Raw genomic sequence first — 902,287 nt, forward strand, 5'->3', positions numbered from 1 at the left:
TTTCCGCCCATTGATTGCTTAAATTACGATCATCATTTAAACTGCACGGGAAGGCAACCATCCATCAACTTCCCGTGAGGCCGCCCATGTTCGCGCTCCCCTTATCCGCCTGGCTGGAACGCCGTGGCTTGCACTACGCCTGGGTCATCGTCGCGCTGACCTTTCTGACCGCGCTGACCTCGTCGGCCGCCCTCGGCCTGCCCGGCGCGCTGCTGCAGCCGCTGAGCAAGGAGTTCGGCTGGAACGTGGGCCAGGTGTCGTCGGCGCTGGCGGTGCGTTTCGCTTTGTTCGGGCTGATGGGGCCGTTCGCCGCCATCCTGATGGAGCGCTTCGGCTTGCGCAACATCGTCGTCAGCGCGCTGGCGCTGATTTCGCTGGGCCTGGCGCTGGCCACGCGCATGACCGAGTTTTGGCAGCTGGTGGCGCTGTGGGGCGTGATGCTGGGCGTGGGCTCGGGCATGACGGCCCTGGTGCTGAGCGCCGTGGTGGCCAACCGCTGGTTTGACACGCGGCGCGGTCTCATCATCGGCCTGCTGACGGCCAGCTCGGCCACCGGCCAGCTGGTCTTCCTGCCCTTCGGCGCCTGGCTGATCGAGCATTACGGCTGGCGCATGTCGGTGCTGCCGGTGTTCTTCAGCTGCGCCGTGGTGGCGCTGGCGGCATTTTTCCTGATGCGCAACCGGCCGTCCGACGTCGGCCTGTTGCCTTTCGGCGCGGACCCGGCCGCCGCCGGGGCCGCAGCGGCGGCGCCGGCGGTGCCCGTCAAGCTCACGTTCGCCACGCCGTTCGCCGTGCTGCGCAGCGTGTCTGCCCACCGCACGTTCTGGATCCTGTTCGGCACCTTCTTCATCTGCGGCCTGAGCACCAACGGCCTGATCCAGACCCACTTCATTTCCCTGTGCGGCGACTCCGGCCTGTCGGCCGTGCCGGCCGCCTCGGTGCTGGCGATGATGGGCGCGTTCGACCTGATCGGCACCATCCTGTCGGGCTGGCTGTCGGACCGCTACGACAACCGCAAGCTGCTGTTCTGGTACTACGGCCTGCGCGGCCTGTCGCTGCTGTGGTTGCCGTATTCGGAATTCACCCTGTACGGATTGTCGCTGTTCGCCATGTTCTATGGCCTGGACTGGATCGCCACCGTGCCGCCCACCGTCAAACTGGTGGGGGCCACGTTCGGCAAGGAGCGCGCGGGCATGGTGTTCGGCTGGGTATTCGCCGGCCACCAGCTGGGCGCAGCGGTGGCGGCATACGGCGCGGGCAGGGTACGCACGCTGTGGTTCACCTACAATCCGGCGCTGTTCGCGGCGGGCGCGGCTTGCCTGCTGGCGGCGCTGCTGGTGATGGCGATACGGCGCCAGCAGGCCGCCGCCGTGGTGGCGCCGGCGCAAGCGGCGGCCTAGCCTTAGTTCGAGCCCGGAGTCTGCTGCAGCACGGCTTCAGCCTGGCGCGCGGGCTGGCTTTTGCCGGCGTAGCGGCGGTCGGCCATCAGGTTTTCCCAGAAATCGCGTTCCACGCGGGTGGCCGCCAGGCGGCCGTAAGGCTGGCCGTTGCTGTGGGCGACGGTCGCCCTGACCCAGGCCTCATGCCGGCCCTTGACTTGCTTGTAGTCGCGCGCGAAAGCCACCATGTCGTCCACGCCGGGGCGCTGCGCGGCAGCGATGCGGAAGCAGGCGCGCCACTCGCGCAGCGCCTTTTCCACCAGGCGCACGCTTTCCATCGTGGTGGAGCGGACCGGGAAATCCGGCTGCGGGCAGGCCGATTTTTGGCTGGGATCGGTTTCAGCGCCGTGGGCAACTGTGGCGCCGCATGCGGCTGCCAGGAACAAGGCGGCGACAACCTTCATTGAGATACCCGTGTGGTGGACTTGCACTTATTTTAACTTGCCCACAGGGAAGTAGTATATTTTTTTGTAACATTTCTGCCACAGATAATCGGCGTGGTACGTTCGATGTTTCCTCACTATACTGTGAGCATCATAATTGTGGTGGAGACACGTTCATGAGCCGGTCCGGTTTTTTTTCGCTGAGTCTGCTGTTGCCCCTGCTGCCCCTGTTGCCACTGCCGGCGGCGGCGCAAGCGGACTATCCGAATACCTCCGCCATGGGCAGCATGGGCGACCCCGGCGCCCCCTGGTATCGCCAGTGCATGGCGGTACGGCCGGCGCAGCCGCCCGCGCGCGACATTCCGCCCGCCGGCGCCTTGCACGGCCTGCGCCAGTGCGGCGCCCAGGACCGCTATTACGACACCCGCCAGCGCCCCGGCGCCACCCCGTCCGACTGGGAGCAGGTGCGCCATTGCGCCTATGCGGAAAGCGACGCCACGGTGCTGATGATGCTGTACGCGAACGGTTACGGCGTGTCGCGCAACCACGACCTGGCGCTCAAATACGCCTGCTCGCTGCCGGCCGCGCCGGCCGAGATGGACGGACGCGTGGCCCATTTGAACGAGCGCGCGCTGCACCATGAAGCCAGGCCGTTCGACCAGTGCGACGACATCACCAGCGGCTATATGGGCGGCCAGTGCGCGCTGATCCAGGACAGGCTGGACAGCAAGGCGAGGGCGGTCAAGCTGGCGGCCATCATGAAGACCTGGCAGCCCGGCCAGCAGATCGCGGCAGCCCGGCTGCAGCAGGCGCTGGAGCAGTTCGCGGCGCGCCGCGCCGACCAGGAAACGGACATGAGCGGAACCTTGCGCGACGCCTTGGCGATCGAGGCCCACGGCGAGGAGCTGGACCTGTTCGCGCACGACGTGCAGGACGCGGAGAAGGGCAAAGTGCCGCGCTATTCGGAGCAGCAGTTCCAGCAGCTCGACAAGAAGATGAACCTGGTCTACCAGCGCGTGCTGCAGCAGCCGGCGCAGAAGGATGGCGGGCCGGACATGGGCACGGTGACCAAGGAGGGCGTGCGCATCACGCAGCGCGCGTGGCTGGCCTACCGCGACGCCTGGGTGGCGCTGGGCGCGGTGCGCTATCCTGCGGTGGCGCCGCACGCGTGGAAGGCACTGCTCACGCAGCGCCGCATCGAACAGCTGGAAGACTTCGAATCCTGAGTGCGGACCCTAGGCCTGCGCCAGCAGGTAGATGGAGTCGCCCAGGCCGGCCAGCCACAGCAGCGTGCGCAGCCAGCCGGAGTTGGCCATGTAGACCGCGCTGTACAGCACGCGGATGCCGATGAAGGCCAGGGCCAGCATGTCGACGCGGGCCTGGTCCACATGCGCCGTCTGGGCCAGGAGCACCGCCGCCACGAACAGCGGCAAGGCCTCGTAGCCGTTCAGGTGCGCCGCCAGCGCGCGCTTCTTCCAGCCGGTCTGCCTGGCCGACCAGTCGCGCGGCATCTTGTTGTCGTAGATGCCGCCATCGGCCTTGCGGCCTTGCATGATCGATGCCGCTTTCGGCAGCAGCGCCGTGAGATTGGGCAGCACGCAGGCGGCCACGATACACCAGTTTGCAACGGTCATTTCAGGTATTTCCCCAGCCAGTTGTGGACTTCGTTATAGAAATAGCGGCTGTTCTCGCCCTTGAGCACCCAGTGGTTTTCATCCGGGAAGACCACCAGCTTGCTCGGCGTGTTCAGGCGCTGCTGCGCGGCGAAATTCATCAGCGCGTTGTTGACCGGCACGCGGTAGTCCAGTTCGCCGACCGTGATCAGGATGGGGGTCTTGAAGCCCGTGCCCTTCTCGTGGTTTCCGGCCTGCATGATCGGGCTTTGCTCGCGCCACACCGGCAGGTTGCCCCATACCGGGCCGCCGCTGTTGACTTCGCGGCCGTAGACGCTGTCGCTCGTTCCCCACTGCATCACCAGGTCCATCTCGCCGGCGTGCGAGACGATGGCCTTGTAGCGCGTGGTGGTCGCCTGCAGCCAGTTGGCCAGGTGGCCGCCGTAGCTGGCGCCGCCCGCCGCCAGCCTGCTGCCGTCGACGAAGCTGTATTTTTTGACGGCTTCGTCGACCGCCTGGTTGACCTCGTCGCCCGGGCCTTTGAGCGGGTCGAACTGGATGGAGCGGGCGAATTCCTCGCCGTAGCCGGTCGAACCTTTATAGTCGGTCAGCAGCACGATGTAGCCCGGCTTGGCCAGCAGGTGGTAGTTCCAGCGCAGCACGAACTGGTCGCGCCACATGTTCGCGGCGCCGCCGTGGATGACGGCGAACAGCGGATATTTTTTGGCCGGGTCGAAGCCGGCCGGCTTGACGATCATATTGTGGATCTGGCGGCCGTCCGGGGTGTTGAACCAGAAATGCTCGGGCGCCTGCCAGTCGATGCCGGCGGCTTGGTCCACGTTGAACGAAGTCAGGCGCTTGGGCGCTTTTCCCGCGCCACTGCCGTTAAAGGCGAACACTTCCGGCGGATTGATGGCCGATTCCCATACGCCCACCAGCGCCTTGCCGCCCGCGTTCAGCGCGTTGATGCTGCCGGTGGCGGCCGAGGCTTCCGCTTTCACGTCGCCGCCGGCGTAGGCGATCGAATGCAGCTGCTCCAGGCCGGCGTGCTCGAAGGTGAAGTAGATGCGCTTGCCGTCGGACGGCAGCGCGTAGCGTGAGACCGAGCGGTCCAGCGCGGCGGTCAGGATCTTGGGCGTCGGGCTGGCCAGCGGCCAGGCGAAGCTGGCCAGGCGGTCCAGGTCGTAGACCTTGCCTTCGGTTTCGGCTTGCGTCAGGCACAGCAGGGTTTTGCCGTCCGGCGAGAATTGCAGCTTGCTGTAGCTGTGCTTGTCGGCGGTCAGCTGCAGCGCTTCGCCGCCGCCGGCCGGCAGCGCGAAGATCTGGGTGTAGGCCGAGGCGCGCGCCAGCTGGTCGCGGTTGGTGGCGGCGGAGAACACCACGGTCTTGCCGTCCGGTGCCCAGATCGCGTCCAGCGACTGGCCCTCGTCGCCCTGGCTGCCGCCGAAGCCCGGCTGGGCCGACAGCGTGCTGCCGGACAGGATGTCCTTGGGCACGGCGCCGATCTGCGCGTCCATCACGAACAGGCGGACCAGCTTGTCGTCCAGCCATTTGTCGAAGAAGCGCGGCGGGAAGGATTCGTAGGCGCGCGCGCTGTATTTGCGGTCCTTGCGTTCCTTGGCGCTCTTCTTGACCGATTCCTCGTCGGTGTTGCCGGGGAAGAGGTCGCTGACGAACAGGATGCGCTTGCCGTCCGGGCTGAATTTGGGCGAGCGGGCGCCCAGGGTGAGCGTGGTCAGGCGCTGCGCCTCGCCGCCGCCGGCCACGTCGATGCGGTAGATCTGGCCGGCCTCGTCGCCGTCGCGCTTGGCGACGAAGATCAGCTGCCGGCTGTCCGGCGACCAGTTCAGGCTGCCTTCGCCGCCCTTGGAGAAGGTCAGGCGCCGCGGCGCGCTGTCGTCGTTGAGCGATTTGATCCACAGGTCGGACCATTGTTCCTTGCTGTCGTAGGCGGTGTCGGTGACCGGGAACACCGCCCACATGCCGTCCGGGCTGGGCACCGGTGCGCCGACGCGCTTCATCAGCCATACGTCCTCGTGCGTGATGGCGTGTTTGGCCGCTGGCGCAGCGTTTGCCGCAGCGGCGGTGGCGGTCGAAGGTGCCGGCAATTCGGCGGCCCAGGCGTGTGAGGCGCCGGCGCTCAGCAGCAGGGCGGTCAGGGGTGACAGCAGGGAAACAGGTTTCATTGGCACTGGCTCTTCAAGGAATGAAGCGTCAGATAGTGGACAAAACCTTGCCCCTTGTCAATCGGGGCGCGAGCCGCCCTCATGTGGCGGCCGGGGCGGACGCGGCCGGGCTGGGCGCGGGGGCCGCTCCGGTCCAGGCGGCAACGCCGGCTGTGCGGGCGGCCAGTATCATGTCGGCCGCTTTCTCGGCGATGGCCACCGTGGGCGCGTTGGTGTTGCCGCCCACCAGCGTCGGCATGATGGATGCGTCGGCCACGCGCAAGCCTTGCAGGCCGTGCACGGCCAGCGTGTCGTCCACCACGGCCATGGCGTCGTGGCCCATCTTGCAGCTGCCCACCGGGTGGTAGATGGTTTCCGCCTGGCGCCGCACGAAGTCGCGGATCTCGTCGTCGCTCTGTAGCGGCGCGCCCGGGTGGATGGCGGCGCCGCGGTAGGGATCGAAGGCCGGCTGCGCGAGGATGGCGCGCGCCGCTTTGACGCCGCGCACCATGTTGTCGAGGTCGTCCGGGTGGGACAGATAGTTGGGTTCGATCAGCGCGTGCGCCAGCGGGTCCGCGCTGTGCAGGCCGATGCGGCCCCGGCTCCTGGGGCGCAGGTCGCACACGTGCAGCGCGTAGCCGTGGCCCAGCATGGTGGACCTGGCGTAGCCCAGGTTGCGGCCGTGGCCGTCCAGCGTGGCCGGGGTGAAGTGGAACTGCAGGTCGGGCGCGGCCAGTTCCGGCCGGCTCTTGACGAAGCCGCCGCCTTCGGCCGAGTTGGTGGTGAACGGTCCCTGGCGGCGCAGCAGGTAGTTCAGCAGGTGGCCGGCCTGCGCCAGCAGGTTGCGCCAGGAGATGCCGAGCGATACCGGCTGCGTGCATTTTTGCACCAGCATCACGTCCAGGTGGTCCTGCAGGTTCTGGCCGACGCCGGGCAGGTGGTGCAGCAGCGGGATGCGGTGGCGCGCCAGTTCGTCCTGCGGGCCTATGCCGGACAGCATCAGCAACTGCGGCGAGTTGATGGCGCCGCCGGACAATATGACTTCGCGGCTGGCCAGCGCCTGCTGCGCTTTGCCGTTTTTCAGGTAGGCCACGCCGCGTGCGTGCTTGCCTTCCATCAGGATGCGGCTGGCGTGGGCGCCGGTGACGACGGTGAGGTTGGGGCGCTTGCGCACCGGGTGCAGATAGGCGCGCGCCACGCTCCAGCGCTCGCCGTTTTTCTGCGTCAGGTGGTAGCGCCCCAGGCCTTCCTGGCTGGGGCCGTTGAAGTCGTCGTTGAGCGCGTAGCCGGCCGCCTTGCCGGCGTCGAGGAAGACCTGGGTCAGCGCGTTGGGCGAGCGCTGCGCGCTCACGTTCAGAGGACCGCCGCCGCCGTGGAAATCGTCCGCGCCGGGCTCGTGGTGCTGGGCGCGCTTGAAGACGGGCAGCAGGTCGGCGTAGCTCCAGCCGCGGTTGCCGAGCGCGGCCCAATGGTCGTAATCGCCGCGGTGGCCGCGCGTGTAGACCATGGCATTGCTGGAACTGCTGCCGCCCAGCGTCTTGCCGCGCGGCCAGAACAGGCGGCGCCCGTACAGGCCGGCCTGCGGCTCGGTGTAATAGCGCCAGTTCAGCGTTTTGCTCATCATCAGGAACAGGATGCCGATCGGCAGGCGGATGAAGGGGCTGCTGTCGCGCGGTCCGGCCTCGAGCAGGCAGACCTGGACGGCCGGGTCGGCCGACAGCCGGTTGGCCAGCACGCAGCCGGCCGAGCCGGCGCCGACAATGATGTAGTCGTACATGTTTCCCTCCCCAGATGCAGCGTTGCGCGGCCACCCCAGTGTTGCACAGCCCATCCGCGACGGCAATTGCCCCAGGAGCCAATCTGCGGGCGTCGTGCGGCCGAACGTTTGATGCGTGTCAATGCCGGGGCAGACGGTGCGTGAAGGCTTTCCGGCGAGCATATACTCGGCCGATGATCAAGACATTCCGGCACAAGGGCCTGCAGCGCTATTTCGAAACCGGTTCACAGGCGGGCATCCAAGCCCGGCATGCGCCACGTTTGCGGGCTCAGTTGGCGAAACTTGACGCGTCTCCCAGCGCGGAGGGAATGGATTTACCTGGCTGGCATCTGCATCCTCTTAAAGGCGCATTGGAAGGCCATTGGTCTGTGCGGGTGGACAGGAACTGGCGTATGATTTTCAAGTTCGAAGGCAAACATGCGGTTTTGGTAGACTACCGCGATTATCACTAGCGGACTTTCCATGGCATCGATGCATAACCCTCCTCATCCCGGCCAAGTGTTGTTGGATGGCGTGTTCTCGGAAACGGGGCTTTCCACCGAGGATTTTGCCGCGCGCATCGGGGTGCCGCATGTGCTCCTGCTGCGAGTGCTGGATGGCTTGGACCCGGTCAGTCCCGACCTTGCATTACGCTTGGCTGCAGCCTTGGGGGGGGATGCGGAGAGCTGGTTGCATATGCAGGCGAGTTTCGATCTGTGGCAGGCACGGCAGCAACCGCGTCCTGCCATTGATCGTCTGAAATTCCAGAATATATAGGCTGCGTTTGAGGCAACGTCAAGCTGTGTGGCGGCCTTACTCCTGCTCCAGCGTCCAGGTATACTGTAATGCCAGCCACGATGCGGCCGGCTTGCCGTCGATGACGGCGGCGCTGAACTGACAGGTGACGACGCCGGTCATCGCTGCCAGGTCCAGTGCAATGTGCCCGCTGGAACCGACTTTTCGTACGCCCACCGGTTTGCCGTTTTCATTGATATAAAAGGCGAGCGTGACCTGATCGCCTGCCCGCGCGGCGGCCATGATTGCAGTGATGCAGCCGTCGCGCGTGCCGCAAGCCTGGGCCGTGGCGGAGAATGCGGCTGAGGCGCAGCATGCGTACAGGAGCCGTTTGATGCCGTGGGATTTGAAAGTCATGCGTATCCTTGCTGAGATATTGTTCGGCCGCGCCGGTTAAGTCGGCAGCGCTGCGGGCAGGGTGTCCCATGCGGCCGCCAGCGCGTCGCCGCCGAGACTGGAGACGGCCGCCAGTTGGCCGCGCTCCAGCGCCGCGCCGGGGGCGTCCAGCAGCGATTGCACTTGCTGCCGGGCGGGGATGGCGGCGCCGCACTCCAGGCCGACCCAGGCCGCGCGGCCGCTGCGTTTGGCGGCGTACAGGCCGAGGTCGGCCAGCTTGATGGTTTGCTGCCAGCTCAGCAGGCGCGGCTGCGCGGGCGCGAACGGGAAGCAGGCGTAGCCCACCGAGCACGTCTGGCGCAGCAGGCTGCCGTCTTCCAGCATGAAGGCTTGCTCGGCCACGGCGGCGCAGACGCGGCCGGCCAGTGCGCTGGCGCCGGCCGGGTCGGTGTCGCGCGCGACCACCAGGAATTCTTCGCCGCCCCAGCGCACCAGGAAGTCGCTGTCGCGGAACACTTGCTCCAGCCGCTCGCGCATGGCGAGCAGCACGCGGTCGCCGGCAGGGTGGCCGTGGCGGTCGTTGACGCTCTTGAAATGGTCGAGGTCGATCAGGAAGAAGATCAGCGCGGCGTTGCGCGGCGCCGGCGCGGCCACCGGCGCTTCGTGGCGGCGCAGGATCAGCTGCACGTCGGCCGGCAGCTTCTGTTCGATGAAGCGGCGGTTGCGCAGCCCGGTCAGCGGATCGGTCACACTCAGGTTTTCCAGCGCCGCGTAGGCACTGGTCAAGGCGGCGTTCTTGCCCGCCAGTTCGCCGGTGCGCTGGGCCACCAGCCATTCCAGTTCCAGTTGGCGCCGGCGCAGCAGCCGCACGCGCCAGCGGTACAGCACGCCGAGCCCCAGCACGGCCAGCAGCACGGCCAGGCAGCCGAACCACCAGGTGGACCAGAACGGCGGCGTCACCGTCACCGGCAGCGCCAGCTCGCGCGCGCTCCACACGCCGTTCTTCGTCACCGCCTTGACGCGCAGCGTGTAGCGGCCGGGCCGCAAGCTGGTGTAGGTGGCCACGCGGTGCGCCGCGTCGGCCGCGATCCAGTCCGTGTCCAGCCCGTCGAGCCGGTAGGCGTAGCGGTTGCGGTCGGGATCGGCGAAATGGGTGGCGGTGAATTCGAGCGAGAAGGTCGACATGTCCCACGGCAGCTGCAGGCGCGTGGGCGCGTTGACGGTGCCGTCCAGCTCCACTTGCGCGGGACGCGGCAGGACTGCCAGCGAACGGTTCATCACGCTTAGCCCGGTGGCCGTGACTTGCGGGGCGATGTGGTTGCCGCGGATGGCGGCCGGGCGCACCATGCTCATGCCCTGGAAGGCGCCGAAATACAGCGTGCCGTCCGCGCCGGCCAGCGAGGCGCCGCCGACGAAGTTGCCCGAGGTGATGCCGTCGGACGCGTAGTGGCTGGAGACGGCGCCGCTGAGCGGGTCGAAGCGCAGCACGGCGCCGGCGACGGTGAGCCAGAGCTGGCCGTCGCTGTCGCTTTCGATGGCCGCGACGTCCATGGCCGACAGGCCGTCGCGCGTGCTGGCGCTGAAACGCAGGGCGCCGGCGGCGTCCTCGGCAACCTGGTTCAGGCCGCTGCGCGTGCCGACCCAGATGCGGCCTTGCCTGTCCTCGTAGATGCGGTTGACGAAGTCGTTGCTCAGGCTGCCGGGACGGCGGTCCGCGCGGTAGGTGCGTAGCCGGCCGTCGGCGCCGCGCACATCCAGGCCGCGCCCGTAGGGGCTGCCTATCCATAACCGGCCCTTGCTGTCTTCCAGCAGCGCACCTGCGTTGGCCATGGCGCTGGCCTCTTTGCCTTGTGGCAGCGCCTCGGCCTTGCCGCTGGCAGGATCGAAACGCAGCACGCCGCCGTCCGTGCCCAGCCACAGCGCGCCGCTGCGCGAGAGCGCGATGGCGCGCACGAAATTGCGGTCTTGCTGGCCGAAGCGGTATTCCTTGAAGCGGCCGCTGGCCGGGTCCAGCCTGTTCAATCCCGTCGAGGTGCCGACCCACAGCGCGCCGCCCGGCGGCTGCAGCACCGCGATCACGAAGTCGTTCGACAGCGAGCCGGGCTTGGCCGGGTCGTGCCGGAAGCTTTGCACGATGCGGTTGCTGGCCGGATCGTACAGGCGCACGCCGCTGGGGCCGCCCAGCCACAGCCGTCCGCCGTCCGCGTGGCTCAGGCTGCCGATCACGTTGCCGCGCGGCTGGGCTTCACGCGCGTCGGCGCCGGGGATGAAGCGGCCGAAGCCCTGGCTCGCTAGGTCGACCCGCGCGGCGCCGCTGTCCCAGGTACCGGCCCACAGCGTGTCGCTGCGGTCCACCAGCACCGAGGGCACGCGGCTGGACGGCAGGCTGTTCGGGTCGCCCGGCTGGTGGCGGTAGCTGGCGAAGCGTTGTTGCTGCGCATCCCAGCGCAGCAGCCCGGCCGGCTGCGTGCCGAGCCAGACGGTGCGCGCATTGTCCTGGTACACGGTATATACGGAAAAATCGGCCACGCCGTCCGGCGCCGGCAGCACTGCGCGCGCCGCCCATGGGGTGCCGATCTCCCAGCGCAGCACGCCGCTGGCCGTGCCTATCCACAGCCGCTGCTGTTCATCGACCAGCAAGGCGTTGACGGTGTTGCGCTTGGCGTTCGGCGCGGCGCGGTCGTCGGGCTGGAAGTGGCGGAATTCGGTGGCGCCCGGCGCCAGGTAGTCGATGCCCGCGGGCCAGGCACTCAGCCATAGCCCGCCGTCGGCGTCGCGCGCCAGCGCCTCGACCCGGTCGGTGGCGGGGCTGCCCGGTCGTGCCGGGTCGTGCGCATAGGCCGTGAAAGCGCCCTTGGCCGTGTCGAAGTGCTGCAGTCCTTGCGCCGTGCCCAGCCACAGGCCGTCCTGGCCGTCGCCGATGATGCTGCGCACGAACAGCGTGGCGGAGGCCGGGTTGTAGCTGATGAAGGCGCTGCGCTCGGGATCGAAGCGCGCCAGGCCGTTGCTGGTGCCGAACCACATGCGGTCGCGGCCGTCGCGGAAGATGGCGCTGACATGATTGCCCGGCAGGCTGTGGCGCTCGGCGGGATCGTTGCGGTAGATGGCGGAGCGCTGGCCGTCGTGCCGGTACAGGCCGTTCTGGGTGCCCATCCAGATCAGACCCTGACCGTCCTGCGCCAGCGACAGCACCGAGTTGGTGGGCATGCTGAAATGCAGGCCGCTCAGGTTTTCGAAGCGCAGCTGGTGCGCCGGTGCGGCCGGACCGGCCTGCGCCGCTTGGCCGGCTTGTGCAACTCGTGCCGCCGATGTCGCTGACATTGCTGACATTGCTGGCTTTGCTGGCTTTGCTGGAGCATGCGCAGCCGCCAGCGGCAGGCCTGGCATCATGCCCAGCCACAGGCCCAGCGTCATACCCAGCGTCATACCCAGTGTCAGGCCCTGCGGCGGCCGGGACGAGCTGCCCGACGGCAGGCCCGGCAGGAGACCCGGACGGGCGGGAGCTTGGCGGCGTGGCGGCGGGCGCATGGCTGGCCGGTATCAGGCGCGCTGGCGCCGGATGCTCATCAGGATGCCGGCGCCGACGCCCAGCGTCACCAGCGCGGTGCCGCCGTAGCTGATGAAGGGCAGCGGCACGCCGACCACCGGCACGATGCCGCTCACCATGCCGATGTTGACGAAGACATAGGTGAAGAAAATCATCGTGATGGCGCCGGCCAGCAGGCGCGAGAACAGCGTGGTGGCGTTGGCGGTGATCATCAGGCCGCGCGCGATGAGCATGAAGTACAGCATCAGCAGCACCAGGATGCCGACCAGGCCGAACTCCTCGGCGAACACCGAGAAGATGAAGTCGGTGGTGCGCTCGGGTACGAAGCCCAGCTGGCCCTGCGTGCCTTGCAGCCAGCCTTTGCCGTCGAGGCCGCCGGAACCGATGGCGATGCCTGCCTGCTTGATCTGGAAACCCTTGCCCAGCGGGTCCGCTTCCGGATTGAGCATGGTGAGCACGCGCTGGCGCTGGTACTCGTGCAGCCTGGGCCAGGCGATGGGGATGCTGACGGCGGCCGTCGCCGCGAGCGCTGCCAGAGCTTGCCACGACAGTCCCGCCAGCACGATGACGTAGAAACCGGCCGCCAGCACCAGCACTGCGGTGCCCAGGTCGGGCTGTTTCATGATCAGCGCAGCCGGGATCAGCAGCAATATGCCGGCTATCACGAAAGTTTTTCCGCGCTGCATGCCGCTGCACTGGTGGAAGAACCAGGCCAGCATCAGCGGCATGGCGATCTTCATCATTTCGGATGGCTGGAAGTCGAAGCCGATGTACAGCCAGCGGCGCGAGCCCTTCTTGATTTCGCCCAGCATGGACACGGCCAGCAACAGCAGCAGGCCGGCAGTGTAGATGGGCGCGGCGTAGCGCATCATGGTCTGGGGCGGCACGCTGGCCACGGCCCACATGATGCCCAGCGCAATCAGGATGTTGCGCACGTGGAGGGCGAAGCGGCCGGGGAAGTCGGAGCCGGCCGAGTACATGGTGGCCAGGCCGGTGCCCAGCAGCAGGACGATGCACAGCGTCAGTTGCGGGTCCAGCATGGCGAACAGGGACTTGAATCTCCGCGGCATCAGAGCATGCCCTGCGCGCCGCGTACCGCCTGCAGCCAGACCAGGCGGCCGACCAGGCCCAGGATGCCCAGCAGCGCGACGGCAGCGAGGATGGCCAGGCGCCGGCGGAAGCGCCGTTGCTCCGATTCGGGGCCGCGTTGTTCAGTCATGTGAGTCTCCGTGCAGAAGATGGCATTTTATCATGCTGGTTTCACATTTAAAGTTCCTACAGGAAAATTTAACACTTCAGCCAAACCGGTCGCGGTACTCCGTCGGCAGCACGCCGAGGTGCTTCGCGAACGAGCGGCGCAAGTTGTACTCGGTGCCGAAGCCCGACAGCCGCGCCACCTGCTTGATCGAGCAGCCGGCCGATTCGAGCAGGCCGCAGGCGGTCTCCATCCGCAGCCGCGCCAGCAATTGCGCCGGCGACAGACCCGCCTCCTGGCGCAACCGCCGGTGCAAGCTGCGCGCCGACAAGGCGAGCGCTTCCGCCATCCGGTCCACGTCGATCTCTTCGCCGATGCGCGGCCGCATCCATTGCACCAGCTGCTCCGCCAGGCCGCCGCCGCAGGCCTGCGCCAGCAGTTCCGAGCTGAACTGGCGCTGGCCGCCGGGGCGCTTGTGGTACACCACCAGGCGCTTGGCTACGCTGAGCGCAGCGGCCCGGCCCAGGTCTTCTTCCACCAGGCTCAGGCACAGGTCGATGCCGGCGGTGATGCCGGCCGAGGTGTACACCGAGCCGTCCTTGATGTGGATGGCGTCGTCCTGCACCTGCACGGCGGGATAATCGCGCTGCAGCTTGCCGGTGTCCAGCCAGTGCGTGACCGCGCGCCGGCCGGCCAGCAAGCCCGCCTCGGCCAGCAGGAAGGCGCCGGTGCAGACCGAGGCGCAGCGCCTGGCCGTGCCGTGCGCCGCCCCCACCCAGTCCACCAGTGCCGGCTCGGCCAGCGCGGCCAGGACGCCCCGGCCGCCGGCCACCATCATGGTCGTGCCGTTCAAGGCACAGGCCGGCGGAAGCGGCTTGGTCAGCACTTCCACGCCCGAGCAGGACTTGACCGCTCCGCCGCTTAGCGACACCAGCCCTATCTCATAGGCGGCTGCCTGCCCCGCGTCGCGGCGGTCGTCGTTGGCGCTGGAGAAAACCTGTACCGGTCCGGTAGCGTCCAGCAGCAGGAAATCGGGGAAGACGAGTATCCAGACCGGGGTGATCGCTTGGGGCATAGTGTGGCGGTTTTTCAATCATGAATGTCATAAATGCCAAGTCTAGCATGTCTAAAATGGCCGGACTTCAACGACTAGAGAGCTACCATGCTGGAATTGAGACCGAGCTGCGAGCACTGCAACAAGGCGCTGCCGCCCGCCGCCGCGGACGCGCGCGTCTGCAGCTATGAATGCACCTTCTGCGCGGACTGCGTCGACAGCGTGCTGGGCAATGTCTGCCCGAATTGCGGCGGCGGCTTCGAGAAGCGGCCGGTTCGGCCGGCGCGCAACTGGAAGAACAATAACTACCTGGGCAATGATCCGGCCCGCGTCCAAGTCAAGCACAGGCCGGTGGACGCGGCGGCGCACGCGACCTTCGCAGCGCCGTTGGCGGCGCTGCCGCCGGAAGCGAGGTAAGCGGCGAAACTCGCGGAGCGAGGCCGGCCATGCGCCGGCCTGCTTGCCGGCCTTACAGGCGCTTGCCGGGCAGCGCGCGGCCGTTCTGGTGCAGCACCATCTGGCTCACTTTGCCCGAAGCGTCCTTGTCGAACTGCAGTTCCGCATCGACCACCTTGACGAAGAAGCGCGTTTCGGAGCGGGGGAAGATCTGGAACGCGGGCTGGTTGGTGGCCTGGGCCACGAACTTGTCGCCGTCACGGCTGACGGTGATGATGAAGTTGGGCGCAATTTCGTAGCGGCCGACGAACTCGTCGAACGCGGTGTTGGCCAGTTTGATTTCCGCCGGCGCGGCCGGTGGCGCGTCGCTGATGCGCTGCTGCACGCTGCTGCTGCCATCGTCCTGCGTGACGCTCATGGCGGTCACCTTGCCGCTGGCGTCGCGCTGGAATTCCAGCTGGACCAGCGAGTCGTTCATGAAGAAGCCGGTCTCGGACTGGGGCCAGATCGGCGTCGCGGGGCCGCCGCTGCGCTGCATGACGAGATGGTCGCCGTCGCGGCGGATGACGCGGGTGGCCTTGTCATTGATTTGGTAGACGCCGACCATGCCGTCCAGCACCTTCTCGGACAGGCTCACCTTCACTGGTTCCGGATAGGCGTCGCCGGCCGCCAGCGCGGCGGCCTTGTTGACGATCAGCGGCAGCGGCGCGCTGCCGGGGCCGATCATATTGCTCAATGCGGCGACGTAGATGCCATCCTTGGGCAGGTAGGCCGCCTCGGAGCGGAAGCCCGGGATGGCGCCGCCGTGGCTCCAGCTGGCGTGCCCGCGCACTTTGCCGATATTCCAGCCGTAGCCATAATCGCTGGCCTTGCCGCCGGCCAGGGTGTAAGGCGAGAACACGCGCTTCCAGGAATCCGGTTTGAGCAGTTTGCCCATGCGTATGGCCTCGTTCCAGCGCGCCAGGTCGTCGACGTTGGAGGTGAGCGCGCCGGCCGAATACGGCCAGGCCATATTCATCGGGCCTGCGCCTTGCACGCCGTTGGGGCCGGGCGCGTGGCCGCTGGCGCGCGCGATGCCCGCCGGGTCGCTGTCGCCGTAGCCGGTATGGTCCATGCCCAGCGGCGTGAAGATGCGCTGGCGCAGGAAGGCCGCATAGCCGGTGCCGCTTACTTTTTCTATGATGGCGCCCAGCAGGAAGTAACCGGAATTGCTGTATTTGAATTGCGTGCCCGGTTTGAAGTCGAGCGGATCGTTGCGGAACAGGTCTATCATCTGCGGCAGCGGCAAGGATTGCGCGGCCATGCTGGGGAAGTTGGCCTTGTCCGTGTAGTTGACGATGCCGGAGGTGTGCGTGAGCAGGTGCTCGATGGTGATGCCGTGCTCGGGAAAATCGGGCAGGTATTTCGTGACCGGGTCGGCGACGGCGAGCTTGCCTTCGTCCGCCAGCAGCATGACGGCGACGGCGGTGAACTGTTTGGTGATGGAGCCGAGGCGCAGCGCCATGTCGGCCTGCATCGGCGTCTTCGCCATCACGTCTGCCATGCCGTAGGCTTTGCGGTACAAGGTCTTGCCGTCCTTGGTCACGATCAGCGTCATGCCCGGACCGTCGGCCTTGATGTAGGGGGCGGCGATGGCGTCGATGCGCTGGACCAGGTCCTGTTGCGTGCTTGGGGCGACGGCCACGCTGGCGGCGGCTTGGGCTTCGAACATAGGCGCAACGGCAAGCAGCAGGACGGCGGCGCACAACTGGGTCAGTTTGAACATAGGCATGGTCTCCTTGGTGAGTGTTCGAGCAGACTAAGCTTGAATTGCCGGACTGGCAAGACTTCGTCGACGAAAGGCCGGAACGGAGGCGTGACCGGCAGTATGGCGCGATGGGGGGAAGGGACGGGCGCCGCCCTAGGGCGTTGCCAATCACCATCATCAGGCTATCAACGGTGTCCGGCGTGGTGTAATGTGTCAGTTCCACTCATCGCACAGGGTCAGCATGCCGCTTCACCGTTCACTACAGCTGCGAACGCGAGCAGGCGAGCGACCGCTGTCCGCTGTCAGGCGGGCCATCGCCATCGCCGGAGCCATCGCGCTCGCGTGCGCGCCATGTGGCGCGGCGCGTGCAGGCGACGGGACATTGCAGGTGGTGCATGTCGGCATGGGTCTGCCCAAGCCGCCCTACATCATGGAGTCGGCAACGGCTGGCCTGGACTACGACATTGCAAAGCAGGCGCTGGCAGCGGGCGGCTATAAACTGCTTGGGCAGCCGCTGCCGCAAGCGCGCGCGTTGGCCATGCTGCGCGCCGGCCGGCTTGACGGCATGCTGTCGATCACCGAAGGGATAGGCGGGCAGGACTACTTCAGCGACACCTACATCGTTTACCAGAACGTCGCGACCACGCTGAGCAGCCGCAATCTGGAGCTGCGCCAGGTCGAGGACCTGGCCCATTATTCGGTGGCGGCATTCCAGAACGCCAGCATGGTGCTCGGCGATCGCTTCGGCAAGGTGGTGGCCAACCACGGCCGCTACAAGGAATTTCCCACCCAGATCACCCAGGACAAGCTGCTGTTCACGGGGCGGGTGGACGTGGTGGTGGGGGACTATCTGATATTCCGCTATTACAGCGACAAGCTGGAACCGCAGATCGATTCCTCCCAGGCGGTCACCTACCACAAGATTTTTCCGGAAAGCCCGCGCAAGGCGGTGTTTCACGACATGCGCGTGCGCGACGGCTTCAACGCCGGCCTCAGGATCATCCGCGCCAACGGCACGTACGACGCCATCGTCAGGCAATACCTCGGCAGCGCGCGGCCTTGAGAAATTTCTCATAATAAATTTGCAGATTGCTAAAAAAAGAATATATTGTTCTTCCTTGCAATTACTTCGGGCTTCCAATGTTCCCGCTACAGCCGCTGGCTTGGATGCTCGTTCTGGCCATTTCTGCGTTGTCGGCGTGCGGGGGCGGCAGCGATAGGGAAGCGCTGCCAGCGAAGAGGCTGCTCGCTTCGGCGCCCGCGTCAAACGCTATCCAGATCTTCCGGGGCGGGATAGAGGATTACACCATCGTCAAAACGGCGGGCGGATTTGCCGTGGTTGACAAGCTGGGCATTGAAAGCGCCACGGATGTCGCCGCCACCGCGCGACTGCGCTTTGCCGATGTGTCGGTCGCAATGGAGGGCGACGCGGTTGCCGGCCAGGCTTACCGGATTTACAAGGCCGCTTTCAATCGCGCGCCGGATTACAGCGGACTCGGGTTCTGGATCAGTGCGATGGACGCCGGCATGAGCCTGAGAGAGGTTGCCGCCGGGTTTGTCGGCTCGGCTGAATTCAAGAGCGCCTACGGCGCGGCGCCGACCCATCGCCAGATTGTCGACATGTTGTACCAGAACGTGTTGGGCCGCGCCGGCGACGCCGGCGGGATAGTCTTCTGGCTCGGTGTGCTGGACCAGGGCATGGACACGGTCGCCGGCGTGCTGGCGGGTTTCAGTGAAAGCGCTGAAAACAAGGCCGCGCTGCAGGGTACCATTCAAAGCGGCATTATTTACAGCGAGGTTGGCCTGAGCTATCCGCAAAAAGCCATCCCGGCCATCAACTCGGTCTCCGCGAAAAATCCGACTATCCTGGCCGGCGCCCTGGTGATACCGGCCACGGCCACAGGGCCTGGTCCCGCCGTGCCCGGCACCGTGGCTGGCGCCCCTGCCGGGACGAATTTGAAATTGTGGATCTATGATCCCCGCAATCCTGCTGTTGCGCTAGGCTCGCCAGGAATATTCATCAGTAAGAATGGCGGAGATTTCCAATTTGTTCCCGCGTCTGCCGACGGCGCCTTGAGTATGACGCTGGCGGCCGGGGCCTATGTCTTCGACGTCGTGGAGCCGAACACCACCAGCACTATTTTTGTGCGGGCCCGCTATACATTGCAAGTGGCTGCCGCGCTCGAGCAGCCCGTAGCCAGTTCGGCCACGCCCGTCATCCCCGCCGGTCTTGGCGCAGCGCCGGCCGGATCGACGCTCAAGTTGTGGATTTATGACCCGCTTACGCCGAGCACGTCCGCCGGGGCCGCCGGTATCTTCATACAGCCGAAGGGAGGGGCATTCAGCTTTGCCGCCGCAGCGGCGGACGGCAGCGTGTATTTGCCTCTGGCGCCAGGCGACTATGTATTCCAAACAGTGAAAGCGAACGACGACAATACAGCGCGACGCAGCTACAACGTGTCCGTTTCATCGTCGGGTGGCGGGTCCATCGCAGGCGCGGGCGCGAATGCCGGCGGCGTCATTCCCGTCACTGTGGCGCTGCCGGTCGCAGGCGCGGGCGTGTCGATACCGGGGAAAGTTCCCGACGCGAACGGCGTCTATTCCCTGACGGTCAGCGTCATCAAGACGCCCACGGCGGTAGTCCAGCAAAAGCGCGATGCATTGATCGCCTCGGCCATCGAATCGACTGCCAGCTTCCAGGCCAGCGCCGCTTGCCAGTTGCTCGATCAGGTCACGCCCGTGCGTACCATCGACGGTATCGGTCTGTCGGCGGGCTTTCCCAAAGTGGGCTGGCGCTTGCCCTCCTACGGCCGCATACGCGCGCTGATCGTGCCCGTCGATTTCCCCGACGTAAACGGGGGCGATGATCCGGTTAAATTCTTCACGCCGCTGGCCGATAATGTGCGTGATTTTTATCTGAAACAATCCTATGGCCGCCTCGCCTTCGATTTCGACATCGTGCCCAATTGGGTCAGGGTGCCGTTCAGCCCCAAGGATTTCGGGTACGGCGCCACGGTCGGTTCCGGCGACCCGGGCAGCTACGCGAAGGGCGTACTGGGCCTGACCGAGAGCCTGGTCGACTACAGCCAATACGATGCTGTCTACTTTCTCGTGCCGCAGCAAATGCCGATGGCCAAAATGGGTTGGGGACCGGCGATTACCCATCCGTACTGGATCGATGCCGGCTACGTCACCAATGGCGCGACCGGCGGCGCCGATATGTATTTTAACGAACAGAACGGTGTCGTCGGCGCCCAGTGGAAATGGATGGCCCATGAAACCGGGCATGCCTTCGGCCTCTACGACGAAGACCTGGACCATCAATCGGCAACGCTGGGCAGTTGGGGGATCATGGCGAACAGCTGGTCGAACGGGGCGATCGAGCACAATGGCTGGGACCGGTATTTGCAAGGCTGGCTGAGCAAATCGCAAGTGGCATGCCTGCCGAAAGCCAGTCTGACGGCGGCCGGCACCAGCGTCAAACTGAGCCCGCTGGTGCGGCAAAATGCCGATACCAAGGTGGCCATGGTGCCGTTGAGCGCGTCCAGGATCCTGGTGATGGAATCGCGCAAGATCGAAGGCTACGATGCCATGCAGCCCGGGGAACAGGGCGTGCTGGTCTACACGGTGGACATGACCACAGGCCATTTGAAGGGCGGCTACGTCACCCAGCCCCGTCCCGGCTCGACGGACCGGGCCTGGTTCACCGACGCGGCCTTGCGCGCGGGCGATTCGGTGACGGTTGATGGCGTGGTCGTCACCGTCGTCGCGCTTGACAGCAGCGGCGACACCGTAAAAATCGGGTTCCGGTGAACGAAGGCTTACGCGCCGGAGCAGGTAAGCCTGATCTGCTAATGCGTATTCTGGCAGGCCGTGCGGGATTCGAACCTGCGATCATCGGATTGACAGTCAGTCCGCGAATGCCATGAGGGTATAAATTTCACTCAGCTTGGTATATTCTCTAGCTATCACCCGCAGCTTTGGGGGGGAGGCCGCATGCTGTTTCACCATACGCCACAGTTGCGAGCGCGGCCGGGAAAATGGCCGCTCTTTGTCATCCTGGCCTTCGCTTGCGCTGGCGCGCGGGGCGAAACGGCGCGCGCACAAGATGCGAGACTGCAGGAAGTGTATGTCGGCATGGGCCTGCCCAAGCCACCCTACATCATGGAGTCGGGTACGGCGGGCCTCGATTACGACATTGCCAAGCAGGCGCTGGCGGCAGGCGGCTACAAGCTGGTTGGCCAGATGTTGCCGCAGACGCGAGCGCTGGCGATGCTGCGTGCCGGCCAGCTCGACGGCATGCTGTCGACGACGGAAGGAATCGGTGGCCAAGATTACTTTACAGACGCTTACATCGTTTACCAAAACGTCGCGACCACGCTCACCAGCCGCAACTTGAAACTGCGGCAAATTGAGGATTTGTCCAACTATTCGGTGGCGGCGTTCCAGAATGCCAGCATGGTTCTGGGTGAGCGCTTTAGTCTGGTCGTGAGCGGCCATTCGGACTATAGGGAATTGCCCTCCCAGATCACGCAAAACAAGCTGCTCTTTACGGGAGGGTCGATGTGGTGGTCGGAGACCGCTTGATTTTTCGCTACTTCAGCGACAAGCTCGAACCGCAGATCGATTCCACGCAGGCGGTGACCTATCACAGGATTTTCCCGGAAAGCCCGCGCAAGGCGGTATTTCGCGACGCGCGCGTGCGCGACGCCTTCAATGCCGGCCTGAAGATCATCCGCGCCAACAGTTCGTATGACACGATCGTGAAGCAATACGGCGGCGCAGCGCGGCCCTGAGAGGTAGCTGCGCGCCGCAACGCGGTTCCCCGGTTGGGAATATTTTTTAAGCGCGCGCAAAAAAGGGTTAGGGAGCTTGCGCTCACTAACCCTGATCTGTACTGCTGTATTCGTGGTAGGCCGTGCGGGATTCGAACCTGCGACCAACGGATTAAAAGTCCGCTGCTCTACCAGCTGAGCTAACGACCCGAAAGAGGCCGTATTATATACAGCTCGCCGCGCCTTGCAAAGGCTTTTCCGGGCTTTTTTTGTCACGCCAGCGCGGAGGTCACCTTGAGTACCTCCTCGGCGCTGGTGACGCCCTCGGCGATCTTGTAGGCGCCGGCGATGCGCAGCGGCTTCATGCCGTCGGCCACGCTCTGTCGGCGCAGCGCGGCGATGTCGGTTTCCTCCTGCACCTGCTGGCTGAACGCCTCCGTCACCGTCAGCAGCTCGTAGATGCCGGTGCGGCCCCGGTAGCCGGTCTGGCGGCATTCGGGGCAGCCGACCGGGCGGTAGATGCGCTCCGGCTTGGGCAGCTTCCACGCGCCGCCTATGCCTTGCCACACGTCGTCGGCGATCTGGCCGTCGGGCGACTTGCAGTCCGGGCATAGCGTGCGCACCAGGCGCTGCGCCATGATGCCGACCAAGGTCGCTTCCAGCAGGTAGTGCGGCACGCCCAGTTCCAGCAAGCGCATCACGGCCGACGGCGCGTCGTTGGTGTGCAGCGTCGACAGCACCAGGTGGCCGGTCAGCGCGGCCTGGATCGCCATCTCGGCGGTGGCCAGGTCGCGGATCTCGCCGACCATGATGATGTCCGGGTCTTGCCGCATCAGCGCCCGCACGCCGTCGGCGAAGGTCAGGTCGATGCCGGGCTGCACCTGCATCTGGTTGAAGGCCGGCTCCACCATCTCGATCGGGTCCTCCACCGTGCAGACGTTGACCTCCGAGGTGGCCAGCGCCTTGAGCGTGGTGTACAGGGTCGTGGTCTTGCCCGATCCGGTGGGGCCGGTGACCAGGATGATGCCGTGCGGGCGCTGGGTGAGCGCGTCCCAGCGCGCGGCGTCGTCCTCGGGGAAACCGAGCTCGGGCAGGGTCTTGACCACCACTTCGGGGTCGAAGATGCGCATCACCAGCTTTTCGCCGAAGGCGGTGGGCAAGGTCGACAGGCGCAGCTCGATCTCCTGGCCGCCGGCGGTGCGGGTCTTGATGCGGCCGTCCTGCGGGCGGCGCTTCTCGATCACGTCCATGCGGCCGAGCAGCTTGATGCGCGCCGTCATGGCGATCATCACCACCGCCGGCACCTGGTACACCTGGTGCAGCACGCCGTCGATGCGGAAACGTATCATGCCCAGGTCGCGCTTGGGCTCGAGGTGGATGTCCGAGGCGCGCTGCTCGAAGGCGTACTGCCACAGCCAGTCGACGATGTTGATGACGTGCTGGTCGTTGGCGTCGACCTGGCGGTTGCTCTTGCCCAGCTCCACCAGCTGCTCGAAGTTGTTGCGCAGCGCCAGGTCCTGGCCGGTGGATTTGTTTGCCTTCTTGATGGACTTGGCCAGCGCGAAGAACTGCGAGGTGTACTGGGCAATGTCGAGCGGGTTGGCGATCACGCGGCGTATGGCGCGGCGCGATACCTTGGCGATCTCGGCTTCCCATTCGTGGGCATAGGGATCGGCGGTGGCGATCACCAGCGTGTCCATGGTCAGCTCGACCGGCAGGATGTTGAAGCGCGCCGCATAGCTGGCCGACATCACGTCGGCCACCTTGGTGAAGTCGATCTTGAGCGGATCGATGCGGTAGAAGGGCAGTTTGGCGTGGCCGGCCAGCCATTCGGTCAGCGTGTCCAGCGTCAGCAGCTTGTGCGGCGCCTGGGGCGGATGCAGCTTGCAGTGCGCCACCGCGCACAGCGGGTGCATGGAGCCGACCGTGTTCTTGAGGATGCCCTGGGCCTGCGCGTAGGCCGCCTTGACGTGTTCCTTGTCGACCAGGCCGTCGGCCAGCAGCCAGGTGAAAATTTGTTGCAGGTCTAGTGCTTTCATCTGGCGCCGGTCTCCGCGGTTTATTTCTGCAGCGCTTGCTCGATGCCCTTGACCCAGGACTTGGCGGGCAGCTTGGTGTCGGCCACGATCTGCGCGGCCCGTGCCTTCAGCGCTTCCAGGTCCATGGGTCGGCTTTGCTTGAAGGCGATCGCCACCACGTTACCATCATGCACCTGCGGCAGGCAAACGACCTGGTCAAAGGCGAACTTCATGGCCTTGATATTCTTGGCGTAGCTCGGGTGGTCGCCGAACAGGTTGACCGTCATCACGCCGCCGTCGGCCAGGCAGGCGTTGCAGGCCTGGTAGAACTCGGGCGTGTCGAGCACCGGGCCGCGCGCGGTGGCGTCGTACAGGTCGACCTGCAGTGCGTCCAGGGTGTTGTGCACCGATTTGTCGTGCACATAATCGAGCGCGTCCATTTCCAGCACGTGCAGGCGCTCGTCGTTGTCCGGCAGCTTGAACATGGACTCGCAGATGGCGATCACCGAGGGGTTCAGTTCGATGGCGGTGACGTCGGCCTGCGGAAAGTGCTTGTAGCAAAACTTGGTCAGCGCAGCCGTGCCCAGGCCCAGCTGGGCGATGCGGCGCGGCTGTTCCACCCAGAGCATCCACGCCATCATCTGCTGCGCGTATTCCAGTTCCGGCCAGTCCGGCTTGCGGATGCGCATCGCGCCCTGCACCCATTCGGTGCCGAAGTGCAGATAGCGCACGCCGTCCTGCTCGGACAGGGTGACCGGCGCGTACTTGATCTTGCGGGCGGCTGGCGCCGCTTTGGCCGGCTTGGAGGCCGGCTTCGAGGCAGGACGGGAGGATTCTACTTGTTCGATGGATTTGCGTTTGATGAGCATGGAAGGCAGCCTGAGGTGAGCATCTATTATCCCGCGCCCGCTTACCGCAAAGCAAGATACAAAAAGGGGCCAGGGTTATTTTTGGCTACGGAAAAGGGGCCAGGGTTATTTTTCCCCGCCCCGGTGGAAAAATAACCCTGGCCCCTTTTCGGTTGGGGGGAGTTGCCCTGGCTCTAGTTTTGAGGGGGGGCAATGATACTGGTCCCGCTTCTCGGGAGGTGCTTAGTTCTGCATCGGTTCGACCGACACGCGCAGGCGCACGCGCTGGCCCGGGTCGAAGGACATGATGCTGGTGTAGTTGCGGCCGCGGTAGTCGTACGTCACCTCGTAACCATTGGTGCGCGATTCCCAGCTGTCGACCGTGCGGCACTGCTTGACGGCTTGCTCGGTGACGCCGCCCGGCTGGACGTTCTGGTTGTCGACGCGGTCGCCCACGACGGCGCCGGCGATGGCGCCGGCCGCCGTGGCGGCGGTCTTGCCGTGGCCGCCGCCGATCTGGCTGCCCAGCAGCGCGCCGGCAATGCCGCCGACGATGGAGCCGCCGGCGCTACGCTGCGCGGGCTGCTGCACTTGCACGTACTCGGTGCGGCATTCCTGGCGCGGCCGGTTGATCTGCTCGATCTGCGGCTTGACCTGCACCACGCGGCCGTAATCTTCGAACTCGGTCGCTTGCGCGAGCGGCAGGGCGCCCAGGCACAGGGCCGACAGGATCAGTTTAGATGGCATGTTCATTTGATACCTCGTTTATGTTTGGTGGTCTGGGTATGCAATCCGCTCGCGTCGGGGATGGCTAGTTTGTATGGTAATCCCGCCATTCCTGCAAAAACAGTTCTCATGGCAACAAATTGTAACAGCGCCCGGCGTAGTGGCTTGCAGTGTGAAATTACCGAGGAAATGTTCTATTTCTGGCAAAACTTGCGTGAGATATCACTTACGTGTTGATTCGCAGGATACAACACGTTACCCTAACAACCGTATGGGATCAGATTGACAGAGAGAAACGCGACTAGCCGCCGGCGCAATGACCCGCCCGCGGCAATCCATGTATAGGTGGCCTATCAGCGGAAAGCAAACCGTACATTAACAGGTCGATTTGAGGGAAAAATGAGTTTGTTGCTAACTGTGCCGCCCAACCTTGTCCAGTCCATTCGTGCATTTCGTGTCACCGATCTGCAAGACGAGGCAGCCCGACTGGGGCAGCACTTTTTGTACGCGCATTGCGGCCACGGCCTGACCAAGCAGCAAGTTCTCGGCATCATCGCCGAATCGTTTTTCCTTCCTAAACCGTGCGGCAAGAATTTCGAGGCGCTGCGCGTGACCCTGACCGACACCATGGCCAAGGCCGGCGAACAGCCCGGCTTCCTGATCGTCATCGAGCAGTTGCCGAACACCCAGAAATTCGACCGTGAAGCGCGCGAATGCCTGCTGGACGTGTTCCGCGACGCGGCCGACTTCTGGGCCGAGAAGAAAGTGCCGTTCCGCGTATTTTATTCCTTCGAATAAAGCCAGACCCGGTCCGTTTGGACGGTCCGGTCCGCCGCGCAGGTATAATAGCCGGCTATGAAAAATATCGTCATCCTCATTTCCGGACGCGGCAGCAATATGGAAGCCGTGGTTCGCGCCGCCCAAGCGGAGCAGTGGCCGGCCCGTATCGCGGCCGTCGTCGCCAACCGTCCCGACGCGCTGGGCCTGGCTTTCGCCGACGAGCACGGCATCCCGACCGCCGTGGTCGCCAACAAGGATTATCCGAGCCGCGAGGCCTTCGACGCCGCGCTGCAACAGGTCATCGACGGCTACCAGCCCGACCTGGTGGTGCTGGCCGGCTTCATGCGCATCCTGACGCCGGCTTTCGTCACGCATTACGAAGGCCGCATGCTGAACATCCATCCCTCGCTGCTGCCGCACTTCCCCGGGCTGCACACGCACGAGCAGGCGCTCGCGTCCGGGATGAAGGAACACGGTGCGACGGTGCATTTCGTTACCGCCGAACTCGATCACGGCCCGATGGTGGGCCAGGCCGCCGTGCCTGTGCTGCCGGGCGACACACCGGCCACCTTGGCGGCGCGCGTGCTGGTGCAGGAGCACGAGCTTTATCCGCGCGCCATCCGCTGGTTTGTCGAAGGCAGGCTGACCATCAAAGACGGCAAGGTCCTTGTCGATCACGACGGCCACAACAAATAATCAACCAAGGAATTCCATGAGATTGCCTCCAGCGATACTCGCCAACGCCGAAGAAGTGTTGCGCGAGATTTTGCGCTTTACCGCCCCTGCCGACACCACCCTGTCGCGCTATTTCAAAGACCATCCCCGCCTCGGCGGCCGTGAACGCGGCGCCATTGCCGAAGGCGTGTATTGCGTGCTGCGCAACCGCAACTTCTTCACCGACCAGTCGGAAGCGGGCGCCGGCGGCGCCATGCGCCGCTTGATCCTGCTGGGCCTGGCCGACGCGGTCGGTATCGACGCCCTGGGCGGCGTCACGCCGGAAGAGCTGGAGTGGCTGGAGCGCGTGATGCAGATCGACCGCAAGCTGATGCACAAGTCGATGCGCTCGAACATGCCGAAATGGCTGTTTGAAAAGCTGGTGGCCCAGTTCGGCGAGGAAGACGCGCTGCAACTGGCCGACGCGCTGAACACGCCGGCCCCGCTGGACCTGCGCGTGAACACCATGAAGGCCAACCGCGAGGACGTGATCGCCGAATTGGCGCAAGCGCCCATCGCCGCAGAACCGACCCCGTACGCGCCACTGGGCCTGCGCGTGCTGCGCAAGCCGCAGCTGCAGAACCTGCCGCTGTTCAAGAGCGGCGCCATCGAGGTGCAGGACGAGGGCAGCCAGATCCTGTCGCAGATCGTCGGCGCCAAGCGCGGCGAGATGGTGGTGGACTTCTGCGCCGGCGCCGGCGGCAAGACCCTGGCACTGGGCGCGCTGATGCGCAACACCGGCCGTTTGTACGCCTTCGACATCTCCGAAAAACGCTTGGCCAAGCTGAAGCCGCGCCTGGCGCGTTCCGGTCTGTCGAACGTGCATCCGGTGCAGATTGCACACGAGCGCGACGCCAAGATCAAGCGCCTGGCCGGCAAGATCGACCGCGTGCTGGTCGACGCGCCCTGCTCGGGCATGGGAACGTTGCGCCGCAACCCGGACGTCAAATGGCGCCAGGCTGAAAGCGCGATCGGTGAAATGCACGACAAGCAGATCGCCATCCTGGCCGGCGCCGCGCGCCTGGTCAAAGGCGGCGGCCGCCTGGTGTACGCCACCTGCAGCTTCCTGAACGAAGAGAACGACGACGTGGCTGCCGATTTCCTGGCCAAGCACCCGGACTTCGAGCTGGTGCCGATGAGCAAAGTGCTGGCCGAGCAGAAGATCGCGCTGGAAATGGGCGACTATCTGAAAATGTTGCCGCACAAGCATCAGACGGACGGCTTCTTCGCCGCCGTGTTCGAACGCAAGCCGATGGCGAAAAAGCCCAAGCCGGAGCGCAAGGATGACGACGGCGGCGACGAGGCAGGCGACGCGGACAGCGCAGACTAAGTATGATGGGGCCGGCCGCTGAGCTGGCCCTTTTTCCATCTACCCACGCAAACGATGAAGCAAGAACCACTGAAGAACCTGATTTCCGACCTGATTACCGACCTGCGCGATCCCGGCCTGATGTGGCAGATGGGCGCCATCGTGGGCGCCGTGCTGCTGGGCTGGCTGCTGTCGAGCATGCTGCGCAAGCGCGTCGCGGCGCGCGAGCCGGCCACCGGCATGGTGGCGCGCTTCGGCATGGAGAGTTTCACCCGCGTGATCGGCCCCCTGGCCATCGCCTGCCTGATCTTCATCGCGATGGCGGTGATGGCGCGCTACCAGAAAGTGCACCTGCTGAAGGTGGCGCTGCCCATCGTCGGCTCGCTGGCGGCGATCCGCTTCGTGTTCTACCTGCTGCGCCGCGTGTTCGCGCGCCACGGCCAGATCGGCGCGGCCATGCTGACCTTCGAGAAGATCTTCCAGTTGCTGGTGTGGGCCTGCGTGGCCATGTACATCACCGGCCTGTGGGACGACGTGTTCTCCTACCTGGACAATACCTTGCTGCCGCTGGGCAAGCACAAGGTGTCGGTGTCCGACATCCTGCAGGCGGCCGTGTCGGTGGTGGTGCTGCTGATGCTGGCGCTGTGGGCCGGCGCCGCGATGGAGGAGCGCCTGCTGAACCTGCAGGGCATGCACTCCAGCCTGCGGGTGGTGATGGCGCGCTTCGGCCGCGCCATCCTGATCGTGGTGGCCGTGCTGCTCAGCCTGTCGCTGGTGGGCATCGACCTGACGGTGCTGTCGGTGTTCGGCGGCGCGCTGGGCGTGGGCCTGGGCCTGGGCTTGCAGAAAATCGCCAGCAACTACGTGTCCGGCTTCATCATCCTGCTCGACCGCAGCCTGACCATAGGCGACATGATCACGGTGGACAAGTACAGCGGCCGCGTGACGCAGATCAACACGCGCTACACGGTGCTGGCCGGGCTGGACGGCGTGGAGTCCATCGTGCCGAACGAGATGCTGGTGTCCGGCGCGGTGCAGAATTCGTCGCTGACCAATAAAAACCTGTGGCTGACCACCAAGGTGTCCGTGTCCTACGAGACCGACGTGGACCTGGCGCTGGGTTTGCTGGAGCAGGCGGCGCTGACGGTCGAACGGGTCGACAAGAACAAGCCGCCGTCGGCTTCGCTGATCAATTTCGGCGCCGACGGGCTGGATCTGCAAGTGGGCTGGTGGATCGCGGACCCGGAGAACGGCCGCGGCGGCGTGACCTCGGACGTCAACCGGGCCATCTGGAAAGCCTTGCAGACGCACAAGATATCGGTGCCCTTCCCGCAGCGCGAGATGCGCATCATCGGCTCTGTTCCCCTTGTGGAAACGTTGCAGGAAAGCGAGCAGGAAAGCTTGCCAAAAACGCCAGTGGAAGAGGCGGAAGCGCCTAAAAAATAATCAGTGACTGTCGGCAATCCAGCATGAAACCGGCTGTGTTTCAGCGTACAATGACGCCCAACAATAGCAAACTCGGCCTTCCGATTGCGGCTGCGCCGGTGCACGGGACACCAACATTGGAGTAGTAATGACATTTTTACAAGCAGTTCTCGAATTCCTGAGTAATGGCCTCACCGGCGCCTCGGGTTGGCAAGTGTTTGCCTTCACCATGGCCGTCACCCATATCACCATCGCCAGCGTCACCATTTACCTGCACCGTCACCAGGCGCACCGCGCGCTGGAGCTGCATGCTATCCCGAGCCACTTCTTCCGCTTCTGGCTGTGGCTGACCACCGGCCAGGTGACCAAGGAGTGGGCAGCCATCCACCGCAAGCACCACGCCAAGTGCGACACCGAGGAAGATCCGCACAGCCCGGTAACCCGCGGTATCAAAAAAGTCTTCTGGGAAGGCGCTGAACTGTACCGTGCCGAGTCCAAGAACATGGAAACCATGGAGAAGTATGGCCACGGCACGCCGAACGACTGGATCGAGAACAATCTGTACACCCGCTACAGCTGGCAGGGTGTGGTGTTGATGCTTTTCATTAACTTGGCGCTGTTCGGCGTGATCGGCCTGACGGTGTGGGCCGTGCAGATGATGTGGATCCCGGTGACCGCCGCCGGCATCATCAACGGCATCGGCCACTACTGGGGTTACCGCAACTACGATTGCGCCGACGCCGCGACCAACATCATTCCTTTCGGCATCATCATCGGCGGCGAAGAGCTGCACAACAACCACCACACCTTCGCCACCTCGGCCAAGCTGTCGTCGAAGTGGTATGAGATCGATATCGGCTGGTGCTATATCCGCATCCTGGAAACGCTGGGCCTGGCCAAGGTGAAGAAAGTCGCGCCGGCGCCGAAGTTCCAGCACGGCAAAATGGAAGCGGACCTGGAGACGCTGCAATCGGTGATCGCCAACCGTTACGATGTGATGGCCAAGTACGCCAAGTCGATCAAGAGCGCCTGGAAGGAAGAGCTGGAGCATTTGAAAGACAAGGCGCAGCTGGAATCGCGTTTCCTCAAATCGTCGCGCAAGCTGATGACGCGTGAACCAGCCAAGCTGGAAGCGCCGCAGAAACAGCAGCTGGTTGAATTGTTCGAGCACAGCAAGGCGCTGGAAACCATGCACAATATGCGAGTGGAATTGGGTGTGATCTGGGAGCGGTCGCATTTCACCCGCGACCAATTGCTGCACAAGCTGCAAGACTGGTGCAACCGTGCCGAAGCGTCCGGTATTAAATCCCTGCAGGACTTCTCCCTGCGTCTGCGCAGCTACGCTTAAATAGCGTTCTGTTCCGCAGAAAATAAAACGGCCCATACGGGCCGTTTTTTTATTGCCCGATTGATTTATATCGAACCTTGTTGCTGCTCAGTTTGCTGACCAGTGTGTCTCTGCCTATACCGAAATGATATACAAGGAGGCTGCCATGAAACAATTTGAACTCGAGCATGGATGAGGAAGGTTGAGCGATTATTTGGATATGCCGATTGAGGCTGCTGCTGGACAGGCATATTCTTATCCGGGCCCATTTCATGTCCGGATAGGCTGCCTTATGAAGTCAATTCATGGGAGGTGGCGAGTAAGCGAAGTAGTGGGAAATTAAACTTTGGAATGGGTGCTCTCGAATTTTTGGCAGAGCTGCTTTCCTTTCACTTTATGGAGCTGGCCGTATCCGCCATACGCACAGCTCCGATCGAGAAATTGCCTCGGCTGCCCAAATATTCATTTGGCAGAATATGACCGCTCGGGCCATGACCGGGGCTTGGTTCTGATCACGGCTGATCACGCTCTCGTACAGTATCCAGAAACCACCTACAAGGTTTGAAACGGCTTACCGCCGGCTGCTGCTGAGCGCTCACTCTGCGCGCGCGCCGCTGCCATGCTAGTTTTTGGCGCGTACGTGCTTAAATCGGGCTTAAACACCTCGCTGGGCGTCTCGGATCCGGGACATGGCCATGTTGTTTCTGGTTGATGGCTAAGCTGATCATGGCGGCGGCGGGTGTCGTTATCCTATTGGTGCTGACGCCTTTGCCATTGCCCGGCAGGTAATCGCGGCGTGCTGACGATATTCGGAAAACCATTCAATGAAGTATTTTCGGAAGAGAACCTCGAAATACCTGTCGTTCTCGCGTAATCGGGAACCCATATGCCGCATGCTCACAGGCATAGCACGGATTCACTCGGGGGCGCCGAGCCGGCGGGAACCCATACTTCGCATGCTCAGAGGAGTAGCATGGATTCCCGCCTGCGCGGGAATGACAATTTAGCGGTTATTCGAGGTTCCCGACAAATCGGTGCTTATTCGAGAAGTCCCGAAAGCCTGTATTTTTGCCGGCCTTTGGCGCGGAATGCATTTAGTCGGCGTGGCGATTGAAAAAGGCGAAGGCGAGGGCGACGCCGCTTCCAAGGATTTGCAAGCGGCCAGAGCCGAAACCGCCATCAATTAGCATGCGCGTCCGGATGCCGTAGTGGTGGTTTGTCGCGATCTGGGTAATCAGCCTGGCGAGCGTATTGACGAGGCGATTGAAGCGAAAACCACGGCCGAGCAATTGAAAATGAAAATGAAAATGAAAATGAAAGCGGAATCGCCTTCTTTGCAATGCCAGAAAATAGTGCCGGAATTACTCCGCTTGCGTGAAACCGAAAACCAGGCCAAGGCGATTGAGAAATGAGATGGGCATTTTCCGGCCGCGATGGCCGGCGGTGCGCTGCCGTTTATCAGCTTGCCGGCCAAACAGCAATAAAAAAAGCCGCTCTGGGAGCGGCTTTTTTAATGAAACAAGGATCGATTACTTGATCTTGGTTTCTTTGTACAGAACGTGCTTGCGTGCCTTAGGATCAAACTTCATGATCTCCATCTTGGTAGGCATGGTGCGCTTGTTCTTGTCGGTGGTGTAGAAGTGACCCGTACCTGCGGTCGATTCCAGCTTGATTTTGTCGCGGCCAGTTTTTGCCATGATAGTAGCTCCCTATTTAGACTTTTTCGCCACGAGCACGCATGTCGACCAGGACGGCGTCGATGCCTACCTTGTCGATGACGCGCAGGCCGGCGTTGGACAGACGCAGGGAGACCCAGCGATTTTCAGATTCAACAAAGATACGACGGTTCTGCAGGTTAGGCAGGAAACGACGTTTAGTTTTGTTGTTAGCATGGGAAACATTGTTGCCGACCATCGGCTTCTTCCCAGTGACTTGGCAAACACGTGCCATGGCGCACTCCTTGAATAGATTCCACAATTGGAAAAAACAAGAGTATATAGAAAAAACTGAGCTTTTTCAATGACTTGCGAAAAACAATTGTGTCGCGCAATGGATCATAAATTTAACAATTGTAAAATCCGCCGCCAAGCCCTTGTTTTTCATAGGTAAACCGGCGTATGCGGCACCGGTTTCACAGTTGCCCGTGCTCGGCGAAAGAATGCACCTGGTGGCCGGCGACGACGAAATGGTCGAGGATGCGCACGTCGACCAGGGCCAAGGCCTGCACCAATGCTCGCGTCAGCAGCAAATCGGACTCGCTGGGTTCGGGCGTGCCGGACGGGTGGTTGTGCGCCAGCATGACGCTGGACGCGTTGCGCGCCAGCGCTTCGCGCACCACTTCGCGCGGATACACGCTGGTGTGCGACAAGGTGCCGCGAAACAGCTCGCGCGCGTCGATCAGGCGGTTTTTGACGTCCAGGAACAGCACGTGGAAGGATTCATAGGGCTGGGAACCCAGCGTCAGGCGCAGGTATTGCTTTACCGCCTGGGGCGAACTGAGCGTCTGCCCCGCCTGCAACTGCTCGCCGACCGCGCGCCGCGCCAGCTCCATCACCGCCTGCAGCTGGGCGAACTTGGCGCTGCCCAGGCCGGGAATGGCGGAGAAATCGCGCAGGCTGGCCGCGAACAAGCCTTGCAGCGAGCCGAAGCGTACCACCATGTCGCGCCCGAGCTCCACCGCGTTCTTGCCGCGCACGCCCACCCTCAGGAAGACGGCCAGCAGTTCGGCATCGGACAGGGCGGTTGCGCCTTCGCGTATCAGGCGCTCGCGCGGGCGCTGATGTTCTGGCCAGTCGGCAATTCCCATGCTAGACCTCGCTATGCCGGGAACAGCCCGGCCGGTCAGCCATTATGGCAAGTTTGCCAGCGCCACACTTTGTAGCTGCGCAAGCCAGCGCGAAGTTTCCAGCGCAAAGTGGTCAGCGCGAGCTTGTCAGCGCATGGTGGCTGCGCAAGGCGTCAGGAGGTTCAGCGCGCCAGCGCGAAGGCGCCGGCCGCCACCAGCGCCATGCCCACCATGCGGGTAGGGGTCATGGCTTCGCCGAGCACGGCGTAGCCGATCAGCAGCACGGTGGCCATGGTGATGGCCGTCATTAATGGGTAGGCCAGCGTCATCGGCAGCTTTTGCAGCGTGATGGTGTAGCAGACGAAGCCCAGCCCGTAGACGGTGCAGGCCGCGCCCAGGTAGGCCAGCCGCGCCGGGCTCCAGGCGGTGCCGGCCTGGTGCGAAAGCTTGATGAGGAAAGTGGCGCCCGCACTGGCCAGCGAGGCCAGGGCGCACCAGAAATAGCCGTTCAGGATAGGGTTCATAGACTTGGACCGGTAAATAATCTCAAAGCAGGGCTGAAATCGAGACTGGCAGCGGCGCCCAGCATGCCGCACACGGCAATCACGACGAGGCTGACGGGATCCTTGCTGACGTACAGCAGCGGATCCTCGTTGACCTTGCCACGGAAAGACAAAGTCCACAAGCGTCCCAGCCAAAAGACCAGCAAAGGCACGATGCCGAGCAGCAGTGCGGGATGCAGGTATAGCTTGCGTACATTGTTCGAATCGAAGTACAGCACGAATACCAGCACGGCCACGAAGGCGCTGTTCATGCCCATGATGCCGATAGGCAGGCGGTCACCGGTGTCGTAGCCGCGTCCGCTGGTCTTTTCCTTGCCCTGGCTGTGCAGCCGGTGCAGTTCGCTGTGGCGCTTGAGCAGTGCGAGCGACAGGAACAGGAAGAAGGAAAAGTTCAGCAGCCAGAACGACGGTTCGATAGCGGTGCTGGCGCTGCCGCCGAGGATGCGCAGGCTGTACAGGATGGCCAGCGTGACGATATCGACGATCAGCAGCTTTTTCAGGCGCAGCGAGTACAGCACGGTGCTGACGAAATAAATTGCCACCACGGCCAGCAGCATGGGTTCGGCCCAGGCGCACAGGATCAGGGACAGCGGCGCCAGCAGCGCGCTGACAGCCAGCGCCACGGGGACCGGCAGCGTGCCGGCGGCGATGGGGCGATGCCGTTTTACCGGGTGCAGGCGGTCGTCACTGGCGTCAAGCGTGTCGTTCAGCAGATAGGCGCTGGAGGCGCACAGGCAGAATGCCGCGAAAGCGGTCAGCGATTGCAGCAGGGCGGTGGTGTTGATGGCGTGGCCGGCCAGCATGGGCACGAAGACCAGCAGGTTCTTCAGCCACTGGCGCGGCCGCATGGCGCGCAGCAGCGGCCCGCCCCAGCCGCGCCGCAGCGGGCGGATGCCGGTGCCGCATGCTGGCGCTGGCCCGACCGGCCCGTCCGGCCCGGCAGACGTGGCTGGCACGGCCTGCCCGCCAGGCTTGCCCAGTGTCGCGGACCTGGCTGGCGCGGCAGGCTTGGCCGGTGTGACTGATGTGGTTGACACGGCAGGCTTGGCCGGTGTGGCTGGCGCGGCAGGCGTGGTCAACGTGGCTGACGTGGCTGGCGCGGGCCGCCCCGCCGGTTTGGCCGGCATGGGCAGCGTGGCGGCCATGGCGGGTGTGGTTGGCTTCCTCAGCGCGCTGTCCCGGTGCGGAGCCGTCATGCCGCCGCCCGGCGGGCCGGCGCATCGGCGTCCTGGTGCTTGCGCCTGAGCAGGGACTGGCAAGCGCCTATGGCGAAGGGGATCAGCAGCGGGTACAGGCCCCACACGGCGCGGCCGTCAACGCGTACCGACAGCGCGGCGTACAGCGGCGGCAGCGCCAGCAGCAACAGCAAGCGTTTAAAGGGCTGCAACTGCGGTGCGCAGCGCCACATGCCGAAGATGGCCAGCGGCAGCACCGCGCCGGCCGCCAGCGCGATCGAGGCCAGCGAGCGCATGTCGGCCAGCGCCGCCAGCGCCTGTTCCAGGCTAGGCTTCCACACATAGCTGGGCAGGCCGCCGATGATCCACCAGCGCACCGCCAGCATCCACGCGGCGGCGGCGGCCAGCGCCAACAGGCCGGCGCGCCAGCCTATCTGGCGTGCAAACAGCAGCCAGACCAGCAGCACGATGTTTTCCTCGCGCACGCCGCTGCCGACCACGCCGGCCAGCGCCGCCAGCCACGGCTGGCCGGACACCAGCGCCAGGACGAAGGCGGCACGGGCGCAAACCGAACCGGGATCGACCAGCAGATAGGGCGCATACCAGAAGGTGGGCACGGAGACGATCAATAGCAGGCCGGCGGCGACGGCGCCGTTGCGGCCGTAGCCCAGGCGCAGCGCGGCCAGCGCCGTCATGCAGGCGGCGGCGCTCACCAGCAGCCAGTTCAGCAGCGCAAAACTGTTGCGGACCTCGCCGGGAATGGCTGCTGCGGCAGCCGGCACCAGCAGGCGATAGGGGAAGGGCGCCCGCAGTTCGCTGGCCGCTACCTCGCCGCGCAGATAACGGGCGGTATTAAAGTAGTGCAGCGAATCCTCCACCGTGCCGCCCCAGCGCCACCACATGACGGCTAGGGCCAGGGCGGCGAAGCCGGCGGCCAGCATCAGCAGTTGGGCGGGTTCGAAACGGGGGCCGGATTTCGGATAGAAGTGGGGAGCGGGGAACAGTAGTTTCATCATGGCGGGCGTATTCTATTACACAAGGGTAAGAATAGGCGTTTTGCCAACATCTGCTAACACGTGCCCACGGCTCAAGAACGGCCCGCCGAGCAAGCCGCCGCGCGGAAGGTGGCTTACAATAGCGTTTTCAAGTTTTCTGCCTATCATGTCCAACCAACAACCTGTCGTCACCGCCTCGGCCTACCTGACCCTGCATTACCGCCTCGCTACCGTGGACGGTACCGATATCGTCACCACCTTCAACGGCACACCCGCCACGCTGATGCTGGGCCAGGGCCAGCTGGCCCCGGTGCTGGAAGAGTTGCTGATCGGCATGCCTGAAGGCACGCACAAGACTTTCGACCTGGAGCCGGGCGTCGGCTTCGGTCCGCGCAACCCGGACCTGGTGCGCCCCGTGTCGCGCGCCACGCTGGACGCGAACTCGGTGCCGGGCGCCGACTACAAAGTGGGCGACCTGGTGGACTTTGCCGCGCCGGGCGGCGGCCGTTTCGCCGGCGTGTTGCGCGAGCTGGGCGAGACCGAAGCGCTGTTCGACTTCAACCATCCGCTGGCCGGCCAGCCGGTGCGGTTCGAAGTGAACCTGATCTCCGTGCTGTGAGAGGGTAAAGACCATGGACAAGGAAATCCTGCTGGCCCAGCCGCGCGGCTTTTGCGCCGGCGTCGACCGCGCCATTGAAATCGTCGAACGCGCGCTGCAGCAGTTCGGCGCGCCGATTTATGTGCGCCACGAGATCGTGCACAACGCCTATGTGGTGGAAGACTTGCGCAGCAAGGGCGCCATCTTCATCGAAGACCTGGACGACGTCCCGGCCGGCAACACCCTGGTGTTCTCGGCGCACGGCGTGTCGAAAGCGGTGCGGGCCGAGGCGGAATCGCGCGGCCTGAGCATTTTCGACGCGACCTGCCCGCTGGTGACCAAGGTGCACGTGGAAGTGGCCAAGATGCGCAAGCAGGGCTGCGAAATCATCATGATAGGCCACGACGGCCATCCCGAAGTCGAAGGCACCATGGGCCAGACGGACGAGGGCATGCACTTGGTGGAAACGGTAGCCGACGTGGCCACGCTGAATGTGGCCAACCCGGACGCGCTGGCCTACGTGTCGCAGACAACGTTGTCGGTTGACGACACTGCCGACATCATCGCGGCCCTGAAACTCAAATATCCCAACATTATCGAACCGAAAAAGGGCGACATCTGCTACGCCACGACCAACCGCCAGGAAGCCGTGAAATTCATGGCGCCGCAAGTGGAATTGGTGATCGTGGTGGGCAGCCCGAACAGCTCCAACTCCAACCGCCTGCGCGAAGTGGCGGACAAGATGGGCACCCCGGCCTATATGATAGACAACGCCTCGCAGATCGACGCAGCCTGGCTGGAAGGCAAGCTGCGCGTGGGCGTGACCGCGGGCGCCTCGGCGCCGGAAGTGCTGGTGCAAGCCGTGATCGACCGCTTGAAGGAACTGGGCGCGAAGAGCGTGCGTGCGCTCGACGGCGTGCAGGAGGCGGTGACCTTCCCTCTGCCCAGGGGCCTCGAAGGTCCGAAAGATGGGACGCAGCTTGCGGCTAAGGTCTGAGTTCTTGGAATCGCCATGCTGCGGGCTAAATTAAATTCGGCGAACTTCATTTTTTTTCGATATTAGTTTTCGTTAAACCTCGCTATTATTGCGGACGCTTATAATTATTGCCGTTCCGGCCATCGGGATGGCAAGGTACGCAGTAGATAGATGCAAAGCAGCGTCATTCAACGGCGGCACTACGGGGATAGCTCTCCGGGTGCCGTTTTTGTTACGCGGGCGGCGCAAAGCTCCATGCAAACGCGAACTGAAGAGGCAATCTCATGATGGATACACTAATCCAGCAACTTATCAATGGCTTGGTGCTGGGCAGCATGTACGCGCTGGTCGCCCTCGGCTACACCATGGTGTACGGCGTGCTGAACCTGATTAACTTCGCCCACGGCGACGTGCTGATGGTGGGCGCGATGGCCGGCCTCACCATATTGAACCAGCTGAACCAGCACTTCCCCGAACTGCCGGGCTATGTGAAGCTGGGCATCGCCATCCTCGGCGCCATCCCGGTCTGCATGGCGGTCAATGTGTTCATCGAGCGGGTGGCCTACCGCCGCCTGCGCAACGCGCCGCGCCTGGCGCCGCTGATCACCGCGATCGGCATGTCCATCATCCTGCAAACGGTCGCCATGCTGATCTGGGGCCGCAACCCGCTGCCGTTCCCGCAACTGCTGTCGTCCGACCCCATCATGCTGGGCAATTCGGTGATGACGCAGACCCAGGTGCTGCTGCTGGTGCTGGCCGCCGCCGCGATGTTCGGCCTGGTGATGCTGGTCGAGCGCACCAAGATGGGCCGCGCCATGCGCGCCGTGGCCGAGAACCCGCGCGTCGCCGGCCTGATGGGCGTCGATTCGAACCGCGTCATCGTCGCCACCTTCGCCATCGGCGCCGCGCTGGCCGCCATCGCCGGCGTGATGTGGGGCGCCAACTATGCCTCGATCCAGTTCGCCATGGGCACCTTGCCCGGCCTGAAAGCGTTCTGCGCGGCCGTGCTGGGCGGCATCGGCAACATCTACGGCGCCATGATAGGCGGCATCGTGCTCGGCATTATCGAGAGCCTGGGCGCCGGCTACATCGGCGACCTGACCGGCGGCTTCCTGGGCTCGCACTACCAGGACATCTTCGCCTTCGTGGTGCTGATCCTGGTGCTCACCGTGCGCCCGTCCGGCATCATGGGCGAGCGCGTGGCCGACCGCGCCTGAGAATCGAGAGGATAAATCATGGCATTGTTGAATTTCGACGTACAAAAGGACGCCAAGAAGGCCTACACCAGCATGGCCGTCGTGCTGGCGCTGATGCTGGTGTTCCCCTTCGTGGCCGCGCCCTTCGGCAACTCCTGGGTCCGCATTGTCGACCTGGCGCTGCTCTACATCATGCTGGCCCTGGGCCTGAACATCGTGGTCGGCTTCGCCGGCCTGCTGGACCTGGGCTACATCGCCTTCTACGCGGTGGGCGCCTACATGACCGGCTTGCTGGCCTCGCCGCAGTTCGCCACCTTGCTCGAATCCATCATCAACCTGCACCCGGCCTTCGGCGAGGCGCTGGCGGCGATGATGGGCGAGGAGATCCGCACCACCGGCATCCACCTGTCGGTGTGGTTCATCGTGCCGATGGCGGCCGCGCTGGCCGGCCTGTTCGGCGCGCTGCTCGGCGCCCCGACCTTGAAGCTGCGCGGCGACTACCTGGCCATCGTGACGCTGGGCTTCGGCGAGATCATCCGCATCTTCATGAACAACCTGAACGAACCGGTCAACATCACCAACGGCCCGCAGGGCATCAACCTGATCGACCCGATCCGCGTGTTCGGCACCTCGCTGGCCGGCGAAGCCGGTTCGCGCGCCACCGTCTTCATCGGCGGCTACGGCATGCCGTCGGTGAACGCGTATTACTACCTGTTCCTGTTCCTGTGCATCGCCGTGGTGTTCGTCACCACCCGATTGCAGCACTCGCGCCTGGGCCGCGCCTGGGTGGCGATCCGCGAGGACGAGATCGCCGCCAAGGCGATGGGCATCAACACGCGCAACGTCAAGCTGCTGGCCTTCTCCATGGGCGCCTCCTTCGGCGGCGTGGCGGGCGCCATGTTCGCCTCCTTCCAGGGCTTCGTGTCGCCGGAATCGTTCTCGCTGACCGAGTCGATCGCCGTGCTGGCCATGGTGGTGCTGGGCGGCATCGGCCACATCCCCGGCGTCATCATGGGCGGCGCGCTGCTGGCGGCCCTGCCGGAAGTGCTGCGCCACGTGGTCGAGCCGCTGCAGGAAAAGCTGTTCGGCCACGTCCTCATCGAGGCCGAAGTGCTGCGCCAGCTGCTGTACGGCCTGGCCATGGTGCTGATCATGCTGAACCGCCCGGCCGGCCTGTGGCCGTCGCCCAAGCATGAAGACCGTCCGGATTCCGACTCCGACAACAAGAATCAATCGTCCGGCGTCATGCCCGCGTGAGGTAGAACATGAGCGAACAAGTTATTCTGAATATCGCAGGCGTGAACAAGCGCTTCGGCGGCTTGCAGGCGCTGACCGATGTCGGCATCAAGATCATGAAGGGCCAGATCTACGGGCTGATCGGTCCCAACGGCGCCGGCAAGACCACCTTCTTCAACGTCATCACCGGCTTGTACCAGCCGGACACCGGGACCTTCGAGCTGGCCGGCAAGCCCTATTCGCCGTCCGCGCCGCATGAAGTGGCCAAGGCCGGCATCGCGCGCACCTTCCAGAACATCCGCCTGTTCGGCGAGATGACGGCGCTGGAAAACGTCATGGTGGGCCGCCACGTGCGCTCGCACCAGGGCGTGTTCGGCGCCGTGTTCCGCCACAAGGCGGCGCGCGAAGAGGAGGCGGGCATCCGCCGCCGCGCGCAGGAACTGCTGGACTTCGTGGGCATCGGCGCGTTCGCCAACCGCACCTCGAAATTCCTGTCCTACGGCGACCAGCGCCGCCTGGAAATCGCGCGCGCGCTGGCCACGGACCCGCAGCTGCTGGCGCTGGACGAACCGGCGGCCGGCATGAACGCGACCGAGAAGCTGGCGCTCAAAGAGCTGCTGGTCAAGATCAAGGCCGAAGGCAAGACCGTGCTGCTGATCGAGCACGATGTGAAGATGATGATGAGCTTGTGCGACCGCATCACCGTGCTGGAATACGGCAAGCCGATCGCGGAAGGCTTGCCGGCCGAGATACAAAGCAACAAGGCGGTCATCGACGCCTATCTGGGAGGTTCGCACTGATGAGCGAGAATGTACTGAAAGTCGCCGGCCTGAAGGTGGCGTACGGCGGCATCAAGGCCGTCAAGGGCATCGACCTGGAAGTGAACAAGGGCGAGCTGGTGACGCTGATCGGCGCCAACGGCGCGGGCAAGACCACCACGCTGAAAGCCATCACGGGCACGTTGCCGGACTGCAAGGTCGAAGGCACGGTGTCCTATATGGGCCAGTCGCTCAAGGGCAGCAAGTCCTTCCACCTGGTGGAGCAGAAGCTGGCCATGGTGCCGGAAGGGCGCGGCGTGTTCACCCGCATGACCATCACGGAAAACCTGATGATGGGCGCCTACACGCGCGACGACCAGGCCGGCATCGACGCCGACATCGCCAAGTGGTTCGACATCTTCCCGCGCCTGAAAGAGCGCGCGGCGCAGCTGGCCGGCACCTTGTCCGGCGGCGAGCAGCAGATGCTGGCCATGGCGCGCGCGCTGATGTGCCATCCGACGCTGCTGCTGCTGGACGAGCCGTCGATGGGCCTGTCGCCCATCATGGTCGACAAGATCTTCGAAGTGATCCGCAACGTGTCGAAGGAAGGCATCACCATCCTGCTCGTCGAGCAGAACGCCAAGCTGGCGCTGCAGGCGGCGCACCGCGGCTACGTGATGGATTCCGGCCTGATCACCATGACCGGCAAAGCCAGCGACATGCTGGATGATCCCCGTGTCAAGGCCGCCTACCTCGGCGAGTAACGCCCCCCAATGGGGCTGGCAAAAAGGGGCCAGGGTCAAATCGTAAAAAGGGCCAGGGTTATTTTCTCTGCCCGGGGAAAATAAATAACCCTGGCCCATTTTTGATGTGTCATTCCCGCCTGCGCGGGAATGACAGGATTTGCTACACTGGTGGCTCCTCATTTCGGAAGCGCCGGCCATGAGCATCAAATCCTTGCCCGAACTGGCCGCACTGGAGCAACTGATCGAGGACGGCGGGGACTTGCTGGACGCCAGCATCGCCTGCACGGTGGCGGCGGACAGCCAGCAGTTTCCAGTCTACGTGCTGACCATGGGCAGCAAGGATCCTGCCGCGCCCGCGCTTGGCTTCTTCGGCGGTATCCACGGCCTGGAGCGCATCGGCACCCAGGTCATCCTCTCTTTTCTGCAGAGCCTGCTGGCGCGCTCGCGCTGGGACGATGGCCTGCACCGGCTATTGGCGGACGTGCGGATGGTCTTTATGCCGCTGGTGAATCCCGGCGGGATGTGGCAGGCCACGCGCTGTAATCCTCAGGGCGTGGACTTGATGCGCAATTCGCCGGTGCAGGCCAGCGAACGCGTGCCTTTTCTTCTGGGCGGTCAGCGCGCCAGCCCGGTGCTACCCTGGTATCGGGGTGCCTTTGGCGCGCCGATGGAGGCCGAGAGCCGTGCCGTGTGCGCGGTGGTGGAGCGCGAACTGCTGCCGCGCCGCTTCAGCCTCACGCTCGATTGCCATTCGGGCTTCGGCCTGCGCGACCGTATCTGGTTTCCGCACGCGCATACCCGCACGCCGATCGCGCACCTGCCCGAAGTCGCCGCGCTCGAGCAGCTGTTTACAGCCAGCTATCCGCACCATAACTACACCTTCGAGCCGCAAAGCCTGCAGTACCGTACCCACGGCGACTTGTGGGATCACTTGTACCTGCGCTCGGAACGGGAGGCCGGCCGCGTGTTCCTGCCGCTGACGCTGGAGATGGGGTCTTGGCTGTGGGTGAAGAAGAATCCGCGCCAGCTGTTCTCGCGCCTGGGGGCGTTCAACCCGACCGCGGCGCACCGCCTGCAGCGCGTGCTGCGCAGCCACCTGGTGTGGTTCGACTTTCTGATGCGGGCGGCCGGCGCGCATGAGCGCTGGCTGCCGGACGAAGCGGAACGGCTGCGCCAGCGGCAGCGCGCGCTGGTGCGCTGGTACGGGCTGGGGGCGGCGTGAACTGGGTCTTCCTGCGCGGCCTGATGCGCGAGCAGCGCCACTGGGGCGACTTCCCTGCGCAGTTCGGCGCCGTACTGCCGGGGGCGGACATCGTCACGCCCGATTTGCCGGGCAACGGCGCCAACTGGCGTGTGCGCAGCCCGCTATCGGTGGCTGGCATGGTGGAGGCCTGCCGTGCCGACCTGCGCGCGCGCGGCCGCCAGGGGCCGTACAATCTGCTGGCGCTGTCGCTGGGCGCGATGGTGGCCGTGCAGTGGCAGGCCAGCTACCCGGACGAAGTGGCGCGCTGCGTGCTGCTCAACACCAGCATGCGGCCCTTCAGCCGCTTTTACCAGCGCTTGCGCTGGCAGAATTATCCGGCCATCGTGCGGCAACTTCTGTTGGGAGGCGCGCGGCGGCAGGAACAGCTCGCCCTCAGGCTGACCAGCACCGTGCACGGCGCCGACACGCGCGACAGCGAATTGCTGAAGCGCTGGGTGGATTATCACAACGAGTGTCCGGTCTCACGCCTGAACGCGCTGCGGCAGTTGCTGGCAGCCGCGCGCTTCAGCGCGCCGGAGCGCCGGCAGGGCGGGGCGCCCTTGCTGGTGCTGGCGGGCGCGCTGGACGGGCTGGTCGATCCGCAGTGTTCGCAGCGGCTGGCGCAGGCGTGGGACGCCGAGTTCCGTTTGCACCCGGCCGCCGGACACGATCTGCCGCTGGACGACGGGCCGTGGGTGGCCGCGCAGGTCGCGGACTGGCTGGCGGATACGCTGGACGAAAAAAAGCCCCGGACTAGCCGGGGCTGATGAAGGACATCCGCTTGAAAGGACACCACGGATGCCGAGGAGACCTGATGCAGCGGAGCCGGCGCCCGGAGGCGCCGGCGCTTCATATTACTTCTTGGCCGCTGGAGCAACTTTCTGAGCGGCGGCTGCGAACTGGTTCACGGCTGCGTTCAGGTTGGTTTCGATTGCTTCGCCAGCTTGCTTGGCGGACTTGGTGAACTGCTCGTAACCGGCGCTGGCATTGCCCAGGGTCGATTTCAGCAGAGCGATCGCGTTTTCCGAACCGGCTGGCGCGTTCTTGCTGACTTCGTCAACCAGCGAGATGACCTTGCGGTTGGTTTCGGCGATTTGCGTTTCGGCGGCGCGGCTGAATTCAGCCTGGGTGCCGGAAGCGATCGCTGCCAGATGACGGCCGTAAGCGATGGCTTTTTCGGCGGTTGGCTGGGCTTGCGCAGCGGCCAGCGAGAAGAATTCTTGTGGATCTTTAGCCGACAGCAGCTGCTTGGCGGCAACCGAGGACTCTTCCAGCGAGGCTTTAGCGGCGGTCAGGTTCAGGTCGACCAGCTTTTCCACGCCTTCGAAGGCTTTGGCGGTCAGGGACGAGAAGATGGCGAATTGGCTCTCAAAGTTAGCTTTGGTCGCATTGGAAAATTGCTCAGGGATAGAAAACATGTAAATCTCCAGTCTTGAAGTGATTTAAGCGTTAGATGCTGCTGAAAGCTACCTGCAGTAAAACAGTGCGTCTAAGTCCAGGCTCTACCAACAAATTGTGCAACGCAACAAACCCGATTTTACGGACTTAAATTTTTAAGTCAAGCGATTTTTGTGCATTGCACAAAGGAACCTACTCCAGCCCGTATGCCCCGTCTTTGCGGGCTGAAAGGGGATTTGATGGAGGGCAACTTTGCTGCGCCTGCGGCAGGGGACGGCCCCTGGACCGGAAGCCGAAGCGCAGCCGTGATAGACTCTATCTCCTCTGCAATATTCACACAAAGTACGCAAGCGTGTGATACCAACGGTAAAGCACATGCCCCGATCCGCCTCCTTCCTGTCGCCCGTCCCGCTGTTCTTTGTATTCCTGTGGAGCACAGGTTTCATTGTTGCCAAATTCGGCTTGCCGTATGCGCCGCCGCTGACGTTTTTGCTGCTGCGCTTCGTCGGCGTGCTGGCCATCCTGCTGCCGCTGGTGCTGCTGATGCAAGCGCCGTGGCCGAGAGGCAAAATGCGCGAAGTGGCGTTGGCGGGCCTGCTGTTGCAGGCCGGTTATCTGAGCGGCGTATGGTGCGCGATCAAACTGGGCATGCCGGCCGGGCTGAGCGCGCTGATCGTCGGCATGCAGCCCATCCTGACGGCCATGGCCGCGCCGCTGATCGGCGAGCGCGTGCGGCCGCGCCAGTGGCTGGGCCTGGCCTTCGGCCTGGGCGGCGTGGCGCTGGTGGTGGCCGCCAAGATCACGCTGACGGGCCTGTCCTGGCAAGCCATCGCGCTGTGCGTGTTCGCGCTGCTGTCGATCACGGCCGGCACGCTGTACCAGAAACGCCATTGCCCGCAGTTCGACCTGCGCACCGGCACCGTCATCCAGTTCGCCGCGTCCTTTGTCGTGGTGCTGCCGTTCGCGCTGTATTTTGAAAGCTTTACCGATATACAATGGACTGCGCGCTTTGTCGGCGCGTGGGCCTGGTCGGTGCTGGCGCTGTCGATCGGCGCCATTTTCCTGCTGTTCGCGCTGATACGCCGCAGCGACGCGACCCAGGTGACCAGTTTGCTTTACCTGACGCCGCCCACCACCGCCGTCATGGCCTGGCTGATGTTCGGCGAGGCCTTCAGCCTGCTCGGTGTGGCCGGCATGGCGCTGGCGGTGCTGGGCGTGGTATTTGTAGTGAAACAAGCAAAATAAGAGAGACCCCATGATCTCGACTCCCGACCAGCAGGCGGTGGACGCCGCCATCACCTCGCGGCGCTCGATCCGCGCCTTCCTGCCGACGCCGCTTGCGCGCGAGGATGTCGAGCAGCTGCTGCAGGTGGCCGCGCGCGCGCCGTCCGGCACCAACACGCAGCCTTGGAAAGTCTATGTGCTCACCGGCGATACGAAACAGCGCTTGTCCGAGCGCATATTGGCCGCACATAGCGATCCGGAGCAAGCGCGGCTGCACACCGAGGAATACGCCTATTACCCGCGCGAGTGGGTCTCGCCGTATGTGGACCGGCGCCGCAAGGTGGGCTGGGACCTGTACGCGCTGCTGGGCCTGACGCGCGAGAACAAGGCGGGCATGTCGGCCCAGCACGGCCGCAACTACGCCTTCTTCGACGCCCCGGTGGGCTTGATGTTTACCATAGACCGGGTGCTGGAGCAGGGCTCGTGGCTGGATTACGGCATGTTTTTGCAGAACATCATGGTGGCGGCGCGCGGACGCGGACTCGATACCTGCCCGCAAGCTGCCTTCACCCAGTACCACAAGATTATCCGCGAGGTGCTGGAATTGCCGGATAATGAAATGGTCGTGTGCGGCATGTCGCTGGGCTACGCCGACCCCGGCCGGATTGAAAATACTTTGATAACGGAACGTGCGCCGGCTGCGCATTTTGTCAAATTTGTAGAGTGAACAAGCTGTGGTTTTACGGTGCAGTGCGGCGTTGAATTCGCTTGCGCCTGCCCCTCGTTTTGCTACACTGCAACAAGCGTAGTCTCACTGCATTGGGGAAACTGGAATGGTTAAATTTACTTTAGGCGCGATCTTCGCTCTGTTGTGCGTTGCGTTGCCGGCCACCGCAGCCCATGCGGCCGAGGGCGCCCGCAAGCCCACCACGAAGAAAGGCAAGGCCGCGCCGCGCCGCCAGAGCATGGTGCTCAATGCCGCTTACGCCCCGCCGCGCGAGCGCACCCTGCGCCGCGTGATGGTGGTCGACGGCAAGCGCAAGGTGGTCTACCAGCGCGTGACGAATGTGTCCGATGTGCTGTCGCGTCCGACCATGGGCGACCTGGCCGGCTTGAACCTGACGCACGATCCGCTGGCCCTGAGCGCCAACGTCGCCTTCGTGCTGGACCAGGCCAACTCGGAAATCCTGTTCGAGAAGAATGCCGGCGTGGCGCTGCCGATCGCCTCCATCACCAAGATGATGACCGGCCTGGTGGTGGTGGAAGCCAACCAGGACATGGACGAGGTGCTGACCGTCACCGAGGAGGACGTCGACCACGCGAAATTCAGCAGCTCGCGCCTGAAGGTGGGTTCGCAGCTGACGCGCGCCAACATGCTGCACATTGCGCTGATGAGCTCGGAGAACCGCGCCGCGTCCGCGCTGGGCCGCCACTATCCCGGCGGCCTGCCGGCCTTTGTCGAGGCCATGAACGCCAAGGCCCAGCAACTGGGCATGACGGACACGCGCTATGTCGATTCCAGCGGCTTGTCGAAAATGAATGTGGCGAGCGCGCGCGACCTGGCCAAGCTGGCCATGGCGGCCTACCAGCACCCGGTGCTGCGCGAATATTCGACCGACGCCAAAGCCGTGGTCGAAGCGAACGGCCGTCCCATGCATTTCGGCACGACCAACCGCTTGATCGCCACGCCGGGCTGGGAGATCGGCCTGCAGAAGACCGGTTTCATCAATGAAGCGGGCCGCTGCATGCTGATGCAGGCGGTGATCCAGGGCCGTGCCGTGATCATGGTGCTGCTGGACGCCAAGGGTTCGGCCGCGCGCGCCGCCGATGCCGGCCGCATGCGCAAGTGGCTGGAAGCGGTCAGGCCTGCCGCCCTGACGACCGGTGCGCTGGGCGGCACCATAGGCGCCGCCGCGGCAGCCGGCACCGTCAGCGCCGCCGCGCCCGGTTATTCGACCGGCATGTAACCCAGGGTGGCGGAAATCTGGTTGGCGGTGCTGACCAGGTCCTCCAGCCATTCGTCCTGCAGGCGGTCGGCCGGCGCCGAGATCGACAGGCCGGCGATCAGCTTGCCGCTATCGTCCCGTATGCCCGCCGCCATGCAGCGCACGCCCAGTTCCAGTTCCTCATTGTCGCGCGCATAGCCGCGCGCCCGCACCAGGCTCAGCTCGCGTTCCAGCTTGGACAGATCCGTGATCGAATTCTTGTTGTGCCCGGCCAGGCCGGTGCGCGTGGCATAGGCGCGGATCGCTTTCGGCTCGTCCACCGACAGGAACAGCTTGCCGGTCGACGTCAGGTGCAACGGGCCGCGTCCGCCGATGGCGCGCACCACCTGCATGCCCGAGCGTTCCGAGAAGGCGCGGTCGATATAGACGATCTCGTCGCCCTGGCGCACCGACAGGTTGATGGTCTGCTGGGTTTTCTTGTGCAGCGAGCGCATGAAATCGAGCGCCGCTTCGCGCACCGACAAACGGCTCTTCACCACATTGCCCAGTTCCAGCAGGCGCATGCCGAGGCGGTAGGTGCCCGGTTCGATGCGGTCGACAAAGCGCGTCAGCACCATGTCGTTCAGGATGCGGTGCGCGGTGGAGGGGTGCAGGCCGGACACCTTGGACAATTCCTTCAGGCTCACCGGGTCGGGGTATTTGGCAAGGGCGTCGAGCAGGGCAACCATGCGTTCGATCACCTGGATCGTGGTTTTTTGCGCCGGAACGGGTTCGATTTTCATGATGTGGTTGGTGCAGTGCAGTATTCGATCCCTAGTTTATACCATGATGTGAAAAAAATGGGAATTCCGGCGCGCGGTTCCGCTATGAAGGCGGCATAATGGCGCACCGTATCAAATCCTTGGCGCATCCCATGGCACAACCAGAGCAAGAAGTCAGCGAATTCAAAAGCAAAAGCGGCCTGAAACGTATCTTGTCGGCACTGTTCTACTCCATCGACGGGCTCAAGTCCGCCTGGCGCCATGAGCATGCCTTCCGCCAAGAACTGATGCTGTTCGCGGCCGGGGCGGTGGTGGCGATGGCGCTGCCGGTGTCGGCTTTCCAGAAGCTGCTGCTGATCGCGCCGCTGGTGCTGATGCTGATCGTCGAGCTGATCAATTCAGCCATCGAGGCCGTGGTGGACCGCATTTCGCTCGAGCGCCATGCCTTGTCCAAGAACGCCAAGGACTTCGGCAGCGCGGCCGTGCTGCTGGCCGGCCTGCTGGCGGCGCTGACATGGGCGGTGGTGCTGGTCCAGCGGTTCTGGTGACGGGAATCGTCCTTATGCATTCGCGGTATATCAAACTGCTAAATGCTTAGTTCTCATTTATATAGCGTGGGGATAATCTACAACTTCTGAAGTCCAACTATAACGGGGTCTCTGATGTTGTCCAAAAAAATTATCGCCGCTGCCATCTTCGCTGCCACCACCTTCGCGCCGGCCATCGCCGCCGAGTTCAGCCTGCTCAACGTCTCCTACGACCCGACCCGGGAACTGTACGCCGACGTCAACGCCGCCTTCGCCAAGGAATACAAGGCGAAGACCGGCGACACCGTCAAGATCAAGCAATCGCACGGCGGCTCAGGCAAACAGGGCCGCGCCGTCATCGACGGCCTGGAAGCCGACGTGGTGACCTTGGGCCTGGCCTACGACATCGACGCCGTGGCCGAGCGCGCGCTGGTCGCCAAGGACTGGCAGAAACGCCTGCCGAACAACGCCACCCCGTACAGCTCGACCATCGTATTCCTGGTGCGCAAGGGTAACCCCAAGGGCATCAAGGACTGGAACGACCTGGTCAAGCCGGGCGTGGCCGTCATCACGCCGAATCCGAAGACTTCGGGCGGGGCGCGCTGGAACCACCTGGCCGCCTACGGCTACGCGCTGCGCCAGCCCGGCGGCACCGACGCCTCGGCGCGCGACTTCCTGAAAAAACTGTACAAGAACGTGCCGGTGCTCGATTCCGGCGCGCGCGGAGCGACCACCACCTTCGTCGAACGCGGCATCGGCGACGTGCTGGTCGCCTGGGAGAACGAGGCGCTGCTGGCGATCAAGGAACTGGGTCCGAACAAGGTCGAGATCGTGGCGCCGTCGGTGTCCATCCTGGCCGAGCCGCCGGTGGCGGTGGTGGACAAGGTCGTTGACAAGCGCGGCACCCGCAAGGTGGCGGAAGCCTACCTGAGCTTCCTGTACACCGACCAGGCGCAGGAACTGATCGCCAAGAACTACTACCGCCCGACGGTGGAAAAGGAAGCCAAGAAATACGCCGCCCAGTTCCCCAACGTGAAACTGTTCACGCTGGCGCAAGTGGCCGGCGACTGGCACACGGCGCAGAAGACCCACTTCGCCGACGGCGGCGTGTTCGACCAGATCTATCAGCCGGGCAAATAAGGACCGGGACGGGGAATGTGCGCAGCGGCCAGTTGCAAATACTGGCCGAACTGGCGCACAATGAGCAGACCGTCAATGTTTTTTAACCGACCAGACTGCATAGGAGATGTATATGACTTTACGCTTGGGCGACACCGCCCCCGATTTTGAGCAGCAATCCTCGATCGGCCCGATCAAGTTCCACGAATGGGCGGGCAATTCCTGGGTGGTGCTGTTTTCCCATCCGGCCGATTTCACGCCGGTCTGCACCACCGAGCTGGGCCTGACCGCCAAGCTGAAGCCGGAATTCGACAAGCGCAACGTGAAAGCCATCGCCTTGTCGGTGGATCCGGTGGAATCGCACACGGCCTGGATCAAGGACATCGAGGAAACCCAGAAAACCGTGGTCGGCTTCCCCATCATCGCCGACGCGGACAAGAAAGTGGCCAATCTGTACGACATGATCCATCCGGAGCAGTCCGCCACGGCCACCGTGCGCACGCTGTTCGTGATCGACCCGAACAAGAAGATCCGCCTGTCCATCACCTATCCGATGAGCACCGGCCGCAACTTCGACGAAGTGCTGCGCGTAATCGACGCGCTGCAGCTGACCGACGGCTACACCGTGGCCACGCCCGGCAACTGGAAAGACGGCGACGACGTCATCATCCCGCTGACGGTGCAGGACCCGGACGTGCTGAAGCAGAAGTATCCCAAGGGCTTCAAGGCCGAGCGCCCTTATCTGCGCGTGACGCCGCAGCCGAACAAGTAAACCCGCCCGTGTCATTCCCGTTTGCATGGGAATGACGCGGCGCATGCATAAGCAAATAGAATTTCCGTTGTTTGGATTTCCGGCAAGTCTGGTTACCCTTGCGTTTCTTAAGGGGAAACTATGGACTTGTCGTTTATTGCATCGGGTTTTGCGGTCGGCCTGCTGGTCGGCATGACGGGCGTTGGCGGCGGTTCGCTGATGACGCCCATCCTGACCTTGCTGTTCGGCATATCCCCCTCGGTGGCAGTGGGCACCGACCTGGCCTTCGCGGCCGTCACCAAATCCGCCGGTACCTTCACGCACCGCCTGCGCGGCACCGTGCGCTGGGACATCGTGCGCCTGCTGTGCATGGGTGCCATCCCTGCCGCCATCGTGGCCGCCATCGGCCTCAAGCAGTTCGGCGCGCTCGACAAGGAAATCGCCCTGGTCATCCGCTACTCCATCGCCGGCTCGGTATTGCTGACGGTGGTAGCCATCCTGTTCCGCGGCAAGATGCTGGCCTGGATCAACGCCCATCCCGAACGCCAGCTGCAAGGCCGCGCGCTGGACACCGCCACCGTGGTGTGCGGCGCCGTGCTGGGCATACTCGTCACCATTTCTTCCATCGGTGCCGGCGCGGTCGGCGCCACCCTGCTGGTGATGCTGTATCCGCGCCTGTCGCCGGCCGAAGTGGCGGGCACCGACATCGCCTACGCCGTGCCGTTGACGGCCGTGGCGGCCTTCGGCCACTGGTGGCTGGGCTCGGTCAACTGGATGCTGCTGCTGACCTTGCTGATCGGTTCCGTGCCCGGCATCACCATCGGTTCCTGGTTTGCCCGCGCCGTGCCGGAACGCGTGCTGCGCGGCCTGCTCGCTGCCACCTTGACCGGCGTGGCCGTCAAGCTGCTGGCCTAGCTGTCGTCCTCGCGCAAGCGGGGACCCATGCGGCCTATCCCTGCCAGCCGGGCCATCGCTTCCTGCGGGCCGGCGAGCCCTGCGCTGAATGCCAATCACGTACTCAAAATAGCTGCTGGCCTGGCTGTCGTCCTCGCGCAAGCGGCGAAGCATGCAGCGCGTCCCCGGCTGGCGGAGCTTGTATTCCCGCGGGGTCGCCGAACCCTGCGCGGTGGTCCGCCGCTGCGCAACGACCGCTGTACATACTGACAAACTGGCATCTAAGCAAATGACAATTGCGTCGTTTGTTTCATCACTCCTCCATGCGACCATCCGGGCCTAAACTCGGAATTGTAATAAGAGGAGTATTCATGTCTGCAGTAGCCATCCCGGCCGCAGCGCCGGTCCCTTACCAAGCCAGGAGCGCCCCGTTCAGGGTGATGCCCGGCTTCAACCTGTCGCTGGGTTTCACGATCTTCTATCTGGCGCTGATCGTGCTGATTCCCCTGTCGGCCGTGTTCCTGAAAACCTTCACCATGACCTGGGAGCATTTCTGGGCCACGGTCACGTCCGAGCGCGTGATGGCGTCCTACCGCCTCACGTTCGGCGCCTCCCTGATCGGCGCCTTCATCAATGCCGTGTTCGGCTTCATCGTGGCCTGGGTGCTGGTGCGCTACCAGTTCCCCGGCAAGCGCATCGTGGACGCGCTGGTCGACCTGCCGTTCGCGCTGCCGACCGCCGTGGCCGGCATCACGCTGACGGCGCTGTACTCGTCCAACGGCTGGTTCGGCACCTTTCTGGAAGGCACGCTGGGCCTGAAAGTGGCGTTCACGCCGCTGGGCGTGGTGGTGGCGCTGACCTTCATCGGCCTGCCTTTCGTGGTGCGTACCGTGCAGCCCGTGCTGGAGGACGCCGAGCGCGAACTGGAAGAGGCCGCCGCCAGCCTGGGCGCCAGCGCCTTCCAGACGTTCTCGCGTGTGGTCTTCCCCACCGTGCTGCCCTCGCTGATGACCGGCTTCGCGCTGGCCTTCGCGCGCGCCACCGGCGAGTACGGCTCGGTCATCTTCATCGCCGGCAATATGCCTATGGTGTCGGAAATCACGCCGCTGTTCATCATCACCAAGCTGGAGCAGTACGACTACGCGGGCGCCACGGCGATTGCCGTCGTCATGCTGCTGATCTCCTTCGTGCTGCTGCTCAGCATCAATCTGCTGCAAGCCTGGGCCCGCGGAAAGTCGGGGAAATAATGAGCGCTCCTGTTCCTGTCATACCTGCACCGGCGCCGCGCCGTGGCGAACTGGCCTCGGCCCCGAACATCCTGGAACCGCTGTGGGTACGCGGCCTGCTGATCGGCGTCGCGCTGACCTTTTTGACCCTGTTCCTGTTCGTGCCGCTGGTGGCCGTGTTCGCCGAGGCGCTGAAAAAGGGCTGGGATGTCTACGCCGCCGCCATCGTCGAGGACGACGCGATTTCCGCCATCAAGCTGACCTTGACCACGGCCGGCATCGCCGTGCCGCTGAACCTGGTGTTCGGCGTGGCGGCCTCGTGGTGCATCGCCAAGTTCGAGTTCCGCGGCAAAAGCTTCCTGCTGACCCTGATCGACCTGCCGTTCTCGGTGTCGCCGGTGATCTCCGGCCTGATCTACGTGCTGCTGTTCGGCGCCCAGGGCTGGTTCGGTCCGTGGCTGCAAGCGCACGACATCAAGATCCTGTTCGCCGTGCCGGGCATGGTGCTGGCCACCATCTTCGTCACCTTCCCCTTCGTGGCGCGCGAACTGATCCCGCTGATGCAGGCGCAGGGCAGCGAGGAAGAGGAAGCCGCGCTGGTGCTGGGCGCGTCCGGCTGGCAGACCTTTTTCCGCGTGACCTTGCCGAACATCAAATGGGGCCTGCTGTATGGCGTCATCCTGTGCAACGCCCGCGCCATGGGCGAGTTCGGCGCGGTGTCGGTGGTGTCCGGCCACATCCGCGGCGAGACCAACACGGTGCCGCTGCAGGTCGAGATCCTCTACAACGAATACAACTTCGCGGCCGCCTTCGCCGTGGCCTCGCTGCTGGCACTGCTGGCGCTGGTCACCCTGGCCCTGAAATCCTTTATTGCCTGGCGTCTGCATGAAGACTATGCCGGCCTGAACAACGAACATTAAGCGGAGCCCCAGCCATGACGATCGCAGTCAACAACATCAACAAGCGTTTCGGCGACTTCACCGCCCTGAACAATGTCTCGCTGGATTTCCCGACCGGCGAACTGACCGCGCTGCTGGGCCCGTCGGGCTGCGGCAAGACCACGCTGCTGCGCTGCATCGCCGGCCTGGAGCATCCGGACTCCGGCCAGGTGCTGCTGGACGGCAAGGACGCCTCCGACCGCCATGTGCGCGAGCGCCAGGTGGGCTTCGTGTTCCAGCACTACGCGCTGTTCAAGCACATGACGGTGTTCGAGAACGTGGCTTTCGGCCTGCGCGTCAAGTCGCGCGCCGAGCGCCCTTCGGAAGCGCAGATCAAGCAGAAGGTCATGGACCTGCTGGGCCTGGTACAGCTGGACTGGCTGGCCGACCGCTACCCGCCGCAGCTGTCCGGCGGCCAACGCCAGCGTATCGCCCTGGCGCGCGCGCTGGCCGTCGAGCCGCGCGTGCTGCTGCTCGACGAGCCCTTCGGCGCGCTGGATGCGAAGGTGCGCAAGGAGCTGCGCCGCTGGCTGCGCCGCCTGCACGACGAACTGCATGTGACCAGCATCTTCGTCACGCACGACCAGGAGGAGGCGCTGGAGGTGGCCGACCAGGTGGTGCTGATGAACAAGGGCAACGTCGAGCAGATCGGCGCGCCGGACCAGGTCTACAACCATCCCGCGTCGCCCTTTGTGTACGGCTTCCTGGGCAATGTGAACATGTTCCACGGCCGCGTGCACGAGGGCGTGATCACCACCGGCGGCGTGGCGCTGGACCTGCCGTCGCACGGCGAAACGCAGGACAGCCAGGGCATCGCCTATGTGCGTCCGCACGACTTGGAGATCGACCGCTACACGCCGGGCGCCGAGGGCATCGTCGTCAAGCTGCGCCGCGCGCACGCCATCGGCCCGCTGGCCCAGCTGGACCTGGAGCGCGCCGACAACGCCGAGATGATCGAGGCGGTGATCCCGAACGAGCGTTTCGCCGGCCTCGGATTGAAAGAGGGCGAGACCCTGGTGGTGCGTCCCAAGCGCCTGCATGTGTTTGTCGATGAAGGAACAGCAATATGAATTTCCAGCAACTGCGTTCGATCCGCGAAGCGGCCCGCCGCAACTACAACCTGACCGAAGTGGCGAACGCGCTGTTCACCTCGCAGCCCGGCGTGAGCCGCCAGATCCGCGAACTGGAGGACGAACTGGGCGTGGTCATCTTCGAGCGCAACGGCAAGCGCCTGACCGGCTTGACCGATCCCGGCAAAGGCATCCTGAAGATCATCGACCGCCTGCTGGTGGAGGCCGAGAACCTGCAGCAGGCCAGCCTGGAGTACACCGGCCAGAACAGCGGCACCCTGACCATCGCCGCCACCCACACGCAGGCACGCTATGCGCTGCCGAAAGTGGTGCAGAGCTTCCGCGCGGCCTTCCCGGACGTGCGCATCGCCCTGCAGCAAAGCTCGCCCGAGCACATCGCCGAGTGGGTCTTGTCGGGCAAGGCGGACGTGGGCATCGCCACCGAGGGCCTGAGCCAGTTCCCCGACCTGGTGTCCTTCCCGTGCTACCGCTGGAGCCACTTGATCGTGGTGCCGGACGGCCATGCGCTGCTGGCGCGCCCCAACATCCGCCTGGAAGACCTGGCTGAATTCCCGCTGATCACCTACGACGTCGGCTTCACCGGCCGCGGACACCTGGACGACGCCTTCGCCAAGGCCGGCGTCAAGCCGGACATCGTGCTCACGGCGATGGATTCCGACGTCATCAAGCAATACGTGTCGCTGGGCCTGGGCGTGGGCATCGTCGCCTCGATGGCCTTCGACCATGGCCGCGACAAGGGCTTGCGCGCGGTCGAGGCCTCCCACCTGTTCGCCGCCAACACCACCCGCCTGGCGGTGCGGCGCGGGGCATATCTGCGCACCTTTGCGCAGGAGTTCATCCTGCAGTTCGCGCCCGAACTGAGCCGCGCCGACATCGAAACCGTGCTGGCCGGGGCGGAGGCGGCTTAGCTTTTGCCAGTGACTGTTGCGGCGGCATAACAGCTTTGTTTTTTTCCTCTATTCATTGTTTTTTAGACATATACTGAAACCAGTTGTTTGATCGCATCACCCCTCTTTTTTGAAACATGGTTTTAACTCAGGGAGTGCAAGATGGGTATCGGTAACTGGAAAATAGGGACGCGGCTGGCCGCCGGGCTGGGCATTTCGCTGGTCTTCATGATAGGCATGTCGATGATCGGGATCGGCAATCTCGGCAAGCTGAACGACGGAACCGACGACCTGGCCGCCGACAAGGTGCCCAAGGTGATCGAGGCCTACGAGGCGGTGGGCGGCGTCAACGACATCGCGCGCGCGATGCGCAATGCCATGCTGTCCGCGGACCCGGCCACGGTGCAGAAGGAGCTCAAGCGGGTCGACGACAAGAAGCTGGAAATCGCTGCCCACCTCGGCAAGTTGGGCAAGCTGATCGACGACGACGTGGATGCGGAAAGCAAGGCCAAGCTGAAAGCCGTGCTCGATGCGCGCGGGCGCTACGACGTGGTGCAGACGGCCTTTGTCGCCAAGTCCGCCGACGAGGCCAAGCGCGACGAGAACGTGGTCTACCTGTTGACCACGGTGCGCAAGGAACAAACTGCTTACCTGACCGCGCTGACCGACCTGGTCAAATACCAAACCGACGCTGTCTCCAAGGCCACCACGGACGCCCATGAGGCTTACCGTAGCGCGCGCCTGATGATGATTGCGCTGACCGTGATCGCCACAGCGCTGGCGGCGCTGGTGGTGTACTGGATCACGCTGAGCATCACCCATCCGCTGAGCCGGGCGGTCGGCATGGCGGAAGCGGTGGCCAGCGGCGACCTGACGCAGCGTATCGAATGCCACACCAGGGACGAGACCGGCCAGTTGCTGCGGGCGCTGGGCAATATGAACGAGAGCCTGGCGCGCACCGTGGGCCGGGTGCGCGCGGGCACCGACACCATCACCAGCGCGTCGAACGAAATCGCGAGCGGCAATATGGACTTGTCCAGCCGCACCGAGCAGCAGGCCTCCAGCCTGGAGGAGACCGCCTCGTCGATGGAAGAGCTGACGTCGACCGTGACGCAGAATGCCGATAATGCGCGCCAGGCCACGTCGCTGGTGGTGTCGGCTTCCGAGTTCGCCACCGAGGGCGGCCGGGTGGTGGGCGAAGTGGTGGTGACGATGGGCGCCATCAAGGCCAGCTCGAACAAGATCGTCGACATCATCGGCGTGATCGACGGCATCGCCTTCCAGACCAATATCCTGGCCTTGAACGCGGCGGTGGAAGCGGCGCGGGCGGGTGAGCAGGGCCGGGGTTTTGCGGTGGTCGCATCCGAGGTGCGCAACCTGGCGCAGCGTTCGGCGGCGGCCGCCAGGGAGATCAAGGCGCTGATCGGGCAGTCGGTGGAAACCGTGGACGCCGGCGCGCGGCTGGTGGACGAGGCCGGCGCGACGATGGAGGGCATCGTGACGGCGGTGCGGCAGGTGGCGGACATCATGAGCGAGATCAGCGCGGCCAGCCAGGAGCAGAGTTCGGGTATCGCGCAGGTGAACCAGGCCATCGTGCAGATCGACGACGCCACGCAGCAGAACGCCGCGCTGGTGGAGGAGGCGGCTGCGGCGGCGCAGTCGATGCGGGACCAGGCCGAGTTGCTGGCCGAGGCGGTCAGCGTGTTCAGGCTGGCGGAGCAGCATCAGCAGGCGGCGGTGCCGCGTGTCGCGGCCGCGGCCAAGGCGCCGGCTGCGGCCGGCAAGCATGTGCTCAAAGCCAGGGCCGCGCCGGCGCCGGCCAAGCGCATCGCCAGCACCGGCGACGACGGCTGGGAAGCGTTTTAAGTTATCTTGTCATTCCCGCGCAGGCGGGAATCCATGCATGCGTTGGATGCTCAGCACGGCACGGGCTTGCATGCGGCCTAAGGATTCCCGTCCCCGCGGCGGAACGCCGATGCGGAATGATAAGGAGCCGGGGCGCGGATTGTTACTGGCCGGGATTCGGCAGGCTGGCATGGATGGCGTCGATTTGCGCCACCACGTCCGGTGCCAGCACCGTGCCCAGCGCGTCGATGTTTTCCTTCAGCTGCGCCAGGGTGGTCGCGCCAATGATGGTCGAGCCGACAAACCAGCGCGTATAGCACCAGGCCAGCGCCATCTGCGCCGGCGTCATGCCGTGCGCGCGCGCCAGGGCGGCATATTGCGCCGCCGCGGCCAGCACGCCGGGCCGCATGTAGCGCGGGCTCCAGTTGGCCGGGAAGATCGTCATCCGGCCGTGCGCCTTCGGATTGTCCAGGTACTTCGCCGTCAGTTGCCCGAACGCCAGCGGGCTATACGCGAGCAGGCTGACTTGCTCGCGAAAGCAGGTCTCGTCCAGCAAGCTGGTCTCGAAGTGGCGCGCTGTCAGGTTGTACAGGTTCTGGATGGTGGCGATACGCGGCAGCCCTTTCAGCTCGGCCTGCTTGATGAACTCGCTCACGCCCCAGCAGGACTCGTTCGACACGCCGATGTGGCGGATCTTGCCTTCCTGTTGCAACTGTCCCAGCACGGCCAGCGTGTCTTCGATCGCCACGCACGCGCGCTCCTTGCCCGGATCGAACGCGGAGGCGCCGAAAATCGGTACGTTGCGGCTCGGCCAATGCAGTTGGTATAAATCGATATAGTCCGTTTGCAAACGCTGCAAACTGGTCTCGACGGCGGCGCGGATGTTGGCCGCGTCCAGCTTGTTGCGCCCGCCGCGTACCCAGTGCAGATTCGGGTTGGGCCCGGCCACCTTGGTCGCCAGTACCACCCCGGCGCGCTTGCCGCTCCGCTTCAGCCAGCTGCCGATGAAGCGCTCGGTCGCGCCTTGCGTTTCAGCGCGCGGCATCACCGGATACATCTCCGCCGTGTCGATGAAGCTGATGCCGCGCTCAAGCGCGTAGTCGAGCTGGCTGTGCGCGTCCGCTTCGGTGTTCTGCTCGCCGAAAGTCATCGTGCCGAGGCAGACCTTGCTGACCTTGACGCCGGTCGCGCCCAGGGTGGTGTATTCCATGCGTGCCCCCTGCTTGTGGCCGGATCAGCGGCGGACCGCGTCGGCGCAGTCGCGCACCAGGGCGGGGCCGGCGTAGATCAGGCCGCTGTACAGCTGCACCAGCTGCGCGCCGGCGTCCATTTTCACCTTGGCGTCCGCGCCGCGCATGATGCCGCCCACGCCGATGATGGGCAGCGCGTCGCCCAGCTCGGCCTTGAGCAGGCGGATCACCTGGTTCGACAGCTCGAACACCGGCGCGCCCGACAGGCCGCCCGCTTCGGCGCCGTGCTGCATGCCCTCCACGGCGCTGCGGCTGAGCGTCGTGTTGGTGGCGATCACGCCGTCCATCTTGTGGCGCAGCAGCGCGTCGGCGATGTTCTTGACCTGGTCGCCGTCCATGTCGGGCGCGATCTTCAGCGTCAGCGGCACGTAACGCTTGTGCTGGTCGGCCAGGCGCAGCTGGGCTTCTTTCAACAGGCCCAGCAGGCCGTCCAGTTCGGAGCCGCCCTGCAGCTGGCGCAGGTTCTTGGTGTTGGGCGAGGAAATGTTGACCGTCACGTAGCTGGCGTAGGGGTAGACTTTTTCCAGGCAGTGCAGGTAGTCGTCGGCGGCGCGCTCGATCGGCGTATCGGCGTTCTTGCCGATGTTCAGGCCCAGCACGCCTTCCTTGTTCTGGTAGAAGCGCGAAGACTGCACATTGGCCACGAAGGCGTCCACGCCGCCGTTGTTGAAGCCCATGCGGTTGATGATGCCGTGCGCGGCCGGCAGGCGGAACATGCGCGGCTTGGGATTGCCGGCCTGCGCGCGCGGCGTGACGGTGCCCACTTCGATGGAACCGAAGCCGAGGTCGGCCAGCGCGTCGATAAAGGCGCCGTCCTTGTCCAGGCCTGCGGCCAGCCCGACCGGATTCTTGAACAGGATGCCCATCACGGTGCGCGGATCCGGCTTGGGCGCGCGCACGACGGCGCGCAGCAGGCCCAGCCTGGAGGCTTTTTTCAGCGCCGGCAGCGTGAAGTGGTGGGCTTGTTCCGCGTCCATCGAGAACAGCATGGGACGGGCGAGGGAGTACAGGAATTTGTCTGACATGGAGGGCATCTTTATGAAAGTTGCCGTATTTTACCGTGCCGTGACACTCTACCGTGCCATGACGCTCCACTGGCCCTTGATGCGCGCTTCCAGCGGCTGGAAATTGATCTTGTAGGACATCTTTGGGCTGTCCGAGATCCAGTAGCCGAGGTAGACGAAGGGCAGGCCCAGCTCCTGCGCCTGGGTGATCTGCCACACGATGTTGTAGGTGCCGTAGGAGGCGCCTTCCACGTCCGGGTCGAAGAAGGTGTAGACCGAGGACAGGCCGTCGGACAGCACGTCGATGATGCTGACCATGCGCAGCTTGCCGTCCGGTTCGCGGAACTCGACCAGGCGGGTGTTGACGCGGCTTTGCAGCAGGAACTGCGCGTACTGGTCGCGGCTGTCCTGGTCCATGCCGCCGCCGGCGTGGCGCGTGCTCTGGTAGCGCAGGTAGAGGTCGTAGTGCTCGTCGGAGAAGGACAGCGTGGCCACGCCCGCCGACAGATTGCCGTGCCGGCTCCAGGCGCGGCGCTGGCCGCGCGTGGGCACGTAGTCGGCGGCCACCACGCGCACCGGGATGCAGGCCTGGCAGCCGTCGCAATAGGGGCGGTAGGTGAAGATGCCGCTGCGGCGGAAACCGTTGCGGACCAGCTCCGAGTACACGTCGGCGTTGATCAGGTGCGAAGGGGTGGCGACTTGCGAGCGCGCTTGGCGCTCGTCCAGGTAGCTGCAAGGATACGGCGCTGTGGTGTAGAACTGCAGCGTCGCGAATGGCAGGTCGTTCAGGTGCGTCATGCGCGTCCCGTTAGTGCTAGGGCAAAAGAGGTGTCCGTCCGCATATCATAGCGCAGAATTCGCCGAACTCTGCACCCTAATCCATATCGTGCATGCTGGACGGGTAGGGCGGCAACGGCGTCCAGTCGGCGATGGGCGGCAGGGCGATGTTTTCGCGCAAATGCAGCAGGAAGCGCTCGCGCGGAATCGGCGCCGCGCCCAGCGAGGCCAGGTGACCGGTCTCCTGCTGGCAGTCGATCATGGCCACGCCGTTGCGTTTCAAGAAGTGCACCAGGTAGGCCAGCGCGATCTTGGAACCGTCCGTCACGCGCGCGAACATCGATTCGCCATAGAACATGCGGCCTATGCAGACGCCGTAGGCGCCGCCCACCAGTTCGCCGTCCAGCCACAGTTCGGACGAGTGCGCGTAGCCCAGTTTGTGCAGTCCGCTGTAGCCGGCGATGATGTCGTCCGAGATCCACGTGCCGGGGCCGTCCCGGCGCGGCTCGGCGCAGGCCCGCATCACGTCCTCGAAGGCGGAGTCGAAGCGCACCTGCCAGCGGCCGCTGCCGTTTGCTTCGGCTGCGCTGCGCTGCACCTTCTTGACGGTTTTTTTCAGGCTGTCGGAGACGCGGAAGCGCTCCGTCATCAGCACCATGCGCGGGTCGGTGCTCCACCAGAGTATGGGCTGGCCTTCGGAGAACCACGGAAAGATGCCGCGCTGGTAGGCCGCCAGCAGGCGCGCGGGCGACAGGTCGGCGCCGGCGGCCAGCAGGCCGGGGGCGTCGGTGGTCAGCGCCTCGGAGACGTCGGGGAAAGGAGTGTGGGCATCGAGCCAGGGGATCATACGTCGCTGCGCATGGGTTTCGTGATGTCCTGGGTGTGGAAACCGTAGCCGCCGCCGCTGGCGCGCATGCGGGCGCGGTCGGCGAAGAACAGTTCCAGCGTGTTGCGGATGGTGGGGAAGGCCAGGTCTTCCCACGGGATCTGCTCTTCCGTGAACATTTGCACGTCCAGGCTTTCCTCGCCGGGCGCGAAGTCGAGGTCGCGCAGCGTGGCCAGGTAGAACATGTGCACCTGGTGCACGCGCGCCACGTTCATCAGCGAGAACAGCGGGCCCAGTTCGATATTGGCGCCGGCTTCCTCGACGGTTTCGCGCAGCGCCGCCTCGGCGGTGGTCTCGTTGTTTTCCATGAAGCCGGCGGGCAGGGTCCAGTAGCCGTAGCGCGGTTCGATGGCGCGCTTGCACAGCAGCACCTGCAACTGGCCGTCACGCTCCCAGACCGGAATGGAGCCGAGCACCATTTTCGGGTTCTGGTAGTGGATGGCGGTGCATTGGGTGCAAACGTAGCGCGGACGGTTGTCGCCGGCGGGGATGGTCAGCTCGACGGGCTGGGCGCATTCGGAACAGAATTTCATGGGGTACGGGTTTAGTCAGCGGTTCAGGTGGTGTGCTTACTTTACACCGATTGCGGGCTGTACGCGTAGCGCAAGCGCACGCTATGCAGCGGTGCCGGTGGATAAATCGGCTCTATCATCGGTGATTTGGGGATTGATATTGCCTAAAGCCTCCAAGTCGCCTATAATACGGTCATACAGACGCGGGGTGGAGCAGTCTGGCAGCTCGTCGGGCTCATAACCCGAAGGTCACAGGTTCAAATCCTGTCCCCGCAACCAGATACGTGAAAAAAGCCAATCTTTCGAGGTTGGCTTTTTTCTTTTGGAATTCATTTCTAGGCAGAACGCCTGCCAGCGTATATAATGCTGGCCTCAGACGCGGGGTGGAGCAGTCTGGCAGCTCGTCGGGCTCATAACCCGAAGGTCACAGGTTCAAATCCTGTCCCCGCAACCAGATATAGAAAGCCGTTGATCTCGCGAGAGCTCAGCGGCTTTTGCGTTGTGGGCGTCTATTTCTTCAAGAATATGATGGCGTACAACATAAAGAGATTAAATAGTGTTCCGCCTATGATCATGAAGGCACCGAGCCGTACTGTGAGTTTGCGGCGGTTTTCCGGGCTCTCCAGGTAGTCTGCGAACCATTTCACAGTATTCTCCTCAATCATGCGCTAACCCAATAAGTAGTGGGTGGCGGAGTAGCTGCTGGCCGTTAGCGCGGAAATGACGATTGATATTAGCACCAGCGGAGAAAGCACGCTCTCGCTGCCATCGCGGGCCAAGTTGGTCGTCGCGTCTGTTGTGCTGACGGTGACCAATACGGACGACGCCACGATGAACAGGACATGCCAGCCTATGGATAGCCAAGCCAGCGCTGCATTCAGCGCATCTGCCCCGGCGGTTTGCCGTGCAAATGACCCTGCCGCTTCATAGCATGCTGCTGCGCACATCGCGATCACCGGCCAATATAGCTGGCCGTCCTGGACTGCCCATTTGATCAGCATCCTGACCTTCCCTCTGTGCTGTCTGCCAGCCCCCAACAGCGGTAGCAAGGCGAGCGGGGCGAGCAGGGGAACGCCAACGTTCAGCAGGAACCACCCCAGGAATTTGAGCCATGCCATGATCGCGCCATGTCGGTTGCGTCAATCGAGCTTAACCGTGGGCGGGACTGGGCGTCTTGGCGCGGATCAAGGGGCGGGCAGCGTGGCGATGGCGGTGCGGAGGTAGGCCAGCAGGGCGGGCGTCATCCAGGTGCCGGAGAGCAGGACGGGCTCGGCTTCGTGGGCGCGGCGGATTTTGTCGCGGGTGGCGGGGTCGGCGCCGGCGTGGCGCTGGAACAGGGCCAGCCACTGGCGCGCCAGCGCTTGCGTGGCGGGAGCGTCCGGTTGGGCGCCGGCTTGCATCTGCGCCTGCACGGCCGTGATCAGGCTTAGCCACTCCTCCGTCTGTTTGCCGCTGTGCTCGCGCATGTGGGCGAGTTCGCTTGCGTCCAGGTAGTTGGCGTAGATGGAGAGCTTGAAAGCGCTGAAGGCCTGCACGACGTAGTGCCGCAGATCGGGCGCGATGCCGCTGTGCCGGCCGGCGGCGGCCTGGTCCGCCATCATCGCGTTCAGGCGGCGCGCGAAATCGGGATTGGATGCCGTGTCGCGCTCGAGCATGGACATCCATTGCCGCGACAGCGCCTGCGCTCGCGCGCTGTCTGCCGGCGCGCCTTGCGCCATCAGCGCGCGCACCTGCGCCACCAGCGCTGCCCACTCGCGCTGCGGGCCGCTGGCGGCCAGCGGCAGCGCGGCCAGTTCCTCTTTGCTGAAGTATTCTTCGTAGGTGGCCATGCGTTCCAGCGCCGACAGCCAGTCGCCCAGTCCGGGTTGCTCGCCCTGGTCCAGTTGCCGCTGCAATTGCGCCAGCTGTTCGCGCAGCGCGGCGGCTTGGGCGATCTGGCGGTCCAGTGCGGCGATCTGCTCGCCGACGAGGCCCGCCAGCGGCGCCTCCGGCCGCGCCAGGAAGGCTGCAATGTCGGCCAACGCCATGCCGAAGCGGCGCAGGGCCTGGATCTGGTGCAGCCGCGCGACATCGGCGACGCTGTACAGGCGATAGCCGGAGCCGGCGCGCGCGGACGGCTTGAGCAGGCCCAGGCTGTCGTAGTGGTGCAGCGCGCGCACCGTCAAGCCCGACCGCCTGGCCAGTTCGCCGACGCGTATCATGGCGCCGCGCCGCCCACGGTGGCGCGGATGATGCCGGTGGTGCCGGCCAGGCGCAGCTCGTCGTCGCGGCCGGACAGGTAAAGCCGCGTCAGGTTTTCGCGGTTGAAATGCTCGACCGCGCCGTAGCCCATGCCGCGCAGCAGCGCTTCCAGTTCCGCAGGCGCGAAATTGCTCTTCCACGGTTCGCCCCCTTGCGCGAGGGTGGCCGTGATCGCTTCCATCGCCGCCCGCTCCCGCGCCTCCAGCAGTTCGGGCGCGATGGCGAAATCGAACACGACGCTGCTGCCCGCCGCGCAGGAGGCGATGTAGCGCAGGGTGCGCACCACGTCGTCCTTGCCGAGGTAGAGCGTGACGCCCAGCCAGCTGAAGCAGGCCGGCGCGCCCGCATCGAAGCCGGCCTGCGCAAGGCCGTCGGCCAGCGTGGTATCGCTGAAGTCGAGCGCGACGTAGCGCAGCGCTTCGGGTATAGCGATGCCGGCATCGGCAAGCCGCGCGCGCTTCCAGCGTTGCGTTGCCGGCAGGTCGACCTCGAAGACGCGCGCCTGCACGGGCAGTTCTTCGCGATAGGCGGACGTGTCCAGCCCCGCGCCGAGGATCACATGCTGCATCGTGCCGCGCTGGCGGGCCTCCAGCCAGGTGTCTTCGGCCAGGCGGCTGCGGATCACGAGGACGGTGCGCAGTGCGGTCGTGAGCGGATCGCGGAAGCGCTGCGGATTGCTGCGCACCTCGGCTTCCCGTTCGGCACCGGCCACGCGCAGGGCGAGCGGGTCGTCCAGTATCAGCGGCGCATCCAGCAACTGGTGCGCGGCGCGCAGCGTGGCGACCATCAGGGCGCTGGGTTTGGGGCTGTCTTCCTGCATGTTGATCCTTTCGAGGTCATGGAAAGGATAGCCTAAAGCCTCACGCAGCGTCAGGGTCAAGCGGGCGGAATGCAAATGCGGGCGGCTTTCCATTATGATATCCGCCATGCAACGCTTCCTCATTCTTCTGTTCGCCTGCATCAGCTGCGCTGTTCTGCGGGCGGATGTGCGCGCCGGCGACGCGGTCCGCCATCCGGCGCTGGCGCAGCTGCCCGCACATATGCTGTGGGCCTGGGAACGGCCCGAGGACATGCGCTGGCTTCCGGCCGACGTGGGCGTGGCTTATGTGGCGTCGACAGTACTGCTGCGCGGCGAGGAAGCGCTGGTGCATCCTCGCGTGGCGCCACTGATGCTGGCCGATGGCGCGGCCACGGTGCCGGTGCTCCACGTGGACGCGTCGTGGCGCGTGCCGCCCGCGCTGAACGGGCAGCAGGCCGCGCGCATCGTGCAGGAACTGCTGCGCGTGGCGCAGCGCGGCAGCCGCAATGTGGTGCAGCTGGACTTCGAAGTGCGCCGCTCGCAGAGGCCTTTCCTGGCGCGGACCATGGCCGAAATCCGCCGCCAGCTCGATCCGCGCATCGCACTGTCGGTCACGGCACTGGCGTCGTGGTGCATGGACGATGCCTGGCTGCCCGGCGGCGTGGCCGACGAAGTGGTGCCGATGGCTTTTCGCATGGGCCAAGGCCGGAACGACTTGCGCCGCCGCCTGCGCCGGCAAGGTTTCGTCCAGCCCTACTGCCGCGACGCAGCCGGCTACGCCAGCGATGAACCGGCGCTGCGCGGCCTGGCCGCGCGCGGCTATTACTTTTCTCCCCGTCCATGGACTGCCGCCAGCTGGCAGGCCATGCAATCCGATACCTTGTCCGCTATCCCATGACACGACTCTCCAGACTCCCTTCCTTCGTGGCCGCCGCGCTGCTCGCGGCGCTGCCTCAATACGCGATATCGAGCGGCGGCGACGGCTTCACAGCCAACCGCTTTGCATCCGAATACCAGGTGGCGCCGGGCGTGCTGGCCCAGTTCGCCGGCGGCAAGCTGGGCGTGCTGCCTGGGACTTATTGGCGCATCTACCAGTACCTGGCCTACCAGGCGGCGAAAGGACGCCCGCTCGCGCCGCAGCAACTGGCCGCGCTGGAGCTGGACCGCTGGCACGTGGGCAAAGGCAGCGATTGGGACTACAGCTATGAGCCGGAGAAGAACGGTTCCGGCGCCTGGCTGAAGGAGCGTGCGGCATACGCGAAGCAATGGGGCCTGGCCGCCGACGTCAAGCTTGATGTGATGGGCGATATCGACAACGCCAGCTATGTGAACTGCCATGCCGACGCGTTCAGGCAGGCGGCATTGACGATGAAGGCGCGCGCCCAGCTGGCGGGCAGCGCGGCCGCCGGCGCCGGCGGCAAGGCCGATCAGTGGCACAAGGCCTGGCTGCAAGGACAGGACGCGGTGTTCGCGAACTGCGCGGAACCGCCTTACCAGTACGGCAAGCCGCAACCGAAGCGCGTGGCGCAGTTGCCGCCCGCAGTGCCGGCCAACGCGCCGGACTGGCTGAAGGCCGACCAGGCTTACCAGACCGCCGCCGCGCATTTCTACGCACGCAATTTCGACGCGGCGCGCAAGCAGTTCCTGGCCGTGGCGCAGGACGCGAAGTCGCCCTGGCATACGCTGGGCGCCTATCTCGCCGCACGCAGCCTGATACGCAGCGCCACGCTGGAGCAGGACGGCAAGGCGCCGGACCGCGCGGCCAAGCTGGCGCTGGCGCGCAAAGAACTGGAAGCGCTGGCGCCCACGTACGCGCCAGCGAAGCAGATGGTCACGCTGGTCGATGCGCGCCTGGACCCTGTCGCGCGCATCGCGGTGCTGGCGCGCAGGCTGGAGCAGGAGCCGTTCAACGCGGAGACGCCACGCTTGCTGAGCGACTACCTGGTCCTGCTCGACAAGCAGCCGCGCAGTGCGATGATCGCGGCGCAGGAGCCGTTGACGGCCTGGATAGGCAGCATGCAGGCCGAAGCGCCGCTGGACCTGTATGAAGACGCGCACGGCAAGGACGTGCAGCAGGCGCGCGTGCAGGCGCTGTCGGCCTTGCGCCAGCGCTGGCTGAAGCAGGGAGACCCGGTATGGCTGGCGCCCCTGTTCACGCTGGCCCATGCCGGCGAGGCGAGCGAGGAGGAGAGAAAGGCCGCGGCCGCCGTGCCCGCGAAGCATCCGCTCTACCTCACGCTGCAATACCATCTGGCCCGCCTCGCCCTGTCGGAGAAGCAGGCCGCGCAGGCCGACAAGGACATCGACCGCGTGATGGCCAGCCACGGCAAGGCGATGTCGGCCGCGACGAGCAACCGTTACCTGGCGCTGAAGATGATGTCGGCCGCCACGCTGGACGCGTTTTTGCAGGCGGCGCCGCGCAAGCCGGATCCGGTGGAGGCGGGTGCGGCTATCGACAGCGCGCCCGCGCAGGGCGACATGGACGACGACTTCGGCCGCGCCGTGTTCCGCTACCTGCCCGCCAGTGAAATGAAAGCCCTGCATGCGCATCCGCGCTTGCCCGCGGCGTGGAAAACGGCGCTGCAGGAAACCATGCTGGCGCGTGCCCTGATACTGGACGATGAAGCGACCGCGCTGTCCTTGCTGGACGCCGTGGCGCAGGGCCGCAAGACTACCGAGCATCTGTACGCGCGCTACCGCGAGGCCGCCAGCGGTGCGGAGCGCAAGCTGGCCGGCGCGCTGATACTGGTGAACACGCCGGAGCTCAATCCCACCGTCATCGACGCGCAGGGCAACAGCCGCCGGTGGGGCTGCCGCGAGGGGGCGCCGGAGCGGAGCGAGGGCGAGCCGCAGTATCCGCCGCGTTACCTGTCTCCGGAACAGTTGGCGGCTGCCGGCAAGGAGCAGCAGGTTTTCCTGAAACTGCCGCTGCGCACCGAGTTCATCGCGCCGACGCTGCTGGCGTGGGCGAAGCAGAAGCCTGCCGACGAGGAGGCGGCCAAGGCGCTGCATTTCCTGATCGCGTCGACCCGCATGGAGTGCCCGTACGGAACCGACAAGGAGGAGAAGGACCAGCTGCGCGCGCAGTATTCACGGGAGGCGTTCAACCTGCTGCACAAGCACTACCCGAACAGCAAGTGGGCCAGGCAGACCAAGTACCACTTTTGAACGCTCAATCCTCGGCGCGCGGGTGCAGGCTGGCCCACAGGTGCGCCGCCGCCATGGTGCGGTGGGGGGCATAGCGCTTGAGGATTTCCTCGGTGCGCGGCATGTCCGGCTTGCTGTCCTCACCGAGCAGCGCCTGCAGTGCTGCGCGGATGGCGACGTCGCCGTGCAGCGAACAGTCGGGGTAGCCGTAGCCGCGCAGCAGGCCGTAATTGACGGTCCACGGGCCGATGCCCTTGACCGCCAGCAGCGCCTTGCCGATGTCTTCGATGCTGTTGCCGGGGCCGGGCGCGAGATCGAGTTCGCCGCTGGCGACCAGCGTGGCGAAACGCAGCAGGGTTTCGGCTTTGGCGCGCGAAAACTTGCGGCTGGTGAGCTCTTCCACTTGCAGGCGCGCGGCAGCGGCGGCGTCCGGGTAGCACCACAAGCCACTGCTGTGCTCGGTGCCGGCCTGCAGGATGAAGGTACGGCGCAGCGAGATGGCGAAGGGCAGGTTGATCTGCTGGCCGATGATGGCCCAGGTCAGCGCTTCGAACACGGTGGCCGACTGTACGATGCGCAGGCCGGGCTGGCGGCGCGACAGCTCGCCCAGCAGCGCGTCGCCGGACGCGAAATCGAGGAAGGGTTGCGGATCGATGCGCAGGCCGAGCACATTGAGCACGGCGTCGCGGGCCTGCGCGGCCAGGGCGGCAGGCAGGGCCGCCGGGGGCGCGGCGGCGGCCCGGGTTCCGCCTGCCGCGTGCGGCGCCGGGATCCGGTGTGCCGGCTGCGGGTCGGCGAGCACGGTGTATTCGGCGGCGGCGGGCGTCAGCGCGATATCCAGCACCAGCGGCACGCCGTCCATGACGACGCCTTTGCGCAGCCGCTCGGGGCTGATCTGCTCTGCCACGCTTTCGGCGTCGCGGCTGTGGAAGGCGAGGACATCGTGCAGCCGGTAGCCGTCCGGCAGGGCGATACGCTGCGCCGTGTACCGGCCCTCGTGCTCCTTCTCGTGCTGCTCTTCGTGCTGCTCCTTGTCCTGGTCCTTGTGCCGCATCACGTGCTGCTTCCTGCGGAGGCGGATTTGCGCAGCCAGCCCAAGCTCGGCTTGAAACCCGTCACCAGCGCGGTGCCGACGATGACGATGGCCGAACCGGCTATCGTGTACCAGCCCACCACTTCATCCAGGAACACGGTGCCGAGCAGGATGCCGAACAGGGGGCTGAGGAAGGTGACGGTCAGCGCCGAGGTCGGGCCGACGTCGCGGATCAGGCGGTAATACAGCAGGTAGGCCACGCCGCTGCACACCACGCCGAGCGCCAGCGCCGCGCCCATGATGCCGACGGTTGCCTGGCCCGGTTGCGGGAAGAAGGCCAGCGCAGGCAAGGTCAGCAACGAGGCTGCCCACATGCTGCCGTGCGCGTTGGCGAAGGGATCGACCGCCTTGGCCGACTTGGCGTAGGTGCTGGCAATGCCGTAGTTGAAGGCGGCGAACAGCGCCGCGGCGATCGCCAGGCCGGCGCCTTCGCGCGAGCTGCCGTGGTCGAAGCCGACCAGCAGGGCCACGCCGCCGGTGCCCATCGCGAGGCCCAGCATGACGCGCGCGGATACCATCTGGCGGTGCCACACGGCGCCGATGACGGCGCCCCAGATCGGCGCGGTGGCGTTCAGCACCGCCATCACCGAGGCGGACAGCGTGCGCGCGGCGTAGGCGTACAACAGGAAGGGCAGGGCGGAATTGAAGAAGCCGAGCACCAGGTAGTGCTTCCAGTTCTGGCGCAGGGCTAGCGGTTTTTTCATCAGCAGCGCCACGGCCAGCAGGAACAGCGAAGCGAACACCACGCGGTATTCGATCAGCACCGCAGGCCCGAGCACCGGCGCGGCGATGCGCATGAAGAGGAAGGAGCCGCCCCATATCGCGGCAAGCAGGATCAGGCGCAGCAGGTTGGCAGTGCTCATGGCGCTCCAGTAGGCGGTGGTGGTGTGCTGGCGCCAGTGTGCGGGAGGTGTGCGGCCGGCGCCAGCCGAATCTTGCTTTTGAATTGCTGTTGAATTCAGGTCACGGCGCAGGCGTTGGGGGCGTCTTGCGCCGACGGCGCTTCGGGCGAGGCGGCGTGCTTGACCTGCATGGTGGCCGGCACGCCGTTCTTCACCGCCGTCATCTCGGCCAGGATGGAGATGGCGATTTCGGCCGGGGTCTTGCTGCCGATGTAGAGGCCGATCGGACCGTGCAGCTTGTCGAGCTGCGCCTCGCTCACGTCGAATTGCACCAGGCGCTCGCGCCGCTTGGCGTTGTTGACCCGCGAGCCGATGGCGCCGACGTAGAAGGCGTCCGACTTCAGCGCTTCCATCAGTGCCAGGTCGTCCAGTTTCGGGTCGTGCGTCAGCGCGACGACGGCGCTGCGGTGGTCCAGGCGCATGTCCAGCACCAGGTCGTCCGGCATGGCGTGCACCAGCCGCACGCCGTCCACCTGCCAGCCGGCGCGGTATTCCTCGCGCGGGTCGCACACGGTGACGTGGTAGTCCATGGCGGTGGCGATCTGCGCCAGGAAGCGCGACAACTGGCCGGCGCCTATGATCAGCAGCCGCCAGCGCGGGCCGTGCTGCGTCACCAGTTCCCGGCCGCTCAGCTCGAGCACATTGCCGGCCGTGGTGGGCAACAGCGCGACGGCGCCGGTGTCGAGCCGCAGGCGGCGTTCGACCAGCTGGCGCTGCTCGAGCATGTCCAGCAGTTCGGCGATGCGGCTGTGCGCGCCCAGCGGCTCGATGGCCAGTTCGATGGTGCCGCCGCAGGGCAGGCCGAAGCGGTGCGCCTCGTCGGCGGTGATGCCGTAGCTGACCACTTCCGGCACGCTGCGGGTGATGCCCTGCTCGCGCACGCGGGCGATCAGGTCGTCCTCGATGCAGCCGCCCGAGACCGAGCCGACCACGCGGCCGTCGTCGCAGATGGCGAGGGTGGCGCCGATCGGGCGCGGGCTGGAACCCCAGGTTTTGATGACGGTGACCAGTTCGGCGCGGTGGCCGGCGGCCACCCAGGCGGCGCTGGTTTTGAGTACTTCGAGGTCTATGCTGTCCATGGCCATCACTATACTACGCCGTGGACATTCCGTTTTCTCAGCGCAGTTTGCGGCGGCAGACGTATCTGAATGCGTTGTCGGTGTGGCTGCCGGCGACCGGCACCTCGGCGTCGTACTGCTCGTATTTGAAGTTGCCGACCGCTTCGCCGCGCGCCATGGTGGCGGGGTAGAAGGTCTGCGCCAGCAGCGTGACGCTGTGGTCCCTGCAGGAGTACAGGTACTGGGCTTTGAGGGAGCGGTAAGTCTTGCCGTCGGCCGAGGTCTGCGGCTTGTGGTAGGACACCAGGGTCCAGGCTTTGCGGGCGCTGCCGGGGCCATCGGCGCCGGCGTCCACCTTGGCCACGCTGGCCTTGTCGACGTACAGCGTGCCCGCGCCGTCGCTGGCCAGCTTGCTCCATTGCGCCAGCCTGGCCGCGTGGGCAGGGCTGGCCAGGAGCAGTGCCGCCAGCAGGGGAAGGACGGCGCTGCGCATCACGGCACCAGCGGCTTCTTGCCTGCGATTTTGCCCTTGATGTCGGCCACGGACTTGTCGATGGCGGCCAGGCGGTAGGCGACACCGGGGTGCACCGCGGTGTAGCCGTTCAGCACCGTGGCCGGGTATTGGGTGGACAGGCGCTGCCAGAAGGGCTTGACGCGGTCGATGTTGTAGCCGGCACGGGCCAGCATGTACAAGGCCAGGTTGTCTGCCGCCGCGTCCATTTCCTGCGGCACGGCCTTGATGCCGGCGCCGCCGATCAGCAGCGAAAGGTCGGGCTTGGTGCGCACCAGGTTGTCTATCATGCTGCCGACCGTGGCGGCGTTGCGCATGCTGCCGGCGTGGCCCAGCACATTGTGCGCGATGTCCTTCGCCAGCACGTAGGCGATCGCCTCGTCGCTCTGGGCGAAGTTCACCATGCCGCGCGTGATCAGCACGCGCTGGCCGTCGGCGTAGGAATTGATGTTGTCGGAGTTGCCCAGGTGGACGCGGATGGCGCAGGCGCGCGTGACGGGCACGTTCAGCGTCTGGTTGCCGCCGTTGCGGGCTATCGTCATATTCAGCGTGGCTTGCTTGCCGACCAGCGGACCCAGCACTTCGGCGGCCTGCGATTCGGCGTCCGGGCCGCCTTGCAGCTGCTTGCCTTCGACCGCCACCAGGCCGTCGCCCTTGCGCAGGCCCGCGCGCGCGGCGCCGCTGCCGGCCAGCACGGAGCTGACCTGCAGCCGTTCGCCGTAACCCAGCACGGCGTGCGAGGCTTCCGAGTATTCGCCCGGGTAGGAGTAGCGGTTCTGCGCGGTGAAGCCGAGCAGGTTGCGCGCCTGGCCCTTGCACAGGTCCGCATTGTTGATCAGCAGCGGGGCGGACACGCGCGTCAGGCGGTCTTGCAGCGCGACCATGGTTTTCAGGGTTTCCTGCGCGGCCGCCATCCTGGGCGACAGCACCGGTGTGACCTGTTCGGCCGGCAGGGGCGTGGCGGACGTGGCCTGCGGGGCGCTGCTTTGCGGGGCGAACGTGGAGCAGGCCGACAGCAATGCCGCCGCGGCCAGTGCCGCCAGGCGGCTGGTTCCTGCCACCGTTGCCCGCAGCGCTTTCACCCGTATCGCCCCCGCCACCGCCTTGTTCGCCCTGCCTGCCATAAGTTTTCCTTAGTGTTTGCCCGTACTGCCGAAGCCGCCTTCGCCGCGTTCGCTGCCGCCGAATTCTTCCACCACGTTGAATCCCACCTGCAGGACGGGCACGATAATGAGTTGCGCCAGGCGCTCCATCGGATTCAGCGTAAACGCGTTGTGACCCCGGTTCCAGGTCGAAACCATCAGCTGGCCCTGGTAGTCGGAGTCGATCAAGCCTACCAGATTCCCCAGCACGATGCCGTTCTTGTGTCCCATGCCGCTGCGCGGCAGGATCATGGCGGCGTAGCCCGGATCGGCGATGTGGATGGCCAGGCCGGTCGGCACCAGCACGGTCTGGCCGGGCTCGATGACGATGGGCGTATCGATGCACGCGCGCAGGTCAAGGCCCGCGCTGCCCGGGGTGGCGTAGGCCGGCATCTGGTCTTGCATGCGCGGATCGAGGATTTTGACGTCTACAGTTTTCATGTTCAGGGACCGGTGTCATTCCCGCGAATGCGGGAATCTATACGCGCCAGGGGTTCCCGCATTCGCGGGAACGACATGCGGCGCTATTGGAATAAGGAGTGCTTGTCGATGCGTTTGGAGATTTCGGAAATCAGCTGGCGCGCCAGCGTGAGCTTGTCGGCGCGCGGCAAGATGGTGTGGCCGTTTTCGTCGAACAGGATGATGGTGTTGTCGTCCTGGCCGAAGGTCTGGTGGCCGATGTTGCCGACCAGCAGAGGGATGCCTTTCTTCTCGCGCTTGGCCGCGCCGTATTCGAGCAGGTTTTCGGATTCGGCGGCGAAGCCCACGCAATACGGATAGCCCGCCAGGTTGGTGCGGGTGGCAACGGTGGCCAGGATGTCCGGGTTCTGTTCGAACTTCAGGTCCGGTACCGTGCCGTCGCCTTTTTTCTTCATCTTCTGCGTGCTCGGATTGGCCACGCGCCAGTCGGCCACCGCCGCCACCGAGATGAAGACGTGCTGGCCGTCGACGGCCGACAGCACCTCGTCGTGCATCTGCAGCGCGCTTTGCACGTTGATGCGCTGCACGCCGAACGGCGTGGGCAGGGCGGTCGGGCCGGAGATCAGCACCACGTCGGCGCCGGCTTCGCGCGCGGCGCGCGCCACGGCGTAGCCCATCTTGCCGGAGGACAGATTGGTGATGCCGCGCACCGGGTCGATGGCTTCGAAGGTCGGGCCGGCGGTGATCAGGATGCGCTTGCCGGCCAGGACCTTGGGCTGGAAGGCGGCGATCAGTTCGGCCAGCAGCTGCTCGGCTTCGAGCATGCGGCCCAGGCCCACTTCGCCGCAAGCCTGTTCGCCGGCGGCCGGGCCGAAGACCTGGATGCCGTCGTCCTTGAGCTGCTGCACGTTGCGCTGGGTGGCCGGGTTCTGCCACATCTCCACGTTCATCGCCGGCGCCACCAGCAGCGGCACGCTGCCGGGACGGGCCAGGCACATGGTCGACAGCAGGTCGTCGCACACGCCGTGCGCGAGCTTGTAGATGAAGTCCGCCGAGCAGGGCGCCACCAGGATGGCGTCGGCGTTGCGGGTGACGTCGATGTGGGCCATGTTGTTGTCCACGCGCGGGTCCCACTGGCTGGTGTAGACCGGCTTGCCGGACAGGGCCTGCATGGTGACGGCGGTGATGAAGTGGGTGGCCGCGTCGGTCATCACAACTTGCACGGAAGCGCCTTCGCGCGTGAGCGCGCGGCACAGCTCCGCCGCCTTGTAGCAGGCCACGCCGCCGGACAGGCCGAGGACGATTTTTTTACCGGTCAATTCCATGATGCAGCTCCTGCTTACTTGTTTACTCTGCGCAGTTCATCGAGCACGAACAGCGCGGCGCCGATGCAGATCGCCGAATCGGCGATGTTAAAGGCAGGGAAGTGGCCGATGCCCTTCCAGTGGAAATCGAGGAAATCGACCACATGGCCATACAGGATGCGGTCGATCACATTGCCGATGGCGCCGCCCAGGATCAGCGCGAGCGCCCAGCAGAACATGCGCTGGCCGGCGTGCTTTTTCAGCAGGTAGACGATGTACAGCGCGGCGGCGACGCCGATGCCGGTGAAAAAGTAGCGCTGCCAGCCGCTTTCGTTGGACAGGAAGTTGAACGCGGCGCCCTTGTTATAGGCCAGCACCAGGTTGAAGAAGGACGTGATGGCCATCTCCTCGCCCCAGCGGAAGCTTTTGTTGATGGTGATCTTGGTGACCTGGTCGAGCAGCAGCACGATGAAGGCAATGCCCAGCCAGGGCGTCAGGCCGCCGGAGGAGGATTTGGTGGTGCTGAAAGTACGTTGTTTGGAGGCCATGGGAAACAGTGTAGGTGGATGCGTTGTCGTCCTTGCGCCGGCGGGGACCCATACTGAGCGCATTCAGCATGGGTCCCCGCCGGCGCGAGGACGACACCTTAGGCGAACTTGCGCTTTTCGCCGGCGCCAAACAGGTTGCTGTGGCAGCGGCCGCACAGCGTCGGGTGGTCGGCGTGGCTGCCGACGTCGGCGCGGTAGTGCCAGCAGCGCTCGCACTTGGCCGCGGCCGAGGCGGCGACAGCCACCGCTTCGTCGGCTTCCGCCGCCACTTCCACCGCCTTGGCCTGCGAGGTGATGAAGACGAACTTCAAGTCATCATCCAGGCTGGCCAGCAGCTTGTATTTGTCGCCCGAGGCCTTGATCTCCAGCTCGGCCTGCAGCGAGGAGCCGATGGCGCCCGAGGTGCGCAGGTCTTCCAGCTGCTTGGTGACGCCGGTGCGCACCGCGCGCAGCGCCGTGTACTTGGCCAGCAGGGCTTCGGCGCCGGCCACTTCCGGCAGGTCCCAGTAGGTCTGCGTGAAGATGGTTTCGTCGCTGGCCTTGAAGGCGTCGTCGCCGGCGAAGATCGCCCATGCCTCTTCGGCCGTGAACGAGAGCATCGGCGACATCAGGCGCAGCAGGCTTTGCGTGATGTGCCACAGCGCGGTCTGTGCCGAACGGCGCTGCTGCGAATCGACCGCCGAGGTGTACAGCCGGTCTTTCAGGATGTCCAGGTAGAAGCCGCCCAGGTCTTCCGAGCAGTAGTTCTGCAGCTTGGACACCACCGGGTGGAACTCGTAGTTCTCGTAGTGCTTGCCGATTTCGGCCTGCAAGCGGCCCATGTCGGCCACCGCGTAGCGGTCGATTTCCAGCATCTCGGCCAGCGGCACGGCGTTGGCCTTGGCGTCGAAGTCCGAGGTGTTGGCCAGCAGGAAGCGCAGCGTGTTGCGGATGCGGCGGTACGATTCGGTCACGCGCTTGAGGATCTCGTCGGAGATCGACAGCTCGCCGGTGTAGTCGGTGGCGGCCACCCACAGGCGCAGGATGTCGGCGCCCAGCTTGTTCGACACGTCCTGCGGCGAGACGGTGTTGCCGACCGACTTGGACATCTTCTTGCCTTCGCCGTCGACCACGAAGCCGTGCGTCAGCAGCGCCTTGTAGGGCGCGCCGCCGTTCAGCATGGATGAGGTCAGCAGCGAGGAGTGGAACCAGCCGCGGTGCTGGTCCGAGCCTTCCAGGTACAGGTCGGCCGGGAAGGTGCTTTGTTTTCCGTGCGAGCCCCGTCCTTGTGGTCCACCCAGCACCGTCTGGTGCGTGGTGCCCGAGTCGAACCACACGTCCAGCGTGTCCTTGTTCTTGACGTACATGGCGGCGTCGTCGCCCAGCAGGGTGGCCGGGTCCAGCGCCAGCCAGGCGTCGATGCCGTCCTTTTCGATCAGCTGCGCCACCTGCTCCAGCAGTTCCGGGGTGCGCGGGTGCAGGTCGCCGGTTTCCTTGTGGATGAAGAAGGCCATCGGCACGCCCCACTGGCGCTGGCGCGACAGGGTCCAGTCCGGACGGTTGGCGATCATGCCGTGCAGGCGGGCCTGGCCCCAGTCCGGGAAGAAGGTGGTCTCGGCTATGGCTTTGAGCGCGGTCTGGCGCAGCGTAGGGCCGCCATCTTTCGGATGCGCGTCCATGCCGGCGAACCACTGCGAGGTGGCGCGGTAGACGATGGGGGTCTTGTGGCGCCAGCAGTGCATATAGCTGTGGTCGAACATCTTCAGCTCGAACAGCGCGCCTGCTTCGCGCAGAGCGTCGCAGATCGGCTTGGACGCTTCCCAGATGGTCAGGCCGCCGAACAGCGGCAGGGTCGGGATGTATTTGCCGTCGCCCATCACCGGCTTCAGGATGTCGTCGTCCTTCATGCCGTGCGCCTTGCACGAGATGAAGTCGTCCTGGCCGTAGGCGGGCGCCGAGTGCACCACGCCGGTGCCGCTCTCGGTGGTCACGTAGTCGGCCAAATACATCGGCGACAGGCGATCGTAGAAGGCGTCGCGCGCGTGCAGCGGGTGCTTGAAGCTGATGCCCGCCAGGTCCTGGCCCATGCAGGTGCCGATGGTGGTGCCTTCGAGCTTGTAGCGCGCCAGGCAGGACTCGACCAGCTCTTGCGCCAGGATCAGCAGCAAGGGCTGGCCGTCGCGCTCGGTCTGCACCAGCGCGTATTTGACTTCGGCGTGCACGTTCAGCGCCTGGTTGGACGGGATGGTCCACGGCGTGGTGGTCCAGATGACGATGAAGCCGTTCCGGGTCGGCAGCGCAGCCAGGTCGAAGGCCTTGGCCAGCTTGTCGAATTCATGGAAGGCGAAGCCGACGTCGATGGCCGGGTCGCGCTTGTTCTGGTATTCCACCTCCGCCTCGGCCAGCGCCGAGCCGCAGTCGAAGCACCAGTTGACCGGCTTCAGGCCGCGGTAGACGTAGCCCTTCTCCAGCAGCCGGCCGAGGGCGCGCAGCTCGTCGGCCTCGTTGGAGTAGTTCATGGTCAGGTAGGGATTCTCCCATTCGCCCAGCACGCCCAGGCGGATGAAGTCCTTCTTCTGGCGCTCGACCTGCTCGTGCGCGTAGGCGCGGGCCTTGGTCAGCACGTCGGCGGTCGGCAGGTTCTTGCCGTGCAGTTTCTCGATCTGGATTTCGATCGGCATGCCGTGGCAGTCCCAGCCCGGCACGTAGGGCGCGTCGAAACCGGCCAGCGAGCGCGATTTGATGACCATGTCCTTGAGGACCTTGTTGACGGCGTGGCCGATGTGGATGTCGCCGTTGGCGTACGGCGGGCCGTCGTGCAGCAGGAATTTCGGGCGGCCGGCGGCGGCCTTGCGGACGCGGTGGTAGAGCTTCTTCTCCTGCCAGTCTTTGACCCAGTTCGGCTCGCGCTTGGCGAGGTCGCCGCGCATCGGGAACGGGGTTTCGGTCATGTTGACCGGATACTTATTTGCTGCCTTCTTGTTGTCGGACATAGCTATCTTCAAGTGTGTGTGTCGGTGACTGCCTGGTGCTTGCAGCGATGGGCTGCGCCGCGGGAGTCACTCGGTCGGGGGGGAGATGACGGCGCCGCTGCGCCTGGCGAACCAGGCGCGCGCCAGTTCGGCGTCGCGGTCGATGGCCGCGGTCAAGGTGGGCAGGTCGATGAACTTTTCCTCGTCCCGTATCTTTTCCAGGAATTCGACGCGCACCTTGCGGCCGTAGCAGGACCGGGCGTAGTCGAAGATGTGCACTTCGAGCAGGGTGCGGCCGGCGTCTTCCACGGTCGGGCGCACGCCCAGGCTGGCCACGGCGGGCAGCGCCGCCCCGCCTTCGTCCAGGCCGTGCACCTGCACGATGAAGATGCCGCCCAGCGCCGGCCGGTGCGGCACGCGCAGGTTGAGCGTGGGGTAGCCGATGGTGCGGCCCAGCTTGGCGCCGTGGATCACGTGGCCGGAAATCGAATAGGGGTGGCCCAGCAGCTGTTCGGCGTGCGCGAAGTCGCCCTCGGACAGCGCCGAGCGCACCGCCGACGAGGAGATGCGGTGTTCGCCGTTCATCACGGTGGGCAGGGTTTCGACTTCGAAGCCGTAGTGCCGGCCCGCTTCGATCAGCATCTGCACATTGCCGGCGCGGCGCGCGCCGTAGCAGAAGTCGTCGCCCACCATCAGCCACTTCACGTGCAGGCCTTCGACCAGCACCTGCTCGGTGAATTGCTGCGGCGTGAGCGAGGCGAACGGCGTGCTGAAGTGTTCGACGATGACGCGGTCGATGCCGTTCTTCTCCAGCGACTGCAGCTTGTCGCGCAGGTTGGCGATGCGGGCCGGGGCTTTGGACAGGTCGCCGGCCTTGTGCGCGAAGAACTCGCGCGGGTGCGGCTCGAACGTCATGACGGCCGCCTCGAGGTGCAGGCGGTCGGCGGCGGCGCGCACCCGTGCCAGCAGCGCCTGGTGGCCGAGGTGGACGCCGTCGAAGTTGCCTATCGTCAGCGCGCAGGGCGCGCGCGCCGCTGCATTGGGTAGTCCGCGAAATACCTTCATGGGAATCTGGAGCGAAAAACTGGGCTAAATGGTGGATTATACGGACTGTTGGCAGGATTCACATAAGGAAACACAGGGAAACACCGCGGAAACGCGGCGCGGGCGCTGCGGCGCAGCATAAAAGCCGCCCGACAAGCAAAAAAGCGCCGCGGGCGGAGGCCGGCGGCGCTTGCTTTTCCCTGGCGGGAGCTTACTGGCGGGAGCTTACATCGGGCGGTTCAGCTGCATGATGTTGTAGCGCGCCAGTTCGGCCTCGCCTGCCGTGCCCTTGACCGCTTTGAGCGTGTTCAGCGCGGCCGCTTTCTTGCCGGCGATGGCTTGCGCCTGGCCGTAGTGCAGCTTCAGCTCTTCAGGACGGCGCGCGGTGCCGAACTTGATGGCCTGGTCCATCAGTTTCAGGCCGGCGTCGCCCTGGCCTTCGCTGACCATGGCGTAGCCCAGGTTGGCCAGGCCGTCGGCGTCCTTGTTCTTGATGAGCTCGGCTTCGGCGGTGGCGCGGTTCTTGACCGCTTCGGCAGCGGTCTTGACGGCCAGGTCTTTCAGGCGCTGGTGGCGGCCGGCGTCGGCGCCGGTGCCCAGCAGGCCCTTCTTGTAGCCCTGGTCGATCACTTTGAGCGCCTCGGCCGGATTGGCCACTTGCAGCGCCAGCTGGCCCATTTCCATGTAGTCGTTCGGCTTGGCCAGCAGGCCCAGCGCCAGTTTCAGGCGCAGCAGGTCCAGGTTCAGCGTGCTCGAGAAGCCAGGCTTGCCCACCACGCGGTTCAGCAGGTCGGCCCAGTAGCTCGTTTTCGGGTAGCCGGAGGCCAGTTTTTCCAGGGTCGCGACGTAGCCGGCCTTGTCATTCTGTTTCAGCTGGATGTTGGCCAGCATCTGCAGGTTGCCTTCGGACTGCTTGCCGCCCGCTTGCAGTTCCTTGGCCGCCTCGGCGTACTTGCCGCTGATGTAATAGGTCTGGACCAGCAGGTCGTGCATCTGCGCGTCGCCCGGGCTGTCCTTCAGCGCGCGCTGGATCCAGGTGATGGCTTTCGGGTAGTCCTTGACGCGGTAGTACATGCCGGCCAGGGCCTGGGTGAATTTTGGCGCTTCCGCGGCGGACAGGCGGCCGGAATTGACCACGGCCTCGAACGCGCGGGCGGCGGTGTCGTTGTCGCCGGCGGCTGCGGCCGCCGAGGCGCGCACGCGCTCAATCTGGTATTTCTCGAATTCGGACTTGCCACCGATCGCGTCGGCTTCCTTCAGTTTGGCCAGCGCTTCCTTGTGCTTGCCGGAGCTCGTCAGCTTCTGTGCTTCCTGCAGCGGCTTGCCGACGGCAGCGCTGACCGCGTCGGCAGCGTAGGCGACCGAGGTCAGGCCGGTCAGCGGAGCGGCGGCGGTGAAACCAATGGCGGCCATCACCAGGCCGATGTGAGCGAGACGAAACTTGGTCATGAGGAAGTATTCTTTCTGTAAAAACGCAATAGGCAGGAAGCCCTGCCTATTGCGAAAAATAGTACGGATTACTGGAACTGTTCGTTGCCGACCAGACCAATCTTGGTCACACCCAAGCGCTGGGCCGAAGCCATCACGCCTGCCACCGATTTGTACGACACCAGCTTGTTGGGGCGCAGGTGCACCTCGGGCTGGTCAGCTTGCGCTGCCACGGCGGTCAGTTTCGATTCCAGGGTAGCGCGGTCAGGAACAACCTGGTTATCCCACAGTATCGTACCGTCGAAGTCGACGTCTATCGTCACCACAACCGGTTCCTTGGTAGGCGGCGGCGGGGTGCCGACCGGCATATTCAAGTTCACCGAGTGGTTGGCTTTTGGAATGGTGATGATCAGCATGATGATCAGTACCAGCATGACGTCGATCAGCGGCGTCATGTTCATTTCCATCATTGGTTCGGGATCCGCGCCTGCGGCGGGCGAACCGACATTCATACTCATGGTGTTTCCTTTGTCGAAGGTGACTGGACCAGCCCCGGCCTGGTTGCCGGCCGGGGCATAGCGGGGTGTTTAACCCCTGTCAGGCGGTTCGGTGATGAAACCGACCTTCTGGATACCAGCACGCTGAGTCGTGAAGATCACCCGGCCGATGGACTCGTACTTGGTTTCTTGGTCACCGCGTACGTGCACTTCCGGCTGAGGCAACTTCACTGCCTCTTTTTTCAGAAAATCGAACAGCTCATTCGTGTCCGCCATTTTCTTTTGATTCCAGTAGATGTCGCCATCCTTGTTAACAACGATGTTGACGTCTTCCGGTTTGGTCTGAATCACCTGGTTGGTCTCTTCCGGCAGCTTGATCTTCTGCAGTTTGAGAACGACCGGGCTCGTAATCAGAAAGATAATCAGCAGAACCAACATGATGTCCACGAGGGGCGTCGTGTTGATTTCTGACATTACCTGATCTTCTCCGCTATCGGAGCCTACGGACATCGACATGGCTATTATCCAATCTTTTTAGCGCCGGCTGCGCGGCCAGCTTCGCTGGTCGACATCGCGCCGGAGATCAGCACCGAGTGCACATCGGCCGAGAACGAACGCACGTCTTCCATTGCGGTCTTGTTACGGCGTACCAGCCAGTTGTAACCCAGCACGGCAGGAACTGCCACGAACAGGCCGAAAGCGGTCATGATCAGTGCTTCACCCACCGGACCTGCCACTTTGTCGATCGACGCGTTACCGGTCATACCGATGTTGATCAGTGCATTGTAAATACCCCAAACGGTACCGAACAGACCGATGAACGGTGCGGTCGAACCCACGGTAGCCAGGAAGGACAGGCCGTCTTGCAGACGCGACTGCACTTTGTCCACGGCGCGCTGGATCGACATCGTCACCCAGGTCGACAGGTCGATTTGTTCCAGCAGGGCGCCGTCGTGGTGCGCGGTGGCTTTCGTACCGGTTTCAGCGATGAAACGGAATGGCGAGCCATCGGTCAGCGATGCTGCGCCGGCGGCGATCGACGAGGCTTTCCAGAACTTGGCCGACGATTCCTTCGACTGCTTGAAGATCTTCATCTGGTCGATCAGCTTGGTGACGATGATGTACCACGAACCCATCGACATGATGGTCAGGATGATCAGGGTGCCACGGGAAACGAAACCACCGTTCCAGACGGCTTCGAAGCCGAATGGGTTCTCAACTTCTTCATGGCTTGCTGCTGGTGCTGCTGCTGGAGCTGCTGCGTCTGCTGCTGGAGCTGCTGGAGCTGCCGCTGCATCCGCTGGGGCCGCTGCAGGTGCCGAAGCGGCTGCCGAGGCAGGCGCGTCAGCCATGGCTGGGGCGCTGACCAGAGCGGTTGCTGCGGTCACCGAGAACAGCACAGCGGCCAGTACAGCGGACAAACGGGTATTCTTAAACATGCTTCCTCCAAATTGATAAAATAATCAGTTCGCCATAGCTTTTGAATGACAGCGAACTAAGGTGAGACAGGATAAGTCTCGATTTACTCCAGCGTCCAAACGTACTGCACTTTGGTCCACGTTTGTTCCGGCTTGCCGTCTACCATGGCAGGCTTGAACGGGCACTTGCCCAGACCATTTTGCGCCGCTTTGTCCAGGTCACGGAAGCCACTGGATTTCAAGACGCGCGACTCGACCACCCGGCCGTCCACGCCAATCAGGAATTCCAGGGTCACAGTGCCGGTTTCTTCGTTGCGAAGCGACGACTTAGGCCATTCTGGTTTGCAAGTGTTCAGGTCGAACTTTGCATCCACACGAGTTTGCTTTGCAGGCGGCGCCGGCGGTGCTGGCGGTGCGGCTGGTGCCGTTTTCTGCAAGTCGTTCGTCGCAGGCTTCACGTTGGTCGCGTTGGCGATCACGTTCTGCTGCGGCGGCGGCTGCTGCACGTTCACCTCAACCGGAGGAATGAAGGGCGGTGGTGGCGCTTTCATCTCTGGCGGTGGTGGCGGTGGCGGCAGTTCTTTCGGAGGAGGTGGTGCGACTTCCTCGATGATCTTGGTTTCAACGGGTTCGACCATTTTGGCGACCAAACGTTTGCCCAGACCCGACACGATCCCGTAAGCAACCAAGATGTGTAACAAGACCACGATGGTTATGCCAGTGAGATTCTTCTTGGCGTCCTTCTCGTTATGCGTGAAATTCATGCCTGCTTTCTCCAATACCAACTCTTTTGTACTACCTCGAACCCCGTTATGGCGACAAAAAGCTCCAGCCGGCATCCGGGACGTCGGCGAATTATACATACGAATTCCGCAATTTACATAGAATTTTGCTCCCTAAAACCGGTTAAATTTCATGTGCTTAGCGACCTTTTTCCGCCCACCGCTGCACCGTTCTGGCTCAAAAAGCAAGACTTCCCGGCACGATTTTGGGGAGAGTTTTTTCTCAGCTTCATGATGTTTATATTTTCGCCGAAAAACGGAATTTCATTACAAGTTTTGAGCTACCAGCAGTGCAATAATTCGGTGCGCACCGTTGCTAAGGTGCAACCGCAAGTGGCACTCTGCTATAAATACTATAGAAGAAAAAGGCGGACGGGCGCCCGTTAAGCTGCTCTTAAAAATTATTCTATCTATATGCGCGGCGCGGCGGGGGGCCGGACGCAAGGGGGACGGGGGCGCGGCGCCCCCGGGCGGTTTTCAACTGCCGCGGTTGCGCTTCTCACGCTTGACTTCCAGCGTGTTGATGACATTGCCGTGCGGATCGACTGTTTCCAGGTGGACGTCGAAGCCCCACAGCCGGGCCACGTGCTTGAGCACCTCGTTGGCCTGCTGGTTCAGCGGCCGGCGGTTGAACTGGGTGTGCCGCAGGGTCAGCGCGCGGTCGTCGCGCGTGTTGACCGACCAGACCTGGATGTTCGGTTCGCGGTTGCCCAGGTTGTACTGCTCGGCCAGCTGCTGGCGCACGTAGCGGTAGCCCATCTCGTCGTGGATGGCCGAGACGTTGAGCTTTTCGTTCTTGTCGTCGTCGAGCACGGCGAAGAAGTGGAACTCGCGTATCAGGCGCGGCGACAGGTACTGGGCGATGAAGCTTTCGTCCTTGAAGTTGCGCATGGCGAAGTCCAGCGTCTTGCGCCAGTCGCTGCCGGCGATGTCGGGGAACCATTCGCGGTCCTCGGCGGTCGGGTTCTCGCAGATGCGGCGGATGTCCGTCATCATCGCGAAGCCGAGCGCGTAGGGGTTGATGCCGCTGTAATAGGGGCTGTGCACCGGCGGCTGGTAGACCACGTTGGTATGGCTCTTGAGGAATTCCATCATGAAGCCCTCGGCCACGATGCCCTCGTCGTACAACTGGTTCAGGATGGTGTAGTGCCAGAACGTGGCCCAGCCCTCGTTCATCACCTGGGTCTGGCGCTGCGGGTAGAAGTACTGGCTGATCTTGCGCACGATGCGCACCATCTCGCGCTGCCAGGGTTCCAGCAGCGGCGCGTACTTCTCGATGAAGTACAGCAGGTTCTCCTCCGGCTCGGGCGGGAAGCGCGGCATCGGCTTGTCGACCTCCTCCTCGTCGCGCCGCGGCACGGTGCGCCACAGCTCGTTGATCTGCGACTGCAGATAGGCTTCGCGCTCCTTCTGCTTCTGCTGCTCCTGGAACAGCGACAGCTTGGCCGGGCGCTTGTAGCGGTCCACGCCGTAGTTCTGGATCGCGTGGCAGGAGTCCAGCAGCAGCTCGACCGCGTCGATGCCGTGGCGCTGCTCGCACTCGGCGATGTAGTTCTTGGCGAACACCATGTAGTCGACGATGGCTTCGGCGTCGGTCCAGGTGCGGAACAGGTAGTTGCCTTTAAAGAAGGAATTGTGGCCGTAGGCGGCGTGCGCGATCACCAGCGCCTGCATGGTCAGGCTGTTCTCCTCCATCAGATAGGCGATGCAGGGATCGGAGTTGATGACGATCTCGTAGGCCAGGCCCATCTGGCCGCGCTTGTAGCCCTTCTCGGTCGACAGGAAGTGCTTGCCGAACGACCAGTGGTTGTAGGACACCGGCATGCCGACCGAGGTGTAGGCATCCATCATCTGTTCGGCGGTGATGATCTCGAGCTGGTTGGGATAGGTGTCCAGGCCGAAGCCCTGGGCCACGCGGCGGATTTCCTCGTGCGCCTGCTCGATCAGCTCGAACGTCCATTCGGACTGTTCGGGCAGCGCGCGCGGATGCGGGGGGCGTTTGCTCATCTGGTTCATGTTTAGCCCTGCTTAATATAGAGAGGTCTATTTCGGCTGCTTATTTCGGCTGCTTTTTGAACAATTCGCGGAACACCGGGTAGATGTCGGCCGGCGTGACGATCTTCTGCATGGCGAAGTGCGGGTGCAGGTCCGGCACCTGGGCGTACTGCTCCCACAGGTTCTGCGGCGGGCCGTCGGTGATCTCGACGTAGGTGTAGTACTGCACCTTGGGCATGATGGTGTTGACCAGCAACTGCTTGCACAGCAGCGAGTCGTTGTCCCAGTTGTCGCCGTCGGAGGCCTGCGCCACGTAGCTGTTCCACTGGCCGGCGCCGTAGCGCTCGTCGATGATCTTGTTGAGCAGGTGCAGCGCCGACGACACCACGGTGCCGCCCGATTCGCGCGAGTGGAAGAACTCGTTCTCGTCGACCTCGGCCGCCGCCGTGTGGTGGCGGATGAACACCACCTCGATCTTGTCGTACACGCGCTTGAGGAACAGATACAGCAGGATGAAGAAACGCTTGGCCGTATCCTTGCGGCTCTCGTCCATGGAGCCGGAGACGTCCATGATGCAGAACATCACCGCCTGCGTCATCGGCTTGGGCACCTTGATGCGGTTGCTGTAGCGCAGGTCGAACGGGTCGATATAGGGGATGGCCAGCAGGCGCGTGTGCAGATGGTGTATCAGCTTGCGCAACTCCACCACGTAGGGGTCTTCCATCGGCGCGCCGGCCTCGAGCAGCGCCTGCAGTTCCAGCTCGGCCTCGTGCAGGCGCTTGCGCGAACTGCCGCCGACGGCGATGCGCCGGCCCAGCGCGCCGCGCAGCGAGCGCAGCACGTGGATGTTGGACGGCGTGCCCGACACCGTGTAGCCGGCGCGCTGGTTCTTGAATTCGGTGGTGGCCGTGAGCTGGGTCTTGACCAGGTTGGGCAGTTCCAGGTCCTCGAAGAAGTAGTTCATGAATTCTTCGCGCGACAGTTCGAAGATGAAATCATCCTCGGTCATCTGGTCGCTATTGCCGGCCTTGCCGCGCCCGGAGCCGCCGCCGCCTTTCGGCCGCGTGATCTGGTCGCCCTTCAGGTATTCCTGGTTGCCCGGGTTGATCACTTCCCATACGCCGCCATGGGCGTGGCCGAACGAGGGTTCGCCCACATCCTTGACGGGGATGGAGACTTTTTCGCCATTCTCAACGTCGGTGATGGAACGGCCCTTGATGGCCCGTCCCACCGCGTCCTTGATCTGGCTCTTGTAACGCCGCAAGAAGCGCTCGCGGTTGACCGCGGACTTGTTCTTGCCTTGCAAACGACGATCAATGAGGTAAGTCAAAGTGCCTCCTGCTGCTACATGAATGCCGGCGCCGGGACCGGGCGGCGGCGCCGCCCGTCTTCATGCCACTGCCCCTATTATCGCACCGCCGGCTTAGGACGACTTCCTCACACGCAGATACCACTCGCACAGCAGTCGCACCTGCTTGGCGGTGTAGCCTTTTTCCACCATGCGCGCGACGAAGTCGGCGTGTTTGTTGGCGTCCTCCGCGCTGGCCTTGGCGTTGAAGGAGATCACCGGCAGCAACTCCTCCGTGTTGGAGAACATCTTCTTCTCGATCACGGTGCGGAACTTCTCGTAGCTGGTCCAGGCCGGGTTCTTGCCGCCGTTGTTGGCGCGCGCGCGCAGCCCGAAGTTGACGATCTCGTTGCGGAAGTCTTTCGGGTTCGAAATCCCGGCCGGCTTCTCGATCTTCTCGAGCTCGTTGTTCAGCGATTCGCGGTCGAAGCTCTCGCCGGTGTCCGGGTCGCGGTATTCCTGGTCCTGGATCCAGAAGTCGGCGAAGGTCACGTAGCGGTCGAAGATGTTCTGGCCGTACTCGGAATAGCTCTCCAGGTAGGCGGTCTGGATCTCCTTGCCGATGAACTCGACATAGCGCTGCGCCAGGTGCTCCTTGATATAGGAGAAGTACTTCTGCTCGGTCTCCGGCGGGAACTGCTCGCGCTCGACCTGCTGCTCGAGCACGTACAGCAGGTGCACCGGGTTGGCGGCCACTTCGGTGGTGTCGAAGTTGAACACCTTGGACAGGATCTTGAAGGCGAAGCGCGTCGACAGCCCGTTCATGCCCTCGTCCACGCCGGCGTAGTCCATGTACTCGTGGATGGACTTCGCTTTCGGGTCGGTGTCCTTCAGGTTCTCGCCGTCGTACACCAGCATCTTGCTGTAGACGCTGGAGTTCTCAGGGTCCTTCAGGCGCGACAGGATGGCGAACTGCGCCATCATGCGCAGGGTGCCCGGCGCGCACGGCGCCTTCTCCAGCGAGGAGTTGGCCAGCAGCTTGTCGTAGATCTTGACCTCGTCGGTCACGCGCAGGCAGTAGGGCACCTTGACGATGTAGATACGGTCGAGGAAAGCCTCGTTGTTGCGGTTGTTCTTGAAGGCCTTCCACTCGGACTCGTTCGAGTGCGCCAGGATGATGCCGTCGAAGGGGATCGCGCCGAAGCCCTCGGTGCCCTTGTAGTTGCCTTCCTGGGTGGCCGTCAGCAGCGGGTGCAGCACCTTGATCGGGGCCTTGAACATCTCGACGAATTCCATCAGGCCCTGGTTGGCCAGGCACAGGCCGCCGGAGTAGCTGTAGGCGTCCGGATCGTCCTGCGCGTAATCCTCCAGCTTGCGGATGTCGACCTTGCCCACCAGCGAGGAAATGTCCTGGTTGTTCTCGTCGCCCGGCTCGGTCTTCGAGATCGCGACCTGCTTCAGGATGGACGGATAGCGCTTGACCACGCGGAACTGGTTGATGTCGCCGTTGAACTCGTGCAGGCGCTTGACCGCCCACGGGCTGGGGATGTTGCGCAGGTAGCGGCGCGGGATGCCGTAGTCCTCTTCCAGGATGGTGCCGTCCTCGAGCTCGTTGAACAGGCCCAGCGGCGACTCGTTGACCGGCGACCCCTTCAGGCAGTAGAAGGGCACCTGCTCCATCAGCGATTTCAGTTTCTCGGCGATCGACGACTTGCCGCCGCCGACGGGACCGAGCAGGTAAAGGATCTGCTTGCGCTCTTCCAGGCCTTGCGCCGCGTGGCGGAAGAAGGACACCACCTGCTCGATGACCTCCTCGGTGCCGTAGAACTCGCGGAAGGCGGGGTAGATCTTGATGACCTTGTTGGCGAAAATGCGGGACAGCCGGGTGTCGTTGCGCGTGTCGACCAGCGTGGGCTCGCCGATGGCGGCCAGCATGCGTTCCGGCGCCGTGGCGTAGGTGAGCCGATCCTTCTTGCAAAGCGCGAGGTATTCTGTCATCGACATTTCCTCTTCCTTGGTGCGCTCGTACCGTGCTGCGTAGTTGTCAAAAATGGTCATTTGAATGTCCTTTGATGTAAACCTGCTAGTCACCTGGTCGGCAGTCAAGACGGCTGTCGGCCCTTGTTTGTGCGAAGCAAACTCCCATTTTATTTTTCTTTGTTATCGTCGCCAGCTGCCTGATTCGGAACGGATTGCCCGTGCCCCGGAGCTGAACTTTGTGGCCGTGCGGAGGACTGTTGCCGGCATGTTTGTGTGTATGTCGTAACGCATCTTACGTCTATGAAATTTATTATTGCTCTATTGGATCAGGAAGTCAAAAGGTATGTCGTAAATTACTTAACAAGATTCTGCAAGCCGTTGATTCCAAAAACAAAACCGTGAAAAATTGTTGATTTTCCAGTGGTATTTCCAGCGTTTTTCCGGTGCTTCCACGCCACATTAGCACGGCTGAAGCAGTCATGCCGACACGCATGCAAACGACGCGTTGCGCGGCGGCCAGAAATGCGCCGGCCGCACTTGCGTTAAGATGGCCGCATCCCCGTCATTTCACCCTCACACGGAACACATCATGATGAACGACCAGCTACGCACCGTGGTGCAAGCGATGCCCAAAGCCGAACTGCACATCCACATCGAAGGTTCGCTGGAACCGGAACTGATCTTCGCGCTGGCCGAGCGCAACGGCGTCACGCTGCCCTACGCCTCGGTCGACGCGCTGCGCGCCGCCTACGCCTTCACCGACCTGCAATCCTTCCTGGACATCTACTACGCCGGCGCCAGCGTGCTGCTGGAAGAACAGGATTTCTACGACATGACGGCGGCCTATCTGAAGCGCGCCGAAGCCGACAATGTGCGCCACACCGAGATCTTTTTCGATCCGCAGACGCACACCGCGCGCGGCGTGGCGATGGCCACCGTCATCGACGGCATTTACCGCGCCTGCCGGGACAGCCCCGTCAGCGCCAGCCTGATCATGTGCTTCCTGCGCCATCTGCCAGAAGAGGACGCGCTGGCCACGCTGGACGCCGCGCTGCCGCACCGCGACAAGATCATCGGCGTCGGCCTCGATTCGTCCGAGGTCGGCCACCCGCCCGAGAAGTTCGCGCGCGTGTTCGCGCGCAGCCGCGAGCTGGGCCTGCACCTGGTGGCGCACGCGGGCGAGGAAGGCCCGCCGGCGTACATCGCCTCGGCGCTGGACGTGCTGCATGTCGAGCGCATCGACCACGGCGTGCGCGTGCTGGAAGACGCGGCGCTGACGGCGCGCGTGGCGCGCGAGCAGATTGCGCTGACGGTGTGCCCGCTGTCGAACACCAAGCTGCGCGTGTTCGACCGGATGGCGGACCATAATCTGGTGGCGCTGCTGGACGCGGGCCTGATGGCGACCGTGAATTCGGACGACCCGGCCTATTTCGGCGGCTATATGAACGCCAACTTCCTGGCCACCTTCGAGGCGCTGCCGCTCGGCCTGTCGCACGCCCGGCGCCTGGCGCGCAACAGCTTCCAGGCCTCGTTCCTGGCGCCGCAGCAAAAGCAGCAATTCCTCGACGAAGTGGACGCCTTCTTCGCCGCCGTTCCAGCCTAAACGAGCACGCGGTTTTCCGCACCATCGATGCAGTTTCGGGAGCACCATGTTTAAACAGGCTTTACGTATGACCTTGCGCGACTGGCGCGCGGGGCAGTTGCGCTTCCTGCTGGTGGCGCTGGTCGTGGCCGTGGCCGCGCTGTCGGCGTCCGGCTTCTTCATCGACCGCCTGCGCTCGGCGCTCGAGCGAGACGCGCACCAGCTGCTGGGCGCGGACATGGTGGTCAACGCCGACCAGCCCCTGGCGCCGGCGTGGCGCGCGGAGGCGCAGCGGCGCGGCCTGCTGCTGGCCGACACGGTGGTCTTCCCCAGCATGGCGCAGGCCGGCGAGGGCGATGCGGCCGTGTCGCAGCTGGTGTCGCTCAAGGCGGTCAGCCCCGGCTATCCGCTGCGCGGCCGCGTCAAAACCAGCCTCGATCCGGAACAGGCCGGCGACGGCGTCGGCACGCCCGCCGACGGCGCCCCGGAACCCGGCACGGTATGGGTCGACGCCGGCCTGCTGACGGCGCTGAAGATCGCCGTGGGCGGCGAGCTGAAGATGGGCGAGCAGCGCTTCAAGGTGGCGCGCCTGATCGCGGTGGAGCCGGACCGCGGCGCCTCGTTCATGAACTTCGCGCCGCGCGTGATGCTGCCGTTGGCGGACCTGGCGGCGACCAATCTGGTGCAGCCCGGCGCGCGCGTCACCTACCGCTTGCTGCTGGCGGCGGCGCCGCAGCGCGCGCAGCAAGTGCCCGAATACGAGGCCTGGCTGAAGGAGCGGATCGCGGCGGACGGCGTCAAGGGCGTGCGCGTCGATACGCTCGAAGCGGGCCGCCCCGAGATGCGCTCGACGCTGGAACGCGCCGACCGTTTCCTGTCGCTGGTCGGCCTGCTGTCGGCCATGCTGGCGGCGGTGGCCGTGGCGATGGCGGCGCGCCGTTTCATGATGCGCCACCTGGACGCCTGCGCCATGCTGCGCTGCCTGGGGTTGACGCAGAACCAGGCCGCGTCCCTGTATCTGATCGAATTCCTGCTGGTGGGCCTGGTGGGCAGCGTGATCGGCGTGGCGCTGGGCTACGCCAGCCACTTCATGCTGCTGGAGGCCCTGGGCAAGCTGGTGGCGAACGACCTGCCGGCCGCCACGGTGCGCCCGGCGCTGCAAGGCCTGGCCACCGGCATGCTGCTGTTGGCGGGCTTCGCGCTGCCGCCGGTACTCCAGTTGCGCAACGTGCCGCACAACCGCGTGATCCGGCGCGAGGCCGCCGCGCCGCAGCCGATGGCGCTGGCCACCTATGGCCTGGGCCTGGGCAGCTTCGTGCTGCTGTTGCTGTGGCAGGCCGGCGACGCCAGGCTGGCCTTGATGACGGCGCTCGGCTTCCTCGGCGCCTTCGCCCTGTTCGCGCTGGCGGGCTGGCTGGCCTTGAAATCGCTGAAGTCGCTGCGCGGCGCCTTGCGCCACCAGGCGTGGCGCTTCGCCGTCACTTCGCTGCAGCGCCGTCCGGGCGCCACCGTGGTGCAGATCGTCTCGCTGGCGCTGGGCTTGATGGCCTTGCTGCTGCTGACCGTGGTGCGCGGCGACCTGATGACGGCCTGGCGCAACGCCACCCCGGCCGACGCGCCGAACCGCTTCATCATCAACATCCAGCCGGAGCAGAAGGACGATATCGCCAGGCGGCTGATGCAGGCGGGCGTGGCCGGCGCGCCGCTGTATCCGATGATACGGGGCCGCCTGGTCGCGGTGAACGGCGAGGCCGTCGCCGCCGCCACCTATACCGAGGACCGCGCGCGCGGCCTGGCGGAGCGTGAATTCAACCTGTCGACGATGAGCACGATGCAGGAGGGCAACCGTATCGCCGCCGGAAAGTGGTTCAGCGAGGGGCGAGATGACGCCAGCGCCCCGGCCGAGGCCTCGGTGGAGGAAGGCATCGCCAAGACGCTGCGCCTGAAGCTGGGCGACACGATACGCTTCGACATCGCCGGCTCGCCGGTGGAGGCCAGGATCACCAGCTTGCGCAAGCTCGAATGGGGATCGATGCGGGTCAATTTCTTCGTCATCATCAACCCGAAGGCCATGGCCGATACGCCGCAGACCTGGATCACCGCCTTCCACCTGCCGAAGGCGCAGGCCGGGCTGGGCAACGCCCTCACGCGCGACTATCCCAACCTGACCATCGTCGATGTCGGCAGCGTGCTGCGCCAGGTGCAGGCGGTGCTGGACCAGGTCATCATGGCGGTCGAGTTCCTGTTCGCGTTCACTTTGCTGTCCGGCGTGCTGGTGCTGTACGCGGCGCTGATGGGATCGCAGGACGAGCGCACCCGCGAGGCCGGCCTGCTGCGCGCGCTGGGCGCGACGCGCAAGCAGCTGTCGCAGGCGCAGCTGATCGAGTTCACGCTGGTCGGCGCGCTGGCCGGACTGCTGGCCGCCAGCGGCGCGGCCGCCATGGGCTGGGCGCTGGCGACCTACCAGTTCAAGTTCGAGTGGGCCTTCAATCCGGGCGTATGGCTGGCGGGGCTGGCGGCGGGCGCGTTGTGCGCCATCGCGGGGGGCTGGCTGGGCCTGCGCAGCGTGCTGAACCAGCCGCCGCTGCAGACCCTGCGCGAGGCCTGAATCGCTACGCCGCGTCGCGCAGATACTGGGCGTGGCTGTAGGGCTGCTCCGGCAGATAACCGGGCGGCAGCTCGAACAGCGCCCAGTAATACAGTTCCTCGCCCTCGCAGATCTGGGGTTCGCGGCAGTAGTGGCGCCAGCTGCCGTTGATCGACTTGTCGTACATGCCGTCGTGCCCCAGGTGCTGGAAGAAGGGCAGCACGCTGCGATCCGCCAGCGCCTGCAGCAGCTGGCGCGGCGCGCCGCTGTCGCGCGCCATCTCGAATTGCGCCTGCATGCCGCGCTCGGTCTCGACCACCATCAGCTGCGCCTTGCCGGCGCCGTCGAGCAGCAGGATGCCGTTCGGGCGCGGGAAGATGTAGTGCTCGACAAAGCCGTGCCGCTGGTACAGCTGCCGGGCCACCGCCGCCAGGCGCGGGCAGCGCAGGAAACTGTAGTCGTGCAGGGCCAGCAGCGCGCGCTCCACGCGCGCCTGGTCCAGGAACCAGGCCTGCCGCAACTGCCCGATCTGGTCTTCCAGCCGGGGCAGGGCGTCCTGGTCCTGCTTGCGCACGTAGCGGTCGATCAAGCCCTCGTTCAGCGCGTCGATGGCGATGCGCTCCTCGGCGGCCCCGGCCAGCAGGATCTTCTTGCACGGCAGATGCTGCAGCGCGCGGCAGAAATCGAGCCCGTTCATGCCGGGCATGTAGAAGTCGACCACCAGCACCGACGCGATCTCGAAACGCTCGCGCTGGCTGCTGACGCGGAAGATGCCCTCCACGTCCACCGTCACGCTGCAGCCGGGCAGGTCGTGGTTGACCCGCAAGGACGGCGCGGCATGGCGCGGGCTTTCCATCAGCCAGTCCAGCGCCAGGTCGGCCCGATGGAAAGTCTTGAAAGATTGCCGGCGGGCAGAGAGACCTTGCAGCAAGGGGCTACTGTCATCTACGAGGACGGTCAGCGTGGGGTGGCTGTAGATGGGCAGTTTCATTTACTTTGGTACTATTGATCAGGAAAGAAGTTTCACCCGAAATATGGTCTTGCAGCTTGATCGATATCAAGCTTTTGCTGTGTAGGCTATGATTGAGGCTATGAACGAGCCACAATCCCTGTATGACGCCATAGGCGGCGAACCCAAGCTGCGCGACATGGTAGACCGCTTTTACGACCTGATGGAACTGGAGCCGGAGTTTGCCGGCATCCGGGCGATGCATCCGCCCACGACCGAAGGTTCGCGCGACAAACTGTTCTGGTTCCTGTCCGGCTGGATGGGCGGGCCGGACGCCTATATCGAGCGCTTCGGCCATCCGCGCCTGCGCATGCGGCACATGCCGTTCGCGATCGGCACCAGCGAGCGCGACCAATGGCTGCGGGCGATGGCCTGGGCCATGGAGGACGTCGGCATCGCCGAGGAACTGCGCGTGCGCCTGATGGAGTCGTTCTACCAGACGGCCGACTGGATGCGGAACCATCCGCACTGATCCCCGGCACCGATACACCGCACGGATACACCGCACTGGTACACAGTCATGACCCATATCGAATTTTTCGTGCTGCTGGCGCTGGGCGCCGTCCTGCTGGTGCTGCAGGTCCTGATGCTGTTGCGCGGCCGCGCGCAAGGCGGCGGCCACGCCGAACTGGCTTCCCATATCGAACGGGTGGAGCGCGAGGTGCGCATGCAGCTGCAGGCCACGGCGCAGGCGTCGCGGCAGGAGATGGGGCAGACCTTGTCGCAGTCGCACGCGGCCACGGTGCAGCAGCTGGACGGCATGCGGCGCCAGATCGAATTGCTGACCGAATCGAACGCGCGGCGCCTGCTGGAAGTGCGCGCCACGCTGGAAGCGAAGATGCGCGAGCTGCAGACCGACAACGGCGCGCGGCTCGAGGAGATGCGCAAGACGGTCGACGAGAAGCTGCACGCCACGCTGGAGGCGCGCCTGAGCGCCTCGTTCCAGCAGGTGTCGGAGCGGCTGGAGCGCGTGCACCAGGGCTTGGGAGAGATGCAGTTGCTGGCGCAGGGGGTGGGCGACCTGAAGCGGGTGCTGACCAATGTGAAAACGCGCGGCACCTGGGGCGAGGTGCAGCTGGAAATGCTGCTTGAACAAGTGCTGACGCCGGAGCAGTACGCCAAGAACGTGGAGACGGTGGCGGGCAGCAATGCCCGTGTCGAGTTCGCGCTCAAGCTGCCGGGCCAGGTGGCCGGCGGCGCGCCGGTGTGGATGCCGATCGACGCCAAGTTCCCGAAAGAGCAGTACGAGCGCCTGCTGGAAGCGGCCGAACGGGCCGACGCCGAGGGCGTGGCAAGCGCCGGGCGCGAGCTGGAGCGGGCCGTGCGCGGCGAAGCCAAGACCATCGCCGAAAAATACCTGGCGCCGCCGCAGACCACCGATTTCGCCATCCTGTTCCTGCCGACCGAAGGCTTGTACGCCGAGGTGATGCGCAGGCCGGGGCTGGCCGACGAGCTGCAGCGCGTGCACCGCGTCAGCATCGCCGGGCCGTCGACCCTGATGGCGCTGCTCAACAGTTTGCAAATGGGATTCCGCACGCTGGCGCTGGAGAAGCGCTCGTCGGAAGTGTGGCAAGTGCTGGGCGCGGTGAAAACCGAGTTCGGCAAGTTCGGCGACATCCTGGCCGCCACCAAGCTCACGCTGGAAAAGGCCGCGCGCAACATCGAAACGGCCGAAGTGCGCAGCCGCCAGATGGCGCGCAAGCTCAAGTCGGTCGAAGCGCTGCCCAGCGAGGCGGCCCAGCTGGTGCTGGGGCCGGAAGCCGACGGCGAGTAGGGCGGCTTGGCTGGGCGGGCCGGGCGGTGGCACCGCCTTGGCCGCCGGGCGTCGCGGCGGCCAAGGCGCCTTGCGGCGTCCGCGCCTTAAGCCGCCCTGCGCCGCGTGGGTGTCAGATCAAGCCGTGGAAGGGGACCACGTCCACCATGTCGCCGGGGGCGGCGTCGCCCTGGGCGGCGGCCAGCACCACCATGCAGTTCGCTTCGGACATGGAGCGCAGGATGCCGGAGCCTTGCGCGCCGGTGATGCGCACTTCCTGTTCGCCGTTGCCGTTCACCGTCAGGACGCCGCGCTGGTATTCGCTGCGGCCGGGCTTTTTGCGGATGGCCGCCGCGCTGCGCACGCGCATCGTCGTCAGGCTCGGGTCCGCCCCCATCATCTGCAGCAGCGCGCCGCGCGCGAAGAAATAGAACGCCACCATGGCGGCGACCGGGTTGCCCGGCAGGCCGAACAGCAGGGCGCTGCGGCCATTGGAGGCTATCCTGCCGACGGCCATCGGCCGCCCGGGCCGCATTTCCATTTTCCAGAAAGCGACGTCGCCCAGTTCGGCCATGACCTGGCGGATGTAGTCTGCCGCGCCGGCCGAGACGCCGCCGGTGGTCAGGATGACGTCGGCGTTCTCGCAGGCGCCGCGCAGCGCGGCCGTCAGCGCCGCCGGGTCATCCTTGACCGCGCCCATGTCGATGGGGTCGCAGCCCAGGCGCATCAGCACGCCGTATAGCGTGTAGCGGTTGCTGTCGTAGATGCTGCCCGCGTCCAGCTTTTCGCCGACCGAGCGCAGTTCGTCGCCGGTGGAGAAGAAGGCCACGCGCAGGCGGCGCCGCACCGGCACTTCGGCAATGCCGAGCGAGGCGATCAGGCCCAGGTCGGCCGCCGTCACCAGCTTGCCCTGGCGCAGGGCGGGATGGCCGGCGGCCAGGTCTTCGCCCTTGAAGCGGCGGTTGGCGCCGGTGGCCACGCTGCCCGGCGCGACGGTGACGCCGGCGTCGGTGACGGCGGCGGCCAGTTCCTGCGGCAGCACCGTGTCCAGCCCGGCGGGCATGACGGCGCCCGTCATGATGCGCACGCACTCGCCTGCGCCGGCGGGCACGCCGGCGGGCCGGCCGGCATAGGCGGTGGCGACCACCTTGAACGTGGTGGGCGCGTCCGGTTTCAGCTCGGCGCCGCGGAAAGCGTAGCCGTCCATGGCCGAGTTGTCGTGGGCCGGCACGTCGATGGGCGAGACGATGTCGGCAGCGAGCACCCGGTCGAGCGCGCTGCGCAGCGCCACGGTCTCGGCCAGCGGCTGCCCGTGCGGTTCCTGCCGCCGCTGCAGCACCAGGCTGCGGATGATCGCCTGGGCCTGCTCGACCGGCATCGCGTCCGGGGTGTAGCCGGGGACGGCGGCGAAGGCGCTGCGCTGCCGCGGTTGCGTGGCCGCCTGCCCGTGCGCTGGTTCATGCGGATGCGCGTGCGGATGCGCGTGCAGGTCCGCGTTCCCGTGTTGTTGCGGCTGGCCGGCCAGCGCTTCCATGTCTTTCAGGTCGCCCAGGGTGTTGATGTTGCGGAAGGCCGCGTTGTCCGTGAACACCACGTGGGCCACGCGCACGGCTTTGTGCCAGCCGTCCATGCGGCGCGCGCCGGTGTCGAGGTAGGCGTTCAGTTGCGGCAGCACGCCCGTTTTCATCAGGCTGAACACGGGGTGGACACGCTGGTAGGCATCGCCGGATTCGTCGGATTCCATGGTCGCGGCCACGGCCAGGTCGGCGCCTTGCGCCTGCATCGCCTCAAGCAGGCGCTCGGCCAGGTCGGACGGCAGGAAGGGCGAGTCGCAGGGGGCGGTCAGCAGCAACTCGGTGGTGCAGCGGCGCAGCGCGGTGTGCAGGCCGGCCAGCGGACCTTCGAAGCCGGCCAGTTCGTCCGGCCAGACCGGCACGCCCATGGCTTCGTACACGGCCTGGTTGCGGTTGGCGCTGATGGCCACGCTGCCCACTTGCGGCGCCAGCCGCTGCAGCACATGGGCGGCCAGCGTGCTGCCGCGGAAGGGCTGCAGGCCCTTGTCGACGCGGCCCATGCGGGTGCCGCGTCCGCCTGCCAATATCAATCCCGTCATGTTGCTGTGCTTGCTGCTCAAACTATCCCCCGATATAAGACATCTCGACTTTTTTTGTGATGCCAGCCGTCTGGCTGGTGCGCAGCTCGGAATAGCGGTCGCCGCGCGCCTGCCATAAATGGCTGACCGCGCCGGCGATCTGGGCGTCGCTGGCGCCGTCGCGCAGCAGGGCGCGCAGGTCGTGGCCCCGGGTGGCGAATAAACAGGTGTAGAGCTTGCCTTCGGTGGACAGGCGCGCGCGCGAGCAGTCCTTGCAGAACGCTTGCGTGACGCTGGAGATCAGGCCGATCTCGCCGCCGCCGTCGAGATAGCGCCAGCGTGCGGCGGTCTCGCCGGTGTAGTTGGCCGACACCGGTTCCAGCGGCAGCTCGGCGCCGATGCGGCGCGCCACCTCGGCCGAGGGCACCACTTCGTCCAGTTTCCAGCCGTTGGAGGCGCCCACGTCCATGTATTCGATGAAGCGCAGGATGTAAGGGCTGTCCTTGAAATAGCGCGCCATCGGCAGGATTTCCTGGTCGTTCATGCCGCCCTTGACCACCATGTTGACCTTGATCGGCCCCAGCCCGACGCCGTGCGCCACGTCCAGGCCGTGCAAGACGTCGGCCACGGCGAAATCGACGTCGTTCATGCGCTTGAAGACGGTGTCGTCGAGCGCGTCCAGCGACACGGTGACGCGCTGCAGGCCGGCGTCCTTCAGCGACCGGGCTTTCTTCGCCAGCAGCGAACCGTTGGTGGTCAGGGTCAGGTCGAGCGGCTTGCCGTGCACGGTCTTGAGCTCGGCCAGCATGCCGATCAGCTTTTCGATGTTCTTGCGCAGCAGCGGCTCGCCGCCGGTCAGGCGGATTTTTTCCACGCCGTGGGCGATGAAGATGCTGGCGATGCGCGTGATTTCCTCGAAGCTGAGCAGCGAGGTGTGCGGCAGGTAGTTGTAATCCTTGTCGAACACTTCCTTGGGCATGCAGTAGACGCAGCGGAAATTGCAGCGGTCGGTGACGGAAATGCGCAGGTCGTGCAAAGGGCGGGCGAGCTGGTCCCGCAGGCTGCCGGTGGGCGCCTCCAGGACGGCTGGCACGACAGCGGCCCGCGAGCGGCTGTCGGTGAAGAGGATGATTTTTTCAGACATAAAGATACGATAGCACGATGCCACCTTGTCGGGTGCCGCTGCATGCATACATGAAATACGGACGAAAAAAAGGGGAAGCGCTCGGCTTCCCCTTTCAGTCAGGCAACTCGGCGCTTAACGGCGGGTGTCGACCTGGATCAGCGGCTCGTCCGCTTGCGGCGGCAGCGGCTTGCGCTCACGCGGCACGCGCGCCGGAGCGGTCGTGCTTTGTGTCGCGGCTTCCTGCGCAGCGCGCAGTTTGGCCGGGTCGGTCGCTGCCAGGGTCAGGCCGGCGGCTTCCAGAATAGCGTTCAGGTCGGCGGCTGGCTTGGCCGCCGGCGCTGCTGCTACCGGGGCCGGCGCTGGTGCGGCCACCGGGGCTTCAACCGCCGGGGCGGCTTCCACCGCTGGCGCTGCTGCCGGCTCGGCTGCCACTTCGGCGACCGGGGCGGCTTGCGGCTTCTGCTCGAAAGCGTACTCGGCGGCTGGTGCTGGCTCAGGCGTTGCTGGAGCAGCTTGTGCTGCGGCAACTATCGGGGCAGCAACTATCGGGGCAGCAACTACCGGGGCGGCGACTACCGGGGCGGCAACTTCGGCTGCCGGCGCGGTTTCAACCGGCGCGACTGGAGCAACTGCGGCCGGGGCAACTTCTACCGGGGCAGCGGCGGCGGCTTCAATTGGAGCAACTTCAACCGCAGCTGCTGCGCCGACTGCGACCGGGGCGGCTTGGACTGCTTCGGCTACGGCGGCAGGAGCGGCTTCAACGGCCGGCACAGGCGCATCGACGGCGACGGTCGGATCGACCGGTGCCGCCACGGCGACAGGCGCTTCGGCTGCAACTTCCTGCGCGGCAGGCGCTTCGATTGCAACGGTCGGGTCGACCAGGGCAGCAACGGCCAGCGGAGCGGCAGGGGCTGCGACGGCGGCTGCCGCTGGAGCGGCTTCGCCTTCGGCCGGGGCCACGGTGAAGCTGACGGCCGGGGCGGTTTCGCCTTCGGCCAGTTCCGCGCCTTCCGCGCCTTCGATGCCTTCGCCTTCGCGTTCACGGCGGTTGCGGTTGCGGCCACCGCGGCGGCGGCGGCGGCGCGGCTCTTCGCCGTCCGCTGCTTCGCCATCTTCGCCTTCAGGGCCGGCGTTGGCCGACACTTTCGGCTGGGTGGCTTCGCTTGCAGGCGCCGCCACCGGCGCACCGGTCAGGGTGACGGCCGGGGCTGCGGCGCCTGCAACGGCTGCCGCTGCGCCCAATGCCAGTTCTTCGGTTTTCACTTCGCCAACCGGCGCCTTGTCGGCGCGCGGTTCGCGCGGCGGACGCGGGGTGCGCTCGGCGCGTTCCGGACGCTCGGCGCGCTCCGGACGTTCAGCGCGTTCCGGACGCTCGGCGCGTACGCCTTGCGCGTCGGCCGGCTGGCCTTCACGCGGTTCGCGCGGCGGACGCGGCGGGCGGGCCGGACGGCCTTCGCGGCCTTCGGCTTGCTTGGTTGCATCTTCGCTACCCGGACGGCTGCCCGGCTCGCGCTCTTCGCGCTCGCGGCTGCCCGGCTTGCCGGTGCGGCTGCGGCCGCGCGGGCCGCGGGCGTTGCGGTCGCCGCGCTCGGAAGCGGCCTTGGCGGCTGCTGCGGCGCTGACCGGCGCTGGCGCGGCCACCGGCTCTTCCTTCTTCGGCGAGAAGAAGGAGAACAGCTTGGCGAAGAAGCCCTGCTCGGCTGGCGCGGCCAGCACCGGCACGGCCTTGACGGCTTCCGGCGCGGGCTTGCGCTCAACCACGGGTGCCGGCTGGGCCGGGGTGATGGTCTTGACGACAGCTTCCTGGCGCGGCTTGGCTTCTTCCTTCTGGCGCTTGCTGTAGGCCATGTCGGTTTCTGCTTGCTCGGCCATGGTGTAGCTGGCGGTGTGGTCTTCCAGGCGCGGATCGTCGTGCTTGATGCGCTCGAGCTTGTAGTGCGGCGTGTCCAGATGCTTGTTCGGGATCAGGATCACGTTGATGCGGTGGCGGTTCTCGATCTTGAGCACTTCGCCGCGTTTTTCGTTCAGCAGGAAGGCCGCCACGTCCACCGGCACTTGCACGTGGATGGTGGCCGAGTTTTCCTTCATCGCCTCTTCCTGGATGATGCGCAGCACCTGCAGGGCGGACGATTCGGTGTCGCGGATGTGGCCGGTGCCCGAGCAGCGCGGGCAGGTCACGTGCGAACCCTCGGACAGCGACGGACGCAGGCGCTGGCGCGACAGTTCCATCAGGCCGAAGCGGGAGATCTTGCCCATCTGCACGCGGGCGCGGTCGTGGTGCAGCGCGTCCTTCAGGCGCTGTTCGACTTCGCGCTGGTTCTTGGCCACTTCCATGTCGATGAAGTCGATCACGATCAGGCCGCCCAGGTCGCGCAGGCGCAGCTGGCGGGCCACTTCTTCGGCCGCTTCGCAGTTGGTGTTGAAGGCGGTGGTCTCGATGTCGGAACCGCGGGTGGCGCGGGCCGAGTTGACGTCGACCGAGACCAGCGCTTCGGTGTGGTCGATGACGATGGCGCCGCCCGACGGCAGCGGCACCGTGCGGCTGTACGCCGTTTCAATCTGGTGTTCGATCTGGAAGCGCGAGAACAGCGGCACGTCGTCGCTGTAGCGCTTCACGCGGTGCACCATGTCCGGCATCACGTGGCTCATGAACTGGTGAGCCTGCTCGTAGATGTCGTCGGTGTCGATCAGGATTTCGCCGATGTCGGGCTGGAAGTAATCGCGGATCGCGCGGATGACCAGCGACGATTCCTGGTAGATCAGGAAGGCGCCGTTGGAGGCCTTGCCGGCGCCCTCGATCGCGCGCCACAGCTGCATCAGGTAGTTCAAATCCCACTGCAGCTCTTCGACGTTGCGGCCGATGCCGGCGGTGCGGGCGATCACGGACATGCCTTGCGGCAGGTCCAGCTTGTCCATGGTTTCGCGCAATTCCTGGCGCTCTTCGCCCTCGACGCGGCGCGACACGCCGCCGCCGCGCGGGTTGTTCGGCATCAGCACCAGGTAGCGGCCGGCCAGCGAGATGAAGGAGGTGAGGGCCGCGCCTTTGTTGCCGCGCTCCTCTTTTTCCACCTGCACCATGATTTCCTGGCCTTCGCGCAGCGCTTCCTTGACGGAGGCGTTGCGGACGTCCACGCCCTCGCGGAAGTAGGTGCGCGCCACTTCCTTGAACGGCAGGAAGCCGTGGCGGTCCTCGCCGTAGCTGACGAAGCACGCTTCCAGCGACGGTTCGATCCGGGTGATGACGCCTTTGTAGATGTTGGACTTGCGCTGTTCACGACCAGCGGTTTCGATGTCGATATCGATCAGTTTCTGACCGTCGACGATGGCAACGCGCAACTCTTCTTGCTGCGTCGCATTGAACAACATGCGTTTCATTTTTATTAACTCCGCGGCCCGAAGGCCATCTCTAGCCATTCCCTCGGGAACGGCGTAATACCAGGGATATACGCGGGAGTAAGGAGGCTGCGGGGAGATGCCTCGTCATGCGGCGCAGCAACGTGTAACGTTGCGGCCGCAAAGGGCGCATGAGGCCGAGCGTCATGCCGAGTACGCGCACTGCTTGCAACTCATCCAACGGGCCGACCGGTCAACAGGGTTAACCGGGGCGGGGGGCAGAGAATGCAGGCGTGCGCAAAACGTCGAGCCAGCGCATCTTGTATGGTGCGTGGCGAAAACGGCAAGCGTAATCAGCTTCATCAACCGGCGAGCAACGACTGTGTGCTTGCTCGCCGGACTTATCCTAACAATCCAGCCTATCTAATCCCAGCACCCGTGCACGCTACCCGATGGCGACAGCGGTCGCCACCCTGATATCCACACGAGTGTGCGTATACATTTATTTCCACCGAATTTGCTAAATAAGCGAGGCCAGTGGATACGCCCCTGTGTAAAATGTGCTTTTATTCTTACACGTACAGCAGGTTAAACTGCGGCAAAACGATTATATATTCAAAATGAAGGACTTAGAGAGATTTTCTGGGAAGAACGGCCGAAACAAGGTCCAGAATGCGGCGCAAATGCCGCAAGCCGTGCCCCCCACACAGGTCCTGCCGCAAGCACAATTCCTGACGATAGGCGAAGAAGAGGCGGGTCAGCGCATCGACAACTACCTGTTGCGTATTTGCAAAGGTGTGCCGAAAAGCCATATTTACCGCATCCTGCGCTCCGGTGAAGTGCGCGTCAACAAGGGCCGCATCGACCAATTGTACCGTTTGGTGCAAGGGGACGTCGTGCGCGTGCCGCCGGTGCGCGTGGCTGAAAAAGCCGAGGCCAACGTGCCTGCCGCCGAGTTCGACATCATCTACGAGGACGCCCAGCTGCTGGTGATCGACAAGCCGGCCGGCACCGCCGTGCACGGCGGTTCGGGCGTGTCCTTCGGCGTCATCGAGCAGCTGCGCGCGTCGCGCCCGGACGCCAAGTTCCTGGAACTGGTGCACCGCCTGGACCGCGACACCTCCGGCCTGCTGTTGCTGGCCAAGAAACGTTCGGCCCTGACCAATCTGCACGAGCAGATGCGCGACGGCCACACCGACAAGCGCTACCTGACCTTGGCGGTGGGCGACTGGAAGAACGCGCGCCAGCACGTGAAGTTGGCTTTGAAGAAATATTCGACGGCGGACGGCGAGCGCCGCGTGTCGGTGGCGCCGGACGGGCTGGCCTCGCACACGGTATTTACCTTGCTGAAAAAATATCCGCAATTCGCCTTGCTGGAGGCCGAGCTGAAAACCGGGCGCACCCACCAGATCCGCGTTCATCTGGCATCGTCCGGCTTCCCCATCGCAGGCGACGACAAATACGGCGATTTCGCTCTGAACAAGGCGCTGCAGAAAGGCGACGCCACGCGCGGCGCGCTCAAGCGGATGTTCCTGCATGCCCACCAGATTACGTTTACCCACCCGGAAACGGGCAAACCCATGACCCTGAACGCGCCGCTGGCCGCCGAATGCGAGCGATTCTTGGTAAGCTTGGGTAAACCAATGCATTTAAATACAGAGGAGCCGGCGGCAGGGCGCGCCGGAACACATGGCAAGAAAGCAATTTGATCTGATCGTCTTTGATTGGGATGGCACGTTGATGGACAGCACATCAACGATCGTGAAGTGCATACAGGCAGCGGCCAAGGATCTCGGCCTGCCGGTGCCGCGCGAGGACGCGGCCTCGCATGTGATCGGCCTCGGCTTGTACGAGGCGATGCAGGCCGTCATGCCCAATATCGACCCCAAATACTATCCGCGCATGGTGGAGCGCTATCGCTACCACTATCTGTCCAAGGACCACGAACTGACCCTGTTCGCCGGCGTGGCCGAAATGCTGCAGGAACTGACGCAGCAGGCTTATTTCCTGGCCGTTGCCACAGGGAAAAGCCGCGTCGGCCTGAACCGCGCGATGAACGCGGCCGGCCTGCTGTCGACCTTCGACGCCACCCGCTGCGCGGACGAGACCTTCTCCAAGCCGCATCCGGCCATGCTGCAGGAACTGACCCGCGAACTGGGCCAGGACTTGAAACGCACCGTGATGATAGGCGACACCAGCCATGACTTGCTGATGGCGAACAACGCCGGCGCGGCCGCGGTGGCGGTCGAGTACGGCGCCCATCCGGTCGAACAGTTGCAGGCCTGCAATCCGATGTATTCGGCCAAAACCGTGTCCGAATTGCATCAATGGCTGAACGAGAACGCCTGATGAGCGACAGCGTCGAGATCCTGATCTGCGCCGCCGACGCGGTGCAGGAGGGCGGACGCGGCGTGCGTTTTCCGGTCACGGCCGGCGGCGAGGACGCCACCGGCTTCGTGGTGCGCCACGGCGGCAAAGTGTACGGCTACCTGAACCGCTGCGCCCACGTGCCGATCGAACTGGACTGGTCCGAAGGCGAGTTCTTCGAATCGAGCAAGCTGTATATCATGTGCTCCACCCACGGCGCCATCTATGTGCCGGACAGCGGCTACTGCGCGGGCGGTCCCTGCCGCGGGAGGCGGCTGCGTCCGATCGCCGTGCTGGAACGCGACGAGCAGCTTTACTGGCAGCCGGATGACTACATCCGTCCCGCCCGCGCCTGAACGGCGCTACAACGAATGATCCCATGAGCGACAACACGAGCGATACACATGACACCGGCGCCGCCGCGCCCGAGCCCGGTCCGGCCAAAGCGGCCCCGGCCACCCCTTCGGTTGCCGGGTTGAACTGGGAACGCGAAGTGCTGGAAAAACTGGTGCTGTCGACGGTACGCGAGCGGCGGGCCAATCGCCGCTGGAGCATCTTCTTCAAATTGATGACCTTAGTGCTGGTATTTATCGGCATCGCCGCCTATTTCGACTTTACTTTCCCCGGCAGCGACTCCGAAACCCTGGGCCGCCATACGGCGCTGATCGAGATCGAAGGCAATATCGAGACCGAGGGCAGCGGCTCGGCGGCGGTGGTGATCCCCGCGCTGAACAAGGCGTTTTCGGACAACGGCTCGGTGGCCATCGTGCTGCACATCAACAGTCCGGGCGGCAGCCCGGTGCAGGCCGGCATGATCGTCGACGAGATCCGCCGCCTGCGCCGCGGCTATCCGTCCAAGCCGCTGTACGTGGTGGTGGACGAGATCTGCGCCTCGGGCGGTTATTACATCGCCGCCGCCGGCGATAAGATTTATGTCAACAAGGCCAGCATCGTCGGTTCCATCGGCGTGCTGATGGACGGCTTCGGCTTCAACGGCATCATGGGCAAGGTCGGCGTCGAGCGCCGCCTGCTGACGGCCGGCGCGGACAAGGGTTTTATGGATCCGTTCAGCCCGCTGACCGACAAGCACAGGCAGCACGCGCAAACCATGCTCAACGAAATCCACGCGCAATTCATCGACGTGGTGCGCAGCGGGCGCGGCAAGCGCCTGAAGGAAACCCCGGAAACCTTCTCGGGGCTGTTCTGGACCGGTGCCCGCGCCATCGAGATGGGCCTGGCGGACGGCTTGGGCACGGTGGACACGGTCGCGCGCGACGTCATCCATGCCGAGGACATCGTCGACTACACCCAGCATGAGGGCTTGCCGGAGCGCGTGCTGAAGAAATTCGGGGCGGCAATGGGGGCGGGCGCGATGAAGGCGGCGGTGCAAACCGCCGCGCCCGCCATCCGCTGAGTGTTATGCGGGTATGAACAGGGTACGTGAACGCACAGAAGAACATTGCCAATTCTGCTCGATTTTTTCTTGTATTCTTTCCGGGGTGGGCTATATTGGTGTTGTAGTTCTTTCCCCGGGAGGCCCGCATAAACAGCATAACTCGTTGTCTGCAAAAGTTTGCCGAAACTCGAACTACTCAACCGCATCGCTGATGCGGATCAGAGAGAATTTCAATTCCTCGCATTGAGTCCCGCGACGGGACATGAGAACGGCGGCGTCATAGCCGCTGTTTTCATTTACGCTTTCCACATAGCCCTTCTGTTTGAATCCGCCCGCCGCCAGCCAATCCATGTAGCGCTGCTGCGCCCCGGCGTGCCAGTCCGCCTGCGGCATGGATGAGGGCGCCGTGCCGTCCGTGTCCAAGCGCCAGCGCGCCACGCCCAGCAGCGTGGCATGCAGTGCGAGATGGCGGCTTGCAAGCTTTTTCCGGGAGCTCATCTTGCGTCCTTTCTTACGGGGGTAGGGAAATTCCTACGTTTAATAAAGTGTATCCCAGCAAAACGAACACCCTTTGATCTGCGTCAACCCCCGTTTGAAATCTGGTAAAGTCTCGCCCTATGAGCAAATTATCCTTAGACCGCATCCTGCAATCCCAGGGCTTCGGCACCCGCAAATACTGCCGCAGCCTGATCGAAGACGGCGAAGTCAGCATCGCCGGCGTCGTCCACGACAACTATAAGGCCAGCCTGGACACCGAGGGTCTGGTGCTGCACATCTTCGACGAAGAGTGGGCGGTCCGCGAACATCTGTATATTGCGCTGAACAAGCCGGCCAACTACGAGTGCTCGCGCAAGCCCAGCCACCACCCCGGCGTGCTGACCCTGTTGCCCGAGCAGTTCACCTGGCGCGAAGTGCAGCCGGTCGGACGGCTCGACCACGACACCACCGGCATGCTGCTGATGTCAGACGATGGCCCCTTTATCCACGCGCAATCGTCGCCGAAGCGCCACGTTCCCAAAGTGTATCAAGCCACAACGCAAGACCCGGTGACGCCGGAGCTGGTGGCCCAGCTGCTGGCCGGCGTGCAGCTGCACGACGAGCCGGCGCCGCTGGCGGCGCTGGTGTGCGAACAGCGCGGCGAGCACCGCCTCGAAATCGTGCTGGAGCAGGGCAAATACCACCAGGTCAAGCGCATGCTGGCGGCCGCCGGCAACCATTGCAGCGCGCTGCACCGCTCGGCCATCGGCCAGCTCACGCTGGAATCGCTGGGCTTGCAAGAGGGCGAGTGGTGCTATCTGAGCCCGGAGCAGCTGGCGCTGCTGGCGCCGGCCTGAACGGCGGCGCCCCGGCACGCCGGGAACTGATTCGCTTTCCGCACGGTAATATCAAATAACCGGGTTTTTGCCGTCCTGCTCCATGGATGGGGGCGCGGGATGCCCGGCGATAATCGTTCCTGATATCACGGCAACAGCGGGCGGGAGCGCGGCATGGCAGAAGAAAGCGAAAGCGAGAAGACAGAACCGGCGTCAGCGAAGCGCCTCGAGCAGGCGCGTGAAGAAGGCGACGTTCCCCGTTCGCGCGAAGTGGCCACGTTTACCGTGCTGATGACCGCCGGCGCCGGCTTGTGGATGACAGGCGCCGGCCTGGCGCGCGACCTCAGCTCGGCCATGGTTTCCGGCCTGGCGCTGGACCGTGAACAGATTTTCAATGCCGACGTGCTGATCCAGCGCGTCGGCGTCGACATCGGCCGCGTCATGCTGGCCTGTCTGCCGCTGGCCGTGGCCATCATGGTCGTGGCGCTGGTGTCGCCGCTGCTGGTCGGCGGCTGGCTGTTCAGCGGCAAGGCTGTCACGCCCAACCTGATGAAACTGAACCCCATGCGCGGCCTGGGCAATATGGTGTCGACCAACGCCCTGGTCGAGCTGGTCAAGGCGATCGCCAAGACCATCGTGGTCGGCTTTGTGGCCTACCTGGTGGTCATGAAGCAGAAGGACGCCGTGATCGGCCTGGCAATGGAGCCGTTCAAGCTGGGCAGCGTGCACATGATAGACATGCTGGGCACCAGCTTTTTGTTCATCGTCGGCGCGCTGGGCCTGATCGCCGCCATCGACGCGCCTTACCAGATGTGGCACTACGCCAACAAGATGAAGATGACGCGCCAGGAGATGATCCAGGAAAACAAGGAATCGGACGGCAATCCCCAGATCAAGGGCAAGATCCGCCAGCTGCAGCGCGAAATGGCCAAGCGCCGCATGATGGCCGACGTGCCGACCGCCGACGTGGTGGTGACCAATCCTACCCATTACGCGGTGGCGCTGAAATACACCGACGGCAGCGGCGCGCCCAAGGTGGTGGCCAAGGGCACCGACGAGGTGGCGGCCAAGATCCGCGAACTGGCGCGCGAGCACAAGGTGGCCATCCTGGAGGCGCCGGCCCTGGCCCGCGCGCTGTACAAGCACAGCGACATCGGCGACGAAATTTCGCCCCGCCTGTACGCGGCGGTGGCCGAAGTGCTCGCTTATGTGTTCCAATTGCGCACCTTCAAGCCGGGCGGCCGCTATCCCGACCGTCCAAGCAAGCTCGACGTGCCGAACGACATGGACCCGAACCACCCGGCCTACGAGGCGGCCAAGCTGGCCAGGCAGCAAGCGCTGCAAACCAATAACAACCCTGACAACCGCGACGGAGCACCGCAATGAACAGCCTGAAACTGCCCGCCTGGCTGACCGGCGCCTTCGGCGGCATGAGCGGCGCCGGCAGCAAGAGCCTGGCCCCGCCCATCCTGATCATCATGCTGCTGGCGATGATGGTGCTGCCGCTGCCGGCCTTCGTGCTGGACCTGTTCTTCAGCTTCAATATCGCGCTGTCCATCATCGTGCTGCTGACCGCTCTGTATACAGTCAAGCCGCTCGACTTCATGGCCTTCCCGACCGTGCTGCTGGTGTCGACCATGCTGCGCCTGGCGCTGAACGTGGCCTCCACCCGCGTGGTGCTGACCGAGGGCCACACCGGCGCGGCGGCGGCCGGCAAGGTGATCGAGGCCTTCGGCCACTTCCTGATCGGCGGCAACTACACGGTCGGTATCGTCGTGTTCATCATCTTGACCATCATCAACTTCACCGTGGTGACCAAGGGCGCCGGCCGTATCGCCGAAGTGGGCGCGCGCTTCGCCCTGGACGCGATGCCGGGCAAGCAGATGGCGATCGACGCCGACCTGAACGCCGGCCTGATCGGCGAAGCCGAGGCGCGCAAGCGGCGCAGCGAAGTGTCGATGGAAGCCGAGTTCTACGGCGCCATGGACGGCGCCTCCAAGTACGTGCGCGGCGACGCCATCGCCGGCATCCTGGTCACGGTGATCAACATCGTCGGCGGCCTGATGGTCGGCCTGATCCAGCACGACCTGGCCTTCGGCGAGGCGCTCAAGGTCTACACCTTGCTGGCCATCGGCGACGGCCTGGTGGCGCAGATCCCGTCGCTGGTGATCTCGATCGCGGCCGGTATCGTGGTGTCGCGCGTGGCCAGCGAGCAGGACATCGGCACCCAGGTCATCGGCCAGCTGTTCGCCAAGCCGCAAGTGCTGTACATCACCGCCGCCATCATCGGCGGCATGGGCTTGATACCCGGCATGCCCAACCTGGTGTTCCTGCTGCTGGCGGGCGTGCTGGGCGGCTCCGGCTACCTGATGGCCAAACGCACGAGGGAGGGCGCGGCGGCGGGCCGGGCGGCCACGCCGGAAGCCGAGGCGGCGGCAGCGGCAGCCGGCGGCGCGGCGCCGGCGCCCGAGCAGGAAGAGGCGAGCTGGCAAGACATCCTGCCGGTCGACACGCTGGGCCTGGAAGTGGGCTACCGTTTGATCCCGCTGGTCGACAAGACCCAGGGCGGCGAGCTGCTCAAGCGCATCAAGGGCATCCGCAAGAAGTTCGCGCAGGAAGTCGGTTTCCTGGCGCCGCCGGTGCACATCCGCGACAACCTGGAACTCAAGCCGTCGGCCTACCGCATCGCCTTGAAGGGCGTGGAAGTGGGCACCGGCGAGGCCTTCAATGGCCAGTTCCTGGCGATCAACCCCGGCATGGCCAGCGGCACCTTGCCCGGCCTGGTGACGGAAGACCCGGCCTTCGGCCTGCCCGCCATCTGGATCGACGCCGGCCTGCGCGACCAGGCGCAAACCATGGGCTATACGGTGGTCGATGCCGGCACCGTGGTGGCGACCCATTTGAACCATTTGATCACCACGCACGCGTCCGAGCTGCTGGGCCGGGCCGAAGTGCAGGCGCTGCTGGACCACCTGGGCAAGGAATCGCCCAAGCTGATCGAAGACCTGGTGCCGAAGATGCTGTCGCTGTCGACCTTGCAGAAAGTATTGCAGAACCTGCTCGCCGAGGGCGTGCACATCCGCGACATGCGCTCCATCATCGAAACGCTGGCCGAGCACACCGTGCACACGCAAGACCCGAACGAGCTGACCGCGCTGGTGCGCATCTCGCTGGGCCGCGCCATCGTGCAGCAGCTGTTCCCGACTGGCGGCGAGCTGTCCGTGATGACCCTGGACAACCGCCTGGAGCGTCTGCTGATGCAAGCGCTGGCGGCGAGCGGTCCGGACGGCGCCGGCATCGAGCCCGGCCTGGCCGACACCATCGCCCAGCAGGCCCAGGCGGCGGCCGCGCAGCAGGAAGCGCTGGGGCTGACGCCGGTGCTGCTGGTGCCGGGGCCGCTGCGCACCTTGCTGTCGCGTTTCCTGCGCCGCGCGCTGCCGCAGCTCAAAGTGCTGTCGCACGCCGAAATCCCGGAAACCAAGACCATCCGCGTCACCGCCCTGGTGGGCGCGCAGTAAAGGAAATGAAAAGGGGGCCATTTCCGGCCCTGTTCCATCGATCGTTTCCCCAGTGCATGCTTAATAATGCAAGTGTCGGAGTGAGCCGCGCCGTCTTGAAGGCGCGGCACTTGCGTAACAGGGGAACTGGTCATGAACGTCAAAAAATTTACTGCACCTACTTCGCGTGAGGCGCTGCGCAAAGTGCGCGAGGCCCTGGGCCCGGATGCGGTGATCTTGTCGAACCGTCCAACCGATGGCGAGGTCGAGATCCTCGCCCTGGCCAACGACGATGCCGCCTCGCTGGCGCTGCCGTCGGCCGACTCGCCGATGGCCCAGCCCAACCCTTACCTGGACATCCCGGAGACCCCGGCTTATTTGGCACCGATGGCACCGATGGCACCGATGTCGCCGATGTCGCCGATGGAGGCGCTCGACGCGGCTGCGCTGCGCGCAGCCACGCACCGCGCCGCCGCCCCGCGCACCGCCGCCCCGGCGCCGCGCATGGAGGCGCCGGCCGCCGAATCCGCGCCGCGCCAGCCGGTGCGCGCCGCTGCCCCTGCGGTTCCGCGCCAGCTTGCTGCGGCGCAGACGCCGTCCGCCGCGCCGTCGCTGGACCTGGAGCGCATCAGCGCCATGGTGGCCGACGCCGTGAACAGCGCCAAGGCCAACGCCGCCGCCGAGATGAGCGGCATGATGAGCGAAATCCGCGCCATGCGCGGCATGATGGAGACCCAGCTGGCCGAGCTGTCCTGGGGCTCGACCCAGCAGCGCGAGCCGCAGAAGGCCGCGGTGCTGCGCGAAATGCTGGCGGCCGGCTTCTCGGCCAGCCTGGCGCGCTACCTGATAGAGAAACTGCCGGCCGGCCGCGACGCCGCCGACAGCATGCGCTGGATTAAGACCGTGCTGGCCCGCAACGTGAGCGCCATCGCCAACGAGGACGCGCTGATCGAGCAGGGCGGCGTGTTCGCCCTGGTCGGCCCGACCGGCGTCGGCAAGACCACCAGCACCGCCAAGCTGGCCGCGCGCTGCGTGATGCGCCACGGCCCGGAAAAGCTGGCCCTGATCACCACCGACGCCTACCGTATCGGCGCCCACGAACAGCTGCGCATCTACGGCAAGATCCTGGGCGTGATGGTGCACTCGGTCAAGGACGAGGCCGACCTGCGCATCGCGCTGAAGGAACTGAAGAACAAGCACACCGTGCTGATCGACACGGTCGGCGTCAGCCAGCGCGACCACATGGTGGCGGAACAGGTCGCCATGCTGCAGGGCACCGGCGCCAATGTGCAGCGCCTGCTGTGCCTGAACGCCACCTCGACCCAGGAAACCCTGAACGAGGTGGTGCGCGCCTACCAGGGCAGCGGCCTGGCCGGCTGCATCATGACCAAGCTGGACGAGGCCGCCTCCATCGGCAACGTGCTGGACGTGGTGATCCGCCAGAAACTGAACATGTTCTACGTGTCGAGCGGCCAGCGGGTGCCGGAAGACCTGCACCTGGCCGACCCGGCCGCGCTGGTCGAGCGCGCCTTCCGCCTGAAGCAGGGCAGCGCCGCCAGCCAGTACGCCGACAGCGAACTGCCGCTGGTGATGGCCGCCGCCGGCAACGACAACGCTCTGCGCGGGGTGCACCTTGGCTAATTTCGACTTCGACCAGGCCGAAGGACTGCGCCGCATGCTGGCGGGGCCGCAGCCGCGCATCGTCACCTTCCTCTCGGCCACCCCGCAAGACGACAAGGGTTCCATGCTGGTCAACCTGGGCGCCTCGCTGGCCCGCGCCGGCAACGACGTGCTGCTGGTTGACGCCTGCGCCAGCGCGCACGGCGTGGCTTCCCGCCTCGGCGTGGACAACGGCGCCAGCCTGCTCGAGGTGGCGCGCCAGGAATGCGGCCTGAACCAGGTGATCCACCAGGTGCCGCAGGGCTTCGGTGTGGTATCGATGACACGCGGCGTGGCGCGCTCCGGCCCCGACGAAACGCGCCGCCTGGCCAAGGCTTTCGACGTGCTGGCCAAGCAGACCGGCATGGTCATCGTGGACGGCGAATTCGACGGCGAGGCTTTCCCCGTGCCGGTCATGGCCAGTTCCGAGATCGTCGTGCAGGTGTCGAACAGCGCCACGTCGATCAAGAATGCCTACAGCATGATCAAGCGCCTGAACCACGAACTGGGCCGCAGGCCCTTCGGCATCCTGGTAACAGGCGCATCCGAGGCCGAAGCCAAGGTGGTTTACGATAATATGGCGCAGGCGGCAAGTCGTTACATTGCCGTCAACCTGGTTTCCATGGGTTCGGTGCCGGCCGACGAGTACTTGCAGCGCGCGGCGCGCCTGGGGCGCGCGGTAGTCGATGCCTTTCCTCTGGCCGGCGCGTCGGTCGCGTTCCGGCAGCTGGCGGGGCGATTGGCGCTGGCCGGCGCGCCCAACTTGCGTACGGGGAGCAGCAACCATTTTAGCGTCTAAGAAAAACTAGAAATATGTACACGGCCAAAGGGAAAGCGGACAAGAATTCGCTGCTGACGGAGCACATGCCGCTGGTCAAGCGGCTGGCCCATCACATGAAGGCCAAATTGCCACCCAGCGTGGAAGTGGACGACCTGGTGCAGGCCGGCATGATAGGCCTGCTCGACGCCATCAACCGCTACGAGGAAACCCACGGCGCCCAGTTCGAAACCTATGCCGTGATGCGCATCCGCGGCGCCATGCTCGACGAGCTGCGCAATAGCGACTGGATGCCGCGCAGCATGCGCCAGGACATGCGCAAGATCGAAACCGCGATGGCCACGCTGCAGCAGCGCCTGGGCCGGCCGCCGAGCGAATCGGAAGTGGCCAAATCGCTCAAGCTGTCGCTGGCCGACTACCAGGAAATGCTGTCCGAGGGCGGCGGCCACCAGCTGCTGTACTACGAGGACTTCCGCGACGACGACGGCGGCGACAGTTTCCTCGACCGCTACCACAGCGACGAGGAGGCCGACCCCCTGCGCGCGCTGCTCGACACCGACTTCCGCCAGGCCGTGATCGACGCCATCGACGGCCTGCCGCCGCGCGAGAAGATGCTGATGGGCTTGTACTACGAGGAAGAATTGAACCTGAAGGAAATCGGCGCCGTCATGGGCGTCTCCGAATCACGCGTATCGCAGCTGCATACGCAAGCGGTGGCGCGCCTGCGCGCCTCGTTACGGGAGCAGGCATGGACTGGGCCAGCATAGCGGGACTGATACTGGGCGTGGCCGGCGTACTGGTCGGCCAGGGCCTGGAGGGCGGCAAGCTCGGCTCGCTGCTGCAGCCGGCCGCCTTCGCCATCGTGGTGGTCGGCACCCTGGGCGCGGTGCTGCTGCAGACCAAGTCCGCCACCTTCGTGCGCGGCCTGCGCATGGGCGCCTGGGTGTTCGCGCCGCCGCCGGACAGCCGCATCGCGCTGGCGCGGGAAATCGGCGCCTGGAACAGCACCGCCAAGCGCGACGGCATGCTGGCGCTGGAGCGCTACATGCTGGCGTCGAAGGACAAGTTCAACGCCAAGGGCCTGCGCCTGATCGTCGACGGCATCAACCCGGATAAATTGCGCAACCTGCTCGACACCGAGATCACCGCCTATGAAACGGCCGAGCGCCAGGCGGTGCGGATCTGGGAGTCGGCGGCCGGCTATTCGCCCACCATCGGCATCCTGGGCGCCGTGCTGGGACTGATCCAGGTGATGGAAAACCTGGCCGACCCGGCCAAGCTGGGCACCGGCATCGCGGTCGCCTTCGTCTCCACCATCTACGGCGTCGGGCTGGCCAATCTGTTCTTCTACCCCATCGCCAACAAGCTCAAGACCATCGTCACGCAGAATGTGCACCAGCAGGAAATCGCCGCCGCCGTGTTCTACGACATCGCCACGGGCGACCACAGCCGCGTGATCGACGAGCGCATCGCGACCCTGCTGCGCGAGTACTGACATGCAGCGCCGCGCCCGCAGGAAGTTCGACGACGAGCCGGAGAACCACGAGCGCTGGCTGATCTCCTACGCCGACTTCATCACCCTGCTGTTCGCCTTTTTCGTGGTCATGTATTCGCTGGCCGCCGTCAACACCGGCAAGTACAAGATCTTCTCGGACGCGCTGGGCGACGCCTTCGGCGGCCAGGGTTCGGCCAAGCCCGTCAACACCGAAGTGCAGAACCTGCCTATCCCGAACCCCGGCCTGCGCCGGCGCACCGAGCTGCTGCGCAAGGAGAAGGAGCAGATGACCAAGCTGGCGCAGGATTTGCTGTCCACCCTGGCGCCGCTGGTCAAAGAGGGCAAGGTGCGGGTGACGCAGAACAGCCGCGGCGTGAGCGTCGAGATCAACGCCAGCGTGCTGTTCGATCCGGGCGCGGCCGTGCTGACCAGCCAGTCGCGCGAGGCGCTGCAGGCGGTGGCGGTGCTGCTGAAGAACGACACGCACGCGGTGCAGGTCGAGGGCCACACCGACAACCAGCCTATCCGCAACAACGCTTTCCCGTCCAACTGGGAGCTGTCGGCCTCGCGCGCCGGGGCCGTGGTGCGCCTGTTCATCGATGCCGGCGTGGCGCCCGCGCGCCTGTCCGCCGTCGGCCACGCGGACAACTACCCGGTGGCGCCCAACGAGCAGCCGGACGGCCGCGCCCGCAACCGCCGCGTGGCGGTGACCATCCTGTCCGGCATCCCCGATCCGGCCACCGAAGTGCCCACCGCTCCCGTCGCCCCCGCACTGCCTGCGCCTCCGCCTCCGCGCTGAGGTCCACGTCAAAGAAACCTGGTTTTTAGATGGCCGCAAAAAAAGACCAGGCTATTTTTTAACGCGGCCCAAGCACTCTAGCGCTTCTGTTTGGCGCGCCTGCGCCAGTGCCAGCCTGCGCCCATGCCTGCCAGTCCCAGCAGTAGCCCGCCGACCGGCAAGGGCACCGGCAATCCGCTGTCCGCCGGCGCCGTGCCCTCGCGCAGTTCGGCAGGGAAGGGACGCGGCGGCACCGGCACGGTTTTCCATTGCGCCTTGTCCCGCGGCGCGCGCGCCATGAATTCGTCGATGGAAAACACGGGCGCTGAACCAAAGGCGCGGCTGGACGGCACTTGCGGAATGCGCACCAGCACCAGCGCCTCCACATCGGTCCGCAGTTGTTGTTCGTAGGCGCTCAGCGCGCGGCCCGGCTGGCCGCCCAGCAGGCCCAGCAGGTCCTGCCCAAGCGCCGTGAAAGCGACTGCCGGGTACAAGCGCGTCTGCTCTTCGGTGTAGTAGTCGTACGCCTGCTGGCCGCTGGCCAGGCTCAGTTCGCTGGCGGCCATATAAGCATAGGCGCCCAGCGCCTTCAGGCGGCTGGTCGGCCCCAGTTGGGGCACTTGCCAACCCAGCCGCCGCAGCACGTCCATATTAATGCCTGCGCAGTTGGCGGCCGCGTGCCGGTAGCTGAAGTCGTGACGGTAGAAGGCGCGGAAAGTGTGCTGCACGCTGGCCTGGTAGGCCTGTGCCGTGCGGGCGTCGCGCAGGATGGCCACCAGCATGTGCGAGGGCCGGTAATACTGCTGACCGCTGTTCAGGTCCATCAGGTAGTTATCCATCGGCGCCATGGAAGCGATGATGCCCTTTTCGCTGTAGGAATCGAGATTGTAGAAATTGTTCACCAGCCAGTCGGCCCATTCGCCTCGCTGTCCCAGGCGGCCGGTGGCGATGGCGAAGTGTCCGCCGTAGGCTTCGTCGTCATCGCCCTGGGCTCCGTTCAGCATGATGGCCAGCACCGGTTTGCCGCGCCAATCGGGCTGGGCGGCGCCCTCGCGCTCCCACACCAGCCGCGTGGCGTAGGGGCTGCGGGCGCCGCCGCCGTCCTGCTGGATGAAGCCTGCCAGCGTGTCGTTTGCCGTAAGCGGCCGCTTCGGCAGCGGGGCGGCGCCAATGACGAAGTCGCGCGGCCAGATGGTGCGCGCTTCGAAGCTGGGTCGGCCCGCCTCTTCGCTGAGACTGCCGCGCAAGCGCACGGTGCGCTGCCTGAAGAAGTCCAGCGAGCTGGCATTGAAATAGGAGCGGTTGGAATCGATCCTCGGAGCCAGGCGCATGGCGATCGGCGCGTCCGTCCCCGCCAGCAACTCGTCGCCGGACGGGGCGAGCGTGGCTTCTGGCACCAGGTGCGGCGAGCCCAGCCAGATCAGGTCGGGCAGGCCGGGCGTGGCCGGCGCCTGGCCAGGCACGTTGCGCGGCACGGCCAAGCCCTCATCCTGGAAATACCACAGCGCCTGTTTTGGCGCGCAGCCTGCACAGCGGCCGGTGCCGTACCGGAAGTCGGTAGCGTCGTGCAGGCCCAGGCGCTCGCCTTCGAGCGCGGACGTGACCGCTGGACCAGCATGGGCCGTGGCCGCGGCGGCAAGTTTCAGCGCAATCACGCTGACGGCGACATAGAGTTTTGTGTGCATCGATGCATTATGAGAAGAGTTCACATCGCTGCATCGAGTCAATGAAGAGTCATTGACGCCGGTCAATAGCGGGCAAGCGTGCCCTGGTCCTGGCGTGGCATGGCTGCTTGCGGCGCGCCGCAAGCGCAAGGCTAGATGGTGATATGGCGGGCATGCACCGCAGGGCGGTGCGCGCGGACCAGTTTAGCCGGCCAGGAAGCCTCTGCGTGGATGGGCAGATGTGGCGTGGCCGCTGGGACCGTAGAAGTTGCCCTGGGTTGGCGGGCGCAGTGCTTGCAGCGCGCCTTGCGTGTGGCTCAGGTGCTTGCTGATGAGGGTGCCGTTCAGGCGGTTCAGTTCTTTTGCTGCGCGGGTCAGTTCCAGCACTTCGGACCACAGCGGGGCGGCCTCGCTGTCGCCGCCGGCGGCCAGCCAGGCTTCCATGCCCGCTTCTTCCGCCTTGTAGCCCGCCGCGCCGAGCGCGTTGTGGCGCTGGCTGGCCAGCACGGCCATGTCGTTGACCAGGGAAGATTTCTTCGGCGTCAACGCCGTCAAGCCATCAATGTCCGCCGCCACCAGGTGCTGCTGTTCCTGCTTCAGCACGTCCAGCAGAGCGGTGATGACGCGCTGTTCTTCGCGCAGGCTGGCGATGGGCGAAACAGCGGGCGAGACGGATTGCATGGCGTTTACCTATCTTTTACGTGAGTGCAGCAGATCTTTCACCGTTTCCAGCAAGCCGTCCGCCACTTTTTCCGAATTGACTTGGAATTGCCCATCGGCAATTGCAAGCTTGATGCGCTCGACCTTTTTGCTGTCGAACACGGCGCTGCTCGAGGCGGCGCCGCTGGCGGCCATGGCCTGGCCCTGGGCCGACAGCTTGACGCTCTCGGTGGGGATGGGCGCGGCGCTGGCCTTGTCGGCGCCGCGTGCATTGGTCGTTGTCGCAGGCGAAGCCGGCAGGCCTGGCGTGCTTTTGACTGAGTCGTTAATTTTCACAGCAATATCCTCGTCTGGTTGGAGTAAAAACACCCCGGGATCTGAGTTATTAACGGCACCGCATGCTTAAACTTTAGCGTTCTGCAATGCAATGTCAACATTCCCTCAGAACGCCACCTCCACCAGACCACCCGCCTTGGCCACGCCGCTCACTTGCTGGCCGCCGGCGGTCCTTACCTGCACCATCTGCCCCTCGGCCGCCGCGCTGACTGCGCGCGCCTCGGCCGAGACGCGAAAACCGGCTCCGCCCGACACCACCCGCACCAGCTGCCCGGACGTGATGACCTGCTTGCTGCGCAGCGTATCGAGCCGCATCGGCGTGCCCGCCGCCAGCGATGCGTTGCTGCTGCGGCCGACGATCTGGCTGACATCGGTGGCTATGCCGGCAGGCAAGGTTGTCAAATCGCCCTTGACCAGCACCAGCTGGCTCGCTTCGATGGGCTGGCCCTGGGCCAGCGGCACCGCGCTGGCCACGTATTCGGCTTGTACTGCCACGTTCGCTTGAATATACACCGTCCACGGGGAAGGGGCCGCGCACCGCACGCCCACCGTGGTTTTGCCCCAGGCGCGCGCGCCGGGCATGAAAAAAGGCTGCAGCTGGGCGCAGGACGCCAGCGCCATGCGCTGGTCGATGGGGCCGACGTTGACCGTCACCGTGCCAGGCAAGCCCATGGTCTGGGTCTGCAGGAACTGCTCCACGCCCAGCCGCAGCGCGGCGAGGTCCTGGCGCGCGGGGGCGGCCGGCTGCTGCGCCTGAGCCTTAGCATGGGCGGCGGAGGAAATAAGGAGCAGGGCGGTGATCAGGGTGCGTTTCATATGGGGCCTTCAGTGTATGTGGCCATGATAGACCGCGCCCGGCGTCCCGAAGCGGGGAATAAGGCGGCAAATCCGGGGCTGCTCGTCCGATCGGATGGCCGTGCTCGTCCGTATCATCGATCCTGTCACCAATAGAAAGTGTGCGGGAGATTGCGATGTTAGGGAAACTGGACGATTACATGCGCTTCAACGAAACGGCCCTGAGCCTGCGTTCGCAGCGTCAGACCGTGCTGGCGTCTAACATCGCCAACGCGGACACCCCGAATTACAAGGCGCGCGATGTGGACTTCACGGCCGCGCTGCAGGGCGCCATGGCGCGCGGCGGCCCCAACCAGCCTTTGAAGACCACCGCGCAGCAGCATTTCCCCGTCCCCCAGCAAGCAGCAGGTGCGCTGGCCGACGGCACGCCGCTGCAGTACCGCGGCATCGTGCAGGGCGCGGTCGACGGCAACACGGTGGACATGGATGTGGAACGCAACCAGTTCGCCGACAACGCGCTGCGCTATGAAGCCGGCATTACGCTGATCAACGCCCAGATCAAGGGCTTGATGGCGGCGATCCAGGGAGGACAATAATCATGTCGCTGTTTAGTATTTTCAATGTTTCCGGTTCGGCCATGAGCGCGCAGGCGCAGCGGCTGAACGTGGTGGCCAGCAACCTGGCCAATGCGGACAGCGCCACCAGCGCCAGCGGCGAAGCCTACCGCGCCAAGCAGGTGGTGTTCGAAGCCCAGCCGGCCGCCAATGGCGGCGCGTCCACCGGCGTCAAGGTGCAGCGCGTGATCGAGGACCCGTCGCCGCTGAAGCAGATGTACGACCCGAAACACCCGATGGCAGACGACAAGGGCTACGTCACCATGCCCAATGTCAACGTGGTGGACGAGATGGTCAACATGCTGTCGGCTTCTCGCTCCTACCAGACCAACGTCGAAACCATGAACGCGGCCAAGACCTTGCTGCTGAAAACGCTCACCATCGGCCAGTAATCCAGTCAGCCGAATAACCCGAGAGATCAACCATGAGTGCAGTTTCCTCCACCGCCCCCGGACCCAGCGATGTGCTGCTGAACGCGGTCAACCCGAAGAAGGCGGTTGCCAGCGACAGCGTGCAAGCCGACACCGACAAGTTCATGACACTGCTGGTGACCCAGCTGAAGAACCAGGATCCGATGAGCCCGCTCGACAACGCGCAGATCACCAGCCAGCTGGCGCAGCTGTCCACCGTGACCGGCGTCAACAAGCTGAACACCACGCTCGATTCGCTCAAGGCCAGCTACCAGTCCAGCGAGAACCTGCAGGCGACCAGCATGATCAACCACGGTGTGCTGTCGGCCGGCAAGAACGTCGGCCTGGCCGAGGGCAAGGCGCTGTTCGGCATCGACCTGGCCACGCCGGCCGATACGGTGGAAATCGTCATCTCGACGGCGGCCGGCAAGGAAGTCGACACCATCAGCATGAAGAATGTGGCCGCCGGCACCATGCCGATCACCTGGGACGGCAAGTCGGAAGACGGCACCACCTTGGCGGACGGCAATTATGTGTTCAAGGTCAACGCCAAGGCAGGCGGCAAGGAACTTAAGGACGCCACGGCGCTGCAGTTCGGCGTGGTGGCCAGCGTCTCCACCGGTGCGGGCGGCGTCAAGCTGAACGTGCCGAACTCGGGCCAGCTGTCCATGGCCGACATCAAACAAATCCTGTAACCCACCTACTAGGGGAAATCATGTTCCAACAAGGACTCAGTGGCCTGAACGCCGCAGCTAAATCGCTGGACGTCATCGGCAACAACATCGCCAACGCCAGTACCGTGGGTTTCAAGGGTTCGCAAGCGCAGTTCGCCGACCTGTACGCCAATTCGCTGAACGGCGTGAGCGGCAACAACGCCGGTATCGGCGTGTCGGTGTCGCGCCTGGCGCAGCAGTTCACGCAGGGCAATATCGAGACCTCGAACAATCCGCTGGACATCTCGATCAACGGCGGCGGCTTCTTCCGCACCACCACGCCCAGCGGCGGCGTGCAGTACAGCCGCAACGGCCAGTTCCAGCTGGATAAAACCGGCACCATCATCAACGCCCAGGGTAACGCGCTGACCGGCTATCCTGTCACCACCGACGGCGTGGTGCTGCAGGGCGCGCCCGGCCCGATCGCAATCGACACCGCCGACCTGGTGCCGGTCGCCACCACCAAGGCCAATTTCGAACTGAACCTGGATTCGCGCAGCAAGGTGCCGACCAAGATTCCGTTCGACGCGCAGGATCCGCTGACCTACAACAAGCAGACCGTGCTGGACGTGTACGACAGCCTGGGCAATCCGCACGTGCTGTCGACCTATTACGTGAAGACCGACGCCAATACCTGGGATGTGTATGTGGGCAGCGACGGGATGGAAAAGGCGGCGGCCGAAGTGGCTGCCGTGGTCGCGACGGACGCTGGCGTCATCGCCGCGCGTGCCGCCTATCAGGCGGCCGTTGTGACTGGTGATCCGCTTCAGATCGGGCCAGCCGCGAGTGCCTACGCCGACACGGCCGGTGCCGCCATGCAGGCAGTGCTGGACGCGATTCCGGGCGTGACGGCGGCGCAGAGCGCCGCGCTGGCGGCGTTGTACGGCGCTGGTAACCCGGCTAGTGTGGGCGCCATCGTCGGCACCAATCCCGATGCGATCAACCTGGCGCTGTCGAAGGCCATTTCCGCGCCGCCGACCAAGGTCTCCACGCTGGTGTTCGACCAGAAGGGCTCGCTCAGTGCGACTGCCATGGCTCTCGTCGATCCGCTCAACACGCTGCCGTTCAGCTTGAACTTGCCGATCTTCCCGAACACCGGTTCGGTGGCGCCGCTGACAATGGATATGAATTTTGTCGGCACCACGCAGTACGGCACCGCCACCAGCGAGAAAGCGTCCAGCCAGGACGGCTACTCGTCCGGCCACCTGGAGCGTTTCTCGGCAGGCGCGGACGGCGTGATCCTGGGCCAATACAGCAACGGCAAGTCGCGTCCCTTGGGCCAGATCGTGCTGGTGAACTTCGCCAACGTGGACGGCTTGACGCCGCTGGGCAACAACGCCTGGGCCGAAAGCTCGGTCTCCGGTACGCCGCAGGTGGGCACGCCGGGCGCCGGCAGCGTCGGCCAGTTGCGCTCGTCGTCGGTGGAAACGTCGAACGTGGATCTGACGGCCGAACTGGTCAACATGATCACCGCGCAGCGCGTCTACCAGGCCAACTCGCAAACCATCAAGACGCAGGACCAGGTCCTGCAGACGCTGGTCAACCTGCGTTAATCCCGCAGGGCTAGCACGCCAGCCATGTCATTCCCGCGTCTGCGGGCATCCATGCGGCGTATGGACTCCCGCGGACGCGGGAGCGACAGTTGCCGGAGCAATCTATGGACAGACTCGTTTATACCGCCATGACTGGCGCCAGGCACGTCCTGGAACAGCAGGCCACCACCTCGAACAACCTGGCCAACGCCACCACCACCGGCTTCCGCGCGCAGCTCGATTCCTTCCGCGCGGTGCCGGTGCAGGCCGAAGGCTTGCCGACCCGTACCTTCGTGGTCGATTCGACCATGGGCGCCGATTTCCGCGCCGGGCCTATCCAGACCACCGGGCGCAGCCTGGACGTGGCGCTGCGCGGCGAGGGCTGGATGGCGGTGCAGTCGTCCGACGGCTCGGAAGCCTACACCCGCAACGGCAGCCTGAAGGTCAGCGAGAACGGCTTGCTGCAAACGACCAGCGGCCAGACCCTGGCCGGCGAGAACGGCCCGATCGCGGTGCCGCCGCAGTCGGAAATCGCGATCGCCGCCGACGGCACCGTCAGCGTGATCGACACCAGCCAGACCAAGCCCGGCCCGGCCAATGTGCTGGGGCGCATCAAGCTGGTCAATCCGGACAGCAAGGGCCTGGAGCGCGGCACCGACGGCCTGTTCCGCCAGAAGACCGGCTTGCCGGCCGACGCCGACCCCAATGTGCGCCTGGTGGACGGCGCGCTCGAGGGCAGCAACGTCAACCCGGTGGACGCCATGGTCAACATGATCTCGCTCGGGCGGCAGTTCGAAACGCAAATGAGTTTGCTGAAGAATGCCGAGAATAACGCCGCGAAAGCCACCCAGATCCTCGCTTTGACTTAACGCTTCCCCCCGCATAATGGTGACGTGGAAAGAGCTTAGCCTTCCACGACCATTACCGGGAGAAAGCAAATGATACGATCGCTGTGGATAGCCAAGACTGGCATGGAAGCGCAGCAGACGCAAATGGACACGGTTGCCAACAACCTGGCCAACGTCAGCACCAACGGTTTCAAGAAGTCGCGCGCCGTGTTCGAGGACTTGCTGTATCAGAACGTGCGCCAGCCCGGCGCGCAGTCGTCGCAGCAGACGCAGCTGCCATCGGGCATGCAGGTCGGCACCGGCGTGCGCCCGGTCGCCATCGAGCGCATCCACACGCAGGGCAATCCGCAGGCGACCGGCAACGATAAAGACCTGATGGTCAACGGCAACGGCTTCTTCAATGTGCTGCTGCCCGACGGCACCACCGGCTACACCCGCGACGGCTCCTTCCAGCGCGACAGCAACGGCCAGATGGTGACTTCCAGCGGCTTCGTGCTGCAGCCAGCCATCACCATTCCCGTCACCGCGCAAAGCATCACCGTCGGCCGCGACGGCACCGTCTCGGTGACCCTGCCGGGCCAGACCGCCGCGCAGCAGATCGGCAGCATCCAGTTGTCCACCTTCATCAACCCCACCGGCCTCGAATCCAAGGGCGAAAACCTGTACGTGGAAACCGGCGCCTCGGGCGCGGCGCAGAACAACACGCCGGGCACCAACGGCACCGGCGTCATCCTGCAGGGCTATGTGGAAACCTCGAACGTCAACGTGGTCGAGGAGATGGTCAATATGATACAGACCCAGCGCGCCTACGAAATCAACAGCAAGGCCATCACCACGTCCGACCAGATGCTGGCCAAGCTGGCGCAGCTGTAAGGAGCATGGCCATGAAAGCGATCACCTCCCTCGCCATCTGGTCCGCGCTGGCGCTGGCCGGCTGCGGCACCGCGCCGACCTCCATCGTGCAGGGGCCGACCACCGCCCGTCCGCTGACGCAGGCGCAGATGGCCGCACCCAGCAACGGCGCCATCTTCCAGGCGCAGAACTACCGCCCGCATTTCGAAGACCGCCGCGCGCGCCTGGTGGGCGACGTGATCAACATCGTCATCACCGAGAAGACCTCGGCGGTGAAAAGCGGCGCCAGCGCGGGCGGCAAGTCCGGCAGCGTGAACTTCAAGGCGCCGGGCCAGCTGGCCGGCGTGTTCGGCAGCCAGATCACCACCAGCGCCGACAATAAATTCGCCGACAATGCCAGCCAGTCGGCCAGCAACACCTTTACCGGCACCATGGGCGCCACCGTGGTCGAGGTGCTGCCGAACGGCAACCTGATCGTCGCCGGCGAGAAGCAGATCGCGCTCGACAAGGGCGTGGAATACATCCGCTTCTCCGGCATGGTCAACCCGGACACCATAGGCACCGGCAACACCGTGGCCTCCACCAGCGTGGCCGATGCCCGCGTCGAGTACCGCACCAGCGCCAAGATCGACCGCGCCGAGATGAACTCCATGGTCTCACGCTTCTTCCTCAGCGTACTGCCATTCTGACCATGAAAATCACCACCACCACACCGTCATTCCCGTGCCAACGGGAATCCATGCGCCGCCAGGCCAGCCGCGCAGCATGGATATTCAGCTGCGCCAGGATGACGGCGGCGGCGCTCGCCGGCGCGCTGCTGTTGCTGTCCGCCCCGGGCGCCCATGCCGAGCGCCTGAAGGACCTGGCCAGCGTGGCCGGCGTGCGCCAGAATCAGCTGATGGGCTACGGCCTGGTGATCGGCCTGGACGGCACCGGCGACCAGACCACCCAGACCCCGTTTACCGTGCAGACCGTCATGTCCATGCTGCAGCAGATGGGTATCACCTTGCCGGCCGCCAACACGCTGCAGCTGAAGAACGTGGCCGCCGTGATGGTGACCACCTCCTTGCCCGCGTTCGCCCAGCCTGGGCAGCTGATGGACGTCACCGTCTCGTCGATGGGCAACGCGAAGAGCCTGCGCGGCGGCACACTGCTGATGACGCCGCTCAAGGGCGCCGACGGCCAGGTCTACGGCATGGCCCAGGGCAACGTGCTGGTGGGCGGCGTGGGCGCGCAGTCCGGCGGCAGCTCGGTGGTGGTCAACCACCTGTCCGTGGGCCGCATCTCCGGCGGCGCCACGGTCGAGCGCGCGGTGGCCAGCGCGCTGGGCGAGGGCAACCAGATCAAGCTGGAACTGAACACCACGGACTTCTCCACGGCCGCCCGCGTGGTGGACGCCATCAACGACAAGTTCGGCGCAGGCATCGCCTACGCGCTGGACGGGCGCGTGATCCGCGTGCAGTCGCCGTCGAGCAGCGACCAGCGCGTGGCCTTCCTCGGCACCCTGGAAAACCTGCAGGTCAATCCGGCCCAGATGGCGGCCAAGGTCATCATGAATGCGCGCACCGGCTCGGTGGTGATGAACCAGGCGGTGTCCCTGGACACCTGCGCCATTTCGCACGGCAACCTGACTGTCTCGGTCACGGCCGACGCCCAGGTAAGCCAGCCCGGCCCGCTGTCCGGCGGCCAGACCGTGGTCACGCAGAACGCCAATATCGACATCAAGAAGGACAGCGGCAAGGTCATGCTGATCAAGGGCGGGGCCTCGCTGGCCGAGGTGGTCAAGGCGCTCAACGCCATCGGCGCCACGCCGCAGGACTTGCTGGCCATCCTGCAAGCGATGAAGGCCGCCGGTTCGCTGCGCGCCGAACTCGAAATCATTTGAGGAGGCTGCCATGATACGCCAGAGCCCTGCTACGAACGACCTGTCCGCCACGCTGGCCACCGATGTCAACGGCATGGGCAAGCTGCGCCAGTCGGCGCGCGAGGGCTCGCCCGAGGCGTTGAAGGGCGCTGCCACCCAGTTCGAGGCCATGTTCATCAACATGATGATGAAAAGCATGCGCGAAGCGTCGCCCGGCGAGGGCATGCTGGACAACCAGCAGACCAAGATGTTTACCACCATGCTGGACCAGCAGACCAGCCAGAACCTGGCGAAAAAGGGCGTCGGCCTGTCCGACGTGCTGGTGCGCCAGTTGTCGAAACAGAACGACCAGGCGCTGGCGCTGGGCGGCGAACCGGGCGCGGCGGACGCGTCCGGCATCGCCAACAGCGGCAACCTTGCCAGCGCGGCCATGGCCGCCAAGCTGCAGCGCGCCATCGCGGCGGCCGGCGGCACGGCCGCCGCCAACAACGCCGCCAATAACGCCGCCGGCGCCAAGGCCGACGCCAGCGCGGTGGGCGAGGCCGGCAAGGGCTCGTCGGCGCCGCACGTGCGCGCCTTCCAGGCCAAGCTGGGTAGCCACGCCGACGAGGCCAGCAAGGCGACCGGCATCCCGGCCAAGTTCATGCTGGGTCAGGCGGCGCTGGAAAGCGGCTGGGGCAAGCGCGAGATCAAGGGCCGCGACGGCAGCGCCAGCCACAACCTGTTCGGCATCAAAGCCGGCCCGGAGTGGAAGGGCAAAGTGGCCGAGGCGGTCACCACCGAATACGTCAACGGCAAGCCGCAGACCCGCGTCGAACGCTTCCGCGCCTACGACAGCTATGCCGACAGTTTCAAGGATTACGCCAAGTTGCTGACCAATAACCCGCGCTACGAGAAAGTGCTGGCCAGCGCCAAGGACGCCAGCGGTTTCGCGCACGGCCTGCAGAAAGCCGGCTACGCCACCGACCCGCAGTACGCCGCCAAACTGACCCGCATCATCAAGCAATCCCTTGCTTGATCAATAAGATAGCGCACACTGTTGCCTCAGAGAATTTCAAGTTTTGGCAGCCGCTGCCGTAGACTAAGCTGATAAAGAAAGTAAACACACCATGACCAGTCTTCTCAGCATCGGCAAAAGCGGCTTGTTGGCGGCACAGGTAGGCCTGTCCACCACGGGGCACAACATCGCCAACGCCAATGTGCCGGGATTTAACCGCCAGACCGTCGTCCAGTCCAACACCGAGCCGCAAAGCAGCGGCGGCTTCTATATCGGCACCGGCACCGAGGTCACGCAGATCAAGCGCCAGTACGACGATTTCCTCACCAAGCAACTGCTGGGTGCGCAGTCGAACGAGGCCAATCTGGACACCTTCTATGCCCAGGTCAGCCAGATCGACAACTTGCTGGCCGACACCACCTCCGGCCTGTCGCCGGCGCTGCAGGACTTCTTCAAGGGTGTGCAGGACGCCACCGCGAACGCCGCCACCGACGCCTCGCGCAGCGCCATGCTGTCGGTGTCGAACACGCTGGCGGCGCGCTTCCAGGGACTGAGCGAGCGCCTGGCCGAGATCGGCGATGGCGTCAACAGCCAGATCACGTCCACCGTCACGCAGATCAATTCCTACGCCGAACAGATCGGCAAACTGAACAACGACATTGCCGGCCTGACGGTGGATCCGTCGAAGGCGCCGAACGACTTGCTGGACCAGCGCGACCAGCTGATCAACGACCTCAACAAGCTGGTCAAGGTCACCGTCACGCAGGGCGACGCGCACACGCTGACGGTGTCGATCGGCAGCGGCCAGCCGCTGGTGATCGGCAACCGCAATTTCGAGCTGGCCACCACGGCCTCGCTGACCGATGTCAGCCGTGTAACGGTCGGCTACGCCACCGGCAACAAGATCTCGCCGCTGCCGGAGGGATCGCTGAGCGGCGGGGCCCTGGGTGGCTTGCTGGAGTTCCGCAGCAGCGCGCTGGACCGCGCGCAGAACCAGCTGGGCCAGGTCGCGGCTGGCCTGGCCAGCAGCTTCAATGCGCAGCACCAGCTGGGCCAGGACCGCAACGGCGCGCTGGGCGGCAACTTTTTCGAGGATATCAACGCCTACGTCGGCGTCGACTCGCGCAATTCCGACCTCAGCACGGCTGTCGTGACGGGCGTGGTGAAGGACGCCAGTGCGCTCACCACCAGCGATTACGACCTCAATTTCGACGGCACCAACTTCGTGCTCACGCGCGCCTCGGACGGTCTGGCCACGGTGATCAACCCGTTCCCGCAGGCGGTGCCGCAGATGATAGACGGCGTCGAGTACAGCATCACGGGCACGCCGCAGCAGGGCGACCACTTCCAGGTGCGGCCGACCTTCGCGGCTGCGTCTGAGTTCAAGGTCGCGCTGACCGACGTCGGCAAGATCGCGCTGGCCGCGCCCATCGTCACCAACGCGCCGCTGGCGAACACCGGCAACGGCAAGATCACGCCGGGCACCGTCGATGCCGCCTACCTGACGCCCGGCAACGCGCTGGCCGCCCCGGTGACCTTGACTTACGACGCGCTCACCGGCTCGCTGTCCGGCTTCCCGGCCGCGCAGGATGTGGTGGTGACGGCCAACGGCGTCAGCACCACCTATCCGGCCGGCACGCCCACCATCCCCTACACCGACGGCGCCAGCATCAGCTTCGGCGGCGTCAACATCGCCATCAGCGGCACGCCGGGCGACACCGACACCTTCACGGTCGCTCCCAACACCGGCGGCACGCGCGACAACCGCAACGGCGCGCTGCTGGGCGACCTGCAGTCCAAGAACATCCTGAACGGCGGCAAGACCACCTACCAGAGCGCCTACGCGTCCATGGTCAACTTCGTCGGCAACAAGACGCGCGAAGTGCAGATCGGCGCCGACGCGGCGACGGCGGCCGTCAAGCAGGCCAGCAACGCGCAGCAGGCCGTGTCCGGCGTCAACCTCGACGAGGAGGCGGCCAACCTGCTGCGCTACCAGCAGGCCTACCAGGCCGCCGGCAAGGTGATGCAGGTCGCCAGCACGCTGTTCGACGTGCTGCTCTCGCTGGGCCGATAAAGAGCAAGCAGGATCAAAGTAAGGTAGAGCTATCATGAGCATGCGCATCAGTTCCAAAACGATCTACGACAACGGCGTCGGCCAGCTCGGCACGCTGCAGACTTCGCTTGCCAAAGTGCAGCAGCAACTGGCCACCGGCCGCCGCAACCTGACCCCGGCCGACGATCCGATCGCCTCGGCGCGCGCGCTGGAGGTGACGCAGTCGCAATCGATCAATACCCAGCTGGCCACCAACCGCCAGAATGCCAAGAGTTCGCTGTCCCAGGAGGAAGTGGCGCTGGCCTCGGCCACCCAGCTGTTCCAGGACGTCAAGGAGCTGGCGGTGAAGGCCGGCAACGGTTCGCAGACCAATAAGGACCGCGAATCGCTGGCGGTCGAGCTGGAGGGGCGGCTCAACGATTTGCTGGGCATCGCCAACACGGCCGACGGTTCGGGCGGCTATATCTTCTCCGGCTTCAAGGACAGCATACCGTTCACGCTGAACGCCACCGGCGCCATCTACCAGGGCGACCAGGGCGAGCGCACCTTGCAGGTGGGTTCCGCCCGCAAGATCAGCATCAGCGATTCGGGCAGTTCGATTTTCGAGAACAACGTCACCGGCAACGGCAGCTTCCAGACCGGCGTCGACCCGGCCAACTACGACCGCGGCGGCACCGGCGTCATCTCGCCCGGCGCGGTCACCGACCCCAATGCGCTGACCGGGCACCAGTACGCCATCAATTTCACCGTGGTGCCGGCCACGCCGGGCATCCCCAAGGTCACCACCTACACGGTGACGGACCTGACGCTGAACCAGCCGGTGCCGGCCAACCCGGTGCCGCCCGACCCGATTCCCTACACCAGCGGCCAGAGCATCGCGTTCGACGGCCTGCAGTTCGAGATCACGGGCGATCCGGCCGAACTGGACAGTTTCACGGTCGATCCGAGCGACAAGAAATCCGTGTTCGAAAACGTGCGCGACCTGATCACCGCGCTGCGCCAGAACGGCGAAGGCGCGGCCGGGCAGGCCCGCTTGAGCAATGCGTTGAACCAGGTCAACAAGAATATCGACAACGCGCAGGACAACCTGCTGTCGGTGCGCGCCTCGGTGGGCGCGCGGCTCAAGGAGATGGACTATCTGGACAGCTCCGGCGAGGACTTGAACATCCAGTACGCCAGCACGCTGGCCGACCTGCAGGACGTGGACACGATACAGGCCATCTCCCTGTTCACGCAGCAGCAGATCAACCTGGAGGCGGCGCAGAAGTCCTACAAGACGCTGACGGGCTTGTCCTTGTTCAACTACATCACCTGATCGCGGCGCCGGCCCATAGCGGCGGCGGAAAGTAAAAACGGGACGCTGATTTTCGCCAGCGTCCCGTTTTGCTTTTGGGTGCGGGAGACCTGGAGCACACCGTGCCGCGGTGTGGCCTCCCGCTTTCCTATTTGTCGGCCAGGATGCCGGCGAGCGGCGGCTGGCGCGGCTTCCACTCGTCGCGCAGGTCGGCAGCGGCCGCGCCCAGCGGCGGCAGGTTGCCGTAGTGCTGCAACTGGCGGGCCAGATCGGCCACGCCGGCGGCGAGTGCGCCGGAGGTGGCGGCCGGGGCCGCCGTGCCGTCGCCGGACTGGCTGGCGCCCGGTGCCGGCCAGGCCAGCGCCCGCCCGCCGTCCAGCGCGGTGCCGGCGCCGTAGCCGGCCAGCGCCTGGGTCAGCGCCGACACCTGCGCGCCCAGCGAGGCGGGGGCGTCGTTGCGGTCGGTCAGGTACCACACGTCGGCCAGTTCGGCCGTCTTGCCGTCCGTGGTCTGGAAGCTGCCGCGCAAGCCGATCCAGTTGCCCTGGTCCTTTTCGCTGGCGCGCGCGGCGCCGGTAGCCAAGCTGGCCACGCCGGCGTCCGCCAGGGTGCGCAGTTCGCCGTCCTGGCTGAGGCCGTCGCTATTGCCGTCGACCCACACGCGCAAGTCGCCATAGGCGCCGTCGCGGCTGTCGATCACGCCGTCGGCGTTGCCATCCAGCTCGGCCAGCGCGGCAAAGCCGTCGGCGGCGCGGCTGCCGTCGGCCAGCGTGGTGCTGGTGCCGAACAGTTCGCCGCCGTCGTTGATGCGGCCGTCACGGTTGCGGTCCAGCGCGAGCAAGCCGTCGCCCTTGCCGGCCCAGCCTGTCTGCACCGCCGCGCCGCTGGCGAACAGGTCGAACTGCACGCCGTCCGCCAGGGCCAGGGTGTCGATGCCGTTGCCGTCCAGGTCCAGCTGCAGCGGACTGCCGAGCGGGGTGGCGTGGATCTGTTCGCTGCTCATGCCGGCCAGCTGCGCCGCGCTCAGCGAGGAGGCCTGGGTCGCGGTGAAGACGCCGAATTCGGCCAGCGTCATGTTCGACAGCTGCAGCGTGGTCAGCGCCTGGATCTGCGCCACCTTCATCGAGCGCACCTGGCTGGTGGTCAGGCCGCTAATCTGCGGCACGCCCAGGCTGGCGATCTGGGTGGCCGTCAGCGCGATGAACTGGCTGGTGCGCATGGCCTGCAAATCGTCCAGCTCGATCGCGTTGAGCTGCATGGAATTGAGCGCCGCCAGCGCGCGGGTGCTGACCGCGTTGATCTGCTGGCTGCTCAGCCCGGCCATGTGGGCGGCGGTCAGGCCGCTGATGGCCGCCGTGCTCAGCGCGGCGATCTGGTTGCTGCGCATGGTGTCGAGCACATCCTGGCCCAGCGTGTTCATTTGCAGCGAATTGAGGGCGGCCACCTGCGTCACGGTGAACGAGGCCAAGGTGCCCAGCGCGGCGATCTGGCCGCTGCGCAGCGCGCCCACTTGGGCCGGCGTCAGGCTGGCCAGCGAGCGGGTGCTGAGCGAGCCGAGCTGGTCGTTGCTGAGGGCGGCGATCTGGCTGGTCTTCAGCGCCACCACTTGCAGCGAGCTCAGCGCGCCGATGTCCTCGACTTCGAGGGCGGCCAGTTGCGCCGTGCTCAGCCCGCCGATCAGCGCCACGCTCAGCGCGCGCACCTGGACGGTGCTCAGCCCGGCCAACTGCGCGGTGCTCAGCGCCGAGAGCTGGCGCGTGCCGAAGGCGGCGATCTGGCTGCTCCTGAGGCTGTTCAGATGGTCCTGGTCCAGGCTGGCCAGCTGCTGCGTGGTCAGCGCGTTGCTCTGCGCGGTGGTCAGCGGCGCCAGCGTCGTGAGCGCGGCCAGTTGGCCGGTGGTCAGCGCGGCGATTTGCGCGGTCTTCAGGCCGATCAGCTGGCGCGTGCTCAGCGCGCCGACCTGGTCGGCGCTCAGGCCGGCGATCAGTTCGGTGCGCAGGCCTCCCAGCTGGACGGTGGTCATGGCAAGCAAGTCTTCCGCTTCGATGGCGCGCAGCTGCGCCGTGCTCAAGCCGTTGAGCGCCATGCTCGACAGCGAGCGCACCTGGCCGGTGCCCAGCGCCACCAGCTGGCTGGTGCTCAGCCAGGACAATTGCGTGCTCGTCAGCGCGGCGAACTGCGCCGTGCGTATGGTGGCCAGCTGGGCGTCGCTGAGCGAGCCGAGCTGGTTGCTGGTCAGCGCGGCCAGCTGCGTCATGCCGAAACCCTGCAGATTGGTCAGCGCCACCAACTGGTCGGTGCTCAGGGCGCGCAACTGCGCCGCGTTCAGCGCGTTCAGCTGGGCCGAGGTCAGCACGCCCATCTGGGCTTCGCTCAGCGCCTGGATCTGCAGCGTGCGCAGGCTGGCGAACTGGGTCGAACTGAGCGCCGCCAGGTCCTCGTCCTGCAGCGCGCGCAGCTGCCGCGAACTGAGGCCGCCGAGCGCGGCAGTGTTGAGCGCGCGCACCTGGCTGGTGGTCAGGCCCGGCAACTGGGCCGTGGTCAGCCACGACAACTGCAGGGAGGTCAGCGTCGCCAGCTGCGAACTGCGCAGCGTGGCCAGATGGGTGTCGTCGAGCGAGGCGATCTGGTCGCTCGACAGGCCGGCCAGTTGTGTCGCGCTGAAGCCCTGCAGGCTGGGCAGCAAGGCCAGCTGTGAGGAGGTCAGCGCGGACAGCTGGCCGTCGGTCAGCGAATTGATCTGCAGCGTGGTCAGCGCGTCCATTTCCGCCGGCGTGAAGGCGCGGATCTGTTCGGTGCGCAGGGCGGCGAACTGGGCGCTGCCTACCGCAGCCAGGTCGAGCGGGTCGAGTGCGGCGATCTGGTCGGTGCTGAGCGCGCGCAGCGCGACCGCGCTCAAGGCGCGCCATTGCGTCGTGCTCAGCGTGTTCAGCTGCGCCGTGTTCAGGGCGGCGGTCTGGCGCGCGGTCAGCGCGGCGATCTGGTTGGTGCGCAGCTGCTCCAGCTGGCCCTCGTCCAGCGTGGCGACGCGGTCGGTCGACAGCGCCGCCACTTGCGCGGCCGACAGCAGCGGCAGCGAGTCGAGCAGGTTGAACTGGGCCGACGACAGCGCCGCCAGCTGGGTCTCGCTGAGGGCGATGACCTGGTTGGTGGTCATCGCTTCCAGCTGTGCTTGCGTCAGCGCCGCGAGCTGGGTGTTGGTCAGGCCGCGCACTTGCTGCGTGCGCAGCGCGGCCACGTCGACCGCGTCCAGTGCGACGATCTGGTCGGTGCTGAGCGCGGCCAGCGAGCGGGTCGCCAGCGCCCGCACCTGCAGCGAAGACAGCGCGGTGATCTGGGCGGCGCTCAGGCTGCCGGTCTGCACGCTGTTGAGCATGGATATGCCGGCCGTGCTGATGTGGCTGAGCTGATCTTCCGACAGCGCGCGCAGCTGTGCCGTGCTGAGGATGGAGACTTGGCCTGAGCGCAGCGCCTCCAGGTCGTCATTTAACAGTTGCGTGATCTGCAGCGTGGACAGCGCCGCCAGTTGGCGCGTGGCCAGGGTGGCGTACTGGCGCGTGTCGAGCGCCTGCAATTGTTCTGCGCTGAGCCGCGCGAACTGCTGCGTGCTCAGGCCAGCCAGTTGGGCCGAGCTCAGCGAGGCCATGCGCTCGCCGCTCAGCGAGGCCAGCTGGTCGGTGGTCAGGGCGCGCAACTGCGCCGTGCCCACGCCGGCGAAGGAAGTCAGCGCGGTCAGTTGCGCCGTGCTCAGCGCCGCGATCTGGGTGTTGCTCAGCGCGCCGATGGCCACGCTGGTGAGCTGGGCCAGCTGGGCGTCCGACAGGCCCAGCATTTGCCTGGTGGTCAGCACCGGCAACTGGCTCGAGCGCAGGCCGAGGATGTCTTCGAGCTCGATACTGCTGATCTGGAAGGAGCTCAGGCCCGGCAGCGCGGCGGTGCTGATGGCGGCGACCTGCCGGCTGCTCAGCGCGATGATCTGCATCGAGTTCAGCGCGCCGAGCTGGGCCGCGCTGAGGATGCGGACCTGCGCCGTGGTCAGCGCTTGAATGTCGGTTTCCGCCAGCGCCGCAATGCGGGAGGTGGACATGGCGGTGATCATGGCAGCCGTGTAGTCGCCGATGTCGCCCAGCGAGGCCAGTTGGACGTCGGACAGCACGTTCAGCTGGGCCTGGGTCAGGGCGGAGATCTCCGCGCCGGTCAGTGCGTGCAACTGCGTGGTGTCGAGCGCCTTGACCTGGGCGGTGGTCAAGCCCTGTATCTGGGCCGTGCTCATGCTGCGCAGACCGTTGGTGGTCAGCGCGCTCACTTGCACGGTGTTCAGGCTGGCCAGCGCGCGCGCGGCCAGCGCGCGTACTTGCGCGGTGCTCAGCTGGGCGATCTGGGCGGTGGTCAGGCCGGCCATCTGCGCGTTACCCATGGCGCCCATCTGGCGCGTGCTCAGCGCCAGCAGATCGGCGTCCTCCAGTGTGCGGATCTGCTCGCTTGTGAGCGAGCTGACCTGTAGCGTGCTCAGGCCCTGCAGGCCGCGCAGCGCGGCGATCTGCGTGCTGTTGAGCGCGGCCAAGGACATGGTGGCGATGGCGCCGATCTCGGCGGTGGTAAGGAAGCCGAGCTGGGTCAAGGACAGCGCGCGCAGGGTGCTGCTGCTCAGGCCGCCGATCTGGCCGGTCGTCAGCAGTTCGATTTCGTCGTTGTCGATCGCGGCGATCTGGGCCGAGTTCAGCGCGTTCAGCGAGGCGGCCTTGAACACCCGCATCTGGGTGCTGGTCAGGGCCTGGATCTGGGCCGTGTTGAAATAGGCCATCTGGCTGGCGGTGAGTGCCTGCAGCTGGGTCGACTTCAGCGCAGCCACTTGCCCCGTGGTCAGCGCGGCGATCTGGTCGGACGACAGCGTGGCGATCTGCGCCGTGGCGATGCTGCCCAGCGAACTGAAGGCGGCGAGCTGCTCGTCGCTCAGCGCGTTCAGCTGGGTGGAAGTGAGAGCGCCGATTTCCTGGGGCGTAAAGGCGGCCAGCTGCTCGGTCGTCAGCCCGGCGATCTGGGCCGTGCTGAGGGCGCGGATCTGGCGCGTCAGCATGGCCGCGATGTCGGCCGTTTCGATGGCCGCGATCTGCTCGGTGTTCAGCGCGGCAAGGATGGTCGTCGTCAGGCTGCGGATCTGCACGCTGTCGAAGGCGATCATGTGGGCGCTGGTCAGCGCGGCCACCTGCTGGCTGGCCAGGCCGGCGATCTGGTTCGACTTCAGCGAGGTGATCTTGTTGTCGGCCAGCCCGGCGATCTGGTCGGTCGTGAGGGCGCCGATCTGGCGGCTGCTGAGCGCGGCCAGCGAGGCCAGGCTGTCGAGCTTGGTGTTGCTGAGGGAGGCGATCTGCTGCGTGCTCAGGGCCGAGACGGCGTTGGTCTGCAGCGCGCCGAACTGGAACGAGGTCAGCGCGTCGAGCTGCTCCGTGCCGAGCTGGGCCAGCTGGGTCGATTTCAGCGCGTTCAGGTCGGCCGTTTCGAGCGCCTGCACCTGGTCGGTGCTCAGCGCGCCCAGTTCGGCCGCGGTCAGCGCACGCACCTGCGCCGTGGTCAGCGCGATGATCTGGTTGCTGCCCAGGGCGCGGATCTGCGCGGTGGTCAGCGCGGCGACCTGCGCCGTCGACAGGCCGGCGAAGGCGCTGTCCGACAGCGAGATGATCTGGTCGGTGGTGAGCGCGGCGATGGCGGCGGTGTTGAACGAGGCCAGCGTGCTCAGCGCGGCGAGCTGTTCGCTGCTCAGGGCCGCTTTCTGCAGCGGCGTCAGGGCGCCGATCTGGGACGAGTTCAGTACCGCCACTTGCAGCGTGCCGAGGCCGGCGATCTGTTCGGTTTGCAGCAGGGACAGCTGGCGGCTGGTCAGCGCGGCGACGTCCTGGGTTTCGATAAAGCCGAGCTGCTCGGTGGTGAGGGCGCGCAGCGCGCTGCTGCTCAGGGCGCGGATCTGCGCCTCGGTCAAGGCGGCCAGTTGCTCGCTGTTGAGCGCGACGATCTGCGCCGTTTGCAGCGCGGCCGCCTGTTTGCTGGTCAGGCTGGCGAAGTCGGCCGTGTTCAGGCCGGCGATCTGGTCGGTGCTCAGCGCGGCCACCTGGCGCGTGCTCAGCACGGCCAGCGAGGCGATCGCGTCGAGCTGCTCGGCGGTCAGGGCGTTCAGCTGCTCGGTCGCCAGCGCGCCCAGGACGATGCTGTTCAGCGCGGCCATCTGCTCGGTGCTCAAGCCGGCCAGCTGGCTGGTGTTCAGGCTTTGCAGCTGGCGCGAGCTCAGCGCAGCCACATCCACGCTTTCCATGGTGGCGATGGCGTCCGAGCTCAGGCCGGCCAGCGCGGCCGTGGCCAGCGCGCGCACTTGCGCCGTGCCCAGGGCGATCAGCTGTTCGCTGGTGAACGCTTGCAGCTGCACGCTGTTGAGCGCGGCAAGTTGCGAGGTCTTCAGCGTACCCAGGCTGGCCGTGCCCAGCGCGGCGATCTGCTCGCTGGTGAGGGCGCCGAACTGGCGCGAGGTCAGCGCGGCCAGCGACGCCAGCGCGCCCACCTGTTCGGTGGTGAGCGCACTGATCTGCGCCGTGCTCAGCGCGGCCTCCGCGGCGGTGCTCAGCGCGGCGATCTGCGCGGTACCCAGGGCGGCGATCTGGCTGGTGCCCAGCTTGTTAATCTGGCTGCTGAGCAGGGCGCCGATGTCGTTGGTCTCCATCACCACCAGCTGGTCGGTGGTGAGCGCGGCCAGCGCGGCGCTGCTCAGGCCGCGCACCTGGCTTTCGTTCAGGGCGATCAGCTGCTCGCTGGTCAGGGCCAGCGCCTGGGCCGAGGTCAGCGCGGCCAGCTGGCGGCTGCTCAGCGTAGCCAGGTTGCGCGTGCTCAGGGTGCTGACCTGGTCGGACGTCAGCACGGCCAGCTGGCGCGTGGCCATGCCGGCCAGGGTGCTCAGCGCGTCTATCTGCTCGGAGGTCAGCCCGATGATCTGGTTGGTGCCGAGTACGCCGACGGCGCTGCTGTTCAGGGCGCCGAACTGGTCCAAGGTGAGCGCGGCGATCTGCTCGCTGCCCAGGCGCACGATCTGCGCAGTGCGCAGCGCGGCGATGTCCTGGGTTTCGATCTGCGTGATCTGGTCGGTGCTGAGGCGGGCCAGGAAACTGGTGGCCATGGCGGCGAACTGGTTCACCGTCAGCGCGGCGATCTGCTCGGACGTGAGGGCTTGCACCTGCTCGGTGCCCATGGCGGCCAGCTGGTGGCTGCCCAAGGCGGCGATGTCCTGCGTTTCCAGGGTGCTGACCTGGTCCGAGCTCAGGGCGCGGATCTGGGCCGACGTCAGCGGCGCCAGGCCGTCCAGCGCGATCAGCTGCTCGCTGCCCAGGGCGGCGATTTGCAGCGTGGTCAGCGCGCGCAAATCCAGCGTGTCGAGCGCGGCCATCTGGTCCGAACCGAAGGCGGCCAGTTGCTCGGTGCTGAGGAAGGCCATCTGGCGCGAGGTCAGCGCCTTGATGTCCAGCGTTTCCAGCGCGGCGATCTGGTCGGTGCTGAGGCGGCCGATGGTGGCGCTGCCCAGCGTCGCCACCTGGGCGGTGCTCAGGGCGATGACCTGGTCGCTGCCGAAGGCTTGCAGCTGGGTCGAGCTGAACGAGGCCAGCTGGGCCGAACTGAGGCCGGCCACGTCGCTGGTCTCGATGGCCAGGATCTGGTCGGTCGTCAGCAGTTGCAGCGAGGCCGACGGCAGGCCGTTGAGCTGGCTGCCGGTCAGCGCGACGATTTGTTCGGTGGTCAGGGCAGGCACTTGCAGGGAATTGAAGGCGCTCAGTTGTGCGCTGTTCAGGCCGGCAAGGGTGGCGGTGGGCAGCGTGCTGATCTGCAGCGTGTCCAGGGCCGCGATGGCGCTGCGGTTGATGGCGTTGAGCTGGCGGCTGTCGAGCGCCTGCAGCTGGTCGCTGCTCAGGCCTGGCGCCTGGCGCGAGGTCAGTCCGGCCAGCTGGTTGGTGCCCAGCGCCTGTATGCCCTCGGTGGTGATGGCGGCGAACTGGGCCGAGTTGAGCGCGGCCAGTTGGGAGGTGCGCAGGGCGGCCAGGTCGGCCGTTTCCAGCGCCGCCAGCTGGTCCGTGCCCAAGGCGGCGAGCTGGCCCGTCGTCAGCACCGTGAACTGCAGCGTGGTCAGGGCGGCGATCTGGTCCGAGTTCAGCACGGCCAGGTCTTCGGTCTCCAGCGCGGCGATCTGGCTGGTCAGCAGGCAGGCCAGCTGTTCACTGTTCAGCACCAGCATGTGTTCCGTCGTCAGTTCCCGGATTTCGGCGGTCGAGAACGCGCGTATCTGTTGCGTGTCGAACGACGCGATCTGATCGGTGGTAAGGCTGGGGACGATGGAACTCATGGGTATTTTCTCCTGGACGGCTCAACCATGATACACCACTACTTTCCGTAGGGAAATCAATTGATTGTAAGCGGCGCCTAAAATTTGGGCAGTACTTGCGGCGGCGCAACAGGCGCCGATGGCGGCCGCGTTTCGCGCGCGGCCCAGCTGCGCGGAAACTGCCGCGCGCTCTCGATCCCCTGCAGGAACAGCCTCTGCAGCGGGGTGCCCATATAAGGCAGGGTCATCACGATGACCAGGAAGCCGATGCCCAGCGTGATGGGAAAGCCGATGCCGAACAGGTTCAACTGCGGCGCCGCCCTTGTTAATATGCCAAGTGCAACGTTGGTAATTAGCAACGCGGCAACTATCGGCAATGCAAGTTGCATCCCCGCGCTGAAGATCCTGGCGCCCCAGTCTGCGACGTGCTTGAAGCCGCCGCCGCTGACCGGCAGGCCGGATACCGGCAAGGTGGAAAAGCTTTCCGCCAGGGCGGACAGCAGCACCAGGTGGCCGTTGACGGAAAGGAAGGCCAAGGTGGCAATCAAGGCCAGGAACTGGCTGATCGCCGACGAGCGGCCCTGGGTGTTGGGGTCGAAAAAGGTGGCGAAGCCCAGGCCCATGGTCAGGCTGCTGATCTCGCCGGCCATCTCGACGGCGGCGAAGACGACGCGGATGGTGAAGCCCATGGCCAGGCCGATGAGCATTTCCTGCGCCAGGATCAGCAGGCCGGCGTAGGACATGGGGTCGGCCGCCGGTATCGCCGGCACGGTCGGGGCGATAATCATGGCCAGCAGTACGCCCAGCGCCATTTTCACTGTGGTGGGCACACTGCGGTTGCCAAACACGGGCGCGGCGGAAATGAGGCCGAGTATCCGCGTTAGCGGCCACAGCAAAGAAGCGATCCATGTGTTGATATCGGCTGTCGATAGCGTAATCATGAGGTTACTGCCCGGACATTTGTTGTCACGCCCTGGCAAGCAGCCGTGAATACTCTATAAAGCGACATGAATCGCGCGGAAATTAACCGACCAGGCCGGGAATGCCGGTAAATACTCCGCGCATATAGTCCAGCATGACCGACAGCATCCAAGGCCCGGCCACCACCAGCGCGACAAAAATGCCGACCAGCTTGGGAATGAAGGACAGGGTGGCCTCGTTGATCTGGGTGGCGGCCTGGAAGATCGACACCACCAGGCCGATCACCAGCGCCACCAGCAGCATGGGGGCGGCCACCATCAGGGTCACCTCCATGGCGACACGGCCCATCGTCATCACGCTTTCCGGGGTCATGGGCGCTCCATCCTAATAAAAACTCTGCGCCAGCGAGCCGATCAGCAGCTGCCAGCCGTCCACCAGCACGAACAGCATCAGCTTGAAGGGCAGCGAAATGACGGCCGGCGACATCATCATCATACCCATCGACATCAGCACCGACGCCACCACCATGTCGATGATGAGGAAGGGGATGAAGATGGCGAAGCCGATCTGGAATGCGGTCTTCAGCTCGCTGGTGACAAAGGCCGGGATCAGCACGCGCAGCGGCACGTCCTCCGGCCCCTGCAGCGCGGGCGTGCGCGACAGTTTGACGAACAGCGCCAGGTCGGGCTGGCGGGTCTGGCGCAGCATGAAGGCCTTCAGCGGCGCGGCGCCCTGGTCGAGCGCCTGCTGCATGGTGATCTTGTTCTCCTGCAGCGGCAGGTAGGCTTCGCTGTAGATCTTGTCGAGCACCGGGCCCATGACGAACAGGGTCAGGAACAGCGACAGGCCCACCATCACCTGGTTGGGCGGGGCCGACTGCGTGCCCATGGCCTGGCGCAGCAGCGACAGCACGATGATGATGCGGGTGAAGCTGGTCATCATCAACAGCGCGGCCGGGATGAAGGTCAGCGCCGTCATCAGGATCAGCGTCTGCAGCGACAGGCCGTAATTGGTGCCGCCGCCGGCCGCCGGCGTGGCGGTGAAGGCCGGCACGGTCGGCTCGGCGCCGGCCCACAGCGGCAGCGCGGCCAGCGCGGCCACGCCGGCGATGCTCAGGCATTTCAGGAGATTTTTTGGCAAAGCCGCCGGCGAGGTGTGCTTATTTGCCATTGCGCTTTTCTATCGTCTGTTTGAACCATTCGGCGAAATTGGCGCTGGGCAGGCCGTTTTGCGGCGTGTCCAGGCCGGGCTCGCCTTCCTGGCGCGGCATGGTGGCCAGCGCGTTCATGCGGCCGGGCGAGGCGCCCACGACTATCCATTGCTCGCCCACTTCGACCACCAGGATACGCTCGCGCGCGCCCACGCTGAGCGCGCCGACCAGCTTGATGTTGGCGCCGCCGGTGACCGATTTCGGGCCGTAGCGCTTGAGCGCCCAGGCCAGGCCGACCAGCACGCCCAGCACCAGGATCAGCGAGAAGATGGTGGTCAGGATGCTGCCGGTGGCGCTGGGCGCCTGCAGGGTGTCGACCGGTGCGGACGGACGGGCGCCCGCCAGCGCGGCTTGTTGCTCGGGCGTCGCCACCGGTGCCGCAGCGGCGGCCGGCGCGGCTGGCAGGGCGGGCAGGGTGGCCGATGCGGGAGTGGATGCGCCTGCCGGGGATGCAGCGGCTGCGCCGGGAGCCGCCCCGGTGGCCGTTGCGGCCGCGTTCGCCGCAGCCGCCGCAGCCGCCGGAATGGCGGCCGGGTCGGGCTGGGCTGGGACGGCGACGGGTGCGGGGGCGGGCACTGCTGCGGGCGCCGGTTTGGCGGCGCCCGAGATCGAGCCGGAGGCGGTTTGCGCCGCCAGCGCCTGGCTTGGGGCCAAGGCCAACGCGGCTGACAATGCAGCCGAGACTACATATGCTGCGACAACGGATGCTGGCTTCATTTATTCAGTTTTCGAATGCGTTCGGAAGGTGTGATGATGTCGGTCAGGCGGATGCCGAATTTGTCGTTCACCACCACCACTTCGCCCTGGGCGATCAGGCAGCCGTTCACCAGCACGTCCATCGGCTCGCCGGCCAGGCCGTCCAGTTCCACAACCGAGCCCTGCGCCAGTTGCAGCAGGTTCTTGATGGCGATCTTGGTGCGGCCCAGTTCCACCGTCAGCTGCACCGGGATGTCGAGAATGAAGTCGATATCGTTATGCGTTTCGGTTTTCGAAGGCTGCTTCGAGAAGTCCTGGAATACGGCGGCCTGGGCGGCCTGCGTCGCCTGGTTCTGCAGCGCCTCGGCTTCCGCCTTGGCCTGCTCGGCGATGGCGGCGCCCCAGTCGTCATCCAGGCTTGCGTCGTCGTCTTGATTGTCGGCCATCTTGCTTTCTCCTGTATTGCTTGTCTGCGTTATTTCGTGTTATCGGAATTCGCCAGCAGTTTTTCCACTTTTAGCGCGTATTGTCCATTCAACACCCCGTAGGTGCAGTCGAGCACGGGCACGCCGTCCACCGTCGCCTCGATGCTCGCGGGGATGTTGAGCGGGATGATGTCGCCCACCCGCATGTTCAGAATCTCGTCGAACGACACCTTGGCTGTGCCCAGCGAAGCGACCAGCTCCACCTCGGCGATCTGGATCTGCTGCGTCATCAGGCGGATCCAGCGCTTGTCCACCTCCAGCGCCTCACCCTGCAGCGAGGAGGTCAGCGCGTCGCGTATCGGTTCTATCATTGAGTACGGCATGCAGAAGTGGATCTGGCCGGACACCGATCCCAGCTCCACCGTGAAGGTCGACGCCACTACCACCTCGTTGGGCGTGGCGATGTTGGCGAACTGCGTATTCATTTCCGAGCGGATGTACTCGAACTCGACCGGATAAACCGGTTCCCAGGACTTGGTATAGGCCTCGAACACGATATCGAGGATGCGCAAGATGATGCGCTGCTCGGTTTGCGTGAAGTCGCGCCCCTCGACCCGGGTGTGGAAGCGGCCGTCGCCACCGAACAGATTGTCCACCAGCAGGAACACCAGGCCCGGATCGAACACCATCAGCGCCGTGCCGCGCAGCGGCTTCATGTGCACCAGGTTCAGATTGGTCGGCACCACCAGGTTGCGGATGAATTCGCTGTACTTGGAGACCCGCACCGAACCGACCGACACCTCGGCGCTGCGGCGCAGGAAGTTGAACAGGCCGACACGCAGCAAGCGCGCGAAACGCTCGTTGATGATCTCGAGCGTCGGCATCCGGCCACGGACGATGCGCTCCTGGGTCGCCAGGTTGTAGGTTCTGACTCCCGCGACTTCTTCCGGCGCCGCGGCGTCGTCCTGGTCGCCATTGACGCCCTTTAAAAGGGCATCAACTTCTTCCTGGGAGAGAAAATTATCAGCCATGGCTTTCTACTAAGTTGCTTACTGAATGATGAACGAGGTAAACAGCACTTCCGTCACGTCCTGCTGCGGCCCCTTATCCTCGAAAGGCGCGCGCACCTGCTCCATGATTTCGGCGCTGAGCTGCTGCTTGCCTTCCGGCGTGTTGATCTCGGACGCACGTTTGCTCGACAGCAGCAGCAGCAAGCGGCTGCGCACCTTAGGCATATTGTTCTTGATGACTTCCACTTCCTCCAGGCCGCTCACCTGCAGCGTGAACGCCAGCTGCAGGTACTGCTCGCCATTTTCGGGCTGCAGATTGACGGTGAACGGTTCGATGATCACGTACACCGGCGGGCCGACCTTGGCGCTGGCCGCCTTCTTGTGCTTGGCCGGGGCTTCTTCGCCCTTGTCCTTCAGCATGAACCACGCGCCACCGCCGCCGGCCGCGGCCAATACGCCGACCAGGCCGAGGATCATGACCAACTTCTTCTTGGAGTTGGCGGGCGCGGCAACCTCTGCTTTTGGTTCCGCTTTCAATTTTGGATTCGCTTTCAAAATTACCCTTGGTGCTGAAGTGGATCATGTCGCCATTATGGCACGCCTTGTGTTGCAGCCAGAACGGTCAGGCGAAGGTATCGACCATGCCGAACGGACGCTGGCGCGGCGCCGGCGCAACAGGCACGCCGTCGCCGCCGTCCGCGCCGCCGCCATGACCGTCCCGGCCGCCCCGGCCATTATTCCCGCCCGTACCGCCTTGCTGGGCGGCGCGGGCCTGGTCGAAGCCGTTGTTTTGATCCGACATGCCGGCCGAGACGGTGGCGTCGCCCAGATGGATGCCGGCTTCGCTCATCATTTCACGCAGGCGCGGCAGGGCCGCTTCCAGCGCGGCGCGCACTTCCGGCTGGGCCGAGGTGAAGCTGGCGCTGGCCGAGTCGTTCGATACATTCAGCACCACTTGCAGCGGGCCCAGATCGGGCGGATTCAGTTCCAGCGTGGCGCTCTGCTCGCCACCGGCCGCCATGTACACCACTTTCTGGCCGACCTGCTGGTCCCAGGCTGACGTGCCCACGCGCGCCGCCAAGTGGTTGCCCGCCACCGTGCCGGCGGCCTGGGTGCTGGCCAGCTGGGCTTGTGCGGCCGGCGCCGGCATGGTCGCGCCAGCGGTGCTGGCGCCGGCCGGGGCGGCCTCCTTGAGGGCTGTGGCGAAGTCCGGCGCGGCGTCGCGCGCGGCGGACTGGGCCTCGGTCCTGGACTGTGACTGCGCGGCCAGCGGCGCCAGGCCGCCTTGCTGCGCGTCTCGCCGGCGTTCGGCCGCGATTGCGTTCGGATCGGCCGCCTGCTTGGCGCCCGGCACTGCGGCGCCGGCATCGGCGCCGGTGTCGCTGCCCATCGCCGGCAGGGCGTCGCCGTCGGCCGGGGCCGCCAGTGGAGCGGACGTTGCCGAGCTGGATGCTTGCGGTATTCCATTTGCAGCCGCGCCTGCCGACGCTGCCGCTGCTGCTGCCGCTGCTGCTGCTGCGCCCTGTGCGGTGGCAGGGACGGCAGGCTGGGCGGCGGTGTCGGACGGCGCCAGCGCAGCCGATTCCAGTGCGGCTTTGAAGCTGTCGGCAGCATCGGCGGGCAGGGCGTCGCCCTTGCCGGCGTTGCCGGCCGCCGTCGTGGTGTCGTCCATGCCGACTTCGCCGGCGGACAATGTCTGGTCTGCTGCTGCTGCTGCTGCGTCCACACCTGGGTTCGGACCTGGGCCAGCCCCTGCCAGCGCATCGGCAGCCAGGGAGGCGCCAGCGGCACCCGCGCCGGCGCCGGCCAGCGCATCGGCGTCCGTGGCGGCTGTTGTCGCGGGCGCAACTGCGGGTTGGTTGAATGCGGCCATCAAGGCCAGCATGGCGGCCATAGGATCGGAGGCAGCGGCGGCGGCTTGGGCTGCTGCCTCTGCCTCCGCTGCGTCGGCGGCGGCATCCGGAGCGCCGTCGGCGCGCGCGCCGCCAGCGGCCGCGCTATTGCCGCCGCTCGCTGCGGCTGCGCCGCTTGCCGGGTTCGTTTCCGCATTGCCGCTGCCATTCGCCGCGTTCGGCGAGTCCGCCGCGCTGGCGCCCTCGCTGCCAGTGCCCGGCTTGGCGGCATTGGCGGTACTGGCGCCGGCATTGCTGCGGCTGGCGTCATTGTTCATATCGCTGCGACTATTATTGCTATTGCCATTGTTGCTGGCGGCAACCTGGGCCGGGCTGCCCGCGTTGCTGGCATTGGACGGTGCTGGCGGTTTCTGCTGCGCGGCGGTCCTGGCCTGCTCGGCCTGGCGCGCCTGCGTGCCGTTGGCGGACTGGCTTTGCTGCGCCGGCTGCGCCATTTTCCCCTGCGCGCTGCGGGCGGCCGGCGCGGCCATGGCGGAAGGCACCGGCGCGGCCGGGCGCGCGTACTGGCGCTGTTCGATCTGGCGCGTCAATGCTTGCTGGAACTGGTTGTCCGGCGCTGCTGCGTACGCCGCCTTGGCCGCTGGCGCGCCGGCGCCGGTGCTGGTGGTATTCGTGATGAGCGGTGTCTGCATGATGGCGCCGTTTCAGTGGATCTATCGTTTATAGAATGCTTGCCTTGCGGCATGTTCATCCATGGCCTTCTGGTCGCGCTTGGCTTCCACCTTGAGCGCCTGCGCCTGCGCGCGGTCGTTCAGCGTGGAATAGGACATGCGCTTGCGCTCGGCGTTCTGCCAGGTGCTTTTTTCCTGCGTTTCCTTGCGCTGGCTGTGCCGCAGCACTTCTTCCTGGCCCTTGATCGCGTTGTCCAGCTTCTCCATGAAAGCCTGGAAATTGCGGTAGGCCATGGGCGTGATGCCGGACTGCTGGGTCGCCTCGAAGCGCTTGCCGTACTCGTCGCGGTAGCCGACCAGCATGTTCAGCTTTTCCTCGGCGTCCGCCACCGCCTTCAGGGCCATACCCAGGCGCTTGGCGGCGTCGTCGGTTTCGCGCCGCGCCAGTTCGATCAGTGTTTCAAGTTGAGATTGGGAGGCCATGATGATTCATTATAGGCGCGCTTCCAGCTCGGCAATCAATCGAACAGAGAGGACAATTGCCCCAAACTCTCCAGCATGTCCACCCGCTCGGTGATCTGCTGTTGCAGGAAATGTTCAATTCGCTCATGCAAGTTAATCGCCTGGTCCAGCACCGGGTCGCTGCCGGGGCTGTAGGCGCCCACGGCGATCAGGTCGCGGCTGCGCTCGAAGCGCGAATACAGCTGTTTCAACTGGCGCGCCCGGCTCTGGTGCTCGGGCGAGGTAATGCCGTGCATGGCGCGGCTGATCGATTGTTCGATGTCGATGGCGGGGTAGTGGCCGGCCTCGGCCAGGCGCCGGTTCAGCACGATGTGGCCGTCCAGGATGGCGCGCGCCGAGTCGGCGATCGGATCCTGCTGGTCGTCGCCCTCGGTCAGCACGGTGTAGAAGGCGGTGATCGAGCCGCCGCCCATTTCGCCGTTGCCGGCCCGCTCCACCAGGATGGGCAGCTTGGCGAACACCGAAGGGGGATAGCCCTTGGTGGCGGGCGGCTCGCCGATGGCCAGGGCGATTTCACGCTGCGCCATGGCGTAGCGGGTCAGCGAATCCATGATCAGCAGCACGTTCTGGCCCTGGTCGCGGAAATATTCGGCGATGGCAGTGGAATAGGCGGCCCCCTGCATGCGCATCAGCGGCGGCGTATCGGCCGGGGCCGCCACGACGACCGAGCGCGCCAGGCCTTCCTCGCCCAGGATCTGCTCGATGAATTCCTTGACCTCGCGGCCCCGCTCGCCGATCAGGCCGACCACGATGACGTCGGCCTCGGTGTAGCGCGCCATCATGCCCAGCAGCACGGATTTGCCGACGCCGGAACCGGCGAACAAGCCCATGCGCTGGCCGCGGCCGACGGTCAGCATGGCGTTGATCGAGCGCACGCCCACGTCCAGCGTCTCGACGATGGGCGCGCGGCCCAGCGGATTGGCCGGGCGCACGTTGATCGGGGCGCTCTCGGTGGTGTGCAGCGGACCCAGGTTGTCCAGCGGGCGGCCGGCGCCGTCCAGCACGCGGCCCAGCAGTTCAGGTCCGACCGGCAGGTGGCGCGCGCGGTCGCTCGGGCGGCGGCGCGGGTGCGCCACGCTGCCCGGTTTGGGGATGGTGGGCTCGACCGGGAACACGCGGGTGCCGGGCACGATGCCCTCGACGTCGCTTTGCGGCATCAGGAACAAACGGTCGCCTTCGAAGCCGACCACTTCGGCCTCCACCTTGCCGCCGGACGGCAGCGGCACGGTGCAGGCGGCGCCCACGGCCAGGCGCAGGCCGACCGCCTCCATCACCAGGCCGGCCACGCGCGTGACGCGGCCCGAGACCTGCATCGGTTCGACGAACTCGGTCAGCGCGCCGCAATCGTTCAGATAGGCGCGCCAGCGGCCGGCGTGGGGGTTCGGTTTGAGGGCGTCGCCCATATCAGTCCAGCCAGTCGACGTCTTTGCCCAGCGCATAGGTCAGGCGCTGCCAGCGGGCCGAGGCCTGGGCGTCGATCTGGTTGCTGGCGGTATCGATCTTGCAGCCGCCGCGTTCGATCAGGGCGTCGTCGATGACGCGCCAGCCGCCTTTGTCCAGCTCTTCGCCTATCCCTTCGCGCACGGTTTTCGCGTCCTCCGGGTTCAGCATCAGCAGCGCGGGCTGCTGCAGCACCGGCAGGTATTCGATGGCTTCGCGCACGATGGGCAGGATCAGCTCGGGCTTCACGTGCAGCGCCTGCTTGAGCATGCCCTTGGCCAGTTGCAGCGCCAGTTCCAGGATGTCGGCGGCGATCAGCTGGTCGGCGTCCTGCAGCGCGGTGCTGAAGTTGCCCGCGATCTCGCGCAGCGGCGCCAGTTCCAGTTCGGTCGCCTCCTTGGCCAGCGCGATCGCATCGGCCTGGCCTTCGGCGTGGCCGGCTGCGTAACCCTTGTCGTAGCCGTCGATGCGGGCCTGCTCGCGGATCGCGGCCAGTTCCTCCTCGGTCGGATAGTCGGGGGGAGGCGCTTCCTGCTCCAGGTACTGTTCATCCTCCGCCTCGGCCTCAATCGGCGGCGGCGCCAATGCCGCGGCCGCGGCCGCTTCGGCTTCGCGCGCGGCGACCGCGCTCGGACGGAAATCGCCGAACGACTTCATCTCCCAGCGCTGGAATGCGGTTTGCTGCTCTTTTGGAATTTGTGCCATTCGGTATTATGACTTAAACGAAGGAGTCCTCGCCCTTGCCGCCGAGCACGATCTGCCCCTCGTCCGCCAGGCGGCGCACGATCTGCAGGATCTGCTTCTGCTGGGTTTCCACTTCGGACAGGCGCACCGGTCCCTTCGATTCCAGGTCTTCGCGCATCATTTCGCTGGCGCGCGCCGACATGTTCTTGAAGATCTTGTCGCGCAGGTCCTGCGAGGCGCCCTTGAGCGCGATGATCAGCATTTCCGACTGCACTTCGCGCAGCAGCAGCTGGATGCCGCGGTCGTCGATGTCGATCAGGTTGTCGAACACGAACATCTCGTCCATGATCTTCTGCGCCATGTCGTTGTCGTAGTTCTTGATGTTGTCCATCACCGAGCTTTCCTGCTCGCCGCTCATGAAGTTGAGGATCTCGGCCGCCGCGCGCACGCCGCCCAAGGTCGACTTCTTGATGTTTTCATTGCCCGACAGCAGCTTGGTCAGCACGTCGTTCAGTTCGCGCAGCGCGGCCGGCTGCACGCCGTCCAGGGTGGCGATGCGCAGCACCGCGTCGTTGCGCAGGCGGTCCGTGAAGTGGCCCAGGATTTCGCACGCCTGGTCGCGCTCCAAGTGGACCAGGATGGTGGCGATGATCTGCGGGTGCTCGTTGCGTATCAGTTCGGCAACGGATTGCGAATCCATCCACTTCAGGCTTTCGATGCCGGACGCGTCCTTGCCGCCCAGGATGCGCGACAGCAGCACCGAGGCCTTGTCGTCGCCCAGCGCCTTGGTCAGCACCTGGCGGATGTACTCGTCCGAGTCCAGGCCCACGGTGGAGGCGGCCGCGACCTGGTCGCGGAAGTCGTCCAGCGTGTCGACCACTTGCTCGTGCGGCACGTTTTTCATGGTCGCCATGGCCGCGCCCAGTTTCAGCACCTCGCGCGGGCCGAGGAATTTCATCACCTCGGCCGCTTCGCTCTCGCCCATCGCCAGCATCAAGATGGCGGCCTTTTGCAGTCCGGTAGAATCAGTCATTTGCGCCTATCCATGCTTTGATGACGTTGGCGACGATGCGCGGATCTTCCGCGGCCAGTTTCTTCGCCAGGCCCAGGTTGTCGCGGTAAGTCCGCGCGGTGTTCTCTTCCATTTTAGCGATTTCCGCCGCCATGATCTCTTCCGGTGTCGGGCCTTCCGGCACGATGATTTCCGGCTCCTCCGGTTCAGGCTCGGGCTCGTTGATCTCGTCGATCTTCTTGAACACCGGCCGCATCATAGGACGCACGATGCGCAGCAGGATGTAGAGCAGGATCAGGGCGGTGACCAGGAACTTGGCCAGTTCCTTGGCCAGCGGCAGGTTGGCCGGGTCGCGCCACCAGTCCAGCGCCACCGGCGCCTCGAAGGGCTTGTCGACGCCGTCGAACGGGGCGTTGGCCACGCTCAGCGAGTCGCCGCGCTCCTGGTTGTAGCCCATGGCTTCCTTGACCAGGCTGTTGATCTTGGCCATTTCCTCGGGCGTGAACGGTTTGATCGTCACCTTGCCGGTCTTGGCGTCGACCAGGCGGCGGTAGTTGATCACCACGCCCACCGTCATGCGCTTCAGGCCGGCCATGGCCTTCTGCTCGTAGCGCACGGTCTTGTCGACTTCGTAATTGGTGGTCGATTCCTTGTGGTTCGGACCGGCGTTCGCGCCGGCTGCCACGGTGCCCGCCGGCGTACCCGGGGCAGGGGCTGCGCCCGGCGCCGTGGTGGTCAGCGGCGCGGTCGCGGTGCCCGGCGGCTGGTTCGACAGCGCGCCCGGCACGCCGTTGGGATTGGCGTTGCCGTTGCCGTTGGTTTCGCTGCTCTGCTGGCTGCGGATGGCGGACGCCTCCGGCGGCGAGTTCGGCTTGTAGGTCTCGTTGGCCTGCTCGACGGCCGCGAAGTCCACGTCGGCCACCGCCTCGGCGCGCACATTGCCTTCGCCCACGATGGGCAGGATGATGGATTCGACCTGCTTGATGACCTGCTTCTGCAGTTCCTGCACGTATTTCAGCTGGCTGGCGTCCAGGCCCTTGTTGCTGCCGGCGCCGTTCTTGTTGGTGTCGGACAACAGGTTGCCGGACTGGTCCACCACCGTCACGCTGGACGGCAGCAATTGCGGCACCGACGAGGCCACCAGGTGGACGATGGCTTGCACCTGTGCCGGATCGATCTGGCGGTTGGGGTGCAAATGGAGGATCACCGAGGCGGTCGGTTTTTGCTGCTCGCGCACGAACACGCTGTCCTTGGGCATGGCCAGGTGGACGCGGGCCGAGTCGACGGCGGCGATGGACTGCACGGAGCGCTCCAGTTCGCCTTGCAGCGCGCGCTGGTAATTGACCTGCTCAAGGAACTGCGACACGCCCAGTTTCTGGTTCTCCATCACTTCGAAGCCGACGTTGCCGCCCTTGGGCAAGCCCTGCGCCGCCAGTTTCAATCGCGCGTCGTGCACCTGCTCGGTCGGCACCAGGATGGCGTTGCCGCCCTCCGAGAACTTGTGCTTGATCTGCATCTGGTCCAGCGCGGCCGTGATGGCGCCGCCGTCGCGGTCGCTGTAATTCGAGAACAGCACGCCGTAGGCGGGCGGCTGGTTCCACATCCACAGCGCCACGATGACGGCCAGCACGCCGGCGGCGGCCGCGCCTATCATCACGTTGCGGCCCAGCGGCGTCTTGAAGAAGGGCGGCTTGGCCTCGGCCTGCGCCGGGTCCGCTGCTTCGTCGATGTCGATTTGTTCGGCTGCTGCTGCCATGGCTGGTGTGTGTCTGGTTGGTTAGTGGGGCGGCCGTGTCCGGAGGGAACCGGCCTGTTGCACATTATCGGTGGAGTCCGCCACAGGCAATCGCGGGAAAAGCAGGCTGTTTACGGGCCTGCTCCGGGCAGTAACTTGCGCTGCGGACAGTTATTCTGGCAGGACTGATAGAAGCGCCGCCTATTGTAGCGCGGCGCCACCGCAAGACTGTTCTGCGGAAGCAACAAATTTGGAGTCCACATGAAAACGAGCGGCCTGGGCATAGACAGCAGCAGGATACAAGCGATGATGGAGCAGCTGAAAGCGCATGCGGCCAAGCCGCAGGCCAGCATGCCGGCTATCCAGACCGAGGCGCCGGCCGCCAAGGTGCAATTCTCGGACGCGCTCAAGCACGCGCTGGACGCGGTGTCGGAGAGCCAGACCAAGTCCGAGCAGCTGGGCAAGCGTTTCCAGATGGGGGACGACTCGGTCAGCCTGTCGGACGTGATGGTGTCGATGCAGAAAGCCAGCATCAACTTCCAGGCCACCATCCAGGTGCGCAACAAGCTGGTGTCGGCCTACCACGACATCATGAATATGCAGGTGTAAACGGCAGAGTTCGCAAGGAAGCCCTGCCTATGACGGGACAGCGAATTAGGCTTTGCGGCGGCGCATCCCTGCAAGCACGGCCAGGCCCATGCCCAGCAAGGCCAGCGACGCCGGCTCCGGTACTTGGCCGCTTGGGCCAGCCTGGCGCACTAGCCAGACGCCGCTGCCAGCGCTACCCGAGTAGTTGAAATAGTCGTTTCGCAACGAGCTGCCGTCGATCACGTAGAAACCAACCATGCGATCGGTGCCATTATCATTCAGCAAGGCGCGCGATCCGTATACGCTGGTGCCGTAAGATCCCATGGTGTTACTCAGTAGAGCGGTTAGCGCCTGTGCTTTCTGAATGGCACTGGCATTGGTGCTGACGGTGCCTTGGGCCGTGCTGTACGGCATGCCCGCGTCGCCCATCAATTCATGGACTTGGCTGACCGTGGCCAACTGGAAGCCGCTGAACTGCTGGCCCGCACCGAGTTTGTCCAAGACTTGGGGCAACGTCATCCCGAGCGTCTGGGACAGGTCCAACCACTGCAGGTTGGTGGCGCTGTCGATGGTCAGTAAGTTGTCGCCACTCGTATTCCAAGCGCCAGAGAGCAACGTCGCGTGGGCGGAGCAGGCGGCTATCGCCAAGCTGATTGAGGCGATAAATTTTTTATTGATCATGCTGTCTTATTCAAGTTAAATTATAAAAATATCACTAGGGCAAACGCCGCCCTTGTTTCCTTTGCTACTGCGCTTCCACGGCGAGATTCATGGTGTAGACGATGCTGTGAATGCCGTTGGATACCGCCTCCAGCTCCCAGGCGCCGGGGCTGGGTACGAACAGCGTGGAGCTCCAATGGCCTTGGGCGTCGGCCACTGCGCTGACCGAAAGGAAGGCCGGGGCGCCTTCGGTGCTAACGGTGACCAGCACCGTCGCGCCGGGCGCCGCCGTGCCGCTGACCGGAATCGGCATCGGGCTCCAGAGCGTAGGTACGACGATGGTCGGTACCACGCCGTCGGTGATGGTGGCGGTGACGCTGGCTACCGGCAGGCCCGTGTATTCTGGATCGGTGCTGACGGCGGTGTGCTTGACGATGCCGGTGTGCGGACCTTGGAACACTTCATTGGCTGGCGCCTGTACGCTGACGATTTGCGGCGTGCTCCAGTTGCTTGGAGTGAACGTGAGCTGCGAGCGCGCCACGCTCAATTGCGCATCTGGGGCCACGTTGAGCGTTACATTGGCGGCGGGTTGCTGCAGCAGCACTGCGCTATAGGTCGCGCTGTCGCCGCCCTCGGTCAAGGCGACAGTCGCTGGCGCTACGGCCACCCCTGTACCGATGCCAAAATCGGTTACGCACATCTGGTTGGATGTGCCAATCGCGCCGTTAAAGATGCCGTAGCGTCCGTCGCCGCTGATAACAGGGTAGCTGAAAATGTTGATTGCGAAGCCCGGCGCGGCATATCCGCGCTTTGCTGTTCGGCTGAGGCGGTCGTAGCGGTACAGGGTCTCAGATGAGTAAATTGATGGGATGACGCCGAGGAACGTTACAAAGCGGCCATCGCTACTGATACTCGTTCCGGTGACACCAGAGTCTCCGCTGTAAGAAGCGCTGAGGCGTTCGGTAGTGCCCGCGACGCGGTCACGTACGAAAATGTCACGATTGGTGCCGGTATCTCCTGGCACCAGATTAGACGACGTGGAGACGAAACTGATGGCTTTGCCATTCGCGCTCATCGAGAATGACTGTGTCCCATCCCGTTGGTTTTCCCGTTGACCAGCGCTGTTAACATTGAGCAGCTCCGTGGCGCCGGTAACTCGATCATGCAGCAGTAGATTTACAGGTCCGGGGCTGGGAACCGCTACTCGGCCCATATATCCTACGTAGCGACCATCGTCGCTGATATACAAGGCGACGAAAGGCGCAGTGAGCGCATGAGTAGTGTCAACTGCCTGCGTAGTGTTCTGAACAGTATCGTACACATAGATAATTGATGTTGTGCTGCCAAATGCGGTTAGAGCGCGATAGACGACATAGTGGCCGTCTGAACTGATTCCAAGCGAGCGATAAGGGTTGCCGATCGGATTGCCTTTATATATTGGTTTGGTGATGTTATTGATGCGGTCATAGAGAAAGATACCACCCTCAGTTCCCGTCAATCCCATATCGTGTGCCAGCGAGCGGAACACGACATAGTGTCCATCGGCGCTAACCACGGGCGAACTGGTGTTGCCGCCAGTTGACGGCAACCCGGCCGAAGTTAGGTCGGCCTGTACGTTGGTGCCGCTGACGCGGTCGTAAACAAATGCATTACCCTGTTGCGTATAGGTAAAGTTTATGTACGCTACATAGCGGCCGTCGCCGCTGAGAGTTGGAAGTGAGGTAGCGCCGCCGCCCGGTTTATGATTGATTTCGCCAAGGGCATAAGTTGTTGCTGCGGGACTAGCCAAGACCGCCGGTGCTGTTAGTCCCAACAAGAGAGCGGTGGCAAACCACCTAGTTAAGAAAAAGAGAGTTATTGTTGATCGGGCCATGCGGACACTCCTGATAAAAGACTCATGGAAACTATTATTCCCAAGTGGATACTTTATACAGGAGTGAAACGGGCAAAAGATACGCGGATTGTCACCGCAGGCGAATTAACCCAATCCGGCGATGCGGGCGTTGCGCTCGCGTTCCAGCTTGGTGATGTAGCGCTGCACGGAATTGAGCGCGCCGCGCGCCATGTCGGCGAACTGGCAGCCGAGGCGGCGGTTGGATTTGTTGTTGAGCAGCGTCAGGTCGATGGAGTTGCGGATCTGCAGGCTGGTGACGACGGTGCCCACTTCGGGCAGTTCGATGCGGCAATCGAGGTAGTTCTTGCCGATGCTGTCGCCCAAAATTAATTTGTTGTCCAAGATGGCAATGCCGCCGCAGCTGATGTCGGCCAGCGGGAAACTGGTGCTGCCACCGCCCATTTCGGCCGGCAGCGGTATCACCACGCGCACCGGGTTGCTGACCGGCGTGCTCATGCGGTAGTACTCGCGCCGCTGCAGGCGGATCAGCGTCGGCGGCAAGGCGATCTTCATCGCCGGCGTACCCTGGAACGTGCATTTCTCCACCCGCTCGCTGGCGAACAGGATGCGGATCTTGTCCAGCGTGGTTTCATACGACAGCCCCTTGGCGCCCAGGATGCGCTGGTTCTGCTCGGGATTGATGGAGCAGTCCAGAATGACGGCGTTGTTGTCGGCGTCCACCTCCAGGATGGAGGTCACGCACACGTCCGATTCGCCGTGCACCAGCATGCGGATCAGCTGGTTTTTTTCCCCGATGCTGCGCAGCAGCGCAATGATCTCCCTGCGCGATTCGACCTCGAAGTCATGCCAGTTTTCCAGGTCCGCGTCTTGTCTGTTTGATTGCATTATTCTTGTGGATCTCTAAGTGGAGAGCTGGTATCCGGGGCCGGGGGCGGGGGCTGGCCGGATTTTTGCGCTGATTCAATATGATATAGCCACGCTAATAGTTCCGCAATTGTCCGGTATAAAGCGGGCGGAATTTGTCTATCCAGATCAACATCCATGAGCAAAGAGACAAGTTCTTTGGACTCGTGGATGTGCACGCCGTGCTCGGCGGCCACGTGGATGATTTGTTCGGCGATCAGGCCGCGTCCCTTCGCTACCACTTTCGGTGCCGGCGAGCCGTCGCTATAGGTGAGGGCGACCGCGCTCTGGAACGGGCGCCGGGGCGGGGCTTCATTCGGCATCGCCGCCTCCGAGCATGGCGGCCACGGAGGGCACCGCAAGGTCCGACGCCGCACCGGCGGCACCGTCCTGGCTGATGGTCAGCGAGGCCAGTGGCGAACCGGCCGCTTCCAATGCCAGCTGCAACTGGCTGGACCAGGCGCGCAGGGTGTCCGCGCTGTCGCCATCGCCGGTCTGCACCTGGATGTGGACCTGCTCGCCCACCAGCGTCACTGTTGCCGCGATCTTGCCCAGCAGCGGCAGGCGGAAGCGCACGCCGCTGCGCCACACCTGCTCCGGTTCGGCACCGTCTTCCTGGCCATGCTGGCTGCCCTCGCGCTGGTCGCGCTGCACTTCCCATTGCATGGGCTGACCTGGCCAGGCCTGGCCGTTCCATTGGACACGCTGCTGTTCGTGCGCGTGCAGTTGCTGGTTGATCATTTGCGCCGCGCTCAGGTCCGGGCTGGCGAGGGCGGCGCGGGCCAGGGTTTCGCTGGTTTGCGCACCACCTTGTTGCGCCTGCGCGCGCTGGTTCTGCGGCTCGCGCATCAACTCCTGCAGCGGGCGCTTGCCTTCGGCCCATTCGGCCACGTGCGATTCGTAGAACAGGCCGCTTTCACCGAGGGCGTTCTTCAGGCTGTGGGCGAGCTGGTCGGCGTCCGGCACGCCGGCCGACACGAGCGGCGTCTTGCCGTTGATGGTGGCGGGCACGCCGGGGGCGCTGTAGGCGCCTGCCAGGGCGCTGGCGATCGTGCGGGCGGCTTGGCTCAAGGCGGCGGTGGGCGTGTCGCGGCCCAATCCGGGGAGCTGGTCGGCCGGTGTCAGCGGCGCGCGGCCGAGCAGGGCGGCGGCCAGGCTTTGCGGACGCGCCTGGCCTGCCGCGCTTGTGGCGCCTTGCGCGCCGGCGTTACCGGCGGCGCCGGGTTGGCCGGCAGTGGTGACCGCCTCAGCGCCAGCCGTGGTGCCGGCTGCAGCTGCGGCGGCTTGGGCTGCGGTGCGGAGATTCGCTTGGGCGCTGACATTGCCAGCCTGCGCGGACAGACCTGCGTGTGCCTGTGCCGCAGCGGCGCTGGCCGTGTTTGCCGCATTGGCCGCATTCGCCGTACCGGCCGCGCCCGCCGTGGATGTTTTTGCGGAGTTTGCACCGCCTGCGGCGTTGCCGGCGCTGCCATCCGCGTCGGCGGCGCCAGAACCCGCTGCTGTGCCGGGCGCGCCCGCTTGGCCGGGGACGCCCCCAGCGGCGCCGGGCAGGGCAGCAGAGCCCGGTTGTCCTGCTGTGCCGGCCTGGCCAGCCGCCGCGCCGGGCTGGCCGCTGGCGGTGGGCGCGCCTTGGCCGGCGGCTTGCCCTGCCTGGCCGGGCAAGCCTGTGTTTCGGCCGGGCAAACCGGTCGTGTCTTGGGAAGGAAGCCGGGGCTGGGCGCCTGGAGCGTCCGGCGTGTCGCCGGGCGGCAGGCCGGCTTCGGTATAGAGCTGGGCGGTTTGCGTGCCTTGCGCGCCCATGCCGACCTGGAAGGTGGGGCGGGGCGTGGTGGCGATCAGGGTCAGCGGCACTTCGGCGCCGACTTGGGCGCCGCCGGGCAACATCATGCGGGCCGAATTGCCGGCCACGCGCACCAGATAGCTGCCGTCATCGTACTTCGACAGCACCTCGCCCTTCATGGTCTGGCCGACCATGCCGCTCAGGGAGCGCTGGAACGCGGCTTGCCGCGCGTCGCTGACGGGAATGGCCGCCGGCGCCGGGGAGATGGGCCGGGAGGCGCCAACTGTGCCGCTCGGCGCCAGCTTGACGCCGGCGGCGTCCAGACGCGGCGGCAGCATGATGGTGACCTATTCCGGCTTAAACGCCGCCGTACGCGTTGACCAGCCGCCGTTCGGTGCCGGTGCTGTTGATCAGGGCCGACAGCTGCGCCATCCAGGGCATGGTCAGGTCGCGGATCTGGCGGTCGGCGGTCAGCATTTTGCGGATCAGTTCGACCTTGCGTTCGCGCTGCTCGCCCTGCATAGGCTGCGGGTCTTCCTGCCCCTGCAAGGTGCGCACATGCATGGCGCAGCGTTGCTCCAGTTCCACCATCTCGTCCCATTCGCCACGGCTGGCGTGGCCCAGCATCTGTTCGGTCAGCTCGGCCATGTCGGCGTACACGTTTAACACTTCTTGATTCGTCATCATGGATCAGGCGCTCGCGTATTTGTTGTTGAGGGCGGCGGTGGCGGGCGCTTTCACTGCCGGGGTGTCGCCGATCTGGTTCCAGGCGTCGCGCAGTTCCGTCAACAGGCGCTGCACTTCTTCCAGCATGGCCGGATCGTTCTTCAGGTTGGCCGTCAGCAACCGGCCGCTCATGTATTCGTACAGCGCGTCCAGGCCCTCGGCGATCTCGCCGCCCACTTTCTTGTCGAGCGCGGCGCGCAGGCCGCTGTCGATGATCATGATGGCCTTGGAAATGGCTTTGCCTTTTTCGCCGATGTTGCCGGCGCGCATATTCGTCAGCGCGTTGCTGATCGACACCAGCGCGCCGTCAAACAGCATGACGATCAGTTTGTGCGGGCTGGCCGCGACGACACCGGTCTCCATGCCCACTTTTGCATAGGCATTCACGCCAGTTTGCCTTGATCCGAACATACTTGTCTCCCTTGTGTAGCTTATGCGTTCAATTTCGCGAACTGCTGCGTCAGGAACGCGGCGGTCGTGCTCATGCTGGACAGTGCCGTGTCCAGCGCGGTGTATTGCTTGCGGTAGCGTGCTTCGATGTCGACCAGCTTCAGGTTGAAGGCGTCTTTTTGCTTGGCGATGTCCTTGACACTCTGGTTTAACCCTTTGGTGCGGCCGGTGAGCACGCCGTCCGCACCCAGGAAACTCTTGGCCAGGTTTTCCATCTGGTAGGCGTAGCCCTGCGAGAAGCCCAGCGTGCCGCGGCTGCCAATGGTGTCGCCCTTGATCTCCAGCTTCAAGCCTTCGACCGGCGCGCCGGGGCCGCCGGTCAGCACTTGACCGTCACCGGTGGCCGAGTAGCCGCCTATGGTGCCGGCTACGTTCACGCCCTCGACCGGAGTGGCAGCGCCGAACAGGTCGCTCACGGCGGTGCCGGTGTCGCTGGTCAGCGTGACGTTCGAGGTCGAACCGTACTTGGTTGAATTGAGCTTCAACGTGCCATCGTCGTTCAGCGTCACCGATACGGTCGAGCCTTTTTCGGTGAAATTGCTGGCGCCGTTGATCGACGCTTGCAGCAAGGTCGCCAGCGCGTCAGGCGAATAGCTGCCCGCCGTCAGTTTGACCGAAGCGGTGTTGCTACTGTTGGTCGGCACCGTGTCGTTCAGCTTGACGGTCCAGACGGTGTCTGCCGCGATGGTGGTCGTGGCAGGCGGCGGCGCAAGGCTGGTCAGCGTGCCTTGGGTTGCCAGTGCGGTGATGTCGACCACGTATTCGCCGGCCATGGTCTTGGCGGTTGAACTGGTGAAGCTGACGTCGGCGTCGGAACTGCGGCCGACCGCCGCGAACAGGCCGCCGATGTCGGCGAAATTGGTGTTCATGGCTTTTTGCAGCTTGCTCGAATCCAGCGTCAGCGTGCCGTCTTTCTGGAACGCGATGCCGACCTGGGACAGCGAGGTCAGCTTGCTGCCTTGCAGCCCGGTGATGCTGCCGGTCAGCTGGCGCCGCAATGCTGCTTGTAAATTCTGTATGGTCGAGTCGCCCAGCAGGTCGCCGCCCTTCTTGGTTTCCGCGTCGTAGCCGCTAACTGACTTGATTTGTGTGCTCAGGTCGTTATACGCTTTGACGAAGCCCTGGATCGAGCTGGTGATGTTGGCGGTGTCCTTGGACACGGTCAGGCTGGCACTGCCGACCTTGTTGGCGCTTAGGGTCACGCCCTCGACGGCGCCGGTGATGCCTGTGCTGCTGCTGGTGACGGCGATGCCGTTGACGACGGCCAGCGTGTCCTGGGCTGCGGTCTTCTGGCTCAGGTTCTGCACGCCGCCCGGGTCGTAGCCCAGCAGGGCGACGATGGCCGGGTCGGCCGGGTCGGCGCCGTCGCCGCTGACGTTGATGCGCATGTTCGAGTTGGCGCCGGTGGCGCTCGAGGTCAGCACCAGGTGGTTCGGGGTGTCGGCGCTGCCGTCCGAGACGATGCTGGCGGTGACGCCGAAATTGGCCTTGTTGATGGCGTCGCGGATGCCTTGCAGCGTGTTGTTAGTGCTGTCGATAACAATGTTGCCGCTGCTGCGGGTGCCGTCCTGGGTGAAGGTGGCGGCCTGGTAGGTGCCGCCTATGCCCGCCGTCAGGCCGGCCGCAGTCGGGTTGCTGCCGCCGACGTTGATCTGGGTGCCGCTGGCCGACACCAGCGAAATCGCGCTGGCGGTGGTGGCGTTGTAGCCGGTGTTGGCGGTGCCGCTGTTGCCGATGCCGCCGGTCACAGCGCCGGTCACGTTTTCGGCGATGGTGATGTTGGAACCATCAGCGTTGGTGAAACGCAAGTCGCCGGCGGCGGCGGTGCCGCTGATGGTGATGTTGGAGTTGGCCAGTGCCTGCGTCACGCTGTTGCTGCCGCCCAATACCGCGTCCAGCGCAGCGGCATCGACCGCGCCCGCTGCGCCGGGCGCCAGGCCGGTGATCTGGCTGGCGATTTCCACACCGCCCACGTTCAGGCTGTAGGTGCCCCCGCCTGAGGTGTCGATGGCGCCGTAGCTGCTGGCGCCGGCAGCGCCGAACAGGGTGGCGCTGGTGACGGTGGGTTCCGCCTTGGCCGAGACGCCGGTGGTGGTGCTTTTGGCGTTGATCGCGTCGGCCAGCAGCTTGGCGCTGCGGGTGCTGCCGTCGGTGGCGATGGCCGTGCCGTTGATGCTCAAGCCGCCAGGGGTGATGCCGCCGGTGACCACGGTGTTGGCCAGGGTGCTGCCGGTCAGGCCGAAGCTGCCGCCTGCCACGGTGCCGAGCTGGATGTTGATGGTGGTCTTGGCGCCCAGGCCGATGGCCGATTTGGTGGTCTTGTAGCCGGCCGTGGCCAGGGTCTGCGCCTGCGCCAGTTGGCTGATGTCGACCTTGTACGTTCCTGGCTGGGCCTTGCTGGTGGCCGTGCCGCTCAAGATGCTGCTGTCGCTGGAGTTGCTGCTCAGCGCCTGGAAGGTCGACAGCGACGTCAGGCTGGAGAGCGAAGACTGGAAGCTGCCCAGCGCACCGGAAACCGTGCCGAAGGCGGTCACTTTCGCCAGGTAGCTGGCGGACTTCTTGTCCATCGTGGCCGCAGGCGCCGCCTCGACCGACATCAGCTTGCTGATGATGGCGTTGACGTCCAGATTGGATCCGATGCCGGGTGAAGAAAGGCCCACGTTGTGCTCCTGGTGAAAACGATAGATTAAGTCATTATCGGCATAATCAAAGAGGACTTGAGAAGGGGAATTACCAGCCAGTTCACGATTCGCTAAAAAAAGTGGCAGCGCCAGAGGGGGATGCGCTGAAAACGGACCGAAAAATGGCGCAAAAACAGGCAGAGGTCGCCACCATGATGCCATGGCGGGAAAAAAAACGGCGCGCAGAGCGCGCGCCGGGTCAGGCCGTCTGCTTGATCAGCAGCCCCTTGGTGGTGTCGAGCGCCTTGGCAATTTCCAGCGCCTCCTGCGAGGGCATCTGGCGCAGCACTTCCTTGGTGGTCTGGTCGATCACCTTGACGATGGTGCGCTTGCTGTCATTGTCGACCGAAAATTCCAGGCCCTGCGACTTGGTCTGGGAAGAATTGTTCAGGTCGGAGACGGCCTGCTTGACCTGGTCCAGTGTTGGGGGCGGGGCAGCGGCGCGTACTGCGGCCGCCGTCTCCAATTCCGTGGCGGGGGGGCGGCCGGCGCCTTGCGGCGCGGCGTTGTCAGTCGCAGCGACCGGCCGGTCCACATTGCGCGCCGGGCTGGCCGAGCTGATGGATTCGATAGTCATGATTGCTTCCTTTATGCAAAATCCCCGGCTGCACGAGTCAGCCGGGGAACCTGGTTTCAATGATGGCTGGCCATCACATCATCAAGTTGTCGCGAGCGATTAGCCGCGCAGCAGGGACAGCACGCCGTTAGGCAGCGAGTTGGCCTGCGCCAAGATGGCGGTACCGGCTTGTTGCAGGATCTGGCCGCGGGTCAGTTGCGCCGTTTCCGCTGCGAAGTCGGTGTCCTGGATGCGGCTACGGGAAGCCGACAGGTTTTCCGTGGTCGTTTGCAGGTTCGAGATGGTCGAAGCGAAACGGTTCTGGATCGCACCCAGTGCTGCGCGGTTGCTGTTGATCGAGTTCAGAGCCGCGTCGATCGTCAGCAAGGCGTCGTTCGAACCTTGCACGGTGCTCACGTCCAGGCTGGACACCGACTGCAGATCGCTGCCGACGTTGGTGCCGCCGGTGATGGTGTCGTTGGTGCTGGCGATCGAGAAGCCGGTATCGGACGAAAACTCGACACGGCCGCCCACCACGCCGAAGTTGCCGGCCGCAAGTACTGCGACGGTCGCTGCTGGTGCGCCGGCTACATCGGCACCACGCAGTTCGGCGGCACCCAAGGCGACGTCACCGGTCTGGGCCGCCAACTGGATGTCGTTGCCGGCCGCGTCGGTCAGTTGCAATTCCTTGGCGCCCGACGAGTCCAGCGTCACGGATGCGGTAATGTTGGTGGTGTTGCTTTGCGCATTCACGGCCTGGGCCAAGGCCGACAGGTCGCCGCCCACCACCTTGGCCGAAATGGTCACGGCCTTGGAGTTCGCGTCGTTGGCGACCGAGTTGGCACCGCGCAGCTGGAAGTTCACCGCGCCGTCGGCGATCTTGGCAATGGTGGCCACGGTCTTGGCTTGGGCCGACACGCCCGAGGTCTGGGTAGTGGCGTTAACTTTGTCGGCAACGGCCTTGGCCGAATCGGCGGTTTTCACAAACACGTCGGTGGTGAGGCCCGCGCCCGAGCTGATGGTCAGAGTGTCATCGGCGGTCAGCAGATTAGCCTGGTCGGTGGTCAAGTCGCCAGCGCCAGCCGCAGCTTGCGACAGCGAGGTGGCAGTATCGGTCGGCTTGATCGTGTTGTTGCCGATGTCGGTCGCTTTCGCGCTCTGCACACCGATGTTGATGGTCTGGTTCGAGTTCGCACCGACCTGGAACTGGGTGCTGGTCAGCGAGCCGTCCAGAACGTTCTGGCCGTTGAACTGGGTGCTGGTGGCAACGCGGTCGAGTTCTTTCGACAGGGCGCCCACCTCGTTCTGGATCGATTTGCGGTCCGATGCCGAGTTCGAGCCGTTGGCCGACTGGACTGCCAGTTCGCGGATACGCTGCAGCAGATCGCCTGCGGTGCTCAAGCCACCTTCAGCCGTTTGCGCCAGGGAGATACCGTCGTTGGCGTTGCGTGCTGCCTGGTTATTGCCGCGAACTTGCGAGGTGAAGCGTTCCGAAATTGCCAGACCTGCCGCGTCGTCTTTCGCGCTGTTGATGCGCAGACCGGACGACAGACGTTGCAGCGAGGTGCCCAGGGCGGCTTGCGACGTATTCAGGTTGCGTTGCGAGTTCAGCGAGGCAATGTTGGTGTTGATGGTTTGGGCCATGATGTTTCTCCGAGACTGGTACTGCTTGTTGGGCTACTTGCTCATTTCACTTTGGCCCGCCCCGCTGTTCCGAGACGATCAAGCCGCTGTTGTATTCAGTAACGGTTGCCCCATGGGAAAAGTTTAGGGAGGAAACAGGCCTAATTTTTTTCGATTCACCCTCAAATTCATCTGCTGCTACACGCTTAAGCGGCGCAATCGGGCTGAACTTTAGGGTGAAAATAATTTTATTTTCGTGCTTCAGCAATGAAAAAAAAGGCCCGCACAGAGGCGGGCCTGGGGTAAAACGGGCGAAAATTGCTCAATCTGCAACGACGACCCGGTTCTTTCCGGTCTGCTTGGCCTGGTACATGGCCTTGTCTGCGCGCTTGACCAGCTCGGTCTGGTCCTCGTTCGGGCGGCGCAGCGCCACGCCGGCCGAGAAAGTGATCAGCACCTTCTCGTTGTCGTGCATGAAGAAGTGCCGGGTCAGTTCGCGCTGCAAGCGCGTCATGGTCTGCGAGGCGGCCTCGATGGTGGTCTCGGGCAGCAGGATCAGGAATTCCTCGCCGCCGAAGCGGGCGATCACGTCCATCGAGCGCAAGGTGTCCTTGACGATCTTGACCAGGTGCTTGAGCGCGGCGTCGCCGGCGATGTGGCCGTAGGTGTCGTTCAGGCGCTTGAAATCGTCCAGGTCCAGGATGGCGATGCACAGCGGCGTGCCGCGCCGGTCGGCGCGCGCGGTTTCGCGTTCGAACACGTCGTCCAGGCCGCGGCGGTTCAGGCTGCCGGTCAGCTGGTCTTCGCGCACCAGCTCGCTCATATGCTGCAGCTTGGCCTCCAGCTGGTGGATGCGGGCCTCGGCGTCCTGCACTTCCTGGCGCGCCATCACCATATTGTCGCGCGCCTTCAGCGCCTCGGTCTGGACGATGCGGGTTTCCTTGAGCACCTCGTCCAGGATCTGGTTCAGCTCGGTGATGTTCTCGGCCTTGCTGATCTTGTCCGAATAGCCGCCTATCTTCTCGTGGAAGTCGCCGGTGGAGGCGGCCACCTGGCCCAGGCGGTCGATAAAGGTCATCATCATGTTCTTGACGGTGAGCTTGACGTCCGACAGGCTGTGCTTGAGCTGGCTTTGCTTGTAGATCACGTCCTTCAGGCTGCGGGTGGCGTCTTCCAGCGCGCGCTGGTCGAGCGGACCGGCGATCAGGTTCTGCACCGCGTCGATCTGGCCGCGCAGCCAGGAATCGTCGTCGAGCAGTTCGCTGACGTTCTCCAGCAGCAGGCGGAACAGGCGCAGCAGCAGTTCCTGCTGCTCGGCCGTGTCGCCGCTCTTGAGTTCAATCTGGTAGCACAGCTGCTTCAGGCGCAGCGCGATCTCCGACAGCGCCGCCTCGGTGTGCGCCTCCTTGGTGGCCGCGCCCAGCGCCTCGGCCTCGGCCACCAGGGCCGGGGTGCCGCTGAGCAGGGAGGCGACCGCGAAACTCAGGGTGCGGCTCAGCATTTCACGCAGCGCGCGGGTGTGTTCGCCGTCCGGGATGTCGGCCACGTCGATGCCGCGCCTGGCGCCGGCCGGGCGTTCGGCCAGCTGCACCAGGGTGCGGGCATAGCCTTCCCAGTCGCGCGCCTTGACGGCGCGGCTCAGGCGGCGGCCGTAGTCGGCCAAGTCGCCGGGCTGGTCGCCCAGGCGGCTGGCGAACTGGTAGAGCATCAGTTCCGGGCCCGGATCCTGCGGCGCGGCGGTGCCGGCCAGCACCGGCGGCGTAGGAACCCCGGCGATCTCGTTATAGATGTCGCGGTAAGCCTCGGGCGTCGGCGCGATGCGCCGGGTCGCCAGGCGGCGGAATGCTTCGCGTGCGATGTCGGCCGGATTCTGTTCCATCGCGGCGGGAGGGGAAGATTTGCTGGACATGTGACGCACGGCCTCTTGTAGGTTTACTGACTGGCTTCATGATAGTGCACGCCAGAGTCCGTTTATTCCTCGATAAGCGGGCAGAACAGCACTTACTTTCAAGCATGAAATAATATTGAACCGGCAACGCCGGCCGCCTGTCATGCGGGCCGCTACTCGATCAGCTGGTTCTTGATCGCGTAGTGGGTCAGTTCCGCGCTGTTCTTCAGTTTCATCTTCACCAGCAGGCGCGCGCGGTATTCGCTCACCGTCTTGACCGACAGCGACAGCTCCTTGGCGATGGCACCCACCGTCTTGCCGGAGGCGATCATGGTCAGGGTCTGGTATTCGCGGTCGGACAGCGTTTCGTGCGGTGGCGCCTCGTGGTCCTCGCCGAGGTGGTTGGCCAGTTCCTGGGCCAATGCCGGACTCACGTATTTTAACCCGCCGGCGACCTGGCGGATCGCCGTCACCAGTTCTTTCGGCGCGCTCTGCTTGGTGAGGTAGCCGGCCGCGCCGGCCTTCAGCGAGCGGATCGCGTACTGGTCCTCGCGGTGCATGGACAGCATCAGCACCGCCAGCTCCGGTTTTTCCTTCTTGATCTGTTTCAGCACCTCGATGCCGCTGCGGTCGGGCATGGAAATGTCGAGCAGCACCACGTGGCAGCCGGATTTGCGGAACAGCTTGATCGCGTCGAAGCCGTTTTCCGCCTCGCCGGCCACGATGATGTCCTTGGTGTCGGCCAGGATCTGCTTCAAGCCTTCGCGCACGATGGCGTGGTCGTCGGCGATGAACACTTTGATGGTTGCTTTGTCTGTCATGGGGATACTGTTGCTATCAAGAACCTATTGTAGCGCCGCCGGCCGCCGCAGGCGAGGGCGGGCCGGCGGTTTCGTGCTTATTTTCGCGCTTGAGCTTGATGGCTACCACAGTGCCGCCGCCGGGCGCGTGGCTCAGCGTCAAGGTCCCGCCCAAGGCGCGGGCGCGCTCGGCCATGCCGCGCAGGCCGAAGGACTGCGGCTTGGCGCGGTCGGCCTGGGCGATGCCGCGCCCGTTGTCGATGATTTTCAGGCTGATGTAGTGGCGCGTGCGGTGCAGCTGCAGGTTCACGCGGCTGGCGTGCGCGTGCTTGGCGATATTGGTCAGCGCCTCCTGCACGATGCGGAACAGGGCGCTGGCCCGGTTCGGCTCGAGTTCGATCTCGCGCGGCGCGCAGTCGAAGCCGATCTCGATGCCGGCCTGGGTGCCGAACTCCTTGACCTGCCATTCCAGCGCCGCCACCAGGCCGAAGTCCAGGATGGACGGGCGCAGGTCGAGCGAAATGCGGTGCACCGCGTCGATGGTGCGGTCCACCAGCGCGTCGACATAGGCGGCCTTGTCCTGCAGCGCCGGGTCCGATGGCGGCAGCCGGCTGCTCAGCATGGCCAGCGCCATCTTGATGGCGGTCAGGTTGCCGCCCAGGTCGTCGTGGATCTCGCGCGCGATGCGGGTGCGCTCCTGCTCCTTGACCGTCTCCATGTGGGCGGTCAGCTCGGCCAGGCGGGCGCGGCTCTGGCGCACCTCCAGCTGCTCCAGCTTGCTCTCCGTGATGTTGGTCATGATGCCTTCCCACTGCACCGTTTCCGAGCCGGGCTGGATGTGCGGCGTGCAGCGCAGGTTGATCCACTTCACGTCCTTCCAGGCGTCGACCCAGATCCTGCCCTCCCAGTTCCAGCTCCACAGCGACGCGGCCGAGGCCAGCATCGCGTCCAGGTAGGATTTGCGGTCCTCTTCCAGGATCAGCTCGAAGAAGCGCTCGGGATGCGCGTACAGCTCGGCGGCCGGCATGCCCAGCAGGGCCTGGCAACCGTCGCTCAGGTAGGTGAAGGCCACCGCGCCGTCGCCGTAGCGGACGAACTGGTAGACCAGGCCGGGCGTATTGCGCACGATGGCGTCGAAGCGGGCTTGCGCCTGCTGCAGCGCGGCGGCGATGGCGGGCTGGGCTGCTTGGCCGGCGCCGCCGCCGGGGGCTGGGCCGGGTTCGCCGGCCTGCGGGGCTGGCGCACCGTGGGCGGTGCGCTGCCCGGGCGGCACGCCGCTCATGGCTCGCGGCGGCGCGCGCGCCACTGGCTGATGTAGCGGCGCAGCACGCGCAACAGGCGGTTGCCGTTGCGCGCGTGGGGTGCGGGATGCAGGCGCAGCCACAAGCTTTGGCGCCAGGCGCGCGCGGCGGCAGCCAGCGCCGACACCTCGCGCCAGGCGCGGGTGGCGCGCAGGCGCGCTATCCAGCGGTCCTTCAGCGCCAGGAAACGTTCCAGGCACCAGGCGAACCAGCGCAGGCGCAGCAGCGCGGGCAGGGTCAGCGCGTAGATGCGCGCCACGGCCGCCGCGCCGGCGATTTTGGCCAGCAAGATGGTGCACACGCCGGTGAACGCGTGGCCCCTGGCAATGGCCAGCAGCGCCAGTATCTTCACGGGGAAGAGCAGCAGTCCCGGCAGCAGGAACAGGCACAGCGCCGCCACCGGGCCGAGCGAGGCGATCCAGCGCGCCAGGCGCGGCAGCGGCAGCACGCGCGCGAGGGCGGCCATCAGGCGCGCGCCCAGGTCCCACAGCCATTCTTCCAGCAACAGGATGATGGCCGCCAGATAAACGAGGGGGGCCAGCAAACGGCGTCTGAGTGTGTACAATCGCTTCATGGAGGCATGATACGTGAAAGTTGTGGAAAGTTATGAGTAAAGCATTCACCAAAGAATCCGACAACGACGATGACGACGAGGCCGCCGCGCTGGCGCTGGCGATCCCGCCCGGCTCGAAAAACTACATCACGCCGGCCGGCTACCAGCGCATCAAGGACGAGCTGCTGCAGCTGATCGACGTCGACCGGCCCGAAGTGGTGCGCATCGTGCACTGGGCCGCTTCCAACGGCGACCGCTCGGAGAACGGCGACTACATCTACGGCAAGAAGCGGCTGCGCGAGATCGACCGCCGCATCCGCTTCCTGACCAAGCGCATGGATTTGGCCGAGGTGGTCAGTCCCAGCGTCCATCATGGCAGCGACCAGATCTTTTTCGGCGCCACCGTGACCTACAGCAACGCCCACGGCGAGGAACGCACGGTCACCATCGTCGGTATAGATGAGCTCGATCCGCTGAAAGGCAAGATCAGCTGGATCTCGCCGGTGGCCCGCACGCTGACCAAGGCGCGCGAGGGCGACACCGTCACCCTCCACACGCCGAACGGCGTGGAGGAACTGGACATCCTGGAGGTGAGCTATCCCGCACCCGCCCAAGAATAGGCTGCGCCGCATGCTGGCGGCGGCATTGGGCACGCTGGTGCTGCCGGCCCCGCTTGTGCTGGCGCGGGCGCCCGACGTCTACACGATAGACCACAATTTCAGCCGTGCCGACCTGCGCGACCGCTACACCTACCATGTGCTGACCGCGGCGCTGGACGCGTCCAGCGCGCAGTACGGGCCGTATCAATTGCGCACTTCGCCGCTGGCCATGGAACGCGACCGCCTGATGCAGGAAATGGTGCAGGGCAAGCTGGTCAACCTCGCCGCGCAGATCACCTCGCCCGAATGGGAGCAAAAGCTGCTGCCGATCCGCATACCGGTCGACAAGGGCTTGTCGGGCTACCGCATTTCGCTGATCGACAGCCGCCGCCAGTCGTTTTTCAGCGCGCTGCAGACGCTGGAGCAGCTCAAGCGGATACCGATCGGGGCGGGGCGGCAATGGAGTTCGACGGCAGTGTTTCAGGACACCGGTTTCGCCGTGGCGCTGGGCAATTCGACGTCCGGCCTGCACAGCATGCTGGCAGCCGACCGCTTCCAGCATTTCCCGCGCGGAATAGATGAGGCGGTGTATGAACAGGCCGTGTACGCGCAGGCCTTCCCTGAACTGGCGGTGGAGCGCAGTTTTGTCATCTATATGCCTCTGCCGCGCTATTTCTTTGTCACGCCGGGCCAGCCGCGCCTGGCCGAGCGGCTCGAGGCGGGCATGCGCGCGCTGGTCGCCGATGGCAGCTTCGACCGCATCTTCCACGAGTTTTACGACGAGCTGATCGAGAAGGTGGGCTTGCGCAAGCGCCGCGTGTTCAAGCTGGAGAACCGCTGGCTGTCGCCGCAAACGCCGCTGGCCAACAAGGCTTACTGGTACGAGCCGCTTGAGCACAAGTAGGCACAAGCAAGCACAAGGGCAGGTACAAGGGCAGGTACAAGGGTAGGTACAAGGGTAGGTGCAAGAGTACGCACAGGATAGTCACAGCTAAGCGCGGGCCGCCGCCGCAAGCGGAGGCGGCCCCGGCGGCGCTTAGCTGCGTTCGCGCAGGATGCGGTTGACGCCGGTCACGCGGCGCACGTTGCGCAGCAGGCCGGCCAGGTGCACGCGGTCCTTCACCTGGATGGTGAAGCGCAGCTGGTGCAGCACGTGTTCCTTGTCCTCGTCCATGCCGACGAAGGTGATGTTGCCGTCCGATTCGCCGATTTCCGCCGCCACCCGCGCCAAGATGCCCTTTTCATTGTTGATCAGGAGCTTGATGCGGCTGTCGAAGCGGCGGTTGATGTCGCTGCCCCATTTGACGGCGATCCAGCGGTCCGGTTCCTTCTGGCGCTGGCGCTTGGCCACCGAGCAGTCCAGCGTGTGCACTTGCAGCCCCTGGTCGCGCCGCAGCTGGCCGATGATCTGGTCGCCCGGGATCGGCAGGCAGCATTGCGCCAGCTGCACCGACACGCCCTCGCTGCCGCAGATGGTGACCGGGTCGAGTTCGCCCGCGCTGTTGTGGTCGATCGGCACGGAGGCCGATTCGCCGCCCAGCAGGCCGAAGATGTGGCGCGCCACCAGCGCCGCCATGCGCTTGCCGATGCCGATGTCGGCGTACAGCTCGTCCATGGATTTGGCGCTCGATTCGTTCAGCAGGCGCTCGGCCAGCGCGTCCGGCAGGTCCGGCTCGATGCTCACGGCCGCCAGCGCCTGCGCCAGCAACTGCCGGCCCAGCGCGATCGATTCCGGCAGGTTGATGGTGCGCAGGTGGTGGCGGATGGCCGAACGGGCCTTGCCGGTGCGCACGAAGGACAGCCAGCTCGGGCTGGGGCGCGAGGTCGGGTCGGTCACGATTTCGACGATGTCGCCATTGCGCAGTTCGCTGCGCAAGGTGGCCGGTTCGCTGTTGATCGTCACCGACACGGTATGGTCGCCAATGCCGGTGTGGATGGCGTAGGCGAAGTCGATCGGCGTGGCGCCGCGCGGCAGCGCGATGATCTTCGACTTCGGCGTGAACACGTAGACCGAGTCGGGGAACAGGTCGACCTTGACGTGTTCCAGGAACTCGGCCGAGTCGCCGGTCTGCTGCTGGATGTCGAGCAGCGACTGCAGCCAGGCGTGGGTGCGCTGCTGCATGTCGGACAGGTTGATGTCGCCGGTCTTGTACAGCCAGTGCGCGGCCACGCCGGATTCGGCGGTGCGGTGCATCTCCTGGGTGCGGATCTGGAATTCGACCGGCGTGCCGTAGGGGCCGATCAGCGTGGTGTGCAGCGACTGGTAGCCGTTCAGCTTGCGGATCGCGATGTAGTCCTTGAACTTGCCCGGCATCGGCTTGTACAGCGAGTGCAGCGTACCGAGCGCCACGTAGCAGTTGGGGAAGCTGTCGACCACCACGCGGAAGCCGTACACGTCCAGCACCTGCGAGAACGACAGGTGCTTGCTGCGCATCTTCTTGTAGATGCCGTACAGGGTCTTTTCGCGGCCGTAGACTTCCGCTTCGATGTCCGCCATCGCCAGGGTGTTCTTGACGGACTCGAGGATCTTCTTGACCACCTCGCGGCGGTTGCCGCGCGCCGCCTTCACGGCCTTCTGCAGCACGTGGTAGCGCAGCGGGTACAGGTGCGAGAACGACAGTTCCTGCAGTTCGCGGTAGATGTTGTTCAGGCCCAGGCGGTGCGCGATCGGCACGTACACTTCCATGGTCTCGCTGGCGATGCGGCGCTTCTTGGCCGGCGCCATCACGTCCAGCGTGCGCATATTGTGCAGGCGGTCGGCCAGCTTGATCAGGATTACGCGCACGTCCGAGGCCATGGCCAGCAGCATCTTGCGGAAGTTTTCCGCCTGCGCCTCGATCTGGCTCTGGAACTCGATCTTCTCCAGCTTGGACAGACCGTCCACCAGGTGCGCCACCGGCGCGCCGAAGCGTTCGATCAGCTCGTCCTTCTTGACGTCCTGGTCCTCCATCACGTCGTGCAGCAGCGCGGCCATGATGGCTTGCGCGTCCAGCTTCCAGTCGGCGCAGATTTCGGCCACGGCGATCGGATGGGAGATGTAGGGTTCGCCCGATTTGCGGACCTGGCCCAGGTGCATCTCGTCCGAGAAACGATAGGCGTCCTTGACCTTTTTCAGGTCGGACGCCGTCATGTAGTCGGACAGCTTTTCGGTCAGGTGGGTGACGGACGCGACGCCCGCGGTCAAGGTGGGGGTGGCGAGTGGCGAAGAGGTCACAGGTGGTGGAGCAGAGGGTGCAGAAGCGGGAACGCCCGGCGCAGATTTGGCCGGGCGCTTGGCCCGACTGGCGGGCTTGCCTGTAACATTGTCAGTCAGGTCCATACATGTCCAGTGTCGGTGTGTGGGTGTAACCTCGAACTACACTGGGCGGGGCGCAAAGGCTCCCAACTTACATGGGAACCTTTTTCAGCATTTCCAGGCCGACCTTGCCGGCGGCGATTTCACGCAGTGCAACTACGGTCGGCTTATCCTTGGCATCCACTTTAGGGGTGTGGCCTTGCAGCAGCTGGCGGGCGCGATAGGTCGCGGCCAGGGTCAGCTGAAAACGGTTAGGGATATTCTTCAGACAATCTTCAATCGTAATACGGGCCATCTTAACTCCTAAAAAAGCTTATTCTGCGTGTTCGGCGTGGATGCCCAGCTGGGCGAAGAGCGATGCATTGCGGGCCGCTTGTTGCGCAAACCGGCAACGGGCCGCTCTCACAATCGCGCTCAGTTCGGACAAGGCGACCGGAAACTCCTGATTGATAATAACATACTCGAACTCGGGCGCGTGCGCGATTTCGCCGCCGGCCGCCAGCAGGCGGCGCGTGATGACGTGCGGCTCGTCCTGGCCGCGCTTGTGCAAACGCTCTTCCAGCGCGGCGATCGACGGCGGCAAAATGAAGATGCCGGCCGCCTGCGGGAACTGTTTTTTCACCTGGCGCGCGCCCTGCCAGTCGATCTCGAGCAGGATGTCGGTGCCGGTGCGCATCTGTTCTTCGACGAAGATGCGCGAGGTGCCGTAGTAATTGCCGTGCACTTCGGCCCACTCCAGGAATTCGCCCGCCTGCGCGCGCGCCACGAAGTCTGCCGGCGAGGTGAAGAAGTACTCGCGGCCGTGCTGCTCGCCCGGGCGCGGGGCGCGGGTGGTGGTCGAAATCGACAGCTTGATGGCCGGCTCCTGCGCCAGCAGCGCATTGACCAGCGTCGATTTGCCTGCGCCCGAAGGGGCTGCCACCATGAACAGGCTGCCGGAGAAGGCGGAAGTTTGGCTCATGTTGTTCTTTCGGAAACTGATGTGGACTGGTGAAAAACACCGTCGCCCAAAGGCATATTTTATCACTTGCCTTGCATCATTACAGCGGGAGTTTTGCGGTACGGGGCGGGCAGGGCGGGGCTACAGCAGGTCTTTCAGCTGGAAGTAGAGCTTGCCCAGTATGAGCGCAGGCGTGCGCATCAGGGCGCCGCCGGGGAAGGCGTGGTGCTTGAGGCGGGCGAACACGTCGAAACGCCCGGCCTGGCCGTCGATCGCTTCGGCCGCCAGCAGGCCGGCCATGCCGGTAAACGCCAGGCCGTGGCCGGAAAAGCCCTGCAGGTAGTAGATGTTGCCGTCCAGCCGGCCGAGGTTGGGCGCGCGGTTGGCCGTGATGTCGATGAAGCCGCCCCAGGCATAATCGATCTCCAGGTCCGACAGCTGGGGAAAGACGGCCACCACGCGGCGCTGGATGCGCGCCACCAGGTTGCTGGGCGTGTGGCCGCTGTAGCTGTCGCCGGCGCCGAACAGCAGGCGGTGGTCGGCGCTCAGGCGGAAATAGTCGAGTACGAAATTGGTGTCGGAGACGGCGCTGCGCTGCGGCAGCAGGGCGGCGGCGCGCTCGGCCCCCATGGGTTGCGTGGCCACCATATACGTCCCCACCGGCATGATGCGCGCGCTCAACTGGGGCGCGAGGTCGCCGTATTCGGCCAGGTAGACGTTCCCGGCCAGCACCACGAAGCGCGCGCGCACCTGTCCCTGCGCCGTTTTGACGACCGGGGCGGCGCCACGCTCGAGCAGGAAGACCGGCGAGTCCTCGTAGATGCGCACGCCCGCCGCCAGCGCCGCGCGGCCCAGGCCCAGACAGTATTTCAGCGGATGCAGGCTGCCGGCGGCCAGGTCGGCGACGCCGCCATGGTAGCGCGCGCTGGCGATCCATTGCCCGACATCGCTCGGCGCAATCCAGCGCAGCGGGTAGTTGTAGCGCTCGCCCACATGGCGCACCCAGTGCTCCAGTTCGCGCAGCTTGCGCGGCTTCACGGCCAGGCTGAGCGCGCCTGGCGTGTAGTCGCAATCGATGGCGTGGCGGGCGATGCGTTCGCGCAGCAGCTGCACGCCCAGCACCGAGGCGTCCCAGGCGCGGCGCGCGTCCTCCTTGCTCAACTGGCGCTCGACCGCGCGTTCGCCGTCCGAGCCGAAACCCGGCAGCACCTGGCCGCCGTTGCGGCCGGAGGCGCCCCAGCCCACCCGCTGCGCTTCCAGCAGCACCACGCTGTGGCCGCGCTGCGCCAGCTCCAGCGCGGCGGACAGCCCGGCCAGCCCGGCGCCGACCACGCAGACGTCGGCCTCGGCGTGTTCGCACAGCGGCGGCAGCGGCGCCGGCCGCGCGACGCTGGCCTCGTAGTAGGAGTTCTCGATGACGCCCAGTTCTTTTTGCAGCAGCATGCGGCCCCCGCCTAGGCGACCCGGAAGTTCAGGAACTGCCAGGGATCGTCGCGGTCCATCTCTTCCTCGAACAGCGGACTGCGCTCCTTGATCGGGGTCCAGTCGCCATAGACGCCCACCAGCTGGCCCAGGTAGGGCGCGGCGATGCGCAGCACCAGCTCATAGTCGATGTCGTCCGGCTCCACGACGCCGGCGCGCGGATTGCGCATGGCCCACACCATGCCGCCCAGCGCGCCCGCCGCCACTTGCAGGCTGGTGGCTGAATTGTGCGGCGCGCCCGCGCGCGCCTCTTCGATGGTCAGGCGCGAGCCATACCAGTACGCCCCTTTCCGGTTGCCCATCAGCAGCACGCCCAGTTCATCGATGCCGCTGTCGATCTCGTCGCGCATGATGCGGCGCTCGCGCTGCGGGCGCCAGTTCTTGCCGGCGGTCTCGTGCAGCGACAGCACGGCGTCGTCGCAGGGATGGTAGGCGTAGTGCACGGTGGGGCGGTACACCACTTCGCCGCGCTCGCGCAGCGTCAGGTGGTCGGCGATCGAGATCGATTCGCCGTGGGTGACGAGGAAGCCGTGGTAAGGGCCTTCGAGCGGGGTCCAGCTGCGCACGCGGGTGGCGATGCCGGGCTGCTGCAGGTAGACCGCGGCGTCGCAGCCGTAGCCATGGCGGCAGGCGTCGGACGGCCAGTGCCGTTCGTGGCTGCCCCAGCCCAGCTCGGACGGCTGCAAGCCCTCGCTGAGGAAGCCGGCGACCGACCAGGTGTTGACGAACTCGCCGCGCTGCTTGCGGCGGCCGGCGATCTGGGAGTCGCGTTCGGCAATGTGGATCACCTTGATGCCCAGCTGTTGCGCCAGCGCGGCCCAGTCCTCGTAGCAGGCAGGCCGGCCGGGCGCGATGTCCTGGTCCTGGGCCATGGCCAGCAGGGCCTGTTTGACGAAGGCCGACGCCAGCCCGGGGTTGGCGCCCTGGGTGACGACGGCCGTGGCGCCGTCGCGCTTGTCGAGCCGGAACGCCAGCACCGCTTCGCGCAGGGTGTAGTTGGAGCGCTGCGACAGCGTGCGGCCGGGATCGTTGTAGCCGCCGGGCCAGGGTTCGATGCAGGTGTCGAGGTAGAGGACGCCGTGCCGCCAGCAATAGCGGATCAGGTCCAGGCTGGCCACGTCGACCGACAGGTTGAGCAGGAAGTCGCCGGGGCGCACGGCGCCGTGCAGCGTGGCTTCGTAGTTGCTCTCGGTGAGCGCCAGCGCCTGGAATTCGACCTCGTACTGCGCCGCGATGCCGCTCTGGTCCGGGCTGCGGGAAAGGATGCGCACCTGGCCGTGCCGCAGGGACAGGTGGCGGAACAGCAGCGGCAGGATGGCCTGGCCTATGCTGCCGAATCCCAGCATGACGATGTTGCCGCTGAATTCCGCGTGTTTTTCCGGTTCGCTCATGAGTCCTCCTTGCGCTGTCTTCATGCCCGTGTTCCGGCCGATTATGGCAACGCGCAGGTGGCCCCTCTATGCGCCAGTTAACAGAGTGTTCAGAGAGCGTGTTCAGAGTGTTGGCCCGCTTACGGTCCACCGCGCCGCCACGACAGTGCCGAACGCCGATAAATTGAGGCAATCGCACTTCGAAAGCATGCGAGGTATGGGTTTCCGCTTTCGCGGCGGTCCGCCGATACGGAACGACAGTTTGCTTGTCGTTCCCGCGCAAAGCGGGAACCCATACTGAGCCAAATGCACGGCGCCAATCGCTTGACTTAAAGGCATTACCCGCCGTGCCGGTCCGCCGCGCCTGGCCGACGGCGGCTCAGGCCAGCGCGGCCAGCAGTGCCATGGCCGCCGCCGGCGCCCTTTCCTTGGCGCCGTTGATGAAATAGAGGAACACATCGCGGCCCTTCGCGGGCGTCTTGGCTTCTTGCTGGGGCTGGCCCGCGTAGGGCAGGGCGTCCGGCAGGCCGCCGTCCCGCCACTGCTTGGCGGTCGCGGCCCACTTCTTCAAGGCCGGCTGGGTGTAGCCGGTGGCGATTTCGCCGCGCGCGCTCATCAATCGGGCATACACGAAGTCGGCCGTGACATCGGCATAGGACGGGTAGTCCGGCGAGTCGGTGAAGACGGTGGCGATCTTGTGGCGGCGTGCAAGTTTCAGGTAGTCGTCGCACATGAAGCTCTCGTGCCGCGTGTCGAGCACATGGCGCAGCTTGCGTTTGCCCAGCCTGGCGGGCAACAGCTTGAAGAAGTCCGCCAGGTCGTCGGCATCGAAGCGCTTGGTGGGCGCGAGCTGCCACAGGATGGGGCCGAGCTTGCCGCCCAGTTCGGCCAGGCCGCTGTCCATGAAGCGCTCGATGGATTCCCCGGCCTCGCCAAGCACCTTGCGGTTGGTGCAGTAGCGGCTCGCTTTCACCGAGAAGACGAAGCCGTCCGGCGTTTGCGCCGCCCAGTTGGCGAAATGTTCCGGTTTGGCGTTGCGGTAATACGTGCCGTTGATTTCGATGCTGCTCACCTGGCTGCTGGCGTACTCCAGCGCGCGTTTCTGCGCCAGGCCCTCTGGATAAAATGTTTCGCGCCAGGGAGCGTAGTCCCAGCCGCCTATGCCCACCCGGATCTCCGTGCCCATGCGCCATCCTCCCTGCACGGATGATCGCAGTTTTTTCGCTTGACCACTAGACCGACCGGTCTATAGAATGCATGCATGACGACGCCGACCCTGCCCAGCACGCCCATTGCGCCCACTCCGCCCATTCCGCCGAGCACGCGGGACAGGCTGATCCACGCCATGATTCACACGCTGCAGCACACCGGCCTGCACGGCGCGGGGCTGAGCGAGATCCTGGCGCAGGCGCAGGCGCCCAAGGGCGTGCTGTACCACCATTTCCCAGGTGGCAAGAACGAGCTGGCGGTGGCGGCCATCGCCACCACGGTCTCCTATATGTGCGCCATGCTCGACAAGTTGATGCAGACCGAGCCCGATGCCGCGTCCGCCTTGCGCAAGTGGGCCGCGCGCGCGCTGGGGGGGCTGGGCGGCAGCGGCTTCGAGCGCGGCTGTCCGCTGGCGGCGGTGGCGCTGGAATCGACCGCGGCCGACGTGGCGCTGCGCCAGGCGCTGGCCGAGGGCTTCGCCGCCATCCGCGCGCGCATCGCCGGCGCGCTGGTGGCCGGCGGCCACAGCGACACCCGCGCGCAAGGCCTGGCCGCGCTGATGGTGGCGGCCTACGAAGGCGGGCTGCTGCAAGCCCGCGTCGCGCAAGACCCCGCGCCCATGCTGCAAGCGACCGAAGCCCTGCTGTCCATGCTGTCCCCTGAACGCTAAGCCGCATCCTGTCGTTCCCGCACGCGGGAACCCGTACGTCGCCCGCATACCGCCACGAGGAGTGCCCATGAACGCCAAACCCGCCGCCGCCAGCCAACCAGAACGCCTGACCCTGCACGCCGCCGACGGCTACCCGCTGACCGCGCTGCGCTACGCCAGCCACGGCCCCGAGCGCGCGCGCCTGATCGTGGCCGGCGCCACGGGCGTGCCGCAAGGTTTCTACCGCCGCTTCGCCGAATACGCGGCCGCCTGTGGCTACACCGTGCTGACGTTGGACTATCGCGGCATCGGCCAGTCCAGGCCCAAGACGCTGCGCGGCTTCCGCATGGACTACCTGGACTGGGGCCGGCTCGACCTGGCGGCCGCGGTGGAGGCGGTGGCGAACGAAGGCGCAGGCGCGGGACCGGGCGCGCCGGTGCCGCTGTACATGGTCGGCCACTCCTACGGCGGCCACGCTTTCGGCCTGCTGCCCAACCACGACCGGGTGGACGGCCTGTACACCTTCGCCACCGGCGCCGGCTGGCACGGCTGGATGCCGCCGCTGGAGCGCCTGCGCGTCAAGCTGATGTGGAACGTGATCGGCCCGCTGCTGACACGCTGGAAGGGCTGCCTGGCCTGGAGCAAGCTGGGCATGGGCGAAGACTTGCCGCTCGACGTCTACCGGCAATGGAAGCATTGGTGCCGCTACCCGCACTATTTCTTCGACGACCCGGCCATGCGCCACGTGGCGGCCGGCTTCGAGACGGTGCGCGCGCCCATCATGGCGGTGAACGCCGAGGACGACCTGTGGGCGCCCCCCAACTCGCGCGACGCCTTCATGCGCGGCTACCGCAACGCGCCGTGGTTCGGCATCACCCTGGACCCGGCCACGGCCGGCATCGGCAAGATCGGCCACATGGGCTACTTCCGGCCGCAGGCGCAGGCCTTGTGGGGCGCCGCGCTGGACTGGTTTGAAGGCATAGGCCGCGAGCGCCCGGCGCCGCATCCGCCGGTGTGAGCATGCCACTGCCGGGTTGAATCCGGCGCGAAGATGCGCTACCGTGCAGCATGAGCACACCATTCAAAGCGGTGCACCAGGCCATGCAGGCCTGGGTGGACGCCGGCATCCTGGCCGGCGCCTCGTGCGCACTGCTGTCCGGCGCCGACGTGGTGGACCGGCATTGCGCCGGCTGGGCCGACCAGGAAGCCGGCGTCGCGCTGCGCGAAGACCATTTGTTCCGCATCTTCTCCAACACCAAGCTGGTCACCACCGTCGCCGTCATGCAGTTGGCGGAGCAGGGCAGGCTGGCGCTGGACGACGCCGTGGAACGCCATCTGCCCGCGCTGGGCCGGCGCCGCGTGCTGCGCCCGGATGCGACGCGGCTCGACGACAGCGTGCCGGCGCGCCGCTCCATCACCCTGCGCCACCTGCTGTGCCACAGTTCCGGCCTGAGTTACGGTTTTCTCGACCCCGGCAGCCTGATCTACCAGGCCTACAGCGCCCGCCGCGTGATGCACGCCGACAGCTCGCTGGAGGGCTTGATCGAATCGCTTGCGCCGCTGCCGCTGACTTTCCACCCGGGCGAACAGTGGGAATATTCGATCGCGTCGGACGTGCTGGCGCGGGTGGTGGAGGTGGCCAGCGGCCAGCGTTTCGACCGCTACCTGGAGCAGGCCGTCTTCGCCCCGCTGGGCATGGCGGACACGTGTTTCGTCATCCCGCCGGACAAGCAGGACCGGCTGACCATCTACTACGCGGGCGCCAGCCGGAGCGATCCCACGGCGCCCGGCCTGCGCCGCCTGGCCGGCTCGCCTTTCCCGCGCGCCTATCTGACGCCGGTGGCGCGCTACTCGGGCGGCGGCGGCCTGGTCTCCAGCTTGCCGGACATGGTGGCGCTGGTACGCAGCCTGATGCCGGGTTCGCCCTCGGCGCTGCTGCGGCCGGACACGGTGGCGGCCATGATGGTCAACCAGCTGCCGGCCGGCGTGAGCATCGGTTTTCCCACCGTGGGCGCGGTGCCGGGCAAGGGTTACGGCTTGGGCGGCGCGGTGACGCTGCGGCCTGGGCCGGGCGACCCGCCGGCCGGCGAAGGCGAATTCGAATGGGGCGGCATCGCCGGCACCCAGTGGTGGATCAACCCGCGCCACAATATCGCCGGCGTGCTGATGGCCCAGCGCCAGATGGGTTTCTGGAATCCCTACACCTTCCAGTTCAAGCGCCTGGCCTACCAGGCCTTGCTGGCGCGCGCATGAGGCGGGCATCGCCGGCGCTCTTGCTGTGGAGTGTATCGACGGGGCGAGCCCTGTGGTTTTTTGTGGACGGTTCAGGATACCGATGTAGGATATCGATAACAAATTGATTGCCGCACGGAAAGATTGCTCGCATAATCAGCCGGCCACGGCGCGGTCTTGCGGTGGCGCCTCCCACCAACAGCCACCCGCACACCCGTGAACGAAAGGTGATCATGTCCAAACGCAATCCGGAAATCTCCCTGCAACGTAGAACCTTCTGCACCGGCTCATTCAGCCTGGCAGCCCTTGGCCCGCTCGCGCTCGCGGGTTGCGGCGGCGCCGGAGAGGGCGCGGCGCCGGCGGCGCCGGCGGGTGGCGCCAGGCTGCTCGCCGGCGGGGCCGCTCCTGCGCCGCGCACCTTCGCACACCCCGGCCTGCTGCACAGCGAAGCCGACTTCGACCGCATGCGCGCCAAGGTCGCGGCCCAGGAACAACCGTGGCTCAGCGGCTGGAACGCCTTGCTGAACACGGGCCGCTCGCACCTGAACAACTTCCCGCGCCCGCTGGCCACGGTGATACGCGGCGGCAGCGGACAGAACTTCGCCCAGTGCTACATCGACATCGCCCGCACCTATCAACTGGCGGTGCGCTGGAAGGTGTCGGGCGATGTCGCCTACGCCGACAAGGCGGTGGAGTTCCTCAATGCCTGGTCGTCCACGCTGACCAGCATCACCGGCAACGCCGACCGCTTCCTGGCAGCCGGCATCTACGGCTACGAGTTCGCCAACGCCGCCGAAATCATGCGCACCTACCCGGGCTGGGCGGCGGCGGACCTGGCGCGCTTCCAGAACATGATGCTGACCGTCTTCTATCCGCTCAACCACCAGTTCCTGCTGCAGCACAACGACGCCGCCATCACCAACTACTGGGCCAACTGGGACCAGTGCGCGCTGGCCTCGATACTGGCCATCGGCGTGCTGTGCGACCGCGAGGACCTCTACAACGAGGCGGTCTCCTACTACCTGGCCGGCCCGGGCAACGGCGCCGCCAGCCAGGCGGTGCCCTTTGTCCATCCGGGCTACCTCGGCCAGTGGCAGGAGAGTTCGCGCGACCAGGGCCACTGCACGCTGGGCGTGGGGCTGGCCGCCGCGTTCTGCGAGATGGCCTGGAACCAGGGCGACGATTTCTACGGCCTCGACAACCGCCGCTTCCTGGCCGGCGCCGAATACGTCGCCAAGTCCAATCTGGCCGACGCCAACGGCAATCTCTACTACACCGCCATGCCGTTCGACCCTTATACCAGCGTGCAAGGCACCGGCTACGGGATCTCCGGCGCCGGGCTGCCGTTCTCGCGGCCAGTGTGGGAAATGATCTACAACCACTATGTGAACCGGCTGGGTTTGGCCGCTCCCTACACCGCGCAGATGGCGGCCAAGCTGCGCGCCGAGGGCGACGGCGGCAACGGCGACCAGCTCGGCCTCGGCACCTTGACCTTCACGCGCGATCCGGTCGCGGCGGGCGCCAATCCGAGCGGGCTGAGCGCCAACCTGGTTGGCGGGCAGGTGGAGCTGTCGTGGTGGGGCAGCGCCTACGCGAGCAGCTACACCGTCCAGCGCGCCGCCACGCAGGGCGGGCCCTACGCGACAGTCGCCAGCGGCATCACCGATCTGCTGACCTGGACCGACAGCGGCATGGCGCCCGGCGTCTACTACTACGTGGTGACGGCAGCGACGCCGTCCGGCGAGAGCGGCCCCTCCAACGAGGCGAAGGTGAGCGCGGGGACGGCGCTGCACACCTGGCTGCCGTTCGATGAAAGCAGCGGCACGGCCGCCTCCGACGCGAGCGGCAACGGCCGCCACGCGGCGCTGCTCAACGGTCCGCTGTGGACCGCCGGCCAGCGCGGCAATGCGCTGGCGCTGGACGGGGTGGACGACTACGTGGCACTGCCGGCCGGCGTCGCCGCCGAGCTGTCCGACTTCACCATCGCCGCCTGGGTGAACTGGAACGGGGGCCGCAACTGGGAGCGCATCTTCGACTTCGGCTCGGGCACCAGCCATTACATGTATTTGACGCCGCGCTCCTCTTCCGGCGGCATGCGTTTCGCCATCGCCACCAACGGCGGCGTCGGCGAGCAAAGCCTGGCGACGTCGAGCGCCTTGCCCGCCGGCCAGTGGGTGCATGTGGCGGTGACGCTGTCCGGCGCCACCGGCACGCTGTACATCAACGGCGCCGTGGCCAGCACCAACACCGCCATGACGCACGCGCCGCGCCGCATGGGCAGCACCAGCCAGAACTGGATCGGGCGCTCGCAGTACGCCGACCCGTATTTCAAGGGCAAGGTGGATGACTTCCGCATCTACCACGGCGCCATGAGCGCGGCGGAGATCGGCGCGCTGATGGCGGGCTAACTGCGGCGGCGGACCTGCCGACGCGTCATCAGCGTCGGCGGGGATTAGCTTAGTTTCGCCGTAGCCGGCCCGTTCTCCCTTAAGCAACTCGGTGCGGATGCGACGGCCAATGCGCCGGTACAGCATGGTCAAGGTCGAATTGACCGTCGAGGCCAAGCCGGCGCGCGCTTCGTTGATCAGGACGTGGATATCGCTAACTAAGCTAGCCCCCGCTGCCGTCTCTTGCACGTTTTGAGATTCCACAGAACTGCTCCCTTCTGGCGCTCCAAAGAACCAAAGACAGCCTTCCCGCGTCGAACTGAACCGAAATTTGGACACCAATTTTCGGGTGTGGTTCACTTCCTATCGCATAAGAACCACGGTGGTAGCGCGCGGCCCGGAGCAAAGTAGGGAAGAAGTGCGGCGTTCGCCCCGCCTCGCGGTGCAGGCGCACGCGATCTGCCGTCGAGCAATTCGATGGGTGCCCGCCAATTCTTTGACCTTACTTGTTGAAGCGGACCACCATGGATTTGCCTGCATAGATCACGGACTTGGAGGCGTGGCCGCTTTCGGTCCCTTTGCCGTTGGCTTCATCGACAATGACGAGATTGAAGGTGCGCCGTTTCACCATGTCCGGATAGGAGCCCTTGCGTGCGCCTATCGTCAGCGTCCTGGCGGCGTCGTTCCACGCCAGCGTGTAGCTTGCCGACTGGCCCTTCTCATAGTTGTAGGTCTCGTTGTCGTCTTCGTAGAGCGTGAATCCTCCGTCCGCGCCCGGATAGATGCGGACCTCGTACGGTGCGTCCGGCTGTTCGGTCGCGTATTGGACCACCGGCCCCATGGGAAGGATGGATCCTGCGCGCACATACAGCGGGACGATATCGAGCGGTGTTTCACGCGCCACCGTCTGGCCGCCGTCGTGGCGTTGGTTGGTCCAGAAATCGTACCAGCCGGCTGCCTTGGGCAGATAGGTTTTTACCGTCAGGTCCAGTGCCGGCTTGTCTTCCTTCTGCGCGCGGATGGCGCTGGGCGTGCGCCAGGCGAGCCGCAGATTGCGGTCCATCGTGCTCTGGAAATATTCCAGCCTGACGCTGATGCGCTGTCCCTTGTGCCACCTCTTGCGCACGCTGAGCAGGCGTTTGCCGCCGTTCTTCCAGTTGTCGATTGCCAGCGCCCCGTCGAGGAACAAGCGGGTGCCGTAGTCGCCCTCCGTCGCGATCTCGTATTCACCGTCCTCCGGCGCCTCCAGCGTGCCGGTCCAGCGCGCCGAGAAGTTGTCCAGCGAACCCAGGCCCGCAGGAATCGTCGCGAGCGGCGGCGCGGGCCAGGCGTGGTCTATGGTCGCGTCGACCACCTGGCCCTTGGGTGTTTCGAAATTGCGGCCTTCGAAATACTGGCCGGCCAGGCCGGCCTGGCCGTCCGGGGTGCGCAGGTAGGCGGCCGGTATGGTCGCCGGGGGCGCGGCATCGATGTGGTACATCGCCCGCGTGACCGGGTGCACCAGCAGCGCAGGCCCGAACATGAAGGCGTCGTTGATGCCGTAGGTCGCCTTGTCGTCCGTGAAGTCCATCGGCAAGGGGCGCATCAGGGTGTAGCCTTCGTTCGTGACCTTTGCGCTCAGACCGTAAATATACGGCAGCATGCGATAGCGCAAGTGCGCCGTGTCGAGCAGGGACTTGTAGACTTGCGGATCGAGCGTTTTGAACAGATACGGTTCGCGTTCGACGTCCGTTCCGTGCACGCGCATGATGGGATTGAACGCGCCGTACTGGAACCAGCGGGCGAACAGTTCGCGATAGGACGGATTCTTTTCACCGGCGGGATAGGCGCGCTGCACGAAAAAGCCGCCGGTGTCCTGCGTCCAGTAGGGATTGCCGGTGACCGTCACGTTGACGCCGCCGCTGATCTGCTTGCGCAGCGTGTCCCAGCTCGCATGGGTGTCGCCCGACCAGGATGCCGCTGCGGTGCGCTGGGCGCCGGCCCAGGCGGAACGGGTCAAGGTGAACACCCGCTTGTTGCCTGTGGCGCGCTGGCCGTCGTACGTACCCTGGGTGGTCATGAGGGTGTAGGGGTTGAGGTAGCGGGAGAAGTCGCCCAGTGCGTTGTGCCCGAGCGACTTGATGTCCTCCTCGTTCTTGACGGGGTCCCAGGCGGCCGAACCGACTTCCACCTCGGTGCAGTCCATCCAGAGCGCGTCCACTCCATTGTCGAACAGGCCGGCTTTCGCATGCTTGAAATAGATCTGCCGGCCTTTCGGGCTGAAGGCGTCATAGACTCTTGCCTTCTTCGAAATCCAGTGCAGCGGCTCGAAACGCAAGCCGTACTGATCGAGTTCCCTGGCAAGAGCCGTGTCGTTCCCGACCGATGGCCAAATGGAGACCATCAATTTCATGTTGAGCTTGTGGATGTTGTCGGTCATGCCTTTCGGATCGGGAAAGCGGACCGGGTCCCAGGTCATGCCGCTCCAGGTGCCGTCCTGGTCGCCGCCCCAGTACTGCCAGTCCTGGACGATGTAGTCGAGGGGAAACTTCTCCTTGCGAAAAGTCTCTGCGACCTCAACGATGCGGGCCTGGTCGACATAGCGCTCTTTGCTCATGAACAGGCCGAAAGCCTGTTTGGGAAACATGGGCGCGGCGCCGGTCAAGGCGCGGTAGCCGGCCACCACGTCGTCCAGCGTTTTTCCGCCTATGAAATAATAGTCGACGCCGCCCGGGGCGCTTTCGGCCCACAGTTTCGCGCCGTCCGGGCCGTCATGGAAGCGCATCTTTGAATAGGTATCCCACAGGATGCCGTAGCGTTCGGACGACATCATGACCGGGATGATGATGCCGAGGTTGGTCTGTACCAGCAGCAGGTCCTGGTTGCGACGGTTGATCGCGTCGCTGTCGGTGTAGCCGAAGCCGAAGATTGCTTCGTCGGGTTTAAGCGTCAGCCGGTTTTCCACCTCGTAGGTCGGGGCGCCCGAGATGTCGACCTGCTTGATGGACTGGGGATCGCTGGCCTCGCGGGTGTATAGCTTTCCCGCGCCGTTCATGAAGCTTAACGCGCCCGTTTTGCGATCGATGGCGACACGCAGTTGCGCGCTCTTGATCGTAACCGCATCCGGGCTCTCTTCGATATCGAACGCCACTTTGCCGGGTTTATCCACGATAACGATGCTGCGGCTTTTCCAATGGTTTCGCCCCAGGTTGGCGTTGACGCGGACCGTGGCGGGGCCATAAAAAATGATGTTCTTGCTGACCGCGCCGATCCGGAACTGGACGCCGTGCTCGAGACTAACAAAGCCGAAGCCGTCGTGGCTGGCCAGCGGGGCCGCAGCCAGATGGCCATTCGCATCCAGGCCGGTTGGCGCCGGCGCGGCGGCCTTGGCGCAAGGCGCCTGGACGCAGGCGCTGACTGGCGGCGCGACGGCCGCCGATAGCGCGAATGATGTGGCGAAAACGGTATGACGCAGGTCTTTCATGGATGGATGTGTGCGATTCGGTTAAAAGTGCAGCGCATGCGGAAAGCGGAGACACCGGCGCAGCCGGCGTGTCCGCTCAAGCCTTTATTCTTAGCTGTTATACAGAGCCAGCACCTCCGCCGCGCTCAAGGCGCCACGGTAGATGCGGAAGTCGTCGATCTTGCCGTTGAAGTAAGGGTCGGCATATTGCGAACGTCCGATCCAGTTCTGACTGGTGCTGCCGAGCCGGAACGGGGCATGGAACATGGTGGCATTGCTGCCGGCGCTGGCGCCGTTGACGTACAACGTGCCGGTGCTGCCGGACAGCGTGACGGCCACGTGCACCCACTGTCCCGTCGGCAGCGCCGCCGTGCTGTTGATGCCCTGTTCCCCCTTGCCGCCGTTGATCGTGATGGCAAAGCGCGCCACGGAACCGTTGCGTGGCGTCAGGTACATATACTGGCCGGTGCCGCCGCCGAAGTCGAAAATACGCTGCCAGTTGCCGGACGCATTCCAGTACACCCAGCTCGCAATGGTGAAGTCGCCGACGTCGGTCATGAGGTCGTTCGCCAGGCTGACATAGCCGGTGCTGCCGTTCAGCGATACCGCATTGTTTTTCTTGCCGGCGACCCAGCTGGCGCCGCCAACCAGAGTGCCGGTGTGGCCCAGGCCGGTCTCATCGGCAGCGGCGGTGCCGCTGCTGGCGTCGAACGCCAAGTGGGTATGCAGCGGCTTGCCGGTGATGACGGTGGCCTGGTTCGACGCGGCGGATTCGCCCGATGGCGTGATGGCAGTCACTACGTAATAGTTCGTGCCGGCCGGCGCGGTGGTGTCGCTATAGGTCAGCAAGTCCGTGATGCCGGTCTGGATGGTCGTGTACGGCCCGCCCGATACCGTGGCGCGCTTGACGTTGTAGCTGGTGGCGTACGCGCTCCCCCACCATGACAGCACCGGCAGGCCGGCGTTGACATAGCCGGTCAGGCCGCTCGGCAAGGCGCCGGCGGCGATCGGATCGCGTGTGCAGGTCAGCGTGCCCAAACCCAGCTGGTCGTAGCCGCCGCTGGTCGAACCAAGGGCACCGCCTTCGGGCTGGACCACCATTGCGAACTGCTTGGAGTATGGCGCCGCCAGCCCCATGCGGTTGACATAATGGTTGTACACCAGCGCCCAGCAAGCCCGTCCAATGCCTTGCCCTCCGGTCGCAAAGGCGGTCTGGTTGACGTTGTCGACGTTGTTGTAGGTCACGTAAGGCACGGTGTAATAGGTGGTGCCGGATTCGATCAGATTGGACTTTGCGACGTATTCCGCGCCGGCCAGGAAGCGGTTGTTGTCATAGCCGTACAAATCCACGTTCTGGTTCCACGCCATTTCGCAGATGGCGCCGCCGAGCACGATGCCGAGCGTGGCGTGGCCCTGGTCGCGTCCAGCCTCTTGCCACTGGCCGAGATAGCCCGGGTGCATGTAATACACCGCCTTGAAAATGCGGCCATTGCCGCCGCCGCTCTTGAAGTAATTGACGGCTTCATCGAACTTCGCGCCGTCGTCGCACAGCACGCCAATCGCCATGATGCTGGCGATCGCGCACAGGTCCCAGTTGGCCCAGTAATGGGTCCACTCGGTGCCGTAGTGGTTGACCAGGAAATCGTGGCAGATCGGATAGAAAACGGCCTTCATCATGTCTTTGAACGCGGTCTGCTTGGCCGCCGCCCAGCCGCTGTAGCTGCGCATGATTTCGGCGGCGTTGGCGAACTCGTAGCCATATATGCCGGCCGCCAGCAGCGCATTGGTGTCGCCACCGATGCCGGCCAGGGGGATCCAGGCGTTCAGGATAGTCACGGCGGTGTCCGCATAGGCCGCGTCACCCGTGATTTTCCAGCGCAGCGCGCACTGGTAGGCCGCAGCCACGTCGTTCATCAGCCGCGAGTAGTTCTCCGCGTGCACGCCGTCACTGCCGCGGTACACCCAATCCTGCGGCAACGGCACATACGACGATTGCGCGTGCCAGTTGTTGATCAGCAGATTCCAGCTGCCAGACCACGGGCTGGTGGTGTATTTCGCGGCCATGCGCGCGAAATCGGCATCCGTGTGCAGCAGGCCGGGATGCACGAACGGGGTGGGGGCACCCATGGCGCGCGGCGCCGGGGCCGATGCCAGCGCGGCCAGTTGCTGACCGGCGCCGCCACCGCAGCCGGTCAGCGCGAGCGCCCCCAGGCTGTACAGGAAGCTGCGGCGCGACAGGTGTTGTGCCAGCGCGGTGTTGGGATCGGCGGTGATATCTGCCGGGTGGTTCGATTTCATCATCTGTTGTCTCCAGGATGTAGCGCGATGGTGGCACGCGGGGGATGGGCGGGCGGCGATACACGGGCCAGGCGCGCAACCTTATGTATGGTTGCTGCGCTCAAACGGCCCTTCGCCGCAAGTTCGGTATCGATAACACGCAGCCATGATCAGGCTTGACGTCCATCTCGGCATCGTCCGTTCGGACTATTGCGCAAATCCCGGAAACTGCTACCATCTCGCAATGTTATCGATAACTGGAGAGATATAGTGACACGTGAATTATTCTGCCTCGCGGCATGCGCCTTGGGCTTGTTGGGCGTCCAGCAGGCCGGCGCGGCCACTCCTGCGGCCGAGTTGCACCGCCTCCAGATTTTTCAATTCCCCGAGCCGGTCCGCTATACCCATCACAACGACGACTTCACCGTGCGGGTGCGGGTGCCCGGCGGCGTGTGGCGCGACTTGTACGAATACCGCGCCACGGTGGACCTCGACAGCAAGCAGGACGCCTCCATGGTGTATTTCAACTTCGACGGCAGCGTCGAGGTCGCGGTGCAGAAGAACAACGGCAACGCATCCCGCGTTGTGGTGAGGCCGGATTCAAAAGGCGTCAAGGCCGCCCTCAAGGACGGCGTGGCCTACTTCACGCTGGACAAGCCGCAAAACCTGAGCGTTGAATTCGACGGCGACAAGCTGCACAACCTGCACCTGTTCACCCACGCGATCCGCAAGGACATGCCGTCCTTGCCGGCCGACTTCGACCCCAAGCAGATTGCGCAGGGCAAGACGCCGGACTTCACGCAGAAAGAGGTGTTCTTCGGTCCCGGCATCCACAGCGGCAAATTCCGCGTGCGTTCGAACAGCAATGTGTACATCCACGGCAGCGCCATCCTGACCAGCCCGCTGATCATCGACCGCGTCGAGAACGTCAGGGTCGTCAGCGATGGCCTGTTCCATGGCGTGGACGGCTTTGCGATCCGCAATTCTCGCAACGTCCTGGTGGACGGCGCCATCTTCATCAACCAGCCGGGTGGCACCATGGGCTGCACGGCGTCGGATGACGTCGAATCGCGCAGCATCCGGACCATAGGCGGCGGCAAATGGTCGGATGGCCTGCCCAACTATTCCTGTTCGCGCGTGAAGATCAGCGACAGCTTCATCCGCACATCGGACGACTGCATCACGGTCTACAACCACCGCGGCGACACCTGGGGCAGCAGCCGGGACTTCAACGTCACCAACACCACGCTCTGGGCCGACGTGGCGCACGCCATCATGATCGGCATCCACGGCAATACGCCCACGCCTGCGCACCCGGAGCCGGAAGTCATCGAAGGCCTGCGCTTCTCGAACATCGACATTCTGGAGCACGACGAGGACGACCCGGAATACGAGGGCGCCATCGGCATCATGGCCGGCGACGACAACCTGGTGCGCGACGTGGTATTCGACGGCATTCGCGTTGACCATATCGAGGAGGGCAAGCTGTTCAACTTCCATATCGCCTACACGCCCAAGTACAACACCAGTCCGGGCCGGGGCATAGAGGACATCACGCTGCGCAACGTCAGCTACAGTGGCAAAGGCTCGCCCAGCGCCTCCGCCGTATATGGGCACGACGCCGCGCGCAAGGTGAGGAACATCGTGCTGGAGAATGTGACGGTGGGTGGCAAGCGCCTGACCGGCCCGGAGAACAACGTGCTGGACATCGGCCCGTTCGCGGAAGGCGTGGTCTACAAATAGTGATGGAAAGCGCGCCGGGGCGGTGCCTGCCAGCCCACATCCAAGCAAGGCGGAAAAAGAGTTCATGAAAACACTACTATCGACATTGGCGATGGCGTTGCCGATCGCATTCTCAGGCGGTGTACATGCCGCCGAGGTCGCGCCAAAACCGGTGTTCAGGGACCCGGTATACGACGGGGCCGCAGACGTCTCGATCATTTACGACCGCGCAGCGAAGCTGTGGAAGATGTTCTACACCAATCGCAGGGCGACCATGAAGTTGCCCGATCCTGGCGACGTCGCATGGGTGCACGGCACCGCCATCGGCGTTGCCACCTCCAGCGATGGCACGCAATGGCGTTACCAGGGGACCCTGGATTTCCCCAAGGGATGCACCGATGTCACGCAATGGGCTCCCGATGTGTTTTATGAGAACGGCACCTACCACATGTGGCTGACCGTCGTGCCCGGCGTTTTCCACCGTTGGGGCGCCCCCGGGGCGGATGTGCGCATTGAGCATCTCACCAGCACCGACCTGTCCCAGTGGGACTGCGAAAGCACCGTGAAGCTGCCGAAGTCAGGGCGCCTGATCGACCCGACCGTCATGAAGCTGGGGCAGGGCTACCGCATGTGGTACAAGGATGACCGCGCCGGCAGCCGGATTTTGGCGGCCGACAGCCAGGATTTGCGGACCTGGACCAAGGTCAGCGAGCAGCCGGTCAATCCGACCCGGGGCGAGGGGCCGAAGGCGTTCCGCTTCGAAGGGTACTACTGGCTGATTGCCGACGTCTGGAAGGGCTTGATGGTGTTGCGGTCAGATGATGCCCTCAACTGGACGGAGCAGCCTGGTTACATTCTGGCCGAACCGGGCCGGAAGGCCACCGACCGGTCCGCTGGACAGCATGCCGAAGTTGTCGTCGATGGCGAGCGCGCGTTCATCTATTATTTTGTGCATCAGAAGAATGAGACTGAAGCGGCCACGGACCCGCGCTGGAACCAGCGCACCGTCATCCAGGTTGCGGAGTTAGTGTACAAAAATGGGGCGTTGAGCGTGAATCGCGATGCCGATGTCTCATTCCGGCTTGCCCCCCCGTCGCCGTAGCTAGGGTGCGCGGCCCTGCCGGCGACTGGCGACGGTGATCGCGTCGTTGGTCTCGCGCACCTCGAGGCCGAAGCCGCGCTGCAACAAGTTGGCGAAACCTTGGGCATTGCCCACATCGAAACGCCCGCTGATTTGCAGCTTGGCCGCCTCTGCGTCGGCCAGCACCAGTCTTTTCTTGTTGTAGCGGTTAAACTCGCCGGCGGCATACTCCAGCGTCACCTGATCAAACACCAGCTTGCCTTCCCGCCAGCTCAAAATTTGTTCGATCCTGGCATCGCTTTCGTCGGACTTGAGTATATTGGCCGGGGTTGCAACGACCTTTTGGTGTTTGACGAGGACTAGCGGCGGCTGGCTGGAACTCTGTCCATTCTCGACCTGCACGCGGCCGTCGACCACCACCACATTGGTTCCACCGGCTTCACGCCGCACGGTGAATTTGGTGCCCAGCACCGTGATCCGGTTGGTGCCGGACATGACCACGAACGGGTGGGCGGTGTCATGCGCGACGTCGAAATAGGCTTCCCCCTTGTCGAGCCAGACAGTGCGCTCGCCCCGGCTGATGCGCGCGCGCACTTGCGTCGCGGTGTTTAATGTGAGTTTGCTGCCGTCATTCAGCGCGTGCGTCTGATGGGCGCCAAGCTGCGTTTCGTAGCGAACTTCAGAAGAATTTTCCCGCACAGCCAGCAAGCCTGCGGTAGCGCCCACCGTCACCAGGATGGCGGCGGCGATGCGCCACTGCGAAAATCGCGGCGGGGTAGGGCGGCCTGCTTCGGCAAGGACATGATCCGGCCGGGCAGGCGGCGAGGCCGGCACAGGCGCGCCCGGTGCAAGCTGGTCTGCTTTCGACCACGCGGCAGCCAAGCGCAAATAGGCGACCCGATGCGCCGTTGCCAAGCCTAACCATTGGTCGAGTTGCGCCTGTTCGGCCGCGGACCACTGGTCGCCATCTTTCCTGGCCAGCCACGCCGCCGCTTGTTGTTCAATTTTTAGATGCTTGCTCATACAACCTCGGTTTCGCTGATCGTCTTCACTTTGCTTTTGTTTACGCCAAGTGCAGCCGTGAGAAATCGTATGCCCTTTGCAATCTGCTTTTCAACCGTGCCCTCGGTAATGCCCAACTGGGCTGCGACGTCGCGTTGCGACAATCCGGCGATCTTGCGCAGCTGGACGACTTCACGGCACTTGGGGGGCAGGTCGGAAAAAGCCTGTTCAAGGCACTTGATATCTTGCCGGCCCATGGCGTGGCGCTCGGGACACAACTCGTCGACGTGGTCCGGCAATTCGCCGGACGGCGCCAGCGCGACGATGGCGGCGACCTGCATGTGCCTGGCCCGGTCGATCAGCAAATTTCTGGCGACAGCGAAGACGAAGGCCTTCGGGGTATCCGGCAGGCCTGCTTCTGCTGCTTCGTACACGCGAACATACACGTCCTGGCGCAGATCCACGATGTCATCGGTTTCGCGGCAATTTCGCCGAAGAAAGCCGATCAGCATGGGTTCAAGGGGCAGCACTTCTTGAACAAACCAATTGTCCAGCGCTTCATGTAATTCGGGAGACATGGAAATAGCATGCCACACTCTTGCGTAAATTGTTGAAAATAAATTTGGATGAGGATGGGGGATTTTCCAGCGCGTTACGTCATACAAGGAAGGGGCAATAGAGCCTTTGTAACGAGAACACATGAGACAATTTTGCTATCTTGCCAGGGTGGCCATCACATGCTTGCTTGCGGTTTGCATCGATGCCATGGCGCAATCGCCAGCCCGGGAATTCAATATCGTTGCAGGCGACATGAAGATTGCGATCGACACTTATGCGACGCAGTCTGGCGTGCAATTGCTTTACCGGGCGGCGGAGGTCGATGGCCTGGTGGGGAAGGCAGTCAAAGGAAAGATGGCGCCGGAGGCGGCTTTGTCCCTGCTGCTCGAGGGCACGCCATTGCGGATCGTGCGCGATGGCGCCAATGCGGTGGTCATTTTTCGTCCAAAAATGCCCGCGCCTGCGCCTGCGCCTGCGCCCGCGCATCGGGCACCCAAGGTGTCGCTCGAACCGCAAGGCGAGCCGGCCACGGTGCTGGTCAGCGGTTTGCGCGGCGGCCAGGAAAGTGCGCGCGACAGGAAGCGCGACAACGATGCGATCGGTGACGGCATCGTCGCTGCCGACGTCGGCAAGTCGCCGGACCAAAGTACTGCGGAAGCCGCCCAGCGTATCCCGGGCGTCCAGGTGCAGCGCTACATGGAGGCGGGGGGCGCCTTTGCGATTCGCGGCCTGAAGCAGGCCAAAGTGTTGCTGAACGGCCTGGAGGTGTATGGCGCCAGGGTACACGCGGGCGAATACAATGGCCGCAACCTCGACCTCGAAGACTTGTCGGCCGAAGTGCTGGCCGGGGTCGACGTCAGCAAGAGTTCATCTGCCGATGAAATCGAAGGTGGCCTGGGTGGCTACGTGAATATCCGTACCCGCCAGCCGTTTGATTTCAAGGGCGCGACGGCGAACTTGACGGTGAAGGCCACCAGCTACCAGATGGCGCCCGGGTTTGGCGGCAAGGCCCGTGCGCAGGCATCGGCGCTGGTCAGTAATCGCTGGAGTACCGGCATCGGCGAACTGGGCGTGTTGATCAACGTTGCGGACAGCGGCGGCGTGTTCGGCCTGACCGAGAATGAAGTGCAGCGTCCCTGGACGATAGCCGATTATGCCGGGTCGGGTAAGACGGTCTCGCTGCCGATCGGCATGTTCACCGGCAACGGCCACCACGGCGAGCGCGAGCGCGACAGCTACGTCGCCGCCTTGCAGTGGCGCCCCAGCGCATCGGTGAGTCTCTTCGCCAACTATTTTGGCATCGACTACCTGCTGGACCAGCGTTTCCAGACGGCGCGCTTTTATGCCGGCATCCCGACCTCGACCTTCACCTTGTGGGGCGACCGCAATGGCGACGGCAGCGACAATCTGCGGAGCGGGACCTTCACCGGCAACTCGATGACCGACGCGTCCGTCATCAGCAAGGAAGGCCGCAAGACCAAGCTCTACGATATTGGCGGAAAATGGCATAGCGGCGGGGGCGCCGGCGGCGCGCTGACCATCAAGGCACGCCTCAGCCACAACCACACGGCAGTGCGCAACACGCTGCTCGAATGGGGCGCGAAAGCCAGCATTCCATTGATGAATGTGACGGTGAACGACGGGGCGGCGTCGCGCGTGGCGGTGTCAGGCGTCGACCTGACCGATGCCGCCAACTACCAACCAGCCTATCTACTCTCCATCGCTGGGGACGGGACGCAGAAAAATACCGCGGCCACGCTCGACGCGAATTACCGCCTCGATCACTCCTCGCTGCGTTCGGTCGACTTCGGGTTGCGCCTGAACGACTATACGCGCCGGGCTTTCGGCTTCGTACACATGTATTGCATAGACGGCTGCAATAGTAGCAAATCCTTGGCGACGGCCGATCCGGCGCTTCTGAATATAGTTCCGGCTGCGCAGTCGCGCGAGGTCGGGGCTTATCCGACGTTCTCGACCGCCGCAGTGCGCCAGCAGGCGGCGTTGCGCGCCATGTACGGTTTGCCGATGGCGGATGCGAACATGCTGGAACACGATCAGCTCAATCAGGAAAAGACCACGGCAGCCTATGTGAAGTTCAACTACACCATGGACCTTGCAGGCAAGGCGGTGAGCGGCAATATCGGCGCGCGCTATGTCGAGACCGCGCTACATGGCGAGTCGTATGGCGCGAACGCGGCTGGCGTGCTGACGCTGCAGACCAGCGATGCGACGCGCCGCGATGTGCTGCCCTCTTTCAATGCCAGCGTTCGTTTGCGGGACGATTTGCTGCTCAGGCTGGCGGCGTCGAAAACCATGGGGCAGGTCAATTTTTCCCAGCTGAGCGCGGCAGTGAGAATCATGAACCCGGTTCAGCATGACGCCCAGGCAGGCAATCCGGATCTGACGCCCTATACGTCAAGGAATTTCGACTGGTCGCTGGAGCACTATTTCGGTGTCACTGGGATAGTGTTTCTGAGCATGTTCTACAAATTGGCCGACGGCTTCATCCAGACAACGACCGAACAGCGCGTGATCAATGGCGAGCAGTACAATGTCGCGACCTACAAGTCGGCGGGCCGCTCCAGGATCAAAGGTTTCGAAATCGGCTATCAGCAATTTTTCAAGCGGCTGCCGGCGCCGTTCAACGGCCTGGGCATGCAGGCGAACTACACCCATGTCGATACCCAAGCCCCGTCGTCCGTTGCCGGCCTTAGCGTGCCGCTGGTAGGCCTGTCCAGAAATAGCTGTAACCTCATCGGGATCTATGAGCGCGGCAGGGGCAAGGCGCGCCTCGCCTACAACTACCGCGGTAGCTTCGTCGCTTCAACCAGTTCGTCCGGCGCGCTGGGCGTGCCGATTTTTGCCAAGTCCCTCGGTACGCTGGACTTCTCGGTCGGTTACGACGTCAGCAAGCAACTGTCGCTGATGCTGGATGCCACCAATCTTGCCGGCGCCCGCATTGAGCAGTACTACGGCAACACCCACAATCAGATGAATTATGTGCCGCTGAATAGGCGTTATGGCGTGCAAGTACGCTATGTCTTCTGAAAACGATATGACCATCTCGACTGCATCATCCTGCGCGACCGATGACTGGACCGACTTGTTCAATCTGACGATACACGCTGTCTACCAATCGGTGCAGGAAGTGGACCCGTGGCGCAGCTACCTCGCGCTCATGGTGAAATACTTTCACATCGCGAACGCGTCCATCGTGGTGCGGCCTTCCACCGCGAACGATCCCGGCTACATGGTGTGCGTGCCGGCCGGGGGCGAAGCGATGGAGCTGGCATACCGCAGCAAGTGGTATCAATTCGATCCTTTCATCGACTTGCCGCCGGAGCGCGTGATGCTGGTTTCGGACCTCATGACGGATGCGCAATGGCAGGGCAGCGAGTTTTTCCGAGACTATATCAGGCACGACCTGCCGGCCGGTGCAGGCCATGTGATGGGAGTCAATATCACGACCCAGGCGGGAACCATTACGCGTTTGCGGCTGCACCGCTTTCAGCATTTGCCGCCCTTTAGCGGCGAGGACAAGCAGCGGCTCGCGATGTTCGTGCCGCATATCAAGCAGGCGATGACGCTGACGGCGCACCTGAACTGCAACGAGTCGCAAAAGCGGATCTACGAAGAAGGGCTGGAGCGGCTCAACATAGGCGTGATCGTGCTGGACGAGACCGCCCAGTTGTTGCAGGCAAATCCGACCGCCCGCCAGATGCTTAATAGCTGCGATGGCCTGAGACTGGTCGATCGGCACCTGGCCGCCAGTACGGCGGCCGAGACGCGCGAATTGCAGCGTTTGCTGGCCAGCGCGCGCGAACATCCCAAGCTGGTCACGGCCATGTGTTTGAGCCGTCCGTCCGGGCGCCGCAAGTTGGCGGCGGTAGTGCGCAGCATCCCGCTGGTGCAGGAATCCGAAGGCCGCGCGCGGCCCGCAGTGGCAATATTCTTGCGCGACCCCGACACCCAGGCTGGGCCCGCGCATGATATTGCGCGCCAACTGTTCGACTTCACGCCCGCAGAGGCCCACTTGGCGCTCGAACTGCTCAACGGTTTGAGCCTGGACGAGGCGGCAGGGAAACTGGGCATCTTGCGCAATACAGCGCGCGCTCATTTGCGCGCAATTTTTTCCAAGACCGGTGTTACCAGGCAGAGCGAGCTGGTTCGGGTGTTGCTCAATGGCGTGCTTGGCCTCTCAACGACAGAGCAATAGACAGCACGTATATTATCGATAACTCTCGACAGGGAAGAGCTTGAGCGCAGCAACCATTTATGACGTCGCGCGCCAGGCCGGTGTATCGGCGATGACGGTATCGCGTGTGATCAACGGCAGCCCCAAGGTCGACCAAACGACGCGCACCCGGGTCAAGGCAGCCATCGTAACGCTGCAGTACCAGGTCAACCTGGCGGCGCGCTCGGCGCGGAAGGGTACCTTGCGCATCGGCCTGTTACTGGGCAGCCCCGGCGCGGCATTCATGTGCGAATTCCTGGTTGGTGCGATGGACCAGTGCAGCCTGCAAGGAGCCCAGCTCATCGTTGAGAAATGCGGTGACCTGGAAAGCCAGCGCGCGGCGCTCGCCAGGCTGATCGCCAACGGCGCGGACTGCATCCTGGTACCGCCGCCGCTGTGCGACCTGGCGGCTTCGCTGAGGCAACTCGACGAGATTGGCGTGCCGGTCGTGGCGGTAGCCAGTGCCCGGCCAGCAGGCAATATTTCTGCGGTTGGCATTGATGACTATCGGGCGGCGACCGCCATGATGCACCATCTGTTTGCGTCGGGACACCGCGACATTGCCTTCATCCAGGGCGACCCAGGCCACGCGCCGGCCCGGTTGCGCTACCAGGCTTACCTCGATGCCTTGGGCGTGGCCGGCATAGCCGTGCGCGCCGAGCGCGTTGCCGAAGGGCTGTCTACTTATCGGTCAGGCTTGGCCGCCGCCCATGCGGTGCTGGGCCGGCCGGACCTGCCTTCTGCAGTCTTCGCCTGCAATGACGACATGGCTGCGGCCGTGATCTCGGTGGCGCACGCCATGCGCTTGCGGGTGCCGCAGGACCTGGCGGTGTGCGGTTTCGACGATACGCCGATCGCGGCCACGGTGTGGCCCGAATTGAGCACGATACAGCAGCCGATCGACCAGATGGCGCGCGTGGCAGTGCGGCTGGCGATCGAGGCGATCGGGGAACCCAGGCGCGCGCGCCACAGCGTGCTGCCCTATACCCTGGTCGTGCGCGCGTCGACCTCCGCGCGCGCGGTCGCCGCGCCCGAGTGCTGCGCAGAACAGGCATAAATTTTCTGATTTCCATAGTCCGAACGGACGATGCGGCATGCTGCGGAAAGCCGGACCATCTGTTCATGATATCGATAACTTGACATGCTATTGAGAGCACGTCTTTTCACGGCAGTTCAATAAAACAAATTGGGGGAGAGCACTATGAAGTGGCACAGATCCGCACATGCGTTGCGGCGCAGTTTCAAGTTTGACCGGTCGAATGCGGGAGGCAAAAAATGAGAATGCATAAACTCGATTTTCCACTCAAGCGCCTTGTCTCCTTGCTCGTTTCGGCCAGCATCGCCGCGACCTTTGCGCCATTCCCGATGGGTGCGGCGCATGCCGCGGACAGCATTCAAACCTTGGCCACCAGCTATCAGCCGACGCTCAGCGAGACTGTCGATGCGAGCGGCTTCAGGCATCCAGGCATCGGCTTCACCAAGGAGATGCTGGAGAATATGAGAGCCCAGGTAAGGGCGCAAAAAGAACCCTGGAATACCTATTTCAACAGCATGCTGCTCTCCGCGGCGGCCTCGAAGACGCCGGCGATCAAGAACGTCAGCTCCGACCCCACGCTGCCGCGCTACTACGGCCTCGCTACGCAAGGGATGAATTCGCTGTTCATTGCGGATGCCAACGTGGTATACACGCAGGCCGTCCTGTATTACGTGACCGGCGACGAGACCTATCGCGCCAACGCCATGCGCATTATCCGGCTGTACGAGAAGATGGACCCGGCCCAATACGTGTATTTCACGGATTCCCACATTCACACCGGCATTCCGCTGCAAAAAATGGTGAGCGGGGCGGAAATCCTGCGCTACACCAGCACGCAGACGCCGGCGCTGGCGTGGACCGACGACGATACCGCCAAGTTCACCAGCAATTTGGTGGTCCCGGTGGTCCAGACCTTCAACAGCTGCAATTGCCGCTTCATGAACCAGCATCTGTACACGACGATTGCCGCGATGACGGGTTCGATCTTTGCCGAAGACCGGGACACGTATAACAAAGCGGTCGAATGGTTTACCGTCAACAAGGACGCGGTGGACCAGGGGCAGAACGGCGCCATCAAGCGCTTGTTCCGCCTGGTGACCAGGAACGACCTGACCGGCGAAGAGGTGACTCCGGCGGTCCAGCACGTCGAAATGGGCCGCGACCAGGCCCACGGCGGTGGCGACATCACCAATGCCGGCATTCTGGCACGGTTGATGATGGCGCAGGGCACCAAGGTCGATCCGGTGGAGGGCACGGTTTCCGCCGCAGAGAATGCGGTCGGCCCCTACGAATTCCTGAATGACCGCATCCTCGACGCCACCGAACAGTTTGGCGCTTACATGACGGGTGTGGATATCCCCTGGGTCCCGACCGCCTCCCATACCGACGAAGCCGGCAATCCGACCATCGTTTATAAGAACGTCTCGTGGGCATATCGCGGCAGGTCCGGATCAAACCAGTCGGAATCGTTCTACTACTACAGATACACCCGCGGCGTCGACATGACGCAACGCGCGCCCAACTTTACCAAGTTCTTCGTAGACCGAGCCGGGTACGGCTGGGACAGCGGGGATGGCGGCGGCGATTTCTGGATCGGCATTCCGAAGGCGGCCGAAGCCGAAGGCGCCACATATCTGGCGAAGCCGACCACCGACCCGTATCGCGAGGTGGAAGACCGCTACAGGTCGCTGGACAGCCGCTCCGTTGTCATGTCGGACGGTTCCGCAACCTTTATCCGGGCCACTGCGGCGCCGGAAGGCACCAAGGTTTCGGTGTATGCCTCTGGCTATGGTGCGACCTACTACGGCATCCGTATCCGCACCAATGGCACGGCCTTGATGGATAACTACGGCAGGAGCATTCCCTTACCCGATACGCATGGCGAGTGGCGCTATGTGATTTTCACGGGCAATGTGGATGATTTCATTCCGCTCACATTCACAGGCAATGGAACCACGGTTGACGTCGATCATGTCAACGTCAAGGCCAGCACCTTGCTGACCCCGCCGGTATTCACGGTCGGGACTTCGGATGAGCTGCGCTACAGCTATGCGGGAACCACGCTGCCGGTCACCCTGGATCTGTCGGCGACCGATCCGGGCGCCGGCGAAGTCGTCACCTACCAGGCCGACAATCTGCCCGCCGGCGCGTCCTTCAGCACGGCCACCGGAGCATTCTCCTGGAACCCGACTCAGGCCGGCACCTATACCTTCTCTGTCGGGGCCTCGGACGGCACCACCGTGACGATGAAGCGCATCACCGTCGTTGTCGACGCAAGCCGGCAGGGTGCGGTCGACAGGGCCATCGCTGCGTACAAAGCGGGTACGCCGTATGTCGAGTCGACGCTGCCGGCCTACAACGCCGCATACGCCGACATGATGAGCGTCATCGGCAGCGCGAGCGACGATGTCTATTACCAGAAGCTGGCGGCGTTGAGGACCGCCGCCGCAGGACTGCAGGAAATCAACCCGCTGCTGAGCGATGGCAGCCTGGACTTCCGCAACATGTTTGTCACATCGACCTTCGGCACCTTGGTTGGCAACCTGGTGGACGATAGCCAGGACACCGGCGGTGGCTGGGGCCCGAACCTGACCCATCAATGGGATTTCGGACCCAGTTTCAAGGTTGCGGCCAATGACTTCAAGACCAGGACGGTCGGGGCCTTTCCTGAACGTACCGGCGGTGCCGCCATCTTCGGGTCCAACGACAACGAGAACTGGACGCGCCTGACCCCGGGGCTGACCACCAGGGTCGACAACATGCAGGACATGCCGGTCTCGGACGAGGTCAAGAATCTGAAATTCCGCTTCTTCAAGATGCAGATGTTGGAGCCATTCGTCCCCGTGTATCAGCCGTTCGCCATTCTTGAGATGACCGAGTTGCGCATTTTCGGTACCCGCTATGCGACGGTCAACAAGCTCACCTCCGTGTCCATGAGTTCGGACCAGGCGCTGAGGAAACGCGTGGTCGCCGGCAATACCGTCAAGTTGACCTTCAATTCGAGCGAGGCGATCAATAACGTCGTGGTCACGGTGCAGGGCCAGCCCGCCACCGTGACCACGACCGACAACCTGAACTGGACCGCCTCCTGGGTGGTCAATGGCAGCGCGCCGGCAGGCGCTGTGAAGTTCCTTGTCAACTACAAGACGGCCGACGGCGTGGATGCCGAACCGACCCTGTTCACCACCGATGCCAGCTCGCTGTTCGTCGCCGACGAGACCGGCCTGATCAGCAACCCGGTCGCGGTCACCACGGTGGCCGACTCGAGCGGCAGGACGCAGGCGGACCTGATCACCGTGGCCGGCTACCTGTTCGACAACAATCTGAACACCGGCACCGATTTTCGTGTCAGCGGCAGCGGCTATGGCGCCTGGGTCTCCTTCGACTTCAAGGGCGGCGGTACGGTGAAGCTGTCCAAGGCGGAAATCATCGCCCGGCAGGATACTTTTTACGGCCGCGTCGGCGGCGCCGTCATCCAGGGGTCGAATGACAATGCGACCTGGGAAACGATTACCAACGCGGCGGTCGGGACGCTGGAATGGCAGACCCTGACCAGCACCAGCAGCACGCCTTACCGCTACGTCCGGGTCTGGAATGGCGGCAACTGGTATGGCAACATGAATGAGCTGAAGCTGTACGGCGTGATCGAATCGAGCAATTTGATGTCGACCGCGTCGATCAGCTCTAGCCAGGCGCTGCGCACCCGCATTGTGCCAGGCAACACCGTGAAGCTGGCCTTCGCGGCCAAGGAAGCGGTCAAGAACGTCACCGCGACCATCCAGGGCGTGCCGGCCACCGTCACCACCACGGACAACGTCAACTTTGTTGCCACCGCCTTGCTGCCGCAAGGAACCGCGCCGGGCCAGGTGAAATTCGAGGTCAAGTACGATACGGCCGCTGGCAAGACCGGCTATCCGCTCAGTGCGGTGAGCGACGGCAGCGTGCTGTATCTGGTCGACGAGGCCGACGTGATCAAGAACGTGACCGGCATCACCACGCTGATCGACACCACCGCAGGCCGGACCGCGGCGCAGACCACGACGATCATGAACTACCTGTTCGATGCCAATGCCGGCACGGGTACCGATATCCGTCTCGGCACCAATGGCGCGGGCGGCTCCATCACGTTCGACTTCAAGGCGGGCAACCAGGCCACGCTGACCGGCGTCGAACTGCTGGCGCGGCAAGACTCGCTGTATACCCGGGCCAAGTACACCATCGTGCAGGGCTCGAACGACAACAGCAACTGGACCACGCTGACCACCGGGGCCGCTGCCACGCCGGAATGGCAAACCTTCCCGGTCACTGGGGGCGTGCCATACCGTTACATCAAAATCTGGAACGCCACCACCTGGTACGGTAACATTAATGAAGTGCGCTTCCACGGCACCGTGCAGGGTGCCGATACCGCCGCGCCGGTCACCACCGACAACGCGCCCAAGGTGCCGGTCAACGTGGATACCACGGTGTCATTCGCCGTTGCCGATTCCAGCTCCGGCGTCGCCGCGACCTACTACAAGGTCAACGGCGGCGCCCAGCAAGCGGGCAACGCGGTGGCGTTGAGCGCCGAGGGTACATACGCGCTGTCGTACTGGAGCGTGGACAAGGCCGGCAATATCGAGCAGCCGCACGGCGCCAACGTCACCATCGACAAGAGCGCGCCGGTGACCACTGTGACCAGCAACCCGGCCGCACCGGCGAACGGCTGGTACAGCTCGGACGTGATACTGAGTTTCGCCGCCGCCGACGCCAACTCCGGCGCCACCACCTACTTCAAGGTGGACGGCGGGGTGCAGCAAGGCGGCGGCTCGGTGGTGCTGAGCGGCAAGGGCACCCACACGGTGGAGTATGCCAGCGTGGACCAGGCCGGCAATGCGGAAGCGGCGCGCACGGTGGCCATCAATATCGGCCCGATCGATCTGAGCGCCAGTGTCAAATTCACGCAGAACGGCGCGACCCTGAACCGCGCCACAGGCAAGTACGTGGGCAGTGTGACGGTGACCAACAACACGGGGTCGACCTTGGCCAGCCCGCTGCAGGTCAAGCTGGGCAGTTTGACCGGTGGCGTGACGCTGGACAACGCCAGTGGCTACACCGGCGGTGAACCCTACGTGACGCTGCCGAGCTCGCTCAGCCCCGGCGCCAGCGTCAACGTGCAGCTAACCTTCAGCAACCCGGCGCGCACAGTCATCGGCTATGCGCCATCCCTCTTCAAGGGCAACTTCTAAGGACGACCTGATATGCAATTCGACATTCAAAACAAGGCCTTGAAACTGCTGCAGCGCATGGGCCTCGCCTTGGCCCTGGCGGCAGGCTGCGGCATCGCATCGGCCAGCGTGATCCACGTTTCCATCGATACGTCCACCTTCGGCGTGGCCAGCGGCTACATCGATATGGAGTTCAGCGCCACAGGCGGGCCGCTGGCGACAGCGGCGGTCAGCAAGCTGGTCGGCTTGGCCGCGACACCGGATATCCAGTGGGGTGTGGAACAAGCCGCTTGGGGCTACACCTTCCGCAACGACACGGTCAATCTGCTGTCGCACGCGGCCAGCTTCGGCGGCATCGTGTCCTTCGACCTGGCGATCACGGGGGATTACGACCCGGCCGGCAGCATCGTGTCGGCCTTCAAGGTGGCGGCCTTCGATGGCGCCAACTACCTGGGCAACTTCGATCCCGCCACCGGGGCGCTGGCGACTTTCCTGTGGACGCCTTCGCCGTCCGTGACCGGTAATGACAGCCTGGCGCTCAACGTGTCGGATTCCAGCGTGGCCGTGGTGCCGGAACCATTCAGCTTGCTGCTTATGGCCGTCGGCTTGGCCGCGATGGTGCTGGCGTTGCGCCAACGCGGCCGCGCTGCGGCTGCCCGAGGTGGCGAGCTGATCGTGTTGGCTGCCTGACTGTCTGAGCGCTGGATACGGGCGCTGCTTTCGGCACCGTCCGGCGTGCCGCTGCCGGATATTGGCGGTGCCCCGGCCTGATCTAATCAAGCATCAGGCCGGGGAGGGCGGTGTTCAAGCGTAACCCACCAATAACATACGACGAGACCATGTACTCTAAATTTCTTTCTGCCATGGCCATGGCGGCCGTTTTGGCCAGCGGCGTTTCCGCGCATGCCGGCGATGCGCGCTTCGGCCACTTCAGCTATCGTGGGAAAAGCCAGGAAAGCGCGCTGCTCAAGCCTACGCGCGGGCAGTTCATCAATCCCGTCATCTCGGGCTACGCGCCGGATCCCAGCATCGAGCGCGTGGGCGACGACTACTTTATGGTGATGTCGAGCTTCGTCCATTTCCCGGGCCTGCCCATCTATCATTCCAGGGATCTGGTGACCTGGCGCCAGATCGGCAACGCCATCGAGCGGCCGAGCCAGGCCGATTTCACCGGCATGAAGGTGTCGGGTGGCATGATGGCGCCAGCTATCTCCTACCACGACGGCCTGTACTACATCGTCTGCACCAACCGCAAGAATTTCGTCATCACCGCGAAAAATCCGGCCGGCCCCTGGTCCGATCCCGTCTACTTCGAGTTCGACGGCATCGATCCTTCGCTGTTCTGGGATGAGGATGGCAAAGCCTACGTCGTCAACAACGGCAATCCCCAGGGGCCGGCCCTGTACGAGGGCCACCGCTCGATCTGGCTGCAGCAGTTCGATCCCAAGACGGCCACCATGACGGGGCCGCGCCGCGAAATCATCAACGGCGGTGCCGATCTGTCGAGCAAGCCGTTCTGGACCGAGGCGCCCCACCTGTACCGGAAGGACGGCTATTACTACCTGATCGCCGCGCAGGGCGGGACCGGCGACCAGCATTCGGAGGTGGTGTTCCGCAGCCGCGCCATCACCGGTCCGTACGAGAACTACGCTGGCAATCCCATCCTCACGCAGCGCGACCTGCCCGAAAACCGCCCGCATGCCATCGGCACGGCCGGCCACGCGGACTTCGTGCAGACGCCGGACGGCAACTGGTGGTCGGTGTTCCTGGCCACGCGCAACTACGGCCCCGACCTCTACAACATCGGCCGCGAAACGTATTTGCTGCCCGTGACCTGGAAGGATGGATGGCCGGTCATCCTGGAGCAAGGCAAGACTGTGCCTTTCGTGCTGGAGCGCCCCAAGCTGCCCGCTTCGCCGCGCCCGTCACAGCCCCTCAGCGGCGACTACGGCTACACGGACGAGTTCAACGGCGGCAAGCTGGGCATGGAATGGATGAGCGTGCGCATTCCGGCCACCGCGCGATACCAACTGGCTGGCGGCGACCTGCTGCTGAAAGCCAGCCGCGAGGCGATCGGCGATATCGGGCAGGTGCCTTCCTTCGTCGGCCGCAAGCAGGCGCACGCCATCGCCACCGTGAGCACGGAACTGCGTTATAAGGCGGAGCGCGCGGGCGATCGCGCGGGGCTGGTCGCCATGCAGAGCGACGACGCGTATCTGTTCCTGGGTGTGCAGTGGCTGGACGGCAAACAGGTGGTGGCGCTAAGCGTGCGCAAGAACGGGCAGGAGCCGCGCCAGGGGCGCGTGGTGGCGAGCGCGCCGCTGGCCCAGTCTGCCGCCGGCAAGCCGGTCTACCTGAAACTGTCCATAGCCGGGGGCTCGCTGAGCGCCTCGTACGCCGTGCGCAGGAACGCATGGCGGGACCTGGCGGTCAGGCAGGACGCGACCTTCCTCAGCACCAAACAGGCCGGCGGCTTCGTCGGCACCGTCATCGGACTGTACAACGAACAGGGCGGGCAGGACGCGGCGCCGGGCTTGCGATAACCAAACTGCCGCCCGCGATGAAAATTCGCGTGGGGGCGGCTGCGATCTTCAAAGCGTGCTGCATGCGTGTTATCGTCACCATGCCATGCGACCGCAGAGTCCATTTGAAATCAACAGCATCAAAATAAATGGCACCAAGAATATGGAAACGCAATGAACTGCACATCAAGAGTCACTGCAATGAAGTGGACATTCAAAAAACTGGCGGGCATCTGCACATTGTGCGCGGCAGGCGGCGCGTTGGCCGGCACCCAGCTCGCCACGGCGCAGCTGCACGCCGATCAACCCGGCCCCCTGATTCCGCGCTACATCTACGGCCAGTTCTCGGAGCACCTGGGGCGCGGCATCTACGACGGCGTGTGGGTCGGCGAGAAGTCGGCCATCCCCAATGTACGCGGCATCCGCAGCGACGTGGTGCAGGCGCTGCGCGAGCTGAAGGTGCCGCTGATACGCTGGCCCGGCGGCTGTTTCGCCGACGACTACAACTGGCGCGACGGCATCGGCCCGCGCGACAAGCGCCCTGGGCGCAAGAACAACTGGTGGACCGGCAAGCCGGAAAGCAATCAGTTCGGCACGCATGAATTCATGGACTTCGCCGACCAGGTTGGCGCTGATGCGTATATCGGCATCAATCTCGGCTCGGCCCCGCCGCGCGAGATGCGCGACTGGATGGAGTACATGACGTCCGACGGCGACAACGCCTTGGCCAACGAACGCCGCAAGAACGGCCGCGCCCAGCCGTTCAAGGTGCCGGTGGTTGGCATTGGCAACGAGAGCTGGGGCTGCGGCGGCAATATGCGCGCCGAGTACTACGCCGACGAATACCGCCGCTTCCAGACCTTCTTCCACAACAATGGCCAGGCGGCGCCGGCCGCCATCCGCGTGGCCTCGGGCGCCAACAAGGACGACTACAACTGGACCGAGGTGGTGATGAAACAGGCCGGTGAGAAGCTGGACGGCCTGTCGCTGCACTACTACACGATGCCGCCCGACGAATGGAAGGACAAGGGCAAGACCACAGGCTTTAGCAAAGAGGAATGGGTCACCATCTTCGCCTCGGCGCTGCGCATCGACGAGATCATCGGCAAGCATTCCGCCATCATGGACAAATACGATCCCAAGAAGCGGGTCGCGCTCTATGTCGACGAATGGGGCACCTGGTACAAGACGGATAGCGGGGAGTTCGACTGGGACCTGTACCAACAAAACACGCTGCGCGACGGCGTGGTGGCCGCGGCCCATTTCAACATCTTCCACCGCCATACCGACCGCGTGAAACAGACCTCCATCGCGCAAACCATGAACGTGCTGCAGGCGATGATACTGACGGATGGACCGAAGATGGTGCTGACGCCGACGTATTACACATTCAAGATGTACGTGCCATTCCAGGACGCGACGGCTTTGCCGCTGGACGTCTCTTCCCCGTCCTACCGCATCGGCGCCACCGCGATTCCGTCCATCAACGCGTCCGCAGCGAAAGGCAAGGATGGCAAGACCTACATCGCTATCGCCAATATGAACCCGGACGATAACGTGGTGCTGTCGGTCGCGCTGGGCTCGCTGGCGGCCAGCAAGGTGAGCGGACAGGTATTGACGGCGCAGAAGATGGACCAGCTCAACGAATTCGGCAAAGCCCCCGTTGTGACCGCGCAGGCCTACAAAGGCGCCACCCTGGCCGGCGGCACGCTGAAGCTGGACTTGCCCGCGAAGTCCGTCGTCGTCGTCAGCCTGGAATAAACCCAACCCCTTCTTTTTACGATTTGAAAGCACCAATGAAACGCAGAGAATTTACCCACGCGCTCGCGGCAGGCATGCTGGCCACCGCCGCGGCCCCGCGCACTTTCGCGGCCGCCGCCGTTGCCGCCAGTGATGGCCGAGACGCCAAGCTGGCCCGTATCGTCCGGAAAATTGCGCCATTGGCGAACGCCGCGCATCCCGGCGAAAATGACATGAAGGCCTATCTCCTGTCCTACTTCAAGGACGAGACGCATTCGATTTACTTCGCCACCTCCACCGATGGCTACACCTTCACCGATGTGAATGGCGGCGCCCCGGTCTTGCTCGGAAAGGACCTCGCGGAGCAGAAAGGCGTGCGCGATCCCCACCTGATGCGCGGCCCGGACAACGCCTTTTACCTTTCCATGACCGACCTGCACATCTATGCGCAAAAGGAAGGCCTGCGCGCCACGGAGTGGGAGCGTCCCCGCGAGCAATACGGCTGGGGGAACAACCGCTCGCTGATCCTGATGAAGTCGTATGACCTGATCAACTGGACCCATGCGCTGGTCCGCGTTCCCGACCTCTTCGCCGCGTACCAGGATATAGGCGCGGCTTGGGCGCCGCAGACGATCTTCGATACCGAGCGGAAGAAACTGATGGTCTACTTCACGGTGCGCCACAAGGGTGGGCACAACCACATGGTCTACGCCTACGCCGACAATGACTTTACAACCTTGGAGACCACGCCCAAACAGCTGTTCACCTATCCGGACAAGGACAAGAGCACCATCGACGGCGACATCACGAAGGTCGGCGACAAGTACCACCTGTTCTATGTGGCCCATGACACCCCGGGCGGCCTGCGCCACGCGGTGTCGGACCGGATCAACCAAGGCTACCAGTACGACCCGAGGAAGGTCGATCCCGAAACCGTGGCGTGTGAAGCGCCCATGCTGTGGCGCCGGATCGGCAGCGACAGGTATATCCTGATGTACGACGTGTTCGGCGCCAATCCCAACAACATGGGTTTCTCTGAGACGACGGACTTCGTCAACTACAAGAACCTGGGCCGCTTCAACGACCCGGGTTCGGCCATGAAGGCGACGAATTTCTCGGGTCCCAAGCATGCGTCGGTCACGCATATTACGGCGGAAGAACTCGCGCGTCTGCAAAGCCACTTCGCACCCAAACGCACTTAGTTTATCCGGGACCAAACCGGAAATTGCGCAGCAATTTCCGGCTTGCTTGAGCCCCGTTTGGCTTGAGCCCCGTTTATTCAGCGCGGCGGCGCGCGACCAGCAGCAGGGGCAGGGCGGCCAGCAGCATCAGCCACAGGGTGGCCGGCTCGGGCACCGCCTGCACGCTGCTGAGCGCACTGGTGTTGTCCAGCAGGTAGACGTCGCCCTGCGGCGTGCCCGGTTGCAGCGACACGGTGCCCAGGTCGCCGTCGGCGCCCAGGTAGCCGGTGTCGCTGAACAGCGCCCAGCCGAAGGTGGTGCCGGCGTCGCCCGCGCCCAGCAAGAAGCTGAGGTCGAAGGAGAACACGCCGCCCAGCGTGATGCCCTGCACCAGCTCGCTGCCGCCGTTGGCGTTGCTGAACACCAGCGGACCGGGCAGCAAACCGGCCACCGTGCCCGTCACTTCCGCTGCGCCGGCCAGCGCGCCGGTCAGATTGCTCACCGTGGCGCTGGCCTCCGCCGCGTTGCCCAGGCCGTTGAAGTGCAAGCCCAGGTAGGCCGGACCGCTGCCCAGCGTGGCGGTGTCGATGCTGACGCTGTAGATCGGGCCGGCCAGTGCCGCTCCCGCGCCGCAGCTCAGGAATACGGCCAGCATCAGCCTGGCCAGGATGTCTTTCAGATTGTTCATGTCGTTGCCCTTAGTATTTAACGCTGATCAGTTTGCGCACATAGTTGATGGCCGCCTTGGCCGGATTGCTGAACGTGGTGGTCACGATCGCGGTCTGGCCCGGCGCCAGCTCGGCCACCGGCAGCGTGACGTAGGGCACGCCGTCCTTGATGCCTGTGGCGTTGTCCAGCGTGACGCCGGCGGTCAGCCCTTGCAGGTGCAGATGCAGCGGCCCGGTGATCGTTTTCTGCGTGATGTTGGTAAACGACACGGAGCCGGTGTACTTCTGCGTGAAGCGGTTCACCGCCAGACCCGTTTGCAGCATCTTGACGCTGGCGCTCACGTCCACCGGCGACAGCAGGTCGTAGCGCACGCCGTGGAAGCGGAACTCGCCGTAAGACGAGATGCCGGGGAAGGCCGGATCGGTCGGCGGGCCGGCGTGGTCCACGCGCGCCATGAAGTAGCGGTAGCGCGTGTCCTCCAGCCCTGGCAGCACCGGGATCACTTCCATCTCGAAGTTGCGGTTGCTCGTGTCCGTGGTCTCGCGGCTGGTCAGCAGCGTCCAGCTGGCCTTGTCGTTGGAGCCGTACACATTGATGCCTTGCGAGCGGTTGGCGAACATGAAGCGGGCCTGGATGCCGAACGCCGCCACGGAAACGCGGTAGTTTTCGCCGAAGTCGATGGTGACCACGTCGCGCAGGTCGCCTGAATAGCTGTTGTAGTCGCCGTCGACCAGCAGGGCCGGACGCCCGGCGCCGAGCACGGTGGTGGTCACCATGTTCTTGCCCCAGTCCAGGCTGCCGTCCGACGCCACGCGCGGATTCAGCAGTTCCAGCTTGGCCGCCACCGCTTTCACGGCGGTCAGCAGCGCGCCGAACTCGGCGTCCGGCACGGTCGCCACGGCCGCCTGCAAGGGCGCCAGTTCGGCCTGGAACGTGGCTAGCGAGGTGGTGGTGTACACGGCGGCCGGGTCGTAGGCGCCCAGCGCCGAGGCGAAGGCGGCGGCGCGGTCGGGCTGCACGCTCAGCTTGGCTGTCATGGTGCTGATCGAGATGCCGTCCGTGGCGCTGACGATGATATCGTGCACGCCGGCCTGGGCCGCCGTCGGCGTCCAGCTGAACGCGCCGGTGGCCGTGTCCAGCGACGCGCCGGCGGGCAGGCTGATCGCCTGGTAGGCCACGGTATCGCCGGCCTGGGCGTCGGTGGCGGCGTAGCTGGCCTGGTAGGGCACGCCCTGCACGATGAGTTCCGTGGCGGGGAAGGCCGGCATGGCGAAGCGCGGCGGCGTCAGCTGGGTCGGCGCGGCCATGTTAATGAAGTCCACGTCCACCGTCGCGCCTTCCGCGCCGGTGAATTTGAAGTAGATGATGTTGTCGCCGAAGGGCCGGCCGGCGGTGGCGGCGAAGGCCGAGTCCGGGACGATGTAGCGCCACTGGCCGCCGGTGTCGGGCACCGTCGTTTCCGACCACGGGGCGGCGCTCGGGCTGGCGCTGGCGGCCAGTTTGCTCACTGCGTTGGTGCGCACCATCATGCCCACGGGCGCGTATTTTGCGCGGTCGGCATAGCGCACGTCGTGGAATACCACGGTGGCGCCGGCCGGCGTGACCTTGGCGTGGCCATAGCTGCGGCCGCCCTCGCTCTCGCTGCTCCAGTCGCCGTCCAGGAAGACCGCCTTGCGCTCGGTCTCCAGCATGCCGGTGTTGACCGGCAGCGGCACGCCTGTCAGCACCGCCGGCAGGGTCAGGAAGGCTTCCGAACCCATGTCCTTGTTGGCCGGCGTGCCCGGGCCCCAGGCGGTGACCGGGCCGTCCGCGTGGGCGGCCGCCGTGCTCAGGTAGGGCGCGACGGCGTCCACGTCCACGCCTTGCTCGTGCTTGTAGACGTTGTAGAGTTCGGGTATGCCGCCCACTTCGTACAGGCGGCCGCGGTAGGCGCCGGAGATGTAGGAGGTGCCGCCGCTGGTGTCGGCCCAGGGCGTGGTATAGCCCAGCATGTACTGGGCGTAGGCGTTGGCGCCCATCAGCACGCGGTTGCCGCCGAACTGGTACACGCTGACCGCGTCGCCGGCGGTGGACGGCATGCCGGTGTAGGGATCGACCTTGGTGCCCTGGGCGGTGACCATGCGCAGCAGGCCGGTCAGGTTGTCGACGTTGTCGCCGCCGTGGGCCTGGTCGCGCGCCATTTCCTGGATCTGGTAGAAGGCCTGGCCGTATTTGTTGAGCGGATTGTCCGCTTCGATCAGCGGGATCAGCGGCAGGATGGCGCCGTTGATGTCCTGCCGGGTCGAGGTCGCGTTCACCGTCATCCATTCAACCGTCTCGTCGTAGCGCGCCCGGTTGTCGGTGAAGATCGCGCCGGCCATGCGTCCGACCAGCGAGTAGACGTGCTGGTTCATGAAGCGCTCCTTGCTGGCGAAGAAGGTGCGCTCCATCGGGTCGATCAGGTTGTCCTTGAGTTTCTGGGTGTCGGTGTCGGTCCACACCAGCGGGTAGGCGGTGTAGGACGGATCGCCCGGCGTGTAGCGCATGATCTCGGCGGCGGCCAGCATGCGGAACAGCGGCACGCCGTTGTGGATGTGCGCGTCCGGGAAGTAGGCGTAGCCGGCCGGATTCATATTGCTCCAGGTGCGCAGGATGCGCATGGCGTTGCGGCGGTACTCGTTCTGGCCCGTCATGTAGTACAGGATGGCCTGCGTCAGCGCACCCTGCGAATCGTTGATCATGCGGGTCTGCGCGGTGCTGCCGTTGTAATTCGGCGTGTTCGGCGTGTCGACCTTGGTGGCGTCGCGGTTGGTCGGCTGCAGGTTGATGTTGGCGTAGCTGCAGCACACGGTCGCCAGGATGTTGTAATACGTCTTGTACGGTTCGACGTCTGCCCGCGTTTGCTGGCGCGCATAGTCGAGCTGGGCCAGCGTGAAGCCCAGGGCGGGGTGCTTGATGCCCGCAGGGCTGACTGCGGCCTGGGCCTGCGGCGTCGCCACGAAGCCGAGCGCCTGTGCGGAACCGCCCGCGAAGGCCAGCAGCGCCGAGGCCACCGCCAGCGCCGCGATGTTCACCTTGCCACGGCCAGGCGCGGCACGCCGCTGTCGATCCGCATTGGATTGCTTGTGCATGATTTGTCCTTATAGTTGTTAGTCCGTTGTCTCCGGCGTATCGAGCACTAGTGTTTCCACCAATGTTGTGTTATCGATACCACGAGCAATGTAACATGTAATTTCTATAAGGCGCCCGGTTTACTGTTATCGATATCCTCTAGTGTTGTATGCGTGCCGCGTAATCAACTGCAAGATTGCTTCGTGGCATCAAATCGACTTCATAGCGATCCCCGCCCAGGCTGCGCACGGTGGCCGCCCCGGCGCGCGGCGGGGTGGCGCTGCTCAGGCGCAGTACGCCCTGGCCATCGGCGGTGGCGATCTCGATGCGCTTGGCGCTGACCCGCAGCGCGATGTCGCCGCGCGGCGTGGGAACGGTGCCTTCCATCCATTCCAGCCCGCCCAGATCGGGCTCCACCGTGTACGCCGCATAGCCTGGCCGGGTCGGCGTCACGCCCAGGTAGTACTTGCCCAGCAGGTAGACCGGGCTGGCGCCCCAGGCGTGGCACAAGCTCATGCCGAAGGCCTTGCCGTACATGGCGTAGCGCTCCACGCCTTTCTGCCTGGGATCGTACTGCTCCCAGAAACAGGTCGCGCCGTCGCGCAGCATGCCGCCCCAGTAGTCCTTGATCTGCCCGGTGACATAGCCATGCTGGCCGCTTTGCGCCAGCGCCGCCAGTTCGTAGAAGCGCATATATGGCGTGGTGATTTTTGCCGCCTTGTCGCCCATCAGCAGGCGCTTGACGGCGGCTTCCTTGGCCGGATCGAGATAGCCCAGCATCAGCGCGAACATGTTCGGATGGCGCGTGACGAGGCGGTTCAGCTGGCCTTGCACGCGGCTGTGGACGAAGGCCTGCTGCCCGGCGTCCCAGAAGGTGGCCATGATTTTCGCCTTCAGCTCATCGGAGATCTGCCGGTAGCCGGCCGCCTTCTGATGGTCGCCGGCGATGTCCGCGCTGCTCGCCATGGCCTCCAGGCTGCGCGCGAACAGCAGCTGGATCACGCTGAGTTCACCATCTTTCGGCATGTCGGCCCAGTCGACGAAGACCCAGTCTCCCGGCAAGCCCTCCAGCATGCCGTTGGCGTTGCGGCGGGCCAGTACGTAGTCCATCAGGCTGACCATGCGCGGATAGATGCTTTTGACGAAAGCCTCGTCGCCGCTGTACAGATAGTATTCCTGCACGCCGATGAACCAGTACAGCGAGTAGTCCAGTATGGTGTTGATGTGCATGTCGACCGGGTCGGCGCCGCGCAGGGCGCGGGTGGTGCGCTTGACGGCGTCGTTGTCGAAGAAGGAGTAGTAGTTCATCAGATAGGTCTGCACCGCGTCGCCGGCCCACAGCCAGTGGTCGCGCTTGATCCCGTCGAGGAAGAATTCGCGCGTGTTCAGTTCCAGCGTGCGGACCGAAACGTCCCAGATGCGGTTCAGCTCCGGGTCCGAGCTCTTGAACTGGCCGCGCCGGGTCAGTGGCAGGTACTCGTACATCAGCGTCACGTCGTCGGCCGTCATGCCCTCGCCGAGCTGGATGTTCACGTAGCGCATGGCGCGCGAACGGTCCGAGGTGAAGTCGCCCCTGCTGTCCGCCACCGTGTAGTGGTCGAGGATTTCGCAGGTCTCGGGCGACTGTGCCTCCTCCAGCGATTCGCCGTAATACAGGCTCACCTTGCCGTGGCCGCGCAGGTTCTTCAGCTTGACGTAGCCTATGGTCTCCTGCCCGAAATCGACGAACAGCGAATGCTTGCCGCGCGCGATGGTCTTGGCAGGGATTTCCCGGGTGGGCAGCTTGTATTGCGACGGCGGCGCCGCCGGCGCATGCAGGTTCCAGCTGGACGCCAGCACGGCTTGCGGACCTTCCGCGCCCGGGTAGGGGCGGGGCCCCACCGCCCAGGAGTCGTCCGAGCGGATGGTCTTGCCCTGCACATGGATGGCGGGCGGCGAGGCCGGGTTGTAGACCTGGATGTTGATGTGGTGCTTGCCGGCCGGGACGGTGATGCGCTGCTGGTCGCCCTGCGCGAACTTGCCGTCGATGGTGACGGCGTGCTTGCCTTCGGCGTGCACCACGATGTCCTCGGGTGCGGCCAGTTCCACGCGCCGTGCGAAGTTGACCTGCGGCTGGTGGCTGTACAGGCGCCAGAAGGGCAGGAAGTAGGCGTCGCGTTCGCTGCGCGTGGCTTGCATCTGGTTGCTCAGCCAGATTTCGAAGTCGCCGGGATACCAGATCCAGCCGGCGCGGTTCTGGGCGGCGGCGATATTGCAGAGCAGGCTCAGCAGCAAGGCGATGACGGTGGTGCTCAGGCGTGGTTTCATGGTCTCGGACTAGAAAAAGGAAGATGCCCGGAGCGCCGGGCGTGCCGCCATTATAAAAGATGTGTTATCGATATCATGCAATCTGGATGCAATAGCCCCAAACACTCATTGCGGTGATCGAAGCGCGGCGGGGGGGCGAATAAGGCGACGGAAAAGGGGCCAGGGTCAAATATTAACGAACGCGCGTTCATTAATATTTGACCCTGGCCCCTTTTTGGAGGTGCTGCGCGGAATTATTCCAGGTTTTGCACCTGCTCGCGCATTTGTTCGATGAGCAGCTTCAGCTCCATCGACGCGTCGGCCAATTCCTTGACGGAGGCCTTGGCGCCCAAGGTGTTCGCTTCGCGGTTCAGTTCCTGCATCATGAAGTCCAGGCGCTTGCCGACCTGGCCGCCTTTTTTCAGGATGTGGCGGGTTTCGGTCAGGTGGGCCGACAGGCGGCCCAGCTCTTCGGCCACGTCGATGCGGATGCCGTACAGGATCACTTCCTGACGGATGCGCTCCATCGCGTCCTGGCGCGATAAACTGGTGTTCGAACCTTGGCAGGCCAGGCCCAGCGCTTCCTGCATGCGCTCGACGGCCTTCTGCTGGAAGGCGGCGACGACCTGGGGGATCAGCGGCGTGATACGCTTGACGATGGCTTCCATCGCTTCGATGCGGGACACCAGCATCGCTTCCAGCGCCGCGCCTTCGCGCTGGCGGCTGGTGACGAAGGCGGCCACGGTGCGCGCGGTCAGTGCGGCGACGTCGGCCTGCAGCGTTTCCTGGCCGATCTGGGCTTCCTCCACCACGCCGGGCCAGCGCAGCAATTCCGCCACGCTCATCACCGGGGCGGCGACGAAATGCTTGCCCACTTCGGCTTGCAGGCGGGCCAGTTCTTCCAGCAGTTGCAGGTTCAGGGCGGTGGCGCCGGCGCCGGCGGCCTTGCGGCCGAAGCTCAGGCGCAGTTCAACCTTGCCGCGGGTGATGGCGGCCATGATGGCGGTGCGCAAATCGGGTTCCAGCGCGCGCAAATCGTCGTTTATTCGAAACTGCAAGTCAAGAAAACGTGAATTGACGCTCTTGATTTCTATGGTCAGTGTCCCGGCCGCGCTTTCACTGGTGGCAACCGCGTAGCCTGTCATGCTGGAAATGCTCAATGGATGTCCCCGATTTAATCTTTACAAAACAGTGATTTATCCACACAATCCGAATGTTGAAGCGAGGAAATCCTATGGCTGCACAGAACAACGCTCCATTGCCGGATGGGCTGGAAATTGCTGGATATCGCATTGTAAAGAAAATTGCGTCTGGTGGGTTCAGTATTGTATATCTGGCCTATGATCCGGAAGGCAACGCGGTGGCGGTGAAGGAGTACCTGCCCAGTGCGCTGGCGCTGCGCCAGCCCGGCGAACTCGTGCCGTCCATAGCGAAAGCCAATCTGCCCGTGTACCGCATCGGTCTGAAATGCTTCTTCGAGGAGGGGCGGGCGCTGGCACGGATCTCGCATCCGAATGTTGTAAGCGTGTTGAATTTCTTCCGCGCCAACGAGACTGTCTACATGGTGATGGCTTACGAGTCTGGCCATTCGCTGCAGGAGCACATCCAGCGGCAGCGCGCCAAGGGCAGCAAACCGGGCGAGGCCTTCATCCGCCAGATCTTCACGCAGGTGCTCAAAGGCCTGCGCGAAGTGCATGCCAACAAGCTGCTGCACCTGGACCTGAAGCCGGCCAACATCTACCTGCGCACCGACGGCACGCCGATGCTGCTCGACTTCGGCGCCGCACGCCAGACCGTCAACAACGACCTGCCCAAGCTGACGCCGATGTACACTCCCGGCTTCGCGCCGCCCGAGCTGTACGTCAAGACCGAGCAGCTGGGGCCGTGGACCGACGTCTACAGCATAGGCGCGTCGATGTTTGCCTGCATGGTCGGTTCGCCGCCGCAACCGGCCGACCAGCGCCGCAAGGAGGATAAAATGGAGGGCCATTTCGCCAAGCTGGACGGCCTGTATACGGCGGAGCTGGTGGCGCTGGTGCGGCGCGCGCTGGCGATCGATCCGCTGGCGCGGCCGCAAAGCCTGTTCGAAATGCAGAAAGTGCTGCAAACTCCGGTGGCGCAGCCTGCGCACGCGGCGCAGCCGGGCGCGCTGGAGCGGCTGGGCGGGCAGGTGCGCGGCCTGCTGGGCCGATTTGGCCGTAAAAAGGAGGGGGCGCAGACTACGCTGCAACCCTGATCACCAAGGAACACCATGCAATTCTCCGTCTACCAGGAAAGCCATCTCGGCGGCCGCAAGGTCAACCAGGACCGCATGGGCTACAGCTTCACGCGCGACGCGCTGCTGCTGGTGCTGGCCGACGGCATGGGCGGGCACTTGCGCGGCGAAGTGGCCGCCAGCATCGCGCTGCAGACCATCTCCACGCTGTTCCAGCAGCAGGCCATGCCCTATGTGAAGAAGCCGGAGCGTTTCCTGGAAGAGGCTTTCATGGCCGCGCACCAGGAGATCCACCGCTACAAGGCGCTGCACAACCTGCCGGAGACGCCGCGCACCACTGTGGTGGCCTGCCTGATCCAGCACAATATCGCGGTGTGGGCGCACTGCGGCGATTCACGCCTGTACTGGATGCGCGGCGGCCAGGTGCTGGCGCGCACGCGCGACCACTCGCACGTGGAAAACCTGATCGCCAAGGGCCTGGTGCCGCCGTCCGAGCGCGCCACCCATCCCGACCGCAACAAGCTGTATAACTGCCTGGGCGCGACCAGCCTGCCGAAGGTGGAGCTGTCGCGCCGCGCCAGCATGCTGCCGGGCGACGTGATGCTGCTGTGCTCCGACGGCCTGTGGTCGGTGCTGGGCGACGCCGACCTGGCGCAGCGCCTGGTCACGCAGACCGTGGTGCGCGCCGTGCCGGAGATGCTGACGGCGGCGGTGGCCATGGCCGGACCGTCGGCCGATAACACCACGGCGCTGGCCATCATGTGGCAGGGCCACTCGGTGGCGGACGGCGCGCCGACCACGGCGGCCGACATGTCCAGTATCATCTCGACCGAACTGCTGCCGGAAGACCAGGTCAACACCACCATCAGCCGGGGCGCGCTCGAAGCCGCGCCGGGGCCGGTGGACGCCTTCGACGACGACGAGATCGAGCGCGCCATTGCGGAAATCCGCGGTGCGATCGAGAAATCCTCCCAATTACTGACACGGAAAGACTGAATAATGACTTTTGAATCCCGCCCGAGCGGCCGCGCCGTCGATGCGCTGCGCGCCATCCGCCTGACGCGCCAGTACACCAGGCATGCCGAAGGATCGGTGCTGATCGAATGCGGCGACACCAAGGTGATCTGCACCGCCAGCATCGAAGAGAAGGTGCCGGGCTTCCTGAAGGGCAAGGGACAGGGCTGGCTGACGGCCGAATACGGCATGCTGCCGCGTTCGACGCACACGCGCATGGACCGCGAAGCGGCGCGCGGCAAGCAAAGCGGCCGCACGCAGGAAATCCAGCGCCTGATCGGGCGCTCGCTGCGCGCCGCCTTCGACCTCGAAGCGTTCGGCGAGCGCACGCTGAACCTGGACTGCGACGTGATCCAGGCCGACGGCGGCACCCGCACGGCATCCATCACCGGCGCCATGGTGGCCGCCTACGACGCGTTCTCCAAGCTGGTCGAGCGCGGCCTGATCCCGGCCGTGCCGGTGAAGAATTTCGTGGCCGCGATTTCGGTCGGCGTCTACAAAGGCATGCCGGTGCTGGACCTGGACTACGTGGAAGACTCGGACTGCGACACCGACATGAACGTGGTGATGACGGACCTGGGCCACTTCATCGAAGTGCAGGGCACGGCCGAAGGCGCCGCATTCGACCGCGCCGGCATGAACCGCTTGCTCGACCTGGCGCAAGGCGGCATCGCCGACCTGGTCAAGCTGCAAAAGCAGGCGCTCGGCCTGGCCATATAACAACGGGCCAGCAAGCTGCCCGAGCCGCACCCGCCGACTCGGCGTCCCCGACTCGGCGTCCCCGACTCGGCGTCCCCGTTATAGTCCAATGCGGCTTGGCCTGCTCTAGCTGCCCAGGCGCTCCTGCAGGAAGTCGACGAAGGCGGCCGTTTTCAGCGCGAGGAAGTCGCGCGCGGGGTAGACGGCGTAGTTCGACGGCCCCGGCGGCAGCGGTAAATGCGCCAGCACCGGCACCAGTTCGCCGCTGGCCAGTTCGTCCTTCACCAGCGGCTGCGGCACTTTGAGGATGCCGGCGCCGCCCACCGCCGCCGTCACCAGCGCGCCGCCGTCGTTCATCTGCAGCGGGCCGTCCACGCGCACCGTGTAGGGGCCGTCCGGCCCCTGGAACATCCATTCGTCATAGACCCGGCTGCCCACCGCGTACAGCAGGCAGGCGTGCGCGCGCAGCTCGTCCACGGTTTGCGGCGCGCCGGCGCGCGCCAGGTAGGACGGCGCGGCCACGATGATGCTGGGGTTGTCGCTCAGCTTGCGCGCGATGAGCGTGGAGTCGACCAGCGCGGAGGTGCGGATCGCCACGTCGATCTGCTCGGCGATCAGGTCGACCATGCGGTCGTCCAGCTGCAGCGCGACCTTCACCTGCGGGTAGCGGGCGGTGAACTCGGCCAGCAGCGGCACCAGCACGCGCCGCCCGGCCATCGAACAGGACACGCGCAGCAGCCCGCGCACCTGCTGCTGGTACTGGCCGCTGAGCTGCTCGATATTGGCCAGCGAGCGCTCGATCTGCTTGGCCTCCTGCAGCACCAGCTCGCCGATCTCGGTCAGTGCCAGGCGCCGCGTGGAGCGCTGGATCAGCCGCGCGCCCAGGTCTTCCTCCAGCCGCGCCAGCTGGCGCGACACGACCGATTTGCCGCAGCGCAGCTGCAAGGCGGCGCCGCTGATGCTGCCGGCCTGCACGATGGCGGCGAAGATGGCGAGGCGTTGGGGATTGAACATGGCGATTGTCCCTGTCTGGTCAACAATGTTATGCCGGATTGGCGGCTTATCAGGCAACTATAAGCGCTCTATACTGAATTCATCAACTTTTAAAGGAATCCAGATGACCACCAACCGCCAGTTCCGCCTCGCCCGCCGTCCCCAGGGCATCGTCCAGCGCAGCGATTTCGACTACGTGGCCGAGCCGCTGCGCGATCCGGTAGAGGGCGAAGTGCTGATCCAGGTGCTGTACGTGTCGCTCGATCCGGCCATGCGCGGCTGGATGAACGCCAGCACCGATTCGTATATGCCGCCGGTCGCCATCGGCGAAGTGATGCGCGCGATCGCCGTGGGCCGCGTGGTGGCGTCCAGACTCGCCGGTTTCGCCGTGGGCGACCATGTGAGCGGCCTGCTGGGTGTGCAGGCCTACGCTTACTCGGACGGCCAACGCCTGAGCAAGGTGAACCCCGCGTTGGCGCCGCTGCCGCTGTATCTGGGCGCGCTGGGCATGCCGGGCCTGACCGCCTATTTCGGCCTGCTGGATGTCGGCCAGCCGAAAGAGGGCGAGACGGTGGTGGTGTCCGGCGCGGCGGGCGCGGTCGGCATGCTGGTGGGCCAGATCGCCAGGATCAAGGGCGCGCGCGTGGTCGGCATCGCCGGCGGCGCCGACAAGTGCCGCTACCTGGTCGAGGAGCTGGGCTTCGACGCCGCCATCGACTACAAGCACGAGGATGTGGCGGCCGCGCTGAAGCGGCACGCGCCGCAGGGCGTCGATGTCTATTTCGACAACGTCGGCGGGGACATCCTGGACGCGGTGCTGCTGCGCCTCGCGCACGGCGCCCGCGTGGTGATCTGCGGCGCCATTTCGCAGTACAACAACATGTCGGCAGTGCAGGGCCCGGCCAACTACCTGCAACTGCTGGTCAAGCGCGCCACGATGAAGGGCGTGATGGTGGCCGACTACTATCCGCGCGCACTGGAAGCGGTCATGGCCATGGGCGGCTGGATACGGGCCGGCCAGCTGAAAACGCGCGAAGACGTCGTCGCAGGCCTGGATACCTTCCCCGAGACTTTCCAGAAGCTGTTTACCGGCGCCAACAACGGCAAGCTGGTGCTGCAGGTGGCCGGCTGAGCCCTGCCCGGTCCGGCCGCGTTTGAAAGGCGGCAGAAAGGGCATACAATGCGGGTACTATGAAAAAATGGTTGTCGCTCCTGGTGGCATGCATCGCGTTTTCGATGTGTCCGGCGTATGCCAGGGATTTGAATGTCGTCTTCATTCCCAAGGCCCGCGACCAGGATTTCTGGACCTTCATGCGGCAGGGCGTGGAACGGGCCGCGCGCGAAGACGGCCATGTCGAGCTGACCTGGCGCGGACCTGCCCACAACGACGACATCGATTCGCAGATCCAGATCCTGCGCATCTACTCCAGGCCCGACGTAGACGCCATCATCATCGCCTCGACCGACCGCGCCAGGCTGGTCGGGCCCGTCAAGCAGGCCGTGGCGCTGGGAATCAAGGTCGTCGTGGTGGACTCTGCGCTGGACGGCAGCGCGCACACCAATTTTGTCGGCACCAATAATTACGCCGCCGGCAAGCTGGCGGCGGAACGCTTGTCCACCCTGCTGAACGGACAGGGCAGGGTGGCCGTGCTGCGCACCATCCCCGGCAGCGGATCGACCGATGACCGGGCCAACGGCTTCCTCGACTACCTGAAGAAATCCGCGCCGCAGCTGGCCGTTGTCGCCGACGAGTACGGCGGCGGCACGCGGGGCAAGGCGGCCCGCAGCGCTGCGGCCCTGCTGGAGAAATTCCCTGCTGTCGACGGCATCTTTGCCGTCAACGAATCGACCACCGACGGCATGCTGCGCGCACTGCGGCAGGCGGGCCTGGCCGGGAAGAAGAAATTCGTCGGCTTCGACACCACGGACTTCCTGCTCGAGGGCCTGCGCAAGCAGGAAATCCACGGCCTGGTGGTGCAGGACCCGCGCCAGATGGGCTATCTGTCGATGAAGGCCGCCGTGGCCGCCGCAAGAGGGGCAGCCATCAAGACTCCGCTCATCCTGACGGATGCGGTCATGGTGACGCGGGAAAACCAGCAGGCGCCGGAGATCCAGGCGCTGCTGATCCCGTAGCGGGGAGCGGGGCGCGCAAAAGGATTACAATGGCGCGCTGTCACCAACGTTACGCCAGATTATCCATGACCCAACGCCTAGTCCTCGCCTCCAATAACGCCGGCAAGCTGAAAGAATTCAACGAGCTGCTGTCCACGGTTGGCTTTTCCGTCCACGCCCAGGGTGAATTCGACGTCCCGGAAGCGGACGAGCCGCATCACACCTTTGTCGAAAATGCACTGGAAAAGGCGCGCCACGCGTCCCGCCTGACCGGCCTGCCGGCGCTGGCCGACGACTCCGGCGTTTGTGTCACCGCGCTGGGCAACGCACCCGGCGTGTATTCCGCGCGCTACGCCGGCGAGCCGAAGTCGGACGCCGCCAACAGCGCCAAGCTGATCGCCGACCTGGCTGCGCACGCCGACAAATCGGCATACTATTACTGCGTGCTGGTGTTCGTGCGCCATGCCGACGATCCGCAGCCGGTGATCGCGGACGGCCGCTGGAACGGCGAGATCATCGCCGAGGCGCGCGGCAGTGGCGGCTTCGGCTACGACCCGCATTTCTTCATCCCCGCGCTCGGCAAGTGCGCAGCCGAGCTGTCGGCCGACGAGAAGAACAAGCTGTCCCATCGCGGCCAGGCCCTGCGCGCACTGGTGGAAAAACTGAAATGATCCCGATCAAGGTGGTCGGCGCCAAGCCGGCAGCATCCGCTCCTCCAGCCACGGCTGCGGGCTCCAACAACGAGAGCGCCGCCAGCAGCGCGCTGCACTACCTGCAGCCGGGTGCGCTGAATCTGACCGCGCTGCCGCCGCTGTCGCTGTACATCCATTTTCCGTGGTGCGTGCGCAAGTGCCCGTACTGCGACTTCAATTCGCATGAGGCGAAGGGCGGCGGCTTCCCCGAAGAGGAGTACCTCGCCTCCTTGCGCAGCGACCTGGAAATGGCGCTGCCGCTGATCTGGGGCCGCAGGATCCACACCATCTTCATCGGCGGCGGCACGCCCAGCCTGATGTCGGCGGCGGGCCTGGACCGGCTGCTGTCGGACGTGCGCACACTGCTGCCGATGGACGCGGACACCGAGATCACGATGGAGGCCAACCCCGGCACCTTCGAAGCGGAGAAGTTCAAGTCCTACCGCGCCAGCGGCATCAACCGCCTGTCGATCGGCATCCAGAGCTTCAACGCCGAGCACCTGAAGGCATTGGGGCGCATCCACGACGACGGCGAAGCTCGCCGCGCGGTGGAGATCGCGCTGGCGAACTTCGACAATTTCAACCTGGACCTGATGTACGCGCTGCCGACGCAGACGCTGGAGCAGGCCCGCTCGGACATCGAAACGGCGATGTCCTTCCAGCCGCCGCATTTGTCGCTCTACCATTTGACGATGGAGCCGAACACGCTGTTCGCCAAGTACCCGCCGGCGCTGCCGGACGACGACGCCAGCGCGGACATGCAGGACATGATCGCCGAGATGACCGCCGCCCGCGGCTACGGCCAGTACGAGGTGTCGGCGTACGCGCAGCCGGGCCACCGCGCCAGGCACAATCTGAACTACTGGAACTTCGGCGACTACCTCGGCATCGGCGCGGGCGCGCATTCGAAGATCTCCTTCCCGCACCGCATACTGCGCCAGGCGCGCTACAAACAGCCCAAGGCCTATATGGATGCGGTCAAGGCGGGCAAGCCGGTGCAGGAGGAGGCCGAGATCGGACGCGACGAGATGGGTTTCGAGTTCATGCTCAACACCTTGCGCCTGCATGAAGGCTTCTCTCCCAATCTGTTCGCCGAACGCACCGGCCTGGCGATCAGCGCGATCGACAAGCAGCTTAACGCGGCCGAGGCCAGGGGCCTGCTGTACCGCGACCACGCTCTGATCAAGCCGACCGAACTTGGGCAACGCTTCCTGAACGACTTGCAGCAGATGTTCCTCGGCGGCTGATCCGCCGCCTTTCTAGGCGAACGAGGCGGTTTGCGCCAGGTCCGGTTTTTCGGCCCAGCGCGCGAACGCCTCGGCCATGCGTTCGCTCTCGGCGATCGCACGTGTCCAGTCGCGGATGCGGGTATCGTGGTTCTGGCCGTAGAACTTGAAGTCGGCGCGGTCCGGCATTTTCCCGTTCGGCAGCCTGGCCAGGAATTCCCTCGACGGCGACACCAGAATGACGTTTTCCAGCGCAGCGTCGCGCGCGCGGCGCCACGGCATGGATTTGTCCAGCCAGCCGGGCACGATGTAGTCGCTGAAGTGCGGGTACAGAACCAGGCCCGGGTCGCGCTGGTAGGGCAGGTGCAGGTGGTAATCGATCAAGCCGCCGTCCCAGTAGGCGCCGGCCGGCGCGCCGGCGATGCCGGACACCGCCTGCAGCACCATCGGTATCGAGCCGGACGCCAGCAGCGCGTCGCGCAGATTGTGCCCGGACAAATCGACGAAGCGCGCCGCGAAGGCGTCGAACTCCTGCCGCAGCCAGTCTTGGCCGTCGCGCGCGTCGTGGAAGATTACGCGTTCCATGGCGCCGGCCAGGCGGCTGCGCGAGACGGCGTTGCCGGCCGCGGCGCGCAGAAAGCCCGCCAGTTCTCGCCAGCGGTTGCCGGCCACCTGCGCGAGCGGGCCGACGCCGCGCGCCGTGATGATGGCGAGCCGGTAGTGCGGGTTGTCGAGCGCTTCCGCGCCGCGCCCGTCGAGCACTTCGTCGAGCAGGGTGCGGCAGGTGTTGCTGACGTAGGCCGCGTCCACCTTGGCCGGATAACGCTGATGCGAATACAGGTGGGCCAGGCGCTTGTGCGCCGCGTCCGGATCGTCGAAGGCGGCGGCGGCCATGCGCCAGGCGCCGATGGAGGCGCCGATCAAGCGCCGCTGGCGTGGCGACTGTTTCAGGAAGTCGCCGAACAGCCAGCGGTCCAGCCCATGCAGGATCAGGCCTTTCGGCCCGCCCGCCGCCGCGGGGATGATGGCGACGTCAGCGGCCTGCATCCCCTCGGCGGCGATGCGCCGGCGCGCGCGCTGGCCGAGGCGGATGGTGATCGGAGACGGCATTATTTCAGGCCGCCTCCCAGCGCGCGGTACAGGTCGATGGCGCTGGTGGTGCGCAGCAGGCGCGCTTGCACCAGCGACTGCTCGGCGCTGAACAGCTCGCGCTGCGCGTCGAGCACGTCGAGCGAGCTGGCGACGCCGTTCTCGAAGCGCAGTTGCAACAGCTTCAGACGGTCCGCCTGGGCGTCCTGCACGGCGCGCTGCGCAGCCACCTGGTCGCCCAGATAGGTGCGCGCGGCCAGCGCATCGGCCACTTCGCGGAAGGCGACCTGGATGGTCTTCTCGTAGTCGGCCACCGCGATGTTCTTGCGCACTTCGCTCAGGTTCAGGTTGGCGCGGTTGCGGCCCGCGTCGAAGATGGGCTGCACCAGTTGCGGCACGAAGGACCAGCTGCCGGTGCCGCCGTCGAACAGGCCGGAGAAGTCCGGGCTGCTGCTGCCGATGGCCGCCGTCAGGCTGATGCGGGGGAAGAAGGCCGCGCGCGCGGCGCCGATGTTGGCGTTGGCCGCCTTCAGGCGCTGCTCTGCGGCGCGGATGTCGGGACGGCGCGCCAGCAGTTCGGAGGGCAGGCCTTCAGGCAGCGCGCTCATGGCGTCGATGGCGGCGTCGCTGGCGGCCGCGGGGCCTGCCATGGCGCCGTGCATGCGGTCCGCCGCAGCGCCCGTCGCTGCCCCCGGCACCGCGCCGGGAGCGGAAACCGGCGCAGTGCCGGGCGCAGCGCTTGCCGTGGCAGGAAGCGGGGTCTGCGCTGGCGCGGTGGCGCCGGACGGGCCCTGGCCCACCAGCAGCGTCAGCGCGTTCTCGGCCTGCGCGCGCTGGCGTGCCAGCGTCAGCGCGGCCACGCGCGCCGTTTCCATCAGCGTTTCGTTCGAGCGCAGGTCCAGGCGCGACGAGGCGCCCGCGTCCAGGCGCTGCCGCGTGAGCTTGTAAGTGCGTTCGCGCGCCTCGAAGGTCTGCCGCGCCAGCGCGTACTGCTCGGCGTAGGCGCGTTCGGTGAAGTAGGCTTTCGCCACTTCGGCCACCACGCTGATCTGCGCCGCCTGGCGCGCCTCGTCGCTGGCCAGGTAGGTGGCGAGGGCGGCCTCGTTCAGGCTTTTCACGCGGCCGAAGAAATCGAGCTCGAAGGCCGAAATCGCCAGCCCCGCATCGTAGTGGCGCGTGATGACGGCCTGGCCGCTGGGCGACACCGCTGCGGGGGTCTTGGCGCGCGTGCCGCTCAGCGACGCGCCCACGTTCGGCAGGCGGTCGGCCGACTGGATGTTGTAGGCCGCGCGCGCTTCCTCGATGCGCAGGGCCGCGGTGCGCAGGTCGCGGTTGTATTCGAGCGCGGCGGCGATCAGCTGTTGCAGGCGCGCGTCGGTGAAGTACTCGCGCCAGCCGGTGTCGGTGGCGGACTTGGGCACGGCGGCGCCGCTGGCCGCAGGCGAGCCGCTTGCGGTCGGGGCCCCGGTAGTCTGCGGGTAGGCTGGATAGGCCGGGGCCACGGGCGCTTCGGGGCGCTGGTAGGTCGGGGCCATGGAGCAGCCTCCCAGCAGCAGCGCCGCTGCCACGGCGGCGGCGAGCGCTTGCCGCGCGGCCGCCTTGCCGTGCGCGGGCGGCAGGCCGCGGGATGCCGGCTGGCCGGATTGCCGGCCGGATTGCTGGCCGAATTGTTGGCTGAATTGTTGGCCGGGTTGTTGGCCCGATTCCTGGTCGAATTTCATCATGCTTTTTTCTCCGGAAGGTCGAGTTCATGCGCGGCCAGGCGGCGCTGGCGTTCGCTTCCCTTGAATATCTTGCGTATCACGACAAAGAACACAGGCACGAGGAACACCGCCAGCACCGTGGCGGTAATCATGCCGCCCATCACACCGGTGCCGATGGCGCGCTGGCTGGCCGAGCCAGCGCCGGAGGCGACCACCAGCGGTAGCACGCCGAGGATGAAGGCCAGCGAGGTCATGATGATGGGGCGGAAGCGCAGGTGCACCGCTTCCAGCGTGGCTTCGACCAGGCCCTTGCCCTGCGCCTGCAAGTCCTTGGCGAACTCGATGATCAGGATCGCGTTCTTCGCCGACAGGCCGATGATGGCGATCAGGCCCACCTTGAAGTACACGTCGTTGGGCAAGCCGCGTATGGTCGCGCCCAGCAGCGCGCCGAGGATACCGAGCGGCACCACCAGCAGCACGGCGATCGGGATCGATTCGCTTTCATACAGCGCGGCCAGCACCAGGAAGGCGGCCAGCATGGACAGCGCAAACAGCGCTGGGGCTTGCGAGCCGGAGGTTTTCTCTTCCAGCGACTGGCCGGTCCATTCGATGCCGAAGCCGGGCGGCAGCTGCTGCGCCAGGCGTTCCAGCTCGTCCATCGCCTCGCCGGTGCTGCGGCCGGCGGCCGCGTCGCCGCTCAGTTTGATGGCGGGATAGCCGTTGTAGCGCACCAGCTGCACCGGACCGTTGATCCAGCGCGAGCTGGCGAAGGACGACAGCGGCACCATGGAGCCGGACGCGGAGCGCACGTTCAGGCGCAGCATGTCTTCCGGCTGCAGGCGTTGCGGCGCGTCGGCCTGCACCACCACGCGTTGCTGGCGTCCGGCGCTGGTGAAGTCGTTCACGTAGCTGGAGCCGAATGCCACGGACATGGCGTTGTTGATGTCGGCGAAGGCCACGCCCAGGGCGTTGGCCTTGTCGCGGTCGATGTCGATCTGCAGTTGCGGCGCGTCTTCCAGGCCCTCGGGACGCACGCCCTTCAGCACGGCGCTCTTGGCCGCGAGCCCCAGCAACTGGTTGCGCGCAGCCACCAGCGCCGCGTGGCCTTGCGAGCTGCGGTCCTGCAGGCGCGCCGTGATGCCGGTCGCGTTGCCCAGTTCGCGGATGGGAGGAGGGCTGAGCGCGAACACCGAGGCGTCGGTGATGCCGGACAGCGCGCCGAAAGCGCGGCCGGCGATCTTGTCGGCCGAGTCCTGCGCTCCACGCTCGCTCCAGTCCTTCAGCGGCACGAACACCAGGCCCGCGTTCTGGCCGTTGCCGGAGAAACTGAAACCGGCCACCGCGATGGTGCGCGCCACGCCGGGCTGCTTGCCCAGGTAGTCCTCGACCTTGGTCAGCACGGCTTCGGTGCGGCTCTTGGAGGCGCCGGCCGGCAACTGCACATTGGCGATGATGTAGCCCTGGTCCTCGTTCGGCAGGAAGGACGACGGCAGGCGCGCGTACAGCCAGCCCACCACGGCGCAGATCAGCAGGAAGATGATCATGTAGCGGCCGGTGCGGGTCAGTATCCTGGCGATGGTGCCCTGGTAGCCGGTGGCGGTGCGCGCGAAGGCGCGGTTGAACCAGCCGAAGAAGCCGCGCTTCTCGTGATGGTGGCCGGCTTCCACCGGCTTCAAGATCGTCGCGCACAGCGCCGGCGTCAAGGTCAGCGCCATCAGCGCGGAGAACACCATGGCCGACACCATCGACAGCGAGAACTGGCGGTAGATGGCGCCCACCGCGCCGCCGAAGAAGGCCATCGGGATGAACACGGCGATCAGCACCAGCGTGATGCCGATGATGGCGCCGGTGATCTGCGACATGGCCTTGCGCGTCGCGTCGCGCGGCGACAGGCCTTCCTCGCTCATGATGCGCTCGACGTTCTCCACCACCACGATGGCGTCGTCGACCAGGATGCCGATCGCCAGCACCATGCCGAACATGGTCAGCACATTGATCGAAAATCCGGCCACCTGCATCACGGCGAAGGTGCCCAGCAGGGCCACCGGCACCACGATGGTGGGGATCAGCGTGTAGCGGAAGTTCTGCAGGAAGATGTACATCACGATGAACACCAGCAGCACCGCCTCGAGCAGCGTCTTGACCACTTCCTCGATCGAGATCTTGACGAACAGCGAGGTGTCGTAGGGAACGGTGTAGGTCAGGCCGGGCGGGAAGAACTTGGACAGCTCCTCCATCTTGTTGCGCACCAGGTTGGCGGTGGCCAGCGCGTTGCCGGTCAGCGACTGCTGCACGGCGATGGCGACGAAGGGCTTGCCGTTCAGGCGCGCGCTGATGTTGAAGTTGGCGCCGGCCATTTCGATGCGGGCGACGTCCGACAGGCGCACGGTGGCGCCGGTGCCGCTGGCGCGCAGCACGACCTTGCCGAATTCCTCGGGCGAGGTGAGCTGGCCCTGCACCACCACCGGCGCGGAATAGGTCTGGTAGCGCGGCGCAGGCAGGTCGCCCAGCGTGCCGGCGGTCACTTGCGCGTTCTGGCCGCGTATGGCGGCGGTGACGTCGGCCATGCTCAGTTTGTAGCCGACCAGCTTGGCCGGATCAACCCAGATGCGCATCGCCCGTTCGGTGCCGAACAATTGGGCCTGGCCCACGCCCGGCAGGCGCTTGATCTCGTTGACCACGTTGCGCGCCAGGTAGTCGCCGATGGCGGCCGGGTCCATCGAGCCGTCGTTGGAGGACGCGCCGACGAACATCAGGATGTTGGAGCGCGCCTTGTTGACCTGCACGCCCTGCTGCGTGACCGCCTGCGGCAAACGCGATTCGACGCGCTTGATGCGGTTCTGAACGTCCACGGCGGCCAGGTCCGGGTTGGTGCCCGGCTGGAAGGTGACGGTGATGGTGACCGAGCCATTGGCTTCGCTCTGCGACTCGACATACTGCAAGCCGTCGGCACCGTTCATTTCCTGTTCGAGCACGCTGGTGACGGCGTCGTCCAGCACCTGGGCGGTGGCGCCCGGGTAGGTGGCGCTGATGACGATGGACGGCGGCGCGATGGTGGGGTACTGCGCCACCGGCAGCGTGGTAATCGCCAGCGCGCCACCGAGCAGGATGAACAGGGCGATCACCCACGCGAAGACGGGGCGGTCGATGAAGAATTTTGCCATCGGAGCTCCCGGTTATTTCGCAGCCGCGGCGGCGGCGGGGGCAGGGGCAACTGCGGGCGCTGCAGCCGGAGCCGCCGTTGCCGGAGCCTGAGCGCTTGCCTGAGCGGGAGTTGCCGGCGCTGCCGGCGCGCCGCCCGGCGCGGCCTCCACCGGGCCTTTCCACGCCGTCGGATTGACGGTGCCGCCCGGCTTGGTCTTCTGGAAGCCTTCCACGATGACGCGCTCGCCGCCTTTCAGGCCGGAGCTGACGATCCAGCTACCGTTCTGCGCGGCGTCGGCCTTGACCGGCACCGAGGCGACCTTGTTGTCGGCGCCGACCACCAATACGGTGGAACCTTCCGGACCGCGCACGACGGCTTGCTGCGGCACTTGCAGCGCGGCTTCGTTGACGGCCTGTTCCAGGCGCGCGCGCACATACATGCCAGGCAGCAGGGTGCGGTTCGGATTCGGGAATTCGGCGCGCATTGCCACCGAGCCGGTGGTCTCGTCGACCGCCACGTCCGCGAACAGCAGCTTGCCGGACTGCGGATAGGGCTGGCCGTCCTCGGTCACCAGCGTCACCTTGGCGGCGCCGTTGCCGGCGCCCTTCAATTTGCCGGCCGCCAGCGCGCGCTGCAGGCGCAGCACGTCGGTGGACGACTGGGTGATGGTGACGTAGATCGGGTCCAGCGTCTGCACCGTGGCCATCGGCGTCGCCTCGCCCTGGCCGACCAGCGCGCCCTCGGTCACCAGCGCGCGTCCCACGCGGCCGGAGATGGGCGCCGTCACCGTGGCGTAGCCCAGCGTCAGGCCGGCGGTGGTGCGGGCGGCGCGGGTGGTGGCCAGGTCGGCGGCCGCCTGTTTCTGCGCCGTCACGGCGTCGTCGTATTCCTGGTTGCTGACGGCTTGTGCGGCCAGCAGCGGCTTGTAGCGCTTCACTTTGAGTTCGGCCTGCGCCAGGTTCGCTTCGGCCTTCGCCACAGCCGCCTGCGCGCTGTCGTAGGAGGCCTGGAACTGGGCCGGGTCGATGCGGAACAGGACTTCGCCGGCCTTCACGTCCGAGCCTTCCTTGTACACCCGCTGCAGCACGATGCCCGGCGTACGCGCGCGCACCTGCGCCACGCGAGACGCTTCGAGGCGGCCCGGCAGCTCGGTGGACAGGGTGACGGTGGCGGGGGCGACGGTGTAGACGGCGACCTGGGGCGGCGGCGGCGGCCCGCCGGCCTTGTCGTCCTTCTTTCCGCAAGCAGCCAAAATGGACAAGGAAATAATCGCGGCGGCGACAGGAGTGCAGCGAGGGACTGATCTCATAGATGTCTCAAGTGAAGTGTTGGATGTTCGAACGCGCAGCAGTGCCGTTTATTGTATAACACAGACAAATGTAACGTTTTGTACAGTTTTCCGCACCGCAATAAAAAAAGGCCAGGGTCGCTGACGCGAGCCTGGCCTGGTCCGGACCGGAGGAAATTAACGCATGCCGGAGATGATTTGCTTCAGCTTGCCCGAGTCGGCGCAGAAGGCGCGTATGCCTTCGGCCAGCTTTTCGGTCGCCATCGCGTCCTCGTTCATCATGAAGCGGAAGGTCTTCTCATCGACGGCGATCTTGCCGATGGCGCCCGACGAGCCGCCGTCCGCGCTCAGCTTGCGCTCGACCGGCGCGTTCGAGTCGGCCAGCGCCTGCAGCAGGTCCGGGCTGATGGTCAGCAGGTCGCAGCCCGCCAGTTCCAGGATCTGGCCGGTGTTGCGGAAGCTCGCGCCCATCACTTCGGTCTGGTAGCCGAACTTGCGGTAGTAGTTGTAGATACGCTTGACCGACTGCACGCCCGGATCTTCCGCGCCCACGTAGTCGATGCCGGTGCTTTTCTTGTACCAGTCGTAGATGCGGCCGACGAAGGGCGAGATCAGTTGCGCCCCGGCTTCGGCGCAGGCGATGGCCTGGCTCAGCGAGAACAGCAGCGTCATGTTGCAGCGGATGCCTTCCTTTTCCAGCACCTCGGCGGCGCGGATGCCTTCCCAGGTCGAGGCGATCTTGATCAGCACGCGCTCGCGCGGGATGCCGGCCTTCGCGTACAGGGCGATCAGCTCGCGGCCCTTGGCGATGTTGCCCTCGGTATCGAAGGACAGCTTGGCGTCGATCTCGGTCGACACGCGGCCCGGGATGATCTTCAGGATCTCGGTGCCGAAGGCGATCAGCAGGTGGTCGATGATGTCGCTGGTGGAGGCGTCCGGGTTGTCGCGCACGGCTTTTTGCAGCAGCGGCTTGTATTCGTCCTTCTGCACCGCCTTCAGGATCAGCGACGGGTTGGTGGTCGCGTCGCGCGGCGTGTAGGCCTTGATCGACTGGAAATCGCCGGTGTCGGCAACAACGGTGGTGTATTGCTTGAGCTGTTCGAGTTGGTTCATGGTCGCGCGCGATGTTGGTGCTGAGGTTAGGGGACAGAGCGATATATTGTACACAATCCTCAAGCCGCACAGCGGCGTGTGGCTATGTTAATAAGCAAGTTGAACATGACTGTTAAATAATTTTTGCGGCGGCGTGTCAAACTGATGCAAGTGCGGTAATATTGTCTCCCCTTTAACCAGTGCTAACCCTCGAAAGGAGTTTCCCATGATTCATGCACGACTCAACACTTTCCCGATGGGCCTGGTTTCACTGCGCGGCAGACACTAGACGTTACAGCTTCCCCGCAGTCCCGGCGCCCATTTCCTGAGTACCTCTTATGGAAATACAGAATGGGCAAATTCATTCGTGTGGTATCCGAGCGCGCTTCGGTCGTCGCTTCGGAACGGCTCTGGCTTGAGGATGCTGCGCTGCAGCAGCTGGCCATCACTTCCCAGTTGCCCGGCATGCGCCGCGCCGTTGGGCTGCCTGACTTGCATCCCGGGCGCGGCTATCCGGTCGGGGCGGCGTTCTTCTCGGTCGGCCGCCTTTACCCGGCGCTGTGCGGCGGCGATATCGGCTGCGGCGTGAGCCTGTGGCAGACCGACCTGGCCATCAGCAAGGTCAAGCTGGACAAAATCGACAAACAGATCGGCAACCTGGACGCGCCGCCGGACGGGGATGAGATGGCGCGGCTGCATGCGCTCGATCCCGCGCTCGACGCCGAACTGGCCGCGCTGGCGCTGCGGCTGGCGCAGGCCGGGCTGGATGCGTCCGGCATGCGTTCGCTGGGCACCATCGGCCTGGGCAACCACTTCGTCGAACTGCAGGCCGTGGTGCAGGTGGACGAGCCTGCGCTGTTCGAAGGCGCGGGACTGGAAGGCAGGCAGCTGCAACTGGTGGTGCACAGCGGCTCGCGCGGCCTGGGCGGCATCGTGCTGCGCGCGCACGTCGACGCACACGGGCATGCGGGCCTGGATGAGGGCACGCCGGAGGCGCAAGCCTACCTGCTGCGGCACGACGCCGCGCTGGACTATGCGCGCCTGAACCGCAAGCTGGTCGCGCTGCGTGTGCGGCAGCGCCTGCGCTGCGAGGCCAGGCGGGTGCTGGACGTGCACCACAACCTGATCTCGGCGGACACCATTGCCGGCGAGGCCGGTTGGCTGCACCGCAAGGGCGCCAACCCTGCCGACCAGGGGCCGGTGCTGCTGCCCGGTTCGCGCGACGACCATAGTTACCTGATCCGGCCATTGCCGGTGGCCGACAGTGTCAGCCTGCAGTCGCTGGCGCACGGCGCGGGCCGCAAGTGGGCGCGCGGCGATTGCAAGGAGCGCTTGGCGCGCAAGGCCACGCCGGCGCAAATGTCGCGCACCTCGTTCGGCGGCCGCGTGATCTGCGCGGACCGCGCGCTGATCTACGAGGAGGCGCCGCAAGCCTACAAGGACGCCGGCTCGGTGCTCGACAGCATGGAGGGCGCCGGCCTGGTGCGCGTGATGGCCAAGTCGCGGCCGGTGCTGACCTACAAGACGCGCGGGGAGTGCTGCTGATGATACTGCTGCATTTGACGGCCAACACCGGTCCGGCCGAGTGCTGCCTGGCCGTGCAGCATGCCTTGAAGGCGCTGACGCGGGAAGGCGCGCGCAGCGGCGTGAAGGTGAAGGTGCTGGAGGAACGCGCCGGTCCGGTCGACGGCACGCTCAATTCGGTGCTGCTGGGGCTGAAAAGCAAGGCGGAGGACGCGCCCGCGCGCAGCCTGGCGGAACACTGGAGCGGCACCCTGCAGTGGATCTGCGAGAGCCCGTACCGGCCGGGGCACGCGCGCAAGAACTGGTTCATCAACGGCACCATGCAGGACGCCTTGCCGGGCGCGATACAGCTGCCGCAGGCGCCGCGCCGCACCTTCGTCGGCAAGAGTTTCCTGGAAGCCCAGCCCAGCGGGGCCTGGCTCAGCCCAGGAGCCGGGGGTTGAGCTGCCAGGTGCTGTAGGTGAGCGCGGTGGCGAACGATACCCAGGCGAAATAGGGCAGCAGCAGCGCTGCGGCGAAGCTGCGCACGCGCCAGAAGGCGACGATGGTGGCGGCGATCAGCAACCATAACAGCACCACGTCCGCGAAGGCCCAGGCGCCCTCGCGCCAGGCGAAGAACAGCCAGCTCCACAGCGCGTTGGCCGCGAGCTGGACGATGAACAGCGCGAGCGTGCGCGGGGCGCTGGCAAAGCCGCGCACGCGCCACACCAGCCAGGCGGACACGGCCATCAGGAAATACAGCATGGACCACACCGGCCCGAACACGGCGGCCGGCGGCGCCCACGCGGGCTTGAGCAGTTGCGCGTAGAAATCGGAGGCGTTGGCGGCGGCGAATCCGCCTGTCGCGGCGGCGGCGAAAGTCAGCAGCAGCCAGGCGGCCAGGCCGCGCGCCTCGGTGGCGTAGCGGCTGCCGCTGGCGGGGCGGCCGCTGCGCAGGAAGGGAATCCGATTGCGTACCCGCATCGTTGGCTCCTTGCATGAGGCCCGACTATAGCAGCGGCTTGTGTGAGCTGGCGCGCAGATGGCGCGGCGCGGCGGGCGTAGGCTGCACTCATGGCTATCACGGCGGGGGACTATCATGAACGAGAACAGCACAGCCGGCGGCGCCGGTTCGGACCTCAATCCCGGCGACGAGGCCTTGCCGGGCACGACAGGCACGGGCGAGGACGTCTGCCCGGTCTGCAGGGGCAGCGGGAAACTGGCCAGCGGCCAGCCCTGCCCGGAATGCGGCGGGACCGGCAAGATAGTCGAGGGGATAGGCGGCGGCTAGGAAGCGGCTAGGAAGCGGCTAGCCGATGAAGGAATCGAACTGCAGGTCGAACTCTTGCAGCGCTTTCTGCGCATTCTGCATTTTCTTGCGGAACTCGGGGCCGCGTTGCAGCGCCAGGCCGACGGCCAGCACGTCGATCACCACCAGGTAGGCCAGGCGCGCCGAAATCGGCGTGTAGGGGTCGGTGTTGAAGATCAGGTCGATCGGGATCAGCACGGTGGCCAGTTCGGCCAGCGGCGTGCCGGACGGCGCCAGCACGATGACGTCCGCGCCGCCGCGCTTGGCCAGCATCACCGAGCGCACCAGCGCCGGGCTGTTGCCGCGCTGCGAAATGGCGACCACGGCGTCGCCGGTTCGCAGCAGGGCGGCGGCGATGCTGTGGATATAGGGGTCGGCGTAAGCCACGGTGGGCACGCCGGAACGGAAGAACTTGTGCTGCGCGTCCGCCGCCACGATGCCGGAGGTGCCCTGGCCGTAGAACTCGATCTTGTTGGCGCGCTTGAGGATGTCGAGCGCCTGCTGGATCGATTCGGCCTTCAGGTTGTTGCGCAGGTCGAGCAGGGTGTTGATAGAGCGGCTGCAGATCTTGTTGACCAGGTCCGCCGTCAGGTCGTCCTGGGCCGGCTGCTCGTTCAGGCCGGGCAGGGCCAGGGCCAGGCCCTGCGCCAGCTTCAGTTTGAACTCATGCCAGCCGTCGTAGCCCAGCGTGCGGCAGAAGCGCACCACGGTCGGCTCGGACACCTGCGCGGCGCGCGCCAGCGCGGTGATGTTCTGGTCGACGATCAGGTCGGGATGGTCCAGCACCGCCAGCGCGACCTTGCGCTCCGATTTGGAGAGCGAGTCGAGCTGGGTGCGGATGGAGTCGAGTAGCACGGCGGGCGTCCGATCAGTCTTCAGGCAGCGCTTCTTCGCGCCACTGCAGGCCGTCGCGGCCTATCAGGGCGCTGGCGGCGGCCGGTCCCCAGGTGCCTGAGGAGTACGGCGTCGGCGCCGATTCATCCTGCTCCCAGTGGTTCAGGATGGGTTCGACCCATTCCCACGCCGCTTCCAGTTCGTCGCCGCGCATGAACAGCGTCAGCTGGCCGCGCAGCACGTCGAGCAGCAGGCGCTCGTAAGCGTCCATGCGCGGTGACTTGAAGGTTTCGCGGAAGTCCAGCTCCAGCTCGGCGGGCTTCAAACGCATGCCTTCGCCCGGCGTCTTGGCCATCAGGTTCATGCGCAGGCCTTCGTCGGGCTGCAAACGGATCACCAGGCAGTTCGGCTGGAAGCTGCTGGTCGGCTGGTTGAAGATGGAGTGCGGAATCGGCTTGAAGCGCACCACGATCTCGGCCAGCGAATCGGCCATGCGCTTGCCGGTGCGCAGGTAGAACGGCACGCCGGCCCAGCGCCAGGTGTCGATTTCCGCCTTCATGGCCACGAAGGTCTCGGTGCGCGATTTTTCCGGCGCGTCCGGTTCGTCGCGGTAGCCCGGCACGGGCTGGCCGTCCACGTGGCCGGCGCGGTACTGGCCGCGCACGATGTTTTGCGCCAGCGTGGCGGGCGTGAATTTCTTCAGCGAGCGCAGCACCTGCAGCTTTTCGTCGCGCACGGCGTCCGGCGAGATCGACGTCGGCGGCTCCATGGCCACGATGCACAGCAGTTGCAGCAAGTGGTTCTGCAGCATGTCGCGCAGCGCGCCGGAGGTGTCGTAGTAGCCGATGCGGTTGCCCACGCCGAGCTTTTCGGCGATGGTGATCTGCACGTCCGAGATCCATTCGCGGCGCCACAGCGGCTCGAACAGGATGTTGCCGAAGCGCAGGGCCAGCAGGTTTTGCACGGTCTCCTTGCCCAGGTAGTGGTCGATACGGTAGATCTGCGATTCCTCGAACACCTGGCCCACTTCGGCGTTGATCTGCTTGGCCGAGGCCAGGTCGCGGCCCAGCGGTTTTTCCAGCACCACGCGCGAGTTCTTGGTGGCCAGGCCGTTCTCTTTCAGGTTGGCGCAGATCTTCGCGAACAGGTGCGGCGGCGTGGCCAGGTAGTAGACGCGCGTCAGGGCAGGGTCTACGCGCAGCGCCTCGACCAGCGTGCCGTAGGTGCTGGAGTCGGTCGCGTTCAAGGACACGTAGACGATGCGGGCGGTGAAACGCGCCCACGCTTCGGGCGTGACGGCCGGCGACTTGATCAGCGGCTTGGACGTCGTGTTGACGACATTGATGAACTCCTCCTGGCTGGACTCCTGGCGGCCGACGCAGATGATGCGCGCGCTCGCTGGCAGGTCGCCGCAGACGTCGCGGGAATACATTGCGGGCAGTAGCTTGCGCATTGACAAATCGCCGCTGCCGCCAAACAGAACCAGGTCAAAATCGGTAAGAGCCATAATATATGTGTGATCGCAAAAAGTTGTGCCGCGGTTGTATAAGTACGTTATGTAAATTTACTACATAAAAACCGTGAAATCAAGAAAATTTACTACAATTGGCCTAGCTAATATAGACCTGCGGGGCTAGTCCCGCAACTTTTACGCGCACCTGCAGCACGCGGCCGCTCAGCGGATATTGCGCCAGTTCTTCGGCCGGACGCTTGCCGGCGCTGGTGATGTACAGCGTCTTCAGGTCCTCGCCGCCGAACGTCACCATGGTCGGGCAGCGCACCGGCAGCGCAATCTGGTCCAGCAGTTCGCCCTGCGGCGACAGCTTGACCACGCGGCCGCCTTCGAACATCGCCAGCCAGTAGTTGCCTTCGCTGTCCACGGTTGCGCCGTCGGGACGGCCGCCGTAGTTGTTCGTCTTGTCGGCCGAGAACTGCGCCAGCACCTGCGGATCCGACGGCGTACCGCTTGCCAGATCGTAGGCGTAGCGCGTGACGCGGTGGGCGGCGGTGTCGGCATGGTACATGACGCTGCCGTCGGGACTGAAGGCCAGGCCGTTGGAGTTGGTCATGCCGCCGGACCAGGCTTTGCGCACGGCGCCGCGTTCGAGCACGAACATCTCGGCGGCCTGCTTGTCGCGCGGCTCGTAGATGGTGCCGACCCAGAAACGGCCGGCCGCATCGACCTTGCCGTCGTTGAAGCGGGTGGTGGCGGTGTCGTATGGCGCCGGGGCGACGGCTTTCAGCATGCCGTCCTCGGTGTCCAGGTGCATGAAGCCGGCGCGCGTGGCGACCAGCAGGCCGCCGCCGTCGCAGATCGCCAGCGCGGACGGCTCGCTCGCCATCGGCCATTTGCGGTGCTGGCCGGTAGCCGGTTGCAGCCGGTGGATGGCAAAACCTTCGATGTCCACCCAGTACAGCGTCTGTTCGGCCGGATGCCACAGCGGGCTTTCGCCCACCAGCATGGTCTCGTGGCTGAAGGCTACGGCCTGGTATTCGTTCATCGCAGTTTCCATCATCATCAACGCAGGTTCTGCGCAGCTTTCGCCAGCGCGATCAGGCCGTTGGTGGAACTGTCGTGGCGCGCGGGCTGCGCTTCGCCGGTCAGCTCGGACTGGATGTTCCTGGCCAGCACCTTGCCCAGCTCAACGCCCCACTGGTCGAAGCTGTTCACGTCCCACAGCACGCCTTGCACAAAGGTCTTGTGCTCGTACAGCGCGATCAGCGCGCCCAGCGTGGCCGGGTTCAGCACATCCATCAATATGGTATTGGACGGACGGTTGCCGGGGAAAGTCTTGTGCGGCGCCAGTTCGTTGATCTGCTCGGGGCCGATGTCTTGCGCTTTCAGTTCGGCCCGCACTTCTTCTTCGGTCTTGCCGGTCATGAAGGCTTCCGATTGCGCAAAGCAGTTGGCCAGCAGCGCGTCGTGGTGGTCCGCCAGCTCGTGGGTCGGGCGCAAGGCGGCGATGAAGTCCATCGGCACGATGTCGCTGCCCTGGTGCAGCAGCTGGAAATAGGCGTGCTGCGCGTTGGTGCCGCACTCGCCCCACACCACCGGGCAGGTCGGCGTGTCCACGGCCGCGCCGTGGCGCGTGACGCGCTTGCCGTTGCTTTCCATGTCGAGCTGCTGCAGGTAGGCCGGGAAACGGTTCAGGTCCTGGTGGTAGGGCGCGATCGACAGCGAGGCGCAGCCCAGGAACTGACGGTTCCAGAAGCCGATCGCGGCCAGCAGCACCGGCAGGTTCTGGTCCAGCGGCGCAGTGCGGAAGTGCTCATCCATCTCGTGCGCGCCGGCCAGGAAGTCGCTGAAGTAGCCGAAGCCGACCGCCAGCGCGACCGGCAGGCCGATGGCCGACCACACCGAGTAGCGGCCGCCGACCCAGTCCCAGAACGGGAACATATTGTCGGCGTCGATGCCGAAGGCGGTGACGGCCTGCGTGTTGGTCGATACCGCGACAAAGTGCTTGGCCAGCGCTTCCTCGGTGCCGTACTGCAGGAACCAGCTGCGCGCGGTCTGCGCGTTGAGCATGGTTTCGGCGGTGGTGAAGGTCTTGGAGGCGACGATGAACAGCGTGCTGTCGGCCGGAACCTGGGCCAGCACCGCGTCCATGTCGTGGCCGTCCACGTTGGAGACGAAGTGCAACTTCAGGCGCGGGTGCGAGTAGGCGCGCAGCGCCAGGCAGGCCATCTTCGGACCCAGGTCCGAGCCGCCGATGCCGATGTTGACGATGTCGGTGATGGCTTTGCCGTTATGGCCCAGCCAGGAGCCGTTGCGCACCTTGTCGCTGAAGACGCGGATGCGCTCCAGCACGGCGTGCACGTCGGCCGCCACGTCCTGGCCCGCCACCGTCAAAGCCTTGCCGCGCGGCATACGCAACGCCGTATGCAGGACGGCGCGGCCTTCGGTAGTATTGATTTTTTCGCCGGCGAACATGGCGTCGCGGCGCTGCTCGACGCCGCGCGTGCGCGCCAGGTTGGCCAGCAGCGCGATGGTGTCGGCGGTCAGGCGGTTCTTCGAATAGTCGAGGTAGAGGCCGGCGGCGTCCAGCGACATCGTCTCGAAACGCTTGGGATCGGCGGCGAACAGCTGGCGCAGCGTCTGGTCCTTGATGTCGATGTGGTGGGCGGCGAGGGCCTGGTAGGCGGCGGTGGTCGTGAGGGCGGGCTGGCGCATAATGTCGGTCCGGGTCGGCTGGGTTGCGAGATGAATTGCTGGGATATTGTCCATAATACAGTAAAAACAGGTAAATTCACTACAATTTGTTCAATCGTGCGGGCTGCAAGGGCGTTTTTCACGCCCGCTCCCCGCCTGTTTTAGCGCTGCGGTTGACCTTTTTGGTAAGAATTGCGGTGCACTCGCGTCATTTTGTAGTAAAATTTCACGCAATTACTTCATAAGGAACGATCATGGCGGTGCATCCCGTACTTGAAACCGTAACTGCACGGATTATTCAGCGTAGCCGGCCTTCGCGCGGCGCTTACCTGGCGCACCTTGAAGCGGCGCGCGTCAAAGGGCCGCAGCGCGGCACGCTGTCCTGCACCAACCTGGCGCACGGATTCGCCGCCTTCCCGCAGAACGACAAGCTGGCGCTGAAGGAAGTGAAGAAGCCCAACGTGGCCATCATCTCGTCTTATAACGACATGCTGTCGGCGCACCAGCCCTTCGAAGGCTTCCCGGCCATCATCAAGGATGCCGTGCGCAAGGTCGGCGCGGTGGCGCAGTTCGCCGGCGGCGTGCCCGCCATGTGCGACGGCGTGACCCAGGGCCAGCCGGGCATGGAACTGTCGCTGTTCTCGCGCGACGCCATCGCCATGTCGACCGCCGTCGCGCTGTCGCACAATATGTTCGACTCCGCCGTCTACCTCGGCGTATGCGACAAGATCGTGCCGGGCCTGCTGATCGGCGCGCTGCACTTCGGCCATCTGCCGGCCGTGTTCGTGCCGGCCGGGCCGATGACGACCGGCTTGTCGAACAAGGAAAAAGCGGCGATCCGCCAGCGCTACGCGCAAGGCAAGGCCACCCGCGAGGAATTGCTGGAAGGCGAGGCGCAGTCCTACCACGGCGCCGGCACCTGCACTTTCTACGGCACCGCCAACAGCAACCAGATGCTGATGGAAGTGATGGGCTTGCACCTGCCGGGCGCCGCCTTCATCACGCCGGGCACACCGATGCGCGACGCGCTGACCGCCGCCGCCGCGCAGCGCGCGGCGCTGATCACCGAGCAGGGCGAGTACCTGCCGGTGGGCCGCATCGTCGATGAGAAATCCATCGTCAACGCCGTGGTCGGCCTGCTGGCCACCGGCGGCTCGACCAACCACACGCTGCACCTGGTGGCCATCGCCAAGGCGGCCGGCATCGTGATCGACTGGAACGACTTCGACGAACTGTCGAACGTGGTGCCGCTGCTGACGCGCATCTACCCGAACGGCGACGCCGACGTGAACCACTTCCACGCCGCCGGCGGCACCGGTTTCGTGATCCGCGAACTGCTGGACGCGGGCCTGCTGCACGACGACGTGACCACCATCCTGGGCAAGGGCCTGCGCAAGCACTGCACCGAGCCTTTCCTCAACGACGCCGGCGACGGCGTGGTGTGGAAAGACGCGCCAGCCGAATCGGGCGACGAGAAAGTGCTGCGCAAGCACACCAATCCGTTCTCGCCGGATGGCGGCATGGTGCTGGTGCAGGGCAATTTGGGCCGCGCCGTGATGAAGGTGTCGGCAGTGAAGGAAGAGCACCGCACGGTGGAAGCGCCGGCGCTGGTGTTCAACTCGCAGGAAGAATTCATGGCCACCTACAAGGCCGGCAAGCTCGATCGCGACTTCGTCGCCGTGCTCCGCTTCCAGGGCCCGCGCGCCAACGGCATGCCGGAACTGCACGCGCTGACCCCGGCGCTGGCCAACCTGCAGGACGCCGGCCGCAAGGTGGCGCTGGTGACGGATGGCCGCATGTCCGGCGCGTCCGGCAAGGTGCCGGCGGCGATCCACGTGTCGCCCGAGATCCTGGCCGGCGGCCCGCTCGGCCTGGTGCGCGACGGCGACATCATCCGCGTCGACGCCTTCACCGGCACGCTGGAGGCGCTGGTGCCGAGCGATGTGTGGCATGCGCGCGCGCTGGCCACGGCCGACCTGTCGCCGAACGGCGTGGGCATGGGCCGCGAGCTGTTCTCGATGTTCCGCAACACCGTATGCGAGGCCGAGAAGGGCGCCACCGTGTTCCCGCTGCCGTCGCCGATACCAACCACGGTCGCCCTGCATGACGGCAACACGGTTGGCAACACCGTGCCCGGTTCCGATGAAGATTTCTCGATGAAGAAGGACTGACCATGACTTTGCTGGACATTATGCGTACCTCCGCCGTGATCCCCGTGATCGCGATCGACGACCCCGATCACGCCGTGCCGCTGGCCAAGGCGCTGGTGGCGGGCGGTATCCGCGTGCTGGAAGTAACGCTGCGCACCAAGCACGGCCTGGCCGCCATCAAGGCGATGACTGCCGTTGAAGGCGCCATCGTCGGCGTCGGCACCTTGACGCAGCCGGAAGAATTCGCCGCCGCGCGCGACGCGGGCGCGGTGTTCGGCGTGTCGCCGGGCCTGACGCCGGCCTTGATCGCCGCGGCAAAGAGCAGCGGCCTGCCGCTGCTGCCGGGCGTGATGACGCCGTCCGAAGTGATGGCCGCGCGCGAGCAGGGCTTCCAGCAGTTGAAGCTGTTCCCGGCCGTACCTGCCGGCGGCGTGGGCATGTTGAACGCGCTGGCCGGTCCGCTGGGCGACATCACCTTCTGCCCGACCGGCGGCATTTCGATCGAGACCGCACCGCAGTTCCTGAAGCTGAAGAACGTCGCCTGCGTGGGCGGTTCCTGGCTGACGCCGAAGGACCTGATGCTGGCCGGCGACTGGGCCGGCATCACCGCGCTGGCGAAGGCAGCTAGCGCACTGCGCTAAGTCGCCGTCGTGTCAAAAGCCGCCAGCACGCAGCGTTAAGTCGCCGTCGTGCCAAAGGCCGCCAGCACGCTGCGTTAAGTCGCCGTCGTGTCCAAAGCCGCCAGCACGCAGCGTTAAGTCGCCGTCGTGCCAAAGGCCGCCAGCGCATTGCACCAAGTCGCCGTCGTGTCATTCCCGCGTACGCGGGAATCCATAGGCTGCCTGCTATGCACGCTAGCTATGGGCCCCCGCTTGCGCGAGGGCGACAACTTATTTGTCCATGTGCGCGGCCACCCGGTTGCGGCCGGCGCGCTTGGCCGCGTACAGCGCGCGGTCGGTCAGCCGGGCCCTTAGGACTGCGGGTCGAACCCGAAGACACGCAGTTCCTGGTCGCAGCGACAGGCCTTGGCCATGCGCGCGGCCCACGCGATGGCCTCGTCGCGTGAAGGCAGTTCCAACACGGTGAAGCCGCCATCGAGCGTGGGCGCCCAAGGATAGCCGCCCCTTGCAACCGCGCCGTCAGCAGAGACGAGTACGGGCGGTACGTCTTCGTCGATTCCGCCGGCGAAGACGTAAACACCGGCGGCTTTCGCCTCATCAATCACAGCGGCCGCGTCGCGGCCCACCGCTCCCAACTCGCCATCGGGCACATCCATCGCTGCGCTTGGAAAAGAGATCAGGTATTTGGCCATGGTGCTCCTTCTGGGATTTGATAGCGGCCGTGAAGCCTGCAAAGCCAGGGTCATAACAGCAAGCCAGCAAGCCAGGGTCAGCTCCGACATTCGGACATTTTGTCCGTTTGTCGGACCCGACCCTGACCTGCTGACCTATTGCTGACCTGCCGTGGTTTGCGACTAGGACATTTTGTCCCAATGTATGGAAATTGCTTTTGTGTAGTATGCCTCAGAGCATGCAGCAACAGCATCCTTGCATGGCAGTCACCGGTTTTGAGGTAGTGGTCCTCACGATATGTAGTGTCAAATAATAGCCTGGAAATACTCAAAATGATGGATTGGATCCCTATAGTCTTCGTTACATTCAAGGTTCTCGTGCTCGGCACGGGCATGTTCTTTGCCATCAAGTGGCATTACGATCAAGGGACGAAGGAGAAGGAGATGGCGCAGCGCGCGGTGCTACGCGCCGGCGGCAAGGTGGCCGCGGTCTTCCTGCTATCGCTCCTGAGCCTGGGGCTCGTCACCTTCGTCCTTGGCGGCATGCTCGGTTTGGACCTTGCCTTCCCATGATGGTAAAGTCTCGAGCTCGTTGAGCGTGCCAGGCTAGCCTTGGTGGGCCATCACCCGGTTGCGGCCGGCGCGCTTGGCCGCGTACAGCGCGCGGTCGGCCGCGCCGATCAGCGAGGGCACGTCGAAGGAGTGCTCGGTCGTGAGCGTCGCCACGCCCACGCTGACCGTCACGCACTGGCTTCCCTGCGCCGCGTAGCGGTGTTCGATCGCGAGCGCACTGACGCGCTCGCGCAGCCCGCTCGCCATCTTCAGTGCCTGCTGCGCATCCGTGTCCGGCAGGATGATGGCGAATTCCTCCCCGCCGTAGCGCGCGAGCAGATCGGTCGAGCGGTGCAGCAGGGCCGCCAGCGCGCTTGATACCTGGATCAGGCACTGGTCGCCGTGCTGGTGGCCGTAGTGGTCGTTGTATGCCTTGAAGCAGTCGATATCGATCATCAGCAGCGATAGCGGCGTGCCGTTGCGCTTGGCGCGGCGCTGTTCCTTGTCGATGGCGACGTCGAAATGGCGGCGGTTGGCCACGCCGGTCAGGCCGTCCGAGAAGGTCTGCGAGCGCAGCACCATGGCTTGCTCGCGCAGCACCTTTTCGCGGTTGGCGGCGATGCTGACGTCGGTGACCTGGATCAGGCAGTGGCGCTCGGCGCCGTCCACCTCCACCGGCGTGACGGCCAGCGCCTGCTGCAACCGTTCGCCGCGCGCCGCCGCCGAACGGTTGGCGTACAAGGGGAAGGGCGATTTGTTCAGGGTCTGCGACAGCAGCGAGGGGAAGTTGCTCACCAGCGCCTGCTGGATCGCCATGCCGATGCGCTGGCTGCGCATCTCGGGGAAGAGCGCGTAGAAATCGCGGCACAGCACTTCGGCCGAAGGCAGGCCGGAATACTGCTCCATCCAGCGGTTCCACAGGACGATGCGGCCGTGGCCGTCGAGCACGATGGCGCCGATGTGCACGGCTCCCAGCACGCTCTCGAGCAAGCCGAGGCGGTTCGCTGCCTGCGCTTCCTGTTTCATGGTCAGTTTTGCCCCATGACCCGGCGCAGGTAGAGATTGATCTGCTCCTTCAGGTCGTGCAGCGCGGAGACGTCCAGGATGAAGGCGACGTAGCCGTGGATCTGGTGCATCTCGAGGATGAAATCGATGTGCAGCATCAGCACCACCGAGGCGGCCGCGCCGCCCGAGGCGCTGAGGATTTCCTCGCTGGTGCCGACGTGGTAGGTCGGCAGCGTGCCGCGCAGTTCGCGCTCGAAAATATTGGCCAGCGTGCCGACGCAGGAATTGAGGATGATGTTGCCGATCTCGCTCATGGCCTCCTGTTCCATCTCGGTCAGCTCGGCCAGCGGCACCAGCTCGCCTACCATCAGGCGCACGATCTCCAGGCTTTTATCCTCGGGGAACATGAGGATGGCCTCGGTCTTGAACGCGCCGTCATAAGTCTGGCTGACGCCGCAGATGCGCGGCGCCTGCGAGCCGGACGACTTGTCGCGGTGGGCCAGCATGGCGGCGGCCTCGGCGCGGTTCAGGAAGCTGATCGAGGGCACCGACATCGTCACCGCCTCGTTGACGATGCCGCTCATCGCGGCGGCGGCCTGGCCGACGCCGATGTTGAATATCTCGACCAGCGCGTCGTGTTCCAGTTCGGTGAGCGCGAACATGGTCAGGCTTCCAGCGGCGCGATGAGCTGGCTGATGCGGGCCTCGGTGATCGGTTTTTCCATGAAGCCGACGCCGATTTCGGCGGCGCTGTTGCGGGTCGCGGTCTGCACGTTGGCGGTCAGCAGCGAGATGTGGGCATGCGGCAGGCGCTGGCGCAGCTGCTGGGCGGCTGCCACGCCGCCCATGCCGGGCATGTTGACGTCGATCAGGATCAGTGCGGGGATGAAGGTCTCGATTTTCTGCAGCGCTTCCTCGCCGGAGGACGCTTCCTCGACGATCCAGTTGGCGTGCAGGCTGAGGATGTACTGGCGGGCCATCAGGCGCGAGACGCGGCTGTCGTCGACTATCAGTATCTGTTTGGCGGACTCCATGAGCGATCCTGGTAGGCAATGTCTGGAAGCCCATTTTCGCATACCGCTGCGCTTTCGGCGAGTATCATCCCCGAAATAAGACGTTGCTTTGTGGTAATTGGACGATGGCGCTGCGGTGATAAAATAGCGGCACTTCCCTCTACCCACCTACTTACAAGCCATCATGACCCAAGACGAACTGAAACAAGCTGTTGCCCGCGCCGCCATCGACTACGTGGAAGGCGACATCATCGGTGTCGGCACCGGCTCGACCGCCAACTTCTTCATCGACGAACTGGCCAAGATCAAGCACCAGATCAAGGGCACCGTGGCCTCGTCCGAAGCGACCGCCGCGCGCCTGGCGGCCCACGGCATCCCGGTGCTGGACCTGAACGACGTGAGCGAAATCGCGGTCTACATCGACGGCGCCGACGAGATCACCGAGCAGGGTGCCATGATCAAGGGCGGCGGCGCGGCGCTGACGCGCGAGAAGATCGTCGCTTCGGTGTCGAAGAAATTCGTCTGCATTGCCGACGGCTCCAAGCTGGTCGGGGTGATGGGCAAGTTCCCGCTGCCGGTGGAAGTGCTGCCGATGGCGCGCAACGCCGTCTCGCGCCGGCTGGCGGCACTGGGCGGCCAGCCCAAGCTGCGCCTGAAGGCCGGCAGCGACGAAGCTTTCGTCACCGACAACGGCGGCAACATCCTCGACGTGGCCGGCCTGGCGATCACCGATCCCAAGGGCCTGGAAGCGTCCATCAACCAGATCGTCGGCGTGATCGCGGTCGGCCTGTTCGCCGCGCGCGGCGCCGACGTCTGCCTGCTCGGCACGCCCGACGGCGTGCGCACGCTGACCTACTGATTCCTCTTTTCGACCTTCACCCGGGACTTCCATGAAACGATTTCTACTGCTGCCCGTCGTTGTGCTGAGTGCTTGCTCCTACCTGCCGTTCAATAAGGACAAGGACCAGGAGGCCGAAGCGGCGCGCCGCCTGGCCGCCGCGCGCAAGCCGGTGGTGTCCGAACTGGCCAGCGACGGCAGCAGGCGCGTCGTGGTGGACGGGGTGGAGATCGAGAAGGTGGCGTTCCGGGCCGGCGTGTCGTCGGCCACGGTGGAGCGCATGGCCAAGAACGCGGGCTGCGACGGCGGCCCCGGCGCCGGGCTGGTGTCCGAGCCGGGCCCGGTCGAGGTCTACCGCATGGCCTGCGGCAGCAATGGCGGCAAGGCCTACATGGCCAGGTGCGAACTGCGCCAGTGCAAGCCTATGCAGCGTTGAAGCCCATGGTGCCGTAAGCCGCCATGCATGCGGCGCGAGCGGCTATGTACCGCGGCAAGAAAAAAGGCGCCTCGGCGCCTTTTTCCATGCTGCTTGCTGCGGAGCTCAGTCCGCCGGCGGCACGTAGCCGGCGGCCGCGTCGGCGCCCTCGCCGAAGAAGTGCTTCTCCATCTGCGTCGCCAGGTATTTGCGGGCGCGCACGTCGGCCAGGTTCAGGCGGTTTTCGTTGACCAGCATGGTCTGGTGCTTGAGCCACGCGGCCCATGCCTCTTTCGACACGGACAGGTAGATCTTCTTGCCCAGCTCGCCCGGATACGGCGGGAAGTCCAGGCCTTCGGCTTCTTTGTTCAGTTTGATGCAATGGACGGTGCGGGCCATCTTTGGTGCTCCTAAATGCGGTGATGAAAGCGTGATTATAAGGTCTTAACCAGAACCTGGGATTTGCGCTGCCAGTTGTACATGCGCTGGCGGTCTTTCGGCAGGGCGTCCACGGTGGCCGGCACGAAGCCGCGCTTGATGAACCAGTGCGCGGTGCGGGTGGTCAGCACGAACAGCTTGTTCAGGCCGAGCGCGCGGGCGCGGTTCTCCATGTGCTTCAGGATGCGCTCGCCGTCGCCCTGGGTCTGCACCTCGGGGTTGACGGTCAGGCATGCCATTTCGGCCATCTTCTGTTCCGGGAAGGGGTATAGCGCGGCGCAGCCGAAGATGACGCCGTCGTGCTCGATGACCGAGAACAGCTCGATTTCGCGCTCGATCAGCTCGCGGCCGCGCTTGACCAGCGTGCCGTCCGCTTCCAGCGGTTCAATCAGCTTGATAATCCCGCCGACGTCCTCAATTGTGGCCTGGCGCAGCGATTCCAGGTTCTCGTGCGAGATCATGGTGCCCACGCCATCGTGGGTGAACAGTTCCAGCAGGGCCGAGCCGTCCATCGCGAACGGCACGATGTGGGAGCGCTCGACGCCGTTGTTGCAGGCCTTGACGCAGTGCTTCAAGTAGAATGCGGTGGCGTCGGGCAGGAATCCGGCCTGCAGCACGGCCTCGGCCTGGTGCGAGGACAGTTCGCGGATTTCGGCACCGGCGGCGTCTTCCATCATCGGCGTTTCGGTGATGAAGATCAGTTTGTCGGCGTGCAGGGCGATGGCGGCGCTGCAGGCCACGTCTTCCATCGTCAGGTTGAAGGTTTCGCCGGTCGGCGAGAAGCCCAGCGGCGACAGCAGCACCAGGCCGTCCGAGCCGAGGATGGAATGGATGGTTTCGGCGTCCACCTTACGCGTGATGCCGGTCAGTTCCAGGTCCACGCCGTCGATCACGCCGAGCGGGCGGGCCGTGATGAAGTTGCCGGAGATGATACGGATCGCGGCGTTCGACATGGGCGTGTTCGGCAGGCCCTGGCTGAACGCGGCCTCGATGTCGAGGCGCAGTTCGCCGGCGGCCTCCTTGGCGCATTCCATGGCGGCGGTGTCGGTGATGCGTACGCCGTTGTGGAAACGGCCTTCCACATTACGCAGGGCGAGCTGCTCGGCCACCTGCGGGCGGGAGCCGTAGACGACGGTGACGTTGATGTCCAGTGCTTGCAGCAGCGACAGATCGTGGGCCAGCACGGGCAGGGCGCCGGCCGATACGAGTTCACCTGGGAAGGCGACGACGAAGGTCTTGCCGCGGAAAGCGTGGACGTAGGGCGCGACGGAGCGCAGCCATTGGACGAATTCGGTAGGGTTTTCCATTAGCCGCATTATAATTCGGTGCGCGGTTTTCGCGCCAAATACTAGTAAAAAACATGTCAGAAGCCAGCAAGAAGTCACCAAATTCCGTCACTCAGCCGAAATCCTCCGCTCCCGCCCACACTGCCGCCGCAGCGGCAGCCCCCGTTGCGGGCGTTGCAGCCCCTGTGACGCGCACGCGACAGGACGGTGCCGAAGGCCAGCGCAACCGGCCGCCGCGCGCGCCGGGCGAAGGCCGCGCAGCCCGCGAGGGCGACCGCGCGCCCGGCCAGCAGCGCCCGGCGCAAAGTGGCGAGGGGCGTGCTCCGCGCGACGCTGGCGCTTCCCGCGCGCCGCGCGCGTCCGGCCCCGGCGAGCCGCATCCGCCGCGTGCCGAAGGCGAAAGCCGTCCCCCGCGTGATGGCGCCGCCGCGCGCGCGCCGCGCACTGCCGGTGAACCGCGTCCGCCGCGTGCCGAGGGCGAAGCCCGCGCGGCGCGCGACGGCACCGCGCCGCGTTCCGCCGCGCCGCGTGGCCGTGGCGATGGCCGGCCCGGCCAGCCGCGCCCGCCTCGCACCGAGTCGGACGCCGGCGACCGTGGCGGCCGTGGCCAGCGTCCGCGCCTGACGCCGGAGGAGCTCGCCGCGCGCGAGGCCGAGGCGAACTTCCGCAATGCTATCCCGCCGATCACCTTCCCTGAAGACTTGCCGGTCTCGGGCCGCCGCGCGGAGATCGCCGAAGCGCTGCTGAAGAACCAGGTCATCATCGTGTCCGGCGAGACCGGCTCGGGCAAGACCACCCAGTTGCCGAAGATCTGCCTGGAACTGGGACGCGGCCGCAAGGGCATGATAGGCCACACGCAGCCGCGCCGTATCGCCGCCTCGTCCACCGCCAAGCGCATCGCGCAGGAACTGGGCACGCCGCTGGGCGAGAATGTGGGCTTCAAGGTGCGCTTCGCCGACACCCTGATGCGCGGCGCCTCCGTCAAGCTGATGACGGACGGTATCCTGCTGGCCGAAACGCAGACCGATCCGCTGCTGAAGAACTACGACACCATCATCATCGACGAGGCCCACGAACGCAGCCTGAACATCGACTTCCTGCTTGGCTATCTGAAGCAGCTGTTGCCGCGCCGTCCGGACCTGAAGATCATCATCACTTCGGCGACCATCGACGCAGACCGCTTCTCGCGCCACTTCGGCACGTCGGAAAAACCGGCGCCGGTGATCGAGGTGTCGGGCCGCCTGTACGCGGTGGAAGTGCGCTACCGCCCGGTCGAGCGCGACCAGGTCGCCATGGGCGGCCCCGGCGCAGCGAATCCCTCGCCGCAGCAGGGCAAGGCCGCCGCCGCGCGCGAGAAGCGCGACCTGATGGACGCCGTGATCGACGGCGTGGAGGAAGTGTGCCGCATCGGTTCGGGCGACGTGCTGGTGTTCCTGCCCGGCGAGCGCGAGATCCGCGACGCCGCCGAAGCGCTGCGCAAGCACCATCCGCCGCACGTGGAGATTTTGCCGCTGTTCGCCCGCCTGTCGGTGGAGGAGCAGGAGCGCGTGTTCCGCACCTCCAACGCGCGCCGCATCGTGCTGTCGACCAACGTGGCCGAGACTTCGCTGACCGTGCCCGGCATCCGCTACGTGGTGGACGCGGGCCTGGCGCGCGTGAAGCGCTACAGCTACCGCAACAAGGTCGAGCAGTTGCAGATCGAACCGATCGCGCAGTCCGCCGCCAACCAGCGCGCCGGCCGCTGCGGCCGCGTGGCCGACGGCGTCTGCATCCGCCTGTACGACGAGCAGGATTTCCTGCAGCGCCCGAAATTCACCGAACCCGAGATCCTGCGCTCGTCGCTGGCCGCCGTCATCCTGCGCATGAAGTCCCTGCACCTGGCGGACGTGGAAACCTTCCCCTTCATCGAGCCGCCGATGGCGCGCGCGATCGCGGACGGCTACCAGCTGCTGCAGGAACTGGGCGCGGTCGACGAGTACAACCAGCTCACGCCTTTGGGCGGCAAGCTGGCCAAGCTGCCTCTGGATCCGCGCGTGGGCCGCATGATCTTGGCCGCGCACGACAACGCCTCGCTGACCGAAGTGCTGATCGTGGCGTCCGCGCTGTCGGTGCAGGATCCGCGCGACCGGCCGGTGGAGCACCAGCAGGCCGCCGACGAGGCGCACAAGAAGTTCGCCGACGAGAAGTCCGAATTCCTCAGCTATATCAAGATCTGGCGCTGGTTCGAGGGGGCGATCGAGCACAAGAAGACCAACCGCCAGCTGCAGGAAAACTGCCGCAGCAACTTCCTGTCGCAGGTGCGCCTGCGCGAATGGCGCGACGTGCATTCGCAACTGCTCACCATCGTCAAGGAGCAGGGCTGGCGCATGAACGAGGCGCCCGCCACCTACGAGAACCTGCACCTGGCGCTGCTCACGGGCTTGCTGGGCAACGTCGGCTTCAAGGGGGAAGACGAGCCGGGCGCGGGCTTCCTGGGCGCGCGCGGCATCAAGTTCCACATCTGGCCGGGCTCCAACCTGCTGAAGAAGCCGGGCAAGTGGATCATGGCGGCCGAGCTGGTGGACACGTCGCGCCTGTACGCGCGCTGCGTGGCCAAGATCGAGCCGGAATGGCTGGAGAAGGTCGGCGGCCACCTGCTGAAGAAATCTTGGGGCGAGCCGCGCTGGGAAAAGCGCAGCGCCCAGGTGACGGCGTCGGAACGCGCCACCCTGTACGGCCTGGTGGTGTACAGCCAGCGCCGCATCAACTACGGCGCCTTCAACCCTGAGGAGGCGCGCGAGATCTTCATCCGCGACGCGCTGGTGGGTGGCGACTACGACACGCGCGCACCATTCTTTGCGCACAACCACAAGCTGGTGAAGGAGATCGAGAACCTGGAGCACAAGTCGCGCCGCCTGGACGTGCTGGTGGACGATGAACTGATCGCCGCCTTCTACGACAAGCTGGTCCCGGCCGACGTGGTGAACGGCGCCGGTTTCGAGAAGTGGCACAAGGAGGCCACCGCGGCCGAACCCAAGCTGCTGTTCCTGAACCGCGACGAGCTGATGCGCCACGAGGCGGCCGGCGTGACCACCGACCTGTTCCCGAAGACGATGATGGCGGCCGGCCTGGAAATGGCGCTGACCTATCACTTCGAACCGGGCAGCGTGCGCGACGGCGTGACGCTGGCGGTGCCGCTGTATGCGCTGAACCAGCTGTCGCGCGAGCGCAGCGAGTGGCTGGTGCCGGGCATGCTCAAGGAGAAGGTGCATCTGCTGCTGAAGTCCCTGCCGCAGAAGCTGCGCCGCCACTGCGTGCCGCTGCCGGACTACGCGGCCAAGTTCTGCGAGCGCGTACAGGAGGCCCAGGCCTTTGGGCGCGGCGATTTGATCGACGCTATCATCGCCGACATCCGCAAGCAGATCACCATCGGCGTGCTGACCACGGACTTCAAGCCGGAGACGCTGCCCGCGCACCACTTCATGAACTTCAAGGTGATCGACGAGCATGGCCGCCAGCTCGACATGGGGCGCAACCTGGCCACCTTGCAGGCCGAATACGGCACGCTGGCGCGCCAGAGCTTCCAGAAGATGGCTGAGGCGACATCGCCGTCCGGCACGCAACTGCGCGCCGGAACGCTGGGTGGCGCCGCCGGCGCCGGTACTTCGGGGTCCGCAGGCGTTGCAAGCCCCAGCGGTGCCGCTCGCGGCGGCGCTGCCGGGGGCATCGGTGCAGGCAAGGCCGCGCACGGGGGCATTGCCGCCGACGCGGCGCGCGGAGCCGGAGCAGGAACTGCCCCGGCTGCAGGCAATGGCGGCAAGGGCGGTGGACAGGCCGCTGCGGCCGGCGCGCCACCGGTGCAGTCCGCCACCACCGGCATTAGTGCCTGGACCTTTGGCGAACTGCCCGAGATCCTGGAAATCGTGCAGGGCAAGCTGACCTTGATCGGCTTCCCCGCGCTGGTGGACAAGGGTACGCACTGCGACCTGGAAGTGTTCGACGACCCGACCGTGGCCGAGCGCACGCACCGCGTCGGCCTGCGCCGCCTGTTCGCGCTGCAGATGAAGGACCAGATCAAGTTCGTTGAAAAGAGCATCCCCAACCTGCAACAGATGGGCATGCAATTCATGTCCATGGGCACGCAGGAGGAGCTGCGCGACCAGATCATCAACAAGGCGCTCGACATCGCCTGCCTGCAAGACCCCTTGCCGACCGACGCCGCCACTTTCGCCAAGCGCAAGGACGAGGGCAAGTCGCGCCTGGTGCTGCTGGTGAACGAAGTGGCGCGGCTGCTGTCGCAAGTGCTGACCGAATTCCACGGCTTGCCGAAACGCCTGCAGGGCATCAATGCGCAGGTGGCGGCCGACATGCAGGCGCAGTTGCAGGGCCTGGTGCACAAGCGCTTCCTGCTCGAGAGCGACTACGCGCAGTTGGCGCATTTCCCGCGCTATCTGAAGGCGATGAATGTGCGGCTGGAAAAGCTGCGCGCCGACCCCGCGCGCGACGCCAAGCTGATGGCCGACTGGCAGCTGGCCGCCACGCCGTTCCAGCGCCTGCTGCGCGACAAATCGGCCGGCCGCAACACGGATCCGAAACTGGTGGAATTCCGCTGGATGCTGGAAGAGCTGCGCGTGTCGCTGTTCGCGCAGGAACTGCGCACGCCGATGCCGGTGTCGGTCAAGCGTCTGCAGAAGGTGTGGGAGTCGATGCAGCGCTAACACAGGTGCGCGTGGCGGTCCGACGGGTAGGGTGCGCGGCAGGATGGCCAACGCAGTCCCACCTGCCGGCCATCCTGTCTTCTCCGCGCATGGAAGGTGCTGCCACAGCCGCCCCTGCGCGGGAAATGCGACTGTATCGGCAGTTTAATCTGTGATCCGGTGCGCTGGCGCACTGATGGGCAACTGCTGCCAGGCTATATTGCACTGCAACATAGTGAAGGGAGTATCGCATGGCCAAGCCCATCTTTGGCGCACGTTTGCTGCGCAGCCTCACCAAGGCAGGAAAATCGCAGCAAAAGCTGATGACTCAGCTGTTCGCGGCGCCCACGGCGAAAGCCAAACCCAGGAAGAAAACCGCCAAACCGGCAAAAACTGTGGCTACGGCAAGGTCCCGGGCCGCTCCCGTCTCGGCCGCCAAGCCGCAGGTGAGCCGGGCTCCTGCGGCGCCGGACGGCATGCCGCTACGCCAGCACGCGCGGCCGAATGTCAGCGTGTTGCCGGGCCGGTGGCTGGCATCGCACTATGCTGCAATGCCGCAGGCGGGGCAGGTTCCCAGCCAGCCGATGAGCTATTGGCTGTACCTGCCGCAGTACGCGCCCGAGGCGGCGCGGCGCGCCGGCCTGCCGCTGGTCGTGATGCTGCACGGCTGCCACCAGAGCGCCACGCAGTTCGCGCAGGGCACGCGCATGAACCGGCTGGCGGAGCAGAAGGGATATGCCGTGCTGTATCCGCAGCAGCTGGCGAGCACGCAGGCGCACCGCTGCTGGCGCTGGTACGACAAGGCCACGCAGGAGGGCGGCGGCGACACCGCGCTGATCGCCGCCATCATCGCCAAGGTATGCGGCGAGTATGCGATCGACCGCAGGCGCATCTATGTGTGCGGGATTTCGGCGGGGGCGGGCATGGCCAACATCCTGGCCTTGAACCATCCCGACATGATTGCGGCCGTGGGCCTGCATTCGGGGCCGGCTTATGGCGGAGGGCACAGCACGGTTGGCGCGCTGACGGTGATGCAGCACGGCGCCGGGCCGCAGGCCGCCATCGCGATCCGCCAGGTGCTGGCGCGCCGTCCCGGCTTCCCTGTGATGCCCACCATTTTGATCCAGGGCGAGGGCGACAAGGTGGTGCGGCCCATCAACCAGACGCAGCTGGTGCAGCAAAGCCTGCTGCTGAACCGCTTGCCGGCGGGGACGCAGGTGAACGTGGTGGAGCGCGCCAGGGTGGGGCGCACCCGCCTGGCGCACGAGATACGCGACTACAGCGCCGGCGGCAAGGTGCTGCTGCGGGTGGCGCGCATCGCCGATCTGGAGCACGCTTGGAGCGGCGGCGATCCGGCGCTGTCGTTCAACTCCAAGGCCGGCCCCGACGCCAGCAAGATGATGCTCGATTTCTTCGCCAAGCACCGACGCCTGAAAGCCTGAGGCGTTTTATTCCTCCGGTGTTTCCTTGTCGGCGTCGGCGTCGGCTTCGGCTTTGCCGCCGACCTTGACGCCGCGCCGCGCCAGCCCCTCGCGCAGCAGGAATTCGATTTCCGCGTTCACGCTGCGCAGGTCGCGCGCCGCCAGGCGCTGGAGTTCATCCCACAGCGCCGGATCGATACGGAGCGGATACGCTTTTTTGCCAGGGCTTGCCATGCTGTTCTGCCGCTAGTTGTACAGCGTGCCTGTGTTGATGATGGGCTGGGTTTCCTTGTCCGAGCATAGCACCACCAGCAGATTGCTGACCATGGCCGCCTTGCGTTCGGCGTCCAGTTCGACGATGTCGCGTTCGGCCAGGCTTTTCAGCGCGGCCTCGACCATGCTCACCGCACCGTGCACGATCTTGGTGCGGGCGCTGATGATGGCCTCGGCCTGCTGGCGGCGCAGCATCACTTGCGCGATTTCCGGGGCATAGGCCAGGTGCGTCAGCTTGGCATCCAGCGTTTCCACGCCGGCCGCTTCGAAGCGCGCCTGCAGTTCCACCTTCAGCGCCTGCACCACGACATCCATGCCGGCGCGCAGCGTGGTCTGCCCTTGCGACAGGTCGTCGCCGTCGTCATAGGCGTATTGCGAGGCCAGATGGCGCAGCGCGGTCTCGGCCTGGACGGCGACGTAGCGTTCGAAATCGTCGACCTCGAACAAGGCCTGGGCGGTATCGCGCACGCGCCAGACCACGGCGGCGCTGATCTCGACCGGGTTGCCGCGCTTGTCGTTGACCTTCAGCGTGGGCATGTTCAGGTTGCGGGCGCGCACCGACAGGCGGCGCTTGACGTAGAAGGGAAAGGCCCAGCGCAGGCCTTCGCCGCGGTCGGTGCCGATGTATTTGCCGAACAGCGTCAGGACGGCGGTCTGGTTCGGCTGCAGCATGTAGAGGCCGGCGAGGCAGACGACGCCGACGATGGTCGCGAGGACAAACACGAGCGGATGCATGCCGCCCCGCAGCGTCAAACCGGCGAGCGCCAGCAGGCCGACCCCGCCCGCTGCGGCCAGGTAGCCGTTGGTGGAAGTGAACGCCGTTTCGCGGCGGGTGTGGTCAGAACTCATGCTGGTCCCCTCGTGGTTGTGACATCAAAGTGATATCACTTTAGGGCGACGCGGAATTGATGTCAAGTAAATTATCAGCAAATAAAGACTGCCGGGTTGCAAGACATGGCGCCGCGCGTCAGCTTGTGAAGGCCACGTGCGTCCAGTGGACGCCGTTGTCGCGGTTGTGTTGCTGCACAGATCCACGGTGGCCGCTGAAGATGGACCGCAGGCCGTGCGTGGCCGCCAGCGCGATGGTTTCTCCGCCGCTGACGTCGAACATGCGCCGGCCGGGCGGCACCGGCCCATGCCGCAGCGAGATGATGAGCGTGCCGCCCGGCCGCAGCAGCGCGGCGACCGCAGGCATGGCTTGCTGGCGCTGCTGCGCGTCCAGGTGCATCCAGACGGCAGTCACCATGACCAGGTCGAACGTTGCGCGGCGCGCGCGCAGCACGGCCAGGTGGGGCAGGCTGTCGTCCAGCCATTCGATACCGGGCGCGTCGTGCAGGGCGATGCCGGGGATGCGCAGTGCGCTGGTGGGTTCGACCGCCACCACCGTGTGCCCCATGGCCGCGAAAGCGGCCGCGTCCAGGCCGATGCCGGAGCCGATGTCGGCGACGCGGCTGGGCTGCTGCGGCAGCAAATGCATGACGATGCGGTGGTGCTCTTCGAACGGCGTGCCCTGCCATTGCTCCAGCAGGATGTGCGCCGTCTCGGCGTAGCCTTCGGTGCCGCTGACGGGGCTGGCCATTACAGGAAGAAGGCCAGCGCTGCGACCGCCGTCGGCGGCAGCGCGCCCAGCAGCAGACCGATGGCGCCTATCGATTCGTCCTGGAAGCCGCGCCGCAGCAGCGACACGCCGGCCGGGTTGGGCGCGTTGGCGATCACCGTCAGGCCGCCGCCTGCCACGGCGCCAGCCACCAGCATGTATTGCGCTTGCGGCGCCATGCCGTCGATCAGCGAGCCGAGGTAGGTCAAGGCGGCGTTGTCGGTGATGGCGGTCAGGCCCAGCGCGCCGAAGAACAGCGCCACCGGCTGCAGGCTGGACACGATGGGCTGCAGCCACCATTGCTGCATGCCGCCCAGCACCACCAGCCCGGCCAGGAAGAAGCCCACCAGCAGGCCTTCCTTCAGGATCAGCGGCTGCTGGTAGCGCTGGTAGGCCTGGGTGAAGCCGAGGAACAGCAGGAACAGGCCGAGGAACATCACCGGATGGTGGGCCAGCAGCACCACCGCCGCCAGGAAGCCCAGGTGGATCAGCGACACCAGCAGCGGAACTTGGGACTGGGCGCCTTCGCTGGACGTTGCCGGCGCCGGCTGCAAATGGCGCTTCAGCACGAAGCTGATGGCGGTAGCGTTGACCAGCACCGCCAGCGACGCTTTCCAGCCGAACTGGCTGGCCATGAAGGCGCTGTCCCAGCCCCAGGTGGCGGCCACCATCAGCACGGGCGGCGCGGCGTAGGAGGTCAGCGTGCCGCCTATCGACACGTTGACGAACAGCACGCCCAGCGCGGCGTATTTCAGCCATTCTGGTATGCCGTCGCGGAACACCAGGGGTGCCAGGGTCAGCGCGGCCAGGGTCATCGCCGCCGGCTCGGTGATGAGCGAACCGGTCAGCGGCACCAGCGCCATGCCCAGCCAGGCCAGCGCCACCTCGGTGCGCATCGGCGCCAGCCGCGCCAGGGTCTGCAGGGCGCGCTGCACCACGTTCAGCACCGGCCACGAGGCGGCCACCACCATCACCACGAACACGAACAGCGGCTCGGTGTACTGGCGCGACTCGGCGTAGGCGATGGCGTTCTGGCCGCCCGCCACGATGGCCATCACGGCGATCAGGATGGCGGCCCAGAAGCCGAACACCACTTCCACTTCACCCAGCAGGTGCAGCAGCCCGGCGTGGCGCGGGTGGCGGTGGGCCAGCACTTCGAAAGATTTGGCGGCGAAGGTGTGGAGCAGCGCGAGCCCGAACAGGATGGCGCCGATAAGCTGGATGGTGGTCATTTGGATCCATAAAAAATGATGGCTTCGAGCATCTTACAGCATGAGTAACTTTTCCAGTTTGGCAAAGGAAACCAAGTAAACCTTGCCAAAACCGGGTCCAAATAGTACTGTGTATTAATACAGTATTTTGGATGTTTCAATAGCCATGCCCCTCACCGCATCCCTCACCGCATCCCTCACTGCGCCAGAAAGCCTGCACCCGTCCTTGTGGCTGGCGTCGCAGCTGGCGCATGCGGCCACGCGCTGCCTGGACACCGGTTATGCGGCGCTGTCGGCGCAGTTGCCGGGCGGCGGCTGGCCGCTGGGCACGCTGACGGAACTGCTGTTGCAGCAACATGGCATCGGCGAAATCCGTTTGCTGCGCCCGGCGCTGGTGGCGGCCGCGCAGCGGCAGGTGGTGCTGCTGGCGCCGCCGCAAATCCCGCAGGGGCTGGCGCTGGCTGCGCTGGGCCTGCCCCCGGCGCAAATGATCTGGATACGCGCCACCGGAAAAAGCGGCGACGCGCTGTGGGCGGCCGAGCAAGTGCTGCGCAGCGGCTGCTGCGGCGCGCTGCTGCTGTGGCAGCACAATATACGCAGCGAAAACCTGCGCCGGCTGCATCTGGCGGCGCAAAGCGGGGATACGCTGTTTTGCCTGATGCGTCCGCTGGCGGCCGCGCAGGATGCTTCGCCCGCGCCGCTGCGGCTTGCGCTGCGGACCGCGCCCGGCGGCATCGATATCGAATTCGTCAAACGCCGGGGGCCGCAGCGCGACACGCCGCTGTTCCTGCCACTCCCACCTTCTTTGCTACAGCGTCATGCGTCTCTGGATCGGCCTCTACCTGCCACGGCTCCCGCTCGAAGTCTTCTGCCCCAGCTGGTCGGAGGATAGCTGCAGCGTGGTGCTGGAGCAGGAAGGGGTGCTGGCTGTGTCGCCGCATGCCCATGCCGCCGGCGTGCGGGTGGGCATGCGGCGAGGCGGCGCGCTGCTGATGGCGCCGGACGCGCAGTTGCACGAGCGCGCGCCGCCGCGCGAGGCGGAGGCGCTGCATGCGGTGGCGATGGCCTTGCTGCGCTACACGCCGCAGGTGGCCGAGGCGGAGGAGGGCACGCTGCTGATCGACATCGGCGCCAGCCTGCGCCTGTTCGGCGGCATAGTCAAGCTGTGCAAGCTGGTGCGGGACAGCATGCGGGCGCTGGGTTTTACCGCCGTACTGAGCTGCGCGCCCACCGCGCGCGGCGCCTGGCTGTTGGCGCGCAGTGGGGGCGGACGTTCTTTAACAATCGCATCGATGACGCGGCGCCTGGCGCGGCTGCCCAGCGGCCTGCTGCCGCCGGCGCGGCCTTTCCTGAGCTGGTTCGAGGGCATGGGCTGCCTCAGCTTGGATGACCTGCGGCGCCTGCCGCGTCCCGGCCTGCAGCGCCGCTGCGGCCGCGCGCTGCTCGACATGCTGGACGCGGCCCACGGCGAAGTGCCGGAGATGCACGAGTGGATAGAAGCGCCGCCCACCTTCAGCGCCAGGCTGGAACTGTTCGACCGCATCGAGCACGCCGACGCGCTGCTGTTCGGCGCGCAGCGCCTGCTGCAGCAAATGGTGGGCTGGCTGTGCGCGCGCCAGTTCGCGGTCGAGCGCGTCAGCCTGCTGCTGGAGCATGAACGGGGCAGGGTGGCGCGGCCGGCGACGGCCATCGAACTGGTGTTGGCCGAGCCGGCGTGGCGCGACGACCATCTGCTGCGCCTGCTCAAGGAACGCCTGGGCAAGACCGAGCTGGCGGCGCCGGTGATAGGCTTGTGCCTGGAAGCTTTGCAAGTGCGGCCCATGCTGCCGCCGACCGACTCGCTGTTCCCCGAACCGGGCGGCAGCAAGGAGGACCGCGAGCGGCTGTTCGAGCTGCTGGTGGCGCGGCTGGGCGAGGACAATGTGCTGAAGGCCGCGCCGCAGGCCGATTACCGGCCCGAGCAGGCCAACGCCTGGGTGCCGGTGCACGACAAACTGCGCGCCGCCGATGCGCGCGCGCGCCTGCCGCCGCACGGCCTGCCGCGCCCGGCCTGGCTGCTGCCCAAGCCGATCGCGCTGCTGATGCGCGACCACCGGCCGTTCTACATGTCGCCGCTGCGCATGGTGTCGAACGCCGAGCGCATCGAGGCCGGCTGGTGGAGCGAAGGGCAGACGCGCGACTACTTCATCGCCGAGGGCACGGACAACGCGCACTACTGGGTCTACCGCGAGCGCCTGGGCGGCAAGGAAGGCGAAGCCGAGCCGCGCTGGTATCTGCACGGCTTGTTCGGCTAGACTGTGGCATGGCCATCACCACGGAATCATCATGCGAGCGGAACGACACGAATTTACCGGCGCCAGCGGCCACCGCCTGGCGGCCCGGCTGGACGCCCCGGACGGCGACGCCAAGGCGTACGCGCTGTTCGCCCACTGCTTCACCTGCGGAAAGGACGTGATCGCCGCCAGCCGTATCGCGCAGGCGCTGACCGGGCACGGCATCGCCGTGCTGCGTTTCGATTTCACCGGCCTGGGCGCCAGCGAGGGCGAATTCGAGAACACCAATTTCTCGTCCAACGTGGCCGATCTGGTGGAAGCGGCCGATTTCCTGCGCGACAAATTCGCCGCGCCGCGCATCCTGATCGGCCACAGCCTGGGCGGGGCGGCGGTGCTGGCCGCGGCCGCCAGCGTGCCTGAGGCCAAGGCGGTGGTGACCATCGCCGCGCCGGGCGAACCGGCTTATGTGACCAATATGTTCAGCGCCCACCTGGAGCAGATTGCCACCGAGGGCGAGGCGCAGGTGCAACTGGCGGGGCGGCCGTTCCGCATCAAGCAGCAGTTCGTCGAGGACGTGGGCGGGCACAGCCTGCGCGAGCATATCGCGGGACTGCGCAAGGCTTTATTGGTGATGCACGCGCCGGGCGACGATACGGTGGCGGTGCGTAATGCGATGGACATTTTCACGGCGGCGCGCCACCCGAAAAGTTTTATCTCGCTGGACGACGCCGACCACCTGCTGACACGGCGCGAAGACGCCGTGTACGTGGCCGATCTGATCGCGGCCTGGAGCAGCCGCTATCTGTAGAAACTATCTGTGGAAACGATGGAAAGGCAGGGGCTTATTCGTCGAATTCGGATGTCAGGTCTTTCCAGCCCTTGCGCACGGCGAAGGGCAGGAACTCGTCCGGCGTGTCGAGCACGATCAGTTTCTTTTCCTGCACCACGGGATCGCCCGCCGTCACGTCCGGTCCCGCGTAGCCCAGGCTGCGCAGGTGGGCGCTGATCTCGGCCAGCAATTTCTTGTCCTTGTGCAAACCGTCGGACGCCGGGGCGGCCAGGTCCACGTACAAGTCGATGACGCCGTAGCCCTCGTCGAAAATGCGGAGGGCTTTGATGTCGATGGCGCGGCCGGCGCCGTCGGTGGCCTTGAAAGGGCCGCTGAGCTGGATGTCGGTATCTTGGTTCATGCCCGCAGCATACACCAAATCCGGCGCGGCGCCCTCCTGCCATCCGGCTCAACCGGCCGGGATGGCAGGAGCCGCCGCCGGTGAGCCCTGCGGCGTGCTGACTTCAGTACTTATTTCACTGCCGACAGGATGGCCTGCAGACGGTCCGGCGTGTCGGCGATGCGCTCCAGGCGCGGATACTTCAGGCCGCCGTGGTAGTCGATCAGCAGCGTACGGTACTTGCTGCCCTTCTTGACCAGCAGCTCGATCGGCTTGGCGCCGGTTTTGGCGGCGGTGACGGCGGCGCGCAACACGTCCGGCTTGTAGGCGGTGCCGTTGACGGCCAGCACGGTGGTGCCGCCGCCGATGCCGGCCTTGAAGCCCGGGCCTTCCCATTGCAGCGCCTCGACCTTGCCTTCGGCGGTCAGCGAGAAGCCCAGCGAGTACTGGAAGTCCGTCATCTTGCTGCGCTCCTCCGCCGCCTTCAGGTAGGGCGTCGCGGTCTCGGCGTAGACCAGTTTCCAGCCGGCGCGGGTCAGGCCGTCCAGCGGCGCCGGGCCGGTGCCGTCCAGGCGGCTGCGCAGGAAGCCGGCCCAGTCGAAGGGCTGGATCGCGTTCAGCGCCTTCACCACATCCTCGAAAGTGTAGTGGTTGGCCACGTAGGCGCTGTTGTCGATGCCGAAGAAGTTGCGCGCGAAGTTGTCCAGCGACTTGCTGTCGCCCGACATCTCGCGGATCTTGGTGTCCACGTCCAGCCAGATCAGGGCGCCCTCGTTGTAGTAGTCCTCGCCGCGTTGCCAGCTGGTCCAGCCTTGCGGCCGGCGGCCGTTGATGATGGGGTCGTTGGTGGTGTCCTGCACCGGACGCCAGCTGCGGCCCAGCATGTTGTCGTAGCGGGCGGCGGTGGCGGCGAAGATGTCGCGCACACTGTCCAGCTTGATCATGCCCGAGCGCGCGGACAGCACCTGGCCCCAGTACTGGGTCTGGCCTTCGTACACCCACAGCAGGCTGTTCTGCAACGGGGTGTTGAAGTTGGGGACGTTCTGGTCGGCCGGGCGGCGGAATTTGCCGTTCCACGAGTGCGTGAACTCGTGCGGCAGCAGGCCGCGCACCGACTCGGCTTTGGCCCAGTCGGTGAAGTAGTCGAGCTTGACGCCGTTTTCGCTGGACTGGTGGTGTTCGCGGCCGATGCCGCCGAATTCCTCGCTCAGGGCCAGCAGGAAATCGTAGTGCTGGTAGTGGTAGGAGTTGAACAGTTTGTAGGCCTGCTGCACCATGGCGCGGTGCAGTTCGATCTGTTCCGGCTTCGCTTCCACCGCCTCGGCCGTGTCGGCCACCACGTTCAGGTACACCGGCACCTTGGCGCCGGGGTCGAGGTCGTAGCGCTTGAAGTAGCGGCCGGCGAACAGCGGCGAATCGACCATGGTTTCCAGGTCGAGCGGCTTGAATTGCACGGTGTCGCCCTTGCGGTCGGCCTCTTCCAGCGCGCTGCCGTATTGCCAGCCTTCCGGCAGGGTCAGGCTGGGCTGCACGGTGATGCGGCGCGCGGAGTGGCCGGCCGGGTACAGCACCATCGAATGCCACTGGATGCCCAGGATCTCGCCGGTGATGGTGGTGCGGCCCTGGTTCGCCTCGGTCGGCGACAGGTACTGGTATTCCACGTCCACGCTCTTGGCGTCGCGCGGCACCTCGATGTGGAAGGCGTGCACGTTGACGGTGTCGCGCTTCCAGGCCAGCGGCTTGCCGTTGGCGCTCAGCTTGAGGCCTGCGAACTGGTTCAGCGGGCCGCTGGGGCCGTGGTTGGCCGGCACCCACTGCGGATACAGCAGGGTCAGCTTGCCCGGCTTGGCCGGGATGCTTTCGGTGATGCGGAAAATCTGCTGCGCGGTGTTGGAAGCGTCCACCTTCAGCAGGATGGTGCCCGGGTAGGACTGGTCCACCGGCGTCGGGATGGTGTCCGCTGCCGCCTTGGCGCGGGCGTGCAGAAGAAGACTGGATGTCACCAGCAGTGCCAGCAGGGATTTGTGCATCAGGGTCATGGCGCGATGGCGTCGAGGTCGAAAGACGCCGAGTGTAGCATGCAGGAAACGACGAATTTGTTTCAAAGTGTGTCGCTAAAAATTTGAAAAGCAGCCCTTGAAAGACGGGTGCCGCAGCCGTATATCGGATTCAGCGGTTGCCCAGAAGGGGACCGCCAGACCATATCGCTTAACTTTGAAAGGATATTTATCATGCGTACTTTTGACCTTGCACCACTGTATCGTTCCGCTATCGGTTTCGACCGCCTGGCCCAGCTGCTGAACGACGCCCAGCGCGGCGACGCCCAGCCCAGCTATCCGCCGTACAACATCGAACTGGTCTCCGAAGACCAGTATCGCATCGTGATGGCGCTGGCAGGCTTCAACCGTTCGGAAATCGACATCACCAGCGAACGCGACACCCTGCACATCGTGGGCCGCAAGCAGCGCGACGGCGTGGAGCGCACCTATCTGCACCGCGGCATCGCGGCGCGGGACTTCGAGCAGCGCTTCCAGCTGGCCAACCACGTGAAGGTGACCGGCGCGGCATTCGACAACGGCATGCTCACCATCGAACTGGTGCGCGAAGTGCCGGAAGCCTTGAAGCCGCGTAAGATTTCCATCGACGGCACCGACAACGTGACCGCGCTGGAGCAGCGCCAAGCCGCCTGAGCGGTGATGGTTGTTGAGTAATGGCTGAGTAGCAGCTGAGTAGCAGCTGAGTAGCAGTGAGTAGTACCGACTGGCCGGGCAATCCGGCCAGTTGCACGTCCGGCGTGCAATGGCGGTCATGGCGGCAATGATGGCAACGGCGGCAATGGTGGCAACGGTGGCAACGGTGGCAATAGTGAGCAACGGCCATCAATAGCAAGCAATCGTAAGCAATGGTAAGCAACCGTAAGCAAACCGCGCGTTAAGCGGCACCTAAGTCTCCTGCCCCATATTGGTCACATCGATTAAGCCCCAACGTATTTAAAATCATCATTCGTCAGGAGTGCAGAGATGAACAAACAACCTGTTTCCGTAACCATGAAACGCGGCGTGCTGGCCCTGGCCGTGCTCGGTGCCCTGGGTGCCGGCGGTGCGGTGGTGGTGCAGCAGAATAACGCCAACGCCGTCGCTCCGCAGACCGCGCCCTTGGCCGTGCCGCCTGCCGCTGCCGCCGCGCCGGCCAACACCGCCGTGCCGGTGGCAGCGCCCATGATCGCCATGCCCGACTTCAGCGTGATCGCCGAGCGCAACGGCCCCGCCGTGGTCAACATCAGCGTCACCGGCAGCACCAAGACCGGCTACGACGGGGCCCAGGCACGCGGCCGCGATCCCTTCGGCGACGACCCCTTCTTCGAATTTTTCCGCCGCTTCCAGCAGCAGCCCGGCCAGCCGCGCGGCGAGCGTCCCATGCCTTCCCACGGCGTCGGGTCCGGCTTCATCATCAGCCCGGACGGCATCATCCTGACCAACGCCCACGTGGTGCGCGACGCCAGCGAAGTGACCGTGAAGATGACCGACCGCCGCGAATACCGCGCCAAGGTGCTGGGCTCGGATCCGAAAACCGACGTCGCGGTGCTGAAAATCGACGGCAAGAACCTGCCGGTGGTGCCGCTCGGCCGCACCAGCGACCTGAAGGTGGGCGCCTGGGTGCTGGCCATCGGTTCGCCGTACGGCCTGGAGAGCACCGTCACGGCCGGCGTGGTCAGCGCCAAGGGCCGCTCGCTGCCGGACGACAGCTATGTGCCCTTCATCCAGACTGACGTGGCGGTCAACCCCGGCAATTCGGGCGGCCCGCTGTTCAACACGCGCGGCGAGGTGATCGGCATCAACTCGCAGATCTACAGCCAGACCGGCGGCTACCAGGGCTTGTCCTTCGCCATCCCGATCGACGTGGCGACCAAGATCAAGGACCAGATCGTCTCCACCGGCAAGGTCGCGCACGCCAAGCTCGGCGTGACGGTGCAGGAAGTGAACCAGAGCTTCGCCGATTCCTTCAAGCTCGACACGCCCGAGGGCGCGCTGGTGGCCAACGTGGAACCGGGCGGCCCCGCCGACAAGGCCGGCCTGAAGCCGGGCGACGTGATCCGCAAGATCAACGGCCAGAAAATCATCGCCTCGGGCGACCTGCCGGCCATCGTCGGCCTGGCCATGCCGGGCGACAAGGTGACCCTGGAGGTCTGGCGCCAGGGCAAGGCGGTCGAGCTGAGCGGCAAGCTGGGCAACGCGGCCGACAAGGTGGCCGGCAGTTTGGCCGATGGGGCGCGCCAGGACGACAGCGCCAGCAGCAAGGTCAAGCTGGGCCTGTCGCTGCGCCCGCTCGACCCGCTCGAGAAGCGCCAGTCCGGCATCGCGTCCGGCCTGCTGATCGAAAACGCGGCCGGCGCGGCGGCCTACGCCGGCGTGCAGCCGGGCGATGTGCTGCTGTCGGTGAACGGGCGCGCGGTCAACTCCATCGACCAGGTGCGCGACGTGATGTCCAAATCCGACAAGTCGGTGGCCTTGCTGATCCAGCGCGGGGATGAGAAGATCTTCATTCCGGTGCGCATAGGCTAACATGCGGCTTAATCACAACAAGGAATAAGCATGCGCCTGCTGCTGGTGGAAGACGATACGATGATAGGCGAGGTGGTGCTCGACCTCTTGCGGGCCGAGCACTACGCGGTCGACTGGGTCAAGGACGGCGACATGGCCGACACCGCCCTGCAGACCCAGACCTACGACCTGGTGCTGCTCGACCTGGGCCTGCCGCGCAAGGACGGCCTGGAAGTGCTGCGCTCGATGCGCTTGCGCAAGGAGCTGACCCCGGTGCTGGTGGCCACCGCCCGCGACGCGGTCGACCAGCGCATCGCCGGCCTGGACGCCGGGGCTGACGACTACGTGCTCAAGCCCTACGACCTCGACGAGCTGCTGGCGCGCATCCGCGCGCTGCTGCGCCGTTCGGCCGGCCGAGCCGAGCCGGTGTTCGAGCACAAGGGCGTGTCGATCAACCCGCAGACGCGGGAAGTGATCGCCAACGGCCAGAGCGTAAACCTGTCGGCGCGCGAATGGGCGGTGCTGGAGGCGCTGATCGCGCGCCCCGGCATCGTGCTCTCGCGCGCCCAGCTGGAGGAAAAACTGTACAGCTGGAAGGATGAAGTGAACAGCAACGCGGTGGAAGTGTACATCCACGGCTTGCGCAAGAAGCTGGGCAGCGAGCTGATCCAGAACGTGCGCGGCCTCGGCTATATGGTGCCGCGCGTATGAAGGTGTCGGTGGCGTCCATGTCGCAGTCCGTGTCGCAGTCGGTCTCGCACTCCTTGCGCGCGCGCCTGCTGTGGTTCCTGCTGGCGGCCATCGTGCTGGCCGCGATGGCCCAGGCCTTCATCGCCTACCGTAGCGCGCGCAGCGACGCCGACGAGATTTTCGACTACCACATGCAGCAGATGGCGCTGTCGCTGCGTTCCAGCGCGCCGCTGTCCAACCACGCCGACGGTCCGGCGGCCGACCCCGGCAACGACGACATGGTGGTGCAAGTGTGGACGCCGGACGGCGTGCAGGTGTTCCGTTCGCTGTCCCGCGCCGAACTGCCGCAGCGCGCCGTATTGGGCTTTTCCAATGTGCGCGTGAACGGCGCCACCTACCGCATCTTCTCGGTGCAGACCAGCAACCAGACCGTGCAGATCGCGCAGGACATGGCGGTGCGCCAGCGCATGGCGGGCGCGCTGGCCCTGCGCACGGTGGCCCCGATCGCCCTGATGGCGCCGCTGTTGATGCTGGTCGTGTGGTGGGTGGTCAGCGGTTCGCTGGCGCCGGTGTCGCGCGTGCGCAAGCAGGTGGCGGCGCGCCAGGCCGACGACCTGTCGCCGGTGTCGGAAAACGATTTGCCGGACGAGGTGAAACCGCTGGTGCAGGAACTGAACCTGCTGTTCGGCCGCGTCAAGACCGCCTTCGAGGCGCAGCAGCATTTCGTGGCCGACGCCGCGCACGAGCTGCGCTCGCCGCTGGCCGCGCTCAAGCTGCAGGTGCTCAGCCTGGACCGCGCCGAGGACGCCGACGCGCGCGCGGTCGCGGTCGGGCGCCTGACGGCCGGCATCGAGCGCGCTACGCGCCTGGTCGAGCAGCTGCTGGTGCTGGCGCGGCAGGAGTCCGGCGGCGCCGAACAGAAGTTCGACAGCGTCAACCTGGCCGACCTGGCCAAGCGCACCTTGGGCGACATGGTGGGCGCGGCGCAGGCGCGCGAGATCGACCTGGGCCTGCAGCACGCCGACGAGGCCGTCGTGGCGGGGCAGGGCGACGCGCTGCTGATCCTGCTGCGCAACCTGGTCGACAACGCCATCAAATACACGCCGGCCGGGGGCACGGTGGACGTCGAAGTGCGCCAGGGCGACAGCGGGCGCGGCCCGGTGCTGTGCGTCGAGGACAGCGGCCCCGGCATTTCGCCGGAGGAGCGCGAGCGCGTGTTCAGCCGCTTCTACCGCGTGCCCGGCAGTTCGGCCGGCGGCAGCGGGCTGGGCCTGGCCATCATCAAGGCCATCGCCGAGCGCCACGGCGCCACCCTGGCGCTGGAGCAGTCCGGGCGGCTGGGCGGGCTGAAAGTGAAAGTCGAGTTTCCCGTAACAGGAAAGGCTGTGTCCGGCTAGAATGGCGTTTTGACCTGGCAGCGGAGCAGCGCATGAAGAAGATCGGCTTTTCGGGCACCCTGGACCCCATCACCAACGGCCACATGTGGGTGATCGGCGAGGCCCGCACCATCGCGGAAGAGGTGGTGGTGTTCCTGTCGGAGAACTCGACCAAGCAGCCCAAGTTCTCGGCCGAGCAGCGCAAGGACATCATCCTGCTCAGCTGCGCCGAGCGCGGCTGGGACAATGTGCAGGTGCAGATCGTGAAAAGCGACTACACCGCGCGCGTGGCCAAGAAGCACGGCATCGACTACCTGATGCGCGGCATCCGCACCACCGCCGACTTCGACTATGAAAACCTGATCCAGCAAACCAATGTGGACGTGATCGGCGGCGCCAAGACGCTGTTCGTGATGCCGCCGCGCGACCTCGGTTCGGTCAGCTCCAGCTTCGTCAAGGCGCTGGAGGGGCCGGTGGGCTGGAACTGGACCATGAAGAACTTCGTGCCCGCGCCGGCCTACAAGGCCTGGATCATCAGCTGGCTGCGCAAGGAGTGGGATGCGCTGTGGCAGGGCGGCGCCGCCGACCCGGCCGCCGCCGCCAACGCCGAGCAGTGGTTCGAACGCCTGACCGGCCCGGGCGCCTACGGCGGCGCCGGGCGCCACTACCACAACCTGGACCACCTGGTGCACGGCCTGGCCGAGATCCGCACCTGGAGCGCCAACGTCGGCCCCGCGCGGCGCGATGCCGACCAGGTGCGGGCGGCGTTCTGGTTCCACGACGCGGTGTACGAGCACGCCGCCAATGGCATCTCGAGCGAGGAGGCCAGCGCCCAGCTGTGGCTGGCCAGCGGCCTGGGCCCGGACATCGCGGCCGACGTCGCCGCGCTGATACGGGCCACCGACCACTTCCAGAGCGCCGGCGTGGCCCACCCTTTGAAGGAAACCATGCTCAGCGTGGACCTGGCCATCCTGGGCCAGAGCGAGGACGTGTACCGGCACTACACGCAAGGCATCCGCGCCGAATACCGCCACGTTTCCGACGACCGCTACGCCACCCAGCGCGGCCAGGTGCTGACCTATCTGCGCCACAAGGCCGAAGCCGGCACCCTGTTCGGCGACCCCTTCTTCGCCGACCAATACAACGCACAGGCCATCGCCAACATGAGCGATGAAATCGCCGGGCTGTAAGGGCCGGCGAGCGGCCACTTCAATTCCTGGACGATAATCGGCCGTTACGGATGCTGGTGATATGGACTATGTCGTGCGCTTGATTGAATTGATACTGTACGACATAAACGTGACGGCGCTTGCCTATAAGCAGTTCGCGTTTGCTGTTCGGTATGGGTCTGCCGAGCAAAGGGGCTTGTTCGAGTATCTTTAGCTTGTCCCTAAGTACTGCGATCTTGGCGGCAGAGTCGCCGACCGAAAATTGCGCCAAATAGTTGAAGATTTCTTCGAGATCGTCCTTAGCCTGCGGCATCAGCACAATCGTAGTCATGGCAGACTTAACCTGCCTGCGTTTTCTTGCTCTGCTCTGACCGTTCTGCTACGTATTTTTCCATATGCTCTTCGACTTCATCGAGGGTGTAAGCAATCCCCGTGCGCAGATACTCTTCATAGCGGCGCTCCACCTCTTGGCGGTTCTTTTCGCGATCGATTTCCTCAGTGATCGCTATCGTCAGGAATTCTTGCAGAGGAATGTCGCGCTGCTCTACCGCGTCCATAAGCTCAGAATGCAAATTGTCCGGAATTTGAATGGTTAGGGTTGGCATATGGCCTCCTGCATGGAGTCTTGATTGTAGCACCGCCGGTTTTGCGTCGATGCTGCGCTGGATCAACGCAGGGCATGAAAAAACGCCCGGCGCATCGCTGCGCCGGGCGTTTCATTCAAGCTGTGTCAGCTTAGGCTTCGAGCATCAGAACTTGACCCACAGGCGGCCGAAGTAGGAGGCGCCGTTCAGGCCGAACTGCACGCTGTCGTACTTGAAGCCGTTGTCGGTTTCGTCCGGATTCTGCGCGGTCGGCTTGACGTTGAAGATGTTGGCGCCGCCGAAAGTGAACTTGGCGTTCTTGTTGATGCTGTAGGTGAAGCTCAGGTCGGCCGAGGTCTTCGCTTCGTACTTGGCGTTCGGCACGCCGGCGGCCGTGCCGCTGAAGGTGCCCAGCGTCTGCGGACCGAAGTGGATCACCTTCAGGTCGGTCTCGATGGCGCCGGTGACGTAGTCGAAGCCCAGGGTGGCCTTGCGGCGCGGGCCGCCCTGCTCGATGAACAGGCGCTCGCGCTCGGACAGCAGCACGTCTTCGTAGCCTTGCAGCGAGGCCGGCGCGTGGATGCCCTTGACTTCGGTCTTGCTCAGGTTCATCGCCAGGAAGGTGGTCAGCTTGTTGCCGAACAGGCTGCCCTTGTGCGAACCGGTCAGGTCCAGGCCGGAGGTCTTGGTGTCGACCGAGTTGACGAAGAACTGCGCCTCGCCCACGCCCAGCTTGGCCAGGCGGTCGGCCAGGTCGGGGTAGTTGTCGGCGTTGAAGCGGCCCGACAGCACGATGCGGTCCTTGATCTTGATGCTGTACAGGTCGGCCGTGACCGACACGGCGCTGTTCGGCGTCCAGGTCGTGCCCAGCGTGTAGCTGGTCGACTTCTCTTCCTTCAGCTTGGGGATGCCGGCCGCGTTGGCGACCGCGCCGCCGTTCGGCGCCAGCACCACGTCGGTCGGCACGCCGCCGATGAAGTCGGTGAAGGTCGACGAGAAATACACTTGCTGCAGCGACGGCGCGCGGAAGCCGGTGCTGGCCGAGCCGCGCAGCAGCACGGCCGGGGCCACGCGGTAGCTGGCGGCCAGCTTGCCGGTGGTGGTCGAGCCGAAGTCGCTGTAGCGCTCGTGGCGGACCGCGCCCTGCACCTTGGTCAGCTCGTTGACGTCCAGTTCCAGGTCCAGGTAGGCGGCGCTGCTGTGGCGCTTGGCGTTGCTGCGGTCGGCCGGCTGGAAGCCGGGGAAGCCCTGGCTGCCGGCGTTGCCGCCGAAGCCGACGCCGTCGGCGTCGCTGTAGGAGCCGGTTTCGCCGGCGAAGATCTTGTACTGCTCGCTGCGGTACTCGGCGCCGAAGGCCACGTTCAGGCCCTGCATCACGCCGCTGTAGAAGCGGTTGAAGTCGGCGTTGCTGGTCAGCTGGCGGAAGGAGAAGCCGCCCGCGCCGAAGGCGCTGGGGCTGATGCCCTTGCCGCCCTTGAGCAGGTCGGCGTTGGCGATGGACGCGTTCAGCGTGTTGCTGATGTTGTACATCATCTTGTTGTAGCCGTAGGTTTGCGAGAAGTCCGCATTCCATTCGCCGATCTGGCCGCGGTGGCCGACGGTGGCGTAGCGGTCGTCGATGTCGCCGTTGATGAAGGGCACGAAGCCGTTCGGGTACATGGCCGCCGAGTTGCGCGACGGGATGTCGTCGCTGCCGATGCCGCCGCGTGCGAAGGCCGCGCTGGACGCTTCCCTGGTCTGGGCGCCGCCGGTGAAGTAGAACTTGCCGCCCGGGACGGTCGGGATTTCGCCGTTCACGTACACGGTCTTGTTCTCGGCCTTGGTGTCGCCGATGATGCGCGGGTTGCCCGCCTCGGAACGGTTGGAGCGGCCGCGGTCCAGGTATTCGCCGGTGATGCCGACCACGCCGCCGGCCATGGCCACGCCGCAGTAGGCCGACGCCATATAGTTCTTGCCGTCGCCTTCGGCGTACTGGCTGTAGCCGGTCACCGCTTCGCAGCCCAGGCTTTTCTTCAGGCCGATGTCCATGACGCCGGCAATCGCGTCCGAGCCGTACTGTGCGGCCGCGCCGTCGCGCAGCACTTGCACGTCCTTGATGGCCAGCAGCGGGATGGCGTTCATGTCGGTGCCGGTGTTGCCGCGGTTGCGCGCGCCGAACAGGTTGACCAGGGCGGTGGTGTGGCGGCGCTTGCCGTTCACCAGCACCAGGGTCTGGTCCGAACCCAGGCCGCGCAGCGCCGCGGAGTCGACCAGGTCGGCGCCGTCCGCGCCGGTCTGGCGGGTGGAGTTGAACGAGGGGGAGACGTAGGTCAGCGTTTGCGACAGGTCGAACTGCGCGCCTTGCTCGCTGGCCTTGTTCATCGGGATCACATCGACCGGCACCACGGTGTTGGTGGCCGAGCTGGTGGCGCGGCGCGAACCGACCACGCTGACAGACTGGATGGGGGCGGCGCTGGCCTCGGCGCTCTGGGCTTGAGCCTGGGCGTGGGCGGCTGGCGCGAAGGCGGCCAGTGCTGCGCTGCCGTACAGGCTGAGCAGGACGGCGTGGCGAAGAACGGAAATGGAAGGCACTTGTTTCTCCTGATGAAAGATTTCCGCAGGATTTTAAAGGAAGCGCGCCCGATTGAAAGTTACGAAAGGTAAGTTTGTGCCATTTTTACACAATAACTTTATTTTCTATTGTGTACGGCAGCAAATGGTGTAGGCAGCAAATGGTGTAGGCAGCTACAGGTGCAGGCAGCTAGGCGCCCGCCGCGAACACCGCCGCGCCGCCGACCAGGACAGATTCGCCGTCCAGCGCGGTGCGCAGCACGCAGGGCTGGCCGGTGCCCGCGCCCTGGTGCAAGGTGAGCGGACGGCCCAGGTGCAAGGTCAGTGCGCCGGCAGCCACGCCGGTGGCGCTGTCTTCCAGCGCCGGGTCCAGGTGGTTGAAGTTGCGTCCCTCCAGGCTGCCGTCGGCGCGCTGCGCGTAGACGTAGCAGCCGCTGATGGCGTGCGCGCCGCCCCAGGCGGCGATGCGCTGCAGGTCCGGGTGCAGCGCCTGCAGCGTGGCGCTGTCTTGCACTTCGATCAACAGCTTGGGGCTGCCGACCGAGGCCACCACCGGCGCCGACGCCAGCGCCAGCCCGGGCTTGCCGAGCAGTTCGGCCGCCATCTGCGGCGTCACTTGCACTTCCGGCGCAGGCTGGCGCTGCAGGCGGACGTAGACGCCGGCGGCATTTTTGGACACGAGCAGCAATTGACCGCGCATCGCGGTGCGCACCGGCAGCGGGCCGTCGCGCTCTTGCAGCAGCACGCGGGCGGCGGCCAGCGTCGCGTGCAGGCAGAGCTGGCTGCGCATATGGGGGTAGTAATAGTCCAGCACGTGGGTCGCCTCGCCCTGCGGGCTGGCGTTGACGAAAACGCAGGCGCTGAGGTTTTGCGCGCGCGCGAACTGCTGCCGTTCGTACTCGCTGCTGTTGTCGCCCAGTATCACCAGCGCCGCGTTGCCTTCGCCGAGCGCGCCGCCGAAGCATTTCAGTTTGTGAATAATCATGGTTCCCTCGACGCTCCGCCGAATTCCGGCCGAATTTCAGCCGAGTTTCAGCCGAATCATACTGCTTCCGGCCGTAAAGCCGCGGCACGCTTGCATTTTGGTAGTGGTCGGGCGCAATCAGTCGGAGTAGAATACTGTGTTTATGTACAGTATTATTGAGCCATGCCCCCGAATCCGCCGCCAGCCAGCAGCCTGCCAGCTTATGCGGAGCTGTTTTGCCTGACGAATTTCTCCTTCCTGCAAGGCGCCTCGCATGCCGAGGAGCTGGTCGAGCGCGCCGTGCAGCTCGATTACGCCGCGCTGGCGATCACCGACGAGTGTTCGCTGGCGGGCGTGGTGCGGGCGCACGGGGTGGCCAAGCGCGCCGGGCTCAAGCTGCTGATCGGCGCGCATTTCCATTTGAGCAATCCGGACGGCACGCCCGGCTTGTCGCTGCTGGCGCTGGCGCAAAACCGCAACGGCTACGGCAATTTGTCCGAACTGATCACGCTGGCCCGCCTGCGCGAAGGCGTGGTGAAAGGCAGTTACCGCCTCTGCCTCGACGACATCGCCGCGCCGCCGCCGGACTATGCGCATCTGCGGGGTTTGCCCGACTGCCTGCTGATCCTGCTGCCGCGCTATCCGTCCGACCAGGCGGAGGACGTGGACCGTCTGCACCTGGAGGCGGTGTGGATGGCGGCGCAATTCCCCGGCCGCGCCTGGATAGGCCTGAACCTGCTGCAGCACGCCTTCGACGAGGCGCACCGCATGAGCCTGGACGAGGTGGCCTGGCAGCACGGCTTGCCGGTGGTGGCGCTGGGCAATGTGCGCATGCACGTGCGCTCGCGCAAGCCGCTGCTCGACACCTTGACCGCCGTGCGCGTCGGCCGCCCGGTGGGGGAGTGCGGCTACGAGCTGGCGCAGAACGCCGAGCAGCATCTGCGCTCGCGGCTGCGGCTGGCCAACCTGTATCCGCGCGCCGCGCTGGACCAGAGCGTGCGCATCGCCGCGCTGTGCGATTTCTCGCTGGAAGAGCTGAAGTATGAATATCCGCACGAGCTGGTGCCGGCCGGCCACACGCCGGCCAGCTATCTGCGCCAGGAAACCTACCTCAGCGCGCAAGGACGCTACCCGGACGGCATGCCGGCCGCGGTGCAGCAGCAGGTCGAGGAGGAGCTGGAACTGATCGCCGAACTGGGCTACGAGTTCTATTTCCTCACCGTGTACGACATCGTGCGCTACGCGCGCTCGCTGGGCATCCTGTGCCAGGGGCGCGGTTCGGCCGCCAACTCGGCCGTGTGCTATTGCCTGGGCGTGACCGAGGTCGACCCGGCGACCAGCAAGCTGCTGGTGGGCCGCTTCATCTCGCGCGAACGCGCCGAGCCGCCCGACATCGACGTCGACTTCGAGCACCAGCGGCGCGAGGAAGTGATCCAGTACATCTACGCCAAGTACGGCCGGCACCGCGCCGCGCTGGCCGCCACCGTGATCTGCTACCGGCCCAAGAGCGCGCTGCGCGACAGCGGCAAGGCGCTGGGCGTGGACCTGGCGATTGTGGAAAAGGTCGCCAAGTCGCACCGCTGGTTCGACAGCAAGCAGGATTTGCTGGGCCGCCTGGGCGAGTGCGGGCTGGACCCCGGCTCGCGCCTGGCGCAGCAGTGGGCATCGCTGGCCTGCCAGTTCCTCGGCATGCCGCGCCACCTGTCGCAGCACGTGGGCGGCTTCGTCATCGCGCAGGACAAGCTGTCGCGCCTGGTGCCGATCGAGAACGCCAGCATGGCCGAGCGCAGCGTGATCCAGTGGGACAAGGACGACCTGGAGGAGCTGGGCCTGATGAAGGTGGACGTGCTGGCGCTGGGCATGCTGTCGGCGCTGCGGCGCTCGCTGGACCTGATCGGCCAGCGGCGCGGCACGCTGTTCCGCATGCAGGACATTCCGCGCGAAGACCCGCAGACCTACGACATGATGTGCGAGGCCGACACCGTCGGCGTGTTCCAGATCGAGTCGCGCGCGCAGATGAGCATGCTGCCGCGTTTGCGGCCGAGGACGTTCTACGACCTGGTGGTCGAAGTGGCGCTGGTGCGGCCCGGGCCGATCCAGGGCGGCATGGTGCATCCCTATCTGCAGCGCCGCATGGATCCCGCGCTGGTGGAATACCAGCCGCGCTTGAAGGAGGCGCTCGAACGCACCCTGGGCGTGCCGATTTTCCAGGAGCAGGTGATGCAGATCGCCATGCTGGCCGCCGATTTCACGCCGGGGGAGGCCGACCAGTTGCGGCGCGCGATGGCGGCCTGGAAGCGCAAGGGCGACATCGAGAAGTACCAGAAGAAAATCGTCGCCGGCATGCTGAGGAACGGTTATGAGCTGGCGTTCGCCGACGCCATCTGCCAGCAGATCCAGGGCTTCGGCGAATACGGCTTCCCCGAATCGCACGCGGCCAGTTTCGCGCTGCTGACCTACGCCAGCTCCTGGGTCAAATGCCACGAGCCGGCCGCCTTCCTGTGCGCCTTGCTCAACAGTCAGCCGCTGGGTTTCTACGGCCCGTCCCAGCTGGTGCAGGACGCCAAGCGCCACGGCGTCATCGTGCGGCCGGTGGACGTGGCCATCAGCGGCTGGGACTGCGCGCTGGAGGAGGCGGCCGGCGCGCGCGGCCAGCCCGCGGTGCGGCTCGGTTTTTCGGTGCTGCGCGGCATGCGGCCCGGCAGCGTCGAGCGCATCGAGCAAGCCCGTTCCGTGCGGCCCTACGCCAGCGTGGCCGACCTGGCCCGGCGCGCCGACCTCGACCGGCACGACCTGCAGGTGCTGGCCGGCGCCAACGCGCTCGAAAGCCTGTCCGGCAACCGCCGCCAAGCCCTGTGGCAGGCGGCCGGCGCCGTGCCCGACAAGGATTTGCTGCGCCCGACCACGCCCGACGAGGCGGTGCCGGTGCTCAAGCCGCCCAGCGAAGGCGACGACATCGTCAGCGACTACCGGGCGCAGGGCTTGACCTTGCGGCGCCATCCGCTGGCGCTGCTGCGCCCGCAGTTGCTGGAGCGCCGCTTCATGTCCGCGTCCACCCTGAACACCTACCGCAACGGCCAACTGGCGCGCGGCTGCGGCATCGTCACGGTGCGGCAACGGCCCGGCACCGCCAAGGGCGTGCTGTTCATCACCCTAGAGGACGAGACCGGCAATGTGAACGTGATCATCTGGCCGGCGCTGGTCGAGCAGCAGCGGCGCGAAGTGCTGGGCGCGCAATTGCTGGGCGTGTACGGCGTGTGGCAGCAGGAGGGCATCGTGCGCCACCTGGTGGCCAAGCGGCTGGTGGACATGAGCCATTTGCTCGGCAAGCTGCCCACCGTCAGCCGGGATTTCTGCTAAGACAGCTAGGCGGGCAGGGCCGGCGGGCCGACGTCCGCGTCCTCGGTCAGCGCGTACTCGCCGCGTTCATAGGATGCGAGCGCCTCGCGCGCCTTGCGCATGAACTCCTCCGGCACCAGGATGCGCGCGCCGCCGATGGCCGGCGCCCACAGCAGGTTGGCCTGCACCAGCTGGTCGTCGCACACCACGGCCGGCACGCCCGCCGCCACCAGGCAGCCGCACACCAGGTGCGCCTCGGTCGGTATCAGGAACTGCGCAATGACGCGGTAGTCGTTATCCATGCTTGCTCCTATGGGATGCCTTCACTATACCGATTCTGGCACAATGGGGCATGGAAAAAATGCTCATTCGAAAAGCAATGCGGGAAGACGCGGTGGCGATCAGCGCGCTCATCAATGACTTGATGCCCTTCATGACGCTGGCCCCGGACGGCGCGGGGGCGGAGCAGTTCATCCTGAGCATGTCGCAGGGCGCGGTGGAACGCTACGCGATCGGCGCGGAGTACCAGTACTGGACCGGCTGGGTCGACGGCGACCTGGCGGGCGTGGTGGCGCTGCGCAACGGAACCCACCTGTACCACCTGTTCGTGGCGCGCCGCTTCCACGGCCAGGGGCTGGCGCGGCAGCTGTGGCGCACGGCGCGCGCGGCCGCGTCCGGGCCGGCCATGACCGTCAACGCGTCGCTGTGCGCGCTGCCGGTGTACGAGCACTTCGGCTTCGTCGCCACCGGAGCGCGCGTGGAGGAGCACGGCATCGCCTATGTGCCGATGCGGCTGGCGGAACCAGCCGCCGGCTGAGGCGCCGACTGCGCGGCCGAAACGGCAAACGCGCCGGGAAGGCGCGTCTGGACAGTGCGGCGGGTGCCGGCGCCGGCGCGGCGCTTAGCGCGCGCTGGTGCCGTAGTAGTTGTGAATCTCGGCAGACCAGGCCTGGTTGGCCATATTGGGCCAGTGGTCGGTGTCGAAGCCGGGCGCGTTCTCGATGCGCTCCTTGTCGATGTTGAGTGTGAAGCGCTTGTTCACGGTGTCCAGCGTCAGCGCTTCCCACGGTACGGCGAACAGCTTCTCGCCGATGCTGAACACGCCGCCGCTGGACATCACGGCATAGGCGATTTTGCCGGTGCGCATATCCAGCATGATTTCCTTGATCTCGCCCAGGTGTTCGTTTTTCAGGTTGTGCACATGGTCGCCGATCAGCGTGTCGGCGCCCATCAGTTCTGGACCCGGGCCCTTGTGGCCGCGGTCCACATACATGCCGTAGGCATCGCGTTCTTCGTAGCTCATTTCGTCCTCCCGTTGAAAATGACCATTGTCCGGCAAGCGGCGTGAGCACTCTGTACGCTGACCCACACTGAAAGCAATCTTGCCCTTTTGCCTAGGCGAGCCCGGCCGTAGCGGGATATTTCCGGCCGTAATGATGAAGAAATGCGCAATTTGCGCTATAATTTCAATTTCCCGCACGTGCCGTTCGGCACCGACCCGCAATGACCAAATATGTCTTCGTCACTGGTGGCGTTGTGTCTTCCCTTGGTAAAGGGATAGCCGCCGCCTCCCTCGCCGCGATCCTCGAATCGCGCGGCCTCAAAGTCACCATGCTCAAGCTCGACCCCTACATCAATGTCGATCCAGGCACGATGAGCCCTATGCAGCACGGTGAAGTGTTCGTCACCGACGACGGGGCGGAAACCGACCTCGACCTCGGTCACTACGAGCGCTTCATCTCCACCCGCATGAAAAAGGTGAACAACTTCACCACCGGCCAGATCTACGAATCGGTGATCCGCAAGGAGCGCCGCGGCGAGTACCTGGGCAAGACCGTGCAGGTGATCCCGCACATCACCAATGAAATCCAGGACTACATCCGCCGCGGCGCGGAAGGCTACGACGTGGCCCTGTGCGAAATCGGCGGCACCGTGGGCGACATCGAGTCGCTGCCCTTCCTGGAAGCGGCGCGCCAGCTGAGCCTGCGCGCCGGCCGCAAGAACACCGCCTTCGTCCACCTGACCCTGGTGCCCTTCATTGCCTCGGCCGGCGAGCTGAAGACCAAGCCGACCCAGCACTCGGTGCAGAAGCTGCGCGAAATCGGCATCTCGCCGAACGCGCTGCTGTGCCGCGCCGACCGCGCCATCCCGGAAGACGAACGCGCCAAGATCTCGCTGTTCTCCAACATCGAAGAGCAGGCCGTGATCTCCGTGTGGGACGTCGACACCATCTACAAAGTGCCGCAGATGCTGCACGACCAGGGCCTCGACGCCATCATCTGCGAAGCGCTGGACCTGTCGCCGGCGCCGGCCGACCTGTCCGTGTGGAGCAAGCTGATCTACACGCTCGAGCACCCGAAGGCGGAAGTGGCGATCGGCATGGTCGGCAAATACGTGGAACTGACCGAATCGTACAAGTCGCTGACCGAGGCGCTGCGCCACGCCGGCATCCACAACGAATCCAAGGTCAACATCGAATACATCGATTCCGAAGAGATCGAAACCACCGGCTGCGCCGAGCTGGCCAAGTACGACGCCATCCTGGTGCCGGGCGGCTTCGGCAAGCGCGGCGTGGAAGGCAAGATCATGGCCGCCCAGTTCGCCCGCGAGAACAAGATCCCCTACCTGGGCATCTGCCTGGGCATGCAGGTCGCGCTGATCGAGTACGCGCGCCACAAGGCCGGCCTGGTCAACGCCAACTCCACCGAGTTCGAGCCGGAAACCGACCAGCCTGTCGTGGCCCTGATCGACGAGTGGCAAGGCCTGGACGGCAAGGTTGAAAAGCGCGACGAGAAGTCCGATATGGGCGGCACCATGCGCCTGGGCGCGCAAGCCTGCGCCGTCAAGCCGGGCACCCTGGCCTCGGAAATCTACGGCAGCGTGGTGACCGAGCGCCACCGCCACCGCTACGAAGCGAACAACCACTACCTGGGCCGCGTGGAAGCGGCCGGCCTGGTGGTTGCCGCGCGCACCCCGACCGAAGACCTGTGCGAAATCATGGAACTGCCGCGCAGCGGCGACAATGCCCACCCATGGTATATGGGCGTGCAGTACCACCCTGAATTCAAATCGACCCCGCGCGACGGCCACCCGCTGTTCACGTCCTACATCAAGGCCGCGCTGGTGCAGAAGGCCTCCAAGGGCTTGCACGCGGTGGCGAGCGTTGATGAACTGCAAGGAGATGCGGCATGAAACTCTGCGGATTTGACGTCGGCCTTGACCAGCCGTTCTTCCTGATCGCCGGCACCTGCGTGATCGAATCGCGCCAGATGGCGTTCGACACCGCCGGCGCGCTGAAGGAAATGACCGAAGCACTGGGCATCCCCTTCATCTACAAGTCGTCGTTCGACAAGGCCAACCGTTCGTCGGGCACCTCGTACCGCGGTCCCGGCATGGACAAGGGCCTGGAAATCCTGGGCGACGTCAAACGCGAGCTGGGCGTGCCGGTGCTGACCGACGTGCACTCGATCGAAGAGATCGGCGCCGTGTCGTCGGTGGTGGACGTGCTGCAAACGCCGGCCTTCCTGTGCCGCCAGACCGACTTCATCACCGCCTGCGCCGAATCGGGCAAGCCGGTCAACATCAAGAAGGGGCAGTTCCTGGCCCCGGGCGACATGAAGCACGTGATGGCCAAGGCGCGCGAAGCGGCCAAGGCCAAGGGCTTGAACGAAGACAACTTCATGGCCTGCGAGCGCGGCGCCTCCTTCGGCTACAACAACCTGGTGTCGGACATGCGTTCGCTGGCCATCATGCGCGAAACGAACTGCCCGGTGGTGTTCGACGCGACCCATTCGGTGCAGCTGCCGGGCGGCAACGGCGCTTCCTCGGGCGGCATGCGCGAGATGGTGCCGGTGCTGTCGCGCGCGGCCGTGGCGGTCGGCGTGGCCGGCCTGTTCATGGAAACCCATCCGAACCCGGCCGTTGCGCTGTCGGACGGCCCGAACGCGGTGCCGCTGGGCCGCATGAAGGAATTGCTGTCCGTGCTCATCGAGCTGGACCGCGTGACCAAGAAAGCCGGCTTCCTGGAAACCAGCTTCAACTGATCACCGGGTAATCGAAATACCGGGCGGGCCCGGCGTATAGAACACATACGCCGGGCCCGCTTCCACATCCGGCCGCCGTCTGTTACTCTTGCTGCAATTTTGCGCGGAGCCCGGCTGAACACCCGCCCAGACCTGCTCGCCGGCAACAGTTTTGCTTAAACTTTTGGAGAATGACATGAGTGCTATCGTAGACATTATCGGTCGTGAAATCATCGACTCGCGCGGCAATCCAACCGTGGAGTGCGACGTGCTGCTGGAGTCGGGCGTGATGGGCCGCGCGGCGGTGCCGTCGGGCGCGTCGACCGGTTCGCGCGAAGCGATCGAACTGCGCGACGGCGACGCCAAGCGCTATTTCGGCAAAGGCGTGCTGCAAGCCTGCGAGAACATCAACACCGAGATCTCGGAAGCCATCATGGGCCTGGACGCCAATGAGCAAGCCTTCCTGGACCGCACCCTGATCGACCTGGACGGCACCGAGAACAAGTCCCGCCTGGGCGCTAACGCCATGCTGGCCGTGTCGATGGCGGTCGCCAAGGCCGCCGCCGAAGAAGCCGGCCTGCCGCTGTACCGCTACTTCGGCGGTTCGGGCGCGATGCAGATGCCGGTGCCGATGATGAACGTCATCAACGGCGGCGCGCACGCCGACAACAACCTGGACATCCAGGAATTTATGATCATTCCCGTGGGCGCCCCGTCGTTCAAGGAAGCGATCCGCTACGGCGCGGAAGTGTTCCACACGCTGAAGAAGATCCTGCACAAGAAGGGCCTGAGCACGGCCGTCGGCGACGAAGGCGGCTTTGCCCCGTCGCTGGCCTCGCATGAAGACGCGATCAAGCTGATCATCCAGGCCATCGAAGAAGCCGGCTACGAGCCGGGCACGCAGATCGCGCTGGGCCTGGACTGCGCCGCGTCCGAGTTCTACAAGGACGGCAAGTATGAGCTGGAAGGCGAGGGCATGAGCTTGACCGCCACCGAATTCACCAACCTGCTGGCCACCTGGTGCGACAAGTACCCGATCATCTCGATCGAAGACGCGATGCACGAAGGCGACTGGGAAGGCTGGGCCATCCTGACCGAAGCGCTGGGCAAGAAGATCCAGCTGGTGGGCGACGACCTGTTCGTCACCAATACCAAGATCCTGAAAGAAGGCATCCAGAAGGGCATCGCCAACTCGATCCTGATCAAGATCAACCAGATCGGCACCCTGACCGAGACCTTCGCCGCCATCGAAATGGCCAAGCGCGCCGGCTACACCGCCGTGATCTCGCACCGCTCGGGCGAAACCGAAGACTCGACCATCGCCGACATCGCCGTGGGCCTGAACGCGCTGCAGATCAAGACCGGTTCCATGTCCCGTTCGGACCGCATGGCCAAGTACAACCAGCTGCTGCGCATCGAAGAAGACCTGGGCGACATCGCTTCCTACCCTGGCCGTGACGCGTTCTACAACCTGAAGTAATGGCACCGCGCCGGCCGGATGCGTATCCGGCCGGCGTCTCACTATGCGTCTGATTACCCTTGCACTGGCAGCGCTGCTGCTGCTGATACAGTACCCGCTGTGGCTGGGGAAAGGCGGCTGGCTGCGCGTCGCCGACCTGGAAGGCCAGGTGGCGGTCGCCCAGAAGAAAAACGCCGAGCTGAAAAGCCGCAACGCCAAACTCGATTCCGAAGTGCGCGACCTGAAGGATGGCACCGGCGCCGTCGAGGAGCGCGCCCGCTTCGAGCTGAGCATGCTCAAGCAGAACGAAATCTACATCCAGATCCTCGGCAAGGGCCAGACCCAGCCGCAAGCCCCCGCCGCCTCGGCCGCCCCCGCCGCCCTCGCCGCCCCGCACTAAGCCCGAATCCGCACTAAGCCAGAATCCGCAAGCAGCCGGCGATGCGCCCGGCGTCCTGCGCCAAACCGATTCCGCTGGCAAGCTGAACCGCGGTGCGGCGCGACCGGCATGGGCAACATCGCCCGCCATGAGCCCCCGACCAGCGTGCCAGCCGTACAAGCCGGGCGATAAAAAATGCTGGAACTACGCGTCCCGCGCAGCCTGTGAACGCCATGCGAAACCTGGCCGTCATGTCGCGCTTGCCTTTAAACTGATGGTCTGATACTGGAGACCCGCATGAAAATTCATCACCCTTACGCCCTGGCCCTGGCCGGCGCCCTGATGTTTGGCGCGCTGCCGGCCGGCGCAGAAAACCTGGCCGAGCGCTGGACCAGGCTGCGCGCAGAGCAGCCCCAGCTGCAGGTCCGCGACGCCGCGCGCGCCCTGGACGTCTCCGAAGCCGAGCTGCTGGCCACCGGCATCGGCAAGACCGTCACCTTGCTGAAGGACGACGAGAACGCCGCGCGCGAGATCATGCGCCGCGCACTGGACTTCGGCAAAGTGCTGGCGCTCACGCGCAACGAGAACGGCGTGCTGGAACGCACCGGCGTGGCCATGCGCCTGGAGCAGGACGGCGCCACCGCATCATTGGCTGCAGGCGCCGGCAACGATCCGGAACGCGAGGCGCGCATGCGCAATATCGCGGGCGGCTACCTGGGCGGCGAGATCGACCTGCGCTTCAACTTCGGCAACTGGAAGCACGCCTTCGCGGTGGAGCAGCCGGACCGCGACGGCCAGCTTGCGCGCAGCCTGCAGTTCTTCGACGAGAGCGGCATGGCCGTGCACAAGCTCTACCTGAAGAACGAGGCTGCGGCCGGCGTGTTCGACAAGCTGGTGGCCGACTTCCGCGCCGCCGGCCAGCATGCCGCGCTGAAGGTGCTGCCGGCCGCGCCGAAAATGGCGGAGAAGGCCGACAGTGCCGTGGACGTGAACGCGTTCCAGCTGGCCTGGAAGGACATGACGGACGTGCAGCAGTTCAACCGCCTGCTGGGCGAGTTCGGCATCTCGCGCGAGCAGGCCATGCGTCTGGCGCCGGAAGGCGCCGTCACGCGCGTCGCGCCGCAGGCGGTGCGCCAATTGCTGGACGAAGCGGCCAAACAACAGCTGCCCATCATGGCCTTCCTGGGCAATGGGGCGGTGACGCAGATTTTCAGCGGCGTGATCACCAGGACGGCGGCCAGCGGCGAGTGGTACAACGTGCAGGACCCGGACTTCAAGCTGCACCTGCGCGAGAGCGCGTTCAAGAGTGGCTACGTGGTGCAGCGCGCGGGCGTGACGTCGGTGGAGTTCTTCGACAAGGACGGCGAACTGGTGGTGACTTTCTTCGGCGTGCGCGAGCGCGCCAAGGCGCAGCCGCAGACGTGGGCGGATTTGACCCGCAACCTGCCTAAAGCGTAGCCCATCGGCGGATCCTGGCGGGTTACGCCTCCGGCTAAGCCGCCCTACGGCCAACGCCAATCGGCCTGCGGCGCCTCGCTGCCGCCCCACGGGCTAGCGCCCATCCGCCCTGCGGACCAATATCCATCCGCCTGCGGTAGGGCGGGTTGGCTGCGCAGCAGCGTAACCCGGCAGTGGGTGCTTAGTGCTTTGCTTCGCTGGCGTGCATCAACACTTCCGCCGGCGCGCTGCTGACGAACAGCTGCGCGCAATCGACCTTGTCGTACTCGTAGTGCTGGCCGCAGAAATCGCAGTTGATCGCGACCGTGCCTTGTTCGTCCAGCACGCCTTCCACTTCCTCCTGGCCCAGCATCTTGAGCATGTTGCCGACCTTCTCGCGCGTGCAGCTGCAGTGGAAGGAGGGATGCACGGGATCGAATACGCGTATGGTCTCTTCCCAGAACAGGCGCTGCAGCAGCACGTCGATGGTGGTGCTCAGGATTTCCTCCTGCTTCAGGGTCGAGCCCAGGATCACCGCGCGGTTCCAGGTTTCCAGCGCCTCGTCCTGCGACAGCGTCGTGGCGTCGACCTTGCCGCCGTGGTAGGGCAGCTTCTGCAGCAGCATGCCGCGCGCCACGTTGTCGTCGGCCGCCAGCCACAGCTTGGTGTCCAGCTGTTCCGAACGCTGCATATAGTTTTCGATCACGGTCGCGACGTCGTCGCCGTCCAGCGGCACGATGCCCTGGTAGGGCTGCTGGCCCGGCATCTTGTCGGCCGGGTCGAGCGTGATGATGAAGCGGCCTTTGCCGCTGGCGTTGAGCAGCTCGCGTACGCCGGCGCCGTCGGCGACCGCCAGGTCCGGGTTCAGCTTGGCCGTGGCGCGCACGCGCAGCTCGGCATCGCACTCGACCACCAGCAGGCGCACCGGACCGTCACCGTGGATCTGCATGATGATGGAACCGTTGAATTTCAAATTGGCCGACAGCAGGGCGGCCGCCGCCACCATTTCACCGAGCACGCGCTTGACCGGCGCCGGATAGTCGTGGCGCTCCTGCATCTCGCGCCAGGAGGCCGAGATGTCGACCAGTTCGCCGCGCACCGAGGCGTTGTCGAACATGAATTTCTGCAGGGAGTCCTGGCCGGCGGCCAGTTCGGGGGTGATGCTCATTGTTTATCCTATTTTCTTGAGTTGCGTCTTGAACAGCTGGCCGCGCTTGACATAGCTGTCGGCGCCGCCTTGCAGGCGCGCCACGTCTTCCGGCGTCAGCGTGCGCACGGCCTTGGCGGGCGAACCGATGATGAGCTGGTTGTCGCCGAATTCCTTGCCTTCGGTCACCAGCGCGCCGGCGCCGACCAGGCAGCCTTTGCCGATCTTGGCGCCGTTCAGGATCACCGCCTGGATGCCGACCAGCGAGCCGTCGCCGATGGTGCAGCCGTGCAGCATGGCTTGATGGCCCACCGTCACGTTTTTGCCCAAGGTCAGCGGAAAGCCCATGTCGGTGTGCATCACGGCGTTTTCCTGCACATTGCTGTTCTCGCCGATGGTGATGCGTTCGTTGTCGCCGCGTATCGTGGTGCCGAACCACACCGAGGCATGGGCGTGCAGCGTGACTTTGCCGATCAGCGTGGCGCTGTCGGCCACATAGGCGGATGCATCGATCTCGGGCGCGTGTTCGCCCAGCTGGTAGATGGTCATGGATGGCCTTGATAGTCTGAGGGGATTGCGGAATGGCGCTATTTTACGCCTGCTGCACGTGAGGCTGGCAAAACCGGGCAAAATGGCGGGGGCCGGCACGCGTTATACGTTGCGAACGATCGTGCTAATATCTTGGCTTGCGCCTTAGCAGGCTCCCATATTGCGCTCGCCGCGCTACTTTCAAGGCTGCAATCATGATGAAACCATCCCGTTCCGAATTTATCGACGTGCGCGGCAACCGCACCCATGTGCGCCACTGGGGCAGGGAAGGGGCGCCGAAAATCTTCATGGTGCACGGCTGGATGGACGTGTCGGCCTCGTTCCAGTTCGTGGTCGACGCGCTGCAGGGCGACTGGCATGTGATTGCGCCGGACTGGCGCGGCTTCGGCCTGACCGAGCGCCCGCGCGTGGACACGTACTGGTTCGTCGACTACCTGGGCGACCTGGACGCCATCCTGCGCCACTACCAGCCGGACAGCCCGGTCAATCTGCTGGGCCACAGCATGGGCGGCAACGTGGTCGGACTGTACGCCGGCGCGCGGCCGCAGCGCATCCGCCGCCTGGTCAACCTGGAGGGCTTCGGCATGAAGTCCACCACGCCGGAGCAGGCGCCGGGCCGCTACGCCAAGTGGATGGACGAACTGCTGGTGCCGCAGGAAATGCGCGGCTACGCCAGCCTGGCCGAGGTCGCCAAGCGGCTGCAGAAGACCAACCCGCGCCTGTCCGACGCGCGCGCCGCCTTCCTGGCCAGCCACTGGTCGGGCCAGAACGACAAGGGCGAGTGGGAAATCCTCGGCGACCCGGCCCACAAGCGCATCAACCCGCTGCTCTACCACGTGGACGAAGTGATGGCGTGCTGGGCCGCGATCACGGCGCCGGTGCTGTGGGTGGAGGCCGAGCACACCAATATGTGGCTGTGGATGGGGCCGAAGGAGGAGGCGCGCGTGGAAATCGACCGCCGCCTGGGCCACCTGGCCAACGTCACCGCCAGGATGATGAACAACGCCGGCCACATGCTGCACCACGACCAGCCAGAGCAGCTGGCGGCGATGCTGGAGGAGTTCCTGGCTTAGCTTGGCGGGCTGGCGGGCTGGCAGGGGACGCCGGGTCCGCAGCGCGTCACCCGCCATTTCGAACGCAGCGTACAATGGGGTTTTCGTATTTGTAAAGTTTGCCAAGCATGAATGTCGATTTGCACTGCCATTCCAACGTTTCCGACGGCGTCTTGCCGCCCGCCAAAGTCGCCATGGTGGCGCGCGAGGCCGGCGTGGACGTCTGGGCGTTGACCGACCACGACGAAGTCGGCGGCATCCCCGCCGCCCGCGCGGCCGCCGCCGAGCAGGGCATGCGCTTTGTCACCGGCGTGGAAATCTCCATCACCTGGGCGCGCGAGACGGTGCACATCGTCGGCCTGCAGATCGACGAGCAGAACGCCGCCCTGGTGCAGGGCCTGGAAGCGACCCGCTCCGGGCGCGACCAGCGCGGCCGCGAAATCTCCTCGCAGCTGGCCAAGGCCGGCATCCCGGACGCCTACGAGGGCGCGCTGAAATACGTATCCAACCCGAATTTGATGTCGCGCACGCATTTCGCGCGCTACATCGTCGAGATCGGCGCCTGCCGCAATACCTCGGAAGTGTTCAAGAAATACCTGTGCGAAGGCAAGCCCGGCTACGTGGAGCACCGCTGGGCCACCCTGGCCGACGCGGTGCAATGGATACGCGGCGCCGGCGGCATCGCCGTCATCGCCCACCCGGGCCGCTACAAGTTCAGCGACACCGCCCAGGGCGCGCTGTTCGACGAGTTCAAGCAATTGGGCGGCACGGCGATCGAAGTGGTCACCGGCAGCCATACGCCCGACCAGTATCCCGAATATGCCCGCCTGGCCAACGCCTACGGCTTCCTGGCCTCGCGCGGCACCGATTTCCACGCCCCGGGCGAGGCGCGCGTGGACTTCAGGCTGCTGCCGCCGCTGCCCGGCAACGTGACCCCGGTCTGGCACGACTGGTTCTGAGCGGACTTGTAATTTGCGCTACCCGGCCATATCTCATGCCCGGGTAAGACCTCGGAGAATTGTATGAAACGTATCGTCCTGTTTATCGCCACCAACCTGGCCGTGATGCTGGTGCTGTCGCTGGTGCTGTCGCTGCTGGGCATCGGCCGTCCCGGCACGGGCGGCAACCTTCAGCTGGGCAGCCTGCTGGCGTTTTCGCTGGTGGTCGGCTTCACCGGTTCCATCATTTCTCTGCTGATCAGCAAGCCGATGGCCAAGTGGAGCACCGGCGCCCGCGTGATCGACGCGCCCGCCAATTCCACCGAGCAGTGGCTGGTCGGCACCGTGCGCCAGCTGGCCGAACGGGCCGGCATCGGCATGCCGGAGGTGGCCGTGTATGAAGGCGAACCGAATGCCTTCGCCACCGGCGCCTTCAAGAATTCCGCCCTGGTGGCGGTCTCGACCGGCCTGCTGCAGTCGATGAACCGCGACGAGGTGGAAGCCGTGCTGGGCCACGAGGTGGCCCACATCGCCAACGGCGACATGGTGACCATGACGCTGATCCAGGGCGTGGTGAACACCTTCGTCGTGTTCCTGGCCCGCATAGTCGGCTTCTTCGTCGACAACATGTTGCGCAGCAAGGACGAGCGCGGCAACGGCTCCGGCATCGGCTACATGGTCACCGTGTTCGTCTGCGAAATCGTGTTCGGCCTGCTGGCCTCCATCATCGTGGCCTGGTTCTCGCGCCAGCGCGAATTCCGCGCCGACGCCGGCTCGGCCAAGCTGCTGGGCAGCAGCGTGCCGATGCAGCACGCGCTGGCCCGCCTGGGCGGCCTGGAGCCGGGAGCGCTGCCGCAGAACATGGCGGCCTCCGGCATTACCGGCGGCGGCGGCTGGTCGGCGCTGTTCTCCACCCACCCGCCGATGGAGCAACGCATCGCGGCCCTGCAGCAACTGCCGCGATAGTCTCGAACCGTCCTTATGAGCCAATATTTCCAGGTCCACCCCGTCAACCCGCAGAACCGCCTGATCAAGCAGGCGGCGCAGATCATCCACGGCGGCGGCATCGTCGCGCTGCCGACCGATTCCTGTTATGCGCTGGTGTGCCACCTGGACGATAAAAGCGCCGTCGAACGGCTGCGCCGCATCCGCGGCATCGACGAGAAGCACCACCTGACCCTGCTGTGCCGCGACCTGAGCGAAATCGGCGTCTACGCGCGCGTGGACAACAAGCAGTTCCGCCTGCTGAAGGCGGCCACGCCGGGACCGTACACCTTCATCCTGGAGGCGACCCGCTGCGTGCCGCGCCGCCTGAGCCACCCGTCGCGCAAGACCATCGGCCTGCGGGTGCCGGAAAACGCCATCGTCGAGGCCTTGCTGGCCGAACTGCAGCAGCCGCTGCTGGGCACCACCCTGATCATGCCGGGCGACGGCGAGCCGCTGACCGACCCCGATTCCATCCGCGAACGCCTGGAAAAACAGATCGACCTGATCGTCGACGGCGGCGCCTGCAGTTTCGAGCCCACCACCGTGGTCGACCTGAGCGGCCCCGAGCCCGAACTGGTGCGCCAGGGCCGGGGCGACCCCGCAGTGCTGGGCCTGTAAGCCTGCCCACCCATCCATTCCCACCACGCTCCAGGCCGGTCGACCCGGTCTGGTAGAATTTTACCTATGACCGATTTCAATCAAACAATACAGACCATCGCCGTGTTCGCGATCCCTGTACTTTTCGCCATCTCCCTCCACGAAGCAGCGCACGGCTATGTCGCCCGGTATTTCGGCGACACCACGGCCGAGCAGCAGGGGCGGCTGACTGTCAACCCCATCGCCCACATCGACTGGTTCGGCACCGTGCTGCTGCCCATCATGCTTGCGCTGAGCCCGCTCGGCATGGCCTTCGGCTACGCCAAGCCGGTGCCGGTCGACTACGGCCGCCTGCGCAACCCGAAAAAGCAGATGGGCTATGTTGCCGCCGCCGGCCCGGCCGCCAATTTCCTCATGGGCCTGGGCTGGACCATAGTTCTGCTGTTGCTGTACCGTTTCGGCGTGCAGGAACCCTTCCTGTTGGGCATGGCCAAGGCCGGCATCCTGACCAACGCGGTAATGTGCGTATTCAACCTGATCCCGGTGCCGCCGCTGGATGGCGGCCGCATCCTGACCGCGCTGCTGCCTGACCAGCTGGCGTACAAGTTCGCCCGCATCGAGCGCTATGGCCCCTACGTGTTTATCGGCCTGCTGGCGCTGATGTACACCGGCATCCTGAGCCCCATCCTGGCCTCCATGGTGCAGATGCTGCAAGGCGTCTTCATCGCGCTGGTGTACCCGCTGCAATTGCTGCTGAGCTGACCGCCATGTACCCAGATCGTGTCGTATCCGGCATGCGCCCCACGGGCGCCATGCACCTGGGCCATTACCACGGCGCCCTGACCAACTGGATCAAGATGCAGGCCGAGCAGCCTTGCCTGTTTTTCGTGGCCGACTGGCACGCCCTGACCACCCACTACGACGACCCGGAGCTGATCGAACGCAGCACCTGGGAAATGCTGGTCGACTGGCTGGCGGCCGGCGTCGACCCGTCCCAGGCCACCTTGTTCATCCAGTCGCGCGTGCCCGAGCACGCGGAACTGCATTTGCTGCTGTCCATGGCCACGCCGCTGGGCTGGCTGGAGCGGGTGCCGACCTATAAGGACCAGATCGAGAATCTGGCCAGTAAAGACCTGGCAACCTACGGCTTCCTCGGTTATCCGCTGCTGCAGGCGGCCGACGTGCTGATCTACCGCGCGTCCGAGGTGCCGGTGGGCGACGACCAGGTGCCGCACATTGAGATGATGCGCGAAATTGCGCGCCGTTTTAATCACTTGTACGGCAAAGAGAAGGGTTTCGAGCAGAAGGCCCAGGACGCGGTGAAAAAGCTGGGCAGCAAGCGCGCCAAACTCTACAACGAGCTGCGCACCGAGTTCCAGCGCGACGGCAATGGCGAGGCGCTGGAGCAGGCCAAGGCCATGCTGGACGAGGCGCACAACCTGTCGATGATAGACCGCGAGCGCCTGTTCGGCTACCTGGAGGGCAGCCGCAAGCTGATCCTGGTCGAGCCGCAGGCCAGGCTGACCGCCTCGGGCCGCTTGCCCGGCCTGGACGGGCGCAAGATGTCCAAGAGCTACGGCAACTCCATCGCGCTGCGCGAGGACAAGGACGCGGTCACGAAAAAAGTGCGCACCATGCCGACCGATCCGGCGCGCGTGCGCCGTACCGATCCGGGCGACCCGGCGCGCTGCCCGGTGTGGCAGTTCCACCAGGTCTATTCGGACAACGCCACCCAGGAATGGGTGGTCAAAGGCTGCCAGTCGGCCGGCATCGGCTGCATCGAATGCAAGCAGCCGGTGATCGACGCCATCATCAAGGAGCAGGAGCCGATGCACGAGCGCGCCCAGCCCTACCTGGACGACCCGTCGCTGGTGCGCGCCATCGTGGCCGACGGCAACGACGTGGCCCGCAAACTGGCACAAGAAACCATGCGCGATGTGCGCGAAGCAATGGGACTTTCCTATACATGAGTGAACTGATATCTCCGTGGGTGCGGCGTTTCGCCCCGCTTATTCCGGGCGGCGAAGTGCTGGACCTGGCATGCGGCACCGGCCGCCATGCGCGCCACTTGGTGGGCCTGGGCCACCTGGTGGTGGCAGTGGACCAGAACGCCGATTCGCTGCTGGCGGCGGCGGGCGACGGCATCGTCACCTCGCAGATCGACCTGGAGGCGGAGGACGCGGTCTGGCCTTTCGGCCCCGGCCGTTTCGCCGGCATCGTGGTCACAAACTACCTGCATCGGCCGCTCATTGCCGACATGCTGGCCAGCCTGGCGCCTAACGGCGTGCTGCTCTACGAGACGTTTTCGGAAGGCAATGGCCAGTTCGGCAAGCCGTCCAACCCGGACTACCTGCTGGCGCCGGGCGAGCTGCTGGAATGGGCTGCCAGGCACGCGCTGCGCGTGATCGCCTTCGAAGACGGCATGGTGGAAACGCCAAAACCTGCTCTGGTGCAACGCATCTGCGCCGTCAAGCCGGACTTCCCGCGCGTCGCGGCCCTGCTGCCCGCGTTCTAATCGCACTTTTAATATGCGATACTGTTCCCGGAAGCACCACAGACCCGGCCTATCGTCTACAATCGTTGTTTTAATTTCTTACTGTTTTGGTTAACTATGATTAAGGGCAGCATAGTAGCAATTGTCACCCCGATGCACCCAGACGGCAGTCTGGATTTTCCGGGTTTGAACAAGCTGATCGATTGGCACATTGCCGAAGGCACTGACGGCATCGTCATCGTCGGCACCACTGGCGAATCGGCCACCGTCAACGTTGAAGAGCACTGCGCCCTGGTCAAGGCCACCGTGGAGCACGCCAAGGGCCGCATTCCCATCATCGCCGGCGCCGGCGGCAATTCGACCGCCGAGGCGATTGAACTGACCCGCTACGCCAAGGCGGCGGGCGCGGACGCCGTGCTGCAAGTCGTGCCGTACTACAACCGTCCTACCCAGGAAGGCATGTACCAGCACTTCAAGGCCATCGCCGAAGCAGTCGATATCCCCGTCATCCTGTACAACGTGCCCGGCCGCACCGTGGCCGACATGTCGAACGAGACCATCGTGCGCCTGGCGGCCGTCAAGAACATCATCGGCGTGAAAGACGCGACCGGCAACATCGGCCGCGGCCTGGACCTGCTGCGCCTGGCGCCGAAAGAGTTCGCCGTCTATTCCGGCGACGATCCGAGCGCCGTGGCCCTGATGCTGGCCGGTGGCAAAGGCAACATCTCGGTGACCGCCAACGTCGCCCCGCGCGCCATGCACGAGCTGTGCAAGGCTGCCATGGCAGGCGAGATCACCAAGGCGATCGAGATCAACAACAAAGTCTTCCCGCTGCACACCAAGCTGTTCGTCGAACCCAATCCGGTGCCTGTGAAGTGGGCGCTGGCAGAAATGGGCATGATGCCTGCTGGTATCCGTTTGCCGCTGGTGCCGCTGGCAGCCGAGTACCATGAGACCGTCCGCGGCGCGCTGCGCGAAGCCGGCCTGATCAACTAAGCCCCGCTCCGGCGGGACTTTCCTCTCCAGTAAAACATGACTATTCGCAAGACAGCATCCCTTACCCCGCAGCGCGGCTTGATGTGTGCGGCGGTTGCCGCCATGGCCGTCAGCCTGACCGGCTGCGGCATGATCAGCTCGGTCGTCGGCAACGACAAGGTGGACTACAAGTCGGCCAAGAAAGCCAGCACGCTGGACGTTCCGCCGGATCTGACGCAGTTGCAGGCGGATAACCGCTATTCGCTGCCGGATAGCACCCGTGGCGTGGCGACCGCGTCGGGCTACCAGGCCCAGCGCGCCGCTGGCGGCGGCACCGTGGCCGCAGCGCCCGGCAGCGCCAACAAGGTCGCGTCCACCGGCACCGACAGCGTCAAGGTGATGCGCGCCGGCAATCAGCGCTGGCTGGTCGTCAAGCAGACGCCCGAGCAACTGTGGCCGCAGCTGAAGAACTTCTGGGAAGAGTCGGGTTTCACCCTGGCGCTGAACGAGCCGAAAGCCGGCATCCTGGAAACCGAATGGAATGAAAACCGCGCCAAGATCCCGCAGGATTTCGTGCGCAACACCATCGGCAAAGTCTTCGATTCCCTGTATTCGAGCGGCCAGCGCGACAAGTACCGCACCCGTCTGGAACGCTTGCCGGACGGCAGCACCGAGGTCTACATCAGCCACCGCGGCGCCGAGGAAGTCATCACCGGCGCCCAGAAGGAAACCACGATGTGGACCGCGCGTCCCAACGACCCGGGCCTCGAAGCGCTGTTCATCGCCAAGCTGATGACCAAGCTGGGCGGCGACAAGGATGAAGCCAGCGCGCGCACCACCGTCGACAACGCCATTGTGCAGCCGCAGCACGCCACGCTGATGGGTGCCGGCGCGGAGCGCAAGGTGGAAGTGGATGAAGGCTTCGACCGCGCCTGGCGCCGTGTCGGCCTGGCGCTGGACCGCGCCGGCTTCACCGTCGAAGACCGCGACCGCGTGCAGGGCGTGTACTTCGTCCGTTACGTGGACCAGGACGCCGGCAGCACCAAGGGCTTCTTCTCCAAGCTGTTCAGCTGGGGCTCGTCCGAGAAGGACAAGGAAGCGCAGCGCTACCGCGTGGCAGTCAAGGCGGGCGCCGCCGGCACCGCCAGCGATGTGACCGTGCTGAGCAACGACGGCAAGCCGGAAACCTCGCCGACCGGCGAGAAGATCCTGACCTTGCTGCATGAACAGCTGAAGTAAGCTGTCCCATGAGAAAAAACCGGCCTCGGCCGGTTTTTTTACGTCTTGCGAAAACCAGGGCGAAAAAAAACCGGCCGAGGCCGGTTTTTCTTTCCAACTGACTGATTACTTCGCAGCAGCAGCGGATGCAGCAGCCGAAGCAGCCGAAGCGGCAGCGGAAGCGGCCGAAGCAGCAGCCGAAGCGGCGGTAGCGGCAGCAGCAGCAGCGTCAGCAGCTGGAGCAGCGGCTGGAGCAGCAGCGTCAGCGGCTGGAGCAGCTGGAGCGGCTGCAGGAGCAGCAACTTCAGGGGTTGCTACTGGAGCAGCAGGAGCTTCTTCTTTTTTCGAGCAAGCAGCCAGAGCAACGGCCAGCAGGGAGGCGATCAGCAGGGATTTTTTCATGGGTTTTCCTTAATTAATTCAAAAAATAAACAACAATGTTGCGATGAATAATTACCGGTAATTATCGCTCATTAGGGCGTCTTCGTAGGCCTTTCGTACCAATAGGTGCCTGCCAGACAACGGAAACTTCCTAACCGAATATTATAGCGATTTTTGGTGCGTCGCAATAGCGGAAGAGGCCGAAATCGCAACTATTTTGCGATAACGCAATAAATTGCTTCTTCAGCCAAACTCCCGCAACCGCAGCCAATACCGGCTTAACAGTCGAACAGCAGCATTCTACCTTGATAAGGGCTAGAGTCCAGTAGTGTCCGCATTCAAACCGGGCACGGTCTCCTTCCATATCGCCGTGAAGCGCTCGCCGCAGACTTGCGTATCGAGTGCTGCATCATACACTGCTTCGCCGCGGAAGTGATCCGAGTGATAACGGCGTACCAGGTGCAGTTGGTCGGCGATGCAGAATGAATCCGTCAATTGCCGCAGGGCGGGGCTGGTGCGGCGGCATTCTATCGCATGGCTGTAGTCGCGCAGCAAGCGCTTGAAGCGGGGCGCGTGCTGCTCCAATTCGGCGTTACTGTGGGCGACCAGTTCCAATTTGCCGCGATTTGACAGGAACTGCCTGAATAAGGCGTCTATTTGACTGCTACCCAGCTCCCAGGCGGCAAAATCGGGATCGAATAGCTGCAGCGTCGAATTAGCCCTGGAAATGCAGACCCGCAGCTGCTCCTGGAATCCCGCGCGGGTATCGAAGTGCTGGACCTGCTTTTCCATGGCTGCTCCTTTTATTTGGTGCCGGCCGCGAATTCCAGCCAGCCGTCGGTGTACCAGGCGTACAGGGCGTCCACCACGTCGTCCGACGCTTGCGCCAGGGCCGCCGCGCCGAGCGCGCGGTCGTTTGCCAGGGTCACCAGCGCGACCTTGTCGGCGCGGCCGATGGCGAAGGACTCGCCGTTGATGAAGACATGGCTGCCCCGGTACAGCATCTGCGTCTTGGGCGACAGCGCCACCCCGCCTTTTTTCGCCGCCGACTGGAGGAAGCGCTCTAAAGTCAGCGGCTTGTCCGGGCCGGTGAAGAAAACGTTGTGTTTTGGCTCAGACAGGTACTCGCCCAGGAAGATGGTGATGTCGTCCTCGGTGAAGCGCACCTTGTTCAGCTCGTCGATCACGGTGTCCAGCATATGGCGCGGGATTTCGGCCGGCTTGCCCGTCGCCTCCAGGTCCGGATCGGCGTAGCGGCCCGGCAGGTCGATCGAATCGGCCATCCATTGCAGGAAGTTCTCGCCCAGTTCCTGGAACGACGGCGAACGGAAGCCGATCGAATAGGTCTGGCAGTCGCCGATGGCGGTGCCGTCGTGCGCGTAGTGGGGCGGCAGGTAGAGCATGTCGCCCGGTTCCAGCACGAATTCCTCGTCCGCCTGGAAATTGCTCAGGATCTTGAGCGGCAGACCGTCGATCAGGCTCAGGTCCTTCTGCGGGCTGATGCGCCAGCGGCGCTGGCCCTGCGCTTGCAGCAGGAACACGTCGTAGGAATCGAAGTGCGGGCCGACGCCGCCGCCGTCGGTGGCGAAGCTCACCATCAGGTCGTCCAGGCGGGCGTCGGGGATGAAGCGGAACTGGCGCAGCAGCGCGTCGGCGCGGGCGTCGAACAGGTTGACGCCCTGCACCAGCATGGTCCATGCCTTTTCGTCGCGCGCGGGCAGCGCTTCGAGCGGGCCGTGCTGCATATCCCAGTTGCCGTCCACCTTGGTGATCAGGCGGGATTCAACGAAATTCTTTTTTGCCAGCTCGGCCAGCGCGTCCAGCGTCAGCAGCGGCTTGAAGCCGGGCACCGCTTGACGGATCAGCAATGGTTTCTTGTGCCAGTAGTCGCGCAGGAATTGCGCGGGCGTGATGTCGCCCAGGAGAGGTAATTTTTTCATACCCCATTATAACAAGCGCACTGATGGGGGAATCCGGGGCGCTGGGTGGAGCTGGGAATTCGTGCGGCACTGCCGCGCGCCAGCGCAACGGTTTGCGCCTGCTGGCGTGGGCTCGACTACAAGGTATAATCTTGGGAGCTTAAATACGAAAGGAAGCCATAATGAAGATCGCCAAGAATACTGTTGTGACCGTTAACTACAAACTGTCCGATGCACAGAACAATCTGATCGAAGACGGTCGCCAGCCTATGGTCTACCTGCACGGCGGTTACGAGAACACGCTGCCGAAAATCGAAGAAGAGCTGGACGGCAAAGAGACCGGCTACGCTTCGACCATCCAGATCGAACCGGAAGACGCGTTCGGCGATTACGACGCCGCGCTGGTGAAGGTCGAGCCGCGCAACCGCCTGCCTGAGCCGCTGGAAGTGGGCATGCAGTTCGAAGGCATGCCGGACGGCGAAGATGGCGATGAAGAAGCGCTGATCTTCACCGTGACCGAAATCGCCGACGACAAGGTGGTCCTCGATGGCAACCATCCACTGGCCGGCATGGCGCTGCGCTTCGAGCTGAACGTGGTTGACGTACGCGCCGCCACCGACGAAGAAATCGCGCACGAGCACGTGCACGGCGCCCATGGCCACCACCACGGCGAAGAAGATGACGGTGAAGAGGGCGACGAGTTCCGCACCCACCCGATCCACTAAGCACTAAGCAGCAGCGAAAAAGGCACGCGTTCGGCGTGCCTTTTTTCTATGGCGCGGTGTCGCCGCCGTCCTTCAGCGTGAACAGCGCGGCGCTGCCCGGCTGGACTTTCACCGCTTCCCATTCCGTCCCCAGGCCCAGATGGCCCAGGTTGCCTTGCCAGGTGATGGCGGGCGCCGTTTTGCCGTCGCCCTGGCCATCGATCAGCAGCACCTTGCCCTTGAACTTCTCCGCCTGCGCGCGCACCTGCTTGCGCACCTGCTTGAAGCCGTCCTGCTTGTCGCCGAAGCCGCTGAGCAGCGAAAAACCTTCCTCCGCATGCACGCCCAGGTCGCCGTCCGAAAACAGGACCACGCCTTGCACGCCGCGCCGCTGCGCCAGCGTGAACAGGCGGTGCAGCCAGGCGCGGTTGGCCACCAGCCTGTCCTCGTATTCGCTGTTGCGGCCCGCCTCGGGCAGGTAGTGGTTGTTCTTGGCCGGCAGGTTCAAGGTGGCGAACAGCACGCCGCCGTGCTCCCAATAGGCGTTCTCCGCGTAGCTGCGGAACTTGGCCGTGGCCGAAAGGCGCGTCAGCGTCAACGGTTGCGCGCCGAGCGAGTTGCTATCCGGGTAGAAGACTTCGCGGATGCGGTTCAGCCGCTCCACCGCGTTCGAACGCCCGGCCGAGTTGCGGCATTCGCTCCAGTCGCTGCCTGCGGGCGACACGATGATGGGGCGGGGCGATTCGTCCAGTACCTGCTTGCGCTGGCTATACAGCCTGTCGCTGCAAGGCTCGCTGGCCGCCTTGATGCCGGTGGCGACGATGAAGGCCGGCTTTTCCTGGTTCACTTCGGCGATGGCGCGTTTGAGCAGGGCCTCGTCGGCGTCGGCCTTGAAGGCGTGGCCGATGGCGCCGAACTGGAAGCCGCGCGCGGTTTTCGCGCTGGAGACCTTGCCCGCCGCCGGCTGCGCGGCAAACGCCGGCGCGCCTGACGATACGGCAGCCAGCAGCGCCGTCAGCAGCAGGGCTGCGCGCCGTGTCATGCCAGTGCCGGCTCCGCGAGGCGCTTGAGCTGGTACAGGCGTTCCAGCGCTTCGCGCGGGGTCAGCGCATCCGGGTCCAGATCGTCCAGCGCGTCGAGCAGTTCGCGCATGGCGGGCGTCTCGGCGGCCTGCGCGGGGGCTGGTGCCTGGCCCGGCTGAGGCGCTTCCTCGTCGTTGGCATCGACGGTAGGCGCGGCGAACAGGTCCAGCTGCGGCGTGGCGTCCAGCGCTTGCGCTTCCAGGCGCGCCAGGTGTTTGCGCGCGGCTTTGATCACAGGCTGCGGCACGCCGGCCAGTTGCGCCACCTGCAGGCCGTAGCTCTGCGAGGCCGGGCCGTTCTGCACCGCGTGCAGGAAGACGATGGTGTCCTTGTGCTCGACGGCCGACAGGTGGACGTTGGCGGCGGTCGGATGGCTCTCCGGCAGCTGCGTCAGTTCGAAGTAGTGGGTGGCGAACAGCGTGAAGCTGCGGCTGGTGTCGATCAGATGGCGCGCGATGGCCCACGCCAGCGCCAAGCCGTCGAAGGTCGACGTGCCTCGGCCGATTTCATCCATCAGCACCAGCGAGGTGTCGGTGGCGCCGTTCAGGATGGCCGCCGCCTCCGTCATCTCCACCATGAAGGTGGAGCGGCCGCCGGCCAGGTCGTCGGTGGCGCCGATGCGGGTGAACACGCGGTCGATCGGGCCGATCACGGCGCTGGCGGCGGGCACGTAGCTGCCCACGTAGGCCAGCAGCGTGATCAAGGCCACCTGGCGCATGAAGGTCGATTTACCGCCCATGTTCGGGCCGGTGATCAGCAGCAGGCGGCGCTCGTTGACGAAGCGACAGTCGTTGGCGATGAAGCGTTCGATCTGGCCTTCGACCACCGGGTGGCGGCCCTCGGCGATGTTGATGCACGGCTCGGCCACCAGTTGCGGCGCGCACCAGTTGTGGCGCAGCGCGTGGTCGGTCAAAGCGGTCAGCGTGTCGAGCTGGGCCAGCGCCTGCGAGATGGTCTGCAAGGTGCCGATGAATGGCGCCAGGTCGGCCAGCAGCTGGTCGTACAGGATTTTCTCGCGCGCCAGCGCACGGTCCTGCGCCGACAGCGCCTTGTCCTCGAAGGCCTTCAGCTCCGGCGTGATGTAGCGCTCGCAGTTCTTCAGCGTCTGGCGGCGCCGGTAGTCTTCCGGCACCTTGGTGGCCTGGCCATTGGTCACCTCGATGTAGAAGCCGTGCACGCGGTTGTATTCCACGCGCAGGTTGGCGATGCCGGTGCGCGCGCGTTCACGCGTCTCCAGGTCCACCAGGTACTGGCCCGCGTTCTCGGACAGGCCGCGCAGCTCGTCCAGGTCCGCGTCGAAGCCGCGCGCGATCACGCCGCCGTCGCGCACCATGGTCGCCGGCTCTTCCATCACCGCGCGCGTCAGCAGGTCCAGGCAGTCTTCCGGCGTGGACAGCGCGCCGTGGATGGTCGACAGCAGCGATGGCGCACCCTGAGCGGCGTCCTGGCCCAGGCTGCGCTGCATGGCCTGGCGCAGCACCGGCAGCTGCTTCAAGCCGTCGCGCAGGCTGGCCAGGTCGCGCGGACGCGCCGACAGCAGCGCGATGCGCGTGGTGATGCGTTCGATGTCCGGCACCTGCGCCAGCGTGTGCGACAGCACGCCGGTGGTGTCGCTCTGCGCCAGCGCGGCGATGGCCTCGTGGCGCGAGCGCGCCACGTTCTGGTCGCGCCTGGCGTGATGCAGCCAGTAGCGCAGCAGGCGCGAACCCATCGCGGTGCGGCAGTGGTCCAGCAGCGAAAACAGGGTAGGGGATTCCTGGCCGCGGATGGTCTCCGTCAGCTCCAGGTTGCGGCGCGTGGCCGCGTCCAGGCCGATGAATTCCGATTCGGTTTCGGTCGCCAGGCTGCGCACGTGCTGCAGGCCGCGTCCCTGCGTCGATTGGGCATAGCGCAGCAGCGCGCCGGCCGCGCCGAAGGCGGCGCCCAGGTTGTCGGCGCCAAAGCCGGTCAGCGTGGCCACGCTCAATTGCTCCAGCAGCGCCTTGTGGCCGCTGACCACGTCGAAGTGCCACTCCGGCACGCGGTTGACGTGGCAGGCGAAGCTGTCCTCGAACAGTTCCGCGTCGTCGCCGCGCAGGATCTCGGCGGGGGAAATGCGCTCCAGCTCCTGCTGCATGCGCAGCGCCACGGTGCGGCTGTCCCCCGAGAACTCCATCAGCTTCAGCGCGCCGCTGGCCAGCGACAGCCAGGCCAGGCCGGCGGTGACCACCTTGCGCTGGCTGATCATGCACATCGCCAGCAGCGGGCGTTCGGCTTTTTCGGGCAGCAGGTCCGAGTCCGTCAAGGTGCCGGGCGTGACCACGCGCATCACTTTGCGCTCGACCGGGCCTTTGCTGGTGGCCGGATCGCCGATCTGCTCGCAGATCGCGCACGACTCGCCGATCTTGACCAGCTTGGCCAGGTAGCCTTCCAGCGAATGGAAGGGCACGCCCGCCATCTTGATCGGCTGGCCGTTGGCCGAACCGCGCGCGGTCAGCGTGATGCCCAGCACGCGCGAAGCCTTCTCGGCGTCCTCGTGGAACAGCTCGTAGAAGTCGCCCATGCGGTAGAACACCAGCATAGCCGGGTATTCGGCCTTGATGCGCAAATATTGCTGCATCATTGGCGTAACTTTTTCAGCGGGGCTGTTCTTGACGGCGGCGGCGTTGATTTCGCTAGGGATGGTGGTCATTGTTTCGTGGTTCGATGTGGCTGCGCGCGACTGCGCGATAAGGCCGACATTTTACCGCTTTCACAACGGTGCGCCGAGTTTCCCTTGGTTTTAAGGCAGAAAATCGTCGTCCAGCACCTGTTCCACGCTGAACGGGCAGTGCGGCGGGAAGTGCGAGGCGGACAGGCCGGTCTCGTCGACGGCCCTGCGCAGCGCGTGCGGGTAGCTGGCGTCCAGTTTGGCCTGGAGCTTGGGCCGCAGGCTAGGGCTGTCATCGACGATCATTTGGATTTGCCGCCGTTGTTCGTGTACTGTGCTTTCCCAACTGCGGGTTTTGCGTTCAGGCTGGAACGCGCATTTGAGCAGGTGGGCAATCAACACGTCCAGTCTGCTTCCCAGTTCGCGGCGGTCTCGATTGGCCATGGATGTGAGCTCGTCGATGAGGTTTTCCCTGTCCAGAAGTTCCAACTTGCCTGTGCGCAGGAACTCGGCTTGCGCTTCCAGCCAGATGATGAAGTCGTCTTCATACCTTGGCGTGGGGAGCGATTCGTCTTTGAAGTCCAGCATGATGCACCTCCGTTACGAGTGTCCAGCGTAGGCCTTTGCGCGGCGCGGTGGCGTGCGTTTGCGCTATGGCTTGGGTTTTACTTGTGCTTGATGGACTTGAGCAGGTTGTCGCGGATTAACGCGACGGTTGCTTGCGCCTGGGCCGCTTGCGCGTCATCGAGCCCGGTGGCCGCCAGCACGCCGCGGTTCAGCGCCTGCTCCCGCAAGGCGTAGCCCGCGTCGGTCAGGCTGACCCGCACTTGCCGCTCGTCCTCTGGGTCGCGCTGGCGGCGCAGATAGCCCATGGTCTCGAGCTTTTTCAGGATGGGGGTGAGCGTGTTCGATTCCAGGAACAGCTTCTCGCCCAGGCTGCCGACGGTCTGCCCGTCCTCCTCCCACAAGGCGATGATGGCGATGTACTGGGTATAGGTGAGGCCAAGCTCGTCGAGCAGGGGCTTGTAGGCCTTGCCCAGCGCCAGATTGGCCGAGTAAATCGAAAAGCAAAGGAAGTCGGCGAGCTTCCTGACGCCGGGGTCCGACGGGCTGACGCGGGTGGTGGCGGGCTTTTTCACTGTCTTCCTCGGGCGTGGTTGGATGCCTCATTGTATCGGGTTCGATTTAATCGGTGCAATGGAAAGTGCTTGCAATTCCCCCGCAGTATGGCTATTGTTGGTCTTATCCGATTAACTCGGTTCCGATATAACATCTCTGGAGATCGACATGACTGTCATGCAAAATGTTCTGTACACCGGCAAAACCCACACCACCGGCGGCCGCAACGGCGAATCGCGCAGTAGCGACGGCCGGCTGGACATCCAGCTCTCGCCGCCGGGCTCGTCCGGCGCCGGCACCAATCCCGAGCAGCTGTTCGCCGCCGGCTGGTCGGCCTGCTTCATCGGCGCCATGGGCAAGGCGGCGCAGGCCCGCGACGTGACCCTGCCCGCCGATCTGGCGGTGGACGCGGAGGTCGACCTGGGTACCACCGAAGGCGCATACCTGCTGCAGGCGCGCCTGAACGTCAGCCTGCCCGGCGTGCCGCGCGGACTGGCCCGGGAGCTGGTCGATGCCGCCCACACCCTGTGCCCCTACTCGAAAGCGACGCGCGGCAATATCGGCGTGGAAATCAAGCTGGTCTGAGTTTTTTGTATCGCCACGTATCCGGTGCGGCCATGGACACAAATCCGGGCGCCGCACATACAGCGCGACACAGCCCGGATACGCGCGGCGGGTGTACTGCAAGCCCGTCAATTGAAAGGAAAAAACGATGAAAACGATCCATTCCATGTCCGTCGCGCTGTTGCTGGCCGCCAGTGCTTTGACCGTCCAGGCGGCGAAGGCGCAGATGCCCGGCATCGGGCGCGTCGACTTGCTCAAGCAGGACCTGAGCGCGCCAGGGCGCGAAGTGGTGCAGGTGCGCGTCGACTTCGGGCCGGGCGTATCGGCGCCGGCGCATTCCCATCCGGGGGAGGAGGTCGCCTTTGTGCTGGAAGGGACGCTGGAATATCAGCTGAACGGCAAAACGGTGACGCTAAAGGCCGGTGAAACGCTGTTCATTCCGGCCGGCGCGGTTCACTCGGCGAAAAACACCGGCAGCGGGGACGCGAGCGAGCTCGCCACCTACATCGTTGAAAAGAGCAAGCCCTTGGTCGTGATCAGCAGATAACGCCGCAAACAAGCCGCAAACAAGCCGCAAACAAGCGGCAAACAAGGCGCAATCCAGCCGCGATCCAGCCGCGATCCAGCCGCAGTCGGCGTTCCAGCCACGGCCCGGGTGTTAAGCGCCGCCGCTTTGCTTCCCGGCGCCGGGTGCGCCGTTCTGCCCCACGCCGTGCGTAGGATTAGCCGGCTGGGCCGGCCCGCTGCGCTGCTGCTTGCTGGGCGGCGACTTGCCTCGCGTCGCGTCGCCCTGATTGGCATCCTGCCACACGTCTTGCTTCGCTTCCCGCGTCGCTTCCCGCGTCACTTCCCGCTTCACGCCGGCATCGACGCCCGCGCCGCTGGTGGCGCCTTCGGTGCCTGGATTGTCGCTGCCCGAAATGCCGTCCTGGTCGCCAGGACCGCCTATGGATTGGCTGCCGCCGCTGCTGCTCATATCGCTCTCCTCAAAAGCGCCATTACACCCCCGGCCCGCTGCGCCATCTATGCGCCAACGCACCAAGCGCCGGCATCAGGCGCTGGATGTATTGACCAGGTGGTCGATCAGTGCGCGTACTTTTTTCGGCAGATGGTGCGTGGGCGGATAGACCGCATGCACCGTGCGTTCGGTGTAGCCGCCGATCAGCTCCCAGTCCGGAAACAGGCGCACCAGCGTGCCGGACTTCACGGCCGGCGCGGCGATGAAGTTGGGGATGATGCCGATGCCCACGCCGCCTTCCACCACGGCCAGCCGCGCCATGCTGCTGTTGACTTTCAGCGGCCCGTCGATCTCCACCACCAGTTCCTCGCCGGCGCGGCGCATGGCAAGCTGGTTGCGCAGCGTGCCGTATCCCATCTGGATGCAGCGATGACTGGCCAAATGCGCCGGCTCGGCCGGCGTGCCGTGCTCCAGCAGATAGGCGGGCGTGGCCACGATGGCATAGGCGACATTGCATAGCGGCCGGGCCACCAGCCCCGGCGCCAGCGTGCCCGCGACGGCGACCCGGATCGCCAGGTCGAAGCCATCCTCCACCAGGTCGACCAGGCGGTCGGTCATTTCTATTTCGATCTTGACCTCGGGCCACTGGATCAGGAATGCCGGCAGCTGACGCGCCAGCCAGATGTCGCCGTACACCATGGGGGCGGTGATGCGCACAGTGCCGGTGGGGTAGGCCGCGTAGCGCCCGGCCTGGGCCTCGACGTCGCGCGCGGCGCCCGCGATGCGCGCGCAGTCGGCGTACACGTCGCTGCCCATTTCCGTCAGCGACAGCGAGCGCGTGGTGCGGTTGAGCAGGCGCACGCCGAGGTGGGTTTCCAGGCGCCCCACGCAGCGGCTGACGGCCGACGCCGTCATGCCCAGGTGCCGCCCGGCGGCGGCAAAACCGTTGTGGTCGACCACCTTGGCAAATACCACCATTTCAGCGAGCAGTTTCATCAGATTAGTGAATTTGGGGAAGTATTGTATGTCCGGTGGAGCGTATTGTTACCTGTTGAGAATGATCATAACATCAAGTCATCCACTCACCACAGGGAGCGCCAGATGAACATCGTCAACTTTATCCTCCGTATCCTGACGTCGCCGGCCGCGCCGCCGGCCGGCAATCCCAACGTTGCGTGCAAGGCTGGCGGCTACCCTCGGCTCGTCACCCTGCGCTAAATTCAGGTAAAGCAAAAATAATTTGCGTACAAATAAATAGTGCGCTATAGTTATTCCCATGGCAGCCGCGAACACGGGCTGCCAGACAGCCAAAAATTTAGCGCACTAATTAATAGTGCGAAATATATCAACCAGCCTTGGAGATTCATATGAAACCCGTCATCAAATCCGCACTGCTCGCTTCCGCCGTCCTGTCCGCTTTTGCCGCCGTGCCGGCGCGCGCCGCATCCGCCGCCGACGACACCACCGTCGTGCTGGTGCATGGCGCTTTCGCCGACGGTTCGAGCTGGGACAAAGTGATCCCGCTGCTGCAGGCCCAGGGCGTGAAAGTGGTAGCGGTGCAGAACCCGCTGTCGTCGCTGGCGGACGACGTGCTTGCCGCGCAGCGCGTGATCGACGCGCAGACCGGCAAAGTGGTGCTGGTGGGGCACTCCTGGGGCGGCGCCGTGATCACGCAGGCCGGCGTCAGCGACAAGATCAAGGCGCTGGTCTATGTGGCCGCGTTCGCGCCGTCGGAAGGCGAATCGCTCGGTTCGGTGGGCAAGAATTATCCGCTGCCGGCCGGCGTGCCGACCTTGCAGGAAGGTCCGGCCGGCTTCCTCAGCCTGCCGGCAGAGTCCTTCGCCAGCAACTTCGCACAAGACCTGCCGGCCGGGACCACCAAGGTCCTGGCCGCCATGCAGGGCCTGTTCCCGGCCAAGAACTTCGCCGAACCGGTGAGCTACACGGCGTGGAAAAACAAGGCCAATTACTACATCGTCGCCAGCCAGGACCGCATGATCGACCCCGGCCTGCAGCGCGACTTCGCCAAGAAGATCAACGCCGTCACCACCACGCTGCCGACCAGCCACGTGCCGATGGTGTCGCAGCCCAGGCAGGTGGCCGAGGTCATCCTGGCGGCGGTCAAGCGCTGATACGGCTAACGGTATCTGGCGGTGATGCGTTGCCAGGCCGGCTCATCCTTGAGCTTGCGGACGGCTGGCGCCAGCTGGCGGGCATGCGGCCATGGCGCATCTGGCGGCGAAGCTCGCGCTTATGCCGCACGCCTGTATAATTTTGTTCATGGAAAAACTGAGAGACTTTGCGCAAATTGTCGCCGAGGCGCGGCGCGGCCAACTGGTATTCCCCACCAGCGTGAACGCGGCCCTGCAATTGCAGCAGGCGCTGGCCGATCCCGACTGCCACGTGGAAGACGCGATCCGCAAGGTGCTAGCCGAGCCGGTGCTGGCGGCGCGCGCGGTGGCGCTGGCCAATTCAGCCGTCTTCAGCCGGCTGGGCGGGCCTGTGGTCACCAGCGCGCGCGGCGCGGTGGTGCGGGTCGGCTACCGCAACCTGTATTCGCTGGCGGCGGCCATGGTGGTGCGCCAGTTCGGCGCCCGCATCCGCGATGCGCAGCTGCGCTTCAAGGCCGACCAGCTGTGGCAGCATTGCGCCCACGTGGCAGCGCTGTCGCACCTGCTGGCGCGCCATCTGACGCGGACCGATCCGGATACGGCGATGTTCGCCGGCATCATGCACGAGGTGGCAGGCTTCTACCTGCTGTCGCGCGCCGACGACATGCCGGGCTTGCTGGACGACCCGGACGAGCGCATGGGCGCCTTGCACGAGATCGTCACGCGCGAATTGCTGAAGAAATTGCTGGTGCCCGAGCCGGTGGCCGTGGCGATCGCCACGCTGCGGGGCGGGGCGATGTCGATACCGCCCAGCGGCCTGCGCGACACCTTGCTGCTGGCCAAGCGCTTGGCCCCGCTGCGCTCGCCGCTGCCGCTGGCCGACGACGCCGTGCTGGCGCGCGCGGCGGCAGTGGACGCCTACCTCACCGGCAACGCGCTGGTCGACGAGATCCTGATCGAATCGGCCGACGAGGCGCGCTCGATGAGCGCGGCCTTGCTGGTTTAAGGTCCAGCCGGACCGGGCGGGCGCATGCGCCAAGTCATGGCGGCATGTGCTCAACCATGCGCGGGGGGCTGAAAAAAATTGGTAACATGTAAAATGTTTCCCGATTCCGCCTCATGAAGAATGCCGTTGTGACCGCCCCCATCAATATTCTCGTCGTCGATGACGTCCAGCAAAACCTGACCGCCGCCGAAGCCCTGCTGACGCGTCCCGGCTTGCGCCTGCTGAAGGCCGGCTCCGGCGCCGAGGCGCTGGAACTCTTGCTCGTCAACGAGGTGGCGCTGGCGCTGATCGACGTGCAGATGCCCAATATGGACGGCTTCGAGCTGGCCGAACTGATACGCGGCAGCGAGCGCACGCGCGCCATCCCGCTGATTTTCCTGACCGCCGCCACCCGCGAGCCCGCTTACACTTTCCGCGGCTACGAAGCCGGCGCGGTCGATTTCATGTTCAAGCCCGTCGACAGCCTGGCCCTGGTCAGCAAGGTCAAGGTCTTCGTCGAGCTGTACCAGCAGAAAAAACAGATGTCCGCGCAGCTCGACGAGCTGCAACGCTCCTTGCGCCTGAACGAGATGTTTACCGCCGTGCTGGGGCACGACCTGCGCACGCCGCTGTCGGTGGTGATGAACGGCGCCATGCTGTTGCCGATGATGACAGACCATCCGAAGGTGGCGGTCACGGCGCAGCGCATCCAGAGCAGCGCGCGGCGCATGGCCCAAATGGTCGACCAGTTGCTGGACCTGGCGCGCATCCGTTCCGGCGCCATGCAGCCGCGCCTGCAGCCAGCCAATTATGAAGCGCTGTGCCGCGCCATCGCCGACGAGTTCCAGGGCGGCGAGGCACAGGCGCGCATCGCCATCGGCTGCAGCGGCGACGCGGCCGGCCTGTGCGACACCGCCATGGTGTCGCAGGTGTTGTCCAACCTGCTGGGCAATGCTTTGCTGCACGGCGAGGCCGAGCAGGAGGTGCGGGTGGCGGTCGACGGCGGCGCGCCCGGCCAGGTGAGGATCAGCGTCGCCAACCGGGGCGTGATTCCGGCGCCGCAGCTGGCGTGCCTGTTCGAACCCTATCAGCACGGCTGCGACAGCCGCAAGTCCGGCCAGGGGCTGGGGCTGGGGCTGTACACGGCGCGCATGTTCGCGCAGGCCCACGGCGGCGCCATCGCGGTGCAGTCCGACGCGCAGCGCGGCACCGTTTTCACCTTGACCATGCCGCGCAAGCCGCAGGAAGCGAACGCCGCATGACGCAGAATCTGCCCCGCAGCCATCCGCTGGACAGCGCGCTGGCCAACGGCGTGCCGTCCCACAGCGAGCGGTCCCCGGGCGGTGCGACGCCGGGCGGCAGCGCCGGCGCCCGGCCGGTGCAAGACCGCGCAGAGAGCGACGTCACCGGGGAATTGCTGCGCCTGGCGCAGGAGGCCGGCGGCATCGGCAGCTTCGAGTGGTTCCCGGACAGCGGGCAGGTGGTGGTGTCGGCCAACTACCGCCGCCTGTGGGGCATCGCCGACCATGTCGCGGTGACGGCGGACCTGCTGGTCGGCCTGGTCGATCCGCGCGACCGGGGCGTGGCAGGCACCCAGCGCATGGACCAGCCCAACCCGCTGGCCTACGCCGAATTCCGCATCCACCGCGCCGACACGGGCGAGCTGCGCTGGATGGCGCGCCAGGGCCAGGTGCTCGAGGGCGCGTCGCCCGCGCAGCGCCGCTATGTCGGGGTGGCGTTCGACATCACGCGGCGCAAGCTGGTCGAGCAGGCGCTGCGCGCCAGCCAGGACCGGCTGGCCGCCATCTTCGGCCAGGCCTCGGTCGGCCTGTCCGAACTGGATTTGACGGGCCGCTACCGGCGCGTCAACGGCGCGCTGTGCCAGATGCTGGGGCGCACCGAGGACGAGCTGCTCGGCCTGCACATGGACGACATCATCCACCCGCAGGAGATGGAGGAAAACCGCGCGCTGGTGCGCCGGCTGCTGGCCGAGGGCACGCCGTTCACGCTGGAGAAGCGCTATTTGAAGCCGGACGGCGACTGGGTCTGGATCTCCAGCAGCATGAGCCGGCTGGACGACGAGGCCGGCCAGCCGCAGGCGCTGATCGCGGTCAAGACCGACATCACCGAGCGGCGCCGCATCGAGATCGCATTGCGCGACCTGAACGACACGCTGGAGCAGCGCGTGGGCCGCGAAATCGCCGAACGCGACAAGGCCGAGGAGGCGCTGCGCCAGTCGCAGAAGATGGAAGCGGTGGGCCAGCTCACCGGCGGCGTGGCGCACGACTTCAACAACGTGCTGCAGATCATCTACGGCAATTTGCACCTGCTGCAACAGGATCTCCCCGACGGCGAAGACGGCGGCACCCGCAAGCGGCTGGCCATGGCGATCGCCGCGGTCGAGCGCGGCGCCAAGCTGTCCTCGCAGCTGCTGGCGTTCGCGCGGCGCCAGCCGCTGCAGCCCATGGTGTCCAACCTGGGGCGCCTGGTCGGCAATATGGACGAGATGCTGCGGCGCACCCTGGGCGAACGCATCGAGGTCGCCACCGTGGCCGGCAGCGGCCTGTGGAACACGCTGGTCGACCCTGGCCAGATCGAAAACGTGGTGCTGAACCTGGCCATCAACGCGCGCGACGCCATGCGCGGCGAGGGCCGCCTCACCATCGAGGTCGGCAACGCCGTGCTGGACGAGTACTACGTGAACAACCTGCTCGACGTGCCGTCCGGCCAGTACGTGATGCTGTCGGTCACCGACACCGGCGCCGGCATGACGCCCGAAGTGCTGCGGCGCGCCTTCGAACCGTTCTTCACCACCAAGCCGGAAGGCGAGGGCACCGGCCTCGGCCTGTCGATGGCCTACGGCTTCGTCAAGCAAAGCAGGGGCCATATCAAGATCTTCAGCGAGCCCGGCGAAGGCACCAGCGTCAAGATCTACCTGCCGCGCTCGCTGACCGACGAAACCCAGGAGTTGCCCGGCCTGAGCGGTCCGGCGCTGGGCGGCGACGAAACCGTGCTGGTGGTCGAGGACGACCCCGGCGTGCGCGCCGTGGTGCTCGACATGCTGGGCGGCCTGGGCTACCGCGTGCTGTCGGCCGAGAACGGCGAGCAGGCGCTGCGGGTGCTGGAGCGCGAGCGCGTCGACCTGCTGTTCACCGACGTGGTGATGCCGGGCACGCTGCGCAGCCCGGACCTGGCGCTGGCCGCGCGCGGCATGCAGCCCGACATCGCCGTGCTGTTCACTTCCGGCTATCCGCAGAGCGCCATCGTGCACGGCGGCCGCCTGGACCCGGGACTGGAACTGCTGAGCAAGCCCTACCGGCGCGACGAACTGGCGCGCAAGCTGCGCCACGTGTTCAACAACCGCAGCCAGGAACAGCTGGCGCGCCAGCGCAAGCGCGAGCTGGCCGGCGAGCTGCTGGCGCCGGCGCCCGGCATCGCCCGCAACAGTTCGCTGCGCATCCTGGTGGTGGAGGACAACCTCGATTCGCAGCAGATGGTGTGCGAGCTGATCGGCATGCTGGGCCACACGGTCAGCGGCGTGTGCGACGGCGAGCAGGCCTGGGCGCTGTTGCAGGCGCAGCGGTTCGACATCCTGTTTACCGACATCAGCCTGCCCGGCATGTCCGGCATCGAACTGGCGCGCCGCATGCTGGCGGGGGGCAGCCAGGCCCGCATCATCTTCTCCACCGGCTACGACAAGGAAGCGCTGGAGCGGCTGGAGTTCCACGCCAGCGTGCTGCGCAAGCCCTACGACTTGATGGAGCTGAAAGCCGCGCTCGACAATTCGCTTGGCAATCCGTTCGGCAACTCAGCCGGCAACTCGCCCGGCAATGCCTAGGCTGCCGCTCGCTGTCCTCCTACGCCTGCTGTAGGCTCCGTCCTATGGCGCCTGCCCGGCGCGCCGCATACAGTGCTTGGCATGACTATCCGGCATGGGCGGTGTTATGGTGACCAGTATTAAAAGCGCGGCGCGCCAGCGCAAGGCGCTGAAAGCGGCTGCGGCGCGCACGCGCCTGATCGGCGGACTGCTGCGCCGCGTGTTCGGCGTCGGGCAGTTGCGGCCCGGCCAGCGCCAGGTGATCGACAGCGTGCTGGAAGGGCGCAACACGCTGGCCATCATGCCCACCGGCAGCGGCAAGTCGCTGTGCTACCAGATTCCCGCGTCCATCCTGCCCGGCACCACGGTGGTGGTCTCGCCCCTGATTTCGCTGATGCAGGACCAGCTGGAAAAACTGGAGGAAATCGGCATCAGCGCGGCGCAGGTGAACAGCAGCCTGCCGCGCGCCGAGGAGCTCGAGGCGCTGGCCGGCATACGCGCGCGCAGCAGCGACATCGTGTTCTGCACGCCGGAGCGCCTGGCCACGCCGGAATTCCTGGAGCTGCTCAAGGCCACCGAGATCGACCTGTTCGTCATCGACGAGGCGCACTGCATATCGCAATGGGGGCATGACTTCCGCCCGGCCTACCTGGGCATAGGCGCCGCCATCGCGGCGCTGGACCGCCCCACCGTGCTGGCGCTGACCGCCACCGCCACCGAGGACGTGGTGGCCGACATCGGCCGGCAGCTGGGCGTGGCGGAACTGAACGTCATCAACACCGGCATCTACCGTCCCAATCTGCGCTACCGTGTGCTGCAAAGCACCAACCTCGACGAGAAACAGGCGCAAGCCCTGGAGCTGGTGCGGCGCACGCGCGGCGTCGGCATCGTCTACGCGGCCACGGTGAAGGCGGCCGAGGACATGCACGCGCTGCTCGACAGCGCGGGCGAGAGCGTGGCGCTGTACCACGGCAAGCTGCCGGCGCAGCAGCGCAGGGACAGCCAGGACCTGTTCATGCGCGGCGAGCGGCGCGTGATGGTGGCCACCAACGCTTTCGGCATGGGCATCGACAAGGCCGACGTGCGCTTCGTGATCCACCTGCAGGTACCCGCCAACCTGGAGGCCTATTACCAGGAATCCGGCCGCGCCGGGCGCGACGGCGGGGCGGCCGATTGCACGCTGTTGTACTACCAGGGCGACAAGCGCCTGCAGCAGTTCTTCCTGGTCAGGCACTACCCGGAGGCGAACGAGCTGCGCGCGGTGTACGAGACGGTCTGCAAACTGGCGGCGGACGGGCCGGTCGCCTTCAAGGCGCTGGACGAGGAACTGGGCGACGCGGCCACGTCCAAACTGCAGGTCTGCCTGAAGCTGCTCAAGGACGGCAAGCTGCTCAAGCAGAACCGCCGCCTGGAGTGGCAGGTGGCCAAGGGCGAGGCCAGCGCGGCGCAGCTCGACCGGCTGGCCCAGGTCTACGCCGACAAGCAGGAGCGCGACCGCGAAGCGCTGGAGCAGATGGTGGCCTACGCGCAGAGCGGCTATTGCCGCTGGAAGCTGCTGCTCGACTACTTCGGCGACGCCGCGCCGGGTTTCGAGCGTTGCTGCTGTTGCGACAATTGCCTGTCGCCGCCGCAGGCGGAGTTCGATCCCGGGGAGCGTTTCGCGGCGGCGCCCGTGCCGCCTCCGCAGGGCGCCGCGCCCGCCGCGCATATCGCCGTGGGCAGCCGGGTCAAGGTGCCCAAGTTCGACGTCGGCACCGTGCTGTCGGTGGCAGGCGACCTCGTCACCATCGAATTTCCGGAGCACGCCACCAAGACTTTTATGGCCGAGTTCGTGGAGCCGGCCTAGCGCAGGCTCCCGGCCTCCCAGCCTTCACTTATGTGCGGCAGCGGACAGATAGGCGCCGCCGTGCTTCGCTAGAATGGGCCATTCCGTCATTGGAGCCCGGCATGTCCGACATGGTGATAGTCCGCAAGGAAGGCTTGTACTGCGTCCCCGGCGATTTCTACATCGACCCGTGGCGGCCGGTGCCGCGCGCCGTCATCACCCACGCGCATTCCGACCACGCCCGCGCCGGCCACGGCCACTACCTGGCCGCCGCGCCGGGCGTGAACATCCTCAAGTCGCGCTTGGGCGACATCGCCATCCAGGGCCTGGACTACGGCACGCAAGTGGAGCACAACGGCGTGCGGATCTCTTTGCATCCGGCCGGCCATGTGCTGGGGTCGGCGCAAGTGCGCATGGAGCATCGCGGCGAAGTCTGGGTGGCCTCGGGCGACTACAAGGTGGAGCCGGATGCGACCTGCGCCCCGTTCGAGCCGGTGCGCTGCGACACCTTCATCACCGAGTCCACGTTCGGCCTGCCGATTTACCGCTGGCAGCCGCAGCAGGAAATTTTCGACGACATCAACGCCTGGTGGCGCCGCAACGCGGAGCAGGGCCGGCCCAGCGTCCTGCTGGGCTACTCCTTCGGCAAGGCGCAGCGCATGCTGAGCGGTCTCGACCCCGCCATCGGCACCATCATCTGCCACGGCGCGGTGGAGCCGCTGAACCGCGTCTACCGCGCGGCGGGCGTGGCGCTGCCGGCCACGCGCATGGTGGGCGAGGTGGACCAGGCCGGCATCCGGCGTTCGCTTGTGCTGGCGCCGCCGTCCGCCGCCGGCTCGCCGTGGATCAGGCGCTTCGGCGACTACAGCGACGCCTTCGCCAGCGGCTGGATGCTGCTGCGCGGCGCGCGCCGGCGGCGCGGCGTGGACCGGGGCTTCGTGCTGTCGGACCACGCGGACTGGCCCGGGCTGATGTCTGCCATCCTGGCCACCGGCGCGCAGCGCGTCATCGTCACGCATGGCGCGATCGCGGCCATGGTGCGCTGGCTGTGCCAGAACGGCTACGATGCGAGCGGCTTCGATACCGAATACGGCGACGACGAGGCGGACGACGCCACGGCGGCCGCCGCTGCCGCAGGCACTGCTGCTGCCGAGGAGGGAACGGAGGCGGCCCATGCGTGAATTCGCCCGTCTCTACGCCGAGCTTGATGAAACCACCGCCACCAGGCGCAAGCTGGAGGCGCTGCAGGCCTACTTCAGCAGCGCGGCGCCGGAGAACGCGGCGTGGGCGGTGTATTTTCTCGCCGGCGGCAAGCCGCGCCAGGCGGTGCCGGTCAAGCTGCTGCGGCAGTACGCCACCGAGTTCGCGGAGCTGGACGCGTGGCTGTTCGACGAGTGCTACCACGCCGTGGGCGACCTGGCCGAAACCATCGCCCACATCCTGCCTGCGCCGCGCCACCGCAGCGACGTCGGGCTAGCGGTGTGGGTAGAGCAGCGCATCGCGCCTTTGCGCGGCGCGGCGCCCGAGACGATACGCGAGGCGCTGTTCCGCTACTGGGACGAACTGGAAACGCGCGAGCGCTTCCTGCTGGCCAAGTTGATCGGCGGCGGCTTCCGGGTCGGCGTCTCGCGCCTGCTGGTCACGCGCGCGCTGAGCGCCATCGCCGCGCTGGACAGCAAGCTGATCGCGCAACGCCTGATGGGCTGGACCGACGGCCGCGTCAACCCCACGGCGGCCGGTTTCCTGCAGCTGATCGGCGCGCAGTCGGCCGACGAGCACGCGCTGCGCGGCGGCCAGCCCTATCCCTTCTTCCTGGCGCACCAGTTGCAGGCCGCGCCCGAGTCGCTGGGCGCGCTGGAGGACTGGCAGGTGGAGTGGAAATACGACGGCATGCGCGCGCAGCTGGTCAGCCGGGAGGGCGGGAACTGGCTCTGGTCGCGCGGCGAGGACCTGGTCACGGACCGCTTCCCCGAGCTCGCTGCGCTGCGCCTGCCCGACGGCACGGTGGTCGACGGCGAGATCCTGGTCTGGCGCGGCGCGGACGCCGCCGAGGGGGCGCCCGCGCCGTTCGCGGACTTGCAGAAGCGGATCGGGCGCAAGACCGTGTCCGTGAAAATGCAGGACGCACTGCCCGCCGTGCTGGTGGCCTACGACCTGCTCGAGCTCGATGGCGCCGATTTGCGGCCCCTGCCGCAGCGCGAGCGGCGCGTGCTGCTGGAGCAGCTGGTTGCCAAGGTGGACTCGCCGCAGTTGCGCCTGTCGCCGCTGGTGCGGGCCGGCAGCTGGCAGGAACTGGCCGCGATGCGCGCAGAGTCGCGCCTGCGCGGCGTGGAGGGCATGATGCTGAAGGCGGCCGGCGCGCGCTACGGCGTGGGGCGCACCAAGGACGTCGGCACGTGGTGGAAGTGGAAGATCGATCCCTACACGGTGGACGCGGTGCTGATCTACGCGCAGGCGGGCCACGGGCGCCGCGCCTCGCTGTACACCGACTACACCTTCGCCGTGTGGGACGATGCGGCCGGGGAACGCCAGCTGGTGCCTTTCGCCAAGGCGTATTCGGGCTTGACGGACGCCGAGATCGCGCAGGTGGACAGCGCGATACGGCGCACCACGATAGAGAAATTCGGTCCGGTGCGCAGCGTGAAGCCGAGCATGGTGTTCGAGATCGGCTTCGAAGGCATCGCGCGCTCGCCACGCCACAAATCGGGCATCGCGGTGCGCTTCCCGCGCATCCTGCGCCGCCGCGACGACAAGGCCGTCGAGGAGGCCGACACGCTGGACACGCTCAAGGGCCTGCTCGGCGGCAGCGGCGCGGCATGAATCCGGACGCGTGGTTCGCGCAGCGCGGCTGGGAGGTGTTTCCCTTCCAGCGCGAGGTGTGGCGCGCGGCGGCGGCCGGTGTATCGGGGCTGCTGCACGCCACCACAGGCTCGGGCAAGACGTATGCGGTCTGGTTCGCCGCCCTGCTGCGCGCGGCCGCCGCCCAGCCCGCGCGCCGCAAGGCCGGCCTGCGCGTGCTGTGGATCACTCCCATGCGCGCGCTGGCGGCCGACACGCTGCGCGCGCTGCAAACCTCGGCCGCCGACCTGGCAGCCGCGTGGACGGTGGACGCGCGCACCGGCGACACCACGTCCGCCCAGCGCGCACGCCAGGCCAGGCGCTTGCCGGACGCCCTGGTCACCACGCCCGAAAGCCTGACCCTGATGCTCAGCAAACCGGACGCCGCCGGGCAGTTCGCGCTGCTCGACATGGTGGTCGTCGACGAGTGGCATGAGCTGATGGGCAACAAGCGCGGCGTGCAGACCCAGCTCGCGCTGGCCCGCCTGCGGCGCTGGCATCCCGGCCTGGTGGTGTGGGGCTTGTCGGCCACGCTGGGCAACCTGGCGCGCGCCCGGGACGTGCTGCTCGGCCCCGGCATGGGCGTCATCGTCGAGGGCCGCATCCGCAAGGACATCGTCGTCGACACGCTGATCCCTGACCACCCTTCGCGCTTTCCCTGGGCCGGCCACCTCGGCATCCAGATGCTGCAGCCGGTGATCGCCGAGATCGAGCGGCACGCCACCACGCTGGTGTTTACCAACACGCGTTCGCAGTCCGAGCTGTGGTACCAGAACCTGCTCGACGCCCGTCCCGACTGGGCCGGCCTGATCGCGCTGCATCACGGTTCGCTGGACAGGGAGGTGCGTACCTGGGTGGAGCAGGGCCTCAAGAGCGGCGCCCTGAAGGCCGTGGTCTGCACCTCCAGCCTGGATCTGGGCGTGGACTTCCTGCCGGTCGAGCGCGTGCTGCAGATAGGCAGCGCCAAGGGCGTGGCGCGGCTGCTGCAGCGCGCCGGCCGTTCGGGCCACGCGCCCGGCCGCGCCTCGCGCGTCACGCTGGTGCCCACGCACAGCCTGGAGCTGCTGGAGGCGGCGGGCGCCAAACTCGCCGTGGAAGAACGCCGCATCGAACCGCGCCCGGTGCCGGACAAGCCGCTCGACGTGCTGGTGCAGCACCTGGTCACCATCGCCATGGGCGGCGGCTTCCGCGCGCAGGACCTGTTTGACGAGGTGCGCACCGCCTGGTCCTACCGCGAGCTCACCGCCGGCGAATGGCAATGGGCGCTGGACTTCGTGGCGCGCGGCGGCCAGAGCCTGACCGTCTATCCCGAATACCGGCGCGTGCTGCCGGACGGGGAGGGCGTCTACCGCGTGCCGGACGCCGCCATCGCGCGCCGCCACCGCATGGGCATCGGCACCATCGTGTCCGAGGCCAGCATCCAGGTGAAGTTCATGCGCGGCAGCCGCATCGGCACGGTGGAGGAGTCCTTCATTTCGCGCCTGCACAAGGGCGACCATTTCCTGTTCGGCGGACGCATCCTCGAATTCGTGCGGGTCCATGAGATGACGGCCTACGTCAAGCGCGCCAGCGGCGCCAAAGGCGCGGTGCCGCGCTGGCAGGGCGGCAAGATGCCGCTGTCGTCCGAGCTGGCGCACGCCGCGCTGGAATGCATGCGCCGCGCCACGCAGGGCCATTATGAAGGGCCCGAGATGGAGGCCGTGCGGCCGCTGCTTGAAGTGCAGCAGCGCTGGTCGGCTTTGCCGACGCCGGCCGCCACCGTGGTCGAAAGCATGCAAAGCCGCGAAGGGCAGCACTTGTTCATCTATCCGTTCGCGGGGCGCGCCGTCCATATCGGCCTGGCTTCGCTGCTGGCCTGGCGCGTCGCCCGCATGCATGCGGCCACCTATTCGATCGCCGTCAACGATTACGGCTTCGAACTGCTGGCGCCGGAGGCGCCGGACTGGCGCCAAATCTTCAGCGCCGCCGAGGGCCGCGACACGCCGCTGTTCGGCACCGGCCATTTGCTGGAAGACGTGCTGGCCAGTTTGAACGCCACCGAACTGTCGCAGCGCCGCTTCCGCGAAATCGCGCGCATCGCCGGGCTGGTATTCCAGGGCTATCCGGGCCAGCCGAAAAGCGCGCGCCAGTTGCAGGCCTCGTCCTCGCTGTTCTTCGAAGTGTTCCGCAAGCACGACGCGGGCAATCTGCTGCTGACGCAGGCGCAGCGCGAGGTGCTGGAGCAGGAACTCGAATTGCAGCGCCTGCGCGAGACGCTGCTGGAACTGCAGCGCCGCAGCGTCTCCTTCCACGCGGTCAAGCGTGCCACGCCGTTCGGCTTCGCGCTGATGGTGGAGCGCTTCCGCGAAAAGCTCAGCACCGAAAAACTGTCGGACCGCGTGGCCCGCATGCTGCGCGAACTGGAGAAGGCGGCCGGGCCATGACGCCGTGCGCCACCGAACTGGCCGGGGAGGGCGTGCTGCTGCTGCCTGCCAAGGCCTTGTACTGGCCGCGCCAGCGGCTGCTGGCGGTGGCCGACATTCACTTCGGCAAGGCGGCCTCGTTCCGCGCGCTGGGCGTGCCCGTACCGCGCGGCACCACGGCGGAGAACCTGGCGGCGCTGGACCGGCTGCTGGCCGAGCACGACGTGGCGCACCTGGTCTTCCTGGGCGACTTCCTGCATGCAAGGGCCGCGCGCGCCGGGGCCACGCTGGCGGCGCTGGCGCGGTGGCGCGCCCGCCATCCGGCGCTGCGGCTGACGCTGGTGCGCGGCAACCACGACCTGCATGCGGGCGACCCGCCGACCTCGCTGGCGATAGCCATGGAGGACGAGCCCTACACGCTGGGACCGTTCTCCTTTTGCCACCACCCCGGACTGGACGCGCCGGGCTACGTGCTGGCCGGCCACGTGCATCCGGTGTTCCAGCTCGCCGCCGGGCGCGACGCGCTGCGCCTGCCGTGCTTCCTGGCCAATGCGCGGCGCGCCATCCTGCCAGCGTTCGGCGCCTTCACCGGCGGGCACGCACAGCTTCCCGCCGCGGGCGAAAAGCTGTTCCTGGTGGCAGGCGATATGGTGCTGGCGCATACAAACTTTACGGCTGGAAGGTAAGAAAAACTCAGTCACTTATTGCGGGACTGTTCCTACAGCTTGTACTGCAAGTGTCCTATGTATCCCTGCTGGGGCTTGCACTACCATGGGCTTCCCTATCCACTTTAAGGAGACATATCATGGCTTCATCCAATCAAGGCAAGGATCAGGACAACAAGGGTAATCAGGGCGGTAATCAAGGCGGCAGCAAGCAAAGCGGTTCCCAAGGCAGCAGCAAGCAAAGCGATACCAGCAACCGCGGCTTCGCCTCGATGGACCCGGAGCGCCAGCGCGAGATTGCTTCTGAAGGCGGCCGTGCCGCGCACGAAAAAGGCACGGCCCACGAATTCACGTCCGAAGAGGCACGCCGCGCCGGCAGCATGAGCCACAAGAACGACCAGAACAGCCAAAGCAGTTCCGGCAGTTCCGGTTCGCGCGGCGGCAGCAGCGGCGGCAATGAAGGCAGCAGCGGCGGCGGTTCGCGCGGCGGTTCCGGCAGCCGTTGATTGATCGTCCGAATAGACCCCTGATTCATCTGTAACGCTGCCTGGCCCCGGTTTACCGGTGCCAGGCATTTCTTTTTTGCCAGCCTGATTGACTCCGAGAATGATAATCATTATCATTCTCGCTCTACGTCAGGAAAGAGCAAATGAGTGCCTCCCCAAATGCCGGCCGTGCCTTGTGGCTGAAGAACCTGCACCAATGGCATTGGATCAGTTCCGCGCTGTGTTTGCTGGGCATGTTTTTGTTCAGCATTACCGGCATCACCTTGAACCACGCTGCGCAGATCGAAGCCAAGCCCGACGTGGTGCGCCGGCAGGCCGTGGCGCCGGCCGCCCTGATCACCGAATTGAAGAAGTTCGCCGACGCGCACGATGGCGACAAGGCGCCGCTGCCGGAGACGGCCGAGCGCTGGCTGCGCGACACCTGGTCGCTGAAGGCGGGCGGCCGCAGCGCCGAATGGTCGGCCGACGAGGTCTACCTGCCGCTGCCGAAAGCGGGCGGCGACGCCTGGGTCCGTATCGGCCTGGAGGATGGCGCCGCCGAATTCGAGCGCACCGACCGGGGCTGGGTGTCCTGGCTGAACGACGTCCACAAGGGCCGCAACACGGGCGCCGCCTGGAACTGGTTCATCGACATCTTCGCCGGCGCCTGCCTGGTGTTCTGCATCACCGGCCTGCTGATATTGAAGTTCCACGCCGCCAACCGGCCGTTCACCTGGCCCATGGTGGGGCTGGGCATCCTGATCCCATTCGTCATCGCACTGCTGTTCATCCATTAAAGGCATTCCATGAAATTACGCTATTCCATCGCCGCCGCCATTCCGCTGCTCAGCGCGCAGGCCATGGCGGCCGAACTGGCCCTCAAGCTGGACATCCCGCAACTGAACGTCGCCGAATACCACCGCCCCTATATCGCGGCCTGGCTGGAAAACGCGGACCAGAAAGTGGTGGCCAACCTGGCGGTGCTGTACGACACCAAGAAGAAGGACAACGCCGGCACCAAGTGGCTGAAGGACATGCGCCAGTGGTGGCGCAAGAGCGGCCGCGACGTGGCCATGCCGCTGGACGGCGTGAGCGGCGCGACCAAGTCGCCGGGCGAGCATACGCTGAGCTTCCCGCTGGCCAAGGACGGCCTGGACAAGCTGCCGGCCGGCCAATACCAGCTGCTGGTGGAAGTGGCGCGCGAAGCGGGTGGCCGCGAAGTGGTGAAAGTGCCGCTGACCTGGCCGCTGAAGCCGGCGCAGGTGGCGAGCGCCAAGGGCAAGGAAGAAGTCGGCGCTGTCGCCGTTCAACTCAAATAAGGCAGACCCATGAAGAACCCAAGCAAGTATTTGCTGGCCGCCGCGCTGGCCGGCCTGGCCCTGAACGCCTATGCGCACAAGCCTTGGCTGCTGCCGTCCTCGTCCATGGTCGATTCCAAGGATGCGTGGGTGACGGTGGACGCCGCCATCTCCGAGGGCCTGTTCGACATCGACCACCAGCCGCTGAAGCTGGACGCCATCGTCGTCACCGGCCCGGACGGCGCCAAGGTCGACCTGCAGAACGCCAGCACCGGCCGCCTGCGCAGCACCTTCGACATCAAGATGAGCAAGCCGGGCACGTATAAAGTGGCGCTGGTGCAGCAAGGCGTGATGGGCAGCTACAAGCTGAACGGCGAGATGAAGCGCTTCCGCGGCAGCGAAGAAACCCTGGCCAAGGATGTGCCGGCCGACGCGCAGGAAGTCAAGCTGACGCGCAGCCACAGCCGCCTGGAGACCTTCGTGTCGGCCAACAAGGCCGACGACGCGGTCTTCAAGCCGACCGGCGTCGGCCTGGAACTGGTGCCGGTCACGCATCCGAACGACCTGCGCGCCGGCGAGAAGGCCACCTGGCGCTTCCTGCTCGACGGCAAGCCGGCGGCCAACCAGGCTTTCAGCCTGATACCGGGCGGCGTGCGCTATCGCGGCACGCTGGGCGAGATCCGCCAGAACGCGGACGCGAAGGGCGAGATCAGCTTCACGCTGCCGGAAGCGGGCATGTATATGGTCAGCGCCAGCTGGCCGGCAGCCGCCGTGCCAGTCGCCGGCCAGCCGCCGCAAATGCCCCCGCGCCGCGTGAGCTACGCCGCGACGGTGGAAATCCTGCCGCAATAAGCGAACATCCGGTTCAACCTGCCTGAGCCGCATTCAGGGATGCAAGTCCCGAATGCGGCTCAGGCCGCTAGTACGGCGGGCTGCGGTCCGCCATGGTCTTATGCGCCGCATTCTTCTGCCTCACCACATTTCCGACGAGCCCGCACCGGCGGGCGCCACCCTCCGCGCGTACGGCGGGCTGAGCATGGGCACGAGCTGGTCGGTGCTGCTGGCCGCAGGCGCCACTGCCACCGCGCCGGATCTGCAGGCGCAGCTTCAGCGCCAACTCGATGCGGTGGTGGCCGAGATGAGCCACTGGGAAGCCGGCTCCGACCTTGGCCGCTACAACCGCGCGCCGCGCGGCACCTGGCTTACGCTGCCGCCTGCCTTCTTCGATGTGCTGGCGTTCGCCATCGGCGTCGGCCGCGACTCGGGCGGCGCCTGTGATCCCTGCGCGGGCGCCATCGTCAACGCCTGGGGCTTCGGCCCGGGCGGGCGGCACGACCAGCCTGGTTTCACCGCGCCCACGGCGGCGCGCATCGCCGAATTGCGCGCCGAACGCGTGGCGCAGCATGTGCTGCTCGACGCGCCGGGCCGCCGCGTCCTGCAGCCGGGCGGCGTGCAGCTCGACCTGTCCGCCGTGGCCAAAGGCTACAGCGTGGACCGGCTGGCCCATTTCCTGATGTCGCAAGGCCTGCGCCACTTCCTGGTGGAAGTGGGCGGCGAACTGCGCGGCGCCGGCATGAAGCCGGATGGCCAGCCGTGGTGGGTGGCGCTGGAGCAGCCGGCCGCCGCCGATGCCGGCCCACTGGCCGGCGATGCGGCCGCGGTTTCTCAAGGCGGGACGGCTGCTGGCCAAGCGCCCGGCGCCTGTTCCGCCGCGCCCGCGCCGCTGGGCGAGATCGCGCTGGCGTTGCACGGCTTGGCGGTCGCCACTTCCGGCGACTACCGCCGCTATTTTTTGCACGGCACGCAGCGCTACCCGCATACTATCGACCCGCGCAGCGCCGCGCCCATTGCCAACCGCCTGGCCTCGGTCACGGTGGTGCATCCGCAGTGCATGGCGGCCGACGCCTGGTCCACCGCGCTGACCGTGCTGGGGCATGAGGCGGGCCTGGCGCTGGCCGAGCGGCGCGGCCTGGCGGCGCGCTTTGTCGTCCGCAACGCGGATGACGCCGGCTTTACCGAGTACCTCAGCAGTCCGATGCGCGGCATGTTGAGCGACGACCAAGACTGAGAAAATGATATTCACTATCGATCCCCTGCGCCTGCTGCTGACGGTGGCCTGCTTCGTTTGCTACGGCCTGGTTTGCCTGCTGCCCTGGCTGCGCTCGCGCCGCAAGCGTCTGGCGGGCGCGGCGGGGCAGGCGGCGGCTGCATTGGCGCCGGGCTGGATCGTTGCCTACGCCAGCCAGACCGGCAACGCCGAGGCGCTGGCCGAACAGACGCGGGAGACGCTGCGGCTGGCGGGCGTTGCCGCGCGGCTGTGCGAACTGTCCGCGCTGAGGAAGGCGGATCTCACCGGCGCCGAACGCATCCTGTTCCTGGTCAGCACCTACGGCGAGGGCGACGCCCCCGACTCGGCGGCGGCTTTCGCCAGCCGCCTGATGTCGCGCAGCGTGCCGCTGACGCAGCTGCACTACGCGGTGCTGGCGCTGGGCGACAGTTCCTACCTCCATTACTGCGGCTTCGGCCGCGCGCTGGACCAGTGGCTGCAGGAGCAGGGCGCGCAGAGCCTGTTCGAGCGCATCGAAGTCAATTGCAACGCCGCACCCGCCATTGCCGCCTGGCGCCAGCAGCTCAGCCACCTGGTGGGCACCAGCGACGCGCCGGACTGGAGCGCCCCGGCCTTCGGCGCCTGGCGCCTGGCCGAGCGCCGCCACTTGAACCCGGGCAGCGCCGGCGCCCCCGTCTACCATATCGAACTCGAGCCGTTGCGCGAGCGGCTGCCGGAATGGCAGGCGGGCGACCTGGTGCAGGTGGCCGCGCCGTCGGACCCGTCGCGCGCGCGCGAGTATTCGATCGCCTCGATACCGCAGGACGGCCGGGTGCACCTGCTGGTGCGGCTGCATCTGCACGACGATGGCAGCCACGGCCACGCGTCAGGCTGGCTGTGCGTCCAGGCCCGGCCCGGCGACACGGTGCAGCTGCGGCTGCGCCAGCACCGCCGTTTCCGCCTCGAGGGCAATGCCGGCCGGCCCCTGATCCTGATCGGCAACGGCAGCGGCATCGCCGGCTTGCGCGGCCATCTGCGCGCGCGCGCGGTCGCTGGGCAGGTGCGCAACTGGCTGCTGTTCGGCGAACGCCAGGCGGCCCACGATTTCCACTACCGCGACGAGCTTTCGGCCATGCAGGCTGCGGGCCAGTTGCCCCAGCTGGACCTGGCCTGGTCGCGCGACGGCGGCCCGCAGCGTTATGTGCAGGACCTGCTGCCGGCGCGCGCGGACCGCTTGCGCGCCTGGGTGGAGGAGGGGGCCGCGATCTATGTCTGCGGCAGCCTGGAGGGCATGGCGGCAGGCGTCGACCAGGCCCTGGAAACCGTGCTGGGCCGCACAACCATGGCCCATCTCGCGGCGCAGGGCCGCTACCGCCGCGACGTTTACTAATGACGCTTGGGAAATGATGTTAGGCGGCTACGTTGTGGAAATAAGACAAATTACCGTGTTTTGGCGCATTTCCACGATAGATAATTCGAAATCAAGCGGCCTCATCTGAATTATCTCCAATTCTCACCTTTTTAATGATTATTTGGCAATGGAAGTTGTATTTAGCCAATGCCGAACGCCCCCGTCGCATTACATAATCGCTGTTCTAAAGATGCAAGGCCGGCCTTCGGCACTTGCACAAGTGATCCACGACTACGGGAGTTATGAATGGTTTTGAAAGAGAAAATCGCTGCGCGCTCGGTACGCCTGGCCCTCGCGGTGCTGGCCGGCGCTGCCACGCTGAGCGGCAACGCAGTTGCTCAGGAGCAGATCCAGAAGGTAGAGATCACGGGTTCGGCCATACGCCGCATCGCCGTGGAAGGCGCACTGCCAGTGCAGCGCCTGTCGCAAGAGCAGATCGCCAAGTCCGGCGCCACCTCAGTGGCCGAGCTGATTCAGGCATTGCCTTCCATGCAAGGCTTCACCATCGACGCAATCGCGGCCGGCACCAACTCGGGTGGCCGCGTGTCCGCTTCGATCCATGATCTGGGCGAGGACTACACCCTGGTGCTGCTGAATGGCCGCCGCGTCGCGCCGCAAGGTTCGGGCAGCACCATCAACCTGAATGCCATTCCGATGAGCGCGGTTGAGCGCGTCGAAATCCTGACCGACGGCGCCTCGGCCCTGTATGGTTCGGACGCGATCGCCGGCGTGATCAACTTCATCCTGAAGAAAAACCTGCAGGGCGGCACCATCGAAGCCACCTACAGCCAGCCGGGCGAGAGCAGCGCAGGCACGCAGTACAACGTCAACGCCACCTACGGCTTCGGCGACCTGGCCAAGGACCGCTTCAATGTGATGGCGTCGTTCCGCCATGACGAGCGCAAGCAGGTCAAGGCCTTGGACCGCGACTTCGCGGACACCGCCTATATTCCGTTCAGCAATAACGGCAACAACTACATCTACGACCGCACCAGCCCGGCGGCGATTCCGGCCAACGTCTCGGCCACCTTCAACAAGGCGGGCAGCCAGCCGATCGGCTTCAATCCCTACCAGAAGAAGAACGGCAATTGCGCGCCGATGAACCAGCTGGCGCTGAGCAATACCGCGCTGGTACAGAACTGCGGCTTCGACTTCGTGCAGACCATTGAGATCGTGCCGGAAAACAAGCGCGACAGCTTCTTCGGTAAAGCCACCTTCAAGGCCTCCGACAACCTGTCCGTGTTCGCCGAAGCCGCCTACTCGCGCCTGGACTTGACCGCCCGCATCGCGCCCAACACCGCGTCGGTGTCGATCGCCAAGAACTCGCCGCTGTACAACACCTACGTCAAGCCTTACATGACGGCCGCGCAGGACGCCGATGTCAAAGCCGTGACCGCCAGCTACCGTACATACGACTGGGGCACCCGCGACAGCCGGACCATCACCGATTCCAAACACTTCGTGCTGGGCGCGGAAGGTGAACTGGGCGCCTGGAACTTCGGCACCGGCCTGACCTGGTCGAAAAACGCAATCGACGAACGCTATGTCGGCGGTTACGTGAAGAACGCGGAATTCCGCGACATGCTGGCGAAAAACCTGTTCGACCCCTTCCTGGGCATAGGCGCGCAGTCCGACGCAACCAGGCAACTGATCGCCAACTCGGTCTACCAGGGTTCGATCCGCGACGCATCCACCACGCTGAAAGGCATCGACGCGCGCGCTTCGCGTGAACTGATCGCCCTGCCGGGCGGTCCGGCCGCCATCGCACTGGGCGGCGACTACCGCGACTACCATTACGAGCAGAGCCCGCACGCCACCAGCGCGGACATCTTCGGTTTCAGCGCCTCGCCTGCCTACGATCTGCAACGCGCCAACTACGGCGTATTCACCGAACTGAGCGCGCCTGTGCACAAGACTGTCGAGCTGACCGCCGCCGCCCGCTACGACACCTTCAACGCCGTCAAGAACGCGCTCGCCAAGCGCGAGATGGGCAAGAAGGAGTCGTCCAGCACCTACAAGGTGTCGGCACGCTGGCAGCCGACCCCGTCCTTCCTGGCGCGCGGCTCCTACGGCACCGGCTTCAAGGCGCCTAGCATGCTGGACATCGGCCAGCCGCTGGTGACTGCCGGCTTTACCGCTTCGTCGTGGGACTGCCCGGCCAACCTGAAGGCGGAGAACGCCGACTACTGCCAGGTAGGCAAGCGCCAGTACAACGTCATTTCGGGCGGCAACGAAAACCTGAAACCGGAGAAATCCAAGCAGTTCAGCGTGGGCTTCCGCTACGAGCCAAGCTCGACGTTCTCGGTGCAGGCCGACCTGTGGGACGTGAAAATGCGCGACGCGGTCTCCAGCGTGAGCGAACTGCAGATCTTCGGCGACCCGGTCAAGTTCCGCGACCTGTTCACCACCTTTGTGGATCCGGGCAACAACCAGACCTACTGGGCGAAGAAAACCCTGTCGGTCAACATCGGCCAGACCCACAACCAGGGCGTGGACTGGGAGACGACTTACCGCCACCGCTTCGCATTCGGCAACCTGACCAGCGTGCTGAACGGCACCTACCTGATCAAGTCCGACTACACCAAGGCCGGTACGCAGGACGACTGGACCTCGAGCATGAATTACTTCGGTCTCAACGATAAGGTGGCGTTCCGCCACATCGTCCGCCTGGGCACCACGCTGGACACCGGCAAGTTCTCCAACACGCTGACGGCCAACTACCGCAACGGCTACACCGACGCGGAAGCGGAAAGCCGCAACTTGGCGACCAACAAGCTGGAGAAATTCCGCCTGGAAGTGCCTTCGCACCTGACGTTCGACTGGCAGGGCAAGTGGCAAGTGAGCAAGCAGGTAGGCCTGCGCGCCGGCGTGAAAAACATCGCCGACCGCAACCCGCCGTTCTCGCTGCGCGCTTCGTCGGGCCACCAGGTCGGTTTCGACCCGCGCTACGCCGATCCGCTGGGCCGTACTTTCTACATGACCGGCAACTACCAGTTCTAAAGAGCTGCGCACTAGCACCGGAGCCCCGCAGGCGCAAGCCTGCGGGGCTTTTTTTTGACGTAAATTTTCGATAACTCTGTTGTATTTTCGTGAAATGTTGCCGATGGCGGCCGTTTTTCCCTGCATTGATTGACTTTCATCAACCTGAATGTTCAGATCGCGCCTTTCGAAAAAATACCCATGCTTTCGAAAAAGCCATCGTTACAGATGGTGGCCGGCGCTACCGCGCCGGGACAGTCACAAGATCTCACTACAGCGGAGTAAGTTTTGAACAATAAGTTAGTACTGAAGCAAGGCGTCGTCGCCGTCGCACTCGCACTGGGCACGACCCAGTTCGCCATCGCGCAACAAGCGGCCGAAGCCCCGGTCGCCAAGGTATTCGTGACCGGCTCCAACATCAAGCGCGCCGACAAGGAAGGTTCGTCGCCGGTCCAGACCGTGAACGCCAAGCAGATCGCCGCCAGCGGCGCCAACACCGTGGCCGAACTGCTGCACTCCATCCCTGCCTTCGGCTCCGGTTCGTCGGTCGACGTGGTCGACGGCGGCTTCTCGCGCGGCGCGGCCACCGCCTCCATGCGCGGCCTGGGTTCGTCCTCCACGCTGGTGCTGCTGAACGGCCGCCGCATCGCCTCGTCCGCCTACGCCGACCCGAACCAGGGCAAATCGGCCGTGTACGACCTGAATTCGATCCCGCTGTCGGCCATCGAGCGCGTTGAAGTGTTCAAGGACGGCGCATCGGCCGTGTACGGTTCCGACGCGATCGCCGGCGTGATCAACTTCATCACCAAGAGCGACTTCACCGGCATCGAAATGTCGGCCAGCGTATCCGGCAACGACGACGGCGAATTCGCCCGCAAGACTGTCAACGGCTTGATCGGCTTCGGCGACCTGGACAAGGACCGCTTCAACGCCTTCATCTCCTTCGACCTCTCCAAGCGCGACAGCACCCGCATCGCCGACGCGACCTCGGACGTGGACCAGGCTGCCTACGCCTACATCCAGGGCCGCCTGAATCCGTACTCGAGCAGCCTGACGGACCAGCCCTTCTTCTACCGCGAGCGCACCGCCGGCGGCAAAAACTTCGCCAGCACCTACGCGCAGCGCGCCGACGTGATCAACCGCAGCAATTGCGACCCGTCGCAACAGCTGGTGGGCAGCATCGCCGACCACAACATCCCGGCGACCAGTGTGTTGGTCGGACGTACCTTCTGCAACTTCAACCTGAACGATTTCAACGAAGTGCAGAGCGCGGGCAAGGACGCCAACGTGCTGGCCCGCGCCACCTTCAAGGTCAACGAGTCGGTCACCGCGTTCTCCGAAGCGTCGTACTCGCGTTCCGAGCGCACCTACCTGGGCGCGCCGCGCACCGTCTCGAGCACCACGTCGAGCACCGTGTTCACCGCCGACGGCAAGCCGTCGTCGCAGTTCCAGCTGATCCTGCCGGTCGGCCACCCGGACAATCCGTTCACCGCGGCCAATGGTTTTAAGCCGGCCTCGCGTTCGGCAGTCGGCTTCCGCATGATGGGCCACACCGGTGGCGCTGAAAACATCAACGAAACGTTCCGCGTGCTGGCCGGCCTGAAGGGCACGAGCGGCATGTTCGACTGGGAGACCGGTGTGCTGTGGAACCGTGGCGAGCGCACCGAAACCGGCCGCGGCTACCTGTACCGCCCGACCGTCGAACGCATCATGACGGAAAACCGCACGATTGCGGCAACCATCGCCGATCCGACCGCCACCCGCGACCTGACCAACACCGGCTTCTCGCAAGTGGTGCAGATCGACGCCAAGGCGTCGGCCACCCTGGGCAAGCTGGCAGGCGGCGACATCGGCCTGGCGTTCGGCGCCGAGGCCCGGCAGGAGAAAATCGGCCTGACGCCGGACATGGCGACGCAGCGCGGCGAGATCATCGGCCTGGCCAACTCGGTGGCCGACGGCCAGCGCAACGTGAAGTCCGCCTTCGTTGAACTGCGCACGCCGTTCTTCAAGAATTTTGAAATGGACTTCGCCGGCCGCTACGACAAGTACCCGACCGCATCGAGCTTTGTGCCCAAGGTCGGCAGCAAGTGGACCGTGACCGAACAGGTCGCCCTGCGCGCCAGCTACGCGCGCGGTTTCCGCGCGCCGGCGCTGACCCAGGTGTCGCCCGGCGGCGTGCAGTCCTTCGTGTCGGTGATCGATTCGGTGCGCTGCCCGGACGGCGTGAACCCGCTCGGCAACGCAACCACGGTCGACTGCAACAAGAGCATCTCGGGCCTGTCGAGAGCCAATCCCGAGCTGAAGCCGGAAAAATCGAAATCGATGTCGCTGGGCCTGATCCTGCAGCCGACCAGGAACCTGGACGTGCTGGTGGACTTCTACAACATCAAGCTGCGCGATGAAACGGCTCTGCTGAGCGCCCAGACCGTGGTCGACCACCCGGCCCAGTACCCGGGCGCGTCGGTGATCCGCGACACCAACCCGGCCAACCAGCTGGTGCTGCCCGATGGCACCGTGGTGCCGAATTCGGGCCCGCTGCTGCAGGCGAACCGTTCCTACATCAACCAGGGCAGCACCCAGGTTGCCGGCGTGGACCTGGAAGTGAGCTACCGTCACGCGCTGGGCGATTACGGTCGCCTGAGCAGCACTTTGAACTGGAGCTACCTGGCCACCTTCAAGCGCGCCATGAAACCGGGCGACGCCACGTACAACACCGCTGGCGCCAACGGCGGCCTGGCCGACTGGAACGTGTCGGCCGGCGACAACCCGCGCAACCGCGTGTCGTTCTCGACCAACTGGACCCGGGGCGTGCACAGCCTGACCGGCATGATGGACTTCGTCGACCACGTGTCGCTGATGCGCAAGTACGACAACGCGCTCGTCTACCCGACCCCGTTCTGCCACTATGGCGAAGGCCAAGTTGGTGGCAAGCAGCTGGGCGGCCTGCCGAAGTACAGCAACCCGCACTGCGAAGTGGCGAGCTGGACCACTTTCGGCCTGGCGTATTCGTACACCGGCATCAAGGACCTGACCCTGTCGCTGAACGTCAAGAACATCCTCGACAAGGCCGCGCCTTACGATCCGCGCTACGGCACCAGCACTGTGGTGGAAGGCTTTAACAGCCAGCTGCACAACGGCATGGGCCGCAACTTCCGCGTTACCGCGAAGTACGCCTTCAAGTAATCGTCGCAGTATGCACAATCGCGCAGCCCTGGCTGCGCGGCAGGCCCCGCCAGCGCAAGCCAGCGGGGCTTTTTCACGTCAGTTCGGCTTCCTCGAGGCCGCGCGCCAGGCTGGAAATGCTGGGGTTGTCGATGAACACGCAACGCTTGCCGGTGCGCTTGCAGAAGTCCTTCACGCGCCAGTAGGCGCTGTGACTGATGCAGCCGGTCTGGCAGATCACCAGGTCGGCCGCCGCCAAGCTCGCGTCAAGCTTGTTGGCGTTGTCCTCCAGGCCGCCGTCGTGGTGCGAGAACTGGGCGCCGACCCGTTCGATCAGCGCGCGGTAGGTCGCCACGTTGCCGCTGCGTCCGCCCACGCACAGCACGGCGCGGTCGGCCAGCCGCTGCGGCATGCGGATCACATGTTCGGTGACGGCGGCGGCCGCACCCGGCGCGGGCTGGCCGGCCGCAATCTGTCCGCCCCCGGCGCCCGTGCCGCCGGCCGCCGTCTCGGATGACGCGCCGGCCTGGCCGGCCTGGACCGCCAGCGCGGCGTTGGCACGGGCCAGTTCCTGCCGCAATTCGCCCACCTGGTTGCGCAGCGCGCGCTCGCGCTCGTCGACCTGGCTCAGGCGCTGGGACAGGCGGTCGCGCGTTTCCAGGCCGGGTATCGAGGCGCGCAGCTGCTCAAGCTCGTGGCGCAGCGAATCGGCCAGGCTCTCGCGCCCCACCAGCTGGGCGCGCAACTGCATCAACTGGCTGGCGTGCTGGTCCAGTTCGGCATTGCGCTCCAGTTGCATGGCCGCGTTGCGCTGCTGCAGCCGCGCCAGTTCGCGCGTCATGCGCGAGTTCTCCTCCAGCACGGCGTGGAAGCGCGTGATGTCGGCGCGCGCGCAGGCGCCGGCCTGGTGTTGCACCATGTGCAGGTCGCGGCACATCTGCTCCTCCAGTTCCGGCGTGCAGCGCGCATGCGTCAGGCCGGCCCAGAAGGCGCCCGCCACGTCGCCGTTGGCCACCGCCGCGCGCCAGAGCGCGGCCACCGCCTCGGCATCCTTGGCGTTCCTGAAGCGCAGCAGCACGCCGGCATAGCGCCGCTCGAGTTCCTTCTGCAGCGCCTCGGACAGGCGGTTGCGGCTGTTGCACTCGGTGACCACGCCGACGTGGACTTCATAGTCGTCCGCCACCACGGTGCCGCCCGTGATTTTCCCCACCAGCTTGCGCAGCGCCGCCAGCGGCATGCCCACGCCGACCAGCGGGCAGTGGCTGGCATGGCCCAGTTCCCACAGGCGGCGCCGGCGCGAAGTCTGGGCGGGGGCGGACGCCGGTCTTGCATGTTTGTCGCACATGGGATCAAGCGCCTTCGACTGTTTGCTCGCTGCGGGTGCGCGCCATGATGCGGGCCAGGAAGGTGTTCTTTTCCGGGGCCGGCATGGCGCGCTCGACCACCCCGGCCCATTGCTCGGACAACTGCAGGCAGGTGGCGCTCAGCACCGGCGCCAGTTCCGGCAGTCCGGCCAGCGCCTTCAGGTGGCGTTCGATGACGCAAGCCAGTTTCAGACAGGCGCCGCTCTCGCCGGCGCTGGCCGTGTAGTGCGACATCAGGTGCAGCACGGCCGACAGCATCAGCTCCGGGCGCTGGCCGTCCTTGTTGGTGGTGAGAAAAATCGGGTTGCTACGGTCGATAATAGCCATCAGGCACTCCTCGCTAGGTCAGGGTGGCTGGCTGCCGCGGGGCGGCTGGCTGGCTGGGGAAGGGGACGACAGGGGGGCGCTCAGGCGGTCAGGATCAGCTTGCCGAGCTGGGTGATGCGCAGGCGGTAGATCTTGCTGCCGTGTTCGATTTCCACTTCGCGCTGGTCTTGCATCAGGCCGGCGCTGGTCAGGCGGCGGACGGCCGGTGCCGTGCGCAGCGGGGCAGGGATGGCGGCGCTGGCCGCCGGAACCAGGGGGGAGGCCGGGGATTTGTCTGCATGCATTGCTCTACTCCTTTAAATGAGAACGATTCGCATTTGCATTATTCACCAGGCGTGCCGTATTTGCAAGGGTATTTTTGGCGGCCCATAAAAAAGGCCCGCCGGGGCGGGCCAAACTGGGAAAGGGGGGCAAGGCCTCAGGCGGCGACCATCGGTTCGGCCGGCTCTGCGGGCTGGGACGGTGTCGCGGCAACCACCACGGCGGCGGCGGCGGCCGCTGCGGCCGCCTTGGCGCGGCTGGCCGAGGGCTGGCGTCCGCGCGCGCGCGACGGCGGCAGCCGGCGCAGGTTTTTCAGCGCTTCCGGATCCTTGATGCCGATGGTGCGCTGGTCCACGCTGATCAGGCCGACTTCGTTGAAGGCTGACAGCGTACGGCTGACGGTCTCCAGCGTCAGGCCCAGGTAGCTGCCGATTTCGTGGCGCGTCATGCGCAGGTTGAACAGCTTGCTGGAGTAGCCCATTTGCGCGAAGCGGTCCGACAGCGCCACCAGGAAGCGCGCCACGCGCGCCTCGGCGCTGAGCGCGCCCAGCATGCCTATCATGGCTTGCTCGCGCACCAGTTCGCGGCTCATCACGCCGTACATCATGTTTTCCAGTTCGATATGCACACGGCCCAGCGCGGCCAGCTTGCGGAAGGGCAGCAGGATCAGGTCGCAGTCCGACAGCGCCACCGCCTCGGACGAGTAATGGCGGGTGTGGATGCCGTCCACGCCCATCATGTCGCCCTTCATCGGGAAGCTGAGTACCTGTTCGTTGCCGAATTCGTCGATCAGCACGGTCTTCAGGAAGCCGGAGTTGACGATGTAGAGCATGTCGAAAGGCTGGCCGATGGTGTGGATGCGCTGGCCGGTCTTGAACTGCACGTGCTGGAACAGCAGTTCTTCGGAATGGGCGATATTGACCGGAGGGATGTGCAGCAGTTCGCAGACTTCCTTCAGATTCGACCACAGGCGGCCTTGGCGCTGGCGTCCCGCTTCCAGACCGGGCGGCTGCGCCACCGGCATGCCGGGGCGGAACTCAGATATTTGCGTGGACTGCATGCTTTTCTCCCTGTGACAATTATGAACATCTGGCAACTTCTGACGTGTGATTTCAGTATGCCAACATGATCTTGCCGGGGATATCAGCAGAGGCTGAATGTGGGCGTAGGAGTCTGCGCCCGTCCGTAGGAATATTCCTAGGTCTTGAAGGGGGAGAGCAGGCGGTGGGCGACGGCATACTGCACCATCTCAGAGAGGGAATTCATGCCCATCTTCTGCATGATGCGGGTTTTGTGGGTGCTGACCGTCTTTACACTAAGATGCAAGCCATTGGCGATTTCGGTGATCGATTTTCCTGCCACCAAGAGCGAAAAAACCTCGAATTCGCGGTCCGACAGCTGTTTATGCAACAGGCTCTCGTTCGGCATCATGATGTTCAGGGCCAGTTGCTCGGCCACCTCGGTGCTGATGTAGGGGCGGCCTGCGGCCACGCGGCGGATCGCCCCCACCAGCTGGGTGCCGGCGCTTTCCTTGGTCAGATAGCCCTGGGCGCCGGCGCGGATGGCGCGCACCGCGTACTGCTCTTCCTCGTGCATGGTAAGGATGAGGATGGCCAGCTTGGGCGCTTCGCTCTTGATCTGGCGGATCAGCTCGACACCGCTGCGGCCCGGCATGGACAGGTCCAGCAGCAGCAGGTCGAAGCCGCCCTGGCGGATGTGGTTCAGCACTTCGAAGCCGTCTATGGCCTCGCCTACGATGTCGATGTCGGGTGCTCCGTCGAGGATGCGCTTGAGTCCTTCGCGCATGATGGTGTGGTCGTCTGCTATGACAATTCTTATCATTGGGTTGCGTGGGGTGAATGACTGGGTATGGGGAGAAGGTGGCGGCGCGGCCGCCACCTGCGTTAAGTCGCGGTCAGTCCGGCAGCGGCTCTTTGATCAGGCGGTGCACCAGCACCGGCAGCTTGGAATGCGACAGCACTTTGTGGGTGACGCTGCCCAGCAGCAACTGGCCCCAGCCGCTGCGGCCGTGCGAGCCCATGAAGATCAGGTCGCAGCCTTGCTGTTCCGCCACTTCGACGATTTTCAGCGCCGTGCTCTCGGCGAAGGCCGTCATGCCCTCGCATTCCAGGCCTTTCTTGCGGCAGGCTTCCAGGATGGGTTGCACATGGTCTGCCCCGGCGCGGCGCATGGCGGCGCGGTATTCCTCTTCGCTCGGATAGCTGGGCGGGATGATCTCGACATAAATCGGGTATTGGTATTCAGGGGCGACAAATAAAGCCAGCACATCGGCGCCCATTTGCTGGGCGAAGGAGACGCCGGCGCACGCCGTCATGCTCGAGACAGCCGAACCATCGGTTGTAATCAGGATTTTGCGGTACATAAGCAGCTCCTTTCGCGGGGTATCGGGCTGGCATCGGGCCTCATACTTTATTGTAGCCCCGATTTGGCCCATTATTAGGATGGAAAGACTTGATATTTATCAAGAAACTTCCGGTTAGGTGCCCAAAACGCCAAGCTGTCCCGGCGCGATTTTTTCGCCGCCGCCCGTATTTGTTCCCATGGGGCATACCCGGATGGCATCCAGCGATGTTAGTATCTGCAAATACAACAGTAAACTTCCTTTTCGCCACGCGGCAGGGCAGGGCAGGCCGCTTTCCGGCACTGGTGATTGAATTAGCGGGCAGCCCCCTGCTACACTCGCGTAAGCGGTTGAATATTGCCGGGTGTCATCACGAGGGACGCCGGGGTGAACAGCATGTGCAGCATTTTGACAAATTATGGAGAAGCAGGGATATGACCAACGCCGCTGATGATTTCGATGCACTATTTGATGAAGTGTCCGCGCAACGCGCTACAGAACCCGCACCGGCCCCTGCTGCAGCCGCATCCGCCGAAGACGACCTGGAGAGCTTGTTCGACGAAGTCTCCGCCTCCCGCCCGGCTCCGGCCGCCGCCCCAGCAGCCCCAGCAGCCGCAGCCCCGGCCGCCGCCCCCGCAGCCGCCGCGCCGGCCGCCGCCACCCACGACCACGAGGGCAACCCGATGTTCGAGCGCCTGGGCGGCATCGTGCGCCTGCTGCACGATTCGCTGCGCGAACTGGGCTACGACAAGGCGCTGACCGAGGCCTCGACCCAGATCGTCGACGCCCAGGACCGCCTGGAATACGTCGCCTCGCTGACCGAACAGGCCGCCAACAAGGTGCTCAACACCCTGGACGACGGCATGCCGGCGCAGGATGTGCTGTCGAAGAAATCCAAGGAAATGGAAGAGCGCTGGGCCGACCTGTACGCGGGCAAGCTCAGCATCGACCAGTTCAAGTCCCTGGCCGGCGATTCGCGCGCCTTTGCGCAAGCCGTGTCCGAGGCCACCGAGGCCGAGAAGGCCCGCCTGCTCGACATCATGATGGCGCAGGATTTCCAGGACATCACCGGCCAGCTGATCAAGAAGGTGGTGGTGATCACCAAGACGGTGGAGACCGAGTTGGCGCAGTTGCTGCGCGACAATGCTCCGACCGAGGTGCGCGAGAAGATCGCGCAAAAAGAGGTGTCGCTGATGTCCGGCCCCTCCGCCCCGACGGTGGCGTTGAACCAGGACAATGTCGATGACCTTCTTGCCGATCTGGGATTCTAATGGACGATATGCTCAAGGAGTTCGTCGTCGAGGCGATGGACTTGGCGGTAAATGTCGAGGAAAACCTGCTGCGCCTCGAACGCGATCCTGAAAACAAGGAAACGCTGAACGCGGTGTTCCGGGCCTTCCACACCATCAAGGGCGGCGCCGGCTTCATGAGCCTGGGCGCGCTGGTGTCGGCCTGCCACCTGACCGAAAACCTGTTCGACGCGCTGCGCACCGGCGCCGCGCCGGTCACGCCGATCGCGATCGAGGCGGCGCTGATGGCGTCCGGCTTCGTGGCCGACCAGCTGACCGAACTGAACAACGGCGGCGCCGCGGAAGACCTGCCGGCCATGCCGGCCGAGCTGGAAAAAATCCTGACCGACGCGATCGAAGGCAAGGCCTCGGCGCCGAAAGCGGCTGCCAAGCCGGCCGCGCCGGTCCCGGCCGCCGCGCCCGCCGTTGCCGCCGCCAGCGCCGCGCCAGCGGCTGCCGGCGCGAACGGCGCCGACGGCCTGGACTGGGAAGGCATGTATATCGCCGTCGTCCCGGAAGGCACGTACACCCGCAGCGCGCCGGCGCCGGCCGCCGCCGCATCGGCTGCCGGCCAGGCGGTGTCCGAAGGTGTCGCCGCCGGCGTCGCCGCGCTGGCCGAAGTGCATGGCGAAGCGGCCCCGGCCCCCGCCGCGGCAGCCGTGCGCGCCCGCCCGGAGCGCGACGACAAGGCGCACGCCCAGCCGGCCAAGGAAGAAAGCATCCGTATCGACGCCGTCAAGCTCGACGCGCTGCTGGAAGTGGCCGGCGAATCGGTGCAGGCCGCCAACCAGGCCGCGGTGCTGCTCGAGCGCCTGCAGCAGTTCAAATTCGAAGGCCAGGCCGCCAGCCTGATGTCGGCGCTGACCGAGACGCTGGAACGCGCCTCGCGCTACTCGAGCGAACTGCAGCGCGCCACGCTGGCCACCCGCATGCAGCCGGTGGGCCGTTTGTTCCAGAAATTCCCGCGCCTGGTGCGCGAACTGGCCAAGGACCTGGGCAAGGAAGTCGAACTGACCATCGAGGGCGCGGAAACCGAAGTCGACCGCGTGGTGGTCGACAGCCTGTACGATCCGCTGGTGCACATGCTGCGCAACGCGCTCGACCACGGTGTCGAGTCGCCGGACGTGCGGGTGGCCGCCGGCAAGCCGGCCAAAGCCTATATTTCGCTGAAAGCATGGCAGGAAGCTAACAGCGTCATGATCGTGCTGCAGGACGACGGCAAGGGCATGGACCCGGTCGGCCTGCGCAAGAAGGCGGCCGAGAAGGGCCTGATCTCGCCGAGCGCCAATATGACCGACGACGAGTCCTACCAGCTGGTGTTCCTGCCGGGCTTCTCGACCAAGGAAGTGGCCTCCAGCGTGTCGGGCCGCGGCGTCGGCATGGACGTGGTGAAAACCGCCGTCGAGAAAAACCGCGGCGCCATCCACATCGAATCGGCGCTGGGCAAGGGCACCAAGTTCGCCATCCGCCTGCCGATCGAGCTGTCCATCGTGCCGACCATGCTGGTGTCGACCTCGGGCGCGCTGCTGGCGCTGCCGATGGCGGTGGTCCAGCGCGTGGTCGAACTGCCGGAGGAATTCATGGAAGTGGGCGGCGCGCCGGTACTGAAGGACCAGGGCCGTCCGCTGCCGGTCCGCACGCTGGCCGGCGCATTGGGTTATGCTCCTGTTTCGGAGCGCGTCGGCATCGTGGTCAACGCGCCGCAGCCATACATCCTGGCGGTCGAAGCGGTGGACGGCACTGCCGACCTGGTGATTAAACCGATGACGGCGATCGCCGTCGAGGGCATTACCGGCACCGCGCGTTCGGCGGAGGGCGACCTGGTGCTAGTAGTGGGCCTATCGTTCCTGATGGACGGATGCAGGGGTAGTGTGCGCATGGCGGCTTAAAGTCCGCCGGCAGCAAGAAAACACAAAAGCCTGCGCGATCCGCAGGCTTTTTTTTCAAAGGGCGTCATAAGGTGTATCGGGACCCACAGCCGCATCGGCCCACGAGGCGGACAGACGGGCTTGGTTCTGTATTGCACAACTATGGCATAATCAAAGTCAAAATTTCATACGGGCAGTAGCAGCAATCATGAAGACGCTTTACGACAAACTCTGGGAATCCCACGTGGTGCGCACCGAGGAAGACGGTACGTCCATCCTCTACATCGACCGCCACCTGGTGCATGAAGTGACCAGCCCGCAAGCTTTCGACGGCCTGCGCGCGGCCCACCGCCAGCCTTGGCGCATTTCGGCCAACCTGGCCGTGGCCGACCACAACGTGCCCACCACCGACCGTAGCCACGGCATCGCCGACCCGACTTCGCGCCTGCAGGTCGAAACGCTGGACGCCAACACGAAATCGGTCGGCATGACCTATTTCAACATGAACGACAAGCGCCAGGGCATCGTGCACGTGATCGGGCCGGAGCAGGGCGCGACCCTGCCGGGCATGACGGTGGTCTGCGGCGACTCGCACACTTCCACCCACGGCGCCTTCGGCGCGCTGGCGCACGGCATCGGCACCTCGGAAGTGGAGCATGTGCTGGCCACCCAGACGCTGCTGCAGAAGAAATCCAAGGCCATGCTGGTGCAGGTCGACGGCGCGCTGCCGGCCGGCGTCACCTCCAAGGACATCGTGCTGGCCATCATCGGCAAGATCGGCACGGCCGGCGGCAACGGCTACGCCATCGAATTCGGCGGCTCCACCATCCGCGCGCTGTCGATGGAGGGCCGCATGACGGTCTGCAACATGGCAATCGAGGCGGGCGCGCGCGCCGGCATGGTCGGCGTGGACGACACCACCATCAACTACGTCAAGGGCCGCCCGTTCTCGCCCGCCGGCCCGCACTGGGAGCGCGCGGTGGAATACTGGCGCACGCTGCATTCGGACGCCGGCGCGAAATTCGACCTGGTGGTCATGCTCAACGCCGCCGAGATCAAGCCGCAAGTGACCTGGGGCACCTCGCCCGAGCAGGTCGTCGCCATCGACGGCCGCGTGCCGGACCCGGACCTGGAAAAAGACGCGGTCAAGCGCGACGCCATGGAAAAAGCCCTGGTGTATATGAACCTCAAGCCGAACACGGCCATCGAGGACATCCGCATCGACAAGGTCTTCATCGGCTCCTGCACCAATTCCCGCATCGAGGACTTGCGCGCCGCCGCCGCCGTGGTGCGCGGCAAGCAGCGCGCCTCCAACGTCAAGCTGGCGCTGGTGGTGCCGGGCTCCGGCCTGGTCAAGGAACAAGCCGAGCGCGAAGGCCTGGACCGCATCTTCCGCGACGCCGGCTTCGAATGGCGCGAGCCGGGCTGTTCCATGTGCCTGGCCATGAACGCCGACCGCCTGGAACCGGGCGAGCGCTGCGCCTCGACCTCCAACCGCAATTTCGAAGGCCGCCAGGGCCAGGGCGGACGCACCCACCTGGTGTCGCCCGCCATGGCGGCGGCAGCCGGCATCGCCGGCCATTTCGTCGACGTGCGCAAGGCGCACTGATTACCATTTTTTACTAAGAGAGTCCCACTATGAAATCGCTATCCGCCCTGATTACCGCCGCCATCGTCGCCAGCATCGTCCTGACCGGCTGCAACACCATTTCCGGCGTGGGCAAGGACGTCCAGAAGGTCGGCCAGGTCGTGACCAGCGCCGGCGGGAAATAACCTTATGCGCCCGGTCGCAGTGGCAACGCCCGCACCGGGCCGCACTTTGCAGAAAACATCATGGAAAAATTTACGATCTATGAAGGACTGGTGGCGCCCCTGGATCGGGCCAACGTCGACACCGACGCCATCATCCCCAAGCAATTCCTGAAGTCCATCCACCGCACCGGCTTCGGCCCCAACCTGTTCGACGAGTGGCGCTACCTGGACCACGGCGAACCGGGCATGGACAATAGCAAGCGCCCGCTGAACCCGGACTTCGTGCTCAACGAGCCGCGCTACCAGGGCGCTTCCATCCTGCTGGCGCGCAAGAACTTCGGCTGCGGCTCCTCGCGCGAACACGCGCCGTGGGCGCTGGACCAGTACGGCTTCCGGGCCATCGTCGCGCCCAGCTTCGCCGACATCTTTTTCAATAACAGCTACAAGAGCGGCTTGCTGCCCATCGTGTTGAGCGAGCAACAGATCGATCATCTGTTCAATGAAGTCAAGGCCTTCCCCGGTTACCGCCTGGTGGTCGACCTTGAGCAGCAGCGCATTTCCACCAGCAATGGCAGCATCTCCTACCCCTTCGAGATCGACGCCTTCCGCAAGTATTGCCTGATGAACGGGCTCGACGACATCGGCTTGACGCTGCGCCACGCAGACGACATCCGCGCCTTCGAGGAACGGCATCTGGCGAACCAGCCATGGCTGGCCAACGTCATCTGAATGATCTAACCTAGTCGGTCTCAACATGAAAATTGCAATCCTCCCGGGCGACGGCATCGGCCCGGAAATCGTGGCACAGGCAGTCAAGGTACTGAATGTGCTTGGCGAGAAGTTCGAACTGGAAAGCGCGCCGGTCGGCGGCGCCGGCTACGCCGCGCACGGCCACCCGCTGCCCGAAGGCACGCTGGCGCTGGCCAAGGCGGCCGACGCGGTGCTGTTCGGCGCCGTCGGCGACTACCAGTACGACAGCCTGGAGCGCGCGCTGCGCCCGGAGCAGGCCATCCTGGGCCTGCGCAAAAACCTCGGCCTGTTCGCCAACCTGCGTCCCGCCATCCTCTACCCCGAACTGGCCGGCGCCTCGACGCTGAAGCCGGAAGTGGTGTCCGGGCTGGACATCCTGATCATCCGCGAACTGACCGGCGACATCTACTTTGGCATGCCGCGCGGCGTGCGCGAGTGCCCGGACGGCCCGTTCAAGGGCCAGCGCGAAGGCTTCGACACCATGCGCTATGCGGAAGGCGAAATCCGCCGCATCGCCCACGTCGCCTTCCAGGCCGCGCAAAAGCGCGACAAGCGCCTGACCAGCGTGGACAAGGCCAATGTGCTGGAGACCTTCCAGTTCTGGAAGGACATCGTCACCGACGTCCACAAGGAATACCCGGACGTGGCGCTCGAGCACATGTACGTCGACAACGCCGCCATGCAGCTGGTGCGCGCGCCGAAGAAATTCGACGTCATCGTCACCGGCAATATGTTCGGCGACATCCTGTCGGACGCGGCGGCCATGCTGACCGGTTCGATCGGCATGCTGCCGTCGGCCTCGCTCGATGCAAACAACAAGGGCCTGTACGAGCCGTCGCATGGTTCCGCGCCGGACATCGCAGGCAAAGGCATCGCCAATCCGCTGGCGACCATTCTGTCCGCAGCCATGATGCTGCGCTTCTCGCTGAACCGCGCCGAGCAGGCCGACCGCATCGAGAACGCCGTCAAGAAGGTGCTCTCGCAAGGCCTGCGCACGTCGGACATCTACGAAGCCGGCACCACAAAGGTCGGCACGGAACAAATGGGCGATGCCGTCGTGGCAGCGCTGTCACATTAACTGTCGTCCCCGCGCAGGCGGGGATCCATGCTGAGTATGGGTTCCCGCCTGCGCGGGAACGACATGCCGGCATCTCATACGCAAGGGAATACAAAATGAAACTCGTAGGTCTGGTAGGTTGGCGCGGCATGGTGGGTTCGGTCCTGATGCAGCGCATGCAGGAAGAGGGCGATTTCGGGCACATCGAGCCGGTGTTCTTCACCACCTCGAACACCGGCGGCGCGGCCCCGGCGATGGCCAAGAATGAAACCACGCTGAAGGACGCCACCAATATCGACGAACTGAAGCGCTGCGAGATCATCATCTCCTGCCAGGGCGGCGACTACACCTCGGAGGTGTTCCCGAAACTGCGCGCGGCCGGCTGGAACGGCTACTGGATCGACGCGGCCTCCACGCTGCGCATGGAAAAAGACGCGGTCATCGTGCTCGACCCGGTCAACCTGAACGTCATCAAGGACGCGATGGCCAAGGGCGTGAAGAACTTCGTCGGCGGCAACTGCACCGTGTCGTGCATGCTGATGGGCCTGGGCGGCCTGTTCAAGCACGACCTGGTGGACTGGATGACCTCCATGACCTACCAGGCGGCATCGGGCGGCGGCGCGCAGCACATGCGCGAGCTGCTGACCCAGTTCGGCACCATCAACGCCGCCGTGCGTCCGCTGCTGGACAACCCGGCCGCCGCCATCCTGGAGATCGACCGCCAGGTGCTGGCCACCCAGCACGGCTACTCGCCGGACGAGATCAAGCAGTTCGGCGCGCCGCTGGCCGGCAACCTGATCCCGTGGATCGACAAGGACCTGGGCAACGGCCAGTCGAAGGAAGAGTGGAAAGCCGGTGCCGAGACCAACAAGATCCTGGGCCGCGGCCTGGACTTCGGCACCGCGCCTATCCCGGTCGATGGCCTGTGCGTGCGCATCGGCGCCATGCGCTGCCACTCGCAGGCGCTGACCATCAAGCTGAAGAAGGACGTGCCGCTCGATGAGGTGAACGACATCATCGCCAGCGACAACCAGTGGGTCAAGTTTGTGCCGAACACGCGCGAAGCGTCGGTGCGCGACCTGTCGCCGGCCGCCGTCACCGGCAGCCTGACGATACCGGTCGGCCGCGTGCGCAAGATGTCGATGGGCGGCGAATACCTGTCCGCCTTCACCGTCGGCGACCAGCTGCTGTGGGGCGCGGCCGAACCGCTGCGCCGCATGCTGCGCATCGTGCTCGATAAATAAAACCTGGATGCCCGCTTTCGCGGGAATGCCAGTTCAAAAGGCCGATCTCATAGGGGGATCGGCCTTTTTTCTTGGCATCAAACTATGAATTCAGCAAGGAGGTGACAGAAGCAGCCGCAAAGCTTGCATGGTCCTGTGCATGGTGATATGTTGGTATATCTCGGAAAGCAACTTTTCCCCCATATCTCAGAGACGGCCTCGACACTATGCATGTAAATCGCCCCAACACCGTTACGTTCGCGTTGAAAACGCTCGCCAGCGCCGTCGCCTGTGCCGTGCTGCTTGCTCCCACCGCCAACGCCGCCGGTCTTGGCAAGCTGACCGTGCTGTCGTCGCTGGGACAGCCGCTGCGCGCCGAGATCGAGCTGACCGCCGTCACTGCCGACGAGGCCGCCAACCTGGCCGCCAAGCTGGCCCCGGCGGACGCCTTCCGCCTCGCCAACATCGATTTCAACCCGGCCCTGCTGTCGCTGCGCTTCGAGGTGGACCAGCGCAACGGGCGCCAGTTCATCCGCGTCAGTTCCTCGCAGCCGGTCAATGAGCCCTTCGTCGACATGCTGCTCGAACTGAGCTGGACCGGCGGGCGCCTGGTGCGCGAATACACCTTCCTGCTCGACCCGGCCGAGCTGCGCAGCACGCAGGCGGCCCAGGTCGCCGCACCGGTGGACGTGCCGGGCCGCGCCGCCGCCGCAGCGGCCGCGCAGCAAGGCACCCAGCAGAGCACCCCTTCCGCGCCGCGTGCCGCCCCCGCAGCCGCTCCCGCTCCCGCTCCCGCTCCCGCAAGCCGCGCCACCCCGGCCCCGCGCGCCCCGGCCGGCGACAGCGCCAAGGAATACCGCGTCAAGCCGGGCGACACGCTGGGCCGCATCGCCTCGCAGCTGAAGCCGGTCGACATCTCGCTCGACATGATGCTGGTGGCGCTGTACCGCGCCAATCCGGAAGCATTCATCAACAACAATATGAACCGCCTGAAGTCCGGCCAGATCCTGTCGGTGCCGGACTCGGACGCCATCAAGGGCGGCGCCAACGAGGGCGAGGCGCACGGCGTGGTGATCGCCCACGCGGCCGACTTCAACGCCTACCGCAGCAAGCTGGCGGGCCAGGTGTCGGCCAGCGCGCCGGCCAAGGCGCCGGAAAGCAGCCAGAGCGCAGCGGGCAAGATCACGGCCAAGGTGGAGGAGCGCCCGACCGCCGTCACGGAAGCGAAAGACCAGTTGAAGCTGTCGAAAGCCACAGGCGCGCCGGCCCCCGGCAAGACCGCCCAGGCCGAGGAAGACAAGATCGCCCGCGAGAAGCAGGTGGCCGAAGCCAACGCGCGCGTGAAGGAACTGGAAAAAAACGTCTCCGACCTGGAAAAGCTGATGGCGGTGAAGAGCAAGGCCATGGCCGAGAAGCAGAAGGCCGCCGGCGCGCCTGCCGCCTCAGCGCCAGCCATGGCGGCCGCCGCGCCTGCCGCCGCACCTGAGGTGGCCGCGCCCGCGCCTAAGCCGGCGATCAAAATGGCCCAGCCGCCGGTGGCCGAGCCTGGCTTGATGGATACGCTGATGGACAACATCCAGGCCGTCGGCATCGCGCTGGCGGCGCTGCTCGGTGGCGGCATGTATCTGCTGGCGCGCCGCCGCAAGCAGGAGCAGGCGGTGGCGGCCAAGCCGGAAATCAGCGTGCTGGGCGATCCCGGCGCGCAAGCCCAGCCGCTGATCGCCGAGACCGGCGGCCAGAGCGTGGACACCAACAACAGCGTGTTCAATTCCAATTTTGCCCCGTCGGCCAGCCAGCTCGACACCAATGAAGTCGACCCGGTGGCCGAGGCGGACGTGTACATCGCCTACGGCCGCGACGCCCAGGCCGAGGAAATCCTGAAGGAAGCGCTGCGTACCCATCCGGAACGCCACGCGGTGCGCCTGAAACTGATGGAAATCTTCGCCAACCGCAAGGATGCGCGCTCGTTCGAGGCCCAGGCCAGCGAACTGTATGCGCTGAGCAAAGGCGAGGGCGAGGAGTGGGCCCAGGCTGCGCTGCTGGGCCTGGCCATCGACCCGCTCAATCCGCTGTACGCCGGCGCGGCGGGCAGTACTCCGGCCTCCGCAGCGGACTTTGGCGCAGATCTTGGCGCGGCCGCCGATGGCGGACGCGAGCCCTTGCCGGAAGACTTTGCCAGCATGTTCGCCGAGGCGACCGCTGCGCCCGCCGCCGCGGCGCCCTCGGCGGCCGATTTCAGCGGCCTGGACCTGGACCTGAGCTCGGACGCCGCGCTGGCAGCCGCGCCGGCCGCTGCGCCCGACGCCGACCAAGCCCATATCATGGAGTTCGACCTGGACCGCGACGCCACCGCGCTGCCGGACTTCGACGCGCCGGCGGCAGTGCCCGCCGCGCCGACGCCGGCCTCGATGGCGGCCGCGGCGGACGCCGACCACTTCCTGGACTTCGACCTGGGCGGCCTGAGTTTCGAGCCGGTGGCCGCGCCGACAGCCGCCGCCATCGAGATGCCGGCACCGGCGGACGAGCCGGCCATCGTGGCCGAAGCGCTGGCGCCGCAAGCCGAGGCCAATCCGTTCGACCTGGACTTCGACCTGGAGCCGCCGCCGGTTAAGGCCGCGTCCGCGCCTGCGGCTGAAGCCGCAGCCCCCGGCGCCGACGATTTCAGCATGGACTTCGGCCTCGACCTGCCCGCCTTGACCGCAGCGCCCGGCGCCGCGCCATCGGCGCAGCCTGACCCGCTGGCCGAGCTGGACATGATGGACTTCAAGCTGCCCGACGCCCCGGCCGCAGCACCGGCTGCGCCGGCCTCGGCCGAGCTGACGATGGACGACTTCGCCATTCCGGACCTGGCCGGCGCCGACGGCGCCGCTGCGGCGCCGTCCCAGACGCCGGCCCCGGCCGAGTTCGACCTGTCCGGCATCGACCTGGACCTGATCGGCAGCGGCGCGCCGGCCAAGGCGCCGGCCGCCGACGAGGAAATGTCGGCCATGCACATGGAAATGGACACCAAGCTGGACCTGGCCATCGCCTACCAGGAAATCGGCGACAAGGAAGGCGCGCGCGAACTGCTGGATGAAGTGATACGCGGCGGCAGCGACGACCAGGTTTCGCGCGCCAGTTCCATGCGTGCCTTGCTCAGCTAAGCCGTATGGCTGCCTCGGCGCACGGGTATAATGCGCCGAGGCACACAACATACAGAGCAGCAATTGAAACGCATCGCATTAGGAGTCCAGTACGACGGCACGGCCTGGCAAGGCTACCAGACCCAACCCTGCGGCAACACCGTGCAGGACCAGCTGGAAAAGGCGATGCGACGCTTCGCCACCGTGCCGCTGGCCACCACGTGCGCGGGCCGCACCGACGCCGGCGTGCATGCGCTGGGCCAGGTGGTCCACTTCGATACCGAGCTGAACCGTGAAATGCACGCCTGGGTGCGCGGCATCAACGCCTTCCTGCCCGACTCGATCGGCGTGCGCTGGGCCAAGGAAGTGCAGGAGGTCGGCCCGGCTTTCCACGAACGCCCGCTGCACACCCCGCAGGACTTCCACGCCCGCTTCAGCGCGCGCTCGCGCACCTATCACTACCTGCTGCACAACCACGCCGTGCGCTCGCCGCTGCTGGCCGGCCGCGCCGGTTTCACGCACCGCCCGATGGACGTCGAGCGCATGCGCGCCGCCGTGCCCGCGCTGATCGGCGAGCACGACTTCAGCACTTTCCGCGCCGCCCACTGCCAGGCCAAAACGCCGGTCAAGCGGATGCACGAGATCCGCATCGAACGGCATGGCGACCTGATCGTGTTCACCCTGCGCGCCAGCGCCTTCCTGCACCACATGGTGCGCAACCTGGTCGGCTCGCTGGTGTACATTGGTGCAGGGCGCGAGGAGCCCGAGTGGCTGGGCCAGTTGCTGGCCGCCAAAGACCGTTCCCGGGCCGCGCCCACCTTCATGCCGGACGGCCTCTACCTGGCCGACATCGAATACGACGAACGGTGGGGCCTGCCGCAGGAGAGCGCACGGCCGCTACCCTGGTTTTAATGGCGTGTTACGCTGCGCTCGGCGCGCCCCGCTCGGCGCGCCCCGCTAAGCCGCCCTGCGCACTTGACGCGCCTTGCACCGCAGGGCGGGTTGGTGCGCAGCACGTAAGCCGCCAAGTGCGCCGCCCATGACCTGAGGACTGACCATGCACCGCACCCGCATCAAGATTTGTGGCTTGACCCGTGAAGAAGACCTGGCCGCCGTGGTGGCCGCCGGCGCCGACGCCGCCGGGTTCGTGTTCTACGACAAGAGCCCGCGCTACGTCACGCCGCAGCGCGCCGCCGGACTGATCGCCGGCCTGCCGCCCTTCGTCACGGCCACCGGCCTGTTCGTCAACGCCACGCCGGAACAGGTGGCCGAGACGGTGCGCATGGCCCCGGTCGGCCTGCTGCAGTTCCACGGCGACGAGACCGCCGAGCAGTGCGCGGCGGCGGCCGCACTGGCAAATCGGCCCTATTTGCGGGTATTCCGCGTCAAACCCGACACGCGGCCGGACGATTTGCTAGAATACGAAACACAATGCCGTGCATCCAGCAGGCTGTTTTCGGGCCTCTTGCTCGATACCTGGGTGGATGCCTACGGCGGCGCAGGAAAGGTTTTCGATTGGTCACTCGTTCCAAAAGATCTCGCGCATCGGGCCGTTTTGAGTGGTGGCTTGAGCGTACTCAACGCGACTGGCGCGGTGGCACAGCTACGCCCCTACGCGGTTGACATCAGCAGTGGTGTCGAAGCGTCCAAGGGCATAAAAGACGCCCACAAGATCGCCGCCTTCGTGCGCGCGGTCCGTGATGCCGACGCCATCATTGAGAGAGATCCGCCCCATGAAAGACCAAGTACCTAACGCGCTGTTCCACGCCACGGATTACCACCTGCCGGACGCCCGCGGCCATTTCGGCCCCTACGGCGGCGCCTTCGCCGCCGAAACGCTGACCTTTGCGCTGGCCGAGCTGAACGCCGCCTACGAGCATTACAGCAAAGACCCCATCTTCCTCGACGAGTTCCGCTACGAGCTGAAGCACTTCGTCGGCCGTCCCTCGCCGATCTACCATGCCAAGCGCTGGTCCGAGATGGCCGGCGGCGCGCAGATCTACTTCAAGCGCGAAGACCTGAACCACACCGGCGCGCACAAGATCAACAACGTGATCGGCCAGGCCTTGCTGGCCAAGCGCATGGGCAAGCCGCGCATCATCGCCGAAACCGGCGCCGGCCAGCACGGCGTGGCCACCGCCACCATCTGCGCCCGTTTCGGGCTGGAGTGCGTGGTCTACATGGGCAGCGAGGACGTCAAGCGCCAGGCGCAGAACGTCTACCGCATGAAGCTGCTGGGCGCGACCGTGGTGCCGGTGGAGTCCGGCTCCAAGACCCTGAAGGACGCCTTGAACGAGGCCATGCGCGACTGGGTCACCAATATCGAAAACACCTTCTACATCATCGGCACCGTGGCCGGCCCGCACCCGTATCCGATGCTGGTGCGCGACTTCCAGTCCGTGATCGGCGAGGAATGCCTGGTGCAGATGCCGGAAATGACGGGCCGCCAGCCGGACTACGTGGTCGCCTGCATAGGCGGCGGCTCCAACGCCATGGGCATTTTCTATCCCTATATCGACCAGAAGCAGGTGCAGCTGGTCGGCGTGGAAGCGGCGGGCGAGGGCCTGGACAGCGGCAAGCACGCGGCATCGCTGACCAAGGGCTATCCGGGCGTATTGCACGGCAACCGCACCTATCTGCTGCAGGACGACAACGGCCAGATCATCGAGACGCACTCGGTCTCGGCCGGCCTGGACTATCCGGGCGTGGGGCCGGAACACGCGTACCTGAAGGACATCGGCCGCGCTGAATACGTGTCTATCACGGACGAGGAGGCGCTGCAGGCCTTCCACGACTGTTGCCATATCGAGGGCATCATCCCGGCGCTGGAATCGTCGCACGCGCTGGCCTACGCGGCCAAGCTGGCGGCCACCCTGCCGAAGGACAAGATCGTGCTGGCCAACCTGTCCGGCCGCGGCGACAAGGACATGCACACGGTGGCGGAGCGCATGGGGCTGCATTTCGGCTAGCCGCAGTCCGCTCTGCCGGTGTCATTCCCGCAGGGGCGCCGAGCCCTGCGCGGGAATGACAGAATATATATTCCTCTATAGAGATAACTATTATGTCCCGTATCGCCCCAACTTTCGCCGCCCTGAAAGAACAGAAAAAAACCGCCCTGGTCACCTTCATCACCGCAGGCGACCCCGGCCCCGAACTCACCGTGCCGCTGATGCACGCCCTGGTGGCGGGCGGCGCCGACATCCTGGAACTCGGGGTGCCGTTCTCCGACCCGATGGCCGAAGGCCCGGTCATCCAGCGCGCCTGCGAGCGCGCGCTGGCCTTCGGCATCGGCATCCGCGACGTGTTCAACTACGTGCGCGAATTCCGCAAGACCAACCAGAGCACGCCCGTGGTGCTGATGGGCTACGCCAACCCGATCGAACGCATCGGCCAGCAGAACTTCATCGCCTCGGCGCTGGAAGCGGGCGCGGACGGCGCCATCGTGGTCGACTATCCGCCCGAGGAATGCGAAGAGTTCGGCGTGCAGATGCGCGCGGCCGGCCTGGACCTGATCTTCCTGCTGGCGCCGACCTCGACCGAGCAACGCATCGCCCAGGTGGCCAAGGTGGGCGGCGGCTTCAGCTATTACGTCTCGCTCAAGGGCGTGACCGGCGCCGGCAATATCGACACCGTGGAAGTGGCCGAGCGCCTGACGGCCATCCGCAAGCACGTGCAGTTGCCGATCGGCGTGGGCTTCGGCATCCGCGACGGCGCCACCGCCAAGGCGGTGGCCGAGGTGGCGGACGCGGTTGTCATCGGCAGCCGCATCATCCAGGAAATCGAGAACGCACCCAAGGAGGGCGCGGTGGCCGCCGTGCAGGCTTTCGTGCGGGGCATACGCACGGCTTTGGATAGCTGAGCGGAGAGCTAAGTCCTTGAAATTTAACGGCCGTGCTAAATATTGCAAAATGGCAACGTTCGACACGCGCTTCTAAAACGGCTACACTTCCGCCCACTAAGTCAGTGCATGATATCAAGCAGGCAATCCAGGCAGCACGCTGCCGCCTGCATCACTGGCGCCCGGGAAAGGGTGCCGATAGGAGAAATTATGAGTTGGTTGGAAAAACTGCTGCCACCGCGCATCCAGCGTTCCGATGCTGCAGCACGCAAGACGATGCCTGAAGGCCTGTGGGTGAAATGCCCATCGTGCGAGGCCGTCTTGTACCGTACCGATCTGGAATCGAACCTGCACGTTTGCCCCAAGTGCGACCACCACATGCGCATCCGCGCGCGCGAGCGCCTGGACGGCTTGCTGGACGCGGGCGGCCGTTACGAAATCGGCCAGGAGACCCTGCCGGTCGACACGCTGAAGTTCAAGGACAGCAAGAAATACCCTGACCGCCTGAAGCAGGCGATGGAAGCCACCGGCGAGACCGATGCGCTGGTCGTGCTGGGCGGCGCCATCATGAGCTTGCCGGTGGTCGTGGCCTGCTTCGAGTTCGAGTTCATGGGCGGTTCCATGGGTTCCGTGGTCGGCGAGCGCTTTGCGCGCGGCGCCCAGGTGGCGTTGGAGCAGAAGGTGCCGTTCATCTGCATCACCGCCACCGGCGGCGCGCGCATGCAGGAAGGCCTGCTGTCGCTGATGCAGATGGCGAAGACCACCTCCATGCTGACCAAGCTGTCCGAGAAAAAACTGCCCTTCATCTCCGTGCTGACCGACCCGACCATGGGCGGCGTGTCCGCCTCGTTCGCCTTCATGGGCGACGTCGTGATCGCCGAGCCGAAAGCGCTGATCGGCTTTGCCGGCCCGCGCGTGATCGAGAACACCGTGCGCGAGAAGCTGCCCGAGGGCTTCCAGCGCGCCGAGTTCCTGGTGACCAAGGGCGCCGTCGACATGATCGTCGACCGCCGCAAGATGCGCGAAGAAATCGCCCGCCTGCTGGCGCTGCTGCAAAGCCAGGCTGTCGAAGTGCTGGCATAAGCAAGTTTAAAAACACCCCCGGGGTCAGGTCCGACATTCGGACACGCATGTCCGCATGTCGGACCTGACCCCGCCCCCGGAAGTTCTCCCCCGATGTCTACTCTCCCTACCACTTTGCCAGCCTGGCTCGCGCTGATCGAATCGCGCCACGCCATCACCGAAATCAACATGGGCCTGGACCGCGTGCGCGCCGTCAAGGAGCGCATGGCGCTGGCGTTCAGCTGTCCGGTCGTGATGGTGGCCGGCACCAACGGCAAGGGCTCGACCTGCGCCATGCTGGAATCCATCCTGCTGCGCGCAGGCTACAAGGTGGGCCTGTACATCAAGCCGCACTTCCTGGACTTCAACGAGCGCGCACGCGTCAACGGCGACCTCGCCACCGACGAGGCGCTGGTGGCCAGCTTCAACGTGGTCGAAGCCGCGCGCGGCGACACCATGCTGACCTATTTCGAGTTCACGACCTTGGCCATCATGCACTTGATGGCCAACGCCGGCCTCGACGTGGCCATCCTGGAAGTGGGCCTGGGCGGCCGCCTGGACGCGGTCAACGTGATCGACGCCGACGTCGCCATCGTCACCAGCGTGGACATCGACCACACCGATTACCTGGGCAGCAGCCGCGAACAGATCGGCTACGAGAAGGCCGGCATCTTCCGCGCCGGCAAACCGGCCATCTGCAGCGATCCGGTGCCGCCGCAATCGCTGATCGACCACGCGACCGCCATCGGCGCGGATCTGTGGCTGATGGGCCGCGACTTCAATTATTCCGGCGACAAGCAGCAGTGGAACTACGGCGGCCGCAGCCAGCGCCGCAATTCGCTGGCCTACCCGAGCCTGCGCGGCGCCAACCAGCTGCTGAACGCCTCGGCCGTGCTGGCCGCGCTGGAGGCGCTCAAGCTGGAATTGCCGGTCGGCGCGCAGGAAGTGCGCACCGGCCTGGTGACGGTGGAGCTGCCAGGCCGCTTCCAGGTCCTGCCGGGCCGCCCGACCGTGATCCTGGACGTGGCGCACAACCCGCACGCGGCCTCCGCGCTGAACCAGAACCTGGGCAATATGGGCTACCACCCGTACACCTTCGCCGTGTTCGGCTCCATGCACGACAAGGATATCGACGGCGTCATCAAGGCCATGTCCGAGCACGTGGACCACTGGTGCCTGACCACGCTGCCATCGCCGCGCGCCGCTTCGGGCTCGGAACTGGCCGCCAAGGTGCAGCTGATCCAGGAAGACAAGCCGGAACGCACCGTCAATATATTCGACGATCCGGCACAAGCTTTTGCAAATGCGGTGAGTCGTGCCAGCGAGAATGATAGAATTGTGGTCTTCGGATCTTTCCTGACCGTTGCCGGCGTCATGGCAGCGCGAAAATCCGCACTTCACTGACATCACCAACTGAATATCACGCATGGGCTTGTTCTCGAAACTCAGTAAAAACAAGCAGGAAGCCGCTGGCCAGGACAGCGGCTATTACAGCAGCGCAGCCGACTCCGCCGCGCTGGAACGGGCCCAATCCAAGCGTGCCAGCGCCGCCGACCGCAATACGGACGGGGGCGCCCGCCGCAGCCGCGCCAAAGATCCCGCGGCCGATCCGGTCTTGCCTGAAAAGAAACGCGCGCGCCGCCGCCTGGTGGGCGCCATCGCGCTGGCGCTGGCGGTCGCCGTCGGCCTGCCCATGCTGCTGGACTCCGAGCCCAAGCCGCTCGCCACCGATATCGCGATCCAGATCCCGTCGAAAGACAAGCCGGCCGACGCCGCGCCGGCCGCCGCGCGGCCTTCCCGCGTCGAGGCCGCCGATGCGCTCGACACGAGCGAAGAAATCGTCAAGGAAGTGCCTGCCGATCGTCCGGCCGCCGCCAAACCGGCCGCCGCCGCGGTGGCGAATACGCCGGCCCCGGCCGCGATGCCGTCCGCCGTTGCGACCCCGGCCCGTGTGGCCGCGCCGCTCGCCCCCACGGCATCGGCCGACAAGCCGGCCGGTGCGGTGCCCGCCAAGCCTGTCGTTACGGCCGCGCCCGCGGTCGCCGAACTGAAGCTGCATCCCGAGCCGAAGCCGGCCAAGGACAGCGTCAAGGAAAGCCTGAAAGAAAGCAGCCGCGCCGCCGAGGCGAAGCTGGAGGCCGACGCCAAAGCCAAGGCCGATGCCAAGGCCAAAGCCAAGGCGGAGGAAGTCAAACACGCCAAGGCGGAAGCCGACGCCAAGGCGGAAGCGCGGACCAAGGCCGAACAGGACGCCAAACGCGCCGCCGAAGTGAAGCACGCCAAAGCGGAAGCCGACGCCAAGCCGAAGGGCGAGGACGCGCGCGCCATGGCCATCCTGGAAGACAAGCCGTCCGACACGCGCTACATGGTGCAGGTGGCCGCTGTCACGACGCAGGAAAAAGTGGACGAGCTGCAAGGCAAATTGAAGGACGCCGGCATCAAGTCCTTCACGCAGAAGGTGACGACGGCCGGCGGCGCATTGACCCGCATCCGCGTCGGCCCGTTCCCGAACAAAGAAGAAGCCGAAAAAGTGCGCGCCAAGCTGAACAAGATCGGCCTGAGCAGCAGCCTGGCTACTTCCTGACCCTAGCCCCGACGTGACGCTATTCGATTACCTGGTGATATTCGTGCTGATCGCCTCCGTCGTCATCAGCACCATGCGCGGCCTGGTCAAGGAAATGATTTCATTGGCGAGCTGGATCGTGGCCTTCGTGGTGGCCAACGCCTACGGCGCGCAGCTGGCTGCGATGTTGCCGGCGATGGTGCCGGGCGAGGTGGTGCGCCTGATCCTGGCCTTCATCGTGCTGTTCATCGGTGTGCGCATCCTGATGGGACTGCTGGGCATGGCGGTCGATGCGCTGATCAAGGCGGGCGGCCTGAGTCTGGCGGACCGGGGCCTGGGTGGCTTGTTTGGTCTCGGAAGGGGCCTTGTAATCGTGCTGGCCGCAGTCATATTGTGCGGGATGACCACAATACCGCAGCAGGATTTCTGGAAGAACGCGTTATTGAGTCCGCTCGCGGAGACCGGGGCGCGTACCGTGAAACCTTTCCTGCCCGCTGCCTTCGCGCAGCATGTGCAATTTTAGAATTCCTTAAATCCGTAGTACCAGTCCAGGAGCACTACCATGTGTGGCATCGTCGGCGTCGTATCCCATCAACCCGTCAACCAGATTCTGTACGACGCATTGCTGCTGCTGCAGCACCGCGGCCAGGATGCGGCGGGCATCGCGACCAATCACAGCAGCATGTTTTCCATGCACAAGGCCAACGGCCTGGTGCGTGACGTCTTCCGCACCCGCAATATGCGTTCGCTGCAAGGCAATTCCGGTATCGGCCACTGCCGCTATCCGACCGCCGGCTCGTCCAGCGAAGAGGAAGCGCAGCCGTTCTACGTCAACGCACCGTTCGGCATCACGCTGGCGCACAACGGCAACCTGACCAACTGGGAACAGCTGAAGCAGGACATGTTCAAGAACGACCGCCGCCACATCAACACGGACTCCGATTCGGAAGTGCTGCTGAACGTGCTGGCCCATGAAATCCAGAACGCGACCACCGGCCTGAACCTGGACCCGGACGCGATCTTCAAGGCCGTGACCGTGCTGCACCGCCGCGTCAAAGGCGGTTACGCCGCCGTGGCGCAGATCGCCGGCGTCGGCCTGCTGGCCTTCCGCGACCCGAACGGCATCCGTCCGCTGTGCCTGGGCATCAATGAAACCGAGCAGGGCACCGAGTACCTGATCGCCTCCGAGTCCGTGGCGCTGGACGGCATGGGCTTCCGCTTCGTGCGCGACGTCGAGCCGGGCGAAGCGATCTTCATCGACGCCGACAAGAAGCTGCACTCGCGCCAGTGCGCCGACAATCCGCAGCTCAATCCCTGCGTGTTCGAATTCGTCTACCTGGCCCGTCCGGACTCCGTGATCGACGGCGCCTCGGTCTACGCCACCCGTTTGAAAATGGGCGAGTACCTGGCCGACAAGATCAAGCGCGAAATCCCGGACGGCGAGATCGACGTGGTCATGCCGATTCCCGATTCCTCGCGTCCGGCAGCGATCCAGCTGGCGCTGCGCCTGGGCGTGGAATACCGCGAAGGCTTCATCAAGAACCGCTACATCGGCCGCACCTTCATCATGCCGGGCCAGGCCGCGCGCAAGAAGTCCGTGCGCCAGAAACTGAACGCCATCGGCGCCGAATTCAAGGGTAAGAACGTGCTGCTGGTGGATGACTCCATCGTGCGCGGGACCACCTCGCGCGAGATCGTGCAGATGGCGCGCGACTCCGGCGCCAAGAAGGTGATCTTCGCCTCGGCCGCGCCGCCGGTGATCTACCCGAACGTGTACGGCATCGACATGCCGACGCGCGACGAGCTGATCGCCTACGGCCGCACCACCGAGGAAGTGTGCAAGGAAATCACCGCCGACTACCTGGTCTACCAGGACATCGACGCGCTGAAAAAATCCATCACCGACGTCAACCCGGCGCTGACCAAGTTCGAGGCTTCCTGCTTCGACGGCATCTACATCACCGGCGACGTGTCGCCGGAGTACCTGGACAAGCTGGAATACAACCGCCACAACCCGAAGCCGGCAGCGGTCGAGGACACCGGACGGACCCAGTTGAACCTGAACGCAGCGGCGGCTGAAGGCTAATGCCGCAGCCCGGTGCCTTTGGGTACCGGGCTTTTTTTTGATTAAAGATCATGACGGAAAAGAAAAATTACGGTTTCACCACCACCATCCTGCACAACGACCGCCAGAAGGGTATCGAGCACGGTTCGCTGCACAAGCCCGTGCACACCTCGGTGGCTTTCGGCTACGCCGACGCGCGCCAGCTGGCATCGGTATTCCAGGGCAAGGAGCCGGGCTTCCGCTACGGCCGCCAGGGCAATCCGACCGTCTCGGCGCTGGAGGACAAGGTAAACAAGATGGAGCAGGGCGTGGCCACGCTGTGCTTCGCCACCGGCATGGGCGCCATCGGCGCCGTGTTCCAGGCGCTGCTGCGCGCGGGCGACCACGTCGTGTCGTCGTCCTTCCTGTTCGGTAACACCAATTCGCTGTGGCAGACCGTGGCGGGGCAGGGCGTGGCGGTCGATTTCGTCGACGCCACCGAGGTCGCCAACGTGGCGGCGGCCATCAAGCCGAACACGCGCATCGTCTTCGTCGAGACCATCGCCAACCCGCGCACGCAAGTGGCGGACCTGAAGCGCATCGGCGAACTGTGCCAGGAGCGCGGCATCCTCTACATCGTCGACAACACGATGACCACGCCATATCTGTTCCAGCCCAAAGCAGTGGGCGCGGGCCTGGTGGTGAACGCGCTGACCAAGTCCATCGGCGGCCACGGCAACGCGCTGGGCGGCAGCCTGACCGACACCGGCGCCTACGACTGGACGCGCTTCGCCAACATCTTCGAGAACTACAAGAAGGCGGCGCCGGCGCAGTGGGGCATCACGCAGATCCGCGCCAAGGGCTTGCGCGACTTCGGCGCTTCGCTGGGGCCGGAGGCTGCGCACCACATCGCGGTCGGCGCCGAGACGCTGGCGCTGCGCATGGAGCGCACCTGCGCCAACGCGATGGCGCTGGCCGAGTTGCTGGAGTCGGACGAGCGCGTGGCTGCGGTTTATTACCCGGGCCTGAAGTCGCACCCGCAGCACGGCATTTCCTCGGAACTGTTCCGCAGCCACGGTTCCTTGCTGAGCTTCGAGCTGAAGGACGGCATCGACTGCTTCGACTTCCTGAACCGCTTGAAGCTGGCGATCCCTGCGTCCAACCTGGGCGATACGCGCACGCTGATCATCCCGGTGGCGCACACCATCTTCTTCGAGATGGGCGCGGAACGCCGTGCGTCGATGGGGATAGCGGAATCGCTGATACGGGTGTCGGTCGGCATCGAGGACACCGACGACCTGCTGGAAGATTTCAGCTGCGCGCTGGAAGGCTGCTGATATTGGCGGGTTACGCTTCGCTAACCCGCCCTACGGCATAGGCAAGCGCGGCGTAGGGCGGGTTGGGCGGAACGCCGTAACCCGCCATCACCAGGGCTGCGCGCCTTCCATCTGGTACGGATGGCGCCAGCCCGGCAGGGTGGCGATGCGGTCCAGCCATGCCTGCACGCGCGCCGGGTAGCTGACGTTGGCCTGGTCGGCCCAGTACATATAGCCGCAGAGGGAAAAGTCCGCCACGCTGACCTTGTCGTCCAGCAGAAAGGCGCGGCCGTCCGAGAATTCGTCGTCCAGGCGTTCCATGTCGGCGTCGAAGCGCTTGCGGAACCACGGCAGTACCGTGCCGGCGTACGCCGCCGGATCGAATTTCTGCCCGTAGCGCAAGTGCGCCATCGAGAACCCGACGCGGTTCGCTTCCCAGAACAGCCATTCACGCACGCGCTCCAGGCGCTGCTGCGTTTCGCCGCCGTAGGCTTGCAAATATTCAGCCAGGTGCAGCAGGATGGCGTTCGACTGCACATAGGGCTGCCCGTCGTGCACCAGCAGCGGCACTTCGCCGTATTTGGCCAGGCTGCGGAAAGGCTCCGGACGCTCGCCGCGGGCCGCGCGCAAGTCGATCTCCTCGTACGCGTGCGGCACCTGGGCCACTTCCAGGGCCAGCTTCACCTTGTAGCTGTGGCCCGATTCGCAATTGCCGTACAGTTTGAATAGACCCATGCCGCCGCTCCCGACCAAGTAGTTACAAGTAGCTCATGCCAGCTTAGCGTCAGCTTAGTGTCAGCTTAGTGTCAGCTTAGTGCCAGCTGCGCAGCAGACCCACCGCCAGGCCTTCCAGCGCGAACTCCTCGCCTTCCGGATCGACGGTGATGATCTTGAAGTCCGGGTTCTCCGGCAGCAGTTCGACGGTGGCCCCGGTCTTGCGGTAGCGCTTGACGGTCACTTCGTTGCCGATCCGGGCCACGACGATCTGGCCGTTCTTGGCGCTGTCCACCTTTTTCACCGCCAGCAGGTCGCCGTCCATGATGCCGATGTCGCGCATCGATTCGCCGCGCACCTTGAGCAGAAAGTCCGGCTTGGCGGAGAACAGGGCGGGGTCCACGCTGTAGCTCGTTTCCAGGTTTTCCTGGGCCAGGATGGGGGAGCCGGCGGCCACGCGGCCGATCAAAGGCAGCGACATCATGTTCGACATGGTGGCCGCCGCCGCCTGCACCGCCTTGGTGGCGGCCGACTCGGCATGCACGCCCAGCAGGCGGATGCCGCGCGAGGTGCCGGCGGCGATCTCGATGGCGCCCTTGCGCGCCAGCGCCTGCAAGTGTTCCTCGGCGGCGTTGGCCGACTTGAAGCCCAGTTCGTTGGCGATCTCGGCGCGGGTCGGCGGGAAGCCGGTGTTCTCGATGGCATCCTTGATCAGATTAAGGATTTGTTCCTGGCGTGCGGTCAGCTTGATCATGGTGCTTTTTAGCTCTGGGAGCTGTGGATATAGACAGACTGTATTTTTGTACAGTGCGGGCGCTAATGCAAGGAGTTTTGTTGCTGTACGCGAAATATTTTCATTCGGCCGGCCCGAACCGCCTTCCCGGACCGGTTGCTTGATTTTTCAGCGGAAAGGCGCTATAGTCGCGGGCTTACCTCTTCCCACACCCGTCTTGACGCCGGGGTGGGCTATATTCACAGTCCTTAAGGGAGTTTTCATGCGTCACTATGAAATCGTATTTATCGTCCATCCGGACCAAAGCGAGCAAGTGCCCGCGATGATCGAACGTTACAAAGCCAGCGTCTCGACGCGCGGCGGTAACGTGCATCGCGTGGAAGATTGGGGCCGCCGTCAAATGGCTTACTCGATCCAGAAACTGGCTAAAGCACACTACATCTGCATGAACATCGAATGCGACAACGAGACCCTGGTCGAGTTGGAAACCGCCTTCAAATTCAATGATGCCGTTCTGCGTCACCTGACCGTGAAAATGAAGAAAGCGGAAACCGCTCCTTCGCCGATGATGAAGTCGGTACAACGTGAAGACGCGGCCAAGAGCCATCGCGCCGAAGCCCAAGCAGCTGCAACGGCCTAAGGGCCCGGGCAAGTATTGATCAGGAACTGAACTGAACCAGCTGACGGTTACCGCCCTCATCACCGAACGGGACGCAATGCGCTACACGCCCGCCGGTATGCCGATTGTCACTGCAACTTTGCAGCACAGTTCGCAGCAGATGGAAGCCGGTATCGCGCGCTTGACCGAATTTGAAGTCCCGGCCCTTGCGGCGGGCGACCTCGCGAAACGGTTCGGCGACGCCCCTTTGGGTGGCATCTACCAGTTCACAGGATTCCTGGCCAAGAAAAACCGCAATAGCAGAAGCCTGGTGTTTCACATCATTGATTTTAGTTTATTAGATACAGGAGCCTAAAATGGCATTCGGTAAAAAGTTCGACAAAAACAAGCTCAAGCTGAAAGAAAAGCGCAAGCAACAGAATCCTCTGTTCAAACGTAAGAAGTTCTGCCGCTTCACCGCCGCAAACGTTGAGCAAGTGGACTACAAAGACGTAGACACGCTGAAAGATTTCGTCCAGGAAAACGGCAAGATCATGCCAGCACGCCTGACCGGTACCAAGGCGCACTACCAGCGTCAAGTTGACACCGCAATCAAGCGCGCTCGCTATCTGGCACTGCTGCCGTACACCGATCTGCACCACGCTTAATTAGCGCAGTCAGATTAGAAACTGGAGAGAACTATGCAAATCATTCTGTTGGAAAAAGTTGTTAACGTCGGCAACCTGGGCGACGTGGTCAAGGTCAAGGACGGTTACGCACGTAACTTCCTGATCCCGCAAAAGCTGGCCCGCCGCGCCACCACCGCCGCTGTCGCTGAATTCGAAGTCAAGCGCGCCGAACTGGAAAAAGCTGCAGCCGCCAAACTGGCCGCCGCGCAAGCCCAAGGCGAGAAGCTGAACGGCATGACCGTGACCGTGTCGCAAAAAGCGGGTGTTGACGGCCGTCTGTTCGGTTCCGTGACCAACTTCGACATCGCCGAAGCGCTGACCAAGGTTGGTTTCGCGGTTGAAAAGGCTGCCGTGCGCATGCCTAACGGCCCGCTGAAAACCACCGGCGAGCACGCTGTTGCCGTGTCGCTGCACACCGATGTGGTGGTCGACGTGACCGTTGCTGTCGTTGGCGAAGCTGCCTAAAGTTTTGTTGTTGTACACATAGAAAAGCCGGGCTTGCCCGGCTTTTTTATTTTTTGCCCTTGCACCGAAGCAGGTATAATTCGCGCCATGAACACCCCCTCAGATCCACAGGTAGATTCGCTACGCATTCCGCCGCATTCGATCGAAGCAGAACAGTCCGTCATCGGCGGCCTGCTGCGCGACAATGCGGCGTTCGACCGTATCGCGGATTTCATGAATGCCGACGATTTCTACCGTTACGATCACCGCATCATCTTCGAACAAATCGTTCGCCTGATCAACAGCTCCAAGCCGGCCGACGTGCTGACCGTGTTCGAGGCGCTGTCCATGATGGGCAAACAGGACGAGATGGGCGGTATGGCCTATCTGAACGCCATGGCGCAAAACACGCCATCGGCCGCCAACATCCGCCGCTACGCCGAGATCGTCCGCGATCGCGGCATCTTGCGCCAGCTGATCACGGTCGCCGACGAGATCTCCGGCCAGGCCTTCAGCCCGCAAGGCAAGGAGGTCAAGCAGATGCTCGACGAGGCCGAGTCGAAGATCTTCGCCATCGCCGAGCAGGGCGCCCGCGGCGCCCAGGGCTGGCTGCCGGTGCAGCCGCTGCTGACCCAGGTGGTCGAGCGCATCGACGAGCTGTACAGCCGCGACAACTCCAGTGAGATCACGGGCGTGCCGACCGGCTTCATCGACCTCGACCGCATGACCTCGGGCCTGCAGCCGGGCGACCTGGTCATCGTGGCCGGCCGTCCGTCGATGGGCAAGACCGCGTTCTCGGTCAACATCGGCGAGAACGTGGCCATCGAGGCCGGCCTGCCGGTCGCCATCTTCTCGATGGAGATGGGCGGCACCCAGCTGGCCATGCGTATGCTGGGCTCGGTCGGCCTGCTGGACCAGCACCGCCTGCGGACCGGCAAGCTGAACGACGAGGATTGGCCGCGCCTGACCAACGCCATCCAGAAGATGAACGACGCGCAAGTGTTCATCGACGAGACGCCGGCGCTGAACCCGATCGAGATGCGGGCCCGCGCGCGCCGCCTGTCGCGCCAGTGCGGCAAGCTCGGCCTGATTATCGTCGACTACCTGCAGCTGATGCAGGGTAGCAAGGCCGGCGACAACCGGACCGCCGAGATCTCGGAGATTTCGCGTTCGCTCAAAGGCCTGGCCAAGGAATTGCACTGCCCGGTGATCGCGCTGTCGCAGCTGAACCGCTCGCTGGAACAGCGCCCCAACAAGCGTCCGGTGATGTCGGACTTGCGCGAGTCCGGCGCTATCGAGCAGGATGCCGACGTCATCATCTTCCTGTACCGCGACGAGGTCTACAACCCCGATTCGCCCGAGAAGGGCACCGCCGAGATCATTATCGGCAAACAGCGTAACGGCCCGATCGGGGCGATACGCCTGACCTGGATGGGCATGTACACCAAGTTCGGCAACTACTCCGGTGCACTGACGACCTACCAGGGCGACTAAGTTTTACCTTCCCGCAGTACCCGTACTTTTCTGAGGCCGCCGCCTGGCGGCTGCTTGCAGTAACGATGATTCATGATTGGAGATTGAAATGTTTGGACGCTTGATGCCCACCGAGGGCAAATTTTTTGACCTGTTCAACCAGCACGCTGAACTGTGCGTCAAAGGCGCCAAGGAAATGCTGGCCCTGATGACCAACTTCGACGACCTGGAAAACCGTGTGCACGCCATCGAAGGCATCGAGAAACAGGCCGACAAGATCACCTACGCCACGGTGGACATGCTGCACAAGACTTTCATCACGCCGATCGACCGCGACGACATCCACAAGCTGATCACCCGCATGGACGACATCCTGGACCTGATGGAAGACGCCGGCCAGACCGTGTCGCTGTACGACCTGCACTCGGTCACCCCGGAAGCGAAGCGCCTGGCCGAACTGGTGCTGACCTGCACCGAGAAGGTCCGCGACGCCGTGGCCCTGCTGCACAATATGGACAACTCGCGCCAGATCGTCGCCATCTGCGAAGAGATCGACCGCCTGGAATCGGACGCCGACCACGTGATGCGCGCCGCCATGTCCAAGCTGTTCCGCGATGAACCGGACGTGCGCAACCTGATCAAGATGAAGGCCATCTACGAAATCCTCGAAACGGTCACCGACCGCTGCGAAGACGTGGCCAACATCATCGAAGGCATCGTCGTCGAAAACGCGTAAACCGCGCAGTCCTGAAAAGAACCGAAAAGAATAATCCATGCAAACCCTACAAATCAGCATCTATGCGCTGAGCGTGTTGATCTTCCTGGCGCTGGTGTTTGACTTCATGAACGGCTTCCATGACGCCGCCAATGCGATCGCCACCGTGGTGTCCACCGGCGTGCTGAAGCCGCAGACCGCCGTCGCGATGGCCGCCTTCTTCAACTTCGTCGCCATTTTCGTGGTCGGGCTGAAGGTCGCCACCACCATCGGCAAGGGCACCATCGATCCGCACGTGGTCGATCATTATGTGATCTTCGGCGCCCTGGTCGGCGCCATCGTCTGGAACCTGATCACCTGGTACTACGGCATCCCTTCGTCGTCCTCGCACGCCCTGATCGGCGGCCTGGTGGGCGCCGCGGTGGCCAAGGCAGGCACCGGCGCGCTGATCTCCGGCGGCCTCATCAAGACCGTCGTATTCATCGTCATCGCCCCCATGCTGGGCTTCGTGCTGGGCTCGATCATGATGCTGCTGGTGTCGTGGATCTTCGTGCGCTCGACGCCGCGCAAGGTCGACACCTGGTTCCGCCGCCTGCAGCTGGCCTCGGCGGCCGCCTACAGCCTGGGCCACGGCGGCAACGACGCGCAGAAGACCATGGGCATCATCTGGATGCTGCTGATCGCCTCCGGCCACGTGGCCGCGAGCGACGCCGCGCCGCCGATCTGGGTCATCGTGGCCTGCTACGGCGCGATCAGTTTCGGCACCTTGTTCGGCGGCTGGCGCATCGTCAAGACCATGGGCCAGAAGATCACCAAGCTCAAGCCGGTGGGCGGCTTCTGCGCCGAAACCGGCGGCGCCATCACCCTGCTGGCGGCCAGCTTCTGGGGCGTGCCGGTCTCCACCACCCACACCATCACCGGCGCCATCGTCGGCGTGGGTTCGTCGCAGAAGATGTCGGCGGTGCGCTGGGGCGTGGCGGGCAACATCGTATGGGCCTGGATCTTCACCATCCCGGCGTCGGCCTTCGTGGCGGCGATCGCCTGGTGGATTGGCAAGCACATCATGTAAGCAATCCGCTGCGGATGTGAAAATGGGAGCCTCGGCTCCCGAAGAAGGGCGCCTTGTGCGCCCTTCTTCTTATTGGCTGTTCAGTTTTTCCTGCAGCCAGACTTTGATCAGCGACTGGTAAGGCACGTCGCGTGCGTTGGCTGCGGACTTGATGGAGTCAAGCAGATGTTGTGGCAGGCGCAGGGAGATGGTTTGCGTGCTGGGCTTCAGATTGGGCAGCACCGTTTTCTTTGCTTGCGACCAATCCAGATAGTCCGTGCTGTCGTGCGACTCCCAGAACAGACGCTCCTCGGCTTCGCTGGCAAAGGCCGGTACGGTTTTAAGTGCTCGCTTCATAAATTTCGCGCTCCTTCCTATGCATATCGCGTGCCGAGATGACGCGTATCAGCGTGCTGCCGCTGCACAACGTAAAACTGATGTGCAGTCGTCGCCCCGTATGGGATCTCCCCAGCGCATGAAAACGGATTTCCGCGCCGCTATGCTTGGGATCTGCCAACATTAACAAGGGGGTGTTGAAGAAGACTTGCTCGGACTCGGCCATGGTAACCCCATGCTTGTCATTCTTCCGGGCATTGCCTTGATCCCATTCGAAGCCAGTGACGGCGGTCATATCGATCATGACTGTATATTACTGGCATATACAGAAAGTGCAAGGCCGGGAGCCTGCGCTCTCGTCCGCAGCGCTGCTAGAATAGCCGCATGTCCTCCATCCTCGCTCTTTTGCGCCGCCTGCGGCCAGACAATTTCACGCTCGCCTTGCTGCTCACCGTGGCCATCGCCAGCATCCTGCCCAGTTCCGGGCGCGTCGCCATGGCTTTCGGCGGCGTCACCACCGTTGCCATCGGCGCGCTGTTCTTTCTGCACGGCGCCAAGCTGCCGCGCGAAGCCATCATCGCCGGGCTGACGCACTGGCGTTTGCATCTGCTGGTGCTGTGCTGCACCTTCGTACTGTTCCCCTTGCTTGGCCTGCTGATGAGGCCCCTGGCGCTGGCGGTGCTGACGCCGGAGCTCTACCTCGGCATCCTGTTCCTGTGCATGCTGCCATCCACCGTGCAGTCCTCGATCGCCTTCACCGCCATGGGAAGGGGAAATGTGCCGGCCGCCGTATGCAGTGCCTCGGCCTCCAACTTCCTCGGCATCTTCCTCACGCCGCTGCTGGTCAGCGCACTGGTGGTGCAGGGATCGGCCGCCAAGTCCTCGCTGGACGCGGTGCTGTCCATCGTGCTGCAACTGCTGGTGCCCTTCATCGCAGGGCAGCTGATGCGGCCCTGGATAGGGCAGTGGGTCGACCGCCACAAGCCCGCGCTGAAATACGTCGACCAGGGCTCCATCCTGCTGGTGGTCTACACCGCCTTCAGCGAGGCGGTGAATGAAGGCCTGTGGCACAAGATAGGCGCGCCGGCGCTGTTCGCGTTGGCCGTGGTGTGCTGTTTGCTGCTGGCCGTGGTGCTGCTGGCGACGGCGTGGCTCAGCCGCCGCTTCGGTTTCAGCGCGGAGGACGAAGTGACCATCGTGTTCTGCGGCTCGAAGAAGAGCCTGGCCAGCGGCGTGCCGATGGCCAAGGTGCTGTTCGCCACCTCCTCGCTGGGCATGATCATCCTGCCGCTGATGCTGTTCCACCAGATCCAGCTGATGGTGTGCGCCGTGCTGGCCCAGCGCTTCGCGCGCCGCATCGGGGAGGAAGCGCCGTGACGCGCGTGTCGGCGGAAGATCCGGGCGCGGCAGACTCGCTGGAACTGATGGCGGAGTTGTCGGCCGTGCTGGCGGCGATCACCGGCGACAGCGGCCAGTCCTCCTTCGATCCGGAAGATGTGCGCGGCCCCTTGGCCTGTTTCGCGGTTGCCCGCAGCGTTACCACTGCCGACGCCAGCGCAGCAGCAGGCGCAGGGAATGACGCAAGCCTCCCGGCAGGCCAGGCGCTCGGCTGCGGGGCCTTCCGCCCGCTGGAGCAGGGCGTTGCCGAGATCAAGCGCATGTACGCGCGGCCCGGCCATCCCGGCACCGGCAGCGCCATCCTGGCCTTCCTGGAGGCCGAGGCGGCCAGGATGGGCTACCGCGCCCTGCGCCTCTCCACCCGCCGCGTCAATACGCGCGCGGTCGCCTTCTACGAAGCGCGCGGCTACCGCATCATTCCCAATTTCGGCCGCTACACCGCCAAGCCCGAGTCTGTCTGCTTTCAGAAGCTGCTGTAAGCGGACCTGAACTTCAACCGCGCCGGGCCGCTTCGATCTTGGCGATGTCGATTTTCCCCATCTGCATCATCGCCTCGAAAGCGCGCTTGGCCGCTGCCGGATCGGGATCGGTGATCGCCGCAGTCAGGGCGCGCGGCGTGATCTGCCACGACAGGCCCCACTTGTCCTTGCACCAGCCGCATGCGCTTTCCTGGCCGCCGTTGCCGACTATCGCATTCCACAAGCGGTCGGTTTCGGCCTGGTCGTCGGTCGCGATCTGGAAGGAGAAGGCTTCGCTGTGCTTGAACGCCGGGCCGCCGTTCAAGCCGAGACAGGGAATGCCGGCCACGGTGAATTCGACCGTCAGGACGTCGCCCTGCTTGCCGGAGGGATAATCGCCCGGCGAGCGATGAACCGCTGCCACCGCACTGTCCGGTATCGTCTCCGCGTAGAACTGCGCGGCTTCCAATGCGGTGCCGTCGTACCAAAGGCAAATCGTGTTTTTGCTGGTCATATTCGTTCTCCAAGTGGCGTAACGCTGGGGTTGGTTTGAAGCTAGCGGTGGTAGACGATGCGTTCGTCCACCATGTAAAGGCGGCAGGCCCGGCCCGCGTATTCCTGGCACATCTGCAAGGCGCGCTGCTGCGGATCGGTGGGGTAGGCCGGGTTTTCGGGATGCGTGCCGCTGACCGAGACCGAAAAACCGTTGTCTGAAATGGCGAAGGCGCGCGGCACGGGCTTTTTCAGGAACTGGCGGAAGCGCTCCTGCCCCTTGGGCGTCAGGAAGGGTACCGGATCGTCGACGCTGGGCCTGTCGTCGGCCACCGCCACGGCGGTGTCGTCGTTTGGCGGCAGGCGCAGCATGCCGGTGCGCATGGTCTGCAAGCAGGTGTTGGCGCCTATGGCCATTTCGCGCTTCAGGCGCGCTGCCTGGTTCGCCATCAGCTCGTCCTGCGTCGGGGCGCCGTCCTTGCCCGATTCCCGCGAGCACTCCAGGTCCGCCAGCACGCTGCGCGCGGCCACGTCGATCAGGCGCGCCCTGGCGTTATAGATCACGTTGTAGTGCGACCAGTCGGTGGCGAAGTAGCGCGTGCTCCATTGCGTCCGCACGTCGAGCAGGTAGCGTGCCTGGCCGGCCATGGCCGACAGTTCGGACGTGCTGACGGTATCCGCGCTGACCGGCTGCTGCGCCGGCTGCGCGCCGTAGGCCGCCGCCAGCGCCTTGCTCAGCGCCTGCGCCAATTCCGGGGCCGGATCGTGCAGCCCGTTCTGTTCGGCCGCTTTTCCCGCGCCCGACTCCGCGAGGGCGCCAAGCAGGCCGAAGGCCGCCCCGCCGGGCGTCAGCGATTGCAGGTGGGCGGGCGGATGGACCACGTAGGCCACGGTCTGACCGCGCAGCGACTCGGCAGCCTTGGGATCAAGCGGTGTTGGTGTCGGCGTGGCGCCGGCCCGGGCTGCCCAGGCGCATGCGCAGAGGGTAAGGAGGTGTCGAGCTTTCATGCCGTAAACGATAGCATAAAAACAATTTGGTGACATTCCCGTTGATCCGATGCGGGCCGGGCGCGGTTGTTCTTCGGGGAAGCAGGGGAGCCGACCCCGCAAGCTGGATCTCACAAGCCTCGTTGTTCCGTCAGGTCGAGGCCATTTACCTTACTTGATGCACACAGCCCGCACCATCTTGATGTCGGTAATGCCCAGCAGGACCTTTTCGATGCCGTCCATCTTCAAGGTCAGCATGCCGTCCTCGAGCGCTGCGGCCAGCAGCTGGGCCACGCGGGCGTGCTCCTGCAACAGCTTCTTGACCTTGTCGCTGCCTATCATCAGCTCGTGCAGGCCGACGCGGCCGCGATAGCCGCGGTTGCATTCGTCGCAGCCGACCGCACGGTACAGGGTGAACTTGCCGTCCTTGTCGGTGTAGCGCTCGCGCCAGCCGGCCAGCACGGCGGCGCGGCCGGCCTTGGCGTCCTTCTTGAAGCTCTCGGTGTTGAGCAGCTCTTCGCAAAATTCGGTCAGCAGCAGTTCCAGCTCCGCCTCGCTCGGCTGGTAGGCCTGCTTGCAGGTGGAGCACAGCCGCTTGGCCAGGCGCTGCGCCAGGATGCCGAGCAGGGCGTCGGCGAAGTTGAACGGGTCCATGCCCATGTCCAGCAGGCGCACGATCGATTCGGGCGCGCTGTTGGTGTGCAGGGTGGCCAGCACCAGGTGGCCGGTCAGCGACGCTTCGATGCCCATGCCGACCGTTTCCTTGTCGCGCATCTCGCCGACCATGATGATGTCCGGGTCGGCCCGCAGGAAGGCCCGCATCACGGTCGCGAAATCCATCCCGGCCTTGCGGTTGACCTGCACCTGGCGCAGCCCTTTCTGCGTGATCTCGACCGGGTCTTCCGCGGTCCAGATCTTGGTGTCCGGCGTGTTCAGGTAGCTCAGCACCGAATGCAGGGTGGTGGTCTTGCCGGAGCCGGTCGGGCCGCACACGAAGAACAGGCCGTAGGGCTTTTCCACCGTGGCGCGCAGCCGGTCCAGGTTGAAGGGCAGCACGCCCAGCTTGTCGAGCGGGATAGGCTCGCCCGCCGCCAGGATGCGCATGACGATGTCTTCCACGCCGCCGCTGGAGGGAATGGTCGCCACCCGCAGCTCGATATCGAGCGGGCCGTATTTCTTGAACTTGATCTTGCCGTCCTGCGGCTTGCGCTTTTCCGAGATGTCCAGGTCGCACATGATCTTCACGCGCGCCACCAGCGCGCTGCGGTAGCTGGCCGGGATCTCGATGTAGGGCATCAGCGTGCCATCCTTGCGGAAGCGGATGCCGGTCTTGCCTTTGCCCGGCAGCGGTTCGATGTGGATGTCCGACACCCCCTGGCGGTAGGCGTCCACGATGATCTTGTTGACCAGCTTGACCAGTTCGTTCTCGACCGCCTCCGACACCTCGGCGTGGCCGTCGCCTTCCTCGTCGACATGGTCGTCCATGCCCGACAGCAGTTCGCCCACGCTGGAGCTGTCGCCCGCCGCGCCGTAGAACTGGTCCACGGTCTGCTCGAATTCGAGCTTGCTGGTGACGCGGTAGACGATTTTCGCGCGCGGGAAGATCTGGTTGACGATGCGGGTGTTGGCCACCCGCTCCGGATCGATCGTCAGCACCAGCAAGCCTTCCTTGGTCTCTTCCAGCGGCAGCCAGCAGCATTCCTCGATGTACTGGCGCTTCAGGTTCTTCAGCAGGTCGACCGGCCGCACCCGCTCGGACTTGAACGGCTCGTACGGCACTTCATAGAACTTCGACAGCGACTGGCCGATGGCCGGCAGCTTGACGTGCAGCTCCTTGAGCAGGACGTCCTCGACGTCGGTGCCGGCCTTGCGCGCGGTGCGCTTGGCCGTCTCCAGTTCGGTGCCCGAGAGCACGGCGTCGGCCACCAGGCCGTCGTACTTGGTGCGCACGTATTGCGGCGGTTTCATGCGCTGGCTGAGGGCCACCGACAAGGTCTCGCACAGCTCCTTCACGCCGTCCAGGGCGATCTGCGAGAACGGCCCGCCGTCGCGGTTGTTGATGAACTGGATCACGCCCAGCAGTTCCTTGGACTGCACCGCGATCAGCGGCGCCACCAGCATCTCGCGCGTGCGGTAGCCGGTGCGCTGGTCCACTCCGTGCTGGAAGCGCAGTTCGGGGGACAGGCGTTTGAGCTCGGCCTCGTCGTAGACGTCGGCGATGTTGATGGTTTTGTGCGTCAGCGCCACGTAGCCGGCGATGCTGTGCGGCGTGACGGCCAGCTTCAGGTCGCGAAAGGTGGTCAGCCCGGTCTTGACCTTGGAGACGATGTAGTCCTTCTCGTGGTCCATCGCGTACAGCGTGAAGCGGTCGCAGTTGAACAGGTCGCAGAAGTCCATGCCCAGGTCGAGCATGATTTCATCGAGATTGTTGGTGGCGTGGATCTTGGTGGTGACTGCCTGCAGCTTTCTGAAAAACGCCAACCGCAGATCGACTTCGCTGGGTGGGATACGGACTAGGTCGGCGTCGCTCATGTCGCTGTGTTTCCTCTTATAGTTGGACTTCCAGGCCTTCGTACGCCAGGAACACCTCCAGGCCAGGGGGCAGCGGCGCGTGGCGCGCCATCACTTCGGCGAACACCGCTTCCAGTTCGTCGTCGCTGCGGGTCGGTTCGTGGTGGGTGCAGTACAACTGCCTGGCGCCGGCCTTGATCGCCATCGCGAGGGCGGCGTCGAAGGTGCCGTGGCCCCAGCCCTGTTTGGCCGGATACTCTTCGCGCGTGTAGGAGCAGTCGACGATCAGCGCGGTCACGCCGCGCACCTTGTCCTCGATGGCGCGCGCACGTTCCTCGATCTGCAACTGGTAGGCGGCGTGCTCGGGGTGGTCTTCGCTGTAGATGTTGTAGTGCGGTTCGTGGTCGCCGGTGAAGAATACCGATTTGCCGTTGCAGTCGATGCGGTAGCCCAGGTCGATCACCGGGTGGTTCATCATGACGTTCGAGACCACCGCGTCGCCCACCTCGATGGCTTCGTCGACCGCCAGCGTGCGGTATTCGATGGTGGCGTCCATCTGCGTTTCGCTGACCGGGAAATAACTGTTCTGCAGCTGCACCCCCATCACGTGCTCGATGCCGTTGCCGGTGTCCGGGTCGGTGGTGCCGTGCAAACGCACCCGGCTGCCCTTGATGAACAGCGGCGTGAAGAAGGGCAGGCCGTGGATATGGTCCCAGTGGCTGTGGGTGATGAAGATGTTGGCCTGCACCGGGGTTTTTTTCTGGGCGATCAGGGACTGCGCCAGCGCGAACAGGCCGGTGCCGCCGTCGATCACGATCAGGGTGTCGTCGTCGCTGCGCACTTCGATGCAGGTGGTGTTGCCGCCGTAGCGCGCTGTGCGCGGACCCGGGGACGGGATCGAGCCGCGCACCCCCCAAAATTTGAATTTCATGCTCTCTACCCTTAAACCGATCTGAATAGCCGCCCTTCTATTGCAAGTCCTGCATCAAGCATGGTTGAACAAGCAAGTGACGATCACCCTCCGATGATAGCCTTTTTTTCATTAATTCTGGGTCAAAAGTTGCGAATTTGAAGGCCGCGGCCGCCATTCGGCCGCGCTGTGGGCATTTAGGTCTCTTTGATAGCGATAGCAATGTACAGCGGCTTGCACTAGAGCTACACTTCTAACAATTACGCCTGTGCAGCAAATTACCAGAAGAACATCATGCAAGAGTTGAACCATATCCAAATCGCGCAGCGGCTGGACCAACTGACCGAATTGAGCGTGGCGCTGGGCGCCAGCCACGACACGGCGGAGTTGCTGGAGCGCATACTGATGGTCGCCAAAAGCATGACCCACGCAGACGGCGGCACGCTGTACCGCCCGAGCGAGGACGGCCGCAGCCTGTGCTTCCACATCTCGGTCAACGATACGCTGGGCATCCGCCAGGGCGGCGCCCAGGGCGACAAGATCGACATCCCGGCCGTGCCGCTGTTCGACGAGCAGGGCGACAAGAATCTGTCCTCGGTGGCCGCCTACTCGGCCAATTTCCGCCTCTCGGTCAACATCGAGGACGTGTACCAGGCCGACGTGTTCAATTTCTCCGGCATGCGCTCCTTCGACCAGCAGCGCGGCTATCACTCGCAGTCCTTCCTGACCGTGCCGATGAACGACCACGAGGGTGAACTGGTAGGCGTGCTGCAGCTGATCAACGCGAAAGACCCGGCCACCGGCGCCATCCGCGCCTTCTCGCCGACCGACCAGCGCTTCATCGAGGCGCTGGCGGCGCAAGCCGGCGTGGCCATCACCAACCAGCGCCTGATCCAGCAGCTGGAAGACTTGCTGGAAGCGCTGGTCAACCTGATCAACATCGGCATCGACGAAAAATCGCCCTACACCGGCCGCCATTGCCAGTTCGTGCCCGAGCTGACCATGATGCTGGCCGAGGCGGTGCACAATACCGAAAGCGGCCCGCTGGCCGACTTCCGCATGAACGACGGCGACCGCAAGGAGCTGTGGCTGGCCGGCCTGCTGCACGACTGCGGCAAGATCACGACCCCGGTGCACGTGGTGGACAAGGGCACCAAGCTGGAAACCATTTTCGACCGCATCCACATGGTCAGCACCCGCTTCGAGGTGATGATGCGCGATGCCGAGATCCGCGCGCTCAAGGCCAAGCTGGCCGGCGGCGACGCGGCCGCCATCGACGCCGAGCTGGCCGAGGAGCTGGCGCAAATGGAGAACGACCGCCAGTTCCTGCGCATGGCCAACGTGGGCGGCGAGGGCATGAAGCCGGAAGACCAGGAGCGCGTGCGCCAGATCGCCAAGTCCACCTGGACCGGTCCGCGCGTGCAGAAGAAGGAGCCGGGCGCCGAGGAGCCGCCCTTCATCCGCGAAGAGCAGGACTTCCTGACCGCCGAGGAGGTGGAGAACCTGAACATCCGCTTCGGCACGCTGACCGAGCCGGAACGCAAGGAAATCAACAACCACATCTCGGTGACGATACGCATGCTCGAATCGCTGCCGTGGCCCAAGCATTTGCAGAATGTCGCCGAATACGCCGGCGGCCACCACGAGCGCATGGACGGCAAGGGCTATCCGCGCGGGCTGACCAAGGACCAGATGTCGGTGCAGGCGCGGGTGATGGCCATTGCCGACATCTTCGAGGCGCTGACCGCGCGCGACCGGCCGTACAAAAAAGGCAAGATGTTGTCCGAGTCGCTGCGCATCCTGGGCAATTTCAGCCTGAACGGCCACATCGACCCGGACCTGTTCGACATCTTCATCCGAGAGAAGGTCTACCTCGACTTCGCCTATAAGAACGTCGACGAGCGCCAGCTGGACCACGTGGACGAGTCCAAGATCCCCGGCTACACGCCGTAAGCGGGCGGGCCGCGTGCGTTTCGACCTGGGCAAGGCCCTGAAAAAATACGGCGCCCGCTGGGGCCTGGGCCTGGCGCTGTGCACGGCGGCCATCCTGCATGCGGGCAGCGTGCTGCACTTCGACACGCTGGACAGGATGGACACCTTTGTCGCCGGCCTGCGCATGCGGCTGGAGACGCCTGTGCTCGACCCGCGCGTGGTGATCGTCGACATCGACGAGAAGAGCCTGGCCGAAGTGGGGCGCTTCCCGTGGAGCCGCAATGTGATGGCCAAACTGGTCGAGCAGCTCACCGTCAAGTACGAAGTGGCGGCGGTCGGCTTCGACGTTTCCTTCCCCGAGCCCGACACCAGCTCCGGCTACGGCGTGCTGCAAAAGCTGGCGCAGGGCGAACTCAAGGAAGTGGCCGGCCTGGACCGGCAACTGGCGCGCTTGCAGCCTGAACTCGATTACGACGGTCTGCTGGCGAACGCCATCGCCGGCCAGCCGGTGGTGCTGGGCTACAACCTGTCCGGCACCCAGACCAAGGGCGTGCTGCCCAAGCCGGCGTTCACCGAGGACAGCCTGAACGGGCGCACGCTGGACGCCTACCGCGCGCAGGGTTACGAAGGCAACATCGGCCGCCTGCAGGCCGCCGCGCTCAGCGCCGGCATCTTCACCGCCATGCCGGACCGCGACGGCGTGGTGCGCACCACGCCGCTGCTGCAAAAGATCGGCACCGGCTACTACCCTACGCTGTCGCTGGCCACCGCCGCCGTGGCGCTGCAGGCGCGCGCCATCAGTCCGCTGTGGCAGGGCACGGTCGACACGCTGACCGAAGCCGAGCGCAGCAACGGCGGCCTGGACGCCATCGCCCTGTTCCACGCCGAGGGCAATATCCGCATCCCGGTCGGCGAGGGCCTGACCGCCGCCGTGCAGTTCCGCGGCCCGGGCGGACCGAAAGGCGGCGGCTACCGCTACGTGTCCGCCTCCGACGTGCTGCGCGGCACGGTGCCGCCCGCCCAGCTGAACGGCGTCATCGTGCTGGTGGGCACCACCGCGCCAGGCTTGAACGACTTGCGGGCCACGCCGGTCAATGCCGAGTATCCCGGGGTGGAAATTCACGCCAATATGATCAGTTCCATTCTCGACGGCAACTTCAAGTACCGTCCCGACTACGCCATGGCGATCGAGGGCGGGCAACTGCTGGTGCTCGGATTGCTGCTGACGCTGGCGTTGCCCGTGCTGGCGCCGGTCTGGTCCATTGCGCTGTCGCTGCTGGCCATGGGCGCGGCGGCCGGCGCCAACTTCTACATGTACAGCACGCTGGACATCGTCTACAACGTGTCGGCCATGCTGGTGCTGGCGCTGGCGCTGTTCATCCTGAACGTGGCCTGGGGCTACTTCTTCGAGGTGCGGCGCGGGCGCGCGCTGGTGTCGCGCTTCGGCGAATACGTGGCGCCGGAACTGGTGGCCGAGATGGCCGAGAACCCGGAAAAATACAATATGGACGGCGAGAGCCGCGAGCTGACGGTGATGTTCGTCGACGTGCGCGGCTTTACCACCATCTCCGAGGGCCTGACGCCGAAGGCGCTGCGCGAATACATCAACCTCTACCTGACGGCGATGTCGACTGACATCCGCGACAGCCACCGGGGCACGCTGGACAAATACATCGGCGACGCCGTGATGGCCTTCTGGGGCGCGCCGGTGGCCTTCGCCGACCACGCCAGCCGGGGCGTGGCCACCGCGCTGCTGATGCAGGCCAGCGCGCACCGCCTGAACGATGATTTCATCAAGCGCGGCTGGCCCGAGTTGAAAATCGGCATCGGCCTCAATACCGGCCAGATGCACGTGGGCGACATGGGCTCGCAGATCCGCCGCGCCTACACCGTCATGGGCGACGCCGTGAATCTGGGATCGCGACTGGAGGGCATCACCAAGGTGTACGGCGTGGGCATCTGCGTCGGCGAATCCACCCGTGCCGCCGCGCCCGAATTCGCCTACCGGGAACTGGACCTGGTGCGCGTCAAGGGCAAGAACGAACCGGTCGCCATCTTCGAGCCGCTGGCGCTGGCCAAGGATCTGGGCGCTGCCGCGCGCGCAGAATTGGCGCGCTGGACCGAAACGCTGGCGCTGCTGCGCAGCCAGCAGTGGGACGCGGCCGGGGCCGCGCTGGCCGAGCTGCGCGGCCTGGCCCCGGAAAGCGGCTTGTACCAGCTGTACGAGGAGCGCCTCGCGCACTACCGTCACCATCCGCCGGGCCCGGATTGGGACGGCGTGACCACCTTCGACACCAAGTAAGGACCGTGTGGAAATGCTGAAAATGAGCAAAAAAAACGGACGTGGCCGCCAAATCGGACTAAACTGGGAGTAACAACCGTTTCTCTCAGGCTAAGCGTTTCGCTGTCTTATTGTTAATTAGTTGTCGTGTGAACACTGGTTTGACCGGAGGACATCATGAGATGTCGCTTACTGCAACTGCTGGCTGGAGCGGCCTTGGCCGCGACGTCGGGAGCGGCTTACTCCGGCGGCCAGGAAGCGGCGGGCCAGCCTGTGCTGAGCGGTTCGGCCACCGTGGACAACAGCGGAGGCGGCGCGCCGGGCGGCAAGCTGCGCGGCGGTTTGCGGCTCGATTACCGGATACCGGTTTCCGTGCTGGGCGACACGCTGGACCTGTACGGCGGCTACAACGAGGCCGGCGCGGCTTGGGTACGCAACGGCGGGAAAGATAATAACGCGTGGCAGGACGGCGGCCGGGGCGCCATGCTGGGCGCGCGCTACAGCCAGCTGCTGGCCAGGGGCGAGGGCCACGAGTCGCGCCTGAATGTGGGCGCGGGCATCAAGTCGTTCCGGGCCGGCAGCGTGCTCGACGCCGAATCCGGCAACGACGTCACGGTATACCCGTTGAGCCTGAATTACAGCGGCAATTGGCTGTTCGACAAGGGTGAGCTGAGCGGTTCGGTGACGGTGTTGCACAACCTCGGCGGTGCGCGCAGCGGCCAGGACGACTTCAACCGGGCACGCCCGGGCGCGGACGCCAATTACAGCGTGCTGCGGCTGGCGGCCGGCATGACCAAGCTGCTGCCCCGCGATTTCCAGATGCGGGCGGCGGTCAACGGGCAGTACACGCGCGACAAGCTGGTGCCGGGCGAGCAGATCGGCATCGCCGGCGGCGCGCTGGTGCGCGGTTTCAGCGCGCGCGACCTGTCCAACGACAGCGGCCTGACCGCCAATGTCGAGCTGTACTCGCCGGAACTGTGCGGCCTGGACGCGCGCTGGCGCTGCCGCGCGCTGGTGTTTTATGACAAGGGGCTGATCAAGCACAACCGCGAACTGGGAGGCGAGTTGCGCGCGAAGTCGATCGGCAGCGTGGGCGTGGGCCTGCGCGTCAAACTCTCCCGCGACGTCAATCTGCAGGTGGACTACGGTCACGTGGTGCGCTCCAGCCTGGTGCCGCAACAGGATAAAAATCGTCTGCATCTCAGGGTGGACCTGAGTTGGTGACAAGCTAGAAAGGGTATTCACGATGATGTCAGATCCAGTCCGTCACGGCCTGCGGCTCAAGCTGCTCGCCGTTCTCGTCGCTGCTTGCTACGGTTCCGCGCAAGCCAATCCGGGCGGCCCGCAAGTGGTCGCCGGCCAGGCCAGCTTCCTCCAGCAAGGCAACCTGTACTCCATCACGAATACCCCCAACGCCATCATCAACTGGCAGAATTTTTCGATCAATCCGAACGAGATCACGCGCTTCATCCAGCAAAGCGGCGACAGCAAGGTGCTGAACCGCATCGTCGGCCAGGATCCGAGCAAGATCCTCGGCTCCTTGCAGTCGAACGGCAAGGTCTACCTGATCAACCCGAACGGCGTGCTGTTCGGCAAGGACGCGCGGGTCGACGTGAACGGCCTGGTGGCCTCCAGCCTGGCCATCAGCAATGCCGATTTCCTGGCCGGCCGGAACCACTTCGCCGGCGAGGGCGCGGGCAAGGTCGTCAACCAGGGCAGCATCACCACGCCGGACGGCGGCCAGGTCTACCTGATCGCCTCCAGCGTCGAGAACAGCGGCGTCATCACCTCGCCGCAGGGCGAGGTGGTGCTCGCTGCCGGCAAGAGCGTGCAGCTGGTCGACAGCGCCAACCCGGACGTGCACGTGGTGGTGTCGGCGCCGGCAGACCAGGCCCTGAACCTGGGGCAGGTGCTGGCCGCCGGCGGCAAGGTCGGCATCTATGGCGCACTGGTGAACCAGCGCGGGCGCGTCAGCGCGGACAGCGCGGCGCTGGGCGCCAACGGCAAGATCGTGTTGAAGGCCAGCGGCACCACGCTGCTGGAGGCGGGCAGCCGCACCAGCGCCGTCAACGCGGCAGGCAAGGGCGGCGAGATCCAGCTGCTGGGAGACCGGGTCGGCTTGACCGACGACGCGGCGGTGGACGCCAGCGGCGCTGCCGGCGGCGGCACGGTGCTGATCGGCGGCGACTACCAGGGGAAGAACGCGGCGGTGCCGCACGCCCGGCAGACCTATATCGGCGAGCATGCCACGGTGCGCGCGGACGCCACGCAGCAGGGCGACGGCGGCAAGGTGGTGGCCTGGAGCGACGGCGCCACGCGCGTCTTCGGCAGCCTGTCGGCACGCGGCGGCGCACAGGGCGGCGACGGCGGCATGCTGGAAACGTCAGGCAAATACCTGGACATGCAGGGCCGGGCGGATACCCGCGCGCCCAAGGGCAAGACCGGTTCGCTGCTGCTCGACCCAACCGACATCTTTATCGCCGACAGTGTCGAAAATGCGGCCGGCATGCTGGGCACGAACATCCGGGCAGCGGCTGCCGATGGCGAAGGCAAGAGCATCTTCCAGGAGGCCGACGAATGGCACGATTCGCTGGTGCTGGCCAGCACGCTGAACACTGCCCTGGAATCGACCGATGTTACTATTTCCACGGTCAATGCCAAAGGGCTCAACAGCACCAGCGGTTTCATCAAAGTGGTCGATCCCGTTACTTGGAGCTCGTCCCAAAGCCTGACCTTGCGCGCCGACACCGACATCTTCCTGAACGCGCCCATCACCGGCCTCGCCGGCGCATTGAACCTGAACGCGGTGGGCGGCCTGATCGCGCAGAGCAGCACCCAGGCCAATGCTTTGCAGGTGGCCAGCCTGAGCGCCATGGCGGCCGGCAACATCACGCTGGAAAATGCTGGCAACCTCATCATCGGCACCGCAACCATGGTCACCAGCGGCGGCAACGCCCTGCTGACGGCTTACAACGTCAACCTCGGCGCCAGCAGCGCCAGCGGCAGCGGCAAGACGCTGACGGCCACCGCCACCGACGGCGACCTCACGGTCAGCGGCGCCGTGAGCAGCAGCGGCGACCTGTCGCTGTTCGCTACCAAGGCCGACGCCGGCATTACCGTCGACACTGGCGCCAGCGTCCGTTCGAGCGCGGGCAATGTCGCGCTGCAGTCCGACCGCATGGCACTGAACGGTGCGCTGGGCACGACCACGCAGCACGGCATCAGCCTTGCGCCCATCAGCACCGGCACCAACATCTCCATCGGCGGCAGCGCGGCCGACGCCACCAGTGTGCTGGGCCTGAGCGCGGACGAGCTGGCCAATGTGCAATTGCCCGCCAACGGCTGGCTGAGCATAGGCGTCGGCAGCGGCGCCAACACCTTGACTGTCGCAGGCGACCTGAACCTGACGACAGGGCAGAACAGCGGCAGCCTGCTGTTGCAAACGTACACCGGGGCCCTGAATATCGCCAGCGGCGCGGACCTGGCGGCGACCGGCGTGATCAGCTTGCAGACTTCGCCCAGCGGCAGCAATAAAATCACCAACAGCGGCACGGTGACCTCTGCTTCGGGCATCAACCTGTTCAGCGGCAGGATGGCGTTGGCCGGCGGCACGCTGACGGCGCCGTCGGTGAGCCTGGAGTCCAGCAATCCGATCAATCTGGGTGCCAGCACGGCCGTCGACAATACGCTGACGCTGAGCGCGGCCGACCTAGCCAGCGTGACGCCGACAGGCGCGCTGTACGTGTCGGTCAACAGCAGCAATGTCGTCACCGGCGACATCGTTGTCAGCGCGCCGCTGTCGTACGCCGGCAACCTGACGCTGAGCGCGCAAAACGATCTCACCGTCAATACGAATTCGGCTGTCACGACGGGTAACCTGGCGCTGAACGCGAAGCGTAACATCGGCCTGCAATCGTCCATAACTACGGGCGGCCTGGCGCTCTATACGCCTGGCTCAGCGAATACGCCCGGCATCATCACGGCCACCGGCGCGGTGGCCGTGAGCGGCACATTTGAACTGCTCGACGGCAAGTGGACGCAAAGTAGCGGCACTTTGCCGGCCTTCAGCGCAAGCGACTTCCGGCTCAGCGGCGGCAGCTTCCTGCGGGTGCTGGGCGGCACTGGCGGCGACGAGGCTTATACGATTGCGGACGTGTACGGCTTGCAGGGCATCGCCACGCAAAGCCTCGGCCTGCGCTATGTGCTAGGCGAGAGTATCGACGCCAGCGGCACCAGCGCCTGGAACAGCGGCGCGGGCTTCGTGCCTATCGGTAGCAGCGGCAATATGTTCAGCGGTGAATTCAACGGCGACGGCCAGACCATCACCGGCCTGACCGTCAACCGCCCCACCAGCAACGGCGTCGGCCTGTTCGGCTACGTCAATAACGGCACCATCCAGGAATTGACCCTGAGCGGTGGTTCGATGCGGGGCCAGAACTATGTCGGCAGCGTCGCGGGCAATGTGCTGAGCGGCCGCATCCAGGACGCCTACAGCAGTGCGAGCGTGAGCGGCATCAACGCAACCGGAGGGTTGGCTGGCTATAACGGCGGCTATATCACTGGCTCGAGCGCCAGCGGTGCGGTGACAGGCCTTGCGGCAACCATCCAGAGCGAGACAGCGGCTGGCGTCGGCGGACTGGTGGGCAGCAATACGGGCGTTATCGATACGTCCAGCGCCACCGGCAATGTCAGCAGCGCGGGCGTCGGCTACGTGGGCGGCCTGGTTGGCATCAACGCCAACAATGGCGACGGTGGCAGCATCGCCGAATCCTATGCGAGCGGCAATGTCACTGCCAGCGGTACCGTCGCGGGCGGCCTGGTGGGCAAGAACCTGGGCGGGGCCATCAGCGTGTCCTACGCCAGCGGCAACGTGGCGGCCGGCTCCGTCGCGGGCGGCCTGGTCGGGTACAACTACAGCAACGGCAGCTACACCGCCAGTCTGAGCAAGGTCTACGCCAAGGGCAATGTGGCGGTCAGCAGCGACTACGCGGGCGGCCTGGTGGGCCAGAACGACGCCACCGTCAGCAATGCCTACAGCGCCGGCAGCGTCGGCAGTGCCGAATCCGGCAGCCATGTGCACGGCCTGATCGGCGCCAACACCGGCACGCTGAGCAACGGTTATTTCGATTCCACGCTGGCGGGCGTGGGCGTGACTGCCGGCACCGGCGGCGGCACCGGTTTGACCAGCGCGCAGATGATGCAGCAAGCCAGCTTCGCCAACTTCAATTTCAGCGACGGCGAAGTGGCAGCGACGTGGCGCATCTATGAAGGCTATACCACGCCACTGTTGAAAAGCATGCTGGCACCGCTGACGGTGACGGTCACCGGCAGCGGCGTCACCAAGGTGTACGACCGCGCCAGCGCCACGTTTGCAGGTTCCGGCGCTTATACAGGCTTCACGGGCGGCGACACAGCCGTGAGCGGCACGCTGGGCTGGAATGGCGCCAGGGATGTCGGCAGCTACAGCATAGGCGGCCTGTATTCCACGAAATACGACATCAGCTACCATATCGCGGAGGGCAGCAACCCGGTGCTGGCGATTACACCGGCGCAGTTGACCGCGCAGCTTAGTGGCAGCAAAGTCTACAACCGCGACACCTCGTTTAATACCGCCACCGTGGCGCTGACCGGCGTTCTGGATGGCGACACCGTCACCGGCTCCGCCGAGGCGAAGTTCCAGGACTGGAACGCCGGCACCAACAAAACGCTGACCGACATTGCGGTGACGCTGGACGGGGCGAACAAGGCCAATTACCAGCTCAGCTCTTCGTCCGGCACCGCGACCATCACGCCAGCGCTGCTGACGGTCACCGGCATTACCGGCGTGGACCGCAGCTACAATGGCATGACCGACGCCACCGTCACCGGCACGCCCGTCTTCGCGGCGATTGCAGGCGACACGGTGACCGCCTCCGTGGCAGGCAACTACAATTTCATCGACAAGGAGGTGGGTGTCGGCAAGTCCATCACCGCGCCACTGACGCTGGGTGGGGACCACGCGGGCAACTACCAGGCGCTCGTGACCGCCACCGGCACCATCACGAAAGCGCCGCTCGCCATCAGCGGCTTGACCGGCGTCAGCCGCGTCTACAACGCCACCACGGCAGCCACGGTGACCGGCGGCACCTTGAGCGGCACCTTCAGCGGCGACACGGTCCAGGTGTCCTCGGTGCACGCCTACTTTACCGGTGACCAAGGTAAGAACGTGGGCAGCAATAAGACTATCGGCTTCACCGGCACGGACCTGACCGGCACCGGCAGCAGCAATTATGAAGTGACCAGCTATCCCGGCAATGTGACCGCCAGTGTCACCCCGGCCGCGCTGACCGCAAGCGGGCTCAGCGCGAACAGCCGCGTCTACAACGGTTCCACCTCGGCTACGCTGAACGTCACCGAGGGCGGGCAGCTGTCCGGTGTGCTCTTGCAGGACAGCGTGTCGCTGAATACCTCGAACTATACGGCCGCCTTCGCCGACCGCAACGTCGGCACAGGCAAGGCCGTGACCGTGTCCGGCCTGACGCTGGCCGGCACCGACGCCGGCAACTACACCTTCACGGCGCCGTCCCTCAGTGCCAACATCACGCAACTGGGCAAGGCCACCTGGACCGGCAGCGCCGGTAACAACCTGTGGAGCGATTCGGGTAACTGGTCCGGCGGAGCGGTGCCGGTCGCCAGCAATGTGCTGGCCGCCGAGCTGGGTATGTACGGTGGCGAGGTGATCTATGACGCCGGGAGCACCACGCTGAGTTCGCTGACCGGCATCCACTTCCAGCCACTGACGGTAACAATCAGCGGCGGCACCCTGGCGGTGGGCACGATCAACACGAGCATGAGCATGGGGCTGACGGTCGCTGGCGGCGCGCTGACGCTGGGCGCGGTCGAGGGCGCTTCCTCGTCGCTGACGGGCGGTGCGCTGACCGTCAGCAGCGGCAGCCTGGCCCTGAACAGCGCGTTGACTACGGGCGCCTATGCGCAAAGCGGCGGTGCGCTGAGCGGCGCCGGCTCGCTGAATGCCACCGGCGTGAGCCTGAGCGGCGGTACGCTGTCCGGGCTGGCCTCGGTCACCACCAGCAGCTTCAACCAGAGCGGCGGCGCCATCAGCGGCCTGTCCGCGCTGACCATCAATTCGGCCTACGCATACAGCGGCGGCACGGTTGTCGTGCCGGGCAGCGTGAGCATCCATCACAACAGCGGCAACCTGACGGTCGGGCCGATCACCGCGCTGGAAGGTATTTCGCTGAACGTCTCCGAAGGCGCCGGCATCGCCCAGAGCGGCGCGCTGAATACCAACCATCTGATGGTGTCGTCGCAAAACGGCGTCGCGTTGGACAACAGCGCCAACCATGTGCTCCATTTCAGCGGCACCAACTACGGCAGCGGCGGCATCAGCCTGCACAACACGCTGAGCGGCAGCGATGAACTGGGCGTCGGTCCCTTGAGCACCAGCGGCGGCAGCATCGCCATCGACAACGTGGGCGGCATCTACACCGAAGGCACGCTGTCGGCGGCCCTCGGTGCAGTATCGCTGACGGCGCACAGCCCTATCACCATCAGCAATACGGTGCAGGGCAACAGCGTCAGCCTGTCGGCCAGTACCGGCATCACGCTAAGCAGCAGTTCCAGTATCCAGGCCGTGAACGATATTTCCATGACCGCCGGCACCGGGATCCAGCTGGCCGGCACGCTGCAAAGCACGAGCGGCGGCATCAGCTTGCTGGCGCAGACCGGCAGCATCAGCGCCGACAGCAATATGACGATTAGTGGCGCCGGTGCGATCACGCTGAGCGCGACCCTGGGCTCGATTTCGGCGCCGGAGGGTATTTTCCAGGGCGGGTCGGTGCCTGTCCTGAACGACGGCGCTGCGGCTGCGGCGGCGAAAGCGGCCGCCGACGCCGCAGCGGCGAAGGCAGCGGCGGACGCCGCGGCCAAGGCCGCGGCCGAAGCGGCAGAGAAGGCTGCAGCCGATGCCGCCGCCAAGGCAGTGGCGGACGCAGCGGCCAAGGCGGCGGCCGACGCGGCGGCAAAAGCGGCTGCGGATGCAGCAGCCGATGCGGCCGCCAAAGCCGCGGCCGACGCCGCAGCCAAGGCGGCGGCCGATGCGGCAGCCAAGGCAGCGGCGGACGCGGTGGCGAAAGCGGCAGCCGACGCTGCGGCGGAAGCGGCAGTCAAGGCGGCGGCCGAGGCAGCGGCCAAGGCGGCGCAGGATGCCTTGGCCAAAGCGGCGGCGGACGCGGCGGCGAAAGCGGCAGCCGATGCGGCGGCGGAGGCGGCAGCCAAGGCGGCGGCCGACGCGGCAGCCAAGGCGGCGGCTGAAGCTGCAGCCAAGGCGGCCGAGGCGGCGGCCGAGGCGGCGGTCAAGGCGGCACAGGATGCCGCAGCCAAAGCGGCATCCGATGCTGCTGCGAAGGCCGCGGCAGCCGAAGCGGCAGCCAAGGCGGCACAGGAGGCAGCCCAGGCCGCAGCGGACGCGGCGGCCAAGGCTGCCCATGATGAGGCGACGGCCAAGGCGGCAGCCGAAGCGGCGGCCAAGGCGGCGCGGGACGCGGCGGCGAAAGCGGCGGCCGATGTGGCAGCCAAGGCGGCGACGGACGCGGCGGCCAAGGCGGCTGCCGACGCCAGCCAGGGCCAGTCGAAGGAGCCCGTCGGCCAGGCGCTGAACGCGACGGTCAACATCATCAACACCACCGCCACCACTGCCACCACCTCGTCCACCAAAGAGGTCGTCAGCATGCCTAAGCTGCTGGTCAACTCCACGCCTGGCGAAAAGGAAGAGTCCAAGGCCACGGAAGTTGCGAAAGAGGAGAAAAAGGATGGCATCGCCAGCACTCAGCCCGAGCTTAAAAAGGTCGAGCCAGTCAAAAAGATGTATTGCAACTAAGGTCGGCCCGGTCGCGGCGTCCTGGCTGGTCTTGCTGCTGGCGGGCCCTGCTGCGGGCGCGCTGGCCGGCCCGGTAGCGGGCACGGTGGTGCAGCTGAGCGGACCGCTGCTGGCGCAAAAGCCGGACGGCACGCTCAAACCGCTGGCGCTGCGCTCCGAAGTGGAAAGCGGCGACACCCTGCAAACGCAGGCCGGCGCCTACGCGCTGCTGCGCTTTATCGACAGTAGCGAAATCACCATGAAGCCGTCCACCACGCTGGCGGTGGAGCAGTTCGCCTTCAGCCGCGGCAGGCAGGACGGCGACAGTGCCAGCTTCCAGTTGCTGAAAGGCGGGTTGCGCTCGGTGACGGGCTTGCTCGGCCAGCGCAGCAAGGAAAAGTTTTTCATCAAAACGCCCAGCGCCACCATAGGCATACGCGGCACCACCTTCATCATCGAATACGTCGACGGCGCATCGGGCGCGCCGGCGTCGGCGGCAGCTGTGGCAACTGCGGCCGACGCGGTATCCCGCGCCGCGCCGCTGATACCGCCGGCGCCGGTACCGGCCGGGGGGCTGCCGCCGGGGCTGCACGTCTATGTCAGCGAGGGCGGCATTTCCGTGACCAACCAGGCCGGCCAGGGCCAGTACGACCCGGGGCAGTTCGGCTACATCAAGGACGCCACCACCAAGCCTGTCAAAATGACCAGCAACCCCGGCATGCAGTTCAGCCCGCCCGCGTCCTTCGCGCCGCCACCGCCCGCGCCGTCTGCGGACTTCTATTAAAACTATGGAATATTAGTTTCGTTTGAGCACTTTTTATGCAATTCGTGCTAGCATTTCACATTCCGCGCACTGTATGTGTCATCCCGGATGCTTAAATTTCCAGATTTTGCCGGGGAATGCGAGATTCGGTTTGGTCCTGGGTAATAATTGCATGTGCGCAGCACGCGCCGCTCCGGAATGGCCGGCCGGCCGCCCGCAGCGCCAGAATAACTCCAAGAGCCGATATGACATTGAAACTAGTGCGCATTCTTGCAGGCACCGTGCTTGCCGTTGCTGTCAACGCCGCCTGGGCCGCCGAGCCCGATAGCGCGATCCGTTTTGAAATCAGCCGCTTCGAGGTCAAGGGCAACACCTTGTTGCCGGCCGACGAGGTGGCGCGCCTGGTGGCCCGCTATACGGGCCAGCGGCGCGACTTCGGCGACGTGCAGCAGGCCCTGGAGGCGCTGGAAGCTGCCTACCACGCGCGCGGCTACAATGTGGTGACGGTGGAACTGCCCGAACAGGAGCTGGACCGCGGCGTGGTGCGCCTGAACGTGGTGGAAACGAAGATCGGCCGCATCAAGGTCAAGAACAACCGGCATTTCGACGAAGCCAATATCCGGCGCAGCCTGCCCGCGCTGCGGGAAGGCCAGACGCCCAATTTGACGCAAGTGTCCGGCAACTTACGGCTGGCCAATGAAAGCCCGGCAAAAAAAGTCAGCCTGAAGCTGCAGAGCAGCGACACCGACGGCGAAGTCGACGCCGGCCTGGAAGTGACGGACGAGAATCCATGGAAGGCCATGCTCAACGCCGACAACACCGGCACCGGGCAGACCGGCAAGACCCACCTGGGCTTTGTGCTGCAGCACGCCAATCTGTGGGGCCGCGACCATGTCGCCAGCCTGCAGTACACCACCACCGCCGAGCAACCGGGACGCGTGAAAGTGTACGGCGTTGGCTACCACGTGCCACTGTACGAACTGGGCGGCTCGCTGGACTTCTTCGGCAGCTATTCGAACGTGGATTCGGGTACGGTGTCGGCCGGCATCTTCGACCTGGCCGTCAGCGGCAAAGGTGCGGTGTACGGCGTCCGCTACACGCACGGCCTGCCCAAGCGCGGCAACTACGAATCGCGCCTGGTGTACGGTGTCGACCACAAGGCCTTCAAGAACACGGTGCTGCTGCTGGGCCAGAACCTGGGCAACGACGTCACCGTCCATCCGCTGAGCGTGAACTACGTCGCCAACTGGAGCGGCGAGGGCAATGAGCTGGGCGGCTCGGTCACCCTGCTGCACAACGTGGCGGGCGGCTCGCGCGGCAGCCAGGAAGACTTTACCAACGCCCGCAAGGGTGCCAAGGCCGGCTACAGCGCGCTGCGCCTGTCTGGCAGCTTCAGCCGCGTGCTGCCGCAGGAGTGGCAAGTGCGCGCCATTGCCAACGGCCAGTACTCGGCCGACGCCCTGATCCCGGGCGAGCAGTTCGGCGCCGGCGGCGCCAGTTCGGTGCGCGGCTTCGCCGAACGCGAAATTTCCAACGACAGCGGCCTGGGCGCCAACCTCGAGTTGTACACCCCCAACCTGTGCACGGCCGCGCTGGTCCAGTGCCGCGTGCTGGGCTTCTACGACAGCGCCTACATCAAGCGCAACCATGCGCTGGCCGGTGAATTGAGCAGCACCAGCATCGCCAGCGCCGGCCTCGGCCTGCGCGTGCTGATGTCCACCTATGCCAACCTGCAGCTCGACTACGGCCATGTCGTCAAAGCGGGCGCGACCGGGCGCGGCGGCGCCAACCGGCTGCATGTGCGCCTGGGCCTGTCCTATTGATCGAAGATGATGATTGAACAATTCCCCATCCACCACAAGCTGAAGCGCAAATTCCTGGCGGCGCTGGTAGCCGCCTGCTATGGCGCGGCGGCGCACGCCAACCCCTTGGCTGCGCAAGTGGTGGCGGGGCAGGCCACGTTCAGTCTGCAGGGCAATGTATTTTCGGTGACGAACACGCCGAACGCCATCATCAACTGGCAAAGCTTTTCGATCAGTCCGAACGAGATCACGCGCTTCATCCAGCAAAGCGGCGACAGCAAGGTGCTGAACCGCATCGTCGGCCAGGATCCGAGCAAGATCCTCGGCTCCTTGCAGTCGAACGGCAAGGTCTACCTGATCAACCCGAACGGCGTGCTGTTCGGCAAGGACGCGCGGGTCGACGTGAACGGCCTGGTGGCCTCCAGCCTGGCCATCAGCAATGCCGATTTCCTGGCCGGCAGGAATCACTACGCCGGCGAGGGGGCGGGCAAGGTCGTCAACCAGGGCAGCATCACCACGCCGGACGGCGGCCAGGTCTACCTGATCGCCTCCAGCGTCGAGAACAGTGGCGTCATCACCTCCCCGCAGGGCGAGGTGGTGCTGGCCGCCGGCAAGAGCGTGCAGCTGGTCGACAGCGCCAGCCCGGACGTGCACGTGGTGGTGTCGGCGCCGGCCGACCAGGCCCTGAACCTGGGGCGGGTGCTGGCCGCCGGCGGCAAGGTCGGCATCTACGGCGCGCTGGTGAACCAGCGCGGGCGCGTCAGCGCGGACAGCGCGGCGCTGGGCGCCAACGGCAAGATCGTATTGAAATCCAGCGGCACCACGCTGCTGGAGGCGGGCAGCCTGACCAGCGCGAACAACAGTGCGGGGCAGGGCGGCGAGATCCAGTTGCTGGGCGAGCGCGTCGGCCTGACCGGCGACGCGCGCGTGCAGGCCGACGGTGCTGCCGGCGGCGGCAGCGTGCTGGTCGGCGGCGATTACCAGGGCAAGGGCGATGGCAAATCGGCGTTGCTGCCGCAAGCGCAGCAAAGCTTCGTCGGCGCGGAAGCCGTCATCTCGGCCGACGCCACCGCGCTTGGCGACGGCGGCAAGATCATCGTCTGGGGCGACCGGTCGGCGCGCATGCATGGCGCGCTGTCGGCGCGCGGCGGCGCGCAGGGCGGCGACGGCGGCCTGGTGGAAACCTCGGGCCACTTCCTCGACGTGGCCGGCGCGCGCGTCGACACCTTCGCCCGTTCAGGGCGGGGCGCCACCGGTCTCTGGCTGCTGGACCCGGACTACATCGAAGTGAGCAGCGGCGGCATCGCCACGCTGACGCAGGTGGCCGATTTCGACAGCGGCAGCGGCGTCAGCACCATCGCCGCGTCCACCATCAACGGCGCCACCAGCAATGTGCTGCTGCAGGCGAACCAGGACATCAGCTTCAACCAGGCGGTCAGCATAGCGGCCGCCAACGTGGGCCTGACGGCGCAGGCGCGCGGCAATATCAGCGTCAACGCGGCGCTGAGCACCAACCACGGCGACGTCACGCTGCAGGCCAACCTGGGCGCGACCGACAGCGCCACCGCAGCCGGCAGCGGCACGGTGACGCTGGCCGCGGCCGTGTCGACCAACGGCGGCAAGCTGGCGCTGAGCGGCGCGGCCGTCACGCTGAACGCGGCCGCCAACGTCGGCCTGGGCGACGCGGAACTGCGCGTGAACAAGGCCGGCGGCAGCGTGACCATAGGCAGCGCGGGCAGCCTGACGGGCAGCTCCGACGACAGCGCGTCGCCGCTGTTCGCCTTCGTCGCGGACGACGTGACGCTGTCCGGCGCCGTCAACGGCGGCGGCAGGGAGCAGGGCACCTCGGTGTCCTTCACGCCGTTCACGGCCGGACGCGGCATTGCGGTCTCCGCCAGCAAGGTCGAAGGCAAGCTCACGCTGAGCCCGGCCGAGCTGGGCCGCGTCTCCGCGCTGAACGTCAACATCGGCAGCAGCGCCAGCGGCGGCGTGACCGTGGACGGTGCGCTGAACCTGGCCGACGTGCGCAACGTTTTCATCGAAAGCGCGGGCGAGATCGCCATCAACAAGAACGTGCAGGCCAACAGCAGCGACGGCACCGTGTACGTCGGAACTTACGACAGCAGCGGCGGCATCGTGTTCGGTGCCCAAGGCGGGCTGGCCGCGCACAACGTGCTGCTGCGCTCCGATAATATGGACCTGGGCAGCAAGGCCGGCGCCATCAGCGCCACCGGCACGGCCAGTCTCAGCCCCTACACGCCGTCGGCTGCGATCAAGCTGGGCAAAGACGCCAGCGGCGGCAGCGGCACGCTGGTGCTGACGGCGGATGAACTGCGCGTGGTGAGCGCGCCCACGCTGAACATCGGCGACGGCGACGGCTACACGGGCACGCTCAGCGTGGCCGGCGCGCTCGATCTGAGCAGTGGCGGCGGCACGGCCGGCGGCAGCGTGCTGCAGCTGGGGGGCGGCAGCATCGACATCGGCGCCGGCGCGAGCGTCGTGGCGGCGGGCACCTTGCGCTTGACGGTCAACAACAGCGGCGGCGGCATCGCGCTGGGCGCGGGCGCCAGCGTGCAGGGCGGCAGCGTGAACTTTGTTGCCGACAGCATCGCGCTGGACAGCACGTCCAGCACCACCGCCAGCAGCAGTTCCGGCATGGTCAGCTTCGCACCGCTGACGGCTGCCAGCGTGCTGCTGGGCGCGAACGCCGACGGCGGCAGCGGCGTGCTGGGCCTGAGCGAAGCGGAACTGAAAACGGTGAACGCGCAGACCCTCTACATCGACAACGCGAATGACGGCGGCAGCGTCACTATCAACGCACTGGACATGGACAGCTGGGGCAGTGCCAACCGAACGCTGAGCGTGCATTCGGCGGGCGGCCTGACGGTGAACGGCGCCCTGTCCTCGGCCGGCACGCTGCTGCTGACGGCCGAAGACACTTTGCGCAACACCGCGCAAGTGGCGGCAGATACTGTGCGCCTGAACGCCGACGCCATCACGCTGGGGGCCGAAGTCAGCGCCGACAGCGTCGTGCTGGCGCCGGTGAGTGCGGGCTACGGCATCACGGTCGGCGCCAGCGCGTGCGCGTCCAGCGCGGCGTCCTGCCTGCTGCTGAACACACTGCGCTACGTCAATGCGCCATCGCTGACCATAGGCTCCTCGGACAGCACATCGGGCGCGGGTCTGATCACCGTCGCTGGCATCGCCAGCGCCGGCGACTACGTGCAGCGCCACGAGAACACCGCCAGCATTACCTTGCTGAGCAACGCGGGCATCGCGCAGACCGGCGCCATCGACGTGGCCAGCCTGGCCATCGTGTCGAACGGCGGCGTCGCCCTAGGCCAGCAGGCCAACCATGTACAGCGCCTGTCAGCGCAGGTGACTTCGGCGTCCGGCGGACTGGCCTTCAAGAGCGACCGCAGCCTGGCTGTGGCCGGCATCACGGTGCCGGGCACCGTGGCGCTGGACGTGTCGGGCGCCATCACGCAGGGTAGCGGCTTGATCCAGGCCGACCGCCTGGAACTGACCGCCACCGAAAACATCGGCACGTCGGCGGCTGCGTTGTCGACCATGGTGTCGCAGCTGAGCGCGGAAAGCACGGCCAGCGGCGGCAGCAGCTTGATCAACATCAGCAATGCCAACTACACCGCCAACCCGATCACCGCGCACGGCGGCAAGCTGACGGTGGATCTGCTGAGAGCCCGCACCGGCAATGCTGGCGCGGTCACGCTGAACAACACGGGCGCGCTGGTGGTGGACGGCGAAGTGGCCAGCCATAGCGGCAAGATCACGCTGGTGGCGCACAGCCCGTTGACCATCAACGGTGCGGTGCGCACCGAGACCGGCGACATCGAACTGACGGCCGGTTCCAGCGGGTCCAGCAACGACCAGCTGACCTTCGCCAGCAACGCCCAGGTCCGTTCGGCCAGCGGCAGCATCACGCTGGCTGCCGGCGCGGCCATTGTCGGCGCCACGGAGAGCACGGTCCAGGCCGCGCCTGGCAGGCTGACCACGCTGCCGAGCCAAAACACGCCGGTGGTCACGCCGCCAGTCGAGCCGCCGGTCGAACCGCCGGTCGAACCGCCGGTTGTGCTCCCGCCGGTGGTGACGCCGCCGGTCGAACCCCCTGTGGTGACCCCGCCCGTGGTGACGCCGCCGGTTGTCACGCCGCCGGTCGAGCCGCCTGTGGTTGTCCCGCCGGTTGTCACGCCGCCGGTGGTGACGCCGCCTGTCGAACCGCCTGTGGTTGTCCCGCCGGTTGTCACGCCGCCGGTGGTGACGCCGCCTGTCGAGCCGCCGGTCGTGACACCGCCTGTAGTGACGCCGCCGGTAGTGACGCCGCCTGTCGAACCGCCTGTCGTGGTGCCGCCTGTCGTGACGCCTCCGGTCGAGCCGCCTGTTGTGACCCCGCCCGTTGTTTCGCCGCCAGTGGTGACTCCGCCGGTAGTGACGCCACCGGTAGTGACGCCACCGGTAGTGACGCCACCGGTAATTACGCCGCCGATAGTCACGCCACCGGTCGAGCCGCCCGTGGTGGTTCCGCCTGTCGTGACGCCGCCGGTGGTGACGCCGCCCGGGTCCGGCATCTGCACCATTGCTCCTAATTCGGCCTTGTGCCAGGTGATCTCGCCGCCGACCGCGAGCGAACCGGTCAAGCCGGTGCAAAAGGCGGCCAACGAATTGATCGCCGCCATCGCCGTGACCAAGCACGCGGCGCTGAAAGAACCCGCCGCCGTCGACGGCGGCGCAACTGGTTCTTCCAGTTCTTCCACTGGCGGTCCGGCCGCCACCGCGTCCACGCCGGACGACAAGGCCGACGCGAAAGACGACACCAAAACCACCGCCTCATCCGACAAATCGGGAATCAAAAATGAACCTGTCAAAAAACTGTACTGTAACTAAAGCGTTGCTGCTGCTGGTCCTGTGGTGCAGTTGCACGCTGGCCCTGGCCGCGCAGGTGGCGGGCACCGTGGTGCAGCTGAGCGGGCCGCTGCTGGCGCGCAAGGCCAGCGGCGCGGTCAAGATCCTGTCGCTCAAGTCGGAGGTGGAAAGCGGCGACACCCTGGTGACCGAGAAGAACACCTACGCCATGGTGCGCTTCATCGACAACAGTGAAATGACGCTGAAACCGGCCACCACCATGACGGTCGATAACTTCGCCTTCGACAACGCCAAGCCGGACGGCGACAGCGCCAATTTCAGCCTGGTGAAAGGCGGCCTGCGCTCGGTCACCGGCCTGCTGGGCAAGCGCAACAAGGAAAAATTCGAGCTGAAGACGCCGGCCGCCACCATCGGCATCCGCGGCACCACCTTCATCGCCGAGTACCAGCCGCCGGAGGAAGAGCGTGCGCTGGCGGCGATGCAAGCCTGGCTCAACGCCAGCACCGCCGCGCTGGGCGACAGCGTGATGCCGATCGCGCCGCTGCAGCTGGCGCAGGTCACACTCCCGCCTCCGCCGTCATCGGGAACCCCGCGCTTGCCCGGATTGTACGTGCAGGTGCTCGACGGTCTGATTCACGTTACCAATCCGGGCGGCACAAGCAATTTCGCGGCTGGCCAGTTCGGCTATACAGCGAGCCCCAGCAAGCCCCCGGTGATCGTGCCAGTCAACCCGGGCATACGGTTCACGCCGCCGCCGGCCTTTAACCAGTCGGCGGCGCCGGCGGGTGCTGCGGGCGTGCCCGCCAAGTCCAACACCATCGAGTGCGAAGTGCGTTAAACATGAATATCGGACAGGCCGCGCAGGCCTCGGGCGTCAGCGCCAAGATGATACGCTACTATGAAAGCATAGGGCTGGTCAGCGAGAGCCGGCGCAGCGAGTCCGGCTACCGCATCTACGGCGAGTCGGATCTGCACGCGCTGCGCTTCATCAAGCGCGGGCGCAAGCTGGGCTTCTCGCTCGAGCAGATCCGCGAGCTGCTGTCGCTGTGGCAGGACAGCGAACGCGCCAGCGCCGACGTCAAGCGGATCGCGCTGGCCCATGTCGATGAACTGAATCAGCGCATCCGGGAATTGAGCGAGATGCGCGACACGCTGGCCAGCCTGGCCAGCTGCTGCCAGGGCGACCAGCGTCCCGACTGCCCCATCCTGCAGACGCTCAGCGAATAAACATCCACACGGTCAGCGCCGCGCCGACCGCCACCACGAAGCCGCGCATCAAGCGTTCCGGCATGCGGTGGATCAGCCACGAACCGCACAATCCTCCCGCGATGCCGCCCGCGCACAGCGCCAGCGCGGCCGGCCAGCTGATCATGCCCGAGAAGGCGAAGATCACCGCCGCCGACGCGTTCATCGCCATCGCCAGCATATTCTTGGTGGCCGTGGCCATGCGGATTTGCTGGCCCGCGACGGTGAGCGCGGCCAGCATCAGGAAGCCGATGCCGCCGCCGAAGTAGCCGCCGTAGATCGCGATGCAGCTCTGGATCGCCACCAGCGCGCCGGTCGGCAAGCCGCTCACCTCGTGCAGCGGCTGGCTGCGGAAACTGCCCCAGGCGAACATCGAGGTGGCGAACAGCACCAGCCAGGGTACCAGTTTGGAGAAAAAGGTAGGCGGCGTCACGATCAACAGGATGGCGCCGAAGACGCCGCCGGCGATGCTGATGATGAACAGCTGCCTGAACGTCAGCCCGCCCACGCCGCCGGCCAGCTTGCGGCCCGCGATGGCGGACGTGGTCTGGCTGGGGAACATGGCGATGGTGGACGTCATATTGGCCGCCACCGGGTTCAGGCCCGCCAGCAGCAGGGCAGGGAAGGTGATGAAAGAACCGCCGCCGGCAAGGGCGTTCTGCACGCCGGCGAACAGGCCGGCGGCGGCGATCAGGAGGACGGTGGAGAGTTCGAGGGGAGGGACGGGAGGCATGCGGCGATTATAGCCGCGCCCGCGCGCCGCCGCTTGCGGGCGTCGGCCGGGAAGGAAATAAGGCATCATTCCGTTTCCATATCCGTATCGGGGAAGGACCTGGCGATGCACTATGAACTGTATTACTGGCCCAGCATTCAGGGCAGGGGCGAATTCGTGCGGCTGGCGCTGGAGGAAGCCGGCGCCGCCTACAAGGACGTAGCGCGCGGCAAAGGCGGCATGCCGCCGACGATGGCGGCGATCGATCCCGGGCAGGAGCAGCGGGCCGCGTTCGCGCCGCCGGTGCTGCGCGCCGGCGAGCTGCTGATAGGCCAGACCGCCAACATCCTGCTCTATCTGGGGCGACGCCACGGCCTGGCGCCGCGTGCCGAAGCAGGCTGGCTGTGGGCGCACCAGCTGCAGCTCACCATCGCCGACGTCGTCAACGAAGCGCACGATAGCCACCACCCGGTATCGACCAATCTGTATTACGAAGACCAGAAGAAGGAAGCGAAAAAGCGCGCCGCCGATTTCACGGCGGAGCGCATCCCCAAGTATCTGGGGTACTTCGAACAGATCCTGCAGAATAACGGCGGACGCCACATCGTGGGCCGGCGTTTGAGTTATGTGGACTTGTCGCTGTTCCAGCTGATCGAAGGCTTGCGCTACGCCTTCCCGAAAGCGATGGCGAAGCTGGAGCCGTCCTGGCCGGGGCTGGCCGCGCTGCGCGACATGGTCGCACAGCGCCCCAATATTGCCGCCTATCTGGCGTCCAGGCGGCGCATCCCGTTCAACGAGGACGGCATCTTCCGCCGTTATCCCGAACTCGAATAGGCTAACGCGCCGCGCTGACCGGGAAGCCCGCGCCGGCGATAGCCGCTTTCACCGCCTCCAGCGTCGCGCTGGAGGCCACGGTGACCTGTTTGCCCGCCAGGTCGACCTGCACCGTCGCCTGCGCATCGAGCGCCTTCACCGCGCCGGTCACGCTCGCCACGCAGTGCCCGCAGCTCATTTCTTCCACCTGTAGCTGATACATCTCCGTACCTCCATAAATTGCTTGATGACGCCACTGTACCCCTTCCCACGGTGGGAAGGTCAAGAAGGCCTGCGCGCGCAAATAAAAAGCCCCGCGCGCCGGATGGCGGACGGGGGAGGGGGGCTGGGGTCAGGGCCCTGGGGTCAGGCCTGCATTCGTGCAAAAAACGGCTGGGGTCGGGCCTGCATTCGTGCATAAATCTTTGGTGTTTAGCGAACGATTATCCCTGCAACAGAAGATAATTGCCTGGATCGGAATTCAATTTGATTAGTCTCAGCTTGCCGATTGGACGAACGCGGCATACCCATGCGTTACAAATAGCGAAAATTCGTCTCACGGCAGCTTATTGTTGTGTGTCTCGCCCGCCTGGCTTTAAATATGCACGAATGCAGGCCTGACCCCAGGGGGCACCAGGGGGCAACTGCACGAATGCAGGCCTGACCCCAGGGGCACTGTACCCCTTCCCACGGTGGGAAGGTCAAGAAGGCCTGCGCGCGCAAATAAAAAGCCCCGCGCGCCGGATGGCGGACGGGGCTTTTGTGCGCGCAGGCCCTTGCGGGCTGCAGCCGGAATTACAGCACTTCGCTGGCGTGGTCGGCCAGGCGCGAGCGTTCGCCGCGCGCCAGCGTGACGTGGCCGCTGTGCGACCAGCCTTTGAAGCGGTCCACCACGTAGGTCAGGCCGCTCGACCCTTCGGTCAGGTAAGGCGTGTCGATCTGCGCGATGTTGCCCAGGCAGAGGATCTTGGTGCCTGGACCGGCACGCGTGACCAAGGTCTTGACCTGCTTCGGCGTCAAGTTCTGCGCTTCGTCGATGATCAGGAACTTGTTGACGAAGGTGCGTCCGCGCATGAAGTTGAGCGACTTGATCTTGATGCGCGAACGGATCAGGTCCTGCGTCGCCGCGCGGCCCCATTCGCCGCCATCGCTGTCGGACTTGTTCAGCACTTCGAGATTGTCGTCGAAGGCGCCCATCCATGGCGACATCTTCTCTTCCTCGGTGCCCGGCAGGAAGCCGATGTCTTCGCCCACCGGCACCGTGACGCGGGTGACGATGATCTCGTTGTACAGCTTGGTCTCCAGCACTTGCGCCAGGCCCGCCGCCAATGCCAGCAGGGTCTTGCCGGTGCCGGCCTGGCCCAGCAGCGTGACGAAGTCGCACTCCGGATTCATCAACAGGTTCAGCGCGAAGTTCTGCTCGCGGTTGCGCGCGGTCACGCCCCAGACGCTGTTCTTGTTGTGGCTGTAGTCGCGCAGGGTTTGCAGCACGGCGGTCTTGCCGTTGATCTGCTTGACCTGGCCGTAGAACGGCGCCTCGCCGTTGGCCGGCTCGAGGAACACAAACTGGTTCACCAGCAAGGTCGGGATGACCGGACCGGTGACGCGGTAGAACGTGGCGCTCTGGCCGTTCTTGTTTTCCTGCCAGGACTCCATGTCCTTGCCGTGCTTGTTCCAGAAGTCGTTCGGCAACTGCACGATGCCCGAGTACAGCAGGTCGGTGTCTTCCAGCACGTGGTCGTTGAAGTAGTCTTCAGCCGGCAGGCCCAGCGCGCGCGCCTTGATGCGCATGTTGATGTCTTTCGACACCAGCACCACGGCGCGGCCAGGCTGCTCGTCCTCCAGCGAACGCACGACGCCCAGGATCTGGTTGTCGGCCTTGCCTTGCGGCAGGCTGGCGGGCAGGTCGGCGATCTGCAGCTTGGTCTGGAAGAACAAGCGGCCCTTGGCGTCCTTGTTGCCCAACTTGGACAGCGGGATGCCGTTCTCGATGGCGTCGTCGTCGGTGCTGCCCACCAGCGCGTCCAGCGTGCGCGAGACTTGACGCGCATTGCGCGCCACCTCGGTCATGCCTTTCTTGTGGTTGTCCAGCTCTTCCAGCGTCATCATCGGCAGGTAGACGTCGTGCTCTTCGAAACGGAACAGCGACGATGGATCGTGCATCAGCACGTTGGTGTCGAGCACGAACAGCTTGGTGCTGCCTTCCTGGTCGGCGTGGCGGCTGGTGGACGATTTGAGCACCACCTCGACCGGCTTGTGCTTGGCCGGATGCGGCGCTTCAACCAGGACCGGCGCAGGCTTGCCGCGCGGCGACTTGGCCTTGGCGGCAGGGGCGGCGGCAGGCGCGGCCGGTGCCGGCGCGGCCTGCAATATGGCGGCTTTCTTCGCCGCCGGCTTGGCGGCGGCGGTTTTGGCCTTGGCGGCCGGCGCGGCGGCTAGCACGGGGGCTGCGACCGGCGCCAACACAGGCGCTGCGACAGCTTTGACGGCCTTGGCCGCAGGCGCCGCCTTGACAGGCGCTTTCTTGGGCGCGGCAGGCGCCGCAGCTTCAATGATGGGCAAAGACTGCGGACGGACGCCGCTGGCCTTCGGGTAATCTTTTGCGAGCAATAGCGTTGCTGGCTTGGTAGGCAGTTTTGGCAGTGGCATCAGGATCTCGATCTAAAAAATGCTGGAAGGGTCCGCCCATGGGACGCGCCGCGCTTAGTGCGGCGCATGGGGTGGATGCTGACGAATTGAAATATAAGAACTGCCGCGGGCGGGGTGCGCCCGTTGAATGTACCGGTCGGTGGCCTGGGCCACCTGGTACAGTTGGAAGGTGAACTTTGCAGACTCAAAATCAGGTTTAGTGCGCTCTATGATTTGATAAATTCCAGTACTTCATCAACGTGACCGGCTACCTTCACGCCTCTCCATTCTTTCACCAATCGGCCGCTACCGTCAATGACAAACGTACTGCGCTCGACGCCGCGCACGGTCTTGCCGTACATTTGCTTCATCTTCATCACGCCGAACAGCTGGCAAACCGCTTCGTCCGGGTCGGAGATCAGCTCGAAAGGCAGGCCGAGCTTGGCTTTGAAGCTCTCGTGCGAACGCAGCGAGTCGCGGCTGATGCCGACCACTTCTGCGCCGGCCGCCAGGAACTGCTCGTGCAGGTCGCGGAAGGCCATGTTTTCCGTCGTGCAACCAGGCGTGTTGTCCTTCGGATAGAAAAACAGCACGGTATACTTGGCCGGACGGCCGGACAGCTGGAAGGTCTGGCCGCTGGTCATGGCGGCGGAAAAGTCGGCGACGGTTGCTACGGATGGGCTATCAGCCACAGGTGCTCTCCTGGACGGTGGCGCTGGTGCGGGGGCGGGCTAGATGCTGGCAGCGTACCCAGCGGCGCTTAGATGGGGATGGATTGCTGGATTTCAAGACTGTTGCACGGGCTTTTCGACGATCAGCGCCAAGGTCACCTTGCGGCCTTCGGCCATCAGGATGTTGTAGGTGCGGCAGGCGGCGTTGGTGTCCATGCACTCGACGCCGATGCGCTGGGCCGTCAGCGGCGCGGTCAGCCTGGGGTGGGCAAAGCGCTGGCGCTCGCCGGTGCCGAGGATGACCACGTCCGGCGTGTCGCCCAATAGTTGCTCGAAATGTTCGACCGTCAGTTGCTCGAAGCTGGCCACGGGCCAAGCGCGCGGGGGCGTTTCAGGCATCACGATCAGGCTGTAATCGTAGGGTTGGGCGTTGATTTCCACCCCGCCCGGGAAGTAGCCGGTAACGGTTTGATAATGCTGAGTACTGCTGGCGTGGAGCTTCATAATTGTTATCTGTGCGCAAAGTGGCGTAAAGGGACGCGAATCCGGTCACTATTGTAACGTTTAACCCCGATCTGCGGCCCCCGGAGGTTGATTTAATGAGGCGTATTCGGCAGAATGGGTCTTTTCGCAATGCACCATTTGCGCGCATGGCCCCCATATCTCGATAGGACTAGATTTTGCGACCGATTCACAAATCCAACAAGCTGGCGGAAGTTTGCTACGAAATCCGTGGTCCGGTGCCTGAAAAGGCGCGGCAGATGGAAGAAGAAGGCCACAAGATCACCAAATTGAATATCGGCAACCTGGCGGTGTTCGGCTTCGATCCGCCTGACGAAATCGTCCACGACATGATGGTCAACCTGCACAATGCGGCCGGCTACACCGATTCCAAGGGCATGTTCGCGCCGCGCAAGGCGGTCATGCACTACACGCAGGGCAAGAACATCGCCGGCGTGGCCATCGACGACATCTACCTGGGCAACGGCGCTTCCGAACTGATCGTCATGTCGATGAACGCGCTGCTCAACACCGGCGACGAGGTGCTGGTGCCGGCGCCCGACTACCCGCTGTGGACCGCCGCCGTGTCGCTGTCCGGCGGCACGCCGGTGCACTATGTGTGCGACGAGCAGCAGGACTGGTTCCCCGACATCGAGGACATGCGCCGCAAGATCACCAGCAACACCAAGGCGATCGTGGTGATCAACCCGAACAACCCGACCGGCGCGCTGTACCCGGACGAGATCTTGCTGCAGATCATAGAACTGGCGCGCCAGCACCAGCTGATCATCTACGCCGACGAGATCTACGACAAGGTGCTGTACGACGAGGCGCAGCACACCTCGATCGCCTCGCTGGCGGAGGACGTGCTGATGGTCACCTTCAACGGCCTGTCGAAGAATTACCGCGCCTGCGGCTACCGCGCCGGCTGGATGGTGGTGTCCGGCGAAAAACGCCATGCTAAAGATTACATCGAGGGCCTGAACATGCTGGCCTCGATGCGTTTGTGCGCAAACGCGCCGGGCCAGTTTGCCATCCAGACTGCGCTCGGCGGCTACCAGAGCATACAAGACCTGGTGGGCCCTGGCGGGCGCCTGTTAAAGCAACGCGATCTGGCTTACAAGCTGTTGACCGATATCCCCGGCGTCAGCTGCGTCAAGCCGAAAGCCGCGCTGTACATGTTCCCGCGTCTTGATCCGAAGATCTACCCGATCGCGGACGACCAGCAATTCGCCTATGATTTGCTGGCTGAAACCAAAGTACTGATAGTCCAGGGCACCGGATTCAACTGGATTGCGCCCGACCACTTCCGCGTCGTGTTCCTGCCGAACACGGACGACATGACGGAAGCGTTCGGACGTATTGCGCGCTTCATGGAAGGCTATCGCAAGCGCCACGGCAGCCCCATCTGATCAACACAGCGTCGGCCGGCACCCGCCGGCGGCGCTGCAAGGAACTCACCATATTATGAAACCCATCAAAGTAGGCCTGTTAGGCATCGGCACCGTCGGTGCAGGCACGTTCAACGTACTGGCACGCAACCAGGAAGAGATTACCCGCCGCGCCGGACGCGGCATCGAGATCGTCGCCGTTGCCGACCTGAACACCGCCCGCGCCACCGAGCTGACCGGCGGCAAGTGCAAAGTCGTGGCCGACGCGCGCGACATCGTCAACGATCCCGAGATCGACATCGTCATCGAGCTGATCGGCGGCTACGGCATCGCGCGCGAACTGGTGCTGGCGGCGATCGCCAACGGCAAGCACGTGGTCACCGCCAACAAGGCCCTGCTGGCCACGCACGGCAACGAGATCTTCGCCGCCGCGCAGGCGAAGGGCGTGATGGTGGCGTTCGAAGCGGCCGTGGCCGGCGGCATCCCCATCATCAAGGCGCTGCGCGAAGGCCTGACCGCCAACCGCATCGAATGGGTGGCCGGCATCATCAACGGCACCACCAACTTCATCCTGTCCGAGATGCGCGACAAGGGCCTGGACTTCAACACCGTGCTGAAGGAAGCGCAGCGCCTGGGCTACGCCGAGGCCGACCCGACCTTCGACATCGAAGGCGTGGACGCCGCGCACAAGGCCACGCTGATGTCGGCCATCGCCTTCGGCATCCCGGTGCAGTTCGAGAAGGCGCACGTGGAAGGCATCTCCAGGCTGAACGCGGTCGACATCAAGTACGCCGAACAGCTGGGCTACCGCATCAAGCTGCTGGGCATCGCCAAGCGCGCCGTGGTGGGCGGCACCGAGGGCATCGAACTGCGCGTGCACCCGACGCTGATCCCGTCCAAGCGCCTGATCGCCAACGTGGAAGGCGCGATGAACGCCGTGCTGGTGCATGGCGACGCCGTCGGCGCCACCCTGTACTACGGCAAGGGCGCCGGCGCCGAGCCGACCGCTTCGGCCGTGATCGCCGACCTGGTCGATATCACCCGCCTGGCCACCGCCGATCCGGAGCACCGCGTGCCGCACCTGGCCTTCCAGCCGAACGCGATGACCGACATCCAGATCCTGCCGATGTCCGAGATCACCACCAGCTATTACCTGCGCCTGCACGTGGTGGACCAGCCCGGCGTGCTGGCCGACCTGACCCGCATCCTGGCCGACGCGACGATTTCGATCGACGCCATGCTGCAGAAGGAACCGGCCGAAGGCGAGACCCACGCCGACATCATCATGCTGACGCACCAGACGCAGGAGAAGAACGTGGACGCGGCCATCGCCAAGATGGAAGCGCTGGCTTCCGTCATCGGCAGCGTGACCCGGATCCGCCTGGAAAACCTGAGCTGATTGTCGGACGCTGGCAAGAAAACACCCCGGGCTTCGCACCCCGGGGTGTTTTTTTTCGTGAGTCAGGATAGCCAGGGACTGGCCATGGCAGGCCTGGCAGTGTCTGGTAGTGTCTGGTAGTGTCTGTTAAGCAGCGGCCTGGCCGGCAGTCTGGCGACCAGCCAGGCTGCCGCGCTCCCGCATGGCGGCGTGCCCGCCGGGGCTGGCCCTGCCGTTGATGCACTCTGTCATCGTTTGCTGGAAGGCCAGGAAGGGCCGGTAGTACCGGTCCAGTACCGCGTCCGCAATTTCATTGGCGGTCTGCCGGTTGTAAGTGTGGGTGGACCTGTTGCGCTTGGCTATCATGTCCAGCCAGGTGTCGGCTTGCTCGATCAGCTGCGCCTGGTATGCCGAGCGGGTCGCGTCACGCGAGCCGATGATGGTACGGTTGCCATGGAATTCGAAATATTCCTTCATCACTTTCCATGCAAGCTCGTGCGTACATTCAAAGGCCTTGATCAGGCCTTGCTGCTCGAGTTCATTCAGCTCGCCCTTGTCGACAAATCTCGTTAGCTGAGCCAGGGCCATCTGGTACTGCTCCAGCTTCTGCTTCCAGCGGATTTCTTGCGTATCCATCGTCGCCCCGTCGAATGTTGGTCCAGTTAATGAGGATAGGCGCGTGTTTGCGGCCGGCTTTGATCCAGATCAATACGCGGCCAAAAAAATGGCCGGGCGGCGTGGAACGCGGCCCGGCTGAAGGTCTTACTCTGGGTAGGTACTACAACATCAACTGCGGATACTACGAACTTCTACTGCCGGGTGATATCGCGTGCGCGGAGAATTATTTGCTGGCGACGGTCAGTTCGCTTTTCACTTCCTTCACGCCTTCCACGGCGGACGCTGCCTGGATGGCCTTGGTGCCGATGTCGGTGTTGGCGACCTGGCCGGTCAGCGTGACCACGCCCTGGGCAGCGGTGACGCCCACGCCTTTGTAGTCGGACAGGGCAGCCTGGACTTTTTTGCTCAGCACGCCATCGGTCGAGGACGCGGCAGTGCCGACGCCAGCCATCGCGCCTTCTTGCTGCGGCTCGGCAGCGTAGGCAGCGGAGATCGATGCGGCGGCCAGGGTTGCGGCGGCCAGCAGGCGGGTGATCATTTTCGAATTCGTCATGTTTGCTTCTCCGTAAAAGTTTTCAAAGGAACGCCTTGTGACGTTATCCTCTCCTTTGCAAGCGCTGTGCCAGCTCTGGAAATGTCCATGAAATCAATGACTTGGCAATTCAGACAAGATTTACTTGCTGACAGGAATTGGAATTGCGGCGGAATTTGTCGTGGGGGAGCGACACGGTCCGGCGGGGTTTTTTCAAGTCATTGAAAACAAAGGAGTTTTTTCTGTCGCCTTGTGGCGACAAGCTGGTGCTGGCGTTCATCGCCGCTGGGATGCTGCGGACAGTGAACCGCAGTTGGCGCAGGCGGCCAGCGTGTTCAAGATAACGCCTGTCGACGCGCGGTAGGGCGGGTTAGCGTAGCGTAAGCCGCCAGGCATTGCGGCGGCTCATGGCGGCTCATGGCGGCTTACGCAGCTTTGCTGCTAACCCGCCCTCCGCATCAGCATCCGCCTACGTGCCGTCGGCGCGGAACTGGGCGGCGTTGAGGTCGTATTTCTGCAGCAGGCGGTAGAACTCGGTGCGGTTGCGCTCGGCCAGGCGGGCGGCGTCGGCCACGTTGCCGTCGGTGAGCTTGAGCAGCTGCACCAGGTAGTTGCGCTCGAAGCGCTGCTTGGCCTCGGTGTAGTTGAGCACTTCCAGCGAGGGCACGCGCAGCGCGCGCTGCACCAGCGTCAGCGGCACCAGCGGCGCGGTCGCCAGCGCGCATACATGCTCGACCACGTTGTACAGCTGGCGCACATTGCCGGGCCACGAGGCGCGTGTCAGCGCCTCCAGCGCGCCGGGCGCGAAGCCGCTCACCGTCTTCTGGTACTTGGCCGCCAGCGCGTGCAGGAAGCGCGTGGCCAGCAGCGCGACGTCCTCGCGCCGCTCGGACAGCGGCGGCAAGGTCAGCGTGATGACGTTGAGCCGGTAGTACAAGTCCTCCCTGAACTGGCCTTCCAGCATGGCCGCGTCCAGGTCGCGGTGGGTGGCCGACAGGATGCGCACGTCCACCGGCCGGCCCTGGTCGGAGCCGAGCTGGCGCACCACGCGCTCCTGCAGCACGCGCAGCAGCTTCACCTGCAGCAGCAAGGGCATGTCGCCGATCTCGTCGAGGAACAGCGTACCGCCGTCGGCCGCCTGCACCAGGCCTTCGCGGCTGTTCATCGCGCCGGTGTAGGCGCCCTTGACGTGGCCGAACAGTTCGGATTCCAGCAGCTGCTCCGGGATCGCACCGCAGTTGACGGCGATGAAGGGCGCTTTCGCGCGCCGGCTGGCGCGGTGGATGGCGCGCGCCAGCAACTCCTTGCCGGTGCCGCTTTCGCCGCGTATCAGCACGCTCGCGTCGGACGCTGCCACCAGCTTGGCTTCGGCCAGCAGCTCGGCCATGGACTGGCTGCGGCTGATGATTTCCTCGCGCCAACTCTCGTCGCCGCCGCCGTGCAGTGGCGCGGGCGCGGTCAGGCTCAGGGCCTGGGCGATGCGCTCGAGCAGCACCTTGGCGTCGAAGGGCTTGGTCAGATAGGCGTAGGCGCCCAAGGTGGTCGCTTCCACCGCGTCCGGTATGGTGCCGTGCGCCGTCAGCAGGATCACCGGCAGCGCCGGGTACTGCGAGCGGATTTCCTGGAACAAGGCCATGCCGTCGCGGTCGGGCAGGCGGATGTCGCTCACCACCAGCATCGGCAGCTCGATCGACAGCCGCGCCAGCGCCGCCTCGGCGCTGCCGACGGCCGTCACGCGGTAGCCGTTGGCGCTCAGGCGCAGCGACAGCAGGCGCAGCAGGTCGGGGTCGTCGTCGACCAGCAGGATGTGGGCGCCGGCCATCAGCGTCCACCCTGCGAAGATTGCGGCGGCGGCCGCACGGGCAGGTTGCGCTCGATGGCTTTCAGGCCTTCCAGCATCTCGTTCAACTGCTCGGTCTTGCGCTGGTTCTCCTTTAACTGCGCCGTCAGCCGCTCGACATGCTCGGACAGGCGGCGCGCTTCCGCGCAGTGGCTGGAGAGCAATTGCGCCAGCGGCTTGATGCCCTGCGCGGCCTGGTCGTTCGAGGTGGCCACGCTGTCGAACTGGGCTTGCGCACGCGCCAGGTCGCCATTGCCGCGCGTGAGCATCAGGATCATGCCTATCTGCAAGGACAACTTGGGCGTGGCCTGCTGCAGGCTCAGGCCGCTCAGTTCTTTCAGCAGTTCGCCCTGCGCCATGCGGCGCAGGCTCTGGTGGTAGGCCAGGAGCGGCGCCGCCTCGTCCTGCGGCGACACATGGGTCAGCGGCGTCTGCGTCAACGGCGCAACGGCGGGGGCGGGCATCACCGGCGACGGCGCGGGCGGGGGCGGGGCGGTGATGCAGGCGCTGAGCAGCAGTAGCGGCAGCAGCGGCGGCAAGGACGTCAATTTACTGGTCATAGGGCAATTCGATCCGAAAGTGCGCTCCCGTGGGGGAGGGCAGAAGTTGCAGGCTGCCGCCATGCGCTTGCACATATTCGCGCACGATGGACAGGCCGATACCGTTGCCGCGCCGGGCGCCGGGCGGCTGCCGTTCGCCCTGGTAGAAGGGCTCGAAGACGCGCTCGGCGTCCTCCTCCGCCACGCCGGGCCCCTGGTCGATGCAGTCGATGCGCAGCGTGCCCCTGTGTTCGTCCAGCGCGAAGCGCACCGCGCCGCCTTGCGGGCTGAAGCGCACCGCGTTCGACAGCAAGTTGCCCAGGGCCACGCCCATCTTGTCGCGGTCCAGCGGCAGCGCGCGCGGCGTGCCTTCCACCAGCGCCCGCAGTTCCCGCGCCTGGATCTGCAACTGCTGGTTGTCTATCACTTCGCGCAGCAACTGCGCCGGCTCGCAGGGCTGGCGCTGCAAATGCTGGGCGTCGAAATTGGCGGCGTTGTAGCGCAGCAAGTCTTCGATCTGGTTCTGCAGCGAGGCCGTGTTCTGGCGCAGGATGGCGGCGATTTCGCGCTGCTGCGGCGTCAGCGCGCCCAGCACCTGGTCTTCCAGCAGCGCCACGCCCTCCACCAGCGCCGCCAGCGGCGTCTTGAGCTCGTGCGAAATGTGGCGCAGGAAACGCGACTTGTCGGCCTCCAGGTCCGACAGGCGCTGGCGCAGCCAGTTCAACTGCTGGCCCAGGCGGCGCAAATCGTCCGGGCCCTGCACGGCGATGGCGTCGCCGTAGCGGTTCTCGCCGAGGCGGTGGATGGCCTGCTCGATCTGCTTCAAGGGGCGCGAGACCCAAGCGCCGAAGCCGACCGCCAGCAGCGCCGCCACGGCGATGGCGGCTGCCACCTGGCCGGTCAGCACGCCGCGCCGCTGGTCGAGCTCGTCGAGCAGCAACTGGTTGCGGCGCTCCACTTCGCGTTTCACTTCGTCCTCGAGCAACTGGCTGATGGCGGGCAAGCCGGCCAGCGCCTGGTTCAATTGCTGCTGGCGCACGGCGCGGCGCGCGCGCGGCGTCTGCAGCACGGTCCAGGCCGCCTCACTGCGCTGGCGCCAGTCGGCGAAAGTCTGCTGCGGGGCGCTCGGCAGGCCCAGCGAGACGGCGGCCAGCGCGGCCTGGGCGTCGCGCCAGGCCTCGGCGTAGCGCTGGCGGAAGGCCGGGTCGTCCAGCACCAGGAACTGGCGCGCGCTGCGCTCCATGGCCACGCTGCGCTCGGCCAGGCGCTGCGCGTTTTCGGTCAGCGCGACGGCGTGCTGGCCCGCCTCGCGGCTGTGGGCGGCGAGGCGGTCGAGGGTCAGCAAGGCGTGCACCGAGGTCGCGCTCAGCAGCACGGCGATCAGCAGGAACACGCCCAGCAGAAGGTGTCTGAAGGACAGCTTGGGATACATGGGGAAGGGCCGGACGGCTCAGCAGCGTATTCCGCGCATGATAGGGGAAAAGCGCCAAACTCCGCGTCCGATTGGCGGCCGTGCCGGCGCGGCCGGCGGCGCTTCAGCCGGGGAAGGCGACGCGCACTTTGAGGCCGTGGCCGGCGGCGCCGTCGCCGAGCGTGATGGTGGCGCCGTGCAGCGCGGCAATGTCGCGCACGATGGCCAGGCCGAGGCCGGCGCCGCCGGGGTTGCGCTGCATGGAGGCGGCGGCGCGGTAGAAGGGCGAGAACACGCGCTCGCGCTCGCTTTCCGGGATGCCGGCGCCGCTGTCTTCCACTTCCAGCACCTTGCCGGGGCCGACCCGCAAGGTCACGCTGCCGCCGGCCGGCGTGTAGCGCAGCGCGTTGTCGACCAGGTTGGCCACCATCTCGTGCAGTAGCAGGGCCTGGCCCTGCACCACCGCCTCGTGCTCGGCCTCCAGCGCCAGGTCGATATTGCGGCTGACGGCGGCCACGGCCAGTTCCAGCGCCACCTGCCGCACCAGCTCGCGCAGCGCGACCGGCACCGGCTCGGCGCCGCCGCTGTGCTCGATGCGCGCCAGCATCAGCAGGCGGTTGGCCAGGTGCACGGCCGAATCGGTGGTGGCGGCGATGCCCTGCACCATGCCGCGCAGGGCGGCCGTGTCGCACGGCGTGCGGTCCGCTTCGCGCATGGCCAGCTCGGACTGGGTCTTGAGCACCGTCAGCGGCGTGCGCAGCTGGTGCGAGGCGTCGGCGATGAAGCGGCGCTGGCTCGCGATCAGGTCCTGGATGCGCGACATGGAGCCGTTCATGGCCTCCACCAGCGGCCGCACCTCCTTGTGCACCAGCGCCGGATCGACGTCGGACAGGTCGGACACGCTGCGCGTCTCGACCTCCACCTTCAGGCGCATCAGCGGTTTGAGCACCAGGCGCACGGCGAACCACACCAGCAGGCCGGTGGCGAGCACCAGGCCGGCCTGCCAGATCAGGGTATCGAACAGGATCTGGTTGGACAGGCCGCGCCGCGCGTCCATGGTCTCGGCCACCTGGATCAGCGCGATGCCGCGCATGCTGTCGTCGTAGACCGGCTGCAGCAGCGCGGCGATGCGCACCGGCTGGCCGTTGTAGTTGGCGTGGTAGAAACGCACCAGCGCCGGGTAGTTCTCGGAGCGCGGCACGTTGGCCGGCACCGGCGGCAGGTCGCCGAAGCCGGACACCGTCTCGCCGTTGATGCCGCTGACCTTGTAGTAGATGCGGCCCAGCGTGTCGGTCTCGAAGCTGTCCAGCGCCACATAGGGCACGTCCGCCACCACCTTGCCGTCCTGGACCGAGACGCGCTCGGCGAGCGCCCGGGTCGAGGCCAGCAGCGAGCGGTCGTAGGCCATGTCGGCCGCGTCCAGCGCGTTGCGGTAGACCGAGACGGCGTTGAGCGCCATCAGCAGGATCAGCGGGATGAGCAGCCAGCGCAGCAGCTGGCCGCGCAGGCTGCCCAGTGGCGCAGCCGGCGCCGGCCGGCCTGCTTCAGCCGCGGCGGCCGTGAGCGGCTCCCCGGCCGCGAAGGGCGGAACCGGCCGTGGCGCCGGCGGGGCTGGCGGTCGGTCCATGACGCGATTACGCGGCCGGGACGCGCGGCTGCAGCAGGTAGCCGATGCCGCGCAGGGTGGTGATGGCCGTCGCGCCCGGCTGGCTGCTCTCGAGCTTCTTGCGCACGCGGTGGATGTACAGGTCGATCGCGTCCAGGTTGGCGTCGTCGGCCAGCGCGAACACTTCGTCGAACAGTTTCTCCTTGGATACTGCGCGGCCGGCGCGGCTGATCAGCGCCTCCAGCACGGCGTGCTCGCGCGGCGTCAGGGCCAGTGCTGCGCCGTGGTAGCTGAACATGCGCGTCACGGTATCGAAACTGAGGGCGCCGCAGCTGTGCACCAGCGCCTCGTTGCCGACGCTGCGGCGCAGCAGTGCCTTGACGCGCGCTTCCAGCTCGGCCAGTTCAAAGGGCTTGGCCAGATAGTCGTCGGCGCCCAGGTTCAGGCCCTGCACGCGCTCCTCCAGGCCGCCGCGCGCGGTCAGGATCAGCACCGGCGTTTTGCCGCGCACGCCGCCGCGCGCACGCAGCCGTTTCAGCACTTCCAGCCCGTCCATGCGCGGCAGCGTCAGGTCCAGGATCACCAGCGCGTACTCCTGCGTGTGCAGCAGGGCATCGGCGTCGGCGCCGTTGTCGGCGCATTCGACCGTCAGGTGCGCGTCGCGCAGCGCCTTGGACAGCCAGTGCTGCAGTTCGATGTGGTCTTCTACCAGGAGGATGCGCATTTTGTGTGCCGCTTAGGAGTATGCTCAGGCCAGCATCTTCGCCGCCGCGCCGCCAAAAGTAAAACTTTTGTGGTTGCAAGGCGACAAGTTTGACGCTGAAAGAGAATTGAAAGGAAATCGAATTTATAGTGGAGTCCTGATTTCAGTGATCAGGCATATCACCAACAATTATATCTATAGGAGACACCCATGAAGAAGTCCACTTTGACGCTGGCAGTCCTGGCAGCTTGCACCCTGGCCGGCGCCGCGCAGGCCCAGTCGAACGTGCAAGTGTATGGCCTGATCGACGCCGGCGTTGAAAACGTCTCGAACGCTTCGGCATCGGGCGCCTCCGTCACCCGCGTGGTGTCGGGCGGCATGAACACTTCGCGCTGGGGCCTGCGCGGCACGGAAGACCTGGGCGGCGGCCTGAAGGCCGTGTTCCAGCTCGAAGGCGGCATCCTGCTCGACACCGGCGCCCAGGACGGCCCGCTGTTCAAGCGCCAGGCCAATGTCGGCCTGGAGGGCAGCTTCGGCCGCGTCGTCATCGGCCGCTCGTTCAGCTCCGTGTACGACACCGTGATCTCCTACGATCCGATGGGCTTCGCGCCGAGCTACTCGTGGGCCACCAGCGGCCCGGCCACCGGCCCGAGCAAATACGGCTTCACCACCGCTTTTGACAACCTGATCAAGTACTCCGGCAGCACTGGCGCCTTCAAGTACGGCGCCACCTACGGCGTGGGCGAGCAGACCACCGGCGCGTCCGACAGCCGCAAGGTTGCCGGCAACGTGGCCTACGCCGCCAACGGCCTGGGCCTGATGGCGACCTGGGAGCGCATCAACGGCAACACCGTTGTCGCCACCGGCCGCCGCGACGAGAACACCGTCTACCACGTGGGCGCCTTCTACGAAACCGGCCCGGTGAAATTCTTCGGCGTGATGCGCGACTACAAGCTTGAATCGGGCAAGGCGGCGACCGCCGACGTGAAAGCGACCACATGGTGGGCTGGCGTGGCATACAAGCCGGTCGAAAACACCACGCTGACCGGCGCCGTCTACCACATCAACGTCAAGAACCTGGCCGCAGGCAAGGACGCCGACCCGACCATGTACGTGGCGCGCTACCGCTACGCGCTGTCCAAGCGCACCGACGTGTACGTGGCCGCAGCCTACGCCAAGTCGAAGAACGGCCAGCTGACCGGCCTGTCGCGCGACGACGCCGGCTTCGACACCAACCAGCGCGGCGTGATCACCGGCGTGCAGCACCGCTTCTAAGCCATGACCTGTCCGACTGCCCTGCCGACTCGCCGCGCGCACGCGCCGGCCGCCACGGCTGCCATGGCTGTAATGGCCATCGCCGCCGCGTCGTCAACGGCAGCGGCAGCGGCAGCGGCAGCGGCCCCGGCGGCCGCGCCGGCAGCGCGCGTCGAGTGCATCGTGCCGTCCAAACCGGGCGGCGCGATGGACCTGACCTGCAAGCTAGCGCAGAAGGGTCTGCAGGCGCTGCCGGGTGCGCCGGGCGAGTTGGGGCGCGACATGCGCATCAGCTATGCGCCGGGCGGCATCGGCGCGGTGGCCTGGCATTCGCTGGTGTCGCGCCGGCGCGCCGAGCCGAACACGCTGGTGGTGTTCTCGGGCGGCTCGCTGCTCAACCTCGCGCAGGGCAAGTTCGGCAAGGCGAAATCGGACGACGTGCGCTGGGTGGCGGCGTTGGGCGCGGACTACGGCATGATCGCCGTGCGTTCCGACTCGGCCTACAAGACCTTGGGCGACCTGGTTGCGGCGCTGAAAAAGCATCCTGAAAAAGTGCTGATCGGCGTGTCCGGCACCATCGGCAGCCAGGACTGGCTGAAGATCGCGCTCGTCATGCGCACCGCAGGCGTCGACCCCAAGGTGCTGCGCTTCGTCGCGCTGGAAGGCGGCGGCGAAGCCTTCACCGCCATGGACGCGGACTATGTCCAGGTGGTGTCCGGCGACGCCTCGGAGGCGACGCTGAACGCGGCCAACGGCAAAACGCGCGTGCTGGCGGTGCTGTCCGAACAGCGCCTGCCCGGCGTGCTGGCGAACGCGCCGACGGCGCGCGAGCAGGGCGTGGACGTGGTCTGGCCCATCATCCGGGGCGTGTGGATGGGGCCGCAAGTGGCCGATGCCGACTATCGGCGCTGGGTGCAGCTGTTCGACCGTATGCTGGCCACGCCGCAGTTCGCGCAGACGCGCGCGGCGTACGGATTGTATCCCTTTGCATTGACCGGCGACGCGCTCGCCGATTACGTAAGAAAAGCCGTGGACAACTACGGCAAGCGCGCCAGCGAATTCGGCCTGGTGCGCTGAAAAACCAACCTCTTGGAGACTGACATGTTTATGAAATCGACCCTGGCCGTCGCGGCCGCCCTCGTCCTGACCGCATCCTCAGCGCTGGCGCAAGTGCCGGCCGGCTACCCGGCCGACTATCAGAAACTGGTCGACGGCGCCAAGAAAGAAGGCAAACTGGTGGTGTACGGCGCCACCGACAGCAAGGCGACGCAGCCGCTGATCAAGGAGTTCAACGCCATCTATCCCGGCATCACGGTCGAGTACAACGACATGAATTCGACCGAGGTGTACAACCGCTTCATCTCCGAAGCGGCGGCCGGCGGCAACACGGCAGACGTGATGTGGTCGTCCGCGATGGACCTGCAGATGCGCCTCGCCTCGGACGGCCACGCGCTCAAATACAAATCGGTGGAAGCGTCCAAGATTCCCGGCTGGGCGATCTGGGACGACCAGGCCTACGGCACCACGTTCGAGCCGGCCGCCATCGTCTACAACAAGCGCCTGCTCGATCCCAAGGAAGTGCCGCATAGCCACGCCGAGTTCGCGGCGCTGATCCAGCAGCCCAAGTTCAAGGACAAGGTCACCACCTACGACATCGAAAAATCCGGCGTCGGCTTCATGTTCATGACGCAGGATGCGCGCGAGAATCCGAAGTTCATCGACCTGGAAAATGCCTTCGGCGCGGCCAAGGTGCGCGTGCAGTCGTCCACCGGCACCATGATGGAGCGCATTTCCTCCGGCGAGAACCTGATCGGCTACAACGTGCTGGGCTCCTACGCGCTGGTGCGCGCCAAAACCGATCCGTCGATCGGCGTGGTGCTGCCGAAGGACTACACGCTGATCCTGTCGCGCGTGCTGTTCATCAACAAGGCCGCCAAGAACGTCAACGCCGCCAAGCTGTGGCTGGACTTCATGCTGTCGCACAAGGGCCAGACCGTGATCGCCAACGACTCCAAGCTGTACGCGATCCGCGCCGACGTCACCGGCGAAACCACCTCGGCCGACCTGATCAAACAGATCGGCAAGGACAACGTCAAGCCTATCCCCGTGCACCCTATCGTGCTGCAATTCCTGGGGCCGGCCAAACGCATGGCCTTCCTGAAGCAGTGGAAAGAAACCGCGGGCAAGAAGTAGTAATCCGCGCGCAGTCCCATCCCCCGCCGGGGGACTCCTGGCACAGACCGGAATCCATGCAGCGTGACACGGTTGCGCCGCATGGGCCGCAGCAGCGCACCGCCCCGCCTGCGCGGGGACGACGGGACACACGCCGCAGGCAACGCTTTAACAAGGACCATCCCATGCAAACACTGACTCTTCCCTCCAGCGGCCGTCGCAGCTTGAACTGGCCGCGCGGAGTGGTGGTGACGCTGACCGCGATCGCCATCTTTCTGCCGCTGTTCCTGATCTTCTACCAGAGCTTCCTGTCCGCGCCGTTCTTCATGCCGGTCAAGGAACTCGGGCTGGACGCCTACCGTTTCATCATCGATGACCCGGACTTTTCGGCCGCCTTCTTCAATGGCCTGATCCTGGCCTCGGGCCTGACCGCCATCGCCGTGCCGCTGGGCGGCGCGCTGGCCTTCCTGATGATACGCACCGACCTGCCGGGCCGCAACTGGATCGCTCCCGCGCTGCTGGTGCCGATCTTCGTCTCGCCGATGGTGATGGGCTTCGGCTACGTCGTCTCGATGGGGCCGGTGGGCTTCTACTCGATCTGGGCCAAGGACCTGCTGGGCTTCATCCCCTGGAACATCTACTCCTTCACCAGCATCGTCATCATCGCCGGCCTGACGCACGTGCCGCACGTCTACCTGTACGCCTCGTCCGCGCTGAAAAGCCTGGGCTCGGACGTCGAGGAGGCGGCCCGCGTGGCTGGCGCCTCGCCGCTGCAGGTGATGATGAACGTGTCGCTGCCGATGATCATGCCGGCGCTGTCGTACGCCGGCGTGCTGGTGTTCTTCCTCGGCTTCGAAGTGTTCGGCCTGGTGCTGGTGCTGGGCGATCCGGAAGGCCACCTGGTGCTGGCCACCTATCTGTATAAGCTGACCAACAAGCTGGGCACCCCGTCCTACCACCTGATGGCCGCCGTCGCCGTCTGCCTGGTGATGGTCACGCTGCCGCTGGTGATGCTGCAGCGCTGGCTGCTCAAGTCGGCCAACAAATATGTGTCGATCAAGGGCAAGGGCGCGCGCAGCAAGGCCATGCCGCTCGGTAAATGGAAATGGCTGGCCTTCGGCCTGATCTTCGCCTGGCTGCTGTTCACCATCATCCTGCCGCTGACCGGCATCGTGCTGCGCTCCTTCGTGCAGTACTGGGGCGAGGGTGTGAAACTGGCCGACGTGCTGACCCTGCAGCACTTCCGCGACATCCTGGAACAGCACTCGCTGATGCGCGGCATCCTGAACACCGTGCTGATCGGCGTGATCGGCGGCGCCCTGGCCGTGGCCTGCTACTGCGCCATCGCGCTGGCCATGCACCGCAAGCAGGACGGCATCACCCGCCTGCTGGACTACAGCGTGCTGGTGCCGCGCGCCGTGCCCGGCCTGCTGGCCGGCCTGGCCTTCCTGTGGGTGTTCCTGTTCGTGCCCTCGTGGCTGGACGGGCTGCTGAAGATGTCGGACAACGGTGTGGCAGTGTGGCTGAGCGAGCACCTGATCCCGGCGTTGCGGGCGGTGCGCTCCACCATCTTCGCCGTGTGGCTGGCCTACTCGGTGGTGTGGCTGGCCTACGGCATGCGTTTGATCTCGACGGCGCTGCTGCAGGTCGGACCCGAGCTGGAAGAAGCGGCGCGCGCGGTCGGCGCCCAGCGCGGTCAGGTGACACGCGACGTGACGCTGCCGCTGATCAAGTACGGCCTGCTGGGCGCGTGGCTGATGGTGTTCCTGATCTTCGAGCGCGAATACTCGACCGGCGTGTACCTGCTCTCGCCCGGCACCGAGGTGATCGGCGCCATGCTGGTGTCGCTGTGGGCGGGCGGTTCGACCGACCTGGTGGCGGCGCTGTCCTTCATCAATATTACGCTGGTGGCCTTGGGCTTGGGCATAGCGCTGCGCTTCGGCGTCAAGCTGCACAATTGAGTGCACAACTGAGAAAAACATCATGAAAAGAGACCTCGCCATGAATGAACTGACCGTCAACGACCTGCACCTGGAATATGGCCACGGTGCGACGGCGAATCCCATCCTCAAGGGCGTATCGATGCACTTGCAGAAGGGCGAAGTGGTCGCGCTGCTGGGACCTTCGGGCAGCGGCAAGACCACGCTGCTGCGCGCGGTGGCCGGCCTGGAAAGCCCGAAGCTGGGCACCATCAGCATCGGCAGCCGCAATGTGTTCGACGGCGCCAAGGCCTTCGAAATGCCGGCCGAGCAGCGTAACCTGGGACTGGTGTTCCAGTCCTATGCGCTGTGGCCGCACAAGACCGTGTTCGACAACGTGGCCTACGGCCTGAAGCTGCGCAAGATGGGCACCTCCGAAATCAAGGAACGCGTGATGGAGGTGCTCAAGCAGCTGGGCCTGGGCCACCTGGGCGAGCGCTATCCGCACCAGATGTCCGGCGGCCAGCAGCAGCGCGTGGCGATCGCCCGCGCACTGGTGTACAACCCGCCCGTCATCCTGCTCGACGAACCGCTGTCCAACCTGGACGCCAAGCTGCGCGAAGAAGCGCGCGCCTTCCTGCGCGAGCTGATCGTGCGCCTGGGCCTGTCCGCGCTGATGGTAACGCACGACCAGGCCGAGGCGATGGCGATCTCGGACCGCATCCTGTTGCTCAACAACGGCAAGATCGAGCAGCAAGGCACGCCGCAAAGCATGTACGAAACGCCGGAGACGCTGTTTACGGCCGAGTTCATGGGCAGCAACAACCGGCTGCCGGGCAAGGTGCTGGCGCGCGACGGCGCCAACGTGGTGCTGGATGTGAACGGCACCCGGCTGCAAGGCACGGCGCGCGGCGCGGGCATGGCGGAACCGGCCACGCTGATCCGCCTGGAGGAGGTGAAGGTCAGCGCCACGCAGACCGAGAATGCGATCCAGATGCCGCTGCTGACCTGCATGTACCTGGGCGACCGCTGGGAGTGCCTGTTCAAGGACGCCGATGGCGACATCAGCCTGCGCGCCTATTCGAAGTACAAGCTGGACGCGGGCAGCTATTGGCTGCAGCTCCCGGCCGACAAGTTGTGGGTGTTCTAAGGCCCTTCCTCCATGCCCTGGCAGCCGGCGTCCTCGCCGCGCTGCTATGCATCTTCCTCAACACCCCGCTGCCGTGGATGATAGGCCCGCTGTTTGCCACGGCGGGCCTGCGCCTGGCCGGGCATGACTTGCACGCGCCGGTCCGCGTGCGCGAAGCAGGGCAGTGGGCCATCGGCACCGCGCTCGGCCTGTATTTCACGGCGCCCGTGCTGGCCGTGCTCGCGGCGCGCGCCGGCTGGATCGCGGCCGCCGTGGCATTCGCGCTGGCGCTGGGCTGGTTGTGCGCCTGGCTGCTGCACAAACTCTCCCGCACCGACCCCACCACCGCCTTCTTCGCCATGGCCCTGGGCGGCGCGTCCGAAATGGCGGTACAGGGCGAGCACCACGGGGCCAACGTCGAGCGCGTAGCCGCCGCGCACAGCCTGCGCATCATGCTGGTGGTCGCCATCATTCCCTATGCGATACGGTACTGGGGCCAGCATGGCCTCGGCATGGGGGCGGACTTGTACGTGACCGGCGCGCGCGTGGTGGACGTCCCCGGCCTGCTCGTGTTGATCCTGCTCACCGCTTGCGCCGCGCTGGTGTTGAAACGCCAGCGCGTCCCCAATGCCTGGGTCATCGGTCCGCTGCTGACGGCGCTGGCGCTCACCGGCTTCGGCATCCACCTGAGCAGCCTGCCGCAATGGATGGTGAAGGCGGGCCAGCTGTTCATCGGCATGTCGCTCGGCACGCGCTTCACGCCCGGCTTCCTGCGCACCGCGCCGCGCTACCTGGCCAGCGTGGCTGGCTGCAGCGTGCTGGCATTGGCGCTGGCGGCCGCCTTCGGCCTCGTGCTGGCACGGCTGGCCGGGCTCCATCCCGGCACCGCCATCCTGGCCACCTCGCCCGGCGGCATCGCCGAAATGTCGCTCACCGCGCAGACGTTGCAGCTGGGCGTGCCCATCGTCACGGCCTTCCACGTCGCGCGCATGACGGTCCTGGTGCTGACGATAGGGCCGCTGTTCCGGGCGGTGCGGCGCAGCGGACGGCACAGTCAGCGCTGAATCCGTCGCGGGCTGCTCGATGACGCCGATGCGATCCTGAAGCGCGCAGTGTCAGCGCGCGGTCCGGAGGTCGGGCAAGAAGACTTGCGGTCGACGACAGGCGCCGACGACGCGCGGCGGCACTGGCTGTCCGGGCCGACACCGGTCAACGGACGGTAAGCTCGCGCGCCTGCCTGTCTTGCTGCTTGAGAAAGCGCATCACCGCGTCCACCGTCACCGTGTCGATCTGGCCGGCCATGCGGCGGTCGGTGGGGTGGTCGTCGAAGGCGACGTTGGCGCGGAACATGCGCGCGCCCAGCCGCGCCAGCGCCGGGATCTCCACCGTGATGGGACGGAAGCCCGCCTGCTTCAGCCAGGCCTGCGCCTCCGCGCGCGTCTCGACCTGGCCCGGCGCGGCGCTGGCGGCGGCGTAGGTCTCCAGCACCCACTGGTTCGAATTCTGGTACTGCGTGGAGTAGGCGTAGGACAGCATGTTGTACCTGGCGTCGTGCAGGCGCCGCGGCGTGCCGGAAGCCAGTACGCGCGCCAGGCGCGCTTGCACTTCCGGTGCCGGGACCAGGATCTGCGATTCGTACAGGTACATATCGTCCAGGAAGAAATTGCCCAGGCCTTCGTTATACAGTGCCGAGGACGCGCTGCCGCATTCGTTCAGCTCATGTACCACCAGCCAGCGGCCGCGTTCCTGGTCGCGCCACACCATCGCCATGTGCGAGTACTTCAGGCGGTATTTGCTCAAGTCCTGCCCGGCGCGGGCGATGAAGGCCACTTGCGCGCCGCTCTCGTCGAGCACGCGGCTGGTGCGCTGAGCCAAGTCCATGCCTTTGACGACGGTTTGCAGTTCGAGCGGCTTGTCCTCGCAGCTTTGACCGGCGCGGGCAGCGAGCGGCAGTGCGGCAAGGCCGGCCAGCGCTGCAAGCAGTGCCAGGGAAATCGTCGCGCGGCGCATGCTTATTGCCCCACGCGGCTGTGGTGGATCAGCGCCGACCCCATCTCGTTCGGGATGAAGGCGATCGCGGCGCCGGACATGACCAGCACGTAGCCGGTGGAGATCGCCGTCACGGTGACGGCCTGGCCCACGGCGCGCGACATGCGGTCTGCCGCCTTGGCGCTGAGCTTGACGGAGGCAGTGGCGGCCTCGGACGCGCCCTTCAGCACGACGACGCTGCCGTCCGCCACCGCGTCCACGCTGGCGATGACGACGTAGCCGGACGCGGCCACCGCCGACATGGAACCCAGCAGCACCATGCCCGCCGCGCCGGACAGCGCTTCCGATGCGCGCGACAGTTCGGAATTCTCGCCGCCGTTCGCCCCGTTCGCGGCGTGGGCGATGCTGCTGGAGGTGGCGGCAGTGATGGTCAGCAGGGATATGAGCAGCAGGCGTTTCATGGTGGGCTCCAGTGGTTGAGTGGAATGCATCATGGGCCCTGATTGTGGAATTGGCAATCTGCCTGATACTGGTTAGTTGGCAAGGCGATATGGTATTATTTTTTAATACTTTTCACGAAAAACTGGCGCCATGTCCAACACCAGCCTCATGATCGACGCGCTGAAACGGCAATTGAAGGCGAGGGCTGTGACGTATGCGGAACTGGGCCGGCGCATCGGCCTGTCGGAGGCCAGCGTCAAGCGCATGTTCGCGCTGCGCAGTTTCACGCTGGAGCGGCTCGAGCAGATACTGCAGGCGATAGGCATGGACTTCGCCGAGTTGCTGCAGGCGGCCACCGACGCGCCCCAGTTGATCGCGCAGCTGACTTTCGCGCAGGAAGAGGAGATCATCGGCGACACGAAATTGCTGGTGGTGGCGGTGGCGGCGCTGAATCTGATCCCGCTGGAGCAGATCGTGGCGGTGTACCGGATCAGCGAGGCCGAAGCGGTGAAGTATCTGCTGCGGCTGGACAGGATCGGTTTCCTGACGCTGTTGCCGAACAACCGCGTCAAGCTGCTGGTGGTGCGCACCTTCAGCTGGATACCGAACGGTCCGATCCAGACCTACTTCCGCGACGAGGCCTACGGCGATTTCCTCGATACCCGCTTCGCCGGCGAGCAGGAGCTGATGAAGCTGGTGAGCGTGATGCTGTCGCAGCGCTCGGCCATGGCACTGCTGGAGCGGCTGAAACAGGTGGCCGGCGAGTTCTCCCAGCAGCACCAGGACGACGCCCGGCTGCCGTACGAACAGCGCCACTCGCTGACGTTTCTGCTGGCGGCGCGGCCTTGGATGCCGAGGGCGTTCAAGGCCTTGATGCGCTAATGCGCGCGCAGTCGCGTTGACTTGCATAGCCTTGCGTTTAGTTGCGCCGAGTCATGACGATGTTGCGGCGCCGGGTTGTCGCCACCGGCTTACTGATGTATTTTGTCAATATTCCATTTTTGCAAAGACCTCGACCATGAGCAAGCCCAGCCAGTTTTCCCTGCTGACGCAGCGCCGCTTTGCCCCGTTCTTCTGGGTCCAGTTCCTTGGCGCTTTCAACGACAACCTGTTCAAGACCGCGCTGATGGTGGTGCTGGCCTTCGAAGCGGTCAGCTGGACCGATCTGTCCGCCTCCACGGTGACCAATCTGATCCCGGGCCTGTTCATCCTGCCTTACGTGGTGTTCTCCGCCACCGCCGGCCAGATCGCCGACAAGTTCGAGAAGGCCGGTCTGTCGCGGCTGGTGAAATGGCTGGAAGTGGGCATCATGCTGATGGCCGGCGCGGGCTGGATGACGCACACGCTGTGGCTGCTGATTGCCGCCGTGGTCGGCATGGGCGTGCACTCCACCTTGTTCGGCCCGGTCAAATACGCCTATCTGCCGCAGCAGCTGAAACCCGAGGAACTGATGGGCGGCAACGGCGTGATCGAGATGGGCACCTTCGTCGGCATCCTGCTGGGGCAGGTGCTGGGCGCGGTGCTGGTTTCCTACAAGGGCATCGGCATCGAGATGGTGGCGGGCGCCACGCTGGCGGTGGCGGTGATCGGCCTGCTGGCCAGCTACCGCATCCCGCTGACGCCGGCGCCCGCGCCTGAGCTGAAAATCAACTGGAACCCGGTCAGCGAGACCATGCGCAACATCGCTTTTTCGAAGCAGAACCGCAGCGTGTTCCTGTCCATGCTGGGCAACTCCTGGTTCTGGTTCTACGGCGCGCTGATCCTGGCGCAGTTTCCGGTCTACGCAAAGGACTATCTGCACGGCGACCACAGCGTGTTCGTGCTGCTGCTGACGGTGTTCTCGCTGGGCGTGGGCACCGGCTCGCTGCTGTGCGAGCGGCTGTCCGGGCACAAGGTGGAGATCGGCCTGGTGCCGTTCGGCTCCATCGGCCTGTCGCTGTTCGGCGCCGACCTGTATTTCGCCAGCCAGGGCTACAGCAACGCGAACGCGGTGGTCTGGTTGGGCTTCCTGGCGCAGGACGGCGCGCTGCGCATCCTGTTCGACATCGTCATGATAGGCGTGTTCGGCGGCTTCTTCATCGTGCCGCTGTTCGCGCTGATCCAGATCCGCTGCGAACCGGCCCACCTGTCGCGCACCATCGCCGGCATGAACATCCTGAACGCGCTGTTCATGGTGGCCGCCACCGGCGTCGCCATCGTGCTGCTGGGGCAGGGCTTCACCATCCCCGAGCTGTTCCTGGCCACGGCCGTGATGAACGCGCTGGTGGCGGCCTACATCTTCTCGCTGGTGCCGGAATTCCTGATGCGCTTCCTGGCCTGGCTGCTGATCCACACGCTGCACCGTGTGAAGACCATAGACGCCGACCGCATCCCCGACAGCGGCCCGGCCGTGCTGGTGTGCAACCACGTCAGCTATGTCGACGCCATCGTGATCGGCGCGGCCAGCCCGCGCCCGATCCGTTTCGTGATGGACCACCGCATCTTCAAGATGCCGCTGCTGGGCTGGATCTTCCGCACCGCCAAGGCGATCCCGATCGCGCCGGCCAAGGAAGACCCGTGGCTGATGGAGAAGGCCTTCATCGACATCGCGCAGGCGCTGCACGAGGGCGACCTGGTGTGCATTTTCCCGGAAGGGCGCTTGACCACGACGGGCGAGCTTAACGAGTTCAAGGGCGGCATCGCCAAGATCATCGAGCGTAGCAAGGTGCCGGTGATCCCGATGGCGCTGCGCGGGCTGTGGGGCCACCTGCTCAGCCGCAGCAAGGAGAACGTGTTCGAGCGCACCTTCCGCAAAGGCTGGCGTTCGCGGCTGGCGCTGGCCGTGGGCCACCCGGTCGCGCCGCTCGACGTCACCCCCGAGCTGCTGCGCAAGCAGGTCGCCGAACTGCGCGGCGACTGGAAATAAGCTATTCGTTAAAGCAAGCCGAACCTCGCGGCCGCCATTCCCGCGCAAGCGGGCATCCATGCTGAGCGGACGTGGATGCCCGGCATGGGTCCCCGCTTTCGCGAGGACGACGCTGTAACTTCGGTATCTTCCCAGAAAAGCTCGTCATTCCCGCGCAAGCGGGAATCCATGCTGAGCGGACGTGGATGCCCGGCATGGGTCCCCGCTTTCGCAAGGACGACGCTGTAACTTCGGTATCTCCCCCAGAAAAGCTCGTCATTCCCGCGCAAGCGGGCATCCATGCTGAGCGGGCATGGATGATAGGCATGGGTCCCCGCTTTCGCGAGGACGACGCTGTAACTTCGGTATCTTCCCAGAAAAGCTCGTCATCCCCGCGCAAGCGGGCATCCATGCTGAGCGGGCTTGGATGCTAGGCATGGGTTCCCGCTTTCGCAAGGACGACGCTGTAACTTCGGTATCTTCCCAGAAAAGCTCGTCATTCCCGCGCAAGCGGGAATCCATGCTGAGCGGACGTGGATGCCCGGCATGGGTCCCCGCTTTCGCGAGGACGACGGGGCTGTAATTTCGGTGTCTTCCCGGAAGGCGGCTCAGGATTGCTGGGCGGCCAAGCGCAGCAGGTCGTCGAAGTCGACCGGCTTGATCAGGTGCTGGTCGAAGCCGGCGTCCAGGGTGCGGCGGCGGGCGTCGCTTTGGCCCCAGCCGGTCAGCGCCACCAGCTGGATCTGGCTGCCGCCGGGCTGCTGGCGGATCAGCCGCGCCGCCTCGTAGCCGTCCATGCCGGGCATGCCCAGGTCCATTACGATCAGGTCCGGTTGCTGCTGGGTGGCGGCTGCCACCGCCGCGTAGCCGTCGTAGGCGGTGCTGACGTCGAAATTCTCCATCTTGAACAGCGCGCCCAGCGAATCGGCAGCGTCGCGGTTGTCGTCCACCACCAGCACGCGCGTGCGGCGGCTGTCCAGCGCCGCGTCGCGGAACGCCGGCGCGGCCTCTTGCGCCGCCGCGGCGTGCGCCGGCAGCGGCAATTTGATGATGAATTCGCTGCCCCGGCCGATGCCCTCGCTGTATGCTTCGACCGTGCCGCCGTGCATCTGCGCGAACTGGCGCGCCAAGCTCAGGCCTATCCCCAGCCCGGCCGAGATCTGCCCGCTGACGGTGCGGCTCTGCTCGAACATATTGAAGATGTTGGGGATGGCGTCGGCGTCCAGGCCGATGCCGGTGTCGCGGATGCTGACCCACAGCATGCCGTCCTGGCACCAGGCGCGCAGCGCGACCTGGCCGCCGGCCGGCGTGAACTTGATGGCGTTCGACAGGATGTTGGAATACACCTGCACCACGCGCGCGTAGTCCGCGTCCAGCATCACCTCCTTGCCCGGCATCTCCTGCTCGAGCCGGATGCGCTTGGCGGTGGCGGCCTGCTGGATCAACTCCACCACGTGCCGCATCACCACGCTGAACGCGACGGGCTCGCGCTGCAGTTCGATCTTGCCGCTCGTGATGCGCGCGACGTCGAGCAAATCGTCCACCAGCCGCGTCAGGTGCACCACCTGGCGCTCGATCACTTCCTTGATGCGCGCGGCCGGCGCCGACTGCGGGAACAGATGCGGCAGCAGCGCGGCCGAGGTGCGGATCGGCGCCAGTGGATTGCGCAGCTCGTGTCCCAGGCTGGCCAGGAATTCGTCCTTGCGCCGCGTCGCTTCGCGCACCTGGTACTGCTTGTCGCGCGCGCGCAGCTGGGCGTGCAGCGCGGTGATCAAGGTGACGGTGCGCACCGGCCGTTCCAGCAGCGTGAGGTTGCCCAGGCTGATCACCGCGCGCCGCACCAGCAGCGAGTCGCCGCCCCGGTGCGTCAGCAGCAGGATGGGCAGGTCCGACCAGTTGGGCTGCTGCTCGACGAAGTCGGCCAGCAGGCGGAAACCGCTGGCCGACAGCGCCTCCTCCACGGTCAGCAGCGCCCCGGCGCCGAGCATCAGCTGCTGTCGCAGGTCGCCGACCGTGTCGCAGACATGGCATTCGACGCCCGCCACGTCCAGCACCTTGCGGCACAGGGCGGCGTTTTGTCCGGTGGGGGCGTAGACGAGGATGCGCTTTTCCATGGCGTTCAGGGCGCGTTGTGAGGCGTACTCAGCGGCGCGTCGGTGGAGGGGTGGAGATAGGTCGGCACGCCGGTCAGCACGCCATGGAAGCCGTTCAGCACGTCGCCCACCTTGGCGCCGCCCATGCCGATGGTGAAGTCGCGCAGCGTGCGCTCGTGGCGGCTGCCGCGCTTTTTGAACACCGAGATGGCTTGCCGCACTTCGCCGTCAGCTTCGAAGTAGCGCAGCATGATGACATTATCGGCGATGTAGCTGGCATCGACTGCCGTGGTCATGGCGCCGCCTATCATGCCGGCCTGCACGCCGACCACGATGGTGACCACGCCGCGCTGGCCCAGGTAGGTCAGCAGTTCGTGCAGATAGGTCGACAGGAAGCGCTCGTCCGGCACCGCGTTCAGGTAGCCGTTCAGGCTGTCGACAACGATCACGCGCGCGTCGCTGGCGGCCGCCTGCACCACCGCCTGCGTGAACTGGCCCGGCGTCAGTTCTGCCGGGTCGACCTGCTGCACGGTGAGCAGCCCGGCCGCGATGGCGCCGTTCAATTTCAGGCCCAGGCTTTCGGCGCGGTTCAGCATGTTGTTGCGCGATTCCTCGAACAGGAACATGGCGGCGCGCTCGCCGCGCTGGCAGGCGGCGGACACGAACTGCGCCGCCACCGTGGACTTGCCGCTGCCCGGCGGGCCGGCCACCAGGGTGCTCATCCCTTCTTCCAGGCCGCCGCCCAGCAGTTCGTCCATCGCCGGCAGGCCGCTGGAGAGCTGGCGCCGGGTGCCGGCCACACGCGTGTCGGCCGCCACCAGGCGCGGGAACACGTGCAGGCCGCCGTGCAGGATGCGGTAGTCGTGCATGCCGCCGCGGAAGGCGATGCCGCGGTATTTCACCACGCGCAGGCGACGCCGTTCGCTGCCGTAGGACTGGTTGGCCAGGTCCAGCGTGATCACGCCGTGCGCCACGCTGCGCACCTGCAAATCGGTGCTCAGCGCCGTGCGGTCGTCGAGGAAGACGGTGGTGCAGCTACGGCTGGCCAGGTACTGCTTGAGCGCGAGCACCTGGCGCCGGTAGCGCAGCGGGCTTTCGGCCAGCAACTGCAGCTCAGACAGCGAATCGAGCACGGCGCGGGTCGGCTTGAATTTTTCGACGGCGGCCAGGATGCGCTGGGTGGTGGTGCCCAGTTCGATTTCAGACGGATGGAAGATCGAATACTGCTGGTCCGGATCGAGCGAACTTTGGTCCGGGATGATTTCCTCGATATGGATGCCGTCCAGCGTCCAGCCATGCGAGTGCGCCACCGAACTCAGTTCCACGGCGGTCTCGGCCAGCGTGATGTAGAGCACGGACTCGCCCTGGCGTACGCCCTCGTTGAGAAATTGCAGCGCCAGCGTGGTCTTGCCGGTGCCGGGTTCGCCTTCGACGAGGTATAGCCGGTCGCGCGTCAGGCCGCCCGCCAGGATGTTGTCCAGGCCGGGTACGCCGGAAGAGAGGAAGCGCCCACTGTCGATATTTTGCTGTTCCATGATAAATCGCCGAGGAAAGAAGTCTTGCAATAATCATAGCGCAGGCGGAGAAAATGCCATTTACGATACGCGTCAGCTTGCAACCGCCTCATCTCATCAACTGGAAATGGCTGCGGTTCTCTTGATGGGGTTGGAGTGATCGTTCATTCTATGAAGGCCATCGGTGGAACGCGCTGGTGTCGCGACGCGCGCTGTACGCGGCGCTTATGAGGGCTGCCACTCCATGGACGCGTACAGGCCGTCCAGCCCTTTCATGATGAAGTCGCAGCGCTGGCACAGGCGCTGCGCGGGATTGCCAAGCAGGACGTTGACGCGCACCGGCAGATGCAGGCGCCGGCCATGCGCCTGCAGGCCGCGCAGCAGCCCTTTGCCGATGCCGCGTCCGCGATACTCCGGCAGCAGGGTCAGGTCGACCAGGCGCAGTTCGGTCTCGCCGTAATACACGTAGAGGCGGCCGATCGGCCTGTCCCGCTCGACGATGATGGTGACCTCGGCGTCCGGATAGAGCAAGCGGTGGTCGGTCTGCTGCGCCTTGCACTGGACCGACTGCAGCATCGCCTCCGTGGCGGCGTCGCAGCCGTGCAGGCGGAATTCCGTGCCGCGCGCGCTGGCGTACAGGCGCTGCAGGAAAGGCTGGTCGGCTGGCGTGGCAGGGCGCAGTTCTATCGAGGGGGCGGTCTTGTAGGTGATCATGAGCGGCACCCATGGCTGGTTTCTGTTGTTTTTATGGTATCACCAATCCGCGCAGGCGGAGCGCGCCAAATTGACAAAATGCCTGGCCTTGGCCACAGTACCGGATCGAACACGAGGAATCCCGCATGAGCATCACCGAAAGACGGCATAGCGACCCGGAACGCGCGCAAGTGCGCCGCAAGCAGGTACTGGACGCGGCCGCCGACTGTTTCGGCCGCAGCGGCTTTCACGGTGCCAGCATGGCCGAGATTTCCAAGGCTGCCGGCATGAGCGCCGGCCATATCTACAATTATTTCGACAGCAAGGACGCCATCATCGCCGCCTTCGTCGAGCAGAACGTCGAGCGCGTGTCGGCGCTGATGCGCGACCTGGAGCAGCATGCCGACCCGTTGCAGGCGATGGTGGACGACGTGGCCAGGAGCCTAGGCGAGCATTTCGATCCCAACACCTGGCCGCTGGCGCTGGAGATATCGGCCGAAGCGGCGCGCAATCCGAAGATCGCCGCAGTGGTGCACGACGCCGACCTGCGTTCGCGCACGCAGTTCCACGCCATTCTGAAAATGGCGCGCGCGCGGCACGGACTGGCGGTGGACGATGAAACGCTGGACGGCGTGGCCGACTGCGTGATCGCCCTGTTCCAGGGACTGGATGTGCGCGTGGTGCACCATCCGGCGCTCAACGAAGCCGCGCTGGCACGCCGCATGGCTATCGCCATCAGAGCCATTTTATTCACGTGATCCCTCTATTATGAAACCCTACATCTTTCCCCCACATGACATCGCCGGCCTGCCGGTCGCCGGCACGGATGCACTGTTCCCGGTCCGCCGCGTGTACTGCGTCGGCCGCAATTACGCCGGCCACGCCCGCGAAATGGGCTCCGACCCGACGCGCGAGCCGCCGTTCTTCTTCTGCAAGCCGGGCGACAGCGGGGCCGTGGTGCCCGTGCCGGCGCAAGGCGTGACCGAACTGCCGTATCCGCCGCAGACCAGCAACTACCACTACGAGTGCGAACTGGTGGTGGCCATCGGCAAGGGCGGCAGCGACATCGCGGTCGAGGACGCGCTGGCGCATGTGTTCGGCTACGCGGTCGGGTTGGACATGACGCGGCGCGATCTGCAAGGCCAGATGAAGGACGCCGGCCGTCCCTGGGAAATCGGCAAAGCCTTCGACTACTCGGCGCCGGTGGGCGTCATCCGCCGCGCCGATGAAGCGGACGCCATCGAGCGGGCTGCCATCACGCTGGAAGTGGACGGCGCGGTCAGGCAGTCGAGCCACATCACGCACCTGATCTGGTCGATCAGCGAGACCATCGCCAACCTGTCCACGCTGTTCACGCTGCAGCCGGGCGACTTGATATTCAGCGGTACGCCGGAAGGCGTCGGCGCGGTGACGCGCGGCCAGACCATGGTCGCCAGCATAGAAGGCTTGTCGCCGATCACGGTGAAGGTGGTCTAGGCCTTCCGGCGCCTTGCACCCCACGCAAGTACGCTATCGGGCAGGGCTGCGGCTGTGCCCGGGGCCGGCCTGGCTTAGGCTAGCCTGGCTGCGATCGCGCGCAGCCCTTGCAGCGCGCCCATCGCGATGCCTACGTCCTGCGCGCCCGGCACTTGCGGCTCGCGCGGATTGATCCTCACCAGCCGCCCGCCGTGCTGCTGCACAATGCGGTGGCTGAAATGCCGCACCGATGGAATCGCCGTCCCTGCGCCCAGTTCAATCACCAGCGGCTGTTTCACGCGCGCCAGCCAGGCTTGCTGCCGGGCGGCCTGCTGCTCGGAGCGGCGCTCCAGCCACTCCCAGTCGCCGAACATCAGGATATTGGGCCGCGCCAGCCCGCCGCAATGCGGGCAGGTGGGCGGTGCGTTGCGCAAGCGGCAAGCTGCGGCATCCACATCCGGCGCAAACTCATCCGCGCTCCAGATATCCCCGCCGCACGGCGCCATGCACTGCAAGTGATGAATCGAGCCGTGGCACTCGACCGTCCGTTGCGGATCGAAGCCCGACAACTGGAATTGTCCATCGACATTGCTGGTGAAGACGCTGGCGCCGTGCTCCATCCTCGCGCCCCAGCGGCGCAGCAAGCCGAAGCCCTCGTGCGGTGAAGTCGCGCGATACAGCGCCAGGCGATGCCCGTAAAATCCCCAGGCCAGCGCCGGATCTTGCCGGAACGCCTGCGGCGACGCGATGCTGGTGAAATCCATCCGCGCCCGGCCCAGGGCTGGATAGGCCTTCCAGAAACCTTCGTTGCCGCGAAAGTCAGGCAGGCCGGAGTCCACGCCCATCCCGGCGCCGGCCGAGACGATGAGTGCGTCCGCCTGGGCGAGCAGCTCGGCGGCAAAGTTGATGGAATTAATCATCAGTTAAGCATAAAGCACTCTTACCAAAATCCCAAACGTGCTGCTATAATGTTCGGGTCCAGTCGGGGCGTAGCGCAGCCTGGTAGCGTACTTGCATGGGGTGCAAGGGGTCGGAAGTTCGAATCTTCTCGCCCCGACCAGACAAATCAAAGACTTAGCGAAAGCCAGCGGAAGCTGGCTTTTTTATTTCATTGGTTTACACCCGGTATACACACGTTTTCCTTTTGCTGGCGCATTTTCCTTTCGGCAACTCGAGCCAAGCTTAAGACTCAGGCGGGCGGTCAACTAGTCGTGGATGCTGGGCCAGGGACTCCGCTCAATCACCTCTATCGCTCTCGAGTATTTCAAGCAGAAGGCGGGCTCAAGGCAGCTCTGTGTCGTCCGGACTCCAGCATAGGATCACCGCCGTCCAAACTGGCGCGCGCTGGCCGGATGAACGCACAGGGCATATCGGTCTTCTATGGCGCGACAACGGCGAGGGCCGCTATTGCTGAAGTCCGGCCGCCAGTCGGAAGTCAAGTGGTCGTTGCCAGATTCGACATCACGCGGCTGCTACGCCTACTCGACCTGACTGTGCTGAGTGACGTGCATGAGGATGGCAGCATCTTCGACGCCCCCTTCATAGAGCGCTTACACCGAGCTGCGGCCCGACTTGTTCTGCGCCACATGGGGTGTGACGCTCATGGCTTGGCAAGCCTGCACAAATTCGGCCGCGTCGTAGCCTTTGTCCGCGCCCAGCGTGATTTCCCGCTGCGGATCGTCCAGCGCCTGGCGCGCGTCGTTGATCATGGCCTTGGCCGCTTCCCGTTCGGCATAGCCATCGGCCTTGGTCACCATGGCGCTGGCAATCAGGCCGTGGCGGTTATCGCTGAGAGTATGGCCGATAAAGCGCAACTCGCTGCCGGTGTTATTGCCCTTGCGGTACAAGCGCGAGTCCGGGTCGGTTTTCGACTGGTGGGTGTCGTTGCTGCGCTTGCTGCCTTTGAAGTCGCCGCCGTCGCCGTTGTTCTGGTCGTCATCTTTGCGCACGAAACTTTTGTGGCCAGCCCAAGCCTGGATCAATGTGCCGTCCACGCTGAAGTGTTCGCCCGAAAGCCAGTCTTTTTTCTCGGCGATGGCCAGCACTTCGTTGAAAAATTCAATGATCGCGTCGTGCTTGACGAGGCGCTCTCGGTTCTTGGTAAACACCGTCGGCACCCACACAGCATCGCCCATAGACAGCCCGATGAACCAGCGGAACAGCAGGTTGTACTGGACCTGCTCCATCAACTGGCGCTCCGAGCGAACGCTGTACAGCACCTGCAGCAGCATGGCGCGCAACAGCTTTTCGGGCGCAATACTGGGACGGCCGCCTTTGGTGTCGGCTTCGTACATTTCGGCGAACAGGCCGTTCATCTTCTAAGGGGAACCTCGAATTACAGGGAAATCGGCTCTAGGCGTGAGGCCGATATTGGCCGTTGAGGGACGAGCGCGAGCCCGCCGAGCCATTTCGCGGCCATCTCATCATCTAAACCGCGTGTTTTCTGCGGTCCAGACGGACTATGGGCGTCAGAACGCCTCGACCTGGGCCTCCTTCAGGTAGGAAAGACGGCGCAAATTGTAGGCCGCGACCTTCCAGTTCAGGTGCAGCGTGGCGCGCGCCAGGCCGATCGAGCGCAACACCTTGCCGCCCAGCTGCGCCAAGCCGGCAAAGACATGCTCGACACGGGCGCGTGGCTTGGCGATGCGACGGTTGCGCCGCTCCTGCGCCATCGACAGCGGTTTTTCTTTGCTGCCTTTGCGCTGGATATGCATGCGCCAACCTTCGTCCGTCAGCCGCGCCTCGCGTTTGCCGTTGACGTAGCCCTTGTCGGCGTAGACGTCGCGGCTGGTATTGCACGGATCGAGCACGTCCTCCAGATGCAGGGTGTCGTGTTCGCTCGCCGTGCAGATCTTGATTTTGCGGATTAACTTGTAGCGTTTGTCGGCACTGGCCGAGAGCTTGTAGCCGAAGAAAGACTTGCTATGTTTCTTGGTCCAGCGCGCATCGGTGTCCTTCTGGCGCCGCTTGGCAGGCTTCCAGTCGACGGGCGTCGCGTCCTCTTTTACGACGGCCTTTTCATCCTTGCTCAGCGATTGCTTTGGTACCTGCACGAAGCTGGCGTCGATCATCTGGCCGCCGCGCGCGATGTAGCCGTGCTTGGCCAACTGGCGGTTGACCGCGTCGAAGATGCTTTCGCTGGCGCCGGCCTGGATCAGGCGTTCCTTGAACAATGGAATGGACGCCCCCACCCGTAACGGCATCGAATGTGCCAAAGTGGAAGTGTCGAGCAACCACTTGAAGAACCGAGGGACGCGTTATCATGAAGATTACAACGATCGGCATCGACCTGGCTAAGGCCGTATTTCAAATTCATGGCGTGAATGCGCAGGGTAAGGTCATGCTGAAGAAGCAGCTCAGGCGCGAGCACATGATGGCGTTTTTCACAAGCCTCGTGCCTTGCCTGATCGGTATGGAAGCTTGTGGCAGCGCACATCATTGGGCCCGCAAGTTGCAGGCACTTGGCCATACCGTGAAATTGATGGCGCCGCAGTTCGTGAAGCCCTACGTCAAGACGAATAAGAACGATATGGCAGATGCCGAAGCAATTTGCGAAGCGGTTAGCCGTCCGAACATGCGTGTCGTGCCGATCAAGGATGTCGACCAGCAGGCGGTGCTGGCAGTGCACCGTGTCAGACAAGGCATGGTGAAGGCGCGTACCGCCCAAGCCAATCAAATACGAGGGTTGCTCAGCGAGTTCGGTCTAATCATTCCACAAGGGATTGCGTATATCTACCAGCGTGTGCCAGCACTTGTCGAGGAGGCCGGCGATGCCTTGCCGGGCGCATTCCGTGCACTGGTGCTGCGCATGCTCGACCACATCAAGGAGCTTGATCGTCAGGTTGGCGAGCTGGAGTTGCAGATCCAGGCGTGGCATCGCGCCAGCGCGTTGAGCCGCAAACTCGAGAAAATACCGGGCATTGGTCCGATCACGGCCAGTGCGTTGGTGGCATCAATCGGCAATGCGCGAAATTTCCAGAATGGTCGTCAACTGGCGGCGTGGCTGGGACTCGTTCCCAGGCAGCATTCCACCGGCGGTAAGTCGAACCTGTTAGGTATCAGCAAACGCGGCGATAGCTATTTGCGCACCTTGCTGATCCACGGTGCCAGATCAGTTATTCGGTACGCTGAGAACAAGCTCAACGGGCATGAATGGCTTCGGGCGATGATGGGTCGCCGCAATAAAAACGTGGCGACGGTCGCGTTAGCCAACAAGAATGCGAGGATCGTATGGGCTATTGGCCCATGAGCGGGAGTTCCGTTCCGATTACGCTTCCACGTAATCGGAACGGTTCGGAAAAATCCATCACTACGTCGGAAGCGAACAGGCAGTTCCGTCCACCGATTGCCCAAGCAATCAAAAATGATGGCAGACAGGTAAGACCGTGGTTGGTAAAGCCCGAATTTGGACTGGCACTAAAAGTGCGTTTGAACGATCGAGGCACCAATCAGCACATTCCATCAGGGACACTGACCGGGCGAGCATCACGGCAGCAGTCCGAATGTACGGGTGCAATCTTTACCTTACGTCGTCAACAATGAGCGCTTGGCAAACTGGGGGCGTCCATGTACGTCCAGATCGTGGTCCGGTCCGGATTCTGGCTGCTGGCGCGCAAGCCAGCAAAGCGCTGGAAGCTCAGCCGGTCAAGCAGCTGGAACTCCATCTGTTCATCGGAGAGATTGAACAACTGCTGGATCAGCAGCACCCGCACCATCAATTCGGTCGGGAATGGCGGGCGGCCGCCACGTTCACGGCTCGGTCTCGGCGCGGCGTGATCGACTTCGGCGGCCAGCGCCGCGAAGTCCACGTGCTGCTCCAGCAACCGCAGCGCGTCGCCAAGCTTGTTCAGCTTCGCTTCGCGCTCCTGGTCTGCAAACAGGCTGGTTTTGATCATCGGAAGAAGGTCAGTGTTGGCTCAGCGACATCATGCCATTTTTGGGGAGGTTTTTCGAGGTTCCCAACAGGTGCAAATCGCGCTTTCCCGTCGGCTCTGAAATGCCCTCTACCGCAGGAACCATGGTTAATTCACTTTGAATAGTCACGATATTTTTCCCAAGTTACACACTCGAAGTAACGACGTGATTGCAAAATACGCAACATTTGGATAGATTTTAAGCTAAAAAAAATTGCTAAGATGCACTGCAAACCATGATTGTCGACGAACTTCCACCAGATAGTCGATCAATAAAAATACAGTGAGGAAATATTGAAAACAGAAAATGGATTAAAAATTTTAGTATACGCATTCTTGGCAGCTCTTCTTACATCATGCGGTGGCAATTCAAATGAGGGTTCGCCCGCAATTCTTACAGCAAGCACAGTTCGAATCGGCGGATCACCAACCATAGCCGAGACAGCTTTAAATCCAGAAGAAAAAATTCATCTGGTTTTTCCAGTTCAGCTTAATGACAGACAAGGCTTGGATCAATATATTGCAGAAATGCATGACCCAACCAGCCACAATTATCATAGAACTCTAAAGCCAGATGAGATCAGGGAACGATTCGGGCCAACCCATGCTCAAATAAATAAGTTAACGTCTTTTTTACGGTTGAATGGATTTTCTAACGTTATCGTCTCCGAAAATGGAATGATTGTAGAATCAAACGCAGAAAGCAGCCTTATCGAGTCAACCTTTAAGACAGTAATTAAAAAATATTCCATGCCGGAAGGTAGGTTGGCACACGCGAATAGTACTCCGGTAACCATTCCTGCAGAAATATCGGGTATTATCAGCTCTGTATATGGATTAGACACTGTCAATCTGGTTAGACCCATGCCCTTATACATAAGTCGGATCTGACCGAAGCGCACCCAGAAAACCCGTTTACATTCAAGGACTTGCAACGCCCCTTGTAAACTACCGCCATTTCGCGTTTACTCTCGCCTTTTAGGTGACGCGTTGACGATAGCATCAGCACACTGGGCGGCCAATGAATTTGCACAGTTGGATCTCGGCGACGCGCGCCTCAACAAGCGAGCGAGGACGTTGATGGAACGATTTGCAGCCGATCCGGTGGCCAGTATCCCGGATGCCTGCCATGGCTGGGGCGAAACGATGGCGGCCTACCGTTTCTTGGGTAACGAGGCGGTCGATTGGCGCGACATCATGGCACCGCACTGGGAGCAAACGCGGCGCCGGATGCAGGAGCACCCCGTGATGCTGTGCCTGCAAGACACGACCGAATTGAATTTCAACGGGCAGGAGACCGAGGGGCTAGGGCCGTTGAGCTACGAGGCCCAACGCGGCATGTATTTGCACCCTACCTATGCCGTGACGCCGGCGCGCGAAGCGCTGGGCGTGCTCGATGCCTGGATGTGGGCGCGCACCAAGAAGGACGACTCCGGCAAGCGGGGTGGTCCGAAGGAAAGCCTGCGCTGGGTGGAGGGCTACGACCGCATTGCCGAGATGGCGGCCGACTTCCCGCATACCAGGCTGGTCTATCTGGCCGATCGGGAAGCCGATTTGATGCCGCTGATGCGGCGTGCTCAAGAGTTGGGAGCGCCAGCTGATTGGTTGATCCGTGCGGCGCACAACCGCTGCCTGCCTGACGGCGGCAAGCTGTGGGACCACACCACGGCCGGCCCCGTCCTGGGCGAGATCGCGTTCACGATGGCCTCCCGGCACGGCGTCAAGGCAAGGCCCGTGCGTCAGCAACTATGGGCTCAGCGCATCGAACTTCCCGCAGGCAAAGGCAGGGTTGCCGTGACCTGCATCGTGGCACGCGAGATCGATGCGCCGAAGGGGGCCAAGCCGGTCGAATGGCGCTTGCTGACGAACCGGCAGGCCACCAGCCGGGACGAGGTCATCGAATTGATCGACTGGTATCGCGCACGCTGGGAAATTGAAATGCTGTTCGATATCCTCAAGAACGCCTGCCGCATTGAAGCGCTTCAATTGTCGCAGGCGGGCCGGCTGGAGCGCGCCATTGCCATGTATCTCGTCGTGGCTTGGCGCGTTGCGCATCTGATGCGCTTGGGCCGTACTTGCCCCGATCTGGACGCTACACAATTCTTTGACCGGGCAGAAATTCAGGCGGCGTACATGCGCAGCAAAGGACCACCGCCGGCATCACCACGCCTGAACGAAGTGCTGCGCCTGATTGCCGGATTCGGCGGCTTCCTAGCTCGCAAAGGCGATGGAGAACCCGGCGTCAAAGCAATTTGGAACGGACTCAGAAAAGTGCGCATGGCAGCCGAGGCCATCCGCGCTGTCTCGACCTATCGATGAAACGGATTTCTGTATAAGGGCATGGGTTAGACCACATAACACTTCAGTCAGGACGGGTGAATTAACGGTTACTGCAGACCTTCCCGGAGCTTTGTCTGCTCATAGTCCAACCCAATTTCCAGGAATATATAATGTCGGCACCACGGCTGCGGCTAAAACTGTCACTGCCGCCATTATAGCTTGGGGAGATGTTAGTCCTTCAATTTCGGACTTGCGTAAGTTTGAGCAACAGAATTCCTTACCCACCACGCCCACAAGCGTTGTGACGACAGGAATACCAAGTACCGATACGGCTAGCACCATTGAATGGAGTCTTGATAGCCAAGCGATAGTTGGCATGTCCGGTGGCGTTCGACAACTTAATTTTTACGTCTCACAGTCAGCTGCGTTCGGAGATGTTTTAGTAGCGATTAATGCCGCTATACAAGCCAATGCTGCACAAGTAGTCAATATGTCGTTTGGCATCTGCGACACGGTTGGAGCGACTTCGTTTGATTCCAGCTATTTTGCAGTTGCGATTGCTCAGGGACAGACCTTTGTGGCCAGTACTGGTGACTTTGGTTCAAATCCACCTAATTGTTCGGGCACCTCTGTTCAGTACCCTTCTAGTTCTCAATATGTCGTCGCTGTGGGTGGTACATCTCTCAGAACAAATGGTTCTACCTATGCCGGCGAAACGGCATGGAGTGGCTCGGGCGGTGGAATCGCCAAGTATACGACAATTCCCTTCTGGCAGTCTATTGTCCCATCCCTGTCCGGCGGTTCTTTGCGCGGCGTACCGGATATTTCATTTGTCGCCGACCCTCTTAGTGGGGCAATAATTTATTCTAATGGAAGTCCAATTCAAGTCGGAGGAACCAGTCTGTCAGCCCCGCTTTTCGCCGCGACTTGGGCGCGGATGCTAACAAGTTGTGGAAACCTTGGGTTTGCGTCTCCGACCCTTTACGCTTACGCGAAGGGAAGTCCCACTATATTCAACGACGTTATGAGTGGATCAAATGGCGCTTACAGTGCGACGAGCGGCTGGGACTCAGTGACGGGTTGGGGCAGCATCAATATCAATAACTTTAAGACCTCAATTTGCCCGGGCGCGGCCCATATCGCTGCAACACATGCGCTTTATTTGGCATATCTCGGACGCCCTGCTGACCCAAGTGGCTTAGCCTTTTGGAGCAGCTCTTTAAAGAATGCAAATGCTCCGAAGTCACTAACCGAGCTACTAAACTCATATAGTACAAATACGAGTGTAGCCGCTCTCATTAACTCACTTGCCAGCAGTACCGAGTCTCAATCATTCTACAACACGCCCAATAACACGGCATTTATCACACAAGTATATAATGTTTTATACAACAGAAATCCAGACTCCACCGGTTTAACTTATTGGCTTAATCGAATTAATAATGGCGACGTTAGCAAAGCACTTCTTCCACTCGCAATACTACAAATGGGACAACGTCAGTTCTCAAGTGACGCAGTAATAAGCGGGAATAAATTTGCAGTAGCGACAAATTTCACCGCAACACTAACTACGACTCAATCTGCCTACTACACCGGTCAGATGGCCAACATTTCCGCTCGCCACTTGTTGCAAAATGTTACATACTCAACTTCTCAATCGTCGAACTTCAATTTATACTATATTCAGCCTGTCTATGTAAGTGGCTATCAATCGTCAATAAATTCTGCCATATCTGCAATTTTGGCTGGCGTTCCTTATTAATCTGCAACTTTTCAGATTACATGAGAGCTCTTCCCGGCACTAAAATTTTAGTGCCGTTTTAAGTCTTCTCTATAACTTATTTTAAAAATTATATATGAACAAACGTAAATTTCTAATCCCTCTTGCAAGTTTCATAGCGCTAGCAGGATGCGGTGGAAACAGCTCATCAAATCCTATCGCCCCCACTCCAAGCAATGCCATCATTGGCGGCAATCTAACTGGCTTACCCAGTGGCTTAACGTTGCTTTTACAAAATAATAGCTCCGAAATTGTCAGTATCAACGCCAATGGTTCTTTTTCCTTTGGAAAAAAAATTCCCGAAGGTTCGAATTATAGCGTCGCGCCCTTGGTTCAACCGTCTGGAGCAAACTGCATAGTTTCAAATGGCACAGGCACAGTCACACACGGAACTGATAGCATTTCTAGCATCGGCGTGACTTGCCAATCCGCTGCCGTTGGACTTGCTAACTTCAATGTAGGCGCGACTGTTTCCGGACTTTTACCAGGAAATAGTGTCGGCCTTTTGAACAATGGCACGGATAAGCTGGTGGTGAGCGACAATGGGCTGTTCGTCTTCTCACAGTCTTATGCCAAGCAAGCCGTATATGCCGGACGATTAGGGGGCTACAACGTAACCATTCAGACAAATCCAAGTTCTCAAACCTGCACCTTAACTAACGCGTCCGGCGAACTTTCTTTGTCCAATGTGAGCAATTTCGTCAACATTTCCGTTTTATGCAAATAACAAGGAGATGCCTTGCGAAAACTTTGATTTGCATAAGGTATAGGTGCCTGTGAAGTTGGCCATCAGTATAGGGAATTCCATTATCGGGAAATCGCCTTTAAGCATGAGGCGATAACACCTAGTGAGGCGCAGGCGCGATCCATGGTGCCGATGAGTTGGCCGTTGCGGCATCGAAACCGCCTGTTTTCGGCGAGCTAAACGGACTAAAGGGGACCTCGAAAAACCCCGCCGAAAATGGCATGATGTCGCAGAGCCAACACTGACGGGGACCTCGAATAATGGGATGGACGCCTCCCTCCTGATGCAGGCCACGTCGGGTAAGCGCAGCCGGGCACGATAGCCGGATCGCAAGCAGGCGCCGACGCCCGGTTATGCGATAGTGGACTAGTCGATAACCAGTCCGCAAGGAGAGTCATCATGGACAGGACACCGATCGTCTACGGCGTCGACTTGGCGAAGAACGTGTTCCAGATGCAATGGGTGGACCCGGAAACCGGTGAAATGATGAATCGACAGGTCAAGCGTGCCGGTGTCTTGGCCCATTTTGCGAACCGCGCACCGTGCCTGGTCGGCATGGAAGTGATCCGCTTGGATTTGCAGGAGACTTTTCGTGGGCAAGTTTGGTCCGTGTATAACGGGGTGCCCTAGGGAGCCGCTGATTTATTCATCGGCACCCAAGCTTGCTGCCGGCAGAACCTGAGACAATACGACACCGCCCACAACTGCACAGCCGATCATGCAACGCAGCTTTTCCGACCTCGAGTACGCCGCCAAAAAGAAGCTCACGCGGCGCGACCGATTCCTTGCCGAGATCGATTTGTAAAGTGGACCCGTCAGTCAAGACACTTTGCCGGTTAATTTAAGCTGTGCCCATTTCCACCTCGTCAGCTGCCCGGCGCTGCCCCGTATTTCTCTTGTCCTGCGGCTTATCGTCATCGTCACCAAACCTGTCGACGATCAATGCACCGCCGCCAACACCGGCGCTGTAGACATGGCTGGGCGTTTGGTAGCCCAGCGCCTGGTGCGGGCGCTGCGCGTTGTAGAACGCGAAGTATTGCGCCAATCCCACCGTCAACTCCGCCATGTTGACGTACCCATTCAGATACACATCCTCGTACTTCACGTTCCGCCACAGCCGCTCGACAAAGATGTTGTCCAGCGCCCGGCCACGTCCATCCATGCTGATGGTGACGCCCTCACGCTTAAGCACATCGGTAAAAGCCGTGCTGGTGAATTGCGAGCCCTGGTCGCTGTTGAACACCTCCGGCCCTCTGTGGTGGCGCAAGGCGTCCTCCAGGCAGTCCACGCAAAACGACGCGTCCATGCTATTGCTGATGCGCCAGGACAGCACCTTGCGGCTGTACCAGTCGATGACCGCCACCAGATAGGCGAAGCCCCGCGCCAGCCGAATATAGGTGATGTCCGTCGACCACACCTGGTTCGGCCGCGTTACCGCCACACCGCGCAGCAGGTACGGATAGACCTTGTGCTTCGGGTGCGGCTTGCTCGTGTTCGGCCCCGGCGCCATACCCGCCAGCCCCATGCTGCGCATCAGGCGCTGCACGCGCTTGCGGTTGACCTCATGGCCCGCTGCGCGCAGGAACACCGTCATGCGTCGGCTGCCGTAAAAAGGCCGGCGGGTGTACTCCTCGTCAATCAGCGCCCGCAGCTTCAGGTCGTCCTCGTCCTCGCACGCCTGCCGGGTTGCCGCATCGATCCGCCGGTACACCGTCGCGCGCGGCACACCGGCCAGCTCGCATTGGCGTGTCAGCGGCAGCTTTGCGTGCTCGGGTTCGATCCAGCCAAAGCGCGCCTGTTGGCTCACGGCCCCAGCTTTTTTTTAAGCCAGTCCACTTCCATTTTCAGCCGCCCGATCTCGCCGTACAGCTTGTCCTCCGGGCTGCTTTCATCGATCGGTTTCGGACCGCGTTTGGTGTCGAACAAGGCCCCGGCGTTCTCCAGGATTTCCTTTTTCCATTGCCCCACCAGCACCGGATGCACGCCGAACTCCTGCGCGATTTCCGTCACCGTCCTTACCCCGCGTACCGCTTCCAGTCCGACCTTGGCCTTGAACTCTGCCGTATGTACCCTGCGTTTTTTGCCTTCTGCCATTTGCTCTCATCCTATCGAGGACAACAGCTTAAACCAACGTCTCAAACTCGGGGTCCACTATATTGGTCACTCCGTGGGGCAAGCTGCACAAGCTGATCGAACCGTTTTATCCGAAGGCCGCAGGTGCGGGCCGCCCTCCAATTGGCTTGGCGCGCATGTTGCGAATGTATGTGCCCAGCAGTGCTTCGGGCTGTCCGACGAAGGCATCGAGGACGCGATCTACGACAGCCAGGCGATCCGGGGTTTCGTCGGCATCGACCTGAACCGCGAGTCGGCCCCGGACGCGACGACCTTGCTGAAGTTCCGCCATCTGCTTGAGGCCAACGGCCTGACGCGCCAGATATTCGACACCATCAACGGCCACTTGGCCGAGAAGGGTTTGATGATGCGCGAAGGGACCATCGTTGATGCCACCTTGATCGCCGCGCCGCCGTCGACCAAGAACCAAGACAAGCAGCGCGATCCCGAAATGCACCAGTCCAAGAAGGGTAACGACTGGCACTTCGGGATGAAAGCGCATATCGGCGTGGACGCGACGTCCGGCTTGGTGCACACCGTCATCGGCACGGCCGGCAACGTGGCCGACGTCACCCAGGCACACGCGCTGCTGCACGGTGACGAGATCGCCGCGCTCGGCGACGCGGGCTATCAAGGCGTTGAAAAACGCGAAGAGAACCAAGGCAAATCGGTCACTTGGTTTGTCGCCATGAAGCGTGCAGCGCGCAAGGCGCTTCCGAACAACAAGCTGGGACGCCAGCGTGAAAAGCTGGAAGTGCTCAAGGCTAGCGTGCGGGCGAAAGTCGAGCATCCGTTTCGTGTGTTGAAGAACCTCTTCCGCCACCGCAAGACGCGCCATCGGGGCTTGGCAAAGAACACTGCCCAACTGTTCTCGCTGTTCGCTTTCGCCAACTTGGTGCTCGCTGGCCGGCGCTTTAAGTTGCCGACACCCGAACTCCGTCCCGAGCGTAGCAATAGGTAGGCATTGGGGTGAATTCGCCACTTTCCATGCCCTTTTGTACGTTTTCGAGACCGCTATTGCAACCCCGAACACGTCCAGCGCGCCGAAAAGCTTAATTGTTCAGCGTCTCTCTAGCGGTGGCTTTGTCCATTTCCAACGTTGGAAAGCACTACGCCTGATCGACGCGGTGTAGTGTGACATGAAAGTATCAGGCCAGCGACACATTTAGCGACTTACCCAGCGCCCTGGCGGCCTGCTCCACGAATTCGATCTTCGACGAGTGCGACAAGTCGAACAGGCGGTCAACTTGCGGCGTGTGCACGTCGAGCATGCGGGCGAGGTCGGCTTTGCGCAGCTGCTGCGCGTGCATCTCATTCCACAGCAGCACTTTCGCCGTGTCGAGTGCTGGCAGCGCTACAACGTGCTGGCCGGCGGCAGGTTCGGATGGAAGAGGCACCGGGCGGCGCTGGTCAAAGTAAATGTCGAGCGCAGTCTCCAGGGCGTCAACTGCATTGCGCAGCGCGTCCGCTTCATCGTCGCCGACGGAGTTCGCCTCGGGGAAGTCGGGGAAGCCGACCAGGTATGAACCGTTGGTGTCCGGCGTCAGGGTGACAGGGTAATTCAACATGTCTATTCCTTAAAAAAGGTGAGTGCCTTTGCTTGGCTGCTATTGCTAATAGTTCCGACTGCGGATTTACGGGTATCGCCAGCAATTCAGATAATGAAACAAATATGTTGTGTTTTGCAAGATTAAAATAACATATTTGTTGTGTTTTCTCCGTCCCGTCCAAGGCGACAAGGAAGAATGGCTGGGCCTCGCGTGAGCACGCCGCGCCGCCCACTGCAAAAGAGGTGCGCTGTACTGCCGGGCCGCGCATCCTGCGCCACTGCACAAATTTCATGAAAGATTTTTATATATCGAATACAATCGCCTCAGGGTAACGTTCGCCGACAGCTGACGCCCCCATCTTGTTCCGGCGCCCGCCGGATCGAATCCCTGACAGCGGTACAACCCCGGAGTGAAGCAAACATGAACAACGCGGTCGAAAATGTTATCGAAAACAGCGGTGCGGAGATCTCCCGCCGCACCTTCCTGTACAGCCTCTCGGCGCTGGCGCTGGCGGGTTGCGGCGGTGGCTTGGCGGGGGGCGGGCTGGGCCTGTCCTCCAGCGAGGGCGGCGCAGCCAAGCTGCGGCAGGGCGGTGCGCCGCTGGGCGCGTTTGTTCACCCCGGCTTGCTGCACACGGAGGCCGATTTCACGCGCATGGCGGCGAAATACACCACCAGCCCATGGAGCGGCAGCTGGAACCTGCTGATCAACAACAGCCATGCCAGCCTGGGCTACAACCCGCGTCCCGTTGCCATCGTCTATCGCGGTTACGACGGCGTCCATCCCGAGAATTACGGCCTGCTGTTCAACGACGTGGCGGCGGCCTACGCCTGCGCGCTGCGCTGGAAGGTCTCGGGCAATACCGACTATGCCAACAAGGCGGTGCAGATCATGAACGCCTGGTCGGCCGTGCTGACCTCCATCCAGGGCACCACCGACGCCGCGCTGGCGGCCGGCCTCTACGGCTACGAGTTCGCCAACGCCGCCGAGATCATGCGCGGCTACAGCGGCTGGGCCGCGGCCGATTTCGACCGCTTCAAAAACATGATGCTCACGGTTTTCTATCCGATCAACCACGACTTCCTGATACGCCACAACGGCACCGAGATCACCCACTACTGGGCCAACTGGGACCTGTGCAACCTGGCTTCCATGCTGGCCATCGGCGTGCTGTGCGACGACCAGGCCAAATGGGACGAAGCCATCGCTTACCTGAAGGGCGATTCCGGCAACGGCGGCATCGGCCAGGCTGTGTATTATCTGCATGCCGGTTATCTGGGCCAGTGGCAGGAATCCGGGCGCGACCAGGGCCATACCTCGCTGGGCGTCGCGCTGCTGGGCGCGATCTGCGAAATGGCGTGGAACCAGGGAGAGGACCTGTACGGCTACGACAACAACCGCTTCCTGGCGGGGGCGGAATATGTCGCCAAGAGCAATCTGATCGAGTCCGGCACCAGCTATTACACCGTGCCCTACGTGACCTACAAAAATATCGACGTCAAACAGGCCGTCTTCAGCACATCCGCCCAAGGCAATGCCCGGCCTTGTTGGGCGCTGGTCTACAACCATTATGTCAACCGCAAGGGGCTGGCTGCGCCGTACTCGAAACTGTTCATGCAGAAGGTCCAGCCAGAGTGGGGCGGCTCCGGCGGCACCAGCGGCGGCTACGACCAGCTGGGCTATGGCACGTTGACTTGCACGCTAGACCCCATCGCCAGCGGCGCCGCGCCCAGCGGGCTGACCGCCTATGCCATCGGCGGCGCGGTGGTGCTGTCGTGGTGGGGCAGCGCCTACGCCACCAGCTACACGCTGCAGCGCGCCACGACGCCGGGCGGACCGTACTCGACGGTGGCCAGCGGCATCGCGGATTTGCTCACTTATAGCGACAGCGGCTTGCCGGACGGCACCTACTACTATGTCGTGACGGGCAGCACGCCATCGGGCACGACGGCCAACTCCAATGAAGCCAAGGTCGTGGTTGGCGTGCAACTGCATACCTACCTGGCCTTCGATGAACTGAGCGGCACGGTCGCCGCCGACGCCAGCGGCCTGGGCCACACCGGCACGCTGAACGGCGGCGCCACCTGGGTGGCCGGCAAGAAGGGCAATTGCCTGTCGCTGAACGGCAGCACAGGCTATGTCAGCCTGCCGGAGGGCATCATGTCCGACGTGGGCGACGCCACCATCGCTTGCTGGGTGTACTGGAACGCCAGCCGGGCTTGGGAGCGCGTGTTCGACTTCGGTTCCGGCATCGGTCATTACATGATGCTGACCCCGCGTGCGGGGAACACCGGCCCGGCGCGCTGCACGATCACGGTCAACGGCTGGACCAATGAGCAGAACATCGACAGCAGCGCGGCACTGCCCACGGGGCAATGGGTGCATGTGGCGGTGACGCTGTCGGGCAGCACTGGCACGCTGTACTTGAACGGCGTGCAGGCCGGCATCAATACCGGCATGTTCCTGGCGCCGTTCCGTCTGCAAAACACCACCAGGAACTGGATCGGCCGCTCGCAGTTCCCCGACCCGTATTTCAACGGCAAGGTCGACGAGTTCCGCATCTATCGAGGCGCCCTCGGGGCGGCCGAGGTGGCGGCGCTGATGACGGCCTGACAGAGACGCAAACCGGCCTGGCGCAGGCGCGTGGCGCGCCTGCGTATCGCTTATGCTTCTGAACTGAATTTCGGCGGCGCCGCCGGTCGTCGCGCGACCAGGCTGACCAGCCCTACGCCGATCAACAGCATGACGTATACCGGCGGTTCGGGGATGGGGCTGACGGTGGGCGGCGCGGCCTGCGCGGTGCTGGCCGGCGCCATATTGGAGAGCGCGATCAGGTCGGCTTCGGTGATGTAATTGATGTCGCCGGGACTCGGCGGCAGCAAGGCATTGTTTCCGGCCTGGTACAGGATTTCGGCCGCGCGGGCGGTACCGGTGGCAGCTCCCGCCAACAGCAGCGTGAGCAGGAATTTCTTCAGTACAGTGTGCATGGTGACTCCCAGAGCTAGCATATTTTCGCCTACACTATCACGAAATCCATCACCATGTCGCTTGATTAATAATTTCACTTTTGCAATGTTTCTGTTGCGCTGCACTAATTGCGGCGGCGCATCTCCGGATAGGCCAGCACGCGCGTGATGACGCCGGTCGGCACTGCTTTATGCAGCATGAAGACCCAGGCATTCGCAGCGCCGGCCTTGCTGTCTATGGATATGCCTTCCTCGACGCAACGGGCCAGGAGATGGTTGCTGCGTGTTGGCTGCTGCGTGTACATGATGGCTCTCCGTTGTTTTATAAATATGTATTTGTGCGGCGCAATGATACCTCGGGCCGGACCGCAGCTGCGTTCCGCAGACTTTGGTTACAATCAGCTTAGACCCCTGGACATGGAGAGCAAGTGAAACCGAAAGCGGAGCGCGCGGCGATGCCGGGGCAAGTCGTACTCGTACTGCAGGGCGGCGGCGCGCTGGGCGCTTACCAGCTGGGTGTGTACCAGGCCATGAGCGAGGCGGGCATCGAGCCGGACTGGGTGATCGGCACCTCGATCGGCGCGCTGAACGGCGCCATCATCGCCGGCAACCCGCCCGGGCGGCGGGTCGAGCGGCTGCGCCAGTTCTGGACCATGATGGAATACCACTCCACGCTCTACCCGGGCCTGCCGCGCGAGTTCGACAACGCGCTGACCATGTCGCAGGGCATACCGGCCTTCTTTTCGCTCAATCCGGCCACCTGGTGGAACCCGAACGCCAAGGTCGGCGTCGAGAACGCCTCCTTCTACCGCACCGGGCCGCTGCACAAGACGCTGGCCATGCTGGTCGATTTCGATTACCTGAACAGTAACGGCACGCGCTTCACGGTGGGGGCCGTCAACGCCCGCAACGGCCAGATGCGCTATTTCGACAGCAAAAAGGAAACGCTGGGCGTGGACCACGTCATGGCTTCCGGCGCGATCCCGCCCGCCTTCCCGGCGGTGCGCATAGACGGCGAGCCCTACTGGGACGGCGGCATCTATTCGAACACGCCGATCGAGGCGGTGCTGGACGACGAACCGCGCCGCGATTCGGTGATCTTCTCAGTGCAAGTGTGGAATCCGGACGGCAAGGAACCGCAAAGCGTGCTCGATGTGCTGGAGAAGCACAAGGAGATCCAGTACGCCAGCCGCGCCAGCAATATCGAGCAGCAGCGCCGCATGCACCGCCTGCGGCACGTGGTCCGCCAGCTCGCCATGCAGCTGCCGGACGAGGTGCGCGCCAGCGCGGAGATGCGCGAACTGGCCGCCTGGGGGTGCGGCAGCCGCATGCACATCGTCATGCTGAAGGCGCCGCGCCTGGACAGCGAGGACCATACCAAGGATATCGATTTCACGGCCGCCGGCATCCACCGCCGCTGGAAGGCCGGCTATGAAGATACGCAGCGCGCCTTCGCGGCCCAGCCGTGGAATGCGCCGGTCGACCCGGTCGAGGGCGTGGCCATACACGAGGTGTTTTAATGAAAAACTATCGATACAATAGAATCAATTGTCTTTGTTAATCAATGATGTAGCTTTAGAATGATTTCACCCCGAAAACATCCTTGAGGAGCAAACATGAGCCAGCAGCCAACGATCACCACTGCGTCCGGCATCCCGGTCGCCGACAACCAGAACTCCATCAGCGCGGGTCCGCGCGGCCCGCTGTTGCTGCAAGACTTCCACCTGATCGAGAAGCTGCAGCACTTCAACCGCGAGCGCATCCCCGAGCGTGTGGTGCACGCCAAGGGTTCGGGCGCCTATGGCACCTTTACCGTCACGCACGACATCAGCCGCTACACCAAGGCCAAGCTGTTCTCGGCCATCGGCAAGCAGACCGAAACTTTCGCGCGTTTCTCCACCGTGGGCGGCGAGCGGGGCAGCGCCGACACCGAGCGCGATCCGCGCGGCTTCGCGGTGCGCTTCTACACCGAAGAGGGCAACTGGGATCTGGTGGGCAACAACACGCCCATGTTCTTCATCAAGGATCCGATCAAATTCCCGGACTTCGTCCACACCCAGAAACGCTGCCCGCAGAGCAACCTGAAATCGGCCACGATGATGTTCGACTTCTGGAGCAAAGCGCCGGAAAGCCTGCACCAGGTGACGATGCTGTTCTCGGACCGCGGCACGCCGGACGGCTACCGCCACATGGACGGCTTCGGCAGCCACACCTACAGCTTGATCAACGAGGCGGGCGAGCGCGTGTACGTGAAGTGGCATTTCAAGACACGGCAGGGCATCAAGAACCTGAGCGCTGCGGACGCGGTGCGCCTGGCCGGCGAGGACCCGGATTATGCGCAGCGCGATCTGTTCGGCGCCATCGCGGCGGGCGATTTCCCGCAATGGGACGTCAAGATCCAGGTTGCCTCCGAGCGGGAGCTGGCGGCGTGGGGCGAGCGCACCGGCTGGAATCCCTTCGACCTCACCAAGGTCTGGCCGCACGGCGACTTCCCGCTGCAGACGGTGGGCGTGTTTGAATTGAACCGCAATCCGGTCAACTACCACGCCGAAGTCGAGCAGGCCGCGCTGTCGCCGTCGAACGCGGTGCCGGGCATGGGCTACTCGCCGGACAAGATGCTGCAAGGCCGTTTGTTCGCCTACCACGATGCGCAGCTGTACCGGGTCGGCACCAACCACCAGCATCTGCCGGTGAACGCGCCGCGCTGTCCCTTCCACAACCAGCAGCGCGACGGTGCGATGGCGATCAGCAACGGCGGCGCGGCGCAGAATTACGCGACCGTGGAAGCGGCCGGCGTGCCTGCACAGGGCATGGGGCATGGCGAGCCGGCGCTGGCGCTGGAAGGCGCAGCGGCGCGCCATGACGGACGCGGGCACGAGGACGACTACACCCAGGCCGGCAATCTGTTCCGGTTGATGACGGCGCAGGAGAGGCAGAACCTGTTCGACAATATGTCCGGACCATTGAGCCAGGTCAGCGACGAGATCGTGCAGCGGCAACTGGGGCACCTGGACAGGGCGGACCTGTCTTACGGAGCCGGGGTGCGCGCGGCGCTCAAGGCGCGCGGGCGCAGCGTGGATTGAGGCGGGCTTGCATGGCGGGTTAGCGCAAGCGTAACCCGCCATGCTCCGCCGCCGCATCAATTAAAATAGCGGTCTTGGATTTCAAATTACGGGACCGCCATGACCATTAAAATCAGCCAAAATTTCGACTCGGGCGCCATTGACGTGCTGCGCGCGGACAGTGCCGCCAGCATCGAGCTGAACCTGCGCAAGGACAGCCACGCCGACATCCGCCAGTGGTTCCACTTCCGCCTGCAGGGCGCGCGCGGCCAGGCGGTGACGATGCGCTTCCTGAACGCCGGCCAGGCCACCTACGCCAAGGGCTACGAGGGCTACAACGCCGTGGCCAGCTACGACAGCGAAAACTGGTTCCGCGTGCCGACCTCCTTCGATGGCGAGGTCATGACCATCAAGCACACGCCGGACCTGGACAGCGTCTACTACGCCTACTTCGAGCCGTATTCGTGGGAGCGCCACCTGCGCCTGCTGGGCGAAGTGGCCGAGAACCCGGCCGCGCGCGTGCTGGACCTGGGCTCCACGGTCGACGGCCGCGACATGAACCTGGTCGTCATCGGCGAGCCGGAAGCGGAGAAGAAAATCTGGGTCATCGCGCGCCAGCATCCGGGCGAAGCCATGGCTGAGTGGTTCGTCGAAGGCCTGGTCGATTCCCTGCTCGACGACGCCAACCCGATCTCGCGCAAGCTGCTGCAGCGCTGCTGCTTCTACATCGTGCCGAACATGAACCCGGACGGCTCGGTGCGCGGCAACCTGCGCACCAACGCGGCCGGCGCCAATCTGAACCGCGAGTGGATGACGCCCACGCAGGAGCGTTCGCCCGAAGTGCTGTGCGTGAAGAACAAGATCCATGAGACCGGCGTCGACATGTTCTTCGACATCCACGGCGACGAGGCGCTGCCGTACAACTTCGTGGCCGGCAACGAAATGCTGGAGAATTTCACGCCGGAGCAGGCCGCCGCGCAGAAGGCCTTCATCGAGCGCTACAAGAACGCCAGCCCGGACTTCCAGGACACCTACGGCTACGCCGCCAGCAAATACAAGGAAGACATGCTGACCCTGGCGTCCAAATATGTCGGCCACCACTTCCAGTGCCTGGCGCTGACCTTGGAGATGCCGTTCAAGGACAATGCCGACCTGCCGGATGCGCATGTGGGCTGGAACGGCGCCCGCAGCGCCGCGCTGGGCCGCGCCATCCTGCAGCCCATCCTGCTGTCGCTGGACGCCTAAGCATGGGCGTCGAGATCGAACGCAAGTTCCTGCTCACCAGCGACGCCTGGATGCGGCAGGGCGAACCGGTCCTGCTGCGCCAGGGCTATCTGTCCTCGCACGCTCAGCGCGTGGTGCGCGTGCGCATCGAGGGCGCGCGCGCGGTGATGACCATCAAAGGCAAGAACGTGGGCGCCAGCAGGGGCGAGTGGGAGTACGAGATCCCGATGGCGGACGCGCAGGAGTTCCTGGAGAAGCTGTGCGAGCAGCCCATCATCGAGAAATACCGGCGCCGCATCCCGTACGCGGGTTTCGTGTGGGAGGTCGACGAGTTCCTCGGTGCAAACGCCGGGCTGGTGGTGGCGGAGATCGAACTGCCGTCCGAGGACCAGCGCTTCGACAAGCCGGACTGGGCAGGAGAGGAGGTCACGCATGACATGCGCTACCTCAACTCCAACCTGATTAAACACCCGTACTCCGCTTGGTAAGCCCGGTTTTCCGTCCTAAACTGGAGGGATGGAAAACGACTGGACAGAATTCGCCGCGCGTATAGACGCGATCTTGCCGACCTTGGCAACCAAGGCCGACGTTGAGGCGTTGCGTGCTGATTTTGCGCGCTGGACACTGGCAACGGTGATAGGCCTGTTTATTGGCTTTGGCGGACTGTTCGTGGGAATAACCAATAGCTTGAAGCCGGCCACGCCGGCTGTCGCCCAGGGTGGCCAGCAGGCCCAGCAGCCAATAGTGATCTATGTGCCGGCAGCGGCCCCGGGGCAGCAACCCCAGCAGCCAACGCCGCAAAAATAAAGCCCTCACATCCGAGGGCTTTTTCGCAGGGCAGCTTAGTGGAAGTGCTCGTTCCCGGCCGGCGTATCCTCCGGCATTTCCGCATGCACCAGCTCGCCCGTCGGGTCGGCGAACAGCGGCGCGCCGCAGTCGTCGCAGTATTCGGACACGTAGCGCTCGCCCAGCTTCTTCACCTGCGTCACGCCCAGCGCGTTCAGGTGCTCGACGATTTCCTCGACCGGCGTGCGCGGCTTGAGCAGATCGGCGATGCCGCCCGAGATCGGGCCTTCCGGCGGCGTGCCTTCCTCGTCCTCCTGCCCGTACAGCGGCCACACCACGCCGTACACCACGTCGGCGCTCTGGCGCGGCGTGAAGGCGACGCGGTATTCGTCGATCTGGCCGTCGGCCGCTTCCTCGCCGAAGCCGGCGATCACGGCGCGCAGCTCGGACGGCTCGACCGCCAGCGTGTGCGTCAGGAAGTGCACGGCGGCGCGGATCGACACCGGACGGATCAGCTTGTCCGCCTCGCGGCAGGCCATGTAGTACGCTTCCGGCAGCAGCAGTTCGATGCCGCAGCCCGGCAGCAAGCGGTTCACGGTCGGCATCGCCTGCACGCGCCACTGCTCCAGCGCGGCCTTGCGTTCCTCGGCAAAGTTCGACTGCAGCGCCGGCATCTGCCAGCGGAACAGCGGCGCGCCGTGCGGCGCCACCACGGTGGCCAGCAGGTAGCGCGTGTCGGCCAGGAAGGGCGCCGTTTCCGGCGCCTTGGCTTCCGATTTGAACGCCACGCCCTTCAAGGCGGCTTGCGCCAGCTTGTGGGTCTTGGCGTAGGCCTCGGCGTGGGTGCGCGGCAGCTGGTCGATCGAGTACAGCATCGAGGCCATCGCCATGTGGGTGCCGTCGGCCAGCAGATGGGCCGAGAAGTGCGCCGACAGGGTGTTCAGCACGTCGGCCGGTATCGGTCCGGACGCGATGGCGAAACGGGTCCAGGCCAGGATGGGCGCGGCCACCAGCAGCACGTCGTACCTGGTGCTGACGCCGTCGGCTTCCACCGTGATGGTGCCCGACTCGCTGACCGCCTCCACGCCGTCCATCAGCACGTCGTAGGCGTTCAGGTCCTCGCGGAACAGGCCGTTCAGGGCGGCGTCGATGGTGTCCTGGTGGCTGGTCTTGAGCAGCTTCTGCAGCTGGGCGTCGAGGCTCAGCTCCCAGGTGCGTTCTTCAAGGCGGCTGGCGGACTGGCCCACGGCCTGGGCAATGGTGACGAGGCGCTGGCTGTCGGCGGTTAACTTGTGTGGCGATTCTTTGGATGGGCGACGCATAGCGCTTACTAGTCTCTGGAAAGTTCTGTTAGCCGTATTGTAGTGGATTCGGGCGATGACGGCGGTCCAAATAAAAAACGCCGGACGAATCCGGCGTTTTTGATGAAGCTGGGGACTTGTTACGCGGCCAGCAGCTGGCGCAGCACGAACGGCAGGATGCCGCCGTGCTTGTAGTAGTCGACCTCGATCGGGGTGTCGATGCGCAGCAGCACGGTGACGTCCTGCGACGAGCCGTCGGCGCGGTGGATCACCAGCGTCGCCAGTTGCTGCGGCTTGATCTCGCCTTCCAGGCCCTTCAGGTCGTACGTTTCCTTGCCGGTGATGCCCAGCGATTCAACGCTGTCGTCGCCGATGAACTGCAGCGGCAGCACGCCCATGCCCACCAGGTTGGAGCGGTGGATGCGCTCGAAGGAACGGGTGATCACGGCTTTCACGCCCAGCAGCTGGGTGCCCTTGGCGGCCCAGTCGCGCGACGAGCCGGTGCCGTACTCTTCGCCGCCGAAGATCATGGTCGGCGTGCCTTCGGCCACGTACTTCATGGCCGCGTCGTAGATCGACAGCTGTTCGCCCGACGGCTGATGGATGGTGATGCCGCCTTCGACCGCCGAACCGTCCGCTTTCGCAGGGATCATCTTGTTCTTGATGCGCACGTTGGCGAAGGTGCCGCGCATCATGATCTCGTGGTTGCCGCGGCGCGAGCCGTAGGAGTTGAAGTCGGCCTTCAGCACGCCGTTGTCCTTCAGCCATTTGCCGGCCGGACCGTCTTCCTTGATCGAACCGGCCGGGGAGATGTGGTCGGTGGTGATCGAGTCGCCGAACACGCCCAGCGCGCGGGCGCCGCTGATGCCGGTGGCGGCCGCTTTCGGGGTCATCTCGAAGCCTTCGAAGAACGGCGGCTCGGCGATGTAGGTCGAATCAGGCCAGTTGTAGACCTGGCCTTCGGTGGCCGACACGTTTTCCCACAGCTTGCCGGGGTTGCCCTTGACGTCGGCGTAGTTGGCCTTGAACACTTTCGAGTTCATCGCGAACTTCATCAGCGCGGCGATCTCTTTCGAGGTCGGCCAGATGTCGCCCAGGTACACGTCCTTGCCGTTGGTGCCCTTGCCGACCGGCTCGGTCATCAGGTCGCGCGTCATGTTGCCGGCGATGGCGTAGGCCACCACCAGCGGCGGCGAGGCAAGGAAGTTGGAGCGGATGTTCGGGTGGATGCGCGCTTCGAAGTTGCGGTTGCCCGACAGGACGGCCGAGGCGACGATGTCGTGCGAGGCGATCGCCGCGTTCAGTTCCGGGGTCAGGTCGCCGGCGTTGCCGATGCAGGTGGTGCAGCCGTAGGCGGTCACGCCGAAGCCCAGTTGCTCCAGGTAGGGCAGCAGGCCGGCAGCGGTCAGGTACTCGGTCACCACGCGCGAACCGGGGGCCAGCGAGGTCTTGATGTGCGGGGCGACCGTCAGGCCGGCTTCGACAGCCTTCTTGGCCAGCAGGCCGGCGGCCAGCAGCACGGACGGGTTGGAGGTGTTGGTGCAGGAGGTGATGGCGGCGATCAGCACGTCGCCGTTGTGCACTTTCACGCCGTCGGTGGTGGTGTACTCGGCGGTCAGGTCGGCGGCGTTCTTGTTGAAGCCGTTTTCCGTGGTCGGCTTCGAGAACAGCTCGGTGAAGTTGTTCTTCACGTTGCCGATCTCGATGCGGTCCTGTGGACGCTTGGGGCCGGCCAGCGATGGCGTGACCGAGGTCAGGTTCAGTTCCACCACGCGGGTGTAGTCGATGTCGCCGGCTTTCGGCACGCCGTACAGGCCCTGGGCCTTGAAGTAGGCTTCGAAGGCGTCGATTTCGGCCTTGCTGCGGCCGGTGCCCTGGAAGTATTCGATGGTCGCGTCGTCGACCGGGAAGAAGCCCATGGTCGCGCCGTATTCCGGCGCCATGTTGGCGATGGTGGCGCGGTCGGTCAGCGACAGCGTCTCGGTGCCGGCGCCGAAGAACTCGACGAACTTGCCGACCACTTTCTCTTTGCGCAGCAGTTCGGTAATGGTCAGCACCAGGTCGGTCGCGGTGCAGCCTTCGCGCAGCACGCCGGTCAGGTTGACGCCGATCACGTCCGGGGTCAGGAAATAGACCGGCTGGCCCAGCATGCCCGCTTCGGCTTCGATGCCGCCCACGCCCCAGCCGACCACGCCGATGCCGTTGATCATGGTGGTGTGCGAGTCGGTGCCGACCAGGGTGTCCGGGTAGTAGACGCCGTCGGCCGCCTTGTGCACGCCGCGCGCCAGGTACTCCAGGTTAACCTGGTGCACGATGCCGAAGCCCGGCGGCACCACGCCGAAGGTGTCGAAGGCCTGCATGCCCCACTTCATGAACTGGTAGCGCTCGTTGTTGCGCGAGAATTCCAGCTTCATGTTCAGGTCCAGCGCGTTCGGCTCGCGGAAGTGGTCGATGGTCACCGAGTGGTCGACCACCAGGTCGACCGGCACCAGGGGTTCGATTTTCTTCGGGTTGACACCCATTTTCGAGGCCACGTTGCGCATGGCGGCCAGGTCGGCCAGCAGCGGCACGCCGGTGAAGTCCTGCAGCACGACGCGGGCAACGACGAAGGGAATCTCGTCGGTGCGCTCGGCGGTCGCGCCCCAGCTCGCCAGCTGTTTCACGTGTTCTTCCGTGACTTTTTTTCCGTCGCAGTTGCGCAGCACGGATTCCAGCACCACGCGGATCGATACCGGCAGGCGGGAGACGTTGATCCCCAGGCTTTTTTCCAGCGCCGGCAGCGAATAGAACTTTGCCTTCTTGCCGGAAATGTTGAAATCTTTCAGCGTGTTCAGAGTGTTGCGGGACATGACCTCTCCTTCAGTGGGTATCGTCTGTTATTAATTTTCAGGTGATGCCGGGTACAAAAAAACTTGATCAGCCCTGGGTGGCCGGCGTGGCGGCCGCCGCCGGTTTCATCTGTTCGGCGTTGCGGCATTCGTTGGCCAGCTGGCGGTTCTGCTTGGAGTCGAGCAGCATGCCCTTGGCCGGGATGCCGATCCAGATCAGGCCGAACAGCTTGTTCTCGAAGCGGTTGGCGCCGGTGGTCGTGCCGACGCGCGTCAGGCGGTGCAGACGCTTCTTCCAGCGCAGCGCGATATGGTGTTCGTCGCTGGCGTTCTGGTAGATGGTGATCTTGTTGCCCAGCTCGCAGTCGAAGTCGACCACGGTGGAGCCTTCCACGCCCGGCTCGGCGGCTTCCTCCGCGTCCTCGGGCGCCACGGCCACGGGGGCGGCGGCGGCTTTTTTGCCCGGGGCTTTCTTCGCCTTGGCGGAGGTTTTTTGGGCGCCGGCCTCAGCCTTGGCCTCGGCTGCATGGGACACTGGCGCCAGGCACGTGGTCATCGCGCCCAGCGTGATACCGCAGGCCAGAAATAATTTGGAGAGTGACATTACTTGGATTCCGTAACAGGTGTGGCAGGTTCGATCGGGTTCAGCAGGGCGGAGGCCGCCTCCGGCAGCGGCAGGCCCGCCAGGCGCGCGCGTTGCAGCACGGTCCAGTAGTAGCGGTAGCTGGCGCGGTCGTGCAGGCGGCCGTTCTGGGAAATCGGGCCCCACTGCACGCGCTCGGCGTCCTGCAGGATGTGGGTTGCTTCGTTGACTTCGGACAGGCGCGGCGTAAAGGCCTTGATCACCGGCTTGATCTGGTTCGGGTGGATGCTCCACATGCGCGTGTAGCCGAATTCGGCGGCCGCGCGCTGGGCGTCGTTGGCCACCACGGCCGGGTCCTTGATCTCGGTGGTCACATTGTGCGACGGCACCTTGCCGTGCGCGTGGCAGGCCGCCGCGATCTCCAGCTTGGCGCGCACCACCAGCGGGTGCGTGAACTGGCCCGGCGTGCGCATGGCGCTGCCCGGCACCGCGCCGTAGTGGGCGGACACGAAGTCCATGATGCCGAACGACAGGCACTCGACCTGGGGCAGGGCGGCGATGGCGTAGGCGTCGCGCAGCGCGCCGTGGGTTTCGATCAGCACGTGCACCGGCAGCAGGGGGCGGCCGGCCTTCTGCGCGTGCCGGTTGATGAAATCGATGGCGCGCATCACTTCCTGCACGCTGTCCGGTTTCGGCAGCACGACGTAGGCCAGTTGCTGCGCCGCGGCGCCGCAGATGATCTCGACGTCGCGCTCGAAGTGCGGGCTGTGCAGGTCGTGCATGCGCGCGCCGATGCGCTTGAATTTGTTGTCCTCGCCGGTCAGCAGTTCGGCGACCAGGCGCGCGTGCGCTTCCTCGTTGCCGGCGGAGGCGCCGTCCTCGCAGTCGAGGGTGATGTCGAACAGGGGACCAAGTTCTTGTTGCAAGGCAATCGATTTGCGCATCAGCTTTTCGGAGCCGGCGTAATGGTCGCAGGCCGGCAAAAGCAGCGGCTGGCGCGTGCCCTGGAATAAAACCTCGGATGGATGCATGCGGGAAGGAGAAGTGGGCTGGGCTGCGGCGGGCGCAGACGGAACCGCCGCACTGCTCTCGGCAGTGCGGCGGGTGCGGCGTATGGGCGGTTTAACCGGTTCCACAGTGGCCAGTGCGCCGCTTACGGCAGCAGGTGTTTCACGCCTTCACGCTCTTCGGTCAGTTCCTTCAGCGTGATGTTGATGCGCTCTTGCGAGAAGGCGTCGATTTCCAGGCCCTGGACGATGGTGTACTCGCCGTTCGCGGTGGTGACAGGGAAGCCGAACATGGTGCCTTCAGGGATGCCGTAGGAGCCGTCCGAAGGGATGCCCATGGTGGTCCACTTGCCGTTGGTGCCCAGTACCCAGTCGCGCACGTGGTCGATGGCCGCGTTGGCTGCCGACGCCGCCGACGACAGGCCGCGCGCTTCGATGATGGCCGCGCCGCGCTTGCCCACGGTAGGCAGGAAGGTGTTGGCGTTCCATTCCTGGTCGTTGATCAGGTCCTTGACCGATTTGCCGCCGACGGTGGCGAAGCGGTAGTCGGCGTACATGGTCGGCGAGTGGTTGCCCCACACGCACAGCTTCTCGATGTCCTTGACCTGGGTGCCGGTCTTGGCGGCCACTTGCGACAGCGCGCGGTTGTGGTCCAGGCGCAGCATGGCGGTGAAGTTCTTGGCCGGCAGCGACGGCGCCGATTTCATGGCGATGAAGGCGTTGGTGTTGGCAGGGTTGCCGACCACCAGGACTTTCACGTTGCGCGAAGCGACGGCGTCCAGCGCCTTGCCCTGCACCGTGAAGATCTGGGCGTTCGCTTCCAGCAGGTCCTTGCGTTCCATGCCTGGGCCGCGCGGACGGGCGCCGACCAGCAGGGCCACGTCGGCGTCCTTGAAGGCGGTCATCGGGTCGGCGTGGGCAGTCATGCCGGCCAGCAGCGGGAATGCGCAGTCGTCGATTTCCATCATGACGCCTTTGAGCGCTTTTTGCGCTTTTTCGTCAGCGATTTCAAGCAGTTGCAGGATGACCGGCTGGTCTTTGCCCAGCATGTCGCCATTGGCGATGCGGAACAGCAGGGAATAGCCGATCTGACCGGCGGCGCCGGTAACGGCAACACGCATTGGGGTTTTAGCCATGATGAATCTCCAAAGTGGAATAGAAAACGATCTTGCAGCTGGGCCTACGCTTGCGGAAAACTGTAATGATACCAAAACCGGCAAGGTTTACTGATTGCCTTTGACCGGTGCAGCGGCTATGCTCTTCTTGTTCCGGGTCGCGCGGGCGCGGGCGGGCAAGTGGACATCGCCGCCGAGTGTAGGCCGGTCTGCTGCTTCTGTCAATCATATCTTATGTCTTATATAAGACAGATAAGTTGTCGTGTTTTGCTGGACGGCGCCTGGCTTTTGTGGTGAAATCCGGGTCTATGAATTCCGCCCCGTCCAACCTGACCAACCATGGCGCCGCCGCGAGCGGCACGGTCAGCCCGACGGCGGCTCCGGCCACCGCCGCGCCCGCTTCTGCCCCCGGCTCCTCCCCGACCTTTTCCCCGCTGTACCAGCAGATCAAGGCCCTGATCACGCAAAGCCTGCAGTCGGGCGAGTGGAAGCCGGGCGAACTGATCCCCAGTGAAGTCGAGCTGGCCGGCCGCTTCAAGGTCAGCCAGGGCACCGTGCGCAAGGCGATCGACGAGCTGGCGGCGGAAAACCTGGTCATGCGCAAGCAGGGCAAGGGCACTTTCGTGTCGACCCACCACGAGGCACGCGCCCATTTCCGCTTCCTGCGCCTGATGCCCGACGAGGGCGTGCCCCATTATCCGGAATCGAAGTTCATCGAAGTCAAGCGCACCCGCGCGCCGGCCGACGTCGCGCGCCTGCTCGAGCTCAAGTCCGGCGACGCCGTGGTGTTCATCAAGCGCGTGCAGTCCTTCGACGGCATGCCCACCATCGTCGAGGAGCTGTGGCTGCCCGGCTTGATCTTCAAGGGACTGACCGCCGAACGGCTGGTCGAGTACAAGGGGCCGATGTACGGCCTGTTCGAATCAGAATTCGGCACCCGCATGATACGCGCCGCCGAAAAAATCCGTGCCACCAGCGCCGACGAGGGCGCCGCCGCACTGCTGCAGGTCGCGCAGGGCACCCCCCTGCTGATGGCCGAACGCGTCTCCTTCACCTACGGCGACAAGCCGGTGGAGCTGCGCCGCGGCCTGTATTCGACCGAACGTCATCACTATCAGAACGATCTGAACTGAAAAACGCATAAGGGAGACGCGCTGTCCGGTCGCCAGCCGGACGATGTTGCGCTAATAACACGCGGCCTTGCATAAATTGCAAAGACCGGGTACGACAAAACATAATTTTGGTTATATGTAACAATACATATTGGTCTGGACTGCAAAAATCGGCGAAAATCGCAGTCTCACAAATTTAGCATTACGTATAGGGAGGTCTCGTCATGTCAGAAGCCGTAAGAGAAGCACCAAAAAAAGAACGGCCGCAGTTTCGCAATATCAACATTTTCACCGATCTACCAGCTTACCGTTTCCCTTTGGCCAGCCTGGTTTCCATTTTGCACCGCATCTCCGGTTTCCTGATGTTCGCGCTGCTGCCGGTGGTGCTGTATCTGCTGGAGAAGAGCCTGTTATCTGAGATCTCTTTCGAGCATTTCAAGGGCATCGCATCGCATCCCTTCACCAAATTGATCATCCTGGCCTTGTGCTGGGGCTACTTCCAGCACTTCTGCGCTGGCGTACGCCACCTGGTGATGGACATGCACGTCGGCCTGGACAAGGATTCGGCGCGCAAGTCGGCCGCCTCGGTCATGGTGGTGAGCCTGGCGCTGACCGCCCTGGTGGCACTGAAACTGTTTGGAGTGTTCTGACATGGCAAATAACAATATCGGTCCTAAGCGCCTGGTCGTCGGCGCCGGCTACGGCATGCGCGACTGGCTGGCCCAGCGCGTCACCGCGGTTCTGATGGTGGTCTACACCGCCGTCCTGCTGATCTGCTTCCTCACCGGCAGCAACTTCAACTACGAAGGCTGGGCTGGCCTGTTCGCCCAGAAGTGGTTCAAGCTGTTTACCGCCGTGACCCTGTTCGGCCTGTTCTACCACGCCTGGGTAGGCGTGCGCGACATTTGGATGGACTACGTGCAAGCCGTGGCCCTCCGTCTGACGCTGCAAATCATCACCATCGGCTGGCTGATAGGCTGCGCCGTGTGGTCGGTACAAATACTCTGGAGTGTGTAATCGTGGCAGCAATCAAATCTGCAATCCCTACCCGCCGCTTTGACGCGGTGATCGTTGGCGCCGGCGGTTCCGGCATGCGCGCCTCCTTGCAACTGGCGGAAGCCGGCCTGAACGTGGCCGTGCTGTCCAAAGTGTTCCCGACCCGCTCGCACACCGTGGCGGCGCAGGGCGGCATCGGCGCCTCGCTGGGCAATATGGCCGAGGACAACTGGTTCTGGCATATGTTCGACACCGTCAAGGGCGGCGACTACCTGGGCGACCAGGACGCCATCGAGTTCATGTGCCGCGAAGCACCGAAGGTGGTCTACGAGCTGGAACACTTCGGCATGCCCTTCGACCGCAATCCCGACGGCACCATCTACCAGCGTCCGTTTGGCGGCCACACCGCCAATTTCGGTGAGAAAGCCGTGCAGCGCGCCTGCGCCGCGGCCGACCGCACCGGCCACGCGCTGCTGCATACGCTCTATCAACGGAACGTGCGCGCCCGCACCCACTTCTTCGTCGAGTGGATGGCGCTCGACATCATCCGCGACGCCGAAGGCGACGTGGTGGGCGTGGTGGCACTGGAAATGGAAACCGGCGAATGCATGATCCTGGAAGCGAAGACCACCATCTTCGCCACCGGCGGCGCCGGCCGCATCTTCGCCGCGTCGACCAATGCCTTCATCAACACCGGTGACGGCATGGGCATGGCGGCGCGTGCCGGCCTGCCGCTGCAGGATATGGAATTCTGGCAGTTCCACCCGACCGGCGTGGCCGGCGCGGGCGTCTTGATCACCGAAGGCGTGCGCGGCGAAGGCGGCATCCTGATCAACTCGGAAGGCGAACGCTTCATGGAGCGCTACGCTCCGACGCTGAAGGATCTGGCGCCGCGCGACTTCGTGTCGCGCTCGATGGACCAGGAAATCAAGGAAGGCCGCGGCTGCGGTCCGAACAAGGACCACGTGATGCTGGACCTGCGCCACATCGGCGCCGACACCATCGCCAAGCGCCTGCCGTCGATCCTGGAGATCGGCCACAAGTTCGCCAACGTCGACGCGACCAAGGAACCGATTCCAGTCGTGCCGACCATCCACTACCAGATGGGCGGCATCCCGACCAATATCCACGGCCAGGTGGTCACGCCGAACGGCGACGGCACCCAGAAAGTGGTCAACGGCCTGTACGCCATCGGCGAATGCGCCTGCGTATCGGTGCACGGCGCCAACCGCCTGGGCACCAACTCGCTGCTCGACCTGGTGGTGTTCGGCCGCGCGGCCGGCAACCACGTGGTCGCGTCGAACCTGAAGCAGAAAGAGAACAAGCCGCTGCCGAAGGACGCCGCCGATTTCGCGATGGGCCGCCTGAACAAGCTGGAAACCTCGACCGGCTCGGAAAAAGTGCAGGGCGTCGCCAACGACATCCGCGCCACGATGCAGAAGTACTGCGGCGTGTTCCGTACCGACGATCTGCTGGTGCAGGGCGCCAAGGAAATCATGGTGCTCGACGAGCGCCGCAAGCACGTGTCGTTCAAGGACAAGTCCAAGGTGTTCAACACCGCCCGCGTGGAAGCGCTGGAACTGGACAACCTGATCGAGACGGCGAAAGCGACCATCACCTCGGCGGTGGCGCGCAAGGAATCGCGCGGCGCCCACGCGCACAGCGACTTCCCGAACCGCGACGACGACAACTGGATGAAGCACACCCTGTGGTACTCGGAAGGCAACCGCCTCGATTACAAGGCTGTCGTCACCAAGCCGCTGACGGTTGATACCTTCAAGCCGAAACCACGTACTTTCTAAGCAAGGGCCCAGAACATCATGGCACGCACTCTCAAATTCAAGATTTACCGCTACGATCCCGACCAGGATGCCAAGCCTTACATGCAAGACCTGACGGTCGAGCTGAAAGACACCGACAAGATGCTGCTCGACGCGCTGCAGCGCATCAAGTCCGACGTCGACGACTCGCTGGCCCTGCGCCGCTCGTGCCGCGAAGGCGTGTGCGGTTCGGACGCGATGAACATCAACGGCAAGAACGGTCTGGCCTGCACCACCAACCTGAACGAGCTGACCGAGCCTATCGTGCTGCGTCCTCTGCCGGGCCTGCCGGTGATCCGCGACCTGATCGTCGACATGACGCAGTTCTTCAAGCAGTACGATTCGATCAAGCCTTTCCTGATCAACGATTCGATCCCGCCTGAAAAAGAGCGTCTGCAGACCCCTGCCGAACGCGAAGAACTCGACGGCCTGTACGAGTGCATCCTGTGCGCCTGCTGCTCGACCTCGTGCCCGTCGTTCTGGTGGAATCCGGACAAGTTCGTCGGCCCGGCCGGCCTGCTGCAAGCCTACCGCTTCATCGCCGACTCGCGCGACGAAGCGACCGGTGCGCGCCTGGACAACCTGGAAGACCCGTACCGTCTGTTCCGCTGCCACTCGATCATGAACTGCGTCGACGTTTGCCCCAAGGGTCTGAACCCGAACAAGGCGATCGGCAAGATCAAGGAACTGATGGTCCGCCGCGCTATCTGATAATCTGATTATCCGATATGACCGATATGGAAAAGCCTGCGCATCAGGCCGACCCGGCAAACCGCGCGCGCCTGCGCTGGCGCGCCCGCCGGGGATTGCTGGAAAACGATATCATCCTGACTCGTTTCCTCGATGCGCATGAAACCGAATTGACCGACGAGGAAGTGGACGCGTTCACGCGGCTCCTCGACTTGTCGGACAATGCGCTGATGGATCTGGTGCTGGCTCGCGCAGAGCCGGAAGGCGAGGTCGATCTGCCGCACGTGCACGCACTGCTGCAGCGCTTGCGTCTGGCCTGATACTGCGCAAGGGCGCCCGCCACGGCGGGTGCCCACGCCGCCGGGAAAGTTTAGAAGTTTTTTTAATAAGCCGCATCTCTCCAAGAAGGAAGAGTCCATGAACATCTCTGACAACAAAGCTACTCTGTCGTTCTCTGACGGCAGCCCATCGGTCGAGTTCCCGATTTACAAGGGCACGGTCGGCCCGGACGTCATCGACATCCGCAAACTGTACGCCGGCACCGGCAAGTTCACCTACGACCCGGGCTTCATGTCCACCGCAGCGTGCAACTCGTCGATCACCTACATCGACGGCGACAAGGGCGAGCTGCAGTACCGCGGCTACCCGATCGAACAACTGGCCGTGAACGCCGATTTCATGGAGTCGTGCTACCTGCTGCTGAACGGCGAACTGCCGAACGCGGCTGAAAAAGCCAAATTCGTCGACACCGTGACCAAGCACACCATGGTCCACGAGCAGATGCAATTCTTCTTCCGCGGCTTCCGCCGCGACGCGCACCCGATGTCGGTGCTGGTCGGCACCGTCGGCGCGCTGGCGTCGTTCTACCACGATTCGCTCGACATCAACGACGCCAAGCACCGCGAAGTGTCGGCCATCCGCCTGATCGCCAAGATGCCGACCCTGGTCGCCATGGCCTACAAGTACTCGGTCGGCCAGCCCTTCGTGTACCCGCGCAACGACCTGTCGTACAGCGCCAACTTCATGCGCATGATGTTCGGCAATCCGTGCGAAGAATACAAGGTCAACGACGTGCTGGTGCGCGCGCTGGACCGCATCCTGATCCTGCACGCGGACCACGAGCAGAACGCGTCGACCTCGACCGTCCGACTGGCCGGTTCCTCGGGCGCCAACCCCTTCGCCTGTATCGCAGCCGGCATCGCCTGCCTGTGGGGCCCTGCCCACGGCGGCGCGAACGAAGCGGCGCTGACCATGCTGAAGGAAATCGGCTCGGTCGAGAACATCCCGGCCTTCATCGCGCAAGTGAAGGACAAGAACTCCGGCGTCAAGCTGATGGGCTTCGGTCACCGCGTGTACAAGAACTTCGACCCGCGCGCCAAGCTGATGCGCGAAACCTGCCACGAAGTGCTGGAAGAGCTGGGCCTGCAGGACGACCCGCTGTTCAAGCTGGCCATGGAACTGGAAAAGATTGCACTGAACGACGAATACTTCGTCTCGCGCAAGCTGTACCCGAACGTGGACTTCTACTCGGGCATCGTGCAGTCCGCGCTGGGCATTCCCGTGTCGCTGTTCACCGGTATCTTCGCCATGGCCCGCACCATCGGCTGGATCGCCCAGTGGAACGAGATGATCGCCGATCCGGAACAGAAGATCGGCCGTCCGCGCCAGCTGTTCGTCGGCGCCACCAACCGCGACGTGCCGCCGCTGGACCAGCGTTAATCGCCGTTCCTGGCAGCACAGCGAAAAGCGGGCTTCGGTCCGCTTTTTTTTATGCCGGCGCTCAATGCACTTCGAGCGCTGCGTCGGCCAGCAGTGCTTCCAGCGCCCGCTGGCTCAGCGGGGCGCTGAAGATATGGCCTTGGGCGTCGTCGCAACCGCAATGCTTGAGGAAGCTGCGCTGGGCGTCGGTCTCTACGCCCTCTGCGACCACCGCGAAACCCATGTTGTGGCCGATGTCGATCAGTGTCTTGGCCAGGCGGCCGGAGTTGGTGCGCGGGCAGATCTCGCGCACCGAGGCGCGCGTCATTTTAAGGTGGTGTAAGGGCATGCTCTGCAGATAGGGCAGGTTGCTGCTGCCGGCGCCGAAGTCGTCCACCGCCAGCTGGATGCCCAGCGCCCGGGCGGCCTCGGCCACATCCCGGCTCAGGTGGGGATCGCGCATCAGATGGTCCTCGCGCAACTCCAGCTCGAAGTTGCGCGGCGCCACGCCGAAGCGCTTCAGCATGGCGCCGACGTCGGCCACGTAGTTGTCCTGGATGAACTCGCGGTAGGATGCGTTCATCGACAAGGCGATCTCGCCGTGGCCCAGCGCCGCCAGCCGGCGCAGCATGGCGCAAGCGTGTTCCAGCACCCACTGGCCCAGCGGTACGATCAGGCCGCTTTCCTCGGCATCGGACAGGAAGGACGTCGGCAGCAGCACGCCCAGCTCGGGGTGGCGCCAGCGCAGCAGGGCCTCGATGCCGCTCAAGCGCCCGCTGTGCAGCGACCATTTCGGCTGGTACATCAGGAACACTTCGTTGTTGGCGAGCGCGTTGCGCAGGTCGGTTTCCAGCTTTTGCTTGGCCTCGGTGCACGAGCGCATGTCTGCCGAGAACAGGTGCACGCTCTGGTCGCCGCTGGTCTTGGCGTCGTACATGGCGACGTCGGCGGCGCGCACCAGGTCGAGCGCGCTGCAGCCGTCGTGCGGGTAGACGCTCACGCCCATGCTGGCGCCCACCGAGATGTCCTTGCCTTCGAACACCATCGGCTTGGCGAGGCTGCTGCGCAGGCGCTCGAGCATGCGCAGCGTGTAGCGCAGCGAGGGCTGGTCGGCCAATATCAGCACGAACTCGTCGCCGCTCAGGCGCGCCACGGTGTCGCTCTCGCGCACCGCCGCCTGCAGCCGGCGCGCCACCATCTTCAGCACCTCGTCGCCGGCCTCGTGGCCCAGCGTGTCGTTGATCAGCTTGAATTTGTTCAGGTCGACCAGCAGGACCGCCACCAGCGACTTGTTGCGCTGGGCCGTGTGCAGCGCCTGCTCCAGGCGGTCCCACAGCAGATTGCGGTTGGCCAGGCCGGTCAGCGTATCGTGGTTGACCTCGTGCTCGAGCAGCGAGGTGCGCTGCTTGAGCGCGGTGACGTCGTTGATGATGCCGATGTAGTGGCTGACCTGCCCATTGTCGCCGCGCACCGGGGTGATGGTCAGGTCGTTCCAGAACAGCTCGCCATTTTTGCGCAGGTTGCGGAACACCACGTTGGCTTCGCGCCGCTCGGCGATGGCGATGCGCAGCTGGCCGCGCTCGGCCTCGTCCAGGCCGGGCGCAGCCATGAAGCGCGGGTCGCTGCCGATCGCCTCGGCCGTGCTGTAGCCGGTAATCTGTTCGAAGGCCGGGTTGACATAGTCGATGGGGTTGTTTTCGCCCGCGCAGCGTGTGATGAGCACGCCGTTGCTGGTGGCATGCAGCGCGCGTTCGCGCAGGCGCAGCGCTTCCTCTCCCCGGCGCCGCTGGGAAATATCCATGCCCAGGCAGAACACATAATAGTGGCCGTGGCACTTGAACCGGCTGGCGGCGAACAGATAGGGCGTGGCGTGGCCATCCTTGGCCACCAGATCCGCCTCGAGCTGGACTTCGGCATCCTGCTGCAGCACTTCGCGCATCTTGTCCCGCACCAGCGGGCGCTGCGCCTCCGGAAACAAATCGATGGCCGCCGCGTCCGCCAGTTCGTCGCTGTTCAGCTGGGTGGTCTCCTCCACCCGCTTGTTCCACAATGTCAGGCGGCCGCTGTTGTTGATGACGCAAAAATTGTTGCTGCCCAGGGACATCAGCGACTTCAGTTGCAGTGCGCCTATCTGCTCGCGTTCGCTGAGCGCCGGCCGAGCCGGCGCCAGCAGGACGATGCTGCCGTCCGGGCCGGCGCCGTCCCGCTGCGGCAGCAGGCGCAGGTCGAAGCGCGCCCGGCTGCCATCGGCGCGGCCCAGCTCCAATTCCGCCGCGGCGTCCCCGTTGGGCTGGCCGCGCAGCATGCCGGCTTGCTCGGGCAGCGGGCTCAGCAGGAATTCAGCCGCCTGGCCCAGCGCGACCTTCTCGTCGTAGCCGAGCAGGCGCCGGCAACTGGCGTTCCAGCTCGTGATCGCGCCGCCGCCGCCGATATGAAAAGCTGCCAGTTCGTCGTCGAGAGGGGCATGCATGAGTGGCTCCTATGTTTGTAGTAGACAAAGGTAGACCGGCCTGTTGGATAAACGTTCAATGCATGTGTGGGGCGAGCCGAGCGGCCCAGCGGCTGGCGCTCTGCGGCCCGCCGCCCGCCGCCCGTATACGGTCGCGCCGGACTATTTTTCCCCGTCCAGCAGGGCCTGGATTTCCTCGTGTTCCTGGGGCGTGACTTGGCCACCGCGACAGTTCAGGCGGAACGGGCTGGTCGCAGCGGTCCAGCAGCTCCTCCAGCAGGCAGCCGAGACCTTCTCAGGCCCGGCGGTGCAGCCAGTGCTCCAGCGCCGGGCGCGTCAGCGGGCGGCTGACGAAGTGGCCTTGCATGCTGGCGCAGCCGTGCTGCACCAGGAAGTCGTGCTGGCGGCGGGTTTCGACGCCGGTGGCCACCACGTTGATGCCCAGGTTGCGGCCGATGTCCAGCATGGTCTTGGCGAGCGCGCCGCTGTGCCCCTGCTGGTCGATTTCGCGTACCGGGGCCGGCGACATCTTCAGCTGCTCGAGCGGCAGCGCGCGCAGGCAGTTCAGGTTGGACAGGCCGCCGCCGAACTCGTCGACCGAGAGCCGCACACCGAGTTCACGCAAGCCCCTGGCGACGCCGTGCGCCAGCGCCGGGTTGCGCATCAGCTCGGCCTCGCGCATCTCCAGGATCAGGCAGGCGGGATCGACCCCGTAATGCGCCACCCCGCGCGCAATGCCGGGCAGGTAGTCGCGCTGGCTGAACTCGCGGTGCGAGGCGTTCATCGTCACCGGGAGGCGCGAATAACCGAGCGCGTCCAGCCGTTGGATCAGCCCGCACACCTCGGCCAGCACGCGCTGGCCGAGCGGCACAATCAGGCCGTTGGCCTCGGCCTCGGCCAGGAAGGCCGCCGGCAGCAGTTCGCCCAGCTCCGGGTGGCGCCAGCGCAGCAATGCTTCCATGCCGACAATGTGGCCGCTGTGCGCGCAGACGTTGGGCTGGTATTTCAGGTAGAGGTCGTCGCAGGTCAGCGCCGCGCGCAGCGCGTGCTCCATGCTGCGCCTGGCCGCGGAAGCGCACGCCATGTCGTGCGAATAGAAGTGCACCGAGTCCGGCCCGCCGCTCTTGCTTTCGTACATGGCCGCGTCGGCGGCCCGCAGCAGGGTGGTGAAACTGTCGCCGTCCTGCGGAAAGACCGCCACCCCCATGCTGGCGCCGAGCGGCAGGCTGCGCCCCTCGATTTGCGGCGGATGCGCCATGGCCAGGCGCACCCGCTCTATCATGCCCAGCGTATAGCGCAGCGTGGGCTGCTCGGCCAGCACGAGGACGAATTCGTCGCCGCCCAGGCGGGCCACCGTGTCGCCGTCGCGCAGCGCCGATGCCAGCCGCTGGGCAACCGCGCACAGCAGCTGGTCGCCCGCGTCGTGGCCCAGCGTGTCGTTGATTTCCTTGAATTTGTTCAGGTCCATCAGCACCACCGCGACGTGCCGGCCGCTGCGCCGGGCCGCATGCAGCGCCTGGTCCAGCCGGTCGCGCAGCAAGGTGCGGTTGGCCAGGCCGGTCAGCGCGTCGTGCGTGACCTGGTGTTCCAGCTGCTCGGTGCGCTGGCGCAGCAGGGTGATGTCCTCGACGATGCCGACGCAGTGGGTGGCCCTGCCGTCGTCGCCGGGTACCGGGGTGACCGTCAGCTGGTTCCAGAACTGTTCGCCGTTCTTGCGCTTGTTGCGCAGCACGACGGTGACTGCCTCCTGGGCTGCCAGCGCGGCCGCCAGCCGGGCGCGCTCGGGCGCGTCCTGGCGGCCGCAGGCCATGAAGCGCGAGTCGACACCGGCGACTTCCTGCTGGCTGTAGCCGGTGATGCGTTCGAATGCCGGGTTGACGTATTCGATGGGATTGTCCCGGCCCTGGCAGCGGGTGATGACGATGCCGTTGCTGGCCGCATGCACGGCCCGCTCGCGCAAGTCGGCCAGGGGCGGCCGTTGCGCGCGGGATGACAGGTCGAGCCCGGTTCCCAGCAGGTAATTCTGGCCGCCCGCCTGCAGGCGGGCTCCGGAGAGCAGATAGGGCAGGGGCGCGCCGTGCGCCAGCAAGCGGGTCTCCACCTGCATGTGCCGCTCGGTCTGCAGCGCGGTGCAGAAAGCTTCCGCGATCGCCGGGCGGTCGGCGGGATGGATCAGGTCCAGGAAGTGGTGGGTGCGCAGCTGTTTCGCGCTGAGCCCGGTGACCAGCTCGACGCGCTGGTTCCAAAGGGCGAAATATCCAGCCTCGTCGAGAACATAGAAGGTGCAGGCAAGCACGTTCATTACCTCTTTCAACGAAGAGGTGCCGATCTCGAACGGCGGCGCCTGTTCGCTTTCATCCATATGCGGTCCCTGCAGCGTGGCGCTGCGTGTTGCCGGCGAAAGGGCGGGGCGGGGCTGCCGGCTTGGCGCGACCGTCGTGTCTTGCAAGTCGCTAGTGTAATAGGCGCAAGCAGCCACGGCGCGCGCTTGAGCGAGCGCGTGTTTTATTTACAACACTTTGCGGGCGGAATGTTATTTTTCCTGGTCCAGCAGGGCCTGGATTTCGTCGCGTTCCTGGGGCGTGACGTGGCCGCCGCGCAAGGCGGCCAGCACCAGCGCTTTTCCGGAGCCGGAAAAGGCTTTCTGGATCAGCTCCGTCAGCAAGCTGGTTTGCACCGACTCCTGCTTCTGCGCGGGAGCATAGACGTGGGCGCGCTGGCTTTCGTCACGGGTCAGCAGGCCCTTGGTGTGCATCACCTGCAGCAGGCGCAGCACGGTGGCGTAGTTCATGTCCGGCCGCGTCTCGAGCGCGGCGGCGTGCACCTGCTTGGCGGTGGACGGGCCGAGCGTGAACAGCAGGCGCAGCATCTCCAGTTCGGAGGCGGTCGGTTTCGGTGGGGCGGCGTTGGTCATGGGATCTAGAATAAAATATCTAGAACGGATTGTCTAGCGCTGCCTGGCGCAGGCCGGACAGACGCCGCTCGATATCGTCGAATAGCGGCCTCGCCGCCGCGTCGGCGTGCCAGCAGGCAGCTTGCAGCGCTGACAGCTCAGCCGGAACGGGCCGGTCGCAGCGCTCCAGCAGCTCCTCCAGCAGGCAGCCGAAAGCGCGGACTTCCAGGGCTTGCAGGGCCCGGGCTTGCGGCGTTCCCGGCTCAAAAAAGGAGGCGGCGCCGAAGTCGCCCAGCAGTGCGCGGCCTGTGTTGCAGTGCAGCACATTATGTCCGTACAGGTCGCCATGCATGATGCCGCGCGCGTGCAGTTGGCGCGCGGAAGATGCGATGCCGTGCGCGATGGCCAGCGCGGCCCCGAGCGTGAATCGCTTGCCGTCCGGGTAGGTGTCGCGCGTGCAGCTGGCCAGGCTGGGCGGGCCGGCCAGGTTGGCGAAGTCGGGCGGGATGAGCGGCATGACCAGGACGTGCGCGCCCTGCGGATGGTCGGGCACTTTGCCCAGCACCGGTAGCAGGCTGGCGTGCGCGCCGGCACCGATGCAAGCCGCCATTTCCGAATCCGGCAGGCCGTCGCTGGTGACTGCGCCCTTGAATATCTTGACTGCGACCGTGTCCGTGCCGCACTCGGCGCGATAAATATGGCCCGATGCGCCTTCGCCCAGTTTATTCTTCAGCGTGAATTGATTCCACGGTATCTCGACGATGGGCGCGTTCGCGGCCTGCGCTTCCACGGCCGCGCAAAATGGATTGCCGGCATACGCGAGCCAGCTCAGGCGCGGCAATTCGAGCAGCCATGCAGGCAGGCTGGCCATTTCATTGGCCGCGATACGCAGTAATTCCAGATTAATGCAGGCAGCCATTTCCGCCGGCAGCGACTTTAACTTATTCCCTGCCAGCATGAGTTTCTGCAATTGCCGGCAATTGCCTATTTGCGGCGGCAATTCCGGGATCAGGTTATCGGTCAGCACCAGCCAGCGCAGTTTTGCCGGCAGCGCCGCGCCGGACACCCTGGCGATGCGATTGGCCTTGAATCCTATCATGCTCAATTCCGCGCAAGAGCCTAATACTTCAGGCAGGTCCGTGAATTGATTATCGGAGCAGAAAATGATGCGCAGCCTGGACAGGCGGGCCAAATCGGCGGGCAGGGCGGATAGGGCATTGCCCGACAGGTCGAGTATCTCCAGCGTATCGGCCAGTTCAAAAATCTCGTCGGGGAATTCGGTCAGGCCGCAGGCGAGTTGCAGGCGCTGCACGCCGCGCAATTCGCCGGCGCGCAACTGTTCAAGGGTGTGCATGGATCAAGCTCGTGCAGGGGAAACGCCAAGTCTACCACCTCGGCGCCGCACCGGTCACGGCACAATATGCACGGTTTTGGCGCGATCAAGCCAGGATCTGGCTTAAGAGGCCAAGGCGCAGCCCTTGGGGCCGGTCTTTTTTGGGCTTACCACTTCATTTCGCCCTTGGCGACCTTGGCGCTGATCTGCAATGCGCTTTCCAGGCCGGCCGCCGGATAAGCGGCTTTCATGGCGGCGCTGAGGGCGGACGAATCGGCCGACTGCGGTGCGGCCGATTCGAATTTACGCAGATAACCGGCGGTATAGCTGATACTGTCCGGCGTGAATGGCGTACCGGGAGCGAAATGGCCGGGGACGACAGTTACTGGTTTGAGCGCCGCAATCCGGTCCAGGGTAGACAGCCATTGCTGGCGCGATTCCGGGGTTTGCGTGTCGGCGGTCCATACATGCAGGCCGTTGAATAATACGACGCCGCCCGCCACCGCTTGAATGGAAGGGATCCAGACGAAAGTCCGGTCCGGCACGGCACCATTTAAGCCTTCGATTTTCAGCGATGCGCCTTCCAAATGTATGGTGTCGCCTTGCAATGGCTGCGGCATGACGATGGCTTGCGGCGCATTTTCTTTCAGGATGGGGCCCCAATAAGCAACCTTGGCCGCGGCTTTCTTTTCCATGGCGGCGATGGTGCCCGGCGTGGCGACTATTTTCGCTTGCGGGAAGGCGGCTTGAATAACATCCAGGCCGAAATAGAAATCCGGATCGCCGTGGCTGACGTAGACGGTGGTCAGGCGCTTGCCGCTGGCTTTGATTTGCTGCACCAGTTTCTGCGCTTCGCCACGCGAGAATTGGGCGTCGATCAATACCGCGTCTTTCTGGCCTTTTACCAGCACGGAGGCAACCGGGAAGATCGCGGCCTCGCCGGGATTGAATACCTCCAGCGTCAGCGGCGCGGCGGAGGCATATGCCGAACTGGCGATGGCGGCTGCTGCGAGGGTCTGCTTGATCATGGCGTTATCCTTAAAGAAGAAGTGATGACGCCAGTGTAGGACTGTTCACTCATCCGAAAAACAGTGTAAATTGCAACTATCAATTGCATGGATCGGATGAGTGATGGACAGGCTGACGGCAGCGCAGGTATTCAAGGAGATCGCGGAGCGCGGCAGCATGATCGCGGCGGCGGAGGCGCTGGACATGTCGCGCGCCATGGTCACGCGCTACCTGGCCGAGATGGAGCAATGGTGCGGCGCGCGCCTGCTGCACCGCACAACCCGCCGCGTCAGTTTGACTGCGGCGGGGGAGGTGGCGCTGGCCCGCTGCGGCGAAATGCTGGCCCTGGCGGCGGGCATGCACGCTGCAGGCGACCCGGAAGCGCCGCACGGCCTGCTGCGCATCGCCAGTTCGCATTCGCTGGCGCAGATGGCGCTGGCGGGCGCAATGGCTGATTTCCTGCGGCGCTACCCGCGCACCGCCATCGACCTGCAGGTCGACAACCGCGCCGTCAACCTGGTCGAGCAGCGCATCGACCTGGCGATCCGCATCACCAACGGCCTGGAGCCGGGCATGATCGCGCGCCGCCTGGGCGACTGCGATTCGGTGGTGGTGGCCGCGCCGTCCTACCTGGAGCGCCACGCCGTGCCGCAGGCGCCGGCCGACCTGGCTGTGCACAACTGCCTGACGTATAGCTATTTCGGCAAGACCATGTGGCGTTTCCAGGCCGGGCAAGGCGAGAAGGAGGAGGAGGGGAATGCGCTGCAAATCCCCGTCAGCGGCAATCTGTCTGCCAACGAATCGATGGCGCTGCTGTCGGCCACGGTGGAGGGGGCCGGCGTGGCCCTGCAGCCGCTCTTCGCTGCCGCGCCGCTGCTGCGGGCCGGTCAACTGGTCGAATTATTGCCGGCCTGGCGTCCGCAGCGCATGGGGATCTACGGCATCTACACCTCGCGCGAGCACATGCCGCCGGCGCTGCGCGCCATGCTGGACCACCTGGTGGACTGGTTCGCGCACGACCCGGCATGGCGTGCGGCGGCAGGGGGCGGCGGCGATACCAATTATTGAATTGCCATGATGGCCTTCCCGCCAACCCGCATTATTTCACGCGTGTATGGTTGTTCGAATACAATACCGCGTGCTATCCTTAGCGACCGTTTTTTGGAACTACTGAAATACCTAAGTCCTTCCCCACAACTTGATGTGCAATCCGCTAACCGGTCAGGCCGTGTCGCGGAAGGTTAGATTAACCCGCTAATCTCGCGAAGCGCGAAGAAAGGTGAGCAATATGATGCAACAACAGTCGTCCAATTCCTACCTGTTTGGGGGAAACGCACCGTACGTTGAAGAACTGTACGAAGCGTATCTCGACAATCCAGGATCCGTGCCAGACAACTGGCGCTCGTACTTCGACGCCATGCAGCACGTGCCGGCAGTCGACGGGTCGAACAAGCCGGACGTCGCCCACGCCTCCGTGATCGCCTCCTTCGCCGAACGCGCGAAAGCCGGTCCTATCCGCACCGTGGTCGCTTCGGCCGACGCCGAAATGGGCCGCAAGCGCGTGGCAGCCACCCAGCTGATCGCCGCCTACCGCTACCTGGGCTCGCGCTGGGCCAACCTGGACCCGCTGCAGCGCCAGGAACGTCCTTCGATCCCGGAACTGGAACCGAGCTTCTACGGCTTCACCGATGCCGATCTGGACACCGTTTTCAACATCAGCAACACCTACTTCGGTCCTGAAACCGCTACCCTGCGCGACCTGACCAACTTCCTGCGCGACACCTACACCCGCTCCATCGGCGCGGAGTATATGTACATCTCCGACCCGGCCGAAAAGCGCTGGCTGCAGGAACGCCTGGAATCGATCCGCTCGACCCCGAATTTCACCGCAGACAAGAAAAAGCACATCCTGGAGCGCCTGACGGCAGCTGAAGGCCTGGAGCGCTATCTGCACACCAAATACGTCGGCCAGAAACGCTTCTCGCTGGAAGGCGGCGAAACCTTCATCGCCTCGATCGACGAAATCATCCAGCGCGCCGGCGAAAAAGGCGTGCAGGAGATCGTTATCGGCATGGCCCACCGCGGCCGCCTGAACGTGCTGGTCAACACCCTGGGCAAAGCGCCCAAGGACCTGTTCGAAGAGTTCGAAGGCAAGCACGGCGACGACCTGCCGGCCGGCGACGTGAAATACCACCAGGGCTTCTCGTCGGACATCTCCACCGCAGGCGGCCCGGTCCACCTGTCGCTGGCGTTCAACCCGTCGCACCTGGAAATCGTCAACCCTGTGGTTGAAGGTTCGGTCAAGGCTCGCATGGACCGCCGCGGCGATCCGCTGGGCGCGCAAGTGCTGCCTATCCTGGTGCACGGCGACGCGGCCTTCGCAGGCCAGGGCGTCGTGATGGAAACGCTGAACCTGGCGCAGACCCGCGGCTACGGCACGGGCGGCACGGTGCACATCGTGATCAACAACCAGATCGGCTTCACCACCTCCGATCCGCGCGACGCGCGCTCCACCATCTACTGCTCGGACGTCGTCAAGATGATCGAAGCGCCGGTGCTGCACGTGAACGCCGACGATCCTGAAGCCGTGGTACTGGCTTCCCAGATCGCCATGGACTACCGCCTGCAGTTCCAGAAGGATATCGTGGTCGATATCATCTGCTACCGCAAACTGGGCCACAACGAGCAGGACACGCCGGCGCTGACCCAGCCGCTGATGTACAAGAAGATCGCCCAGCACCCGGGCACCCGCCGCCTGTACGCCGACAAGCTGTCGGCCCAGGGCGTGATCGCTGCCGATGGCGGCGACAAGATGGTGGCCGCCTTCCGCGACGCCATGGACGCCGGCAAGCACACCGTCGATCCGGTCATCTCCAACTTCAAGAACAAGTACGCGGTCGACTGGCTGCCGTTCCTGAACCGCAAGTGGACCGACTCGGCCGACACCGCCGTGCCGTCGACCGAACTGAAACGCCTGGCTACCCGCATCACCACCGTGCCGGAAGGCTTCAAAGTGCACTCGCTGGTCGAGAAAGTACTGGGCGACCGCGCCGCCATGGGCCGCGGCGAAGTGAACCTGGACTGGGGCATGGGCGAACACCTGGCCTACGCCTCGCTGGTGTCGTCCGGCTACGCCGTGCGCCTGACCGGCCAGGACGCCGGCCGCGGCACCTTCGTGCACCGCCACGCCGTGCTGCACGACCAGAACCGCGAGCGCTGGGATGCCGGCACCTACGTGCCGCTGCAGAACGTGTCCGAATCGCAGGCGCCGTTCACCGTGATCGACTCCGTGCTGTCCGAAGAGGCAGTGCTGGGCTTCGAATACGGCTACTCGACCGCCGAGCCAAACACGCTGACCATCTGGGAAGCCCAGTTCGGCGACTTCGTCAACGGCGCGCAAGTGGTGATCGACCAGTTCATCAGCTCCGGCGAAGTGAAGTGGGGCCGCGCTTCCGGCCTGGTGATGATGCTGCCGCACGGTTACGAAGGCCAGGGTCCGGAGCACTCGTCCGCGCGTCCTGAGCGTTTCCTGCAGCTGTGCGCAGACAACAACATGCAAGTGGTGCAGCCGACCACCGCGTCGCAGATCTTCCACCTGCTGCGCCGCCAGATGGTGCGCCAGTTCCGCAAGCCGCTGGTGATCCTGACCCCGAAATCGCTGCTGCGCAACAAGGACGCCGGTTCGCCGCTGACCGACCTGTCCAAAGGCGCTTTCCACACCGTGATCGGCGAAGTGGACGACAAGATCGACGCCAAGAAGGTCAAGCGCGTTGTGGCCTGCTCGGGCAAGGTCTACTACGACCTGGTCAACGCACGCAAGACGCGCGGCCAGACCGACACCGCCATCGTGCGCGTGGAACAGCTGTATCCCTTCCCGCACAAATCGTTCGCCGCTGAACTGAAGAAGTTCCCGAACCTGGCCGAAGTGGTGTGGGCGCAGGACGAGCCGCAGAATCAGGGCCCTTGGTTCCAGATCCAGCACAACATCTTCGAAAGCATGGACGCAGGCCAGCGCCTGGCGTACGCGGGCCGTCCGGCCTCGGCGTCGCCGGCCGTCGGTTACTACGACAAGCACTACGCGCAGCAAAAGGACCTGCTGGAAACCGCGTTCTCGAAGCTCAAAGGCTTCATTCTGACGAAATAAATCAAGTCTGCCCCCGTCCGCCTCTGGTGCGGAGGGGGCATCAAAAAATATAAAGATTACGGAGTTTCACATGGCACAAATCGAAGTTAAAGTCCCACAATTGTCGGAATCCGTCGCTGAAGCGACCCTGCTGACCTGGCACAAGAAAGTCGGCGAAGCCGTCGCCCGCGACGAGAACCTGATCGACGTTGAAACCGACAAAGTGGTACTGGAACTGCCAGCGCCGGTCGCCGGCGTCATCGTCCAGATCCTGCAAGCCGACGGCGCCACCGTGGTCGCCGACCAGGTCATCGCCATCATCGATACCGAAGCCACCGTGGGCGCGACGCCAGCCGCCGCTGCCGCTGCTCCAGCCGCCGCCGCACCTGTCGCCACCGCCGCCGTGAACAAGGGCGACGTGGCCATGCCTGCCGCCGCCAAGATCCTGTCCGAAGCCGGCCTGTCCGCTTCCGACGTCGCCGGTTCCGGCAAAGACGGCCGCGTGACCAAGGGCGACGCCCTGGCAGCAGCCTCCGCACCGAAACCAGCGGCCCCTGCGCCACTGGCGCCAGCCGCCGCCAAGCCTGCACTGCAGAAGATCGCAGCGCCGGCCGGCAAGGCCAACCTGGGCGACCGTCCGGAAGAGCGCGTGCCGATGAGCCGCCTGCGCGCCCGTATCGCCGAGCGCCTGCTGGAATCGCAGTCGACCAACGCCATCCTGACCACGTTCAACGAAGTGAACATGGCGCCTGTCATGGAACTGCGCAACAAGTACAAGGACAAGTTCGAGAAAGAGCACGGCGTCAAGCTGGGCTTCATGTCCTTCTTCGTCAAGGCCGCCGTCGCCGCCCTGAAAAAGTACCCGATCATCAACGCCTCGGTTGACGGCAACGACATCGTGTACCACGGCTACTTCGACATCGGCATCGCGGTCGGTTCGCCGCGCGGCCTGGTGGTGCCTATCCTGCGCAACGCCGACCAGATGAGCATCGCCGACATCGAGAAGAAGATCGGTGAATTCGGCCAGAAAGCCAAGGAAGGCAAGCTGACCCTGGAAGACCTGACCGGCGGCACCTTCTCGATCTCGAACGGCGGCACCTTCGGCTCCATGCTGTCGACCCCGATCATCAACCCGCCGCAATCGGCCATCCTGGGCGTGCACGCCACCAAGGACCGCGCTGTTGTCGAGAACGGCCAGATCGTGATCCGTCCTATGAACTACCTGGCGATGTCCTACGACCACCGTATCATCGACGGCCGCGAAGCCGTGCTGGGCCTGGTGGCCATGAAGGAAGCGCTGGAAGATCCGGCGCGCCTGCTGCTGGACCTGTAATTCGAGCTTGGCGGATCAGGCGGCACGCCTGATCCGCCAGCATCGCCGCAGTGTTTGCACAAGGAGTGTCATGAGCGTCTCCGAAGAAATCAAGCGTTTGCACGAACTCAACCAGGCTGGCGCGCTGAGCGATGAAGAATTCGCCCGCGCCAAACAGAAGCTGCTCGACACCACGCCGGTGCAGCTGGGCAAGGACAACGGTTCCGGCGACTTCGCCAGCGAATTCAACCGCTTCCGCCGTTCCCGCGGCGACCGCTGGGTAGGCGGCGTGTGCGGCGGCCTGGGCAAAGTGTCCGGCATGGAATCGTGGATCTGGCGCCTGGTGTTTACGCTGTTTACGATTTGCTTCGGCTTCGGGCTGGTGATCTACCTGCTGCTTTGGATCTTCGTCCCCGACGAGGCCTGAATGCCGCTTAAAAACGGCCGCAGCGTCGTTGCAGCTCCTAGCCGTACATTCGTACTGTCTTCGTCGCTGCGCCTGGCTGCAACCGTTTTGAAGCAACATTTTATTTTAGGAATACAAGACAATGAGCAACAAACAATTTGACGTCGTCGTCATCGGCGCCGGCCCCGGCGGCTACATCGCCGCCATCCGCGCAGCGCAGCTGGGCTTCTCGGTCGCTTGCGTGGACGAGTGGACCAATGAAAAGGGCGGCCCCGCACCGGGCGGCACTTGCACCAACGTGGGCTGCATCCCGTCGAAAGCGCTGCTGCAGTCGTCCGAGCACTACGAGCACGCCGGCCACTCCTTCAAGGAACACGGCATCGATGTCGCCGGCCTGTCGCTGAACCTGGGCCAGATGGTCAAGCGCAAGGACACCGTCGTCAAGCAGAACAACGACGGCATCCTGTTCCTGTTCAAGAAGAACAAGGTCACCTTCTTCCACGGCCGCGCGGCCTTCGAAGGCGCGGCGGGCGCCGACGGCTACCCGATCGCCATCACCGGCAAGGCGCCTGAGACCATCAACGCCAAGCAGGTCATCATCGCCACCGGCTCGAACGCACGTTCGCTGCCGGGCGCGGACTTCGACGAGAAACTGATCCTGTCGAACACCGGCGCGCTGGCGATCGACGCCGTGCCGGCCAAGCTGGGCGTCATCGGCGCCGGCGTGATCGGCCTGGAAATGGGTTCCGTTTGGCGCCGCCTGGGTTCCGAAGTGACCGTGCTGGAAGGTCTGCCGACCTTCCTGGGCGCAGTCGACGAGCAGATCGCCAAGGAGGCGAACAAGCTGTTCACCAAGCAGGGCCTGAAGATCTCCCTGGGCTGCAAGATCAACAGCGTGACCAAGGGTGCCGACAAGGTCACCGTTGAATACAACGACGCCAAGGGCGATGCTGTCACCGCCGTGTTCGACAAGCTGATCGTCTCGATCGGCCGCACCCCGAACACCATCGGCCTGGGCGCCGACAAGGCCGGCCTGGCGCTGGACGAGCGCGGCTTCGTCGCCGTCGACGGCGACTGCAAGACCAACCTGCCGAACGTCTGGGCGGTGGGCGACGTGGTGCGCGGCCCGATGCTGGCGCACAAGGCCGAGGAAGAAGGCGTTGCCGTTGCCGAGCGTATCGCCGGCCAGCACGGCCACACCAACTTCGACACGATACCGTGGGTGATCTACACCTCGCCGGAAATCGCGTGGGTGGGCCGCACCGAGCAGCAGCTGAAAGCGGACGGCACGCCTTACAAGGCCGGTACCTTCCCCTTCCTGGCCAACGGCCGCGCACGCGCGCTGGGTGACACCTCGGGCATGGTCAAGTTCCTGGCGCACGCCGAGACCGACGAAATCCTGGGCGTCCACATCATCGGACCGATGGCTTCCGAGCTCATTTCCGAAGCCGTCGTGGCGATGGAGTTCAAGGCTTCGGCCGAAGACATCGCCCGCATCTGCCACGCCCACCCATCGCTGTCCGAGGCGACCAAAGAAGCCGCGCTGGCGATCGACAAGCGCACGCTGAACTTCTAAGCAGTCATGGCGGCTTACGGCTACGCCTAAGCCGCCCTACCTCCTCCGAGATGCGGACCGTAGGGCGGGTTAGCGCAGAGCGCGTAACCCGCCAAACGTAACCGGCATCTCCCATGAACGTCCAAGAATTCTACGAGCACGCGCTCACGCAGCGCGATTTCAAGGCCGACGCCGCCCAGCAGCGCGCCGTCGACCGTCTGCAGCTGTGCTTCGACGAGTGGGTGGACTACAAGTCCCAGCGCTCGAACGGCTTCAAGCGCTTCATCAACCGTCCAGACGTGCCGCGCGGCGTGTACATGTGGGGCGGCGTTGGGCGCGGCAAGTCCTTCCTGATGGACAGCTTCTATTCGGTGGTGCCGCTGGTGCGCAAGACGCGCGTGCACTTCCACGAATTCATGCGCGACATCCACCGCCAGCTCGACGAGCTGCGTGGCGTGGCCAATCCGCTCGAAGAGGTCGCGCGCCGCGTGGCCCGCAAATACCGCCTGATCTGTTTCGACGAATTCCACATCTCCGACGTGGCCGACGCCATGATCATGTACAACCTGCTGTCGGCGCTGTTCGACAACGGCGTGTCCTTCATCATGACCTCCAACTACGACCCGGAGCTGCTGTACCCGGACGGCCTGCACCGCGACCGCATCCTGCCCACCATCGCGCTGCTGAAGGCGAAGATGGACGTGATGAACGTGGACGCAGGCGTGGACTACCGCGGCCGGGCGCTCGAGCAGGTCGATTCCTACTACACGCCGCTGGGCGCGGCCACCGACGAGGCCCTGCGCGCAGCCTATTCCCGCATCGCCGAGACCGCCGACGACGACCCGCACGTGACCATCGAGAGCCGCCAGATCCGGGCGCTGCGCCGCGCCGGCACCATCATCTGGTTCGATTTCGCCACCCTGTGCGGCGGCCCGCGTTCGCAGAACGACTACCTGGAGATCGCCAGCCAGTTCCATACCGTGATATTGTCCGGCATACCGATGATGTCGGCCGGCCAGTCTTCCGAGGCGCGCCGCTTCACCTGGCTGATCGACGTGTTCTACGACCAGAAGGTCAAGCTCATCATGTCGGCCGAAGTCGAGCCGGAGGAGCTGTACACCAGCGGCATGCTGGCCAACGAATTTCACCGTACCGTGTCGCGCATTGTGGAGATGCAGTCGCGCGAGTACATGGACAAGGAACAGCGCGGCGCTGCCGAAGCGCTGGCGTGAACAACAGGAGCAACATGGCAAAGCTTTTCAATCCGGGCCCGGTGCTGGCGCTGGTACTGGTAATGGCCGCGGCGGCGATCCCGGCGCAGGCCCTGCAATTCGGGCAGGCGCCGGTCGGCGCGCCGGCCGTCCCGCAATCGCACTCGATCGAACAGGCCGATGCGCGCCTGGCCGAGGTGGCGAAGAACCGCGCCGCCGTGGAGGCCGAGTACAGCGCCAGCGAGCAGGTCTGCTACACCAAGTTCTTCGTCAACCACTGCCTTGACGAGGCCAAGGAAAGGCGCCGCGTGGCGCTGATCGGCCTGCGCGCCATCGAAGTGGAAGCCAATTACTTCAAGCGCAAGTTCACTGTCGACCAGCGCGACCGCGAACTGGCCGAGCGCATGAAGAAGGACGAGGAGGAGCTGGCGCGCCGCGTGGAAAGCGCCGCCGCGACGCCGCCGCATGTGGCGCGGGAAGCCGGCAAGCCCGCCCCCAAGGCCGGAATGACGCAGGCGCAGCGCCAGGCCGCGCACGACGCCAAAGTGCAGGCGCAGCAGGCGCAGGAAGCGGCGGCCGCGCCGCAGCGCGCCGAGAACGTGGCCGCGTTCGAGAAGAAGAAGGCCGAGTCGGAGAAGCGCCAGGCCGACGTCGCGGCGAAGAAGGCCGCGAAAGAGGAAAAGCTGCGCAAGCAGCAGGCCGACGCCGCCGCCAAGGCAGCCAAGGACGCGGCCGATGCGGCCGCCAAGGCCAGGTAGGGCGCTCTACACCGCCTTGCCCATCTTCTGCACCGTGTAGGTCGGCACTTCCTTCGGCGGCGCGACCAGCTTGATGATGGCCATGCTGCAGTTGTCGCCCTGGCCCTTGGCGCGTTCGATGGCCTTGTTGATCAGCATTTCCGACGCCTGCCTCGGCGTGCCGCGCGCCAGCGCGTTGGCCAGTTCGGTGTCGGTGAAATACTGCCACAGCCCGTCCGAGCACAGCAGGAAGGCGTCGCCCGGCTGCAATCCCTGGTGCACGCCGACGGTGACGAAGGGCGCCTTCAGCCGGTTGCCCAGCACATTGGCCAGCAGCCGCGAACTGCGGTGCTTTTTCGCCGCCTCCGGCGGCAGCTTGTCCACATTCACCAGGTGTTCCACGTAGTCGGCATCGCCGCTGCGCGCCGCGCATTGCGTGTTGGCAAAACGATACAAACGGGAATCGCCCACGCAAGCCCACACGGCCTGGCCCTGCGGCGTCAGCACCAGCAGCACCAGCGTGCTTTGCGGCTCGCCGCTGGCGCCCAGCGGATTCATGGCCAGCACGTCGTGGGTTTCCTGCGCGATGCCGCGCAGCAGCTCCTGCAGGCGCGCCAGGCTGGCGGTCTCGCCGGCGCGGTAATCGTCGAACAGCTGCTTGCTGGTGTGCAGCACCTGTTCCGGCGCGGCGCTGCCGCTGCCCATGCCGTCGGCCAGCACGGCCATCACGTAGCCGGGCGCTTTCGCCGCCGTGTACAGCGCGGCGCGGTCATTCTGTTGGGGGCGGTTGCCCAAATGCTGGGCGGTGCCTGCTTCTATTTTATAAACGCTCATAGGTCCATGCTAGCCTGCATCTGTTCACTGAGTTAAACTATGCACCGGTAAGCAGTTTTGTTGCAAGCGTAGGGTTGTTGACCAGGCGAAACTGTTGGCGAATTAACAGAAACCGAGACCCTATGACAGACGTAGAAGATATCAAACGCCGCATTGTTGAGCTCGACGTCGAGCACCGCGACCTGGACGCAGTGATCGACATGCTGACCCTGGACGGACATCACGACCAGCTCCAGCTGCGCCGCCTGAAGAAGCGCAAACTGCAACTGAAAGACTACATCACCTTGCTCAAAATGCAACTGGTGCCCGACGTACCGGCCTGAACTGCGCTGAACAGCGCGCAGCAGCCCCATCTTAGCCTATTTTGACCACTCCCCGACTTACGCCTGACGCTTTAGCGGACAGCGGCGCACCACTCCCCGAGCCCGGCAAGCACGACGCCGAGATCGACCGCCTGTTCGGTCCCGGCGGGCCGCTCAGCCCGGCCGTGGACAGCTTCCGCCCGCGCCGCGCACAAACCGAGATGGCCAAAGCCATCGCGGCGGCCATCGACGACCGCAGCACGCTGATGGCCGAGGCCGGCACCGGCACGGGCAAGACCTTCGCCTACCTGGTCCCGGCGCTGCTGTGGGGCGGCAAGACCATCGTCTCGACCGGCACCAAGAACCTGCAGGACCAGCTCTTCCTGCGCGACATCCCGACCGTGCGCGCGGCCTTGCAGGCGCCGGTCTCGGTGGCCTTGCTCAAGGGGCGCGGCAACTACCTGTGCCACTACCATCTGGAGCGCACGCTGCAGAACGGCCGCATGACGTCGCGCGAGGACATCGGCTACCTGCGCGAAATTTCGCGCTTCCTGAAGATGACCACCTCCGGCGACAAGGCCGAGCTGGCCCGGGTGCCGGAGAACGCCACCATCTGGAACCTGGTCACCTCGACCCGCGACAACTGCATGGGCGCCGAGTGCCAGTACTACCAGGACTGCTTCGTGATGAAGGCGCGCAAGGAGGCCCAGCAGGCCGACGTGGTGGTGGTCAACCACCACCTGTTCTTCGCCGACGTGGCCTTGAAGGACACCGGCGTGGCCGAGCTGCTGCCGTCCGCCAACACCATCATCTTCGACGAGGCGCACCAGCTGCCCGACACCGCGACCCTGTTCTTCGGCGACACCTTCTCCACCTCGCAGGTGCTCGAATTGTGCCGCGATGTGCTGGCTGAAGGCCTGTCGCACGCGCGCGACGGCGCCGAGTGGGGCAAGGTGGTCACCGTGGTGGAGAAGGCCGCGCGCGACCTGCGCCTGACCTTCCCGCAGGACATCGTGCGCCTGTCGCTGCCGCAGATCGCGCCGTCGAGCGAGTTCTTCCCGGCGCTGGAAAAGCTCAAGGACGAACTGGACGGCATGCTGGCCGTGCTGGAGACCCAGGCCGCGCGCGCCGAAACGCTGGAGCAGTGCCGCACGCGCGGGCTGGAGCTGGCGCAGGCGCTGAAGGACTGGAAGTTCGACCCGAAAGCCAAGGTGGGCAAGGGCGAGGAGGCCGTGTACTGGGTCGAGGCCTACACCAGCTCGCTGCAGCTGCACAAGACGCCGCTGTCCATCGCGCCCATTTTCAACGGCCAGCGCGAAGGCGTGCCGCGCAGCTGGATCTTCACCTCGGCCACCCTGGCGGTGAAGAACGACTTCAAGCACTTCGCCGAACAGATGGGCCTGACCGGCGAACCGGCGCGCACCTGGCCCAGCCCGTTCAATTACGAGCAGCAGGGCATCCTGTACGTGCCGCAAGGCTTGCCGGACCCGAACGCCATGGGCTACACCGACGCCGTGCTCGACGCGGCGCTGCCCATCATCGAAGCGTCCGGCGGGCGCGCCTTCCTGCTGTGCACCACCTTGCGCGCCGTCAAGCGGGCCGCCGAGCGCCTGCGCGACGAATTCGAGCAGCGCGGCCTGCCGTATCCGCTGTTCGTGCAGGGCGACAAGGGGCGCACCGAGCTGCTGGACCAGTTCCGCAAGTCCGGCAACGGCGTGCTGATCGGCAGCCAGAGTTTCTGGGAGGGGGTGGACGTGCGCGGCGAGGCGCTGTCGCTGGTCATCATCGACAAGATGCCGTTCGCCCCGCCGGACGACCCGGTGCTGGCGGCGCGCATCGAAGTGATGGAAAAGCAGGGCCTGAACGGCTTCATGAACCACACGCTGCCGGAAGCCATCATCAACCTGAAGCAGGGCGCCGGCCGCTTGATCCGCGACGAGGGCGACCGCGGCGTGCTGATGCTGTGCGACCCGCGCGTGATCACCAAGCCCTACGGGCGCCGCGTCTGGCAAAGCCTGCCGCCGTTCAAGCGCACGCGCGAGGCGTCGGTGGTGATCGACTTCTTCAAGGGCGTGCCGCCGCCTGACTCTCCGCCGGATGGCCCTGCAGAATAAGCCGCTTGAGGCGCGCAAGAAGACCGGGCTATCGCAGTCTCAGTTTGCGGCACTGTTGGGCGTATCAATTCGAACTCTGCAGGGCTGGGAACAGGGGCGCAAGCAGCCGAGCGGCGCGGCTCGCACCTTGCTTGCGATCGCACTTGCGAACCCCGGGGCCGTGTTAGCCGTTCGCCAAGGCTCGCCTGAGGCGACCCCGGTTCTTGACGCTTCGCAGTGATTACGCGTTTGGCAGTATCACCACTTTGCCGGTTACCTTGCGCGCGGCCATGTCGTTCAAGGCCTTGGCCGTATCGGCCAGCGCGTAGCGCGCCGAGATGTGGGGCTTGATCTTGCCCTCGGCCATCCAGCCCAGCAATTGCTGCATGCCCGCCAGGTTAGCTTTCGGCTCGCGCTTGGCGTATTCGCCCCAGAACACGCCCACCAGCGACGCGCCTTTCAGCAGCGCCAGATTCAGCGGCAGCTTCGGGATTTCGCCGTTGGCGAAACCGACCACCAGGTAGCGCCCGCGCCAGGCGATCGAGCGGAACGCCGCTTCGGCGTAGTCGCCGCCCACAGGGTCGTACACCACGTCCGGACCCTTGCCGCCGGTGGCCGCCTTGATCGCCTCGCGCAAGTCTTCCTTGCTGTAGTTGATCAGCGCGTCGGCGCCGTGCGCCTTGCACACTTCCAGCTTTTCGTCGGTGGAGGCGGCCGCGATCACGCGCGCGCCCAGCGCCTTGCCGATCTCGATCGCCGCCAACCCCACGCCGCCGGCCGCGCCCAGCACCAGCATGGTTTCGCCGGCCTTCAGCGCCGCGCGGTCCACCACCGCGTGGTGCGAGGTGCCGTAGGTGAGGGTGATGGCCGCCGCCGTGTCGAAGTCCATGCCGGGCGGCATAGGCATCAGCGCCTGCGCCGGCACCGCCAGCTGCTGCGCGAAGGCGCCGTTCGAGGAGAACGCGATCACCCGGTCGCCCACCTGGTACGCGCTGACGCCTTCGCCCACCGAGCGCACCACGCCTGCCACCTCGTTGCCCGGCGTGAAAGGCAGTTCCGGCTTGTACTGGTACTTGCCCTGGATGATGAGCACGTCCGGGAAGTTCACCCCCGCCGCCTTCACGTCCAGCACCACGTGGCCGGGCGCGGCCGCCGGGTCGGGCAGCTCTTCCACGGTCAGGGTGTCGGGCAGGCCCCAGGCTTTGCATACGATGGCTTTCATTCTGTCTCCGTTGGTTGTCCGTAATTAAATAGTACGGTCGTTTTATTTTACGCTGCTTACGGCCGGCTGTGGCGTTTTCTGTGCTGCGCACGAGTTTGCGAATTCGCAAAGCGCGGTACGGCCAGAGCGCTACAGTTGATTCAATGAGCAAGCAGGAGGCTGCCATGTCGACCATACGCTACGGCTGTTTCTTCAGTTACGCCCACGGTAACCATCCCTACATGGTCAAGTTCAAGAACGACCTGGCCGACGCGCTCAAGTGCTACCTCGAACCCCATTTCGACCGGGAAAGCGAACTGTTCATCGACACCGAGCAGCTCGGCGGTGGCGACGACCTGGACCGGCGCATCGCCACCGCGCTGTGCGAGAGCGTCTGCATGATCGTCATCTACACGCCGAAATACGAGGCGCACGGCTACACCCGGCGCGAATTCGCCGCCATGCAGCAAATCGAGAACGAACGCCGCCTGTGGTATCCGCTGCCCAGCCATCTGATCATACCGGTGATCATGACGCGCCACCCGTTCAATCTGCCGCCGCAGATCACCGATCCCGGCATGTACGTGGACTTCTCGCGCTACACGCTGGCCAGCGGCGACTTGAAAACCAATCCCGACTTCCTGCCGGACATCGAAAAAATCGTCCAGCGCATCGCCGCCCATTACCACTACCTGAGACACAGCATCCCGCCCGAGCATGACTGCAGCCGCTTTGTGCTGCCCCCCATACCGGAGGAGTGGCGCGCCACACCTCCGCCCCATTTCCCCCGTTGAAGGTGACTTATGGAACTCCCGCATCTGCTGCCGCCGCTGGCCACGCCCGGCGAAGTGATTACCTTCCACTCCCATAAGGGCGGCGCCGGCCGCAGCATGGCGGTGGCCAACGCCGCCACCTTGCTGGCCGGGCGCGGCCAGGCCACCATGCCGGTGCTGGCGATAGACTGGGACCTGGAGGCGCCTGGCTTGCACCAGTTCTTCCCGGCCGTGGCGGAGGGGCCGGGCGTGCTGGAGTTTTTCACCGCCTGCCGCGAGCAGCTGCAGCGCCGCAACCGGCGCTCTTCGGTGCACAACGGCGCGGCGCCAAAGAGCGCGCACGGCGCCGTGCGCGACGCCGGCCGGGATCCTGCACGCAACCCTGCGCACGCGGCTGCCCACGACGCCGCCCACGACGCCGAACTGGCGCGGCAGGTGCTGGCCGCGGTCGGCTGGGAGCGTTATGTGCTGCGGGTCGACCAGAGCCGGCCCTTGTACCTGATGCGCGCCGGCCGGCTGGACGCCGGCTACGCCGAGCGCGTCGCGGCGTTCAACTGGGAGGCGCTGTTCCACGCCTGCCCGGCGCTGTTCCGCTGTTTTTCCGCCATGCTGTCGCGCCACTTCCGCCACGTGCTGGTGGATGCGCGCAGCGGCCGCACCGACAGTTCCGGCATCTGCACCACCTTGCTGCCGACGCGGCTGGTGCTGCTGTTCGAGGCTAACCGGCAGAGCCTGGAAGGCTTGCAGTCGCTGGTGCAGCGCGCCACCACCTACCGCCGCAGCCACGAGGACGAGCAGCGTCCCCTGCTGATCTACCCGCTGCCGACCCGGACCGACATGGAATGCAGCGCGCAGCGCGCGCTGTGCCGGCGGGGCGATCCTGCCACCGGCTTGCCCGGCTACCAGCCGACATTCGAGCAGGCGCTTGGCGAGGCCTACGGTGTGGCCGACCTGTCGCTGGAAAGCTATTTCGACGAGGTGCAGCTGCCGCAGTCGCGCAGCCTGGCGCGCGGCGAACGGCTGGCGGTACGCGGCGAGCCCGTGGCCGACCGTTTTTCCGTCACGCGCGCCTATGAAGCCTTGCTGGGCTGGCTGGCCGACGGCCATCCGCCCTGGCGCTCGCAGCGCGAGATCCCCCTGCTGGCGGCGGTCGACCATGCGCGCCGCTCGATCGACGCCGGCGGCGCCCGCAGCATGATGCTGGCGCGCGAACTGTTCCGCCTGGGGCTGCTGTACGTGGAAGAGGGCAGGCACGCGGCCGCCACGCTGGCCTTGCGCGAAAGCCTGGCGCTGCACGTGAAGATGCTGGGCGAGGAGCATGTCGAGACGGCCGCCGCCAAGGCCCAGCTGGCGCGCGTGCTGCTGCTGGACGGCGAATTGGACCAGGCCCGCATCCTGCTGCGCTGCGTGGTCGAAACGCGCACCAGGCTGCTCGGCGCGGAACATCCGGACGTGCTGGAGGCTTGCACCGCCCAGGCCAGCGCGCTGGCGCAGCAGGGGTATTTTGAAGCCGCGCTGGACCGCCAGGACGCAGTGCTGCAGGTGCAATTGCGCGTGCTGGGCCAGGAGCACCTGGAGACGCTGGCCAGCCAGGCTGCCCGGGCCGCCATTCTGTACCTGGGCGGCGATCTGGAGCTGGCGCGCCAGGCGCAGGAGCAGGTGCTGGCGGTGCGCGCCCGCCTGCTCGGCGCCGAGCACCCCGAGACCGTGCGGGTGGGCGAGGCGCTGTTGCAGACCATGACAAGGATGGCGCAGCTGGATCTGGAGGGCCGGCAAGCCCAGAACGGGCTGGAGCCGCATCCGCAAGAGGGGCGGACCGGCGCCTTGCGGCTGGCCGGCCAGCGCCCGCCGCGCGGCCATCGCGGGCAGGATGGCTCGCATGGCGGGCACGGCGTGCAGCCCGGAGCGCAATCCGGCGATACCGGACCGTTGGCGGACGGCCTGGGCGAGGGCGTGCGGGTGCCCGGCATCGAACAGGCGGCGGCGCCGTATTGCGACGCGCCGTATTCGCTGCAGCGCGCCGAACTGCTGCAGCACGAACAGCTGCAGCCGGAGGAGGCGTCGGAGACGCGCGCCGAACTGCGTTAGCCGGTCTGTCCTGGCGCCTGCGCGCCAGGCAAATTTATCTGGGCCTGCGGCCGCCGTCATGTGCTGGCGCGCCGTTGCTTCGGGTAAAATTCCTGCCATGCGTATCCTAATTAGTAATGACGATGGCTATCTGGCGCCCGGCATCAATGCCTTGGCGGAAGCGCTCGCGCCCATAGCCGACATCGTGGTCGTGGCGCCCGAGGGCAACCGCTCCGGCGCCTCCAATTCCTTGTCGCTGGACCGTCCGCTGTCGGTGCAGAGGGCCGCCAATGGTTTCTACTTTGTTAACGGGACGCCGACCGATTGCGTGCACGTGGCGCTGACCGGCATGCTCGACTACAAGCCGGACCTGGTGGTGTCGGGTATCAACAACGGTCCGAACATGGGCGATGACACCTTGTATTCGGGTACGGTGGCCGCCGCCACCGAGGGCTATCTGTTCGGCATCCCGGCCATCGCCTTTTCGCAGGGCTCCTACGGCTGGGAGCACATCGACGACGCCGCCAAGGTCGCGCGCGACATCGTGCAGCGCTATGCCGACCTGCTGGCCCATCCGTACTTGCTCAACGTAAACATTCCGAACCGGACGTATGGCGAGATGGGAGCGCTGACCGCGACCCGCCTCGGCCGCCGCCACCAGGCCGAGCCGGTCATTAGGGCGAAGGACCCGCGCGGCCGGGAAATCTTCTGGATCGGCCCGCCGGGTGCCTGCAAGGACGCCGGCGAAGGCACCGACTTCCACGCGGTCGCCCACGGCCAGGTGTCGCTGACGCCGCTGCAGGTGGACCTGACGCACCGCACCCAACTCGAAACGCTGGCAAAGGGCCTGGCATGAGCGACAAGAACCGCACCTTCCCGTTGCCGCTGTCGTCCGTGGTGGACAAACCGCAGAAGCCGGTGTTCTCGCCCGTCGCCACGCCGCAGACCGCCACCCAGAACGCGGCGCAGAACGCGGCCCGCAGTGCGGCGCTGGGCGCCGCGCACGCGGGCGGCCGTTCGGGCGCCGGGGCGGGGACCGGCATGGCCGGCCGGCCGGGGCCGACCGCCAGTCCGTCGCGTTCCCATACGTATGCGCTGGAGCGCGCCCAGGCCGCGCCGGCCGCCGCGCCGCGCCAGAATCCCCTGGTGTCGGAGGCGGTGCGGCGCGCCATGGTGGCGCGCGTGGCCAAACAGGGCGTCAAGGACGCGGTGGTGCTGGGCGCGCTGGAGGCGGTGCCGCGCCACATGTTCATGGACGAGGCGCTGGCCTCGCAAGCCTATATCGACGCCTCGCTGCCGATAGGCCACCACCAGACCATTTCCCAGCCCTATATCGTGGCGCGCATGATCGAGGTGATGCGCAACGGCGGCCAGCTGCAGCGTGTGCTGGAGATCGGCACCGGCTGCGGCTACCAGGCGGCGGTGCTGTCCTGCCTGGCGCAGGAGGTGTATTCGATCGAACGCATTAAGCCGCTGCACGAGCTGGCCAAGGCCAATTTGCGGCCTCTGCGGCTAGCGAATCTGCGTCTGCACTACGGAGATGGTATGCTAGGCCTGCCGCAGGCTGCCCCGTTCGATGGCATCATCCTGGCCGCGGCCGGGATGGAAGTGCCGCGCGCACTGCTGGAGCAGCTCGCCATAGGCGGTCGCCTGGTGGCGCCGGTCGGCGCCCGCGCCCAGCACCTGGAGCTGGTGACCCGGCTGGGCAAGGCCGAATGGGCCAGCCAGACGCTGGAGGACTGCCATTTCGTGCCCCTGCGCCCCGGAACCGTTTGACGGTCCGGCTGACGATCACAATATTAAGATGAGTATGACGAATAAGCGTTCCCTTTTATTACTGAGCATTTCCCTGGGCCTGCTGAGCGCCTGCAGCACCGTGCCCAACCAGGCGCCCGTGGTCGACCGCACGCCGCTGACGCCGGTGCCCGCCGCCAAGCCGCCGGCGCCGAGCGAGGATGCGCAGAAAGAGCGCGACGAACGCGGCCTGTACACCGTCAAAAAGGGCGACACGCTGATCCGCATTGCCCTCGAGCATGGCCAGAACTACCGCGACCTGGTGACCTGGAACAACCTCGCCAATCCGAACGACATCAAGGTGGACCAGGTGCTGCGCGTGCAGCCGCCGGAATCGGTGGGCGGCGTGCAGACGGTGGCCGTGCCGCCGCCGGGCAGCACCGAAGTCAAGCCCTTGCCGGTGCCGAAGAAGGCCGGCCCGCGCGGCGAGAAAAGACCGTACAGCGAGAGCGCGCTGGCCGAACTGCAGCGCGGCGAGGACGCCGACAACGGCAAGCCCGCGCCGCCGCGCAGCGAGCGCCCGGCGCAGGTCGCCGCGATCGCGCCGCCGGCCGCGCCGGCGCCCGTGCCGCCAGGTCCGCAGCTGAGCGCCGAGGACCGCGAACTGAGCTGGTCCTGGCCGTCCGACGGCCGCGTCATCGCCACCTTCGACGAAGGCAAGAACAAAGGCATCGACATCGCCGGTAAAGCCGGACAACAAGTGATGGCCGCCGGTGCAGGAAAAGTGATGTATGCCGGTAGCGGCATCCGCGGATATGGTAATCTCGTAATTGTGAAGCACAGTAATAGCCTGCTGTCGGCCTACGCGCACAACCGCACCATCCTGGTGAAGGAAGGGCAGAGCGTGAACAAGGGCCAGATGATTGCAGAAATGGGGGATTCAGACACCGACGCCGTCAAGCTGCACTTTGAAATCAGGCAGCAGGGCAGGCCGGTCGATCCATCGAAGTTCTTGCCTAACCGCTAGCTACCCATGACACACTCGCCGCATGACCGCCTGGATGACGATGCCGTACCGGAGGATTATTCGGACGAGCCGCTCGAGGACGCCGTCACCGACGGCGAGGCGGGCGAGAGCGAGGCCGCGCCGGAAGTGAGCACGGTGCTCGAGAGTGTCGACGAGCTGAAAAAAGTGCTGGCCGCGGAACTGTCCACCGACACCACCCAGCACTACCTGAACCAGATCGGCACCCGGCCGCTGCTGACGGCGCCGCAGGAGGTGCACTTCGCCACCCTGGCCAAGGCGGGCGATTTCTCCGCCCGCCAGACCATGATCGAGCACAATCTGCGCCTGGTCGTGTCGATCGCCAAACACTATATCAACCGCGGCGTGGTCCTGCTCGACATGATCGAGGAGGGCAATATCGGCCTGATGCGCGCCATCGACAAGTTCGAGCCCGAGCGCGGCTTCCGCTTCTCCACCTACGCCACCTGGTGGATACGCCAGAGCATAGAGCGCGCCATCATGAACCAGGCGCGCACGGTGCGCCTGCCGGTGCACATGGTGCGCGAGCTGAACCAGATCCTGCGCGGCAAATACCATCTCGAAGCGCAGCACCACAACGGCAAGGACGCCACCGCCGAGGACATCGCCGAGCTGGTGGGCCGGCCGGTGGAGGAGGTGCAGGACATCCTGGCCCTGTCCGAGCACGCCACCTCGCTCGACGCGCCGCTGGACAACGATCCGCAGTCGTCGCTGATGGACATGCTGCCCGGCGACAGCGAGGACGCGCCGGACGCGCGCGCCGAGCACCACGAAATGACGGTGCTGGTGCGCGACTGGCTTACCAAGCTGCCGGACAAGCAGCGCATCGTCATCATGCGCCGGTTTGGACTGGACAACGACGATCCGGCCACGCTGGAAACGCTGGCCGAGGAGATGGGCGTCACGCGCGAGCGGGTGCGCCAGATCCAGCAGGAGGCCCTGGTCAAGCTGAAACGCGCCATGGCGGCGCGCGGCGTGGTGCGGGACTCGCTGCTGTAAAACCCTCCGTGATATCATAGCGCCCTCATAAAAGGCCGCCGGCCCGGTGCCAGGCGGCCTTGCTGTTTGCCTCCCCAACAATCTTGAACGCTATGCAAGACAAAATCATCGACATCAAATCGCTGGACATGGACGCCCGCGGCGTCGGCCACATCGAAAACGAAGACGGTTCGCCGGGCAAGGTGGTATTCGTGGAGGGCGCGCTGCCGGGCGAGCGCGTCTCCTTCCATTCGTTCAAGATCAAGAAGAATTGGGAAGCGGCGCGCCTGGTCGCCATCCACAAGGAAACGTCGATGCGCGTGAAGCCGAAGTGCGAGCACTTCGACACCTGCGGCGGCTGCTCGATGCAGCACCTGGAGCCGAGTGCCCAGGTGGCCATCAAGCAGCGCACGCTGGAAGACAACCTGTGGCACCTGAGCAAGGTCAAGTCGGGCAATATGATGCGCCCGATGTACGGCCCGACCTGGGGCTACCGCTACCGCGCGCGCCTGTCGCTGCGCCACGTGCCGAAAAAGGGCGACACGGTGCTGGTCGGCTTCCACGAAAAGAAATCGATCTATGTGGCCGACATCGAGACCTGCCAGATCCTGCCGCCGCACGTGTCGGCCATGCTGATGCCGCTGCGCGCGCTGATCCGCTCCCTGTCGATCTACAACAAGGTGCCGCAGATCGAGCTGGCCATCGGCGAAGACCTGACCGCCCTGGTGCTGCGCAATATGGAAGCGCTGACTGCCGACGACGAGAGCAAGCTGAAAGCCTTCGCCGACGAACACACCATCCAGTGGTGGCTGCAGCCGAAAGGCCCTGAGACCGCGCACCCGTTCTACCCGCTGGACAAGGAGCTGTACTACCTGCTGCCCGAATTCAATGTGCGCATGCCGTTCAAGCCGGTCGACTTCACGCAGGTGAACCACCACATCAACCGCGTGCTGGTGTCGAAGGCGCTGCGCCTGCTGGAAGTGCAGCCGGAGGACCGCGTGGCCGACCTGTTCTGCGGCCTGGGCAACTTCACCCTGCCGCTGGCCACGCAGGCCCGTGAAGTGGTAGGCATCGAAGGTAGCACGTCGCTGACCGAGCGGGCGCTGTCGAACGCCGTCGTCAACGGCGTGGCCGCGAAGACCAGCTTCATGACGCGCAACCTGTTCGAGGTGACGCGCGAAGACCTGGTCGCGCTCGGCAAGTTCGACCGCATGCTGATCGACCCGCCGCGCGATGGCGCGCTGGCGCTGGCGCACGCGCTGGCTGAACTGAAGAAGACCAATCCTGAGCTGCTGCCCAAGCGCATCGTCTACGTCTCGTGCAGCCCGTCCACCCTGGCGCGCGACGCCGGCGTGCTGGTACACCTGGCCGGCTATGTGCTGAACAAGGCCGGCGTGGTGAACATGTTCCCGCACACCTCGCACGTTGAATCGATGGCAGTGTTCGACCTGGACATCGGCGCCGTGGTCACCAGGCTGGCCGACGGCCGCCCGATCCCCCAGGCGGCCGGACAGGACGAGGCACACCCGCTGGGCGCCGCCGCCTGACCGCATCATCTCGTCGGGCAAATATAAGCGGGCGTAGTTGACATGCCTTAGCGTCTTTGCAACACTGCTTGGACAGTGTAGCCCTGGAGACCTTATGCGTGCCGTGTCGATGTTTTTCGGTTTGTTGCTGCCCCTTGTGGTGCACGTCCAGGTGCACGCCCAGGCGCAGGCTCAGACTTCGGTGGAGGCTTTTTCCCCCGAAGGCGCGGTCAAGGGCGTGCGCCAGGTGAAGGCGCGCTTCAGCGCGCAGATGGTGCCCTTCGGCGACCTGCGCCTGACCGATCCCTTCGACGCCGATTGCGCAGACGCTGTCGCGGCGGCCGGCAAGGGCCGCTGGGTCGATGGCCGGAACTGGGTCTACGACTTCGAGCGCGACCTGCCTGCCGGCGTGGCCTGCCGTTTCACGCTCAAACCTGCGCTGAACGACGTGGCGGGCAAGCCGCTGGCCGGGGAGCGCAGCTACAGCTTCAACAGCGGCGGCCCGTCCGTGGCCGCATCGATGCCGCGCGACGGCGGCGGCTACATCGACGAGAACCAGGTCTTCGTGCTGAACCTCGACGCGGCGGCGCGTGAAGAGGACGTCGCCAAACACGCTTACTGCACGGCCGAGGGCATCAACGAAAAGATCCCCGTGCGGCTGCTGGCCGGCAAGGAGCGCGACCAGCTGCTGGACGCGCGCAAGGACTTCATCAACCGCCACCTGCACGTCTACTACGCCGCGCGCGGCCAGGTGTGGCACACGGCGGTGCAAGTGCGCAGCAAGCGCGGCGAGCCGCTGCCCGTCAGCGTGCTGCAATGCACGCGCAGCCTGCCGCAGGACGCGAAAGTAACGCTGGTCTGGGGCGCCGCCATCGCCGCGCCGAACGGCCTGGCCAACGCGCACGACCAGGTGCTGAGCTTCAAGACGCGCCCCGACTTCACCGCCAAGTTCAGCTGCGAGCGCCCGTCCGCCAAAGGGGCCTGCATTCCCTTCCTGCCGATGCGGGTGAACTTCACCGCGCCGGTGCGCGCCGCCGACGCCCGCGCCATCGCCGTCGCGGGCCCGGACGGGAAGACGTGGAAGGCGCAGCTGCCCAGGGATGAAGCGAAGAACGAATACGTGGACGGCATCGCTATCCCGGGCCCTTTCCCCGAGGACGCGAAACTGCGCCTGCTGTTGCCGGACGGGCTGAAAGATGATGCGGGCCGCAGCCTGCTGAACCAGGCACGCTTCCCGATGGCGGTGCAGACCGGCGAACTGCCGCCGCTCGTCAAGTTCCCCGCGCGCTTCGGCATCATCGAGGCGCGCGGCGACAAGCTGCTGCCGGTCACGGTGCGGAATGTCGAGGCGGGCATTGCGGCGCGCATGGCCAAGGCCGGTGGCGCCGGCGTCGACGGCGTCGACGGCGTCGACGGCGTCGACGGCACGATGCTGCGCATAGGCGAGCGCACGGCTGATCAGCAAGGCGACGGCCAGGACCGGCAAGTCATCGACTGGCTGCGCCGCCTCGCCGGCAAGGACCGCAAGAACGGCTGGGTGCCGCGCGAACTGTATGGATTGAAGGAGTCCGTGTTCACCGAAGCGAAAGGCGGGCCGCAGCCCGGGACTTCGCGCTTCTCCCTGCCCAAGCCGGGCGGCAAAAAAGCCTTCGAAGTGATCGGCATCCCGCTGCGCAAGCCGGGCTTCTACGTGGTGGAACTGGCCAGCCCCAAGCTCGGGCTGGCGCTGAACGGCAAGCGTAGCCTGGCCCATGTCAGCGCGGCGGCGCTGGTGACCAATATGGTGGCGCACTTCAAGCACGGCGCGGAATCGTCGCTGGTGTGGGTCACGTCGCTGGACAAGGGCCAGCCCGTGCCGAACGCGCAAGTGGCGGTGCGCGCCTGCACCGGCAAACTGCTATGGCAGGGCAAGACCGATGCGATGGGCGTGGCCAGCATCCGCCAGCAGCTGTTCCATGATGGCTGCCCGTACAGCGAAGGCTACTTTGTCAGCGCCCGCAGCGGGGACGACATGACCTTCACCTTGTCGAACTGGGACCAGGGCATAGAAAGCTGGCGTTTCAACGTGCCGACCAACGATCTGCGGGCCGACAACACCATCGCCACCACCGTGTTCGACCGCACGCTGCTGCGCACCGGTGAGACGGTGCACATGAAGCACTTCATCCGCAGCCACAACGCGGGCGGCTTTGCTTACGGCGCGGAGCCGGGCAAGGATAAGCTGATCATCACCCACCAGGGCAGCGAGCAGAAATACGAATTGCCGCTGGTTTGGGCCGGCGGCGGCATCGCCGAGAGCAGCTGGACCATCCCGCCGGACGCCAAACAGGGCTGGTACGAGGTGATGTTTAGAGGCCGCGTCGGCGGCACCTTCCGCGTCGAACAGTTCCGCGTACCGACCATGAAGGCGCTGCTGCAAGGGCCGTCCACGCCGGTGGTGCAGGCGCCGCAACTGGCGCTGGACGTGCAGCTCAGCTATCTGTCGGGCGGCGGAGCGGCGGGCGCGCAAGTGAAGCTGCGCACGAATATGATGGCGCGCGGCGTGCACTTCGAGGATTACGACGATTTCGCCTTCGCGATGGGGGACGTCAAGGCCGGCAAAGTGCAAAGCGCGCCCGCGTTCGACGAGGACGAAGGCGAATTCGAAGGCATGGAGGGCATGGAAGGCGAGGGCGCGGCGGATGCGGAATCGGGTCCCGTGAGGACGCAAAACCTGACGCTGGACCGGGCCGGCGGCGCGCGCGTGGTGCTGGACAAGCTGCCCAGGATAGCGCAGCCGCAGGACTTGCTGGCCGAGATGTCCTACCAGGACGCGAACGGCGAAACGCTGTCCTCGTCCACCCGCGTGCCGTTGTGGCCATCGAATTATGTGATCGGCATCAAGCCCGATAGCTGGGTGCTGAGCAAGACCGCGCTGAAATTCCAGGTGGCGGTGCTGGACGTGCAGGGCAAACCGGTGGCGGGCGCCCCGGTCGAGGTGGACTTCTTCCAGCGCCAGACCTACTCGCACCGGCGGCGCCTGATCGGCGGCTTCTACGCCTATGAGAACAGCAGCGAGATCAAGGCGCTGGGCCATGCCTGTTCGGGCAGTACCGATGCCAAGGGACTGCTGCTGTGCGAAGTGGCCGCACCCGAATCGGGCAATGTGATATTGCGCGCGACAACGCGGGACGGCGAACAGCATGTGGCCGTTACCAACCGCGAGACCTGGGTGGCCGACGGCGACGACTGGTGGTTCAAGGCCAGCGACGACGACCGCATCGACCTGCTGCCCGAACGCAAACGCTACGAGCCGGGCGAGACCGCCACCTTCCAGCTGCGCATGCCGTTCCGCGAGGCGACTGCGCTGGTAACGGTGGAGCGCGAAGGCATCATCGACACCTATGTGCGGCAGCTGTCCGGCAGCACGCCGGTGTTCAGTATTCCGGTCAAGGGCAACTATGCGCCGAACATATTCGTGTCCGCGCTGGTGGTGCGTGGCCGCGTGGCGGGCGTGCAGCCGACCGCGCTGGTCGACCTGGGCAAGCCTGCCTACAAGATGGGCGTGGCGCAATTGCGCGTGGGCTGGGCCGCGCACGAGCTGAAGGTGGCGGTGAAGACCGACCGCCAGGTGTACAAGGTGCGCGAGCATGCGCAAGTGGCGGTGAAAGTCACGCGCGCCGACGGCTCGCCCGCGCCCGCCGGCGCCGAGGTGGCGCTGGCGGCGGTCGATGCCGGGCTGCTGGAACTGATGCCGAACGCGAGCTGGGATTTGCTGGAGACGATGATGCAGCAGCGCGGCCTGCAGGTGGAAACTTCCACCGCGCAGATGCAGGTGGTGGGCAAGCGCCACTTCGGCCGCAAGGCCGTGCCGCACGGCGGTGGCGGCGGCAAGGGCGGGGGACGCGAGCTGTTCGACACGCTGCTGTTCTGGAAGGCCCGCGTCAAGCTGGACGCCAACGGCGAGGCGAGCGTGCAGGTGCCGGTCAACGACTCGCTGACTGCCTTCCGCATTGTCGCCATCGCCAGCGCCAACGCCGGCCTGTTCGGCACCGGCCGCGCGGAGATCCGCAGCGCGCAGGACGTGATGCTGCTGTCAGGCCTGCCCGCCATGGTGCGCGAAGGCGACAGGTTCCGCGCCGGCTTCACGCTGCGCAACGCCACCGGCGGCGACCTGAAAGTGGAGCTGGGCGCAAAAGTATCCGGCAAGGAGCTGCCACGCCAGACAGTCGCCATCGCGGCCGGCATGGCGCAGGAGGCCGGCTGGGACTATCAAGTGCCGGTGGGCGCAACGGAACTGGCGTGGGACGTCAGCGCGCGAATTGCCGGCCAGCCTGGCCAGGATGGGCTGCGGCTTGGCGGCGGCGCTGGCGGATCGGCCAACGCGGCAGACGCCGGCAACGCCGCCAGCGCATCGCCGGCCGACCGCCTGCGCATCAGGCAAACCGTGAAGGCCGCCGTGCCGGTGCGCACCGTCCAGGCCACGCTGCTGCAGATCGACAAGCCGCTGGCCATGCAGGTGCAAGCGCCCGCCGACGCGCTGCCGGGGCGCGGCGGCGTGCAGGCCTTGTTCGCCGCCCGCCTCGGCAGCCAATTGTCCGGCGTGCGCGACTACATGCTGGATTATCCCTATACCTGTTTCGAGCAACACACCTCGCGCGCGATCGCCCTGCGCGACCGCGAACGCTGGCAAAAGCTGGCCGCGCAATTGCCCACTTATCTGGACAGCGACGGCCTGCTGAAATACTTCCCCATCATGGAGCGGGGCAGCGACAGTCTGACGGCCTATGTGCTGTCGGCCGTGCAGGAGGCGGGCTTTGCCATCCCGGCCGAGTTGAAGGCGCGTATGGAGGACGCCCTGCTGAACTTCGTGCAGGGCCGCATCACGCGCGGCTCGCCGCTGGCCACGGCCGACCTGGCGGTGCGCAAGCTGGCCGCGCTGGAAGCGCTGTCGCGCGTGGACCGCGTCACGGCGGCCGAACTGGAATCGTTTTCGCTGGAGCCCAATCTGTGGCCGACGTCGGCGGTGCTCGACTGGTATTTGATCCTGCAGCGCTCGCCCAAGCTGCCGCTGCGCGAGAAACGGATCGCGCAGGCCGAACAGGTCCTGAAGTCGCGCCTCAAAATGCAAGGCACCACGATGGGCTTCTCCACCGAGCGCAATGACGACTGGTGGTGGCTGATGGTGTCCGGCGATTCCAACGCCAACCGACTGTTGCTGGCGATGGCCGACAATCCGGCCTGGCAGGCCGACATCGGCCGCCTCGCGCGCGGCGCGCTGGGCCGCCAGCGCAAGGGCCGCTGGAACACCACGGTGGCCAACGCCTGGGGCGTGCTGGCGCTGGACAAATTTTCGCGCAAGTTCGAGAGCGACCCGGTCGCCGGCAGCAGCAGCGCCGCCATCGGCAGCACCAGCCAGAGCGTCGAGCTGGACGCCGGGACGGCCAGCGGCAGCGCATTGCTGCCATGGCCGCGCGGCGCGTCCGAGCTGTCGCTCAAGCACGCCGGCAGCGGCAAGCCCTGGGTCACGGTGCAAAGCCTGGCCGCCATACCCCTCAAGGCGCCGATATCGTCCGGCTACAAGATCGTCAAGACCATCACGCCGCTTGAGCAGGCGGTGAAGGGCGTATGGACGCGCGGCGATGTCTACCGCGTGCGGCTCGACCTCGAAGCGCAGGCCGACATGACCTGGGTGGTGGTGGACGACCCCATTCCCGCCAGCGCCTCCTTGCTCGGCACCGGCCTGGGCAAGGACTCGCAGCTGCTGACGGCGGGCGAAAAGAGCAAAGGCTGGGTATGGCCGGCGTTCCAGGAGCGCAGCTTCGAAGCGTTCCGCTCCTATTACGAGTTCGTCCCGAAAGGGAAATGGAGCGTTGAATACACGGTCCGCCTGAACAATGCCGGCCAGTTCCAGCTGCCGCCGACGCGCGTCGAAGCCATGTACAGCCCGGAAGCCTACGCCGAGTCTCCCAACCCGGCCGTGAACGTGAAATGAGACCCCTGCGATACGAATGGCGCGCTGGACGCTTCCGGCTGGCGGCGGCTGCCGCCGCATGGCTGGCGGCGTCGGCCGCCGCTGCCGTGCCGACGCTGGCCGAAGTGCAGGCGAGCTACCGCGCGTCGGACTCGGTGCTGCTGGACCGGAACGGCGTGGCGATCCAGTCGCTGCGCATCGACCTGGCCGCGCGCCGCCTGCCGTGGGTCAAGCTGGACGACATCTCTCCCGCCTTGGGCGCCGCCGTCATGCAGGCCGAGGACCAGCGCTTCATGCAGCACGGGGGCGTGGACCTGGAGGCGCTCGGCAAGGCGGCCTGGGACAATCTGTTCCGCAGGCGTCCGCGCGGCGCGTCGACCATCACCATGCAGCTGGCCGCGCAGCTCGATCCGGACTTGCAGCCCTCGGCCGCCGGGCGCAGCTGGGGCCAGAAGTGGGATCAGCTGAAGGCTGCCAGGGAACTCGACGACGCCTGGAGCAAGCCGCAGATCCTGGAAGCCTACCTCAACCTCGTCAGTTTCCGGGGCGAGCTGCAAGGTGTGGGCGCGGCCGCGCGCGGGCTGTTCGGCAAGGCGCCGTCCGGCCTGAACGTGGCCGAGTCGGCGATCCTGGCCAGCCTGCTGCGCGCGCCCGCCGCCGCGCCCAAGCTGGTGGCGCGTCGTGCTTGCGCGCTGGCGAAGGAGATGCACGCGGGCGCCACCTGCGGCGACGTCGAGGCTGTCACCGACCACGCCTTCGCCCGCTCGGCCGCCATGGCTGTCCTCGCGCCCGCGCAGCAAGTGGCGCAGAAGCTGCTGAAGGCGCCGTCGCAGCAGGTGCGCAGCACGCTGGACGCGGGCCTGCAGCGCTACGCGCAGGCGGCGTTGCGCCAGCAGATCATGTCCCTGCGCGAACGCAACGTGAAGGACGGCGCGCTGGTGGTGCTGGACAACGCCAGCGGCGAGATCCTGGCCTACGTCGGCAATGCCGGCGGCAGCGAAGTCGACGGCGTGGCGGCGCTGCGGCAGGCCGGCTCCACGCTCAAGCCTTTCCTGTACGCGCTGGCGCTGGAACGCAAGCAACTCACCGCCGCGTCGCTGCTGGACGATACCCCGGTCGACATCTCCACCGCATCCGGTCTCTACATCCCGCAGAACTATGACAAGGAGTTCAAGGGTTACGTCAGCAGCCGCACCAGCCTGGCCAGCTCGCTCAACGTGCCAGCCGTGCGCGCGCTGATGCTGGTGGGACTGGACCGCTTCCATGGCCGCCTGCGCAGCCTGGGCTTCGACAGCCTGGGCGAATCGGCCGACTTCTACGGCTATTCGCTGGCGCTCGGCTCGGCCGACGTCAGCCTGTTGGAACTGGCCAACGCCTACCGCACGCTGGCCAGCGGCGGCCTGCACGGCACGGCCAGCCTGGTGCCGCGCGCGCCCGAGACCAGGCAGCGGGTGCTGGACGCGCGCGCCGCCTTCATTGTCGGCGACATCCTGTCCGACCGGGCGGCCCGCAGCGTCACCTTCGGGCTGAAGAACGAGCTGGCCACCACGTTCTGGGCGGCGGTCAAGACCGGCACCAGCAAGGACATGCGCGACAACTGGTGCGTCGGCTACAGCGAACGCTACACGGTCGGCGTCTGGGTCGGCAATTTCGACGGCGGCTCGATGTGGGACGTGTCAGGCGTGACCGGCGCCGCGCCGGTCTGGCGCGACGTCATGGATTATCTGCACCAGCATGTACCCAGCCGCGCCCCGGCTGCGCCGGCCGGCGTGCTGCGGCGCGAGGTGAGGTGGCAGCCGGCGTTCGAGCCGCCGCGCGCCGAATGGTTCATCGCCGGCACCGAGAGCGCCGAAGTGGCGCTGCTGGCCGACGGCCGCCGCGCCCCGCGCATCCTGTATCCCGTCGACGCCAGCATCATCGCCATTGACCCGGACATCCCGGACGACCGCCAGCGCGTCTTCTTCCAGGCCCAGGCGGGGCAGGGGCTGAGCTGGGTGCTGGATGGCGCCATCCTTGGGCCGGCCACCGAAGGCTACGCCTGGCGGCCTGCGCCGGGCGCCCATGAACTGGCCCTGGTCGGCGCCAGCGCCACCGCAGCCGCCACCATGCGCTTCACCGTGCGCGGCACTTCCCGATGAACTATGATCGTGGCGCGACTATAATATGATCATCGGCTTCAAGTGCAAGCACACCGAGGCTTTGGCATCGGGCAAGCGCGTTGCGCGGTTTGCTAGTGTTGAAGACGTAGCCCGTCGTAAATTGCGGCAACTGCAGATCGCCGCCAGGCTCGACGATTTGCGCGTGCCTCCTGGCAATAGATTGGAGGCCCTGAGCGGTGCACGGGCAGGGCAATACAGCATACGCATCAATGAACAGTTCCGGGTTTGCTTCAAATGGGGCGAGGGCGGCGCAGTCGATGTCGAGATCGTTGACTACCATTAAGGGAGTGGGGACATGCACGGAGAATCAATGTTGAAACCGGTCACGCCTGGCGAGCTGCTGCTGGAGGAGTTCATCAAGCCGATGGGCATCACACGCTATCGCTTGGCTGCCGCCATCGGCGTTTCGCCGACGCGCATCAACCAAATCGTTTCTGGCCGCCGTGCGATTACGGCGGACACGGATTTGCGGCTGTGCCGTTATCTGGGCTTGTCCAACGGTTATTGGCTGCGCGCCCAGGTGGCGCACGATGTGGAAATGGCCGAGCGCTTGCTTGCAGGGGAGTTGGCCCGGATTGAGCCTTGGCAGGCATCACTTGCGGCCGCATGAATAAAAAAAGCCGGCGCGAGGCCGGCTTTGGAGCGGCTAACTCAATGCCTAGTCGCGCTTAGTCGCGGTCGCCGCCGGCGATGCCGAGCAGGCTCAGCAGGCTGCTGAAGATGTTGTACACGTTCAGGTACAGCGACAGCGTGGCGCTGACGTAGTTGGTTTCGCCGCCGTTGACGATCTGCTGCACGTCGTACAGGATGTAGGCGGAGAAGATGCCGATGACGATGACCGAGATGGCGATGTGCAGCGCAGGCATCTGCAGGAAGATGTTGGCCAGGCTGGCCACGATCATGACGATCACGCCCGCGAACAGCCACTTGCCCATGGCCGAGAAGTCGCGCTTGGACACGGTGGCGATGCTGGCCAGCGTGGCGAACACGGTCGCCGTGCCGCCGAAGGCCAGCATGATCAGCGATGCGCCGTTGGAAAAGCCCAGGGTGCGCGTCAGCAGCGGCGTCAGCATCAGGCCCATGAAGAAGGTGAAGCCCAGCAGCAGGCCTACGCCCAGTCCGCTGTTCTTGTTCTTTTCGATACCGTAGATGAAGCCGTAGGCGATCGCCATGAAGACCATGAAGCCGATGAAGCCGCGTGGCACCGGCACGTTCAACAGCACGCCGGCCACCGCGCCGAACACGGTCGGTATCATCGACAGCGCCAGCAGCCAGTAGGTATTGCGCAGGACATTGTGACGTACCGAGACGCTTTTGTCTGAGTAGTCGTAGGTTTGCTGCAGGTTACTCATAATGTTGCCTCCAAAGGATAGGTGCGGAGCACCGCTTGCTAAAAGCATAGCACGGCCCAGCCAAAAGGGGCAAAATCGGCCTTAGAGGGGGCTTAAACGGGCCGTTGGCAGGGGGCGGAATAGTGCCCGGCAAGCGAATATAGGCTCCGCCAGGGGGTTCTATGGTAAAATCAAGGGTTGATTGAATCATCAATTTCGTTTTAAACCTTTCTTTTTATTGGAGTTTTTTACATGGCAATCGAACGCACCCTGTCGATCATCAAACCAGACGCAGTTGCTAAAAACGTAATCGGCCAGATCTACAGCCGCTTTGAAGGCGCTGGCCTGAAGGTCGTCGCTGCGCGTATGACTCAACTGTCCCGCGCTGAGGCCGAAGGCTTCTACGCTGTGCACGCTGCTCGTCCATTCTTCAAAGACCTGGTCGACTTCATGATCTCCGGTCCAGTCATGATCCAGGTTCTGGAAGGCGAGAACGCCATTGCCAAGCACCGCGATCTGATGGGCGCTACCGATCCTAAGAAAGCAGAAGCCGGCACCATCCGCGCTGACTTCGCCGACTCCATCGACGCCAACGCCGTGCACGGTTCGGACGCCGCTGAAACCGCTGCTGTGGAAATCGCTTACTACTTCCCAGCACTGAACGTTTACTCCCGTTAATTCGCCTCTGGCGGATCAAGGCAGTACGTTGTTGTGAGCTTTACCTGTTGCCCCGGCATCGTCCGGGGCGCAGCCTTTTTTTAGAATGATTTGAGTACCGAATTGAGCACCGAATTGAGCACGATGATGGACACGACCCTCACCAACCTTCTGGACTTCGATCCGGAACAGCTGATCGCCTACTGTGCGGAGTTGGGTGAGAAACCGTTCCGTGCCAAGCAACTGCAGCGCTGGATCCACCAGTTCGGGGCGTCGGATTTCGATGCGATGACCGACCTCGCCAAGTCGCTGCGCGACAAGCTGAAAACCCGCGCCCACATCACGGCGCCGGCCATCATCAGCGACCACACATCGACCGACGGCACCCGCAAATGGCTGGTCGACGTCGGCAACGGCAACGCCGTCGAAACCGTGTTCATCCCGGAAGAAAACCGCGGCACGCTGTGCATTTCCACCCAGGCCGGCTGCGCCGTGAACTGCCGCTTCTGCTCGACGGGCAAGCAGGGCTTCTCGCGCAACCTGACGGTGGGCGAGATCATCGGCCAGTTGTGGATGGCCGAATTCGAACTGCGCCGCACCAAGGGCATCGAAGCCGGCCCGAAAGGCGAACGCCAGATCACCAACGTGGTGATGATGGGCATGGGCGAGCCGCTGCTGAACTTCGAGCCGACCGCCACCGCGCTGAAACTCATGCTCGACGACAACGCCTACGGCCTGTCGCGCCGCCGCGTCACGCTGTCCACTTCCGGCGTGGTGCCGATGATGGACAAACTGTCGCAAGTGGTGCCGGTGGCCCTGGCGGTGTCGCTGCACGCGTCGAACGATGCCCTGCGCGACGGCCTGGTGCCGCTGAACAAGAAATACCCGCTGGCCGAGCTGATGGCCGCCTGCAAGCGCTACCTCGAATTCGCCCCGCGCGACTTCATCACCTTCGAGTACTGCATGCTGGACGGCTTCAACGACAGCGACGAGAACGCGCGCGAGCTGGTGGCGCTGGTCAAGCACCGCGAGTTCGGCGTGAACTGCAAGTTCAACCTGATACCGTTCAATCCCTTCCCCGAATCGGGCCTGTTCCGCTCGAAGAACGAGCGCATCAAACAATTCGCGCAAATCCTGATGGATGCCGGCATCGTCACCACCGTGCGCAAGACGCGCGGCGACGACATCGACGCCGCCTGCGGCCAGCTGGCCGGCGAAGTGCAGGACCGTACCAAGGTGCAGGAGCGCATGGGTAAGATGGCCGAATATCAGAAGAAGTTCGGCGCCGATTTCGGCAAGATCGTGGAGATTCGTTCCTGATGACCGCGCTGGCCCACCGCTGCCTGTTGCGCCTGGCCGCCCTCGGCCTGGCCGGGCTGCTGTGCGGCTGCGCAAGCGCGCCGGGCGCCGCTTCGGGCACGCCGGGCCAGAGCGGCAAGGCCGAACTGGCGACCGCGTCGGACCAGACGGCGGCGCAGAAGCGCGCCGAAATCCGCATGCAGCTGGCCATCGGCTACTACCAGCAGGGCCAGTACGCGGTGGCGCTGGACGAGATCAAGAAGGCGCTGGCCGCCGAACCGGACCTGGCCGACGCCTACGGCATGCGCGCCCTGACCTATATGGCCATGGACGAGCGCGAGTTGGCCGAGGATAACTTCGTGCGGGCGCTGAAACTGGCGCCGCACAACCCGGAAGTGAACAACAACTATGGTTCCTTCCTGTGCCGCCACGGCCGCGTGGCCGAATCGTTCAAGTATTTCGACGCGGCCCTGGCGGTGCGCAGCTACCAGTCGCCGGCCGATGCCTACAACAACGCGGGCAGTTGCGCGCTGAAGCAGAAAAATTACGACACGGCAGAGAAGTATTTGCTGCCGGCATTGAAGATTGCGCCGGATGTGCCGGCGACCAGCGCCAACCTGGCGCGGATCTACTACGAGCGGCGCGACTACGTGCGCGCCGGTTTTTTCATTACCCGGCTGAGCAAGCTGGCCAAGATCGACAGCCTGTCGGCTGACGTGCTGTGGCTTGCAATCAGGGTGCAGCATAAGCTAGGCGATACGGGCGCCGAATCGGCTTGGGTGACGCAATTGCGCCGCCACCATTCGGGCTCGCCGGAATATGCTGCCTATCAACGTGGGGCGTTTGATGAGTGAGACAGGAACACCTATGAATTCAGAGTGGGCGGAACAGCCTGAAAAGAAGAGCAGTCAGGCCACGCCCGGTGCGCAACTGCAAGCCCAGCGCGAAGCGATGGGCTTGTCGGTGGAGCAGATAGCGGACCAGCTCAAGCTGGCGCCGCGCCAGGTGGCGGCACTGGAAGCGGGCGACTACGCGGCGCTGCCGAACATGGCCGTGACGCGCGGTTTCGTGCGCGCCTACGCCAAGGTGGTGAAGCTGGACGCCGCGCCCCTGGTGGCGATGATCGAGGTCAATCCGGTCGCCGGCCACGAAACGGCGCAGCCGCTGCGCCGCGAGAAGAAAACCACCACCTTCTCCGAGTCGCGCTTTCCGACGCTGACGGAGCGTTCGTCCAAGCCTGCGGGCTGGGTGATGGGCGCGGCCGTGGTGGCGGTCGTGGTGGCCGCCGTGGGCGCCTACCAGGCTGGCCTGTTCCCGGCGCTGCCGCAGTCGCAGAAGGATGTTGCGCCGGCCGCCAGCGCGCCGGCGACGCCGGCGGTGGAAACGGTGGCCAAGCCGGGCGCCGATACCGCGCCGCTGATTTCGCCGAACGTGCCGCTGGTGTCGGTGCCGCCGGCCGACGCCACGCCAGGCGCTGCCAGCACCACGGCCACCACGCCCGCCGGCGTGACGCCGCCGGCTGGGCCGGCCGCAGGCACGGGTGCTCCCGCGGCTGCAGGCGCCACGCCGCCGGCCGCCGCGCCGGCCGGCGCTGCGCCGGCCACGAACGCAGCCGCAGCCCTACCTCCGGCCGCCACACCGGCGCCAGCCGCCAGCGCCACGCCGGGCTTCACGCCCGGCACGCTGGTGCTGAAGTTCAACGACGACTCGTGGGTGGAAATCCGCCGTCCGGGCAAGCCGGCGCTGATCGCGCGCCTGGTCAAGGCCGGCAGCACCGAACAGTTCGAGCTGAGCGACCCGGCGCTGCTGATCGTCGGCAAGCCGAACAACGTCCAAGCGACCATGCGCGGCGCGCCGCTGGCACTGCCTGAAGTGCCGGGCGGTACAATTGCACGCGTCAATATCAAGTAAACAGCCGAGATGAGCACTCCGATGTCGAACACCGCAATCCCATCCGGCCCGCAAGGGCGCCGGGGCAGCCGCAGCGTGCTGGTGGCCCATGGCGACCGCAAGATCTGGGTCGGCGGCGACGCGCCCGTGGTGGTGCAGTCGATGACCAACACCGATACGGCCGACGCCGTGGCGACCGCGATCCAGATCAAGGAACTGGCGCGCGCCGGTTCCGAACTGGTGCGCATCACGGTGGACCGCCCCGAGGCGGCCGCCGCCGTGCCCTACATCCGCGAACAGCTGGACAGGATGGGCATCGACGTGCCGCTGGTGGGCGACTTCCACTACAACGGCCATACGCTGCTGACCGACTACCCGGAGTGCGCCAGAGCGCTGTCCAAGTACCGCATCAACCCGGGCAACGTGGGCAAGGGCGCCAAGCGCGACACGCAGTTCGCGCAAATGATCGAAGTGGCCGTCAAGTACGACAAGCCGGTGCGCATCGGCGTCAACTGGGGCAGCCTGGACCAGGCGCTGCTGGCGCGCATCATGGACGAGAACGCCGTGCGCGCGGACCCGTGGACCGCCCAGGCCGTCATGTATGAAGCCTTGATCACGTCCGCCATCGAAAACGCGGTGCGCGCCGAGGAACTCGGCATGGGCCGCGACAAGATCATCCTGTCGTGCAAGGTGTCCGGTGTGCAAGACCTGATCGCCGTCTACCGCGAGCTGGCCAAGCGCTGCGACTACCCGCTGCACCTGGGCCTGACCGAGGCCGGCATGGGCAGCAAGGGCATCGTCGCCTCGACGGCGGCGCTGTCGGTGCTGCTGCAGGAAGGCATAGGCGACACCATCCGCATTTCGCTGACGCCGGAGCCGGGCGGCGACCGGACCAAGGAAGTGGTGGTCGGCCAGGAGATCCTGCAAACCATGGGCTTGCGCAAGTTCACCCCCATGGTGATCGCTTGCCCGGGCTGCGGCCGCACCACGTCGACCACCTTCCAGGAGCTGGCCGACGACATCCAGACCTATCTGCGCGAGTCCATGCCGGAATGGAAACTGAGCTATCCGGGCGTGGAGGCGATGAACGTGGCCGTGATGGGCTGCATCGTCAACGGCCCCGGCGAATCGAAGCACGCCAACATCGGCATCAGCCTGCCGGGGACCGGCGAATCGCCTGCCGCGCCGGTGTTTGTCGACGGCCAGAAATTCGCCACTTTGCGCGGCGAAAATATCGTCCAGGAATTCCAGACCATCGTGCTGGACTACGTTAAAAAGAACTACGGCAAAGAATATGTCTGAAAATAAAAAAGCTGAAAAAATTATAGGTGAAGCCGGGGTTGCGCGCGGCATGCCGCGCGCCGGCTGAACGGCACGGGCTCGCAAGCCCGTGTTCCTTAGCGACATTCCGAGAAAAATTATTACCGAATTCGATAAAGTAAATTATGTCTGACAACAAAAAAGCCGAGAAGATCGTCGCCATCAAAGGCATGAACGACCTGCTGCCGCAGGACGCGCAACTGTGGGAACTGTTCGAGAACACCGCGCAGTCCGTGGTGCAGAGCTACGGCTTCCAGCAGATCCGCACCCCCATCGTCGAGAACACCAGCCTGTTCGCGCGCGCCATCGGCGCCGTCACCGACATCGTCGAGAAGGAAATGTATTCCTTCACCGATTCGATGAACGGCGACGCGCTGACCTTGCGCCCCGAGGGCACGGCCGGCGTGGTGCGCTCGGTGATCGAGAACAACCTGGTGTACGAAGGCCCGAAACGCCTGTGGTACAAGGGCCAGATGTTCCGCCACGAGAAGCCGCAGCGCGGCCGCTACCGCCAGTTCCACCAGTTCGGCTGCGAGGCCGTCGGCTTCACCGGCCCGGACGTGGACGCCGAAATGATCATGCTGTGCCGCCGCCTGTGGGACGACCTGGGCCTGGAAAACATCCGCCTGGAGCTCAACTCCATCGGCGACGCGTCCGAGCGCGCCGCGCACCGCGTGGACCTGATCGCCTACCTGGAATCGCACAGCGAGCAGCTGGACGCGGAAGCCCAGCGCCGCCTGCACACCAACCCGCTGCGCATCCTGGACACCAAGAACCCGGCCATGCAGGAACTGGTCAACAATGCGCCCAAGCTGCTCGACTACCTGGGCGAGGGCTCGCTGGCGCACTTCAACGGCGTGCAGAAGATCCTGAACCACAACAACATCCCGTTCACCATCAACACCCGCCTGGTGCGCGGCCTGGACTATTACAACCGCACCGTGTTCGAATGGGTCACCGACGAGCTGGGCACGCAAGGCACGGTCTGCGCCGGCGGCCGCTACGACCCGCTGTTCGAGACCTTCGGCGGCAAGCCCACCCCTGCGGTCGGCTTCGCCATGGGCATCGAGCGCCTGGTGGAACTGATGAAGTCGGCCGGCGAACCGGCCGAGTCCAACCAGTGCGACGTGTACATGGTGCACCAGGGCGAAGAAGCCCAGATGCAAGCGTTCGTGCTGGCCGAGCGCCTGCGCGACGCCGGCCTGGACGTGGTGATGCACTGCGCGGCGCTGACCGGCGCCGGCTCCTTCAAGAGCCAGATGAAGAAGGCAGACGGCAGCGGCGCATCGTTCGCGGTCATCATCGGCGAATCCGAAGTGGCCGGCGCCACCGCCAACGTGAAGGCGATGCGCGGCGAAGAGGGCGAGCACCAGCAAGCCACCGTGGCGTTCGACGAAGTGGTGAACTACATCGTCGACCACATCACCGGCGATGGCGAGGAGCACCACCACTTCCACGTGCATGACGAAAACTGCAAACACTAATCCTGTAATCGATCAACCTTTAACCTGACGAATCTCATGGCATACGATCTCGAAGAACAAGAACAATTAGCTAACTTCAAAGCCTGGTGGGCCAAGTACGGCAACCTGACGTCGTGGGTACTGATCGCTGGCCTGGCGGCTTACTCCGGCTGGAACGGCTGGAACTACTATCAGCGCGACCAGGCCGGCTCGGCCTCGGCCCTGTACGACGAAGTGCAGAACGCCGTCGCCGCCAAGGACACGGCCAAGCTGCAGCGCGCCACCGCCGACATGGAAAGCAAGTTCGCGCGCACCGCCTACGCGCCGATGACCGCGCTGGTGGCGGCCAAGAGCGCCTTCGAAGCGAATGACCTGAAGACCGCCAAGGCGCAGCTGCAATGGGCCATCGAGCACGGCAACGAGGAATACCAGGCCATCGCGCGCGTGCGCCTGGCCGGCGTGCTGCTCGACGAGAAGGCCTACGACGAAGCGCTGAAAGTGCTGGCCGCCGTCACGGCGCCGCAATTCGCCGGCGCCGTGGCCGACCGCAAGGGCGACGTGCTGGCCGCGCAGAACAAGCTGGCCGAGGCGCGCACCGCCTACCTGGCCGCCTTGAGCGCGACCGACAAGAAGAACCCGGGCCGCCAGCTGATCCAGCTCAAGCTCGAAGCGATCGGCGGCTCCGTGCCTGCCGAGGCCAAGAGCGCCGCCTGAAGGCGGATGGGTAGGGCGGGTAGGGCGGGTTAGCGAAGCGTAACCCGCCGGCTCCGCCGCAACGCATGCATGGCGGCTTACGCGTTTCACGCTAACCCGCCCTACGGTTTTACAAGCTAGGATACTTATGCGCATTACCGGAAAAGTTGTTGGACTCAGTCTGCTGGCCTTCGTTGCGGGCTGCAGCACGCTCGACAAGATCAATCCCTTCGCGGACGAGAAGAAGGACAAGCCGGCCCCGCTGGTGGAACTGAAAAGCAGCATGGCGGTGAAAACCGCCTGGAAGTATTCGCTGGGTAAAGCCGGCACGTATTCCTTCAACCCCGCCTTCGCGGCCGGCAGCGTGTTCGTGGCCGACGCCGAGGGCGGCGTGGCCCGCCTGGACGCGGCCAGCGGCCAGCAGCTGTGGCGCGTCAAGGCCGGCTCCGACCTGACCTCCGGCGTGGGCGTGAGCCCGAACGGCGACGTGGTCGCGGTGGGCGGCGCCAAGGGCACCGTCATCGCTTTCGACGGCAGTGGCAAGCAGCTGTGGAAGGTGCAGGCATCGAGCGAGGTCTTGTCCTCGCCGGTGGCGGCGGACGACGTGGTGGTCGTGCGCAGCGTGGACAACCGCATCACGGCCTTCGAAGCCAAGACCGGCGCCAAGCGCTGGTCGGCGGTGCGCACCACCCCGGCCCTGACCCTGCGCAACGCGCCGGGCATGGTCATCAGCGGCGCTAACGTCTATGTCGGCCAGCCCGGCGGCAAGCTGCTGGCGCTGACCCTGGCGACCGGCGTGCCGCGCTTCGAGGTGTCGGTGGGCGAGCCGAAAGGCGCCACCGAACTGGAACGCGTGGCCGACGTCGCCGGTTCGCCGGTGGTGTTCGAGAAAGACATCTGCGCCGTGACCTACCAGGGCCGCGTGGGCTGCTTCGACCTGGCCACCGGCCAGGCGCGCTGGACCAAGGAAGTGTCTTCCGACGTCGGCGTCGCCGTCGACCAGCGCTTCGTGTTCACGGCCGACGAGAAGGGCGCTGTCGCGGCCTTCAGCCGCGAAGGCGGGCAGAGCGCATGGAAGAACGACAAGCTGGCCTTCCGCCGCCTGTCCACGCCGGCCTCCTTCGGCCGCAGCGTCGCCGTCGGCGACCTGCAAGGCTATGTCCATTTCCTGTCGCGCGAAGACGGCGCGATACTAGGTCGGGTCAGCACCGACGGCTCGGCTATCCAGTCGGCGCCGGTCGTTGCGGGCTCGAATTTGATTTTCCAAACCCAATCAGGGACAGTGACCGCTCTCGCGGTCGAGTAATACAATGAAGCCGGTAATAGCACTCGTAGGTCGCCCGAACGTCGGGAAATCGACCTTATTCAATCGTCTGACCCGCTCGCGCGACGCGCTGGTGGCGGACATGCCAGGCCTGACGCGCGATCGCCATTATGGCGAGGGCCGCCTCGGCGAACGCCCCTTCCTGGTGGTCGACACCGGCGGTTTCGAGCCGGTGGCCAAGGAAGGCATCATGTTCCAGATGGCGCTGCAGACCAAGCAGGCCGTGGCCGAAGCCGACGTGGTCGTGTTCCTGGTCGACGGCCGTCAAGGCCTGACGCCGCACGACAAGACCATCACGGACTTCCTGCGCAAGACCGGCCGTCCGGTGCTGCTGGTGGTCAACAAGTCGGAAGGCATGCGCTACACCGCCGTGGTGTCCGACTTTTACGAACTGGGCATGGGCGACCCCTATGTGATCTCCGCCGCCCACGGCGACGGCGTGCACGACCTGGTCGAGGAAGCGCTGGACAAGGCCTTCGAGCAGCGCCCTGACGACGCCGAGGAATTGGCGCCGGCCGAACGCGGCGTGAAGATCGCACTGGTGGGCCGCCCGAACGTGGGCAAGTCCACCCTGATCAACACGCTGCTGGGCGAAGAGCGCGTGATCGCCTTCGACATGCCGGGCACCACGCGCGACTCGATCGAGATCCCTTTCGAGCGCGACGGCAAGCAGTACACGCTGATCGACACCGCCGGTATCCGCCGCCGCGGCCGCGTGTTCGAAGCCATCGAGAAATTCTCGGTGGTCAAGACCTTGCAGTCGATCTCGGAAGCGAACGTCGTCATCCTGATGCTGGACGCCCAGCAGGATATCTCCGAGCAGGACGCCCACATCGCCGGCTTCGTGCTGGAAACCGGCCGCGCGCTGGTGGTGGCCGTCAACAAGTGGGACGGCCTGCAGTCGGACGACCGCGACGAGATCAAGATCGACCTGGACCGCAAGCTGGACTTCCTGTCCTTCGCCAAGATGCACTTCATCTCGGCGCTGAAGGCGTCCGGCATCGGCCCGCTGATGAAGTCGGTGGACGCGGCCTACGCCGCCGCCATGGCCGACCTGTCGACGCCGAAGCTGACCCGCGCCCTGATCGAGGCGGTGGAGAAGCAGGAGCCGAAGCGCAAGGGCTCGATCCGTCCGAAGATGCGCTATGCGCACCAGGGCGGCATGAACCCGCCGGTGATCGTTATCCACGGCAATTCGCTGGAAGCCGTGTCCGACCCGTACAAGCGTTACCTGGAAAAACATTTCCGCGAAACGTTCCAGCTGATCGGCACGCCGCTGCGCATAGAATTGCGCACCGGTAAAAACCCGTTCGATAAACGGACGAAATAAGCCTGAAAATAATGACATTCGTGCATGGTGCGCCCTGCACGAATGTCAAAAACAGGTTACAGTAGCTTGGCAGCATCATTCATCATACTTTCATAGGGAATTGATGCTTGGCACTTGAAAATAAGCGAGTCGCCTCCATTTCCTGCACAACAACATAAATCGGAGCTGTTATGAGCAACAAAGGGCAACTGTTACAAGACCCATTCCTGAACGCGCTGCGCAAGGAGCATGTTCCTGTCTCGATCTACCTGGTCAACGGTATCAAGCTGCAGGGCCATATCGAATCGTTCGACCAGTACGTGGTATTGCTGCGCAATACCGTGACCCAGATGGTGTACAAGCACGCCATTTCGACCGTGGTGCCGGCCCGTGCCGTCAACCTGAACATTGAATCCGACGCGGAATAATCATTGAGCTTTAATTTTCGCCTCCCACCTTGCCTGGCGGCCGTATGCGCGCAGCTTTAGTCGGGGTAGACTTCGGTCAGGGCGATTTTGCCGCTAGCGTCGAAGAACTGATGCTGCTCGCGCGTTCGGCGGGAGCGGATCCGGTGACGACCATCACGGCCAAGCGCTCCAGCCCGGATGCGGCTTATTTCGTCGGCAGCGGCAAGGCCGACGAGATCGGCTTTGCCGTCCAGGATCTCAAGCTCGAGATCGTCATCTTCAATCACGCCCTGTCCCCCGCGCAACAGCGCAACCTGGAAAAGCGCCTGCAGATCCGCGTGCTCGACCGCACCAGCCTGATCCTCGACATTTTCGCGCAGCGCGCGCAAAGCCACGAGGGCAAGCTGCAGGTCGAGCTGGCGCAGCTGCAGCATCTGGCCACGCGCCTGATACGCGGCTGGACCCACCTCGAGCGCCAGAAGGGCGGCATCGGCTTGCGTGGTCCGGGCGAAACCCAGCTCGAGACCGACCGCCGCCTGATCGGCGAGCGCGTCAAGGCCTTGCGCGCGCGTCTGGGCAAGCTGCGCAAGCAGCACGAGACCCAGCGCCGCTCGCGCGGACGCAGCCAGACCTTCTCCGTGTCCCTGGTCGGCTACACCAATGCCGGCAAGTCGACGCTGTTCAACGCCATGACCAAGGCCGGCGTCTACGTCGCCGACCAGTTGTTCGCCACCTTGGACACCACCTCGCGCCGCGTCTACATGGGCGAGGAAGTGGGCAATGTGGTGATCTCGGACACGGTTGGTTTCGTGCGGGAACTGCCGCACCAGCTGGTGGCGGCGTTCCGCGCCACGCTGGAGGAAACCATCCATGCCGACCTGCTGCTGCACGTGGTCGATGCCGCCAGCCCGGTGCGCATGGAGCAGATCGAGCAGGTCAACCTGGTGCTGCGCGAAATCGGCGCCGACCACATCCCGCAGATCCTGGTGTGGAACAAGATCGACGCCGCCGGCCTGGAGCCGTCGGTCGAGCGTGATGAATATGATAAAATTTCTCGCGTTTTCACCAGCGCGAGGACGGGCGCGGGCATGGATTTGCTGCGCAGCGCCATCACCGAGGCGGCCAGGGCCGCGCCAGGCAAGGCTTATCTGTACCAGGTGCCGGAAGACGAAGAGGGCAGCGATGCCGGCCTCGACGACGACGGCCATTCCACTTTCACCCAAGTTGGATCACATTAGTATGCCTCTTTCCTCTCTAATGAAAAGAATAGGCTTGAAACCGACCTTGAACGATCCCGAATGGGGTTCGGGCAAGAAGGACGGCAACAAGCAGGCCCAAGAAGGCAAGAAACCCGGTGAAGGTCCGCCGGACCTGGACCAGCTTTGGCGCGACTTCAACCAGCGGCTGAACGGCCTGTTCGGGCAGAAGAACAGGAACAACGGCAGCGGCGGCGGCGGTGGCAACGGCAACGGCGGCGACATGCGCGGCGCCGGCTTCACCGTCGGCGCGGTGGGCGCGATCGCCGCGCTGGTGTGGCTGGCCAGCGGCACCTTCATCGTGCAGGAAGGCCAGACCGGGGTGGTGTTTACCTTCGGCAAAGTCTCGCACGTGACGCCGGCCGGCTTGAACTGGCGCTGGCCTTACCCCTTCCAGAGCGACCAGATCGTCAACGTGTCGCAAGTGCGCACGGTCGAGGTGGGCTACCGCTCCAACGTCAAGAACAAGCAGCCGCGCGAAGCGCTGATGCTGACCGACGACGAAAACATCATCGACATCCAGTTCGCGGTGCAGTACACGCTGAAGAACCCGGTGGCCTGGATCGTCAACAACACCGACGCCGAGGAAACCGTGCGCCAGGTGGCCGAGACCTCGATCCGCGAGATCGTCGGCAAGAGCAAGATGGACTTCGTGCTGTACGAGGGCCGCGAGAAGGTCGCTTTCGAAACGCAGCAGCTGATGCAGCAAATCCTGGACCGCTACGCCTCCGGCGCCCAGATCACCAACGTGACGATGCAGGGCGTGCAGCCGCCGGAGCAGGTGCAAGCCGCCTTCGACGACGCCGTCAAGGCAGGGCAGGACCGCGAGCGCCAGAAGAACGAAGGCCAGGCTTACGCCAACAAGGTGATCCCCGAGTCGCGCGGCACCGCTTCGCGCCTGACGCAGGACGCCGAGGCCTACCGTTCGATGGTGGTGGAGAACGCCGAGGGTAACGCGGCGCGCTTCAAGTCGGTGCAGGCCGAGTACCAGAAGGCCCCGGGCGTGACCCGCGACCGCATGTACCTGGACACCATGCAGCAGATCTTCACCAGCACCAGCAAGGTGATGATCGACTCCAAGACCGGCAACAACCTGCTGTATCTGCCGCTGGACAAGCTGATCGCGCAAGCGGCGGCCGCCGACGCCGCCGCCAAGGCGAACGCCGCGCCGCCGCCGCCGACGGCCGTGATGCTGCCGTCCGACGGCATGCCTTCGGTCGAGATCAGCCGCCAGCGCGACAGCCGTTCGCGCGAATCCTCACGTGATCGGGAGAGCCGTTAATGAACCGCATAGTAACCATCCTGATCGGCGGCTTCATCGCGTTGATGCTGCTGTCCTCGACCGTGTTCGTGGTCGACCAGCGCAAGTACGCCATCGTGTTCGCGCTGGGCGAAGTCAAGCAGGTGATCAGCGAGCCCGGCCTGCACTTCAAGCTGCCGCCGCCGTTCCAGAACGTGCTGTATCTGGAAAAGCGCATCATGACCATCGATTCGCCGGACGCGGACCGCTTCATCACGGCCGAGAAGATGAACATCCTGGTCGACGCCTTCGTCAAATGGCGCATCGTCGATCCGCGTCTGTACTTCGTCTCCTTCGGCGGCGACGAGACCCGTGCCCGCGACCGCATGTCGCAGATCGTCAAGGCGGCGCTGAACGACGAGATCACCAAGCGCACCGTGCGCGAAGTGATCTCCGGCCAGCGCGGCAAGGTCATGGAAGCGCTGCGCACCAAGGTCATCGTCGAATCGAAGCAGATCGGCGTCGAGATCATCGACGTGCGCCTGAAGCGGGTCGACTACGTGGAGCAGATCAACAGCTCGGTGTACGAGCGCATGAAGGCCGAGCGCGTGCGCGTGGCCAATGAACTGCGTTCCACCGGTTCGGCCGACTCGGAGAAGATCCGCGCCGACGCCGACCGCCAGCGCACCGTGATCCTGGCCGAAGCCTACCGCAGCGCCGAGACCATCAAGGGCGAGGGCGACGCCAAGGCCAGCCAGATCTACGCCGAAGCCTTCGGCCGCAATCCGGAGTTCTACAAGTTCTACCGCAGCCTGAGCGCCTACCGCGAATCCTTCAAGAACCGCAGCGACGTGCTGGTGGTCGATCCGAACTCGGACTTCTTCAAGTACTTCAAGGGCGCCGGCGCCGACGCCGGCAAGAAGTAAGTTCCGCACCCCTGGGGTCAGGCCTGCATTCGTGCATTCGTCTCGCGACGAATGCACGAATGCAGGCCTGACCCCATTGTCAGAGCGCCAATTGGCGAGCTTTTATTTCCATCCGTCCGCATTTTCGCGTAAAATATGCGGTTCGGCCCTCCGATTGCCGTGTGCGTTCTTGTGGACGCATGATCGATATCTCAACAACACCGTTGCCGGTTTTCCCCATGCCGAATTGGCTATTGCCCGAACATATTGCGGACGTTTTACCGTCCGAAGCGCGCAAGATTGAAGAACTGCGCCGTCTCATGCTGGATAACTTCCGCCTGTACGGTTACGAACTCGTCATGCCGCCCCTGCTCGAATACGTCGAGTCCCTGATGACAGGCGCCGGCCAGGACACCGAGCTGCGCACCTTCAAGCTGGTGGACCAGATTTCCGGCCGCATGCTGGGTCTGCGCGCCGACATGACCACGCAAGTGGCCCGTATCGACGCGCACCTGCTGAACCGGAACTCCGTCACCCGCCTGTGCTACGCGGGCAGTGTGCTGCATACCCGTCCGTCGGGCCTGCACACCACGCGCGAGCCGCTGCAGATCGGCGCCGAAATCTATGGCCACGCCGGCCTGGAAGCGGACGCCGAGATCCAGGAACTGGCGCTCGCATCCCTGGCCCTGGCCGGCTTCACCGACGTGCGCCTCGATCTGTCGCATGTCGGCGTGCTGCGCGCCATCCTGGCCGAGGACGCGGACGCCGCCAAGGACGAAGCCGCGCTGTACCTGCTGCTGCGCGCCAAGGACGTTCCCGGTCTCGAAGAACAGACCGCCGGCTACACTCCGGCCGTGCGCGCCGCGCTGCTCGCACTGCCCGGCCTGTACGGCGACGTGGACGTGCTCAAGCGCGCCCGCAGCGTGCTGCCCGACCTGCCCGGCATCGCCAAGGCGCTGGCCGAACTGGCCGCGCTGGCCGCCACCGCTGACAACCCTGCCATCGGCCGCGAGGTGGCGGTCGACCTGGCCGACCTGCGCGGCTACCAGTACGAAAGCGGCGCGATGTTCGCTGTCTACGTGCCTGGCCTGCCGAACGCGGTGCTGCGCGGCGGCCGTTACGACCACGTCGGCGAAGCGTTCGGCCGGGCCCGTCCCGCCACCGGCTTCTCGATGGATCTGCGCGAACTGGCGCGCCTGCTGCCCACGGCCGAGCGCAAGCACTCGGTGCGCGCGCCGTGGGGCAACGCGCCCGAACTGAAGGAGAAGATCGCCGAGCTGCGCAAAGCCGGCGAGGTGGTGATCCAAAGCATGCCGGGTCACAGCAATGAACAGGACGAGTTCGAGTGCGACCGCGCGCTGGTCCTCGATGATAGTGGTAGCAACTGGATTCTTAAAAACTTAGGTTAGTGTGATGTCGAAAAAAAATATGGCAAAGAACGTGGTTGTCATCGGCACCCAATGGGGCGATGAGGGCAAGGGTAAAATTGTTGACTGGCTGACCGACCACGCCCAAGGCGTGGTGCGTTTCCAGGGCGGCCACAATGCCGGCCACACGCTGGTCATCGGCGGCGTCAAGACCGCGCTGCAGCTGATCCCGTCGGGCATCATGCGTCCAGGCGTGGCCTGCTACATCGGCAACGGTGTGGTGGTGTCGGTGCCGGACGTGCTGCGCGAAATCGACAAGCTGGAAGCGGTCGGCGTCGAAGTCGCCTCGCGCCTGAAGATCTCCGAAGCCTGCCCAGTGATCCTGCCATACCACAGCGCACTGGACGCCGCCCGTGAAACGGCCCGCGGCGCCGCCAAGATCGGCACCACCGGCAAGGGCATCGGCCCTGCCTACGAAGACAAAGTCGCACGCCGCGCGATCCGTATCGCCGACCTGCTGAACGAAGAGCGTTTCGCCGAGAAACTGCGCGAAAACCTGGACTACCACAACTTCGTGCTGGAAAACTACCTGAAGGCCCCGAAGGTCGACTACCAGAAGACCCTGGACGATGCGCTGGCCTACGTGCCGCGCCTGCGTCCCATGGTGGCCGACGTGTCGAGCGCCCTGTACGCCGCCCACAAGGCCGGCGGCAACCTGCTGTTCGAAGGCGCGCAAGGCTCGCTGCTGGACGTCGACCACGGCACTTACCCCTTCGTCACGTCGTCGAACTGCGTGGCCGGTAACGCCGCCGCCGGCGCCGGCGTCGGTCCCGGCATGCTGCACTACATCCTGGGCATCACCAAGGCCTACACCACCCGCGTCGGCTCCGGCCCCTTCCCTTCGGAACTGCCTACCGATGCAGGCGTCGGCCACCACCTGTCGTCGGTCGGCCACGAGTTCGGCACCGTGACGGGCCGCGCCCGCCGCTGCGGCTGGTTCGACGCCGCGCTGCTGCGCCGCTCGGTCCAGATCAACGGCGTGTCCGGTATGTGCATCACCAAACTGGACGTCATGGACGGCCTGGAAACCATCAAAATCTGCACCAGCTACACGCTGGACGGCCGCACCGTGGACATCTTCCCGGTCGGCGCAGAGGACGCGGCCCGCTGCCAGCCCATCTACGAAGAGATGGCTGGTTGGAGCGAAAGCACGGTCGGCGCAAAATCGCTGGCGGCGCTGCCTGCAAACGCGCGCGCTTACATCAAGCGCATCGAAGAACTGGTTGGCGTGCCAGTGGATATGGTATCGACCGGTCCTGACCGCGAAGAAACTATCGTACTGCGCCATCCTTACGAGTAAAGAAGGATAGAACGAATGAGCACCCCTGAATCCAACGAAAAGCACCTGTGGGTGTCCTGGGACGAGTACCACCGCCTGATCGAGCGCCTGGCGCTCAAGGTCTATGAATCGGGCTGGAAGTTCGACATGGTCCTGTGCCTGGCGCGCGGCGGCGTGCGTCCGGGCGACGTGTTCTCCCGCATTTTCGACGTGCCGCTGGCCATCCTGTCGACCAGTTCCTACCGTGCCGACAAGGGCACGGTGCAGGGTGACCTGGACATCGCCAAGTACATGACGATGACCAAGGGTCCTCTGTCCGGCCGCATTCTGCTGGTCGACGACCTGGCCGATTCGGGTGTCACCCTGATCAAAGTCATGCAGCATTTGAAGGAAAACTTCGAAGGCGTGACCGAGGTGAAGTCGGCCGTGATCTGGACCAAGGGCAGCTCGGCGTTCCGTCCGGACTACCAGATGGAAGAACTGCCGCACAACCCGTGGATCCACCAGCCGTTCGAAGACTACGACGGCATCCGCCCGCACCAGCTGGCGGCGTGGATCAAGAAGGGCGAAGCCTCGGCGTAAGTTTGGCGACGCAGTGCAAAGGAAGCGGCCCGAGGGCCGCTTTTTTTACGTCTGAACCCGCAGCGCAAAGCAGGGGCAGTCAAGCGCATTGCCGGGCGGCCAGTTCCATTGCCGCAGCGCCCACCGTCTCGATCGCCGTTTCGATCCGCTGTGAAAAGGGCGCGCCTATGCTGAGGCGAATGTTGCGCTGGAATTGCCGGCCGGACGAGAAAATGATGCCGGGTGCGACGTTCACGCCTTGTTCGAACGCCAGCTCGCTCAAACGCACAGCGTCGATGTTACCCGGCAGTTCGATCCAGAACACGTAGCCGCCGCTGGGTTCCGTCACCCGCGTGCCGGCCGGGAAATAACGCAGGACGGCCTCCCTGATGCGCGCCACCTGAGATGAAAAAACCTCGCGTAAATGGGACACATGACGTTGATAGTCGCGCTTGGCCAGATAGTGCGCCAGCACTGCCTGGGGCAGGGCGCTGGGACTGGCCGCGCGCACGGTCTTCTGTTCGAGCAGGCGCGTCTTCCACATCCCGGGAATGACCCAGCCGATCCGCCAGCTGGACGAGAGGGTCTTGGAAAACGAGGAAAAATAGACCAAGCGGCCGCCGTGGTCGTAGCTGAGCAGCGCGGCTGAATTGCGCCTCTGGAAATACAGGTCGCCGTAAACGTCATCCTCGATGACGGTTGCGCCGTGCCGGCCGGCCAGTTCGAGCAAGGCGATTTTCGCCGCTTGCGACATGGTGAAGCCCAGCGGATTCTGGCAATTGGACGTGACGATGACGGCGCTGATCGTTTCCTTTTCGAACGCGCGGGCGAGCGCCTCGAGATCGATTCCGGTCTCGTTGTCGGTGGCCAGTTCGAGCGCGCGCAGGCCGAGCGCTTCGATGGCCTGCAAATTGCCGAAATAAGTGGGGCATTCCACGGCCACCAAGCCGCCTGGCGGCACCAGGATTTGCAAGATGGTATCCAGGCAGTGGCCGTCGCCCGAGGTGATCAGGATGTCGTCGGGTGCGACGTGGACGTTGCGCCCGGCCATGAGCTTGGCGATCTGCATGCGCAGGCCGTAGTGGCCCAGCGCCGGCAGCGCGCCCAGGTGGCATGGGGTGCGTGCCACGGCCGCCATCGAGCGGTTGAGCGAGCGCACCGGGACCAGGCTTGGGTCGAGCGTCGTCGATCCCATGGAGAACAGCTGCGGCCCCTCCTTGGGCGAGGGCGAGAGCACGCGCAGCACCAATTCGTCGACCCCGGCCTGCGGTGCCGGCGCGGTCGCGGCCGTGCCGTTTGCAGGCTGCTGCGCCGCAGCCGGCTTGCGCGCCAGATACCAGCCGGAACGCGGTACCGAGCGCAGCACCCCCGCGCTTTCCAGCAGGATCAAGGCGCGCACCACCGTCGACATGCTGGCCTCGTATTCGCTCATGAAATGCCGCACCGATGGCAGGCGCTCGTCCCACATCCAGTGGTTGGCCTCGACGCGCCGTTCTATGGCATCGGCTATGTGCCGGTATCGGTAACCCGTCGCTTCAGGCGCTTGCTCTTGTTCGCGCATGGTTCTGTATCGTGAATTTGCATGAAATGTGTATATTTTATTCACTTTTATACATGAATATACTCTTTCTTTTCACATCCCAAGGAATCGCATGCCGTTTATTCGTCTCGCATTAAAGAAAGGCACCAGCCCCGTACAGAAGGTGGCCATCGTTCAAGGCGTGCACCGCGCGCTGGTCGAGAGCATCAACATGCCGGCCGACGAGTTGTTCAACCTGGTATCCGAATACGATCCCGAGGACTTTTTCTACGATAGGAAATTCAACGGCGTGGCCCGCTCGGACAGCGTGGTGGTCGTCGAGATCACCATGCGCCGCGGCCGCAGCGATGCAATGAAAAAATCGTTGTACGCTAAAATCGCGGAAAACCTGGAGGCCGATGCCAAGGTGTCACCCAAGGACGTTTTTATTTTCATGCACGAGAACGACTATTCGGATTGGTCGGTCGGCAACGGCCAGTTTGCCATGGCGCTGGTGCAGCAGCGGGGCACGGACACCTGATTGGCGGATCCCCCATGGGCGAGCCGGTACAGCAGCGGCAGCACCAGCATGGTCAGCACGGTGGACGAGAGTATGCCGCCTATCACGACGGTGGCCAGCGGCCGCTGCACTTCGGCGCCGGTGCCGGAGGCCAGCGCCATCGGCACGAAGCCCAGCGCGGCCACCAGCGCCGTCATCAGCACGGGTCGCAGGCGGCCCAGCGCGCCCTCGCGGATCGCCTCGTCCAGCGGCTTGCCTTGCTCACGCAGGCTGCGGATGAAGGAGATCAGCACCAGTCCATTGAGCACCGCGACACCGGACAGCGCGATGAAGCCCACCGCCGCCGAAATCGACAGCGGCAGCCCGCGCAGCCACAGCGCGGCGATGCCGCCGGTCAGCGCGAACGGTATGCCGCTGAACACCAGCAGCCCATCTTTCAGATTGCCGAACATCGCGAACAGCAAACCCAGCACCAGCAGCAGCGCGGCCGGCACGACCAGCTTCAGGCGCTCGCTAGCGGACTGCAGTTGCTCGAACTGCCCGCCCCAGGCGATCCAGTAGGCCGAGGGCAGCTTCACCTGCCGGCGTATGGCCTGCTCGGCGTCCGCCACGAAGGAGCCGATGTCGCGCCCGCGCACATTGGCGCTGACCACCACGCGCCGCTTGCCCTGTTCGCGGCTGACCTGGTTCAGCCCGGGCGCGACTTCCAGCGTGGCCACTTCACCCAGCGGGATGAATCCGCTGCCGCCGGCGCCGCCGCTCGCGCTCGCGCTGCCGCTCGCGCCCGCGCCGCCGTCTGCGCCAGCGCTTCCGCTGAGCGCTCTGCGGCCCTGCGCCGGCGGCAATGCAATCGGCAGGCGGCGGATCGCATTGAGATCGCTGCGCATCTGTTCCGGCAGCCGCACCACGATATCGAAGCGCCGGTCGCCCTGGAATACATCGCCTGCCCGCTGGCCGCCCACGGCCGCCGCCACCGTTTCCTGTATGTCGGCCGAGTTCAGGCCATAGCGCGCCAGCTTGGCGCGGTCGATGGCCACCGTCAGCACCGGCAGACCGCTGGTCTGTTCCACCTTCACCTCGCTGGCGCCGGGCACACGCGCCAGCGTGGCCGAGATCTGTTCGGCGGTCTGGTTCAGCACTGCCATGTCGTCGCCGAACACCTTTACCGCCACGTCGCTGCGTACGCCTGAAATCAGTTCGTTGAAACGCAGCTGGATGGGTTGCGAGAATTCGTAGCTGTTGCCAGGCAGTTGCTCAACGCTGGCGCTGATCGCCGCCTCCAGCTGCGCGTGCGTCTTGCGCGGCTGGGGCCACTGCTCGCGGGGCTTGAACATGATGAAGCCGTCCGCGCTGTTGGGCGGCATCGGGTCCGACGCCACTTCCGCCGTGCCGATGCGGGCGAACACGCGCTCGATCTCGGGGAACTCTTTCATCAGCTTGCGTTCCAGCTGCTGCTGCATCGTGACCGATTGCGTCAGGCTGGTGCCGGGTATGCGCAGCGTTTGCAGCGCGATGTCGCCTTCGTCCAGGCTGGGCACAAATTCGCTGCCCATGCGCGCGGCCAGCAGCGTGGCCAGCAGCACTGCCACCGCCGCGAATGTCAGCACCACCGGCTTGTTTGCCATGGAGCGCTCCAGTGCGGGGGCGTAGCAGCGTGCGGCCGTGCGCATCATCGCGTTCTCCTTTTCGCTGACGCGCTCGCCGATGAACAGTGCCACTGCCGCCGGAACAAATGTCATCGACAGCACCATGGCGCCGAATAGCGTGATCACTACCGTCAGCGCCATGGGATGGAACATGCGGCCTTCCACGCCGCTGAGCGCGAAGATGGGAAGGTACACGGCCATGATGATGAGCTGTCCAAACAGCAGGGGCCTGCGCGCCTCATGCGCGGCGGCGAACACTTCATCCATGCGCTCGCTGCGCGTCAGCGGACGGCCCTGGGCGGCCTGCGCGTGCGCCAGCCGCCGCACACAGTTCTCGACGATGACCACTGCGCCGTCGACGATGATGCCGAAGTCCAGGGCCCCAAGGCTGAGCAGGTTGGCGCTCACCTTGTACGACACCATGCCGGTGAAGGTGAACAGCATGGACAGCGGTATCACCATGGCGGTGATCAGCGCCGCGCGCAAGTTGCCGAGGAAGGCGAACAGCACCGCCACCACCAGCACCGCGCCTTCCAGCAGATTGGTGCGCACGGTGGCGATGGCCTTGTCCACCAGGGTGGTGCGGTCGTACACGGTGACGGCGTGCACGCCCGCAGGCAGGCTGCGGTTGATCTGCTCCATGCGCTGGTCCACCGCGCGTGACACCGTGCGGCTGTTCTGGCCGATCAGCATGAACACCGTGCCGAGCACCACTTCGCGGCCGTTCTCGGTGGCGGCTCCGGTGCGCAGTTCTCGGCCTTCCACCACGTCACCGATGTCGCGGATACGCACCGGGATGCCGTCGGCGCTGGTGAGCACCACGTTGGCGATGTCGTCCATCGTTGCCAGCTGGCCGGGCGCGCGCACCAGCAGCTGCTCGCCGTTGCGTTCGATGTAGCCTGCGCCGGTGCTGCCGTTGTTGCGCTCCAGTGCGGCGACCACGTCGCGCACGGACAGGCCGTAGGAGGCCAGCTTGTCGGGATGCGGCGCCACCTGGTATTCGCGGGCGTAGCCGCCGATGGAATTGATCTCGGTCACGCCGGGCACGGTGCGCAGTTGCGGCTTGATGATCCAGTCCTGGATCTCGCGCAGATCGGTCGGCGTGTAGGCCGTGCCGTCCGGCTTCTTCGCGCCTTCCCTGGCTTCCACCGTCCACAGGTAGATTTCGCCGAGGCCGGTGGAGATCGGGCCGAGGGCGGGGGAGACGTCCCCGGGCAGGCGCGCGCGGGCTGCCTGCAGGCGTTCGTTCACAAGCTGGCGCGCAAAGTAGATGTCGGTGCCGTCCTTGAAGGTGACGGTGATCTGCGACAGGCCGTAGCGCGACAGGGAACGCGTCTGCTCAAGCTGCGGCAGGCCGGCCATGGCCGTTTCCAGCGGCAGCGAGATGCGCTGTTCGGTTTCCAGCGGCGAGTAGCCTGGCGCGGCCGTGTTGATCTGCACCTGGACATTGGTGATGTCCGGCACCGCGTCGACCGGCAGGCGCTGGTAGTTGTAGACGCCGAGGACAGCCATGCCCAGCACGGCCAGCATCACCAGCCAGCGCTGCGCGATGGCGCCGCGTATCAGTGGTTCAAACATGATGGTTCGCCTTTCGCCTCAGTGGGCGTGTTCGTTGTCGGACTTGCCCAGTTCGGCCTTGACGGCGAAACTGCCTGCAGCCGCGTACTGCGCGCCCGGCGCGAGGCCCGACAGCACCTCCACCAGCTTGCCGTCGCTGCGGCCCAGCGTCACCGCGTGCGCCGCGAAACCGGCGGGCGTGCGCACGAAGATCGCCGGCTTGCCGTCCAGCGTCTGCACAGCGCTGGTTTGCACCGCCACCGCCGCCGTTGCCCCGTTTTCGGAAGGCGGGAACACGCTGACGTTGACGAACAGGCCGGGGCGCCAGGCGGTGCCGGGATTTTTCAGCCGTATGCGGGCGGTCGCCGCGCGCGTCTGCTCGCCCAGAAGGGCGCCGACGTAGGCCACGGTGCCGGCCGCGCTGGCGCCGGAGCTGACGGACTGCACGGACGCTTGCTGGCCGACGCGCACGGCGTCGAGATGGGGCGCAGTCACCGCGAACTCGGCCCAGACGCTGGACAGGTCGGACAGCGTGAAGATGTTGGCGTCTTCCTTTACCGCTTCGCCGGCGGCGATGTGCTTCTCGAGCACTGTGCCGTCGAAGGGCGCGCGCACTTCGTAGCGGTTCAATGGACCGGAGGCAGGCAGGCCGCCGGCGCCCAGCGACTCCAGCTTCTGCTGCGCGTTGCGCACGGCGATGCCGGCTTCATTGGCGTGCTGCTGCGCTTGCAGGTAGTCCTGTTCGGCCGAGATGCGTTCTTCCCACAGCTTGCGCTCGCGCGCCAGCAGCGTCTGCGCCAGCGACTGGCGCTGGCGGGCCGACAGTAGTTCGCTGCGCAGTTCGGACAGCTCGCGGCTGGACAGCACGGCCAGCACTTGTCCTTTTCTGACCTGCTGGCCCAGCTCCGCGTTGACCTGTTCGACCATGCCCGCTGCGCGCGGCACCACGTGCGCCGTGCGGTCACCGTCGTAGCGGATCTGGCCCGACAGCGTGATCGCCGGCGCGATCGGTGCCGGTCCCGCCACAGCCAGCGCGATGCCGGAGGATGTGATCTGCTCCCCGCTGAAGACGGCCTGCGGCGCGGCTTCCGCGTGCACGGGCTTGCCGTGCGCTGCGCCGTCATTGCCGTGCGCCCCGGCTTGCTCTTCGTGCGATGCCTTGCCGGTTCCTTGCAGCGTGGCTTTCTCGCCATGCCCGACAGCCGTGTCGTCCTGCGCTGCGTGTTTGTGGCCTTGCGCCGCGCCGCTTTCGCCTTGCGCCCGCTGGTCCCCGCGCCCATCCATTTTCTTGTGCGCGGCCCCGGCTGTGGCTACCGGTTGCGCGTCAGGGCGCAGGATCAAGGCGGCGAGCGCCGCGCCGGACAGTACGATGACTGCGATGGCGGTGGTTTGTTTTCTGGTCAGTCTCATGGCGGTTCAATGTTCGTTGTTCGGCGCGCTGTGGCCGAGGATGCGTTCGATGGCGGCGGCGGCACGGTGGCCGTCCGACAGCGTGGACAGGTATTGCGCCCGCGCTTGCAGCAGCGTGCGCTGCGCGTCCAGCACATCGAGGAAGTTGTGTTTTCCGAATTCGAAGCCTTTGGTGGCGGCTTCGGTGGCTTGCTGCGCCGCCGGCAGGATTTCGCGCCGCAGCGTGTCCACGGTCTGCCGCGCAGACTGCAAAGCTTGCACCGCCTGCGTCAGCTCGGACTCCAGCCGCACGGCGGCAGCGGCCAGTTCGGCGCCCGCCTTGTCGGCCTGCCGCTGCGCCGCCAGGACGTTGCCCTGGTTGCGGTCGAACAGCGGCAGCGGCAGGGACAGGCCGATCACGGTCTGGCTGCGGGCAGGGGCCGCCATGCGCTTGCCGCCCAGGCTAACCGTCAGGTCCGGCGCGCGGTTGGCCAGCTCAAGCTGCGTCACCGCTTCGCGCCGCGCCACCTCCAGCCGTGCCGGGCCAAGCGCCAGCGAGCGCTCGCGCCAGTTCGCCAGCACCGCTCCGTCGGGCAGGGCGGGCAGCGCACCGATGTCGCCCTCGACGCGGTCAAAGAGCGTGCCCGGCGCTCCGCCTGCCATGTACGCCGCGCCGGCAGCGTTCGCCGCCTGCCTGCCACCGGCTGTCTGCCCGGACGAAATCGCATGCGCATCGCTCGCCGCCTGCTCGCCGTTTGCCGCATGGCTAGTCATGCGCGCATGGGACTCAAGGTATATATTTGAACCAGAGGCAGGCGTTCCACTGCGCGGCGTTGGCTGCGTCCAGTACGACGCGAGCCGTTGCCGCGCGGACGCGAGGGCCGACGAGGCGCTGCTTGCCTCCAGCCGCACTTGCGCCTCCGCCAGCTTGGCTTTGGTCTCGTCGACCGGCGACACTTTGCCGGCTGCCACGCGCCGGTTTGCAACCAGGGTGGCGCGTTGCGCCAGTTCGTTGGCCTCCTGCGCCAGGCGCAGGCGCTCCTGCGCCACGAGCACATCGTTGAAGGCCGTCACGACGTCCGCGTGCAGTTCGGCGCGCCGCGCTTCGAGCGCCGCGCTGGCGGCGTCGCGCCCGCGCTCGGCGGCTGCCATGCGCGCCGCGCGCTTGCCGCCCAGCTCCAGCGGCTGGCTGAGCTGATAGCTGCGTTCGCCGTCCGCTTCGGCGCTGCCGCTGCGGCCAATGCGCTCGAAAGACAGCAAGGGGTTGGGGCGGGCGGACGCTTGCAGTACAAGGCCGTCCTGCGCCTCCACTTCGAAGCGGGCCGCCGACAGGGCAGGGTTGGCTTGCGCGGCCAGCGCCAGGGCGGCGCGCAAGGTGAGAACCGCTTGCGGTTCTTGTGCTGCCGCATGCATGGGCGCGACAAGCGTCGCCATGGCTAGCGGCCAAAGGAATTTGACCATCCGAATTCTCCAGTATAGGGAAAAAAATTCGACGGGACTTCAGAAAATGGTGGAGAGTCCCGCCGCGCTAGGCAGCGGGATGCCAGTCGGGCTTTTTCGGCCCGTCGGCTATATGCGAAGAGAAGCGGGGATCGGATGGCGGCGGGTATGCCGCGCCAGCCGCTGTGGGCGGCGGCGCCATCGCCGAGAGCAGGGATGCCTGCACGGCGTGATGGCAGACGGCGCAATCGGCATGCACCTCGGCTTTGCCGGCGGGTTTGCCATGGCCATTGTCATTGCCGCCGGCGCTGTCGTCAGCAGCATCGCCAGCGTGCCCGGGCTCGGCTTGCATATTGTGATGATGCGCGTGGTGGCCGAAATGCTGGCTCTTTCCCTGTTCATGCCCGCAATAGGCGGCAGCCGCCGACCAGGCATACTGGAGCGGCAAAACAGCAAGCAGCAGGATTAAAAGCAGTCGGCGCATGCGGCGATTCTATCAGCATTCGCCGCAGGGCCTGGACCATGTAGTAAACTCCGGCCTGGTGCGCCGGCTCGGCCCGCCAAGCCCGGAAAGCTCGTAATGACCCAGAATTTTTTTCAGACCTTCATCCTGCTGCTGCTCGTGACCGACCCATTCGGCAACGTGCCGCTGTTCGCCACCGCGCTGGCGCCGGTGCCTCCGGCGCGGCGTCCCAAGGTCGTATTCCGCGAATGCATGATCGCCTTCGTGGTGCTGCTGCTGTTCATGTTCTTCGGCCGCCACTTCCTTGAAGCGCTGCAGCTGTCCGAAGCGTCGCTGCGCATCGCCGGCAGCGTGATCCTGCTGCTGATCGCCATCCGCATGATCTTCCCGCACCCGGACGGTGTGCTGGGCCGCAGCGAGGGCGGCGAGCCGTTCATCGTGCCGCTGGCGATCCCCGCGCTGGCCGGTCCGTCGGCACTGGCCACGGTGCTGCTGTTCTCGCGCGAGAGCACCGGCGAAGTGCTGATCCACGTGGCCGCGCTGGCCGCGGTGGTGCTGGTGTGGCTGGCCGTGTTCCTCGGCGCCGAGCGCCTGCAGAAGGTGCTCGGCCCGCAAGTGATGACCGCGTTCGAACGCCTCATGGGCCTGATCCTGGCCGCGATGTCGATCGAGATGCTGCTGGGCGGCATCCGCGAGTTCGTCAAGACCTTGTAAGCGCGCGCGGCGCTGGGCGGCTTGGGGACAGCGTATCTGCCGGCCTGGATGGTGATGGAATACATAGGCACAACGCAGGCGCAGCAGCCGGAGCCGCGGCTGCAGCCGCTGCTGACCGCGCACGCGGCGCCGCTGACGCCGCTGAACGCGGTCTACTCAGCCGAGAGGCTGCTGCCGCACCGCGCGTCGGTCTTCATCGAGTTCATTGCGGGGGTGTTCGCTGCGGCGCCGGGGCTGGCAATCCGCCCGGCGTCGCAGCGCGTGGTGCAGTCGGTCAGCTGATGATGTCCGCGCCGGGGGCGCCGAACAGCTGCTGCTTGAGCACATGCAGCTGGTCGCGCACCTGCGCGGCTTTTTCGAACTCCAGGTTCTTGGCGTGGTCTATCATCTGCTTCTCCAGGCGCTTGATTTCCTTGCTGACCTGCTTCTCGCTCATGGCCTCGTACTTGGCCGCCTCCTGCGCCACCTCCAGTTGCTCGCGCGCGTCCTGCGGGCTGTAGACGCCGTCTATCATGTCCTTGATCACCTTGTGCACGCCGCGCGGCACGATGCCGTTGGCGGCGTTGAAGGCGATCTGCTTGTTGCGCCGGCGCTCGGTCTCGCCGATGGCACGCTCCATCGAATCGGTCATGCGGTCCGCGTACAGCAGCGCCACGCCGTTCAGGTTACGCGCCGCGCGGCCTATGGTCTGGATCAGGGAACGCTCGGAACGCAGGAAGCCTTCCTTGTCCGCGTCCAGTATGGCCACCAGCGACACCTCGGGCAAATCCAGGCCCTCGCGCAGCAGGTTGATGCCGACCACCACGTCGAAGGTGCCGATGCGCAGGTCGCGCAGGATTTCCACGCGTTCCACGGTCTCGATATCGCTGTGCAGGTAGCGCACCTTGATGCCGTGGTCGGTCAGGTATTCGGTCAGTTGCTCGGCCATGCGCTTGGTCAGCGTGGTCACCAGCACGCGCTCGTTCTTGGCGACGCGGTCCTGGATCTCGGACATCAGGTCGTCCACCTGCGTGCGGGCCGGACGCACGATGACCATAGGGTCCACCAGGCCGGTCGGGCGCACCACCTGTTCCACCACCTGGTCGGCGCGCTTGTTCTCGTAGTCGGCCGGGGTGGCCGAGACGAACACGGTCTGGCGCATTTTCGATTCGAACTCTTCGAACTTCAGCGGCCGGTTGTCCAGCGCGGACGGCAGCCGGAAACCGTAGTCCACCAGGTTGGTCTTGCGCGAACGGTCGCCGTTGTACATGGCCGACAGCTGGCCGATCAGCACGTGCGACTCGTCCAGGAACATCAGCGCGTCCTGCGGCAGGTAGTCGATCAAGGTCGGCGGCGGCTGGCCGGGCAGGGCGCCGCTCAGGTGGCGCGAGTAGTTTTCGATGCCCTTGGTGAAACCGATCTCGGCCATCATCTCGAGGTCGAAGCGGGTGCGCTGCTCGATGCGCTGCTCCTCGATCAGCTTGTTCTCCTGGCGGAAGAACTCCAGCCGTTCGCGCAGCTCGACCTTGATGGTCTCGATCGCGCGCAGCACGGTCGAGCGCGGCGTCACGTAATGCGAGCCGGGGTAGACCGTGAAGCGCGGGATCTTCTGTTTGACGCGGCCGGTGAGCGGGTCGAACAGCTGGATCGATTCGAGCTCGTCGTCGAACAGCTCCAGGCGCACCGCCAGCTCGGCGTGCTCGGCCGGGAAGATGTCGATGGTGTCGCCGCGCACGCGGAAGGTGCCGCGCCCGAAGTCCACCTCGTTGCGGGTGTACTGCATCTGGATCAGGCGCGCGATGATGTCGCGCTGGGCCACGCGGTCCTTCTGGCGCAGCGTCAAGATCATCTGGTGGTATTCGCTCGGGTTACCGATACCGTAGATGGCCGACACGGTGGCCACGATCACCACGTCGCGCCGTTCCATCAGCGACTTGGTGCAGGACAGACGCATCTGCTCGATGTGTTCGTTGATCGAGGAATCCTTCTCGATGAACAGGTCGCGCTGCGGCACGTAGGCTTCCGGCTGGTAGTAATCGTAGTAGGAGACGAAGTATTCGACCGCGTTCTCCGGGAAGAACTCGCGGAACTCGCTGTAGAGCTGCGCGGCCAGCGTCTTGTTCGGCGCGAACACGATGGCGGGACGGCCCTTGCGGGCGATCACGTTGGCCATGGTGTACGTCTTGCCGGAACCGGTCACGCCGAGCAGCGTCTGGAAGAACAAACCGTCGTCTATCCCCTCGCACAGACTGTCGATCGCGGTCGGCTGGTCGCCCGCCGGCGGGAAGGGCTGGTGCAGCTTGAAGGGGGAATCCGGGAAGGTGACGACGGTCGGTGCTGCGGAATTTATAGCTTGCGTTTCAGCCATGAGGTCAGACCTTTGATAGAATATGCGATTGCTGGCGCTTAAAACCGGATTTTGTTCGGGCGCCAGCAAGCTTCCGCTGCGAACCGCTCCTAATCGAATTCAATCTTATCATGACGAACCCTTCCGTTTTCAGCGCCATCGAGATGGCCCCGCGCGACCCTATCCTCGGCATCACCGAGGCCTTTAATGCCGACACCAACCCCGCCAAGATCAATCTGGGCGTAGGCGTCTATTATGACAACAACGGCAAAGTGCCGCTGCTGTCGTGCGTGCAGAAGGCGGAAGCGGCGCTGATCCAGCAGCCTACCCCGCGTACCTATCTGCCGATCGAAGGCCTGGCGGCTTACGACAAGGCGGTGCAGGAGCTGGTATTTGGTGCCGACAGCGCCATAATTCAAGAGAAACGCGCAGTGACCGTGCAAGCCATCGGCGGCACCGGCGCGCTGAAAATCGGCGCCGACTTCCTGCAGCGTTTCGCGCCGGGCGCGCAAGTCTACATCAGCGATCCGAGCTGGGAAAACCACCGCGCACTGTTCGAAAGCGCCGGTTTCAAGGTCAACAACTACACCTACTACGACGCGGCCACCCACGGCGTGAACTTCGCCGGCATGCTGGCCGACCTGAAGGCCATGCCGGCCGGCTCCATCGTGCTGCTGCACGCCTGCTGCCATAACCCGACCGGCGCCGACCTGAGCTCGGCCGAGTGGGACCAGATCATCGCCGTCGTTGCCGCGAACGGCCTGGTGCCGTTCCTGGACATGGCTTACCAGGGCTTCGGCTCCGGCATCGCCGAAGACGGCGCCGTGGTGCGCCGCTTTGCCGCCACCGGCGTGCCGCTGCTGGTGTCGAATTCCTTCTCCAAGTCGTTCTCGCTGTACGGCGAGCGCGTGGGCGCCCTGAGCGTGGTGGCCGCATCGGCCGACGAAGCGTTGCGCCTGATGTCGCAACTGAAGCGCGTCGTGCGCACCAACTACTCGAACCCGCCGGTACACGGCGGCAAAGTTGTGGCCACCGTGCTGGCCACGCCGGAACTGCGCCAGCTGTGGGAAGACGAGCTGGCCGGCATGCGCGTGCGCATCAAGGAAATGCGTGATACTTTCGTCAAGAAGCTGAAAGAGAAAGCGCCTGCGCACGACTTCGAATTCGTGCGCGAGCAGGTCGGCATGTTCTCGTACTCGGGCCTGACCAAAGCGCAAGTGGACGCGCTGCGCGCCGAATCGATCTACGCCGTGGACACCGGCCGCATCTGCGTGGCCGCGCTGAACTCGACCAATATCGACAAGGTGGTTGACGCCATCGCCAAAGTACTCTAAAATCTTGCTTCTTCGAGCTGAACGAAAAGTGCGGTTCGAAGCAATTCCCTGATAGCTCAGTTGGTAGAGCGACGGACTGTTAATCCGCAGGTCCCTGGTTCGAGTCCAGGTCGGGGAGCCAGAACATAGCAGCAAGCGTAGAGCCCAGCCTTAAACGGTTGGGCTTTTTGCTTTGGCAGGTCCCATCTGAAATGTTATACACTGCTCTCAATGATAGGCGACATGAGGTATGTCATGACCCGATTGACGATCGAAGTGGACGATCAGCTTGCGGCGGTGGTCGCTGAGCTGGGTCGGGCGGAGAACCGTGCAGTGGCGGAGATCGTACGTTCTGCGATCACAGAATACGTACGTCAGGCTTCGCACGGCAGTATGCCTATCAGCGTAAAAGTAGGCCAAGCCAGCGTCAGTGTGTCGGTCAGGGACCGTGGCGCGCATCCCACAGTGCCGCTGGAGGAGCGCAAGCGTTTGCTTGAACGCACTGCCGGCATGTGGGCTGGGAAAGGTATCGACGGCCTGGACTACCAGAGGAGGCTGCGCGCCGAATGGTAAAGGTCATTTTCGACACGAACATTCTTATCGACCACTTCGACGGAATTAAAGAGGCATTGGACGAGCTCGCAAGGTACGATGACGTAGCCATCTCTACTATTACTTGGTCCGAAGTTATGTCATTGCCTGCCGCCAGCTCACATGAGTTGGAAGATATGCGCGCGGTGATGCGGGGATTTGTCCTGTATGACGTCGATGCAGAGGTTGCGGAAGAGGCGGCCGCAATGCGGCGTGCCGCGAAGGCCGCCGGGGTAAGGATACCCAAGACTGCTGATGCGATTGTGCTTGCGACAGCCAGATTATCGAATCGGCGCCTGATCTCGCGGGACACTCGGGCCTTCAGTCCGGTGGAGATTCACGTTCCTTACAAGCTCGAGAAGGATAAGGATGGGAATGTTTTGAACTTGGTTCCGCTCCCTTTAATAGAGAAGCCTACGGGTTCGGCAGAGTTAAATGCGGGGATCGACCTGCCGAAGCAGGATCAAAATCCGCAAGAGTGATCTAGGATCTTGAAAAATTATCCCCGGTTTGAGTCCATGCCGGAGAGCCAGAACATAGCCGCAAGCTTGGAGCCCAGCCTTAAACGGTTGGGCTTTTTGCGTTTTGCAGCCGTTTCATTCCGCCGACGGCAGGTAAAGCCATTGTTGTGATAATTCGTGAATTTTTCACCTCGGCAACATGTTATGCTGACTACAGATGATCGAACTGGGGCAAGTGAGGACGGCGATAACTGCACATTTCAAGGTGTTGGGCTAGGCATCGCAAGCGCTTTCGCGGCTGCTGAAGAGGGATGCTGCGTTTCCCTAAGAAATTAAGAAGAAAGCCCAAGGCTGCGAAAAATTGTCGAACGAGGTGTCTTGGGCCAACAGATCCAGTTGCCGAAGAACGTCAGCATGCGGCCAAGAGTGGTCCTTGAGCGGTACGAACGAATAGAGAATGAAAGCGCCTCAGTGTGAAACATTCAGCCCGGAAGAGGTGGTTCGTCATTGCGGGGTTTGTCTTTGCGATACTTGCTTGCTACAGCGTACTTGGGGTGCTTCAGGCGCTAAGCCTCTACCAAGGAGAAAGGTTAGTAATCAACCTGCGCTGGTGGGGCTCAGTCGCGCTAGCGAGTCTTTTTGCAGCGGGCACATGCCTGTATTTTGCCCTACGTCGGGACGGGACCTGAGGGACGCGCCGTGAGATGTCACTATCGGCCAGGAGCAGACATTCTCAAGCTGAGGAAATGTATGCAACGAGTTAAATTTTCGAGCAATGAGCGCCACAAGTCCCTTGGCATGGGAAACTTTCTTCTGATTTCCCCGGACAAAGAGCATGAGATAGAGCTTCTGTATGACGGCGAGCCGCCGCACGGAGACTCATATCATTTGCTCGCAATTGACGGAAATCCGTACCCAGGATATGCGTGGGGTTGCATGTTTGGTTTTTCATTATGCTCCCGTTATTTTGCCTTTAGCGCGATGCCAACCAAATATGAGCGGCGCACAGCAGTTGTTGATTTGAGTACCAATAGCCATTGTCTTCTCCCGCAGTACATTTATCAGTTCAGGTTGGACTGGCCTGTGATTACCGGGGATGGTCCTATTTCGTCCGGTCTAATTTACACCTTCGACGGCAAGGAAACTTGGACTAAACTATGACAAACTACCGCTTCCGGCCAAGGGTTGCCGTTCATGTGGAATCATGAGAATGACGGGTTTACAATAGGGTTTTTGGTGGCATGCTTAAATCAATGAAATCGTTTAGGTTCTGGTCATTTGCGCTAGGCGCGACGTCTATAGTTCCTCTGGTCTACTTTATGTATCAGAATTGGATGTTTTCACAGTGGGCGAAAGTGCAAGCAAGTAGTGGTAACTATGTTTGTGGAACTGAAATGTTCGCACTGCTTGCCTTTTGCATTTTTGTCTGTGGCATATTCTCCACCACCGGAATTTTGTTGGGTGTGATTGGCTACTTGAGAACCGAAAAGCCGAGACTGAAAAAGCGGCTATTTGAGATAGTTCTCCTTGGAAGCGGCATGGTAATAGCGATTGCAACTGGCTTTGCCCTCATCTGACCGTTGGCTGCCAGAACCGGACACTACCGCTAACGCCGCTTGCTATCGTCTGAATATACCGTACATCTCGTCTTCAAAAACTGCTACCGAATGACATTTCATATCAACCGATATCCGACCATTCAGGAAATTTCTGAACTAGCGGCCTCAGCGAAAGACACGCCTATGGCGGAACGGGTCGGCAGAATGTACCTCAATGACTTCCGACTTGCCGAGGACCGTCAGCGCAACGCATTCATGTTCCAAACAGGCGCACTCTCGCGAGAAACCTGTCTGCAAAATCATTACTTGCTGTATTTTATGCGGCACTGGTTCGATATTCGCAGCAGAGGGGACGATACCTTCGAAGTCAGCTTTTACGATTTCCCTACAAACTTGGAGGCAGATAGGAAATGGATTGAACAATGCTTCGGGCAAGCCGCAAGGATTTACGGCTGGGCTGATGGAGGCGGTGGGGATACGGTCATTTTCGACCCGATTTTTTGTGAGGATGATTCGTATCCTGGCTAATACTTTAGGCTCACTAAAGTTGAGTGCGCGCGCTTTGAAAAAGTTCGGTCTAAAGTGGCATAAACACGCCGCTCAGCGAGTGTCCGCAGTGGGGCGACTGCTGGTGCCGCCCATGCTCTTAAGCGTCTGTCTGCTCGGCCATCTCGAGTGCGTCATCTACTTCGATGCCCAGATATCGTACGGTGCTCTCGAGGCGCGTATGGCCCAGCAACAGCTGCACCGCACGCAAATTTTTTGTGCGCCGGTAGATGAGTGTTGGCTTCGTCCGGCGCATCGTGTGCGTGCTGTATGCCGTCGGGTCAAAGCCTATTTCGTCGAACCATTGGTGAACAATACGCGCGTACTGCCTAGTCGAAATGTGCGGCGATTCTGAGATTCGACTGGGAAAAAGAAAATCGCCGTGGCGCAGGGCTGCTGCCGCTATCCAGTCCGCCAAGCTTTTCCTGGTTCCTGCGGTAAGTTCGAACTGGACGGGTTGCTTGGTTTTCTGCTGCATCACGCTGGCCCGCGCTGCCACACGGCCTCCATGGCATACATCGTTGACGCGCAGCTGGACCAAGTCGCAGCCACGCAATTTGCTGTCGATGGCCAAGTTGAAGAGTGCCAAGTCCCGGGCCCTGCCGAAGATTTCCAAGCGAACGCGAATTGCCCAGATTTCGCTTATACGTAGCGGCGCTTTTTGCCCGACCAACTTACCCTTGTTCCACGGCGTAGATTGGCCAGAACCTTTCACTTGATTGTTCATGATAGACCTCCTAGATGGGAACTCTACTATGCGCCTTGCTTGTTCTGGTGCGGACCCGCAGGCGATGTGATAATTGGTGACGTTTTCAGTTGAGCAAGATGGTATCCTTGCACATCGGCGGAAATCGCCAAGAGCTGCCGCTCGCGCCTTGCACCTAGGCTTAGAGGAATTTAGATGAGTGAACTTAGCATTGGCGAGATGATAGACCGGCTGGCCAGACTGCTTATTAAAAACCGCCGAATCGATTTCTCTTTCCGATTGGCCGACTCTGATGATATTTGCATCGTGCACGTCCACGAATGCGAGGACTACGAATTTTCTGAGTATGGCGAGGAATACGCGCCAGGAGAAATGTTTGAAATTGGCCCTGCCAAACTAGATGCCGCTATCATTCACACTCAGCTGCGTTTCGCAGGTTTGCAGGAGGCCGGGAGCGCAGTTCTTAAGGTTCGTTCTCAAATCGCCGGAGCGCATTGGGATGGCCGAAACCGGCCAGAAGCAGACCTTCAGCAGGAATTTCAATAAAGACTTTTAATGCGATTTCGAGTAACGTCAATAACGTATGAGGATGAGGCCAAGCTTGTTATAGCCCCGTTGTGCAAGATTGAAGACTGGCTAAATGCTGCGATGGCCGATGCAGAATTCGGTGGCGGCTTGGACAGCCTTATGATTGTAGTTATTTCCTATTACATCGACGAAGCTGGTGAGATAAGTAAGCTACCTAAGCCGTCAAGACTAAGTAAATACAAGCACCCGACGACAGGCGAGGAGCAACGCTGCCTGGCCCTGCACATTTCTGTGGAAGATAAGGCGCTATTACGTGTGGAACCAAAAAATATGGTGAACTACCTAAGTCAAGTGATTGTCGAGAAGTTGCCTGAGCGGCCATTGCGCATTCCCAAGGACCTCGACTATAGCCGCTTGAGGACCGCCATGCAGAAATGCATCGGCACATTTGCTGAAGTGCGTTAGACCGAGACCGGCCAGAAGCAGCCCATCAAAAAATAGGTAAGTTGAATGTACGCTCCAAAGCGAATAGAAGAAATTACTGTTGAGGATTTGCGTCTTTGCCGTTGGTGTTATTTTTGCGACGACAATGACGGCTTCGACGGTTTTGAATGGGCAATTCCTGAGTTGCATCAGAAATTCAGCACGGCGGTAGTTGAACTGGAACTAGCCACATTTCGTTTTAAAGGTGGTCAAGAATTTGACGGTATGTTTGATGGCTCAAAATCGTTTTCCGTGTATCTTCAGGGTAGGTGGCATTCGCTTTGGCGTGGCGAGGTACGGCCTAGCGCTGCTGAGGTGGCGGCTTTTAATAGTGCCATATCTGAGTTGAGCCTTTCGCTTCCTATCGTCGCAACCGCACGATGGTCCGGAAAGTCAGAATGCTATGGTGGTCTGCGCTACTATGACCAGGATGGAGCGGAAGTCGAGGCTTAGGTTTTGGCCATAACCGGCCAGTAGCGGCTGTTCAGGAAATTAAGGGAAGAGATGAAGAAAAAGCCAGTCGATTTCCTGGTCGGACTTGTTATTATTGCCGTCCTTGCCTGTTTGTTTGTATTCTTAGCAGGCGCGCGGATATTGGTTTATATAGGATGGGCTATTGCATGCGGAGTTGCTGTCATCTTCCTTCTCAAGCTGAAACGAATGGATTCGACAGTCATCGCGACAATCTTAAATCCTGCAGTTCTGTTGCGCTACTTCTTGCCTAAGCGATTTCGCACGCAGTTGAAGGACTTTGAACGCAAAGATGATATTTCACGCCGGCCGTAACTGGCCAAGAACGGCCGTTGCCATTTTCGGAATAGGAAGCAAGGAAATGATGCACATCAAGGTGCGTTGGATACATCAGATATCGGATATGCCAAAAGAAATATACTCGGAGCTTGATGAGGCTGGCTGAGAGGTGCGGAAAGTTGAGATTTTCGCGGATGGACGGCAAAGCTATGCAAGTCCTGTTCAATCGAGTGGCAGTAGCTTTCTTGCGGAATGCCAATTTCCATCGATTGACGAGATAGGTAAGGACCCTCAGTTTATACCACTGGTGATAGCGGCCGACGAGTTTCAAAAATGGTGGGAAATAGCTCTCGGCCGTAACGACTTCGGCTAGAAAATTGCTGCAACCGGCTAGCAGCGGTCATCCGTACTTAATAACTTACCGCACACGCTAGAAAAACTTCATGCACGAATCGGAATTTTGGAGACTAGTTGCTCTAATCGATGTTAAAGCGCTCGATGATGGTGACGAGGATGTAGCGATTCGCCCCCTGTACGAGGTCTTGGTTAATAAGACAGAAGAGGAACTTTTCGCATTCGAGGAACAACTTGCGCAGCAGCTATACGAAATCGACGGCGAACTTTACGCGGAGAACGCCGGGGATTCAGGTGGCTCAGACGGCGGTTTCCTCTATGCTAGGTGTTACGTTGTGGCGAAGGGTTTTGATTTTTTTAAGGCAGTAAAAGGTGACCCGACACGGATGCCAAAATCGATTGAGCAGTGGTGCGAAACTCTTCTTTATTCGCACCGAGAAGCTTGGGCGCTTCTCACCGGTCACGATTCATCGGAGTGGCCGTTTTGTTCTTCTGTCAGCTACGAATCGGGTAGTAACTCGAACCTTGGGTGAGATGCCCTCGGTACTCACTGTACAATACATCTGCGTTAGGCGGCCGACGGCCAGGAGCAGCCGTTCAATATCCAAAGCGAGTTTTATAATTGGAAAAATCAGTTTTTGCTATAGCTGTTGATGAGATTCAGTCCGCCCTTCATCCTGTCCTAAAAGCAGCGGGCTTTCGGAAAAAGGGGCGGACATTCAATCGACGGATGCCTGATGGCGTAATTCATGTGCTCGGAATTCAGATGGGCGCAGCCGACCCGCCAGGTACCACAAACATACCGGGCTTCCGAGAAAACATGCATGGACTCTTCGCCGTTAATTTGGGGATATACGTCCCTGAGGTTTCTACCGAAACCAATGGCGTAGATAAAGACTGGGTTCCTGAATATTATTGCTGCATACGGGCTCGTCTCGGAGCACTGGTTGGCGGTGATAAGGAGGCGTGGTGGCATGCTGATGCATCAGCCAGTGTAATTGATGACCTGCTGAACGCAATTCGTGGGTCAGGCATGAAGTTCTTTGAACAATTTCCGAATCGTGACGCCGTTATTGATTTGGCTTATCGTGAGCGGGATCGGGTGTTTTTTGGCACTCCACCGCGTATAGTAGCTGCTGTGATTCTTGCGAGGAGAGGCGACCTTGAGAAGGCTCGAGCCTTGCTGGTGCAGCAAATGACAGAGAAAACTAATCCAGGTCATCCTGAATACGTGCGAAAGCTAGCTCAAAATATTGGATTGGGACAGCTCTAGTGAGGAGTGTTGCAGCTCAGTCCGTAAGCGGCCAAGAACGGTAACTCAAAAAATTTTATTACATAGTAAATGCTGCGATATCTACTTAGACGATTTTCTGCGAAACAGGTCATCCCTGAATCTGCGAGCCTTAGGACATCAGACTTTCTTGTTCGCTTGTTCGAGGGCCACGATATCGAATGTACGACCCACAACGATTGGGTTCTTCCAAATGCTGAACTTCCGGCCTTAAGAGCGACGTGGTTTCCAGGTTCATCAAACGGGCGGTTAGATGTACAAGCATTTGTCAGAGAGGGTGTGACGATTGAGGAGTGCTTTGCAGGCATCGGAAAAGACGAAGTTGGTCTAAACGATGCCTTGACGAACTTCACAGTTAACTCCTTTCATGTCTTGCTTGCTGCACTTTGGAATCAGAACGATAAAACCCAAGTAACAACGGAAGATTGGAGTATTGGTGGGAGGCGATATACTGCATTTATAGGAAACTTTGGGACTCGTGGCTCAGAAGGAGTCACAGCGGACATACCGGCTGACTTATTTGCTCAAGTAGAGAACGTCGTCAAACTTGATTCTCTGATGGGTGAACTGCACTGGTTTCGATTCTTCTTCTGCAACGTCGCTGGACAACGCACATTTGAAGCATTAAAGGACAATGAAACTTGGAAATCAGGAATCCGCTGTCTTGAAGGCGTTCAATGGGCTGACAGTATGGGCTACTACAGCGTGCGATTGTTTGTGGTTCTCCGCGCCATTTAGCTGATAATCGCCAAGGATGCCAAATTAGAGCATCAATGAGATGTGAGGCAGGGTTCTGCCATTAACGCACGGTGAGATTAAACAAACATAGTGACTTAAGAATATGACTCCGTATCAGTACGTTATTTCTCTACGAATTTGGCACCCATATATGCCGCAGGAAGAGTTTTCACAAATCACTGGACACCATCCGAAATATAGCTGGACGGCAGGAAGCCCGCGATTTTCACCGAAAGGAAAGCCACTGGGCGGCATTCATAAGAGTTCATACTGGTCTACAGAACTCACATCAGAAACCACGATTTCTGACCCGATTGAGGTAGAGCAGGCGTTAGACGTGCAAATCGCGAATTTTTCACGGCACGCTGAGTTCTTCAATAAAGTTCGTGCTAAGGGGGGCAAAGCGGAGCTCTTTGTCGGACTATTCAGCGATGAAAATATCGTTATCGATATTGAGCCTTCGCTCATGGGACGACTCGCCCACGCGGGTCTGGGTATTTGACTCGACTACTACCCTTGGAAACGGGATGAAATCCGGAGTCAAATTTGAGGTGGCTGCGAACGACCGCAAAGGGGTGCGGATTCAATCGGTGATCGCAACACTCTATCCTAGATACATAGGTTACAGGAGTGTTGAAAATGAACCAGAGACCTCGAATGTGTTACACGGAAAGCCAGAAGGCAATGATGTGGGAACGCTGGAAGCAAGGTGACTCTCTGCAGATGATCGCACAGATGTTCGATCGCAACCATTCGTCAGTGCAAAGAATTTTGGCTGAGACGGGTGGTATACGACCAGCGCCACGATGCCGATCCCGGCTGGCATTAACGCTGGCTGAGCGCGAAGAAATTTCTCGTTCCGTCGTCGCGGGCCAGTCAATCCGTTCGGTTGCGGCGCGTCTCGGCCGAGCGCCGTCGACGGTCAGCCGGGAAATTAGACGTAATGGCGGCCAGGATGAGTATCGTGCAAATCAGGCGGATCAGCATGCTTGGGATCGGGCGCGCCGCCCCAAACGCTGTAAGCTAGCAGAGAACCGGATGCTGGCCAATATGGTAGCCGCAAAACTCCAGTTACAGTGGTCGCCAGAGCAGATCGCGGGTTGGCTCAAGCATTTGTTTGCGGACTACGGGGAGTACCAGGTGTCGCACGAGACGATCTACCGGAGCCTTTACATTCAAGCGCGCGGCGCCTTGAAGAAGGAGCTGTTGGAGCACTTGCGACGTACGCGCATCATGCGCCGCTCACGCCACCACACCCAGAAGAAGGACAATCACGGCCGGATCACTGACGCGGTATCGATCAGCGAGCGTCCGGCAACGGCAGAGGATCGAGCGGTGCCAGGGCATTGGGAAGGTGATCTGCTCTTTGGCAGCCACAACAGCCAGATTGCGACGCTGGTCGAGCGTCAGACGCGTTATGTCATGCTCGTAAAAGTCGCCGGTAAGGATACTGAAACGGTGGTCAATGCACTGATCGACAATGCCCGCAGGTTACCGCACGAGCTTTACAAATCGCTGACTTGGGATCGAGGGAAAGAGATGGCCGGCCACAAGCGTTTTACCTTGGCCACCGATATCCAGGTGTATTTTTGCGATCCGCAGAATCCGTGGCAACGAGGCTCGAATGAAAATACCAATGGGCTGTTGCGCCAGTATTTTCCGAAGGGACTGGACCTTTCCGCCTACTCGCAGGACAATCTCGATGAGGTGGCTAGAAGGCTGAACGAGCGCCCCAGGAAGACGCTACACTACCAAACGCCGGCACAGCAATTCGAAAGGTGTGTTGCATTGACCGATTGAATCCGCAGGCGGAAGCGGTCAGTCGCGGTAGTGAACTGGCTGCAATGTCGATGTGAGTAACAGATGATATACGCGGATTCACTCTCGTTTCTCGCGGCAGAGCTCCCGGAGGATATGACACGTCTTAGTGCTTTTGGACATCTTGCAAGTGCATCTTCCGGCTATTTTGTGACGCCGATTTTGGAACGATCAATCGTCAGCGCCACGGCCGACACGATCAGCACCCCGTACACGATAGGTTCGTAGGCCGGATCAAGCCCGACCGCCGCGGTCCCGACCCTTAGCAAGGTGATGGTCAGCACGCCGACCAAGGTGCGTCCCATGCCGCCCACGCCGCCCTTGATTGCGTTGCCTCCGATTAGCACGGCGGCGATGCTCGGCAGCAGCAAGCTGTCGGCGATGGTGGGGCTGCCGCTGTAGGTGCGCGCCACCAGCGCCATCCCTGCCATTCCCGAAAACAGCCCCGACAGCGCGAACGCGATCATTTTTACCCGGCCTACCCGCACGCCCGACATGAGCGCCGCGCGCGGATTGAGGCCTGCTGCGTACACGCGGCGCCCGAACGAAAGCCAGCGCAGGCAGGCCGCCAGCACGGTCAAAGCTTCCATCGCGAACAGGAAGGAGTGCGGCAGGCCGAAACTGCTGCCCTCCAGCCAGCCCACGGCGCCGTAGCCGTCCGTCACCGGTATCGTCGTGTGCCCGACCGCCAGTGCGACGCCGGCGCAGATCGCCCCGCCGGCCAAGGTGACCACCAGCGACGGCAACTGGCCGTGCACGTGCACCACGCCCTGGAACAGGCCGATGGCCGTGGTCAGCGCCAGCACCGCCGGCACGCCGCCGGCGCCCATTCCCGGCAGTGCCAGCGCGAGCAGCACGGATGCCAGCGCGGCCAACGCGGTCATCGATAAATCGATGCCGCCCAGCAGGATCACCAGGGTCTGGCCGCTGGCCAGCAGCAGCAGCACGCTCGATTCCCCGGCCATCATGGCGAGGTTGTCGAGCGACAGGAAGGCAGGTTCCACCAAAGCCGCACCAGCCAGCAGCGCCAACAGCACGGCTGTCGGGATGGCCGCTGCGAACGCGGGCGCCAGCGCCGGGGGCCGCGCGGCGAGTGGGGGCCTGTCCATCAATCCATGCACTCCAGTATCTGCCGCTCGGATGTCTTGCCATCCGCGAGCGGAAGACGGCTTGTTACCATGCCGCCGCGCATCACCAGCAGCGTGTCGCTCAGCGCCATCGCCTCTTCCAGCGTATCGGCCAGCAGCAGCACGCCGATGCCGCTCGCAGCCAGCTCGCGGATCAAGGCGAAGATTTCCGCGCGCGCGCCGACATCGAGCCCGCGCGCGGGATGGTCCAGGATCAGCACCTTGGGCGGATGGACCAGCAGCCATTTGGCCAATGCCAGTTTTTGCTGGTTGCCGCCACTTAAATGCTGGGCCGGCGTTTGCGCGTTGGGCGGCGTGATGCGCAGGTGCGCCATCCATCCCGCCACCAGCGCGCGCTCGCGTGCGCCATCGACGAAGGCGCCGCGCCGCAGTAGGTCCAGATGCGGCAAGCTCATGTTTTCCCGCACGCTCATTCCTGCGACGATGCCTTCCGCCTGGCGCTCGGCGGGCAGATAGGCGATGCCGTGGCGGACCGCGTCGGCGGGCTCGTTCAGCCGGACCGGCCGGCCGTCGAGTACGATCTCGCCTGCGTCGGGCGCCAGCGCGCCGAACAGGGTGCGGCACAGCTGTTCGCGTCCCGAACCTGCGCCACCGACCAGCCCTAGTACTTCTCCGGCGCGCAGGTCGAAGCTGACATCGCGATAGCGCTTGCCATGGCCCAGGCCACTGACCTGCAGGCGCAGCGGCGACGGCGTGGCCGGGGCAGGGCGGGGCGGCGCGTGTACAGTCGCAGGCCCAAGCATGAGCCGGCGCAGTTCGTCCGTATTGCGATCAGCCCCGGCGCATTCGGCCACGCAACGGCCGTCGCGCAGCACGTAGATCCGGTCGCATACCCGCAATACTTCGTCGAGCCGATGCGACACGAACAATACCGAAGCGCGCTCGCGCAGACCCTGGATGCGCTTCAGAACGGTGTCGAGCTGTTCCGCTTCCAGCATAGAGGTCGGCTCGTCGAGCAGAATCACGGGCCGCTGGTGAGCGCGCTCTTCCAGCGTCAGCATTTTGGCCAGCTCGACCACTTGCCGGTCGCCGAACGACAAGCTGCCGGTCTGCGCCGACGGCAAAATGGCCGAGCCCAGCTTGCCGAGTTGCACGGCGGCCAGGGCGTTGAGCGCAGTCCAGTTGTAGAACAGGCCGGCCCGCAGCGCAGCCCCTTCATGGCCAAGCATGATGTTTTCTGCGACGCTCAGATTGGGCAGCAGAGATTGTTCCTGGAACACCATGCCGATGCCCGCATCGGACGCGGCCGCCCTGTCCTTGAGCACGGTCTCGCGGCCGCGCAGCACGATCCGCCCGCTGTCGGGCTGGCACAAGCCGGCTATCATCTTCAGCAGCGTCGATTTGCCGGCGCCGTTCGCGCCGACCAGGCCGACTACTTCGCCGGCGCGCAGCTCCAGCGTGACATCGTCAAGCGCCGGCAGGCCGGCGTAGTGCTTGCTTACCCGCTCGACGCGCAGCACCGGCTCGCTCATGAGATGGCGCTCGTCCACGGCGCTGATCCGCGCGCTCATGCGACGGCGCTCATGCCACGCTCCGCAAGCGACCGCGCAGATGCCAGGTCGCCAGCAGCGATGCCATCAGGATGATGACGCCCTGAACCGCCTTCTGCAGCTCCGGCGTGACGCCGACGAAGATCATGCCGTTGGCCAGCACGGCCAGGATGAGCACGCCCAGCGCTGATTGCAGCACGCCGCCGCGCCCGCCGCTGAGCGGGGTACCGCCGATTACCACGGCGGTGACGGTGGCCAGCATTTGCCCGATGCCGATATCGACATGGCCCAGGCCGATCTGCATCGACGCCAGCACCCCGCCCAGCCCGGCCAGCAAGCCCGAAAACGCAAACGCCGCCACCTTGTAGCGGTCCACGGCAATGCCGGACAGGCGCAGCAGCGCCTCGTCGCCGCCGATGGCCATGCTGTAGCGTCCGAAGCGGGTGTAGTGCTGCAGGCCGTAGCCGAGCGCGACGATGGCAACGGCGATCAGCGCCAGGTTCGGCATCGCGCCCGTGCGGCCCAGGCCGAAGCTGCGCATGCCCTGGTCCAGTATCAGCGGCGGCTGGCCGCCGGACAGCAGCATGGCGGCGCCCAGCGAGGCCGACCACACGCCCAGCGTGGCCATGAAGGACGGCACGCCCAGCCGCGCCACCAGCCCGCCGTTCAGCAGGCCCAGCAGGAAACCCGGCAGCAGCGCCAGCGCCGCGCCGGCGCCGCCGAGATCGAGCGCGCTGCGGCTGTTGAGCACCAGCATGGCCAGTCCCAGCGAGCAGGCCGCCATGATCCCTTCGAGCGCCAGGTCGATCGATCCCTGCAGCACCACAAAGCTCATCCCCACCGCCAGGATCAGCGGCACGGCGCTGCGGTCGGCGATGGCGGCCAGGTTTTGCGCCGTCGCGAAGCGCGGCTCGGCCAGGCCGAAGCCGATGCACAGGATGAGCAGCGCCAATGCCGGCCCCCACAGCTGCGCGCGGGCGGCGCTCAAAACGCCGGGCCGGTGCTGCGTTTCCATAGGTTCGCGCAATCCCATTCCGGTATGTAGGTCGAGGCCGGCGGATCGGCGCGATACTGGCCGGCGTTGTGTTTGGTGATGAGCTGCAGCTTCAGATAGAACTCGCGCTTGTCCTTGGGCCAGGTTTGCGGCAGGGGCGCCTGGCCGGTCAGCACGCACACGCCCATGGCCAGGCCGATGCTGCCCTGGTAGAACGCGTCGCTCGACACGGTCGCCTGCATCTCGCCCTTGCCGATCGCGGCGATGGCTTCGGGTATGCCGTCCACCCCGACCACCGGAATCCGGCCGGCCAGCCCGGCCGCGCGCAAGGCTTCGAGGGCGCCCAGCGCCATGTCGTCGTTGGCCGCCCACACGCCCTTGATCTGCGCGCCGTATTTGGCCAGCCAGGTCTGCATGACGGGGAAGGCCGCCGTGCGGTCCCAGTTGGCGCTTTGCTGGTCGAGCAGGCGCACGCCGGGCCGGTCCTTGAGCACCTGCTGCAATCCGGCGTAGCGTTTGCGGGCGGGGTCGGTGTCCAGCCGGCCTTGCAGGGCCACGATGCCGCCTTGGCCGTCCATGGCGTCGACCAGCGCGGCCGAGATCGCCCGGCCCGCCTCCAGGCTGTCGACCGCCACGTGGGCGATCCATTGCTGGTAGCCGTTGAAAGGATGCAGCCCCTCGCCGTGCGCCCAGTGCGTGACGATCCAGGCACCGGCGTGCTGGGCCGTGTCGACCATGGGCTTGATGACGGGATCGGAATTCGGTTCCACGTTGAAGATCGTGCAGCGCGCGTTGGTGACCAGCAAGCCGCGCATCAGCGATACCTGCCTGGCAGAATCGCCCTGGTTCAGCTGCAACACGTAGTTGCGCTCCAGGCCGGCCCAACGGGCGAACATCCGGGCGCCCTTGTCCACATTGGCGTGATAGGGCTGGGCGATCTCGCGCATGGAATTGACCAGGCGGATCTCGGATTTGGCGCACGCGGTGAACGCATCCGCATGCGTGCAAGCCATTGACAACAACAAGCTCATTGCGTGTCTCATTCGCCTCGCCTGTCTCGGGTATTGCTCGGGTATTGCTTAGGTATTATCTTTGTAGTAACTCGACTTATTCAACCGACCGGACTATATTGCATGGTAAGACAACACTTTGTTTTGGACTAGCAGTTTGTGCGACGGTTCGCGAACTTTGAAGGTTTCTTTGCGTCCAATCCAATGTGATACAAGCCGATCAATGAGCTCCGATTCCATACCGTCAAGCTGGCAATTCCACACCTTGTGGCGGGATGCCGAATTCACCCTGTACCGGGTGAGCGCGCAGGAGGGAGAGCGGCCCAAGCTGGCCAGGGCGCCGAGTGAGGACTTGCCGGACGCGGCCGGGCTGGCGCGGCTCGAACACGAATATGCCCTGCGCGACAAACTCGACCCGCAATGGGCCGTCTGCCCCCTCGCGCTGACGCGCAAGGACGGGCGTCCTATGCTGCTGCTGGCCGACCCCGGCGGCGAGCCGCTCGACAATCTGCTGGGCGCCCCCATGGCGCCCGGCCAGTTTCTGCCCATAGCCTGCGCGCTGGCTGCGGCGCTGGCGCAGTTGCACCAGCGCGGCATCGTGCACAAGGACATCAAACCAGCCAACGCCGTGGTCGACGTGGACGGCGGCGCCGCGCGCTGGACGGGCTTCGGCATCGCCAGCGTCCAGCCGCGCGAGCGCCAGCCGCTGGCGCGCCCGGAAGACGTGGCCGGCACGCTGGCCTATATGGCGCCGGAGCAGACCGGCCGCATGAACCGCTCGATCGACCTGCGCAGCGACCTGTACGGCCTGGGCGTCAGCTGCTACCGGATGCTGACCGGCGAACTGCCGTTCACCGCCACGGACCCGATGGAACTGTTCCATTGCCACCTGGCGCGCGAAGCCACGCCGCCCGCCGAGCGCGTGCCCGGCCTGCCGGCCGCGCTCTCGGCCATCGTCATGAAACTGCTGGCCAAAGCCGCCGAGGAGCGCTACCAGACCGCATCCGGCCTGGACGCGGACCTGCGCCATTGCCTGTCGCAGTGGCGGGCGCAGGGCCGGATCGATGCCTTCCCGCTGGGCGCGCACGACGCTTCGGCCGAACTGCTGATCCCGGAAAAGCTCTACGGGCGCGAGGCGCAGACCGGCGCCCTGGTGGCCGCCTTCGAACGCGTGGCCACCGGCGGCGCGCCGGAGCTGGTGCTGGTTTCCGGCTATGCCGGCGTCGGCAAGTCGGCACTGGTGGGCGAACTGCACAAAGTGCTGGTGCCGCGCCGCGCCATGTTTGCCACCGGAAAATTCGACCGCTACCAGCGCGATATCCCCTACGGCACGCTGAGCCAGGCATGCAGGGCGCTGGTGCAACAGCTGCTGGGACGGAGCGAAGCCGATGTGGCGCAGTGGCGCGAGGCGCTGCAGGCGGCGTTGGGGGCGAACGGGCAACTGGTCGTCAAACTCGTTCCCGAGCTGGAATTGCTGATCGGTCCGCAGCCGCCGGTCCACGAGCTGCCGCAGCAGGACGCCCACCACCGTTTCCAGTCCGTGGTGCTGCGCTTCCTGGGCGTGTTCGCGCAGGCGCAACATCCGCTCGTGCTCTTCCTCGACGACCTGCAATGGCTCGATACCGCGACGCTGGAACTGCTCGAACAGCTGTTGACCCAGCCGGAGCTGCGCCACCTGTTGCTGATCGGCGCGTACCGCGACAACGAGGTCGACGCGCTGCATCCGCTGATGCGTACGCTCGAGGCTATGCGCCGCACCCGCCAGGAATCACGTCAAGCAGCGGGCCAAACACCGCGCGAAACACCGCGCCACGACATCGTGCTCGCGCCGCTCGCGCTCGACGACGTGGCGCACCTGCTGGCGGACGCCTTGCACAGTGCGCGCGAGGCGGTCGCGCCCCTGGCGGCGCTGGTGCACGCGAAAACCGACGGCAATCCATTTTTCACCATCCAGTTCATTGCCGCGCTGGCCGACGAGGGCCTGCTTGCCTTCGATCCGGCAGGCGTGTGCTGGCGCTGGGACATCGCCCGCATCCGCGCCAAAGGTTATACCGACAACGTGGCCGACCTGATGCTGGGCAAGCTGCACCGCCTGGCGCCCGCCGCACAGGCGCTGCTGACCTTGCTTGCCTGCCTGGGCAGCAAGGCCTCGACAGCCGACCTGGCGCTGCTGCACGACGCCGCGCCGGCGGCGGTCCATGCCGCCCTGGCCGAGGCGGTGCGGTCCGGCTGCGTGTTCCGCTCGGAGGACGGCTATGTCTTCCTGCACGACCGGGTGCGCGAAGCGGCCTACTCGCTGGTCGCGCCCGGCGAACGGGCCGTGCAGCACCTGCGCATCGGCCGGCTGCTGGCCGCGCGCGCGCCGCCTCGCGCGCTGGAACAGCACATTTTCGAGATCGCCAACCAGTTCAACCGCGGCGCCGGCCTGATCGATACCGTCGAGGAGCGCGAGCGTCTGGCCGAACTCAATCTGATGGCCGGCCGGCGCGCCCAGGAGGCCACCGCGTACGCGGCGGCGCTAGGCTTTCTGGCGGCCGGCTGCGCCTTGCTGGCGCCCGACAGCTGGGAGCGCCGTTACCCCTTGAACTTCGCGCTGGCCCTGCATCTGGCCGAGTGCGAATACCTGACAGGCGACCTGGCCTCGGCCGAGCAGCGCCTGTCGCAGCTGGGCGAACGCGCCGCCAACCGCGCCGACCTGGCCGCCGTCACCTGCGCCCGCGTCAACCTGTTCACCACGCTGGACCGCAGCGACCGCGCGGTCGAAGCCGGCCTGGACTACCTGCGCCGGGTGGGCCTGCCATGGACGCCGCATCCGGCCCCGGACCAGGTGGAGCGGGAGTTCGCGCGCATCTGGCAGCAGGTGGGCGAGCGCCCCATCGAGGAACTGGTCGACTTGCCCTTGATGCGCAACCCGGACGAGCAAGCCACGATGGACGTGCTCACCACCATCCTGCCGCCGGCCCTGTTCACCGACGAGAATCTGCTGGGCATGGTGGTGGGCCGCATCGCCAACCTCAGCCTGGAGCATGGCCACAGCGACGGATCCAGCCTGGGTTACTGCTGGCTCGGCATGTTCCTCGGCCCCCGCTTTGGCGACTACCAGGCCGGTTTCCGTTTCGCCAAACTGGGCTTGGACCTGGTGGACCAGCACGGCCTGGGACGCTTCAAGGCCCGCGTCTATGTTCACTTCGGCAACGTCGTCACGCCCTGGAGCCAGCCCTTCCAAAGCGGGCGCGCGTGGGTGCGGCGCGCCTTCGACGTGGCCAATGAAAACGGCGACCTGACCTTCGCGCTCTACAGCTGCAACCACCTGGTGAGCAACCTGCTGGCCTGCGGAGAAGCGCTGGAAGAGGTCGAGCGCGAGGCCGGACACGGCCTGGAATTCGCCCGCGCGGCCGGCTTCGGCCTGGTCGTCGATATCCTGACCGGCCAGTTGCAGCTGATCCGCGCGCTGCGTGGCGCCACCGACGACTTCGCTTCCCTGAACGGCGCCGGCTTCGACGAGCCGCGTTTCGAAGCCCACCTGGAGGCCGATCCGCGCCTGGCGATCGCGGCCTGCTGGTACTGGATCCGCAAGCTCCAGGCGCGCTACTTCGCCGGCGACTACGCAGCCGCCGTCGCCGCGGCGGGCAAAGCCGAGCCGCTGCTGTGGACCTCGCCGTCGCACATCGAAGTAGCCGAGTACCACTTCTACGCGGCCCTGGCGCGCGCCGCCCACTACGAGCAGGCCAGCCGCGAGGAACGCGCCCGGCACCTGACCGCCCTGGACGCGCACCGCCGCCAGCTCGAGGAGTGGCGCCGCAGCTGCCCCGAGAATTTCGCCAACCGCGCCGCCCTGGTGGGCGCGGAACTGGCCCGCATCGAGGGGCATGAACTCGACGCGATGCGGCTCTACGAACAGGCCGTGCGCAGCGCCCGCGACCATGGCCTGGTGCACAACGAGGCGCTGGCGTACGAGCGTGCCGCCGCCTTTTACCGCGCGCGCGGCTTCGAGCTGGTGGCAGACACCTATCTGCGCCAGGCGCACGACGGCTATGCGCGCTGGGGTGCGGCCGGCAAGCTGCGCCAGCTGGAAGCCCGGCACGGGCAATTGCAGGCGGGGCCGGAGGCGCCGCCCGCCGCGCCGCTGGCCCAGCTCGACATGCTCTCCGTGGCCAAGGCTACGCAAGCCATTTCCGGGCGCATCGTGCTCGACGAGCTGGTCGACACCTTGATGCGCATCGTGCTGGAAAACGCCGGCGCCCAGAGCGGCGCCTTGCTGCTGGTGCGCGACGGCCAGCTGGCGCTGGTGGCCGATACCCAGGTGGCCCAGCAGGACGTGCAGGTGCGGCTGCACCGCGAGGCCGGGCAGGCCGACATGGATCTGCCGGAAACCATACTCAATTACGTCCGGCGCAGCGGCGAGACCGTCCTGCTGGCGGACGCGGCGGCCATGCACCCGTACGCCGGCGACGCCTATTTTTCTCGCCACCGGCCCAAGTCTGTGCTGTGCCTGCCGATCGTGCGCCAGGGCGCCCTGATCGGTTTGCTGTACCTGGAAAACAGCCTGCTCACGCACGCCTTCACGCCCGCGCGCGTGACCGTGCTGGAACTGCTCGCCTGCCAGGCCGCCATCTCGCTGGAAAACGCCCAGCTCTACACCGACCTGCGCGAGCGCGAAGCCCGCATCCGCCGCCTGGTCGAGGCGAACATCATCGGCATTTTCTTCTGGGATGTGCGCGGCGGCATCAGCGACGCCAACGATGCCTTCCTCGACATGCTCGGCTACAGCCGCGCCGATCTGGCTGCGGGAAAGCTGAGCTGGAGCGGGGTCACGCCGAGCGAATACGGCGAACTCGACCGGCTCAAGGTCACCCAGCTGAGCACGGTCGGCACCTGCACGCAGTACGAGAAGGAATTCATCCGCAAGGACGGCACGCGCATGCCTGCCCTGGTCGGCGGCACCTTGCTGGAGGGCTCGCGGGAGCAGGGCCTGGCCTTCGTGCTCGACCTGACCGAGCGCCGCCAGGCCGAGGCAGAGCGGGCGGCCCGCAAGAGCGCGGACGCGGCCAATGCCGCCAAGAGCGCATTCCTGTCCAGCATGAGCCATGAACTGCGTTCGCCCTTGAACACGCTGCTCGGCTTCGCCCGGCTGATGGAGCGCCGTCCCGCCTTGCCGGACGAGACGCGGGCAGACCTGGCCATCATCCTGCGCAGCGGCGAACACCTGCGCGCGCTCATCAACCAGGTGCTCGACCTGGCCAAGATCGAGGCCGGCCGCCTGGTGCTCGACATCACCGATTTCGACCTGCATGCCGTGCTCGACGAACTGGAGGACATGTTCGCCTTCAAGGCCGAGGCGCGCGGTTTATCCTTGCGCTTCGCGCTGGAGGGCGTGCCGCAGTTCGTCCGGGGCGATACGCTCAAACTGCGCCAGGTGCTGATCAACCTGCTCGACAACGCGCTCAAGTTCACCGAACACGGCGAGGTGGTCTTGCGGGTACACCCGGAGCCGGGGGACGGGCGGCTGGCCTTCGCCGTGGCCGACACCGGCATCGGCATAGTCGCCGCCGAACTGGGCCAGCTGGGCACCGCCTTCGTGCGGGCCGGCGGCGCGCAGCGCGAAGGGACCGGCCTGGGCCTGGCCATCAGCCGCAACTTCGTGCACCTGATGGGCGGAGAACTGCGGCTGGCCAGCGAACCCGGCCATGGCACCTGCGCCAGCTTCAGTGTCGATCTGCCACCGGTGAGCGCCGAGGCGGCCTCGCCGGACCCGCTGCCGCGCCGCGTGGTGGCCCTGGCGGCGGGCCAGCCGCGCTACCGCGTCATGGTGGTGGACGACCGCGCCGAGGCGCGCCAATTGCTGAGGCGCTTGCTGGCGCCGCTCGGCTTCGAGGTGCGCGAGGCGTGCGACGGCCGGCAGGCGGTCGAGCTGTGGCGCGCCTGGCCGGCGCACCTGATCTGGATGGACATGCGCATGCCCGTCATGGACGGACGCGCCGCGACTCGCTGCATCAAGGCCAGTCCGAACGGCGGCGCCACCGTGATCATCGCGCTGACCGCCAGCAGTTTCGAGGACGAACGCGCCGACATCCTGGCCGCCGGCTGCGACGATTTCCTGCGCAAGCCCTTCCACGAATCCGATCTGTTCGCCTTGATGCAGAAACATCTGGGCGTGACCTTCGTCCACCAGGAGGAGGGCGAGGGCGGCGCGGCGGCCCCCAAGCTCGACGCCGGGGCGCTGGCGGTCCTGCCTGCGGCGCAGCGCCTGGCCTTGGAACAAGGGCTGGTCCAGCTCGATACCGCGGCGGTAGAGGCTGTCATCGCCGAGGTCGGCGACCCGTCACTGGCGCGCGCGCTGGCCACGCTGGCCAGTGAATTTCAATACACGCAGATATTGCGGCTGTTGCAGGGCGAAAATCTAAAGGAACTGCCGTGACCTTAGCGCTCCCGACTCTGTTACAGTCAGACCAGCATTATCCCGCAGGGGAGGAGGAAGCATGAATACGGCTATCGACGTCGTGCGGGAACGGCTGGAATCGCCGCCCAGGGACCGCATTTTGATCGTCGACGACGCGCCCGCCAATCTGCGCCTGTTGATGCACATCCTCGATGAGCATGGCTACCTCGTGCATCCCGCCAGCGACGGCGAAACCGCGTTGCGCTTCGTGCAAACGACCTTGCCCGACCTGATCCTGCTCGATGTCATCATGCCGGGACTGGATGGCTACAAGGTGTGCGAGCGCCTCAAGGCCGATGCCCGCACGCGTGACATTCCCATCATCTTCATCAGTTCGGCCGACCAGGAACTGGACAAGGTCAAGGCCTTCGCCAGCGGCGGCGTGGACTACATCGTGCGGCCGCTGCAGGCGGAGGAAGTGCTGGCCAGGATCAAGACCCACCTGGCCTTGCGCCACCTGCAAATCCGCCTGGAACAGCGGGTCGAGGAGCGCACCGCGGAACTGACGCAACGCAGCGCCGAGCTGCTCGAGGCCAACGAAAAACTGCGCGCGGAGAACCTGGAACGCAAGCAGGCCGAGGAGCGCATCCGCTACATGGCCCACTACGATGCCCTGACCGGCCTGCCCAACCGGGTGCTGTTCCAGGACCGGGTCTCCCAGGCCATCGCGCTGGCCCACCGCAACGGCAACCAGCTGGCGCTGCTGTTCATCGACCTCGATTACTTCAAGCACATCAACGATTCCCTGGGCCACCAGGCCGGCGACCGCTTGCTGCAACTGGTCGCCAGTTGCCTGCAGCAATGCCTGCGCGAGGGCGACAGCGTGGCCCGCCTTGGCGGCGACGAGTTCGTCGTCAGCCTGATCCAGCTGCACGCCAGCGACGACGCCGCCCGGGTGGCGCAAAAGATCCTGGCGGCCCTGGACCAGCCCTTTGTCGTCGCCGACCACGAACTGCATGTCAGCGGCAGCATCGGCATCGGCCTGTATCCGGACGACGGCGGCGACGTCGAGAGTTTGATGCGGGCGGCCGACGCCGCCATGTACTGCGCCAAGGAAAACGGACGCGGCTGCTATGAATATTTCACGCCGGCCATCAACAAGCGCGCGCGCCAGCGCCTGGAACTGGGAACCCGTCTGCGGCGCGCCTTCGCGCAGGACGAACTCGCGCTGCACTACCAGCCGCAGGTGGACATAGAAAACGGCCACATCTTTTCGGCCGAGGCCCTGTTGCGCTGGCGCCAGCCGGGCAACGACGTGCCGATCGCCTGCGGCGCCTTTATCGCCATCGCCGAGGAAACCGGGCTGATCCTGCCGATAGGGCAATGGGTGCTGCGCCAGGCTTGCCTGCAGCTCAGGCGGTGGCACGACGCCGGCTACCGCGACATGCGGATCTCGGTCAATCTATCGCCGAGGCAATTTTATCAACCCAACTTCCTGGCCACGATCAAGGACATCCTGGACGAGACCGGGCTGTCGCCCACCGTGCTGGACCTGGAAATCACCGAAGGCGTGCTGCTGCAGAAGAGCGAGGACAACATCGCCATGCTCAAGGAACTGGGCAATATGGGCATCCAGTTGTCTGTCGACGATTTCGGCACCGGCTATTCCAGCCTGGCCTATCTGCAGCGCTTCCCCGTGCACGCGCTGAAGATCGACCAGTCCTTCGTCAGCGGCATAGGCTGCAATCCGGGCGCCACCGCCCTGGTGACCGCCATCATCGCCATGGCGCAGAGCCTGCACTTGAAAGTGCTGGCCGAAGGGGTGGAAACGCCGCAGCAGGCGGATTTCCTGAGGGCGCATGGCTGCCTCGCCGCGCAGGGTTTTTACTACAGCAAGGCGGTCGCGGCGGAAACCCTGACCGCGTTGCTGCATGAGCAGGACCTGTCGCCGACCCATAGCGCATGGCCAGACAAGGGGGAGACGCAGCGTGCGGAGAAGGAAAAGTAAGGTTTTTGCTTGCCGAGCGGCACTTGTTAGAGCGGGAGCGGCAGTGTACAATCTCGCGTCTAATCCCTGATAGCTCAGTTGGTAGAGCGACGGACTGTTAATCCGCAGGTCCCTGGTTCGAGTCCAGGTCGGGGAGCCAGTACACAGCAGCAAGCGTAGAGCCCAGCCTTAAACGGTTGGGCTTTTTGCGTTTCAGGGACCGTCTATTGCGCACAGTGGGCCGTGGTGAGGCTGTTGTGCGAGGAGATGGCCTACCCCTAAGGCAGGGTTCGCGTGGCAGATGGCGGCCTGCTGGCGAGACCGTGGATGCTGAGCGGAACAGGAGGGCGGAGGACAAATTTTCCGTCAGCGACTATTTGATTCTCGATCTGATTTATTGGGAACTTCCGTTCTCGCCCGGAAGCGGACCTTTATCGAAGCGTTGCTCAGGTTGTCAGGCCAGCAAGGGCTGGCGCGCGATAAGCCAGTCGCTGGCACCCGGTTCCCATGGAAACACGCCGGTAGTGCTCGGCCAGATGATCTGATAGGCTCGAAACGGTCGGCCCTTGTACAGCCAGCTCGCCCAATGCATATAGTCGGCAACTTGCTCGGAGGACGCTTCGCCGATGACGCACTCGAAATCACCGCCGAGCAGACCGGCGATGCGTGCCCCCGGAGCGATCGCCCCGCGCTCCTTCATCTGTCGATAGCACTCGTTGATGGCGCTGCAGGCAACGTTGGACTTGAGGCCGATGACAATGAGCTCCGGCATGCCGAGCGATTGTTCAATACCGATCGAATAGGCAAACGGCGGATGTTCATCCTCTTCCGTCACGCTGATGACATGCAGGCCGTACTTCTCGATATCGGCCAGCGCCTTGGCGTCCGCCTCTTGTCCACCGCATTCATGCGGCGCGTCTTGTTCGCCATGGTCCTGATCGTCTTCGGGGTCCAGCGCCCAACGCTCCCATTTGCCCCCTGCAACGTCGCGGCAGGCGCCCCAGCCGCGCGGAAGGTCGGCGATGGCCGCGATGTCGGCGTGCTTCTCGAAAAGACAGCCGAGACAGAGCATGACGCATTCTCCCGGCTCGTCCGTGGTGCCGTCCAGGAACTGCCAGTCTCCATTAAAATCATGGGCCACACTCAGCACATCGAAGTCTCCGCGTGCCACTTTGTCCGTGCAGAAGGTGGCCGTGGAAACGGGATCAGGGAACGGCCAGTCGGGAAAATTGTGAGTATGTGCGGTCATGAATGCAGGCGTGCGCCGTTAGTAGATGTTCGTTGAAGCGAAACTGTTGGCCAGGAGCTTGCCGCCACTACGGTCGGGAAGGGGCATGCGGTTCCATTTCTTCGGCTAAGTGTTGTTGAACGGCAGTTTCTGGCCGGCAGCTGTCTTTGGCAGGATAGCATGTTGCACGAGGGGAATGTGCGTGGATTGTCACCGGCTTCCCCAAGGATTTGGAGGGCTTGGGGCTCCTGGCCTGATTGCGGTTGTCGCTTGTGCTATATTGAAGTTATGAGCCAGGTCATCTTACGACGGACGAATGCCGCGACGGTTTCCACCGAGGAGGCGCTTGCCTTGGTTGACGCCACGCGGGAGGCGCGCGTCATTCATCACACTGGGGACAATGTGCTGGTCGATATCGCGACGGCGGAATTCGCGTCGCTGCGCCGAAAATTGCCTGGCTGGATAGTGTCTCCCCAGACTGAGCGAATCGCCGTTCCTGATACGCACCGGCACGTCCGCTCGTAGCTGCCACGCCCGCCCGAATGCATCACTAGTCGTCCAGGCCCTTGCCGCTGAGGATATTCGGCGTATATTTCTCCACCCGAGCCACGCGGGTCTTGGACTGTTTAGCGGCGGCGAAGTGGAGCAGGTAAGCTCTTTGCCGGCCCGGGGTCAGCGCATCGAAGGCGGCCTTCAGGCCCGGCGTTTCGTCCATTTTGGCCTGGAACTCTTCGGGGACGGTGAATTCGGCGGTCTTTTTGAAATCAATGTGCAGGCCGGCTTTTTCCACTTCGATGGCTTGGCGGATGTAGGCTTTCACCGTGGCTTTCAGCTTGCTCACCTCATCGACACTGGTGAACCGGATCTGGCGCGCGGCCTGCGTGTTCTCGGTCTGCTGAACCAGTACGCCGTCGGCGTCGTTCAGCAGCGCACCTTTGAAAAACAGGATGGCACAGTATTCCTTGAAGACGTGCAGCAGCACGATGTTGCTGCCCTGGTCGGTGTAGCACGGCACGCCCCACTTCAATTCCTCGGTCAGATGGCAGTCGAGGACGATCGCTCTCAGCTCCATTAATTCCTCCTGCCATTTCTTTGCTCTGCCTATGTAGGCGTCGACCTTGGGATTCATGGGCATCCTTTCGCTGTGAAATAATGTCAGTTCGCTATCAGGTCATTATAGCCAAGGTATATGCCTGAAGTCATGCACCCGCCCTGTGCCTGCCGGCACATGTGCGCCTCCCTACGTTTTCCTACAATCGCTGCACTGATTCGGCCTTGCCACCGTGCCGGAATCAGCACTCTTTTTTAAGGAACCGTATGTCCAAAGCATTGATTTCGACCTTGCTGGCCACCGCCGTCCTGGCTTCCTCGTGCGCTTCTGCGCAGGACTATTTCGCTGGCGTCACCGTGGCCAAAGGCGGCGAGCTGACCTTCCGCAATCCGCTCAACGGCAATACCGACAAAGACGACGCCGGCGCCGTCTTCAAGGTGTACGGCGGCTATGCGCTGACGGATTACCTGGCGCTGGAAGGCGGCTATTCACAGGGGGCCAAAGCCCGTTTCGACAAGGCGGCGCTGGGCATGGCGAGCGATCCAACCTTCAAGTTGAACAGCTTCTACCTGGCCGCCCGCGCCACGCACAGCTTCAACGACAGCTGGTCCGTGTTCGGCAAGCTGGGCGTGGCGCGCAACCGCTACACGGTGGCCAATACCGGCAATTCGGACCGTGTCTCTTCCACCAAGCCTTTGCTGGGCGTGGGCATTGCCTACAATGTGACGAAGGATGTGGCGTTGACGCTCGAGGCCGAGCGTCTGGGCCGCACGCGCGAGGATGGCATCAACGTCAGCCACAACACTTTGCAACTGGGCGTGAAGGCCGGTTTCTAAATCGCTTCTGCAGCTCTAGTAGCTGTACTGGACCGTGAGCGAGCTGGCGATGCCGGTGCGTTGGCTGGTGCGCGGGCTTGCGCCCGCGTCGCCCAGCAGGCAGCTCCCATGTAAGGCTGCGGTCAGCGTGTATTTGCGGCTGAACTGCCAGTGCCATCGCCCTTCGGCAAACACGTCGCGTATGCCGCCCGCTGGCCGGTAGCGCGCGGTGCCGAAGTCCGATTGCATGCCGGCGCCATCCGCCAGGTTGACGCCGGCCGCCACGCCCAGCATATGGTGCGGCACCACCCAGGTGTGCGTGGCAGCCCTCAGATTGAGCAGCGCGCCTTTGCCGTCGCGGCCGGCCGGCGCGTAGGCATGCGCATGCAGCAGCAGTTCCTGTACCGGCTGGTAGTTGACGAAGCCGCCGAACACCGGCCGCGCGCCAGCGCTGCTGCCGTCGGACCGTCGTCCGCCGAGATTCAGCGATGCGACCGGGCCGTATTGCAGCAGCGGGTCGCGCGACATCTTCATGCCGAGTTCCAGCCCTTGCAGGAACACGCCGTTACTCCACTCCACCGAAAACTGCGGCACCAGGTAGGTCGAGCGCAGCGCGCTGCCGGGCCGACTCGGCGCGCTGCCCAGGGTTGCGCCTATCCACACGTCCGTCGAGCCTTCCGGTATCAGGCTCTCTTCCGATTGCGCCCATGCCCATGCCTGTGGCGTGGCCATGGCCAGGGACATTGCCAGCAGGGCCGCGGTGACGGGGGACCTCTCCATGTCAGATATGTCCCAGTTCCAGGCCGCGCAGTACGGCGCGCACCCGGTCGCGTACGCCCAGCTTGGACAGGATGCTGGACACGTGGTTTTTGATGGTGCCTTCGCTGGGCCCGAGCGCCTGGCCGATTTCGGCATTGTTGAAGCCCGCCGCCATCAGCGCGAGAATTTCCGTTTCGCGGCTGGTCAGCGGTGTGGACAGCGCCATCGGGGAGGGGGCCGCAGGAGGCTTTTCATAGGCGGCGCGGGTGCGTTCGGTGAGCGCGGGCCGGAACAGCGTGGCGCCCGCAGCGACGCTGCGTATGCCTTCGGCCAGCCGTTCCAGCGATATGTCCTTGAGCAGGAAGCCGCGTGCACCGGCGCGCATGCCGTCGAACAGGGCGTCGTCATCGTCGAAGGTGGTAAGCAGGATGGTGGGCGGCAGCCGCCCCTGTTCGCGCCGCAGCAGTTCGATGCCGCTGCAATGGGGCATGCGCACGTCGAGCAGCAGCACGTCTGCCTGGGCTTGGGCGATGACGGCCACGGCCTCGGCGCCGTCGGCCGCTTCGGCCACCACGCGTATGTCCGGGGTCAGGTCGAGCAGGCCGCGTATGCCGCTGCGCACCAGCATCTGGTCGTCCACCAGCACCACGCGTATCATGCGCGTGCTCCCGCGATGGGCAGCGTGAACTCGAGCCGGTAGCCACGGCGACGGACTTCGCCGCCGGCGCTTCGCCTGCCGTCGCCGCTACTGCCAATGCGCAGCGCGCCGCCATGCTCGGCCAGGCGTTCACGCATGCCTGACAGGCCGTTGCCTTCAGGGGCGCCGCCGCTGCCCCTGCCGTCGTCGGCGATGCGCGCGATCACGCTGTCGCCGCTTTCGTTGCGGCGGATGTCTATCGTCAGCAGCGCGGCCCCGGCGTGGCGGACCGCGTTGGTGATGGCTTCCTGCACGCAGCACAGCAGGGTGTGGGCGGCCGCTGGCCGGCAGGCGTCGGCGCCGCTGTCCATGGTGAGTGCTATGGCCGGCGAGGGGATGCCGTCGCACAGCAGCCGCAAGGCTTGCCGCACGTTGATCTCCGCTTCCTGCCGCTCGGCGCTGACCACGCCGCGCACTTCGGACAGCAGCGACGTCGCCAGTTCGCGCGCTGTGCCCAGTGCGGCGGCTGGCTTGCTGTCGGACTGGCGGACCGCCAGGTCCAGGTGAAGCTTGAGAGCCGTCAGGTGGTGGCCGACCGCGTCGTGCAGGTCGCGCGCGATGCGCATGCGTTCGGACGAGCGTACCGTGTCGCCCAGCAGCGACTGGGTGGCGCGCAACTGGGCGTTCGACGTTGCAAGCTGCACGCGCATGCGCTGTTCCTGTTTCATCATGTAGGCGAAGGCGAATCCCAGCAGAAGCACCAAGCGCTCGGAGGTCAGCACTGCCAGCATGGTGTGGATGGACTTGTCGTTCAGGTGCAACGCGGGACCGGTAAGCACCCAAACGTCCATGCCGACGCCGAGCAGGAATTGCACCGCCAGCCATGCCAGCGCGCGGCGCAACGGCAGCAGCGCCGCCAGTTGAGCTGCGAAGATCAAGTGGAAGGCCAGCGAGTTGAGTGCGACGGTGATCACCAGTTGCGCTGCCAGCAGCATGGCGTCGACCACGGGCGTGCGCAGCAGCGCGGGCTTGATGCGCCACCATAGCAGGCCGATGAAAGTGGCCATCAGCAGCGCTTCGCCTGCAAGGAATAGCTCAAAAGCCAGCGTGGCACGGTCCGAGCCGACGCGCAGCAAGGAGGGCGCCGGCGTGAAAAGGCTGGCGAGATGGCGCGCCACCCGCCCCACTGCGTTGTGCAGTTCGGCTTCGCCGGCTCCGGTAGCAAATGGCGGGGCCAGCTCCAGCAGGCCGAGGATCAGGCTGGCGATCATCGCGGCGGCGGGATAGCGGCTGTGTGCGCGCGAAAGATAATTGCTGATGTTGTTCATTAAGCCTGTCGTTTTGGCAAGTCGGAGCGCAGCCATTCTACTTCAGCGGACTTGCGTGACAAAGTGCCGAAAGTCATGCCACCTGACTTCCGGCACATGGGCGGCGGCGTGCGATGCCGTAGAATCGCGGCCGGGCCGATAGCTACGCAAAGGGATGCTTTTGAACGTGAAGATGATGGGATCTGTGGCGTTGCCGCTGGCGCTGGCATTGCCGCTACCGGCGCCGGCGGAGGAAGCGCCGACCCAGGTGCTGGTGCCGGCGCAGCGCGACGCGGAATGGCATAGCTACCGCCACGCGTACAAGGCCGCGCGCTTTTTCGCGCCCTATCTGAAAACGCGTCCTTTGATCCAGGCGCACATGCAGATCCGGCCCAAGGATCCCGAATTGCCGATGGACGGCCTGCAGTTGCAGCTGGCCGGGGAGACCGTGAGCGTGGCGATACCGGTGGATGCGCTTGGCCGCGCCACCTTGCCGATGCTGAAGCAGGCTTACGACGAGGACGCCGTGCTGCGCCTGAACCGCCGGAAGGGCCATTACCAGTTCAGCGGGCGCTATTCCATCCGCGAGCGCGAGGATGGCGTCTACAGCGCCGCCAGCCTGCGCGCCGCGTGCGAGCAGCTTTTGGGCGCGCAGCGCGAGTCCGGCTACCGCCTGCGGCTCATCGGCAAGAAGTGCGTGGGCGTGAAGTTCGTGTATGCGCTGGACGGCGCCCCGCCCGACGTGGTGCATAGGGACGCGGCCGGCAAACTGACGCCGCTGCTTGCCGAGCGCGGCTACCCGTTTGAAAATCCCACCATGGGCAATTACCAGGTCGCCGTTTACCGCTTTGCCGACTGGCCCGAGCAAGGCGAATTCCTCACCCGCAGCAAGCCTTTGGCGGTCGGCACGGTATACGAATAGGGCTTACGCGGCTGCGCAGCGCTGGTTGAGCCAGTCGCTGACCAGAGGCCACAGCACGGCTTCCTGACTGGGTTTGAAGAAGCCGAAGTGGCCGATGCGGCGCAGCTTGAATTGCTGCGGGTTGATGACGCGGTAGTCGACTTCCGCGTCCGTGTAGGCGTCGTGCAGCATGCGCGAGCCGGCTTCGAGCAGCAGTTCGTCGTCGCTGAAGGTCAGGCCCAGCACCGGGTATTGCGCGCGGGCGTAGGCGTCGCGCGCGCCGGGTTCGGCGCTCAGCAGATAGTCCGGGGTCAGGCACCAGCGCCGCCATTGCAGCATGGCGCGGCGCGGAATGTCGCCGATGATGCCGACCCGCTTGCCGGGGAAGTAGCCGAACAGGCGGCACAGCAGCGGCGTCAGCACGTACCACAGCAGGGGCGCCTGGCGCCGCACGCCGGGCTGGTTGTGGCGGGTCGCGCCGCTGCCGACCGCGATGTTGACCAGCCCCGCCAGCCGCGCCACGGACGGCAGCAGCGGCGCGGTCTGCCCGCCCAGGCTGTGGCCCAGCACGAAGATCGGCAAGCGCTCCGGCGTCTGGCTCGCGTGCTGCACCACCGCGTCGAAGTCTTGCGCCACCCAGTCCGAAATGTCCGCTTTGCAGCCGCGCATGGAATCGTAGCGCGACTCGCCCATGCCCCGGTAGTCGAAGGTCCAGACCCGGTAGCCCAGGCGCGCCAGGAAGGCCGAGAAGTCCGCGTAGAAGGACTGCGGCACGGCCATCGCCGGCGCGATCACCACGTCCGCGCGCGTGGGCCCTTGCGGCGCGTGGCAGTAGGCGGTCAGCGCGTGGCCGTCGTGGGCTTGCAGCGTGAGGCGGGTGCGTATCATGCGGATGCTCCTGGGAGGGATGGTTACCAGCTGCGCGAGGGATCGGCGGCCAGGCTGCGCCACGCGGCGCCCGCCAGTTCGTCGATGGCCACGCGCGGGTCGATGGTGACGCGGCCGCTCAGCCAGTGGCGCGCCAGTTCCTGCGCGGGGCCCAGCAGCAGCGGGCCGTAAAGCTCGGCCGGCAGGCGGCGCAGGATGCCTTGCTTGAACCAGGGTTTGAGCAAATCGAGCAGCGTTTTGAAATAGCCCGCCGTTTGCGCGCGCACGGCGTGGTCGTGCTCGGGGGCGACCGCTTGCCGCCGCGAGAACAGGAAGCGCGCCAGCTCGGGATGGCTGGTGACCCAGACCAGGTGGGTTTCTATCATCGCGCGGATGGCGCGTTCCGCGTCTGCCGCTTCGCGCGTGCGTTCGATGAGCTGCGTCCAGTAGTCGTCCAGGCCCTGCATGAAGAGCGCGGCGGCGATGCCTTCCTTGGTGCCGAAGTGGTGGTAGATGCTGCCCACCGATGCCTGGCTGCGCTGGCGGATGTCGTCGATGGTCGCCGCTGCGATGCCTTTTTCCGAGAAAACGGCGAGGGCGGCGGACAGGATGGCCGACTTGCGGTCGATGGTTGGCTTGATGGCATTCATGGCTAGAATATTGTTCTAGAATTTAATTCTAGTCAAGCGTCATCTGCATGGCCGGTACCGGCCCGTTTCGCGCCATCGGCAAGCACTTTCGCGCCCTTGCAGGGCAGTTCCGTCGTTTTGTAGTTGCCAATCGCGCAATGGATGGGGACAATGCCCCATCGTTTCCCTATTGCGCCGCCATGTTCAACTTCCCGTTCCGCCGCCTGGCCATCGACTGCATGTACACGCAGGTGCTGAACCTGGTGTGCGGCTTGATCACCACCTATGTGTTCAAGTTCAGCGGCGGCTTCCTGTCCAACTGGCTGATTTCGGCCTGTATCGGCACCATCGCGCTGCTGCTGATCGACGGCGCGCGGCTGGCGATGTGGGGCGAGGGCGCCCGGCCGCACTGGTTCAAATTCCTGCTCGTTGTCGCCGTTTCCGTGCCGCTCGCGCAAGTGCTGGGCATGCGGCTGGGCGGCTGGCTGATGGGCTATCCGGTGGCCGACATGGGGCCGCTCGACGATGGCACGTCGGCGGGACTGATGGTGTTTACGCTGCTGGCGGCGGGCGCGGCCACGGTGTTTTTCGCCGGCCGCGACCGCGCGCTGCGCGCCGAGGCGGCGCTGGCGGTGGAGCGCGCCCGCACCGAGACCGTGGCGCGCCAGGCGCTGCAAGCGCAACTGCAATCGCTGCAGGCGCAGATCGAGCCGCATATGCTGTTCAACACCCTGGCCAACCTGCAAGGCCTGATCGCCATCGACCCGCCGCGCGCACAGGACATGCTGGAGCAGCTGATCCAATACTTGCGCGCCACGCTCACGTCGTCGCGCGCCGAGAGCACCACGCTGGCGCAGGAGTTCGCGCTGATGGACGCCTATCTGGGGCTGATGCGCATCCGCATGGGCGAGCGTCTGAGCTACGCGCTCGACCTGCCGGCCGGGCTGCGCGGGTTGGCTGTGCCGCCCATGCTGCTGCAGCCGCTGGTGGAGAACGCCATCGCGCACGGTCTTGAACCCAAGATAGAAGGCGGCCACCTTGCGGTCGGCGCGTGCCTGCGCGACGGCTTGCTGGCGCTGACGGTGCAGGATAGCGGCCGTGGCCTGGACGCGGAGCCCGGCAAAGCCGGCACCAGCGTCGGCCTGGCCAACACGCGCGAGCGCCTGCAAGCGATCTACGGCGGGCGCGCCGCGTTGACACTGGAAGCCGCAGCGCCGCATGGCGCCATCGCCCGCATCACCCTTCCCGCATGACTTTTTCTTCAATTGCCATGACCATACAAGTACTGATCGCCGAAGACGAACCTATCCTCGCCGCCACGCTGGCGCACGCGCTGCGGCGGCTGTGGCCCGAAGCCGTGGTGGTGGCCACCTGCCCCCACGGCGCCGACGCGGTGGAAAAAGCGCTGGCCTTGCGGCCGGAAGTGCTGTTCCTGGATATCAAAATGCCCGGCAAGACCGGGCTGGAGGCGGCCGAGGACCTGGCCGAACAGTGGGGCGGCGCGACACCGTTCCCGCAGATCGTGTTCGTCACCGCGTACGAGGAATATGCGGTGCAGGCCTTCGAGCGCGAAGCGGCGGACTACGTGCTGAAACCGATCAGCGATGCGCGCTTCGGCAAGACCATCGAGCGTCTGAAGGCGCGGCTGGCCGCGCCCGGCGCCAGCGGCGGACTGGAGGCGCTGCTGGGCCAGATGCGCGCGCTGCTGCCCGGTTTGCCCGCCGCAGCGTCCGCGCCGGCGGCCGAGCGGCTTGCAGTCATACGCGCGGCGGTTGGCAACCAGGTGCGCATGATACCGGTCGGCGACGTGGTGTATTTCGAGTCGCTGGACAAATACGTCAACGTCGTCACGGCCGACGGCGAGGCGCTTATACGCATGAGTCTCAAGGAACTGCTGCCGCAACTGGACGACAGCCTGTTCTGGCAAGTCCACCGTGGCACTATCGTCAATTCCGCCTGCGTGCTGAGCGCCGCGCGCGATGAAGCCGGCAAGCTGACCCTGGCCCTCAGGCAGCGCCCCGAACGCGTGCGCGTCAGTCCCTTGTACGCGCACTTATTCCGACAAATGTAACCGGAAGGACAGGCATGAACCCAGAAATCACCCAACAAATCAGCGGCGTGGAAGAACGGCTCCGGCTGGCCATGCTGGCATCCGACACCGAAGAACTGGACCAGCTGCTGGCGGACGATCTGCTCTTTACCAACCACATGGGACAACTGTGGAGCAAGGCCGCCGATCTGGCCATGCACCGTTCCGGCGCCCTGAAATTCCGCGCGGTTGACAGTTCCGAAATGACGCTGAGGGGAAGCAGCGATGTGCCGGTAACGTCGACCCGCATTCTGCTCGATGGTTCGTACGAAGGAGCCGCGTTCGTGGCCGACTTGCGTTTCACGCGCGTGTGGCGCCGCGCCGGGAATGGCGCTTGGCAGCTGGCGGTGGCGCACAGTAGCGCGGTGCTTGCGCCGCCAGCGGTCTAGCACTGGCCGCCACGGCTCAGAACGCGTACCGCACCGTCGCCACGGCGACGTGCGGACTATGCTTTATTTTTTCACGGCCTGGTGTCTTTTTGCCATGTTTTCACCGCCGTGCGGGATTTTTTCACCAGGCTCTGGTCAATTCGAAATCCCGCGTATATAATTCGGGCCTCAATTCCCTGATAGCTCAGTTGGTAGAGCGACGGACTGTTAATCCGCAGGTCCCTGGTTCGAGTCCAGGTCGGGGAGCCAGAATTTAGTTGTAAGCGAAAGCCCAGCCCTTACCGGTTGGGCTTTTTGCGTTCCCGGGGCCTGTTTAGAGACAATTGCCCAGGAATGGCTGAATCAGGTGGACGGGAGAATAGCGCTTCAGTATTCTCTAGGGTAATCGCGTTGGCGGATAAGAAAAGTATTCAAAATAGGGGAAGAGCATGACCACGGAAAACAACCGCGTTGTATACGGAACGGAAGACCTGTTGACGAGTTTATGCGACTCGGTGACGCGCGTTCTGAACATCGCAACGCAAAGCAAGGTGCACTACTCTGCGATGGTGCAGCGGATTACCAAAGTCGGCCTGAAGCCCGACATCGGCTGTTTCGTGCTGTTCGACGGCGGTTTCAGCGGTCTGGTAGTGCTGAATTTCGCCAAGGAGACGGCGATGGAGCTCTACGAGCGCTACATGCTGCACATGGGCATGCCGAAGTCGGAACTGGCCGGTTCACACACGTCCGACGAGGTGTCGAACATCCTGGGCGAGTTGATGAACCAGATCGTCGGCGATTTCACCGGCAAGATCCGCCGCGAACTGCAGACCAATATCACGCAGAACCAGCCGAAAATGCTGGTGCTGACCAAGCAGGTGATGCTGAACGTGGATACGCCGCTGGACCGGCCCGAAATGCGCCGCGTGTCGTTCTACACCGAGAAGAACAATGTGTTCTACCTGGAGCTGGCGATCGACCGCACGGAATTCATCCGCCTGCACGAGTTCGACCCGCACGAGGAAGCCGATCCGGACGCCCTGATGGACATGGAACACGCCAACCAGGCGGCCGATGCGGCCGCCGCCGCCGTGCCCGAAGTCGACGACAACGATGAGTTGATGCGCTCGCTGGGCATGTAAGCGGAAACCGCTGGGGACTTGGGGATTCGAGCTGCCTGTGGGCAGCTCGAATCGTTTTCGGCCTGACCAAACTATTCAGAAACCCGTGGATTGACTAATATTCAAGGTGTTTTCCCTGGAATTGCGTACCCTCTATGAAAAAAAGAACATTAATCCGCGTGGTGCCGGCCGTTGTCGCCGGCGCCGTGGCGCTATACGCCGGGATCGGTTTCCTCGCTTTGCCCGCCATCGTCAAAAGCCAGGCGCAGCAACTGGCGGCCGAGAAGCTGCACCGCCAGCTCACCATCGAGAAGGTGGAGTTCAATCCCTTCACGCTGGCGCTCAATATCCATGGCCTCAAAATGATGGAGCCGCAAGGCGGTGCCGTCTTCGCCAGCTTCGACAGCTTGGCCCTGGACCTGGCGGGGGAGTCCTTGTGGCGCCTGGCGCCGGTGGTGCAGCAGGTACGGCTGGAGCAGCCCTATGTGCACCTGGTGCGCAACGGCGCCAACGAGTACAGCATCGACGACATCCTGGCCTTGATCGCCAGCCAGCCGCCGTCGCCGGAACCGGCGCGCTATGCGGTGAACAATATCCAGCTCGAAGGCGGCCGCATTGCGTTCGAGGACCAGCCCGCGCATGCCATCCACACGGTGGAAGGGCTGAAGCTGGGCGTGCCCTTCGTTTCCTCGATGCCCGCCGATGTGCAGGTCTTCGTCGAGCCGCTGCTGGCAGCGACAGTCAACGGCGCGCCACTACTCCTGAAGGGCAAGGCGCGCCCCTTCGGCGAGGCCAAGGATGTCGCGCTGGACTTGAACCTGGACGCGGTCGATCTGCCGCGCTACCTTGAGTACCTGCCGTCCAAGCCGAATTTCAAGCTGCCGGGCGCGCGCCTGAGCACCCGGTTGACCGCCAGCTTTGTGCAGCCCAAGGGCAAGGCTGCGGCCTTGCTGATCGGCGGCGAGGCCAGCCTGAAGAAGCTGGAGCTGACGCAGGCGGACGGCAAGCCTTTGCTGAAACTGGCCGCGCTGGACGTGAAGCTGGGCAGCCTCGATATCTTCGCGGGCCGCTACGACATCGCGCGCGTGGCCTTCGACGGGCTGGACGTGAACGTGGCGCGCGACCGCAAGGGCGTGCTGAATTTCAGCCAGTTGATGGCGCCGCAAGCGCCGGACGCGGATGCGTCGAAGACGGCCGCCGCCAAAGCAGCCAAGCCCGCAGCGCCCGCCGCGCCGGCGCAGCAAGCTTCGGTATCGGCGCCGCAGGTGTCGCTGAAGGAGCTGGCCGTCAGTAACGCCACGCTGCGCTACGCCGACGATACGCCACAAGCGGCTACCAAGGCGGATATTGAAAAGTTCGCGCTCTCGGTCCGCGACATCGTGGCCGATACGGGCAAGAAGACCGTGGCCATCGGCTCGGTGGCGTCCACCGGCACCGCCATCGCCTTCACGCAGGGCAAGCGGACGGATGTCCCGGAGCCGGCCAAGACCGCCGCCAGGGTGTCGAAAACCGCGCAGGAAGATGCGCCATATCTGGTCACAGTCGGGCAGGTCGACATCCAGGATTGGTCGCTGCGCGTGGAGGACCGCAGCCATGGGGAGGCGGCCATCTTCGCGTTGTCTCCGGTGAGCCTGGCGCTGCGGCAGGTGTCGAGCGCGCCCGCCAGCCGCAGCAAGCTGGATCTGAAAGCGACCGTGAACAAGACCGGCCAGCTCGCCGTCGCTGGCACGCTGGGCCTGGCGCCGTTCAATGCCGACCTGGCGCTGGACCTGAAGAATATCGGCCTGCTGCCGTTGCAGCCTTACGCCACCGATTACGTCAACCTGCGCTTCACGCAAGCCGCCGCGAGCACCAGGGGTAAGCTGCTGCTGGAGGAGGGCGGCGACGGCGCGCTGAAGGGGGGCTTCAAGGGTGACGCCAGCGTGAACAACCTGGCCACGGTCGACAAATCCAGCTCCAACGATTTCCTGAGCTGGAAAGCGCTGTCTTTCGGCGGCATGGACGTCAAGCTGCAGCCATTCGGCATGAGCGTGGACAAGGTGGCGTTGACCGACTTCTTCGCGCGCGTGATCATCGATCCGACCGGTCGCCTGAACGTGCAGGACATCAAGCGCAGCGCCGCGAACGAAGACCGCAGCCTGACCGAAGCCGGCTCGCGCGCGCAGGCCGCGATTGCCCAAGCCAAGGCGGCCAAGGCGGCCAAGGCGGCATCAGTCGCACAGGTGGCACAAGTTGCACCTGTAGCACCTGTAGCACCTGTCGCCGTTGCGCCAACCGGCTCCGGCAACCGTCCTGCAGCTTCCACCGCTGCGATGGCCGCTGCGCCTGCAAGCTCAGCCAAATCAGCCAGCGCTGTCGCTGTAAACGCAGCCACACCAGCCGCGCCGCCGGCCGACGCGGCCCCGCTGCCGCCCATCCGCATCGGCCAGCTTGTGCTGTCGGGCGGGCGCGTGCGCTTCACCGACAACTTCATCAAGCCCAACTACACCGCGAACCTGAAAAGCATAGGCGGCACGGTGACCGGGCTGTCGTCGGACCCGAACAGCAACGCCGCCGTGGCGCTACGCGGCGAGGTCAATAGCGCGCCGCTGCTGATCGCAGGCCGCGTCAATCCACTGAAGCGCGACTTGTCGCTGGACCTGAAGGCCGAGGTGCGCGGCATGGAACTGGCGCAGCTGTCCACTTACGCGGATAAATACGTCGGCTACGGCATCGAAAAGGGCAAGCTGACCTTCGAGGTGGCCTATCAGCTGGAGAACCGCGCCCTGAAGGCCGAGAACCGCCTGGTGCTGGACCAGCTTACCTTCGGCAGCGAGAGCACCAATCCGGATGCGACCAAGCTGCCGGTGGGCTTGGCGGTGGCGCTGCTGAGCGACCGCAATGGCGTGATCGACATCAACGTGCCGATCGGCGGTTCGCTGGACGATCCCGAGTTTTCGGTGGGCGGCATCATCATGAAAATCATCGGCAACGCCATCGTCAAGACCGTGACCGCGCCGTTCGCGCTGATCGGCTCCTTGTTCGGCGGCGGCGAGGAGCTGTCCAAGCTGGACTTCGACGCGGGCCACGCGGCGATCCTGCCGGCCAGCGAATCGCGCCTCAAGTCCCTGTCCAAGGCGCTGACCGAACGCCCCGGCCTGAAGCTCGACATCACCGGCCGTGTCGATCCTGCCGCCGATCTGGAGGCGTTGAAGCTGGTGGCCATCGAGCGCAAGGTGCGCCAGCTGAAAACACGCGACCTGCAGGTGCGCGGTGCGGTGCCGGAGGGCGGCGTGGCGGTCGCCAAAGAGGAATATGCCGCGCTGCTGGCGCGCGCGTTCAAGGAAGAGACCTTCGCCAAGCCGAAGAACGCGCTCGGTCTGCACAAGTCGCTGACGCGGGAGGAAATGGAGCAGCTGATGCTGGCCAATTCCACCGTCACCGGCGAGGATGTGCTGGCGCTGGGCAGCCGGCGGGCGCAGGCCGCGAAGGAGTGGCTGACGACGACCGGCCTGGTGCCGGCCGAGCGCATATTCATCGTGACCTCCAAAACCTCGCCTTCATTCTGCGGTGTGGACTTTGCGCTGCGATGATGTTGCCCAATGATTCAAATTTCATATAACACACATCATGAAAAAAATGTTGTTCGCTTCGACATAGAGCCTATATAATCCGCGAACTTTCAATGCAAGATGTTGAGGCCGCGCCACTAGCGCGGCCTTTTGCATTTCAACCACGCACTTACCCAAACAGGAATGTGAATGATGAAGATGTCCAAGATGCAGAAGCGTTTTTCCCGCACCAGCGGCGCCATGCTGGCCCTGAGCGCCCTGGTGCCGACCGGCTCCGCGATGGCGCAAGCCCAGGCCGATGCGCAGCAGGCGCAAGCCGGCCAGCTGGAGACGGTCACCGTCACCGCCCAGCGCCGCACCGAAAACATCCGCGATGTGCCGGTGTCGGTCTCCGCGCTGAAGGATGAAAAACTGGACGTGATCCTGTCCGGCGGGCAGGACATCCGCGTACTGGCCGGCAAAGTGCCTAGCCTGAACGTGGAATCGTCGACCGGCCGCGTGTTCCCGCGCTTCTACATCCGTGGCTACGGCAACGCCGACTTCAGCACCTTCGCATCGCAGCCCGTCTCGCTGATCTACGACGACGTGGTGCAGGAAAACCCTATCCTCAAGGGCTACCCGATGTTCGACCTGGCAGGCGTGGAAGTGCTGCGCGGTCCACAGGGCACCCTGTTCGGCCGCAACACCCCGGCCGGCGTGGTCAAATTCGAATCGGCCAAGCCTAGCCTGAAGGGCATGGAAGGCTATTACAACCTGTCCTACGCCAGCCACGGCACCATCAACGCAGAAGGCGCGGTCAACATCCCGCTGTCGCAGGAATGGGCCATGCGCGTATCGGCGCTGCGCCAGCACCGCGACGACTACGTCTCGAACGCCTTCACCAAAGAAGAAGATTCGATGGAAGGCTACAACGAGCACGCCGAGCGCGTGCAAGTGCTGTATAAGCCGAACGCCGACTTCAACGCGCTGTTCAATGTGCACCAGCGCGTGACCACCGGCAGCTCGCGCCTGTTCCGCGCCAACATCATCAAGAAGGGCACGAACGAGCTGGTTGACGGTTTCGACGCCGAGAAGATCTACACCAACGGCCAGAACTTCCAGAACCTGAAAACCAGCGGCGCCAACGTGCGCCTGAGCTGGGACCTGGGCGCCGTGAAGCTGTACTCGATCACCGGTTACGAGGCCGTGAACAAATACCTGAGCCGTGGCGACATCGACGGCGGCAGCCCCGCCGACTTCCCGAAAGTGCCGTTCCAGGTGGAGACCGCCGGCAGCATTCCCGACCTGAAGCAGTACTCGCAAGAGTTCCGCGTCGAGTCGAAGAACGCCGGCCCGCTGAACTGGCAGGCAGGCGTGTACTATTTCAATGAAGACGCCACCGGCTCCACCGACAACTTCAACGTCGCCGGCGCGCGCACCACCCGCGTGACCAGCCAGCAGAAGAACACCGCCTGGGCGGCCTTCGGTTCGGTGAACTACGCCGTCTCCGACGCGTTCACCGTGCGCGGCGGCCTGCGCTACACCAAGGACGACAAGGAATTCGCCACGCTGGAGACCATCGGCACCACGCTGACCGGCCCGAAATCGGTCGACACCAGCAAGGACAAGATCAACTGGGACCTGAGCGGCACCTACGCGCTGAACAAGGACGTCAGTGTCTACGGCCGCCTGGCAACCGGTTTCCGCGCGCCGAGTATCGCCGCCGCGTCGACCGCCGTGCCGATCACCGTGGCCGACGCCGAGACCATCACCTCGGTGGAGGCGGGCATCAAGGCCGACCTGTTCAACCGCCGCGCCCGCGCCGCGCTGAGCGTGTACCAGTACGACGTGAAGAACCAGCAGCTGACCGTCGTAGGCGGCAACTCCAACGTCAACAAGCTGATTAACGCCGCCAAGACCAAGGGCCACGGCGTCGAGGGCGAGATCGAAGGCTTCATCACCAACCAGTTCAAGGTGGCGCTGAGCGGTTCGTACAACTTCACCGAGATCAACGACCCGTCGCTGTCGGTGAACAAATGCGGCCAGTGCACCGTGACCGATCCGTTCAACGCCGCAGGCCGCGTCCTGATCGACGGCAATGCGCTGCCGCAGGCGCCGAAGTGGATCTTCAACGCCAGCGCGCGCTACAACTGGCCGCTGGCCGAAGGCAACCTGTTCGTGCTGACCGACTGGTCCTACCGCAGCAAGGTGAACTTCTTCCTGTACGAAGCCAAGGAATTCACCGGCAAGGCGCTGACCGAAGGCGGCGTGCGCGTGGGTTACAACTGGGCGGGCGGCAAGTATGAGGTGGCAGCGTTCGGCCGCAACATCACCGACACCCAGCGCGTCACTGGCGCCATCGACTTCAACAACCTGACCGGCTTCATCAACGAGCCGCGCCAGTGGGGCGTGCAGTTCAAGGGCGGCTTCTAAGGCGTCCCACGGCTGTCCGGGTAAGGCGGGAATTTTTGTTCGCCGGATCTGGACAGCCTGAAAAAGGCTCACTATAATGTGGCCTCTTTTCCCTGATAGCTCAGTTGGTAGAGCGACGGACTGTTAATCCGCAGGTCCCTGGTTCGAGTCCAGGTCGGGGAGCCAGAACAAAGTAGCAAGCGTAGAGCCCAGCCTTAAACGGTTGGGCTTTTTGCGTTTCAGATGCCTGTTTATTTGCGCAAAGTGGGCCGTGGTGAGGCTGGCGTGCGATGGGATGGCCTGCCCCTAAGGCAGGGTTAGCGTGGCACAGGGCGGCGGCTGGCGAGACCGTGGATGCTGAGCAGAACAAGCGGGCAGGGGCAAACTGTCCGTCAGCAACTACTTGATTCTCGATCTGATTTATCGGGAACTTCCGTTCTCGCCCCGAAGCGGACCTTGTCAAGTTCCGCGATTGATCTTCCAAGGTAGGCCAAACCTATCGATCACAATCGCATAGCGGGGAGACCAGAAAGTCCGCTGCGGCGCCAGGATCACCTGCCCATTGGTTTGTAGCGCACTGAAGTAAGAATCGACTTTCTCTTCCGAATCGACACCGAGCAACACATAGAAGCCTGTCGGCCGCTTGTAGTTATGTGCTTCAACGTCGGCACCGGCCAGCTCGACCCCATCGATGCAGATATTTGCATGAACGATGTGGCGTCCCGGACGCGTCTTTGATGCCGGAATCGGTGAATCTGCGACCTTGAGCATCGTGCCGATCCTACCTCCGAGATGCGCCGCATAAAAATTGAATGCCTCTTCGCACTCGCCATTGTAGTCAATGTGAAATGACAAGCTCATCGTCTATTGTGCTTCCATTATGGTCGGGTTGTGACGCTGCCATTCGTCAGCGAAGGTCTGCTCCCGGCCGCTTGCTGTCATCCCATTCCGGGCCATGGGCCGTTATGGGTACCAGACGAGCGAGCTTCCTTCGGTGAATGCACCTTCGTAGTGCGGTCGAAAAAGCTGCCATGTTTGGATCTGTCAGGCTCTCGACACCGATGTTGCGCCCTTCGCATCGTGATCTGGGACGCCATCACTTTGCGCGAGAAACAGGAGGAAACGGTGGGTACTTCCTACTGTTGGGCTAGCCCAGTCGAAACTCGCTGCCCCTGTAAAAAGAGCTGAACCAGGGTACAGCATGACCATCTTCAACTGTTACTCCTCCTTGATTTGCCAGCTGGACTCAGCAACCGAGCGCTTCTTTTGATCGTCCGCTTCCGCAGTTGACACCGGCGCAGCCCGCGTATTGGGTGGCGCCAATGGGCCATCATGTAACCGCCACCAAGGATTAAAGCCTGCCCTAATGCCTGTGAGCCCGCTGGCTATTAGTCTCCGCGGTAGCTGGTTTGGGCTCTATCGGCGGGCGGCGAACCACGACAACTGATTCGTCCGGCTCGAACCAGAATTCACCGTGGGGGCCGTCGAGACGGCCCGTGATCAGTTGAATCAGCCCATCCAGTGAATTGACCTGGGTGATAGCTTCCCAAGCGTAGGTCGGGTGTTTGCCAGTGCCAAGCCCGTTGTAAATCATATCGCCGATCCTGGCGTGGTCAGCGGCTACAGTGATCCTGGTTGTCATGCCGATTCACTCCTAAACCGTCCGCAGCCAGTTTGCGGCCCTTGCTTAGATCATGCTCCCCTCCGATCATTCCCGCTACGATATTTTGATCCTGCCCCAGCTAAGTTCACGCGCCACGTAGAACGCCACTTGAGACGTGGCTGACGGTCAGTTGGCAGACGACAGGGATCGCCGAATGAATGGAGGGCACCTCGAAATACCTGTCATTCCCGCGAAAGCGGGAATCCATAGGCCAGCTCCTTGCAGCTGATGTATGGATTCCCGCGTGCGCGGGAATGACAAGTTGGCGGTTATTCGAGGTGCCCTGGAGTTGGTCGGCGGCAGTCGTTGGCAAGATAGCATGTTGCAGGAGGGGAATGTACGCATATTGTCCAGGCCCCATGGGGGCGGGGATACACGCGGACGATCGCAGAGCTGCGCATTTCGCAGTTCAGCCCACTCGAAATCTTTGAGTGCGGGTAGGGGCCTAGACAACAAGGCTAGCTTGACTTGGTAGGTCGCCGAATTGTTAATCCGCAGGTCCCTGGTTCGAGTCCATGTCGGGGAGCCAGAACACAGCAGCAAGCGTAGAGCCCAGCCTTAACCGGTTGGGCTTTTTGCGTTTTCAGGGCGGGGTTTTTGGATAAGTGCAGGTCGTACTGGTACTCTTGCCCCCAGCCTGAGCAGTTATGCGTGGAGCAAAACGCTAGAGAAGTGGTGCGGAACGGACGTTTTCATGGCTGACCCCAGTCGTAGTCCATGTGGCGCGCGGTGGCGAGCGCCAGCTCGCGCCCCGCCAGCCGCTCGACCAGTTGCAGCGACAGGTCGACGCCGGCCGTGACACCGCCAGCGGCGACGATGGCTCCATTGTCGACCAGGCGCTGCTTACCTTCTATCCGCAACTCGGGAAACGCGTGGGGGGGCGCCCCGGCCGCCCGCTGCTGCGCTGGCACCTGCTGGCCGTCGAGCAGCCCGGCCTGCGTGAGCAGGAAGGCACCGGTGCCGATTGCACCCACCAGTTCGCAGTTGCGGGCGACGCGGGCGATCCAAGCGGTGACGTCGGCCCTGGCCAGTTCGGCGTCGATGACACCGCCGGGAACGATCAGCACGTCGATGTCGGCGCCGCCGAAGTCGGCCTCGGGGAAAACGGTCAGGCCGGCGCGTGCGCGCAACAGGGCCGACGTGCGGCCGATCGTGCGGATCCGGAACGGCGGCGCGTCCGGCTTCGCCTTGGCGCTGACGCGCGTGGCGCAGGTGAATACCTCATAAGGACCGGTGGCGTCGAGAACCTCGACGTTGTCGTAAATATAGATGCCGATGGAGCGGGTCATGCGCGCCTCCTGAAACCAAAGGCGGTATCTTCCCATTTGCGCACTTGACACACGTGACATCGATGGTTGAATATCTGCCAATATGCACGCCGCTCAATATCCCAACCCGGATTCCACCCCTGCGCCCGCCATCGACGTGTGGCTGCTGGTGCTGCCGCGCTTCGCGCTGCTCGACGCCACCGGCCCGGCCCAGGTGTTCTCCACCGCGAACGACGAGGCGCGCGACGCAGGCCTGGCCGCGCCGTACGCAATACATATGGTGTCGCCCGGCGGCGGCCTTATCGCTTCCGCCGCCGGGGTAAGCGTGCTGACCGAGCCGCTGCCCACCGGCCGCCTGGCCGGATCGACTCTGATCATGGTGGGCGGGCGAGGCCTGGAAGACGGCAGCAGCCCTGCGCTGACGCCGGACGTCGTGCGCTGGGTGGCCGACGCCGGTGGCGGGGCGAATGCCGTCGCGCGCTGCTGCTCGGTGTGCACCGGCGCCTTCCTGATGGCGCGCAGTGGCTTGCTGGACGGGCGCCGCGCTGTCACCCACTGGCAGGACGCGGGGCAGCTGCAGGCCCAGTTCCCGGCCATCACCGTGCAGGAAGACGCCATCTATATTAAGGACGGCCCGATATATACGTCGGCCGGCATCGCCGCCGGCATCGATCTGGCGCTCAGCCTGGTCGGCGAGGACACGGGCCGCCACTTTGCGCTGCGCGTAGCCAAGCGGATGGTGGTGTTTTTCAAACGCCCCGGCGGACAGCGCCAGTTCAGCTCCGAATTGCTGGCGCAGGCCGATCCGCAGGGCTTGCACGGCCAGCTGACGGCGTGGTTGCGTCCGCGCCTTAAGCAGCCAATCGATGTCGAACAGATGGCCGCCGCGTTTGCGCTTTCGGTGCGCTCACTGCACCGCAAGCTGCAGCAGGAGGCGGGCGTGTCGCCGGCGCGGTTGCTGCTGCGGCTGCGCATGGAGCGCGCCTGCGCGCTGCTCGAGCAGGGCGGTATGACAGTCAAGCGGGCCGCCGGCCAAAGCGGCTTTGGCAGCGAATACAATCTGCGGCGCGCGTTCGCCGCGCAGCTGGGCGTAGTGCCCAGCGAATACCAGGCGCGCTTTGGCTGATACGGCAAGCGTACGCGTACGCCGTCGGCTACTGCCGTTACTTGCTTCAAGCGAGGAACTGTTAATCCGCAGGTCCCTGGTTCGAGTCCAGGTCGGGGAGACAGAATACAGCAGCAAGCAAAAAGCCCAGCCTTCACGGTTTGGGCTTTTTGCGTTTCACACCCATTTTTCAAACGCCGGCCGTAGCCGGTTCGGCCGCGGTTCCGGTATCATTCTGCATGAATAAGATTTCTTTCCAACCGTTTGTCATTGGTGTCGCTGGCGGAAGCGGCAGTGGCAAGTCAACGGTGTCCCAACAAGTGCTGGCGTCGTTTGGCGCTGATATGGTCTCGGTCGTGATGCAGGACGATTACTACTGCGACCAATCCCATCTCACCCCTGAAGTCCGCCGCAAGCAGAATTACGACCATCCGCAGGCTTTCGACTGGCCTTTGCTGGTGCAGCACGTCCAGGCCTTGCGCAATGGCGAAGCGATCGAGATGCCGGAGTATGACTTCACGCTCGACAACCGCTCCGACAGGACCATTCCGGTCAAGCCGGCCCCGGTTATCGTGATCGAGGGCCTGTTTGCCTTGTATGACGCGGACTTGTGCGACATGATGTCGCTGAAGATCTTTGTCGACACGGCCTCCGACATTCGCTTCATCCGCCGCATGCAAAGAGATATTACCGAACGCGGCCGCTCGGTGGAGAGCGTCGTCGGCCAATATCTGGAAACCGTGCGCCCGATGCACAAGCAATTCATCGAGCCGACCAAGCGCAACGCCGATGTCATTATTCCGCACGGCGCAAATGGCCCGGCAGTCGATATGATTACTACCAAAGTGGCGAGCGTTATCGGCCAGTTGAAGCGGCCCTGACCGCCCCTGACTTTGCCCGGCGAGCTGCGCCTATGCCTGTGTGAGATCGCGGGCATAGGTAGCCGAACCGGGCGAGCCGGAGCACGGCAGCAAGCGTAAAGCCCAAGCTTCACAGCCTGGGCTTTTTGCGTTGCAGGGCCAGTTAGCGGATCACGCCTTGCCGGGCGTGAAGGCCAGTATGCGGTCGGCGATGCGGAACCCGACCGGGCCGCCAAAATCCTGCAGATGGAGCGCGTAGCGCGTCAGCGTTTTCTGGGCCAGGAAGTGTTCCATCACCACGCTCAGTTCTTAACTGGAGCCGCCCAGGTTCAGGAGAACAGCTGCTCGATTTTCTTCATCGGCAGGAACAGGCGGCGGGGTGTCGTCTGGAATGGGCTGAAATCAAAATGCTTGTAGAACTGTTCGGCCTCTTCGTCCTTTGCATCCACAATTACCGCCATCGAGGCGATTTGTTGTGCCTGTTGCAGGCTACGATACAAGGCGTCGAGTAGTAAAAATGCCCCGATTCCCTTGTCGGGAATGGTTTTGTCGCGTGCCAAACGGCCAAGCAGTGTCACTGGCAAAGAGCCGTACCGCGGCAGCTTACTGGACAGTTCCGCAGGCAGCTCGTCCAGAGGAATGAGCGACGAAGAGAGGGTGTAGTAGCCCCGAACCACAGGCGCATCGGGTTCGATCAGGACGAAAGACGCAGCGACAAACTTTTCAGCATCTTGCCGCGCTTGCTGTTTCAGATAGCGATTTAAATCTTCGTTTCCACAATTGAAGGCATGGCGGTCATGTCCTTTTTCAAGTGGGACGATGTAGCTGGGCGCTAGAATAAGCGGCAATCACAGCCCCGATTTTTTGCGATAGCTATCAGCGGCTTGACGTAGCCGGGAACCAGGTTCCGACGGGGTGAGCAACGCCGAGACAAAGGCTATTTGCTCCTCGCGCGATAAGCGGATCAGGTCATGCTCCTGGACGACTTTAGCGGCTGCCTTCTGTGTGCTGTCGATCACGAATTCGCTCAGGGTCTGCCCGGATAGCGTGGCGGCGCGCTGAAAGAGGTCCTTCTGGTCGCTGGACACGCGCGCTTCCAGCCGCGCATTGCGTGCTTTGTCCTGCATTTTGCGTGCGTCCAGCATAACGGTGTCCTCCAATTCCTTTCTATAAATGTACGCCGTTTGTACGGACGAATCAAGCTCATCCTGATTGTTCCATGGTGCGGTGTGGCTGGACTTGTCTCAGACTGGCTGGCGTTGCGCGGACAGTTTCTTGACAACAGTCACCAGCCGGTCTATCTCGTCGAAGGTGTTGTAGAACGCCAGCGAGGGCCGCACTGTCGTTTCGACGCCGAAGCGGCGCAGTATCGGCTGGGCGCAGTGATGGCCCGTGCGCACGGCGATGCCTTCCTCGTTCAAGGCGTGGCCGACTTCCGCCGTGCTGTAGCCTTGCAGTACGAAAGACATGACGCTGGCTTTGTCTGCCGCGGTGCCGATCAGGCGCACGCCCTTGATCTGTCCCAGCTGCTGCATGCCGTAGACCAGCAGCTCGTGCTCGTAGCGGGCGATGGTTTCGATGCCTATCCTGTCGATATAATCGATTGCCGCGCCCAGCCCGACCGCGTCGGCGATGTTGCCCGTACCGGCCTCGAACTTGTTGGGGATGGGCTGGAACACCGTTTTGTCGAAGGTGACGTCGGCAATCATATTGCCGCCGCCTTGCCACGGCGGCATGTCTTCCAGCACTTCACGCTTGCCCCAGACCACGCCGATGCCCGTTGGGCCGAATAGTTTGTGGCCGGAGAAGACGAAGAAGTCGGCGTCCAGGTCCTGCACGTCGACGCGCATGTGCGACACCGACTGGGCGCCATCGACCAGCACACGGGCGCCTGCGCGATGGGCCAGCGCGATGATTTCCTTCACCGGGGTGACGGTGCCGAGGGCGTTGGAAACCTGCGTGACGGCGACGATTTTCGTGCGGTCGTTGAGCAGTTTGCAGTATTCGTCGAGCAGGACTTGGCCGGTGTCGTCCACCGGTATCACGCGCAGCTTCGCACCCTTGGCGGCGGCCAGCTGCTGCCAGGGTACGATGTTGGCGTGGTGTTCGAGATGGGAGACGATGATCTCGTCGCCTTCGCCGACATGCTGTGCGCCCCAGCTCTTGGCCACCAGGTTGATCGCTTCGGTCGTGCCTCGCACGAAAATGACTTCGTTGACATCCGGCGCGTTCAGGAAGCGCCGCACGCGCTCGCGCGCGCCTTCGTAGGCGTCGGTGGCGCGCGCAGCCAGTTCGTGCGCGGCGCGATGGATGTTCGAGTTTTCGTGTTCGTAGAAATAACTGATGCGGTCGATGACGGACTGCGGCTTGTGCGTGGTGGCGGCATTGTCGAACCAGACCAGTTGGCGGCCGTTGACGCGCTCCTGAAGGATAGGGAAGTCGCGCCGCACGGCGTGCACGTCGAACGGCGGATGGCGCTTGCTGCCGGCCAGCGGCACGCCGTCATGCGGCGCGGGTTTTGCCGGCGTGACGTAGCCGCTGGTCAGTACCACCGAGTCGACAAAATAGTACTGCGGCGATGGCGACGCGGCTGTTGGCGGGGCCGAGGCCGGTGCCCGCTGGGTAGCCGGGGACGTGAAAGGCGGCGCGGCTGGCGATGCGAACGACGGCGCGGATGGCACTGATGGCACCGATGGCGCGGATGGCACCGATGGCACCGTTGGTACCGATGGCACCGTTGGCATCGTTGGCACCGTCGGTACGGATGGCACCGCTTGCGCGGATGGCGCGGACGGCTTGGGCGCGTTGGCGCCCGGGGCCGCGTCCGGATGGCCGTGGGCGTCGTTCAGGAAGTAATACGGCGAGCCGTTGGATTGCGGTCGCGCCGCGTCCGACGCTTGCGGTACGCCCAGCAAGGCGCCGCCGCTGCGCGGTTCGTACGCAGGGATGGCGCCGTGGATCTTGTCCGGCACGCCGTTGCCGGCCGGCGCGGACGGCGCCAGTGCCGGCGCGCGGTTGGCCAGCGACAGCACCTGGGTGGGCGAAGCGGGTATCAGATTGGTGCCGGGGAGTTGTCCTTGCGGTATCGGCGTGCCGGGCACGGAAGGGCCAAACCCGGCCGGGCTGGCCAGCGGCGAACCGGCCGGCGCGATATTGCCCGGCGCCTGGACGCCGCGCGGCGCGAACGGCGGCGCGGCGAAGAACTCCGTCGCCAGGCGCGCCAGCACGGCAGGATCGAACGGCGCGCCCGACGGCTCTGGAAGGCCGGCGAACGGCGCCGCCGGCAGGGAAGGGGAGGGCGAAAGTGGGTTCACGTCGCGGCTTTATTTGTAGGTGTCGGGATAGTCGTGGTATTTGCCGATTTCGACGTCGTCAAGCACGGCCAGCGCGTCGGTGGTCAGCACGGCCAGCGAGCAATACAGGGAGATCAGGTAGGACGAAATCGCCTGGTTGTTGATGCCCATGAAACGCACCGACAAGCCGGGGCTTTGTTCGCCCGGCAGGCCGGGCTGGAACAGGCCGACCACGCCCTGGCGCTTGTCGCCCACGCGCAGCAGCAGGATCTTGCTCTTGCCGTCGGCCACGGGCACCTTGTCGGACGGGATCAGCGGGATGCCGCGCCAGGTGATGAACTGCGAACCGAACAGGCTGACGGTTGGCGGCGGCGTGCCACGGCGGGTTGCCTCGCGGCCAAAGGCGGCAATCGCCAGCGGGTGCGTGAGGAAGAACGCCGGTTCCTTCCAGACCTTGGTCAGCAGTTCGTCCAGGTCGTCCGGCGTGGGCGCGCCTGTCAGCGGGAAGATGCGCTGTTCGTCCGTGACTTGCGCCAGCAGGCCGTAGTCGGGATTGTTAATCAGTTCGCTTTCCTGGTTTTCCTTGATGGTCTCGATGGTCAGGCGCAGCTGTTCCTTGATCTGGTCGTGCGGGCTGCTGTACAGGTCCGAGACCCGCGTGTGCACGTCCAGCACGGTGGAGACGGCGTTGAGGTAGTACTCGCGCGGATGCTCCTCGTAGTCCACATAGGTGCGCGGCAGCTGGTTCTCTTCCTGGCGCGCGGTGCACGTGACCTTGATCGCTTCCGGGTTCTTGACCTTGTTGAGGCGGTAGATGCCCGCTTCCACCGGCACCCATTGCAGCAGATGCGTCAGCCAGCGCGGGCTGATGGTCTCCAGCTGGGGAGCGGTCTTGGTTGCATTCGCTAGTTGTCTTGCTGCGTTATCGCCCAGCGCTGTGGTTGCGCCAACTGTTGCCGACATCGTGACTCCAATTCAGTTAAGTTAAGTAGGTAGGTGCTAAGTAGCCAGCTACGTCAAGGTGCGCGCAGTGTGCGGTCTCGGCGTCGACGGCTCAACATGCTATAGCCATCAATTGCGCGCCCCGGTGCAAATGCATTTGCCGGATCGCTTCGCCTCGTGTGAGCAGGGCGGACGGCGTCAGCTTCAGGGCGATGGCCAGTTTCTCGACCGTCGCCAGCGAGGCGATGACGCAGCCGCGTTCGATCTCGCCAATGTAGGAACGGTTCAGGTTGGAGTTCTCCGCCAGTCGTTCCTGTGACCAGCCGCGCGCCTTGCGCAACTGCCGTATGCCTATGCCAAAGCTTTGCACCAGGGGGCTGGGAACACTGTCGATGCTGTCCTGCCGCGCGGCCGGCGGGCCGGTGGCGATTTTGGTGTTCATGTGCTGCTCCCGGTGGCGCTCAGGTGGCCGCGATGCTGTTGGCGAAAGCGCCTTCGCGCGACTCGGCCTGGGCGATGCGACCTCCCGGCGGCACGTCGTGCGTGACCCACACATTGCCGCCGATGACGGCGCCTTTGCCCAGCGTGATGCGGCCGAGTATGGTGGCGCCGGCGTAGATGACGACATCGTCTTCCACCACCGGATGGCGCGGCAAGCCTTTCTGCAGCTTGCCGTCGGCGTCGGTGGGGAAGCGCTTGGCGCCCAGCGTCACGGCCTGGTAGACCCGCACGCGCTCGCCGATCTGGGCGGTCTCGCCGATCACCACGCCGGTGCCGTGGTCGATGAAGAAGCCGGCGCCGATGGTGGCGCCGGGATGGATGTCGATGCCGGTGGCGCCGTGGGCCAGCTCGGCCACGATGCGCGCCAGCAGCGGCAGGCGCAGTTCGTACAGCTTGTGCGCGAGCCGGTAGTGGATCATGGCAAGCACGCCGGGGTAGCACAGCAGTACTTCATCGACGCTGCGCGCGGCGGGGTCGCCGTGGTAGGCGGCCAGCACGTCGCTGTCGAGCAGGCCGCGGATGCGCGGCAAGGCGGCGGCGAAGGCGCGCACGGCGGCCAGGGCTCGGTCGTCGACGTCGTCGAAGCTTGTGCCGGCCAGCGCGGCGTTGTATTTGAACTCGCGGCGCACCTGTTTCAGCAAGGCGTGCAAGGCCGCGTCGAGTGCGTGGGCGACATGAAAGTCTTCGCTTTCCTGGCGCAGGTCGGGCGGCCCCAGGCGCATGGGAAACAGCACGCCTTTGAGGCTGTCGAGGATGCCGGCCAGCGCATTACGCGAAGGGAACTCGCGGCCGCCGGGTTCGTTCGACCGGTCCTGCGCGCGGCGCCAGACGTGGCGTGCTTCGTGCAGGTCCTGCACGATGGTGGTGATGTCGAAAGTACGCACGTGCTCTCCTTAGTCCTGAACCCAGGGCAGGCCGCGGAAGCGCCAGCCGTCCGCCTTGCCGCGCTGGTGCAAGGCATCGATTTCACCTTCGAAGCCTTCCAGGACATTGAAGATGGCGCCGAGGCCGGCCTTGGTGGCCGCTTCGGCCGCCAGCGCGGAACGCTTGCCGCTGCGGCACAACAGCAGGGCAGGGACGTCCTTGCCGCCGATTTTGTTTTCCAGTTCGCGCACGAAGCGCGGGTTGCGGATCAGCGCGGTGCCGGTGGCCCAAGGCACATGGACGCTGCCGGGCACGTGGCCGACGAATTTGCGTTCTTCGGCGGAGCGCACGTCCACCAGGAGCACGTCTCGTTCGGAGAAGAGCTGCCATGCGGTGGCGGGCGTGACGCCGCCGGCAAAAGGCAACCCGGCGGTTTCGGCTTCGGATCTGATCGATTCCAATGCCTCGGGCAAGGCGGGCGCGGCGACGTCAACTGACATAAATGGGCCTCATGATTGTTACGGGACGGTGTATCCGGTCTTGCTGATGGCGATAGACGGCAGCCAGTGACTCGAATATACGTTTCGCGAAAGTGAAACAGAACGAATAAAAACAAGTTGGAAAAGATGAAAAACAGATAAGGAGGCCGGGACGACTCGTTGATCGTGCTCATGGGGGACGCGCCGCGCTTCGGGTTACACTAGGCGACACCAACGTCGCGAGGGAAACCGCTATGCCAACACGGAGTTTTTGGGCCGCTTGCGCGGTCGCCGCCTGCGGCGCTTCCGCCGCCATCCCTGCCGCCGCCGCGCCGCAGCAGCCCTTCGTCTGCCGCTCGGAAGAATCGGGGCTCGGGCCGCCGCTGGTCGATAACCAGCAGGGCATCGGCCATCCGGTTTTCGACGCGGAGGGGCAGCTGCTGGGTCACAGCCAGTTCTGCAAGATCCAGACGCGCGTACTCCACCTTTACTACAACGGCAGCCGCTTCAAGCCCTACGATCCGGCCGATCCGCCTTCCGACATGAAATCCGCCACCTACAACGGCGCCAAAGTGCCGTTCGTGGTGCGTGTGGAGGCGGGCACCATCAACCGCTTCCTGTACACCATCGTCACGCTGGCGCCGGAGGCGGCAGCCCCGTCGTGGAACGGCAAGCTGATTTACTGGCTGCGCGGCGGCGTCGGTATCGGTCACCAGCAGGGCATTGCGATGTGGGTGAACGAGCGCCTGAACGGCTCCGAACGGGCGTTGATGCCCAAGCTGCTGGAGCAGGGCTATGCGGTGGTCAGCTCGTCCGGCAACGAGACCGGCGTGCACTACAACATGCAGCTCGCCGCGGAGACGGCGGCGCAGACCAAGGCGCGTTTCGTCGAGGCTTACGGCAAGCCGAAATTCACCATCGGCATAGGCGGCTCGGGCGGCGCTGTGCAGCAGTATATGTTCGCGCAGAACCGGCCCGGCCTGCTCGACGCGGGCATCGCCATCCAGTCCTATCCGGACATGGTGACGCAGACCATACCCATCTCCGACTGTCCCTTGCTGGGCCAGTACTTCAAGGACGAGGCGGAACTGAATCCTTCCTCGCCGTGGGCCAAGCCGCGCAACCACGCGCTGATCGAAGGCATGAACGCGAGCGACAGTTCGACGGAGTGCATCAGCGGCTGGAAGATGGCGATGCCGTCGGTGCTCAACCCGGTGTTCAAGGATCCGAAGTTCGACGCAGGCGCCAGACATTACCGCTATCCGGCCAATGTGTTCGCGAACGTGAAGTGGACACACTGGAACGACCTGGCGGAGATTTATGGCACGGACAGCAAAGGCTACGCGCCCATTCCGCTCGACAACGTGGGCGTGCAGTACGGCCTGGACGCGCTTGCGCGGGGGCAGATAGGCGCCGATGAATTCTTGCGCATCAATGCCTGCATCGGGGGCTGGAAGGAGCAGGCGGACTTCGTTCAATGGGAAATGAAGGACGATCCTTTCGACAGCCGCAATATGAAGCGCAGCGCCACTTGCCGTTCGCCGGACGGCATGCCGGCGCCACGGCGCGCCGGCGATGTGAGCGCTATGCAGAAGGCGTACACGTCGGGCCATGTGTTCAGCGGTCAGCGCCTGGGCATGCCGGTGATCGACCTGCGCCCCTATCTGGAGGCCGAGCTGAACATGCACAACGCGCGTCAGTCGTTCTCGGTGCGCCAGCGCCTGCTCGACGCCAATCCCGGCGAGGCCAAGAACCAGGTGATCTGGTTCACGCGGCTGGACGCGGACCTGGGAGCGCGCGTGCTGGAGGCCTTGCCGGTATTGGAGCGCCACCTGGCCAGCGGATCGGCGCCTGCCGACTTCACGGATAAATGCTTCGATACCGGCAGCGCGCTGATCGCTGCCGGGCCGTCGGTCTGGGACGGCATCCTGAACCGGAACGCGCCGGGCGCGTGCACCAGGGCCTATCCGGTCTACAGCAGCCCGCGCATGGTCGCGGGCGGCTCGATCAAGGGCGATGTGTTCAAGTGCGCCCTGAAACCGGTGGCCAGCGCGCTCGCCGACGGCACGTATCCGGCAGCCGTGCAATTCACCGCCGCGCAGACGGATTGGCTGAAGCGCATCTTCCCGCAGGGGGTGTGCGACTACGCGCAAGGGGACCAGGGGCGGCCATGAGCTGCCGCCCCTGCCAGGCCCTTACAAGGCCTTCAGGAAGGCCGTCAGGTCCGCCACCTCTTGCGGCGTAAGGCCGATCTGGAAGCGGCGGTCGTAGAAGCGCACCACGCCTTGCAGGTCGGCTTGCGCGCCGTTGTGGAAGTAAGGCGCGCGGGCGGACAGGTTGCGCAGCACCGGTACTTTCATCTTGCCGACGTCGGCCCAGCGGCCGCTGAGCATGGCCAGGCCGGGGTCTGTGGTGGCCACGGTGGCGCCGGTAGTGTTGTTGCGCAGTGTGTAGAGCGGCATGTCCGGCGTGCGGAAGCGTGCGTCGGCCACGCCGATGTCGAGCATCAGCGGCGTGGAGTGGCTGCCCGCGTTGGGCGCGCTGTGGCAGCTGGCGCAGCTGCCGCGCTGGGGTTGCGTGCCGCGCTGCGGGAAGCCTGCCACTTGCGTGATATTGAAGGGCCGGTTGTTGAACAGCGCTTCGCCGCGCGCGATCGATGCGCGTGCCGTGTTGACGGTGTTGGCCGGCGCCGGCGGCGGGGTGCGCTGGCCGCCCGGGCCGGGCCGCTGCGGTGCCGGCGGTGCATCGAGGTTGCGCCAGGCGCCGAACATGGTCATCACGTTCCGCGTGAAGGGGGCTCCCGTCCGGTAGTCGCCCGCTTCCAGGTCATTGATGCCAAAGTAGAAGGCGTTGCCGGACAAGGCCAGCGGGCCGCCGCTGGCGCCGCCCTCGAGCAGGCTGCCGGCGGCGGCGCTGCTGACCTGCGCGGCGAACAGGCCGCTCTCGAAATTGACGATGGCACGCTGGTCGGCGGCGCTCAGTTCCTGCGCCGCCTCGGCGTGGCCGCGCACGGCGTCCCGGGCCTGCGCGAGCAGGCCGCTGTCCAGGCTGGCGTAGCACTGCGCGGGGCGCGCGTTGAGCAGGCAGTTGACGCCGGCCGCGCCGGTGGTGAGCGGGCTTTCGCGGCCGTCCCACATCACGGTGCTGAGGAATTTCAGGTTGGCCGACGGCAGCGGGCGGCGGAACAGCGACAGCTCGCGCGCGCTGGCGAAATTGTAGGGATCGTCGGCGCGGGCCAGCGAGAATTCGGCGTTGGCCGGCAGCGCCATGCCGACGCGGATCAGGCCTTTGGTCAGCAGCATGCTGTAGGCCACGCGCTTCTGGTCCAGCGTGGCGGTGGCCGCGACGGGGGAGTTCGCACCGTCCACGAGGCGGAAGATGGCGTCGCTGCCGGCGCTTTGTTCGAAACGCTGGGCCAGGCCGCGCGGGGTCACGCTCCATCCTGCGTTTTCGCTGTGGCAGCTTGCGCAGCTGCGGCCATTGCCCATGGGCGTGAAGAAGGCGTTGGTCCTGTCGATGAAGCCCGCCGCGCTGACGGTCAGCGAGGTGCCGTCCGGATTGGTTTGCGGCACGGGCGGCGCCGGGGGGAGGGCGCCTTGCGGAGCGCCCAGCGCCGCGCGCGAGACGGCGGCGGTGACGACTGAAATGTCCGCCGTGGCCAGTGTTGCCGAGGTTGCCGAGGTTGCCGCTGCCGCCGCTTCGCCGCTTGACGTAGCGTTTGCGATAGCCGCAGTGGTCGTAGTGTCCGTGCTGCCGGTATTGGCGGTGGCGGCCGGATCGGCGGCGTCGCCTGGTGCCGCGCCGCCTGCGGCAAGGCGCAGCGGCGCTGCGGCCGTGGGCTGGTCGGCGCTGCCGCCACCGCAGGCGGCGAGCAGCGCGGTCAAGAGTGCGGTCAAGACTGTGGGACCCGCAAGGCGGATGGTTGCTCGCATGGTGTTTCTCCTTTTAGTTCTGGTAGGAAACAGCATGTATTGGCAATGTGGAGGAAAAATGGAGGACGCGGAGCGCCGTGGCATTCTTGTCACAGCTTGGCCGCCTGCACAATTCCTGCACATTCGGCAGGTATGATGGCGGGCATGAACCCTGTCTCGATTTCATTTTTGGAGCGCGTGTGCGCCTGACCATCGCCCGTAAGATCGCGCTCGCCGTCAGCGCGGTCGTCATCCTGAGCATAGGCACCATGGCCTGGCTGGCCAGCGTCAACTTGCAGCGCGGCTTTGTCGCCTATCTGAACGAGATGCAGTCGCAGGACTTGGAACAGGTGAGCGGCCTGCTGGCGGAGCGTTACCGCCAGGAGGGGAACTTCGACTGGCTGCGCCATCGTCCGCGCGCGATGAAGGATGTGCTGGACCGGATGGCGCCGCAATTGCTGATGGAGCCGGACGCGCCGCCGCGTCCCGCGCGCCGCGCGCCGCCCCAGCGCGGCTATGGTCCGCCACCGCCGCCTGAGCAGGATGACGGCAGGCCGCGCCGCGAGCCGCCGCCCATGCGGGAAGGTCCGCCGCCTGAAGGCCCGCCGCGCCAGGGCCCCTTGCGCGATCCGATGGCTTTCGCCCAGCGCCTGTCGGTGATGGACGCACAGGGGCTGCCCGTGATCGGCCCGCGCGAACCGCCGCCGGGCATCGAGCGGCCCATCGTGGTCGACGGCCGTACTGTGGGCAAAGTGCTCCTGCTGCCGCTGCGCCAGGCCAGCGGCGCCAACACCAGCGCAGCGGGTTTCCTGCGCGCCCAGGTGCGCGACATCCTGTTGCTGGCGGGCGCGCTGCTGCTGGTGGCGGTGGCGCTGGCGGCCGGCCTGGCGCGGCACCTGCTGCGGCCCGTGGCGGCACTGAACGGTGTGACGGCGCGGCTGGCGCGCGGCGAGTTCGCTGCCCGCGCCCCCGTGCTGAGCCGCGACGAACTGGGCGAACTGGCGCTGCACGTGAATGCCATGGCCGAAGATCTGGAACGCAGCGAGCAGCAGCGGCGCCAGGTGATGGCGGACGTGTCGCACGAACTGCGCACGCCGCTGACGGTGATCCGCGGCGAGATCGAGGCGCTGCAGGACGGCATCCGCGAGGCCGGTCCGGCCGCGCTGGAATCGCTGCACGGCGAGGTGCTGCGCCTGACCAAACTGGTGGACGATCTGCACCAGCTGGCGCTGGCCGACGCGGGCGACCTGCATTGCGAGCCGAAGGAACTGGAACTGCGCGCGCTGCTCGAGCCTTTGCTGGAGCGCTACCGCTCGCGCGCGGCAGGCGCAGGGCTGGAGCTGGCCTGGACGCTGGGCGGCCAGGCGCTGCGGGTGAACGGCGACGCTGGGCGCCTGGAGCAGGTGGTGATCAATCTGCTGGAGAACAGCGTCCGCTATACGGATGGGCGCGCGCAAGGGGGCGGACGCATCGCCGTGACACTGGCGGCGCGCGACGGCCATGCCGAGCTGGCCATCGACGACAGCGCGCCCGGCGTGCCTCCGGGTGCTTACGCGCGCCTGTTCGAGCGCCTGTACCGCGTGGACCGGGCGCGCACGCGCGAGCGTGGCGGCAGCGGGCTGGGGCTTTCCATCTGCAAGGCGCTGGTGGAGGCGCACGGCGGCGAGATCGCGGCGTTGCCCTCCACGCTGGGCGGCGTGCGCATCCGCGTGCGGCTGCCTCTGGCGGCATGAACAACAAGGGACACATGGAACACATACTGGTGGTGGAAGACGACGCGAAAATATCGGCGCTGCTTGCGGACTACCTGCTGGCCGCCGGCTACCGCGTGACCTGCATCGCGGACGGGGCGCAGGCGCTGGACTTTTTGCGCGCCAACCCGGTCGACTTGCTGCTGCTCGACCTGATGCTGCCCGGTCTGGATGGGCTGGCGCTGTGCACGGCGGCGCGCGCCTTCCTGCAGGTGCCCATCATCATGCTGACGGCGCGGGTGGACGAGATCGACCGCCTGCTGGGCCTTGAGGCCGGCGCCGACGACTACGTCTGCAAGCCTTTCAGCCCGCGCGAGGTGGTGGCGCGGGTGCGCGCGCAGTTGCGCCGCGCGTCCGGCACGCTGCTGCAAGGAGCGGTGCAGGGGCAGGGGCAGGGGCCGGTGCAGGGGCCGGCTCAGCCGCAGCCTGGTGCGCAAGCGGGCGCGCAGGCGGCCGCGCCGCTGTTCGCCGTGGACCGCGAACGCATGCGCATCCTATTGGCGGGGACGGCGCTGCCGCTCACGCCGGTGGAATTCCGCCTGCTGGCCGAGTTGATCGCCCATCCCGAGCGCGTGTACTCGCGCCAGCAATTGCTCGATGTGGCGCACGTGGACCAGCGCGACAGCAACGACCGCACCGTCGATTCGCATATCAAGAATATCCGCCGCAAACTGGCGGCGGAACCGGCCGCCGCCACGGCCGCCGCCGAATGTTTGCAGTCGGTGTATGGCGTAGGCTACAGATTCGAGTTGCCAGTCTGCTAAAATCGGGACTACCCCGAGCGAAATCAATGGAGCAGGCATGAAACGAGTGATATTCAACCAGAAGGGCGGCGTCGGGAAATCGACTATTGCCGTGAATCTTGCTGCGATTGCGGCGCACCAGGGGAAAAAGACGCTGCTGATCGACATCGACCCGCAGTGCAATTCGAGCCGTTACCTGCTGGGCGACGCCGCCAAGGAAATCGAGCCCACCGTGGCTGGCTATTTCGAGCAGACCTTGAATTTCATGGTGTTTTCGCTGTCGGCGCGCGGCTACGTGCATGAAACCGGCTTTGAAAACCTGTGGTTGATGCCTTCGCATCCGGAAATCGGCGAGCTGCAGTCCAAGCTGGAGTCGCGCCACAAGATCTACAAGCTGCGCGATGCGCTGAACGAACTGTCCAAGGAGTTCGACGAGATCATCATCGATACGCCACCGGCCTACAATTTCTTCACCCAGTCCGCGCTGATCGCCGCCGACTCCTGCCTGATTCCGTTCGACTGCGACGACTTCTCGCGCCAGGCCCTGTACACACTGATGAACAACGTCGGCGAGATCAAGGCCGACCATAATCCGGCGCTGGAAATCGAAGGCATCATCGTCAACCAGTTCCAGCCGCGCGCCAATCTGCCGCAGCGCATGGTGGACGAGCTGCTGGCCGAAGGCCTGCCGGTATTGAACAGCAAGCTGTCGAGTTCCATCAAGGTGCGCGAGTCGCACGAGCGCTGCCTGCCGATGATCCACCTGGACGCGCGCCATAAGCTGTCGCAGGAATTCGTGGCGCTGTACGAGGAGCTGGAGGCGGTGCAGCAAGGCGCAGCAACGCAGCGCAAGCGGGGCTGATGCCTTCCTATGCCGCGAAGTCGCCGACGTAGCGGGCGCGCGGCCGTATCACGCCGCCGTCCGCCATCTGTTCGGCCGCGTGGGCCAGCCAGCCTGCCGAGCGGGCCAGCGCGAACAGCACCACGCCGGAGTGCGGCGGCAGTTGCAGGACAAGTTCCAGGGCAGCCAGCGCGAAGTCCGAGTTCGGCTCCGCGCCTTTGATGGCGGACGCCCTTGCCGCCAGGGCCAGAACGCCGGCCGCCCGCGGCAGCGGTTTCATCATCTCCAGCAGTAGCGCGGCGCGCGGGTCGCCGTCCGGATACAGCGGATGGCCGAAGCCGGGCTGCATGGCTTCTACCGTAAAATTCCCGGGGCGGACCACTTCCGCTTCCATTACGTCTTTCGCGATCAGATAGTGGCCGCCATGCTCGCGCCCCGACAATGCCGCCAGGCCCGCGCACAGCACCGCAGGCAGGGCAGCGGCGGTGGACGCCACGCAGCGTACCGTGAACGTGGACGTATTCAGTTCATGGTCCGCCATCAGCACCAGCGCTGCGCGCAGCAGTTCCTGCGCTGCTCCCTGGACGCCCCACGCCCGCGCGACCTGCTCGTGCAGCGGGGCGCTCGTAACCTCCGCGTCCAGCAGCAGGCTGGCCAGCATACGCATGAGCTGCGCGGGTGGCGCTGCGCCGGGGCAGCGCTCCGGCCCCGGCTCCAGGCATGCCAGCACAGGCAAGAAGGCCATGGCCCGCTCCAGCGGCGGCATGGTGCGCGCCAGCGCGGCGACGGCGGCCGGAAGCTGTGGCACGGGCGGCAGCTTGCCGGCGCCGCCATCGGACTCCTCGCCCGTTCCGCCCCAAAGCAGATCGGCCACTTGCTCCAGCGTGGCGTGGGCGGCAAGGGCGCTGCTGTCGCGGCCACGGTAGATCAGTTTGCCGCCCGCGACCGACGAGATGCGCGACTCCAGCACCGGCACGCCCCAGCTCATGGCGGCGGCCACGGCGTGGCCTGCGCGTTTGCCGTCCGCCTTGCGCGCGGCCAGGCGCAGCACGTCCTCGTGCGCGTAGCGCTTGCTGCGCGCACGGCCGTCGGCGATGGACACCAGCAGGCCACGGCTGACGTAGGCGTACAGCGTCGCGAGTGACACGCCAAGTATCGCGGCGGCTTCCTTGGACGATAGCTCTTTCTTCATGCGCAGCATATTTTATGTTGATTGCGGGAGTCAAGATTGACGCTGGTTTCGCGCGCCGCCAGACTGGCTGCACGTGAACCGGGAGCCATTGTATGCACAAGAATAGTCCTATCGCAATGCCGCCGGCGCAGCCCGCACCGGCCGGCCGCCGCAAGGTGCCCATGCTGCAACCGCTGCGCCACAAGCGCTATCGCCAGCTGTGGCTCGCCAATCTGTTCTCCAACCTGGGCACCTGGACCCAGACCTTCGCATCCGCCTGGCTGGTGGCCTCGATTCCAGGCAGCACCCACACCAGTGCGCTGGTTCCCGCCGCGACTTATGCGCCCATGCTGATGTTCGGCCTGCTGGCCGGCGTGGTGGCCGATGCGCTGCCGCGTCCACGGCTGCTGTTCGCGGTGAATGCCTTCATGGCGCTGGCTGCGGCCGCCATGGCGGCGCTGGCCGCCAGCGGCCGCGTGTCGCCCGCCGCCGTGCTGGCGCTGATCTTCATGATGGGCACCGGCTCCGCCTTCATGTGGCCCGCGTGGCAAGCCGCCATGTCCGGGCTGGTGCAGCCGGAGGAGGTGGAGGCCGCAGCCTCGCTGAACAATCTCAGTTTCAACTTAGCCGCCACCGCCGGGCCCGCGCTGGGCGGTGCGCTGTTCCTGTGGATAGGCGCCGCGCCGCTGTTCCTGTTCAATGCCTTGTCTTTCGCCGGACTATTGCTGGTGTACCTGGACTGGATGCGCGACGGCGACGGGGAGACCGTTCCCGCCGCACGCGCGCAGATCAACTGGAGCGGCTTGCGTGCCGGCCTGCTGGCCGCTTGCGGCTCGGCACCGTACCGGCGCCTGCTGCGCCATACGGCCTGCATATTCGGCGGCGCGATCGCTTTTTCCTCGCTCCTGCCCGTGTACGTGCGCGACGTGCTGCACAAGGAGTCGGGTGTCTTCGGCAGCTTGATGGCTAGCCTCGGCGTCGGCGCCATACTGGCCGCATTCGCGCTGCCGGAATTGCGCGTGCGCTTCCCGCGCCGCCATCTGCTGGCCGGTGCCGTGGCGGTGTTCGGCGCAATGCTGATCGCCGTGGCGATGACGCGGGCCTGGCTGCCCTTGATGGTGCTGGCCGCCGCGGGCGGCATGGCCTGGTCCGCCATGGTGACGACGCTGAACAGCACGGCGCAGACGTCCTTTCCCAGCGAGGTGCGCGCCCGCACCTTGTCGGTCTACCTGATGGCGCTGGCGCTGGGCCAGACCGCCGGCAGCCTGCTGTGGGGCGGGGCCGCCGAACTGCTGGGTGTACCGCCCGCGCTGATGCTGGCAGGGGCCTGTTTGCTGCTGTATGCGCTGCTGTTGTTGCGGGCTCCGCACGGCGAGCCGGCAGGCCAGTGTAATCTGTAGGCTGGCACAACGAGGAGAGCGCAATGGCAATGCTGGAACTGGCCGATGGCGGCCAGCTGTACTACGAAGCGATAGCGGGCGATGCCGCCAAACCGGTGCTGGTCTTCCTGCACGAAGGACTGGGCTGCGCGGCCATGTGGAAGGACTTCCCGGCGCGCCTGTGCGCGCTGACGGGCTGCGCGGGCCTCGTGTACGACAGGCTCGGTTATGGCCAGTCCGCAGCGCTGCGCGGCGGGCGCAGCGTCCATTACCTGCACCAGTATGCGCTGCAGGAATTGCCGCAGGTGCTGGCGCAATTGCTGGGCGGGCGGCCGCATGTCGTGGTGGGGCATTCGGACGGCGGCAGCATCGCGCTGATTTACGCGGCGGGCCAGCCGCTAGGCTTGCTGGGCGTGGTGACCGAAGCCGCACACGTGTTCGTGGAGGAGGTCACGCTGGCCGGCATCCGCGAGGCGCAGCTGGCGTTCGGCGCGGGCAAGCTGCGCGGGCTGGAGCGTTACCACGGCGCCAAGACGGAGCAGATCTTCAAGGCTTGGGCGGATACCTGGCTGCGGCCTGCGTTCAGCCGCTGGAACATCGAATATCTGCTGGCGTCGGTGGCATGCCCGGTGCTGGCGCTGCAGGGCAGCGGCGACCAGTACGGCACCGTCGCGCAGCTGGACGCGATCGTTGCGCAGGTCCCTGCCGCGCGCAAGCTTCTGGTGCCGGAGTGCGGGCATACGCCGCACCAGGAGCAAGCGGAGGCGGTGCTGGCGGCTGTCCACACGTTCATGAAGGAGCTGGAGACAAAATGATAGATCATCTCGATCACCTGGTGCTGACCACGCGCGAGCGGGAGCGATGCATCGATTTCTATACGCGCGTGCTGGGCATGCAACTGGAGACTTTCGGCGCCGGCCGTGTGGCATTCAAGTATGGCGCGCAGAAGATCAATCTGCACGAGTACGGCAAAGAGTTCCTGCCCAAGGCGGAGCAGCCGACGCCGGGTTCTCTTGACTTGTGTTTCATCGCGGCGATTCCGCTGGATGCTGTGATTGCGCGCCTGCGGCAGCTGGATGTGCCGATTGAAGAAGGACCGGTCGCGCGCACCGGCGCCAACTGGCCGATACGGTCGGTCTACCTGCGTGATCCGGACCGCAACCTGATCGAGATTTCCGAGCGCGCCTAGTCCTCTACCGGTGTGCGGCAAGCCGCCTCGTGCAGCCATAGGCCATTGCAGATCCTTGTGCGGCACAAGCTGGCTTCCGCGCCACCGAGGCGCTGGCAACGCCGCAGCAGCGTAGCCGTGCTGTCGCCTTCCTTGTGCTCGACCACATCGCGGCTGGCTTGCCCGGTGGGTGGGCTGGATGCTTGCGCTCCGGTGTGGGCAACCAGGGCGGTCAGCAGCGCAATGTCGCTGTCCGGCTGGGCTGCCGCGGCCGAGAGGCGTGCCTGCGGCACCGTGCCCCCGGCATACGCCGCTGCGAGCGGCCGTGCGGAGGCACTGGGCGATGCGGACGCGTTGGCGTGTGCATGTCCCCACTCCCTCGCCTGTGTCGCCGGCATGCCAGGCGCCGCTTTGGCCGGCGTGTCCGGCGCGTGCAGACGGGCAGCCGTTCGCCGCTGCGCGATGCGAGCCGCGCCAGCCGGCTGCGCTGCTGCCGCCGCCGCAACTGCCGCGGCTGCCGCCCTGTGTTGGTTCGAGGAGAGCTTGCTGCTCGCGGGCGAGACGGCCGGCAACGGCTCGTTGACGATGGCCGCCGCCATCCGCTCGACTTCCTGCGGTGGCCTGGCCAGCGGCGTCGGGTGCTTGCCGAAGTCAAGTTCCTTCCGGTGCTGTGCCGGTTCCATGCCGACGTAGCTGAAACACGCGACGATCGCCGCCAGCACGGCCAGCAGCGTCACGAGGAGCACCAGGTGACTGGGCCGCAGGCGCGCCAGTGTCGCCCCGGGCGCATTGCTCTTGCCGCTGTTTTCCAGGCTGGCCAGGATGCGCTGGCTGCTGCTGCTGCTGCTGCCTTGCGGCGCGGAGAGCAGGTCCGGCCGCTGCGTCGGTTTGGGTTTGTCCAATCTATCCTCCCAAGGTTTGATCTGCTTCGACACGGTCGGGTTTCAGGCCGCATACGATGGTTTGAGTCCGGCATGGCCGCCATCCAGTGTGCCGCCAGCCGCCCAGCCACGTTTTGACGGAGCGCACTATGCTGGTCTTTTCTCTGTTGCTGCTGTTCCTTTTTTCTTGCCTTGCGGCCTGGATGCTGCTGTTTCCGGCCGCGCGCGGGCTGTGGATGGCCTCGGCGCAGGAATGGTTGGGCCGCGTTTGGCGACGCCGGCGCGAAGCAAGGCGCAGCCGGAAGAGCCGCTGGCACGCGCTGGGATCCTCGGCCTACAGCGGCCTGCTGCAATGGCACGGCGTACTGTTGCGCCACGCCTGGCTGGTGGCCGGCGGTGCGCTGATGCTGTTGCTGCCGCCAACGCTGGCCTTGCTGGCCGGCCGCCGCCTGGCCTTGCCCGCCTTCGACGGCGCCGGCCACGAGGCGAACAGCCAGGTGGCCGAGTTGCTCAAGGGAGAGCGCCTGGCGGCGCCGCCGCCATTGCCTCCGCTGGTGTTCACCACGGCCGAAGTGAACCATGTGCGGCCCCTGCTGGCGGGCGCCAGCCGCAGCTGGCAACTGTTCCATCCGGGCTTCGAGCAGCGCCTGCTGCTGGTGTTCCGCATCATGAAGGAGCGCCACGGCTACGAGATGGCGCTGCTGGAGGGCTACCGCAGTCCGGAGCGGCAGGACCTGCTGGCCAGCGCGGGCGCCAGCATCACCAATGCCAAGGCGTTCCAGAGCTACCACCAGTTCGGTCTGGCCGCCGACTGCGCCTTCCTGCGCGACGGCAAGCTGGTGATCTCGGAAAAAGATCCGTGGGCGATGCGCGGCTATCGCCTGTACGGCGAGGTTGCCGAAGCGGCCGGCCTGACCTGGGGCGGGCGCTGGACCATGATGGACTTCGGCCACGCGGAGCTGCGCCTGGCGGGAACGCTGCAACGCAAACGCTGAGGCTTGTGCTTCCTCAAGGAAATTTTTCAATAGCAGTGGCACCATGGTTCGGGTCTGCCGACTGGCGCCACGGAGCTATCATGATGCGACGTACCTGGCTGTTCCTGACCGATTCCCGCCACATCACCGTCATCGGCTTCATTGCCGTGGCGGGCCTGTTCTACCTGGGTGCCGATTTGCTCGAGCTGGCGCTGGTCTGGGCCATCGCCGGCACGGCGCTGGCGTTGCTGGCGTGGCTGCTGGCGCGGTGGCTGCGAAGGCGTTACGCGGCGAAGGCGGGCGCCGGACTGGGCGAGGCAATGGCGCGGCAGCCGGAGCCGGTGGACGGCGCCAGCCGGGAGGAGGTCGACGCCATTCGCGCCGGCATGCTCAAGGCCATCGCCACCATCAAGGCATCCAGGCTGGGACGGGCGTCCGGTACGCGGGCGCTGTACGAACTTCCGTGGTACATGATCATCGGGAATCCGTCGGCCGGCAAGAGTAGCGCCGTCACCAACTCCGGCCTGCAATTCCCCTTTGCGGATGCGAAGGTGGTGCAGGGCGTGGGCGGGACCCGCAACTGTGACTGGTTCTTCACCGCCGACGGCATCGTGCTCGACACGGCCGGCCGCTACGCGGTGGAGGACGAGCATCTGGCGGAATGGCGCGGCTTCCTCGACCTGCTGAAGAAGCACCGCAAGCGGGCGCCGGTGAATGGCCTCATCGTCGCCGTCAGCATCGCGGAGCTGCGCAGCGATCCGGAAGGCGCGCTGGTACTGGCGCGCAGCTTGCGCAAGCGGGTACAGGACCTGATCGAGCGCCTCGAGGTGTTCGCACCGGTCTACGTGTTGTTTACCAAGGCCGACCTGATCGCAGGCTTCAGCGACTTCTTCTCACGGTGCGAACGCAGCGAGCGCGAACGGGTATGGGGCGCGACCATGCCCTACAAGCGCAAAGCGGACGGCAAGGAACTGCAGGCGTTCTTCGATCAGGGCTTTGACGAGCTGCATGAGGGACTGGTGGAAATGAGCATGGCCAATATGGCGCAGGCGCCCCGCGATGCCCTTGCGCCGGGCGTGTTCACCTTCCCGATGGAGTTCGCGGGCCTGCGGGCGCCGCTGCGCGCCTTCCTGGCCACGCTGTTCGAGGAAAATCCCTTCCAGTACAAGCCGGTGTTCCGGGGCTTCTACTTCACCAGCGCCTTGCAGGAGGGGACGCCGGTCAGCGCACAGTCGCAGCGCGTCATCGAACGCTTCGGACTGGCGGCACTGCCCGAGCCGGCGCCGCAAACGCCCTTGCCCTACGGCGTGGCCGGGGGCTACTTTCTGCTTAAGCTGTTCCGCGACGTGGTGTTCGCGGACAAGGCCCTGGTGTCGCAATATTCGACGCGCGCGACGGCCCGGCTCAGGTATGGCGCCTTCTTCACCGCCGTGGTGCTGCTGGGCGTGTCGTTGGGCGGCTGGACCTGGTCCTACATGGGCAACCGCCAGTTGCTGGCGAATGTGCAGGCCGATCTGGACAAGGTGGTCAGGCTGCAGGACAAGCGGCTGGACCTGCAGTCCCGTCTGGAGGCGCTGGAGATCATGCAGGACCGCATCGAGCAGCTGGAGAAATTCCGCCGCGAGCGTCCGTGGTCGCTCAGCATGGGGCTGTACCAGGGCGAGCTGCTGGAGCGCAAGCTGCGCGAGGAATACTACGCGGGCGTGAAGGAGGTGATGGTCAAACCCGTGGCATCCAGCCTGGAGGCGCTGCTGTTCGAAATGAACGCCAATGCCGACCAGCTGGCGCCGCAAGGCGCCGGCGGGCAGCGGCCTGCGCCCGCCGCGCCGCCAGCAACGCCCGCTGCGCCCGCAGTCCCGCGCCAGTACGCCGACGCCAATCCCCTCAATGTGGAAGACGCTTACAACGCCCTGAAGACCTATCTGATGCTGTCCGACACCTCGCGCGCCGAAGTGGGCCATCTGAACGACCAGCTGACCCGCTTCTGGCGCGGCTGGCTGGAAGCGAATCGCGGTTCGATGCCGCGCGAGCAGATGATACGCAGTGCGGAGCGGATGCTGACGTTCCACCTGGCGCAGTCCGGCGACCCGTCGTGGCCGCGCATCGAGCAGAAGCTGGCGATGGTGGAACAGGCGCGCGAGAACCTGCGCCGCGTGGTGCGCGGCATGCCGGCGCGCGACCGTGTGTATGCCGACATCAAGGCCCGCGCGGGCACGCGCTACCCGGCGATGACGGTGGCGCGCATCGTCGGCGAGCAGGACCAGGCGCTGCTGGCAGGCAGCCACGCCATCCCCGGCGCCTTCACCCGCGAAGCGTGGGAAAAATACGTCGCCGGCGCTTTCCGCGAGGCAGCCAGCCGCGAGCTGCAAAGCACCGACTGGGTGCTGAAGACATCGAACAAGGACGACCTGACCCTGGAAGGCAGTCCGGAACAGATCCAGAAAAACCTGGTGGAGATGTACAAGCTCGATTACGCGAAAGAGTGGTTGAAGTTCGTGCAGGGCGTGGCGGTGGCGGACCTGGACGGCTTCGACGGCGCGGTGGCGGCCATGAACCGGCTGGGCGATCCACAGGCCTCGCCCATCATCAAGCTGCTGAACACCGTCAACGAGCAAACCGCATGGGACAATCCCACCACGGTGAACGCGGAGGTGAAGAACGTCCAGCGCGGGTTCGCCGACTGGATCAAGACCACCTTGCTGCGCCGTTCTCCGGCGCAGATCAACGTGCAGCTCGACGGGGCGCGCTTCGAGCGTCCCATGGGACCTGTGGGACGCGAATTCGCGGCGGTTGCCAAACTGGTGGCTGCCAGGGACAAGGACGCCACGCTGCTGCGCGGCTATATGGACGCCTTGTCGCGTTTGCGCACCCGGCTGAACATGCTGAAGAACCAGGGCGACCCTGGCCCCGGCGCGCGCCAGTTCATGCAGCAGACGCTGGAAGGCACCGGCTCCGAGCTGGCCGACGCGCTGCGCTTTGTCGACGAACAGATGCTCACCGGGATGAGCGACACGCAGAAGCGCGCCATCCGTCCCATCCTGGTGCGGCCGCTGATGCAGACGTTCGCAGTCATCATTGCTCCGGCCGAGACGGAGATCAACAAGACCTGGCTGGCGCAGGTTTACGAGCCGTTCCAGCGCACCTTGGCCGGCAAGTATCCGTTTTCTCCCGGCGCGAAAATGGAGGCCAGCAGCGCCGAGATCGGGCTGTTCTTCGGCCCGGAGGGGCAGGTCGCCAAATTCGTCACCGCCGCGATGGGGCCCTTGGTGGTGCGGCGCGGCGACGTGCTGGCGCCGCGCACCTGGGCCGATATGGGCATTTCGCTGTCGCCGCAGGCGGTGGCGCGCTTCCCCGGCTGGATCGCACCGCTGGGCGCCGGCGGCGTCGCCACCGCGTCGGCCGCCGCGCAGACCGTGTTCCAGATCCAGCCGCTGCCCGCGCCCGGCACGCTGGAATACACGGTGGAGATCGACGGCCAGCAACTGCGCTACCGGAACACGCCCGCGCAGTGGACCAGCATGGTTCATCCCGCGCCACAGGGCACGCCGGGCGCGCGCATCACGGCGGTGGCGTTCGACGGGCGCAGCGTGGAGCTGTTCAACGAGGCTGGCCAGTTCGGCCTGAAACGCATGATCGACGCGGCGGCCCGCAAGCGCAAGGACGACGGCGTGCACGAACTGCGCTGGAGCAGCGGCGCCATCAGCGTCGCGCTGGACTTGAAAATCACCAGCAGTCCGGAGGCCAGCGGCGGCGCAGGCACACCGCAGGACCAGGGCTTCCGTGGCATGCAACTGCCGGAGAGCATCGTCGGCGCGCGCCCCGCAGTTCCTGTGGTCCCGGCCACCCAGGCTGTCCCGGCGGCCGCCCAGACGCAGGGAGGCGCATGATGAGCATGGCGAACCATGGAAGCGCCCGTCCGCCGCAACTGGCCCGGGTTGCCTATTTCGGAAAAATCCCGACCCGCAGCGACTTCGTGAAGGGCGGCGACAACCTTGCGCTGGCCACCCTGCTCGACGGCTGGCTGGCCGGCACCATGGTCGAGCTGACCGCCGAGCCGCGCTGGAAGCTGCACTATGACGCTTTGCAGCCGCTGCACTTCGCCTTTGTCGGAACGCGCAGCAGGCACGCCATCGCCGGCCACATGGTGGCCAGCAGCGACCAGTCGCAGCGGCGTTTTCCTTTCATGGCCATGAGCACGCTGGAGGTCGACGATCCGGCCGTCTTCCTGCCGCACAGCCCCATCGTGCTGGCGCCGCTGTGGACCGCGCTGGCGCATGGCGCGGCAGCGGTGACGCAAGCCATGCATCCGGTGCAGCATCTGCATGCGCTCTCCAGCGCCACGCTGGAAGTCGATCCCGGCGGTGGCGGCCATGCTGCCGCGCTGGAGGGTTTTTTGGCGCACACCACGCTGGCGGGCCTGGAGGCCATGGTGGCGCGGCACGGCATGGACGCTTCGGCGCGCCGGATGATACTGGCCATCGGCCTGCTGCTGCAGCCCTTCGGCTGGAGCGGCAGCGCGCGGCTCGACAAGAGCCTGGTGCTGCCGCTGCCGCGCGAGCCGGCGCTGCACGCGGCGACCGCCGCATTCTGGCTCTCGCTGGCGTCGCCCTTCCTGTGGCAAGCCGACGTCGAGCTGGCGCTGCTGGTCTGCGAACGGGCCGGCCAGCCGGTGCTGGTGCTGGGCTTCAGCGGCGCCTCGCCCGCCACACTGCGCGGCGCCATCGACCCGCAGTTCGCGGACGGGCAGCAGATCAATTTCGACAGCACGGAATGGGTGGACGACATGATCGCCGGCGAACACAAGGTACTGCGGCTGTCCGCTTGCCTCGAGCAGGACCAGCTGTCGCTGAAGTCCGCCTGCGCGCTGTTCCACGAAACCTTTGCCTGAGGAGCATGCCATGCGCAGCCTGAACCATCCGATGTGCGCCGCCGTCGCCGCCGCCATTGCCGCCAACGTCGCCGCCACCGCCGTCGCGCAGGCGCCCGCGATACCCGCTTCCGCCACGCCCGGGCCCGGCCAGGTGATGGTGGCCGGCACCGTGCCGGACGAGGGCAGCAAGGCGGCCATGCTGCAGCGCCTGCGCGAGCTGTACGGCGCCGAGCGTGTGGTGGACCAGATCGGCATAGGGAGCGTAGCGCTGCCGCCCAATTGGAGCGGCTACGTGCAAAAGCTGATCGGCCCGAATCTCAAACTGATCACCAAGGGCGAGCTGAAAGTGGACGGCAACGTCGTCAGCGTGCGTGGCGAAGTGGCCAATGAAGCGCAGCGGCAGCAGATCGCCAGCGACATCGCCACCAGCCTGAATCCCACCTACACGGTCAACAACGGCCTGCGCGTCGGCGCCGCGGAACAGAAGCTGCTGGACGCCACGCTGGCCAGGCGCATCATCGAGTTTGAAAGCGGGCAGGCGACGATACGCCCGTCCGGCATGGACATCCTGGACGAGATGGCGGGCGCGCTGCGAAAACTGAAGGGCAAGAAGGTGGAGGTGATAGGCCACACCGACAATGTCGGCCTGAGAAGCAGCAACGTCGCCCTCAGCCTGGCGCGTGCGGAGGCGGTGCGAAGCTATCTGGCGCAGAAGGGCATCAACCCGGACCTGGTCGCGGTGTCCGGACAGGGACCGGACCGGCCTGTGGCCGACAACGCCGCCGGCGAGGGCCGCGCGCGCAACCGCCGCATCGAGTTCAGTATCGCGGACTGAGTTGTAGCGTCGGGAGCGCCGGGCGCCAACCCGGCGCGGCGTTCATGGCAGTGTGATGGTCAGGCTGGCCGGGCGCGGCGCCAGCTTCACCAGGTCTGCATAAACTGCCAAGCCTTGGGTGGTGGCGCCGGCCAGCGCGGACTTCATGCCGATGTAGACGGATAGCGCCACCAGTGCGAACACGGCAGACAAAGTCCACAAGGGCACGTCGCTGCGCAGCTTGTTCGCCACCTGGTCCGGACGTTCCCCCTGCGGGGCGAAACCCCGGCTCTTGCCTTTGATGTGCGCGATCTCGTCTCCCAGGCGTGCCGTCAGGTAGGCCAGCTTGTCTTTATCGTCGAGCATGAACTTGCCCTGGAAACCAAGCAGCAGACACAGATGAAATACCTGCAAGGCCTGCAGGCGGGCACCGCCTTTGCTGCGCAACTCCTCCAGCCTGTCGAAGAAGTGCGCGCCTCCCAGCTGGTTGCCGAAAACGGTCAACTGCAGTGTACGCAGTCCCCATGACTCGTGGATCGGATGCGGCGAGTACAGCATGGCTTCGTCGAGCGCCGCGCAGTAGGCGTACTTGGCGGCTTCGATGTCGTCGCCGTGCGCGCGTAGGCGGCGGGCCTGCTTGTCGAACTCCGCCAGGAAGTGCGCCACCTTGTCCCGGAACGCGTGCTCGCTGTGCGGCATGGCGCCGCTCTTGAGCAGGAACAGGAGGTGGAAGCCGTCATGCATCAAGTCCACCAGCGACTGGATACGTGGACCTGCGCCGTTGCTGAACAGCGACGGCGCGCTGCGCCGTTCCACTTGCGCGCTCATGCCGTCACCGCGATCAGTTCGATGCGCAGATCGCTCATTCCGGCTGGCGCAAAGATCGTGACCGATTGCGCTTTCAGCATCTGCTCGTATAGCACGCCCTTGTTCTCCAGCACGAAGTAGCAGGTGCCCGGCCGCACGGGGATGGCGGCAGGCACCTGCGGCGCATGCGACAGTTTCACGCCGGGCATGGCGGAGAGTACGCATTGGTCGACATCGTCCGGCGCCCCCACCTTGAAACGCAGGGGTACCGCCGCCACCAGTTCCAGCGCGGGCATGGCTGCGCCGACAGCCAGGTAGAGCGTGGTCTTCTGGTCGATTTTTCCCGAGTCGAGCTGGCCCTTGTGGTAGCAGCTTTTTTCCTCGATCAGGGCGATCGAGAAGCAGCGCGAGGAGATTACCGTGTCGAGCAGGTCGCGGATAATGGCGTCCAGTCTGGCGAAGCACTCGCCCGGTTCCTTATGCTCGTAAGAAGGCAACGCGGTCAGCTGGTAAGACTTGGAGTAGGTCATCAGCGCGCCGGTCAGCTCCAGCATGGCTTCGAACAGGCGTTCGGGATGCAGCTCGGGGTGGCGCTGATAGTGCATCAACTGGGCGCCTGCGGAGCTCACGGTGTGCAGCAGCCAGAAGGCGGACATGTCACCGCTGCGGAATTCGATCACGTTGCGGCTCGGTTCGCGCATATGGCCTTGCAGCGCGTGGACCTTGGCCTGCAGCGCGTCGAGCAGCTGTTCCAGCTGGGCCTTGAGGCGCGGAGACGCCTCCACCGACAGGCTGGGAGGGATGAATGCGGGATCGGCTTCGAACCCGCCCGAGACCACCCGGCGCAGCCGTATCAGCGGGACGCATTCGTAGCCGCCGAGGGGCTCCTGGTCCGACACCAGCCGCACTGCCTTGTGCAGATAACTCAGCTCCTGCGCCGCTGCCTGCGTGTACATGTCGGCGGTGGAGCGGCTGGTCTGGGCGTAACGCTCGTCCTGGTGCCGGGCGCCCTCCGGCGCGCAGTTGCCGCCGTCCGGCGACAGCGGGGGCAGGGCTGCGTAGTAAGTCACTTCCTGCACTTCGGCCTTCAGCGTGCCCAGGTCCACAGCAGGGGGCAGCGGGTCGCAGGCGGGCGCGTCGCTTAATTCGCCGTCGCGGAAGATGGCCGACAGCCGGTGCAGCCGCAGCACATTGGCCTTCAGCGCGAGCTGATCCCATTCCAGCGCCTGAACGCCCCAGTAGTGGGGCTGCAAGGCCTGCGCGATGCGCTGCAGGCGCGCCTCGTGATAGCGGTCTTGCTGCTGGAAGTGCTGCGGACGTACGAGTTGTCCTAAGCCCCAAAGTACTTTCGCTGCTGTGCTCATATGCTCTCCTTTTGCTTGGGCTTGCCTGGGCTTGTTTATGGCTGACACCGCGTGCCTGCCAGTGCCTGCCCGCCCACGCTGAGCGCGCAGGCGTGCAGGCCGATAGTGATGCCATTCCTTTCCACCTCCGATACGGAAAAGGCGAGGCGCCAGCGTTGCGGCGCCGGGTTCCTGAACAACGCCACCACCCCGATGTGCGAGGCCTCGCGGCTGACGCTTTCGAGCACCTCGTAGCGCTGGCCTGGAACCAGCTGCACTTCCTTCACTTCCACCAGGTCCGCGCCGAGCAGCTCGCGTTCGGCGTGCGCGCTGAGGAAGCCGCCGTAGCTGGCGCGCTCGAACGCTGCTGTCTGGCGCAGCTTGTAGATGCGCGCGGCCAGCGCCAGAGGCTGCCCGCCGCCGCCCGCGTTCAGGTTGGCGCTCGCGTGCAGGCGTATCGCCACCTGGCGGGGCGGCTTCTGGAGTTCGGGCAGGTCCGGAGGCTTGCGCACGCCGGCCAGCTCCATCGCGGCACTGGCGATGGAGCCTGCGGCGCAGCCGGTGAGTATCAGAAACGCTGGCATGCCCAGCGTGGTGCGCCAGATATTCATGGAGGACGTCCTTTCATGCTGTGCCGGGTGGCGGTCCATCCATTAGAGCCAAGCGGACAGGGCCGGTGTTTGAGGGCGCGCAAACAGCGAAGCACGCGAACGCCATCGCGAACGCGGGGTTTGCGCCAACGCAATTGACGTTGTCATCCTTGCTTCAATAATTGCTTCCACCGCACCGAAGGAGACCACGATGACATTCAGAGTAATTCCCCCCAGCCTGGCTTGCGCGCTGCTGCTGTCGGCATGCGCCACGGACGGGCCGCAACCGCGGCAGGACAGGCCTGTCGCCGCCAGCCTGGAAAGCGCGATGACGGAGGCCGCCCGCGCGACGGCCTCCGGCCAGCAGGACAAGGCGCTCGGCTTGCTGCGCAATGCTGCCAGCACCTATCCGGCCGAGAAGGGACCGTGGCTGACCATGGCGCAGATGAAGTTCGACCGCGCCAGCTACGGCGAAGCGATCCTGGCTGCGCAGGAAGCCTTGCAGCGCGACCCGGCCGACCAGGTGGGCAGCAGCATCATCGCCGTCAGCGGCCTGCGGCTGTCGACCAAGGCGCTGGCGGACCTGAGCCAGCAGAACAATCTGAGCGGCTCGCTGCGCGACGAAGCCCAAGGCCTGGCGCGGATGCTGCGCACCAGCCTGGGTGAGGACGTGCTGGTGCCGCCAGTCCGCGCCTCCAAGCCACAGCAAGGCGCGCCGGTCAGACGCGGCGCGCCGCAGGCCAGGCCGGCCGCACCATCCGGTGCAGATCCTTTCGGCTCAATTCGATAAGCGTAACGACAGACACAAGGAGAAAACGATGGCCAACGGCGACAGCGTCCAGAAACGGCTGGGCAAGGTGCGCGCACCGCGCGTTCAGATGAGTTACGACGTCGAAATCGGCGACGCGATGGAGAACAAGGAATTGCCTTTCGTGGTCGGCGTGGTGGGCGACTTCGGCAGCAACGCGGAAGCGGGCCAGAAGCGTTTGAAGGACCGCAAATTCGTCAACATCGACAGCGACAATTTCGACGAGGTGCTGGCGGGCGTGGCGCCCGTCGCGCGCTTCCAGGTCGCCAACCAGCTGAGCGGCGAAGGCGAGTTTCCGGTGGAGCTGCACTTCCGCGAGATGAGCGACTTCCGGCCGGAATCGGTGGTGCGCCAGGTAGAGCCGCTTAGCCGGCTGCTGGATGCGCGCAGCAAGCTGGCCGACCTGCGCAACAAGCTGGCCGGCAACGACAGGCTGGAAGACATCCTGACCCATGTACTGAACAACACGGACCAGTTGAACAGCATCGCCCCGCAGCCGCAACCTGAAAAGGGAGAATGACATGTCGGCACAACTGCACGCCTCCGCACCGGCGGCGCCGGCACAAGCCGGCAGTCTGCTCGACGAGATCGTCGAGCAAAGCAAGGTCGCCAAATCCAGCGTGGAGCACGAACGCGCCAAGGACATCATTGCCGAACTGGTGCACCAGGTGCGTGCCGGCAGCATGGCCGTGTCGCACAACCTGAGCGGCACGCTCGACGCGCGCGTGGCGGAGCTGGACAGCCTGATCTCCACGCAGCTCAGCGCCATCATGCACTCGCCCGCGTTCCAGAAACTGGAGCAGAGCTGGACCGGCCTGCACTACCTGGTGAAGAATTCCGCCACCGGTCCGAACCTGAAGGTGCGCATGCTCAACGCCAGCAAGCGCGAGCTGGTGAAGGACTTCCAGAGCGCGCTGGAATTCGACCAGAGCACGATGTTCAAGAAGGTGTACGAAGAAGAATTCGGCACCTTCGGCGGCGCGCCCTACGCCGCGCTGGTGGGCGACTTCGAAATTTCGCGCCAGCCGGAAGACATGTACTTCCTGGAACAGATGTCGCATGTGGCGGCTGCTTCGCACGCGCCCTTCGTCAGCGCGGCGTCGCCCGAGCTGTTCGGATTGGAGAGCTACGGGGAGCTGGGCCGGCCGCGCGACCTGGCCAAGGTGTTCGACACGGTGGAATACGCCAAATGGAAAGCCTTCCGTGAATCCGAAGACGCGCGCTACGTCGGCCTGACCTTGCCGCGCTTCCTGGGCCGCTTGCCGTTCAATCCGGTGGACGGCAATACGGTCGAGGGCTTCAATTTCGTCGAGGAAGTCGATGGGAGCGACCACCACAAATACTTATGGTGCAATGCGGCCTACGCCTTCGGCGCCACGCTGACCAAGGCCTTTGGCGACTACGGCTGGTGCGCAGCGATACGCGGCGTGGAGGGCGGCGGCCTGGTGGACGACCTGCCCACGCACACCTTCAAGACCGACGAGGGGGAAGTCGCGCTGAAGTGCCCGACCGAAGTGGCCATCACCGACCGCCGCGAGAAGGAGCTGAGCGACCTTGGCTTCATCTCGCTGGTGCACTGCAAGAACACCGCGTACGCCGCCTTCTTCGGTGCGCAGTCGGCCCAGAAGGCGCGCAAGTACAGCTCCGAGGCTGCCAACGCCAACGCCGTGCTGTCTTCGCAGCTGCAATACATCTTCGCCGTCTCGCGCATCGCCCACTACATGAAGGCCATGATGCGCGACAAGGTTGGCAGCTTCGCCGCAGCATCCAGCGTGGAGGATTTCCTTAACCGCTGGCTGATGAAGTACGTGCTGCTCGACGATAACGCCAGCCAGGACCAGAAGGCGCGCTTTCCGCTGCGCGAGGCCTCGGTGCAGGTGCACGAAGTGCCGGGGCGGCCGGGCGTCTACCGCGCCGTGTCCTTCCTGCGTCCGCATTTCCAGCTCGACGAACTCTCCGTTTCCCTCCGACTGGTCGCGGAGTTGCCGCAATCGACCAACCACTAACCACAACCTAGGAGCATGCAATGGCAATCGACGTCTATCTGTACATTGATGGTATCAAGGGCGAATCGGCGGATGACCGCCACAAGGACTGGATCGAGTGCAAATCGGTCAATTTCGGCGTGGAGCAGCCCAAGTCCGCCACCGCCTCCACCGGCGGCGGCCACACGGCGGAACGCTGCGAGCATCGCGACATCGTGATCTCCAAGCTGGCCGACCTGGCCTCGCCCATCCTGCTGCAAACCTGCGCCGCCGGCCGTACCATCCCCAAGGCGAAGTTCGAGTTCATGCGGGCCGATGCGCAGGGTGAACGCGTCAAGTACTTCGAAATCGAAATTGAAAACGTGTTGATCGGCGCCGTCGCCCCGGCTGTCGAGGAGGGCGACATCCTGACCGAGGCGGTCGGGTTCAAGTTCTCGAAAGTGCGCTGGAAATACACGCAGCAGAAGATCACTGGCGGCGCCGGCGGCAACACGTCCGGCGGCTGGGATCTGTCGGCCAACCGCATTGCCTAGGCGGCTGGCGTAGAACATGCCGCGGTGGCAGCACCGCGGCATTTTTTGAGAGGAGCAGCCATGAGCGGCTTTGCACCCGGCTTGATGGACCGCCTGATGGGCAACCGTGGCCACGCGGCCACCATCGTGCAGCTGAAGGACGCCGTCGCGCGCGACCTTGAGGATTTGCTGAACACGCGCGCGGCCCTGCTGGAGGCGGATATGGGCGCCTATTCCGAATGCGCCGGTTCCATCGTCAACTACGGCCTGATCGACTTTGCCGGCCTGTGCCTGAGCAGCAGCGAGGACCGCGCCCGCATCTGCGCCAGCCTGAAGCGGGCCATAGAGCGTCACGAGCCCCGCCTGCGGCAGGTGCAGGCCCGCATCGAACTGCGCGCCGGCACGGTCAACCGGGTCGACTTCATCATCAGCGGCATGCTGGCAGTCTTTCCCGCCTTTGAACCCATCAATTTCGACGCCGTACTGCAGCCGTCCACGCTGCATTATTCGATCAACCACAGCGTAAGCGGAGCCCCGGCATGAGCATCAATCTGAAAACCCTGATAGCAAAACTGAACGACACCACGCGCCTGGCAGCGACCCGCGCCGCCAGTATCTGCGTCGGGCTGGGGCAATACGAGGTCGATATCGAACACCTGTTCCTGGCGTTGCTGGAGCAGGAACAGAGCGACTTTGTGCTGATCGCGCGCAAGTGCGGGGTCAGCCTGGAGGCGCTGGACGGCGACTTGCGCAACGAGATCGCCCGCTTCAAGAACGGCAGCGCGCGCACGCCGGTGTTTTCCAGGCACTTGCCCGTGCTGCTGGAGCATGCCTGGCTGATTGCGTCGCTGTCGCTGCCGCAGCCGGATTTGATACGCAGCGGCCATCTGTTGCTGGCGTTGTTGACGGAGCCGGACCTGGCACAGCTGGCCGCGCGCGGCTCGGCGCTCTTCGCGCGTTTTCCGCTCGATGAACTCAAGCACAACCTCGACAAATACGTGCGCGGCTCGCAGGAGGAGCGTGCCGGTGAGCGGGCGGCGCAGCAACGGTTGCCGCAGGGGGACGGCGCCAGCGGTGATCAGGTGCGGCAACTGGCCGTGAAGACGCCCGCGCTGGACCAGTACACCACCAGCCTCACGCAGCAGGCGCGCGAGGGCAAGCTCGATCCCGTGATCGGCCGCGAGGCCGAGATCCGCCAAGCCATGGACATCCTGATGCGGCGGCGCCAGAACAATCCCATCCTCACCGGCGAGGCGGGCGTCGGCAAGACCGCGGTGGTGGAGGGGCTGGCGCTGCGCATCGCGGCGGGCGATGTGCCCGAGGTGCTGCGCGGTGTCGAAATCCACGCGCTGGACATGGGCCTGCTGCAGGCCGGCGCCAGCGTCAAGGGCGAATTCGAGGCCCGGCTGAAAAGCGTGATCGACGAGGTGCGCAAGAGTGCGCACGCCATCGTGCTGTTCATCGACGAGGCGCACACCATGATAGGCGCGGGCGGGCAGGCCGGCCAGAACGACGCGGCCAACCTGCTCAAGCCTGTCCTGGCGCGCGGCGAGCTGCGTACCATCGCGGCCACCACCTGGAGCGAATACAAGAAGTACTTCGAGAAGGATGCCGCGCTGGCGCGTCGCTTCCAGGTCGTGAAGGTGGAGGAACCCAGCGAGGACATCGCCTGCGCCATGCTGCGCGCGATGGCGCCGCTGATGGAAAAGCACTTCGGCATCCGCATCGGCGACGACGCGGTGGTGGCAGCGGTGAGCCTGTCGCACCGCTACATCAGCGGCCGCCAGCTGCCGGACAAGGCGGTCAGTGTGCTCGATACCGCCTGTGCCCGGGTGGCGCTGGGCCGGAGCGCCGCGCCGCAGGCGGTGGAACAGGCGCTGAAGCGCGTCGAGCGCATAGGCTACGAAATCGCGGCACTGGAGCGTGAAGGCCGGCAGGGCAAGCACGCTGCCCGCCTGCGCGAGTTGCGCGTGGCGCGCGAGGCGCTGCAGCAGGAGCACGACGGGCACAACGCGCGCTGGGAGCGCGAGAAGGCGCTGCATGCCGCCATGGCGGTCCAGCGCGATAGTTGTCCGCCTGTGGGCGGCGGCGTCAGCATGGCGGCGCTGCAGGAAGAGCTGACCGCGCTGCAGGCCGAAGACCCGATGGTGCCGCTGGAGGTGGACGCGCATACGGTGGCGGCCATCGTGTCCGGCTGGACCGGAATCCCGCTCGGCAAAATGGTGCGCGACGAGATCCGCTCGGTGCAGAAACTGGAGCACGCGCTGCAGGCACGTGTTCTGGGCCAGCGGCACGCGGTGGCGGCCGTCGCGCAGCGCGTGCGCACGGCGCGTGCCATGCTGGACGACCCGAACCAGCCCAAGGGCGTGTTCCTGTTCACCGGCCCGTCCGGCGTGGGCAAGACCGAGATGGCGCTGGCGCTGGCGGACCTGCTGTACGGCGGCGAACGCAAACTCATCACCATCAACATGAGCGAATATCAGGAAGCGCATAGCGTCTCCGGCCTGAAAGGCTCGCCTCCCGGCTATGTCGGCTATGGCGAAGGCGGGGTGTTGACCGAAGCGGTGCGGCGCAACCCCTACAGCGTGGTGCTGCTGGACGAAATCGAGAAGGCCCACCCCGACGTGGCCGAGCTGTTTTTCCAGGTCTTCGACAAGGGCGTGCTGGACGACGCGGAAGGGCGCGAGATCGACTTTCGCAACACCATCATCATCGCCACCTCGAACGTGGCGTCGGCCGCCATCATGCAGGCCTGCCTGAACAAGCCCGCAGCCGAGCGCCCCGCACCCGCGGCGCTCGAGCAACTGGCCCGGCCGCAACTGATGAAGCATTTCAAGCCCGCATTGCTCGGCCGCCTGCAGCTGGTGCCGTTCTATCCCATTCCCGACGAGATCCTGATGCATATCATTTCGCTCAAGCTGGAACGCATCGGGCAACGCATCCGTGCCAACCACCAGGCCGAATTCAGCCACGACAACGCGGTGGTCGACGCGGTGCTGGCGCGCTGCACGGAAGTCGATTCGGGCGCGCGCAGTGTGGACCATATCCTGAACGGCACGCTGCTGCCGGGGATAGCGGAAGCGGTGCTCGCGCGCATGGCGGATGGGGTGCCATTCACCAGCATCAAGGCCGGCGCGAGCCGCCAGGGGCAGTTCAAATACACGATCAAATAAGGAGACAGCCATGTTCAGCATCGCGCAACTGCTCACCCCCATCAGCACCGCGCAGGTTTGCGGGGAAGACATATCGTTCAGCAGCGAGGTGGACGAAATCGTCAAGGCAAGATTGGCCGACGATCCCACGCTGGCGCAGGGCGAATGGGTGGTGGCGCTGAAAGAGGCGGACTGGCCTTTGGTCGCCACCCGCTGCGCGGCGTTGATCGAATCGCGCAGCAAGGATTTGCGGCTGGCCGTGTGGCTGGCCGAGGCGCATGCCAAGACACGCAGTTTCCGGGGCCTGGGCGATGGTTTTGCGTTGCTGGCTGGCCTGTGTTCCAAATACTGGGACGGCCTGCACCCGGCCATCGAGGACGGCGACATCGAGCAGCGCGTGGGCAATCTGTACTGGCTGCTGTCGCGCACTCCGCAACTGGTCAAGGAAATCCCGGTGACCGAGGACGGTGCGGTTTCCATGGCCAGCTTCGAAGCGGCGCGCCAGCGCATGAACGCGGCCAGCGCGGCCGCACTGAACACGCGGGGCTGGGACATGCAGCCCGTCGCCGCCAGCGGACCGGGGCTGGCTGAACTGGATGCGGAGCGGCGCCGCAATTCGGCGCAGTTCAACGACAGCCTGCTGGCCGATGCGCGTTACTGCGCCGCGTCGCTGCTTGAACTGGAACGCGCAGTCGATGCGCAGCTTGGCGCCGACGGCCCGAGTTTCGGCGCGGCGCGGGAAGCGCTGCTGAACGCCATCGATTTCATCGAGCCGCTGGCCTCGCCGCCTGGACCGGAGGAAAGCGCCGCCTTCGGCGACGACGGTCCGCTTGCCGAGGGGGGAACCGGTGCGGGTGCGCGCCGCGCCGCCGCAGGGCCGCCGCAGAACCGCACGCAGGCGCTGGCGCAACTGCGGCTGGTGGCGGAATTCTTCCGCCGCACCGAGCCCCATAGCCCGGTCGCCTACCTGGCTGAGAAGGCTGCCGGCTGGGGCGAGCTGCCCTTGCACTTGTGGCTGCGCGCGGTCCTGAAGGAACCTGGCGTCATCGCGCAGATGGACGAGCTGCTGGGGACCGCGCCGGCCTCGGAGTAGGTCAGTTGGCCTGGTCGGGGACTGGGGCTGGCGTCCAGCCGGCTTTGAAGGCTACAATCGCGCCATGTCCAATCCGTCCAAACGCGCCGTGTGCGCCGCCTGCCTGCGCCCGCAAGCGACCTGCATCTGCCGCTGGGTGGCCCCGGTGGCCAGTGCGGCCGAGGTGCTGATACTGCAGCATCCGATGGAAGTGGCGAATGCCAAGAACAGCGCGCGGCTGTTGCATCTGTGCTTGCCCGACAGCCGGCTGGCCGTTGGCGAGTCCTTCGACGCCGGGCAGCTGGACACTTTGCTGGCCGGCCCCCGCCGCTCGCTGCTGCTGTACCCGGACACGCCGGGCGACGCCTCGCTCGGCATCGCTCCCGCGCCGCCTTTCGATCCGGCGTGGGCGCGGCAGCCCGGCACGCTGCGGCTGGTGGTGCTGGACGCCACGTGGCGCAAGAGCCGCAAGATGCTGTACCTGAACCCGGCCTTGCAGCGCCTGCCCCGCTTGCCGCTGCGCGATATGCCCGCATCCCACTACCTGATCCGCAAAGCCCACGCGCCGGACCAGCTGTCCACGCTGGAAGCGACCACTTACGCGCTGGCCCAGCTGGAAAACGACGGGAACAAATTTGCGCCGCTGATCGCCGCTTTCGATGGCTTCGTCGCGCAGCAGCAGGGTTACGTCCAGGCGGGACCAGCGCAAGCGGCGCGCTAAGTGCGTGGCCGGCCGGACGGTGTGCTGGCAGGCGGGCAGGCGTCTGGCCGGGCAGCCGGGCAGCAATGAGCTGATCAGCTGATCAGCTTGAGCCCCGGCGGCAGCGACTCGCCCAGCATGCGCTTCTCCATCGCCTGATCGAGCTCCACGACCTCGCTCACCATGGCGCTCCACGCGGCCGGGGCACGCGAGGATTCCAGGCGCTGCAGGATGTGCGCGCGCAGTTCAGGGGTGATGTCGCGCGTGCGGTCGCCCGTCATGCGCGCCAGGTGGGCGGCCGCGAAGCCGGCCGGTTCGACCTTCTTCCAGTCCAGCGTCAGCAGGGACGCCAGCCATTGCTCGACTTGCTCCACCGGCGCCACGTCGTGCGCGCTGCCGTGGAAGGGATGGCGCGCGCCGACCCTGCCCAGCGCCCACAGGAAGCGTCCCAGCGCCGCCTCGGCCTTGTCCGGCCTGGCGGCGCCGGCCGCCGCGTGCTTCTCGACCTGCGTCAGCAGCCATGCGCCGATCTCGCCCTTGTACGCCGACGGGATGCGCTCGAGCGAGGCGCCCAGGCGCAGCATGTCTTCCTCGCTGCCGTTCGCCAGCGTGACGGGACGGCGTCCGCGCTCCTGTTCGTCGGCCTGCAGGTTGAAGGCGAAATCGTCCAGCAGGCGCAATTGCCGTGCGGCGTCCAGGCCGCCGGAGACGCGGCGCCACAAGGTCCACCATTCGGAGCAAGCCTGGCTGTCCTTGTGGTGCTGCAGGCCGGTGTCGAACATGGCCCACAGCTGCTCGATGCGCCAGTCGTCGAGCGGATGGCCGAAGCCGGGCCGCAGGCAATAGCCGGCCAGGTTGAGCCAGGCGCGTTCATGTTCGGCGGAGCGGCGGCGGCCCTTGGCACGCTGCAGCAGCGCGTCGAACAACTGGCGCAGCAGCGGCGTGGCCCAGGTTTCGCGCGCGCCCAGCAGATGGTCAAGCTGGCGGCCGAGCTGGCGCACTTCCTTGCTCTCCACCTGTTGCGCGCGGCCGCCGAAGATGCGGTCTATCCTGTCCAGCGCATCCTTGTAGCGCGGCGGCAGCGCGATTTCATCCGCGCCGTGCCCGGAGGCTGGCGCGCCCTCGTCGCGCAACTGGAATTCAAGCAGCCAGCGCTGCGGCTTGCCGCCTTCGTTGGCCACGCAATGCACTTCCAGTGTGCCGACTTCGCTCAGCGACGCGGCCAGCTGCACCGGGATTTCCCTGCGCGCCGCAGCGTCGCCGCTGTCGCGCAGCACGGTCGCGATAGGGGGCAGGCGCACGAAGGACGAGGGATCGAGATCGACCAGTTCGCCGGCGCGCGGAGCCGGACCCGCATCGGCGGTCGAGGAGACGATGTGGAAGCGCACCGGCCGGCCCAGGCGCAGCGCGAAGGTGCGTTCGGCCAGACGGATTTCGGTGGCAGTTTCAGCGCCGCGCGGCAGGATGCACACGGCGCGGCGTGCGGTGCGCGGTGCCGCGCCGCCCATGCCGGCGTGGTTGCCGGCCTCCGTCGCCGCAGCACTGGCTGCGGCGCTGCCGCCTGCATCGGCTTCGCTGTCGAGCAGCAGGAAGTAGGAGCGCGGCGAGCCGCCGCCTATGGTGGGCGCGCGGCCCTGCTTGCCGATCGAATAGGCCACGCCGCCGCGCGCCACCGCCACGTCCGGATTGTCGTTGTGCAGCATCTGCACAGGCTGGCCGCGCCAGGCCGACAGCGTCGCCTCCAGCCGTGCCGCCAGCGCGTCGGCGCGGAACACGCCGCCGTTCAGCAGCAGCGTGTCCGGAATCGGCAACCCGGCATCGTCGTCATCCATGCCCAGCGCCGCGCGCGCGGCGGCGGCGTGCTGGTGCAGAAAGCTGGAAAGATGGCGCGTGATGGCGGCGTCGGCCGCGTAGGGCAGGCCGAATTCAACGATGCCGCCGCGCGTGCGTTTCGCTTCCTCGCCGGCGTCGCCCATGGGGAAGAAGCCGTCGACCACCATGCGCTCGACTTCCTCGCGCGTCAGGTCGACCGAGCGCGTGCCGCCGATGAGTCTGGAGCCGCTGCCCAGCATGGTGACGGACACGCGTTCGGGGGCGTCCGCCGCCAGCAGTTGCTCCTTGGCGGCGCGGCAGCGTTCCGTCAGCTGCGCCATGCGCGCCGCCGACAAGCGCGCCGCTTGCGGGTCGCCACCGGCCAGCCGGGTTTCCACCACGCGCGCCAGCGCCAGGTCCATATTGTCACCGCCCAGTATCAGGTGGTTGCCCACGCCGATGCGCGTCAGCACGGGTTCCCCGTCCCGCATCTCCACCTTGATCAGGCTGAAGTCCGTGGTGCCGCCGCCGACGTCGCACACCAGCACCAGCCGCGTTTGCGACAGGTCCTGCGCCAGCGTCGCGCGGTGGCGGTAGATCCAGTCGTAGAACGCGGCCTGCGGCTCTTCCAGCAGCCGCAGCCTGGGCAAGCCCGCCATGCGCGCCGCCTCCAGCGTCAGCGCGCGCGCGCCTTCGTCGAAGGAGGCCGGGATGGTCAGCACGATCTGCTGCTGTTCCAGCGCATGCTTGGGAAAACGCTGGTTCCAGGCGGCCCGCACATGCGCCAGGTAGCCGGCGCTGGCGGCCACCGGCGACACCTTGGCCACGTCGGCCTCGGCTCCCCACGGCAGGATGGGCGCCATGCGGTCCACGTTCGGATGCGACAGCCAGCTCTTGGCGCTGGCCACCAGCCGGCCCGGCACTTGCGCGCCCAGCTTGCGTGCCAACCGGCCGCCGGCCACTTCCGCTATCCCCGCGACATCGGGCAGCCGCCACGGCAACTGCAGTTCGCCCGCCGCCAGTTCGCCCTCGGCCGGGTGGTAGCGCAGCGACGGCAGCAGCACCGCCGTGCCCACTTCACCCGGCGCCACCAGCTGGTCGATATCGAACAGCTCGATCGCCTCCGGCGTCTGCTTCGAACCCGGCGCGGCGTACGCCAGCACCGTATTGGTGGTGCCCAGGTCGATGCTGACGAGGTATTGCTTCATTACGCGATGGCGTCCGAACCTGCGGCCGGGCGCACGTCAAACTCCACCTTCCAGCGCTGCTGATTGTCGTTGGAGACGGCCAGCAGCTCCAGCGTGCCCGACTCGGTGGCTTGCGCGTGCAACCTGACCTGCACCACGTCGCCCGGCTGGCGGCCTTCCGGCGACAGCGTCATCTGGATCGCGTTCAGTTCCTGCAGTTCCTCCGGGCCCCAGAAGTCCAGCATGTCGCCGATCTGGTCCTGGCGGCGGGTGGACGAGCCGAAGAAGCGGAAGTCGACCGGCTCGCCGACCACCAGGCCGAACTCCTGGCCCGGCAGTTCCATCTCGCTGCCTTCCTCCATGCCGAACGGCGCCACGCACAGTGCCTGGATCGGCGGTTCCATGCCGGGGATGGCGGGCATGGAGGACTCCACCGCCACGTAGTACGAGCGTGCCGTGCCGCCGCGTATGCGCACGCCGCTGCCGCGGCGCACGTAGCTGTAGTAGGCCGCGCCGCGCGCGACCGCCAGGTCCAGGTCCGCGCCGCCCAGCATGCGCGCCGCTTGCGCGCCCTCCAGGTACAGCCAGTCGTTGATGTTTTCCATCACGCGCGCGGCCAGCAGGTCCGACTTGAACACGCCGCCGTTGAACAGCACGGCGGTCGGATGCAGGAACGTCGCATCCGCGCTTTGCGCGCCGGCGTAACCTTGCAGCTCGCTGGTGGCGCCCAGCTGGCGCGCCAGGAAGGAGGCCAGGTGGCGCGTCACGCCGGCGTCCTGCGCGTAGGGCAGGCCAAGCTGGGTCAGGCCGGCGCGGGTGCGCACGGCGGGGCGGGCGGACGCGTCCACTTTCGGGAAGAAGCCGTCCAGGATGAAGGTGCTCACTTCGGTACGCGTCAGTTCGGTGCGGATCGAGCCGCCGATCAGCTTGGAGCCGCGGCTGGGCACGACGACCGGCCAGCTTTCCACGCTGGCGTCGGCCAGCAGGGCCTCCTTGCCTGCGCGGCAGCCGTAGGTCAGCGCGCGCAGCTGCCAGGCGTCCAGCTGGGTGCCGTTGGCGGCCAGCTTGCGCGCCAGCAGGTGGGCCAGCGCCAGGTCCATATTGTCGCCGCCCAGCAGGATGTGGTCGCCCACGGCCACGCGGTGCGGTTCCAGCACGCCGTCGCGCTCGAGCACGGCGATCAGCGAGAAGTCGCTGGTGCCGCCGCCCACGTCCACCACCAGGATGATGTCGCCGGGCCGGACTTCCTTGCGCCAGCGGCCTTCGCTGCCCTGGATCCAGCTGTACAGCGCCGCCTGCGGTTCCTCCAGCAGTGTCAGGCCCTCGTAGCCGGCGGCCCTGGCCGCGTCGGCGGTCAGTTCGCGCGCGGCCGGGTCGAACGAGGCCGGGATGGTGACGGTGACGGCTTGCTGCGTGAACGGCGCTTCGGGATGCGCGGCGTCCCAGGCCTGGCGCAGATGCGACAGGTAGCGGGTGGACGCTTCCAGCGGCGAGACGCGCGTCACTTCCTCCGGCGCGTCGTTCGGCAGGATGGCGGCGCGGCGGTCCACGCCGGGGTGGCACAGCCAGCTTTTGGCGCTGGAGACCAGGCGGATCGGCGTGGTGGCGCCGCGGCTGCGCGCCATCTCGCCGGCCACCGGGCCGGCGCCCTCGCCGTCGGCCTGCCATGGCAGGGCCAGCTCGCCCTGCGCCATTTCGTCCGGATGCGGCAGGTAGAGGAAGGACGGCAGCAGCGGCAGTTCTTCCACCGTGCCCGGCGCCGTCAGCTGCGGCACGCCCAGCACGGCTTGTGCGGTTTTCTCGCCGTCGCTCGCTTCCAGGTCGACATAGGACAGGGCGCTGTGGGTGGTGCCAAGGTCGATGCCGATGGCGTAGCGTGGAGTGTTCAGGTCGGCGCTCACAGTTCCACCTCCGCAGGGGCCAATACCTTCGCGTCATGCGCTTCGGCCAGTTTCGGCAGGCGCACGCTGGTCGCGCGCCAGCCGCGATGGCTCAAGCTGCCCTTGAACGGGGCCTTGCCGACCACGTTGCCGGTCAGGCGCACGGCGGCGGCGTCGAAGCCCTCGTCCAAGGTCACGCGGCTGCCTTCGGCTTCCGCGCGCACCGGTTCGATGGTGAAGTGCTCGCGCAGCACTTTCGCGCAGCCTTCGTGCACCACGCGCGCGGCGGCGCCGATGTCGGCGTCGGCGTAGGCGCTCAGGTTTTCCTGGGTGAAGTCGATCAGGCGCGCTTCGCGCTGCAGCAGGCCAAGCAGTTGCAATGCGGCGTCCGGCGTGGCTTCGCGCAGGATGACGGGGGCGGCAGCCGGCGCCGGCGTTGGCGCTGCGGTGGGAGCTACGGTAGGCGCTGCGGTAGGTGCAGGCGTCGGCGCGGCGGTCGGCGCCGTCATCGGCTGGTCGATGCGCTGCAGGCGCGCGGCGAACTGCGGGTCAGACAGGGTGCGGAAGAAGGTGCTGAACGCGAGCGCGATGCGGCTTCCGAGCGAGGGCAGTTTGTTATTTGTCATGATATGGTCGATTAGCTTCGATTCGGTCGATTCTGGTCAAAAAAAACAGTCCGCCGCAGCAAGGAGCGCGGTCGTGGACTGGCGGTGTTGGTGGCATCGGATGGCGTGTGCGGCGCAGCGGCGCCGGGCGCACGGCACCTGGGACAGTGCGCATGATACCAGTTAGCGGCCCTGCAACGAAACACCCGCCCCGCTGGAGAGCGGGGCGGGACTGCGGGTGGGGAAGGGAAAGCCGGGGGCGGACGCCCGGCAGGGGTCAGAAGCGGACGAACTCCGCTTCGTCCATGTCTTCGCGCGCGGAGCCGGAGGCGGAGAACACTTCCTTGCTGCGCACCGACTTGGCGGCGCCCGGCTTGCGCGCCGCCTGCCCCGGCCTGCGCAGCGGCCCGGTGTCGACCTTGAAGAAGCCCATGGTGTGCTGCAGCTGCTCGGCCTGGGTGCTCATCTCCTCGGCGGTGGCGGCCAGCTCCTCCGAGCTGCTGGCATTCTGCTGGGTGGTCTGGCTGAGCTGGTTCACCGCCGAGTTGATCTGCGCCACGCCGGACGACTGCTCCTCGGAGGCGGCCGTGATTTCCTGCACCAGGTCGGAGGTCTTCTTGATGTTGGGCACCATCTGGTCCAGCAGCACGCCGGCCCGCTCGGCCAGCTCCACGCTGCTGGTGGCCACTTCGCCGATTTCCTGGGCCGCCACCTGGCTGCGTTCGGCCAGCTTGCGTACCTCGGCCGCCACCACCGCGAAACCTTTGCCGTGCTCGCCGGCCCGGGCCGCCTCGATCGCCGCGTTCAGCGCCAGCAAGTTGGTCTGGTAGGCGATGTCGTCGATGATGCCGATCTTGCGTGCGATCTGCTTCATGGCCGTGACCGTGGCGTTGACCGCCTGGCCGCCCTCGGTGGCCTCCTGCGAGGCCTTGGCCGCCATGCCGTCGGTGGCCTTGGCGTTGTCGGTGTTTTGCGCGATGGAGGACGTCATCTCCTCGATCGAGGCGCTGGTCTCCTCCACGCTGGCGGCCTGCTCGCTGGACGCCTGCGACAGCGCCTGCGCCGTGGCGCTCACTTCCTCGGACGCGCTGGCCAGCGCCTGGGCACCGGTGTTGACCTCCGTCACCACCTGCAGCAGCTTGGCCATGGTGTTGTTGGCATATTCCTTGAGTTCGGCGAAACTGCCCTCGTATTGCTTGTCGATGGACTTGCTCAGGTCGCCCTCGGCCAGTGCGCCCATCACGCGCACCACGTCGGCGATGCTGGCGCCCGTGGTGGTCATCAGCCGGTTCAGGCCCTCGCCCAGCGCCTTCTGGAAACCCTGCAGCCCGGCCAGTTCGACGCGCGCCTCGAAGTCGCCCCGGTTGGCCGCCGCCACCACGCGCTGCTGGCCGTCGATCACCTGGCCCAGCTTTTCCACCGTGTTGTTGGCATAGCGCTTGAGCTCGTCGAACGCGCCCTCGTAGGGCTTGGTGATGGTCTTGTCCAGGTCGCCTTCGGACAGCGCCCCCATCACGCGCACCACGTCGGCGATGCTGGCGCCGGTGGTCGACATCAGCTGGTTCAGCCCTTCGGCCAGTTCCTGCTGGAAGCCCTGCAGGCCGGTGAGGTCGATGCGGGTGTCGAAATTGCCCCGGTTGGCGGCGTCCACGGCGCGCTTCTGGCCGGAGATCACCTGGTTCAGCTTGGCGACCAGGTTGCGCATGGCGCGCAGCAGCTGGCCGGTTTCGTCCTTGGACGTGGCGTCGATTTCAATCGACAGGTCGCCCGCCTCCAGCCGCTCCGCCACTGTTACGGCCTGCTCGATCGGCCGCACGATGCTGAGTGTGATCCCGGTGGCGATCGCCACCGCCAGCACGGCGGCGGAGCCGGCCAGTATGATCACCAGGATGCGGGTGGATTCATAGGTGGCAGCGGCGGAGTCGGCGGCCTTGTCCATCAGCTCGCCCTGAAATTTCGACAGCGCCTCCAGCGCGCCCCAGAACACGTCGTTGGACGCGGTGAAGTCGTGCTTGAGGAATTCCACCGCCGCCTTGCGGTCCGTCTTCACCAGCGCATAGAAGGGATCGTACTTGCTCACCACCGCTACGCGCTTGTCGATCGCATCCTTGTACAGCTGCTTGCCTTTCTCGCTGCTCAGCAGCTTTTGCACCTTGTTCAGGCCGTCTGTCATCTCGTTGCGGTTGGTATCGATTATTTGCCGGTACTTTTCCGCTTCCGCATCGCTGGTCGAGAGCAGGATATTGCGCATCTGGCGCGCGTTGTCCAGGCCGTTCTTTATTACTTCGTTGAGCAGGGAGACCTTGGCGTAATGTTCTTCATAGATGACGCGGGTGCCCTCGTTGATGGTGCCCAGGCGCTGCACACTGATCACGGACAAAATCAGCAGCAGCACGACGACACTGCCAAAGCCAAGCCCGAGGCGGGTGGCGATTTTAAGGTTTTTCAGCATGGCGGTCCCCTGTCGGATGAGCGAATGAGCCGGGTGATAATGCGCTGACGATTCAGTGAAATCTCACCAATTATAGCTGTTGCCTAAAAGCGCGATGAAGAATAAGATACTGTATGTGCATACAGTATTGGGGCGGCCGTGGAAGACGATCTGATGGAAGGGCAAGCCATGCTGCCGGCGGCGCCGCTGCGCGCGCAGAAAGGACGCGGCGCGGTCAGCAATCTGCAGGGCCGCTACGAGGTGCATGCGCGCGAGCAGTTCGACGACGGCTGGGAACCCGGGGAGGAGGACGGCGATGGCACGGCGCGCGTTTTCAAGACCCATGTCACGGACGAGATCGCCAAGTCCATCCTGAGCCGCAACAGTTCGCCGGACGTGCCCTTCGACGTGTCGCTCAATCCTTACCGGGGCTGCGAGCACGGCTGCATCTATTGCTTCGCGCGGCCCACGCACAGCTACCTGGGGCTGTCGCCCGGCATGGATTTCGAGAGCAAGATCTTCGCCAAGGTGAACGCGCCCGAGCTGCTGCGGCAGGAGCTGGCGCGGCCGTCCTACGTGCCGGAGCCGATCGCGCTGGGCGTCAACACGGACGCCTACCAGCCCTGCGAGCGCAGCCTGCGTATCACCAGGCGGGTGCTGGAGGTGCTGCACGAGTGCGGGCATCCGGTGGGGCTGATCACCAAGTCGTCCCTGATCGAGCGCGACATCGACCTGCTGGCGGCGATGGCCGCCAAGGGGCAGGCCTCGGCCGCCATCACCATCACCACGCTGGACCCGGAGATCGCGCGCACGCTGGAGCCGCGCGCCGCGTCGCCGGCGCGGCGCCTGCGCACCATCCGCACGCTGGCGGAGGCCGGCATACCGGTCGGCGTCAGCATCGCGCCGGTGATCCCCTTCGTCACCGAGCCGGACCTGGAGAAGGTGATGGAGGCCGCCTTCCTGGCCGGCGCGCAGCACGCCAACTACATCGTGCTGCGGCTGCCGTGGGAAGTGAACCCGCTGTTCCAGCAATGGCTGGAAGCGCATTTCCCGGACCGCGCCCAGCGCGTGATGAACCGCGTGCGCGACATGCGCGGCGGCAAGGACTACGACAGCGATTTCGCCACGCGCATGAAAGGCGAGGGCGTGTGGGCCGACCTGATCAGGCAGCGCGCCGAGAAGGCCATCCGGCGCTTCGGCATGGAAAAGCGCGGCAGCCGCTTCCGCCAGCTCGACGCCAGCCAGTTCCGGCGCCCGCTGCTCGTTCCCGCCTCGGGCGCCAAGGCCAGGGCCGCGGCGGCCGCGGGCCAGATGGATTTGTTCTGAGGCGCGTGTCGATGCGGCCCTACGGCGCTTTGCGCGAGCAGTTGCGCCCGGCGCGCTTTGCCACATAGAGCGCGGCGTCGGCACGCGCGATGAGGTCGTTCATCGATTCGCCTATCCGGTGCTCGGCGACGCCGGCGCTGATCGACAGCTGGAGACCGCTCAGCCCGTCCAGGCGCAGTGCCTGAACGGTGTCGCAGAAGCGCTCGGCAAAGGCCAGGCAGTCGTCGTCGCTGGCCCCCGACTGGAAAATGGCGAACTCGTCGCCGCCATAGCGCACCGCGACATCGGTCTTGCGCGAACGCTTGCTCAGCAACTGGCCCACGACGCGCAACACCGCGTCGCCGCTGAGATGGCCGTGCGCGTCGTTGATCTGCTTGAAGTGGTCTATATCGAAAATCAGCAGCGCCAGCCGTGCCGACGCATTGCGCTCATGCAGCTCGATCATGCGGGCCGCGGCGTCTTCCATGTAATAGCGGGTAAACAAGCCGGTCAGTGGATCGCGTGCCGCCATATGGTAATAGCGGCGCCGGTCTTCCTCCATGGCGGCATAGCCGGCCTGCGCCAGCTTCAGGTCGTCGTAGGCTATCCGCAGTTCCCTGTTTGCCGCAAGCAGATGCTGTTCGTGGCGGCGCTCGAGCGTGACGTCCTGGTAGATCGTGACAAAACCGAAGGCTTCGCCATCTTCGCCGTAAATCACGCGCCCGGTGATGTCGAGGACGGTGCCGTCGGGGCGGGTGCGGGTGAAATGGTGGGGCTGGAACAGCCTGGCCAGGCGTATGCGCTCCTGCACTTGCGCATCGGGGTCGCCGGGGCCGAACTCGCCGCGCCGCGCATTGTAGTGGAACAGCTCGGGCAGCGTCACGCCGGCATGCATGACTTCCTCGGAAAAATTCAACAGCCGGCAGAACGCGCCGTTCCAGTAGCGCATCGACAAGGCGCTGTCGATGATCGTCACGCCCACGGGCATGCACTGCATGGCTTCGACCAGCTCGCGGATGCGAAGCCGGGGGATGTCGTCCGTGGCGGGAGGCAGTGTCATGAGTGGCCTTAGCTGGCCGAACACGGCCGGTAATGCCCAGAATAGCATCTCGTCCGGACTGAATATACGCACATTCTCACGCCGCCTGCCGAATCCGGACGGCTGCCGCTGTGACAATGCGCGCATTTTCAGCGTTGCCGCGCTGATAGACTCCTTGCAGGGCCCGGAGAGCGGTCGACGGTGGGTAATCGTATTTGCGCGGGGGGCGCCACATGACGGATGCACGTTTGGAACGGCCCGCCGTCGCCTTGGTCATTGATAGTGATGCGGCGACCCGGCGCCTGCTGCGCGACCATCTGGAAAAGATCGGTTTGCAAGTGTACGAGGCGGCCGACACGGCGGCCGGCTTTGCCGTCATGAGCGAGCATCCCGCCGATATCGTTTTGCTCGAAGTCGCCACGCCCGCTCTCCCAGCCTTCGAGGCTTGCCGCCGGATGCGCCTGCTGCCCAATATGGAATTCTGTTCCGTCGTGCTGCTGACCCCCAACGGGGATGGCGGCGCGGTCGCGCAGGCCTACGAGGCGGGCGCCACCGATTTCGTCAGCAAGCCCGTCGACGGCACGCTGCTGCAGCACCGGGTACGGTTCATCCTGAAGACGGCGGCATCGCTGCGCGCCGTGCTGACGCAACGCATGCACCGCCTCGCCAATTACGATGCGCTGACCGGCCTGCCGAACCGCAGTTTGCTGGAAGACCGCACGCTGCAGGCCATCGCGCTGGCGCGGCGCACGGGCGAGCGGGTGGCTGTGCTGAGCCTGGACCTGGATGGCTTCAAGTTCATCAACGACAGCTGCGGCCACGCGGTGGGCAACCGGCTGCTCCAGGCCGTTGCCGCGCGCATCAGGGCCGCTGTACGCGCGTCCGACACCGTTGCCAGGCCGGGCGGCGATGAATTCATCCTGATCTGCCCCGGCTTGCCCGGCAGCCGCGACCTCGAGCGCGTCGCGCAGGAAACCTTGGAGCTGTTTGCCGAACCCTTCGTGGTGGACGCGCGCGCGCTCCATGTCACTGCCAGCATCGGCGTTTGCCTCTATCCCGACGACGGCGAAGAGATGGACATGCTGTTCAAGAACGTCGACGTGGCCATGTACGAGGCCAAGGAAGGCGGGCGCAATTGCTACCGGGTGTATGTGCGGGAAATGGGGCGCCGCATCGAACAATATGTGGAGATGGAATACGCCTTGCGGTTGGCGCTCGAACGGCAGCAATTCGAGGTCTACTACCAGCCCAAGGTGAATTTGCACAGCGGGAAATTCCACGGCGCGGAAGCGCTGATACGCTGGCACCATCCGCGGAACGGCCTGGTCCTGCCCGGCAGCTTCATCGCCCTGGCGGAGAAGACGGGCCTGATCGCCCCGATCGGGGAATGGGTGCTGCGCACGGCCTGCGCCCAGGCCCGGCAGTGGCGCGAGATGGGCTTGCGCGACATGCCGGTCGCGGTCAACCTCTCCGCTGTCCAGTTCGCCCAGCAAAACATGGCGGACCTGGTGGCGCGCGTGCTGGCCGACACCGGCTTGCCGGCCAGCCACCTCGAGCTGGAACTGACCGAGAGCATGCTGATGAACGACAGCGACAGCATGCTTGCGGCGCTGCGCGCGATCAAAGCGCTCGGCGTGACGATCTCGCTGGACGACTTCGGCACCGGCTATTCCAGCCTGACCTACCTGAAGCGCTTTCCGATCGACGTCATCAAGATCGACCGCGGCTTCGTCCGCAACATCACGAGCGACCCCAACGACGCGTCGCTGACCAGGACCATCGTGCTGATGGCCAAGTCCTTGAAGATGAAAACCATAGCCGAGGGCGTGGAGACGCCGGGACAGCTGGGTTTTCTCAGTGCGATCGGTTGCGACGCGGTGCAAGGTTATTACTTCAGCAAACCGGTCGGCGCGGCCGAGCTCACGGCCATCCTGCGGCAGCAGTCGGACCGGCCCGTCCTGCTGCGCGGGCCCGCGCCCGGGCGCACCATGCTGCTGCTGGACGACGAGCCCAATGTACTGGCCGCGCTGCAGCGCATCTTCCGCAAGGATGAATACCGCATCCTGCAGACCACCTCGGCGCTGGAGGCGCTGGAATTGCTGGCCATGCATCCGGTCCAGGTGGTCATCAGCGACCAGCGCATGCCCTCCATGTCCGGCACCACCTTCCTGTCCAAGGTGAAGGAACTGCACCCGGACACGATACGCATCGTGTTGTCCGGCTATATGGAGCTCGATTCGGTGATCGACGCGATCAATCGTGGCGCCGTGTACCGCTTCTACACCAAGCCGTGGGACGACCAGCAACTGCGCGAACAGGTCCGCGAGGCGTTCGAACACCATGGCCGGCTGCATGGCCGGCCCGGTGAGCAGCTGCCGCCGGGGGCGGCAGGGCCGGTCAAGCTGGCGGAGACCAGCTGAAACCGGCCTACTTCGGCTTGCCGCTGTCGATCAGCTCGACCAGGTATTGCTCGATGGCGAAGACGTGGTCGTCCTGCTTGCCGAGTTCGCGCAGGGCGACGGCGAGCTGGGTCAGGTAGTCGCTGTTGGGGCCGCTGGGCCCGGCGGCGCCGGCGATGTGGCGGGCGATCTCCTCCTCGCTGGCCGCGCCCAGGAACGCTTCGTTGTCCTCGCGCGCCACGTAGACCACGCCTTCGGCGGCGCTCTTGTCCGCAATGCCGTCCGCATGGCCGTCCGCGTCGTCGAAGCCGATTTCCACCGCCACCCGCAGGTAGCCGTTTTTCTCGCGGTAGTCCAGGTGTTCGAACACGGAAGGGGTGATCAGATATGCCATGCCGTGGCACACGGCGCCGGCGTCCGCGATGATGGTGACCACGCGTCCCGGCGCGGCGGGCGTGCCGCGATGGTCGTGCGAGCCTTGCCAGAAGCGCCGCGACCAGCCGACGATGCTGGCGGGACGCCGCTCCAGGTAGGGGAAGTCCACCTTGTAGATCAGCGAGCCGTAGCCGAACACCCACACGCTGGCTTGCCCCGCGAAACGGTCCATCTGCTGGTTGACGGCGATGGTATTGGCTGACATGCGCTGCGGCCCCCGGGCAAATAGGCAAATTATAGTGCCCTTGCCCGGGATCGTCAGCACTGCCGCGTGCGACGCCGCGTACGTGCGCCGGTCCGGCCTAGCGCTGCGGCATGTTCCATTCGTGGGCCGCCACGAACTGGAACAGGAAATCGGCGAAGCTCTGCGCCGCCGGCGACAGCGCGCGCGCACTCTTGGTGTAGACGAAAAAGCGCCGCGTCAGCTCGGGCTCGCGCAGCAGCCGCATTTGCAGGCCGTACAGCTTGACCATCGGCTCCGCGTAGGGCAGGCAGGCCGTCACGCCCAGGCTGGCGTTGACCATGGCCAGCGCGGTGGTCATGAAAGTGACCTCGTTGTAGGGATTGAGCGCCACGTCGCGCAGCAGGCGCTCGGTGAACTGGCCCTGCAGCGCGATCAGCGGATAGTCGTTGACATCCTTCCACGTCACGCGCTCCTGGCCCGCCAGCGGATGCTGGGCCGGGAACACCAGCACGAAAGGCATCTCGAACAGCAGCTGCGCGGCGATCTCGGCCGCCGGGTCGCGCTCCGGGCCGACGCCGAAATCGACCTCGCCGCTGAACACGCGGGCGGACACGTTCTCCACCGGGCAATCGACCAGCTTGACCTGCACTTCGGGGTGGGCCGCGCGGTAGGCCGCGATCACTTCCGGCAGCAGGGTGCAGGCCATCATCTGCGGCGCGGCCACCCGCACCGTGCCCGATTTGAGCGCCTTGCGGCTGGCGATGTCGGCCATGGCGCCGTCCAGGTCCTGGATCATCTTGTCGAACAGCGGATACAGCTCGCGCCCCACCTCGGACAGCTGCGCGCGCCGGGTGCTGCGCTCGAGCACCTTCACGCCCAGCAGCTGTTCCAGCTCCTTGATCTGGCCGCTGAGCGCCGATTGCGTCAGGTGCAGGTGGTCCGCCGCCAGCGTGAAGCTGCCGGTTTTGGCGATGGCGACGAGGGCGCGCATCTGGCGCAGGGTAGGACTCATAAGAAATTCTGATAAATCGATTGAAAAATACCGTTTGTATGATATCTGAAACTGGCTTCTAATGGCGGCATACGTTAAAGACCAGATAAGGATTGCACCATGAAACTTGCCACGCTCAAGAACGGCAGCCGCGACGGCGCCCTGGCCGTCGTCAGCCGCGACCTGACACAATACGTGAGCGCCGTCAGCGTCGCGCCTACCCTGCAGGCGGCGCTGGACAACTGGGACTACGCCGCGCCGCAGCTGGCCGCGCTGTACGCGGCGCTGAACGAAGGGCGCGCCGCCGACGCCCTGCCGTTCGACGAAAGCGCCTGCCACTCGCCGCTGCCGCGCGCCTACCAGTGGGCCGACGGTTCGGCCTATATCAACCACGTCGAGCTGGTGCGCAAGGCGCGCAACGCCGAACTGCCCGCGTCCTTCTACACCGATCCGCTGATGTACCAGGGCGGCTCGGACAGTTTCGTCGGCCCGCGCGACCCTATCTACGCGCTGACGGAAGACTGGGGCATCGACCTGGAAGCCGAAGTGGCCGTGATCACCGGCGACGTGAAAATGGGCGCCGGCGACGCCGACGCCGCGCAAGCGATCCGCCTGGTGATGCTGGTGAACGACGTCTCGCTGCGCAACCTGATCCCCAACGAACTGGCCAAGGGCTTCGGCTTCTTCAACGCCAAGCCCGCCAGCGCCTTCTCGCCGGTGGCCGTCACGCCGGACGAACTGGGCGCGCACTGGGCCGGCAGCAAGCTGCACCTGCCGCTGTCGGTGCAGCTGAACCGGCAGCCCTTCGGCAAGCCGAACGCCGGCGAGGACATGACCTTCAGTTTCGCCCAGCTGGTGGCGCACGCCGCCAAGACGCGCGAACTGGGCGCGGGCACCATCATCGGCTCCGGCACGGTGTCGAACAAGCAGGGCAACCTGCACGGATCGAGCATCGCCAACGGCGGCGTGGGCTACTGCTGCCTGGCCGAAGTGCGCATGTACGAAACCATCGAAGACGGCAAGCCGGCCACCGGTTTCCTGAAGTTCGGCGACAGCGTGCGCATCGAAATGCTGGACCCGCAGGGCGCCAGCATCTTCGGCGCCATAGACCAGACCGTCGCGCACTACGGGGAGCGCGGATGATGAAGCTGTTCACCTACTTCCGCAGCTCGGCCGCCTACCGCGTGCGGATCGCGCTCAATCTGAAGGCGCTGCCCTACGAGGCGGTGCCGGTGCACCTGCTGCGCAACGGCGGCGAGCAGCTGGGCGAGGCGTACCGCCAGGTCAACCCGGGCGCACTGCTGCCCGCGCTGGAGGACGACGGCGCGCTGCTGACGCAGTCGCTGGCCATCATCGAGTACCTGGATGAGACGCATCCCGGACAGCCGGCGCCGCTGCTGCCGGCCGATCCGGCCGGCCGCGCCCGCGTGCGTGCGCTGGCCATGACCATCGCCTGCGATACCCACCCGCTGAGCAATCTGCGCGTGCTGAAATACCTGGTGCGCACGCTGAAACTGGACGAGGAAGCCAAGCTGGCGTGGATACGGCACTGGATGCAACTGGGTCTGGCCGCGTTCGAAGCGCACCTGGCGCGCGACGCCGCCACCGGCCGCTATTGCCACGGCGACACGCCGACCCTGGCCGACTGTTGCCTGGTGCCGCAGGTGTTCAACGCGGAGCGCTTCGAGGTGGATCTGGCGCCGTATCCGCACATAGCCCGGATTTACGCCAACTGTGCGGCGCTGCCGGCGTTCCAGGCCGCCCATCCCGCCCGGCAGCCGGACGCGGAGTAGGGAGCGGCTGGCAGAGCGGCTGGCACACCCGCACCGTATAACAGGCGGTGCGCCAGCCAGCCATGGTGTCAGGCCGCGCTCAGCACCACGCGGTCGCGGCCTTCCTTCTTGGCCCGGTACAGCGCCTGGTCGGCCCGCACCAGCAGGGACGACGGTGAATCAGGCGCCGCCTGCGGGTAGGAGGCCGCCACGCCTACGCTGATCGTCACCGAGATCGCCAGCCCGCCGTCCACCTCTATCCTCAACTGCGACACCGTCTCGCGCAGGCGCTCCGCGGCGCCGCCCGCGGTGTCCAGTTCCGCCTCCGGCATCAGCAGCACGAACTCCTCGCCGCCGAAACGCGCCGCCAGGTCCATGCTGCGCATGCTGGCCGCCAGCGCGCCCGCCACCGCCAGAATGGCCTGGTCGCCCACCTCGTGGCCATAGGTGTCGTTGATGCGCTTGAAGTGGTCGATGTCCACCATCAGCAGTGCCAGCGGATGCTTGTAGCGCCGCGCGCGGTCCAGCTCCTTGGTGATCTGCTCGGTCATCTTGCGCCGGTTGGCGATGCCGGTCAGCGGGTCGGTGGTGGCCAGCTGTTCCAGCTTGGTGTTGGCCATCAGCAGTTCCAGCGTGCGCTGCAGCACCCGGTCCTCGAGGTTGTTGCGTTCGTCGTTCAGCGCCGCCAGCGCTTTCCGGCGCGAACGCAGCACCCGCACCAGCACCGTGATCAGCGCGCCTTCCAGCACGATCAGCGTCGCGCCCACGATGATCTGCCAGCGGTACAGTTCCCACATGCCGGCGGGCCGGTTGCGCAGCGTGGCGCCGGGCGGCAGCTTGCGCAGCAGGTGTCGTTCGGCGGTGGGGAAGTCGAAGATGTAGCGCTGCGCGCCCGTCATGTCAGCCGGCTGGCCTTGCAGGATGCGCGCGATCACGCGGCCGATGGCTTCGCCGCTGAGCACATAGCCACCCACGATGCCCGGCATGACCAGCGATTCCGCGTGCGTAAACACCGGCACCGGCGACACCGCGGCCAGCTTGCCGGCGACTTCGGAAGGCGGACCGGAGGCGCCGGCTGCGTCGCGGAAGGTGGCGAACATCAGGATGGCGGTGTCGTTGCCCAGCATGCCGGCGCGGCGGTACAGTTCCGCGTAGGTCTGGTTGTCCCAGTAGTCGAATTCGATGTGTTTGCTGTAGGGACGCGCGGCGGCGCGCACGCCGGCGATCCATTCCTGCACGCGCGGCGTCTGGTCGCCCACCACCACGATGCGCTTGGTGTTCGGCGCCACCAGCGGGATCACGCCCACCATGCGCCCGTAGTCCGGCGCCAGCTCCAGCGCTTCGCCGTCGGCCGGGCGCCAGTTGCGGCGGCCGTGGTTGACGTAGTGGCGCGGCACGCCGGGGAACAGTTCGGGATGGCTGCTCAGGAAGCCTGCCGCCACGAAGTTCTCCGTGATGATGGCGTCCAGCTTCACATTGGCGTATTTGACGCCCAGGTAGGGCGCCATGCCGGCCAGCGCAGCCTGTTCGCCGAGGCGGGACGCATCGAAGCGCTCTTCGAAAATGCTGGGCGCAGGGCCCCAGCTGTTTTTGGCCATTTCGTCCAGCAAGCCCTTGTGCACCAGCCGCTGCCAACCCGACGCGGAATCCGGCCCGAGCGAGTACAGCACCAAGACCTTGCGCGCTTCCGCGGCCCGGGCCTGAGGAACGGTCAAGGCGGCCAGCACGGTCAGCATGGCCAACAGGCGGAACACGGGGGGGCGGGATGGGCGGGATGGCATGGGCATAGTTTGACATACTATTCGTATTTCCAGCCGGGATAGGACCGGGCCGTTTTTTTAGCTGGTTTCGCTTCAAGGTCCAGGCCAGCTTACGCCGCGCGCAATGCGTCCACGATGTTCATGCGCGCGGCGCGCAGCGCGGGCAGGAAGCCGCCGACCAAACCCATCGCCAGCGAGAACAGCAAGGTCTTGACGACGATGGCGCCGTTCAGCCTGAAACCGAACGCCAGTTCGGAGAAGGACTGGAAATTGGTGGTGGAGAAGGACAGGAACTGCATGAAGGAGGCGAACAGCAGGCCCACGGCGCCGCCTGCCGCCGCCAGCAGCATGGACTCGGCCAGGAAGGCGGCCAGGATGTTGCGCCGCAGGTAGCCCAGCGCGCGCAAGGTGCCGATCTCGCCGACGCGGTTGGCCACCGAGGCGTACATGGTGATGGTGGCGCCTATCATGGCGCCGATCGAGAAGATGATGGACAGCGTCAGCCCGAGGATGCTGATGAAGGTGGACAGTGCGCGCGACTGCTCGGAGTAGAAGGTCTGCTCGCGTTTGGCCTCCAGCGTCAGGCGCGGATCGGATTCGATGTCCTTTTTGAAACGCTCGAACAGCGTGCTGTCGGCCAGGCGCAGCACCATGGAGGAATAGGCGTTGCGGCGGAAGGCCTGCATCAGCTGCTCGGCGTCGCCCCATATTTCGGAATCGAAGCCGCTGTTGCCCGCGTCGAACAGGCCCACCACGGTCCATTCGCGCTGGCCGAAGCGCAGCTTCTCGCCGATACCCGCACCGGCGAAACGCTTGGCGATGCTGGCCCCGGCCACGATCTCGGAGGCGCCGGGCCGGAACATGCGGCCTGCGCTCAGCTTCACCTGCGGCCGCAGCACCAGGGCGCGCTGGTCTACGCCGCGTATCACCACGTTGGACGGTTTCTCCGAGCTGCGCTTGAGCAGCGATATCAGCACCACGGGTTCCCTGGACAGCAAGCGCCGGCCGTCCGCGCCCAGCGCGATGGCGGCGTGGCTGCCGGCGATATTGGCCTGCACGCGGTCTATGCCGCTCTGCACTTCGGTCTCGGCCGAGCGCCGTATCAGGATGACGTTGTCGTACTCGCCGGTGGTGACCAGGGTGGTGCGCAGGCCTTCGTCCAGCATCAGCACGGTGGCGAACACGAACACCACCAGCGCCAGGCCGGCCGCCGTCAGCGCCGTGGTCAAGCGCCGCGCCCACAGGTTGCGTGCGATGTAGGAGAAGGGGATGCGCATGGCCGTGTCCTTATCCTATGCTGCGCAGGCCGTCGACGATGTTGATCCGCACGGCGCGCACCGTGGGCGCGATGGCCGCCACCAAACCGATCAGCAGCGCCGACAGCAGTTGCAGCAGCAGCGTGAGGGGCGCCACCTGGAACACCGGGAACATGGTCCCCATGGCCGAGCCGATGACGGCGGCCAGCGGGTACAGCAGCGCGATGCCGAGCGCCGCGCCCACCGCCGACAGCAGCAGCGATTCGCCGAAGATCAGGGCCGCCAGGTAGCCGGGGCCAAAGCCCAGCACCTTCAGTGTGGCGTACTCGCCCAGCCGCTCGCGCGCGCTCATGGCCATGGTGTTGGCCATCACCGCCATGATGATGACGATCACCACGAAGGACACCACGCGCACGGCCGCCACGATGGCTTCGGACATGGACACGAAGCCAAGCTGGAAGGCTTTCTCGGTTTCGGTCAGGGTCTCGGCCAGGGAATTGCGGAACTGCTCGTCGATCGCCTTGGAGACGGCTGCGGCGTTCTCCGCGCGGGCGATGCGCACCACGTACACGCCCACCTGGTTGCCACGGCGGGGGTAGAGTTTCTTGATACCTTCGTTGACGTAGTCCCAGTGGAAGAACATGGTGGCGGTGTTGGTGGACTCCTGCCGGCCGTCGTATATGCCGCGCACCACGAATCCCCATAGTCCTGGGTAGATGGTGCCCTTGAGGGGGATGGTGTCGCCCACTTTGAAACCGTACTGGTTCGCCAGCTTGCGGCCGACGATGGCGCCCTTGCGGTCGCGCAGGAAGGCGGCGCGTTCGGCCTCGCTCAGCAGATAGTCGGGGTAGATGTCCAGGTAGCTCTGGCCGGAGATGGCGAACTGCGCGAAGAAGTTTTTCGGGTCCTTGTACTGGCCGCCGAACCAGTTGGCGTAGCCCACGCCCGTCACGCCGTCCACGGCGCGGATGCGGGCCTGGTAGGCCAGCGGCAGGGGGAACACCAGCGAAGTGGCGTTGCGCGTGACCAGCGTGGTGTTCGATGCGCCCTCGGCGCCCGCATACCACGCGTCCACCACGGTTTGCAGCAGGCCGAACGACAGTGTCGCCACCACCAGGCCGAGCACCGTCAGCACCGTGCGCAGCTTGTGGCGCAGGGCGTTCTTGGAGATCAGCTTGAGCAGGTACATGACGGCTGCGCCAGCTATGCGGGCGCGCTGGCCGGCTCACCGGTCAGTTCGCCTTTTTCAAGGTGGATCAGCGTGCGCGCCTGTTGTGCCGCGTGGGCGTCGTGCGTGACCATGATGATGGTCTTGCCCAGTTCCTCGTTGAGTTGCCGCATCAGGGCCAGCACGTCGCTGGCGGACTGGCGGTCCAGGTCGCCGGTCGGTTCGTCTGCCACGATCAGCGTCGGGTCGGTGACAATGGCGCGCGCGATGGCCACGCGCTGTTGCTGGCCGCCGGACAGTTCGTTCGGCGTGTGGTCCATGCGGTCGGCCAGGCCCACCATGGACAAGGTCAGTTCGACCCGTTCGCGCCGTTCGCGGCGGGACAGGGGGGTGAGCAGCAGCGGCAACTCCACGTTTTCAAACGCGGACAACACCGGCATCAGGTTGTAGAACTGGAAGATGAAGCCGACATTGGCCGCGCGCCAGTGCGCCAGCTCGGTTTCCGGCATGGCGGCGATATCCAGTCCGTCCACCAGCAGCAGGCCGGAGTCCGGCTTGTCGATGCCGGCGATGAGGTTGAGCAGGGTGCTCTTGCCGGAGCCGGAGGGGCCCATCAGCGCGGTGAAGTCGCCGGCCTGGATGTCGAGGGTGATGTCGGTGAGCACCGGCACATGCTGTCCGCCGCGCCGGTAGGACTTGACCAGGTGCGCGATCTGCACCAGCGGCGGCCTCATTTCTTGACCACGCTAACCGGCTGCCCGTCCTGCAGCCTGGCGTCCGGATTCAGCACCGCCTTGTCGCCCGGCTTCACGCCCTTGAGCTCCACCAGTTCGCCCACTTTCCGGCCGCTGGTCACGGGCACCTGCCGCACTTTCTCGTTTTCGACGACGAACACAAACGTCTTGCCCTCGCGCGCGGCGATGGCTGCGGGCTGCACGGCCGTCACCGCCGCCTTGTCCTGCGCCGGCACGGCTTGCGATAAAAACGCCACCTTGGCGCTCATGTCCGGCAGCACGCGCGGATCGCGCTCGACGAAGCGCACCTTGACCAGCAGCGTCGCCTTGCTGCGGTCCACCGTCGGCACCATGCGCGACACCACGCCGGCGAGCCGCAGTTCTGGGAAGGCATCGAGCTGGATCTCGGCCGGCTGCTCCGCCTTGATTTTCGCGATGCTGGCTTCCGACACGTCCGCCTCCACCTCCAGCGTGTCCATGTCGGCGATGGTCACCACCGCGCCTTTGCTGTCGGCGGCCGAGGAGAAAGGCGTGATGTTGTCGCCCACGTTGGCGCTCTTGGTGAGGATCACGCCGTCGAAGGGCGCGCGGATGACGGTCTGGTCCAGCGCCACCTGGGCTGACTGGGCATAGGCCTGCGCCGCGGCGATGGCCGCGCGCTGGGCCGCGATGGCCGCCCTGGCCTTGTTGTAGCGTGCCAGCGCGCTGTCGTAGCTGGCCGCCGCGATGAATTTCTGCGCCAGCAGCTCGCCGGCGCGCTTGTATGCCTGCTGCGCGTCGAGCAGTTCGGCCTGGCCTTGCTCCAGGTTGGCTTGCGCCACCTTGATGTTGGCCTGCGCCTGCCCCAGCGCGGCGGAGACGTCGCGGTTCTCCAGCCGCGCGATGACCTCGTCCTTCTTCACCTTCGAGCCTTCCAGCACACCGAGCCACTCCAGCCGCCCGGTCGCCTTGGACGACAGCGCCGCCTTGCGCTGCGCCACCACGTAGCCGGTGGCGTTGAGCAGGGTGTAGTTCTGCGAGGGATAGGCCTGCGCCACCGTCACCGTGTCCACGTCCGCCTTGCCGCCCGCCTTGCGCATGGCGACGGCGGCTGCCGCCGCCAGTGCCGCCGCCAGCAGCGCCAGCCTCACCCACTTGCGGCGGCGCGCGCGCCGGCCCGGTATCTGCGCCTTGGCGCTGCGCTCTATCTTCAGCTTGGAGATATCGGGGGACGACGTCATTGCCACCTCGCAACAGAGTGAATGAACTTGTCAATTTGTTAGCGATATTGCGGCAATTTGCGCCGCGCCGCAAGCAGGCCTTTAAATGGGACGCAGCGCGCGGTGGGCCGCGTCCACCACCGCTGCGCTGAGCCGTTCCAGCTTGGGCGACTGCACGCGCCAGCTATGCCAGTGCAGCGCGACGTCGGTGTGTTTGCCGGGCGCCAGGTCGAGCAGGGCGCCGCTGGCGAGGCGGTCGCCGATCTGCTGCTCGGCCACCATGCCGTAGCCCAGGCCGAGGTCGATGCAGCGCAAAAAGCTTTCGTTGGCGGGGATGTAGTGGCAGGGATGGCTGAACGGCGTCAGGCCGAATTCGCGCTGCATGAAGTTGGCCTGCAGCAGGTCCTTGCGGTCGAACACCATCATGGGCGCATGCAAGGCGGCGTCCCGGCCCAGGCCGGCGGGAAACCAGCGCCTGGCGAAGGCGGGCGTGGCCAGCATGCGGTAGCGCATCACGCCCAGCGGCTCGGCCACGCAGCCGCGCATGGGCTGCGGCTCGGTCGAAATGGCGGCCAGCGCCAGGCCGCGCTCCATCAGCGTGTACGTGTGGTCCTGGTCGTCCAGCGACAGTTCGAGCAGCACGTTTTCCTGCACCAGGAAGGGCGCCAGGCCCGGCAGCAGCCAGGTGCCCAGGGTGTCGTTGTTGACCGCCAGCGACAGGCTGACGGGGCGGGCGTCTTCCTCCTGCATGCTGGACAGGAATTCGGCTTCCAGCAGCTTGCTGCGGCGCAGGTACAAGGCCAGCCGCTGGCCGGCGCTGGTGGGGCGGCAGGGGCGGCTGCGGATGATCAGCGGCGTGCCCAGCGCCACCTCCATGGCGCTGACCCGTTGCGACACGGCCGAGGCGGATACGTGGAGCAGCGCGGCGGCCAGCTCGAAGCTGCCGGTGTCGAGGATGGCGAGCAGGGCTTCGGCCTGGCGGGTATCGGGCAGCATGGGGTCTCCAGATTAGAAATTCTTAACTATCCTGAGTAATATTAATCCAGCTTCATTTGCGGGCGCAAGGACGGGAGAATGCATGCATTCCCTCAACTACCCAGCGAGCCAGCTATGTTCACACCACACGTCTTCCTCAACGGCATGGGCCTGTGCGCCAGCCTCATCGTGGCAATCGGCGCGCAGAACGCGCATGTGCTGCGGGTCGGCGTGCGGCGCCAGCACGTGGCGGCGACGGTGGCGGCCTGCATCCTGATCGATGCGGTGCTGATAGGCGCCGGCGTGGCCGGTATGGGCGCCCTGGTCCAGGCTTCGCCGCTGCTGATGGGCTTGGCGCGCTGGGGCGGCGCGGCATTCCTGCTGTGGTACGGCCTGCGCAGCTGGGCCTCGCTGCTGCGCTCGGACACACTGGTGGTGCAAGCCGGGGCGGTGCCGCTCAGCCTGCAGCGCGCACTGATCAGTGTGCTGAGCCTGTCCTTGCTCAATCCCCACGTCTACCTGGACACGCTGGTGCTGCTGGGTACGCTGGGCGGCAACTACCCGGCGCATCAACGCCCCAGCTTCGCGGCCGGCGCGATAGCCGCCTCGCTGCTGTGGTTTACCGCGCTGGGCTTCGGCGCCAGCCGCCTGTCCGAGGTGTTCCAGCGTCCGCTGGTGTGGAAGGGCATCGAAGCGCTGACCGGCGTCATCATGCTGACCGTGGCGGCCGGGCTGATTCTGGGCTGACATTTTCGGGCTGACATTCCGGGGCCGCCGCGAGCGGGGAAAGCGGGGCTAAGGTAAAATCCTGCCCCATGCCCGCTCACACTCCCATCCCGACACCCATCCTGCAGGCATTGGACCGCGTCGACGCCAGCTGGCGCCCGGTCCTGCTGCGCGGCCTGGAAGCGATGGCAGCGGCCAACCCGGCCTATCTCCCCGAGCTGGCGCTGGACAACTACCTGCCCACGGAATTGCGCCTGTTCGCCGCTTTTGAGCTGCCTTTGCCGCAAGTACGCTATGTGTTGGTGGGAGAAGGCCCTTACCCGCGCGCCGAGAGCGCCACCGGCGTCTGCTTCATGGACGGCGCGGTCGGCAGCCTGTGGTCCGGCGAGGAGGGCGGCGGGCTGTCGAAACCGGTCAACAAGGCAACCTCGCTGCGCAACTTCATGAAAATGCTGCTGGTCGCCGACGGGCAGTTGTCTGCGGACAATACGGCCGGCGCCGCGCTGGCGGCCGTCGCCGCTCAGTATCGCAACGCCCCCGGCGCTACCCAGACCCTGAAGCAGATCCAGCACAAGCTGACCGAACAGGGTTTCCTGCTATTGAACGCCTCGCTGGTGTTCCGTCCCCACGTGGCCCCGGCCAAGGACGCGAAAGCCTGGCTGCCCTTTTTCGAGACGGTGATCGCGGCGCTGTCCGATGCCCGGCCGACGCTGGTGTTGTGGGGAAAGATCGCCGAGCAGCTGAACAAATTGCCCATGGTGCAAGCGCTGCCGCAGATCGTGGCCGAACACCCTTATAACCTGTCGTTTATCGCCAATAGCGACATGCACGCGCTGTTCGGGCCGCTGCGTTTGCTGCGCTGCTGACGGACAAGCAAGGCGCTTGCCAGGGGTGCCTGACAAAATTGGTCAAGTTTGTTATACTTGACTAAATCGTTCAACTAATCGGAGTTTGCTTAGTTGCAAAGCACGATATTTTAACCGAACCGAGGTTGTGATGCGTCTGACCACCAAAGGCCGTTTTGCAGTGACTGCGATGATCGATCTGGCTTTGCGCCAAGGCAAAGGCCCGGTCACGCTGTCCGGCATTTCGCAGCGCCAGGCGATTTCGCTGTCTTATCTGGAGCAGCTGTTCGGCAAGCTGCGCCGCCACGAGATCGTCGAGTCGATCCGTGGCCCCGGCGGCGGCTACAGCCTGGCCCGCCGAGCCGACAAAGTGACGGTGGCGGACATCATCATCGCCGTCGACGAGCCGCTGGACGCCACCCAGTGCGGCGGCAAAGAGAATTGCCACGGGGCGGACGCCGCCACCGGTGCGCGCTGCATGACCCACGAGCTGTGGGCCACGCTGAATGAAAAAATGGTCGACTATCTGGACTCCGTATCGCTGCAGGATCTGGTCGATCAACAAAGGCAAAAACACGCCGAGCAGGCCGTGGTGGTCATGCACCGCAACGCCGCTCTTGGCTAAACAGATACGCTGATTGGAGTTATTAGATGAACGCCCCAGAAAAAAACGTCGCCCAGGTGGCCCCGGTTGAATTCAAGACCGCGCCGCATTTCCCGATCTATATGGACTACTCGGCCACCACGCCGATCGACCCGCGCGTGGCCGACCAGATGATCCCTTACCTGCGCGAACAGTTCGGCAATCCCGCCTCCCGCAGCCATATGTACGGCTGGACCGCTGAAAAAGCGGTGGAAGAGGCGCGCGGCCACGTGGCCGCGCTGGTCAATGCCGATCCGCGCGAAATCATCTGGACCTCGGGCGCCACCGAATCGAACAACCTCGCCATCAAGGGCGCGGCGCAGTTCTACAAGACCAAGGGCAAGCACATCATCACCGTCAAGACCGAGCACAAGGCTGTGCTGGACACGGTGCGCGAACTGGAGCGGGTCGGCTTCGAGGCCACCTATCTGGAACCGCAGGACAACGGCCTGATCACCATCGCCCAGCTGGAAGCGGCCATCCGCCCGGACACTATCCTGATCTCGGTCATGCTGGTGAACAACGAAATCGGCGTGATCCAGCCGATCGACGACATCGGCACGCTGTGCCGTTCGAAAGGCATCATTTTCCATTGCGACGCCGCGCAAGCGACCGGCAAGGTGGTGATCGACCTGCAAAAGACCAAGGTCGACCTGATGACCTTCACCGCGCACAAGACCTACGGCCCGAAAGGCATAGGCGCGCTGTACGTCTGCCGCAAGCCGCGCGTGCGCATCGAAGCGCAAATGCACGGCGGCGGCCATGAGCGCGGCCTGCGCTCGGGCACCCTGCCTACCCACCAGATCGTCGGCATGGGCGAAGCGTTCCGCCTGGCGAAGGTGGAAATGGACAGCGAGATCGCGCGCATCAAGGCGCTGCGCGACCGCCTGGCGGCCGGCCTGCAGGACATCGAGGAAACGTATATCAACGGCGACATGGAACACCGCGTGCCGCACAACCTGAACGTGAGCTTCAACTACGTCGAAGGCGAATCGCTGATCATGGCCGTGAAAGACCTGGCCGTGTCGTCCGGCTCGGCCTGTACCTCGGCTTCGCTGGAGCCGTCGTACGTGCTGCGCGCCCTGGGCCGCAGCGACGAGCTGGCGCACAGCTCCATCCGTTTCACCATCGGCCGTTTCACGACCGAAAAAGACATCGACTTCGCCGTGGAACTGATGAAGTCCAAGGTGGGCAAGCTGCGCGAACTGTCGCCGCTGTGGGACATGTTCAAAGAGGGCATCGACATCAACTCGATCCAGTGGGCGGCGCACTAAGCGCGGCCGGACAGATTTCTTAAGATACTAGGAGCATTAAAATGGCTTACTCGGAAAAAGTGTTGGACCACTACGAAAATCCACGCAACGTCGGCGCATTTGAAAAGGGCGACGAATCGGTCGGCACCGGCATGGTTGGCGCGCCAGCCTGCGGCGACGTGATGAAGCTGCAGATCAAGGTCGGCGCCAACGGCCTGATCGAAGACGCGAAATTCAAGACCTACGGCTGCGGCTCGGCGATCGCCTCGTCGTCGCTGGTGACCGAATGGGTCAAGGGCAAGTCCCTGGACGAGGCGCTGGCCATCAAGAACACCGCCATCGCCGAAGAACTGGCCCTGCCGCCGGTGAAGATCCACTGCTCCATCCTGGCCGAAGACGCCATCAAGGCGGCGGTCGAGGACTACAAGGCGAAACACGCGGCACCAGTGGCACAAGTGGCTTAAACGCCGGAGAACAGCATGGCAATTACACTGACCGAAAAAGCGGCCAAGCACATCAACCGTTACATCGAACGCCGCGGCAAGGGCCTGGGCCTGCGCTTCGGCGTGCGCACCACGGGCTGCTCCGGTCTGGCCTACAAGCTGGAGTACGTGGACGAGGTGGCCGATGAGGACAGCGTGTTCGAGTCGCACGGCGTCAAGGTGTTCGTTGATCCGAAAAGCCTGCCGTACATCGACGGCACCGAACTGGACTTCGCGCGCGAAGGCCTGAACGAGGGCTTCAAGTTCAACAATCCGAACGAGAAAGACGCCTGCGGCTGCGGCGAAAGCTTCCGTATCTAAATCCGCAGTATTTTCCTGTCGTGCGCCGTGCAAAACCACTTCGAACTATTCCACTTGCCGCAGCAGTTCGCCGTCGACACGGGGGCGCTTGACAGCGCCTTCCGCGACGTGCAGAGCCGCGTCCATCCCGACCGTTTCGTCAACGCCACCGACGCCGAAAAGCGCGTCGCCATGCAGTGGGCCACCCGCGCCAACGAAGCCTATCAGACGCTGAAGAACCCGCAAAAGCGCGCGCGCTACCTGTGCGAGCTCAATGGCGTGGACCTGCAGACCGAGTCCAACACGGCGATGCCGGCGGCCTTCCTGATGCAGCAGATGGAATGGCGCGAGGAGCTCGACGACGCGCGCTCGGGCAAGGATGTGGCACTGCTGGAAAAGCTGGACGGCCAACTGCGCGCCGCGCGCAAGGAACAGCTGAAGGACATCGAGGCCAGCATGGCGGGCGGCGATTTCCACGCCGCCGCGCAAGGCGTGCGCGCCCTGATGTTCCTCGAAAAATTCGGCGAAGAAGTCCGCTTCGCCTTTGACACGCTCGAAGCGTAGCGTAAAAAGAATACAAATAACATGGCACTACTGCAAATTTCCGAACCGGGTATGTCGACCGCGCCGCACCAGCACCGGCTGGCCGTCGGTATCGACCTGGGCACCACCAATTCCCTGGTCGCCACCGTGCGCAACAGCATTCCGGAAGTGCTGAACGACGAAGAGGGCCGCCCGCTGCTGCCGTCCGTGGTGCGCTACCTGCCGAACGGCCATGCCCACATCGGCTACAAGGCCCAGGCCGCGCAGACCACCGACCCGAAGAACACCATCGTCTCCGTCAAGCGCTTCATGGGCCGCGGCCTGAAGGACATCGCCTACGCCGAGAACATGCCCTACGATTTCGTCGATGGCGGCCGCGAAGACGGGCACGGCATGGTGCAGCTGAAGACCGTGGCCGGCGTCAAGTCGCCGGTCGAGACCTCGGCGCAGATCCTGGCCACCTTGCGCCAGCGCGCCGAAGACTCGCTGGGAGACGACCTGGTCGGCGCCGTCATCACCGTGCCGGCCTACTTCGACGAGGCGCAGCGCCAGGCCACCAAGGATGCGGCCCAGCTGGCCGGCATCAACGTGCTGCGGCTGCTGAGCGAGCCGACCGCCGCCGCCATCGCCTATGGCCTGGACAACGCCTCGGAAGGCACGTTCGCCGTGTACGACCTGGGTGGCGGCACGTTCGACATCTCCATCCTGAAACTGAGCAAGGGCGTGTTCGAGGTACTGTCCACCGGCGGCGATTCCGCGCTGGGCGGCGACGACTTCGACCACCGCCTGTTCTGCTGGATCCACGAGCAGGAAAAACTGGCGCCGCTGTCCGATGAGGACACCGCGGTGCTGATGGTCAAGGCGCGCGAGGCCAAGGAACTGCTGTCCACCAAGTCCGAAGTGACGGTGGACGCCTTCCTCGGTTCGGGCGAGGAAGTGCACCTGAAGGTGACGGCCGAGCAGTTCGCCGACATGACCAAGCACCTGGTCGCCAAGACCATGAACGCCATCAGGAAGGCGCTGCGCGACGCCAGCATCGATGCCGACGACATCGACGGCGTGGTGATGGTGGGCGGCGCCACGCGCATGCCGCACGTGCAGCGCGCGGTCAGCGAGTATTTCCACACCATCCCGCACGCGAACATCGATCCGGACAAAGTGGTGGCGCTGGGCGCCGCCATCCAGGCCAATCTGCTGGCCGGCAACCGCGCGCCGGGCGACGACTGGCTGCTGCTGGACGTGATCCCGCTGTCGCTGGGCATCGAGACCATGGGCGGCCTGGTCGAGAAGATCATCCCGCGCAACTCGACCATCCCTTGCGCCCGCGCGCAGGAGTTCACCACCTTCAAGGACGGCCAGACCGCCCTGGCCGTGCACGTGCTGCAGGGCGAGCGCGAACTGGTGACGGACTGCCGTTCGCTGGCGCGCTTCGAGCTGCGCGGCATACCGCCGATGGCGGCAGGCGCGGCGCGCATCCGCATCACGTACCAGGTCGACGCCGACGGCCTGCTGTCCGTGTCGGCGCGCGAACTGCGCTCCGGCGTGGAAGCGTCGATCTCGGTCAAGCCGTCCTACGGCCTGGGCGACGACGACGTGGCGCGCATGCTGCAGGACTCGTATAAGTCGGCCGACGTCGACATGGCGGCGCGCGCGCTGCGCGAAGAACAGGTCGAAGCCGAGCGCATCCTGCTGGCCACGCAGTCCGCGCTGGATGAAGATGCGTCGCTGCTGTCGGCCGAGGAACTGGCCGAGGTCAACGCGCTGGTGGCCAGGACCCGCACCGTGCTGGCCGAATCCGTGGCCGGCGCCGTCGACCATACCGCCATCAAGCTGGCCGTCGAAGCGCTGGCGAACGGCACCGAGGAATTCGCATCGCGCCGCATGGACCGCAGCGTGCGCAGCGCACTGGCCGGCAAGACGCTGGACCAGGTCGTGTAAATTGTTGTCGTTCCCGCGAAAGCGGGAACCCATAGCCATTTAGCTCAGCATGGGCCTCGCATCGGCGCACAGCCGCCTTCGCGAGGGCGACATGGGCTACTGAATATATAGAGGTATCACGTGCCACAAATTGTTTTTTTGCCACACCCCAAGCTGTGCCCCGAGGGCGCCGTCGTCGAAGCGCCGGCCGGCAAAACGCTGTGCGACGTCATGCTGGAAAATGACATCCACATCGAACACGCCTGCGAGAAGTCCTGCGCCTGCACCACCTGCCACGTGCTGGTGCGCGAAGGCTTCAACTCGCTGAGCGAAGCCAGCGAAACCGAGGAAGACCTGCTGGACAAAGCCTGGGGCCTGGAAGCCGTGTCGCGCCTGTCGTGCCAGGCGGTGGTGGCGGACGAGGACCTGGTGGTCGAGATTCCGAAGTACACCATCAACCACGCCAGCGAAGGCGGGCACTGAGGAGCGCATGATGAAATGGAGTGACATCTCGGCCATTGCCGAAGCGCTGTACGACAAATTCCCGGACATCGATCCGCTCACCATCCGCTTCACCGACCTGCACAACTGGGTGGTGGACCTGGAAGGTTTCGACGACGACCATACCCGTGGCGGCGAAAAGGTTCTGGAAGCGATCCAGCAGGCGTGGATCGATGAAGCAGCCTAAGCATACCGGCGCGTCCGCAGCCAAGCCTGCCAAGGCCGGTCCGCCCGCAGCTGTCGGCGCCACCGTTACGGCGGCCGCCAACATGCCGGAGATCCGCGAGGGCCAGTCGGTTGCGCTGCTGCAGGAGCTGCACATTCTCACGCGGGACGGCAAGCTGAACCAGGACAGCCGCCGCAAGCTGAAGCAGGTCTACCACCTGTACCAGTTCATCGAGCCGCTGCTCAAGGAGATCCAGGCAGCGGAAGGGAAACCGAGCCCCGGCGTGTCGCTGGTCGACCACGGCGCCGGCAAGTCCTACCTCGGCTTCATCATCTACGACCTGTTCTTCAAGAACCTGGACGACGGCTCCCACATCTACGGCATCGAAACGCGCGCCGAGCTGGTGGCCAAGTCGCAGGAGCTGGCACGGAAGTTCGGCTTCGGCGGCATGTCCTTCCTGCCGCTGTCGGTGGCCGAATCGACCGAATCCAGGCTGCTGCCTGAGCAGATCGACATCGTCACCGCGCTGCACGCCTGCAATACGGCGACCGACGACGCCATCGCCTTTGCGCTGAAGAAGAAGGCCAGATACATGGTGCTGGTGCCGTGCTGCCAGGCCGAGGTGGCCACGGTGCTGAAGAAGAATAAAGGCAAGACGCTGGCGAAAAACGCGCTGACCGAAATCTGGCGCCATCCCATCCACACGCGCGAATTCGGCAGCCAGATCACCAATGTGCTGCGCTGTCTGCAGCTGGAGGCGCATGGCTACCAGGTCAACGTCACGGAACTGGTGGGCTGGGAGCATTCGATGAAGAATGAACTCATCATCGCCAGCTTTAAAAACCTGCCGCGCCGCCGCCCGACGGAACGCTTGCAGGAAGTGCTGGAAACCCTGGGGCTGGAAGAAATGGGCAGGCGCTTCTTTGCCGAGCAGCTGGAAAAAGCAGAGTCTTAACGACAGAAAAGCGATAGAAAAGGGCGGGATATGAGTGAGCAGTGGATAGACCTTCGCAGTGACACCGTAACCCGCCCGAGTCCAGCCATGCTGGACGCGATGCGCGCCGCCGACACCGGCGACGACGTCTATGGTGACGACCCCACCGTCAACCGCCTGCAGGACACGGCTGCCGAGCTGTTCGGCTTCGAGGCCGCGCTGTTCGCACCCTCCGGCACCCAAACCAATCTGATCGCGCTGCTGGCCCATTGCGGCCGCGGCGATGAATACCTGGTCGGCCAGGAAGCGCACACCTACCGCTACGAAGGCGGCGGCGCCGCGGTGCTCGGCAGCATACAGCCGCAGCCCCTCGCCAACCAGGCCGACGGCAGCATCGCGCTGGCCGACATCGAGGCCAATATCAAGGCCGACGACATCCACTTCGCCCGCTCGCGCCTGCTGGCGCTGGAAAACACCATAGGCGGCCGCGTGCTGCCGGCCGGCTACGTGGCGCAAGCGACGGCGTACGCGCACAAGCGCGGCCTGGCCACCCACCTCGACGGCGCGCGCGTCTGCAACGCCGCCGTCAAGCAGGGACTCAGCCTGCGCGCGGCCGCGCAGGGTTTCGACAGCGTGTCCGTGTGCTTGTCCAAGGGCCTGGGCGCGCCGGTCGGCTCGGTGCTGTGCGGCTCGCGTGCCTTGATCGAGGAGGGCAAGCGCTGGCGCAAGATGCTGGGCGGCGGCATGCGCCAGGCCGGCGTCATCGCGGCCGCCGGCCTGTACGCGCTGGAGCACAACGTCGAGCGTCTGGCCGAGGACCATGCCAACGCGGCCTACCTCGCCGACGAGCTGGCCAAGATCCCCGGCCTGAAAGTGAGCACGCCGCAAACCAATATCTTCTACGTGGACGTGCCGCCAGCGGCGACCGCAGGGCTGCAGGCAGCGCTGCATGCCGCGCACATCCGCGTCGCCATGGCGCCGCGCCTGCGCCTCGTCATCCATCTCGATGCGCCGCGTGCCGGCCTCGAACGCACCGCCGCAGCTTTTGCGGCTTATTTCGCCAAGTTATGACAGAACAAGACAACACCATCCGCCTCGCCAAACGCCTGGCGGACATGATTCCGTGCTCGCGCCGCGAAGCCGAACTTTATATCGAAGGCGCTTTCGTGCGCGTGGACGGGGAACTGGTCGAAGAAGCCGGCGCGCGCGTCGCGCCGCACCAGACCGTGGAACTGGCCAAGGACGCCGCGCCGCTCGAGATCGAGCCGGCCACCATCCTGTTCAACAAGCCGGCCGGCATCAGTGCAGGCATCGACAAGGACGGCCAGCCGGTGTTCGGCTGCCTGAGCGAGGCAAGCCGCAGCGAGTCCGCGCGCGGCGAGCGTTTCCTCAAACGCCACCTGGCCAACCTGTCGCTGGAGACGCCGCTCGACACCATGGCCAGCGGCCTGGTCGTGCTGACGCAGGACTTCCGCGTCACGCGCAAGCTGCAGGAAGGGCTGGAGCAGGAGATCATCGTGGAAGTGGAGGGCAGCATCGCCGACAACGGCCTCAAGCTGCTGAACCACGGCCTGCCGTTCAACGGCAAGCCGCTGCCGCCGATCAAGGTCAGCTGGCAAAACGAGAAGCGTCTGCGCTTCGCGGTGAAGTCGCCGAAGCCGGGCCAGATCGAGCACATGTGCCGCATGGTGGGCTTGAAAGTGGTGGCCATGAAGCGCATCCGCGTCGGCCGCATCGCTATGTCCAGCCTGCCGGTCGGCGAGTGGCGCTACCTGCAGGCCCACGAGCGCTTCTAGCCATTTCAGCGAAATACCACCGTCATCCCTGCGAAGTACCAGGGGCATTCCGCGAAATACCAGGGCATTCTGCGAAGTACCAGGGTCATCCCCGCGAAGTGCCAGGGGCATTCCGCGAAGTGCCAGGGGCATTCCGCGAAGTACCAGGGTCATCCCCGCGAAATACCACCGTCATCCCCGCGAAAGCGGGGATCCATGGACAGCCAGCGTCACGGCAGCGCGCTTGCTCAGGCGGCCTTGGCTTGCTTCTTCTCGGGCGCAGGCAACTGGACCAGCCGGGTGCCGGCCAGCTTGTCGTGCAGGAACTGGCGGTCTTTGCCGAGAAAGGCCGTCAGCGACCAGGCCAGGATGCCGGCGGCGATGGCGTTCAACGCTTGCCAGCGGCTCAGGCCGAAGGCGTAATCAATCACCAGCGCAGGCAGCACCCAGCCCCAGCTCAGCAGGTAGCGCAGGGCGGCGATCCTGGGCGGCACATGGGCGTGGCCCGGCAGCACTACCTTGATACGCCAGGTGCGCATGGCCAGGGTTTGGCCTTCGCGCACCCATTGGTGGATGAAGTAGGCGCCCAGCACCAGGAAGGCCAGCATCTGGCGCATGTGCTCGGCCACCGGCGTGTGCGCCGCGCCGGACACGACTTCGAAAATCAAAAAGGGCAGGAACAGCACCGCGAACGCCAGCAGCAATTCATACACCATGGAGATCAGGCGGCGTTTGACGGTGGGGACTAGCGTGTCGATCGGCGTGCTATTTGACATTGGCTGGTGCTGCCGGGCTGGCCGGATTGGTGGTGGGAGCGGCTGCGGCAGGGGCTGCGCTGGCCGGGGTGGCGCCAGGTGTCGCCGCCGGGGCCGCGGCAGGCGCGGAACTCCCTGTGGCGGCGGCTGGCGTTGCGCCCGGCGAGGCTGCGGTACCCGGCTGGGCGGGCGCTTTGGACTTCACCGGCGCGACCAGGGGCACCTTGCTTTGCGACGGCGTCGGCGGATTGGCGACCTGTTTTTTCGGCGCCTTGTCGGCCAACTGCTTTTTCTTTTCTTCCGGCAACTGCTGGTATTGCTCCCACTGGGCCGACTTCTGGCCAGGGGTGATTTTTTGTGTCCGCGCGAAGTTCTCGCGCACCTGGCGGCGCTGGTCCGGCGTCAGGCGCAGCCAGTCGCGCATGCGCTCGTGCACGCGCTGCTGCTCGTCCGGTTTCATCGACGCGAAGCGGTTGGCGATCTCCAGCCATTTCTGCTTGCGCAGGCTGTCGAGCTTGTTCCACTCGCCGATCAGCGGTTCCAGCGCGCGCTGCTGGGCTGCCGTGAGGTCTTTCCACAGCGGCTTTTCGATGGCGATCGGGGCTACGGCATGCTTGCCGGGCGCAGGCGCTGCGGTTTTGACGCTGGCCGCAGGGGCGGACGCGGATGCAGGCAAGGCAGCGGCGGGCGCGGCGGTCACAGCCGGGGCCGGAGCAGGGACCGGAGCAGCGGCGCCGCTTTGCGCGCCGGCCAGCGCTGTGCAGCCCAGCATCGCGATGGTAACGATTTCACCCTTGAAGCGGCAGAGTGCACCCACGCTGGTACGCGCCATCCCTATTGCTCGCGATTTTCAAGATAGGCGTTGAAGCCGTGGTCCAGGTAGGCCGACAGCGGCAGTTCGTCCGACAGCACGGCCGCGTCCAGCTCGGCCAGTTCGGCGATGCGCTGCTGCTCTTCGTACTGGTAGACGCCCACCATGCCGGCCACCAGCACCAGCAGCGGCACGGCCACGCTCATGCGGCCCAGCCAGCCGAGGGGATTGCTGAAGAAGCCGCCGGCGTTCGCGCCGGCGCCGGCCGTGGCCAGCTCGGCCTGCGTCACGCGCACGGGAACGTGCGCCTTCTTGCGCGCCATGGCGGCCTTGCGGGCTGCGGCCAGGCGGTCGGTGGTCGAAGCCGGCAGGTCGTCCAGCTTCTCGTTGAGTGCGTGCCGCACCCGATAGGCAAAGTTTAGATCGTCGGTATTCATAATTTAATTCCCTTGGCTTTGAGCGCTTCCGCAAGAGTGTGTGTTGCGCGTGAGCAATGTGTTTTCACGCTCCCTTCGGAACATCCCATCGCTTCGGCCGTTTCGGCCACGTCCAGATCATGTAAGTAACGCATGAGGAACGCTTCGCGTTGACGCGCGGGCAGTTTTTGTACTTCGTCATCGATGGCGCTGAGGGTTTGCATGCGCTCGACCTTGTCGGCGCTGGACTCGGACGCCTGCGAGCCTTGCTCGGCCTCGTACGACTCCAGTATGTCGAAGTCCTCGTGCTCGTCCGACGAGGAGCTCATGCCCGAAAACAGGCTGACCCAGGTGTTGCGCACCTTTTCGCGCCGGAAATAGTCCAGGATGGTCGTTTGCAGGATGCGCTGGAACAGCATCGGCAATTCGGCGGCCGGCTTGTCGCCGTACTTCTCGGCCAGTTTGATCATCGCATCCTGCACGATGTCCAGCGCGCTTTCGTCCTTGCGCACCGCGTAGACGGCTTGTTTGAATGCGCGCCGCTCGACGTTTTCGAGAAAATCCGATAATTCTTTGTCTGTTGCCATGCGTCGGGGAGCGTACTGCCGGGGGGAGATGAACAGGCTGCATCCTAGCAAAAATCGGGCCTTTCCGCATGGCTTTAACACTTGTCTGGATAAAAATGCACCAGATTGGCAAGCAAATTGCGCTTGGCTCATGATTTTACTTGACCAAATTGATGCCAGGCAGTACCGTGTAGATCGCTTTGCACACCACGAGGCCATTGGTTTTACCCGGCAGCACACAACGCGGCCACAGGTAATTCCCGCTTTCATTTGTCAGCAGTTTGCTCTAACCCGCGCCACAAGCGCGAGAGGTATGCAGAACCGCGGCAGACACTCCGGCCGAACGAGTTGCGTTTAGCGCCGCTTTGCACCGTATCTATGGGTACGCCAAGAAGCGCCGTGACCGCAGAAAGAAGGGAAGCCTGGAGCCCCTGCCACGTATTGCATAGCTTCGCCAGGAAAGAGCATCCGATCAATCTCCTATGGACCTTGAAAGGAATGTTTCATGAACACCGAAGCCAATGCTCCCATCACGGGCGCAGAAATACTCGTCCGTTGTCTGGCCGAAGAAGGCGTTGAGCACGTCTTTGGCTACCCGGGCGGCGCAGTACTCTACATCTACGACGCCATCTTCAAGCAGGACAAATTCCAGCACATCCTGGTACGCCACGAGCAGGCCGCGGTCCACGCCGCCGACGCCTATTCGCGTTGCTCGCAGAAGGTCGGCGTTGCGCTGGTCACTTCCGGCCCCGGTGTGACGAATGCCGTTACCGGCCTGTCCACCGCCTACATGGATTCCATCCCCATGGTCGTGATCTCGGGCCAGGTGCCCAGCCACGCCATCGGCCAGGACGCCTTCCAGGAATGCGACACCGTCGGCATCACCCGCCCCGTGGTCAAGCACAACTTCCTGGTCAAGGATGTGAAAGACCTGGCGGAAACCATCAAGAAAGCTTTCTTTATTGCCCGTACCGGCCGTCCAGGCCCGGTGCTGGTCGATATCCCTAAAGACATCAGCATGCACAAGGCGCCGTACTCCTATCCCAAGGAGATCGAAATGCGCTCGTACAAGCCTGTGGACAAGGGCCATTCCGGCCAGATCCGCAAGGCCGTGCAATTGCTGCTGCAAGCCGAACGCCCGATGATCTACACCGGCGGCGGCGTGATCCTGGCCAATGCCTCGCCCGAGCTGAACAAGCTGGTCGACAAGCTGGGCTTCCCGGTCACCAACACGCTGATGGGCCTGGGCGCCTACCGCGCCTCCGACGACAAGTTCGTCGGCATGCCCGGCATGCACGGCACCTACGAAGCGAACATGGCGATGCAGCACTGCGACGTCCTGATCGCCATCGGCGCCCGTTTCGACGACCGCGTGATCGGCAACCCGAAACACTTCGCCAGCAATCCGCGCAAGATCATCCACGTGGACATCGACCCATCGTCGATCTCCAAGCGCGTGAAGGTCGACATTCCTATCGTCGGCAACGTCAAGGACGTGCTGGTCGAGTTCCTGGCCCAGCTGGACGCCGCCGAGCAGAAGCCGAATCCGGCCGTGAGCAACTGGTGGAAGCAGATCAACGAATGGCGCGGCAAGGACTGCCTGAAGTACAGCGGTTCGGACCTGGTCATCAAGCCGCAGGACGTGGTCGAGAAGCTGTGGCAAGTGACCGGCGGCGACGCCTACGTCACTTCCGACGTCGGCCAGCACCAGATGTGGGCCGCGCAGTACTACAAGTTCGACAAGCCGCGCCGCTGGATCAATTCCGGCGGCCTGGGCACCATGGGTGTCGGCCTGCCGTACGCCATGGGCGTGCAGATGGCTAATCCGGACGCGACCGTCGCCTGCATCACCGGCGAAGGCTCGATCCAGATGAACATCCAGGAACTGGCAACCTGCAAACAGTATCACTTGACGCCGAAGATCATTTTGCTGAACAACCGCTTCCTGGGCATGGTCCGCCAGTGGCAGCAGATCGACTACGGTTCGCGCTACTCCGAGTCCTATATGGATTCGCTGCCGGACTTCGAGAAGCTGGCCGAGGCCTATGGCCACGTCGGCATGAAGATCGAAAAGCCGGGCGACGTCGAGAACGCGCTCAAGGATGCTTTCCGTATGAAGGACAAGCTGGTCTTCATGAATTTCATTACCGACCAGAGCGAGAACGTGTGGCCGATGGTGAAGGCAGGCAAAGGCCTCTCCGAAATGCTCCTGGGTTCGGAGGATCTGTAATGCGACATATTATTTCTGTATTGCTGGAAAACGAAGCCGGCGCACTGTCCCGCGTGGTTGGCCTGTTCTCGGCCCGCGGCTACAACATCGAAACGCTGACCGTGGCGCCGACCGAAGACGCGACCCTGTCGCGGATGACCATCGTCACCACCGGTTCGGACGACATCATCGAGCAGATCACCAAGCACTTGAATCGTTTGATTGAAGTGGTCAAGGTGGTCGACCTGACCGAAGGCCAGCACATCGAGCGCGAGCTGATGCTGATCAAGGTGAGGGCGGTGGGCAAGGAGCGCGAGGAAATGAAGCGCACCGCCGACATTTTCCGTGGCCGCATCATCGACGTCACGGAGAAGACCTACACCATCGAGCTGACCGGCGCGAAGACCAAGCTGGACGCCTTTATCGATTCGATCGACCGCGCTTCCATACTGGAGACCGTCCGTACCGGCGGCTCCGGCATCGGCCGCGGCGAACGCATCCTCAAAGTTTAATTAAGAATTTCTTCTTAAAAATTCTTAAAATTTACCAAATATCTCACCAAGGAATGACCATGAAAGTTTTCTACGACAAAGACGCCGACCTCTCCCTGATCAAGGGCAAAAACGTGGCCATCATCGGCTACGGCTCGCAGGGCCACGCGCACGCACAAAACCTGAGCGAATCCGGCGTCAATGTGACCGTTGGCCTGCGCAAGGGCGGCGCCTCCTGGTCGAAAGTGGAAGCGGCCGGCCTGAAGGTTGCTGAAGTGAACGACGCGATCAAAGCCGCCGACGTCATCATGATTTTGCTGCCGGACGAGAACATCGCCCAGGTTTACGCTGAAAACGTCGCGCCGAACGCCAAGCAGGGCGCCGTGCTGGCCTTCGCGCACGGCTTCAACGTGCACTACGGCCAAGTCGTGCCACGCGCCGACCTGGACGTGATCATGGTTGCTCCCAAGGCCCCAGGCCACACCGTGCGCGGCACCTACCGCCAGGGTGGCGGCGTGCCGCACCTGATCGCCGTGTACCAGGACAAGTCCGGCAACGCCCGCGACATCGCCCTGTCCTACGCTTCGGCTAACGGCGGCGGCAAGGCCGGCATCATCGAAACCAACTTCCGCGAAGAAACCGAGACCGACCTGTTCGGCGAACAAGCCGTGCTGTGCGGCGGCGCTGTCGAGCTGATCAAAGCCGGTTTCGAAACCCTGACCGAAGCCGGCTACGCGCCGGAAATGGCCTACTTCGAGTGCCTGCACGAGCTGAAGCTGATCGTCGACCTGATCTATGAAGGCGGCATCGCCAACATGAACTACTCGATCTCGAACAACGCCGAATACGGCGAGTACGTGACCGGCCCGAAAGTCGTGACCTCGGCGACCAAGGAAGCGATGCGCCAGTGCCTGAAGGACATCCAGACCGGCGAATACGCGAAGAGCTTCATCCTGGAAAACAAGGCCGGCGCGCCGACCCTGATTTCCCGCCGCCGCCTGACCGCCGAGCACCCGATCGAAGAAGTCGGCGCCAAGCTGCGCGCCATGATGCCTTGGATTGCGAAAAACAAGCTGGTCGACCAGACGAAAAACTAATGCAGCGCGGGCGCAAGCCCGCCCGCATCGAACCCGCCCGCGCAAGCCGGCGGGTTTTTTTTGCTCAGGAGCGCGCGCGGCGCTGGCGGCGCGCCGTGAAGCCGAGCACGCCGAAGCCGGCCAGCAGCATCGCATAGCTGCCAGGTTCCGGGACCGCCGACAGCACGACGATTTCGCAGCCCACGCCGAATTTGCAGGCTTTGGCGGCGATGTCGCCGCTTTCGTTGATGTCGAACGCCTGCTGCACGCGCCAGCCGGTGCCCGGATCGATCAGGGTGTTCAAGTCGGTCAGGCTGCCGTTGTCGTACAGGAAAGCGCTTTTGCCACCCGGCTGGAAGCTCCAGCCCACCACCTGGCCGGCGTCGTTGATGCCTTGGGCGTAGGAATTGACGGAACCGGTCAGCGCGCCCAGGTTCTGCATGTTGCCGTTGGCGTACAGGAAGGCCTGGTTGCCGCCGGCGCGGCTGGACGTGCCGACCACCGCCCGGCCGGCGTTGATGGCCCAGGCCGAGCTGTCCTGATCGCCGGGCAGCGTGCCGATATCGCTCATCACGCCATTTTCATAAATGAAGGCGTGGCCGCCCCAACTGCCCGGTGCGCGGTCGGTCGAACCGACCACGACACCGTTGTCGTTGATGCCGGCGGCATCGCTGTTGCCGCCGTACAGGGTGCCCAGATCGCGTACCCCGCCGTTGCTGAAAACGGCGGCATGATAACCGCCGTCGGCGGTCAGGGCGATGCCCGCCACCTGGCCGGCGTTGTTGATCCGGCCGCCCTCGGCGCCGTAGCCCAGGTCGGCCAGCTTGCTCATCTGGCCGTTCTGCCAGGTATACGCGCCGGGCTGGCCGCCCCAGGTGTTGCCCGCGATTACGCCGTTGTCGTTGATGCCGCGCAGCGCGAAGAAGTTGCCGGGATAGCTGACCGTGCCGCCGGCGGCGAGGAAGGCTGCCGGTTGCTGTTCTTCTCCCGGATGGTGGACGCCGACCACGGCGCCCGCGTTGTTGATGCTGCTGGCGTAGCTGTCGCCGCCGGCCGACACGCCGATGCGTTTCACGTAGTACGGCGCGCTGTGCGCCAGCAGCGGGGCGGCTGCCAGCAGGGCGATGGGAAGGTATTTCAAGTAGGGCATGGATACTCCAAAATGGTTGGGGTGCCATATCCTAAGGCCGTCGCCACGCTTGTGCTTGCTTTGTTGACATTATTTTTTATTTATTAAGTTTGTGACATTCCGTGTATCGTGCGCACAGTTGAATAGGCTAGCTGTGCAGTTTCGCCGGGTCCATGCTATCCTGCTAGCCAGCAATTGTTTTTCCCTCCGAGCCCCAGTCCCGCTCAGTTGTCCGCCGATTTCTCGCGCCGTTCCAGGTGCGTGCCAGTGCCCAGTCCCGCATTGATTATCCCCGCGCCGCCGCATCGCGCGTGTCATATCGACCTTGACCGGAGCAGCAATGCCACTATCCAGCCCCCTGAACGAAGCCAAACGCCTAGACGCGCTGTACAAACTCAACCTGCTCGACACGCCGCCCAGCGAAGCGTTCGACCGCATCACGCGCATGGCCGCACGGCTGTTCAAACTGCCCATTGCCGCGGTGTCGCTGACCGATATGGACCGCCAGTGGTTCAAGTCGCGGGTCGGCGTCGAGCACTGCTCCATCCCGCGCCTGAAGGCGCCCTGCGCCGAGGTGGCCGACAGCGGCGGCGTGCTGGTGATACCGGACCTGCTGGAAGACGCGTGCTTCCGCGACAGCGGCCTGGCAGCCAGCGGCGTGCGCTATTACGCCGGTGCGCCGCTGACCACGGCCGACGGCCATTGCCTGGGCGCGATGTGCGTGCTGGGCCTGGAACCCCGCGTCACCACTGCCGAGGAAATGGCCGACCTGGCCGACCTGGCAGCGATGGTGATGTCGCAGATCGAACTGCAGCATGCGCTGGGCCGCATCGACCCGCTCAGCGGCCTGCCCAACCGCAACCAGTTCATCGAAGATTTCCAGGACCTGCAGCGCGACCGTCCGCGCGGCGAGCAGCGGCTGGCGGTGCTGATCAACCTGGCCAAGCCCGAGCAGCTGGGCAACGCCGCGCGCGCCATGAATTCCTCCTTTCTGGACCAGCTGGTGAGAGACGCCGCGCGCTGGATACGCGAGCAGATCGGCCCCGGCGGCCAGGTCTACCACGTGGCCGAAACCCAGTTCGCGCTGATCGCGCCGCCGGGCATGACGGTCGAGGCCTATGTGCCGACGCTGCGGGAAAAGATGCGCAACGCCGTGAGCAGCGCCAGGTCGCGTTACGTCGCCACGCCCTCGGTAGGCGTGGCGCCGTTCGCACTGGGCGAAGCGGATTGCCTGGACGTGCTGCGCACCGCGCAAAGCGCCGCGCACGACGCGCTCGGCCATCCCAGCCACATCGCCGTGTATTCGAGCGAGGCGGACACTGCCTACCGTCGCCGCTTCAGCCTGCTCAACGAATTCGGCGCCGCGCTCGAAAGCAGCGGCCAGCTGCGCCTGGTGTACCAGCCGCGGGTCGACCTGCTCACCGGCGCCTGCGTCGGCGCCGAGGCGCTGCTGCGCTGGACCCACCCCGAACTGGGCAATGTGTCGCCAGGCGAGTTCATCCCGGTGATCGAACGCTCGGCCATGGCCGAGGCGACCACCGCCTGGGTGCTGGAGACGGCCATGCGCCAGCAGCGCGCCTGGCGCGCCGCCGGGCTGGAATTGCAGGTGGCGGTCAACGTATCGGCCGCCAATCTGCTGGAGCCCGATTTCGTCGCGCGCGTGGAACGCGGCTTGTACATGTACGATCTGCCGCCGTCCTGCCTGGAACTGGAGATCACCGAGAGCGCCATCATGGAACATCCCGCACGGGCGCACTCCACGCTGGAAGCGATCGCCGCCGCCGGCATCCGGCTCGCCATCGACGACTTCGGCACCGGCTACAGCAGCCTGTCGTATTTGCAGACCATGCCGGCCAATGTGGTGAAGATAGACCAGTCCTTCATCATCGGACTGGAAGACGACGTGCGCAAGCAGGCCCTGGTGGCCACCATGATCACGCTGTCGCGGGATCTGGGCCATCGCGTGGTGGCGGAGGGCGTCGAGAACGCGGAAGTGCAGACCTTCCTGCAGATGACGGGCTGCGACGAGGCACAGGGCTACCTGTTCGCGCGGCCGCTGGAGGTGGCCAGCCTGCTGGCCTGGTGCGGCGGGGCGACGATGGTGCCGCCGGCCTCCGCGCGCCTGGCCAGCCTGGTCGCATAAGCGGAATTCGGACAAGCTGAAACTTGCCGTTCCGCCGATGCGGCATGGCAGTTTTCGAGCACCATGCCGTCTGGCCGTGCAGGCCTGGCTGTCAGCCGAACAGCTTGCCCTTGAGCAGGCCGATACCCTGCGCCAGCAAGTCTTCCTGCGGCACGGCGCCGTGCGGCGTCAGGTGGTCGATGATTTGCGGCAGCAGCTGGGCCAGGCCGGTGCTGGCGTGCTCCGGCGGCAAGCCGGCCTGCTGCGCGATCTGTGCCAGTTGCCCCTCGCCCAGCGCCTCCTTGATCTGGTCGCCGGACACCGGCTCGTTGTCGCCCGTGCCCACCCAGGACGCCACCTGGTCGGCCAGTCCGCTGTCCCTGAGTTTCTGCAGCAGGCCGGGCAGGCCGCCGGCCTGGTCGATCAGGCCGATCACGCTGTTGACCAGGTCGCCTTGCGGCACCGGATCCTGCTTCTGCGCGCCCAGCGAACCGAGCACCTGTCCTGCGAGTTGGTCGAGTAATCCCATGCTATTCCCCTGGTTGAGTGGCAAAATAATGTTATTGATATTATCACGCATCAAGAAGACCTCCTTGTTACAAACGCTCACCGAGTTGTATGTGGCGGATGGCTGATTTCGGATACAGTTGCTTCACGATTTACTAAGGAGCATCCAACCATGACCGTCAAGAAGACCATCCTCGCCGCCGCGGTGCTGATCCTGGGGGCGCAAGCCCACGCCCAGTCGGTGCCGACCGCAGGCACCCTGGTCATCGTTCCCGCCCAGGGCGAAGTGCGCGCCAATAACGACCAGGCCATTGCCACGCTGGCGATCGAAGAGCAGGACAAGGACAAGGCCGCCGCCGCCTCGCGCGTGAACCAGAAGATGAAGCAGGGCCTGGACATCGTCAAGAAGGAAGACCCGCAAGCGAGCCTGAAGACCCAGGGCTACTACACCTATCCCGTGTATCCGGACGAGCGCCCGCTGCCGAACGGCGCCCCGCCCAAGGTGCGCGTGCCGACCGCCTGGCGCGTGGGCCAGTCGCTGCAGGTGACCACGACCAGCCTGGACAAGCTGCCGAAAACGGTGGCCGCCGCGCAAAAGGTGCTGACCTTGAACAATCTGTACTTCGGCCTGTCACCGGCCGCCACCAGGAAGCTCGACGAACAGCGCATCGCTGCCACCTACCAGAACCTGAACGAGCGCATTGCCGCCATCGCCGCCGCCATGGGCCGCAAGCTGGGCGATGCGACCCTGGACACGGTGGACTTCGAAGGCTCGGGCAACTACGCGGGCGCCGAGCGCGCCCATGCCCCTGCGCCCATGATGATGATGCGCGGCAAAGCGCAGGACAGCGCCGAAGTGGCCGAGCCGAGCTTCGAGCCGGGCGAAACCACACTGGAGATGCGCGTTGTTGGTAAAGTGAAATTCAAATAAGCCATCCATTTCTCTTGCGGCGTCCTCCCTTATATAATAGGGTCGCATTCCGGCCGTCCAGGCGGCCGGGCACGAATAGACCGCAGTACTAGAAATGGAATCCAATGGCAAATTTCCCCCGTCGCAGAGCAAAGAATGGCGTAGCCCAGGCCAAGCCGAAGAACTCGCGTTTCGCCAGGTTCGCGCGCAAGGCCCGTGGCGTGGACGAGGGGGCGGGCAACCTGCCGCGCTCGCGCGGCATCTACCTGCTGCCGAACGCCTTTACGACGGGTGCGCTGTTCTGCGGTTTCTACGCCATCGTCATGGCCATGAACCAGCGCTTCGAGCACGCGGCCTGGGCCATCTTCATCGCCATGGTGCTCGACGGCCTGGACGGGCGCATCGCCCGCCTGACCAACACCCAGAGCGAATTCGGCGCGCAATACGACTCGCTGTCGGACATGGTGTCCTTCGGCGCCGCGCCGGCGCTGGTGATCTACGAATGGTCGCTGCGCGGCATGGGCAAGCTGGGCTGGATCGCCGCCTTCGTCTACTGCGCCGGCGCCGCGCTGCGCCTGGCCCGTTTCAACACCAATATCGAAGTGGTCGACAAGCGCTTCTTCCAGGGCTTGCCCAGTCCGGCCGCCGCCGCCATCGTGGCCGGCTTCGTGCTGCTGATGGTCGACCTGGAGATGCCGGGGCTGCAGCTGTCGTGGACCTCGTTCGCCATTGCCCTGTTCGCGGGCCTGACCATGGTCACCAACGTGCCGTTCTACAGCTTCAAGGACGTCAACTTCCGCAAATCGGTGCCCTTCATCGCCGTGTTCCTGATCGCGCTGTTCTTCGCGCTGGTGTCCATCGATCCGCCCAAAGTGCTGTTCCCGCTGTTCATCGCGTACGGCCTGTCCGGCTACATCGTGTCAGTCTGGCGCCTGGCCAAGGGCAAGCCGGTCAGCATCATCCAGACCGACGAAGAGCCGGTCGACGAGAGCGAACGCCGCTAGCATTGCCGGGGCGGTTCAACCCTAGCCATAAGGAGACATCGTTATGAGCACCAGCAACCGCCTCATCATTTTCGACACCACCCTGCGCGACGGCGAGCAGTCGCCCGGCGCGTCCATGACGCGCGAAGAGAAGCTGCGCATCGCCAAGCAGCTGGAGCGGCTGCGGGTCGACGTCATCGAAGCCGGCTTCGCCGCCGCCTCGCAGGGCGACTTCGAATCGATCAAGGCGATTGCCTCGCACGTGCGCGAATCGACCATCTGTTCGCTGTCGCGCGCCAACGACCGCGACATCGCGCGCGCCGCCGAGGCGCTGGCACCGGCCGAACGCAAACGCATCCACACCTTCATCGCCACCTCTCCGCTGCACATGGAGATGAAGCTGCGCATGACGCCCGAGCAGGTGCTGGAGCAGGCCAGGCTGGCCGTGCGCTTCGCCCGCAAGCACACCGACGACATCGAATTCAGCCCGGAAGACGGCAGCCGCTCCGACGAGGACTTCCTGTGCCGCGTGCTCGAAGCCGTGATTGCCGAGGGCGCCACCACCATCAACTTCCCCGACACGGTGGGCTACGCCGTGCCCGAGATGTTCGGCGCCACCATCAAGCGCCTGCGCGAGCGCATCCCCAATTCCGACAAGGCCGTCTGGTCGGTGCACTGCCATAACGACCTGGGGCTGGCTGTCGCCAACTCCCTGGCCGGCGTCATGATAGGCGGTGCGCGCCAGATCGAATGCACCATCAACGGCTTGGGCGAACGGGCCGGCAACACCGCGCTGGAGGAGGTGGTGATGGCGCTGCGCACGCGGCAGGCCTATTACAATCTGCAAGTGGGCATAGACGCCACGCAGATCGTGGCCGCGTCCAAGATGGTGTCGCAGATCACCGGCTTCGCGGTGCAGCCGAACAAGGCGGTGGTGGGCGCCAACGCCTTCGCGCACGCCTCCGGCATCCACCAGGACGGCATACTCAAAGCGCGCGAAACCTACGAGATCATGCGCGCCGAGGACGTCGGCTGGACCGCCAACAAGATCGTGCTGGGCAAGCTGTCCGGCCGCAACGCCTTCAAGCAGCGCCTGCAGGAGCTGGGCATCGAGATGGAGTCGGAAGCCGAGGTCAACGCCGCCTTCGGGCGCTTCAAGGAACTGGCCGACCGCAAGTCCGAGATCTTCGACGAGGACATCATGGCCCTGGTGTCGGACGAGGAGACGGCGCAGGAAAAGGAGTACTACCGCTTCGTGTCGCTGGCGCAGCGCTCCGAGACCGGCGAGACGCCGACCGCCAAGGTGGTGTTTTCGATGGACGGCAAGGAATACAGCTGCGCCGCGGAAGGGGACGGCCCGGTGGACGCCATGGTGAACGCCATCGAAAGCCAGGCGAAAACGGGCGCCGAGCTGGTGCTGTTTTCGATCAACGCCATCAGCACCGGCACCCAGTCGCAGGGCGAGGTGACGATGCGGCTGTCGAACGCAGGGCGCATCGTCAACGGCGTCGGTTCCGATCCGGACATCGTGGTGGCGTCGGCCAAGGCCTATCTGTCCGGGCTGAACAAGCTGCACTCCAAGATCGAGCGGGTCAATCCGCAGACGGAGTAAAGGACACCGGGGCCGTGCCCGGCCCCGATGTCCGGTGTTTTCCCTTGCCTAGCGGAAGAAGCCGCGCCGTTCCTCGCGGTCGGGGTCCGGCCCGGCCATCATCTCGCGCACCACGCCGGCCCGGTCGAAATGCACGTGCATCATCGAGTCCCACACGCCGGACTGCTTGTAGCGGTAGGACCAGACCGTCAGGTCGCGCAGCGCGAGATACGACTGCTCGACCGGATGGCCGACCGTGTGCAGCACGTCGTCGCGCGTGGCCTGCCCGACCTTCAGCGTGGCGAATTTGTCGTCCGCCAGCACTTGCTCGTAGGACTTCAGGGCGCCGTCCGGTCCGAAGCGCGCCATCCAGGTGGTCTGGCCGTAGGGCCCGGTGGCGTATTCCAGCAGCGTGTCGCTGCCGGCCTTGTACGTTGCCGAGGGCCGGCCCAGCTTGGTCTGCACCGCACCCATGGGCTCGCCGACGGCCGGCGGCGGGCCGCCCAGGCCCGCACAGCCGGCCAGCAGCAGCGGAAATATTGTCAAGCTGATCGATTTTTTCATAATTGCAACTCCTTGATGTGCCGAGGATGGTTAAAAGTAGCCACGGTTGGCGTATTCCGCTATACTCGCGGGTCTGGTCTTTCAAGGCCAGATTTTATTTCAATCGTACTCACGGTGCGCAGGGTTCAGACTCCGTACACCGCATGTGAAAGGTAATATCATGACCGTAGAAAACATCAACAAGTCCGCGATTATCGCTGACAACGCACGTGGCCAGAACGACACCGGCTCCCCGGAAGTTCAAGTTGCGCTGCTGACCGCACGCATCAACGAACTGAACGGTCACTTCAAAGCACACAGCAAGGATCACCACAGCCGTCGTGGCCTGATCATGATGGTTAACCGTCGTAAATCGCTGCTGTCCTACCTGAAGAACAAAGATGCAACCCGTTACCGCGACCTGATCGCTAAACTGGGCCTGCGTAAGTAATTTTTGTACGTCCCGGCTTGAGCAAATGCCTGCGTCAGTTCTCTGCCGCGGGCATTTTGTCATTCTGAGCCAATGAAACTTGCAGTAAAGCAGTAAAGGCGGCGGCCCCGGCCGTCGTCTGTGGTGAGGTGAACGACAGCTCCTGAAAATCTGTCGGCAAATAGAAAGGGATTACCCATGTTTAACAAAGTTACGAAAACCTTCCAGTACGGCCAACACTCCGTGACCCTGGAAACCGGCGAGATCGCTCGCCAGGCATCCGGTGCCGTGCTCGTGTCGATCGAAGACACCGTCGTGCTGGCAACCGTTGTGGCGCGCAAGGAAGCCAAGCCTGGCCAGGACTTCTTCCCGCTGACCGTTGACTATCTCGAAAAAACCTACGCAGCCGGTAAAATCCCTGGCGGTTTCTTCAAACGCGAAGGCCGTCCTTCCGAAAAAGAAACCCTGACCTCGCGTCTGATCGACCGTCCTATCCGCCCGCTGTTCCCGGAAGGCTACATGAACGAAGTGCAAGTGGTCATCCACGTGCTGTCGGTCAACCCTGAAATCGATCCTGACATCGCCGCCATGATAGGCGCATCGGCCGCGCTGTGCGTCGCCGGCGTGCCGTTCAACGGCCCGATCGGCGCCGCCCGCGTCGGTTACGCCAACGGCCAGTACATCCTGAACCCGACCGTGGCTCAGCTGAAAACCTCGCAAATGGACCTCGTCGTCGCCGGTACCGAAACGGCCGTGCTGATGGTGGAATCGGAAGCCCAGCAGCTGTCCGAGGAAATCATGCTGGGCGCGGTGGTCTTCGGCCACACCCAGATGAAGGTCGTCATCGACGCGATCCATGACCTGGTGCGCGACGGCGGCAAGCCGGAAGTACAGTGGGCGCCAGCGCCGAAGAACGAAGCGCTGATCGCCCGCGTGAGCCACTTCGCCGAAACGAAGATCCGCGCGGCCTACCAGACCAAGGACAAGCAAGCCCGCACCGACAAGCTGCGCGCGATGTCGGCTGAAGTGGTCGCCGACGTGACGGCCGAAGCGGCCGCCGCAGGCGCCGCCGCGCCGGATGGCGTTGAAATCGGCAACATCCTGTTCGACATCGAAGCCAAGGTCGTGCGTTCGCAGATTCTGGAAGGCGAGCCACGCATCGACGGCCGCGACACCCGCACCGTGCGTCCTATCTCGATCCGCACCTCGGTGCTGCCGCGCACCCACGGTTCGGCCCTGTTCACCCGCGGTGAAACCCAGGCGCTGGTCGTGGCCACGCTGGGCACCGCCCGCGACAGCCAGAAGATCGACGCGCTGATGGGCGAGTTCACCGACTCGTTCATGCTGCACTACAACATGCCTCCGTTCGCCACCGGCGAAACCGGCCGCGTCGGTACGCCGAAGCGCCGCGAAATCGGCCACGGCCGCCTGGCCAAGCGCGCGCTGATCGCCGCGCTGCCGGCAGCCGACGAGTTCAGCTACTCGGTGCGCCTGGTATCGGAAATCACCGAATCGAACGGTTCCTCGTCGATGGCTTCCGTCTGCGGCGGCTGCCTGGCACTGATGGACGCCGGCGTGCCGATGAAAGCGCACGTGGCCGGTATCGCCATGGGCCTGATCAAGGAAGGCGGCCGTTTCGCCGTGCTGTCGGACATCCTGGGTGACGAAGACCACCTGGGCGACATGGACTTCAAAGTAGCCGGTACCGCCAATGGCATCACCGCGCTGCAGATGGACATCAAGATCCAGGGCATCACCAAGGAAATCATGCAAGTGGCGCTGGCGCAAGCCAAGGAAGGCCGCGAGCACATCCTGGGCGAAATGCAAAAAGCCATGCCGCACGTGAAGACCGAACTGTCGGACTTCGCACCGCGCCTGATCACCATCAAGATCAACCCGGAAAAGATCCGTGACGTGATCGGCAAGGGCGGCGCAGTCATCCGCGCGCTGACCGAAGAGACCGGCACCCAGATCGACATCAGCGACGAAGGCGTGGTCACCATCGCTTCCGTCGACGCTGCCGCAGGCCAGGAAGCCAAGCGCCGCATCGAAGAACTGACCGCGTCGGTCGAAGTGGGCAAGACCTACGACGGCACCGTGCTGAAACTGCTGGACTTCGGCGCCATCGTGCAAGTGATGCCGGGCAAAGACGGCCTGCTGCACATTTCGCAGATCGCCAACGAGCGTGTGAACGCCGTCGCCGACTACCTGAAAGAAGGCCAGCAAGTGCGCGTCAAGGTTCTGGAAACCGACGACCGCGGCCGTTTGAAGCTGTCGATGAAAGCCGCCGAAGACGGCGCAGCGCCAGCCGCCGCGCAGTAATCCGGGCTCAGCCTCGTAAAAACCGCCAGTGCGCAAGCCTGGCGGTTTTTTTTACGTCCGGCGCGGAACTTATGCGGCGTTTGACTGTCTCATCTGCAGGAGGTGGACAACATGGGCACGCTATACGACCAGGACATCGCTGCATGGGCGCAAGAGCAAGCGCAGCTGTTGCGCGACAGGCAATGGGACCAGCTTGACGTGGAGCATATCGCCGAGGAGATCGCCGAGTTGAATTTGCGTGAGCGCCATGAGCTGGCGCACCGCTACACGATCTTGCTGAGCCATCTGTTGAAGTGGCGATATCAAACGGAAAGGCGCAGTTCAAGTTGGCGCAACACGATCCGCGACCAGCGCAAGCGAATTGCCCGTCTGCTGGAGCGTACGCCCAGCTTGAAGCACGTGATGGACGATGCAGAATGGCAGTCCGATGTGTGGGGCGATGCGCGCGATAAAGCTGTGCACGAAGCAGGGCTGGACTACGATGTCGTGCCGAAGACTTGGCCGTGGACAGTTGAACAAGTCCAATCGCAGGAATTTATGCCTGAGTAGGCGGGCTTGCGGGGCGCGCCCAGCATGGGCCGCTGGCGTCTGCGCTAGCGGTAATCCTCCGCCGTCAGCCCGTACTTCTGCATCTTGTGATACATGGTCTGCTTCGGCAGCGCCAGCGCAGTGCACGCGTCGGCGACGTTGCCGCCGGCCGTGCGCAGCGCCTGTTCGATCAGCATGCGCTCGAAGGCGCCGACCTGCTCCGCCAGCGGCGCAGGCGGCGCGGCGTTGTCGCAGGCGGACAGGCCGAGCACGAAGCGGTCGGCCGCGTTGCGCAGTTCGCGCACGTTGCCGGGCCAGTCCTGCGCCATCATCTGCTGCATCTGCGCGGCCGGGACGACGGGGCAGGGGCGCTTGTAGCGCTCCGCCGCATCCAGCATGAAGTGCTCGAACAGCAGCGGGATGTCCTCGCGCCGCTCGCGCAGCGGCGGTATGTGCAGCACGATCAGGTTCAGGCGGTAGTACAGGTCGCTGCGGAACTTGCCCTGGTCCGAATAGTCCTTCAAATCCTCCTTGGCCGCGGCGATCACGCGCACGTCCAGCGGCACAGGCGTGTTCGACCCCAGGCGCTGGATGTAGCGTTCCTGCAGCACGCGCAGCAGCTTGACCTGCATGGCCAGCGGCAGGCTCTCGATCTCGTCCAGGAACAGCGTGCCTTGCTCCGCGTGTTCGATCTTGCCGATCTGGCGCTTGGACGCGCCCGTGAACGCGCCCGGCTCATGCCCGAACAACTCGCTCTCGAAGATGGTTTCGGGTATCGCCCCGCAATTGACCGGCACGTAGTGGTGCTTGGCGCGTTCGCTGAACAGGTGCAGGCAGCGCGCCACCAGTTCCTTGCCGCTGCCCGTTTCGCCGTAGATCAGCACGTCGGCGGGCTGGCTCGCCACGCTGAGTATCACCTGGCGCAGCGCCTGCATGGCTGGGGCGTTGCCGAGCAGGTAGGCGTCTATGCCCTCGCTGTGCGCCAGGCGCTCGCGCAGTTTGAGCACTTCCAGCTGCAGACGGCGCTTGTCGGCCGCGCGCCGCACCACGTCGGCCAATTGCTCGGACGAGTAGGGCTTCTCGATGAAGTCGTAGGCGCCGTCGCGCATGGCTTGCACCGCCATCGAAATGTCGCCGTGGCCGGTGACCAGGATGACCGGCAGATCGGGATCGATGGCGTGCGCGGCGGCCAGCAGCTCGAGCCCGCTCATGCCGGGCAGCTTCACGTCGGTCACCAGCACGGCGGGGCAGTGCGGCCGCAGCAGCGCGTGCGCCGGCTCGGCGCTGTCGAAGCCCTGCACGGTGAAGTCGGCCAGCTCCAGCGCCTGCACGCTGCCTTCGCGCACGGTGCGGTCGTCTTCGACCAGCAATACCTGTATGTCGTTCAGTATCTTGTTCATTGCGTCTCCCGTGCCGCTTTGAGTTCGATGACGAAGCAAGCGCCGGCACTGGCCTGTTCCGCTTGCAAGCTGCCGCCGAAGTCGCGGATGATTTGTTCCGAGATGGCCAGGCCGAGGCCCAGCCCCTCGCCTTGCGGCTTGGATGTGTAGAAGGGCTCGAACAGGCGCGCGCGGGCTTCGTCGCTCAGGCCGGGGCCGGTGTCGGCCACGCGTATCCGCACCTGCTCCGGCGAACTGCTCACGTCCAGGCGCAGTTCGCGCACCGGGCAGCGGGCCATCGAGTCGAGCGCGTTGGTCATCAGGTTCAACAGTACCTGTTCGAGCCGGTTGCTGTCGCCCAGCGCGTAGATGTCCTGGTCGATGCGCAGCTCGAAGCTCACTTTGTCCAGTTGCAGCCGGCGCTCCACCAGCACCAGCGCGTTGGAAATGGCGGTGTGGATGGAGACGTCGGCCAGTTCCGCGTTCGACTTGCGCGCGAAGCTTTTCAGCTTGCCGGTGATGGTGCCCATGCGGGCCACCACCTGGGAAATGGTGTTCAGGTTGTTCTTCACGTCGTCCAGGCGGCCGCGCTCGAACAGCAGCACCGCGTTGTCCGACATGGTGCGCAACGCCGTCAGCGGCTGGTTCAGCTCGTGCGTGATGCTGGCCGACATCTGCCCCAGCACCGCCATCTTGCCGGCCTGGAACAGCTCGTTCTGCGTGATGTGCAGCCGCTGCTCCGCCTGGCGCCGCACGTCCACTTCCTTGCTCAGGTCCTGCGTCATGCGCGCCAGGCTGGCGGTGCGCTCGCCGACCATGCGCTCCAGGTCGTCGTAGGCGTGCTGCATGTCCTCCTTGGACTGCACGCGCTGGCGCCAGTACAGGAACAGCAGGACGATGAAACCGTAGGCCAGCAGCGTGAACAGGAAGGCGACGCGGGCGTTGCCGCGCGCCTGGCTCAGGTCGGACAGGTAGATGAAGTTCCAGTTGCGCGGCGCCAGCGAGCGCGTCTGCGCCAGCATGCGCGGCGGCGCGGCGGCCCGCCCGCCGTCCTGGTCGCGGATGGCGAGCAGGCGGGTGCCGTTGGCCTGGGGCTGGTCGTAGGCGATGCTCAGGGGGGCGAGCGGCTGCGCGTAGTACTGGCGCGTCTGCTCCAGCTTGGCGCGCACATCGCTGGCCAGCGGGTGCAAGGTCTTGTATTTCCAGGCGTGCGCCGAGGTCAGGAAGACCACGCCGTTGGCGTCCACCAGCGCCACCTTGTCGGCGCCCTGGGCCCAGTTCTTTTCCTGCTCTTCTATGCTGACCTTGACCGCGGCCACCCCCAGCATGCGGCCATCCTTGTAGATGCCGTGCGCGTAGAAGTAGCCCGGCTCCAGGTTGGTGGTGCCGACCCCGTAGAAGCCGCCCGGGCGGCCGCGCAGCGCGTCTTGGATATAGGGACGGAAGGCGACGTCGTCGCCGACGAAGCTGTCCTTTTGGCGCCAGTTGCTGGCCGCTTGCGTGCGGCCTTGCAGATTGACGATGTAGATGGTGCTGGAGCCTGCCTGCCGGTTCAGGCCTTCCAGGTATTCGTTGACGCTGCCGCGCAAATCCTCGTCGCCGGGATGCTCCAGCAGGCCGGTCACTTCCTTGTCCAGCTCCAGCATGCGCGGCACGAAGTCATACTTGTCCAGCAGGTTTTCCAGGCTGGTGGCATACACCTCCAGCCTTTGCGCGCCTGCCGTGCGCAGCTTCTCGGTGGCCAGCAGATTGACCCACCAGTAGGCGAGATAGGGCAGCGCCAGCCCGGCCAGCAGCACCAGGCCCCACACGGTGCGGGTACGGTGGGGCCGGCGGGCGGTCGCCGGGAGGGCTGCGGAAGTGTCGGGCTGGGCTGGCATCACGGCACTATAGCAAAACCGGACGCCTTTACAGCAGGTGGCGCAATCCGATGTTGAAGGCGGCGTTGCCTTTGCCGTCGTCGGTGGCGTTGCCCACGGTGAAGGTGGAGCCGTTGTTATTGCTGATGCGGCCGTAGGCGGTGTACAGGTCGGTGCGCTTGGACAGCGAATACAGATAGGCCGCGCCGAACTGGCGCGCGTCCTTGTCGGCCGGGCTGCGGTCCAGGTGCTGCACCACGGAAGCGGCGAAGCGGTGCGGGCCGAAGGTGGCGCACAGGCCCAGCAGCAAGTCGCGGCTGGCCGCGCCTGGGATGCCGACCAGGCCGCCCATGGCGCCGCCGCCCATCACCGCCAGGCCGCCGCCGCCCACCGTGCCCATGCCGCGGTTGGCGGCGTAGGCTGCGTGCAGCTGGTAGGCGCCCAGCGTGTAGCGCGCGGCCAGCAGGCTGTTGCGCGCGTGCAGGCTGGACAGGGCGTCTTCGCGGCGGTAGTGCGTCACGGCCAGGGCCAGCGGGCCGTTGGCGTAGTTGACGGCGCCGCTCAGCGCGCGCTTGCGCGTGCCGTTGCCCGCCACTTCGCCGGCGCTGTAAGCCAGGTCGGTCGACCAGCCTGCCAGCTTGGGCGAGGCGTAGACCACCGAGTTGTCCATGCGGCGGTTGGCCGACATCAGGTTGGAAGCCTGGCCGGCCAGGCCGTCGCCGAAGGGATCGGCGATGTTGAGCAAGGCCTTGTAGTAAGGGGAGTACTGGCGGCCGGCGCTGAGCGTACCCAGCGGGCTGCTCAGCGACACGAAGGTCTGGCGGCCGAACGTCAGGCCGCCTTGGCCGGAGGCGCCGGTGTCGATGCTGACGCCGCCTTCCACCACGAAACCGGCGCTCAGGCCGTTGCCGAGGTCTTCCGTGCCTTTGAATCCGATGCGCGAGCCCGAGGCGACGCCGCTGCTGACATTGGTCGTCGTGCCGGCGGCGCCGCCGTGTTCGACGACCAGGCCGGCGTCCACCACGCCGTAGACTTTGATCTGGCTTTGCTCTTGCGCTTGCGCCTGCGCGGTGCAGCAGGCCAGGGCCAGGGCCGCGGCCAGCGCCGGCATTGGGCTAACGATGTGTTCCATGTGTGCTCCGTTTTTATGTTGTAGGGTCATGCCGCGTGGATGTAAGGGCGCTCTTCCGGTTTCACTTCTTCGTCGCCCAAAGCGCCTTCCCACTTCGCCACGACAGCGGTGGCGATGGCGTTGCCGACCGCGTTGGTGGCCGAACGGCCCATGTCGAGGAACTGGTCCACGCCCATCAGCAGCAGCAAGCCGGCTTCGGGGATGTGGAACTGGGTCAGCGTCGCGGCGATGACGACCAGGGACGCGCGCGGCACGCCGGCCATGCCTTTCGAGGTCAGCATCAGCAGCAGCAGCATGGTGATCTGGGTGCCGATGGACAGGTCGATGCTGTAGGCCTGGGCGATGAACAGCACGGCGAAGGTGCAGTACATCATCGAGCCGTCCAGGTTGAAGGAATAGCCCATCGGCAGCACGAAGCTGGAGATGCGGCGCTGCACGCCGAATTTGTCCAGCGCCACCAGCAGCTTGGGGTAGGCCGCTTCCGAGCTGGCGGTGGAGAAGGCCAGCAGGAAGGGTTCGCGGATCAGGCCGACCAGGCGGAATACGCGCGGACCGAGCACCAGGAAGCCGGCGCCAATCAGCAGCGTCCACAGGCAGAACAGGCCCAGGTAGAAGCCGCCCATGAATTTGGCGAAGGTGGCGAGCACGCCGAGGCCGTTGGTGGTGACCACGCTGGCCATGGCGGCGAACACGGCCAGTGGCGCCATATTCATGATGGCGCCGGTAATGCGCAGCATCACCTGGGCCAGCTCGTCGATCACGGCCAGCAGGCGCTTGCCGGTATCGCCCAGCGCGCCGAGCGCGGAGCCGAAGAAGATGGAGAACACCAGCACCTGCAGGATCTCGTTGTTGGCCATCGCCTCGATCGGCGACTTGGGCACCACGTGGGAGATGAAATCCTTCAGCGTGAAGGCGGCGGTTTTCAAGCCGGTGGTGGCGTCCGCGGCGGGCAGCGGCAGGCCGAGATTGGTGCCCAGCTGCATCAGGTTCGACAGGATCATGCCCAGCGCCAGCGAGAACAGCGAGGCCATGACGAACCAGGCGAAGGCCTTGGCGCCGATGCGGCCGGCGGCTTTGCCGTCGCTCAGGTTGGCGATGCCAACGGTAAGGGTGGAGAACACCAGCAGCGCAATGATCATCTTGATCAGGCGCAGGAAGATGTCGGTGACCAGCGAGATGTGGGCCGAGATATCGGCGGTCAGCTTGCGATCAGGGAACATGGTGTGGCAGGCGTAGCCTACGGCGATGCCGAGCAGCATCGCCACCAGGATGTAAAGGGTAAGAGGGCGCTTCTTTTGCATGGCTATCTCCGTTGTTGTCAAATCCTCGCGCGGTTGGCGGGGTCCTGACTCAATAGCAAGCGCTGTGCCTGCCGATAAAACGGGATGGAATTTTTATATGTGTTTGATTTTTATAAGATAATTTTTGGCATCCCGGTGGAGGGCGCGCGCATGCGTCCCGATCTTTGGACTGCCGCGCGGGGCTGCGTATGGATACTTGGACTGGTACACTCCAGGCTTCCCAACCAACCCAGGCAGTCATGACACAGACAAGCGAATTCAGCGTCGCCTATGAGGGCAGCGAGCTGAGGGGCGACCATTTCGAAGGCGCAGTTTCCAACAATGCCTTGTACCTGCATGGCGCAGGCACGAGCACGCGCCACGGCCATCATTTGCTGCGCTCGGCCCTGCAGCGGCACGGCGTCGGGACGAGCTGCTTCGATTGCATCGGGCACGGGGAGACCGGCGGGGAACTGGCACACTCGTCGGTGGCCAGCCGCACGCGCCAGGCGCAAGCCGTGCTGGCTGCGCGCCGCCTGCACGAACCCTTGACAGTGTTTGGCGTCAGCATGGGCGCTTACAACGCCATCCGGCTCACGCAGCAACACCGTGTCGATGCGCTGGTGCTGATGGTGCCCGGCATCTACACCCCGGCAGCCTACGAGGTGCCGTTCGGCCCGGATTTCTCCAGCATCATCCGCCGCGAGCGCAGCTGGGCCGACAGCGACGCCTGGGACATCCTGTCCCGCTTCGAAGGTTCGCTGCTGGTGCTGGCCGCCGAACACGACAGCGTGATCCCGCTCGAGATCCCGCAGCGCCTGGTGGCATCCGCCGTCCGTGCCCGGTCCAGCGTGCTGCACGTGGTCGAAGGCGCCGAGCACAACCGCATGTGGTCCCTGCTGGCCGAGCAGGCCGTGCGCTTCGAGGAAACGCTGGCGCTGGTTTTGCGCAGCATAGGCGGCCAGCCGTATGCTTAAGGAGCTTGCATGAGAAAGTATGTGCTACTGGTCCTTGTACTGGTACCGCCGGGGTTGGCACTTTCGGCGCCTGGGGACGCGGCGGCGGGCAAGAGGGCGTTTGCACGCTGCGCGTCGTGCCACCAGGTGGGGCCGGCGGCGCGTGGCGCGTTCGGGCCGCAGTTGAACGGCATCGTGGGCAGGAGGGCGGGGGCGACGGCGGACTACAGCTATTCGCCCGCGATGAAACAGTCCGGCATCGTGTGGACCGAGCAGACGCTGGCGGCTTTCCTCAAGTCGCCCAAGGAAGTCGTCCCCGGCAACCAGATGCGTTTCTGGGGTATCGGGGATGAACAGCAGATCGCCAACCTGGTGGCGTATCTGCGTACGGCGCAATAGTTAAATAGTTATTTGCCTTCGTAGGTGACGCGGTAGACGCGGCCGCCGTGGTCGTCGGAGATCAGCATCGAGCCGTCGGCCAGCACGGCGATGTCGACCGGGCGGCCGACCACGTCGTCGCCGTCGCGCAGGAAGCCGTCGATGAAGGTGGTGGTGCTGACCACCTTGCTGTTGTACAGCGTCACCAGGCTGACTTTGTAGCCGATCTTGTTTTCCCTGTTCCACGAACCGTGTTCGGCGACGAACAGGTTGTTGCGGTACTGCTGCGGGAACTGGGTGCCGGTGTAGAAGGCCAGGCCCAGCGGCGCCACGTGCGGGCCCAGCTTGGCCACCGGCGCGACGAACTGTTCGCATGCCTGCAGCTTGCCGAATTCCGGATCCGGCAGCACGCCGCCGTGGCAGTAGGGGAAGCCGAAGTGCAGGCCGGCTTTCGGCGCCACGTTCAGTTCGCACGACGGCGTGTTGTCGCCCATCATGTCCGGGCCGTTATCGGTGAACCACATTTCCTTGCTGAGCGGATGCCAGGCGAAGCCCACCGTGTTGCGTATGCCGCGCGCATATTCTTCGAAGTTGCTGCCGTCGGCGTTCATGCGCCAGATCTTGGAGTAGGGCTGTTCTTCCTTGTTGCAGGTGTTGCAGGGCGCGCCGATCGGGACGTAGATCTTGCCGTCCGGGCCGGTCCTGATGAATTTCTCGCCGTGCCAGCCATCCTTCGGCAGGTCGTCCTTCACCACCTTGTAGGCCGGCTTTTTCGCATAGCTGGCGTCGATGTTGTCGAAGCGGATGATGCGCGACACTTCGGCCACGTACAGGGAACCGTTCAGCAGGGTGACGCCGATCGGGTTCTGCAGGCCTTCGGCGATGGTGACCACCTTGTCGGCCACGCCGTCCTTGTTCTCGTCCACCAGCGCGTAGACCTTGCCCGCCTTGCGCGAGCCGACGTAGACCACGCCGCTGTCGGACACCGCCATGGCGCGCGCGGTTTCCACCTTGTCCGCGTACACGGCGATGCGGAAGCCTTTCGGCAGTTTGAAGCCGCTCATGCCGGGCAGGGTTTTCTCGGATGCCGCGGCCTTCTCCGCTGGCGTGTGCGCAGCGCTTGCCGTGGTGCTTGCCGCGGCGCTTGCGGCCGGTGCCGCCTTGGCCGGAGCCGCCGCGCCAGCCGCCACATAGTCCGCCAGCAGGGCGATTTGCGTCGAACTCAGCGTCGGCGACCAGGGCGGCATGCCCTTGTCCGCCACGCCCTTGCCGATGATCTTGATCAGGTTGGCCTTGGTCGGCGCACCGTGCAGCCAGGTCTGGTCGACCAGGCTGGGGCCGACGGCGCCTTCCATGCGGACGCCGTGGCAGGAAGCGCAATTCGCCTGGTACAGCTTGTCGCCGGGATGGACGGCAGCGTGGGAGGTGAGCGGGGCAAGCGCGGACAGGCAAACCAGCGCCGCAAGGCGCAAAGACTTGTTCATGGCAAATGGAAAAAGTTGTGGTTGGGAACGCGCATCTTACCGCCATCCGAGGCAAACCGCAGGGAACTTTTTTCGCCGCCGGCTGTCACAGCTGTAGAAGATAGCGCCGTCCGCGAAACCGGGCTCGACCCGGCGGCTTTGCCGGATCGGAGTCCCTGGACCATGGCGCAGCTGTGCGACGCAGCGTTTCTTCCCTGACGGGCTGCGGCAAGGGCTTTAGCCGAGGTGGCCGTGCTCGTGCCCGTGGTGGTGGCGACCGATGAGCTGCACCTCGTGCTCCGGCGCGGTGTCGAACGCCGTGTCGCTGGTGCTGGTGCTACTGCCGGCGGCCGTGCTGGTGCCGGCCGGCTGGAATATCATGCCGGTGTTGTCCAGGGTGATCGTCATGTCGCTGAACTGGATGCGCTCGTCGCGCACCAGCAGGTCGCTGCCGCCGCCGGTGCCCGCCACATCGTTCACCTTGTAGCCGTAGAGGGTCTTGGCCACCGTGTAGTTGGCGCGGGCGCCGCTGTAGACCACGGTGTCGATGCCGGCGCCGCCGTCGATGTAGTTGTTGGCCATCAGCGCGGCCAGCTTGTCGTCGCCGGCCGTGCCGCTGACGTTGCGCAGGCTGGAGACGATGAAGTCCTGCGCCGCCGATGCGGCCGACGCATTGCCCGCCGCGTCGGTGGCCCGCGCCGTCACGTGGTAGCTGCCGTTGCCGACCGCCACAGGCGTGATGCTCCAGTTGCCGTTGGCGGCCGCCGTGCCCATGCCCATGCTGGTGCCGTTGTTGAAAATCTCGATCCTGGCGCCGGCTTCCGCCACGCCGCTGAAGGTCGGGTGGTTGCCGCTCGCGGCCGCCGTGCCGTCCTTGATGAAGGCCAGCGTCGGCTGCGCGGGCGCCGTGGTGTCCGGCAGGACCGTGCTGCCGAAGGCGACGGTGCCGTCGGTGAAGCGCAGCTGTTCGATGTTGTTCAGTGTGTCCGTGCCTTCGCCGCCCGCCACCTTCCAGCTGGAGGCGCTCAGTTGCGTCACCGTGTAGGCGCTGCGCGCGCCGTTGTAGAACGCCGTGTCGGTGCCGGCGCCGCCGTTCAGGATGTCGTTGCCGCCGTCGCCTTCCAGCATGTCGTTGGCGGCGGTGCCGGTCAGCGTGTCGGCCAGGCTGGTGCCGGTGACGTAGCGGCCGCCACCGGTGGAGTTGACGCCCAGCGCACCGGCCAGCCCGTCGCCGCCGTACAGCCACTTCAGCGCGGCGATGTCGTACTGGCTGAAGGTGGAGTGCGCGCCGCCGCTGTGGGTGTAGGACATCAAGGTGTAGGCGGTGTTGTCGGTCGCCGCCGGCAGCGTGACCGCGCCTTCGAACGAGTGCTTCAGGCCCATCGCGTGGCCCAGTTCATGCAGCAGCGTTTCGTAGCCCTGCGTGCCCGCGCTCAGGTTGGCGTTCATGCCCGCCCATTCGGCATTGTCCAGGTAGACGTAGCTGGCGGCGGCAAAACTGGTGACGACGTTGCTGCTGTTGTAGGAATAGCTGTAGCGCGAACTGTCGAGGCCGGTTGTGCTGGCGCCGCTGATGTTGGCGTTGGCCATGTGGATCTGCGCCAGGCTGCCGTCGCTGGTCTCGGCGAAGGTGATGCCGGTGAGCTTGGACAGATAGGCCATCGCGCCGCGCGTGGCGGCCTGCTGCGCCGCGCTGAATGCCAGCGGCGCGCTCAGGATGGCGCTGTTGCCGCTTTCGAGTCCGGCCGTGACCGAGAAGGTGTAGTAGAGCTTGTTGCCGCCGGAAGTCTGGTAATTCCAGTTTGGTAAAACGCCGAGCAGGGCGTCGATGTGGTTCAGGCCGGAAGGGGTGGTGCTGCGTACTTCGGAGACGGTTGCCATGTTCGCGAGATCACTTTGTATGTCGGGCTGGTCAGTATTCCGAACCGTGACGGCGGGGTCAACAGGCAATGCAATCGTGCGCGGGGTGAGTGTGCACTCATTTGCAGGATGATAAAAAAAGACCGGCGGGGCCGGTCTGAAGGGGAAGTCAGCGGTCTGTCAGTGCGGCGTCACGCGCCCAGGCGCATCTCCGAGGCGGGATCGAACAGGATGGCTTTCGACAGGTCGAACGCCAGGCTGATGCGCGCTCCCGGCTCGGCGCCTGCGCGCGGGTGCGTGCGGCAGGTGGCGCGCACGCCGTTGAACCAGGCGAAGGCCAGGGTGTCCGGGCCGGTCGGCTCGGTCATCTCGATGGTGCAATCGACTTCCATCGGGTGGTAGCCCTCAGGCGTTTCGGCGCGGCGCGCGCTCAGCGCGTCGGTGACGTGCTCGGGGCGGATGCCCAGGATCAGTTCGCGCCCCATCCATGCGCCGAAGTGCCCGGCGGCGGCATGGGTGGCGGGCAGCGGCAAATAGGTGGTCACGTCTTCGTGTGTCAGCGCGAAGGCGGCCCCGGTCCCGGCGCCGTGGTCGTTCTTGACCAGCTTGCCGCGCAGGAAATTCATCGACGGCGAGCCGATGAAGCCGGCCACGTACAGATTGTCCGGCTGGTCGTAGATCTGCTGCGGGCTGCCGAACTGCTGGACCACGCCGTCGCGCATTACCGCGATACGGTCGCCCAGCGTCATCGCCTCGATCTGGTCGTGCGTCACGTAGACGATGGTGGCGCCCAGGCGCTGGTGCAGCAGCTTGATCTCGGCGCGCATTTCCACGCGCAGCTTGGCGTCCAGGTTGGACAGCGGCTCGTCGAACAGGAACAGCGAGGGATCGCGCGCGATGGCGCGGCCCATGGCCACGCGCTGGCGCTGGCCGCCGGACAGCATGGCCGGCTTGCGGTCCAGCAGGTGCGTCATCTGCAAGGTCTCGGCCACGCGGTTGACGATGGCCTCCTGCTCGGCCTTCGGGACCTTGCGGATGCCCAGGCCGAAGGAGATGTTCTCGCGCACCGTCATGGTCGGATACAGCGCGTAGGACTGGAACACCATGGCGATGTCGCGTTCCTTGGGCGGCACCCTGTTCACCACGCGCTCGCCGATGCGGATCTCGCCCTGCGAGATGGTTTCCAGGCCGGCGATCATGTTCAGCAGCGTGGACTTGCCGCAGCCGGAACCGCCCACCAGGATCAGGAACTGGCCGTCCTCGATGTCGAGGTCGATGCCCTTGAGGATTTCTGCGCCGTTCGGATAAACCTTGCGCACATTACGGATAGATAAGCTTGCCATGTGTGTCTCCTTAACCTTTGACGGCGCCGGCGGTGAGGCCGCGCACGAAGTATTTGCCTGCCACCAGATAGATCAGCAGTGTCGGCAGCGCGGCGATGATGGCCGCCGCCATGTTGACGTTGTATTCGGTCACGCCGGTGGAGGTGTTGACCAGGTTGTTCAGCGCCACCGTCACCGGCTGCGCGTCCGAGCCGCCGAACACGACGCCGAACAGGAAGTCGTTCCAGATCTGCGTGAATTGCCAGATGAAGCACACCATGAAGATGGGCAGCGACAGCGGGAAGATGATGCGGCGGTAGATCATGAAGAAGCCCGCGCCGTCGATGCGCGCCGCGTTCACCAGTTCTTCGGGCACCGTCACGTAGTAGTTGCGGAAGAACAGCGTGGTGAAGGCGATGCCGTAGATGATGTGCACCACGATCAAGCCGCTGGTGGTGTTGGCCAGTTCGGCCATGCCGAGCAGTCGCGCCATCGGCAGGATCACCACCTGGAAGGGGATGAAGCAGCCCACCATCAGCGCCGTGAACACCACGTTGTGGCCGGGGAAGCGCCAGTGCGCCAGCACGTAGCCGTTCAGCGAGCCGATCAGGCTGGAGACCAGCACCGCCGGGATGGCCATCCGCACCGAGTTCCAGAAGTAGGGCGCAAGGCCTTCGCAGCGCACGCCGGTGCAGGCTTGCGACCAGGCTTTGCTCCAGGCGGCCGTGGTGGGTGCCAGCGGGAAGTCGAGCAGGTTGCCGTCTCGGATCTGGTCCAGCGTCTTCACGGAGGTGGTCAGCATCACGTACAGCGGCGCGAGGTAGTACAGCGCCACCAGCACGAGCAGGGTGTAGATGGCGATGCGGCCGGCCGTGATGCGGCCGCCGTCGTGGTTCAAATCAGCGGCCATGGCGCGCTCCTTTCGTTTCCATATACATCAGCGGCACCAGCACTGCCAGCACGGTGGCCAGCATCATCATGGCCGACGCGGCGCCCAGGCCCAGCTGGCCGCGGGTGAACGAGAACTGGTACATGAAGATGGCCGGCACGTCGGAAGAGGTGCCGGGGCCGCCGGCGGTCAACGCCATGACCAGATCGAAGCTCTTGATGGCGATGTGCGCGAGCACCAGCAGCACGCTGAAAAAGACCGGACGCAGGGAGGGGATCACAATACGCCGGTAAATCGTCGGCAGGCTGGCGCCGTCCACCATGGCGGCCTTGATGATGCTGTCGTCCACGCTGCGCAGGCCGGCCAGGAACAGGGCCATGACGAAGCCGGACGATTGCCACACGCCGGCGATGACGACGGTGTAGATCGCCATGTCGGAGTCGACCAGCCAGTCGAAGGTGAAGTTGGTGTAGCCCCAGTCGTGCAGCATTTTTTCCAGGCCCAGGCCGGGATTCAGTATCCATTTCCAGGCTGCGCCGGTGACGATGAAGGACAGCGCCATCGGGTACAGGTAGATGGCGCGCAGCGCCCCTTCATGGCGGATGCGCTGGTCCAGCAGGATGGCCATGGTCAGGCCGATGGCCAGGCAGAACAGGATGAACAGGCCGCCGAAGATGCCGAGGTTGCCGGCGGAAACCCACCAGCGCTCGATGTCGAACAGGCGCTCGTACTGGCCGAAGCCGGCGTAGTCGAAGTTGGGCATCATGCGCGATTCGGTCAGCGACAGCCAGGCGGTCAGGCCGATGAAGCCGTACACGAAGACCAGCGACGCGATGATGGTGGGCGACAGCACCAGGCGCGGCAGCCAGGCGTCGGCCAGGGCGCCGAAGCGGGTGATGGCGCGACTGCCGGCGCGACTGCCGGCGCGGCTCACGGCGCGATTGTTGTCGTCGTCCGGAGGATGGGGGGGGCGGTCGTTTGCCGCAGGTTTGGCAGCAGCTTGGACAGATTGGGCAGGCGGGGTGCCGGCCCCTGGCGGCGGCGTCGAAGCTGTCGACGCGGCCGATGCGGCCGATGTGGCCTGCGCCGCCGAAGCGCAGGGCGGCATTGATGGAACGGAGGATGACGGTGTAGCGGACATGATGCGGTTCTCCTGATGCACCCTGTCGTTCCCGCGCAGGCGGGAACCCATACGCCGCGTACCAGTACGCGCAGCATGGGTTCCCGTTTTCACGGGAACGACAACGGGGTGTTACATGGTTTTTGCTGCTTTGGCCAGTGCTTGCGCGGCGGCTTGCGGCGTCATGGTCGAGTTCATGAACTTGGCGATCACGTCCTGGATCGCGCCGGCCTTGGCGCTGTCGACCGCCATGCCGTGCGCCAGCGACGGCACCAGCATATTGGTCTTGCTGGTGGCCGCCATGTCATCCATCGACCTGGTGGCGCAACTGTCGAACCTGGCGCGCGGGACGCCGGCGCGGACCGGGATGGAACCCTTGTTCAGGTTGAACACTTCCTGGAACTCGGGGCTCATGACGGCGTTGGCCAGGGTCAGCTGGGCCTTCTGGTCGTCCGCGCCTTTCACCTTGAACATGGCCAGCGAGTCGATGTTGAAGGTGAACGATTTCTCGGTCCCCGGCGCCGCCAGGCACAGGTAGTCCTTGCCCGGCACCTTGCCGGCCGCCGTGAACTCCCCCTTGGCCCAGTCGCCCATGAACTGCATGCCGGCCTTGCCGTTGATGACCATGGCCGTGGCCAGGTTCCAGTCGCGGCCCGCCGCGTCCTTGTCGATATAGGTCTTGATGCGGGCCAGCGTTTCGAAGGCCTTGATCATGGTCGGGCCGGTCAGGCTGGCCTGGTCCAGCTGCACCAGGGCTTTCTTGTAGAAGTCCGCGCCGCCCACGCCCAGCACCACCGATTCGAACACGGTCGCGTCCTGCCATGGCTGGCCGCCGTGGGCGATGGCCACCAGGCCGGCTTTCTTGATCTTGTCGGCCGCGTCGAAAAACTCGGCGAAGCTGGTGGGGGCCTTGGCGCCGGCTTTCTCCAGCACGGCCGGGTTCACCCACAGCCAGTTCACCCGGTGCACATTGACCGGCACCGCGACATAGTGGCCCTTGTACTTCATCACATTGGTGACGACGGGCGGCAGCAGGGTTTCCCATTTGCCTTCGGCGGCCGCCGTATCGAGGTTGGCCAGCCTGCCTTCCTGCCCCCATTCCTGGATGGCCGGGCCCTTGATCTGGGCGGCGGTCGGGGCGCTGCCGGCGATCACGCGCGCCTTCAGCGCCGTCATCGCGTTCTCGCCGCCGCCGCCGGCCACGGCGAAGTCCTTCCACGCCACGCCCTTCGATTCCATGATCTTCTTCAGCTCGGCGGCGGACTTGGCTTCGCCGCCCGAGGTCCAGTAGTGCAGTACTTCGACCTGCGGCGCTGCCTGCGCCAGGGATGCGGTCAACAGCAGGGCGCTGAGCGCCAGTGGTTTTAATGTCATGCTTGTCTCCTGAGTTTTATAAAGTAGTAGGGACTGCCAGCGGGATTACCACCAGGCTTCCATGTGGATGCCGTAGGACACGCCGCTGGTGTCATTGCCGTACACCGAACCGGAATTGTTGAAGGCGTTCAGCGCCTTGGTGGCGGCATCGTTCCATTTGCCGTAGCTGACAAACAGGCGCAGTTCGGGACGCGACCAGTAGTCGCGTGCCAGGCTGATGGTCGGCGCGATGGTCAGCTTGGTCAGGCGCTGGGCGCCCGGCGCCGCATCGGTCTTCAGGCGGGTCACGCCCAGTTCGGCCTGCAGCTTGAAGTTCTCGGCGAAGGCGTACACGGGGCGCGTGCCGACGGTGGTCCAGGTGGCGCCGCCGTCCTTGTCATTTTTGTCGCGCTGGTACAGGGCCACGAGTTCCATGCTGAAGTCGCGGGTCGGCTGTATCCAGGCGCTGTCGAAGACGCGCAAGCGGGTGTAGCCGGAGCCGAGCAGGGTGCTGCCCGATGGGCCGATGCGCGCGCAGCACGGGCCGTTGATGCCGGTGCCCGGGCCGACGCCGTACTGCACGCCGATCTTGTTGTCGCCGCCGAATACCTTGGCCTGGCGGTGGAACACGGACAGCTGCCAGCCGTCGTGCGTGGTCTTGTCCTTGCCCTGGGCCGAGATGAGGGAGGCCGCGATATCGAGCGTGCCGTTGGTATTGACGGGCAGGCCTTCGTACAGGATGTTCTGCCGCAGCGCGGACGGCGAGTCGACCACCCTGCCGGTGGCCGGGTCGGTGGTGTTGAAGTCGTTGTCCTTGAAGACGGCGTAGCTGATCGTCCCTGCGCCCAGCGGGTAGCGGTCGACGCCGCCGCCGGTGCCGTTCATATTGATGTACTGCATATCCATCATGTGGATGTCGGGGCGGGAGTAGTGGCGCTTGCCGATCCAGACCACGCCGCCGTTCATGAAGGGCAGGTTCTTCGCTTCGACATAGGCCTTGGACACGCCCAGCTTGGCGTCGCCGAAGTCGGAGCTGTTCTTATAGGCCTCGGCCCAGAAAGTGCCGACGAAGGTGGCGCCGTTGGCGGCCTTGGCCAGCTCCTTGGTGTAGCCCAGCTCCGTGAAGCTGTCGCACTCGTTGCCCAGGCGGTAGGCCATGGTCGGACCGCCCAGGCCGTAGCAGCTTTGCGTGCCGCCATGGTTGCTGGTGCCGCCGCCGGCGCGCAGGTAGCCGTGGAAGCCTTCGGCGTCGTGGTCGCCGGCGCTGGCGGCGCCGCAGGACAGGGCCAGAACGATGGCGGCCGGCAGGGATTTCTGGACGAATTTGTTCATCAACATGGTGCAGTCTCCGTTTTTAGGTGTTGTATGTTTTGCTACCGGAACGGACAGTAGCACCGGCTGGAATGTGATACCAGCGGGGGCGGAGAGGGTGCTTGGGGCTTGCTTAAGTGCTTGATTTAGATGGGGAATGGCCAATTTCCGCGACGGTGCCCGCTAACAAAACTTTACAAAGCCCCCGTGTGTTGCGCTGCAGCGGCTGCAACACTTCGCAATAAATCCACACGCTTCCTTGCAAAATGCTTTGCATTCTTACCATCGTTTCGAGAATGCTTTGGGTTATAGTCTGGGCACACAAAACGCCATCCCAGAATGGCCTCGAAAATGACGGAGACGACCTTCTACCCGCTGCGCAAGGCCATGTGCCAACTCGCGTGCCTGCTCTTGAGCGTGGCATGCGGCGGCGCGCGCGCCGAGTCGCTGCAGGTGCTGCACTGGTGGAAATCGGTCAGCGAGCGCAAGGCGGTGGACTTGATTGCCGCCCGCCTTGCCGCCGAATCGGACATCGGCTGGCACGACAGCATGATCCCGAGCGGCTCCGGCGCGGGAGCCGGCATCGTGCTGCGCAGCCGCATGCTGGCCAACGACGCGCCGGAAGTGGCGCAGGTGAACGGCATCGTCGTGCGCGACTGGGCCAGGCTCCACCTGCTGCTGGACCTGGACGCGGTGGCCGCCGCCGGCAAGTGGGACAAGCAGCTGCTGCCCACCGTGGCCGAGGCGATCAAGTCGGACGGCCATGTCTACGCCGCGCCCATCGGCATCCACCGCATGAACACCCTGTTCTACAACCGCAAGCTGCTGGCCCGCCTGCACGTGGCCGTGCCGGCAAGCTGGGCGCAGTTCGAGCAGGCGGCCGCCAAGCTGCAGCAGGCCGGCGTGGTGCCGCTGGCGCAGAGCAGCGAGCCGTGGCAGGTGACGACGCTGTTCGAGGCGCTGGTGCTGATCGAAGGCGGAGACTTCCACCGCGACCTGTTCCAGCGCCGCCACGCGGCCGCCTATACGGACCCGCGCCTGGCCACCGCCCTGCAGCGCTTGCGAAGCTTGAAAAAATGGATGGGCAATCCGATCGCCGAGCGCAGCTGGGACGAGAGCATGCGCGAGCTGGCCGACGGCCGCGCCGCCTTCATGGTGATGGGCGACTGGGCCAAAGGCGAGCTGGTGTCGCGCGGGCTGAACGTGGACGAGGACTTCGGCTGCACCGCCGTGCCGGGCACCGAGCGCTACCACCTGTACAACATCGACACCCTGAGCATGCTGGCCGCGCGCGAACCGCACCGGGCGGCGCAGGAAAAGCTGGCCGCGCTGATCATGTCCCCGGCGCTGCAGAACGACTACAATCAGATCAAGGGTTCCATTCCCGTGCTGCGCAATCCGGCGCTGGCCAAAATGGACAGCTGCGCGCGCGCTTCCTGGAAGCTGTTCGCCAGCGGCGCGGAGGCGCAAGTGCCCAGCCTGGTGCACCGCATGGCCACCGAGGAGATCGTGCGCGACGCCATCGTGGCCGAGGTGCACCGCTACTTCCTGGACGATAACGTGTCGGTGGCCGATACCCAGCGCAGGCTGGGCACGATCGCGCGCACCCTCATCAAATCACGGTAAACTATCATGCGTAAAATCCTGATCGTCGACGACGACCAAAAAACGCGGACCCTGCTGAAGGCCTACCTGGAGAAAAACCAGTATGACGTCGGCCTGGCCCACGATGGCCAGACTTTCCTGGCCGAGTTCAACCGCTACGCCGACGAATTGTCGCTGGTGATCCTGGACGTGATGCTGCCCGATACAGACGGTTTCGCGCTGTGCAAGGCGGTACGCAGCCGCTCGAACGTGCCCATCATCATGCTGACCGCCAGTTCCGACGAGACCGACCGCGTGGTGGGCCTGGAGCTGGGCGCGGACGACTACGTGTCCAAACCCTACAGCCCGCGCGAACTGCTGGCCCGCATCAAGGCCATCCACCGCCGCACCGGCATGGGCAGCGAGTCCGCGCCGCGCTACTACCGTTTTGTCGGCTACACGCTCGATACGGTGGCGCGCACCGTCACCGACGCGGCCGGCGGCATCGTGCCGCTGACGGGACTGGACTTCCAGCTGCTGAAATACTTCGTCGAGCACGCGGGCGACATCCTGGACCGCAGCGTGCTGTGCGAAGGCACGCGCGGGCGCGACTCGGGACCGCTGGACCGCTTCCTCGACGTGCAGATCAGCCGCTTGCGCCTGCGCCTGAACGACGGCGGCAAGCACCCGCTGCTGATCAAGACGGTGCGCGGCGCCGGCTACGTGTTCTCGGCCGACGTCACCGCGTCCCATGCATAAGAAGGAAGGACCGCCGGCGGCATGGCGCGCGCGCTGGCGGGACCGCTGGCGGGCCCGCGTTCTGCCGCGCTTTCTGCCCCAGTCGCTGCAGGGGCGCCTGACCCTGGTGATGGTGATCGGCGTGCTGCTGACCCAGCTGGCGGGCAACTTCATCTGGGCCGCGCAGCGCCGCGCGGAGTCGCTGAGCGAGACGGCGACGGCATCGCAGCACCTGGCGCACAGCGCCTCGAGCGCGGTGCGCTTCTTCCTCAGCCTGCCGCCGAACTACCGGCCGCTGATCATCCAGCAGTTCCGCGAGATGGGCGGCACGCGCTTCCTGGTCAACATCAACCGCGCGGCGGTGCCGGTGCGCGCCATCGCCGGGCAGGAGCTGGCGGACGCCGCGCTCAGGCAGGTGCGCGCCACGCTGAAGGAAGACCTGCCCAACATCTCGAACGTGCGCATCGCTTTCGCCTGGCCCGACAAGCTGCCGGTGGGCGACAACGGCGCCACCGTTGCCGACCTGCCGGACACCTGGGTGCAGCACATCCTGCTCACCAAGCCCGCGCCGGTGCTGCTGATCCAGGCCGAGATGGACCCCGGCCACTGGCTCTACCTGGCCACGCTGATGCCCAACCCCTATTTCCTCGAAACGGGCAACCCGCTGACGCGCGACCGTCTGCTGCTGCAAGCCCTGTCGCTGGCGGCGGTGCTGCTGCTGTCCATCCTGGTGGTGCGCTGGATCACGCGTCCGCTGGCGGCGCTGGCCGAGGCGGCCACCGCCTTCGGCAAGGGCGAGAAGGCGCCCGCGCTGCCCGAGACGGGCAGCCGCGAGTTCGTCACCACCGCGCGTGCCTTCGACGCCATGCGCTTGCGCATCCAGCGCTACATCGAAGACCGCGAGCGATTGTTCGTGTCGATCTCGCACGACCTGCGCACGCCCATCATGCGCCTCAAGCTGCGCACGGAATTGCTGGACGACGAGGAGATGCAGAGCGAGTTCCACGACGACCTCGATGAGCTGGACATGATGGTCAAGGGAGCGCTGCAAACCGTGAAGGACAGCGATATCCACGAGAACCCGACCGAGGTGAGGCTGGACGCGCTGCTGGGCCGCATGGTGCGCGACGCGCAGCTGGCCGGCCATGAAGTGTCGTTCGCCGCCTCGGGCCTGAGCGTGACGGTCAAGCCGCTGGCGCTCAAGCGCGCCATCGGCAACCTGCTGAACAACGCGCTGCACTACGGGCGGCAGGTCGAACTGGCGGTGCGCGAGCACGCCGGCAATATCGAAATCGAGGTGCGCGACCACGGTCCCGGCGTCCCGTCCGAGGCGCTGCACGATCTGTTCGAGCCCTATGTGCGGCTGGAGCATGGCCGAAATCAAAACAGCAGCGGCATGGGACTGGGGCTGGGCATCGCCCGTGGTATCGTTCAGGCGCACGGCGGCGAACTGCTGCTGGCCAACGCGCCCGACGGCGGCTTCCGCGCCACCATCGTGCTGCCCGGCGGCGCCTTCAGTCCGCTTTAACTGTCATACCGAAAGGCCGACATGAGCAAATCCCTGCGGTTGTCCGAGAAATGGTTCCAGCGCGGCCTGTGGCTGGTGGCGTTTGCTTTCGCGTGGTTCCTGATCGGGCTGGGCGGCCAGGTGGTCGGCAATCTGGGCGGCGTGGAGCGGCAACTGACGCTGGAGCAGTTCATGGACCAGCAGCGCGCGGCGCCGCTGCGTGAAGCGCTGAAGCGGGAAGGGCAGCGCCAGGCCGACGCCAACGCGGCCCTGCAGCAGGCGCGCCAGAAGCACGAGGTGGCGATCGCCAACACCCAGTCGGCGCGCGAAACCTTCGACAACTGGCTGGCCACGCGCAACGTGACGGCGCGCCCGGAGCAGGATCCTGAAGTCATCAAGCGCACCCGCGAACTGGACGCGCTCAAGGCGGCCGAGCGGCAGGCGCTGGCCGTGGTCGAGGCGCAGCAGCAGCAGCACCTGGACGCCAGCCAGGCGCAGGAGAAGGCGCAGGAACAATGGAACGCGCTGGAACGGGCCGCGCAGGCGCCGTTCGACGCGGCGATGCGGGCGCAGGAATTGCGCGTGTTCGGCTACCGCCTGCTGCTTACGCTGCCGCTGTTGCTGCTGGCCGGCTGGCTGTTCAAGACCAAGCGCAAGGGCACTTACTGGCCCTTCGTATGGGGCTTCATCATCTTCGCCGGCTTTGCCTTCTTCGTCGAGCTGGTGCCTTATTTGCCGAGCTACGGCGGCTATGTGCGCTACATTGTCGGCATCGTGCTGACGGTGCTGGTGGGGCGGCAGGCCATCGTCTCGCTGCAGAAATACCTGGAGCGGCAAAAGGCCGCCGAGGCGCTGCCGGATTCCAAGCGCCGGGAAACGCTGCAATACGACGTCGCCCTGGCCCGGCTGGCCAAGGAAGTGTGCCCCGGCTGCGAGCGCAAGGTGGACCTGAAGAACCCCGCGATCGACTTCTGCCCGCACTGCGGCATCGGCCTGTTCGACCACTGCGGCCACTGCCAGTCCCGCAAAAACGCCTTCAGCCGCTTTTGCCACGCCTGCGGTACTGCGGCCCCGACTCCGCCTGCGCCCTAGCGCCAGATCAATATCAGGGCGCGGCTTTCCCGTTAAGCTCGTAGCGGGGAGGGGTCATGGTGAGAAGTCGCAAAACACGGCTTAAGCGAACGGCCCGGGATTCGATAGCGCAGAAAGAAGCGTCTGGGCTGGGCGTTGGAAAATTCACGTCCCACATCCTTGGCGGTGCAGCGATGTGCACGGTTCTGTTGCTGGTAAGTGCAGGCCTGTCAGTCTTACTGCAAATGCTGCCCTTGTTGACGGCCGAGCCTGATTTCCTGCTGTTCGCACGCGTGATGCACCTGTTTTTGCTATGGAGCGATGGCTGTTTATTCGTTTGGTGGGTGCTATACTCGATTGTGAAACGAGTGAAGGAATGGCGATGAGTCAAGAATGGCGCGCGTTTTGGCGGGGCTTCAAGAAAGGCTTCATCATCGGCATGAAGGAGACGCCGCGCGGCTATTTTCTTCCAGTCATCCTGTTCTGGCAATTCCTCTCCCGGCAGTGTTCGGCGCTCAGGCGCAAACTAGCCCTCAAACTGTAATCTGGTCCGCGTTTTTTGCAGTTCATCGCAATCCGGCCCGGCGGAGGGCTGTCTGCCGCTATAGTGTTTGCACTATGATAAGCGGCGAACAGACCCGACCCCGAGGATAACCCGATATGACCATTTCCTACCGCATAGGCCTGCTGCTGGCCGCCTTCAGCCTGTTCCTGAGCGGCGCCCGCGCGGCCGACGACACCGTGACCGAAACCCGTCCCGTCGACGCGCGCGTGCTGCGGGTCAAGCTGGACGGCGTCCTGGACCTGAAGCTGCGGCGCGGCGACACGCCGTCACTGACCATCATCGCCGACAAGCGCACGATCTCGAAGATCACGGCCACCCAGTCGGGCGACACCCTGCACCTGGATACGGAGGGGCGCGGCTTCAAATTCCAGCGCGGCAGCACGGCGCGCGCCGAACTGGTGCTGCCCAACCTGCGCCAGGTAGTCTCCGACGGCGTCGGCACCACGGAAGTGAGCGGTTTCACCGGCGAGGACATCGAACTGACGCTGGACGGCGCCGGCAGCATGAAAGTGGTCTGTGACTACCGCAATATGCGCGTCAGCCTGGGCGGAGTCGGCAGCATGCACGTGTGGGCCAGCGAGACCGACACGGTGGAGCTGGACCTGCAGGGGGCCGGCTACGTCACCATCGGCGGGCGCAGCAAGATGCTGAAGGCCACGCTGGGCGGCCTGGGCGGCCTGAACGCGCAGCAGTTCAAGGCCGACAGCGTCAGCCTGGAGCTGAGCGGCCTGGGCAACGCCACGGTGACGGCGAGCGAGAACGCGACGCTGAGCCTGAGCGGCCTCGGTTCGGTCACCGTCTATGGCAAGCCGGCCAACCGCAATGTGAGCGTGGACGGGCTGGGCAAGGTCAGCTGGAAGTAAATGGTGCTGCGCGGGAGCGCGGCAATAAGAGACACAAGTATCCATTTCTTGAGCAACATGAAAAAATTAATAATACAAGTCATCACCGCGATAGCGCTCGCGCTGGGCGTCCACGGCGCCGCGCTGGCCGGCTTCGCGGAAGGGGCCACGGCCTACAACAACCGCAACTACAGCCTGGCGTACAAGGAGATCGAGCCGCTGGCGCGCGCCGGAAACGCCGACGCCGAGCATTTGCTCGGCTTGATGTATTACATGGGCCGCGGCGTGCCGCAGGACTACAAGCAGGCGCTCAACTGGCACCGCAAGGCCGCCATGAAGGGCAAGGCGGACGCGCAGTATGTCGTGGGCGCCATGTATTACACCGGCAACGCGGTGATACAGGACCACAAGCAGGCGGTGGTCTGGTTCCGCAAGGCGGCCGAGCAGGGCCATGCGGACGCGCAGCAGACGCTGGGGCTGATGTACCGTTATCACATCGGCGGCATGCCGCAGGATAACGTGCTGGCCTATATGCTGTGGAACCTGGCCGCCGCCGGCGGTTTGGCCAACGCGGCCGAGCAGCGCGCCGCCGTCGTCAAGAAGATGACGCCCGAGCAGCTGGAAGAAGGGCAGGCGCTGTCGGCCACCTGGAAGGTCGGCACGCCGCTGCCGAAGCAGTCGCGCACCGGCGGCGGCTAGTGGCGGCTTACGGCGCTGCCCGCCTAAGCCGCCCTACGCGATTCGACACCGCCGGTAGGGCGGGTTAGCGCGGCAGCGCGTAAGCCGCCACTATCGTACAATCGCCCTTTCATTGTGAAGGGGCAGCCATGCGAGCGATAGAAATCAGCCAGCCCGGCCCGGCCGACGTGCTGCGCCTGTGCGAGCGTCCGATACCCGAATTCAAGGCCGGCGAAGTGCTCATCAAGGTGCACGCGGCCGGCGTCAACCGGCCGGACGTGTTCCAGCGCCTGGGCAGCTACGCGCCGCCGCCGGGCGCGTCGGACCTGCCGGGCCTGGAAGTGGCCGGCGAAATCGTCGACGGCGACCTGGCAGGCAGCCGCTTCGGCAAGGGCGACCTGGTCTGCGCGCTGGCGCAGGGCGGCGGCTATGCCGAATACTGCACCGCGCCGGCCGACCAGTGCCTGCCCGTGCCCAGGGGCTTGTCCATGCTGGAGGCGGCCTCGCTGCCGGAGACCTTCTTCACGGTCTGGAGCAATGTGTTCGACCGCGCCCACCTGATGAGCGGCGAGACGCTGCTGGTGCAGGGCGGCACCTCCGGCATCGGCGTGACCGCGATCCAGCTGGCCAACGCCATGGGCCACCGCGTGTTCGCCACCGCCGGCAGCGACGGGAAAGCGCGGGTCTGCGAGCAGCTCGGCGCCGCGCGCGGCATCAACTACAAGACCGAGGATTTCGCCGCCGTCGTCAAGGAACTGACCGACGGCAAGGGCGTCGACGTCATCCTGGACATGGTGGGCGGCGACTATCTGCCGCGCGAGATCAGCTGCCTGGCCGACGACGGCCGCATCGCCGTCATCGCGCTGCTGGGCGGCGCCAAGGCCACGCTGGACCTGGGCCAGGTGCTGCGCCGCCGCCTGACGGTCACCGGCTCCACCTTGCGCCCGCGTCCCATCGCCTTCAAGGCGCGCATCGCGTCCCAGCTGCGCGCGCGCGTCTGGCCGCTGATCGAGGCGGGCAGCATCAAGCCGGTGATCCACCAGGTCTTCCCGCTGGCGCAGGCGGCCGAGGCGCACGCTCTGATGGAAAGCAGCGCCCACGTCGGCAAAATCATGCTGCAGGTCTTATAAAGCGTGGCTGATTTTGCAATACTGTCGCACGCTTGGTTTGACCCCGGTTTGCGGCTCGCGTTAAAATAGCGGGTTATTGAACTTTAGGCTACTATGCGACGCAAACTCGTCATCGGAAATTGGAAAATGAACGGCAGCCGCGACAGCAACGCTGCGCTGCTCTCCGGCATTACCGCAGGCCTGTCGGCAAAGGCGGCCGATTGCGCCGTCTGCGCGCCCGCGCCTTACCTGGCACAATGCCAGGCTGCGCTGCAGGGGTCGCCGGTCGCATGGGGGGCGCAGGACGTGTCGGCGTACGCCGCAGGCGCCTACACCGGCGAAGTGGCCGCTTCCATGCTGGCCGATTTCGGCTGCAGCCATGTGATCGTGGGCCACTCGGAACGCCGCGCCTACCACAAGGAAAGCAATGAGCTGGTGGCGCAGAAGACCGTCGCCGCGCTGGCCGCAGGCTTGATCCCGGTGGTGTGCGTGGGCGAAACGCTGGCCGAGCGCGAAGCGGGGCAGACCAATGTGGTCGTGTGCGCCCAGCTGCAAGCGGTGCTGGACGTGCTGGAAACGGCCGCGCTGGCCAAGGTCGTGCTGGCCTACGAGCCGGTCTGGGCGATCGGCACCGGCAAGACCGCCACGCCGGCCATGGCGCAGGAAGTGCACGCCCAGCTGCGCAAGCAAGTCGCCACGCGCGACGCGGCGGTGGCCGGCGGCATGCAGATCCTGTACGGGGGCAGCATGAAGCCCGAGAACGCGAAAGAATTGCTGGCCCAGCCCGATATCGACGGCGGCCTGATCGGCGGCGCGTCGCTGAAGGCGGCGGATTTCCTCGCCATCGTGCACGCGACCGACTAAGTGCTGGCAGTTGGCAGCAAGCAGTACCGGATTTAACTGAAATACTTTCAACTGGAAATGGAATAGCATGAACTCTTTGCACAACCTCATCATCGTCGTACAGGTCCTGTCGGCGCTGGCCATCATCGGCCTGGTGCTGCTGCAGCACGGCAAGGGTGCCGACATGGGCGCGGCCTTCGGCTCCGGCGCTTCCGGCAGTCTGTTCGGCGCCAGCGGCTCGTCGAACTTCATGTCGAAGTCGACCGCAGTGGCCGCCGCGATCTTCTTCGCCGCTACCCTGGCGCTGTCCTCGATCGCCAGCAACCGTAGCGTCAGCAGCGGCGGCGGCGTGATGGACAAGATCACCGCGCCAGTGCCGGCCAAAGGCGCGGGCGCGATCCCGACTGCCGGTTCGGCAAGCCCTGCGGCAGCCCCTACGGCCGCCGAAGCCGCCGCAGCCGCAGGCGTGCCTGCGGCAACCGCGCCAGCCGCTTCGGCGCCTGCCGCACCAGCAGTTCCGGCACCGGCGCCAGCGCCGGCGCCGCAGAAGTAAACTCCTCGAACTCCCTATACCGTAGGGATTCAGTCAAGCTTTACTGTTTTCTTCTTGTTTCGCTGCAATACGCATTAACAAAGCAGTGAAATCACTGTAGAATAACGGGCTTAACGCCGACGTGGTGAAATTGGTAGACACGCTATCTTGAGGGGGTAGTGGCGAAAGCTGTACGAGTTCGAGTCTCGTCGTCGGCACCAAAAAAGAAATGAGAAAGCCAGCAGGTGTGCTTGGGTAGGGTTCTCCCGATTCAAGCCTAAGCTGGTTTTTTTACGAGGATGTGTCGTTTGATCCTGGTCTCAATGTTGATTGGGGTCGAGCGTTAAATGTGCCGCTGAACAGCGCGGTGCCTTCCTAACCGATCGTTCAACATTAAGTTCTCATCAATGAACCTCGAAAACTACTTCCCCGTTCTCTTATTCCTGCTCGTCGGCCTCGGTGTCGGCGTAGTCCCCCAGGTGCTCGGCCGGCTGCTCGGCCCGCACAAGCCTGACGCGGCGAAATTGTCCCCCTACGAGTGCGGCTTCGAAGCCTTCGAAGACGCGCGCATGAAATTCGACGTACGATACTACCTCGTCGCAATTCTCTTTATTTTGTTCGATCTGGAAACGGCATTCTTCTTCCCATGGGGCGTCTCCATGCGCGAACTGGGCTGGCAGGGTTTCATTACGATGATGGTGTTTATCGCCGAATTCGTGGTCGGTTTTTGGTATATCTGGAAGAAAGGTGCCCTTGATTGGGAATAAGCCATGGCTATTGAAGGCGTATTAAACGAAGGTTTCATCACCACCACAGCCGACAAGCTGATCAACTGGGCACGCACCGGGTCGATGTTCCCGATGACGTTCGGCCTGGCATGCTGCGCGGTTGAAATGATGCACGCGGGCGCAGCCCGCTACGACCTCGACCGCTTCGGCGTCGTGTTCCGCCCATCGCCGCGCCAGTCCGACGTGATGATCGTCGCCGGCACGCTGTGCAACAAGATGGCGCCGGCGCTGCGCAAGGTCTACGACCAGATGTCCGAGCCGCGCTGGGTCATCTCGATGGGTTCCTGCGCCAACGGCGGCGGCTACTACCACTACTCCTACTCGGTGGTGCGCGGTTGCGACCGCATCGTCCCGGTCGACGTCTACGTCCCGGGTTGCCCGCCGACTGCGGAAGCGCTGCTGTACGGCATCCTGCAGTTGCAGAACAAGATCAAGCGTACCAACACGATCGCACGCTAAACGGGGCGCTTCAGAACTATGAGTACACAATTGGAAGTTTTGCAAAACGCCCTGGCCACGGCTTTGGGCGATCGCGTTACTACTGTGGTAGCGCTGGGTGAAGTCACCCTGACCGTGAAAGCGGACGATTACTATGCCGTCATGCTGGCGCTGCGCGACGACGCCACGCTGGCGTTCGAGCAGCTGATCGACCTGGCCGGCGTCGACTACCTGACCTACGGCGAAGGCACGTGGGACGGCTTGCGTTACGCGGTCGTCTCGCACCTGCTGTCGGTGCAGCACAACTGGCGCGTGCGCGTGCGCGTGTTCTGCGCCGACGACGACATGCCCATCGTGCAGTCGGTGATGCCGATCTGGCGCACCGCCAACTGGTACGAGCGCGAAGCGTTCGACCTGCTGGGCATCCTGTTCGATGGCCACAACGACCTGCGCCGCATCCTGACCGACTATGGCTTCATGGGCCATCCGTTCCGCAAGGACTTCCCGGTCTCCGGCTATGTGGAAATGCGCTACGACGAAGCACAGAAGCGCGTGATCTACCAGCCTGTGACGATCGATCCGCGCGAAAACGTACCGCGTGTGATCCGCGAAGAAAACTACGGGATGAAATAATGGCTGAAATTAAGAATTACACCCTGAACTTTGGTCCGCAGCACCCTGCGGCACACGGCGTGCTGCGCCTGGTGCTGGAGCTGGACGGCGAAGTGATCCAGCGCGCCGACCCGCACATCGGCCTGCTGCACCGCGCCACCGAAAAGCTGGCCGAGCAGAAGACCTATCTGCAGTCCGTGCCTTATATGGACCGCCTCGACTATGTGTCGATGATGTGCAACGAGCACGCCTATGTGATGGCGATCGAAAAGCTGCTGGGCGTTGAAGTCCCGCTGCGCGCGCAATACATCCGCGTCATGTTCGACGAGATCACCCGCCTGCTGAACCACCTGCTGTGGCTGGGCGCGCACGCGCTGGACGTGGGCGCCATGGGTCCCTTCCTGTACGCCTTCCGCGACCGCGAAGACTTGATGGACTGCTACGAAGCGGTGTCCGGCGCGCGCATGCACGCGGCCTACTACCGCCCGGGCGGCGTCTACCGCGACCTGCCGGACGCGATGCCGCAGCACCGTCCTTCGCCGATCAAGTCGGCCAAGCACATCAAGGAACTGAACGACAACCGCCAGGGCTCGCTGCTCGACTTCATCGAAGACTTCAGCAACCGTTTCCCGACCTATGTCGACGAGTACGAGACGCTGCTGACCGACAACCGCATCTGGAAGCAGCGCACCGTCGGCATCGGCGTGGTCGCGCCGGAAGACGCGCTGGCCATGGGCTTCACCGGCGCCATGCTGCGCGGTTCGGGCATCGAGTGGGATCTGCGCAAGAACCAGCCGTACGAAGTGTACGACCTGATGGACTTCGACATCCCGGTCGGCACCAACGGCGACTGCTACGACCGCTACCTGGTCCGCATCGAAGAGATGCGCCAGTCGAACCGCATCATCAAGCAGTGCGTCGAGTGGCTGCGCAACAATCCGGGTCCTGTCATGACCAGCAACCGCAAGGTGGCGCCGCCGTCGCGCGTGGACATGAAGACCAATATGGAATCGCTGATCCACCACTTCAAGCTGTTCACCGAGGGCTTCCACGTGCCGCCGGGCGAAGCATACAGCGCGGTGGAGCACCCGAAAGGCGAGTTCGGCATCTATCTGCTATCGGATGGCGCCAATAAACCGTACCGCATGAAGATCCGCGCTCCGGGCTATCCGCACCTGCAGGCGCTGGACGAAATGGCGCGCGGCCACATGATCGCGGACGCCGTGACCATCATTGGTACGCAGGATATCGTTTTCGGTGAAATCGACCGCTAAGCGGCCGAAGAATAGGCAAAGTATGTTGTTATCTGAAGATTGCTACAAAAAAATCGACCGCGAGCTGGCCAAGTACCCGGCCGACCAGCGCCAGTCGGCCGTGATGGCCGCGCTGGCCCACGCCCAGGTCGAACTGGGCTGGGTTTCGCCCGAGGTGATGAAGGAACTGGCCGACTACATCCGCATGCCGGCGATCGCCGTGCAGGAAGTGGCCACCTTCTACAATATGTACAACCTGAAGCCGGTCGGCAAGCACAAGATCACCGTGTGCACCAACCTGCCGTGCGCCCTGTCGGGCGGCGAGCGCGCCGCGCACCACCTGAAGCAGAAGCTGGGCATCGATTACCGCGACACCACCGCCGACGGCGAGTTCACGCTGATGGAAGGCGAGTGCATGGGCGCCTGCGGCGACGCGCCGGTGATGCTGGTAAACAACCACCGCATGTGCTCCTTCATGTCGAACGACAAGATCGACGCCCTGGTAGAGGAACTGAAGAAATGACCAGTCTGCACGACCGTCACATCAAGCCGCTGATCATGAAGGATCTGAACGGCGCCAACTGGCACCTGGCCGACTACGTCAAGCGTGGCGGCTATTCGGCGCTGCGCCGCATCATCGAAGAGAAGATTGCGCCGGAAGCCATCATCGCCGACCTGAAGGCCTCGGGCCTGCGTGGCCGCGGCGGCGCGGGTTTCCCGACCGGCTTGAAGTGGAGCTTCATGCCGCGCCAGTTCCCGGGCCAGAAATACCTCGTCTGCAACACCGATGAAGGCGAGCCGGGCACGTTCAAAGACCGCGACATCATGCGCTACAACCCGCATGCGCTGATCGAGGGCATGGCCATCGGCGCCTACGCCATGGGCATCACCGTCGGCTACAACTACATCCACGGCGAAATTTTCGCCGAGTACCTGCAGTTCGAGGAAGCGCTGGAAGAGGCGCGCGCCGCCGGCTTCCTGGGCGACAAGATCCTGGGCAGCGAGTTCAGCTTCCAGCTGCACGCGCACCACGGCTACGGCGCCTACATCTGCGGCGAGGAAACCGCGCTGCTGGAATCGCTGGAAGGCAAGAAAGGCCAGCCGCGCTTCAAGCCGCCGTTCCCGGCCTCGTTCGGCCTGTACGGCAAGCCGACCACCATCAACAACACGGAAACCTTCGCCGCCGTTCCCTTCATCCTGAACATGGGTGCCGAGAACTACCTGGCGATGGGCAAGCCGAACAACGGCGGCACCAAGATCTTCTCGATCTCGGGCGACGTCGAGCGTCCGGGCAACTACGAAGTCCCGCTGGGCACGCCGTTCGCGACCTTCCTCGAGCTGGCCGGCGGCATGCGCGGCGGCAAGAAGATCAAGGCCGTGATACCAGGCGGTTCGTCGGCGCCTGTCGTGCGTGGCGAACTGATGATGAACACCGATCTGGATTATGATGCGATCGCCAAATCCGGCTCGATGCTGGGTTCGGGCGCCATCATCGTCATGGACGAGACGCGCTGCATGGTGAAAGCCCTGGAACGCCTGGCTTACTTCTACTTTGAAGAATCGTGCGGACAGTGCACCCCATGCCGCGAAGGCACGGGCTGGATGTACCGCGTGGTCCACCGCATCGAGCACGGCCAGGGCCGCCCCGCCGATCTGGACCTGCTGAATTCGGTCGCCGACAACATCCAGGGCCGCACCATTTGCGCCCTGGGCGACGCCGCCGCGATGCCGGTACGCGCCTTCGTCAAGCAGTTCCGCGAAGAATTTGAATATCACGTCGAGCACAAGCATTGCTTGGTGCCCGCTTACCTCTAAGCTGCGTAACGATCATCATGGTTGAAATCGAAATAGACGGCAAGAAAGTCGAAGTCCCTGCTGGTAGCATGGTGATGGACGCTGCCAACAAACTGGGTACTTACATCCCCCATTTCTGCTATCACAAGAAATTGTCGATCGCAGCGAACTGCCGCATGTGCCTGGTCGAAGTGGAAAAGGCCCCCAAGCCTTTGCCAGCTTGCGCCACGCCGGTGTCGGCGGGCATGATCGTGCGCTCCGCCAGCGACAAGGCGGTGCAGGCGCAGAAATCGGTCATGGAGTTCCTCCTGATTAACCACCCGCTGGACTGCCCGATCTGCGACCAGGGCGGCGAATGCCAGTTGCAGGATCTGGCCGTCGGCTACGGCAAGGGCGAATCGCGCTACGAGGAAGACAAGCGCGTGGTCGTGCCCAAGCAGGCCGGCCCGCTGGTGTCGATGCAGGAGATGGCGCGCTGCATCCAGTGCACCCGCTGCGTGCGTTTCGGCCAGGAAGTGGCCGGCGTGATGGAGCTGGGCATGATAGGCCGCGGCGAACACTCGGAAATCACCAGCTTCGTCGGCGAAGCCGTCAGCTCTGAAATGTCCGGCAACATGATCGACCTGTGCCCGGTGGGCGCGCTGACGTCCAAGCCCTTCCGCTACAGCGCCCGTTCGTGGGAACTGTCGCGCCGCAAATCGGTCTCGCCGCACGACTCGCTGGGCGCCAACCTGATCGTCCAGGTCAAGGCCGGCAAAGTCATGCGCGTGCTGCCGCTGGAAAACGACGCGGTCAATGAGTGCTGGATTTCCGACAAGGACCGCTTCTCCTACGAGGCCCTGGGCGGCGAAGAACGCCTGACCCAGCCTATGCTCAAGCAGGGCGGCCAGTGGAAAGAAGTCGACTGGCAGACCGCGCTGGAATACGTGGCGCACGGCCTGAAGAACATCAAGCATGAACACGGCGCCGACGCCATCGCGTCCTACGCGACAGCGCATTCGACCACCGAGGAACTGCACCTGCTGCAAAAGCTGACCCGCGCCCTCGGTTCCGAGAACGTGGACTTCCGCCTGCGCCAGAGCGATTTCGCGCTGGACGGCCAGGTCACGCCATGGCTGGGCATGCCCGTGTCCGAGGTGACCGGCCTGCAGCGCGTGTTCGTCATCGGCTCTTTCCTGCGCAAGGACCACCCGCTGCTGGCGACGCGCATCCGCGCCGCCGTCAAGTCGGGCGCCAAGCTGTCCGTGCTGAACGGCACCGCCGACGACAGCCTGATCACGACCGCGAACCAGATCGTCGCCGCGCCGTCCGACTGGCTGGCCGCGCTGTCGCAAGTCGTGGTGGCCGTGGCCGCCGCGAAAGAAGTGGCAGCTCCTGCCGGTTTCGAAGGCATCGAAGCTTCGGATACCGCCAAGGCGATCGCCGCTTCGCTGGTTTCCGGCGAACGCAAGGCGGTCTTCCTGGGCAACGCCGCCGCTGCGCACCCGCAAGCGTCCGCGCTGCACGCCGCCGCGCAGTGGATCGCCGAGCAGACCGGCGCCAAGCTGGGTTACCTGGTGGAAGCCGCCAACACGGTCGGCGGCTACCTGGTCAACGCGACCGCCAAGAACGCCGCTCCGGCTTTCTCCGCGGCCAAGAAAGCCTACGTACTGCTGAACGCCGAACCGGAACTGGATGCGGCCAACCCGCAAGCCGCGACCGCCGCGCTGAAGCAGGCCGAGATGGTGGTTGTGCTGTCCGCCTTCAAGCATGGCATGGACCACGCCGACGTGTTGCTGCCGATTTCGCCGTTCACCGAAACCTCGGGCACCTTCGTCAACGCCGAAGGCCGCGCGCAAGGCTTCAACGCCACCGTCAAGCCACTGGGCGAGACCCGTCCGGGCTGGAAAGTGCTGCGCGTACTGGGCAACATCCTGGGCCTGTCCGGTTTCGACTACGAGACCTCGGAAGCCATCCGCGACGAGCTGTTCGGCAAAGGCGTGACCGACCTGTCGGCCAAGCTGAACAACGTTTCCAAGAAAGCGGCCGTGAGCGCCGCCTTCGGCACCGCCGGTGCGCTGGAGCGCCTGGCCGACGTGCCTATCCACTTCGCCGATGCCGTCGCGCGCCGTTCCGGTCCGCTGCTGGCGACCATCGACGGCGCCGCGCCGAAAGCGCGCCTGTCGGCGGCCACCGCCGCCTCGCTGGGCGTGAAGTCCGGCGACAAAGTGACCGTGACCCAGGGTTCCGGTTCGGCCGTGCTGGAAGCGGTGGTCGACGCCGCGCTGGCGGCCAACGTGGTCCGCGTGCCTGCCGCGCACGCGTCGACCGCGTCGCTGGGCGCCATGTTCGGCGCCATCACCGTGGCCAAAGCAGGGGAGGGCAAATAATGGCGCTGGAATTCGTCAACACCATCACCACCAACGGCTCCGCTCTGCTGGGCCCGCAACTGTGGTTCTTAGTCTGGAACATGGTCAAGCTGCTGTGCGTGCTGCTGCCGCTGATGGGCCTGGTCGCCTACGCCACCCTGTGGGAGCGCAAGCTGATCGGCTGGATCCAGATCCGTATCGGCCCCAACCGTGTCGGCCCCGCGGGTTTGCTGCAGCCGATCGCCGACGCGCTGAAACTGCTGCTCAAGGAGATCGTCATCCCGAGCAAGGCCGCCAAGGGCTTGTTCGTGATCGGTCCCGTGATGACCATCATGCCGGCGCTGGCCGCCTGGTCGGTGGTCCCGTTCGGCCCTGAAGCGGTGCTGGCCAACGTCAACGCCGGCCTGCTGCTGCTGATGGCCGTGACGTCGATGGAGGTGTACGGCATCATCATCGCCGGCTGGTCGTCGAACTCGAAGTTCTCCTTCCTGGGCGCGATGCGCGCCTCGGCGCAGATGATCTCCTACGAAATCCCGATGGGCTTCGTGCTGGTGGTGATCCTGATGGTGTCCGGTTCGCTGAACTTCATCGACATCGTGCAAGGCCAGGAAAAGGGCCAGATGGTCGACATGGGCTTGAACTTCCTGTCGTGGAACTGGCTGCCGCTGCTGCCGCTGTTCGTCATCTACCTGACCTCCGGCCTGGCCGAAACCAACCGCCACCCGTTCGACGTGGTCGAAGGCGAATCGGAAATCGTGGCCGGCCACATGGTGGAATACTCGGGCATGTCCTACGCCATGTTCATGCTGGCCGAATACGCCAACATGATACTGATCGGCGTGCTGGCATCGATCATGTTCCTGGGCGGCTGGGCTGCGCCGTTCAAGTTCCTGGAATTCGGCGGCGGTTTCGGCGGCTTCTTCTGGCTGTTCGCCAAGGCCTTCTTCATCGTGTCGATCTTCATCTGGGTGCGCGGTACTTTCCCACGCTACCGCTACGACCAGATCATGCGTCTGGGCTGGAAAATTTTCATCCCCCTGACCCTGGTCTGGCTGGTGCTGGTGGCCGGCGTGATTAATTCGCCGTGGAATATTTGGAAGTAAGGAAGCAAACATGGAACGAGTAAAAGAGTTCTTCGGCAGCCTGATGCTGACCGAATTGATCAAAGGCATGGCCCTGACGGGCAAGTACATGTTCGCGCGCAAGATCACGGTGCAGTACCCGGAAGAGAAGACGCCGATGTCGCCGCGCTTCCGCGGCCTGCACGCGCTGCGCCGCTACCCGAACGGGGAAGAGCGCTGCATCGCCTGCAAGCTGTGCGAAGCGGTGTGCCCGGCCATGGCCATCACGATCGAATCGGAGCAGCGCGACGACGGCTCGCGCCGCACCACGCGCTACGACATCGATCTGACCAAGTGCATCTTCTGCGGCTTCTGCGAAGAATCCTGCCCGGTCGACTCCATCGTGGAAACCCACGTGCTGGAATACCACGGCGAGAAGCGCGGCGATCTGTACTACACCAAAGAGATGCTGCTGGCAGTGGGCGACCGCTACGAAGCGGACATCGCCGCCAACCGCGAAGCGGATGCAGCGTACCGCTGATCGCCACCGATACTGATCTGGACTACAAATGGACTTTACAACCGTTTTATTCTACGTGTTCTCCGCCATCCTCGTGCTGGCGTCGATCCGCGTAATCACGGCCCCGAACCCGGTGCAGGCCGCGCTGTTCTTGGTGCTGGCCTTCTTCCAGGCGGCCGGCATCTGGATGCTGCTGAAAGCCGAATTCCTCTCCATCGTGCTGGTGCTGGTGTATGTCGGCGCCGTGATGGTGCTGTTCCTGTTCGTGGTGATGATGCTCGACATCCACACCGCCAAGCTGCGCGACGGCTTCTGGGGCTACCTGCCGGTCGCCGCCACCATTGGCGGCGTGATCGTGGTCGAGATGGCGTCGGTGATCTGGCGCTCCTTCGGCATCAACGGCGCCGTGGCGCCGGAAGCGGCCAACACCATCGGCGGCACCAAGGCCCTGGGCCTGCTGATCTACACCGACTACATCTACGCCTTCGAGATCGCCGCCGCGATCCTGCTGGTGGCCATCGTCGCCGCCGTGGCGCTGACGCTGCGCAAGCGCAAGGACATCAAGTACTTCGATCCGTCGGACGCGGTGCGCGTCAAACGCAACGACCGCCTGCGCATCGTCAAGATGAAGGCGACGCCGCGCGAGGTGGTTGGTGCGGCAGTGGCAGTGGCAACGAATGAAGCACCGAAGGAGGCGAAATGACTTTATCCCTGGCGCACTACCTGGTCCTGGGCGCGATCCTGTTCGCGATCTCGATCGTCGGTATTTTCCTGAACCGCAAGAACATCATCGTCCTGCTGATGGCCATCGAACTGATGCTGCTGGCGGTGAACATGAACTTCATCGCGTTCTCGCACTACCTGGGCGACGCGGCCGGGCAGATCTTCGTCTTCTTCATCCTGACCGTGGCCGCCGCCGAATCGGCGATCGGCCTCGCGATCCTGGTGGTGATGTTCCGTAACCTGGACACCATCAACGTTGAAGACCTGGATAGCCTCAAAGGCTAAGCATTAACCCGAATAATAAACATTAAGGTTCATCATGACGGGGCTTAACCCTAACCTCCTTTTGGCCGTACCGCTGGCTCCGCTGGCGGGCTCAGCTATTGCAGGCCTGCTCGGCACTAAATTCTTCGGCAACGTGGTCGGCCGCAAGGTCACCACCACCGCGACCATCCTGGGCGTGCTGATTGCCTTTATCATTTCCTTCCAGACCCTGCTCGCAGTGCTGGACGGCGCATCCTACAACGCGGACGTGTACCGCTGGATGACGGTGGCCGGCGTCAAGCTGGCGGTCGGCTTCCAGGTCGACGCGCTGACGGCGATGATGATGAACGTGGTGACCTTCGTGTCGCTGATGGTTCACATCTACACCATCGGCTACATGAAGGACGACGAAGGCTACAACCGCTTCTTCTCCTACATCTCGCTGTTTACGTTCTCGATGCTGATGCTGGTCATGTCCAACAACTTCCTGCAGCTGTTCTTCGGCTGGGAAGCGGTGGGCCTGGTCTCCTATCTGCTGATCGGTTTCTGGTACACCCGTCCGACCGCGATCTTCGCCAACATGAAGGCCTTCCTGGTCAACCGCGTGGGCGACTTCGGCTTCATCCTGGGCATCGGCCTGCTGCTGGCCTACGCCGGCTCCATGGACTACCAGGAAGTGTTCGCCAAGAAGGACGCACTGGCGCTGATGCACCTGCCGGGCACCGGCTGGATGCTGCTGACGGTGGCCTGCATCTGCCTGTTCATCGGCGCGATGGGTAAATCGGCCCAGTTCCCGCTGCACGTCTGGCTGCCGGACTCGATGGAAGGCCCGACCCCGATCTCCGCGCTGATCCACGCCGCGACCATGGTGACCGCCGGCATCTTCATGGTGACCCGCATGTCGCCGCTGTTCGAGCTGTCGGACACCGCGCTGTCCTTCGTGCTGGTGATCGGTTCGATCACGGCGCTGTTCATGGGCTTCCTGGGCATCATCCAGAACGACATCAAGCGCGTGGTCGCTTACTCGACCTTGTCGCAGCTGGGCTACATGACCGTGGCGCTGGGCGCCTCGGCCTACTCGGTGGCCGTGTTCCACCTGATGACGCACGCCTTCTTCAAGGCGCTGTTGTTCCTGGGCGCAGGCTCGGTCATCATCGGCATGCACCACGACCAGGACATCCGCAACATGGGCGGCCTGCGCAAGTACATGCCGATCACCTGGATCACTTCGCTGCTCGGCTCCCTGGCGCTGATCGGCACGCCGTTCTTCTCCGGCTTCTACTCGAAGGACTCGATCATCGAAGCGGTGCACGAGACCCATCTGTGGGGCGCCGGCTTCGCCAACTTCGCCGTGCTCGCCGGCGTGTTCGTGACCGCGTTCTACTCCTTCCGCATGTACTTCCTGGTGTTCCACGGCGAAGAGCGTTTCGGCAAGGCCCACGCGCACGACCATGGCCATGATGCCCATGCCAAGCATGATGCGCACGCCAAGCACGACGCACATGCGACCCCTGCGCACGATTCGGACGCGCACCACGACGAGGAAGACGACCACGGTCACCACGGCCTGGAGCCTGGCCAGAAGCCGCATGAATCGCCATTCGTGGTCTGGTTCCCGCTGGTGATGCTGGCCATCCCGTCGGTGCTGATCGGCTACTTCACCATCGGCCCTATGCTGCATGGCGACTTCTTCAAGGGCGTGATCGCCATCGCCCACGAGCACAAGGCGATGGAAATCCTGAGCGAAGAATTCCACGGCCCGATGGCCATGGCGATCCACTCGCTGACGTCGCTGCCGCTGTGGCTGGCGATTGCCGGTGTCGCGAGCTCGTACTACTGCTACATGATCAATCCACGTGTACCGGCCTGGTTCTTCGCCAAGTTCCACGCGATCCACACCCTGCTGGACAACAAGTACTACATGGACAAGTTCAACCAGGCAGTGTTCGCCGGCGGCGCGCGCGTGCTGGGCAACGGCTTGTGGCAGATCGGCGACCGTACCCTGATCGACGGCCTGGTGGTCAACGGCAGCGCGAAAGTGGTGGCGTGGTTCTCCTCGCTGACCCGCATGGCGCAGACCGGCTACATCTACCACTATGCGTTCGTGATGATCCTGGGCATTGTCGGTTTCCTGGTCTACTTCCTGCCGTTTTGGCACGCTTAACAGCTGACACGCAACTAGAAAAAAGATACAGTCAACAATGAATAATCTTCCTTACTTGAGCCTCTCGATCTGGCTGCCGATACTGGCAGGCCTGATCGTGCTGGCAACCGGGCGCGATTCGCGCGCCGGTATGGTGCGTGTCCTGGCCCTGATCGGCTCCATCGTTTCGCTGCTGCCGACACTGCCCCTGATCTCGCACTTCGACAATGCTGCCCATGGCATGCAGTTCGTCGAGAAATCGCCGTGGATAGCACGCTTCAACATCTTCTACGCCCTGGGCGTGGACGGCCTGTCGCTGTGGTTCGTGCCGCTGACCGCCTTCATCACCATCATCGTGGTGATCTCGGCCTGGGAAGTGATCCAGGAACGCGTGGCCCAGTACATGGGGGCCTTCCTGATCCTGTCCGGCCTGATGATCGGTGTCTTCACCGCCACCGACGGCCTGCTGTTCTACTTCTTCTTCGAAGCCACGCTGATCCCGATGTACATCATCATCGGCGTGTGGGGCGGCGCGAACCGCATTTACGCGTCGTTCAAGTTCTTCCTGTACACCTTCTTCGGCTCGCTGCTGACGCTGGTCGCCATCATCTACCTGTACAACAAGACCGGCAGCTTCAACATCCTGGACTGGCACGTCGCCAAGCTGACGATGAACGAGCAGATCGCGATCTTCTTCGCCTTCTTCATGGCCTTCGCCGTCAAGGTGCCGATGTTCCCGGTCCACACCTGGCTGCCGGACGTCCACGTCGAAGCGCCGACCGGCGGTTCCGCCGTGCTGGCCGCGATCATGCTGAAGCTGGGCGCCTACGGCTTCCTGCGTTTCTCCCTGCCTATCGTGCCGGACGCTTCGCGCCAGCTGGCCTGGTTCGTGATCGGCCTGTCGCTGATCGCCGTGGTCTACATCGGCCTGGTCGCGCTGGTGCAGAAGGACATGAAAAAGCTGGTCGCTTACTCGTCGATCGCCCACATGGGCTTCGTCACGCTGGGCTTCTTCATGTTCAACGACATGTCGGTGCAGGGCGGCATCGTGCAGATGATTTCGCACGGCTTCATCTCCGGCGCGATGTTCCTGTGCATCGGCGTATTGTATGACCGCGCCCACTCGCGCAACATCGCCGACTACGGCGGCGTCGTCAACAAGATGCCGAAATTCGCCGCCTTCTTCATCCTGTTCTCGATGGCCAACTGCGGCCTGCCGGCGACTTCCGGTTTCGTCGGCGAGTTCATGGTGATCCTGGGCGCCGTCCAGTTCAACTTCGTCACCGGCATCGTCGCCGCTTCGGCGCTGATCTGGGGCGCGGCCTACTCGCTGTGGATGGCCAAGCGCGTGGTGTTCGGCAAGGTGACCAACCACCACGTGGCGGAACTGACCGACATCAACGGCCGCGAGTTCCTGATGCTGGGTCTCCTGGCGATCGCGGTGATGTGGATGGGCTTGTACCCAGCGCCGTTCACCGACACGATGCAAACCTCGGTCGCCGACCTGCTCAAGCACGTTGCGCAGACCAAGCTGCCATAAGAAATAACGGGAAAGCTCTACATGAATCCAATCGATACGGCCACCCACGTGGCCACCATGGCGCCGCTCCGCGCCGAGATCTTTTTGCTGGTCGCCGCTTCGGCGATCCTGCTGATCGATATGTTCCTCGGCGAGAGCAAGCGCGCCGTCACCTATGTGCTGTCCCTGCTGACGCTGGCGGGCTGCGCGGTGTTCTCGTTCGCCGACTTCAACGCCGGCACCACGGTGTACGCGTTCAACGACATGTTCATCGCCGATCCGATGGCGAACCTGCTCAAGCTCGCCTCCTACGTGGCGGTGGCCTTGACCCTGATCTACTCGCGCCAGTACGCGCACCAGCGCGGCATGCTGGGCGGCGAACTGGGCGGCGAGTTCTACGTGCTCGCGCTGTTCGCGCTGCTGGGCCAGATGGTCATGATCTCGGGTAACAACTTCCTGTCGATCTACCTGGGCCTGGAACTGATGTCGCTGTCGCTGTACGCCCTGGTGGCGCTGCGCCGCGACCACGCGCAATCGACCGAAGCGGCGATGAAGTACTTCATCCTCGGTGCGCTGGCCTCCGGCTTCCTGCTGTATGGCATCTCCATGCTGTACGGCGCGACCGGCTCGCTGGACCTGACCACCGTGGCCACCAAGGCGGTCAGCGGCACCGTCAAGCCTGCCATCCTGGTGTTCGGCCTGGTGTTCGTGGTTGCCGGCCTGGCCTTCAAACTGGGCGCCGTGCCGTTCCACATGTGGGTGCCGGACGTCTACCAAGGTTCGCCGACCCCGGTCACCTTGCTGCTGGGCGCCGCGCCTAAACTGGCGACGTTCGCGATCTGCGTGCGCCTGCTGGTGGAGGGCCTGCTGCCGATGGCAAACGACTGGCAGCAGATGCTGACCATCCTGGCCGTGCTGTCGCTGGCCATCGGCAACCTGACCGCGATCGCGCAAACCAATCTGAAGCGCATGCTGGCGTACTCGACCATCGCCCAGATGGGCTTTGTGCTGCTGGGCCTGACCGCCGGCGTGGTCGGCGTGGACAAGACCGGCGCCGCCGCCGCGTACAGCGCCGCGATGTACTACTCCATCGTCTACGTGATGACCACGCTGGGCAGTTTCGGCCTGATCATGGTGCTGTCGCGCGCAGGCTTCGAAGCGGACGAGCTGAACGACTTCAAGGGCCTGAGCAAGCGTTCCCCGTGGTACGCGCTGATCATGTCCATCTTGATGTTCTCGCTGGCCGGCGTGCCGCCGCTGGTCGGCTTCGCCGCCAAGTTCTCGGTGCTGAACGCCGTGCTGCACACCGGCCAGGTATGGCTGACCGTGCTGGCCGTGATGTTCTCGCTGATCGGCGCGTTCTACTACCTGCGCGTGGTCAAGGTCATGTGGTTCGACGAGCCTGCCGACACCGCGCCGCTGGCCGTGAACGCCGACACCAGCGTGGTGCTGGGCCTGAACGCCCTGGCCATCGTCGCCATGGGCATGATGCCTGGCCCGCTGCTGGACGCTTGCCTGAAGGCCATGACCAAGACCCTGGCCATCTGATGGACATCGGCGCCTCCAGCTGGCTGGTCATCCTGCTCGCGCTGGCGGGCGCCAATCTGCCTTTCTTCAACGACAAGGTATTCGGTCTGATACCGGTCAAGCGCGCGCTGACCTCCGGCGAGCCCACGGCCAGCCGTCGCTCCGGCGCCGCCCCGCACAAGAATTTCCTGGTGCGGCTGGTGGAACTGGCGGTGCTGTACTTCCTGGTGGGCGGCGCCGCCGTCCTGCTGGAAGGCCGCATCGGCACCGTGTTCCCGCAGTCGTGGGAGTTCTACGCCATCTCCGCTTGCCTGTTCATCGTGCTCGCCTTCCCGGGATTCGTCCTGCGCTACCTGTACAAGCCCCGTCACTGATACACTGCGGTTTTCTGACTCTGCAAGAGGAGGGCGCATGGATGCGCACTTGAAGGAAACCCGGATCGACGGCGGCATGGCCTATGACGGTCATTTCCTCAAAGTTCACAAGGACCGCGTGGCGCTGCCCGACGGCAAGCCCACCGGCCGTGAATACATCAAACATCCCGGCGCGGTGGTGATACTGCCGCTGCTCGACGACGGACGCGTGCTGCTGGAACGCCAGTTCCGCTATCCGCTCGACCGCGTGTTCATCGAACTTCCGGCAGGCAAAAAGGACGAGGGCGAGTCCGCGCTGGACTGCGCCAAGCGCGAACTGGAGGAGGAAACCGGCTACACCGCCGGCGAATGGCACTACCTCTGCACCATCCATAACGCCATCGCCTACTCGGACGAGCACCTGGACCTCTACTTGGCGCGCGGCATGAAGGCCGGGCCGGCCAAGCTGGACCAGGGCGAATTCCTGGAAACTTTCACCGCCACCGGGGACGAGCTGCTCGAATGGGTACGCAGCGGCAAGGTCACGGACGTGAAAACCATCATCGGCGCGTTCTGGCTGGAGAAAATCGTGTCCGGGGTGTGGCAGCCGGAATGATGAGCTCGCGGCTGCCGCCGTCCCCGCCGCTGTCCCCGCCGCTGTGGCTGTGGCTGTGCCTGCTGCTGGCCTGCGCCCTGGCCGTGCCGGGCGCGTCCGCCGCCGGCCGCACGCCGTTCCAGGCGCGCTGCGAGGACAGCATCAACAAATCGGTCTCCATCCTGAGCTCCGAGCAGAACGGCTACAGCGTCGACAACCACTTGTCCTACCGCACGTTGACGGTGATGAAGGGCGCGGCCGGCCCCAATACCTATGTGCTGGGCCTGACCAAGACCGAGTCCCGGGTGGCCATCGCCTCCGACGGGGCCATGCTGACCGACTCGGTCACCGGCTACGAGTGCGTGTCGCCGCAGGTCGCGGTCCGGCTGAGCTATGCGCCGGTGAAGATCTACGTCGGCAGCGAGTTCCCGCCGGGCAGCTGCGGCTACAAGGAAATCCTGGAGCACGAATTCCGGCACATGAAAGCCTATATGGACCATTTGCCCAAGGTCGAGCTGACCGTGCGCGCCGCGCTGGCCAACCGCTACGGCGGCAAACCGCTGTACGCGCCGGGCGGCACCGCGCGGGTGGCCCTGGCGCGTGAAATCGACACCGGCTGGCTGCCCTATATCAAGGCCGAGATGGCCAAAGTGGAAACCGTGCAGGCGATGATAGACTCCCCAGCCGAATATATGCGCCTGAGCAAGTCATGCAATGGCGAAATCCAGGCCGTGCTGAACAAAAGCCGAGGCCGGCGTTAACGAGAAAAGCATGACAGAAAAGTATGACATTCCACCCGCCAGCGCTAGCGGCTTGGCTGGCGTAACTGGCATTAATGGCATTAATGGCATTAATGGCATTATCGGCGCTATCGGCGCTATCGGCGCCCAGGCCGAGGGCAGCGGCTTGCCGCCGGCGGTGCCGGAAGCGATACCGCGCTATTTCGCTCTGATCCCGGCGGCCGGCGTGGGCGCACGGATGGCTGCGTCCAGCCCCAAGCAATACCTGCCCATCAACGGCAAGCCTATGCTGCGCCACACGCTGGAAGCGTTTTTGGCCAGCGAACTGATCGCGCACACCTTCGTGGTGGTCAGCGAGGGCGACGAATATATAGACGGCGTGCTGCCGGAGGCGGGCGCATCGGTGCTGCGCTGCGGCGGCGCGACGCGCATGGACAGCATCCTGAACGGCCTCCGGGCGCTGCGCGACCGCATCGCGGACGCCGATCTGGTGCTGGTGCACGATGCCGCGCGGCCCGGCCTGACGCCGGCATTGATAGCCAAACTGATCACGGAGGCGGGCGCCGAGCCGGCGGGCGGCCTGCTGGCCTTGCCCGTGGTCGACACCGTCAAGACCACGAAATCCGGCCTCACCGCCACCATCCCGCGCGACGGCATGTGGCTGGCGCAGACGCCGCAAATGTTCAGCTACGCGCTGTTATTGCGCGCGCTGTCGTCCGCCAGGGATCCGAACGCCATTACCGACGATGCCAGCGCCGTTGAATTGCTGGGCCTGTCACCCAAGCTGGTGGAAGGCCATCCGCGCAATTTGAAAGTAACTTTGCCCAGCGACATACGTATCGCTGAAATGTATCTGGCGCAGCCAGAAAAGGACTCCATATGACACTTCCACTCCCATTCCGCATCGGCCAGGGATATGACTGCCACCGCCTGGTTGAAGGCCGCAAACTGATACTGGGCGGGGTGGATATTCCCCACCATTCAGGCTTGCTGGGCCATTCGGATGCCGACGCATTGCTGCACGCGATAACCGACGCCATATTGGGCGCCGCCGCGCTGGGCGATATCGGCAAGCATTTCCCGGATACCGATCCCGAATTCAAAGGCGCGGATTCCCGTGTGTTGCTGCGCGAAGCCGCAAAAAGGGTAAAAGCAACAGGCTACGATGTAGGTAATATCGATGCGACGATTATTGCCCAGCGCCCGAAAATGGCGCCGCATATTCCTGGGATGGTGGCGAATATCGCGGAGGATTTGGGTGTATCGGTTGATCAAGTGAATATCAAAGCCAAGACCAACGAGAAGATGGGTTATCTGGGCCGCGAAGAAGGCATCAATGCCGACGCAGTCGCCTTGCTTATTCGCGCCTGATCCTGCTATTTGATAATCCGCACAACTTTCATGTTGTGCCGGATGACTCCCCGCTTCAAGTCCTCCTCAGTTGCCTCTGGGTGTACATCGTCGAGGACGATGTCCTCGTCGCGCATCTTTCGTATTCTCTCCCAATCCGTCAGAGAGTCGGTCTCTGAACAGTCTTTCCTCGATGCGAGTCGCTTTTCTAAATGAGATGATTCGGATTTCATCCTGTTTCTCCGTGTGTGCTATGGATACTGTTTGCTCGCCAAGAAATCCGAGCGTGATGTATCGCGCCTCGTAATCATAACGGCTGTCCGGGAAGGTACATCTGGCCGTCGAATACATCAGATGCCTGCTTGAAATCGAAACTGTGCTTCCTTAAGTTGACCAAGCGCTTGTGTTCGTCCCAAGTGAAGCGTTCTGTTCTTAGTCGCTAACCGTCCCCCCACAAGCCTGCATCATGGAGCGAAAACACGAACTCGGCATTGAGGTAGGTCATGCGCTGGACAAGATTGCGCCAAATATTGGCTTGATCGAGCTGAAAAGGGGCATGAATTCGGTTGGCCGACGTGCTGTCACACAAGTTCAGCAGGAAAGATGGCGCGCTTCCCCGCTGATTGACAAGGCTAGATGGGGAATATCAGGCAGGTAGTGGTGGCGAATGCGTAAAGCTTGCCATTGGAGTCGGTGATCCGGCCTTCGGCTACCGCGACCTGGCCGCCGACGGTAATGACTTTTCCTTCGGCCCGCACGGGGCCGGTTTTATCCGTCATGCCGCGTATATAGTTCACTTTTAATTCCAGCGTGGTAAAACCCTTGCCGGCGGGGAGCATGGAATGAATTGCGCAGCCAACGGCCGTATCCAATAAAGTTGCCGCGTAACCGCCATGGACTGCACCACTGGGATTGTAATGCTGGAATCCGGGCGTTCCCTGGAATACCGCGAGACCGGGTTCCACGCTGATGGCAACAAAGCCGATCAATTCCGCTATCGGCGGATGCGGCGCCGTGCCATCTCCAATTCCTGAGAGCATCTCCATTCCGCTCCTGGTCCGCAATTCTTCTCTGCTGACACAACCAGGCTGGCCTTGTTTGGCGCGGATTTCAGCTTCCAGCGCTACCCAGTTTTCCAAAGTACTGTTATCTTCCATGGCGGGCTCTTTCGATAAAGTGAACGATCGTGCGTATACTACCGCATCTAAATAATTCAGGAGAAAAAGCAATGACGCGTGATATTTACGCTTACCGCGAGGTCGCCGTGGAGTCCTGCTTGCGGGATGGCCAGGTGAAGATCAGCCCGGTGCCGGGCCAGGCGTATTCCCCGTCGCTGGTGGCGCATTGTGCGCGCAGCATGTCCGACACGGAAATTTATCCTCTTGGGACGACTTTTCTGGTTTCCGCTAAACTGACCGACCGGCTCGGCGGTACGCCTTTCCTGTACGTCTACCATGGGGATCCCATCACGGTGATGTCGCCGAAGGAATGCAAAACTTTCCTTGCGAAATTTATTCGGGGCCGTATCTGATCGTTAAAACACCCATTGGAGGCTATATGATCAAACTGCGGGAAATCGACCATATCGTGCTGCGGGTTAGCGACCTGGAACGCATGGTGCAGTTCTATACCAAGGTGCTGGGTTGTACCATAGAGCGGCGACAGGATGAGATAGGCCTGGTGCAGTTACGGGCCGGGCGCTCGCTGGTCGATCTGGTGCCCGTGGCGGGGAAACTGGGGCGCATGGGCGGCGCGGCGCCGGGCAAGGAGGGCCGCAACCTGGACCATTGTTGTTTCAGGGTGGAGGACTTCGACGAGGCGACGGTGCGGGCCGAGCTCGCTGCGGCCGGCGTGCAGGCAGGGCCGGTCGAGTCGCGCTATGGCGCTGAAGGAGAGGGACCGTCCATTTATCTGAACGACCCCGAGGGCAATACTGTCGAGTTGAAGGGCGCCGCCTGGACTTGATTCAGGTTCCGTCGTCGTCGTCGTCCAGGTCGGCTTTGCCGCCGCGTGCGCGCGCGGCGTCGGCGGCCGGCTTGAGCTTGGCGGCTTCGCGCATGAAGTCGTCCACCGGGTGATCCGGGCTCTGGCGCACCGCCGGCGGCAACAGCACGGACATGTACAACTCCTCTGCCAGCCTGCCGGTGTTCTGCAAGTTGCTCGCCAGTATTAATCCAGATCCCAGCGCCATCAGCACCAGGCAGCCTTTCAATAGCGGCTTGGGATGGCGCGGCTTGATGGTGCGCATGTGGAAATAGACGACGCCGCAAATAATGGCCAGCGTGACAAGATTCCCGTAGCGGGTCAGCGCTTCCAGCGACCAGGCGTAGGCCAGCACATTGCTGATCACCCGCCACGCGCCAGCCGTCACCAGGCCGCTGCCGAGTATGAACAGATGCCGCCCCATGCGCGCATGACCGCCGAAGAGGCGGTTGGCCAAGGCCCACAGGCCGCTCCAGACCAGTCCCCCGCCGATGCCGGCGGCAATCGCCAGCAGGTAACGGATGGCCTCGAACGACTCGGTTTCCGACAGCGCATGGTCGACGGCGATGAACAGGGCGATCAGCGCCAGGCCGGCCAGCGCAGGGGCGCCGCCTTCCCAGCCGTGCATGGTGGTGTCGGCGACTTCCGGCGGCACGGGAAAATCGGCGTCGCGCACGCGCAGACGCGTATGGCCCAGGCGCACCACGGTGGTACCGCTCAGCGGCACGCTGGCCAGGCGCTTGCCCAGGTGGATCACGCCGTTCTGGCTGCCCAGGTCGTGCAGCACCAGGTGGCCGTTCTCGTCCGCCTCGACCAAGGCGTGGCGCTCGGCGGTATGGGCGTCGTCCAGGATGAAATCGTTGTCGTAGCCGCGTCCGATGCGGATCGGCAGGCTGTCCATGCGGTGGCGCTGCAGGATGTCGCCATTGTTGGCCAGGACTTCGATAAAGTAGGGCGGCCTCATTTCACTGCCCCGCGCGCCAGCGCATCGAGGAAGGCGCGGGTGGCGCGCATGCCGTTGTCGTAGGATACGCCGCGCGCGTCCATGCGGCTTTGCAAGTTCATCAGGCCCTCGTCGGTGCTGGCGGTCAGCAGCGCGAAATCGTACAGGCCGGCGAACTTGCGGTAGGCGCGCACGCACAGCACGGCGCGCAGCGGCAGGGTCTGGTTCTTGACGAACATCTCCGTGCATTGCGGGCCGGTCAGGTGCGCATCCTTGTTGCTGCCGAAACCTTCGTTCTTGAACGAGGCGCTCGACAACTGCGCGAAGCGCACGGCGTCCAGGCCGGTGCTGCGCATGAACTGGTGGCGGATGCCGATGGCGCCGGTCTGCAAGGTGCCGGAGACGAAGATCGCCGATTCCATCGAGCAGTTGGTGATGTCCACCGTGTAGGGCTTGTTGGCCTTGACGTTCGAGCGGCCCCAGCAGCGCATCTGCTCGGATTCGCGCACCGGCACCATGTAGGGCCCCATGGCTTTCATGGTCATCGGCGTGGCCAGCAACTGGTCGACCATGGCTTTCTGGTGCTGCAGCAGCTGTTCCGCCACCACCGAGGTGAAGTTGCGCGGCGGAGCCTTGTCGGCCGGGACTCTTTTCAGCAGGTCCTGTGCGTAGCGGGCCGGCACCAGGAAGCTGACCAGTTCGCCGTCCAGGCGCTTGGAGACGTTGACGCCGGCGATATCGCCATCGACCGTGACGCTGGGGCCGCCGCTCATGCCCGAATTGATGGGGCCGGTGAACATCAGCTGGTCGTAGAAGCCGCGGCTGATGACGCCGTTGTACGAACCTTCCGAAATGGCGAAGCCGAGGTCGAGCGGATTGCCGAGCGAGTACAGGTACTGGCCCTGGGTCAGGCGCGCGAGCTGCTCGGGCACCTTGAACACGCCGGTTCCGTTGCGGTTGACGCGTACCACGGCCAGGTCGTGCAGCACGTCCACCGCCAGCAGTTCGACATTGCCGCGCTGGCCGCCGGTGTCCACCCATTCACCGGTGTAGGTCTCCGGATCGAGCGCGAACTGTGACACCACGTGGTAATTGGTCACCACCAGGTTGCTGTTGCCGACCAGGAAGCCGGAGCCGACGGACGACTGGGTGCGGCCGCTTTTCAGCAGCGAACGCACTTGGAGCAGGTCGGCCTTGGCGGAGGAATAGAGTTTTTGCGCGGCGCTGGAGGGCGCAGGCAGCGGCGCGCCCGCGTCAGGCGCCGCGGACGGGGCCTGGCCCTGCAGTCCGGGCTGCTGCCTTTGCTGCTGCCCGGCCGGCTGCGCCGCGGCTGCCGGGGCCGCCTGGAGCTGCGGGGCCGCCAGCGCCTGGGTGCAGCCCCAAGTCATGGTGATTACGGTGGCAAGACGGGTAAGCTTCATGCGATCCTGGACTTGGGGGAAGGGGTCTGGCTTACAGCTCGCCATCCTCGGCGGCCGGCGGCGGCGGGGTCATCATATGGCCCAGCTTGGCGGCCTTGGTGTTCAGGTAGTTCTGGTTGAACTTGTTGCGGTTGACCAGTAGCGGCACGCGTTCGGCGACCGGAATGCCCAAGGCTTCCATGGCGGCGATTTTGCGCGGATTGTTGGTCATCAGGCGCAGGCTTTGCACGCCGAACTGCTTGAGCATGGGTTCCACCAGCGCGTAGTTGCGCTGGTCGGCCTTGAAGCCGAGCTGTTCGTTGGCCTGCACCGTGTCGGCGCCCGCTTCCTGCAGGCGGTAGGCGCGCATCTTGTTGATCAGGCCGATGCCGCGGCCTTCCTGGCGCAGATAGAGCACCACGCCGCGGCCTTCGGCAGCCACTTTCTTCAGCGCGCCTTCCAGCTGGGCGCCGCAGTCGCAGCGCTGCGAGAACAGCACGTCGCCGGTCAGGCACTCCGAATGCACGCGCGCCAGCACCGGTTCGCCGTTGCCGATGTCGCCGAGCACCATGGCGAGGTGTTCCTTGCCGGTGGCGTGCTCGACAAACGCGTGCAGCGTGAACTGCGCCCACGGCGTCGGGAGCGCGCAGGAGGTCACGTAATCGAGTTCTTCTTTGGCTGGTGTTTCTGCGGACTGCATGGCTGTGCTCTTTTATTATCAGGTGCTCAAAAGTAAAAAAGGCACGCCGGGCCGTCGTGCGGACCGTGCGTGCCCTGCCATCATAACAAAAATTACGTCCCGGCTATGCCAGCCGGCCGATATGCCGGCTTGATTAAAGGATAATGCCAGTTCAGTAAGGCAGATCGAACAGCAATACTTCAGCGGCCTCGGCACGGGCCAGCGCAATGCTGGTCTCGTCGTTCAGCTTCAGCGCGTCGCCGCCTTTCAGCTCCACCCCGTTGACCGACACGCTGCCGCGGATCACGTGGACATAGGCGGTCCGGCCCTGCGCCAGCGTGTGCTCGACCGCGTCCGCCCCGTTCAGGATGGTGGCGTAGATCGCCGCGTCCTGGTGGATCAGCACCGAGCCTTCGCGGCCGTCGCTGGAGGCGATCAGGCGCAGCTGGCCCTGTTTAGTTTCCGGCCCGAAATGCTTTTCCTCGTAGCTCGGTGCGATGCCGGTGACGTTGGGCTGGATCCAGATCTGCAGGAAGTGCACGCCCTTCGTCTCCGAATGGTTGAACTCGCTGTGCCGTACGCCGGTGCCGGCGCTCATGCGCTGGACGTCGCCGTATTTCAGCACCGAGCCGTTGCCCATGCTGTCCTTGTGGGCCAGCTCGCCTTCCAGCACGTATGAAATGATCTCCATGTCGCGGTGGCCGTGGGTGCCGAAGCCCTGCGCCGGGGTCACCTTGTCTTCGTTGATGACCAGCAGCGGACCAAAACCGGTATGCTTGGGATCGTGGTAGTGGCCGAAAGAGAAGGTGTGGCGGGAGTTCAGCCAGCCATGGTTGGCCAGGCCGCGTTCTTCGCTTTTACGTACTTGCAACATGATGAGCTCCATTTCTGTGTCAGGTTATGTGCAATAAATTCGAAGGGTTCTTTACGCCGCCCTTGAATTCGCTGCATCGATAGGTCAAAGTATAGGCCCGCGCGTCCGTTTCAAAAAACGGAAAATTTATGGATCTATGATCGAAAAAATCGAATGTTAAGACTCAGCCTCGAAGCCCTGCAAATCGTTGACGCCATCGACCGGCGCGGTTCCTTTTCCGCCGCAGGCAAGGAGTTGCACCGCGTGCCGTCCACCATCTCCTACACGGTCGGCAAGCTGGAGGACGACCTCGGCGTGCAGGTGTTCGAGCGTAACGGGCCGCGCGTGGAGCTGACCCGCGCCGGGCGCGAGTTGCTGAAAGAGGGGCGCTACCTGCTCAAGGCGGCGCTGGACCTGGAACACCGCGTGCGGCGCGTGGCGTCCGGCTGGGAGACCGAGCTGGCCCTGGGCATCGATTCGATGTTCTCGGCGGTGGCCTTCGACCAGGACGTGCGCGCTTTCTACGAGGTGGCGCAGCAGACCCGGCTGCGTATCGTGCAGGAGGCGCTGTCGGGCACGTGGGAAGCTTTGCTGGACAGGCGCGTAGACCTGCTGGTGGGCGCGCCCGGCGACGGCCCGGCCGGCGGCGGCTATGTGTCGCACGCGATCGGCAGCATCAAGTTCGTGTTCGCGGTGGCGCCAGGCCATCCGCTGGCGGCGGCCACGGGCAAGCTGGGCCGCAACGAGCTGCAGCACCACCGCGCCATCGTCATGTCCGATTCGGCGCGCCGGATGGCGCCGCGCACGGTCGGCCTGTTGCTGGGGCAGGACACGCTGACCGTGCCCACCATGCATGCCAAATACCAGTACCAGCTGGCCGGCCTCGGTTTCGGCTTCCTGCCCGAGCAGTGCGCACGCGCCGCCATTGCCGAGGGCAAGCTGGTGGAGAAGGAAGTGGAAGAGCCCAAGCCGGATGAAACCTTTTACCTGGCGTGGCGCACGGGCGAGGAGGGCGCCGCGCTGAGCTGGTGGATCAAGCGCATGCGCCAGCCCGGGGTGTTCGAGCATTTGTGCCGCTATTTGTCGACTTAGAGGGCGCTTGCCTGCGGGTTTGTTGACCTGTGCCAATACTTTCGGAGTAACATAATGGAATCATCGACGTGCCCTTCACGTGTTATTTTTTGGACTTGAGATATGAGTGTTTTGAACGACGTACCGCCCGTTTTCCTGCAACTTCTGGCTGACCGCAACGGCAAGCCGGCCGGGCTGGTGCTGGGTACAGGCGTTACCGCGGCGGCCGCGCTGCCGGACGACGAGATGCAGGCGCTGGCGGCGCAATTCCCGTGCTATGTGCGGGCAAGCCTGGAGAGCGCGGATGCATGGCTGGAAGCGGGCTGGCTCGTTCTGCCCGAGGAGCAGACGCTGCGCACCGATACCGTTTTCGACAAGGCGGCCATGGCGCCCGGCATCTCGCTGGTCGAGGGCGACTGGCCGCTGGCTCCGCCAGCCAAGGCGGTGGGCGCGCAAGCGGCCTCGCGCGCGCTGGCGCTGCAACTGGTGCAACTGGTGACCAACGACGCCGACACGCACGAAATCGAGGCGCTGCTGCGGCGCGATCCGACCCTGTCTTACCATTTGCTCAAGCTGGTCAATTCGCTGGGCATGGGCAGCAGCCGCCGCGTCAGCAGTTTTTCGCAGGCCATCCTCATCCTGGGCCGGCAGCAGCTGCGCCGCTGGCTCAACCTGATGCTGTTCTCGGCGCGCGAAGGCGACATCCGCTCGCCCATGCTGCTGGCGCGGGTGGCGGTGCGTGCCCAGGCGCTGGAGCTGCTGGCGCGCGAAACCGGTCTCGGCAAGGCACAGCAGGAGCAGGCCTTCATGACCGGCATGTTCTCGCTGCTGGGCGTGCTGTTCGGCATGCCGCTGGACGAAGTGCTGGCGCCGCTGACCATCAGCGAGGCGGTGCAGCAGGCATTGTTGGCCAAACAGGGCGAGCTGGGCGAACTGCTGGCCCTGCTGGAAGCCGGCGAGCGCGGCGACTTCGCCGCCGTGGCCGGGCGCCTGGAGGCGCTGCAGCTGGAGCCGTCCGATTTCAACCGCGTGGTCGCCGAGGCGCATGTGTGGATGATAGGGGTGGCCACGGACAAGGCGGGCCCGCCAAATGCTTAACGCAGCGATCGAACGCTGCCTGGCGCTAAGCCAGGCAGCTCGAACGCAACAGGGCGAAGCCCTGGCGGGCACGCTCGCCGAACTGGACGCGGCACTGGCTGAAGTGCGCGCAAAGCAAGCAAACAGTGCAGCAAACAATGCAGCAATCAGTGCGGCCAACGGCGCGGACCACGGCGCGGCGTTGGCCTCGCCGCCGGAGGCCGCGCTGGAACTGGACCTGGCCGGCTACCTGACCGCCTGGAACGCCGGCGCCGAAGCCTTGTTCGGCTACACGGCCCAGGAAGCGCTCGGGCAAAACATCTTGTTCCTCTACACCGAGGACGACGACGGCGCCATGGCCGAACTGCTGTTCGAGCAGGACGGCGGCCTGGCCGAAGTGCGCCGGCGCAAGAAGTCCGGCGAGGTGATCTGGGTGCGGCTGGCCATGTCGCTGCTGCAGGACGACATGGGCGAAGCGCAGGGCATGCGGGTGCGCATGGCGCACGTCAGCGAGCCGCTGTCGGACTTCGACAAGATCAGCCTGCACGCGCGCATCATCGAAGACAGCGACCAGGGCGTGCTGATCACCGACGCCAGGGAGCGCATCGTCTCCATCAACAGCGCTTTCACGCGCATCACCGGCTACACGCCGGGCGAATCGCTGGGCATGACGCCGGACCTGCTGCGCTCGGGCGTGCACGACGCCGACTTCCGCGCCAAGGTGCGCGCCGCGATGAGCGGCGCCGGGCCTTGGCGCGGCGAGATCGTCGGCCGCCGCAAGAATGGCGAGCTGTTCCCGCAGTCGGTGACCATCAGCGCCGTGCGCGACAGCAACGGCAACATCAGCCACACCTTCTCGCTGTTCTCCGACATCAGCGTGCACAAGGACGCCGAGGCGCGCATGCAGCGCATGGCCAACTACGACACTTTGACCGGCCTGCCGAACCAGTGCCTGCTGACCCAGTTGATGACGCAGGCGCTGACCGAGGCGCGCCGCAGCCACGAGCACGGCGCCTTGCTGGTGGTGGAGATCGGCCGCCTGGGCGCGATCAGCGACACCCTGGGCCATGACGTCGGCAACGAACTGCTCAACGCCATCGGCCGCAAGTTCCGCCTGGTGCTGCGCGACGCCGACATCCTTGCGCGGCTGGACGGCAACCGTTTCGGCATCGCGCTGCTGCATATCGAAAAGCGCGAGCACGCCGCCATCGTGGCGCACAAGCTGGCCGCCGCGCTGGTGGCGCCGATCGAACTCGGCACGCACAGCCTGCAGGTGAGCGCCAGCATCGGCATTTCCGTCTACCCCGAGGACGGGCAGGAGACCACCGACCTGATACGGCACGCCGACGTGGCCACCACCAAAGCGGTGCAGGCGGAGGCCGCCTTCCTGTTCTACAGCGAGGAAATGAACCAGCGCGCCAAGGAGCACTTGCGCATCGAGAGCGAGCTGCGGCAGGCATTGCAGCACGACGAACTGCAGCTGTACTACCAGCCCAAGGTCAGCTTGCGCAGCGGGCGCATCGTCGGCGCCGAGGCCTTGCTGCGCTGGCGCCATCCGGTGCGCGGCCTGGTGTCGCCGGGCGTGTTCATCCCGGTGGCCGAGGAGACCGGGCTGATACTGGAGCTGGGCAACTGGGTGCTGGAGGAAGCTTGCCGCCAGGTGCGCGCGTGGAAGGACGCCAACCTGATCATGCCGCCTATCGCCGTCAATCTGTCGGCGCGCCAGTTCGACCGCAAGCTGCCCGAGCGCATGGCCGACGTGCTGCAGCGGCACGGCGTGCACGCCGAGCAGATCATGCTGGAAATCACCGAGAGCCTGCTGGTGCGCGGCACCGAGAACGTGGTGGCCATCATGAACGAGCTCGTGGCCATGGGCCTGGCCCTGGCGCTGGACGATTTCGGCACCGGTTATTCCAGCCTGGCCTATCTGAAGAAATTTCCGATCAGCACCCTGAAGATCGACCGCTCCTTCGTGATCGGCCTGCCGTACGAGGAAAACGACTGCGCCATCGCGCGCGCCATCGTCACCATGGCGCAGCAATTGCGGCAGGAGATCGTGGCCGAGGGCGTGGAAACGGCCGAGCAGATGAGCTTCCTGCGCGACCTGGGCTGCGACCAGCTGCAAGGCTATCTGTTCAGCCAGCCGGTGCCGGCCGACGACTTCGAGCGCATGCTGCGCGAAGGCAAGCGCCTGGCCTTCATCGCGCGCTAAGCGCCCCCCAGCATACGCCGTGCGGCGCGCGCACGGTACACACATTCCCACACAATAAAATAAAGCCGCGCCGCTGCGGTGCGCGGCCTTGCCGGCGCTAGCATGGTGTCCCTCGTCCCAATCTGGAGACCTCCCATGTTCAAATTCCATCGTATGCTGCCGGCGCTGCTGCCGGCTGTGCTGCTCTGCGCCGCCGGCAACACCTTCGCGGCCGCGCCGCGTTACAGCGTCACCGTGATGGACAGCAGGCCCTACGCCAGCACCGTTACCGCGATTAACAATGCTGGCGTGGTGGTCGGTTTCTTGCTAGCGCCGGACCGAGAAGGGCGCAGTGCCTTTACCTGGAGCGCGGGGCTGCGCACCATGCTGCCGGCGCCGATGCGCGATGCCCGCGGCATCAGCAGCTTGGGCCACGTGGTCGGCAGCACCGCAATCGACCTGATCGACGACGGCAGGGTAACGATTAATGTCGGCGTGCTGTATTTCCAAGGCGCGATGACGACGTTGCCTTCCCCGTTTTCTCCCCAGTACGATGTGTCGGGCTGGTACAGCTATGTTTCGCCGGTTGGCGTCAACAGCGCCGGCACCGTGGTCGCGAACCAGGAAACCAATGGCGCCGGCGGTGCCTATATGGACCGCAACGGCACGACAACGATATTGCCGTTTGGCTACGCGTCCGCCATTAATGAGGCGGGCCAGGTCGCTGGCGTCGGGCGGACAGACGGCGGCCTCTGGCACGCCATGCTATTTGCCAACGGCCAGGCTTTGGATCTGGGCGCGCTGCCGACCGATCTCGACGGCAACAGTTCGGCTCACGACGTGAACGACGCGGGCACGGTGGTCGGCTCGTCGGACCGCGGCTTCGGCAACCAGGCCAGCGACTACCATTCCTTTATTTACCAGGATGGCGTGATGCGGGCACTGGGTAGTCTGACGATGAATAATTCGGCCAGGGCGATCAATAACAACGGCGACGTCGTGGGCGAAAACTGGACCGATTTCACCGAGCAGGGCAAGCATGCTTATCTGTACCAGGACGGCGTGCAGTACGACCTGGACACGCTGCTGGCCGGCGGCGGCGATTGGCGCATCACTGAAGTGCGTGACATCAACGACAGTGGCCAGATTGTGGGCCTCGCCTGCCGCGACGGTGTGGGCTGCTACGCGGCACTGCTTTCCCCGGTGCCGGAACCGGCGACCTACGGCATGCTGCTGGCGGGCTTGGCCGTGGTGGCTGCGGGCCGGCGCATCAAGCGCGCCTGAGCCGCGCCGAACGGCAGCGCTTGGCGGGGCGGATTGGCTAACTCTTCATGCTGGGCTGCACCCCAGCATACCGCGCGCCTGCGGCGCAATGTTCACACATTGTCACACGATAAAATAAAAAGCGGCCTCAGCCGTGCGCGGCCGCGCCGGCGCTAGCATGGGTATCCCTGGAACTACACTGGAGACGCTCCATGCTCAAATCTAGCCATTTGCTGCCCTTGCTGCTGTTGGGTTCGCTTCTATACGCTGCCGGCAGTGCTTGCGCCGCTGCGCCGCGCTACAGCGTCACCGTGCTGGACAGCATGCCCAACGGCAGCGCCGTGTCTTCGATTAACAACGCCGGCGTGGTGGCCGGCTCGCTGTCCAGCGCGGACAACGAGGGACGCCATGCCTTCATCTGGAGTGCGGGCCTGCGCACCATGCTGCCGGCGCCGATGCGCCACACCAGCGGCATCAGCCAGCTGGGCCACGTCATTGGCAGCACCGGCATCGATATGCAGGATGGCGGCATGGTGATGGTCAACGCGGGCATGCTGTATTCCCAGGGCGCGATGACGGGGGTGCCGACCGCGTTTTCGCCTCAATATGGCGCATCCGGCTGGTACAGCTATGTCACGCCGACCGGCGTCAACAGCGCCGGCACCATGGCCGTCAACCAGGACACCAATGGCGCCAGCGGCGCGTATATCGCCAGCAACGGCGTCACGACGATACTCCCCATCAGCTACGCCGCCGCCATCAACGAGGCGGGCCAGGTGGCGGGAAACGGGTCGGATGGCGCGGCCCCCTTGCACGCCATGCTGGTTTCAAAAGGACAGGCGCTCGACCTGGGCGCCTTGCCGACCGATCTGTATGCCACCAGCTCGGCGTCCGACCTGAACGACGCCGGCACGGTGGTCGGCTCGTCGGCGTACGGTTTCGGTGCGCAGGCCAACTATCATTCTTTCATCTACCAGAATGGCGTGATGCAGGCGCTGGGCAGCTTGACGGTGCGCAATTCGGCGCAAGCGATCAACAACAACGGCGACGTGGTCGGCAATTTTTCGACCGATGCCAGCGCGCAAGGTTCGCACGCCTATCTGTACCAGGATGGTGTGCAATATGACCTCGACACGCTGCTGGCCGGCGGCGGCAACTGGCGCATTTCCGGCGTGAGCGACATCAACGACGGCGGCCAGATCGTGGGCCGCGCCTGCCGCGACGGCGTGGGCTGCTTCGCCGCGCTGCTGTCGCCGGTGCCGGAACCGGCCACCTACGGCATGCTGCTGGCGGGCTTGGCCGTGGTGGCGGCGGGCCGCCGCATCAACCGGGCCTGACCCTCGCCCAACCCTCGCCAGACGCGTGGCGCCTAGAGCGCGTCCAGCCGCGCCGGCAGCTCGCGCAGGAATGCTTCCTTGGCGCGCAGGCCGCCCGCGGCCGCTTCCTGCTTCCGGTCCAGCACCAGGCGGGCGAACACAAGCTTGCGCTGGCCCTTTTGCGCCCAGCCCACATACCAGCCGTACTGGTTCAGTTTGTCGTCCCTGCCGTTGGGCAGCACCGGCGAGGCGGTGCCGGTTTTGCCGTGCACTTCCCAACCGTTGGCCAGGGTCTCGGGGAGCATGATGCGGGTGGTCATGTCATAGGCTTTCGCGCTGAGCGCAAGCTCGCGGTTGACCACCTTCCTCAGGAAGGCAACCTGCTCGACGGGGGATATCTTGAGACTGGAGCTGATCCAGGAATAGCTCAGGCCGTTGTCCTTGCCGGCGTCGCCTGACAGGTCCCGGTTGCCATAGCCGAAGTCGCGGACATAGCCCGCGAAACGCCTTGCGCCTAGCCGGGCCGTGACCTGCTGGGCATACCAGATGACTGAATTCTTGATCCAGCTGCTGGGGTCGGTCGCCGCGCGCCAGGACGGGTAGTAGGCGGGGTAGCCCGGCTTGAACGGCAGCACGGGCGTATGTTCGTCGGCCAGGATGGCGCTGTCGTAGCCCATCAGGGCGACCGCGATATTGAAAGTCGACGCCGGCGTGACGCGCTCGTCGCACTGTCCCTCGTGCACCAGGCGCGCGCCGCTGGCGGCGTCGACCAGTTCCGTGCAGCTGAGCGTAGCTTGCGCTGCGGGCGCCGACGCCGCCGAGCCGGATGCCGGGGCCGGAAGCGGCATGGCCGGCTCCGCAAGCGGCGGTTGCGGCTGCGGCAGGGCTTCGGCCGATGCCTCGCCGTGCCATGCGAGCGCCGGCTGGAATGCCAGGCTGGCAGCGAACACGCCCGCCAGGCCAGCGATGGCGGCGCAGCGCGCCAACAGGCCGCGCGGCGCGGCGGCCGGGTCGCGGATCAGTGCGATCCGCGCCGCCAGCGTATTCGCGCTGACGCCGCCGAAAGCGAGCGCCGTGTTCGGCGTGCCGCGCTGCAGTCTCAGCTGCGCCACCAGCGCCGCCGCGTAGGCTTTCCGCTGGCCCTGCGGACGGCTGCGCAGCACGTCGCGGTCGCAACCGAGCTCCTGCGCCCAGGACAGCCTGGCGCGCAGCAAACGCATGAAGGGATTGAACCAGAGCAAAGTCTGGAGCAGGATGCCCGCGCTCATCCACTGCAGGTCGCGCCGCCGCAGATGCGTGAGTTCATGCGCGATGATCAATTGCTGCTGCGCCGCCTCGAAGCTGCGCAGGTGCAAGGGCAGCAGCAGGCGCGGCCGGAACAGGCCGAACAGCATGGGGGAAATCGGCGCGTCCACTTCGGTGACGGCGGGCGCCGGACCCGGCGCCGGCGTTCCGGAAAAGCCGGCGTGCCGGCTCAGCGCATGCACGCGGCTGCCGGCGGCCGCCAGTCCGTTCAAGCTCCTGCGCGCCTGCCCCAGGCGGAGCAGCGCACAGGCCAGGCCGAGCGCATAGGTCAGCAGCCAGGCGTAGGCGCCATAGGAAAGCCAATCGGTATCGGCCACTTCCACATCGGGAGCCTTGGCGGCAAGCCCGCCGGAGGCCGTGGGGAGTTGCGCAAGCGGGGCGGCAGGACGGGTCTCCGAAGCGTTCTGCAGGTCGATGGGCGGCACCAGGCGCAGCCGCTCGCTGTGCGGTAACAGGATGACCAGGAAGGCCGCCAGCACGGTGACCTGGCCCAGCAGCCACATCGAGCGTTGCAGGGCGACGCCGGGCAGATAGCGGCGGCACAGCGCCGTCAATGCCCACACACCCAGCCCTGCGGCCAGACAGCCGCCGCTAGCCAGCAGGAAGCGGAGCGCGAACTGCTCTAGCGGTGTCATTCGGCTTCGCCCTGGTCGGCGGGCCAGTCGTGCAACATCCGCTCCAACTGCGCCAGTTCGTTTTCATCGACGAGCTTGCTGCCGGTGAACATATTGACCGGCAAGGGCGCGTCCATCTCCATGACGCGCTTGCCGAAGTCGTGCGCGAATGCGGCCAGGGTGCCGACTTTCTCCAGCGCTGCCTCGTACACCTGCACGCCGTGGCGCACCGACAGCCGCACCGAACCCTTGTCCAGCATGCGTTCCAGTGTCTTGCGCGTCGACGAAAAGGACCAACCGAGCTCCTCCTCGACCTGGTCATGGATTTCGCGCGCGCTGAGCGGTTGCTGTCGCCATAAGGCTTTCAGTACGGAGAGTTCGGAGATCGAGGGGATGGCCATGGGGTGCTTTCTGCGTGCGACATTTGTCACCAAATGATAACATGTTGACAGATATGTGACATATGTCGCAATATGGCGAAATTGGCCGCGCCGGCCACTCCACTGACAAAGGAAGCTGATGCAAACGAATAAGAGACTGAACGACAAACGCCGCAAGCTGCTGGGCGCAGCCGCCCTCAGCCCTTTCCTGGCCAGCCTGAACGCTTTCGCGGCGGACGCGCCGGACCCGGTGTTCGCTGCGCTTGAGAAAGAGATGGGAGGCCGCCTGGGCGTGTCCGCCATCAATCTGGCGACCGGCAAGCGCACCGGGCACCGTAGCGGCGAGCGCTTTCCGATGTGCAGCACCTTCAAGACCATCGTGGCAGCGGCCATCCTGCAGCGCAGCGCCGGCGATCCGACGCTGCTGAAACGGCGCATCCAGTACACGGCAAAGGACATGGTCCCGCACGCACCGGTCACCGAACCGAATATCGCCAAGGGCATGACGGTGGAGGAATTGTGCGCCGCCATGATGCAGTACAGCGACAACCCCGCAGCCAACCTGCTGATGAAATTGCTGGGCGGGCCGGAAGCGGTGACGGCGTATGCACGCAGCATAGGCGATACGGAGTTCCGGCTGGACCGCTGGGAGATTGAACTGAACAGCGCCATCCCCGGCGACCCTCGCGACACTACCACGCCGCTGGCGATGATGCGCAGCCTGCAGGCCCTGGTGCTGGGCGACGCGCTGAGCGCGCCGCAAAGGCAGCTGCTCAAGGATTGGCTGCTGGGAAATACGACCGGCGGCAAGATGATACGGGCCGGCACGCCGGCCGGCTGGCTGGTGGGCGACAAGACCGGCGGCGGCGCTTACGGCGCGCGTAACGACATCGGCGTGATCTGGCCGGTGGGCAAGGACCCGCTGGTGATCTCGGTCTATACCGCGCACGACAGCAAAGACGCCAAGTACCGCGAAGACATCATCGCACGCGCCACGGCATGCGCGATCGCCATCCTGGCCACGGCCACTGCGGCCTAGCCCTTGCCGGATACCGGGCCGGCGGGACCGGATGGGCTTGTCAACGCGGGCGGGGCGGGATACATTGCTTGTTCCGCCATGACCTTGGAAGCCCAATGAGCCGTCCAGTACTTGAAGAATCCCGCCTCCATCCCGCCATCCGCGCCAAGATCGCAGGTAATTACGCGGACACATTGAACGAAGTGCAGGCCGCCGTCGCCGCCAACAAGGTGGTGGTGGTCGGCATGGCGATGAATCCGTTTCCGCGCAAGGCCAGACGCATCCTCGACGGGCTGGGCACGCCGTACGCCTACCTTGAATACGGCAGCTACCTGAGCGAATGGCGCCGCCGCACCGCGATCAAGATGTGGAGCGGCTGGCCGACCTTGCCGATGGTGTTCGTCAACGGCACCCTGGTCGGCGGCGCGCAGGAATTGCAGAAGCTGGTGGACCAGGGCGAATTTACGGCGCTGGTGGCGCCCAAGCTGGTGTGAGCCTGCTGGCGCACCCGCTGCGCCTGGGGCCCGGCGCCGACTTGCGCGCGGCGATAGAGACGGCCGTCGCGGAGGCTTGCGCCGCCATGGCGACGGCCGGCGGTGCAGCCGGCGAGGTAGCCCGGGGCGAGGCCCGCAATGCCCCTGATGGCAGAGAGGCTGGCAGGCGCTGGGGCGCTTTTGTATTGCAGGGCATCGGCAGCCTGAGCGTGGCACAGCTGCGCTTCGCCGGCATGCCGCACGCTACCGAACTGCGCGGCGACCTCGAAATTCTCACGCTGGCCGGCTCGGTGGCGCCGGACGGCGCCCACCTGCATATCTCGGTGGCGGATGCGGAGGGGCAGGTGACCGGCGGCCATGTTCTGGCCGGCTGCATCGTGCGCACCACGGCCGAACTGATGCTGGCCCTGCTGCCCGGCCACGCCTTCAGCCGCGAGACGGATCCCGCGTCCGGCTACCAAGAACTGGTGGTGCGTACGCTGGGGTGATGCCGGCGACGGTCAGCCGACGTTGGGGATCAAGGCCAGCAGGTCCGTCACGCCCACGTCCGCGCCCGCTTGCGACAGCAGGGTCGACACCTGGCCGCGATGATGGGTCTGGTGGTTGAAGAAGTGCATCAGCAGTCCGAACAGCGGCTTGTCCAGCGCCTCTCCGTTCATGCGCTCGTAATGCACCACCAGGTCCAGGTCGGCTTCGTGTAATTCCTCGGCCCAGGCCGTGATCACAGCGTCCAGCCACGCGCGGTGCGCCGCCATCGGCTGCAAGGCCGTGAACAGCTGCGCGTCCAGCCGCGCCGGCTGCTCCAGCTTGCGCACCGGCTCCAGCGCCGGGAACCGGGCGGGATGCGCCGCGAAGCGCTTCAGCCACACCGTATCGGCTACCACCAAATGGTTCAGCGTCCCCAACACCGACCCGAAGAACGCGCCCCGGTCGCGCGCCAGCTCGTCGGCCGGCAGCCCTGCGGCAGCGTCATATACCTTCTTGTTCATCCAGCTGTTATAGGACGACATTAATCGGACGTGGCTGATTCGGCTCATTTCTGCTTCCTGGACGTTGGATAGGGACGGGGCGGACGCAGCGGATCGAGCAGGCTGCGCAGGTCGTTGTGGTCGAGCTCGTACATCAGGGCGAGCAGGGCGCCCAGCTGGCCGCTGGGGAAGCCTTCGCGCGCGAACCAGCCCAGGTAGTGGCCCGGCAGGTCGGCCAGTACGCGGCCCTTGTATTTGCCATAAGGCATTTCAAATCGCACCAGCTGCGCCAGTGCGTCGGAGTTCATGGTCATAGGTGCTATTGCTGCGTTCGAATCAAATATCTTCTGCCGGGCGGCATATTTTCTGAAATAAAAAATTCCCCGATACTGCGTGACATCCACTTTACAGGAGTATGTCATGCCTCGCCTTGCTGGCGCTGACCATCAGCGCGTTTGCCCTTCATCGCCCAGCACTTCGGTTGGCGCGCGACTTTCCTGGCCGTGTCCGTGGCATGTCCACTCAACAAAAAATGCATGAATGCAGGCCCGACCCCACTGCTGGGGTCAGGCCTGCATTCATGCATTTTCAAACAAGCTCATCTGCCCGAGAGCTAGCAGCTGCCCCGTTTTTATCGCTGGGGCCTGGCCTGCGTTCGTGCGGTATTGCGGCCCTTTGGGGCAGCCCATGCGCTAAAGGCGCACGTTTGCGGGCCTGACCCCAGCATCTGACCCCAGCATTACTGACCTCAGCATTAATCATCTGACCCGAAATCAGGACTTCCAGTAAATGGCATCCAGGCTGCCAGGGCCGAAGTATTTTTCGTATTCCTGGGCCGCGTAGGAATCCATCATGCCGGAGATGTAGTCGATCACCAGGCGCTCGCGGCTGTCGTTGAGGCAGCGCAGTTCGGGCGGCAGCAGGATGTTGTCCTTGTTGTAGCGCTTGTCGGTCAGCACTTCGAACAGGCCGCGGATGATCTTTTCGCCGCGCTTTTCGTACAGCTGCACGTCCTTCTTGCGCAGGATGGCTTTCCACAGCAGGCTTTTCAGCCCCTTCGCCAGCAAGCCCATCGCCTGGTAGTCCAGCATGCCGCCGACCACGCTCAGGTCGCGGCACAAGGTGTGCACGATCTCCGACGTCAGCTCCTTGCGCAGCACGATGGAGTATTCCTCGGACGAGGCTTGCTGTTCGCATTTGAGCGCCTCGTTGTGGGCGCGGTCGGCGATCGCCGAGAACAGCGGGTGGGCGGCCGCGTAGTCCTGGCTGATCTTGAATTCATGCGCGATCTCGCCCACGGTGATGATGCCGAAGCTGAGCGCGTCCTCCACGTCGTGCGCCGCGTAGGCAATCTCGTCGGACAAATCCATGATCTGCGCGTCGATGCTCTTGCGCGCCGTGATGCCGTGCCTGGCCAGCTCGCCGGTCAGGAAGGCGTGGTCGTCGTCGTACAGGAATTTGCGCGGGTTCTCGCTGCGCGTGTGGAAGTATTTGGTGATGCCGAACAGGGTGCGCACCGTCAGGTTCAGGCCGGCGTAGCCGTAGTGGCGCTTTTCCAGCGTGCGCAGGATGCGGAAGGCTTGCGCATTGCCTTCGAAGCCGCCGTGCTCGGCGCACAGCGAATCCAGGATCTTCTCGCCGTAATGGCCGAAAGGCGGATTGCCGATGTCGTGCGCCAGCGCGCAGGTCTCGGACACCACGCAGCGCTCCAGCCCCATGTCGGCCGCGATCGAGCGGGCGATCTGCGCCACTTCCAGGCTGTGCGTCAGGCGGTTGCGGTTGGACTGGTTGGCGTCCACGCCGAGCAGCTGCATCTTGCCTTGCAGGCGGCGGAAGGAACCGGCGTACAGCACCCGCGCATAGTCGCGCATGGCGTCTTCGCGGCCGTCGCTGCGGCCATCCTGCTGCGGGTGGACGCGGTATTCCAGCGGCCGCACCAGGGCTTCCTGTTGCTGGGCGAAGGCGATAGTTTCTGCTGAGTACATGCGATAACTTCCGATGACGAGTTGGCGAAAATCCAGGGCAATTCTAGACCAGCACGCGCGGGATCGGGTGTATATTGCAGCCGAAATGTTTCTGAATCGGAATGCCCATGTCCTCAGCCATCCTGTTTTTCGTGGTCCTCGTCTATTTTGCCTTGCTGCTGGGCGTGGCATGGCTGACCTCGCGCAACGCCAACAATGACAGCTTTTTCATCGGCAACAAAAACAGCAACTGGATGCTGGTCGCGTTCGGCATGGTGGGCACCACCCTGAGCGGCGTCACCTTCATCAGCGTGCCGGGCGCGGTGGGGCGCGACGGCTTCGGCTACCTGCAGATCGTGCTCGGCTACACCTTGGGCTATATCGCCGTGGCCTATGTGCTGCTGCCGCTGTATTACCGTTTGCAACTGACCTCGATCTACCATTACCTCGACGTGCGCCTGGGCCGCCGGGCCTACCAGAGCGGCGCCGCTTTCTTCATCGTGTCGCGCACGCTGGGCGCCACGGCGCGGCTCTATCTGGTGGTCAGCATCCTGCAGGCCACCATCCTGGACAGCCTGGGCGTGCCGTTCTGGGCCACCAACCTGGTGATCCTGCTGATGATATTGCTCTACACCTATGAAGGCGGCGTGAAAACCATCGTCTGGACCGACACGCTGCAAACCACGGGCATGCTGCTCGGCCTGGTAAGCTGCGTGACATGGCTGATGCACAGCATGGACCTGGGTTTTCTCGACAGCCTTGCGCAAATGGACGCGCACGGCTTGGCCAGGGTCTTGACGTTGGACATGGACAGCCCCGCCTACTTCTGGAAGCAAGTGCTGGCCGGCATGTTCATTACCATCGCGATGACAGGCATGGACCAGGAAATGATGCAGAAGAATATCTCGGTGAGCACGGTGGGCAACGCGCAGAAGAACATGGTCACGCTGACCCTGATCCTGATCGGCGTGCTGTCGCTGTTCCTCTACCTGGGCGGCCTGCTGCACCTGTATGCACCGGCGGCGGGCGTGGCGGCGGCCGGGGACAAGTTGTTCCCGGCGGTGGTGATGGGCCACATGCCGGGCGTGATCCAGCTGATATTCTTCATCGCGCTGGTGTCGGCGCTGTTTCCCAGCGCGGACGGGGCCATCACCGCGCTGACGTCGTCGTTCTGCATCGACATCCTGGGCTTGCAGCGCAGGCCGGCTTTGAGCGAGCGGCAGCGCACCAGCTGGCGCCACCGCGTGCACCTGGGCTTTTGCGCGCTATTCCTGCTGCTGGTGATGCTGTTCAAGTGGCTGGACAGCGCCAGCATGATAGGGGTGATTTTGAAGCTGGCCGGCTACACCTACGGCCCGCTGCTCGGCCTGTTCGCCTTCGGCATCCTGACACGGCGCGGCGTGCTGGACCGCTGGGTGCCGCTGGCGGTGCTGGCCGGACCGCTGCTGTGCTGGCTGCTTGACCGATATCAAGAGTTGCTGTTTGGCAGCTACCGGCTGGGACTGGAGCTGCTTATCATCAACGGCTTGCTGGTGATGGGCGGCCTGTTCCTGATTTCCGTGCCGCAGCGGGAAGGCGTAAAAGCGTTAGCATGAAGGCAGGATATCGCTTACAGTGTTGTCAGATTTAAATTATTTCAAGGAGTATCGATGTCACGATCCATTTTTTCCCGCATCGGCAGTGGTTTCGCCTTTGCCTGGCGCGCGCTGGACTTCGGCCGCCGCGCCGTACTGAACTTGCTGTTCCTGATCCTGCTGATCGTGATTGCGGTAGCCATCTTCGGCGGCGGCGCCAAGCCGCTGGGCGCCAAGACCATGCTGGTGCTGGACTTGAAGGGCGAGCTGGTGGAGCAGGGCAGCGCCGGCGTGCGCGAAGCCATCAAGGCCAATGTGATGGGCGGCGAAGTGCGCCGCACCGTGCAGCTGCGCGACGTGCGCAACGTGCTGGACGCGGCCGCCAAGGATCCGCAGATCGCCGGCGCCGTGCTGCTGCTGGACGAGCTGGAAGGCGGCGGCCAGGCCAGCCTGCGCGAAGTGGCGGGCGCGGTCGAGCGCTTCAAGGCCAGCGGCAAGAAAGTGGTGGCCTGGGGCGCGAGCTATAGCCAGCGCCAGTACATGGTGGCCTCGCATGCCAATGAAATCTATATGCACCCGATGGGCGCCTTGATGCTGGAAGGCTTCGGCCGCCATCGCAACTACTACCGCGACGCGCTCGACAAGGTCGGCGTGACGGTCAATCTGCTGAAGGTGGGCACCTACAAGAGCTTCGCCGAGCCCTTCATCGCCAACGGCCCGTCGCAGGCGGCCACCGAGGCCGATGCTTACCTGAACAACGCGCTGTGGAACAGCTATACCGCCGAGGTGGAAAAGGCGCGCAAGCTGCAGGATGGCCAGATCATGAAAATCATCAATGGGCTGCCCGAGCTGATGGACGCGGCCAAGGGCGACATCGCCAAGGTGACGCTGGACGCCAAGCTGGTGGACGGCCTGAAAACCCGCGACGAAATCCGCCAGATGATGATACAGCGCGGCGAGAAGGATGCGCTGGGCAAGAGCTTCCGCCAGGTGGCCTTTGACGACTACCTGTCGCGCGTGCGTCCGAAAATGCTGGGCGACGCCGTGGGCGTGGTGATGGCCGTGGGCGAGATCAGCGACGGCATGGCGCCGGCCGGCTCCATCGGCGGCCAGTCGACGTCCAACCTGATCCGCATGGCGCGCGAGGACAGCAGCATCAAAGCCATCGTCCTGCGCGTCAATTCGCCGGGCGGCAGCGCTTTCGGTTCCGAGCTGATCCGCCGCGAGCTGGAACTGACCCGCGCCGCCGGCAAGCCGGTGGTGGTGTCGATGGGCGACGTGGCTGCCTCGGGCGGCTACTGGATCTCCATGGCGGCGGACGAAGTGATCGCCGAGCCGAATACGATCACCGGTTCGATCGGCGTGTTCGCGCTGGTGCCGCGCGCCGACAAGGTGATCGACAAGCTGGGCATCCACACGGCCGGTGTGACGACCACGTGGCTGGGCGACGCGGCCAATCCGCTGCGCCCGCTCGATCCGCGCCTCGGCCAGGTCATCCAGGGCAACATCAACCATATTTATTCGGACTTCACCAGCAAGGCGGCAGCGGCGCGCAAGACCACGCAGGAAAAAATCAACGAGGTCGCGCAAGGCCGGGTATGGACCGGCACCCAGGCCAAGGAGCGTGGCCTGGTGGACCGCGTCGGCAGCTACGGCGACGCGTTGAAGTCGGCCGCCGAGCGCGCCAAGCTGGGCAGCGACTACCGCGTCGCTTACATCGAGCGCGAAGTCTCCAAGTTCGACCGCGTGGTTGAATTCTTCGGCGGTTCGGCTGCCCAGGCGGTGATGCCGTACGTGAAAGCGAGCCTGGCGCCGACTGGCCTGCCTTTGGGCGCGGCCACCGAGGTGGCGCATGAGTTGAACTGGCTGTCCGAACTGGCCGACAAGCGCAAGCCCTTCACGGCAGTGACGCATTGCCTGTGCGAGTCGCCTTGATGCAGTCGTCCGTTCAAACCTTGTCGCTGCAGCCGCTGACGCTGGCGCAGCTGGGTGAGCTTGCTGCGTCGCGCGTCCCGTCCAGCATGGCCGGACGTGTCGAACAGGGTTCCTTGCCGCCGGCTTTCGTGGCGCAGCGCGCCCTGGACCGCATCGCCGAAGGCCGCTCCGAATTCTGGTGCGCCACCTTTATTATCGTGCGCGACGATGGCCAGATCATCGGCGGCTGCGGCTTCAAAGGCGCGCCGGAAAATGGCCGCGTTGAAATCGCCTACGGCATCGCGCCCATGTACCGCCGCCAGGGTGCAGCTGCGGCGGCGGTTGGGGCTTTGCTGGAACGGGCCTACGCCAACGGGGTGCAAGTCGTCGTTGCCGGAATTCTTCCCGAAAACGCCGCCTCCATCGCTGTGGTCCGCAAGCTCGGCTTCCAGGCTGCTGGCACCCGCGTGGATGAAGACGGCGACGTCGTCGGCATCTGGCTGGCGCATCCGGGCTGAACCCGGGGGCCCGGGCCCCGCTTCTTACATCGACGCCGCGTTGCCGTTGGACGCGGCGTTTCCTTTTGCGGAACCGTTGCCGTCGATCGAGCCGCCGGCGTTTGCCGAAGGCTGCCCGTTGACGCTGCCCGCAGCGCCTTTTGCGCCGTTCGCCATGCCTTTGGCGCCATGGACGGCGCCGTGCGCCGAACCCCTGGCGGCGCCGGAGGCGTTTGCCGCGCTGGACTGCGCATAGGCGCGCGTCGATTCGGCCTGGCTCTTTGCGCCATCGCGCAGCGGTGCCGCCGTGCCGCGCGCGCCTTGTACCGCGCTGCCGGCGAGTTGGCGGCTGGCGCTGCCGTCCGCGCCTAGCGTAAGCTGCGCGCTGCCGGCGCCACTGCCGCTGCCGCTACCCGTGGCATTGCTGCCGCTACCGATGCCGCTACCGCTACCGCTACCGTTGCCGCCACCCGTGGCATTGCTGCCGCTAACGACGCTGCCGCCGTTCCCTGCAGCATTGCCGCCGCTGACGATGCCGTTGCCCGGGGCATTGCTGCCGCCAACATTGCCATTGCCATTGCCATTGCCATTGCCATTGCCATTTCCGCCGCTACCCTTGCCGTTCCCGATCAGATTGCCGCTTCCGTCGGCTATGCCCGCGACTTTGCCGTTGCCGGCTCCTGCGCCGCTGCCTGCAAGCGCAGCCAGTGGGACCGCGCCAGCGCCCTGGGTCTTCGCTGGCGCTGCCGCCGGCGACGCGCTGGAAGCCGCTGCAGGCGATCCGGCGGCCGGGGCGGCCGGGGCGGCTGGCAGGGTTGGCATCGCCGATTGCGCCAGGTTGCCCGTCACCGAGCCTGCGCCGCTACCGGCGGCCTGCCCGTCGGCCGACGCGGATTTCGAGCCGAACAAGCTGCTGAAGAAGCCTGGTTTTTGGGCTGGCGCGGCACCGTCCGCGGCGGCGGCTGACGGGGCACCGGCGATGTTGCCGGCCAGGCTGCCGGAACCTGAGCCATTGCCGCCCGCTTGCCCGTCCAGAACCGCATTGCGGCCCGCCGCGCCACTGAGCACGCCGGCGGAACCGCTGCCGTTGCCGCTGGCCTCGCCGCCGGCCTTGCCCGCCGCCGAGCGCGGCTTGCGCAGTTCGTCGGTATTGATGGCGCTGGTGGCCGAGCGGGTGGAGTCGAGCATGGAGCCGCGGCTGGTGATCGGGCCCATGCCGCCCATGCCGCCCATCTGGCCGCCGATATTGCCCGCACCGCCCATCATGCCGCCGACCGCGCCGCCACGGCCCAGCAATTGGGCCTGCGCCGAGCACGCCATGCCGATGGACAGAGCGATGACCAGTTGTTTTGCGATGATGATGTTTTTCATGGTGTTTCTCCTTGTCAGCGCCGCAGACTATCTGCAGCTTTGAAAGGAAAACGTACGGGCTCAGCCGTTTAATCCATCGTCTTGAAAATATTTTTCAAATTTATCGAAACCCCGCTGGATCGACCCGGTAGGACGCGCCTAGCACGCCGTGGCCGGTCTCGTTTGAGACCGTGCCCGGCGCCACGCCGGATGCCTGCCTGGCCAGCGCGGCGAGCGCCTGTCTGGCACTGTCAGGCGCTGGCTGCGGCAGCGCGTCGGCCAGCAAGGCGGCCACGATGGGCGCGGCGAACGAGGTGCCGCGCACCACGCGGTAGGGCGGCGTGCCGATGGCGGCGCTCACCATCTGGCTGCCGGGCGCGGCGAACATCACCTGCGGCCCGCGCGCGGCCTCGGGCAGGGGGCGTCCCTGCTTGTCCACGCCGCTCACGCCGACCACGCCGGGGTAGCTGGCCGGGTACAGCGGTGGCGCGGCAGGCCCGTCGTTGCCGACCGCCGCCACCAGCAGATGCCCGCGCTTGACCATGCCGGCCACTACCCGCTCGAGGATCTGGTTGGGCGGCCCGACCAGGCTCAGATTGATGACCGCCACCTGTTCGCGTGCCAGCCATCCCAGGGCGTCGGCGATGCGCGCGGCCGAACCGCCGGTGCCGCTGTCGCAGTAAATGTCGGCCGCGTACAACCTGGCGTGCGGCGCCACACCTCGGAAACGCTCCGAGCGTCCCACCATCAGCCCGGCCACCGCCGTGCCGTGCGCGTTGGGGTGGGCTGCGCCTTCGCAGCCCCAGGGCACGATGGCCGATTCCCGGAATACATCATGACCGCGCTCGACGCCGCCGTCGATCAAGCCCACCTTGGCGGTGCCCGGCTTGGCCTGCGCCGGCGCGTTTTTGCCGGCGGCCGGCGCAGCCTGACTTTGCGGCGGCTGGAGGTGCCGGGTGGCTTCGCTGGCATCGCCGTCGATGCCGCTGCCGGTATAGATATGGTTGAAGTCGTACGAGCCGTCGGGATCGAGCGCCCGCAATTGCTCCAGTGCCGCAGCCGTGTCCTTGTTACCGGGCACGCCCAGCACGGTCATGGTCTCGCCGGCGCCGACGTCGCGCTCGCCGAGCACCGCCAGTCCGGCAGCTTTGGCTGCGGCCAAGCCTCGCGCGCTGGGCGACCATGCCAGCAGTTCCCGCCGCACGACGGGTTCGCCGCGCGGATCCGGCTCCAGCACGTCGCGGTGGCGTTTCAGCAGGGCGCCGATCTGGTCCAGGCGCAGGGAGCGCAGCTCGCCGATGTCGCTGCGGTCCAGCAGGCGGCGGCCGGAATCGCGCAACAGGCCGCTGTTCAGCGGATCCAGGCGATCCACCTGCGGAAGTTGCGGAATTTGCAATTGCGGCAGGCGCAACTGGGCATGCGCGCTCCCGGCGCACAGTGCAAGCAGAAAAAGGAGTGTTCTGATGGGCATGGTTTTCGGATGATAGTATAAGAAATCGAACTTTCTGACGGGTAAACGAACGGGACAGGGATTAAAATCCATCTCCGCATCGTTTACCAGCTATCCATGACTGCAAACGCACCGACCATCAATACCGAAATTGCCGCCTTGCTGCCGCGCCTGCGCCGGTTCGCCCGCACCGTCACGTACAACCGGGAGGACGCCGACGACCTGGTACAGATCGCAGTCGAGCGGGCATTGAACCGCAGCGCGCAGTGGGAGGCGGGGACCAGGCTGGACAGCTGGATCTTCAGGATCATGAAAAATGCCTGGATCGACGAGGTGAGGGCGCGCATGCGGCGCGACACCGTGTTCGCGCCGGAGGAGGCGGGCGAGCATGTGGGCGACGGTTTTGCCGAGGCGCAGCAGCAGCGCATGGCGATCCAGAAGGCGGTCAGCCTGCTGTCCGACGAACACCGCATCGTCATCGCGCTGGTGCTGGTCGACGGCCTGCCGTACAAGGAGGCAGCCGAAGTGCTGGACATCCCGATGGGTACCCTGACCAGCCGGTTGAACCGCGCCCGCGCGGCGTTGCAAGAAACATTATCCGATCAAGCGAGGACCGCAACATGAGCTTTTCCGATGAAACCCTGATGGCCTATGCCGACGGCGAACTGGACGAACCGGCGCGCAGCGAGGTGGAAAGCGCCGTCGCCGGCGATCCGGCGCTGGCCGCGCGCGTGGCGCGGCACCAGGCCTTGCGGATGGACGTTTTCGCCGCGTTCGCGCCCATCGCCGACGAGGCTGTGCCGCCTGCGCTGCTGGCCGCCGCCATGCCGGGCAAGGTGAGCGACCTGGGTGCGGCGCGCGCCGCCCGCGACGGGGCACGCCGCCGCTGGGCGTGGCAGGAGTGGGGCGCGATCGCGGCGTCGCTGTCGGTAGGCGTGCTGGTGGGGAGCCTGGTGCTTGGCGGCGCCGGCGGGGGCGCGGGCGCCGGCGCTGCCGGCAAAGATGGCGTGGCGGGTGCATCCGCCGGCGCGGGCGGAGATCAGCTCGCCGCCGTGCGCGCCTCCAATGGGGCCTTGCTGGCGCAGGGCCCGCTGGCCGACGCACTGAGCAATCAACTGGCCAGTGCGGGTGCCGCTGCGGCAGGCGGGCCCGCTGCGCTGGCTGGCATCCAGATCGGCGTCACCTTCGCGTCCACGGATGGTTCACTGTGCCGCAGCTTCACGGCGGGCGAGGCGGCCGGGCTGGCATGCCGCAGCGGTGAACAATGGAAGCTGGCCGTGCTGGCCGAGGCTGCAAAAGCCGCGTCCGGCGACTACCAGCAAGCGGGCAGCGCGATGCCGGCCGCTGTACTGGAGGCCATCGACGCCCGTATCGCTGGCCAGGCGATGGACGCGAAGGCGGAGCAGGCGGCACGGCAGCGCCGCTGGCGGCCTTGAGCGGCGCGCCTCGCATTATGCGGCGCGCCTCACCTTAAGCGGTACGCCTCAGCCGCTGGCCAGCGGCAGGGTGACGATGAAGGCGCTGCGTCCGTTGTGGAGGTTGGCGCAGCGCGCCTCGCCGCCGTGGCGCTGGGCGATCTGGCGCACCAGCGCCAGGCCCAGGCCTGAACCCACGCTGTCGCGCGCATTGCTGCTGCGGTAGAAGGGCTCGAACACTTTGTCGTATTCGGCAGGCAGGATGCCGGGTCCTGCGTCCTGCACCACGATCTCGGCCTTGGCGTCGCTCCCGGCGCCGCTGCGGCGCAGTTTCACGCTGGTGGGCGGTACGCCGTGGCGGCGCGCGTTCTCCAGCAGGTTGCGCAACAGGCGGCGCAGCAGGCGGGCGTCGCCGCGCACGATCAGCGATTCGCCATCCAGGTCGGCCTCGTCGTAGCGCGCGCACTCTTCGGCCGCCAAGGCCAGCAAGTCCACTTCCTCGTCCTCCGTTTTCTCGCCCACCGAATCCAGGCGGCTGGCCAGCAGGATTTCGTCGATCAGCTGATCCAGTTCGGCGATGTCCTGCTCCAGTCCCGCGCGGCGCTTGGGTTCCACGTTGTCCTTGCTCAGTTCCAGCGCCAGGCGGATGCGCGCCAGCGGCGTGCGCAACTCGTGCGAGGCGTTGGCCAGCAGCGACTTGTGGGCGTTCACCAGCGCCTCGATCTGGTCGGCGGAGCGGTTGAAGCTGGCCGCCAGGCCCGCCACTTCGTCGCTGCCTTCCACTTTCACGCGCGCCGACAGATTGCCCGCGCCCAGGGATTCCACGCCTTTCTGCAGATGCTCGAGGCGCCGCGTCACGCGCCGCACCACGGGATAGGCGCCGAGCGCGATGATGATGGCAAGCCCGATCAGCATCGTGTGCAGCCGCATGCGCGACGGCGCCTGCTGGCGCAAGGGTGTGGTGGACAGGATGTGGCGGCCGTCGTCGAGCCGCATATGGAAGCGGCGCGGGCGCAGCGGTCCGTCGTCGTCGCGCGCTTCGGCGCTGCGCGGGCCGCGTTCACTGCGCTCACCGCGTCCCATATGCTCACGCATCATGCGCTCATGCATCATGCGCCGGTCCGGGCGTTCCAGTGGCTCGCCGACGTAGGCCAGGCGCTGCCAGTCCTGGCTGAACAGGGTAATGTCGGCGCGCAGGCCCTTGGTCAATCGTTCCAATGCGGCTTGCTGCTGGGCGGCGGGGGCGTCGGCAGCGGGCAGGGCGTTGCGCAGCACGGTGCCGAGTGTGCGCTCCGGCAGCTCGATCGGCTCGCCGGCGTAGTGCCACAGCAGGCCCACGGCCAGGGTCATCAACGCCAAGCTGGCCAGCAGCGCGGCGTAGAACCGGAAATACAAACGCGGCATCAGTCCTGGTCCTTGGCGAACAGGTAGCCGGCGCCGCGCACGGTGATGATGCGGCGCGGATGTTTGGGATCGTCCTCCACGGCCGCGCGGATGCGCGACATGTGCACGTCGATGGAACGGTCGAAGGCTTCGCCCTGGCCGTTGCTGGTGGCGTCCATCAGCGCTTCGCGCGAGAGCACGCGGCCCGCGTTCCGCGCCAGCATCAGCAGCACGTCGAACTGGCAGGCGGTCAGTTCGCAAGCCTTGCCATCGAGCCGCGCGGCATAGGCGCCCGGCTCGATCTCCAGCCGGCCGAAGCGCAATACCTCGTGCGCCGCGCGTTGCGCCTCGCCGCCCCGGCGCAGCACGGCGCGCAGGCGCGCCAGCAGCTCGCGCGGCTCGAAGGGCTTGGGCAGGTAGTCGTCGGCGCCCAGTTCGAGGCCGATGATGCGGTCGATGGCGTCGCCGCGCGCGGTCAGCATCACCACCGGCACGTTGGAATGGGCGCGCAACTGGCGGCACACTTCCAGGCCGTCCATGTCCGGCAGCATCAGGTCGAGGATCACGGCGTCGGCGTGGCTGGCGGCCAGCCAGGCCAGCGCCGGCTTTGCGCGGCCGTGGGCGGTGACCGCGAAACCGGCTTTGGACAGGTATTCGGACAGCATCTCGCTTAGCCGCGGATCGTCTTCAATAATCAGGATATGTTCGCTCATGCCCCATTTTACGGAGCCGGGGACCGGCCGGCCTGAATTTTTTGTAGCGGCTTTGTATCGGAGCGCCGCGCCTTGTAACGAGCGCCTTTTTCGCCCGCGCGGGCCGTGGCCAAAGGGGCGCTTGCTTTCATCTTGGAAACCCTCAACTGGTCAGGCCGCCGTGGGCGCGTCGAGTGCGGGGCGGAATGTAACAAAGCGACATCCTGGCCAAATTGGGCTGTGCTAGAGTCGGTTTCATCAAAGAACAAGGGAAAACCGCGATGAAACCGTCCGCTTCGAACGCCAACACCACTCCGAGGCGCAGCCGCCGCGCGCAGATCATCGGCGGCGTGCTTGCCGTCGCGGCCATGGCCGGCCTGGGTGGCCTGGCATGGCATTTGACGCATCCGGCGGCCGGGCAGGGGGGCGCTGCGGGCGTGCCGGGAGCCGCTCCGGGCAGCGCCGGCGGCCCTGGCGGCCCAGGCGGTGGGGGGCGGCGTGGCGGCGGGGCCACCACGGTGGGCGTGGCAACGGCCGAAGTGGCTGACATCCCGGTGGTGCTGGACGCGCTGGGCACCGTGACGGCGGCGGCCACCACCACGGTGCGGCCGCAGGTCTCCGGTATTCTGCAGAAAGTGCTGTTCAAGGAAGGGCAGATGGTCAAGGCGGGCCAGGTGCTGGCGCAGATCGATCCGCGCCAGTTCGAGTTTTCGCTGATGCAGGCCAGCGGCCAGCGCCTGCGGGACGAGGCGCAGTTGGAAAACGCGAAGCTGACGCTGCAGCGCTACCGCACCTTGCTGTCGCAGGACTCCATCGCGCGCCAGGACGTGGACACGCAAGCGGCCCAGGTCAAGCAACTGGAAGGCACGGTGATGACCGACCGCGCCAACGAGGGCACCGCGCGCCTGAACCTGGGCTACACCAAGGTGGCGGCGCCGATCAGCGGGCGGGTTGGCTTGCGGGTGGTCGACATCGGCAACCTGGTGAGTTCGGGCGACGCCAACGGCATCGCCGTCATCACGCAGCTCTCGCCTATCGATGTCGAATTCTCGGTGCCGCAGGACCAGGGGCCGCTGGTGATGGAGGGTGTCAACGCCGGCGCGCCGCTGACCGCCGTGGCGCTGGACCGCACCCGCGCCGTCACGCTGGACACCGGCCGCTTCTCGGCGCTGGACAACCAGGTCGACACCCAGACCGGCACCATCAAGGCCAAGGCGCGCTTCGCAAACGCAAAAAATGCATTGTTCCCGAGCCAGTTCGTCAATGTGCGGCTGGAGCTGCGCACCATCAAGGACGCCGTCATGGTGCCGGTGACCGCGCTGCGGCATGGCAGCAAGGGCGATTTCGTCTATGTGCTCAATAGCGACAAGACGGTCAGCACCCGCCCCGTCACGCGCGGCCAGTCGACGGTGGACAAGGTTGAGATCCGCACCGGCCTGAAAGCGGGCGAGCAAGTGATTACCGAAGGTGCGGACCGCCTGAAAGACGGCGCGCGCGTGACGCTGCCGGGCGACAAACCGGGTGCAGGCGGCGGTGGCGGCGGCCGTCGCGGCAATCGCGGCGGGCAAGGCGGAGCAGGTGCCGGTGCTGCTGCTGCAGGCACGGATGCTGCACCTGCGGCCGGTCAGCCTGTCGCGGCAGGCACTGCCGAGGGTACGCCATCGGGCGGACGCCGCCAGCGCGACAGGGCGGGCGCTGCTCCGGCGGCTTCCGCGCCAGCCGCTTCCGCGCCAGTGCCGGGAGCGCGGTGATGCGCGGCTTGGCTAATCCGTCGGGCGGCACGCCATGAGTCCGTCCCGTCCCTTCATCGAGCGCCCGGTCGCGACCTCGCTGCTGATGCTGGCCATCGTGCTGGCCGGCCTGGTCGGCTTCAAGTTCCTGCCGCTGTCGGCGCTGCCGCAAGTCGATTTCCCCACCATCCAGGTGCAGACGCTGTACCCCGGCGCCAGCCCGGAAGTGATGGGGCAGACCGTCACCGCCCCGCTGGAGCGCCAGTTCGGCCAGATGTCCGGCCTGCAGCGCATGAGCTCCACCAGCGCGGCCGGCGTGTCCATCATCACGCTGCAGTTCGGCCTGGGCCAGACCCTGGACGTGGCCGAGCAGGAAGTGCAGGCCGCCATCAACGCCGGCGGCTCGCTGCTGCCGACCGACCTGCCCGCGCCGCCGGTGTACGCCAAGGTCAATCCGGCCGACGCGCCTGTGCTGACCCTGGCCATCACCTCCGACACCATGCCGCTGACGGAAGTGCAGAACATCGTCAACACCCGGCTGGCACTCAAAATCAGCCAGGTCGGCGGCGTCGGCCTGGTCAGCCTGAGCGGCGGCCAACGTCCTGCCGTGCGCATCCAGGCCGACACGCAGGCGCTGTCTTCCTACGGCCTCGGGCTGGATACGCTGCGCAGCGCCATCTCGGCCGCCAATGCCAACAGCGCCAAGGGCAGCTTCGACGGACCCACCCGCTCCTTCACCATCAACGCCAACGACCAGCTGGTGACGGCCAACGACTACAAGAACCTGATCGTCGCCTACAAGAACGAGGCGCCGGTGCGCCTGTCCAGTGTGGCGCGCGTGATCGACAGCGCGGAGAACGTCAAGCTGGGCGCATGGTCGGGCCTGAAGCCCGCCATCATCCTCAACGTGCAGCGCCAGCCCGGCGCCAACGTCATCGCCACGGTGGATGCCATCAAGGCCCGCCTGCCCGAGCTGCAAGCCGGCCTGCCCAGCGCATTGCGGGTGGACGTGCTGAGCGACCGCACCACCGGCATCCGCGCCTCCGTCAAGCACGTCGAGATGGAGCTGGTGCTGGCCGTGCTGCTGGTGGTGCTGGTCATCTTCGCCTTCCTGCACAGCGTGCGCGCCACCGTCATCGCCAGCCTGGCCGTGCCGATCTCGCTGGTCGGCACCTTCGGGGCCATGTATTTGCTGGGCTATAGCCTGAACAACCTGAGCCTGATGTCGCTCACCATCGCCACCGGTTTCGTGGTCGACGATGCCATCGTCATGATCGAGAACATCGCGCGCTACATCGAGGAGGGTGAAACGCCGATGGCCGCCGCCATCAAGGGCGCAGCGCAGATCGGCTTCACCATCATCTCGCTGACGGTGTCGCTGATCGCCGTGCTGATTCCGCTGCTGTTCATGGGCGACGTGGTGGGGCGTTTGTTCCGCGAGTTCGCCGTCACGCTGGCCATCACCATCCTGATCTCCGCCGTGGTGTCGCTGACGCTGGTGCCGATGATGTCGGCGCGCTGGCTCACGAGCCACAAGGAAGACGCGCCCGGCTCGCCGGGTTCGCAGGGGGGGCAAACTGCGCAGCGCTATTTCGACAAGGTGATAGGCCGTTACGACAACTCGCTGCAATGGGTGCTGCGCCGCCAGGGCCTGACCTTGCTGGTGGCGCTGGCCACGCTGGCGCTGACCGTGGTGCTCTACGTGCTGATCCCGAAAGGCCTGTTTCCGACCCAGGACACCGGTCAGCTGCAGGCGCGCATCGAAACCGCGCAAGCCGCGTCCTACAGCCGCATGGCGGACCTGCAGCAAGCCGCTGCGCGCGCCATCCTGGCCGATCCGGATGTCGATACCCTCAGCTCCCTGGTCGGCGTGGATGCGGCCAACAACACCATGCTGCACACCGGGCGTATGCTGATCAACCTGAAGCAGGAGCGCGGCACCAGCCAGGCCGAGACCATGGAGCGCCTGCGTGCACGCGTGGCCGAGGTGGCGGGCGTGACCATCTATCTGCAACCGACCCAGGATTTGACCATCGACGCCGAATCCGGTCCCACGCAGTACCGCGTGTCGCTGGAAGGCGCGGACAACGCCACCGTCACCGAGTGGGCGAACAAGCTGGCCGAGCAGATGCGGAAGAAGGAGCAATTGCGCAACGTGGTGTCGGACGCGGGCGCCACCGGCCTGGCGGCGCACGTGAGCATAGACCGCGATACGGCCTCGCGCCTGTCGATCACCGCCGCCGCCATCGACGATGCGCTGTACAGCGCCTTCGGCCAGCGCATCGTGTCCACCATCTTCACCGAGACCAACCAGTACCGCGTGATCCTGGAGGCGCAGCCTGGCATCCTGACCACGCCCGAGTCGCTCGGCAACCTGCACCTGCGCACCGGCTCCGGCAAGCCGACGCCGCTGTCGGCGGTGGCGACCATCACCGAGCGGCCGGCGCCGCTGCAGATCACGCACGTGGCGCAGTATCCGGCCACCACGCTGGGCTTCGACACGGCGCCCGGCATCTCGCTGGGCCGGTCGGTGGAGGCGATCCGCGCGGCGGCCGAGGAGATCAAATTGCCGCCGTCGGTATCGATGACCTTCCTCGGCGCGGCGGGCGCCTACCAGGCTTCGCTGTCGAACCAGCTGTGGCTGATCCTGGCGGCCGTGATCTGCGTCTACATCGTGCTGGGCGTGCTGTACGAAAGCTATATCCATCCGCTGACGATCTTGTCCACCTTGCCGTCGGCCGGCGTGGGCGCCTTGCTGGCGCTGATGATCAGCGGGCAGGACCTGGGCGTGATCGGCATCATCGGCATCATCCTTTTGATCGGCATCGTCAAGAAGAACGCCATCATGATGATCGACTTCGCCATCGAGGCGGAGCGCGAGGAAGGCAAGCCGCCGCAGGAGGCGATCCACCAGGCAGCGCTGCTGCGCTTCCGGCCTATCCTGATGACGACGCTGGCCGCGCTGTTCGCCGCCGTGCCGCTGATGCTGGGCTGGGGGGAGGGTTCCGAACTGCGCCGGCCACTGGGCCTGGCCATCTTCGGCGGCCTGATCGTCAGCCAGATGCTGACCTTGTACACCACGCCGGTGATCTACCTCGGCTTCGACCGTCTCGCGCAGCGCTGGCGCGGCCGCAAAGCCGCGCAGCAGGTGCCGGCATGAGCCGCCAACGTGCCGTTGCCGTGCAAACGGGACGGTCCGCCAATGCGGTCCATGCTGAGCTGACTCCGGCACGCGATCTATGGATTCCCGCGTGCGCGGGAATGACAGGTTATGGCGGCATGACAGCTTGTTACGGTTTGACAGCGCTTGCGGAGGGCTCGGAATGAATCTGTCCAAACCCTTCATCCGGCGCCCCATCGCCACGGTGCTGCTGACCATCGGCATCGCCCTGGCCGGCATAGCCGCGTTCTTCGTGCTGCCGGTGTCGCCGTTGCCGCAGGTCGACTACCCGTCGATCTCGGTCAGCGCCAACCTGCCCGGCGCCAGCCCGGACACCATGGCCTCCAGCGTGGCCACGCCGCTGGAACGCCGCTTGGGCGTGATCGCCGGCGTCAATGAAATGACGTCGTCGTCCGGCAGCGGTTCCACCCGCATCAGCCTGCAGTTCGACTTGAACCGCAAGATAGACGCGGCCGCGCGCGAAGTGCAGGCCGCCATCAATGCCTCGCGCGCCGACCTGCCCGCCACGCTGCGCAGCAATCCGACCTACCGCAAGGCCAACCCGTCCGACGCGCCCGTCATCATCCTCGCGTTGACCTCGCCCACCCGCCGCCCCGGCCAGATCTACGAGGCGGTGTCCAACATCGTGCAGCAGAAACTGGCGCAGGTGAAGGGCGTGGGCGACGTCGAGATCGGCGGCGGCTCGCTGCCCGCTGTGCGCGTCGAACTGCTGCCCTACGCGGTGAACCGCTACGGCGTGTCCATGGAGGATGTGCGCGCCGCCATCCAGGCGTCCAACGCCAACCGGCCCAAGGGCGCGCTGGAAAGCGACGAGCGCCGCCTGCAAATCTATTCCGGCCCCGCGCGCAGCGGCGGCGTGGTGGCCGGCGTCTCGGCCGGCGGCGGCGCCGGCAATCCCCAGACCCGGCCGAGCGCCGTCGACTACCGCGACCTGGTGGTGGCCTGGCGGGACGGCGCGGCCATACGCCTGCGCGACATCGCCACCGTGGAGGACGGCCCGGAAAACAAGAATACCCTGGGCCTGTTCAACGGCGAACCGGCCGTCATTGTGCTCATCACGCGCCAGCCCGGCGCCAATGTGATTGACACGGTGGACGGCGTGCGCGCGCTGATCCCGCAGTTGCAGGCTCAGTTGCCGAGCGACGTGAAGCTGCAGGTGGCTTCCGACAGCACCAATTCCATCCGCTCCTCGCTGCACGAAATCGAGCTGACACTGCTCATCTCCATCGCGCTGGTGGTGCTGGTGGTGAGTGCATTCCTGCGCAGCGCGCGCGCCACGATCATCCCGGCGGTGGCCACCATCGTCTCGCTGCTGGGCACCTTCGGCGTAATGTATCTGATGGGCTTCAGCCTGAACAACCTGAGCCTGATGGCGCTCACCGTGGCCACCGGCTTCGTGGTGGACGACGCCATCGTCGTGCTGGAGAACACCGCCCGCCACATCGAATCGGGCATGGACCGCTTCAAGGCGGCGCTGCTGGGCGCGCGCGAAGTGGGCTTCACGGTGCTGTCGATCAGCCTGTCGCTGGTGGCGGTATTCATTCCGCTGCTGTTCATGGGCGGCCAGGTGGGGCGGCTGTTCCGCGAATTCGCCGTCACCCTGTCCGTGGCGGTCACGATCTCCCTGGTGATTTCGCTCACCACCACGCCGATGATGTGCGCCTGGCTGCTGAAACCGGGCCACGACCGCGGGCCGCAGGGCAGGGTGGCGCGGTTGTTCGAACGCGCCTTCCAGGCCGTGCTGCGCGTCTACGGGCATGCGCTGGACTGGGCCTTGCACAGCCTGTGGCTGGTGATGGCCATCCTGGTGTTCGTGGTGGGCTTGAACGTCTACCTGTTCTCGGCCGCGCCCAAGGGCTTCTTCCCGCAGCAGGACACCGGCCAGATCAACGGTGGCATGCGCGCCGACCAGAGCATCTCCTTCCAGGCCATGCAGCAGAAGCTGCGCCAGCTGGTCGCCATCATCAAGAGCGACCCGGCGGTGGCCACGGTGGTCGGTTTCACCGGCGGCGGGCGCGCGGGCGGCGGCTTCATGTTCATCAACCTCAAGCCCGTCTCTGAACGCACGGAGTCGGGCCAGGCCGTGATCGCGCGGCTGCGGCCGCAGCTGGCCAAGGTCACCGGCGTGTCGCTGTTCCTGAACCCGGTGCAGGACTTGCGCATGGGCGGGCGCTCCAGCAATTCGACCTACCAGTACACGCTCAAAAGCGACAACCGCGCCGACCTGAAAGCCTGGGCCGGCAAGCTGGCGGACGCCATGAAGCAGCAGCCGGAACTGACCGACGTGGACACCGACCAGGCCGAAAACGGCGTGGAAACCTTCGTTACCATCGACAAGGACACCATCTCCCGCCTGGGCATCGGCGTGCGCGACGTGGACAATGCGCTGTACAACGGCTTCGGCCAGCGCCAGGTGGCCACCATCTACGATGAGTTGAACCAGTACAAGGTGGTCATGGAAGTGGCGCCGGAATACGCCAGGAGCCCGGAGGCGCTGAAGGACGTGCATGTGTCGGCGCGCGGCGCGGGCGGCGGTTCCAACAACGTGGCCGCCGCGCGCGATGCCTCCACCGGTTCGGCGCTCAGCACGTCGGCGCAGGCCATGGTGCCGTTGCCGGCCATCGCCAGCTTCGCCGAAAGGGCGACGCCGAGTTCCGTCAACCACCAAGACGGCGAACTGGCCACCACGGTGTCCTTCAACCTGGCCGACGGCGTCAGCCTGAGCGATGCGCAAGCCGCGGTCAGGCAGGCCGAGGCCGACATAGGCCTGCCGAACAATGTGCGCGGCAGCTTCCAGGGCACGGCGCGCGCGGCGGACGAGTCGAACAAGCAGCAGCCCTTGCTGATCCTGGCGGCCATCGTGGTCATCTACATCGTGCTGGGCATCCTGTACGAGAGCCTGGTGCATCCCGTCACGGTACTGTCGACCTTGCCGTCGGCGGGCGTGGGCGCGGTGCTGGCGCTGCTGATGTTCAAGATGGAGTTCTCCATCATCGCGCTGATCGGCGTGTTCCTGCTGATCGGCATCGTCAAGAAGAATGCGATCCTGATCATCGACTTCGCGCTGGAGGCGGAGCGCTCGCGCGGGCTGTCGTCGGTGGAGGCGGTGCGCGAGGCTTGCCTGCTGCGCTTCCGGCCCATCCTGATGACGACACTGGCCGCCGCGCTGGGCGCCTTGCCGCTGGCGATAGGCTTCGGCGAGGGCTCGGAGCTGCGCCAGCCGCTCGGCATCGCCATCATCGGCGGGCTGATCGCCAGCCAGTTGCTGACGCTGCTGACCACGCCCGTGGTCTACATCCTGATGGACAGGCTGCGCCACCGCAGCGAGTCCGAACTCCAATTGAGCAAGCAGGCAACTGCCGCGCCGTCCACGCCATGAACCAAGCAAATTCCCCGATGCGGCTCGCCGCCCTGGCCCTGGCCGCAAGCACGCTGGCCGGCTGCGCGGCCGGGCCGAAATACGAAGTCCCTTCCACGCCGCAAATAGCCGCCTTCAAGGAGGCTGACGGCTGGCAGCCCGCCGCCCCGGCCGACACGCTGGAGCGCGGGCCGTGGTGGACGCTGTTCGGCGACCCGGTGCTCGACGAGATGGCCGCGTCCATCGACGTGACGAACCAGAACGTGGCGGCCGCCAGCGCGGCTTACGCGCAGGCGCGTGCCGCCGTGGCCGAGCAGCGCGCGCAGCTGTTCCCGGCGGTGGATCTGGGCGGCAGCGCGAACCGCAGCGGCGGTGGGGGCAGCCGCACGGCCGGCCAGTACCGCGTCAACCTGGGCGGCAGCTGGGAGCCCGACATCTGGGGCCGCCTGGCCGCCGCCAACAGCGGCGCGGCCGCCAGCGCCGCCGCCAGCGCGGCCGATCTGGCCGCCGCGCGCCTGTCCGCGCAGGGCGAACTGGCCGCGAACTATTTCGCGCTGCGCCAGGCTGATGCACAAAAGGCCCTGCTAGGCGCCACTGTGCAGGGCTATGAGCGCGTGCTGCAAATCACGCGCAACCGTTTCAACGCCGCCATCGCCGCCAAGTCCGACGTGCTGCAGGCCGAAACCCAGCTGGCAAATGCGCGCATCGATTTGATCGGCATCACCCGCTCGCGCGCGCAGCTTGAACATGCGATTGCCGTCCTGCTGGGCAAAGCGCCGGCCGAATTCACGCTGGCGCCGCTGCCGCAAGCCGTCAGCGGCGCCATGCCAACCGCCATCGCGCCGGCTCCGGATGCCGGTGCTGCTGCGGCGGGCAGGGGAGGCGTCCCGGCGCCCGCTGCGCGCCCGGCGCCAGCCGCCGTATCGTCCGCGAGCGCCTTGCCCGGTGGCTCTGCCTTGCCGTCCACGCGTTTGCCGTCCGGCGCCGGCGCATCATTGCCGGCTGGTTCGGCGCAGCCCGGCTCCGACATCGCGTCGTCCGCCGGGGAGGCCGCGCCTGCGCCAGCCGGCGCGGAAGCCGCTTTGTGGGGCGGGGCGGTGGTGCCTGCGATTCCCGTCGGCGTGCCATCGACGTTGCTGCAGCGCCGCCCGGACATTGCCGCCGCCGAGCGCCGCGTGGCCGCCGCCAACGCGCAGATCGGCATCGCGCGCGCCGCCTATTTTCCGAGCCTGAACCTGAGCGCGTCCTACGGTTTCGGCGCCAGCCAGGTGGCCGGCCTGTTCAGCGCCTCGAACAGCCTGTGGTCGCTCGGCCTGTCCGCCGCGCAGACCTTGTTCGACGCCGGCGCCACCCGCGCCCGCGTGGCCGGCGCCGAGGCCGCGCGCGACGCGGCCATCGCGCGCTACCGCCAGACGGTGCTGGCCGCCTTCGCCGACGTCGAGGACCAGCTGGCGGCCAGCCGTGCGCTGGAGCAACAGCAGGAACTGCGCCGCACGGCCGCCGCCGCGGCCGACCAGGTCGAGCAGCAGATGCTGAACCGCTACCGTGCCGGCCAGGTCGGCTACACCGAAGTGGTGCAGGCCCAGGTCACCGCGCTCAATGCGCGCCGCGCGCTGCTGCAGGCCCAGGCAGACCGGCAGACCACGGCCGTGGCGCTGATCCAGTCGCTGGGGGGCGGTTGGTACACGAGACGCTAGCGGACGCTGGCTTTCGCACGGGGCGCTTTGTATAATCGGGTGTTTCCCCGCCTCCGAACCTGCCCCAGTATCCATGAGTAATCGCAACAATGCCGGCGACTACGCCGGCGCCCTGGCCGAATTGGCTGATGACGCCGCTCCGCCAGATCCTGCGCCAGCGAGGACCCCTGTGCCGGTTGTGGGGATAGGCGCATCCGCCGGGGGACTGGAACCGATCAGCGAACTGCTGGCGGCGGTGCCGCCCGGCAACGGGTTTGCTTACGTCGTCGTGCAGCACCTGGATCCGCAGCACACCGGCATGCTGCCCGAACTGCTGCAGCGCGTGACGGCCATGCCGGTGCTGGAGGCGGCCGACGGCATGCTGATCGAGCCCGCCAGCGTCTATGTGATTCCGCCGGACCGCGACCTTGGCTATGCGCGCGGCGCGCTGCGTGTTGCCAAGCAGCAGCGCCGGCCCGGCCAGTGCATGCCGATCGACCATTTTTTCCAGGAACTGGCGGCCGATTGCGGTCCGCTGGCCACCGGCGTCGTGCTGTCGGGCATGGGCTCGGACGGCAGCGCCGGCCTGCGCGCGATCCAGGAGCATGGCGGCCTGACGCTGGCGCAGCAGCCGCCGTCGGCGCGCTTTGCCGCTATGCCGCAAAGCGCCATCGATGGCGGCACCGCCGACATCGTCGCGCTGCCGACCGAGATGCCGGCGCTGATCGAGGGCCGCCACCTGCACCGGCAGGCTTTGCATATGGGGCCGGGCGCGGTGCGCAAGGAGCACAAGAGCGCGCTGGGCGATCTGCTGCAATATCTGCTGGCCCGCACCGGCAACGACTTCGCGGACTACAAGATGAATACGGTGATGCGCCGCATCGAGCGCCGCATGGCGCTGCACCAGCGCGCCTCGCTGGACGAATACATGCGTTTGCTGCAGGACAATCCGGGCGAAGTGCAGCTGCTGTTCAAGGAAATGCTGATCGGCGTGACCAATTTCTTCCGCGACCAGAAGGTGTGGGAGCAGCTGAAAACCCTGGCGCTGCCGCAGTTGCTGGCCGCGCACCCGGACGGCGCCGCCTTCAAGGCCTGGGTGCCGGCCTGCTCGACCGGCGAGGAAGCGTACTCGCTGGCCATGGTCTTTTGCGAGGCGGTCGAACACATCAGCCCGAAGAACAAATACAGCCTGCAGATCTTCGCCACCGACCTCGATCCGGGCGCGATCGACCGCGCCCGCAACGGCGTGTTCGCGCACAGCGTCGAGGCCGACGTGTCGCCGGAGCGCCTGCAGCGCTTCTTCGTGGCCGACGAGCAGGGCTACCGCGTGCGCAAGGAGTTGCGCAACATGATCATCTTCGCGCAGCAGAACATCATCTCCGACCCGCCGTTTACCAAGCTCGACGTGCTCAGCTGCCGCAACCTGCTGATCTACTTCAGCCCCAAGCTGCAGCAGCGCCTGATTCCGCTGTTCCATTACGCGCTCAAGGCGGAAGGCATGCTGCTGCTGGGTAGCGCCGACACGCCCGGCCAGTTCACCGACCTGTTCGCGCCCATGCCCGGCGTGAGCCGCATTTACCAGCGGCTCGATGCCAGTACACAACGGCTGGTACACTACTTCCCAACCAAGGTGGCGGCGGTCGCCCCTATCCAAAACGAGGCCAGGTCTGCATCCATGAGTGGCAACCTCCAATCCCAAGTCGAACAGCTGTTGCTGAAGAAGCACACGCCGGCCGCCGTCCTGCTCAACCACGACGGCGACATCCTCTACATCCACGGCCGCACAGGCGTCTATCTGGAACCGGCGGCAGGCAAAGCCAACTGGAACATCCACGCGATGGCGCGCGACGGCTTGCGCTACGAGCTGGACGACCTGCTGCAGCGCGCGGTGCGCAGCGAAGGGCCGCAGATCCTGCGCGGCCTGGTGATGAAGGATGCCGGCGGCCAGGAATTGGCGGTGGACCTGAGCGCCGAAGCGGCGGGCGAGGCCGATGCGCTGGAGGGCATGGTGCTGGTGACGTTTGCCAGCGCGCCGCGCCCGGCGGGCCGCCGTTCGCGCCCGGCCAGTCCGCGCCTGACGGAGTTGGAACAGCAGCTGGCGCAGGCGCGGCTGGAGATCCAGACAGTGCGCGACGAGATGCAGACTTCGCGCGAGGAATTGCGCTCGGCCAACGAGGAGCTGCAATCGACCAACGAGGAACTGCAGTCGACCAACGAGGAACTGACCACCTCGAAGGAGGAGATGCAGTCGCTGAACGAGGAACTGTACACCGTCAACGCCGAGCTGCAATCGAAAGTGGACGACTTGTCGCTGGTCAACAGCGACATGAAGAACTTGCTCAACAGCACGGACATCGCCACCATCTTCCTCGACAACACGCTGCGCATCCGCCGCTACACCACGCAGGCCAGCCAGCTCTACAAACTGATCCCCGGCGACGTGCAGCGCCCGCTGAGCGACATCGCCAGCGACCTGGTCTACCCGGAGATCGAGGACGATGCCGGCGACGTGCTGCGCACGCTGGTGTTCAGCGAAAAGGAGATTCCTACCCGCAACGGGCGCTGGTTCACGGTGCGCATCATGCCTTACCGCACGGTGGACAATGTGATCGACGGCCTGGTGCTGACCTTTATCAACATCACCGCCGCCAAGGAGCTTGAATCGCGGCTGCGCGCGCTGAATCCGCCGGAGGATGTCCGGGACGGAGGCGCCAAGTGAGCCGCGCCGGGTCCGAGGTCCAGCACGGTTCGGACACGCTGCGCCAGTGGCAGGCGCTCCAGCTCAGCAAGCTTGAACTGGAACTGCAGCAGAGCGCGCTCACCGCCTTGCAGCAGAGCGCGGACGAGGCGCGCGCCAGCTCCTCCCTGTATCAGCAACTGTTCGAGCAGGCACCGGCGTGCTGCTACGCGCTGGACATGGCCGGGCGCATCGTTTGCGTCAACCAGGCCGGCGCCGCCTTGCTGGCGCAGCCTGCCGGCGAGCTGCACGGCCAGCCGTTCGAACGTTACCTGGCCTCGGACGAGCAGCCGCGCTGGCGCGCCTTCGCCGCCATCTTGCAAGCGGGCAATGGCAGGGCTGGCATGGAGTCGCGCCTGTTCGACGGCATACCGGGGGCCGCGGCCGTGCGGCTCGAAGCGCGGCTGGACGTCGCTTCGGGGCTGTGCTGCCTGGTGGTATCGCCGCCGGGTGTAACGCAGGCGGAGCTGCTGGCCCTGCGCGACGCCGGCCGCGACGCCGAACTGGCCGAGCTGATCCCGGCCGACGCAGCCGGTGGCATCACCCGCCGGCTGCAAGAGCAGGTGGCCGAACAGGTGGCCGCGCAAGTCGCCGAGCAAGTAGCGGTGCAGGTAGCCGAACAAGTGGCAGGACAGGTCGCGGCGCAGCTTGCGGCGCAGGTCGCCGAACGCACCGCCGCGCTGGAGCAGGCTAACGCGCTGCTGCGCCGGCAACTGGCCGAACGCAACGACGAAAGCCAGACCACGCGCGCCGCAGCGGACCGGCTGCACCTGCTGATCGACCGCCAGGCCAGCGCCGTGGAGGATACGCGGCAGGAGCTGGCGCGTACCGTGCACGACCAGCTGGGCCAGAATCTGCTGGCGCTGCGCCTCGACGTGTGCATGCTCAATGAACGCAGCCGCCACAGCCACACGCGGCTGCACCAGCGCACCGACGCCGCACTGCAGATCGTCGACGCGACGCTGCGCTCCGTGCGCACCATCATCAACCAGCTGCGGCCGCCGGTGCTGGACCTGGGTTTGCAAGCCGCCATCGACTGGCAGCTGTCCCAGTTTCGCAAGCAAAGCGGCATGGCCTGTACCTTCGACGCGCCGGACGACGAGGTGTTCGAGCATATCGGCGGCAACGCCAGCGTAATGCTGTTCAGGCAACTGCAGGCGGCGCTGGCCGCCGTGCAGCGCGACGGCGGCGCCAGCGCGGCGGTGGTCAGCGTGCGCCGGTACGACGGCGACGTCCTGCTGACGGTCACCGACGACGGCGCCGGCGGCAGCGGCAGCGCGGGCGAGTGGCGCCGCCAGCGGCAGGCGCTGGCCATGCTGGGCATCGCCGAGCGCCTGCGCGCCTTCGGCGGCGCGTTCGAAGTGGAATACGGCCGAGCCGGGCAAGGATGCCGGATATCCATGCGCCTTCCCGCCGGGCGTAGTTAAAAACCATTTTCAGCGGCCGGCGTTGCGACTATACTTCGCGGTTTTTTCCACACCATCCGGGGACCATCTTGTTCAAATCGCTCATTTTGCCGGCTGCCTTGCTGGCCGCGTTCAGTCCAGCCCAGGCCGACGAAGGCCAATGGCAGCCGCACCAGCTGCCGCAGCTCAAAGCCGAGCTCAAACGCATCGGCATCGCCATTCCGGCCGAGAAGCTGGCCGATCTGTCCAAGCACCCGATGAGCGCCATCGTCTCGACCGACGGTTGCTCGGCTTCCTTCGTGTCGCCGCACGGCCTGGTGGTGACGAACCACCACTGCGCTTATGGCGCCATCCAGCGCAACTCGACGCCGGAGCACAACTACATCGCCAACGGCTTCCTGGCCAAGACCCGCGCCGCCGAGCTGCCGGGCGGGCCCAACCTGCAGGTCTATGTGACCGACAAGGTGGAAGACGTCAGCGCGCGCGTGCTGCAAGGCCTGGACAAGATGGGCGGAAAAGCGCGCCACGAGGAAGCGCAAAAGCGCATCAAGGCCCTGATCGCCGAATGCGAGACCGACAAGATGTACCGTTGCTCGGTGCCGACCTTCCACCGCGGCGCCGAGTACTACCGCATCCGCCAGATGCAGATCCGCGACGTGCGCCTGGTCTACGCGCCGTCCGACAAGATCGGCAACTTCGGCGGCGATATCGACAACTACGAATGGCCGCGCCACACCGGCGACTATTCCTTCCTGCGCGCCTACGTGGGCAAGGACGGCCGCCCGGCCGACCCGTCGCAGGACAACGTGCCCTACCAATCGAAGGACTTCCTGGTGGTCTCCGCCGAAGGCCTGAAGAACGGCGACCCGGTGCTGCTGGCCGGTTACCCGGGCCGCACCAGCCGCTACAAGCTGCCGGTCGAGATCCGCAATGCGCGCGATTCGGCCTATCCGCTGCAAGCGGCCGAGTACCAGTCCGACCTGGACACCATCGCCGCCGCCACCAAGGGCGACGCGGCGGGCGAAGTGCGCTACGCCAGCGTGGTCAAGGGCATCAACAACCGCATGAAAAAGACGCTGGGCCTGCTGGACGGCTTCGCGCGCAAGGACGTGGCGGCCGTCAAGGACGCGCAGGACGCCGAGTTCCGCGCCTGGTACGCCAGACAGCCCGGCGTTTCCGCCACCATGCTGGCCGAGCTGAACGCCGCCATCGCCGCCGACATGGCGCTGTCCGACGAGGAATTCGCCTGGGGCGTGGCCACCAATAGCGACTTGCTGAAAAGCGCGCGCACGCTGCACCGCCTGGCGCTGGAAAAGCAGAAGCCGGACGCCGAGCGCAAGTCCGGCTACCAGGAACGGGACATCAGCACCATCAAAGCCCGTCTGATGCGCCTGGAACAGTCGTTCTCGGCCAAGGTTGACCAGGCCCGCTTTGCCGACGGCCTGGCGCGCTACGCCAAGCTGGCGGCACGCTTCCATCCGCGAGGCCTGGACGCGCTGCTACCGGCGGTGGCCGACGTGCCGGCGCTGTACGCATGGTCGACACTGGGCGCCACGGCGGAACGCGTGGCGCTGCTGGACAAGGACAGCGCCGCCATTGCCGCCTCGGACGACGCCTTCCTGAAGCTGGCCGCCAGGCTGCATGACATCGACCTGTCGCTGGAAGAGCGCCGCTCGGAAGTGGACGGCAACCTGGAGCGCGTGGTGCCGCAATACATGGCGGCAGTCATCGCCTGGAAGAAGTCGCTCGGCAAGCCAGTCTACCCGGACGCCAACTCCACGCTGCGCGTGACCTACGGCACCGTCTCGGCCTATAGCCCGAAGGACGGCCTGACCAAGGGTCCGTTCACCACCGCCGAAGGCATCGTTGAAAAGCACACCGGCAAGGAGCCCTTCGTCGCGCCGCAAAACCTGATCGACGCCGTCAAGGCCAAGCGCTACGGCCAGTTCAAGGATCCGGTACTGGGCACCGTGCCGGTCAACTTCCTGACCAGCGCCGACACGACCGGCGGCAACTCCGGCTCGGCCGTCATGAACAAGCGCGGTGAACTGATCGGCCTGAACTTCGATTCCACCTACGAATCGATCACCAAGGACTGGTACTTCGACCCCGCCATCACCCGCGCCATCCACCTCGACATCCGCTACATGCTGTGGGTGATGAAGGAAGTCGACGGCGCCGACAATCTGCTGCAGGAAATGACCATCAAATATCCAAAAAAATAAAGTACGCGGGGTGAATTGACCAGGGGCCGGGTTCGACATTGAGCCCGGCCCTTTTTTACGTCATAATCGGCGGTTCCCCATTGATCGCCCGCCATGAATGAATCCTTCGCCCTGTTCGGGCTGAACACCACCCCGCTGGAATTGTTGTCCTTCGTGCTGTCCGTCGCGACGGTGCTGCTCAACATCCGCCAGAACCACTGGGCCTGGCTGCTCGCCATCCTGTCGTCGGCCACCTACGGCGTGGTGTTCTACGGCGCGCGCCTGTATGGCGACATGGGTTTGCAGCTGGTGTTCATCACCGTGTCGTTCTGGGGCTGGTATCAGTGGCTGCACGGCGACGAGACGCATGACCGGCTGCCCGTTACCCGCAGCAGCCGGCGCGGCCTGCTGATGGCGGGCGCCGGCTGGGCGGCCGGCTTTGCCTTTCTGGCCTGGTTCCTCGGCCGCTATACCGACACCGACGTGCCGAACACGGATGCCTTCCTCACCGCCGGCAGCCTGGTGGGCCAGGTGCTGCTGTCGCGCAAAAAACTGGAAAACTGGCACGTCTGGATCATCGTGGACGTGCTGTACGTGGCGCTCTATATCCACAAAGGCCTGATGCTGACGGCGCTCCTGTACGGCATGTTCGTGGCGATGGCGGCCGTCGGCCTGCTGGCGTGGAAGAAGTCGATGGGCGAGGACGGCAGCGCCGCCCAGGCCATGGTGCTGAAATGAAGGTGCGGGCATGAAGGTGCAGGCATGAAGGTACAGCCATGAGCCGGTCCCTGCGCGTGGCCATCGTCGGCTCGGCCTCGTCCGGCAAGACCACGCTGGCGGCGCGGCTGGCGCAGCATTACCGCACCATCTGGGTGCCGGAATACCTGCGCGAGTTCGTCGACAGCGAGGCGCGCCTGCCGGTATCGTCCGACCAGATCCACATCGCCCGCACCCAGGTGGCGCGCGAGGAGGCGGCCCTGCCGCAAGCGCGCCGCTACCTGTTCTGCGACACCACGCCGCTGATGACGGCGGTCTACAGCCGGCACTACTTCGACGGCGTCGACGCCGAACTGGACGCACTGGCGGCCTCGCACCGGCTCCGCTACGACGTCACGCTGGTTTGCGCGCCGGATCTGCCCTGGCTGCCCGACGGCCTGATGCGCGAGCCGGAAGACGTCAGCGGCGCCGTCAGCGCGCTGCTGCTGCACGAACTGGCCGTGCGCGGCGTCGCCTACACGCTGGTAAGCGGCACGCCTGAACAGCGCCTGGCGAAAGTCGAGCAAGTGCTGGGAAGGCCTGCTACATTAGCAGGATGAACAGACAGCCGCTCGCACTCAGTATTGCACTCCGTATTGCACTCCTTGTTGCCGCCGCGCTGCCGCAGTCGGCCGGGGCGGCCACCGGTTACTATCTGGTTTCGACCTACGACGTCGAAGGACAAAAGTCCGTCGACTTCAAATACTGGAACGCCGACTACAAGCATTCCCCCAGCAGCTCCTCTCCGGAACTGGGTTTCGGCTACGGCGTCACGTCCCGCTGGTACACCGAGCTTTCCGCAGTCTGGATACGCTTGCATGGCCGTAGCGACAGGCTGGCTGCCGTGGAGTGGCAGAACGACTATATGCTGACCCAGGGCCAATATCCGTTCGACCTCGCACTGCACACCAGCGTAGGGCGCGGCGACGCCAGCCCGCACAGCCGCAGCGTGGAGATCGGCCCGGTGCTGCAGACGGAAATCGTGCGCACCCAGTTCAACCTCAACCTCTTCCTGCAACGCGAGTACCGCACCGGGGAAGCCGAACAGACGCGGCTCGCCTATCAATGGCAAATCAAGCAGCGCTGGAAAAGCTGGCTGCAGCCCGGCGTGCAGGGTTTCGGCGAGGTGGGGAAGTGGGATGACTGGCTGCCGGGCAAACAGCAGTCGCACCGCTTCGGGCCGGCGCTGTTCGGCTCGCGGGAAGTGGGAGCCGGCCAGGAGCTCAAGTACGAGGCGGCCTGGCTGGTGGGGAGGAACTCGGCCCGCACGGCGAAAAGCTTCACCATGCGGGTACAGTACGGCTTCTGATCAGAAGTCGAACTGCGCGGACAGCTTGACGGTGCGCTCGGCGCCCGGGAACAGGTAGCCGCCCAGGTCCGGCGTTACGTCGCGCCAGTACATTTTGTCGGTCGCGTTGTAGACCTGCGCGCGGAAGATGGCGCTGGTGGCGCCGATCTTCGTGGCGTAGGAAGCGCCCACATTCAGCGTGTCATAGCTCGGCACGAAGAAGGTGTTCTCCGGATCGAAGGCCTTGTTGCCGGCATGCTGCCAATTGGCGTTCAGCTTCAGGCCGGCCACTTGCGGCAGCGCGTACTCGGCATACAGCGACGATTTGAACTTCGGCACATTGGTCACGCGCTTGCCGTCCATGTCCGACCGGCCGGTGCCGCTCTGCTCGGTGTCCAGCGCCATGGCGGTGAAGGCCAGCATCAGATCGGGCGTCACGTGGCCCTGGGCCGACAGTTCCAGCCCGCGGTGCTGCGCGCGGCCGTTGCGCACGTAGAAGTTGCTGGCCGTGTCGGTGTATTCCAGGCCTTTGCGGATCTGGAACACGGCCATGGCCAGGCTCAGGTCCTTGTACAGGTCCGCCTTCACGCCCAGTTCGACCTGCTTCGACACGGAAGGCGACAGCGCCTGCTTCTCGTTGCGCGTGTCGCGCGGGGCAATGCCGCCGCGCTCCAGGCCTTCGGACCAGCTGGCGTAAGCCGACACATTGGCCTGCGGCGCGTACACCAGCGCCACGTTGGGCAGCCAGAATGACTCGTCGCTGCGGGTCGCCTTGAGCTGCTCGCGTTCGACCTGGGCGTGGCGCGCGCCGGCGTGCAGTTTCAGCTGGTCGGTCAGGCCGACCACATCCTGCACGAAGACCGCGCGTTCGCGGTCGCTGCGGCGTTCGGTCACCGGGCCGCTGCTCAGGCCGGATGGCTGAACGATGGCCGGTTTGTAGATGTTGCTGGTGCCTACTTGGACGAAAATGTCGTCGCCCCACTTTTCGCTGTTGCGGAAGAAGGAGTAGCCGCCGGTGAACGCGTGCGTGAAGGCGCCGGTGGCGAATTTGCCCTGCACCATGGCTTGCACGGCTTGCGGTTTCTTACGTTCGCCCAGGCTGACATAGTCGTAGAGCTCATAGTCGCCGTTGCTGCAGAAGCCGGGATACAGCGCTTCCGCGTCGCAGCCGTAAGGGAAGGCGGTGTAGTCGTCGCGCTTGAACGAATGGCTGTTGGCGGTGACGGTGGCGTTCCAGTCCTGGTTGAACTGGTAGGCGAAGCGGGCGCCGATGTTGCTGCTCTCGGTCTTGACCGGATAGCTCCACGGCTGGTTGTTCAGCATGTTGTCGGCCGAGATGTTGGGCAAGCTGCGGTTGCCGATCAGCTGGAAGCCGGGCACGGACACTTGCGCTTTGTTCTGGTAGTCGGCGTCCAGCTGCAGCAGCGCCTGCGGCGAGATCTGCCAGTCGAAGGCGCCGGAGATGAAGTTGCGGTGGCCGTCGGCACCCTTGACGTAGGAGCGCAGACGCTCGCTCGCCACGTTGACGCGGTAGCCGAAGCGGCGGTCCTCGAAGCGGCCGCCGACGTCGACCGCGCCCAGCACGGTGCCGCGTTCGCTGGCCTCGATGGTGACGGAACGCAGCGGCTTGTCGGTCGGGCGCTTGGTCACGTAGTTGACCACGCCGCCCGGCGAACCCAGGCCGGCCTGCAGGCCGGACAGGCCCTTCAGCACTTCGATGGCTTCTTTGTTCTCCAGCGGGATCTGGGTGTCGCCCGGGATCGCCAGGCCGTCCTTGCGGTAGCTGCTGGCGTTGTCGAGCTTGAAGCCGCGAATCGAGAACTGCTCGGCGTAGCCGACGGCGTTGTAGGCGTCGCCGATGCTGGCGTCGAACTTGGCGGCGTCGGTGGTGGAGCGGATGTTCAGCTCCTGCATCTTCTCGCGGTTGATCACGCTGACGGAGGCCGGCGTCTGCAGCAGCGGCAGGTCGGCGAAGCCGGCCACCGAGGCGCGGCTGGCGGTGTTCTTGCCGGCGATGATGACGACTTCGGTCATCGTGGTGTCGGCGGCCGCGGCCGCGGTGGCGTTCGCGTCGTCGGCGAAGGCGGAAACGGCAAAGGCCTGGGAGATCGCCAGGGCGATCGTGCTTACTGCGAAATTACGTGCGGACATATCGGGCTCTCGAAAACAGTGGGAGCCAACGGAAGGGGACAAAGGAGGGGGAACAACTTTGCGCTTTCCTTCGCTGGCATTATCCAGATCAGGTACGAAGGGTATCTCTCACCCGGAAAATGCGTTTCCAGGACCCCCAGCGAGGTGCAAGTTTAGCACAGCTGGGGTCAGGCCTGCATTCGTGCATTTCGCTCCGCGAAATGCACGAATGCAGGCCTGACCCCAGCCGGTATAGTTATAGGCTCAGTTCCAGCGCGGCGCGGCTCACTTCGGCGCTGACGTCGCGGTGCTCGCCCAGCTTGACCAGCTTGTGCGCCTCCAGCGCCGCCACCACGGCGTCGATGGCGCTGGCGTCCAGGCCGTAACCGGACAGGCGCGTCTGCACGCCCATCTGCTCGAAGAAGGCGCGCGTGCGTTCGATGGCGGCGGCGATGCGGCTGTCCTCGTCACCCTCGGCGATGTGCCACACGCGCGCCGCGTACTGCAGCAGCTTGGCGCGCTTGGCTTCCTTGCGCACCGTGAGGATGCCCGGCAGGACCACGGCCAGGGTCTGCGCATGGTCCAGGTGGTACAGGGCCGTCAGTTCGTGGCCTATCATGTGGGTGGCCCAGTCCTGCGGCACGCCGACGCCGATCACGCCGTTCAGCGCCATGGTCGCGCTCCACATCACGTTGGCGCGCACGTCCAGGTTGTCCGGTTCACTCAGCGTCTTCGGACCTTCCTCGATCAGCGTGAGCAGCAGGCCCTCGGCCCAGCGGTCCTGCACCGGCGCATTGGCCGGGTAGGTCAGGTACTGCTCCATCACGTGCACGAAGGCGTCCACCACGCCGTTGCCGACCTGGCGCAGCGGCAGAGTGAAGGTCTTGCTCGGATCGAGCACGGAGAACTTCGGGAACACCAGGCGGTTGGCGAAGGGCCGCTTTTCCTGCGTGGCGGCGCGCGTGACGACGCTGGCGCTGTTCATCTCGGAACCGGTGGCGGGCAGGGTCAGCACGCTACCGAAGGGCAGGGCGGCGGTGATGTTGCGGCCGCCTTTTTCCAGGATTTGCCAGGGATCGCCTTCGAACAGGGCCGCGGCCGCGACGAACTTGGTGCCATCGATGACGGAACCGCCGCCCACCGCCAGCAGGAAGTCGATCTTTTCAGCGTGGACGATCTCGACCGCCTTCATCAGCGTTTCGTAGTGGGGATTGGGCTCGATGCCCGCGAATTCGATCACCGTGTGGCCGCTCAGCGCGGCCTTCACTTCGTCATAGACGCCGTTGCGCTTGATGCTGCCGCCGCCGTACAGCATCAGCACGCGCGCGCCGGCCGGCACCAGCGGCGTGATGGCCGCGATCTGGCCCTGGCCGAAGAGGATTTGGGTGGGATTGTAGAAATCGAAGTTCAGCAAGGCGGGCTCCTGGTTGATTTGGCTGGCACTAGCCCGCCATTATGGCCCAGCCCGCAATTTCGCGTGCGCGGCCGCCGCGCCGGCGGCGCTAAAATGCGGAAACGGAGAGGGAAGCATGTTGAACGGCGGCTGTTACTGCGGCGCGGTGCGATACCAGGTGGACGGCCAGGTGTCGAGCGGCACCCTGTGCCATTGCGCCAGTTGCCGCCGCATCGCGGGCGCGCCGTGCGTGGCATGGTTCACGGTGGCGCTGGCGCATTTCCGCTACGTCCGGGGTGCGCCGCAGCTCTTCCATTCCAGCCCGGGCGTGACGCGCAGCTTTTGTCCGCAATGCGGTGCCCACCTGAGCTACGAATCCCGGAGCGGCCCGGGTGAAATCGATATCACCACCGCCAGCCTGGACGACCCCGAGGTGATGCCGCCGCAAGACCACACCCAGGTCGCCGGCCAGCTGCAATGGCTGCGCCTGGCCGATCACTTGCCGCGCTATCCGCGCAGCCGATTGCAGGGCAACTAGGGTTGCCCGCCTACGGCGCGGGCAGTTCGGCGGCGCAGGCGGCGGCGCGGGTGAGGAGAAGGCCGCGTTCGCGCTCGTTTTGCGTCATGGCGGCAGCACGCTCGAATTCGACGCGGGCTTCGGCCTTGCGGCCCAGCTTGAACAGGAAGTCGCCGCGCACGCTGGGCAGCAAATGGTAGTGCTTCAAGGCCGGCTCGTCGAGCAGCGCGTCGGCCACTTCCAGGCCGGTGGCGGGGCCGAAGGCCATCGCCAGCGCGACGGCGCGGTTCAGCTCCACCACCGGCGAGGGCGCCAGCTGCGCCAGGCCGTCGTACAGTGCGGCGATGCGGCCCCAGTCGGTGTCATCGGCGCGGCGCGCGCGCGCGTGGCAGGCGGCGATGGCCGCCTGCAGCGCATAGGGACCAAGGCCGCGTCCCAGCTGCTCGGCGCGCGACAGGGCCGCCAGGCCGCGCCGTATCAGCAGCTGGTCCCAGCGCGACCGGTCCTGTTCCAGCAGCAGCACCGGGGCGCCGCGCGCATCGGTGCGGGCGCGGGCGCGCGAGGACTGGATTTCCATCAGCGCCACCAGCCCGTGCACTTCCGGCTCCTGCGGCGCCAGTTCCGCCAATATGCGGCCCAGCCGCAGCGCTTCTTCGCACAGCGCGGGGCGCATCCAGTCCGCGCCGGCGCTGGCGGAATAGCCTTCGTTGTAGATGAGGTAGACCACTTGCAGCACGGACGCCAGCCGTTCGACCAGCTCCGGCCCGCGCGGCACCTCGAAGGGCACGCGCGCTTCGGCCAGCGTGCGCTTGGCGCGCACGATGCGTTGCGCCACCGTGGGCTCGGGCACGAAGAAGGCGCGCGCGATCTCGTCGGTGGTAAGGCCGCCCAGCAGCCGCAAGGTCAGCGCGACGCGCGCCTCGGTGGACAGCACCGGGTGGCAGGCGACGAACACCAGCCGCAGCAAGTCGTCGCCGATATTGTCGTCCAGCGTGCGTTCCAGGTCGGGCGCGCTGTCCTGCAACTGGCCTTCGATCTCGTAGGTCAGCTCCGCTTCCTTGTCCTGTTCCAGCTTGCGGTGGCGCAGGTGGTCGAGGGCGCGGTTTTTCGCCACCGTCATCAGCCAGGCTGCGGGGTTGTCGGGCGTGCCGCTGGCGGGCCAGCGCTCGAGGGCGCTGACCAGCGCGTCCTGCGCGATCTCCTCGGCCTGGCCGACGTCGCGCAGCATGCGCGCCAGCACGGCGATGATCTTGGCCGATTCGATGCGCCAGACCGCCTCGATGGCGCGGTGTATGCCTTGCTGGTTCACGCCTGGTTCACGGCTGGTGGACGGTGCGCAGTTCCACCACCACGTCCATGCCGGGCGGATGCGGGAAGGGGTAGCGCTTCACCCAGGCTATGGCGCCGGCCATGGATTCGGCCTGCACCAGCCAGTAGCCTGCGATCAGCTCCTTCACTTCGGTGAACGGGCCATCGATGATGGTCGGCTTGCCGCCGCTGAACTTCACGCGCGCGCCCAGGGCGCTGGCGCGCAGGCCTTCGCCCGCCAGCGCGATGCCGGCGCGTATGCCGGCCTGGTTGGCGCGGTTCATGGTATCGATGACGGCAGCGGGCGGCTCCATGTCCGCTTCGCTGCCGGCGTCCGAACGCAGCAGAACGGCATACGGATGGAGCCCGGGCTGCGGCTGCGCCGGCGCCAGGTCCGCGGGCGCGCCTTGCGGCGGCGACTGCATGTCGAAGCCGACGCAGCCGCCCGGGCAACCGGCCTGGCGCACTTCGAGTTCCACTTCCCCTTCCGCGTCGCTCGCGGGCCAGGCGCTGGCCCATTGCGCGGCGTCCTCGCAACTGGCCGCTTCGATGAAGGTGAAGCCGGCCACCAGCTCGTTCGGGCCGGCGATCGGGCCTGCATGCGGGCGCTCATCGACGCTCCACTGGCCGGCGGAACGCGTCATGCGCAGCCCGCTGGCGCTGGGATGCAACCATTTCGCCGACGGCATTGCCCGCACCAGCTCCGCCGACGGGAAACCGTCCGCTTCCGATACCTGGTCGGCCCTGCGCAAGATCATGAACTGCATTGCACCCTCCTTGTGGTTTTACTGCCGGCGATTATTGCCGTAGCTGGGCGTTCTTCTCCGCCGCCTGGGCGAACACGCGCTTCTCCTGCTCGCGCAGTTCCGGCGTCAATTCGGCGCCGAAATCCTCCATCTCGAACACCTGGCGGATCTCGATGTCCGAATCGCTCTCCATCGGATTCGGGCAGCGCTTGACCCATTCAATCGCTTCCTCCAGCGACTTTACCTGAATCAGCCAGAATCCGGCGATCAGCTCCTTGGTTTCGGAGAACGGGCCGTCGACGACGGTGCGGTTCTTGCCCGAGAAGTGCACCCGCACGCCACGCGAGCTCGGATGCAGGCCTTCGCCGGCCAGCAGCACGCCGGCGTTCACCAGCTCCTCGTTGAACTTGCCCATGGCGGTCAGCAGCTCTTCGCTGGGCATTTTACCGGCTTCCGATTCCGGGCTGGCCTTGATGATGATCATGAATCGCATGGCGCTTCCTTTCAGGCTTTTTGGTCAGGGCAGTTTTCGGACATGGACTTCTGCATTTCTTGCTGCATCTGTTCCGGCGTCATGTCGCGCTTGTGGGTGGCGATGGACCAGAGATGGCCGAACGGGTCGGTCACCATGCCGTAGCGGTCGCCCCAGAACATATCGGCTGGCGGCATTTTCGGCGTGCCGCCGGCGTCGACAGCCTGCTTGTAGACCGCGTCGACGTCTTCCACGTACATATGGATGACGACCGGGGAGCCTTTCAGCGCTTTGGGGCCGATGCTGCCCCACTCGGGGAAGTCGTCGACCAGCATCACGATCGAACTGCCGATCTTGACCTGGGCGTGCATCACCTTGCCGCCGGGGCCGGGCATGCGGCCCATTTCGACCGCGTTGAAGGCTTTTTTATAGAACTCGATCGCGTCGGCTGCGCCTTCGCAGACCAGGTGGGGGGTTATGGTGTGGAATCCTTCTGGGATAGGTGCAACTTGGGTCATGTCTGTCTCCTGGGTAAGGTTGATTAAATATGAACGCAACTGCGGCGTCCATACTCACACGACGGGCGGCGAAACGCCAGATCGACACGATACAAAAATATATTTTCACTATTTTCCTTGTGCGTGGTCAGGCCGGCCGGCGCCGGCGCCGCATTTTTCGCTTGCCTGGCGCAACTCAAGGTTGTACGATGACATACAACTAGGGGCCTGATGGAGATCAGGGCCGGATACTACAACCAGAAAAGTGATTCCTATGAACCTGAGTGAGCCCGTCAGCCAGCAAACCGTTGGCAAATACCGGTGGACCATCTGCGCCTTGCTGTTCTTCGCCACCACCGTCAATTATCTCGACCGCCAGGTCCTGAGTCTGCTGGCGCCGGACCTGTCCAAGGAATTCGGCTGGTCCAATAGCGACTACGCCAATATCACCGCCGTGTTCCAGTTCGTGTACGCGATCGCCATGCTGTTCGCCGGCCGCGTGGTCGACAAGATCGGCACCAAGCAGGCTTACATCCTGGCCATCGTCATCTGGTCCTTAGGCGCCGTCATGCACGCCTACTCGGTGCCGATGGGCGAGGGCATCGCTAAGGTGCTGGGCGCGGTCGGCTTCGCCGCCATCCCGGTATCGATTGCCGGCTTCATGCTGTCGCGCGCCGTGCTGGCGATCGGCGAGGCGGGCAACTTCCCGGCCGCCATCAAGACCACCGCCGAATATTTCCCGCGCAAGGAGCGTTCCTTCGCCACCGGCATCTTCAACTCCGGCGCCAACGTGGGCGCCATCCTGGCCCCGCTGACGGTGCCATGGATCGCCATCAACTGGGGCTGGCAGTCGGCCTTCATCGTCATCGGCGCGGTCGGCTTCCTGTGGATGCTGGCGTGGCAGTTCTTCTATGACGCGCCGGACCAGCAGCGCCGCCTGTCGGCCGGCGAACTGGCCTACATCCGCAGCGACGCCGTCGCCACGCCGACCACGCCGCCGGCCGGCAAGACCTCGTGGTTCCAGCTGCTGGGCTACCGCCAGACCTGGGCTTTCGTGTTCGGCAAATTCATGACCGACGGCGTGTGGTGGTTCTTCCTGTTCTGGCTGCCGAAATACCTGTCGGTGCAGTACGGCATGGGCAAGGAAGCCATCGTCGTGCCGCTGGCTGTCCTTTACAGCATGACCATGGTGGGCAGTATCGGCGGCGGCTGGTTCCCGGCCTACTTCATGAACAAGGGCATGCACGCCTACGACGGGCGCATGAAAGCCATGCTGGTGATCGCGCTGTTCCCGCTGGTGGTGCTGCTGGCGCAACCGTTGGGCTACATCAGCTTCTGGGTGCCGGTGCTGCTGATCGGCGTGGGCGCCTCGGCGCATCAGGCATGGTCGGCCAACATCTTCACCACCGTGTCGGACATGTTCCCGCAGAAATCTGTCGCCTCCGTGGTCGGCATCGGGGGCATGGCCGGCGGCCTGGGCGGCGTGGCCGTGTCCAAGGCCGGCGGCTGGCTGTTCGACTACTACGGCGCGCTGGGCCAGATCCAGACCGGCTACATGATCATGTTCTCCTTCTGCGCCGTGGCTTATCTGCTGGCCTGGAGCGTGATGAAAACGCTAGTGCCGAAGCACAAGGAAATCACGGACCTGTGAGTTTGCCCGCGGCCCGACGTAAGCGGAAGTTTTCCGCGATGAGGGCCGCGTCCTCGTCGGCCCTGGAAATTTGCGCCGGCGTCAGGCCTTCCTTCAGGAAGGAAAACAGGCTGGCACTGTACGGTCCGGCGCCGTTCTCCCCCGGGTTCTGCTGCCGGTAGATGCGCTCCATCGCGGCGTTGTAGGTATAGGCCAGGCGCGCATCCTTAGGCACAGAGTACATGCCGCTCATGTGCGCAGTCCATAGCGTGTGCAAACTGGTCAGGTCCCCCTGCGCGGCTTCCGTGCTGAGCTGCGCCAGCGCCAGCCGCTTCCACTCCACCACCAGCGGGTCGTCCGGCCGGGTTTCCAGTGCGCTTGGGTCGCCGAACGGTCCTGCCATCAGGAATCCGCTGCTCGCGCCCGGTACCCCGGCCTTGGCCGCGATGGCCAGATAATCAATGCGCGAGCGCCGCATTGGTTCCGTCAGGCTGGCACAAAGCTTGGCCTCGGCTTGTTTTTCCGCATCGGACATCTCGCGCTGCTCGGGGAAGTGGAAAAAGGGGACGGCTCCGAGCTGCTGGAACGTGATGCACTCGAGGATCAGATTGTGCGCTTTGTAAGCGTCGTTCGGATCGCGCGTGGCGATCAGCGCATCGACTTGCCGGTTCAGCGCTACAGGATCGGCTGCGTGGGCTGTGCCGTTGGCAAGAGGGGCACCGGCGGCGCCTGTCCATCCGTCCTTGGCCTGTGATGGGGCCTGTATGCTTTGAGCGGGCGTTGGTGTTGGCGCCACAGGCCCGGCATACCAAGTGCCTGCGGCCCATATGGCGATCGCCGCGGCAATAGCAGTGATCGAGATGCGCAATGCCAGCTTCGGATTGGCCATGGCGGGGGGCTCAGCTTCCCAGTTCGGCGAGTCTGGCCCGCAGCAGATCCCGCACCAGGTCCCGGTCGATTTCCCAATCGACAGGAATCTGGAAGCAGTTCTTGAATACCACGTACTTCCCCAGCCTTTCCTTGAAATCTTCCATGACCCAAGTGCTCCACGGGGAAAAAGTCAGGTGCTTTTTGTAGGCGGCAAGGCCAAGCACATATTTCCCGTTGAGGTGTATGGTGGGCACGTTCCACGAGATCCTCGATTCCAGCGCCGGGAATTGGGCAAGGACGAACTCGATGATGGACTTGAGGGTCTTTGCTTTAACGGGATCCAGGGAGGACAAATAGTCTTCTACCGAATCGAAAGCGCGTTGGGGCACTCGCAGCTCCTTCAAAATGATTAGCTTGCTGACATTGCAATATGCTAACCCAGAAAGCGACCATGCCGTATTCAAGTAAGCTTGCGCCGCGCTGGCTGCTTAGTGTTCCAGGGTGAAACTCACGCGCAGCGGAAATTCCTGCTCGCAGGGCTGGCCGCTGCATAGCGCGGGTTTGTATTTTTCCAGCATCATCAGCGTTGCCACCACCTTGGTCATTTCCGGATCGGGCGACTTGTAGACCTTCACCCCGGTGCCGTTACCCTGCGGATCGACGATGACTGCAATGTCGAGCTCGCCCTGCGCCTGCAATTTGCCCTGCACGGTGGACAGGGCTTTGAATATCGTCTTGTAGCCGCGTAGCGGGAACGGCGGTTCGTCGTCCGGCCCCATGCGTTCGTACACGCCACGCACGATGGCCTTGTCCTCCGCCGATAGCTGGGCATACGGCTTGTCGTAGGGCAGGCGGAAGACGGCGGCGTCGCGCTTGATGTTCGTGCCGACGTGCGCTTCCTCGGCCTTCATCCTGTAGACGGGCTTCCCGTCCGGCGCTTGCGCCGAAGCGGACTGGGACATGGCGGCAGCCAGCGCCAGTATCAATATCGGGGTGTAGCGCATGTGTATATGCTCCGGATGGTCGAAGCGTGTTTATACAGGATGCGCCTTCCCAAAAGACTCACGCATTCTCACGCGGACGCCAAATCCTCCGGGCCGCCGACGATGACGCAGTCGCGGCCGGACTTCTTGGCCACGTACAGCGCGCGGTCGGCCGCGCCGAGCAGGGCGGCGGCATCGTTCAGGCGTGCCTTGCAAAAGCTGGCCACGCCGATGCTGAGCGTGACGTGCGGATGCACCGCCGCCGGCGCGTGCGGCAGGTCGAGCGAGGCGATACGGGAGCGGATCGCCTCGGCCACCAGCTGCGCCTGCGGCAGGTCGGTGTCGGGCAGCACGGCCGCGAATTCTTCGCCGCCGTAACGCGCGGCCAGGTCGGCCGGGCGCTGCAAGGTGGCGGCGAAGGCTTCGGCCACCAGGGTCAGGCAGGCGTCGCCCTGCTGATGGCCGAAATGGTCGTTGTAGGCTTTGAAGGAGTCGATGTCCATCAGCAGCAGCGACAGCGGGCTGTCGTTGCGGGTGGCGCGTTTCAGCTCGCGGCTCAGCGCCACGTCGAAGTGGCGCCGGTTGGCGATGCCGGTCAGCCCGTCGACGTAGGATTGCGCGCGCAACGCTTCGGCCTGGCCGCGCAACTGCTTCTCGCGGCCCACGGTGCTGCTCACGTTGCTCACTTCGATCAGGCAGTATTTCTCCTTGCCCTCGGTGAACGGCGTCACGGCCACCGCCTGCTCCATGCGCTCGCCGCCCCAGGTGCCGGATGGGTAGAGCGGAAAGGGGGCGCGGTTCAGGCCGTGCGGCAGGCTGGCCGCCGTGCCGCTCTGCAGCGCGCTGTGCACTGCCTGCTCCAGGCGCTGGCCGCGCAGTTCCTCGAACTGTTCGAACAGGTCGACGCCTTGCACCCGGCTGGCCGACAGGCCGGAATGGCTGGCCATCCACTGGTTCCACAGCACGATGCGGTGCCTGGAATCGATCACCGCCAACCCTAAATTTGCCAGGCCGACTACGCGGCCCCACAGCATGGACAGGGGCGCGGCCGTGGTGGCGGCGGACGACGGGCGGTGTAGGGTATTTTCTGGCATGCCGAATTATAGCGACAAGTGTTTGATAGCCTGAAAGTTTCCGCCGCATCCTGCTGCTCGGCCTGCGCCACGGAAGTCGGGAAATCCTTACGTGCGATAGGGATTTCCTGATGTTTTCGTATGGAATTTATTGTTATATTGTGAATATTGAGTAAGTGTTTACCTAGCCTGTGAGTAAAATCTGAGTGAATGAACGGCAGGATAAGCCAGGGCAACTGAACGCCAGCAATGGGAGCGGCCCGGCCAGGACCATGACCAAGCGGAGGATCGACGATATCTTGACGCTGATCAGGGAATTCCAGGCTCGCAATGGCGGGAAATTTCCCACGATAAAGTCGCCATTCCCTCGGGCCAACGGTAGCTGGAACGCCATCGATGGCGCGCTGCGCAGGGACGCCATCGTTCAATGTCAGCATTTCGTGCAGTTGAAGGCGGCGCTGCGGCGGCGCGGCCTGACGCCGACCCTGGCGCGCCTGGACCCGTCGTACACCGCTCCGCGCACGCTGAAACGGCGCTTCGCGGACATCCTCCGGATTGTCAGGCAGTCCAGCGCGCAGCACGGCGGCCGGTTCCCGCTGAGGACCGACCCGTTCGAGGTGCGTGGACATATGGATACCTGGATCGCCATCGACAGTGCCCTGGTGGATGGCGCCATAGTGGAATGTCCGCTCTGGACGGCGCATCGCGGCAAGATGGTGCAGCTTGGCGTTATGCCCTCGCTGGCGTCGCTGAGTCCGCATTACCAGCCGGTCCGGCGCCAGCGGCGCTCGATCGCCTCGATCAAGGCGGCGATCGTCGCCCATATGACGGAGAATGCGGGTCAAACACCAAGCCAGCGCGCACGCTTTCCCACCGGTGCGAGGCAGGACTCATGGAAGGCGATCTGCAAAGCCCTGCGCTCGGGCACCATCGAGCATGATACGGATAGCGCCGACTTTCACGGGCGGCTTGAACTGTTGATGCAAAAGCCCTCCTTGTTTACGCTCATAGGATGCTACCGCAATGCGTTGCAGGATGCGTTCGAGCTGGCCGGTCCTGTCGAGCCCGGGGCACGCCCGGTTCCACGTCCTCCGCCGAGGCCAGCCCGCGTTGCAAAAAAACCTGTGCAATTCGGGGCGGTCGTCGCGCAGCTGTTCGGTTCATCTATCGCGGCAGGCGAGGGGGCCGATACCGTATCCAGCAATCACCGCCCGGCCAGGACCTTGACGCGTTCCAAACCCTGATAGCTCATGGGGGGCAATTCAGGCTAGGCCATCACTTTCATGGTGATCTGGAATAGCAGGCCGCCGCCTTCGCGGTTCTTTACCTGCAGCTCGGCGCCGTGGCGCAGCAGCACTCGGTCGACGATGGCCAGGCCCAGGCCCGCGCCGTTGGCCTGGCCGCGCGCGCTGTCGAGCCGCGTGAACGGTTTCAGCAGTTGCTCGATCTGGTCGTCCGGCACGCCGGGGCCGTGGTCCTGCACCTCTATGGTCACGCGCTTGAAGGTGTGCATGCCCTTCACGCTGCATTTGATGTCGATCTCGGTGTAGTTCGTGTCCGGCGTCTTGCCGTAGCGGCGGGCGTTTTCGATCAGGTTGTTCAGCACCCGCTTCAGGTCCGTGGGATTGCCCAGCACCGTCGCGTTGTCTGTGATGTCGGTGCTCACGCGCACGTCCGGCAGGCGGCTCGCCTCGTGCGCGGTATCGGCCAGCAGCGCCGTCATGTCGACCGTGGTGAAGCTGGACGTTTCGGTCGGCTTGGCGTAATCGAGGAATTGGCCGATGATGGCGTCCATCTGGTCTATGTCGGACTGGATGCCCTCGCGCGCGTCGTCCGGCAGCTTGGCCATCTCCACTTCCAGCTGCATGCGCGCCAGCGGTGTGCGCAGGTCGTGCGAGATGCCTGCCAGGATCACCGCGCGGTCGGACTCTACTTGCTGCAGGTCTTCCACCATCTGGTTGAAGCTGCGGTTGGCCTGGATGATTTCAGCCGGGCCTTTCTCCGGCAGCTTGTCGGGGCGGCGTCCTTCGGCCAGTTCGCGCGTGGCGGCGGTCAGGCGCGCCAATGGCCGGTTGACCAGGCTGGAAATCAGCGCCGCACCGAGCAGCGAGGCGACCGACACCACGCTGGCCCAGCCCAGCCACTGCACCCCGCTCATGCCCTCGATGCGTTCGCGTTCCAGCATCAGCCAATAGCGGTCCTCGCCGATATTGAAACTGACCCAGAAGCCGGGCATGCCGTTCACGCCGGACGAGAAGCGCGTCCCCGGCCCCAGCTTGGCCTTGACCAGCGCCTCGATCTGGGGCATCAGCGCGTTGTCCGGCGGCGGCTCGACTTCGTCGTCGTCCTCCAGCGTGAACACGCGGATGCCCTCGTTCGACACCAGTTCGAACAGCAATTCGCGCCGCAGTTCGGGCGCCGAGTGGGTGAGGGCGGCGTGGGTGATGGTCACCACCGAGATCACCTGGGCGGAAATTTGCTGCACCTGCGGCTCGCGCTGGACCATGCTGACCAGGCCGACCCAGGCCGACATGCTGAGCGTGGTGAGCACGCCCATCAGCGCGAAGGTGCGCCAGAACAGGCCGCTCTTGAGCCAGGACCAGTGGAAATAGCGGGATAGTTTCATGCGGACGCTAACGTGCTGCGCCCTAGCGCGGCTGGCCCTCCGGGATGAAGACATAGCCCAAGCCCCACACGGTCTGGATGTACAGCGGGCTCGACGGGTCCGGCTCGATCAGCTTGCGCAGGCGGGAAATCTGCACATCCAGGCTGCGGTCGAACACTTCGTATTCGCGGCCGCGCGCCAGTTCCATCAGCTTCTCGCGCGACAGCGGCTGGCGCGCATGGCGCGCGAACACTTTAAGCACCGAGAATTCGCCGGTGGTCAGCGGCACCGTTTCGCCGTTCTTCTTCAGCGTGCGCGTGCCCAGGTCCAGCACGAAGTGGCCGAACTCGAAAGTCTGCGGGGTTTCCGACGGCGCGCCCGGGATCTCGTCCGGCTGCTTGCGGCGCAGCACCGCGCCGATGCGCGCCACCAGTTCGCGCGGGTTGAACGGCTTGGGCAGGTAGTCGTCGGCGCCCATTTCCAGGCCGACGATGCGGTCCACGTCCTCGCCCTTGGCGGTCAGCATGATGATGGGGGTCTGGTCGCCGGCGCCGCGCAGGCGGCGGCAGATCGACAGGCCGTCCTCGCCCGGCAGCATCAGGTCCAGCACCAGCAGGTCGTAGCGTTCGCGCAGCCACAGTTTGTTCATCGCCGTGGCGTTCTCGGCGGTGATGACGCTGAAGCCCTGTTCGGTCAAATAGCGGCGCAGCAGATCGCGCAGGCGGACGTCGTCGTCCACCACCATGATCTTGGCTTGATGGCCGCCGTGGTTGGCGTTGCCGGAAGTGTTGCTGGAATCAGTCGAAGTCATAGTTGTCAATGCTGTCAGAATTGTCTTAATTATGTTGCTATGGTAACGTCATATTCGCCGCTGGCAAACGTCCGTTCCAACCCATTACAAACTGTTACAAACTTTACCCAATTGGTCTTACCCCAGGAGGGAAATGTCCATACACTGGTTGCTATGGCAGTAAAGCTAAGAAGGAAGACCATGAATAAGCACTCCGACAAACTGAACGCGGCGCCCCTGGCGTCCATGCTGGTCCGCGTCTCCGTGGGAGCGCTGGCCATGGGGACGGCTGCGGCCATCTTGCTGGGCGCTACCTTGCCCGCCCATGCCTACGGTCCCGAGCCGCAGCGCAAGGAAGAACGCGATCCGCGCCAGCTGCAGCCGCGCCAGGAGCGTAGTGCCGAACGCGACCCGCGCTCCTTCGAGGCCCGTTCCGAGGAGCATCGCCGCATGCTTCAGGATAGCACCAACAATGCCGAAGTGTCGCGCCGGGTCGGCCGTATGACCGCCGACGAGCGCCGCGACCTGCGCCGCCAGATCAACGAGGCCGGCCAGGAAGTCTACGCCATCCCCCCAAAACGCTGAGTTCGCCAGCCCGCCTGGACCGCGGATTCATGCGCGTCCCGCCCGGTTTAACGTTGATGTAGCGCAATGCTTGATACTGGCGTAGCATTAGCGCATCATCCCGCCGAAAATTCCCTGTTTTTCTTAGCTTGCGTGTAACATTGATTCCTTGCAAGAATGCCGGCCCGGGTGTGTCACACTGCGCCGGCATTTGCCGTTAGCCGGGAGGAGAGTTTGTGGTAGACAAAGTTGCTGAAGCCGCTGCTACAGTGTTGCCCCATGGCGTGATGCAACGCCCGGACGGCGTTTATCTGGACGCGTCCTTGCAGGGGCCGGTTTTCGTCGCGGCGATCAACGTGATCTTCCAGGCCGGGGCCTTCCTGGCCGGGCTGGACTACGCCGTCTTCATCAAGGCCCTCTACAACGTCGGCCCGCCGCTGCCGCCCGCCCGTCCCGGCGAGGCGCTGATACGCATCGCCGACGCCATCGTCCGCTTCGCCCCCGAGCGCCGCGCGCTGTACCGCGCCGTCAAGCTGGGCAAGGGGATCGCCGAATACGTGTTCGAGCCGCTGTTCCTGGAAGCGATGGAACTGCCGGACGGCACCCTGATCCCCGAACGCCCCGTCAAACTCGACTTCGACGAATTCGTCGCCGACATGTGGGTCAAGGGCATACGCTTCGGCATCGAAGAGAGCGCCGTCAGGGCCGGGATCGGCGCCGCGCGCGGCGAACGCAGCACGGTGGCACGCAGGCTGGAACCGGAAGAGAGCATCGACGCGCACGTGGTCGAAGTGTCGCAGGACCTGCGCCGCAGCGACGCACCGCGCGAGAAGGCCGACGGCCGGGTCGACCTGAACAGCTTCCAGAACCGCTTCCCGCAGATCAAGCAAGGCATGCGCTTGCTGCAGAAGGTGCCCGGCCAGACCGGCGCGCAGGGCTTGGAACTGAGCGGCACGGTACTGCTGGCGCAGCCCCCCGGCGACCTCGATTTCCGCCGCTGGGTGGGCGACGGCACCTTGATCGAGCGCTCTCCCGAGGGCGAGTTCCTGGTGGCGGTGCAGAACGGTTTCCTCGACGTGGACACGAAGAGCGGCAAGATCGCCGTGCGCGACAAGATCGTCAGCCGCGAAGGCGTGAGCGGGCGCACCACGGGCAACCTGGAGCTGGCCGGCGCTTTCGAGGAATTCGGCGACGTGCAGGAAATGCGCGCGGTCGACGGCAGCGACATCACCATCCACGGCAATGTGTTCGGCAACATCAACTCCACCGGCGGCACCATCGTGCTGGGTTCCAACCTGGTGGGCGGCAGCGCCTACAACGTCAAGGGCGGCATCCGCATCAAGGGCGTGGCTTCCGGATCGACCATCCATACGCGCGATGGCACGATCAAGATCGCAGGCCGCGCCGAGAGCTGCGTCATCGTGGGCACCCGGGTGGAGATCGAGGAAGCCTCGAACTGCGAGATCCTGGCCGACGAAGTCAAGATAGGCCTGGCCGAAGGCTGCGCGGTGGCCGCGCGCAAGATCGATATCGAAAGCGCCGGCCCGCGCAAACAGAGCGAAATGCTGGTGCTGGTGCAGGTGCCCGACATGGGGCCGCTCAACGCCGAGATCGCCGACCTGAACGCCAAGATCGACGCGCTCGAGCAACTGCGCCTGCAGTTCCAGCAGGAGGCCGAGCAGATCACAGCCATTCCCCAGGTGCGCGGCTACATGACGCTGACCGCGCAGATGCGCAAGGGCGAACTGGTGCTGACGGCGGAACAGGCGCCGCAGCTGAAGAAGATGGCGGCCGCCGTCGAGCCGCAGTTGAAGACCGTGGGCCATTTGCTGCAGAAGATGAAGGCGGCCGAGTCGCAGCAGATGGTGCGGCGCGGGCAGATCGAGGAACTGCGCAAGCAGAAGCAGGCCTCGTCCGGCCTGGCCTCGTGCAAGATACAGATGGTGTCCGGCGACACGCTGGTGCGCAGCATGCCCCTCAAGGCCGATGCGCTGCCGGCCAGCCAGATGGCGCCCAAGGACGGCAAGACCTTCCTGCGCGGACCGCACGTGGGCTACGAGAGCCTGTTCGCCGAATCCATGGGTTCGCTGGACTGGGTCTATAGCGCCGATCAGGATTAAGGGAGACGCTGTGCCGAACGACGTACAGGCCGCCGACCTTCCAGCGGAAGGCGAGCCTTCAGCCATCGTCAAGCGCGCGGACGGCGTCTACTTCAAGGCCGGCGCAGCGGCCGCGGCGTGCCAGGCCGGCGTCAACCAGTTCTTCCTGGCGGGGGCTTATTTCGCAGGCCTCGATTACGCGGTCTTCATCCGCGTGCTGTACAACGCCGGCGCCGAGTTGCCGGACAATCTCAAGAGCCAGCCCCTGGTGCGCTTCGCCGACAGCGTGGAGCCTTTCCACGCGCAGCGGCGCGAGCTGTACAAGGCGGTGCGCATCGTCAACGGCGAGGCGGAATATTATTTCGAACCGGTGTTTTTCATGACGCCGGACCTGCCGCCGCAGCCGGCCCGCCTGAACTTCGACGAGTTCGTGGCCGACATGTGGGTCAAGGGTATCCGCTTCGGCATCGACGCGCCTGCCGTCAAGGCCATCATCGCCACCGGGCGTGTGGAACGGCTGATCGCGGCGCGCAAGCTGAACGCCGCGCCGGGGCGCGACGCGGCCATCGTCGAGGTATCGCAGAGCATCCACCGCAGCAACGCGCCGCGCGAAATGGCCAACGGCCGTTTCGACCTGCACACCTTCCAGAACCGTTTCCCGCAGGTGCAGCCGCACGTCAAGCTGCTCAAGAAGGTGCCGGGCACGCCTGGCCTGCGCGGCTACGAGCTGTCCGGCATTCCGCTGGAACCGGCCGCGCCCAAGGACATCGACCTGGCCGCCATGGCCGGTCCCGGAACGCTGATCGAGCAGTCGGGCGGCGTCGAGTACCTGGTGTCGGCGGTCGAGGGTTTCATCAGCGTCGACGGCAGCAAGAAGATTTCGATCGGGCCCAAGATCATCAGCCGCGAAGGCGTCAGCGTGCGTACCACCGGCAACCTGCAGTTGACCGGCGAGTACGAGGAATTCGGCGAGGTGCAGGAGCAGCGCGTGGTCGAGGGCGGCAACATCACCATCCATGGCGACGTGTTCGGCAACATCGTTTCGCGCGGCGGCAATATCGCGCTGCAGCGCAACCTGGTGGGCGGCACCGCCATCAACGCCGGCGGCAACGTGCAGGTCAAGGGCGTGGCCTCCGGCTCGCTGATCCAGACCAAGCTGGGCGAGGTGGTGCTGGGACGGGCGGAGAGCTGCATCATTTCCGGCACGCGGGTGGTGATCGGCGAGGCGTCGAACTGCGAGATCATCGCCGACGAGGTGTTGATCAAGACGGCCGAAGGCTGCGCCATCGCCGCGCGCCGCATCGAGGTGGAAAACGCCGGCCCGCGGCGGCAGACCGAAATGCTGCTGTTCCCCATGGTGCCGGACACCAGCAAATATGACCTGCAGATCGCCGAGCACAAGGAGCGGGCCGGCCGCTACGGCGCGCAGGCGCAGCGTTTCAAGACCGAGATCGACGACATCACTAGCGAGCCGGAACTGCGCAACTACCTGACCCTGGCCACCAAGGTGCGCAAGCAGGAGGTGGCGCTGACGCCGGAGCAGCTCACGCTGTTCCAGAAGATGGCGGTGTCGGTGGGCCCGGCGCTGCGGTCGGTGGGCAAGCTTTCGCTCAGTGCCAAGGAGGCGCAGGCGCAGCAGGCGGTGGCGCTGGAGCAGGCGGCGCTGGTGCAGCGGCAAAAGGAGACGGTGATAGGCCATGGCCGCTGCACGGTGCGGGCGGTGACCGGCGAGACACTGGTGCGGGTGATGAAATTCAACCCGGACCTGGGCGCCCTGTACGACCGCACGCCGAAAGAGATCAAGACACGGCTGCGCGGCAGCACATCCGACGGGGCGGCCATCTTCAGCGGCAGCAGCGGTTCGGTGGACTGGGCCGCCGGCGGGCCGGCGCAATCAAGCACATGATTCGGTAACGCTGCCCTACATCTCGACTTTTCCGCGCAGTTTCTTGACCGTGGCGTCCTTGGTTTTACCGTCCAGGCGCTTGCGCTGGGAGCTGCGGGTGGGGCGGGTGGCGCGGCGCGGCTTGGCCAGCACGGCCACGCCGTCGACCAGCTCCTGCAGGCGTCGCAGCGCATCTTCCTTGTTCGCTTCCAGGCTGCGCGACTGCTGCGCCTTCAGCACCACCACCCCGTCCTTGGTGATGCGGCTGTCGCGCAGCGCGAGCAGGCGCTCCTTGATCGCCTCCGGCAGCGACGACGCCGCGACGTCGTAGCGTACGTGGACGGCGTTCGAAACCTTGTTGACGTTCTGTCCGCCCGGCCCTTGCGCGCGGATCGCGGTGAATTCGACTTCGCCGGGATGGATGCTGACGCTCACCGCTGGTCCACGCTCATGTCCAGGCCGGCGTCCGTGCCCAGCCCTTGCCCGGCCAGGATAGCCAGTTTGCTCCGATGGTCGCCCAGCGACAGCACGCGGCCCATGGCCGACAGGGATGCGCCTTTGCCCAGCGTGTCCAGCTCGCGGATGGCTTGCGTGATCGCCGGCGGGAAGTGCCATTCCTGCGCGATGCCGGCCGAGATCCGGCGCGCGTCGCGCAGCAGCCTGGCGCAGAACATCGGGCTGCCGAGGTCTTTGGCGGCCCCTGCCTCCTGGTCCATCATGCGCAGCGATACCAGCAGGCCGGCGTTCTGCACCAGGCCCGCCAGGAAAGCGTCGAACGCGGCCACGCCGAGCTGCTGCGCCAGCACGCGGTTGGCGACGGCGCAGCGCTCGGACTGCTCCCAGATGCGCGGCGCCAGCAGCTTGGTGTAGTGGCCGGAGTTGAGGTCGATGATGGGCTTGAAGGCCACCGTGGTGATCAGCTGGCGCAAGCCTTCCTGGCCGATCACGATGACTGCGTGCTCGACGCTGTCGATGGCCTGCGCGCCGGGCGGCATGGCGCCGTTGGCGAGGCGGATCACGGCGGCCACCAGCACCACGTCGTTCGAGATCTTGCGGGCGATGTCGGCGCCGGCGAAGGTGTCGCTGCGCAGGCTTTGCAGCAGTTGCGGTATCAGGCCGGGCATGCGCCGCACCAGCTCCGCGCCGGAGCTGGGCGAACCGGCGATGCCGGACAGCGTCTGCAAAATGCGGTTCTCGGCGTCGCTCGTTTCCAGGCTCTCTTCCTGCGCGGCGCCAAACAGCCAGCGGTTGTAGCTGCTGTTGACCAGGTCTTTCTGATCGAAGCTGGGCGCGGCAGGCAGCGCGGCACCTGCCAGTCCCGGTCCCTCGCCGCCTACTTGGGACGGCACTGGAGCGGGTGCAGTGGCCAGTGCGGGGGCAAGTGCGGGGCCAGGCGGCGGGGCGAGTGTTGGGGCGGGTACGGTTGCGGCGGGTACGGTTGCTGCGGGGCGTGCGGCTGCCGCCGGGGCGGGCACGGGCGCCGCCTCTTGCGGCGCGGCGCCGCTTATCAAACGCTTGAGCCAGTGGTACATAGGGATTGCTTTCAGATCGGAGGAGGGCGCGCGTCGCGTCCCATTGTAACGGGTTCTCCCTCGTTTGCAATCCGCCAATGTTGGGCAGGAAATGTTACGTCGGAAACGTTGACTGGAATCAACACCCGGCCGGACAGCGCCGGGTAGGATGGTGAACGCGTGACCCACCGTGAAAGGATCATTATGCAATCCTCAACTTCGCCAGGCGCGGCCGATGCCGGCCTGCGCCAGTACCTGAGCTTCCGCCTGGGCGGACTGGAATATGCGCTGGACTACGCCAACGTGCAGGAGTTGCGGCCGCTGACGGAGCTGGAGCGCTTCTCGTCGGACGGGCAGATCATCAGCGGCGTGGCGGTGTCGCGCGGCGTGATCATGCCCATCGTCGACATGCGCATCGCCTTCGGCCCGCGTCCGCCGGTGCACGATCCGCGCACGGACGTGATCATACTTAAACTGTCGGATTGTGTGATGGGCATGGTGACCGATGGCGTGACCGATATCGTCTCGCTGTCCGGGGACAGCATACAGCCCATGCCCGGCATGGCGGCGAACGTGGACTACCTGCTTGGCGTGGGGCATACCCAGGCCGGCAGGCGGCTGATCGTGGTCGATATCGACAAGCTGATGTCCATCCGGCGCGCCACCTTCAGCGTGCCGCGCGCCAGCCTGTCCGTGCACGGATGAGAGAAGGGCGGCCCTGCCTGGCGCCGCCCTGAAGCGAGCTCGCGGCTCAGGCGCCGCGCCTGGGCAGGCGGCGCGCCACGGCCAGTCCCAGCAGGGATACGCCGATCAGGAAGGGTGTGCCTGGCTCTGGGACGCGGGTGGTGGTGTCGCTTATATTGCACTGGCTGCAGATCCACAGTTGCTCATTGCCTGCGTTGACGCTCAGATAGCGCAGGTCGATCGACAAAATATCGGAGTCGTTGCCGTTTTTCACAGCATCGTTCAGGTCTTTGTTGTAAGCGGCGAAGTCTGCACCGGCGGTACTGATGTTGTTGACCACCCAGTAGTCGCCAGCCGCACAACCGTTTGAGTTTCCAGTTGGACTAGGATAGGCGAGGCCGGTGGTCGCGCTCACGCAGAAATCGCTGACAGCATCCACATAGTCGGAGTCCGAAGTGGGGGCGGTAGCGGTGCCGCAGCCCCCCGTCCTGGTGCTGACTTCAAAGCAGGCATCGGCGGAGTTGTCAGTGTGCTTGATACGGGCTTGGCCCCAAATTTTAATGCTTTGCGCCGTGTTCCCGGTCTGGTTGTTATCGAACAGGAAGACCAGCTCATTGTTGCCGAGGTAGGCTTTGAGCAAGCCCAGGCTGATATCCCAGCGGTCAGCCAGGTCGCCTGTGAATTGGCCGCCTGCATCGTTCAGTCCGAAGGATCCGGCAGCCAGCTCTTTGCTCTGCAAGGAATCGTCGACCAGGGGATGGGGAGAGTTGTTGGGGTATGGCCAGGGCGTATTGAAGTTATCCACCTGGTTGCCCATGGCTCCGGTCAAAATAACGGCTTGGTCGTCGATTTGTCCTGGGCTGGAATCCGGGGGGAGTTCACCCGAAGTTGGCTGACAGAGCGGGTTGGAAGCGCATTGTGACAGCAGGTTCATCGAATAAACGCTGAAATCATTGTACGCGGTCGCTGTGACGCTGTTAATTCCTGGTAGCGTTAATACGGTCGCGTGCGCTGCGCCTGCGGATAATATGCAGGCTAATAGCGCTACGCGGGAAAACTTTATGACATTCATGGTCTTCTCCATCAGGACAGGTTGGGGGGCTGATGTATGTAATGCATAAGCCGTGCCTGTAGGAGTAATCCTAGGAAAATCATCAACTTGCAAGTCGCAAAAATTTCTTATTCGAAAAACATGTAAGGTTTATCGACATTGAGTAGCTGAAACATTGTAACTTTAGCCGGTGTTCCTCAGCCCGGCCGCCACGCCGTTGATGGACAGGTGGATGCCCCGGTGCACGCGCTCGTCGACCTTGCCCGGCTCGTGCGCGACCGAGCGATGGCGCTTGATCAGTTCCACCTGCAGGTGGTTCAGCGGGTCGAGATAGGCAAAGCGGTTCTGGATCGAGCGCGCCAGCAGCGGATTGCCGGCCAGCCGCTCGGTGGCGCCGGTGATGCTCTCCAGGCAGGCCAGCGTGCTCGCATGCTCCTCGGTGATGCGCCTGAAGATGCGCGCGCGCAGCTCGGCGTCCTGCACCAGCAGCGAGTAGCGTGAGGCGATCGCCAGGTCGGTCTTGGCCAGCACCATGTCCATGTTCGATAGCAGCGTGGCGAAGAAGGGCCAGTGCTGGTACATCTCGCGCAGCTGCGCCAGGCGCTGCTCGTGCTGGCCTTCGGCCTCGCCGTCGGCGATCCAGGCGCCGATGGCGCTGCCGAAGCCGTACCAGCCGGGCAGCAGCAGCCGGCACTGGCCCCACGAGAAGCCCCACGGTATCGCCCGCAAGTCTTCGATGCGGCGGGTCGATTTGCGCGAGGCCGGGCGCGAGCCGAGGTTCAGTTCGGCGATTTCGGCGATCGGCGTGGCCGAGAAGAAGTAGTCCGTGAAGCCGGGCGTTTCGTAGACCAGGTCGCGGTAGGCCTTGTAGGCGCGGTCGGAGATCTCGGCCATCACGCTCTCGTATTGGGCCAGCTGCGCGCGCTGCGCACTGTCGGCCGCCGGCGGCATCAGGCTCGCCTCCAGCGTGGCCGCCACCAGCAGCTCCAGGTTGCGGCGCCCGATTTCGGCATTGGAGAACTTGGAGGCGATGATTTCGCCCTGTTCGGTCAGGCGGATCTGGCCGTTGACCGTGCCCTTGGGCTGGGCCAGGATGGCTTCGTAGCTCGGGCCGCCGCCCCTGCCCACCGTGCCGCCCCGGCCATGGAACAGGCGCAGCTTGACGCCGGCCCTGGCGAACACCTCCACCAGCCCCAGCTCGGCCTTGTACAGCTCCCAGTTCGAGGTCAGGAAGCCGCCGTCCTTGTTGGAGTCGGAATAGCCCAGCATGACCTCCTGCAGCTGGCCCTGCGCGGCGATCGCCTGCCGCACCAGCGGCAGCGCCATCAGGCGCTCCATGATGCCGGCCGCGCGCTGCAGGTCGGGGATGGTTTCGAACAGCGGGATTACCATCAGGTCCAGCGACGCGGTGCCGTCCGGGGCGCGGCGCAGCAGGCCGGTCTCCTGCTGCAGCACCAGCACTTCGAGCAGGTCGGACACGGTCTCGGTGTGCGAGATGATGTAGTTGCGGATGGCGCGCGCGCCGTAGCGCTGGCGGATCTCGCGCGCGGCGCGCAGGATGGCCAGCTCGGAACCGGTTTCCTCGCTGTAGTCGAGATACGGCGAGTACAGCAGGCGTGGCTGGGACAGCTCGGCCAGCAGCAGCTGCACTTTGGCGTCTTCGTCCAGGCCCGGGTAGTCGGCCGCCACGCCGGCCTTGGCGAACAGCTCGGCCAGCACGCGCTGGTGGATGTCCGAGGTCTGGCGCATGTCCAGCGAGGCCAGGTGGAAGCCGAAGATGTCGGCCGCGCGCTTGAGCGTGGCCAGGCGAGGCTTGATCAGCACCTCACCGTGGTTGGCCTTGAGCGAATCGACCAGGATCTGCAGGTCGGCGGAGAACTCGGCCGCGCTGGCGTAGGGCTCGGCGTGCCCGACCTCCTTGCGCAGGATGTTGGTCGCGCCCAGCGCGCGCGCGCTGCTGGCCAGGCGCGCGTAGATGCCGATCAGCGCGCGGCGGTAGGGTTCGTCGCTGCGGTGGTCCGAGGTGTCGGTGGAGTTGTCGGCCAGCAGTTGCAGCGCGGGCGTGCACGCCACCATCAAGGTCGACACCGACAGCTCGGCGCCCAGGGTGTGCGTTTCGTCCAGGTAGAAGTCGAGGATGGTGGTGGCCTGGCGCGTCAGCGCGTGGCGCATGGTGTCGGCGTTGACGTTGGGATTGCCGTCGCGGTCCCCGCCTATCCAGCTGCCCATCTGCACGTAGGGCGCAGCGATGGCCTGCGGGACGGCGTCGCCGTACTGCGCGGCGATGTCGGCCTCGATGTCGTCGTACAAGCCCGGCAATTCGCGCAGGAAGGTGATGCGGTAGTAGGACAGCGCGTTTTCGATCTCGTCGGCCACCGTCAGCCTGGAATAGCGCAGCATGCGGGTTTGCCACAAGGTGGCCACGCGCGCGCGCAGCAGATGCAGGTTGGCGGCGCGTTCCTTCGGCGTCAGCGGCAGGTCGCGCTCGGCCAGCAGGCGCGCGATGTCGTGCTCGGCATCGAGGATGGATTTGCGCTGCACCTCGGTCGGGTGGGCCGTCAGCACCGGCGAAATCAGCGCATCCTGGAAGAAGGCGGCCACGGTGTCCTCGCCCACGCCGGCGTCCTTGAGCTTGCCCAGCGCGAAGCTGACGCTGCCTTGCTGCGGCGCCGAGCCGGCCAGCAGGTGGGCGCGGCGGCGGCGGATGTGGTGCTGGTCCTCGGCGATATTGGCCAGGTGGGAAAAGTAGGAGAAGGCGCGCACCACGGAGATGGTCTGCTCGCGCGTGAGGATCTTCAGCATGCCGTCCAGTTCCTTGGCGGCGCCGGCGTCGGCCTCGCGGCGGAAGCGCACGGCGGTCTGGCGTATGGTCTCGACCACGGCGAACACGTCCTCGCCTTCCTGGTCGCGCAGCACGTCGCCGAGCAGGCGGCCGAGCAGGCGGATATCTTCCTTCAGCGGCGCATCCTTGTCCGCGCCGGCTTGCTGGCCGTGTTGTTCGGTGTTTTGTTCGCTGGGCAGTACGTTCTGTTCGAGCATGGTTATACGCCGTAAGTATGGTTCTGCTTCAGGGCGCGCATGATAAACTAGCGGTCTTCATCATACGCACGTGTAATAAGGAAAGAACTGGCTTTGAAAACTTCCGAACTGGCGCAAGAAATTCCGACCCGTCCAACCCGTCCAACCCGACTGGTGATCGCCTCGCGCGAAAGCCGCCTTGCCATGTGGCAGGCGGAGCACGTGCGCGCCCGCCTGGCGTCCTTGTATCCACAGTGTAGCGTAGAAATTCTGGGCATGACCACGCGCGGCGACCAGATCCTGGACCGCACCTTGTCCAAGGTCGGCGGCAAGGGCCTGTTCGTCAAGGAACTGGAAGTGGCCATGGCCGAAGGCCGCGCCGACCTGGCCGTGCACTCGCTCAAGGATGTGCCGATGGAGCTGCCGGAAGGCTTTGCGCTGGCCGCCGTGCTGGAACGCGAAGACCCGCGCGACGCCTTCGTCTCCAATGACTACGCCTCGCTGGACGAACTGCCGGCCGGCGCCGTGGTCGGCACCAGCAGCCTGCGCCGCCAGTCGCTGATCGCGGCGCGCTATCCGCACCTGGTCATCAAGCCGCTGCGCGGCAACCTCGATACCCGCATGGGCAAGCTCGACCGCGGCGACTACGCGGCCATCATCCTGGCCGCCGCGGGCCTGAAGCGGCTTGGCCTGCCGCAGCGCATCCGCGCGCTGCTCGAGCCGGAAACCAGCTTGCCGGCGGCCGGGCAGGGCGCGATGGCGATTGAAATCGCCGAGCGCAGCGACGGCCTGGACCTGATGCGTCTGCTGGCGCCGCTGAACCACCTGCCGACCTTTCTTGCCGTGACGGCCGAGCGCAAGGTGTCGAAAGTGTTCGGCGGCAGCTGCCAGGTGCCGCTGGCCGCCTACGCCATCGTGGACGGCGAGGACATGCACTTGCGCGCCATGGTCGCCACGCCGGACGGCGCGCGCATGGCCCGCGCCGAGGTGCGCGGCAAGGCCGCCAGCGCCGAACAACTGGGCCAGGACGTGGCCGAGCTGCTGCGCCAACAGGACGCCGTGGCCATCCTCGCGTCCTGCCTGGCCGACGCCGCCGCTGCCGATGCCGCCGCAGGCGGCGCCAACCCGCAGGCGGTGCCGTCGGGTGTGGTGCAGCCGGGCAGCCCCGGGGATGCCGCCAACGCCAAGCCGGGCGAGCCGACCAGCGGACCTGCCGGCGTCTGACGACCGGCCCGCCCCGCACCGGATGCCCGACACTGTCATCATCACGCGCCCCCTGGCGCAGGCGCAGCCGCTGGCCGCGCGCGTGGCCGCGCTCGGCCGCCCGGTCGAGGTGCTGCCCCTGCTGGAGATCTCGCCGCTGGCCGACGACGCCCAGCTGCGCGCCACGCTGGCGCAACTGGCCGGCTACGCGCTGGTGGCCTTCGTCTCGCCGAACGCCATCGACGCCGCCTTCGCCCATATCGCGGCCTGGCCGGCGGGGGTGACGGCGGCCGTGGTGGGCGAGGGCAGCCGCGCCGCGCTGGCCGCGCACGGCGTCACCGACGCCAACGCCCACATCGCCAGCCCGTCCAATCCTGCCCACGCCGACACCGAACACCTGCTGCAGGCGCTCGACCTGAAGGCGCTGCGCGGCGCGCGCGTGCTGATCGTGCGCGGCGAGAGCGGCCGCGAACTGATGGGCGACGCCTTCCGCGCGGCCGGCGCCGACGTCACCGTGGTGGCGGCCTACCGGCGCAGCACGCCGCAGCTCACGCCGGCGCTGGCGGCCACGCTGGAGCGCCTGCTGGGACAGCCGGCCGACTGGGTCATCACCAGCTCGGAAGCGCTGCGGGGCCTGCTGCAACTGGCGGGGCAGCTCAAGAATAGCGCCGAGTCCGTTGTAAAGTTGCAACAACAGCATTTAATTGTCCCCCACGCCCGTATTGCCCAAACGGCAAACGGGCTGGGATTCCACCGCATTACGCAGACAGGATCAGGCGACGAACGCCTGCTGGCCGCGTTACAATCACGTCCATGAACGATTTGCCTACCTTACCCGATTCCTCAGCGCAGCCAGATGGTGCGGCGGACAAAGCGGTGGCTGCTACCGCCGCCGCTGCCGCGCCGGCCGCCACGGCGTCCGCTCCCGCCGCTCCCGCCGCTCCCGCCAGCCCCGCTGTCACCGACACCCTGCAACGCCCGCTGACGATAGCCGTCATCGTGCTCGGCATCCTGCTGGGCGCGCAGACCTGGTCGTCGCACAACCAGGTGCGCAACCTGCGCGAAGAAATGGCGCGCCGCCTGCAGAAGGGCGACCTGGTCAACACCGAGACGGGCAGCCTGGTGCGCGCCGTGCAGGAAACCGCCAAGGAACTGCAGATCAAGGTCGGCATGCTGGAGAACCGCCAGAGCGAAGCCCAAAGCCAGCAACTGGCGCTCGAGCAGCTGTACCAGGACTTGTCCAAGAACCGCGACGAGTGGGCGCTGGCCGAGATCGAGCAAGTGCTGTCGACCGCCAGCCAGCAGCTGCAGCTGGCCGGCAACGTGCCGGGCGCGCTGATCGCGCTGCAGAACGCCGACCGCAGCCTGTCGCGTTCGGACAAGCCGCAATTCATCACCATCCGCCGCGCCATCGCCAAGGACCTGGACAAGCTGAAGGCGCTGCCGAGCGTGGACTCGGTCGGCCTCGCGCTGCGCCTCGACAACGTGATGGCGCAGGTCGACACGCTGCCGATGCTGGCCGACGAGAAGCCGACCCTGCCGGCCGCGCCGGAAAAGAAGAGCCAGGCCGCCAAGCCCGCCGCCAAGGGGGCCAAGGGCAAGGACGGCGCCGCGCCGCCGGCCGAGGAGGGCAACCAGTGGCTGGCCCAGGCCGGCGACGTGTGGAACCGCTGGAGCAGCGAAATGTGGACCGACGTGCGCCAGCTGATCCGCGTGCGCAGCGTGAACACCCCGGACGCGTTGATGCTTTCGCCGAGCCAGGCCTACTTCCTGCGCGAGAACCTGAAGCTGCGCCTGTTGAACGCCCGCATGGCGCTGTTGTCGCGCAACGAGACCGCCTTCCGCAGCGATCTGATCGCCGCGCAGGAAGCGCTGACCAAGTACTTCGACACCCGCGCCAAGTCGACCCTGACCGTGCAAGCCTTGCTGCGCCAGGTCCAGAGCAGCAACCTGGCGATCGAAATGCCGACGCTGGCCGACAGCCTGAACGCCGTGCGCAACTACAAAGCGAAGCCCTAAGCCATGCGTTTATTCCTCTGGTTACTCGCATTGATGGCAGCGGCCATCGGCGTCGCCGTGACGGCGCGCTTCAATCCGGGCAATGTGGTGCTGTTCTATCCGCCGCACCGCATCGACCTGTCCCTGAACCTGTTCGTGGTGATGATGCTGGCGCTGTTCGCGCTGCTCTACCTGCTGATCGGCGCCTTCCGCAGCACCTTGCAGATGCCGGGCCGCGTGGCGGCCTACCGCCTGCGCAAGCGTGAGCGCGACGGCAACAAGGGCTTGCGCGACGCGCTCAAGGCCTTGTTCGAGGGCCGCTTCGGCCACGCCGAGAAAGCCGCGCTGCGCGCCGCCGAGCTGCCCGAGAACGCCGGCGTGGCCGCGCTGATCGGCGCGCGCGCCGCGCACCGCATGCGCCAGCACCACCGGCGCGACAACTGGCTGGCCTCGACCGCGGGCGACAGTTCCCTGAAGACCGCGCGCCTGATGACGATGACGGAACTGCTGGTCGACGACCACCAGCCGGAAGCGGCGCTGGAAGCGGTGCGCGAACTGAACGCCAGCGGCACGCGCCACATCCACGCGCTGCAATGGTCGCTCAAAGCGCAGCAGCAGGCCAAGAACTGGCCGGAAGTGCTGCGCCTGGTGCGTTCGCTCGACAAGCACAAGGCGCTGCACCCGGCGCTGTCCTCGCGCCTGCGCGAGCTGGCTTACGAGGATTTGCTGACCGACCAGTCGCACGACGCCGAATCGGTGCAGCGGGTCTGGTCCACGATACCGGCGGCCGACCGCGTCAAGCCTTATGTGGCCTGCCGCGCCGCCGCCGCCATGAACGGGCGCGGCCTGCACGACGCCGCGCGCCTGGTGGCCGAGGAAGCGCTGGCCGCCAACTGGGACGACCGCGTGGTGCGCGCCTACCGCGACGCGGCCGCGCCGGCCGGCACGCCGGCCTTGCTGGCGCAGATCGAGCATTGCGAACGCTGGATGCAGGACCGCCCGGCCGACGCCGAGCTGGCGCTGACCCTGGGCTCGCTGTGCCTGAAGCAAAAGCTGTGGGGCAAGGCCCAGCGCTACCTCGAGCTGGCCCTGTCGGACGCCGAGGATGCGGCCATGGTGCGCGAGTCGCACCTGAAGCTGGCGCAGATGCACGAGGCGCTGGGGCAGGCCGAGGAAGCGGCCAGCCACTACCGCCAGTGCGCGCTGGCCACCATGCTGTAACACCCGGCTAGCCCGTCCCAGCGACGGGCTTTTTTTTCGCCGCGTTTCTGCTGCGGCGCACAAGTGCTGCCCACTTCGCTATAATTACGCGGTTAGACTTCTTAAATGCAATCCCCCAGCATAGCAAACGAGGAAAATATGAGCCTGAATAAAGTATCGTCCGGCCGCGACGTGCCTAACGACTTCAACGTGATTATCGAAATCCCGATGAATGCCGATCCGATCAAGTATGAAGTGGACAAGGAGTCGGGCGCCATCTTCGTCGACCGTTTCATGGGCACCGCGATGCACTACCCGTGCAACTACGGCTACATTCCGAACACCCTGTCCGACGACGGCGACCCGTGCGACGTGCTGGTGATCACCCCGTTCCCGCTGATCCCTGGCGTGGTGGTGCGCTGCCGCGCCATCGGCGTGCTGAAAATGACCGACGAAGCCGGTGAAGACGCCAAAGTGCTGGCCGTGCCGGTCGACAAGGTGCTGCCCATCTACAAGCACTGGCAGAAGCCGGAAGACCTGCAAGACCTGCGCCTGCAGCAGATCCAGCACTTCTTCGAGCACTACAAGGACCTGGAGCCGGGCAAGTGGGTCAAGGTCCAAGGCTGGTTCGGCCCGGAAGAAGCGAAAGCCGAAATCCTGAACGGCGTGGCTTCCTACAACAAGGAAAACCCGGCCGGCTGATTTTCGCCCGTCTTGAAAGATGCACCCGAGCCGCAAGGCCGGGTGCTTTTTTTTTAGCCCAGGTTCACATGCGGGAAGGGCAGTTGCGCCACATTGAGGATGCTGCGCAAGGTGCCGCCGATGATGGCGGGCGCGTTGTCGAAACTGCCGTGCGTGGACTTGACCGAGCCGCCCCCGGTATCGACCTGGGCTGCGCGCAGCACCGTCAGCGACGGCCCCTGGCCGAAGAACTGCTGCCAGGCAACCAGGCCTGCCAGCGTGTCGCGGTGCCAGTATTCTTCGGTTGCGCGCCGGGCGTCGTAGACGTTGGCCAGCCCGAGCACCGGCGTCTTGTGCAGCAGCTCGAGCGAACGGCTCACCAGGTACAGCAGCGATTTCCGGTAGGGGCCGACCGTGTCGTTCAATTCCAGCTCGTCCGACAGCGTGTGGATGGCCAGCCGCTCGCGCGCCAGCACGCCATGCTCGACCGCGCCCTTGTAGTGCTCCAGCGCGAACGCCACCGTGCAGGCGGGCGCGTACAGCGTACAGCTGCTGGCCTTCAGCCCGCGCGCGGCAAAGCCGGTCAGCAGGCGGCCGGCGATGATGGAACCGGCCGAATGGCCCATCAGGTGCAGGTTCAAATCCCCGCCCAGCGCGGCGCGCAGCGCGGCCAGCTGCGCCAGCAGCGAGGCCAGCCCGGTGTCCTGGCCCAGCGCCCCGGCCTCCACGTTTTGCTTCATCTCGCTCCACATGCTGCGCACCAGCACCTCGCGCGCCAGCACCTCGATGGCGCGGTCGCGCGCGTCGTCGAACATCTCCCTCAGGCCGCGCACCGGCTGCGTGCCGAAGCGTTCGATGGCCTTGTCGCAGAGCATGTCGCTGATCACTTCGAGCCAGCCGCTTTTCCATGTGAGGAACAGCGGGTACACGCCGTTGGCCTGGAAATACGGCCCCATGGCGCGGATGCGCGCGATCGACGAGGCCTCGCTGCCCAGCCCGCCGTGCAGGAACAGGGCAAGGTGGCGCTGGCCTGCGGGCCGCGCCTGCAGCCAGGCGCGCGGCGTGTCCAGGCACACCAGGCGCGCGTTGGCCTGGGCGTCCGGCAGATAGGGCATGCGGTTGAGCAGCATGCCGTTGTTGCCGGTGACCAGGGTGTGCAGATAGGCCTGCTCCTGCTCCCACACCTGTGGCGAGGGCGCCGTTTGCGGGGCGGCGGCGGCGCCGATGATGCCGGCCGGCCGGATCACATGGCCCTGGCAGGCCTGGGAGCCGACGTGCGCCTTGGGCGCGCTGCCAGCCTCCACCGGCACGCCCAGGCCCACCACCCAGGCGTCGGTGCCGTTCTCCACCCAGTCGCCGTAGCCGAGCACGGCGAAACCGTCCGCGCCCCAGTCCAGGCCCCAGGAGTTCTGCACGATGAAGCCGAATTCGTTGTAGCCCACCAGCGCGAAGGCGTGCCCGCCCAGCAGCCGGTCCGAGCGGGCGATGCGCGGCAGGCTGGCGTGGCCTGTGCCCTTGCCGGGCTTTTGCCCGACCTCGCCCCAGCCCTCGTGCACATTGGCCGACACGAAGATGGCCCCGTTGCGGTTGATGGCCGACTGCAGGTCCACCACCGACTGCTTTTCGATGCGGTAGTACACGCCCAGCGGCCGCCTGACCGCGTCGCGCTCCCAGCCCGGCCTGGGCGGTATGTAATCGGCCCCTTCCAGTGAATACGGCCACAGCGCCTCGCTGCACACGCCGTGCTTCTGCCAGCCCTTCAGCGCGCCCCGGCAGCTCGACCCTTCGTAGTTCTCGTCCGGCCACTCGTCGTAATAGCGTGCCAGCTGGTACAGCATGCGGGGGCTGACCTTGTCGCGTGCCTGCATGGTCATGCCGGAATTGCGCCACAGCAGGTAGTTGACGGTGGCGGCCAGTCCGAAGCCGGTGCACGCGCCTTCCTGGCCCTGGTCCAGTACCAGTTCGGCCCGGGAAAAGGCGGGCAGGTAGCGTTCCAGGTCCTGGTCCAGCGGAAAGCGCGGCGGCAAGTTCTCCATCGGTGCGCGGTAGGGCAGGTCGCGCAGGTCGATGCGGTCGGGACGGGCGTCCAGGGCAATGATGCGATTGTCAATGGTGGCGAATTTTTTCGGCACGATAGTCTCCTTCGCAAGAGATTTTCGACCTTACTCTTTGATCTGCATCATGTCTATTTAATATTTTTTATCAAAAAACAGCGCAGTTCGCGGAATCTTTGGCGCCGCCGCCTGTCCAATTGTCGAAAGGAGGAGACACCATGACCATGTCAAGAATCGAGAAGCCCGCCTGGCAGCGGTATTTCGACGGAGTTGCCAGGCAGCTGGAGGGGATGAGCGCTGAAATCGATGTGGAATCGATGGCCATCGGCAGCCAGGTCGAGGCCGAGTGGGTGCCGCTGCTGGGCATCAGCTACGATCCCAGGAGCGACGTGCTGTCGATCGCCGTCGAAGGCCTGGGCCACATGATACGCAGGCCGCAGAGCGTGTTCGTCGACGTCGAGCTGGGCCGCCTGGCCAGCATGGAGGTCATCGACAGCGACAACGTGCGCCACATCATCAAACTGCGCGAGCCTTTGCCGCTGCCGGGGCCGGGCTCCTAGCGCGTTAGAACTAGCACAGCCAGGCAATGCCGCGCAGGATATCGACGGCGGCCACGCGGCCGCCGTTCGTTGACAGCTTCATCCGGCGTGTCTCAGTACTTGTAGGATAGCGTCGCCGTGACGGTGCGGGCGCTGCCGGGCGCCACCCACAGCTGGCTGTAGGCGCTGGCGTAGTAGGCGCGGTCGAACAGGTTGTCGATGTTGAGCGCAAGGCGCAGTTGCCGGTTCGGCGCATAGGCGGCCAGCAGGCGCGTGGTGGTGTAGGCGGGCAGGCGGAAGCCGCTGGACACGGCCACATCGCCCAGCCGTTCGCCGACGTGGCTCACGCCCGCGCCCAGCGTGGCGGTGCCGCCGCCGAGCTGGAAGGAGGGCGCCAGCAGCACGTTGGCGCTCTGGCGCGGCACGTTGGGCAACCGGCTGCCGCTGCGGATGGTGTTGTCGCCCCGGGTCACGCTGGCGTCGGTGTAGGCGTAGGCGCCCGACAGGCGCCAGCCCGGCGCCAGTTCGCCCGACACGTCCAGTTCCACGCCCTTGCTGGCCACTTCGCCGGCGGGAAGCGAAAAGTCGGTGTTGGCCGGATTGGTGGTCAGCACGTTCTTTTTGTCGATGCGGTACAGCGCCAGGGTGGCGCTCAGGCGGCCGTCCGGCGTATCGATCTTGGCGCCCACTTCATAGGCGCGGCTGGTCTCGGCCGGGAAAGCCTTGTTGTCGATGCTGATGCCGCTGTTCGGGCGGAAGCCCTTGGCGGCGCTGGCGTAGAACGAGGCCGACGCAGTGGGCTGGTAGACGATGCCGGCGCGCGGGCTGGAGGCGCTCAGCGTCTGCTCGTTGGCGGCTGCCTTGCGGCGGTTGAGAATATTCTGGCGGTAGGCGTCGCGCCGCACGCCCAGCAGCGCCTTCCACTGCGGGCCCAGTGTGAGCTGGTCCTGCGCGTACAGCGCGTGTGCGCGCTGGCGCTCCAGCGTGTCGATGGACGGCGCCAGCGGGTCCGCCACGGCGCCGTACACCGGCGCGTAGATGTCGATGGCGTAGGGCTTGTCCGGCGACGGGTTGCGCCGCAGTTGCAGGCGTTCGTCGTCGAAACGGTAGCCGTCCACGCCGAACAGCAAGTTGTGCCGCACGCCGGCGGTGCTGACGCTGCCCAGCAGTTCCACGCGCGCGGAGCGGTCGGTGGCCGAGTAGTCTCGGTGGCGGCGCTGGCGGCGCAGCGTGCGGCCGTCCTCCAGCAGGTTGTTCGCTTCGCTGGCGTAGCCGGACAGTGAACTGTCGCGGTAGGACAGGCCGGCCTGCAGCGACCAGGCTCCCGACAGTTCGTGCTGCACGAACAGCTGCTGGCCGAGCGACTTGATGGTGACGGCGCCGTCGCCCGGCTCGCCGAGGAAGCGCGACAGCGGCACCACGCCCAGCTTGCCGCCGACGGCCACCACGCCCCGGTCGAAGGGCGTCTCCTGGCGCGTCGCCTCGGCCTCGTAGGACAGCGTCGTGGCGGGGCCGATCAGCCACAGCAGCGAGGGCGAGAGGAAGCTGCGCTCGCTGTGCAGCGTGTCGCGGAAACTGTCGCCGCGCTGGTGCGCGGCATTCAAGCGGTAGGCCAGCGTTTCGCCCAGCGGTCCGGTCAAGTCCGCCGCCGTGCGGTAGGTCCGCTCGCTGCCCGCCGACGCTTCCACGCTGTACTGCGGCGCGAAGCGCGGTTTGCGGGTCAGGATGTTGACCGTTCCGCCGGGTTCGCCGCGTCCGTACAGCGCGGATGCTGGACCTTTCAGTATCTCCACCGACTGCGTGCCGGCGATGTCGCGCACGCCGTTGTAGCCCCGGCTGGAGCTGAAGCCGTTCACCAAGTAGTCGGAACCGAAGTTGGGGTCGCCGGTGAAGCCGCGCATGGCGTAGCTGTCCCACAGGCCGCCCAGGTTGCTCTGCGGGGCAATGCCGCTGGCCAGTTCCAGGGCCGAGGCGAGGCTGGTGGCGCCCGCGTCGCGCAGCAGGTCGCTGGTGAGCACGCGCACGCTTTGCGGCAAGTCCTGCAGCAGCGCGTCGGTCTTGGTCGCGCCGGCCACGCTCAGGCTGCGATATTGCTGCCGCTGTCCGTTGACGACGACGCTCTCGGGGGCAGTTTGCGCCATGGCCGGCGCGGAGGCCAGCAAAGCCGCCATCGCGGCTGCCAATGGGGCTGACAATGAGGTTGACAATGAGGCCGACAACGGTGCTGTCTTCGATGCTCCGGCAGCAGCAGATGAATTTTTAATCAGGTGCATGGAAATCCTTAAGCGATAACGTCGTCGCCATCCGCCCATTCCGGGAAGGGATCGTCGAGTTTGCGCCAAGATACCATGCCGGAGGCAAGTTCGGCGTCGGTCAGCAGGGCGGCGTTGAAAGCGCGTTCGATACCGTCCTTGTCCAGCATGCGGCCGATGAACACGACTTCGTTCTGGCGGTCCCCGTAGGGTTCCTGCCATGCCGCTTCGATTTCGTCGCGCTGCGGGTCGCCTTGCGGCGGCCAGCGTTCCTTGTCGCCGGCCGCCCACCACTGGCCGACCGGCTCCACGCTGGCGATGCGTCCGGCCAGCGAATAGGCGACGGCCCAGTCGGGACGGGTGGCGAACCAGATATAGCCCTTGGCGCGCAGCAGGCCGGGAAAGTCGCGGCCCAGGTAAGCGTCGAAGCGTTCCGGGTGCAGCGGTCGGCGCGCGCGCAGCACGAAGTTCGTGATGCCGAATTCCTCGGTTTCCGGCGTGTGCTCGCCGGCCAGTTCGCGGGCCCAGCCAGCCATCGAGCTGGCACGCTCCAGGTCGAATTTGCCTGTGCCGAGGATGCGTTTGAGCGGCAGCCGGCCGCGTTCCGCGTGCGCCAGTTCTGCGGTCGGGTTCAGCGCGGTCAGCACAGCCCGCAGCTCGGCCAGTTCGGTCGCGGACACCAGGTCGGTCTTGTTGATGACGATGACGTCGGCGAATTCCACCTGTTCGGCCAGCAGCGAGGGCAGGGTGCGCTCATCGCCTTCGCCGGCGGTTTTGCCACGGTTGGAGAGCATGTCCGTGCCGCGATAGTCGGCCAGGAAGCTGCGTGCGTCGACCACGGTCACCATGGTGTCGATGCGGGCGATGTCATTCAGCGAATCGCCTTGCTCGGTGCGGAAGTCGAAGGTGGCTGCCACCGGCATCGGTTCGCCGATGCCGGTCGATTCGATCAGCAGGTAGTCGAAGCGGCCCTCGGAGGCCAGCTTGCGCACCTCCAGCAGCAAGTCCTCGCGCAGCGTGCAGCAGATGCAGCCGTTGCTCATTTCGATCATGCGCTCGTCGGTGCGGGACAGCGCGGCGCCCGCGCTGGCGGTGCCGGAGGCGATCAGCGCCGCGTCGATATTGACTTCGCTCATGTCGTTGACGATGACGGCCACGCGCAGGCCTTCGCGGTTGGCGAGGATATGGTTGAGGAGGGTGGTCTTGCCGGCGCCCAGGAATCCTGACAGGACGGTGACGGGCAAGCGGATATCGGTGGAGGGCATGGAGGGGCTTCGCGGTCGGATTGAGGGACGCGTCTATTAACGCAACAGTATTGCAATAATAATTTGAAGGCAATGTTAACGCAACTGAATTGCATAAATAAATGCAAGAAGCTTGCAAATGAATGCGCTTTGATCCGGTGGGCGGGAAGGTACTACACGCTTGCAGGAGGTGAACGAGAGCTTACTTCTTACTGCAGCGCGGGCAGATGCCCTTGATGAGGAAGTCGACTTTTTCGCCGACGAAGCCGGCCGGCATTTTCACGCGGGCCGGCAGCGGCACGTCGTTGAAGCAGGTCACGGCGTCGCACTTGTTGCACTGGAAGTGGGCGTGTTCGTGGTTCTGCTGGCCGGAGCCGGCCGAGAAGCGCCACACCTGGTCGGCCCCGGCAATGCGGTGCGCAATGCCGTTTTCGGTCAGCCATTCCAGCACGCGGTACAGTGTCACCGCGTCCAGCGCTTCGCCGGGCAGGTGGTCGTGGATCTCGTGATGCGTCATCGCCTTGTTCTGCTTGAGCAGGAAGGACAGTACGCGGGTGCGGGGCTGCGTCAGGCGCGCTCCGGTTTCCCGTATCAGCGCTTCGGCTTGGGCTACTTTGGTCTGGGGCATGATGTCGGCGTCGTTTACGCCCGCATTCTAGCATGCGCCCGCTAGGCCAGGAATGCCAGCAACTCCCCGGTAAACAGCTCAGGCGCCTCGACATTGGAGATGTGGGAGGCGGGCAGTACGCTCAGGTGCGCACCGGGAATGGCGCTGCGCATCGCGTCGGCATCGGCCTCGGTGGTCACCGGGTCAAAGCGGCCGGCGATGACGAGGGTGGGCGCGGCGATGGCGTGGATGGCCTCGCGCAGGTCGGCTTCGGCAAGCGCATCGCAGCAGGCGGCGTAGCCTTCGGGGTTCTGGCCGCGCAGGGCGCCCGTCATGACGGCTACTGTCTCCTGTTCGCTTGCGGTGAAGCCGGGCGTGAACCAGCGCGAGGCGGCGCTGTCGGCGATCGCATCCAGCCCCTGGGCACGCACGGCGGCGGCGCGCGCTTGCCAGCCCTCGGCCGTGCCGACCCGCGCGGCGGTGTTGGCGATGACGAGTTTATCCAGCGATAGCGCGGCGTGCACGCCCAGCCACTGGCCGGTGATGCCGCCCATCGACAAGCCGCAAAAATGCGCTTTGGCGATATCCAGGTGGTCCAGCAGCGCCACCACGTCGCCGCCCAGTTGCTCGACGGTGTAAGGCCCGGGCGGGCTGGCCGACAGGCCGTGGCCGCGCGTGTCGTAGCGCAGCAGGTGGAAGCGCTCGGACAGCGCTTCCACCTGCGCGTCCCACATGCCGAGGCCGGTCCCCAGCGAATTGGACAGGACCAGGCAGGGCAGGCTGCGCGCGCCGTCGGTGCGGTAATGGATGGTGGTGCCGTTGATGTGTGCGTAGGGCATAAGAGGCTCAGGATGTGGTGGCGGCCGGTTTGCGTTTGAGGACCAGATAGGCGAACAGACCGATCAGGATGCCCCAGAACGCCGAGCCCAGGCCGAGGAAGCTCATGCCGGAGGCAGTGGCGAGGAAGGTGATGACGGACGCTTCGCGGTGCTGCTCGTCCTCGATCGCGCCCATCAGGTTGGAGGTGATGGCGCCGAGCAGCGCCAGGCCTGCCAGCACCGCCACCAGTTCCCTGGGCAGGCTGGCGAACAGCGCGACGATGGTGGCTGCGAGGCTGCCGCCGATGATGTAGAAAACGCCGTTGGCCATGCCCGCCACGTAGCGGCGCGACGGGTCTTCGTGCGCGTCCCTGCCGGTGCACAGCGCGGCCGTGATGGAGGCGATGACGATGGTGATGCCGCCGAAGCAGGCCACCGCCAGCGAGGCGAGGCTGGTGGCGTTCATGATGGGACGGGCGCCGGTCTGGTAGCCGGACAGCTTGAGGATGGCCATGCCGGGCAGGAATTGCCCGCTCAGGCTGACCAGCACCAGCGGCACGGCGAAGCTGAAGGTGGAGCGCCAGCTCCATTCGGGCGGTATCCACTGCGGCGTGGCGGCGGCAATGTGCACCTTGCCCAGGTCCGCCGTGCCGGTGGCCCAGGCGACCAGCGCGCCGGTCAGCATGACGGCGATCACCGCGTAGCGCGGCACGAGCTTCCTGCACACGATGTAGCTCGCCACCATGGTCACCGCCAGCACCGGCAGGGTGGCAATGGACTTGAAGGTGTTCACGCCGAACTGGAACAGTATGCCCGCCATCATGCCCGCCGCCAGGCCTTTCGGAATGTGGCGCAGCAGGCGGTCGAATGAGCCCGACAGGCCGATCAGCAGTATCGCGACGGCCGCCGTGAGGTAGGCGCCCACCGCCTCGTTGATGGACATGGCGGGGAACAGCGTCACCAGCAGCGCGGTCCCGGGCGCGGACCATGCGGTGATGATGGGCGTCTTCAGGCGCCAGCTGAGCCACAGGCCGGAAACGCCTGCGCCCAGCGAGATGGCCCAGATCCAGGATGACATCATGGCTTGCGGCGCGTTGGCCGCGCTGGCTGCCTGGAAGAAGATCACCAGCGGTCCGGAATACGAAATCACGACCGCCAGGAAGCCTGCCAGCACGGCCGAGAGCGACCAGTCGCCGGCCCAGGTGCGGCCGGTCCCCTCGCTTGCGCGCGGGCCGGCGCGCAAGCTGGCGCCCGCGCGCGCAGGCACGCCCGCCTGCGCTTGCGCGTCCGCTTTCACGTCCGCCCCTACGTCTGCCCCTACGTCCGCTTGCACGTCCGCCCCTGCGTCCGCCTGCACGTCAGCCTCTACGTCCGCCTGTATTTCCCCATGCCGCGCCATGGCCCGCTCAGCCCTGGTCGCCGCCACCGACCGGCAGCACGGTGCCGGTGATGTAGCTGGCTTCGTCGGAGGCGAGGAACAGGATGGCGCGCACCTGCTCGTCGATAGTGCCGTAACGGTGCATCAGGCTGCTCGCCAGCGTCTGGTCGACGATGCCCTGGTACCAGACTTGCTCCTGCTCGCTGAGCGGCTTGGGATTGCGCGGCACCTTGCGCGGCGGCGCTTCCGTGCCGCCGGTGGCGACAGCGTTGACGCGGATGCCGTCCTGCGCGTGCTCCAGCGCCAGGCTGGCCGTCATGGCGTTGATGCCGCCCTTGGCCGCCGAATAGGGGATGCGGTAGATGCCGCGCGTGGCGATGGAAGACACGTTGACGATGGTGCCGCCCCGCTGCTCTATCATCGTCGGCAGCACCGCGTGGCAGCACCACAGCGTGGGGAACAGCGAGCGGCGGATCTCCGCTTCGATCTGCTCTTCCTCGTATTCCTGATAGGGCTTGGCCCAGATGGTGCCGCCCACGTTGTTGATCAATACGTCGACGCGGCCGAAGGCGGCGACGGCGGCGCAGACCAGCTCGCGCGCACCGGCGTAAGTCTCCAGGTCGACCTCCGAGGCCATGGCCAGGGCCGCCGGGAAATCGCGCCCGGACTGCACCTCGGCCAGCACCTCCAGCACCAGCGGCGAGCGGTCGGCCAGTACCAGTGCAGCGCCTTCGCGCGCGGCCGCCAACGCCACGCCGCGCCCTATGCCCTGGGCCGCGCCGGTGACGATGACAACCTTGTCTTTGAATCGCGGGTTCATGCTCATGTCCATGCTGATGTTCATGCTTAAGCTCCGCTGCTGGCCGAGAATTTTTCGAAGTAGAAGTTGGCCGGCGTCACGCCCACGTCGCCCAGCCAGGTGCGCACCGCGTCCACCATGGGCACCGGCCCGCACAGGTAGACGTCGGCGTCGCCGCCGTTCAGCCACGAGGGCTCGACGTGATGCGTGGCGTAGCCCTTGCGCGGGTGCCTGCTTTCCTGTTCGGCCACGCAGGTGACGTAGCTGAATTGCGGATGCCCGGCCGCGATGCGGTCCAGCTGCTCCAGCGCTACCAGGTCGCAGTCGCGCGTGACGGCGAACACCAGCCGCACCGGTTGCGGGAATCCTTGCGCCGCCAGCACTTCCAGCATGGACAGGAAGGGGGCGATACCCGTGCCGCCGGCCAGCATCAGCACCGGCCGATGAACGGGACGCAGGTAGAAGCTGCCGAAGGGGCCGGAAAATGCGATTTGCCGGACCGGCTGCGCGGGATGGGAGGCTGCATGCGATGCGGCTGCATCCGATACCGCGTCCGACAGATAGGTGCTCATGCGCCCGCCGGGAACGTTGCGCACCACGAAGCTGGCCAGTTGCGAGCCCGGTACGGAACTGAAAGAGTAGGAGCGCGTCAGCGTGGTGCCCGGGATCTCCACGTTCACATACTGGCCGGGCAGGAAGTCCAGCGCCTGCGGCTGTGCCAGTTCCACCGTGAAGCGCAGGGTGGACTCGGACAGTTTCTCCACCGAGGCGATGCTGCCCGGGTGGCTGGACGCCGCGGTTTTGCACGATGCCGAGGTGGCGGGTATCTTCACCACGCAATCGGACGTGGGCCGCATCTGGCAAGCCAGCACATGGCGTTGCGACGCTTCTTCCGGCGTCAGCGCGTCTTCGATGTAGCTCGATTCGGGCATGTCGTAGTCGCCCGACTCGCACAGGCCGCGGCAGGTGCCGCAAGCGCCGTCGCGGCAATCCAGCGGAATGTTGACCTTCTGGCGGTAGGCCGCGTCGGCCAGCTTTTCATTGGGGTTGCAGTTGATGAAGCGGGTCACCCCGTCTTCGAACTGCAGTGCGATGGTATGGCTCATGCCGTGCTCCGGTTCAATTGTTCAATCAGATGTGGTAAACGTCGATGACCTGGTGGATGTAGTCGTTCTTCAGCACGATGTACTTGCTCAGGATTTGCGGCGCGGCGCCGGAAAAGTCGATCACGTAGCGCGACATGCCGAAGTAGCTGTAGTCCTGCTTGTAGCGGTGGCTCAGCGTGTGCCAGTTGAAGCGCACCGTGCAGACCGCGCCGTCCTGCTGCTCCAGCTCCACGTTGGCGATGTTGTGGCTGGTACGCGTGTCTGGCATGGTGGCGCTGGAGCGCTCGGTCTTGATGCGGAACACGCGGTCTTCCAGGCCCTGCCGGGTCGGGTAGTAGATCAGCGAGATTTCGCGCTCGGGGTCCGAGATCAGCGTGTCGTCGTCGTCCCAGGCGGGCATCCAGAACTGCGCGTCCGGGTGGTAGCACTCCAGCCATTCGTCCCACTGCTCGTCGTCCAGCAGGCGGCTTTCGCGGTACAGGAAGGCCGCGATGTCGGCGATGGCGATGTTGGTCGAAACCGCGCTCATTTCTGCTCTCCCTCGGCGGCAAGCGCCTGCTTCATGACGTCCAGCCAGTAGCGGTGCTGCACCGTGTACAAGCCCTCGTCCTCGGTCTTCACGCCGCTCATCACCGGCTGCAGGCCGATCTCCCTGGCCGCGTCGTCCGCGCCTTCGATCCAGTGCTCCGAACCGCGGCACATATCGTTCCATTCCATGGCCTTGCCCGCGTAGCCCTGCTGGCAGGCGCGGAATTCCTCCAGGTCGTCCGGCGTGGCCATGCCGCTGACGTTGAAGAAGTCCTCGTACTGGCGGATGCGGCGCGCGCGCGCCTCGGCCGGTTCGCCCTTGGGCGCGATGCAGTAAATCGTCACCTCGGTCTTGTTCACCGAGATCGGGCGCAGCAGGCGGATCTGCGACCCGAACTGGTCCATCAGGTAAACGTTGGGATAGAGGCACAGGTTGCGCGAACGCTCCACCATCCAGTTCGCGGTGGCGGTGCCGAACTTGTCGGCGTATTCGCCGTGGCGCGGGTAGTTGGGGCGGTCCTGAGGATTGGCCCACTTGGTCCACAGCAGGATGTGGCCCTGCTTGAAGGCGTAGAAGCCGCCGCCCTGCTTGCCCCACTTGCCGGCGTCCATGGCCTTGATCTTGTCCTCGCGCTTGCTGCCCGCCTCGGCTTCCGCTTCCTTGCGGCGGTTCGTGGTGGCGGCGTAGTTCCAGTGCACGGCCGAGACGTGGTAGCCGTCCGCGCCGTTCTCGGCTTGCAGCTTCCAGTTGCCCTCGAAGGTGTAGGTGGACGCCCCGCGCAGCACTTCCAATCCGTCCGGCGACTGGTTGACGATCATGTCGATGATCTTGGCCGCCTCGCCCAGGAACTCGGACAGCGGCGCCACGTTCTCGTTCAGGCTGCCGAACAGGAAGCCCTTGTAGTTCTCGAAACGCGCCAGTTTTTTGAGGTCGTGCGAGCCTTCCTTGTTGAAGCACTCGGGGTAGCCCGCTTCTTCCGGATCTTTCACCTTCAGCAGCTTGCCGCTGTTGTTGAAGGTCCAGCCGTGGAATGGGCAGGTGTAGGTCGCCTTGTTGCCGCGTTTATGGCGGCACAGCTGCGCGCCGCGATGGCTGCAGGCGTTGATGAAGGCGTTCAGCTCACCCTGGCGGTTGCGCGCGATGAACACCGGCTGGCGGCCGATGTGCGTGGTGTAGTAGTCGTTGACGTTGGCGACCTGGCTCTCGTGCGCCAGGTAGATCCAGTTGCCCTCGAAGATGTGCTTCATCTCCAGTTCGAACAGGGCCTCGTCGGTGAAGGCGCTGCGGTGCAGGCGGAAGTCGCCCTTGGCATGGTCTTCCACCAGGTAGTCGTCCAGCGGCCGGGCGTTGGACGATTTGATCGGGATGATGGGGATCATGGTGCTCTCCTGGTCAGGCGGCGGCGCGTGGACGTTCCACTTCGGCTGCCGGCGCGGACTGGTTTTCACCGTACAGGCGGAAGTCGAAATCGATGCTGGAGTAGGGCTGGCGCAGGTCTTTTTGCGCAATGGCGGCCGGGTCGTCCACCTTGCTCACAGCGGGGATCAGGCCTTCGCGGCTGGCGAAGGCGAAGTCGTCCCACAGATATTCATCGCCGTCGATGTTGATCTGCGTGGTCAGCTTGCGGTGGCCATCGGCGCTCACGAAGAAGTGGATGTGGGCGGGGCGCTGGCCGTGGCGGCCCAACTGGTCGAGCAGGGTCTGGGTGCTGCCGCCCGGAGGACAGCCGTAGCCCTTCGGCATGATGCTGCGGAACTGGTAGCGGCCGTCGGCGTCGGTGACGATGGAGCGGCGCAGGTTGAAGTGCGACTGCGACTGGTCGAAGAAGGAGTAGTTGCCCATCAGGTTGGCGTGCCACACTTCGACCTTGGCGCCGGACAGCGGCTTGCCTTCGGCGTCGTACACGGTGCCCTGCATGAACAGCACTTCGGCTTGGGCGCTTTCGCTGCCGTCGTCCAGCCGCGCGTAGCCGGTGCTTTCCGGCGCGCCGGCCACGTAGAGCGGGCCTTCGATGGTGCGCGGCGTGCCGCCCTGCAGGCCGGCCCTGGCTTCGGCCTCGTCGGCGCGGATGTCGAGGAAGCGCTCGAGGCCCAGGCCGGGCGTCAGCAGGCCCAGTTCATTGGCCTTGCCGGCGTTGGTCAGGTAGTCCAGGCCGGTCCAGAATTCGCTGGGCTGGATGTCCAGGTCCTCGATGGTCTTGCACAAGTCGCTCACCAGGCGCAGCACGATCGCTTGCACGCGCGGGTTGGCTGGGCGGGTGGCGGTGTCGACGATCCAGCTTTTGACCAACTGGTCGATTTCGTTATGTGTCATTTCAGTCTCCGTCTAGTGGGTTTGAACAATTACAGGTCGTTGCTGCGGATCGAGGATGGATGGCGGCACAGCGGCATCACGTCTATCTTCATGAAGGGGAACAGCGGCAGCGTGGACAGCAGCGTGTGCAGTTCGTCGACGCTGGCGGTGTCGAACACGCTGATGTTCGAATACTGGCCGGCGATGCGCCACAGGTGGCGCCACTGGCCGCTGGCCTGCAGCTCTTGCGAATAGACCTTTTCGCGCGCCTTGATGGCGGCCGCTTCGGCCTCGGGCAGGGTGGATGGAATGTTCACATCCATGCGTACGTGGAACAGCATCGGGTCTCTCCTTGGTGGTGGCTTAGCGGCGGCGCAGGCGGCCAAGTTTGTCGGTGTCGACGGTCACGCCCAGGCCGTGGCCGGTGGGCACTTGCAGCATGAAGTCCTTGTAGACCAGCGGCTCCCGCAGCACTTCTTCGGTGAGCAGCAGCGGGCCGAACAGTTCGGTGCCGAAGGACAGGTCGGCGAAGGTGGAGAACAGGTGGGCCGAGGCGGCCGTGCCGACGCCGCCTTCGAGCATGGTGCCGCCGTACAGGGCGATGCCGGCCAGCTGGGCCACGGTGGCCACTTGTCCCGCCTGCACCAGGCCGCCGGATTGCGTGATCTTCACCGCGAACACGTCGGCCGCCGCGCTGGTGGCGTAGTCATACGCGCTGAGCGGGCCTTGCAGGGCTTCGTCGGCCATCATCGGCACCGAGAAGCGCTGCGCCAGGCGCGCCATCGCGGCCTTGTGGTGGGCGGGGACGGGCTGTTCGATCAGGTCGACGCCGCCCGCTTCCAGTGCGGCGATCGCTTCGATGGCCTGCAGTTCGTTCCATGCCTGGTTCACGTCCACCCGCACGCTGACGGCGTCGCCCAGCGCGCGCTTGATCGCCAGCACGTGGTTCACGTCGTCGGCCACGGCGCGCGCGCCTATCTTCAGCTTGAAGATGCGGTGGCGGCGCAGTTCCAGCATTTTTTCGGCTTCAGCGATGTCCTTGGCGGTGTCGCCGCTGGCCAGCGTCCACGCGACCGGCAGTTCATCCCGTACGCGGCCGCCCAGCAGCTCGCTCAAGGGTATGCCGAGGCGGCGCGCCTGCGCGTCGAGCAGGGCGGTTTCAATGGCGCACTTGGCGAAGCGGTTGCCCTGGATAGCCTTGCGCAGCTTGGCCATCGCCTTGGCCACCTGGCTGGCCTCCATACCGACCAGCAGCGGGGCGATGTGGGTGTCGATATTGGTCTTGATGCTCTCGGGGCTCTCCTCGCCGTAATTCAAGCCGCCTATGGTGGTGGCCTCGCCCCAGCCTTCCACGCCGTCGCCGCAGCGCACGCGCACCAGCACCAGGGTCTGGGTGCTCATGGTGGTCACGGACAGCTTGTGCGGGCGGATGGTGGGGACGTCGGCGAGGATGGTTTCTATGCTTTTGATCATATCTTATCCGTATAGTCGGTATAATTCGAAGGGCTAACTACACGATAAACCCTTGAAAAAGCAGCGTCCAACACTGAATTGGTATGGCGTTGATACCTATGAGGTATGAAGATGGAGATTCGGCATTTGCGCTACTTCCTCGCCGTCGCGGAAGAGAAAAACTTTACCCGCGCGGCGCAGCGGCTTTTCATAGCGCAGCCGCCGCTGAGCCGCCAGATCCAGCAGCTCGAGGAGGAGTTGGGCGTCGCCTTGTTCGAGAAGGGTTCGCGGCCGCTGCGCCTGACCGAGGCGGGCGCGTTTTTCCAGGCGCACGCGCAAACCCTGCTGGACAAGATGGCCGATTTGAAGACGATGACGCAGCGGGTCGGCAAGATCGAGCGCACACTGTCGATCGGCTTCGTGGCGTCCACCCTGTATGGCTTGTTGCCGGAGATCGTGCGCCGCTTCCGCACGCAGTACCAGGAGGTGGACATCACCTTCCATGAACTGACGACGATGGAGCAGATGCGGGCGCTGAAGGAAGGGCGCATCGATGTCGGCTTCGGCCGGGTGAAGTCGGAAGATCCGTCGGTGCGGCGCATCCTGCTGCGCGAGGAGAGGCTGATTGTCGCGCTGCCGCTGGGGCACCGGCTGGTGGAGTTGGGGCGGCCGCTCAGGCTGCGCGAGCTGCTGGCCGAGACGCTGATTGTCTACCCGCGCAACCCGCGCCCCAGCTTCGCCGACCAGGTGCTGGCCATCTTCAGCGACCGCGCGCTGCATCCCGAGCATGTGATGGAAGTGCGCGAGCTGCAGATCGCCATCGGCATGGTGGCGGCCGGGCAGGGCATTTCGATTGTGCCGGAGAGCCTGCAGGGCATGAAGCGCGGCGACGTGCAGTACGTCGAAATCGACGACAAGCACGCCGTGTCGCCCATCCTGTTCAGCATACGGCTGATGGACCGCTCCGAGGAGCTGCGCAACATGCTGCAGATTATCTACGACGTCTACGAGTCGCGCGGCATCCCGCACGTCAAGGAGGAGCTCTAGCGGATCTCGGTGTCTATGGCTTGCCGTCTGCGCCGGAATGACGCAGACGGCAGGACCGGACGGGTGGCCGCTTGACTATGGGTCCCCTTGCTGTGACAAGTTCGAGGTGCCATCCAGGGGGCGAACCGGCGGTTTTAGACCGCTTCGATCTGCTCGGTGGTGCCGTGCACCGCCGATGCCGGGCTGGCGGCGCTCGAGCGGCTCGGGCGGATCAGGGAGACGGCAACGACGGCGATGGCGGCGGGGATCGCCATGGCCATGAAGTTCTGCTCCAGCGGCAGCTGCATGCCGACCAGCGTGCCGATCACGATGGGCGCCAGGATGGCGCCGCTGCGGCCGACGCCCGAGGCCCAGCCGATGCCGGTGGCGCGTATCGCCATCGGATAGAACTGGCCGGCGTAGGCGTAGGTGACGATCTGCGTGCCGATGGTCGACGCGCCGGCCAGGCCCACCAGCAGGAACAGTACCTCTGTGGGCACCTTGTGGCCCAGCAGCGTGATCGAAACGCCGGCCAGCGTGTACATGCCGATCAATACATGCTTGATGTTGAAGCGGTCGGCCAGCCAGCCGCCGCCGACGGCGCCTATCACCGCGCCGAAGTTCAGCACCAGCACGAAGGTCAGCGCGGAGCCCAGGCTGTAGCCGGCGCCGGCCATCAGCTTGGTCAGCCAGGAGCTGAGCGCGTACACCATGAACAAACACATGAAGAAGGTGATCCAGAACATCACGGTGCTGAAACCGCGTCCGTCCTGGAACAGCTTGCGGATGGGCGCGCCCGCCGCACTGTCGGCGGCCGGGATGGTGAAGCGGTCGCCGCTGCCGGCGCGGTAGGACGGTTCCATGCGCGCCAGGATGGCCTTCAGTTCCCCGACGCGCCCGGCCTTGATCAGGAAGGGCATGGATTCCGGCATGGCCTTCAGGATGAAGGGGATCAGCAGCACCGGCACGCCGGCCGCGAGGAACACCGACGACCAGCCGTGGGCCTCGATCAGCCCCTTGCCCAGCAGGGCGGCCAGCATGCCGCCGACGGCGTAACCGCTGAACATCAGCGTTACCATGGTGGAGCGGATTTTCCTGGGCGAGAACTCCGTCATCTGCGCCACCACGTTGGGCATGACGCCGCCGATGCCCAGGCCGGCCAGGAAGCGCATGGCGCTGAAGGTGTAAGGATCGGTGGCGAAGCCCGCCGCCGCCGTGAACACGCTGAACAGTCCGATGCAGATCGCGATGGCCAGACGGCGGCCGATTTTGTCGGCCACGGTGCCGAGGAAGATGGCGCCGAACATCATGCCGAACAGTGCGGAGCTGACCATGAAGCCGGCATTCTGGGCGGTGACGCCCATCTCTTTCATGATGGACGGCAGCGCGATGCCGGCGACGGCGAGGTCGTAGCCGTCGCAGATGATGATGATCGCGCACCAGAACAGGACGCCGGCGTGGAAGCGGTTGAAGCGCGCCCCGTCCGACAGTTTATGAACGTCGATTTGCTGCATGATGTTGGTCTCCTAATGGCCCGGTTAGTAGTTTTGAGATGGGACATCCGGAGCATAGATATACCCGGCGATGCCGTCCAAGACCGATTTGGTAGCTTTTCGATACCTGCGGGGTATCGCTGATGGCATGTTCGCCGCCCGGCGTAGCAAGCGCCGTCGTGGTATCGTGCGGCGGAGCCGGTTACGACGGCGAACGAGACGGGGGCGCGTGTGTTTTCTGTGAATCTGGGCCCGCTGGCGCTGCAGGCCAGCCATTTGCTGCTGGCCATGGCGTTCGCCATCGCGGCCGGTGTCGGCTACCTGGCCGGGCGCAAAAACAAGATCAACGTCACCGGCGTATTGCTGGATATGGCGCTGGCCGCGCTGGTGGCTGGCCGTATCGGTTTCGTCGCCACGCGCTTCGGCGATTTTCGCGACGCGCCGTGGTGGGCGGTGTTCGACATCCGCGACGGCGGCGGCCACTGGCCCGCGGCCATCGCCGGTGCGCTCGCGCTTGGGCTCTGGCGCTGCTGGCGCAAGCCGCAGTTGCGATCGCCTTTGGCAGCGGGTTTGATTGCGGCCGTCTTCGCTTGGGATATGTCGGGCTCCGCCATCGCATTCAAAAGCCCGCAGGGCGCCGCGGCGCCCGCGGCGATCCAGGCCTACGCCGGCGGCAAGCCGATGGTGGTCAATTTCTGGGCCAGCTGGTGCCCGCCATGCCGCCGCGAGATGCCTGTGCTGGCGAAGACGCAGCAGCGGCGCGGCGACGTAGCCTTTGTCTTCGTCAACGGCGATAGTGACGCGGCGGCGGGGCAGCAGTTCCTGAGCGAGCACGGCATCACGGTCGCCAACGCCGTGCACGACCCGGACGCCAAACTCGCTGGCACGGTCGGCACTTCAGCCTTTCCGACCACCTTGTTCTATGGCGCGAACGGCAAACTGGTCAGCCTGCACATGGGTGAACTGTCGCAAGCGTCGCTCAACGCCTACCTGGAAAAGATCGCCGCCGCTCAGCCCTGATGGCCTTCGTGGATGGGCCGCCCCAGCGCTTGCCGCACATCCTTGGCGCAGGGGCCGACCCGATCGATCAGCCTGCGCAGCTCGTCTTCCGGAATCCCGAACTCATCAGTCCAGTAGCGCACCTCCTGCGGCTCCTTCAGCACGATGACGGCGCGCTCCTGCGCCTCCTGCATTTTTTGTACATCCGACATGATGCCCTCCTTGGTAGTGCCGTTGCGTCGATGATCGCGCATCCGGCGCCGCGCGGCGGTGCGCTCGCGCACATGGCATGGATGGCAGCCAAGGTTGGCAGTCGGACCAGAACGGCGCGGAGGCTGCCTGGAGCGGCATGCACTGGTCTCAAGTGCATGCTCCCGAGTGCTTGATCCCGAGTGCCGCAGGCGAGTCAGCGGAACGGATTCCGCTCGTTCAGCTCGCTGATGTAGTCGTCGATGCCGCCGCTCTCGCGTTCGAGGAAGCGCTCGACCGCGTCGGCGAAGGCAGGATGGGCCAGCCAATGCGCGGACCAGGTCTTTTGCGGCAGGAAGCCGCGCGCCATCTTGTGCTCGCCCTGTGCGCCGCCTTCGAAGGTGGCGATGCCGTTGGCGATGCAGAATTCCAGCGGCTGGTAATAAGCCGTCTCGAAGTGCAGGCAGGCCACGTGCTCCGTGGCGCCCCAGTAGCGGCCGTACAGCGTATCCTTGCTGTGCAACACCAGCGACGAGGCGATCGGCATGCCGCCGCGCTCGGCCACCACCAGCAGGACGTTGCCCGGCATGGTGGCGCCGAGGCGCTGGAAGAAGTCCAGGTTCAGGTAGGGCGACGAACGGTGCTCGGCGTAGGTGTTGGCGTAGCAGCGGTGGAAGAAGCGCCAGTCTTCGGCGGTGGCGTCGTGGCCGCGCACCTGGCGCATGGTGACGCCGGCTTCGCGCACCTTGCGGCGCTCGGCGCGGATGTTCTTGCGCTTCTTGTGCTCCAGCGTGGACAAAAACTGTTCGAAGTCGCCGTATCCCTGGTTCAGCCAGTGGAACTGCACCCCGCTGCGCAGCATGAAGCCGGCTCCCTGCAGCTGCATCGCTTCATCCTCGGGCGGGTAGAGCACGTGGGTGGACGAGATGTCGGCCGATTTCTGCTGCGCTTTCAGCAGCGCGACCAGGGCGGAGCGCGCTTCGCCGTCGCGCGCCAGCAGGCGGCCGCCGGTGACAGGGGTGAACGGGATGGCCGACAGCAGCTTGGGGTAATATTCAATACCGTTGCGGTGATAGGCCTCGGCCCAGGCCCAGTCGAACACGTATTCGCCGTAGGAATGGGACTTGACGTACAGCGGCATGGCGGCGGCCAGATCGTCGCCGTCCCACAGCGCGAGGTATTGCGGCTGCCAGCCGGTGTCGGCGCAGGCACTGCCGGACTCGTGCAGCGCGTGCAGGAAGGCGTAGGACAGGAAGGGGTTGTCTTCGCCTTGGGCGGCCAGCAGCGCGTTCCATGCGGATTCGCCCACTTCGGCGAGGGAGGAGATGACGTCGGGGCGGTAGCTCATGTTGGCATTTTACGCATAATCGGCGGCGCAGGTTCGCGGTGCGTCCATACCGGGAAATCATTGTTTTGGAAAGGTTGGCCCTGACATGCGTAACCTGAGGATAGATGTCGCACGCGGCATGCTGATGGTCTACATCATCACCATCGTCCATGGATTTTACTTCTTGAACGTCTACTCGGGCCCCGGGAAATCCCTGGTGCTGTTCGAGATGCCGTGCATCTTTTTCATCTCGGGCTACGCCTACGCGCTGTCGCTGCAAGGCGGCATGCGGATGGATGCGGGCAGGGACTACTGGCGCTATCTGAAAACGCGGGCCGCACGCATCCTGATCCCGTATTGGCTGTACGCGCTGGTATGCCTGGGCCTGGTTTTGCTGAAGGCCGACCCCGGCCTGACGGGCAGCGCCGGCGCGAAACTGGCGACGGCGGCTGCCTGGCTGAATCCGCTGCAATACGGCAGCGGGCATACGGTCTCATTGCTGAACTACCACTTGTGGTTTGTCGCGCCCTTCCTCGGGGTGACGGTGCTGATGCCCTTGCTGGTCAAGGCCGTGAGCTGGAAAAAAATGCCGCTGCCGGCCTTGCTGCTGGCGGCGGCGGCCTTGATTTTCGGCGGCGAATTGCTGCTTGCAGGGGAATTGTCCAAAAGCGTGCTGACTTATTCCGTCTGGGCGGTGCTGGGCTATGCGGTCGGTTCCCGGCAGTTTGGCGCCATGCCTTCACGGGCGCGGATGCTGCTGGTTTTCGCCGTCGCGTGCGTGCTGCTGCTTGCAGCGTCGGCCATGTCCTGGGCGACGCTGGATATGCAACATAATAAATTCCCGCCCAATACGGCATTTTTCATGTTCAGCCTGGCCTGGTTTTCCCTGCTGTGGGTCGCCACCTCCTTCCTGGGCGACGGCGCGATAGCGCGCCTGCGCGCCATGGCCTGGTTCCGGCCTTTTGCGGACAAGGGCTACTCCATCTATATGTGGCAGGGACTGGCCTATTCGCTGGCGTTCAACCTGGGACAGAAGTTCCATTTGCCGCTGATGGCGGTCTGGCTGGCCGCTATCGTGCTTGCGTTTGCTTTGGGCATCGCGGCGTCGCCGGCCGAGGCGCTCGGCAAAGCGCGCGGACGCGGACCGAAGGGCGGGCAGGAGCAACTTTGCACGATTACCAAGGGCGAATGCTAAAATCCTCTTATCCATAGAGGGTCAGCCTTATGCCGCATGCACCGCAGTCATTCTTCAATCTGTATTCCCACGATTTCGCGCGCCTGAGCGTCGCCGTGCCGCGCTGCCGCGTGGCCGATCCGCAGTACAACGCTGCAGAAACCGTCGCGCTGGCCAGGCAGGCCGCCGCCAAGGGCGCGGCGCTGGTGGCGTTCACGGAACTGGGCCTGTCCGCCTACACCTGCGACGACCTGTTCCACCAGCGCGCGCTGCTGGACGGCTGCCTGGCAGGCCTGCAAACGGTGCTCGATGCCTCCAAATCCATCAGCGCGGCGCTGATCGTCGGCGTGCCGCTGCGCATCGACCATCAGTTGTTCAACTGCGCCGTCGTGCTGTCGGGCGGGCGCATCCACGGCGTGGTGCCGAAGAGCTATCTGCCCAACTACGGCGAGTTCTACGAGGCGCGCCAGTTCAGCGCCGGCGACGAGGCCATCTCCACGGAGGTCACCCTGCTGGGACAGGCCGTGCCCTTCGGCTCGGCGCTGCTGTTCGAGGTCGAGAACCTTCCTTTGTTCAAATTCCACGTCGAGATTTGCGAGGACGTGTGGGTGCCGATTCCGCCGTCCTCCTTCGCCGCGCTGGCGGGGGCCACGGTGCTGGTCAACCTGTCGGCCTCCAACGTGGTGGTCGGCAAGGCGGACTACCGCCATCAGCTGGTAAGCCAGCAGTCGGCGCGCTGCCTGTCGGCCTATCTGTATTCGTCGGCGGGACGCGGCGAATCGACCACCGACCTGGCGTGGGACGGCCAGGCCCTGATCTACGAGAACGGCGAACTGCTGTCCGAGGCGGAGCGCTTCCAGGACGAGTCGCACCTGATCTTCGGCGACGTGGACCTGGAACGCATGTCGCGCGAGCGCATGCGCCAGACCACCTTCGGCCAGTCCATGCGCCGCCACCGCGAGGAACTGGCCAGGTTCCGCACCGTGCGCTTCGCGCTGGAGCTGCCGACGCAACGCGCGCTGCCGCTCGAACGCGGCGTGGCGCGCTTCCCCTACGTGCCGTCCAACCCTGCCTTGCGCGACAAGCGCTGCAACGAGGTCTACAACATCCAGGTGCAGGCGCTGGTGCAGCGGCTGTCCTCCTCCGGCATCAAGAAGGTGGTGATCGGTATTTCGGGCGGACTCGATTCGACGCATGCGCTGCTGGTGTGCGCGAAGGCGATGGACCGCCTGAAGCTGCCGCGCGCGAACATCATCGGCATCACCATGCCGGGCTTCGCCACCAGCGCGCGCACCTTGCTGCAGGCGCGCCAGCTGATGGAGTTCGTCGGCTGCAGCGCGTCCGAGATCGACATCCGCCCCAGCTGCATCCAGATGATGAAGGACATTGGCCATCCCTACTCGGAGGGTGCGGAGCAGTACGACATCACCTTCGAGAACGTGCAGGCAGGCGAGCGCACCAACCATTTGTTCCGGCTGGCGAACTTCCACAACGGCATCGTGATCGGCACCGGCGACTTGAGCGAGCTGGCGCTGGGCTGGTGCACCTACGGCGTGGGCGACCATATGTCGCACTACAACGTCAACGGCAGCGTGCCCAAGACGCTGATCACGCACCTGGTGCGCTGGGTGGCCGAGAGCCGCCAGTTCGGCGAGCAGGACTCGGCCGTGCTGCTGGCGGTGGTCAACACCGAGATCAGCCCCGAGCTGGTGCCGGGCAAGGCCGACGACGGTGCTCCGGCGCAAATAACGGAAAGTGTCATCGGCCCATACGAATTGCAGGACTTCAACCTATACTACACGCTGCGTTTCGGATTTGCGCCGTCCAAAGTGGCGTTCCTGGCCCACGCGGCGTGGAGCGACCGCAGCGTCGGCAGCTGGCCGAACGAGGCGCACGTGGCGCGCAACGAGTACGCGCTCAAGGACATCAAGGCCAACCTGGGCATTTTCCTGCGGCGCTTCTTCCAGACCAGCCAGTTCAAGCGCTCCTGCGTGCCGAACGGGCCGAAAGTCGGGTCGGGCGGTTCGCTGTCGCCGCGCGGCGACTGGCGCGCGCCCAGCGATTCGGAAGCGGTGGTGTGGATGGAGGATTTGAAGAACGTGCCGGACGCATGACCGGACGCGTGACCGGACGCATGAACGGACGCTAAAAACGAGCATCGCGTATTAAATACATCAAGGAGAATTTCATGAAGCAGATCACCGCAGTTATCAAGCCGTTCAAGCTGGACGAAGTGCGCGAAGCGCTGGCCGAAGTGAACGTCACCGGCCTGACCGTGACGGAAGTGAAGGGCTTCGGCCGCCAGAAGGGCCACACCGAGCTGTATCGCGGCGCCGAGTACGTGGTCGACTTCCTGCCGAAAGTGAAAGTGGAAGTGGTGGTGGACGACGGCGTGGCCGAGCAGGTGGTGGACGCCATCATCAAGGCCGCCCGCACCGGCAAGATCGGCGACGGCAAGATCTTCGTGCAGAACGTGGAACAGGTGGTCCGCATCCGCACCGGCGAAACCGGCCCGGACGCGGTGTAATGGACAGGCCGCCCTTAGTGGCGGCCGAGACGCATATCGAACTTCCAGGTCAGCAGGCGCATGGCGGTGATCGCCATCGCGCTTGACCACAAGGCGAAATCGTCCGAGACGGACGTTTTCTGCATCACGATGTACATCCAGCAGCCGATGAAGGCGCAAATCGCGTAGGGTTTGCCGTCCCGGAACACCATCGGCACCTCGTTGCAGACGATGTCGCGCAGCACGCCCCCGAAGATCCCCGTGATCACCCCCATCATCGACGCGATGAAGATCGGCATATTGGCTTGCTGCGCCTGCGACACGCCGGCCACCGCGAACAGGCCGAGGCCGACCGCGTCCGCCACCACGATCACGCGTTCGGAAACGATCTGGCGCAGCGTGCGCAGCAGCGGCGAGGCGATCAGGGCCAGCACGAAAATCAGGATGGCGTATTCCTGGTGCTGCACCCAGAACAGCGGGCGCTTGTCGAGCAGGATGTCGCGCAAGGTGCCGCCGCCGAAGGCGGTGATGAAGGCTACCGTGAATACGCCCACCAGGTCCATCCGCTTGCGCCGCGCTTCAATGAAGCCCGAGATCGCCCCCACCAGTATTGCCACAATCTCAATAATCGTGATCAGGGAAACGTGGGGCACGTGCTTCATGGGTGGATCTGTCCAATGTTGTCTATACCGACAGGTTAACACGCGCGGCGGCTGCCGGGTTGGACTTGATGTGTGCGCTACGCGTATCCCCCGATGTTGCAATTCTTGGCGGAATGTTAATTTAGGTAAATGTTACTTAAGTGACTTATATTTGTGATACGTTAGTATCTTTATGCAAGTAATTGCATACCCGCCACTAAATGGAGCGCGCATGTACATACGGAATTGGAGCATCGGTGCCCGGCTGGCGATCGGCTTCGGGGCGGTCCTGCTGCTGTTGGCGGTGGTCGGCGGCATCGGCGACTGGCGCCTGCAGACCGTGGAGGGTTTGATCGACAGGATGCTGAAGGTGGTGCTGGTCAAGGAGCGCCTGGTGTCCGAGTGGCACGGCTTGACCCATGTGAACGGTGCTCGCACCATCGCCTTGGCCAGCGGCATGGAGGGGGCCGGACGCCGCCGCATGGAGCAGCAGATCGAGCGTGCCAGCGCCCGCATCACCCAAATCCAGAAGCAGCTGGAGGGTATGCCGAACGACAGTGCCGAAACAACGCTGTATGCCGGCATCGCCTCGCGCCGCAGCGACTACCGCGCGGCGCGCGGCGCCGTGTTCGCGGCGATGGATGCGGGCAATGCCGAGACGAGGGCGAAATTGGCGGAAACCAGCCTGGAACCTGCGCTCGATGCTTACCTCGAGGCCATAGATCGGCTGACCCGGCACCAGGCCGACGCCATCGCGGCCTTGTCCGTGGAAGCCGCCAGCCAGCACCGCACCGGGCAGCTGCTGCTGCGTATGCTCAGCAGCGTAGCGCTGCTGGTCGGCGCAGGGCTGGCCTACTGGATAGGCATTTCCGTCACGCGCCCCATCCGGCGCGCGGTCGGGATCGCGCAGACGGTCGCCGCCGGCGACCTGAGCAGTAATATCGCGGTCCACTCGTCGGATGAGACCGGCCAGCTGCTGCTGGCGCTGAAGGACATGAACGATGGCTTGGCCGGCATCGTGCACCAAGTGCGCAACGGTACCGACACCATAGCCGCCGCTTCCAGCCAGATCGCCACCGGCAGCCAGGACCTGGCGGCGCGCACCGAACACCAGGCCGGCTCCTTGGAGGAGACCGCCACCGCGATGGGCGAGCTGGTCGCCGCAGTGAAACGCAACGCGGACAATTCGCTCGAAGCCAGCCGCCTGGCCGTGACGGCCGCCGAGACCGCCGGCGCCGGAGGCGCGGTGATGTCGGAAGTGGTCGAGATCATGGGCTCGATCAGCGGCTCCTCGCGCAAGATCGTGGACATCATCGCCGTGATCGACGGCATCGCCTTCCAGACCAATATTCTGGCCTTGAACGCGGCGGTGGAGGCGGCGCGCGCAGGGGAGCAGGGCCGCGGCTTTGCCGTCGTGGCCAGCGAAGTGCGCAACCTGGCGCAGCGCAGCGCGGCGGCCGCGAAGGAAATCAAGATGCTGATCGGCGACTCGGTACGGCAGGTCGATGCGGGCAGCCAGCTGGTCGAGCAGGCGGGCGCGACGATGGACAAGATCGTCTCCGGCATCCATCAGGTGACGGATATCATGGGGGCGATCACGCATGCCAGCAGGGAGCAGAGCGGCGGCGTGGAACAGCTGAACCAGTCGATCGCCGACATGGACCGGACGACGCAGCAAAACGCGTCGCTGGTGGAGGAATCGGCCGCCGCCGCCGCTTCCTTGCACGACCAGGCCGATCGTCTCGGGCTGCTGGTCGGCGTGTTCCGCCTGCACGAGGGACAGGGCGTGGCGCCGGCGACGATTACGCGGCTAGTGCCCGGCGCCGCCGAGGCGGTGCCCGCGCCGGCGCCGGCACGGATAGCGCGCGTCGCCTGACGCCAATGCGGTTAAGTTAAGGCAATCGCACTTCGAAAGCATGCGATGTATGGGTTCCCGCCTGCGCGGGAACGACAAGCAAACTGTCGTTCTCGCGAAAGCGGGAACCCATACTGAGCGCAATGTACGGCGCCAATCGCTTAACTTAACGGCATTACCGCCTGACGCGGATTGTTGCAGCCGCCGCGCCGGCGCGGCGCTGCGGCTAGCGGCCGCCGGCGGCCTTGCCGGGCTTGTCGGCGCGCGGCGCCGAGCTTGCCGCCGCATCGAGTTTGACGACGGCGGCGACGTCGTTCAAGACCTGGTGGGCACGCTGGCGGTCGATGTCTTTTTCCCAGGCCGCCACGACCACGGTCGCCACGCAGTTGCCCAGCAAATTACCCAGGGCGCGGGCGATGCCCATGAACCAGTCCACCGACAGCACCAGCACCAGCCCCACCACGGGGATGGCGGGGATGGCCGACAGGGTGGCCGCCAGGATCACGATGGCCGAACCCGGCACGCCGTGCGCGCCTTTGGAGGTGACCAGCGCCACGGCCAGGATCGCCAGCAAATCCGATAGCGCCAGCGGCGTGTTGGTGGCTTGCGCAATGAATACCGCGGCCAGGGTCAGGTAGATCGAGAACGCGTCCAGGTTGAACGAATAGCCGGTGGGGATCACCAGGCCGACCGTGGATTGCTTGATGCCCATGTTCTCCAGCTTGCGCATGATTTGCGGCAGCACGCTGTCGGACGAAGCGGTGGCCAGCACGACCAGCAGTTCTTCGCGCAGGTAGCGGATCAGCTTGAAGATATTGAAGCCGGCCATGCGCAGGATGGCGCCCAGGATGCCGAACACGAACAGGGCCACCGCGCCATAGAACAGCACCACCAGGTATCCCAGCTGTTTCAACGAGCCGATGCCGTATTTGCCGACCGTGAAGGCGATCGCGCCGAACACGCCCAGCGGCGCCAGCCGGATCAAAAAGCCCATGCATTTGAAGAAGGCGGCCGACATGCTCTCGATCAGCGCGGCCGCCGGCGCGGCTTTCTCGCCGATCAGCGACATGGCGCAGCCAAACAGCACCGACACCAGCAGCACCTGCAGCACGTCGCCCGAGGTGAAGGCGCTGACGACCGTGGTGGGTATCAGTTTCATGGCGAAGTCGGCGAAGCCCTGGGATTGCACTTTTGCCGCATTGTCGACATAGGTGCCGAGCGCGCTGGCGTCCAGCGCGCGCGGGTCGATATTCATGCCCACCCCCGGCTGGAACACATAGGCCAGCAGCAGGCCCAGCGCCAGCGCCACCGTGGTGACGGCTTCGAAGTACAGCAGCGCCTTGAAGCCGACCCGTCCCACTTTCTTCAGTTCGCCGGCGCCGTAGATGCCGTGCACCACCACGCAAAACACGATCATGGGAATGATCATCTTGATCAGTTTGATGAAGCCGTCGCCGAGCGGCTTGAGGCCGATGGCGAACTTGGGATACAGCACCCCGGCCAGGATGCCGAGGGCCAGGGCAATGAGGACTTGCCCGAACAGGGATGTATGAAAGCGCCGCACGATTTGTCTCCTTTTTGTAATAGCACTGAATGGTCGAGCGGTTTTGGGCCGCTGCATCCGCTTTGGGCATGCTGCATTACATCACTTTTGGACCCCGTTGGCGGCTGCTAGCACAAATTCGCTGAGATGAATATAGCATACAAAAATTGTATGCAATATGCGTATGCATATGATAAATTAAAAAAAGACCAAGCCGACAACACCAGGGAGGCAACATGAGCAAGGAAGGCAGCAACACCTGCAGTGGCAGTGAATTCGACGCGCTGGGCGGGCAAATCATGGCGTGGGCCGACGCGCTGGCGCAGCACACCGACAGCGCCGGCATGATGACGCGCACTTACCTGACGCCGGCGCACCACGGCGCCGCGCAGCAACTGGCGTGCTGGATGGAGGAGGCCGGCATGCAGGTTCGGCGCGACCAGGCCGGCAATGTGATCGGCCGCTACGAAGCCGCTCAGCCGGGCGCGCCGGCCTTGATGACGGGCTCGCATTTCGACACCGTGCGCAACGGCGGCATCTATGACGGCATGCTGGGCGTCCTGTTGCCGATCGCCTGTGTACAGCGCTGGAACCGGCAGGGCAAGCGTTTTCCCTTTGCGCTGGAGATTGCCGGTTTTGCCGAGGAGGAGGGTGTGCGTTTCAGCGCCACCTTGCTGGGCAGCCGTGCCATTGCCGGCACCTTTGTGCACGCCGTGCTCGACAACGTCGACGAAGCGGGTGTCAGCATGCGCGCGGCCCTGGCGCAGGCCGGTTTCGATCCGGCCTTGCTCGACAGCGCACGCTATGGGCCGGCCAGCCTGCTCGGCTTCCTCGAAGTGCACATCGAACAGGGGCCGGTGCTGCTGCATGCGGGAGCGCCGGTAGGCGTGGTCAGTGCGATTTCCGGAGCGTCGCGCTTTGCCGTCGAAGTGCAGGGCCAGGCCGGGCATGCCGGCACCGTGCCCATGGCGGGCCGCCGCGACGCGGCCATGGCTGCTGCGGAAATCGCGCTCTACATCGAGCAGCGCTGCCAGGGCGTGCCTGGCCTGGTGGGCACGGTGGGCCAGTTCCAGGTGCCGCACGGCGCCGCCAACGTCGTGCCGGGCAAGGCGGTGTTCAGCATCGACATCCGCGCCTGCCGCGACCAGGACAGGGAAAATGCCGTGGCCGATGTGCTGGAGGCGGCGCGCCGCGTCGCCGAGCGGCGCGGGGTCGAGCTGGCGCTGCGCCGCACCCACGAGGCGCCCAGCGTGCCGTGCGCGGAGCGTCTGCAGCAGCAACTGGCGGCATCCATCGAACGCCTGGGCCTGCCCTTGCACCGGCTGCCTTCCGGCGCCGGCCACGACGCCATGGCGCTGGCCGCCATTGCCGATGTCGCCATGCTGTTTGTCCGCTGCGGCAATGGCGGCATCAGCCATTCCCCCGACGAAACCATGACGGCGGCCGACGCCGCCACCGCTGCGCAAGTGTTCAGCGACTTCGTCGAGCATTTCAACTGAACTGACAGGAGAGCTATCCCATGCAAACCGTAGTGATCGATGGTTTTACCCTGACCGCGCAGCAAGTGCTCGCGGTGGCGCGCGGCAACGTGCAAGTGGAACTGGCCGCCTCGTCGCGCGCCGCCCTGAAGGAAAGCCGCGACTATATCGAAGCGACCTGGATGCACGACGAGGCGCCGATGATGTACAGCTTTAACACCGGCGTCGGCCTGCTGAAGGACACCCGCATCCAGGTCGAGCACATCGAACTGTTCCAGACGCAGCTGATCATGGCCCACAGCGGCGGCATTGGCGAGCCGTTTTCGGAAGAGGTGAGCCGCGCCACCATGCTGTTGCGCGCGAACGCCTTCGCCAGCAACTACTCGGCGCCGCGCGTGGAAGTGGTGGATCGCCTGCTGGCCTTCATCAACGCCGGCATCCATCCCGTCATGCCGCAGAAGGGCTCCGTCGGCGCGTCCGGCGACCTGGCGCCGCTGGCCTATCTGGCAGCGGCCATCGCCGGTTTCGAACAGGCCGAAGTGATGTACAAGGGCAAGCGCATGCCGGCCGCCGAAGCGATCACCAAGTCCGAAATCGGCGCGGTGAAATTCGACCTGAAGGCGAAGGACGCATCGGCCCTGATCAACGGCTGCACCGCCTCGCTGGCCGTGGCCGTGCTGGCCACCGACGACGCGCGCAACTTGCTGACCGACGCCTGCCTGTCGCTGGGCCTGACCCTGGAAGCGATGCGCGCCGAAATGGCCGCGTTCGACCCGCGCATCCAGCAAGCGCGCCCGCATCCGGGCCAGATCAAGACCGCGAAAGTGGTGCGCAAGCTGCTCAAGGGTTCGACCCGCACCACCCACGAAGCGCGCGCCGTGCAGTTCCCGGACGAACTGCGCCGCACCGACATTCCGTACACCGCCCGCATCCAGGACGTGTACTCGCTGCGCTGCACGCCGCAAGTGTACGGCCCCGTGTTCGACGCGCTGGACTACATCGACACCATCGTCAAGAACGAGATCAACTCGGCCACCGACAACCCGTTGATCTTCGGCAAGGACGGCGGCGGTTTCGAGATCATCTCGGGCGGTAACTTCCACGGCCAGTACCTGGCGCAGGCGATGGACCTGCTGGCCATGGCCGTGACGGACCTTGGCAGCATCTGCGAGCGCCGCGTCGCCCGCCTGATCGACCCGACCCTGTCGTGGGGCCTGCCGCGCAACCTGATGAGCGGCATCCGCGGCGTGAACACCGGCTACCCGGTGATCCAGTGCTCGCTCAGTTCCCTGGTGATGGAAAACCGCACGCTGAGCATGCCGGGCAGCGTCGACAGCATTCCGTCGAAAGGCAACAGCGAGGATCACGTGTCCAATTCGACCTGGTGCGCGCGCAAGGCCGCGACGGTGGTGGCCAACACGCAGTACATCATCGGCGTTGAAATGCTGCTGGCGGCACAGGCGCTGACCATGACGGAAGACCTGCTGCCGGGCTTCAAGCTGGGCGAAGGCACGCAGGCCGCGTATGACGAGATCCGCAAGCAGATCCCGGCGTGCCTGGACGGCGACCGCTGGTTCCACAACGACGTGCAAGTGGCGCACTCCTTCGTCACTAGCGGTTCGGTGCGCGACGCGGTGGTCGCCAAGGTCGGCGAATTCGTCTGACCCGTTTAGCGTTCGGACGATGTTTGAGGATGGCGGACCTCGAACAACTGGAAACTTGTCGTTCCCGCGAAAGCGGGAACCCATGCTGAGCGGGAAGCCATGCAGCCTATGGATTCCCGCTTTCGCGGGAATGACAGATTTTTTGGAGCCGGGTACCGGAAGGCCGCGATATTGCATACAAAAAGTGCAAACAAATCACGGTAATGGTGCATACGTACCGGCCGCCGGCCCGGATGCCCGGAAATGGGGCAAAAACAATGTTTTTACATTGCATACAGTTTTTGTGCGCAGGCATGAAATGTGCTTAACGGTAACTATCACTACTCAAGGAGCCTGATATGAAACGCCGTTCCATGCTGTCCTGCCTGATGCTGTCCGCTGTCACCACCTTCCTGCTGGCGCCGTCCGCGCATGCCGCCGCGCTGGACGATATCCTGAAAAAGAAGGTGCTGCGCGTGGCGGTTCCGCAGGACTTCCCGCCTTTCGGCTCGGTGGGCACCGACATGAAGCCGGCGGGCTATGACATCGACGTGGCCATGCTGCTGGCGAAGGAGCTGGGCGTGGCGGTGGAACTGGTGCCCGTCACCAGCGCCAACCGCATTCCCTACCTGAATACGAAAAAGGTCGACCTGGTGGTCTCCAGCCTGGGCCGCAATCCCGAGCGGGAAAAGGTCATCGACTTCAGCGTCGCCTACGCGCCATTCTTCAGCGGCGTGTTCGGTTCCGCCCAGGTGGCGATCGGCAAGGCCGAGGAACTGGCCGGCAAGACCGTGGGCGTGACGCGCGGCGCGGTGGAAGACCTGGAGCTGAGCAAGCTGGCGCCGGCCAGCGCCACCATCAAGCGTTTCGAGGACAACAACGCCACCATCGCCGCCTTCCTGTCCGGCCAGGTGCCGCTGATCGCCACCGGCAACGTGGTCGCGGGTGCGGTGTCGGAAAAGCAGCCGGTGCACAAGCTGGACTTCAAGTTCATCATCAAGAATTCGCCTTGCCACATCGGCCTGAACAAGGGCGAGCCGCAGCTGCTGGAACGGGTCAACCAGATCGTCGAGAAGGCCAAGCAGGACGGTTCCCTGAACGCCATCGCGGAGAAATGGCTGAAGCTCAAGCGTCCGGTGGCCTCCTTCCTGTAAGGGGCCGGCGATGTCCTACCTGTTCGACTTCAGCAGCTTGTGGGAGTACCGCGATTACCTGTGGCGCGGCTTGCTGGGCACCGCGCGCCTGACCACGGTGGGCACGGTACTGGGCGTGGGCATAGGCATCCTGGGGGCGCTGTCGCGCGCCTGGAAACTGCCGGTACTGGCGCAACTGTTCGGCGCCTACGTGGAATTGATACGCAACACGCCCTTCCTGGTGCAGCTGTTCTTCGTGTTTTTCGGCTTGCCCAGCATCGGCCTGCGGCTGGACGAGTGGGACGCGGCCACCCTGGCCATGGTGCTCAACCTGGGCGCCTACAGCACGGAGATCATCCGCGCCGGCGTCGAGGCCGTGCCCAAGGGGCAGCTGGAAGCGGCGCAGGCGCTGGCCATGACGCGGCTGCAGATCTTCCGCCACGTGGTGCTGCGCCAGGCGCTGCTGAAGATCTGGCCGGCGCTGACCAGCCAGATCGTGGTGGTGATGCTGGGCTCGTCCGTCTGTTCGCAGATCTCGGCCGAGGAATTGACCTTCGGCGCCAACTTCGTCCAGTCGCGCAACTTCCGCGCCTTCGAGGCTTACCTGGTCGCCACCGCTTTGTATTTCTGCCTGGCGCTAGGCTTGCGCCGCCTGCTGGCCTGGGGCGGCCGGCGCTTCCTGGCGGGGAGGACGGCATGAACGAATTCAGCACCTGGGACATCCTGCGCAACCTGCTGCTGGCGGCGCGCTGGACCGTGGCGCTGTCGCTGCTGGCCTTCGTGTGCGGCGGCCTGGCCGGCGCGGCCTTGCTGCTGCTGCGCAGTTCCAGCCACCGCGCGCTGCGCCTGTTTGCCATCGGCTATATCGAAGTGTTTCAAAGCACGCCGCTGCTGATGCAGCTGTTCCTGCTGTTCTTCGGCCTGTCGCTGGCGGGACTGGAACTGTCGCCCTGGAGCGCGGCGGCCATTGCGCTGACCTTGTTTACCAGCGCCTACCTGGCCGAGATCTGGCGCGGCTGCGTGGAGGCTGTCCCGCGCGGCCAGTGGGAAGCGTCGTCCAGCCTGGCGCTCGGCTACGTGGCGCAGATGCGGCACGTGATCCTGCCGCAGGCGCTGCGCATCGGCATCGCGCCCACCGTGGGCTTTTCAGTCCAGGTGGTCAAGGCGACCGCCGTCACGTCCATCATCGGCTTCGTCGAATTGAGCAAGGCGGCCGGCATGATCAGCAACGCCAGCTTTGCGCCCTTCACCGTGTACGGCCTGGTGGCGCTGCTGTATTTCTGCATCTGCTACCCGCTGTCGCTGTACGCCAAAACCCTGGAAAGGAAAATGCATGTCGCTCGTAACCATTAATGGCTTGCACAAGCGCTACGGCGCCAACCATGTGCTCAAGGGCATAGACCTGAGCGTGGGCGCAGGCCAGGTGACGGCCATCATCGGCCGCAGCGGTTCCGGCAAGAGCACCCTGCTGCGCACCATCAACGGCCTGGAGCGTTTCGACCAGGGAACGCTGGCCGTGGACGGCGTGCCGGTGACGGCGGGCCAGACCGATCTGCGCGCGCTGCGGCTCAAGGTCGGCATGGTGTTCCAGCAGTTCAACCTGTATCCCCACATGACGGCCGGCCAGAACGTGATGCTCTCGCCGACGGTGGTGAAGAAGCTTGGCCGGCGCGAAGCGGAAGAGCTGGCGCGCGCCATGCTGGCCAAGGTCGGCCTGGCCGACAAGTTCGACGCCTATCCGGATCAGCTGTCGGGTGGCCAGCAACAGCGGGTGGCGATTGCGCGCGCGCTGGCGATGGAGCCCAAGGTCTTGCTGTGCGATGAAATCACCTCCGCGCTGGACCCGGAACTGGTCAATGAAGTGCTGGGTGTGGTGCGCCGCCTGGCCGACGACGGCATGACGCTGATCATGGTGACCCATGAAATGCGCTTTGCGCGCGAAGTCGGCGACCAACTGGTGTTCATGCACCAGGGCCGCATCCACGAGCAGGGCCATCCGAAATTGCTGTTCGCCAGTCCGGCCACGGCGGAACTGGCCAATTTCGTCGCCGCTGTTGCATAAGCGCTGTTGCATGACCGCTGTTGCATAACCATTCGTTCGTAGTGCCTCAACCTGAAAGAGAGAAAAATGAAGAAAAGCATGGTGAGTATCCTGGTGCTGGCCGCTGCTGCCGGTGGCGCGCAGGCGCAGTCGTCGGTTTCCATGTACGGCAATATCGACCTGGGCGTATCGAAAAAGAGCGGCGGCGCCACCGTGGTGGGACGGCGCGACAACAACCGCCTGGGCTTTCGCGGCGCGGAAGACCTGGGCGACGGCCTGAAGGCGATCTTCCAGCTGGAAATCCGTTACGACCCGGATATCGGCACCATAGAAGGCGTCAGCCGTCCGCTGTTCCAGGGCCAGAGCCGGGTCGGCTTGCAGGGCAACTTCGGCACGCTGCGCTTCGGCCGCGGCCTGACGGCGTTCCAGGATTCCAGTTCGGCCTTCGAGCCATGGCGCGGCGTGCCCAGCACGGCGGGCTTCCAGACCGACCTGACGGTGGCCGGCTACACCAGCCAGCCGCTCGATCCGAGCGGCTCGTCGGCCAACCGCTGGTCGAACGCCGTGTTCTACAATTCGCCTGAAGTGGGCGGCGCGCAGATCAACGTGACGGTGGCCAGCAAGGAAGCCCTGGGCAACAGCGCGCTGATCGGCCGCGGCACCGCCGCCGCGCCGCAATATCCCGCCAACTCGCCGCTGCACAGCAATCCGTATTCGGTGTCGGCGACCTATAAGGCGGGACCGTTCGCCGCCATGCTGGCGACCGAGCGCAATGCGGCCGAGACGAAAATCTGGTCGGTGGCGGGATCCGCCATGGCCAGCGCGGCGCTGAAGCTGGTGGCCTCCTACCAGCGCCAGGACCAGGGCGCGACGCTGGCGCGCAACCCGGTCACCAAGGCGTGGGTGACGGGCGCCAACTACGTGATGGGGGCGGAGACCTTCTTGCTCGGTTATGGCCGCAAGCAGCCGGACGGCGCGGTCCAGACCAAGCAGCTGGGCCTGGGCTGGGAGCATAGCTTGTCGGCGCGCACCTATCTGTACGTGGACGCGGGCCAGCGCAAAGCGGCGACATCCGTCAACTTCTACGGCGGCGGCATGTCCCACCGCTTCTGAGCGCAGCAGGTACTCAGCCGTCGTTGGCCATCAGCAGGGCGCTGATCAGGTCGCGCTTCGGCGTTTCCACGCCGTCGAAGCGCAGGCCGGCTTCCACGTGTTCCAGGTGGCGCAGCATCAGCTGCACGGTTTCCTCGGCGTTGCCGCTTTCGGCAACGTCGAGGATGGCGCCGTGTTCGACCGACGAGCATTCGGCGTCGCTGCTCGGCTGGTACAGCATGGTGATGAGCGAACTGCGCGCCACCAGTTCGCGGATGGTGTCGGTGAGCACGCTGTTGCCGACCACTTCGCTCATCAGCACGTGGAAGTCGCCCAGCAGGCGGGTGCGCTGGCTGGAGCCGTGCGATGCCAGCGCGGCTTGCTCGGCCGCCAGGTGGTCGCGCAGGCGGCGGTAGTCGCCGGCGCTGGCTTTGGCGACGAATTCGCGCGCCAGCGCCGCTTCCAGGATGCGCCGCACGGCAAAGATCTCGCGCGCTTCCGCCGCGCTGGGCTTGGCGACGAACGCACCCTTGTCGTGCACGATTTCGATCAGTTTTTCCTTGGACAGCATCAGCAGCGCGGCGCGCACCTTGGTGCGGCTCACGCCGTAGGCGCGGCCCAGCGCCTCTTCCCTTAACTTGGTGCCCGGCGGCAGGCGATGCTCGGCGATCGCCTCGGCGATGTCGCGCGCGATCGATTCGGCCGATTCAACGGCCTGGGCTGGTACTGCTTCCTGGTCGGTCATGGGCTGTTTTAACGCCGTTCCGGCGCCAGCGCGGCGCGCAGCAGCACGATCAGCGCGCCTTCGCCGCCTTCGGACGGACGGGCCTGGCTGAAGGCGACCACTTCCTTTTGCACCAGCCAGCTGTGCACCATGGACTTGAGCACCGGCTCCTGGCCGCGCGAGCCGAAGCCGCGGCCGTGGATCACGCACACGCAGCGCGCGCCGCGCTGGTTGGCGCGGGTCAGGAAGGCGCCTAGCGCGTCGCGCGCGGCGTCGCGGTTCAGGCCGTGCAGGTCCAGCTCGTCCTGCACCGGCCAGTGGCCCTTGCGCATCTTTTTCACCACATCGGGGCCGACGCCGGGCGCCGCGTAGTTCAGCGCCGGGTCTTCCTCCATGTAGTGGTCGACCTCGAACAGGTCCGACAGGGACTCCTGCAGCACGGCCGCGTCGTCCTGGCGCTGTTCGTCGGGCGTCAGCGGACCGCGCTTCTTCGCCGCCGCCAGCGCCTTGGCCGACACCACGGGCGCGGGCTGGTGCACATAGCGGTTTTGCTCCGGCATGCGCTGCACCTGGCCCAGCGTGTTGCGGAAGATGTTCGCTTCCGCCGCCGCCACTTTTTCGCGCTTGGCGCGCTCGGCGTCGGCCGCCGCGCGCGCCTCTCCCTGTTCCTTCAGCTGTTTGCCGAGGATTTTCAGGTCGGCGAAGTCCTTCAGTCCGGCCATGGCTTTATTCCTGGCCTTCCAGGTAGCGCTGGGCGTCCAGCGCGGCCATGCAGCCGGTGCCGGCGCTGGTGATGGCCTGGCGGTAGATGTGGTCCTGCACGTCGCCGGCGGCGAACACGCCCGGCGCGGTGGTGGCGGTGGCCATGCCCTCGGTGCCGGTCTTGGTCTTGATGTAGCCGTTGTGCATTTCCAGCTGGCCTTCGAAGATGCCGGTGTTCGGCTTGTGGCCGATCGCCACGAACAGGCCGTGCACCTTGATCTGGGTCTGCGCGCCGTCGGCGGTGGCCGCCAGGGTCAGGCCGGTCACGCCGCCCTGGTCGCCCGTCACTTCGTGCAGCGTGTGGTTCAGTTTCAGTTCGATCTTGCCTTCGGCGACCTTGGCCATCAGGCGGTCGATCAGGATGGCTTCGGCGCGGAACTTCTCGCGGCGGTGGATCAGCGTGACCTTGGTGGCGATGTTGGACAGGTATAGCGCTTCCTCGACGGCGGTGTTGCCGCCGCCGATGACGGCCACTTCCTGGCCGCGGTAGAAGAAGCCGTCGCAGGTGGCGCAGGCGGACACGCCGCGGCCCATGAACTCCTGCTCGGAGGGCAGGCCCAGGTACTGCGCCGAGGCGCCGGTGGCGATGATCAGCGAGTCGCAGGTGTATTCGGCGCTGTCGCCGATCAGGCGGATCGGCTTCTCGTCCAGCTTGGCGGTGTGGATGTGGTCGAACACGATGTCGGTGTTGAAACGCTCGGCGTGCTGCAGGAAGCGCTGCATCAGGTCCGGACCCTGCACGCCCATCGGGTCGGCCGGCCAGTTTTCCACGTCGGTGGTGGTCATCAGCTGGCCGCCCTGTTCCACGCCGGTCACCAGCATAGGGTTCAGATTGGCGCGCGCGGCATAGATGGCCGCGCTGTAGCCTGCTGGGCCGGAGCCGAGGATCAAAACTTTGGCGTGTTTGGTAGTGGTCATGAGCAGCTTCTCTAATTAGTTCGGATAGTCCGGAGTTGGGGGCGGGCGCGGCAAAGACAATGCCGGCAGGCAAAGCAGAATTATAGTCCAAGCGCGCGATCTGCATGAATTGGGAGGGCTGTTCCCTATAAGATGGCTTAGAATATCCCCAAATAGCCGGCGCCCTATGGCGCGGCCGCAAAAATCTTATAAAAGTATCAATGTCTAAAACGAGAGAACAGCCTTCGAAGCAGCAGCCGACCAAGCAGCAGCCGATCAGCTACACCCGCGCGCCCACCGAACGCCAGCCGCTGCCGAACCGGCTGGTGCGGCTGCTGTCGGAGGCGCGCTGGTTCGCGCTGGCGGCGCTGGCGCTGTACTTCCTGCTGATCATGTTCAGCTACAACAAGGCCGATCCGGGCTGGTCGCACTCGAACGTGGTGCCCAAGGTGTTCAACCTGGGCGGCCGCGCCGGCGCCTGGATGAGCGATTTGATGCTGTACATCTTCGGCCTGTCGGCCTGGTGGTGGTGCGTGTGGCTGCTGCGCGCGGTCTGGAGCGGCTACCGCCGCCTGACGCGCAAATTCGTCACCAAGGAAGAAGTGGAGGCGGAGCACCGCCACGAGGGACTGATACGCGTGGTCGGCTTCGCCTTCCTGCTGGTGGGCAGCCTGGGCCTGGAATTCCTGCGCATGTACACCTTGAAGACGCCGCTGCCGCTGGCGCCGGGAGGCGTGCTGGGCAAGCTGATCGGCCACGGCGCGCACGTCGGCCTGGGTTTCACCGGCGCCACCTTGCTGCTGCTGTTGCTGTTCGGGCTGGGTTTCAGCCTGTTCTTCCATGTTTCCTGGCTGGCCGTGGCCGAGCGCATCGGCGGCTTCATCGAGGATTGCTTCGAGTGGATGGCGCACCGCTACCAGGACCGCGAAGACCGCATCCAGGGCGAACGCGCCACCGTCAAGCGCGACGAAGTGGTGGTCAGCGAGCGCGCCAAGCATATAGAAAAGCACGTCGAGAGGCCGGTCCAGCCGGTCCGCGCCGAGCCGCGCATGGGCGTTCCCCTGCCTGCTTCCGCGCCGTCGGCCGGGCTGGCCGGCGCCATGGGCATGGACGCGGACGACGCGCCCATGGGCAGGCCGATGACTATGCCAACTGCGGCGCCGGAGAAGTTCCTGGCGCCGGTGCCGGTCAAGATCGAGCAGCAGGTGACGTCGGTGGTGCCGTCCGAACGCGCCGTCAAGGAGCGCCAGGGCGCGCTGTTCCAGGATGCCCGCCCCGGCGACCTGCCGCCGCTGTCGCTGCTGGACGACGCGCCGGTGTCGCAGGAAACCGTGGCTGTGGAGACGCTGGAGTTCACCAGCCGCCTGATCGAGAAGAAGCTGTCGGACTTCGGCGTGGAAGCGCGCGTGGTCGCGGCCTATCCCGGCCCGGTGGTGACGCGCTACGAAATTGAACCGGCGACGGGCGTCAAGGGGTCGCAGATCGTCAACCTGGCGCGCGACCTGGCGCGCTCGCTGTCCCTGACTTCGATCCGCGTGGTGGAAACCATCCCGGGCAAGAATTACATGGCGCTCGAGCTGCCCAATCCGAAGCGCCAGATCGTGCGCCTGTCGGAGATCGTCGGCTCCAAGGTCTACCACGACAACGCCTCGCCGCTGACCGTGGCGCTGGGCAAAGACATCGCCGGCAAGCCAGTGGTGGCCGACCTGGCCAAGATGCCGCACCTGCTGGTGGCCGGTACCACCGGTTCCGGTAAATCGGTGGGCATCAACGCCACCATCCTGTCGCTGCTCTACAAGTCCGACCCGGCCGACGTGCGCATGATACTGATCGATCCGAAGATGCTGGAGATGTCGGTCTACGAAGGCATTCCGCACCTGCTGGCGCCGGTGGTGACCGATATGCGCCAGGCCGGCCATGCGCTGAACTGGGCCGTCAACGAGATGGAGCGCCGCTACAAGCTGATGTCCAAGCTGGGCGTGCGCAACCTGGCCGGCTACAACGCCAAGATCGCCGAGGCGGCCAAGCGCGAAGAGCACATCCCGAATCCGTTCAGCATCACGCCCGATTCGCCTGAGCCACTCGACAAGCTGCCCACCATCGTCATCATCATCGACGAGCTGGCCGACCTGATGATGGTGGTCGGCAAGAAGGTCGAGGAACTGATCGCCCGCATCGCCCAGAAGGCGCGCGCGGCGGGCCTGCACTTGATTCTGGCGACGCAGCGCCCATCTGTGGATGTGATTACCGGCCTGATCAAGGCCAACATCCCGACCCGCATCGCCTTCCAGGTGTCGTCGAAGATCGACTCGCGCACGATTCTGGACCAGATGGGGGCCGAAGCGCTGCTCGGCATGGGCGACATGCTGTACATGCCGCCCGGCACCGGTTTGCCGGTGCGCGTGCACGGCGCCTTCGTGTCGGACGAGGAGGTGCACCGCGTGGTGAAACACTTGAAAATGCAGGGCGAGCCGAATTACATCGACGGCATCCTGGAGGGCGGCACGCTGGAAGGCGAGGGCGGCGCCGAGGGCGGCGGCGCGGCGGGCGAGGGCGGCGGCGAAGCCGACCCGATGTACGACCAGGCGGTCCAGGTGGTGCTGAAGAACCGGCGGGCCTCGATTTCGCTGGTGCAGCGCCACTTGCGCATCGGTTACAACCGTGCGGCGCGCCTGCTGGAGCAGATGGAAAATAGCGGCGTGGTATCGCCCATGCAGTCGAATGGCAACCGGGACATCCTGGTGCCGGCTGCCAGTGCAGAATAAAAGGACAAGCATGACCCAAGTTAAGAAAATCACGGCCCTGGCCGCCATGCTGGCGGGCTCGCTGCTGCTGGCCGGCGCGGCGCATGCCACGGCGCTGGAGCAGTTCAAGACCTTCGTCGCCAGCACCAAGTCGGCGCGCGGCGAATTCACGCAGCGCCAGGTGAAGGCCTCCGGCACCGGGACCAAGACCTCGGCCCCGGCCAGCGGCACGTTCGAGTTCGCCCGTCCGGGCAAGTTCATCTGGACCTATGCGAAGCCTTACGAGCAGCTGCTGCAGGCCGACGGCGAGCAGCTCTACATCTACGACAAGGACTTGAACCAGGTCACGGTCAAGAAGCTGGGCAGCGCGCTGGGCTCGTCGCCGGCCGCCATCCTGTTCGGCAGCAACGACCTGGAGAAGAACTTCACCTTGTCCGAGGGGGGCGCGCGCGACGGCCTGGAATGGCTGAAAGCGGTGCCCAAGACCGCCGACACCACCTTCGAGCAGATCAGCATCGGCCTGCGCAACGGCACGCCGGAGGCGATGGAGCTGAAGGATAATTTCGGATCGATGTCGGTGCTGACGTTCAGCAAGTTCGAGAAGAACCCGCAGGTCGGCGCCGCGCACTACACCTTCGTCATGCCGAAGGGCGTGGAGATTTCGAAGCAATAGACGCAGCGTTTGCGTCGCCGCAAGGGCCGCCTGGCGGCCGCTGCTAGACTTAGACTACCCAATACCCTGTCATTCCCACGCAAGTGGGAATCCATGCTGAGGCTGATGCTGAGGCGCGGTATGGATCCCCGCTTGCGCGAGGACGACACACCACCACAACGCAGCTCCCCGCCATGATGGACGACCTCTTCAAAACCGAACCCCGCGCGCCGCTAGCCGAGGCCCTGCGTCCCAAGACCATGGACGAAGTCATCGGCCAGGCTCACCTGCTGGGCGAGGGCAAGCCGCTGCGGCTGGCTTTCCAGGCCGGCAAGCCGCATTCGATGATACTGTGGGGCCCGCCAGGCGTCGGCAAGACCACCCTGGCGCGCCTGACCGCCAACGCCTTCGACGCCGAGTTCATCGCCCTGTCGGCCGTGTTCGCGGGCGTGAAAGACATCCGCGCCGCCATGGAGCAGGCCCAGCAGAACCTGGACCGCCACGGCAAGCACACTTTGCTGTTCGTCGACGAGATCCACCGTTTCAATAAATCGCAGCAGGACGCCTTGCTGCCCTTCGTCGAGTCCGGCCTGGTGACCTTCATCGGCGCCACCACCGAGAACCCCAGCTTCGAAGTGAACTCGGCGCTGCTGTCGCGCGCCCAGGTCTACGTGCTCAAGTCGCTCAGCGACGAGGAAATGCGCGAACTGCTGGTCAAGGCGCAGAAGGGCGTGCTGTCTCACCTGAAAATAGACGACGCGGCTGCCGATACCCTGATCGGCTACGCCGACGGCGACGCGCGCCGCTTCCTGAACCTGCTGGAGCAGGCCGATAACGCGGCCACCTCGGCGGGGGTACAGAAGATCGACGCCAGGTTCGTCGAGAACGCGATGACCTTGAACGCGCGCCGTTTCGACAAGGGGGGCGACAACTTCTACGACCAGATTTCGGCGCTGCACAAGTCGGTGCGCGGCTCGAACCCGGACGGCGCGCTGTACTGGTTCTGCCGCATGATAGACGGCGGCGCCGACCCGCGCTACCTGTCGCGCCGCATCGTGCGCATGGCCTGGGAAGACATCGGCCTGGCCGACCCGCGCGCGCTGACCATGGCCAACGACGCCGCCGCCACCTACGAGCGCCTCGGTTCGCCCGAAGGCGAGCTGGCGCTGGGCCAGGCCGTGATCTACCTGGCCGTGGCCGCCAAGAGCAATGCGGGCTACAACGCCTTCAACCAGGCCATGGCCTTCGTCAAGCGCGACAAGTCGCGCGAGGTGCCGGTGCACTTGCGCAACGCGCCGACCAAGCTGATGAAAGAGCTGGGCTACGGCCACGAATACCGCTACGCGCACGACGAGCCGAACGCCTACGCGGCCGGCGAAACTTATCTGCCGGACGGCATGGCCGAGCCGGGCTGGTACCAGCCGGTGCCACGCGGCCTGGAAAGCAAGATCGCCGACAAGCTGGCCTTCCTGCGCAGCCTGGACGACGAAGCGCGAAAAGAATGACCGCTGAGTTGACGTTCCGGCTGTGCGCGCCGGCGCCGGATTTGCGAGGGGAAAAGCCCTGGGCGCACGATTGAATTGACGCTGGACGCCTCTGGAGCCGGTGCTAAGCTTACACACGCAGGATTAGCTTATTCACTAGCATTGGAGGATGTTATGGCACACAATCTCACGCGTTTCAGTCCTTTCGGCGATCTGGCACGGCTCGATCCCTTCCGTGACATTGAACGCTTTTTCGACGAGTTGGACCGTCCATTGCAGAACGACCTGGCGCGCAGCATGCGCATGGACGTGTCCGAAACCGATCAGGCTTATGTGATCCGCGCCGAGATGCCCGGCTTCGACAAGCAGGACATCAACGTGTCGGTCGACGGCAAGACGGTGACGATACGCGCCAAGCACGACGAGCAGCAACCAACGACGCCGCAAAGCGGCACCATGCTGCGCACCGAGCGCTTCCATGGCGAGCAGTACCGCAGCTTCACGCTGCCGCAGGAGGTGGACGACCAGCAGGCCAGCGCCACCTGCAACAACGGCGTCCTTGAACTGACGCTGCCCAAGCGCGCCGGCGCCCACGGCCGGCAGTTGCAGATCCAGTGAGTCCGGCCCCGGCGCTGGCCGGAGTGTGTTTGCTACGGTACAATTGCAGGCTCTACTACAACTGACCGGACCATGCACGCAGACCCCGAACCAGCGCTGGAATCGCGCCGCCGCCGCCAATTGTTGGGCGGCATGGTCGCAGCGGCGAGCCTGCCGCTGCCGCTGTCGGCCGCCGCCGGCAGCCCTGTCCAGGTCGGCGGCCTGCCGGTCACCTGCAACCTCACACTGCCCATCGCCAGCGTGGCCAGGGCCAAGGCGGGCGGCGCGGCGCCGTTTGAATACAGCAAATACAACGGCTGGCCCGAAATCAAGGAATCGCTGATGACGGGCCGCATCCAGGCCGCCTATATGCTGGCGCCGCTGGTGATGGACTTGAGCGACAAGCGCATCCCCGTGAAGGTGGTCTCGCTGGGCCACCGTTCGGGGGCCGTCATCATGGTGCGCACCGATTCGCCGTACAAGCGCTTCGCCGACCTGCGCGGCAAGCGCATCGCCATTCCGAGCCGCTTCGCGGTCGACTTCCTGTTCCTGCGCAAGATGCTGGCGCGCGAAAAGATGTCGCCGAAGGACGTGGAAATCATCGAGATGGCGCCGCCGGACATGCCGGCCGCGCTGTATGCCAAGGCGGTGGACGGCTACTGCACCGGCGAACCGTTCGGCGCGGCCGCGCAGCGCGCCGGCTATGCCCGTCCGCTGGCCATGACGCGCGACGAATGGCGCAATTACATCTGCTGCGTGCTCACCGTGCGCGAGGAACTGATCAAGGAAAACCGGCCGCTGGTGCAGGAACTGGTCAACTATGTGCAATCGGCAGGCACCTGGCTGGACCAGGCCCCGGCCAACCGCGAGAAGGCGGCGGCTACCGCGGCCGGCCGCAAGTTCTTCAACCAGGATCCCAACATCATCCGCTTCGTCATGGACAACCCGGCCGACCGTGTCACCTATGGCGACCTGCGCATGATACGCAGCGAATTCGAAGAGCTGATGCAGCTGTCGCTGGAGGCGGGCACGCTCAAGCGGCCCGTCGCCTACGAGAATTACGTGGACGAGAGCTTCGTCAAGGCGTTCAAGCCGGTGGCGATCAGTGTTTAATCGCCGCGATGCGGTGCTGGCGGCCAGCGCGGGGCCGGCGTTGGCCGCGCTGGCGCTGCTGGGCGCGCTGGCACTGCCGGGCGGCTTGGCCATTGCCGCCGATGGCCCGGCCAGCCAGCCTGTGGCTCCGGCCCAGGCCGCCCTGCGCGCCCCATCGCCCCTGGCCAGCCAGTCATCAGCACTGGCCTTGGCGAGCCATTCCTCAGCGCCGGCCCCCAGCCAGTCCATAGTACCGGCCATGGCCAGCCAGCTCGCAGCCCCGGCCAGCCAGCCAGCAGCACCGGCCACGGCGCCGGCTCGGGCTGCGGCCCAAGCCCTGGGCGCGCCTCTGGGCCTGAAGGGCGGCGTGTTCGAGCCGCCGCGCCTGGCGCCGGACTTCACCTTGCGCGGCTCGGACGGCAAGCCGCTGACGCTGAGCAGGCTGCGCGGCAAGCTGGTGGTGCTGGAATTCGGCTACACCAGTTGCCCGGACGTGTGTCCGGTATCGCTGGCCACGCTGACGGCGGCGCGCCAGAAACTCGGTCCGCTGGCGGCCGGGGTGCAGGTCGTTTATGTGACGGTCGACCCCGAGCGCGATACCGTGGCGCAGATGCACGACTACCTGGCGCATTTCGACCCCAGCATCCTGGGCGCGACCGGCAGCGAAGAGCAACTGGCGCGGGTGCGCAAGGACTACGGCATCAGCGCCAGCAAGAAGATGATCGAAGGCGGGAAGGGCGCGTACACCATCGGCCATTCCTCCTATCTGTATTTTATCGACCGCAAGGGCTATCTGCGCTCCTTGCTGCCCTTCGGCCGCAGTGCCGACGATGTGGCCCATGACGCGGCCATCCTGCTGAAGAACTGACGGCATGGCTTGGCGATTGGCCCGCCGGGGCGTGCTGTCCGCTTGCCTGCTAGCCGCCGTGCTGGCAGGGGCGTGCGCCGGCTGGGCCGCGTGGGCGCCGCTGGCCCTCGCCAGCCGCGATCAGCCCTTCGACATCCCCAAGGGCACATGGGCACGCCGCATGGCCGGCGACCCGGTCGAGATACTGCCGGCCCGCATCGAACTGACCGTCGGCTTGAACGACACGCTGCTGCTGCGCAATCTGGACGACGTGCCGCAGCAGTTCGGCCCCGTGCTCATCATGCCGGGGCAGAATTTCCGCCTGCCCTTCGAGCAGGCCGCCGACTACCAGTTCGACTGCACCGCGCACGCCTCCGGCCAGATGACGGTGGCCGTGCTGCCGCACCCGGCGCCGGGCCTGGCGCGTCTGCAATGGCGGCTGGCGGCGCTGCGCCGCACCGCCCATGCTGTTTTCATCGTTAACTTTAAAGGCGTTCATGGATAGGCTGAAACGATTGCTCGCACCGCTGCTGTTGCTGACCGCGCTGATTGCCCTGTGGTGGGTGGTGGTGGTGCAAACCGAGAGCATGATCTTCCCCACGCCGCTGCAAGTGGTCACCGGCACGCTGGAACTGGTGGAAGATGGCACGCTGTGGGAACACATCGGCGCCTCGCTGTTCCGCGTCGGCACCGGTTTCGGCTTGGCCGCGCTGGTAGCGCTCCCGCTGGGTCTATGGATGGGCCGGGTCGACGCGGCCTACATCACGCTCAACCCGGTGTTCCAGATCCTGCGCCCCATTTCGCCCATCGCCTGGATACCGCTGGCCATACTCTGGTTCGGCGTGGGCAACCTGTCGCCCATTTTCCTGATCTTCATCGCCGCCGTGTTCCCGATGATCGTGCAGACGGCGGCCGGCGTGCACACGATCGAGCGCCGCTACCTGCGCGCGGCCGAGAATTTCGGCGTCTCGCGCACGGTGCTGTTCCGGCAAGTCATCATCCCGGCCGTGCTGCCCGAGATCATCGTCGGCATGCGCATCAGCCTGGGCGTGGCCTGGCTGGTGGTGGTGGCGGCCGAGATGATCGCGCTGCGCTCCGGCCTGGGCTACCTGATCATGGATTCACGCAATGCCGGCAACCGCTACGACCTGGTGGTGGCCGGCATGATTATCATCGGCATCATCGGCCTGTTGCTGGACGGCATCATGCGCCGCCTGGAAGGCCTCAAATCGGTAAGGTGGCGCTATGGACGTTAAGATCGTCGTCAAGGATATCAAGAAGGGCTTTACCAAGGGCAAGCAGCACCTGCCGGTGGTGGGCGGCGTCAGCCTGGACGTCAGGGACGGCGAGTTCATCGCCATCGTCGGCCCTTCCGGCTGCGGCAAATCGACGCTGATGAAGATCATCGCCGGTTTCGAAGCGCCCGACGAGGGCGAGGTGCTGGTGGACGGCGCGCTGCGGCGCGGCGCCAGCCCGCAGGGCATCGCCATCTCCCAGCACGGCTCGGTGTTCCCCTGGCTCACCGTACAGCAGAACCTGATGTTCGGCTTGAACGGTAACGGCCACGGCGACAAGGCCGCGCTGGCGGACCACTACGCCGCCATGGTCGGGCTCAAGGGCTTCGAGAACAGCTATCCGCACGAATTATCCGGCGGCATGCTGAAGCGGGTCGAGCTGGCGCGCGCGCTGGTGGTCAAGCCGGAAATCCTCTATATGGACGAGCCGTTCTCGGCGCTGGACGCGCTGATGAACCTGAAGATGCGCACCGAACTGCTGCGCATCCTGGCCGAGGAGCGCCACACGGTGATCCTGATTACCCACGACGTCGAGGAGGCACTGTACATGGCCGACCGCGTGCTGGTGCTGTCGCCGCGCCCGACCCGCATCCAGGCCGCGTTCGCCGTGCCGCACCCGCATCCGCGCAAACTGTCCAGCCCGGACCTGCAGGCCATGAAGGAAGAGATCCTGCGCGAACTGGGCGTGGTGCTCTAAGCGCCTCGTTGCTGTAGAGAACCGTCCGGACACCGCTGCCGGACGGGGCAGTCGAATGTGTGACATTCCCGCCATACCGTACATTTCGTATTCATAGATTGTATACAAAATCAGTTGACACGCCGCGCCGCCGTCGGCATCATCGATTGCATGGACAGCGGCCGCAGAGCTGCACGTAAGCATTCCATCCCGCCACAGTACGACCTCGCCACGATAAAAACAGACGCCACGATCTGCGGGTGAGGCATGCCGGATAGCACCGGAAAAAGTAGTTCACAAATAACATCAATGATGGAGACACAATGAACAACCTGCTATTTCAAGTGGACGACCGTCCACCCCTCGTTACCACTGTCCTGCTGGCCGCCCAGCACATGCTCGCCGCGCTCGGGGGCATCATTGCCGTGCCCCTGGTGGTCGGCGCCGTCCTCAAACTCCCCGCCGACCAGATCGTCGCCCTGATCAACGCCGCGCTGCTCGGCTCCGGCATCGTCACCATCATCCAGTGCAAAGGCGTCGGCCCGATCGGCATCCGCCTGCCCTGCGTGATGGGCACCAGCTTCGCCTTCGTCGGAGCGGCCATCAGCATCGGCTTCGAACACGGCGTGCCCGGCATCCTCGGCTCCTCGCTGGCCGCCTCGGTGGTGATGATCGTCGGCTCCTGCTTCATGCCGCAAATCCGCAAGCTGTTCCCGCACGCCGTCACCGCCGTCGTGGTCACCATGATAGGCCTGTCGCTGGTGCCGGTCGCGATCGACTGGGCCGCCGGCGGCAAAGGCTCGGGCGCCAGCTACGGCGCGCCGGTCAACCTCGGCATCGCGCTGTTCGTGCTGGTGACCGTGATCGCGCTGGTGCAGTGGGGCAAAGGCATCTTCTCCGCCGCCGCCGTGGTCATCGGCATGGTGGTCGGCTACGTGGTCTGCCTGGGCATGGGCTTGATCGACTTCTCAAGCGTGCAGAAGGCGGCGGTGTTCGCGCTGCCGCAGCCGGCGCAATACGGGCTGACCTTCCCGATCAGCGGCATCGTCGCCATGGCCGTAGCCTACGTCGTGACGATGGTGGAAACGACCGGCACCTTCATGGCGCTGGGAGCGGCCACCAACACCAAGATGCGCGGCAAGACCCTGTCGCGCGGCGTGCTGTGCGACGGCGTCGGCTCTGCCTTTGCCGCCCTGCTGGGCAGCCCTCCGGTGTCCACCTTCGCGCAAAACGTCGGCGTGATCTCGCTGACCGGCGTCGCCAGCCGCCACGTGGTGGCCCTGACCGGCGTGATGCTGGCGCTGGCTGGCCTGTTCCCGGTGCTGGGCGCGGTGGTCGTCACCATACCGCAGCCCGTGCTGGGCGGCGCCGGCCTGATGATGTTCGCCATGATCATCGCCGCCGGCGTGCAGATGCTGAGCAAAGTGGAGCACAACAAGCGCACCGGCCTGATTATCGCCGTCTCCATCGGCTGCGGCCTGGCCGTCAGCGTGCGTCCCGAACTGCTGGTCAAGCTGCCGGCCTTCGTCCAGGAGATCTTCGGCTCCGGCATCAGCACCGCCGCCATCGTGGCCGTGGTGATGAATCTGGTGCTGCCCGAGCGTCCGGTCGAAGCGAGCGAGGACGAGGAGGACGAGGTGCCCCAGCCCATGCTGGTAAAAAAGATGGAAGCGGCTTAAGCTCTAAGCCGCAGCCCATGCAGTAAGATTTTTGCAACGCGCCGCGCCGGTGAGCACCACCCGGCGCGGTTTTGACATTGTTTCCGCAGTGCCCGCGCATTGTTTCCGCAGTGTTTAATCATTCGAAGGAAAACAAAATGACTAAAACTCTCTTGATCAAGAATGCGCGCGTGGTCGTCACCATGGACGAACAGCGCCGCGAAATCGACAACGGCGCCGTCTTCGTGCGCGGCAACGTGATCGAACAGGTGGGCGCCACGGCGGACCTGCCGCAGGACGCCGACGAGGTGATCGACGCCACCGGCCAGGTGGTCATGCCCGGCCTGGTCAACACCCACCACCATATGTACCAGAGCCTGACGCGCGTGATCCCGGCCGCGCAGAACGGCGAACTGTTCAACTGGCTGACCAACCTGTATCCGATCTGGGCCAATCTCACCAGCGAGATGGTGCGTGTATCGACGCTGACGGCCATGTCCGAGCTGCTGCTGTCCGGCTGCACCACCAGCAGCGACCACCTCTACATCTACCCGAACGACTGCCGCCTGGACGACAGCATCGAAGCGGCGCGCCAGATCGGCATGCGCTTCCACGCCGCGCGCGGCTCCATGAGCGTGGGCCAGTCCAAGGGCGGCCTGCCGCCGGACCGCGTGGTCGAGGAGGAGGGCGCCATCCTGAAGGATACGCAGCGCCTGATCGAAACCTACCACGACGCCAGCCGCTACGCGATGCAGCGCATCGTGGTCGCGCCATGCTCGCCGTTCTCGGTGTCGCGCGACCTGATGAAGGAAGCGGCCGCCATGGCGCGCAGCTTCGGCGTGTCGCTGCACACCCACCTGGCGGAGAACGCCAACGACATTTCGTACAGCCGCGAGAAATTCAACATGACGCCCGCCGAATACGCCGAGGACTGCGGCTGGGTGGGGCCTGATGTATGGCACGCGCACTGCGTGCAGCTCGACGACGACGGCGTCTACATGTTCGCCAGGACCGGCACCGGCATCGCGCACTGCCCGTGCTCCAATATGCGCCTGGCGTCCGGCATCGCGCCCATCCGCAAGATGGTGGACGCGGGGGTATCGGTGGGACTGGGCGTGGACGGCTGCGCGTCGAACGACGCCGGGCATATGCTGGGCGAGGTGCGCCAGGCCATGCTGCTGCAGCGGGTCGGTTTCGGTCCGGACGCGATGACCGCGCGCCAGGCGCTGGAGCTGGCCACGCTGGGCGGCGCCAAGGTGCTTAACCGCGACGACATCGGCGCGCTCAAGCCTGGCATGGCGGCCGACATCATCACTTTCAAGCTGGACCAGATCGGCTTCGCCGGCGCGCTGCACGACCCGGTCGCGGCGCTGGTGTTCTGCACGCCGTCCAATGTCACGCACAGCATCGTCAACGGCAAGGTGGTGGTACGGGATGGTTTGCTGCAGACCGTGGACCTGCCTATCGTGATCGAGCGCCACAACAGCCTGGCGCACGAACTGGCGCTGGCCACCGGCGCGCGCAAGGTGGCATAGCCCTTACTTCAGCAGCGCCGCCACCAGATCCTTGTCGTGCGGCGTACCGCTGGCGTCGAAGCGCAGCGCCGCCTCGACATGCACCAGGTGCTCCAGCATCAGCTTCGCCGCCAGGTCCGCATCGCCGGCCTTGGCGGCGACCAGGAACTCTTCGTGTTCATTCGACGAACACACCGCGTCCCGGTCAGACTGGTACAACATGGTGATCAGCGAGCTGCGCGCCACCAGTTCGCTCAGCATCTCGAGCAGCACCTGGTTGCCCACCACGCCCGCCAGCAGCACATGGAAATCCCCCAGCAGTTGCGAGCGCACCTTGTGGTCGCCCAGCGCGCGCCGCTCGGTGGTCAGATGCTGCTCCAGGATCTTGTAGTCGGCAGGTGTGGCCTTGGCCACGAACTCGCGCGCCAGCGCCGCTTCCAGTATGCGCCGCGCAGCGAAGATATCGCGCGACTCCTTCTCGCTGGGCTGGCTGACGAAAGCGCCCTTGTCCGGCACCATCTGGATCAATTTGTCCTTCGACAGGATCAGCAGCGCGGCCCGGATCTTGGTGCGGGAGACCGAGTACAGGCGCGACAGCGCCTCCTCGCGCAGCTTGGTGCCAGGCGGCAGCTTGCGCGCCGCGATGGCCTCCGCGATGTGGTTGGCGATGTCGTTCGAGCTGTCGCCATTACTCTGTTTTTCTAGCATGGAGAAGATGCGGTAATCAATTCTCAATAATACATGCGCGGCAACAGATTGGCTATGCTCCCGGCCTAGCCAAGTCTAAGCAGGAAAATCGCCGCAGGCCGCCGGCTGCAAGCCCTGGCGCAAGCGCGTCATGGACACTGCCAGGCGAGCCTGGCCCTCGCGCAGCACGCGCTGGCTCCAGCTTTGCGCCGCCGGCGCCGCGATGCGTATGCGGCTGCTGCCGATCGCCTCCACCAGCGCCAGCCCGTCGTTCGGCACCACGAAGCACTGGCCGGGGCGCAGGATGAAGTCGGTGTTCTGGCCGTACGCGGTAATCCACGTCACCCCCGACAAGTTCTCCACCACACGCCCGGCGGCATCTTCCAGGCGCAGGGGCGCGTCGCTGCTCAGGGTGTATTCGGCGTAAGGCTGGGTGCGTGATTTCATGCTGCTCTCCTGGTGGTGATTTTCCATGGCTCCAGAATACCCACTGAAGACGGACCATAACAGATGCAGCAAAGCTGAATTGTGATGAACACAGTGCCGTATCGGCTAAACTGTGCTTGTCGAAAAAGCGCTGTGCTGTACCTGTGCCGCACGGCGCGCACCCGCCACAATGGAAGGATGACCATGAGTAGCAATTTATACGAACAGCTGGCCAACGAGCTCGGTGCGCACATCGCCGACCGCGTGTTCGCGCCCGGCGACCGGCTGCCGTCGATCCGCCACCTGGCGCAGCAGAAGCGCCTGTCCGTCAGCACCGTGCTGCAGGCGCTGCGGCTGATGGAGGACCGCGGCCTGATCGAAGCGCGTCCGCAAGCCGGCTACTACGTGCGCCACCGCGCCCGCATGCTGTCCGTGCTGCCGGACGCCGAGCATCTCAAGGAGCCCGGCTACGTCGGCATCACCAGCTTGTTGATGCGCATACTGAAGGAGAACGAGGCGCCAGGCGTGATGCAGTTCGGCTCCGCCTGGCCGCCGGACGAACTGCTGCCCATCAAGCGGGTGCAGAAAACCGTGGCTGCCGTGGCGCGGCGCGATCCGGCGCTGCTGGCCCGGGTCAGCTGCTTTGAAACCAACGAGCCGGAGTTCGTGCGCCAGATCATGCGGCGCGCGCTCGACTGGGGCCGGCCCGACCCGGCCGAGATTGTCGTCACCAGTTCCTGCACCGAGGCGATCAGCCTGTGCCTGCGCGCCGTGGCCAAGCCGGGAGACACCATCGCCATCGAATCGGCGACGTACTTCGTGCTGCTGCAGCTGATCGAGAGCCTGGGCATGAAGGCGCTGGAAATCCCCACGCACCCGAAGACCGGGCCGTCGATCGACGCGCTGGAGCTGGCCCTGAACGCGGGGCTGGTGCAAGCCTGCCTGTTCGTCCCCAACGCCAACAACCCGCTCGGCTGCATCATGCCCGAGGAGAACAAGAAGCGACTGGCCTCGTTGCTGTCGCAGCACGATATCCCGCTGATCGAAGACGACATCTACCGCGACCTGTGCTTCACCACCGAGCGCCCGTGGCCAGTGAAGGCCTACGACAACAGCGGCCACGTGCTGCTGTGCTCATCGTTCTCGAAAGCCATCACACCCGCCTCGCGCGTCGGCTACGTGGTGGCGGGGCGCTGGGCGCAGGAAGTGACCTTGCTGAAGATGGTGTCGAGCGGCGCCACCAGCCAGTTCTTCCAGGCCGTGCTGGCCGATTTCCTGACCGGCAGCGGCTACGAGCTGCAGGTGCGCAAGATGCGGCGCGCGCTGGTGCAGCGCATCGCCCGCATGTCCGACGCCGTGGCCGCCAGCTTCCCGCCTGAATGCTCCATCTCCGAGCCGCAGGGCGGCTTCGTGCTATGGGTGCGGATGCCGCCGCAGGTCGACGCGCTGGCGCTGCACGGCGCGGCGATAGGGCAGGGCGTGGCCCTCATGCCCGGGCCGCTGTTTTCCGCGTCCGGCAAGTTCAGCAACTGCCTGCGGCTCAACTGCGGCAACCCCTGGAGTCCCGACGTGGAGGGCGCCATCGCCCGCCTGGGCGCGCTGGTGCACCGCGCCGCCGACGCCGCCCCCGCCACCCGCGCCGCCTGACACAGGCAGCCTCTGCCGCACCCGGGCGTATCCGGGCACTCGGCGTCCCCGCCGGATCCCGAATGCGGCTCAGTTCGCTTTCGGCACCCAGCGTCACCTTGGCAAGCGAGCTAAGCCGCACCCGGGGCCCGACCCCAAATGCGGCTTGGCTCGCTTTACATTCTTCGCCGTTTTCTGCGCTTCATCCCTTGTTTTCAGCGCTTCATCGCACGCCCATGGCTTGCCGGGAGCCCTTTGGCTACAGTACAACCATCGCAGCACACAACGTAGTCCCAACCACAGCAAGGAGCACATCATGAACGTACTGAAAAACATGGAACTGATCTTCGTCGCCGCCGCTTCGCTGGCAGTCGTCACCAGCTACGCCACCGCCAGCGCCCCGGTGATCGAGATGCCCGCCGCCGCCGTCGCCACCGTGGCAGCCGCGCCAGCGAACATGCAAGTGATCGTGGTCGCCGCAAAACGCCTGACCGCCGCCGAAAAAGCCGCCCTGATCTAAGGTGCGGTTTCAAGGGCAGGGCGCCGGAGGGCGTAAAACTCGAAAGAAGTGGCGTCGTCTTGGTACAATTGCTGTCTTTCCGACATAGCGGCAGCTCCCATGATAGACATCCAACTTCTCCGTAAAGATATCGACACCGTCGCAGCCCGCCTGGCGACGCGCAAGTTCCAGCTGGACGTGGCAGGTTTCAACGCCCTCGAAGCGGAACGCAAAGCGATCCAGATGCGCACCGAAGAACTGCAGAGCAAGCGCAACTCGCTGTCCAAGCAGATCGGCATGCTCAAGGGTAAAGGGGAAGACACCACCGCCGTGATGGCGGAAGTGGCCGGCCTGGGCGACGAGCTGAAGAACAACGAACAGGCGTTGACGGTTGTGCAGGCGCAGATGAGCGACTTCATGCAGTCGGTGCCCAACCTGCCGCACGAGTCGGTCCCGGTCGGCACGGACGAAAGCGGCAATGTCGAGGTACGCAAGATCGGCACCCCGCGCGCCTTCGATTTCGAGGTCAAAGACCACGTCGACGTCGGCGCCGCCCTGGGCCTGGATTTCGACACCGCCACCAAGCTGACCGGTTCGCGCTTCTCCGTCATGAAAGGCGGCATCGCCCGCCTGCACCGCGCGCTGGCGCAGTACATGCTGAACACGCACACCGGCGAGCACGGCTACACCGAATGCTACACGCCTTATATGGTCAACGCCGACTCCCTGCGCGGCACCGGCCAGCTGCCTAAATTCGAAGCCGACCTGTTCTCGGTGAAGAAGGGCGGCGCCGAAGGCGAAGGCGAAACCTTCTACCTGATCCCGACGTCGGAAGTCTCGCTGACCAACATCGTGCGCGACGAGATCCTGGCCGCCGAAGCGCTGCCGGTCAAGATGACCGCGCACACGCCGTGCTTCCGTTCCGAGGCCGGCAGCTACGGCCGCGACACGCGCGGCATGATACGCCAGCACCAGTTCGACAAGGTCGAGCTGGTCCAGGTGGTCCATCCCGACACCTCCTACGACGTGCTCGAAGAGATGGTCGGCCACGCCGAGCGTATTTTGAAAGACCTGGGCCTGCCGTACCGCGTGATGAGCTTGTGCACCGGCGACATGGGCTTCGGCGCCACCAAGACCTACGACCTCGAAGTGTGGCTGCCGGCGCAGAACACCTACCGCGAGATTTCCTCGCTGTCGAACTGCGAAGCGTTCCAGTCGCGCCGCATGCAAGCGCGCTTCCGCAACGCTCAAGGCAAGCCCGAGCTGCTGCATACGCTGAACGGCTCCGGCCTGGCGGTGGGCCGCACCCTGGTGGCCGTGCTGGAAAATTACCAGCAGGCGGACGGCTCGGTGGTGATCCCCGAGGTGCTGCGCCCGTACATGGGTGGCATAACTGAACTGAAGGCGTAAATAGCCCTTCCATTTCCGGCAAGGCCTGCTATAATCTTGCCTTCTCGCAGCAGCATGTGGGGAAACGGAGAGGTGGCAGAGTGGTCGAATGTACTTGACTCGAAATCAAGCGATGGGGCGACCCATCCGTGGGTTCGAATCCCACCCTCTCCGCCACGAGACGCTGCTGCAGGAAAAGTACCACCAGGAGAGGTGGCAGAGTGGTCGAATGTACTTGACTCGAAATCAAGCGATGGGGCGACCCATCCGTGGGTTCGAATCCCACCCTCTCCGCCAAGAAAAAAGAAAAAAGCTCCCTTCGGGGAGCTTTTTTTTTGGCGCCAGAACTTATCAACACATCAATGAAGGTGTTTTTTTTCAAAGAAACTTTCGTTTTGTATTGGACACATTTAATTCGCTGCGGTAACCTGTCCGTCCTTGCAGAACCCAGCCCAGTCCAAAAAATGAACAAGCTTAGCAAACTCGCCGCCGCAGTCTCCGCAGCAACCCTGGCTGGCGGTACGCAAGCCGCCGTGATCAATACCTCCATCAACCTGGACCAGTTGCTGTCGGCGCCCGCCGGCACGTATACCGGCGCATTCGCGCTGGCCGATTTGCTGAGCGCCAACGGGCTGGCCGGTGGCAACGTCCTCAGCGCGCGGGTCAACGCCTACGGCTACTCCGACAGCCAGATCAACCAGGTCTCGCAAGTGGGCTACAGCGAGACGCTCACGAACTCCTACGGTTACACGGTACAGACCTCGTGCGGCTGGAGCGGCTGCAACTACGCCTACGCCTTGTACCGCGATTTCAACGCCAACACTTATTACTTAAGTAGCGACACCGTGCGCGATACCATGGTGTTGAGCGCGGGACAGGGCACCAGCACCGGCCAGGTCAACCTGCAATCGACCGGTTACAACACCAATGGGTATGACTACACCAGCACACGGAACAACGGCACCGCCGGCTACGACTATCTCCGCCACTACACCTACTCGGCAACGCAAAGCTACAGCGGCAGCCTGGGCGCCGGCTATACGCTGAACGCGACCGAATTGATCGCCATGGCGGCGGCCGGCGCCTTCAATTTCTCCGTCGGCGCGCTGCAGGGCAATTTCCACCTGACCCAAGTTGCGCTCGTGCTCGAGGCGGAAGCGGCCCAGATCCAGGCCGGGGCCCAGGTCCCGGAACCGGCAACCGGCGCCTTGATGGTGGGTGGCCTGGCTGCGCTGGCAGCCGCCGCGCGCCGCCGCCGCCGCGACGGCACGGACGCCTGATTCCATGCTGATCAATCCCGCAGCCAGTGTGCGGGTCGAGCACGCCGATGGCGTGCCCGTGCTCTACATCGAGAATTTCTACGCCGATCCGGACGCCGTGCGTGCGCAGGCGCTGCAGGCCCGTTACGACACCTCGCTGGCGCTGTATCCCGGCCGTCACGCCATGCTGGACCAGAAAACCGACCCGCAGCTGGCGCTGGTGTGCGACACGCTGGCGCGGGCTGCTTCCGCCGTGGGCGACCGCCGCTACTTTGGCCCCGACTTCTTCGCCGACTTCTCCATCGTGACCACCCGGCCGCAAGACCTGCTGGCCAAGCAGAAGCATCCGCACGTGGATCCGACTCCCGTACTGGGACTGATCTACCTGACGCCCGGCAGTGAAGAGGGGACCTGCTTCTTCCGCAATGAAATGCTGGGCAAGGCCGTGCTCAGGACGGAGGCCGACTTTGCCGCCCACCAGGACTTCCTGGAACGGCACGGTAAAGACCTGGCGCCGTCCGGCTACGACTGCACGGGCCACCCGGCGTGGAAAAAATTCTACACCATCGAACCGGTATACAATCGTTTCGTGCTCTATCCCGGCAATGTCTTCCATTCGATCGACATCAAACAGGTCGACGACCAACTCAACATGGAGCGGGTGCGCGTCACGCAACGCTTCGTCGTGCAGAACAGCCACAGCAAATGATCAATTCTATCGCCATCGTTGGCGGCGGCACCTCCGGCTGGATGGCGGCGGCCTATCTCAATAAAGTGCTCAGCGTCGGCGGCGCGCCGATTGCCATCACCGTGGTCGAGTCCGACGACATCGGCATCATCGGCGTGGGCGAGGCGACGGTGCCGACCATCAAGGGCATCCTGGCCATGCTGGAGATCCAGGAATGGGAGTTCATGGTCGAGACCGACGCCACCTTCAAGAACGCGATACGCTTCCAGGACTGGTTGAACACGCCGGGCGAGGGCGTGCCCGGCAACGATTTCTACCATTTGTTCGAAGCGCCGCCCGTCATTTCGGGATTTTCGGCGGCCACGCACTGGACTTCGCTGGCGGACCGCGGCGCCCAGCCGCGCCGCTTCGACCTTGCCGTCGGCGTGCAAGGTGTGCTGTGTGAAAACGCCCGCTCGCCCAAAAGCGAGGGCGGGCGCCCCTACGAGGCGCCGGTGCCCTACGCCTACCATCTGGATGCGGTGAAGTTCGGGCAATTCCTGCGCCGCCTGGCCGTGGGGCGCGGCGTGCGCCACGTGGTCGATACCGTCACCGAAGTGCGCAAGGGCCCCGAGGGCGAGATCGCCGGCCTGCTCACGCAGGCCAACGGCGAACTGCAGGCCGATTTCTATATCGACTGCTCGGGCTTCCGCTCGCTGCTGCTGGGCGGCGCGCTGGAGGAGCCGTTCTGCGACTGGAGCGAGTACCTGCTGTGCGACCGGGCTGTGGCATGCCAGCTGCCCCATGCGAGTGCGGACGTGCCCTTGCGCAGCTACACCACCTCGAGCGCCAAGGAGGCGGGCTGGATCTGGGAAATCGATCTGTTCACCCGGCGCGGCAACGGCTATGTGTATTCGTCCCGCCACTCGACACCCGAGCGCGCCGAAGAAGTGCTGCGCGAGCATCTGGGGCCGGCGGCGGACGGCGCCAGCATGCGCCACCTGGACATGCAGATCGGCCACCGCCGCAATATGTGGGTGAAGAACTGCCTGGGCCTTGGGCTGGCCGGCGGCTTCCTGGAGCCGCTGGAGTCGACCGGCATTTACCTGGTGGAAGTGGCCCTGTCCATCTTCGTCGACCACATCGGCACAGGCCCGGCCAGCCCGTATCTGGCGCAGCGCTTCAACGGAAAGATGCAATCGATTTACGAGGAGTTGCGCGATTTTATACAGATGCACTATGTGACATCGAACCGCGACGACACGCCGTTCTGGCGTGACTACACCAGCAAGGTGAAAATGTCGGATAACCTGAAGTACAAGCTGGACTTGTGGACCTTCAAACTGCCCACGATCACCGACCTGGACGGCAAGTTGACGCTGTTCGGCCCGTCGAGCTACGCCTACATCCTGGCCGGCATGGACCGCCTGCCGGCGCTGGGCAACCACCTGTCGCCCTATGTCGACCCGATGGCCAGCGCCCAGGCGCTGCGCGAAGTGGAACTGCTGCAAGAGCAGGCGCTGAAGGGCTCGCGCGAGCAGCGCGAATACCTGCACAAGCACCACGCTACCGGCCGCTGAACGCAGGAGCCGTCACGCGCCTGGTCCAGGCGGCGGCCCCTGCTTGTTGCGCATTATCCAATCCTCGTCCAGAACAATTGCAAACGCGCAAATCTAACATGCGTCCTGCGCGGAAATGTTTATAATCTTTTCAGAACAGCAGTCAGCTGCAACAGCCGTAGCGAAAGCGGCGGTCAACTGAGAGACGGAACATGCCCCCACGCCTATCCTGCGCCTTCGCACTGAGCTCGCTCCTGGCCGGAGCCGCAGCCCAAGCCGCCACGGCGATCGACGGCGACTTCGCCGACCTGTCCATTGAACAACTGAGCAACATTGTCGTCACGTCCGTGTCGCGCCAGGAGGAGCGCCTGAACAACGCGGCGGCCTCGATCTTCATCATCACCGCCAGCGACATCCGCCGCACCGGCGTGCGCACGCTACCCGAAGCGCTGCGGCTGGCGCCCAACCTGCAGGTGGCGCGCAGCGACGCGCGCAATTACGCGATCAGCGCGCGCGGCTTTAACAACGTGCTGTCCTCCAACAAGCTGCTGGTGATGATAGACGGCCGCGCCGTCTACTCGCCGTTGATCTCCGGCGTGTTCTGGGACGCGCAGGACGTGGTGATGGAGGACATCGAACGCATCGAGGTGATCAGCGGGCCGGGCGCCACCATCTGGGGCGTGAACGCGGTCACCGGCGTCATCAACGTGATCACGCGCTCGGCCAGGGATACGCTGGGCGGACTGGCCAGCGCGACGGCCGGGTCGCACGAAAAGGACGGTGCCCTGCGCTACGGCGCCAGGCTGGAGAACGGCGTGCATTACCGCATGTATGCGCGCTACATGAACGCGGGCGATGCCGACAACGCCGCCGGCGCGAAGACCGCGACGGGCATGCGCCGCCGCCAGGCCGGTTTCCGCGCCGACGCCGACGTCGCGCAAGGGGCGCTGACGGTGACCGGCGACGTCTACCAGGGCGCGCTGTCCCAGAAGGGCACGCGCGACATCTTTATCTCCGGCGGCAACCTGATGCAGCGCTACACGCGCAAGCTGAGCGACAACTCCGACCTGCGCTTGCAACTGGTGCTGGACCACACCGAGCGCAACCAGCCGAACGCCTATATCGACCGGCTGAGTACGGTAGAGGCCGAAGCCCAGCACGGCGTGCGCCTGGGGGAGCGCCACAGCGTGGTGTGGGGCGGCGGCTACCGACACAGCTGGGACGACGTGACCCCCGGCCCGTTCACCTTCCTGCCCGGCAAGCTCGACATGCACTGGGGCAACGTATTCGCCCAGGATGAGATTGCGCTAAGCGAGGAGCTGAAGCTGACGGCCGGCCTGAAGGTCGAGCATAACAGCTACACCGGCGCCGAATACCTGCCCAACCTGCGCCTGGCCTGGACCCCGGACGCGCGCCAGCTGGTCTGGGCCAGCCTGGCGCGCACCGTGCGCGCGCCAGCGCGCATCGACCGCGACTTGTACTTTCCGTCCAAGCCGGTCATGGTAGCGGGCGCCTTGCGCTACGCCTTGGCCGGCGGCCCGGACTTCGTCTCCGAAACGGCCAATGTGGCCGAGCTGGGCTATCGCGCCCAGCCCGGCGCCAACCTGAGCTACTCGGCCACCTTGTTCTATGCCGACTACGACAAGCTGCGCACGCAAGAGCCGCTGCCGGTGTTCGGTTTCGCCATCCGCAACCTCGGCAAGGGCACCACGCGCGGCCTGGAACTGTGGTCGCGCTGGCAGGCCGGCGCCGACTGGCGCCTGAGCGGCGGCCTGGTGGCGCAGGACATCAGTTTTGGGCTCAAGCCCGGCAGCCGGGCCGTGGCCTCGGCGCTGGCCTCGAACGACCCCCGCTTGCGCTGGATGTTGCGTTCCTCGTACGACCTGTCGGACGCCCACCAGCTCGATTTAACGCTGCGCTACGTCGGCAAGCTGGTCAACCCGGCCGTACCGCATTATCATGAGATGGACCTGCAATGGCTGTGGAAGGTCAGCCCCGGCGTCGATGTGGCGCTGATCGGCCAGAATTTGCTGCACAGCGCGCATCCCGAATTCGGCGCAGCCCCCAACCGCGCTGTTTATGAACGCAACGCATTGCTGAAACTGACATGGCGATTCTAATGCCCGCCGACGGCGACGGCGCCCAAGCTTGCGCCGTGCCATGGCCGTTCCCGGCGCAGGCCGCCGCATGCCGGCGCTGGCTCGCGGCCGGCTGGCGTTGGCTGGCTTCCCTGCTGATGCTGGGCCTGGCGCTGTCCAGCCTGGCCAACGGCTCGGACGCGCCGGCCGCCCCGCCGGCCAGCGTCGAGCGCGCCGTGAAGGCGGCCTTCCTGTACAAATTCCTCGGCTATATCGAATTCCCCGCCACGGCGGACAGCGGCGGCCCGCTGGTGGTGGGCGTGGTGGGCGCCGACGATGTCGGCATCGAACTGGCGCGCATCACCGCCGGCCGTACGGTCGGCACGCGCCCGGTCAGCGTGCGCCCGCTGCGCGAGGGCGAGCCGCTGAACGGCTTGCATATGCTGTTTGTCGGCGCCGAGACGGCCAAGCCGGCCACGGTGCTGAAGGCCGCCCAGCAGGCCGGCGTGCTGAGCGTGAGCGAGACCGAGGGCGGCCTGCAGCAGGGCAGCGTGATCAATTTCCGCGTGGTCGAGGAACGCGTGCGCTTTGAAGTATCGCTGCCGTCGGCCGAGAAAAGCAATGTCAAGCTCAGTTCGCGGCTGCTGTCGGTGGCTTACCACGTGCAAAAAGGCAGTCAGTGATGTTTTTCCGCCTGAAACCAGGCACTGTACGCGGCAAGTTGATCGTCATGGCGCTCGCAACCACCTTCGTGGCGCTGGTGACCGCCTCGATCGCCATGCTGCTGTATGACCTGAATTCCTACCAGCAGTACTGGGTGGACGACATGACCACCCAGGCCGAGATCGTGGCCACCGTCAGCACGCCGGCGATCAGCTTCAACGACCCGGTGGCGGCGCGGCAGAATCTGTCGCTGCTGCGGGTGCGGCCGCAAATCCAGGCCGGCGCCATCTATACCGCCGGCGGCGGCTTGTTCGCCGCCTACGCGCAGTCGGTGGAGGACACACCGGTGTTTCCGGCCCGGCCGGGCCGCACCGGCTACAGCATCGAGGGCGGGCGGCTGGTGGTGAACCACCCCATCGTCGAAAACGGCGAGGTGATCGGCTCCGTCTATCTGAGCGCGCGCTACGGACTGCTGGAACGGGTGCGCAGCTACGCCGCCATCCTGGGCGGCGTGATGCTGCTCAGCCTGTTGCTGGCGGCGCTGGTGGCGAGCCGGCTGCAGCAGGGCATCACGCGGCCGCTGGCGGCGGTGACCGGTGTGGCGCGCGAGGTGATGCAAAAGCGCGACTTCAGCCTGCGCGTGCCGCCCACCGACACCGGCGGCGAGATCGGCACGCTGGTGGCGGCCTTCAACAATATGCTGGCCGAAGTGGGCCGCCGCGCGCACGCGCTGCAGCAAGCCAACCAGACGCTGGAGCACGAGATGACGGTGCGCCAGGGCGCCGAGCGGGCGCTGCTGCTGGCCGACCGCCGCAAGGACGAATTCCTGGCCACGCTGGCGCACGAACTGCGCAACCCGCTGGCGCCTATCCGGACCGGACTCGACATCCTGCGCATCAGCGTCGAGGACCGCGCGGCGGGCGACAAGGCGCGCGCCATCATGGAGCGGCAACTCAAGCAGATGGTGCGGCTGGTGGACGATTTGCTGGACGTGTCCCGCATCAACACCGGCAAGCTGGCCATCCAGCGCGAGCAGGTGGAGTTGCACGCGGTGGTGGGCGACGCGCTGGAACTGGTGCGCCCCTACGTGGCCGCGCTCGGGCATAGCCTGGCGGTGGAGTTGCCGACGGCGCCGGTCTACCTCGACGGCGACGCCACGCGGCTGGCGCAAGTGTTGTCCAACCTGCTCAACAACGCGGCCAAGTACACCGACCGCGGCGGGGAACTGTCGCTGCGCGCCGCGCTGGAAGACGGGCAATTGCGCATCCGCGTGCGCGACAACGGCATCGGCATCGCGCCGGACATGCTGGGGGCGATCTTCGAAATGTTCGTGCAGGCCGACACTTCGCTGGAGCGCAGCACCGCCGGCCTGGGCGTGGGCCTGTCGCTGGCCAAGAAGCTGGCCGAGCTGCACGGCGGCGGAATCACGGCGGCCAGCGGCGGACCGGGGCTGGGCAGCGAATTCACGGTGAGCCTGCCGGTCGTGGCGGCGCCCGCCGCGCCGCAGGCGGTCCCGGCCGGGACCGGGCGGGACCGCATGGCCTACCGCATCCTGCTGGTGGACGACAACGCCGATTTCATCGACGGCATCGGCAATCTGCTGCGCGCCGCCGGCCACACGGTGCGCGTGTGCCACGAGGGGCTGAGCGCGCTCGGCATCGCTGACGCGTTCGCGCCGGATTTCGCCTTCCTCGACATCGGCATGCCCAAGCTGAACGGCTACGACCTGGCGCGCGCGCTGCGGCAATTGCCGGGGCTGAGCAACACGACGCTGGTTGCGGTCACCGGCTGGGGCCAGCAGAAGGACAGGCAGATGGCCTTCGAAGCTGGCTTCCAGGTGCACCTGGTGAAGCCGGTAGGCTACGACCAGATTGTGGCGATATTGGACGGCGGCGCGGCCGCATGAAGGGGCCACAGGCATGCAGGCGAGCGTTTGCTAATATTTTCCGGATCAGCAATACTGATTGATTAACTGTTTGCAACTGTCTGCCATGCTGAGAAAATCCTTGTTCGCCGTACTGACGCTGGCGCAGATACTCGCGCTTGGCGGCTGTGCGGGCGGATGGTTCGCCAAGAAACCGGCGCCGCCTGGCCCAGCGGGTGGCAAGGTGCCCGGAGCGACTGCCGGTGCGCGCGCAGCTGCACCCGCCATCCCGGCGGACAAGGCTGCAGGCAGAGACGCCGGTACCCCCGGCGCTGCGGCGTCCGGCGGGCGTGCGCTCCCGGTGTCGACAGCGTCGCGCGCGGCCGGCACAGCGCCGCAGCTATCCGGCCTGTCGTCGCCCGATGCGCCCGCATCGGGGAAAATCGCATTCTGGCTCACTACCGGCGACCAGACTCAATTGCTGCGGCGCCAGCCAGACGCGCAGCTGGCTACGCTGCCGCGTCCGCTTACCCCATGGTCGCAAGGCGTGGAGACCGCCGGCTCCTTGGCGGCCGGCCCGTTGACCATCACCGTCGACAGCGGCCGGCGCCACCAGCAGATGGCCGGCTTCGGCGCGGCCCTGAGCGACTCGTCAGCCTGGCTGCTGAAGCAACGCCTCGCGCCCGTCCAGCGCAAAGCCCTGCTGGCCGAGCTGTTCGGCCCGCCGCCCGGGATCGCGTTGAGCGTTGCGCGCCTCTACCTGGGCGGCTCCGAATTCGCCCGCAGTCAGTACAGCTACGACGATCTTGCGCCCGGCCTCAGTGACGACGGACTGGCCCAATTCTCCATCGATCCCGACCGCGCCTACCTGCTGCCGCTATTGACGGATGCGCTCGCCAACAACCCCGATCTGGAGCTGATCGCCTCGCCCGGCAGCGCTCCCGGCTGGATGAAAACCAGCGGCAGCCTGCTGCAAGGCACTCTCAAGCCGGAAGCCTACGAAGCCTACGCCCGCTACCTGAAACGCTACGCCGACGTGTATCTGGAAGAGGGCGTCCCCATCCACGCCATCACGCTGCAAAACGAGCCGCACGCCGAACCGGCCGACACGCCGGGCATGCGCCTGGACGAGGCGGCGCGCGCAACGCTGATCGGCAAGCATCTGGGCCCGCTGCTGGAAGACGAAGGCCCGCTGATACTCGAATGGGACGGCAACCGCGACAACGCCAAGGCACCGCTCAAAGTGCTCGCCGACAAGGACGCCGGCAAATACATCGCCGGCGTCGCATGGCATTGCTATGCAGGCGACGTCGCCGCACAGGCGGCCGTGGCGGAGGCCCACCCCGGCAAGAGCGCCTACATCACCGAGTGTTCCGGCGGCGCCTGGGCGCCCGCGTGGAGTGACAACCTGACCCATTTCGGCCGTACGCTGGTGCTAGGTGCGACGCGCGGCAACGCGCGCGGCATCCTGTTCGGCAACCTCGCGCTGGACGAGCAGGGCGGCCCGCGCATCGGCGGCTGCCGTGGCTGCCGCGGCGTGGTGACGGTGGGCGCGGACGGCGCCGTCGTGCGCAACGTCGAATATTATGCGCTGGCCCACGCCAGCCGCTTCGTGCGGCCCGGCGCCTGGCGCATCGCCTCCAGCGCCAGCCAGGACGGCCTCGACAGCGCCGCCTTCGAAAACCCCGACGGCACGCTGGTCCTGATCGCCGTCAATTCCGGCGCCGAAGCGCGCCCCTTCTCCGTGCGCGCCGCCGCCCTCGGCTTCAGCGCCACGCTCCCTCCGGCCAGCATCGCCACCTTCACATGGCGCCCCTTGCCCTAGGTTTGCGGATGATCAAGGCTGGTCAGCGCTTCGGTTGACGTGGCCGGTAGCGCGGAGCACCATGTCGGGTATGGAAAATCGCATCGCAGCTTTGGAGACGAGCACTGCCGTGCTGCAGACGGCAGTCGACGCCCTTGCGTCCGACGTCTCGGTTTTGAAGACGGACATGTCCGCTGTCAAGATAGACGTCGCCGTCATCAAATCGAATTACGTCACGAAAGACGAGCTGCACAAGGGACTTGCCGAACTGGGCCGAGAGATCCGCATCGTGCAGCGCTGGCTGGTTGGCCTCATCATCGCAGTGGTGTTCGGCTTTCTTTACCACGGAAGGGCGAGGGATGCGTCACAGACTTTCCCGGCGCCGCCGATCCAAGTGGCCCCGCAGGCCATGCCATCTGCACCGGCTGCGCCGGCCGAGCCGTCACCTCAACGTTAGCTATCTGGCGTAGAATCGGCGCTTAGCCAAGAGGAGCGCCATGCTGTTTGACCTGACCGATTTGCGCCTGTTCATCCACATCGCCGAGCTCAAGAGCCTGACCCGCAGCGCCGAGCGCATGCACATGTCGCTGGCGGCGGCGAGCAACCGGGTCAAGGAGCTGGAGGCGCGCTTCGGCACCCGCTTGCTGTACCGCGAGAACAAGGGCGTGCAGCTGTCGCCGGCCGGCGAGACGCTGCTGGCCTACGCGCAGCAGTTCATGCAGCTGGTCGAGCGCATGAAAAGCGAGATGCAGCAATATAACAATGGCATCAAGGGCCATATCCGCATCTTCGCCAACACCACCGCCGTCACCGAATTCATGCCTGAAGTGCTGGGCCGCTTCCTGGGCGTGCATCCGCAAGTGAACGTGGCGCTGGAAGAGCGCCTGAACCAGGACATCGTGCGCGGCGTGCAGGAGGGCACGGCCGATATCGGCATCGCGGCCGGCCCGGTGCAGGGCGCGGGCCTGGAGGTGATACCGTTTTCAACCGACCGCTTGGTGCTGGCGACGGCGCTGGACCATCCGCTGGCCGCGATGGGCAAGATCAGTTTCGCGGAGACGCTGGACTACCAGCACATCGGCCTGCATGAGGGCAGCACCTTGCAGCACTTCCTGACCCGCGCGGCGAGCGAGGTGGGGCAGCGCCTGCAGCTGCGCATCCAGGTGCGCGGCTTCGAAGCCATGTGCCGCATGGTGGAGAATAATGTGGGGATCGCCATCCTGCCGCATTCGTCGGCGCTGCGCCTGAGCCTCAGCCTGAAGCTGGCGTTGGTGGAGTTGACGGAACCGTGGGCGGTGCGCGAGCGCAGCGTGGTGGTCCAGAAGCTCGACGCGCTGCCGCTGTACGCGCGCGAGCTGGTGGACTTCATCTGCAATATGGAAGCGCCGGCCGCCTGATTATTTGCCTTCGGCGGCGGCGGCTTCCTTGTTGAAGGTGGCGATCAGCTCCTTGCCGATGCGGTCCTCCATGGTCTTTTGCACCGGCAGCAGCGCCGCGCGCCAGGCGGCCTTCTCCTGCGGCGTGAGCGTGTAGACCTCGGTCTTGCCGGACTTGCGGATCGCATCCAGCGCCGCATCGTTTTCCTTTTGCGCGATGTCGTTGGCGTAGCGCGTGGCTTCCTTCATGGCGCCGTCGAGCGCCGTGCGGATGTCCGCCGGCAGCCCGTCCCAGAATTTCTTGTTAACGATGACGGCGTAGCCGATGTAGCCGTGGTCCGACACCGTCAGGTGCTTCTGCACCTCATGCACTTTCTGCGTGTAGATGTTGGACGGCGTGTTCTCGCTGCCGTCGACCACGCCGGTCTGCATGGCCTGGTAGACCTCGGAGAAGGCCAGCACCTGCGGATTGGCGCCCAGCGCGCGCATCTGCGCGTCCAGCACCTTGGACGACTGGATGCGCAGCTTCAGGCCCTTGAAATCGGCCGGCATCCGGAGCGGCTTGTTGGCCGTCATTTCCTTGAAGCCGTTGTCCCAGAACGCCAGCCCCACTATGCCTTTGGGCTCCAGCTTCTTCAGCAGGGAATGGCCGACCGGGCCTTCGTTTACGCGCACCAGCGCCGCCTTGCTGGGCAGGATGTAGGGCAGGTCGTAGACCTCGAATTCCTTCACGCCCAGCGGACCGAACTTGGACAGCGAAGGCGCCAGCATCTGCACCGATCCCAGTTGCAGCGCCTCCAGTTCCTCCTTGTCCTTGTACAGCTGGCTGTTGGGATAAATCTCCACTTTCACGCGGCCCTTGGTGGCCGCCTCGGCCAGTTCCTTGAAGCGCTGCGCGCCCTTGCCTTTCGGTGTGTCCTGCGCAACGACGTGGCTGAACTTGATGACGATGGGGCTTTGCGCTTGCGCGCCGGCCGCGAACATGGCGATGGCGGCAAACAGCAGGGATTGCAATTTCATGGTGTCTCCTGATTATGGTTTTTTAAGGTGTTTCAATGCATGCTCTTTCGCGCCGCCTCGGAGGCAATGCGCTGGGCCAGCAACAGTACCGGCTTGTCTATCATCTTGCCGTCCACCGCCACGGCCGCGCCGCGCGCGCCCTCGGCTGCCGCCAGCACGCGCCGCGCCCATGCCACTTCGTCGGCCGAAGGGAGGAAGGCGCGGTTGACCGCATCGAGCTGGCCGGGATGTACGCACAGCTTGCCGCCGAAGCCGAGGCGGTGCGCATAGCGGGCGTCGTCCTCGGTGGGGCCGTCTTCGCCGATGTCGAGCGTGACGCCGTCCACCGGCGCGTGCAGCCCCGCCAGGCGCGAAGCCAGCACGATCTGCGAGCGGAAGAACAGCAGCTCGTCGCGGTCGCCGTGGATGCCCATGTCGAGCTGGAAGTCGAGCGCACCGAACAGCAGGCGCTGCACGCGCGGCGCGGCGGTGATCTGGCTCAGGTTGGCGAAGCCCAGCGCGGTTTCGATCAGCGGGAACAGCGGCGCACTGGACGAGGCGCTGGCCACGTCGGCCACGCGCTCCGCCTTCGGCAGCACGATGCCGGCGATGCCGGGCCGGTGGCACAGGATCAGGTCGTCCCCGAAACAGCCGGAGTGAACGCAGTTGACGCGCACCAGCACCGGCACGTGCGGTGCGCGGCCTTCGGCGCTATCGAGCCAGTTGGCCAGCGCGTCGCGGGCGGCGCCCTTGTCGGCCGGGGCCACGGCGTCTTCCAGGTCGATGATCACCGCGTCCGCGCCCGAGGCGCAGGCCTTGGCGTAGCGCTCCGGCCGGTCGCCCGGCACGAACAGGAAGGAATGGGCCAGGGCCAGCCTGGCGTCGGGTGGGGCAGCATGTGCGGCAGTGCTCATAAGAGATCTCCCAAGGTGGTGGTGCGGCTGATAGACCAGATCTTGTCGGCCAGGGCGGCCATTTCGGCCGGCGTCGCGGCCCCGCTGAAGGCGGCCAGGCGGGCGGCTTTTTCTTCCAGTTCGGTGCGGCTCAGGGTGTTGCCGGGGTCTCCTTTCGGTTCGTCGACACGTCCTTGCAGGGCGCGGCCGTCGGTGGTGGTCACCGTGACCTTGCCTATCCAGCGCGCCGGATAGGCCTGGTCCACTTCCGGGTCCAGCGCCATATGTACTTTGCCACGGAATTCGGCAATCTGCGGCGCGTTGAAGCTGTCCTTGAATTCGGTCAAACCCGCGTTGCCGAAATGGGCGATCAGACCCAGCACCGTACCCATGGAGAACTTTGCCTGGTGGACAGTTTGTGGCTCGGCCACCGCGCCCAGCACGTCGATGGCACCCTGGTGCACATGGCAGTCGACGCTGGCGATCCGGTCCGGCGTCAGCTGATATTGCCGCATCGCTTGCAGCAAAGCGTCGGCGGCGGGGTGGGTGTGGCGGCAGCTGGCGTGGAACTTGAACGAGGTCTCGGCCAGCGTCCAGCGCGTGCCCAGGCCGCCGGTCAGCCTGGCCGGGTCGGCCTCGCGCGTCATGCCGGCGGCCATGCCTTGCGCGCCTTCGAGGATGCGGCGGGCGCCGGTGAAGCCGTTGAGGGCGAGGTAGGCCGACATCAGGCCGTCGCTGGCCGCTTTGGCGGTGTGCAGCTGCTTGGAGTCGGCGCCGTCGCGCAGGAACTCCCACAGTCCGGCCGCCTGCGTGCCGGCCGAGCCGAAGGCGTGCAGCATTTGTTCTGCAGTGAGCTGGAGCAGGCGGCCGGCGGCGGCCGCCGCCGCGATGGTGCCGGCGGTGCCGGTGGTGTGGAAGATCTTGTAATGCGGGCGGCCCAGGAATTCGCCGACGCGGATGCCCACTTCGTAGCCTGCCACGGCGGCCGTCAGCAATTCCTTGCCGGAGCTGCCGAGCGACTGCGCCACGGCCAGCGCAGCGGGGAAGACCACGGCGGCGGGGTGGAACACGGAGCCGTTGTGGACGTCGTCCTGTTCGGCGTAATGGGAAGCGGCGGCGTTGACCATGGCGGCGAACATGGGCGTGGTGTGCGAGCGGGAGATCAGGATTTCGCACGGGCCGCCGTTCACCTTGCCACCGCCCATATTGTCGGCGTAGCGCGCAATGGTTTCAACCGGGCGCGCGCCCTTGCCGGCCAGGCTGGAACCGGCCCAGTCCAGCAGCAGGTCCTCGGCGCGGCGCAGCACGGCGTCGGGGATGTCATCGTATTGCAGCGTGGCGGCGAAGGTGGCCAGGGCCAGGCTGGGGTGGTTCGTTGCGTTCATTCGTACGGTCTCCGAATTCGTTACCTTGTCGTCCTCGCGGAACCGGGGGACCCATGCACCGCGTCCTGCCCGGCGCTCTATGGATCACCGCCTGCGCGACGGTCCGCCGATGCGGGATGACGCGGTGAGCGCATAGTCAAATCGCATGCTCGGCGCGCAAGGCGGCGATGGCCTCGGCGCCGTAGCCCAGCTGCGCCAGGATCGCTTCGGTGTGCTGTCCCAGCGCCGGCACGCCGTCCATGCGCGCCTGGTAGGTGTTCGGCACGCCGGGCGGCAGCAGCGCAGGCATCGGCCCCGCCGGCGTGGCCACCTCCACCCAGCGCTCGCGCGCCTTCAACTGCGCGTGCTGCCACAAATCGTGCATGTCGTTCAGGTGCGCGTTGGCGATCTGCGCGCCGTCCAGCCGCGCGATCACCTGTTCGGCCGTCAGCGCCGAGAACACGTCCACGATCAGCTGCCGCAGCTCCTGCCTGGCCGCCGTGCGCGCCGCGTTCGACGAGAAGCGCGGGTCGCGCGCCAGCTCCGGCTGCAGCAGCACCTTGGTGCAGAACAGCTCCCACTCGCGTTCATTCTGCAAGCCCAGCATCACGGTCTTGCCGTCGCCGGCGGGGAAGGGGCCGTACGGATAGATGGTGGCGTGCGCGGCGCCCGCGCGCGGCGGCGGCGCGGCGCCGTCCATCGCGTAGTACAGCGGATAGCTCATCCATTCGGCCATGCTCTCCAGCATGGACACGTCGATATTGCAACCCTGTCCCGTCTTGCCGCGCTGGATCAGCGCCGCCAGGATGTTGCTGTACGCGTACATGCCCGCAGCGATGTCGGCGATCGAGCAGCCCGCCTTGGCCGGTTCGTCCGCCGAGCCGGTGATGGACAGGAAGCCGGACTCGCTCTGGATCAGCAGGTCGTAGGCCTTCTTGTCGCGGTAAGGCCCGTCCGCGCCGTAGCCGGAAATGTCGCACACGATCAGGCGCGGGTACTTGTCCTTGAGCGCGGCGTAGGACAGGCCGAGGCGCGCCGCCGCGCCGGGCGCCAGGTTCTGCACCAGCACGTCGGCATCGGCCAGCAGCTGGTCGAGGATGGGGAAAGCTTCCTCGTGCTTCACGTCCAGGGTCAGGCTTTCCTTGGAGCGGTTGGTCCAGACGAAGTGCGAAGCCAGGCCGCGCGCGCGGGCGTCGTAGGCGCGGGCGAAGTCGCCCACGCCGGGCCGCTCCACCTTGATCACGCGCGCGCCAAGGTCGGCCAATTGGCGCGTACAGAACGGCGCTGCGATCGCGTGTTCCAGCGTTATGACGGTGATGCCATCGAGCGGACGCATGGGAGGCTCCTCAGAACGAGCGTGGCATGCCGAGCACATGCTCTGCCACGAAAGACAGGATCAAATTGGTCGAGATCGGCGCCACCTGGTACAAGCGGGTCTCGCGGAATTTGCGCTCCACGTCGTACTCGTGCGCGAAGCCGAAGCCGCCGTGGAACTGCAGGCAGGCATTGGCCGCCTCCCACGACGCGTCGGCCGCCAGCATCTTGGCCATATTGGCTTGCGTGCCGCAGGGCTGGTGCGCGTCGAACAGTTCGCAGGCCTTGTAGCGCATCAGGTTGGCCGCCTCCAGGTTGACGTAGGCTTTGGCGATCGGGAACTGCACGCCCTGGTTCTGGCCGATGGGGCGGCCGAACACCACGCGCTCGTTGACGTATTTGGTCACCTTGTCGATGAACCAGTAGCCGTCGCCGATGCACTCGGCGGCGATCAGCGTGCGCTCCGCGTTCAAGCCGTCGAGTATGTATTTGAAGCCCTTGCCCTCCTCGCCGATCAGGTTCTCGGCCGGGATCTCCAGGTTCTCGAAGAACAGCTCGTTGGTCTCGTGGTTCACCATGTTCAGGATGGGCACCACCGACATGCCCCCGGCCATGGCGTCCTTGATGTCGACCAGGAAGATGGACATGCCCTCGGACTTCTTGGTCACCTCGGCCAGCGGCGTGGTGCGCGCCAGCAGTATCATCAGGTCCGAATGCTGCACGCGCGAGATCCACACTTTCTGGCCGTTGACCACGTAGCGGTCGCCCTTTTTGACGGCGCTGGTCTTGATCCTGGTGGTGTCGGTGCCGGTGGTCGGCTCGGTGACGGCCATCGATTGCAGCCGCAGTTCGCCGCTGGCGATCCTGGGCAGGTAGAACTCCTTCTGCCGCTGCGAGCCGTGGCGCAGCAGGGTGCCCATGTTGTACATCTGGCCGTGGCAGGCGCCGGAATTGCCGCCCGAACGGTTGATCTCCTCCATGATGACGGACGCCTCGGTCAGCCCCAGGCCGGAGCCGCCGTATTCCTGCGGGATCAGCGCGGCCAGCCAGCCCGCCTTGGTCAGCGCGTCGACGAAGGCCTCCGGGTAGCCGCGCTGCTGGTCGATGTCGCGGAAGTAGGATGCCGGGAATTCGGCGCACAGTGCGCGGATGGCGTCGCGGATGTCCTGATGGTCTTGCAGCGGGGTGTGCATGGGTTTTCCTCGGGTTCTTATGCCAGTTTGGCTTCGGCCTGCATGGCCAGTTCGCCACGGTGGTTCGCTGCCCACAGCGTGGCGCTGCCGTCGTCGTTGCGGCGGCCGCACACCGTGAACGGCGCCGTGTCGAACAGCGGCGAGACGGCGCGGAAGTTGAACTCGGCCACGCGCGCCTCGGGCAGCTGGGCGCGCAGCAGCTCCATCAGCATGGTCGCGATCAGCGGGCCGTGCACGATGAGGCCGGGATAGCCTTCCACTTCAGTCACGTAGCTGCGGTCATAGTGGATGCGGTGGCCGTTGAAGGTCAGCGCGGAGTAACGGAACAGCAGCACCGGGTCCGGCACGATCTTGCGCGACCACTGCGCTTCGCCCGGCGGCATCCTCGGCGCCGGGCCGGCGCTGCCGGGCGCCGGCATGTCGCGGTAGACGATGTCATGCTCCTCGGTAATGGCGAGCTGGCCTGCGTGGTGGATCTCGTGGCGCACGGTGACAAAGGTGAGCTGGCCGGCGGCGCCGTTCTTGCGCGAGACGTCGAGGATGGTGGAGCTGCGGCTGATGGCGGCGCCGACAGGCACCGTGCCGGGGAAGGTCAGGCGGCCGCCGGCCCACATGCGGCGCGGCTGCGGCACCGGCGGCAGGAAACCGCCGCGGCGGGCGTGGCCGTCCGGGCCCAGGCCGGACTGCGGCGCCACGCTCCAGAAATTGATCCAGTGCCACAACGGCGGCAAGGGTGCGCCGTGCTGTGGCGCGCTCGGATAGTCTAGGGTGGCAGCCAGCGCGGCTACCGCTTCCGGCCGCACCACGTCGTGCAGGGTTTCACTCTTGCCGGTCCACTGCTGAAGCAGGGTAATGTCGTCGGTGTCGGGATTCATGGTCGGCTCGTCGGGAATGAGGTGATGAGCAAGTGTAGGGGGCGCGTCGGCGAGCCACAATTCACCATTTTGGAAGGGGGGCTACGCCTGCGCTTGAGGCCAGCCGCCCGCCGCACGAGACCACAGGAGAACGCCATGAGCCGCATCGTCAGTGCCTTCATCCGGGCGCACATCACGCCCGAGCCGGACATCCCGCCGCCGGAACCGGAAAAAGATCCGCCGCCGGACAATACGCCCATCCCCGAAGTGCCGCCCATCGAGGAGCCGGTGCCGCGCCAGCCGCCGATCAAGGCGGACTGACGCGCAACGTCAGTCCGGCGCCGCGCCGCCGCCCGGTTTGCGTGGGATCTGCTTGATTTCCTTGTCTATTTCGTGCTCGGCCGGCGTCTTGCGGCCGCCGCCGATATCCGGCTCGTCGAGCATATGGCCGTCGCTGTTTTCGCCCTGGTTCGGTTCAGGCTGGGGCTGGGTCGCCTGGGTCTTGATAGTCCGGTTCATGCGCGCCTCCGAAGGTTGAATGCCCAAAAAGCGTAGCAGGGAGGAGGGGGCCATGGCGCGCCGTAGCCGCGTGGACAATATTGGTTTGAATGAAAGGCCGTTGCTCGATAGCTACAAATTTTCGCGATTGTGCCAGCCGTCACAAAGCCGTCACCGATCTATTCCTATAATGAATCATCGTCATTCGGTTTATTGATCTCGGAGGCCATCATGGGCAATTCCTTACACAATAAAATTTATCTGGGCCGCCGCCACGCCGCCTTGAATGCCCTGGGCACCAAGCGGGCACAGGCTTTCCTGCTGTGCACCCTGGTCGCGGGGGCCGCCGTGGCGTGGTTTGCCGTTCAGGCGCTGGCTTAAAAACCCGCCGCCCGGCTGCCGCTGGCGCTGCTACGCGCGTTGCTACGCTCGTGCGCATTGCCTTGCCCTGACGCTACAGGGCGCGTACCATGAGGGCCGCAAGACTCTTTTGGAATTTAGGCAATGAAAAACGAAAAACTATCCGCTGACGAATACGACGCTCTGAAAGAGGTCTCACGCGGCCTCAAACTGGGCGAGCGCATCAGCGCATGCATCGGCCGCAACACCAAGCGGCTGTCCGGACTGAAGCTGTTCAACGTCGCCCGCAACGGTCACATCACGCTGACCGACAAGGGCCAGCAGGCGCTGTTCCTGCGCCGCTGCATCCTGGGTCTGCGCGCGGTCGCGGCCGGCGGCGACGTCAAGCTCGACAACGATGTTGCCACCTTCCTCGGCAAGAAGGCGCATATCGTGGCGCGCGAAGGCGGCTACGACATCACCGACAAAGGCCGCGAGTCGCTGGCCGACATCGAATCCCAAGGCAACTAACTTTAGAAGGTCCACGATGGATAGCGCAATGCACTGGTCTGCCCACGAGCTGACGATGACGGTACTGATGACGCCCGACATGGCCAATTTTTCCGGCAATGTGCATGGCGGCACCATCCTGAAGTACCTGGACAGCGTAGCCTACGCCTGCGCCAGCCGCTATTCGGGCAGTTATGTGGTGACGCTGTCGGTGGACCAGGTGATGTTTCTGCAGCCCATACACGTGGGCGAGCTGGTGACGTTCCTGGCGTCGATCAATTACACCGGCAACACGTCGATGGAAGTAGGGATACGGGTGGTGACGGAGAACATCCAGCAGCGCCTGGTGCGGCACGCGAACAGCTGCTACTTCACGATGGTGGCGGTGGACAAGGACCGCAAGCCGGTGGTCGTGCCGGCGCTGGTGCCGGAAACGGACGAGCAAAAAGCGCGGTTCGAGCAAGCCAAGCTGCGCAAGGCAGCGCGGCAGCAAGTGGCGCGCAAGTAGCCGCAATGCTCCTTCCGGCAAACGGAAAGCCCTGCTGAGCGACCCCGGCCGCGCGCAATGCGCGGGGACGATGGCGGCTAGTTGCGGCGCCGCTGCGGGTACACGAGGGTGCGCAGCGCGACCGAGTGCGGCACCTTCATCGCCGACAGGAACTCGGCGGCCTGGCGCAAGCCCACGGCCGGCACGGCGGCGATAGCCTGGTCAACCACTTCGCGGGTCTTGTTGTCGGCGCGCGGGTGCAGCGGGCGGCCGGCCGATTGATTCATCGTCTGATCCATGCGTATTCCCCTTGGAACTTGTCGTTTCGTCATTTTAAGATTCTACCGCCAAAACCTGGGGTCAGGCCTGCATTCGTGCATTTTGAGGCTGTGAGACTGGGGTCAGGCCTGCAATCGTGCAATTTTGCGCGCAAACCTGGCCTCAGGCGGGCTGCACCAGGTTGATCAGGTTGCCGCAAGTGTCTTCGAACAGCACGCCGGTGATGGGCCCCATGTCGCTGGGCTCGCCGCGGAACACCACGCCGGCTTCCTTCAGGCGGACGAATTCGCCTGCGATGTCGTCCGTGATGAAGGCGGTGGCGGGGATGCCGGCGTCGTAGAGGGCCTTCTGGTAGGCGTGCGCGGGCGGGAAGCCGATCGGTTCAAGCACCAGTTCGACGCCTTTGGCGCCTTCGGGAGAAAACACGGTCAGCCAACGGAAATTGCCCATCGGGATGTCGGTCTTGACGGCGAAGCCCAGCACCTCGGTATAGAAGGCGCGTGCCTTCTCCTGGTCGTCCACCATGACGCCGGCTAATCCGATTCTCATCCCTGTCCCCTGCAGTTGATTGCGTGAATCAACTTTATCAGAAGACACAGCCCAGTGCTTATACTTCGATGAAGCGCATCTTGAAGTTGCGGCCCTTGAAGCTGCCGAAGTCCGCGCCTTCGCGGCTGCCCTTGCTCAGCTTGTCGAACGCCTCGTAGGCCACGCGGCGGTCGATCGCCACATAGGTCATGAATTCGAACACGTTGATCTTGCCCACCTGCTCCTTGGACAAGCCGGCGTCGCCGGTCAGCGCGCCCAGCACGTCGCCCGGACGCAGCTTTTCCTTCTTCCCGGCCAGGATGCACAGCGTCATGAACGGCGCCGGGTCGCCCTGCGCGTACTCGTCGTTCGGCAGCTCCTTCAGCGAGTGCCATTCGACCGGCTTGCCCTGGTATTCCTCGATCAGCTTGACCCACTTTTTCTCGTTCGGCGCGCACAGCGACAGCGCCAGGCCTTGCTCTTCGACGCGGCCGGTGCGGCCGATGCGGTGGATGTGCACCTCGGTGTCCTTCGACACGTCGACGTTGATCACCGCTTCCAGGTTGGCGATGTCGAGGCCGCGCGCGGCAACGTCGGTGGCCACCAGCACGGTGGCGCTGCGGTTGGAGAACAGCACCAGGATCTCGTCGCGCTCGCGCTGTTCCAGTTCGCCGTACAGGGCCAACGCCGTGAAGCCTTCAGCGCGCAGCGATTCCACCAGCTCGCGGCAATGCACCTTGGTGTTGCAGAAGGCAATGGCCGACGCCGGCTGGTAATGCTTGAGCAGCTTGCCGACGGCGGCGTCGCGGTCGTCGAAGCCCACTTCGTAGAAGCGCTGTTCGATCTTGCTGTTGTCGTGCTGCGCCTGCACGGTCACTTCGACCGGGTCGGCCAGGAAGGCTTCGGTGGCGACACGGATGTCGTCCGGGTAGGTGGCCGAGAACAGCAGCGTCTGGCGGCGTTTCGGGCAGGCCGACACGATGCCGGCGATCTCGTCGTAGAAGCCCATGTCGGTCATGCGGTCGGCTTCGTCGAGCACCAGCGTGTTGACGGTGCCCAGTTCCAGCGTCTTGCGGCTCAGGTGGTCGCGGATGCGGCCGGGCGTGCCGACCACGATGTGGGCGCCATGCTCGAGCGAGGCGATCTGCGGGCGCATCGGCGAACCGCCGGTCAGCACCAGGATCTTGACGTTGCCCACGCCGCGCGCCAGGCGGCGCAGCTCGTTGGCGACCTGGTCGGCCAGCTCGCGCGTCGGGCACAGCACCAGGCCCTGGGTGGCGAACCAGACCGGGTTGATCTTGCTTAGCATGCCGATGCCGAAGGCGGCCGTCTTGCCGCTGCCGGTCTTGGCCTGGGCGATCAGGTCGCGCCCTTCCAGCACCGCCGGCAGGCTCTGCGCCTGGATGCCGGTCATTTGCGTGTAGCCGAGGATGTCGAGGTTGGCCAGGAAGGCAGGCGTCAGCGGCAGGCTGTGGAAGGAATCAGAATTCATGGTGGCGGACCCGGTAAAAAAGTAGGGGAGTGCGCACAGTCTAGCAGGTGCGCACACGGTGTCCGCTCACGGCGGACTTGCAAATTGGTGAGGCCGTCCCAACACGGCCGCGGCCAGGCCTGGCGAGAAGACAGTGCGCCTGCACGGCTAGGAGCCACAACAACGCTGCGGCCTTGTTGAGGCGGCCTCAGTCGTGGCGCCAGACAGGCAATCCCGTTACGTCCAGGCCCTCTTCGCGCTGCCAGACCGGCAGGCCGCTGTTGTCGGTCGCCTCCAGCAGTTCGAGCTGTTCCTGTTTCAAGACGGCACGACGCACGCGCGGCGGAGGCGGGCGCTTGGGCTCCGGCTCCAGCGGCGCGGCCGGCATGAAGCCGGGCAGGTCGAATGTCGCGTTGTCTTTTTTGTCTCTCATTTCAAAAACAAAAGCCCGGCTGCATCAGTCGGGCTCAGATATATTTAAAGCGGCACGCAGTGTATCACAAAGCCCTGCCGCCGTGGCGGGTATAGTGGCTTAGCGGAAACTCAGCGTTGCGGTCAGGTCGCCCGGCGGCATCGCCCCGCGCGCGGCGAAGGCATCGTTGCGCAGCTTCAGGCCGTCCAGCAGCGGCAGGCCGTGCAAGCGGGTGATGAAACGCAGGATGGAGGTGGTGTCGTAGAAGCTGTGGTCGACCGCGCCTTTCCTGGCGTATGGCGACACCACCATGGCCGGCACGCGCGAGCCCGGGCCCCAGCGGTCTCCCTTCGGCGGCGCCACGTGGTCCCACCAGCCGCCGTTCTCGTCGAAGGTGATGACCACGACCATGTCTTTCCACTGCGGCGATTTCTGCAGGTGGGCGATGACGTTGGTGATGTGCTGGTCGCCCGACTCGATGTCCGAGTAGCCCGCGTGCAGGTTCAGATTGCCCTGCGGCTTGTAGAAGGTCACCGCCGGCAGCTTGCCGGCCACAACGTCGGCCAGGAAGCGGTTCGACATCGGACTGTCGCCCAGGCCGCCGTCGCGCAGGTGCTCGGCGCGCATGGCGGTGCCGGGCGCGAACTGCTTGAAGTAGTTGAAAGGCTGGTGGTGGAACTGGAAATTCGGTTTCGGGCCGCCGCCGTTGGCGTCCAGCGCGGCCTGCCATGCGCCGCCATACCAGGCCCAGCTCACATTTTTGGCCGACAGCAGGTCGCCGATGGTGGTGTAGCTCTGCGGCGGCAACGTAGCGGCGTCGTCCGGGTCGGCCAGCTGCTTGTCGCCGCCCGGGGCCGGATGCACCCAGCTCGGCTGGTAAGGCGGGGCCATGGTGTTGACCGCATAGCCGTCCGGCGTGATGGCGCCGTCGTTCACATACTTCGGCTTGCCATCCATGGCGGAGGCCGGGCTGTCCGGCGCAACGGCCAGGCGGGTGCCGGCCGGGCCGTCGGCCAGCGCGCAGATCTTCTTCTTGGCGGCGGTGTCGGCCGCGTTGAAGTATTCCGGCGTGCGGCCGGAGATCAGGAATTGGTGGTTCAGGTAGGAGCCGCCGAAGGCCGCCATGAAGAAGTTGTCGCACAGCGTGTACTGGCGCGCCAGCTGGTACAGGCCCAGGTTCCTGGCCGTCTCCGCGTAGTAGCCCATAGGCATGCCGCCGGTGTTGCCCCAGGCGACGAAGCCGTCGTTCTTGCCGCCGTTGATCTGCATCTGGTTCTGGTAGAACAGGTGCCACAGGTCGCGCGTGATGACCGATTCGGGCAGCAGCTTGCCGTCCGGCGTGCTCAGCTTGAAGGGCGCGTTCGGCAAATCCTTGATCTGTTCTTCCTTGATCTCGTAGGTCTTGCCGCCTATGGTCTGCGACTGCGGCACCATGCCGCCCCAGATTTTCGGCAACGCAGGCAGCACGGAGCCGTCGTAGTCCTTCTGGAGGTAGGCGGGCGACAGCGTGGCCGGCATCGGCGAGGCCAGGCCGGGGAAGTCGGCGAAGAGATTGTTGAAGCTGCGGTTTTCCAGGTAGATGACGACCACGTTTTTCACGTGCGTCTTCAGTTTCGCGTCCAGCGAGCCGGCGGCGAGCTTCTTGGCCGGCGCCGCGCTGGCGACGCCCGGCACCGTGGCGGCGAGGCCGGTCGCCGCGGCGGCCTGGAAGATGCGGCGGCGCGTGAGGTTGGCGGGAAGATCGTCCGGTGCGATCTGCTGGTCCTTATTCTTTTCCTTCACGCGCGGCTCCTGGATGAGTTGTTTGCAAGCTGCAAAGTTTATCACTGCGGCATGCGAAAAGTGCCGATTGTTTTGCCAGATGTCAAAGATCCGCTTTGTGCAGCGCAAAGGAAAAAGCCGCTGATTCCTTTGCAAGAATCAGCGGCTTTTTTGAATCTGGTTGCGGGGACAGGATTTGAACCTGTGACCTTCGGGTTATGAGCCCGACGAGCTGCCAGACTGCTCCACCCCGCGTCTGAGGCCCGAATTATATACAAGCCTGCCGTTATCCGCAAGGACCTTTTTAGGCCGCCACCAAACGCCACAGCGATGTCACTTCGGCGGCGCGCGCGGCGTGCAGCGGGTCGGTCGCGTCGGCGGCGCGGGCGTGGGTCGGGCGCACGTCGTGGCGGTCCGCCACCTTCAGGCCGGCGGCGGCGATCCACTCCATCAATTGCTCGCGCGGACGCAGGCCCAGGTGCTCGGCCAGGTCGGACAGGATCAGCCAGCCTTCGCCGCCGGGCGTCAAGTGGTCCTTCAGGCCGCCAAGGAAGCCGCGCAGCATGGCGCTGTCCGGGTCGTACACGGCATGCTCGATCGGCGAACTCGGGCGCGCAGGCACCCACGGCGGGTTGCACACCACCAGCGGCGCACGGCCTTCGGGGAATAAATTGGCCTTCACCAGCTCGACCTTGTCGCTCAAGTCCAGGCGCACCAGGTTTTCGCGCGCGCAGCTCAGCGCGCGCTGGTCCTGGTCGGTGGCCACCACGCGCGCAATGCCGCGCCGCGTCAGCACGGCCGACAGCACGCCGGTGCCGACGCCGATGTCGAAGGCCAGCTTGGCGTTCTTCGGCAGCGGCGCTTCGTTTACCAGCGCCACGTATTCGCCGCGCACCGGCGAGAACACGCCGTAGTGCGGGTGGATGCGGTCGTCCAGCGCCGGGATTTCGACGCCGTTGCGGCGCCATTCGTGCGCGCCGATCACGCCCAGCAGCTCGCGCAGCGACATCGCGAACGCTTCTTCGCCGCGGCCGTAGGCTTCGTTGCAGGCCAGCTTCACGTCCGGTGCGCGGCGCAGCGGTATGGTGTAGTCGGCTTCGAACGGGATCAGCAGCATGGCCAGCGTGCGGCCGCGCTGCGATTGCGCCTGGCGGTGCAAGTGGAACGCTTCGGTGACGGTGGCCGGCACTTTCGGCGCCTTGTTCTTTTTGGCTTTGGCGCTGCCGCTGCCCTTGTGGTCGGCGCGGCGGGCCAGCGCCTGCAGCAGCTGGCGCGCATTCTGGAAGTCGCCCTTCCAGATCAGGGCCGTGCCTTCGCAGGCCAGGCGGTAGGCCGTATCGGCATTGGTGGTGTCGTCGATGAGCATGACGCGTTTGGGCGGCGGCATGCCGCTCTCGGAGCGCCAGCGGGCCGAGCGGTCCTCGCCGTTTTCGGTCCAGTGGATGGTTTGTGCTTCGGGAGTGGCTGCGGTCATAGAATCTTCAATCTGTAGTAAACGGCAGAACCGCCGCGTGAGGGCGGCGGTTCTGGATAAGAGTGCATATTATACGCGGGCCGGCCAGGCGGCCCCGCGTTGCGCGCCCGGGTGCCTGCCTGATTAAGCGGCGGCGCCGTCGGTCTGCGGCTCGGTGCTGATGTCCGGCGCCGGCTTCACGGGCGCGGCAGGCACGGCCGGGGTGGCTGGCTCGGCAGGGCCGCCAACGACCGGCTTGGCAGGGATGGCCGGCGTCGCGCCGTCCTGCGTGCCGTAGGCGTGGGCCACGGCCTTGGCCTTGTCGCCCTGCAGGCCGTAGGTGTCCAGCGCTTCGGTGCTGTTGACCAGGTTGAGCAGGCGCAGCGACAGCGTGCCCAGCTTCTGTTTGGCGCCGTCCTGCTGCGCGCCTTGCTGCTTGTCTTCCTGCACGATGTCGGACTTGAGCGGCTTGTCGAACAGGCGGAACAGATCCTGCAGGCTGCCCGGGAACTTGATGTCCGGGAACTCGACCGCAGGCAGCGGATCGGCCGCCGAACGCGCCGCTTTGGCGGCCTGGGCCGCTTCGGAGTTGCCGGGGCCGCCGCTGGTGGTCTGGCTGGCGGCCGCTTCCAGCGCGTAGTCGTACTGGACTTCCACTTCGAAATCGAACTTGCGGCCGTCGGCGGTGGTGATGGTGCCGGTGCCAAGGAAATGCGAGCTTTCCGTCAGGCTGAAGGCGGCCGCGTTGGTCGTGCCGCCGGCGCTTTCGCTGTGCTGCACGCCGGCGGCAAAGCTGGACGAGGTGTCCAGGCTGACGGCGTCGAAGGAAATCGTCGCGCCCTTGGCCGAATCGCCGAACAGTTGCTGCGCGAAGCTGCCGAGCAGGTTCTGCGCCAGGTCCACTGTGGAGTTGCCCAGCGATTCGACCCGCTGCTGCAGGTCGATGCCGTTCTTGGACAAGGACACTAAATCGTTCTGCGCCTTCTCCACCAGGGAGGAATTGCCAGTGCGCAAGTTCTTGCTGTCCGTTTGCTGATTGGCGACGGGCAGGCTGGCGGGCTGGAACTGGCGTGGGCTCAGGGGGGAGATAGTGGACATCGCGGCACCTATTGACGGGTTTCCTGATATATCGGCAGAAACGCCGGATTCTTTAGCGCCCGTCCGGCGGTTCGATCAATGGTGATGGGACCAGCTGCCGTCTTCCGAGGCCAGATAGGAGGCCACGGCGTCCTTCTGGCCGGTGGCGTGGCGCTTCACTTCGCCGCACCCGCATATGCCCTGGTAGGGCTGGATGTGGGAGCAGGCCGATACTTTTTGCAGGAAAACTTGTACCGATTTATTGCATTTTACGCATTTGAAGGTCAGCGTTCGGGGGGCTTTCAACATGGTCTGGCTCGCGGGAAAAGAGGGGATTTTAGCATTGCCGGGGAAGCGGCGCGGGCCGGGGCAGCAAGGCTGCGGGCAGGCCAGGGCTCAGGCATAGGTGTCGATGGCAGGTCTGGCGGCCTCGGCAGGCGTGTAAGCCTGCTCCAGTTCGGCGCGCGCCTGCTGTTCCAGCTGCTGGGCGCGCGCGGCCACGGCGCGGTCCTGGCCGGACGGCTCGGCCGGGGCCAGGGCGGCGGCCTGGATGGTGCGGGCGCGGCTGATGGTTTCCTGCGGCGTGGCGCCGGGCGAGGTGTCGATGCTGACTTCGCCGCCGACAGCGTAACTGACGCCGTTGGGGCCGCGCTGATAGGTGTAGCTGGGGCCGGAGTTGGCCAGGCCGCCCGCCACCGACAAGTGTGCCAGTTCATGCTGCCGCACTTCGGTGTCGCGCGCCTTCAGTTTGGCGATCTGGGCCAGTTGTTCGGGCGTGAGCTGGACCTTGGCCTGCACGCTGGACGGCGCGGCCGCGCTGGCTGCCGGTGAAACCGGTGAAATGGCGCTGATGCTCATGACCATTCCATATTAGCAAAATACGTAACAAAGTGTTGTATTCGGCGCCGCGCGGTCAACTGAAAATCCCGGCCGGCGTTGAACAGGTATCCGATCGTTGCTCAAAGAGGCCAGCTGTGGATCAGAAGAAACAACCTAGCAAGGAAGCCGTCCGCCAGTGGTTGCAGAAAAAACTGGTGGAGCGCCGTCCCCCGCCCGACCCGGCGCAAATACGCCGCGAGCTGGGCTGGGACATGGTGAAAGTCGAGCGCGGCGAGGTGCCGGTGCGCTAGCGCCGCTTTAAGCCTGCACCGACACCACGCTCCTGCCGCCGGCCGAGGGCTGCACGACGATGCGGGTCGAGATCCGTTCCGTCATTTCCTGCACGTGGGAGATGACGCCCACTTTGCGGCCCATGGCCTGCAAGCCGTCCAGCGCGTCCATGGCGACGCGCAGCGTTTCGGCGTCCAGGCTGCCGAAGCCTTCGTCGATGAACAGCGATTCGACCCGCACCCGGTTGGAAGACAGCGACGCCAATCCCAGCGCCAGTGCCAGCGAGACCAGGAAGGACTCGCCGCCGGAGAGCGAGTGCACCGAGCGCGTTTCGCCGCCCATGTCCTGGTCGCGCACCAGCAGGCCGAGCGAAGGACCGCTGAGGTGGCCGATGCGTTCCAGCTGGTAGCGCCGCGCAAGGTGGCTCAGGTGGGCGTTGGCATAGCCCAGCAGCACGTCCAGCGTGAATTGCTGGGCGTAGTTGCGGAACTTTTTGCCGTCGGCCGAGCCGATCAGCTCATTCATGCGCGCCCAGCGCTGTTCCACCGATTCCTGCAGTTCGATCTCGGCCAGCATGGCGTGCGCGCGCTGGCGCTTGTCGTTGTCCTGCGCGATGCCGAGGCGGTGCGCGGCGGCGACGTCGTGCGCTTGCTTGCGCTCGGCAGACAAGGCGTCCAGCGCCTGCGACAGCGTGTCCATCGTGCGTTCGCTGCCGGCCGGGGCGCTGGCGCGGTGCTGCTCGCGCTGGAGCTGGCGCTCTTTCAGTACTGTGCCTGCTGTAGCTGCGGCGCGCTCCAGCGCCTGCAAGGCTTCGCGCTCGGCGCGGATGGCTTCGGCGGGGCAAGAGAGCAGGGCTAGCAGCTCATCGAGTGTGAGGGCAGCCTGCGGCTGGTTGAAGTTCTCCAGCCAGGTGCCCAGGCGCTGCGCGGCGGTGTCGGCGGCGGCTTGCAGCGCGGCCAGGCGGCTGGCGGTTTGGACGATGGCTTCGTCGGCGCGCGCGCGCTGCTGGGCTGCCTGCTGGCTGGCCTGCTGCTGCGCGGCGTGGCGCGTGCGGGCGGCTGCGATGGCGGTTTGCAGTTGGGCTTCGATGTCGCGCACTTCCTTGCCGCCCCACAGCGCGAGGCGCTGCTCCTGCATGGTCTGCAGGGCGGCGTCGGCGCTGGCAAAGGCGTGGCGGGCGGCGGCGGCGTCATGCTCGGTTCTGGCCTGGGCGGTGGCCAGGGCGTGCAGTTCGGCGTCCAGCGCGGCGAAGGCGGTGGCGCGTTCGTCGAGCTGGGTGCGCTGCGTTTGCCATTGCTTCGCTTCGGCCCTGCGCGCTTCGTGGAAGCGTGCCGGCCCCGATTTCCATTCGTCCTTCCAGCCTTCGTTCGGCAGTTCGCTGTGGCTGAATGCGGCGTCCAGTTCGTCGAGCAGGGAGCCCAGTTGCAGCGCCACTTCGATGCGCTTGTCTTCCAGCGACTGGTATTCGGCGTTCGACTGCGCCAGCGCCGATTGCGCCGCGGCGGCCGTGGCGTGCAGGCGCGCGTGTTCGGCCGCTGCGGCGTCGCACGCCTGCTGCGCCGCTTCGCGGGCGGCGCCGGCGCGGCGCAAGGATTGCTCCTGCTGGTCGATCGCCTGCAGACCGCTGCGCACTTCGATCAACTCCGCGGCGAACCACGCGGCACGGCGATCGCGCCGCGTGGCGGAGGCGGCACGGTCAACGTCGGCATCGTCCAAGTCGGCATGGGTGCCGGCGTGCGCGGTGCGCGGCATATCCGGCACGGCGTTCGCGGCTTCGGCGGCGAGCGGGTGGGTGCGCCAGGCGTCGGTGGCGCGCCCAAGGGGGCCGTCCAGCGCGTGCTGTTCGCTAGCCAGCACCGCCAGCCGGTCGATGCTGTTTTGCGCGGTGGTGCGCTGGAAGGTTTGCTGCTCGATGTTCTGTTGCAGCTGCCCGCGGCAGCGTGCGACCTCGGCTTGTAGGCTGGCGTGCATGGCCGACAGCGCGCCGTCGTCGTGGCGGTAGGGGTGTTCCTCGGCGCCGCACACGGGACAGGGGGTATGGTCCTGCAGCGTGGCGCGCAGCTTTTCGACGCTTTCGGCGCATGCCGCTTCGGCCAGCTTCAGGGAACGCTCGGCCTGGCCGAAGGTCGCCATCAGGACGGCGTATTGCTGCTGCGCGGCAGCCAGGTGCTGCTCGGCAGCCTCCCTGGTGTGCTGGTGACGCGCGGCCTCGCCGTCGAGCTGCGATTTGCGCTGCTGGCGCATGTCCAGTTCGCTCCACGCCTTCTCGCCGCTGGCCAGCAGATCGCGCCGCTGTTCGAGCGCACGGCGCTGGGCGTGCAACGCGTCCGCGTCCACAACAGCCAGCGCGGCGATGGCTTCCTGGCGCTGGGCTTCCAGCGCTTGCAGGCGCTCGGCTGCGCCAGCCAGGCTGGCCGTGGCGCGGGCTTCATCGTCGCGGTGGCGCGCGGCGTGGCGCTGCACCGCCGCCAGCGCCGTGCTGTGTTTTTCGGCTTGCGACGCGGCCTGGCCCGCCTGCGCGAACAGCACATCCCATTTCTGCCACGACTCGGCCAGCGCCTGCCATGGCTGATGCCGCGCCAGCCACGCCGTGCCATGCTCCTGAGCGGACGTGAGCTGACGGTGCTCGCTCTGCTTGTCCTGCAAGGCGGTTTTGGCCAGCGTGTCGGCGCGGCTGGCGTGTTCCAGCGCGGCGCTGGCTTGCCGGTGGGCGGGCAGCATCGCTTCGATGCGGGCGTCCAGCGCCTTGGCCTGGTCCAGATGCGGTCCCGCGTCGCGCTGCGCGGCCTCGGCGTCGGCCACGGCGGCTTCCGATTGCAGCAGCGTCGCCGCCGCCTGGGCTTGCGCTTGTTGCGCCTGTTCCGCTTCCTGCGTGCGGGCCGCCAGCGCGGTCTGCATGGCGGCGATATCGCTGTCGGTCCGGTTGACGTCGGCGGCCAGCGGGCGGGCGGGCTGTACCGCGTCCAGCTGTTCCAGCGCGGCGCGGCGCGGCGCGGCCGCTTCGGCATCCGCAAGGCGTTCGCGCAAGGCTTGCTGCGCATCCAGCTCGCTCTGCTCCAGCCTTTGCGCTTGCTGGTGCCAGCGCAGTTCCTGTTCCAGCACGGCCTTTTGCGCATCCAGCGCGGCCACCACCGCTTCGGCTTCGACGCTGTGCGTCTCCAGGGCCGCGCGTTCCTCCCCGCTCAGCGGCTTCTGGTCCGCCAGGCGGCCGGTCAGCCGCTGCAGGGCGGCCTGCTCCTGCTTGGCACGCTCGAAGGCGCGCATCGAGATCTCGCTGTAGACGGCGCTGCCGGTCAGCGTTTCCAGCAGTTCGCCGCGCTCGTTGTCGTCCGCCTTCAGGAAGGTGGCGAATTCGTTTTGCGCCAGCAGCACGGCGCGCGTGAACTGTTCGAACGAGAGGCCGATGCGCTTTTCGATTTCGATTTTCACTTCGGTCTTGGTGCCGCCCACCGGCAGCAGGGCGGGCAACTGCTGCAGGCCCATGGCGGTCGGCTGCAAAGCGCCTTCGACCCTGTTGCGCGAGCGGCGCACGCTCCAGCGCGCGCGGTAGCGCAGATTGTCGCTGCCGACGAAATCGACTTCGGCGTAGCCTTCGGCCATGCCGCGGCGCAGCAGGTTGCGGGTGTCCTGCGTGGTGACCGTTTCGGCGCCCACGTCCGGCAACATGCTGCGGCCCAGGGCCTTGAGCAAGCGCGGCGTGGCGTCGTACAACGCCAGGCAGAGCGCGTCGAGCAGGGTGCTCTTGCCGGCCCCCGTGGGGCCGCTGATGGCGAACAGGCCGGTGGAGGCCAGCGGCTCCTGTTCGAAGTCCACACTGAATTCCCCGGCCAGCGAGGCCAGGTTTTTACCGCCGATTCTCAGGATACGCATACTTGTTCTTTCAGGCTCCGGGCAGCATCAGCTCGGCAAAGGCGCTCAGCTGGTCGGCCGGCGCTTCGTCGCCGAAGCGCTGCCGGTACAGGCGCTTGAAGATGTCGTCCGGCTGCAGCTTGTCGAGCTGGTCGAGCGTCAGGGTCACGTCGTCGAGCGCGGGCGCGCGGACCGGCGTGGAGGTTTCGATCTTGGCCAGCCGCACCGCCTTGCCTTCCAGCGCGGCTTCCACGCGGGCGCGCATGCCGGGCTGCGGGGCATCCAGCAGCACGCGCACTTCGAGGAAGGGATGGGCGTCGGGATGCTGGTCCGCTTCAAGCTCCAGCGCGGCCAGCGCTTCCAGAACCTGCTCCAGCGGGGCCGGCTTGGCAGGTATGCGCATCAGCTCGACGGCGCGCGGCACGGGAATGGCGGCGATCCCGGTCGCCGCGCCGTCCGCGATGTCGATGCGCAGGATCTGGTGGCGGTAGCCCACTTCGGCAAACGAGAGCGGGATCGGGCTGCCGCAGTAGCGGATGCGCTCCTGCTTGCCGACCGCCTGCGCCAGGTGCAAATGGCCCAGCGCGGCATAGGCGATGGACGGGTCGAAGATCCCTGCCGGCAGCATCTCGGTGCCGCCGATGACGATGCGGCGCTCGGAATCGTTCGACATCTGGCCGTCCACCATATGGCAGTGGCCCATGGCGACGATGGCCTGGCCGGGCTGGCGCCGGGCCTGGGCCACGTCGAACGCCTGCTGGTAGAGCAGGGCGATGCCGGCCAGGTAGGGGTCGGGAGCCCCGGCGGCCGGGAGCGGGGCCAGGGCCGGAGCGGGTATCGGAGCCGTGGCCGTGGCCGGGCCGGGCGCCTTCCCGTCTCCGTCCAGGCCCGGCTCGACGTCGGCTGCCGGCGACGCGGCGGCCGGCCGCGGCACGTCGCCGGGACGCAGGAAGGGCACGGCCAGGCACCAGGCCTCCACCGCGCCGCTCTTGCCGGTCAGCGGCAGCACCAGGCGTTCCACGTCGATCCGGCCGTCGGCGCCGCGCGGCACATTGCCGACCACTTGCGTGCCGTGTGCTTCGAGCAGCGGGCCGGGAGCTTCCAGCCGGCCCGGCGAGTCGTGGTTGCCGGCCACAATGACCAGATTGAGCTGCGGCGCGCGCACCCTGGCCTGCTGCAGGAAGCGGTACAGCTGGCGCTGGGAGGCGGACGAGGGGTTGGCGTTGTCGAACACGTCGCCGGCGATCAGCAGCGCGTCGGCCTGCTCGCTGACGATGGTGTCGAGCAGCCAGTCGAGGAAGCACTGGTGCTCGTAGGTGCGTTCGAAATTGTGGAGCGACTGGCCCAGATGCCAGTCGGAGGTGTGCAGCAGACGCATGGATTGCCCGGGGTTGGGTAAAGGTAAGGCCGGAAAAGCGCTCAATATAGCCTAAGTCGGCCGCTTCGGAGTTGACGCATGTTGAATTCGGCTCCCGGCGGGCCGGGCCAGCTCATGCGGCGTCGGGCGCCGGCTGCAGGTCGGGCTGCAGGGCCGGCTGCGGCAAGCCTGCCCGGTAGGTGTCGCGGCCGGCCTGCTTGGCCTGGTACAGCAGCATGTCGGCCCGGTTCAGCAGTTCGGCCGGGGTCATCGGCTCGTCGCGGTACCAGGTCAGGCCGATGCTGGTCGATACCGATACGGTGGCCCCATCCAGTTCGAACGGCGCCCGCATGGCGGCGACGATTTTCGCCGCCAGCGTTTCGGCGTCCTCGGTTTTGCCCAGGCGTTCGATGATGATGGTGAATTCGTCGCCGCCCAGGCGGGCCACGGTGTCGCTGGCGCGCACGGCGTGCGTCAGGCGCGCCGAGAACACCTTCAGCAACTGGTCGCCCACGCTGTGGCCATAGGTGTCGTTGACCGGCTTGAAGCGGTCGATGTCCATATACATCACCGCCATCATCAGGCCTTCCTGGCTGCAGGCGGCCATGGTGTCGTTCAGCTTTTGCAGGAAGCCGGCGCGGTTGGTCAGGCCCGTGAGCGCGTCGATCTGCGACAGCTTGAGCAGCCGCTGCTTCTCGCGCTTCTGCGCCGTGATGTCCTGGCGCATCACGTGGAAACCGACCACGCTGTAGCCGTCGGCGTCGAACTGCGGGATATAGATCACCTCGAAAGTGCGCACCAGGCCATGGTTTTCGTCGTCCTCCTCGAAGCTGAGCGTCTCGCCGGCCAGCGTGCGCTGGATGTAGGGCTGCAGGAAGCGGTAGCGCTGCTCGCCGACCGTGTCGAGGATGGTCTTGCCCAGTACTTCCATGCCGGTCTTGCTGAATTCGCGCTCGTAGGCCAGGTTGTTGAAACGGTAGACTTCCTCCTCGTCGATATAAGCGATCATGGCCGGCAGCGTGTCGGCGATGGTGCGCAGGCGCGCTTCGCTTTCGCGCAACGCCATTTCGGACTTGCGCATCAGCGTGATGTCGTCCAGCGTGCCGACAAAGCCCTCGATCTTGCCGTCGATGATGATGGGCGCCACCTTCATCGAGGTCCACACGACGTTGCCGTCCGGGTGCACGCAGCGCAGCGTGTCCTGGAACGGTTTGAGCGTCTTGCGCAGGTGGGCCAGCGCGCTGCGCAGCACGTCGCGGTCGGTCGGATGCACGGCGGCCATCCACAGGTCGCCCATGGCCTGGTCGCGCGTCAGGCCTGTGATGGCCTCGAAGGTGCGGTTCACATAGGTGCAGTGGCCGTTGGCGTCTGCCCGGATCAGGCCGAGCGGCGAGGCGTCGTTGACGGCGGCCAGCTCCGCCTGCTTCTTGCGCATTTCCAGCTCGTCGCGCTTGCGCGAGGTGATGTTGCGGGTGGTGACGGTGACGCCGTCGTCGATCGCCACGATCTGGTGGCGCAGCCAGCGGGGCTCGCCAGGCAGGTTGCGCGTCTCGAATTCCTCCTCCAGGGGCTGGCCCGTTTCGAGCACCATGCGGTATTTGTCGATGAAACCTTCGGTGCGCCAGTTCGGCACCAGCTCGCCGATGCGGTGCCCCAGCAGCGTGTCGCGCGGCAGGTCGAGCATGCGCGCGCCGCGGTCGTTGACGTCCACCAGCGTGAAGTCGACCACTTCGCCGCGCGCATGCGTGCGGCATGCCTTCAGCAGGAATACCGCGTCCAGGCTGGCGTCGGCCGCCGCGCGCAGCTTCTGTTGCGCCTCGGTGGCCGCATGCATGCTGCCGCGCAGGCGCAGGCTTTGCTGCATCAGCAGCGCGGCGAAGCCGAACACCAGCAGCGAGGCCAGCGCCACCACGCTGAAGTACAGGCGGCGCTGGCTCTCGAAACGCACCATGGCCGATTCGACCGTGTTGCCCACCACCGCAGTCAGGTAGTAGCGCGGCATGTCGCGGTAGCTGTAGATGCGGTCGACGCCGTCCAGCGGCCGCTTGAGCACCAGTTCGTCCGAGCTGCCGGTCACGTCGGTGGTGATGGTGGTGAAGTCCAGCGCGTCGGTGATGATCAGGCGCTCCTCGATGCGGCCGACGGCCAGGCCGCTGTCGCGGCTCACCAGCATCACCAGCCCGTTCGGCTCCACGTGCAGCCTGTCGTAGTCTTCCACGAAATAGGCCGGGTCCACCATCAGCATGACCACGCCGGAGAAGGCGCCCGCGTGGTCGTTCAGGCGGCGCGCGATCTGGATCTGCCACTTTTTGGTGACCGGGTTCACCATCGGGTTGGAGGTGAGCGCGGCGTCGTCTTGCGCCAGCGCCAGCATCGTGAAGACATTGTCGCCGTGGATGTCCTGCGGGAACAGGCCGTGCAGGCTTTCGAGCAGCGTGCCGTCGGCGCGGTACAGGGCGATCGGCAACTCCAGGCGCGAAGGCATCAGCGAATCGAGCAGGCCGCCCTTGCGGGTGAATTCGGGCAGGCGCAGGGCGCCATGGGTCTCTTCGAACTTGAGCTTGAACAGCTGGGTGGCGTGCTCGGTCTGGCGCAACAGGTGGCTGGTGTGTTCGGCCAGGGTGCGCGCCAGCGTCTGGCTGTGCAGCACAGCCTCGTGGCGCGCGCCCTGGTACTCCTGGTTGACCTGGAAGATGACGGCGCCCCACATGGACAACAGCAGCACCAGCGCAAACGAGGGCAGCAGTATCACCCGATACAGTTTGCGCAGGATGCGTTGGACTGGGTTATCTGTTGGTATCAATTGGGCGCCTGGGGCTGTGGGCAACGCAGTCTCCGTCGAGGGTATTTTGCACGTAAATCGGCCGCTTGGGGGAAGGGCAGGCGGCAAAATATTCCCCTGCGCCGGCAAAAGTGATAAATAGGTAACTGGCCTGCAAGGAAGGCTGTAACAAGGCGCCCGTTCTTCTTTAGAATAGCGGCCTGGGTTCAACTATGGAAGGGCCACACTTTTGACCGAATTGACATTCAGCCTGGCGGCCGCGCGCGCGCTGCACCTGGCGGCGCAGGGCTTGTTGCAGCCGCGCCGCAGAAAAGCGCAGAAAGCCGACCTGCTGGAAACGATACGGCAGATGGGCGTGCTCCAGATCGACACCATCCACGTGGTCGCGCGCAGCCCCTACCTGGTGCTGTGGAGCCGCCTGGGGGACTACCCGCAGCCCTGGCTGGAGGAACTGCTGGCCGAGGGCGCGCTGTTCGAATACTGGGCGCACGAGGCTTGCTTTGTGCCGATCGAGGACTATGGCCTGTACCGGCACCGCATGAAAGACCCCGGCGCCATGGGCTGGAAATATTCCGAGACCTGGATGCTGGAGCGGCGCGCCGAGGTGGACGCGGTGCTGGCCCACATCCGCGACCAGGGCCCGGCGCGCTCGTCGGACTTCGAGCGCAGCGACGGCAAGGGCGGCGGCTGGTGGGAGTGGAAGCCCGAGAAGCGTTCGCTGGAGGTGTTGTTTACGTCCGGCCAGCTGATGATCGCGCGGCGCCACAATTTCCAGCGCGTGTACGACCTGGCGGAGCGCGTGCTGCCGGGTTGGGACGACAGCCGCATGCCCGCCATGGACGAAACGCGCCGCACGTTCGTGCTGAAAACCGTGAAGGCGCTGGGCCTGGCCAAGGCTTCCTGGATTGCCGACTATTTCCGCACCCGGCCGCCGCGCCTGGATCCGGAGTCGCTGGTGGCCGAGGGTGCGCTGCTGCGCGCCCGGGTGCAGGGCTGGGACGAGCCGGTCTACATCCATCCCGACCACGCCGCGCTGGCCGCCAGCGCCGCCAGCGGGTCGCTGACGGCCAGCGCCACCGTCATCCTGTCGCCGTTCGATCCGGTGGTGTGGGACCGCCGCCGCGCCCTGGAACTGTTCAATTTCGACTATCGGCTTGAATGCTACACGCCGGCCGAAAAGCGGCGCTATGGCTACTTCACGCTGCCCATCCTGCGCCGCGGGGCGCTGGTGGGCCGGGTGGACGCCAAGGCGCACCGGCGCGACGGCCTGTTCGAACTGAAATCGCTGGCGCTGGAGCCGGGGGCGCGCATCAGCGAGCGCTTCGCGCGCGATGTCGCGGCCGCGCTGCAGCGCTGCGCCAACTGGCACGGCTGCCCGAGGGTGCAGGTGGGCGTCACCGAGCCGGTTCATTTCGCCGGGGCGCTGCGCTCGGCGCTCGAAGGCCAGGCCAACGCGCAAGCGATGGAGGCCGCATGATGCTGCCCGCCGCCCCCGCCAGCGTGATCGGCATCGACGGACAGCCGCTGTTCGGGCGCTACGCCGGGCTGGCGCCCGGCTTCGACTGGAGCGCGCTGGCGCGCCCGCATGCGCGCAACCGCCTGTGGCGCCGCTTCCACCACAAGCGCTGGCACTACGTGGCCCTGGGCACGGACCAGGTGTTCTGCGCGGTGGCCATCGTGGACCTGGGCTGGATCAGCACCTGCTTCGCCTACGCCTTCGACCGCGACGACGGCGACATGCTGGCCAATTTTTCGCGGGACGGCCTGCCGGTGCTGTCGGCCCGCGTGGCCGCCCAGGCCAACGGCCGCAGCACCTTCAAGAGCAAGGACACCTACATCAATATGGAAGGCCTCGGGGAGGGGCGCTACCGGCTGGAGCTGGACTGCCCCTACCTGGCGATCGACGCCGAATTCGGCCCCGGCAATTCGCCGCTGCTGCTGGCCACCGGTCCGGTCAAGGACGGCTCGGTGCACGCCACGCAGAAGTCGTCCGGCATGCCGCTGACGGGCCAGGTGCGGCTGTGGCGCGGCGAATACGATTTGGCCGGCGGCGTGGCCAGTTTCGACTATTCGAACGGCCTGCTGGCACGCAATACGGCATGGCGCTGGGCTTCGGCGCATAATCTCGAGCTGGGTTTCAACCTGCAGGCGGGCTATTTCGGCGGCCACGAAAACGCGCTGTGGCTGGACGGCCAGGTGCATGCGCTGGCGCCCGCGCATTTCATCTACGACCAGGCCGACCCGCTGGGACGCTGGCACATCTTCACCGAAGACGATTTGCTGGAGCTGTTCTTCACCCCGGAGGGCGCGCGGCGGCAGAACAAGAACATGGTGGTGGCGGCCAGCCGCTATCTGCAGCCCATCGGCACCTTCACGGGCTGGGTGCGCAGCAGCGCGGACCAGCCCAAACGCATGGTGACGCAGCTGGTGGGCGTGACCGAGGATCACACTTCGCGCTGGTAGGCCCCGTTGGGCCGACGGCGAAAGGACGGGCGATGAGCATCAGGAATTTCAATAGTCTGTTCGACCCCGCTTCGGTGGCCGTGATCGGCGCCTCGCTGCGCCCCGGCAGCATAGGCGCCACTGTCCTGAACAATATGGCCGAAGGCGGCTACGCGGGCGCGCTGTGGCCGGTCAATCCCAAGTACGACGAACTGCTGGGCGTGCGCTGCTATGGCAAGGTGTCTGCCTTGCCGAAGGCGCCCGACCTGGCCATCATCTGCACGCCGCCGGCCACCGTGCCGGGGCTGATCGCGGAACTGGGCGCACGCGGTACGCGCGCCGCCGTGGTGCTGAGCAAGGGGCTGGACGACGTGACGTTCAGCGGCGGCAAGAGCGCGCGCCAGGCCATGCTGGAGGCGGCCAGGCCGCACCTGCTGCGCATCCTCGGGCCCGGCGGCGTAGGCCTGCTGGCGCCGGCCAGCGGCTTGAACGCCAGCCTGGCGCAGGGCGGCGCCAAGGCCGGCAAGATCGCCTTCATCTCGCAATCGGACGCGCTGATGTCGGCAGTGCTGGACTGGGCGCGGCTGCACGGCATCGGCTTTTCCAAATTCGCCTCGCTGGGCGAGCGCGCCGACATCGACCTGGGCGACCTGCTCGACTTCCTGGCCGACGACAGCGACACGGCGGCCATCCTGGTCTATATGGAAAACCTGGCCTGCGCGCGCAAATTCATGTCGGCCGCGCGGCTGGCGGCACGCGCCAAGCCGGTCATCGTGCTCAAGGCGGGGCGCGAGGCGAGCGACCTGGCTTACGACGCCGCCTTCCGCCGCGCGGGCATGCTGCGCGTGCATTCGACCGAAGACCTGTTCGACGCCGCCGAAACGCTGGCGCATGCGCGCGCATTGCGCGGCGAGCGGCTCGCCATCGCCGCCAACGGCGGGGCGCTGGCCACCATCGCCACCGACGCGCTGGCCTACGCGCGCGGCAAGCTGGCCACGCTGTCGCCGGACACGCTCAAACTGCTGCGGCATGAATTGCAGGGACTGGCCGGCGAGGCCGCGCGCCAGGCCGCTGTGCGGGCCGCAGCGCGGGCCGCACTGCCGCAGCGCCAGGGCGCGGCGCCATGCAATCCGCTCAACCTCGGCGGCGACGCCTCGCCGGAGCGCCACGCGGCCGTGCTGGAGGCCTTGCTGCGCGACCCGCAGGTGGACGCGGTGCTGCTGATCCACGCTCCGGCCGCCGGGGTGGACGCGGCCGGCGTCGCCGAGCTGCTGGCGCCGCTGGCGCGCGCGTCCGGCAAGAACGTGCTGTCGTGCTGGCTGGGCGGCGCCGCCGTGGCCGGGGCGCGCCGCATCTTCGCCGGCGCCGGCCTGCCGACCTACGACACGCCGGAGCAGGCGGTGCGCGGCTTCATGCAGATGGTGCAATACCGCCGTAACCAGGAGTTGTTGATGGAAGTGCCGGGCCAGTTGCCAGCCGGCGGCAAGCCGGAACGCGCCGCCGCGCGCGCCTTGGTCGCTGCGGCCATGGCCGAGGGGCGCAGCGCACTGGACGCCGCCGGGACGCGCGCCGTGCTGGCCGCCTACGGCGTGCGCATGCTGGAATCCGGCGCGCAAGCGGCCGCCGAGGCGCTGGCCGCCTCCCACGAACTTGCCATCGGCGTGCATGACGACCCCGTGTTCGGCCCGGTGATCAGCGTCGGGCCCGGCGGCGCGCAAGCCGGTACCGTCGCCGGCTTCGCGGCTGGCGGGCCGGACGGCGGCGCGGACGCCGGCGTGGAGGGCGGCGCCGTCGGCCTGCCGCCGCTGAACATGGTGCTGGCGCGCGACTTGCTGGAACGTAGCCACCTGGCGCGTGTGCTGGCCGGCTCGCGCCAGCGTCCGCCCGCCGACAGCGACGCCATCTGCCGCGCCCTGGTGCAGGTGTCCGACCTGGTGGCCGACACGTGCGAATTGGCCAGCCTCGGCATCAACCCGCTGCTGGCCGGCGCCGGCGGCGTGGCGGCGCTGGACGCCAGTATCACGCTCGGGCCGCCGCGCGCCAGTTTCCGGCTGGCCATCCGCGCCTATCCGCAAGAACTGGAGCAGGAGGTCGCATGGCGGGGCGGGCCGCTGGTGCTGCGTCCCATCCGCCCGGAAGACGGGCCGCAGCATGTCGAATTTTTTGCCAGGCTGCACCCGGACGACGTGCGCCTGCGTTTCTTTTCGGCCATGCGCGAATTGCAGCCGGCGCAGCTGGCACGCCTGACGCAAATCGATTACGACCGCGCCATGGCCTTCATTGCAACCCGCATCGGTGTCGATGGCAGGCCTGAAACACTAGGGGTAGTGCGTGCTGTTGCTGACCCCGACAATCAATGTGCTGAATTCGCAATTTTGGTGCGTTCGGACTTGAAGGGAATGGGTCTTGGCGCTATTCTGTTTGCAAAGCTGATCGATTATTTCCGCAGCCGAGGCACTGCGGCGATAGTCGGCGAAGCGTTGTCTGAGAATGGCGGTGTCCAGCAGCTGGTCCGACGCTTCGGCGGTTCGGTCAGTGCGTCGCAGGAGCCAGGGATGGCCAAGTTACTGCTCAATTTGCAAACTCAGGTGCAAACCCCGTCGTAACCGTTGTTGTTCCGCAAGTTGACCCATCAATACTGGAACGGTTTGTTCTATGTCAAAGTATTGGTCGTCGACCTTATTTACACTTTTACTTCCGCCTCGTCGCTTTTTGTGATCCTAGCTTGGAGTAAGAATGTTAACGGCCACATACACCTTGGTTGCTCTATCGGTCGAGCAAGCCAGCATACGCGTCAGTCTGCTATCGTTCCAGAAGTATGTGCAGTCCACGCTGCTGCACCAGAACAGCTTGACCTTGTCGCAGCTGGAGTTCGCGTGCGAGTCGCTGAACCGGCTGTACCAGGCTTGCCACTGGCGCAAAATCGAGATGTATCTGATACCGGCGATCCGCCAGGCCACCGAACAGGCCAACCAGCTGCTTGACGAGTTGAACCGCCTGAACGATGTGGCGCTGGGCGTGATCCGCTCGCTGCAGCAGCAAGTGTCGGATTCGAAGGACGAATCGGAACAGCGCGTGCAGGAAATCTGCGCCGGCATCGACGCGTTCTGCGACTCGCTGCTGAAGCGGCTGGACAAGGAAGAGAAGGAGTTGTTTGCGGTGGCCCGCACCGTGATCGGCGGCGAGTCCTGGTTCGCCATCGCCAACCAGTTCCTGCTGCACGACGCCAACGTGGCCGAGGCGCGCCGCTGCAAGGGCGGCCATTTGCACCTGGTCGAGGCGCCCGCCGTGAAAGCGAAAGCGGTTCACAGCGCCGAGGACGAGCTGCTGCCGGCACTGGCCGTGCTGCCGGTGGTGATGCCGGACGATGAGCTCGACACCAACATTCCCGTGTCCGAATATGAGCGTCCGCGCCGCCAGCGTCCGCCCAGCCGTGCATTGGCCGAATAGCTTTGCGATGGGCGGCAAAGTATTTCGTGATCCTTTGCTATCATGGTGGTTTTGACACAGCGATAGCCCATCATGTTCGAATTCCTCTTTAAGCGGCCTGAAGAAACGCCGAATGGCCAGCCGGCCAGCGCCGAGCAGGCCGCCGCCGCCGCGGCCGCATCTGCCCAGGCCGAACAGACCGCATCGCGCCGCGCCGCCCAAGCCGAGCGCGCCAAGGCGCTCGCTGACGACGAGGCCGCCGCTGTCGAACTGATACTGCAAAGCGAATTCGCCGACGTGCGGCTGGCCGCCGCGGCGCACGTGCTGTCGCAGCCGGCGCTGGAGAAGGTCCAGCAAGCCATGCGCAACACGGACCGCCGCGTGGCCAAGCTGATGCAGTCGCGCCTGGACGCGATCCGCCACCAGCAGGCCGAGCAGCGCCAGGCCATCGCCACCATTGCCACCGCGCGCAAGCTGCAAGCCGACGAGAAGCTGACGCCCAACCAGGTGGCCGAGCTGGACCGCATGTGGAAGGTGATCGCGCCCGCGCCCGAGCTGGCCGAGGAATTCGACGGCGTGCGCAGCGCGCTGGGCAAGCGGCTGGAGGATCAGGTGGCCCTGCAGCGCGCCGCGCTGGACGCCCTGGCCGCCGTGCGCCGCGTGGCGGCCGGCGATGCCGACGCCAGCCAGCTGGACGCGTTGGCCGAAGAGCACGCCCGTCACGTGGCGGCGCCCGAGAGCGGCGCCTTGCCGCGCAATCTGCTGGCCGACTTCGAAAGCGCCATGGCCGAGGCGCGCAGCAGTACCGCCGCCTTCGCGGCCCGCCGCGCAGCGCTGGCAGGCTGGCGCGAGGCCGACGCGGCGACGCTGAACGCGGACGAACTGAAACGCAGCTGGCAATCCCTGCCGCGCTTGCCCGGCAATGCGCAAGCCTCGGCTGTCCAGCAGGAATTCGACGCCTTGCTGGCCACCGTGCCGGCAGCCAGGCCGGCCGACGGCGGCCGTAAAGCGGGCCGCGACGGCGTCCAGGGCAACGGCGGCCGCGCAGGCGAGGGCGCAGGCCCGCGTAGCGGCGGGCGCGACGGCGCCTCCCGTGACCAGGGCGGCGCAGACGCCGGCGCCAATACCGGCGCCAATACCGACGCTAAATCCGGCGCCAATACTGGCACTGGCACTGGCACTGGCACTGGCGCCGGCGCCGACGGCATGCCGGGCGATGCCAGCCACGGCGGCGACGCTGTCGGCGCACGCGCCGCCGCGCCGGGCCGCAACGGCCATGGCCAGGCAGGCAGCCAGCAGGGCGAGCCGCGCACCGGCAAGCAGCGCGACTTGTCGCCTGCCGCACAGGAAGCGGCGCGCGAAGCGAACAAGCGCTTTGTGGCCGCGCTGGATGCGATGGAGGCCGCTTTGGCCGAGGGCCAGTTGCACATCGCCAACGATCACGACAAGGCATTGAAAGAGGCCAAGACCGGCCGCCTGACGCCGGCCCAGGCCGACCGCCTGGCGCACGTGCGCGCTGACCTGAAGCGCCTGGGCGACTGGGCGCGCTGGGGCGGCAATGTGTCGCGCGAGGAACTGGTCAAGGCGGTGGAAGACTTGCATGGCCAGCAGCTTGCCATGGCCGAACTGGCCAAAAAGGTCGGCAGCATGCGCGAACGCTGGAAAGCGCTCGACTCGGTGTCCGGCCCGGCGCCGAAAGGCCTGTGGGAGCGTTTCGACACCGCCTGCACCACGGCCTATGCGCCGGCGGCCGCCCACTTCAAGCACCTGGCCGACGAGCGCCACACCAACGCCGCCAAGGCGATGGCCATTATTGCGGAAGTGGACGCCCTGAAAGCCAAAACGGCAGGCCGGGCAACGGCCGCCGACCCATCGGATCCGAACGCGCAGCAGCATGGCCAGGCATCGGAAGCGAATGCGCCGGACTTCAAAGCGCTGGCAGCCGCCTCGCAGCGCCTGCGCCAAGCCTGGGGCCGCCTCGGCGCCATCGACCGCAAGGAAAAGAAGAAGCTTGACGCGGTTTTCGGGAAAGCCATGGACGCCATGCTGTCGCCGCTGGAGAACCAGCGCAGCATCGAAGTGGCATGCCGCGAACAGCTGATCGAGGAAACCGCCAAGCTCAATCCGGGCGACCGCCATACGCTGGAAACGCTGCGCATCCTGCAGGAGCGCTGGCAGGAGCACGCCAAGGCGCTGCCGCTGGAGCGCAAGCAGGAGCAAGCGCTGTGGCAACGTTTCCGCGCCGCCTGCGACGCCATCTTCGCCGCGCGCAAGGAATCGGCCCACGCCGCCGACCACGAGCGCCGCGCCCATCTGCAGGCGCGCGTAGCCATCTGCGAGCAGCTGGAGCAGGCCAGCTTTACCGGCGACGATAAAGCCCAGCAAGCCGCCATTGCCAAGACCTTGCGCGAGGCCGCCAGCGCCTGGCACGCGTCCGGCGTCGTGCCGCGCGCCAGCGAACAGAAAATCGAAGCGCGCTACAAGGCCGCCGTCGCCGCCGTGCAGGCGCAGGGCGATGCCATCCGCAAGCGCGCGGGCGCCGCGCAAGCGAACGCGCTGCGCGACAAGCTGCGCCTGGTGCAGGCGCTGGAAAGCGCGCTGGCCGGAGCCGCGCCGTCCCCTGCTGCGACCGCGCCGTCCGCCGGGCAGCCGGCCGCAACGGACGCCGCCGGCACCGGCGACGCCAACACGCCGAACGCCTCGGATGCCGCCGGCACGGCCGGCGCCGGCGCGATCGACATCGCCGACTGGGAGGCCCGCTGGCATGCCTTGCCCGCGTTGGCGGCGGAATACGAGCGCGCGCTGTTCGCGCGCTACTCTGCGGCCATGGCCGCGGCGGTCGATCCCGCCACGCGCGCCGGCTACGCGGCCCAGCTGGAAGGCGCCCGCGCCAAACTGCTGCAGGAAGTGCTGCGCCTGGAAATCGTGGCCGGCGTCGACAGCGGCGCCGAGTTCGCCCGCGACCGCCTGAAGATGCAGGTCGAAGTGCTGCAGTCGTCGCTCAAGTCCGGCCAGAAGCCGATGACGCAGGCGGCCCAGTTTGTCCAGCTGTGCGGCATGCCGGCGCTGGCGGACGCCCGCACGGCGACCCGCATCGAGCAACTGTTCCGCCGTATCGGAGCGGAAGCGAAATGAACCAGGTCAGAGTGCAGGCGGAGGACTTCGATGTCGCCGCCGAAGTGGCGCAACTGCGCGCCGGGAATGCCAAGGTCGGCGGTATAGTGAGCTTCGTCGGCACCGTGCGCGACCTGAACGATGGCGCCGACGTGGCGGAAATGGAACTCGAACACTATCCGGGCATGACGGAGCAATCCATCGAGGTCATCGTCGAGCAGGCCAAGGCACGCTGGCCGATCTACGGCGCGCTGGTGATCCACCGCATCGGCCCGCTCAAGCCGACCGAGCAGATCGTGCTGGTGGCGGTGACGTCGGCGCACCGCGGCGAAGCGTTCGCCGCCTGCGAATTCATCATCGACTACCTGAAGACCGAGGCGCCGTTCTGGAAGAAGGAGCAGACCCCGGACGGCGCGCGCTGGGTCGACGCCCGCGTCAGCGACGACGCGGCCTTGAAGAAATGGACGGTTTCTTGACCGGGATCAAGACGGCTCCTTGAAAACTGGTCGTGCAACCCAATTTGCAGCTTAGACCATTTCAGGAGCATTCCAAATGCGGCAAGATAAACTCACCACCAAACTGCAGGAAGCCCTGGCCGACGCGCAAAGCTTGGCCGTGGGCAATGACAACCCCTACATTGAACCGGTGCACCTGCTGGTCGCCCTGATCAACCAGGACGACGGCAGCGCGCGCTCGCTGCTGCAGCGCGCCGGCGTCAACGTCAACGCGCTGGGCAACGCGCTGAAGAGTTCGCTGGAGCGCCTGCCCAAGGTGTCCGGCACCAGCGGCGACGTGCAGGTCAGCCGTGAGCTGGTCGGCGTGCTGAACCTGTCCGACAAGGAGGCGCAGAAGCGCGGCGACCAGTTCGTCTCCAGCGAGATGATCCTGCTGGCGCTGGCCGACGACAAGTCCGACGCCGGCAAGCTGGCGCGTGAAAACGGCCTGACCCGCAAGGCGCTGGAGGCTGCCATCGACACCGTGCGCGGCGGCGGCAAGGTCGATTCGGCCGAAGCCGAGGGGCAGCGCGAGTCGCTCAAGAAGTACACGCTGGACCTGACCGAGCGCGCCCGCCAGGGCAAGCTGGACCCGGTGATCGGCCGCGACGACGAGATCCGCCGCGCGATCCAGGTGCTGCAGCGCCGCACCAAGAACAACCCGGTGCTGATCGGCGAACCGGGCGTGGGCAAGACCGCCATCGTCGAAGGCCTGGCGCAGCGCATCGTCAACAACGAGGTGCCGGACTCGCTGCGCGGCAAGCGCGTGCTGTCGCTGGACATGGCCGCGCTGCTGGCCGGCGCCAAGTTCCGCGGCGAATTCGAGGAGCGGCTGAAGTCGGTGCTCAAGGAGCTGGCGCAGGACGAGGGCCAGACCATCGTCTTCATCGACGAGCTGCACACCATGGTGGGCGCGGGCAAGGCCGAAGGCGCCATGGACGCGGGCAATATGCTCAAGCCGGCGCTGGCGCGCGGTGAGCTCCATTGCGTGGGCGCGACCACCCTGGACGAGTACCGCAAATACATCGAGAAGGACGCCGCGCTGGAGCGCCGCTTCCAGAAGATCCTGGTCGACGAGCCGACCGTGGAGGCCACCGTCGCCATCCTGCGCGGCCTGCAGGACAAGTACGAGCTGCACCACAAGGTGGCGATCACCGACGCGGCCATCATCGCGGCGGCCGAGCTGTCGCACCGCTATATCACGGACCGCTTCCTGCCCGACAAGGCGATCGACCTGATCGACGAGGCCGCGTCCAAGATCAAGATCGAGATCGATTCCAAGCCCGAGGTGATGGACAAGCTGGAACGCCGCCTGATCCAGCTCAAGATCGAGCGCGAAGCGGTCAAGAAGGAAAAGGACGAGGCCTCGCACCGCCGGCTGGACCTGATCGACGAGGAAATCGTCAAGCTGCAGCGCGAGTACAACGACTTCGAGGAAATCCTGAAGGCCGAGAAGGCCAATGTGCAGGGCACCACGCACATCAAGGAAGAGATCGAGCGCATCCGGCAGCAGATGGAGGAAGCCACGCGCGCCTCCAACTGGCAGCGCGTGTCCGAGCTGCAGTACGGCAAGCTGCCGGAGCTGGAAACGCTGCTCAAGCAGGCCGAATCGGCCGGCGCCGCGCCGGACAGCAAGGACAAGCCCAAGCTGCTGCGCACCCAGGTCGGCGCCGAGGAAATCGCCGAAGTGGTGTCGCGCGCGACCGGCATCCCCGTCTCGCGCATGATGCAGGGCGAGCGCGACAAGCTGCTGCACATCGAGGAGAAGCTGCACGAGCGCGTGGTGGGGCAGGATGAGGCCATCAACGCCGTGGCGGACGCCATCCGCCGCTCGCGCGCGGGCCTGGGCGATCCGAACCGTCCTTACGGTTCCTTCATGTTCCTGGGGCCGACCGGCGTCGGCAAGACCGAGCTGACCAAGGCGCTGGCTTCCTTCCTGTTCGACACCGAGGAGTCGATGATACGGCTCGACATGAGCGAATTCATGGAGAAGCATTCGGTGGCCCGCCTGATCGGCGCGCCGCCCGGCTACGTGGGCTACGACGAGGGCGGCTACCTGACCGAGGCGGTGCGCCGCAAACCGTACAGCGTGATCCTGCTCGACGAGGTGGAGAAGGCGCACCACGACGTGTTCAATGTGCTGCTGCAGGTGCTCGACGACGGCCGCATGACCGACGGCCAGGGCCGCACGGTGGACTTCAAGAACACCGTCATCGTGATGACGTCCAACCTGGGCTCGCAGAAGATCCAGGCCATGGAGGATTCCGATCCGGCGCTGGTCAAGCTGCAGGTGATGGCCGAGGTGCGTTCGCACTTCCGTCCGGAGTTCATCAACCGGATCGACGAGATCGTGGTGTTCCACGGCCTGGACGAGAAGAACATCGGTTCGATCGCGAAGATCCAGCTGCAGATCCTGGAGCAGCGCCTGGCGCGCATGGAAATGGGGCTGGAGGTCAGCGACAGCGCGCTGCAGAAGATCGCGGAGGCGGGCTACGACCCGGTGTACGGCGCGCGGCCGCTCAAGCGTGCGATCCAGCAGCGCATCGAGAATCCGCTGTCGCGGCTGATCCTCGAAGGGCGCTTCGGGCCGAAGGACACCATCCGCATTGCCGAGCGCAACGGCGCGCTGGTGTTCAGCGCCGGCGACAAGGAGGCGGTGGTGCAGTAAGCATCAGGGGCTGCGCCGGGCATCGCGCTCGGCGAAGTCCTCCACTTCATACCGCTCCAGGAATTTCCCCGGCACCGCCAGCTGGTCCAGGGTGCGCCGCACGTAGGCGCCCAGCGACTGGCGGGTGGTGCACTTCTGCCACATCGGATAGCGCCCGCATATGCGGTAGCCGTCCAGATACTCGATCTCGAAATCGCATTCGAAATAATCCTGCGGTCCGGCGGCCCAGCTGCGCAGCAGTTTGTCCGCCGACACGAAGGAGCCCAGGACCGCCGTGCTGCGCGCGCGTTCCTGGTGGATGCGTATCCTGGCTATGCCTACTTTTTCTTCTTGCATGTCACGCTCGCACAAGGTCGGTTATTGCAGCGGATTGGCGTCCCGCGGCGCGGCCGGCAGCAGGCCGGGGGGCAGGTCCAGGTAGAACACGGGCCGCAGGAAGCGGCTCACCGCCTGCGCGGCGGTGGCGCCGTTGTACATCGGCATGCGCCGGAAACTATTGACGTTGACGTGGCGCGCCATCCGTTCCAGCTGCGGCATCAGGCGCGCGGCCAGCGCGGTGTCGCCGTCGTCCATGTGCAGGCTGGCCACGAGTTGCCGGTCCAGCAGCGCCGCCACGTCCAGCATCTGGTCCGCGCTGGCGCACAGCACCAGCAGGCCGGCCGGGCCGGGCGGCTCGTCCAGCAGCGCGGGCCTTGCCAGCAGGGTGGCCGCGTCGACCTCCAGCTCGACGTGGGATTGCGCAGCGGCAGGCGGCGCGGCCATCCCGGGCAGCGCCGCCAAGCCTTCCACGATAGTCTCCCTTAAGTCGATATAGCCGTCGCCCTCGATCGCCACGACGATGCCGGGCTTGTAGATACCGTGCGCCATGCCGCGTCCCAGCTGCTTCAGCAATTGCTGGCCCAGGTACTCGGCGCGCGCGTTGAGCGCCTGCGGCAGGATGAAAACCGGATTGCTGCTGGCCAGGTCGAGCATGACGGCGATCGGTTCGCTGCGTTCCAGGCTGCGGCGCATCAGTTGCAAGCCCTGTTCGCGGCTGCCGCTAAAGGTGGCCGCCTTGATGTCCGGATGGGTGATCAGCGCGTCCCGGCTGCCGGGAGCGTCTTGCAGCAGGGCGTAGATGCCGTCGGGCAGCCCGGCGCAGCGCAGCGCCGCTGCCACTGCCCGGGCCAGCAGGGCGCAGCAGCCGGCCTGGATGGCGTTGCCGAGCACCAGCACCGGGCAGCCCGCTGCCAGCGCGGCGATCACGTCGGCACTGACCGCCGCGTAGACCGCTGCCGCGCCCGAAACGGGGCCCGCGCCGAGGACGGCTACCGGGCCGAGCGCAATATGCCTGTGGCGCATGCTCTGCTCCGGCGGCGCGGATGCCAGCGCCGTGTCCAGCCAGTGGCTGCGGCGCAAGGCCGCGCAGAATGCGCTGAGCTGCTGTAGTGTTGAACGATGTTCAAGCGTCACGGCATCGGCGCCTACACCGGTGCCGGTGCCGGTGCCGGCGGTGGCCTGGCGTGCCACGCTGGCGCCGGCGGCGTCCAGGTGGAAGGAGATCAGTTCGAGCAGGTGGCAGCGCATCGCCACGCTGCTTTGGCGAAACGTCGCTGCGGCGGCTTGCGCGCGCCGCGCGGCGCTGTCTAGGCGAGCCCACGCATCGCGGGAAAGTACTGCTGCTGTGGAAATAGGTTTATTCACAAAGGCTGGCCGTTGTTGGTATGAGGGCGCACAAATATTGTAAAAACTATTCCACGCTGCGCATAACTAATTCTTGTAAATTCGGCGTGTTTGTCCTTAAGGGATAGGCGCCGCCACCACCGACGGCAGGCCGGCGATTCCCGGTGGGGGCTGCTCAGCCGCCCTCTGCGAAGAACGCCGAGGGCGTGGTACCGAAGGTCTTCTTGAACATGGCGGAGAACGCCGACTGGCTGGCATACCCCAGTTGTTCGGCCACCTGCGCCAACGGCAGCCCGCGCGCGATCAGCGGCGCGGCATGCGCCAGCCTGACCTGCTGCCGCCACTGTCCGAACGTCAGCCCCAGTTCGCGCTCGAACAGCCGCGCCAGCGTGCGCTCGGATGCGCCTACCTGCTGCGCCCAATGCCCCAGCGTCTGCGGCGACCCCGGCTCATCTATCAGCGAGGCGCACAGCATTTTCAAGCGCTTGTCCTCGGGCAGCGGCACGCGGATCGGCCGCGTGGCCGAACGCGCCAGTTCGTCGAGTATCAGTTCCGCCAGCAGGGGCTCGCGCGCCGGTGCCAGGCGCCGGTCCAGCCGCGCCAGCGCCACGATCAGCTCGCGCAGCAGGCTGGACACCTCCAGCACCTTGCACTCGGTTCCGGCGAACGGCGCGCGTTCGGCCAGCACGCAGAGCGGCCGCAACCGCGCCGTTTCCAGCACCGTCACCTCGTGCACCACGTGCGGCGCGATCCAGATCGCCCGCAATGGCGGCACGATCCAGCTACTGTTGTTGGCCGTCACCCGCAGCACGCCTTCGAGCGCGAACGTCACCTGGCCCCAGGGATGGTCGTGCGCCCGCAGGAACTCGGCCGCCTGCAGGTCGCGCGCGGTCATGGTCACCGGCCGGACGGACGTCGGCACGTCGCGCGGGTGGCTGATGCTGGTATGGGTGAGGATGGGGACGGGCATGCTGCGCCTTGGCAGAATTGCGATAAATTATGTCGGTCTATCTTAAACCAGTCGACACCGGATTGCTACACTGTGTCATCGCACCCACACAACCGGAGTAAGCATGAGCACAGCAACCCTGCGGCAAGACGCGCGCGTGATCGGGCTGGTCGGCTTCGCGCACGGCACCTCGCACTTCTACCACCTGATCCTGGCCGCGCTGTTCCCGTGGCTGAAGCCTGAATTCAATCTGTCGTACGCCGAACTGGGCCTGCTGATGACGGTGTTCTTTGTCGTCTCCGGCATCGGCCAGGCGCTGGCGGGCTTCGTGGTGGACCGTTTCGGCGCGCGCGCCGTGCTGTGCTCGGGCATCGGGCTGCTGGGTGTATCGGCGCTGGCGCTGGCCGCCGCGCCCAATTACACCATGCTGCTGGCGGGCGCCATGCTGGCCGGCGTCGGCAACAGCGTGTTCCATCCGGCCGACTACACGCTGCTGAACCAGCGCGTATCCAAGGCGCGGCTGGCGCATGGTTTCTCGGTGCATGGCATCAGCGGCAACATCGGCTGGGCGCTGTCGCCCATCTTCATGACCTTCGTCACCACCATGGCGGGCTGGCGCACCGCGCTGCTGTGCGCGGCCGCCTTGCCCTTCATCGTGCTGGGCGTGCTGTTCCTGAACCGCCATGCGCTGCGGCCCGACCCCATCGTGCGGGCACCCGGTGCGCCCGGCCAGCCTGCGGGCGGCTCGCTGGCCTTCCTCGGCCTGAAGTCGGTGTGGATGTGCTTCGCCTTCTTCTTCATCACGGCGCTGGCGCTGGGCGGCATCCAAAGTTTCGCTTCCACCGCGCTGGTGTCGCTGTACGGCATGTCGCTGGCATTGGCCACGTCCGCCTACACTGCCTATATGGCGGCGTCGGCGGCGGGCATGGCGCTCGGCGGCTTCCTCGGCGCCCGCAGCCAGGACCACGACCGCACCATCATGCTTGCCTTCGGCAGCGCCGCCGCCCTGGCCATCCTGCTGGCGCTGGCTGTGGTGCCGGCCTGGATGGCGCTGGTGCTGATGGGCGCAATCGGCTTCGCGTCCGGCATCGCCGGCCCGTCGCGCGACCTGCTGATACGCGCCGCCGCGCCGCCCAACGCCACCGGACGGGTATTCGGCGTCGTGTATTCCGGGCTGGACAGCGGCCTGTCGGTCGGCCCGCTCATCTTCGGCGCGATGATGGATGCCCATCATCCATCCTGGATCTTCGTCTTCATCGGCGTGTTCCAGGCGCTGGCGATCGCGACTGCGGTGGGGGTGGGCAGCAATACCCGGGCGTTGCGCCTGCAGAAAGCTTAGAATCTTCCTTATTTGACAATTTCCAAGGAGATCGTATGCACTTTGCCACCACCGATATCTGCGACGACAACGCCGCGTTGCTGGAAGACGGCACCCTGGCGGTACTGCCGCCGGTGTTTTTGCATTACGGCCAGCACAAGAAATTCAGCGGCCGTGCCAGCACGCTGAAAGTGTTTGAAGACAATGCGCTGGTGCGCAGCGTTCTGGAAACGCCCGGCAACGGCAATGTGCTGGTGATAGACGGCGGCGGCAGCATGCGCCGCGCGCTGGTCGGCGGACAGCTCGGCCTGCTGGCGCAGAACAACGGCTGGGCCGGCATCGTGGTCTACGGCTGCATCCGCGACTGCGACGAAATCAATGCCTGCGCCGTGGGCGTGCGCGCACTGGGCGCGCATCCGCAAAAGAGCGCGAAGCAGGGCGTGGGCGAGCGTGACGTGCGCGTGCTGATAGCCGGCGTGCCGGTTGCGGCGGGCGACTGGATCTACGCCGACGCCGACGGCGTGCTGGTCGCGAAGAAACAGCTGGTCTAAAGAAAAAGGCCGCACACGTTGAGGCAACGGTGCGGCCGATTCGTTCACATCCTCTGACCGGCCAGCGGTGGGAACGGGCCTAGCCCCACGCCGTTAAACCGGATACCGCTTTCAGCGTCGACATCATCCGGTTCCACGCGGCGCCAGGCTGCTGTGGTTTTTATCGTGTCTTTACTTTAGCAGACCCTTCCCAATAGTCACATAGTATTTTCTGACGATAACTTACATTTCAATTTAGAAAGTCAGTTGTGCTGAAAGTACTATTTCGACCGTTTTTCACTTAGCGAAAACATTGTTTCACCATGCGGAATGCTCTGCGGCCATGCCGCATGGCAGCCCTTCCAGAGGGAGAAATTTCGTTCCGTAACATGAAAAATTATTTCCAAGTTATTGATAATAAACGGTTTAAAACTACTCATATGTCTTATATAAGACTATTGGTGCGCTGAACAATACAGCCTATTATGTGTTTAACGGATTTCACTTTCATCTAGACCACATCATAGGAGAACACCATGGCAGCTCGTGAACAGCAAGTGGCTGAACTGCAAAAGGATTGGGACAGCAATCCGCGCTGGAAGAGTGTGACGCGCACTTACTCGGCGGCGGACGTGGTCCGTCTGCGGGGATCGCTGAGGATAGAGCACACGCTGGCCCAGCGCGGTGCGGAGAAACTGTGGAAGCTGCTCGGCGACGAGCCCTTCGTCAACGCCTTGGGCGCGCTGACCGGCAACCAGGCCATGCAGCAGGTGAAGGCCGGCCTCAAGGCCATTTATTTGTCCGGCTGGCAGGTCGCCGGCGACGCCAACCTGGCAGGCGAGATGTACCCGGACCAGTCGCTGTATCCGGCCAATTCGGTGCCGACGGTGGTGCGCCGCATCAACAACACCTTCCAGCGCGCCGACCAGATCCAGTGGTCCGAGGGCAAGGACGACATCGACTACTTCGCACCCATCGTTGCCGACGCGGAAGCCGGCTTCGGCGGCGTGCTGAACGCCTATGAACTGATGAAATCCATGATAGAGGCGGGCGCCGCCGGCGTGCACTTCGAGGACCAGTTGGCATCCGTCAAAAAATGCGGCCACATGGGCGGCAAGGTGCTGGTGCCGACCCGGGAAGCGGTCGAGAAGCTGTCGGCGGCCCGTCTGGCGGCCGACGTGATGGGCACGTCCACCCTGGTGATCGCGCGCACCGACGCGGAAGCTGCCGATCTGCTGACCTCGGATGTGGACCCTAACGACAGGGCTTTCTGCACCGGCGAGCGCACCGTGGAAGGCTTCTACAAAGTCCGCCCCGGCCTGGACCAGGCCATCTCGCGCGCCCTGGCCTACGCGCCGTTCGCCGACCTGGTCTGGTGCGAGACCGGCAAGCCGGACCTGGTTTTCGCCAAGCAGTTCGCCGAAGCCGTGCACGCGAAATTCCCCGGCAAGATGCTGGCCTATAACTGCTCGCCGTCGTTCAACTGGAAGAAAAACCTGGACGATGCCACCATCGCCAAGTTTCAGAAAGAACTGGGCGCCATGGGCTACAAGTTCCAGTTCATCACGCTGGCCGGCTTCCACTCGCTGAACTACGGCATGTTCAACCTGGCGCATGGCTATGCCCGGCGCCAGATGCCGGCCTTCGTGGAACTGCAGGAAGCCGAATTCGCCGCCGCCGAAAAGGGCTTCACCGCCGTGAAGCACCAGCGCGAAGTGGGTACCGGCTACTTCGACGCGGTGACCCAGGCCATCCAGCAGGGCCAGAGCTCGACCACCGCGCTGCACGGTTCGACCGAAGACGAGCAATTCTTCGGCGAGGCCAAAAAAGTGGCGTAGGAACAGCCCGGGCGGGCCGCGTGCCCGCCCATTCCGGAGCGGCGGTTTCCTTAGGTATAATGCACCCTTGCAGCATCCATCTTTAAGGAAATACCCCCTATGTTCAGTTACCGCCACGCCTTCCACGCCGGCAACCACGCCGACGTGCTCAAGCATTTCGTGTTGATCCAGCTGCTTCAGTACATGAACCAGAAAGAAGCCGCCTACAGCTATATCGACACCCATGCCGGAGCGGGCGTGTACGCGCTGGACGGCAACTTCGCCTCCAAGAACGCCGAGTATGAAACCGGCATCGGCCCGCTGTGGGAGCGCACCGACATGCCGGCCTCGCTGGCGGAGTACGTGGAACTGATCAAGGGCATGAATCCGAGCGGCAAGATGCGCTACTACCCGGGTTCGCCCTACTGCGCCGACCAGGTGGCGCGCGAGCACGACCGCCTGCGCCTGTACGAGCTGCACCCGGCCGACTCCAAGATCCTGACCGACAACTTCCGCAAGCTCGACGAGCACAAGGCGGCGCAAGGCATCCGCTCCTCCGTGCGCGGCAAGCGCGTGCTGGTGACGCGCGGCGACGGCTTCCATGAGCTGAAGGGCCTGCTGCCGCCGCCGTCGCGCCGCGCGGTCGTGCTGTGCGATCCGCCGTACGAGGACAAGCAGGATTACCGCAAGGTGGTCGAGATGCTGAACGATGCCACCAAGCGTTTCCCGGCCGGCACCTACGCCATCTGGTATCCCATCCTGCAGCGTATCGAGGCGCGCAATTTCGCCGAGCGCATGAAGCACATCAAGGGCACCGAGTGGCTGAATGTCACGCTGACCATACGCACGCCGGGCCCGGACGGTTTCGGCGGCCTGCACAGCAGCGGCATGTTCATCGTCAACCCGCCCTACACGCTGGAGGCGACGCTGAAAGAAGTGATGCCCTACCTGGTGGAAGTGCTGGGCGAGGACGCCGGCGCCAGCTTCGTGCTCGAGTCCGGCACGGCCGCCACCGCGCCGCGCGCCGGCTCGCTGGCGCAGACCGAAAGCAATCCGCGCGGCGGCCTGCGCGCGCCGATTTCGCCGCGCGCCATCGGCCCCGGCGGCAGCCTGCGCGGCAACAATGCGCCGACCGCGCCGCGCGGCAGCCTGCGCACCTCGTCGCGTCCCGGCACGCCCGGCGCGGCGGCTGGCAGCGGCCGTCCGGGCTCGCCCGGCGCCAGCTACAACCGCCCGGCAGGGGCCAAGCCGGTAGCCAAGCTGGGCACGGACGGTCCGCGCACGAGCACGCCGCGCAACACCAAACCCAAGCGCCCATAATCTGTGTAAATTAATGTTGTCAAGACTCTATCGATGGGTATAGTCTTACAATAACAATCGCAGATTGGGGCAGTCATGACCATCGCTTCGCAGCTACAGATAGCGCCCGAGCTTGCCAATCAGTTTTACCTGGCACGCCAGCCCATCCTCAACCGCAGCCAGCGCTTGGTCGCCTACGAGTTGCTGTTCCGGCATGCCGACACGGACCGGGCGGACTTCACCGACGACGCGGCTGCCACCGCCACCGTGATCGCCCATGCATCCGAACTGGGCATGGGGCAGGTGGTTGGCGACCAGATGGCCTTCGTCAACGTCGACCAGGTCGGCCTGATGAGCGACTTCATCCGCTTTCTGCCCAACGACAAGGTCATCCTCGAAATCCTGGAAACCGTGCACGCCACGCCGGATGTGCTCGAGCGCGTGCGCGAGCTCAAGGAAGCCGGTTTCCGCTTCGCGCTGGACGACGTGGTCGATCACACGGACGACGTGCACAAGCTGCAGCCGATGATGGACGTGATCAAGGTCGACATCCACCACATGCAGCCCGGCCGGCTCAGTTCGCTGGCCGAATCGATGCGCCATTCCAAGCAGAAGCTGCTGGCCGAGAAGGTCGAGACCGTCGAGGAGTTCCAGCAGTGCATGGATCTCGGCTTTGAATACTTCCAGGGCTATTACTTCGCGCGCCCGGTGGTGCTGAGCGGTAAGAAGATCACGCCGTCGCAGCTGTCCATCCTCAATCTGTTGAACCTGCTCAACTCCGACGCCGACCAGCGCGAGATCGAGCGCAGCGTCAAGCACGACCCGCTGATCACGCTGAACCTGCTGCGGTTGGTGAATACGCCGTCGGTGGGTGCGCGCTTCCGCATCAATTCGGTTGGCCACGCGCTGATCGTGCTGGGCCGGCGCCAGCTGCAGCGCTGGCTGCAGATCCTGCTGTACGTGCGCACCGGGCAGCGCCCCGAATTCGATTCGCCGCTGCTGCAGATGGCCACCACGCGCGGCAAGACCCTGGAGCTGATGGTGGAGCACCTGCGGCCCGGCCAGCGCACCAGCGCCGACATCGCCTTCACCGTGGGCGTCATGTCCCTGATGGACGCCCTGTTCTCGGTGCGGATGGAAGAGATCCTCGAAAGCGTCAATGTGCTCGACGAAGTGCGCGGCGCCTTGCTGGAGCGGCGCGGAGACTACGGCGATATGCTGACGCTGGTCGAGCACATTGAGCGGCTGGAGCAAGCGGGCGAACCGGCGCTGCTGGGTCATATGCTGCAAGACCTGAACCTCTCGCCGGCTGAGCTGTACGCGATCCAGGTGGCCGCTTATGACTGGGTCAACGACTACACGAACGGCGTGCAATAAGAGCGGGCTGAGCATGCGTTCCTTCGGTCACACCATGGTGCGATACCTGCCGCTGGCAGCCTTGCTGGCTGGGCTCTGCCTGCCCGCTGCGGCGCAGCAAAGGCCGGCCTGTCCGGCCAAGCCTATCGTGCTGGGGCTGTACGAGTTCGGCCGCTTCTACCATGCGGGCACAGGCCTGGATAAAGACATCGCCGAACAGCTCGCGGTTCGCAGCGGCTGCAAATTCGACATGCGCGTGATGCTGCGCGGCCGTATCTGGCAGGAACTGCACGGGGGCAGCGTGGACATGACCTTGTCGGCGGCGGCGCCGGCCGAGCGCAAAGTGTTCGCCTGGGCGATTCCCTATCTGACCATCAAGAACATGGTCATCCTTGGCAAGGATGTGGACGCCAGCGTGCGTTCCCCGGCGGATTTCCTGGCCGCGCCGTATTTGCGGCTGGGGATGGGGCGCGGCCATTTCCCCGGCAAGCCCTACGACGGCTTTATCACCCAGTTGCGCAACATCGCGCGGGTCGATGAAGCGGACAGCACCGAGCAGCTGTACGCGATGTTCAAGGCCGGCCGCTTCCAGGCCGTCATCGGCACGCAGCTGGTGTATACCAGTTACTTCAGCGGTGAGCGGCCACGGATTGAAGACTGGGCGCCCGGCGGCCCCCGGGACCCGGTCCACCTGATGCTCAGCAAAAAGAACTTCAGCGCCGACGACGCCAGGCGCTGGGGCGAAGTCATGAAAGACATGGCCAGCGACGGCACCATGCAGCGCCTGCTGGAGCGCTACGTCCCGCCGGCGGACGCCGCCAGGATGCTGGCGCCCTGAGCAGCGTCGCCCCGTCATTCCCGCACGGCGTGTCATTCCGCGCCGCCTGCCAAGCCCGCACCGCCTGTCATCGCCGCACGGCATGTCATTCCGCGCCGCCCGCCAAGCCCGCACCGCCTGTCAATCTCCTCCCGCCTGTCATTCTCGCGCACGCGGGAATCCATAGCCAGTGTCAAGAAACCGCGATGTCCGCGTATAGGTCCCGCCACAACGGATTCTTCCGCTGAATCAGCTCCATCTTCCATTTGCGGCTCCACTTCTTCAACTGCTTCTCACGAGTAATGGCCGCGAGGACTTCGCTATGGCATTCAAACCACACCAGCCGTTTGATGCCTTACTTCTTGGTGAAGCCATCTGCCTGCCCCTCTTTGTGTTCCCACACTCGCTTGACGAGATTGGAGGTCACACCCAGATACAGAATGCCATACTGTTCGTTTGCCAGCAGATATACGTAGTAGGCATTGGCCATGGAGCCTCCGGCAATGGAATTCTATGATTATTCGTTTGAAGCGCCCGCCCTTTTATGCGCAAGCGCAATCGTTGGGGCGTTTTCAACGAGGTTAAGCACATCATTGGTCGCCCTTTGATATTCAGCATGGATTCCCGCCTGCGCGGGAATGACAGGGGGGGCGGATCACACCTTGTTTGTCATTCCCGCGAAGGCGGGAATCCATAGGGAGCGGCACGCAGCTGCGATCTCCGTGCATTTTGGCGAACTCATCCGCCAGCCCTCTCACCCGGTCCAGTGTCCCGGTGGCATGCCTGCGCGGGTAAGTAACATTCAGCATGGATTCCCGCCTGCGCGGGAATGACAAGGAGGCGGACCACACCTTGTTTGTCAAGCTCGTCGAATATATCGCGCTGGGTGCGCTGCCTACTGTCCCAGGAGCAGGAACACCGTGGGCTTTTTGTGGAAGTCCGGCGCCTTGCCCGAAGCCAGCAAACCCTTCCATTGGGCGCCGGTCATGGTGCGGATGGTTTCGGATGGCAGGCTGATGTCGGTGGCGACGCAGATCAGCGTGCCGCCGGCGCAATTGGCCACCAGCGCTTCCAGCATGGCGGCGTTGCGGTAGGGCGTTTCGATGAACAGCTGGGTTTGCTTCTCGCTGCGCGAACGGCTTTCCAGTTCCTTGATGCGCTTGCTGCGCAGCGCGGCGTCGGTCGGCAGGTAGCCGTTGAAGGCGAAGCTTTGTCCATTCAATCCGCTAGCCATCACCGACAGCAGGATGGACGACGGTCCCACCAGCGGCCGCACCGGGATGCCGTGCTGATGCGCCAGGCGCACCAGGTCGGCGCCGGGATCGGCCACGGCCGGCACGCCCGCTTCGGACACCAGGCCGGCGTCCTCGCCGGCCAGCAGCGGTTGCAGCAGGCCGAGCAGGGCGTCGGACGGGGTGTTGACGTTCAGTTCGGAGATCTTGATCTCTTGCAGCGGACGCGACAGCGGGTGCTGGGCGCCGACCAGTTTCAGGAAGGCACGCGCCGTTTTGGCGTTCTCGGCCACGAAATAGCCGAGGGCGGCGGTGGTCGCCTGCACGTGCTCGGGGATGACGTGGGACAGCGCTTCGGTGTCTCCCAGGGTGTTGGGAATGAGGTAGAGGGTGCCTGGCATGGTTGTTTTTATTTGGTGTTGAAAAAGGAGACGCCAGCCTGGCGCAGCATGCCGGTCAGGGCGATCAAGGGCAGGCCGGTGAGGGCGGTCGGATCGCTGCTGTCGATGCGTTCGAGGATGGCAATGCCCAGCGCTTCGTTCTTGGCGCTGCCGGCGCAGTCGTAGGGCTGCTCGATGCGCAGATAGGCGTCCAGTTCGGCGTCCGGCAAATCGCGGAACTTTACGACGGTCTGGATGTCTTCTATATAGGCGCTGCTGTTGCGGCCATCCCACAGGCACAGCGCCGTGTGGAACACCACTTCGCGGCCGCGCATTTTCTGCAATTGCGCGAGGGCGGCGGCATGGTTGCCGGGTTTGCCGATCTGTTCATCGTCCAGCGTGGCGACCTGGTCGGAGCCGATCACCAGGCAGCCGGGGTGCCGGGCGGCCACGGCGGCGGCCTTTTCGCGGGCCAGCCGCAGGGCTGTGGCGCTCGGCGTTTCGCCGGGCAGCGGGCTTTCGTCGATGTCGGGCACGGCCACGTCGAACGGCAGTTGCAAGCGGGATAACAATTCCTTGCGGTAGGCGGAACTGGATGCAAGGATCAGGCGGGGCGGTGGAGAATGTGCTGGGGTCTGCATTGGTGAGGCGTTGCGTCGCAACTAAAACTGGCCCTGTTCGGGAAATTGTTATATGCTCTGTGCGCCGTACTTCCAGCACGAAATATGTGCGAGGACTTTGACGCGCCGGCGAAAACCCTGCTATTATCGCAGGTTTTCCGGGGAAGACTGTCAATGAATGCTTTTGTGATCGACGCTTTTGAGTTCTGTCGGACCAAGGCAAGCCGCGCTGGCGTGACGCCAGTCGCTGAAATGACCCGGTTGGCCAAGGAATGCGCGGATCAGTCCGGCTCGCTGACCTGGAAGGTGGAAGGCAGTACCGGCAAGCATGGCCACCCGCAGATGCAGATGTCTGTCAACGGTACCGTGCAACTGGTATGCCAGCGCTGCATGCAGCCCTATGCCCACGAGCTGGCGTCCGCGACGCTGCTGGTGCTGGGCAAGGACGACGAGCAGGCGGATGAAATCGAAGAGATGCTGGACGACGAAACGATCGATGTGATCGTCGGCACCCGCGACATGGATCTGATGTACCTCGTGGAAGACGAAGCGCTGCTGGCCCTGCCGCATACGCCGAAACACGATGTGTGCCCGGATACGGCGCTGCTCGACTCTCTGCAGTCCGAGAAGAAGTCGCCGTTTGCAGGTCTGAAGGACCTGAAAAAATAAGTACCGAATAAGCAGCAACGTAAAGAACGTGTCATAGCGCGTGCAGGCAGTCGAGTATTGCGAGTATTGGCATTGTGTAGTAAGTAACATCAGTAGGTCGATGTCGGCAAAATTTTGCCGCTGGGATACTCGATTCGCATGTATTTGCCGGTCGAATGTGTTAGAATTTTAGAACTTATGTATTAGGAGTCATCATGGCAGTTCAGCAGAATAAGAAGTCCCCATCCAAGCGCGGTATGCACCGTTCGCACGATTTCCTGGTTGCTCCGCAGCTGGGTATCGAGCCAACCACCGGTGAAACGCACCTGCGTCACCACATCAGCCCTAACGGTTTCTACCGTGGCCGTAAAGTGCTGAAGACCAAAAACGACGAGTAATCGACGTTTTTACCAAGAATAAGAGCGGTGCGACGTGGTTTTTAACTGACGTGGCGCCGCTTTTTTCTTTTTCCTCGGCTGTTCATTAGCCTCTCCATCTTGCTTCTCAGCGGCCCTGAACGCGTTTTTTCAGGCGTGCGTGTGTCCCACAATGACAATCAAAATTTCTATCGACTGCATGGGCGGAGACCACGGCCTGTCTGTCACCATTCCTGCCGCCATCGCATTTCTCAAACGTGAGGCGGACGCCGAATTGATCCTGGTCGGCCTGGAAGACGCCATCCGCGCGGAGCTCAAGAAGCACCACGCCGACGCAAATCCGCGCCTGACCGTCCAGCACGCCTCCGAGCAGGTCACCATGGACGATCCGCTCGAAGTGGCGCTGCGCCGCAAGAAGGATTCGTCGATGCGCGTTGCGGTCGAGCAGGTCAAGGACGGCAAGGCGCAGGCCGCCGTCTCGGCCGGCAATACGGGCGCCCTGATGGCCGTGTCGCGCTATGTGCTCAAGACGATGGCCGGCGTCGACCGTCCCGCCATCTGCTCCATCATGCCCAACCAGAAGGGCGGCCCCACCTATATGCTCGACCTGGGCGCCAATGTCGACTGCGAACCGCACCATTTGCACCAGTTCGCCATCATGGGTTCCGTGCTGGTCAACGCCATGGAGGGCATCGCCCGTCCCACCATCGGTCTGCTGAACGTCGGCACCGAGGATATCAAAGGCAATGAAGTGGTCAAGCTGACCAGCAAGCTGCTGCAGGCGGACCACGACCGCGGCGCGCTGAACTTCTACGGCAACGTCGAAGGCAACGACATCTTCAAGGGCACCACCGACCTGGTGGTGTGCGACGGCTTCGTCGGCAACGTCACGCTGAAATCGATCGAGGGCGTGGCGCGCTTCTTCAAGGATGTGCTGACCTCCGAATTCAAGCGCAATATTTTCACCATGCTGGGCGCGCTGATTGCGCGCAGCGCCTTGAAGGCCATCAAGAGCCGCCTCAATCCTTCCCGCTACAATGGCGCCAGCCTGCTGGGTTTGCGCGGCCTGGTGTTCAAGAGCCACGGCAGCGCGGACGCTTATTCATTTGAATGGGCGATCCGGCGCGCGTATGATGCTGCAAAAAATGACGTGCAGGCACATCTGTCGACCATGATTGCCGAGTTGATGCCGCGTAGCACGGAGACGACGCAAGAGCCTAGCTCAATTTCCTGAAAGTGGATGGTATCGCATGACTTTGTACAGCAAAATTATCGGCACCGGCAGCTACCTGCCTGAAAAACGAGTGACCAATGAAGACTTGACCGCGCAACTGGCGGCCAAGGGGATAGAGACATCGGACGACTGGATCGTCAGCCGTAGCGGCATTTCCGCGCGCCACTACGCCGAGCCCGAGCAGGCTTCGTCCGACCTGGCGGTGCACGCAGCCCGCAAGGCGCTGGAGATGGCCGGCCTGCAGCCGGACGACATCGACCTGATCATCGTGGCCAGTTCGACGCCGGACTTCTTCGGCAGCTTCCCCAGCACCGCCTGCATCGTGCAGCGCAAGCTGGGCCAGACCAACCACGGCGCCGCCGTCGACGTGCAGGCCGTGTGCAGCGGCTTCGTCTACGCCGTCTCGACCGCCGACGCCTTCATCAAGGCCGGCGTGCACAAGAACGTGCTGGTGATCGGCGCCGAAGTGTTCTCCCGCATCCTCAATTTCGAAGACCGCACCACCTGCGTGCTGTTCGGCGACGGCGCCGGCGCCATCGTCATGACCGGTTCGGACGAGCCCGGCATCCTGGCGACCAAGCTGCACGCCGACGGCCGCCACGCCGACATCCTGAGCGTGCCGGGCAGCCTGGCAGGCGGCGCGGTTGCGGGCAGCTCCTACCTGTATATGGACGGCCCGGCGGTGTTCAAGCTGGCCGTGACGGTACTGGAAAAAGTGGCGCACGAAGCGCTCGACCATGCCGGCATGAGCGCCAGCCAGATCGACTGGCTGATTCCCCACCAGGCCAACATCCGCATCATGAACGGCACGGCCAAGAAACTGGGCCTGCCTCTGGAGAAGATGGTGGTCACCGTCGACCAGCACGGCAATACCTCGGCTGCCTCGATTCCGCTGGCGCTGGACCAGGCGGTGCGCGACGGCCGCGTGAAGAAGGGCGACAACGTGATGATGGAAGGCGTGGGCGGCGGATTCACGTGGGGTGCCGTCCTGGCGAGGATGTAGGAATGAGCTTTACTGCTCGCAAGGACTTGGCGAGGATGTAGGAATGAGCTTTACTGCTCGCCAGGACTTGGCGAGGATGTAGGAATGAGCCTTGCTGCTCGCCAGGACTTGGCGAGGATGTAAGGGCTGAGCTTTGGCGCCATGCCTTGCAAGGATGTAAAATACAGGCCGTTTTAGAATTAGAACTCTAAGCGATCGGGTGTGAGCTGTCATTTCGGTTAGATTTCAGCCTCAAGCATTCACTAAGAACGAGACAGATATGAGCAAATTTGCATTTGTATTCCCGGGCCAGGGCTCGCAAGCCATCGCCATGATGGATGGCTTCGCCGGCAACCCGGTGGTCGCGCAGACCATCGCCGAAGCGTCGGACGCGCTGCAGTTCGACCTGGGCAAGCTGATGGCCGAAGGACCGAAGGAAGAGCTGGACCTGACCACCAACACCCAGCCGGTCATGCTGACGGCCGCCGTGGCCGTGTACCGCGCCTGGATCGCCGCCGGCGGCCCGGTGCCGTCGGTGGTTGCCGGCCACAGCCTCGGTGAATATTCCGCACTGGTCGCCGCCGGCGTGATCGCCTTCAAGGATGCCGTGCCGCTGGTGCGCTTCCGCGCCCAGGCCATGCAGGAAGCCGTGCCGGTAGGGCAGGGCAGCATGGCTGTCGTGCTCGGCCTGTCGGACGAGGACGTACGCGCAGCCTGTGCCGAAGCGGCCGCCGCCGACAGCACGCAAGTGGTCGAGCCGGTCAACTTCAACGCCCCGGCGCAAGTCGTCATCGCCGGCCACACCGGCGCGGTCGAGCGCGCCTGCGACATCGCCAAAGCCAAGGGCGCCAAGCGCGCCATGAAGCTGCCGGTCTCCGCGCCCTTCCATTCCTCGCTGCTGAAGCCGGCGTCGGACCGCCTGCGCGAGTACATGGCCGGCCTGAACTTCTCGGCGCCCCACATCGCGCTGATCAACAACGTGGACGTGGCCGTGCTGAACGACCCGGCCAGCATCAAGGACGCGCTGGTGCGCCAGGCCGCGAGCCCGGTGCGCTGGGTCGAGACCATGCAGAAGGTCGCCGCCGAAGGCATCACGCAAGTGGTCGAGTGCGGCCCCGGCAAGGTGCTGATGGGCCTGGCCAAGCGTATCGACGCCAATCTGGTCGGCGATGCCATCACCGACCAGGCGTCGCTGGAACGCGTCCTCGCTACCTTCAAATAAAGGAAACACATGAATCTGGCAAATCAAGTCGCCCTGGTGACGGGCGCATCGCGCGGCATCGGCAAAGCCATCGCCATCGAACTGGCCAAGCAGGGCGCCCGCGTGATCGGCACCGCCACCACGGAAGCGGGCGCCGAAGCCATTTCAGCCTATCTGGCCAACGTTGCTGCCGAACTCGGTGCTGAGGCCGAAGCTGTTACCGGTAAGGGCCTGGTGCTGAACGTCACCGACGCGGCGCGCTGCGCCGAGGTGATCGACCAGATCACCAAGACCTGGGGCGCGGTCGCCATTCTGGTCAACAACGCCGGCATCACCCAGGACAACCTGGCCATGCGCATGAAGGACGAGGAATGGGACAGCGTCATCGCGACCAACCTGAGCGCCGTCGGCCGTTTGTCGCGCGCCGTGCTGCGCGGGATGATGAAAGCCAAAACTGGGCGTATCATTAACATCACCTCGGTGGTGGCATCGTCCGGCAACCCGGGTCAAATGAACTATGCGGCGGCCAAGGCCGGCGTGGAAGGCATGAGCCGCGCGCTGGCGCGCGAGATCGGCAGCCGCAACATCACCGTCAACTGCGTCGCCCCCGGTTTTATCGACACCGATATGACCAAGGCGCTGGGCGATGAGCAGCACACCGCCTTGCTGTCGCAGATTCCGCTGGGCCGCCTCGGCAAGCCGGAAGACGTCGCGGCGGCCACCGCTTTCCTCGCTTCGCCGCAGGCCGCCTACATCACCGGCACCACCCTGCACGTGAACGGCGGGATGTATATGAATTGATGGAGAAACGGGGTTTTATCCACGTTTTCACTGTCTTTTAGCAGTGATTTCGGTGCAAATAGCAGTAGCTGCCGAAATTAGTTTTTCAGCGCGCAAACCTGATAAAATGCGCGCTTTCCGTAACAAACACATTGGAGCCATAACATGTCGGATATCGAACAACGCGTAAAGAAAATCGTCGCTGAGCAACTGGGCGTCGCAGAAGCAGACATCAAAACCGAATCGTCTTTCGTGGACGACCTGGGTGCTGACTCCTTGGACACCGTTGAACTGGTGATGGCTCTGGAAGACGAGTTCGAAATGGAAATCCCTGACGAACAAGCTGAAAAGATCACCACCGTGCAGCAAGCGATCGACTACGCTACTGCGCACGTCAAGGCCTAAGCCTGCCCCGATCGACTCCAGGAGAATCGCTTGAGTTCTAAAAACCGTCGTGTAGTGATCACCGGCCTAGGCTGCGTATCGCCCGTCGGCAATACGGTTGCCGAAGCGTGGAGCGCAATTACCGAAGGCAAGTCCGGGATTGCGAGCATCACCAAGTTTGATGCCCAGCCCTTCACGACCCACTTCGCCGGTGAGGTCAAGGGCTTCAATATCGAGGATTACATCCCCGGTAAAGAAGCGCGCCACATGGATACGTTCATCCACTTTGGCATGGCGGCCGGTATGCAGGCGGTGCAGGATTCCGGCATCGTCGTCACCGAAGAGAACGCCGACCGCATCGGCGTGATCATCGGTTCCGGCATCGGCGGCCTGCCGATGATCGAAGAGCAGAAGCAAGACTACGACAAGCGCGGTCCGCGCCGTATCTCGCCTTTCTTCGTGCCTGCTTCGATCATCAACATGATCTCGGGCAACCTGTCGATCAAGTATGGCATGCGCGGCCCCAACCTGGCGATCGTGACGGCCTGCACCACCGGCCTGCACAGCATCGGCGCGGCGGCCCGCCTGATCGAGTACGGCGACGCCGACGTGATGGTGGCCGGCGGCGCGGAATCGACGATTTCGCCGCTGGGCATGGGCGGTTTCGCCTCGGCCCGCGCGCTGTCGACCCGCAATGACGACCCTGCGACCGCTTCGCGGCCGTGGGACCGCGACCGCGACGGCTTCGTGCAGGGCGAGGGCGCCGGTGTCATGGTGCTGGAAGAGTACGAGCACGCGAAAGCGCGCGGCGCCAAGATCTATGCCGAAGTGCATGGTTTCGGCATGACCGCCGATGCCTACCACATGACGTCGCCGCTGGAAGATGGCAGCGGCGGCAGCAAGGCAGTGATTGCCGCCCTGAAGAACTCCGGCCTCAACCCGGATCAGGTGCAGTACGTCAATGCCCACGGCACGTCGACCCCGCTGGGCGACTTGGCCGAAGTGGTCGGCATCAAGCGCACCTTCGGCGATCACGCCAAGCAGATGGTGGTGTCCTCGACCAAGTCGATGACCGGCCACTTGCTGGGCGGCGCCGGCGGCCTGGAATCGGTGTTTACGGTATTGGCCATCCACCACCAGGTGGTGCCGCCTACCATCAACATCTTCAACCAGGATCCCGCGTGCGACCTGGACTTCTGCGCCAACGTGGCGCGCGACATGAAGATCCAGTATGCGGTGAAAAACTCGTTCGGATTCGGCGGCACCAACGGCAGCCTCGTGTTCGGAAAAGTTTGAACTTTTCAGCCTCACTCCGGTCGAACCGGAGTGAGCGCTGAGTTGGTGCCGGCGCTCGCCGGCACCTGTTGCCCGGTCCGGCCGGCGCTTCTGCTGTCACTCCCCGCACGTATCGGCACCCTTGTCGGCTTTTTGACTGCGCATCATGTCGATTGCGGTGACTGCTGTCGTACGTCCTTCCTTGTGCTTGCGCCTGCTGCAGGCGGGCTTTGCCGTGTCCGCGCTGGCCGTGTCCACCCAACTCCCTTTCATTTTGGAATTTCCTTGTATCTTGGCAAGTTTTTGGGCCTTGTTTTCGCTGCTGCGGGGCGCCAAAACGCATCGGCTTGATATTTCCGGTATTGGGCAAATTCGGCTGGCGGTATATCTGGAAGCGGAGACGGAATCGGTCGAAATACTAGCCGGTTCGACCTGCTGGCCGTGGCTGCTGTTGCTGCGCCTGCGGCGCGAGCGCGGGACGGTCGCGGTGCTGGCCGTGCTGCCCGACAGCGTCGCGCCCGGCGTATTCAGACCGCTTGCGCTGGCATGCCGGGCCTGCACGGCAAAAAAACTTTGAACTTCTTGCGGCACGCTTGCTCCAAAGCAGTATGGGCGCGCGTGCCGAGGAACACCGGGGAACAGGTGCGATGACAGAGCGCGAATCCGATCAGTTGCTGGTCGAGCGAGTCCAGGGGGGCGAGCGGCAGGCGTTCGACTTGCTGGTGGCCAAGTATCAGCGTAGGCTGATGAGGCTGGTTTCGCGCATTGTGCACGACCCGGCGGAGGCAGAGGATGTGGTCCAGGAAACGTTCATCAAGGCTTACCGGGCGATACGGCACTTCCGCGGCGATTCGGCCTTTTATACCTGGTTGTACCGCATCGGCATCAACACCGCCAAGAACTTCCTGGCCAGCCAGAGCAGGCGCACGCCGACGTCCACGGAGAATGACGCCGAGCAGGCCGAAGTGTTCGACAGCGGTGAGCAGTTGCGAGACATCAATACGCCCGAGTCGGTGCTGGCCAGCCAGCAGATTGCGCGCACCGTGAACGCGGCGATGGACGCGCTGCCGCTGGATTTGCGCACCGCCATCGTGCTGCGCGAGATCGAGGGGCTGAGTTACGAAGAAATTGCCGACATCATGTCCTGTCCGGTCGGCACGGTGCGCAGCCGGATCTTCC

Annotated in this window: 791 protein-coding genes, 12 tRNA genes, 7 pseudogenes and 1 riboswitch (1 of these 811 cut by a window edge); of the genes and pseudogenes, 472 read left to right on the forward strand and 338 right to left on the reverse strand. The window is 65.2% G+C overall.

Translation table 11 applies throughout. The features are described from left to right. Positions 1 to 86: 86 nt before the first annotated feature. Complete coding sequence (locus tag ACSQ8Y_RS00250; RefSeq protein ID WP_436264468.1) at positions 87 to 1,400, forward strand: MFS transporter; 1,314 nt, start codon at positions 87 to 89, stop codon at positions 1,398 to 1,400. 2 nt (positions 1,401 to 1,402) lie between these two features. Here the strand turns inward: ACSQ8Y_RS00250 and ACSQ8Y_RS00255 are convergent, their stop codons facing one another. Next, on the reverse strand, positions 1,403 to 1,843 hold the full coding sequence (locus tag ACSQ8Y_RS00255; RefSeq protein WP_436264469.1) for a hypothetical protein: 441 nt from the start codon (positions 1,841 to 1,843) through the stop codon (positions 1,403 to 1,405). A 155-nt stretch (positions 1,844 to 1,998) separates the two neighbouring features. Between ACSQ8Y_RS00255 and ACSQ8Y_RS00260 the strand changes: the two genes are divergently transcribed. Next, positions 1,999 to 3,048: a lysozyme inhibitor LprI family protein gene (locus ACSQ8Y_RS00260; RefSeq protein ID WP_436264470.1), complete on the forward strand. Its 1,050-nt coding sequence runs from the start codon at positions 1,999 to 2,001 to the stop codon at positions 3,046 to 3,048. Positions 3,049 to 3,057: 9 nt separating this feature from the next. Here the strand turns inward: ACSQ8Y_RS00260 and ACSQ8Y_RS00265 are convergent, their stop codons facing one another. The 3 genes from ACSQ8Y_RS00265 to ACSQ8Y_RS00275 all read right to left on the reverse strand — a co-directional run bounded on the left by ACSQ8Y_RS00265 (position 3,058) and on the right by ACSQ8Y_RS00275 (position 7,377). Then, positions 3,058 to 3,456, reverse strand: coding sequence for an MAPEG family protein (locus ACSQ8Y_RS00265; protein WP_436264471.1), 399 nt, complete (start codon positions 3,454 to 3,456; stop codon positions 3,058 to 3,060). Next, positions 3,453 to 5,621, reverse strand: coding sequence for a prolyl oligopeptidase family serine peptidase (locus tag ACSQ8Y_RS00270; protein WP_436264472.1), 2,169 nt, complete (start codon positions 5,619 to 5,621; stop codon positions 3,453 to 3,455). Before ACSQ8Y_RS00270 ends, ACSQ8Y_RS00265 begins: the two co-directional genes overlap by 4 nt. Before the next feature lie 79 nt (positions 5,622 to 5,700). After that, positions 5,701 to 7,377, reverse strand: coding sequence for a GMC family oxidoreductase (locus tag ACSQ8Y_RS00275; RefSeq protein ID WP_436264473.1), 1,677 nt, complete (start codon positions 7,375 to 7,377; stop codon positions 5,701 to 5,703). Between the two features lie 173 nt (positions 7,378 to 7,550). On the opposite strand from ACSQ8Y_RS00275, the gene ACSQ8Y_RS00280 reads away from it, so the two are divergent. Beyond that, the gene (locus tag ACSQ8Y_RS00280) at positions 7,551 to 7,829 is read left to right on the forward strand and encodes a type II toxin-antitoxin system RelE/ParE family toxin (RefSeq protein ID WP_436264474.1); all 279 of its coding nucleotides are present in this window, start codon (positions 7,551 to 7,553) and stop codon (positions 7,827 to 7,829) included. 10 nt (positions 7,830 to 7,839) lie between these two features. Then, entirely contained in the window at positions 7,840 to 8,133 is a 294-nt protein-coding gene (locus tag ACSQ8Y_RS00285; protein ID WP_436264475.1) for a HigA family addiction module antitoxin, read from the forward strand. Positions 8,134 to 8,169: 36 nt separating this feature from the next. Here ACSQ8Y_RS00285 and ACSQ8Y_RS00290 read toward each other — a convergent pair whose 3' ends face one another. The 5 genes from ACSQ8Y_RS00290 to ACSQ8Y_RS00310 form a co-directional block, all read right to left on the reverse strand. Continuing rightward, complete coding sequence (locus ACSQ8Y_RS00290; RefSeq protein WP_436264476.1) at positions 8,170 to 8,508, reverse strand: energy transducer TonB; 339 nt, start codon at positions 8,506 to 8,508, stop codon at positions 8,170 to 8,172. Positions 8,509 to 8,544: 36 nt separating this feature from the next. Continuing rightward, a complete protein-coding gene (locus ACSQ8Y_RS00295) occupies positions 8,545 to 11,808 on the reverse strand; it encodes a two-component regulator propeller domain-containing protein (RefSeq protein ID WP_436264477.1) in 3,264 nt (1,087 codons plus the stop codon). A 219-nt stretch (positions 11,809 to 12,027) separates the two neighbouring features. Then, complete coding sequence (rodA, locus tag ACSQ8Y_RS00300) at positions 12,028 to 13,104, reverse strand: rod shape-determining protein RodA (RefSeq protein WP_436264478.1); 1,077 nt, start codon at positions 13,102 to 13,104, stop codon at positions 12,028 to 12,030. Further along, positions 13,104 to 13,253 (reverse strand): hypothetical protein, encoded by a 150-nt coding sequence (locus ACSQ8Y_RS00305; protein ID WP_436264479.1) that lies wholly within the window; start codon positions 13,251 to 13,253, stop codon positions 13,104 to 13,106. The genes rodA and ACSQ8Y_RS00305 overlap by 1 nt, the downstream gene beginning before the upstream one ends. Positions 13,254 to 13,329: 76 nt before the next feature. Then, a complete protein-coding gene (locus tag ACSQ8Y_RS00310; RefSeq protein ID WP_436264480.1) occupies positions 13,330 to 14,304 on the reverse strand; it encodes a GlxA family transcriptional regulator in 975 nt (324 codons plus the stop codon). A gap of 87 nt (positions 14,305 to 14,391) precedes the next feature. Between ACSQ8Y_RS00310 and ACSQ8Y_RS00315 the strand changes: the two genes are divergently transcribed. Continuing rightward, complete coding sequence (locus ACSQ8Y_RS00315) at positions 14,392 to 14,700, forward strand: DUF1272 domain-containing protein (RefSeq protein ID WP_436264481.1); 309 nt, start codon at positions 14,392 to 14,394, stop codon at positions 14,698 to 14,700. A gap of 52 nt (positions 14,701 to 14,752) precedes the next feature. Here the strand turns inward: ACSQ8Y_RS00315 and ACSQ8Y_RS00320 are convergent, their stop codons facing one another. After that, positions 14,753 to 16,444, reverse strand: coding sequence for a serine hydrolase (locus ACSQ8Y_RS00320; protein ID WP_436264482.1), 1,692 nt, complete (start codon positions 16,442 to 16,444; stop codon positions 14,753 to 14,755). A gap of 370 nt (positions 16,445 to 16,814) precedes the next feature. On the opposite strand from ACSQ8Y_RS00320, the gene ACSQ8Y_RS00325 reads away from it, so the two are divergent. The 4 genes from ACSQ8Y_RS00325 (at position 16,815) to ACSQ8Y_RS00340 (ending at position 21,222) form a co-directional block, all read left to right on the forward strand. Beyond that, entirely contained in the window at positions 16,815 to 17,489 is a 675-nt protein-coding gene (locus ACSQ8Y_RS00325; RefSeq protein WP_436269718.1) for a substrate-binding periplasmic protein, read from the forward strand. A 26-nt stretch (positions 17,490 to 17,515) separates the two neighbouring features. Beyond that, positions 17,516 to 20,239: a DUF4214 domain-containing protein gene (locus tag ACSQ8Y_RS00330; RefSeq protein WP_436264483.1), complete on the forward strand. Its 2,724-nt coding sequence runs from the start codon at positions 17,516 to 17,518 to the stop codon at positions 20,237 to 20,239. Between the two features lie 183 nt (positions 20,240 to 20,422). After that, positions 20,423 to 21,013, forward strand: coding sequence for a hypothetical protein (locus ACSQ8Y_RS00335; protein ID WP_436264484.1), 591 nt, complete (start codon positions 20,423 to 20,425; stop codon positions 21,011 to 21,013). Next, positions 21,010 to 21,222: a hypothetical protein gene (locus tag ACSQ8Y_RS00340; RefSeq protein ID WP_436264485.1), complete on the forward strand. Its 213-nt coding sequence runs from the start codon at positions 21,010 to 21,012 to the stop codon at positions 21,220 to 21,222. The genes ACSQ8Y_RS00335 and ACSQ8Y_RS00340 overlap by 4 nt, the downstream gene beginning before the upstream one ends. Before the next feature lie 113 nt (positions 21,223 to 21,335). Here the strand turns inward: ACSQ8Y_RS00340 and ACSQ8Y_RS00345 are convergent. From ACSQ8Y_RS00345 to ACSQ8Y_RS00360, 4 genes are all read right to left on the reverse strand, one after another. Beyond that, positions 21,336 to 21,411 (reverse strand) — tRNA-Lys (locus ACSQ8Y_RS00345). 62 nt (positions 21,412 to 21,473) lie between these two features. Further along, positions 21,474 to 23,240: a GspE/PulE family protein gene (locus ACSQ8Y_RS00350; protein ID WP_436264486.1), complete on the reverse strand. Its 1,767-nt coding sequence runs from the start codon at positions 23,238 to 23,240 to the stop codon at positions 21,474 to 21,476. Positions 23,241 to 23,260: 20 nt separating this feature from the next. Beyond that, complete coding sequence (locus ACSQ8Y_RS00355) at positions 23,261 to 24,088, reverse strand: spermidine synthase (protein ID WP_436264487.1); 828 nt, start codon at positions 24,086 to 24,088, stop codon at positions 23,261 to 23,263. A gap of 222 nt (positions 24,089 to 24,310) precedes the next feature. Continuing rightward, positions 24,311 to 24,820 carry a glycine zipper 2TM domain-containing protein gene (locus ACSQ8Y_RS00360; protein WP_436264488.1) on the reverse strand — a complete coding sequence of 170 codons (510 nt, stop codon included), beginning with the start codon at positions 24,818 to 24,820 and terminating at the stop codon, positions 24,311 to 24,313. A 372-nt stretch (positions 24,821 to 25,192) separates the two neighbouring features. Here ACSQ8Y_RS00360 and ACSQ8Y_RS00365 point away from each other — a divergent pair, with 372 nt between their 5' ends. The 6 genes from ACSQ8Y_RS00365 to ACSQ8Y_RS00390 all read left to right on the forward strand — a co-directional run bounded on the left by ACSQ8Y_RS00365 (position 25,193) and on the right by ACSQ8Y_RS00390 (position 31,760). After that, the gene (locus ACSQ8Y_RS00365; RefSeq protein WP_436264489.1) at positions 25,193 to 25,591 is read left to right on the forward strand and encodes a barstar family protein; all 399 of its coding nucleotides are present in this window, start codon (positions 25,193 to 25,195) and stop codon (positions 25,589 to 25,591) included. A 57-nt stretch (positions 25,592 to 25,648) separates the two neighbouring features. Continuing rightward, on the forward strand, positions 25,649 to 26,269 hold the full coding sequence (purN, locus tag ACSQ8Y_RS00370; protein ID WP_436264490.1) for a phosphoribosylglycinamide formyltransferase: 621 nt from the start codon (positions 25,649 to 25,651) through the stop codon (positions 26,267 to 26,269). Positions 26,270 to 26,285: 16 nt separating this feature from the next. Beyond that, the gene (locus ACSQ8Y_RS00375; protein ID WP_436264491.1) at positions 26,286 to 27,617 is read left to right on the forward strand and encodes an RsmB/NOP family class I SAM-dependent RNA methyltransferase; all 1,332 of its coding nucleotides are present in this window, start codon (positions 26,286 to 26,288) and stop codon (positions 27,615 to 27,617) included. 54 nt (positions 27,618 to 27,671) lie between these two features. Next, entirely contained in the window at positions 27,672 to 29,042 is a 1,371-nt protein-coding gene (locus ACSQ8Y_RS00380; RefSeq protein ID WP_436264492.1) for a mechanosensitive ion channel family protein, read from the forward strand. Positions 29,043 to 29,169: 127 nt separating this feature from the next. Continuing rightward, positions 29,170 to 30,369, forward strand: coding sequence for a DesA family fatty acid desaturase (locus ACSQ8Y_RS00385; protein ID WP_436264493.1), 1,200 nt, complete (start codon positions 29,170 to 29,172; stop codon positions 30,367 to 30,369). Between the two features lie 1,187 nt (positions 30,370 to 31,556). Continuing rightward, complete coding sequence (locus ACSQ8Y_RS00390) at positions 31,557 to 31,760, forward strand: hypothetical protein (protein ID WP_436264494.1); 204 nt, start codon at positions 31,557 to 31,559, stop codon at positions 31,758 to 31,760. A 117-nt stretch (positions 31,761 to 31,877) separates the two neighbouring features. Here the strand turns inward: ACSQ8Y_RS00390 and rpmG are convergent, their stop codons facing one another. The 6 genes from rpmG to ACSQ8Y_RS00420 form a co-directional block, all read right to left on the reverse strand. After that, complete coding sequence (gene rpmG / locus ACSQ8Y_RS00395; RefSeq protein WP_056393804.1) at positions 31,878 to 32,045, reverse strand: 50S ribosomal protein L33; 168 nt, start codon at positions 32,043 to 32,045, stop codon at positions 31,878 to 31,880. Between the two features lie 16 nt (positions 32,046 to 32,061). Further along, on the reverse strand, positions 32,062 to 32,298 hold the full coding sequence (rpmB, locus tag ACSQ8Y_RS00400) for a 50S ribosomal protein L28 (RefSeq protein WP_010400928.1): 237 nt from the start codon (positions 32,296 to 32,298) through the stop codon (positions 32,062 to 32,064). Between the two features lie 181 nt (positions 32,299 to 32,479). Next, positions 32,480 to 33,154 carry a RadC family protein gene (gene radC, locus ACSQ8Y_RS00405; protein WP_436264495.1) on the reverse strand — a complete coding sequence of 225 codons (675 nt, stop codon included), beginning with the start codon at positions 33,152 to 33,154 and terminating at the stop codon, positions 32,480 to 32,482. A gap of 161 nt (positions 33,155 to 33,315) precedes the next feature. Further along, positions 33,316 to 33,657 carry a DMT family transporter gene (locus ACSQ8Y_RS00410; protein WP_436264496.1) on the reverse strand — a complete coding sequence of 114 codons (342 nt, stop codon included), beginning with the start codon at positions 33,655 to 33,657 and terminating at the stop codon, positions 33,316 to 33,318. Then, complete coding sequence (locus tag ACSQ8Y_RS00415; protein WP_436264497.1) at positions 33,654 to 34,892, reverse strand: UbiA family prenyltransferase; 1,239 nt, start codon at positions 34,890 to 34,892, stop codon at positions 33,654 to 33,656. The genes ACSQ8Y_RS00410 and ACSQ8Y_RS00415 overlap by 4 nt, the downstream gene beginning before the upstream one ends. After that, positions 34,889 to 35,887 carry a hypothetical protein gene (locus tag ACSQ8Y_RS00420; protein ID WP_436264498.1) on the reverse strand — a complete coding sequence of 333 codons (999 nt, stop codon included), beginning with the start codon at positions 35,885 to 35,887 and terminating at the stop codon, positions 34,889 to 34,891. The genes ACSQ8Y_RS00415 and ACSQ8Y_RS00420 overlap by 4 nt, the downstream gene beginning before the upstream one ends. Positions 35,888 to 36,032: 145 nt before the next feature. On the opposite strand from ACSQ8Y_RS00420, the gene ACSQ8Y_RS00425 reads away from it, so the two are divergent. The 8 genes from ACSQ8Y_RS00425 (at position 36,033) to ACSQ8Y_RS00460 (ending at position 43,386) form a co-directional block, all read left to right on the forward strand. Further along, on the forward strand, positions 36,033 to 36,485 hold the full coding sequence (locus tag ACSQ8Y_RS00425; RefSeq protein WP_436264499.1) for an FKBP-type peptidyl-prolyl cis-trans isomerase: 453 nt from the start codon (positions 36,033 to 36,035) through the stop codon (positions 36,483 to 36,485). A 13-nt stretch (positions 36,486 to 36,498) separates the two neighbouring features. Next, positions 36,499 to 37,461 (forward strand): 4-hydroxy-3-methylbut-2-enyl diphosphate reductase, encoded by a 963-nt coding sequence (ispH, locus tag ACSQ8Y_RS00430; protein ID WP_436264500.1) that lies wholly within the window; start codon positions 36,499 to 36,501, stop codon positions 37,459 to 37,461. A gap of 266 nt (positions 37,462 to 37,727) precedes the next feature. Further along, positions 37,728 to 38,657 (forward strand): branched-chain amino acid ABC transporter permease, encoded by a 930-nt coding sequence (locus ACSQ8Y_RS00435; protein ID WP_436269719.1) that lies wholly within the window; start codon positions 37,728 to 37,730, stop codon positions 38,655 to 38,657. Between the two features lie 18 nt (positions 38,658 to 38,675). Then, positions 38,676 to 39,893, forward strand: coding sequence for an ABC transporter permease subunit (locus ACSQ8Y_RS00440; protein WP_436264501.1), 1,218 nt, complete (start codon positions 38,676 to 38,678; stop codon positions 39,891 to 39,893). 8 nt (positions 39,894 to 39,901) lie between these two features. Continuing rightward, positions 39,902 to 40,672, forward strand: a complete 771-nt coding sequence (locus tag ACSQ8Y_RS00445; protein WP_436264502.1) for an ABC transporter ATP-binding protein — start codon at positions 39,902 to 39,904, stop codon at positions 40,670 to 40,672. After that, positions 40,672 to 41,394, forward strand: coding sequence for an ABC transporter ATP-binding protein (locus ACSQ8Y_RS00450; protein ID WP_436264503.1), 723 nt, complete (start codon positions 40,672 to 40,674; stop codon positions 41,392 to 41,394). The genes ACSQ8Y_RS00445 and ACSQ8Y_RS00450 overlap by 1 nt, the downstream gene beginning before the upstream one ends. Positions 41,395 to 41,572: 178 nt before the next feature. Next, positions 41,573 to 42,598 (forward strand): M14 family zinc carboxypeptidase, encoded by a 1,026-nt coding sequence (locus tag ACSQ8Y_RS00455; protein WP_436264504.1) that lies wholly within the window; start codon positions 41,573 to 41,575, stop codon positions 42,596 to 42,598. Next, positions 42,595 to 43,386 carry an alpha/beta fold hydrolase gene (locus ACSQ8Y_RS00460; RefSeq protein ID WP_436264505.1) on the forward strand — a complete coding sequence of 264 codons (792 nt, stop codon included), beginning with the start codon at positions 42,595 to 42,597 and terminating at the stop codon, positions 43,384 to 43,386. The genes ACSQ8Y_RS00455 and ACSQ8Y_RS00460 overlap by 4 nt, the downstream gene beginning before the upstream one ends. Positions 43,387 to 43,473: 87 nt before the next feature. Here ACSQ8Y_RS00460 and ACSQ8Y_RS00465 read toward each other — a convergent pair whose 3' ends face one another. Next, entirely contained in the window at positions 43,474 to 44,037 is a 564-nt protein-coding gene (locus tag ACSQ8Y_RS00465; protein ID WP_436264506.1) for a phasin family protein, read from the reverse strand. Between the two features lie 355 nt (positions 44,038 to 44,392). On the opposite strand from ACSQ8Y_RS00465, the gene ACSQ8Y_RS00470 reads away from it, so the two are divergent. The 3 genes from ACSQ8Y_RS00470 (at position 44,393) to ACSQ8Y_RS00480 (ending at position 47,208) form a co-directional block, all read left to right on the forward strand. Continuing rightward, complete coding sequence (locus ACSQ8Y_RS00470) at positions 44,393 to 45,262, forward strand: DMT family transporter (RefSeq protein ID WP_436264507.1); 870 nt, start codon at positions 44,393 to 44,395, stop codon at positions 45,260 to 45,262. Positions 45,263 to 45,272: 10 nt separating this feature from the next. Then, positions 45,273 to 45,968, forward strand: a complete 696-nt coding sequence (locus tag ACSQ8Y_RS00475) for a nitroreductase (protein ID WP_436264508.1) — start codon at positions 45,273 to 45,275, stop codon at positions 45,966 to 45,968. Between the two features lie 106 nt (positions 45,969 to 46,074). Then, positions 46,075 to 47,208, forward strand: a complete 1,134-nt coding sequence (locus ACSQ8Y_RS00480) for a serine hydrolase (RefSeq protein WP_436264509.1) — start codon at positions 46,075 to 46,077, stop codon at positions 47,206 to 47,208. Here the strand turns inward: ACSQ8Y_RS00480 and ACSQ8Y_RS00485 are convergent. Beyond that, positions 47,190 to 47,969 carry an IclR family transcriptional regulator gene (locus ACSQ8Y_RS00485; RefSeq protein ID WP_436264510.1) on the reverse strand — a complete coding sequence of 260 codons (780 nt, stop codon included), beginning with the start codon at positions 47,967 to 47,969 and terminating at the stop codon, positions 47,190 to 47,192. The two genes, ACSQ8Y_RS00480 and ACSQ8Y_RS00485, sit on opposite strands and share 19 nt — an antisense overlap. Before the next feature lie 131 nt (positions 47,970 to 48,100). Between ACSQ8Y_RS00485 and ACSQ8Y_RS00490 the strand changes: the two genes are divergently transcribed. The 9 genes from ACSQ8Y_RS00490 to ACSQ8Y_RS00530 all read left to right on the forward strand — a co-directional run bounded on the left by ACSQ8Y_RS00490 (position 48,101) and on the right by ACSQ8Y_RS00530 (position 57,247). Next, positions 48,101 to 48,496 (forward strand): diacylglycerol kinase, encoded by a 396-nt coding sequence (locus ACSQ8Y_RS00490; RefSeq protein WP_436264511.1) that lies wholly within the window; start codon positions 48,101 to 48,103, stop codon positions 48,494 to 48,496. A gap of 114 nt (positions 48,497 to 48,610) precedes the next feature. Beyond that, entirely contained in the window at positions 48,611 to 49,615 is a 1,005-nt protein-coding gene (locus ACSQ8Y_RS00495; protein WP_436264512.1) for a sulfate ABC transporter substrate-binding protein, read from the forward strand. A gap of 112 nt (positions 49,616 to 49,727) precedes the next feature. Further along, entirely contained in the window at positions 49,728 to 50,366 is a 639-nt protein-coding gene (locus tag ACSQ8Y_RS00500) for a peroxiredoxin (RefSeq protein WP_436264513.1), read from the forward strand. 120 nt (positions 50,367 to 50,486) lie between these two features. Next, positions 50,487 to 51,260 (forward strand): sulfite exporter TauE/SafE family protein, encoded by a 774-nt coding sequence (locus ACSQ8Y_RS00505; protein WP_436264514.1) that lies wholly within the window; start codon positions 50,487 to 50,489, stop codon positions 51,258 to 51,260. A gap of 350 nt (positions 51,261 to 51,610) precedes the next feature. Next, complete coding sequence (gene cysT, locus ACSQ8Y_RS00510) at positions 51,611 to 52,486, forward strand: sulfate ABC transporter permease subunit CysT (RefSeq protein ID WP_436264515.1); 876 nt, start codon at positions 51,611 to 51,613, stop codon at positions 52,484 to 52,486. Continuing rightward, positions 52,486 to 53,385 carry a sulfate ABC transporter permease subunit CysW gene (gene cysW, locus ACSQ8Y_RS00515; RefSeq protein WP_436264516.1) on the forward strand — a complete coding sequence of 300 codons (900 nt, stop codon included), beginning with the start codon at positions 52,486 to 52,488 and terminating at the stop codon, positions 53,383 to 53,385. Before cysT ends, cysW begins: the two co-directional genes overlap by 1 nt. Positions 53,386 to 53,399: 14 nt before the next feature. Then, positions 53,400 to 54,473, forward strand: coding sequence for a sulfate/molybdate ABC transporter ATP-binding protein (locus tag ACSQ8Y_RS00520; RefSeq protein WP_436264517.1), 1,074 nt, complete (start codon positions 53,400 to 53,402; stop codon positions 54,471 to 54,473). Then, positions 54,470 to 55,402 (forward strand): CysB family HTH-type transcriptional regulator, encoded by a 933-nt coding sequence (locus ACSQ8Y_RS00525; protein ID WP_436264518.1) that lies wholly within the window; start codon positions 54,470 to 54,472, stop codon positions 55,400 to 55,402. The genes ACSQ8Y_RS00520 and ACSQ8Y_RS00525 overlap by 4 nt, the downstream gene beginning before the upstream one ends. A 141-nt stretch (positions 55,403 to 55,543) precedes the next feature. Next, a complete protein-coding gene (locus ACSQ8Y_RS00530) occupies positions 55,544 to 57,247 on the forward strand; it encodes a methyl-accepting chemotaxis protein (RefSeq protein WP_436264519.1) in 1,704 nt (567 codons plus the stop codon). Positions 57,248 to 57,389: 142 nt separating this feature from the next. Here ACSQ8Y_RS00530 and ACSQ8Y_RS00535 read toward each other — a convergent pair whose 3' ends face one another. From ACSQ8Y_RS00535 to ACSQ8Y_RS00555, 5 genes are all read right to left on the reverse strand, one after another. Beyond that, entirely contained in the window at positions 57,390 to 58,436 is a 1,047-nt protein-coding gene (locus tag ACSQ8Y_RS00535) for an aldo/keto reductase (protein ID WP_436264520.1), read from the reverse strand. A 24-nt stretch (positions 58,437 to 58,460) separates the two neighbouring features. Further along, positions 58,461 to 59,501, reverse strand: a complete 1,041-nt coding sequence (locus ACSQ8Y_RS00540) for a quinone-dependent dihydroorotate dehydrogenase (protein ID WP_436264521.1) — start codon at positions 59,499 to 59,501, stop codon at positions 58,461 to 58,463. Positions 59,502 to 59,549: 48 nt separating this feature from the next. After that, a complete protein-coding gene (locus tag ACSQ8Y_RS00545; protein WP_436264522.1) occupies positions 59,550 to 60,278 on the reverse strand; it encodes an arginyltransferase in 729 nt (242 codons plus the stop codon). A gap of 76 nt (positions 60,279 to 60,354) precedes the next feature. Then, entirely contained in the window at positions 60,355 to 61,104 is a 750-nt protein-coding gene (gene aat, locus ACSQ8Y_RS00550; protein WP_436264523.1) for a leucyl/phenylalanyl-tRNA--protein transferase, read from the reverse strand. After that, a complete protein-coding gene (locus ACSQ8Y_RS00555) occupies positions 61,101 to 61,676 on the reverse strand; it encodes an NUDIX hydrolase (RefSeq protein ID WP_436264524.1) in 576 nt (191 codons plus the stop codon). Before ACSQ8Y_RS00555 ends, aat begins: the two co-directional genes overlap by 4 nt. A 181-nt stretch (positions 61,677 to 61,857) precedes the next feature. Between ACSQ8Y_RS00555 and ACSQ8Y_RS00560 the strand changes: the two genes are divergently transcribed. Both ACSQ8Y_RS00560 and ACSQ8Y_RS00565 read left to right on the forward strand, forming a co-directional pair. Further along, positions 61,858 to 61,934 (forward strand) — tRNA-Met (locus ACSQ8Y_RS00560). A gap of 98 nt (positions 61,935 to 62,032) precedes the next feature. Then, positions 62,033 to 62,109 (forward strand) — tRNA-Met (locus tag ACSQ8Y_RS00565). A 214-nt stretch (positions 62,110 to 62,323) separates the two neighbouring features. Here ACSQ8Y_RS00565 and ACSQ8Y_RS00570 read toward each other — a convergent pair. From ACSQ8Y_RS00570 to ACSQ8Y_RS00580, 3 genes are all read right to left on the reverse strand, one after another. After that, positions 62,324 to 62,773, reverse strand: a complete 450-nt coding sequence (locus ACSQ8Y_RS00570; RefSeq protein WP_436264525.1) for a hypothetical protein — start codon at positions 62,771 to 62,773, stop codon at positions 62,324 to 62,326. 66 nt (positions 62,774 to 62,839) lie between these two features. Further along, positions 62,840 to 63,856 carry a MerR family transcriptional regulator gene (locus tag ACSQ8Y_RS00575; protein WP_436264526.1) on the reverse strand — a complete coding sequence of 339 codons (1,017 nt, stop codon included), beginning with the start codon at positions 63,854 to 63,856 and terminating at the stop codon, positions 62,840 to 62,842. Further along, a complete protein-coding gene (locus ACSQ8Y_RS00580) occupies positions 63,853 to 64,824 on the reverse strand; it encodes a class I SAM-dependent methyltransferase (protein ID WP_436264527.1) in 972 nt (323 codons plus the stop codon). Before ACSQ8Y_RS00580 ends, ACSQ8Y_RS00575 begins: the two co-directional genes overlap by 4 nt. Here ACSQ8Y_RS00580 and ACSQ8Y_RS00585 point away from each other — a divergent pair. Further along, positions 64,823 to 65,593, forward strand: a complete 771-nt coding sequence (locus ACSQ8Y_RS00585; protein WP_436264528.1) for a hypothetical protein — start codon at positions 64,823 to 64,825, stop codon at positions 65,591 to 65,593. The two genes, ACSQ8Y_RS00580 and ACSQ8Y_RS00585, sit on opposite strands and share 2 nt — an antisense overlap. Continuing rightward, positions 65,590 to 67,863 (forward strand): hypothetical protein, encoded by a 2,274-nt coding sequence (locus ACSQ8Y_RS00590; RefSeq protein WP_436264529.1) that lies wholly within the window; start codon positions 65,590 to 65,592, stop codon positions 67,861 to 67,863. Before ACSQ8Y_RS00585 ends, ACSQ8Y_RS00590 begins: the two co-directional genes overlap by 4 nt. Before the next feature lie 4 nt (positions 67,864 to 67,867). Here ACSQ8Y_RS00590 and ACSQ8Y_RS00595 read toward each other — a convergent pair whose 3' ends face one another. The 18 genes from ACSQ8Y_RS00595 to ACSQ8Y_RS00680 all read right to left on the reverse strand — a co-directional run bounded on the left by ACSQ8Y_RS00595 (position 67,868) and on the right by ACSQ8Y_RS00680 (position 88,281). Continuing rightward, a complete protein-coding gene (locus ACSQ8Y_RS00595; protein ID WP_436264530.1) occupies positions 67,868 to 68,899 on the reverse strand; it encodes a DNA-3-methyladenine glycosylase family protein in 1,032 nt (343 codons plus the stop codon). After that, the gene (locus ACSQ8Y_RS00600; protein ID WP_436264531.1) at positions 68,896 to 69,798 is read right to left on the reverse strand and encodes a DMT family transporter; all 903 of its coding nucleotides are present in this window, start codon (positions 69,796 to 69,798) and stop codon (positions 68,896 to 68,898) included. The genes ACSQ8Y_RS00595 and ACSQ8Y_RS00600 overlap by 4 nt, the downstream gene beginning before the upstream one ends. A gap of 95 nt (positions 69,799 to 69,893) precedes the next feature. Continuing rightward, positions 69,894 to 70,916 carry an XdhC family protein gene (locus ACSQ8Y_RS00605; RefSeq protein ID WP_436264532.1) on the reverse strand — a complete coding sequence of 341 codons (1,023 nt, stop codon included), beginning with the start codon at positions 70,914 to 70,916 and terminating at the stop codon, positions 69,894 to 69,896. Positions 70,917 to 70,953: 37 nt separating this feature from the next. Continuing rightward, on the reverse strand, positions 70,954 to 71,388 hold the full coding sequence (locus tag ACSQ8Y_RS00610; RefSeq protein ID WP_436264533.1) for a surface-adhesin E family protein: 435 nt from the start codon (positions 71,386 to 71,388) through the stop codon (positions 70,954 to 70,956). Continuing rightward, positions 71,388 to 72,530, reverse strand: a complete 1,143-nt coding sequence (locus ACSQ8Y_RS00615; RefSeq protein WP_436264534.1) for a M48 family metalloprotease — start codon at positions 72,528 to 72,530, stop codon at positions 71,388 to 71,390. Before ACSQ8Y_RS00615 ends, ACSQ8Y_RS00610 begins: the two co-directional genes overlap by 1 nt. Positions 72,531 to 72,539: 9 nt before the next feature. Beyond that, the gene (dut, locus tag ACSQ8Y_RS00620; RefSeq protein WP_436264535.1) at positions 72,540 to 72,989 is read right to left on the reverse strand and encodes a dUTP diphosphatase; all 450 of its coding nucleotides are present in this window, start codon (positions 72,987 to 72,989) and stop codon (positions 72,540 to 72,542) included. Positions 72,990 to 73,072: 83 nt separating this feature from the next. Then, complete coding sequence (gene coaBC, locus ACSQ8Y_RS00625; RefSeq protein ID WP_436264536.1) at positions 73,073 to 74,293, reverse strand: bifunctional phosphopantothenoylcysteine decarboxylase/phosphopantothenate--cysteine ligase CoaBC; 1,221 nt, start codon at positions 74,291 to 74,293, stop codon at positions 73,073 to 73,075. 14 nt (positions 74,294 to 74,307) lie between these two features. Then, positions 74,308 to 74,820 (reverse strand): signal peptidase II, encoded by a 513-nt coding sequence (lspA, locus tag ACSQ8Y_RS00630; protein ID WP_436264537.1) that lies wholly within the window; start codon positions 74,818 to 74,820, stop codon positions 74,308 to 74,310. Between the two features lie 98 nt (positions 74,821 to 74,918). Beyond that, complete coding sequence (gene ileS, locus ACSQ8Y_RS00635; RefSeq protein WP_436264538.1) at positions 74,919 to 77,792, reverse strand: isoleucine--tRNA ligase; 2,874 nt, start codon at positions 77,790 to 77,792, stop codon at positions 74,919 to 74,921. A gap of 66 nt (positions 77,793 to 77,858) precedes the next feature. Beyond that, positions 77,859 to 78,836, reverse strand: a complete 978-nt coding sequence (locus ACSQ8Y_RS00640; protein WP_436264539.1) for a bifunctional riboflavin kinase/FAD synthetase — start codon at positions 78,834 to 78,836, stop codon at positions 77,859 to 77,861. A gap of 204 nt (positions 78,837 to 79,040) precedes the next feature. Next, a complete protein-coding gene (locus ACSQ8Y_RS00645) occupies positions 79,041 to 80,264 on the reverse strand; it encodes a tetratricopeptide repeat protein (RefSeq protein ID WP_436264540.1) in 1,224 nt (407 codons plus the stop codon). A 68-nt stretch (positions 80,265 to 80,332) separates the two neighbouring features. Continuing rightward, complete coding sequence (locus ACSQ8Y_RS00650) at positions 80,333 to 80,761, reverse strand: ExbD/TolR family protein (RefSeq protein ID WP_436264541.1); 429 nt, start codon at positions 80,759 to 80,761, stop codon at positions 80,333 to 80,335. 69 nt (positions 80,762 to 80,830) lie between these two features. Continuing rightward, positions 80,831 to 81,256: an ExbD/TolR family protein gene (locus ACSQ8Y_RS00655; RefSeq protein WP_436264542.1), complete on the reverse strand. Its 426-nt coding sequence runs from the start codon at positions 81,254 to 81,256 to the stop codon at positions 80,831 to 80,833. Between the two features lie 5 nt (positions 81,257 to 81,261). Next, a complete protein-coding gene (locus ACSQ8Y_RS00660) occupies positions 81,262 to 82,179 on the reverse strand; it encodes a MotA/TolQ/ExbB proton channel family protein (RefSeq protein WP_436264543.1) in 918 nt (305 codons plus the stop codon). An 83-nt stretch (positions 82,180 to 82,262) separates the two neighbouring features. Further along, positions 82,263 to 82,922 (reverse strand): energy transducer TonB, encoded by a 660-nt coding sequence (locus ACSQ8Y_RS00665; protein ID WP_436264544.1) that lies wholly within the window; start codon positions 82,920 to 82,922, stop codon positions 82,263 to 82,265. 495 nt (positions 82,923 to 83,417) lie between these two features. Further along, entirely contained in the window at positions 83,418 to 84,956 is a 1,539-nt protein-coding gene (locus ACSQ8Y_RS00670) for a SpoVR family protein (protein WP_436264545.1), read from the reverse strand. A gap of 40 nt (positions 84,957 to 84,996) precedes the next feature. Further along, positions 84,997 to 86,265: a YeaH/YhbH family protein gene (locus tag ACSQ8Y_RS00675; protein ID WP_436264546.1), complete on the reverse strand. Its 1,269-nt coding sequence runs from the start codon at positions 86,263 to 86,265 to the stop codon at positions 84,997 to 84,999. Positions 86,266 to 86,358: 93 nt separating this feature from the next. Then, entirely contained in the window at positions 86,359 to 88,281 is a 1,923-nt protein-coding gene (locus ACSQ8Y_RS00680; protein WP_436264547.1) for a PrkA family serine protein kinase, read from the reverse strand. A 511-nt stretch (positions 88,282 to 88,792) separates the two neighbouring features. On the opposite strand from ACSQ8Y_RS00680, the gene ACSQ8Y_RS00685 reads away from it, so the two are divergent. Both ACSQ8Y_RS00685 and ACSQ8Y_RS00690 read left to right on the forward strand, forming a co-directional pair. Further along, positions 88,793 to 89,806, forward strand: a complete 1,014-nt coding sequence (locus ACSQ8Y_RS00685) for an adenosine deaminase (protein WP_436264548.1) — start codon at positions 88,793 to 88,795, stop codon at positions 89,804 to 89,806. 46 nt (positions 89,807 to 89,852) lie between these two features. Further along, on the forward strand, positions 89,853 to 92,393 hold the full coding sequence (locus ACSQ8Y_RS00690) for an ABC transporter permease (protein ID WP_436264549.1): 2,541 nt from the start codon (positions 89,853 to 89,855) through the stop codon (positions 92,391 to 92,393). Positions 92,394 to 92,397: 4 nt separating this feature from the next. Here ACSQ8Y_RS00690 and ACSQ8Y_RS00695 read toward each other — a convergent pair whose 3' ends face one another. Continuing rightward, a complete protein-coding gene (locus ACSQ8Y_RS00695) occupies positions 92,398 to 93,363 on the reverse strand; it encodes a response regulator (protein WP_436264550.1) in 966 nt (321 codons plus the stop codon). Positions 93,364 to 93,463: 100 nt separating this feature from the next. Here ACSQ8Y_RS00695 and ACSQ8Y_RS00700 point away from each other — a divergent pair, with 100 nt between their 5' ends. Further along, positions 93,464 to 93,853 (forward strand): group II truncated hemoglobin, encoded by a 390-nt coding sequence (locus tag ACSQ8Y_RS00700; RefSeq protein WP_436264551.1) that lies wholly within the window; start codon positions 93,464 to 93,466, stop codon positions 93,851 to 93,853. Positions 93,854 to 93,901: 48 nt separating this feature from the next. Then, entirely contained in the window at positions 93,902 to 95,155 is a 1,254-nt protein-coding gene (locus ACSQ8Y_RS00705) for a DNA recombination protein RmuC (RefSeq protein ID WP_436264552.1), read from the forward strand. A 112-nt stretch (positions 95,156 to 95,267) separates the two neighbouring features. Here the strand turns inward: ACSQ8Y_RS00705 and moeA are convergent, their stop codons facing one another. From moeA to ACSQ8Y_RS00720, 3 genes are all read right to left on the reverse strand, one after another. Beyond that, complete coding sequence (gene moeA / locus ACSQ8Y_RS00710; protein ID WP_436264553.1) at positions 95,268 to 97,247, reverse strand: molybdopterin molybdotransferase MoeA; 1,980 nt, start codon at positions 97,245 to 97,247, stop codon at positions 95,268 to 95,270. A 22-nt stretch (positions 97,248 to 97,269) separates the two neighbouring features. Then, on the reverse strand, positions 97,270 to 98,370 hold the full coding sequence (gene moaA / locus ACSQ8Y_RS00715) for a GTP 3',8-cyclase MoaA (RefSeq protein WP_436264554.1): 1,101 nt from the start codon (positions 98,368 to 98,370) through the stop codon (positions 97,270 to 97,272). 114 nt (positions 98,371 to 98,484) lie between these two features. Further along, the gene (locus ACSQ8Y_RS00720; protein WP_436264555.1) at positions 98,485 to 101,727 is read right to left on the reverse strand and encodes an Rne/Rng family ribonuclease; all 3,243 of its coding nucleotides are present in this window, start codon (positions 101,725 to 101,727) and stop codon (positions 98,485 to 98,487) included. A gap of 578 nt (positions 101,728 to 102,305) precedes the next feature. On the opposite strand from ACSQ8Y_RS00720, the gene ACSQ8Y_RS00725 reads away from it, so the two are divergent. From ACSQ8Y_RS00725 to ACSQ8Y_RS00740, 4 genes are read left to right on the forward strand one after another with little or no spacing between them, the layout of a single operon-like run. Beyond that, complete coding sequence (locus ACSQ8Y_RS00725) at positions 102,306 to 103,394, forward strand: RluA family pseudouridine synthase (RefSeq protein WP_436264556.1); 1,089 nt, start codon at positions 102,306 to 102,308, stop codon at positions 103,392 to 103,394. Next, positions 103,375 to 104,034, forward strand: a complete 660-nt coding sequence (locus ACSQ8Y_RS00730; protein ID WP_436264557.1) for an HAD-IIIA family hydrolase — start codon at positions 103,375 to 103,377, stop codon at positions 104,032 to 104,034. Before ACSQ8Y_RS00725 ends, ACSQ8Y_RS00730 begins: the two co-directional genes overlap by 20 nt. After that, a complete protein-coding gene (locus ACSQ8Y_RS00735; RefSeq protein ID WP_436264558.1) occupies positions 104,013 to 104,408 on the forward strand; it encodes a Rieske (2Fe-2S) protein in 396 nt (131 codons plus the stop codon). The genes ACSQ8Y_RS00730 and ACSQ8Y_RS00735 overlap by 22 nt, the downstream gene beginning before the upstream one ends. 23 nt (positions 104,409 to 104,431) lie before the next feature. Then, positions 104,432 to 105,466: a S49 family peptidase gene (locus tag ACSQ8Y_RS00740; protein WP_436264559.1), complete on the forward strand. Its 1,035-nt coding sequence runs from the start codon at positions 104,432 to 104,434 to the stop codon at positions 105,464 to 105,466. A 174-nt stretch (positions 105,467 to 105,640) separates the two neighbouring features. Here ACSQ8Y_RS00740 and ACSQ8Y_RS00745 read toward each other — a convergent pair whose 3' ends face one another. Then, entirely contained in the window at positions 105,641 to 105,946 is a 306-nt protein-coding gene (locus tag ACSQ8Y_RS00745) for a hypothetical protein (protein ID WP_436264560.1), read from the reverse strand. 119 nt (positions 105,947 to 106,065) lie between these two features. On the opposite strand from ACSQ8Y_RS00745, the gene ACSQ8Y_RS00750 reads away from it, so the two are divergent. From ACSQ8Y_RS00750 to motD, 8 genes are all read left to right on the forward strand, one after another. Beyond that, the gene (locus tag ACSQ8Y_RS00750) at positions 106,066 to 106,782 is read left to right on the forward strand and encodes a pseudouridine synthase (protein ID WP_436264561.1); all 717 of its coding nucleotides are present in this window, start codon (positions 106,066 to 106,068) and stop codon (positions 106,780 to 106,782) included. 153 nt (positions 106,783 to 106,935) lie between these two features. Continuing rightward, positions 106,936 to 108,147: a flagellar biosynthesis protein FlhB gene (flhB, locus tag ACSQ8Y_RS00755; protein ID WP_436264562.1), complete on the forward strand. Its 1,212-nt coding sequence runs from the start codon at positions 106,936 to 106,938 to the stop codon at positions 108,145 to 108,147. Then, entirely contained in the window at positions 108,144 to 110,279 is a 2,136-nt protein-coding gene (gene flhA, locus ACSQ8Y_RS00760; protein WP_436264563.1) for a flagellar biosynthesis protein FlhA, read from the forward strand. The genes flhB and flhA overlap by 4 nt, the downstream gene beginning before the upstream one ends. A gap of 132 nt (positions 110,280 to 110,411) precedes the next feature. Beyond that, on the forward strand, positions 110,412 to 111,899 hold the full coding sequence (gene flhF / locus ACSQ8Y_RS00765) for a flagellar biosynthesis protein FlhF (protein ID WP_436264564.1): 1,488 nt from the start codon (positions 110,412 to 110,414) through the stop codon (positions 111,897 to 111,899). Continuing rightward, on the forward strand, positions 111,892 to 112,716 hold the full coding sequence (locus ACSQ8Y_RS00770) for a MinD/ParA family ATP-binding protein (protein ID WP_436264565.1): 825 nt from the start codon (positions 111,892 to 111,894) through the stop codon (positions 112,714 to 112,716). Before flhF ends, ACSQ8Y_RS00770 begins: the two co-directional genes overlap by 8 nt. 14 nt (positions 112,717 to 112,730) lie before the next feature. Beyond that, complete coding sequence (locus tag ACSQ8Y_RS00775; RefSeq protein WP_436264566.1) at positions 112,731 to 113,462, forward strand: RNA polymerase sigma factor FliA; 732 nt, start codon at positions 112,731 to 112,733, stop codon at positions 113,460 to 113,462. Further along, positions 113,444 to 114,190, forward strand: a complete 747-nt coding sequence (locus ACSQ8Y_RS00780) for a flagellar motor protein (RefSeq protein ID WP_436264567.1) — start codon at positions 113,444 to 113,446, stop codon at positions 114,188 to 114,190. The genes ACSQ8Y_RS00775 and ACSQ8Y_RS00780 overlap by 19 nt, the downstream gene beginning before the upstream one ends. A 1-nt stretch (position 114,191) precedes the next feature. Continuing rightward, positions 114,192 to 114,989: a flagellar motor protein MotD gene (gene motD, locus ACSQ8Y_RS00785; protein ID WP_436264568.1), complete on the forward strand. Its 798-nt coding sequence runs from the start codon at positions 114,192 to 114,194 to the stop codon at positions 114,987 to 114,989. A gap of 77 nt (positions 114,990 to 115,066) precedes the next feature. Here the strand turns inward: motD and ACSQ8Y_RS00790 are convergent, their stop codons facing one another. The 4 genes from ACSQ8Y_RS00790 to flgA all read right to left on the reverse strand — a co-directional run bounded on the left by ACSQ8Y_RS00790 (position 115,067) and on the right by flgA (position 118,444). After that, positions 115,067 to 116,653: a hypothetical protein gene (locus tag ACSQ8Y_RS00790; RefSeq protein ID WP_436264569.1), complete on the reverse strand. Its 1,587-nt coding sequence runs from the start codon at positions 116,651 to 116,653 to the stop codon at positions 115,067 to 115,069. Between the two features lie 183 nt (positions 116,654 to 116,836). Next, positions 116,837 to 117,313, reverse strand: a complete 477-nt coding sequence (locus tag ACSQ8Y_RS00795; protein ID WP_436264570.1) for a flagella synthesis protein FlgN — start codon at positions 117,311 to 117,313, stop codon at positions 116,837 to 116,839. Positions 117,314 to 117,322: 9 nt separating this feature from the next. Then, a complete protein-coding gene (gene flgM, locus ACSQ8Y_RS00800) occupies positions 117,323 to 117,628 on the reverse strand; it encodes a flagellar biosynthesis anti-sigma factor FlgM (RefSeq protein WP_436264571.1) in 306 nt (101 codons plus the stop codon). Positions 117,629 to 117,733: 105 nt separating this feature from the next. Beyond that, entirely contained in the window at positions 117,734 to 118,444 is a 711-nt protein-coding gene (flgA, locus tag ACSQ8Y_RS00805; protein ID WP_436264572.1) for a flagellar basal body P-ring formation chaperone FlgA, read from the reverse strand. 155 nt (positions 118,445 to 118,599) lie between these two features. Here flgA and flgB point away from each other — a divergent pair, with 155 nt between their 5' ends. The 11 genes from flgB to flgL all read left to right on the forward strand — a co-directional run bounded on the left by flgB (position 118,600) and on the right by flgL (position 129,621). Then, positions 118,600 to 119,019, forward strand: coding sequence for a flagellar basal body rod protein FlgB (gene flgB, locus ACSQ8Y_RS00810; protein ID WP_436264573.1), 420 nt, complete (start codon positions 118,600 to 118,602; stop codon positions 119,017 to 119,019). Between the two features lie 2 nt (positions 119,020 to 119,021). Beyond that, the gene (gene flgC / locus ACSQ8Y_RS00815) at positions 119,022 to 119,429 is read left to right on the forward strand and encodes a flagellar basal body rod protein FlgC (RefSeq protein WP_436264574.1); all 408 of its coding nucleotides are present in this window, start codon (positions 119,022 to 119,024) and stop codon (positions 119,427 to 119,429) included. 32 nt (positions 119,430 to 119,461) lie between these two features. Then, positions 119,462 to 120,142 (forward strand): flagellar hook assembly protein FlgD, encoded by a 681-nt coding sequence (locus tag ACSQ8Y_RS00820; RefSeq protein ID WP_436264575.1) that lies wholly within the window; start codon positions 119,462 to 119,464, stop codon positions 120,140 to 120,142. Positions 120,143 to 120,162: 20 nt separating this feature from the next. Then, the gene (locus tag ACSQ8Y_RS00825; RefSeq protein WP_436264576.1) at positions 120,163 to 121,713 is read left to right on the forward strand and encodes a flagellar hook protein FlgE; all 1,551 of its coding nucleotides are present in this window, start codon (positions 120,163 to 120,165) and stop codon (positions 121,711 to 121,713) included. 104 nt (positions 121,714 to 121,817) lie between these two features. Further along, positions 121,818 to 122,561: a flagellar basal-body rod protein FlgF gene (flgF, locus tag ACSQ8Y_RS00830; RefSeq protein WP_436264577.1), complete on the forward strand. Its 744-nt coding sequence runs from the start codon at positions 121,818 to 121,820 to the stop codon at positions 122,559 to 122,561. 69 nt (positions 122,562 to 122,630) lie between these two features. Beyond that, positions 122,631 to 123,413, forward strand: a complete 783-nt coding sequence (gene flgG / locus ACSQ8Y_RS00835; protein ID WP_436264578.1) for a flagellar basal-body rod protein FlgG — start codon at positions 122,631 to 122,633, stop codon at positions 123,411 to 123,413. An 11-nt stretch (positions 123,414 to 123,424) separates the two neighbouring features. Further along, the gene (locus ACSQ8Y_RS00840) at positions 123,425 to 124,081 is read left to right on the forward strand and encodes a flagellar basal body L-ring protein FlgH (RefSeq protein ID WP_436264579.1); all 657 of its coding nucleotides are present in this window, start codon (positions 123,425 to 123,427) and stop codon (positions 124,079 to 124,081) included. Positions 124,082 to 124,179: 98 nt separating this feature from the next. Beyond that, positions 124,180 to 125,277: a flagellar basal body P-ring protein FlgI gene (locus tag ACSQ8Y_RS00845; protein WP_436269720.1), complete on the forward strand. Its 1,098-nt coding sequence runs from the start codon at positions 124,180 to 124,182 to the stop codon at positions 125,275 to 125,277. 10 nt (positions 125,278 to 125,287) lie between these two features. Continuing rightward, entirely contained in the window at positions 125,288 to 126,274 is a 987-nt protein-coding gene (flgJ, locus tag ACSQ8Y_RS00850; RefSeq protein ID WP_436264580.1) for a flagellar assembly peptidoglycan hydrolase FlgJ, read from the forward strand. Between the two features lie 91 nt (positions 126,275 to 126,365). After that, positions 126,366 to 128,327 carry a flagellar hook-associated protein FlgK gene (flgK, locus tag ACSQ8Y_RS00855; protein ID WP_436264581.1) on the forward strand — a complete coding sequence of 654 codons (1,962 nt, stop codon included), beginning with the start codon at positions 126,366 to 126,368 and terminating at the stop codon, positions 128,325 to 128,327. A gap of 34 nt (positions 128,328 to 128,361) precedes the next feature. Further along, a complete protein-coding gene (gene flgL, locus ACSQ8Y_RS00860) occupies positions 128,362 to 129,621 on the forward strand; it encodes a flagellar hook-associated protein FlgL (protein ID WP_436264582.1) in 1,260 nt (419 codons plus the stop codon). 127 nt (positions 129,622 to 129,748) lie between these two features. Here the strand turns inward: flgL and ACSQ8Y_RS00865 are convergent, their stop codons facing one another. The 14 genes from ACSQ8Y_RS00865 to fliF form a co-directional block, all read right to left on the reverse strand. Beyond that, positions 129,749 to 137,974, reverse strand: coding sequence for an iron-regulated protein frpC (locus ACSQ8Y_RS00865; protein ID WP_436264583.1), 8,226 nt, complete (start codon positions 137,972 to 137,974; stop codon positions 129,749 to 129,751). A gap of 77 nt (positions 137,975 to 138,051) precedes the next feature. Further along, positions 138,052 to 138,894 (reverse strand): flagellar biosynthetic protein FliR, encoded by an 843-nt coding sequence (fliR, locus tag ACSQ8Y_RS00870; protein ID WP_436264584.1) that lies wholly within the window; start codon positions 138,892 to 138,894, stop codon positions 138,052 to 138,054. An 82-nt stretch (positions 138,895 to 138,976) separates the two neighbouring features. Further along, a complete protein-coding gene (gene fliQ / locus ACSQ8Y_RS00875) occupies positions 138,977 to 139,246 on the reverse strand; it encodes a flagellar biosynthesis protein FliQ (protein ID WP_436264585.1) in 270 nt (89 codons plus the stop codon). Between the two features lie 12 nt (positions 139,247 to 139,258). Then, positions 139,259 to 140,044 carry a flagellar type III secretion system pore protein FliP gene (gene fliP / locus ACSQ8Y_RS00880; protein WP_436264586.1) on the reverse strand — a complete coding sequence of 262 codons (786 nt, stop codon included), beginning with the start codon at positions 140,042 to 140,044 and terminating at the stop codon, positions 139,259 to 139,261. Next, on the reverse strand, positions 140,034 to 140,738 hold the full coding sequence (fliO, locus tag ACSQ8Y_RS00885; RefSeq protein ID WP_436264587.1) for a flagellar biosynthetic protein FliO: 705 nt from the start codon (positions 140,736 to 140,738) through the stop codon (positions 140,034 to 140,036). The genes fliP and fliO overlap by 11 nt, the downstream gene beginning before the upstream one ends. Before the next feature lie 59 nt (positions 140,739 to 140,797). Further along, positions 140,798 to 141,226 (reverse strand): flagellar motor switch protein FliN, encoded by a 429-nt coding sequence (gene fliN, locus ACSQ8Y_RS00890; RefSeq protein ID WP_436264588.1) that lies wholly within the window; start codon positions 141,224 to 141,226, stop codon positions 140,798 to 140,800. Positions 141,227 to 141,255: 29 nt separating this feature from the next. Beyond that, positions 141,256 to 142,236 carry a flagellar motor switch protein FliM gene (gene fliM, locus ACSQ8Y_RS00895; protein WP_436264589.1) on the reverse strand — a complete coding sequence of 327 codons (981 nt, stop codon included), beginning with the start codon at positions 142,234 to 142,236 and terminating at the stop codon, positions 141,256 to 141,258. A gap of 18 nt (positions 142,237 to 142,254) precedes the next feature. Continuing rightward, on the reverse strand, positions 142,255 to 142,770 hold the full coding sequence (gene fliL / locus ACSQ8Y_RS00900; protein ID WP_436264590.1) for a flagellar basal body-associated protein FliL: 516 nt from the start codon (positions 142,768 to 142,770) through the stop codon (positions 142,255 to 142,257). A gap of 67 nt (positions 142,771 to 142,837) precedes the next feature. Continuing rightward, positions 142,838 to 144,760, reverse strand: coding sequence for a flagellar hook-length control protein FliK (locus ACSQ8Y_RS00905; protein WP_436264591.1), 1,923 nt, complete (start codon positions 144,758 to 144,760; stop codon positions 142,838 to 142,840). Between the two features lie 21 nt (positions 144,761 to 144,781). Further along, positions 144,782 to 145,222: a flagellar export protein FliJ gene (gene fliJ / locus ACSQ8Y_RS00910; RefSeq protein ID WP_436264592.1), complete on the reverse strand. Its 441-nt coding sequence runs from the start codon at positions 145,220 to 145,222 to the stop codon at positions 144,782 to 144,784. Positions 145,223 to 145,257: 35 nt separating this feature from the next. Continuing rightward, positions 145,258 to 146,664: a flagellar protein export ATPase FliI gene (gene fliI / locus ACSQ8Y_RS00915; RefSeq protein WP_436264593.1), complete on the reverse strand. Its 1,407-nt coding sequence runs from the start codon at positions 146,662 to 146,664 to the stop codon at positions 145,258 to 145,260. A 1-nt stretch (position 146,665) separates the two neighbouring features. Beyond that, positions 146,666 to 147,406 (reverse strand): flagellar assembly protein FliH, encoded by a 741-nt coding sequence (locus ACSQ8Y_RS00920; RefSeq protein WP_436264594.1) that lies wholly within the window; start codon positions 147,404 to 147,406, stop codon positions 146,666 to 146,668. 13 nt (positions 147,407 to 147,419) lie between these two features. After that, positions 147,420 to 148,418 (reverse strand): flagellar motor switch protein FliG, encoded by a 999-nt coding sequence (gene fliG, locus ACSQ8Y_RS00925; RefSeq protein ID WP_436264595.1) that lies wholly within the window; start codon positions 148,416 to 148,418, stop codon positions 147,420 to 147,422. Then, on the reverse strand, positions 148,411 to 150,153 hold the full coding sequence (gene fliF, locus ACSQ8Y_RS00930) for a flagellar basal-body MS-ring/collar protein FliF (protein ID WP_436264596.1): 1,743 nt from the start codon (positions 150,151 to 150,153) through the stop codon (positions 148,411 to 148,413). Before fliF ends, fliG begins: the two co-directional genes overlap by 8 nt. A gap of 240 nt (positions 150,154 to 150,393) precedes the next feature. On the opposite strand from fliF, the gene fliE reads away from it, so the two are divergent. Then, entirely contained in the window at positions 150,394 to 150,741 is a 348-nt protein-coding gene (gene fliE / locus ACSQ8Y_RS00935; RefSeq protein WP_436264597.1) for a flagellar hook-basal body complex protein FliE, read from the forward strand. A gap of 45 nt (positions 150,742 to 150,786) precedes the next feature. On the opposite strand, the gene ACSQ8Y_RS00940 is transcribed toward fliE, so the two are convergent. The 14 genes from ACSQ8Y_RS00940 to ACSQ8Y_RS01005 all read right to left on the reverse strand — a co-directional run bounded on the left by ACSQ8Y_RS00940 (position 150,787) and on the right by ACSQ8Y_RS01005 (position 166,517). Further along, entirely contained in the window at positions 150,787 to 151,401 is a 615-nt protein-coding gene (locus ACSQ8Y_RS00940) for a PEP-CTERM sorting domain-containing protein (protein WP_436264598.1), read from the reverse strand. A 64-nt stretch (positions 151,402 to 151,465) separates the two neighbouring features. Further along, entirely contained in the window at positions 151,466 to 153,253 is a 1,788-nt protein-coding gene (locus tag ACSQ8Y_RS00945; RefSeq protein WP_436264599.1) for a hypothetical protein, read from the reverse strand. A gap of 105 nt (positions 153,254 to 153,358) precedes the next feature. After that, positions 153,359 to 154,120 (reverse strand): flagellar brake protein, encoded by a 762-nt coding sequence (locus tag ACSQ8Y_RS00950; protein WP_436264600.1) that lies wholly within the window; start codon positions 154,118 to 154,120, stop codon positions 153,359 to 153,361. Continuing rightward, on the reverse strand, positions 154,120 to 154,461 hold the full coding sequence (locus ACSQ8Y_RS00955) for an EscU/YscU/HrcU family type III secretion system export apparatus switch protein (RefSeq protein WP_436264601.1): 342 nt from the start codon (positions 154,459 to 154,461) through the stop codon (positions 154,120 to 154,122). The genes ACSQ8Y_RS00950 and ACSQ8Y_RS00955 overlap by 1 nt, the downstream gene beginning before the upstream one ends. Then, positions 154,451 to 156,256 (reverse strand): flagellar hook-length control protein FliK, encoded by a 1,806-nt coding sequence (gene fliK / locus ACSQ8Y_RS00960; RefSeq protein WP_436264602.1) that lies wholly within the window; start codon positions 156,254 to 156,256, stop codon positions 154,451 to 154,453. Before fliK ends, ACSQ8Y_RS00955 begins: the two co-directional genes overlap by 11 nt. Positions 156,257 to 156,275: 19 nt before the next feature. Next, positions 156,276 to 156,605 (reverse strand): flagellar protein FliT, encoded by a 330-nt coding sequence (locus tag ACSQ8Y_RS00965; protein WP_436264603.1) that lies wholly within the window; start codon positions 156,603 to 156,605, stop codon positions 156,276 to 156,278. 3 nt (positions 156,606 to 156,608) lie between these two features. Then, a complete protein-coding gene (gene fliS, locus ACSQ8Y_RS00970; RefSeq protein ID WP_436264604.1) occupies positions 156,609 to 157,055 on the reverse strand; it encodes a flagellar export chaperone FliS in 447 nt (148 codons plus the stop codon). A gap of 20 nt (positions 157,056 to 157,075) precedes the next feature. Further along, entirely contained in the window at positions 157,076 to 159,754 is a 2,679-nt protein-coding gene (fliD, locus tag ACSQ8Y_RS00975) for a flagellar filament capping protein FliD (RefSeq protein ID WP_436264605.1), read from the reverse strand. Positions 159,755 to 159,974: 220 nt separating this feature from the next. Continuing rightward, positions 159,975 to 160,352 carry a flagellar protein FlaG gene (locus ACSQ8Y_RS00980; RefSeq protein WP_436264606.1) on the reverse strand — a complete coding sequence of 126 codons (378 nt, stop codon included), beginning with the start codon at positions 160,350 to 160,352 and terminating at the stop codon, positions 159,975 to 159,977. Positions 160,353 to 160,451: 99 nt separating this feature from the next. After that, entirely contained in the window at positions 160,452 to 161,975 is a 1,524-nt protein-coding gene (locus ACSQ8Y_RS00985) for a flagellin (protein ID WP_436264607.1), read from the reverse strand. Positions 161,976 to 162,276: 301 nt separating this feature from the next. Then, a complete protein-coding gene (locus ACSQ8Y_RS00990; protein ID WP_436264608.1) occupies positions 162,277 to 163,863 on the reverse strand; it encodes a GGDEF domain-containing protein in 1,587 nt (528 codons plus the stop codon). Positions 163,864 to 164,015: 152 nt separating this feature from the next. Continuing rightward, positions 164,016 to 164,663 carry a response regulator gene (locus tag ACSQ8Y_RS00995; protein ID WP_436264609.1) on the reverse strand — a complete coding sequence of 216 codons (648 nt, stop codon included), beginning with the start codon at positions 164,661 to 164,663 and terminating at the stop codon, positions 164,016 to 164,018. A 16-nt stretch (positions 164,664 to 164,679) separates the two neighbouring features. Continuing rightward, a complete protein-coding gene (locus ACSQ8Y_RS01000; RefSeq protein WP_436264610.1) occupies positions 164,680 to 165,924 on the reverse strand; it encodes an ATP-binding protein in 1,245 nt (414 codons plus the stop codon). Beyond that, complete coding sequence (locus ACSQ8Y_RS01005; RefSeq protein WP_436264611.1) at positions 165,921 to 166,517, reverse strand: hypothetical protein; 597 nt, start codon at positions 166,515 to 166,517, stop codon at positions 165,921 to 165,923. Before ACSQ8Y_RS01005 ends, ACSQ8Y_RS01000 begins: the two co-directional genes overlap by 4 nt. Before the next feature lie 32 nt (positions 166,518 to 166,549). Here ACSQ8Y_RS01005 and greB point away from each other — a divergent pair, with 32 nt between their 5' ends. Then, positions 166,550 to 167,116: a transcription elongation factor GreB gene (greB, locus tag ACSQ8Y_RS01010; protein WP_436264612.1), complete on the forward strand. Its 567-nt coding sequence runs from the start codon at positions 166,550 to 166,552 to the stop codon at positions 167,114 to 167,116. Positions 167,117 to 167,126: 10 nt separating this feature from the next. Next, positions 167,127 to 167,999, forward strand: a complete 873-nt coding sequence (locus tag ACSQ8Y_RS01015; RefSeq protein WP_436264613.1) for a hypothetical protein — start codon at positions 167,127 to 167,129, stop codon at positions 167,997 to 167,999. 132 nt (positions 168,000 to 168,131) lie between these two features. On the opposite strand, the gene ACSQ8Y_RS01020 is transcribed toward ACSQ8Y_RS01015, so the two are convergent. The 6 genes from ACSQ8Y_RS01020 to ACSQ8Y_RS01045 all read right to left on the reverse strand — a co-directional run bounded on the left by ACSQ8Y_RS01020 (position 168,132) and on the right by ACSQ8Y_RS01045 (position 175,368). Beyond that, positions 168,132 to 170,414, reverse strand: coding sequence for a RelA/SpoT family protein (locus ACSQ8Y_RS01020; protein WP_436264614.1), 2,283 nt, complete (start codon positions 170,412 to 170,414; stop codon positions 168,132 to 168,134). A 67-nt stretch (positions 170,415 to 170,481) separates the two neighbouring features. Beyond that, on the reverse strand, positions 170,482 to 170,685 hold the full coding sequence (rpoZ, locus tag ACSQ8Y_RS01025) for a DNA-directed RNA polymerase subunit omega (protein WP_223469484.1): 204 nt from the start codon (positions 170,683 to 170,685) through the stop codon (positions 170,482 to 170,484). An 18-nt stretch (positions 170,686 to 170,703) separates the two neighbouring features. Beyond that, positions 170,704 to 171,351: a guanylate kinase gene (gmk, locus tag ACSQ8Y_RS01030; protein WP_436264615.1), complete on the reverse strand. Its 648-nt coding sequence runs from the start codon at positions 171,349 to 171,351 to the stop codon at positions 170,704 to 170,706. A 120-nt stretch (positions 171,352 to 171,471) separates the two neighbouring features. After that, positions 171,472 to 172,773 carry an NAD(P)/FAD-dependent oxidoreductase gene (locus ACSQ8Y_RS01035; protein WP_436264616.1) on the reverse strand — a complete coding sequence of 434 codons (1,302 nt, stop codon included), beginning with the start codon at positions 172,771 to 172,773 and terminating at the stop codon, positions 171,472 to 171,474. Between the two features lie 11 nt (positions 172,774 to 172,784). Next, on the reverse strand, positions 172,785 to 174,203 hold the full coding sequence (locus tag ACSQ8Y_RS01040) for a homospermidine synthase (RefSeq protein ID WP_436264617.1): 1,419 nt from the start codon (positions 174,201 to 174,203) through the stop codon (positions 172,785 to 172,787). Between the two features lie 358 nt (positions 174,204 to 174,561). Further along, complete coding sequence (locus tag ACSQ8Y_RS01045; protein WP_436264618.1) at positions 174,562 to 175,368, reverse strand: DUF72 domain-containing protein; 807 nt, start codon at positions 175,366 to 175,368, stop codon at positions 174,562 to 174,564. A 75-nt stretch (positions 175,369 to 175,443) separates the two neighbouring features. On the opposite strand from ACSQ8Y_RS01045, the gene ACSQ8Y_RS01050 reads away from it, so the two are divergent. The 4 genes from ACSQ8Y_RS01050 (at position 175,444) to ACSQ8Y_RS01065 (ending at position 180,680) form a co-directional block, all read left to right on the forward strand. After that, positions 175,444 to 176,061 (forward strand): TetR/AcrR family transcriptional regulator, encoded by a 618-nt coding sequence (locus ACSQ8Y_RS01050; protein WP_436264619.1) that lies wholly within the window; start codon positions 175,444 to 175,446, stop codon positions 176,059 to 176,061. 67 nt (positions 176,062 to 176,128) lie between these two features. Further along, positions 176,129 to 177,058, forward strand: coding sequence for an alpha/beta hydrolase family protein (locus ACSQ8Y_RS01055; RefSeq protein ID WP_436264620.1), 930 nt, complete (start codon positions 176,129 to 176,131; stop codon positions 177,056 to 177,058). A gap of 50 nt (positions 177,059 to 177,108) precedes the next feature. Then, on the forward strand, positions 177,109 to 178,293 hold the full coding sequence (locus tag ACSQ8Y_RS01060; RefSeq protein WP_436264621.1) for a serine hydrolase domain-containing protein: 1,185 nt from the start codon (positions 177,109 to 177,111) through the stop codon (positions 178,291 to 178,293). Between the two features lie 212 nt (positions 178,294 to 178,505). Beyond that, the gene (locus tag ACSQ8Y_RS01065) at positions 178,506 to 180,680 is read left to right on the forward strand and encodes a LamG-like jellyroll fold domain-containing protein (RefSeq protein ID WP_436264622.1); all 2,175 of its coding nucleotides are present in this window, start codon (positions 178,506 to 178,508) and stop codon (positions 180,678 to 180,680) included. A 481-nt stretch (positions 180,681 to 181,161) separates the two neighbouring features. Here ACSQ8Y_RS01065 and ACSQ8Y_RS01070 read toward each other — a convergent pair whose 3' ends face one another. Then, positions 181,162 to 184,122: a TIM-barrel domain-containing protein gene (locus ACSQ8Y_RS01070; protein ID WP_436264623.1), complete on the reverse strand. Its 2,961-nt coding sequence runs from the start codon at positions 184,120 to 184,122 to the stop codon at positions 181,162 to 181,164. A 90-nt stretch (positions 184,123 to 184,212) separates the two neighbouring features. Beyond that, entirely contained in the window at positions 184,213 to 186,399 is a 2,187-nt protein-coding gene (locus ACSQ8Y_RS01075; protein ID WP_436269721.1) for a LamG-like jellyroll fold domain-containing protein, read from the reverse strand. A 249-nt stretch (positions 186,400 to 186,648) separates the two neighbouring features. Between ACSQ8Y_RS01075 and ACSQ8Y_RS01080 the strand changes: the two genes are divergently transcribed. Continuing rightward, positions 186,649 to 188,121, forward strand: coding sequence for a hypothetical protein (locus ACSQ8Y_RS01080; RefSeq protein WP_436264624.1), 1,473 nt, complete (start codon positions 186,649 to 186,651; stop codon positions 188,119 to 188,121). 64 nt (positions 188,122 to 188,185) lie between these two features. After that, the gene (locus tag ACSQ8Y_RS01085; RefSeq protein ID WP_436264625.1) at positions 188,186 to 189,202 is read left to right on the forward strand and encodes a hypothetical protein; all 1,017 of its coding nucleotides are present in this window, start codon (positions 188,186 to 188,188) and stop codon (positions 189,200 to 189,202) included. Here the strand turns inward: ACSQ8Y_RS01085 and ACSQ8Y_RS01090 are convergent, their stop codons facing one another. Both ACSQ8Y_RS01090 and ACSQ8Y_RS01095 read right to left on the reverse strand, forming a co-directional pair. Then, positions 189,203 to 190,204: a FecR family protein gene (locus ACSQ8Y_RS01090; protein WP_436264626.1), complete on the reverse strand. Its 1,002-nt coding sequence runs from the start codon at positions 190,202 to 190,204 to the stop codon at positions 189,203 to 189,205. It abuts the gene before it with no gap. Continuing rightward, positions 190,201 to 190,761, reverse strand: a complete 561-nt coding sequence (locus tag ACSQ8Y_RS01095; protein ID WP_436264627.1) for an RNA polymerase sigma factor — start codon at positions 190,759 to 190,761, stop codon at positions 190,201 to 190,203. Before ACSQ8Y_RS01095 ends, ACSQ8Y_RS01090 begins: the two co-directional genes overlap by 4 nt. Before the next feature lie 121 nt (positions 190,762 to 190,882). On the opposite strand from ACSQ8Y_RS01095, the gene ACSQ8Y_RS01100 reads away from it, so the two are divergent. From ACSQ8Y_RS01100 to ACSQ8Y_RS01135, 8 genes are all read left to right on the forward strand, one after another. Next, positions 190,883 to 193,789 (forward strand): TonB-dependent receptor, encoded by a 2,907-nt coding sequence (locus tag ACSQ8Y_RS01100; RefSeq protein WP_436264628.1) that lies wholly within the window; start codon positions 190,883 to 190,885, stop codon positions 193,787 to 193,789. Positions 193,790 to 193,796: 7 nt separating this feature from the next. After that, positions 193,797 to 194,957, forward strand: a complete 1,161-nt coding sequence (locus tag ACSQ8Y_RS01105) for a helix-turn-helix transcriptional regulator (protein WP_436264629.1) — start codon at positions 193,797 to 193,799, stop codon at positions 194,955 to 194,957. Positions 194,958 to 194,997: 40 nt separating this feature from the next. Further along, a complete protein-coding gene (locus ACSQ8Y_RS01110) occupies positions 194,998 to 196,032 on the forward strand; it encodes a LacI family DNA-binding transcriptional regulator (RefSeq protein WP_436264630.1) in 1,035 nt (344 codons plus the stop codon). Positions 196,033 to 196,250: 218 nt separating this feature from the next. Beyond that, the gene (locus ACSQ8Y_RS01115; RefSeq protein WP_436264631.1) at positions 196,251 to 201,239 is read left to right on the forward strand and encodes an OmpL47-type beta-barrel domain-containing protein; all 4,989 of its coding nucleotides are present in this window, start codon (positions 196,251 to 196,253) and stop codon (positions 201,237 to 201,239) included. Positions 201,240 to 201,251: 12 nt separating this feature from the next. Continuing rightward, positions 201,252 to 201,908, forward strand: a complete 657-nt coding sequence (locus tag ACSQ8Y_RS01120; RefSeq protein WP_436264632.1) for an NF038129 family PEP-CTERM protein — start codon at positions 201,252 to 201,254, stop codon at positions 201,906 to 201,908. Between the two features lie 149 nt (positions 201,909 to 202,057). Next, positions 202,058 to 203,761, forward strand: coding sequence for a glycoside hydrolase family 43 protein (locus tag ACSQ8Y_RS01125; RefSeq protein WP_436264633.1), 1,704 nt, complete (start codon positions 202,058 to 202,060; stop codon positions 203,759 to 203,761). A 180-nt stretch (positions 203,762 to 203,941) separates the two neighbouring features. Further along, positions 203,942 to 205,501 (forward strand): alpha-N-arabinofuranosidase, encoded by a 1,560-nt coding sequence (locus ACSQ8Y_RS01130; RefSeq protein WP_436264634.1) that lies wholly within the window; start codon positions 203,942 to 203,944, stop codon positions 205,499 to 205,501. Positions 205,502 to 205,536: 35 nt separating this feature from the next. Continuing rightward, entirely contained in the window at positions 205,537 to 206,682 is a 1,146-nt protein-coding gene (locus ACSQ8Y_RS01135; protein WP_436264635.1) for a glycoside hydrolase family 43 protein, read from the forward strand. A 73-nt stretch (positions 206,683 to 206,755) separates the two neighbouring features. Here the strand turns inward: ACSQ8Y_RS01135 and ACSQ8Y_RS01140 are convergent, their stop codons facing one another. The 4 genes from ACSQ8Y_RS01140 to ACSQ8Y_RS01155 form a co-directional block, all read right to left on the reverse strand. After that, complete coding sequence (locus ACSQ8Y_RS01140) at positions 206,756 to 207,349, reverse strand: NF038129 family PEP-CTERM protein (protein ID WP_436264636.1); 594 nt, start codon at positions 207,347 to 207,349, stop codon at positions 206,756 to 206,758. Positions 207,350 to 207,359: 10 nt separating this feature from the next. After that, entirely contained in the window at positions 207,360 to 210,440 is a 3,081-nt protein-coding gene (locus ACSQ8Y_RS01145) for a putative Ig domain-containing protein (RefSeq protein ID WP_436264637.1), read from the reverse strand. Positions 210,441 to 210,579: 139 nt separating this feature from the next. Continuing rightward, positions 210,580 to 212,727, reverse strand: coding sequence for an MGH1-like glycoside hydrolase domain-containing protein (locus ACSQ8Y_RS01150; RefSeq protein ID WP_436264638.1), 2,148 nt, complete (start codon positions 212,725 to 212,727; stop codon positions 210,580 to 210,582). A 233-nt stretch (positions 212,728 to 212,960) separates the two neighbouring features. Next, positions 212,961 to 213,851: a YicC/YloC family endoribonuclease gene (locus tag ACSQ8Y_RS01155; RefSeq protein WP_436269722.1), complete on the reverse strand. Its 891-nt coding sequence runs from the start codon at positions 213,849 to 213,851 to the stop codon at positions 212,961 to 212,963. Positions 213,852 to 213,940: 89 nt separating this feature from the next. Here ACSQ8Y_RS01155 and ACSQ8Y_RS01160 point away from each other — a divergent pair, with 89 nt between their 5' ends. Genes ACSQ8Y_RS01160 through rph form a run of 3 tightly spaced genes read left to right on the forward strand, consistent with a single transcriptional unit; the run spans position 213,941 to position 216,655 of the window. Continuing rightward, positions 213,941 to 214,942, forward strand: coding sequence for a serine/threonine protein kinase (locus tag ACSQ8Y_RS01160; RefSeq protein ID WP_436264639.1), 1,002 nt, complete (start codon positions 213,941 to 213,943; stop codon positions 214,940 to 214,942). 15 nt (positions 214,943 to 214,957) lie between these two features. Beyond that, positions 214,958 to 215,917 carry a PP2C family protein-serine/threonine phosphatase gene (locus ACSQ8Y_RS01165; protein WP_436264640.1) on the forward strand — a complete coding sequence of 320 codons (960 nt, stop codon included), beginning with the start codon at positions 214,958 to 214,960 and terminating at the stop codon, positions 215,915 to 215,917. Between the two features lie 3 nt (positions 215,918 to 215,920). Next, positions 215,921 to 216,655, forward strand: coding sequence for a ribonuclease PH (gene rph / locus ACSQ8Y_RS01170; RefSeq protein ID WP_436264641.1), 735 nt, complete (start codon positions 215,921 to 215,923; stop codon positions 216,653 to 216,655). 105 nt (positions 216,656 to 216,760) lie between these two features. Here rph and ACSQ8Y_RS01175 read toward each other — a convergent pair whose 3' ends face one another. After that, entirely contained in the window at positions 216,761 to 217,648 is an 888-nt protein-coding gene (locus ACSQ8Y_RS01175; RefSeq protein WP_436264642.1) for a LysR substrate-binding domain-containing protein, read from the reverse strand. 103 nt (positions 217,649 to 217,751) lie between these two features. Between ACSQ8Y_RS01175 and ACSQ8Y_RS01180 the strand changes: the two genes are divergently transcribed. The 4 genes from ACSQ8Y_RS01180 (at position 217,752) to hemW (ending at position 221,678) form a co-directional block, all read left to right on the forward strand. Next, positions 217,752 to 218,759 carry an NADP-dependent oxidoreductase gene (locus ACSQ8Y_RS01180; protein WP_436264643.1) on the forward strand — a complete coding sequence of 336 codons (1,008 nt, stop codon included), beginning with the start codon at positions 217,752 to 217,754 and terminating at the stop codon, positions 218,757 to 218,759. Positions 218,760 to 218,818: 59 nt separating this feature from the next. Continuing rightward, entirely contained in the window at positions 218,819 to 219,760 is a 942-nt protein-coding gene (locus tag ACSQ8Y_RS01185; protein ID WP_436264644.1) for an ABC transporter substrate-binding protein, read from the forward strand. A 65-nt stretch (positions 219,761 to 219,825) separates the two neighbouring features. Further along, entirely contained in the window at positions 219,826 to 220,410 is a 585-nt protein-coding gene (rdgB, locus tag ACSQ8Y_RS01190) for an RdgB/HAM1 family non-canonical purine NTP pyrophosphatase (protein ID WP_436264645.1), read from the forward strand. Further along, the gene (gene hemW, locus ACSQ8Y_RS01195) at positions 220,407 to 221,678 is read left to right on the forward strand and encodes a radical SAM family heme chaperone HemW (RefSeq protein WP_436264646.1); all 1,272 of its coding nucleotides are present in this window, start codon (positions 220,407 to 220,409) and stop codon (positions 221,676 to 221,678) included. Before rdgB ends, hemW begins: the two co-directional genes overlap by 4 nt. Before the next feature lie 12 nt (positions 221,679 to 221,690). Here hemW and ACSQ8Y_RS01200 read toward each other — a convergent pair whose 3' ends face one another. The 5 genes from ACSQ8Y_RS01200 to tal all read right to left on the reverse strand — a co-directional run bounded on the left by ACSQ8Y_RS01200 (position 221,691) and on the right by tal (position 229,995). Continuing rightward, positions 221,691 to 222,767 (reverse strand): patatin-like phospholipase family protein, encoded by a 1,077-nt coding sequence (locus ACSQ8Y_RS01200; protein ID WP_436264647.1) that lies wholly within the window; start codon positions 222,765 to 222,767, stop codon positions 221,691 to 221,693. Next, positions 222,767 to 224,281 (reverse strand): efflux transporter outer membrane subunit, encoded by a 1,515-nt coding sequence (locus tag ACSQ8Y_RS01205; RefSeq protein WP_436269723.1) that lies wholly within the window; start codon positions 224,279 to 224,281, stop codon positions 222,767 to 222,769. The genes ACSQ8Y_RS01200 and ACSQ8Y_RS01205 overlap by 1 nt, the downstream gene beginning before the upstream one ends. A gap of 185 nt (positions 224,282 to 224,466) precedes the next feature. Continuing rightward, positions 224,467 to 227,613, reverse strand: a complete 3,147-nt coding sequence (locus ACSQ8Y_RS01210; protein ID WP_436264648.1) for an efflux RND transporter permease subunit — start codon at positions 227,611 to 227,613, stop codon at positions 224,467 to 224,469. A 12-nt stretch (positions 227,614 to 227,625) separates the two neighbouring features. After that, on the reverse strand, positions 227,626 to 228,903 hold the full coding sequence (locus tag ACSQ8Y_RS01215) for an efflux RND transporter periplasmic adaptor subunit (protein WP_436264649.1): 1,278 nt from the start codon (positions 228,901 to 228,903) through the stop codon (positions 227,626 to 227,628). A 156-nt stretch (positions 228,904 to 229,059) separates the two neighbouring features. Next, positions 229,060 to 229,995 carry a transaldolase gene (gene tal, locus ACSQ8Y_RS01220; protein ID WP_436264650.1) on the reverse strand — a complete coding sequence of 312 codons (936 nt, stop codon included), beginning with the start codon at positions 229,993 to 229,995 and terminating at the stop codon, positions 229,060 to 229,062. Between the two features lie 330 nt (positions 229,996 to 230,325). On the opposite strand from tal, the gene ACSQ8Y_RS01225 reads away from it, so the two are divergent. Both ACSQ8Y_RS01225 and ACSQ8Y_RS01230 read left to right on the forward strand, forming a co-directional pair. Beyond that, positions 230,326 to 231,519 carry an RNA ligase RtcB family protein gene (locus ACSQ8Y_RS01225; protein WP_436264651.1) on the forward strand — a complete coding sequence of 398 codons (1,194 nt, stop codon included), beginning with the start codon at positions 230,326 to 230,328 and terminating at the stop codon, positions 231,517 to 231,519. Continuing rightward, positions 231,519 to 231,941: a hypothetical protein gene (locus ACSQ8Y_RS01230; protein ID WP_436264652.1), complete on the forward strand. Its 423-nt coding sequence runs from the start codon at positions 231,519 to 231,521 to the stop codon at positions 231,939 to 231,941. Before ACSQ8Y_RS01225 ends, ACSQ8Y_RS01230 begins: the two co-directional genes overlap by 1 nt. Here ACSQ8Y_RS01230 and ACSQ8Y_RS01235 read toward each other — a convergent pair. Continuing rightward, positions 231,919 to 232,461, reverse strand: coding sequence for a TspO/MBR family protein (locus ACSQ8Y_RS01235; RefSeq protein ID WP_436264653.1), 543 nt, complete (start codon positions 232,459 to 232,461; stop codon positions 231,919 to 231,921). The genes ACSQ8Y_RS01230 and ACSQ8Y_RS01235 overlap by 23 nt on opposite strands. Positions 232,462 to 232,576: 115 nt before the next feature. Here ACSQ8Y_RS01235 and ACSQ8Y_RS01240 point away from each other — a divergent pair, with 115 nt between their 5' ends. Next, entirely contained in the window at positions 232,577 to 232,768 is a 192-nt protein-coding gene (locus ACSQ8Y_RS01240; protein ID WP_436264654.1) for a hypothetical protein, read from the forward strand. An 18-nt stretch (positions 232,769 to 232,786) separates the two neighbouring features. Here the strand turns inward: ACSQ8Y_RS01240 and ACSQ8Y_RS01245 are convergent, their stop codons facing one another. The 4 genes from ACSQ8Y_RS01245 to pgi all read right to left on the reverse strand — a co-directional run bounded on the left by ACSQ8Y_RS01245 (position 232,787) and on the right by pgi (position 237,791). Beyond that, positions 232,787 to 233,641 (reverse strand): SIS domain-containing protein, encoded by an 855-nt coding sequence (locus ACSQ8Y_RS01245; RefSeq protein ID WP_436264655.1) that lies wholly within the window; start codon positions 233,639 to 233,641, stop codon positions 232,787 to 232,789. 13 nt (positions 233,642 to 233,654) lie between these two features. Continuing rightward, positions 233,655 to 235,127, reverse strand: coding sequence for a glucose-6-phosphate dehydrogenase (zwf, locus tag ACSQ8Y_RS01250; RefSeq protein WP_436264656.1), 1,473 nt, complete (start codon positions 235,125 to 235,127; stop codon positions 233,655 to 233,657). Between the two features lie 103 nt (positions 235,128 to 235,230). Next, positions 235,231 to 236,121, reverse strand: coding sequence for an SMP-30/gluconolactonase/LRE family protein (locus tag ACSQ8Y_RS01255; RefSeq protein WP_436264657.1), 891 nt, complete (start codon positions 236,119 to 236,121; stop codon positions 235,231 to 235,233). Between the two features lie 17 nt (positions 236,122 to 236,138). Further along, positions 236,139 to 237,791 (reverse strand): glucose-6-phosphate isomerase, encoded by a 1,653-nt coding sequence (gene pgi / locus ACSQ8Y_RS01260; protein WP_436264658.1) that lies wholly within the window; start codon positions 237,789 to 237,791, stop codon positions 236,139 to 236,141. Positions 237,792 to 238,024: 233 nt separating this feature from the next. On the opposite strand from pgi, the gene edd reads away from it, so the two are divergent. After that, complete coding sequence (gene edd / locus ACSQ8Y_RS01265) at positions 238,025 to 239,941, forward strand: phosphogluconate dehydratase (RefSeq protein ID WP_436264659.1); 1,917 nt, start codon at positions 238,025 to 238,027, stop codon at positions 239,939 to 239,941. A 2-nt stretch (positions 239,942 to 239,943) separates the two neighbouring features. Then, complete coding sequence (gene eda / locus ACSQ8Y_RS01270; protein WP_436264660.1) at positions 239,944 to 240,561, forward strand: bifunctional 4-hydroxy-2-oxoglutarate aldolase/2-dehydro-3-deoxy-phosphogluconate aldolase; 618 nt, start codon at positions 239,944 to 239,946, stop codon at positions 240,559 to 240,561. A 329-nt stretch (positions 240,562 to 240,890) separates the two neighbouring features. Here the strand turns inward: eda and ACSQ8Y_RS01275 are convergent, their stop codons facing one another. Then, the gene (locus ACSQ8Y_RS01275) at positions 240,891 to 241,232 is read right to left on the reverse strand and encodes a YciI family protein (protein ID WP_436264661.1); all 342 of its coding nucleotides are present in this window, start codon (positions 241,230 to 241,232) and stop codon (positions 240,891 to 240,893) included. 312 nt (positions 241,233 to 241,544) lie between these two features. On the opposite strand from ACSQ8Y_RS01275, the gene ACSQ8Y_RS01280 reads away from it, so the two are divergent. Continuing rightward, positions 241,545 to 241,784, forward strand: a complete 240-nt coding sequence (locus tag ACSQ8Y_RS01280; protein WP_436264662.1) for a hypothetical protein — start codon at positions 241,545 to 241,547, stop codon at positions 241,782 to 241,784. A gap of 33 nt (positions 241,785 to 241,817) precedes the next feature. Here ACSQ8Y_RS01280 and ACSQ8Y_RS01285 read toward each other — a convergent pair whose 3' ends face one another. Genes ACSQ8Y_RS01285 through ACSQ8Y_RS01295 form a run of 3 tightly spaced genes read right to left on the reverse strand, consistent with a single transcriptional unit; the run spans position 241,818 to position 243,801 of the window. Then, positions 241,818 to 242,789 carry a diguanylate cyclase gene (locus tag ACSQ8Y_RS01285; protein ID WP_436264663.1) on the reverse strand — a complete coding sequence of 324 codons (972 nt, stop codon included), beginning with the start codon at positions 242,787 to 242,789 and terminating at the stop codon, positions 241,818 to 241,820. 2 nt (positions 242,790 to 242,791) lie between these two features. Beyond that, a complete protein-coding gene (locus tag ACSQ8Y_RS01290) occupies positions 242,792 to 243,430 on the reverse strand; it encodes a chemotaxis protein CheC (RefSeq protein WP_436264664.1) in 639 nt (212 codons plus the stop codon). 2 nt (positions 243,431 to 243,432) lie between these two features. Next, complete coding sequence (locus ACSQ8Y_RS01295) at positions 243,433 to 243,801, reverse strand: response regulator (protein ID WP_436264665.1); 369 nt, start codon at positions 243,799 to 243,801, stop codon at positions 243,433 to 243,435. 163 nt (positions 243,802 to 243,964) lie between these two features. Between ACSQ8Y_RS01295 and rpiA the strand changes: the two genes are divergently transcribed. Both rpiA and ACSQ8Y_RS01305 read left to right on the forward strand, forming a co-directional pair. Continuing rightward, the gene (gene rpiA / locus ACSQ8Y_RS01300; RefSeq protein ID WP_436264666.1) at positions 243,965 to 244,639 is read left to right on the forward strand and encodes a ribose-5-phosphate isomerase RpiA; all 675 of its coding nucleotides are present in this window, start codon (positions 243,965 to 243,967) and stop codon (positions 244,637 to 244,639) included. Between the two features lie 31 nt (positions 244,640 to 244,670). Then, complete coding sequence (locus ACSQ8Y_RS01305) at positions 244,671 to 245,054, forward strand: hypothetical protein (protein WP_436264667.1); 384 nt, start codon at positions 244,671 to 244,673, stop codon at positions 245,052 to 245,054. A 105-nt stretch (positions 245,055 to 245,159) separates the two neighbouring features. Here the strand turns inward: ACSQ8Y_RS01305 and ACSQ8Y_RS01310 are convergent, their stop codons facing one another. Then, positions 245,160 to 245,432 carry an oxidative damage protection protein gene (locus ACSQ8Y_RS01310; RefSeq protein ID WP_436264668.1) on the reverse strand — a complete coding sequence of 91 codons (273 nt, stop codon included), beginning with the start codon at positions 245,430 to 245,432 and terminating at the stop codon, positions 245,160 to 245,162. Between the two features lie 35 nt (positions 245,433 to 245,467). Then, positions 245,468 to 246,778: an amino-acid N-acetyltransferase gene (gene argA / locus ACSQ8Y_RS01315; RefSeq protein WP_436264669.1), complete on the reverse strand. Its 1,311-nt coding sequence runs from the start codon at positions 246,776 to 246,778 to the stop codon at positions 245,468 to 245,470. Between the two features lie 164 nt (positions 246,779 to 246,942). On the opposite strand from argA, the gene hrpA reads away from it, so the two are divergent. Both hrpA and ACSQ8Y_RS01325 read left to right on the forward strand, forming a co-directional pair. Then, positions 246,943 to 251,454 carry an ATP-dependent RNA helicase HrpA gene (gene hrpA, locus ACSQ8Y_RS01320; protein WP_436264670.1) on the forward strand — a complete coding sequence of 1,504 codons (4,512 nt, stop codon included), beginning with the start codon at positions 246,943 to 246,945 and terminating at the stop codon, positions 251,452 to 251,454. Positions 251,455 to 251,684: 230 nt separating this feature from the next. Continuing rightward, positions 251,685 to 252,875 (forward strand): extracellular catalytic domain type 1 short-chain-length polyhydroxyalkanoate depolymerase, encoded by a 1,191-nt coding sequence (locus ACSQ8Y_RS01325; protein ID WP_436264671.1) that lies wholly within the window; start codon positions 251,685 to 251,687, stop codon positions 252,873 to 252,875. Positions 252,876 to 252,881: 6 nt separating this feature from the next. On the opposite strand, the gene ACSQ8Y_RS01330 is transcribed toward ACSQ8Y_RS01325, so the two are convergent. The 4 genes from ACSQ8Y_RS01330 to ACSQ8Y_RS01345 form a co-directional block, all read right to left on the reverse strand. Continuing rightward, the gene (locus tag ACSQ8Y_RS01330) at positions 252,882 to 253,088 is read right to left on the reverse strand and encodes a hypothetical protein (RefSeq protein WP_436264672.1); all 207 of its coding nucleotides are present in this window, start codon (positions 253,086 to 253,088) and stop codon (positions 252,882 to 252,884) included. Between the two features lie 12 nt (positions 253,089 to 253,100). Beyond that, entirely contained in the window at positions 253,101 to 253,976 is an 876-nt protein-coding gene (locus ACSQ8Y_RS01335) for an SPFH domain-containing protein (RefSeq protein WP_436264673.1), read from the reverse strand. A 118-nt stretch (positions 253,977 to 254,094) separates the two neighbouring features. Beyond that, the gene (locus tag ACSQ8Y_RS01340) at positions 254,095 to 254,706 is read right to left on the reverse strand and encodes a class I SAM-dependent methyltransferase (RefSeq protein WP_436264674.1); all 612 of its coding nucleotides are present in this window, start codon (positions 254,704 to 254,706) and stop codon (positions 254,095 to 254,097) included. Continuing rightward, positions 254,706 to 255,956, reverse strand: coding sequence for a putative Na+/H+ antiporter (locus ACSQ8Y_RS01345; RefSeq protein WP_436264675.1), 1,251 nt, complete (start codon positions 255,954 to 255,956; stop codon positions 254,706 to 254,708). The genes ACSQ8Y_RS01340 and ACSQ8Y_RS01345 overlap by 1 nt, the downstream gene beginning before the upstream one ends. A gap of 145 nt (positions 255,957 to 256,101) precedes the next feature. On the opposite strand from ACSQ8Y_RS01345, the gene imuA reads away from it, so the two are divergent. The 3 genes from imuA to ACSQ8Y_RS01360 are packed head-to-tail and all read left to right on the forward strand — an operon-like array spanning position 256,102 to position 259,016. Beyond that, positions 256,102 to 256,827 carry a translesion DNA synthesis-associated protein ImuA gene (imuA, locus tag ACSQ8Y_RS01350; protein WP_436264676.1) on the forward strand — a complete coding sequence of 242 codons (726 nt, stop codon included), beginning with the start codon at positions 256,102 to 256,104 and terminating at the stop codon, positions 256,825 to 256,827. After that, positions 256,754 to 258,229, forward strand: coding sequence for a Y-family DNA polymerase (locus tag ACSQ8Y_RS01355; protein ID WP_436264677.1), 1,476 nt, complete (start codon positions 256,754 to 256,756; stop codon positions 258,227 to 258,229). Before imuA ends, ACSQ8Y_RS01355 begins: the two co-directional genes overlap by 74 nt. A 31-nt stretch (positions 258,230 to 258,260) precedes the next feature. After that, positions 258,261 to 259,016, forward strand: a complete 756-nt coding sequence (locus tag ACSQ8Y_RS01360; protein WP_436264678.1) for an alpha/beta hydrolase family protein — start codon at positions 258,261 to 258,263, stop codon at positions 259,014 to 259,016. A 34-nt stretch (positions 259,017 to 259,050) separates the two neighbouring features. On the opposite strand, the gene ACSQ8Y_RS01365 is transcribed toward ACSQ8Y_RS01360, so the two are convergent. After that, positions 259,051 to 259,398, reverse strand: coding sequence for a hypothetical protein (locus tag ACSQ8Y_RS01365; RefSeq protein ID WP_436264679.1), 348 nt, complete (start codon positions 259,396 to 259,398; stop codon positions 259,051 to 259,053). A gap of 110 nt (positions 259,399 to 259,508) precedes the next feature. After that, a complete protein-coding gene (locus ACSQ8Y_RS01370; protein ID WP_436264680.1) occupies positions 259,509 to 261,407 on the reverse strand; it encodes a M61 family metallopeptidase in 1,899 nt (632 codons plus the stop codon). Between the two features lie 201 nt (positions 261,408 to 261,608). Between ACSQ8Y_RS01370 and ACSQ8Y_RS01375 the strand changes: the two genes are divergently transcribed. The 5 genes from ACSQ8Y_RS01375 (at position 261,609) to coaD (ending at position 267,174) form a co-directional block, all read left to right on the forward strand. Next, positions 261,609 to 262,067, forward strand: coding sequence for an Hsp20 family protein (locus ACSQ8Y_RS01375; protein WP_436264681.1), 459 nt, complete (start codon positions 261,609 to 261,611; stop codon positions 262,065 to 262,067). 330 nt (positions 262,068 to 262,397) lie between these two features. After that, positions 262,398 to 263,939 (forward strand): Do family serine endopeptidase, encoded by a 1,542-nt coding sequence (locus ACSQ8Y_RS01380; protein ID WP_436264682.1) that lies wholly within the window; start codon positions 262,398 to 262,400, stop codon positions 263,937 to 263,939. Positions 263,940 to 263,969: 30 nt separating this feature from the next. Beyond that, positions 263,970 to 264,629, forward strand: a complete 660-nt coding sequence (locus ACSQ8Y_RS01385) for a response regulator (protein WP_436264683.1) — start codon at positions 263,970 to 263,972, stop codon at positions 264,627 to 264,629. Beyond that, entirely contained in the window at positions 264,626 to 266,005 is a 1,380-nt protein-coding gene (locus ACSQ8Y_RS01390; RefSeq protein ID WP_436264684.1) for an ATP-binding protein, read from the forward strand. The genes ACSQ8Y_RS01385 and ACSQ8Y_RS01390 overlap by 4 nt, the downstream gene beginning before the upstream one ends. Positions 266,006 to 266,037: 32 nt before the next feature. Next, the gene (gene coaD, locus ACSQ8Y_RS01395) at positions 266,038 to 267,174 is read left to right on the forward strand and encodes a pantetheine-phosphate adenylyltransferase (RefSeq protein WP_436264685.1); all 1,137 of its coding nucleotides are present in this window, start codon (positions 266,038 to 266,040) and stop codon (positions 267,172 to 267,174) included. Positions 267,175 to 267,193: 19 nt separating this feature from the next. On the opposite strand, the gene ACSQ8Y_RS01400 is transcribed toward coaD, so the two are convergent. The 4 genes from ACSQ8Y_RS01400 to ACSQ8Y_RS01415 form a co-directional block, all read right to left on the reverse strand. Beyond that, positions 267,194 to 267,484, reverse strand: coding sequence for a type II toxin-antitoxin system RelE/ParE family toxin (locus tag ACSQ8Y_RS01400; protein WP_436264686.1), 291 nt, complete (start codon positions 267,482 to 267,484; stop codon positions 267,194 to 267,196). 7 nt (positions 267,485 to 267,491) lie between these two features. Beyond that, positions 267,492 to 267,758 carry a hypothetical protein gene (locus ACSQ8Y_RS01405; RefSeq protein WP_436264687.1) on the reverse strand — a complete coding sequence of 89 codons (267 nt, stop codon included), beginning with the start codon at positions 267,756 to 267,758 and terminating at the stop codon, positions 267,492 to 267,494. A 144-nt stretch (positions 267,759 to 267,902) separates the two neighbouring features. Then, a complete protein-coding gene (locus tag ACSQ8Y_RS01410; protein WP_436264688.1) occupies positions 267,903 to 270,308 on the reverse strand; it encodes a TonB-dependent receptor plug domain-containing protein in 2,406 nt (801 codons plus the stop codon). A 169-nt stretch (positions 270,309 to 270,477) separates the two neighbouring features. Then, complete coding sequence (locus ACSQ8Y_RS01415; protein ID WP_436264689.1) at positions 270,478 to 271,272, reverse strand: PhzF family phenazine biosynthesis protein; 795 nt, start codon at positions 271,270 to 271,272, stop codon at positions 270,478 to 270,480. Between the two features lie 162 nt (positions 271,273 to 271,434). On the opposite strand from ACSQ8Y_RS01415, the gene ACSQ8Y_RS01420 reads away from it, so the two are divergent. Then, the gene (locus tag ACSQ8Y_RS01420) at positions 271,435 to 274,611 is read left to right on the forward strand and encodes an error-prone DNA polymerase (RefSeq protein ID WP_436264690.1); all 3,177 of its coding nucleotides are present in this window, start codon (positions 271,435 to 271,437) and stop codon (positions 274,609 to 274,611) included. 5 nt (positions 274,612 to 274,616) lie between these two features. On the opposite strand, the gene ACSQ8Y_RS01425 is transcribed toward ACSQ8Y_RS01420, so the two are convergent. Further along, positions 274,617 to 274,892: a putative signal transducing protein gene (locus tag ACSQ8Y_RS01425; protein WP_436264691.1), complete on the reverse strand. Its 276-nt coding sequence runs from the start codon at positions 274,890 to 274,892 to the stop codon at positions 274,617 to 274,619. A 59-nt stretch (positions 274,893 to 274,951) separates the two neighbouring features. Here ACSQ8Y_RS01425 and ACSQ8Y_RS01430 point away from each other — a divergent pair, with 59 nt between their 5' ends. Then, complete coding sequence (locus ACSQ8Y_RS01430; RefSeq protein ID WP_436264692.1) at positions 274,952 to 275,407, forward strand: GNAT family N-acetyltransferase; 456 nt, start codon at positions 274,952 to 274,954, stop codon at positions 275,405 to 275,407. A gap of 84 nt (positions 275,408 to 275,491) precedes the next feature. On the opposite strand, the gene ACSQ8Y_RS01435 is transcribed toward ACSQ8Y_RS01430, so the two are convergent. Continuing rightward, a complete protein-coding gene (locus ACSQ8Y_RS01435; RefSeq protein ID WP_436264693.1) occupies positions 275,492 to 275,893 on the reverse strand; it encodes a PRC-barrel domain-containing protein in 402 nt (133 codons plus the stop codon). 200 nt (positions 275,894 to 276,093) lie between these two features. On the opposite strand from ACSQ8Y_RS01435, the gene ACSQ8Y_RS01440 reads away from it, so the two are divergent. From ACSQ8Y_RS01440 to ACSQ8Y_RS01460, 5 genes are all read left to right on the forward strand, one after another. Further along, positions 276,094 to 277,782: a CTP synthase gene (locus ACSQ8Y_RS01440; protein WP_436264694.1), complete on the forward strand. Its 1,689-nt coding sequence runs from the start codon at positions 276,094 to 276,096 to the stop codon at positions 277,780 to 277,782. Then, complete coding sequence (gene kdsA, locus ACSQ8Y_RS01445; RefSeq protein WP_436264695.1) at positions 277,779 to 278,633, forward strand: 3-deoxy-8-phosphooctulonate synthase; 855 nt, start codon at positions 277,779 to 277,781, stop codon at positions 278,631 to 278,633. The genes ACSQ8Y_RS01440 and kdsA overlap by 4 nt, the downstream gene beginning before the upstream one ends. A 175-nt stretch (positions 278,634 to 278,808) precedes the next feature. After that, positions 278,809 to 280,092: a phosphopyruvate hydratase gene (gene eno, locus ACSQ8Y_RS01450; RefSeq protein ID WP_436264696.1), complete on the forward strand. Its 1,284-nt coding sequence runs from the start codon at positions 278,809 to 278,811 to the stop codon at positions 280,090 to 280,092. A 43-nt stretch (positions 280,093 to 280,135) separates the two neighbouring features. Then, complete coding sequence (gene ftsB / locus ACSQ8Y_RS01455; protein ID WP_436264697.1) at positions 280,136 to 280,471, forward strand: cell division protein FtsB; 336 nt, start codon at positions 280,136 to 280,138, stop codon at positions 280,469 to 280,471. Positions 280,472 to 280,747: 276 nt separating this feature from the next. Beyond that, positions 280,748 to 281,908: a hemin-degrading factor gene (locus ACSQ8Y_RS01460; protein WP_436264698.1), complete on the forward strand. Its 1,161-nt coding sequence runs from the start codon at positions 280,748 to 280,750 to the stop codon at positions 281,906 to 281,908. A gap of 181 nt (positions 281,909 to 282,089) precedes the next feature. Here the strand turns inward: ACSQ8Y_RS01460 and hslO are convergent, their stop codons facing one another. Together hslO and ACSQ8Y_RS01470 are read right to left on the reverse strand one after the other, a co-directional pair. Then, entirely contained in the window at positions 282,090 to 283,055 is a 966-nt protein-coding gene (gene hslO / locus ACSQ8Y_RS01465) for an Hsp33 family molecular chaperone HslO (RefSeq protein WP_436264699.1), read from the reverse strand. A 3-nt stretch (positions 283,056 to 283,058) separates the two neighbouring features. Then, complete coding sequence (locus ACSQ8Y_RS01470; protein WP_436264700.1) at positions 283,059 to 283,583, reverse strand: gamma carbonic anhydrase family protein; 525 nt, start codon at positions 283,581 to 283,583, stop codon at positions 283,059 to 283,061. A 197-nt stretch (positions 283,584 to 283,780) separates the two neighbouring features. Between ACSQ8Y_RS01470 and ACSQ8Y_RS01475 the strand changes: the two genes are divergently transcribed. The 9 genes from ACSQ8Y_RS01475 (at position 283,781) to bamC (ending at position 291,865) form a co-directional block, all read left to right on the forward strand. Then, positions 283,781 to 284,656 (forward strand): alpha/beta fold hydrolase, encoded by an 876-nt coding sequence (locus ACSQ8Y_RS01475; protein WP_436269724.1) that lies wholly within the window; start codon positions 283,781 to 283,783, stop codon positions 284,654 to 284,656. Positions 284,657 to 284,763: 107 nt separating this feature from the next. Next, positions 284,764 to 285,594, forward strand: coding sequence for a 3',5'-nucleoside bisphosphate phosphatase (locus ACSQ8Y_RS01480; RefSeq protein ID WP_436264701.1), 831 nt, complete (start codon positions 284,764 to 284,766; stop codon positions 285,592 to 285,594). 63 nt (positions 285,595 to 285,657) lie between these two features. Further along, complete coding sequence (gene htpX, locus ACSQ8Y_RS01485; RefSeq protein WP_436264702.1) at positions 285,658 to 286,539, forward strand: protease HtpX; 882 nt, start codon at positions 285,658 to 285,660, stop codon at positions 286,537 to 286,539. 15 nt (positions 286,540 to 286,554) lie between these two features. Next, complete coding sequence (locus ACSQ8Y_RS01490; RefSeq protein ID WP_436264703.1) at positions 286,555 to 287,178, forward strand: L-threonylcarbamoyladenylate synthase; 624 nt, start codon at positions 286,555 to 286,557, stop codon at positions 287,176 to 287,178. A gap of 66 nt (positions 287,179 to 287,244) precedes the next feature. Continuing rightward, a complete protein-coding gene (locus ACSQ8Y_RS01495) occupies positions 287,245 to 287,919 on the forward strand; it encodes a site-2 protease family protein (RefSeq protein ID WP_436264704.1) in 675 nt (224 codons plus the stop codon). Between the two features lie 5 nt (positions 287,920 to 287,924). Then, complete coding sequence (locus ACSQ8Y_RS01500) at positions 287,925 to 289,127, forward strand: tryptophan--tRNA ligase (protein WP_436264705.1); 1,203 nt, start codon at positions 287,925 to 287,927, stop codon at positions 289,125 to 289,127. After that, positions 289,124 to 289,672, forward strand: a complete 549-nt coding sequence (locus ACSQ8Y_RS01505) for a class I SAM-dependent methyltransferase (RefSeq protein WP_436264706.1) — start codon at positions 289,124 to 289,126, stop codon at positions 289,670 to 289,672. Before ACSQ8Y_RS01500 ends, ACSQ8Y_RS01505 begins: the two co-directional genes overlap by 4 nt. Positions 289,673 to 289,768: 96 nt before the next feature. Further along, complete coding sequence (gene dapA / locus ACSQ8Y_RS01510; protein ID WP_436264707.1) at positions 289,769 to 290,647, forward strand: 4-hydroxy-tetrahydrodipicolinate synthase; 879 nt, start codon at positions 289,769 to 289,771, stop codon at positions 290,645 to 290,647. 81 nt (positions 290,648 to 290,728) lie between these two features. After that, entirely contained in the window at positions 290,729 to 291,865 is a 1,137-nt protein-coding gene (gene bamC, locus ACSQ8Y_RS01515) for an outer membrane protein assembly factor BamC (protein WP_436269725.1), read from the forward strand. A gap of 105 nt (positions 291,866 to 291,970) precedes the next feature. On the opposite strand, the gene ACSQ8Y_RS01520 is transcribed toward bamC, so the two are convergent. From ACSQ8Y_RS01520 to ACSQ8Y_RS01530, 3 genes are all read right to left on the reverse strand, one after another. Continuing rightward, positions 291,971 to 292,246 (reverse strand): hypothetical protein, encoded by a 276-nt coding sequence (locus ACSQ8Y_RS01520; RefSeq protein WP_436264708.1) that lies wholly within the window; start codon positions 292,244 to 292,246, stop codon positions 291,971 to 291,973. 294 nt (positions 292,247 to 292,540) lie between these two features. After that, the gene (locus ACSQ8Y_RS01525) at positions 292,541 to 293,017 is read right to left on the reverse strand and encodes a hypothetical protein (protein WP_436264709.1); all 477 of its coding nucleotides are present in this window, start codon (positions 293,015 to 293,017) and stop codon (positions 292,541 to 292,543) included. A gap of 11 nt (positions 293,018 to 293,028) precedes the next feature. After that, positions 293,029 to 294,165, reverse strand: a complete 1,137-nt coding sequence (locus ACSQ8Y_RS01530) for a JmjC domain-containing protein (protein WP_436264710.1) — start codon at positions 294,163 to 294,165, stop codon at positions 293,029 to 293,031. Between the two features lie 161 nt (positions 294,166 to 294,326). Between ACSQ8Y_RS01530 and ACSQ8Y_RS01535 the strand changes: the two genes are divergently transcribed. Continuing rightward, positions 294,327 to 294,869 carry an FKBP-type peptidyl-prolyl cis-trans isomerase gene (locus ACSQ8Y_RS01535; RefSeq protein WP_436264711.1) on the forward strand — a complete coding sequence of 181 codons (543 nt, stop codon included), beginning with the start codon at positions 294,327 to 294,329 and terminating at the stop codon, positions 294,867 to 294,869. Between the two features lie 46 nt (positions 294,870 to 294,915). Here ACSQ8Y_RS01535 and ACSQ8Y_RS01540 read toward each other — a convergent pair whose 3' ends face one another. From ACSQ8Y_RS01540 to ACSQ8Y_RS01555, 4 genes are all read right to left on the reverse strand, one after another. Then, positions 294,916 to 295,890, reverse strand: coding sequence for a hypothetical protein (locus ACSQ8Y_RS01540; protein ID WP_436264712.1), 975 nt, complete (start codon positions 295,888 to 295,890; stop codon positions 294,916 to 294,918). Further along, positions 295,887 to 298,601, reverse strand: a complete 2,715-nt coding sequence (gene mutS, locus ACSQ8Y_RS01545) for a DNA mismatch repair protein MutS (protein WP_436264713.1) — start codon at positions 298,599 to 298,601, stop codon at positions 295,887 to 295,889. Before mutS ends, ACSQ8Y_RS01540 begins: the two co-directional genes overlap by 4 nt. Positions 298,602 to 298,691: 90 nt before the next feature. Then, positions 298,692 to 299,147, reverse strand: a complete 456-nt coding sequence (locus ACSQ8Y_RS01550) for a DUF29 domain-containing protein (RefSeq protein WP_436264714.1) — start codon at positions 299,145 to 299,147, stop codon at positions 298,692 to 298,694. 77 nt (positions 299,148 to 299,224) lie between these two features. Next, entirely contained in the window at positions 299,225 to 299,698 is a 474-nt protein-coding gene (locus ACSQ8Y_RS01555; protein ID WP_436264715.1) for a MarR family winged helix-turn-helix transcriptional regulator, read from the reverse strand. A gap of 148 nt (positions 299,699 to 299,846) precedes the next feature. Between ACSQ8Y_RS01555 and ACSQ8Y_RS01560 the strand changes: the two genes are divergently transcribed. Both ACSQ8Y_RS01560 and ACSQ8Y_RS01565 read left to right on the forward strand, forming a co-directional pair. After that, positions 299,847 to 300,263, forward strand: coding sequence for an organic hydroperoxide resistance protein (locus ACSQ8Y_RS01560; protein WP_436264716.1), 417 nt, complete (start codon positions 299,847 to 299,849; stop codon positions 300,261 to 300,263). 127 nt (positions 300,264 to 300,390) lie between these two features. Then, complete coding sequence (locus ACSQ8Y_RS01565; RefSeq protein WP_436264717.1) at positions 300,391 to 300,789, forward strand: cupin domain-containing protein; 399 nt, start codon at positions 300,391 to 300,393, stop codon at positions 300,787 to 300,789. Positions 300,790 to 300,900: 111 nt separating this feature from the next. On the opposite strand, the gene ACSQ8Y_RS01570 is transcribed toward ACSQ8Y_RS01565, so the two are convergent. Both ACSQ8Y_RS01570 and ACSQ8Y_RS01575 read right to left on the reverse strand, forming a co-directional pair. Next, positions 300,901 to 301,218, reverse strand: coding sequence for a hypothetical protein (locus tag ACSQ8Y_RS01570; RefSeq protein WP_436264718.1), 318 nt, complete (start codon positions 301,216 to 301,218; stop codon positions 300,901 to 300,903). Between the two features lie 75 nt (positions 301,219 to 301,293). Beyond that, positions 301,294 to 302,196 (reverse strand): LysR family transcriptional regulator, encoded by a 903-nt coding sequence (locus ACSQ8Y_RS01575; RefSeq protein ID WP_436264719.1) that lies wholly within the window; start codon positions 302,194 to 302,196, stop codon positions 301,294 to 301,296. A gap of 371 nt (positions 302,197 to 302,567) precedes the next feature. Here ACSQ8Y_RS01575 and ACSQ8Y_RS01580 point away from each other — a divergent pair, with 371 nt between their 5' ends. The 17 genes from ACSQ8Y_RS01580 to ACSQ8Y_RS01660 all read left to right on the forward strand — a co-directional run bounded on the left by ACSQ8Y_RS01580 (position 302,568) and on the right by ACSQ8Y_RS01660 (position 327,246). Further along, a complete protein-coding gene (locus ACSQ8Y_RS01580) occupies positions 302,568 to 303,332 on the forward strand; it encodes an alpha/beta fold hydrolase (protein ID WP_436264720.1) in 765 nt (254 codons plus the stop codon). Positions 303,333 to 303,480: 148 nt separating this feature from the next. Then, a complete protein-coding gene (locus ACSQ8Y_RS01585; protein ID WP_436264721.1) occupies positions 303,481 to 304,317 on the forward strand; it encodes an HDOD domain-containing protein in 837 nt (278 codons plus the stop codon). A gap of 113 nt (positions 304,318 to 304,430) precedes the next feature. Beyond that, a complete protein-coding gene (locus ACSQ8Y_RS01590) occupies positions 304,431 to 305,558 on the forward strand; it encodes a hybrid sensor histidine kinase/response regulator (RefSeq protein WP_436264722.1) in 1,128 nt (375 codons plus the stop codon). Further along, a complete protein-coding gene (locus ACSQ8Y_RS01595; protein ID WP_436264723.1) occupies positions 305,555 to 308,134 on the forward strand; it encodes a response regulator in 2,580 nt (859 codons plus the stop codon). Before ACSQ8Y_RS01590 ends, ACSQ8Y_RS01595 begins: the two co-directional genes overlap by 4 nt. 106 nt (positions 308,135 to 308,240) lie before the next feature. Beyond that, the gene (locus ACSQ8Y_RS01600) at positions 308,241 to 309,959 is read left to right on the forward strand and encodes a RecQ family ATP-dependent DNA helicase (RefSeq protein WP_436264724.1); all 1,719 of its coding nucleotides are present in this window, start codon (positions 308,241 to 308,243) and stop codon (positions 309,957 to 309,959) included. Positions 309,960 to 310,060: 101 nt separating this feature from the next. Then, positions 310,061 to 311,119, forward strand: a complete 1,059-nt coding sequence (locus ACSQ8Y_RS01605; RefSeq protein WP_436264725.1) for a ligase-associated DNA damage response exonuclease — start codon at positions 310,061 to 310,063, stop codon at positions 311,117 to 311,119. Next, the gene (locus ACSQ8Y_RS01610) at positions 311,112 to 312,758 is read left to right on the forward strand and encodes an ATP-dependent DNA ligase (protein WP_436264726.1); all 1,647 of its coding nucleotides are present in this window, start codon (positions 311,112 to 311,114) and stop codon (positions 312,756 to 312,758) included. Before ACSQ8Y_RS01605 ends, ACSQ8Y_RS01610 begins: the two co-directional genes overlap by 8 nt. Then, positions 312,755 to 315,199 carry a ligase-associated DNA damage response DEXH box helicase gene (locus ACSQ8Y_RS01615; RefSeq protein ID WP_436264727.1) on the forward strand — a complete coding sequence of 815 codons (2,445 nt, stop codon included), beginning with the start codon at positions 312,755 to 312,757 and terminating at the stop codon, positions 315,197 to 315,199. Before ACSQ8Y_RS01610 ends, ACSQ8Y_RS01615 begins: the two co-directional genes overlap by 4 nt. Beyond that, on the forward strand, positions 315,196 to 315,864 hold the full coding sequence (pdeM, locus tag ACSQ8Y_RS01620) for a ligase-associated DNA damage response endonuclease PdeM (RefSeq protein WP_436264728.1): 669 nt from the start codon (positions 315,196 to 315,198) through the stop codon (positions 315,862 to 315,864). Before ACSQ8Y_RS01615 ends, pdeM begins: the two co-directional genes overlap by 4 nt. Before the next feature lie 119 nt (positions 315,865 to 315,983). Then, positions 315,984 to 316,349 (forward strand): KGG domain-containing protein, encoded by a 366-nt coding sequence (locus tag ACSQ8Y_RS01625; RefSeq protein WP_436264729.1) that lies wholly within the window; start codon positions 315,984 to 315,986, stop codon positions 316,347 to 316,349. A gap of 143 nt (positions 316,350 to 316,492) precedes the next feature. Further along, a complete protein-coding gene (locus tag ACSQ8Y_RS01630) occupies positions 316,493 to 317,125 on the forward strand; it encodes a PepSY-associated TM helix domain-containing protein (protein WP_436264730.1) in 633 nt (210 codons plus the stop codon). Between the two features lie 9 nt (positions 317,126 to 317,134). Then, complete coding sequence (locus tag ACSQ8Y_RS01635; RefSeq protein WP_436264731.1) at positions 317,135 to 317,647, forward strand: DUF2271 domain-containing protein; 513 nt, start codon at positions 317,135 to 317,137, stop codon at positions 317,645 to 317,647. A 9-nt stretch (positions 317,648 to 317,656) separates the two neighbouring features. Continuing rightward, positions 317,657 to 318,478, forward strand: a complete 822-nt coding sequence (locus tag ACSQ8Y_RS01640; protein WP_436264732.1) for a DUF4198 domain-containing protein — start codon at positions 317,657 to 317,659, stop codon at positions 318,476 to 318,478. A gap of 100 nt (positions 318,479 to 318,578) precedes the next feature. Next, positions 318,579 to 319,694 (forward strand): FAD:protein FMN transferase, encoded by a 1,116-nt coding sequence (locus ACSQ8Y_RS01645; RefSeq protein WP_436264733.1) that lies wholly within the window; start codon positions 318,579 to 318,581, stop codon positions 319,692 to 319,694. 4 nt (positions 319,695 to 319,698) lie between these two features. Then, entirely contained in the window at positions 319,699 to 321,063 is a 1,365-nt protein-coding gene (locus tag ACSQ8Y_RS01650) for a sulfite reductase subunit alpha (RefSeq protein ID WP_436264734.1), read from the forward strand. A gap of 267 nt (positions 321,064 to 321,330) precedes the next feature. Further along, on the forward strand, positions 321,331 to 324,084 hold the full coding sequence (locus ACSQ8Y_RS01655; protein ID WP_436264735.1) for a TonB-dependent receptor: 2,754 nt from the start codon (positions 321,331 to 321,333) through the stop codon (positions 324,082 to 324,084). Positions 324,085 to 324,351: 267 nt separating this feature from the next. After that, positions 324,352 to 327,246: a TonB-dependent receptor gene (locus ACSQ8Y_RS01660; RefSeq protein WP_436264736.1), complete on the forward strand. Its 2,895-nt coding sequence runs from the start codon at positions 324,352 to 324,354 to the stop codon at positions 327,244 to 327,246. A 73-nt stretch (positions 327,247 to 327,319) separates the two neighbouring features. Here ACSQ8Y_RS01660 and ACSQ8Y_RS01665 read toward each other — a convergent pair whose 3' ends face one another. The 6 genes from ACSQ8Y_RS01665 to ACSQ8Y_RS01690 form a co-directional block, all read right to left on the reverse strand. Further along, positions 327,320 to 328,570, reverse strand: coding sequence for a DUF2325 domain-containing protein (locus ACSQ8Y_RS01665; RefSeq protein ID WP_436264737.1), 1,251 nt, complete (start codon positions 328,568 to 328,570; stop codon positions 327,320 to 327,322). Between the two features lie 4 nt (positions 328,571 to 328,574). Further along, the gene (locus tag ACSQ8Y_RS01670) at positions 328,575 to 328,916 is read right to left on the reverse strand and encodes a hypothetical protein (RefSeq protein ID WP_436264738.1); all 342 of its coding nucleotides are present in this window, start codon (positions 328,914 to 328,916) and stop codon (positions 328,575 to 328,577) included. Between the two features lie 80 nt (positions 328,917 to 328,996). Next, a complete protein-coding gene (hemP, locus tag ACSQ8Y_RS01675; protein ID WP_436264739.1) occupies positions 328,997 to 329,200 on the reverse strand; it encodes a hemin uptake protein HemP in 204 nt (67 codons plus the stop codon). A 134-nt stretch (positions 329,201 to 329,334) separates the two neighbouring features. Continuing rightward, complete coding sequence (locus ACSQ8Y_RS01680) at positions 329,335 to 330,237, reverse strand: Crp/Fnr family transcriptional regulator (protein WP_436264740.1); 903 nt, start codon at positions 330,235 to 330,237, stop codon at positions 329,335 to 329,337. A gap of 137 nt (positions 330,238 to 330,374) precedes the next feature. Then, positions 330,375 to 331,019, reverse strand: a complete 645-nt coding sequence (locus ACSQ8Y_RS01685) for a response regulator (RefSeq protein WP_436264741.1) — start codon at positions 331,017 to 331,019, stop codon at positions 330,375 to 330,377. A gap of 73 nt (positions 331,020 to 331,092) precedes the next feature. Beyond that, complete coding sequence (locus ACSQ8Y_RS01690) at positions 331,093 to 331,560, reverse strand: universal stress protein (RefSeq protein ID WP_436264742.1); 468 nt, start codon at positions 331,558 to 331,560, stop codon at positions 331,093 to 331,095. 413 nt (positions 331,561 to 331,973) lie between these two features. Here ACSQ8Y_RS01690 and ACSQ8Y_RS01695 point away from each other — a divergent pair, with 413 nt between their 5' ends. From ACSQ8Y_RS01695 to ACSQ8Y_RS01780, 18 genes are all read left to right on the forward strand, one after another. After that, positions 331,974 to 332,810 (forward strand): protein phosphatase CheZ, encoded by an 837-nt coding sequence (locus ACSQ8Y_RS01695; protein WP_436264743.1) that lies wholly within the window; start codon positions 331,974 to 331,976, stop codon positions 332,808 to 332,810. Continuing rightward, positions 332,810 to 334,717, forward strand: coding sequence for a chemotaxis protein CheA (locus ACSQ8Y_RS01700; protein WP_436264744.1), 1,908 nt, complete (start codon positions 332,810 to 332,812; stop codon positions 334,715 to 334,717). Before ACSQ8Y_RS01695 ends, ACSQ8Y_RS01700 begins: the two co-directional genes overlap by 1 nt. 184 nt (positions 334,718 to 334,901) lie before the next feature. Next, positions 334,902 to 336,305, forward strand: a complete 1,404-nt coding sequence (gene leuC / locus ACSQ8Y_RS01705; protein WP_436269726.1) for a 3-isopropylmalate dehydratase large subunit — start codon at positions 334,902 to 334,904, stop codon at positions 336,303 to 336,305. A 29-nt stretch (positions 336,306 to 336,334) separates the two neighbouring features. After that, complete coding sequence (locus tag ACSQ8Y_RS01710) at positions 336,335 to 336,469, forward strand: entericidin A/B family lipoprotein (protein ID WP_436264745.1); 135 nt, start codon at positions 336,335 to 336,337, stop codon at positions 336,467 to 336,469. Between the two features lie 60 nt (positions 336,470 to 336,529). Beyond that, positions 336,530 to 337,177, forward strand: a complete 648-nt coding sequence (gene leuD, locus ACSQ8Y_RS01715; RefSeq protein ID WP_436264746.1) for a 3-isopropylmalate dehydratase small subunit — start codon at positions 336,530 to 336,532, stop codon at positions 337,175 to 337,177. Between the two features lie 25 nt (positions 337,178 to 337,202). Next, on the forward strand, positions 337,203 to 338,276 hold the full coding sequence (gene leuB, locus ACSQ8Y_RS01720; protein WP_436264747.1) for a 3-isopropylmalate dehydrogenase: 1,074 nt from the start codon (positions 337,203 to 337,205) through the stop codon (positions 338,274 to 338,276). A gap of 95 nt (positions 338,277 to 338,371) precedes the next feature. Further along, complete coding sequence (gene asd / locus ACSQ8Y_RS01725) at positions 338,372 to 339,499, forward strand: aspartate-semialdehyde dehydrogenase (RefSeq protein ID WP_436264748.1); 1,128 nt, start codon at positions 338,372 to 338,374, stop codon at positions 339,497 to 339,499. Positions 339,500 to 339,705: 206 nt separating this feature from the next. Continuing rightward, the gene (locus tag ACSQ8Y_RS01730; protein ID WP_436264749.1) at positions 339,706 to 342,621 is read left to right on the forward strand and encodes a FimV/HubP family polar landmark protein; all 2,916 of its coding nucleotides are present in this window, start codon (positions 339,706 to 339,708) and stop codon (positions 342,619 to 342,621) included. Between the two features lie 63 nt (positions 342,622 to 342,684). After that, the gene (gene truA, locus ACSQ8Y_RS01735; protein ID WP_436264750.1) at positions 342,685 to 343,512 is read left to right on the forward strand and encodes a tRNA pseudouridine(38-40) synthase TruA; all 828 of its coding nucleotides are present in this window, start codon (positions 342,685 to 342,687) and stop codon (positions 343,510 to 343,512) included. 145 nt (positions 343,513 to 343,657) lie between these two features. Beyond that, entirely contained in the window at positions 343,658 to 344,353 is a 696-nt protein-coding gene (locus ACSQ8Y_RS01740) for a phosphoribosylanthranilate isomerase (protein ID WP_436264751.1), read from the forward strand. Continuing rightward, a complete protein-coding gene (gene trpB / locus ACSQ8Y_RS01745) occupies positions 344,334 to 345,569 on the forward strand; it encodes a tryptophan synthase subunit beta (protein ID WP_436264752.1) in 1,236 nt (411 codons plus the stop codon). Before ACSQ8Y_RS01740 ends, trpB begins: the two co-directional genes overlap by 20 nt. Before the next feature lie 92 nt (positions 345,570 to 345,661). After that, positions 345,662 to 346,459 (forward strand): tryptophan synthase subunit alpha, encoded by a 798-nt coding sequence (gene trpA, locus ACSQ8Y_RS01750; RefSeq protein WP_436264753.1) that lies wholly within the window; start codon positions 345,662 to 345,664, stop codon positions 346,457 to 346,459. A gap of 189 nt (positions 346,460 to 346,648) precedes the next feature. Then, positions 346,649 to 347,521: an acetyl-CoA carboxylase, carboxyltransferase subunit beta gene (gene accD, locus ACSQ8Y_RS01755; RefSeq protein ID WP_436264754.1), complete on the forward strand. Its 873-nt coding sequence runs from the start codon at positions 346,649 to 346,651 to the stop codon at positions 347,519 to 347,521. A 93-nt stretch (positions 347,522 to 347,614) separates the two neighbouring features. Then, positions 347,615 to 348,904 (forward strand): bifunctional tetrahydrofolate synthase/dihydrofolate synthase, encoded by a 1,290-nt coding sequence (folC, locus tag ACSQ8Y_RS01760; RefSeq protein ID WP_436264755.1) that lies wholly within the window; start codon positions 347,615 to 347,617, stop codon positions 348,902 to 348,904. A gap of 22 nt (positions 348,905 to 348,926) precedes the next feature. Then, positions 348,927 to 350,084 carry an SPOR domain-containing protein gene (locus ACSQ8Y_RS01765; RefSeq protein WP_436264756.1) on the forward strand — a complete coding sequence of 386 codons (1,158 nt, stop codon included), beginning with the start codon at positions 348,927 to 348,929 and terminating at the stop codon, positions 350,082 to 350,084. A 13-nt stretch (positions 350,085 to 350,097) separates the two neighbouring features. Then, positions 350,098 to 350,586 carry a CvpA family protein gene (locus ACSQ8Y_RS01770; RefSeq protein WP_436264757.1) on the forward strand — a complete coding sequence of 163 codons (489 nt, stop codon included), beginning with the start codon at positions 350,098 to 350,100 and terminating at the stop codon, positions 350,584 to 350,586. A 39-nt stretch (positions 350,587 to 350,625) separates the two neighbouring features. Then, complete coding sequence (purF, locus tag ACSQ8Y_RS01775; protein ID WP_436264758.1) at positions 350,626 to 352,149, forward strand: amidophosphoribosyltransferase; 1,524 nt, start codon at positions 350,626 to 350,628, stop codon at positions 352,147 to 352,149. Positions 352,150 to 352,199: 50 nt separating this feature from the next. Then, positions 352,200 to 353,444: a cystathionine gamma-synthase family protein gene (locus tag ACSQ8Y_RS01780; RefSeq protein ID WP_436264759.1), complete on the forward strand. Its 1,245-nt coding sequence runs from the start codon at positions 352,200 to 352,202 to the stop codon at positions 353,442 to 353,444. Positions 353,445 to 353,531: 87 nt separating this feature from the next. On the opposite strand, the gene ACSQ8Y_RS01785 is transcribed toward ACSQ8Y_RS01780, so the two are convergent. After that, complete coding sequence (locus ACSQ8Y_RS01785) at positions 353,532 to 354,158, reverse strand: glutathione S-transferase family protein (RefSeq protein ID WP_436264760.1); 627 nt, start codon at positions 354,156 to 354,158, stop codon at positions 353,532 to 353,534. 76 nt (positions 354,159 to 354,234) lie between these two features. Then, positions 354,235 to 354,891, reverse strand: a complete 657-nt coding sequence (gene lexA, locus ACSQ8Y_RS01790) for a transcriptional repressor LexA (protein WP_436264761.1) — start codon at positions 354,889 to 354,891, stop codon at positions 354,235 to 354,237. A gap of 241 nt (positions 354,892 to 355,132) precedes the next feature. Here lexA and rpsF point away from each other — a divergent pair, with 241 nt between their 5' ends. From rpsF to ACSQ8Y_RS01825, 7 genes are all read left to right on the forward strand, one after another. Beyond that, on the forward strand, positions 355,133 to 355,510 hold the full coding sequence (rpsF, locus tag ACSQ8Y_RS01795) for a 30S ribosomal protein S6 (protein ID WP_436264762.1): 378 nt from the start codon (positions 355,133 to 355,135) through the stop codon (positions 355,508 to 355,510). Positions 355,511 to 355,541: 31 nt separating this feature from the next. Further along, positions 355,542 to 355,844: a primosomal replication protein N gene (gene priB / locus ACSQ8Y_RS01800; RefSeq protein ID WP_436269727.1), complete on the forward strand. Its 303-nt coding sequence runs from the start codon at positions 355,542 to 355,544 to the stop codon at positions 355,842 to 355,844. Between the two features lies 1 nt (position 355,845). Further along, positions 355,846 to 356,136: a 30S ribosomal protein S18 gene (gene rpsR, locus ACSQ8Y_RS01805; RefSeq protein WP_008450941.1), complete on the forward strand. Its 291-nt coding sequence runs from the start codon at positions 355,846 to 355,848 to the stop codon at positions 356,134 to 356,136. A gap of 33 nt (positions 356,137 to 356,169) precedes the next feature. Next, entirely contained in the window at positions 356,170 to 356,622 is a 453-nt protein-coding gene (rplI, locus tag ACSQ8Y_RS01810) for a 50S ribosomal protein L9 (protein ID WP_436264763.1), read from the forward strand. An 87-nt stretch (positions 356,623 to 356,709) separates the two neighbouring features. Beyond that, positions 356,710 to 358,095: a replicative DNA helicase gene (locus tag ACSQ8Y_RS01815; RefSeq protein WP_436264764.1), complete on the forward strand. Its 1,386-nt coding sequence runs from the start codon at positions 356,710 to 356,712 to the stop codon at positions 358,093 to 358,095. A gap of 88 nt (positions 358,096 to 358,183) precedes the next feature. Further along, entirely contained in the window at positions 358,184 to 358,810 is a 627-nt protein-coding gene (locus tag ACSQ8Y_RS01820; RefSeq protein ID WP_436264765.1) for a DUF47 domain-containing protein, read from the forward strand. A gap of 37 nt (positions 358,811 to 358,847) precedes the next feature. After that, positions 358,848 to 359,858, forward strand: a complete 1,011-nt coding sequence (locus tag ACSQ8Y_RS01825; protein ID WP_436264766.1) for an anion permease — start codon at positions 358,848 to 358,850, stop codon at positions 359,856 to 359,858. A gap of 69 nt (positions 359,859 to 359,927) precedes the next feature. Here the strand turns inward: ACSQ8Y_RS01825 and ACSQ8Y_RS01830 are convergent, their stop codons facing one another. Beyond that, a complete protein-coding gene (locus ACSQ8Y_RS01830) occupies positions 359,928 to 360,194 on the reverse strand; it encodes a BrnA antitoxin family protein (protein ID WP_436264767.1) in 267 nt (88 codons plus the stop codon). After that, positions 360,178 to 360,477 (reverse strand): BrnT family toxin, encoded by a 300-nt coding sequence (locus ACSQ8Y_RS01835; RefSeq protein WP_436264768.1) that lies wholly within the window; start codon positions 360,475 to 360,477, stop codon positions 360,178 to 360,180. Before ACSQ8Y_RS01835 ends, ACSQ8Y_RS01830 begins: the two co-directional genes overlap by 17 nt. Positions 360,478 to 360,557: 80 nt before the next feature. Here ACSQ8Y_RS01835 and ACSQ8Y_RS01840 point away from each other — a divergent pair, with 80 nt between their 5' ends. Together ACSQ8Y_RS01840 and ACSQ8Y_RS01845 are read left to right on the forward strand one after the other, a co-directional pair. Further along, on the forward strand, positions 360,558 to 361,550 hold the full coding sequence (locus ACSQ8Y_RS01840) for a bile acid:sodium symporter family protein (protein ID WP_436264769.1): 993 nt from the start codon (positions 360,558 to 360,560) through the stop codon (positions 361,548 to 361,550). Further along, the gene (locus ACSQ8Y_RS01845) at positions 361,547 to 362,050 is read left to right on the forward strand and encodes a GNAT family N-acetyltransferase (protein ID WP_436264770.1); all 504 of its coding nucleotides are present in this window, start codon (positions 361,547 to 361,549) and stop codon (positions 362,048 to 362,050) included. The genes ACSQ8Y_RS01840 and ACSQ8Y_RS01845 overlap by 4 nt, the downstream gene beginning before the upstream one ends. A gap of 13 nt (positions 362,051 to 362,063) precedes the next feature. Here ACSQ8Y_RS01845 and ACSQ8Y_RS01850 read toward each other — a convergent pair whose 3' ends face one another. From ACSQ8Y_RS01850 to ACSQ8Y_RS01865, 4 genes are all read right to left on the reverse strand, one after another. Next, on the reverse strand, positions 362,064 to 362,543 hold the full coding sequence (locus tag ACSQ8Y_RS01850) for a VOC family protein (protein WP_436264771.1): 480 nt from the start codon (positions 362,541 to 362,543) through the stop codon (positions 362,064 to 362,066). A 41-nt stretch (positions 362,544 to 362,584) separates the two neighbouring features. After that, entirely contained in the window at positions 362,585 to 363,529 is a 945-nt protein-coding gene (locus ACSQ8Y_RS01855) for a hypothetical protein (protein ID WP_436264772.1), read from the reverse strand. Between the two features lie 150 nt (positions 363,530 to 363,679). Then, a complete protein-coding gene (locus ACSQ8Y_RS01860; RefSeq protein ID WP_436264773.1) occupies positions 363,680 to 366,040 on the reverse strand; it encodes an ATPase, T2SS/T4P/T4SS family in 2,361 nt (786 codons plus the stop codon). Positions 366,041 to 366,056: 16 nt separating this feature from the next. Further along, positions 366,057 to 366,950: an MBL fold metallo-hydrolase gene (locus tag ACSQ8Y_RS01865; protein ID WP_436264774.1), complete on the reverse strand. Its 894-nt coding sequence runs from the start codon at positions 366,948 to 366,950 to the stop codon at positions 366,057 to 366,059. A 273-nt stretch (positions 366,951 to 367,223) separates the two neighbouring features. Between ACSQ8Y_RS01865 and ACSQ8Y_RS01870 the strand changes: the two genes are divergently transcribed. The 9 genes from ACSQ8Y_RS01870 to cueR all read left to right on the forward strand — a co-directional run bounded on the left by ACSQ8Y_RS01870 (position 367,224) and on the right by cueR (position 388,672). Further along, on the forward strand, positions 367,224 to 368,882 hold the full coding sequence (locus tag ACSQ8Y_RS01870; protein ID WP_436264775.1) for an HD domain-containing phosphohydrolase: 1,659 nt from the start codon (positions 367,224 to 367,226) through the stop codon (positions 368,880 to 368,882). Positions 368,883 to 368,895: 13 nt separating this feature from the next. Continuing rightward, positions 368,896 to 371,163: a CHASE2 domain-containing protein gene (locus ACSQ8Y_RS01875; protein ID WP_436264776.1), complete on the forward strand. Its 2,268-nt coding sequence runs from the start codon at positions 368,896 to 368,898 to the stop codon at positions 371,161 to 371,163. A gap of 156 nt (positions 371,164 to 371,319) precedes the next feature. Further along, on the forward strand, positions 371,320 to 372,366 hold the full coding sequence (locus tag ACSQ8Y_RS01880) for a ShlB/FhaC/HecB family hemolysin secretion/activation protein (RefSeq protein WP_436264777.1): 1,047 nt from the start codon (positions 371,320 to 371,322) through the stop codon (positions 372,364 to 372,366). Between the two features lie 22 nt (positions 372,367 to 372,388). Then, positions 372,389 to 380,020, forward strand: a complete 7,632-nt coding sequence (locus tag ACSQ8Y_RS01885) for a YDG domain-containing protein (RefSeq protein WP_436264778.1) — start codon at positions 372,389 to 372,391, stop codon at positions 380,018 to 380,020. Positions 380,021 to 380,051: 31 nt separating this feature from the next. Beyond that, a complete protein-coding gene (locus ACSQ8Y_RS01890; protein WP_436264779.1) occupies positions 380,052 to 380,783 on the forward strand; it encodes a FecR family protein in 732 nt (243 codons plus the stop codon). A gap of 224 nt (positions 380,784 to 381,007) precedes the next feature. After that, a complete protein-coding gene (locus ACSQ8Y_RS01895) occupies positions 381,008 to 382,585 on the forward strand; it encodes a ShlB/FhaC/HecB family hemolysin secretion/activation protein (RefSeq protein WP_436264780.1) in 1,578 nt (525 codons plus the stop codon). 6 nt (positions 382,586 to 382,591) lie between these two features. Beyond that, positions 382,592 to 387,466, forward strand: coding sequence for a beta strand repeat-containing protein (locus ACSQ8Y_RS01900; RefSeq protein ID WP_436264781.1), 4,875 nt, complete (start codon positions 382,592 to 382,594; stop codon positions 387,464 to 387,466). Beyond that, on the forward strand, positions 387,435 to 388,283 hold the full coding sequence (locus tag ACSQ8Y_RS01905) for a FecR family protein (protein WP_436264782.1): 849 nt from the start codon (positions 387,435 to 387,437) through the stop codon (positions 388,281 to 388,283). Before ACSQ8Y_RS01900 ends, ACSQ8Y_RS01905 begins: the two co-directional genes overlap by 32 nt. Before the next feature lie 2 nt (positions 388,284 to 388,285). After that, on the forward strand, positions 388,286 to 388,672 hold the full coding sequence (cueR, locus tag ACSQ8Y_RS01910; RefSeq protein WP_436264783.1) for a Cu(I)-responsive transcriptional regulator: 387 nt from the start codon (positions 388,286 to 388,288) through the stop codon (positions 388,670 to 388,672). Here cueR and ACSQ8Y_RS01915 read toward each other — a convergent pair. Further along, positions 388,662 to 389,423 carry a sulfite exporter TauE/SafE family protein gene (locus tag ACSQ8Y_RS01915; RefSeq protein ID WP_436269728.1) on the reverse strand — a complete coding sequence of 254 codons (762 nt, stop codon included), beginning with the start codon at positions 389,421 to 389,423 and terminating at the stop codon, positions 388,662 to 388,664. The genes cueR and ACSQ8Y_RS01915 overlap by 11 nt on opposite strands. A 105-nt stretch (positions 389,424 to 389,528) precedes the next feature. Between ACSQ8Y_RS01915 and ACSQ8Y_RS01920 the strand changes: the two genes are divergently transcribed. Next, on the forward strand, positions 389,529 to 390,236 hold the full coding sequence (locus ACSQ8Y_RS01920; protein ID WP_436264784.1) for a glutathione S-transferase: 708 nt from the start codon (positions 389,529 to 389,531) through the stop codon (positions 390,234 to 390,236). Position 390,237: 1 nt separating this feature from the next. On the opposite strand, the gene ACSQ8Y_RS01925 is transcribed toward ACSQ8Y_RS01920, so the two are convergent. From ACSQ8Y_RS01925 to ACSQ8Y_RS01940, 4 genes are all read right to left on the reverse strand, one after another. After that, on the reverse strand, positions 390,238 to 390,438 hold the full coding sequence (locus ACSQ8Y_RS01925) for a heavy-metal-associated domain-containing protein (protein ID WP_436264785.1): 201 nt from the start codon (positions 390,436 to 390,438) through the stop codon (positions 390,238 to 390,240). A 572-nt stretch (positions 390,439 to 391,010) separates the two neighbouring features. Then, a complete protein-coding gene (locus ACSQ8Y_RS01930) occupies positions 391,011 to 392,864 on the reverse strand; it encodes a PhoH family protein (protein WP_436264786.1) in 1,854 nt (617 codons plus the stop codon). 206 nt (positions 392,865 to 393,070) lie between these two features. After that, positions 393,071 to 393,535 carry a peroxiredoxin gene (locus ACSQ8Y_RS01935; protein WP_436264787.1) on the reverse strand — a complete coding sequence of 155 codons (465 nt, stop codon included), beginning with the start codon at positions 393,533 to 393,535 and terminating at the stop codon, positions 393,071 to 393,073. Positions 393,536 to 393,628: 93 nt separating this feature from the next. After that, complete coding sequence (locus ACSQ8Y_RS01940; protein WP_436264788.1) at positions 393,629 to 394,018, reverse strand: Mth938-like domain-containing protein; 390 nt, start codon at positions 394,016 to 394,018, stop codon at positions 393,629 to 393,631. 176 nt (positions 394,019 to 394,194) lie between these two features. Here ACSQ8Y_RS01940 and ACSQ8Y_RS01945 point away from each other — a divergent pair, with 176 nt between their 5' ends. Both ACSQ8Y_RS01945 and ACSQ8Y_RS01950 read left to right on the forward strand, forming a co-directional pair. Beyond that, positions 394,195 to 395,427: a pyridoxal phosphate-dependent aminotransferase gene (locus tag ACSQ8Y_RS01945; protein WP_436264789.1), complete on the forward strand. Its 1,233-nt coding sequence runs from the start codon at positions 394,195 to 394,197 to the stop codon at positions 395,425 to 395,427. A 55-nt stretch (positions 395,428 to 395,482) separates the two neighbouring features. Further along, positions 395,483 to 396,805 carry a homoserine dehydrogenase gene (locus ACSQ8Y_RS01950; protein WP_436264790.1) on the forward strand — a complete coding sequence of 441 codons (1,323 nt, stop codon included), beginning with the start codon at positions 395,483 to 395,485 and terminating at the stop codon, positions 396,803 to 396,805. A 126-nt stretch (positions 396,806 to 396,931) separates the two neighbouring features. Here the strand turns inward: ACSQ8Y_RS01950 and ACSQ8Y_RS01955 are convergent, their stop codons facing one another. After that, positions 396,932 to 397,420, reverse strand: a complete 489-nt coding sequence (locus ACSQ8Y_RS01955) for a nucleotidyltransferase substrate binding protein (protein ID WP_436264791.1) — start codon at positions 397,418 to 397,420, stop codon at positions 396,932 to 396,934. A 205-nt stretch (positions 397,421 to 397,625) separates the two neighbouring features. Further along, on the reverse strand, positions 397,626 to 397,955 hold the full coding sequence (locus ACSQ8Y_RS01960) for a BON domain-containing protein (RefSeq protein WP_436264792.1): 330 nt from the start codon (positions 397,953 to 397,955) through the stop codon (positions 397,626 to 397,628). Between the two features lie 124 nt (positions 397,956 to 398,079). On the opposite strand from ACSQ8Y_RS01960, the gene ACSQ8Y_RS01965 reads away from it, so the two are divergent. Next, on the forward strand, positions 398,080 to 398,298 hold the full coding sequence (locus ACSQ8Y_RS01965; RefSeq protein WP_436264793.1) for a hypothetical protein: 219 nt from the start codon (positions 398,080 to 398,082) through the stop codon (positions 398,296 to 398,298). Between the two features lie 105 nt (positions 398,299 to 398,403). Here the strand turns inward: ACSQ8Y_RS01965 and ACSQ8Y_RS01970 are convergent, their stop codons facing one another. The 5 genes from ACSQ8Y_RS01970 to ACSQ8Y_RS01990 all read right to left on the reverse strand — a co-directional run bounded on the left by ACSQ8Y_RS01970 (position 398,404) and on the right by ACSQ8Y_RS01990 (position 404,054). Next, positions 398,404 to 399,756, reverse strand: a complete 1,353-nt coding sequence (locus ACSQ8Y_RS01970) for a sigma 54-interacting transcriptional regulator (protein ID WP_436264794.1) — start codon at positions 399,754 to 399,756, stop codon at positions 398,404 to 398,406. Beyond that, entirely contained in the window at positions 399,756 to 400,334 is a 579-nt protein-coding gene (locus tag ACSQ8Y_RS01975) for a hypothetical protein (protein WP_436264795.1), read from the reverse strand. The genes ACSQ8Y_RS01970 and ACSQ8Y_RS01975 overlap by 1 nt, the downstream gene beginning before the upstream one ends. Beyond that, on the reverse strand, positions 400,324 to 401,745 hold the full coding sequence (locus ACSQ8Y_RS01980; RefSeq protein ID WP_436264796.1) for a HAMP domain-containing sensor histidine kinase: 1,422 nt from the start codon (positions 401,743 to 401,745) through the stop codon (positions 400,324 to 400,326). The genes ACSQ8Y_RS01975 and ACSQ8Y_RS01980 overlap by 11 nt, the downstream gene beginning before the upstream one ends. 103 nt (positions 401,746 to 401,848) lie before the next feature. Beyond that, the gene (locus ACSQ8Y_RS01985; protein WP_436264797.1) at positions 401,849 to 403,351 is read right to left on the reverse strand and encodes a sensor histidine kinase; all 1,503 of its coding nucleotides are present in this window, start codon (positions 403,349 to 403,351) and stop codon (positions 401,849 to 401,851) included. 7 nt (positions 403,352 to 403,358) lie between these two features. Continuing rightward, positions 403,359 to 404,054 (reverse strand): response regulator, encoded by a 696-nt coding sequence (locus tag ACSQ8Y_RS01990; RefSeq protein WP_436264798.1) that lies wholly within the window; start codon positions 404,052 to 404,054, stop codon positions 403,359 to 403,361. A gap of 189 nt (positions 404,055 to 404,243) precedes the next feature. Between ACSQ8Y_RS01990 and ACSQ8Y_RS01995 the strand changes: the two genes are divergently transcribed. The 6 genes from ACSQ8Y_RS01995 to ACSQ8Y_RS02020 all read left to right on the forward strand — a co-directional run bounded on the left by ACSQ8Y_RS01995 (position 404,244) and on the right by ACSQ8Y_RS02020 (position 411,571). Continuing rightward, positions 404,244 to 405,308 carry a porin gene (locus tag ACSQ8Y_RS01995; protein WP_436264799.1) on the forward strand — a complete coding sequence of 355 codons (1,065 nt, stop codon included), beginning with the start codon at positions 404,244 to 404,246 and terminating at the stop codon, positions 405,306 to 405,308. A 72-nt stretch (positions 405,309 to 405,380) separates the two neighbouring features. Then, on the forward strand, positions 405,381 to 406,364 hold the full coding sequence (locus tag ACSQ8Y_RS02000) for a tripartite tricarboxylate transporter substrate binding protein (RefSeq protein WP_436269729.1): 984 nt from the start codon (positions 405,381 to 405,383) through the stop codon (positions 406,362 to 406,364). A gap of 24 nt (positions 406,365 to 406,388) precedes the next feature. Then, on the forward strand, positions 406,389 to 407,480 hold the full coding sequence (locus ACSQ8Y_RS02005) for an ABC transporter substrate-binding protein (protein ID WP_436264800.1): 1,092 nt from the start codon (positions 406,389 to 406,391) through the stop codon (positions 407,478 to 407,480). A 164-nt stretch (positions 407,481 to 407,644) separates the two neighbouring features. Next, positions 407,645 to 409,420, forward strand: coding sequence for an ABC transporter permease (locus ACSQ8Y_RS02010; protein WP_436264801.1), 1,776 nt, complete (start codon positions 407,645 to 407,647; stop codon positions 409,418 to 409,420). 40 nt (positions 409,421 to 409,460) lie between these two features. Further along, positions 409,461 to 410,528 carry an ABC transporter ATP-binding protein gene (locus ACSQ8Y_RS02015; RefSeq protein WP_436269730.1) on the forward strand — a complete coding sequence of 356 codons (1,068 nt, stop codon included), beginning with the start codon at positions 409,461 to 409,463 and terminating at the stop codon, positions 410,526 to 410,528. Then, a complete protein-coding gene (locus tag ACSQ8Y_RS02020) occupies positions 410,516 to 411,571 on the forward strand; it encodes an AbrB family transcriptional regulator (RefSeq protein ID WP_436264802.1) in 1,056 nt (351 codons plus the stop codon). The genes ACSQ8Y_RS02015 and ACSQ8Y_RS02020 overlap by 13 nt, the downstream gene beginning before the upstream one ends. Before the next feature lie 145 nt (positions 411,572 to 411,716). Here the strand turns inward: ACSQ8Y_RS02020 and ACSQ8Y_RS02025 are convergent, their stop codons facing one another. Beyond that, positions 411,717 to 412,517 carry a DUF2145 domain-containing protein gene (locus tag ACSQ8Y_RS02025; protein WP_436264803.1) on the reverse strand — a complete coding sequence of 267 codons (801 nt, stop codon included), beginning with the start codon at positions 412,515 to 412,517 and terminating at the stop codon, positions 411,717 to 411,719. Between the two features lie 2 nt (positions 412,518 to 412,519). Beyond that, positions 412,520 to 412,957 (reverse strand): hypothetical protein, encoded by a 438-nt coding sequence (locus ACSQ8Y_RS02030; RefSeq protein ID WP_436264804.1) that lies wholly within the window; start codon positions 412,955 to 412,957, stop codon positions 412,520 to 412,522. A 130-nt stretch (positions 412,958 to 413,087) separates the two neighbouring features. Here ACSQ8Y_RS02030 and ACSQ8Y_RS02035 point away from each other — a divergent pair, with 130 nt between their 5' ends. Beyond that, complete coding sequence (locus tag ACSQ8Y_RS02035) at positions 413,088 to 413,819, forward strand: helix-turn-helix domain-containing protein (RefSeq protein WP_436264805.1); 732 nt, start codon at positions 413,088 to 413,090, stop codon at positions 413,817 to 413,819. 136 nt (positions 413,820 to 413,955) lie between these two features. Next, on the forward strand, positions 413,956 to 415,842 hold the full coding sequence (locus tag ACSQ8Y_RS02040) for an MFS transporter (protein WP_436264806.1): 1,887 nt from the start codon (positions 413,956 to 413,958) through the stop codon (positions 415,840 to 415,842). A 587-nt stretch (positions 415,843 to 416,429) separates the two neighbouring features. Here ACSQ8Y_RS02040 and ACSQ8Y_RS02045 read toward each other — a convergent pair. The 3 genes from ACSQ8Y_RS02045 to ACSQ8Y_RS02055 form a co-directional block, all read right to left on the reverse strand. Next, positions 416,430 to 417,935 carry a hybrid sensor histidine kinase/response regulator gene (locus ACSQ8Y_RS02045; protein ID WP_436264807.1) on the reverse strand — a complete coding sequence of 502 codons (1,506 nt, stop codon included), beginning with the start codon at positions 417,933 to 417,935 and terminating at the stop codon, positions 416,430 to 416,432. Between the two features lie 5 nt (positions 417,936 to 417,940). Then, complete coding sequence (locus ACSQ8Y_RS02050; protein WP_436264808.1) at positions 417,941 to 419,449, reverse strand: ATPase domain-containing protein; 1,509 nt, start codon at positions 419,447 to 419,449, stop codon at positions 417,941 to 417,943. 204 nt (positions 419,450 to 419,653) lie between these two features. Further along, positions 419,654 to 420,142 carry an N-acetyltransferase family protein gene (locus ACSQ8Y_RS02055; protein ID WP_436264809.1) on the reverse strand — a complete coding sequence of 163 codons (489 nt, stop codon included), beginning with the start codon at positions 420,140 to 420,142 and terminating at the stop codon, positions 419,654 to 419,656. 125 nt (positions 420,143 to 420,267) lie between these two features. Between ACSQ8Y_RS02055 and ACSQ8Y_RS02060 the strand changes: the two genes are divergently transcribed. Together ACSQ8Y_RS02060 and ACSQ8Y_RS02065 are read left to right on the forward strand one after the other, a co-directional pair. After that, positions 420,268 to 420,879, forward strand: a complete 612-nt coding sequence (locus tag ACSQ8Y_RS02060) for a TetR/AcrR family transcriptional regulator (RefSeq protein ID WP_436264810.1) — start codon at positions 420,268 to 420,270, stop codon at positions 420,877 to 420,879. Between the two features lie 10 nt (positions 420,880 to 420,889). After that, complete coding sequence (locus ACSQ8Y_RS02065) at positions 420,890 to 421,597, forward strand: fumarylacetoacetate hydrolase family protein (RefSeq protein ID WP_436264811.1); 708 nt, start codon at positions 420,890 to 420,892, stop codon at positions 421,595 to 421,597. Positions 421,598 to 421,671: 74 nt separating this feature from the next. Here ACSQ8Y_RS02065 and ACSQ8Y_RS02070 read toward each other — a convergent pair whose 3' ends face one another. Then, positions 421,672 to 422,496, reverse strand: coding sequence for an SIR2 family NAD-dependent protein deacylase (locus ACSQ8Y_RS02070; protein ID WP_436264812.1), 825 nt, complete (start codon positions 422,494 to 422,496; stop codon positions 421,672 to 421,674). A 63-nt stretch (positions 422,497 to 422,559) separates the two neighbouring features. On the opposite strand from ACSQ8Y_RS02070, the gene ACSQ8Y_RS02075 reads away from it, so the two are divergent. Together ACSQ8Y_RS02075 and ACSQ8Y_RS02080 are read left to right on the forward strand one after the other, a co-directional pair. Next, a tRNA-Pro gene (locus ACSQ8Y_RS02075) sits at positions 422,560 to 422,636 on the forward strand. Between the two features lie 151 nt (positions 422,637 to 422,787). Beyond that, positions 422,788 to 423,069: pseudogene (locus ACSQ8Y_RS02080) on the forward strand (RES family NAD+ phosphorylase); the annotation flags it as partial. Positions 423,070 to 423,132: 63 nt separating this feature from the next. Here ACSQ8Y_RS02080 and ACSQ8Y_RS02085 read toward each other — a convergent pair. Together ACSQ8Y_RS02085 and ACSQ8Y_RS02090 are read right to left on the reverse strand one after the other, a co-directional pair. After that, a pseudogene (locus ACSQ8Y_RS02085) lies at positions 423,133 to 423,894 on the reverse strand (IS5 family transposase); the annotation flags it as partial. 150 nt (positions 423,895 to 424,044) lie between these two features. Beyond that, on the reverse strand, positions 424,045 to 424,779 hold the full coding sequence (locus ACSQ8Y_RS02090) for an IS5 family transposase (RefSeq protein WP_436264813.1): 735 nt from the start codon (positions 424,777 to 424,779) through the stop codon (positions 424,045 to 424,047). 59 nt (positions 424,780 to 424,838) lie between these two features. Between ACSQ8Y_RS02090 and ACSQ8Y_RS02095 the strand changes: the two are divergent. Beyond that, positions 424,839 to 425,859, forward strand: a pseudogene (locus tag ACSQ8Y_RS02095) (IS110 family transposase). Between the two features lie 285 nt (positions 425,860 to 426,144). On the opposite strand, the pseudogene ACSQ8Y_RS02100 reads toward ACSQ8Y_RS02095, so the two are convergent. After that, a pseudogene (locus tag ACSQ8Y_RS02100) lies at positions 426,145 to 426,471 on the reverse strand (transposase); the annotation flags it as partial. A 312-nt stretch (positions 426,472 to 426,783) separates the two neighbouring features. Here ACSQ8Y_RS02100 and ACSQ8Y_RS02105 point away from each other — a divergent pair. The 5 genes and pseudogenes from ACSQ8Y_RS02105 to ACSQ8Y_RS02125 all read left to right on the forward strand — a co-directional run. Next, a complete protein-coding gene (locus tag ACSQ8Y_RS02105) occupies positions 426,784 to 427,380 on the forward strand; it encodes a protease pro-enzyme activation domain-containing protein (protein WP_436264814.1) in 597 nt (198 codons plus the stop codon). 99 nt (positions 427,381 to 427,479) lie between these two features. Beyond that, positions 427,480 to 428,808, forward strand: a complete 1,329-nt coding sequence (locus ACSQ8Y_RS02110) for an IS4 family transposase (RefSeq protein ID WP_436264815.1) — start codon at positions 427,480 to 427,482, stop codon at positions 428,806 to 428,808. Between the two features lie 91 nt (positions 428,809 to 428,899). Next, positions 428,900 to 430,531: a DUF4214 domain-containing protein gene (locus tag ACSQ8Y_RS02115; protein WP_436264816.1), complete on the forward strand. Its 1,632-nt coding sequence runs from the start codon at positions 428,900 to 428,902 to the stop codon at positions 430,529 to 430,531. Positions 430,532 to 430,625: 94 nt separating this feature from the next. After that, positions 430,626 to 431,276: a hypothetical protein gene (locus tag ACSQ8Y_RS02120; protein ID WP_436264817.1), complete on the forward strand. Its 651-nt coding sequence runs from the start codon at positions 430,626 to 430,628 to the stop codon at positions 431,274 to 431,276. Positions 431,277 to 431,693: 417 nt separating this feature from the next. Continuing rightward, positions 431,694 to 431,855, forward strand: a pseudogene (locus ACSQ8Y_RS02125) (IS110 family transposase); the annotation flags it as partial. Between the two features lie 280 nt (positions 431,856 to 432,135). On the opposite strand, the gene ACSQ8Y_RS02130 reads toward ACSQ8Y_RS02125, so the two are convergent. Continuing rightward, positions 432,136 to 433,388 (reverse strand): IS3 family transposase gene (locus ACSQ8Y_RS02130; protein ID WP_436264818.1). Its coding sequence is split into 2 segments (ribosomal slippage): positions 432,136 to 433,109 and positions 433,109 to 433,388, totalling 1,254 coding nucleotides; the frame shifts between segments, so codons are not numbered across the junction. A gap of 65 nt (positions 433,389 to 433,453) precedes the next feature. Here ACSQ8Y_RS02130 and ACSQ8Y_RS02135 point away from each other — a divergent pair. After that, positions 433,454 to 434,367: pseudogene (locus tag ACSQ8Y_RS02135) on the forward strand (IS5 family transposase); the annotation flags it as partial. A 187-nt stretch (positions 434,368 to 434,554) separates the two neighbouring features. Here ACSQ8Y_RS02135 and ACSQ8Y_RS02140 read toward each other — a convergent pair. Beyond that, positions 434,555 to 434,974: a type II toxin-antitoxin system HicB family antitoxin gene (locus tag ACSQ8Y_RS02140; RefSeq protein ID WP_436264819.1), complete on the reverse strand. Its 420-nt coding sequence runs from the start codon at positions 434,972 to 434,974 to the stop codon at positions 434,555 to 434,557. 402 nt (positions 434,975 to 435,376) lie between these two features. Here ACSQ8Y_RS02140 and ACSQ8Y_RS02145 point away from each other — a divergent pair, with 402 nt between their 5' ends. Further along, positions 435,377 to 437,569 carry a LamG-like jellyroll fold domain-containing protein gene (locus ACSQ8Y_RS02145; protein ID WP_436264820.1) on the forward strand — a complete coding sequence of 731 codons (2,193 nt, stop codon included), beginning with the start codon at positions 435,377 to 435,379 and terminating at the stop codon, positions 437,567 to 437,569. Positions 437,570 to 437,619: 50 nt separating this feature from the next. Here the strand turns inward: ACSQ8Y_RS02145 and ACSQ8Y_RS02150 are convergent, their stop codons facing one another. Together ACSQ8Y_RS02150 and ACSQ8Y_RS02155 are read right to left on the reverse strand one after the other, a co-directional pair. After that, complete coding sequence (locus ACSQ8Y_RS02150; RefSeq protein WP_436264821.1) at positions 437,620 to 437,943, reverse strand: PEP-CTERM sorting domain-containing protein; 324 nt, start codon at positions 437,941 to 437,943, stop codon at positions 437,620 to 437,622. A 104-nt stretch (positions 437,944 to 438,047) separates the two neighbouring features. Continuing rightward, the gene (locus tag ACSQ8Y_RS02155; RefSeq protein WP_436264822.1) at positions 438,048 to 438,227 is read right to left on the reverse strand and encodes a hypothetical protein; all 180 of its coding nucleotides are present in this window, start codon (positions 438,225 to 438,227) and stop codon (positions 438,048 to 438,050) included. A 150-nt stretch (positions 438,228 to 438,377) separates the two neighbouring features. On the opposite strand from ACSQ8Y_RS02155, the gene ACSQ8Y_RS02160 reads away from it, so the two are divergent. The 5 genes from ACSQ8Y_RS02160 (at position 438,378) to ACSQ8Y_RS02180 (ending at position 443,015) form a co-directional block, all read left to right on the forward strand. Beyond that, on the forward strand, positions 438,378 to 439,442 hold the full coding sequence (locus tag ACSQ8Y_RS02160) for a patatin-like phospholipase family protein (protein ID WP_436269731.1): 1,065 nt from the start codon (positions 438,378 to 438,380) through the stop codon (positions 439,440 to 439,442). A 96-nt stretch (positions 439,443 to 439,538) separates the two neighbouring features. Beyond that, positions 439,539 to 441,005, forward strand: coding sequence for a catalase (locus tag ACSQ8Y_RS02165; RefSeq protein WP_436264823.1), 1,467 nt, complete (start codon positions 439,539 to 439,541; stop codon positions 441,003 to 441,005). Between the two features lie 99 nt (positions 441,006 to 441,104). Further along, positions 441,105 to 442,229 (forward strand): M14 family metallopeptidase, encoded by a 1,125-nt coding sequence (locus tag ACSQ8Y_RS02170; protein WP_436264824.1) that lies wholly within the window; start codon positions 441,105 to 441,107, stop codon positions 442,227 to 442,229. Positions 442,230 to 442,231: 2 nt separating this feature from the next. Then, entirely contained in the window at positions 442,232 to 442,696 is a 465-nt protein-coding gene (locus ACSQ8Y_RS02175) for a CYTH domain-containing protein (protein ID WP_436264825.1), read from the forward strand. Positions 442,697 to 442,724: 28 nt separating this feature from the next. Further along, positions 442,725 to 443,015, forward strand: coding sequence for a hypothetical protein (locus ACSQ8Y_RS02180; RefSeq protein ID WP_436264826.1), 291 nt, complete (start codon positions 442,725 to 442,727; stop codon positions 443,013 to 443,015). Between the two features lie 35 nt (positions 443,016 to 443,050). Here ACSQ8Y_RS02180 and ACSQ8Y_RS02185 read toward each other — a convergent pair whose 3' ends face one another. The 5 genes from ACSQ8Y_RS02185 to ACSQ8Y_RS02205 form a co-directional block, all read right to left on the reverse strand. After that, positions 443,051 to 444,316, reverse strand: coding sequence for a DUF2863 family protein (locus ACSQ8Y_RS02185; protein WP_436264827.1), 1,266 nt, complete (start codon positions 444,314 to 444,316; stop codon positions 443,051 to 443,053). Positions 444,317 to 444,435: 119 nt separating this feature from the next. Further along, positions 444,436 to 447,144, reverse strand: coding sequence for an aconitate hydratase AcnA (gene acnA / locus ACSQ8Y_RS02190; protein ID WP_436264828.1), 2,709 nt, complete (start codon positions 447,142 to 447,144; stop codon positions 444,436 to 444,438). 67 nt (positions 447,145 to 447,211) lie between these two features. Further along, a complete protein-coding gene (locus ACSQ8Y_RS02195) occupies positions 447,212 to 447,727 on the reverse strand; it encodes a hypothetical protein (protein WP_436264829.1) in 516 nt (171 codons plus the stop codon). Continuing rightward, on the reverse strand, positions 447,727 to 448,737 hold the full coding sequence (locus tag ACSQ8Y_RS02200; protein WP_436264830.1) for an HpcH/HpaI aldolase/citrate lyase family protein: 1,011 nt from the start codon (positions 448,735 to 448,737) through the stop codon (positions 447,727 to 447,729). The genes ACSQ8Y_RS02195 and ACSQ8Y_RS02200 overlap by 1 nt, the downstream gene beginning before the upstream one ends. Positions 448,738 to 448,859: 122 nt before the next feature. Beyond that, positions 448,860 to 449,849, reverse strand: a complete 990-nt coding sequence (locus ACSQ8Y_RS02205; protein WP_436264831.1) for a malate dehydrogenase — start codon at positions 449,847 to 449,849, stop codon at positions 448,860 to 448,862. A gap of 287 nt (positions 449,850 to 450,136) precedes the next feature. Between ACSQ8Y_RS02205 and ACSQ8Y_RS02210 the strand changes: the two genes are divergently transcribed. The 7 genes from ACSQ8Y_RS02210 (at position 450,137) to gltA (ending at position 456,165) form a co-directional block, all read left to right on the forward strand. Next, entirely contained in the window at positions 450,137 to 450,961 is an 825-nt protein-coding gene (locus ACSQ8Y_RS02210; RefSeq protein WP_436264832.1) for a GntR family transcriptional regulator, read from the forward strand. Between the two features lie 203 nt (positions 450,962 to 451,164). Next, positions 451,165 to 451,590, forward strand: coding sequence for a succinate dehydrogenase, cytochrome b556 subunit (gene sdhC, locus ACSQ8Y_RS02215; RefSeq protein WP_436264833.1), 426 nt, complete (start codon positions 451,165 to 451,167; stop codon positions 451,588 to 451,590). A 1-nt stretch (position 451,591) separates the two neighbouring features. Further along, a complete protein-coding gene (sdhD, locus tag ACSQ8Y_RS02220; RefSeq protein WP_436264834.1) occupies positions 451,592 to 451,957 on the forward strand; it encodes a succinate dehydrogenase, hydrophobic membrane anchor protein in 366 nt (121 codons plus the stop codon). A 2-nt stretch (positions 451,958 to 451,959) separates the two neighbouring features. After that, positions 451,960 to 453,738, forward strand: a complete 1,779-nt coding sequence (sdhA, locus tag ACSQ8Y_RS02225; RefSeq protein WP_436264835.1) for a succinate dehydrogenase flavoprotein subunit — start codon at positions 451,960 to 451,962, stop codon at positions 453,736 to 453,738. 18 nt (positions 453,739 to 453,756) lie between these two features. After that, complete coding sequence (locus tag ACSQ8Y_RS02230) at positions 453,757 to 454,467, forward strand: succinate dehydrogenase iron-sulfur subunit (protein ID WP_436264836.1); 711 nt, start codon at positions 453,757 to 453,759, stop codon at positions 454,465 to 454,467. A 17-nt stretch (positions 454,468 to 454,484) separates the two neighbouring features. After that, a complete protein-coding gene (locus tag ACSQ8Y_RS02235) occupies positions 454,485 to 454,766 on the forward strand; it encodes a succinate dehydrogenase assembly factor 2 (RefSeq protein ID WP_436264837.1) in 282 nt (93 codons plus the stop codon). A 97-nt stretch (positions 454,767 to 454,863) separates the two neighbouring features. Then, positions 454,864 to 456,165: a citrate synthase gene (gltA, locus tag ACSQ8Y_RS02240; RefSeq protein ID WP_436264838.1), complete on the forward strand. Its 1,302-nt coding sequence runs from the start codon at positions 454,864 to 454,866 to the stop codon at positions 456,163 to 456,165. A gap of 61 nt (positions 456,166 to 456,226) precedes the next feature. Here the strand turns inward: gltA and ACSQ8Y_RS02245 are convergent, their stop codons facing one another. From ACSQ8Y_RS02245 to ACSQ8Y_RS02265, 5 genes are all read right to left on the reverse strand, one after another. Further along, on the reverse strand, positions 456,227 to 458,614 hold the full coding sequence (locus ACSQ8Y_RS02245) for a sensor domain-containing protein (protein WP_436264839.1): 2,388 nt from the start codon (positions 458,612 to 458,614) through the stop codon (positions 456,227 to 456,229). A 274-nt stretch (positions 458,615 to 458,888) separates the two neighbouring features. Continuing rightward, entirely contained in the window at positions 458,889 to 460,955 is a 2,067-nt protein-coding gene (locus tag ACSQ8Y_RS02250; protein ID WP_436264840.1) for a putative bifunctional diguanylate cyclase/phosphodiesterase, read from the reverse strand. Positions 460,956 to 461,126: 171 nt separating this feature from the next. After that, complete coding sequence (locus ACSQ8Y_RS02255) at positions 461,127 to 461,507, reverse strand: BlaI/MecI/CopY family transcriptional regulator (RefSeq protein WP_436264841.1); 381 nt, start codon at positions 461,505 to 461,507, stop codon at positions 461,127 to 461,129. A 19-nt stretch (positions 461,508 to 461,526) separates the two neighbouring features. Next, entirely contained in the window at positions 461,527 to 462,840 is a 1,314-nt protein-coding gene (locus ACSQ8Y_RS02260; protein ID WP_436264842.1) for a leucine-rich repeat-containing protein kinase family protein, read from the reverse strand. Positions 462,841 to 462,986: 146 nt separating this feature from the next. Then, complete coding sequence (locus tag ACSQ8Y_RS02265) at positions 462,987 to 463,847, reverse strand: MBL fold metallo-hydrolase (RefSeq protein ID WP_436264843.1); 861 nt, start codon at positions 463,845 to 463,847, stop codon at positions 462,987 to 462,989. Between the two features lie 103 nt (positions 463,848 to 463,950). Between ACSQ8Y_RS02265 and ACSQ8Y_RS02270 the strand changes: the two genes are divergently transcribed. From ACSQ8Y_RS02270 to ACSQ8Y_RS02300, 7 genes are all read left to right on the forward strand, one after another. Further along, complete coding sequence (locus tag ACSQ8Y_RS02270) at positions 463,951 to 464,895, forward strand: LysR family transcriptional regulator (RefSeq protein ID WP_436264844.1); 945 nt, start codon at positions 463,951 to 463,953, stop codon at positions 464,893 to 464,895. Between the two features lie 220 nt (positions 464,896 to 465,115). Further along, entirely contained in the window at positions 465,116 to 467,971 is a 2,856-nt protein-coding gene (locus ACSQ8Y_RS02275) for a 2-oxoglutarate dehydrogenase E1 component (protein WP_436264845.1), read from the forward strand. A gap of 70 nt (positions 467,972 to 468,041) precedes the next feature. Then, positions 468,042 to 469,283 (forward strand): 2-oxoglutarate dehydrogenase complex dihydrolipoyllysine-residue succinyltransferase, encoded by a 1,242-nt coding sequence (gene odhB / locus ACSQ8Y_RS02280; protein ID WP_436264846.1) that lies wholly within the window; start codon positions 468,042 to 468,044, stop codon positions 469,281 to 469,283. Positions 469,284 to 469,353: 70 nt separating this feature from the next. Further along, positions 469,354 to 469,689, forward strand: a complete 336-nt coding sequence (locus tag ACSQ8Y_RS02285) for a PspC domain-containing protein (RefSeq protein WP_436264847.1) — start codon at positions 469,354 to 469,356, stop codon at positions 469,687 to 469,689. A 121-nt stretch (positions 469,690 to 469,810) separates the two neighbouring features. Beyond that, positions 469,811 to 471,244: a dihydrolipoyl dehydrogenase gene (gene lpdA, locus ACSQ8Y_RS02290; protein WP_436264848.1), complete on the forward strand. Its 1,434-nt coding sequence runs from the start codon at positions 469,811 to 469,813 to the stop codon at positions 471,242 to 471,244. A 113-nt stretch (positions 471,245 to 471,357) separates the two neighbouring features. After that, entirely contained in the window at positions 471,358 to 472,455 is a 1,098-nt protein-coding gene (gene zapE / locus ACSQ8Y_RS02295; RefSeq protein WP_436264849.1) for a cell division protein ZapE, read from the forward strand. A 14-nt stretch (positions 472,456 to 472,469) separates the two neighbouring features. Then, on the forward strand, positions 472,470 to 473,192 hold the full coding sequence (locus tag ACSQ8Y_RS02300; protein WP_436264850.1) for a hypothetical protein: 723 nt from the start codon (positions 472,470 to 472,472) through the stop codon (positions 473,190 to 473,192). Positions 473,193 to 473,198: 6 nt separating this feature from the next. On the opposite strand, the gene ACSQ8Y_RS02305 is transcribed toward ACSQ8Y_RS02300, so the two are convergent. Then, positions 473,199 to 474,005 carry a PP2C family protein-serine/threonine phosphatase gene (locus ACSQ8Y_RS02305; RefSeq protein ID WP_436264851.1) on the reverse strand — a complete coding sequence of 269 codons (807 nt, stop codon included), beginning with the start codon at positions 474,003 to 474,005 and terminating at the stop codon, positions 473,199 to 473,201. Between the two features lie 122 nt (positions 474,006 to 474,127). Here ACSQ8Y_RS02305 and ACSQ8Y_RS02310 point away from each other — a divergent pair, with 122 nt between their 5' ends. From ACSQ8Y_RS02310 to ACSQ8Y_RS02320, 3 genes are read left to right on the forward strand one after another with little or no spacing between them, the layout of a single operon-like run. Further along, positions 474,128 to 474,328, forward strand: coding sequence for a YdcH family protein (locus ACSQ8Y_RS02310; RefSeq protein WP_436264852.1), 201 nt, complete (start codon positions 474,128 to 474,130; stop codon positions 474,326 to 474,328). 41 nt (positions 474,329 to 474,369) lie between these two features. Beyond that, the gene (locus ACSQ8Y_RS02315) at positions 474,370 to 476,421 is read left to right on the forward strand and encodes an ATP-dependent DNA helicase (protein ID WP_436264853.1); all 2,052 of its coding nucleotides are present in this window, start codon (positions 474,370 to 474,372) and stop codon (positions 476,419 to 476,421) included. Then, positions 476,405 to 476,641, forward strand: a complete 237-nt coding sequence (locus tag ACSQ8Y_RS02320) for a helix-turn-helix domain-containing protein (protein WP_436264854.1) — start codon at positions 476,405 to 476,407, stop codon at positions 476,639 to 476,641. The genes ACSQ8Y_RS02315 and ACSQ8Y_RS02320 overlap by 17 nt, the downstream gene beginning before the upstream one ends. Here ACSQ8Y_RS02320 and ACSQ8Y_RS02325 read toward each other — a convergent pair whose 3' ends face one another. Next, a complete protein-coding gene (locus ACSQ8Y_RS02325; protein ID WP_436264855.1) occupies positions 476,642 to 477,622 on the reverse strand; it encodes an NADPH:quinone oxidoreductase family protein in 981 nt (326 codons plus the stop codon). 164 nt (positions 477,623 to 477,786) lie between these two features. Between ACSQ8Y_RS02325 and ACSQ8Y_RS02330 the strand changes: the two genes are divergently transcribed. The 11 genes from ACSQ8Y_RS02330 to ACSQ8Y_RS02380 all read left to right on the forward strand — a co-directional run bounded on the left by ACSQ8Y_RS02330 (position 477,787) and on the right by ACSQ8Y_RS02380 (position 494,446). Next, the gene (locus ACSQ8Y_RS02330; protein WP_436264856.1) at positions 477,787 to 478,395 is read left to right on the forward strand and encodes a toll/interleukin-1 receptor domain-containing protein; all 609 of its coding nucleotides are present in this window, start codon (positions 477,787 to 477,789) and stop codon (positions 478,393 to 478,395) included. A 9-nt stretch (positions 478,396 to 478,404) separates the two neighbouring features. After that, positions 478,405 to 480,462, forward strand: a complete 2,058-nt coding sequence (locus ACSQ8Y_RS02335; RefSeq protein WP_436264857.1) for a KGGVGR-motif variant AAA ATPase — start codon at positions 478,405 to 478,407, stop codon at positions 480,460 to 480,462. A gap of 97 nt (positions 480,463 to 480,559) precedes the next feature. Continuing rightward, positions 480,560 to 481,297, forward strand: coding sequence for a 5'/3'-nucleotidase SurE (gene surE, locus ACSQ8Y_RS02340; RefSeq protein ID WP_436264858.1), 738 nt, complete (start codon positions 480,560 to 480,562; stop codon positions 481,295 to 481,297). After that, positions 481,294 to 482,217, forward strand: a complete 924-nt coding sequence (locus tag ACSQ8Y_RS02345) for a protein-L-isoaspartate(D-aspartate) O-methyltransferase (protein WP_436264859.1) — start codon at positions 481,294 to 481,296, stop codon at positions 482,215 to 482,217. The genes surE and ACSQ8Y_RS02345 overlap by 4 nt, the downstream gene beginning before the upstream one ends. Positions 482,218 to 482,251: 34 nt before the next feature. Continuing rightward, entirely contained in the window at positions 482,252 to 483,202 is a 951-nt protein-coding gene (locus ACSQ8Y_RS02350) for a peptidoglycan DD-metalloendopeptidase family protein (RefSeq protein ID WP_436269732.1), read from the forward strand. A 6-nt stretch (positions 483,203 to 483,208) separates the two neighbouring features. Then, the gene (gene rpoS, locus ACSQ8Y_RS02355; protein WP_436264860.1) at positions 483,209 to 484,219 is read left to right on the forward strand and encodes an RNA polymerase sigma factor RpoS; all 1,011 of its coding nucleotides are present in this window, start codon (positions 483,209 to 483,211) and stop codon (positions 484,217 to 484,219) included. A gap of 92 nt (positions 484,220 to 484,311) precedes the next feature. Beyond that, positions 484,312 to 485,745 carry a 23S rRNA (uracil(1939)-C(5))-methyltransferase RlmD gene (gene rlmD, locus ACSQ8Y_RS02360; RefSeq protein ID WP_436264861.1) on the forward strand — a complete coding sequence of 478 codons (1,434 nt, stop codon included), beginning with the start codon at positions 484,312 to 484,314 and terminating at the stop codon, positions 485,743 to 485,745. 94 nt (positions 485,746 to 485,839) lie between these two features. Beyond that, positions 485,840 to 491,698 carry an alpha-2-macroglobulin family protein gene (locus tag ACSQ8Y_RS02365; RefSeq protein WP_436264862.1) on the forward strand — a complete coding sequence of 1,953 codons (5,859 nt, stop codon included), beginning with the start codon at positions 485,840 to 485,842 and terminating at the stop codon, positions 491,696 to 491,698. Next, positions 491,695 to 493,815: a penicillin-binding protein 1C gene (pbpC, locus tag ACSQ8Y_RS02370; RefSeq protein WP_436264863.1), complete on the forward strand. Its 2,121-nt coding sequence runs from the start codon at positions 491,695 to 491,697 to the stop codon at positions 493,813 to 493,815. Before ACSQ8Y_RS02365 ends, pbpC begins: the two co-directional genes overlap by 4 nt. Before the next feature lie 25 nt (positions 493,816 to 493,840). Further along, complete coding sequence (locus tag ACSQ8Y_RS02375; protein WP_436264864.1) at positions 493,841 to 494,119, forward strand: type II toxin-antitoxin system RelE/ParE family toxin; 279 nt, start codon at positions 493,841 to 493,843, stop codon at positions 494,117 to 494,119. A gap of 27 nt (positions 494,120 to 494,146) precedes the next feature. Beyond that, a complete protein-coding gene (locus tag ACSQ8Y_RS02380; protein ID WP_436264865.1) occupies positions 494,147 to 494,446 on the forward strand; it encodes a HigA family addiction module antitoxin in 300 nt (99 codons plus the stop codon). Positions 494,447 to 494,504: 58 nt separating this feature from the next. On the opposite strand, the gene ACSQ8Y_RS02385 is transcribed toward ACSQ8Y_RS02380, so the two are convergent. Further along, positions 494,505 to 495,188, reverse strand: a complete 684-nt coding sequence (locus ACSQ8Y_RS02385; RefSeq protein WP_436264866.1) for a Bax inhibitor-1/YccA family protein — start codon at positions 495,186 to 495,188, stop codon at positions 494,505 to 494,507. Between the two features lie 231 nt (positions 495,189 to 495,419). On the opposite strand from ACSQ8Y_RS02385, the gene ndk reads away from it, so the two are divergent. From ndk to ACSQ8Y_RS02465, 16 genes are all read left to right on the forward strand, one after another. Beyond that, positions 495,420 to 495,845 carry a nucleoside-diphosphate kinase gene (ndk, locus tag ACSQ8Y_RS02390; RefSeq protein WP_436264867.1) on the forward strand — a complete coding sequence of 142 codons (426 nt, stop codon included), beginning with the start codon at positions 495,420 to 495,422 and terminating at the stop codon, positions 495,843 to 495,845. Positions 495,846 to 495,971: 126 nt separating this feature from the next. Next, positions 495,972 to 497,144, forward strand: coding sequence for a 23S rRNA (adenine(2503)-C(2))-methyltransferase RlmN (gene rlmN, locus ACSQ8Y_RS02395; RefSeq protein WP_436269733.1), 1,173 nt, complete (start codon positions 495,972 to 495,974; stop codon positions 497,142 to 497,144). Beyond that, on the forward strand, positions 497,144 to 497,977 hold the full coding sequence (gene pilW, locus ACSQ8Y_RS02400; RefSeq protein ID WP_436264868.1) for a type IV pilus biogenesis/stability protein PilW: 834 nt from the start codon (positions 497,144 to 497,146) through the stop codon (positions 497,975 to 497,977). Before rlmN ends, pilW begins: the two co-directional genes overlap by 1 nt. Positions 497,978 to 497,990: 13 nt before the next feature. Continuing rightward, a complete protein-coding gene (locus ACSQ8Y_RS02405; protein ID WP_436264869.1) occupies positions 497,991 to 499,034 on the forward strand; it encodes a helix-turn-helix domain-containing protein in 1,044 nt (347 codons plus the stop codon). Between the two features lie 21 nt (positions 499,035 to 499,055). Beyond that, the gene (ispG, locus tag ACSQ8Y_RS02410; RefSeq protein WP_436264870.1) at positions 499,056 to 500,315 is read left to right on the forward strand and encodes a flavodoxin-dependent (E)-4-hydroxy-3-methylbut-2-enyl-diphosphate synthase; all 1,260 of its coding nucleotides are present in this window, start codon (positions 499,056 to 499,058) and stop codon (positions 500,313 to 500,315) included. Between the two features lie 143 nt (positions 500,316 to 500,458). Then, complete coding sequence (gene hisS, locus ACSQ8Y_RS02415) at positions 500,459 to 501,817, forward strand: histidine--tRNA ligase (RefSeq protein ID WP_436264871.1); 1,359 nt, start codon at positions 500,459 to 500,461, stop codon at positions 501,815 to 501,817. Positions 501,818 to 501,853: 36 nt separating this feature from the next. Then, positions 501,854 to 502,510 (forward strand): YfgM family protein, encoded by a 657-nt coding sequence (locus ACSQ8Y_RS02420; RefSeq protein WP_436264872.1) that lies wholly within the window; start codon positions 501,854 to 501,856, stop codon positions 502,508 to 502,510. A gap of 127 nt (positions 502,511 to 502,637) precedes the next feature. Then, a complete protein-coding gene (bamB, locus tag ACSQ8Y_RS02425; protein WP_436264873.1) occupies positions 502,638 to 503,795 on the forward strand; it encodes an outer membrane protein assembly factor BamB in 1,158 nt (385 codons plus the stop codon). A 4-nt stretch (positions 503,796 to 503,799) separates the two neighbouring features. After that, complete coding sequence (gene der, locus ACSQ8Y_RS02430; RefSeq protein WP_436264874.1) at positions 503,800 to 505,143, forward strand: ribosome biogenesis GTPase Der; 1,344 nt, start codon at positions 503,800 to 503,802, stop codon at positions 505,141 to 505,143. A gap of 170 nt (positions 505,144 to 505,313) precedes the next feature. Beyond that, positions 505,314 to 505,550 carry an RNA chaperone Hfq gene (gene hfq / locus ACSQ8Y_RS02435; RefSeq protein WP_117013357.1) on the forward strand — a complete coding sequence of 79 codons (237 nt, stop codon included), beginning with the start codon at positions 505,314 to 505,316 and terminating at the stop codon, positions 505,548 to 505,550. 44 nt (positions 505,551 to 505,594) lie between these two features. Further along, entirely contained in the window at positions 505,595 to 506,767 is a 1,173-nt protein-coding gene (hflX, locus tag ACSQ8Y_RS02440) for a GTPase HflX (protein ID WP_436264875.1), read from the forward strand. Between the two features lies 1 nt (position 506,768). Continuing rightward, positions 506,769 to 508,067 carry an FtsH protease activity modulator HflK gene (gene hflK, locus ACSQ8Y_RS02445; RefSeq protein WP_436264876.1) on the forward strand — a complete coding sequence of 433 codons (1,299 nt, stop codon included), beginning with the start codon at positions 506,769 to 506,771 and terminating at the stop codon, positions 508,065 to 508,067. Next, positions 508,067 to 508,951 carry a protease modulator HflC gene (hflC, locus tag ACSQ8Y_RS02450; protein ID WP_436264877.1) on the forward strand — a complete coding sequence of 295 codons (885 nt, stop codon included), beginning with the start codon at positions 508,067 to 508,069 and terminating at the stop codon, positions 508,949 to 508,951. The genes hflK and hflC overlap by 1 nt, the downstream gene beginning before the upstream one ends. A gap of 218 nt (positions 508,952 to 509,169) precedes the next feature. Next, positions 509,170 to 510,339: an ATP phosphoribosyltransferase regulatory subunit gene (locus ACSQ8Y_RS02455; RefSeq protein WP_436264878.1), complete on the forward strand. Its 1,170-nt coding sequence runs from the start codon at positions 509,170 to 509,172 to the stop codon at positions 510,337 to 510,339. A 4-nt stretch (positions 510,340 to 510,343) separates the two neighbouring features. Next, positions 510,344 to 511,657, forward strand: coding sequence for an adenylosuccinate synthase (locus ACSQ8Y_RS02460; RefSeq protein WP_436264879.1), 1,314 nt, complete (start codon positions 510,344 to 510,346; stop codon positions 511,655 to 511,657). Positions 511,658 to 511,672: 15 nt separating this feature from the next. Beyond that, the gene (locus ACSQ8Y_RS02465) at positions 511,673 to 512,218 is read left to right on the forward strand and encodes a phosphoribosyltransferase (protein WP_436264880.1); all 546 of its coding nucleotides are present in this window, start codon (positions 511,673 to 511,675) and stop codon (positions 512,216 to 512,218) included. Between the two features lie 79 nt (positions 512,219 to 512,297). Here ACSQ8Y_RS02465 and ACSQ8Y_RS02470 read toward each other — a convergent pair whose 3' ends face one another. Further along, positions 512,298 to 513,758, reverse strand: a complete 1,461-nt coding sequence (locus ACSQ8Y_RS02470) for a PLP-dependent aminotransferase family protein (protein WP_436264881.1) — start codon at positions 513,756 to 513,758, stop codon at positions 512,298 to 512,300. Positions 513,759 to 513,849: 91 nt separating this feature from the next. On the opposite strand from ACSQ8Y_RS02470, the gene ACSQ8Y_RS02475 reads away from it, so the two are divergent. Continuing rightward, entirely contained in the window at positions 513,850 to 514,257 is a 408-nt protein-coding gene (locus ACSQ8Y_RS02475) for a tautomerase family protein (protein WP_436264882.1), read from the forward strand. On the opposite strand, the gene ACSQ8Y_RS02480 is transcribed toward ACSQ8Y_RS02475, so the two are convergent. The 4 genes from ACSQ8Y_RS02480 to czcI all read right to left on the reverse strand — a co-directional run bounded on the left by ACSQ8Y_RS02480 (position 514,185) and on the right by czcI (position 520,752). Then, a complete protein-coding gene (locus ACSQ8Y_RS02480) occupies positions 514,185 to 517,460 on the reverse strand; it encodes a CusA/CzcA family heavy metal efflux RND transporter (RefSeq protein WP_436264883.1) in 3,276 nt (1,091 codons plus the stop codon). The genes ACSQ8Y_RS02475 and ACSQ8Y_RS02480 overlap by 73 nt on opposite strands. A gap of 18 nt (positions 517,461 to 517,478) precedes the next feature. Next, positions 517,479 to 518,849, reverse strand: a complete 1,371-nt coding sequence (locus ACSQ8Y_RS02485) for an efflux RND transporter periplasmic adaptor subunit (RefSeq protein ID WP_436264884.1) — start codon at positions 518,847 to 518,849, stop codon at positions 517,479 to 517,481. A gap of 6 nt (positions 518,850 to 518,855) precedes the next feature. Further along, entirely contained in the window at positions 518,856 to 520,289 is a 1,434-nt protein-coding gene (locus ACSQ8Y_RS02490; RefSeq protein ID WP_436264885.1) for a TolC family protein, read from the reverse strand. Between the two features lie 67 nt (positions 520,290 to 520,356). Continuing rightward, a complete protein-coding gene (gene czcI, locus ACSQ8Y_RS02495) occupies positions 520,357 to 520,752 on the reverse strand; it encodes a cation efflux protein, CzcI family (protein WP_436264886.1) in 396 nt (131 codons plus the stop codon). Positions 520,753 to 520,848: 96 nt separating this feature from the next. Between czcI and ACSQ8Y_RS02500 the strand changes: the two genes are divergently transcribed. Both ACSQ8Y_RS02500 and ACSQ8Y_RS02505 read left to right on the forward strand, forming a co-directional pair. Next, entirely contained in the window at positions 520,849 to 521,445 is a 597-nt protein-coding gene (locus ACSQ8Y_RS02500; RefSeq protein WP_436264887.1) for a MarC family protein, read from the forward strand. Between the two features lie 54 nt (positions 521,446 to 521,499). Then, entirely contained in the window at positions 521,500 to 521,727 is a 228-nt protein-coding gene (locus tag ACSQ8Y_RS02505; protein ID WP_436264888.1) for a hypothetical protein, read from the forward strand. On the opposite strand, the gene uvrB is transcribed toward ACSQ8Y_RS02505, so the two are convergent. Beyond that, on the reverse strand, positions 521,720 to 523,792 hold the full coding sequence (uvrB, locus tag ACSQ8Y_RS02510; RefSeq protein ID WP_436264889.1) for an excinuclease ABC subunit UvrB: 2,073 nt from the start codon (positions 523,790 to 523,792) through the stop codon (positions 521,720 to 521,722). The two genes, ACSQ8Y_RS02505 and uvrB, sit on opposite strands and share 8 nt — an antisense overlap. A 110-nt stretch (positions 523,793 to 523,902) precedes the next feature. On the opposite strand from uvrB, the gene ACSQ8Y_RS02515 reads away from it, so the two are divergent. The 7 genes from ACSQ8Y_RS02515 (at position 523,903) to ACSQ8Y_RS02545 (ending at position 528,223) form a co-directional block, all read left to right on the forward strand. Beyond that, positions 523,903 to 525,105, forward strand: a complete 1,203-nt coding sequence (locus ACSQ8Y_RS02515) for an aromatic amino acid transaminase (RefSeq protein WP_436264890.1) — start codon at positions 523,903 to 523,905, stop codon at positions 525,103 to 525,105. Between the two features lie 45 nt (positions 525,106 to 525,150). Beyond that, positions 525,151 to 525,226: transfer RNA gene (locus ACSQ8Y_RS02520), tRNA-Asn, on the forward strand. A 113-nt stretch (positions 525,227 to 525,339) separates the two neighbouring features. After that, on the forward strand, positions 525,340 to 525,657 hold the full coding sequence (locus tag ACSQ8Y_RS02525; protein WP_436264891.1) for a ribbon-helix-helix domain-containing protein: 318 nt from the start codon (positions 525,340 to 525,342) through the stop codon (positions 525,655 to 525,657). Beyond that, entirely contained in the window at positions 525,651 to 526,157 is a 507-nt protein-coding gene (locus tag ACSQ8Y_RS02530) for a PIN domain-containing protein (protein WP_436264892.1), read from the forward strand. The genes ACSQ8Y_RS02525 and ACSQ8Y_RS02530 overlap by 7 nt, the downstream gene beginning before the upstream one ends. Positions 526,158 to 526,886: 729 nt before the next feature. After that, the gene (locus ACSQ8Y_RS02535; RefSeq protein WP_436264893.1) at positions 526,887 to 527,297 is read left to right on the forward strand and encodes a hypothetical protein; all 411 of its coding nucleotides are present in this window, start codon (positions 526,887 to 526,889) and stop codon (positions 527,295 to 527,297) included. Positions 527,298 to 527,530: 233 nt separating this feature from the next. Next, positions 527,531 to 527,713 (forward strand): hypothetical protein, encoded by a 183-nt coding sequence (locus tag ACSQ8Y_RS02540; protein WP_436264894.1) that lies wholly within the window; start codon positions 527,531 to 527,533, stop codon positions 527,711 to 527,713. Between the two features lie 90 nt (positions 527,714 to 527,803). Then, entirely contained in the window at positions 527,804 to 528,223 is a 420-nt protein-coding gene (locus ACSQ8Y_RS02545; RefSeq protein ID WP_436264895.1) for a hypothetical protein, read from the forward strand. Between the two features lie 118 nt (positions 528,224 to 528,341). Here the strand turns inward: ACSQ8Y_RS02545 and ACSQ8Y_RS02550 are convergent, their stop codons facing one another. Then, positions 528,342 to 528,968: a tyrosine-type recombinase/integrase gene (locus ACSQ8Y_RS02550; protein ID WP_436264896.1), complete on the reverse strand. Its 627-nt coding sequence runs from the start codon at positions 528,966 to 528,968 to the stop codon at positions 528,342 to 528,344. A 174-nt stretch (positions 528,969 to 529,142) separates the two neighbouring features. On the opposite strand from ACSQ8Y_RS02550, the gene ACSQ8Y_RS02555 reads away from it, so the two are divergent. From ACSQ8Y_RS02555 to ACSQ8Y_RS02600, 10 genes are all read left to right on the forward strand, one after another. Further along, positions 529,143 to 529,493 carry a hypothetical protein gene (locus ACSQ8Y_RS02555; RefSeq protein WP_436264897.1) on the forward strand — a complete coding sequence of 117 codons (351 nt, stop codon included), beginning with the start codon at positions 529,143 to 529,145 and terminating at the stop codon, positions 529,491 to 529,493. A gap of 102 nt (positions 529,494 to 529,595) precedes the next feature. Further along, positions 529,596 to 529,940: a hypothetical protein gene (locus ACSQ8Y_RS02560; RefSeq protein ID WP_436264898.1), complete on the forward strand. Its 345-nt coding sequence runs from the start codon at positions 529,596 to 529,598 to the stop codon at positions 529,938 to 529,940. 45 nt (positions 529,941 to 529,985) lie between these two features. Beyond that, complete coding sequence (locus tag ACSQ8Y_RS02565; protein ID WP_436264899.1) at positions 529,986 to 530,411, forward strand: hypothetical protein; 426 nt, start codon at positions 529,986 to 529,988, stop codon at positions 530,409 to 530,411. 51 nt (positions 530,412 to 530,462) lie between these two features. Continuing rightward, positions 530,463 to 530,744 (forward strand): hypothetical protein, encoded by a 282-nt coding sequence (locus tag ACSQ8Y_RS02570; RefSeq protein WP_436264900.1) that lies wholly within the window; start codon positions 530,463 to 530,465, stop codon positions 530,742 to 530,744. A 133-nt stretch (positions 530,745 to 530,877) separates the two neighbouring features. Beyond that, positions 530,878 to 531,081 carry a DUF6881 domain-containing protein gene (locus ACSQ8Y_RS02575; RefSeq protein WP_436264901.1) on the forward strand — a complete coding sequence of 68 codons (204 nt, stop codon included), beginning with the start codon at positions 530,878 to 530,880 and terminating at the stop codon, positions 531,079 to 531,081. 70 nt (positions 531,082 to 531,151) lie between these two features. Continuing rightward, positions 531,152 to 531,595: a DUF4240 domain-containing protein gene (locus ACSQ8Y_RS02580; protein ID WP_436264902.1), complete on the forward strand. Its 444-nt coding sequence runs from the start codon at positions 531,152 to 531,154 to the stop codon at positions 531,593 to 531,595. 89 nt (positions 531,596 to 531,684) lie between these two features. Beyond that, positions 531,685 to 532,335 (forward strand): DUF4304 domain-containing protein, encoded by a 651-nt coding sequence (locus tag ACSQ8Y_RS02585; protein ID WP_436264903.1) that lies wholly within the window; start codon positions 531,685 to 531,687, stop codon positions 532,333 to 532,335. Positions 532,336 to 532,404: 69 nt separating this feature from the next. Next, positions 532,405 to 533,091 (forward strand): DUF6348 family protein, encoded by a 687-nt coding sequence (locus tag ACSQ8Y_RS02590; RefSeq protein ID WP_436264904.1) that lies wholly within the window; start codon positions 532,405 to 532,407, stop codon positions 533,089 to 533,091. Between the two features lie 151 nt (positions 533,092 to 533,242). Next, positions 533,243 to 533,593: a hypothetical protein gene (locus ACSQ8Y_RS02595; RefSeq protein ID WP_436264905.1), complete on the forward strand. Its 351-nt coding sequence runs from the start codon at positions 533,243 to 533,245 to the stop codon at positions 533,591 to 533,593. Between the two features lie 137 nt (positions 533,594 to 533,730). Next, entirely contained in the window at positions 533,731 to 534,891 is a 1,161-nt protein-coding gene (locus tag ACSQ8Y_RS02600) for an IS30 family transposase (RefSeq protein ID WP_436264906.1), read from the forward strand. A 161-nt stretch (positions 534,892 to 535,052) separates the two neighbouring features. Here the strand turns inward: ACSQ8Y_RS02600 and ACSQ8Y_RS02605 are convergent, their stop codons facing one another. From ACSQ8Y_RS02605 to ACSQ8Y_RS02620, 4 genes are read right to left on the reverse strand one after another with little or no spacing between them, the layout of a single operon-like run. Next, positions 535,053 to 536,018: an ABC transporter permease gene (locus ACSQ8Y_RS02605; protein WP_436264907.1), complete on the reverse strand. Its 966-nt coding sequence runs from the start codon at positions 536,016 to 536,018 to the stop codon at positions 535,053 to 535,055. Next, positions 536,018 to 537,568: a sugar ABC transporter ATP-binding protein gene (locus tag ACSQ8Y_RS02610; RefSeq protein WP_436264908.1), complete on the reverse strand. Its 1,551-nt coding sequence runs from the start codon at positions 537,566 to 537,568 to the stop codon at positions 536,018 to 536,020. The genes ACSQ8Y_RS02605 and ACSQ8Y_RS02610 overlap by 1 nt, the downstream gene beginning before the upstream one ends. A gap of 10 nt (positions 537,569 to 537,578) precedes the next feature. Then, positions 537,579 to 538,562, reverse strand: coding sequence for an ABC transporter permease (locus ACSQ8Y_RS02615; protein WP_436264909.1), 984 nt, complete (start codon positions 538,560 to 538,562; stop codon positions 537,579 to 537,581). Continuing rightward, positions 538,532 to 539,572: a sugar ABC transporter substrate-binding protein gene (locus ACSQ8Y_RS02620; RefSeq protein WP_436264910.1), complete on the reverse strand. Its 1,041-nt coding sequence runs from the start codon at positions 539,570 to 539,572 to the stop codon at positions 538,532 to 538,534. The genes ACSQ8Y_RS02615 and ACSQ8Y_RS02620 overlap by 31 nt, the downstream gene beginning before the upstream one ends. A 202-nt stretch (positions 539,573 to 539,774) precedes the next feature. On the opposite strand from ACSQ8Y_RS02620, the gene ACSQ8Y_RS02625 reads away from it, so the two are divergent. The 3 genes from ACSQ8Y_RS02625 (at position 539,775) to ACSQ8Y_RS02635 (ending at position 548,077) form a co-directional block, all read left to right on the forward strand. After that, positions 539,775 to 545,969, forward strand: coding sequence for an ATP-binding response regulator (locus ACSQ8Y_RS02625; protein ID WP_436264911.1), 6,195 nt, complete (start codon positions 539,775 to 539,777; stop codon positions 545,967 to 545,969). A 61-nt stretch (positions 545,970 to 546,030) separates the two neighbouring features. Beyond that, complete coding sequence (locus ACSQ8Y_RS02630; protein WP_436264912.1) at positions 546,031 to 547,938, forward strand: putative bifunctional diguanylate cyclase/phosphodiesterase; 1,908 nt, start codon at positions 546,031 to 546,033, stop codon at positions 547,936 to 547,938. 63 nt (positions 547,939 to 548,001) lie between these two features. Continuing rightward, positions 548,002 to 548,077: transfer RNA gene (locus tag ACSQ8Y_RS02635), tRNA-Asn, on the forward strand. Between the two features lie 294 nt (positions 548,078 to 548,371). Here ACSQ8Y_RS02635 and ACSQ8Y_RS02640 read toward each other — a convergent pair. Further along, complete coding sequence (locus ACSQ8Y_RS02640; RefSeq protein WP_436264913.1) at positions 548,372 to 549,166, reverse strand: DUF4262 domain-containing protein; 795 nt, start codon at positions 549,164 to 549,166, stop codon at positions 548,372 to 548,374. A 267-nt stretch (positions 549,167 to 549,433) separates the two neighbouring features. On the opposite strand from ACSQ8Y_RS02640, the gene ACSQ8Y_RS02645 reads away from it, so the two are divergent. After that, a complete protein-coding gene (locus tag ACSQ8Y_RS02645) occupies positions 549,434 to 549,670 on the forward strand; it encodes a hypothetical protein (protein ID WP_436264914.1) in 237 nt (78 codons plus the stop codon). Between the two features lie 25 nt (positions 549,671 to 549,695). Here ACSQ8Y_RS02645 and ACSQ8Y_RS02650 read toward each other — a convergent pair whose 3' ends face one another. Beyond that, positions 549,696 to 550,274, reverse strand: a complete 579-nt coding sequence (locus ACSQ8Y_RS02650) for a YdeI/OmpD-associated family protein (protein WP_436264915.1) — start codon at positions 550,272 to 550,274, stop codon at positions 549,696 to 549,698. Positions 550,275 to 550,462: 188 nt separating this feature from the next. On the opposite strand from ACSQ8Y_RS02650, the gene ACSQ8Y_RS02655 reads away from it, so the two are divergent. Then, a complete protein-coding gene (locus ACSQ8Y_RS02655; protein ID WP_436264916.1) occupies positions 550,463 to 551,032 on the forward strand; it encodes a porin family protein in 570 nt (189 codons plus the stop codon). A gap of 15 nt (positions 551,033 to 551,047) precedes the next feature. Here the strand turns inward: ACSQ8Y_RS02655 and ACSQ8Y_RS02660 are convergent, their stop codons facing one another. From ACSQ8Y_RS02660 to ACSQ8Y_RS02670, 3 genes are read right to left on the reverse strand one after another with little or no spacing between them, the layout of a single operon-like run. Then, complete coding sequence (locus ACSQ8Y_RS02660) at positions 551,048 to 551,791, reverse strand: MipA/OmpV family protein (RefSeq protein WP_436264917.1); 744 nt, start codon at positions 551,789 to 551,791, stop codon at positions 551,048 to 551,050. Between the two features lies 1 nt (position 551,792). Further along, positions 551,793 to 552,428: a response regulator gene (locus ACSQ8Y_RS02665; RefSeq protein WP_436264918.1), complete on the reverse strand. Its 636-nt coding sequence runs from the start codon at positions 552,426 to 552,428 to the stop codon at positions 551,793 to 551,795. Then, positions 552,425 to 553,735: a sensor histidine kinase gene (locus tag ACSQ8Y_RS02670; RefSeq protein ID WP_436264919.1), complete on the reverse strand. Its 1,311-nt coding sequence runs from the start codon at positions 553,733 to 553,735 to the stop codon at positions 552,425 to 552,427. The genes ACSQ8Y_RS02665 and ACSQ8Y_RS02670 overlap by 4 nt, the downstream gene beginning before the upstream one ends. Before the next feature lie 154 nt (positions 553,736 to 553,889). On the opposite strand from ACSQ8Y_RS02670, the gene ACSQ8Y_RS02675 reads away from it, so the two are divergent. Further along, positions 553,890 to 554,636, forward strand: coding sequence for a hypothetical protein (locus tag ACSQ8Y_RS02675; protein WP_436264920.1), 747 nt, complete (start codon positions 553,890 to 553,892; stop codon positions 554,634 to 554,636). Between the two features lie 3 nt (positions 554,637 to 554,639). Here the strand turns inward: ACSQ8Y_RS02675 and ACSQ8Y_RS02680 are convergent, their stop codons facing one another. Both ACSQ8Y_RS02680 and ACSQ8Y_RS02685 read right to left on the reverse strand, forming a co-directional pair. Continuing rightward, the gene (locus tag ACSQ8Y_RS02680) at positions 554,640 to 555,503 is read right to left on the reverse strand and encodes an alpha/beta hydrolase family protein (RefSeq protein WP_436264921.1); all 864 of its coding nucleotides are present in this window, start codon (positions 555,501 to 555,503) and stop codon (positions 554,640 to 554,642) included. Between the two features lie 23 nt (positions 555,504 to 555,526). After that, positions 555,527 to 556,132, reverse strand: a complete 606-nt coding sequence (locus ACSQ8Y_RS02685; RefSeq protein WP_436264922.1) for a TetR/AcrR family transcriptional regulator — start codon at positions 556,130 to 556,132, stop codon at positions 555,527 to 555,529. A 179-nt stretch (positions 556,133 to 556,311) separates the two neighbouring features. On the opposite strand from ACSQ8Y_RS02685, the gene ACSQ8Y_RS02690 reads away from it, so the two are divergent. The 8 genes from ACSQ8Y_RS02690 (at position 556,312) to ACSQ8Y_RS02725 (ending at position 565,817) form a co-directional block, all read left to right on the forward strand. Continuing rightward, on the forward strand, positions 556,312 to 557,364 hold the full coding sequence (locus ACSQ8Y_RS02690; RefSeq protein WP_436264923.1) for a sensor histidine kinase: 1,053 nt from the start codon (positions 556,312 to 556,314) through the stop codon (positions 557,362 to 557,364). A 17-nt stretch (positions 557,365 to 557,381) separates the two neighbouring features. Then, positions 557,382 to 558,182 carry a LytR/AlgR family response regulator transcription factor gene (locus ACSQ8Y_RS02695; RefSeq protein WP_436264924.1) on the forward strand — a complete coding sequence of 267 codons (801 nt, stop codon included), beginning with the start codon at positions 557,382 to 557,384 and terminating at the stop codon, positions 558,180 to 558,182. A gap of 14 nt (positions 558,183 to 558,196) precedes the next feature. Further along, on the forward strand, positions 558,197 to 558,589 hold the full coding sequence (locus ACSQ8Y_RS02700; protein WP_436264925.1) for a nuclear transport factor 2 family protein: 393 nt from the start codon (positions 558,197 to 558,199) through the stop codon (positions 558,587 to 558,589). A 173-nt stretch (positions 558,590 to 558,762) separates the two neighbouring features. Further along, positions 558,763 to 558,838, forward strand: a tRNA-Asn gene (locus tag ACSQ8Y_RS02705). 179 nt (positions 558,839 to 559,017) lie between these two features. Beyond that, on the forward strand, positions 559,018 to 559,710 hold the full coding sequence (locus tag ACSQ8Y_RS02710; RefSeq protein WP_436264926.1) for a DUF3334 family protein: 693 nt from the start codon (positions 559,018 to 559,020) through the stop codon (positions 559,708 to 559,710). 134 nt (positions 559,711 to 559,844) lie between these two features. Beyond that, positions 559,845 to 563,261 (forward strand): DUF748 domain-containing protein, encoded by a 3,417-nt coding sequence (locus ACSQ8Y_RS02715; protein ID WP_436264927.1) that lies wholly within the window; start codon positions 559,845 to 559,847, stop codon positions 563,259 to 563,261. A 168-nt stretch (positions 563,262 to 563,429) separates the two neighbouring features. After that, positions 563,430 to 565,652 carry a TonB-dependent receptor gene (locus ACSQ8Y_RS02720; RefSeq protein ID WP_436264928.1) on the forward strand — a complete coding sequence of 741 codons (2,223 nt, stop codon included), beginning with the start codon at positions 563,430 to 563,432 and terminating at the stop codon, positions 565,650 to 565,652. 89 nt (positions 565,653 to 565,741) lie between these two features. After that, positions 565,742 to 565,817, forward strand: a tRNA-Asn gene (locus ACSQ8Y_RS02725). A 273-nt stretch (positions 565,818 to 566,090) separates the two neighbouring features. Here ACSQ8Y_RS02725 and ACSQ8Y_RS02730 read toward each other — a convergent pair. The 3 genes from ACSQ8Y_RS02730 to ACSQ8Y_RS02740 all read right to left on the reverse strand — a co-directional run bounded on the left by ACSQ8Y_RS02730 (position 566,091) and on the right by ACSQ8Y_RS02740 (position 568,583). Beyond that, a complete protein-coding gene (locus tag ACSQ8Y_RS02730) occupies positions 566,091 to 566,492 on the reverse strand; it encodes a VOC family protein (protein WP_436264929.1) in 402 nt (133 codons plus the stop codon). Between the two features lie 502 nt (positions 566,493 to 566,994). Then, a complete protein-coding gene (locus ACSQ8Y_RS02735) occupies positions 566,995 to 567,273 on the reverse strand; it encodes a hypothetical protein (protein ID WP_436264930.1) in 279 nt (92 codons plus the stop codon). 713 nt (positions 567,274 to 567,986) lie between these two features. Beyond that, complete coding sequence (locus ACSQ8Y_RS02740; protein WP_436264931.1) at positions 567,987 to 568,583, reverse strand: DJ-1/PfpI family protein; 597 nt, start codon at positions 568,581 to 568,583, stop codon at positions 567,987 to 567,989. Positions 568,584 to 568,665: 82 nt separating this feature from the next. On the opposite strand from ACSQ8Y_RS02740, the gene ACSQ8Y_RS02745 reads away from it, so the two are divergent. Then, complete coding sequence (locus ACSQ8Y_RS02745) at positions 568,666 to 569,688, forward strand: GlxA family transcriptional regulator (protein WP_436264932.1); 1,023 nt, start codon at positions 568,666 to 568,668, stop codon at positions 569,686 to 569,688. Between the two features lie 218 nt (positions 569,689 to 569,906). Next, complete coding sequence (gene udk / locus ACSQ8Y_RS02750; protein WP_436264933.1) at positions 569,907 to 570,548, forward strand: uridine kinase; 642 nt, start codon at positions 569,907 to 569,909, stop codon at positions 570,546 to 570,548. Between the two features lie 150 nt (positions 570,549 to 570,698). On the opposite strand, the gene ACSQ8Y_RS02755 is transcribed toward udk, so the two are convergent. The 8 genes from ACSQ8Y_RS02755 to ACSQ8Y_RS02790 all read right to left on the reverse strand — a co-directional run bounded on the left by ACSQ8Y_RS02755 (position 570,699) and on the right by ACSQ8Y_RS02790 (position 576,627). Continuing rightward, on the reverse strand, positions 570,699 to 570,821 hold the full coding sequence (locus ACSQ8Y_RS02755; protein ID WP_436264934.1) for a hypothetical protein: 123 nt from the start codon (positions 570,819 to 570,821) through the stop codon (positions 570,699 to 570,701). A 35-nt stretch (positions 570,822 to 570,856) separates the two neighbouring features. Continuing rightward, on the reverse strand, positions 570,857 to 571,375 hold the full coding sequence (locus ACSQ8Y_RS02760) for a GNAT family N-acetyltransferase (protein ID WP_436264935.1): 519 nt from the start codon (positions 571,373 to 571,375) through the stop codon (positions 570,857 to 570,859). Continuing rightward, positions 571,376 to 571,672: a DUF1778 domain-containing protein gene (locus tag ACSQ8Y_RS02765; protein WP_436264936.1), complete on the reverse strand. Its 297-nt coding sequence runs from the start codon at positions 571,670 to 571,672 to the stop codon at positions 571,376 to 571,378. A gap of 99 nt (positions 571,673 to 571,771) precedes the next feature. Next, on the reverse strand, positions 571,772 to 573,841 hold the full coding sequence (locus ACSQ8Y_RS02770; RefSeq protein ID WP_436264937.1) for a family 2A encapsulin nanocompartment cargo protein cysteine desulfurase: 2,070 nt from the start codon (positions 573,839 to 573,841) through the stop codon (positions 571,772 to 571,774). A 9-nt stretch (positions 573,842 to 573,850) separates the two neighbouring features. Then, complete coding sequence (locus tag ACSQ8Y_RS02775) at positions 573,851 to 574,783, reverse strand: family 2A encapsulin nanocompartment shell protein (RefSeq protein ID WP_436264938.1); 933 nt, start codon at positions 574,781 to 574,783, stop codon at positions 573,851 to 573,853. 91 nt (positions 574,784 to 574,874) lie between these two features. Next, the gene (locus ACSQ8Y_RS02780; RefSeq protein WP_436264939.1) at positions 574,875 to 575,204 is read right to left on the reverse strand and encodes a helix-turn-helix domain-containing protein; all 330 of its coding nucleotides are present in this window, start codon (positions 575,202 to 575,204) and stop codon (positions 574,875 to 574,877) included. A gap of 19 nt (positions 575,205 to 575,223) precedes the next feature. Beyond that, positions 575,224 to 576,147 carry a serine O-acetyltransferase EpsC gene (gene epsC, locus ACSQ8Y_RS02785; protein WP_436264940.1) on the reverse strand — a complete coding sequence of 308 codons (924 nt, stop codon included), beginning with the start codon at positions 576,145 to 576,147 and terminating at the stop codon, positions 575,224 to 575,226. Between the two features lie 9 nt (positions 576,148 to 576,156). Beyond that, complete coding sequence (locus tag ACSQ8Y_RS02790; RefSeq protein WP_436264941.1) at positions 576,157 to 576,627, reverse strand: rhodanese-like domain-containing protein; 471 nt, start codon at positions 576,625 to 576,627, stop codon at positions 576,157 to 576,159. A gap of 233 nt (positions 576,628 to 576,860) precedes the next feature. Between ACSQ8Y_RS02790 and ACSQ8Y_RS02795 the strand changes: the two genes are divergently transcribed. After that, positions 576,861 to 578,780, forward strand: a complete 1,920-nt coding sequence (locus ACSQ8Y_RS02795; protein ID WP_436264942.1) for a DUF6351 family protein — start codon at positions 576,861 to 576,863, stop codon at positions 578,778 to 578,780. 21 nt (positions 578,781 to 578,801) lie between these two features. Here the strand turns inward: ACSQ8Y_RS02795 and ACSQ8Y_RS02800 are convergent, their stop codons facing one another. Next, complete coding sequence (locus ACSQ8Y_RS02800) at positions 578,802 to 580,538, reverse strand: cytochrome C (RefSeq protein ID WP_436264943.1); 1,737 nt, start codon at positions 580,536 to 580,538, stop codon at positions 578,802 to 578,804. 179 nt (positions 580,539 to 580,717) lie between these two features. On the opposite strand from ACSQ8Y_RS02800, the gene ACSQ8Y_RS02805 reads away from it, so the two are divergent. From ACSQ8Y_RS02805 to ACSQ8Y_RS02815, 3 genes are read left to right on the forward strand one after another with little or no spacing between them, the layout of a single operon-like run. Further along, entirely contained in the window at positions 580,718 to 582,250 is a 1,533-nt protein-coding gene (locus tag ACSQ8Y_RS02805; RefSeq protein ID WP_436264944.1) for an ATP-binding protein, read from the forward strand. A gap of 14 nt (positions 582,251 to 582,264) precedes the next feature. Next, complete coding sequence (locus tag ACSQ8Y_RS02810) at positions 582,265 to 583,032, forward strand: response regulator (protein WP_436264946.1); 768 nt, start codon at positions 582,265 to 582,267, stop codon at positions 583,030 to 583,032. A 37-nt stretch (positions 583,033 to 583,069) separates the two neighbouring features. Beyond that, positions 583,070 to 583,873 (forward strand): ParA family protein, encoded by an 804-nt coding sequence (locus ACSQ8Y_RS02815; RefSeq protein WP_436264947.1) that lies wholly within the window; start codon positions 583,070 to 583,072, stop codon positions 583,871 to 583,873. Between the two features lie 7 nt (positions 583,874 to 583,880). Here the strand turns inward: ACSQ8Y_RS02815 and ACSQ8Y_RS02820 are convergent, their stop codons facing one another. Continuing rightward, complete coding sequence (locus ACSQ8Y_RS02820) at positions 583,881 to 585,044, reverse strand: citrate synthase family protein (protein ID WP_436264948.1); 1,164 nt, start codon at positions 585,042 to 585,044, stop codon at positions 583,881 to 583,883. Between the two features lie 92 nt (positions 585,045 to 585,136). Here ACSQ8Y_RS02820 and ACSQ8Y_RS02825 point away from each other — a divergent pair, with 92 nt between their 5' ends. From ACSQ8Y_RS02825 to ACSQ8Y_RS02835, 3 genes are read left to right on the forward strand one after another with little or no spacing between them, the layout of a single operon-like run. Then, a complete protein-coding gene (locus ACSQ8Y_RS02825) occupies positions 585,137 to 586,423 on the forward strand; it encodes an MFS transporter (protein WP_436264949.1) in 1,287 nt (428 codons plus the stop codon). A 23-nt stretch (positions 586,424 to 586,446) separates the two neighbouring features. Further along, on the forward strand, positions 586,447 to 587,217 hold the full coding sequence (locus tag ACSQ8Y_RS02830; protein WP_436264950.1) for an alpha/beta fold hydrolase: 771 nt from the start codon (positions 586,447 to 586,449) through the stop codon (positions 587,215 to 587,217). Further along, positions 587,214 to 587,591: a VOC family protein gene (locus ACSQ8Y_RS02835; protein WP_436264951.1), complete on the forward strand. Its 378-nt coding sequence runs from the start codon at positions 587,214 to 587,216 to the stop codon at positions 587,589 to 587,591. Before ACSQ8Y_RS02830 ends, ACSQ8Y_RS02835 begins: the two co-directional genes overlap by 4 nt. Here the strand turns inward: ACSQ8Y_RS02835 and ACSQ8Y_RS02840 are convergent. Continuing rightward, a complete protein-coding gene (locus ACSQ8Y_RS02840; RefSeq protein ID WP_436264952.1) occupies positions 587,588 to 588,472 on the reverse strand; it encodes a hypothetical protein in 885 nt (294 codons plus the stop codon). The two genes, ACSQ8Y_RS02835 and ACSQ8Y_RS02840, sit on opposite strands and share 4 nt — an antisense overlap. Before the next feature lie 128 nt (positions 588,473 to 588,600). On the opposite strand from ACSQ8Y_RS02840, the gene ACSQ8Y_RS02845 reads away from it, so the two are divergent. The 4 genes from ACSQ8Y_RS02845 to ACSQ8Y_RS02860 all read left to right on the forward strand — a co-directional run bounded on the left by ACSQ8Y_RS02845 (position 588,601) and on the right by ACSQ8Y_RS02860 (position 595,130). After that, on the forward strand, positions 588,601 to 589,446 hold the full coding sequence (locus ACSQ8Y_RS02845; protein WP_436264953.1) for a M15 family metallopeptidase: 846 nt from the start codon (positions 588,601 to 588,603) through the stop codon (positions 589,444 to 589,446). Positions 589,447 to 589,529: 83 nt separating this feature from the next. Continuing rightward, entirely contained in the window at positions 589,530 to 593,312 is a 3,783-nt protein-coding gene (gene tssM / locus ACSQ8Y_RS02850; protein WP_436269734.1) for a type VI secretion system membrane subunit TssM, read from the forward strand. Positions 593,313 to 593,317: 5 nt separating this feature from the next. Then, a complete protein-coding gene (gene tagF / locus ACSQ8Y_RS02855; protein ID WP_436264954.1) occupies positions 593,318 to 594,313 on the forward strand; it encodes a type VI secretion system-associated protein TagF in 996 nt (331 codons plus the stop codon). Between the two features lie 10 nt (positions 594,314 to 594,323). Next, entirely contained in the window at positions 594,324 to 595,130 is an 807-nt protein-coding gene (locus ACSQ8Y_RS02860; protein WP_436264955.1) for an OmpA family protein, read from the forward strand. A gap of 42 nt (positions 595,131 to 595,172) precedes the next feature. Here ACSQ8Y_RS02860 and icmH read toward each other — a convergent pair whose 3' ends face one another. The 3 genes from icmH to tssJ are packed head-to-tail and all read right to left on the reverse strand — an operon-like array spanning position 595,173 to position 597,870. Beyond that, entirely contained in the window at positions 595,173 to 595,937 is a 765-nt protein-coding gene (gene icmH / locus ACSQ8Y_RS02865) for a type IVB secretion system protein IcmH/DotU (RefSeq protein ID WP_436264956.1), read from the reverse strand. Beyond that, on the reverse strand, positions 595,934 to 597,280 hold the full coding sequence (gene tssK, locus ACSQ8Y_RS02870) for a type VI secretion system baseplate subunit TssK (protein WP_436264957.1): 1,347 nt from the start codon (positions 597,278 to 597,280) through the stop codon (positions 595,934 to 595,936). Before tssK ends, icmH begins: the two co-directional genes overlap by 4 nt. 35 nt (positions 597,281 to 597,315) lie before the next feature. Then, the gene (gene tssJ / locus ACSQ8Y_RS02875) at positions 597,316 to 597,870 is read right to left on the reverse strand and encodes a type VI secretion system lipoprotein TssJ (RefSeq protein WP_436264958.1); all 555 of its coding nucleotides are present in this window, start codon (positions 597,868 to 597,870) and stop codon (positions 597,316 to 597,318) included. 190 nt (positions 597,871 to 598,060) lie between these two features. Here tssJ and ACSQ8Y_RS02880 point away from each other — a divergent pair, with 190 nt between their 5' ends. From ACSQ8Y_RS02880 to ACSQ8Y_RS02915, 8 genes are all read left to right on the forward strand, one after another. Next, positions 598,061 to 598,639, forward strand: coding sequence for a hypothetical protein (locus tag ACSQ8Y_RS02880; protein ID WP_436264959.1), 579 nt, complete (start codon positions 598,061 to 598,063; stop codon positions 598,637 to 598,639). A gap of 28 nt (positions 598,640 to 598,667) precedes the next feature. Beyond that, positions 598,668 to 599,177 (forward strand): type VI secretion system contractile sheath small subunit, encoded by a 510-nt coding sequence (gene tssB / locus ACSQ8Y_RS02885; protein WP_436264960.1) that lies wholly within the window; start codon positions 598,668 to 598,670, stop codon positions 599,175 to 599,177. Between the two features lies 1 nt (position 599,178). Continuing rightward, positions 599,179 to 600,663 (forward strand): type VI secretion system contractile sheath large subunit, encoded by a 1,485-nt coding sequence (tssC, locus tag ACSQ8Y_RS02890; RefSeq protein WP_436264961.1) that lies wholly within the window; start codon positions 599,179 to 599,181, stop codon positions 600,661 to 600,663. Between the two features lie 20 nt (positions 600,664 to 600,683). Then, positions 600,684 to 601,175 (forward strand): Hcp family type VI secretion system effector, encoded by a 492-nt coding sequence (locus ACSQ8Y_RS02895; RefSeq protein WP_436264962.1) that lies wholly within the window; start codon positions 600,684 to 600,686, stop codon positions 601,173 to 601,175. A gap of 60 nt (positions 601,176 to 601,235) precedes the next feature. Continuing rightward, a complete protein-coding gene (gene tssE, locus ACSQ8Y_RS02900; RefSeq protein ID WP_436264963.1) occupies positions 601,236 to 601,697 on the forward strand; it encodes a type VI secretion system baseplate subunit TssE in 462 nt (153 codons plus the stop codon). Further along, a complete protein-coding gene (gene tssH / locus ACSQ8Y_RS02905) occupies positions 601,694 to 604,327 on the forward strand; it encodes a type VI secretion system ATPase TssH (protein WP_436264964.1) in 2,634 nt (877 codons plus the stop codon). The genes tssE and tssH overlap by 4 nt, the downstream gene beginning before the upstream one ends. 10 nt (positions 604,328 to 604,337) lie before the next feature. After that, complete coding sequence (tssA, locus tag ACSQ8Y_RS02910; RefSeq protein ID WP_436264965.1) at positions 604,338 to 605,399, forward strand: type VI secretion system protein TssA; 1,062 nt, start codon at positions 604,338 to 604,340, stop codon at positions 605,397 to 605,399. Between the two features lie 64 nt (positions 605,400 to 605,463). Further along, positions 605,464 to 606,099: a tRNA-uridine aminocarboxypropyltransferase gene (locus tag ACSQ8Y_RS02915; RefSeq protein ID WP_436264966.1), complete on the forward strand. Its 636-nt coding sequence runs from the start codon at positions 605,464 to 605,466 to the stop codon at positions 606,097 to 606,099. Between the two features lie 74 nt (positions 606,100 to 606,173). Here the strand turns inward: ACSQ8Y_RS02915 and ACSQ8Y_RS02920 are convergent, their stop codons facing one another. The 3 genes from ACSQ8Y_RS02920 to ACSQ8Y_RS02930 are packed head-to-tail and all read right to left on the reverse strand — an operon-like array spanning position 606,174 to position 611,466. Next, positions 606,174 to 609,098, reverse strand: coding sequence for an Hsp70 family protein (locus tag ACSQ8Y_RS02920; RefSeq protein ID WP_436264967.1), 2,925 nt, complete (start codon positions 609,096 to 609,098; stop codon positions 606,174 to 606,176). Next, positions 609,098 to 610,966: an Hsp70 family protein gene (locus ACSQ8Y_RS02925; protein ID WP_436269735.1), complete on the reverse strand. Its 1,869-nt coding sequence runs from the start codon at positions 610,964 to 610,966 to the stop codon at positions 609,098 to 609,100. The genes ACSQ8Y_RS02920 and ACSQ8Y_RS02925 overlap by 1 nt, the downstream gene beginning before the upstream one ends. A gap of 8 nt (positions 610,967 to 610,974) precedes the next feature. Beyond that, positions 610,975 to 611,466 carry a DUF2760 domain-containing protein gene (locus ACSQ8Y_RS02930; protein WP_436264968.1) on the reverse strand — a complete coding sequence of 164 codons (492 nt, stop codon included), beginning with the start codon at positions 611,464 to 611,466 and terminating at the stop codon, positions 610,975 to 610,977. Here ACSQ8Y_RS02930 and ACSQ8Y_RS02935 point away from each other — a divergent pair. Beyond that, a complete protein-coding gene (locus tag ACSQ8Y_RS02935) occupies positions 611,366 to 611,749 on the forward strand; it encodes a glycine zipper domain-containing protein (RefSeq protein WP_436264969.1) in 384 nt (127 codons plus the stop codon). The two genes, ACSQ8Y_RS02930 and ACSQ8Y_RS02935, sit on opposite strands and share 101 nt — an antisense overlap. A gap of 90 nt (positions 611,750 to 611,839) precedes the next feature. On the opposite strand, the gene ACSQ8Y_RS02940 is transcribed toward ACSQ8Y_RS02935, so the two are convergent. Beyond that, on the reverse strand, positions 611,840 to 614,014 hold the full coding sequence (locus tag ACSQ8Y_RS02940) for a methyl-accepting chemotaxis protein (RefSeq protein WP_436264970.1): 2,175 nt from the start codon (positions 614,012 to 614,014) through the stop codon (positions 611,840 to 611,842). A 168-nt stretch (positions 614,015 to 614,182) separates the two neighbouring features. On the opposite strand from ACSQ8Y_RS02940, the gene ACSQ8Y_RS02945 reads away from it, so the two are divergent. Further along, positions 614,183 to 615,319, forward strand: coding sequence for a PA0069 family radical SAM protein (locus ACSQ8Y_RS02945; RefSeq protein ID WP_436269736.1), 1,137 nt, complete (start codon positions 614,183 to 614,185; stop codon positions 615,317 to 615,319). A gap of 19 nt (positions 615,320 to 615,338) precedes the next feature. On the opposite strand, the gene ACSQ8Y_RS02950 is transcribed toward ACSQ8Y_RS02945, so the two are convergent. Then, complete coding sequence (locus ACSQ8Y_RS02950; RefSeq protein WP_436264971.1) at positions 615,339 to 616,358, reverse strand: diguanylate cyclase; 1,020 nt, start codon at positions 616,356 to 616,358, stop codon at positions 615,339 to 615,341. Between the two features lie 212 nt (positions 616,359 to 616,570). On the opposite strand from ACSQ8Y_RS02950, the gene ACSQ8Y_RS02955 reads away from it, so the two are divergent. Further along, positions 616,571 to 618,757: an EAL domain-containing protein gene (locus ACSQ8Y_RS02955; protein ID WP_436264972.1), complete on the forward strand. Its 2,187-nt coding sequence runs from the start codon at positions 616,571 to 616,573 to the stop codon at positions 618,755 to 618,757. A gap of 7 nt (positions 618,758 to 618,764) precedes the next feature. Here ACSQ8Y_RS02955 and ACSQ8Y_RS02960 read toward each other — a convergent pair whose 3' ends face one another. After that, positions 618,765 to 619,376: a gamma-glutamylcyclotransferase gene (locus tag ACSQ8Y_RS02960; RefSeq protein ID WP_436264973.1), complete on the reverse strand. Its 612-nt coding sequence runs from the start codon at positions 619,374 to 619,376 to the stop codon at positions 618,765 to 618,767. A 97-nt stretch (positions 619,377 to 619,473) separates the two neighbouring features. Beyond that, positions 619,474 to 620,367 (reverse strand): LysR family transcriptional regulator, encoded by an 894-nt coding sequence (locus ACSQ8Y_RS02965; protein ID WP_436264974.1) that lies wholly within the window; start codon positions 620,365 to 620,367, stop codon positions 619,474 to 619,476. 99 nt (positions 620,368 to 620,466) lie between these two features. On the opposite strand from ACSQ8Y_RS02965, the gene ACSQ8Y_RS02970 reads away from it, so the two are divergent. Next, the gene (locus ACSQ8Y_RS02970; protein WP_436264975.1) at positions 620,467 to 621,489 is read left to right on the forward strand and encodes a fumarylacetoacetate hydrolase family protein; all 1,023 of its coding nucleotides are present in this window, start codon (positions 620,467 to 620,469) and stop codon (positions 621,487 to 621,489) included. Continuing rightward, entirely contained in the window at positions 621,489 to 622,139 is a 651-nt protein-coding gene (maiA, locus tag ACSQ8Y_RS02975; protein WP_436269737.1) for a maleylacetoacetate isomerase, read from the forward strand. The genes ACSQ8Y_RS02970 and maiA overlap by 1 nt, the downstream gene beginning before the upstream one ends. A gap of 68 nt (positions 622,140 to 622,207) precedes the next feature. On the opposite strand, the gene ACSQ8Y_RS02980 is transcribed toward maiA, so the two are convergent. The 6 genes from ACSQ8Y_RS02980 to ACSQ8Y_RS03005 all read right to left on the reverse strand — a co-directional run bounded on the left by ACSQ8Y_RS02980 (position 622,208) and on the right by ACSQ8Y_RS03005 (position 629,231). After that, positions 622,208 to 623,899 carry a diguanylate cyclase gene (locus ACSQ8Y_RS02980; protein ID WP_436264976.1) on the reverse strand — a complete coding sequence of 564 codons (1,692 nt, stop codon included), beginning with the start codon at positions 623,897 to 623,899 and terminating at the stop codon, positions 622,208 to 622,210. An 89-nt stretch (positions 623,900 to 623,988) separates the two neighbouring features. Next, on the reverse strand, positions 623,989 to 625,155 hold the full coding sequence (locus tag ACSQ8Y_RS02985; protein ID WP_436264977.1) for an ABC transporter permease: 1,167 nt from the start codon (positions 625,153 to 625,155) through the stop codon (positions 623,989 to 623,991). A 10-nt stretch (positions 625,156 to 625,165) separates the two neighbouring features. Continuing rightward, positions 625,166 to 626,323, reverse strand: coding sequence for an ABC transporter permease (locus ACSQ8Y_RS02990; RefSeq protein WP_436264978.1), 1,158 nt, complete (start codon positions 626,321 to 626,323; stop codon positions 625,166 to 625,168). Positions 626,324 to 626,337: 14 nt separating this feature from the next. Next, positions 626,338 to 627,036: an ABC transporter ATP-binding protein gene (locus tag ACSQ8Y_RS02995; protein WP_436264979.1), complete on the reverse strand. Its 699-nt coding sequence runs from the start codon at positions 627,034 to 627,036 to the stop codon at positions 626,338 to 626,340. After that, positions 627,033 to 628,256 carry an efflux RND transporter periplasmic adaptor subunit gene (locus ACSQ8Y_RS03000; RefSeq protein ID WP_436264980.1) on the reverse strand — a complete coding sequence of 408 codons (1,224 nt, stop codon included), beginning with the start codon at positions 628,254 to 628,256 and terminating at the stop codon, positions 627,033 to 627,035. Before ACSQ8Y_RS03000 ends, ACSQ8Y_RS02995 begins: the two co-directional genes overlap by 4 nt. Positions 628,257 to 628,337: 81 nt before the next feature. Continuing rightward, the gene (locus tag ACSQ8Y_RS03005; protein ID WP_436264981.1) at positions 628,338 to 629,231 is read right to left on the reverse strand and encodes a LysR family transcriptional regulator ArgP; all 894 of its coding nucleotides are present in this window, start codon (positions 629,229 to 629,231) and stop codon (positions 628,338 to 628,340) included. Between the two features lie 114 nt (positions 629,232 to 629,345). Here ACSQ8Y_RS03005 and ACSQ8Y_RS03010 point away from each other — a divergent pair, with 114 nt between their 5' ends. From ACSQ8Y_RS03010 to ACSQ8Y_RS03070, 13 genes are all read left to right on the forward strand, one after another. Continuing rightward, positions 629,346 to 629,957, forward strand: a complete 612-nt coding sequence (locus tag ACSQ8Y_RS03010; RefSeq protein WP_436264982.1) for a LysE/ArgO family amino acid transporter — start codon at positions 629,346 to 629,348, stop codon at positions 629,955 to 629,957. 68 nt (positions 629,958 to 630,025) lie between these two features. Next, a complete protein-coding gene (locus tag ACSQ8Y_RS03015; protein ID WP_436264984.1) occupies positions 630,026 to 630,802 on the forward strand; it encodes a uracil-DNA glycosylase in 777 nt (258 codons plus the stop codon). A 130-nt stretch (positions 630,803 to 630,932) separates the two neighbouring features. After that, positions 630,933 to 631,406: a Fe-S cluster assembly transcriptional regulator IscR gene (gene iscR, locus ACSQ8Y_RS03020; RefSeq protein WP_436264985.1), complete on the forward strand. Its 474-nt coding sequence runs from the start codon at positions 630,933 to 630,935 to the stop codon at positions 631,404 to 631,406. A 26-nt stretch (positions 631,407 to 631,432) separates the two neighbouring features. After that, the gene (locus ACSQ8Y_RS03025; protein WP_436264986.1) at positions 631,433 to 632,698 is read left to right on the forward strand and encodes an IscS subfamily cysteine desulfurase; all 1,266 of its coding nucleotides are present in this window, start codon (positions 631,433 to 631,435) and stop codon (positions 632,696 to 632,698) included. Between the two features lie 41 nt (positions 632,699 to 632,739). After that, positions 632,740 to 633,141: a Fe-S cluster assembly scaffold IscU gene (gene iscU / locus ACSQ8Y_RS03030; protein ID WP_436264987.1), complete on the forward strand. Its 402-nt coding sequence runs from the start codon at positions 632,740 to 632,742 to the stop codon at positions 633,139 to 633,141. 15 nt (positions 633,142 to 633,156) lie between these two features. Further along, the gene (iscA, locus tag ACSQ8Y_RS03035; RefSeq protein ID WP_161071992.1) at positions 633,157 to 633,480 is read left to right on the forward strand and encodes an iron-sulfur cluster assembly protein IscA; all 324 of its coding nucleotides are present in this window, start codon (positions 633,157 to 633,159) and stop codon (positions 633,478 to 633,480) included. 27 nt (positions 633,481 to 633,507) lie between these two features. Next, the gene (hscB, locus tag ACSQ8Y_RS03040; protein ID WP_436264988.1) at positions 633,508 to 634,023 is read left to right on the forward strand and encodes a Fe-S protein assembly co-chaperone HscB; all 516 of its coding nucleotides are present in this window, start codon (positions 633,508 to 633,510) and stop codon (positions 634,021 to 634,023) included. A 21-nt stretch (positions 634,024 to 634,044) separates the two neighbouring features. After that, entirely contained in the window at positions 634,045 to 635,940 is a 1,896-nt protein-coding gene (hscA, locus tag ACSQ8Y_RS03045; protein WP_436264989.1) for a Fe-S protein assembly chaperone HscA, read from the forward strand. Positions 635,941 to 636,060: 120 nt separating this feature from the next. Continuing rightward, positions 636,061 to 636,402, forward strand: coding sequence for an ISC system 2Fe-2S type ferredoxin (fdx, locus tag ACSQ8Y_RS03050; protein ID WP_436264990.1), 342 nt, complete (start codon positions 636,061 to 636,063; stop codon positions 636,400 to 636,402). A 10-nt stretch (positions 636,403 to 636,412) separates the two neighbouring features. Further along, positions 636,413 to 636,607, forward strand: coding sequence for a Fe-S cluster assembly protein IscX (gene iscX / locus ACSQ8Y_RS03055; protein ID WP_436269738.1), 195 nt, complete (start codon positions 636,413 to 636,415; stop codon positions 636,605 to 636,607). An 82-nt stretch (positions 636,608 to 636,689) separates the two neighbouring features. Further along, positions 636,690 to 637,541 carry a class I SAM-dependent methyltransferase gene (locus ACSQ8Y_RS03060; RefSeq protein WP_436269739.1) on the forward strand — a complete coding sequence of 284 codons (852 nt, stop codon included), beginning with the start codon at positions 636,690 to 636,692 and terminating at the stop codon, positions 637,539 to 637,541. A gap of 30 nt (positions 637,542 to 637,571) precedes the next feature. Beyond that, positions 637,572 to 638,591 (forward strand): low-specificity L-threonine aldolase, encoded by a 1,020-nt coding sequence (gene ltaE, locus ACSQ8Y_RS03065; protein WP_436264991.1) that lies wholly within the window; start codon positions 637,572 to 637,574, stop codon positions 638,589 to 638,591. Further along, the gene (locus tag ACSQ8Y_RS03070) at positions 638,588 to 639,316 is read left to right on the forward strand and encodes an rRNA pseudouridine synthase (protein WP_436264992.1); all 729 of its coding nucleotides are present in this window, start codon (positions 638,588 to 638,590) and stop codon (positions 639,314 to 639,316) included. The genes ltaE and ACSQ8Y_RS03070 overlap by 4 nt, the downstream gene beginning before the upstream one ends. A 227-nt stretch (positions 639,317 to 639,543) precedes the next feature. On the opposite strand, the gene ACSQ8Y_RS03075 is transcribed toward ACSQ8Y_RS03070, so the two are convergent. The 4 genes from ACSQ8Y_RS03075 to ACSQ8Y_RS03090 are packed head-to-tail and all read right to left on the reverse strand — an operon-like array spanning position 639,544 to position 641,864. Beyond that, on the reverse strand, positions 639,544 to 640,071 hold the full coding sequence (locus tag ACSQ8Y_RS03075) for an RDD family protein (protein WP_436264993.1): 528 nt from the start codon (positions 640,069 to 640,071) through the stop codon (positions 639,544 to 639,546). Then, positions 640,061 to 640,882: a DUF3106 domain-containing protein gene (locus ACSQ8Y_RS03080; RefSeq protein ID WP_436264994.1), complete on the reverse strand. Its 822-nt coding sequence runs from the start codon at positions 640,880 to 640,882 to the stop codon at positions 640,061 to 640,063. The genes ACSQ8Y_RS03075 and ACSQ8Y_RS03080 overlap by 11 nt, the downstream gene beginning before the upstream one ends. Positions 640,883 to 640,884: 2 nt before the next feature. Beyond that, positions 640,885 to 641,298, reverse strand: coding sequence for a DUF3619 family protein (locus ACSQ8Y_RS03085; RefSeq protein ID WP_436264995.1), 414 nt, complete (start codon positions 641,296 to 641,298; stop codon positions 640,885 to 640,887). Next, on the reverse strand, positions 641,295 to 641,864 hold the full coding sequence (locus ACSQ8Y_RS03090; RefSeq protein ID WP_436269740.1) for an RNA polymerase sigma factor: 570 nt from the start codon (positions 641,862 to 641,864) through the stop codon (positions 641,295 to 641,297). The genes ACSQ8Y_RS03085 and ACSQ8Y_RS03090 overlap by 4 nt, the downstream gene beginning before the upstream one ends. 484 nt (positions 641,865 to 642,348) lie before the next feature. Here ACSQ8Y_RS03090 and ACSQ8Y_RS03095 point away from each other — a divergent pair, with 484 nt between their 5' ends. The 3 genes from ACSQ8Y_RS03095 to ilvC are packed head-to-tail and all read left to right on the forward strand — an operon-like array spanning position 642,349 to position 645,640. Next, positions 642,349 to 644,073: an acetolactate synthase 3 catalytic subunit gene (locus ACSQ8Y_RS03095; RefSeq protein ID WP_436264996.1), complete on the forward strand. Its 1,725-nt coding sequence runs from the start codon at positions 642,349 to 642,351 to the stop codon at positions 644,071 to 644,073. Then, on the forward strand, positions 644,073 to 644,564 hold the full coding sequence (gene ilvN, locus ACSQ8Y_RS03100) for an acetolactate synthase small subunit (protein ID WP_026334297.1): 492 nt from the start codon (positions 644,073 to 644,075) through the stop codon (positions 644,562 to 644,564). Before ACSQ8Y_RS03095 ends, ilvN begins: the two co-directional genes overlap by 1 nt. Before the next feature lie 59 nt (positions 644,565 to 644,623). After that, the gene (gene ilvC / locus ACSQ8Y_RS03105) at positions 644,624 to 645,640 is read left to right on the forward strand and encodes a ketol-acid reductoisomerase (protein WP_436264997.1); all 1,017 of its coding nucleotides are present in this window, start codon (positions 644,624 to 644,626) and stop codon (positions 645,638 to 645,640) included. A 64-nt stretch (positions 645,641 to 645,704) separates the two neighbouring features. Here the strand turns inward: ilvC and ACSQ8Y_RS03110 are convergent, their stop codons facing one another. After that, positions 645,705 to 646,769: a PEP-CTERM sorting domain-containing protein gene (locus ACSQ8Y_RS03110; RefSeq protein ID WP_436264998.1), complete on the reverse strand. Its 1,065-nt coding sequence runs from the start codon at positions 646,767 to 646,769 to the stop codon at positions 645,705 to 645,707. A gap of 319 nt (positions 646,770 to 647,088) precedes the next feature. On the opposite strand from ACSQ8Y_RS03110, the gene ACSQ8Y_RS03115 reads away from it, so the two are divergent. Continuing rightward, complete coding sequence (locus tag ACSQ8Y_RS03115; protein ID WP_436264999.1) at positions 647,089 to 648,891, forward strand: sensor domain-containing phosphodiesterase; 1,803 nt, start codon at positions 647,089 to 647,091, stop codon at positions 648,889 to 648,891. 91 nt (positions 648,892 to 648,982) lie between these two features. On the opposite strand, the gene ACSQ8Y_RS03120 is transcribed toward ACSQ8Y_RS03115, so the two are convergent. After that, positions 648,983 to 649,399, reverse strand: a complete 417-nt coding sequence (locus tag ACSQ8Y_RS03120) for a YidB family protein (RefSeq protein WP_436265000.1) — start codon at positions 649,397 to 649,399, stop codon at positions 648,983 to 648,985. 150 nt (positions 649,400 to 649,549) lie between these two features. Between ACSQ8Y_RS03120 and ACSQ8Y_RS03125 the strand changes: the two genes are divergently transcribed. The 3 genes from ACSQ8Y_RS03125 (at position 649,550) to ACSQ8Y_RS03135 (ending at position 652,882) form a co-directional block, all read left to right on the forward strand. Then, positions 649,550 to 650,308 (forward strand): SIMPL domain-containing protein, encoded by a 759-nt coding sequence (locus ACSQ8Y_RS03125; RefSeq protein ID WP_436265001.1) that lies wholly within the window; start codon positions 649,550 to 649,552, stop codon positions 650,306 to 650,308. 104 nt (positions 650,309 to 650,412) lie between these two features. Further along, positions 650,413 to 651,291, forward strand: a complete 879-nt coding sequence (pssA, locus tag ACSQ8Y_RS03130; RefSeq protein WP_436265002.1) for a CDP-diacylglycerol--serine O-phosphatidyltransferase — start codon at positions 650,413 to 650,415, stop codon at positions 651,289 to 651,291. 43 nt (positions 651,292 to 651,334) lie between these two features. After that, the gene (locus tag ACSQ8Y_RS03135; protein ID WP_436265003.1) at positions 651,335 to 652,882 is read left to right on the forward strand and encodes a 2-isopropylmalate synthase; all 1,548 of its coding nucleotides are present in this window, start codon (positions 651,335 to 651,337) and stop codon (positions 652,880 to 652,882) included. A 48-nt stretch (positions 652,883 to 652,930) separates the two neighbouring features. Here the strand turns inward: ACSQ8Y_RS03135 and ACSQ8Y_RS03140 are convergent, their stop codons facing one another. After that, positions 652,931 to 653,425, reverse strand: a complete 495-nt coding sequence (locus tag ACSQ8Y_RS03140) for a hypothetical protein (protein ID WP_436265004.1) — start codon at positions 653,423 to 653,425, stop codon at positions 652,931 to 652,933. Between the two features lie 160 nt (positions 653,426 to 653,585). On the opposite strand from ACSQ8Y_RS03140, the gene rpsO reads away from it, so the two are divergent. The 3 genes from rpsO (at position 653,586) to ACSQ8Y_RS03155 (ending at position 656,705) form a co-directional block, all read left to right on the forward strand. Continuing rightward, on the forward strand, positions 653,586 to 653,855 hold the full coding sequence (gene rpsO, locus ACSQ8Y_RS03145; protein ID WP_436265005.1) for a 30S ribosomal protein S15: 270 nt from the start codon (positions 653,586 to 653,588) through the stop codon (positions 653,853 to 653,855). A gap of 177 nt (positions 653,856 to 654,032) precedes the next feature. Next, a complete protein-coding gene (gene pnp, locus ACSQ8Y_RS03150) occupies positions 654,033 to 656,156 on the forward strand; it encodes a polyribonucleotide nucleotidyltransferase (RefSeq protein WP_436265006.1) in 2,124 nt (707 codons plus the stop codon). Positions 656,157 to 656,267: 111 nt separating this feature from the next. Further along, positions 656,268 to 656,705, forward strand: coding sequence for a DUF29 domain-containing protein (locus ACSQ8Y_RS03155; protein ID WP_436265007.1), 438 nt, complete (start codon positions 656,268 to 656,270; stop codon positions 656,703 to 656,705). 44 nt (positions 656,706 to 656,749) lie between these two features. Here ACSQ8Y_RS03155 and ACSQ8Y_RS03160 read toward each other — a convergent pair whose 3' ends face one another. The 4 genes from ACSQ8Y_RS03160 to ACSQ8Y_RS03175 are packed head-to-tail and all read right to left on the reverse strand — an operon-like array spanning position 656,750 to position 662,355. Then, a complete protein-coding gene (locus ACSQ8Y_RS03160) occupies positions 656,750 to 658,084 on the reverse strand; it encodes a sigma-54-dependent transcriptional regulator (protein ID WP_436265008.1) in 1,335 nt (444 codons plus the stop codon). Beyond that, complete coding sequence (locus ACSQ8Y_RS03165; protein WP_436265009.1) at positions 658,081 to 659,943, reverse strand: sensor histidine kinase; 1,863 nt, start codon at positions 659,941 to 659,943, stop codon at positions 658,081 to 658,083. The genes ACSQ8Y_RS03160 and ACSQ8Y_RS03165 overlap by 4 nt, the downstream gene beginning before the upstream one ends. Before the next feature lie 28 nt (positions 659,944 to 659,971). Further along, complete coding sequence (locus ACSQ8Y_RS03170; protein ID WP_436265010.1) at positions 659,972 to 661,054, reverse strand: porin; 1,083 nt, start codon at positions 661,052 to 661,054, stop codon at positions 659,972 to 659,974. A gap of 26 nt (positions 661,055 to 661,080) precedes the next feature. Then, positions 661,081 to 662,355 (reverse strand): dicarboxylate/amino acid:cation symporter, encoded by a 1,275-nt coding sequence (locus ACSQ8Y_RS03175; RefSeq protein ID WP_436265011.1) that lies wholly within the window; start codon positions 662,353 to 662,355, stop codon positions 661,081 to 661,083. Positions 662,356 to 662,594: 239 nt separating this feature from the next. Between ACSQ8Y_RS03175 and ACSQ8Y_RS03180 the strand changes: the two genes are divergently transcribed. Next, entirely contained in the window at positions 662,595 to 663,311 is a 717-nt protein-coding gene (locus ACSQ8Y_RS03180) for an alpha/beta hydrolase (RefSeq protein WP_436265012.1), read from the forward strand. 9 nt (positions 663,312 to 663,320) lie between these two features. Then, positions 663,321 to 663,689: a c-type cytochrome gene (locus ACSQ8Y_RS03185; RefSeq protein WP_436265013.1), complete on the forward strand. Its 369-nt coding sequence runs from the start codon at positions 663,321 to 663,323 to the stop codon at positions 663,687 to 663,689. A gap of 8 nt (positions 663,690 to 663,697) precedes the next feature. Here the strand turns inward: ACSQ8Y_RS03185 and ACSQ8Y_RS03190 are convergent, their stop codons facing one another. The 7 genes from ACSQ8Y_RS03190 to ACSQ8Y_RS03220 all read right to left on the reverse strand — a co-directional run bounded on the left by ACSQ8Y_RS03190 (position 663,698) and on the right by ACSQ8Y_RS03220 (position 673,013). After that, on the reverse strand, positions 663,698 to 665,152 hold the full coding sequence (locus ACSQ8Y_RS03190; RefSeq protein ID WP_436265014.1) for a c-type cytochrome: 1,455 nt from the start codon (positions 665,150 to 665,152) through the stop codon (positions 663,698 to 663,700). A gap of 216 nt (positions 665,153 to 665,368) precedes the next feature. Next, positions 665,369 to 667,012 carry an Ig-like domain-containing protein gene (locus ACSQ8Y_RS03195; RefSeq protein WP_436265015.1) on the reverse strand — a complete coding sequence of 548 codons (1,644 nt, stop codon included), beginning with the start codon at positions 667,010 to 667,012 and terminating at the stop codon, positions 665,369 to 665,371. Between the two features lie 170 nt (positions 667,013 to 667,182). Then, positions 667,183 to 668,334 (reverse strand): ABC transporter ATP-binding protein, encoded by a 1,152-nt coding sequence (locus ACSQ8Y_RS03200; RefSeq protein ID WP_436265016.1) that lies wholly within the window; start codon positions 668,332 to 668,334, stop codon positions 667,183 to 667,185. A 10-nt stretch (positions 668,335 to 668,344) separates the two neighbouring features. Then, the gene (locus ACSQ8Y_RS03205; protein WP_436265017.1) at positions 668,345 to 669,223 is read right to left on the reverse strand and encodes a carbohydrate ABC transporter permease; all 879 of its coding nucleotides are present in this window, start codon (positions 669,221 to 669,223) and stop codon (positions 668,345 to 668,347) included. Further along, on the reverse strand, positions 669,213 to 670,136 hold the full coding sequence (locus tag ACSQ8Y_RS03210; protein ID WP_436265018.1) for a carbohydrate ABC transporter permease: 924 nt from the start codon (positions 670,134 to 670,136) through the stop codon (positions 669,213 to 669,215). Before ACSQ8Y_RS03210 ends, ACSQ8Y_RS03205 begins: the two co-directional genes overlap by 11 nt. Positions 670,137 to 670,454: 318 nt before the next feature. Beyond that, complete coding sequence (locus ACSQ8Y_RS03215; protein WP_436265019.1) at positions 670,455 to 671,696, reverse strand: ABC transporter substrate-binding protein; 1,242 nt, start codon at positions 671,694 to 671,696, stop codon at positions 670,455 to 670,457. A gap of 45 nt (positions 671,697 to 671,741) precedes the next feature. Next, positions 671,742 to 673,013 (reverse strand): maltoporin, encoded by a 1,272-nt coding sequence (locus ACSQ8Y_RS03220; protein ID WP_436265020.1) that lies wholly within the window; start codon positions 673,011 to 673,013, stop codon positions 671,742 to 671,744. A 324-nt stretch (positions 673,014 to 673,337) separates the two neighbouring features. Between ACSQ8Y_RS03220 and ACSQ8Y_RS03225 the strand changes: the two genes are divergently transcribed. The 30 genes from ACSQ8Y_RS03225 to ispF all read left to right on the forward strand — a co-directional run bounded on the left by ACSQ8Y_RS03225 (position 673,338) and on the right by ispF (position 700,504). Next, entirely contained in the window at positions 673,338 to 674,612 is a 1,275-nt protein-coding gene (locus tag ACSQ8Y_RS03225) for an ABC transporter substrate-binding protein (RefSeq protein ID WP_436265021.1), read from the forward strand. 3 nt (positions 674,613 to 674,615) lie between these two features. Beyond that, on the forward strand, positions 674,616 to 675,329 hold the full coding sequence (locus tag ACSQ8Y_RS03230; RefSeq protein ID WP_436269741.1) for a response regulator: 714 nt from the start codon (positions 674,616 to 674,618) through the stop codon (positions 675,327 to 675,329). Further along, positions 675,322 to 676,836: a sensor histidine kinase gene (locus ACSQ8Y_RS03235; protein ID WP_436265022.1), complete on the forward strand. Its 1,515-nt coding sequence runs from the start codon at positions 675,322 to 675,324 to the stop codon at positions 676,834 to 676,836. Before ACSQ8Y_RS03230 ends, ACSQ8Y_RS03235 begins: the two co-directional genes overlap by 8 nt. 21 nt (positions 676,837 to 676,857) lie before the next feature. Beyond that, the gene (locus ACSQ8Y_RS03240) at positions 676,858 to 677,907 is read left to right on the forward strand and encodes a serine endopeptidase (protein ID WP_436265023.1); all 1,050 of its coding nucleotides are present in this window, start codon (positions 676,858 to 676,860) and stop codon (positions 677,905 to 677,907) included. A gap of 361 nt (positions 677,908 to 678,268) precedes the next feature. Beyond that, complete coding sequence (locus ACSQ8Y_RS03245; RefSeq protein ID WP_436265024.1) at positions 678,269 to 678,430, forward strand: hypothetical protein; 162 nt, start codon at positions 678,269 to 678,271, stop codon at positions 678,428 to 678,430. Positions 678,431 to 678,546: 116 nt separating this feature from the next. After that, entirely contained in the window at positions 678,547 to 679,314 is a 768-nt protein-coding gene (locus ACSQ8Y_RS03250) for a GIN domain-containing protein (RefSeq protein ID WP_436265025.1), read from the forward strand. 57 nt (positions 679,315 to 679,371) lie between these two features. Then, positions 679,372 to 679,992 carry a tetratricopeptide repeat protein gene (locus ACSQ8Y_RS03255; RefSeq protein ID WP_436265026.1) on the forward strand — a complete coding sequence of 207 codons (621 nt, stop codon included), beginning with the start codon at positions 679,372 to 679,374 and terminating at the stop codon, positions 679,990 to 679,992. A gap of 128 nt (positions 679,993 to 680,120) precedes the next feature. Continuing rightward, positions 680,121 to 681,101, forward strand: coding sequence for an NAD(P)H-quinone oxidoreductase (locus ACSQ8Y_RS03260; protein WP_436265027.1), 981 nt, complete (start codon positions 680,121 to 680,123; stop codon positions 681,099 to 681,101). A gap of 93 nt (positions 681,102 to 681,194) precedes the next feature. Then, positions 681,195 to 681,944: a triose-phosphate isomerase gene (tpiA, locus tag ACSQ8Y_RS03265; RefSeq protein ID WP_436265028.1), complete on the forward strand. Its 750-nt coding sequence runs from the start codon at positions 681,195 to 681,197 to the stop codon at positions 681,942 to 681,944. Positions 681,945 to 682,011: 67 nt separating this feature from the next. Then, positions 682,012 to 682,476 carry a preprotein translocase subunit SecG gene (gene secG, locus ACSQ8Y_RS03270; RefSeq protein ID WP_436265029.1) on the forward strand — a complete coding sequence of 155 codons (465 nt, stop codon included), beginning with the start codon at positions 682,012 to 682,014 and terminating at the stop codon, positions 682,474 to 682,476. A gap of 115 nt (positions 682,477 to 682,591) precedes the next feature. Next, positions 682,592 to 682,676: transfer RNA gene (locus ACSQ8Y_RS03275), tRNA-Leu, on the forward strand. A gap of 186 nt (positions 682,677 to 682,862) precedes the next feature. Beyond that, complete coding sequence (locus ACSQ8Y_RS03280) at positions 682,863 to 683,222, forward strand: NADH-quinone oxidoreductase subunit A (protein ID WP_093556298.1); 360 nt, start codon at positions 682,863 to 682,865, stop codon at positions 683,220 to 683,222. Positions 683,223 to 683,225: 3 nt separating this feature from the next. Then, on the forward strand, positions 683,226 to 683,702 hold the full coding sequence (locus ACSQ8Y_RS03285; protein WP_436265030.1) for a NuoB/complex I 20 kDa subunit family protein: 477 nt from the start codon (positions 683,226 to 683,228) through the stop codon (positions 683,700 to 683,702). A gap of 18 nt (positions 683,703 to 683,720) precedes the next feature. Next, positions 683,721 to 684,314, forward strand: coding sequence for an NADH-quinone oxidoreductase subunit C (locus ACSQ8Y_RS03290; RefSeq protein WP_436265031.1), 594 nt, complete (start codon positions 683,721 to 683,723; stop codon positions 684,312 to 684,314). Beyond that, the gene (locus ACSQ8Y_RS03295) at positions 684,314 to 685,567 is read left to right on the forward strand and encodes an NADH-quinone oxidoreductase subunit D (RefSeq protein ID WP_436265032.1); all 1,254 of its coding nucleotides are present in this window, start codon (positions 684,314 to 684,316) and stop codon (positions 685,565 to 685,567) included. Before ACSQ8Y_RS03290 ends, ACSQ8Y_RS03295 begins: the two co-directional genes overlap by 1 nt. A gap of 22 nt (positions 685,568 to 685,589) precedes the next feature. Then, positions 685,590 to 686,069, forward strand: coding sequence for an NADH-quinone oxidoreductase subunit NuoE (gene nuoE / locus ACSQ8Y_RS03300; RefSeq protein WP_436265033.1), 480 nt, complete (start codon positions 685,590 to 685,592; stop codon positions 686,067 to 686,069). Next, positions 686,066 to 687,361: an NADH-quinone oxidoreductase subunit NuoF gene (gene nuoF / locus ACSQ8Y_RS03305; protein WP_436265034.1), complete on the forward strand. Its 1,296-nt coding sequence runs from the start codon at positions 686,066 to 686,068 to the stop codon at positions 687,359 to 687,361. Before nuoE ends, nuoF begins: the two co-directional genes overlap by 4 nt. Before the next feature lie 17 nt (positions 687,362 to 687,378). After that, positions 687,379 to 689,709 carry an NADH-quinone oxidoreductase subunit NuoG gene (nuoG, locus tag ACSQ8Y_RS03310; protein ID WP_436265035.1) on the forward strand — a complete coding sequence of 777 codons (2,331 nt, stop codon included), beginning with the start codon at positions 687,379 to 687,381 and terminating at the stop codon, positions 689,707 to 689,709. After that, complete coding sequence (nuoH, locus tag ACSQ8Y_RS03315) at positions 689,709 to 690,791, forward strand: NADH-quinone oxidoreductase subunit NuoH (RefSeq protein ID WP_436265036.1); 1,083 nt, start codon at positions 689,709 to 689,711, stop codon at positions 690,789 to 690,791. Before nuoG ends, nuoH begins: the two co-directional genes overlap by 1 nt. 10 nt (positions 690,792 to 690,801) lie before the next feature. Continuing rightward, a complete protein-coding gene (gene nuoI / locus ACSQ8Y_RS03320) occupies positions 690,802 to 691,290 on the forward strand; it encodes an NADH-quinone oxidoreductase subunit NuoI (protein ID WP_436265037.1) in 489 nt (162 codons plus the stop codon). 28 nt (positions 691,291 to 691,318) lie between these two features. Then, complete coding sequence (locus tag ACSQ8Y_RS03325) at positions 691,319 to 691,972, forward strand: NADH-quinone oxidoreductase subunit J (protein ID WP_436265038.1); 654 nt, start codon at positions 691,319 to 691,321, stop codon at positions 691,970 to 691,972. Then, positions 691,969 to 692,277, forward strand: coding sequence for an NADH-quinone oxidoreductase subunit NuoK (gene nuoK, locus ACSQ8Y_RS03330; RefSeq protein WP_008450334.1), 309 nt, complete (start codon positions 691,969 to 691,971; stop codon positions 692,275 to 692,277). The genes ACSQ8Y_RS03325 and nuoK overlap by 4 nt, the downstream gene beginning before the upstream one ends. 34 nt (positions 692,278 to 692,311) lie before the next feature. Next, a complete protein-coding gene (nuoL, locus tag ACSQ8Y_RS03335; RefSeq protein ID WP_436265039.1) occupies positions 692,312 to 694,420 on the forward strand; it encodes an NADH-quinone oxidoreductase subunit L in 2,109 nt (702 codons plus the stop codon). Positions 694,421 to 694,457: 37 nt separating this feature from the next. Next, positions 694,458 to 695,939 (forward strand): NADH-quinone oxidoreductase subunit M, encoded by a 1,482-nt coding sequence (locus ACSQ8Y_RS03340; protein WP_436265040.1) that lies wholly within the window; start codon positions 694,458 to 694,460, stop codon positions 695,937 to 695,939. Between the two features lie 21 nt (positions 695,940 to 695,960). Next, positions 695,961 to 697,466, forward strand: a complete 1,506-nt coding sequence (nuoN, locus tag ACSQ8Y_RS03345) for an NADH-quinone oxidoreductase subunit NuoN (protein ID WP_436265041.1) — start codon at positions 695,961 to 695,963, stop codon at positions 697,464 to 697,466. Beyond that, positions 697,466 to 697,819 (forward strand): DUF2818 family protein, encoded by a 354-nt coding sequence (locus ACSQ8Y_RS03350; protein ID WP_436265042.1) that lies wholly within the window; start codon positions 697,466 to 697,468, stop codon positions 697,817 to 697,819. Before nuoN ends, ACSQ8Y_RS03350 begins: the two co-directional genes overlap by 1 nt. Positions 697,820 to 697,856: 37 nt before the next feature. Beyond that, a complete protein-coding gene (locus tag ACSQ8Y_RS03355) occupies positions 697,857 to 698,414 on the forward strand; it encodes an NUDIX domain-containing protein (RefSeq protein ID WP_436265043.1) in 558 nt (185 codons plus the stop codon). After that, positions 698,411 to 699,154: a hypothetical protein gene (locus ACSQ8Y_RS03360; RefSeq protein WP_436265044.1), complete on the forward strand. Its 744-nt coding sequence runs from the start codon at positions 698,411 to 698,413 to the stop codon at positions 699,152 to 699,154. Before ACSQ8Y_RS03355 ends, ACSQ8Y_RS03360 begins: the two co-directional genes overlap by 4 nt. Before the next feature lie 10 nt (positions 699,155 to 699,164). Further along, a complete protein-coding gene (ispD, locus tag ACSQ8Y_RS03365; protein WP_436265045.1) occupies positions 699,165 to 700,016 on the forward strand; it encodes a 2-C-methyl-D-erythritol 4-phosphate cytidylyltransferase in 852 nt (283 codons plus the stop codon). Next, positions 700,013 to 700,504 carry a 2-C-methyl-D-erythritol 2,4-cyclodiphosphate synthase gene (gene ispF / locus ACSQ8Y_RS03370; RefSeq protein WP_436265046.1) on the forward strand — a complete coding sequence of 164 codons (492 nt, stop codon included), beginning with the start codon at positions 700,013 to 700,015 and terminating at the stop codon, positions 700,502 to 700,504. The genes ispD and ispF overlap by 4 nt, the downstream gene beginning before the upstream one ends. A 66-nt stretch (positions 700,505 to 700,570) precedes the next feature. Here the strand turns inward: ispF and ACSQ8Y_RS03375 are convergent, their stop codons facing one another. Both ACSQ8Y_RS03375 and ACSQ8Y_RS03380 read right to left on the reverse strand, forming a co-directional pair. Then, positions 700,571 to 700,834, reverse strand: a complete 264-nt coding sequence (locus tag ACSQ8Y_RS03375) for a BrnT family toxin (protein ID WP_436265047.1) — start codon at positions 700,832 to 700,834, stop codon at positions 700,571 to 700,573. Between the two features lie 281 nt (positions 700,835 to 701,115). Next, a complete protein-coding gene (locus ACSQ8Y_RS03380; RefSeq protein ID WP_436265049.1) occupies positions 701,116 to 701,640 on the reverse strand; it encodes a PaaI family thioesterase in 525 nt (174 codons plus the stop codon). 71 nt (positions 701,641 to 701,711) lie between these two features. Here ACSQ8Y_RS03380 and ACSQ8Y_RS03385 point away from each other — a divergent pair, with 71 nt between their 5' ends. Further along, positions 701,712 to 702,014: a hypothetical protein gene (locus ACSQ8Y_RS03385; protein WP_436265050.1), complete on the forward strand. Its 303-nt coding sequence runs from the start codon at positions 701,712 to 701,714 to the stop codon at positions 702,012 to 702,014. 26 nt (positions 702,015 to 702,040) lie between these two features. Further along, the gene (locus tag ACSQ8Y_RS03390) at positions 702,041 to 702,448 is read left to right on the forward strand and encodes a VOC family protein (protein WP_436265051.1); all 408 of its coding nucleotides are present in this window, start codon (positions 702,041 to 702,043) and stop codon (positions 702,446 to 702,448) included. A gap of 1 nt (position 702,449) precedes the next feature. On the opposite strand, the gene ACSQ8Y_RS03395 is transcribed toward ACSQ8Y_RS03390, so the two are convergent. The 4 genes from ACSQ8Y_RS03395 to ACSQ8Y_RS03410 form a co-directional block, all read right to left on the reverse strand. Next, a complete protein-coding gene (locus tag ACSQ8Y_RS03395) occupies positions 702,450 to 703,430 on the reverse strand; it encodes an FHA domain-containing protein (RefSeq protein ID WP_436265052.1) in 981 nt (326 codons plus the stop codon). Next, complete coding sequence (locus ACSQ8Y_RS03400; RefSeq protein ID WP_436265053.1) at positions 703,427 to 704,830, reverse strand: S1 family peptidase; 1,404 nt, start codon at positions 704,828 to 704,830, stop codon at positions 703,427 to 703,429. Before ACSQ8Y_RS03400 ends, ACSQ8Y_RS03395 begins: the two co-directional genes overlap by 4 nt. 31 nt (positions 704,831 to 704,861) lie before the next feature. Then, entirely contained in the window at positions 704,862 to 705,509 is a 648-nt protein-coding gene (gene ribA, locus ACSQ8Y_RS03405; protein WP_436265054.1) for a GTP cyclohydrolase II, read from the reverse strand. Positions 705,510 to 705,660: 151 nt separating this feature from the next. Beyond that, positions 705,661 to 706,362 carry a pirin family protein gene (locus ACSQ8Y_RS03410; protein WP_436265055.1) on the reverse strand — a complete coding sequence of 234 codons (702 nt, stop codon included), beginning with the start codon at positions 706,360 to 706,362 and terminating at the stop codon, positions 705,661 to 705,663. Positions 706,363 to 706,515: 153 nt separating this feature from the next. Here ACSQ8Y_RS03410 and ACSQ8Y_RS03415 point away from each other — a divergent pair, with 153 nt between their 5' ends. From ACSQ8Y_RS03415 to ACSQ8Y_RS03435, 5 genes are all read left to right on the forward strand, one after another. Next, on the forward strand, positions 706,516 to 707,433 hold the full coding sequence (locus ACSQ8Y_RS03415; RefSeq protein WP_436265057.1) for a LysR substrate-binding domain-containing protein: 918 nt from the start codon (positions 706,516 to 706,518) through the stop codon (positions 707,431 to 707,433). A 102-nt stretch (positions 707,434 to 707,535) separates the two neighbouring features. Next, positions 707,536 to 708,510, forward strand: a complete 975-nt coding sequence (locus ACSQ8Y_RS03420; protein ID WP_436265058.1) for an EAL and HDOD domain-containing protein — start codon at positions 707,536 to 707,538, stop codon at positions 708,508 to 708,510. Continuing rightward, on the forward strand, positions 708,503 to 710,701 hold the full coding sequence (locus ACSQ8Y_RS03425; RefSeq protein ID WP_436265059.1) for a putative bifunctional diguanylate cyclase/phosphodiesterase: 2,199 nt from the start codon (positions 708,503 to 708,505) through the stop codon (positions 710,699 to 710,701). The genes ACSQ8Y_RS03420 and ACSQ8Y_RS03425 overlap by 8 nt, the downstream gene beginning before the upstream one ends. A gap of 135 nt (positions 710,702 to 710,836) precedes the next feature. After that, the gene (locus tag ACSQ8Y_RS03430; protein ID WP_436265060.1) at positions 710,837 to 711,964 is read left to right on the forward strand and encodes a PEP-CTERM sorting domain-containing protein; all 1,128 of its coding nucleotides are present in this window, start codon (positions 710,837 to 710,839) and stop codon (positions 711,962 to 711,964) included. A gap of 191 nt (positions 711,965 to 712,155) precedes the next feature. Beyond that, positions 712,156 to 713,280, forward strand: a complete 1,125-nt coding sequence (locus tag ACSQ8Y_RS03435; RefSeq protein WP_436265061.1) for a PEP-CTERM sorting domain-containing protein — start codon at positions 712,156 to 712,158, stop codon at positions 713,278 to 713,280. Between the two features lie 32 nt (positions 713,281 to 713,312). Here ACSQ8Y_RS03435 and blaOXA read toward each other — a convergent pair whose 3' ends face one another. The 3 genes and pseudogenes from blaOXA to ACSQ8Y_RS03450 form a co-directional block, all read right to left on the reverse strand. Then, positions 713,313 to 714,107, reverse strand: a complete 795-nt coding sequence (blaOXA, locus tag ACSQ8Y_RS03440; protein ID WP_436269742.1) for a class D beta-lactamase — start codon at positions 714,105 to 714,107, stop codon at positions 713,313 to 713,315. 231 nt (positions 714,108 to 714,338) lie between these two features. Further along, positions 714,339 to 715,199, reverse strand: a pseudogene (locus ACSQ8Y_RS03445) (M56 family metallopeptidase); the annotation flags it as partial. Further along, a complete protein-coding gene (locus tag ACSQ8Y_RS03450) occupies positions 715,196 to 715,579 on the reverse strand; it encodes a BlaI/MecI/CopY family transcriptional regulator (protein ID WP_436265062.1) in 384 nt (127 codons plus the stop codon). The pseudogene ACSQ8Y_RS03445 and the gene ACSQ8Y_RS03450, both read right to left, overlap by 4 nt. A gap of 118 nt (positions 715,580 to 715,697) precedes the next feature. Here ACSQ8Y_RS03450 and bla point away from each other — a divergent pair, with 118 nt between their 5' ends. From bla to ACSQ8Y_RS03465, 3 genes are all read left to right on the forward strand, one after another. After that, positions 715,698 to 716,597, forward strand: coding sequence for a class A beta-lactamase (gene bla, locus ACSQ8Y_RS03455; protein WP_436265063.1), 900 nt, complete (start codon positions 715,698 to 715,700; stop codon positions 716,595 to 716,597). Between the two features lie 95 nt (positions 716,598 to 716,692). Continuing rightward, positions 716,693 to 717,070 carry a glutaredoxin gene (locus tag ACSQ8Y_RS03460; RefSeq protein WP_436265064.1) on the forward strand — a complete coding sequence of 126 codons (378 nt, stop codon included), beginning with the start codon at positions 716,693 to 716,695 and terminating at the stop codon, positions 717,068 to 717,070. A gap of 2 nt (positions 717,071 to 717,072) precedes the next feature. Beyond that, entirely contained in the window at positions 717,073 to 717,558 is a 486-nt protein-coding gene (locus ACSQ8Y_RS03465) for a PPC domain-containing DNA-binding protein (protein ID WP_436269743.1), read from the forward strand. 12 nt (positions 717,559 to 717,570) lie between these two features. On the opposite strand, the gene ACSQ8Y_RS03470 is transcribed toward ACSQ8Y_RS03465, so the two are convergent. From ACSQ8Y_RS03470 to dgt, 3 genes are all read right to left on the reverse strand, one after another. Further along, positions 717,571 to 718,107 carry a DinB family protein gene (locus ACSQ8Y_RS03470; RefSeq protein WP_436265065.1) on the reverse strand — a complete coding sequence of 179 codons (537 nt, stop codon included), beginning with the start codon at positions 718,105 to 718,107 and terminating at the stop codon, positions 717,571 to 717,573. After that, positions 718,104 to 718,346, reverse strand: a complete 243-nt coding sequence (locus tag ACSQ8Y_RS03475; RefSeq protein WP_436269744.1) for a DUF3820 family protein — start codon at positions 718,344 to 718,346, stop codon at positions 718,104 to 718,106. The genes ACSQ8Y_RS03470 and ACSQ8Y_RS03475 overlap by 4 nt, the downstream gene beginning before the upstream one ends. A 465-nt stretch (positions 718,347 to 718,811) precedes the next feature. Beyond that, a complete protein-coding gene (gene dgt / locus ACSQ8Y_RS03480) occupies positions 718,812 to 720,023 on the reverse strand; it encodes a dGTP triphosphohydrolase (RefSeq protein ID WP_436265066.1) in 1,212 nt (403 codons plus the stop codon). Positions 720,024 to 720,130: 107 nt separating this feature from the next. Between dgt and ACSQ8Y_RS03485 the strand changes: the two genes are divergently transcribed. From ACSQ8Y_RS03485 to ACSQ8Y_RS03495, 3 genes are read left to right on the forward strand one after another with little or no spacing between them, the layout of a single operon-like run. Beyond that, positions 720,131 to 721,597, forward strand: coding sequence for a sodium:solute symporter (locus ACSQ8Y_RS03485; RefSeq protein ID WP_436265067.1), 1,467 nt, complete (start codon positions 720,131 to 720,133; stop codon positions 721,595 to 721,597). A 54-nt stretch (positions 721,598 to 721,651) separates the two neighbouring features. Beyond that, entirely contained in the window at positions 721,652 to 723,511 is a 1,860-nt protein-coding gene (gene sppA / locus ACSQ8Y_RS03490) for a signal peptide peptidase SppA (protein WP_436265068.1), read from the forward strand. Further along, on the forward strand, positions 723,511 to 724,008 hold the full coding sequence (locus ACSQ8Y_RS03495) for a GNAT family N-acetyltransferase (RefSeq protein WP_436265069.1): 498 nt from the start codon (positions 723,511 to 723,513) through the stop codon (positions 724,006 to 724,008). Before sppA ends, ACSQ8Y_RS03495 begins: the two co-directional genes overlap by 1 nt. A gap of 24 nt (positions 724,009 to 724,032) precedes the next feature. Here ACSQ8Y_RS03495 and ACSQ8Y_RS03500 read toward each other — a convergent pair whose 3' ends face one another. Both ACSQ8Y_RS03500 and ACSQ8Y_RS03505 read right to left on the reverse strand, forming a co-directional pair. Then, positions 724,033 to 725,358 carry a hypothetical protein gene (locus ACSQ8Y_RS03500; RefSeq protein ID WP_436265070.1) on the reverse strand — a complete coding sequence of 442 codons (1,326 nt, stop codon included), beginning with the start codon at positions 725,356 to 725,358 and terminating at the stop codon, positions 724,033 to 724,035. A 100-nt stretch (positions 725,359 to 725,458) separates the two neighbouring features. Beyond that, entirely contained in the window at positions 725,459 to 726,709 is a 1,251-nt protein-coding gene (locus ACSQ8Y_RS03505) for a S8 family serine peptidase (RefSeq protein ID WP_436265071.1), read from the reverse strand. 195 nt (positions 726,710 to 726,904) lie between these two features. Between ACSQ8Y_RS03505 and ACSQ8Y_RS03510 the strand changes: the two genes are divergently transcribed. Beyond that, positions 726,905 to 727,411, forward strand: a complete 507-nt coding sequence (locus ACSQ8Y_RS03510) for an RNA polymerase sigma factor (RefSeq protein ID WP_436265072.1) — start codon at positions 726,905 to 726,907, stop codon at positions 727,409 to 727,411. Next, on the forward strand, positions 727,408 to 728,223 hold the full coding sequence (locus ACSQ8Y_RS03515; RefSeq protein WP_436265073.1) for an anti-sigma factor family protein: 816 nt from the start codon (positions 727,408 to 727,410) through the stop codon (positions 728,221 to 728,223). Before ACSQ8Y_RS03510 ends, ACSQ8Y_RS03515 begins: the two co-directional genes overlap by 4 nt. Before the next feature lie 48 nt (positions 728,224 to 728,271). On the opposite strand, the gene ACSQ8Y_RS03520 is transcribed toward ACSQ8Y_RS03515, so the two are convergent. After that, entirely contained in the window at positions 728,272 to 729,606 is a 1,335-nt protein-coding gene (locus tag ACSQ8Y_RS03520) for a sensor histidine kinase (protein WP_436265074.1), read from the reverse strand. Then, positions 729,606 to 730,298 carry a response regulator gene (locus tag ACSQ8Y_RS03525; protein WP_436265075.1) on the reverse strand — a complete coding sequence of 231 codons (693 nt, stop codon included), beginning with the start codon at positions 730,296 to 730,298 and terminating at the stop codon, positions 729,606 to 729,608. The genes ACSQ8Y_RS03520 and ACSQ8Y_RS03525 overlap by 1 nt, the downstream gene beginning before the upstream one ends. A gap of 260 nt (positions 730,299 to 730,558) precedes the next feature. On the opposite strand from ACSQ8Y_RS03525, the gene ACSQ8Y_RS03530 reads away from it, so the two are divergent. From ACSQ8Y_RS03530 to ACSQ8Y_RS03575, 10 genes are all read left to right on the forward strand, one after another. After that, positions 730,559 to 732,028, forward strand: coding sequence for an efflux RND transporter periplasmic adaptor subunit (locus tag ACSQ8Y_RS03530; RefSeq protein ID WP_436265076.1), 1,470 nt, complete (start codon positions 730,559 to 730,561; stop codon positions 732,026 to 732,028). Between the two features lie 34 nt (positions 732,029 to 732,062). Beyond that, complete coding sequence (locus tag ACSQ8Y_RS03535) at positions 732,063 to 735,167, forward strand: efflux RND transporter permease subunit (protein WP_436265077.1); 3,105 nt, start codon at positions 732,063 to 732,065, stop codon at positions 735,165 to 735,167. Positions 735,168 to 735,330: 163 nt separating this feature from the next. Then, the gene (locus tag ACSQ8Y_RS03540; protein WP_436265078.1) at positions 735,331 to 738,567 is read left to right on the forward strand and encodes an efflux RND transporter permease subunit; all 3,237 of its coding nucleotides are present in this window, start codon (positions 735,331 to 735,333) and stop codon (positions 738,565 to 738,567) included. After that, positions 738,564 to 740,243, forward strand: a complete 1,680-nt coding sequence (locus ACSQ8Y_RS03545; protein ID WP_436265079.1) for a TolC family protein — start codon at positions 738,564 to 738,566, stop codon at positions 740,241 to 740,243. Before ACSQ8Y_RS03540 ends, ACSQ8Y_RS03545 begins: the two co-directional genes overlap by 4 nt. Before the next feature lie 73 nt (positions 740,244 to 740,316). Then, on the forward strand, positions 740,317 to 742,941 hold the full coding sequence (locus ACSQ8Y_RS03550; RefSeq protein WP_436265080.1) for a chemotaxis protein CheB: 2,625 nt from the start codon (positions 740,317 to 740,319) through the stop codon (positions 742,939 to 742,941). Next, positions 742,938 to 744,386, forward strand: a complete 1,449-nt coding sequence (locus ACSQ8Y_RS03555) for a histidine kinase (RefSeq protein WP_436265081.1) — start codon at positions 742,938 to 742,940, stop codon at positions 744,384 to 744,386. The genes ACSQ8Y_RS03550 and ACSQ8Y_RS03555 overlap by 4 nt, the downstream gene beginning before the upstream one ends. 68 nt (positions 744,387 to 744,454) lie before the next feature. Continuing rightward, positions 744,455 to 746,590: a S46 family peptidase gene (locus ACSQ8Y_RS03560; protein ID WP_436265082.1), complete on the forward strand. Its 2,136-nt coding sequence runs from the start codon at positions 744,455 to 744,457 to the stop codon at positions 746,588 to 746,590. 93 nt (positions 746,591 to 746,683) lie between these two features. Next, complete coding sequence (gene pnuC, locus ACSQ8Y_RS03565; protein WP_436265083.1) at positions 746,684 to 747,307, forward strand: nicotinamide riboside transporter PnuC; 624 nt, start codon at positions 746,684 to 746,686, stop codon at positions 747,305 to 747,307. A gap of 38 nt (positions 747,308 to 747,345) precedes the next feature. Beyond that, positions 747,346 to 747,885 carry an AAA family ATPase gene (locus tag ACSQ8Y_RS03570; RefSeq protein WP_436265084.1) on the forward strand — a complete coding sequence of 180 codons (540 nt, stop codon included), beginning with the start codon at positions 747,346 to 747,348 and terminating at the stop codon, positions 747,883 to 747,885. Beyond that, complete coding sequence (locus ACSQ8Y_RS03575; RefSeq protein WP_436265085.1) at positions 747,882 to 748,634, forward strand: hypothetical protein; 753 nt, start codon at positions 747,882 to 747,884, stop codon at positions 748,632 to 748,634. The genes ACSQ8Y_RS03570 and ACSQ8Y_RS03575 overlap by 4 nt, the downstream gene beginning before the upstream one ends. On the opposite strand, the gene ACSQ8Y_RS03580 is transcribed toward ACSQ8Y_RS03575, so the two are convergent. Beyond that, positions 748,635 to 750,764 (reverse strand): TonB-dependent siderophore receptor, encoded by a 2,130-nt coding sequence (locus tag ACSQ8Y_RS03580; RefSeq protein WP_436265086.1) that lies wholly within the window; start codon positions 750,762 to 750,764, stop codon positions 748,635 to 748,637. Between the two features lie 48 nt (positions 750,765 to 750,812). Next, positions 750,813 to 750,912, reverse strand: a riboswitch (TPP riboswitch). A gap of 87 nt (positions 750,913 to 750,999) precedes the next feature. Further along, on the reverse strand, positions 751,000 to 752,157 hold the full coding sequence (locus ACSQ8Y_RS03585; protein ID WP_436265087.1) for an iron-containing alcohol dehydrogenase: 1,158 nt from the start codon (positions 752,155 to 752,157) through the stop codon (positions 751,000 to 751,002). 115 nt (positions 752,158 to 752,272) lie between these two features. Between ACSQ8Y_RS03585 and ACSQ8Y_RS03590 the strand changes: the two genes are divergently transcribed. Then, positions 752,273 to 752,674: a GFA family protein gene (locus ACSQ8Y_RS03590; protein ID WP_436265088.1), complete on the forward strand. Its 402-nt coding sequence runs from the start codon at positions 752,273 to 752,275 to the stop codon at positions 752,672 to 752,674. 10 nt (positions 752,675 to 752,684) lie between these two features. Here the strand turns inward: ACSQ8Y_RS03590 and ACSQ8Y_RS03595 are convergent, their stop codons facing one another. From ACSQ8Y_RS03595 to ACSQ8Y_RS03610, 4 genes are read right to left on the reverse strand one after another with little or no spacing between them, the layout of a single operon-like run. After that, complete coding sequence (locus tag ACSQ8Y_RS03595) at positions 752,685 to 753,962, reverse strand: RNA polymerase sigma factor (RefSeq protein ID WP_436265089.1); 1,278 nt, start codon at positions 753,960 to 753,962, stop codon at positions 752,685 to 752,687. Positions 753,963 to 753,969: 7 nt separating this feature from the next. Next, positions 753,970 to 754,728 (reverse strand): YciI family protein, encoded by a 759-nt coding sequence (locus ACSQ8Y_RS03600; protein WP_436265090.1) that lies wholly within the window; start codon positions 754,726 to 754,728, stop codon positions 753,970 to 753,972. 31 nt (positions 754,729 to 754,759) lie between these two features. Then, a complete protein-coding gene (locus ACSQ8Y_RS03605) occupies positions 754,760 to 755,200 on the reverse strand; it encodes a YciI family protein (protein WP_436265091.1) in 441 nt (146 codons plus the stop codon). An 11-nt stretch (positions 755,201 to 755,211) separates the two neighbouring features. Continuing rightward, positions 755,212 to 755,697 (reverse strand): VOC family protein, encoded by a 486-nt coding sequence (locus tag ACSQ8Y_RS03610; protein WP_436265092.1) that lies wholly within the window; start codon positions 755,695 to 755,697, stop codon positions 755,212 to 755,214. Positions 755,698 to 755,950: 253 nt separating this feature from the next. On the opposite strand from ACSQ8Y_RS03610, the gene ACSQ8Y_RS03615 reads away from it, so the two are divergent. Then, positions 755,951 to 757,327, forward strand: a complete 1,377-nt coding sequence (locus ACSQ8Y_RS03615; RefSeq protein WP_436265093.1) for an MFS transporter — start codon at positions 755,951 to 755,953, stop codon at positions 757,325 to 757,327. Here ACSQ8Y_RS03615 and ACSQ8Y_RS03620 read toward each other — a convergent pair. The 4 genes from ACSQ8Y_RS03620 to ACSQ8Y_RS03635 form a co-directional block, all read right to left on the reverse strand. After that, entirely contained in the window at positions 757,314 to 758,195 is an 882-nt protein-coding gene (locus ACSQ8Y_RS03620; protein WP_436265094.1) for a hypothetical protein, read from the reverse strand. The two genes, ACSQ8Y_RS03615 and ACSQ8Y_RS03620, sit on opposite strands and share 14 nt — an antisense overlap. A gap of 10 nt (positions 758,196 to 758,205) precedes the next feature. Next, positions 758,206 to 758,565 carry an iron chaperone gene (locus tag ACSQ8Y_RS03625; protein WP_436265095.1) on the reverse strand — a complete coding sequence of 120 codons (360 nt, stop codon included), beginning with the start codon at positions 758,563 to 758,565 and terminating at the stop codon, positions 758,206 to 758,208. Between the two features lie 99 nt (positions 758,566 to 758,664). After that, entirely contained in the window at positions 758,665 to 759,180 is a 516-nt protein-coding gene (locus ACSQ8Y_RS03630; protein WP_436265096.1) for an energy transducer TonB, read from the reverse strand. 68 nt (positions 759,181 to 759,248) lie between these two features. Continuing rightward, positions 759,249 to 760,253 carry a diguanylate cyclase domain-containing protein gene (locus tag ACSQ8Y_RS03635; RefSeq protein WP_436265097.1) on the reverse strand — a complete coding sequence of 335 codons (1,005 nt, stop codon included), beginning with the start codon at positions 760,251 to 760,253 and terminating at the stop codon, positions 759,249 to 759,251. Between the two features lie 251 nt (positions 760,254 to 760,504). Between ACSQ8Y_RS03635 and ACSQ8Y_RS03640 the strand changes: the two genes are divergently transcribed. Beyond that, the gene (locus ACSQ8Y_RS03640) at positions 760,505 to 761,476 is read left to right on the forward strand and encodes a hypothetical protein (protein ID WP_436265098.1); all 972 of its coding nucleotides are present in this window, start codon (positions 760,505 to 760,507) and stop codon (positions 761,474 to 761,476) included. A 23-nt stretch (positions 761,477 to 761,499) separates the two neighbouring features. Here the strand turns inward: ACSQ8Y_RS03640 and ACSQ8Y_RS03645 are convergent, their stop codons facing one another. Further along, positions 761,500 to 762,858, reverse strand: a complete 1,359-nt coding sequence (locus ACSQ8Y_RS03645; protein ID WP_436265099.1) for an ATP-binding protein — start codon at positions 762,856 to 762,858, stop codon at positions 761,500 to 761,502. A 22-nt stretch (positions 762,859 to 762,880) separates the two neighbouring features. Next, positions 762,881 to 763,648: an osmolarity response regulator transcription factor OmpR gene (gene ompR / locus ACSQ8Y_RS03650; RefSeq protein WP_436265100.1), complete on the reverse strand. Its 768-nt coding sequence runs from the start codon at positions 763,646 to 763,648 to the stop codon at positions 762,881 to 762,883. Between the two features lie 180 nt (positions 763,649 to 763,828). Between ompR and ACSQ8Y_RS03655 the strand changes: the two genes are divergently transcribed. From ACSQ8Y_RS03655 to ACSQ8Y_RS03665, 3 genes are all read left to right on the forward strand, one after another. Continuing rightward, positions 763,829 to 764,212: a hypothetical protein gene (locus ACSQ8Y_RS03655; protein WP_436265101.1), complete on the forward strand. Its 384-nt coding sequence runs from the start codon at positions 763,829 to 763,831 to the stop codon at positions 764,210 to 764,212. Between the two features lie 215 nt (positions 764,213 to 764,427). Continuing rightward, positions 764,428 to 766,311, forward strand: coding sequence for a flagellar assembly protein A (locus ACSQ8Y_RS03660; protein WP_436265102.1), 1,884 nt, complete (start codon positions 764,428 to 764,430; stop codon positions 766,309 to 766,311). A gap of 10 nt (positions 766,312 to 766,321) precedes the next feature. Beyond that, the gene (locus tag ACSQ8Y_RS03665; RefSeq protein WP_436265103.1) at positions 766,322 to 768,196 is read left to right on the forward strand and encodes a flagellar assembly protein A; all 1,875 of its coding nucleotides are present in this window, start codon (positions 766,322 to 766,324) and stop codon (positions 768,194 to 768,196) included. A gap of 15 nt (positions 768,197 to 768,211) precedes the next feature. On the opposite strand, the gene arfB is transcribed toward ACSQ8Y_RS03665, so the two are convergent. Beyond that, entirely contained in the window at positions 768,212 to 768,610 is a 399-nt protein-coding gene (arfB, locus tag ACSQ8Y_RS03670; protein ID WP_436265104.1) for an alternative ribosome rescue aminoacyl-tRNA hydrolase ArfB, read from the reverse strand. Continuing rightward, positions 768,607 to 769,524 carry an HDOD domain-containing protein gene (locus ACSQ8Y_RS03675; protein ID WP_436265105.1) on the reverse strand — a complete coding sequence of 306 codons (918 nt, stop codon included), beginning with the start codon at positions 769,522 to 769,524 and terminating at the stop codon, positions 768,607 to 768,609. Before ACSQ8Y_RS03675 ends, arfB begins: the two co-directional genes overlap by 4 nt. A 366-nt stretch (positions 769,525 to 769,890) precedes the next feature. On the opposite strand from ACSQ8Y_RS03675, the gene ACSQ8Y_RS03680 reads away from it, so the two are divergent. Then, positions 769,891 to 770,391 carry a chemotaxis protein CheW gene (locus ACSQ8Y_RS03680; protein ID WP_436265106.1) on the forward strand — a complete coding sequence of 167 codons (501 nt, stop codon included), beginning with the start codon at positions 769,891 to 769,893 and terminating at the stop codon, positions 770,389 to 770,391. A gap of 46 nt (positions 770,392 to 770,437) precedes the next feature. Here the strand turns inward: ACSQ8Y_RS03680 and ACSQ8Y_RS03685 are convergent, their stop codons facing one another. After that, a complete protein-coding gene (locus tag ACSQ8Y_RS03685; RefSeq protein WP_436265107.1) occupies positions 770,438 to 771,442 on the reverse strand; it encodes a PEP-CTERM sorting domain-containing protein in 1,005 nt (334 codons plus the stop codon). Positions 771,443 to 771,604: 162 nt separating this feature from the next. Continuing rightward, entirely contained in the window at positions 771,605 to 774,460 is a 2,856-nt protein-coding gene (gene ppc / locus ACSQ8Y_RS03690) for a phosphoenolpyruvate carboxylase (protein ID WP_436265108.1), read from the reverse strand. Positions 774,461 to 774,553: 93 nt separating this feature from the next. On the opposite strand from ppc, the gene hemC reads away from it, so the two are divergent. The 5 genes from hemC to ppa all read left to right on the forward strand — a co-directional run bounded on the left by hemC (position 774,554) and on the right by ppa (position 779,542). Further along, positions 774,554 to 775,663: a hydroxymethylbilane synthase gene (hemC, locus tag ACSQ8Y_RS03695; RefSeq protein ID WP_436265109.1), complete on the forward strand. Its 1,110-nt coding sequence runs from the start codon at positions 774,554 to 774,556 to the stop codon at positions 775,661 to 775,663. 22 nt (positions 775,664 to 775,685) lie between these two features. Beyond that, on the forward strand, positions 775,686 to 776,459 hold the full coding sequence (locus ACSQ8Y_RS03700; RefSeq protein WP_436265110.1) for a uroporphyrinogen-III synthase: 774 nt from the start codon (positions 775,686 to 775,688) through the stop codon (positions 776,457 to 776,459). Then, positions 776,456 to 777,661 carry a uroporphyrinogen-III C-methyltransferase gene (locus ACSQ8Y_RS03705; protein WP_436265111.1) on the forward strand — a complete coding sequence of 402 codons (1,206 nt, stop codon included), beginning with the start codon at positions 776,456 to 776,458 and terminating at the stop codon, positions 777,659 to 777,661. The genes ACSQ8Y_RS03700 and ACSQ8Y_RS03705 overlap by 4 nt, the downstream gene beginning before the upstream one ends. A gap of 3 nt (positions 777,662 to 777,664) precedes the next feature. Then, positions 777,665 to 778,861 (forward strand): heme biosynthesis protein HemY, encoded by a 1,197-nt coding sequence (locus ACSQ8Y_RS03710; RefSeq protein ID WP_436265112.1) that lies wholly within the window; start codon positions 777,665 to 777,667, stop codon positions 778,859 to 778,861. A 138-nt stretch (positions 778,862 to 778,999) separates the two neighbouring features. Further along, positions 779,000 to 779,542, forward strand: coding sequence for an inorganic diphosphatase (ppa, locus tag ACSQ8Y_RS03715; RefSeq protein WP_436265113.1), 543 nt, complete (start codon positions 779,000 to 779,002; stop codon positions 779,540 to 779,542). 53 nt (positions 779,543 to 779,595) lie between these two features. Here ppa and ACSQ8Y_RS03720 read toward each other — a convergent pair whose 3' ends face one another. Continuing rightward, positions 779,596 to 781,653 (reverse strand): C1 family peptidase, encoded by a 2,058-nt coding sequence (locus tag ACSQ8Y_RS03720; protein WP_436265114.1) that lies wholly within the window; start codon positions 781,651 to 781,653, stop codon positions 779,596 to 779,598. A 140-nt stretch (positions 781,654 to 781,793) separates the two neighbouring features. On the opposite strand from ACSQ8Y_RS03720, the gene ACSQ8Y_RS03725 reads away from it, so the two are divergent. Beyond that, positions 781,794 to 782,135, forward strand: a complete 342-nt coding sequence (locus tag ACSQ8Y_RS03725; protein WP_436265115.1) for a DUF5335 domain-containing protein — start codon at positions 781,794 to 781,796, stop codon at positions 782,133 to 782,135. A 92-nt stretch (positions 782,136 to 782,227) separates the two neighbouring features. Here the strand turns inward: ACSQ8Y_RS03725 and ACSQ8Y_RS03730 are convergent, their stop codons facing one another. From ACSQ8Y_RS03730 to ACSQ8Y_RS03785, 12 genes are all read right to left on the reverse strand, one after another. Continuing rightward, positions 782,228 to 784,285 carry a TonB-dependent siderophore receptor gene (locus tag ACSQ8Y_RS03730; protein ID WP_436265116.1) on the reverse strand — a complete coding sequence of 686 codons (2,058 nt, stop codon included), beginning with the start codon at positions 784,283 to 784,285 and terminating at the stop codon, positions 782,228 to 782,230. A 110-nt stretch (positions 784,286 to 784,395) separates the two neighbouring features. Then, on the reverse strand, positions 784,396 to 785,631 hold the full coding sequence (locus tag ACSQ8Y_RS03735; protein ID WP_436265117.1) for a GTP-binding protein: 1,236 nt from the start codon (positions 785,629 to 785,631) through the stop codon (positions 784,396 to 784,398). Positions 785,632 to 785,812: 181 nt separating this feature from the next. Then, the gene (locus ACSQ8Y_RS03740) at positions 785,813 to 786,238 is read right to left on the reverse strand and encodes a Fur family transcriptional regulator (protein WP_436265118.1); all 426 of its coding nucleotides are present in this window, start codon (positions 786,236 to 786,238) and stop codon (positions 785,813 to 785,815) included. Positions 786,239 to 786,279: 41 nt separating this feature from the next. Then, positions 786,280 to 787,056 carry a 3-oxoadipate enol-lactonase gene (gene pcaD, locus ACSQ8Y_RS03745; protein WP_436265119.1) on the reverse strand — a complete coding sequence of 259 codons (777 nt, stop codon included), beginning with the start codon at positions 787,054 to 787,056 and terminating at the stop codon, positions 786,280 to 786,282. A gap of 7 nt (positions 787,057 to 787,063) precedes the next feature. After that, positions 787,064 to 788,278, reverse strand: a complete 1,215-nt coding sequence (locus ACSQ8Y_RS03750; RefSeq protein ID WP_436269745.1) for a benzoate/H(+) symporter BenE family transporter — start codon at positions 788,276 to 788,278, stop codon at positions 787,064 to 787,066. Between the two features lie 163 nt (positions 788,279 to 788,441). Continuing rightward, positions 788,442 to 789,239 (reverse strand): 1,6-dihydroxycyclohexa-2,4-diene-1-carboxylate dehydrogenase, encoded by a 798-nt coding sequence (locus ACSQ8Y_RS03755; RefSeq protein WP_436269746.1) that lies wholly within the window; start codon positions 789,237 to 789,239, stop codon positions 788,442 to 788,444. A 20-nt stretch (positions 789,240 to 789,259) separates the two neighbouring features. Continuing rightward, entirely contained in the window at positions 789,260 to 790,318 is a 1,059-nt protein-coding gene (gene benC / locus ACSQ8Y_RS03760; RefSeq protein ID WP_436265120.1) for a benzoate 1,2-dioxygenase electron transfer component BenC, read from the reverse strand. 25 nt (positions 790,319 to 790,343) lie between these two features. Beyond that, positions 790,344 to 790,847 carry a benzoate 1,2-dioxygenase small subunit gene (gene benB / locus ACSQ8Y_RS03765; RefSeq protein WP_436265121.1) on the reverse strand — a complete coding sequence of 168 codons (504 nt, stop codon included), beginning with the start codon at positions 790,845 to 790,847 and terminating at the stop codon, positions 790,344 to 790,346. Beyond that, positions 790,844 to 792,226, reverse strand: coding sequence for a benzoate 1,2-dioxygenase large subunit (gene benA / locus ACSQ8Y_RS03770; RefSeq protein WP_436265122.1), 1,383 nt, complete (start codon positions 792,224 to 792,226; stop codon positions 790,844 to 790,846). The genes benB and benA overlap by 4 nt, the downstream gene beginning before the upstream one ends. Positions 792,227 to 792,239: 13 nt before the next feature. Next, positions 792,240 to 793,160, reverse strand: coding sequence for a catechol 1,2-dioxygenase (gene catA, locus ACSQ8Y_RS03775; protein ID WP_436265123.1), 921 nt, complete (start codon positions 793,158 to 793,160; stop codon positions 792,240 to 792,242). Positions 793,161 to 793,189: 29 nt separating this feature from the next. Further along, complete coding sequence (gene catC / locus ACSQ8Y_RS03780) at positions 793,190 to 793,480, reverse strand: muconolactone Delta-isomerase (protein WP_436265124.1); 291 nt, start codon at positions 793,478 to 793,480, stop codon at positions 793,190 to 793,192. A 22-nt stretch (positions 793,481 to 793,502) separates the two neighbouring features. Continuing rightward, positions 793,503 to 794,612 carry a muconate/chloromuconate family cycloisomerase gene (locus ACSQ8Y_RS03785; protein ID WP_436265125.1) on the reverse strand — a complete coding sequence of 370 codons (1,110 nt, stop codon included), beginning with the start codon at positions 794,610 to 794,612 and terminating at the stop codon, positions 793,503 to 793,505. A 111-nt stretch (positions 794,613 to 794,723) separates the two neighbouring features. On the opposite strand from ACSQ8Y_RS03785, the gene ACSQ8Y_RS03790 reads away from it, so the two are divergent. Then, positions 794,724 to 795,638 (forward strand): LysR family transcriptional regulator, encoded by a 915-nt coding sequence (locus ACSQ8Y_RS03790; RefSeq protein ID WP_436269747.1) that lies wholly within the window; start codon positions 794,724 to 794,726, stop codon positions 795,636 to 795,638. Between the two features lie 134 nt (positions 795,639 to 795,772). Here ACSQ8Y_RS03790 and ACSQ8Y_RS03795 read toward each other — a convergent pair whose 3' ends face one another. Further along, complete coding sequence (locus ACSQ8Y_RS03795; RefSeq protein WP_436265126.1) at positions 795,773 to 797,131, reverse strand: MFS transporter; 1,359 nt, start codon at positions 797,129 to 797,131, stop codon at positions 795,773 to 795,775. Positions 797,132 to 797,341: 210 nt separating this feature from the next. On the opposite strand from ACSQ8Y_RS03795, the gene ACSQ8Y_RS03800 reads away from it, so the two are divergent. After that, positions 797,342 to 798,130 carry a redoxin family protein gene (locus ACSQ8Y_RS03800; protein ID WP_436265127.1) on the forward strand — a complete coding sequence of 263 codons (789 nt, stop codon included), beginning with the start codon at positions 797,342 to 797,344 and terminating at the stop codon, positions 798,128 to 798,130. Here the strand turns inward: ACSQ8Y_RS03800 and ACSQ8Y_RS03805 are convergent. Together ACSQ8Y_RS03805 and ACSQ8Y_RS03810 are read right to left on the reverse strand one after the other, a co-directional pair. Beyond that, a complete protein-coding gene (locus ACSQ8Y_RS03805; protein ID WP_436265128.1) occupies positions 798,121 to 798,321 on the reverse strand; it encodes a DUF3606 domain-containing protein in 201 nt (66 codons plus the stop codon). The two genes, ACSQ8Y_RS03800 and ACSQ8Y_RS03805, sit on opposite strands and share 10 nt — an antisense overlap. 194 nt (positions 798,322 to 798,515) lie before the next feature. Continuing rightward, positions 798,516 to 799,646 (reverse strand): GNAT family N-acetyltransferase, encoded by a 1,131-nt coding sequence (locus tag ACSQ8Y_RS03810; RefSeq protein ID WP_436265129.1) that lies wholly within the window; start codon positions 799,644 to 799,646, stop codon positions 798,516 to 798,518. Positions 799,647 to 799,731: 85 nt separating this feature from the next. On the opposite strand from ACSQ8Y_RS03810, the gene ACSQ8Y_RS03815 reads away from it, so the two are divergent. The 3 genes from ACSQ8Y_RS03815 (at position 799,732) to ACSQ8Y_RS03825 (ending at position 803,326) form a co-directional block, all read left to right on the forward strand. Next, positions 799,732 to 800,820, forward strand: a complete 1,089-nt coding sequence (locus ACSQ8Y_RS03815; protein WP_436265130.1) for an acyltransferase family protein — start codon at positions 799,732 to 799,734, stop codon at positions 800,818 to 800,820. Between the two features lie 29 nt (positions 800,821 to 800,849). After that, positions 800,850 to 802,913, forward strand: coding sequence for an NAD(+) synthase (locus ACSQ8Y_RS03820; protein WP_436265131.1), 2,064 nt, complete (start codon positions 800,850 to 800,852; stop codon positions 802,911 to 802,913). Between the two features lie 74 nt (positions 802,914 to 802,987). After that, on the forward strand, positions 802,988 to 803,326 hold the full coding sequence (locus ACSQ8Y_RS03825) for a P-II family nitrogen regulator (protein WP_107141586.1): 339 nt from the start codon (positions 802,988 to 802,990) through the stop codon (positions 803,324 to 803,326). Between the two features lie 14 nt (positions 803,327 to 803,340). Here the strand turns inward: ACSQ8Y_RS03825 and ACSQ8Y_RS03830 are convergent, their stop codons facing one another. Further along, positions 803,341 to 803,967 (reverse strand): trimeric intracellular cation channel family protein, encoded by a 627-nt coding sequence (locus tag ACSQ8Y_RS03830; protein ID WP_436265132.1) that lies wholly within the window; start codon positions 803,965 to 803,967, stop codon positions 803,341 to 803,343. Between the two features lie 211 nt (positions 803,968 to 804,178). Between ACSQ8Y_RS03830 and ACSQ8Y_RS03835 the strand changes: the two genes are divergently transcribed. Further along, complete coding sequence (locus ACSQ8Y_RS03835) at positions 804,179 to 805,822, forward strand: methyl-accepting chemotaxis protein (protein WP_436265133.1); 1,644 nt, start codon at positions 804,179 to 804,181, stop codon at positions 805,820 to 805,822. A gap of 205 nt (positions 805,823 to 806,027) precedes the next feature. Here the strand turns inward: ACSQ8Y_RS03835 and ACSQ8Y_RS03840 are convergent, their stop codons facing one another. Next, on the reverse strand, positions 806,028 to 807,365 hold the full coding sequence (locus ACSQ8Y_RS03840; protein ID WP_436265134.1) for a C4-dicarboxylate transporter DctA: 1,338 nt from the start codon (positions 807,363 to 807,365) through the stop codon (positions 806,028 to 806,030). 215 nt (positions 807,366 to 807,580) lie between these two features. Between ACSQ8Y_RS03840 and ACSQ8Y_RS03845 the strand changes: the two genes are divergently transcribed. The 7 genes from ACSQ8Y_RS03845 to ACSQ8Y_RS03875 all read left to right on the forward strand — a co-directional run bounded on the left by ACSQ8Y_RS03845 (position 807,581) and on the right by ACSQ8Y_RS03875 (position 814,752). Continuing rightward, positions 807,581 to 808,843, forward strand: a complete 1,263-nt coding sequence (locus ACSQ8Y_RS03845) for an allantoate amidohydrolase (protein ID WP_436265135.1) — start codon at positions 807,581 to 807,583, stop codon at positions 808,841 to 808,843. 20 nt (positions 808,844 to 808,863) lie between these two features. Continuing rightward, a complete protein-coding gene (locus ACSQ8Y_RS03850) occupies positions 808,864 to 810,486 on the forward strand; it encodes an HAL/PAL/TAL family ammonia-lyase (RefSeq protein ID WP_436265136.1) in 1,623 nt (540 codons plus the stop codon). Positions 810,487 to 810,824: 338 nt separating this feature from the next. After that, positions 810,825 to 811,619, forward strand: a complete 795-nt coding sequence (locus ACSQ8Y_RS03855; RefSeq protein WP_436265137.1) for a transporter substrate-binding domain-containing protein — start codon at positions 810,825 to 810,827, stop codon at positions 811,617 to 811,619. A 10-nt stretch (positions 811,620 to 811,629) separates the two neighbouring features. Then, entirely contained in the window at positions 811,630 to 812,298 is a 669-nt protein-coding gene (locus ACSQ8Y_RS03860) for an amino acid ABC transporter permease (protein WP_436265138.1), read from the forward strand. Continuing rightward, on the forward strand, positions 812,295 to 812,951 hold the full coding sequence (locus tag ACSQ8Y_RS03865; protein WP_436265139.1) for an amino acid ABC transporter permease: 657 nt from the start codon (positions 812,295 to 812,297) through the stop codon (positions 812,949 to 812,951). The genes ACSQ8Y_RS03860 and ACSQ8Y_RS03865 overlap by 4 nt, the downstream gene beginning before the upstream one ends. Further along, a complete protein-coding gene (locus tag ACSQ8Y_RS03870; protein WP_436265140.1) occupies positions 812,932 to 813,660 on the forward strand; it encodes an amino acid ABC transporter ATP-binding protein in 729 nt (242 codons plus the stop codon). The genes ACSQ8Y_RS03865 and ACSQ8Y_RS03870 overlap by 20 nt, the downstream gene beginning before the upstream one ends. Positions 813,661 to 813,726: 66 nt before the next feature. Next, positions 813,727 to 814,752 carry a porin gene (locus ACSQ8Y_RS03875; RefSeq protein WP_436265141.1) on the forward strand — a complete coding sequence of 342 codons (1,026 nt, stop codon included), beginning with the start codon at positions 813,727 to 813,729 and terminating at the stop codon, positions 814,750 to 814,752. Between the two features lie 13 nt (positions 814,753 to 814,765). Here the strand turns inward: ACSQ8Y_RS03875 and ACSQ8Y_RS03880 are convergent, their stop codons facing one another. The 3 genes from ACSQ8Y_RS03880 to trxB are packed head-to-tail and all read right to left on the reverse strand — an operon-like array spanning position 814,766 to position 817,135. Then, a complete protein-coding gene (locus tag ACSQ8Y_RS03880; RefSeq protein WP_436265142.1) occupies positions 814,766 to 815,476 on the reverse strand; it encodes a GntR family transcriptional regulator in 711 nt (236 codons plus the stop codon). A gap of 8 nt (positions 815,477 to 815,484) precedes the next feature. Further along, a complete protein-coding gene (locus ACSQ8Y_RS03885) occupies positions 815,485 to 816,177 on the reverse strand; it encodes a Smr/MutS family protein (RefSeq protein WP_436265143.1) in 693 nt (230 codons plus the stop codon). A 4-nt stretch (positions 816,178 to 816,181) separates the two neighbouring features. Next, positions 816,182 to 817,135, reverse strand: a complete 954-nt coding sequence (trxB, locus tag ACSQ8Y_RS03890; protein WP_436265144.1) for a thioredoxin-disulfide reductase — start codon at positions 817,133 to 817,135, stop codon at positions 816,182 to 816,184. Between the two features lie 200 nt (positions 817,136 to 817,335). On the opposite strand from trxB, the gene ACSQ8Y_RS03895 reads away from it, so the two are divergent. From ACSQ8Y_RS03895 to ACSQ8Y_RS03945, 11 genes are all read left to right on the forward strand, one after another. After that, positions 817,336 to 819,879, forward strand: a complete 2,544-nt coding sequence (locus tag ACSQ8Y_RS03895; RefSeq protein ID WP_436265145.1) for a DNA translocase FtsK — start codon at positions 817,336 to 817,338, stop codon at positions 819,877 to 819,879. A 10-nt stretch (positions 819,880 to 819,889) separates the two neighbouring features. Then, the gene (gene lolA, locus ACSQ8Y_RS03900) at positions 819,890 to 820,531 is read left to right on the forward strand and encodes an outer membrane lipoprotein chaperone LolA (protein ID WP_436265146.1); all 642 of its coding nucleotides are present in this window, start codon (positions 819,890 to 819,892) and stop codon (positions 820,529 to 820,531) included. Between the two features lie 176 nt (positions 820,532 to 820,707). Then, entirely contained in the window at positions 820,708 to 822,015 is a 1,308-nt protein-coding gene (locus tag ACSQ8Y_RS03905) for a replication-associated recombination protein A (protein ID WP_436269748.1), read from the forward strand. Between the two features lie 153 nt (positions 822,016 to 822,168). Continuing rightward, positions 822,169 to 822,612, forward strand: a complete 444-nt coding sequence (locus tag ACSQ8Y_RS03910; RefSeq protein WP_436265147.1) for an Hsp20/alpha crystallin family protein — start codon at positions 822,169 to 822,171, stop codon at positions 822,610 to 822,612. 72 nt (positions 822,613 to 822,684) lie between these two features. Next, the gene (locus ACSQ8Y_RS03915; protein WP_436265148.1) at positions 822,685 to 823,704 is read left to right on the forward strand and encodes an ABC transporter substrate-binding protein; all 1,020 of its coding nucleotides are present in this window, start codon (positions 822,685 to 822,687) and stop codon (positions 823,702 to 823,704) included. Beyond that, complete coding sequence (locus ACSQ8Y_RS03920) at positions 823,697 to 824,551, forward strand: SCO family protein (RefSeq protein ID WP_436265149.1); 855 nt, start codon at positions 823,697 to 823,699, stop codon at positions 824,549 to 824,551. Before ACSQ8Y_RS03915 ends, ACSQ8Y_RS03920 begins: the two co-directional genes overlap by 8 nt. 4 nt (positions 824,552 to 824,555) lie before the next feature. After that, a complete protein-coding gene (locus ACSQ8Y_RS03925) occupies positions 824,556 to 825,035 on the forward strand; it encodes a cupredoxin domain-containing protein (RefSeq protein ID WP_436265150.1) in 480 nt (159 codons plus the stop codon). Then, entirely contained in the window at positions 825,028 to 825,786 is a 759-nt protein-coding gene (locus ACSQ8Y_RS03930) for an ABC transporter permease (protein WP_436265151.1), read from the forward strand. The genes ACSQ8Y_RS03925 and ACSQ8Y_RS03930 overlap by 8 nt, the downstream gene beginning before the upstream one ends. Beyond that, positions 825,776 to 826,522 carry an ABC transporter ATP-binding protein gene (locus tag ACSQ8Y_RS03935; protein WP_436265152.1) on the forward strand — a complete coding sequence of 249 codons (747 nt, stop codon included), beginning with the start codon at positions 825,776 to 825,778 and terminating at the stop codon, positions 826,520 to 826,522. The genes ACSQ8Y_RS03930 and ACSQ8Y_RS03935 overlap by 11 nt, the downstream gene beginning before the upstream one ends. 302 nt (positions 826,523 to 826,824) lie before the next feature. Beyond that, entirely contained in the window at positions 826,825 to 828,180 is a 1,356-nt protein-coding gene (locus tag ACSQ8Y_RS03940; RefSeq protein ID WP_436265153.1) for a uracil-xanthine permease family protein, read from the forward strand. A gap of 137 nt (positions 828,181 to 828,317) precedes the next feature. Beyond that, positions 828,318 to 829,694 (forward strand): 8-oxoguanine deaminase, encoded by a 1,377-nt coding sequence (locus tag ACSQ8Y_RS03945; protein ID WP_436265154.1) that lies wholly within the window; start codon positions 828,318 to 828,320, stop codon positions 829,692 to 829,694. 3 nt (positions 829,695 to 829,697) lie between these two features. On the opposite strand, the gene ACSQ8Y_RS03950 is transcribed toward ACSQ8Y_RS03945, so the two are convergent. Together ACSQ8Y_RS03950 and ACSQ8Y_RS03955 are read right to left on the reverse strand one after the other, a co-directional pair. Then, positions 829,698 to 830,381: a GntR family transcriptional regulator gene (locus ACSQ8Y_RS03950; protein ID WP_436265155.1), complete on the reverse strand. Its 684-nt coding sequence runs from the start codon at positions 830,379 to 830,381 to the stop codon at positions 829,698 to 829,700. 75 nt (positions 830,382 to 830,456) lie between these two features. Next, positions 830,457 to 830,807, reverse strand: a complete 351-nt coding sequence (locus ACSQ8Y_RS03955; RefSeq protein ID WP_436265156.1) for a DUF2917 domain-containing protein — start codon at positions 830,805 to 830,807, stop codon at positions 830,457 to 830,459. A 183-nt stretch (positions 830,808 to 830,990) separates the two neighbouring features. Between ACSQ8Y_RS03955 and ACSQ8Y_RS03960 the strand changes: the two genes are divergently transcribed. The 14 genes from ACSQ8Y_RS03960 to ACSQ8Y_RS04025 all read left to right on the forward strand — a co-directional run bounded on the left by ACSQ8Y_RS03960 (position 830,991) and on the right by ACSQ8Y_RS04025 (position 845,591). Then, the gene (locus ACSQ8Y_RS03960; protein ID WP_436265157.1) at positions 830,991 to 832,433 is read left to right on the forward strand and encodes a PLP-dependent aminotransferase family protein; all 1,443 of its coding nucleotides are present in this window, start codon (positions 830,991 to 830,993) and stop codon (positions 832,431 to 832,433) included. Positions 832,434 to 832,728: 295 nt separating this feature from the next. Next, complete coding sequence (locus ACSQ8Y_RS03965) at positions 832,729 to 832,932, forward strand: hypothetical protein (RefSeq protein WP_436265158.1); 204 nt, start codon at positions 832,729 to 832,731, stop codon at positions 832,930 to 832,932. A 99-nt stretch (positions 832,933 to 833,031) separates the two neighbouring features. Then, the gene (serS, locus tag ACSQ8Y_RS03970; protein ID WP_436265159.1) at positions 833,032 to 834,321 is read left to right on the forward strand and encodes a serine--tRNA ligase; all 1,290 of its coding nucleotides are present in this window, start codon (positions 833,032 to 833,034) and stop codon (positions 834,319 to 834,321) included. A 66-nt stretch (positions 834,322 to 834,387) separates the two neighbouring features. Next, positions 834,388 to 834,477: transfer RNA gene (locus ACSQ8Y_RS03975), tRNA-Ser, on the forward strand. A gap of 30 nt (positions 834,478 to 834,507) precedes the next feature. After that, positions 834,508 to 834,597, forward strand: a tRNA-Ser gene (locus ACSQ8Y_RS03980). Between the two features lie 167 nt (positions 834,598 to 834,764). Beyond that, on the forward strand, positions 834,765 to 835,580 hold the full coding sequence (locus ACSQ8Y_RS03985) for a PEP-CTERM sorting domain-containing protein (RefSeq protein ID WP_436265160.1): 816 nt from the start codon (positions 834,765 to 834,767) through the stop codon (positions 835,578 to 835,580). 4 nt (positions 835,581 to 835,584) lie between these two features. Next, the gene (locus ACSQ8Y_RS03990; protein WP_436265161.1) at positions 835,585 to 836,268 is read left to right on the forward strand and encodes a DUF6445 family protein; all 684 of its coding nucleotides are present in this window, start codon (positions 835,585 to 835,587) and stop codon (positions 836,266 to 836,268) included. Then, positions 836,265 to 837,806, forward strand: coding sequence for a tryptophan halogenase family protein (locus ACSQ8Y_RS03995; RefSeq protein ID WP_436265162.1), 1,542 nt, complete (start codon positions 836,265 to 836,267; stop codon positions 837,804 to 837,806). Before ACSQ8Y_RS03990 ends, ACSQ8Y_RS03995 begins: the two co-directional genes overlap by 4 nt. 191 nt (positions 837,807 to 837,997) lie before the next feature. Then, positions 837,998 to 839,905, forward strand: a complete 1,908-nt coding sequence (locus ACSQ8Y_RS04000; RefSeq protein WP_436265164.1) for a TonB-dependent receptor plug domain-containing protein — start codon at positions 837,998 to 838,000, stop codon at positions 839,903 to 839,905. Next, positions 839,893 to 840,546 (forward strand): YfiR family protein, encoded by a 654-nt coding sequence (locus ACSQ8Y_RS04005; RefSeq protein WP_436265165.1) that lies wholly within the window; start codon positions 839,893 to 839,895, stop codon positions 840,544 to 840,546. Before ACSQ8Y_RS04000 ends, ACSQ8Y_RS04005 begins: the two co-directional genes overlap by 13 nt. A 47-nt stretch (positions 840,547 to 840,593) precedes the next feature. Next, positions 840,594 to 842,432, forward strand: a complete 1,839-nt coding sequence (locus ACSQ8Y_RS04010) for a hybrid sensor histidine kinase/response regulator (protein WP_436265166.1) — start codon at positions 840,594 to 840,596, stop codon at positions 842,430 to 842,432. 85 nt (positions 842,433 to 842,517) lie between these two features. Next, positions 842,518 to 844,215 carry a glycoside hydrolase family 30 protein gene (locus ACSQ8Y_RS04015; RefSeq protein WP_436265167.1) on the forward strand — a complete coding sequence of 566 codons (1,698 nt, stop codon included), beginning with the start codon at positions 842,518 to 842,520 and terminating at the stop codon, positions 844,213 to 844,215. 70 nt (positions 844,216 to 844,285) lie between these two features. Then, on the forward strand, positions 844,286 to 844,651 hold the full coding sequence (locus ACSQ8Y_RS04020) for a hypothetical protein (protein ID WP_436265168.1): 366 nt from the start codon (positions 844,286 to 844,288) through the stop codon (positions 844,649 to 844,651). A gap of 40 nt (positions 844,652 to 844,691) precedes the next feature. Beyond that, positions 844,692 to 845,591 carry a LysR substrate-binding domain-containing protein gene (locus tag ACSQ8Y_RS04025; RefSeq protein ID WP_436265170.1) on the forward strand — a complete coding sequence of 300 codons (900 nt, stop codon included), beginning with the start codon at positions 844,692 to 844,694 and terminating at the stop codon, positions 845,589 to 845,591. On the opposite strand, the gene ACSQ8Y_RS04030 is transcribed toward ACSQ8Y_RS04025, so the two are convergent. From ACSQ8Y_RS04030 to ACSQ8Y_RS04055, 6 genes are all read right to left on the reverse strand, one after another. Beyond that, the gene (locus tag ACSQ8Y_RS04030) at positions 845,592 to 846,590 is read right to left on the reverse strand and encodes a TRAP transporter substrate-binding protein (RefSeq protein ID WP_436265171.1); all 999 of its coding nucleotides are present in this window, start codon (positions 846,588 to 846,590) and stop codon (positions 845,592 to 845,594) included. A 32-nt stretch (positions 846,591 to 846,622) separates the two neighbouring features. Further along, positions 846,623 to 847,483, reverse strand: a complete 861-nt coding sequence (locus ACSQ8Y_RS04035) for an HpcH/HpaI aldolase/citrate lyase family protein (RefSeq protein ID WP_436265172.1) — start codon at positions 847,481 to 847,483, stop codon at positions 846,623 to 846,625. Beyond that, positions 847,480 to 848,847 carry an MmgE/PrpD family protein gene (locus tag ACSQ8Y_RS04040; protein WP_436265173.1) on the reverse strand — a complete coding sequence of 456 codons (1,368 nt, stop codon included), beginning with the start codon at positions 848,845 to 848,847 and terminating at the stop codon, positions 847,480 to 847,482. Before ACSQ8Y_RS04040 ends, ACSQ8Y_RS04035 begins: the two co-directional genes overlap by 4 nt. 136 nt (positions 848,848 to 848,983) lie before the next feature. After that, complete coding sequence (locus ACSQ8Y_RS04045) at positions 848,984 to 850,162, reverse strand: CaiB/BaiF CoA transferase family protein (protein ID WP_436265174.1); 1,179 nt, start codon at positions 850,160 to 850,162, stop codon at positions 848,984 to 848,986. A gap of 10 nt (positions 850,163 to 850,172) precedes the next feature. Beyond that, positions 850,173 to 851,333, reverse strand: a complete 1,161-nt coding sequence (locus ACSQ8Y_RS04050; protein WP_436265175.1) for an acyl-CoA dehydrogenase family protein — start codon at positions 851,331 to 851,333, stop codon at positions 850,173 to 850,175. Positions 851,334 to 851,350: 17 nt separating this feature from the next. Further along, positions 851,351 to 852,208, reverse strand: a complete 858-nt coding sequence (locus tag ACSQ8Y_RS04055) for an FAS1-like dehydratase domain-containing protein (RefSeq protein ID WP_436265176.1) — start codon at positions 852,206 to 852,208, stop codon at positions 851,351 to 851,353. 135 nt (positions 852,209 to 852,343) lie between these two features. Between ACSQ8Y_RS04055 and ACSQ8Y_RS04060 the strand changes: the two genes are divergently transcribed. Continuing rightward, complete coding sequence (locus tag ACSQ8Y_RS04060) at positions 852,344 to 852,508, forward strand: hypothetical protein (protein ID WP_436265177.1); 165 nt, start codon at positions 852,344 to 852,346, stop codon at positions 852,506 to 852,508. Between the two features lie 9 nt (positions 852,509 to 852,517). Here the strand turns inward: ACSQ8Y_RS04060 and ACSQ8Y_RS04065 are convergent, their stop codons facing one another. Then, positions 852,518 to 852,706 (reverse strand): hypothetical protein, encoded by a 189-nt coding sequence (locus ACSQ8Y_RS04065; protein WP_436265178.1) that lies wholly within the window; start codon positions 852,704 to 852,706, stop codon positions 852,518 to 852,520. A gap of 210 nt (positions 852,707 to 852,916) precedes the next feature. On the opposite strand from ACSQ8Y_RS04065, the gene ACSQ8Y_RS04070 reads away from it, so the two are divergent. The 3 genes from ACSQ8Y_RS04070 (at position 852,917) to ACSQ8Y_RS04080 (ending at position 854,042) form a co-directional block, all read left to right on the forward strand. Continuing rightward, the gene (locus ACSQ8Y_RS04070) at positions 852,917 to 853,066 is read left to right on the forward strand and encodes a hypothetical protein (protein WP_436265179.1); all 150 of its coding nucleotides are present in this window, start codon (positions 852,917 to 852,919) and stop codon (positions 853,064 to 853,066) included. Between the two features lie 123 nt (positions 853,067 to 853,189). Then, positions 853,190 to 853,555, forward strand: a complete 366-nt coding sequence (locus ACSQ8Y_RS04075; RefSeq protein WP_436265180.1) for a hypothetical protein — start codon at positions 853,190 to 853,192, stop codon at positions 853,553 to 853,555. Positions 853,556 to 853,583: 28 nt separating this feature from the next. Then, complete coding sequence (locus ACSQ8Y_RS04080; protein WP_436265181.1) at positions 853,584 to 854,042, forward strand: acyl-CoA thioesterase; 459 nt, start codon at positions 853,584 to 853,586, stop codon at positions 854,040 to 854,042. A 77-nt stretch (positions 854,043 to 854,119) separates the two neighbouring features. On the opposite strand, the gene ACSQ8Y_RS04085 is transcribed toward ACSQ8Y_RS04080, so the two are convergent. The 10 genes from ACSQ8Y_RS04085 to ACSQ8Y_RS04130 all read right to left on the reverse strand — a co-directional run bounded on the left by ACSQ8Y_RS04085 (position 854,120) and on the right by ACSQ8Y_RS04130 (position 861,860). Continuing rightward, complete coding sequence (locus ACSQ8Y_RS04085; RefSeq protein WP_436265182.1) at positions 854,120 to 854,320, reverse strand: hypothetical protein; 201 nt, start codon at positions 854,318 to 854,320, stop codon at positions 854,120 to 854,122. Positions 854,321 to 854,462: 142 nt separating this feature from the next. Then, positions 854,463 to 854,849: a VOC family protein gene (locus ACSQ8Y_RS04090; RefSeq protein WP_436265183.1), complete on the reverse strand. Its 387-nt coding sequence runs from the start codon at positions 854,847 to 854,849 to the stop codon at positions 854,463 to 854,465. A gap of 58 nt (positions 854,850 to 854,907) precedes the next feature. Next, entirely contained in the window at positions 854,908 to 856,320 is a 1,413-nt protein-coding gene (gene dbpA, locus ACSQ8Y_RS04095; RefSeq protein ID WP_436265184.1) for an ATP-dependent RNA helicase DbpA, read from the reverse strand. Positions 856,321 to 856,507: 187 nt separating this feature from the next. Then, complete coding sequence (locus tag ACSQ8Y_RS04100; RefSeq protein WP_436265185.1) at positions 856,508 to 856,732, reverse strand: hypothetical protein; 225 nt, start codon at positions 856,730 to 856,732, stop codon at positions 856,508 to 856,510. A gap of 99 nt (positions 856,733 to 856,831) precedes the next feature. After that, complete coding sequence (locus ACSQ8Y_RS04105; RefSeq protein ID WP_436265186.1) at positions 856,832 to 858,493, reverse strand: acid phosphatase; 1,662 nt, start codon at positions 858,491 to 858,493, stop codon at positions 856,832 to 856,834. 157 nt (positions 858,494 to 858,650) lie between these two features. After that, positions 858,651 to 858,727: transfer RNA gene (locus ACSQ8Y_RS04110), tRNA-Met, on the reverse strand. A gap of 49 nt (positions 858,728 to 858,776) precedes the next feature. Next, a complete protein-coding gene (locus ACSQ8Y_RS04115) occupies positions 858,777 to 859,946 on the reverse strand; it encodes a methyltransferase (RefSeq protein WP_436265187.1) in 1,170 nt (389 codons plus the stop codon). Between the two features lie 123 nt (positions 859,947 to 860,069). Further along, positions 860,070 to 861,023, reverse strand: a complete 954-nt coding sequence (locus ACSQ8Y_RS04120; RefSeq protein ID WP_436265188.1) for a hypothetical protein — start codon at positions 861,021 to 861,023, stop codon at positions 860,070 to 860,072. 75 nt (positions 861,024 to 861,098) lie between these two features. Continuing rightward, positions 861,099 to 861,311 (reverse strand): hypothetical protein, encoded by a 213-nt coding sequence (locus tag ACSQ8Y_RS04125; protein ID WP_436265189.1) that lies wholly within the window; start codon positions 861,309 to 861,311, stop codon positions 861,099 to 861,101. A gap of 87 nt (positions 861,312 to 861,398) precedes the next feature. Then, positions 861,399 to 861,860 (reverse strand): putative metalloprotease CJM1_0395 family protein, encoded by a 462-nt coding sequence (locus ACSQ8Y_RS04130; RefSeq protein WP_436265190.1) that lies wholly within the window; start codon positions 861,858 to 861,860, stop codon positions 861,399 to 861,401. Positions 861,861 to 861,976: 116 nt separating this feature from the next. Here ACSQ8Y_RS04130 and ACSQ8Y_RS04135 point away from each other — a divergent pair, with 116 nt between their 5' ends. Beyond that, a complete protein-coding gene (locus ACSQ8Y_RS04135) occupies positions 861,977 to 862,132 on the forward strand; it encodes a hypothetical protein (RefSeq protein ID WP_436265191.1) in 156 nt (51 codons plus the stop codon). A 7-nt stretch (positions 862,133 to 862,139) separates the two neighbouring features. Here ACSQ8Y_RS04135 and ACSQ8Y_RS04140 read toward each other — a convergent pair whose 3' ends face one another. From ACSQ8Y_RS04140 to ACSQ8Y_RS04150, 3 genes are all read right to left on the reverse strand, one after another. Continuing rightward, positions 862,140 to 865,982, reverse strand: coding sequence for an AAA family ATPase (locus ACSQ8Y_RS04140; RefSeq protein ID WP_436265192.1), 3,843 nt, complete (start codon positions 865,980 to 865,982; stop codon positions 862,140 to 862,142). A gap of 10 nt (positions 865,983 to 865,992) precedes the next feature. Further along, positions 865,993 to 867,339, reverse strand: coding sequence for an exonuclease SbcCD subunit D C-terminal domain-containing protein (locus ACSQ8Y_RS04145; RefSeq protein ID WP_436265193.1), 1,347 nt, complete (start codon positions 867,337 to 867,339; stop codon positions 865,993 to 865,995). Positions 867,340 to 867,451: 112 nt separating this feature from the next. After that, a complete protein-coding gene (locus ACSQ8Y_RS04150) occupies positions 867,452 to 870,121 on the reverse strand; it encodes a diguanylate cyclase domain-containing protein (protein WP_436265194.1) in 2,670 nt (889 codons plus the stop codon). A gap of 208 nt (positions 870,122 to 870,329) precedes the next feature. Here ACSQ8Y_RS04150 and ACSQ8Y_RS04155 point away from each other — a divergent pair, with 208 nt between their 5' ends. The 7 genes from ACSQ8Y_RS04155 (at position 870,330) to clpB (ending at position 882,247) form a co-directional block, all read left to right on the forward strand. Then, positions 870,330 to 871,577, forward strand: a complete 1,248-nt coding sequence (locus ACSQ8Y_RS04155) for a winged helix-turn-helix domain-containing protein (protein ID WP_436265195.1) — start codon at positions 870,330 to 870,332, stop codon at positions 871,575 to 871,577. Then, positions 871,574 to 872,563: a DUF2804 domain-containing protein gene (locus ACSQ8Y_RS04160; RefSeq protein WP_436265196.1), complete on the forward strand. Its 990-nt coding sequence runs from the start codon at positions 871,574 to 871,576 to the stop codon at positions 872,561 to 872,563. Before ACSQ8Y_RS04155 ends, ACSQ8Y_RS04160 begins: the two co-directional genes overlap by 4 nt. A gap of 32 nt (positions 872,564 to 872,595) precedes the next feature. After that, positions 872,596 to 875,148: a bifunctional acetate--CoA ligase family protein/GNAT family N-acetyltransferase gene (locus ACSQ8Y_RS04165; protein WP_436265197.1), complete on the forward strand. Its 2,553-nt coding sequence runs from the start codon at positions 872,596 to 872,598 to the stop codon at positions 875,146 to 875,148. Positions 875,149 to 875,278: 130 nt separating this feature from the next. Further along, positions 875,279 to 875,992, forward strand: a complete 714-nt coding sequence (locus ACSQ8Y_RS04170) for a hemerythrin domain-containing protein (protein ID WP_436265198.1) — start codon at positions 875,279 to 875,281, stop codon at positions 875,990 to 875,992. A gap of 72 nt (positions 875,993 to 876,064) precedes the next feature. Continuing rightward, positions 876,065 to 879,106 (forward strand): DUF349 domain-containing protein, encoded by a 3,042-nt coding sequence (locus tag ACSQ8Y_RS04175; RefSeq protein WP_436265199.1) that lies wholly within the window; start codon positions 876,065 to 876,067, stop codon positions 879,104 to 879,106. Beyond that, positions 879,103 to 879,561 (forward strand): molybdopterin synthase catalytic subunit MoaE, encoded by a 459-nt coding sequence (gene moaE / locus ACSQ8Y_RS04180; RefSeq protein ID WP_436265200.1) that lies wholly within the window; start codon positions 879,103 to 879,105, stop codon positions 879,559 to 879,561. The genes ACSQ8Y_RS04175 and moaE overlap by 4 nt, the downstream gene beginning before the upstream one ends. Positions 879,562 to 879,637: 76 nt before the next feature. Next, positions 879,638 to 882,247, forward strand: coding sequence for an ATP-dependent chaperone ClpB (gene clpB / locus ACSQ8Y_RS04185; RefSeq protein ID WP_436265201.1), 2,610 nt, complete (start codon positions 879,638 to 879,640; stop codon positions 882,245 to 882,247). A gap of 3 nt (positions 882,248 to 882,250) precedes the next feature. Here the strand turns inward: clpB and ACSQ8Y_RS04190 are convergent, their stop codons facing one another. From ACSQ8Y_RS04190 to ACSQ8Y_RS04200, 3 genes are all read right to left on the reverse strand, one after another. Then, positions 882,251 to 882,583, reverse strand: a complete 333-nt coding sequence (locus ACSQ8Y_RS04190; RefSeq protein ID WP_436265202.1) for a hypothetical protein — start codon at positions 882,581 to 882,583, stop codon at positions 882,251 to 882,253. Between the two features lie 21 nt (positions 882,584 to 882,604). Beyond that, complete coding sequence (locus tag ACSQ8Y_RS04195; protein WP_436265203.1) at positions 882,605 to 883,930, reverse strand: aldehyde dehydrogenase family protein; 1,326 nt, start codon at positions 883,928 to 883,930, stop codon at positions 882,605 to 882,607. 154 nt (positions 883,931 to 884,084) lie between these two features. Then, the gene (locus ACSQ8Y_RS04200) at positions 884,085 to 884,879 is read right to left on the reverse strand and encodes an AraC family transcriptional regulator (RefSeq protein WP_436265204.1); all 795 of its coding nucleotides are present in this window, start codon (positions 884,877 to 884,879) and stop codon (positions 884,085 to 884,087) included. A 103-nt stretch (positions 884,880 to 884,982) separates the two neighbouring features. Here ACSQ8Y_RS04200 and ACSQ8Y_RS04205 point away from each other — a divergent pair, with 103 nt between their 5' ends. The 6 genes from ACSQ8Y_RS04205 (at position 884,983) to ACSQ8Y_RS04230 (ending at position 892,016) form a co-directional block, all read left to right on the forward strand. After that, positions 884,983 to 886,197 carry an MFS transporter gene (locus ACSQ8Y_RS04205; RefSeq protein ID WP_436265205.1) on the forward strand — a complete coding sequence of 405 codons (1,215 nt, stop codon included), beginning with the start codon at positions 884,983 to 884,985 and terminating at the stop codon, positions 886,195 to 886,197. A gap of 35 nt (positions 886,198 to 886,232) precedes the next feature. Beyond that, positions 886,233 to 886,727 (forward strand): ribonuclease E activity regulator RraA, encoded by a 495-nt coding sequence (gene rraA / locus ACSQ8Y_RS04210; RefSeq protein WP_436265206.1) that lies wholly within the window; start codon positions 886,233 to 886,235, stop codon positions 886,725 to 886,727. A 515-nt stretch (positions 886,728 to 887,242) separates the two neighbouring features. Beyond that, on the forward strand, positions 887,243 to 888,544 hold the full coding sequence (aceA, locus tag ACSQ8Y_RS04215) for an isocitrate lyase (RefSeq protein ID WP_436265207.1): 1,302 nt from the start codon (positions 887,243 to 887,245) through the stop codon (positions 888,542 to 888,544). A 99-nt stretch (positions 888,545 to 888,643) separates the two neighbouring features. Next, positions 888,644 to 889,843, forward strand: a complete 1,200-nt coding sequence (locus tag ACSQ8Y_RS04220) for a 23S rRNA (adenine(2030)-N(6))-methyltransferase RlmJ (protein ID WP_436265208.1) — start codon at positions 888,644 to 888,646, stop codon at positions 889,841 to 889,843. Positions 889,844 to 889,918: 75 nt separating this feature from the next. Further along, positions 889,919 to 891,199 carry an EAL and HDOD domain-containing protein gene (locus tag ACSQ8Y_RS04225; protein WP_436265209.1) on the forward strand — a complete coding sequence of 427 codons (1,281 nt, stop codon included), beginning with the start codon at positions 889,919 to 889,921 and terminating at the stop codon, positions 891,197 to 891,199. Positions 891,200 to 891,212: 13 nt separating this feature from the next. After that, positions 891,213 to 892,016: a substrate-binding periplasmic protein gene (locus tag ACSQ8Y_RS04230; protein ID WP_436265210.1), complete on the forward strand. Its 804-nt coding sequence runs from the start codon at positions 891,213 to 891,215 to the stop codon at positions 892,014 to 892,016. 334 nt (positions 892,017 to 892,350) lie between these two features. Here the strand turns inward: ACSQ8Y_RS04230 and ACSQ8Y_RS04235 are convergent, their stop codons facing one another. The 3 genes from ACSQ8Y_RS04235 to ACSQ8Y_RS04245 form a co-directional block, all read right to left on the reverse strand. After that, positions 892,351 to 892,485 carry a GIY-YIG nuclease family protein gene (locus ACSQ8Y_RS04235; protein ID WP_436265211.1) on the reverse strand — a complete coding sequence of 45 codons (135 nt, stop codon included), beginning with the start codon at positions 892,483 to 892,485 and terminating at the stop codon, positions 892,351 to 892,353. 405 nt (positions 892,486 to 892,890) lie between these two features. After that, complete coding sequence (locus tag ACSQ8Y_RS04240; RefSeq protein ID WP_436265212.1) at positions 892,891 to 893,628, reverse strand: SAM-dependent methyltransferase; 738 nt, start codon at positions 893,626 to 893,628, stop codon at positions 892,891 to 892,893. A gap of 8 nt (positions 893,629 to 893,636) precedes the next feature. Beyond that, positions 893,637 to 894,248: a Maf-like protein gene (locus tag ACSQ8Y_RS04245; protein ID WP_436265213.1), complete on the reverse strand. Its 612-nt coding sequence runs from the start codon at positions 894,246 to 894,248 to the stop codon at positions 893,637 to 893,639. Positions 894,249 to 894,401: 153 nt separating this feature from the next. Here ACSQ8Y_RS04245 and ACSQ8Y_RS04250 point away from each other — a divergent pair, with 153 nt between their 5' ends. The 10 genes from ACSQ8Y_RS04250 to rpoE all read left to right on the forward strand — a co-directional run. Further along, on the forward strand, positions 894,402 to 894,896 hold the full coding sequence (locus ACSQ8Y_RS04250; RefSeq protein ID WP_436265214.1) for a YceD family protein: 495 nt from the start codon (positions 894,402 to 894,404) through the stop codon (positions 894,894 to 894,896). 194 nt (positions 894,897 to 895,090) lie between these two features. Continuing rightward, entirely contained in the window at positions 895,091 to 895,273 is a 183-nt protein-coding gene (gene rpmF, locus ACSQ8Y_RS04255) for a 50S ribosomal protein L32 (protein WP_008449924.1), read from the forward strand. A gap of 151 nt (positions 895,274 to 895,424) precedes the next feature. Next, complete coding sequence (gene plsX, locus ACSQ8Y_RS04260) at positions 895,425 to 896,486, forward strand: phosphate acyltransferase PlsX (RefSeq protein ID WP_436265215.1); 1,062 nt, start codon at positions 895,425 to 895,427, stop codon at positions 896,484 to 896,486. A 16-nt stretch (positions 896,487 to 896,502) separates the two neighbouring features. Further along, positions 896,503 to 897,489 (forward strand): beta-ketoacyl-ACP synthase III, encoded by a 987-nt coding sequence (locus tag ACSQ8Y_RS04265; protein ID WP_436265216.1) that lies wholly within the window; start codon positions 896,503 to 896,505, stop codon positions 897,487 to 897,489. A 259-nt stretch (positions 897,490 to 897,748) separates the two neighbouring features. Next, positions 897,749 to 898,690 carry an ACP S-malonyltransferase gene (fabD, locus tag ACSQ8Y_RS04270; protein ID WP_436265217.1) on the forward strand — a complete coding sequence of 314 codons (942 nt, stop codon included), beginning with the start codon at positions 897,749 to 897,751 and terminating at the stop codon, positions 898,688 to 898,690. Positions 898,691 to 898,699: 9 nt separating this feature from the next. Then, positions 898,700 to 899,470, forward strand: a complete 771-nt coding sequence (fabG, locus tag ACSQ8Y_RS04275; protein WP_436265218.1) for a 3-oxoacyl-ACP reductase FabG — start codon at positions 898,700 to 898,702, stop codon at positions 899,468 to 899,470. A 144-nt stretch (positions 899,471 to 899,614) separates the two neighbouring features. Further along, positions 899,615 to 899,854, forward strand: a complete 240-nt coding sequence (gene acpP / locus ACSQ8Y_RS04280; RefSeq protein ID WP_055936274.1) for an acyl carrier protein — start codon at positions 899,615 to 899,617, stop codon at positions 899,852 to 899,854. A 30-nt stretch (positions 899,855 to 899,884) separates the two neighbouring features. Next, entirely contained in the window at positions 899,885 to 901,129 is a 1,245-nt protein-coding gene (gene fabF, locus ACSQ8Y_RS04285; RefSeq protein ID WP_436265219.1) for a beta-ketoacyl-ACP synthase II, read from the forward strand. Between the two features lie 145 nt (positions 901,130 to 901,274). Next, positions 901,275 to 901,685: a protein YgfX gene (locus ACSQ8Y_RS04290; RefSeq protein WP_436265220.1), complete on the forward strand. Its 411-nt coding sequence runs from the start codon at positions 901,275 to 901,277 to the stop codon at positions 901,683 to 901,685. A 70-nt stretch (positions 901,686 to 901,755) separates the two neighbouring features. Next, a protein-coding gene (gene rpoE, locus ACSQ8Y_RS04295) for an RNA polymerase sigma factor RpoE (RefSeq protein ID WP_436269749.1) crosses the window boundary here: on the forward strand, positions 901,756 to 902,287 show its 5' portion. Its footprint extends 68 nt past the window's final position; the window shows 532 of its 600 coding nt (coding positions 1–532); the start codon lies at positions 901,756 to 901,758; its stop codon lies off the right edge, out of view.

The sequence above is a fragment of the Pseudoduganella sp. LjRoot289 genome (genome assembly GCF_964252925.1).
Classification (GTDB): Bacteria; Pseudomonadota; Gammaproteobacteria; order Burkholderiales; family Burkholderiaceae_D; genus Rugamonas.

What these genes read in the sequence shown, in the direction of transcription:
- ACSQ8Y_RS02730 (WP_436264929.1), bottom strand. Translation starts at nt 566,492, where the DNA reads ATGAGCTTGTCATTTCACATTGACTACAATGGCGAGTGCGAAGAGGCA.
- lolA (WP_436265146.1), top strand. Translation starts at nt 819,890, where the DNA reads ATGACCCAAGTTAAGAAAATCACGGCCCTGGCCGCCATGCTGGCGGGC.
- ACSQ8Y_RS01145 (WP_436264637.1), bottom strand. Translation starts at nt 210,440, where the DNA reads ATGCACAAGCAATCCAATGCGGATCGACAGCGGCGTGCCGCGCCTGGC.
- serS (WP_436265159.1), top strand. Translation starts at nt 833,032, where the DNA reads ATGATAGACATCCAACTTCTCCGTAAAGATATCGACACCGTCGCAGCC.
- ACSQ8Y_RS04080 (WP_436265181.1), top strand. Translation starts at nt 853,584, where the DNA reads ATGCACTGGTCTGCCCACGAGCTGACGATGACGGTACTGATGACGCCC.
- ACSQ8Y_RS01115 (WP_436264631.1), top strand. Translation starts at nt 196,251, where the DNA reads ATGAGAATGCATAAACTCGATTTTCCACTCAAGCGCCTTGTCTCCTTG.
- ACSQ8Y_RS02210 (WP_436264832.1), top strand. Translation starts at nt 450,137, where the DNA reads ATGAATTCCGCCCCGTCCAACCTGACCAACCATGGCGCCGCCGCGAGC.
- ACSQ8Y_RS00455 (WP_436264504.1), top strand. Translation starts at nt 41,573, where the DNA reads ATGAGCATCAAATCCTTGCCCGAACTGGCCGCACTGGAGCAACTGATC.
- asd (WP_436264748.1), top strand. Translation starts at nt 338,372, where the DNA reads ATGAAACTCGTAGGTCTGGTAGGTTGGCGCGGCATGGTGGGTTCGGTC.
- ACSQ8Y_RS01235 (WP_436264653.1), bottom strand. Translation starts at nt 232,461, where the DNA reads ATGCGGGTACGCAATCGGATTCCCTTCCTGCGCAGCGGCCGCCCCGCC.
- ACSQ8Y_RS01060 (WP_436264621.1), top strand. Translation starts at nt 177,109, where the DNA reads ATGAGCACACCATTCAAAGCGGTGCACCAGGCCATGCAGGCCTGGGTG.
- ACSQ8Y_RS03235 (WP_436265022.1), top strand. Translation starts at nt 675,322, where the DNA reads ATGCATAAGAAGGAAGGACCGCCGGCGGCATGGCGCGCGCGCTGGCGG.
- ACSQ8Y_RS00270 (WP_436264472.1), bottom strand. Translation starts at nt 5,621, where the DNA reads ATGAAACCTGTTTCCCTGCTGTCACCCCTGACCGCCCTGCTGCTGAGC.
- ilvC (WP_436264997.1), top strand. Translation starts at nt 644,624, where the DNA reads ATGAAAGTTTTCTACGACAAAGACGCCGACCTCTCCCTGATCAAGGGC.
- maiA (WP_436269737.1), top strand. Translation starts at nt 621,489, where the DNA reads ATGAAGCTGTTCACCTACTTCCGCAGCTCGGCCGCCTACCGCGTGCGG.
- ACSQ8Y_RS00305 (WP_436264479.1), bottom strand. Translation starts at nt 13,253, where the DNA reads ATGACTGAACAACGCGGCCCCGAATCGGAGCAACGGCGCTTCCGCCGG.
- ACSQ8Y_RS00730 (WP_436264557.1), top strand. Translation starts at nt 103,375, where the DNA reads ATGGCAAGAAAGCAATTTGATCTGATCGTCTTTGATTGGGATGGCACG.
- ACSQ8Y_RS02250 (WP_436264840.1), bottom strand. Translation starts at nt 460,955, where the DNA reads ATGGATGAAAGCGAACAGGCGCCGCCGTTCGAGATCGGCACCTCTTCG.
- ACSQ8Y_RS01425 (WP_436264691.1), bottom strand. Translation starts at nt 274,892, where the DNA reads ATGGATAACGACTACCGCGTCATTGCGCAGTTCCTGATACCGACCGAG.
- ACSQ8Y_RS00980 (WP_436264606.1), bottom strand. Translation starts at nt 160,352, where the DNA reads ATGACTATCGAATCCATCAGCTCGGCCAGCCCGGCGCGCAATGTGGAC.
- ACSQ8Y_RS02180 (WP_436264826.1), top strand. Translation starts at nt 442,725, where the DNA reads ATGGAAAACGACTGGACAGAATTCGCCGCGCGTATAGACGCGATCTTG.
- ACSQ8Y_RS03245 (WP_436265024.1), top strand. Translation starts at nt 678,269, where the DNA reads ATGAGTCAAGAATGGCGCGCGTTTTGGCGGGGCTTCAAGAAAGGCTTC.
- hflC (WP_436264877.1), top strand. Translation starts at nt 508,067, where the DNA reads ATGAACCGCATAGTAACCATCCTGATCGGCGGCTTCATCGCGTTGATG.
- ACSQ8Y_RS02515 (WP_436264890.1), top strand. Translation starts at nt 523,903, where the DNA reads ATGACGAACCCTTCCGTTTTCAGCGCCATCGAGATGGCCCCGCGCGAC.
- iscA (WP_161071992.1), top strand. Translation starts at nt 633,157, where the DNA reads ATGGCAATTACACTGACCGAAAAAGCGGCCAAGCACATCAACCGTTAC.
- ftsB (WP_436264697.1), top strand. Translation starts at nt 280,136, where the DNA reads ATGCGTCTGATTACCCTTGCACTGGCAGCGCTGCTGCTGCTGATACAG.
- ACSQ8Y_RS03435 (WP_436265061.1), top strand. Translation starts at nt 712,156, where the DNA reads ATGCTCAAATCTAGCCATTTGCTGCCCTTGCTGCTGTTGGGTTCGCTT.
- ACSQ8Y_RS03400 (WP_436265053.1), bottom strand. Translation starts at nt 704,830, where the DNA reads ATGAAGCTTACCCGTCTTGCCACCGTAATCACCATGACTTGGGGCTGC.
- hemW (WP_436264646.1), top strand. Translation starts at nt 220,407, where the DNA reads ATGATCCCGATCAAGGTGGTCGGCGCCAAGCCGGCAGCATCCGCTCCT.
- ACSQ8Y_RS01630 (WP_436264730.1), top strand. Translation starts at nt 316,493, where the DNA reads ATGAGTGCCTCCCCAAATGCCGGCCGTGCCTTGTGGCTGAAGAACCTG.
- ACSQ8Y_RS02310 (WP_436264852.1), top strand. Translation starts at nt 474,128, where the DNA reads ATGACAGACGTAGAAGATATCAAACGCCGCATTGTTGAGCTCGACGTC.
- pnp (WP_436265006.1), top strand. Translation starts at nt 654,033, where the DNA reads ATGTTTAACAAAGTTACGAAAACCTTCCAGTACGGCCAACACTCCGTG.
- ACSQ8Y_RS03155 (WP_436265007.1), top strand. Translation starts at nt 656,268, where the DNA reads ATGGGCACGCTATACGACCAGGACATCGCTGCATGGGCGCAAGAGCAA.
- ACSQ8Y_RS01415 (WP_436264689.1), bottom strand. Translation starts at nt 271,272, where the DNA reads ATGATTATTCACAAACTGAAATGCTTCGGCGGCGCGCTCGGCGAAGGC.
- ACSQ8Y_RS01175 (WP_436264642.1), bottom strand. Translation starts at nt 217,648, where the DNA reads ATGTTCAATCCCCAACGCCTCGCCATCTTCGCCGCCATCGTGCAGGCC.
- ACSQ8Y_RS04230 (WP_436265210.1), top strand. Translation starts at nt 891,213, where the DNA reads ATGCGTTCCTTCGGTCACACCATGGTGCGATACCTGCCGCTGGCAGCC.
- ACSQ8Y_RS04235 (WP_436265211.1), bottom strand. Translation starts at nt 892,485, where the DNA reads ATGGCCAATGCCTACTACGTATATCTGCTGGCAAACGAACAGTATGGC.
- tssA (WP_436264965.1), top strand. Translation starts at nt 604,338, where the DNA reads ATGTTCAGCATCGCGCAACTGCTCACCCCCATCAGCACCGCGCAGGTT.
- ACSQ8Y_RS01055 (WP_436264620.1), top strand. Translation starts at nt 176,129, where the DNA reads ATGAACGCCAAACCCGCCGCCGCCAGCCAACCAGAACGCCTGACCCTG.
- ACSQ8Y_RS01780 (WP_436264759.1), top strand. Translation starts at nt 352,200, where the DNA reads ATGACGGAAAAGAAAAATTACGGTTTCACCACCACCATCCTGCACAAC.
- ACSQ8Y_RS00700 (WP_436264551.1), top strand. Translation starts at nt 93,464, where the DNA reads ATGAACGAGCCACAATCCCTGTATGACGCCATAGGCGGCGAACCCAAG.
- ACSQ8Y_RS01340 (WP_436264674.1), bottom strand. Translation starts at nt 254,706, where the DNA reads ATGGCCAGCCCCGTCAGCGGCACCGAAGGCTACGCCGAGACGGCGCAC.
- ACSQ8Y_RS01160 (WP_436264639.1), top strand. Translation starts at nt 213,941, where the DNA reads ATGGCTGCACAGAACAACGCTCCATTGCCGGATGGGCTGGAAATTGCT.
- ACSQ8Y_RS03175 (WP_436265011.1), bottom strand. Translation starts at nt 662,355, where the DNA reads ATGCAAAAGAAGCGCCCTCTTACCCTTTACATCCTGGTGGCGATGCTG.
- mutS (WP_436264713.1), bottom strand. Translation starts at nt 298,601, where the DNA reads ATGACCACCATCCCTAGCGAAATCAACGCCGCCGCCGTCAAGAACAGC.
- ACSQ8Y_RS03025 (WP_436264986.1), top strand. Translation starts at nt 631,433, where the DNA reads ATGAACGCCCCAGAAAAAAACGTCGCCCAGGTGGCCCCGGTTGAATTC.
- rlmN (WP_436269733.1), top strand. Translation starts at nt 495,972, where the DNA reads ATGGACACGACCCTCACCAACCTTCTGGACTTCGATCCGGAACAGCTG.
- ACSQ8Y_RS04225 (WP_436265209.1), top strand. Translation starts at nt 889,919, where the DNA reads ATGACCATCGCTTCGCAGCTACAGATAGCGCCCGAGCTTGCCAATCAG.
- ACSQ8Y_RS01610 (WP_436264726.1), top strand. Translation starts at nt 311,112, where the DNA reads ATGCGTGAATTCGCCCGTCTCTACGCCGAGCTTGATGAAACCACCGCC.
- ACSQ8Y_RS03220 (WP_436265020.1), bottom strand. Translation starts at nt 673,013, where the DNA reads ATGTTGATGAACAAATTCGTCCAGAAATCCCTGCCGGCCGCCATCGTT.
- hfq (WP_117013357.1), top strand. Translation starts at nt 505,314, where the DNA reads ATGAGCAACAAAGGGCAACTGTTACAAGACCCATTCCTGAACGCGCTG.
- ACSQ8Y_RS02825 (WP_436264949.1), top strand. Translation starts at nt 585,137, where the DNA reads ATGCACAAGAATAGTCCTATCGCAATGCCGCCGGCGCAGCCCGCACCG.
- ACSQ8Y_RS04245 (WP_436265213.1), bottom strand. Translation starts at nt 894,248, where the DNA reads ATGCAGACCCCAGCACATTCTCCACCGCCCCGCCTGATCCTTGCATCC.
- hflK (WP_436264876.1), top strand. Translation starts at nt 506,769, where the DNA reads ATGCCTCTTTCCTCTCTAATGAAAAGAATAGGCTTGAAACCGACCTTG.
- ACSQ8Y_RS01895 (WP_436264780.1), top strand. Translation starts at nt 381,008, where the DNA reads ATGACATTGAAACTAGTGCGCATTCTTGCAGGCACCGTGCTTGCCGTT.
- ACSQ8Y_RS00590 (WP_436264529.1), top strand. Translation starts at nt 65,590, where the DNA reads ATGACACGACTCTCCAGACTCCCTTCCTTCGTGGCCGCCGCGCTGCTC.
- ACSQ8Y_RS01130 (WP_436264634.1), top strand. Translation starts at nt 203,942, where the DNA reads ATGAAGTGGACATTCAAAAAACTGGCGGGCATCTGCACATTGTGCGCG.
- ACSQ8Y_RS01585 (WP_436264721.1), top strand. Translation starts at nt 303,481, where the DNA reads ATGGAAAAACTGAGAGACTTTGCGCAAATTGTCGCCGAGGCGCGGCGC.
- accD (WP_436264754.1), top strand. Translation starts at nt 346,649, where the DNA reads ATGAGTTGGTTGGAAAAACTGCTGCCACCGCGCATCCAGCGTTCCGAT.
- ACSQ8Y_RS00380 (WP_436264492.1), top strand. Translation starts at nt 27,672, where the DNA reads ATGAAGCAAGAACCACTGAAGAACCTGATTTCCGACCTGATTACCGAC.
- kdsA (WP_436264695.1), top strand. Translation starts at nt 277,779, where the DNA reads ATGAAACTCTGCGGATTTGACGTCGGCCTTGACCAGCCGTTCTTCCTG.
- udk (WP_436264933.1), top strand. Translation starts at nt 569,907, where the DNA reads ATGAATAAGATTTCTTTCCAACCGTTTGTCATTGGTGTCGCTGGCGGA.
- tal (WP_436264650.1), bottom strand. Translation starts at nt 229,995, where the DNA reads ATGAACCAACTCGAACAGCTCAAGCAATACACCACCGTTGTTGCCGAC.
- ACSQ8Y_RS02265 (WP_436264843.1), bottom strand. Translation starts at nt 463,847, where the DNA reads ATGATCAAGCAGACCCTCGCAGCAGCCGCCATCGCCAGTTCGGCATAT.
- ACSQ8Y_RS04040 (WP_436265173.1), bottom strand. Translation starts at nt 848,847, where the DNA reads ATGAACGCAACGAACCACCCCAGCCTGGCCCTGGCCACCTTCGCCGCC.
- ACSQ8Y_RS04160 (WP_436265196.1), top strand. Translation starts at nt 871,574, where the DNA reads ATGATGCTGCCCGCCGCCCCCGCCAGCGTGATCGGCATCGACGGACAG.
- ACSQ8Y_RS00705 (WP_436264552.1), top strand. Translation starts at nt 93,902, where the DNA reads ATGACCCATATCGAATTTTTCGTGCTGCTGGCGCTGGGCGCCGTCCTG.
- ACSQ8Y_RS03570 (WP_436265084.1), top strand. Translation starts at nt 747,346, where the DNA reads ATGAGCCGGTCCCTGCGCGTGGCCATCGTCGGCTCGGCCTCGTCCGGC.
- ACSQ8Y_RS01835 (WP_436264768.1), bottom strand. Translation starts at nt 360,477, where the DNA reads ATGATCGATATGACCGCCGTCACTGGCTTCGAATGGGATCAAGGCAAT.
- argA (WP_436264669.1), bottom strand. Translation starts at nt 246,778, where the DNA reads ATGGAAAACCCTACCGAATTCGTCCAATGGCTGCGCTCCGTCGCGCCC.
- iscX (WP_436269738.1), top strand. Translation starts at nt 636,413, where the DNA reads ATGAAATGGAGTGACATCTCGGCCATTGCCGAAGCGCTGTACGACAAA.
- ACSQ8Y_RS01075 (WP_436269721.1), bottom strand. Translation starts at nt 186,399, where the DNA reads ATGAAATCGAACCACCCGGCAGATATCACCGCCGATCCCAACACCGCG.
- ACSQ8Y_RS03225 (WP_436265021.1), top strand. Translation starts at nt 673,338, where the DNA reads ATGACGGAGACGACCTTCTACCCGCTGCGCAAGGCCATGTGCCAACTC.
- ACSQ8Y_RS01900 (WP_436264781.1), top strand. Translation starts at nt 382,592, where the DNA reads ATGATGATTGAACAATTCCCCATCCACCACAAGCTGAAGCGCAAATTC.
- ACSQ8Y_RS02665 (WP_436264918.1), bottom strand. Translation starts at nt 552,428, where the DNA reads ATGATACGCGTGGTGCTGGTGGACGACCAGATGCTGGTGCGCAGCGGC.
- iscR (WP_436264985.1), top strand. Translation starts at nt 630,933, where the DNA reads ATGCGTCTGACCACCAAAGGCCGTTTTGCAGTGACTGCGATGATCGAT.
- ACSQ8Y_RS02690 (WP_436264923.1), top strand. Translation starts at nt 556,312, where the DNA reads ATGTTCAACTTCCCGTTCCGCCGCCTGGCCATCGACTGCATGTACACG.
- ACSQ8Y_RS04290 (WP_436265220.1), top strand. Translation starts at nt 901,275, where the DNA reads ATGTCGATTGCGGTGACTGCTGTCGTACGTCCTTCCTTGTGCTTGCGC.
- ACSQ8Y_RS03755 (WP_436269746.1), bottom strand. Translation starts at nt 789,239, where the DNA reads ATGAGCATGAACCCGCGATTCAAAGACAAGGTTGTCATCGTCACCGGC.
- ACSQ8Y_RS02140 (WP_436264819.1), bottom strand. Translation starts at nt 434,974, where the DNA reads ATGTTGAATTACCCTGTCACCCTGACGCCGGACACCAACGGTTCATAC.
- motD (WP_436264568.1), top strand. Translation starts at nt 114,192, where the DNA reads ATGCAGCGCCGCGCCCGCAGGAAGTTCGACGACGAGCCGGAGAACCAC.
- ACSQ8Y_RS04190 (WP_436265202.1), bottom strand. Translation starts at nt 882,583, where the DNA reads ATGCAAGAAGAAAAAGTAGGCATAGCCAGGATACGCATCCACCAGGAA.
- ACSQ8Y_RS03820 (WP_436265131.1), top strand. Translation starts at nt 800,850, where the DNA reads ATGCCGCATGCACCGCAGTCATTCTTCAATCTGTATTCCCACGATTTC.
- ACSQ8Y_RS01670 (WP_436264738.1), bottom strand. Translation starts at nt 328,916, where the DNA reads ATGGCTATTATCGACCGTAGCAACCCGATTTTTCTCACCACCAACAAG.
- ACSQ8Y_RS01135 (WP_436264635.1), top strand. Translation starts at nt 205,537, where the DNA reads ATGAAACGCAGAGAATTTACCCACGCGCTCGCGGCAGGCATGCTGGCC.
- ACSQ8Y_RS02895 (WP_436264962.1), top strand. Translation starts at nt 600,684, where the DNA reads ATGGCAATCGACGTCTATCTGTACATTGATGGTATCAAGGGCGAATCG.
- ACSQ8Y_RS00695 (WP_436264550.1), bottom strand. Translation starts at nt 93,363, where the DNA reads ATGAAACTGCCCATCTACAGCCACCCCACGCTGACCGTCCTCGTAGAT.
- ACSQ8Y_RS00600 (WP_436264531.1), bottom strand. Translation starts at nt 69,798, where the DNA reads ATGAGCACTGCCAACCTGCTGCGCCTGATCCTGCTTGCCGCGATATGG.
- ACSQ8Y_RS00555 (WP_436264524.1), bottom strand. Translation starts at nt 61,676, where the DNA reads ATGAAATTCTGTTCCGAATGCGCCCAGCCCGTCGAGCTGACCATCCCC.
- ACSQ8Y_RS03950 (WP_436265155.1), bottom strand. Translation starts at nt 830,381, where the DNA reads ATGCTAGAAAAACAGAGTAATGGCGACAGCTCGAACGACATCGCCAAC.
- ACSQ8Y_RS02555 (WP_436264897.1), top strand. Translation starts at nt 529,143, where the DNA reads ATGAGTGAACTTAGCATTGGCGAGATGATAGACCGGCTGGCCAGACTG.
- ACSQ8Y_RS01330 (WP_436264672.1), bottom strand. Translation starts at nt 253,088, where the DNA reads ATGGCAAGCCCTGGCAAAAAAGCGTATCCGCTCCGTATCGATCCGGCG.
- ACSQ8Y_RS03140 (WP_436265004.1), bottom strand. Translation starts at nt 653,425, where the DNA reads ATGAAAAAATCGATCAGCTTGACAATATTTCCGCTGCTGCTGGCCGGC.
- ACSQ8Y_RS00735 (WP_436264558.1), top strand. Translation starts at nt 104,013, where the DNA reads ATGGCTGAACGAGAACGCCTGATGAGCGACAGCGTCGAGATCCTGATC.
- ACSQ8Y_RS01040 (WP_436264617.1), bottom strand. Translation starts at nt 174,203, where the DNA reads ATGAGCGAACCGGAAAAACACGCGGAATTCAGCGGCAACATCGTCATG.
- ACSQ8Y_RS01035 (WP_436264616.1), bottom strand. Translation starts at nt 172,773, where the DNA reads ATGCTGCTGCAAAAAGAACTGGGCGTCATCGAGAACTCCTACTACGAG.
- tssB (WP_436264960.1), top strand. Translation starts at nt 598,668, where the DNA reads ATGGCCAACGGCGACAGCGTCCAGAAACGGCTGGGCAAGGTGCGCGCA.
- ACSQ8Y_RS00655 (WP_436264542.1), bottom strand. Translation starts at nt 81,256, where the DNA reads ATGTCGATGTCCGTAGGCTCCGATAGCGGAGAAGATCAGGTAATGTCA.
- rpoS (WP_436264860.1), top strand. Translation starts at nt 483,209, where the DNA reads ATGACACACTCGCCGCATGACCGCCTGGATGACGATGCCGTACCGGAG.
- hisS (WP_436264871.1), top strand. Translation starts at nt 500,459, where the DNA reads ATGTCTGACAACAAAAAAGCCGAGAAGATCGTCGCCATCAAAGGCATG.
- purF (WP_436264758.1), top strand. Translation starts at nt 350,626, where the DNA reads ATGTGTGGCATCGTCGGCGTCGTATCCCATCAACCCGTCAACCAGATT.
- ACSQ8Y_RS02700 (WP_436264925.1), top strand. Translation starts at nt 558,197, where the DNA reads ATGAACCCAGAAATCACCCAACAAATCAGCGGCGTGGAAGAACGGCTC.
- ACSQ8Y_RS02330 (WP_436264856.1), top strand. Translation starts at nt 477,787, where the DNA reads ATGTCGACCATACGCTACGGCTGTTTCTTCAGTTACGCCCACGGTAAC.
- ACSQ8Y_RS04175 (WP_436265199.1), top strand. Translation starts at nt 876,065, where the DNA reads ATGTTCGAATTCCTCTTTAAGCGGCCTGAAGAAACGCCGAATGGCCAG.
- pssA (WP_436265002.1), top strand. Translation starts at nt 650,413, where the DNA reads ATGGCAAATTTCCCCCGTCGCAGAGCAAAGAATGGCGTAGCCCAGGCC.
- ACSQ8Y_RS00955 (WP_436264601.1), bottom strand. Translation starts at nt 154,461, where the DNA reads ATGCCGAATGAAGCCCCGCCCCGGCGCCCGTTCCAGAGCGCGGTCGCC.
- ACSQ8Y_RS02150 (WP_436264821.1), bottom strand. Translation starts at nt 437,943, where the DNA reads ATGCACACTGTACTGAAGAAATTCCTGCTCACGCTGCTGTTGGCGGGA.
- ACSQ8Y_RS02155 (WP_436264822.1), bottom strand. Translation starts at nt 438,227, where the DNA reads ATGTACACGCAGCAGCCAACACGCAGCAACCATCTCCTGGCCCGTTGC.
- ACSQ8Y_RS03945 (WP_436265154.1), top strand. Translation starts at nt 828,318, where the DNA reads ATGACTAAAACTCTCTTGATCAAGAATGCGCGCGTGGTCGTCACCATG.
- ACSQ8Y_RS01650 (WP_436264734.1), top strand. Translation starts at nt 319,699, where the DNA reads ATGATATTCACTATCGATCCCCTGCGCCTGCTGCTGACGGTGGCCTGC.
- ACSQ8Y_RS03360 (WP_436265044.1), top strand. Translation starts at nt 698,411, where the DNA reads ATGATGAGCTCGCGGCTGCCGCCGTCCCCGCCGCTGTCCCCGCCGCTG.
- ACSQ8Y_RS02175 (WP_436264825.1), top strand. Translation starts at nt 442,232, where the DNA reads ATGGGCGTCGAGATCGAACGCAAGTTCCTGCTCACCAGCGACGCCTGG.
- ACSQ8Y_RS01185 (WP_436264644.1), top strand. Translation starts at nt 218,819, where the DNA reads ATGAAAAAATGGTTGTCGCTCCTGGTGGCATGCATCGCGTTTTCGATG.
- ACSQ8Y_RS03700 (WP_436265110.1), top strand. Translation starts at nt 775,686, where the DNA reads ATGCCCGACACTGTCATCATCACGCGCCCCCTGGCGCAGGCGCAGCCG.
- ACSQ8Y_RS02165 (WP_436264823.1), top strand. Translation starts at nt 439,539, where the DNA reads ATGAGCCAGCAGCCAACGATCACCACTGCGTCCGGCATCCCGGTCGCC.
- ACSQ8Y_RS02780 (WP_436264939.1), bottom strand. Translation starts at nt 575,204, where the DNA reads ATGAACACCAAAATCGCCACCGGCCCGCCGGCCGCGCGGCAGGACAGC.
- ACSQ8Y_RS03190 (WP_436265014.1), bottom strand. Translation starts at nt 665,152, where the DNA reads ATGAACAAGTCTTTGCGCCTTGCGGCGCTGGTTTGCCTGTCCGCGCTT.
- ACSQ8Y_RS02465 (WP_436264880.1), top strand. Translation starts at nt 511,673, where the DNA reads ATGAGCACCCCTGAATCCAACGAAAAGCACCTGTGGGTGTCCTGGGAC.
- ACSQ8Y_RS00645 (WP_436264540.1), bottom strand. Translation starts at nt 80,264, where the DNA reads ATGACCAAGTTTCGTCTCGCTCACATCGGCCTGGTGATGGCCGCCATT.
- ACSQ8Y_RS01285 (WP_436264663.1), bottom strand. Translation starts at nt 242,789, where the DNA reads ATGAAACAGGAAGCGCAGGCAGCGAACCGCCTCGGCTTGCTCGAGAGC.
- ACSQ8Y_RS01295 (WP_436264665.1), bottom strand. Translation starts at nt 243,801, where the DNA reads ATGGAGTCCGCCAAACAGATACTGATAGTCGACGACAGCCGCGTCTCG.
- ACSQ8Y_RS03120 (WP_436265000.1), bottom strand. Translation starts at nt 649,399, where the DNA reads ATGGGATTACTCGACCAACTCGCAGGACAGGTGCTCGGTTCGCTGGGC.
- rph (WP_436264641.1), top strand. Translation starts at nt 215,921, where the DNA reads ATGACTTTTGAATCCCGCCCGAGCGGCCGCGCCGTCGATGCGCTGCGC.
- ACSQ8Y_RS03535 (WP_436265077.1), top strand. Translation starts at nt 732,063, where the DNA reads ATGAGTCCGTCCCGTCCCTTCATCGAGCGCCCGGTCGCGACCTCGCTG.
- dgt (WP_436265066.1), bottom strand. Translation starts at nt 720,023, where the DNA reads ATGTACTCAGCAGAAACTATCGCCTTCGCCCAGCAACAGGAAGCCCTG.
- rpsO (WP_436265005.1), top strand. Translation starts at nt 653,586, where the DNA reads ATGACCGTAGAAAACATCAACAAGTCCGCGATTATCGCTGACAACGCA.
- nuoH (WP_436265036.1), top strand. Translation starts at nt 689,709, where the DNA reads ATGGCGCTGGAATTCGTCAACACCATCACCACCAACGGCTCCGCTCTG.
- ACSQ8Y_RS01150 (WP_436264638.1), bottom strand. Translation starts at nt 212,727, where the DNA reads ATGAAACCACGCCTGAGCACCACCGTCATCGCCTTGCTGCTGAGCCTG.
- ACSQ8Y_RS01505 (WP_436264706.1), top strand. Translation starts at nt 289,124, where the DNA reads ATGAGTGAACTGATATCTCCGTGGGTGCGGCGTTTCGCCCCGCTTATT.
- ACSQ8Y_RS04170 (WP_436265198.1), top strand. Translation starts at nt 875,279, where the DNA reads ATGTTAACGGCCACATACACCTTGGTTGCTCTATCGGTCGAGCAAGCC.
- ACSQ8Y_RS01215 (WP_436264649.1), bottom strand. Translation starts at nt 228,903, where the DNA reads ATGAGATCAGTCCCTCGCTGCACTCCTGTCGCCGCCGCGATTATTTCC.
- ACSQ8Y_RS00585 (WP_436264528.1), top strand. Translation starts at nt 64,823, where the DNA reads ATGCAACGCTTCCTCATTCTTCTGTTCGCCTGCATCAGCTGCGCTGTT.
- ACSQ8Y_RS04000 (WP_436265164.1), top strand. Translation starts at nt 837,998, where the DNA reads ATGCCCCCACGCCTATCCTGCGCCTTCGCACTGAGCTCGCTCCTGGCC.
- ACSQ8Y_RS02255 (WP_436264841.1), bottom strand. Translation starts at nt 461,507, where the DNA reads ATGACCAACGCCGCCCCACCGAAACCGACCGCCTCCGAACTGGAGATG.
- ACSQ8Y_RS03205 (WP_436265017.1), bottom strand. Translation starts at nt 669,223, where the DNA reads ATGGCCGCTGATTTGAACCACGACGGCGGCCGCATCACGGCCGGCCGC.
- ACSQ8Y_RS03600 (WP_436265090.1), bottom strand. Translation starts at nt 754,728, where the DNA reads ATGCAGTTCATGATCTTGCGCAGGGCCGACCAGGTATCGGAAGCGGAC.
- blaOXA (WP_436269742.1), bottom strand. Translation starts at nt 714,107, where the DNA reads ATGCCGCTTCCGGCCCCGGCATCCGGCTCGGCGGCGTCGGCGCCCGCA.
- ACSQ8Y_RS01595 (WP_436264723.1), top strand. Translation starts at nt 305,555, where the DNA reads ATGACGCAGAATCTGCCCCGCAGCCATCCGCTGGACAGCGCGCTGGCC.
- ACSQ8Y_RS03355 (WP_436265043.1), top strand. Translation starts at nt 697,857, where the DNA reads ATGGATGCGCACTTGAAGGAAACCCGGATCGACGGCGGCATGGCCTAT.
- ilvN (WP_026334297.1), top strand. Translation starts at nt 644,073, where the DNA reads ATGCGACATATTATTTCTGTATTGCTGGAAAACGAAGCCGGCGCACTG.
- ACSQ8Y_RS03685 (WP_436265107.1), bottom strand. Translation starts at nt 771,442, where the DNA reads ATGAATGTCATAAAGTTTTCCCGCGTAGCGCTATTAGCCTGCATATTA.
- ACSQ8Y_RS03845 (WP_436265135.1), top strand. Translation starts at nt 807,581, where the DNA reads ATGAGCAAGGAAGGCAGCAACACCTGCAGTGGCAGTGAATTCGACGCG.
- ACSQ8Y_RS02475 (WP_436264882.1), top strand. Translation starts at nt 513,850, where the DNA reads ATGCCGTTTATTCGTCTCGCATTAAAGAAAGGCACCAGCCCCGTACAG.
- sdhD (WP_436264834.1), top strand. Translation starts at nt 451,592, where the DNA reads ATGGCAAATAACAATATCGGTCCTAAGCGCCTGGTCGTCGGCGCCGGC.
- ACSQ8Y_RS00465 (WP_436264506.1), bottom strand. Translation starts at nt 44,037, where the DNA reads ATGTTTTCTATCCCTGAGCAATTTTCCAATGCGACCAAAGCTAACTTT.
- ACSQ8Y_RS02965 (WP_436264974.1), bottom strand. Translation starts at nt 620,367, where the DNA reads ATGAGTCCTACCCTGCGCCAGATGCGCGCCCTCGTCGCCATCGCCAAA.
- ACSQ8Y_RS00985 (WP_436264607.1), bottom strand. Translation starts at nt 161,975, where the DNA reads ATGGCCCAAACCATCAACACCAACATTGCCTCGCTGAACTCGCAACGC.
- ACSQ8Y_RS01970 (WP_436264794.1), bottom strand. Translation starts at nt 399,756, where the DNA reads ATGGCCGGCGCCCACATCCTGCTGGTCGACGACGACCCCGACCTGCTG.
- ACSQ8Y_RS02860 (WP_436264955.1), top strand. Translation starts at nt 594,324, where the DNA reads ATGCGCAGCCTGAACCATCCGATGTGCGCCGCCGTCGCCGCCGCCATT.
- ACSQ8Y_RS00315 (WP_436264481.1), top strand. Translation starts at nt 14,392, where the DNA reads ATGCTGGAATTGAGACCGAGCTGCGAGCACTGCAACAAGGCGCTGCCG.
- ACSQ8Y_RS03425 (WP_436265059.1), top strand. Translation starts at nt 708,503, where the DNA reads ATGCTTAACGCAGCGATCGAACGCTGCCTGGCGCTAAGCCAGGCAGCT.
- ACSQ8Y_RS00680 (WP_436264547.1), bottom strand. Translation starts at nt 88,281, where the DNA reads ATGACCATTTTTGACAACTACGCAGCACGGTACGAGCGCACCAAGGAA.
- ACSQ8Y_RS02530 (WP_436264892.1), top strand. Translation starts at nt 525,651, where the DNA reads ATGGTAAAGGTCATTTTCGACACGAACATTCTTATCGACCACTTCGAC.
- ppa (WP_436265113.1), top strand. Translation starts at nt 779,000, where the DNA reads ATGAGCCTGAATAAAGTATCGTCCGGCCGCGACGTGCCTAACGACTTC.
- imuA (WP_436264676.1), top strand. Translation starts at nt 256,102, where the DNA reads ATGCCCCTCACCGCATCCCTCACCGCATCCCTCACTGCGCCAGAAAGC.
- ACSQ8Y_RS02765 (WP_436264936.1), bottom strand. Translation starts at nt 571,672, where the DNA reads ATGCTGGACGCACGCAAAATGCAGGACAAAGCACGCAATGCGCGGCTG.
- flgA (WP_436264572.1), bottom strand. Translation starts at nt 118,444, where the DNA reads ATGAAACGCACCCTGATCACCGCCCTGCTCCTTATTTCCTCCGCCGCC.
- ACSQ8Y_RS03115 (WP_436264999.1), top strand. Translation starts at nt 647,089, where the DNA reads ATGCCACTATCCAGCCCCCTGAACGAAGCCAAACGCCTAGACGCGCTG.
- pcaD (WP_436265119.1), bottom strand. Translation starts at nt 787,056, where the DNA reads ATGCCCTACGCACACATCAACGGCACCACCATCCATTACCGCACCGAC.
- iscU (WP_436264987.1), top strand. Translation starts at nt 632,740, where the DNA reads ATGGCTTACTCGGAAAAAGTGTTGGACCACTACGAAAATCCACGCAAC.
- ACSQ8Y_RS02600 (WP_436264906.1), top strand. Translation starts at nt 533,731, where the DNA reads ATGAACCAGAGACCTCGAATGTGTTACACGGAAAGCCAGAAGGCAATG.
- ACSQ8Y_RS02205 (WP_436264831.1), bottom strand. Translation starts at nt 449,849, where the DNA reads ATGGCTAAAACCCCAATGCGTGTTGCCGTTACCGGCGCCGCCGGTCAG.
- ACSQ8Y_RS02605 (WP_436264907.1), bottom strand. Translation starts at nt 536,018, where the DNA reads ATGGACAGGCCCCCACTCGCCGCGCGGCCCCCGGCGCTGGCGCCCGCG.
- ACSQ8Y_RS03655 (WP_436265101.1), top strand. Translation starts at nt 763,829, where the DNA reads ATGAATAAGCACTCCGACAAACTGAACGCGGCGCCCCTGGCGTCCATG.
- ACSQ8Y_RS04125 (WP_436265189.1), bottom strand. Translation starts at nt 861,311, where the DNA reads ATGTTGAAAGCCCCCCGAACGCTGACCTTCAAATGCGTAAAATGCAAT.
- pdeM (WP_436264728.1), top strand. Translation starts at nt 315,196, where the DNA reads ATGACGCCGTGCGCCACCGAACTGGCCGGGGAGGGCGTGCTGCTGCTG.
- ACSQ8Y_RS01560 (WP_436264716.1), top strand. Translation starts at nt 299,847, where the DNA reads ATGACTGTCATGCAAAATGTTCTGTACACCGGCAAAACCCACACCACC.
- dapA (WP_436264707.1), top strand. Translation starts at nt 289,769, where the DNA reads ATGATTAAGGGCAGCATAGTAGCAATTGTCACCCCGATGCACCCAGAC.
- ACSQ8Y_RS01605 (WP_436264725.1), top strand. Translation starts at nt 310,061, where the DNA reads ATGTCCGACATGGTGATAGTCCGCAAGGAAGGCTTGTACTGCGTCCCC.
- ACSQ8Y_RS02590 (WP_436264904.1), top strand. Translation starts at nt 532,405, where the DNA reads ATGCTGCGATATCTACTTAGACGATTTTCTGCGAAACAGGTCATCCCT.
- ACSQ8Y_RS03290 (WP_436265031.1), top strand. Translation starts at nt 683,721, where the DNA reads ATGAGTACACAATTGGAAGTTTTGCAAAACGCCCTGGCCACGGCTTTG.
- ACSQ8Y_RS02030 (WP_436264804.1), bottom strand. Translation starts at nt 412,957, where the DNA reads ATGAAACGCCTGCTGCTCATATCCCTGCTGACCATCACTGCCGCCACC.
- benA (WP_436265122.1), bottom strand. Translation starts at nt 792,226, where the DNA reads ATGATCCCCATCATCCCGATCAAATCGTCCAACGCCCGGCCGCTGGAC.
- ACSQ8Y_RS01985 (WP_436264797.1), bottom strand. Translation starts at nt 403,351, where the DNA reads ATGGACCGACCGCCAGCCCCGCCGGCGCCACGGCCGGTTCCGCCCTTC.
- ACSQ8Y_RS02655 (WP_436264916.1), top strand. Translation starts at nt 550,463, where the DNA reads ATGTCCAAAGCATTGATTTCGACCTTGCTGGCCACCGCCGTCCTGGCT.
- ACSQ8Y_RS02385 (WP_436264866.1), bottom strand. Translation starts at nt 495,188, where the DNA reads ATGAGTAACCTGCAGCAAACCTACGACTACTCAGACAAAAGCGTCTCG.
- ACSQ8Y_RS02710 (WP_436264926.1), top strand. Translation starts at nt 559,018, where the DNA reads ATGACCACGGAAAACAACCGCGTTGTATACGGAACGGAAGACCTGTTG.
- ACSQ8Y_RS01045 (WP_436264618.1), bottom strand. Translation starts at nt 175,368, where the DNA reads ATGGGCACGGAGATCCGGGTGGGCATAGGCGGCTGGGACTACGCTCCC.
- folC (WP_436264755.1), top strand. Translation starts at nt 347,615, where the DNA reads ATGTCTACTCTCCCTACCACTTTGCCAGCCTGGCTCGCGCTGATCGAA.
- ACSQ8Y_RS02345 (WP_436264859.1), top strand. Translation starts at nt 481,294, where the DNA reads ATGAGCGACAAGAACCGCACCTTCCCGTTGCCGCTGTCGTCCGTGGTG.
- ACSQ8Y_RS04035 (WP_436265172.1), bottom strand. Translation starts at nt 847,483, where the DNA reads ATGAGCACTGCCGCACATGCTGCCCCACCCGACGCCAGGCTGGCCCTG.
- ACSQ8Y_RS02595 (WP_436264905.1), top strand. Translation starts at nt 533,243, where the DNA reads ATGCCGCAGGAAGAGTTTTCACAAATCACTGGACACCATCCGAAATAT.
- fliN (WP_436264588.1), bottom strand. Translation starts at nt 141,226, where the DNA reads ATGGCCGACAATCAAGACGACGACGCAAGCCTGGATGACGACTGGGGC.
- ACSQ8Y_RS03740 (WP_436265118.1), bottom strand. Translation starts at nt 786,238, where the DNA reads ATGCCCCAGACCAAAGTAGCCCAAGCCGAAGCGCTGATACGGGAAACC.
- hscA (WP_436264989.1), top strand. Translation starts at nt 634,045, where the DNA reads ATGGCACTACTGCAAATTTCCGAACCGGGTATGTCGACCGCGCCGCAC.
- ACSQ8Y_RS03110 (WP_436264998.1), bottom strand. Translation starts at nt 646,769, where the DNA reads ATGCCCTACTTGAAATACCTTCCCATCGCCCTGCTGGCAGCCGCCCCG.
- moeA (WP_436264553.1), bottom strand. Translation starts at nt 97,247, where the DNA reads ATGACGGGATTGATATTGGCAGGCGGACGCGGCACCCGCATGGGCCGC.
- ACSQ8Y_RS00865 (WP_436264583.1), bottom strand. Translation starts at nt 137,974, where the DNA reads ATGAGTTCCATCGTCCCCAGCCTTACCACCGATCAGATCGCGTCGTTC.
- sdhC (WP_436264833.1), top strand. Translation starts at nt 451,165, where the DNA reads ATGTCAGAAGCCGTAAGAGAAGCACCAAAAAAAGAACGGCCGCAGTTT.
- nuoN (WP_436265041.1), top strand. Translation starts at nt 695,961, where the DNA reads ATGAATCCAATCGATACGGCCACCCACGTGGCCACCATGGCGCCGCTC.
- ACSQ8Y_RS03995 (WP_436265162.1), top strand. Translation starts at nt 836,265, where the DNA reads ATGATCAATTCTATCGCCATCGTTGGCGGCGGCACCTCCGGCTGGATG.
- ACSQ8Y_RS03005 (WP_436264981.1), bottom strand. Translation starts at nt 629,231, where the DNA reads ATGCTGCCCGATACCCGCCAGGCCGAAGCCCTGCTCGCCATCCTCGAC.
- ACSQ8Y_RS03010 (WP_436264982.1), top strand. Translation starts at nt 629,346, where the DNA reads ATGTTCACACCACACGTCTTCCTCAACGGCATGGGCCTGTGCGCCAGC.
- ACSQ8Y_RS01355 (WP_436264677.1), top strand. Translation starts at nt 256,754, where the DNA reads ATGCGTCTCTGGATCGGCCTCTACCTGCCACGGCTCCCGCTCGAAGTC.
- ACSQ8Y_RS04220 (WP_436265208.1), top strand. Translation starts at nt 888,644, where the DNA reads ATGTTCAGTTACCGCCACGCCTTCCACGCCGGCAACCACGCCGACGTG.
- ACSQ8Y_RS02270 (WP_436264844.1), top strand. Translation starts at nt 463,951, where the DNA reads ATGGACAGGCTGACGGCAGCGCAGGTATTCAAGGAGATCGCGGAGCGC.
- leuB (WP_436264747.1), top strand. Translation starts at nt 337,203, where the DNA reads ATGAAAATTGCAATCCTCCCGGGCGACGGCATCGGCCCGGAAATCGTG.
- nuoI (WP_436265037.1), top strand. Translation starts at nt 690,802, where the DNA reads ATGGAACGAGTAAAAGAGTTCTTCGGCAGCCTGATGCTGACCGAATTG.
- ACSQ8Y_RS00995 (WP_436264609.1), bottom strand. Translation starts at nt 164,663, where the DNA reads ATGACAGACAAAGCAACCATCAAAGTGTTCATCGCCGACGACCACGCC.
- fliR (WP_436264584.1), bottom strand. Translation starts at nt 138,894, where the DNA reads ATGATTACGCTATCGACAGCCGATATCAACACATGGATCGCTTCTTTG.
- ACSQ8Y_RS02685 (WP_436264922.1), bottom strand. Translation starts at nt 556,132, where the DNA reads ATGAATGCCATCAAGCCAACCATCGACCGCAAGTCGGCCATCCTGTCC.
- ACSQ8Y_RS01470 (WP_436264700.1), bottom strand. Translation starts at nt 283,583, where the DNA reads ATGACCATCTACCAGCTGGGCGAACACGCGCCCGAGATCGATGCATCC.
- ACSQ8Y_RS01580 (WP_436264720.1), top strand. Translation starts at nt 302,568, where the DNA reads ATGAAACCCGTCATCAAATCCGCACTGCTCGCTTCCGCCGTCCTGTCC.
- ACSQ8Y_RS03865 (WP_436265139.1), top strand. Translation starts at nt 812,295, where the DNA reads ATGAACGAATTCAGCACCTGGGACATCCTGCGCAACCTGCTGCTGGCG.
- ACSQ8Y_RS02490 (WP_436264885.1), bottom strand. Translation starts at nt 520,289, where the DNA reads ATGGTCAAATTCCTTTGGCCGCTAGCCATGGCGACGCTTGTCGCGCCC.
- ACSQ8Y_RS00540 (WP_436264521.1), bottom strand. Translation starts at nt 59,501, where the DNA reads ATGTCAGACAAATTCCTGTACTCCCTCGCCCGTCCCATGCTGTTCTCG.
- ACSQ8Y_RS02090 (WP_436264813.1), bottom strand. Translation starts at nt 424,779, where the DNA reads ATGCCGTTACGGGTGGGGGCGTCCATTCCATTGTTCAAGGAACGCCTG.
- ACSQ8Y_RS01125 (WP_436264633.1), top strand. Translation starts at nt 202,058, where the DNA reads ATGTACTCTAAATTTCTTTCTGCCATGGCCATGGCGGCCGTTTTGGCC.
- ACSQ8Y_RS02505 (WP_436264888.1), top strand. Translation starts at nt 521,500, where the DNA reads ATGGAATACATAGGCACAACGCAGGCGCAGCAGCCGGAGCCGCGGCTG.
- ACSQ8Y_RS02470 (WP_436264881.1), bottom strand. Translation starts at nt 513,758, where the DNA reads ATGCGCGAACAAGAGCAAGCGCCTGAAGCGACGGGTTACCGATACCGG.
- ACSQ8Y_RS02995 (WP_436264979.1), bottom strand. Translation starts at nt 627,036, where the DNA reads ATGAGGCCGCCGCTGGTGCAGATCGCGCACCTGGTCAAGTCCTACCGG.
- ACSQ8Y_RS00670 (WP_436264545.1), bottom strand. Translation starts at nt 84,956, where the DNA reads ATGAACCAGATGAGCAAACGCCCCCCGCATCCGCGCGCGCTGCCCGAA.
- ACSQ8Y_RS02640 (WP_436264913.1), bottom strand. Translation starts at nt 549,166, where the DNA reads ATGACCGCACATACTCACAATTTTCCCGACTGGCCGTTCCCTGATCCC.
- ACSQ8Y_RS01360 (WP_436264678.1), top strand. Translation starts at nt 258,261, where the DNA reads ATGCGAGCGGAACGACACGAATTTACCGGCGCCAGCGGCCACCGCCTG.
- ACSQ8Y_RS04120 (WP_436265188.1), bottom strand. Translation starts at nt 861,023, where the DNA reads ATGTCCACTATCTCCCCCCTGAGCCCACGCCAGTTCCAGCCCGCCAGC.
- ACSQ8Y_RS03705 (WP_436265111.1), top strand. Translation starts at nt 776,456, where the DNA reads ATGAACGATTTGCCTACCTTACCCGATTCCTCAGCGCAGCCAGATGGT.
- fliF (WP_436264596.1), bottom strand. Translation starts at nt 150,153, where the DNA reads ATGGCAGCAGCAGCCGAACAAATCGACATCGACGAAGCAGCGGACCCG.
- ACSQ8Y_RS02145 (WP_436264820.1), top strand. Translation starts at nt 435,377, where the DNA reads ATGAACAACGCGGTCGAAAATGTTATCGAAAACAGCGGTGCGGAGATC.
- ACSQ8Y_RS03620 (WP_436265094.1), bottom strand. Translation starts at nt 758,195, where the DNA reads ATGGCCAATCCGAAGCTGGCATTGCGCATCTCGATCACTGCTATTGCC.
- ACSQ8Y_RS03850 (WP_436265136.1), top strand. Translation starts at nt 808,864, where the DNA reads ATGCAAACCGTAGTGATCGATGGTTTTACCCTGACCGCGCAGCAAGTG.
- fliK (WP_436264602.1), bottom strand. Translation starts at nt 156,256, where the DNA reads ATGCTGCCGCCGCGTCTGGACGCCGCCGGCGTCAAGCTGGCGCCGAGC.
- ACSQ8Y_RS00320 (WP_436264482.1), bottom strand. Translation starts at nt 16,444, where the DNA reads ATGTTCAAACTGACCCAGTTGTGCGCCGCCGTCCTGCTGCTTGCCGTT.
- benB (WP_436265121.1), bottom strand. Translation starts at nt 790,847, where the DNA reads ATGAGCGCGGTTTCGACCAACATCGCCATCGCCGACATCGCGGCCTTC.
- ACSQ8Y_RS01050 (WP_436264619.1), top strand. Translation starts at nt 175,444, where the DNA reads ATGACGACGCCGACCCTGCCCAGCACGCCCATTGCGCCCACTCCGCCC.
- ACSQ8Y_RS01225 (WP_436264651.1), top strand. Translation starts at nt 230,326, where the DNA reads ATGGGCAAATTCATTCGTGTGGTATCCGAGCGCGCTTCGGTCGTCGCT.
- ACSQ8Y_RS00255 (WP_436264469.1), bottom strand. Translation starts at nt 1,843, where the DNA reads ATGAAGGTTGTCGCCGCCTTGTTCCTGGCAGCCGCATGCGGCGCCACA.
- ACSQ8Y_RS03875 (WP_436265141.1), top strand. Translation starts at nt 813,727, where the DNA reads ATGAAGAAAAGCATGGTGAGTATCCTGGTGCTGGCCGCTGCTGCCGGT.
- ACSQ8Y_RS02045 (WP_436264807.1), bottom strand. Translation starts at nt 417,935, where the DNA reads ATGGAAAAGCGCATCCTCGTCTACGCCCCCACCGGACAAAACGCCGCC.
- ACSQ8Y_RS01590 (WP_436264722.1), top strand. Translation starts at nt 304,431, where the DNA reads ATGAAGAATGCCGTTGTGACCGCCCCCATCAATATTCTCGTCGTCGAT.
- ACSQ8Y_RS00440 (WP_436264501.1), top strand. Translation starts at nt 38,676, where the DNA reads ATGGCATTGTTGAATTTCGACGTACAAAAGGACGCCAAGAAGGCCTAC.
- ACSQ8Y_RS03500 (WP_436265070.1), bottom strand. Translation starts at nt 725,358, where the DNA reads ATGAAAAACATCATCATCGCAAAACAACTGGTCATCGCTCTGTCCATC.
- ACSQ8Y_RS01475 (WP_436269724.1), top strand. Translation starts at nt 283,781, where the DNA reads ATGAAACCATCCCGTTCCGAATTTATCGACGTGCGCGGCAACCGCACC.
- clpB (WP_436265201.1), top strand. Translation starts at nt 879,638, where the DNA reads ATGCGGCAAGATAAACTCACCACCAAACTGCAGGAAGCCCTGGCCGAC.
- ACSQ8Y_RS01860 (WP_436264773.1), bottom strand. Translation starts at nt 366,040, where the DNA reads ATGAGCGACGCCGACCTAGTCCGTATCCCACCCAGCGAAGTCGATCTG.
- ACSQ8Y_RS02945 (WP_436269736.1), top strand. Translation starts at nt 614,183, where the DNA reads ATGCTGCCGGCGGCGCCGCTGCGCGCGCAGAAAGGACGCGGCGCGGTC.
- ACSQ8Y_RS03605 (WP_436265091.1), bottom strand. Translation starts at nt 755,200, where the DNA reads ATGCGATTCATGATCATCATCAAGGCCAGCCCGGAATCGGAAGCCGGT.
- surE (WP_436264858.1), top strand. Translation starts at nt 480,560, where the DNA reads ATGCGTATCCTAATTAGTAATGACGATGGCTATCTGGCGCCCGGCATC.
- sppA (WP_436265068.1), top strand. Translation starts at nt 721,652, where the DNA reads ATGTCACGATCCATTTTTTCCCGCATCGGCAGTGGTTTCGCCTTTGCC.
- gmk (WP_436264615.1), bottom strand. Translation starts at nt 171,351, where the DNA reads ATGAGCCAAACTTCCGCCTTCTCCGGCAGCCTGTTCATGGTGGCAGCC.
- ACSQ8Y_RS03870 (WP_436265140.1), top strand. Translation starts at nt 812,932, where the DNA reads ATGTCGCTCGTAACCATTAATGGCTTGCACAAGCGCTACGGCGCCAAC.
- ltaE (WP_436264991.1), top strand. Translation starts at nt 637,572, where the DNA reads ATGAGTGAGCAGTGGATAGACCTTCGCAGTGACACCGTAACCCGCCCG.
- flgB (WP_436264573.1), top strand. Translation starts at nt 118,600, where the DNA reads ATGTTAGGGAAACTGGACGATTACATGCGCTTCAACGAAACGGCCCTG.
- cysW (WP_436264516.1), top strand. Translation starts at nt 52,486, where the DNA reads ATGAGCGCTCCTGTTCCTGTCATACCTGCACCGGCGCCGCGCCGTGGC.
- ACSQ8Y_RS01230 (WP_436264652.1), top strand. Translation starts at nt 231,519, where the DNA reads ATGATACTGCTGCATTTGACGGCCAACACCGGTCCGGCCGAGTGCTGC.
- ACSQ8Y_RS04015 (WP_436265167.1), top strand. Translation starts at nt 842,518, where the DNA reads ATGCTGAGAAAATCCTTGTTCGCCGTACTGACGCTGGCGCAGATACTC.
- ACSQ8Y_RS00905 (WP_436264591.1), bottom strand. Translation starts at nt 144,760, where the DNA reads ATGCAGACACCGCTCATCACGAATACCACCAGCACCGGCGCCGGCGCG.
- tpiA (WP_436265028.1), top strand. Translation starts at nt 681,195, where the DNA reads ATGCGACGCAAACTCGTCATCGGAAATTGGAAAATGAACGGCAGCCGC.
- ACSQ8Y_RS00365 (WP_436264489.1), top strand. Translation starts at nt 25,193, where the DNA reads ATGAGTTTGTTGCTAACTGTGCCGCCCAACCTTGTCCAGTCCATTCGT.
- ACSQ8Y_RS01095 (WP_436264627.1), bottom strand. Translation starts at nt 190,761, where the DNA reads ATGTCTCCCGAATTACATGAAGCGCTGGACAATTGGTTTGTTCAAGAA.
- ACSQ8Y_RS01995 (WP_436264799.1), top strand. Translation starts at nt 404,244, where the DNA reads ATGAAGAAGTCCACTTTGACGCTGGCAGTCCTGGCAGCTTGCACCCTG.
- ACSQ8Y_RS03095 (WP_436264996.1), top strand. Translation starts at nt 642,349, where the DNA reads ATGAACACCGAAGCCAATGCTCCCATCACGGGCGCAGAAATACTCGTC.
- ACSQ8Y_RS03815 (WP_436265130.1), top strand. Translation starts at nt 799,732, where the DNA reads ATGCGTAACCTGAGGATAGATGTCGCACGCGGCATGCTGATGGTCTAC.
- ACSQ8Y_RS03380 (WP_436265049.1), bottom strand. Translation starts at nt 701,640, where the DNA reads ATGGAAGATAACAGTACTTTGGAAAACTGGGTAGCGCTGGAAGCTGAA.
- ACSQ8Y_RS03215 (WP_436265019.1), bottom strand. Translation starts at nt 671,696, where the DNA reads ATGACATTAAAACCACTGGCGCTCAGCGCCCTGCTGTTGACCGCATCC.
- ACSQ8Y_RS02120 (WP_436264817.1), top strand. Translation starts at nt 430,626, where the DNA reads ATGAACAAACGTAAATTTCTAATCCCTCTTGCAAGTTTCATAGCGCTA.
- bla (WP_436265063.1), top strand. Translation starts at nt 715,698, where the DNA reads ATGCAAACGAATAAGAGACTGAACGACAAACGCCGCAAGCTGCTGGGC.
- ACSQ8Y_RS03880 (WP_436265142.1), bottom strand. Translation starts at nt 815,476, where the DNA reads ATGACCGACCAGGAAGCAGTACCAGCCCAGGCCGTTGAATCGGCCGAA.
- ACSQ8Y_RS00495 (WP_436264512.1), top strand. Translation starts at nt 48,611, where the DNA reads ATGTTGTCCAAAAAAATTATCGCCGCTGCCATCTTCGCTGCCACCACC.
- ACSQ8Y_RS01980 (WP_436264796.1), bottom strand. Translation starts at nt 401,745, where the DNA reads ATGTATCCCAAGCTGTCCTTCAGACACCTTCTGCTGGGCGTGTTCCTG.
- ispG (WP_436264870.1), top strand. Translation starts at nt 499,056, where the DNA reads ATGTCGAACACCGCAATCCCATCCGGCCCGCAAGGGCGCCGGGGCAGC.
- ACSQ8Y_RS01820 (WP_436264765.1), top strand. Translation starts at nt 358,184, where the DNA reads ATGTTTGGACGCTTGATGCCCACCGAGGGCAAATTTTTTGACCTGTTC.
- tssK (WP_436264957.1), bottom strand. Translation starts at nt 597,280, where the DNA reads ATGAGCACAGCAGCGAAAGTACTTTGGGGCTTAGGACAACTCGTACGT.
- ACSQ8Y_RS04005 (WP_436265165.1), top strand. Translation starts at nt 839,893, where the DNA reads ATGGCGATTCTAATGCCCGCCGACGGCGACGGCGCCCAAGCTTGCGCC.
- ACSQ8Y_RS01120 (WP_436264632.1), top strand. Translation starts at nt 201,252, where the DNA reads ATGCAATTCGACATTCAAAACAAGGCCTTGAAACTGCTGCAGCGCATG.
- ACSQ8Y_RS03280 (WP_093556298.1), top strand. Translation starts at nt 682,863, where the DNA reads ATGAACCTCGAAAACTACTTCCCCGTTCTCTTATTCCTGCTCGTCGGC.
- ACSQ8Y_RS03915 (WP_436265148.1), top strand. Translation starts at nt 822,685, where the DNA reads ATGCACGCAGACCCCGAACCAGCGCTGGAATCGCGCCGCCGCCGCCAA.
- ACSQ8Y_RS03350 (WP_436265042.1), top strand. Translation starts at nt 697,466, where the DNA reads ATGGACATCGGCGCCTCCAGCTGGCTGGTCATCCTGCTCGCGCTGGCG.
- ACSQ8Y_RS03790 (WP_436269747.1), top strand. Translation starts at nt 794,724, where the DNA reads ATGGAGATTCGGCATTTGCGCTACTTCCTCGCCGTCGCGGAAGAGAAA.
- ACSQ8Y_RS02320 (WP_436264854.1), top strand. Translation starts at nt 476,405, where the DNA reads ATGGCCCTGCAGAATAAGCCGCTTGAGGCGCGCAAGAAGACCGGGCTA.
- ACSQ8Y_RS00650 (WP_436264541.1), bottom strand. Translation starts at nt 80,761, where the DNA reads ATGAGTATGAATGTCGGTTCGCCCGCCGCAGGCGCGGATCCCGAACCA.
- ACSQ8Y_RS01930 (WP_436264786.1), bottom strand. Translation starts at nt 392,864, where the DNA reads ATGCCACTGCCAAAACTGCCTACCAAGCCAGCAACGCTATTGCTCGCA.
- ACSQ8Y_RS00640 (WP_436264539.1), bottom strand. Translation starts at nt 78,836, where the DNA reads ATGAAGGTATTTCGCGGACTACCCAATGCAGCGGCGCGCGCGCCCTGC.
- ACSQ8Y_RS04030 (WP_436265171.1), bottom strand. Translation starts at nt 846,590, where the DNA reads ATGAAATTGCAATCCCTGCTGTTTGCCGCCATCGCCATGTTCGCGGCC.
- ACSQ8Y_RS01685 (WP_436264741.1), bottom strand. Translation starts at nt 331,019, where the DNA reads ATGATAAGAATTGTCATAGCAGACGACCACACCATCATGCGCGAAGGA.
- ACSQ8Y_RS02580 (WP_436264902.1), top strand. Translation starts at nt 531,152, where the DNA reads ATGCACGAATCGGAATTTTGGAGACTAGTTGCTCTAATCGATGTTAAA.
- coaD (WP_436264685.1), top strand. Translation starts at nt 266,038, where the DNA reads ATGAAGAAGATCGGCTTTTCGGGCACCCTGGACCCCATCACCAACGGC.
- ACSQ8Y_RS00780 (WP_436264567.1), top strand. Translation starts at nt 113,444, where the DNA reads ATGGACTGGGCCAGCATAGCGGGACTGATACTGGGCGTGGCCGGCGTA.
- ACSQ8Y_RS03295 (WP_436265032.1), top strand. Translation starts at nt 684,314, where the DNA reads ATGGCTGAAATTAAGAATTACACCCTGAACTTTGGTCCGCAGCACCCT.
- ACSQ8Y_RS00490 (WP_436264511.1), top strand. Translation starts at nt 48,101, where the DNA reads ATGGCACAACCAGAGCAAGAAGTCAGCGAATTCAAAAGCAAAAGCGGC.
- ACSQ8Y_RS03630 (WP_436265096.1), bottom strand. Translation starts at nt 759,180, where the DNA reads ATGCGCTACACCCCGATATTGATACTGGCGCTGGCTGCCGCCATGTCC.
- ACSQ8Y_RS00505 (WP_436264514.1), top strand. Translation starts at nt 50,487, where the DNA reads ATGGACTTGTCGTTTATTGCATCGGGTTTTGCGGTCGGCCTGCTGGTC.
- ACSQ8Y_RS02620 (WP_436264910.1), bottom strand. Translation starts at nt 539,572, where the DNA reads ATGAGCTTGTTGTTGTCAATGGCTTGCACGCATGCGGATGCGTTCACC.
- ACSQ8Y_RS03260 (WP_436265027.1), top strand. Translation starts at nt 680,121, where the DNA reads ATGCGAGCGATAGAAATCAGCCAGCCCGGCCCGGCCGACGTGCTGCGC.
- ACSQ8Y_RS03730 (WP_436265116.1), bottom strand. Translation starts at nt 784,285, where the DNA reads ATGGCGGCTTTGCTGGCCTCCGCGCCGGCCATGGCGCAAACTGCCCCC.
- ACSQ8Y_RS01200 (WP_436264647.1), bottom strand. Translation starts at nt 222,767, where the DNA reads ATGCCGTCTCCGATCACCATCCGCCTCGGCCAGCGCGCGCGCCGGCGC.
- ACSQ8Y_RS00445 (WP_436264502.1), top strand. Translation starts at nt 39,902, where the DNA reads ATGAGCGAACAAGTTATTCTGAATATCGCAGGCGTGAACAAGCGCTTC.
- ACSQ8Y_RS02035 (WP_436264805.1), top strand. Translation starts at nt 413,088, where the DNA reads ATGTCCAACACCAGCCTCATGATCGACGCGCTGAAACGGCAATTGAAG.
- ACSQ8Y_RS02845 (WP_436264953.1), top strand. Translation starts at nt 588,601, where the DNA reads ATGCTGGTCTTTTCTCTGTTGCTGCTGTTCCTTTTTTCTTGCCTTGCG.
- fabD (WP_436265217.1), top strand. Translation starts at nt 897,749, where the DNA reads ATGAGCAAATTTGCATTTGTATTCCCGGGCCAGGGCTCGCAAGCCATC.
- pnuC (WP_436265083.1), top strand. Translation starts at nt 746,684, where the DNA reads ATGAATGAATCCTTCGCCCTGTTCGGGCTGAACACCACCCCGCTGGAA.
- trxB (WP_436265144.1), bottom strand. Translation starts at nt 817,135, where the DNA reads ATGACCACTACCAAACACGCCAAAGTTTTGATCCTCGGCTCCGGCCCA.
- tagF (WP_436264954.1), top strand. Translation starts at nt 593,318, where the DNA reads ATGGCGAACCATGGAAGCGCCCGTCCGCCGCAACTGGCCCGGGTTGCC.
- ACSQ8Y_RS01165 (WP_436264640.1), top strand. Translation starts at nt 214,958, where the DNA reads ATGCAATTCTCCGTCTACCAGGAAAGCCATCTCGGCGGCCGCAAGGTC.
- ACSQ8Y_RS00920 (WP_436264594.1), bottom strand. Translation starts at nt 147,406, where the DNA reads ATGGCACAAATTCCAAAAGAGCAGCAAACCGCATTCCAGCGCTGGGAG.
- ACSQ8Y_RS01210 (WP_436264648.1), bottom strand. Translation starts at nt 227,613, where the DNA reads ATGGCAAAATTCTTCATCGACCGCCCCGTCTTCGCGTGGGTGATCGCC.
- ndk (WP_436264867.1), top strand. Translation starts at nt 495,420, where the DNA reads ATGGCAATCGAACGCACCCTGTCGATCATCAAACCAGACGCAGTTGCT.
- ACSQ8Y_RS03200 (WP_436265016.1), bottom strand. Translation starts at nt 668,334, where the DNA reads ATGGCAAGCTTATCTATCCGTAATGTGCGCAAGGTTTATCCGAACGGC.
- coaBC (WP_436264536.1), bottom strand. Translation starts at nt 74,293, where the DNA reads ATGGAATTGACCGGTAAAAAAATCGTCCTCGGCCTGTCCGGCGGCGTG.
- odhB (WP_436264846.1), top strand. Translation starts at nt 468,042, where the DNA reads ATGGCACAAATCGAAGTTAAAGTCCCACAATTGTCGGAATCCGTCGCT.
- ACSQ8Y_RS01915 (WP_436269728.1), bottom strand. Translation starts at nt 389,423, where the DNA reads ATGCCTCCCGTCCCTCCCCTCGAACTCTCCACCGTCCTCCTGATCGCC.
- ACSQ8Y_RS01990 (WP_436264798.1), bottom strand. Translation starts at nt 404,054, where the DNA reads ATGCGCATCCTCCTGGTAGAAGACCACATCGAACTGCAGCACTGGCTG.
- ACSQ8Y_RS02565 (WP_436264899.1), top strand. Translation starts at nt 529,986, where the DNA reads ATGTACGCTCCAAAGCGAATAGAAGAAATTACTGTTGAGGATTTGCGT.
- ACSQ8Y_RS01855 (WP_436264772.1), bottom strand. Translation starts at nt 363,529, where the DNA reads ATGAAAGCTCGACACCTCCTTACCCTCTGCGCATGCGCCTGGGCAGCC.
- ACSQ8Y_RS01105 (WP_436264629.1), top strand. Translation starts at nt 193,797, where the DNA reads ATGACCATCTCGACTGCATCATCCTGCGCGACCGATGACTGGACCGAC.
- ACSQ8Y_RS02630 (WP_436264912.1), top strand. Translation starts at nt 546,031, where the DNA reads ATGAATACGGCTATCGACGTCGTGCGGGAACGGCTGGAATCGCCGCCC.
- flgG (WP_436264578.1), top strand. Translation starts at nt 122,631, where the DNA reads ATGATACGATCGCTGTGGATAGCCAAGACTGGCATGGAAGCGCAGCAG.
- ACSQ8Y_RS00610 (WP_436264533.1), bottom strand. Translation starts at nt 71,388, where the DNA reads ATGCGCAGCGCCGTCCTTCCCCTGCTGGCGGCACTGCTCCTGGCCAGC.
- tssM (WP_436269734.1), top strand. Translation starts at nt 589,530, where the DNA reads ATGCGACGTACCTGGCTGTTCCTGACCGATTCCCGCCACATCACCGTC.
- ACSQ8Y_RS01345 (WP_436264675.1), bottom strand. Translation starts at nt 255,956, where the DNA reads ATGACCACCATCCAGCTTATCGGCGCCATCCTGTTCGGGCTCGCGCTG.
- ACSQ8Y_RS03430 (WP_436265060.1), top strand. Translation starts at nt 710,837, where the DNA reads ATGTTCAAATTCCATCGTATGCTGCCGGCGCTGCTGCCGGCTGTGCTG.
- aat (WP_436264523.1), bottom strand. Translation starts at nt 61,104, where the DNA reads ATGATCCCCTGGCTCGATGCCCACACTCCTTTCCCCGACGTCTCCGAG.
- pgi (WP_436264658.1), bottom strand. Translation starts at nt 237,791, where the DNA reads ATGCGCCAGCCCGCCCTCACGACCACCGCCGCCTACCAGGCCCTCGCC.
- ACSQ8Y_RS02645 (WP_436264914.1), top strand. Translation starts at nt 549,434, where the DNA reads ATGAGCCAGGTCATCTTACGACGGACGAATGCCGCGACGGTTTCCACC.
- ACSQ8Y_RS03460 (WP_436265064.1), top strand. Translation starts at nt 716,693, where the DNA reads ATGAGCCGTCCAGTACTTGAAGAATCCCGCCTCCATCCCGCCATCCGC.
- ACSQ8Y_RS02535 (WP_436264893.1), top strand. Translation starts at nt 526,887, where the DNA reads ATGCAACGAGTTAAATTTTCGAGCAATGAGCGCCACAAGTCCCTTGGC.
- ACSQ8Y_RS00605 (WP_436264532.1), bottom strand. Translation starts at nt 70,916, where the DNA reads ATGGACAGCATAGACCTCGAAGTACTCAAAACCAGCGCCGCCTGGGTG.
- ACSQ8Y_RS00775 (WP_436264566.1), top strand. Translation starts at nt 112,731, where the DNA reads ATGTACACGGCCAAAGGGAAAGCGGACAAGAATTCGCTGCTGACGGAG.
- ACSQ8Y_RS01290 (WP_436264664.1), bottom strand. Translation starts at nt 243,430, where the DNA reads ATGTTCGCGCTCACCGAACTGGAACACGACGCGCTGGTCGAGATATTC.
- ACSQ8Y_RS03965 (WP_436265158.1), top strand. Translation starts at nt 832,729, where the DNA reads ATGAACGTACTGAAAAACATGGAACTGATCTTCGTCGCCGCCGCTTCG.
- ACSQ8Y_RS02460 (WP_436264879.1), top strand. Translation starts at nt 510,344, where the DNA reads ATGTCGAAAAAAAATATGGCAAAGAACGTGGTTGTCATCGGCACCCAA.
- ACSQ8Y_RS01500 (WP_436264705.1), top strand. Translation starts at nt 287,925, where the DNA reads ATGTACCCAGATCGTGTCGTATCCGGCATGCGCCCCACGGGCGCCATG.
- leuD (WP_436264746.1), top strand. Translation starts at nt 336,530, where the DNA reads ATGGAAAAATTTACGATCTATGAAGGACTGGTGGCGCCCCTGGATCGG.
- ACSQ8Y_RS02055 (WP_436264809.1), bottom strand. Translation starts at nt 420,142, where the DNA reads ATGATCACCTACAAGACCGCCCCCTCGATAGAACTGCGCCCTGCCACG.
- ACSQ8Y_RS02500 (WP_436264887.1), top strand. Translation starts at nt 520,849, where the DNA reads ATGACCCAGAATTTTTTTCAGACCTTCATCCTGCTGCTGCTCGTGACC.
- ACSQ8Y_RS00570 (WP_436264525.1), bottom strand. Translation starts at nt 62,773, where the DNA reads ATGGCATGGCTCAAATTCCTGGGGTGGTTCCTGCTGAACGTTGGCGTT.
- ACSQ8Y_RS00740 (WP_436264559.1), top strand. Translation starts at nt 104,432, where the DNA reads ATGAGCGACAACACGAGCGATACACATGACACCGGCGCCGCCGCGCCC.
- uvrB (WP_436264889.1), bottom strand. Translation starts at nt 523,792, where the DNA reads ATGGCTGAAACGCAAGCTATAAATTCCGCAGCACCGACCGTCGTCACC.
- ACSQ8Y_RS03615 (WP_436265093.1), top strand. Translation starts at nt 755,951, where the DNA reads ATGAACCTGAGTGAGCCCGTCAGCCAGCAAACCGTTGGCAAATACCGG.
- ACSQ8Y_RS03250 (WP_436265025.1), top strand. Translation starts at nt 678,547, where the DNA reads ATGACCATTTCCTACCGCATAGGCCTGCTGCTGGCCGCCTTCAGCCTG.
- ACSQ8Y_RS03905 (WP_436269748.1), top strand. Translation starts at nt 820,708, where the DNA reads ATGGACGACCTCTTCAAAACCGAACCCCGCGCGCCGCTAGCCGAGGCC.
- pilW (WP_436264868.1), top strand. Translation starts at nt 497,144, where the DNA reads ATGACCGCGCTGGCCCACCGCTGCCTGTTGCGCCTGGCCGCCCTCGGC.
- ACSQ8Y_RS03240 (WP_436265023.1), top strand. Translation starts at nt 676,858, where the DNA reads ATGAGCAAATCCCTGCGGTTGTCCGAGAAATGGTTCCAGCGCGGCCTG.
- ACSQ8Y_RS00795 (WP_436264570.1), bottom strand. Translation starts at nt 117,313, where the DNA reads ATGCAATCCGTCTCGCCCGCTGTTTCGCCCATCGCCAGCCTGCGCGAA.
- ACSQ8Y_RS01385 (WP_436264683.1), top strand. Translation starts at nt 263,970, where the DNA reads ATGCGCCTGCTGCTGGTGGAAGACGATACGATGATAGGCGAGGTGGTG.
- ACSQ8Y_RS04055 (WP_436265176.1), bottom strand. Translation starts at nt 852,208, where the DNA reads ATGAATCCCGACACCGACGACATTACCCTGCTTCAGCAGTGGACCGGC.
- zwf (WP_436264656.1), bottom strand. Translation starts at nt 235,127, where the DNA reads ATGGCTCTTACCGATTTTGACCTGGTTCTGTTTGGCGGCAGCGGCGAT.
- ACSQ8Y_RS00475 (WP_436264508.1), top strand. Translation starts at nt 45,273, where the DNA reads ATGATCTCGACTCCCGACCAGCAGGCGGTGGACGCCGCCATCACCTCG.
- ACSQ8Y_RS02915 (WP_436264966.1), top strand. Translation starts at nt 605,464, where the DNA reads ATGTCCAATCCGTCCAAACGCGCCGTGTGCGCCGCCTGCCTGCGCCCG.
- ACSQ8Y_RS01550 (WP_436264714.1), bottom strand. Translation starts at nt 299,147, where the DNA reads ATGCTGGACTTCAAAGACGAATCGCTCCCCACGCCAAGGTATGAAGAC.
- ACSQ8Y_RS01090 (WP_436264626.1), bottom strand. Translation starts at nt 190,204, where the DNA reads ATGAGCAAGCATCTAAAAATTGAACAACAAGCGGCGGCGTGGCTGGCC.
- ACSQ8Y_RS01635 (WP_436264731.1), top strand. Translation starts at nt 317,135, where the DNA reads ATGAAATTACGCTATTCCATCGCCGCCGCCATTCCGCTGCTCAGCGCG.
- lspA (WP_436264537.1), bottom strand. Translation starts at nt 74,820, where the DNA reads ATGGCCTCCAAACAACGTACTTTCAGCACCACCAAATCCTCCTCCGGC.
- ompR (WP_436265100.1), bottom strand. Translation starts at nt 763,648, where the DNA reads ATGACTTCGACTGATTCCAGCAACACTTCCGGCAACGCCAACCACGGC.
- ACSQ8Y_RS01540 (WP_436264712.1), bottom strand. Translation starts at nt 295,890, where the DNA reads ATGACACGGCGCGCAGCCCTGCTGCTGACGGCGCTGCTGGCTGCCGTA.
- ACSQ8Y_RS00535 (WP_436264520.1), bottom strand. Translation starts at nt 58,436, where the DNA reads ATGGAATACACCACCCTGGGCGCGACCGGCGTCAAGGTCAGCAAGGTC.
- ACSQ8Y_RS01645 (WP_436264733.1), top strand. Translation starts at nt 318,579, where the DNA reads ATGCGCCGCATTCTTCTGCCTCACCACATTTCCGACGAGCCCGCACCG.
- ACSQ8Y_RS01015 (WP_436264613.1), top strand. Translation starts at nt 167,127, where the DNA reads ATGCTGGCGGCGGCATTGGGCACGCTGGTGCTGCCGGCCCCGCTTGTG.
- nuoG (WP_436265035.1), top strand. Translation starts at nt 687,379, where the DNA reads ATGGTTGAAATCGAAATAGACGGCAAGAAAGTCGAAGTCCCTGCTGGT.
- ACSQ8Y_RS01925 (WP_436264785.1), bottom strand. Translation starts at nt 390,438, where the DNA reads ATGTATCAGCTACAGGTGGAAGAAATGAGCTGCGGGCACTGCGTGGCG.
- ACSQ8Y_RS02775 (WP_436264938.1), bottom strand. Translation starts at nt 574,783, where the DNA reads ATGTCGGCAACAGTTGGCGCAACCACAGCGCTGGGCGATAACGCAGCA.
- ACSQ8Y_RS03125 (WP_436265001.1), top strand. Translation starts at nt 649,550, where the DNA reads ATGACCGTCAAGAAGACCATCCTCGCCGCCGCGGTGCTGATCCTGGGG.
- ACSQ8Y_RS01255 (WP_436264657.1), bottom strand. Translation starts at nt 236,121, where the DNA reads ATGAACGAATACCAGGCCGTAGCCTTCAGCCACGAGACCATGCTGGTG.
- ACSQ8Y_RS03375 (WP_436265047.1), bottom strand. Translation starts at nt 700,834, where the DNA reads ATGTATTCGACGGCCAGATGTACCTTCCCGGACAGCCGTTATGATTAC.
- ACSQ8Y_RS01940 (WP_436264788.1), bottom strand. Translation starts at nt 394,018, where the DNA reads ATGAAGCTCCACGCCAGCAGTACTCAGCATTATCAAACCGTTACCGGC.
- rpoZ (WP_223469484.1), bottom strand. Translation starts at nt 170,685, where the DNA reads ATGGCCCGTATTACGATTGAAGATTGTCTGAAGAATATCCCTAACCGT.
- purN (WP_436264490.1), top strand. Translation starts at nt 25,649, where the DNA reads ATGAAAAATATCGTCATCCTCATTTCCGGACGCGGCAGCAATATGGAA.
- ACSQ8Y_RS02245 (WP_436264839.1), bottom strand. Translation starts at nt 458,614, where the DNA reads ATGCATGCCCCTCTCGACGACGAACTGGCAGCTTTTCATATCGGCGGC.
- ACSQ8Y_RS00820 (WP_436264575.1), top strand. Translation starts at nt 119,462, where the DNA reads ATGAGTGCAGTTTCCTCCACCGCCCCCGGACCCAGCGATGTGCTGCTG.
- ACSQ8Y_RS00285 (WP_436264475.1), top strand. Translation starts at nt 7,840, where the DNA reads ATGGCATCGATGCATAACCCTCCTCATCCCGGCCAAGTGTTGTTGGAT.
- ACSQ8Y_RS00470 (WP_436264507.1), top strand. Translation starts at nt 44,393, where the DNA reads ATGCCCCGATCCGCCTCCTTCCTGTCGCCCGTCCCGCTGTTCTTTGTA.
- greB (WP_436264612.1), top strand. Translation starts at nt 166,550, where the DNA reads ATGAGTAAAGCATTCACCAAAGAATCCGACAACGACGATGACGACGAG.
- ACSQ8Y_RS00575 (WP_436264526.1), bottom strand. Translation starts at nt 63,856, where the DNA reads ATGATACGCGTCGGCGAACTGGCCAGGCGGTCGGGCTTGACGGTGCGC.
- ACSQ8Y_RS00745 (WP_436264560.1), bottom strand. Translation starts at nt 105,946, where the DNA reads ATGAGCTCCCGGAAAAAGCTTGCAAGCCGCCATCTCGCACTGCATGCC.
- ACSQ8Y_RS03325 (WP_436265038.1), top strand. Translation starts at nt 691,319, where the DNA reads ATGGACTTTACAACCGTTTTATTCTACGTGTTCTCCGCCATCCTCGTG.
- ACSQ8Y_RS04090 (WP_436265183.1), bottom strand. Translation starts at nt 854,849, where the DNA reads ATGAGAATCGGATTAGCCGGCGTCATGGTGGACGACCAGGAGAAGGCA.
- ACSQ8Y_RS02610 (WP_436264908.1), bottom strand. Translation starts at nt 537,568, where the DNA reads ATGAGCGCGCGGATCAGCGCCGTGGACGAGCGCCATCTCATGAGCGAG.
- ACSQ8Y_RS00615 (WP_436264534.1), bottom strand. Translation starts at nt 72,530, where the DNA reads ATGGCAGGCAGGGCGAACAAGGCGGTGGCGGGGGCGATACGGGTGAAA.
- ACSQ8Y_RS01615 (WP_436264727.1), top strand. Translation starts at nt 312,755, where the DNA reads ATGAATCCGGACGCGTGGTTCGCGCAGCGCGGCTGGGAGGTGTTTCCC.
- ACSQ8Y_RS03680 (WP_436265106.1), top strand. Translation starts at nt 769,891, where the DNA reads ATGCAATCCTCAACTTCGCCAGGCGCGGCCGATGCCGGCCTGCGCCAG.
- ACSQ8Y_RS02485 (WP_436264884.1), bottom strand. Translation starts at nt 518,849, where the DNA reads ATGAGACTGACCAGAAAACAAACCACCGCCATCGCAGTCATCGTACTG.
- ACSQ8Y_RS01180 (WP_436264643.1), top strand. Translation starts at nt 217,752, where the DNA reads ATGACCACCAACCGCCAGTTCCGCCTCGCCCGCCGTCCCCAGGGCATC.
- benC (WP_436265120.1), bottom strand. Translation starts at nt 790,318, where the DNA reads ATGAGCCATACCATCGCACTGCAGTTCGAAGACGGGGTGACCCGCTTC.
- plsX (WP_436265215.1), top strand. Translation starts at nt 895,425, where the DNA reads ATGACAATCAAAATTTCTATCGACTGCATGGGCGGAGACCACGGCCTG.
- fliP (WP_436264586.1), bottom strand. Translation starts at nt 140,044, where the DNA reads ATGGCAAATAAGCACACCTCGCCGGCGGCTTTGCCAAAAAATCTCCTG.
- fliJ (WP_436264592.1), bottom strand. Translation starts at nt 145,222, where the DNA reads ATGGCCTCCCAATCTCAACTTGAAACACTGATCGAACTGGCGCGGCGC.
- ACSQ8Y_RS03545 (WP_436265079.1), top strand. Translation starts at nt 738,564, where the DNA reads ATGAACCAAGCAAATTCCCCGATGCGGCTCGCCGCCCTGGCCCTGGCC.
- ACSQ8Y_RS01310 (WP_436264668.1), bottom strand. Translation starts at nt 245,432, where the DNA reads ATGGCCCGCACCGTCCATTGCATCAAACTGAACAAAGAAGCCGAAGGC.
- ACSQ8Y_RS01700 (WP_436264744.1), top strand. Translation starts at nt 332,810, where the DNA reads ATGGACGATATGCTCAAGGAGTTCGTCGTCGAGGCGATGGACTTGGCG.
- rlmD (WP_436264861.1), top strand. Translation starts at nt 484,312, where the DNA reads ATGCAAGACAAAATCATCGACATCAAATCGCTGGACATGGACGCCCGC.
- fliI (WP_436264593.1), bottom strand. Translation starts at nt 146,664, where the DNA reads ATGGGCGACGCCCTCAAACCGAACCCCCACGCCGGCCGCTGGCGCGCC.
- ACSQ8Y_RS02735 (WP_436264930.1), bottom strand. Translation starts at nt 567,273, where the DNA reads ATGACAACCAGGATCACTGTAGCCGCTGACCACGCCAGGATCGGCGAT.
- ACSQ8Y_RS03070 (WP_436264992.1), top strand. Translation starts at nt 638,588, where the DNA reads ATGACAGAACAAGACAACACCATCCGCCTCGCCAAACGCCTGGCGGAC.
- ACSQ8Y_RS00845 (WP_436269720.1), top strand. Translation starts at nt 124,180, where the DNA reads ATGACGGCGGCGGCGCTCGCCGGCGCGCTGCTGTTGCTGTCCGCCCCG.
- ACSQ8Y_RS03835 (WP_436265133.1), top strand. Translation starts at nt 804,179, where the DNA reads ATGTACATACGGAATTGGAGCATCGGTGCCCGGCTGGCGATCGGCTTC.
- rdgB (WP_436264645.1), top strand. Translation starts at nt 219,826, where the DNA reads ATGACCCAACGCCTAGTCCTCGCCTCCAATAACGCCGGCAAGCTGAAA.
- der (WP_436264874.1), top strand. Translation starts at nt 503,800, where the DNA reads ATGAAGCCGGTAATAGCACTCGTAGGTCGCCCGAACGTCGGGAAATCG.
- ACSQ8Y_RS01400 (WP_436264686.1), bottom strand. Translation starts at nt 267,484, where the DNA reads ATGACTACGATTGTGCTGATGCCGCAGGCTAAGGACGATCTCGAAGAA.
- ACSQ8Y_RS02455 (WP_436264878.1), top strand. Translation starts at nt 509,170, where the DNA reads ATGCCGAATTGGCTATTGCCCGAACATATTGCGGACGTTTTACCGTCC.
- ACSQ8Y_RS02830 (WP_436264950.1), top strand. Translation starts at nt 586,447, where the DNA reads ATGGCAATGCTGGAACTGGCCGATGGCGGCCAGCTGTACTACGAAGCG.
- ACSQ8Y_RS01435 (WP_436264693.1), bottom strand. Translation starts at nt 275,893, where the DNA reads ATGAGCTACGAAGAACGCGATGCCTACGGCATGTATGTGGACCGCGGC.
- ACSQ8Y_RS03255 (WP_436265026.1), top strand. Translation starts at nt 679,372, where the DNA reads ATGAAAAAATTAATAATACAAGTCATCACCGCGATAGCGCTCGCGCTG.
- ACSQ8Y_RS02740 (WP_436264931.1), bottom strand. Translation starts at nt 568,583, where the DNA reads ATGACCCGCTCCATCGGCATCTATATTTACGACAACGTCGAGGTTCTC.
- ACSQ8Y_RS01460 (WP_436264698.1), top strand. Translation starts at nt 280,748, where the DNA reads ATGAAAATTCATCACCCTTACGCCCTGGCCCTGGCCGGCGCCCTGATG.
- flgK (WP_436264581.1), top strand. Translation starts at nt 126,366, where the DNA reads ATGACCAGTCTTCTCAGCATCGGCAAAAGCGGCTTGTTGGCGGCACAG.
- ACSQ8Y_RS01325 (WP_436264671.1), top strand. Translation starts at nt 251,685, where the DNA reads ATGGCCAAGCCCATCTTTGGCGCACGTTTGCTGCGCAGCCTCACCAAG.
- edd (WP_436264659.1), top strand. Translation starts at nt 238,025, where the DNA reads ATGGCGGTGCATCCCGTACTTGAAACCGTAACTGCACGGATTATTCAG.
- ACSQ8Y_RS00355 (WP_436264487.1), bottom strand. Translation starts at nt 24,088, where the DNA reads ATGCTCATCAAACGCAAATCCATCGAACAAGTAGAATCCTCCCGTCCT.
- ACSQ8Y_RS03990 (WP_436265161.1), top strand. Translation starts at nt 835,585, where the DNA reads ATGCTGATCAATCCCGCAGCCAGTGTGCGGGTCGAGCACGCCGATGGC.
- fliQ (WP_436264585.1), bottom strand. Translation starts at nt 139,246, where the DNA reads ATGACCCCGGAAAGCGTGATGACGATGGGCCGTGTCGCCATGGAGGTG.
- ACSQ8Y_RS01370 (WP_436264680.1), bottom strand. Translation starts at nt 261,407, where the DNA reads ATGCACAAATCCCTGCTGGCACTGCTGGTGACATCCAGTCTTCTTCTG.
- ACSQ8Y_RS03955 (WP_436265156.1), bottom strand. Translation starts at nt 830,807, where the DNA reads ATGAAATCACGCACCCAGCCTTACGCCGAATACACCCTGAGCAGCGAC.
- ACSQ8Y_RS00360 (WP_436264488.1), bottom strand. Translation starts at nt 24,820, where the DNA reads ATGAACATGCCATCTAAACTGATCCTGTCGGCCCTGTGCCTGGGCGCC.
- rpsF (WP_436264762.1), top strand. Translation starts at nt 355,133, where the DNA reads ATGCGTCACTATGAAATCGTATTTATCGTCCATCCGGACCAAAGCGAG.
- tssC (WP_436264961.1), top strand. Translation starts at nt 599,179, where the DNA reads ATGTCGGCACAACTGCACGCCTCCGCACCGGCGGCGCCGGCACAAGCC.
- ACSQ8Y_RS03085 (WP_436264995.1), bottom strand. Translation starts at nt 641,298, where the DNA reads ATGAATACCGACGATCTAAACTTTGCCTATCGGGTGCGGCACGCACTC.
- ACSQ8Y_RS03515 (WP_436265073.1), top strand. Translation starts at nt 727,408, where the DNA reads ATGAGCTTTTCCGATGAAACCCTGATGGCCTATGCCGACGGCGAACTG.
- ACSQ8Y_RS02550 (WP_436264896.1), bottom strand. Translation starts at nt 528,968, where the DNA reads ATGAACAATCAAGTGAAAGGTTCTGGCCAATCTACGCCGTGGAACAAG.
- ACSQ8Y_RS02675 (WP_436264920.1), top strand. Translation starts at nt 553,890, where the DNA reads ATGCTTTTGAACGTGAAGATGATGGGATCTGTGGCGTTGCCGCTGGCG.
- ACSQ8Y_RS00530 (WP_436264519.1), top strand. Translation starts at nt 55,544, where the DNA reads ATGGGTATCGGTAACTGGAAAATAGGGACGCGGCTGGCCGCCGGGCTG.
- ACSQ8Y_RS04130 (WP_436265190.1), bottom strand. Translation starts at nt 861,860, where the DNA reads ATGAGCATCAGCGCCATTTCACCGGTTTCACCGGCAGCCAGCGCGGCC.
- ACSQ8Y_RS03420 (WP_436265058.1), top strand. Translation starts at nt 707,536, where the DNA reads ATGAGTGTTTTGAACGACGTACCGCCCGTTTTCCTGCAACTTCTGGCT.
- trpA (WP_436264753.1), top strand. Translation starts at nt 345,662, where the DNA reads ATGTCCCGTATCGCCCCAACTTTCGCCGCCCTGAAAGAACAGAAAAAA.
- ACSQ8Y_RS02985 (WP_436264977.1), bottom strand. Translation starts at nt 625,155, where the DNA reads ATGCGCATCCCCTTCTCCTACATCGCACGCAACCTGTGGGCGCGGCGC.
- ACSQ8Y_RS02695 (WP_436264924.1), top strand. Translation starts at nt 557,382, where the DNA reads ATGACCATACAAGTACTGATCGCCGAAGACGAACCTATCCTCGCCGCC.
- ACSQ8Y_RS02070 (WP_436264812.1), bottom strand. Translation starts at nt 422,496, where the DNA reads ATGATTAATTCCATCAACTTTGCCGCCGAGCTGCTCGCCCAGGCGGAC.
- ACSQ8Y_RS02480 (WP_436264883.1), bottom strand. Translation starts at nt 517,460, where the DNA reads ATGTTTGAACCACTGATACGCGGCGCCATCGCGCAGCGCTGGCTGGTG.
- fliE (WP_436264597.1), top strand. Translation starts at nt 150,394, where the DNA reads ATGAAAACGAGCGGCCTGGGCATAGACAGCAGCAGGATACAAGCGATG.
- rpmG (WP_056393804.1), bottom strand. Translation starts at nt 32,045, where the DNA reads ATGGCAAAAACTGGCCGCGACAAAATCAAGCTGGAATCGACCGCAGGT.
- ACSQ8Y_RS02920 (WP_436264967.1), bottom strand. Translation starts at nt 609,098, where the DNA reads ATGAAGCAATACCTCGTCAGCATCGACCTGGGCACCACCAATACGGTG.
- ACSQ8Y_RS01305 (WP_436264667.1), top strand. Translation starts at nt 244,671, where the DNA reads ATGAAACGATTTCTACTGCTGCCCGTCGTTGTGCTGAGTGCTTGCTCC.
- ACSQ8Y_RS02715 (WP_436264927.1), top strand. Translation starts at nt 559,845, where the DNA reads ATGAAAAAAAGAACATTAATCCGCGTGGTGCCGGCCGTTGTCGCCGGC.
- ACSQ8Y_RS01020 (WP_436264614.1), bottom strand. Translation starts at nt 170,414, where the DNA reads ATGGACCTGACTGACAATGTTACAGGCAAGCCCGCCAGTCGGGCCAAG.
- flgJ (WP_436264580.1), top strand. Translation starts at nt 125,288, where the DNA reads ATGATACGCCAGAGCCCTGCTACGAACGACCTGTCCGCCACGCTGGCC.
- ACSQ8Y_RS03985 (WP_436265160.1), top strand. Translation starts at nt 834,765, where the DNA reads ATGAACAAGCTTAGCAAACTCGCCGCCGCAGTCTCCGCAGCAACCCTG.
- ACSQ8Y_RS03710 (WP_436265112.1), top strand. Translation starts at nt 777,665, where the DNA reads ATGCGTTTATTCCTCTGGTTACTCGCATTGATGGCAGCGGCCATCGGC.
- htpX (WP_436264702.1), top strand. Translation starts at nt 285,658, where the DNA reads ATGAAACGTATCGTCCTGTTTATCGCCACCAACCTGGCCGTGATGCTG.
- ACSQ8Y_RS00265 (WP_436264471.1), bottom strand. Translation starts at nt 3,456, where the DNA reads ATGACCGTTGCAAACTGGTGTATCGTGGCCGCCTGCGTGCTGCCCAAT.
- ACSQ8Y_RS02160 (WP_436269731.1), top strand. Translation starts at nt 438,378, where the DNA reads ATGCCGGGGCAAGTCGTACTCGTACTGCAGGGCGGCGGCGCGCTGGGC.
- rpmF (WP_008449924.1), top strand. Translation starts at nt 895,091, where the DNA reads ATGGCAGTTCAGCAGAATAAGAAGTCCCCATCCAAGCGCGGTATGCAC.
- ACSQ8Y_RS01275 (WP_436264661.1), bottom strand. Translation starts at nt 241,232, where the DNA reads ATGGCCAAATACCTGATCTCTTTTCCAAGCGCAGCGATGGATGTGCCC.
- ACSQ8Y_RS03135 (WP_436265003.1), top strand. Translation starts at nt 651,335, where the DNA reads ATGAGCACCAGCAACCGCCTCATCATTTTCGACACCACCCTGCGCGAC.
- hemP (WP_436264739.1), bottom strand. Translation starts at nt 329,200, where the DNA reads ATGCATGCAGACAAATCCCCGGCCTCCCCCCTGGTTCCGGCGGCCAGC.
- ACSQ8Y_RS03450 (WP_436265062.1), bottom strand. Translation starts at nt 715,579, where the DNA reads ATGGCCATCCCCTCGATCTCCGAACTCTCCGTACTGAAAGCCTTATGG.
- ACSQ8Y_RS04240 (WP_436265212.1), bottom strand. Translation starts at nt 893,628, where the DNA reads ATGCCAGGCACCCTCTACCTCATTCCCAACACCCTGGGAGACACCGAA.
- ACSQ8Y_RS02660 (WP_436264917.1), bottom strand. Translation starts at nt 551,791, where the DNA reads ATGGAGAGGTCCCCCGTCACCGCGGCCCTGCTGGCAATGTCCCTGGCC.
- catC (WP_436265124.1), bottom strand. Translation starts at nt 793,480, where the DNA reads ATGCTGTTCCACGTACGCATGGATGTGAACATTCCATCCACCCTGCCC.
- ACSQ8Y_RS01575 (WP_436264719.1), bottom strand. Translation starts at nt 302,196, where the DNA reads ATGAAACTGCTCGCTGAAATGGTGGTATTTGCCAAGGTGGTCGACCAC.
- ACSQ8Y_RS02940 (WP_436264970.1), bottom strand. Translation starts at nt 614,014, where the DNA reads ATGCTGAAAAACCTTAAAATCGCCACCCGCCTCGGGCTTGGCTTTGGC.
- ACSQ8Y_RS02275 (WP_436264845.1), top strand. Translation starts at nt 465,116, where the DNA reads ATGATGCAACAACAGTCGTCCAATTCCTACCTGTTTGGGGGAAACGCA.
- ACSQ8Y_RS00580 (WP_436264527.1), bottom strand. Translation starts at nt 64,824, where the DNA reads ATGGCGGATATCATAATGGAAAGCCGCCCGCATTTGCATTCCGCCCGC.
- ACSQ8Y_RS01830 (WP_436264767.1), bottom strand. Translation starts at nt 360,194, where the DNA reads ATGAAGCGAGCACTTAAAACCGTACCGGCCTTTGCCAGCGAAGCCGAG.
- ACSQ8Y_RS04115 (WP_436265187.1), bottom strand. Translation starts at nt 859,946, where the DNA reads ATGACCGCAGCCACTCCCGAAGCACAAACCATCCACTGGACCGAAAAC.
- ACSQ8Y_RS00290 (WP_436264476.1), bottom strand. Translation starts at nt 8,508, where the DNA reads ATGACTTTCAAATCCCACGGCATCAAACGGCTCCTGTACGCATGCTGC.
- ACSQ8Y_RS01920 (WP_436264784.1), top strand. Translation starts at nt 389,529, where the DNA reads ATGCACTATGAACTGTATTACTGGCCCAGCATTCAGGGCAGGGGCGAA.
- ACSQ8Y_RS01690 (WP_436264742.1), bottom strand. Translation starts at nt 331,560, where the DNA reads ATGTACCGCAAAATCCTGATTACAACCGATGGTTCGGCTGTCTCGAGC.
- ACSQ8Y_RS02790 (WP_436264941.1), bottom strand. Translation starts at nt 576,627, where the DNA reads ATGTCAGTTGACGTCGCCGCGCCCGCCTTGCCCGAGGCATTGGAATCG.
- ACSQ8Y_RS03795 (WP_436265126.1), bottom strand. Translation starts at nt 797,131, where the DNA reads ATGCAGCAAATCGACGTTCATAAACTGTCGGACGGGGCGCGCTTCAAC.
- catA (WP_436265123.1), bottom strand. Translation starts at nt 793,160, where the DNA reads ATGACACATAACGAAATCGACCAGTTGGTCAAAAGCTGGATCGTCGAC.
- ACSQ8Y_RS00950 (WP_436264600.1), bottom strand. Translation starts at nt 154,120, where the DNA reads ATGCAATCAAACAGACAAGACGCGGACCTGGAAAACTGGCATGACTTC.
- ACSQ8Y_RS03725 (WP_436265115.1), top strand. Translation starts at nt 781,794, where the DNA reads ATGACCATGTCAAGAATCGAGAAGCCCGCCTGGCAGCGGTATTTCGAC.
- ACSQ8Y_RS03185 (WP_436265013.1), top strand. Translation starts at nt 663,321, where the DNA reads ATGAGAAAGTATGTGCTACTGGTCCTTGTACTGGTACCGCCGGGGTTG.
- ACSQ8Y_RS00375 (WP_436264491.1), top strand. Translation starts at nt 26,286, where the DNA reads ATGAGATTGCCTCCAGCGATACTCGCCAACGCCGAAGAAGTGTTGCGC.
- ACSQ8Y_RS02010 (WP_436264801.1), top strand. Translation starts at nt 407,645, where the DNA reads ATGCAAACACTGACTCTTCCCTCCAGCGGCCGTCGCAGCTTGAACTGG.
- ACSQ8Y_RS04045 (WP_436265174.1), bottom strand. Translation starts at nt 850,162, where the DNA reads ATGCGTCCGCTCGATGGCATCACCGTCATAACGCTGGAACACGCGATC.
- ACSQ8Y_RS03525 (WP_436265075.1), bottom strand. Translation starts at nt 730,298, where the DNA reads ATGAGCGAACATATCCTGATTATTGAAGACGATCCGCGGCTAAGCGAG.
- trpB (WP_436264752.1), top strand. Translation starts at nt 344,334, where the DNA reads ATGAAAGACCAAGTACCTAACGCGCTGTTCCACGCCACGGATTACCAC.
- ACSQ8Y_RS02195 (WP_436264829.1), bottom strand. Translation starts at nt 447,727, where the DNA reads ATGTCACTCTCCAAATTATTTCTGGCCTGCGGTATCACGCTGGGCGCG.
- ACSQ8Y_RS03090 (WP_436269740.1), bottom strand. Translation starts at nt 641,864, where the DNA reads ATGGCAACAGACAAAGAATTATCGGATTTTCTCGAAAACGTCGAGCGG.
- ACSQ8Y_RS03160 (WP_436265008.1), bottom strand. Translation starts at nt 658,084, where the DNA reads ATGAACAAGATACTGAACGACATACAGGTATTGCTGGTCGAAGACGAC.
- ACSQ8Y_RS02235 (WP_436264837.1), top strand. Translation starts at nt 454,485, where the DNA reads ATGACCGATATGGAAAAGCCTGCGCATCAGGCCGACCCGGCAAACCGC.
- ACSQ8Y_RS00480 (WP_436264509.1), top strand. Translation starts at nt 46,075, where the DNA reads ATGGTTAAATTTACTTTAGGCGCGATCTTCGCTCTGTTGTGCGTTGCG.
- ACSQ8Y_RS04050 (WP_436265175.1), bottom strand. Translation starts at nt 851,333, where the DNA reads ATGCACACCCCGCTGCAAGACCATCAGGACATCCGCGACGCCATCCGC.
- ACSQ8Y_RS00685 (WP_436264548.1), top strand. Translation starts at nt 88,793, where the DNA reads ATGATGAACGACCAGCTACGCACCGTGGTGCAAGCGATGCCCAAAGCC.
- ACSQ8Y_RS03520 (WP_436265074.1), bottom strand. Translation starts at nt 729,606, where the DNA reads ATGCCGCGTTTGTATTTCCGGTTCTACGCCGCGCTGCTGGCCAGCTTG.
- ACSQ8Y_RS01625 (WP_436264729.1), top strand. Translation starts at nt 315,984, where the DNA reads ATGGCTTCATCCAATCAAGGCAAGGATCAGGACAACAAGGGTAATCAG.
- gltA (WP_436264838.1), top strand. Translation starts at nt 454,864, where the DNA reads ATGAACATCTCTGACAACAAAGCTACTCTGTCGTTCTCTGACGGCAGC.
- ACSQ8Y_RS02375 (WP_436264864.1), top strand. Translation starts at nt 493,841, where the DNA reads ATGATCATCGGCTTCAAGTGCAAGCACACCGAGGCTTTGGCATCGGGC.
- cysT (WP_436264515.1), top strand. Translation starts at nt 51,611, where the DNA reads ATGTCTGCAGTAGCCATCCCGGCCGCAGCGCCGGTCCCTTACCAAGCC.
- ACSQ8Y_RS02000 (WP_436269729.1), top strand. Translation starts at nt 405,381, where the DNA reads ATGGCCATCGCCGCCGCGTCGTCAACGGCAGCGGCAGCGGCAGCGGCA.
- ACSQ8Y_RS00250 (WP_436264468.1), top strand. Translation starts at nt 87, where the DNA reads ATGTTCGCGCTCCCCTTATCCGCCTGGCTGGAACGCCGTGGCTTGCAC.
- ACSQ8Y_RS00385 (WP_436264493.1), top strand. Translation starts at nt 29,170, where the DNA reads ATGACATTTTTACAAGCAGTTCTCGAATTCCTGAGTAATGGCCTCACC.
- ACSQ8Y_RS00410 (WP_436264496.1), bottom strand. Translation starts at nt 33,657, where the DNA reads ATGAACCCTATCCTGAACGGCTATTTCTGGTGCGCCCTGGCCTCGCTG.
- ACSQ8Y_RS01885 (WP_436264778.1), top strand. Translation starts at nt 372,389, where the DNA reads ATGATGTCAGATCCAGTCCGTCACGGCCTGCGGCTCAAGCTGCTCGCC.
- ACSQ8Y_RS01335 (WP_436264673.1), bottom strand. Translation starts at nt 253,976, where the DNA reads ATGAGTTCTGACCACACCCGCCGCGAAACGGCGTTCACTTCCACCAAC.
- ACSQ8Y_RS03475 (WP_436269744.1), bottom strand. Translation starts at nt 718,346, where the DNA reads ATGAACTCCGACGCACTGGCGCAGCTGGTGCGATTTGAAATGCCTTAT.
- ACSQ8Y_RS00275 (WP_436264473.1), bottom strand. Translation starts at nt 7,377, where the DNA reads ATGTACGACTACATCATTGTCGGCGCCGGCTCGGCCGGCTGCGTGCTG.
- nuoK (WP_008450334.1), top strand. Translation starts at nt 691,969, where the DNA reads ATGACTTTATCCCTGGCGCACTACCTGGTCCTGGGCGCGATCCTGTTC.
- ACSQ8Y_RS00840 (WP_436264579.1), top strand. Translation starts at nt 123,425, where the DNA reads ATGAAAGCGATCACCTCCCTCGCCATCTGGTCCGCGCTGGCGCTGGCC.
- ACSQ8Y_RS03580 (WP_436265086.1), bottom strand. Translation starts at nt 750,764, where the DNA reads ATGTCCGCACGTAATTTCGCAGTAAGCACGATCGCCCTGGCGATCTCC.
- icmH (WP_436264956.1), bottom strand. Translation starts at nt 595,937, where the DNA reads ATGAGCGCGCAAGTGGAACGGCGCAGCGCGCCGTCGCTGTTCAGCAAC.
- zapE (WP_436264849.1), top strand. Translation starts at nt 471,358, where the DNA reads ATGAACGTCCAAGAATTCTACGAGCACGCGCTCACGCAGCGCGATTTC.
- ACSQ8Y_RS03640 (WP_436265098.1), top strand. Translation starts at nt 760,505, where the DNA reads ATGACCAAGCGGAGGATCGACGATATCTTGACGCTGATCAGGGAATTC.
- ACSQ8Y_RS03165 (WP_436265009.1), bottom strand. Translation starts at nt 659,943, where the DNA reads ATGCCAGCCCAGCCCGACACTTCCGCAGCCCTCCCGGCGACCGCCCGC.
- ACSQ8Y_RS03385 (WP_436265050.1), top strand. Translation starts at nt 701,712, where the DNA reads ATGACGCGTGATATTTACGCTTACCGCGAGGTCGCCGTGGAGTCCTGC.
- ACSQ8Y_RS00450 (WP_436264503.1), top strand. Translation starts at nt 40,672, where the DNA reads ATGAGCGAGAATGTACTGAAAGTCGCCGGCCTGAAGGTGGCGTACGGC.
- ACSQ8Y_RS00425 (WP_436264499.1), top strand. Translation starts at nt 36,033, where the DNA reads ATGTCCAACCAACAACCTGTCGTCACCGCCTCGGCCTACCTGACCCTG.
- ACSQ8Y_RS02365 (WP_436264862.1), top strand. Translation starts at nt 485,840, where the DNA reads ATGCGTGCCGTGTCGATGTTTTTCGGTTTGTTGCTGCCCCTTGTGGTG.
- ACSQ8Y_RS00720 (WP_436264555.1), bottom strand. Translation starts at nt 101,727, where the DNA reads ATGAAACGCATGTTGTTCAATGCGACGCAGCAAGAAGAGTTGCGCGTT.
- flgL (WP_436264582.1), top strand. Translation starts at nt 128,362, where the DNA reads ATGAGCATGCGCATCAGTTCCAAAACGATCTACGACAACGGCGTCGGC.
- ppc (WP_436265108.1), bottom strand. Translation starts at nt 774,460, where the DNA reads ATGCTCGAACAGAACGTACTGCCCAGCGAACAAAACACCGAACAACAC.
- ACSQ8Y_RS01405 (WP_436264687.1), bottom strand. Translation starts at nt 267,758, where the DNA reads ATGCCAACCCTAACCATTCAAATTCCGGACAATTTGCATTCTGAGCTT.
- ACSQ8Y_RS02615 (WP_436264909.1), bottom strand. Translation starts at nt 538,562, where the DNA reads ATGGAAACGCAGCACCGGCCCGGCGTTTTGAGCGCCGCCCGCGCGCAG.
- ACSQ8Y_RS01950 (WP_436264790.1), top strand. Translation starts at nt 395,483, where the DNA reads ATGAAACCCATCAAAGTAGGCCTGTTAGGCATCGGCACCGTCGGTGCA.
- ACSQ8Y_RS03805 (WP_436265128.1), bottom strand. Translation starts at nt 798,321, where the DNA reads ATGTCGGATGTACAAAAAATGCAGGAGGCGCAGGAGCGCGCCGTCATC.
- ACSQ8Y_RS02935 (WP_436264969.1), top strand. Translation starts at nt 611,366, where the DNA reads ATGACGGGGGCGGCAGCCGGCGCCGGCGTTGGCGCTGCGGTGGGAGCT.
- ACSQ8Y_RS03510 (WP_436265072.1), top strand. Translation starts at nt 726,905, where the DNA reads ATGACTGCAAACGCACCGACCATCAATACCGAAATTGCCGCCTTGCTG.
- ACSQ8Y_RS00825 (WP_436264576.1), top strand. Translation starts at nt 120,163, where the DNA reads ATGTTCCAACAAGGACTCAGTGGCCTGAACGCCGCAGCTAAATCGCTG.
- ACSQ8Y_RS03925 (WP_436265150.1), top strand. Translation starts at nt 824,556, where the DNA reads ATGGCTTGGCGATTGGCCCGCCGGGGCGTGCTGTCCGCTTGCCTGCTA.
- ACSQ8Y_RS01655 (WP_436264735.1), top strand. Translation starts at nt 321,331, where the DNA reads ATGGTTTTGAAAGAGAAAATCGCTGCGCGCTCGGTACGCCTGGCCCTC.
- ACSQ8Y_RS03550 (WP_436265080.1), top strand. Translation starts at nt 740,317, where the DNA reads ATGAGTAATCGCAACAATGCCGGCGACTACGCCGGCGCCCTGGCCGAA.
- ACSQ8Y_RS01710 (WP_436264745.1), top strand. Translation starts at nt 336,335, where the DNA reads ATGAAATCGCTATCCGCCCTGATTACCGCCGCCATCGTCGCCAGCATC.
- eno (WP_436264696.1), top strand. Translation starts at nt 278,809, where the DNA reads ATGAGTGCTATCGTAGACATTATCGGTCGTGAAATCATCGACTCGCGC.
- lexA (WP_436264761.1), bottom strand. Translation starts at nt 354,891, where the DNA reads ATGATCAAGCTGACCGCACGCCAGGAACAAATCCTTAATCTGATCAAG.
- ACSQ8Y_RS01535 (WP_436264711.1), top strand. Translation starts at nt 294,327, where the DNA reads ATGAAGATCGCCAAGAATACTGTTGTGACCGTTAACTACAAACTGTCC.
- ACSQ8Y_RS01955 (WP_436264791.1), bottom strand. Translation starts at nt 397,420, where the DNA reads ATGGATACGCAAGAAATCCGCTGGAAGCAGAAGCTGGAGCAGTACCAG.
- ACSQ8Y_RS02540 (WP_436264894.1), top strand. Translation starts at nt 527,531, where the DNA reads ATGTTCGCACTGCTTGCCTTTTGCATTTTTGTCTGTGGCATATTCTCC.
- ACSQ8Y_RS04065 (WP_436265178.1), bottom strand. Translation starts at nt 852,706, where the DNA reads ATGAACCGGACTATCAAGACCCAGGCGACCCAGCCCCAGCCTGAACCG.
- fliG (WP_436264595.1), bottom strand. Translation starts at nt 148,418, where the DNA reads ATGACTGATTCTACCGGACTGCAAAAGGCCGCCATCTTGATGCTGGCG.
- ACSQ8Y_RS03060 (WP_436269739.1), top strand. Translation starts at nt 636,690, where the DNA reads ATGCCGGAGATCCGCGAGGGCCAGTCGGTTGCGCTGCTGCAGGAGCTG.
- fabG (WP_436265218.1), top strand. Translation starts at nt 898,700, where the DNA reads ATGAATCTGGCAAATCAAGTCGCCCTGGTGACGGGCGCATCGCGCGGC.
- ACSQ8Y_RS02325 (WP_436264855.1), bottom strand. Translation starts at nt 477,622, where the DNA reads ATGAAAGCCATCGTATGCAAAGCCTGGGGCCTGCCCGACACCCTGACC.
- rpsR (WP_008450941.1), top strand. Translation starts at nt 355,846, where the DNA reads ATGGCATTCGGTAAAAAGTTCGACAAAAACAAGCTCAAGCTGAAAGAA.
- ACSQ8Y_RS00660 (WP_436264543.1), bottom strand. Translation starts at nt 82,179, where the DNA reads ATGTTTAAGAATACCCGTTTGTCCGCTGTACTGGCCGCTGTGCTGTTC.
- ACSQ8Y_RS02950 (WP_436264971.1), bottom strand. Translation starts at nt 616,358, where the DNA reads ATGACACTGCCTCCCGCCACGGACGACATCCCCCGGCTTCGCATCCGC.
- ACSQ8Y_RS03485 (WP_436265067.1), top strand. Translation starts at nt 720,131, where the DNA reads ATGTCCTCAGCCATCCTGTTTTTCGTGGTCCTCGTCTATTTTGCCTTG.
- ACSQ8Y_RS02745 (WP_436264932.1), top strand. Translation starts at nt 568,666, where the DNA reads ATGCACGCCGCTCAATATCCCAACCCGGATTCCACCCCTGCGCCCGCC.
- ACSQ8Y_RS03610 (WP_436265092.1), bottom strand. Translation starts at nt 755,697, where the DNA reads ATGACCCAAGTTGCACCTATCCCAGAAGGATTCCACACCATAACCCCC.
- ACSQ8Y_RS01815 (WP_436264764.1), top strand. Translation starts at nt 356,710, where the DNA reads ATGAACACCCCCTCAGATCCACAGGTAGATTCGCTACGCATTCCGCCG.
- ACSQ8Y_RS02015 (WP_436269730.1), top strand. Translation starts at nt 409,461, where the DNA reads ATGAATGAACTGACCGTCAACGACCTGCACCTGGAATATGGCCACGGT.
- moaE (WP_436265200.1), top strand. Translation starts at nt 879,103, where the DNA reads ATGAACCAGGTCAGAGTGCAGGCGGAGGACTTCGATGTCGCCGCCGAA.
- ACSQ8Y_RS04070 (WP_436265179.1), top strand. Translation starts at nt 852,917, where the DNA reads ATGGGCAATTCCTTACACAATAAAATTTATCTGGGCCGCCGCCACGCC.
- ispD (WP_436265045.1), top strand. Translation starts at nt 699,165, where the DNA reads ATGACAGAAAAGTATGACATTCCACCCGCCAGCGCTAGCGGCTTGGCT.
- ACSQ8Y_RS02050 (WP_436264808.1), bottom strand. Translation starts at nt 419,449, where the DNA reads ATGGAACAGCAAAATATCGACAGTGGGCGCTTCCTCTCTTCCGGCGTA.
- ACSQ8Y_RS04145 (WP_436265193.1), bottom strand. Translation starts at nt 867,339, where the DNA reads ATGCGTCTGCTGCACACCTCCGACTGGCATCTGGGCCAGTCGCTCCAC.
- ACSQ8Y_RS04205 (WP_436265205.1), top strand. Translation starts at nt 884,983, where the DNA reads ATGAGCACAGCAACCCTGCGGCAAGACGCGCGCGTGATCGGGCTGGTC.
- ACSQ8Y_RS02060 (WP_436264810.1), top strand. Translation starts at nt 420,268, where the DNA reads ATGAGCATCACCGAAAGACGGCATAGCGACCCGGAACGCGCGCAAGTG.
- ACSQ8Y_RS00525 (WP_436264518.1), top strand. Translation starts at nt 54,470, where the DNA reads ATGAATTTCCAGCAACTGCGTTCGATCCGCGAAGCGGCCCGCCGCAAC.
- ACSQ8Y_RS00545 (WP_436264522.1), bottom strand. Translation starts at nt 60,278, where the DNA reads ATGACGCACCTGAACGACCTGCCATTCGCGACGCTGCAGTTCTACACC.
- ACSQ8Y_RS02680 (WP_436264921.1), bottom strand. Translation starts at nt 555,503, where the DNA reads ATGATACGCACCCGCCTCACGCTGCAAGCCCACGACGGCCACGCGCTG.
- ACSQ8Y_RS01140 (WP_436264636.1), bottom strand. Translation starts at nt 207,349, where the DNA reads ATGAACAATCTGAAAGACATCCTGGCCAGGCTGATGCTGGCCGTATTC.
- ACSQ8Y_RS02560 (WP_436264898.1), top strand. Translation starts at nt 529,596, where the DNA reads ATGGCCGATGCAGAATTCGGTGGCGGCTTGGACAGCCTTATGATTGTA.
- ACSQ8Y_RS04200 (WP_436265204.1), bottom strand. Translation starts at nt 884,879, where the DNA reads ATGCCCGTCCCCATCCTCACCCATACCAGCATCAGCCACCCGCGCGAC.
- aceA (WP_436265207.1), top strand. Translation starts at nt 887,243, where the DNA reads ATGGCAGCTCGTGAACAGCAAGTGGCTGAACTGCAAAAGGATTGGGAC.
- ACSQ8Y_RS01680 (WP_436264740.1), bottom strand. Translation starts at nt 330,237, where the DNA reads ATGCAGTCCACGCAAATATCTGAGTTCCGCCCCGGCATGCCGGTGGCG.
- ACSQ8Y_RS01070 (WP_436264623.1), bottom strand. Translation starts at nt 184,122, where the DNA reads ATGAAAGACCTGCGTCATACCGTTTTCGCCACATCATTCGCGCTATCG.
- ACSQ8Y_RS01155 (WP_436269722.1), bottom strand. Translation starts at nt 213,851, where the DNA reads ATGACAGGCTACGCGGTTGCCACCAGTGAAAGCGCGGCCGGGACACTG.
- ACSQ8Y_RS02170 (WP_436264824.1), top strand. Translation starts at nt 441,105, where the DNA reads ATGACCATTAAAATCAGCCAAAATTTCGACTCGGGCGCCATTGACGTG.
- ACSQ8Y_RS03735 (WP_436265117.1), bottom strand. Translation starts at nt 785,631, where the DNA reads ATGCCCTCCACCGATATCCGCTTGCCCGTCACCGTCCTGTCAGGATTC.
- tssJ (WP_436264958.1), bottom strand. Translation starts at nt 597,870, where the DNA reads ATGAATATCTGGCGCACCACGCTGGGCATGCCAGCGTTTCTGATACTC.
- ACSQ8Y_RS01490 (WP_436264703.1), top strand. Translation starts at nt 286,555, where the DNA reads ATGAGCCAATATTTCCAGGTCCACCCCGTCAACCCGCAGAACCGCCTG.
- ACSQ8Y_RS00990 (WP_436264608.1), bottom strand. Translation starts at nt 163,863, where the DNA reads ATGTCCAGCAAATCTTCCCCTCCCGCCGCGATGGAACAGAATCCGGCC.
- ACSQ8Y_RS02960 (WP_436264973.1), bottom strand. Translation starts at nt 619,376, where the DNA reads ATGTCAGCCAATACCATCGCCGTCAACCAGCAGATGGACCGTTTCGCG.
- ACSQ8Y_RS04140 (WP_436265192.1), bottom strand. Translation starts at nt 865,982, where the DNA reads ATGCGTATCCTGAGAATCGGCGGTAAAAACCTGGCCTCGCTGGCCGGG.
- ACSQ8Y_RS01740 (WP_436264751.1), top strand. Translation starts at nt 343,658, where the DNA reads ATGCACCGCACCCGCATCAAGATTTGTGGCTTGACCCGTGAAGAAGAC.
- ACSQ8Y_RS02990 (WP_436264978.1), bottom strand. Translation starts at nt 626,323, where the DNA reads ATGTACCTGCTCAAGCTGATCTCCAAGAACGCCCTGCGCCACAAGCTG.
- ACSQ8Y_RS01960 (WP_436264792.1), bottom strand. Translation starts at nt 397,955, where the DNA reads ATGACGAATTCGAAAATGATCACCCGCCTGCTGGCCGCCGCAACCCTG.
- secG (WP_436265029.1), top strand. Translation starts at nt 682,012, where the DNA reads ATGAACTCTTTGCACAACCTCATCATCGTCGTACAGGTCCTGTCGGCG.
- ribA (WP_436265054.1), bottom strand. Translation starts at nt 705,509, where the DNA reads ATGCAGTCCGCAGAAACACCAGCCAAAGAAGAACTCGATTACGTGACC.
- ACSQ8Y_RS01390 (WP_436264684.1), top strand. Translation starts at nt 264,626, where the DNA reads ATGAAGGTGTCGGTGGCGTCCATGTCGCAGTCCGTGTCGCAGTCGGTC.
- ACSQ8Y_RS00335 (WP_436264484.1), top strand. Translation starts at nt 20,423, where the DNA reads ATGCTGTTTCACCATACGCCACAGTTGCGAGCGCGGCCGGGAAAATGG.
- ACSQ8Y_RS01520 (WP_436264708.1), bottom strand. Translation starts at nt 292,246, where the DNA reads ATGAAAAAATCCCTGCTGATCGCCTCCCTGCTGGCCGTTGCTCTGGCT.
- ACSQ8Y_RS03170 (WP_436265010.1), bottom strand. Translation starts at nt 661,054, where the DNA reads ATGGAACACATCGTTAGCCCAATGCCGGCGCTGGCCGCGGCCCTGGCC.
- ACSQ8Y_RS04020 (WP_436265168.1), top strand. Translation starts at nt 844,286, where the DNA reads ATGGAAAATCGCATCGCAGCTTTGGAGACGAGCACTGCCGTGCTGCAG.
- ACSQ8Y_RS01205 (WP_436269723.1), bottom strand. Translation starts at nt 224,281, where the DNA reads ATGGCCCCGACCTACCAGCGCCCCGAAGCGCCCGTGGCCCCGGCCTAT.
- ACSQ8Y_RS02200 (WP_436264830.1), bottom strand. Translation starts at nt 448,737, where the DNA reads ATGCATCCATCCGAGGTTTTATTCCAGGGCACGCGCCAGCCGCTGCTT.
- ACSQ8Y_RS03395 (WP_436265052.1), bottom strand. Translation starts at nt 703,430, where the DNA reads ATGAGGCCGCCCTACTTTATCGAAGTCCTGGCCAACAATGGCGACATC.
- ACSQ8Y_RS00965 (WP_436264603.1), bottom strand. Translation starts at nt 156,605, where the DNA reads ATGATGACGAATCAAGAAGTGTTAAACGTGTACGCCGACATGGCCGAG.
- ACSQ8Y_RS01880 (WP_436264777.1), top strand. Translation starts at nt 371,320, where the DNA reads ATGAGATGTCGCTTACTGCAACTGCTGGCTGGAGCGGCCTTGGCCGCG.
- ACSQ8Y_RS04025 (WP_436265170.1), top strand. Translation starts at nt 844,692, where the DNA reads ATGCTGTTTGACCTGACCGATTTGCGCCTGTTCATCCACATCGCCGAG.
- ACSQ8Y_RS00750 (WP_436264561.1), top strand. Translation starts at nt 106,066, where the DNA reads ATGAGCAAATTATCCTTAGACCGCATCCTGCAATCCCAGGGCTTCGGC.
- acpP (WP_055936274.1), top strand. Translation starts at nt 899,615, where the DNA reads ATGTCGGATATCGAACAACGCGTAAAGAAAATCGTCGCTGAGCAACTG.
- ACSQ8Y_RS00945 (WP_436264599.1), bottom strand. Translation starts at nt 153,253, where the DNA reads ATGGCCCGATCAACAATAACTCTCTTTTTCTTAACTAGGTGGTTTGCC.
- ACSQ8Y_RS02720 (WP_436264928.1), top strand. Translation starts at nt 563,430, where the DNA reads ATGATGAAGATGTCCAAGATGCAGAAGCGTTTTTCCCGCACCAGCGGC.
- ACSQ8Y_RS03285 (WP_436265030.1), top strand. Translation starts at nt 683,226, where the DNA reads ATGGCTATTGAAGGCGTATTAAACGAAGGTTTCATCACCACCACAGCC.
- ACSQ8Y_RS02625 (WP_436264911.1), top strand. Translation starts at nt 539,775, where the DNA reads ATGAGCTCCGATTCCATACCGTCAAGCTGGCAATTCCACACCTTGTGG.
- rodA (WP_436264478.1), bottom strand. Translation starts at nt 13,104, where the DNA reads ATGCCGCGGAGATTCAAGTCCCTGTTCGCCATGCTGGACCCGCAACTG.
- ACSQ8Y_RS03540 (WP_436265078.1), top strand. Translation starts at nt 735,331, where the DNA reads ATGAATCTGTCCAAACCCTTCATCCGGCGCCCCATCGCCACGGTGCTG.
- ACSQ8Y_RS01375 (WP_436264681.1), top strand. Translation starts at nt 261,609, where the DNA reads ATGCGTACTTTTGACCTTGCACCACTGTATCGTTCCGCTATCGGTTTC.
- ACSQ8Y_RS02335 (WP_436264857.1), top strand. Translation starts at nt 478,405, where the DNA reads ATGGAACTCCCGCATCTGCTGCCGCCGCTGGCCACGCCCGGCGAAGTG.
- ACSQ8Y_RS02005 (WP_436264800.1), top strand. Translation starts at nt 406,389, where the DNA reads ATGTTTATGAAATCGACCCTGGCCGTCGCGGCCGCCCTCGTCCTGACC.
- ACSQ8Y_RS03810 (WP_436265129.1), bottom strand. Translation starts at nt 799,646, where the DNA reads ATGAGCTACCGCCCCGACGTCATCTCCTCCCTCGCCGAAGTGGGCGAA.
- flgC (WP_436264574.1), top strand. Translation starts at nt 119,022, where the DNA reads ATGTCGCTGTTTAGTATTTTCAATGTTTCCGGTTCGGCCATGAGCGCG.
- ACSQ8Y_RS01695 (WP_436264743.1), top strand. Translation starts at nt 331,974, where the DNA reads ATGACCAACGCCGCTGATGATTTCGATGCACTATTTGATGAAGTGTCC.
- ACSQ8Y_RS04250 (WP_436265214.1), top strand. Translation starts at nt 894,402, where the DNA reads ATGAATGCTTTTGTGATCGACGCTTTTGAGTTCTGTCGGACCAAGGCA.
- ACSQ8Y_RS03495 (WP_436265069.1), top strand. Translation starts at nt 723,511, where the DNA reads ATGCAGTCGTCCGTTCAAACCTTGTCGCTGCAGCCGCTGACGCTGGCG.
- ACSQ8Y_RS02835 (WP_436264951.1), top strand. Translation starts at nt 587,214, where the DNA reads ATGATAGATCATCTCGATCACCTGGTGCTGACCACGCGCGAGCGGGAG.
- ACSQ8Y_RS01005 (WP_436264611.1), bottom strand. Translation starts at nt 166,517, where the DNA reads ATGAAGCGATTGTACACACTCAGACGCCGTTTGCTGGCCCCCCTCGTT.
- ACSQ8Y_RS00725 (WP_436264556.1), top strand. Translation starts at nt 102,306, where the DNA reads ATGAAGGACTTAGAGAGATTTTCTGGGAAGAACGGCCGAAACAAGGTC.
- ACSQ8Y_RS01430 (WP_436264692.1), top strand. Translation starts at nt 274,952, where the DNA reads ATGCTCATTCGAAAAGCAATGCGGGAAGACGCGGTGGCGATCAGCGCG.
- ACSQ8Y_RS02285 (WP_436264847.1), top strand. Translation starts at nt 469,354, where the DNA reads ATGAGCGTCTCCGAAGAAATCAAGCGTTTGCACGAACTCAACCAGGCT.
- ACSQ8Y_RS02810 (WP_436264946.1), top strand. Translation starts at nt 582,265, where the DNA reads ATGGAACACATACTGGTGGTGGAAGACGACGCGAAAATATCGGCGCTG.
- ACSQ8Y_RS00350 (WP_436264486.1), bottom strand. Translation starts at nt 23,240, where the DNA reads ATGAAAGCACTAGACCTGCAACAAATTTTCACCTGGCTGCTGGCCGAC.
- ACSQ8Y_RS00485 (WP_436264510.1), bottom strand. Translation starts at nt 47,969, where the DNA reads ATGAAAATCGAACCCGTTCCGGCGCAAAAAACCACGATCCAGGTGATC.
- acnA (WP_436264828.1), bottom strand. Translation starts at nt 447,144, where the DNA reads ATGTCCCGCAACACTCTGAACACGCTGAAAGATTTCAACATTTCCGGC.
- dbpA (WP_436265184.1), bottom strand. Translation starts at nt 856,320, where the DNA reads ATGAATTCTGATTCCTTCCACAGCCTGCCGCTGACGCCTGCCTTCCTG.
- ACSQ8Y_RS03000 (WP_436264980.1), bottom strand. Translation starts at nt 628,256, where the DNA reads ATGACGTCGTCCCCCGATATCTCCAAGCTGAAGATAGAGCGCAGCGCC.
- flhF (WP_436264564.1), top strand. Translation starts at nt 110,412, where the DNA reads ATGAACGTCAAAAAATTTACTGCACCTACTTCGCGTGAGGCGCTGCGC.
- moaA (WP_436264554.1), bottom strand. Translation starts at nt 98,370, where the DNA reads ATGTCTGAAAAAATCATCCTCTTCACCGACAGCCGCTCGCGGGCCGCT.
- ACSQ8Y_RS01495 (WP_436264704.1), top strand. Translation starts at nt 287,245, where the DNA reads ATGACCGATTTCAATCAAACAATACAGACCATCGCCGTGTTCGCGATC.
- ACSQ8Y_RS01640 (WP_436264732.1), top strand. Translation starts at nt 317,657, where the DNA reads ATGAAGAACCCAAGCAAGTATTTGCTGGCCGCCGCGCTGGCCGGCCTG.
- ACSQ8Y_RS04075 (WP_436265180.1), top strand. Translation starts at nt 853,190, where the DNA reads ATGAAAAACGAAAAACTATCCGCTGACGAATACGACGCTCTGAAAGAG.
- eda (WP_436264660.1), top strand. Translation starts at nt 239,944, where the DNA reads ATGACTTTGCTGGACATTATGCGTACCTCCGCCGTGATCCCCGTGATC.
- ACSQ8Y_RS02980 (WP_436264976.1), bottom strand. Translation starts at nt 623,899, where the DNA reads ATGCCATCCCGCCCATCCCGCCCCCCCGTGTTCCGCCTGTTGGCCATG.
- ACSQ8Y_RS03635 (WP_436265097.1), bottom strand. Translation starts at nt 760,253, where the DNA reads ATGCCAGAAAATACCCTACACCGCCCGTCGTCCGCCGCCACCACGGCC.
- ispF (WP_436265046.1), top strand. Translation starts at nt 700,013, where the DNA reads ATGACACTTCCACTCCCATTCCGCATCGGCCAGGGATATGACTGCCAC.
- ACSQ8Y_RS00790 (WP_436264569.1), bottom strand. Translation starts at nt 116,653, where the DNA reads ATGCACACAAAACTCTATGTCGCCGTCAGCGTGATTGCGCTGAAACTT.
- ACSQ8Y_RS01730 (WP_436264749.1), top strand. Translation starts at nt 339,706, where the DNA reads ATGCATGTAAATCGCCCCAACACCGTTACGTTCGCGTTGAAAACGCTC.
- ACSQ8Y_RS02820 (WP_436264948.1), bottom strand. Translation starts at nt 585,044, where the DNA reads ATGAAGAAAGAGCTATCGTCCAAGGAAGCCGCCGCGATACTTGGCGTG.
- ACSQ8Y_RS01870 (WP_436264775.1), top strand. Translation starts at nt 367,224, where the DNA reads ATGCAAGAGTTGAACCATATCCAAATCGCGCAGCGGCTGGACCAACTG.
- ACSQ8Y_RS02930 (WP_436264968.1), bottom strand. Translation starts at nt 611,466, where the DNA reads ATGACGGCGCCGACCGCCGCGCCGACGCCTGCACCTACCGCAGCGCCT.
- ACSQ8Y_RS03940 (WP_436265153.1), top strand. Translation starts at nt 826,825, where the DNA reads ATGAACAACCTGCTATTTCAAGTGGACGACCGTCCACCCCTCGTTACC.
- ACSQ8Y_RS02880 (WP_436264959.1), top strand. Translation starts at nt 598,061, where the DNA reads ATGACATTCAGAGTAATTCCCCCCAGCCTGGCTTGCGCGCTGCTGCTG.
- ACSQ8Y_RS04265 (WP_436265216.1), top strand. Translation starts at nt 896,503, where the DNA reads ATGACTTTGTACAGCAAAATTATCGGCACCGGCAGCTACCTGCCTGAA.
- fliS (WP_436264604.1), bottom strand. Translation starts at nt 157,055, where the DNA reads ATGTTCGGATCAAGGCAAACTGGCGTGAATGCCTATGCAAAAGTGGGC.
- ACSQ8Y_RS03825 (WP_107141586.1), top strand. Translation starts at nt 802,988, where the DNA reads ATGAAGCAGATCACCGCAGTTATCAAGCCGTTCAAGCTGGACGAAGTG.
- ACSQ8Y_RS03180 (WP_436265012.1), top strand. Translation starts at nt 662,595, where the DNA reads ATGACACAGACAAGCGAATTCAGCGTCGCCTATGAGGGCAGCGAGCTG.
- ACSQ8Y_RS03575 (WP_436265085.1), top strand. Translation starts at nt 747,882, where the DNA reads ATGAACAGACAGCCGCTCGCACTCAGTATTGCACTCCGTATTGCACTC.
- flhB (WP_436264562.1), top strand. Translation starts at nt 106,936, where the DNA reads ATGGCAGAAGAAAGCGAAAGCGAGAAGACAGAACCGGCGTCAGCGAAG.
- ACSQ8Y_RS02755 (WP_436264934.1), bottom strand. Translation starts at nt 570,821, where the DNA reads ATGGAACACTTCCTGGCCCAGAAAACGCTGACGCGCTACGCGCTCCAT.
- ACSQ8Y_RS01665 (WP_436264737.1), bottom strand. Translation starts at nt 328,570, where the DNA reads ATGTGCGACAAACATGCAAGACCGGCGTCCGCCCCCGCCCAGACTTCG.
- pbpC (WP_436264863.1), top strand. Translation starts at nt 491,695, where the DNA reads ATGAGACCCCTGCGATACGAATGGCGCGCTGGACGCTTCCGGCTGGCG.
- fliM (WP_436264589.1), bottom strand. Translation starts at nt 142,236, where the DNA reads ATGGCTGATAATTTTCTCTCCCAGGAAGAAGTTGATGCCCTTTTAAAG.
- rpmB (WP_010400928.1), bottom strand. Translation starts at nt 32,298, where the DNA reads ATGGCACGTGTTTGCCAAGTCACTGGGAAGAAGCCGATGGTCGGCAAC.
- ACSQ8Y_RS01240 (WP_436264654.1), top strand. Translation starts at nt 232,577, where the DNA reads ATGAACGAGAACAGCACAGCCGGCGGCGCCGGTTCGGACCTCAATCCC.
- rraA (WP_436265206.1), top strand. Translation starts at nt 886,233, where the DNA reads ATGCACTTTGCCACCACCGATATCTGCGACGACAACGCCGCGTTGCTG.
- dut (WP_436264535.1), bottom strand. Translation starts at nt 72,989, where the DNA reads ATGAAAACTGTAGACGTCAAAATCCTCGATCCGCGCATGCAAGACCAG.
- ACSQ8Y_RS03855 (WP_436265137.1), top strand. Translation starts at nt 810,825, where the DNA reads ATGAAACGCCGTTCCATGCTGTCCTGCCTGATGCTGTCCGCTGTCACC.
- lpdA (WP_436264848.1), top strand. Translation starts at nt 469,811, where the DNA reads ATGAGCAACAAACAATTTGACGTCGTCGTCATCGGCGCCGGCCCCGGC.
- ACSQ8Y_RS01840 (WP_436264769.1), top strand. Translation starts at nt 360,558, where the DNA reads ATGTCCTCCATCCTCGCTCTTTTGCGCCGCCTGCGGCCAGACAATTTC.
- ACSQ8Y_RS02185 (WP_436264827.1), bottom strand. Translation starts at nt 444,316, where the DNA reads ATGCGTCGCCCATCCAAAGAATCGCCACACAAGTTAACCGCCGACAGC.
- ACSQ8Y_RS01600 (WP_436264724.1), top strand. Translation starts at nt 308,241, where the DNA reads ATGGTGACCAGTATTAAAAGCGCGGCGCGCCAGCGCAAGGCGCTGAAA.
- ACSQ8Y_RS01785 (WP_436264760.1), bottom strand. Translation starts at nt 354,158, where the DNA reads ATGGGTCTATTCAAACTGTACGGCAATTGCGAATCGGGCCACAGCTAC.
- ACSQ8Y_RS00690 (WP_436264549.1), top strand. Translation starts at nt 89,853, where the DNA reads ATGTTTAAACAGGCTTTACGTATGACCTTGCGCGACTGGCGCGCGGGG.
- ACSQ8Y_RS00435 (WP_436269719.1), top strand. Translation starts at nt 37,728, where the DNA reads ATGGATACACTAATCCAGCAACTTATCAATGGCTTGGTGCTGGGCAGC.
- ACSQ8Y_RS00420 (WP_436264498.1), bottom strand. Translation starts at nt 35,887, where the DNA reads ATGATGAAACTACTGTTCCCCGCTCCCCACTTCTATCCGAAATCCGGC.
- ACSQ8Y_RS04100 (WP_436265185.1), bottom strand. Translation starts at nt 856,732, where the DNA reads ATGAGAGACAAAAAAGACAACGCGACATTCGACCTGCCCGGCTTCATG.
- ACSQ8Y_RS02230 (WP_436264836.1), top strand. Translation starts at nt 453,757, where the DNA reads ATGGCACGCACTCTCAAATTCAAGATTTACCGCTACGATCCCGACCAG.
- ACSQ8Y_RS01850 (WP_436264771.1), bottom strand. Translation starts at nt 362,543, where the DNA reads ATGACCAGCAAAAACACGATTTGCCTTTGGTACGACGGCACCGCATTG.
- ACSQ8Y_RS00310 (WP_436264480.1), bottom strand. Translation starts at nt 14,304, where the DNA reads ATGCCCCAAGCGATCACCCCGGTCTGGATACTCGTCTTCCCCGATTTC.
- hslO (WP_436264699.1), bottom strand. Translation starts at nt 283,055, where the DNA reads ATGAGCATCACCCCCGAACTGGCCGCCGGCCAGGACTCCCTGCAGAAA.
- ACSQ8Y_RS03830 (WP_436265132.1), bottom strand. Translation starts at nt 803,967, where the DNA reads ATGAAGCACGTGCCCCACGTTTCCCTGATCACGATTATTGAGATTGTG.
- ACSQ8Y_RS03415 (WP_436265057.1), top strand. Translation starts at nt 706,516, where the DNA reads ATGTTAAGACTCAGCCTCGAAGCCCTGCAAATCGTTGACGCCATCGAC.
- ACSQ8Y_RS03935 (WP_436265152.1), top strand. Translation starts at nt 825,776, where the DNA reads ATGGACGTTAAGATCGTCGTCAAGGATATCAAGAAGGGCTTTACCAAG.
- ACSQ8Y_RS03885 (WP_436265143.1), bottom strand. Translation starts at nt 816,177, where the DNA reads ATGGCCGGACTGAAGGACTTCGCCGACCTGAAAATCCTCGGCAAACAG.
- ileS (WP_436264538.1), bottom strand. Translation starts at nt 77,792, where the DNA reads ATGTCCGACAACAAGAAGGCAGCAAATAAGTATCCGGTCAACATGACC.
- ACSQ8Y_RS03390 (WP_436265051.1), top strand. Translation starts at nt 702,041, where the DNA reads ATGATCAAACTGCGGGAAATCGACCATATCGTGCTGCGGGTTAGCGAC.
- ACSQ8Y_RS02380 (WP_436264865.1), top strand. Translation starts at nt 494,147, where the DNA reads ATGTTGAAACCGGTCACGCCTGGCGAGCTGCTGCTGGAGGAGTTCATC.
- ACSQ8Y_RS01975 (WP_436264795.1), bottom strand. Translation starts at nt 400,334, where the DNA reads ATGACCAGTAAATTGACGTCCTTGCCGCCGCTGCTGCCGCTACTGCTG.
- ACSQ8Y_RS02525 (WP_436264891.1), top strand. Translation starts at nt 525,340, where the DNA reads ATGACCCGATTGACGATCGAAGTGGACGATCAGCTTGCGGCGGTGGTC.
- ACSQ8Y_RS01865 (WP_436264774.1), bottom strand. Translation starts at nt 366,950, where the DNA reads ATGAAATTCAAATTTTGGGGGGTGCGCGGCTCGATCCCGTCCCCGGGT.
- ACSQ8Y_RS01565 (WP_436264717.1), top strand. Translation starts at nt 300,391, where the DNA reads ATGAAAACGATCCATTCCATGTCCGTCGCGCTGTTGCTGGCCGCCAGT.
- ACSQ8Y_RS02405 (WP_436264869.1), top strand. Translation starts at nt 497,991, where the DNA reads ATGAATTCAGAGTGGGCGGAACAGCCTGAAAAGAAGAGCAGTCAGGCC.
- ACSQ8Y_RS01065 (WP_436264622.1), top strand. Translation starts at nt 178,506, where the DNA reads ATGTCCAAACGCAATCCGGAAATCTCCCTGCAACGTAGAACCTTCTGC.
- ACSQ8Y_RS04085 (WP_436265182.1), bottom strand. Translation starts at nt 854,320, where the DNA reads ATGGATCAGACGATGAATCAATCGGCCGGCCGCCCGCTGCACCCGCGC.
- ACSQ8Y_RS03645 (WP_436265099.1), bottom strand. Translation starts at nt 762,858, where the DNA reads ATGAAACTATCCCGCTATTTCCACTGGTCCTGGCTCAAGAGCGGCCTG.
- ACSQ8Y_RS00500 (WP_436264513.1), top strand. Translation starts at nt 49,728, where the DNA reads ATGACTTTACGCTTGGGCGACACCGCCCCCGATTTTGAGCAGCAATCC.
- ACSQ8Y_RS02065 (WP_436264811.1), top strand. Translation starts at nt 420,890, where the DNA reads ATGAAACCCTACATCTTTCCCCCACATGACATCGCCGGCCTGCCGGTC.
- ACSQ8Y_RS04060 (WP_436265177.1), top strand. Translation starts at nt 852,344, where the DNA reads ATGAGCCGCATCGTCAGTGCCTTCATCCGGGCGCACATCACGCCCGAG.
- ACSQ8Y_RS03015 (WP_436264984.1), top strand. Translation starts at nt 630,026, where the DNA reads ATGCCCGCTCACACTCCCATCCCGACACCCATCCTGCAGGCATTGGAC.
- ACSQ8Y_RS01530 (WP_436264710.1), bottom strand. Translation starts at nt 294,165, where the DNA reads ATGAAAAAATTACCTCTCCTGGGCGACATCACGCCCGCGCAATTCCTG.
- ACSQ8Y_RS02545 (WP_436264895.1), top strand. Translation starts at nt 527,804, where the DNA reads ATGACATTTCATATCAACCGATATCCGACCATTCAGGAAATTTCTGAA.
- nuoE (WP_436265033.1), top strand. Translation starts at nt 685,590, where the DNA reads ATGTTGTTATCTGAAGATTGCTACAAAAAAATCGACCGCGAGCTGGCC.
- ACSQ8Y_RS02815 (WP_436264947.1), top strand. Translation starts at nt 583,070, where the DNA reads ATGAAACGAGTGATATTCAACCAGAAGGGCGGCGTCGGGAAATCGACT.
- ACSQ8Y_RS01280 (WP_436264662.1), top strand. Translation starts at nt 241,545, where the DNA reads ATGATGGATTGGATCCCTATAGTCTTCGTTACATTCAAGGTTCTCGTG.
- ACSQ8Y_RS03590 (WP_436265088.1), top strand. Translation starts at nt 752,273, where the DNA reads ATGTTGAACGGCGGCTGTTACTGCGGCGCGGTGCGATACCAGGTGGAC.
- tssH (WP_436264964.1), top strand. Translation starts at nt 601,694, where the DNA reads ATGAGCATCAATCTGAAAACCCTGATAGCAAAACTGAACGACACCACG.
- radC (WP_436264495.1), bottom strand. Translation starts at nt 33,154, where the DNA reads ATGGGAATTGCCGACTGGCCAGAACATCAGCGCCCGCGCGAGCGCCTG.
- ACSQ8Y_RS01380 (WP_436264682.1), top strand. Translation starts at nt 262,398, where the DNA reads ATGAACAAACAACCTGTTTCCGTAACCATGAAACGCGGCGTGCTGGCC.
- ACSQ8Y_RS00520 (WP_436264517.1), top strand. Translation starts at nt 53,400, where the DNA reads ATGACGATCGCAGTCAACAACATCAACAAGCGTTTCGGCGACTTCACC.
- ACSQ8Y_RS00415 (WP_436264497.1), bottom strand. Translation starts at nt 34,892, where the DNA reads ATGACGGCTCCGCACCGGGACAGCGCGCTGAGGAAGCCAACCACACCC.
- ACSQ8Y_RS03080 (WP_436264994.1), bottom strand. Translation starts at nt 640,882, where the DNA reads ATGGCGCGTACCAGCGTGGGTGCACTCTGCCGCTTCAAGGGTGAAATC.
- nuoF (WP_436265034.1), top strand. Translation starts at nt 686,066, where the DNA reads ATGACCAGTCTGCACGACCGTCACATCAAGCCGCTGATCATGAAGGAT.
- ACSQ8Y_RS02650 (WP_436264915.1), bottom strand. Translation starts at nt 550,274, where the DNA reads ATGAATCCCAAGGTCGACGCCTACATAGGCAGAGCAAAGAAATGGCAG.
- ACSQ8Y_RS02350 (WP_436269732.1), top strand. Translation starts at nt 482,252, where the DNA reads ATGACGAATAAGCGTTCCCTTTTATTACTGAGCATTTCCCTGGGCCTG.
- ACSQ8Y_RS02260 (WP_436264842.1), bottom strand. Translation starts at nt 462,840, where the DNA reads ATGCACACCCTTGAACAGTTGCGCGCCGGCGAATTGCGCGGCGTGCAG.
- ACSQ8Y_RS03895 (WP_436265145.1), top strand. Translation starts at nt 817,336, where the DNA reads ATGTCTAAAACGAGAGAACAGCCTTCGAAGCAGCAGCCGACCAAGCAG.
- ACSQ8Y_RS01570 (WP_436264718.1), bottom strand. Translation starts at nt 301,218, where the DNA reads ATGAGCAGCAGCGGCGGCAGCCAATCCATAGGCGGTCCTGGCGACCAG.
- ACSQ8Y_RS04010 (WP_436265166.1), top strand. Translation starts at nt 840,594, where the DNA reads ATGGCGCTCGCAACCACCTTCGTGGCGCTGGTGACCGCCTCGATCGCC.
- ACSQ8Y_RS03960 (WP_436265157.1), top strand. Translation starts at nt 830,991, where the DNA reads ATGAGTAGCAATTTATACGAACAGCTGGCCAACGAGCTCGGTGCGCAC.
- ACSQ8Y_RS00665 (WP_436264544.1), bottom strand. Translation starts at nt 82,922, where the DNA reads ATGAATTTCACGCATAACGAGAAGGACGCCAAGAAGAATCTCACTGGC.
- bamC (WP_436269725.1), top strand. Translation starts at nt 290,729, where the DNA reads ATGTGTGCGGCGGTTGCCGCCATGGCCGTCAGCCTGACCGGCTGCGGC.
- ACSQ8Y_RS00280 (WP_436264474.1), top strand. Translation starts at nt 7,551, where the DNA reads ATGATCAAGACATTCCGGCACAAGGGCCTGCAGCGCTATTTCGAAACC.
- ispH (WP_436264500.1), top strand. Translation starts at nt 36,499, where the DNA reads ATGGACAAGGAAATCCTGCTGGCCCAGCCGCGCGGCTTTTGCGCCGGC.
- czcI (WP_436264886.1), bottom strand. Translation starts at nt 520,752, where the DNA reads ATGCGCCGACTGCTTTTAATCCTGCTGCTTGCTGTTTTGCCGCTCCAG.
- ACSQ8Y_RS01085 (WP_436264625.1), top strand. Translation starts at nt 188,186, where the DNA reads ATGAAAACACTACTATCGACATTGGCGATGGCGTTGCCGATCGCATTC.
- cueR (WP_436264783.1), top strand. Translation starts at nt 388,286, where the DNA reads ATGAATATCGGACAGGCCGCGCAGGCCTCGGGCGTCAGCGCCAAGATG.
- flgF (WP_436264577.1), top strand. Translation starts at nt 121,818, where the DNA reads ATGGACAGACTCGTTTATACCGCCATGACTGGCGCCAGGCACGTCCTG.
- ACSQ8Y_RS03530 (WP_436265076.1), top strand. Translation starts at nt 730,559, where the DNA reads ATGAAACCGTCCGCTTCGAACGCCAACACCACTCCGAGGCGCAGCCGC.
- ACSQ8Y_RS02570 (WP_436264900.1), top strand. Translation starts at nt 530,463, where the DNA reads ATGAAGAAAAAGCCAGTCGATTTCCTGGTCGGACTTGTTATTATTGCC.
- rplI (WP_436264763.1), top strand. Translation starts at nt 356,170, where the DNA reads ATGCAAATCATTCTGTTGGAAAAAGTTGTTAACGTCGGCAACCTGGGC.
- ACSQ8Y_RS04165 (WP_436265197.1), top strand. Translation starts at nt 872,596, where the DNA reads ATGAGCATCAGGAATTTCAATAGTCTGTTCGACCCCGCTTCGGTGGCC.
- ACSQ8Y_RS02955 (WP_436264972.1), top strand. Translation starts at nt 616,571, where the DNA reads ATGACGGATGCACGTTTGGAACGGCCCGCCGTCGCCTTGGTCATTGAT.
- ACSQ8Y_RS01365 (WP_436264679.1), bottom strand. Translation starts at nt 259,398, where the DNA reads ATGAACCAAGATACCGACATCCAGCTCAGCGGCCCTTTCAAGGCCACC.
- ACSQ8Y_RS02420 (WP_436264872.1), top strand. Translation starts at nt 501,854, where the DNA reads ATGGCATACGATCTCGAAGAACAAGAACAATTAGCTAACTTCAAAGCC.
- ACSQ8Y_RS01525 (WP_436264709.1), bottom strand. Translation starts at nt 293,017, where the DNA reads ATGGAAAAGCAGGTCCAGCACTTCGATACCCGCGCGGGATTCCAGGAG.
- ACSQ8Y_RS02305 (WP_436264851.1), bottom strand. Translation starts at nt 474,005, where the DNA reads ATGAGCGTTTATAAAATAGAAGCAGGCACCGCCCAGCATTTGGGCAAC.
- hflX (WP_436264875.1), top strand. Translation starts at nt 505,595, where the DNA reads ATGCGCGCAGCTTTAGTCGGGGTAGACTTCGGTCAGGGCGATTTTGCC.
- bamB (WP_436264873.1), top strand. Translation starts at nt 502,638, where the DNA reads ATGCGCATTACCGGAAAAGTTGTTGGACTCAGTCTGCTGGCCTTCGTT.
- ACSQ8Y_RS03470 (WP_436265065.1), bottom strand. Translation starts at nt 718,107, where the DNA reads ATGAGCCGAATCAGCCACGTCCGATTAATGTCGTCCTATAACAGCTGG.
- ACSQ8Y_RS02300 (WP_436264850.1), top strand. Translation starts at nt 472,470, where the DNA reads ATGGCAAAGCTTTTCAATCCGGGCCCGGTGCTGGCGCTGGTACTGGTA.
- ACSQ8Y_RS01100 (WP_436264628.1), top strand. Translation starts at nt 190,883, where the DNA reads ATGAGACAATTTTGCTATCTTGCCAGGGTGGCCATCACATGCTTGCTT.
- ACSQ8Y_RS02795 (WP_436264942.1), top strand. Translation starts at nt 576,861, where the DNA reads ATGCCAACACGGAGTTTTTGGGCCGCTTGCGCGGTCGCCGCCTGCGGC.
- ACSQ8Y_RS01765 (WP_436264756.1), top strand. Translation starts at nt 348,927, where the DNA reads ATGGGCTTGTTCTCGAAACTCAGTAAAAACAAGCAGGAAGCCGCTGGC.
- ACSQ8Y_RS00940 (WP_436264598.1), bottom strand. Translation starts at nt 151,401, where the DNA reads ATGATCAATAAAAAATTTATCGCCTCAATCAGCTTGGCGATAGCCGCC.
- ACSQ8Y_RS02025 (WP_436264803.1), bottom strand. Translation starts at nt 412,517, where the DNA reads ATGCGCCGCGCGACGATTTCCCTGGCACTGCTTGCAGCGCTGGCCGGC.
- nuoL (WP_436265039.1), top strand. Translation starts at nt 692,312, where the DNA reads ATGACGGGGCTTAACCCTAACCTCCTTTTGGCCGTACCGCTGGCTCCG.
- ACSQ8Y_RS03860 (WP_436265138.1), top strand. Translation starts at nt 811,630, where the DNA reads ATGTCCTACCTGTTCGACTTCAGCAGCTTGTGGGAGTACCGCGATTAC.
- ACSQ8Y_RS03785 (WP_436265125.1), bottom strand. Translation starts at nt 794,612, where the DNA reads ATGATCAAAAGCATAGAAACCATCCTCGCCGACGTCCCCACCATCCGC.
- ACSQ8Y_RS03910 (WP_436265147.1), top strand. Translation starts at nt 822,169, where the DNA reads ATGGCACACAATCTCACGCGTTTCAGTCCTTTCGGCGATCTGGCACGG.
- ACSQ8Y_RS01825 (WP_436264766.1), top strand. Translation starts at nt 358,848, where the DNA reads ATGCAAACCCTACAAATCAGCATCTATGCGCTGAGCGTGTTGATCTTC.
- tssE (WP_436264963.1), top strand. Translation starts at nt 601,236, where the DNA reads ATGAGCGGCTTTGCACCCGGCTTGATGGACCGCCTGATGGGCAACCGT.
- rpiA (WP_436264666.1), top strand. Translation starts at nt 243,965, where the DNA reads ATGACCCAAGACGAACTGAAACAAGCTGTTGCCCGCGCCGCCATCGAC.
- ACSQ8Y_RS03195 (WP_436265015.1), bottom strand. Translation starts at nt 667,012, where the DNA reads ATGGCAACCGTCTCCGAAGTACGCAGCACCACCCCTTCCGGCCTGAAC.
- ACSQ8Y_RS02670 (WP_436264919.1), bottom strand. Translation starts at nt 553,735, where the DNA reads ATGAACAACATCAGCAATTATCTTTCGCGCGCACACAGCCGCTATCCC.
- ACSQ8Y_RS03075 (WP_436264993.1), bottom strand. Translation starts at nt 640,071, where the DNA reads ATGTCAAATAGCACGCCGATCGACACGCTAGTCCCCACCGTCAAACGC.
- ACSQ8Y_RS02970 (WP_436264975.1), top strand. Translation starts at nt 620,467, where the DNA reads ATGAAACTTGCCACGCTCAAGAACGGCAGCCGCGACGGCGCCCTGGCC.
- ACSQ8Y_RS01480 (WP_436264701.1), top strand. Translation starts at nt 284,764, where the DNA reads ATGAATGTCGATTTGCACTGCCATTCCAACGTTTCCGACGGCGTCTTG.
- ACSQ8Y_RS03340 (WP_436265040.1), top strand. Translation starts at nt 694,458, where the DNA reads ATGAATAATCTTCCTTACTTGAGCCTCTCGATCTGGCTGCCGATACTG.
- ACSQ8Y_RS01420 (WP_436264690.1), top strand. Translation starts at nt 271,435, where the DNA reads ATGCCCCCGAATCCGCCGCCAGCCAGCAGCCTGCCAGCTTATGCGGAG.
- ACSQ8Y_RS03930 (WP_436265151.1), top strand. Translation starts at nt 825,028, where the DNA reads ATGGATAGGCTGAAACGATTGCTCGCACCGCTGCTGTTGCTGACCGCG.
- ACSQ8Y_RS02800 (WP_436264943.1), bottom strand. Translation starts at nt 580,538, where the DNA reads ATGCGAGCAACCATCCGCCTTGCGGGTCCCACAGTCTTGACCGCACTC.
- ACSQ8Y_RS00260 (WP_436264470.1), top strand. Translation starts at nt 1,999, where the DNA reads ATGAGCCGGTCCGGTTTTTTTTCGCTGAGTCTGCTGTTGCCCCTGCTG.
- ACSQ8Y_RS03410 (WP_436265055.1), bottom strand. Translation starts at nt 706,362, where the DNA reads ATGTTGCAAGTACGTAAAAGCGAAGAACGCGGCCTGGCCAACCATGGC.
- ACSQ8Y_RS01905 (WP_436264782.1), top strand. Translation starts at nt 387,435, where the DNA reads ATGAACCTGTCAAAAAACTGTACTGTAACTAAAGCGTTGCTGCTGCTG.
- ACSQ8Y_RS02040 (WP_436264806.1), top strand. Translation starts at nt 413,956, where the DNA reads ATGAGCAAGCCCAGCCAGTTTTCCCTGCTGACGCAGCGCCGCTTTGCC.
- ACSQ8Y_RS01000 (WP_436264610.1), bottom strand. Translation starts at nt 165,924, where the DNA reads ATGAGCGGCGTGCCGCCCGGGCAGCGCACCGCCCACGGTGCGCCAGCC.
- ACSQ8Y_RS01440 (WP_436264694.1), top strand. Translation starts at nt 276,094, where the DNA reads ATGACCAAATATGTCTTCGTCACTGGTGGCGTTGTGTCTTCCCTTGGT.
- ACSQ8Y_RS00295 (WP_436264477.1), bottom strand. Translation starts at nt 11,808, where the DNA reads ATGTCAGCGACATCGGCGGCACGAGTTGCACAAGCCGGCCAAGCGGCG.
- flhA (WP_436264563.1), top strand. Translation starts at nt 108,144, where the DNA reads ATGAACAGCCTGAAACTGCCCGCCTGGCTGACCGGCGCCTTCGGCGGC.